Genomic DNA, 922746 nt, shown 5'->3' with positions numbered 1-922746 from the left:
GACCGTGGTACGACGGGTCGGTCAGGATCTCCTGGTAGCCGGTCATGCTGGTGTTGAAGACGACCTCGCCGTCGATCTCGCCGCGCGCACCGAAAGCTCGACCCGTGAACACCGAGCCGTCTTCGAGCGCCAGTTTCGCCGTATCCATCGTCGTTTACCGGGCCTTGGCGCGGCCCTCTCCCCCCAAAGGCAAGGTTGTCGTGTCGATTCCCTCGATTTTACGCGCCCAGATGCTCATGCGTCGAGTGGACTATCCGCCGCGCTGCGGTTCAGGCCGATTTCCGGTGGTCGGCCGGACCGATTCGAGCGGCGAGCCGCGCTGGCGAACAGAGAAACACGACCGCGACATTGACCGCCAGGACCGCGACCGCAAGCGCCGACGCCGCGCCGAGGCCGAATTCCGGGTCTTCGCGGAGCAGCAGGATTCCCGGCCCGAGCGTCCGGTTCTCGACCCGGTTCGCGAGCAAGAGGGCCGGGGCGATGTTGGTCGCGGCCAGACAGGTCGTGAGCGCGAACCGCCGGATCGAGTCCGGCCGGCTCCACGCGCTCGCCAGCCGGTGCGCCCTGGTCCAGCTCGCTCCGGCCAGGACCGCCGCCGCGATCCGGTCCTCCCGCGCGCGGTCCGCCCCGTACCCGCCCTCCCACACGGCGAGCAGCGTCGGCGTCATCGCCAACCAGACGCCCACGGTCGGAATTAAGAAAAAGAACGGGTCCGATGCGATTGCGGCCGCCGCGTGGCGGAACAGCAAGGCCAGACCCGTCGGCGACGTGCCGTCGATCGCATCGGCCGCCAGACCGGCCAGCCAGGGCAGACTCAGCGCGGCGACGCCCATCACGAGCGGAGGCGCGACCCCGGCGTGAACCAGCGCGAGCAACGTCCCCGACGGCCCGACCGTCGAGGCCGACGAAGCCGATCGCGCCAGCCAGCCCGAGACGACGAACAGCGCGCAGACGCCCAAGCCGAGCCAGACGGAATGAACGACGATCGCGCCGAGGGTCGGATCGAGGAGACGCCCCGCCAGAGCGCCGAGGCTGTGGCCCGCCGTCCCGAGGCTGGCACCGTCCAGCGGCTGGCGACAGGTCGATTCGATCAGCACGGCGACCAATGGCACGCCCGCGATCACTCCCCAGACGCCGACGAACGCGGCGGCGGTCGCGCTCCGTCGCCACGACCCCGCGCGCAACGGTCGGCCCTCGGCCGCGGCGGCCGGCCACGTCGACGGCTCCGGCCCGGCCCATCCGTTCAAGATCACGCGGACGACGACGCAGACGAACAGAGCGATCAGCCCGAGGACGGCGATCGACGGAAACGGGTCGTCGCCGAGGCCGACGCTGAGAATCTGGTAACCGAGCGTCCGCCGCAGCCCGAGAATCATCGGCGCGCCGGGGTCGGCGACGGTGAGGATGAACACGAGGCCGGCGGCCCGGGCGAGCGCGGGGCGCAGGAGCGGCCAGTTCAGCTTCCGCCAGACACGGCTTCGCGTTCCGCCCGCCAGCCGGGCGGCGTCGCGCCAGGCGGGGTCGAGACGCTGTTGGGCCGACAGGCAGGCGAGGGCTGAGATCGATCCCCCCTGAACGATCGCGGCCCAGAACCAGGCGTACCATCCCCAGTCGGCCGGCACGAATCGACTCACCGGGCCGAGGCGGCCGCCCCAGGCCGTCGGCGAGCCCGAACCAGCCCCGAACAACACCGAGAGGCCCAGCGCGACGATCGCGGGGGGCGCGACCGCCGAGGCGCTCATCGCGGCGACCAGGATCGGCCGGGCCGGGAATCGCCAGTCGCCGACGAGCCGGCCGACGAAGACGCCGACGGCCATCGAACCGGCCGCCACCGCCCCGGCCGCGATCATGCTGTTGCGAACACAGGTCCAGACGAACGGGTCGAGAGCGGTGATCGCCACCGAAAAGATCGAGACGCGTGGCTCGCCCCCCGGCCCGCGATCGAGGACGGCCGCCGCGCAGAGCGCCACGATCGGGCCGACGACGACCAGGCCCAGAAGGGCGCTCGATGTCAAGTTTCCGAGGATGCGAAGCACCGGCATCAAGAATCAGCCAATGAAGGGAAGTCGTGAAAGGTCGCGTCGAAACGGACATCCTAGCAGCCCGCGTTCGCGTACAGCCAGTCGGCAGTGGCGGGGCCGGAGCCCGAGACGGTACGTTGGAGGCGGTCACGAACGACATGTCCGGAACGACGCCCCGCGTGGAGGACGACGCCATGAGAGCCTACCGACTGCACGAATTTTCCGGCCCCGACGGCTGGAAACTGGACGACCTGCCGTCCCCCACGCCAGGCGTTGGCGAGGTCTTGATTCGGGTCCGTGCCGCTTCGATCAACTTCCGGGACCTGCTGGTCGCCAAGGGGATCTACAACCCGACGCTCAAGCTGCCGCGCATTCCCGTCTCCGACGCCGCCGGCGAGGTCGTCGCGTGCGGTCGGGGAGTTTCGAGGTTCCAGCCCGGCGACCGCGTGGCCGCCAACTTCATGCCCGGCTGGGTCGACGGCGCGATCAATGAGCACAAGGGGCAATCGGCCCTCGGCGGCGCGGCGGAGGGCGTGCTCGCCGAGGAGGTCGTACTTCCCGAAACCGGCCTCGTTCGCGTTTCCGACCGTCTCAGCTTCGAGGAAGCGGCGACGCTCCCCTGCGCGGGCGTCACCGCCTGGCACAGCCTGTTCCTCGCCGGCGCGATCAAGCCCGGCGACACCGTGCTGACGCTCGGCACCGGCGGCGTTTCGGTCTTCGCCGTCCAGTTCGCCCGCCTCGCGGGCGCCCGCGTGATCGCGACCTCCAGCAGCGACGCCAAGCTCAGCCGGGTGCACCAACTCGGCGCGACCGACCTCATCAATTACAAGACCCAGCCCGACTGGGAGAAGACCGTGCGCAAGCTCACCGGCGGGGTCGGCGTCGACGTCGTCGTCGAGGTCGGCGGCGCGGGGACGTTCCCGCGATCGCTCCGCGCCGTGAGGTCGGGCGGAACCATCGCCTTGATCGGCGTCCTGACAGGCCAGGGACAGATCGACCCGACCTCGATCCTGATGCGATCCGTGAAGGTGCAAGGGATCTACGTCGGCTCGGTCGCGATGTTCGAAGCGATGAACCGCGCGATCGACGTCGGCGGGATCAAGCCGGTCATCGACCGCGTGTTCCCGTTCGAGAACGCCGCCGACGCCCTGCGCCTCATGGAAAGTGGGTCGCACTTCGGCAAGATCGTGATCCACGTCTGAGCGATCGATCGACGATCCGCGGCCCTCAGTGGCCGCCGGCCACCGCGAACTTGCCCATGAGCAGCGTGACGTGCTCGGGGGCGACGGACAGCGTCACGGTCTGGCCCTCGCGAACGTTGGCCGAATGGCACTGCGGCGCGACCGCGGTCACCGGCCAATCGCCGGGGCCGCGGAGCAGGATCTCGCGCGAGCCGCCGTGGAAGACGATCCGCTCGATCGTCGCGGGGAAACGGTTGGAGTCGATCGGAACCGCGGGGCCGAGGGTCAACGTCTCGGGGCGGATCGAGATCGTCACGGGAGTCGCCGGCGAGAGCCCTGGAAAGTTCGCGCGGGCGACAAGGCGGCCGACCGGGGTGCGGACCACGACCTCCCGGCGCGGCTCGCCGCCGTTGCCGTTGCCATTGCCATTGCCGTCGACCTGACCTTGCAGCAGATTCGTCGGCCCCAGCAGCCGCGCGACGAAGACGTCGATCGGCTGGTTGTAGAGCTCTTGAGGTTCGCCCGACTGGAGGATGCGCCCCAGATCCATCACGGCCAGTCGCTCGGAATGGGCGAGCGCCTCGGCGACGTTCGAAGTCAAAAAGAGCGTCGTCAGGCCCAGCTCGGCGCGGAGGCGGCGGATCTCGTCCCAGGCTTCATCGCGGTGCCGGGGCTCGACGCCCGCGAGCGGCTCGTCGAGGATCAGCACGTCGGGCTGGGTCACGATCGCGCGAGCCAGCGCCACGCGCAGCGATTGAGCGGGCGAGAGCGCGTCGGGACGCGAGTCGGCGAGGCTGTCGATCCGCAGCGTGGTGAGGATTTCCTCGACGCGGCGTCGACGTTCGCGCGAGGCGATCCCCTGGAGCTTGAGCGGATAGCCGACGTTGTCTCGAACCGCAAGAGCGGGCCAGAGCGCATGGTCCTGAAACACCATGCCGACCCCGCGATCACCCGGCGCAATGCCATGAACCATCCGCTCGCCGAAGTAGATCTCGCCGTCGTCGAGCGATTCGAGACCGGCGAGCAACCGCGCGAGCGTCGACTTGCCCGCGCCCGGGGGACCGAGCAGGCACGTCAGCTCGCCCGGCGGAAGTTCGAGCGACGCATGATCGACGGCCGCCAGCGGGCCGTATCTCTTGACCAGACCTTCGGCGATGACGCGGATCATGGCTCGCTCGATCGGATGGACGTGAGGAGAGGAGAACGCGCGGCGGCGAGCCGAGCCACCCAACGATACCGCTGCCGCGCCCACTGCGTCCACTCGGCGCGGAGCCAGGCGCGGAACCGAGGCTCGCGCGCCAGCCGACCCTGATCGACGCCGGCCAGCTCCGACAGGAGCGCGCCGTCGATCGGCTTTCGATGCCGAAGCCAGCTCTGCGACAGCCAGAGTCGCGGCCCCGGTTCAGGGGCGACCTGACCGGCCAACGTCTCCACGAGCGTCGCCGCCCCCTCGCCGCCTCGTTTCAACAACTTCTCCACCGAGGCCGGAGGCCAGGGGGGGAGCTGCGTCAGAAGCGGCACGGCGCCGGGCGGCGAGCCGGCCTTGCGGATTTCATCGATCGCCTTCCTCAGCTCGTCCTGAGCGTCCACCAACGTCGCGCCAAGAAGGTCGGCGGCCAGGCTCTCGGCGTTCGGGGAGAGTCCGATTCCCACCTTTTCGGCCGACGCGTCGGTACGTTCGTCGAGGAATTGGAGGAACGTCCGCGCCGCCGTCATCCGTCGGGCGCCGCGACGGATCGCCGCCCCTTCCTCGAAGACCACCGAGTCGGGCGCGCTCGCCGCGCCTTCGTCAAGCCTGGCGATCGTCGCATCGGCGTCGCCGCGCTCGACGGCCGCCCGCGCCGATCCCTCGCGCCATCCCGCGGTCTGCGCCCGGCCGTACAGGTCGATCAGCTTCGCATAAGCGGTCGGCCAACCGTCGTCGCGGAGCCGGCCCAGTCCCCAGGCGAGGGTCAAGGGATCGACGCGGGGATCGGCCAGAACGGTTCGGGAGGTCGGCGACGGGGCGCGCTCGACCATCCCGACGACCGATCGACGGGCCGTCGACCAGAAGGGCCGATCGGGGCCGCTCCCCAGGCTTTCGAGCTGGTCCTTCGACGCGAGGTCCACAAAGAACGAGATCGGGCCGCCGAGAAAGACGTCGGGCGGATTGGCGTCGCCCGGCTTCGCGATCCAGACGATCGAAGAGCCCAAGGCCGGGGTGCCGTCGGGCCGCTCGCGAGCCCAGGTCGCAAACTCGCGGGCGATCTCGTCACGATCCGACTTCGTCCAGTCCGTGGCGACCCGCAGCGCTCGAGGGTCGCTGTTCGTCGATCGAGGCCCGCACCCGCTCAGCAGGGCGGCAAGGAGCGCGACGAACGAAAAGCCGATGCAAGTATTCCGGCTTATTTCGATCCCTCGGAATACAAGCCCGAAGCGCAAGCGAGTGAATTCCCCCCGATACAAGCCTGAATCGCAAGCGAGGGAATGATTCAGACGATCGACGACGGCCTCGATGAGATTCACTCGCTTGCGCTTCGGGCTTGTATTCGGTTTCAATAAGCACATGCCGATATCATTCCATCCGCCTTAATGATTCGGCGCGACGTTCGGCTTGCCGAGGTCCACCTTGATCGTGACGTCCTTGCCGTCTCGCTTGACGACGACGTCGACGTGGTCACCCGGCTTGTAGCGGCCGAGGCTTTCCATGTAATCGTAGATCGTGCTGATCGGCTTTCCGCCGATGCTGGTGATGGTGTCGCCCCCCTTGATGCCGGCCTTGGCGGCGGGTCCCCCCTCGCGGACGTCGGAGAGCTTCATGCCGGCCTTCGACTCATCGGCGTAGTCGGGCATCACCCCCATCGTCACGCTCATACTGGTGGACGCCGACTGGGCCGTCCGCTTCGGCGCGGTCAGCCGGGCGAACTCCGGACGCTCGGGACGCCGGGCGACGTCGAGGAGGATCAGCTCCATGTAGTCGGCGATCTTGGCCATACCCGCGTAGTTGATCCGATCGGAGTCGTCGCTCGGCCGGTGGTAGTCGGAATGGATGCCGGTGAACGCGAACAGGACGGGGATGCTCTTGCCGTAGAACGACTGATGGTCGCTGCCGCCGAAGCCGTCGGTCATGCCGCTGACGGTCTTGATCGTCAGGCCGGCGTTCTTGCCGAGCGTCTCCACCAGCCCCTGCGAGTTCGGCGAGGTGCCGGTGCCGATCATGGTTAGCTCGTTTTTGTCGTTGAGGCGGCCGACCATGTCGAAGTTGATCATCATCACGGTCGAGGCGAGCTTATAGAGCGGGTGTTCGACATAGTATTGCGATCCCAGCAGCCCGCGCTCTTCGCCCGAAAAGGCGATGAAGACCACGCGACGGGGCAGGGGGTCGCGCCGGGCGGCCAGCCGCCGCGCGACTTCCAGCACCATGGCGGTTCCCGACGCGTTGTCGTCGGCGCCGTTGTGGATGTCCCGCGACAGGAAAGCCAGCGAGCCCGACATCAGGCCGCCGCGTCCCAGGTGGTCGTAGTGGCCGCCGACGACGATCGTTTCGTTCGCGTGCGGGCCCGAGCCTTCGAGGACGCCGATCACGTTCTTGGTGTCGACCGAGGGTCGTTCGATCGTGACGTGCGCCGAGAGCGTCACGTTCTTCAGCTCGCGCGTCCGGGGCTTGAGATCCTTGTCGATCTGATGTTCCAGCTCGGTCAGCGACGGCTCGCCGGCGGCCTTGAGGATCTTGTCGGCGAACTCGCGGGTGAGCTGGACGAACGGCAGCTTCGAGTTCACTTCCGACCCGGCCGAACCGAGGCTGAGAAGCGTGTCGTTGTCGGTGCCGAGGGAGGCGAAGTCGTTGACGAGGAGGACGATCTTCGCGCCGTGCTGGAACGCGTTGGTGGCCTTGTGCCGGAGCGCCGAGAACTCGGTGGTCTTCTTGCCGTCGAACGAGCTGCGCTCGTCGTTCTGCTGGGGCTCGCGACGGAGGATGAGGACGGCTTTGTCCTTGACGTCGAAGCCGGCGTAGTCGTCGTAGTCGAGCTTCAGATCGTCCTGCTTGGCCGTGATGCCGTAGCCCGCGAAGACGATCGGGACCGCGTCGGCGACGCCGTTGACGCCGATCGCCAGGGCGCTGAAATCGGTTCGAGAGACCGCCTTCAGGGTTTGACCGTCCGACGATTTGACCGCCAGATCGAGGGGCTCGCCGAGTCTCGGCTGGCCGGTGAGCGTGAACGTCTGGAAATAGCCGTCCGCGCCGGGCGCGGTCTTGAGCCCCAGCTCCTTGAAGACCGCGGCGATGTGGTCGGCCGAGGCTTCGATGCCCTTGGTGCCGGGCGCGCGGCCTTCTTGCTCGTCGGCCGCCAGAAACGCGACGTCGCCACGCAGCCGGGCCTCGGCCGGGCTCACGTAGGTCGCGGTCGCGGCGGGCGCCGCCGTCGGCGAGTCGGAGGCCCTCGCCACCGGAACCTGGGCCGCCGCTTCACCTGTCCCGAGACACGGGGCGAGAGCGCCGATCGCAAGCAGTCCGGAAGCGATCAAGACTCCTCGGGTTTCCCTCCCCAGTCTCCATTCGCGATACCGCATCCGGCTCGTTCCTTTCTCAAGGCCGACCGGAAGCCGCCAGAGCCGGCGCGGTCGAACACGTCCTGGTTCTACAGCAATCAATGATTCTCTGTGGTGGGCTGGCCAGGGTCAAGCAGACTTCCGACGGCCGTCGCGCCGGAGGGCGCATTGCAGGCGCCCGCTTCGTCGGCTAGACTCGACGAAGCCGCTCTATGACAATTGTCCAGAACAGGGATCGAGTTGCAACGCACCGGGGGGAGATCGATCATGAGGGCCACGCATCGGCGTCGTCGGATTGGTTTCGGATGGGTCTGGTTCGGGGTGGCGATCGCGCTCGTCGGCCGGGGCGAGGTCGGGGCGCAACAGGCGTCGGACGCCGCGCTCCGCGACCGCGTGCTTCAGCTCGTCGAGCGTCTGGACGGCGACAAGCCCGAGGCGCGCGACGCCGCCGAAGCCGCGCTCGTGAAGCTCGGCCCCAAGATCCTGTCGCTCCTACCCGAGACGGCCGGCGCGACGAACAAGGAGCGGAAGGACCGCCTCGATCGCATCCGCGCGACCCTCGCCGCCGCGAAGCCCGACGACAACGACGCAAAGCCCTCGCGCGTCACCTTGCAAGCCAAGGGAATCCGCCTGAGCGACGCCCTCCAGCAGCTTCAGAAGCAGACCGGCAACCCGATCAGCGACTTGCGCGAACAGCAGGGGGCCGAGGCGACGAACCCGTCGTTCGACCTCGACCTGAAGGACGTCACGTTCTACGAGGCTCTTGACGAGGTCGCGCGGCGCGCCGATGTGACGATCTCGGCGTTCACCGGCGACGGCTCGGTCGGGATCACCACGGGCAAGCCACCGGAAAAGGCGCTGATCCAGTACGTCGGGGCGTTCCGCGTCGGGCTCAGGGAATTCTCCGAACGGCGCGACTATCAGACCGGGATGGCGACGGCCAACGCCGCGTTCGAGGTCGCGTGGGAGCCTCGGCTGCGTCCCATGCTGCTGGCGCTCAAGGCCGATCAGCTCGTCGTCAAGGACGATCAGGGACGCGTCGTCAAGGCGCAGGTCATGACCGAGGCGACCGACGTCGTTTTGCGGCCCGAGAATCCGGTCGCCGAGATCAACGTCAACCTCGACGCTCCCGAGCGCTCGGCCGTGAAGCTCGCCCAGTTCACGGTGAAGGCCGACTTGACGCTGCCGGCGGGCGTGAAGATCTTCCGGTTCCCCAGCCTGGCGCAGGAGGACGTGGTCATCAAGCAAGACGACGTGGCTGTCACGCTCTTGAAGACCGAGATCGACGAGCAGGTCTGGAAGGTCGGCGTCGTGTTGAGCTATCCGGGAGAGGGGCCGGCGTTCGAGAGCTATCGCCAGGGCCTGTTCAACAACCGGTTGTGGCTCGAAACGGCCGACGGATCGCGGTTCGAGCACAACGGCGGATTCTCGAACACCGGCAACGACGGCGGCAAGCTCGGCTTCGAATACCTGTTCGTCGACGTCCCCGGCAAGCCGGCCGACTACAAGTTCGTCTACGAGACCCCCAGCCGGGTGATCACGACCCCCCTCGAATTCACGTTCAAGGACGTGCCGTTGCCTTGATTCCGGCCGCGGCTCGCCGTCCGATCAACCGACGCGCGGCTTCTTGAACGTCGCGCGTTCGAGGCTGTATTTCTGAAGCTTCTGGGTGACGCTCCGCCGCGAGAGGCCGCTGTGGCGGGCGCACCGAGCGACGTTGCCGCCGTACTCGGCGAGCACCCGTTGGAAGTACTCGCGTTCGACCTGCCCGATCAGGTCCTCGGTCAGTTCGGGGAGATGGGTCTCGATGTCGATGAGGCTCGGGCCCGGCAGCCGGCTCGTCGACCGAGGCGCGACGGTCTCGGGCAGGTCGTCGCGGTGGATCACCGAGCCTTCCGCCAGCGCGACGGCCGACTTCACGGCGTTCTCCAGCTCGCGGACGTTGCCAGGCCACTGATGCTGAAGCAGCGCCTGCATCGCCGCCCAATCGAACTCGGCGACCGGCGTGGCGGCGGCCGAATTGTGCTTCTCGACGAAATTCAAGGCCAGCAGCGGGATGTCCTCCTTGCGGTCGCGGAGCGGCGGAAGGTCGATGAGGATCACCTTGAGGCGGTAATACAGATCGGCCCGGAACCGGCCCGCGCGGACCTCGTCTTCGAGACGCTTGTGGGTCGCGGCGATGATCCGGACGTCCACCTTGATCGGGTCGGTCCCGCCGACGCGCTCGATCGTCCCGCTCTGCAAGACCCGCAGCAGCTTGGCCTGCATGGCGGGGGAGATGTCGCCGATCTCGTCGAGGAGCAACGTGCCGCCGTCGGCCTTCTCGAACCGTCCGATCTTCCGTTTCTCGGCGCCGGTGAACGACCCGCGCTCGTGGCCGAACAGCTCGCTTTCGAGCAAAGAGTCATTGAGCACCGCGCAATTGAGGGCGACGAACGAGCCCTTCCGCCGCGTGTTGACCGCGTGCAAGGCCTGGGCGACCAGCTCTTTGCCCGTGCCGGTCTCGCCGTGGATCAGGATCGTCGAATCGAGCGGCCCGACGTGCTGGATCAGGTCGAAGACCTTCCGCATCTTGGCGCTCTGCGAAACCATCGTGTGGAAGCTGTAGCTGCCTCGAAGCTGGTTGCGAAGCTGCGACAGCTCGTCGAACAGTCGACGCCGCTCGATCGTGCGCGCGACCACCAGGCGGAGGTGGTCGGCGTCGCAGGGCTTGCTCAAGAAGTCGTCGGCGCCCGCCTTCATCGTCCGGAGCGCCTCGGAGGTGTCGCCATAGGCCGTGAGGACGATCACGCCGACCGGCACGCGTTCCTTGCGAAGGGTCGAGAGCAGCTCGAAGCCGCTCATGTCGGGCATCCGCAGGTCGGTGATGACCAGTTGGAACGTCTTCTCGCGAAGCATCTCCAGGGCCGTGACGCCGTCGGCCGCGGCCTCGACCTCGTAGCCCTCGGTTTCGAGAATCTGTCGCAGGTGGTCGCGGGTGATTTTCTGGTCGTCGACCGTCAAGATCCGGCGCGTCATGGCTCCATCCTTTCGCGGGTCGCTCGGCTTGGTGCTCATTCCTTGAAGGGCGGTCGCGGCTCGATCACGGCTTGTTCGTCTTGGCCTTCGGTCCTTCGAGAATCGCCGGGGGAAGATCCGACTTCGACTTCTCGGGCTCCGGGGGAGCGGGAGCCGCCTTGGGTTCGGGTTCGTCCAGGGGATCGAGGGAAGGCTCGGACGAGGGAACGGATTCGATCGTCGTCGGGTCGAATGCGTCGGGCCGGGGCTGGGTGCGAACCTTGGCTTCGAACTTCTTCCCCTGGCGTTCGATCACCAGGGTCAGCTCCTGGCCGACCGGGGTCATCTCGACGGCCCTCGAAAGCGCCTGGGCGTCGCGCACGGCGCGGCCGTCGACCGACACGATTCGATCGCCCGGCGCGAGGCCGGCTTCCGCCGCCGGACTGCCGGGCGAAACGCTCGTCACGATGGTCCCCTGCGATCGTCGGCCGTCGGGGTTGAGCGTCACGCCGAGGTAACCGTGACGCACCTTGCCGTCGCCGTGGAACTCACCGGCGAGCTTCCGCACCAGCGTCTCCGGGATGGCGGTCCGGAAGCCGTCACGGGGGTCGCCGCCCACGAAGTCGCCGCGCGCCTGGCTGATCCCGACCACCTGGCCGTCGAGGTTCACCAGCGGGCCGCCGGCGGTTTCGGCCGTCACGAGGGCGTCGGTCTGAATCGGTTCGAGTTCCGAACCGGCCTCGGCCTGGTCGACCGTTGCGCTAACGATCCCCGCCGAGGCGATCGACTTACCCATCGCCGAGCGGCCAACGGCCACGACCCAGTCACCGAGCTGAAGCGTCCGCGAATCGGCCCACTCGACCTGGGAGACTTCCGTCCCCTTGGGGTCGATCTCGATGAGGACGAGGTCGGTGGGGGGGGCGGCGGCGTTGATCCGCAGCGCCGGCCGGATCGAGCCGTCGGCCAGGACGACTTCCGCCTGCATCGACCCGCGAAGCACCTGGCCGCTGGTGGCCACCAGCCCTCGCTTGGCGTCGACGACCACTCCCGAGCCCGACGGCATCCGCTCGACGCGCGCCCTGGGGATCGGCAGCCGCCCCATGCGGACGAACGGTGGAACCACCACCTGAGGCGCGATGATGCCCAGCGGCCGGATCGAGACGACCGCCGGCGCGACCCGAGCCGTCGCCTTGCGAATGCTCGCCGAAAGCCCCTCGGCCTCGCGCTGGGCGTGAGCGGGGGCGACGATCAAAACCAGCAACGCGGCAATCCCGATGCGCCTCATGCGATCGACCCTCCTCGGAACTCGGCCCTTCCCGTCGCGGCGGCCCGAGACCCAACTGGAAAGGATAGCGAGGAGAGCGGAGGTTTCGCAACGTGTTTCGCTCGTGATGAAGTTCAAAGCGGTGTTCTTCGGCCGGGCGATGCGGGGGGTGGACTCGTTAACGGAGCTTCGACCGTTTGGCCGTTCGAAGTACCGCGCCAGCCGCGACGCACGCAGCGAAGGCGATCAGGCTCGGCTCGGGGATTGCGACCGGGCCGATGGGGAGATCGGTCGGCGAGAGCAAGAGCAGGTCGGTCCCCGAACCGTCCGACCTCGGTAAGCTGAGCAGGATTCGTCCCTGTTCGTCGAGCGCCAGCGGAATGGTCAGGGACGGCGAATACGCATACCCGATGGTCTGCGCGAGATCGACGACCGATCCTGAGCGGGAGTCGTAAAGATTGACCGTCGCCCCTGTCGGCCAATAGTAACCCGGATTACTGAAAAGGACCTGATTCAGGCTGTTGATTCCGGCTACGACGAATCCCGGGCCATTCCGGTAGTACGAGCCTCCGCCCGGCGGGATCGACGCCGTCCCGCCGATTGTCTTCGCCAGCGAATCCACGGAAAAGGGCGCCTGACCGGCGTTGAGGACCGTTTGCCCGACCGAGTGGCCGTAGACTCCAGACGACTCGGTATACACGGTGAACCCGCTGGCGTTCTGATATCCTTTTGATAGGTAATGATAATCATTGTCAGGATTACCATAATCCATGAACCCGCTGTACGTCGGGAGCGTCGTGGGCAAGCCGGTCGTGTCAATGGGGCTGTAGCTCGACGGATTGAACCGCCACGCTGCTCCATTCACGGCGAACACAAGTCCGCCGTCCGGGTCCTCCCCGTAGATCGGCGCATCCGAAGTCATGGGCCCGAGATTCACAATATTGTACGACAGGGTCGGGGAGGCCTTGGCGTGGTGGGCCGAGAACGCCGCAACGATCGTAAGCCAGAGGATCAGAGTCGCGCGAGAAGCTCTCAAGGAAAGCGGCATGACGTCTTGCCTCCAGTTGTTTTGCGTCCGTGCGTCCGTCTCACGACGGATCAATCCAGGCTGGCAAGAATGTATCTGATAGCAACCATCGGTCAATACTGACAGGCCGGCTCGCCCCGGGCGGGGCGCGGGGCGAGCTTGCCGGCTATCCGGTTCCGTGGTCACTTGACCGGGATGGGGCGAGGCTTCGATTCGGCTGCTTGGGGTGCTTTGGGGGTCGTGCTTTTCGCGGTGTCGGCCTTCTTTCCGAGTGCGTCATCGACCGACTGACGGACGGCCATGGGGCTGACGAACGGTAGGACGGTCGTGCGACGGCCCCCCTTCAGGTGGATCACCACGGGCTTGGCCTGGGAGTCGTCGGGGACGAGGCTGATGGTCTCCTTGCGCTCCTCGGGGGTTCCCTCGTGGGTGATGGTTTCGAGGCTGAGGCGGGTGGTCGGCTTCTTGGGATCGTTGTAGATCATCGAGATCCGCACCGTGTAGTCGCCGTCGAAGCCGCGGGGGCAGACGTAGACCTCGTCGGGGTGACTGCCGTAGCCGTTCTGAATCAGCGATCCACCGAAGACCGAGCGGGGCATCAGGTAGGTGACGGTCGCGTCGAGCGGTTCGTGGACGACGAGGTCGTAGTCTGCGTTTCCGTCCCAGGTCAGGCGGATGTAGAGGTCGCGGGCCTCGGCGTCGGGCAGGATGGCGAGAAGCGACTTGGCGTCGTCGGCCCGGCCTTCCTCGGTCAGGGTCTTGGCCAGGGTCTCGACCTGCTTGCGCGATTCGCGGCGGAAATACTCGTCCTGGCCAGGCCAGCCGACGGAGAGCAATCGCTTGACCGCGTCGGCCATTCGCTTGGGATCTTTCGTCTGCTGGGCGAGGTTGATCGACATCAGGATCGGCTCGGCCCGGTGCGGGATCTTGGAGGCGGCCTCGTCGATCAGGGGACCGACGCGCTCGTAATAGCCCTTGAGCATCAGCTTGTCGGCCGCGCTGATCAGGTGGTTGGGATTGTGAGTGCGGAGCGCGAGATCGGCGGCGAAGTCGAGCGACTTCTTGACGTCCTCGGGGCGGCCGCCGTTCATCTCGATCGCCAGGGCGAGCGCCTCGTACATCCACGGCTCGACGTTCTTGCGGCGGTGCTGGAGATAGCCGAGAACGGCCGCGTGGACGTCGCGAGGCTTGTTGTTGCGGTTCAGGAGGCGGACGGTCTCGTGGAGCTGATCGGCGGTCTCGTCGTGCTTCCGGAAATACTCCGACCAGTAGGCGTAGGGGTCGGTCGACGTCGAGGGTTTGATGGTCGCCGGGCCGTCCGGAATCGGGATCAGTCCCTCCTTGGAGGAGCGACCGGCCGCTGGGGCCGCCGCGTCGGGCGTCGGCCGGCCGCCGTTCTTGGGTTTATCTAGAACGGAGCCGGGATCAGCGGCCTTGCGACCGGACTGATCCCGCTCCATCGAACCTGAGGGACGACTACGGTTGGAGTCGAGCTGGTTCAGTTGCTTTTTTTTTGCGAGAGCGCGCCGGCGGCGTCGTCCTGGGTCGGAGAGGTGACCGGGATGGACATCATGCCCATGCCGCCGCCCATGCCGCCCATGCCGCCGCCCATGCCGCCGCCCATACCGCCGCCCATACCGCCGCCCATGCCGCCGCCCATACCACCGCCCATACCGCCGCCCATGCCGCCGCCGCCGCCCATGCCCATCAAGGACCTGGGGATCAGGGCGAGGTCAGCGACCGGATACACGCGGATCTCGGTCTGCATGTCTTCCGCTTCCCGAGACGTGATCATCAAGAATCCGTCCTTGACCGTGTAGGTCAGGCCGATTTGCTTGAGCATGAGGCGAAGCGTCGTCTTCAGGGGCACGCCGTCGAGGTCGATCGAGACCGGCGAGGTCATGGTCTTCTCGGCTTCGCTGAGGCCGATCGGGTCGACGTAGATCGGGATGCCGTTGTCGTTGGGGCCCTGGGTGGCCTGCTTGACGTACTTGAGGACGTCTTCCAGCGGCTGTTCATTGGGAAAGTTCATCGCCAGGGGTTCGTCGAGCTTGGCGAGGATCTGCTTGGTCTTGGGATCGCGATCGAAGACGTCGACGGACTTGCCGTAGCGGGCGATCCGGCGCTCGGACAGCGTTCGCCAGAGTTCGGCGTCGGGGTATTCGATGACCTTGTCGTCAGGGAACGGGACCGCGGCGCGAGCCACGTCCTGCATCGTCAACATGTAACGATACTCTTTGAGCAGCTCGAACTGCATCTCCTGCGAGAGGAAGCCCATGGTCGTCGAGACGAACACGCCCGCATACGGGGCGGGGTCTTCGTCGCTGTACGGCAGGGTTCCCTTGTGCATGAGGGAGCGAGCGTGCTGCGACAGCAGGCGAGCCTCGTAGAAGGGCGCCGTCGACAGGCCGATGTTGCCGAGGCCGCCGTTGTAAAGGGTATTGTAAACGCCTTCGTTCATCAACGTATCGAACTGGCCCATCATCGCCTTGATGGTCTGCTGGTTGGCGAGCAACTGCGAGATGCCCCGGTTGCGCTGCTCGGCCGAGGCCGCGGTCCGCTGACGTTCGATCCGCTCATTGATGATCCGCTCCTCGGTGGTGACCGTGGAGGCGATTTGAGCCTGGATGCGGCGGTCGAGCGAGTTCCGCTCGCTTTCGGGCACGTTCGACGCCGACCGGACCACGTTCAGCGCCAGGCGAAGGGCGTCGAGGGCCGCTTCCGGCTGACCGGTGTTGACCAGGTTGCGAGCGGCTTGCAGCCGCTGCTCGATGTCGTTGGTCAGTTGCTGGCGAGCGATCGCGTCGGCGCGGTCCGACTCTTCGAGCGTCGCCCGATTGTCCGGGGCCAGGTCGGCGGCCGGAGCGGGAGGGGGCGTCTGGCCCGCGTCGCCCGCCGCCGGTGGCGCGGGAGTCGCAGCGGCGGGAGCCGGCGCGGCGGCGGGCTCCTGCAAGGCCACTCTCAGGAGGTGGTCCTGAGCGGCTTTCGCCTGCTCAAGCCCCTTGGTCGCGTCGGAGTTGGCGGGATCGAGCTGAAGCGCCTTCTGGAAGAAGGAGCGAGCCATCCCGCCGGCCCCTTGGGCCAACGCCTGACGTCCGAGGTCGGTCAGTTGATCGGCCAGCGGCGGCTTGTCGTCGCCGCGCGTTGCGGAGCTGGATAGCAGCACGCCACCCAGCGTCAGCAGCCCGGCGCCTTTCCACAGTCTCGCGGTTCGGGACATGATCGATGCTCTCCACCAGAAGGGATCACCGGCGCCACGGCCGGTTTGGGCGCTAGATGTTCTCTCATCGCAATTTACGGAAAAGCCTGATGCACAGCAAGCCGGCGGACGATCGGCGCGGTCGGGTTGTTCACCTGGGAGAAAGACCTATCAACCTGGACCAACCACGACGGTGTTCCGCTCGTCTCGACCGATCGGCCGAGCACGATCCCACGGAGGTGCGTTTCTGTGTCGCTCACTCAAAAACCATTGGGCCGTTCGATGCTGGCTTCAGCTCGTCGTCATCCATTATGCCACACGGTTTCGCCCGCGGCCAAAAGGGCGGACCGTGAATGCAGCTCGAAGCCGTCGCGAGCCCCGGCGCGCCCCTCGAAGAACGTTTCCGCAAGTCCGATTTCCGTCGTCTTCCTGATAAGACGAAGCTCGCGTGTGTTTTCTTCGCTACACGAACCGATTCCTGGCGGTCGCCGGGGCGACCTCGCTTTTTGACAGGCGAAGTCCGGTGTTCTAAAGACTTTACATCTGACCCGCGGCCGCCCTAAGCGGTTGGGCTTGCCGGACCTCGACGACCGGGCCGGATCGCCGCGATGGATCGAACTCGACTCGTCTTGAAAACACCGACTCACATGTCCCGTCAGTCCGAGAACGAATTCCCATGAACGACTCTCCCGATGATCCCAAGCCGAAGTCGACTCCCGGCTCGTTCGATTTCTCGGCGTTCCCGAAGAACACGGTCTTCCACGAGCGCCGGACCGGGCGCGACCGTCGCGACTTCATCACTCCGCCGATCGCTCCACGCGTCGAGGCGCCGAGGGATCAAACCGGCGCCAAGCCCCCCGAGCGACGGGCCCGCAAGGAACGCCGGAAGCGGATCGATCCGACGACCTTCGAAAAGCAATATACGGACGACGAACTGGAGTTCATGAACGCCATGCAGCGCTTCAAGGAACGCACGGGCCGGCCGTTCCCTTCCCATGGCGAGGTCATCAAGGTCGCCGTCGCGCTGGGATACCGCAAGCTCGTCGACGACGCCTCCCCCGCCGTCTTCGACCAAGACGCCAGCTTGATGCTATTCCCCAAGGTGGAACACGACGCCTAGCGCCGGCCACGAACGACGCCCCATACGCAGAATTTCACCACGGAGGTCTCGGAAGTGACGTGGAGAGGAATATCAAGAATGCGTCATGAAGAAATCGGCGGAGCAGTTGTTCATGCGGCGATGAAGGTCCGCACCCAATGACTCGTCTCCCTCTGAGCCCTTCGGGGCCTGTCTCCCCAAATCGACGCGATGCCGAGCCCAGCCGCCGCCCCGCCGCGATTGGGTTCGTTCGCCCTCGAAAACCCCGTCACCTCGTCGACGAACCGCCTCCTGGCCCGGTGCCGGCCGCCGCGAATTGGGTTCGTTCGCGCCGGGCCATGGGCGGCTTGATTCGCCGTAAATCGCTATTGGGCAGCATCTTAATTCTCAATCCAAATTTGGCTTTGTTTCGGCCGAAACGGCCTCGCTACCCCCTCGCGTCCTTGCCTCGTCTGCTGGTATCGGCTCTGAAACCATCGCCCGGCGGATTGAGTTCGATTGCTCACTTTTCGCCGCGTTCTTCCGTTCTCCCAGCGAGCGAGGACACAGCCCAGGGCTGGAGTCGGGGCCTGGTGTTTCGATTTGAGTAATGGGGCGATCGCCCGACGGATTGGGTTCGATTGCTGACTTTTCGCCGCGTTCGCCGGGCCGTTCGCTGCCCGTCTCGACAGATTCCGCGGATTCCGACTGATGAGGCGAATCGTCGCAACCCCTTCAATCGAATTGACAAAGACCCGATGAACAGAGTCGTCCATCTAGAGTGTGGATCATGCCGACGGCTTTTCGAAAGAATTCTTTTCCCCTTCTCGGCCAGCTATAGCGAACAGTCCGGTCACCAATAGCGCAACGAAGCGCGTCAGGCTGGCTGGGCCTGGCGCGCTTCGTTTATAAAACTCGGTTCGGGGTGATTGCTCGGCCGCTGGTCGTCAGCGGCTCGCGGACGATGAGGGCGCGACCGTCACCAGGGCGGGGCCGGTCAGCACGTTGACCCACGCGTAGAGAGCATCGCGCGTCAGCCGCACGGCGCGGTTCACTTCCGGACGAGGCGCGTCGGACTTGTGAACCGTTTGAGTCGCGACGACCGACGGCTCCATCGACTTTCCGCTCACATCGCTCGGCTCGGCGACGCCAGCCAGGTCCGAGTCGTTGTCCTCGACCGTCTTGATCGAGTCGGCCGGGGCGAACGGGTCGTCCGGGAGCGTGTCCAGCGCGGCGGTCGCGATCGGTTCGGCCGACGGCGTCTCGACGATCGCCTCGGCGGCGATCGGCTCCGGAGAGTCGACGATCAGGCTGTCGGCGAAGTAGAGGTTATCGCTTTTCTCCATCACGTCGAAGCTCGGAAGCTCGGCAACGAGCGCCGGAGCGGCCGCGACGGTGACGGCGACGACCGGCGCGTCGTCAAAATAGAGGTTCGCCGAGTTTTCCATCGCTGCGAATTCGCGAGAAGCCAGTTCGCGGGCGGCGGCTTCGCGAGCGGCCAGTTCACGAGCGGCGACTTCCCGCAGGTCTCGGCCGAAAGCTCGGGCCATCTGGACGCCTCGCGATCCATATCGGGCGGCGACGAGCTGGATGAGATCGGCCGGCTGGGCGGCGGGCGTCGCGAGGGGAAGGACGACGGTCCTGGGGAGGATGCCGAGGCCCTCGTTGCGGTAGTTCAGGTCGAAGGCCGTCCCGACGTAGAGCCGGTCGCCGACGACGAGGGGTTCAAATACGGGCGGGGCGAGGCTGGGGACTTCGACCCGACGGGTGGTGACGACTTCGGCATCGACGCGACGATCGGAGGGGATCGCGGAAACGTCGAGCGGCAGGGGGAGCAAGGCGACGGCGTTGCGAACCGCATGGGCCGACCGTTCGAGGGAGATTGTTCGGGCGTCCGCGAGTCCGGCGGCTCCGGAGGTCGCTTCTTGGGCGATGACGGGCAGGACCAGGGCCTTCGCGACGCGATTCTCCTGACGCGCCAGGTGGGCGCGCTCCATCTCGACTTTCAGTAGGTCGTGAATAACGACGTAGTGCGTGTTACCCGACTGACGGTCGTCCATCTCTGCGAGGCGGGCGTTCATCCATTTTTGTGTGGAGGCGACCCAGCCTTCAAGCGTCGGCCAGCCAGGAACAGTAATTCCGAGACCAGCCACCAAACTGACCAAGACCAGCCGTAGCGTCATCGGTCGATCTCCGGGTCGTGTCGATTTCATCGGTTGCTGCTTTCACAATCCAATGCTGGAAGCGAGCATGTTCTCCTTCGATGGATTCTCCTAGTGAAGAGTTATCGACTGAGGAACTCTGGCGCTTTAAGGCGTTCAGATAAAACGAGTGATTGAGGTGGTATTTTCCACAAGGGGTTGATGGCGAAAAAGAATCGCCTCGCGAAGCTGTAGGGGCAGTGATTGTGCGGGTTGTGACGGTCGCGAAATCTTTCGCATGGTCAAAATAGGGAAAAACTCCTAGTATCGCCCCGGTTTGTTTGAAGGACGGCCGGATTGTAGCCGGGGTCTGTGACCCCGGGACGCTGGCCGGGGGACCGGCCTCAGAGAGGCCGGCTACAAAATCGCTCGCAGCCAGGGAATTGGAGTCCAGAAGCGATGGGTAAGGCCGTGCTCGTGACGGGGGCGGGGGGGTTCATCGGCAGCCATCTGACCGAGCGCTTGGTCCGTCTCGGCCATCAGGTGCGCGTGCTCGTCCGCTACAACGCGCGCGACGATCGGGGCCATCTCGACGATCTCCCGAAGGACGTTCAGGCGGAACTTGAAGTCGTTCGGGGCGATCTCAAGGACCCGCAGGCGGTCGCCGGCGCCGTCGAGGGCCGCGAGGTGGTCTACCACTTGGGGGCGTTGATCGCGATTCCGTATTCCTATCAGCATCCCCACGACGTGGTTCAGACCAACATGGTCGGAACCGCCCACGTGCTCGACGCCTGCCGCCGGTCGCCGACCATCGAAAAGGTCGTGCTGACGTCGACTTCCGAGGTTTACGGCACCGCGCAGTACGTGCCGATCGACGAGAAGCACCCGCTTCGAGGTCAATCGCCCTACGCCGCGACCAAGATCGGGGCCGACGCCCTGGGCGAGAGCTATCACCGCGCGTTCGGCCTGCCGGTCGCGATTCTCAGGCCGTTCAACACGTTCGGCCCCCGGCAGTCGGCCCGGGCGATCATCCCGACGATCATCAGCCAGGCGCTCACCCGGCCGGTCGTGAAGCTCGGCCGCCTCGACCCCCGCCGCGACCTGACGTACGTGAAAGACACGGCCGAGGGCTTCGTCTCGATCGCCTCGTGCAACGCGGCGGTCGGCAAGGTGGTGAACATCGGCCGGGGCGACGACGTGACCATCGGCGAGCTGGTCGGGAAAATCGGCGTGATCCTCGGCAAGTCGATCGAGGTCGAGACCGAGTCGGATCGCGTCCGGCCGGCGGCCAGCGAGGTTGAAAGATTACTCGCGGGAACCGCCCTGGCGCAGAGCCTCTGGGGATGGGCGCCGCGCTACACACTCGATGAAGGGCTGGCCGAGACGGTCGCCTGGATTCGCGATCACATCGATCGGTTCCGCCCCGACGTTTATACGACTTGAACGGACCTCGAACCCAGGATTGCGGGGATCGACGCCTGGTCGTTACTGTTGGAGAACGACGAGACGCGTCGAACCGGATGAATGATGGATGACTCGCCGCTCCCGAATGATAGGGAAGAAGTTTGATGATCGACTGGACCCCGCTGGCCGACCTCGTTGAAAAGTACGACCGCTTCTTGCTCACCACCCACATCCGGCCCGACGGCGACGCCCTCGGATCCGAGGTCGGGATGGCCGGCTTGCTCCGTCAGAAGGGCAAGGACGTCAAGGTCGTCAACGCCAGCCGCACGCCTCCCCGCTACGACTACCTCGATCCCGACGGCGACCTCTTCACGATCTATCCCGATCAGGTGAACGCGGCGGACCTGGCCGATCGCCAGGTCGCCATCATCCTCGACCTGTCGGCCTGGAAGCAGCTCGGCGACGTGGCCGACGTGATTCGCGCTTTCAAAGGCCCGAAGGTGGTCGTCGACCACCACGTGAGCCAGGACGACCTGGGCGCGATCTTCCTCAAGGACACGACGGCCGAGGCCACGGGCACGCTCGTGATGCAGGCCGTGAAGGCCCTGGGCGGTACGTTCACGAAGGAAGTCTCGACGGGGCTGCTGACGGCGATCGCCATGGACACCGGCTGGTTCGCCCACCCCAACACCAAGCCGAGCACGCTGCGGTCGGTGGCCGAGCTGATCGAGGCGGGCGCTGATATCAACGGCATCCATCGCGACCTGTTCGAGCGGAACACGCTGGGCCGGGTCAAGCTGATGGGCGAGACGCTGGCGTCGCTCCAGACCGAGATGGACGGCCGGATCGCTTACACGGCGATCTCGCGCGAGGACCTCGAACGCACCGGCGCCATCGCGGCGGACTCGGAAGACCTCGTCGATTACACCGTGAGCCTGCGCGGGGTCGAGGTCGGCGTGCTGTTCATCGAGCAGGCGCGGGGCGGCGTGAAAGCCTCGCTGCGGTCGCGGACGGGCCTCGACTGCGCCAAGCTCGCCGGCCTGCTTGGCGGCGGCGGCCATCGCGCGGCGGCGGGTCTCACCCTGGCCGACGATCTGCCGACGTCGATCGAGCGCGTGCTCGCGATCGTCCGGAGCGCTCTTGATCCGGCGACCGCCGGCGCACAATCATAGGAGCCGAAGTTCCGACCGCCTGACGGCCCGCATCCAGCCAACCCGACGTCGCCCCAGCGCGAATCCCTCCCGCCCGCGATTTACCCACTGCCACGCCCGCCCCGCATCATTCGAAAAGGCAAACCGAATGACACGCCGCGATTTTCATCGCCTCGGCTCTCTGGCCCTCGGCGGCCTGATCAAGCTGGTGGTCGCCATCCCGGCCGCGGCCTTCCTGCTCAGCCCGCTTCGTAAGACGGGCAATGCGGCCGAGGCCGACAGCTTCGAGAACGTGACCAGCCTCAACCAGTTGAAGGTCGGCGTTCCGCAATCCTTCGGGATCATCCACGACCAGGTCGACGCCTGGGTGAAGTACCCCCAGGAGCCCGCGGGCTCGGTCTGGCTGATCCGCCAGCCCGACGGGGTCGAGCCCCCGGTGATCGCCTTTACCGCGGAGTGCCCGCACCTCGGCTGCGCCATCAACCTCGCCGCCGAAGGCAAGGGCTTCCTCTGCCCATGCCACACCAGCGCCTTCGACATGGAAGGCAAGCCGCTGAACCCGATTCCGCCGCGCCCGATGGATCGGCTCGACGTCGAGCTCTCCAAGGACCCCGACCCCCAGGTCCGCGTGAAGTTCCAACGGTTCCGGTGCCTCGCCGAGGAGAAGATCACCCTTGAGTAACTTCATCGCCGACTGGCTCGACGATCGCACCGGGCTTCGGACCTCGCTCCGATCGCTCGAAGAAGAAGCCCTTCCCGCCGGCGCGCGGTGGCGGTACGTGTTCGGATCGGTGCTCGCCTCGATCTTCATGATCCAGGCGTTCAGCGGCCTGATGATGATGACCGCGTACAGCGCGTCGTCCTCGACCGCCTGGGGAAGCGTCTACTACATCGAAAAAGTGATGTGGATGGGTTGGTTCATCCGCGGGCTCCACCACTTCGGCGCCCAGACGGTGATGGTCCTGCTGTTGTTCCACTTTCTCCAGGTCCTGTTCGCCGCCGCCTACCGGGCCCCTCGCGAGGTCAACTGGTGGCTGGGCCTCGCGCTCATGGCGATCGTGTTGGCCTTCAGCCACACGGGCTATCAGCTTCCGTGGGACCAGAAGGGCTACTGGGCCACGAAAGTCGTGACCAACATAATGGGAGGCGCTCCGATCCTCGGCCCGTACATCAAGACGGCCGTGGTCGGCGGCTCGGAGTACGGCAACCAGACGGTGACCCGGTTCTATGGGCTTCACGTCGGCGTGCTGCCGGTCTTGATGTTCATCTGCCTCTTCGCCCACGTCGCGCTCTGCCGGCGGCACGGGCTGAAACCGCCGAGGCGTTTCGACGCGAACGCTCCGAAAGCGACGTACTGGCCCGATCAGACGTTCCTCAACCTGATGGCGACGACGGTGGTTTTGGGCGTGATGGTCGCTCTGATCCTCTATGAAGGCGGCGCTCCGCTCGACGCGCCCGCCGATCCATCCAGCTCCGACTACCCGGCGCGTCCCGAGTGGTTCTTCCGGTTCCTGTTCCAGATGCTCAAGCACTTCCCCGGCAAGTACGAGTGGGTCGGCTCGATCGCGATCCCCGGCGCGATCATGCTGACGATGGCCCTGCTGCCGCTGCTCGACAAGGTCTTGCCGTCGCGGGTGCTGCACTTCTTCGCCTGCTCGCTGATCTTCGGCCTGGCCGGCGGCGCGGGATATTTGACCCTGGAGTCGTTCGTCGAAGACGCCCGGACCCCGTCGTTCCATGAGGCTCGGGTGAAGGCCGACGCGTCTCGCGACCGCGCGTTGTTCCTAGCCGCGCATCCGGCGTACGGCGTCCCTCCCGAGGGAGCCAGTTACCTGATGCGGCTCGACCCGCTCACGCGGGGCAGGGCGGTGCTCGAAGCCAAGTGCCTCGGCTGTCACCAGATGGGCGGGCAGGGGGCCGGCGAGGTGAGCGCCCCGGATTTGAAGGATTTCGGCACCCGCGCGTGGGTTCGCGGCCTGCTCGAAAAGCCGGACGCCGACGCCTACTACGGCAAGACTCCCGAATGCGACGGCATGGTCGACTGGAAGCGCACGACGAAGCTCGACGCGAAACAGCTCGACGACGTGTCCGATTTCGTCGCCTCCTTCGCGAAGATTCCCGCCGACATGAACGTCGACGAATGGCTGAACTCGCCGGGCGTGGCCGAGCATCCCGGCAATGAGCTGTTCCAGAAAGATTGCGGCAAGTGCCACGCGATCGACGGCTACACCGAAGGGGGCGTTCGCGATTCCCCCAACCTGTTCGCCTGGGGCTCGCCGCAGTGGACCAGCCGGATGATCCGCAAGCCCCACGCCGACGACCGCTACGGCTACCTGGCCGAGAAGCAGCGGATGCCGGCCCTCGGCTCCGATGCGCTGACCGACAACGACCTGAAGATGATCGTCCGCTACCTGGCGAATGATTACCTGTCGCCGGAGCAGACCCCCACGGCCGTGGCGACTTCGCCGCCGGCCAAACCCTGACGACGCCCGTCACGGAAGAAATCCAGGTCCGAGCCGGATTCGGACCGGTGATTCCCTTCAGGTCGACCCGCTCGTGAATCCACGAGCGGGCGTCGGGCTTCCCAAAATCCGCCCGAGTCGCTTGGTCGCCGGCATCGGCGATCGAGCACTCGGGCGCTTTTGAACAGAGGTTGCGCGGCGATTCCGAGCACGCGGCTTCCCGTCTCGCGGCGGGGCCGGAATAATCGGCAAAACCACTCGATTCGGGCGGATTTTGCTTGAAGTCGTGCTCCTTCCATCGATAGACTTCACGTGCCTTGAACGCTCGGCCCAAGGATTGGGAGACGCAGAGCTCGCACGAAGCGAATCCCTTCCCTTTCGGGCCACCGGCTACAATCCGCGACCGCCAACCTCCAACCGCGGTCATCGAGTTCCTCGCAGTCCACTGCGACCTGAGTCGTCGAGCGGGTATCGGCTCCGACGATTCGTTGATCTCGTGTATCCAGCGTCATTCGCGGTGCGGCTTCCGTCGCCTCGTTGATTGGACCGGCGCGTCGCGAACATCCAGGACGGATTCTGCCAAGCCTTAAACCACGGAAGGGACTCCGACCATGAATCACCGACCCCTCATCGGCATCAACATGGATCTCCGGGCTTCGGTCAAGAGCCGCACTCCCCACAGCCTCACGCCGACCGGCTACTACGACTGCCTCGTCACCGCGGGCGCCCTGCCCATCATGATCCCCCCGCTGATGCGAGAGAGCGACCTCGTGCCGATCCTCGAGAAGCTCGACGGCGTCGTCCTGACCGGCGGCGACGATCTCGATCCTCGCAAGATGGGCCTCTCGCCCCACCCGTCGGTCAACGCTATGTGCGAGCGCCGGGAGATCTCCGACCGCATCCTTTGCAAACTCGTCCAGCAGGAACGGATTCCCACGCTGGGCATCGGCCTGGGCATGCAGGAGCTGAACGTGGTGGCCGGCGGCGGCCTCTTCGTCCACATTCCTGAAGACCTGCCCAAGAGCATCCCCCACTACGACCCGCACGGCGGCGCGCATCGCCACACGGTCGTCATGCAACCCAAGACCCGGCTCGCCGAGATCTACGGACCGGGCGAGATCCGCGTCAACAGCTACCACCACATGGGCATCCGCAAGCTGGCCCCCAATTTCCGGATCAGCGCCCTCGCCCCCGACGGCCTGATCGAAGCTTATGAAGGCAGAGAGCCGGGCTGGTGGGTCGTCGGCGTACAGTGGCACCCCGAGAACGAGGGCAACATCTCCCTCGATATGCAGCTCATCGAAGCGTTCGTCGAAGCCGCCGGCGCCCGTCGCAACGTGCCCGCTCTCGCCAAGGTCGGCTGACCGCTCCTCGCGCACCGCACACGTTCGTCTCGTCGATTGCGAGCGATCCCGCCCCCTCCTGAATCCGGGGCGGCGGTCGCTCGTTTTGCGTTTCGAAGGCACGCCCGTTGCGAGAATCGACCCGATGCGTCGAATCGGGGGCCTGGAGATCGGCCCGCGGCTGACATAGAATCGGACTCCTTGGCGGCTGGACCCGAATCGGGAACGAGCTCGCCGCCACGAGCCCTCCCTTGCGGAGCCGCCTTCATGCCCATCGGTCGATCATCGGTCCTCTGGCTCGGAACGTCGCTCGCGGTCGTGACGGCCTCGGCCTGGATTCTCACGACGTCGGGCTCTCCAGCCCGTGCGCAATCCGCTTCCAGGACGGGCGGTCCGACGTCCCGATCCGAGGTCCACGCGCTGGGCCGGGTCGAACCCGCGACTGGCCTGATCGTCGTCGGCTCGCGTCCCGGAGCGCGCATCCTTGAGATCCGCGTCGGCCCCGGCGACACGGTCAAGGCGGGCCAGCTCCTGGCGGTCCTGGAGGGTCGTGAGGAAGCCAAAGCGCAAATCGCGCTGGCGGAAGCGCGGAAGGCGCAGGTTGAACATCAGCGAGCAACGCGCAAGGAGAAACTGGCGCTCGAACGCACGCAGCTCGACGCCCTCCACGCGGCCCGGCTCACGACGGCCACGCAGGTCGCTCAGATCCTAAAGAAGAAGCTCACCGATCCAGGCAACTTGATGCTCGGCGCAACCCTCACGGGACGTGACAAGCTCGAAGGGGAATCGAAGTACATCGAGCTTCAGGTCCAATCGCTCAAGGCCGAACTCGACAAGACGTCGCTCGACATCGAGTACAGCGAGCTCGCCAAGCAACGCGCGCTGGAAGACAAGCAGCTCGACCCGTCGAACCCCGAATTTCAGCTCGTCGACCGTCAGATTGAACTCGCGAAAGCGAGCCTCGACCAGACCGAGGTCGTCGCCCCGCGCGCGGGTACGGTGCTTGATGTGCTGGCCCACGCCGGCGAGGTCGGCAGCGGGCCGCTCTTGCGGATGGGCGACCTGTCGGCGATGGTCGCCGTGGCCGAGGTCTACCAGACCGACGTCACCCAATTGCGGATCGGCGATCGGGCGACGGTCGCCATCCTCGACAAGCCGATCGCCGGCAAGGTGACGCGGATCGGGTCGATCGTCGGCCGGAACCAGATGATGAACATCGACCCTCGATCGCTGCAAGACCTTCGCGTGGTCAACGTGACGATCGCGCTCGACGAGGCGGAACCCGCCGCGCGGCTCGTCAACCTCGAAGCCGAAGTCGCGATCACGCCCGGAGGAGGCGGTTGAGCGTGGTTTCGTCGTCGCTGGGACTGAGACACCCGCCGCTCGCGTTGCGGAACGTGAGCCAGGGGGGCCGCAAATCGCTGGCGGCCATCTCGGGCGCGGCGTTCTCGTTGACGATGGTGCTGCTCCAGCTTGGATTCCTCCAGGCGGTCCGGATCACGGCGACCAACAACTTCGACCAGCTCGATTTCGACGTCGTGCTGCTCTCTTCCCGATATGAGCAATTCTACGCGCCGGGGTTTCTGCCGCTCGAACGACTGCGGCAGGCTCGGAACGTCGATTCGGTCGTCTCGGCGACTCCGCTTTACGCGTCGTTCGGCCTCTGGCGGTGTCCACCCTATCCGCTCGACCCCTCCTCTAGTGCGGCCGATTCCGAGTCACGGCCGGGCCCGGTGAGTCGCTGGCTGGCCGGCGCGCGCATCCACCGCCCGCTCCAGCGCCGGGAGCTGTTCGTGATGGGCTTCGGTCTCGACCATCCGCCGTTCCGGCCGCCGATCCTGGGGTCGATCGAGTCGGCCAGGCCATTGCTCCGGCTCCGCGACCGGGTTTTGATGAACGAGCTGTCCCACCCCGATTTCGGCTGGCCGCTCCGCGACCAGTACAAGGATTGGGAGCTTGGCGCGAAGGCCGTGACGATCGTGGGCGGATTCCGCATGCTTCGAGGCTTCGCGGCCGACGCGACGGTCCTTTGCTCGGACCTGAATTTCGTCCGGCTCTGCGACTACGGCTCGACCGAGACGACCAACTTCGGGCTCCTCAAGGTCCGTCCCGGCGCCGTCGACGCGACCGTGCGCGAACTCCGGTCGATCCTCCCCGACGACGTCCAGGCGCTCTCCCGGCAGGACATTCTTGCGCGCGAGGACGACCACTGGGTCAACCAGACGTCGACCGGCAAGCTGTTCGCCTTCGGGGTGCTCGTGGCGATGGTCGTGGCGGCGGTCGTCGTCTACCAGGTGCTGTCGAACGACGTCCGCGAGCACCTCCCCGAATACGCGACCTTGAAGGCGATGGGCTATTCGACGTCGCGGCTGGCGTCGATCGTCGTCGCTCAGTCGTTGATTTACATGGTGATCTCCTTCTTCGTCGGCGTGCTGATCGCGATCATCGTCTACAAGGCGACGCAAGAGCTGGCGGGGATTCCCATGAGGATGACGATGGAGAACCTCGGCGTCACCCTCTTGCTGGCGGTCGTCGTCGGCGTGTCGACGGGTTTGTTGACCATCGGCAGACTCCGCCGGGCGGACCCGGCCGAACTGTTCTGAAAAACGTCTCGACCCTAGCACGATCGCGGCCCACGGACTCGACACATGGTTCCCGGAAGAACGATCCCCCTGGCCTGGAGAAACTTGACCGAGAGCAAGCTGCGCTTGCTTGCGTCGGTCGCTGGGACCGCGTTCGCCGTGACGCTCATGTTCATGGAGAACGGCTTCCGGTCGGCCATGCTCGACAGCATGGTCAACGTGATCGAGCGGTTCGACGGCCAGGTCGTCCTCGTCAGCCGGACGCTTTACACGCTGTCGGTCCCTTATTCGTTCCCATTGCGGCGGATCGTCCAGGCGCGGAACTTCCCCGAGGTCGTCGCGACGAGCCCGGTCTACGTCGTCGCGCGGACGGGGTACTGGCGCAACGCCGACACGACGAAGCTGGAGCGGATCTGCGTCGTCGGCTATCCTCCCGAGGACGACGTCCTCGACGTTCCCGAGCTGAAGCGCAACCGCGAGGCCTGGAGCCGGCCCGACACCGCGATGGCCGATGCGCTCTCGCGATCGGACCAGTTCGGGGAGTTCCACAAGGGCCAGATCTCGGAGCTTTCCGGCCGTCGGATCGAGATCGCGGGGACGTTCGAGCTGGGCGTCAACGTCCAGTCGAACGGCAACCTCGTCATGAGCGACCGCAACATGATGAAGTATTTCCCGCAGCTCGGCGGCGCGTCAGTCGGCGACCGCAACGTGACCGTCGGCGTCTTGCGCGTTCGTCCCGGAGCTGACCTCGAACAGCTTCGCGGCAAGCTCCAGGCCGAGCTTCCGCCTGACGTCCGCGTGCTCACGAAGGACGAGTTCATCGCCCGTGAGCGCGATTTCTGGGACAAGGTTGCGCCCGTGGGGACAGTCTTTTACATCGGCGTGGTGATGGGCTTCATCGTCGGCTCGGTGATCTGCTACCAGGTGTTGTACGCCGACGTGAGCAATCGGCTCGGCGAGTTCGCCACGCTCAAGGCGATGGGTTACACAAACATGAGCTTGTATCGCGTGGTGCTGATGCAGGCCGTTTACCTGGGGCTGATGGGTTACGTCGCCGGCCTCGCGGTGAGCCTCATTCTGTTCGATTGGGTCCACCGGTCGACCGGCCTGCCGCTCGATCTGACCCGCAACAACCCCTTGACGATCCTGGCGCTCTCGGTGGCCATGTGCGTCGCCTCGGGAGCGTACGCGGCGCGTCGGTTGATCTCGGCGGATCCCGCACAACTCTTCGCGTAAGGGCTCGTCCAAGAATCGCTTCCAACTATGTCACATAACTTGCAGGTCGGGAGGACTTACCACGGAGGACGCGGAGAGGAAAAACCTTAGATGAAAATTCTTGCCCTTCCCTCTCCGTGTCCTCCGCGTCCCCCGTGGTGAATTTCTTCGAAAGTTGGACGATGTTCGTGGAAGGCGCCCAAGCGCCGGTTTTCGAGAGGAACGATCCCCATGAGCACGGCTTTAAGTTCGACCGGCATGCACCGCGCCGTCAGCCTACCTTCGGGCGCCGACGTCGTGATCCGGGCCCAGGGCGTAAACTACGCTTACGGGAGCGGGGAGACGCGGACCCAGGTCCTGTTCGACAACAACCTGGAGATCAGCCGGGGCGAAGTCGTCATCATGACCGGCCCGTCGGGGTCGGGCAAATCGACGCTGCTTACACTGATCGGCGCACTGCGGAGGACGCAGGACGGAAGTCTCGACGTCCTCGGCCACGACCTGACCCACGCCGACGGCAGCGGCCAGGTCGAGCTTCGCAAGCACATCGGGTTCATCTTTCAGCAGCACAACCTGTTCAGCTCGCTCACGGCGATCGAGAACGTCCGCATGGCCACGGCGCTCATGCCGGGCTCCGTCAAGGAGATGAACGCGCGAGCGATTGAGATGCTCACCAAGCTGGGTCTCGGCGATCGGATTCACCACCTGCCGGCCGAGTTGTCGGGCGGCCAGAAGCAGCGGGTGGCGATCGCCCGGGCACTCGTCAATCGGCCGCTCATGGTCCTGGCCGACGAGCCGACGGCCTCGCTCGACGCCGAGTCGAGCCAGACCGTGCTCGACCTCCTTCGCGACCTGGCCGACGGTCAGGACAAGACGACGGTGCTGCTGGTGACCCACGATCAGCGGGTGATCGACAAGGCCGACCGGATCGTCAACATGGTCGGCGGCCGGATCGTGACCAATTCGCTCACGCGGGTCGCCGTGCGGATCTGCCGGGCGCTCGCGGCGACCGAGTCGCTCAACGGGCTCAGCGAGGCGACCCTCTCACGAATCGCCAATTACATGACCGTCGAAACGTGTGAACCTGGCGACACGATCGTGACCGAGGGCGAGGAGGGCGACCGGTTCTACATCGTCGGCACGGGCGTCGCCGATTCCTACCGCGACGGCAACTACGACGAAGAGAAGTGCTACGGTGAAGCCTTCGGGATGATCAGCTCGTACTTCAAGCGGACCGTCCCCACCACCGTCGTTGCGCGCACCGAGATGGAGCTTTACGTCCTCTCGAAGGACGATTTCCTCCACGCCCTGGCCGAGGACCAGAGTTTCGAGACCCGAATCCGCGGCCTGCTCGCCGGCTCCAACACCGCCGCGGCGACCGCCCCCACGATCGACTGACGCCCCCCCGCCACCGCAACCCACTCCGCTGGAGAGAGCTGATGGACCGATCAACCCGAACGCTTCTTGCCGTCGTTATATCAGGATTCAGCGCCGTGTCGTCGGCGACGAGCGCCGAGGTCGCCGTGGGGACGGCCAAACTGGACGTCACGCCGACACACCCGGTCTTGCTGGCCGGCTACGGCCATCGCGTCGGCGAGTATACCGCCATCGATACCCCGCTCTGGGCGCGGGCGATCGCGATCGGCGACGACCGGCCGGTCGTGCTGGTCGCCGTCGACAACTGCGGCGTTCCCGCCGGCGTCGTCGCCGAGGTCCGACGCAAGGTCGCCGCATCGGGCGCGTTCGACCCCGAGCGGCTCATCGTGGCCGCGACGCATACACACAACGCTCCGCAGCTCGAAGGCTACGCGCCGGTCTTGTGGGAAGGTCGTGACACGACCGAACAGCGCGAGCACGTCGCGCAGTACACGAAGCGGCTCACCGATCAGATCGTCGAGGTCGCCACGGCGGCCGTTCGCGACCGCAAGCCGGCCGAGCTGTCGTGGGGGCAGGGCAAGGTGATGTTCGGCGGCAACCGCCGCGTCATGAAGGACGGCAAGTGGGTCGGCTTCGGCTTCGTCGAGAAGGCGCCCGTCGATCACAGCCTGCCGGCGATGTTCGCGCGCCGCGACGGCAAGGTCGTCGCCGTCTGGACGAACTACGCGTGCCATTGCACGAGCGCCGGCAGCGAGAACCGCGTCGGCGGCGACTGGGCCGGGTTCGCCGCGAAGGAGATCGAGACCGCCTTCCCCGGCGCGAACGCCGTGATCACCATCGGCTGCGGCGCCGACGTCGGCCCGCAACCGTCAGGGAACCTCGACTTCTCGCGCCGCCACGGCCGAGCGATCGCCGCCGAGGTCGCGAAATTGGCCGCCGGCGAGCTGAAGCCCTTGAACAAGGCACCGGAGGTCGACCGTCGCGTCATCGAGCTGCCGCTCTCGAAAGTCCCCGGCCGCGACCACTGGGTGAGCGAGGCGAAGCGCGACGGCTTCGAGGGCCGGCACGCCAAACGGATGCTGGCGCAGCTCAACCGCGACGGCAAGCTGCCGACGAGCGTCCCGTTTCCGATCACCGTCTGGAAGTTCGACTCCGACTTGGCGATCGCCTTCCTCGCCGGTGAAATGACCGTCGACTACGCGGTCCGGCTCAAGCACGAACTGGACTGGGAGCGGCTATGGATCAATGGTTGGTGCGACGACGTTCCGTGCTACATCCCGTCGCGACGGGTGCTGGCGGAAGGGGGCTACGAGTCCGATTTCTCGATGATCTATTACGCATGGCCTTCTCAGTTCCACCCCGCCCTTGAAGACGACCTGGTCACGACCGTCAAGGAGCTCGTCGGCGACGCCTTCAAGACAGCCCAACGCGCCCCCGACGCCGACCTGTTTCTCGTCCCCGAGAGCGCCGTGCCGTCGATGAAGAAGTAAGGATCGACGAAGCGGAACACGAAAAAGGGGCCGTCGGTTCGCCTTCAAGCTTACCGGCGGCCCCTGTTGTTCGTTGATCATTCGCGAAGCCTGCTCGGGTCAGGCGCCCGCGCCGGCGGGTTCGAGGTTCACGAGCGCCGCGGTCGCGGCGGCGTGCTTGCGGATGTCTTCGGTGATCCGCATCGAGCAGAACTTGGGTCCGCACATGCTGCAGAACGCGGCCGACTTGAAGGCTTCCTGCGGAAGCGTCTCGTCGTGCATCCGGCGGGCGGTCTCGGGGTCGAGCGAGAGCCGGAACTGCTCTTCCCAGTTGAAGCTGTAGCGGGCGCGCGACAGGGCGTCGTCGCGGTCGCGGGCGCCGGTGCGGTGGCGGGCGATGTCGGCGGCGTGGGCGGCGATCTTGTAGGCGACGACTCCCTGGCGGACGTCCTCGACCTCGGGAAGGCCGAGGTGCTCCTTGGGCGTGACGTAGCAGAGCATGCTGGCGCCGTGCCAGCCGGCGAGCGCCGCGCCGATCGCCGAGGTGATGTGGTCGTATCCCGGGGCGATGTCGGTGACGAGCGGGCCGAGCACGTAGAACGGGGCCTCGCTGCACTCGACGGCCTGCTTCTCCATGTTCATGGCGATCTGGTCCATCGGGACGTGCCCAGGGCCCTCAACCATGACCTGGCAGCCCCGCGCCCACGCCCGCCTGGTCAGCTCGCCCAGGGTCTTCAGCTCGGCGAACTGGGCGGCGTCGGAGGCGTCGGCCAGCGAGCCCGGCCGCAGGCTGTCGCCGAGGCTCCACGACACGTCGTACTGCCGCATGATGTCGCAGAGATCGTCGAAATGCGTGTACAGCGGGTTTTCGAGGTTATGGGCGATCATCCACTGGGCCATCAGCGAGCCGCCTCGCGAGACGATGCCCGTCAGCCGGTGCGCGGTGAGCGGGATGTAGTCGCGAAGGATGCCGGCGTGGAGCGTCATGTAGTCGACGCCCTGCATCGCCTGGTGCTCGACCATCGCCAGCAGGTCTTGCGGCGTCAGGTCCTCGACCTTCTTGACCTGCTGGATCGCCTGGTACATCGGCACGGTGCCGATCGGCACCTTGCTCGCCTTGATGATCGCCTGGCGGATCGAGTCGATCGAGCCGCCGGTGGAAAGGTCCATCACCGTGTCGGCGCCAAGGTCGACGGCCATCTTCAACTTGGCCAGCTCGTTCTCGACATCCGAGGTGACGGCCGAGTTGCCGATGTTCGCGTTGATCTTGCACTTCGCCTTGATGCCGATCGCCATCGGCTCAAGCCCCAGGCCGAGGTGCACCGTATTGGCCGGGATGATCATCCGACCCCGGGCGACCTCGGAGCGAACCAACTCGGGGTCGAGGTTCTCGCGCTTGGCGACGTACTCCATCTCGGGCGAAACCACACCTTGCCGCGCCAGTTCAATCTGCGTCATCGTTCAACGTCCTCTCAGAACCTCTCGGACCGATCCCGGAGAACCGTCGACCCGAGCCAAGCCCGCGGAAACACCCGTTCCAGTCGGCTGATGGGTGGCCTCTATGGTAGACCGGGGCCGACGATCCGGTCAATTCGTCCCCGGGCGTGAGCGTCCGTCGGCGATGATCCGGCCGCTCGGCTGGCGATCGCGAATCGGAATTCGCTATGATTCAGGTTACGAGCGTCCGTCGTCGGCCGATCGGTCGGCGAGCGTTCGTAACCGGGCCGGGGCACGTCCGTGACCAGACATCACGTCCAATGTACGTTCGAGGGCTGCGGCGAAGCCGCGTCGTACAAGATCGCCGCGCGATGGAGCGACGGCGGCTTCGCCGAGCTGAAGACGTACGGGTTCGCCTGCTCCAACCATCTGGGCCCCGTCTTCCAGCTCGCCGAGGAACGTCAGCACCAGTACAAGCCCGCCCCCAACGAGGTCGTCGAGGAACTCGCCATCTTCCGCTACGAGTCCGGAAAGCGCGACCGCCAGCTTCAGCGGCTCTGGGGCCTCGAAGACAACTACCGCACCTGACGTGCCAAGCGGCGGTCCGTCCGGTCGCTCCAGAGGCGCGATTGCAATGATCGCGCCGATTCTCCGGCTAGGTGATCAGCCGTTCGGGCCCATCCCGGTTGGAGCGGTTCGTTCGATTGGTCCGCGAGACGGTCGTCGTCGTTACGAACGGATCGACTGGCGCAGGCATCGCGGGGCGCGCGCCGACTTGGATTTCCGGCGACGAGTAGTGAGCAAGTCGCTTGCGGCGCGACGATATTACGGTCGGTTAAGCCTGACTCGGCCAGTCGGAGCAATCCGGTGAAGCGAGCCAGGTTGAGTCCGCGGGATGCGTCGTGGCAGCACTGGGCGGACCGTGACGGACACGGGCCGGGCCAGACCGTCGAAGCAGTCCGGGGCTTTTCCCTCGCGGGAGGGTCCGGGACGACTCGAGACGACAGGCTTCGGCGTCGGTTCGCGATGACGTGCGACCGACGGAGCCCGGCGATGCCGAGCGTCGCTGAAGGATCGACCAGGCATTCGCTTCGCCCGGCGTTCAAGGAGGTAACCAGGAAGTGAATATTCTCACGACCCGCTTCGGCCTGATCCAGGCGCCCGAATCGGAAATCTACCGGATTCCGGAAGGACTTCTCGGGTTCCGTTCGTATACGCAGTATCTGCACCTGCCCGACCCCGTCGTCTCGGGGTTGTCGTGGTTGCAGAGCACCACCGCTCCCGACCTGGCGTTCGGTCTGGTCGCCCCGCCCCTGGCGGTCAGCGATTACCGGATCGAGATCCGCCCGGGCGATCGAGCGGCCCTGGAGCTGCACGACGAACGCACTGCGATGATTTACGTGGTTTTGAATCGCGGCGGGGGAGGGTTGACGGTCAACCTCCAGGGGCCGCTCGTCTTCAACCCGGTTCGTCGATTGGGACGCCAGCTGGTACTGACCTCCAGCCGGTTTCCCGTGCGATACCCGCTGGAGTCGATGGCAGGGTCCCCATCCGCGACGCCGACCCTGCTGCCCGGTCTGACGCCGTTGCGAGCGACGGCGTGATACGAGTGGTTTGTCACCTAGGTTTCTGTGGGCTGAACGCCATCCCCAACACCGTCGTGGTCGCCGAGAGCCCGGGCAACGTGATCGGGGATGGTCACGGGCCTCGTTGGCAGGAGGAAGGAGCCGAGAACGATGCTGGTCCTGTCCCGACACCGCGACGAGAGTATCATCATTGGCGATGACATTGTCATCACCGTGGTGGATATTCGGGGCGATAAGGTCCGATTGGGGATCGCGGCCCCGATCGAGATCTCCGTACACCGCCAAGAAGTGTACGAAGCGATCCAACGCGAGAATCGGCAAGCGAGCCGCTTGGAACCCCAAGAAGCTCGCCAGATCGAACGCCTCACACCGCCGGTCCGGCGCGACGTGCGTCGCTCACGCCCCGAAGAGGTCTGAGCACGCAAGCGCCCTCCGGTTCTCTCGCTGAACCTGGATCGGCGTCGGCCGACGCGACGGCCGACGCAACGCCCCCCACTATCCGCACCCGCATCCAGCCGGACGGCGACGCCCACTCTCGGACGTCGCGCGTCCGGTTTGTTGTTTCCAACCATCATGACGCCGTCGGGTCGCCCGACCTCACGAAAACGGGGGGCTTTTCGCATGGCGTCACGACCGGGTCTCGTAGGGGCGCCCCTTGTGGGTGCCCGGTTCGTTTCAGATCGACCGCTCACGCTCGGCGATCGGGCACCCACGAGGGGCGCCCCTACGGCAGACCACGGACCGGAATTTTCAGAGCACTGCGAGCGCGTTCCCGATCAGCGTGCTGAATCAGCGAACGCAGAACCCTGCACTCGCTGGCGCGTCGGACTCGTATTCGGGCATGCCGTCGCGAACCGATTCGCTGATCGCGTCGACTCAGTCGAGGTCGATCAGGTCGTCGTCGTCGTCGTCCACGAACGTGAACGAACTTCGGGGCGGCGACAGCGCATCGTCCGGCCGGCTCGGCTGAGGCAGGCCGGGGAGCGAGACGAGGTCATCGATCGACGAAGGGGCGGCGAAGCCTGGAAACTGCGCCATTCCACGCGTGCCGGCGTAGGCGTCCGGAAACTCGTCGACCGGAGGCGCGGTGGTTCGGCCCTGGCGGGCGGCCGCAGCCTTCTCGCGCGTCTCGTATAATTCCGAAGGGGCGGGGACGTTGTCGGGGCCGAGATAGACCCGCATCTTGTAGTCGCCCAGCGCGATCCGGTCGTCGGGCAGGAGCGCGGCCCACCGGATTCGCTGCCCCTTGACCTTGGTGCCGTTGGTCGTGATGAGGTCGCGGATGACCAGCAGGCCGTCCGTCTTGACCAGCAGACAGTGCCGTTTGGACAGGCTGGCATGGTCGATGACGACGTCCGCGAACTCACGACGGCCCACGACGGTCAGGTCGCGCGTGATCGGAATCGGACGATCGCCATTGTCGGGGACAAGCTCAGCTTTCATAGCATATTCGTATCGGTCGAGATGGGCTCAGTTGACGACGAAGAGTTCTTGTTTCCGCTCAGCGCGTCGACGGCCGCGGCTTCGACCGCCACCGTTTCAAGCCATGACGTCGTTAGGATTTCGGAAGGTGAGCGGCGGAAGCCCTTCGCCCTTGATTGAAGGCGGCGTCCCAACGCCCGCGCCGGCCGGAGATGAGCCGAGAGCCAATAGGTCTTCACTCAATCATAGTACGCGCTCGGAAATGCGAGAAGCGCGAATCGTGCTGAATCCGACAGTCTGGACTGGCTGCGACCATGGCTCCGCCATCTCGGCACGAGTACAATTGTTGTTGTCGGGCGTGGCCTCGCAGTGATTGCGCCGCTCGCTCGACGCCCGATTCCGAAAATCCTTTCACCCGCTCTTCGGGCCGCATCGTATAGACGTGCAGCGACTCCTCACGCCTTGCAGTCGGCGGACACGCCCGGCGGAGTTCCCACCATGAATCACCTGCAAAAACTTGGATTGGGTCTTTCCTGGATCCTTGTCGTTTCGCCCGCGTTCGGAGGTCCGTTCCAGGACGCAGCGACCGCGCCGCTGGTCGTCGATGCGGGGCGAGGCGAACGCGTGGCGGTCGGCTCGTTGCGAGCCCTGAACGTGGGGCCGTTGCACGAGTCGTTCCTGTCGCCCCGCAAGGATCGCGAGCCTCAGCGGATCGAGAAATCCCCGCCTCCCGACGTGATCGAACGTCCGGCGCTCGACCCGCCGAACTCCAAGGCAGTCTGGATCGAAGGCTACTGGGAGTGGAACCCCGGGCGGAAAGACTTCGTCTGGGTGACGGGAAGCTGGCGGGTGCCTCCTCCGGGTCGGTTCTGGGTCAACGGCTTCTGGAAGCGCGACGACAAGGGCTGGTACCGCGTGTCCGGTTTCTGGAGCGATCGGAAGACCGACCGCGTCAACTACCGCAAGACCGGCCCTCCCGCCGCGCGTCCCGACGACGATCCAGGCGAACCGCCGGCGTCGGCGACGTCCGACTGCTTCTACGTCCCCGGCCAGTATTACCCGGACGGTGACGGCGTGGTCTGGAAAAAAGGCTTCTGGACGAACACCCAGCCCGGCTGGTCGTGGGTTCCCGCGAGCTGGATTCGTCAGCCCGAAGGCTGGTTGTTTCAGGAAGGCTTCTGGGACCGGACGCTTGAGGATCGCGGCACCCTGTTCGCGCCGGCCGAGATCACCCAGGGAGAAAACGGTACTGCCGACCTGTCGTATCAGCCGTACACGACCGTCTCGCCCGAGATGTACGGCCAGTTGTACGGGGCGTTCGGCCGTTCCAATTCCTACTACGACGGCTATCCCGGGGTCTCTTACGACGACGACGGCCGGTTTTACGGTTATGCCAATTACGGGAATCTCGACGGCTATTACGGATATCTCGATTACCCGTTTTACGGCAACGGATATCCCTACTACGCAGCGCCTTTGACGTACGCCGCGTACGGCGGCGGGTTCGGCTGGGGCTTTCCCGGCTGGGGCTGGGGCGGGCTTGGTTGGGGCTCGCCCGGCTGGGGCGGGCTTGGGTGGGCCTTTCCCGGCTGGGGCTGGGGCGGGGGCGGCCTTGGTTGGGGCGGGCTCGGCTGGGGCGGGCTCGGCTGGGGCTTTCCCGGCTGGGGTTGGAGCGGGCTTGGTTGGGGCTCGCCCGGCTGGGGCTGGGGTGGGCTTGGTTTGGGAGGATTCGGATCTCCCATCCTCGGCTTGAACGGATTCGGCCTCGGCGGTTTCGGATTTCCGTTCTTCGGCCTCGGCGGTTTCGGTTTTGGAGGATTCGGATCTCCCCTCCTGGGCTTGAACGGATTCCTTCTAGGAAGCAACTTCAATCAGTTCGGCAATCGTTTTCCGTTCCAGAACAGTGGGCGCGGGCACATGGTCAACGGCCCGAACAACCCAATGGGACCGAAAGGAGGTCGAACCGGCGGGAATGTCGCGCAGACTGGGAACGTGAATCGTGGAGCCGTCGCGGGCAATGCGGGCCTCCCGAGTCGCGGCTTCATGCGAAGCGCCGGCCTGACCGCGCGACAAGGCGTGAAGCCGCCACCGTCGTCGCGTCCGTTCGCGAACCTCGCCTCGCAAAATGCGGTGGCCGCGAACCATGCTTCGCCCGCCCTCCAGCACGGCAGCATGCGACCCGCCGCGGGTCGACAGACCGCCGGCGCGGCCGCGTCGATGGGCACCTGGAATCACGCGTTCAACGGCGTGACCCGATCGCCGGCGATCCAGCACACTACAGCGCGGCCCGCCTTCAACTCCAATACCGCCGCAATGACCGGCGGACGCGGCGCTATCGCCGCGCCGGGCGTGGGGCAGGGGATGTCGCATCAGAGCGCGGCTGGCGGCTTCTCATCGCAGATGCGGGGAGCAGGCGCGGCGGCAGTGGCGGCACCCCCGGCCTTCGCGGGCCAGGCGCACGCTAGTACCCCCGGATTTGCGAACCCGGGCGCAACGGGTCGAAATTTCGGTTCGGCCGGAATCTCGCCGTATGCGTCGGGCTTCACTCCTCAGGCGCACAGCTTCGCCGCTCCGAGCTACGGAGCGATGCGCGGCGGCGCCATGAACTCCGGCGGCTCGCCGGGCGGTGGATTTAGCAGCGGCCTCGGTTCGGGGTATAGCGGAGGCGGGTTCAGTGGAAACGGCCTCAGCAGCGGAGGCGGCTTCAGCGGAGGCGGCATGCGCAGCGCGGGCGGCTTCAGCGGAAGCGGAGTCAGCGGCGGAGGCGGCTTCACTGGAAGCGGCTTCAGCGGCGGAGGCTTCAGCGGAGGCGGCATGCGCGGCGGTGGTTTCAGCGGCGGAGGCTTCAGCGGAGGCGGCATGCACGGCGGCGGTGGTTTCAGCGGTGGCGGCGGGCATCGTTGAGCGTCGGTTCACCAGGCGGGCTGTCCCGTGGATCGCATCACGGCGGTCCACAGGTCGCTCGCGGTATCGACTCGCTTGCGATGGGCGATGGACGTAGTGATGGGGACGTGGACCAGCTCGTTGTGGATCGAGCCGATCATCACGCCGGTCTTGCCCGCCATCCCCGCGTGGACCGCCATCCGCGCCATCTGATCGCTTAGAATGCGGTCCGACGAGTTCGCCGGCACCGAGCGGATGAAGTAGCTGGGGTCGAGATACTTGAGGTTGATCGCGATCCCCTTCGCCTTGAAATAGCGCTTGATCTCGTCGCGGAGGAACAGGCCGACGTCCTCGTGGAGGATGTTCCCGGAGGCGTCGGTCTCGGCGGCCCTGGCGCGGTTGAGCAGATCCTGGCAGGCCCCTTCGGCGACGACCACCAGCGCGTGCTCACGAGTCGCCAGCCTGTGTTCGAGGGCCGCGAGAAAGCCGTGCTCGCCGTCGAGCCGGACGGGGACTTCAGGGATCAGGACGAAGTTGGCGTCCTGGCTGGCGAGCGCCGCGCCCGCCGCGATGAAGCCGGCGTCGCGTCCCATCAGCTTCACCAGGCCGATGCCGTTGGGCGCGCAGCGGGCCTCCACGTGCGCCCCCCGCAACACCTCTTGCGCCTTCTCAAGCGCCGTGTAGTAGCCGAACGACGTATAAACGAATTCGATGTCGTTGTCGATCGTCTTGGGGATGCCGACGATCGCCTTGTCGAGCCCGCGCCGTTGTACTTCCGCGGCGATCTTCGCCGCCCCGCGCTGGGTTCCGTCGCCGCCCACGCAGAACAGCATGTCGATCGATTCGCGGACGAGGGCGTCGACGATCACCGCGGGATCTTGCGGGCCTCGCGAGCTTCCCAGGACGGTGCCGCCCATGTCGTGGATGTGATCGACGTACGCCGGGGTCAACTCGACCAGTTTCAGCCCCGATTCCGGGTTGAGCCCCATGTAGCCGTTGCGGACGCCGAGAACCCGCGGGACCTCGTAGTTGTAAGCGAGCTCGGAATAGACCGACCGGATCACGTTGTTGAGCCCCGGCGAGAGGCCGCCGCACGTGACCACCGCGCCGCACGACCAGCGCGGTTCGAAGTGGATCCGCTCGCGCGGTCCGGCCTCCTCGACCGAGAGTTCCATGCCGTCGGCGTACTGTGGCCCGATCTTGGGCTGGAGCCGAACCCGCGACGAATCCTCGATGAACCCCACGTCGCGCAGCCGCCTGAGCGGCGAGTCGATCGCGCAAGGGCCGAGCGTCGTGATCTCGAAGTCCTTCTCGGTCAGCATGGTTCAACGTCCTTCGACTCGACTCGATCGGTTCAACACCTTCTCAATGCCGGAAGTGACGGCGGCCAGTGAAGATCATGGCCATGCCGTGCTCGTCGCAGGCTGCGATGGTTTCGACGTCGCGCTTCGAGCCGCCGGGCTGGATGATCGCGGCCACGCCCGCCGCCGCCGCCGTGTCGGGGCCGTCGCGGAACGGGAAGAACGCGTCCGAAGCCAGCACGCTGCCGCGCGCCTTCGCCCCGGCCTTCTCGACGGCGATTCGCACCGAGTCGAGCCGGCTCATCTGACCGGCGCCGACGCCCAGCAACTGGCCGTCCTTGACGACGACGATCGCGTTCGACTTCACCATCGAGCCGATCTTCCAGGCGAATCCGAGATCGCGCCGCTCGGTCGCGGTCGGCGCCCGCTTCGACTTTACCTCGCCCGAAGCCGGATCGGCTTCCAACTCGTCCCAGCTCTGCGCCAGCATGCCCCCCTCGATCCGCCGCAGATCCCAGCCCGAAGGCGAGGGCGTCGCCGGGCCGATCGGGGCCTGAAGGTCGATCAGGCGGATGCTGTTCTTCCAGGTGGGCTTGGTGGTCAGTAAGGCGAGGGCGTCGGGCTCGAAGCCCGGGGCGAGGATCGCCTCCAGGAACCGCCCCGGCTTGCACATCAGCTCGGCCGTGGCCAGGTCGACAGGCCGGTTGAGCCCCACGATCCCGCCGAAGGCGCTCACGGGATCGCCCTCGTAGGCGCGCTCGAAGGCCGTCGCGAGGTCGTCGGCGATCGCCGCGCCGCACGGGTTGTTGTGCTTGAGGATGCAGGCCGCCGGCTCGTCGAACAGGCGGATCAGCCGCAAGGCGCTGTCGAGGTCGAGGATGTTGTTGTACGACAGTTCCTTGCCGTGGAGCACGCGGGCCGTCGCCAGGTTCGGCCCGTGGGCCGAAGGGTCGACGTACATCGCCGCCTGCTGGTGCGGGTTCTCGCCGTAGCGGAGCGGCTGACGGAGCGGGAACTGGATGTTGAGCGCCGCCGGCAGCGACTCGGCGGCCGGTTCCGAACCGGATTCCAACGCGGCGCACTTCTCGAAGTAACCAGCGATCGCCTTGTCGTACGCGCCGGTCTGGGCGAACGCCTCGCGGGCCAGCCGCTTGCGGGTTTCGAGGGTCGTCCCGCCGTTCGATCGGAATTCGGCGAGGAACCGCTCGTACTGGTCGGGGTCGGTCAGCACCGCGACGTGGTCGTGATTCTTGGCGGCGCCCCGGATCAGCGACGGGCCGCCGATGTCGATGTTCTCGACGGCCTCTTCAAAGCTGGCGTCCGGCTTCGCGATCGTGGCCTCGAACGGGTAGAGGTTCACGACCACCAGGTCGATCGGCTCCATCCCGGAGGCGGCGAGGGTCTCGATGTCTTCAGGAAGGTTGCGGCGCGCCAGGATGCCGCCGTGAATCCGGGGGTGAAGGGTCTTGACCCGGCCGCCGAGGATCTCGGGCTGGCCGGTGTACTCGGCGACCTCGACGACCGGCAGTCCGGCCTTGGCCAGGGCCGTGCGCGTTCCGCCGCTGGCGATCAGGTCGACCCCTTGATCGGCCAGCGCCTGGGCCAGCTCAACGAGCCCACGCTTGTCGGAAACGCTGAGGATGGCTCGGCGGACCGGCGCCCAGGTCTCGGGCTTTGCGACGTTCTCCATCATTCTCTCAATCAGTGCGATGCCGGGGATGAGGTTCGTTACCCAACTTGCGGACGTCTATTATCGGTCGCCGCGCGCAAAAAGACGAGCCGTCTCCGGCTCGTCTCGATGTCTGCATGGCATCAACCGCCGCAATTTCGCGTCGGTCATTTCGGCTGCGGCGCGGCGTCGGGGTCGGCGTCCGGCTCCGGCGCGGGGGCGGCGCCGGCGTTCGGCTCAGCGCCGGGCTCCGTTTCGGCCGGAGGGGCCGCGGGCTTTTCGCTGACGCCTTCAGGCGGGACGTGGGCGAAGGGCTGGGCCTTGGGATCGCGCAGCAACTGCGGCGTGGTCAGGCCGATTTCTCGCAAACAAACCACCACGCCCGACGACGTGCCCAGGAACAGCCGATCGTCGTAGCGGTCGGGGAAGCTCAGGTCGAATTCGCGCAGGTTCAGTCCGGCGCGCTGGAAGGTGGCCGAGGGATCGGCCACGACCTTGCCGCTCGCCCGGTCGACCACGAGCAGGTCGTTGTCGAAAGTGCGAAGATAAACCTTGGTGGGGCTGGTGCCGAGCAGCCGGGCCGAGTGCGTCGACAGCGTCCACCGGGGAACGCCGGTCGACGGCTCAAGCACGCTCAGGTTCCCCGCCGTGTTGACGACGAAGATATCCTCGCCGGCGATCAGGGGGGCTTGCTCGATGGGCGCGCCCGAGGGGAAGGTCCAGAGCATTTTCGTGGTCAGCACGTCCACGGCGTACAGGTTGTAGTCGGCGGAGGGGATCAGAAGCGTGCGGGTGCCGTACGTCCCCAGGCCCTCGCCGATCGGTCCGCCCGTCTTCACGCGATACAGCGGCGTGGGCTCGTCCGTCAAGGTCACGAACACGCGGCCGTCGCTGCTGCCCAGGAGGGAGATCCGCTCGGCGATCATCGGCAGGGTCAGAACCTTGCCGCCGGTTTGCAGGTTCCACGCCAGCGCCGGCGAGTCGAGGAGCGTGGCGGGCCCCTTCTCCTGCTCTTTCTTGAGCCGGTAGCAATTGACCATGCCGGTGTTCAGGCCGACGAGAAGATGCTCCTCGTCGCAGGCGGTGCCGCTGGTGGGAATGGTCGCGAGGTTGGCTCTCCAGATCACCCGCCCGGTGTTGCGGTCGAGGGCCAGCATGATGTTCGCGCACGTCGCGAACACGGCGTAGCTGTTCGACGAGACCGGCCGCGCGGAGGGCGCCTGCTCGCCGAGCTGCGCCGACCAGCGGTGCCGCCCGGTCTCGGCGTCGTAGACGTGAAGCATCGCCTGGTTGGTCTGGACGAAGAACAGGTCCGCACTGCGGCTGATCCGCAGGATCTGCTCGGAGCCCGCCACCGGGACCACCGCCATCCACTGCCTTTCCAGGCCCAGACGCGCCAGCGAGGTTCTCTTGGGGATCAGGTCCTGCGGCACCGTCGATTGGGCCTGGACCCAGGGGCCGGCCATGCCCAACAGCAAGGGCGCGAGGACCAGAGCGAGTCGGCGGGACATGGTCGGTTCCTTTCAGTTGCCCGGAATTCAGCGCGCGGTCGAATTCAATACTCATGCCTAGCCGACGATCGGGCCTGCGTCAAGTTGGGCGGTCGAACGACGTGCGCGAAGCTGCTCATTACACGTTTGATTCTATCTTTTCCATCGAATCATCGTCCATCGGACGCCGAAATCCGCGACTCGAATCGCGCGATCAAGCGGCCGACTCGCCGGAGGGATCGGCGAACCAGTCCGGCTCGCGACTCTCGATCGGGGGCTCGTCGAGCTCGTCCGGTTCGAGAGTCGCCGGGGGCGCGGGCGTCGTGATCAGGCAGGCCGCGCAGGCGTCGGCGAGCCCGGTGTACGGCTTGGCGCACCGTGGGCAAAGCCCGGCGCTCCGCCGCAACGTGGGCAATGCCGCCCGAAGGCTGGCGCCCTCCTTCGTGTGGCCGAAACTGTCGGCGATCCGATCCGCCAGCGCGACGACGTCGGGCTGAATCCGCCCCCCCCGCAGCCGGCGATGCACGATCACCAGGAACCAGCGGGCCAGGTCGACGTCCATCGTCTGCCGCTTCTCCCCCTCGACCAGCGGCTGCATCCGCGCGTGGATCTCCAGGACCTGGTCCGGGTCGTTCACACTCCTGGCGGCTTGAAGCTTGGCCTCCCAGTGATCCAGGGCGGCCTGCATGGCTCGTTCCAGCTCATCCGACGCCTCCAGCCCGCGCGGATCGTCCGGGCGGTTGGACCGGTACGACCGAACGCCTTCCTCGGCGGCGTCCCACTCCCCCTCGCGGGTCAGCCGGCGGATCTCGGCCAGGTGGACGTCGGCCGCCGCCCGCGCATCAGCCTCGGTCTCGGGCTCGGCCGCGATCGTCAACACACCGTTGGTCGCCTCCGGCGGACGCCGACCGTCATGAGTCGTCGCCAGACGCGAAAGCGCCCGGACCAGGACGTCGGAATCGGGCGACTGGATTCGCTCGGTCGACGACTTCGATTCCGCCCAGACGCCCAGCGCCCGGACGAGGGCCGAGACGACCAGGCCGCCGAGGCCGAATGCGACGACGTCGTACCCCGCGCCGACGACGGCGTTCAGGAAGTCCGCCAGCCCCACGCCGGGAGCCAGCGAGATCAGGATCAAGCCCTGGACGCCGCGTATCGCCCCCAGGAGCAGAGCGCCCCACGCGATCCAGTTCGATGTGCGAACGAACCAGCCGTGATCCCCGAGGGGACCGTGGGGCGAGACGGGGGAGGGGGAGGGGGCGTCGAGAGTCGCCGGGGCGTCGGTCATGTGCGAAGCGTCCGAGAGGTCGGTCCAGGTGTCGTCCTCTTTGATTATTCCCCCTGGACCTGTCTGGGACCATCGGCCGCCTCGAAAAACTCGACGTCCGCAAAAAGAGAAAGGGCCGAGACGTCGAACCCGGAAGGCTCGTCGTCTCGGCCCCTTTTGATGGATTTCAGGCTGCGCCCGGGCGTCGGCCTTGGCTCGCGGCGATTCGGCCGAGGCCCTTCGCGCTCAGTTTCCGAGCTGGCGGGCGATGCGGTTGGTCGTCGCGGGGGGGGTGAGGATCGCCGTCTCGTCGAGGTGGTAGAGCATGCCGTAGGCGTCCTCGCCGGTGTCGGCGAAGTGCTCGCGGAGGACTTCGACGGCCCGAAATCCCATCACCTTGTAGAAGAACTGGGCCGCGACGTTGGTTTCGCGGACGTGTAAGGCGATCCGGTTCCGCCGTTGAGTGGAAAGCTTGCTCACGAGCTTGGCCACCATCTGCCGCCCGATCCCCTGGCGACGGAATTCTGGGTGGGTGGCGAAGTCGAGCACATGAATCCGGTTGCGATGCAACTCGTAGATCATGTAGCCGACGATCCGCTCTCCCTGCTCGGCGACCATGCCGATGCAGTTGCGCTGGCGGAGCACCCGGAGGAACTCTTCCTCGCACCACGGGAACTCGAAACTCGCATGCTCGATGCCCAGTACTTCGGGCATGTCGCGCCGGATCATCCAGCGGACGTGCACACGAGCCTGCGCCGGGGAGGATGGTAGCGTACTCATCGAGCCTCCTTCCATGGAACGATCGAAACCCACCACGCGTTCCCGCCCTGGAACGGCACCGGGCTCATGCAAAATTAAACTTCCGACCAAGCGACTCGCAGGAGCGCGGGATAGGGAGACGTCTCGGTTGAGACGCAGTAGAGATGATCCCAGCGATCGACCCGCTCAGCATGTCGAAGCGGGGCGGATTCTAGCGAACGACCACCCTCCTGCCAAGGCCGCTTGTCGGCCATTTCCCGCACGGCGCCGGCCGCCGTCCCCGTCCCGCCCGGACCGTGTCCGAGCGGCTCGGGCCGACAGGCCGCGAGGCTGCTTCCCTACCATTCAGTATCGGCGGTGAGACGACCGATCATGAGGGTTGAAACGACGAAATCGATTACAGCGACACCCGCGTCCGAGCCTCGAAGGTCTAATTAGGCTTTCAAGGCTCGACGGTCCGTCACGGCCGGGGGATCAGAATCGACCGAACGAGTAGAGGCGGTTGGAGGTGTCGAAATCGTGGTCGACCAGGCCGACGTTGAGCTTGACGTCGTCGTAGGCGTACTCTTCCATGAGTTCGGCCTCGCCCCCTTCTTCCTTGGGCCAGTCGTAGCCCTCGAACCGGACCGGGAACCCCAGTTCGGCGTCGATGAACAGGCGGACCTTGTGGAACACGTAGCCCGGACCTCGATCGGGGTGGATGGCTTCGATCAAAAGGCAGCGGGCCGAGCCGATTCGCATGTCGGCGTCGAAGAGGACGACCGATTCGGAGTTCTTCAGTTCGGCCGCCCAGCGGTCGGACACAGTCCGGATCAGCGAGCCGATGCCGGCCTCGGTGATCGGATGCCGGCAGTCTTGCATTGCGCGGGTTGAACGGGGTTCGAGTTCGAGCGTGCCGGCCAGGAACTTGTTCAGGCCGACGTCATGGGCGAGAACGCGTCCCTTGTTGCGGCCTTCGACGTAGATCGCCTCGCGGCCCCGGTGCGGCTGCTCGAACTTGAGGTAGACGCTCCGCGGCTCGTTGCGGACCTTCATGTTCAGGACGTGCAGCACGCCGAGCTTGCCGTCGATCCGCTCGCGCTTATAGAACGTGCAGGTGTAGTCCTTGACCTTGTCGAACCGGGCCTGGCATTCGGCCATCGTGCGGATGGCGCGGACGATCGGCGCTTCGGCGATCGTGGGGGGGGTGGCCAGGCCGGTCGTCTTGGCCGAGAGGTCGGGCTTGAGGGCCGTGCGAGCCGAGGTTCCGCCGTTCGACAGGGCCACCTGATCGGCGGCTCGGGCCGGTTCCTTCTTATCGGCTTTCGGCTCGGGTTTGGCTTGCTCGGCTTTCGCGGCCGGGACGTCGACCTTCTCCTTCGGAGCGTCGGCCGCCATGGCGAACGTCAGCAGCAGCGAGGAGGCGGCGAGCCGGCGCGTGGAGGTGACGAGGCGTCGAGGCTCGGCGATCGGGCCGCTCTTGCCGCGAGATCGATTCGGAAGCATGATCTGGCCTTCCCCCGATTGGATGTCGACGTTTTCGGAAACGGCTCCGATCCCCCGCCTCAGGAGGCGACGTACCGAAATCGACTCGCACCATCACCGGGGATGGTCGAGATAATTGGATGGCCCCCCCTGTCGACCGCGGCTTCCCCTCGCCGCGGGTGTCGACTCGCGCCGATCCCTAAGAAGGACGGAGCAATGAGTCGCGATTTAGTGTAGCATGCGATATGCCGGCAGGCGTCGCAACTCGCCTTTTTTTTAAGCATCGGTTACGATCGAAGGCGTCGAGCGGCGTGTTCGGAACAGGATTTCCATACAAGAAAGGAGTCGACGCCCCGTGGCAGAGTATACGATCGACGTCATCGAATCGGCCCCGTTCGGGCAGCTCGCCTACGTCATCTGGTCGCCCGAGCGGTCGGACGCCGTCGTCATCGATCCGGGCTTCGACTCCGAGACGATCCTGGCGCTGTTGAAGGAAGACAAGAAGTCTCTGGCCGCCATCCTCAACACCCACGGCCATGTCGACCACATCGCCGGCAACGCGGCCCTCAAAAAAGCATATCCCGACGCCCCGCTCATCATCGGTCGCCATGAGGAAAAACTCCTCACCGATCCGGAAAGCAATCTCAGCATGCCCTTCGGCGTGGCGGTCACCAGCCCGCCCCCCGACCGGCTGGTCGACGACGGCGATCGGCTCGAACTCGCCGGTTTCACGTTCGAGGTCCGCGAGATCCCCGGCCACAGCCCGGGCTCGGTGGTCTACCTCTGCGAGACGTTCTCCCCCGCGTTCGTCTTCAGCGGCGACGTCCTGTTCCCGGGCTCGGTCGGCCGCACCGACTTCCCCGGCGGCGACCACCTCACGCTCATGGCCGGGATCTTCAATAAGCTCTTGACCCTGCCCGACGACACCCGCATCCACCCCGGGCACGGCGGGGTCACCACCATCGGCGCGGAGAAACAGTCCAACGCCTGGATTCGCGACTACCGCTCGCGCCAGAAGCCGGCCGACGGCTGACGATACGAGGCTTCATGAACGTCTGGGCGATCTCCGACCTCCACCTCTCGCTGGCCCGTCCCGAACGTCGCGAACGTTACGCCGAGCGGTGGCGCGATCATGTGACCCGCATCGAAACGAACTGGCGGCAGACCGTGCGGGCCGACGACCTCGTGCTGCTGCCGGGCGACGTCTCGATGGCCCGCAACCATCGCGACCTCCAGCCCGACCTAAAGTGGCTCGACCAGCTTCCCGGAACCAAGGTGCTCGCGCCCGGCAACCACGACCTGTGGTGGAACGACGTCGAGAAGATCCGACCGATGCTCAGACGCTCGCTCCGAGCCGTCGACGGCGACGCGGTGGCCTTCGGCGGGGTCGTCGTCGCCGGGGCGCGGGCCGCCTCGCTTCCCAGGGAAGAGCCGACCGCCGCCGAGTCGACCGAAATCGACCGCGCGTTCGCGACGGCCCAGGCCGCGATCGAGGCCGCCGCGAAGCTTCGGACCGACGCCCGCCAGCCGCTGTACGTCCTCTGGCACTACCCGCCGTTCGACCCCTTCGGCCGCCCCGGCCCCTGGATCGAGCTGTTTGAAGAGCACGGCGTCTCGGGCTGCGTCTACGGCCATCTCCATACTCAGGACCAGTGGTCGCGGGCCGTCCAGGGCCTTCGCGGGAAGGTCCGATACCACTGCGTCGCCGCCGACGCCGTCGGCTTCCGGCCGCTTCGCGTCAGCGTTTAACAAGTGGTCACCAGGCTTCCCGTTTTTTACAAGCGCTATGTGGAAGGAGTGGCGATGTTGACACTCCGAACTCGGCCCCCGAGGTCGGAAACATGGCGTCCATATTTTTTTAAGTCGCCTCGAAGCTGAGCTTTAGGTCGAACCACGAGGCTCTTCGAAAAGTCTTTGGCACGCGAACTGCGACATGTAGTAGATCGTTCGAGCGGCCCAACGGTCGCGGACGACAACTCTCAACCAACGACACCGGGAGATTCCCATGCTGGTTCTAAGCAGGAAGCTGGGCGAGAAGATCGTGATCGGCGACAACATCGTGATCACGGTGGTCAAGATCGACCGCAACCAGATCCGGATGGGGATCGAAGCTCCTCACGACATTCCCGTCTACCGTGAAGAGATCGCCCCGCAGCGCATCAAGCAAGAGGCTCTGGTCGAGGTCGGCGTCTGACGTTCCTCCGTCATCATGTCCGTGCTGGACCGTGATCCGATCCCGGCCAGATGCGCCGTAGCGACTTGCGCGTCTTCAAGGCCGTCTCAAGCGGGTCCAGGCGTTCAAGCAATGAGCAGCGTCCCAACGGCTCGACCGTGACCGGCCCGTCATAGCCCCAAGTCGCGAGGGTTTCAAGCAGACTCTCGCTGAGGCCCGTGCCGGATTCTCCGGGCAAGGTTCGTTCCTCATCCCGCAAGCTCGCTCGATCGAGTTTCGTCGGGTCGGCCAGATGAACCCACACGACGGACTCCACGCCCCCCGTGAGTGCATCGTCCACGGTCTCGCCCGCGGCGAAGATGTGGAACGCATCGACCAGGACGCCCACATTCGGGTGTTCGGCCGCCAGCCTGCCGAACCGCTGGCGCAGCTCGGTGTACGTCCCCACCAGCCGCACTCCGCGACCCGTCGGCGCCGCTTGTGATCCGATGAACTCCAGCCCCAGCCGGCTGCCGTGATCGTCGAGAATCCGCGCGATCCGCCCCAGACGATCGAGCTGCCAGGCCGTCGCCTCATCCGCCAGGCGCTCGCGGTCCGCGCGTGAGATCCGATCGAGGTCCGCCACCGGATCGGTCTCGAACCGCACCCAGGTTCCCGTCCGGGCGAGCCCCAACCGCTCGGCGGCCGCCGCATATATGGGCAACCGCTTCAGGTCGCTCTCAAACGCCTCGTGGTCGTTCTTCCAGTTCATGGGGAGCACCCACGCCCCGCCGCGCAGGTTCAGGTCGTCCATCCGACTCCGAAGCCCGTCGACGTTCGCGCCGGCCTCGACCAGGTCGCGAACCATGAAATCGACCCCCTCGAACCCCGCCTTCGCCGCGACCTCGATCGTCGCCTCGGCCGGCAGATCCAACCCGACCGCCCTGGCGCTCCAGCATGCATACACGTCGCGAGTCCCTCCGAGGCCCATCGTGTTCGAAGCCGGCCGCCGCGCCGGACGTCGATCCGCTCGGCCGATTGTACCAGTAACGAGATTGATGCGCGGTCGCCGGTTGAAAATCGAACACGACTCTTGGAGGCGTGTTTGGAAACATGGTACGATCATTTTTAGCCTCAATTGAATTAAAATATTTTAATATCACTGTCGCGGAATCCCTCGCCATGAATTTCCACCGTGCGACGAAGCTGGGACATGAATCGTCTGGTCGGGACCATCGCCGCTCCTTACTTACTTCGGCTGCGAAACGTAAGGGTCGGCTGGCCCCCTCTCCTGAACGTCTGGAGGATCGCCTCGCGCCGGCGTCGGGCGGAGGGTCGGCGGTTGGCTCGAGCCTCGCGGGTATGAACGCCTTCACCCAGACGGCAAGACTCGTGGAGACGCCCAGTAATGACTTCAGCAACTCGCTCTCCATTACAGCCGACGGTCGAACGATCGCGGTCGGGGCGCCTCGGCAGGCTGACGCGGCCGGACAGACCACAGGTGGGGTTCACGTCTATACTCGATCCGGCGAGACGTGGACCAGGACGTCCGACCTGCGGCCCGTTGAGCCTGTCGACTACGGCTGGTTCGGCTGCGCGACGGCGATCAGCGCCGATGGATCGACCCTGGCGATTGGAGCGCTTGCGACTTCGGCCGATCCCTTGGTTCGCGATGGAGCCGTCTACATCTATGCGCGCGACGGCGACCAATGGAACTACGTCCAAAAAATCAGTCCGACGGGAAGCACGAACCGCCAACAGTTCGGAGGCGCCCTGGCGATCAACGCCGACGGTGGGGTGATCGCCGTAGGTGCTCAGTACGAGGGAGCGGGGGCGGTCTACGTCTATGAGAAGGGCGGGGACGCCTGGGGCCTGGCGAAAAAGCTTCAACCCGACGACGGCGATTCGTTCAGGTGGTTCGGGGCCGCGCTGGCCATCGATGGAACGGGGACCACGCTAGTGGTCGGCGCCCCGGGGCCCCCGACGTCCCCGCTCTGGGGGCCCCGGGGCGCCGCGTATTTCTACACGAATTCGGGACCGGGTTGGACCGAAACGGCCAAGATAACGCCCCAAACCCCTTCTGTAGGCGTTTATCTAGGCACTTCGGTGGCGATCAGCGTCGACGGTTCGACCGCGCTGATCGGCGGCGCGACGCTCGACCCTGGCGACCAGTATAACCACCGCAACGTCCTGGTCTTCTCTCGATCGGATGCCGATTGGGCGCAGTCCGGCACGCTGGCGCTGTCGTCAGAGCAGGAAGTCCCTGGCTTCGGTGCCGCCCTGGCCCTCAACGCCGACGGCACGCGCGCCTTGGCCACGTCCGTCCGGGCGACGATCGCCGGCCGAGAGGCTCAGGGAGCGGCGTTCGTATTCGACCGATCGCCGTCCGGATGGCATTCGATATCCTGGTTCACGCAGGACGACGGCCAAGCTGGGAGCTATTTCGGGAACTCAGTCGCCATGTCGAACGACACCGTCGTCGTCGGCGCGTTCGACCCCAGCACCGCCAGTGGCTTCACGGCCAAGACCGGAATCGTGTACGTGTTCAAGAGCCAGCCCGGCTTCGACGTGTTCGAAGGCCCGAGCGATCAGAAAGTCACGGTCGGCCGATCCGCGACGTTCGCGGCCTCCGCGACCGCGCCGAACCTGACGGCCCGGTGGCAGACGAGCACTGACGGCGGAAGCGAATGGGCCGACGTTGCTGGCGCGACCCAGGCCGTGACGGTCGGCGGAGTCACGGAGAGTTGGTACACCGTGACGACGACTCCGAACGATTCGGGCTCGCTCTACCGCGTCGTCTTCACCGACGCCGCCTCAGTCGCGTCGCGCACGAGCTACCCGGCGCTCCTCACGGTGGAAAAGGCTTCGGCGACGCTCTCATTGTCCTCCAGCCTTAATCCTCGACGCCTCAGTGACCCGCTCTCCATCACCGTCCTCGCCGCGTCAAGCGTCCCTGGCCTCGCGCCACCCGACGGTGGAATCATCCACCTCGCCATCGACACCTACCGCTTCGCGGGCCCGATCGTGCGCGGTCGGGCGGTCTTTTCGATTCCGACCGGACCGACTGCAAAAGTCTACACAGTCAGTGCTACCTACGACGGTGATGCGTATTTCAAAGCCGTTATGACGTCCATGACTCAGGATGTCGTCCGGGGGCGGTCGAGCTTGACCGCCGCGGTTCCGGCCGAGGCGAGGCTTGGCGAACCGGTGACGATCGAGGCGAACGTCGCGTACGCCGGGACCATCTCCACGCCGGGCGGTGGCGTGGTCTCCATGGACGGCGGCCAACCGTTCCGATTCGATCAGACGACGTCGTCCGCGGGAGTCGTCAAAATCTCGTTCACCATGTCCGATCTCGCCCTGGGCGACCATTATTTCCAGTTCGTCTATCTAGGCGATCCCCAGGCGTCCTCGGCGGCGTCGGGCGTGTACCGCCTGACGATCAAACCGCCCGGCGCGCCGATCAACACCGGACTCGCGCGCGCCTTTTTCGAGCCGGCCGCGGCTCCTGCCGGAGCGGGAGGATCGACCGCCACCTCTGATTCTTGGAATCAGGTGAGCGGCCTCGCGACGAACGGTGGTCCGGCCGATCAAACGGTGATCGCCGGCGAGCCTGCCACCTTCACCGCCTCGGCGACCACCCCATACCAGTCGGTTCAGTGGCAGTTCAGCGATGACGGCGGAACCACCTGGACGGACGTCGCCGGCGCAACGCGGGCGTGGCTTCGAGTCGAAACCCGGATCGAAGAGTCAGGCCGGCGGTTCCGCGCCGTGTTAATCGACGAGGACGGAGGATCCAAACCGACGCCCGACGCCGCGCTCACGCTGCTCCCTCGGACCGTGGACCTGAGTTTCTTCAACTATACGAGTCCGAGTGTTTCCAAAGAGGGCATATGGTACTTATTTGAAGTCCATTCCATGTTCGGCGGCCCTGAAACGCCGACGGGTGCCGTGCATCTCTTCATTGGCTCGGACGAGTTGACCGCGCCAGTCGTCAATGGCCAGGCGACCTTCATTCTCCCTTCCACGATCTCGCGAGGTTCCTATCCGATCCGAGTGGTCTATGAGTCGAGCGACCGGCTGTTCGCCGACGCCAGCTTGACTACCACGCTCCTCGTCCGACGGACTGAATCCGCGATATTCGCTGAGCCTATCGGGATCACGACGCTCGGCTGGCCGACGAATCTGACCATCCACCTGAGCCCGAGGGATTCCACTCCGCCCCTGCCCAGCGGCGGCGTCTTGGTCCTTCAAAGTGGACAGCCGATCGCATTGGTGCCTCTACAAGGCTCGGGAGTATTCCTTGAACTACGCCTGCCCGTGGGCGATTACTACTTCCAGTTCGTCTACCTTGGCGACCCATTCATAGCCGCGTCAAGTTCAGAGGTCTACCACGTGATCGTCAAGCCCGTCCCTCCGTATGTTCCGAAGACGGTGATCTCATCGAACAGGTCGACAGCAAGCGTCGAGGCCGTCGAATCGAGGCTTTCGGCGTCCGCTCCGCTTGCGACGCCCCGGCCGTCGCCTCCGTTCGGCAAGCTCCGGGTCGATCGGTCTGGAATGATCACAGCCGGCCCCGCAAGGCCGTTCACGACGAGGCTCTCGCACCGACCGATCGCCGCCGTCCGGACCTGGCGAGGAATGGGCGGAAGGCTCATGAGCGGCGCGGCGGAATAAGTGGTCCGCACACGGCCCCCGCATCTTCTGATTCGTCCACGTCCACTCAAACGAGTGGACATACAACCGATTGCGCCCCAGCCACGGAAGACCCCAGGCTCCGCGGGAAAAGAGAGGAATCGAGAAGGATTCGGGAAAGGATCCATTGAGTCGTTCCCTCTCCGAATTCTCCAGATCCTCCGTGGCGAATTTCTTCAAGACAATAATTACACCTTGTTTATCGACGACCCCACACCGGCAACTCCAATTCGTTGCATGACTTCGTGCCAGGTCCACTATCGAGCTGTAAGACAGGCACGTAAGCGCGTCGTCGATCCGTCGGCTGCAGGGTGACGACCGGGAATCGATCGCTCCCCGTTGGGCCACTCTGAACCGTGTTGATGGATCAATCGCTCAGCATCTCGGACCATGCCCAACCAGTGCAAGCCGAAGCGCCAAGCCAACTCGCTTGCGGCCGGCGCCCTCTGCGCCCGACGGGGATGGAGTCAAGAAATCAACCCTCGGGACGGCGCGGCGGGTCCTGAAGCATGCGGCTGCGCACCGCGGATGCGGTTTTTTGTGCACATCGACTTCCTGCACACGTAAAGTGGACTAGGATGGGAAAGCGTCTCAAACGATCTTTCCTCATCGGATGGTCGAGCGTCGGGCTTGCTCCCATGCGCCGCTTCAATTCCGTTTTGACCCGCGGCCAAGAACCGAAGACCCCGGACGCAGCTGGAAACTTGAAACTGCGACTGCTTGATGCACGCCGAACATAAAACACAGTGAAATCACACATCTCGATGGGACAACGCTCATGCTTAAGATTTCCATAGCCATGGCCAGCTACAACGGAGGGAGATTTCTCCAGCAGCAACTCGACTCGATCGCCAGGCAGTCCCGTCCGCCCGACGAGCTTGTGGTCTGCGATGATGGATCAAGCGACGACACGATGGACATATTGAATCAGTTTCAAGGCCAAGCTTCATTTCCAATCGAAATCAACCGCAACGAGTCACGGCTAGGATACGCCAAGAATTTTGAGAAAGTAATGGGTTTATGCAAGGGGGATTTGATCTTCCCGTGCGATCAAGACGACGTCTGGCACGAAACCAAACTTCAGAAGCACGAAACTATTTACAATAACGAAACCGACGTCGGAATGATTTACAATAACGCCAGGTACATCGACGTCGACTCGCAACTCTTGAACGGGACTGTATTCGAACGCTCCTTCAGCCGAAATCCTCAAATGTTCGAGACCTTGCAATCTGACCAAGCATTCATCGTCCTCGCGCGGAATTGGCGAGTCTCCGGCTGCATGATCTCGTTCCGAGCCCGATTTTGGGAAGCCATCGGTCCCATCCCAGGAGAACTCAACCACGATGACTGGGTGGCGATCTGTATGTCGTTGCTCAGTCGGATTCGCTTGATCGCCGAGCCGCTGAACGATTATCGCCAGCATTCCAATCAGGCGACGAAAGGCGCCGAACCGTCCGACGCGGCAACATCGAGTTCCTACGTCCCCGTCTTCACTCGACTCATGGAACAGCGAGCCACGGAATTAGCACAGGTCAAACAAAGATTGAAGAAGCTCGAATCTTCCCATCCGGCACTCCGATTTCCGTCGCACCAAGATCACCTGAAGGGACTCATGAGCCACCTCTGGAGGCGCAGCTCGATGTCCAAGAAGCTTTTGAGGCGGTTGCCTTTGATCCTGACCGAACTCCTACTCAACAATTACGCGCGGTACAACGACAATTTGAGAGACTGCCTCTCGCAAGATATACGACAAAGTAGATTTCAGTAACCGCTTCAAGACGATCCCGGAAGCAGAGCGCAACGAGGGGGATTGTCCTTCCAATTCGCCGTCGTCCAGGCGATTGGGGAGAACTTTAGACCCGTCAGTTCCACATTTCTCAGGCCGACTCGTTATTCAAGAGTTTGAGTCGCTTGCAAGCGTGCCGTGTCCTATGCTTGTAAGGGCTCTACAAATACCTGGCGTCATCAGGTGAGCGAGCGTGGGGCTTGCGCCCTGGCGCCGGGTTGACATCGCGTGGGAAATGCCATGGAATCGCAAATCTGGTTGAAGTCGGAGGAGAAATGGGCGTACATCCTCATGCTCCGGGGTCATGAGGTGCATCGCCTGAAGGTCACCGGGAACATGTTGACGCTGAAGCGCAACGTCAAAGCTGTTCTTGAGGCGCTGGAGCAGGGCCGGGCCCCCTCGGAAGCGGGGGCCAAGTCAGTTGAGAGCCTCGACGCCCGGACGATCAGCAAGGCCAAGGTCAGCCCGGAAAACAACAGCCTGACGCTCCACGGCGGGGAAGACGGCTCGAAGGAGCTTGCCTACTCGACGGGCGACGGAAACGCCGGCGAGATTCTGCAGGCGGTCCTGGCGAAGTCCGACCGCCTCTTTCAACCTTCACAGGAAGCGATCAGCGTATTCGAGGCGCTGGTCCCCCCCGTGATCATCGGAGTGTTCGCCGGCGCACTCTGGGGGGCGCTCTATCATTCCGCCGGCCAGCTAGCCGCGGGCGAGGTGCTTGAGGCCCATGGACGCCGCGCCGGCATGCAGAAAATGATATTCCGGGCGGCCGAACTCCTCGGCACCAACGGCACACTCGCCGTTGGCGTGGCGCTGCTCTTGCTCATCTTTGGGTGGGCCGCCCAGCGGATCATCCGCCGGCCCAAACGCACCGTCTGGCTTCCCGAGCAGCCATGAGAGCGGTCACGCTCGTCCCGAGGAAGGAGACGAAAAAAAGCCCGAATCCCTGCAACCAAGAAAATAGATGACCACGCGGTTGCGCTGGCCTCCGTCCGATGCGGAGGATGAACGATCTCCGACCTCGGGTGGAGCGGCCCGCGGGCATTGGCGTGGCTATTCTCACTGCAGGGCGCCCGATCTCCGCCTTCGCCGATGATGCCAGGTGCAACCGAGGCCAACGAGTCCGGCGATGCCGGCCATCGCCAGCGACGAAGGCTCGGGCACGACCGAGGCGATAAAGCCGTGCTCGCGACCCGCGGCGTCTACGAACGTCCCGACAATCTGGCCGGCGTCGTTGATGTCGCTTGCACCAGATGAGACCGCCCCAGGAGGGTCGAATTTGGTGTAAACGCCGTTGCTATAGAGGAATGACCCGATATGGGACGGAGTGGGAATCAGCGGATCATGGTAGGTGCCGACGATCTGGCCGAGATTGTTGATCCCAGTGGCGTTGGACTCGAAAACACCCGGCGGCTCGATCCGGGTGAAGACGCCTTGGCGGTAGAGGAAGCCATGGAATTCGCTCGCGATCAAGGGACTGTCGTATGCGTGGCCCACGATCTGGTCGGCGTCGTTGATCCCGACGCCGCTCGTCCAGTTCCCTCCACCGGGCGCGGAAAACGTTGTGAAAACTCCGTTTTTCAAGAGGAAGCCAAGGACTTGGGACCCGTCCGCCGTGACATAATCGCCGGTTATATCACCGGCGTTGTTGATGCCTGAGGCCAGCGTACTGCTTGAGCCGGGGACGTTGGGGATCGGCGTATATGTCACGCCGTTGAAGAGATAGTTCCCCGTCACATCCGCATGTCCTAAGACCTCGCCAGCGTCATTGATGGCCCTTGCGCCAAAGAACTGGTTCCCTGGGGGAGGTGCGATCGTAGTGAAGACACCATTGCTGTAGACGAAAGCGTGGCTGAAACCCGCTAGATCGAAGTATGCGCCCGTAAGTTGGCCGTGGTTGTTGATCCCCACGACCTCGGTGTCCCTGGCACCGGGCACGTCGATCGTGGTGAAAGTGTAGTGTGCAGCGCGGGCCGTCGGGCTCAGGCCAAGGAGGAGCGTCAGCAATCCGGCGAACGAGAAACGTGGTACCATGACTTCCTCGTACTTTATCGAGATTCAATCGAATATGGCTTCATGTCTAATTGTGCAAGTGGCTTTCGAACTCGGCGTTCTGATCCAATTCAACGACACAGCGGTTCTAGATGCAAGCAGGCTTCGACAGCTATGTGATAGCATTGCCAGGATGGGGAAGATCAGGCAATTTATTTAGACACCAAGTAGCCAAAAAAAACCTAAAGTATCAAAGGGCGTTCAGAATTGGGGACGGGTATCCTGCTCGCACTTCGACGTGGAGCGGGGTCGCAGTGCATGAGACTGAGGCGAGTTGGTCTTCCGGCGTTGAGCCCTGAGCCGTCGAGCCGCCGCACGAGAGACTCCGATTTTCGCCGAGGCGACGGAGGATTCAAGGCTGCATTGCGCGCGTGACGCATCCGCACGTGGGAACCACCGTGCTCTTGGCGCAAGGGCTGGGAAACTCCAGAATTTAGGGCGACGAGCGGAGCATGATGTCGCTCGGGTCTTACAAGGGGCGTCTACCGCCGAAGCGCTCTGATTGGCGCTGTGATCGGCGAGGAGAGGCAACCAGGCGATGGTGGCGACGTGGATCGAGACGGCGGCGAAGGGGCGGAACGCGGGGCCGATTCGGGCGGGTATGTGGTCAGCCGCGGTGGTGGGCACCCATCCCATCGAAGACAACCAGCGGGTCTGGCTTGAGCTGTTCGCCGACGACCTTTCCCTCGGGCGGATTCCGACCTACTGGATCGAGAACAAAGGGGGGAACAGTTTCTGGCACGCCCCCATTCCTCCCCAGGCCGTCGGCATTCGCCTGCACTACCGCTCGGTCGCCGAGCATCAAGACTCCGAGACCGCCTATAGCGCGTTCCAGGATTCGATCGTCCGTCCCAACCTCCCTGACCGCACCGAATCGGCCGATCTGCTGAGTTCGGCCGTCGAGGGGCTGGTCGGCAACCGGACGATGTCGGTCCGGGTCGACGGCCGGGGTTCGACTTACGACGTCTACTTCCCGACCGTCGGCTTGCATTCGAACGTGCGTCCCAAGGAAGGCGACCGGCCGCAGAGCCGCTCGCACTTCCGGGCGATCGTCGGCGGTCTGGCGGTCGGCCGTCGGCTCGACTGGTTCAACGAGCGGTCGACCTGGGACGCCTTCCAGAACTACTCCGGCGCGACCAACCTCCTGACTACCGACCTCGCCTGGCGGAACGGGCCGATCCGGGTCCTGATCACCGACTTCGTGGCGATGGGCGATTCCCTGCCGGTGAACGCGGGCATGGAGAAATCGTCGGGCCAGTACATCAAGCGGTTCCGGATCAAGAACGAGGGGACCGAGCCGCGCCTGGCGATCTTCGGCATTTACGTCCAGGCCGAGATCAACGGCGGCGTCGGCGACATGGGCCTGAGCTGGCACGACCAGGACCGCACCCTGCTGGCAATCAACCGGGGCCACGGTCACTCGAACCGCAAGCTGGCGCGCGACTCGACCGTCGAATTCGCGCTCGCGCTCGACCACCGGGGCGACGTCGACTGCGAGCCGACCGGCGCGAACGAGGCGATCCTTTATCGATGGATCGACCTCCCCCCCGGCGAGTCGGTCACGGTCGACCTGTTGGTCAGCGGGGCATTCACCGGCTGGCGCGGCGATCAGGGCACTTTCGTCCACTGGCTGCGGCCGGCCCTCAACTGGTTCCGAACGACCGACCTCGACCAGGTCGAGCAGAGCACGGCGCTCGAGTGGGACAACTTCGTCGAGCCGATCCCGACGTTCCACCTGCCACGCGCCGCATACGCCGTGAGCGTGCGGCGTTCGGCGCTTGCGGCGGCCTTGCACGCCGACGTCGAGACCGGCGCGGTCGCCGCGGGGCTCGATCGCGGGCTTTCCGCCTACTGCTGGCCGCGCGACGCCATCTGGGTCGGCGGCGCTCTCGGCCGGCTCGGTCATCCCGAGATCCTTCGGGGCGTCTATCACTGGCTCAGCAGGGTCAAGGCCAAGAACAGCCCGTTCCTTTACTGGTTCCAGAAGTACTCGATCGACGGCGTCCCCGAATGGGAGACCCCGGCCATCGACCAGACCGCGCTGATCCCTTGGGGGCTCGAACGTTACTATCGCGCCACCGGCGACCTTGAGTTCGTCGCCAGCGTCTGGCCGATGGTCGAGCAAGCCGCCCGGGTGTGCGCCGGCGACTCGGGAGGGCACCCCGGGCTGTTCTTCGACGAGACCCTGAACCTGATCAGCTCGGCCGGGATGGGCGATCAGCTCTTCGGCGCGTTCCTCTATTCGAATGCGGCGGTCGTCGCCGGCCTCCGCGCCGCGAGCCGGCTCGCCGAGCGACTCGACCAGTCGAAATCGGCCGCGGAGTGGAACGCTCTGGCCGACCGCATCTGGTTCGAGGGCATTCTCAAGAAAGTCTCTCCCGAGCGAGAGGGGCTCGCCGGCCTGATCGACACCGAGACCGGGCGGTTCCTGAGCGGGCGGCGGATGTCGATGCTCCGTGGACTCTGGACCCGAAATCCCGAGTACGTGGCTGATCGCTCATCGGTGATCGACGTCAACACCCTGAGCCTGGCCTGCCCGTTCGGCCTCCTTCCCGCCACCGACCCCCACCTGCTGAGAACCGCCGAAGCGATCCTCCGCGCCAACCCCACAATGGGCGCCGATCACAACATGCTGGGCCGGATGTCGTATCCCCCCAGCCCGCCGCCGCGCACCGGACACGTCGGCGAGCACCACGAGATTTCCAGCCTGGCCACGTTCTGGATGATTCGCTACCTGATTCAGCTCGGCCGCGAATCCGGACAGGGGCGGCACTGGACTCGCGCGCTGGCGATGATCGAGGCGATCGTCGGCCGCCTCGGCCCGCTGGGATTGGTGCTTCGAGCCAGCGCCCGGGGGAGCGAGCCGGCCTCGATCGCCGCCAGCCCCGGGGGCACCGCCTGGGGCCTGCACGCGATGCTCATCGAGACCATGCTCGACCTGACGGGCCTCGATTACGACGCCGTCGATCGGCGGCTGACGCTGAAGCCAACGCTCCCCGGCTCGTGGCCCTACACCGGTCTGTCGCGCAAGCTCCCGTGCGGCGACGTCGCCTACCGCCTCGAACGGCCGATCGGCGGCGCGGTCCACCGGCTCACCATCGAAGTCCAGCTTCTGGGGCCTGTCACCCTCGACGTCTCGGTCACATGCCCCGGCCTCGTCGAACTCGGCCCCTGGCATTCGACCCCGCCGTTGCCGCCCCCCCGTTTCCACTCGACGACCGGCCGCCTCGACTGGACCATCCAACTCCCCGCCGGCGAGAGTCGATGGTCGTCGACATGGGGCTGAGGTCGTCTGCTTGAGGGTTCCGGGTCGAGAGAAACGCCGCGAACCCGAAGACCCCGCCGGGTGTCTGCGCCGCGCCGAACTCGACGAACAGGAAGTCTCGCGTTCGAGACGCTCGACCCATGAGGTGGCTGTTTGAATCCGCGCAAATCGGTCGGTCGCCCCCTGCTTGTCATTCTGGCCACGGTCACGCTCGATTCCGTCGGTCTGGGGCTGGTGCTCCCCGTGCTGCCGAGCCTGATCCGCGAGCTGACGCACACGACGGACGTGGCTGGGCACTTCGGCTATTTCCTGGCCGCTTACGCGCTGATGCAGTTCCTCTTCTCGCCGATCCTCGGGGCGCTCAGCGATCGCTACGGCAGGCGGCCGGTGCTGCTCGTCTCGCTGGCGGGGGCGGCGGTCGACTACACGGTGATGGCGTTCACGACGTCGTTGCCGATCCTGTACCTGGGACGGATCGTCGCGGGGATCACCGGCGCCAACATGGCGGTGGCGACGGCTTACCTGGCCGACATCTCCGACGAGAGCGAGCGGGCGCAACGCTACGGCTACATGAACGCCTGCTTCGGGATCGGATTCGTCGCCGGCCCGCTGCTCGGCGGCGTCGTCGGAGCCATCTCGCCGCGCTATCCGTTCCTCGCCGCGGCGGTCTTCAACGGCCTCAATTTCCTGCTCGGCTGGTTCGTGCTGCCGGAATCGCACCTGGCCGAGAAGCAGCCGCTTCACATCACCCACCTGAATCCGTTCCGGTCGCTGTGGTGGGTCTTCGGCATCAAGGCGATCCTCCCGCTGCTGCTCGTTTACTCGGTGATCAGCTGCGTGGCGCAGGTGCCTGCGACCATCTGGGTCATCTACGGCGAGGACCGGTACGCCTGGGGAACCCGGATGGTCGGCCTGACGTTCGCCGTCTTCGGCGTCATGTACGGACTATCCCAGGCGTTTCTGACGGGATGGATGTCGAAACGCTGGGGCGACCGGCGGTCGTTGCTGCTGGCGCTCATCGCCGACAACCTCGGCTTCGTCGGCATGGCGCTCGCGACCCAGGGCTGGATGGTGTTCCCCGTCATGATCCTACTGGCCGCCGGCGGGATCGCCATGCCCGCGCTTCAAGCGCTCCTCTCGAAACAAGTCGACGAGGGGAAGCAGGGCGAGCTTCAAGGGACGCTCGTGAGCGTCATGAGCCTGGCTTCGATCGTCGGACCCGTGGTCGTGACCACGGTGTACGCTCAAACCTCGGGCTTATGGCCTGGATTCGTCTGGATCTGCGGCGCGGTCGTCTACCTGCTCTGCTTCCCGGCCCTCGGGTTCGAATTCGCCCTCGCCGCCCGCCGCAACGGCCCCGAGACGCCCGTCGAAGCCTGATCACGACCGCTCGCCGCGGAATACTCGTCCAAAACGCGTCGAGCGTCGTACATTGACAAGGGAGGAAGCACTCGCTTCGTCGGGCTCTTTGACAATCCGCCTACACTGAACAAACAGCCAGGAAGAGAATGCCTCCACCGCCTGCCAGCGACCCTGTGCGGGATGTCTTCTCCCGGGGAGAACTGACGGACGTGGCAGTCCTCCGCCTGAGTAAAGCGAGCACGAACGAACCCAAAACCGCTCGGCCCCGGGGAACCGCGACGCTGGCCCGCAACGGTCGAGTCGGCCCCGAGCGGGCGGTCGAATCGGGCTGAAGACCGGCCGAACGAACCCAATTCCGGCACCGGAAGATCACGTGCAAGGCCATGTAAACATTCAGGTTACGCCATCCGTCCAGAAACCCTGGCGACGAACGAACCCAATCGGGCGGGAGGGTCCCGGGCGGCCCGGCCGAGTCGTGTGGAACGATCGCCGGGCACCCGAAAATCAGGACGAAGGAACGGTCATGAGCCTTTGGCTCAACCCGTCCCATGAAAATGGGGTCGGGTTGGGTTATGCTGCGGATGTCCGGCCCTGGGCGAGAGGCCGTCATTGGCTTTGGTGTCGCGAACCCGCGAAGGAACTTGGTCCCGGCCTCGGCTCGACTTCATGTCGAACCCCGTCCTGTCGCCCCCCGGAAGCGGGGGAGCACGTAGAAGAAACTGCTTTACGCCCCGAGGTCGTCCCACCGGCTCGGACTGCTTCGTTTCCGACCACTCGAGTTGGAGGGGACGTCATGGACATCGTTCACGATCGCTGCGCCGGGCTCGACGTCCACAAGAAGACCGTCGTCGCCTGCGTCCGCCACATCAACCCCGACGGCTCGGTCGCCTCGGTGGTCCACACCTTCGGCACGATGACCGCGGACTTGCTGGCCCTGGCCGACTGGCTCGACGCCCACGGCGTCCGCGAGGTCGCCATGGAGAGTACGGGCGTCTACTGGAAGCCGATCTTCCACATCCTGGAAGGGCGATTCGACGTGATGCTGGTCAACGCCGGGCGGCTCAAGCAGGTCCCCGGCCGCAAGACCGACGTCAAGGACGCCGAGTGGATCGCCCAGTTGCTCCAGCACGGCCTGCTGTCGCCCAGCTTCATCCCCAAGCCGGAGATCCGCGAGCTTCGCGACCTGACCCGGCAGCGCACCGAGTTGGTCCGCGACCGCGCCGCGGTGGCCAATCGCCTCCAGAAGACGCTGGAGGACGCCAACGTCAAGCTGGGGTCGGTGGCCAGCGACGTCCTGGGGGCCTCGGGGCGCGCCATGATCCGGGCGATCATCGACGGCCAGGACGACCCGGAGAAGCTGGCCGATCTGGCCAAGCAGCGGCTCCGGGGCAAGATCCCCGAGCTGAGGCGGGCGCTGTTGGGCCGGGTCACCGACCACCACCGCTTCGTGCTCCGGCTGCTGACGGATCAGATCGACGCGTTGGAACGCCTGATCGAGCGGCTGGACGAGCGGATCGACGAGGCCATGAGGCCGTTCGACGAGGCGGCGGGCCGGCTCCAGGGGATCCCCGGAGTGGGGGATCGGGCGGCGGAGGTGATCGTGGGGGAGATCGGGCCGGACGTGGAGTCGTTCCCGACCGCGGGCCACCTCTGCTCCTGGGCGGGGCTGTGCCCGGGCAACGACCAAAGCGCCGGCAAACGCCGCAGCGGCAAGACGACCAAGGGGAGTCCGTGGCTGCGTTCGCTCCTGGTGCAGTCGGCGTGGTCGGCCAGCCACGCCAAGAACACCGCCTTCAGCATCTGCTACCGTCGATGGGTCCCACGACTCGGGAAAAAGAAGGCTCTGATCGCCGTGGCGCACAAGATCCTGGTGGTGATCTGGCACCTGCTCAAGAACGGGGCCGACTACCGCGAACGCCAACTACCAGCCCCTGCAGCCTGACACATGGCCCGGAAGATTTTCAGAAGAAGCCAATCGAGCGAGGGGGCTCAGAGCTGGGTTTCGGCGATCTCGATGGCCTTGAGGAGCCCGCTGGCCTTGTTGACGGTCTCGTCGTACTCGTCGCTGGGATTGCTGTCGTAGACGACGCCGCCGCCGGCCTGGACGTACGCTGTGCCGTTTCGGATCACGAGTGTCCGGAGGGCGATGCAGGTGTCCATATTACCGGTGAAATCGATGTAACCGACAGCACCGGCGTAAGGCCCCCGCTTGGTGGGCTCGACCTCGTCGATGATCTCCATCGCCCGGACCTTGGGGGCGCCCGAGACGGTTCCGGCCGGAAGGCCCGCGCGGAGGGCGTCGAAGGCCGTCTTGCCCGCCTGGAGCTTGCCGGTGACGTTGGAGGTGATGTGCATCACGTGGGAGTACCGCTCGACCTTCATGACGTCCGACAGGGTGACGGAATCGTATTCGGCGACCTGGCCGACGTCGTTGCGGCCGAGGTCGACGAGCATGATGTGCTCGGCGCGTTCCTTGGGATCGGCTACCAGCTCGGCGGCCAGGGCCTGGTCTTCGGCCTCGGTCTTGCCCCGGCGACGAGTGCCGGCGAGGGGACGGATCGTGACGATCCCCTCCTCGACCCGGACGAGAATCTCGGGCGAGCTGCCGATCAACTGGAAGTCGTCGAAGGTCAGGTAGAAGAGGAACGGGCTGGGATTCACGACCCGCAAAACCCGGTAGATGTTGAACGGGCGGGCGGTGGTCTGGACCTCGAACCGCTGGCTGGGGACGACCTGAAAGATGTCGCCGGCCTTGATGTATTCCTGGCAATGTCGGACCACCTGCTCGTACGCCTCGCGGGTGAAGGTCGAGCGGGGCTTGAGGGTGACGGGGCCGTCGGTGTCGATGTCGCGGAGCGGGTAATTGGCGCTGGGAGCGTCGAGGCGTTCGACCAGTTCGTCGACGCGGGAGCAGGCCAAGTCGTAGGCTTTCTTGAGGTCGCCGCCGGGTTCGACGTGGGCCTGGACGACGACGAGGATGGTCTTGCGGATATGGTCGAACAGGACCATGCGGTCGAAAAAGGCGAACGACAGGTCGGGCAGGCCACGGTCGTCGTTGGGGACGTTGGGCAGGTTCTCGGTGTAGCGAACCGCGTCGTAGGCCGCGTAGCCGACAGCGCCGCCGGTGAATCGAGGGAGCCCCGGAACATGGGCCGCGCGGTGGCTTTCGACGAGGTGTTCGAGTTCGGCGATCGGGTCGTCGCACTGATACCGGCATTCGATCCCCGGCGATCGGGGGTCGGTGACCCGCACTTCGCGGCCGCGGGCCTCGAACCGGAGGAACGGCTCGGTTCCCAGAAAGCTGTATCGGCCGACCTTTTCGCCGCCGACGACGCTCTCGAACAGGAACGACGGGGCCGACCGCTCGATCCGCTCGAAGGCCGAGACGGGGGTCAGGCTGTCGCCGTTGAGCTGTCGGTAGACTGGGACGCAGGCCGCCGACGGGGCGCGATCGGCGAATTCCTCGAACGATGGACGATGGCTGCTCATGGGAGTTGGATCACGATAGCGAGGTCCCGGGGCGGTAGTGGGTGGTTGTACGTTAGCAGCCCGTCGCAAACGCGGCAAGGCTGGCTCGCGGGCGGACGACGCGCCGGCGCGGTCCACGCAGGTTGGAGACCTTTCGCGGCCGGAAAGTTCGGGCGCTCGGGCGGCTGGGGCAAAGTTGGGTTTCTTGACACCCTTGAGGGGGAAATTAGAATGAAAAATACGATATGATGCAGAACGATCTCGTGATCGGCGTTCGCGCGTCGTCGGGTTCTCTCAGGTCGAGGTCCCGCGGAACAGGGTTTGTCGCCAGCTCTTCCCGGGCTGGCGGAGAGACGACATGAAATGCCAAAAGTGTGCGAAGCCTGCGACCTTCCACATCACCGACATCATCGAGAAAGGGAAGCATCACGAGTATCATTTTTGTGACGAGCACGCCCGACAGCACCTGGCTCCTCCCGAGGAGTCGCTCGATGCGCCGCCGATCAGCGAGCTGGCCAAGAAGCTGGTCGTCAGCCCGCCGGGATCGATGAGGGAGCCGTCGCCGGCCGACAAGCAGGTTTGTCCGGTCTGCCAGATCACGTTTCTCGAGTTCCGGAACTCGGGGCGGCTGGGATGCCCGTACGACTACGAGGTTTTCCGCGACGAGTTGATGCCGTTGCTGGAAAGCATCCACGGCGAGACCCGACACTCGGGGAAGGTTCCCAAGCGGGCCCCGCGCAACACGCAGCAGCAGACCACCTTGATCCAGCTTCGCAACGAGCTCAAACGGGCCGTGGCGGCCGAGGACTACGAGGCGGCGGCGAAGCTTCGCGACAAGATCAAAGACATCGAACAGGATCAGGGTTGATCGCCGCGGGCCGTCGGCCCTGGCGAGGAATGCTTGAATCGGGCCCAGGGGTGGCCCGCTCATGATTTGTCAACGGTGCCAAAACGAGGCGTCGGTCCATCTCACGGAACGTGTCGGCGGCAAGCGGCAAGAGCTTCACCTCTGCGCCGGCTGCGCGCGGAAGGCGGGGCTGGTGTTGCCCGAGTCGGCCCCGGACCTGGGCCTCGAATCGGTCGTCCAGAGTCTCATCGTCCAGAACGTCGGCGAGCTGGTGGGCGAGTTGGCCGAGCTCGCCTGCCCCGACTGCGGGACGCGGTACATGGACTACCGGACCGACGGCCGCCTCGGCTGCCCGCAAGACTACCGCGTCTTCAGCAAGGGGCTGCTGCCGTCGCTCCAGCGGTTCCACGGCGCGACCCGGCACGTCGGCAAAACCGCCCGGCTCCGCCCCGCCGCCGTCCACCGCCTCCGCCTCCGTTCGCAACTGCGCGAGGCCGTCGCCCGCGAGGATTACGAAGCGGCCGCCAGGCTCCGAGATCAGATTCGCCTCAAGGATACACACGCATGACTCTGGACGACCTGACGAGAACTTCCGGCGAGTGGCTGCGAGGCGCGGGACCCGAAAGCGATATCGTGATGTGCTCACGCATTCGCCTGGCCCGCAACCTGGCCGACTTCCCGTTCACCAACCGCGCCAGCCGCAGCGAGAAGGCCGAGATCGAGGCCCACTTCAAGTCGGCCCTGGAAGGCGCCAAGATTGAGGCCGGCTACTTCGACGTCAACGGCATGTCGAACCTCGACCGCCAGTTCCTAGTCGAGCGGCAGCTCATCTCACGCGAGCTTTCCAGCGGCGAAGGCCCGCGCGGGGTGGCGGTGACTCCCAAGGAGAACATCGCCATCATGGTCAACGAGGAGGACCACCTCCGCATCCAGTACATGCTCTCGGGCTTCCGCCTGCCCCAGGTCTGGGACGAGATCACCGCGCTGGACGACCAGCTTGAGGACGACATCGCCTATGCCTACAGCTCGTCGCTGGGCTACCTGACCGCCTGCCCGACGAACGTCGGCACCGGCATCCGCGTCGGCGTGATGGTCCACCTTCCGGGGCTGGTGGCCAACAAGCAGATCGACAAGGTCTTCCGCGCCCTCCAGAAGATCAACCTGGCCGTTCGAGGTTTCTACGGCGAGGGGAGCCAGGCGTTCGGCGACTTCTACCAGATCTCCAACCAGCAGACCCTGGGCAAGAGCGAGGAGGAGCTGATCAAGATCCTCACCGACGTGGTCCCCCAGGTGCTCCAGTACGAGCGGTCGGCCCGCCAGGAGCTGGTCACGGGGCGCCGCCAGCACCTCCACGACCAGGTGAGCCGGGCCTACGGCGTGCTCAAAACGGCCCAGACGATCTCCAGCGAGGAGACCATGCTGCTGCTCTCAAGCGTCCGCATGGGGATCAACCTGGGCCTGATCGACGACCTCTCGATCGCCACCGTCAACGAGCTGTTCATCCAGACCCAGCCCGCGTTCCTCCAGAAGCTGCGCGGGTCGGAGCTGGGGGTCGAGGAGCGCAACGTCGCGCGGGCCTCGTACCTTCGCAGCCGCCTCGGCAACGGCCGCCCCGTCGAGGAGGGATAGTCCGGACCTCGAACTCCCGCGGCTGATCGTTCGTTCGTGCGTCGTCACGCTTTCCCAATCCTCCCGACGGGGTCGTCGACTTGTCATCCTTCAGCTTCGACATCGATCCGTACGCGGTCCTCGGGGTCTCGGGCGACGCCTCGCTCGAACAGATCCGCGACGCCTACCGAAGCAAGAGCAAGAAATTCCACCCCGACGTCGGCGGCGAGGACTGGGCCTTCCGGGTCCTCGCCCAGGCGTACGAGCTGCTCAGCACCGCCCGCGTCATGCGCGCGACCCGCGCCCCGGAGGCGCCCGCCCCCGCCGCCCACGAGCGCCCGACGTCCACGCAACCGCGGAAGGACGCGGGGGGGGAATCGGTCTACGGCGGGATCATCGACAAGGACGTCGCTCCCCGGCGGTTGATCGCCGTCGAGCACCTCTGCGTCCGCTACCTCTGGGACCAGGCCGCGTACCTCTGGCTCAACCAGAAGACCTCGGAGGAGGAGCGGTTCCTGAGTTGCAGCCTGAACATCTCCTGGCCCGACCGGGGCGGCGAGTCGAGCCAGGTTGCGACCAAGGACGACTCCGCGATCCTGGCTTCGGTGAGCGAGATCTTCGACCACCTCGTGATGTCGACCCGGGCGGTCAGCTCGCGGTGTCGCGAGGAAAGCGACGGCTTCGAAGGCTGGCTGACCTACTCAAGCTTCGACCGCTCGTGGAAGGCCATGAAAAGCCTGCACGACGCAGTGCGGTCGCAAGGGCTGGGCGTCCGCCAGTGGTCACGCGACCTGTTCGTCCCACGCAACTGGAACTGACCGGAACCGGAATCAAGCGGCGGCCGGTCCTCAGGGCTTGGGGACCTTGACCTCGGCGGTTCGCTTGTCGTAGTCGACGAACGGGTCCGACGTCTGGCTGATGCTGAGCTTCGCCAGGATCGGCTCGATGAGGATCTCGGGGACGAACGGCTTGAGGGTCTCGGGGCCCCCGAACCGCGCGACCTGGCGGATCAGCGAGCTGGAGACGTACGAATACTGACCGTCGGCCATGAGGAAGACGGTCTCGATCTCCGGATCGAGCCGCTGGTTGGTGAGGGTCATGCCGAACTCGTACTCCATGTCGGTCAGCGTCCGCAGGCCGCGGAGGATCACCCGGGCGCCGATCCGCCGCACGTACTGGACCGTCAGCTCCTCGAACGATTCGACCGACACGTTGGGGAACGGCTCGACGACCCGCCGGGCCAGTTCGATCCGCTCCTCGACCGAGAACAGCGACGTCTTGCTGGGATGAATCCCGATGCCGACGACCAGGTGCTCGAACAGCAGCCGCCCCCGACGGATCACGTCGAGATGGCCGAGCGTGATCGGGTCGAAGGTGCCGGTGAAGACCGCCGTGCGGAACGGGTCGGCGCTGTGCGCGGGAAGAGGCATGAAGATCCTTTCACGGGTATTCGGGTCCGTCCGCCCGAGTCTCGCCGCGGCGCCGGCAAGCGGCGAGCGCTTCGCGCAGCCGCCGGACGTCGTCGTCGTTCGTATAGACATGTGGACTGATTCGCAGCCGGCCGCGGCGGCAGGCGGCGACCACGCCCTCGCCCCTGAGCGAGCGGACGGCCGCCTGGGGGTCGACCCCGTCCGCGGCGACGGCCACGATGGCCGAACGGTCGGGGGGCCGCTTCGAGCCGAGGACACTCCAGCCAGCCGAGGCCGCGGCTTCGCGGACGGCTTCCGCCCGGTCGAGAATCCGCTCCGAGACCGCGCGCGAACCGATCTCGCCGAGCAAGCTCATGCTGGCGGCCAGCCCCTGAAGGCCCGGCATGACGAACGAGCCCCCCTCCCAGCGCTGGGCGTTCGGCTTGAGCCGGAACGCGACCTCGGGCGAGTTGAACGAGCCGACCACGCTGTGCCAGCCCACGCCCAGCGGCCGAAGCCGCTCGATCCAGTCGCGGCGGACGTACAGGAAACCGGCCCCCTCGGGACCGAGCAGCCACTTGTGGCCGTCGGCGGCCAGGAAGTCGATCGGCGTCCGGGCGAGGTCGATCTCGAACGGACCGAGCCCCTGGATGGCGTCGACGAAGAAGGCGACCCCGCGCGACCGGCACAGCTCGCCGAGCGCGTCCAGGTCGTTGCGGAACCCGCTGGCGAACTCGACGTGGCTGACGGCCAGCATCCGGGTTCTGGCGTCCATCGCGTCCCGAAGATCCTCGATCCAGACGCGGTCGTCGCGGGTCGGAACCAGCCGGACGGCGACGCCTCGGCTGGCGAGGTTCATCCACGGGTAAATGTTCGATGGGTACTCCTCGGCCGGGACGACGATGTGGTCCCCCTCGTTCCAGGGGAAGCCCTCGGCCACCAGTCCGATCCCGTGGGTCGTGCTGGAGACGAACGCGACCTCGTCACGATCCGCTCCGATCCAGGCCGCCAGGCCGTCGCGCAGGGCCTCGACCTTGCGCTCCCACGACGGCCAGTCGACCGCGCCGTGCTCGGCCTGGTCGTCGGCCCAGGCGCGGATCGCCATGGCCGATCGACGGGGCAGGGGAGCCACCGCGGCGTGGTCGAGATAGGCCCAGTTCCGCGCCACGGGGAACTCGGCGTCTCGGAGCGTCTCCCAGTACGTCTCCATGAGCGTTCCTCGGGCTGCGTCGAAAGCGGGTCGGCTCAGCGGCGGGCGCTCTTGCCGATCAGGTAGAGGGCGCCGAACGCCAGGATGCCGGCGCCGAAATAGCCGTCGAGCGGCCGGCCCTTCGACTCGGCGTCCCCCCCGGGCTCTTCCTGGGCGTGGACCGACGGGCAGGGGGCGACGACCAGGCCGAGGGCGAGCAAACTCGCCCCGATCCGGGAAAACCAGCGGCGCGTGTCAAACTTCATCGTTCGCGTTCCTTGACGGGTTGGGGGCGTTTCGGTGTTTCGGAGAGCATGGGGAGCCATTCGAGCAGCGGCCTCACGCGGCGGCGGAAGGCCCGGCGGGCCATCGCGACGGCTTTCCAGGCCGGCCCGCGCGACCGCAGGTGCGCCAGGTAGTCGTCGAGACCGACGGCCCAGAATCGGTATTCGAGCCCCCGGAACGCGAACGCCCCGTTGTCGCGCGGCAGCGGAAAAATCTGGGGAGGCTCGGCGTAGACGAACGACAGGATCGATCGGAAGCCCGGTCCGAACATCGTCTGCCAGCGAACCAGGCCGTCGAGATCGTCGGTCGTCACCCAGTTTTCCCAGTCGCGCCGCCCACGGCGGTTCTTGCTCCGTTTGCCTTTCACTTCGACCACGAGGTTGTCGGCGAATCGAGGATACAGCAAAAAGTCGGGGTTCTTCACCCCTTCGTCGCCGAAAATCGCCCGTTTGGCTTCATCGATGGCCACGCACGGCACCCGCAGCGAGCGGATGTAGGCCTCGAAGGCCGCTTCGTAGTGGTTCGATCGAATCGCCATGGCTTCGCCTTGGTCTGGCCGGCGCCGGTTTCCCTGTAGGTCAAGGCACCACCGAAGTCGGCTTCCTCGCACACGTCCGCGAACGTCTTCATCTTATACGATCGGGGCGGACGTTCCGAGGGTCACGATCGGCAAGACCGGACCACCCGCGCGGCCGGGCCGGCGGCGGGCCGGGAGCATCGCCTCGGCGTACTCCCAGATTTGCTCGGGGGTCTCGAAGACCTTCTCGAACGCCCAGCCGCCGTCGTACTCGCAATCGTCGGTCTTGTACTCCCGGCAGATCTTGGGGCGGTTCAGATAGATCCCGCACCGGTTGTCGGCGAGCAGGTACTGGCATTTGGTCATCACCAGCAGATACCACTGCTCCTCGTGGACGTAGACGATGGTCTGCCCGTGGGCCAGGTACCAGCGGATCGAGTCGTAGTCGTCCCAGCTCTGGGGGGCGTCGATCGGCAGCGAAAAATAGTGGCAGCACTTGCCGGTGCAAAAATCGCACAGGCATTCGCCCGGCTTCAACTCGTCGCGTTTCGGCTTGCGCACCTTCGACTTCGGGGCGGGCTTGTTGTTGAGAATTTCCAACACGTTCATTCCTGGGTCTTCGGACGATTGCGGTATCGGGCGCTGACGCGGATCAGAAAACGCTGTTCCTCGTCGGTGAGGGCGGACCGGCCCTGGCGGTAGAGCTTGTCGAGGATCTCATCCATCCGACGCTCCTCGGCGGCCTCGGTCATCATCCGACGTCGCCGGCGCACGTCCGACCGCCGCCGCCGCCATCGTTCGAGGGCGCTCTCGCGGTGGGGGCGAACCACCGCCGCGCTCCCCTCCAGGCTAGTATACCCCTCGGAGAAGTCGTAGCCGAAGACGCCGTCGTCGAAGAACCCGCCGTCCTCGAGCATCCGCGACTCCGACCGCACGAACAGCTCGATCAGCACAGCCACGCCGATCAGCGTCGCCCCGTCCCCTAGGTCGCCGGCAAACAGCCGCACCACCCCGACCAGGAAGAGGATCGCCGCCGTGGCGCGCGCCGTCCAGGGGGCGATCATGCCGTCCTTGGACGCGACGATCGACGTATTGGCCAGAAAGCCGCGGAACAGCCGGCCGCCGTCGAACGGCAGGGCGGGGAGCAGGTTGACGAGGAACAGAATGTAATTGAGAAAACCGAACCAGCCGATCCACCAGACCATCGACAACGGCGCCGCCTGGGTCGTGGCATCAATCCAGGGAGCGCCGACGTCAGCCTTGTTGCTGAACGGGTTCCAGACGAACTGGGCGTCGGCGATCAGTCCCAGGCCGGCGGCGATCCCCAGGGCGAGGGCTCCGCTGATCAGCGGCCCGGCGATCGCCACGAGCATCGAGTCGACGCCGCGGGCCGTGTACGAAGGACCCGTCAGATTCCCGAGCGGCCAGAGATGCACGTCCTCCTGGTCGCAATCGAGCAGGAAGGCGGTCGCCGCGTGGGCCGCTTCATGGATGGCGAGGGCCAGGAGCAGCAGCGCGAGCCACGCCGCCGTCTGTTCGAGATTCTTCATTCCCGAATCCGCCGCGACCGCGAACGGCGCGAGCAGCAGCCGGAACGCCACGTACAAGATCAAGCAGACATGGACCTTGACCGTCGTTCCAAACCACCGGCCCAGAGGGATCGGCGACCAGGTCAACAGATCGCTCATTTATCGGCCGCTCGAGTGAGTTGCGATCGTCTTGTTTCAGAGGGCGAATCCACTTTGACTTTATCAGTCTGAACCCGTTCGGGCAATGCATCGTGCGCCTCTCGCCGCGACCGCACCGAACTTGACGAACGAACAGGCGGTTCGGCGATCGCGTCTCGGCCTTCCGGCCGAGGTGTGCTAGACTGACTCTACCTGATTGGAAACCCCGGTCGACGACGTCCCCCGAACGCCCCAGCTACCATGAACCATTCTGACGACGACAGCCGACGATTGACCGTGAACGTGGCGCTCGGGCCTCGCTCGTACGACGTCGTCGTCACTCACGACCGGCCGGCCGAGCTGTCGGCGACGGCCTCGGCCTGGCTCGAACGATCGTGGGCCGGCCGAAGCTGCCGGCGGGCGCTGATCATGACCGACGAACACGTCGCGACCCTTCCCCCGGTCGCGAACGTCCGGGACGCGCTCGGGGCGCTGAAGATCGAGGTCGAGACGGTCGCCGTCCCCCCCGGCGAGGCGAGCAAGGGGCTGGCGACGGCTTCCGAACTCTACGATCGACTGATCGCGATGAAGGCCGATCGCCACACGCTGATCGTGGCGGTCGGGGGCGGGGTGATCGGCGATCTTGCGGGCTTCGTCGCCGCGACTTACGCCCGGGGGCTGCCCCTGGTGATGGTCCCGACGACCCTGCTCTCGCAGGTCGACAGCTCGGTCGGCGGCAAGGTCGGCGTCAACCACCCTCAGGCCAAGAACATCATCGGCGCCTTCCACCAGCCGATCGGCGTCTGGATCGACACCGCGACGCTCGACACGCTGCCCGTCCGTGAGCTTCGATGCGGGCTGGCGGAGGTCGTGAAATACGGCGTGATCCTCGACGCTCCGTTCTTCGAGGAACTGGAAGGCCGGGCCGGGGAAGTTCTCGACCGTCGCCCTGAAGCATTGCGACGGATCATCGCGCGAAGCTGCGAGTTGAAGGCGATGGTCGTGACCCAGGACGAGCGCGAGGAGACCGGCCTCCGCGCCGTCTTGAATTTCGGTCACACGATCGGCCACGCGGTCGAGGCGGTCGCGGGCTACGGCGGCGGCTTCCAGCACGGCGAGGCGGTGGCCGTCGGCATGGTCGCCGAGTGCCGGCTGGCCGAACGCCTGGGCTGGATCGGCCCTGATCTGACCGCCCGCCTGACGACGCTCCTCGAACGGTTCGGCCTGCCGACGTCGCTGGCCGGCCTTGATCCCGAAGCCTTGCTCGACGCCATGGGCCGCGACAAGAAGAACCGCGACGGCCGCATCCGGCTGGTTCTGCCCCGGCGCCTCGGCGCGGTCGAGTTGACCGACGCCGCGACGATCGACGACCTTCTCGACGTTTTGCGAGACCTGTGTCGAACCGCTTCCTGACCACGAGGACTCGCTACTTGGACGCCAGCCCGGCCCAATCGGAAATCCGTGATCTGGTCGCGCTCATGATGGTGTCCGGTGTGGGGCCGCTCACGAGCCGAGCGCTGCTGGAACACTTCGGGACGGCCCGGCGCGTGCTCGACGCGCCGCTCTCGCGGCTCAAGGAAGTGCCGGGCGTCGGCCCCAAGGTGGCCGACCGGATTTGCAACGCCCGCACCGAGAACGACGCCGACGAGGAACTCGCCCTCTGCGCCCGGGACGGTGTCGACCTGATCGCGCGCGGCGACGCCCGCTACCCGGACTCGCTCCAGAACATCCCCGACCCGCCTTCGCTGCTCTACGTCAAGGGCTCGTTCGAACCGCGCGACCAGCTCGCGATCGCGCTGGTCGGTTCGCGACGGTGCACGCCGTACGGAATCCGGATCGCCGAGCGGCTGGCGACGAGCCTGGCCCGCACCGGCTTCACGATCGTCTCGGGCCTGGCGCGCGGGATCGACGCCGCCGCCCATCGTGGAGCGCTCAAAGGGGGAGGCCGAACAATCGCCGTGCTTGGCAACGGCCTGGCCGGCATTTATCCGTCCGAGCATGAAGAGATGGCCGCGGAAGTCGCCGCCCACGGGGCGGTCGTGACCGAGCTTCCGATGACGCAAGGTCCGCTCGCCGGGCTCTTTCCCCAGCGCAACCGGATCATCTCGGGCCTCTGTCTCGGCGTCATCGTGGTCGAAGCCGCGCCGCGGAGCGGGTCGCTCTCGACGGCGCACCACGCGATGGAGCAGAACCGCGAGGTCTTCGCCGTTCCCGGCCCGGTCGACAGCCTGGCCAGTCGCGGCTGCCATCGGTTGATCCGCGACGGCGCCCGGCTCGTCGAGACGATCGACGACGTCCTCGAAGAACTCGGCCCGCTGGTCCGCGAGATTCGCCCCGCGCCCGACGAGCCGGCCGTCCGCCATCCCGCCGAACTCGCCCTCACCGATCAAGAACGGTCGCTGCTGGGACACCTCGACGACAGCCCGAGCGGCGTCGACGCGCTGATCGGCCGCACCGGGTTGACCGCCTCGCAGGTCATGGCGACGCTCAGCGTGCTGGAGCTGAAGCGGATGGTCAAACGACTCCCCGGCCACCAGTTCGTGCGGGCCTGATCCGCCTCAGCCGCCGGCCGCCGGCCGATCGAGGTGAACCGCGAGCCAGCGGACGATGTCGGCGACGACCTTCTCGCGGCCGATCTCGTTGAGCGGTTCATGGAGCATCTTGGGGTAGAGGATCAGGGTCTTGTCCTCCGCTTCGACCCGGTCGAAGAACTCCCGTCCGGACTGGGGATCGACCAGGGGGTCCTGTCCGCCGATCAGCATGAGCAGCGGCGGCCGAAACTCGGCCGCCCGCGAGATAAGCATCTCGCCCCCCAGGACCATGCCGAAAAACAGCGGGGGGCTGATCCGGTGGTGCCGCAGCGCGTCACTCTGAAAGCTCGCCTGGATGCCGGGGTCGCTGGTCATCCCGCCGGAAGGCGTGTGGGCCTTGAGCGTGATCCAGGGGGCGAACCGCATCAGCATGCGTCCCAGCCAGAGCTTGGCGCGGGGGATCGGCATCGCGATCCGCAGGAACGGATTCGAGACGATCACGCCCGCGACCGCGTCGCCATGCTCGATCGCGTAGCGGAGCACGACCTGACCGCCGTTCGAATGGCCGAGCAAGTAAATCGGCAAGCCGATAAACCGTCGGCGGGCCCAGGAGACGACCGCCTGAAGATCGTCGACGAGGTCCTCGTAGCGGCGGACCACCCCACGCCGACCGGGACTCCGGCCGTGGCCGAGGAAGTCGTGCGCGACCACGTCGATTTCAAGCGCGAGTCCGAGCGCTTCGGCCGCATACGCGTACGCGCCGCCATGCTCGCCGAATCCGTGGGCGACGACCAAGACGCCGCGCGGCTGGGGCCGTCGCCACCATCGGGCCTTGAGCCTCCGCTTTCCCGACACGCTCACCGTGACGTCGTCCACGCGGTCCTCGATGGTCGGCATCCTTCGCCTCGGCTTCGTCTTGAACCCTGAAAGCGGCGGAAACGGCTGCGCTTTGGAGTCTATCAGAGACCCTCGAAATGGATCGAGGTCAATTCCCGGCGGCCGGCGCCGACTCCCCCCTCCCACTCATTCCCGGTCGAGCGAGAGCAAGGTGACGTCGTCCTGGTGACCCTTCGAGCCATTGTACGTGTTCACCGCGTCGAGCAGTTCGTCGAGGAAGTCGCCCGCCCGCGCGTTCGAGCCCTGAAAACACCCGACGAGCTGGTCGCGACCGAACATCCCGCGCGGTCCCCGGGCCTCGGTGACGCCGTCGGTGTACAGCAACAGCGAGTCGCCGGCGCCGAACGAGATCGACTCTCGCTCGCAAGGGATCTCGAACAGGGCCGACGACAGGATCGGCCCGGTCGAGTCGAGGATGAGGGAGGTCTTGTCGGCGCGGCGGATGATCGGCTCGGGGTGGCCCGCGTTGACGTACTCCAATGCGTCCCGGCCGGGATTGAGCCGCGCGCAGCAGAGCGTCACGAATCGGCCCGGATCGAAGTCGCGGAGTCCTTCGCGAATCCGGTCGACGACCGCCATCGGCTCGAAGTCGTCGACGTGTGAGGCGCGAAAACCCGCCGTGACGAGCCCGGTCATCATCGCCGCCGAGACGCCGTGGCCGACGACGTCGGCGATCAGGAGCGCAACGCCGCCGTCGCGGGTCTCGACGTAATCGTAGATGTCGCCGGCCAGCTCGCTGCAAGCCTGGTAGCGCGCGGCGATCGACAGTCCGCGAACTTCGAGCTTGGCCGGCGGCAGCAGGCTGACCTGGAACTGCCGCGCTTCCTCCAGCTCGCGCTCGACGCGGTCCAGAAACCGCTCGCGCTCCTCGCGGAGCCGACGGAGTTCGAGGCACCGGTTGACCAGCGCCAGCAGCACGCGGCGGTCGAACGGCTTCTGGATGAAGTAGAAGGCGCCCTCGTCGATCGCGCGGAGGAGGTTCTCGTCGGGCTCCTCGGCGTTGCCGGTCATGATGATCACGTCGATGTCCGGCGCGTCTTTCTTGAGCGCCCGGGTGACGTCGAAGCCGTTCATCTCGGGCAAACGGACGTCGACGATCGCCAGGTCGAAACGGGAGGTTTTCGCCTGTGCGAGAGCCCCGGCGCCCGAGTCCACGCAGACGACGCGATGCTGCCGTCGGGCGAGAATGCGCGAGACCGCCCGGAGCATGCCGGGATCGTCGTCCACCACCAGGATCGAAGCGTCTCGCGGGTCGGTCATCATCCGTCCTTTCCGATGTCGGTGGGGAATCGCATCCGGACGCGGGTGCCGGCGCCCGGCTCGCTGCGGATGTCGAACTGGCCGCGAAGCTGCGCGGTGATCGACCGGCAGATGGCCAGGCCGAGGCCGTGGCCGTTTGGCTTGGTCGTGAAGAACGGCTCCTGGAGCTTCGCCAGATCGTCGGCCGAGATCCCACAGCCGGTGTCTTCGACCACCAGTTCGAGCCAGTCGCCCTCCGCGCCGGCCTTGATTGTCAGCCGATCGCCGGGGCCGGTCGCGTCGCGGGCGTTGCTGATCAAGTTGAGCAGAAGCTGCTCGAAGTCCGCCTGCACGGCGAACAGAGAGGGGAGGTCGGCCGCGACGTTCACGACCAGTGCGACGCCGCGTCGTTCGAGCCCTTCTCGGAAGAGAAGAAGCGCCGCGTCGACCGCCTGGGCGAGCGACACGTCGCTCGGGTTGCGCGCTGAGCCTCGCGCGAAATTGAGCATCCCGCCGAAAATCCGCCGGCAGACCCGGATCGACCGCTCGACCTGGCGAAGGTCGCCGGCGGCCTCCTCGGGATCGAACGCGCCGTGCTCGACGTCGTCGAGAAGCTGCTGAACCAGCGGGAGCACCGCCCCGAGCGCGTTATTGACGTCGTGCGAGACGCCGCGCGCCAGGTCGGCCATCGCATGCTTGCGTTCGGCGTCGATCATCCGCCGTTCCAGCGTCTCGGCCCGCCGCGCGTTTTGAAGCGCGACGGCCGCCTGAGGCAAGAACTGGGAGATCAGGTCGACCTCGTACTGGCAGAACGAGCCGGCATGCATCGACGCGACCTTGAGCACGCCCAGCAGGCCCGATCGCGTGATCAGCGAGGCGCAGAGGATCGCCCCCTCGGGGGGCGCGGGGTCGCCGACCTTGGGCGCGGGGTCGTAATCCAGGAGGTCGGCCAGGTCGGTCGGGTCGCCGCCGGTCCAGTTCTTCCACTCGTCGCCGTGACGGTCGAAGCCGCGGACGACGGGCTGGGCGAGAACTTCGTGCAACGTCTTTTTGAGCGGGAACTTGCGGCCGACGTTCTCCCCCTTGGCCTTGCGCCAGGCGATCTGCTCGGCGACAACTTCCAGCACCCCCAGGTCGGCGTCGTGAATCAAGAGGGCCGCCGAATGGTCGTAGGCGGTCAGCGACCGAATCCCATGCAGCAGCTCGTAAGAGAGGTGCTTGGGATGGCTTTGCTCCATGACCTTGCGATCGACCCGCGCGCGGACCTCGCGAATCCGCTGGAGGTCGGACTGGTCGATCAGCTCGTTGGCCAGGCCGCCGATCGTCGAAAACCCTTGCCGCGCGTCCCAGTGAAAGCTCGCGCCGGGAGCCCGGAGCGCCAGCACGCCCCACATCCGGCCGTGGCGTCGAATCCGCGCGAGCATCATCTCATGCGGAACATTGACCTTCTCGCCGCGGAGGAATCCCGCGAGGAGCGCGCGGTCCCACCAGCCGCTTTCGGTAGTCTTCTGGATGAGACGGGCCTCGACGGCGCCGGGGTGGATTGTCGCGATGCATCCTTCCTTGCCGCCGAACAGGTCAATGCCCAGCTTCAGCGCGGCGCGGAGGATCTTCTCGGGATCGCGTCCCTCACGGTACTGGATGCGGAACTTCCAGAGCTGATCGGTCAGGTCCGTCGATCCCGTCGCCGCGACCGGATCGAGCGGACAACGCTCCCCTTCTTCCTTCACGGCCGCCTCCGCATTAGCTGTTCGGCCCCGTCCCGGACGCTCCGGCGACCTGACGCAAAGACCGCCCGACCTGAAATCATCGTGGGTCGGCGCGGATTTGTCCACTGGCTGCGCCGGTTCGGATTGTCTCCACTCGGGTCGTTCGGTATCGTCAATGTTCTCTTGCTCGCCTCGGCATCTGGGGTCCCTGCTTCGTCCGTCCCTACCGCCGCTCGAAATCCCATCAGGAATTTCATCAGGTTGCAAACCTATGCACGATATGAGTAGCGTTCCGCCGGCCGCGGGCGTGACCTCGCGCCGCATCCTCGTCGTCGACGACAGCGTCGACGGGGCCCAAGCGATGGCCTTGCTCCTCAAGTACGACGGTCACGACACCCGTACCGCCCACAACGGTTGCGAAGCTGTCGCGGAAGCCCGCGCCTTCATCCCCGAGGTTGTCTTCCTCGACATCGGCCTGCCGGACAAGAACGGCTACGAGGTCGCCCGGGAACTCCGATCCGATCCCAGCCTCCGCGACGTCGTCCTCGTCGCCCTCACCGGCTGGGGGACCGACGAAGACCGCCGCAAAAGCAAAGAAGCCGGTTTCGACCACCACTTCGTCAAACCCGTCGACGTAGACGCCGTCGAATCGATGCTCCGGAACCTCGACCGCGCCCCGACGCCGTCTTGAACGCGGATGTGGTGGAATTCCCTTCTCCCCAGAGGGGGAAAGGCATGCTCGCGACAGGCTGTTTTGATGGCTTCCGGCGACTCGACCGCCAACCGGGCTAAGGGCTCGCTTGCGCGCGTCGAAGGCCATAGGATGATGCGACGATTCATCGACTGCACGCGGTGAACGCCCCACCCTGGCTCAGCCCCGGAGGAACCTTCCATGACCGTGTCCCCAAAGCCGCCATTCCGCGCCGCGTTCGCGAGCGTCTGGCTCATCGTCGCATTTGCATTCGCCGCGATGATCGCGCCGGAGTGTTCGGCCGCGGACGTTGCGAAGGTTGAACGCCGGCTGTACGTGGCCGCGCCGGGGCTTCGCGACTATCTCGAATACGGCGGCCACGGTCTGCTGGTCTTCGACGTCGACCACGACCACAAGTTCGTCAAGCGGATCGCCACGGCGGGCCTGAACGCCAGCGGCAAGCCCAACAATGTGAAGGGAATCTGCGCCAGCATCGCCACGGGCAAGGTTTATATCAGCACGATTCAGCAGTTAATGTGCCTCGACCTCGTCACCGAGAAGCTGCTGTGGGAGCGGTCGTACGAGGGGGGCTGCGACCGGATGTCGATGACGCCCGACGGCCGGCTGATCTACCTGCCGTCGCTCGAAGGGCCGTTCTGGAACGTCGTCAGCGGCGAGGACGGCGCGATCGTCGCCAAGCTGACGCTCGATTCGGCCTCGCACAACACGGTCGTCGGCCTGAAGGGGAACGAGGCGTACCTCGCCGGGCTGAAATCGCCGTTCCTGGCGGTCGTCGACACCAAGACCCAGAAGGTCGTCCGCAACGTCGGGCCGTTCGCGGCGAGCATCCGCCCGTTCACGGTCAACGGCCGGCAGACGCTCTGCTTCGTCAATGTCAACGAGCTGCTCGGCTTTGAGGTCGGCGACCTGACGACCGGGCGCAAGCTGGCGCGCGTCGAGGTTCAGGGCTTCGAGAAAGGCCCCACCAAGCGCCACGGCTGCCCCAGCCACGGCGTCGGCCTGACGCCCGACGAGAAGGAAATCTGGGTGACCGACGCCCACAACAGCCAGGTCCACGTCTTCGACGCCACGACCATGCCGCCCAGTCAAACGGCCTCGATCGCCGTCAAGGACCAGCCCGGCTGGATCACGTTCACGATCGACGGCCAGTACGCCTATCCTTCGACCGGCGACGTCATCGACGTCAAATCGCGCCGGATCGTCGCCGAGCTGAAAGACGAAACCGGCCAGCTCGTCCAGAGCGAAAAGATGATCGAGATCGACTTCCAGGACGGACGCCCCGTCAAGGTCGCCGACCAGTTCGGCCTCGGCCGCGTTGCCAATCCCTGAGCGACTTCTCGGGCGCGCCTACTCGCCTCGCTTGATCAGCTTGGCGAGGACGGCGTCGAGGGCGGCGCCGCGAAGGTCGAGGCGGACGATGTTCCCCTCGGGGTCGATCAGGTAATTCGCCGGGATCGAGCTGACGCCGAAGGCTTCGACGAGGTCGGCGCCGGCGGTGCCGTTGTGAAACTGGGCCCAGGGGAGCTTGCGGACCTTGACGAAGTCGACGACCGCCGAGCGCGTCTCGTCGAGGCTCACGCCGACGACTTCCAGGCCCGCGTCGTGGTACTTGCGATAGGCTTCCTGTTGCCTCGGCAGCTCGGCGATGCACGGGGCGCACCAGGTGGCCCAGAAATCGACGAGGACGTACTTGCCGCGCAGGGAGGCGAGCCGGACCGTCTTGCCCGAGAGGTCTTGAACCTCCAGGCTCGGCGCCGGCTTGCCGACGCGGTCGAGGCGGGCCAGTTCGCGAGCGACCTTGTCGCGGAGTTCGGTGCTGTCGGGGAACCGTTCGCCGACCGTCTGGTAGATCTGCCGCGCGACGTCGACCTCGCCGGCGGTCACGGCCGAGGCGGCGAAGGTCTCGGTGAAGCTCGACGCGAACTCCACCTGATCGCTCTTGCCGAGGCCGAGCATCAACTCTTTGTACCGCGCGAGGGCGTCGTTGAACTGCCCCGCCTGGGCCCGGGCCATCACAGAGATGATCTGCGCGAGCGCCTTGACGGGGCCGTCCGGGTCGTTCTTCAAGTAGAGCTTGGCGGATTCCTCATTCTCGGCGAACCAGTCGTGCTCGATCGCCTTGTTGAAGAGCGCCGCGTACGCCTGATCGCGGTCGTCGGCCTTGGGATTGCGCATCAGGTATTCGCTCAGCTCGCGAACCAGCGCGCGATCGTGGCGGCTCTGGATCTCGGCGACGCCAGCAGGCGTCGCCTGCCCGCTGGCCTGGACGGCCGCCGCGGCGATCAGGCCCATCGTTAAAAGAGTCTTTCCTAATCCCACGGCGCGATCCTCCCAGGGCTTGGACTCTGTCTCGTAAGGGGAGGGCGAGACTCCCGCCGAGCCGGGCGCGGACTCGGCGGGAGCCTCGCCCTCCCGTAATACGGGCTTGTGGAACAGACTCTTAGCGGGTGAGTCCGTTCACGAACGAGCTTGTGCTTGCAACCGGCCGACCTGCGTCATGACCGTCGCCAGGCTGGGGGCGGCCGCCGGCCGAGGGGCGGGCTTGGGCGTGCCGACCAGGCTGCGCATCAGCTCCAGCCACTGGAAGCAGCACGGCCCCATCTCATGCATCGTCAAGAACGCCTGCCGGCCCTTTTCGCCCATCTGGCGAGCGAGGTTACGATCCCGGCTGAGCTTTTCGAGGGCGAACACGACACCGTCGGCGTCGCCGTAGGAGACCGCGAAGCCCCCTCCCGAACGCCGGATCAGGTCGGCCGACTCGCAGTGCTGGGGACCGACGAAGAGGGAGGGGCGGGCCGCCGCCATGATCCCGTACAGCTTGCCGGGCACCACGATGCCCGTCATCTCGGGCCGCATCGAGATCAGATGGACGTCGGCCGTCGAGAGCGACAGGTGCAGCTCCTCGCGAGCCACGTAATCGAGAATCCGGATGTTGTCGAGCGTCTCGGCTTCCTTCGCCGCGCGGACTTCGGCGAGTCGCGGGCCGCCTCCCACGTAGAGGAAGACGATGTCCGACCGATCGCGGAGCCGGCGGGCCGCTTCGATGAACTCGTCGAACGTGTGGGCCAACCCGAGGTTGCCCGAGTACATGGCGACCAGCTCGTCGCGAAAGCCGAGCCGCTTACGGAGGGCGTTGCTCGCGTGGGCGACCGGATAAACCTCGTCGCGACGGCTCCAGACGGGGATGGTCGTCACCCGGTCGGGCCGCACCTTCTTCATCAGGATGCGGTCGGCCATGTACGGGCCGAGGACCACGACGCGATCGGCTTGCCTTAGCACGAAGTCGCTCAACCACGCCAACCCCTTGACGATTGGGTTGCGCGGCGACATCCGCTTGAGGGCGAGGCTGGCGTCGGGATGAAGGTCCATGCTCCAGCAGACGTGGGTCGTCCCCTTGAACCGCCTGAGCAGGGTCCCGACCAGGCCGATGATCGGCGGCGTCGTCAACGTCACGACGGCGTCGAACCTCGGCAGCCGCATCGCCTTGACGACGGCCCGAGCGTAAAAGCTCAGGTAGTCGGTCATCCGGCTGAGCGTGCTCTTGCGCCCCATCGACGTCGCCGGAACGCGATGGATGTGGACGCCTTGATGAATCTCAAAGGCAGGCGACACGGGATCGCCGGGCTTGTATCGGCTCTGGGAGCAGAGTACGTGGCACTCGAATCCGCGCGCCGCCAGCGACTCGGCGAGGTCGGTCAGGTGCTGGGCCGTGGACGCGTGATCGGGCCAGTAATATTGATTGATGAACAACAGCCGCTTACCAGCCACGTTCGCGGCTTCGGCCGGCGTCGTCGGCCGTTCGACGGAGGCGAATTCGTCGTCATGTCGCAAGGCTTCGTCGCCCGCCGCGTCCGGCAGCGCTCGTGCCGTCGGCCGAGCCTGATCGGGTCCGCCTCGGAACCATAGTTTCCGGTTCACCATCGAATGGGCCCCCCGGACCGTTGCGGCCCGCAAGAGAAGAAAGAGTCGCCGTCGCCGAGGAGGGATGAGGAGGGTTCGCCGGGCGTGCCGGGACGCGGCCGCGACGATCAGCGCGACGAACCCTTGAAGCAACCGTCGGAGCGTCGATCAGACGTTCGTGAACGGGTTCTGGAACGAGATCAGCTTGGCCGCGCGGACCAGCTCGGCGATGCCGCGGTCAAGGTCGATGGTAGTCTCGAAGCCCTTGCGGCGGATCTTCTCGTAGGAGACCTCGTAGTTTCGCTGGTCGGCGTCGGTGCCGACTTCGGCGAAGTGGAGGTAGTAGTCGACGTGCTCCATGATCTTGCGGGCGACGTCTTCCTTGGTGAAGTTCATGCTCTCGTGGCCGACGTTGTAAACGTCGTCCTTCACCTCGTCCCAGCGCTCGAGGGCGAAGATGAACGACCGGGCCATGTCGCGAACGTGGACGAAGGTCCGCTTGAACCCGCCCTCGTAGACGATCAGGTTGCGGTTCTTGACGGCCTGGTAGGTGAAGTCGTTGGGCATCAGGTCGAGCCGCATCCGGTTGCTGACGCCGAAAGCGGTCGCGTAGCGGTAGGCGATGCCGTTGCCGGCGTCGAGGACCAGTTGCTCGGCCTTCGCCTTGGTCTCGCCGTACAGCGTGATCGGGGCGCGCGGGGTGTCTTCGTTGCAGATGTAGTCGGGAATCGATCCGTAGATGCTTCCCGTCGAGGCGTAGAGGAACCGCGTGTCGGCGTTGCGGTTGGCCAGCAGCAGGGCGGTGCTGTCGACGTTGATGGCCTGGGCGAGCTGCGGCTCTTTCTTGCAGGCGGGGTAGCCCACGATCGCCGCGAGGTGGATGATCGCGTCGACGCCGTCGACGGCCTTCTTGACGTCGGCCTCGTTGCAGACGTCTCCGAGCATCAGCTCGAAGAAGCGGTTCTGGCAGCAGGGAAGCAGGCCCTGGCCGCCGAAACGAAGGTTGTCGAGGACTCGGACCTTGTGCCCCTGTTCGAGCAACATCGGAACGAGCGTTGAGCCGACATAGCCGGCGCCGCCGGTGACGAGGATTTTCATGGCAGGTGTTCCATCCTTGGTGGTTCGAGACGCGCCGGAGGACGTAGCCGATCGAGCGGGCGTCACGGGAGTCAGCTCAAGCGGCTGACGAGAGATGACGAGCTTTCATATCGCGCGCCAGGCCCCCGTCCATGTGGGCGTGTCAATAGGTGGCGAAACAGCGTCCGTTGCAGATCGAGGCAAGCTATACTTGGGAACGTTGAGAACTCGTAGGTCGGCTTCAGGAAGTCCCAGTGGCCATCCGGTGTTGGGACGTCCATGGAGCCGTCGCCCCAGTCTGTCGGGCGAAAGTATCGGCCAGATCGACCGGCGTGTCAACCGCATTTTTTCCGCGTTCCCTCAAGGTCGGACGCCGAGTTGACGGGGGCCCTGTCGAGTCGGTATTGGTGCAACGGATGACGCCGGAGTGGACGCACGACACGCGACGGCCGACGACGGCCGCGACAGGGAGCCGAATGCATGTGCGGAATCGTCGGTTACACGGGCTCTCAAGAGGCCAGCTCGATCCTTGTGGCCGGCTTGCGACGGCTGGAGTATCGCGGTTACGACAGTGCGGGGGTCGCGACCGTCGAGCACGGCGCCATCGAGATCCGCAAGCAGGCAGGCCGGGTGCGCGTGTTGGAGGAGCTGCTCCGCCAGCAACCGGTCAAGGCCCACGCGGGGATCAGCCACACGCGATGGGCCACGCATGGGCCGGCCACCGATCGCAACGCCCACCCGCACGTCGGCGGTCGCGAGGGCCGGCGGTCGGTCGCCGTGGTCCACAACGGCGTGATCGAGAACCACGCGAGCCTCCGCCGCGAACTGGAGCGCGAAGGCTTCGAATTCGTCAGCCAGACCGACACCGAGGTCGTCGCCCACCTGCTGGCGCGCGAGTTGGAGCGCATCGACGACCCTTATGAGGCTCTCCTGCGGATCTTGCCGCGACTCGAAGGGACGTACGGACTGGGCGTCGTGGCGGCGAACCGGCCCGGCGAGCTGCTGGGGGCGCGGCTGGGGAGCCCTCTGGTCGTCGGAGTCGGCGACGGCGAGCACTTGCTCGCCAGCGACGCCGTGGCGATCGCCCCGCACACGGCCAACGTGTCATACCTGCAAGACGGCGAGGTCGTCCGGCTGACGCCTCGGCAGTTCGAGGTCAGGCATCGCGATCGAGGATCGATCACCCCGCGCATCGACCGGATCGACTGGAAGCCCGACGCCGTCGAGCTGGGCGGGCACGCGCATTACATGCTCAAGGAGATCCGCGAGCAGCCCGACACGCTGATCGACGCCTGCCGCGGCCGGCTCGTCCGCGCCGAGGGGACTGCGCACTTCGGGGGTTTGAACCTGACCGCCAAGCAGCTTCGCCGCGTCCGCCGCGTGGTGCTGGCGGCGTGCGGCACAAGCTGGCACGCGGCCCTGGTCGGCGAATACCTGATCGAGCGGCTGGCCCATCTGCCGGTCGAGGTCGAGTACGCCAGCGAGTTCCGATACCGCAACGCCCCGCTCGACGATCGCACGCTGGTGTTCGTGCTCAGCCAGTCGGGCGAGACCGCCGACACGCTGGGCGCGCTCCGCGAGGCCAAGCGCCGGGGACATCCGACGCTGGCGATCGTCAACACCGTAGGAAGCACCATCGCCCGCGAGGCCGACGGCGGCATTTATCTGCACGCGGGCCCGGAAGTCGGCGTGGCGAGCACCAAGGCGTTCTCGGCCCAAGTCGCCGTCCTGACGATGCTGGCGCTCCACCTCGGGAGACTGCGGCAGCTTTCGTTTCCGGACGGGCTCACCGTCCTGCAAGCGATCGAGTCGGTGCCGGCGCTGCTCGGCGAAGTCTTGAAGTCAGAGCCGGCGATCGAAGCCGCCGCCGAGCGGATCGCGCCGGCGCGGAGCGTGCTGTACCTCGGCCGCGACCTCCATTTCCCGGTCGCGCTCGAAGGGGCGCTCAAGCTCAAGGAGATCAGCTACATCCACGCCGAGGGCTACCCGACGGCCGAGATGAAGCACGGGCCGATCGCGCTGATCGACCGCGAGACCCCCAGTGTGTTCATCGCCCCGCGCGGGTCGCTGCACGCCAAGACTCTGAGCAACATCGAGGAAGTGAAGGCGCGTCACGGATCGGTGATCGCCGTGGGGACGGCGGGCGACGACGACCTGGCCGGGCTCTGCGACGCCTTCCTGCCGATCCCCGACGCCCCCGAGGTCGTACAGCCGCTGCTGGCGGTGGTCCCGTTGCAGCTCCTGGCGTACCACGTCGCCCGACTTCGCGGCTGCGATATCGACAAGCCGCGCAACCTCGCCAAGAGCGTCACCGTCGAGTGACATTCGCTGGAGAAGCCTTCGAAAGGACGACGCGGAGTTCGGGTAAGCGAGTAGGCTCGCCCGAACTCCGCGTTGGTTGGATTTCGTCGTGAGGAGCGAGGCTCAGTTATTGCCGCCCGGGCGGGGTTCGAACTTGATCTCGAAGGGCGAGCCGAGAAGTTCGGTGTACTTGGTCTTCTGTTCGGGCGTCAGCTTGGCTTCGACCTTCGCGAGGGTTTCCTTGCGAAGCTCGCGAAGCTTGGCCATGGCGCCTTCACGGTCGTTCTGGCTGGCCTGGAAGATCTCGCGCATCTCCGCGTTCGACGCCTGGACGATCGAGGCGATCTCCGACTTCTGCTCGTCGGTGATGCTGAGCTTCTTCTGGAGATGCTCTTCCTCGAAGCCGTTCGCGCCGCTGACCTGAAGATTGATCTGATGGAGCCGCTTGAGCTGTTCGGGCTTGAGGAACTCGCCGGCCGCCTTGTGAGCCGACGCGTTGGCTTCGGTCATCAGCTCGCGCATCTTCTTGCCGCGCTCTTCCTGGCTGAGGTTTTGCAGTTCCTCGCGAGCGGCGGTCATCTTCTCACGCGCCTTCTCGCCGAGTTCCTTGGCCTTCTCCTTCTGGGAGTCGTCGAGCTTCAGCTCTTCCTGAACGCTCGTGTTGGAGAGGAGCATCGACAGGCCGCCCCGGCCACCGCCGCCGAAGCCGCCGCCGCCGCGCCGCTGCTGGGCCATGACGGGCGTCGCCATGAGGGCAGCCAGACCCAACGCCATCACCGACTTGCTGAGCATTCTCATCGCGTTCAACTCCCTGGGTAAAGAAAGATCCGCTCGCCTCGTTCCCTGGTCTCAACCTCCGCACGCCGGGGCTGACGACGTCATGACGAGAGCGAGCGCACCCCTCGATAGTGAGATAAGGCGACATCGCGGACGCGCCGGGCCCGGCCTTTCTCGACCGGGCGTTGAAAATCGCGCGCCGCTCACTTTCGATGGCGCAAGCAGTTCATGAAGGCTTAACGACTTCTTCCTCGATCAGCTTGAGGAAGTCGTCGTCATCGTCGTCGTTTTTCTTCTTGGGCTTGGGCGAGGTCTTCGACTTGAAGTGCTCCGGCACCTCGTCGTCGAAATCCACCTCGTCGGCGGAAGCCCGCTCGATCGTCGTGGGGGCGGTCTTGGGGCGAACGATCCGGGCTGGCCGGTCGGTGTCGGTGTCAAGCCCGGCCAGTTCCATCAGGGAATGCCGCTTGCGCTCGTCGATGATGTCGTCGTCGAGCACTTTATGCCGCGCGAGGAGCGCCTCGGGCCCGCTCGGGACATAGTCGATGGTGAACAGGTGGTCGGCGAATCCGACCTCGTCATCCGGCATGATCGCGTGCGGGCTGTTGAGCCGCGCTCCGTTGACGGAGGTGCCGTTGGTGCTCCCCCCGTCGCGCACGTGCCAGATGCCGTTGATGATGGTGAGGTAGGCGTGCTTGCCCGAGACGTTCTCGAAATCGAGACGGACGTCGCAGCCGGGCCGCCGGCCGATCACCAGTTCGGGTTTGACCAGGCGGATCGGATCGCCGCCGCCGACGGGCAACAAGGTTCCGTAATCGTCGCGGAGAGGCGGCATGATTCCTCCTCGATCTCGGGTCCCGGAATTCGCAACGAGCCGCGCTCCGGCTGCGCCCAAACGAGCCGGAACGGATCGCCGGCCGGCGGAGCGGCTCGTCCCGGACGGCGGCTCTCGCGGCAATTGGGAATCATACACGAGCCCGGACCATACTCTCAAGCGACACGCGCCAGTGGAACGACGATCGTTCGGCGCGGTTCGCTCTGGCGACGCGCCGAAGCTTGGGTTAGCCTCGCATCCTGGGAGAATCGACGGGGCCGCCCCGTCCTTCCTGGAGACCATCTGGAAAGCCCGTCGCCGACGGCTTGAAAGGATCACAAAGCATCATGGCAGCATCTCGAAGCCATCTGGCGCTGTCGCGCCGCGAACTCTTGACCAGGGGCCTTGGAGTCGCCGGCGCTCTGGCCGTGGGCCGGTCCGCGCTCGCGTTGTCCGCCGCCCTGCCGGAGTTCCTCGCGCTGGCCGCCCCCTTCAAGATCGGCATCCAGAGCTACTCGCTCCGCGGCTATACGAAGGACGGCAAAGCCGACCGCGCCAAAGCGCTGGCCGTCTCGCACGACCTCGGCGTCCATTTCTGGGAAGCCTATCCGGCCCACATTCCGATGACCGACGACCTCGACCAGATCCGGCTCATCAAGGATGAGATGAGCGCGGCCGGCGTCGAAACGATCGGTTTCGGCGTCATCCCGTTCCGCAAGGGCGATCCGGCCAATCGCAAGGCGTTCGAGTTCGCCAAGAATCTGGGCGTCTCCTACCTCTCGGCCGACCCCGAACCGGACAGCTTCGACGATCTCGACAAGCTGGTCGACGAGTTCGACATCGGCGTCGGCATCCACAACCACGGGCCGGGACACCGTTACGACAAGATCGACGTCATCGCCAAGGCGATCGAGAAACACCACGCCAAGATCGGCTGCTGCATCGACACCGGGCACTTCCTCCGCTCGAAGGAAGATCCGGTTCGCGCCGCCGAGGTCTTCGGCAAGCGGGTGTACGGCGTCCACCTCAAGGACGTCAAGGACGCCCAGCACTTCACGATCCTCGGCAAGGGCGATCTCAACACGCACGGCTTGCTCCGGGTCCTAAACGCCAACGGCTACAAGGGGCTGGTGGCCGTCGAGTACGAGGAGAACGAAAAGAACCCCGTCGATGACGTCCGCGCCTGCCTCGAAGAAGTCGAGAAGGTTCTTCAAGCCGGCCTCTGAGCGGATCGGAGCCGGCGAGGCCGCCCGCGCGGCCCGCGATTTGCATCGGCAGCCGTTTGTGACAACGGCGCGGCTGCCGGTGCCTCCGCCCGTCCTTGATGCGCCGCGGACGTCGTCCGACCTCGATCCTCATGATTGACGAGAGCGCCCACAATGATCCCACGCGAACTCGAACCCGAGTCGATGGAGACCGCCGAAGACGTCGAGCAATACGACGCGATGGATCACAGCGAGGTCAACAACCGGTTCGTCGCTGACTTCCTCGCGGCCCACGGTCCCTGCCGGGGGGGGGAAATCCTCGACGTGGGGACCGGCACGGCCTTGATTCCGATCACCCTGGCCCGCGCCGACTCCTACGCTCGGGTCGTGGGCTTCGACCTCGCGCCAGCGATGATCGAGCGGGCCGAACAGAACGTCGCCAACGCCGGTCTCGCCGACCGCATCCGGTGCATCCAGGCCGACGCCAAATCGGTGGGCGCAGCGCTTGACGGCATCCCGTTCGAGGCGATCGTCTCGAACTCGATCATCCACCACATCGCCGATCCGCGTCCGGTCCTGGCCTCGATGGTCGACCGGATTTCACCCGGCGGCACGCTGATGGTCCGCGACCTGGCCCGCCCCGACACGGAAGCCGAGGTCGACGCCCTGGTCGAGCGCTACGCCGCCGGCGAATCGCCCCAGGCGCGAGCGTTGTTCCACGCATCACTGCGAGCAGCCTTGACCCTCGACGAGATTCAGGCGATCGTCGCCGAGACCGGACTGCCGGCCAGTTGCGTCCAGAGGACGTCCGATCGTCACTGGACTCTGATCTGGCGGCGGCCCGCCTGACGCCACGCGACTCCACGCCCGACGCCCCAGGACCTCAGCTCCCGATGAACACGCCAACCGAGATCGATTCGCTGCTCCAGGGTTTCCCGGTCGTCGTCGTCCAGCCGGTCCAGTGGGGCGAGCAGGACGCGTTCGGACACGTCAACAATACGGTCTACTTCCGCTGGTACGAGTCGTCGCGGATCGCCTACGCGCAGAAAGTCGGCTTGATGGAGCTGCACCAGACCGAGCGAATCGGCCCGATTCTGGCGTCGGTCTCGACCGACTACCGCCGGCAGATCACGTTTCCCGACACTGTGCACATCGGAGCGCGGGTGAGCCGGATCGGCCGGGCGAGCTTCTCGATGGAGCACAAGATCTTCAGCCGCAGCCAGCTCGCGCTCGCCGCCGAGGGAACCTCGACGCTGGTCGTCTTCAACTACAAGACCAACAAGCCGCACGCCATGCCCGACGCCGTCCGCCGGGCCATCGAGAACCTGGAAGGCCGCTCGCTCTCGTCGGATTGAGCGGCCTTCGTAATAGAGGCGACGTTCACTCGCCGTTTTCCTGGACGCCCGTGACCTGCTCCATCAACTCGCGAAGTTGATGGAGATGCTCCTGGGCGTCGGCCAGGTCGGCCAGATCGTTGCTCTCCTCGGGGTCGTCGTGCAGGTCGTAGAGTTCTTCTCGGCCGTCGCCGTTGAGGATGTACGTGCGGCCGTTGGCGGTGATCGACCGCATCCTCCCACGCCGCGCCGGAGCGTCTTCCACTTCGGCGGGGACGTGATCGGCCCGGTCGACTTCGGAAAGCACGGGTTCGCTGAAATCGCGATCGGCGGCCGATGCGCTCCAGGTGTTCGCCAGCGACTTGCCGGCGAAAGTCGGAGCCGTCCCCAGATCGAGGAGGTCGAGGATCGTGGGGGCGACGTCGCGGAGGCTGACGGGCTCGGACACGACCGTTCCGGCCGGCGTTCGAGTCGGATGGACGAGCATCAGCGGAATGTGCAGCTCCGAGCGGTACAGGCTGACGCCGTGGCCCGCCAGACCGTGCTCGCCGAAGCCCTCGCCATGATCGGACGTCACGATCACGAGCGTATTCTGAAGCTTGCCACGGCTCTCCAGTTCGGCCAGAAGTCGGCCGATCTGGCTGTCGAGGTAGACCAGGCAGTCGTCGTAGGCGTCGCGCGCCAGATTGGCGGCCGACTGGGCCTCGCCGCCGGCCTTGGTGAACCGACGCTCGGCCTCTTTCGGAGGCTGGTACGGGTCGTGGACGTCGAAGTAATTCAAGAACATGAAGAACGGCTGATCGCCTTTGTCCGAGAGCCAGGCGAGAGCGTCTCGATTGATCATGCCCGCCGTCTTGCGATACCGGAAATCGACCGGCGCGGCAGCCCGCTTGATGACCGCCTGGGCCAGCTTAGACGTCACGACGTAGCGACCCAGACGCGAGCTGCGAAGCACCTCGATCGGGGTGACGGTCGCGTTCTCGTAGAAGTCCTCGTAGTGGTCGAACCCGCGATCGAGGCCGTACCAGGCGTTGCAGTTCTGCGTGTTCGCCACGAAGCCGCCGGTCGCATAGCCGCGGTCCGCGAGCTGCTCGGCCAGCGTCGGAAACGCGCTGTCGAGCGGCCGCCCGACGTCGGCGGACAACTCGAACGGCCACCGGCCCGTGAATAATGACGCGTGCGAGGGCAACGTCCAGGGCGCGGTGGAGCGAGCGTGCTTGAACAGGACGCCCTCGCGTGCGAGCCGCGCCAGGTTCGGCGTGGTGTCGCGCTCCGCCCCGTACGGCGTCAGCGAATCGGCGCGAACCGTGTCCAGCACGATCAAGACGACGTTGGGAGGGCCGACGGCCGCGACCGAGGCGACCGACGGGCCGCGATCGACTGGCCGGTTTGTAGAATAGACATCAACACCCGCGATTGCCAGAATCAGTCCCGCGCCGAGAATCGCGGCCCGAGGCGCGATGCGGAGAAAGGTCGACCGCCGCTTCGTGAGGAACTTGGTCGTCACGCACGCCAGGCCGATCGCGAGGACCACTTCGGCCGTCTTGTGAAGGGTGGGGATCGCCGAAACAAGCGACCAGGCCGTCAGATACGCATAGAGGAAGAACACGACGCGGCCGGTTCGAAGGCGGGGAATTCGGGCCGTCGCGACACAGAGCACCAGCGCGGAAACGGAGAAAAGCACGAGGTTGGAAAGCGGAGTCATCCAGAAATAATGCCAGTTGGTGCGCAGCGTATCGTACGTCACCCGGCCCATGAGCTTCACGGCGGCGAGCGTGCCGCCGAGTTCCAGCAGGCCGGTCGCGACTCCAAACCACGTTCCCACCACGAACAGCTCGGACAGACTGAGGCTGAGCTTCCCCGGCGCTGCGGAGTCGCCGCCGTCGGTAGGCTGGCGCGAGCGCGCCAACGACTTCCAAGGCCATGCCGCCATTGTCATCCTCCTTGATGAAACGGCGCCAACCCGAATTTCGCGGATCAGCGGGGCGAACGGGGCCGACCATCCTTGGTCATACCCGACACCCTATCTTGCGTCAAACCACGTCGGACTCGTCCCCGTATTCTTTAGGAATTGCGGAACGGCCACGTAGAGGACAACGCAAGTCGGCGAGAAAAGCGCGCCCAGATTGCGCCCGAACATCTCGCCGCCACGAAATTTGCGTCGTCCCATTGCTCTCCGGTCCGATCCCAGCAGAATAAGGAAGGCCGAGAGGCGGCGTCGGTCCGTCCGGCTTTTGAACTTTCGTTCACCGGCGGGTAGGGCGTCTCATGATTCTGTGCGTGACGTTGAATCCGTGCCTGGACAAGACCTTGACGACGCCCGCATGGAAGCCCGGCGACTCGGTGCGCGGGCTGTCCGTACGCGAAGTGGTCGGGGGCAAGGGGAACAACGTGGCTCGGGCGCTCAAGCGGCTGGGACGCTCGGCCCGGCCGGTCACATTTCTCGGCGGCTCGGTCGGCGAAACCTGTCGCGCCATGCTGAAGCAAGACGACGGACTCGACCTGATCGCGATCGAGACCGAAGCGCCGACGCGGGTGATCCTCACCGTCTTGACGCAAGGGACCACCGATCAGACGGCCTTCTTCGACCCCGATCCGAAAATCCAGCCTGAGGAAGCCAAGGCCCTGACAGCTCGGGTCGAGAAGTCGCTCGCCCTGCCGGACGTGGAGGCGCTCACGCTTTCAGGATCAAGCCCCTCGGCTGCGACCCACAGTCTCTACAGCGACTTGATCGGGCTGGCCCACGCGCGGGGGATTCCCGTCTTTCTCGACACTTACGGCCCGGCGCTCGAAGCGATCGGCGCGTTCTGGCCGACGGCGATCCAGCTCAATCGTCGCGAGGCCGCCGGACGGCTGCGGAAGCCGTCCGTGACCGACGCCGACGTTCTCGGACTGCTGGCCGACTGGCGAGGTCGCGGGGTGACGTGCGGAATCGTGACCGACGGTCCCGACCCGGTGCTGATCCAGTACGAGGACCGACAGTACCGGGCCGCGCCGCCGTCGATCGAGGTCGTCAATCCGATCGGCTCGGGGGATTCGATGCTCGCCGGGCTCGTCGACGGCTGGTTGACCGGCGGCGAGCCCGAGACGATCGTCCGCCACGCCATCGCCTGCGCCGCGGCCAATGCCTCGGTCTGGGACGCCGGGGCCGTCGATCCCGAAACCGTTGAACGGCTTGAGGCGGAAATCAAGTTGGAGCCGATCTGACCGGCCGCGTCATTGAAAACCGCCGCCCTTGGGCCGCTGGTTCGCGGCGTTGAGCGCCGCCGTCAGGTCCTTGATCTGCTGGAGGAGCGTCTGGACCTGCTCGGGGGTCATGGACGAGCCGGGCGGTGCAGTCGTCACGTCATGCACTGAGTCCTTCTGGTCGACGAGTTTTTTCATCTGATTGATGCTCTGGAGTTGTGCGAGCAGGCTCGCCATTTCGTCCTCGGTCAGCTCACCTCGCTCCGCTTTCATCTGTTTCTCAAGGAGCGGCGACATCTTCACCATCGAGGGGCCGAGCTTGGAATCCTGCGAGTCGCTCGACGTGATGACGAGGAGTCCGTCGTCGACGAAGTAGACGAGACCGATCTGCTTGAGCATCAATTGCAGGGTCCGCCGCAACGGCACGCCGTCCAGATCGAGGCTGATCGGCGACGTCATGGTCTTCTCGGCTTCGCTGAGTCCGATCGGGTCGACGTAGATCGGGATGCCGACATGGTCTGAGCCCTGGGTCGCCTGCTTGATGTACTTGAGGATGTCTTCCAACGGAGTTTCGTTGGGGAAGTTCATGGCGATGGTTTCTTCGAGCTTGGCAAGGATCGCCACAGTTCGCGGACTGACCTCAGGCTCGTCGCCGCCGCTCGCCGAGTTCGAGGTCGGTGGCTGGCTCGCCGGCTCGACGCGACTCTTCGCCAGCATGAACTTCGCCTCGGCGGTAAACGCCCGCACCTCGTCCAAGGTCGTCGACCTCTTGATATTGCCGTCGCGCTGCCGGACCTGGAGCCCCGCGAGGGTGCCCATGCGGTCGTAATGAGCCTCGTACGCGGCAGTACGCGCGGCCGGCGTCGTCGCGTCGTCGAGCCGAGCGTCGAGCAGGAGTCGCGAGGCCCGGTAGACGCGATCGGGCTGAACCTGTTTCTCGCGGTACTCGTCGAACGTCGTCTGGAATGCCTGCTCGGCGGCCTCGGTCAGTTGCTTGCGAAGCGCCTCGGGCTCGTCACGAAGGTGAGCGAGATCGGTCGACCGAGGTGCGGAGGCCTCGCCCTCGGGCGCCTCGCGAACGGGGACTGGGCGATCCGCCGCAGTTTTGGCTTGTGGCGGCTCGCTCTCGGGCTTTGGAGTTTCCTCCGCCGCGACGGCCGGCGACGGCTGGCCCGGATCGGGCTTGTCGTCCTCGGCCTGCTGGCGGCCGTAGACGCCGGCGCCGGTGACGGCGAACCCTGAGAGCATAACCAGGGCCGCGACGATTTTCAGTTTGCTGAACAACATGGCTGTGAAGACTCCCCGTACGAGATCAGCGACGGACGTGGAAACGACGGCGTCCCAGGGTCGGCCGTCCGCGATCCGCATCGAAGCGCGGAGCGCGGCGGCGACCAGTGATTCGGAAGGCGCGGCCTGAAGTGAGGCGTCGAGGGCGAACGATCCTGCGACGGCCCCCGCCGCCGACGTGATTCCTCGGCGGCTGAGCCGCGAGCCCAGCAGCGTCCGCGCCCGGGCCAGCCGGCCCTTGACAGTACCGATCGGCCAGCCGAGCTGGCGCGCGGTCTCTTCGTGGGTCAAACCCTGGAGATAGCAAAGGGCGACGGGCGCCTGGTACTTCCAGGGGAGCCGGTCGATCTCCTGATCGAGCACCGCGCGCAGCTCGAATTCGCCGTCGCGCGAGGCGGGAGCGGGCGCTTCCAGATCCAGGCTCGTCCGCTCCCGCTGCAACAGCCGCTCGCGACGGACGCGGGCGCGCCGTGCGACTTTCAACGCGACGCCGTGCAGCCAGGCCGCGATGACGTCGCTCGGGCCCAGGGTTCGCGCCCGGCGGATCAGCACGAGGAACGTCGCCTGAAACGCGTCGTCGACATCGTGCGCGTCATCGAGGATGCGACGACACACGCCGAGGACCATCGGCCCGTACCGCGAGACCAGCAGCTCGAACGCCGCCTGATCGCCGTTCCGGGCGAAACGTTCCAGGAGCTGCCATTCCGTCAGGCCGCTCAGCGAACCGGACTCGAAGAGTCTCTGAATCTGCGGTGCAATCCAGGCGTCTCGACTCATTATCGCCTCCGCGCTGTCAAGGCCAACACCTTATCATGCAGGGGGCTGGGCGTTCGGATACAAAAAACCAAAGAAATGGCTCCAGCTTCCAAGCTTACCGGATGCAAACGACATAAGGAGTTGCCGAAACCCGGCCGAAATGGTAAGCATGGCGACGGCGAGTCGACTATCGCGAGAGCGGTTCGCAGTGCACGCTCGGCGGTTTCAGCACGGAGGCGATCACCCGGATGGATCCAACCGCGCAGAGAATCTGGTTCGTGGGCGACCTGGGAGACCCCTGGGTCGCCGACATCGCCGAATCACTCCCGGACCTGGTCCCGTTCCATTGCGAGTCCCAGGGCGAGCAGCTTCCGGATCAACTCTTTGACGCCGCCGCCCCCGCGCGCGTTCTCGTACTTCATCGTTCGCGTCTGACTCCGGCCGACGTGGCCCGACTCGAAAACCTGCGAAGGACGCTCGGCCCCGAGCGCTGGCCGCGGATCGTGCTCTGCGTCAGCCCTTACGTGCGGTACGCCGAACTGGAGTGCTGCGCGAACCTCGTCGACCTGATCCTTCCCGAGGCGACCGCCCGCGAGACGCTGCCCCGCGAACTGGACCGCCTGCTCGGTCGAATCGCGGCGCCGAGGCCCGACGTCGCGACGAATCCGATAGGCGTCGAGGTCGTCAGCACCGATTACGAGGTCCGAAGCCTGCTTCGCGAAGCCTGCCTCCGCGCGGGCTACCAGGCGAGCGACTCCCCGACGTTTCAGACACCGGCGGATCTGACCGTCTGGGATGTGCCGGTCCTCGAATCGCGATGGACCGAACAGCTCGAACGGCGCAGTCGAGGCGGACCGGTCGTGGCGCTTCTCGGTTTCGCCGACCGCGCGGCGGTGACGGCCGCCCGCGACGCGGGGGCCTCCGCCTGCCTCGACCTCCCGTGCGCGATCGACGACTTGATCCACGTTCTCGACCGACTCGCGACGGAGTCGCCGATCCCAACCCGCGTCGACTCCAACGCGCGCGGCCAGCTTCCGCATGCGTTCCCCCCTCCGCACACGATCCGGACGCGCCGAGGCCGGACGATGGTCTCCGAAGCGGACCGCCGAGAGCGCGATGTGGCCGGAGTCGTCGGCGACGCCTAGAATACCTTCCGGTCCCGCGAACTGAAGTCGACGCGGTTCAACCAGCCCTTCTTCTCCTCGGGACGTGCTCGCGATGCCCAGGCTCTCGCCAAGACGGTCCGCCGCGACGCCCCCGGCGGCGAGCGAGCTGAAAGACCTGACCCGCTCGATCCAAACGGCCTCGGGCTTCCCCGAGGTGATCGCGGCCCTCAAGAACGGCCAGGCCGCGACGATCGACGGCGCCTGGGGGTCGGCCTCCGGGCTCGTCTCGGCCGCGCTCGCGTTGCACGCGCCGACGACGCTGATCATCGTGCTCGCCCACGTCGGCGACGTCGACGACTACCGCGACGACGTCGCCGTTTTCTCGGGGATCACGCCCGAAGTCCTCCCCGCCTGGGACAAGCTGCCCCGCGAACAAGACGCCACCGACGAGGTCTTCGGCAACCGCCTCCGCGTCGTCGGCCGGCTGGCCGGCGGGTTGCCGCCGCGCGTGGTGGTCACGTCGATGCAAGCGTTGCTTCAGCCGGTTCCCAGGCCCGACGTGCTGCGGCGGATGTCGCGCCGGCTCGAAGTCGGCGACGCCGTCGCGATCGACGAGCTGGGCTCGTGGCTCATGGAGCGCGGGATGGTCCGGGCCGAGGTCGTCGAGATCCCGGGCGAGTTCAGCCTCCGCGGCGGCATCTTCGACGTCTTTCCGACGGATTCCACCGACCCGGTCCGCGTCGAGTTCTTCGGCGACGAGATCGAGTCGATCCGCCCCTTCGACCCCGGCTCCCAGCGCTCGCTCGATCGCTGGCAGTCGGTGACGATCACCGTCCCGCCCAGCTTCAACGACGCCAATCTTGACAGCTTCGGCCCCGCCACCGACGCCTTTCCCGAGGGGACCTGGATCGCGCTCCTGGAGCCCGCCGACCTTCGCGAGGAAGGACGGCACTACCTGGCGCGAGTCGAAGACCCGCGCGGGCTCTACTCGGTCGAGAGCACGTTCGAGCGGCTGGTACGACGGCCGACGATCGCCCTGTCGGTCCTCGCCGCCGACTCGCTCGAAGCGACCTGCCACCTGCGGATCGAGAGCGTCGAGCGGTTCTCGGGCGAGCTGACGAAGGTCAAGGACGAACTCGAAACGGCGGCGGCCGGCGACCGGGTCTTGATCGCCTGCCACAACGCGGCGGAAGTCGAGCGGCTCGGCGAAGTCTTCGCCGACACCGAGCTGGCGCGGGCCGGCCGGCTCGATCGCTGCGTCGGCCGCATCCGGGCCGGCTTCCACATGGTCGACGCGTCCACGCTGGTGATCGCCGACCACGAGCTGTTCGCCCGCGCCGACGTCCGCCGCACGACCAGCCGACGGCGGTATGAGAGCCGGGCGATCGACAGCTTTCTCGACCTGAACGAAGGCGATCTCGTCGTTCATGTCAACCACGGGATCGCCCGTTACCTGGGCCTCCAGTTCGTCGACAAGTCGGACGAGCACGCCGAGGAGACCTTGCTCCTCGAATTCGCCGAGAAGACCAAGCTCTACGTCCCGATCGCCAAGATCGATCTGGTCCAGAAATACATCGGCGGCGGCAAGGCGACGCCGCCGCTCTCGAAAATCGGCTCGTCGGCGTGGGACAAGCGCAAGAAGCGCGTCGAAGAGGCCGTAGTCGACCTGGCGCAAGAGCTACTCGACATCCACGCCCAGCGCGCGAGCCAGCCGGGCTTCGCGTATCCCGCCGAGGACAGCCACTGGATGGCCGAGTTCGAGGCGGCCTTTCCGTTCGACGAGACGCCCGACCAGCTCGCGGCGATCGAGGCCGTCAAGGAAGACATGGCCGTGACCAAGCCGATGGACCGCCTGATCTGCGGCGACGTCGGCTACGGCAAGACCGAGATCGCCATCCGCGCGGCGTTCAAGGCCGTCGACGCCGGCAAGCAGGTCGGCGTGCTCGTGCCGACGACGATCCTCGCCGAGCAGCACCACCGCAGCTTCAGCGCGCGGATGGGCGAGTTCCCGTTCGTCGTCGAGGTCGTCAATCGGTTCCGGCCGAAATCCGAGATCAAAGATGTCCTCAAGCGCACGGCGGCCGGCGGCGTCGACATCCTGATCGGAACCCATCGCATCCTCCAGAAGGACGTCGGCTTCAAGGACCTGGGCCTGATCGTCGTCGACGAGGAGCAGCGGTTCGGCGTCGAGGACAAGGAATGGCTCAAGACGCTGCGATCGACCGTCGACGTCCTGACGCTCTCGGCCACGCCGATCCCGCGCACGCTGCACATGAGCCTGCTGGGCATCCGCGACATCTCGAATCTCGAAACGCCCCCAGCCGACCGCAAGGCGATCGAGACCCGGATTCTCCGGTTCGACCCCGACACCATCAAGCGCGCGATCCATCGCGAGCTGAACCGCGACGGCCAGGTGTATTTCGTCCACAACCGGATCCACGACATCCAGAACATCGTCGACAAGATCCAGGCCATCGTGCCCGAAGCGCGGATCTGCATAGGCCACGGCCAGATGACCGGCGAGGCGCTCGAGCGGACGATGCTCGCGTTCATCCGCCGCGATTTCGACGTCCTGGTCGCCACCACGATCATCGAGAGCGGGCTCGACATCCCCAACGTCAACACGATCTTCATCAACGAGGCCGACAAGTACGGCCTGGCCGACCTCCACCAGCTTCGCGGACGGGTGGGACGCTTCAAACACCGTGCTTATGCCTACCTGTTGCTCGAATCCGACCGACCCGTCACGCCCAACGCCGTCAAACGGCTCAAGGCGATCGAGGAATTCACGTCGCTCGGCGCGGGGTTCAAGATCGCGCTCCGCGATCTGGAGATCCGGGGCGCGGGGAACATCCTGGGCGCCGAGCAATCGGGCCACATCGAGAGCGTCGGCTATGAGCTGTATTGCTCACTGCTGGAATCGGCCGTGCGGTCGGCGACGAAGCAGCCGAACAAGCCGCTGTTCGACTGCTCGGTCGAGCTGAAATGGAAGGCCTACCTGCCGCGCGACTACGTCCCCGGCGCGCGGGTGAAGCTGGAACTCTATCGCCGCCTGGCCCGGCTCCGAACCCTCGATCACCTGTCCGACTTCCGCCAGGAGCTGAACGACCGTTTCGGGCCGCCGCCGCGACCGGCCGAGAACCTGCTCGCCGAAGCCGAGCTGCGCATCCTCGCCGGCAACTGGAAGCTCGACCGAATCCACGTCGAGGGCGAGTACGTCGTCTTCACCTACCGCGACACCCGCCGCATCGAGACCCTCGCCCGCCGCAATAAAGGGCGGGTCCGGGTCGTCGACGCCAAGAAAGCCTACGTCCCACTCGGCGAAGACCCGCTGAAGACTCCCCAGATCGTCGCCGTCGTCAAGTCACTGCTTAGCACGAAGTAGCTGCGAAGCTACTTGGCGGGCTCGCGCTTCGCCCGCTCGGCCTTGATGTCGGCGGCGGCCTTTTCGAGCCCCTTGCGCAGCTCGGAAATCTGAGCGGGCTGAAGCTTGCCTTGTGATTCGAACAGGGTCATGAAGGCGTCGATTTCCTTGGGCTCGAGCGGATAGCCGATGTTGCCGAAGGCGGCGTCGGCCGTGCCGTGCTTTTCCCCCTTGGCGTCGAGGACGACGAACCAGGGGATCCCCTGTGACTCCTTCGGCCGATACCGCTCCATGACTTCCTTGCCGTTCTTCATGCGATCGACGTCGACCTTGACGACGAGGAAATCGTGCTCCAAAAGCGCGGTGATATCTGGCTTGGCCAGGAAGTCTTCGAGCTTATGGCACCAACCGCACCACGGAGCGCCGAAGGTGAGGAAGACGCGTTTGTCTTCCGACGCGGCTCGCGAGAGGGTTTCGCGCACGAGCGCGTCGGCGTCCTTGGGCTCGATCTGCCACTTGGTGAGGAAGTCCTTCACCTTCTTCGGATCGTGGTGGTCGCCTTCTTCGAGCGGGCCGGTTCGCTGGCCGGTGAGGACCTTGCCGTCGGCGTCGAGCACTGCCAGAAACGGATAACCGACGCTCGAGTAATCCTTGGAACTTTGATCCAGATACGTCTGAGCGTTCGGCGCCTTGGTGTCGATCATCACCAGTTCGTACTCGTTGAACAGCAGCGACCGTATCTCTGTGTTCTCCTGGAACAGCGTGTGCAGCCTGTGGCACCAGCCGCACCAATCGCCGCCGAACATCAGGAGCACGCGCTTGCCATCATGCTTGGCGCGAGCCGTCGCCTTCTCGACCTGCACCTTGGCGTCGGCCTTGGCGTCGTAGATCGACTTCCGCTTCGCCGGCGCATCGTCGGCCCCAGCGGGCGAGCCGAACGCGAAGCTCAGACCGACAACGAGTGACAACCACACGATTCTTCGTCGTGACGAACCGACCGTGGACAATGACATGGCAGCCTCCCAGCATCAAGATGAGGGACCTCGACTCCCACGAATGTAACGGGCTCGCTCAGGCTCAACCACGAAATTCCGCGAATCGCCGGACGGCCGATGTGAGGATCGCGCGGGCTCGGGCACTATAAGGATATGAGCGGCCCCAAAAGACCGGAGATCGAGCGCCCGACATGACCGTTGAATCGCGCAGGACGACCCAGCGATCGCTCCAGGCTCTCCTGAGCTGTGGCGCGCTGGGCGCAAGGACCGACGTGCAACTCCTCGACCTGTTCCAAACCCGGCGCGACGAGACGTCCGACGAGGCGTTTCGCGTGCTGGTCGAACGGCACGGAGCGATGGTCCACACCGTTTGCCGACGCGTCCTCGGTGACTCGTGCGATTCCGACGACGCGTTCCAGGCGACGTTCTTGGTGCTCGTCCAGAAGGCTGGCTCGATTCGCAAGGGTGACTCGCTCGGCTCGTGGCTGCACGGCGTCGCCCTCCGGATCTCCAGACGGGCGCGCGACCAGGGCCGGCGGCGACGTTCGATCGTTCAATCAGCCGATCACGAGGCGCTGGCCCGCCATGCCGACCGCGAGGAGGTAAACCTCGATGCGTCGGCCGCGATCCATGAGGAGATCGAACGCCTGCCGTCGCGACTCCGCGAGCCGCTGATCCTCTGTTGCCTCGAAGGTCGGACCTACGACGAAGCGGCCCGGGCGCTCGGCTTGAACGAGCCCAGCCTGCGCGGACGCCTGCATCGCGGGCGAAAGAAGCTGGAAGCACGGCTCAAACAGCGCGGCGAACTGGGTCGTGAATCGCTCGGCTCCGCTTGGCTCGCGGGCGGTCCCGCACCGAAGCTCCTGAACGCCGTGGCCAGCCAGGCGGCGCGTTCTCTCGGCTCGTCCTTACCAATCCCAGACTCGATCAGCTCACTCGCAAAAGGAGCAATATTCGCCATGTCGATTTCATCGATCAAGTCGATGGCAGCCGCGACAGCCCTCGTCGGGGTGTTCGTACTCGGCACAGCCGTCGTCGCTCAACAAGGAAAGGAAGCGCCCACTGAATCGGCTAAGCGACCGGCCGAGCAGGCGCCGAGCACCAAGACTTCGGAACCTGCTCGTAAGCCGACGAAGGAGGAGATCGAGAAGCGAAACGCAATGATTGTCGAGGCGCTGGATCAACCGTTTCGTACCGCGTTGCCGAACCCGCTCACCCTGGAAGGTCTGCTCAAGACCATCAAGCAAGACTCGGCAAAACCGGGTTACTCGGGGATTGCGATCTACGTCGACCCGTTTGGGCTCTCGGAGGCCGAGCTAACCATGTTGTCCGAGCTGCCGGGCGACTGGAATCGATCCAACATGAACTACGTGCTCGAACAATCGTTGCGGATACTCAAGCTGGATTACTTCATCCAGGACGGATTCCTGATGATCAGTTCGAGCCAGAACGTCCTTCGGAAGAAGCTCGACTTGCTGGATAAGAAGCTCGACCGCGTCCTTCGCGCGGTCGAGCAGTCGAAAGCAAAAGAGTGATTGATGGATGTGTCGTCCGCTTTCAATCGGCGAACTCCCGGGCCAGGAAAGCCGCCGTGCGGTCCCAGGCGTCGGCGGCGGCCTGGAAGTCGGCGGGCATGGCGTGGACGGTCGCCGGGGTCTCGACGCGGGCTGGCTTGCGGGCACCCTTGAGCAGCGGGATCTGGGCGCTCGGGCCGTCGGCGAGACGGTCCTCGACGGCCGGGCTGAGGATGGCGTCGGCCAGCAGCTTGGCGGCTTCGGGGTGGGGCGCGCCCTTGAGCATCACCAGTGTGTTGGGGATGAACAGGGTGCCGAGCTGGTCGGCCTCGCGGTCGGGGTAGACGATCGCCACGGGAGCGCCGGCGTCAAGCTCGCCCATCGCGTCGTCGGTGTCGGTCAGGCCGAAGGCGAGCTGTCCCGAGCTGACGGCCGTGGCCACCTGCTTGTTGCCCGAGAGCACCTGAACGCCGTTGGCCTTAAGGCTCTGATAATAGGCCTTCGCCTTGTCGTCGCCCCAGGCCGCGAACAGGCAGGCGGCGTGCGTCGCCGTGGTGCCGAACAGCGGCTTGGCGATGCCGATCTTGCCTTTCCATTTCGGGGCGGCCAGGTCGGCGATCCCCTTGGGTCGGTCGGACTCCGGCACGAGCTTCGTGTTCACGATCAAGATCCGCGCCCGGCCGGCGAAGCCGTACCACATCCCGTCCGGGTCCTTGAACGTCGCGGGCGCCGCGTCGGCGTGACTGGGATGAAAGGGCTGCAACAACCCCTTCCGCTTGAGCCGGATCGTGTTCAGGATCTCGTTGTTCCAGAACAGGTCGCAGCGCGGCCGGACCGACTCGGCGATGATCGTGTTGACCAGCCCCACCGTCTTCGTGCTCTCGACGTCGTACTTGGGCCGCAGCGTGATCCCCACGCCCTTCGCGAGATCCTTGAGCACGGGGTCGGAGAACTCGCGATCGAGCGACGAGTAAACGACCACCGTCCCCTCGTTCTTCGCTTCCCCGCCGACCGCGGGCCAAAGGTACCCGAAAACCGCGAGAGCGACAGACGCGGGCAAGCCCAGAATCACGCAGAATCGCCTCGTTCGACCGTCGTATCGCATCGTCGCCGCCTCCCCTTGAGATTCCCTCTACGACAGAAGTCCTTGAAGCTAACGACCGTCGATGCGTCACGTCAACCGTCGGGTCGGCGATCGGCCTGACGTCGCAGCTTGGTTGCCCCGGGGCGAGGGGTCGGCTAAATTCGGCGAAACGAGGCGGCGGCTTGATTTCTCTCCCCTTGCGAGGCTCCTCCGATGATGTCCGAAACGAACGGTTCCCCCGGGTCGACCCGCAGGTCTTTTCTGGGAGGCGCCTCGGCGCTCGGCGCGGCGTTCGCGTTCCCGACGGTCATCCCCGGCCGGGCGCTGGGGAAGGGGGGCTTCGTCGCCCCGAGCGAGCGCATCACCCTGGGGGTGATCGGCGTCGGCCCGCGCTGTACGTATGATCTCGGCTCGATGCTGAAGCTGCCCGACGTCCATTGCGTCGCCATATGCGACGTGCAGGCCACACGCCGCGAGGCCGCCAGGAAGCTCGTCGACAAGGCGAACGGAAACAGCGACTGCGCCGCGCACCGCGATTTCCGCGAGCTGCTCGACCGCAAGGACGTCGACGCGGTGCTGATCGCCACGGGCGACCGTTGGCACGCGAACGCGTCGATGCTGGCGGCGAAGGCCGGCAAGGACGTCTACAGCGAGAAGCCTTGCGGCCTCAATATCCACCTGTGCCAGGCGCTCGCTGACACGATCAAGCAGACCGGCCGCGTGTTCCAGGCCGGCACCCAGCGACGCAGCGTCGCCAACTTCCAGCTCGCCGTGAAACTCGCCCACAGCGGCAAGCTCGGCAAGCTTCATACGCTGTTCGCCTCGGTCTACACGCCTTCCATCCTGACGAGCTGGCTGCCCGGCGAGCCGACGCCTCCCAAGGACGTGGTCGACTGGAACATGTGGCTCGGCCCCGCGCCCTGGCGTCCGTACAACAAGGCGTACGTCGCGGGCGGCTGGCGCGGCTACTTCGACTTCGACTCGGGCGCCCGGCTGCTCGACTGGGGAGCGCACACCGTCGACCTCTGCCAGTGGGCGAACAAAGCCGACGACACGACGCCGATCCGCTACGAGCCGACGCCTACGAACATCACGGCTCATTACGCCAACGGCGTGAAGCTGGTGCTCGACTTCCTTAAGACGCCGTTCGGCGAACGTCCCGGCTGGATCACGCCGCTGGGCACCTGCCCGGTCCGGTTCGTCGGCGACGAGGGCTGGGTCGAGACCGGCGACAGCGGCGGCATCGAGGTCCATCCCGCATCGCTCAAGAGCGAGTTGAAGGAGCTGACCGAGAAGACGCCTCCGATCGGCCTCGACGTCTCGGCCCACGCGCGCAACTGGATCGACTGCATCAAGTCGCGCGCCAAGACCGCCGCCAACCCCGACGTCATGCGGCACTCACACCTCGCTTGCCACGCCGCCGCGCTCTCGTGGACCCTCAACCGTAAGCTCGAATTCGACCCCGTCAAGGAAGAGTTCGTCAACGACGACGAAGCCAACGGCCTGCGCTCCTTCCCGGCGCGCGATCCCTGGCGCGTGTAGAGCGGGCTTCGATTGAATTACATGTGGCTCTGGGCGGCTGGTCGCAAGTGCCAAGAGCGGTAGGCCGTCGGAAGGGGGACAGGCACCGAGCGGGTGCTCTCGGAGCCTGTCCCCGTTGCGTCGCCTACCTCCGAGGCGTTCTGTTCCTCGCCGTTCGAAGCTCAGGAGGCTTGTTGCGTGTCGTTGTCGATCGGCAGCATCTGGCCGGAGATCGACTTGGCGGCGTCCGAGGCCAGGTAGACGGCCAGCGCCGCGACGTCGCGGGGATCGACGAGGCGTTGCAGTGATTGGTTCGACAGCGCGTCCGAGATCTCTTCCTCGACCGATCGACCGCTCAGGCTCGCTCGCCCCTCGAAGACCTTCTCGATGCGCGGGCCCGCGACGCAGCCGGGCAGGATAGCGTTCGCCCGGATGCCGAATGCGCCCAGCTCTTGGGCCAGCGTCTTCGTGAGGCCGATCAGCCCCCACTTCGTCGCGCAATACGCAGAGCGATTCGGATACCCGAATCGGCCGGCCATCGACGACATGATGATGATCACTCCGGCGGACGACTTTTTGAGGTGGGGGATCGCCAGCCGCGTCGTGTTGAAGGTTCCGGTGAGGTTGACCTGGACGACCTCGTCCCACGCATCCGGATCGTACTCCTCAACCGGAGCCGTCGGCCCCGCGATGCCCGCATTGTTCACCAGGACGTCCAACCCTCCCAGGGCCTCGACCGCCTGGGGAACCATCCGCTCGACGTCCGCGCGACGGGACAGATCGCAGACGGCGGTTCGCAAGCCCGGGATCTCATCGGCAAGGACCGCGAGGCCGTCGGCGTCGAGATCGACGACGAACACCCTGGCGCCGGCGGCCGCGAAAGCCCGCGCGATCTCACGACCGATCCCCGACGCCCCCGCCGTCACAAGAACACCTTGGCTCATGAATACTCTCTGAAAATTCCTTGCTTGTTCGCGAGCGACGTCGAGCCCGCCGGGTCGTCCTACTTCACGAGGTCGGACGCCTCGCCCCATCGGCCGCCGAAGACGAACTCGGGCAGCGGCCTTCGTTGGCGAGGCGAGAGATCGCGCGGCCGGTAGCTCTCGGGCAGATCGTTCACGTCTCCCAAGTATCCGATGGCGAGCCCGGTCAGCGGCCGGAAGTCGTCCGGTACTCCGTACAACTCGCGGACCCGATCGGGCAAGATGCCGATCATCTGGTGGACGTACAGGCCCCGGGCGGTCGCCTCGACGGTCAGGCTGGCGCTCGCGAGCCCGAGGTCGTGTTGGGCGGCGTCGTTCGGCTTGCCGTTGAGGGCGAACTTCAGGCTCGTGCAGCCGATCGTCAGGACGGGCGCGGCCTTGGCCCAGGGCTGGTTCCCTTCCACCAGGCACGAGAGCAGCCGCTCGAACGCCTCCGGGTCCGCCTTGGAAGCCGCGAGGTAGCGCCACGGCTGCTCGTTGTAGGAGGAAGCCGCCCAGCGCGCCGCCTCGAACAGCGAGCGGAGGTCTTCCTGAGAGACGGGCCGGCCGGCGAAGGCGTAGGGACTCCAACGCTTCGAGAGCAACTCCTGGATCGGATGATCCGGGCTGGCTTCCTTCGGAAGACTCATCTCACGGTCCTTCCTTTGAGATTCCGTCCAGGGCCGTCCCGCTATAGGAGGCCTCGTTGATGATAGGCTTCTCGGCATTCTAACCGCGCGAAGGAGGCCTTGCCAGAAATCGGTGTTTCGCTACTCTGTCTTGCGCGGGATTCCACGAACATCTCGTTCTCGAGCCCGAATGGACCGATCACGATTCAAGGCGGCCCCGGCATTTCTCTCGACGGGGCCGACGTCGAATCCTCTGGACAGTGAGCCAAGAGTGGCGACCGGCGTGCCAAGACCGGTCGATTGTGGATTTCGCGCCGGCGAGACCGAACGCCCGCCGGCACTCTCCAAGGATGGAGATTGGACACGTGAAGAAACAGACAATCGTCGCAGCCATGCTCGGCCTGGCCATGGCGGGGTGCGCCCATACCCGCAAGGCCGGGTCGCCCGATGGGCCCGCCGATCAACCGGTCGGCATGGTCCCGGTCCCTTCGTTGCACGACACGATCAACCGCGGCTTCGCCAACCCCGCCGTGGCGAGGACGACCCTTCCTGACCCCGCAAACCCCAACTGGTCGGCGCGTCCGTACCCGCCAGGCAGCCTCGCCCGAGGGGCGGCGCCCAGCGTGGCGACCACCGGCAAGTCTGTTGGCACCGGCGCGGCCGCGGTCGCAGTCGCGGCTCAGGCGCAACCGCCGGCGGAACTTCCCGCGCTGGCCCCGGAAGTCGGTTTGCACGATCCATCGACCATGCCGCGCGTCGCGTCCGGCGACCCGGCGGTCAGCCCATCCTCGATCCCCCAACCGCCCGCCGCCTCGGCGCCCGGCGAGGTCATCGACGTATCGCCCTTGCCTCCGGTCGCCGACACCCTCGACACGCCGGAGCTAGCGGCGCCTCCCGCGACGGAAGCCCACTCCGAGCCGGCCACGTCCCCGGCGAATGCGCCGAGCCCCGTTCCGATTCCTGGATCCAGCCCAACCGCTCCCGGCCAGCCCCCCGCGGCGGCGGCCGACCCCTTGCTCGGCCCCACCCCCGAACTGATGCCGTCGGCCCTCGACGGCCTCGTCTCGCCGGAAGTCCGCGATCCCGGTCCAGACAATCCGGCGGGCGCGCCCGCGACCCCGGCGGCGCCGGCCGCCCCGACCGAAACCTCTTCCTTGCCCGACCTGAGCCCCTCGCCTGCGGCGGGCGGGGGCGCCGGTCCCGCGCCGGCCGAGCCGACGACGGGCCCGACCGGCTCGACGAGCCCGACGGCCTCCGATTCCCAGACCCTCGCGGCGCAGTCCCCTGCGCCGCGCGTCGATCCCCACGTCCTCCAGACCTCGGCGACGACGGCGCCGGCCGCGGCCGACCGCGTCGACGACGTGATCGACCCCAAGTGGAAACGGGCCGGCGAGACCGCGGCGCGCGTCGGCGACGAGGTCATCACGATGCGCGAGCTGGTGATCAGCGTAAAAGACCAGATCCGGAAGCACGGCGTGAACATCCGTGAGATCCCCCGCGAAGAGATGAACATGCTCGCCCAGAACATCCTGGCGAACTTGATTGAGCGCTCCTTGATCTATCAAGAAGCGAAGCATCAGCTTAAAGACAAGAATATGAGCCACCTCCTCGAGATCGCCGACAAGGAGTGGACCGAGACGGAGCTGCCTCCGTTACTCCGCCAGAATCTGGTCGAGAACGAGCATCAGCTCAAACTGAAGCTGGAAGAGTCGCACAGATCGCTCGCCGCGCTCAAACTGTCGTACCGGCAAGACTTCATCGCCATGTGCTTCATCCAGCAGAAGCTCAAAGACAAGGTGAACGTCGAGCTTCCGGAAATGCTCAAATACTATAACGCTCATATGAACGACCAGACGAATTACCGCCCCGCGCGGATCACCTGGCGCGAAGTGGTGGTCGAGTCGGCCAAGCACCCCAGCCCGGCCGATGCGCGGCGCAAGGCCGACGCGCTGATCGCCCGACTTCAGAGCGGCGAAGACTTCGCCAAGCTGGCGCGGGCCGAGAGCGATGGTCCGTCGGGGGTCAAGGCCGAAGGCGGCCTGATGGAGACCTCGCCGGGCAGCTACGCCGTCGCCGCGGTGAACCAGGCGATCGAGAGCCTCCCCCTGAACACGATCAGCGGAGTCATCGAAGGCCCGTCGAGTTTCCACATCGTCCGGGTCGAGCAGCGCCGCGCCGCGGGGCCGGCCGGATTCGCCGAACTCCAAGACCAGATCCGACGCGAGATCTATACCGAGAAGACCAACCGCGAACGCCGATTGCTGCTCGCGAAGCTTCGTTCGAACACCGTCGTCACGAGCATGTTCGACGGCACCGAAAGCGACCCCAACGCCATCAAACGCTAACGACCGCTCTCCTCTCGAACGACCGCCTCGCCACGCTTCCTCTCCTATCCCGCCTCTCGATCTCGACGGCCGCTCCCTGCCCTGCGCATCAGGTCGCCGTTGCGTCTTCTGCGAGTCGAGGTTATCCTCTCAGGCGCATCGGGCGCCGACGTTCGCGTCGGTTCTGGATGGATCGAGTGAATTCGCACGCGCCGTCGTCGCCCCCGCGATGCAAGCGGCCTTTGGAGCCTCCCCCGATGGAGCCGCCCAGACGGTTTCGCTATCGTCCCATGTGCTCGGAGGCTGGATGCGACCAGCCCGCCGTCTACAAGATCGCCGCGGTCTGGAGCGACGGGACCAGCCGGGAGCTGAAGAACTACGGCCTGGCGTGCTCGGCCCATCGCGAACCGCAGTCGGCCCGCGCGAAGCGCCACCGCGATGAGCTGAAACTTCAGGACTGGGAAACCGTGGGCGACGTCCGCCTGTACCGTTTCGACCCCGACCGCCGCGACATCGACCTGGAATGCGTCGTCGACGGCCCCTCGGCCCTCGAAGCCCCTTGACCGTCGCAGCGCCTCGACACGGATGTTTCGGGAGACCGTCAAGGATGATCCAGCCCGCTTTGCGATCCCGCCGTCCACCTCGCCTCGCCGCCGTAATCGGGGCGTGCCTCCTCGCGGCCGTCGCCTCGCCGCCGCGTTCGGCTTACGGTCAGTCGCTCACCGCCCCCGCGAATCTCGCCGCGCGTCCGTCGACGCTCGGAGCGGTCGAACTCCCCAAGGCATGGCAAGACAAGTTCTGGCGAAGTCCCTCGGCTCAGGCGCTCTTGAAGCTGACACCCAAGCAAGTCGCCGACCTGGTGCCCGTCCAATCCGGAGTCCGGTTCTGCCGCTGCCCGGCCTGCGGCGTGGGAGAGCGTGAAGACCCGCTCGCCTGGAACATCGAAAAGCCTCAGGTGGTGACCTGCCGGCGGTGCGGCGTGACGGTCCCCAACGACGCCTTCCCAGCGAAGGTCAACAACGCGATCCCTGAGGAGAAGGTCGAGGTTTTGCCCGGCGTCTGGCACAGCTATCCTTACCACGCCGTCGTCGCCGAAAAGCTCGCGTATCCCGACGAGCGACTCTACCTCAATGCCAAACGCGACTACGAGGCGCGTGCGTATCTCGCCAAGGCGGCGCTTTACGCGGCGGTCGCTTCGCGCGAGCCGGACGCCGCGCGGCGGGACGCCCGAATGGCGCCGATCGCCTGCACGCTCATCCTCCGGTTCGCCCAGGTCTATCCCGCGTACGCCACGCATTACGACCAGCCCGGCGGATCCAAACACCTGCAACCGGCTCGGATGTCGCCTCCGTACCGGCGCGGCTACCAGACCGGCAAATGGGAATGGAACGGCAGCCTCGAAGTCCCAATGAATCTCGTCCTGGCCTACAGTCTCATCCGCGACGACCCGGCGTGGAAGGAGGCCGGCAAACTGCTCGGCTGCGCCACCCCGGCGCGAACCGTCGAACGCGACTTCCTCCTGGCGTCGGCCGAGCTGGCGCGCCGTCAGCCCGAGGAATTCACCGAAGACTCGCTGCACGTTTACCGAGGCATGCTGGCCGTCGGCAGGTTGATCGAAGATGAGAACTTGACGCACGAGGCCATGATCCGCGTCGAGGAGTTCACACGACGTGGATTCTACTACGACGGGTTCTGGCGGAACGCCGACGTCCGCAGCCATCGCCGCGTGCTCGACTTGCTCGACGGCTGGATCGAGGGAATCCTCAACGCCGAGCCGGCCGTGGCGGTTTCCCTTCGAACCGGCAAGACGCTCGGTGCCGCGACGCCGATGTCAACGCCCGACGCCGGCGGCCGACGGTCGCTCCTGGCGATGGTCGATCTGGCGCGGTCGGCAAGCGCGGCCGTCGCTTCTCGGCCCCCCGCTCCCCAGGTTCAACAGGCCTCATGGCCGATCGCGACGAGTCTCGAACCGGCCCGACGTCCAGTCTTGCTCGGTGGCGCGGGGCTGGCCCGACTGGCCGTCGGCGATCACGACGCGACGTTCGACGTCGAGCTGCGGGGCCAGGACAGCCTGGCGGCCCGGCATTTCCAGCGGCTGGCGTTCCGGATCAGCATCGGCGGCAAGCCGGTCCTCGACGATCTCGACGAGCGCCCCGCGACGTCGACCGGCTGGGAGCTTGCGACCGCTAGCCACAACACGGTGGTGATCGACGGTCTCAATCAGCGCGAGTCGCCCGAGGCGGCCCGGAGCGCCGCCCCCGGCAGCGACTTCCTGTTCTTCGCCGCCGACCCCGATTTTCAGGTCGCGACTCTCGACGACCGCTTCGCCTACCCCGTCTCCGCATCGCGTTATCGAGAGACCTTCGTGGTCTCGCGGTCGGCTCGAAGCCGGTACGCTCTGTCGGTCTTCGAGGTTCGCGGCGGCCTTCAGCACGACCAGATCTTCCACGCCGCGCCCGGGCGCAAAGAGCGCTGGCGGCTCGCGACGCCCGCGGAACCGGCGCCTAGCAGCCTGCTGCCTCCTTCCATCGTCCATGTCGCCTCGGCCAAGCCCGAGGACGGGCGGTGGTTCGTCCAGGCGTACGGCGAGTTTCACCCCCGGATGCGGAGCCGGGTGGCCGAGCCCTGCCAGGTCGTCCTGGGGGGCGGCCCGATCGCCTCGCAAACGAGGCTCGTGAGCCTGCGTGGCGACGTCTCCACGACTCCGACGCTGCGCCTTCATCTGCTGGGCGACATGCCGGCGACCCTGATCACGGCGACGAGCGCGGATTCTCCGGGCCCCGACTCCCCTGCAACCGCCGCCAGCGACGAAGGGGAGCGCGCCAGCCTGATCGTCCGTCGTCGTTCCGAGAATGGGGCGACGTTGAACACGGTCTTCGTGACCCTCTTCGAGCCGATCGAGGAAGGCGCGGCTCCGCTGACGAAGGTCGGGCGCGTCGAGTCGGTCGAGGACACCGTCGTCGTCCTGGTCGAGACGCCCGACGGTCCCGAACACTTGGTCATCAACCGCAACCCCGGCGACAAGGTGCAGGTCCAACTTGCGAATGGGCGGTTCGTCACGACCGACGGCGTCGCCGTGCGGGTGCGCGAGAAGGGCGTCGTGCTCGCCGGGGGCACGTACGCCGAGGCGGAAGGAAAGCTCGTCTCCCAGGTTCGCCTCACCGGCGCGATCACCGGAGTAGTGCGGCAGCGAAGCGAGCACGGACGTGGCTGGTTCGTAAGCCCCGAGAAGCTGCCTGGCGATCCCACCGTGACGGGGCGGACGCTGATCGTCGAGCACGGCGACGGTCGATACCGTTCATGGACGCTCGACTCCATCGAATCAAGCCCCGAGGGGACGAGGTTACACGTTCGCGAAGAGCCCGGCTTCCAGATCGACCCCAAGACCGGCGAGGCTCATTACTACCAGTTTCCCCGAACCGCTGCGCCGGGGCCGCACCGGTTTCGGGTCTCTCAGATCGCTCGCTAAAAAGGCTGGAATCATGTCGAAAGCAAAAAATACAACGGATATCGACCTTGACTCTTGACAATGCAAACGCATCGAGTAATTTCGAATTCGTCGGCTGTGACGCTGTTCTATCCATGCCTCTCCAGTCGACCGAGGCATCGGTCTCGATTATTTGGCCTCTTCTCTGTTCCGGCCCCGTCGGTCCGTAGAAATGCGGACCGACGGGGTTTTTTTACTGTCTCAGCGAAAGTCGAGAACTGCTGGTGAAAGCGACGACCTGGCGGCGTTCGAGCGACGACTATGCGATCGAGTGGGGAGGGCGCGCCTGGACGCTCGATTCGACCGGCGGCCGCCTCGGCCTCCGCGCGAGCGACGGCTCGACGGGCCGGTTTCTGGAGCTATCGGGCCTTGCCGCGACGGGCCGGCGCGCGGACGACGTGTTCCCGTCCGACGCCCTGGTCGGAATCGAGCTGTTCCATTCGCGCGTGCTGGCGACTTATTCGCCCCACGGCTGGAACGGGCTGACCGTCCGGGCCGCATGGGGCCCGAGCCTTGACGGCGACGGCCTCGACCTGGAGATTCAGGCCTCGGCGAGCACGGTCGGCGAGTTGCGGAAACTCGAAATCCTCGTCAGCTCGACGTGGGCCTCGGCTCGGCCGAGCGCGACGACGGTCGAACCGCGCGACCGCGGCTCGGCCCTCCTCAGCTACGACGGCCGCGAGCCGGCCGACCTGCTCCAGAGGCTGTCGACCACGCCGGTCCCCGCATCGGAGACGACGGCCTTCGCCCCCCTCGTCATCCCGGCCGACTCGACTTCCTACCTCGAAATGGTCCATCCCTACGACGCCTCGCGGAGACTCGTCGAGACCGTCGATCAGGGGAGCGAAGGGTCAGCGATTGCTTCGGTGCGCTACGCACTCTTCGGCTACGACCTGGAGAAAGGCGTCGTCCTACGCGGACGCCTGCGCGGCGTCTGGCTTCAGGGCCGGACCGCCGACCAGGCGACGGTCGATGACCATCACCGCCGCTTCCTCCACGAGCCGCCCCCGCTGGGGAACTAACTCGAATTCCCGCATCAGTAAGTGATTACCCTCCCCCACCGGGAGAGGGATGTTTGCGACGGTATTTCTTGATATCTGCCAGCACAGCGCGCTCGGTCGTCAGGAGCCAGCCGGCGCCGGCGACTTGGGAGGGACGGCGGCGACGGCTTCAAGACTCTTGACGACTTCGGGCCGGTCCCAGTCGTGGCTGCCGACGGTCGTGGCGACCACGCGTCCGTCGGGCGCGATGATGAACGTGGCCGGGATGCCGTCGGTCAGGAAAACGCCCGGCAGGCCGTCGGCGTGGAGGATCGTCATGGGCCATTGCTTGTCGCGCACGAACTTGCGGACGGTCTCGATCGAGTCGTCCGTCGCCACGCACACGAACGCGATGTTCTTGCCCTGAAACCGCGCATCCCCCGCGAGCCGGGCGATCGACGGCATCTCGCCGATGCAGGGGGGGCACCACGTCGCCCAGATGTTCAGAAAGACGGCCTTGCCGGCGTAGTTCGTGAACTTGACCGGCTGGCCGTCGAGGTCGTGCAGCGTCCAGTTGTAATCGGCGGGCTTCCCGGGAGCGGCCAGGTCGATCTCCTCGGGCGCCCTGGGACTCGCGACCAGCAAGTACACGACCCAGAACGCCAGAAAGAGTCCGCCGACGATCGGCCAGGTGTGGTCGCGCTTCGGAAGCGGCTCGGTCAAGGGCGAGGTCTCAGAATCAGTCACAAGCCGCTCTCCTTTCATTTTCAGTCGTTACCGCGCGTCTCGGCGACAGGAGCCAGCAGGTTTTCGACGGGTGCGTAGTCGTCGGTGAGAATGATGCCTCGCGACCGGCTCTTGAGCACGGTCTGTTCGTCTTCCGGACCGTAGGGAATCGGCTCGGTCCTACGGTGCTTGTGGTAGAACCGGGGATCGCCGACGCGACGGCCGAGTTCGGTCAGGTCAAGCGGCTGCTTCGATGCGACCACCACGAAAGTCTCGCGCGCTCCCGAGCCGATTTCTCGGTTGGTCCCGAAGATGTAGACGTGCGGAAACGTCAGCTTGGCCGTGGCGGTCCAGGAGCCCAGGAAACTGCCGTAGCGGTGCGCCTTGGCGAGGTATTCGTCGCGGATCTGTTCCTTCTCGGCGGGCTCGACGACCCTGCCCGCCACGACCTTGACTTCCTTGCTGTCTTCGTCGATCACCCTGTCGCCGGCCTCGATCTTGGCGATTTTCTTGTCCGCCTTCCTGATGGCCTCTTCGTCGGTTTCGTACGCGTCGATGATGTTGATCATGTAGACGCCCGTAGGGCTCATCATCTTGGCGATCTTGTCGTTGAACTCGCGGGTCGTGAGGTGCCAGGGGACCGAGAAGTCGTTGAATGCGTCGCCGAAGATGATGTCGTACTGCTTCTTGTCCTGGTTGCGCTCGACGAACTGGCGGGCGTCGCCCCAGATGGTCTTGATCGTCGTATTGGGGTCCAGGCCGGTGGCCATGTGATTGGCGCGCGTGACGGCCGGATCGATCTCCGCCACGTCGACCTCGGTGCCGGGGTAGATGTGTTGCATGTGGCGCTGGAAGGTGTACGCGCCTCCCCCCAGGAAGAGAGTCTGGAGGGTCGACTTCTCGACCTTCGGATACCACGACCGCGACTCCTCGGCGGAGATCTCGTCGTCGAGGTCGGACTTGGCGTCGGTCACGGGCGCCGGCTTGGCCTCGGTCTTGGGATTGGGATTGGCTTTGTCGTCAGCCTGCGCGTCGGTCGCGAAGACGTTGTCCGGCAGCGTCGAGCGGACCACGCCGGAGGCCGGGGTCGGGGTCGTCGACGGCGCGACGGTGATCTTGCCGCTGGCCTGGGCGGCCCGGTAGGCCACCAGCGCGTAGATGTGCTCGTAGTCGTAATCGAGGCGCTCGGGGTGGCCAAGAATGAAGTAGCCGTGGATCAGGTTGTCGAGGACCAACGTGCGAAGCTGGAGCTTGCCGTTCTCCTGGGGTTCGTTGTCCACCTTGATATAGTAATAGTTGCTCTCGTCGATCCAGGCCAAGGCGTCTTCCTTCGTGGTCGGGTCGCCCCGCTCCTCACGGATGCTCCACTCCTGGCCGATCTTCTCGGTCCATGCGGCGGGCAGGAACGCGATGACGCAGAGCCCGAGCGGAATCCCCGCCCAGACCGCGTGCCAGACCGTGCCCAGGATCGTCGCGGCCAGCGCCAGGACGGCGGCCAGCACCAGCAGCACCCCCTTCGTCCCCAGCACGTCGATGAGGTAGAACCCCGTCAGGAAGGTGCCCAGGATGCTTCCGACCATGCCCCAGGCGTAGACCTCGCCGATCGCGGTGCCGGTCCGCTTGAATCGCTTGAGCCGGTCGACGGCCAGCTTCGCCACGACCGGACTGACCGTCCCCATCGAGACGGAGGGCAGGAAGAACACGGCGACCACCACGAACAAGACCCGGTACTGCCAGGTCAACGGGATCGAGGTTCCGCCGAGGTCGATCTCGGTCAGGCTGATCGCGCGGCTGAGCAGGCTGGGACGAATACCAAGGTCCAGCCAGTCGCGAAACCAGCGGGGCATGTTGTCCAGGAAGAGGATCGCAAGCGTGAAGATCGATGCGATCATGAACAGCCAGCTCGCCTGCTTCTCGCTCCGGATGTGGTTGGCGACGCGGCCTCCCAGGTAGTTCCCCACGCTCAGGCCCGCCAGCAAGACGCCGATGACGCTCGTCCAGCCGTACACGCTCGATCCCAGGTGGCGCGTGACCAGTCGCCCGGCGACCATCTCCATCGCCATGAATCCCAGGCTCGCCAGGAACGCCAGCGCCGCCAGATCCTTGAGGCTCGGCCGAACGGCGGCCTGATCATGGTGGTCGACGCCCATGGCGGTCACGGCTTCCGCGGCGCGCGACGACGACCAGAGCGAGCCGACGGCGACGATCGCCAGGCCGACCGCCGTCAGGTTGCCGAGGACCGCAACGTAATTCAGGTGATACCCGCCGAGGTCGATCCCGCCGACGCCCAGCATCCGGATCAAGGGGGCGATCGCCCCCAGCCCCAGAAGCAACCCGGTGAGCCCCCCCAGCGCCTTGCCGGGGACGCCCGTGCTGAGCGTCGCGGCCATGAGCGCGAGGGCGGCGGCTACGACCAGGACGATGACCGAGGTCGGAGCCAGGGAGATCAGGACGAATCCCGCCAGGAACGTGCCGGCGATCGACCCGACCGCGCCGCAGAAATAGACGTCGCCGATGGCGCTTCCGGCCCGTTGCGACTGCTCGACTGCCATCTTGGCCACGACCGGCCCGATCATCCCCAGCACCGTGGCCGGCAGCAGGAAGTCGAGCGTCACGACGATGACCGTGCGCAGCTCCCAGTTCAGAACGTCGGGCGACGGGATGATATGGGCGATCTGCGAGTTCACCCAGAGGGCGCTCAACGTCAAAAAGGCGCCAGTCGCGAACAGCGGACCAACGGCTTGACGCGGCTCGACGCGGTCGGCCAGTCGGCCTCCCAGGACGTTGCCGAGGCAGATGCCTCCCAGGATGATCCCGATGACGCTGGTCCAGACCGTCAACGACGATCCAACGTGTTGCGCCACCAGCCGGCTCGACACCAGCTCCAGGATCATGATGCAGAGACTACTGAAGAACGCCAGGGCGTAAGGCGACAAACGGGCAGCCAAGCCGACCATACCGCGAGCTCTCCTCATACGTCGAAATCGCCAATCCCGGTTCGGCGCGACTGAACATCCCTGGCGAGCGACCAAAAGTAAGTTGACCGGCCTACACGATAGCCGAGCGAACAGGGTTCCCACAACCAAGTACCAGATCCGAGAATATTCGTCGCCGACAGCAATTTGCGGCCGATCGCGGAGGCCGTCGGCGCGGCGATGGCCCCAGACTCTCCGGCCTCGTTGGGTCGTCGATCTCACCACCTCGTGATCCCACGCGATCGATCTTTACAAGTTTTGTAATTCCTCTATGCTCCCCAAAGTCAGGATCGCGCAACGCCGCGGCCGGGCTGGTCGCTTTTCGGACGAGGCGTTCACGACCGTATAGCGGTTTTCTTTTGAGTGGCCCCCAGCGATGGGTGGCTGTAGCAGAATGCCACAGCTGCGAGGGCCGAGGTGCCTCTCCCGTGGCGTCGCATCGCTCCTCCACAGCCTCCCAACATCTGCGGTCCCGCATGCAACTTAACTGTAAGCCGCGGTAAGTGGACGATGACTCCCGAGCTGATCACCGACCTGGACGATCCCCGAATCGCCGTCTACCGCTCGCTCAAGGCGACGAACCAGACGCGCGACTTCGATCAGTTCGTGGTCGAGGGGGAGAAACTGGTTGAACGACTTCTGGCCAGCCGATTCCCAACGGCCTCGGTGCTCGTCACCGATCGCCGCTGGCCTCGGCTGGCCGCCATGGTTCCCGACGACGTCCCCATCTTCCTGATCCCGTTCGAGCTGGTCCACACTCTCGTCGGGTTTCCCTTCCATCAGGGTGTTTTGGCCTGCGGCCGTCGCCTTCCTTGGCCCGACTGGCGATCGCTCTGGACCGGAGCCGCGGAGTCTTTGACTCTCGTGGTCTGCCCCAAGGTCAGCAACCCGGAAAACCTCGGCTCGATCGCCCGGCTCGGCGACGCCTTCGGAATCGACGGCGTTCTCGCGGGGCCTTCATGCCCCGATCCGCTCTCCCGGCGCGTGCTTCGCGTCTCGATGGGCTCGGCCCTTCGGGTGCCCATCCTGGTCTCCGATCGCCTGCCCGAACTCGTGGCCGAGATCCAGACCACCCTCGGCGTGACGTTCCTCGCGGCTGAGGCCGAGCGCGGCTCGACGCCGTTCGAGGCCGTCGATCGGCCGCGACGCGTGGCTTTGGTGCTCGGCGACGAAGACCAGGGGGTCGAGCCCGAATGGGTCGCGCGGTGCGCGCGATCGATCACCATCCCCATGCCGGGGGGCGCCAGCTCGTTGAACGTCTCGACCGCCGCCGCGATCCTGCTCTACCACTTCACGAAACCCGCCGCTTCCTGAAACGCTTTTCCTGGCCTGAGCCGAGGGAGTTCGTCCTCGATCGAACGAATCGATGCTCGTGACGCTTTCGAAACAAAAACTCGATAAGGGGTAAACTCGTGCCCGTCACGTGCGTTCTAATAGGAGGGGAAGGGCCGCTTTCTCGCGAATCGGCCGGAGGTGAATCTTGAGGACCGCGTGTCATGGTTCGTGAGCAGGAGAAGGTTCCGATCCTCCAGGTCGTCGTCGGCCCGAACTCCGGACGCGTGTTCCGGCTTGATCGCGAGCTGACCCTGATCGGTCGCAACCAGGACTGCGACGTCGTCCTCGAACCGAAGTCGGTCTCGCGCCGGCACGCCGAGGTCGTCCGCCGCAACGGCGATTTCCTCATTCGAGACCTCGCCAGCACGCGCGGAACGATCGTCAACGGCGAGCGGCTGTCCCATCCGATCGCGCTGCACAACGGCGCCAGCGTGGTGATCGGCGAAGTGACGCTGCGGTACCACAGCCAGGCGGTCCAGATCCAGACCGGCGAGGACGATCAGTCGACCGTCTTCGCGGCGATCGACTTGACCGCGCGGAACGACCGCGCCATCCCGATCGTCAAGCCCGAGGAAAAGCTCCGCGCCCTCCAGCAGATCAGCCAGGTCTTCGGCGGCACGTTGGTGCTCAACGAGTTGCTCGACCGCGTGCTTGGCTCGCTGTTCGACATCTTCCCGCACGCATCGGGCGGATTCGTCCTGCTGGTCGACGCTGTGACCGGAGCGTTGACCCCCGAGGTCGTGAAAGTCCGCAACGGGCCGACGAGCGAGGTGACGATCAGCAAGACGATCCTCGAACGGGTCCTCGACGACGGTCTGGCAATCCTCAGCAAGAACGTGCCGGCCGAGTTCGCCGAGAGCAAAAGCGTCTCGGAAAGCCGGGTCCGCTCGCTCATGTGCGTGCCGATCGTCGATCAAAAGCAAAAGCCGATCGGCGTCGTCCAGATCGACGCCGACGACGGTCGCGGCAAGTTCGACGAGGAAGACCTCGACCTCCTGGCGGCCGTCGCCAGCCAGATCAGCGTGGCCGTCCAGAACGCCCAGCTTCACCGCGATCTGTTCAAGCAGCGCGAGATCGAGCGCGAGCTTCAATTCGCCCGCCAGGTCATGCAGGCGCTCCTGCCCGAGCGCCCGAAGTCGGTTGCGGGCTACGAATTCTGGGACTGCTACGAGCCGGCGCGACACGTCGGGGGGGATTACTACGGCTTCATCCCCATGTTCGGCCCTACCGACGATCGCGCGGCGCCGCCCAAACGATGGGCGATCGCCGTCGGCGACGTCGTCGGCAAAGGGCTCCCCGCCGCGCTCCTCACGGCCCGACTTTCGGCCGAGATCAGCCTCTTCCTTCAAGCCGAAACCGACCCCGCCGCCGTGGTCACCAAGCTCAACCGCCGACTCGACGAGAACGGCGTGCTCGACATGTACATCACGTTCTTGCTCGTCATGCTCGACGTCGAGACCCACACGCTCCAGATCGTCAACGCCGGCCACCCGCTCCCCTTGATCCGCCGCGCCGATGGAACTCTGCATGAGGTCGACCGCGAACACTCCGGCCTGCCGCTCGCCATCGACGGCGGCTCGGTCTACACCGCCTACAAGACCACGCTCGCGCCTGGCGAGTACGTCGCGCTCTATACCGACGGCGTCACCGACGCCTTGAGCCCGGACAACGTCCGCTATACCGAGGACCGGCTGCGCGACCTGCTGACGCAGACCCCGGGCGCTCCTCACGAAGCCGGCGAAATGGTCGTCGAGAAGGTCCGCGAACACGTCGCCGGCCGCGCGCAGTTCGACGACATCACCCTGGTCGTCTTCGGCCGCGTCTGAACGGCGCACGGAAATTGCTTATCAAAGACGACTCGAATTTCATTCTCCCGCGATGGGATCAAATGATGCAGCTCGCCTGGATCGCCGGCCTTTTCGTCGCCTTCCCCGACCAGCCGCGCCCTTGGGTCGACGAGGTCGTCTACGGCGTGATCATTGAGAAATTCTTCGACGGGGACACTTCGAACAATCACATGAAGGATCGATTCATCAAGGATCGGTCGAAGTACGAGGGGGGCTTCTGGGGAGGCGACCTCAAGGGCGTGATCGACAAACTCGACGACCTGGCGGGCCTGGGCGTCACGTCGATCCTGCTTTATCCCGTCATGCAGAACGACGACGCGCCGATCGCGAAGTACCTGCCGACCGGCTACCGACCGATGGACTACGAACACGTCGACAAGAACTTCGGCGACACGGCGACCTTGCGCGCGCTCGTCGACGCGGCCCACGCCCGCAATCTGCGGGTGATGCTCGACATGCCGATCACGCTCCCCGGATTCCATCACCCGTTCCTCGCCGACCCGGCGAAGAAAGCCTGGTTCGGCCCCAAGAGCGAGTACGGCGTGCCTCGTTGGAGAGCCGAGAATCCCGAGGTCGCCGACTACTTGATCGGCGTTTGCGAGCGCTGGAAGGAACGGTCGAACTGCGACGGATTCCGGCTCGACTCCGCCCACCTCCAGCCGGTTTCCTTCTGGAAGCGGTTCGTGGCCGAACTCAAGGCCGCCCCGCCGACCAAGCCGTTCGTGATCCTCCCCGAGCTGACGGTCAATCCGCGTCAGATCGGCAAGTTCATCACCGAGGCGGGTTTCGACGGGGCGTACGACTTCAGCGTTTTGCGGGCCCGCGACGTGTTCGGCAAGGGCGAGGACGTCGGCGCGCTCTCGTTCATCGCCCGCGAGGCGAAGCAATTCTATCCCGCGCCGCGCACGATGCTCGCGCCGATCGACAACTACGAGAAGGCGTTCGCGACGATCGCCAAGGAGCCGAAGGCCGCGCGAACCCTGCTCGCCCTCACCTACATCCTCACGCTCGACCGCGTCCCGCTCCTCTACGCCGGGAACGAGCTGGGCGTCGCCTTCAGCGAAGTCGGCGGCGCGTTCCCCGCCGATCGAAACACCTCGCCCTTCCTCCGGAAGGTCAAAGCCCTGATCGCCCTCCGCAACCACGAGCCCGCCCTCCGCCGGGGCGATTTCACCGAAGTCGTCGCGCGCGATTCGGTCTACGCGTTCCTGCGGACGTTCGGAGACGACCGCATCCTCGTCATCCTCAACGGCTCCGACCAACCGCGCGACTTTGCGGCGCCGATCGGCGATCGCGCGTGGCGAGACGGCCTGCTCGTCGATCTCCTGGACGGCCGGACCGTCAAGGCCTCGGGCAGCGACGAGGCGGTTCGGGTCAACGCCTTCGGCTCGCGGATCGTCAAGGTTCGATAAATCGCGGAATTCGACGCTGCCGATCAATGGTCCTCATTGACCTTTCTTCTGGTCACCGCGAGCGATCGACAGCTTTTGTTTGATGAACTTCGACACATCCTCGCTTTCGCCGTCCGTCTTGGTCCGCCCCAGAACTTCCTCGGCCTGCGCGGCACATGAGACGGCCTCGTCGCGACGGCCCGCCTTGCCCAGGACCATGGCCTTCTCGGAGAGGAGGTTCGCCCGATCCAGGGTCTTCAGCGCCTTCGACTTCAACGCGGCGTCGAACGCGCTACTGGCCTCGTCGATCCGGCCGAGTTTGCCCAGAAGTCGGCATCGGAAGACTTCGGAGTCGAGCCAATGGTCCGACCCTTCCTCAACATAGCGTCGTGATCGATCCCAGGTTTCGAGCGCGTCGGCGTTGCGCTTGGCGCCGGTCAGCATGACAGCTTTGTCCCTGAGGAACCGCCACTCCGCGTCGCGATCCGCCGCCACCTCCGCAATGAGTCCGTCATAGACCGCCGCCGACTCGTCGATCCGATCGAGCTGCTTGAGGTCGTACGCGATCCGGCCTCGAATACCCCGCTTCTCTTCGGCCGAGAAAAGATCGTCCTTCAAGAGCTGATTCGAGTAAGCGAGGGCCTCTTCATAGCGTTCGCCCCATTCGAGATGGGTGCGTCGAGCATTCTGCAACCGCTTCCGCACCTCGACCGTCTTCGCTTGGCCGAGTTCCTCATCGATGAGCTTCAGCGCGGCCGCGGCTCCTCCCTCTTTCATGGCGACTTTGAATCGGACTTCCATCGCTGCGAGTCGGGTTTGTTCCTCCTGATCGCCAAGCATTCCGAGATACTTGTCTCGGAGCCCAACGGCGTTCGTTTTGTCGAGATCGAGAATCTGGTCGATCTCCGGACGGTAGAACCGGACCAACATGTCCACGCGTCTCTCGGCCTGGCCCGTCTCGGCAGCCAGCGCCGAGAGCGCCGCGTCGAGACGCCGCGCCTTCTCGATCCCTTGGGCTCCCATAGCTTTCGACAAGGCCGCGTCCCGCGCCTCCCCCGCCAGCCGATACTGTTCCACATGCTGAGCGAATTCCAACGGCCCCAGCCCGATGGACCCCGTCATCGCATAAGGACGTCCGGTCGCATCAGCCAGAAACACGGTGGGAAAGGCGTACACCCCATACTGTTCCTGCCAGGCGATGTATGGCTCGCGCTGAGCTTCGGGCAGTTCCTCTTGGGTCTTCGGGTATTCCAACTTCACCAGTACGAACCGTCCCGTCCGATCGAGAAACTCGGGTCGACTGAGAACGTCCTTCTCGAAGTCGACGCAAGGGCCGCACCAGGAAGTCCCCGTGAAGACGATGAAGAGTTCCTTACGTTCCGTCGCCGCGAGACGCCGGGCCTCGTCCAGACTCGTCAGCCACTGCTCGCCGGCTTCCAATCCACCGGCGCAAAACAGAAGGAATCCAATGAGAGCGGCACGGCAAAGGCGAGACTTCGGCATTCTTCCACCTCGCATGGAAATGAAGAGCCCAAACCGAACGACGCCTCTCACTGACGATCGTCAGAGGTCGACGACATTCTACAAACGTCGTACCGCCTTCGCCAGAGAATCCCGCGCGATTCGCGGTCGTACGATCAGCGCGGTTTCTTGTCCCAACGCTCCCACAGCAGAAAGCAAGCCAGATAGAGCCGTGCGTCGTCGGTCTTCCTGATTCGCTCCCAGGCTTCGAAGGCCTGCCGCGACAAGGCGATGTAGGCCAAAACCTGCTGCCTGCGAAACGTCAGGGAGAGGTCGTAGTCTGCATCGTGGCGAGCCTGCTGGAGGGTTACGAAGGCGTTCGCCACGACCTTCAGATCGGGCGGGGTTGAGTAGCCCGAACCTATCACCGACTTGGGGAGCTTATCGTTCGCGATCTCGGAGGAGGCCTTTTTCATTTCCGCGTGGCTATACGTCCGATTGATCCGCGCTCCCAGGCCGCGCTCGTCGGCGTAGAGGGCCGATGCTTCCGACGTGAGCAAGTGGAACAGGGCGTAGTACGCCGATGAAACGGCACGGCGGAGGTTCGCCTGCTTGGGTCGTCTCGCGTCGAGTTGGGCGAGTTGATCCGCCTGATCCAGGAGATCGGCGTGGAGGCTCACGACGCCTCCACGGGTTCGGACTGTTCCGCGAGGGAGCGGAAGGAAAGGTAAGGCCATCGATCCGGCGCAATGCGTCTGGCGACGGGATCGAGCAGTTCTCGCAACTTTTGAGCAGTTTTCAGGAACTCCTCATCGGTCTTGGAGGCGTCGTCTGATAGAAACGCCCAGATCCAGAGGCCCGGGTCGCCTGTATGATCTTCACCCGTGCGGAAACGGAGGTCCGCAAGTTCACGAGGCCGATAGGGCTCGATCTCCTGCTCGATCATCTTTCCCAATCGATAAGCTTCATCATCCTCGAAGCGGTCGAATTCGAGCATCAGCACGATGTCCCGGAACAAAGGCAGAGCGTTCTCCACCACGGCTGTCGGGACGGGAACGGTCGGGTTCACAGTCCTGGCCACCTTGCGAAAATCATTCACGAGCTTCGTAAGGCGAGCGCGCTCGGCCTCGGGCAAGAAAGGGAAATCTTCTTCTTCAAATCCGTCCACCGCCCGCGGCGTCAGCCAGAGCGTCGCACTCCGAAGTCTCCTCGTAAAGTCATCCGCATCGAGTCGGGGGGCGTCGACGAACCCTTGCGGAGCGATCAGCCTGGCACCCATCCGAACGTTAGTCCAGAAGTCGTGAAGCGACATGGGATTCCCTTTCAAAGATGATGTCGACGGGATTGCCCACTCCTTTGAGTATATAGGGAGTGTCACTTCCAGGCAGTCGCAACTCCAGAAACGGTCGGGAGGCGGCGGGAGCGTTCAGGAATGAGAACGACGCCTTAATCCCGCCTCTCTAGGACCTCATACGATCACGCGAACAGCCGCATCCCGCGCTTGCGCGGGCGGTCGCCACGTTCGAGCGGTAGGAGGCGGCAGGCGGCGGATCGCATGTCGTGGCCGTGGCCGGTCGTGAACGACCGGCGGGGGAGTTTCATGCCCTCGGCCCCCTCGTGGTCCTGATCGCGCGAGCAGAGGGGCAGGGCGATCTCGACGACGTGCCGCCCCGAGACCAGCAGGAAGACGGCGTAGGGCAGGGGGGCGTCGGCGTTGGTCCGCCGCGAGAGCGAGACCCACGGCACCGCGTGCGGGACGTGCAGGCGGTAGACCAGGCAGCCCGTCCCCTCGAACAGCGAGCTGTCGAAATCGTGGTCGGGGTTGCCGATCCATTCCAGGGTGTCGGTGAAATGGCCCAGTTCGCGAACCGGGGCGATCAGGATCGCCATCCGCGCCATCGATTTGTACGCGCCGATGGGGACGCTCGTTGGGGAGGCGGATTCGTCGCCGGAGGGGGGATCGAGCGATCGCCAGAAGGCGTCGAAATCGGCGTCGATGGTCGTCGCGAACTGGTCGTGGCACTCATCGCAGATCTCGGCGGAGTAGAGCGACGTGTCGCCGACGACCCGCGGGACGATCAGCCGGGGCCCCTGAAACTTGGTCCGGGGCGCGCTCCGCTCGCAGAACCGGCAGCGCGGTTGCAGGGCCGAGCCGACCACCAGGCGCTCGGACGCGGCCAGCGGATACTCGGCGGCCGGCCGGTAGTTCTTCTGAAAAACCAGGTCCATCTCGGCGGCCGACCAATCGTCGTGGTCCGCGCCATGCGACCAGCCTCGCCGTTCCCAGCGCTCGTACGCCGCGTGCTGGATTTCATCCCGTGAAGGAAACATCGCGCGATCCCTCGACTCGGCTCGATCCGTTCCAGGCCGCCCCGAACCAGAGCGGCCCGCTCCCGACACCCTCATCTTAAACAGGTCGGCGTTCTTGAGAAAGATCGACGCTCCTGTTCCGAGAAAAGGAGGGCCGAGGCGCGGGACGTTGGACCGAAAGCCGCGGTCAACGGCGCACCTCACTTGACGCCCGTCTCAAATCGCGATTAGATTGGAGACTCATAATTCGGTGCGCATCTTATCCAGAGTGGCTGAGGGAAGGGCCCTGCGACGCCACAGCAACCGGTTCACCATCAAGGTGGATGCTGGTGCTAACTCCTGCCCCGCGCGTGTTCGTCGACCTTTCGGGTTTTGAACAAACCCCAGGTTCGCCGGGCAACGACGCAGATGGGACAGATAAGATGGTCTTCGGCGTCAGGCGCAATTAGGCCTCGACACCGAGCCCTCTCATCATCATCCCCCCTCGTTTCGCTTCGCCTGGCTCTGAGCTGCGTCCATCCGATCGTTTTGGACCTCGCGGCTCGGTGTGTCATGGAATACGAATCGCAAACGAATCCAACCTGCAACGACGTCTCACCTCGACCGACGCCGCCCCGCGCGTGTCGTCGTCCCGGGCGTCCTGCGAGTGATGGGGGTCATGCCGGTGGCTGGTGAACTGGTGACGGGTCTGAAGTGTCGTCTTTGCGGCAAGCTCTACCCCAAGGAAGCGCTCAACTTCTGCACCGACGATTTCGGTCCGCTCGAAGTCGCCTACGATTACGAGGCCGTCGGCCGCACGTTCACGCGTGAATCGATCGCGTCGCGGCCGAAGAACATGTGGCGGTATCACGAGCTGCTGCCGATCGACGGCGAGCCAACCGTGGGCAAACACGTCGGCTGCACCCCCTTGATCCGGGCTGATCGGCTCGCCAAGGCGCTCGGCGTCGCCGAGCTCTACATCAAGAACGACGCGGTCAATCATCCGTCGCTCTCGTTCAAGGACCGCGTGGTCGCCGTCGCGCTGTCGAAGGCCGTCGAGCTTGGCTTCCAGACCGTCGGCTGCGCCTCGACCGGGAACCTCGCGGGGAGCGTCGCCGCCAACGCCGCGGCGGCCGGGCTCGACGCCTACGTGCTGATCCCCGACGGCCTCGAACAGGGCAAGATCCTGGGCGCGACGATCTACGGCGCCAAGGTGATCGCCATCGAGGGCAACTACGACCACGTCAACCGGCTCTGCTCGCAGATCGCGTTCCGCTACGGCTGGGGCTTCGTCAACGTCAACCTCCGGCCGTTCTACGCCGAAGGCTCGAAGACGATGGGCTTCGAGATCGCCGAGGACCTCGGCTGGCGCGCCCCCGAGCACGTCGTCGCGCCGATGGCCGGCGGCAGTCTGATCGGCAAGCTCCACAAGGCGTTCCACGAGCTTGACCGGCTCGGCCTGATGAACGGCCCGGTCCGCACCAAGATGTTCGGCGCCCAGGCCGCCGGCTGCAATCCGATCTCGAACACGGTCAAGACCGGCGCGAACAAGGTCAAGCCGGTCCGCAACCCCGACACCATCGCCAAGAGCCTCGCCATCGGCGACCCGGCCGACGGCTTCTTCGCCTCGAAGCTGATCCGCGACACCGGCGGCTGGAGCGAGGACGTCGATGACGAGGCCATTGTCGAAGCCATGCAGCTCCTCGCCGAGACCGAGGGCGTCTGGGCCGAGACCGCCGGCGGCGTCACCGTGGCCGTCGCCCGCAAGCTGATCGAGCAAGGCAAGATCGACCGCGACGGCTCGACCGTCCTCTGCATCACCGGCAACGGCCTCAAAACCCAGGAAGCCCTGGCCGACCGCCTCGCCCGGCCCGTCGTCATCAAGCCGACGATGGAAGCGTTCGACGCCCTCGTCGAGTCGTACGGCGCGTTCGCCGAAGTTGGCGCAATCGCTGCTGGGGCTTGATCCCTCCCCCTAGAATGAACTGATTCGCAAGACAGGAACCCTCCATGCCACGCGTTCAAATTCCGACTCCGCTACGAGCCCAGACCGGCGGCAACGACGAGGTCGAAGCCGCCGGCGCGACCGTCGGCGAGGTCTTGGCCGACCTCGGCCGTCAACACCCGGCGATCCGCGAGCGGCTGTTCGACGGCGAGGAACTCCGCCGGTTCGTCAACATCTACGTCAACAACGAAGACATCCGCTACCTCGAAGACCTGGACACCGCGGTCGCCGCGACCGACCAGGTCAGCATCATCCCCGCCGTCGCCGGCGGCTGATTTCATCCCCGTTCGCATCGCACCGTCCCAGCAGACCGAACCCGGAGCCCCCGAATGACCGCCTCGTCGCCCGACCCGCTCGATCGCTACTCGCGCCAGGTCCGCTTTCCCGCCCTTGGCGAAGCCGGACAACGCGCCTTGATGAAGAGCCGGGTCACGCTCTGCGGCTGCGGCGCGCTGGGGACGGTGCTGGCGAACCACCTGGCCCGCGCCGGGGTCGGCCACCTGCGGATCATCGACCGCGACTTCATCGAGACCCACAACCTCCAGCGGCAGATCCTCTTCGACGAGCAGGACGTCGCCGACAATCTCCCCAAGGCCGAGGCCGCCGCGCGGAAGCTGCGGCTGATCAACAGCGCGATCACGATCGAGCCGGTCGTCACCGACCTCGACCACACGAACGTCAACGACCTTGTCGGCGACGCCGACCTGATCCTCGACGGCACCGACAACTTCGAGACCCGCTACCTGATCAACGACGCCGCGGTGAAGCTCAACAAGCCGTGGATCTACGGCGGCGTGATCGGCTCGGAAGGCCAGACGATGACGATCATCCCCGGCAAGACCCCTTGCCTGCGATGCGTGATCGAGACCGCGCCGCCGCCGGGCATGACTCCCACCTGCGAGACGGCCGGCGTGCTCGGCCCGGCGGTCGCCGTGATCGCCTCGTTCGAGGCCGTCGAGGCGATCAAGGTCCTGACGGGCGCCTTCGACTCGCTCAACCGCGACATCATCATGGTCGACCTCTGGGACTGGACGTTCCGCCAGCTCAAGATCGCCAACCTGCTCGGCAAGGTCGACTGTCCGTGCTGCAAGCACCGCAAGTTCGAGTGGCTTGAAGGGACGATGGGCTCGCACACGACGACCCTCTGCGGCCGGAACGCCGTGCAGATCGCCAGCCGGCGGCCCGAACCGCTGAACTTCGTCGAGATGGCCGATCGGCTCAAGGCGGTCGGCGACGTCCGGCACAACGCGTTCATGCTCCGGTTCGGCACCGAAGGCTACGAGTTCACCGTCTTCCCCGACGGCCGCGCCATCATCAAGGGGACCAACGACATCTCCAAGGCGAAGACGCTCTACGCCCAGTTCGTCGGAAGCTGATCCGCCCGTTCTTCCGCCTCCCATCCGGCCCTCGCCCCGCTCGGCCCCGCGCCTTCGCACGTCGCGGGCCGACGCCTCTGCTTCTGGAGTGGTTCATGATCTACCTCGACAACGCCGCCACGAGCTTCCCCAAGCCGGAACCCGTCTACCAGGCCCTCGACACGTTCGCCCGCACGACGCTCGCGAACCCCGGGCGGGCCGGGCACCGCATGGCGATGGCCGCCGAGAAGACGCTCGACGACGTCCGGCACGCGCTCAACCAGTTCTTCAAGGGCGCGGCGCCCGAGCGCTGGGTCTTCACGCTCAACTGCTCCGACGCCCTTAACATGGCGATCAAGGGCGTGATCAACGACGGCGACCACGTCGTCACGACCGACCTCGAACACAACTCCATCAGCCGACCGCTCCGCGCCCTCGAAAAGGCCGGGACGATCACCCTGACGCGGATCAAGTCGCACGAAGGCTACGTCACCGCCGCCGACGTCAAGGCCGCGCTCACCCCCAAGACGACGCTCGTCGCGATGACCCACGCGTCGAACGTCCTGGGGACGGTCCAACCGATCGAGGCCATTGCACCGATCGTCCGCGAGTCGGGTGCGCTGTTCCTGGTCGACGTCGCGCAGTCGGCCGGCGTCGTGCCGATCGACCTGAAGGCGACGGCGATCGACATGCTCGCGTTCCCCGGCCACAAGGCGCTTTACGGCCCGACCGGCACCGGCTCGCTGTACGTCGGTCCCCGGACCGACGGCCGCATCCGGGCCTGGCGCGAAGGGGGCACCGGCGGCGACTCGTCGAGCGAGACCCAGCCGTCGATCCTCCCCTACTTCCTCGAAGGGGGCACGCCCAACGTGCTGGGACTCGCGGGGTTGCTCGCCGGCGTCAGATGGGTGGCCGAGCGCGGCCCCGACGCCCTCCGGAAGCACGAAGTCGACCTGCTTCAGCGCGTCGTCGACTGGGCCGAGACGTCCGACGCCTGGCGGATCGCCGGCCGCTGGGAGCCGTCGACCCACGTCGGCGCGCTTTCCCTCTTCGTCCCCGAATCGCTGACCCCGCAAGACCTGGCCTCGATCCTCGACGTCACGTTCGACATCGCCGTCCGCCCGGGCCTCCACTGCGCCCCCTACATCCACCGCACCATCGGCTCGTTCCCCGACGGCACCCTCCGGCTCTCCACCGGCCCGTTCACCACCGAGGAAGAGATCACCCGATTCCTCGAAGCCCTCACCGAGATCACCGCCGGCGTGCTCTGAGCGCTCGCCCAGAAACTCAAGTCGAATGAAAGACAGGGGGCTCCGGCTCCCTGTTTTCATTTTCGGTCTTGATCGCCCCGGCCGATCCGTTAGATTCGGCAAACCAAATTTGGGAAACCAAATCCAACAGGCCAGGGGAGGGCAAGTCATGGGACGACCGCCGGCGAAGGATCTGACGGAGCGGGAGCTGGAGGTGATGCACGTGTTCTGGTCGCGGGGCGAGGCGACGGCCGCCGAGACGCGCGACCGGCTGGAGGCGTCGGGCCTGGATCGGACGTATACGACGATCGCCAACCTCGTGCGAGGGCTTCAGGAGAAAGGGTTCTTGCAGCAGGTCAACGACGAGCGGCCGTTCGTGTACCGCGCGGCGCGGTCGTACGAGGACGTATCGGGGCGGCTGCTGGGCGACCTGGTTCACCGGGTGTTTCGTGGGTCTCGGGCGCAATTGCTTTGCCGCCTGGTCGATGAGCGTAAGTTGTCGGCCGAGGAGAGGGCCGTGCTCGAACGGATTCTGGAGGGGCAGGACCAATGAACGACCTGGGAATCGCCCTCGCGTGGCTCGCCGTACAGGTCACGCTTGTCCTTGTTCCGGCCCTGGCCCTGCACGCCTTCGCCTCGCGGCGCGGGCCGGCTGCGGGAGCATGGGTCGCGGCCTTGAGCCTCGGACTGATCGCCGCCCTCTGCGTCGTCGAGCTGACGGCGCGGCCCGGGCGTCAGATCGAGGCCCCCACGAAAACGACGGCGTCCACCATCCCAAGCCGTACGGCTGCGACCTCGCCCGAGCCTCCGCTTGGGGCGGCCGGTCTTGATCGCCCGAGCCCGACGGCCGGTCTGGGCTGGGAGTTCTCGGGCTTGCGGCTCGCCTGGGATCGGATCGAGCGCGGCGCGGCCGAACCGGCGGCGCGGGTACGGCCCTGGGGAGGCGTCGTGGCGCTCGTCGCGCTCGGCGGGATGGCCTTCGGCCTGGTCCGGCTGCTGACCGGCCTGTGGGCGGTCGGCGTCTACCGACGGCGCGGGAGGATCATCAACGACCCGGCGATGAACGAACTGCTCGACGCGTTACGGATCGAAATGGGTTGCGTGCGGACCGTCGAACTGCGCGAGACGGCCGAACTGACGACCGCCGCCACGGCGGGCTGGCGCCGGCCGGTGCTGCTGCTGCCGGACGACTGGCGGTCGTGGACGTCCGACGAGCGCCGCGCGGTCCTCGCGCACGAGCTGGCCCACGTCGTTCGCGGCGACTACGCGGCGGGCCTCGTCGCCCGGGTCGCCTTGGTCCTGAATTCCTATCACCCGCTGGTCTACTGGCTCGCCGGTCGGCTCCAGCTCCAGCAAGAGCAGGCGGCCGACGCCCTGGGAGCGCGGTTCGCCGGCGGGCGGGCCGCCTATCTGACGGCTCTGGCCCGCATGGCGTTGAAGCAGGATGGACGGTCCCCGCGATGGCCGGCGAGGGAGTTCCTCGCCGATCGCGGGACCCTGATCAGGAGGATCGCAATGCTGCGTGATCAGAGCGAAACCGGAAACTTCGATCGACCGTCTTCGAAGACATGGCGCTTGCTGGCGTCGGTCACTCTCCTCGGCATGACTGTGGGCGTCGCGATGCTTCACGGCCCGGCCAACGCCGCCGATGAGAAGGCATCCACCGTCGAAACTGCTAAACCAGCGGCGCAGTCGGCGAACGCCCCTATCGTGCCGCCCTACGTCCCCGACGGCGTCGCCGGCCTTGTCGCTTTCCGGCCCGCCGCCGTGTGTCGCCGCTCGGGCATGGGCGAAGGTTTTAGGTTCATTCTCTCCGAGGTCATCGGGGGCGACCTCTCGCAACTCAGCAAGAAGTTCAAGGTCGACATGTCCAGACCGGGCTTCCTCAAGCTCGGCTTCGAGGACGTCGAGTGGGCGACCTGCGGAATCCGTTTCGGTCGTGCAAGAAACGCCGAGCGCGACAACCTTCACTCCATCGCTTTCGTCGGCCTTACCGTCCACACGTTCGCCCCGTTCGACTGGCCGGGGTTCCTCCGCCAGTGGGGTATCGAATTGGCCGAGGTTCACGAAGGCGGGCGTATCTATTACCAGATCAAGGGGCCGATACAGCCGATGATTGGCCCCCATCCCTGCGCTTACCTTCTCGATGACCGGACCATCGTGTTGGACGAAGAAGCGGGGATTCGCTCACTCATCAGCCGTAAGACTCCATTGCAACCAGCCTATGTGCGCACCCCCGAATGGAATCGAGCCAGCCGCGGCCTGCTCGCCGTCGCCATGGATAACCAGAACGCGACGTTCACCAAGCAGTACGACTTGGGACGGCCCGACGACGCGATCGTATTGTCGCTGTTCAAGGGTGTCGAGTACTGGACGCTCGGAGTCGAAGACGCCGATTCCATCGCGATGCACCTCGCTGCCGCCTGTAAGTCCCAAGATGCGAGCGAGGCGATCGCCCTCGCGCTCGATCCGCTCTTGAAACTGGCCCGAGACGCGGTCGACCAGGCCGACCCCACGGTGACGTCCGGGCAGGTTGAAAAACTCACGCACCGCATGCTCAAGAGACTCCTGTCGAACCTCCGCGTCCAGCACACGGACCGTTCGGTCGACCTCCAGGCCGAGGGCTTCGGGACGATCGCCGACTACATCGCGATCATCGAAGCCGAAGTCGCGGAAGGGCGGTCTCATGAACAAGCCGCTGCGGCCAAGTCCAAAAGCACGACGAGGTAAGACGGGCTTGCCGTTGAGTCGAAGACGGGCGAGGGTCGCTTGCTCTCGCCCGTCCTCGAACCGGTTTCGGAGGGCAAGGTCCAATGAACGAGCTGGGAATCACCTTCGTGTGGCTCGCCGTGCAGGTCACGCTCGTACTCGCGCCGGCCTTGGGCTTGCTCGCCCTGGCCTCGCGGCGTAGCCCGGCGTCGGGCGCATGGATCTCGACCTTGAGCCTCGGACTGATAGTCGTCCTGAGCGTCGTGGGACTCGCCGTCGGTCCCGGACGCGAAGCCAAAAGTCCCATGAAGCAAGCCGCGCCCAACGAGTTGGTACGGTTGGACGCGGCCTGGTCTGTTCCTCCGCTCATCGCGGCAAATCCCGATCGCCCGGCCCTGGCGGTCGGCCTGGGCTGGCAGTTCAGAGGGCTACGCCTGGCCTGGGCTAGGCTCGAGGGCGGCGCGGCCGAGCTAGCGGCGCGGGTCCGTCCCTGGGGAAGCCTCGTCGCGGTTTTCACCCTGGGCGGGATGGGCTTCAGCCTGGTCCGACTGCTCACCGGCCTCTGGGCGATCCGAGCCTACCGCCGGCGCGGGAGTGTGGTCGACGACGCGGAGATGACGGGATTGCTCGGCCAGTTGCGCGACGAGATGGGTTGCGTGCGGACCGTCGAGCTTCGCCAGGTGGACGACCTGACGACGCCGGCGACGGCGGGTTGGCGACAGCCGGTCTTGTTGTTGCCGGACGACTGGCGGTCGTGGAAACCCGACGAGCGCCGCGCGGTGCTCGCGCATGAGCTGGCCCACGTCGTTCGCGGCGACTATGCGACGGGCCTGGTCGCTCGGATCGCACTCGTGCTGAACACGTATCACCCGTTGGTGCGCTGGATGGCCGGACGGCTCCAGCTCCAGCAGGAACAGGCGGCCGACGCTCTGGCGGCGCGATTCGTCGGAGGGCCCGCGAGTTACCTGGTGATCCTGGCGCGGCTGGCGTTGCAGCAGAATGGACGGTCCCCACGATGGCCGGCGAGGGAGTTCCTCGCGGATCGTGGGACTTTGCTCAGGAGGATCGCAATGCTGCGTGATCAAAGCGAAACGGGAAGCTTCGGACGACGTTCGCCTGGCGCCTCGCGACCTTTCGCGTCGCTCGCCCTCGTCGGTCTGACGATCGGTGTCGCCACGCTTCGCGGCCCGGCTCGCGCCGCCGAGGACGACGCGCCCGCCGCCGCCACTTCGGCGAAAACGACGGCTCAGGCTGTGCGCGAACCCTTCGTGACGCTCGACCTCATCAACAACCAGGAAGCCGAGCGGACCTACAAGATCGGCGCGTACTACAAGAAGGTCAACAAAGTCGCCAGCGCCGAATTCCACTTCGGCAAGATCCCCCAGCGATGGCCCAACAGCCCCTGGGCCGACAAAGCCAGGATCGAGCTGGCCCAGCTCGCCAGGATGTCCCGCAAATCCGTCCTTCCCTGAAACCGAGTTCGTTATGGAAAGTGAAAGGTTCAGACGGCTCGCGCCGGCCGCGACGAGGCGTGTTCGCGACAGCCCGGCACGACCAAGAAACTCCACTGGAAGCGGTCCCCGCGTGCTGCGTCGGATCTCCCATGTTCCGGTCGCCGTTTCAGAGCGGATGCAGAGCAAGCGGCCATGGGCCCAGATCAACGACTTGTAAGGGGAGATCGACCACCGTCCAGTCGCGCGATCCTCCATGAAATCGTACTGCCCAACGTAACGGATGGGTGGGTGCCGCAGGTCGCGCCGGACGTCCACACGGTAATGCTCAAGGATGTGTTCCGCCATCGTCGCCCCGCCGGCGACATGATAGATCGGCATCCGTTTGAGAAACGAAATCCGATCGCCTCGGATTCGCCCGCGAATCCGGCCCTTCTCCGAAATCCCCCCTCGGGATGCATCATCCTGGACCTTGCCGCGAAATCGACCGAACCAGCCCTTGGTCAACGACATCTCAAACGGAACGCCTTCCGGCGGATAGAGGTCGTTCACCAGGTCGTAAAATTACCGACCACTCCATTCACCCTCGACGTTCCAAGCGCCCATACCCCTGCCTCCCTGCTAGCGGACGACGCCTTGTGTGGTGCGTCGAAGAACCGACCCATTAGCGACGTCGTACTTCGAGTTCACGAGCCCTTCCGGATGCGATGGTCCGGCCGGCGTGCGGCGTCCATTATTCGCCACGAGACCACGTTCGAACCAGGGTCCACGTCGTATCCTCAAAGATAGCAGCGCCCTCGGTGCGCGCGCGACTTGGCAATTCGGACTCGGACGAAACGGAGCCGCTTCGATCCCGCCAGGGGAGAGACACGTTCCGTGAGCATCGAAAAACGCGCGAACAAAGCCAATGGTCGTCGTACGCATCCCCTCCTCGGAGGGCGCGAGAGCAGGTTGAACGAAGACGCCCCCGTCCAGTGGGAACGCCCCGATGAGACGACCACCTTGAGCGTGGCCCACCCGTTTCCTGGACGATCGAAGCCAATATTGGATTCCGCATGTAAAACCCATCCACAACAGAAGTTAGAAACACCAGAAACCAGAATCCGCCGGCGCGAACGAACCCAATTCCCGGCCGCGCCGTCGCCTTCCGACGGTCGGCCAGGCAGCCCTGGAAATCGGACGGATCGAAGTGGATACGGGGGAGTCTGTAGCCGGAATAAGCACGCCGAATCGGCGCGAACGAACCCAAACTCAGCGAGCACCAGTTCACCGCTCGTGTAGGGGAAGCTCGGGCCAACGGACGGGAGTCCCGGTGGGTCGCGGGTCTTGCCGACCTATCGCGGGGGCCCGGCGTCCCGTTAAAATTGGCCGACCTCGGGTTGAGTCGGCGCGCGGCGTCCTCGCGGTATTTGGCATCCGATTGATAGGAATGTACTGATTATGACAGCCGCCGGCTTGGTAGCAATTCTTGTGGTCGGCCTGAACCTGATCGCCCTGCCGTTCCTGGCGATGCTCCTACTTACAGCGCTTGCGGCGGTTTTTTCGCCCCGGCGGACCGTGACTCCGGAGGTCCCGACGTCGAAGTTCCTGATCGTGATCCCGGCGCATGACGAGGCCGTCGGGATCGCCCAGACAGTCCAGAGCTGCCGGGCTCAGGAGTACCCCGCCGACCAGTTCCAGGTGCTGGTGATCGCCGACAACTGCACCGACGACACCGCCGGCATCGCCGCTCGCGAGGGAGCCGAAGTCGTCGTCCGCCACGATCCGGTCAAGAAGACGAAGGGCTACGCCCTGGAATACCTGATCGAACGATTGCAGGAGTCGGGCCGGTTCGATCGGCTCGACGCGATCGTGATCGTCGACGCCGACACGATCACCTCGCCCGACCTGCTGCGGAAGTTCGACGCCCTGGTCCGCGAGGGCCACGACTGGATTCAGTGCTACTACACCGTCGCCAACCCCGACGCCTCGTGGCGGACCCGGCTGATGACTTTCGCCTTCAGCCTGGTCAACGGCGTGGGCCCGCTCGGGTTGTATCGCCTGGGGCTCAGCTCGCCGCTCAACGGCAACGGCATGTGCTTCACGACCCGGGGCCTGCGGCGAGTCCCCTGGAAGAGCTACGGGCTGGTCGAGGACTACGAATTCTCGTGGGTCGTCCGAACGGCCGGCGAGCGGATCGCGTTTCTTCCCGATGCGACCGTCAAGGCCACGATGCTCGAAGGGGGAGGCGAGGCGGCGGCCAACCAACGCAGGCGCTGGGAGTTCGGCCGAAAGGAAGTCAAGAAGCGGCTGTTCGGGCCGGTCCTTCGTTGCAATCGGATGAACCTGTTCGAGCGGTTCGCGTCGGCCGTGGAGCTGAAGACCCCCCCGATGATGAAGCTCCTTGGGCTGTTCGTGATCCTCGCCATACTGAACCTCGCGGTCGTTTTCCTGCATCCCGAGCCGTTTTCCAGCCCGGTCCCACTGGCTCTGCTTGGTTCAAGCCTGCTGATGATCGTCGCGGTCGGCGGCTACGCGCTCAGCCCGTTCTTGGTCTTCGGCCTTCCCGCAAGCTATCTCCTGACCCTGGCCTACGTCCCCGTCTACGCCCTCTGGAAGATCTCGGTCCGGCTCGGAGGCAAGCCGACGCAGTGGGTCCGCACCGCGCGATCAACGGGGCGCTGAGGGTTCCCGATCCCTCGTCCTCCTGCGCTTTGTTGATCTCACGCATAAAGTCCGCCGGCCCGTTGACAAACGGCCGGGCCGCGATAACATGCATATAGAATGCACATTAAAATCGCCCCTGGCGGCGGGCATTCGAGCGCGGCCCCGACCACCCACGGTCGGGTCGCGAGACCTTGAACGCATAAGCGAGGCAGATCGATGACAGGCGGTCACTCCCTTTCGGTTCACGGAGTCGCGGCTTCCCGACGGGGGCTGGGGCTTGGCGTCGTCCTGATCGGATTCACCGCGTTCGCCGCCGGGACGGCGACGGGGCAGGAGATCGAGCGCGCTCCGATCCATTATAGCGAGGCGACTCCGAAGAACGCGGTGACGGACCTTAAAGAGAGGCTCGCCGCGGGAACGGCGCGGCTTGAATACGAGCCGGAGCACGGCTACCTGCGATCGCTGCTCCGCGCCCTGGACATCTCCGAGTCGTCGCAGGTCCTGGTGTTCTCGAAGACGAGTCTCCAGCGCGAGCGTATCTCTCCCAAGACGCCGCGCGCGGTCTACTTCAACGACGACGTGATGGTCGGCTTCTGCCTTCGGGGCCGGGTGATCGAGATCTCGGCGGTCGACGACGTCATCGGCACGGCGTTCTACACGATCGACCAGACCGACGAGGAGAAGCCCGCGCCGCAGCGGCAGACGGAAGCGTGCCTGCTCTGTCACAGTTCGTCGGCCAATCGGGGGATGCCGGGCCACCTCGTCCGTTCCCTGTTCGTCGACGGCCGCGGCGATCCCTTGCTGTCCAGCGGTTCGTTCCGCACCGATCACAGCAGCCCGCTCGCCGAGCGCTGGGGGGGGTGGTACGTGACCGGCACGAGCGGCAAGCAGAAGCATATGGGCAACATGATCACTCGGGGGGCGAAGCGGCCCGAGGAAATCGACAACACCAAAGGCGTGAACGTGGTCGACCTCAAGGATCGGCTGACGATCTCGTTCTACCCGACGCCGCACAGCGACATCGTCGCCCTGATGGTGCTGGAGCACCAGACGGGGATGCTCAACCGGCTGGCCCGCGCCGGGCTGGAAACGCGGATGGCGCTGCACTACGAGCGCGAGATGAACAAGGCGCTCGACCGCCCGGCCGATGAACCGTCCGACAGCGCGCGGTCGCGGATTCGAGGCGTCGGCGAGGACGTCGTGCAGTACATGCTGCTCCGCGACGAGATCCAGTTGACCGATCGCATCGAAGGCACGTCGACGTTCGCGGCCGACTTCGCCGCGCGAGGGCCCAAGGACTCGAAGGGCCGATCACTCCGCGACCTCGACCTCCAGACCCGGCTGTTCCGCCACCCGTGCAGCTACCTGATCTACACCCGGGCCTTCAATTCGCTCCCCGGTGAAGTGAAGGACTACGTCTACCGGCGTTTGTGGGACATCCTCAACGGTCGTGGGAACGGCAAAGACGACCCTCAACTCGCCTCGGCCGACCGCGAGGCGATTCTCGAGATCCTCCGCGAGACCAAGCCGGACCTGCCGGACTACTGGAAAGCGTCGCGCTGAACATCGCAACGTTTGGAATAAGGATCAACGCATGGAATCCTCATCGAGTTCTCGTGATGCGGTCGGCTCGCCCCCGACGCGTTCCTACGGTCTGCCGATGACCGAAGGGGTCGGCGTCCCGCACGCCGACGCTCACGAGATCACCGTGGAACTGATCCGCGACGTGGTGGTGGAGTTCTACCAGCGGGCGCGGCTGGATGAGAAGCTGGGACCGGTGTTCGATCGCTACGTCCACGACTGGGACGTCCACCTGGGCCGGATGACCGACTTCTGGGCGGCGGCGCTTCTGAGGTCGGGGCGTTATTCGGGGCGACCGGTCGAGCGGCACCGCCCGATCGAGGAGCTCAGCGGCGATCATTTCCGCCGCTGGGTTGACCTGTTCGAGGCCACGGTGCGCGACCTGTGCACGCCCCGGCAGGCCGATGCGTTCGTCCTCCGCGCCCTGCGGATGCGGGAAGGCATGACGAAAGTCTTGAGGCTCGACGACTAAGTTGAATCCACAGCGAATCAGGTACACCCGCAAGTCGGGCCCGCTACCGGTACGCGCATCACCTGAGAGACGAGGAAAGATGAACGGTGTGAACGACGTATTTCCAACAAGCGCGGACGATCCCCCCCACCTGGAGGTTCACCCGCCCGTCAAGTATACAGGGCTATGGCTCCTCCTGGCGGCGGTGATGGTGCCGTCGTTTGCGGTACTCGGCTACTACGGCGGCGAAGTCTACCGGATGGCCCCGCCGATCCCGCGGCGCGTGGTCACGACGGAAGGCAAGGTGCTGTTCACGGGCCAGGACGTCAAGGACGGCCAAAACGTCTGGCAGTCGATGGGCGGTCAGCAGGTCGGCTCGGTATGGGGCCACGGGGCGTACGTCGCCCCCGACTGGTCGGCCGACTGGCTTCACCGCGAGGCGATCTGGCTGCTCGACCACTGGGCCCATCAAGACCACGCCCAACTCTACGCCGCGCTTCCGCCCGAGCAGCAGGCGGGGCTGAAGGCGCGTCTGAAGGCCGAGCTTCGCACCAACACTTATAACGCCGAGACGGGCGACTTGGTGATCTCGCCGCTGCGGGCCCAGGCGATCGGCGTGCTCAGCGAGCACTACGCCTCGATCTTCGGCGACGATCCCGCGGTCGACGAGCTGCGCGACGCCTACGCGATCCCCGCGAACGCGATCCGCGACCCGGCGCGGATGGCGCAGATGAACGACTTCTTCTTCTGGTCGTCGTGGGTCTGCTCGACCGAACGTCCGGGCCAGGCGATCACCTACACCAACAACTGGCCGTCCGAGACGCTCATCGACAACCGGCCGGCCGCCACGCTGCTCGTCTGGTCGTTGATCAGTTTCATAGTCTTGCTGGCGGGGATCGGCTTGCTGGCCCTGTACTTCGCCATCCAGCAGGGCAAGCGGGACGATAGCCACGAGCTGCCGGAAGTCGACCCGCTCCTGGCCCTGCGGCCGACTCCCTCTATGAGGGCGACCTTGAAATACTTCTGGGTCGTGATGGCGCTGATCATCGCGCAGATCGGATTCGGCGTCCTGACGGCCCACTACGGCGTCGAGGGCTCGGGTTTCTACGGCATCCCCCTGGCGAAATGGCTGCCGTACGCGGTGACCCGCACCTGGCATACGCAGTTGGCCATCTTCTGGATCGCCACCGCCTGGCTGGCCACCGGCCTGTTCATGGCGCCGGCGGTCTCGGGATACGAGCCGAAGTTCCAGCGGCTGGGGGTCAACTTTCTGTTCGTCTGCCTGCTGATCATCGTCGTGGGCTCGATGGCGGGGCAATGGTTCGCCGTCCAGCAACGGCTCGGCAACACGGTGAACTTCTGGTTCGGACACCAGGGATACGAGTACGTCGACCTCGGGCGGTTCTGGCAGGCGTTCCTGACCGTCGGCCTGTTCTTGTGGCTGATGCTGATGGTCCGCGCGATGTGGCCCGCGTTCCGGTCCGGAGAGAACCGCCACCTGCTGGCGCTGTTCTTGCTGGCCTCGGCGGCCATCCCGTTGTTTTACGTCCCCGGGTTGTTCTGGCACCGACAGTCGAACCTGGCGGTCGCCGAATACTGGCGATGGTGGGTGGTCCACCTGTGGGTCGAAGGCTTCTTCGAGGTCTTCGCGACCGTCGTGATCGCGTTCCTGTTCACCCGAATGGGGCTGCTCCGCACGGCCACGGCCACCGCCGCGGTCCTGTTCTCGACGAGCGTCTTCTTGCTCGGCGGCATCCTCGGCACGTTCCACCACATCTACTTCGCCGGCACCCCGACGGGCATCCTGGCGTTGGGTGCGACGTTCAGCTCGCTGGAGGTGGTGCCGTTGGTCTTGATCGGCTTCGAAGCGTATGAAAACCTGACGATGAGTCGGGCTCGCCCCTGGATCGGCGGCTACAAGTGGCCGATCTACTTCTTCGTCGGAGTTGCGTTCTGGAACCTCGTCGGCGCCGGGCTGTTCGGATTCCTGATCAATCCGCCGATCGCGCTCTACTACATGCAAGGGCTGAACACGACGGCCGTTCACGGCCACACGGCGCTCTTCGGCGTCTACGGCATGCTCGGCATCGGCCTGATGCTCTTCTGCCTGAAGGGGCTGGCGACGCACCACGTCTGGAGGACCGGAGTGCTTTCGTTCGCGTTCTGGACGATCAACCTCGGCCTCGCCTTGATGGTGGTGCTCAGCCTGCTGCCGGTGGGGCTGTTGCAGACCTGGGCCAGCGTCGAGACCGGCACTTGGTACGCCCGGTCGGCTGAATTCATGCAGACGCCGACGATGCACACGCTCCGCTGGATGCGGGCCATCGGCGATACGATCTTCGCCATCGGAATGTTCGCGTTGGGTTGGTTCGTCCTGGGTCTGAAGACCGGCTGGTCGATCCGGTCCGAGGAAGACCCCACGCTTGAGCCCTTGCTGCCGACCGCGGCGAAGCCGGAGTTCGGGTCGGCCCGCTAACGGCCGACGGCCGAGTCGTGGCGCGTCCCAACGAGAGGGCCGGCCGATGACAGCCGCACCGAGGATCGAGTATCGTAAGAGTTGGCGATTGTCACTGCTGTTCGACCGTCTCGCTCCCCCATCGCCCACTGCCGGCGGTGGGGGAGCGTAAGGAGGAGGGAGTGTCATGGCGATCCCGCATGCGAAGCCGGGCGAGGTAATCGACGTCCGACCGCTCGCGAAGGATCTGGCCGGCGCGAGAACCACGGTCCTGGTCAAGACCGAGGCTTTGGAAATCATCAGGTTGGTGATCCCCCAGGGCAAGGAGATCCCCACCCACGCAACCCACGGGGAGATCTCGGTCCAGTGCCTGGAGGGCCGGGTCGCTTTCACGTCCGAAGGCGTCCGGCGCGAACTGGGCGCCGGTGAATTACTCTACCTTCAAGGCGAGCAATCCCACTCGGTCACGGGGATCGAAGACGCCTCGCTCCTCCTGACCATCACCTTCCCGCGGTACTCGCCACTCGCCGAGCGACCGCCCCATTGCGACCAGGCGAGCCCAGTCGACGGCGCGTCCGAGCTGGCGCAAGGTCGCGGTGGGCGGGTCGATTTCGACTCGGACGCGGCGACCGATCTCGTCGATCAGGCGTCCCAGGAGTCGTTCCCGGCGAGCGACGCTCCCGGCTTCATCTACTGCGACGCCGCCGAGCAACCCGAAACCGACGCGCCCGGTGAACCGAGCAAGGGCAAGGGGAGGAAAAAGGACTGATGACCTCGGAGGCAAACCACGCGGAGTCCGCGCCATTTCGGTGGTGGGCTCCGCCCCGAATCCGGGCCTTCCTTTCCGACTGACGGCGGCGTCGGGGGGACGGCTCGTCACCCTGGAATCCCTTCGTTGCACGCCGTGAGGAGGACCGATCGATGAGTAACGACCCACGACGGATCATCATCATAGAAATCTGCGACGCTTGCAGCTCCCACATGTTCCGCGTTCATCACCAGAATTTCCCCGAGATGCAGCACGAGGGCCCGTCCGCCGAACAGGCGGTCGAGCACCTCGCCGAGCGGATGGCGGCCGACCTCGACTGCGTCCCCGACCCGTCGCATCGCGAGGCCGTCCAACTCGCGATCGACGACGCCCGAGCCTTCCTCGACGCCAAGAGGGCCGTTCACCCCGCGCCGGCCGCGCAATAGTGGAAACGACGTCGCACATGCGAATCCGACGCGACACTCTTCTCGTGTTCATCGCCCTGGTGGTGGCTCCAACCGTCGCGGCCTACGCCCAGTGGGCCGCGTTCGGTTTGCCGTCGGTGGCGGCCGAAACGTCGGCGCCCCCCGATGTCGACATGCCCACCGGTTTTCCGGCCTGGCTCCGCATCCACCATTATGTGAACCTGTTTTTCCTCATCATCCTGATTCGCAGCGGCCTGCAAATCCTCGCGGACCACCCTCGGCTCTACTGGAACGTCCACTGCACCCCCGGCACGGAATGGCTCCGCGCGACGCCGATCGAGGTTCCCACGGACCGCGTCTGGACGTCCAAGAACGACTCGCGCCACCTGTCTCCCTGGATCGGCCTTCCAGGATATCGACATACCGTCGGCATGGCCCGGCACTGGCACTTCCTGAGCGTACTGTTCTGGGTCGGCAACGGACTGATCTTCGTGATTCTGCTGTTCGGAACCGGGCAATGGCGACGGCTCGTCCCCACCTCATGGCGGATCGTCCCCGAGGCGTGGTCGATCTTCGTCCATTACGCCACGCTCCACATGCCTCCGGAGCCCAACGGGTTCTACCGCTACAACGCGCTTCAGCAGCTCGCGTATTTCTCCACGATTTTCGTGCTCGCGCCCCTGGCGATCGCGACCGGGCCGTCGATGTCGCCGGCGTTCACGAACCGGTTCTCCTGGTATCCCAGGCTACCCGGCAACCGGCAGATCGGCCGGTCGCTCCATTTCCTCGTGATGGTCGCCTTTCTCGGTTTTCTGGTCGTCCACGTCGCGATGGTGAGCTTCACCGGCCTCGTCCGGAACATGAACCACATCGTCATCGGCACGGACGACGGCCGACGCCTCGGCATCTACCTGGGCCTGCTGGGCATCGTCGTCGTGGCGGCTTTCAACGGACTGGCGAACTGGGCGGCGTGGCGGCGACCTCGAACAATCCAGCACATTGCCAGGGCGATCGTCACGCCGATCATGAAACGGCTGCTCAACGACGCCGCGCCCGAGGCCGAATTCCCGCGCGATCAGATCTCGCCGTTCTTCTGGCCGAACGGGAAATTGCCGACGAGCGACGAATGGACGACCCTGAACGCCGACGATTTCAAGGACTACCGGCTCAAGATCTCCGGCCTGATCGAGAACCCGGTCGAGCTGTCGCTGGACGAGATCCGGGCGATGGGGGTGAAGTCGCAGGTCACGCTGCACCACTGTATCCAGGGCTGGTCGGGCGTCGCGGCTTGGCGAGGGACGCCGATGTCGAAGCTGATCGATCTGGTCCGCCCGACGTCTGACGCGCGGATGGCCGTCTTCCACTCGTTCGGCGAGGGCCTCGAAGGGGGCCTGTACTACGACAGCCATGCGATCGAGAACCTTCGCCACCCGCAATCGATTCTGGCCTACGAGATGAACGACGAACCGCTGAGCGCCTTGCACGGCGCGCCCCTGAGGCTGCGAGTCGAAAACCAGCTCGGCTTCAAGATGGTCAAGTGGATTCGCGCCATCGAGTTCGTCGAAAGCCACAAGGATTTCGGAGAAGGGGAGGGGGGCTACAACGAGGATCACGAATACTTCGGCGAGCAGGCGAACATCTGATCGACGCCCCTCCCCGGCGCATCGCTCATAGGACGCAACATATGTACTATCTGTATGGTTCTCGCCCCGGAGCCCCCCAGCGGCTTGCGGCCATTTTCGACAGCGAGCCGCAACTGCTTTCGTACGTGCGCTGGGCGACCCTGTCCGAACTCGACGGCCTCCGGAAGTTTGAAAAAGGAAGCGCGCTGGCCAGCTACAACCAATTCGGCTATTCCGGCGATCCCCTCACCGACGACGACCCCGAGACCGTCGACCATAACCCGACTCCGAGCATGCTGTAAGCACTCAGCGGGAAGGAGTCGGGAGCCAAGACGTCGACGCTCGACTTGGAGCGCGTTTACGAGGACTCCGGCTCCGACGACGGCCTTCGAATCCTGGTCGAACGGCTCGGGCCGCGCGGCCTACGGGTGCAGGTCGTACTCGCGGATCTTGTCGAAGAGTTGACGGCGGCTGATGCCGAGGCGTTCGGCGGTCTTGGTGCGGTTGCCGCCGCATGCGACCAGGGCGCGGCGGATCGCCTGACGCTCCACTTCGGCCAGAAGCGCGCGGAGCGGTAGCAGCCCGGCGGGGTCGACTGCTGCGGGAACCGCCGGGTCGAGCGGCTCGTCGGCGTCGAGGTGTTCGGGGAGGATCGGCCGGCCTCGCGCGGCGATCGCCGCGCGCGACAGGGCGTTCTCAAGCTGCCGCACGTTCCCCGGCCACGGTCGCTCGCGGATGGCGATGAGCGCCTCGGGCGAGAGCGAAAGCTCGGTCCAGCCGTGTCTTCGCTCCGCGCGGCGGAGGATGGCTTCGGCCAGGAGCGGGATGTCGTCGGGGCGGTCGCGGAGGGGCGGGATGACGATCCGGGCGACGTTCAGGCGATAGTAGAGGTCTTCGCGGAACCGTCCGGCGGCGACCTCCTTCGAAAGGTCGCGGTGCGTCGCCGAAACGATCCGGGCGTCGGTCCGCAGGATCTCGGTTCCACCGACCCGCTCGAACTCCCGCTGCTGGAGGACGCGAAGGATTTTCGCCTGAGCCGCGAGCGGAAGCTCGCCGACTTCGTCGAGAAGGATGGTCCCGCCGGCGGCTCGCTCGAACCGGCCGGGCTTCTGCCGGTCGGCGCCGGAAAATGCGCCGCGCTCGTGACCGAACAGCTCGCTCTCGACCAGCCCCTCGGGAAGCGCTCCGCAGTTGACCCGGATGAACGGGCCGGACGAACGGTCGGAATGGTGGTGCAGGGCGGCGGCGACCAACTCCTTGCCGGTCCCGCTCTCGCCGACGATCAAGACGGCGGCGTCCGTCGCGGCAGCGAGACCGATCGCCTTGAAAACCTCGCGCATGACGGCGCTGCGTCCGATCAGCTCCGGCTCGGCGTCGGCCGAATCGTCGGCCTCTTCATTCGATTCTTCACTCTTCGCCCGCAGAGCGCGGACTTCACAGGCCAGAGCGCGCTGACGAAGCGCCCGCTTGAGGGTCAGTTGAACCTCGTCAAGATCGAACGGCTTGCTCAGGTAGTCGTAGGCCCCTCGCCGCATCGCCTCGATCGCGGCGGCCGAGCCGCCGTACGCCGTGATGACGACGACCGGAAGGTCAGCCAGCGCGGGGCCCAGCTCGGCGAGCACGGCGAGGCCGTCGCGGCCGGGCATCTTCAGATCCAGGAGGACGGCGTCGGGTCGCTCGCGGTCGATCCCGGCCAGGGCCTCGTCACCGTCGCCGGCTTCGATCACCCGGTAGCCCTCGGCCTTCAGCGAACAGGCGAGGCTGAACCGGATCGCGCGGTCGTCCTCGGCGACAAGGATCGTCTCGGCTTCGGTCGGTCTGGTCGTCATGACAAGGCGCCTCCAACGGCTGGGACTTCGGCGACAGGGAGAACCAGGGTGAAGACGGCGCCGCCGTTCGGGCGGTTCTCGGCTTGAAGGTCGCCGCGATGCGCGAGGGCGATCTCGCGGGCGATCGCCAGGCCCAGCCCGGTCCCCTCCGCCTTCGTGGTGAAAAACGGCTCGAACAGGTGCGACAGCACGTCGGCCGAAAGCCCCGGCCCGTCGTCGGCCACGCTCGCCGAGACCGTTCCGCGCGCCGGATCCAGATGGGTCGACACCCGGAGCACGCCGCCTCGTGGCATCACCTGGAGCGCGTTGGTCGTCAGGTTGCGGAGGACCTGCACCAGCGCCGGCGCCGCCATGTTCACCGACGGCAGGTCAGGCGTCTGCTCAAGCTCGACGCGGACTTCATGATCCCGGGCGCGGTCCTCGGCCAGTCGAGCGGCCTCGGCCGCCACCGAGTTGAGATCGCCGGGGGCGAGGTCTTGGGCGTCGGCCCTCGTGAACTGCAAGAGCCGCGAGACGATGTCCTCCAGCCGGTCGACCTCGTCGGTGAGGTGGTCAAACCCCTCGTCGCCCATTCCGAGCCCGCGCCTCCAGAGCTGGGTGATCGCCCGGATGCCGGCCAATGGGTTGCGGACCTCGTGCGCCACGCCCGCGAGCAGCTTCCCCAACGCCGCCAGCCGCTCGCTCCGCCGCAGCTCGGTCTGAAGCCGGTCGCGCTCGGCCGCCTGGCGGCGGACGGTCAGGGCCAGGCTCGCGGTGAGGGCGAACGCCAGGATGATGCCCGCGAGCGCGAGCCCCGTGGCCAGCCGATAACCTTGGAGCGAGCGGTCGACGAACAGCGGATCGACCAGCCGGGTCATCACCCAGCTCGCCCCGACGATGCGTTTGCCGACGATCATCGGCGTCGTGCGGATGGCCACGGTCACCGGGGGATCGCCCTCAAGCTCCTCGACGGAGAACAGCACCCGCTGCTTGCGAATCGCGGCGTCGACCTGGATATCGATCAGGCCGGCCTCAAGTGGCGGCAAACTCGACTCGCCCCGCTCTTGCGCCGGTTGCTCCTTCGGAGCTTCGTCTCCCTTGCTCACGGGCCTTCTCTGATTGGACGTGGTGCCGAGGAAGCTCTTGAACCTGAGGACGAGGTATCCCCCCTCGACGCCCTGATGCTTCGCCAGGACCGACGCGGACCGGACAGACAGCTCGCGGTCAAGCTCGTCTCGCGACGGCTCCTCGGGGTAGTCCGGGAACTCCCCGGCGCAGGCGACGATCTCGTACCCCCGGGCGGCGAGTTCGTCCCCCGCGCGGACGAGCAGAGTCCTGGCGTCGGATCGGCGACGCTCCCGGGCGACGACCGACGCGCCCGTCGCCCAGAGGGCCAGAAGGGCCGCGACGAACAGGGCTGCGACCCCGCCGACCTGGACGCCGAGCGGCACCCGGAGATTGAACCGCGAAAGCGACACGTACAGCCTCTCGTCGGAAACCGAACCTTCCATCCTCGACACTCGATCATCCCCTCTTTTCGCAAACCGTGCGCCGGGATTCCGTGAATTCCGCCGGCTCGCTCGCCCAGCTCGATCAGAGCGAGAGGCCCCTCGCCGCCTCGGCTCGAACTGGGCGGATTCCTCCCGGCGCGACGGGCGGAATTCGCCCGGCGAACGGGTCGAACGTCCCCAAAACCCAAGAAATCACTCAGTTTCCGCGTTGGCATCGGCCGTGCAATGGGTCTCGGTGCGGCCGGCAAGAAGTCGCCGGCAAACCAACGAGATTGCAACCGCAGACTTTAATCACAAGGAGATGATCATGTTCAAGATCGCAGCCGTGGCGTCGTCCGTTCTGGTCAGCCTCGGTCTGGCCGCTATCGCTCCGCCGCCGCCACCGCCGCCGGGGGGCCCGGACGAGCCGCGTCCGAAGGCCAAAGGCAAGGAAGCGGCGAAGAAGAAAGACGATCGTGGGCCGGCCGGCGACCTGACCAAGGCGTACGACCTGCTCCGTCGGCTCCGGGCCGATGCGACGTCCAACGGCCGTCCCGAGGAGCGCATCCGCACTTGGACCGAGCACGCGGTGACGTATTATCGCGACGGCCTGAAGGCGCTCGACGCCAAGGACGAGTTCCTCGCCCACGAATACGGGGCCGTCGCCCACGATCTGGCGCGGGCCGCCGATCACGCCCAGAAGGCCGCGATGTTCGACCGCCGCGACCCCGACCTGCCGCCGCCGCCAGAAGGTGTCGGTCCGGGCGATTCGGGCGAGCGGGTCCGACGCGACCTGAACCGGGCCTACGACCGGATCACCGAGTCCCCCGACCGCGATCCCGCGCCGGGCGCCGAGGTCTATCTGAAAGCGGCGCGCGACCTGTACACCGCCGCAAGGCGCGACGTCGAGGCCGGACGCGAAGAGCGCGGCGGCGAACTCGCCCGCGCGGCTGAGGCGATGACCCACGTCGCCGAGCACCTCGGCCACGCCGCCGCCGGCCCCCCCGAAGGTCGCAATCGCGACGGACTCCGATCCGGCGTCCGTCGCGAGCCCCCGCCGCCGCCCGACCGCCCCGAGCCGAAGGAGAAGGCGAAGCGAGCCGAGCTCCGCGACTCGGACCTGCCGCCGCCGTTGCCGCCCGAATAAAGCGGACCTGCTTCGGTACACTGTCGAGCCGGGGTCCGACCGACGGCCCCGGCCCTTCTTCCTCACAGATCCCTTGTCTTGAAAGATCAGCATGGACTGGCGCAACCGGATCGGACTTTACGGATCGTACTTCCTCGGGATGGCGGCGATCGGATTCACGTTGCCGTATCTGCCGCTTTTCCTTGCGGAGAAGGGGCTCTCGGACCGAGCGATCGGGATCGTATCGACCCTGGCGGCGTTATCGGGCCTGGCTCAATTTCCGATCGGTCTCTGGTCGGACCGGATCGGTTGGCGCAAGCCGTTCCTGGTCGCCGCATTGGCCCTGATCGCCGTGTCGACGGTGCTCTTGCGCGGCGCGGAGGGGGTCGTCTGGCTCGGGTTCCTCGTGATCCTGTTCGCCGAGAACGGCGTCGGCCGCGCCGTCGTCGAAAGCCTTTCCGGAGCCGAGGCCGCGGCACTGGCACCCAGGGGAGGCGTCGGCGCGGCGCTGGGCGCTCTCCGCTTTTGGAAGCCGATCGGAATCGTGCTCGCGGCCCTGCTGGGGAGCTGGATGTCCGAGCGGCATGGCGTCGGCGCGATCCTCGTCCCGCTCGCCGTGGTCCAGAGCCTGGCCGTCGTCGCAGCGCTCTTGATCCACGAGACGCCGAGGCGCGACCAGGTCGCGCCGGAAGCTCCGGAGCCGCGGGATGCGGTCGGCCCGCGAGCGAAGGAATGGTTTCCAAGGGACGCGGGCCTCTGGATCTTCGTGACGGCGATGGTACTCTATCACGCCGCGAACGCTCCCGGCGGCGTGTACCTGGGGTTGTTCCTGAAGCGAGACCTGGAAGCCCCCGACCGGATGCTGGCGTATGCGTTCGTCGTGAGCATGGCAGCCTGGATGCTCGTCGTCTGGCCGGCTGGGTGGCTCGCGGATCGGTGGGGGCGAAAGCCGTTGCTGATCGCCGGCTGGGCGATCATGTCGATTCGGCTCGGACTCTTGGCCCTGATCCACGCCCCATGGATCGCCGTCGCGAATCAGGCGCTCGATGGTCTTGGCAACGGCCTCTTCGCCGTGATCGCTGCCGCCTGGGTGACCGACCGACTGGCCGATCCGCGGCGATCGGGCGAGGCGCAGGTGATCGTCGGATCGTGCCTTGTGCTGGGCTCGGCGTTGGGGCCCGCGGCGTCGGGATTCCTGGTCGGGCCACTCGGATATCGGGGGCTGTTCGCGGCCCTGGCGGCCGTCGGCGTGGTGGCGACGGCGATCGTCGCAGCCTTCGTCCCCGAGACTCTGACACGGCACAAGGAACTCGCCGACGGCCGAACCGTCGTCCCGATGGCCACCACCTCCGACCTTTCGACGACCCCTTGATTCGGAGAGATCCAGACCCGTGACAACGCAACCCGCTTCGATCCCTCTGGTTTCCACCCTCTTCGGCCTGACCTATCTTGGGTTGGCCCTGGGCAAAATCCCCGGTTTGCGGATCGACAGGACGGGGATCGCGCTCGTCGGGGCGGCCGCGATGCTCGGCTTCGGCGTGGTGTCGATGAGCGACGCGGCCCGGGCCGTCGATTACGAGACGATCGTCCTGCTGTTCGGCATGATGGTGGTCGTGTCGCACCTCCGCCTGGCCGGGTTTTTCGCCCTGGCGACGGAATGGATCGCCGGCCGGTTCTCCGGCCCATTCACGTTGCTGGCGGTGACGATCGGCCTGTCGGGCGTGCTCTCGGCGTTCCTGGTCAACGACGTCGTCTGCGTCGCCCTGACTCCCCTCGTCCTCCACCTCTGCCAGCGTCTGAAGCGAACTCCGATCCCCTACCTGATCGGCCTGGCGACGGCCTCGAACGTCGGCTCTGTCGCCACGATCACGGGCAATCCGCAGAACATCATCATCGGCTCACTCTCGCACATCTCCTACCTGCGATTCGCCAGTCGGTTGGCCCCCGTGGCCCTGATCGGCTTGGTGCTGAACTTCGTCGTCGTGGCGATCGTGTACCGAAAGCAGCTCGGCGCGGTGCGGCGTGATCTCCCGGCCGTGGAACCGGAGTCGAGGCCCAGGGTCCATCGCGGCCTGCTGATCAAGAGCATCGCGGTGACCCTGGTCACGGTCGGCTGCTTCTTCGCGGGGCAGCCGATCGCGCTCTCGGCCTTGATCGCAGCGGGCGTTTTGATGCTCGATCGGGTCCGCCCCGAGAAGGTTTTCAATGCGGTCGACTGGCCGCTCCTGGTGATGTTCGCCGGCTTGTTCGTCGTGGTGAGCGCGTTCGAGGTGAACGTCGTGCGGACGTGGGGGATCGAGCGCTGGAAGCCACTGCTCGATTCGCCGGTGGTGCTCACGAGCGGGCTGTCCGTGGCGCTTTCGAACCTGGTGTCGAACGTCCCGGCGGTGCTGCTGTTCAAGCCGCTCATGGAGGTCATGCCCCAGAAGGAGCAGGCGTGGCTGGCGCTGGCGATGTCGAGCACGCTGGCGGGGAACCTGACCGTGCTGGGATCGGTCGCGAACCTGATCGTGGTCGAGCACGCCCGCCGGGCGGGGACGGATCTGGGCTTCCTGGAATACCTCAAGGTCGGCGTGCCGCTGACCATCCTGACGACCCTCGTCGGCGTCGCCTGGCTCGCGTTGGTCCCCTACTGACCCGCGTCGACGACCTTCAGACGTGAAATCCTGGAATTGGATCCCAGCCGATCATCGTCTGGGAGGACTCGAGGAGAGGCAGGGGATGAGCCCCAACTGGCCGCGAGTGACTGAACGTCCCCCCTGGAAGCTTCGTGCCGATCTCGCCCCTGGCGCTGCGGATTCAGACCGGCATGCCCCTCCTGGCATCGAAGGTCTCGAACTGGTTCGGACTGCACCAACCGCCGCCGATCCGCAAGATAGCCCCCGGTCGGTTATGACGCGCGTCTCGATCGAAGAGGGTCGGCATGGTGCAACCTAGCACCACAACGAGCGAATGAATGCATGGAAGCCCAATGGCGGGAGAATCGCCGCCGAACCGCGCGGATCGTCGACGATCGTGATTCAACCCGATCGTCCGGCCGGAAGCCACGGAATCGCGCCGACATGAATGAAGAGCACCTCGAGTCGAGGTTGAGGTGAGATCAATCGATCCCAAGCCTTTTCCTCAAGGTAAGAGTCGCCTCGGGCTTCCAGCGTCGCGTCGCCGCTGGAACCGGGCGGTGTGGCGCCATGGTGAGTTCCCGCCACGGATCCAGGCTCGCGATCAGCTCGACCTTGCAGGGCGCTTTCGACGCACACATAATACACATGCGAGGTTTGGCGGATCGCTCGAAAGCCCCGACGTTTGGGGCCATTCACCACGACACCCGAGGTCCTCGATCCCCATGGTCGACGAGTTGTCGAGACGTCGTCACAATTTCCAACCCGGCCGGAAACTCCGGTTGGCCAATGGACAATTGTGGGTCTTCCCGACGCCGCGCGTCCCGGGCGATCCGACGGGTTTCCAAGCGGATGCGGAGTATCGGCCCCTCCTCGATTCGGTGCGCGAGGCGGATTCCGATGCGGAGCGGGCCTTGGCGGAACTGGCCCTCGCCGTCTTTCTGCTGAGTTGGAACTACGACCTCTCCCCCTCAGAATATCAGGAACTGCTCTCATTCCCTGCCGGGTCTCCAGCCGTCGAGGAATGGCGGGGCAATATGAGTGAACTCGCCTGTGCGCACATCGGAGGTCCCCTCCTCGCGAAGGAGCCGGGGATGGCGTATCAGGGCTGGTTCTCCCGTCTCCTGGCGCGGTTCCGACCTTCGCCGACGGACCAGTAACCTCGCATGTGTAGCCTCGGCCGCTCCATGCGTCAGGATATTCTAATACCCTACTCCCGAATCGATTTGCGCGCTCGTTCTGCGACACGAGACAGGTCCGGCAGCGGAAGCGTCGCGAATGGTCGTGCCTGGGGTATGACGACCAGACGCGACGACACCGAGGGCGGCGACGCAGAATGGGTGTTCCTCGCCTCTGGCTGAACCACACTCTGGAGCGCGCCCGTCAGCGTGAGCACGGCCTCCGCGAGGTCCTCAACGCCCTCTGATGGCTCTTCCGCCAACAGCTTGAAGGCGATTGACCACGGCATCCTTCCCAAGGCCGTCAGGCGCCGCGAGTCGAAAACAGGGCTTCTCGCTGCTGCCGAGACGCGGAATCGAGGAGCGGCCGTTCGCCGGAACCACCTGACCCACCACTGCGAACCGATCTCCAGAAGACCTTCGCCACGCTGCCCTACCTCGCCTTCAACTCCCTGATTCTCCACGCGGCCGCCCCACCGTAATGGGGAGAGCCCTGGGACTTCCGCTCAGAGTGACATCCACGACCCGCGCCGAACTCGTGTCTGAAGTCTGCCAGGCTTGCTGGTTGGTCCTCCTCACCCACGAGAGCCCGTCTTCGACCCTCCGAATGAAACCCATGTATACAATTTTCAACATTCACCCCGAGCCCGGATCGTCTTACTAGTCGATTAATTCTTAACAATACTTCATCTGCCCAAGAAGGGCGACGGCAAATGCTTTTTATTAAGAGTCATCCAGCCATAACCTCAATTTCACGCCATCTCGATTTGAATTAGACGTCAAACATGGGTATTCCTCTAACTGTGGGCAACAACATCGTTACAGCGAGACTCCTATCAAGAATCCATTAACCCACGTCTTCGGGACCATCGAGGTAGGAGGATCTCCGTCAAGGAAAGGTGATGCTTCCATGCCGATTCTTACCACCGAGACCGATTTCTATCCTGAGAACCTGTGGGATGACCCCCCCGCGGTCGCGTGCGACTCCGCCTCGAAGTGGTGGTGTCTGCACACCAAGCCTCGACAAGAGAAGGCCGTTGCACGCGACCTTCTGGGTGCGAGGGTAGCTTTCTACCTCCCTCAGATCAACAACGAGCATCGTACCCCCCAGGGGCGGAAGCTCAAATCCGTCCTGCCGCTGTTCACCGGCTACCTTTTTTTAAAGGGCGACGACAACGACAGGATGATAGCGATTCATGGCAGTCGGATCGTCAACGTCCTTCAGGTCTTTGACCAGAGCACTCTGGAACACGACTTACGTGGCATCCATAAGTTTTTAAGTTCCGGATTGCCCATATCCGCGGAGCCCCGGATCTTGCCAGGGACGAAGGTGCAGATCAGGTCCGGCCCGCTCGCCGGCGCCGCGGGGACGGTTGTTCGACGAGGCAACGGCGACCATCTCGTCGCAACGGTTCAATTCCTCTCTTGTGGAGCGAGCGTGGAGCTTCAGGACTGGCAGATCGAGCCGATGGTCAAGCAGTAAACGGCGTCGAGCGACACGCGCCGCCCGGTCTTTCACTTCAACATCAACCTCGCTTGCTGATTTGGTTGATAATTTGCCGCCAGTAACCCTGGCGCTCGCGCTGGAGCGTCGCAATCCGCTCGGTCAGCACGCCGTGGGCCTCCTCCGGATCGGAGGACCTCTCCGGCCCACGGCGGCCCTGGAGAGTTCCTTGAGGCGTATCCGGCGCGTCTGTCGCCCCGATGGTCCGCGACTCAGGGCCTGCCGACGTACTCGAACCGCGTGATTCAGGCGTCGCCGGCCGCAGGCCTTTCGATTTCGGGACGGCATCCGACGAGCCTCCGCCGGCTGCGGGTCGCTCGCGCCGCGGCGGCCTGGAGGTCGACTTGGAGGTCGCGTCCTCTTCCTGGGGCAACGCTCGGGCGAGCTTCTCCTGGAGCCCGCTGAGTTCGCGGGTCAGTTGCTCGACCCGATCCAGCTCCACGCGCATCGTGGCCTGATGCTCCTGGTGCATCGCGACGAACATTTGGACCATAAGGATCATGTCGTTGTGGAACGATTCCATCAGCTGCATCTGCTGTTGCCAGATCGCCGGCGGCATCGGACCGTCCTGAGATGCGGACTGCCAAGCGCGAGTCGATTCGGCGCCAAGTACGGACGTGGCCAAGACGGGGTGATCGAGAGTCGGTGGAGTAGTCGCCAACGAGCCTGAGGTCGGGCCCGGCCGCACGGCCAAGGCCCGACCGGGATCGCGTGATCGCTGACTCGACGTCGCCAGCGACGATTCGGTTGCGGCGACAGGCATTGCCCCCGCGGAGATCGAGAGGTTCTGACGACTGAACTTGGGCGCCTGGACCACGCAGCGCACGATGAAAGTGAAGCGGCCGATCCGAACGGAGTCGCCGTCGTCGAGCCACGCCCAGCGGACACGAACCCCGCCGACGAACACGCCCTCGCGAGACCGAAGATCCACCACCCAAAGGCCCCCCGGCGTTCGAACGAAGCTCGCGTGAAATCTCGACACGCTGTCGTCCGTAAGGGTCATATCACACCCCTGGGCCCGACCGATCAGAGCCACCACGCTCGGTATCCGCCACTGCGCGTGGTCCTCCCCCGTCCTGATCGGCAGTTCCAACGCCGCCTCAGCGAGCCGCGGAGGATCAACCGGCTCGATCAGCGTCGTGCCGGGCGGCTCGACCGTCGATCCGACGCCCCGACTCCCGGCCTTTTCCACGATCCTGCGGATTCCATAGCCGCCGATGTTGACAACCCGATCAGGGTCCAGCCAGCCGCGGTCCAGACTCCCCGATCGATCGGCCAGGGCTATTCCGGTCCGGCTGCTCAAATCGAGGCAAAACAGGCGGCTGCCCACCGCCTGGAAATAGGCATGCAGACGGCTCACTTCTTCGCCTTCCAGAAGCAGGTCGGATCGCGGATCTCGACCCACCAGGACGAAAGGCCGCGCGAATTCGTGGAGTTCGAGACGAGTCTCGCCCCGGCCATGATTCCGGCATTCCAGAATCAGAGGGCCGTCGAGACCGCAGGCATTCCGGAACAGATCGAGCCCAGACGCATCCATAATGTTTCGTCGATCCCGATGCCGCGAAGTCAGTGCCCCGTCCGCAACAGCTACGAGGGCTTCAACGGCTGGATAGGCCGCTCTTTATTCGATCACTCGGGGCTGACCATTTCAAGTGCCGACGAGCGGGCGGACGCCGATCACCTCGGGGCTTCAAGGGAGGAGCCTCTGGCGGGCCGCCTTCGGCGACGCCGTTGCGAGTCCGCCGTATTCCTCGGCTGGACGTTCGGTTTCCTCTTCGCCGCGTTGAGAAACCGCCCCCTGGAACGGAGTGGCCAGGAAGCAAGTCCGGCGGCGGCGAGGCAAGCTGGTGATCAAGACCCGGCTTATGCGAGAGCGGTCGACGACAGCGGCCCCCATTCCCGGCGGCCCGACTTCCCTCCTCCTGACGCCGGCCGCCACAGAGCGAGCCGCCGCCAACCTCTCCGAACATGAACGGCGGCGGCCAGAGGGAAGCCGCGGTTGGACCATCGCACCCAGTACGAAAGCCATAGTTTGCGCAAGTCCAGTCGGCAAAGTGAGATGTCCAATCCACCTCCGACCTCTTCGACTCAAGTTGTGTTAAATCCGGTCCTTGTAGTACACCTACCACGCGCATTGGAGCATCTTGGATGCATATTCAACGCAGTTCCCCGGAAATCTAGATGGAAATTCCTTGACACATTGATGAAGGAATTGTCAGAATGCGTTCTTGCCGTGGGAGAGGGGATCAATCAATCCTACTTACATCCATTTTTCTCTCCAGGCACTATTGCTGAGTTCCATTCGGGGTCTGCTCCATGCAACCCATGGGGACGAAGTCTTGACTTGATCTCCTAATACCATTTCCAAGACCACCAATTCGCCCCCTGTCCATAGGCTTGCCTTTTGGTCTGCCGCAGCGAGAAGAGAAGCGCCCAAGCACGGCCGAAACCTACCACGGCCTCCTCTTTGAACAACCTCTCCACCCTCGCGAATGCCAAGCGGCATTCCGAGCTGTCAATTTGCTCATGTCACCCATCGGGTGTTCCAAGTCGCCCAAGAGGAAGCTCCTCCACCTCAAAGACCGGAGTCCGAGGCGCATCTCGCCGACTATGGCGACATCGGCCGTCCGAACGGGATCGATTCCCGTCCCACACATCCCCAGGTTTGAGAAGGTCGCCCCGCCTCTCCCGTCGTCGGTGCATGGGCGAGAGACGTTCGCCCCCCTGACCGAAGGGTCGCTCTCCGCGAACGCATCGGGTCGGTGATGGCCGACGCCGACCTCGTGGGATTGTCCGATCGGACTGTCGACCTCCTCGCACCAGAGGGAATCGTCATGTCCGACAGCCCGCCTCCTCGGCTGAACAGTCCCTGCACGGCTTCGTGACACTCATTCGGAAATTTTGACAGCGCCAGTCGCGTATCCGTCGGGTCTGCGATTGATGAAATAGCGTCGTGAGGGAAAAGGACTTCCGAGAGATACACCGTTGGTCAACAACCCCTCGAGGCAAGAATGGAAACCAGAACTGTTGCCACAGCCTGGTGGCCCGATTACAAGCGGGTCAAGATTACGCTCGATTTCAGCCTTGCGGCCGTCCTCCTGTTTTTCGCATGGCCGGTCATCGTCCTCAGCATCATCGCCGTCCGACTGTCCTCTCCCGGTTCACCGATCTACTCCCAGAGGCGGCTGGGATTTCGAGGTCGTCCAATCACGATCTACAAGATTCGGACGATGTACCAAGATTGCGAGCGCAAAACCGGTGCAGTCTGGTCTTTCCCAGGAGATCCCAGGATCACGTGGGTCGGTCAGTTCCTGCGGTGGAGCCACCTCGATGAGTTGCCTCAACTCTTCAATGTCTTGTGCGGCGACATGAGCCTAGTCGGGCCGCGTCCTGAGCGCCCCGAAATCATCACCCAGCTCGAGAAGCTCTTTCCCCAATACCGACGGCGACTCGAAATTCGTCCCGGCCTCACGGGGCTGGCCCAGGTCCTTCAGGCCTCGGACACGGATCTCGACAGCGTCCGGCGCAAGCTCGAACTCGATCTTTACTACATCGAGCAGATCGGCCCGTCGCTGGATTTCCGGATCTTTCTCGCCACGCCGCTCCACATCGTCCGGTATCCCAGCCAAAGGATCGCGCAACTCTTTCACTTCTCGTTCAACGGGCTTGGGCGGCCCCTGGGACTGACCGCCCCCCAATCGGAAACGGAAGGAGTCTCGGTCGAAGCCTCTTGCGCAAGTTGAGGTCCGGCTCGGGCTCCGCCCGTCGAGTTTCCGACGCACTGGATTGTCAAGAAGCAGTTTGACATTCCAATGACATTCAGAATCCGTGCAAGAGTTAGGATTCACCAGGAGTGCACCATGATGAATTACGCGCCAGGGTGTAATCTGATCGAGCTGGAGGGGAACGACGTCGCTGGTTCCGTCCGAGCTCGCCATGCCTTCGGATACCCACCGCCGGCCGATGACGTCTGCGTCCTCGATTGGGTCCCAGCGCAATGGAACCCATGGGCGCGGAATGCGCGCCGATGACCGTGTTTGGTCCCGAGCGATTACTACACTCCAAGCGACTGAGACTAACCGTCCGCCGCTCGGACGCAGTTGATGGAGCGATACCGCAATGGAACCTTTCCGATCCAGCTCATTTATCAACGGCATCCCAACAGTGCTCTCGCAGGAGCAAGGCGCGAGCGCGCCCACTCCGGTCGAACTGCTCCCTGTCGATCGGATCGTCCCCGGGTACGGCGCCTCGCTGAAAGCCGTGGAGCCCCCACCGGGACTGTCGGAGATGCCCGATCTTGACGGGCTGCTCAGGGCGTTGCGCCGCCGCTGGCTGTTCGCTCTCCTCGGAGGTCTGCTCTGCTCGTCACTCTCGGCCGCCGCCGTCTACCTCTACCTGCCGCCGCCGAAATACACCGCCCGCGCTCTCGTCCATGTGGCCGAGAAGCGCCCGCGAGAGCTCTTCGAGACCCGTGAAAGCGAGGTCGGCTTTCGGACTTACCAGGAGACGCAAGTGATCCTGGTCAAGAGTCGTAAGGTGTTGGAAGCGGCCCTCAATCCTCCGGCGATCGCGAGCCTTCCGACCGTTCGCAAGCTACTCGACCCGATCGACTGGCTCTCCGGAGTGCTCATGGTGGATTTCCCGCGTGGTTCCGAGATCCTCTCCATCTCAATGACCGCGAGCTGCCCGCCTCTGGACCTGTCGACACTGGTGAACGCGATCGCGGATTCTTACCTCACGGAGATTGTGGACAAAGAACGACTCGCGCGGGTCGAGCGGCTCGAGCGGTTGAAGGAGTTGTTCGCCGATTATCAAAAGGATTTGACTGAAAAGCGGCTGAAATTCAAGGAAATGGCGGGTTCGATAGGAACGAGCGACAAGCAGGCCGCGGCCGTCAGACAGCAGATGATGGTCGAGCATCTCGGACTGGCTCGTCAGGAGTTGCTGAAGCTCAATTCAGACGTCCGGAAGTCCCAGGCGCGGCTGAACGTCCTGGCATCCAAGCCGGAACTCGAGCCGACGTCGAACCAGACCGTCTCCACCTTGGACACCCTGAGTACGGCCGAGGTGGACCCCCAGGTGATGGAGCTTCGAAGTCGACTCGCCGAGCTTCGGAGAAAGCATGCTTCGGTCAAGCGGATCAGCCGCCAAGGGAACGTCGACCCCTCGATTCTGGCCATCCAGCGAGAAATCAAATTAGTCACGGGGGAACTGGAGGGACGGCGCCAGGAGCTCCGCGCGGCCGCCGCGGAATTCAATCGCGCCGAGCCCGCCGCCATCCCGGACGCCCGTCTGGAGGAGGTCAAGGAATACCTCGAAATCCTTCACGAACAGGAAAAGAGCCTGATCGACGAGATCGCGTCCCTCGAGTCCCAGATGTCCTCGTTGAATGTCAAATCGATGGATTTCCACTGGCTCGAAGACGAAATCGCGGTGGCTTCCGACACGGCCAAGATGGTCGGCGCCGAGGTCCAGTCCATGACGGTGGAGATGCAGGCCCCGCCCCGCATCCGCCTCATTGAGAAAGCCAGCGTCCCCACGATGAACGACCCGCTCCGGCGGTGCAAACTCAGCACGATCGTGGGGGCCGGAGTCTTCCTCGCATTCGTTGGTTGCGTGTCGCTCTGGGAATTCCAGAGCAGGAAAATCGACGTGCCGGACGAGGTGGCCTTTCGACTCGGGCTGAGGATCATCGGCGATCTCCCGAAATTGAACGGCCCCCGCCGGGGCGATCAAAAGCAGATCGAACGCGATCGCCTCGTCCAATCGATCGACGCGGTGCGAACCATGCTCCTGAACGCCGGGCGACATCAGCCGTTCCGGGTCGTCTTGGTCACGAGCGCCTTGAAGGGAGAGGGCAAGACCTCGCTCTCGTGCCACCTGGCCACGAGCCTGGCTCGGGGGGGCCGCAAGACACTCTTGATGGATTGCGATCTGCGCAAGCCTTCCCTCCATGACGTCTTCGACTTCCCATCAGGGCCCGGCCTCGGCGACATCCTGCGCGGGGAGATTGGTTGGACGGACGCGGTGCGCCAGACACCCGTCCCCGGTCTGTCCTTGATCTTCGCGGGTCGTTGCGATCCCGCAACGATCGACCTGCTTCCACGCGAGGATTTCCCAAACCTCTTGCAAGAGCTTCGCGATCAGTTCGATTTCATCATCGTCGATTCTTCCCCCCTGCTGCTCGTGACCGACGCCCTGATCGTCAGCCAGCATGTCGACGCCGTGCTCCTCAGCGTCCTTCGCGCGGTGAGCCAACTCCCCCAGATCTACGCCGCGTCCGAACGGCTGGCGTCCATGGGGGTGCGAATCTTGGGCGCGGTCGTTTCGGGAGTCCCTCTCAAGCCGAATCGTTATTACGGCTCATATACATCACCGCAGTGGAATCCAGTCGAAGAAGAGCCTTCCTGAGCGCCGAGTCTCGTCAGTGTCGATCGGGCCGGACGATGGCCGACTCCTTGCGAAACACTAGCTACCTTAAGAGAGACGCATGACTTTCATAACCTCCTCGATTGATACTCACCGGTCGCGGGGAGCGCCGTCGACCGTACGACCTCGACGGACCATCCTCCAGCCGCGTTCCGGCTGGCGATCCATCGACTTGAATGAATTATGGATGCATCGCGAACTGCTGTACTTCTTGACGTGGCGCGATGTCAAGGTTCGGTATAAACAGACGGTCCTCGGCGCCGCCTGGGCGGTTCTCCAGCCTTTGATGACCATGATCGTCTTCAGCCTGTTCTTCGGCAGGGCCGCCGGCGTTTCGTCGGGCGATCTGCCTTATCCAATTTTCGTGTTCGCCGGGTTGCTCCCGTGGACATTCTTCTCCAACGCCGTCAGCGGCGCCGGGCAGAGCGTCGTGGGGAGCGAGCGCCTCATCACCAAGGTGTACTTTCCCAGGATCATGATCCCGCTCTCGGCGGTCGCGGCCGGCCTCCTCGACTTCGCCGTCGCCAGCGGCATGCTGGGAATACTGATGGTTTACTATCGAATCGGCCTCCAGATCGGGATTCTGTTGGCGCCTCTACTCGTTCTGGGGATCGTGCTCGCGGCGGTCGGCGTTGGAACGTTTCTGGCGGCCATGACGGTTGCGTACCGCGACTTTCGTTACGTGGCCCCGTTCCTGGTGCAACTCTGGATGTTCGGCACCCCATCGGTCTATATGCAAACCGATAAGCTCAACGAGGGCCCCTGGAGAATTCTCTTACCGCTGAATCCCGCTTACGGATTGATCGCGAATTTCCGATCCGCGGTCCTGGGAAGGCCTATCGACGCGTACTCGCTGAGCCTGTCCCTCGCCGTCGCCGTGGTGCTGTTCGTCTCGGGTACGCTTTACTTCCGTCGCGTCGAACGGGGATTCGCAGACGTCATCTGAACCCCCTCGGGCCCGCGTCCGAATTAACCGTCGTCAAGATGAGAATCCAGGAGTCATGATGAGCCAGCTCAAAGTTGGGATCGTCGGCGCGGGTTACTGGGGCCCTAACTTGATCCGGAATTTTTCCGCCTGCCCGCTGACCGAGGTCGTCGCCGTCTGCGACTCAAGCCCCGAGCGACTTGAAACGATCGGCCGAACGTTCAGCCACCTCGCCCTCGTCAACTCCATTGACCAGCTCCTGGAGCTGCCGATCCAGGCGGTGGCCGTCGCCACTCCGGTTTCCACTCATTACCAGCTCGCCTCGCGCTGTCTGGAGGCCGGCCTGCATGTGCTTGTCGAGAAGCCGCTGGCGGCCACCACCTACGATGCCCGATCGCTGGTCGAGCTGGCCGAGCAGCGTCAGCGGGTCCTGATGGTGGACCACACCTATCTGTTCAACAATGCGGTCAGCCGGATCAAAGAGCTCGTAGAGTACGGGGAACTCGGCGATCTTTACTACATCGATAGCATACGGATCAATCTGGGCCTTTTTCAGAGGGACGTCAACGTCGTCTGGGATCTCGCCCCGCACGACCTATCGATCGTCGACTACATACTCGGCTGCGACGCCCGGAGCATCTCGGCGTGGGGATGCGCCCACGCCGACCGCGACATCGAGGACGTCGCTTACGTCAACGTCGACTACAACGAGCAGATGTTGGCGAACTTTCATGTGAACTGGCTATCGCCCGTGAAGATCCGCCAGATGATTTTCGCCGGTTCCCGCAAGAGCCTGATTTTCAATGAACTCAACACCGCCGAGCCGATCAAGGTCTACGACCGGGGCATCGAGCTCGGGGAAGGGATCGAGGATCGGCGGAGGCTCATGGTCGGCTACCGCACCGGCGAGGTCCGGAGTCCTCACATCGAGGTGGGAGAGCCCCTCCAGGCGGTGGTCTCCCATTTCGCCGAGTGCATCCGCGATGGGAAAACCCCGCTCAGCGATGGGCGGCTAGGGTTGCGCGTGGTCTCCCAACTCGAGGCGGCGACCCGGAGCATTCGAGCCCAAGGGGGCAGGATCGTCCTCTCTAATGGAGCCTTTAATCATGGCGCCGCAGGCTCACGAGCGAACGGATCCGGCGAACGGAATCAGGATCAGCTCGGACGTCCGACTGGGGAAAAACGTGTCCATGCACTGCTTCGTTAATCTGTACGGTTGCCAGGTCGGCGATGAAACCCGGATCGGCAGCTTCGTTGAGATCCAAAAGAACGCCTCGATCGGGGCTCGTTGCAAGATCTCCAGCCACACGTTCATCTGCGAGGGGGTCACGATCGACGACGAGGTCTTCATCGGGCACGGCGTCATCTTCATCAATGACCTCGACCCTCGGGCGACGGTCGACGGCCGCCCCTCGACGGACGACGACTGGCAGGTGGTGCCGATCCGCGTCTGCCGGGGGGCTTCAATCGGCAGTGGGGCGGTGGTGTTGGGCGGAGTGACGATCGGTCGCGGAGCCCTGATCGGAGCAGGGGCCGTCGTGACCCGGGACGTGGCCCCGGGGGCGGTGATGGCGGGCGTCCCCGCTCGATTTCTCCGGATGCGCGAAGAGCCAGGAGACCGATGATGATCAGCCGTGATAGCGCAAGTGCGACGCTGGAGGCTCGCCCCGACGAGGGCCCGGTGCCTTTCCTCGACCTGAAGACCCAGTACGCCGGGATTCGGGCCGAGATTTTGCAGGCCTTGGAGGAGGTCGCCGACGGCGCGACCTACGTGCTGGGTCCTCGGGTGGCGGGATTCGAGGAAGCTTTCGCCGCCTTCGTCGGAGCCAGGCATTGCGTCGGCGTCAACAGCGGGACCTCGGCGCTCCACCTGGCCCTGATCTGCGCGGGGGTCGGACCGGGGGATGAGGTCATCACCGTCCCGATGACCTTCGTCGCCACCTCCTGGGCCGTAAGTTACGTCGGGGCCACCCCCGTGTTCGTCGACGTCGACCTGGCCACTCTCACGATGGACGTCCGGCAGGTCGAGCGGCGGATCACCAACCGGACCCGGGCGATCTTGCCAGTTCATCTCTACGGGCAGTCGGCCGACATGGGACCACTCCTGGAGATCGGCCGCCGACATGGCATCCCGGTCGTCGAGGACGCCGCGCAGGCGCACGGCGCCCGCTGTCAAGAGCGGGCGGCCGGGACGATGGGGCTTTGCGGCTGCTTCAGCTTCTACCCCGGCAAGAATCTCGGCGCCTGCGGCGAGGCGGGGGCGGTGGTCACCAACGACGCCGACGTGGCGGCGCGGCTGCGGACCCTGAGAGATCATGCCCAGGGCCGACGGTACCACCACGGAGAGCTCGGGTTCAATTATCGAATGGAAGCGTTCCAGGGGGCCGTCCTGGGGATCAAGCTGAAATACCTGGAGGGGTGGACCGAGGCTCGCCGTCGGCTCGCCGAGCGTTATCAAGCAGGGCTCGCCGACCTCCCCCTGTTGCTCCCGACCGAGGCCACGGACCGACGCCACGTCTGGCACCTCTTCGTCGCTCTTCATCCCCAGCGCGACAGAATCCGTCAGGCTCTGGAGGAGCGGGGCGTGCAGACCGGCCTACATTACCCGATCCCCGTCCACCTTCAGGGGGCCTACGAGCACCTGGGCCACCAGACCGGCGACTTCCCCGTCTCGGAGCGCATCGCCCGCGAATGCTTCTCGCTGCCGATCTTCCCCGAGATGACGAATCGACAACAGGATCGGGTGATCGAGACCCTGACCGAGATCCTCCTCGAGGTGGAATACGCATGAGTCAGTCGCTGGAAGGGGCCACGGTGCTTGTCACGGGGGGAGCCGGCCTGATCGGCTCCCACATCGTCGACCGCTTGATCGACGAGGGCGTGGGGGAAATCCGAGTGCTCGACAACCTGGTTCGCGGCTCCCGCGACAACCTGGCGGCGGCACGGGCGCGCCGGCCGATCGCCATGATCGAAGGCGACGTCCGCGACCGTGAGACGGTCGCGCGGGCGGTCGACGGCTGCGACTTCGTCTTTCACCAGGCGGCGATAAGGATCACGCTCTGCGCCGAGCAGCCCCGCGAGTGCATGGACGTTCTGGTCATGGGCGCCTTCAACGTCTTCGAGGCCGCCGTCGCCTCGAGCGTGAAGAAGGTCGTCTACGCATCCTCGGCTTCAGTCTACGGCGCGGCGGAGGTGTTCCCCACCGACGAGCGGCACCATCCCTACAACAACCGGACCCTCTACGGCGCCGCCAAGCAGATGAACGAGGGCGTCGCCCGCGGCTTTCGCGAAATGTACGGGCTGGCGAGCGTGGGCCTCCGCTACTTCAACGTCTACGGCCCTCGCATGGACGTCACCGGAGCATACACCGAGGTCTTCATCCGCTGGCTCGAATGCATCGACGACGGACGGCCGCCGTTGATCCATGGCGACGGCTCCGCCTCGATGGACTTCGTCTACGCCGAGGATATCGCGCGGGCCAACATTCTGGCGATGCGTTCGGATCGCACCGACGACATCTACAACGTCGCCAGCGGGACCGAGACGACGCTCCTGGGACTCTGGCGAGCGATGCAGGACGTGACGGGCGCTCATCATCTATCGCCCGAATTCCACCCCGCTCGCAAGGTCAACCCGGTGCCCAGACGACTGGCCGACACGACGCGGGCCCGCCGCGATCTGGGCTTCGCCGCCGAGGTCTCCCTTGAGGAGGGCCTCCGACGCCTGGTCGCCTGGCAACGTGAATTGGCGCCGGGTAGAAAGGAGATGGCCCGTTGAGTTTAGTCATTCGGAAGATCCCGATCGCCCGCCCCAGCCTGGGCGAGGAAGAGGCCGAGGCGGGCCGCCGGGCGATCCTCTCGGGCTGGATCACTCAGGGCCCCGAGGTCGCGGCCTTCGAAGAGGAGTTCGCCGACTACGTCGGTGCGTCCCATGCCTGCGCCGTCTCGAACTGCACGACGGCCCTGCACCTGGCGCTCCTCGCCCTCGGCGTCGGCCCGGGCGACGAGGTCGTCACGGTCAGCCACTCGTTCATCGCTACCGCGAACGCCGTCCGCCATTGCGGGGCGCGCCCCGTGTTCGTGGACATCGACCCGAGGACTTACAACATTGATACCGGCCTCATCGAGTCCGCGATCACTCCGAGGACCCGGGCGATCCTGCCGGTCCATCAGATCGGCCTGCCGTGCGACATGGCGAGCGTCCTGGACGTCGCCAGGCGGCACGGCCTGCCCGTGGTGGAGGACGCCGCTTGCGCCATCGGGAGCGAGCTGCGCATCGACGGACGCTGGGAGCGGATAGGCCGGCCCCACGGTGCCGTAGCTTGCTTTTCGTTCCATCCGCGCAAGGTCCTGACCACTGGCGAAGGGGGGATGATCACCACGCACGATCCCGAGCTCGACCGCAAGTTCCGGCTGCTCCGGCAGCATGGGATGAGCATCTCGGACACCGCACGGCATGTGGCCCGGGCCGTGGTCTTCGAGGAATACCCGATCCTGGGATTCAACTACCGGATGACGGACATCCAGGCGGCGGTCGGACGCGTGCAACTCCGCCGATTGCCTGAGATGCTGGCCCGGCGCATCGATCTGGCCGAGCGGTATTCGCGAGCCCTCGAAGAGATCCCTGGCCTGGAGACGCACCAGATCCCGCCCTTCGCGCGGCCCAACCATCAATCCTACGCGGTCCGCGTGACATCCGAATTCCCCCTCTCGCGGGACGAACTGATGCAGTCGCTCCTGGAACAAGGAATCAGCACCCGCCGAGGCGTCATGAACGCGCATCAGGAAGGAGCGTACGCGGACGAGTCGATGCGACGCCTGCCCCACTCCGAAGCGGCCCGGGACGGCGTCGTCTTCCTGCCGCTCTACGACTCGATGAGCGCAAACGACCAACTCTGGGTGATCACGGCCCTGCGTGAGGCCGCGGAAGCCCCTTGTCGACGGGAGGCGACAGGAACGGACGGCCCCCGGTCCTGGCACCCCAACTCTTAGGTTAGTACGGATCGACCCATTGTCATCGCGTCGTTGCATGACTTCACAAGTTCCGCCGCTGTCTGGCTGGAGGATCCATGAGCAGACCGATTCTAATACTGGGTACTGGTGGCAACGCCCACGACGTCCTCGACTTGGTCGAAGCCCTCAATACGACGACGCCAACCTGGGACGTGGCTGGCTTCCTCGACGACGCCCGACCGCCAGGGACCCGCCACTTGGGCCTGGATGTGCTCGGCCCGTTGCACGACGCGGGAAACTTCCCCGACCACGCGTTCGTCAATTCGATCGGCAGCGACAAGAGCTTCCGGCGCCTCCCACAAATTCTGGCGTCGACCGGCCTGGCGGCGGAGAGGTTCGCGACGCTCGTGCATCCGTCCGCATCGGTCTCCTCTCGCGCCCGCTTGGGCCGAGGCGTCGTCGTCCAGCAGGGGGTCACCGTGGGAGGCGGAACCGTCGTGGGCGACTTCGTCACCCTCTGCCCCGCATGCACGGTGGGACACGACACATGCATCGGCGACTACACGATCCTCGCGCCTCGGGCCGTCGTGAGCGGTTTCGTGCATATCGACCCGAATTGCTATATCGGGGCCGCCTCCGTGATCCGCCAAAACCTCCGGATCGGTGAACACTCGCTCGTCGGGACGGGCTCCGTCGTCGTCCGAGAGGTCGCCCCGGGCGCGACGGTCGCGGGGAATCCCGCACGCCCCTTGGCGCCTTCCGGCGAGCGAGTTCGCTCGCGGGACGAGGAGGAAGTCCTTCGATGAGTCGAGTCGATGTGATCATCCCTTGCTATCGATACGCCCACTTCCTGCGCGGTTGCGTCGAGAGCGTCCTGAGTCAATCGGGTCCGGACGTCCGAATCCTCATCATCGACGATTTCTCGCCGGACCACACGTTCGAGCTCGCCGCCGGGCTCGCTGCGGAAGACGGGCGCGTCGAGTTCCGTCGCCACGAGAACAACAAGGGTCACATCGCGACGTTTAACGAGGGTCTGAATTGGTCCGAGGGGGACTACACCCTCCTCCTGTCAGCTGACGACCTGTTGGCGCCCGGCGCCCTCGCTCGCGCCGTCGGACTCATGGACGCATACCCGGAAGTCGGATTCGTCTACGGACGGGTCGTCCGGTTCGAGACCGATCGGGCCCCGATCGCGCCCGATTCGGATCTCGAGCCGTTCGGATGGAAGGTGATCGGAGGTTCCGAATGGCTGGCGCAGCAATGCGCGTACGGATTCAATCGGATCGCGTCCCCGGAGGTCGTCGTACGTACGGAACTCCAGCATCGCTTGGGAGGCTACCTCGTCGAACTCCCCCACACCGGAGACCTGGAAATGTGGCTGCGTCTCGCCGCCCACTCCTCCGTGGGCTACGTCGACGCCGATCAGGCATTCTACAGGTCACATCAGCATAATATGCACAAGGCGTTGGCGGCCGAAACTTTGAGCCAGCTCCTCCACCACAAGGCGGCCTACGACCAGTTCTTTCGCCGCTGCGCGGACCACCTGAGCGACGGCGACGCGCTCCGGCGCTCGGCTTTCGAAGTATTGGCGCGCGAGGCGCTGGGGTGCTCCCACGAGGCATTCCTCGGGGGCGATCTCGGCGCCTCCGAGAAGTTGTTACGCTTCGCGAAGTCGACCGACCCGGGGGTCGTTGGGACGAAGATCTACTCGAGGATGAAATGGAAGATCAGGATCGGCCCGACGGTATGGTCCCACTTGCGCAGGCTCTCTCGACGCGATCCGATCGCGTCTGCAATGCGAGGAGTCGGTCTGCCATGAAAATATTACTCGCGTGGAGGGTCTGCGATATCGGGGGGGTCGAGACCTGGATGCTCGGCCTTTCCCAAGCGCTCCGGGAGTTGGGTCACGAAGTGGAGCTGTTCTTCTTCTCCCGAGGGCCCTTCGAAGACAGCGTACCCGACGCCCAGGTCACGCATTTCGGTGACCTGTCGGCGATGTTGAAACTCGTTTACGCGCGGCGCTATGAGGTCGTTCATGGGGCGACCATCGACTGGGAACTCGGGCTGTCCGCCGTCCGCGCCCTGGGGCCGAAGTTGGTCCTCACGGGGAACGGATGGAGCGACCCCGCCTGGAACTCCTCGAACTGCGACGCCCTCGTCGGCTGCTCGAACTGGAACGCGGTGGCGCAGCAAGCCAGCACCGACCTCCCCGTGCAGATGATCCCTAACGCCGTGGACGTCGATCGATTTCGTCCCCCGGAAGCCGTCGGAGACGGCCCGCCGATCGTGGCCTGGGTCGGGAGAGGGTCCGACCTCCGACAGAAACAGATCGACAGGTTGGCCGCCGTGGCCCCCGGGCTGCGACGCCTGGGGCTCCGCTTGTGGATCGCCGACCCGGACGGCCCGGGCAAGGTCGCGCCGAACGTCGCTCGCGTGCTGCGGGCCGAGGCCGAGTTCTGGGGCGGCCTGGAGCCGGAGCGGATGCCGTCGTTCTTCCGGGACGTCGCCGCGAGCGGCGGCTGTCTGCTCTCAACCTCGCGTTATGAGGGACTGTCCCTGGCCTACATCGAAGCCCAGGCTTGCGGATGTCCGGTCGTGGGGCCGGACGTCATCGGCGTCAACGAAGGCGTGCGGCCCGAGCACGGCGGCGTCCTCTACCCGGAAACCTTGGCTCCCGACTCGCTCGTGCAACTGGTCCAGGCGACCCTCCACGACGAGGCAGGGATGGATCGAAGGAGGCGAGCCTGCCGCCGATTCGTCGAGTCCAGCTTCAGTTTCTCGAAAACGGCGCGAGACTACCTGCTCGTGTACGGAGCGGCTCCCTACCCTCGACTCGGGGGGATGTCGGGGTTCATCCGGCGACACCGATGCTCGCCGCTGGTCAATTACCGCAAATACGTGGAGACCTGCTGGGCGGCCGGCCATCGTCAGTATCAGACCTCGCTCGATCTGGACCTGGCCGGCGAGGGTCGACTGGCCATGCTCGCGGCGTCCGAGTCGCTGTCGACCTGCCCGACGCTCTACCTCAGGTGGAGAAGGCTGGCCCACTTGATCAAGTGCCTTGTTTGAGCGGCGGTTGCCAACCTTGAACAACACAATTTCGTCGTCACGGCGATTTGCAGCCTGGATGCGTAAGCACACGAAAGCGGTTAGAACCTCATGTCAGCCGTGATCACAGCCGAGAACGTCTCCAAACGCTATCGCATCGGCCTCCGCAGGGGCGGTGAATACTCCACCCTGCGGGAATCGATCATGGATGCGGCTTCGGGGACGTTGGATCGCGTCAAGCGGTCGTTTGGAACTTCCCCGGCCCCCCTTCCGGTCTCGGAGGAATTCTGGGCGCTGAAGGGCGTGGATCTGGAGATCCGGCGAGGCGAGGCCGTCGGGATCGTGGGCGGCAACGGAGCGGGGAAGTCGACCCTCCTCAAGGTCCTCAGCCGGATCACCGAGCCGACCGAGGGCCGAGTGGAGATTGAAGGCCGAGTGGGGAGCTTGCTCGAGGTGGGCACGGGGTTCCACCCCGAACTCACCGGTCGCGAGAACGTCTTCCTCAACGGCGCGATCATCGGCATGGGTCGCCGAGAGGTGGCCCGCAAGTTCGACGCGATCGTCGATTTCGCGGAGATCGGACAATTCATCGATACGCCCGTCAAACGCTATTCCAGCGGGATGTACGTCCGCCTGGCGTTCGCCGTCGCCGCCCACATGGAACCTGACATCTTCCTGATCGACGAGGTGCTGTCGGTGGGAGACCTGGCCTTTCAGCGAAAATGCATGGATCACGCCAGGTCCCTGCTGAGCCGAGACGCGACGCTCCTCCTGGTCTCGCACAACATGTTCGCGATCAAGGCCATATGCGACCGAGCGGTCCTCCTATCCAAAGGCCGGGTCGCGCTCGAAGGGCCGACCGAAGACGTCATCCGGGCCTACGACCAAGCGGGAAGGCTCGACATGCTGACCTGGGCCTCGGGCATGGTCGGCTCCGACCCGACGAAGTGCCCGATCTACATCACGGACTTCGAAGTCATGGGCGAGGACGGCCGACCGCGAACCCTCTTCAAGCATGGCGAGAGCATGCGGATGCGGCTGCACTACGAAGCCCAGGAGGTCGTCATGAATCCGACCTTCAGCGTGGCCGTGATCCGCTCCGACGACACCTCATGCTGCAATTACAACACCTTGATGGACGAATTCCGAACCGACGCGGTCTCCGGCAGCGGCGCCATCGAGTTGCTCACGCCGCCGATCAAACTGTCCGCCGACCTCTATTCGATCCACGTCCTCGTCTGGGACGGCAAGTTCCAGCGGCTCTATTGCGCGCAGGCCGGCAAGAATTTCCACGTCACCCACCCCGTGCTGAGCAGCGAGTTCGGCGTCTTCCACGAAGCCGCCCGGTGGTCGTGGGCGACCTGAGCGGCCCTTGCGTCGGCTCGTAGCGACTCCGTAGAGAAAGGGGAGGTGCTCTCCGATGACGTCCATCTCGATCGCCATCGCCACGTTCAACCGGTCGGGGGAGCTGAGACGCACCCTCGAAGGCCTGATCGGAATGAAGCCCGTTGATTCGCTGGAGTATGAGGTCCTCGTCATCGACAACAACTCGTCCGACGACACGCGGGCCGTGGTCGAATCGTTCTCGGGTCGGTTCGGGGGACGGTTGCGCTATATCTGGGAAGGTCGCCAGGGCTTGAGCCGCGCCCGCAACAGGGCAGTGGAGGAGTCGCGTTTCGACGTCGTCGCGTTCATCGACGACGACGTGGACGTCGACGCCTTCTGGTTGGACCGCCTCGCCGCCGCGTGCGAGGGCGGGGATTACGACGTCGTCGGCGGCCGGGCCCTTTTGAGTTATCCCCGGCCCAGGCCCGGTTGGCTCGGCGACCGCGATGAAGGCTTCCTGACCAAGGTCGACCACGGCCCGGAACGCAGGGCGGCGACCCCTGATGAACTGTACGGGGTGAATCTCAGCATCAGGAAGTCGAGCCTCCTGCGGGTCGGCGGCTTTCGGTGCGATCTAGGACGAATGGGCGACCGCCTGATAGGAAGCGAAGAGACGGAACTGCTCGGCCGCGTCGCTCTCGCCGGCGGCAGGCTGCTCTACGAGCCATCGGCGGTCGTCGGGCATCGAGTCTCTCCCGAACGGCTGAGGCGTCGCTGGTTCTGGTCGCGATCCTACTGGGGCCATCGTGGTGAAGCGCGGATGTTCCCGGCCTGGGAGATCTCCGCATATCAACTCGCGCGGCGTTCCTGGCACGTCGCTCTGGCCGGCGGCAACGCGACGCTCGCCGCCGTCGTCCACGGACTGAGGAGCGAGGAATTCTTCCATCAGACCTTGGTTCTCGCCGCGAGGCTCGGGACGTGGACCGGTCTCGCCGAACGCCTCCCCTCGGGCCGATCATCGGCGGTATGAGCCGACCGACGAACGGTCGGGCCGACCTGCTCGACACGTCCATCGGTCGATCGCCTTGCGTAGGATTGGGTCGTGGAGGATCGGCATGGGTTTTCTCCTGTTCCTCCTGGTCAATGCGACGCTCTTCGTCAGGCCGGCGGAGGTCGTCCCCGAGCTCATGGAACTACCCATCTATAATGTGCTGATCCTCGGATGCTTCGCGTACTCGTATCCCGTCGTCCTCCGGCAATTGAGTGGCGAGAGCCTGGTCGAGAACCCGATCACCGCGTGCGTCGTGGGGCTGCTCGGTTCGGTCGTACTGTCGCATCTGTCGCACCTCCATCTCTCCGACACCCTGACGTTCGGATTCCTGTTCGCCAAGGTCGTCATGTACTACCTGCTCCTCGTCGGTCTCGTCGATTCAACGGATCGACTGCGTCGATTCCTCTACTGGCTGGGTTGGATGATCTTCGTGCTGACCGCCTTGGCCCTCCTGCAATATCACGGGATGATCAACGTACCGGCCCTACAGTCTTATGCGGAGGAGCAATACGGCGAGGACGGAGTCGAGCTGACCGAGATCGTCAGGCTCTGTAGCACGGGGATCTACAACAATCCCAATTCGCTCTCGCGCATCCTCGTGACGGGCTTGATCCTCAGCCTCTACTGGTTGAGCGACCGCCGGTCGGGGCTCCTCCGGTGGATCTGGACGGCGCCCCTGGTCCTCGAAGGCTATGCCCTGACGCTGACACAGTCGCGCGGCGGTTTCATGGGCCTAATGGCGTCGCTCCTCTGCTTACTTTACGCACGCTTCGGCGCGAAGAAGGCTTTCTTCTTGAGCATCCTCGCCGTGCCGGTCGCCCTCGCCTTGAAGGGCCGTCAGGCCGACATCTCGCTGAGCGGGGGGACCGGTCACCAACGCCTCGAAATCTGGGCGGAGGGGTGGAGGCTCTTCCGAGGCTCCCCGATCTTCGGCATCGGCATGGACCAGTTCGTCGAAGAAATCCATTACGTCGCTCATAATTCCTTCTTCCACTGTTTCGCCGAGTTGGGGTTCGTCGGCGGCTCGTTCTACGTCGGGATGTTCTATCTCGCGATCAGGTGGCCCCTGAAACTTGGCTGCGCCGGGTCGCCGATCCGCGACCCCGAATTTCGGAGGGTGGGCCGTTACCTGGCGGCGATCATCGCGGGCGAAGCCGTGGGCCAACTCTCGATCACGCGCAGCTACGAAGTGCCGACGTACCTGCTCATCGGACTGGCGGCCGTCTATTTGCGATTGGCTGCCAGCCAACCGTCCGCGTCGATCCCGAGGTTGAGCTACTCGCGAATGACCCGGTTGATGACCATCCTCTTGGACCTCCAACCGTCCGCATCGGGCCCGAGGTTGGGCTTCAGCCTCGTCGCCCAGGTTTCATCGGTCAGCCTGGCTCTGCTGTTATTCCTCTATATGCTCATGAAACTCTAAAACGTTCCGTCGATTTGGATATTCGCTCCGTCGGGTCGACGGCGAAGGCGACGACTTGGAGGATGTTCCATGGGATTCCCACCGGTGAGCGTCGTCATCCCCTCGTACAACCGGGGCCGTCTCTTGACGCAAACGATCGATAGCGTACTGAGGCAGACGGTCGTTCCCTCGGAGATCATCGTCGTCGACGACGGTTCCACTGACGACACGGAGGCGAGGCTGGTGCCCTACGCCGGCCGGATTCATTACATCCGCCAGGACAATCAGGGGGTTTCCGCTGCGAGGAATCGCGGCCTCCGCAAAGCGTCGGGGCAGTTGATCGCCTTCCTGGACGCCGATGACGTTTGGCATCCGCGGAAACTCGAGATGCAGCTGGCGGTCTTCGACGGCCGGCCCGACCTGGGGCTGCTGGGGACCGGGCAGTTCGACTGGCCGACGACGGCGTTCCCGGAGGTCGACCCGAACGATTCCGGTCCGTTGATCCCCGTGACGTGGTGGCAACTCGCCGTCAAGAACTACCTCACCACCTCCTCGGTCGTCGCACGTCGGCGCGTTCTGGACCTCGCGGGCGACTTCGACACGAAAATGCAGGGGCCCGAGGACCGAGACCTCTGGCTGCGGGTGGCGGAAGTCGCCCCGATCGCTTATCTGAACCGGCCGTTGACAGGTTATCGGATCGTACCGGGGAGCGTCAGTCAGCAGGCGCAAGTCTGCCAGGCCGGCATGCTCCGTATCCTCCAGAAGCTCGACGATCGCCGGTCCTGGCGAGGTCGATGGCTGGTCCGCCGTAAAGCCTACAGTTACGTTTACCACGCATGCAGCTATTTACACTCTCTTCAGAAGCGATACCCCACGGCGCTGGCCTTCGCCCTGAAGTCTCTCGTCTGGTATCCCATCCCTTTCCGCCGCGGCGAGTTGACGCCGTGCGAGCGGCCGCGGCGAGCGGCCGTCATCTTCCTCCGCATGCTGCGGCTCAAGCCTCCGGAACCAGCGCCGGGCCAGTCTCTCGCAGACGGCTCGCCGGACATCCTGGCGGCGATGAACGTCGATGAGCCGTCACACTCACTGGAAGTAGTGCAATGATCTCAATCCAACGCGACGGCTTGCCACCCGAGTCGAAGGCGGGCCCTCTCAGGGTGGTCCACGCCCTGCTGTCGCTCGACGTCGGCGGCCTGGAGCGAAACGTCGTCAATCAGGTGCGCCTGGCACCGAGCCTGGGGCAGGACGTAACGGTGGTTTGCCTGGAGCGGCCGGGGGACCTGGCCTCGCAGGCGGAGGCTCTGGGAGCCCGGATCATCTGCCTGGACAAGCCCCCAGGTATTCGGCTCGGGCTGATCCATCGGATCGCGACGGTCTTGCGCGAACTCGGCCCGCAGGTCGTCCACACACATGACGTGACCACGCTCTTTTACACCGGTCCTGCCGCGCGCCGAGCGGGCGTCCCCCTGGTCGTGCACACCGAGCACGGTCGGGGAGACTATCATCACTTTCGGAAGCGTCTACTCGGTCGTCTGGCCGGATTGTACGCTCGGCCCTTCTACTGCCTGACGGAAGACATGGCCGCCTGGGTGACGTCTCACCGAATCGTCCCGCGTCGTAAAATCCGCCTGATCTTCAACGGGATCGACATGGCTCGCTTCCGTGAACCTTGCGTCCCGGATGCGGTTCGCAGTGAACTAGGGATCTCTCCCGAATCACCCGTCATCGGCACGGTCGGACGCCTGAGCGAGATCAAGAGACAGGACGTCCTGATCCAGGCCTTTGCGCGGATTCGACAGCGAGTGCCGAGCGCCCACTTGATCCTGGTGGGCGATGGGCCCCTGAGGCAGTCCCTGGGCGAATTGGCCGTCGCGCTCGGTCTGGGCGACGGTGTGCATTTCGTCGGCTTTCGCCCGCACTCCGCCCCGTACCTGAGAGCGATGGACGTCTTCGCGCTGACGAGCCGCTCAGAAGGGATGCCGCAGGCCGTTCTGGAGGCCCAGATCGTGGGAGTCCCCGTCGTTGTGAACCGGGTCGGCGGACTCCCGGAACTGATCGACCACGGTCGGACCGGCCTCCTCGTCGAGCCCGGGAATGAACTGGAACTCGCCGAGTCCTTGCTGAGCCTCCTGTCCGATCCAGAACGTCGCCGGCAGATGAGCGAAGCGGGCCGTCGGGAAGTCGAATCGCGATACGATATCGGTCGGATGGCCGACGAGTACCACCACCATTATCTTGATCTGCTTGAGGCGACGCATTAATCGGCGAAGACGGATCGAATTCGAAGGGGCCGGAGGGGAACGGCCCTCGGATTCTGCGGCCCAGGCGATCTTCGCGACGATCGGCTCCCCACCTCCTTGAGAGAACCATCCTCATGTGCGGATTTGCGGGCCTCCTCGATTCCTCCCAAAGCGCTCAAGGCGAAGCGCCGGTCGACGTCGCGCAACGAATGGTGAGAACGCTCCGCCATCGAGGCCCCGACGACGAGGGAACCTGGTCCGATCCGGAGGCGGGCTTCGGCGTGGGCTTCCGTCGCCTTTCGATCGTGGATCTCTCCCCCCTCGGCCACCAGCCGATGGAGTCGGTCGGCGGTCGCTACGTGTTGGCCTTCAACGGCGAAATCTACAATCATCGATCCTTGCGACGAGACCTGGAGGCACGAGGCCGCGGCGGGTTCCGTGGGAACTCCGACACGGAGGTCCTGCTCCAGGCCATCGAGCTTTGGGGGCTCGAGGATGCGGTCCGGCGATTCGTCGGAATGTTCGCCTTCGCCCTCTGGGACCGCCGCGAGCGACGGCTCCACCTGGTCCGCGATCGGGTCGGTGAAAAGCCGCTCTACTACGGACGGTCCGGCAGCGCCTTCCTGTTCGGTTCGGAGCTCAAGGCCCTCCGGGCCTATCCCGGCTTCAACGCCGAGGTCGATCGCGAAATCTTGGCGCCCTATCTGCAATTCGGCTACATCCCCGCGCCCTTCTCGATCTACAAAGGGATCCTCAAGCTCATCCCGGGCACGATCCTCACCGTCACCGCGGATCGGGCGGACGGGGAGCCGACGCCCATCCCGTACTGGTCCGCGGCGCGCGTCGTCGAAGCCGGTCGGGCGGATCGCCTCGATCAAATGGACGAACTAGGAGCCGTCGATCAACTCGAATGTCTGCTGCGCGACGCGGTCGGTCAGCAAATGGTCGCGGACGTGCCGCTGGGCGCCTTCCTCTCCGGGGGAATCGACTCGTCGGTCGTGGTCGCCTTGATGCAAGCGCAGAGTGATCGACCGGTGAAGACGTTCACCATCGGATTCCATGAGAAGGAATTCAACGAGGCCCTGCACGCGCGCCTGGTGGCCGACCACCTGGGCACCGAGCACACGGAATTGTACGTCACGCCCGAAGAGGCGATGGCCGTGGTTCCTGAGTTGCCGGCGATCTACGACGAACCCTTCGCCGATGCGTCGCAGATTCCCACACTCCTGGTCTCCCGCCTGGCCAGGCGGGACGTGACCGTCAGCCTCTCCGGCGACGGCGGCGACGAATTGTTCGCCGGGTACCCGTGGTATCGCTGGTCGCCCGACGTCTGGAAGTGCATCGGATGGATGCCTCGGGCACTGAGACTCGCGACGGCTCGCGCCTTGATCGGGCTCCCCACCTCGACATGGGACCGGATCTTCGGCGGCGTCGGGCGCCTCCTGCCCAGCGAGGTCGGCCGCTTCGCCTCGGGCGACAGAATGCATAAGCTCGCTCTGCTCGTCGCGAAGTCGAACGGCCCGGAGGACGGCTGTCGGAATCTCCTCGGCCAGTGGGGCGGGGCCCCCCCACTTCTGGGCGAAGCCAAGCCCCGGGAGAGCTGGGTGAATGGAGACCTGGAACCGGATCGCGACGATGTACTCGGCCTTCTGATGTACATCGACCTCGTGGATTACCTGCCGGACGACATCATGACGAAGGTGGACCGATCGAGCATGGCCGTGAGCCTGGAGTCGCGGGCGCCCCTGCTGGACCACCGGATCGTAGAGTTCGCCTGGCGGTTGCCGAAATCCATGAGAATTCGCGATGGGCGAGGCAAGTGGCTACTGCGTCAGGTGCTCTATCGTCACGTCCCGGCCGAGCTGATCGACCGACCGAAGATGGGCTTCGTCGTACCCATCGACTCCTGGCTGAGGGGACCGCTGAGGGAGTGGGCCGAGGCGCTGCTTGACGAAGACCGCCTTCGTTCCGAGGGGTTCTTCGATCCCGTTCCCATCCGTCGGAAATGGGAAGAGCATCTCTCCGGAAAGAGGAACTGGCAGCACGAGCTCTGGCGGGTGTTGATGTTCGAGACCTGGCTTGAAGCCTGTTGAGGTGCCGTCCATGCGGATCTTGGTTGTGACGAGTCTGTTCCCCAATCCTTATCAACCCAGCCTCGCCCCGTTCAACAGTTCCCAGTTCCAGGCCCTGGTTCTTCGGCACCCCACGACGATCATCGCGCCGATCGCCTGGACTGACGAACTGGCCGGTCGCCTTCGCGGAGCCCCGCCCCTGCCGCAAGGCCGGAGGATCGTCCGCGATGGAATCGTCGTCGATCACCCCCGCTATCTGCACACGCCTCGGGTCTTGAGGGGCTTTTACGGACGGTACTTTCGGTTCTCGATACGACGAACGTTCGAGCGAGCCCTCGCCGAATTCGTCCCCGACGTCGTGCTCGGTAGTTGGGCCTATCCCGATGGGTGGGCCGCCGTGGATCTCGGGAAACGCGCGGGCCTGCCGGTCGCGATCCAGGTCCACGGTTGCGACGTGCTCAACGCGGGACGCGGACTCGCGTGTGATCCGACTCGGAGACGGAGGACCATCGACGCGCTTCGACGGGCCGACGCGGTCCTCGCGGTAAGTCAAGACCTGGCGGCCAAGGTCGTCGACCTGGGGATCGACCCGAGCAAGGTGCACGTCCAGGAGCAGGGCGTCGACAGGGCGTTGTTTTCACCCGGAAATCGAGCCGAAGCGCGGGGCCGACTCGGGATTCCCGTCGCCGGCAAGGTGCTGCTCTGGGTCGGCCGGATCGATCCGGTCAAGGGGCTCGACGTGCTCATTGAAGCCAGCTCCGAGTTACTGCGGAACAGGGCCGATTTCCACTTGTACCTCGTGGGCGACGGCCCCCCACGGGCCCCCTTGGAGGCCAGAAGCCGAGCGATCGGGTTGTCCGAGCACGTCCATTTCGTCGGTTCTCGTGAGAACAAACAGCTCCCGGATTGGTATCGGGCTGCCGACCTGACGCTCCTTCCGAGCCGGTCGGAGGGCTTGCCCAACGTCCTCCGAGAATCGCTGGCCTGCGGCACGCCGTTCGTGGCCAGCGACGTCGGCGGCGTCTCTGAGATCGCCGAGGGGCGCGTCGGCCGCCTCGTTCCGGCCGGCGACTCGACGGCCCTGGCCGAGCAGATCGACCAGTCGCTGCGGGAGGCGCCCGACACATCCCGCCACCGGCCGATCAGTTGGGAAGTGTCCTCGGCGAGACTCGCCGACATCCTCCGCCCACTTGCGGCGGCCAAAGCAACCTCCCGCCGATCGGCCGCAACATCGGCGGTCGAACAGCGCTGCGACCGGTGAATCGTGTCGCCGTTCCCATTTGACGGAGGTCCACCCTTGGGCAACGAAGCTCGTCCGCCCGCGATTCTCTACTTCGGCAACGACTGGTTCGCGGAGAACCGAACCTCGAGCCACCACATCGCCCGCCAACTGGCCGACGAGGGCTACGAAGTTTACTACATCGAATGCCCTGGATTGCACATTCCCAAGGGGACCGGCCGTGATCTCAAGAAGATCGGGGCCAAACTCTTTCGATTCCTCCAAGGCGCTACGCCCGTTGCACCTCGATTGAAGATCCGCACTCTCTTGCAGATCCCGTTTCATCGCTTCGGCCTGGTGAGGAGGCTCAACCGCGCCCTGATCTTGGCCACCGTGAACGGCATGATGCGACGAGAAGGGATCAATCGCCCGATCTCCTGGTTCGTGATCCCTCACTTGTCACCGATCGTCGGTCGGCTGGGAGAGCGACTCTCCGTCTATTATTGTACTGACGATTACGCATCGCTCCCCAACGTGGACGTCGAGGCGGTCCGAGCCATGGACGAAGACCTGACGCGACGGGCCGATCTGGTCTTCGTCACATCCGACGCCCTGTTCGGGCCGAAGCAGCTCCTCAATCCCCGGACCTACGTCAGCCCGCATGGCGTCGACGTCGAGCACTTCGCCCGGGCCCAGAACGAGCAGCTCGCGATCCCAGCCGACGTCGCCGGACTGCCCCGACCGATCGTCGGATTCTTCGGCCTGATCGGGCGACAGATCGACCTCGACCTGATCGACTATCTGGCCGAGAAACGGCCGTCTTGGACGTTCCTGCTGATTGGGAGGGTCTCCGTCCCCGCGGAACAGATACCCCGAAGGCCCAACATCCACATGGTCGGCAAACGCCCGTACCAGGACCTGCCCGCCTACGGCAAACGGTTCGACGCCGCCATCATTCCGTATCGCCCTTCCCAATTCGCCCTCTACGCCAACCCGCTCAAGCTTCGAGAATATCTGGCGATGGGCAAGCCGATCGTCGCGGTCAGCACCCCTGAGATCGACAAATTCGCCGATGTTGTGAAGATCGCCCACTCGCGCGAGGAATTCCTTGCACGTCTCGACGAGGTCCTGGCGCGGCCGTCGTCGGCCGACGAGGCGCGGCGGCGGATGGATCGCGTCGCATCGTCGAGCTGGGAGGCGCGGCGGCGCGAGATCCTCGACGTCGTCGAGAACCACCTGGATGCACGGCGCGACGAGGAAAAGGTCGTCGCATCGTTCTGAAACCCGGCGAGGCAAGAGCCGCACCGCCGACTGGAATGATTGGCTCATGCTCCAAATCCGTACCGCGGGCTCAACTTGAAGTGCGACAGCTCTGCTCATGGCGTGAACGACGTTCATCCAGGAGATCCTGGCTCTAACCAAGGAGAAGCGGACCATGCTCAACATTCTCCACCGACTCGATGTCACCCGCCGGCTGGGGATGCGGTTCCGAAACCAGCGCGAGTTGTCGCGTCTGCGGACACGAGACACCCCGGCGTCGTCGGCGATCGCCGATGCGCTGCACGCTGTGCTGACCAAGACCGTTTCTTCCGAAGAGAGACGATGGATTGATCGAATTGAAGCGATCAGGAGAGAGTTGCGGGCCTCCACCCAACCTCTCCAGTTCATGGACTACGGCGCCGGCTCCCCCGCGGAAAATCGAAACGCGGAGGAAATGTACGAAGGGAAAGAGGTGACCATCGGTATTGCCGAGGCGTGCGCCGCGAGTAAGCCGCCCCTCTGGTGTCTCCTCCTGTTCATGTTGATCCGGAAGATGAGGCCCGCCCACTGCCTGGAATTGGGGACCAATCTTGGCGTCTCGGCAGCTTACCTCTCAGCCGCTCTGCAATTGAACGGGTCCGGAGAGCTGGTGACGCTCGAAGGGGCCAGATCCAAGGCGGATCTTGCCGCGCGGAATTTCCTCAGACTCGGCCTTTCACGAGTCAGCGTGGTGGTCGGCCGATTTCAGGACAAGCTTGACGAGGTCCTGACGCGGCAAGACAGGATCGATTTTGCGTTCATCGACGGGCACCATGATGAACACGCGACCGTGGACTACTTCAGGAAGATCATCCCGTTCGCGCGCAAGGACACGGTCCTCGTGTTCGACGACATCGCCTGGTCCGCCGGCATGAAACGGGCCTGGCGTACGATTTCCACGGATAAACGCATCCTGTTCGCCGTCGACTTGGGATTGGTGGGGCTCTGCGTCGTGGGCGAAGGCGAAATCCTCGGTTCGCCCGAACAGTTCAAGATACGCATTTAGCCTCCCTCACGAATCGCGGGCGATCGAGAAGGGCCCATTTTGGGGAAGCGGGCTTCGTAATCGACGGGGCCGCGGCTGCCGAGCACCGGAACGCGAGCCATCCGAGAATCAGCTCCTTGACGTGAGATCATCTATGGAAGCGCTCACGATCGCCGTTCTCCTCTTCTGGGCCTGCGCGGCCTTGATTTTCTATGCGTACCTCGGCTATCCCATCGTGATCTGGGCCCTGTCTCGGGTCTTCGGACGTCCGCCGACCCCACCGGCCGGAGACGACGGGGAGTGGCCGCTCGTCTCCCTGCTGATTCCCGCCTTCAACGAGGAGGTGGTGCTCAGCGATCGACTTCAAAACGCTTTGGCGATGGACTACCCGGTCGGCAAGCTGGAGATCGTCGTCGGCTCCGACGGGAGCACCGACGCGACGGCGGCGATCGCGCGGGCATACGCCGGCCGCGGCGTCCGGCTCATGGAATATGATCTCCGTCGGGGTAAGGCGACCATCCTGAACGAATCGATGCCCGAACTGAGCGGCGAGATCGTCCTCATGTCCGACGCGAACACGTTGCTCGATCCGGCGGCGCTCCGCAAGCTGGTCCGATGGTTCCGAGATCCGACCGTCGGCACCGTCTGCGGCCGGTTGCTGCTGATCGACCCGGCGGAGGGCCGCAACGTTGATGGACTCTATTGGAAATACGAAACGTTCATCAAGCAGTGCGAGAACCGGCTGGGAGCGCTCCTGGGCGCCAACGGCGGCATCTACGCGACACGCAAAGCCCTCTACTATCCGATCCCTGCCACGACGACCGTCGACGACCTCGTCATCCCGCTTCGAGCCAAATTGAAGACCGGGTGTCGGATCGTCTACGAGGCCGAAGCGATCGCTCGCGAGGAGACCGCGCCGGACATCAACGGTGAATTCCGCCGCCGCGCCCGGAACGGAACGGGCGATCTCCGGAGCCTGGAAATCCTCTGGCCACTCCTCAACCCGATCTGGGGCTGGACCGCTTTCACGTTTTTCTCGCACAAGGTCCTTCGCCTGGCCTGCCCGTTCCTCCTGCTCATCTTGCTGGGAAGCAGCTTGCTCTTACGCGATCATCCGCTGTACCAAGCGGCCCTGATTGGCCAGGTCGGCTTCTATCTCGTCTCCCTCCTAGCAGGACGCCTGCCTCCCCGCCCCAGGGCGTTCAAGTTCCTTCGACTCACTACCATGTTCGTCGGCATGAATCTGGCTCTGATGGTGGGGTTTTGGCGGTGGATCTGGGGCACCCAGAAGGGGACGTGGCGGCCCACCGGACGACACGGACAGCGCGCATGACATAGCCAATCGGACACCAATGGGGCAACGGCACGATGACCATCTTGATGGGCTCACTGACGCTGATCCTCTTTCTGCTGGCGACTCTCGGCACCGGGGCCGGGATCATCTACGCGTTCGCGAGCAGGAGGGGGTTCAACCGATGCCTGGTCTCGTACATCCTCCAGACCCGAAAGCGGCGGACAAGGCGACACACCGATCACATCCACGCGCTGATCTGCATCGCCGACCACTTTGAGCCGGGCAACGAGGGCGCATCGCCCGAGATCGCAATGGACCGGGTGCGGCGATGGGTCGAGATGTACCCCCGGCTCCTCGGCCAGTTTCGCGACAGCGACGGAATGCCGCCGCGTCACTCATTCTTCTACCCGATCGAGCAGTACAACCCGGAACACCTCGATCTCCTGTCCGAGCTTTGCAGCGCGGGGTTCGGCGAAGTCGAAGTGCATCTGCACCACGACGACGATACTGCCGAAAGTCTGCGCGCGACGCTTCTGAAAGCTAAAGAATCCCTGTCACGCCGCCATGGACTCTTGCCGAGACAGAAGGACTCGGGCGAGTTGGCCTATGGATTCGTGCACGGCAACTGGGCCCTGGATAATTCCCGATCCGACGGTCGGTGGTGCGGGGTCAATAACGAACTCAACGTGCTTCGCGAGACGGGTTGCTACGCCGATTTCACGCTGCCCTCAGCCCCAAGCTCGACGCAGACCCGAAAGATCAACAGTATCTACTACGCGCGCGACGACCCGCACCGACCCCGGTCCCATGACTGGGGGATCGACGTCGGCGTCGGGCCGGCCCCTCCCGACGCGCTCATGCTGATCCAAGGGCCTCTCGTGCTGGACTGGCGGCGTCGAAAGTGGGGGCTGGCGCCGCGAATTGAGAATGGCTGCCTTCAAAGCAATCAACCGCCGACCTCGGAGCGACTTGACCTGTGGCTACGAGCGAAAGTTCAAGTCCCCCGTCGACCCGACTGGTATTTCATCAAGCTCCATACTCACGGCGCTCCGGAGTCGAATCAGCGCGTCCTCCTCGGCGATCCGATGGTCGAATTTCATCGGACGTTGGCGCTGAGGTCGCAAGATGACCCTCGGTTCCATTTCCACTACGTGACCGCCCGCGAGATGTTCAACCTGGCCCGCGCAGCGGAAGCGGGCTGGACGGGATCGATCTCCGAAGCGCGTGACTACGAGATGGTCTGGGACGGACATTCCTCGACCTCGACGCGCGGCCCATCCGCGTCTGGAGAACGTCGCGGCCGAGCGCTGTCATGAGTCTCCAGGTCGTGAAAGCGAAGTTTCATCCAAGTCGCTCGCAACCTCGATCCAAAATCGGACGAAGCGATGAATTCAGAGGATCTGGAATTGTGTTCGAGATCAGGATCACAGGCGGTGATCGAACCGCCGCCTGGGGACTTCGCGACCGCGGCTGCCGTGCCACGATGGGCGTGGATGCGTTTCGATGTGGCCGTCGCCGCCCTCGCCGTACTCTCAACTCTCGCGGTCAGGTTAATTCACCTGGACGCGGCGCCATATGGCGGAGACGAGCGATACGTCGTCCTCCATGCTCTGAAGTTCGGCACGGGGGACCTCAACCCGAGGCACTTTGATTGGCCGGCGTCTCCGTTCTATTATTTGACGTTCTTCATCGACGGCTGCTATTTCGTCGGCGGATATCTTTTGGGATGGTTCCGGACCCCCACGGCCTTCGTCCTCGAATATCTCACCAATCCTCGGGCTTACTACTTCATCCCGAGGGCGATCTCCGCGGCCTTTGGGCTCGGGACGGCGTTCCTATTGATGAAGGCGACGAGTCGGATGGTCGACCGGCCGACCGGACGGCTTGCCGGACTTCTGCTGCTGCTCGGCCCGCTCCACCTCCAGATGAGCCGGACAGGCATCGCCGACGTACCGATGGCGTTCTTTACGGTCGCGGCGCTCTGCCTGGCGCTTCGGATCGCGATCTCACCAGAGGCCTCTCTCCGGGATTATCTACTGGCGGGCGTCATGGTCGGCCTCGCCACCGCCATGAAATACCATGGAGTCCTTTCGGCGAGCTTCGTGATCTCCGCGGACTTGTATCGAAGATTTCCTAAGTCGAAGTGGCGGGCCGTCCTAGACCTTCCCACTCAACCGCGCTTGATCGCGGCGGGCGCCGCATCGCTCCTGGCGTTCGTCGTGACGACTCCCTTCGCGGTTCTCGATCACCGCACCTTCCTCGCGGATCTGTCGTTCCAGATCGCCCATCAGCGTGGCATCGTCGAGCACATCGGCATCGTATCGCCGAGTTCGCCGATTCGAGAACTCGCGACGGCGATCCTCCCAGCGGTCGTCGGCTGGCCCATCCTGCTCTTGAGCGTCCTGGGGTTCGTCATCGTGATGGTTGATCACCGACGCTTCGGGCTTGCCGCGGTGATGCTGACGCCGTTGCTGATCCTCAACCTCTCCGCGTTCCTGATGAGCCGAGTCAAGTTTCCTCACTACTTGATACCAGCCACTCCGTGCCTGAGTGCTCTGGCCGCGATCGCGGTCCGCTCGATCACCGATCGCCTGGCCGAATCCGAGGTGAAAAAGAGCCTCCTGGCGGCTTCGCTGCTCGCGGCGATCCTCATCACGACGATGCCTCCCCAGCTCTCGTCCGTGCTGGCGCTCGGCCTCCCACATACGGGGACCGCAACCATGGCCTGGGTCCATTCCAACTGCGAGCCGGGAATGAAACTCGCGCTGGACGATGAGGAGGACTTGAATTTCCTTCCGACCACGGCTTCGCTGGATCGAAGCATCGCCGACGCGAATGCGGGAGATTATTCCGGAAGAGTCGATTACTATACGAACCTCAAACGCTTGATCGAGCGGGACGAGGATCATCCTCATTATGATCTTTACAGGCTGCACGCCTCGGACGCTGCGGGCGGTTATCTGGAATTCCTCCAGGCTGAAGGCGTCAGGTACTTCATCCGTTCCGAAGCGGTGCTCTCGATGTTCCGTCGCAATCGGCCGTCCCCGAACACCGAGGAGCGTCTCTGGTTCTACCGAGATCTCGAGGCTCGTGGGAAGCTCGTCGCCACGATCGAGGGCGATGGAAAGAAGCTCCGCGGGCGGGCCTTCCAGATCTTTGAACTCCCGTCGCGAGGTCGGTGAGAGCTAGCGCGGTTTGCACCTGAGTTGCACACGGGCCGAGGCTGAACTCCCTGGCGGTATTTTGGAGGGAAAGGACGTGACGGATCAGAAAGACTCCAGGACCCAGGAACAGCTCAGAGAGCACTACGAGATTGAAAAAGATCTGGCGAGCAGGTTGCGCAACGCCACAAGTGATGAACGGCAACACCTGTACTCCGCCCTCTACGACGAACTGTATCGGCGGGTGTCGCATCATCCTCGCAACACGCGAAGGCTGTCGTCCAAGGACAACGACAGGGCCGTCCGGGGACAAATGCTGTTCCTGCGACGCTTTCTGCGACCGGAATCCGTCTTCCTGGAAGTTGGACCCGGGGATTGCGGCCTGTCCTTCGAGGTGGCCAAGTACGTCCGGAAGGTGTACGCCGTCGACGTCTCCGCCGTGGCCACCAGAAACGCATCATGTCCAGACAACGTCGCTATTATGACGTTCGATGGAATCAACGTTCCTCTGCCGGGCGAGTCGGTCGACATCGCCTACAGTCATCAAGTGATGGAGCACCTGCACCAAGATGACGCCCAGGCCCAACTTCGGAGCATTTACGACGCGCTGGCGCCCGGGGGCAAGTACGTCTGCCTTACGCCGAATCGGCTGTACGGTCCGTCCGACATCTCGATGTACTTCGACGAGACTCCCACCGGTTTCCACATGAAGGAATACACCAATACCGACCTCTCGCGCCTGATGCTTCGGTCGGGGTTCGCAAAGGTGAAAGCCTATGCCGGCCTCAAGGGGCGGTTCGCTCCGGCGCCCAATTTCGTCATGGCGTCAGTCGAGGCCCTCTTGGGTATACTGCCGCATGCCTCGCGTCGGGCCATCGCCCAATTCCGCCCGGTCGCAAATGTCCTGGGTATCCGGCTCGTGGCGACGAAGTGATGGAGGCCGTCCCAAGCAACGGTCGTGAAGCAACAGTGAAACCGTAATCGAAAACGAGCGTCCCGCCGGACCTCCGCGTGAGCCAGAGTCCGGCAGGAAGCTCGTCTTTATGTCGATCATTCTAATCGATCAGCACGCCTGGGGCGATGACGATTCGTCAGGCCCACTTGTTCTTGCGACGAATTCCCCCGATCCGTGAGAAATCAAGTCCGCCGTCATCAGCGAAAACCTGATCCACGCCTGCCGGAGAAGGAGTCGTCACGCTGGTCGGAGTTGTTGACGAAGATAGAACTGTCGCCGACGTCGCGATGACGTTCAATGGCGCGATCGCGCTGGTCGCGACAGCCGGGGTCGTCGAGGCGGTCGCATTGGAAGACGTTTTGGCGGCAAACACGGGAGTCACCCAGTAATTGGACGCGTTCCAGGTCTGCGTCGGGAAGCCTCCCGCCGAGCCGTACTTGTACACGCCGCCGTTGGCCGGCACGCTGAGCGGGCCGCTCGTGTAAGCCGAGGCGAAGTAACCGCCGTCCGCCGCGTAGCGTCCTCCCGGAGCGAGGTAAGAGACCACGTAGACGGTGTTGGCGGCGATCGCCACCGGCGTGGAGAAGTTCACCTGCTGCCACCCCGAGGCCGTCTCCCCCGTGAAAGTCGCCGTGGCCAGGAGCTGGCCGGTGCTGCTCCAGAGATGGCCGACGTGGGTGCCGGTGTTGCCGCTCCCCTTGTAGAACCGGATGCCGGTGATCGAGCCGGCCGCGTTGGAGCTGAACTTCACCCCCAACTCGACGGCGCTCGTGTCCGGATCCGACGCCACGGTCGGCTGGGTCGAGGTGCTCCAGAGGGCGGACGACGTCGCGGGAGCAGCGACGGTGGTGAACGACCAGGTGGAGGACCCGACCATGGTGTTGCCGGCGGTGTCCTTGACCCCGCTGACGGTGACGGTGTAAACCGCCGACGAGGCCAACAACGACGTGGGCTTGAGCGTCGCCGTCTTGCTGCCGGCGTCGTAGGTGAGCGTCGTCGGCACGATGTTCTTGGCGGCGTCCCTAAGCACGAAGCTGATGGTCCCCGACTGGACCGCCTCGCTGAAGGTGGCCGTCACGCTGGTAGAAGTGGCCACGCCGGTGGCGTTCGCGGCCGGCGTCGTCGACGAAACCGTCGGAGGCGTCGTGTCGACGACAGGCGGTGCGGTCGTCGTGCCAGTGGAAAACACGGGAGTGACCCAGTAATTGGTCGCGTTCCAGCTCTGCGACGGGAAGCCTCCCGCCGAGCCGTACTTGTACACGCCGCCGTTGGCCGGCACGCTGAGCGGGCCGCTCGTGTAAGCCGAGGCGAAGTAACCGCCGTCCGCCGCGTAGCGTCCTCCCGGAGCGAGGTAAGAGACCACGTAGACGGTGTTGGCGGCGATCGCCACCGGCGTGGAGAAGTTCACCTGCTGCCACCCCGAGGCCGTCTCCCCCGTGAAAGTCGCCGTGGCCAGGAGCTGGCCGGTGCTGCTCCAGAGATGGCCGACGTGGGTGCCGGTGTTGCCGCTCCCCTTGTAGAACCGGATGCCGGTGATCGAGCCGGCCGCGTTGGAGCTGAACTTCACCCCCAACTCGACGGCGCTCGTGTCCGGATCCGACGCCACGGTCGGCTGGACCGAGGTGTCCCAGAGGGCGGACGACGTCGTTGAAGAAGGAACATCGGTGGTGAACGACCAGGTGGAGGTTCCGACCATGGTGTTGCCGGCGGTGTCCTTGACGCCGCTGATCGTGACCGTATAGGTCGTCGTCTGGGCCAGTGGCGACGTGGGCTTGAGCGTCGCCGTCTTGCTGCCGGCGTCGTAGGTGAGCGTCGTCGGCACGATGTTGTTGGCGGCGTCCCTGAGCACGAAGCTGATGGTCCCCGACTGGACCGCCTCGCTGAAGGTGGCCGTCACGCTTGTGGAAAGGCCCACGTTGATGGCGTTCGCGGCCGGCGTCGTCGACGAAACCGTTGGGGGCGTCGTATCGGGGCCTGATTGAAGTTCGTAGGCGCCGATGTCAACGCCTTTTCCGCTGGGTCGTGGTTTTCCGTCCAGGTCGGTCGTAGGCGCTTTCTGCGAGGTGCCCACGTCGATCAGCGGACTGGTGGCGGAAGGATGGTAGTCGTTGAGCGTCGTATTGACGAATGCCTTGGCCGGATCGAGCAAGAACGAGTGAACATCCTGCTTGTACTGGCTTTGCCAGGCGGCCAGTGACAGGAATGAGTCGCCGTCGTTGACGGAGAAATTCGAGGAGACCGCGTTGTAATCCATGGTCAGCCCGGTCAGGCTGGCGGCGGAGCCGGTGAGCGTGCCGTTGACGTTCGCGGAATACAAGACGTTGTTGAGGATCGTGTTGCCGGTGCTCGCATCGGCGAGCCGCAAGGCCCCTTGGCCGTCGGCCGCGACCATGACCGTGTTGTTGATCACGAGATTATTCGTGGAGCTCTGGGAAGCCTGGAGCTGAGCCAGGGTGATCCCCTTGGCGTGGGCGTTGTAGATCAGGTTGTTGCTGATGACCGAATTCTGCACGCCGCCAAGGTCGATCGCCGAGCCCGCTCCATATTTGGCGAGCGAGCCCCCCATCCCGACGTCATGGATGACGTTGTTCTGGACCACGGCGTTCGGGATGACGCCGACGCCGCCGTTGCTGACGTCGCCGTTGAGGAGGATGCCGTTGCCCAGAACGTTGGAGATCGTATTGCCCACGACCACCGGGCGGACGGCGCTGTTGGCGACGTAGATGCCGGTGTCCCAGCCCCCAGAGGTCGTGTTGCCCTGAACCAGCAGGTCCGTGGTGAAGCTGGTCATGACGCCGCACTGGTCAATCGAACGAAGCTGGATGGTGTTGTTGCTGATCACGACGCCGGTGCCGCCGCCGGCGGCGCGGACTCCAGTTCTCCAGTTGCCCTCGCTAGGAGCCGGGGCGATGGTGAAACCGGTGATGGTGATGTAGCTCACATTTTCGAGGTCGATCGCATCGGGCGTCTTGCTGTTCCGCGCATTGATGGTCGCGCCGGGCTCGGCCTTGAAGGTGATGGGAGCGGCGGCGGTCCCGCTCTGGGGGCCGTTCCAGCCCATGATGAAGCCGGCGTAAGAGCCGGCTTTAACGTCGACCACGTCGCCGGCCTGGACGGTGTCGGCAGCGTGCTGGAGCGTCTTCCACGGGGCGGCGGCCGTGCCGGCGCCCGTATCGCTCCCCGTCGGGGAGACGAAGAAGTTGCTCAGCACCAGCCGAGTCTCGAGCAGTTCGATCGGAGAGCGACCAAGCAGTCTCGCGTGTCGCCGTGCGGGCCGTCTTCGGCCCGGAAAAAAGATACGGTTTGATGATGTGAATCTTGATAGAATGGTCATCGGTCTAAACTCTCTTGATAATGCGGGGGAGTAGACGACCCTCGAACCGGGGACGGGTGCAAGCCGTTCCCGGTTCCCCAATATTTGCTGATGCGGAGAAATCGGTCGGGGAGGTGCTAGCGCCGCACGCCACCTCCGACCTTGGATGACAAGGAATCCAAGATTACCGCTCGAAGGAGCATCCGGCAAGTACCAAGTCGACGTACCAAGATAATAACAAGCAAATCTTCACCTCACTGCTTTAAAGCATTATTCACAAACACGTTGACGACAGCACTCGATGAATGCACGAATCGAGCGACCCGCACTTCAAGCATTGTTTATCACTTTTCACATTTCGTCTTACTTACACGTCATCACATATAAGTTCATTGTTTTCAAGACTGCGACCCAAGAAATGACTGCCTGAATTCAATTCGAAAACCACGTCATCGACGGCGCACTCATTAATTCAACATGAACTTCCTGAACACTCCGCCCCCGCCGGCTCGCCACACGGTCCGCCCACGTAAAAGCCGCCGTCGGGAACGCGTCGCAGGCTTATAGTCCATGGACTCGAATCACTCCGATTTCATGGACGCCAACGAATACATCAACGCGATCGGCCGCCTCTCCAAGGCCGACCATGGGCCGCCCAGGAGCAGCTTTCAACGCCTACACGGGACGATTCACAACAAGAAACGGGAAAGCGACGGGCCTGAGCAACGGCCTCATCCTCATGATCCTTCGACGAGCCGTTCGTCCTCCGAGACCTCTGTGTCCGTGGCGAAGTTCTTCGACCCAACGTATCGACTTCACACTTCAGGCTGGATGTTGTTCTTGGACCACCCCTTAATGATTTGGTCCGAACGTCGATCAAGCATGCCACAGTCATGACACTATGGCGGCGACTTGATCCTCCACGCCAATACGGACTAGCGTCGACGATTGTCAGTATTCACCTTCACTGCGATCGATCAAAGACCGAATTCTCATGAAGATCATTCATGAAAGGATCTTCGTGAATCTAGTAGGTCACTGTTGTCTTTTCGTCAACAAGAATAGTTCATCCGGCTGAAGCGCGGCACGGCGAATCATCAACGCCACGTCATCCGGGACGTCGACCTCGCCACCACGCTGATCGAGCGCCCGGAGGGACCGCCAAGACTCTCTCCGACGAATCAGGTCGGATCGAGGCGGGACGGCGGCTCAAGGAAACACTTCTTCTCGTCCGCCTGCCACAATGAGCGGGACACCCAAGAGGAACATCGACGAGCAACGCGAAATCCACGGAATCCGGCTCTCGGCAGTTCGAGCTTCTGTCCTAGATCGAATCGAGGACCGTGCAGGTGGGGATCATCGGTCTCGGGTACGTGGGCCTTTCGCTGGCGCGAGCGTTCGCGGAGCGGGGGATCACGGTGCTGGGCTTCGATCTGGACCCCGTCAAGATTGAGAAGCTCAATCGGGGGGAGAGCTACATCGGCCACATCTCGGACCAGATGATCCAGCGGGTCCAGGCGACGTCCGCTTTCCACCGGCTCGATGAGCCGGACGTCATCATCATCTGCGTCCCGACGCCGCTCACCGACGCGCGCGAATCCGACCTGACCTACATCGTCAATTCCACGACGTCGATCGCCTGAACGCTGCGGCCGGGCAAGCTCGTCATCCTGGAGAGCACAACGTATCCGGGGACGATCCGTCAGGTGGTCCTTCCGCTCCTGGAGGCTCGGGGACTAAAGCCGGGCCGGGACTTCTTTCTGGCGTTCAGCCCCGAGCGCGAAGATCCTGGAAATCCCCAGTTCTCAGCGCCGGCGATCCCGAGTCTTGCCCTCGATGCGGCATTATCCCGACCTGCGGAGGCCAGCCGGGGGCTGACTCCGGATTTCCTGGGCTCACGTGATTGCCTCTTGGTCTCGACGGACCATTCCGAGTGCGACTGGTCGTCGATCGCCCAGCAGCCAAACTGATCGTCGACACGCGGAACGCCTTGAAGGGCGTCACGGAGCCCCGGGCGAGAATCGTGAGGCCTGAGTGCTCGCGGTTTCCAGTTTCGTCACGAAGTCCAGGCGCGCGAAAAGACCCCGGTTGATGCCGGGGTCTTTTCATTTTCTCAGGTGGTGGAGCAGGAGGTCGACGGCACCGAAAAGCGACTCGAGAACCACTTCATCCGTCTTGTCGTAAACCTCTGCCTTGATTCAGCTTATAGGTGAATCTTGGTAAGCTGGGGATCTAGGATTCGAACCTAGACTAACTGCTCCAGAGGCAGTCGTGCTACCGTTACACTAATCCCCAAAGGCTCGTCGTGACGGTGTTCGTCACACACAAGGCATAGTAAAGAGTTCGGGCGAAGGTTGCAAGATCGGCTCGGGGGAGGTCGCAAAAAGTCAAAATAGGGAAGGGCGGGGGCTATGGCTACGAGCGTTCACAAGCTGGGATTGGAGAATTCCTGAAGCGGCAGGGTGACCGGAGTTTGATGGCGCGAGCTGCGGGCGACGGCTTCGGTGAACTGCATGTAATGAACGCCGGTCTCGAAATCGGTGTGGGTCACGGGACGTTCGCCGCGGATCGACGCCACGAAATCGGCCTCGACGTTCCAGCCTCCCCGGAGTTCGTCCGGGATCGGAAGGCGGTGCAGGGCCTCGCCGCGCCTCGCGCCCCGGATCTCGTCGCGGAGCAAGTCGTAGATCAGCGTCCCGTCCGCGCCGTACATGGCGACCGACATCGACCGCTCGTGCCAGAGGACCCCGCTGAAGCGGTAGACGCCCTGCGAGCCGTCTTGCTGCGTCGTCAGCACCTGGACGCTGTCGGGAGTCCCCACGCGCGTGGTTTTGCCGCTCACGGGGTCGAACCGCTCGCCGATCGCCTTGGACGCGTACGCCAGCACCCGGCTCGCCGGCGCGATCCAGCGCAGGACCGTCTCGTAGACTATCCCCACGGTCAGCATGTTAAAGCCCGAAAACCGCGTCTTCTGGCGCCAGGACATCGGCGTGTCGGGGTCGGCGAGGTCGCCGTTGAGACTGTCGACGTGCATTTCGCGGAGCGTGCCGAGGTAGCCGTCGGCGATCAACGAGCGCACGAACGATTCGCCGGTCAGGCCGTACGGGCTGGGAACGATCATGGCGACCTGGCCGGCGGCCTCGCGCGAACGATCGAGCATGCGCTGGGCTTCGCGCGCGTTCATCGCCATCCGCGCCTGGGTCAGGACGTGCTTGCCGGCGTCGAGGGCGGCGAGGGTCAAAGGGCAGTGAAGGTACGGCCACGCGCCGATGACGACCGCGTCGATCTCCGGATCGTGCACGAGTTCTTCCCAGTTGCCGTACGGCTTGGGAATGCCGAACTCGCGGGCGACGCGGACCGTCGTCTCGCGTCGACTGTTGCACACGGCGACCAATTCGACCCCGGGAATCGCCTGGAACCCGGGGATGTGCCGCGTCCGCGTCACCTGCCCCGCGCCCACGATTCCAATTCGCAAGCTTCCCTGCGACATGGTCGACCTCTCTTCGTGGCGATGCCCGATCGAGATGTTCCGAGGACGGCCGTCAGGTCCCGGCGTGCGGCGGGTCGCCGCCATGAACGAATTCTACGGTCGGGCGCGAAGCAGGCCAAGCGACCGGCGGCCGGCGAAATTCGAAGACGGCGGTCCGATCAAGGACGCCCACGCGCCGCCCGGCTGTAGTCGGCGCCCGCGTAACCGCCCACAAACATGGATTTCGAGCCGGGCTCGTCCAGAACCGGCCGTTGCGCGATGCGCGAGACGCCGGATTCGGGGGTCGACGAGTAATAACGATCTCTCCCGGCGCATCCGGCAGCGGTCGCCGACCAAAGAAACATGACGCCGGCGGCCAGGGCCAGGCGGACGGGGCGACCCGCGCGTTGGTTCATGATTGGACCTTTTCTTGACGGGCGGCCTTGCGCCTATCGATCGCGGCGCGGGATCTCAACAAATTCCCTCTGCTCAGTTCATTATCGGCGAGCGAACGGCGATTTCTTCCCTTCTCCTCACCAGGAAACGCCAACGGCCGCGCGTCGAAGCGGTTCAGGCGAGCTGGGAATGGGGAGAGGGGCCCGCCGGACCGAGAATGTCTCAAGTTTCGACGGCGATCCACGATCCGGCATTCCCATCGCAATCCATTCAAGCCGGGCGATAAGCACAACCGATCGAAAGCCTGTCGCAGCTCGGAAGGGCGATCCGACCGGGGATCGCGTGTCGGCTGTAGGGTCTTCGGGCGGAAGGGTTTCGGATGACAGCTCGGTCCCGACTTCGAACCTTGCTCGCGGTCGTCGCGACGCTCGCGGCCTGGCCGTCGGCGACCTCGACGGCCAGGCCGCCCGCCGGCGGCGCCGAGCCCCGGCCGGCGCTGGACGCCGCGGCCGGCTGGAAGATCGGCGAGCCCACGCCGCTGGTCGTCCGAGACGGGTCCGTGACGTTCCGGCCTCCCTTGAACGACCCGTCGGCCGAGGTTCTGGTCGTCGTGTCATCGCTCGCGAGGACGCCGGGCCCGTTCCCGATCCGGCTGGAAGCCCGGTCCGACGCTACCGCCGCCCCGCCCGATCGCGCCGACGACGGCCCGGTCCGGGCCCCGGCGCTCGCGCCGTTTCCCGGCAGTCCGGCGTCGGCCGAGGCCTCGAAGATTCCGGTCGCGGAGCGGACGTTCCATATGCTGGTTCGCGACGGCGACGTCAGCAGCGCGAGCAACTACCTGGCGGTGAAGGGAATCCTCCAGGCGGTCGGCCGGCGCGTCCAGGTGTACGTCGCGGCCGAGGACGCGGCGGGCGTCGACCGCGAGTTGCTCGCCGACCTGGTGACGACGTTCGACGACCACATCCAACCGATGGCCGCGCGGTCGATCGGCCTGGCCGAGGACGTCGACGGCGACGGCCGGTTCACGATCCTGCTTTCGAGCTGGCTGACGCGTCTCGGCGGCGGCCGCCACGCGGTCGACGGCTACGTCCGCGTGACCGATCTGGACGCGACCTATCCAACGCCCTTCGGCAACCGCTGCGACATGATGTACCTGAGCACGTCGCTCCGCCCCGGGCCTCATCTGCGGACCGTGATGGCTCACGAGTACACGCATGCGGTTGTCTTCACGCGTAAATCACTTCACGGAACAGGGACGGACCGATCCGGTCCCGAGGAGGAAGGCTGGCTCGACGAGGCCGCGGCGCATCTCTGCGAGGATCTGCACGGGTTCGCGAAGTCGAACCTCGACTACCGCGTCAGCGCGTTCCTGTCCCAGCCCGAGCGGTATCAGCTCGTCGTGGAGGACTATTACGCGGCCGATCTGTTCCGCAGCCACGGCAACCGCGGCGGCACATACCTGTTTCTGAGGTGGTGCGCCGACCGATACGGCCCGGACCTCTTGCCGACGCTGATCGGCTCGAAGCTGCGCGGAACGGCGAATCTGGAGGCGGCGACGGGGCGGCGATTCGCCGACCTCTACCGCCGCTGGTCGGTGGCTTTGTACCTGTCCGGCCTCGATCCCCGGGCCCCCGGCGCGACCGGCGATTTCGCCGGCTTCCGGTCGGTCGACGTCCGGGCGCCGCTCGACGAGTGGACGCTCGCCGGGCCGCGTTGCACGCGCGTCGGCCCGGACGCGGCGGCTGATTCGTGGGACGCCGTCGGCACCAGCAGCCATTACACCTTGGTGCGAGGCGGTCATGGCAAGGCCGTCGAGATCCGCGTCGACGGTCCGGCGGCCGCGGAGTTACAGGTAACCGCGATGCTCATGCCCCGCGACGTGCCGCGGCTGTCGCTGACTGCTCGAAGCTACGTCGGCGGCGACGGCGAAGTCTTCTTGCGGGCCACGGTGCGCGAGGACAACGGCCGCCCAGTCCGTCTGTCGACACTGGCGTGGGAACTGTTGTCGCCGCCGCCGGACCCGCGTCGCTCGGGCCCGCTTCCCGGCCGGCTCGACGAGTCAGGCGTCGCGGCCGGTTTCGACGGCTCGGCTCTCGACGCCGGCGCGGTGAAGCACTCGCGCCCCATCCGACTGCCGGGAATCAGCGCCTACTCGGGTCCCCTCGTCCTGAAATTGATCGGAGTCGACGCCGAGGGGCGCCGGGTCGCTGCCTGGGCGGAGCTCGACCACGCGGGCGACAGCCACCGACTCGGCCGGCCCCCGCTCGCGGGAAACCCTTGAACGGCCCTCCGAAAGGCTGAATCGCGGTGATGCGAGGGAGCGTCCATGTCGGTTGTTTGCGCTGTGCGATTGACCTGAAAGACGACACGCCTTAGACTAAAACTCGTTCAGAATCCACGCGGGCTGATGAAGCTATTGTCTCGCCTCCTCGTGTTTTGCTGGTGAACGATCTCCATCGCAACCATGAAAATCACGCTGGCCTTCGTCTTTGCTTTTCTGGCGTGCCAACTCGAACGGGCCGCTCCGCACGCGCCTGAAAAGCGAACTTCGCGCGAGCTTCAGCGCGTGGCAAGTTCGCCGTGCCGCCTCATCGACCCGGAACACCGGCACTCGTCCCCCTGTCGCTCATCCCGCGGGATGCTGTCGCACGGCGTCGCGTTTGAAAAAGACGACGACGACGTAACGGACCCGGAATTCCGCCTGGTATGCGTCTCCGATCGAGCAGGCGTCGACCGCCTCGCGTGGAGTCCGCCGCGTGGCCGTCGCGAGTCTACTCCCCCATTCCCTCGCTTGCTGGTCAGCGCCTCGCTGAGATGTTGAGACGCGCCGCTCCGCGCTGATCCGCTCCGGACCAGCCGCAGACGTCCCCTCCCTCCCACGACAACCTCCGCCGGCCTCTCTCGACGTTCTGCTTCCGGTCGAATGGAGAGGTTCGGGCATGACCACGAGCGGTCCAACACCACTCGTTCGATTCGGCAAGTCCGTGTCGGCTAGGTTTTTCCGTAGCGTCGATGGTCCGATCGTCGATCGGCCCGAGGTCTCGGAGCGTCCACCGGCGGCTACGGATTTCGAAAAACCTTTTGAGCTTCGATTGTGCCCGCGGGTAGTTTGCGGCGATGTCGAGTCCCATCGACGGCTCGGCCGCGGTACGTCGTCCGTACGCACGGGGGAGACTGGAACCCCCACCGATCGGCAAGCACGGCGCCTGCGGCGTCGGCTCGACCACCACAAACCCCTCTGGCCAGGCTCGGCGATCGAGGCCCGGCTCACCCGTACCTGTCACGTCAAGGATTGACTTCGCGACGAGTGAATATTGCAGTCGTCACGGAGCAAGTTTTCCACACAAGGAGCCGTCTTTCATGAAATTCGTGCTTTCACCCAAGATCCTGGCGACAACCCTGGTCGCCCTCACGATCGTGGGGCTGCCGGCGCTGGCGGACGACCTGCGTGGGACGGTCAAATCCGTCGACGCGGCCAATTCTCGGATCATCGTCCATGACGCGAAGAACGATCGCGACGTGGTGGTGAACTACACCAAGTCGACGTCGCTGGGCAGCTCCAAGAGCGCTGCGCCGAATATCCGCGACCTCAAGGTGGGGTCCGAGGTCACGATCGCCGACTCGATCACGGCCGCGGCGATCACGGTCGCCGAGCCGACCGCCACGGCGTCCCCCGAGGCCGGGGGCAAGTCGATCCTCGAAGACTTCTGGCACAACTTCAAGCACAACCTGTTCAAGCCTCTGCTGCTGTTCTTCTACCTCGGGTTCCTGGTCCCGATCCTGAAGGTCCACTTCGAATTCCCGTACGTGATGTACCAGGCGCTCACGATCTACCTGCTGATCGCCATCGGCTGGCACGGCGGCGAGGAGCTGGCGCACCTCGACCCAGGTCAGATCAAGTCGATCGTCGGCTTTATAGGCGTGGGCTTCCTCACGAACACGGTCATCGGCATCCTCGCCTACATGATCCTCTCGGCGACGACCCGGATGCGGCGGATCGACAAGGCGACCGTGGCGGGGTATTACGGCTCGGACTCGGCCGGCACGTTCGTCACCACGCTCGGCGTCCTGGCGACGGCCCACGTCGTCTACGACGCGTACATGCCGGTCATGCTGGCCGTCATGGAAATCCCCGGCTGCCTCGTGGCCCTGTACCTCGTCGCCCGGCTGCGGCACTCGGGTATGGACCCGCTCGGCAACATGCCCGAGGAGGCCGGCTACGAGCCCAATGCCCGGCCGATCAAGCATGTGGTTGACACGGGACACGGCGAAGGCGGCGGCCACGATGTCGAGAGTCGTCCCGAGGAAGAAATGTCGCTCGAGAAAATGGAGCACCCCGACGCCAACGGCGGGCACCCGAACAAGAAGACCCCGATCTTCACCGGCAAACTGCTCCACGAGGTGTTCCTCAACACCGGGTTGTACCTCCTCTTCGGCGGCATCGTCATCGGCCTGATCAGCGGCATCCAGGGCCCCGAAGTGACGCGCGCCGACGACAGCTTCTTCGTCACCCTCTTCCAGGGCATCCTCTGCCTCTTCCTGCTCGAAATGGGCATGACGGCCAGCCGCAAGCTGAAGGACCTGAAGACCGCCGGATGGGCCTTCGTGGCCTACGGCATCCTCGCGCCCAACCTGTTCGCGACCATCGGCATCCTCGTCGCCCACACCTACGCCTGGGCGACCGGCACCCACTTCGAGCCCGGCACCTACGTTCTCTTCGCCGTGCTTTGCGGGTCGTCGTCGTACATCGCGGTGCCCGCCGTGCAGCGGTTGGCCATCCCCGAAGCGAGCCCGACGTTGCCCCTGGCCGCCTCGCTCGGTCTGACTTTCTCGTATAACGTCACCATCGGCATCCCGGTCTACATGGAGATCGCCAAGGCCGTGACGAGAAGCTTCCCACTCGCCTGACGCGACCGCTTTGGTCCGACTGACCAACCGACCGGCCCGCGTCCGGGGATTCGTTCCCGGGCCGGGCCGGCACACGTTTCACGGATTCTTCGTTCTTTGCATTTTTTCCGCCCGGATCACAACGTCTTGGACGAACCTCATTTACCCGCTGAAGTCGTGTCGGCGTGTTCATTACGTGGGACCGCCCTCGAGTCGCTGCATCCTTGACAACAGCCTTACTCCCGGGTCATCTGTTGCTCTCGTAGGCGAAGCGACCCCCGCGCCGACTTCGATCAGGCGCGGCGCGCCGGCCCCTTCGCCCACCCCGAAATCCGCATCGACCGACACAGCCCGACTCGCACGTTGAGATTCCCGCGCCAGGATCGATTCGATCCGGTTCGGGCGTCGCGCCCCGTCGTATCATTGATACGGCGACTGTCGATTCCAGCCCCGAACACGACGCACGCTTTGGCTTGATTTTCACAAGTCGAAGTGACGACTCACCCGTTCAGGCAAGGAGCGAACGCGAGCACCAAAGACTAGCGAACATTGATGCGTACCCGAGTACGGCCCTTCTCTCCTGATCCTGGGGTCGTTGATCAGGAGAGGGGACCGGCGCGACCTCATGCCGAGGTTCGCCGGTGGACGACATGGAGGTCGTCCCCGTCTCCATTTCTTCGAGGAAAGCCGCTCCATGAAATCGCTGACCGAGCACCTGACCTTCACCATCCCGACGCGCATGGGATTCCTCAACATCACCGGCGAGGTCGAACGACTCGTGCAGCGCAGCGGAATCCAGGAGGGCCTGGTCCTCGTCAATGCCATGCACATCACCGCGAGCGTCTTCATCAACGACGACGAATCCGGCCTGCACGAAGACTACAAGATCTGGCTGGAAGCGCTCGCGCCCTTCGACCCATCCCCGGCCCGCTACCGCCACAACCGGACCGGCGAGGACAACGCCGACGCCCACATGAAGCGCCAGATCATGGGCCGCGAAGTCGTCGTCGCCGTCACCAACGGCAAGCTCGACTTCGGCCCCTGGGAACAGATCTTCTACGGCGAGTTCGACGGCCGCCGCGCCAAGCGCGTCCTGGTGAAGGTCATCGGGGAATAATTGAGGAAAGCGTACATGCCGCATCCGTGTCCTGCCTGCGGGTTCGAGGTCTTCGATGAACCATCAGGGTGTTACGAAATTTGCCCTGTTTGCGGCTGGGAAGATGATCCGGTTCAACTGCGGTTTCCGGCGATGCAAGGCGGGGCGAACAGGGAGAGCCTTTTTGAGTTGCAGAAGGAGGTTCTTCAAAAGTTACCGCTTCATATAGTCGTTCATGATGGCTTTCATCGCTGTGTCGACTGGCGACCCTTGAACCAAGAAGAGGCCAGGAACACAGGAGGGACGCCTACGACCGGCAAAGGCTACTTCGATGCGGTCGACGCCGAAGAATCAAAGTATTGCTGGCAAATAATGGGTGGTCGTGGGATATAGAGCGGTTTGCGTTTGAGTTGTACACACGCCGTGTCCGAATTCCCTTCTCCCCTTGCGGGAGAAGGTGCCCCGCAGGGGCGGATGAGGGGTGTTCGATCGCCGCGGCGTCCGACGAATCCCTATGACTCCCCCCTCATCCGGCCTTCGGCCACCTTCTCCCGCAAGGGGAGAAGGCATGTTCGCAACAGCCTATTTCGATTATTGCCTGCAACTCAAAGGAAAACCGCGTTAGCGAGAACCGCCCTCAACCCGCCGTCGTTCGAGGATCAGAGCCAGGCGGCGGCCGACGCTGTCGCCCCAGAGGCGGCAGCCGGGGGGGGAGAAGTGGCCGTCGCCGAGGTGGCCGTTGAAGAGAGGGTTTGGGGTGGTGGGGTTGCCTGCGGCGGCGGCCTTGAGGGCGAGCTTGTCGGTCTCTTCGGAAAACTCTTCGATGGGATCGAAGTAGGACATGCCGCCGGCTTCGAGGATGTTCGAGATCCCGCCGGGATAATGTCCAGCGTGGCGCGGGCCTTCGATCTGGTTGACCCAGGGGGCGGGGACGGCGAGGCAGGGGATGCCACGCGCCTTGCAGAAGGCGTCGATCATGCCGATCCAGTAGCGGTTCTCCTCCCAGTCGCCACGTCCTTCGAGGACCTCGAACAGGTCGCCGAAATCGTTGGCGAACAGGCTCAGGATCACGAATTGCGGCTTGATCCGATCGGCGTACTCAATCAGCGTGTAATACTCCTGCTCGGGCGAGTAGCCGAGGTGCCCCGTGTTAAGAACCTCGATGGTCGTCTTGAAGCGTTCCTTGAGAAACCGCTTGAGGCACTCGCTGGGGGTCTCGTCGTCGCCGACGAACAGGCCCTGCATGTACGAATCGCCGAGCACGATCCCGCGCATCGCGGCCCCGACGTCGGGCTCGCCGCCGCGCAGACCCCACGAGTTCGTCGTCTGCAACGACTCCTTCACGACCACCGCGCCGGTGCCTTCGACGACCTCGTCGAACCGCGGGCCGTCGGGGATCGCGAAGTATGCCAGGATGCCCCCCTTCAGCTTCAGGTTGCGAACCCAGATCGACCGCAACGACGGCCGGAAGCGGTACGACCGGCCCGAATCGTCGGGCTCGAAGACGGTCGAGGGGAGCAGCAGCGTCTTGTCGAAATTCCCCCAGCGGAGCAGGGCGTGCGCGGGGTCGAGTCCCGCGTAGTCGAGTAGGCCCTTCATCTTCGGGTCGTACTGGTCGTAGGCGTCTTTCAGCTTGCCGCGCGCCTGCTTGATGTCGTAGAGCCGCCTGTGCCGCCAGTCGGCGTCGATCTCCGATCGGTCGATCGATCGTCCGACGGCGTGAAGGAGCGCCCATCTCGGCCGCGTCCACGCCCAGTGCGCAGCGTGCCGGCCGACGGTCGTGCCGCTCAGCAAGCCGACGACGATGGAAGCGGTGATCGTCAAGATCGCCAGCTTGAACCGGCGGGCCAGCCGAAGCCGTCGTTCGTTCGGGAGGACGCTGCTGCGAGGATGTGGCACGAGGGAACCTTATCGCGAGTCGTTCGGCTGTTTCGCAAAGAGCCTGCCGACGCATTTTATCCGCTCGGCGGCCGTCTCGCATTAAAATGGAGAGAGAGGTATCCGTCCCGCCCCAGGAACGAGGAGTGACGCACGATGTTCGACGACCTCCTGAAGCGACTCGGCGTCGAGCCGGTGAACCCGGGCGCCTGTCACGAGCGCTGGATCGATCACCCGGGGACCGAGGAGCAGGAATCGATCAACCCGGCGACCGGCCGGCCGCTGGCGCGGGTGAAGCTCGCGGGACGGGCCGATTACGACGAAGTCGTCGACCACGCCGTCGCCGCGTTCGCGAACTGGCGGACGACCCCGGCGCCGAGACGCGGCGAAGTCGTCCGGCGGATCGGCCAGGCGCTCCGCGAGCACAAGCCCGACCTGGGCCTGCTCATCACCCTTGAGACGGGGAAGATCCGCTCGGAGGGGGAGGGCGAGGTCCAGGAAATGATCGACATGTGCGACTTCGCCGTCGGGTTGTCGCGTCAGCTTTACGGCCTGACGATCGCCAGCGAGCGGCCCCGGCACCGGATGATCGAGCAATGGCACCCGCTGGGGCCGATCGGCGTCATCACCGCCTTCAACTTCCCCGCCGCCGTCTGGGCCTGGAACGCAATGGTCGCGGCCGTCTGCGGCGACACCGTCGTCTGGAAGCCGTCGCCGCTCGCCCCCCTGACCGCCCTGGCCGTCCAACGAATCGTCGGCCGGACCGCCGAGGCGGAGGGCTTCCCCGGCGTCTTCGGGCTCTGCATCGGGTCGACGGAGGAGGTCGGCGAGCGGATGCTGACCGACGCCCGACTGCCACTGATCTCGGCCACGGGAAGCTGTCGGATGGGCTACCACGTCGCCGAGGTCGTCGGGAGGCGGCTGGGACGGACGATCCTGGAACTCGGCGGCAACAACTCCGTGATCGTCGCCCCAAGCGCTGACCTGGACATGGCGATCCGCGGCGTCGTCTTCGCAGCCGTCGGCACCGCCGGCCAGCGCTGCACGACGGCCCGCCGGCTGATCGTCCACGAGTCGCTCCATGAACAGGTGATCGAACGGCTCGCGAAAGCCTACAGGTCGCTGTCGATCGGCGACCCCTGGCAAGGCGGCGTCCTCGTCGGCCCGCTGATCCACGAGCAAGCCGTGGAGGCGATGCAATCGGCGCTCCGGCAAGCCGAGGCTCAGGGAGGCACGGTCGTTTGCGGCGGCAAGCGGCTCGATCGGCCGGGGTGCTTCATCGAGCCCGCATTGGTGCGAGTGCTGCGCGGCATGCCGATCGTCGGCGAGGAGACCTTCGCACCGATCCTTTACGTGATCACTTACCGCGAGTTCGAGGAGGCGGTTGCGATCCAGAACGAGGTCGAGCAGGGGCTGACGTCGGCGATATTCACGCGCGACCTCGTCGAAGCCGAGCGGTTCCTGTCGGCCGCTGGGTCCGACTGCGGCATCGCCAACGTCAACATCGGCACCTCGGGCGCCGAGATCGGCGGCGCGTTCGGCGGCGAGAAGGCCACCGGCGGCGGTCGCGAGGCCGGGTCCGACTCGTGGAAGGCCTACATGCGGCGGCAGACCTGCACGATCAACTACGGCGACCAGATCCCGCTCGCCCAGGGGGTCCGGTTCGACGTCGAATCCTCATGACGGCACGAACAACCCTCGCACGATCGCGGCGAGTTCCGAGACTCGACGCTCGTCGATATCCCCACGACGATCCCCGTACTCGCACGCCGCGCCCCGCACCGCGATCAGGTCCGGTTCGAGCGCGGCGAGATTCTTGATCGTCTCGGGAGTCAGTCCCCCCGCGATCGCGAGCTTCAGGTGCGCCGCCCTCACGCGCTGCGCCCACGGCAGCCAACCGGAGTCGTCAAGCCGCGCCGATTGCGACTTGTCGAACGTGTCGACCAGAACGCCGACGATGGCGGGCGTGGCGATGGCGAGGTCCAGAATCTCGTCGGGGCTGGGCGCCCCGGCCGTCTCCCAGTCGGCGTAGACCACGGCGATCCAGCGGCATCGACGCGTCGGGATGCGATCCCGAAGCGCCCGCCAGTCGTCGCGCCAGTCCGGCCCGGCGTGAGCCAGGCCGAGCTTGCAATAGGCCACGCCGTCGAACGCTCCGAGAGGGAGCGCCGGGCCTTGGCCGACTTGCCACTCGGTCAACTCCCCGAGCGCGACGCTCATGGGGATGTGAGCGGGAACGAACCGGCGCACGTCGCGCCAGATCGCCACGGCGGCCCGGCCCAGCGAGCCCTCGTCGGGCTCCTTGACGTCGATCACCAAGGCGCCGGCGGCCGCGGCTTTTTTCGCTTCATCGGCCGACCGGACGCTTACCAGCAATTCCGCCACGGGGATCGACACTCGCTCTCTCGCCAGGGAATTCAAGAGCGGACCGAGTCGTCCACGGTCGCGACGTCGGCCAGGCTGTAGCGGCGGGCCGCCACGAGCGTGTAGACGTGGCTGACCAGAGCGCCGAGGCTGAACAGAACCGCCGTGCCGATCAAGTCGGCCAGGAGGGTCTTGTCGAAGAACGGGATGGCGGCGACGTAGCAGGCCAGCAGGCCCGACAGGTTCATCGGGTAGAGCAGCCCCTCGGCCCAAACCGCGAAGTTGCTGGTGAGGAACAGCAGGCCGGACGCCGCGAGCGACAAGACCGGCAAGAGCGCCGGGCCGACCTTCGGGCGGTTGGCCAGCGGTCCGATCAGGGTCGTCAACGCAAACGCGCCGTAAACGGCGATGCGGGAGTAGATATGGTACTCGGCGACCCGGTTGATCGCAAAAAAAGCGCCGCCTACGCCGAAGTCCATCAGCATATCGGAGATCACGAGCGCGGAGATGGGCACGGCCCACGCCCACCGCAGCGGAAGCTTGGCGCCGGCGTAAAGCGAGACCGCGCCCATGGGAACGAGATTCCACGGGTGGGGGATAAGCCGGTAAACGACCGTGACGGCAATGAGGGCGATGGCCTTGAGCATGATTCAACCTCGGCAAAAGTCGACTGAGCGGGTTCTTACAATGTATCGGTTCAGGGGTTCGTCAGCAATATCCCGACGAGCGTTCAGGGCGCGGCGACAGCCTCGTACTCGCGAATCCGATCGAGCCTGAAGAACTTCTCGCGCGAGCCGACATGGCAGAACGCCACGACGTACGCCACGCCCCCCTTCTGGGTGAACCGGCGGGGGCTGATCTCGCGACGGTCCGCGCCGCGCGTCCCGCCTTCGTAAACGATCCAGACCCGTCCCCCCTCGCGGGCCACCCGGTCGAGGCTCTCCCAGCCTCGGGGCGGCTGGGCCGCAACGGATGGATCGTGGACTGGATATGAGACCAGCATTCCGGGCGGCGCGTTCGGGCCGTCGAGTCGGAGCCAGACGTCCTTGACGACCAGGGCGTCGCCGAGCGCTCGGTGACTGACTTCCGAACCGAGCCGGAAGTGATCGATGAGGCGGTCGAGGCGGTGGCTGGGCAGCGCCGGCAACCGGCGTCGCGAGAGGGCCAGAGTATCGTGGACCAGGCAGGCGGGCGTCGGCATTCCCGCGCGGCCGAGTTCCCGTCCCAGAAACTTGGCGTCGAAGCCCGCGTTGTGGGCGACGAGCGGGGCTCCAGGCACGGTTAGGACGAATGCAAGAAATCTGGGCAAGACGTCCGAGGCGATCGGTGCCCGGGCGAGTTCCGAATCGCGGATGCCGTTGACCGCCTGCGCGCCGGGCGAAGTCGGGCGTTGCGGGTTGATCAACTGCTCGAAGCGGTCAAGCTCACGGCCTTGGGCGTCGAACCGCACGGCGCCGATCTCGATGACTCGGTCGAATTCCACGTTCAGGCCGGTGGTCTCCAGGTCGAACGCGATATACTGGTCGGTTGTCGGCATCCGTCTCATCTCTCCAGCAGCCGCGAGACGACGATAGGATCATGTTCGCACGCCGGATCAATCGCCGGACCGCCCTGGCGTCGTCCCTCGGGATGTCGGTCGTGTTCCACGGCTGCGCCATGATCGGGTTCTGGACGCCGCAACAGCCGCCCCCCTCCGACCCCAATTGGCCCGCGCCCGACCGACCGGCGAAGCTTGATCTGGACGACGTCCGCGACGACTTGCTCGCCCTCCACAACAAGCACCGGGCCGTCGAAAAGCTGCCGGCGCTCGCCGTCAGCTTGAGGCTCCAGGCCGCCGCCCAGGCGCACGCCGTGGAGATGGCCGAACGCCGGAAGATGACCCACGCCGGTGCCGACGGCTCGACGGTTCTGGAACGGGTCCAGGACCAGGGCTATCGTCTGCGGCGTTGCGGCGAGAACATTGCCTACGGTCATTATACCCCCGAGCACGTCATGCGAGGTTGGCTCGACAGCCGGCCCCATCGGAAGAACATCCTCGGCAGCTTCACCCAGATCGGCATAGGCTACGCGACCGCCAAAAACGGCACGCCGTACTGGTGCGTCAATTTCGGACTTCCCGCCCGGCCGCGCTGACGCGCCCGGCTCCGATTCGTCGTGTATGCTTCACCGGATCAATGACGGAGCATTGCCGCCATCTCCCGACGGTGCGCAGTTATTCGTGGGAAGGATCGAGGAAAATGGCCACGCGAAACAGGTTGGGTCTGGCGTTCTGCTGCGTCCTGATCCTCGCGGTCGCCGGCTGTCAGACTTCCGGCTCGCGCCGGGCTGCGGCGCCGGTGGAGCCGTCGTTGTCGTCGAGCGTCGGCGGCGAGGACAGGACGATCATCGAGGAGCCGCCGGCCCGGACGGTCAGTTACGTCGACCGCCACCCGCTGTTCTCGAAACCTCGGGAATATTACGAGAATTCAACCAGCAACAGCACGATCGTCAAGGCGGCGACCGCGACCTTCGTCGGCGTTCCGGTCGGCTTCTACAGCGAAGTCAAGCAGATCTTCGTCGGCGCGCCTCCCCCCGTCGTGCGTTGAAAAGCACGCCCCGCGGCCGGCTGGCGGCGGCGGGGCGTTGGCGTTCGGAAGGGGGAGCCCAGCGACTCAGCGGTCCGGGATGACCTTGAGGGAGTTGAACTGCTTGCCCTCGAGCGATTCGAGGAACGCGCCGCCGCCGGTGGAGACGTGGCTGACCTTGTCGGCGTAGCCGAACTTCTCGACGGCCTCGGCCGATTCGCCGCCGCCGACGGCGGTGACGCCCGGCGACTCAGCGAGAGCCAGGGCGACCGCCTTGGTCCCCTTGGCGAAGGCTTCGACCTCGAACATGCCCATCGGGCCGTTCCACACGACGGTGCCGGCTTCGAGGATGATCTGGGAGTAGAGGGCGATCGTCTTGGGGCCGATGTCCATGCCGAACCAGCCGTCGGGAATCTCGGGGCCGTCGACGACCTTGGTCTGGGCGCCGGCCTCGGGCTTGTCGGCGATCAGGTGGTCGACCGGCAGGACGATCTTGCCGCCGGCCGAATCGAGCAGGTTGCGGGCGACGTCGAGCTTGTCGGCCTCGACCCGGCTCTTGCCGATCCCGTGGCCCTGGGCCTTCAAGAACGTGTAGGTCATGGCCCCGCCGACGAGAAGCTTGTCGACGCTCTTGAGCAGGGTCTCCATGACCAGGATCTTGTCGGAGACCTTGGCCCCGCCCATGACGGCGACGTACGGGCTCTTGGGGTTCTTGAGCAGGGTGTCGAGGATCTTCAGCTCTTTCTCGACCAGGAAGCCGATCGCGCGCTTCTCGGAAGGGAACTGCTCGGGGACGGCGACCATAGAGGCTTCGTCGCGGTGGCAGGTGCCGAACGCGTCGTTGACGTAGGCGTCGGCGAGACTCGCCAGCTCCTTGGCGAACGCGGGGTCGCCCTTCTTCTCGCCCTTGTTGAACCGGACGTTCTCAAGGACCAGAATCCCGCCCGGCTTGAGGTCGGCCGCGAGCTTCTTGGCGCTCGGTCCGACGGTGTCGTCAGCCTTCTCGACGGGTCGGCCGATCAGCTCCTGGAGCTTGGCCGCGACCGTGTCGAGCTTGAACGGAGCGTCGGCCGCCGGGTCGCCGGTGGGGCGGCCGAGGTGGCTGACCAGGATCAGGCTGCCGCCGCGGTCGAGGACGTCCTTGAGCGTGGGCAAGGCCGACCGGATCCGGCGATCGTCGGCGACCGCTCCGTCCTTGGTCTGGGGCACGTTGAAATCGACCCGGACGAGGACTTTCTTGCCCTTCACGTCGAGATCGCGAACCGTCTGTTTCGGCATCGATTATCCCTGAATATCAGGCGTCGAGTTGCGGGAGGAGCGGGGGCTTGGAATGAGGTCGCAGCTCTCCGAATACAAGCCCGAAGCGCCAGCGAGTGCATGTTTCGGACGGCCGGCGGAGAATGCACTCGCTGGCGCTTCGGGCTTGTATTCGGAGTCAAGCATCACGGCCACTTGACGCCCAGAATAGGAGTCGGGTCATCAGCCCGCGCATGCGGGCCTCGGCTTGTTTCGCGGCTGGGCCGGTCTCGCGCCTTCCCCCGCGAGCGGAGGAAGGCGCGATCGACCTTGTCGACTCAGTACGCGCCCAGCTTGCTGATCAGCTCGGCGGTGCGGTTAGAGTAGCCCCATTCGTTGTCGTACCAGGCGACGGTCTTGACGAGGGTGCCGTCGATCACGATCGTCTGGTCGGGGACGAAGATGCACGAGTACGGGTTGCCGACGATGTCGCTGGAGACGATCGGGTCCTCGTTGTACTCGATGATGCCCTTGTACGCCCCTTCGGCGGCGGCCTTCATGGCGGCGTTGACCTCTTCCTTGGTCACGCTCTTCTTGAGGACCGACGTCAGGTCGGTCATCGATCCATCGGGCACGGGGACGCGGACGGCGAAGCCGGTGAGCTTGCCCTTCAGCTCGGGGATGACCTCGCCGACGGCCTTGGCGGCGCCGGTCTTGGTCGGGATCACGTTCACGGCGGCCGCGCGGGCGCGGTACATGTCGCTGTGAACCTGGTCGGCGACGCGCTGGTCGTTCGTGTAGGCGTGGATCGTCGTCATCAGGCCCTTCTCAATGCCGAAGGTGTCGTTGAGCACCTTCGCCATCGGGGCCAGGCAGTTCGTCGTGCACGAGGCGTTCGAGACGATTTTGAGCTTCGGGCTCAGCACGTTGTCATTGACGCCCAGGACGATGGTGGCGTCCAGCTCGTCCTTGGCGGGGGCGCTCAGGATCACGCGCTCGGCGCCGGCGTCGATGTGCTTCTGGAGCTGTTCGCGACTGGTGAAGAAGCCGGTCGATTCGAGCACGACCTGGGCGCCGAGCTTCTTCCACGGGATGTTGGCCGGGTCGCGCTCGGTGGTGATCGCGATTTCCTTGCCGTTGACGACGATCGACTTCTCGCGGCCTTCGACCGTGCCCTTGAATCGACCGTGGACGCTGTCGTACTTCAGCAGCAGGGCCAGGTGCTTGGGATCGGACAGGTCGTTGATCGCAACGACGTCGAACTTCTCGGGCTGTTCGGCCAGCACGCGGAACACCAAACGCCCGATTCGACCGAAACCATTGATACCGACACGCACGGACATCTCAAAACCTCCTGGGACACTCGGCGAATTCAATCGACAAGAAAGGGGTTTCGCCAAAGTATGTTCAAGCTTCACATTTGCGGAGCATGACGTTCCGACCGGCCTCGCGGGCGTCCCTCGATGAGAAGGATTTGGAGGGGCCCGCGGCTCCGACGGCCCTGCTCACTCCGCTGGGGAACAGGTGCGCCTTTCCATAGAATCAGACCGTATTTGCGACCGATTGGCAAGGGATCGTCCCACCGGACCCTGACCCCAAGCTTGCACTCGAACCTACGAATTGAGAGCACCGAAGCCGATTTCACCCATGACTGCCCCCATCATTGATCGATGGTTTTTTGGAACCGGCGCAACGCCCGGAACGCCGACTCGCCCCAGCGCCCGCGGTGGACGTCGGCGATCACAGCCAGCACGATCACCGCGCCGCTGATCAGCCGCTTGGCGGGTTCGCTCGCCCCGACGTGATCGAGGCCCGTCTGAAGAACGGCGATGATCAGAACGCCTAGAAAGCTTCGCAACACCGATCCGCGCCCGCCCATCAGGCTGGTGCCGCCGATCACGACCGCGGCGATCGCCCCGAGTTCCATGCCGATGCCGCCGTTGGGGTCGGCCGACGAGACCCGAGACACCTGGAACACCGCCGCGACCGCCGCCGCCAGGCCCGAGAGCACGAACGTCGCCAGCTTGGTCGGCCGGGGATCGACGCCCGAAAGCCGCACCGCCTCCTCGTTCGTGCCGATCGCGATCATGTACCGGCCCATGACCGTCCGGGTCAACAAAATATGCCCGAGCGCGACGATGACCAGGGCGACCAGGAAGCCGGTCGAGGCCCCGAAGCCAGGGAGCGGCCGGGCGATCCACTCGACCCGAGGGCCGAGGTACTTGGTCTCCGACCGGGTGATCAGGTACGTCGCCCCCCGGGCCGATTCAAGCATTCCCAGGGTGACGATGAACGAGGGGATCGACCACATCACCGAGACCATGCCGTTGATCAGCCCGCAGCCGGCCCCGACCGCCAGGCAGGCGAGCAGGGCGACGGGAAACGGCAAGTTCCAGTCGGCCATCGCGATCCCCAGCACCGCGCCGGAAAGGGCCATCACCGAGCCGACCGAGAGGTCGATGCCGCCGATCACCAGAACCAGCGTCATCCCCACGGCGACCACCGTCAGGTCGGCGAACTGGTTGACGATCGTCTTGACCGTCTGCGGCGTCCAGAAATGGTTGCTGAACGACCCGAACAGCAGGATCAAGACGCCGAGCACCACGAGCATGCTCAGAACGTCCCCCGCGCTCCTCCATCGGGCGAGGCCGGGGGCCTTGGTCGTGGGGTCCGGGTTCGTTGGGAAAACGGTCGTCATCAAATCAGGCTCCGACTTCTTCGGTCGTGTTCGTGTAGCCCCGGAAGGCGGCGGCCAGCAGGTTTTCGTGAGTCCACTCGCCCCGGCGGAAGGTCTCGACCAGCCGGCCGGCGGAGATCACGGCGATCCGGTCGCAGACGAGCATCAGTTCCTCGACCTCGCTGGAGACGATCACGATCCCCTTGCCGCGCTCGGCGAGATCGTCGATCAGGCGGTAGACGGCGAACTTCGCCGCCACGTCGATCCCCCGCGTCGGCTCGTCGAACAAGACCACCTCGGGATCGTGGAGGAGCCAGCGGCCGATCACCACCTTCTGCTGGTTGCCGCCGCTCAACTGCTCGACGGACTGCTCGATCGAGTCGCATTTGAGATGCACCCGACGGCCGATCTCGACCGCCTCAGCCCGCTCGCGACGGCCGCTCAGCAACCCCAGCGCCGACTTGAACGGCCCTAGCCGACCGAGCGTCAGGTTCATCCGGATCGACCTTGGGATCAACAGCCCCTCGGTCTTGCGATCCTCGGGCACCATGCCCACGCCCGCGCGAACCGCCTCGCGGGGCTCGCGGAACCGGCGCGGGGGCGAGCCGGCCACCGAGACGTCGCCCGACTCGGCCCGATCCGCGCCGAAGATCGCCCGCAACAGCTCGGTACGGCCCGCTCCGACCAGGCCGGAAACCCCCAGAACCTCGCCCCGACGGACCTCGAAGCTGACGTCGCGGACCCGGTCGCCGCGCGACAGATTGCGGACGTTCAAAACGACCTCGCCGGGCGTCCGTGAGTGCCGCAGGTCGTCGCGCGACGGGTTCGAGCCGACCATCAGCCGGACGGCCTCGGTCAGGTCGAGTTCGGCGGCGGGACGAACGGCGACCAGCCGGCCGTCGCGGAGCACGCCGATCCGATCGGCGATCCGGCGGACCTCGTCGAGGCGGTGGCTCACATAGACGATCGCCACTCCCTGCGACCGCAGCCGGCCGATGTGCTCGAACAGGCGGTCGACCTGCGGGGACGTGAGCGCGGCGGTCGGCTCGTCGAGGATCAAGACCCGGCACGGCCGGCTCAGGCTGCGGGCGATCTCCACAAGCTGCTGCTCGCCGACGCCCAGCCGGGACGTGGGACTCTCCGGGTCGATCCGTTCGAGGCCGACGTCGGCGAGGGCCTCGGCCGCCATCCGCCGGAGCGGACCGAACTGGACGAGGCCGAGCCGGGTCGGCAGGCGGTCAAGGAACAGGTTCTCGGCGACGGTCAGGGTCGGCAGGAGGGTCAGCTCCTGCTGGACGATCTGGACGCCGAGCGCCTCGGCCTGCTGCTTGTTCGCCGGCCGGTACGACTGGCCTCCGAGCGTCAGCGTCCCTTGATCGGACGCGACGAGGCCGGCGACGATCCGGGAGAGCGTGCTCTTGCCCGCCCCGTTCGCCCCCATCAGCGCGAGGACCTCGCCTGGCATCAGGTCGAGGTCGATCGCGTCGAGGACGGGCGTGGCGTAACTCTTGCAAATCCCGCGGATCGTCAGCATCGGCTTGATGGCTTCCCCCGACTCGGTCATTTCTTGACGACCAGATCGACGGGGGTCGTCTTGTCGACCAGGGGCTCTTTCGACTTGAGCGCCTGGAGGGCGTAGTCGATTCCGAAGACCGCGAGCTGGTCGGCGTGCTGGTCGGCCGTGGCGAGGATCGAGCCTTCCTCGATCGCCGCGCGGACCGCCGTGATGCCGTCGTAGCCGACGATCTGGACCTGTCCCGCCCGGCCTGCCGCCTTCACGGCCGCGAGCGCCCCCAGGGCCATGCTGTCGTTGCAGCATAAGAGGGCCTTGATCTGAGGATGCTCGCTGAGCATGGCCGACGCCACACGGTTGGCCTGGTCGATCTCCCACTGGGCGCTCTGCGAGTCGACGATCGTCAGGCCGGCGGCTTTCACCGCGTCCTGAAAACCGAGGAGCCGCTGCTGGCCGTTGAAGGCCGTCTTGAGCCCCTCGACGATCGCCACCGGGTCGCCGGCCTTGAGCTTGCCGGCCACGAAGTCGCCGACCATCTTGGCCCCGGCGCGGTTGTCGGGCCCCACGAACGGAACCTTGATCTGCTGCTCCGCCAGCACCTGATCTTCAAGCTTGTTGTCGATGTTGACGACGACGATCCCGGCCTCCTGGGCCCGCTTGCAGGCTGAGACCAGCGCCTTCGAATCGGCCGGTGCGATCACGATCGCCGAGACCCCCTGGGCGATCAGGTCGTCGACGATCGCCACCTGGCGGGCGAGGTCGCGCTCGTCCTTGATGCCGTTGACGATCAGCTCGAAGTCGGCGGCGTGGGCCGCCTGGTGCTTCTTCGCGCCTTCGGCCATCAGGGCGAAGAACTCGTTGGCCAGCGACTTCATCACCAGTGCGATCCGAGGCTTGCCCGACTTCTCCGCCGCCTTCGGCCCCGCGCCCGGCGTGGCGTCGTTCGACCCGCAGCCGGTCGCCGACGCCAGGATTGCGACCGCGACCGCCAGCCTCGTACTCATCAGAATTTGTTTGTTCATTTCCCCGCCTCCGCGCGAGGGCAAGGCGGCTGGCTGGAGAGCTGGACGAGGGCTTCGAGAACGCGGGCCCTCCGCGCGTCGTCGGGGAGGACGAGGAACCGCGAGCGGCCCTTGGGGTTCTCGACGTACTTCGTGAACCCGTCTTTCTCGACGGTCACGTCTCCGGGTTTCGAGAGGTCGAAGTAGCCGCGATCGGGCTGGATCGCATAGAGCACACTCGTCAGGTCCCAGGTCGGCCGGTTGTGCGGCGGCGGGATGTAGAGGATGTACGCCTCGGCCAGCGGGTGGTGAGCGACGTAGCCGTAATCGCGCTCGATGCTGGTCGCGGGGTAGGGGAGCGAGATGCCGATCTCGAAACCGCTGAAAACCATCTCGGTCGGCCACTTCTCGACCAGCTTCGCACAGCTCGGCACGTCCTTGACGACGTTGTATTCGAGGTACCGCTTGTTGCCTTCGATCGGCTCGAAGGCCCCCGCCATCAGCGACAGGAACCGGACCTTCGCCTTCACGAGGTCGACGCCCGAGAGGGGCGAGATCGCGTCCGGCGGCGAATCGAGGAGCTGCGCGAGGTTGGTCGAGAACCCGACCTGGGCGATCACCACCGATTGGTCGGGCTGGGCCGCGAGCGCCTTGCGGAGGACCGTCACGGCGGCCGGGGCGGTGGTCAGGTCGTGCGGATAGCGCGGGCGGCCGTCGTCTTTTTGGTCGGCGAGGACCAGGTACTTGCCGTTCTCGACGACGCCCCCCTTGCCGACGACGCCGATCGGGATCTCGCCGCGACCGTAGAACGTGTTAACGGCGTCGACGAACTGAGGCGCCTTGTCGTTGTCGACCGTCACCGTCACGGCGAGCAGTCGGCAGGCCCCGCGCGACTGGAGGGAGTGGATCATCCCCAGCGCCAGGACGTCGTCGCAGTCGCCGCAGATGTCGGTGTCGAAGATCAGGCCGACGGGTTCGGCCCCAGGGGCGGCGCCGTCTCCCAGCAGGCCCAGGAGGGCGGCTCCGGCGATCAGGGTTTTCCAGACGGCTCGCATCATCGTCCTCGCATTGGGGCTCGACCCGGCCGTTGGCTTCGGTCCGGTCGGGGGCGGTTGGATTCAGGGCAGGGGGCTACTATACGGAAGGGACAGAGAGGGGGCAACGATCTGGCGGAGCCGCCCTCACGCTCGTTAGAACCGGCTGGATCTCCGCGCGCCCGGCGGCGGTTGCATCTCGCAAATCCAGGCGAGCTAACGTATCGTGGGTGTACCGCCTCATGATCACGGCTCGTTCCCCGGGCCGATTCGTGGAAGGACCTCCCACTTTGATGAACGAATTCGACGGCTCTCGCGCGGACTCCCCCGACCGGGCCTCTCGGCGCGACCTGCTTCGAGCGGCCGCCGGCGCGGCCGTTCTGGGACTGGGAAGCGGCGCTCAAACCGTGAAGGCTGCGACGATGACAGAACAGGCGTCCGCGATCAAGAACGGCCGAATCAAGCAATCGATCGTCCACTGGTGTTTTGAACCCTACTGGAACATCGACGAGTTCATCAAGCAGGCCAAGGCGCTCGGCTGCACGAGCATCGAGCTGGTCCCGCCGCAGTACTTCCCGAAGCTCAAGGAAGCCGGCCTGACCAACGCCATCGGCCAGATCGACATGAGCCCCGACCCGCCGTTCATGAGGGGGTTCAACAACCCCAAGCACTGGGACAAGGTCATCAAGGCGACGACCGACGCGATCGACGCCTGTTCCGAATACGGCTACAAGAACGTGATCTGCTTCACGGGCTACGCCGACGGCCTGTCGGCCGAGCAGGGCGCCGCCAACTGCGTCGAGGGCTTCAAGAAGATCGTCGGCCACGCCGAGAAGAAGAACGTCGTCCTCTGCCTGGAGATGCTCAACTCGCGAGTCGACGACCACCCGATGAAGGGGCACCCCGGCTACCAGGGCGACCACACCGATTACTGCATCGACATCATCAAGCGCGTCGACTCGCCGAATTTGAAGCTGCTGTACGACTTCTACCATGTCCAGATCATGGACGGCGACCTCATCAAGCGGCTGCGTCAGCACCGGCGGTACATCGGCCACATCCACACCGCCGGCAACCCCGGCCGTTGCGAACTCGACGCCAACCAGGAAATCCAGTACCCCGCGCTCATGAAGGCGCTCCTGGAGATCGGCTACGAGGGACACGTCGGCCACGAGTTCATCCCCACGCGCGACCCGCTCGAAGGGCTGCGCGAGGCCGTGGCCTTGTGCGACGTCTGAGATCGATCGACGGAGACTCGGGCGCCTCGACCGCTGGTCGGCGGGGCGGCCGGGATCTTGATAGACGGCCGGCGTCGGCCGTGAATCGACACGAAGTGGAGACCAGAATTGAAGGGAAAGGTTGACGGGATGGCAGAGCGAGGATCGAAGAAGGCGGCGCTTCCGGGCTTTTCGTCGTTGGGCCTGGACGCCCGGCTCGTCGAGGCGTTGACCGGACTCGGTTACGAGGAGCCGTCGCCGATCCAGCGCGAGGCGATTCCACCGTTGCTCACGGGCAAGGACCTCGTGGGCCAGGCCGCCACCGGCACCGGCAAGACGGCCGCCTTCGCGCTGCCGCTCCTTCATCGGCTGTCCTTGGAAGACAAGAAGCACGCCAAGCCGTACGCGCTGGTGCTGGTCCCCACGCGCGAACTGGCCATGCAGGTGGCCGAAGCCGTCCACCGCTACGGCCGGCCGATCGGCGCGGTGGTGATCCCGGTTTACGGCGGCCAGGCGTACGGCCCTCAGATCCGGGCCCTTGACCGCGGCGCCGACGTGGTGATCGCCACGCCCGGTCGAGCCCTCGACCTCATCAAGCGGAAGACGCTCCGGCTTGAGGGCGTGCAGATCGTGATCCTCGACGAGGCCGACGAGATGCTCGACATGGGCTTCGCCGAGGACATCGAGTCGATCCTCTCCGACACCCCCAAGCAGCGGCAGACGATCCTCTTCTCGGCGACGCTGCCCCCCCGGATCGCGGCCATCGCCCGCAAGCACCTCACCGACCCGCTCAAGATCCAAATCCAGCCCGAGCCGTCCGCCGCGGGGACCGTCCCGCTCGTCCGGCAGACCGCCTACATCGTCCCCCGGGGACACAAACTGGCGACCCTCGGCCGCGTCCTCGACATCGAGAACCCGACCTCGGCCATCGTCTTCTGCCGCCGCCGCAACGAGGTCGACGAGCTGGCCGAAACCCTCAACGCCAGGGGCTATCGAGCCGAGGGGCTGCACGGCGGCATGACCCAGGAGCAGCGCAATCGGGTCATGAAGAAGTTCCGGAGCGAGACCGCCGACCTCCTGATCGCCACCGACGTCGCCGCCCGAGGGCTCGACATCCAGCAGTTGTCGCACGTCATCAACTTCGACGTCCCGGTCGAGGCCGAGTCGTACGTCCACCGGATCGGCCGGGTCGGCCGCGCGGGCCGCGAGGGGATCGCCATCACCCTGGCCGAGCCCCGCGAGCACCGGCAGCTTCGGAGCATCGAGCACGCGACCGGCCAGAAGATCCTCATCGAGAAGATCCCCACCGTGGCCGACCTCCGGGCTCGCCGCCTCGAACTGACCCGCGCTTCGATCCGCGAGTCGATCGTCGCCGGCGACCTGGAACGGTACCGGGTCGTCGTCGAGTCGCTGGCCGGCGAGTTCGACGTCATGGACGTCGCGATGGGGGCCGTCAAGCTCCTGCACCAGGCCAACGGGTCGGAGGATCAGGACGCCGAGGACATCCCGGACGTCGAAGTTCAGCGCGACCGGCCGTTCCGCGACTCTCGGGGAGGCGGAAGCCGCCAGGCCCCAGCCCGAGGTCCGCGTGAGCGTCGCCCCCCTGGCGGCGAGGATCGCGGCCAGGGCGATCGTGGCGGCGGCATGATGACCCGCCTGTTCGTCGGCGCCGGCCGGGCCGCCGGCGTCCGTCCGCAAGACCTTGTCGGCGCGATCACCGGCGAGGCGGGCCTCACCGGCCGGCAAGTCGGCGACATCGACATCGCCGACCGCTTCTCGCTCGTCGAAGTCCCCGAAGACCTTGCCGAAACCGTCATCACCGCCCTCCGCAACACCCGGATCAAGGGCCGCAGCGTGACCGTCCGCCGCGAACGCGCGCAGGACTGAACCCCTACCGGCGATCAGCCGGCGTCGGCCTCTGGAAGGCCGACGCCGGAGCGTCGTCGGCAGTCAGTCGTCCACGTCCTCGATCACGCCGTCGGGTCGGATCTTGACCTCCTGGGTCTTGCCGCCGGCCACGACCACCACCTTGAAAACCTTCGTCTCCCGGCCTCGGTCGATGTCGACGTGCTCCTCGGCGGTCGCCAGCGCACCGTCGAGATACTGCTTGGCGAGCGAGTCGGCCACGGCCCTCGTCAGGTCGGCGGGATCGACCTCGCCCTCGATCTCCTTGAGCGTCCCCTCGGAATCGACCTCGACTTTGAATCGCTTGCCGTGGTTCATCAGGGCGACTTCATACGCCGTTCCGTCGTGGTCCACGTCCTTCTCGGTCTCGTCCAGGATCACGCCAGCCGGGTAGATCGCCTTGACGGCGGCCAGAACGGGCCCGGGAACATGATCGAGCGCCACGCCCTGATCGGCGGCGATCACCGTCGCGGCCAGCGACATGAAGAGTGCTCCCGCCGCTTCCAACATCAGGATCTTCATCGGTTCCTCCTCGACTGGATGTCCAAGCGCCCGGCGAAGCCGACCCTTGCGCGGGCCGAATCCGCTTGCCGGACGACGGATCACTCTAGCGAGGAGGTCGTTAACGGAACATGAAGCCTGGATAAAAACACACTTATCCCAGAAACAGACTACCGACCGGCCTTCGGGCCTTCGAAGGTCAGGGTCCCGTAGTCCTCGTAGCGGTGGAAGCTGGGCTCTGTGAGCGGAGCCGAGCTCATCAGCACGGGCTCGGTTCCGGCCGGTCCGTAGTCGTATCGACAGAGGGCGAACGACCACTTTGCGCCGGGCTTCGGCGCGCCGCCCGAGGCCGCGAAGGCCGTCCAGGGGATGCGGCCTTCGACGATCCAGCCCCGGTCCTTGTCGCCCGGCTGATCGAGCGTGCCGTCGAGAGCGACCACCGCCTTGTTGCCGAGCACGGGTTCCTGATTGAACGCGTGCCCCAGCTCGCCCCGGCGCGGGAAAGCCACCTCGAAGACGACCTCGCGGGGGTTCGCCTGGAACTCGTAGTACTCCGGGCGGTCCTTGCTCGGCTTGAAGAACGCCTCGAAGACGTCGCCTTCCCACAGGTGGTCGTTGCGCTTCGTGCCGAAGGCACGCAACTCGGCGTCGGTCATCTCGGCGGCGTAATACAGCGCGTCGTCGTCCCAGGCCAGGTACGCGCGGGTTCCGGACCGGGGAGCGCCGGCCCAGTTCGCGGCGAAATCCTCGATCGGCGCGGCGCCGCGCCAGCAGGGGTCGTCGAGCTTGCCGTCGAGCTTCGGCGGTGCCTCGGCCCATCGGCAAACGGCCGCGCGGGTCGTCTTGACCTCGGCGCGGCCGCCGATCGCGTAACCCGCGATCGCCAGGGGGATCAGGAGAAAGGCCGACCTGCGAATCCGAAGGTGCATGGAAGAGGCTCCCGGACGGCAAGGCTGGGACGAACGGGCGAGGTTTAGATGATCTGCTCGATCGGCTCGGCCCCCTCGACGCCGACGAGCTTCTGGTCGAGGCCGCCGTAGAAGTAGGAGAGGGCGTTGGGGTCGAAGCCGAGCTGATTCAGAATCGTGGCGTGGAGGTTCTTGACGTGGAACCGGTCCTCGACGGCAGTGCTGCCCAGCTCGTCGGTCGCGCCGACGGAGGTTCCCCCCTTGATCCCGCCGCCGGCGAGCCAGACGGTGAAGCCGAACGAATTGTGGTCGCGGCCGGTCCCCTTGGCGAACTCGGCGGTCGGCTGGCGGCCGAACTCGCCTCCCCAGACGATCAGGGTGTCGTCGAGCAACCCCCGGCGCTTGAGGTCCTTGATCAGGCCGGCGATGGGCTGGTCGGTCCGGCCGGCGTGCTTGGTGTGGTTGGACATCATGTCGGTGTGGGCGTCCCAGTTGTCGTCGTTGTGGGCGCCGCCGGAATACACCTGGATGAATCGCACGCCGCGCTCGACCAGTCGCCGGGCCAGAAGGCACTTGCGGCCGAAGTCGGCGGTCTCGGGGCGGTCGATGCCGTACAGCGATTTCGTCTCGTCGGTCTCGCCCGCGTAGTCGACGGCCTCGGGGGCGTGCTGCTGCATCTGGAAGGCCAGCTCGTAGCTGGCGATCCGGGCGGCCAGCTCGCTGTTGTCGGCCCGCGAGGCGCGATGCTCCTCGTTCTTCTCGCGGAGCCGGTCGAGCATGCGACGGCGGGTCGCCCGGTCGACGCCCGCGGGCAAACCGAGGTCGTGGATCGGCACGCCGTCGGCGCGGATGACGGTCCCCTGGTAGACGGCCGGCATGTATCCGCTCGACCAGTTCTTGGGCCCGCTGATCGGTCCGCCGGTCTTGTCGAGCATCACCACGAAGCCCGGCAGGTTCTGGTTCACGGTCCCCAGGCCGTAGGTCGCCCACGAGCCCAGGCAGGGGTTGCCGCTGATCAGCCGGCCCGAGTTCATCATCAGCATGGCCGAGCCGTGGATCGGCGACTCGGCGTACATCGAGTGGATAAACGCCATGTCGTCGACGCAGGTCCCCAGGTTGGGGAACAGGTCCGAGACCATCTTTCCCGACTCGCCGTACGGCTTGAACGCCCATTTGGGGCCGACGACGCGGCCTTCGTTCTTCTTGCCGCCGCGGCCGAACGTCTTGACCTGGATCGTCTTGCCGTCGAGCGGGTAGAGCTTGGGCTTGTAGTCGAACGTGTCGACCTGGCTGGGGCCTCCGTACATGAACAGGAAGATGACGCTTTTGGCCTTCGCCGGCTTCGGCGACGGCTTCGCGGCGAGCGGGCTGACGAACGGCGTCACGCCGTCGGCCGCGTGGGCCTGCTTGGCCATGAAGCCGTCCTGCGCCAGCATCGCCGCCAGGGCGGTCGACGTGAACCCGCCGCCGGTCTCCCACAGGAACTCCCGGCGCGTGCGACCGCAGAACTGTCCGCCCGACGCGCGAGGGGCCTGAGGCTCTTCCGGTTCGTACATGAGAGCTCTCCCTCGATCAGTCGAGATAAAGGAATGCGTTCGCGTTCAGCGTCAGCAGACAGTATTGCACGAGCGCCCCGTGGTCCGACAGACCCGACTGCGACCGCAACGACCCGATGAAAGCCGCGTCACGGGCCACCTCGTCGGCCTGCGGCTGGCGGCAGGTGGTCAAGACGATCGCCTGGTGGATCTGGGCGGTCAGGTCGCCCGGCTTGCTGGCCTCCAACCGCTCGGCCAGCTTGGCCGCCTGCTCGTTCGAGAACTGACCGTTCAGGAACCCGAGCGCCTGGGTGGGGACGGTCGTCGTGTAGCGGACCGGGCAGCTTGAGTCGGTGTCGGCGGCGTCGTGGGTCGCCAGGATCGGCACCAGCAGCGACCGCTTGACGTGAACGTAAACGCTCCGCCGGGCCGCCTCGATCGGGGGCGAGACCGTCCAGCCCTGGCCGGGGATCGACTGGCCGGCGAGGACCTCGGCCGAGATCGGCGGGCAGACGCTCGGGCCGCCGGCCTTCGGGTTGAGGACGCCGCTGGCGGACAAAATCGCATCGCGGACTTCCTCGGCGGTGAGCCGACGCATCGGGAACCGCCAGAACCACTGGTTGGCGGGGTCGCGGGCCAACGCCTGCTCGCTCGCCTTCGACGACATCCGGTAGGCGTTCGAAAGCATGATCAGGCGGTGCATCCGCTTGACCTTCCAGCCGCCGTCCATCAGCTCGGCGGCCAGCCAGTCGAGCAGTTCGGGGTGGGTCGAAGGCTCGCCGAGCTGGCCGAAGTCGTTGGGCGACGGGACGATCCCCCGGCCGAAATGGAACTGCCAGAGACGGTTGGCGAACACCCGGGCGGTCATCGGGTTGCGGCGATCGGTGAGCCATTCGGCGAACGCCCGGCGCTTGCCGGGGCCCGAGCCGAACGTCGCGTGGCCGGCGTCGATGGAAACCGGCACGCCGGGCTCGACCTTGGGTCCGATCAGGTTCGGGTTGCCTCGCAACAGCACGTGAGCCTCGGCCTGGCCCTTCTCGGCCACGCACATGACCTCGACGCCGCTCTCGCCGCCGACCTTCCGCGAATCCTTGCCGTTCTGGTCGGTGACGTCGACGAAGAAGGCCATCATCCGGTAGTAGTCGGTCTGGGGGATCGGGTCCTTCTTGTGATCGTGGCAGCGGGCGCAGTTGACGGTCATACCGAGGAAGACCTGGCCGGCGGTCGAGACCAGGCCGTCGAGCATGTCGTAGCGGGCCTGGGGCCGGTCGGCGGGCTCGTCGTCCCAGAGGCCCAGCCGGTAGAAGCCGGTGGCGGTCTGGGCTTCGACCGAGTCGGGGGCGATTTCGTCGCCGGCGAGCTGCTCGTGGAGGAAGCGGTCGTAGGGCTTGTCCTGGTTGAACGCGGCGATCACGTAGTCGCGATACCGCCAGGCCAGCGGCTTGAGGCCGTCGCGCTCATAGCCGTTGGTCTCGGCGTAGCGGACGAGGTCGAGCCAGTGCCGCCCCCAGGCTTCGCCGTATTGCGGCGAGGCGAGCAGCCGGTCGACCAGTTGCTCGTAGGCGTCGCGCGACGTGTCGTTGACGAACGCGGCGACCTCCTCGGGCGTCGGCGGCAGGCCGGTCAGGTCGTAAGACACCCGACGGATGAGCGTCGTGCGGTCGGCTTCGGAGGCGGGCGACAGCTTCTCGGTTTCCAGCTTGGAAAGCAGGAAGGCGTCGATCGGGTTGCGGACCCATCCTGGATTCTTCACGACCGGGACGGGCGGACGGACGACCTCGCGATACGGCCAGACGGGCGCGGCGGGCTCCTCGGCCTTGGCGGGCTCGGCGGCCTTCGCCATCTTGGGCTTGGCGTCGGTCTGGCCCGACCACGGCAGGCCCGCCTTGATCCAGCGCTCAAGAACCAGGATCTCGGCGTCGGGGATTCGGCCCTTGGGAGGCATCTCCAGGCCGTCGTAGCGGACCGCCTTGAGCAGCAGGCTTTCCTTCGGCTCGTCCAGGTCGACGGCCGGCCCGAGTTCGCCCCCCTTGAGCAACGCCTCGCGGTCGTCGACGCGGAGGTCCCCCTTGATCTTGGCCTCGCCGCCGTGGCACTTGAGGCAGCGCCTGGTCAGGATCGGCTCGACCTGGGACTTGAAGAACGTCGCCTTCTCCGCGTCCGTCGTCAGGTTCGCCGGTTCGCCGGCCGACAGCGTCGCGCCGGTCGAAATCGAACCGATCGCGAGCAGTCCCCAGAACAGGCGGATGAATCCCCGTTGCGCCATGCGATTCGGCCCCTCCGCAAGGTTCGTCATGGAGTGTTCTTCGTCCCTGACGTTCAATAGAGGTTAAACAATACTCGCGACCAGGGTCAAGCCGGGGTCCGGAGGGTGTTGACGACGGCCTTCACGTCCTCGCTCTCGACGGGCTGGCCGGCCAGGGCTTTCATGGCGACGCCCAGGGCCATGCCGTCCTTGGGAGCCGCGCGGATCTGGTCGGCGACCGGCCCGAGCGCCTCGCGGATCTGGTCGAGGCCGAGGCTGGCGGGGACCCATTCGACGAGCTGGTTGATTTCTTCGGGCGTAAAGGTGGTGACGCCGCTCCTGGCCTCCTTGAGCACCCCCCGCATCTTCTTGACGGCGTCGGCGTCCGCCATCTCGGCGCCGGTACCCAGGGTGAGCTGGGCGATCCAGTATCGGAGGAACGCAAGCTTGGCGGTATCCCTGGCTTTCATGGCCGGGGCGAGCTGGCTCCGCATCTTCTGCACGATCGTCATAACTGGCGTTCTCCTCGCGATCGTCCCGGGACGAATCGCTTTCGAGGCCGGGGCGTGGTTCTTCGATCATGGCTCGGGAAGGCCCGATTTATCAAGCCGGGCGGTCAGCGAACCGATTGGGGTAAGGGAGTATGGATTCCGCGTTCCATGGAGGGAGGACGATACCATGAGCGAAGCCGATGAGACGCTTTCGATCGAGCTGATTCGCTGGACCTTCACCGTCGACCCGGCCCACAAGGCCGAAATCGAAGCCTACCTGGTAGACCAGGGGCTCGAGGTGCTGGTTCGGGGCGAAGACACCCTGGTCGCGACCTGGGACGAGCCCGAGGGCGAGATCGACGAGGTCATCGAGGAACTCTGGGCGATCAACGGCCAGCCGTTCGAGGTGACCCACGAGGAATTCCATCGCGCCAACCTGATGGTCTACCACTACGAAGAGTCCGAAGCCGACGAGAAAGCCGTCGCCTGACCCTTCCCAAGCCGCTTCCGACCCGCCGGCGCGCCTTCCTCGCGCCGGCGGGACACCCGACCTCATGAAAAGGGGATTCGGGGAGGTCCGGGTCCGAGTACAAGCCCGAAGCGCAAGCGAGTTCATGGTTTTGCGTTTGCGGATTCAGCACGCGGGCTGGGAATTCACTCGCTTGCGCTTTGGGCTTGTAGTCACGGCCGCCCTCCTGTCGCGCTTTCTTGCTGGAATAATCGGGATAATCCGGAATTTTTTCTGAAGACCGTCTTTAGGCGACATCTTCTCGGTAGAGGCCCTTGCATCGCCCCTCTCGAGGAGACGCCCGCCATGGCCACCGACGCCCAGATCCAGGCCAACCGCGCCAACGCCAAACGAAGCTCCGGACCTAAGACCGACGACGGCAAGGCCCGATCGCGACTCAACGCCCTCAAGCACGGCCTGCGCGCCACGACCGTGAACTTCGTCCTGCCGCACGAGGACCCCGCCGAGCTGGAGTCCAAGATCCAGGAATGGATCGACGACTACCAGCCGACCAACGCCATCGAGCGCGAGCTGGTCAGCCGCGCCGCGCGAATCTCCTGGAGCCTCGACCGGGCCGAGCGGTACGAGACCGCGCTGCTCGCGAAGCAGGTCCGCAAGGCGATGCTCCGGTCGCGCGCCAAACGTGTGGCGAAGGTCTGCGACCTCGGCCGCAAGCTGTTCTACATGGCGGGGAAACGGCTGCTGCCGATCTCGGGTCCGGCCTGGACCGACGACCCCTCGGCCTTCGTCGCCCGGCTGGAGGAAACTCCGGAAGGCGCACAGTGGCTCCTCGATCGCTGGGTTGAGATGCGCTGTCTGATCATCTCGAACGAGAACTGGACGTTCCTCGACCAGTTCCGATTCGTCCGGCTGCTCGGCAAACAGCCGCTCGCCGCGATCGACGACCCCGAGCTGAACGAGATCTTCCTGGCCTGGGAAACGATCGAGGACCACTGGGGCACCCGGTTCTGGCTTCAGATGCAGGAGCTGACTCCGTATGAAGATCCGGCGTTCAGCGCCTGGCGGGTCTGGCGCGAGATCGTCCCCCGGCCCGAAAGCGCCGAGGCGGGCGTCGAGTTCCTCCGAAGCATCGCCGAGCGCGAGATCGAACGGCTGCAAGACCTGATCGTCGACCTCGAAGAGATCGAGGGGGACGACGCAGTCGAGTTGGCCGAGCAAGCCTCGTTCTCGGCCAGCGACGCCGCCGAGCGGCTCCGACGGTTCCAGACCGCCCGGACTCGCGAGCTGCTCCGGACGATCGACCTGCTGGCGAAGCTCCGCAAGGCCGAGACCCAGCCCCGGAAAGCGGAGAAAAGAACGCCGAAGGAACCCAATCCGCCGGTCCCGCCGCCGGCCCCGAGGAAGCCTCCCGCTCCGCGTCCGTCGTATCGCTCCGACTCGATCGAAACCCTTGTCGCGGAAGGGATGACCGACTACCTGGCCAAGCTCCTGGAGGCAGGGGAACGGCCTTCAAGAAGTCCCCAAATCGGCGCGAACGAACCCAATCCGCCGAGCCCGACAGCCGGCGGCCGACCCGCTTCGGCCCGCGAGGTTCCGGATACGAGCCCGAACCGTCGGCGAAGAAATTCACTCGCTGGCGGGTCAGGCTTGTCGTGAAGCGAAACCGAGCCTGAATTCTTGATGGCTTTCCGGTCGCGGTCAGACGGCTGTCTTGGGTTTGCCGAACAGCTTGTCCTCGTAGTGTTCGAGAAGGATGACGATCCAGGCGGCCAGCACGAAGGGGGCCGTGTAGGTCGGGAGGCCGGTGAGGGGGAAGACCTCGGTCAGCGGCACCGAGAGCATGATGCCCAGAAGCGGCGCGACCAGCGATTTACGCCATAAGTAGAGGGCGACGGCCGTCAACGGGGCGCTGTACTGGCTCAGTCCGAGGGCGACGTCGTGGGACGGGTCGTGGTGGTAGACGGCCACGAACGTGGCGATCAGCGATGCGACGAACACCCAGGCCGCGTGCGCCTTGTTGTTCAGGCCGATCCCGACCAGGAACAGGATGCCGGTCCAGATGCTTCCCTGGAACTTGACTTCGCCGATGGCTCGGGTCGCCGCCTCGACGATGTCGATGGCGATGTTGCCTCTCGACTCGCTCGGAGCCGGCTTGCCTTCGGCCGTGGTTTCACCCTCGGCGCTCGCGATGCCCGGGATCGACCCGGCGAGGTACGTATCGGCCGGCTCGTCCGAGGGGGGGACCTGAGCCACGTGCAGCGCCAAGCCCAGAAAGTACACGGCCCAGGTGGTGACGATGAACGGCGCAGTGTAGGTCGGGAACGGAACGTGCCCCCGCATCAACCGGGTGACGAAGGCCCCGGCGACGCAACCGGCGATCAGCAGAATGACGCTCATCACCGAAGGTTGGAAGTGGAAGAACGTGGCGATGCCGATGAGCGTGGAGTTGAAGCCGTAGATCCCCGCCTTGATCTCCCCCTCGTCGAATTTCATGGCCCGGGCCGTGGCCGTCCCGATCGCCGAACCGACGACCGCGCCTGTCGCCATCAGCGGTGAATTGAACGCCAGGCCGGCACTCATCAGAGCACCCGTCAGAGCGTTCTCCTCGAAAAACACCTGGCCGACGCCCCGGAAGACCTCGAGAATCGGATCGGGAATCTTTGATGTATCCATGGTCGCCGCCGCCTTCGCCTCTATGCCCTGGATCATTAAATACTTCCAATCCGAGGGTCCGCGAGCGGTCGTCCCGGGTCAAGGGCGCAGCGGGCGAATTTCCAACGGCCGCGTCAGGCTGTAGCCCCTGGCGCGATTGGACTTCAGGCCGAGTACAACGGCGCGATGGGCTGGCCGTCGCAGAGGCGGATGGGACGGCCGAAGCGGTCGCGAATCTCCGAGGCGGGGTCGACGCCGAACGACTGGTAGATGGTCGCGGCGAGGTCGGCGGGGGCGTACGGCGGGCTCGCCGGGTGCGCGCCGATCCGGTCGGAGGCGCCGACGACCTGGCCCCCCTGGACGCCTCCGCCGGCGAAGAGCGCGGAGAAGACCGCCGCCCAGTGGTCGCGGCCGTCGGGCGTGTTGTTGTTGCCGGTGCTCGACCCGATCCGAGGCGTGCGGCCGAACTCGCCGGTCATGACCACCAGGGTCTCGTCGAGCAGGCCCCGGCTCTTGAGGTCGTCGAGCAGGGCGGAGACGCCGCGGTCGGTGGGGGGTAGGAGGTGTTCCTTGAGGTTCTTGAAGTTCTGCGAGTGGGTGTCCCACTGCTGCACACGGCCCATGTTCACCTGGACGATCGGCACGCCGGCCTCGACCAGCCGGCGGGCGAGCAACAGCGACTGACCGAACGTGTGCCGGCCGTAGCGGTCGCGGGTCTTCGGGTCTTCCTTGTCCAGATCGAACGCGCCCGAGACCTTGCCCGACAGCAGCAGCGACATCGCCCGCGCGCGCTGGTCGCTCATGGAATCGCCGCCGGTCGACGGCTGCGTCAGGGCCTCGTTCTGGTGGTGGTTGATCTGATCGAGGAGCGTCTGCCTGCGTCCCAGGCGCTCAACGCTGAAGCCGACGGGAAGCGCCAGGCTGTCGACGCGGAAGCCCGGCTGGTTCGGGTCTTGTTTGATCTGCCAGGGGTCGTGGCGCGGCCCGAGCAAGCCCGCGTGCTGACCGGGCCAGACGAGCGGGCCTTCCATCAGGAACGTCGGCAGCATGACGCCGGTGGGAATGCCGTCCTGCCGGGGCCGCAGGTAGTCGAGGCCCGAGGCGTAACACGGGTAATCGTCGCGCGAGGCGACCTTGTCGAAGAACGCCCCCGGCTGCGAATGGCCGGTGAGCAGCTCGTGGGTCGCGTTCAGATGGTTGGTGAATTTGTGCGACATCGACCGCACCACCGCGAGGTCGGCGGCCCGGGCCGCGAGCATCGGCAGGTGCTCGCAGAACTGGACGCCCGAAGCCGCCGTGTCGATCGGCTTGAACTCGCCTCGAATCCGCTCGGGGGCGTCGGGCTTCATGTCGAACGAGTCGAGATGGCTCAGACCCCCGGTCAGAAACACCAGGATCATCGACTTCGCCCGGGGCTTCGAGCCCGAACCGCCGCCGCCGGCCTTCGCGACGCGATCGGCCAGCGCGCGGGCCGTCAGGATCTGCGACAGGCTCAGGCCCAGGAAGCCCGAAAAACCCACCTGCAAGAACTCGCGCCGCACGATGCCGTGAGCATGCCCGCTGCCGTCCCTCATGACGAAACCCCAGTCTCGACGATTCGACCAGCCCCTCGTTGCACAACAAGAGTTTACAAGATCTTCAACGCTTTGATCCAGGCCGATCGACCCGGACGCCCGTCGCGGCTGCGCTTGACGGGTCGGACGGATTGCGCTAGATTCACGCGCCTTGCATGGAATACCGCTTGTTTTCAACGAATCGGCCTCATTTTGCAGAGACGGAAGGAGGGCGCCTTGACCTGGCGATGGACTGCCTTGAGGCTGGCGCTTTCGGCCTACATCCTCTTTCACCTCGCCGCGACAATCACGTGGGTTCTCCCGAACTCGCCGATCAAGCAAGAGCTGATGCCCTGGTTCCGGTCCTACATGCTCCCGTTGGGCCTCTGGCAGGCCTGGGGGATGTTCGCCCCGGACCCGCTGGACAGCACGATCACCCTGGAATCGCAGGTGACCGACGCCAAGGGGATGCGGCGGATTTACGAATTCACGAAGGTCGCCGACATGCCGTGGTGGCTGAAGATGCCGAAATTCCGTCATCCCAAGTTCGCGGCCAACCTGATGGTCGACGAGTACACCCCCCAGCGCGAGATGGCGGCCCGCCACGTCGTGCGGGCGCTCGGGCTCGGCCCCGAGTCGTTCCCGGTCATCGTCACCCTTTACTACCAGGTGAAGCCGCCACCGCCGCTGGGGGTGGGACAATCCGACCCGATGGCGCCGTCGCGGATTCACAACCTGGCGGCCTTTGAATTCACCTCCTGGAACGAGGTCCACCGATGAATCCGCTCCGCGCCTGGAACCGGTTCTGGTTCGCGCCCGTGTCGGCCCGGCCGCTCGGCGCGTATCGGATCGTCTTCGGCTTGATGGTCCTCGCGCACCTGGCCTTGATCTCCGTGGACCTCGATTACTGGTACACCGACGTCGGCCTGATGCGGGGCGATGAGGCGGCCGTCACCGCCGGCCCGCTGCGGCCGACCCCTCTGAGCTACTACCAGGACCCGTCCTCGGTGCGCGTGGCGCTGGGGCTCACCGCCGTCGCGGCCGTCGCGTTCACGCTGGGATGGCGGACCCGGATCGCCGGCGCCCTGACGTACCTCGGGATGCTCTCGTTCTACAACCGCAACCTGTTGACGAACTGCGGCCCCGACCAGGTGATGATGATCACCTCGTTCTACATGATGCTCGCCCCCTGCGGCGCCGCGTACTCGCTCGACGCCCGCCGCGTCGCCCGCGCCCGGGGGACGCTCGCCGAGCCCCTGATCCTCCCCTGGGCCCAGCGGTTCATGCAGCTTCAGATATGCGTGATCTACTTCATCACGGCCTACCTGAAATCCAGCGGACGCATGTGGGCCAACGGCACGGCGCTGCACCCGATCCTCTTCAACCACGAGGTCGGCCAGTTGAATTTTGAATGGCTGGCGGCCTATCCGCTGGTCATCAACGTGATGGCGCACGCGGCCCTCCTGACCGAGTTCGCGCTCGTCTTCCTCCTCTGGTTCCGCCCCACCCGCCGCTGGATCGCGCTGCTGGGCGTCGCCCTGCACGTCGGCATCTGGCCGATCGTCAACGTTCCCCTCTTCGGCGAACAGATGACCGCCCTCTACCTCCTGTTCCTCGCCCCCGACGAGCTATCGGCCCTCCTCTCGATCTTCCGCCCCTCGTTCTGGCTGGGACGTCGAACGGCGGCTGATCTCGTCATCCCCGGCCGCGTCGACCAACCCCACGGCCTTCGCGGCTGGACGCAACTCGAACTGGCCTTCGACAAGGACGCTGGCCGCGCACGCTCGGCGTGACCGGCTCGGGGACGCTGGGCGGCAGGACGGTCGGATGCTAGAATCGAAGTTGATGCGACCGTCATCGGGGAGACTGGAATATGGGATCGCCACGGCTCGATTTCAGCGAAACCGCAATCTTGAACCGCGTTCTACAGGCGGAAAAACCCACGTATTCCGCCGAGTTGGCGAGGGAGGTCTTGACCTTCGACTTCACTCGGGAAGACAAGGAACGCATGCGGCGACTGGCGGACCTCGCCCGTGAAGGTAAACTCAGCGCCGAGGAACGAGCCGAGATCGATGGCTATGAACGCGTCGGCCATTTCATCAACATCCTCCAATCCAAAGCCCGCCGTTCCCTCAAAGCCGCTCGCGCCGTCCCAGGCGAGAGCGAGCCGCGCTGAGCCGACATGAGGCGCGATCTGGAAACCCTTGTTCGCCGTCGATCGGGTGGATGCTGCGAGTATTGCCAGGTTCCCGAATCCCGCGACCGGCTTCCCTTCCAGATCGACCACGTGATCGCGTTGAAGCATCGGGGTCCCACTCAAGCCGACAACCTTTGTTACGCATGTTTCGCGTGCAATAACCACAAAGGAGCCAACCTATCCGGCTTCGACAGTCAGACCAGGAGAATCGCTCCCCTCCTTTAATCCTCGGCGGCAGAGTTGGCCGCGTCATTTTCGATGGGACGGCCCCTGGCTGGTCGGATTGACCGCCACCGGCAGAGCGACGGTGATCGTGCTCGAAATCAACCTCGATTACAGAGTTGAGTTTCGGCGAGAGTTAATCGAGGAAGGCGATTTTCCACCTGATTCTCGCCCGAAGTAATTGATCGAGCCACATTAGGCATGCAGCTGGTCGCGCAAGTCGAGAACCCACGGCGTCCTTTATGGATGCCACCTCACTCCCCCGCCATCACAAGAATCGGAGGTTCGTGGTGAAACGACTCGTCGCCAAAGCACTCCTTGTCTTCATGGTCGCCTTCGGCGCGTCTTTTACGGCGATCTCCGGGAGTGAGGACGGCGTCGGTTCGAGTCCACCAGGAGCACCGGTGGACAAGCCAAGGCCGGTCTCGCGGGAAGGCATCGAGTATCTGCAGAAATTGCGTAGAAACACGCCGTTCGGCGCATCGGATTTCAACCTGGAGCAGTTGCGAGCGGGCATGAAAACGCGTCGAGAGCCCACGATCAAGGACGTCAGGCTCATTCGCTCGAAGATCGGGGAGGTACCTTGCGAGTGGGTGGTCGCGCCCGGAGCGGACCCTGATTTGCGGCTCCTGTACCTGCACGGCGGCGGCTTCGTCTCGGGGTCGGGGGGATTCTATCTCACGCTGGCGGCCCACATCTCGGCGGCGGCGAAGTGCGCCGTGCTCCTGCCGGATTATCGGCTGGCGCCCGAGCAACCGTTCCCCGCCGGACTCGAAGACTGCATCGCTTCTCACGAATGGATCCGATCGAACGGACCGTCCGGCCCCGGTCCCGCGACGGCCACGTTCATCGCCGGGGATTCGGCCGGCGGCAACCTGACGCTGGCGACGCTCCTGGCCTTGCGAGACCGTGGACGGCCGCTGCCGGCGGGGGGAATCTCCTTGTCGGCGACGACCGATTTGACGTTGGCGAGCAAATCCTTGCGGACCGTCGAAGATCCCATCCTCAGCGCGCGGACCATGCCTGTATTCAGGGATTTCTACCTGGGTAAAGCAGATCCACGCAACCCACTGGCCTCGCCGGTCTTCGGCGACTATCGCGGCGTTCCGCCCCTACTGATCCAGGTCGGCGAGCACGAGATGCTCCGCGACGACAGTATCCGGGTCGCGAGCAAGGCCAAGTCGGACGGGGCGCAAGTCACCCTTGAAGTCTGGCCGGGTATGTTCCATGTGTTCCAGTCCCACGAGCCGCTGTTGCCCGAAGCTCGGAAGTCCATCGCGCGCATGGCCGACTTCATGCGATCGAGCCTGCCAAAACGATGACCCACGGCGAAGCGAGGCAGGTCGCCATCCGGCGAGGAATTCAAACCCGCGTCAGCTTGCGGATCAGATCCGCCTGGCTCGGAAGAAGGACTCGAAACGCTGCCATCATCCCCGGTCGCATCGACCAACCCCAAGGCCTCAGCAGCGGGACGCAACGCGAACTGGCCTTGGAGAAAGACGCCTGTCGAGCGCGCTCGGTAGATCAGTCCGGAGTCGCCGCCCGCTTAACTCGTCACGGCTGGCGACCGAATTCAGTCCACCATCGCCGCCAGGCCGCCGTGTCCCCATCAAAGTTCTCGGCAAACCGCCATTGGAGGAGTTCGATCGGCCCCCAGTTCCTTGGCTTGAGGTCGTCGGCCGGTTTCTGGTCGATGAGGTCGATTACGATCGGGACGGCGTCGGTCTTGGGAGTGCAGAGCAGTAGGGCGGTGCAGGCCCAGAATTGAGAGGCAGGCGGACCGTCCCGGGCCATCCGTTCGTAGAGTGGGATGCAGTCGGCCGGCAATGGGCCGAGGTGGTAGGGCACGATGCGCCGGAGGATAGCGGCAACGTTGAGCGTCTCGGGATGCTCCAGCGCTAGCTTGACGATATCGCGCTGCGACAGCGGGGACGGTTGCGTGCTCTCATACCATCGCCGCCATTCCGCCTGGGACCGAACGTCGGTTCGACCTGTGATCCATTCAAGACAGAGAAGGTTTGAATCATCTATAAACCGCCTGCGGCTCTCCGCAACACTCGCCGACTTCTCCATCGCCGTTGTGGGTATCGGGAACCGGTTAGGATAAATGGAGTCGACGGCTTCGATGAGTTCGGTCCAGAGTGCCTCGCCGTTTCGGTCTTCGAGTTTCGCCATCGCGGCCCGAAACGTCTCGCGAAGGTCGCCGTCGATGGTCGCGGCGAGAACCGCGAAGGAGTCGTGGTCCTCGACGGCGTTCAAGAGAAGTTTGGTTCCGGGGATGGTCTCCAGAAGCCGTTCGACAGCCTGGCGCCGAAATACCAACGGATGCGTCTTGGCGACGGCGTAAGCCAGCAGAAATTCCCGACCTTCGGACGACCGGGTGAGCAGCGAATACCTCAACACAAAGGGTGCGATTACGGGATCGTCGAGCCAACGCCTCAATGGGGGGAGAAGCCCCGGCCAGTGGCTGTGGAACATCGCTGAGTTGTAGACCGAGTCTAGCAGGGCAGGATCGTGTGTGTCGCCAAGGCCGATGAGAACGAGGGTCTCCTCGCGGCCGCCGATGCTTGCCAGGACTCTCGCCCAGGCGGGCATAAGTGCGGGCGACGCCTCCTTGGTCCTGGTCAAGATCTTACCGCGTTGTCCCGCGTCGAGTCCCGTAGAAAGCGCCAGGTCCGCGATGGCGGCGGCCAGCTCGGCTTCGACGGACGGCGAGAGCCCGGCGCGGGTCGCGAGGTCGAGAGCCCGTTCGAGGCAGCGCCCCCGCGATGCAGACGGACCGGGTTGCTTGAGGATCGCCCGCATCGTCTGGACGGCGTGAAGTCGGCGCGTGTCGTCTGGATCGTCCTCGACGGCCTGGATCAGCTTCTCCAATACGCGTTCCCGGTCGCTCAGGAGGTAGAGGAAATCGTCCGTTCGTGGCGCCTGGAAGACGTCCACGGACCAAAACAATTCGGGGCCCATGGCCTGGGCCGCTTCGAGGGATCGAGCGACATGGTAGCGCCACATGATCCAGGGGACGACGACCATCGCGCCCAACAACAGAAGCGCGAAGACGGCGATCGCCAGCAGGAGCGTACGGAGGCGGAACCTCGGCCAGCGCCTTGCCAAAGCGATCGAGAGCGAACTCCGGCCAGTCATGTCGTCGAGCCTCATCGATCCGGAACGACCTACCGCGAGAAGGACGCTTCTGAACCTCTTGATTCTACGACACTCGTGCGCCGACGCTCAAACTCGCGTCAGCTTGCGGATCAGCTCCGCCGCCTCAGGATACCGGGAGAGCAGGTCGGCGCGGGTTCCTTGTTCGTAGTCGGCGTAGTTGAAACCGGGGGCCATGGTGGCGCCGAGGAGGACGAAGTCGACGCCGGGTTCGAGGAGCGAGCCTTGCCAGACGCCGGGGGGGACGATCAATTGCGGTTCGTGGCCTGCGAGGACGTCGGGACCGATCAGGTGCTCGCGGTGGGAGCCGTCGGGGAGGAGCTGGAGCATCCGCACCGGGCCGCCGAGGTAGCAGTGAAAGACCTCCTCGGTCGGCAGCCGGTGCATCTCCGAAAACGTGTCTTGCGTCAACAAGTAATAGATCGACGTGCCCAGCGACCGCTCGCCCTTGTCCTTGTACACGTCGGGAAGGACCGAGTCGGGCAGCGTCCCCGCCGATCGGTACGTCTCGCGGAAGAAGCCCCCTTCGATCGGGTGCGGCTGAAGCTTCAGGGCGTCGATGATCTCTTGAGCCGTGGGCATCGTCGGAGGTCTTTCATCAAAATGGGCTGTCACGAACATGCCTTCCCTCACCCGAGCCCCGACGGACAAGCCCGAAGCGTCAGCAAGCGAATGGTCCGGACGGTGCGTCCCGAAGGGAACGAGCTCCGCGAGGCGATCCACTCGCTTGCGCTTCGAGCTTGTATCAAACCCAAGTATCGCGGACCGTCGGCTCCCGGAATGAGGGTCAGGCCGTCAACCGACGCGGTAGCGTTCGATGTCTTTCTCTTTCAGTTCGAGGCCGAGACCGGGGGCGTCGGGGACGCGGACCATGCCGTCCACGGCTCGGATCGGCTCGCTGATCGAGTGGCGGAGGGTGGTCCCTTCCTCGACGACGAATTCGAGCAGACCGAGCGTGTTGGGGACGCTGGCGAGGAAGTGGAGCGCGGCGGCGACGTTCAGGTAGGTCGTGAAGCCGTGGTTGACGACCGGCAGGCCGCGGTCGGCGGCGAGCGAGGCGATCTTCATGGCCTCGGTGAAACCGCCGCAGCGGGTGAGGTCGATCTGCACGACGTCGATCTGGCCGACGTCCATGAGTTCGATGTACGACTTCCGCTCGCTCTCCTCCTCGCCCGCCGCGATCCGCAGGCTGGTCGCCGCGGAAAGCTTGGCGTACCCCTGGTAGTCGTCGGGAAGGAGCGGCTCCTCGAACCAGAACGGGTTGTACTGCTCGAACGCCTTGGCTCGCTGGATGGCGGTCTTGGCGTCGAAGACGAGGCCGGCGTCGATCATCAGGTCGAGCTTGTCGCCGAGCCCGGCGCGGGCTTCGCGGACGAGCGCGACGTCGGTCTCGGCGTCCTTCCCCATCGGGTCCCAGCCGAACTTGACGGCCGTGAAGCCCTGGTCGGCGAACCGCCGGGCGCGGTCGCCGGTCTCGGCGGGCGTCGCGCCGAAGAGGCTGCTGGCGTACGGCCGCAGCTCGCGATGGAAGCCGCCGCCGAGAAGCTTCCAGATCGGCAGGCCGAGCGCCTTGCCCTTGATGTCCCAGAGGGCCAGGTCGATGCCGCTCATCGCGTGGATGGCGATCCCGCGCCGGCCGCTGTAGATGTTGGCCCGGTACATCTTCTGCCAGAGGTACTCGGTCCGCAGCGGGTCCTCGCCGATCAGGACGTGGCCCAGCCCGGTCGTGGCCGTGTGCGAGAACGGCCCTTCGATGCAGCCCTTGGCGGCCATCGGGTTCGAGTCGACCTCGCCGTAGCCGGTGATCCCCGAGTCGGTCGTGATCTTGACGATGAGCGCGTCTTGCCCGCTGTCGCACTGCTCCTTCACCTGCGGCAAGCGGAGGTAGATCGCCTCGACGCTCGTGATCTTCAAATCGCTCGAAACCGGGCTGGGAGCCATGTCGTATCCTTGTGCCGATAATCAGGAAAACATCGTCGAACCGGGCCGATTCCCATCTAACTCGACCCGGCCCGAGGTCGCAAGACCGGTGTTGACCGCGGAACCGTCCCTGCCGTCGGAAAAGACGCATGAATTGTGAGCCGATCGACCGATGAAGAAACGATAGACTCCAATCCGTTCGGGCGTGCTGTTCACGAAGGCGGAACGACCATGTCACGCAGCGTCGTCGTCGGGACTCTGGGAATTCTGATGCTCGCGGCGAGCCTGGCGCACGCCCAGGACTCCAGCCCGGCGCTCGATGCCCCGGCGCTTTTGCCCCCAGCCGAGGCCGCCGCCTCGCCTCCCGCTTCGGCCGCTCTCTCGGCGCCGACCGCGTCTGAAGCCGCTCCGAGGCGTCCGCTGCTGGTGATCCCCGGCGTCACCGCGCCCGCCTCCGCGTCGGCGCGGACGGCCCGGAAGCCGTCGGTCGTCGCCGGAGCAAAGCCCTCGGACGCACCGGCACTGGCTGGTCCCGCGACGACGCCGAAAGCCGCCATCCCGTTGACTCTCGAACCGATCCCGGCGGCCGACGAGGTCGACGAGGCCGAGCCCAAGCGTTCGGCCCCGACCCGGGCTAAGCCCCGGTCGACGAGCCCCGCAACGCCCGCGCCGGCGACGGGTGGTTCGCGGTATTACCCCGGGGCCGTGCTGGGGCGCATCCTGGGAGCCGACGACGAGGGGTCGAACGCCAAGAGCGCCATCCGCGTCGAGTCGCGGTCCGACCCGGCCGCCGAGGCGGCCGTGAAGCGGCGGGTCGAGCAGAAGATCCAGGAGGCGCTGGGCGACCACGTCAATTCGGTCGACGTCCGCGTCACGGGCCGGACGGTCGCCATTCGCGCCCGGGCGTCTCGCTTCTGGTACCGCCGAAGCGTCCGCCGCTCCCTCGATACGCTTCAAATGCCCTCCGGCTACCGCGCCCGCGTCGAGCTGATCGACTGAACGACGGCTTCACAAAGCGTTCTCGAAAACATCCCGTACCTCTCCCGGATTCGCATTCAACTTGTTTGACGCGCAAGTCGAACTATAGTTTGAACAAAGCCGGCTGACGCGGTCGGCCGGCTTGCGCGGGTTGGAGCGGCCCTGACGACGGGTGCGCCAGCGTTCCACTTCCTGGCTGGATCGAAATGAAAGGAGGGCGCGGTGAAGATCATCGATATCGAGGGCGTCGGTGAAGTCTACGCGAAGAAGCTCGAGGACGCGGGCGTCAAGACGGTCGAGAAGCTGCTGGAGCTGGGCGCGAAGCCCAAGGGCCGCGACGAACTGGCCGAGAAGACGGGCATCTCGGGCGCCCTGATCCTGCGGTGGGTCAATCACGCCGACCTGATCCGGATCGTGGGCGTCGCCGAGCAGTTCGCCGAGCTTCTCGAAGCCGCCGGGGTCGATTCGGTCCCCGAGTTGGCGCACCGGGTCGCCGCGAACCTCCACGCCAAGCTCGTCGAGGTCAACGAAGCCAAGAAGCTCACCCGGCGGATTCCCTCGGAGAAGCAACTCGGCGACTGGATCGAACAATGCAAGACGCTGGAGCGCGCCGTCTACCATTGACGACGGGCTCGCCGGACTCAGCAGAGCGCGGGGCCGGCCTCGACGCGGCGACGGCGTCGACGTGGAAGAGGGCCGATTGAGAGTGGCAGTCGAGCGGGTCCATGTCGATCGCCAGCTTGTACCACCCCCGCGCCTCGTCGATCAGACCGGCCTGTTCGTAGGCCTGGCCCAGGTCGGCGAGGTCGTCGTTCTGATTCGCTTTCTTCTCGGACTTGCCCCTCACGATCAAGCGGTTGAACAGGATCTTCCCCCCGTCAGCACTGGTCGGACGAGGTCATCTCGCCACCGGCAGGGCACCCCAGCGCCCACCACGTCTGGACGTTGATCGAGCCAGGTTGCCGGCTGCTGGCGACGTGAGCCATTTGCAGCCCGGAGCGGCCCCCCCAAGGTGTTCGGCGGCATCACGTGGAGCTACCGCGAGTTATCGGGCTGGCCCGACATCCAGACCATGCCGGAGCTATCGTCGTCGCCGCTACCGGTCAGGTCGGTGTTGCCGGAGCCAGGCGTCGGCGGCGACGCCATGCACTGCTTGTAGTAAGCGTTGGGCGTCGTCTCCAGCGCGTTCTGGGCTCTCGGCGGGGCGTGAGCGGGTCTCGACTCTGAAAGAATCCAGGATTCCGGATCGGTTTTTCCATTCGCAGGGTGACAAGCGGCCGTGGCCGGCTGATACCTTTATAGAAGTGTCGACGGCCTCGTACCCTGTGGATGCGATCATGAGCGACAAGCGAGCCGAGTTCTCCGAGAGGCTCCAGCGCTGTCAGACGCAGATCTTCTCCTACATCTATTCACTCGTGCGCGACATGGACGACGCCGACGACGTGTTCCAACAGACCGGTCTGGCGCTCTGGCGAAAATACGAACAATACGATCCGACGAGGAGCTTCGTCGCCTGGGCTTGCGGGGTCGCCCGGTTCGAGGCGTCCAACTTCCTGAGAAGCCGCAGCCGCGACCGACTCTACTTCAGCGACGATTTGAACATCCTGCTGATTGAGGCCTGGGAGGCCGTCGCGCGGGAGAATCAGGAGGAGCGACTCGACGCACTCGCCGGCTGCGTCGACAAGCTGCGCGAACGGGACCGCGAGCTGCTCGAAGCCTGCTATCGCCGATCGGTCCGCATCCCTCAGATCGCCGAGACCTGGGGGCGATCGCCGCAGAGCATCCACAACTCGCTCAAGCGGATCAGGGAGGCCCTCTGCGAGTGCGTCCGAAGATCCTTGGTCCAGGGAGCGCGCGCATGAGCGACGTCGATCCTTCTCTCCGCCCACTCGACGATCTGATCCAGGCCTCGTGCGACGGCCTGCTCGACGACGCTTCGCTGCGCGAACTTGAGCGGCGGTTGTCGGCCGACGCCGAGGCCCGGCGGTCCTTCGCCGAGGCGCACCTGGTACATTCCGAGATCCGCTTCGTCGTCCGATCCCGGCACGCTTCCGAGGCGCTCCGGACCCAGCTCCGCGACGTCGCGACGGACGGGCCGACGATCGCGTCGCCAGCCCGCCGTTGGTCTCTCCGTCGGTTCGCTCCGACGGAGACGGTCGGCAAGCTGGCGGCGGCGGTCGTGCTGTTCGCCCTCGGCTGGGGCTTCCTGGCGATGGGACGGCCGCGTCCGGCCACCGCGCCGGCGACGTCCGAGCCCTCGAACGTCGCCTGGCTGGTGAACGCGCAAGACTGCCAATGGGCCGCGGACGAGTCGGAGATGCCCGGTCGCGACATGAGAGCCGGCAAGCTCCTCAAGCTCCGGGTCGGCCTGGCGGAGATCGAGTTCGACCAGGGCGCCCGGGTGCTGCTCCAGGGTCCGGCGATCGTTGAATTACTGACCGGCAACAGCGCAAGGCTCGTGTCGGGCAAGATGACGGCGCAGGTGCCGCCCAGAGCCAAGGGGTTTATGGTCCTCTCTCCGACCGGCAAGGTGGTCGACCTCGGCACCGAGTTCGGCCTGACGGTCGACGATCGCGGCAACACCACGGTGAAGGTCTTCAAGGGAGAGGTCCAGGCCTCGCCGCTCGCGACGCCGGACAAGCGGTCGCCGGCGCTGACGCTGCTCAAGGATCAGGTCGCGTTGATCGCCCCCCGATCGGTTGAAATCGAGGACCCCACGGTTCAAGGCGAAGACGCCTCGCGGTTCGTCCGCGCCATCGACCCTCCCCGCGTGATCGTCCCTCGCAGTCTCGAACTCGACTTTTCGGCCCCCCGTCCGGGGACGCTGAGCGACGCGGCCGGCATGGGCATCGGCCTGACGCACCGGCTGCCGGGAACGGGAAGCTCGCTCCCTGGCCTCGATCCGAATCTCCGGCTCGATCCGGCGGCCCGCGCCCTCCGGCTCACGACCACCCGAAGCGACATCAACAAGCAGACTAACCTGGCGAGGGGCGAATACCTGGGCTTCCGGCTGGCCGACCTGGGCTTCACCGGCGCCGAGGACTTCGAGATCAGCGCCACGATCCCGGAGATCCCCGGTCTGGAGCAGGTCGGCCAGTTCGGCCTCTACGCCGGCAGGAAAAGCGATTCCAACATTCGAGGCGGCCTGATCAGCCAGAACGAGCGCGATCAGTACAGGCTCTTCCTGGTGAACAACGACGGCGGGATCGACGCCGACATCCACGAGATCGGCGTGATGAACACCGGCGAGGATCTCAAGCTGACCTTGAGGAGACGGCGAGGACGGTACTCGCTGATCGTCGAGAACCAGACCCGTCAGAGTTCCAGCACGCTCTCGATCGCGCACCGACCGTTCCTGGACGGAGCCGCCGACCTCTACGTCGGGGTCTTCGGGGCCAACACGCAGAGCGACGTCAGCAAGACCTTGACCATCCGGAACGTCTCGGTGACCGTCCTCTCATCGAGGCTGGCGAGCCTGCCGACGAGCCTCGACGGTTTCCGGCTGGCCTCGTCTCAAGACTTCCCCTGATTTTCGCGACTCGACGTCAGGCGCTCTCCCGATCGACCCTTGACCCTCTCTGGATCCGATAAGAGACCGACATCATGATACACACCCTCATCGCCTTCCTCGGCCTGACCGCCGCGATCGCGGCGGAGGCCCCGGCGCCCGCCACGGCCGAGCCTCGACCGATCCGCGTCCTCTTCCTGGGCGATCGCGGCCACCACGATCCGGCCGACCGCGCGGCGCAGATCACGCCCGTCCTGGCCCTTCGCGGCATCGACGCGACCTATACCGAGAAGGTGACGGACCTCGACCCCAAGACGCTGGCGAACTACGACGCCGTTTTGATCTACGCCAACATCGACGAGATCGCCCCCGCGCAAGAGAAGGCGCTGCTTGATTTCGTCGAAGGGGGAGGGGGGTTCGTCCCGATCCACTGCGCCTCGTTCTGCTTCCGCAACGCGCCGAAGTACGTGGCGCTCGTCGGGGCGCAGTTCAAGAGCCACGGCGAGGGGGCGTTCGAGACCCGCGTGGTCGACGCCGAGCATCCGATCACCAAGGGCCTGCTTCCGTTCCGGACCTGGGACGAGACCTACGTTCACGACCTGCACAACACCGAAGGCCGCCACGTCCTCCAGATGCGCGACCAGGAGCCGTGGACGTGGACCCGCGCGCAGGGCAAGGGACGCGTCTTCTATACCGCGTACGGCCATGACTCGCGGACCTGGGAACAGCCGGGCTTTCAGGATCTGCTCGAGCGCGGGATTCGGTGGGCGGCGGGCAAGCCGGTCTTCGACAGTCGCCCGGCCGTCGCTTCGAACTTGAAGCCGGTTCCGCTCACCGAGGCGGCCGGCGACATCCCCAACTACCTGCCGTCCAACAAGTGGGGGACTCAGGGCGAGCCCTACCGCAAGATGCCCGAGCCGCTCCCCGCCAGTGAGTCGATCAAGCGCCTCGTCCTGCCGAACGGCTTCGAAGCCCAGCTTTTCGCGACCGAGCCCGAGATCGCCAAGCCGATCTGCATGGCCTGGGACCATCGCGGGCGGCTCTGGGTCGCGGAAAGTTATGACTATCCGAACGTCAAACGATCCAGGAGCGCCACTGGACGCGACCGGATCAAGATCTGCGAGGACCGCGACGGCGACGGCCGGTCCGAGACGTTCACGATCTTCGCCGACGGCCTGAACATCCCCACGAGCCTCTGCCTCGCCTCGGGGGGCGTGATCGTCCAGCAGGCGCCCGACACGCTGTTCCTCCAGGACACGGACGGCGACGACAAGGCCGACGTCCGCAAGGTCCTCTTCACGGGCTGGGGAACGAGCGACACCCACGCCGGGCCGAGCAACCTGCGGTGGGGGCCGGACAACTGGATCTGGGGGATCGTCGGCTATTCCGCGTTCAACGGGACAGTCGGCGGCGAGCGTCACCAGTTCGGCCAGGGGGTCTACCGGTTCAAGCCCGACGGCTCGAAGCTGGAGTTCCTCCGCAGCACCAACAACAACTCATGGGGGCTCGGATTCAGCGAGGAGGGCCTGGCGTTCGCCTCGACCGCCAACGGCTGCCCGAGCGTCTTCCTGGCGGTGCCGAACCGCTATTACGAATCGGTGCGCGGCTGGTCGCCGAGCGTTCTCAGGTCGATCGCCGCGACGAACTCGTTCTACCCCGTGACCGATAAGGTGCGCCAGGTCGACTTCCACGGCGGCTTCACCGCCGCCGCCGGCCACGCCCTCTACACGGCGCGGAACTATCCGAAGCCCTACTGGAACCGCACAGCCTTCGTCACCGAGCCGACGGGGCACCTCGTCGCCACGTTCACGCTCGAACCCAAGGGGAGCGACTTCGCGGCCTACAACGGCTGGAACCTTCTGGCCAGCCACGACGAATGGACCGCGCCGATCGTCGCCGAGGTCGGCCCCGACGGCAACGTCTGGGTCGTCGACTGGTACAACTACATCGTCCAGCACAACCCGACGCCGCAAGGATTCAAGACCGGCAAGGGGGGCGCCTACGAGACCCCGATCCGCGACCAGACCCACGGCCGGATCTATCGCGTGGTTCATCGAGCTGGGAAGTCCGCCAAGCAGGCCCCGCTCGATCCCGCCCAGCCCGACGCGCTCGTCGCGGCCCTCAAGAGCGACAACCAGTTCTGGCGGCTGCACGCCCAGCGCCTGCTGGTCGAGCGCGGCAAGCTCGACGTGACGCCCGCGCTGGCCGCGCTGGTCGCCGATCCGTCGGTCGATGCGATCGGACTGAACCCGGCCGCGATCCACGCCCTCTGGACGCTCCAGGGCTTGAAGGCGTTCGACGACGACGGAGCGCGGAAGGCCGCGACGGCCGCCCTCAAACACCCGTCGGCTGGCGTCCGCCGCAATGCGATCGCGGCGCTGCCGCACGACGCCGCCACCGCCGACGCGATCGTGGCGGCCGGTTTGCTGTCCGCCGCCGACGCCCAGGTGCGACTCGCCGCCTTGTTGAGCCTCGCCGACGCTCCCAGCACGCCGGATTCGGCGCGCGGGATGGCGACGGCCCTCGCGCACGGGCTGGGCGAGGGGGACCACTGGCTGACCGACGCCGCCACGAGCGCGGCGGCGGCTCACCCCGAACCGTTCTTGAAGGCCCTCGCGACGATCAAGGCTGAGGGCGAGCCGTCGGCGGCGTTGCGAACCGTCGTCGAGCGGACCGCCGAGCACTACGCGCGGGGCGGGCCGGTCGAATCGGTCGGCGGTCTGTTCGCGGCCTGGACCTCGGCGACCGAACAGCCGTTCGGCCGGGCGATCGCCGAGCGCGTCATCGCGGGCGTGAGCAAGGGATGGCCCGGCGACAAGCCGGCGAAGCTCGACGCCGAAAGTGAAGCCGCGCTCGTGCGGCTTGCCGAGCGGCTGCCGCTGGAGGCCCGCGGCCGGCTCGTCAACCTGGGCTCGCGGTGGGGAAGCAAGGCGATGAAGGAAGCCGCCGGCTCGATCGCCAAGAACCTGTTGCTCAAGCTGAGCGACGCCTCGAAGCCGGAAGCCGAGCGAATCACCGCCGGCCGCGAGGTCGTCGAGCTTCGGCCCGAAGACGACGCCGTCGCCGCCGAGATCGTCGCGCAGATCACGCCGCGCACCTCGCCGACGCTCGCCACAGCGCTCGTCGAAGCCTTGACGAACGGGCGAGCCCGGGCGACGGGCAAGACCCTGCTCTCGGCCCTGGGCTCGATGACCCCGTCCACGCGGGTCGTCGCCATCCGCGCCTTGCTCGGCCGGGCCGACTGGACCGCCGACCTGCTCGACGCCGTCGACTCGGGCGCGGTCGGCTGGGACCAGTTCACGCTCGACCAGAAGCAAGCGCTCGTCGCCCACCCCTCGAAAGCCGTCGCCGACAGGGCCAAGGAGCTGATCGCCCGGGGCGGCGGTCTTCCCGACCGCGACCGCCAGGCGGTCATTGACCAGCTTGCCAAGGTCGTGCTCCAGGGAGGAGACCCGACGCACGGCAAGAAGGTGTTCACCGACCAGTGCGCCAAGTGCCACAAGTACAACGGGGAAGGGGGGCAAGTCGGCCCCGACCTCAGCGGCATGGCCGCGCATCCGAAGAGCGAGCTGCTGGTCAACATCATCGACCCGAGCCGGAGCGTCGAGGGCAACTTCGTGCAGTACTCGGTCGCCATGACCGACGGCCGAGTGCTCAACGGCCTGCTGTCGTCCGAATCGAAGACGTCGGTCGAGCTGCTGGACGCCGAGGCCAAAACGCACGTCATCCTCCGCGACGACATCGACGAGCTGACGGCCTCGAAGAAGTCGATCATGCCCGAGGGCTTCGAGAAACAGGTGAGCGCGAGCGACGTCGCCGACTTGCTGGCCTTCCTCACCCAGCACGGCAAGTACCTGCCGCTCGACCTCCGCAAGGCGGCGACGGTCGTCACCACGCAGGGGATGTTCTACGCCTCGGAGTCGCCCGTCGAACGGCTGATTTTCCCCGACTGGTCGACCAAGACGTTCGAGGGCGTGCCTTACCAGCTCGTCGACCCGCGCGGCGACAAGTCGCCCAACGCCGTGATGCTGTTCTCGCCGCTGGGTGCGATTCCCCCTCGGATGCCGAAATCGGTCTCACTCCCCTGCAACGCGCCGGCGAAGGCCGTCCACTTGCTCAGCGGCGTGAGCGGATGGGGCTTCAACGGCGGCGAGGCGCGGAAGACGGTCTCGATGATCGTCCGGCTCCACTACGCCGACGGCAAGGTCGAGGACCACGCGCTGCGTGACGGCGTCGAGTTCGCCGATTATATTCGAGTGGTCGACGTCCCCGGCTCGCAACTCGCGTTCAAGCTCGACGGCCGCCAGCTTCGGCACGTCCGGGTCCAGCCCGAACGGTCCGATCCGATCGACCATATCGAGCTGGTGAAAGGCCCCGACCACACCGCGCCGGTCGTCATGGCGGTGACGTTGGAAACCGAATGATCCCTCCAGGGTCAGAAAACCTCGCCGCGATCGGCCGCGCGCTTCGAAACTTGGATTTGAAGCGCGCGGCCGGCGGCCTCTCCCAAGGGAAAGTCAACGCCGTGAAACACGCCAGTCTGACCTTCATGCTGCTCGCCGGCCTGCCGGCCCTGTCGCGAGCGGACGACGCCCCGAAGTGGCATCCGGTCAAGGGAACCCTGCAAACCCGCTGGGCCGCGCAGGTCGATCCCGCGAAAGCTCTCGACGAGTACCCGCGTCCCCAGATGGTCCGCCCGTCCTGGATGAAACTCAACGGCCTCTGGCAGTACGCCATCCAGTCCAATCGCGACGGGCGGCCCGCCGTCTACGAAGGGAACATCCTCGTTCCGTTCCCGGTCGAGTCGTCGCTCAGCGGCGTCAAGCGGTCGGTGAGTCCCGACCAGAGGCTCTGGTATCGCCGCACGTTCTCGTTGCCGAAGCCGCCCGCCGACACCCGCTACTTGCTCCACTTCGGCGCGGTCGACTGGCACGCCACGGTCTACGTCAACGGCGACAAGGTCGGCGAGCACAAGGGGGGCTTCGACCCGTTCTCGTTCGACGTCACCGACTTCCTCGACCCCGAGAAGCGGTCCCAGGAGATCATCGTCTCGGTCTGGGACCCGACCGACTCCGCCAGCCAGCCGCGCGGCAAGCAAGTGCTCAAGCCCGAAGGCATCTGGTACACGGCCAACACCGGCATCTGGCAGACCGTCTGGCTTGAGCCCGTCCCGACGCGACACGTCGAGTCGCTCAAGATCGTCACCGACGTCGACGCGGGCGAGGTTCGGATCACGCCCAGGCTCTCCGGCGCCGACTCCGAAACAAGCGTCACGGCGACCGTCCTTGAGATCGGCAAGACGGTCGGCGAGGCGACCGGCCGCGCGGGCTCGACCCTGACGATCAAGGTGCCCGACGCCAAGCTCTGGAGCCCCGACCGGCCGTTCCTTTACGACCTGAGAGTCGCGATCAAGGGGGGCGACCAGGTCCACTCCTACTTCGGCATGCGGAAGATCGCCCTCGCCAAGGACGCGGCCGGCGTCAACCGGCTCTTCCTCAACAACCAGCCGCTGTTCCAGGCGGGCCCGCTCGACCAGGGCTGGTGGCCCGACGGCCTGTACACCGCGCCCACCGACGAGGCCCTCAAGTACGACCTGGAAATCACCAAGCAACTCGGCTTCAACATGGTGCGCAAGCACATCAAGGTCGAGCCCGCCCGCTGGTATCGCCACTGTGACACGATGGGCCTCCTCGTGTGGCAGGACATGCCCTCGGCCGACAACAAGGACGAGGCGTCCCACAAGCAATTCGCCGCCGAGTGGGAGCGGATCATCGACGCCTTGCACAACCATCCGTCGATCGTGATGTGGGTTCCGTTCAACGAGGGATGGGGCCAGCACGACACGCCGAAGGTCGTCGAATGGACCAAGAAGCACGACCCGACCCGGCTGGTCAACAACGCCAGCGGCTGGACCGACAAGGGGGTCGGCGACGTCAACGACATGCACAATTACCCCGGCCCCGGCATGCCGCCGGTCGAAGCCGCCCGCGCGGCGGTGCTCGGCGAGTTCGGCGGCCTCGGCCTACCGCTCGCCGGCCACCTCTGGGTCGACAAGAACAACTGGGGATACAAGACGTTCCCCAACCAGGCCGAGCTGACCAAGGCCTACCTCGACCTCAACGAACGCCTCCGGGGGCTCGCCGCGCTGGGCCTGAGCGCCTCGGTCTACACCCAGACGACCGACGTCGAGATCGAGGTCAACGGCCTGATGACCTACGACCGCGCCGTGCTCAAGGTTCCCGCCGATGCGGCCGCCGCGGTGTTGAAGCCGCTCTACCAACCCCTGCCTGCCGCGAAGGTCCTGGCGGCGACCTCGCAGACGACGCCCCAGACGTGGAAGTACACGACCAACCCGGTCGGCCCGGACTGGACGAAGCCCGACTTCGACGACGCCTCGTGGTCGTCCGGCCCCGGCGGTTTCGGCGCCAAGGGAACCCCCGGCGCGGTGGTCCACACCGAGTGGAAGACCAACGAGATCCATCTCCGTCGCGAGTTCCAGGCCGAGCCCGGAGCGGTCGACAGCCTCTTGCTCTCGATCCACCACGACGAGGACGCCGAGGTCTACCTCAACGGCGTGCTCGTGTCGAAGCAGCCTGGCCACGTCGGCGACTACCAGTTCCTCCCGCTCGATCGGAAGGCCGTCGAGGCCCTCAAGCCCGGCCGCAACGTTCTGGCCGTCTCGTGCCGCCAGTCCGCCGGCGGCCAGTACATCGACGTCGGCCTGATCGAGATCAAGTCGGCCCCGCCCGCCACGGCGAGCGCCGCCAAGCCGTGAGTTCGTCGCTTGGGGCACGGGCCGAGGCCGAATTCCCTTCTCCCGCAAGGGGAGAAGGCATGTTCACAACAGCTTGCTTACTCGGCCTGGGCCGCCGGCCCGAGGAGCACGTCCAGGCCGCGCGGCGAGGCCGAGGCGTAGATCGGGCTCAAGGCGTCCAGAAACGGCGTCTCGCCGCGCCAGAACGGGAATCCGCCGAGCCGTCGGGCCAGGGCCGCCGGCTCGCGCGGGATCTCCACCGCACCGAGGGAATCCTCGATCTGGACGCCCGACTCGCCCCAGAAGATCTCGACCCGGGCGTTCAGCGGCTCGACGGGACGGGGAGCCGTCACCGGCGCGGGCGGAGCCGACCCCAGCCGCGACGTCAGGGCCTCGCGGCCCAGACCGCGCAGCGTGAAGATGAGGAACGGGTCGCGGTCGAACTCCTCGCTCAGCAGGTAGTAGACCGCCGCGATGTGCTTGCACGGGTTCGACCAGTCGGGACACGAACAATCGGTCTTCAAGTCCCCGAGCTTGGCGGGGAACAGCGAAAGGCCGACTTCCGTGAACACCTCTTCAATCTCCTGGGGCATCTCGCCGGCCAGGAGCTTCGCCGCGAACAGCGCTTGCCGGCCGAGCGCGTCGAGCACCTTCGCCCAGTCGGACTTGGAGAGCGTCTTGACCTCGATCGTGACGTTGTACGGCTTGGGCCGCGAGCCCTGCACCTTGGCCGTGACCTTGCCGTTCTCGATCGTGATCGAGAGCACCTGGCCCTTCCGCGCATACGACCGCCCGCGCGCCAGCCGCGCCCCGATGTCGAAGCCTTCCAGCACCTGAATCCAGCGTTTCGCCCACCAGCTCTCGCCGAACGCGCCGCGCTTCGACTGCGACCTGATCCCCCCCTCGGCCTTCACCGGCCGGGAACGTGGATGGCCCCAGTCGTCCCAACCCCATCGACCGGACATCGCGTCTCTCCCTTCGTTTCGGCTCCCGGACCAGATCAGCCCTCCAGCGCGGATTCCCGCAGTGCGAACAGGTCTTTCAACTCCTTGTTCGAGAGTTTGGTGAGCCAGGCTTCGCCGCTGCCGACGACCCGTCCGGCGACTTCCTTCTTATCCTCGATCATCGCGTCGATCCTCTCTTCGAGCGTGCCGACGCAGACGAACTTGTGAACCTGCACCCGCCGCGTCTGGCCGATCCGGAACGCGCGGTCGGTCGCCTGATTCTCCACCGCCGGGTTCCACCAGCGGTCGAAATGAAACACGTGGTTCGCGGCCGTCAGGTTCAAGCCCGTTCCGCCGGCCTTGAGCGAGAGGATGAAGATCGGCGGCCCGTCGTCCCCCTTGGCCTGGAATCGCTCGACCATCCGGTCTCGCTGCGCCTTGGGCGTCGCGCCGTGGAGGAACAGCACCTCGCGGCCGAACGTCTCCTGAAGATGGTTCTTGAGCAGCGTCCCCATCTCGGCGAACTGGGTGAAAACCAGAGCGCGGTCGCCGACCGAGAGCGCCTCGTCGAGCATCTCCGTCAGCCGCGCCAGCTTGCCCGAGCGGCCGGAGACCGCCGAGTGGTCGCCGAGGAATTGCGCCGGATGATTGCAGACCTGTTTCAGTTTCATGAGCGTCGCCAGGACGATCCCCTTGCGCTGGACCCCCTCGGTCGATTCGATCCGCTCGGCCGTCTCCTCGACCACGGCGGCGTAAAGCGACCCTTGCTCCTTGGTCAGCGTACAGAAGACCTTCATCTCCAGCTTCTCTGGCAGGTCGGCGATGATCGACTTGTCGGACTTGAGCCGTCGCAGGACGAACGGCGCGGTCAGACGCTGAAGCCGGCGGGCGGCCTCGGGATCGCGACCGACCTGGATCGGAACGTGGAACGTGCGCTTGAACTCGGCCTGGGTGCCGAGCCAGCCGGGATTCAGGAACTCGATGATCGACCAGAGGTCGCCGACGTGGTTCTCGACCGGCGTGCCGGTCAGGGCGATGCGGTGCTCGGCCTGGAGCGCCCGCGCCGCCTTCGCCTGCTTGGTCTGCGGGTTCTTGATGTTCTGCGCCTCGTCCAGCACCAGCGCGGTCCACGCCGGCTGCTTCAAGACTTCGAAGTCACGGTGTAGAAGCGCGTAGCTCGACAGCACCAGGGCGTGCTTCGCGGCCTGCTTCTTGAAGTCGGCCCCCCGGGCGCGCTCCAGGCCGTGATGGACCATCACGGGGAGATCGGGCGTGAACCGAGCGGCCTCCTTGCTCCAGTTGCCGACGACCGACGTCGGGCAGATCAAGAGCGTCGGCTTGCGACGCCGTGCAGGGCGCGACTCCCATTCGCGCTGGATCAGGGCGAGGGTCTGGATCGTCTTGCCCAAACCCATGTCGTCGGCCAGGCAGGCTCCGAAGCCCCAGCGGCCGAGGAAGCCGAGCCACGAGAAACCGCGCGTTTGGTAGGGCCGAAGCTCGCCGTGGAAGCCGTCGGGCGGGTCGAGCGTCTCGAAGCCCGAAGCCCCTTCGAGCTGGGCGAGTAGGTCCGCGAGCCATCCCGACGCTTTCACTCCCTCGAAATCGAGCGAGCCGGGAGGTTTCGCAGCGCCGAGCGCCATGTGCACAGCCTCCCGGGCCGTGATCGACGTCTCCCCCTTCGCCGTCCAGTACGCGAGAGCCGCCTGGATCTCTTCCGGGTTCAGCTCGACCCAGCGGCCGCGCACCTTAACGAGCGGCGTCTTGAGCTTCGCCAGGGCCTTCAACTCGCTGAGCGTTAGAGTCTCGTCCCCCAGCGCGACCTCCCAGCGGAACTTGAGGACCTCGTCGAGCGACAGCCCGGCCTTGCTGGTCATCTTTGGCGACGCGACCACCGCCCGTGCCGCCAGCCGGAGCTTGGTCCCCTTGCGGGTCCACCAGGCGGGCAAGAAGACGCCGAAGCCAGCCTCTTCCAGCACTCCAGCCTTCTCCGAGAGGAATTCGTACGCCCCGGCGGCGTCGAGCGTGTATCCCGAAGGCGCGGCCGATTTCAGGCTAGCTTCGATTCGAGGGCTCAGCGCGGCGGCCTGGCCGAGGGCCGACAGCAAGTACTCGCGCGGTCGGAAGCCGTCGCGTTCGAGGATCGCCGCTTCGCGCCCGCTCCCCTTCCACGCGGTCGCGGCCGGGACCAAAAGGCTCGGGTCGCCGACCGCCTGGAGGAGATAGGCGATCCGCCAACGGTCGGCGTCCTTGCCCGATTCGGCTTCCGGCTCTTCCAGCCGCAGGCAGAGCCGGAACGGCGCGGACGCGGCGACGTCGAGCGGCTGACGCCACTGTCGCGTTTGTTCGGCCAGCTTCGCCAGCTCGACGGGATCGCCTGTCATATGGCCGTCCGGCGAGCGCAGGGCGTAGAGCCACTGATCGTGCAGGCTCGGAAACCGCCTCTGGACCTTGCCGGGCGGCCCCGACGCGGACCGCACCAGGTAGTCGACGACCGCCCCCAGAGTCTCGGCGAGCAAGTCCGATGCGGACGACCGCGGCGGCTCGCCGTCGTCGGGCCCGAGCGCGCGGCAGGCGTGCGGCATCAACCGGGCGAGATGCTCGGCCTGGAGCCGCTCCGCGCCGGTCAGCACCGGCTCCCAGACCGCCTGGAACGTCGGACCGACGGCGTCCGCGATCAGGCCGGGAAGATACCGCTGCCGCGCGACGAGCGCCCCGGCGAACCGCAACACGGTCGCCCAGTAATTCAGCGACTTGCCGACGACCACGCCCGGCCCCCAGGTCGTCCGGTCGACAGCGGCGAGTAAGACCGCGACCGCCTGCTCGGTCGTCAAAATCAGGGCCGGCGTCTCCCATGGAGCGATCTTGACCGCGCCTTGATCCTCCGGCCCGTCGGTCAGAAGCGGGCTCGACGGCAACGCCCCTCGCTCGTTCGACGGCAGCCAAGCGACCCAGTGCCGCGGCGGCTGCTTGGAGAACGCAACGCCGGGGACTTCGGAGGACGCCGCCTCGGCGAGATGATCCGCATCAAGGGCGAACCGGGACCGTGAAACCCGCGCGGGCTCGGCACCCCGCGTCGACTTTCGTTTCCGCGTCGGCTGTTCCGGCATTCCCGTCGACGTCTCGCCCCAGAGCACAAACCGGCCGCCCCAGGCGGAGGCGTGAAGGATTATCATGGTCCGGAATTCTTTCTTAAACGCCCGGCGACGCGAGGCCGTCCAACCGCCGGCTCACGCGGGGGCGCCATCCCTATTGTGTCCCTCTCGGTTCACGGCCGCAACCGACTCGCCACGCGCGCTCCCGCGTTCAGGGGAACTGCTTCGGCTCGGGATCGCCCTCGCGGATCTGATAGACGTGATCCGCCGCCATCTTATCGATCACCTGGCGACGACCCGACGGCCAGTGAATCTCGGCGCGGTCGACGACGGTCGCCGTTCCCAGGCCGAAATGGAGCAGGGGAGTTCCCGCCGACTGGTAGCTGCCGCCGCCGTGGCGATAGCCGATCTGGCGTCGGCCGCCGGCCGTGATCGCCACTTCCGCGCCGACGGCGTCGCGATTCGACGTGTCGCCGACGAGCTTGAAGCCGATGTGGTGGTTGGTCGAGTCCGCTTGCCGCAAACAGGCGAGCGGCTGGTTCTCGGACAGGATGATGACTTCAGGGCGGCCGTCGGAATCCAGGTCGCCGACCGCCAGACCGCGCGCCAGGCGGGGGACGGACCAGGAGGCCCCCGATCGATCGGAGACGTCCGCGAGCCGGCCGGACCCGACGCCCCGAAAGAGCTGCGCGGGCATCGCGTATGGAGTGGCCGGCCGGTAGTCGTTGACGTGGCCGTTGGCCTGCGCCAGGTCGAGCCGGCCGTCGTTGTCGGCGTCGAAAGCGGCGATCCCGAAGCCGAGCATGTAGCGCGTGGGGGCGGCGAGGCCGGCGGCCGTCGAGCGATCGCTGAACACGCCGCCGCCGTGGTTGTGGTACAGGCTCGTCGACTCGCCGTAGAAGTTCGTCACGGCCAGGTCGATTTTGCCGTCGTCGTCGAGATCGCCGCAAGCGATCCCCATGCCGGCCAGGTAGCCGCCGCCGGCCGCCGCCGCCAGGCCCGACTCGGCGGCCTCGTCAACGAACTTGAAGCCGCCGAGGTTGCGAAAATAGTAGTTGGGCGTCGTGTCGTTGGCGACGAAGAGGTCGAGCTTGCCGTCGCCGTCGAGGTCGGCAGCCACCACCCCCAGGCCTCGACCGTTGGCGTCGACGATCCCCGAGCCCTCGGTCACATCCACGAACCGGCCGCCGTCGTTGCGGAAGACGTGGTCCGGAAGCGCGGGGAACAGGCGAGGGTCGCAGTAGGAGAGCCCCGGCTTCGAAGGATTGGGACAGTCCATCGGATCGTTCTCGTCCCACTTCAGGTAATGGCAGACGTAGAGGTCGAGGTCGCCGTCGCCGTCGAGATCGGCGAAGGCCGCCGAGGTCGGCCAGTCGCGATCGCCCCCCAGTCCCGACGCCTTGGTGGCGTCCTCGAAGGTTCCGTCGCCCTTGTTGCGATAGAGCGCATAGCTTCGCCACCGCGTGACGAACAGGTCGGGGCGACCGTCGCCGTCGTAGTCGCCGACCGCCACGCCGTGGCCGTAACCGCCGGGGAACTTCGCGAGTCCGGCCGCCTCGGTGGCGTCCTCGAACTTGCCGTCGCCGCGATTGTGAAACAGCCGATCACCGAACGGCTGCGACGGTCGCGGCGGAAATGCGCCCCCCTGGACGGTGTAGACGTCGAGCCGGCCGTCGCCGTCGAAATCGAGGACGCCCACCCCGCCGCTCATCGTCTCGGGAAGCTGCCTGCGGTCGCTCCGGCCGTTGTCGAAGGTGAAATTTAGCCCCCGGATCGCGGCCTCGTCGCGGTAAACGGGAACGGCCGCCGAAGCGGGCGCGGGCCTCCTGGCCTCGACCTTCGCGACGATCGGCCCGAGCCAATCGGCGACGGTGCGGTTTCGGTCCTCGGAGGACGGTTCCGACGGAGCAACGGCAAGCGCCTTGATCCGGGCGGCGGCGGCGGACTGGGTCGATGGCTCGCGCGTTTTCCGCTCGGCCAGCCGCCACCAGGCTTTCGCTTCCTCGCGGTCGCCCAGACTCTCGGACACGGCCGCCAGCTCGGCCGCGTGGGCCGACGGGTCGGCCTCGGCGAACAAGACGCGTCGACGCTCGCGGACGGCCTCAAGGTCGGCCTTGCGGCGGCGGAGAGTCGACACCCGTTCCACCTGGCCGTCCTCGGCTGCGATGTCAGCCAGCCGCTCGATCGCCGCGAGGTCGCCCGGCCCGATCGCCAGGACCGCTTCGAGGCTGGTTCGCTCGGCGCCGCGATCACCGGCCTTCGACGCCAGCCACGCCCGCAGTCGGTGTTTTTCGATCGTCGACAGTCGGTCGGATGGAACCTGGGCCGCGGCCTGGACCGCCTCGAGGGGCCGGTCGGCGGCCTTGCTCAAGTGCAGCCGGGCGAGCCGGACGAGCGGATCGGCCGGGGCCGACTGCTCGCACTTCGACAGCCACCGATCCGCCTCGTCGAAGCGCCCCGCGCGGATTTCGAGGTTCGCCAGGCCGAGCCAGACGCGGTCGTCGTCCGGACTTTTCCGATGCGCGTCGTCGAGGGCCTGGCGGACGCCGTCGACGGGATACGAGGTCCCGGCGATTTCGCCGAGTGTTCGCAACAACTCGGTCGGATCTTGCAGCCGCTCGATCCTGTGAAGTAAGAGTCGACGGTAATCGTCGGTTCTGCCGGTCACCGCGTACAGCGGTCCAAGCGCTCGCGACGCCTCTTCGCCGACCTGGCCGCTGGCTCGCGCAGCCCGCTCCAGCGCAGCCTCGGCGATTCGGTAGCGGCCGAGATCGAGAGCCGCCCGGCCAGTCGCGAGCGCGGCCTGAGCCGCGCGGGGGTCGTTTTCGGGCACGCTCCCGAACGCCGCGATGGCCGCCGCGAGGTCGCCGGATTGCATCGAGCCGACGCCGAGCCAGTACGCGACCTCGCCGTCCGTGGGGCGGCTTTGGGCGAGCCGATCGAGACGCTCGAGGGCGCTGGGATAGCGCTCGGCTTCGAGGTCTTCACGGGCGAGACGGAGGTCGTCCTGAAACCGCCGATCGCGATAGGCGTGCACGGCCAGCCAGCCCGACGCCGCAAGCAGGACGAGCAAGACCAGAACCAGGACGGGAACCAGCAGGCGATGCGACATCAGGTTGCGGCCTCGCAAGCCTCGGAGTCAACGACAAGACCCGGCCGAGTATGAAGCCCGGCCGGGCCTGGACGGAAAAACAGTCGCGTTCGATTCAGATCACGCGGCTACGTCGCTTAAATCAATAAGCGTCGGAGCTGATGACCTCGCCGTTGGCCTTGGTGCCCAACTGCATCCAGGTGACCATGTTGACCGAATCCTTGATGAACTTGACGGAGCCGTCGCCCATCAGGCAGTTGACGCCGCCCGGGTGGTTGCTCTGGGCGTTCGAGAACGAAGAGTCGTCCGGACCGCAGCCGCCGCAGTCCTGGCGGCAGGAGTTGAACGAATACTGCTTCGAGTTCGGCGGAACGATCGTGTGGAACAGGGTCATCGTGGTGGCGCCCCAGCCCCAGCGATTGCCGTTCACGTTCGAGATGTTGGTGTTGCCGTTGGTCGCCCCCTGCTTGTAAGCCTGCGTGCAAGCCTGAAGTGCGGAGGTCAACGTGGCGATCGGAATGATCGAAGCGTCGAACACGGACCCGGCGGTGGCGCCGCCAACGCCGGTCACCGAATTATTCGGCCGGAACACGGACGGGTTGCTCACGTCGCCGACGAGCGACTCAGAGAACGCGATCGTGTTCGAGGTGCCGTCCGTGATGTCGCGAATGCCGTACGAGTACCAGTAGGTGAAAACCCCCGTCGAGGAGGAGATGTTCGTCTGACCGCCGGCAATACCGAGCGGGTCGGGCGGAGCGGACGAGTAGCCAGGACCCGGCGTCCAGTTCCAGCTCGCGCTTGTAGTGCCAATGCTGCCCCGATAGCTGTTCGTATTGGGGGTGCCAGTGCCGATCGACACGGTGCCGCGCGCGACGTTGCCGTCGGAGGGACACATGTAAGCGGCGATCACGGCCTTCCAGGCGGTGCCGTTGATAAACGAGGCGGAGTTGTAACCACCCGCATACATGAAGTTGATCGAGTTGTAGATCGGCGTCTGCTCCATGTAAGGGAGCATCTCGGCGTGGGCGCTCCACTCGGTCCAGCCGGCGTAATTCTTATTCTGGAGGTACGGATCGGCCGCAGCCTCCGATTTCCCCTGGGGGAACGTGCCGACGGACTGGTGGTAGTTGTGCATCGCCAACCCGATCTGCTTCAGGTTGTTGACGCACTGGGCGCGGCGAGCGGCCTCGCGGGCGGACTGGACGGCGGGCAAGAGCAAGGCGATCAAAACGGCGATGATGGCGATAACCACGAGGAGTTCAATTAGAGTGAACCCCCGACGTACACTGGAACTCATGGACGTAACTCCGGTCAAAACAAAGATAAGAGCGGAAGAATCCCGACTGTCGACAAGGCCCGGCGACCCTCCACGCGCAGCGTCGAGGCCCCCGGCCTTGAAGTTTCACTTGATCTTGTGCCAGGAGCCCACGTCCGACCACGACCTGGCGGGGCTGGGCAAGGCTGGCTTGGCTTGGCTTTTCAACTCGGCCGACCGAGCGACGAGGAGGGCACGCTCCTCTCCACTCCACAGTCGACCATGGGAGCGTGATCTTGGACAGGTCGACCCCGCCGTTGGAATTCCAGCATTCACTTCGGCTGAGACCGTTCAGGGGCGATCGAAGTCAACGCACGAACGGTTGGTTGATTTGGGGACGGCTCCAAGACGAGAGCGTGGCACGCCTCGCTGAAAACCTATGGGGACGATCGAGACGAGATTCAGGTCGATGCCCGCGTCTGCCGTCATTGTCAGTCAAGCGTCAAACAACCCTCATTCGGCTGCGAATTTCGTTCCAACGTATCGAAAAAGTCGCAGCGGAGGATTCGGTTACTTGGCGGGGGTTTCCGCGGCGGGAGTCACCGCGGCCGGGGCGGCCGCCTTCGCCGCCTTGGCACTGTTCGCGCCCGCAACGCCCTGCTTGCCGTAAGCCTTCTGGCGAGCTTCCATTTCGTTCTTCTGGACCTTCTCGGTGTCGGCCGGGGTCGCCTCAGGCGCGGAGCCGCTGTCGCAGCCCGCGGTCAAAGCCAAAACACCAACCACACCAGCTCCCATGCAGAGCCGGAACGCACTCAGTTGTCGCGGGAAGCGCATTGCGTGTCCTTCAGTAGTGGTGATTTCCGCTGAGGTCGGAAGGGCCGGCGATGAGCTCAGCCAGGCCTTCGGTAAGGACGCACGACCTAATAGAGACCACAGCGGGACAAACAGATGCAGGTCTGATGGCAAAATACGTATTCTCCAGAACTATCAGGATGGTACATCAGTGTCAACTAGTCAGACACTCACTACCACTCCGAATCTTCACGGAGTTCGGTTTTATCGACAGGATTCGCGCCAGGACTCACTACGGCCAGGCCGGGACGACGGGTGGAAGTCGTCGGTTCAACCGTGGTCGTTTCGTTTCCACCACATCGTTCCGATGATTTGATGAGCTGAGAGTCCATCCAGTTCGGTCCCAGGAAAGCGCCGCCATGGGGACGACTCTTCACTCCCGGTTCGAGGCCGGGAAGCGAGGCCTGGACGGCGCATCGAGGGAGGAACTCGAAACACGCTGGATGAAACGACCACGGCCCGAGAGCCCGGGACCGAGGAACGTGGTTAGATAGGGAACAGGAATCAAGCTGTCCGTGAAAGCGCGACAAGCCGTGTCGCCGTCGCCAAGAGTACCGAAGGTGGGACTTGAACCCACACGGGTGTTACCCCACCGGATTTTGAGTCCGGCGCGTCTGCCATTCCGCCACTTCGGCAATGCAGAGAGCCAGCATGATTTGGAAGGCCGCACCTGTCAACCCCTCGTGCTTTCGTTCCGAGTCGGACGCACTCCGTACTCTTGTATTTTCGTCGTGATCGTCGTCGTCGTTCCGTCGCTTCAGCGCCTCAGCATCAGCATGGAGAGAGTCATGGCGACGCCGGCGGCCAGGAGGACGTGCGACGGCTGCCAGGGGACGTGCTGGAAGCACGGCAGGATTATCGCGCCGACCTCGTCCTGAAGCCGGCCGAGCAGTTCGCAGGTCCAGTCGAGGGCGGGGGTGCGCGCTTCGGCCGACATTCCCAGCGCCCTCTTCCAGTTCGCCGCACAGAGCAAAACGCCCTCATAGAGGATAGGGACGCTCACGGCCGCCAGCACGACGCCGACGACGAGCCGAGGCAGCCGCGGGGCAGGGCGGGCGGCAAGGGACTCGTCGAGGCCGATGGACTGTTTCCGCATGGTGGGTCCGGACTCTTTCCCGATTGCGACCGGCCGAGCCGTCTCGGCCTTGTGAACTCAGCCTTTCTTCATCATGACCGTGGCGATCTGGATTGCCGCAGGACCGACCAGCACGACGAAGACGCCTGGAAAGATGAAGAGAATCAGCGGGATCATGATCTTCACGGCGGTCTTCGCGGCTCGTTCTTCCGCCAGGTGCCGCCGCTTGAGCCGCATGGCGTCGGATTGAACGCGAAGCGCGGAGCCGACGCTCGCGCCGAACTTCTCGGCCTGAATGATGACGGCGGCCAGCGACCGCATGTCGTCGACGCCGGTGCGCACCCCGAGGTCGCGCAGAACGTCGCGCCGCGCGCGGCCCATCTGGAGCTGGAAATTGGCGATGGCGAACTCTTCGCAGAGGACGGGGCACGAGGTCGACAGCTCTGACGTCACGCGCCGCATGGCGGCGTCGAGGCCGAGCCCGGCTTCGATGCAGACGACCATCAGGTCGAGCGCGTCGGGCAGGCCGAGGAAGATCGCCTCGAACCGCCGCTTCTTGAACGAATCGACGATCATTCCCGGCAGATAGAAGCCGACCGCGCCGCCGATGATCGTCAGGGTCAGCGTGTTGGTCGTCATCCCCGACCTGAGAAACAGCACCGGAAACGCGATGGCCAGGCCCACCAGCAGCAGGATCAACTTGGCGCCGTAGAAGACGGCGACGGACTGCTCGTGACGGAAGCCGGCGTTGAGAAGTTTGACCCGAACCTTGCCCAGTTCCTCGGCGTCGGACGGACGCAACGATCGACCGAGCTTGTCGGCCGCCTGGGTGACCTGCTTGTGGAATCGCTCTTGCCGCTTGGCGATCGACTCCTCGGACGCCTGCCGCCCGTTGGCGGGGTTCATGATCCGCCGGAGCCGTTCGTCGCCGGCCGCCGGCCGACCGGCGAAGGCGCTCAGGCACGCCCAGACGGCCAGGGTGATCGCCGCGAAGACGACCAGCGGTACCATAGTTTCGAGAGTCAGGATCATCGCGGGTCACACCTTGATGGCCACGATCTTGTTGATCATCCAGGCTCCCAGGAGCTGGAAGGCGACGGTCGCGGCCAGCATCTTGGTTCCCACGGGCGTCGTGAACAGGGGGCTGACATACTTATAGTTCGTAAATGAAAGGAATGCCAAAAGACCCGGAGGAAGGGCCAACAGGACGATTCCCGAGAGCCTTCCCTCGGCCGTGAGCGCCTTGACATGTCCCATCAGTTCGAATCGCTGGCGGATCAGGCGACCGATCTTGTCGAGGACTTCGGCGAGGTCGCCGCCGGTGGCGCGCTGGATGACGACGGCGATCACGAAGAACCGGACGTCCATAGTCGGTATCCGGTCGGCCAGGTTGCGGAGCGAGATCTCGATCGGCACGCCGAGGTTTTGCTCCTCGAAGACGCGGTGGAACTCGTCGGCGATCGGCCCCTTCATCTCCTCGGCGACGAGCCTGAGGCCCGACGCCAGGCCGTGGCCGGCGCGAAGGGCGCGACTGATCAGCTCGACGGCTTCGGGCATGGCGTCGACGAACGCCCTGATCCGATTGCTCCGCCGCTTCATGAGCCAGAAAAAAGGGATCGCCGCGAGGAACCCGCCCGCCAGCGGCGCAAGCAGCGGCGAGAGCCCGAACGCGAACGCGGCGAGCGCCCCCACGACTCCCAGGCCGACGACGATCATCATGAACCGGTTGAAGGGCAGACTGACGTCAGCCTGCTCGTAGAGCGTGTTGAGTCGCTCGGGATCAGGGATCAGCCTCGTCCAGAGCGAGCCGCCGCCGAGGTTGATGGCCGACGGCCGCAACAGGATGCCGCTGGAGAGATCGGCCTTGGCCCGGCCCTTGACGCCGCTGGTCAAGCCCTCCAGACGCTGGTCGGCCGGGGCCGTCGCGGCGGACGTCATGCCGCCGAGCGCCGCCACGACGAGCATGACGCTCGCCCCGATCGCCAGTGATATCAGCAACGTCGCGTCCATCGTGGTCGAACTCCGTGGGTCAGTCCTTGAGCAGCACCTTTTGACGGAAGATCTCGGGCGAGACGTGCACCCCCGACGATTCGAGGCGGTCCATGAACGTCGGCCGGATTCCGGTCGACGAGAATTCGCCAAACGCGCGACCGTCGGCGTCGACGCCGATCAGACGGAAGGCGAAGATTTCTTGCATGATGATCGTGTCGCCCTCCATGCCGACCACCTCCGAGATGCTCGTCACCTTGCGCGGGCCTCCCTGAAGGCGGCTGGCCTGGATGATGAGGTCGACGGCCGAGGCGAACTGCGACCGCAACGCGCGGATCGGAAGTTCGAGGCCGGCCATGCTGATCATGGTTTCGAGACGGCTCATGGCGTCGCGGGGTGTGTTGGCGTGGACGGTGGTCATCGACCCCTCGTGGCCGGTGTTCATCGCCTGGATCATGTCGAGCGTCTCGGCTCCCCGGCACTCCCCGATGATGATCCGGTCGGGCCGCATTCGGAGGGCGTTTTTGACGAGGTCGGTGGCGGTCACCGCGCCTCGGCCCTCGATGTTGGGGGGCCGGGTTTCGAGCCGGACGACGTGGTCTTGCTGGAGCTGAAGCTCGGCGGCGTCCTCGATCGTGATGACCCGGTGATCGGGCTGAATGAAGCTCGACAGCGTATTCAAGAGCGTGGTTTTGCCCGAGCCGGTGCCGCCCGAAATGATGATGTTGAGCCGGGCCTTCATCGCCCCTTCCATGAGCGTGAGCATCTCGGGCGTGAACGCCTTGAACTTGAGAAGGTCGTGCTGCGAGAGGGGCTTGGAGCCGAACAAGCGGATGGTGACGGTCGGGCCGTCGAGGGCCAGGGGGGGGATGATGGCGTTGAACCGCGAGCCGTTGGGGAGCCGGGCGTCGACCATCGGCGAGGTTTCGTCGACCCGGCGGCCGACGCGCGAAACGATCCGGTCGATGATCTGCAACAGGTGGTCGTTGTCACGGAAGACGACCTCCGACTTCTGAATCCGCCCCCCCTTCTCGATATAGACCTTCTTGGGGCCGTTGATCATGATGTCGCCGATCTTGTCGTCCTTGAGCAGCAGTTCGAGCGGGCCGAAGCCGAACGTCTCGTCGAGGACCTCGTTGACCAGCCGCTGGCGTTCGTTGCGGTTGAGCAGCGGGTTCTCGGTGTCGCAAAGCTGCTCGACAAGCGCCCGGATCTCGTTGCGGAGAGTCTTCGGGTCCATCTCGGCGACCCGGTTCATGTCGAGCCGGTCGACGAGCTGCATGTGAATGTGACGCTTGAGCGTCTCGTACTGCTGCTCGGCTTCGGAGGGCCCCTCGGGCTTCCGCGGCGGCTCCGGTTCAGGCATCGGCGCGACCGGGGGCGGGACATAGCTCGGCGCCGGCTGGCCGGAGGCCTCCGCGACGGTCGACGTAGGCTCGACCGCGACGGCCTCGGCAAGCCCTCCCAGCGCGGGCCTCGCCCCGAACGGACCACGGGTCAATCCTCGCAGCATGACAAAACACTCCTGAAGACGTCGCGCGACGGTCGATACCGCCGTCCGGCGTCGTTCTCAATTCAAAAGAACGCGGCGAACAGTCCCTTGCGCGGCTTCTGATTCTCCGACGGAGATTCGGGCCAGAGCGCGCCGGTCAATTCGAGAAAGTCTTGATACACGCGGGTCCCCGGCGCGGCCTCGGAGAGCGGGGCGCCCTTGATCCGCGACGCCTGGAACGGTTTCGACGCGTTAGGGATCTGGCGGAAAATCGGCGCTTTCAAGGTCTCCTCGGCCTTGCTCAGACTGATCTCGTTTTCGAACGACCCAGCGCGGTTGACAACGATCTTGACGCGGTCGACCATGCCGTCGAACTGCCGGAACAGGTTGAGCAACCGCGCCGTGTTGCGAAGGCATGTCAGATCCAGCGTGACCACTATGAGAATCACGTCAGCCATCTCGAAGGCGACGAAATCCGACGCTTGCAGCCCTTTGCTCGTGTCGATGACCAGGGCGGGAAACGCCGATTTCAGCAGCATCAGGAAACGCCGCAAGCTCTCGGGGTCGATCTTGGCGGCGTCTTCCATAGCGACGGGGTGGGGGAGGACGTAAAGCCCAGAGCGATGGCGCGTCAGGGATCGCTTCAGGAGCGTCTGGTCAAGGCGGTCGAAGCTCTGGAGTATCGTCGAGAGCGTGTTGTCGGGGATGATGTCGAGACAGACGTCGACCGCGCCGAACATGAGGTCGAAGTCGAGCAGCAGGCACTCCTGACTCTTGCGCAGGGCCAGTGACGCGGCGAGGTTGACGGCGACCGACGTGCTGCCGACGCCGCCGGCCGCGCCGGTCACCGCGACGATCTGAGGCCCCCGGATCGCGATGCTTTTCCGCCCCTCCCGCGCGGTGCAAAGGCGCGCGGCGATCTCGTGAAGCTCGGTCGGCTCCGACGGCAAAGTGAGGAACTCGCGAGCTCCCGCGCGAACGGCTTTCAAGATCAGGGTACTGTCAGCCGTCGCGCTCGCCGGCAGCACGACGACGGACGGGGCCGTCGCGTGGATCTGGGCGATCAGCTCAAGCGCCTGAGCGGGGTCGGCGTCGAGGCCGATCACGCACAGGTCGGGGTTGATCTCGGCGATCCGGCCGGCCATTCCCTGGCAGGTGGTCAGAACCTCGGCCGTCCAGAGCGACGCAACCCCCTGCACGAGTCGCTGGAGGTTTGTCCGCGAAGGCTCGCTTGGGTCGACCAGGACGACTCGGATCACATCCTTCATCATTAAGCTCGAGATCTCGGAAGACGCTGGGCAGCGGGGTGTCGTTGGTCGGCTCGCGCGGCGGCTCGCGTCACGGTTTGTTCTCCCGGCTCGCCCCCACGAGGCCGCCAGCCACGAGCGACGTGGGAGAGGCCTGAGGCACGTCCTCGGAATCGTCAGGCGACTCCGGCGGCGTCTCGGGGGGCAAGGGCGGAGATGGCTGGGAAGCCCGGCCGGCCAGAAAGAATGGCTCTTGCTTACTCCCAGGAATACGATAGATGTATCCCATCCGGCTGGGGACCGGCGGCGTTTTCAGTGCTGCTTTTTCCAGCTCGATCCGCCGCTTCTTCTCCTGCTCATGGTCCTGCTTCAACTGGGCGATGGTTTTCTCCAGCTCGATCTGTTTTTTCTTCTCTGCGCCGTCGTCGGTCGCGGGAGGGGGCTCAGGGCGCTCGATGACGTCGTGATCGTTGACGCCTCGGAGAGCCAGCGAGAGCGTGCCTTTCGACTTCGCGGCGACCAGGACGTCGACCTCGTCGGGGCTGACGGCGAGCGTCACCGTTCGACTCTGGAGCGACTTCTCCTCGGACTTCACGAACACTTGCCCCGCGGCCAGAACCAGAACGTCCTGGAGGATCGTCTGGCCTCGCTTAACCGCGTCGTCGCTGTTCTCGAATTTGATCACGTCGACTCGGTGGCTCGGCAGGATGAAGCCTGAGACGCCCGACTGCTCATTGACCTCGACCGCGAAGGCGCGCTTGCCCTTGGGGATGTTGGCGACCAGGCCGGGAGGCGACCCCTTGGGGCCGAGCTTCCGCTCGACGACCGGCTCGCCTTCGAGCACAGCCGTCCGCACCCAGCGGTCGGCGACGTCCTGGGCGGATGCGAAGGCGCCTACGGGAACCGCCGACTCGGCCATACGCACCGTCTTGAGCATGTCGGGCTTGAGGATCTCCTCCTCCTTGAAGTCGCGCACGGCCACCAGCACGTCGCGCGTCGGCTCCTCGGACGTCGACTTCTTGCTCAGCAGGCGACTTGTCATCAGCATCGCGCCGAGCCCTAGCGTGCCCGCCAGGGCCAGCATGACCAGCGGTTTGCCCTGCATGGTTTCATCCCCCTCGGCGACGGTGAGGTTCGAGGATCAGATCAGGACAGGAGACCGAGCCAGATGAAATAGGAGATCGAGCCGACAGCGATCGGGATGGCGTAAGGCAGCAGCATCATGGTCGGCTTCCGCTCGGCGGCCCGCATCGCGAGCGTCGATGGGTCGCGGACCACGAGAATCTCCCGGCCGAGCATCTGGAAGGTCGCCCAGTGCCGCGCTGCTTCGCCGCTCATCACGATCATGGCCAGGCTGATGACGCCGCCGGTGATCGCCGTGGCCACGAACGCGCCCAAGGTGATGGCCGGTCCCATCCAGGCGCCCAGGCCCGCCATCAGCTTGACGTCGCCGGCCCCCATGCCGCCGATCGCGTACAGCGGCAAGAGGGTCAGCAGGCCCACGCCGGCCCCTTCGAGCGACCAGATCAGGCTCTCTCGACCTCCGCTCCAGGCCGCGTAGGCGAGACCGGCGGCGGCGAAATGGAACGTCAGCCAGTTCGGTACGCGAAGCTGACGGCCGTCGATGATCGCCGCTTCGATCAGCACGATCGTGACCAGCCACGCCACGGCCAGGGGGATGTCCGTCATGGTGAAGCCTTCTTGAATTTGGAGAACAGGAAGTCGCGGTCGACGGCTTTCGATCAACCGTCTCAGGCAAACATGTGTCGCGCCCGCCGAGTTGTCAATTCACGCATCATGTTTCCAGAGATCAACTGAGCGCCCGGCACTCATTCCAAGCCCCCGAATGGAAGCCCGAAGCGCAACCGGATGAACTCCCAGGCGGCCCTCCGAATGGAAGCCCGAAGCGCAAGCGAGTGAATTCCCAGCCAGCCGCGCGGAATCAGCAAACGCAAACCCATGCACTCGCTTGCGCTTCGGGCTTCCATTCGGGGGCTCTCGGATACTCAACGATAAAAAGGGCGATGCGCCGGCAGCGGCGCATCGCCCTGGAGGAGATCGTATTGTCGGCAGTCATGGCTTCGCCCGTCATTCGGCGAGGCGGGCAACCGGCGCCTCAGCGGCGAGCGTCATCGCTTGCACGCCGATCTGGCTGGCCACGAGGATCAGGAGCACGATCGCGATTCGCCTCGGCGACGACGCGCGGCCCGGGCCGTCCTCGGCTTTCCCTCTCTCGTCAACGGAAGTTCGCGTCATGTTGCTCGCGGCGTCTCCGGTCGTTACTTACCGCTCAGGCCAGAGTTGACGCTGTTGAACGTGCTGGAAATGCTCGTACCCAGCGTGCCGACGACCGTGATGCAGGCAACCAGGATCAGGGCCAGCATGACCGCGTACTCGACGGCGGTCGGGCCGTCTTCACTTACCACGAACCGCTGAACTTTCGTAATCATGTCTCGCATCGCATGCTCCTTTCGTGATCGCTTTCAATCCAGAGAGAATCGACTCGGACGAACGAAGTCGTGCATCGCTTCCCATCTACTGGCGGAGGGGGCCGAATGGCGGCTCGCCGCACCTGATCGGCTCGCCTCGTCGACTCCCTCACCAGTATCAATGGAAACCTAGGTCACGAACCGAGGCTTTGTCAAAGAACGTCGATGCGTTGTTCTGAAGCCACGCGATCGGGCGCGGGTCTGGCGGCGGCGGAGCCGTCTTGCTTTCCTCATCCGGGAAACTTCCCTCACTTGCCCTTGTCACGCCGGGCCCGTAGTCTGGGTGGATGGTAGGCCGAGCTATGGATTCTCGGTTTCAAACCGTCGCCCAATGAGAATCGTTCGATGACCATGCTCCCGCAGATTCGCCCGGTCGTCCTGATCCCTTTATTCCTGGGACTCGTGATCGTCGGACGCCCCACCCCGGTCGAGGCGCAAGAGCCCGCCGCGAAGTCGAAGCTCGCCGACTATTTCGGGTTTCAGCCTCTGGAGCTTTACAAGCTGGAGCGGCGGATCGGCAACCTGGTGGTCCGGGACCTGGACGGCGACAAGATCGGCGACGTGATCGTGGGCAACAACGCCCGGTCGCGGATCGACCTCTTGCTCTCGACCAAGCTGCCGGCCGGCGAGGCCGACGCGCGGCCGTTCCGCAAGGAAGCCAACGACCTTGAGTCGGACAAGCGGATGCGGCTGGCCAGCATCTCGGTCAACAAGGAGATCGTCAGCCTGGACGTCGGCGACTTCAACGGCGACGGCAAACCCGACCTGGTGTACTACGGCACCCCCGCCGAGGTCGAAATCCTGTTCAACCAAGGGCCGGGCAAGTTCGGCAATCCGAAGCGGATCCACAGCGGCGAGGCGGTCGAAGGGTCGAACTCACTGGCCGTCGGCGACCTCGACCAGGACGGCCGCGACGACGTCGCGCTGATCGCCGAGAACGAGTTGATCCTGATTTATCAGACGGCCCCCGGCGTCTTGACCGAGCCCGAGCGGGTCCCGCACACCGCGAGCAACCCCCGGATGGTCAAGATCCACGACCTCAACGGCGACGGAGCCTCCGACCTGCTGATCCTCGACAGCGGCACCGACCACCCGATCCACGTCCGGTTCGCCACCAAGGATAAGAAGCTGGGGCCCGAACAGCGGTTCGCGGTCGAGAGCCCCCGGGCGATCACGTACGGCCAGATCGACGGCATGCCGGGCGTCGAGGTGCTCACCATCGAGAACACGTCCGGCCGGGGCAAGGTCTACACGCTCGATGAGTCGTCGACCGACGACGCCAACAAGTGGGGACGGCTGATTTTCTTCGGACTTCCGAAAGGGAGCGACCGCGGCCGGGCCCTGGCCGTGGGCGACCTCGACGGCGATAAGAAGAAGGACGTGCTCGTCACCGACCCCGCCAACGCCCAGGTCTGGGTCTACCGCCAGAGCGGCAAGTCGGGGCTGAACACCGGCCAGTCGTTCCCCGGCCTGCTCGGCGGCAAGGCCGTGGTCCTCGCCGACCTCGACAAGAACGGAAGCGACGAGGCGTACGTCCTCTCCGAGCAAGAAAAGCAGATCGGCCGCAGCCAGTTCGAGAACGGCCGCCTCGGCTTCCCCACGCCGTTGCCGATCAAGGGCGAACCCATCGCGATGGGCCTGGCCCAGTTCGACAAGGCGTCCACCCCCGCCATCGTCTACGCCGCGCGCACCAAGCCGGGCGCCGACAGCTTCGAGCTGCGGGCGATCCGCCGCGGCGACTCGGGCGAGTTCGCCGAACGGAAGTTCGGCCCCAACGAGTCCGTCCCCTTGACGGGCCTCTCGGGCGCCCCGACGGCCATCCGCGCCTTCGACGTCAACAACGACGGCGAGACCGACATCATCATCTTCAGCGCGTTCGGCTCGCCGGTCCTGCTCCTCGGCCAGCCCAAGGATCATTCCCTAGCCCCGTTCGGCGGCAGCCTCGGCCCGCTCGGCGGCGCCACGCCCTCCGGCCTGAGCGTGATGAACCTCAAGGGGCCCGCCCTGATCGTGGCCCAGAACACCTTCGCGCGGCACATCGTGCTCGACGCCAAGGGCCAGTGGGAGATCAAGGACCAGTACAACGCCGGCCGCGCCGCCGTCCAGATCCAGGGCGCCGCGGCGCTCGACGTCACCGGCGAAGGGAGCGCCGACGTCGTCCTGCTCGACCGCACCTCGAAGTCGCTGCTGTTCCTCACTCCCAAGGACGGCGTCTACCGGCAGACCGGAACCCTCTCGGTGGGCTCGATCAACTTCGAGGGCCTGCACGTCGCCGACTTCGACGGCGACGGCCGCGACGACCTCTTGATCGCCGGCAGCGATCGGTTCGCCGTGCTCCAGACCGGCGACAAAGGCCAGCGCCTCAAGGAGATCGCCAGCTATGAACCCAAGCGCAACGAGGCCCGCCTGGCCGACTTGATCACCGGCGATCTCAACGGCGACGGCGTCCCCGACGTCGTCTTCACCGACGTGGCCGAACAGTCGCTCGACATCGCCAGCTACGTTGGCGACGAAGAACTCCTGCACGCCACAACCTTCAAACTCTTCGAGCGCAAGTCGTTCCGGGGCGGCGGCGACATGATCGAGCCCCGCGACATGGCCCTCGGCGACGTCGACGGTGACGGCCGCACCGACCTCGTCGCCATCCTCCACGACCGCGTCGTCATCCTCCGCCAGGACGCCGGATCGACCGAGAAAAAGCCCGAGTCGAACTCGAACAAGGCGACTGCCGCGAAGTGACGCCCGGTGCCATGGAGTCGTCAGCCGCCTACTCGGAAGCGTCTCGACGAGAAATCCGAGGAGGCCGCTGATGTCCCCACGGCCCGACCGGCTATGGATGAAATGCCGCCACTGCGGCATCGCGTGGGAATACGAGTGGGAGTATTGCCCCGAGTGCAACCGCAACTTTGGCGGGGCCGAATACCCAGCGGCGCAGTCCGACCAGGAACTCCGCGACATCTCCGAACTCGTCCAAAAAATCCATCGAGCTTTTGCCGACGTCAAGCGCGGCAGCGGCTACACTCTTCACCAAGGCCATCTCGAAGGGTGTTACGACACCGAGGCGAAATGGCTTGCGGCAAGAGAAAAGACCCAGAAGTTCACTGGTCCGAAGTTCCAGGCTGGAAGATAGAGTCTGGATTCTCCACCCTCAGCTTTTTCGACGTCGAAGGCTGGCGATTCTACCTCCCGGCGTTCCTGTGCTGGTCGCTCGAGAATTGGCGGTCGTCTGATTCGATTACCCCGGACCGGGTCATCTGGTCGCTGGAACTGTCCGATGCGTTCGAGCCGGAGCGCTCCAAGTCGCTCAACCATGCTCCGTCCGGGGCGGTTCTCGACTTTCTGTCCTTCTTCGACAGCTATTCCGGCGAACCGGATGCAGCTAAGGCCATTCAATCGTATTGGCACCAGTTCAAGAAGAACGGTTGACGTTTCCTCCCGACTCGGGCCGCCGTCGCCTCGACCGGGCGAGGACAGCCTCAATTGCCTTGAGGGACTTGCGGCGCGAGCGCCTTGAGGCGCTCGCGCATCCGCAGGAGAACGTCCGCCGACTCGGCCGAGGCGGCCTGGTCGCGTGCCTGCGCCGGGTCGCTGCGAAGGTCGTACAGCTCTTCCTGACCGTCGGCGTTGCGGATATAGGTTTGATTTTCGGCGACGATCGAGTACATCGGCCCGCGCCAGGCGGGGGGGCGGTTGGGATTTTTCGAGATCTGGTCGCGGAGCAGGACCTCGGTCAGGACGGGGACGTCCGCCGCGGCCGCGTCACCGGGGCTCTCCCAGCATCGGGCCAGTGAAACGCCGGGGAACGGCGAGCCGTCCTTGAGCTTGAGCAGATCGACGGCCGTGGCGGGAATGTCGCGGAGGCTGACGGAATCGGCGACGACCTCACCCGCGTGCGCTCCGCCGGGCAGGAACACGAGCAGCGGAACGTGGACCTCCTGATCGTAGAGGCTGCGGCCGTGGCCGATGAGGCCGTGCTCGCCGTGGTTCTCGCCGTGGTCCGACGTGAGGATCACGATCGTGTCGTCGAGAACGCCGCGCCGCTCCAGGTCGTCGAACAGCTTGCCGATCTCGGCGTCGAGGTACGCGAGGCAGTCGTCGTAGGCGTTGCGGGTCAGGGTCAGCTCGGCGTCGGTGACGCTCGTCCGCGACCGCGCGTCCCATCCCTGGATGGTCGCGACTTCCTGCTCGTTCTGAAGCGGTCGACCGAAACGATGCTCGGCCCCCTCGGGCAAGACGTAAGGGGTGTGAGCGTCGAAGTAGTTGATGAAGGCGAAGAACGGCTGGCCCTTCTGCTTTTCGAGCCAGGCCAGAAAGTCGCCGTTGATCTGCGAGGCGTCCTTGCGGCGGCGATCGACGCCGAACGGGTCGCGGAGCAGGCGGACGATCAGCCGGCCCAGCGACGAGCATCGCAGCGTTTCGCCGACCGAGACGGCCAGTTGTTCCTCGTAAAAATCATCGTAGTGGTCGAAGCCGCGCCCCAGGCCGAACCAGGCGTTGCAGAAGAAGGTATTGGCGATGAACCCGCCGGTCGCGTAGCCGTGGCCCGTCAAGTATTCCGCGAGCGTGGGATAAGTCGAATCGAGCGGGCGGCTCTCGCCGACCTTCAGCTCATGCGGCCATCGCCCCGTGAACATGCTCGCGTGCGAGGGGAGCGTCCAGGGCGCGGTGGATCGGGCCTGCTCGAAGCGGATTCCCCGCTTGGCGAGCCGGGCGAGATTCGGCGTCGTATCGCGGTCGCAGCCGTACAGGCTGAGGCTCTCGGCGCGAACGGTGTCGAGTACGAGCAAGAGGACGTTGGGCGACTCGGCTCGAACCGGGGCCGCCGAGGCATTGAGCGGACGATCGGCGAGCTTCCCCTGGCTCACGTCCCAGCCGGCCAGGCTGAAGGCCGCAACCCCAAGCACCGGCAACGAGTACGCGAGAATGTACAGCGCCCGCGCCGGCTGGGCCGCGAACCGCCGCGCGATCAACGTGCCGAACCCCCCGGCGAGTGAGACGGCCGCCAACCCGTACAAGCCCGGGATCGTGAGCAGCAACGCCAGAAAGCAGAGGAAGCCGAAGACCAGAACCGCCAGCCGGGTCGCCAACCGGGGTCGAAACCAGGCGAGACCACCCAGCGCCAGCCCTGAGACGAGGAAGATCGAGAGGTTCGAGGCCGGGATCATCCAGACGAAGTGACGGCTCATCTGAAAGCTTCCCAGCGAGACGCCTCCGGTGATCGCGTTGCGGATCAGCCACTGGACCAACTCGAGGCCGCCGGTGAAGAGGCCGAAGAGCGCCGCCAGCATCGTGAGCTTGAGAGGAGAGAGCGACCACTCGGCGGCCGAATGGCCCGAAGGACGCCCGAGGGCGTCGCGGGGATCGGCTTTCCATTCGCCGCGCGGGTTCATCCGCAGGCTCGTCATCGTTCGACCCTCCTCCTTGAGACCCGCGCCAGATGCAGTGCGCGATCAACCGTGCGGCCGACATCCATGTCGCCGAACATGAAAGATCATTCAGTTTTCCGCGGGGCGCGAAATTCGGCCGAACCGGTCGATGATCGATGTGGACCGAGGCCGGCCCATGGAATACAACAAGCCGCGACGTTCGACAACTGCGGTTTCTCGCCGCGCCGGCCTCGAAGGAGAACGGTGAACCGGCGACGAAGCGCACAAGAAAAATTCCGCTCGAAGAACTCTCAAGTCGGCGGAACGGTTGCACCGATGTGAGAGATGGTAGAGGTCGTAGCGATTCTCGGCGGATCCAGCTTTCGAGGTCGGGGCCGTCTTGCGGCGGTCTTTCATGATCGAGTCGGATCTCAAGGAAGGACATTCCAAGGATGGCGACTGGCGCTTCAGGTTCCCCACGGCTGGGCTATCTCACCGCGTCGGCGATGCTCGTGCTGGCGCTCTTGTTCCCGATCGGCCTCATGGTTTTCAACCCGACGCTCATGTTCGAGCGTGGTTGGGAGCAGTACGTCGGGACGGCCATCTACTTCTGGGCGGTGTTGACCCTCGGCAACGAGCTTCTCCGGCTCTGGCGCAACGAGCGAGCCTTTGAAGACGCGCCCAGACTGCTCCAGTTCATCGGCCAGACGCTCAGCCGGGTCGGCTCACGCGAGCCAGCGCCGGTCGCCGAAGCGATCACCCGCGACGGCCGCATCCTGACCGTCCGCGTGCGGCAGCTCGTGGGCTACGCCCGTGAGATCAGCGGCCCCTCGGCCAGCCAGTTGATGGAAGTCAACCGCGAGGCGTCGGGCCTTGACCAGGAGCACATGGCCGGCCGGTTCACTCTTACGCGCTACATCCTCTACCTCCTGCCGGTGATCGGATTCATCGGCACGGTCGAAGGCATTTCGAAAGCGCTCATGAACATCAGCAAGGTCTTGCCGATGGTCAAGGACCTCGACGCCTTCTTGAGCAACCTGACCGGCGTGACCTCAGCCCTTCAGATCGCGTTCGACAGCACCCTGCTCGCCTTGTTCCTGAGCGCCGCGCTGATGCTGGTTCAAACCATGATCTTCCGGCTGGTCGAGCAGCACCTGGCGCGGGTCGATCGGTGGGTCGTCGAGCACGTCCTGCCCGGCGCCGGCAGCCGCGATCCGATGACCGAGCGGCTCGACGAGCTGATCGGCCCGCATCTGGAACGGCTGCGGACCGAGCTGGCGACCATCCTCGAGCCGGCCGCCCGCTCGCTTCAAGTCGAAGCGGAGAAGATCAGCCAGAGCCTGAGCGACCCGATCCGCCGGCTCGCGGCGTCGGTCGAGCTGATGCCGGCTTCACTCTCGGCGTTCCAGCAAGGCGCCGAGACCATCGGCCGGATCGGCGGCGAGTTCGAGGCGCTTGGGAACCTGAGCGAATCGACGAGAAGGTCCGCCGCCTCGCTCTCCCGAATCGAGGACGCCCTGGCTCGGTCGGACGCCCCCGATCCGCAGCTCCAGGAGATCAAGCGCGGACTCGATCGCACCACCACGGCTATCGAGAGCCTCGCCGGCTCGTGGGCGTCGGCCTACGAGAAGTCGAGCCGGTCGACCCAGGAGCAGCTCGCCAAGACGATGAACAGCCTCAAGGACGCCCTTGAGATGATCAACGTCAGCATCGAGCAGGGGAACTCCCTGTACAAGAATATCGTGAAACGGATGTTCGACGACCGAGGAGGCAGCGGCGGCAATGGCGGCGGCGGCAACGGCGGCTCGCGGTCCGACTCGGTCCGGGCGGCCTGACGCGGCAGGCGGCGGTCGTCCGTTTGAGGGTTCAAGGAGCGCGATCGGGACGCGCCCGGGGTCTCCATAAAGAGGCAAGCCATGCGACGGAATCGGCGAGGCGGCGGATCGGGCTTGGAATTCGGCGGATCGGGCGAGGATTCGTTCGTCGCCGTCGTCGTGACCAAGCTCACCGGGGCGCTGCTGTTCATCCTGCTGCTCACGATGGTCATCATGGCCCTGCTCCCCAAGGCGATCGACTCCGCGGCGCGCCCCCAGGACGGTGGGCCGGCCGAGGTCGCGCGTCGGCCGTTGAAGATCCTCACGCCCGAGAGCCTTCCCGAGGCGATCGCCGGCCGGCCGTACACGGTAGCCCTGGCGGCCGACGGCGGCCAGGGGCCGCTCCACTGGTCGCTCGACGGCGCGCTTCCCGAGGGTTTGAGCTTCGATCCCGACTCGGGACTGGTCAAAGGCACCCCCTCGAAGGGAACGCCCCAGCCCGTCGACCTGGCCGTCCGGGTGAGCGATGGCGAGAAGATCGACGCCGGTTCGCTCCGGCTCGTCGTCTACCAGAGCGATGCGCCGTTGACCACCCCGGCCTGGTGGAAGCCCGGCATTCCCCCCGTCCCCTGGCGAGCCTGGCTCGATCAGGGAGTCGGCTTCCTGATCGTCTGGCTCGTCCATCTGGTCGGCATGTCGACCCTGGCGAACTTCGAGCGGCAGGCCGAGGCCGGCGGTGTCGCGATCGAGGGGGGCGAAGGCTCACTGTCGCTCGCCCCACGACGGTTCGCGGTCTACCGACTGCTCGTCCGGTTGAGCACGATGTCGGCGACCTTCGCGCTGGCCGCCTGGCTCTGGACTTCGCGGCCGCACTGATCGCAATACGCGAGCCGCATCTCGAATAGGGGCAAGCGCCAAGACTCACTACGAACGGCATCCGACCGGAACGGATTATTCTTAAAAGCTTGACCGAGAATCCCGGCCACCCTCCCCTCGAAAGCCGCTAAGATGAGTGAAGACGTCGGCCCCGGCCATTGACGACCGTTGGGCTACGGCCACTGATGGCGGAATCCGTGTATTCGAGGAGCATGGGCATGTCGCGTATTCGCTTATCCGTAATCGCTGGAGGTCTGGCCGCCGCCGTGGCCGCGGCCTCCGTGACCAGTTTTGCGCAACAGCAAGGCGGAGGCGGACGGGGCAACCGAGCCGGCGGCCAGGGTGGTCAAGGCGGGCAGGGCGGCCAAGGCGGCCAGAGAGGACCTGGCGGGCCCGGCGGCTTCGGAGGCCCCGGTGGCTTTGGAGGCTTCGGTGGCCCTGGGGGATCGATCATCTCGCTGGCCGGCATCGACCCGGTTCAGAAAGAAGTGAAGATTACCGACAGCCAGAAAATCAAGATCAGCAAGCTTTCGTCAGACCTCGATTCGAAGCGGCGCGAGTTCTTCCAGAACATGCGCCAGCAAGGTGACGCCGCGCGAGCCCAGCTTCAGGCCGCACAACAGGATGCGGCGAATAATCTCCAGCAAGGCCCCCAGACTCTCGACCCGCGCAACCAGGCTCTGGTGTCGGGTCTCCAAGGTGCCGGCCAAGGCTTCGGCGCCAACCCCTACGGCGGCCAGCAAGGCGGCGTCGATCCCAACGCCGTGCAGCAGGAATTCCGGCAGCAACAGAACGAAGTGCAGCGTGAGAGCCGGGAGATGATGCGGCAGGGAATGGAAGAGCTTCAGGCGGGATCGGAGCAGAGTCTCGCCAAGATCCTCGACAAGGCCCAGATCCGCCGCCTCTACGAGATTCAACTTCAAGTCGAAGGTCCGTTCGCGGTCCTCAAGCCCGACGTGGCCGAACGCCTCGAAATCCGAGACGAACAGGCCGAGGAAATCCGCGAGATTCAGGGCGCCGCCAACGAGCAGCGCCGCGAGATCATGTCGCAGACCCGCGACGTCTTCCGATCGCTCCGCGACGGCCAGCAAGGGCAAGCCAACGCCAACGGCCAGAACACTCCTCCGGCGAACGCCAACGGCCAGAACACTCCTCCGGCGAACGCCAACGCCAACACGGGACGAGGCCGTCAGGGTGCTCGGGGAACCAACGGCGCTGGCGCTCAAGCTGGCAACGGCGGCCCCGGCGGTCAAGGCGGTAATCGCCGCAACTTCGATCCGGAAGCCATGCGCAAGTTGATGGAGCAGCCGGACGTCAAAGCCAAGATGGACGAGGTTAGGAAGCAGGAAGAAGCGTTGACCGAGCGGTCTTACACGATGGTCTATAAGGCTCTCGATCGTCGCCAGGTCACCACCTTCAAGAAGATGCTCGGCAAGCCCTTCGACGTGAATCTGGTTCGCCAGGGCTTCATGCGAGGTGGCCCAGGCGGCCCGGGTGGCCCAGGCGCGCCGGGTGGCCCAGGCGGCCCGGGGAACGGCAACAACGCGACTGCCAACAATGCGAATGCCAACAACGCGACCGCCAACGGCAGTGCAACGGCAAAGGCCGACGTCGCGGCGGACGGCTCGAAGGACTCGACTAGCAATAGCGCGGCCACCAAGAGCGCGACCCCCAAGTCGAGTGCGGCCGTCAAATCGACGCGTGCCCGCGGTTCCCGCTGACGTCGGCTGCACACTGGTCTTTCCTGATCCTTAAGAGCGTCGTATAAAGCGAGCCTCGGCGAGATCCACTCGTCGAGGCTCGCGGTCGTTCCGGGACGGGCGTTCCGGCCCTCATGGAACGAGTGCGCCGAATCGAGCGGAGGGAGCCGCCAGATGCGTCGAGGACTGTTTTTCGCCAAGGCCGTGCGAGTCTTCGGTCTCGGATTGAGCCTGATTCTCGCCGTCTTCTCGGGTCGAAGCGACGGGGGAGACTGGTCGTTGCCTGACGGCCGAATGGGGATTCGCACAGCGCCCTTGCTGCTGCTGACTCGCCCCGACGTTCAATCCGACGTCAAGCTCGAAGCCGCCCAGATCGCCTCGCTGCACAAGACGATCGACGATCTTTCGCAGCGGGCGCAGGCCCTGCGCGGCAAGACCGGCGGCACGGTCATCGCCGAGCGTCAGGCGATCGACGACGCGCAGAGTCAGTGGCTGACAGCGAACCTGTCGGAGCAGCAGTTCAGCCGGCTCAGCCAGATCGACCTCCAGTGGGAAGGCTCGTCGGCCCTGGTCAGCCGCCCCGCCGTCGCCGAGATCTTGAAGCTCAGCACGAGCCAGGTCCGCGAACTCACACACCTGATCGCCGACCGCAACGCCCGGTTCATCAAGAACGGCTTCAACCCGGCCGAAGAGACGGCGATCCGTCGCAAGTCGCTCGCCATCCTGTCAAACCCGCAACTCCAAGCCTGGAACGGGGTGCTCGGCGACCGCTGTCAGTTCGTAACGAGCCCGCCCCCCGAACCCGTCGTCGACCCGGCCGCCAAGCAAGCAAGCCACGACGCGCCACGCTAACTCGGGTCCGCTTCCGGCCCGGCGGCTCGTCGGAACCGGAAATTGCAATAAGGCGCCCCCTGCATCAGCGTCTGGGTGCGCTCCAGATCGATAGCCGGATTAAAGCCTTCGACGAGGGCGAAATCACGCTGACAGGAAAGGCTCGCCCCCAGGTCTCCGAGCCCCAGGGCGCGGTACATCTCGGCGTAACGGCAGCGGACGACGTTGAAGGACAGGCGATCGGGCGACTGTTCGAGCATCTCGATCTCCAGCGCGTCGTTTTCCCGCCACCGGTCGAGCGCCCCGGCGAACGCCTCCAACGAGTCCTCGCCGAGCGAGACGGCGAGATTCCGGCCGCTCCGCCGGGCGAGATCGGTGATGACCTCGCGAAGCACCATCAGCGCCCGCTCCTGGCCGACCTCATGGGCGAAGGCCCGGACCAGCGGGCCGACGATCCCAGCCTCGATCTCACGCTGCTGAAGCAGGGGGATTTTCGGCATCTCGTCCGGCATCGCATCCCCTCCGTTGTAGACTACGTATTATGAAAGACAGCCGTCGCGTGTTTGCGATCGGTGGTGCGCTTTGGGAAGTGGTGACCGATGTGGCATCGCATCTTGGTTCATGTTCGAAGCGTCGGATGGGCCATGACGGCCGCCGCAACGGCCTGGGTCTGGGCCGGGGCGGCTGAGAAGCCAACCGAACCGCCGCTCCCCGAAGGCGTGGTCGTGATCCGCGACCTGACATATCGCTACTTCGGAGAACAACGCCTGGCGCTCGATCTCTACCTCCCCGCCGACGCGGGTCCCCCAACGGCAGGGACGGGTGAGCTTCGGCCCGCGATCGTCGCCGTCCACGGCGGAAGTTGGGTTGGGGGCTCGAAGCGCGATTACGGCCCGCAGTTCGCTCGATTCGCGGAGCACGGCATCGTCGTCGCCGTTGTCGATTATCGACTGGCGCGCCCGGGCGCGCCAAGCTGGGACGGAGCGCTCGAAGACGTCGCCGCCGCCGTCGACTGGCTCGGCGTTTACGCCGAAACATACCGAGTCGACACCGATCGACTCGCCATCGTCGGTACTTCGGCGGGCGGCTTCCTAGCTGCTCATATAGGACTCGGCACCCCTCTGAGAAGCTACATGGCCGGAGCCAGGCAGCAGGTAAAGGCTGCCGTCTGCCTCTCCACGCCAACGAGCCTGGTGGAACTCGCAGCATTTCGATCGCTCAAACACGACCCGTTGCGAGATCTCATGGGCCTATCGTCCGGCGACTTGGACAACATGGTTCGCACGAAGCTCAATGAGTGGGTGACGCTCATTTCGCACCGAGCGAGACCGATGCTCTTGATACACGGGACGGACGATCTGTGGGTTCCCATCAGCCAGGCGCGGGAATTGCACAAACGACTTGGCTGGATGGCGATCCCCAGCCGGCTGATCGAGATAAACGGCGCGCGCCATGGGTTCGAGCTTCGGGTCGAAGCGCCGAGCCCTCGCGACCTGCTGCCCGATGTTCTCGACTTTCTGAACGAGGTCTGGCGGGAACGCGCATCCGACGCAGCGTGAATTCGCGCGAGAAATTCCGCGCATCGGGATCATTTTCCGCGGCCTGGCTTCTTGAATTCCTTCGCCAAACCTGGAAGGATAAAGGTTGCCAATTCTTAAACACTTAAGATCGTTAGTTCACCGCTTCACCGGACCTCGGTCTGGACGGGTCTTGATTCGCAATTGGCCAGAGGGCTGACGCCGTGTCGACCGAAGCGTCCACCAGCGGTCTGATCACGATCTTGCCGGGCGCGGGTTTGATGCCCGATCATTACGATCGGGTCCGCGAGACGGCCGCGGATCGCCCCGAGGCCGACTCGCTACCGGTCGTGCCCGATCCCACGGCCGACCACGAGCAGGCCGAGCTGAAGCGCCGGCGCGACGACGTCGAGATCAAGCATCAGCGGATTCGCGAGTTCCTCGACCGCAACGACCAGGACGCGGTCGTTCTGGGACGGGCCGAGTCGGTCGCCTGGTTCACGTCCGGCGGCGACGTCGGGCAGGGTTGCGGCTCGGAATTCAGCTCGATTCTTCTGTTCATCAACCGCAACAGTCGCGCGGTGATCACCGACAACGTCCAGAGCTCACGGGTTTTCGAGGAGGAGCTGGCGGGCCTGGGCTTCCAGCTCAAGGAACGCCCCTGGTTCGACGACCCGCTCCGCGTCGTGGCCGAGTTGTGCCACAACAAGCGGATCGTCGCCGATATGTCCACATCCGGCTGCACGCCGTGGCGACGCGATTTCGATCCCCTGAGCGCCCTTCGCCGCCGGCTGACGAACCTCGAACGGCAACGGCTCCGCGAACTGGGCCGGACGCTCGCTCTGGCGGTCGAGGCCACGTGTCGGAATTTCGACCGGGGTGAGCGTGAGGCGGACGTCGCCGGCCACCTGGCCCATCGCCTGCTTCGCGAAGGGGTCGTGCCGGTCAACCTGCGGATCGCCAGCGACGACCGGCTCGGCCGATATCGCCAGCCGACGTTCAAGGCCGAGCCGATCAACAAGCGGGCGACGATCACGGTCACGGGACGTCGCCACGGACTCTGCGCCTCGTTGACCCGCACCGTCTCGTTCGGTCCCGTCGACGCCGAGTTCCGCGCCCATCACGCCCTGGCGACGATGGTTGACGCCACTTGCATCTACTTCTCCCGTCCCAGCGAGCCCGTCTCGGAAGTCTTCCGCCGATCGCGGCGGATCTACGAGAAGTTCGACGCGCCGCACGAGTGGACGCTGGACTATCAGGGCGTCTTCATCGGCTATTCCCCACGCGACGCGCTGCTCGTTCCCGACAGCAACATCGTGCTCGAGCCCGACATGGCCGTCTGCTGGAGCCCCAGCGTCGGGTCGGCCCGCTCGGAAGACACGATCGTCGTCGATTCGCGCGGCTTCGAGGTCGTCACCGCGGCGCAGAACTGGCCGCAGATCGAAGTGGCCGTCAAAGGCTACGTCTTGCCCCGCCCGGGGATTCTCGAACGCTGATCGGCCTCCCGTCGCCGCGTTCTTCGTGCGAAGCGATACCGCGCCATTTCGCGGATCAGCCACTCCCTGTAAAAAGATGGAATCGCGCCACGCGCCGTCGGTGGCGAATTCTTGCCACGAAAAGGAAACGTGAGTCATGAGTTCGAACGTCAAGAGCCCCTGGATCGGTCGGTTGCCGAAAATCGGAATTCGTCCCGTGATCGACGGCCGCCGGCGCGGGGTTCGGGAGTCGCTGGAAGACCAGGTCACGGCCATGGCTCGGAACGCCGCCGAGTTTCTCACCGCCAACCTCCGGCACCCGACCGGCGAGCCGGTGCAGTGCGTGCTCGCCGACACCTGCATCGGCGGGGTGGCCGAGGCCGCCGCGTGCGCCGACAAGTTCGCCCGCGAGGGCGTGGGGGTCTCCCTGACGGTCACGCCCTGCTGGTGTTACGGCAGCGAGACGATGGACATGGACCCGCTGATGCCCAAGGCCGTCTGGGGGTTCAACAGCACCGAGCGTCCGGGCGCGGTCTACCTGGCGGCGGTGCTCGCCGCCCATAACCAGAAAGGCCTGCCGGCGTTCGGCATCTACGGCCGCGACGTCCAAGATTCGGGCGATACGAACATCCCCGACGACGTCCAGGAGAAGCTGCTGCGGTTCGTCCGCGCCGGGCTGGCGGCGGCCACGCTCAGAGGCAAGTCGTACCTGTCGGTCGGCGGCGTGTCGATGGGCATCTCGGGCTCGATCGTCGATCAGCCGTTCTTCGAGCACTACCTCGGCATGCGGGTCGAGTGCGTCGACATGAGCGAGTTGACGCGCCGTATTAATGAGGAGATCTACGACCCCGACGAATTCGAGCGAGCCCTGCTCTGGGTTCATGTGAACTGCAAGGAAGGCAAGGACTACAATCCGCCGGCCGCCCGGAAGACCGCCGAGGTGAAGGCCGAGGATTGGCGCACGGTCGTCAAGATGACGCTGATCCTCCGCGACCTGATGATCGGCAACCCCCGGCTCGACGCACTAGGTTACGGCGAAGAAGCCCTCGGCCACAACGCGATCGCCGGGGGGTTCCAGGGTCAGCGAGCGTGGACCGACCATTCGCCCAACGGCGACTTTTCCGAGGCGATCCTGACCTCGTCGTTCGACTGGAACGGCGTCCGGATGCCGTACATGGTCGCCACCGAGAACGACTGCCTCAACGGCGTCGGGATGCTGCTCGGCTATCTGCTGACGAATACGGCCCAGATCTTCGCCGACGTGCGGACGTACTGGAGCCCGGACGCCGTCAAGCGGGTGACGGGGCATACTCTGTCCGGGCTCGCGGCGGGGGGGATCATCCACCTGATCAATTCGGGCGCCGCCACGCTGGATGGCACGGGCGAGCAGTCGCGCGACGGCATGCCGGCGATGAAGCCGTTCTGGGAGATCAGCGAGGCCGAGGCCGAACGCTGCCTCGACGCGACCACCTGGCCCGCGGCGATCTCCGAGTATTTCCGAGGAGGCGGCTACTCGTCGTGCTACCTCTCACGGGGAGGGATGCCGATGACGATGAGCCGGCTCAGCCTGGTGAAGGGGCTTGGACCCGTACTCCAGATCGCCGAGGGTTTTTCGGTCGACGTTCCGGCCGACGTCCACAAGATTCTCAACGAACGGACGAATCCCACCTGGCCGACGACGTGGTTCGTCCCCAACGTGACCGGCGAGGGGCCGTTCACCGACGTGTACAGCGTGATGGCCAACTGGAGCGCTAATCACGGGGCGATCAGCTACGGCCACATCGGCGCCGACCTCATCGCCTTGGCCTCGATCCTGAGAATCCCCGTGGCCATGCACAACGTGCCCGCCGAGAAGGTCTTCCGCCCCAGCACCTGGAGCCTCTTCGGAGCGCTGGAGCCGCAGGCCGCCGACTACCGCGCCTGCGCCAACTTCGGTCCGTTGTACGGCTGATCGAGACCGATTCCGGCGAACTTTCATCGACTCGTCGTCGAATTAGGTAGTGGAGTCGAGGAGACGGGTTGATCTCCCTCCAGAAAGGGACGTGGTTCGTCGATGCGAATGTCTTGGAAGCTAGGTCGGGCTGCGGGGATCGATGTTTTCCTGCACCCGACCTTTCTCTTGATCCTGTTCGCGCCGGGCGCGGTTGCGAACCTGCCGCTGGTGATCGCCCTGTTCGGCTGCGTGCTCTTGCATGAATTCGGGCACGCGTTGACGGCGCGCCGGTTCGGCATCGGCACGGTGAATATCACGCTCTATCCAATCGGCGGCGTGGCCCGGCTGATGCGCATGCCGCGCGCCCCTGGGGCCGAGTTGCTCATCGCCCTGGCCGGGCCGGCGGTGAATTTCGCCATCGCGGCGGGTCTGTGCGCAGTGCTCGGGCTGGGGGGCTCCGCCATTCTGGGCGACTACGCGAGCTTTTTCCTGCTGCAACTGATGGCGATGAACCTGGTCCTGGGCGGCTTCAACCTGATCCCGGCGTTTCCGATGGACGGCGGGCGGGTGCTGCGGGCCGTTCTCAGCGGCTGGATCGGGCGGGGCCGGGCGACGTCGTTCGCGGCGAGCGTCGGACGGGCGCTCGCGTTGGGCTTCGGAATCTACAGCCTGTTGACCTTCAACCTGATCCAGGTCGCCCTGGCCGGGTTCATCTACTACGCGGCGGGGGTCGAGGAAGCCGGCGTGCTCGCTGATGAGCGTCGCCGGCGCAGTCCGACGCCCAACGAAGAAGACCTCTGGAAAGCCCCTCCCGGCTACCGCTGGATTGAGAGCGGCCAGGGCGTGTGGCGGCTGGCACCGGTCACTGTCGCCGACTGGGCGAACCGCCGATGGGGATGAAGATGAAGCTGAAGCCGGTCGTCGAGCTTGGCGTCGCCGAGGCTTATGTGATCCTCGTCAATCACTTCGGCGAGGATCGACTACCGCCGCTCGAAGCCGTCGAGAACGAAGACTGGGGCCGAGACCTGTTGCTCAGCCGCTTCGAGGAGCACACCGCCGCCGAGTTGGCGGACGCCGGCCTCTGCCTGATCGAGGAGGAAGGCTTCGCCTGATCGTTCAATCGGGATGGACGAGGATCGTCATGTTCCGCCATTCGAGCTGACCGGTCTTACCGATCAGACCGAGATGACCGGGGTTCTGCTCGATCGCGTCGGACGTCGTGATCAGGACGTCGTCGAGCCGAGCCTCCAGGTGCGCGCCGACGACCTTGATCTTGAGCTTTCGCCAGGTCCCGAGTTCCTTCGCCGCCGCCTTGAGCGCATCGGTCTTGCGCTCGAACCGAGGCGGGTTGGTCCCGTGGCCGAAGAGCATGAAGCCGCCGTCGCCGTCCATGAGCTGGAGCTGATACCCCTTGACGGGTCCAAACGGATCCGTCGGCGCGGTTTCGAGACTGGTTCGGAACAGCAGGCTTCCCTCGGTCCCCGCCTTGACGATCCGGAATTCGGCGTCGAGCTCGAAATTCTTGTACGACTTGGCCGACCGCAACCACCCCGCGCCTCCATTGACGGCGAGGACCGAGTCGTGAACGCCGAATCCGTCGGCGTGCTCAGCGACCCAGCCTTCAAGCGTCTTGCCGTCGAAGAGGCTGACGGGCTTCGGCGGATCATCCAGTCCGAACGTCGACGTGGCGAGCAAGAGCAACGTCACGATCGCTCCCAGAAGACGTTTCATCAAGGGAAACCTCGTCAATCAAGGCCAGGAGCGTCGGGCGTCTTCTTGACCGATCATCGCGCGAGACGTCGATGGGCGACGGCCTCGCACTCTGGTCGAGTTTATGTACTAGCCGGAAGATCGAGAGCGGGTTTCGACGCCGCAATTCGACCCTACAATTAGAGGACGACGGACGGCCTCCGATCAAGTCTCGAATCCGTGGAAATCCGAAACTCAGGTGCGATCTTACGGCTTGTTCCGGGCCTGGATCATCGCGGCCAGGAAATGGACCGGGTGGTTCATGGTGCGGGCTGCCGACGCCAGTCGATCAAGCCGCCCCGAGCGCTGGCAAAGCTCGGCGAGCGGTGGGCAGGCGAGCAGCGAGTCGGGCACGTTCGCGAGGTGAGCCGCGGCGACATCGATCGCCTCGTCGAGGCGGTCGAGCCGGACCAGCAGGTTGACCAGAACCTGGGCGGGCATGGTGGACTCCAGGTCCTCGGCGCCGGCCTCCGGCGCGGGGAGCTTCGCCTGGAAGTGAGCGATCGCGGCGTCGACGTCGTGCCCGCGGACCGCGCGGAGGAAGACGTAATGATCCTCGAAGGTCCGCTCGAATGGAGGCGCCCCGTCGTACTGAAGCCTGGGCGACAGCCGCCGGCCGTACTCGGCGAGGTCGATCGCCAGGTCGAGCGCCTCGGGGTCGGTGACCTGAAGCGACGACCGGACCGTCGAGGTCAGGTGCGAGATGTCGATGTGGTACGACTCGTCCGAGAACAGCCAGTCCCGCCCCGCGATGAGCTGCGCGATCGGAGCGCCCTCGGGCGATTTCGGCTGCCCGCGCTGGACGACGTCGGCCCGGATGTTGGCCGCGAGCTGGGCGTGGATGTGGCGGATCAGCCGTTCGATGCACGCGGACCGAATCGCGGGATCGATCGGTCCAAGCTGTTCGAGCGACGTGATCGCCGAGCAGGCGCCGTAATGCTCGAGGATTAGCTCGAAACCACGCCTCGGGTTGGCCCCCTGGTGGAAGGCGACCTCGATTATCGGCCCGAGCTTCTCGGGGTCTTTCGGAGCCTGCGACGTCTCGAGCGCGGCGGCGACCGGCGCGGTCTCGCCGATGGCCCGAAAATAGGCCCAGGCGGTGGGGATGTCGTCGACGTCGAGGAACCGCGAGCCGACGCGGCGGAGCGCCTCGACGTAACGGTCTTCGAATCGCGTTCTTTGCTCCTCAGGCAGCTCGGCGTACTTGCCGACCTGGATCAACGGCAGTCCCAGCTCGTGCCGGGCCTTGAGCAAGAGGGCGTCAAGCAAGAGCCGGTAGTCGCGCGACGCGTCCAAACGCTCGATCAGGCGATCGAGGGCCGGGGCGGGTCCTTCGGCGTCGAGAATCGCTTCGAGGTCGTCGAAGCCCTGGGGCGCATCGGTCACGGCCGGCTCGATCGCTGGCGTCAAGGCGTCCTTCATGGTCGGAAAATCTCCATCGATGACTCTACTCGGCGTCGCCCTTGCTTGGGTCGAGGGCCGAGGCGGGGGCGCCCGGCGGATCGGCGTCGACGCTGGCGCCGACCGATCGCTTCCACGTATCCCAGCACCGCTTCTTATAGCACTCGACCATCGCGTCGCGGATCTCTTCGAGCGAGTCGGTCACGATCAGCAAGTTCATGTCTTCGGGCGAAATCGCCCCGGATTCGAGCACGGTGTCGACGACCCAGTCGAGCATGCCCTTCCAGTAGGCCGTGCCGTAGAGCAGGATCGGGAATCGGTTGATCTTCCGCGTCTGCACGAGCGTCAGGGCTTCGAACATCTCGTCGAGCGTGCCGAAGCCGCCAGGGAAGATGACGAACCCGTCGGAGAACTTGACGAACATCGTCTTGCGGACGAAGAAATAACGGAAATCGATCGACAGGTTGACGTAAGGATTGCCGACCTGCTCGAACGGGAGCTGGATGTTGCAGCCGATCGACGACCCGCCGGCCTCGAAAGCGCCCCGGTTGGCCGCCTCCATGATCCCCGGACCTCCCCCGGTGATCACCGCGAACCCCGCGTCGGCCAGCAGCCTGCCAAGCTTCCGGGCGTCCTCATAAAGGGGGTTCGGCTCCTTGATTCGAGCCGAGCCGAAGACCGTCACGGCGGCGCCCACTTCGGCCAGGGCGTTGATCCCGTGGACGAACTCGCCCTGAATGCGAAGCACGCGCCAGGGTTCGTCATGGGTGAAGGCCGCCTGCTCGGGCATCCAGGGAGTCGGGACCAGGTCCGACGACGCCGGCCGGTTCAGGAGTTGCTCGTCATCGGTCCTGCCGCCGATCGACGAACGGGGCTGGGAGCCGTTGCGATGCACGGCCGGGGATAGGGCCTCTCTACCTTTGGAGCTCAAGAAATCCGCATCCGAGGCGTCGGCCCCCGGCTGATCGGCCGAACGACGCGGCCTGTCGCAAGAGTCGTGCTGATCCATTTTGATGAATGCTTTCCTCGAAATCGTAATGCTTCGGATTCCATCCTAACCTATTGTACGCTCGGCCTGGACCGCCAATCTCCTGGCTGTTGTACTCAAGAATCACGCCAGAGCCAGTTCCCACGACTACGACGGAGCCGTTAACATGGGGGAACTCTAATTCCTCCCGCTTGTTCGGCCCAAAGGAAACGACCCGATTCCATGTCCAGCGCCCCCGCCTCCACCGACCAGCCCCTCCCCGACGGATTGTGGAACAGCCCGTTCCTGAAGGCCTGCCGCCGCGAGCCGACCGACGTCACGCCGGTCTGGCTGATGCGTCAGGCCGGCCGTTACATGGCCGAGTACCGGGCGGTCCGCGCCACGACGTCGTTCCTCGAACTTTGCAAGCAGCCCGAACTGGCGACCGAGGTGACCGTCACCGCGGCGGAAATTCTGGGCGTCGATGCGGCCATTCTCTTCGCGGACATCCTACTGATCCTCGAACCGCTCGGATTCGACCTGGAGTTCGCCAAGGGGGAAGGACCGGTCATCCACAATCCGATCCAGTCGGCCGACGACGTCGATCGGCTGCGACGGCTCGACGATCTCGAACCCCTGGGCTTCGTCTTCGAGGCCGTGCGGCTGATCCGGGCGGCTCTGCCGCCATCGCTCCCCTTGATCGGATTCGCCGGCGCTCCGTTCACCTTGGCCTGCTACGCCATCGAGGGGGGCGGCTCGCGACACTACGAAAAAGCCAAGGCCTGGATGCTCCGCGACCCCGGCGCCTGGAACGCCCTGATGGAAATCTTGGTCGACGCCACGGCCCGTTACCTGAACGCCCAGGTCGAGGCCGGCGCCCAAGTGCTCCAGGTTTTCGACAGTTGGGTCGGCGCGCTCAGCCCTCACGATTATAGACGGTTCGTCCAGCCGCACATGACGCGCCTTTTCTCGATGCTTGATCCGAGGGTTCCGTCGATCCACTTCGGGACCGGCACCGGCTCGCTGCTCGAACTGCAACGCGACGCCGGCGGCTCGGTGATCGGGCTCGACTGGCGGGTGGAACTCGACGAGGCCTGGAGCCGGCTCGGCGACCAGGTCGGCGTGCAAGGCAACCTCGACCCCGTCACCTTGTTCGCGCCGATTTCCGAGATCACCGCCCAGACCCATCGGATTCTCGACCAGGCCGACGGCCGGCCCGGCCACATCTTCAACCTGGGACACGGCGTCTTGCAGCACACGCCGGTCGACCACGTCCGTGCGCTCATCGACGTCGTCCACGAGTATTCTCAGACGCGTCGCGGCGGCGTCGGTTGAACTGACATTTTTCCCTCGCATCTGGCAAAATCGGTTGGAATCGGCGACACTCGCGGTTTGAGCAGCGAGGTTCCCAGAACGGCTCGCGAGGGACTTGTGTTGATGAAGACTTCGCTCGAGCGGTCGTCAGGCTCGAAGACTACGGATCGGGTGGTCGTGATCGGCGGCGGACTCTCCGGACTCGTCGCCGCGCACCGCCTCCACGAATCGGCGAAGCAGCTCCGAAGGCCCGTCGAAGTCGTCGTCCTCGAAGCGAAAGACCGCGTCGGCGGGGTGATCCGGACCGACCGCCGCGATGGCTTCACGCTCGAAGGCGGCCCGGATTCGTTCATCACCAACAAGCCGTGGGCGCTCGACCTCTGCCGTCGGCTGAACCTCGAAGATCAGTTGATCGAGACCGATTCGGCCCATCGCCGCTCGTTCGTCGTCCGCAACGGCCGTCTCGTACCAGTGCCCGAGGGGTTCGTGCTGATGGCCCCGCACCGGCTGCTGCCGATCCTCACCACGCCGATCCTCTCATGGCGGGGCAAGCTCCGGCTCTTGGCCGAGATCATGATCCCGCGCCGCGACAGCGACGCCGAGGAAAGCCTGGCCTCCTTCGTCCGCCGTCGGTTCGGTCGCGAGGCGCTCGAACGCCTGGTGCAACCTCTCGTGGGAGGCATCTACACCGGCGACCCCGGCAACCTGAGCCTCAAGGCCACGCTCCCCCAATTCCTGGCCATGGAAAAGCAATATGGCAGCCTGATTCGGGCGGCCTGGCGGCAACGCGGCAGCGCCGAGACCCGGCGTCGCGAGAAGGAATCGTCGGGCGCGAGGTACGGCATGTTCGTCTCGCTGGCCGACGGCATGGACGTCCTGCCGCGAACACTGGCGGCCTCGCTCGGCGAGGGCGCGATCCAGACCGGCCGACCGGTGCGCCGGATCAGCCGCCGGAGCGATCGTGCGGGCTGGGTCGTCGAGCTGCTCAACGGCCCGCCGATCGAGGCCGACGCCGTGATCGCGACGACCGAAGCCCACGCGACGGCCCGGATGCTCGACGGCCTCGACCCCTCGCTGGCCCTCCAGCTCCGCGCGATCCCCTACGCCTCGTCGATCATCGTCAACGTCGCCTACCGCCGCGACCAGGTGAAGCACCCGCTCGACGGCTTCGGCGTCGTCGTGCCGGCCGTCGAGTCGCGGTCGATCCTCGCCGCCTCGTTCCTCAACGTCAAGTTCCCGAGTCGCGCCCCGGCCGGCTCGGCCCTGATCCGGGTGTTCATCGGCGGAGCCACCCAGCCCGACCTGTTCGACCTCGACGACGACGCGATCCGCGAGATCGTCGCCCGCGAACTCGGCGACCTGATCGGCGTCCGCGGCGAGCCCCTCTTCCTGGAAATCGGCCGCCACCCCCGCGCCATGCCGCAGTACGTGCTCGGGCACCTGGAACGCGTCGAGACGATCCGACGCAAGGCGGCCAGGCACCCCAACCTGTTCCTGACCGGAATTGCGTTCGACGGCGTCGGCATCCCCGACTGCGTCCACGCCGCCGAGACCACCGCCGACGCCGTCGTCTCGGCCCTCGCCGGCTCCGGCTCGATCGCCGCGGCGTAACGGCTCGCCCGCAAGCGGTTCCGAGCCTCGGTTCAGGCGACGAACATCGACCCCGTCCCTTCCTGGGCCGGCTCCAGACGCACCTGAACTCGGTCGAGAAGCTGGGCCGTGGCGCGCGTATTCGCTTCGAGTTGAATCATCAGTCGAATGAGCGCCCCCGTCGCCAGGAATTGCAGTGCTCCGAGTAGGATTCCGACGGACCACAGCAAGGACAGCGTTGCGCCCAGGCCGGCGGACAACGGCGAGAAGCTCGTCTGGGGACGGCCAAATCCTACCTCGGACGGTGGCACCGAAATCGTCGTGGCCAGGGCGGTGTAGAGCGCGAAAGCCATCAGGGACGTCCCCAGACCGAGCAGGATTCCGCCGATCATGCTATAGATCGAAGCGACGATGCGTAGTAATCGATGCCGCCGATCCGATCCGTGAAACGATGTGCTCGTCATCATCTCCTCCACTGGCAGGGCATCCCGGGATGGAAATTGCTTCGGTTCGCAGTCGAAGCTTGATCCTCATTCACAAACCTACCGGATTTTACACGACGCCGGCGGATCATGTCATGCACGAGTCCGCGCCACGGCGCGCTGAAGCAACCACACCGCGACGACGCCGGCGACGGCGATCGCGGCCAGGGTGACGAGGGCCACGGCCGCGAGGTGGCTTTCCACTCCGGTATGCAGGAGGCTCCAGATCAGAAGGCTGATCGTCTGCACGCCCGGCGGCGCGATCAGGTTGGTCGCCGGCAGTTCGCCGAGGCTCAGGACGAACGCCACGGCCCAGGCGGCCAGGGTCGCTCGTCGCGAGAGCGGGATCGCGATGCGAAACACTTCGCCGATCGGCCCGACGCCGTCCATCGCCGCGGCCTCGAAGACCTCGGTCGGCAAGCTCCGCAAGAAGGGCCAAAGGATCAGGATCGCGTACGGCAACGCTCGGACGGACATGGCGAAGACCACGATCAACGGCGAGTCATAGACCCAATCGACCGTGCGATAAGCGAGGAGCAAGGCCATGCCGACGACCGGCCCGGGCGCGGCGAGAGTCAAGGCAACGCCCCCCAGCGTGAGCGCCTGCCACCCGCGCGACGCACGACTCAGCCAGCAGATCGCCCAGGCGAGCACGACCGTCAGCGTCGCCGCGCCCAGCGAGAGAATCACGCTCGTCGTCAGCGGTTCGACGCTTTCCTCGAACGCGAACCGCAGCGAGCCTCCGAGGCCGGCGAACGACCACGTCGGCGGCTTGCCGAGCGTCGCCCGGCCTCCGACCCGCCCCGCGCGCCAGATCAGGCTGTAGAGCGGCAACGCCACGATGTTACCGACCAGGGCGACGAGGAAAATCCCCAGGGGAACCCGCCACCGGCCCAGCCGCCAGGTTTTCGACCGCTCGAAGGCCGAAGCCAGCCGCCTCGGCGCGTGCCGCGCGAGCGACCGGCAGACCAGCAGAACGACCGTCCCCAGGACCAGCAGTGGCGGAATCGCGACGGCCGCCGCGCTGGCCGGGCCGTTGCCCAGCGTGAACTGGACGTACGCTTCCTCGGCGTAGGTACGGACCTGCAAGAGGTCGGTCACCGTCATGTCGCCGGCCGCGAGCACCGCGACGGCCAGGGCCGAGGCGGCGACCGCGCCAAGGCTCCGTCGCAAGGTCACGCCCAGCCAGACCCGCCACGCCGGCCAGTCGAGCAGGGCGCCTTCTTCCAGCTCGGGCTCGACCAGCCGCAGGCCGACGCCCGATAGCAAGACGACCCAGGGCAGGGCGGCCAGCGCGGTGATCACGGCCACGCCCAGTCGCCCAACCAAGATCGGCTGAACCCCGATCGCCTGCATTCGGCCGGCGTTGCCGAACGCCCCCAGCCAGGCGGTGGCGTGCAGCGGCAACGGGATGAACGCCGCCAGCCCCAGCAAGAACAGCAACGGCCGGCGCCCCCAGACGTCGGTGCGGAACAGCAAGAGTGCGAGCGCGACGCCCACCGGCAACGCCAGGGCTTCGGACGCGACGGCCAACACAACGGTTTCGAAAGCCAGCCGCGCCGGTCGAGCCAGGCCGCCGCTCTCGGCGACGACCGCGGCCGTCGCCGCCGGGTCGAGTCCTCCGCTCGAATCCGAGGCCGTCTCGGCAACTCCGACCGCCTCAACGATCGTCGCCGCCAGTGGCCAGCCGATCAGGACCGCGAGGCCGACGATCACCAGAGCGCGGGCCGTCCAACTCGCCCAGGCGCTCACGATCGCAGGCCGGCGGCGCGCATCAGGTCGGCGGTCGCCGTGTACGCTTCCTCGACCCACTCGACGATCCGCTCGGGGTCGGGCGAATACTCCAACTCGATCGACACCGTCGCGTCATCGTCCAGCCCGAGATCTCGAATCGCATCAAGGTATGGAGCGAAGTCGACCACGCCCCGGCCCGGCGGCAAATCGCCGTGAACCTTGCCGTCGCAGTCGGAGATGTGGACGTGGGCGACCCGGCCCCTCAGGGTCTCGATCAACTTGGCCGATTGATGGGAGAGGACCAGGTGCGAGATGTCGAGGTTGGCCTTCACCGATGGGCGGTCGACGTCGATCAGAAACCGCGACATGCTGCCGACGTCGTTGAGCAACGAAAGCTTGAACGGTTCGAGTTCGAGCGCGATCTCCAGGCCGAGGCTTGCGGCGTGATCGCCGAGCGTCTGAAGGTGGCGGACGCCGGCCGCCCACTGCTCGGCGGGGGGGATCACTTCTTGCTGCCAGATGTATTCGCCGAGCACGAGCAAGACGTTGCGCGCCTCCAGCTCGTAGGCGAAATCGAGGTAGTCGCGGACGCGGTCCACGTGGAACCGCTGGACGCTCGGGTTGAAGTCGATGAGTCCGGCGGCGACGCAGGGGAGGCTGACGATCGGAAGGTCCGCTCGCGCGCATTCGTCGCGAATCAGCCGTCGCTCGCGAGCGTCGATGTCGAGCGGGTCGGCGAAGACGTCGATGCAGTCGAAACCGATCTCCTTGGTCTTGCGAACGCCGAAAGCCGTGCCTCGGCCCGCCTGAACCCAGGCCGAATTGATCAGGCCGAGTCTCATGTTGCGCCGTCTCCCCTTTTCAAGGCCGACGTCGGCCTGACCGTCTCGCGCGTCAGGGACGGGGTCGGCGTCGTCGTGGTCGGTCCGTCACGCTCGTCGGCAAGTGGGTGTTCGCCGGAGCCGTCCGGGGACGGCGGCCGAACGGGTTCGATCGGCAGATGCACTGAGAAACACGTTCCGTGGCCGGGCGTCGATTGCACCTCGATGCGTCCGTTCTGCTCCTGAACAATCCCGTAGCTGATCGAGAGTCCCAGGCCGGTCCCCTGGCCGAGCGGCTTGGTGGTGAAGAAGGGGTCGAAGATCCGCTCTAGGATCGCCGGTTCGATCCCACAGCCGTTGTCGTCGATGTCGACCCGGACGCCAAGCGCGTCGGGCTCGGTCTCGGTGCGGACCCTCACCTCGCCGTTCTCGCCGCACGCGTCGATGGCGTTGGTCAAGAGATTGAGGATGACCTGGTGAATCCGCGCGGCCCGGCACCGCACGGCCGGCAGCGCCCCCAGGTCCATCACGATGTGGACGCCCTTCTTGCGCGCGTACCCCTTCACCATGTTGATCGACGATTCGATGCCGGGGTTGAGGTCGACCTCGTTCCATTCGCCCTCGTCGACCCGAGCGAAGAGGCGAAGCTCCTTGACGATCCGCTCGATCCGCCGAAGGCCCTCGCGGGTGCGGTCTATCAGTCTCGGGAAGTTATCCAGGCAGTAATCGAGATCGATCCGGTCGCAGACTTCCTCGATCTCTTCAAGCAGCTTGGGGTCGGCCTGCTTGATGACGTGGTCGCTTCTACGGTAAAGCCGGATCAAGGCCAGCAAATCGCGAAGGTCGCGCTCCATGACCGCCACGTTGTTGCTGACGAACGACAGCGGGTTGTTGATCTCGTGGGCGACGCCCGCAACCAGGTGGCCCAGGCTCGCGAGTTTCTCGTTCTGAACGAGCAAGCTCTGCGCCTGCTTGCGCGCCTCGTGCGCCTGGTGCTCGGAGCGAGCCAGTTCCACAAGTTCGACGTTCTTCTCGCGAAGCTGTTCGTCGGCCCGAATCCGCGCGGTCACGTCCCAGAAGATCCCCTGCACGCCGATCGGCTTGCCGTCGGAGTCGAGGAGGGCCGTCTTCATGACCTGGACGTGGAGCGTGTCGCCCTGGGGGGTGATGTGCTCCTCGACGACGTCGAGCACCCGGCCGCTCTCGATCACCCGGCGGTCGTCGGCCCGGTATTTCGCAGCCAGCTCGTTGGGGAAGAAGTCGTAGTCGGTTTTACCGACGATCTCGTCGAGGCTGCGCCCGAGCTCGGCGCAGAACCGCTTGTTCGCGAACGTGAATCGACCTTCGAGGTCTTTCCGCAGGATGCTCTGCGGCAGCGTCTCGACCAGCGAGTAATAGATGGCCTCGGTCTCGCGGAGCGCCCGCTCGGCCTCGCGACGCTGATCGGCGATCGTCTCCAGGTCGGTCGCGAGCGCCGAGTGCCGCTTTCGGAGATGGCGCATATAGGCCATCGCGCCGACGGCCGAGGAGGCGAGCAGGAACACCGCCGCGAGCGGAAACACATGGTCGACCGGCCACCACGCGGCGAAGATCAACGCTCTGGTGCAGACTGGTGATTCCACCAAGGGAATGGATCCCGATAGAGGAAACGTCGCCGATGAGATTCGGAGCGGGCCCGCACACGTCGCGATCCGCTTCTCCGCCCCAACCTCTATTATATCATGACAGGAACTCGGCGAACGGCACCACGCGGTGTTCCGACGCGGCGGCGAGGACGGCCTCGCAAAGCGCGATCGTCCGCAGATTGTCGCGACCGGAGATGTCGGGCTCGCTTCCGTCCTCGATCGCCCGCATCAATCCGGACATCGTGCCGGCGAAGGCGTCAGGGAACCAGGCGTGCGGCCAAACCGGCTTATGCCATTTCCCGTGGTCGGACCGGGTCGAATAGGTCAGCGTGCTCGGCTCGCGACGGGGCCAGGCGGGCCAGCCGATCGTCCCCAGGGCCAGGCCGTCGGTCCCCTCGAACCGCCACCGAACGCCGAGGTCGGCCCCAGCGCCCTCGCGCGCCGGGCCCGACCAGACGTCGTCCCAGCTCGACGCCCGAGCGCCATTGGCGAATTCCAGGATCGCCAGGTTGATGCCGTCGGCGTGGGCGAACGTCGTCCGAGGGTCGGGGCGGGTGCTCGCGAGGACCCGTTGAGGGTCGCCCAGCCAGTAGCGGAAGGTGTCGAGGTGGTGGATGCTCATGATGAAGGTCGACAGCGAACGGCCGTCGCGGGCCCAGGGCATCCAGTGCGGGATCGCGCGCAGCTCGATCGTCGCCAGCACCGGATCGCCCAGAACACGGCGGTCGAGAAGCGCCTTGAGAGCCCGCACCGAGTGGTCGTACCGCATATTCTGATTAACCTGAAGCGCGATCCCCGCCGCGTCGCAGGCCGCGACCAGATCGTGGGCCTCGGCGGAGGTGAAAGCCAACGGCTTCTGCGCCAGGATTCCGCGAACCTTCCGCGGGTGGTCGACGATTCGGCGGATCACGGCGGGTTGCTCGGCCGGCGGAACAGCGACGTCGACGATTTCGATCTCCGGATCGTCGAGCAGGGCCTCGACCGTCGGATACACCCGAGACACGCCCCGAAACTCGGCGACTTCGCGCGCTCGCGACTCCGTCCGCGACGTGATCGCCAGCGTTTGAAACCCGGCGTCGTTGTAGGCGACCAGGTGGCAGTCGCGGACGATGAAGCCCGCGCCCACCACGCCGATCCCCCAGTCGCGACGGACGGGCCATTCTGGCAGGTGCGCCACGGCGTCGAGCACGGTCTCGGGCATGTTGCGATCTCGCGAAAGGCACCGGACCGGTTCGGCGGCGTCCCGGTCACGCCGCTTCGTTCGATCGATCCTCCGCAGTCGGTGATACTACGTCGTCGCCGGCCATGTCCAGGGGGCGGTGTCGAGAAACGACGTTCCCATCGCCAGCGCCCGCGACGAATTCCCCGATCGGCCGAAACCACGCGCGGAACTCGGCTTCGGTCGATCGCCTCGAAACCGACCGCGCCACGCGGGCGGCACCCAGCAACGGAGCGATCACGGCCATCGCCAGAGCGCAAGCCTTCCAGCAGGCTTCCCAGGCTCGCGGATCAACGACCGCCAACACCGCGAGCCCCGTCAGCCCCAGCAGCACGACGTGCGGCTCGCACGCCTTGTACAACGGATAGGTGATCGCCGCGCGGCCGCGACGAGGCCACGCCGGAGGCGGCGCGGGCCGTCCCCCCGCGCCGCCGTCGACGCGATAGTTCTCCGGACTGCTCTTGAGCCGCTGGAAGAACGCTTTGTAGCGGCAGTCGTTGTGCAGGCTCAGCACGGCCCAACCGGCGGCGATCGCAAACCCGACCGGTGCCCAGAACAGGCCACCCGTTCTCTGGGCCAGCCCGAAACCCAACCCGAATCCCAACGCCAGGTTCGCCATGTGGTGCATCAGATAGTCGTAATACACGCCGTCGAGGCTCGCGGTGCCGCGCCATCGCGCGATCTGACCGTCCACGTGGTCGAGCCAGAAAGCCAGGTGGCACAGCCCGACGCCGGCCACGAACGCGACGCGGTCTCCCGAGCCGATCGCCGCCGCGCCGCCGAGGCTGGCGGCCAGCGAGGCGAGCGTCGCCTGGTTGGCCGTGATCCCGAGCCGAACCGCCAACCAGGTCCCGTAAACGGCCGACGGCCGCGCCACGCGCCGGGCCAGCCAGTTGCCGATCTCGCGGTGTCGGCCTTTCTGAACAACCGCCCGCAACTGCGTGAGGCTGGGATGATCAGCGCTCATCGGATCACGCCGTCGGTCCGGACGGCCCCAAGGTCGGCGACCTCCAGGTCATAGATCGCGTAGCTGCGAACCAGTCCGTCGGAGTCGCCAAGGTCTTCCTTGTACAACGGCTTGTGCAATGCCAGCCAGGGAGCCAGCAACGTGCCCAGCGTCGGGTCGAATTCGACCTCGACCTCACCGTCGGGCTTCGGCGGACAGAGCATCAGGTGCGTGTAGCCGTCGCGACGGAGGGCGTCGATGATCTCGCGATCCGACTCCCCGTTCGCGCCCAACCCCGTCCGACGCCGATGCGCCAGTTCCATCGTGTACTTGCGAGGAATGTAAAAGCCCCGGTGGTCCTGGCCGATCAGGCGGGCCGTCCGGGGGAGATGTTCCGACACCCAGCGCCCGACCTTGAACGTCGGCTCGCAACGAGCCAGAAACTGCACCGAGGACTCGCTGCCGAGCACGGTACCGACCGACCGTCCCGCCCGGGTCATCGCCACGCAGGTTTCGAGGCCGAGCACGGCGATGAGCAACGTCGCCAGCACCCGCGCTGGGATCGTCTGGCGCTCGCGCCAGGTCGCCGCCAGGTAGGCGACGCCGACCGAGAGCGGCCCGACGGCGATCAACAGAAAACGCATGCTCTGCCGTTGCGTCATGCAGACCATCAGAAAACCATAGCCGAGCAAGACCAACCCCAGCACCCGACGGGGCGCCTTTTCGAGCAGCAAGGCCGGCAGGAAAAGGAGGAAGATCGGCCCGAACTGATGCGCGAAGCTGTCGAACCGGTGCGGCTCCAGCGTCAACGGACCGATGGAAGTCACGATGTTCCAGAGCGTTACAGGCAGTGGCCGTTTGATCGGCGCCAGCACTTCTTCAAGTCCCGATCCGAACCACGACCGAAAGAACGGGAAGACCGGGTTGCCGGTGTAAACATACGCCCGGAGATACCAGGCTCCACCGGCCGCCGCCGCCGCGAACGCGAACCAGGCCGCCAGCCGGAGCGACTTCGACCAGCCCAGTTCAGCCACCCGCCTTCGCTCATACAACGGCCGCAGCACGATGCCCGTCACCAGCAGAGCCGAGAGCACGAGGGCCGGGTATTTGACGCCCGCCGCCAGCCCCGCGAAAACGCCAGCGAGGATCGCCGCCTTGCGACCCGGGTTGTCGAGCAGGCGGACCCAGGCGACGATCGCCGCGGTCCCGAACGCCGCGAGCGCGACGTCGTTGAGCGGCGCGGTCATGCCGTTGGTGACCGCCGGCACGAGCAGGGCCGCCATGCCCGCCCACCAGGCTCGGCCGCCCAGGCTCGGTCGGGCCAGGGCCGTGGCGTTGGCCGCGAGGGCGAGCCCGAGCATCCACTGAATGCAACGGCAGGCGATCGGTCCCCGGAAGGCCAAGGCGACCATGTAGAGCATCTCGGCCGTCAGCGGATAAACCGTCTCGTGAAGGTCGGGGTCGAAGAAGACCGATTCCTGGATCAGAAAGACCTTGGGAACCTGAAGATGGTAACAGAGCGCGTCGCCGTCGGTGACCGGCGTCAGTGACGTCAGCGCCGTGGCGGCGACGGTCGCGATCAGAAAAACCCCCATCACGCGATCGTCGACCCGCGCGGCTTTCCAGGCCGATCCGAAATCCGCCGATCGCGCGAGTTCGCGAACCAGCCGAAAGCCCGAGAACAGCCCGAGTTCCGTCACGACCCCCACCAGCACCGCCAAGCCGATGATGTTCAGGCCGCGGAACTGGCCGAGCAGGAGGGCGGCCAGCGCGAGCAGGCCCATGCCCAGCGGCAGAGCGAGCCCGAAGACGTCGACTGGATGCTCGGGAGAGCCACCGAGCCATCGCAAGATCCGCCAGCCGAGACCGGCGGAGACCAGCGCCAGGAAGAGTGCGAATCCCAGGTCGAACATCCCTGTTACACCTCGGTTGGGCCAGCGATCAGTTGTCGATCATCCGTTGACTCGAACGACGCAGAACTGGGAGAGCACGGGATCGGGGTCCATCGGGATCGGCCCCGATTCGGCGATCCGGAAACCCTGGCTGCGGTACCAGGCGGCCGTGTCGTAGCCGTAGCGGTTGTAGCTGACGTTCATTTCTTCGTTGTGCGCGGCGAACCGGCGAGCGACGCGAATCACCTCGCGGCGGATCTTGTCGGCGATCTCGGGAGGGTTGTGGAGGATCACGGCCGAGGTCACGACCATATCGAACGACCCATCGGCGAACGGCAATTGATCGCCTCGTCCGAGAAACAACTCGACGTCATCTTGACCGTTCAGAAACTCGCGCGCCGCGCCGAGCTGGGAACGGCTGAAGTCGAGGCCGGCGAGAGGGGCGTCGGTCCGAACGCGGATCGCCTGAAGGAGCTTGCCGTAGCCGCAGCCGATTTCGAGAATCGAGGTCGGTCGATAGGCCGCCACCCGATCCGCGATCCACTCGGCGCGGAGGGTGCGGCCGACCTGACCTTCTTGCTCCCGAAAATAATCACGACCGCCCCGGAGCGTCCAATACGCGCGAGGATCAGCGTAGATCAGTCGGCGCTTCCACGTCGGCCATCGGCCGAGCGAGCGTCGAAGCGTCTTGTGCCATGCATAGCGGACGCCTCGTGATCGCAGAGCCCGCCAGGCGCGGAGGGGAAGTAGCGGCTCGGGGTGTAGCAGCGTGTCCATGAGACCGTCCCTGGTCTGTCGGTGGCGTGACGGAATTCCTTGCCGTCTCGGACTTTCCCTCGCGAGACCGGCAGGCGTCGATCCGGACCGCGGCGGCTGGACCTCGTCCGAAGTCCGCCCGCGGATCGGCGACGCAGTCTACGACCGAGCCGGGAAAGGGTCAATCCAGGTCGAGGCGTGAAAGCGGACCGGACGGCGGCCGTCGCAACGTGCGGACGCCCCCGCGCTCGGAAGTTTGATCGAGGTGGTGATCTTTCCTATACTCATCGTCAGGGTCATCGTCATGTCCACCGCGCGAGCCTGAAAAGGTCGAGACGCCGCGAGGAAGCGGATGAGAGGACATTCGAATCATGGGCGTGAGTTTCGGACGGGCTCGAATCGCCGACCTGGCCTTTCATGTGTTTCACCGTTCCCTTCACCCGGAATGGTTCTCGACTCGCGCGCACCTTCGGGTCTCGCGCGGGGAATGGCAAGCCGACGTCCGCATCATCGAAGGGGGCCACTCGATCGTCTTCGGTTCGCGGTCCTTTCGACTGACGGAAGTCCTCGCCGGCCCCGAAACCCTGCTCCCGGAACCTGGGCTGCTCTACCACTCGCCGATTCGCAACGAGCGCTCCACCACCCTCCGCCCGGGCGAACTGCTCGATTACCAGGCGTGCTTCGAAGTCGAGCGGGTCGACCCCGAAGTCTTTCGCCACCTCTGCGAGGAAATGACCGCCGACTCCACCCTCGACGGCCTCTTCCACCAGTTCGGGTCCTCCAACCGCCTGGCGCCGCGACCGATCAGCCGCATCCACGTCGACGCCCGCACCCGAGGAATCTCGATCCAGGCCTTCCACACCTTCCCCGACGAACTCGCCATCGTGCGCTCGCTGTCGCTCTACGAGTTGCTCCCTCGCCTCTCGAACTCCTGACTCGACTTTTCTTTCCCGAGTTTGACAAAGTAGGCCGCATGGGACAGAATCAGGCAGCCACGCGGACAGCCATGCATGACTTATTCTCAGGGCGTCGACCCGAGCGGTCGGGCTGAGAGATCGACATCGAGCGGTCGAGTGTTGATTCTCGCGATGATGGCGAGGATCGCTTGTTGCCTGTCTGGATGAGCCGCATTACGATGAGTCGGACGTTGGCGCTCGCGGTGGGTTGGTCCGCGGCTCCAGACGTCGACAAGCTCGTTCGTTCAGGGTTGGGCAGTAGGGGACCGTCGCGCCCCTCGCCAGCAGGAGGATCAAGGCCAGGTCGGTCCCGAAGAGTCCCTTTCCGGTTTCCTATAAGGCGAATGCGGGATGACGCAACGCTCATCCCGGGGAGGTCTTCGATGGAACGGATGGAGCACATTCGAGGCAAGCTTCTCGACGGGGAACAAGTCGTACTCGATGGAGTCGACGGCTTCCTCGCCAGCAACGATCATCGAGGGCGAAAGTCGTTCTTCGGCTACTTCGAGGCGCCGACCGATATGCTTCGGCGCCTCCGCCATGAGACGTGCTATCGCCTGATTCTCAACGACGGCCGCAAGGCCGACGTTTACACGGAGGTCGTCCCGAGCAATAGCGCGGGCAGCTCCGTGGCCGAGTTCCATGTGAGCGGCGGGTTCCGGAAGTAAAGCCTTCCGAGACGGCCGCCGAATTCCGCCGGGCGACGGTGGAGTCGGAATATGGACCGGGAAGCATTGGCCTTGGTTCAGGACCGGCGTCGCTCACCGCTCGGCGGCTCGATTCTTGCAGGCGGATCTACAGTCATCGAAGGCGCGCTCGACGAACGAATGGACGGAACGAACCGACGACTCGACGCATCGCGCCGTTTGTCGCGATTACACGCAACCCGTCCGATCGGCGAGGGAATTCCATGGTCCGCGCACTGCTTCGGCGAGGCCGGCGATCCGATACTGGGGATGTCGCACGCGTCGTCAAGCAAGAGCCGAGTCCAAGACCGCGTGTCGTCGCCGCTCACCGAATCCGGTTCCCGAAGTGAAGCGAATCCAGAAACCGCGGGGTGTGCTTCAGCCCCTGTTCATTTGAATCCCACAGCAATCTCAAACAGCCTTCGCCCCCTGGTCGTCGAATCGCGCCGAGAACGAATTTTTCGCGGCGAAGGAAAAAAGTCTGGTGTGCTTGGATCGATCCTAAGTGACTCGGGGGTCACGCGCCGCTTGTGCCACGGCGTCGTCGCAATCGGAGCGGCGAGCGATTCCCCGACAAAAAAACGGTTGGCTAGGTTCGTCCAGGCGGTTATCTTGCCATCGTCCGGACGAGGGATGCCGCCGGCGTCACCGGTAAGCGATTCGGCACCCGAGGAGCATTGCCACGATGCCTCATATGTCCCGAATCGATCGCGTCCGAGGGTGTATGTTGGGCCTGGCCGTCGGCGACGCCCTTGGGGCTCCGCTCGAAGGCCTCACAGCCCAGCAGATCAAGACGCACTACGGCCGCGTCAAGAATTACGTGGACGGCGTGCAAGCCTGGAAGCGAAAGCCCTACCGCTGGCGGATGCGGGGGCTTTACTCCGACGACACGCAACAGGCCTTGGCCCTCTGCGACAACCTGCTTGAATTCGGCCGCGTGGATCAACAGCGTCTGGCCGAGTTGTACCTCGCGATGGCCGAGCCCAAGGGGTCGTTCCTCGGCGTCCACCGGGGCATCGGCCGCAGCTTCCGCCAGGTGCTGGGAGACCTTCAGCGCGGGATCGAGCCGCGCTGGAGCGGCCAGACGAAGGCCGGGATCGGGGCCGCGATGCGGATCGCTCCGGTGGGTCTGTACTGCGACGGCGAATGCGACGCCCTGTTCGCTTCGGTCATGGAAGCCAGCGTCATGACCCATCGCGACATCCGCAGCCTCAGCGGCGCCCTAGCGGTCGCCCACGGCGTGCGACGACTGGCCGCCGGCGAAGCCCGCGACCCCAGCCTGTTGCTCTGGATCGCCTCCGACGTCGCCCGCGACGAGGCCCGCATCGCCGACGACTACGGCGACGTCGTCATGTCGCTCGACCGCCATCCGCGATCGCTGTCGAAGGCGCTTGCCCATGCCGAGTCGATCCTCGACCTGCCTCGCGACCGAGCCTTGCCCGCGCTGGCCGAAGAGGCCAACCGCCACGGTGCCGAGCCCGACTGCAAGCGACCCACGATGGGGTTCCCTCCGGCCTGTATTCCAACCTGCTTCTACATCCTGCTCACCACCGAAAGCTTCGAGGAAGCCATCACCGAGATCGTCAACCTCGGCGGCGACACCGACACCACCGGGGCCATCCTCGGTGCCCTCGCCGGCGCTTACTACGGCGTCGACGAGATCCCCCGCCGCTGGCTCGACGGCCTTCAGAACCGAATCGGCATCGAGAACCGCGCCCTGGCGCTCGCCCACCGCTCGGCGGCCGGACTCGAGATCCCCGACCTGATCGCCACCGAGCAAGAGTTGAGCCACAAGGAAGGCGTCCACCTGGGACACTACGCCTCGCTCGCCCGCAACGGCGGCGACTGCGGTGCCAACCAGGTGATCTGAGCCGACCCGACGCCGCGCGCCGCTCTCAGCCAGCGGCCGTGAGGCGTCGCGGACTCGCGCCGACCGGAAGATTCGCCCATCCACACACGCGCCCTCTTTCCGATCGCACTCCCGCCGCGTAGGATACACTAGTTGTGCTGACCCTATGCACGAGTGAAACGCGTCGCGCGTGTTCGTCCCCTATGGGGACGCGGATGGAAACAAACAAGTAAACGATCGTCATGGAGCAGAGCCCCGATGAGCTCGACCACTCCAACACGGATTCGCAGGCAGCTTGAGGAGGCCGAAGGGTACCTCATGCTCGAGATGCCGTCGTACGCGCTGGGAATCCTGGAGAGTCGCTCCGAATGGCCGACGATGCCTTTCGAGGCAAGCTTCTTGAAGGGCGAGGCGCTACGATGCCTCGATCGCTATCGCGAGGCCCTCATCTCTCTTGAAGTCGCCGCGGCCCTCCGCCCCGACGACATCGCCGTCGCCTTGGCCCAGGGATGGTGCTACAAGCGGACGAATCGCCTCGCTCAGGCCGTCGACTCGCTCGAACGAGCGGCGCGTCATGAGCCGGAGAACGCGCTGATCCATTACAATCTCGCGTGCTACTGGAGCCTCGCGTCGAATGCGTCGAAGGCCCTCGAAGAGCTGACCGTCGCCCTTCGCCTCAAGCCCGAACTGCGCAGGCTGATTCCCGACGAGAGCGATTTCAACACGCTCCGCGGCAACTCGACCTTTGAACGCTTATTGCGAGACGCCACGGCCTCGAAATAGCCGGCGCGTCGGCAATCGAATCGATGTGAGTTTGAGCATTGGCTTCAGAACAGGGGTGGGACGGGTCGCAACCCCGCGCCCGAGCCGACTGCCGTCGGCACGGCACGGGCCTCGTCTTCGGAACCGAGGCCGTCGTTGGGCCCGATTCCGAATCGAAGCGTTGAGGAGACGTCGCCATCCAGAGGGCCGGACGCGAGGCCGATCAGGATTCGTCGAGAACGCGCTGGGTGATCTCTTTCTCGCAGTACTTGCACCATTTCCAACGCTTGGATCCAACGAGCTCGTCAAGGTGCGTGTGCGCCAGGCGAACGCTTCGGAACCAGATTTTGGTGTCTTCTTCGTTGATCTTCTCGAGCCGTGCGCAACGAGCGAAGTGCAGGAGATTGGTTGTGGTCGAGCCTTGACCCTTCCCTTTGACCACGGCAAGATTACCGTGGAAGATAAACCCAATCGCTTCGCATCGCGTCTCGGCGAAATCATCAAGCGACTCGAGCGGGCGAATTCCGGTCTGTTCCTGGGTCGGCATGCAAGGGTTCCCCAAAGAGGACGCAGGCTACCTCATCGTCTCGATCGATAAATGAGAGTTTAACCAACTTGGCCGAATTACGCAAGGCGATCGCATCAGCCGGGCGAGTCGACGACCGCGCCGGGGCTTCCGGGAAACGGCCCGACGAGCCGAACGGATCGCTGACGCCGCGCTTGATCCAGCGCGGCGTCGGGCGGTTTGCGACGGCGACTGCGACTGGCGGCTCGCTCCGACGGAAAGCGTCGTGGCCGACTTGATTCGTGAAACCGTCAATCATCTTCGCGACCTCCCGCGATACCGACAGATCCTCACGACCCTGGTGCGGTACGGCTATCAGGACGTCGTCTCGGCGCTTCACCTCGACGCCATCATCCGGCCGATCGAGCGGGCCGCCCTCGGCGAGACGCCTCCCGTCCACGACCGGCCGCAGCGACTCCGGATGGTCTGCGAGGATCTCGGACCGACGTTCGTCAAGCTCGGGCAACTTCTCAGCACCCGCCCCGATCTGATTCCCGAAGCCTACACCAACGAGCTCGCCGCCCTCCGCGACGACGTCCGCCCGTTCCCGTTCGACCAGGCCGAGGCGATCCTCACGAAGGAGTATGGCCGGCCGTTGGCCGAGTGCTTCGCCTCGCTCGACCCCGTGCCGGTGGCCTCGGCCTCGATCTCGCAGGTCCATCGCGCGGTGCTTCACGACGGCCGGACGATCGCGCTCAAGGTCCGGCGGCCGGAGATCCAAAAGGTCGTGCAGGCCGATCTCGACATCCTCAAAAACCTGGCCCAGCTCGCCGAGCGCCGGCTGCCCGCGCTCGGAGTCTACAAGCCGCTGGCCCTGGCCCTCGAGTTCGAGCGCAGCCTCAAGCGGGAGCTGGACTTCACGGTCGAGCTGCGGACGATGCACCGCTGCCAGCAGCAGTTCGCAGGCGATCCGACGGCCCACATCCCGTTCGCCGTCGAGGAGTTCTCGACGCCCCGGGTGATCGCGATGGAGTTCATCGGAGGGGTCTCGGTCGACGATCTCGAAGGCATCCGCGGGCTTGGGCTCGACCCCGGGCAAGTCGCCATCGCGGGCGCGAAAATCCTGATAAAGCAGATCTTCCAGTTCGGTTTCTTCCACGCCGATCCCCACCCCGGAAACCTTCGGGTGTTGCCCGGGGGCGTGATCGCGCCCCTCGACTACGGCATGTTCGGCCAGCTCGACGGTCGGACCCGCGAGCGGATCGCCGACCTCCTCGCCGGCCTCATCGCGCAGGACGTCGACCGGGTCTTGAAGGCCCTTGACGCGCTGGACGTCCGCGGCGACCAGGTCGACCCCAAGGCCCTCCGGCGCGACGTGGACGAACTCATCCACGCTTATCCGGAGCTGTCACTCGACGCGATCGATCTCAGCGTCCTGCTCCGCGAACTGGTCCGGGTGATCCGCACTCACCACCTGCACATCCCGCCCGACCTCGTACTCTTGATCCGCTCGCTGGTGACCATCGAGAGCACCGGCCGACAGCTCGACCCCCATTTCGACATCGCCCGCCAGCTTGAGCCGCCGCTCCGCGCGCTGGCGCTCCGCCGCTACCATCCGATCCGGCTTTTGAACCAATCCGTGCGGACCGCCGAAGACCTCCAGCGAATCGCCACGCTCTTGCCCGACTTGCTCAGCCACTCGCTCGAATCGATCAAGCGGGGCGAGCTGAACGTCAAGTTCGACCTCCAGGGCTTCGAGCGGCTGGTCAAGCAACTCATCCGCGCCAGCAACATCCTGGCGATGGGCATCGTGATCTCGGGTCTGCTCGTGGCGTCGTCGCTGGTCTTGCGCGTCGGGCCGGCGTCGCTGGCGTATACGGGCTACGCCGCCGGCGTGATCCTCAGCCTCTGGCTGGGTTGGACCATGTCGCGAAGCTGATCGGATCCCCCATGATGAGTCGGGCCCGTCGGTCAGGTCCGGATCTGGCCCCAGCGATAGGTCGCGAGGGTGGCGAAGAAGAAGAGCGGCAGCCAGGCCGCTAGAGCAGGGGCGAGGACGCCGCTGCTGCCGAGGTACTGGCAGAACAGCCCGACGCCGTAGAAGAGCGCGGAGTTGCCCAGCGCGTAGCCGAGGTTGACGAACATGTTGCGGCCGTAGCCGCCGAGCACCAGCGGCAGTGTCATGAACATGAGCGTCAGCGCCAGGAAGGGGCGCAAAAGCCGGACGTGGATGTACAACGTCACGTCGTTGCGATCGGAGGAATCGGTCGCGGGGTCGACGAGACCGTTGACCAGATCGACCATCGACCCATACTGATACCAGTTCGATTTCCGGGTCATCGCCTCGAACGACAGCGTGGTCTTCAGGAAGACGACGTCTCCGGCGATCTCGCGAACGTCGCCGAACGGCGGCGGAAAACCGGCGACGTCCTTGACGGCCACGACGATCGACTCGGGGTCTTCCAGGGCCTTGTCGGGCAGCGGCGGCCCGATCGTCGCGCCCCGGACCAGCCACCCGCCGCGCAGGGGGCGGTGGGATGGTCGGCCGTGATGTACGTCGCCTGCTTCCCCTCGATCTGGCTTCCCGTCCCGAAAATCTCTTTCGGGACCGTGACGTTGAACCGCCCCGTGATCGTCTTGGAGGCGCGGTCGGCTTCTTTGCCGATGATGCAGAGCCCTCGCGAATCGTAGCGAGAGGGTAGCATGGTGATCTTCTGGGTGCCGTCGTCGTCGTGCGACTTCTGAAGCTCCTCGGCGTACCGGGGGATGATCAGCTCTTGATTCGCGACCGAGAGGCCGCTGACTACGATCGACGAGACGATGACCGGCATGATCATCCGATGCGTGCTGATCCCCGCCGCCAGCATCGCGAGCTGCTCGTTGGCGCGCTGCATCCAGGTGACGGTGAAGATCGCCGCCATCATGCTGATCACGCTGCCGAGCTTGTCGAAGAAATCCGCCTGACGGACCAGGTAGTACCGACCCATCACGCTCATCAACTGCCGGAAGCCAACGGCGCGCTTCATGAACTCGTCGACGTTCGAGAACGCGTCGAGCACGATCCAGAGGCCGACGAACGAGATGTAGCAGATGACGTAGGCCTTGAGGAAGGCCCAGAAGCGCTCTCGATCAATGATCTTCAACGACCACCCCCTCCCCGACGCGGGTTAATCATACCCCCGCCTCGGCCGCTCCGTCGGAATCAATACTTGATAATTCGCGGATAAACCCAGCCGGCCAGCACGGCCAGGACCAGGTTGCTGATCCAGAGCGCCTTGTAAGGCTCCATCGTCCCTTCTTTGCCCATGTTGATTCCGAACAGCATGAGCGGGTAATACAGACCGATGATCGGCAGAAAACACGTCATGAACGCACTGAGAAAGTCGCGCTTCGCGAACCGGATGCCAATCGGAGCGCCGAGGATCACGAACAGCAGGCTGCCGAACGCCATCGAGCTGCGAAGCTGCTTCTCGGTCTCGAATTCGTTGCAACGCTTTCGCCAGTAGCTGTTCTGGTTCGCGGCCTGACCGACGTCCGCCCAGTTGACGCCGGCCACGCCCCAATTGACGCCGTTCACGCCGTCGACGCGGTTGAACCGCCCGGAGGCGAAGAGAAACCCCGCGCCGATGGCTTGACGCTTGCGATCGTTGGCCAGCCGTTCCTTGGCGATCACCAGCTCGGCATCGAGCTCGCGGTTGGTGTGTTCCTGGATCGACTTCAAGGCGAACGCATTGTTGTTCGACGGCAGCGGAAATTCGAACGTCTGATTGGGGAGCAGGGTGACGTCGAAGTCGCCCTCATGGTTCTGCACCTCCGCGCCTTCGAGATGAACGACGACGAGCTTGTTGTCGAGGTCGAACTGGAGCCGCGCGCGGTCGGCCTGGATCGTCTCCGAATAAGAGTCGGTGTTGTCCGCGTTCTTCGTCTTTTTCTTGAAGGTCGGCTTGATCAACAACCGGCCTTCGACGTCGTGCACCTTGATGAAGACCGGCATGCCGGGAGCCGAGAATTCCTTGTCTCGCTTGAGATATTTGTAGATGAGATCTTCGAGGTCCTTGAAGAGCACGAGCTTCGCCTGGTGGGCGCTCTGGGGAATCCAGGTCCGGCTCGTCTGCCACAGAAAGCCGCTCACGGCCGCGCCCAGGAAGATCGTGGGCCAGATGACGGCCATCACGCTGACCCCCGCGCTCTTGACGGCGATGATCTCGTTGTCGCCGGCGATCCGGCCGTAAACGACCGTCACGGCGAACAACAGCGACACCGGCATGGTGTAAGGCAGGGTGCTCGGGATCACATAAGGAATGAGGTTGAGCACGTCCATCGGCGCCAGCATGCGGCTTCGCAAAGCCTCGGCGGCGACCATGAACAGAACGAAGATGATGGTCATGGTCAGAAGCGCCAGCGCGAACGCGCGGAACACCTCTCCACAGACGTAGCGTTGAAGGATACCCAAGCCGAGTCCTCCCCAGAATCGCGTCCTTGCCCCCTGGGAAGGGGCTCGATCTCGCTTGCCGTCCGTCGCGCCCGCCCTCCGCGTCGTGCGAGGGCCCTTCGCGACGGCCTCCTTCGTTCACGCAGTCGCAGACGGACTCAAGGTTGCGCACACCGCTTCCGCCAGTCGTCTGGCCCCTTCCACCAGCGTCTCCTCGTCCGGCACGCCGAAGGTCAGCCGCAAGTGGTTGCGAGGGAAGGGGCTGGGTTCCGGAGCGAAGGCGAACTCGCCAGGGACGTAGATCACCCCCTCGGCCAGGCACCTCGCAAACAGCGGTCCGTCAAATCCCGTGTCGATCCCCTCCGGCATCGTCATCCAGACGAACAGCCCCCCCTGGGGCCTCGTCCACGTCACCTCGTTCTGGAACGGCTTGAGAAACCGATCGAGGGCGTCGAGGAAGATGTCGCGCTTGCGGCCGTAGATCTCCCGCAGCCGCTCGACGTGCCGGTCGTAATCGCCGTCGGCGATCACCCGATGCAACAGCCGCTGCGCGAAGTTCGACGAACCGAAGTCGTGGTTCCCCTTCAATCTCAAGATCGGGTCCACCAGCTCGTTGGGTAAAACTCCATAGCCCAACTTCAGACCCGGACTGAAGGTTTTGCTGAACGTTCGGGCCAGGATCACCGTCTCCGCTTCCGGATCGAGGCTCCAGATGCTCTTGGCCTCGGGCCTGCCGTACGACAGACCGTGGTACGCGGCGTCTTCCAGCACGAAGATCCGCCTTCCCGCGATCTTCGACCACCGATTCGCCAGGTCGAGCAGCGGCTTGCGGCGATCTTCCGCAAGACTGATGCCCGTCGGGTTGGCATGCTCGGGAATCGTGTAGATCAGCTTCACCCGATCGAGCTGGCCGTCTTCCTGGATCTGGGAGAGCGCCTCTTCGAGCGCATCGATCCGCAGTCCCTGGCCGTCGATCGGCACCCGGACGGCCCGAGCGCCCCGGGTTTCGAGCGGACCGAGGAACACGAAGTAAGTCGGCGACTCCACCAGGACGATGTCGCCGGGATTGAGAAGCGCTTCGCCCACCAGGTAAATCAACTGCGCCGAGCCGGTCGTGACGACCGTGCGGGCGACCGCGTCGCGGTACGTCCCGGGCGCCGCGTCATGTCCCTGTTCGAGACGCTCGACTAGAAGCGTCCGCAACGCCTCGTCACCGATCGTGTTTCCATATTGAAGCGCCGAACGTCCTCCCCGGGCGTCGCCGAGCACCTTCTCAGTCGCCCGGGTCGTTTCCTCGACGGGCAACGACTGCTGATCCACGAACCCTGCCGCCAGCGAGACGAGCTCCGGCTTCTCGAGCGCGAGCTTCATCAAGCTGCTGATCGAGGGGGGACTCGTTTGGGCGGTCGCGGCGCTGAGGGAGGTCCGTAGTGTCATCGTAAGTCGAAACCAGATTCGAAAAGAAGCGATCGAACGGGTCAGGGCGTACTCTAGCGACCCGCCAAGGCCTGTCAAGTTGGCTTGCAATCCCGAGGCCGCGGCCGGTCGTCTTGGTTTCGACACCCCCGGCCGCCCCGTGGTTCGCCGTTAGAACTGGATGCCGTACGTCCTGGGCGCGTCGCGCCAGAGCGTCATGATCTCGCCGGTGGCGGGGTCTCGCGCCGGAATCGGCAGGCTGCCGATCAGCTTGACGGCGGCCTTCGCTTCGCTTTCGGTCACCAGTTCGTCACGGATCAGGTCCCAGTCGCGGCCGTCGGGATAGCCGCCGACCATCTGGGAATCGCTCGAATTGTCGAGCCGGGTGTGCGATGTGCCGGCGGGCAGCACGACGACGTCGCCAGGCGTCAGCTTGACGATCGTCCCGCCCTCGCCGCCGAGCTGGAGCGTGATCGTCCCCCGCGCCATGCCGAGCACTTCGTGGCTCGTCGAATGGAAATGATAGTAGTCGTACACGCCGAGTTCGCGCCAGTTGTTCAGCCAATCATTCCGCCTGAACGTCTCTTCGATCGCGTCGGCGAGGTCGACGCCCGCGGCGGCCTTGATGACGCCTCGGTGGATCAGGACGGGGAAGCGGCTATTGGGAACGCGGCCGTTGGGCTTGAAATACAGCGTTTCGAGGCGAGGATTCGTTTCCGCCATTGCGTCAGCTCCCTTCTCAAAATCAGATCGAAATCAACCGGATCTGGCCTCGTCGGCTTCGACGACGCCGCCGTACGGCACGTCGACGCCGCCGTAGCGTCGGACGCGAATATTGGCCTGCTCGGCGTGCCCCACAAAGCCTTCGAGAGCGCAAAGCCGCGAGCAGTAGCCACCGACGAGCGCCGAGGCCTCGTCCGTGAGAACTCTCTGATACGTGCAGGTTTTGAGGAACTTACCGACCCAGAGCCCCCCGGTGTAGCGGGCGGCCTTCATCGTCGGCAAGGTGTGATTGGTGCCGATCACCTTGTCGCCGAACGCGACGTTGGTGCGCGGGCCGAGGAACAGGGCGCCGTAATTGTGCATGTTCTTCAGGAAGTAGTCGGGATCGCGGGTCATGACCTGGACGTGCTCGGACGCGATGCGGTCGGCGATCCGAACCAGCTCCTCGTCGCTGTCGGCCACGCAGACGGCGCCTTGCCGGTCCCAGGCCTGCCGGGCGACGGCGGCCGTGGGGAGGATCGTGAGCAGCCGTTCCACCTCGGCCATCGTCTCGCGGGCGAGCTTCTCCGACGTGGTCAAGAAGATCGCCGGCGAATCCGGGCCGTGCTCGGCCTGGCCGAGCAAGTCGGTCGCGCACAGTTCGGCGTCGACGGTCTCGTCGGCGATGACGAGGGTTTCGGTCGGACCGGCGAAGAGGTCGATGCCGACGCGGCCGAACAACTGACGCTTGGCTTCGGCCACGTACGGATTGCCGGGGCCGATCAGCAGGTCGACCGGGGCGATCGATTTCGTCCCCAGGGCCATCGCGCCGACGGCCTGGACGCCGCCGAGGCAGTAGATCTCATCCGCCCCCGCCAGATGCTGCGCCGCGACGATCGCCGCCGAGGGCTTCCCCTGATACGGCGGCGCGCAGGTGACGATCCTCGGCACCCCCGCCACCTTGGCCGTGACGACCGACATATGGGCCGAGGCCAGCAACGGGTATTTCCCGCCCGGCACATAGCAGCCCGCCGAGCCGACCGGGATGTTCTTGTGGCCGAGGAGGACTCCAGGCAGGGTCTCGACCTCGACGTCCCACAGCGCCGCGCGCTGATGCTGGGCGAAGTTGCGAACCTGCGTTTGCGCGAACGTGATGTCTTCGATGTCGCGCTTGCTGAGCTGAGCCAGGCAGCCTTCGATCTCGGCCGGCGACAGTCGATAATCGTCACGGTCCCACTTGTCGAACTTGACGGAAAGCTCCCTCACCGCCGCATCCCCGCGCCGGGCGATGTCGGCCAGGATGCGCTCGACCGTCTCGCGGACCTTCGCATCCGCCTCGGCCGCCTCCGCCTGATCCACCCCGCGCTTCAGCCAATTCTCCACCGCGTGCGCTCCTTTTCCTGTCCGTCCCCGCTCGTGACGGATTCGAAATCCCGGCTGGAATCTTACGAGCCCGAAGGCGAATGTGCTAGAGAGTGTGCTGCCAAGCCACAATCAATCGTTCCGCTTTGTGGCAGGACATATAAAAGCTGGAAAGAGCGACGCCCACTCATACACAGCCTTAAAGTTCGTACATAAGAAATCAACAACGATGCAGAACCATGCGATCGACATTGTGACCAGGCGGCTGGACGACCTGGAAGGGAAGGTCAGGTTTCGAGCGACGGCCAGTCTCGTCTGTCTTGTGATCCTGGTCGTCGTGACTCTGGCCGTCTTGCAAAGGGTCCAAGCCCAAGGGTGGGCTCCAAAAACGATCCGCTCCGAGCGATTTGAGCTTGTCGATTCGAACGGCCGGACGAAGCTCGACATCACGTCGGCGGCGGATGGCACGCCGAGGCCGGTGCTGCTTGGCAAGGACGGCAAAGCGCGGATTTCGCTCATGCTCGACGGCTGCGACTCGCCGATCATCCAATTGAGCGACGCCGCCGGCAGGCACCAACTCTCTCTGGACGTCCGCGAGGGCATAGGTCCCGCGATCGCCCTGCGTGACACCGAGCGCGATTCGGGCGTTATGCTCACCTCCGACCGCACGGGCGTCGCGGCGCTCGGCTTCATCGGAGAACACGCCCGCAGCCAGATCGAATTGGGGATCAATCCGGACGGCTCGGTTGCGTTCAAGCTGTACGACAAGGAGGGGAAAGTCGTCTTCTCCGCCCCCCAGGCCGCGAAAGACGCCCCGTAAGGTCGACAGGGCGCGGGAACGGCTCCCAAAATCAGACCGCCGACTCTTCGGGCTCTTTCCAGAACAGGTATTCGTTGCTGTTGGACGGATAGCGGCGGACCTGTTCTTCGAGGAGATCGAGGAACCGCTGGGCGTAGACGCTCGATTTGTCTTCCTGCTGAGCGTCGCGCGGGACCTGAAAGGAGGGCTGGAATTCCAGGTGGTAGCGGTCGTCGTCGCCGATGCGGCAGAAGACGGGTACCACCGGAGCCTGGCTCATCGCGGCCAGGGCGATCCAGGTGGTCGAGAACCGTTGGGTCTGGCCCATGAAATGGGCTTCGGCCGTCAATTGACCGCTCCAGCGGACGTCACCGGCGAGGAAGAGCATCATGCCCGACCGGAGCACCCGCACCGCGCGGAGGATGCTACTGGCGGCGTCGGTCGAGCCGCCCCGGCGCGAGATGAACAGCTTGCCCTGGCTCAATTCGCCGTCGTCGGTGAAGCGATCGATCATGAACTTAGAGACGTTGCGCGGGCGTTCCATGTAGAGACGCAGCGGGTAATCCTGGCGATAGAGCCAGTGCGCCGGCAGCATGTGGGCCCCGAAGTGGCTGGTGAGCAGCACGCAGCCTTTTTTCTGGGCCAACGCCGCGTCGAGATGCTCGCGCCCCTCGACGTCGAACATGTTGAGCGCCCGCTCTTTCGAGGGGCCGTCGAGCAGCAGGTCGCGCGACCGCCAGAGGATGTGGTTGCCGGCGAGCCGCTCGCCGACGGCCGGCACGTCCCAGTCGCACCGCAGAGTTTTGCCCCCCTGCGAAACGGCCGAATCGAACGCCGCGCGAACCCCTTTGCTCATGCGGTATTCAAACCGGCCGATGCCCGATAAGAACCTGGACGCCACGGGCAGCGGCAACAGTCGAACGAATGGCAACACCCCTCGTAGAAACCCTTTGCGGATGTTGACCGCGCGTCGATCCATCGCCTGCTCCTCGTCCTGCCGGGGGCGAAATAGGTCGCGCGCCTCCTGCGCCCGCCCCTCCGCTCGGCCGGAGTTTGGCACGCCGAGGCGTCCCTGGCAATGTCAGATTCGAACGCTGGTTACGAGCCCGATCTGTCCGCGCGACCGAACACGAGCACGTTGTTCGTGCCTCCGAACCCGAACGAGGCGCTCAGGATCGTCCGCACGCGGGCCTCGCGCGCCTGGTTGGGCACATAGTCGAGATCCAGCTCGGGGTCGGCGAGGTAGTTGATCGTCGGCGGGACGACTTGATCGTTGAGCACACGGACGCACGCAGCCGCCTCGATAGCCGACGCCGCACCCAGACTGTGGCCGAGCGCCCCCTTGATCGAGCTGACCAGCAACTTCCCGGCGCGGTCGCCGAAGACCTCCTTGAGCACCTTCGTCTCGGTCGCGTCGTTGGCCTGGGTGCTCGTGCCGTGGGCGTTGTAATAGTCGACCGAATCCGGCTGGACGCCCGCATTCCGAAGGGCCTGACCGACGCAACGGGTGATCCGCTCCTGGTTCGGCATCGTCATGTGCGAGCCGTCCGAATTGAGGGCGTAACCGAGCAGCTCGGCCTGTGGTTTGAGCCCCAGTCGCTCGACGGCGCTCGCGGTGGCCAGGGCGATCATGCCGGCGCCCTCAGACATCACGAAGCCCGAGCGGTCACGGCTGAACGGTCGGCTCGCCGCCGAGGGGTCGTTCTCCGAACGGTCGCCGGCTTTGCCGCCGAAGAGGGCCTTCATGGTGTAGAAGCCGTTCACAATGGCCGGCATGAACGCGCTTTCGCCGGCACCACAGAGGGCCAGGTCGGCGTCACCGGCCTTCAGGAGCATCGCGCCGAAGATGATCGCGTGGCCCCCCGACGCGCAGGCGTTCGCGGGTGCCATCCCCGGCCCGTAGAGCTTCAACTGCTGCGAGATCTGGCCGCCGGCCTGGTTGATCAGCAGGCCGGGAACGAGAAACGGGCTGACGGAGAGGTCTTGCCGCTTGCGCGCCCGAGCTTGCTGAGCTTCGAGGAAGTCGAGCCCGCCGAACGCCGAACCGACCACGACCGCCGCGCGGTCGGCGTCGATCCGGTCGCCGAGGCGGTCCAGCCCGGCGTCGGCCCAGGCCGCGCGGGCCGCCGCCATCGAGAGCGTCAAGAATCGCGCCGAGAGCCTCGTCAACTCGCGATCCTCGGTCCGCGACACGGCGGCCAGGTCGTCGACGACGCCGGCGACGTCCTGAAGGAATTGGTCGCGTCCCAGAGTCGGCTGACGACGCAGTCCCGACTTGCCGGCGATCAGTCCCCGCCAGGTTTCGTCCATATCCAGCCCAAGGCAGGTGATCGCCCCATGTCCCACCACGTAGATCCGTTCCGGCATCGTCGGCTCCATCGCAAACCTCGGCGACCTCGCCCGGCGCGGCTCGACGGCCGCCGCCGGATGGCTGATTTCCCCTTGCCGATGATCGTATGATGGCGGGTCCGGCTGCAAGCGGAACGCCCCGAATCCTCTCCACCCCAGTGAAGGAAGACCTCGATGCGGTTGCTCAAGTTCACTCTCGGTACCGACCCGACGCCCCGCGTGGGATGCCTTGAAGACGGCCGCGTCGTCCCCCTCGGCGCCGGCCCGTCGGCCCTTTCGGACCTCCTTCACAGCCCGGACGTCGCCCGCGCGGTCGAGGACGGAAAGCGGCGAACGTCCGAACGACTCGATCTCGCTTCGGTTCGCGTGCTCGCCCCGATCGACCGCCAGGAAGTCTGGGGCGCGGGAGTGACGTACGAGCGGAGCAAGGTGGCTCGCCAGGAAGAGTCGGAGCAGGGGGCGACGTTTTACGACCTCGTCTACCGCGCGCCTCGGCCGGAGCTGTTCTTCAAGGCGACGCCGAGCCGCGTCGCCGGCCCGTCGCAGCCGGTTCGCGTCCGTCACGACTCGATATGGTCGGTGCCCGAGCCCGAGCTTGCCCTGGTCCTCTCGCCGAGCCTGGAACTCGTCGGCTTCACCGTCGGCAACGACATGAGCGCGCGCGACATCGAAGGCGAGAATCCGCTTTATCTGCCTCAGGCCAAGGTCTATGACGGCTGCTGCGCGCTCGGGCCGGTGATCACGCTCGCGGCCGCGCTGCCGAAGCCCGACGCCCTAGAAGTCCGGCTCGAAATCGAGCGGGCCGGGGAGGTCGTCTTCTCGGGGCGGACGAGCACGTCGCGGATGGCTCGACGCTACGAGGAGCTGATCGGCTGGCTGGGACGAGACAATCTTTTCCCCGACGGCGCGGTGCTACTGACCGGAACCGGCGTGGTGCCGCCCGACGACTTCAGCCTCGCCGCCGGCGACGTGGCGCGGATCACGATCGAAGGAATCGGCATGCTGGAGAACCCCGTCGTCCAGAGTGATCGGTGAGGCGCCAGCCCTACCGTCCGCGAGTCAAAACGAGCGGGCCGCGTGCGAGAAGCTCGCACGCGGCCCGTTGGAAATCAAGATTCGAGACGGTCGCTGGCGACCGCCGTCGAGCGGCTGTCAGCCAGCCTTCTTGGGCTCTTCGACCTTGGGGGCGTCCTTGTGGTCGCCTTCGGCCGGAGCCGGGGCCGGGGCGGCGGCCTTGTCAGCAGCCGGGGCGGCGGCCTTGTCAGCGGCCGGGGCGGCCGGCTTGTCTTCCGGGGTCTTCGCGGGAGCCGGGGCCGGCGCCACCTTGGCGGGCGAGCTCGGGGGCGTCGAGACCGGCGGGGCTTCCTCGGTGTTGCAGCCGCTGATCAAGGCCACGCTCAGACCAACCGTCGAGGCCAGAACCAGGCCCTTGAATCCAGATTTCATCGTCGAATCGCTCCTAACAGTGAAAGATTAAGTAGGCGAGAAGTCTCGTTTGGAGATTCCAGCAAAATCACTCGGCTGGATCCCACGTCAAAACTCACATGCGTGGGACGACACCGCCAAACTCGAATCCGGTCCTCATTCTAGTGCCCCGTCGCGGGGGGGGCAACGCACTGGCCGTGAATTCGGTCAGAAATCCAAATACCACCGTTCAGGAGGCTTGCGCCTCGGGCCCGTTCGGTCCAGTCGGGACTCCCATCGAAGCCGCCAGGTCCACCGACGCCCCGACCCCTACGACCCACAAGAACGGCTCCCACTGGATTCTTTGAAAAAGTCTCAACTCAAGTTGGGCTGGACGCCGATACTCGTTCGTGAAACATGAGGACGTCTGAAGAGACTTGGCCGCCATGTGCCGACGAGAGACGTTCCAATGCCGTCCTGATCTGGCGATCATTCGCCCCAGGGCTGGACGGCGCGACCGGCGGGGCGACCGCTCGGTTGACACTCGCGAGGACGAGGCCAAAGTGATGAATACCTGTCTCACGTCGGACAAGATTGCCAGTCTCCTGGACGTGGTGTCGGAGATGATCCGTTCCGTCTCGGCCAAGGCCAAGGAGCGAACGATCACCGCGGAAACCCTGCTGCTCGAGGAGCTGGCGCTCGATTCGCTTGACCTCGTTCGCGTGATCATGCTCATGGAAGATCGCTACCAGGTCACGATCGACCTGGACGAAGTACCGAACATGAAGTGCGTCGCCGACCTCGCCCGGACCCTCGATCACGAGCTGAAAACCGCCGCCTGACCGCGCCCGAACAACGCCTCCCCTCTCCCCATTCGCCTCTCGCCATCGCCTCGACGCGAGCCCGCCCGGGCCGTCGCGTCGAGGCCATCGCCGACCGCCTCGGCTCGGTCTTCCTGATGAATCCGCCGCAACGGCGCTTCCGATCAGGACTGCGACGGATCACCGAACGATGATCGGCCTGCGCGTTCATCAACGACGTTCGATACAGTTAGCGCGCTTTGACCGCGCCCATGCCGGCGGCCTGATCGGCGGCCTCTCGCGAATAACATGCGAGACGCCCTGCATCCCACAGCCGAGCCGCCCGCGAATTGCCGGCGATCGAGATCCCTTCGGGGATTCCCCTTTCTGCTCTGCTACTGGAATGCCCATGACATGAAATCCTAATAGAGCGCGACGCACCTCGACCAACCGACCCGACCGGTTGGAGAAGCCCTCCCGGCGTACCCAAGACCTGTTGGCGAAGCCCCTGGCCCGGGCACTAGTTACACGCGACTTGTAAGAACTACTCCGTGAGGCGTGATGCGGCCCCCGCCGCGCCCCACCAGGAAGGAATAATCGACAAACTCATCGTCGGCCGCAAATCGCGAATTCAACGGGACTTCGGGCGGAAGGAGTCGCACCGGATATGACGATGAAGGCCGCCGAACACGCTCCACAGATCGGTCGGCACGCCGCTTGCTATAAAGAGGCCGACCTCGACGCGACTACCGCGACGGACAATCCAGCGGCTCGATGAAGCTCAACGACCTGAGCTGTGCGACCGAGCCGTGAAGCGCTAAGCGTTACAAACTACCAGTGGGTCGACGAGTCGCCAGGAAACGGCGGCTCGGACACGAACAGGGAGGTTCGTATGCCCGCAATCAGGACGACGGCCGTTGGAATCGTCGCGTGGAGTGTGTTCGCGACCTCGGCGACCGCGGCGCCTTTGTCCTGGTTCGGCACCCAAGCCACGTTAACCGCCTGGTACGCCAACCATCTCAACTCCGCGGGAAACATCTACGCTCCCACAACCACCGTCTCGAACCTCCCGTCGGACTGGTACACGAACACGACCTACCAGGCTCCCACGGCCACCTACGCCGCGCCGGTCGCAACAAGCAGTCCGATCGCGCCGGCGCCGCTCGCCGCCCAGACGGTGCCCGCCCCGACCCTCACGCCGGTGTCGACCGGGTCGATCAGTTCGTCAGCCTCGGCCACGACGGCTTCGCTGGCCCCCCCCGTCGATGCGTTCATCAACCTGGGGCAGGGCCCGTACGCCGAGGCGTCCACGATCACGACCGGCTCGCCGCAGCCCTGGTACACCAGCCCGACGGCCACCAGCGTCTTCGGCGGCACGCCCACCGCGGCCCAGCAGAGCAGCTTCGCCAGCCAGGTCCTCAGCGACATCCAGCATACCTTCAACATCAGCGGCATGAATATCAGTCTGACCGACGATCCGAACAAGCCCGCCGTGCATATGATGAGCGTCGTATCGGGTGCCTCGTACGGACCGAACCCGAGCGCCATCGGCATCACCGACGTCGGCGCCAACGGCTTCGGCTTCATTGACAAGCTCAACTACGCCACCACCCCCGACCAGCTCGCCTGGGCCGTGGCGCACAACATCTCCCACGAGCTGATGCACGCACTGGGCGTTGGAACGCACCCCGACACCACCGGCGCGTACCTCGACTCGGCGGTTGCGACCTGGTCGATGCTCACCGATCCGAACACCAAGTTCAGCCCCGCCGCCGTCGCGCTTATGCAGTCCGCGAACAACGGGGCGGGGATCGGCAGCCTGGGCTCGGAACTCATGAAGCTGGCCAACCACCCCGCCAATTGCCACTGCCAGTTCTGTCAGATGATGCACGGCCTGGGCATCGACGGCGCCCAGATCCTCGCGGCCGCCGTGCCCGAACCCTCGACGATCGCCGTCTGGATCGCTTCCGGCCTCGGTGCCGGGTTCATGGCCCGCCGCCGGGTCGCCCGCAAAGCGGCCTGAACCAGCCAGCCGTCGACCGCCCTCGCGTACCACTGGCTCTCGGCCTCGCGTACAATGGAAGGGTCATCGATCGAGGTCTCGCGGCTAACAGGCCCGAGGCTCACACGCCGCCGCTGATTGAAGGTGCCCGCGCTTCATGAACTCCTGGGTTTCGCTCGCCTTGACCGCCCTCCTGCTCGCCTTGCCCCGCGTCCTCATGACTCGCGGCGAGGCCGACGCCGCAGCAAGGATCAAACCGGAAATCCACGGCGACCTCGCCTTCTACTGGTGGGTCATTCGATTCTACACCTGGTTCTGGCACCGGCTCCAACACGTCGGCTGGGCGCCGCTGCCCGAGACCGGCCCGGCCGTCCTGATCTCGAACCATACCTGCTGCATCGACCACCTGCTGCTCCAGTCGAGCTGCCGCCGAGTGCTCGGGTTCATGATCGCGCGCGAGTTCTTCGAGCTGCCGATCGTCCACGCGTTTTGCGTCCGCGTCGGCTGCATACCCGTCAACCGCGACGGCCGCGACCTCCAGGCCATCCGCGTGGCGCTCCGGGCGCTCGACGAAGGGAAGGTCTTGCCGATCTTTCCCGAGGGCAAGGTCACGGCGAATTCCGGCCGTACGCTGGGACCGATGCTGCCCGGCGCCGCGTTCATCGCCGTGCGGTCCGGGGCACCCGTCATCCCCGCATACATCTATGGATCGCCGCTGACCGACGACATCGCCCAGTCGCTCCTGTGGCGGTCGCGCGCCCGCGTCCGGTTCGGTCCTCCCATCGACATGTCCGACATTAAACCCTCTCAGGCCGGCGACAAGAATGTGCTCGCGCGGGTCTCCGATCGATTCGAACGCGCCCTCCTGGAACTCCAGGCCCAGTGCCTCGAAGCCGACCCGGAAGCAGGCCCCGAGACTGTCGAGACCTCGACCATGCCGGCGCGAGCCGGATGACTTCCGACGCGCCGAAGCGGCTCCTGGAGCGGTACGGTCGCGATCTCCAACCGGTCGACGTCCTCCGGCCATTGGGCGGTTTCGGCGGCCATAGCGGCTCGCGGCTCTGGCGGTACACGTCGGCGTCGGGCGAGCGACTCGTCAGAGCCTGGCCCGAAGCAGGGCAGCGCAGGGAGCGCATTGAGACGATCCACGGCTGGCTCCGCGAGGCCGGCGACCTCGCCTTCGTGCCCCTGCCGATCCTCGCGCTCGACGGACGGACGGTTCAGGAACTACAGGGAACCTGCTGGGAGGTCACCCCCTGGCTCGCCGGCTCGGCCGACGCGAGCCGGCCTCCGAGGGTCGAGCGCGTCCGCGCGGCGTTCCGGGCGCTCGGTGAATTCCACGTTCGACTCGCGAAGGATGCGTCGCTCGGTCGGAGTCCCGGTCTGATCCTGCGCTGCGAGGAGTTGGAACGACTGACGGCGGGGGGCTTCGACAAGATCGAGGCCGATCTGAACTCCGGGGCTGACGACCCCTGCCGGCCCACGGCCCGCGAGTGGCTGAGCCTGGCCCGACGGACGGCCCCAAGCGCCCTGGGGATGATCCGCGAGGCCAGCCGACTCGCCTCGCCGCTTCAGCCCTGCCTTCGCGACGCCCGTCCCGAGCACTTCCTGTTTGAAGGCGATCGCGTGACCGGCCTGGTCGACTTCGGCGCGATGGACGTGGAGACCGTCGCAGCCGACCTGGCTCGGTTGCTAGGCGAGTGGCTGCCGCTCCCCGCCGGCCGGCAGCTTCGGGCCGAAGGAATCAAGGCATATATGGAATTCAAATCGCTGAATCCCGAGCACCTATTGTTAGCGGGGGCCTTCGAGGCCGCCGCTGACGTGCTGATCGGCGAGCGCTGGATTCGATGGCGGTTCCGCGAGCACCGGCGGTTCGACGACCAGATGGCCGTCGCTGATGGGCTCACGCGCGGGCTCGGCCGCCTACGCGGCCTGTCGGCCCGGCTGGGCTGACGAGGCGCGCCCGGCGGTCATTCGGGGACTCAGCCAGGAGACTCCAAGCCCGACAGCGGAGGCACCGGCGGTGCGGGGTGCGCCAGGGCGCCGGTGAGGATGCGTTGGGTGTCCTCCGGGCCGATGCTAACGCGCTGGATGGCCATCGCCCGGCCGTTTTCGGGATTCACGGTGACGAGACTACCGTTGAGCCGTGGGTTCCCCGTGGCCACGTCGAAGTAGCTCGGGACGAAGGTCAAGGTCGCGCTCAGGACGCGGTCGTAGCGGCGGCCGAGGATTCCGTCGTGCGGGCCGGTCATGCCCACGTCGCTCTGAAAGGCGGTGCCGCCGGCGAGGATCTGCTCGTCGGCGGTCGGAACGTGGGTATGGGTTCCCAGCACGGCCGAGACCCGTCCGTCGAGGTAGCGGCCCAGGAGCATCTTGTCGCTGGTGGCCTCGGCGTGAACGTCGACCAGGACGACCCGCGTGGAAACGCCGATGCGTTCGAGCATGCGGTCGGCGGCGTGGAACGGGCAGTCGACCGGCTTCATGAAGGTCCGGCCGAGCACCGAGAAGACCGCCGCGGGCGTGCCGTCCCGGGCCGTGACCAGGGCCAGATCGGGGCCCGGCGATTCGGAGGGATAGTTGGCGGGCCGGAGCACGCGGTCGGACTTGTCGAAGACCTGGAAGACCTCATCCTTGCGATAGACGTGGTCGCCCATCGTCATCACGTCGACCCCCGCGTCGATCAGCTCCTCGAAGCACTTGAGGGTCAACCCCGAGCCGCCCGCCGAGTTCTCGGCGTTGCAGACGACGAGCCCGAGGCCCCAGCGGGGGATCAGCCGGGGGAGCACCTGAGAGAGGATCTTGCGCCCGGGGGAGCCCACGACGTCGCCGATGAACAGAATCTTGAGGGGGGTCAACGGGTTGCTCGCTCTCCATGTATGAGTATGTTTGAGCTTCAATGGGCGATTTCGACGCAACGGGTCTCGCGGAGCACCGTCACCTTGACCTCGCCGGGATAGGTCAACTGGTTCTGAATCGCTTGCGCGATCTCGCGGCAGAGCGTGGCGGCCGAGGCGTCGTCGAGCTGCTGGCTGTCGACCATGACGCGAACCTCGCGGCCGGCCTGGACGGCGTACGCCTGATCGACGCCCGGGAAGCCGAGGACCAGCGATTCCAGCTCTTCCAGCCGCCGGACGTATTTTTCCAGAGTGGCGCGCCGCGCCCCCGGCCGGCTGGCGCTGACAGCGTCGGCCGCAGCGACCAGGACCGTGTACGGGGCGTCGACCCGGAGGTCGTCGTGGTGCCCGAGCGCGGCGTGGGTCACCTCGCCCCCCTCGCCGTACCGCTTCAGCAGCTCGGCGCCGACGGCGGGGTGGCCTCCCTCCATCTCGTGGTCGGCCGCCTTGCCCAGATCGTGCAAGAGTCCGCACCGCCGCCCCAGGGTGCCGCTCAAGCCGATCTCCTCGGCCATCATGCCGGTCAAGAAGGCGACCTCGATCGAGTGCCGGAGGACATTCTGCGAGTAGCTCGTGCGGAACTTGAGCCGGCCCAGGTAGTCGAGCAGCTTGTCGTGGAGTCCGACGACTTCGGCCTCGGCGGCCGCCTCCTGACCAAGCTTGCGGATGTGCTGCTCCATCTCGTCCTGGGTCTCTCTGACGATCTCCTCGATACGGGTCGGATGGATGCGGCCGTCCTGGATCAGCTTCTCCAGCGACAGCTTGGCGACCTCGCGGCGGACGCTGTCGAAGCCGGTGACGACCACGACTCCCGGCGTGTCGTCGACGATCACGTCGACCCCCGTGGCCTTCTCGAACGCCCGGATGTTCCGCCCCTCGCGGCCGATGATCCGCCCCTTCATCTCGTCGCTGGGGATGTCGACCGTGCTGACCGTGATCTCGGCGGTGTGGGACGCGGCGTAGCGCTGGATCGCGATCGACAGGATCTCGCGGGCCTTGGTCTGGCAGGCCTCGCGGACCATCGTCTCGTGCCTCAAGATCCGACCGCCGACCTCGACCCGAAGGTCGTTCTCGATCCGTGCGAGAAGGATCTTCCGGGCCTCGTCCGGGACGAGGCCGCTGATTCGCTGCAACTCGTTGCGCTGGTCGGCTTCGAGGTGCTGGACCACCTGGCGGTTCTTCCGGATCTCTTCCTGTTGCTCGGCCAGGCGGCGCTGGAGGGTCTCGATGTCGCGCTCCTTGCCGTTGAGCAGTTCGAGCTTCTGATCGAGGAGGTCGCCGCGCTTGTCCAGCCGCCGCTCCTGGTCGCGGAGGTCTTTCCGCGACTGGTCCGTCTCAATGTCCAGCTCGGCGCGCCGGCGGAGCGAATCCTCCTTGGATTGAAGCTCCGCCTGGATGCGGATGGTCAGAGCCTCGCGTTCGGCGTTGCTGAGGATCTGATCGGCCAGGCCGTGCGCCGTGTCGGCTCGGTGCCGGGCTGACAGGTGCATGGCGCACCACGCCCCAAGAACCCCCAGGATGAGGCCGATCAAGCCCCCGATCATCTCTCCGTACACGACGCTCGGCCTTTCCAGGTCTGACGCTGCTTGACTGGGGACCGGCCGGCTCGCCGTAGCGTCTCGGGAGCATCCTTCGACCGGCCCGAGTTCCGCCGACACGATCCACGCCGAAGTGGACTCGATTCGTCTCGGATCGTCGCCGGCGCCGTCGGGAGGGGCCACGGCTGGGGCGTCGACCGCCGGAGCCGTCCCGGAAGTCGTCTGAAGAACTCCAGATTCCTCGGTCGCCCCCCATTGAGCGAGAATCCTATTCTACTCTAACAGAAGGGAGGGGACGGTCAATCGTTTGGCGGCCCTCCGCCCCAGCGTCGACCCGCCCCCCCCCGCGGCACTCCTTGCACGACCGAATCAACCCACTCGGGCCGACAGCCTTACTTGGCTCGACGCGTGTAGCTGATCTCCATCAACTTGAAGAACTCGTCGCCGGCTTCGGCGATTTTCATGTTCATGGTAAAGACCCGAGCGTCTTTGCCCTTGTGAAGCGTCGTCATCTTGAGATCGTACGGCTTGCCCGACGCCGGGTCGGTGCCCTTGGCGGTCGCGGTTTCGGTGTGGGTCGCCTCATCGTACTCGCCTTCCGTCAGCATCATGTGCGGATCGGTCGAATCGACCCAGACGCCGACGTACCTCTTCTTGTGGACGTCGTAACCCGTGACGCTACGCCCCACAAACTCCTTGTCGCCGATCTTGCCCTCGAATTTGCCGAGCTGCCAGAGGCCGCCGGGCATGACCGAAATCTCCTCGACGCCCTTCGAGACCGTCGGCTCGGCGCCCGGCCCCTGCGCCCAGAGCTTGACCTCGGCGTCCCAGACGCCGACGTCTTCAGCCAGACGCTTGTGCTCGGCCGTCGGCTCCACGACCGGCGCGTCCTGAGCCTCGGCCCGCAGCCCCAACCCCAGCAGGCACGCCGCGGCCGCCGCAACGCAATACGACTTGTTCATCAATCGCTCCTGAACTGAAACTGTACGCAATGCCACTTCGACCGGTCGTCAGTATCGGCTCGACGTACTCATCCGTCCAGTAAAAAGTCCCGAATTTCGGAACGCTTTGGTGGGGACCGGAGGGCCGTCTCATCCGCCCCCGAGAATTCTGGGCCCGGTTTCCACTGTCTTCGACGGCCGCGCGACGGTATTTCTGGATTCAGGCCAAAGCGCGATCGAGACGCCGAGAGAAGGATCGAGTCGTGAACGACATCAACGAGGCGGGGTCGGAGCGGTATCAGCGAGGCCGGCGCCTTCGCGACGCCTGCCCGCGCAAGTCGCACGCCGAGTGGCGACCCGCGGCCGACCGGACCGACCCGATCGCATTGCTGGAGGCTTCGAGCCGAGGTCGCATCCCCGAGCTGATCCCCGTGCGATACGGCCGGATGTTGCAGTCGCCGCTCGCCTTTTACCGAGGCGCCGCCCTCAACATGGCGGCGGATCTGGCGACGACCCCGGCCAGCGGCCCGCGACCTCAGATCTGCGGCGACTGCCACCTCCTCAACTTCGGCGCCTTCGCGACCCCCGAGCGTCGGGTGGTCTTCGACATCAACGACTTCGACGAGACCTTCCCCGCCCCCTGGGAGTGGGACGTCAAGCGGCTGGCCGCCAGCTTCGTCCTGGCCTGCCGCCACAACGGCCTATCGGAGGTCGTCGCCGGCGACGTGGCGCTGGCCTGCGTGCGGTCTTACCGTGAGCGACTGGCCGAGTTCAGCCGGATGCGAGTCCTCGAGTCGTGGTACGCCAAGATCGAGCTCGACGACCTCATCCCGCTGATCAAGGACGAATCGACCCGGAAACAGACCCAGAAGCGACTGGCCAAGGCCCGCGAGCGGAGCGTCCGGGAGCACGACGACCCGAAGCTTGAGGCCGTCGTCGACGGCGAGGCGACCATCAAGGACAACCCGCCCTTGATCTACCACCTTCCCGAAGTGGGCCGCGACGCCTTCGCCGCCCGGGTGCTCTCGGCGCTCTCCGGCTATCGCGAGAGCCTGGCCCCGGAGCGCCGGGCGCTGCTGGACCGGTTCGAGCTCAAGGACGTCGCAATCAAGGTCGTCGGCGTGGGGAGCGTCGGCACCTGGTGCAGCGTGGCGCTGTTGCTGGCGGGCGAGCACGACCCGCTGTTCCTCCAGATCAAGGAGGCTCGCGCATCGGTCCTCGAACCGTACGCCGGAGGCGTCCCGGCGGCGAACCACGGCGAGCGGATCGTCCTGGGCTGCCGGCTCATGCAGTCGGCGAGCGACCTCTTCCTCGGCTGGACCCAGATCGAGGGAGGTGTTCATTTCTACGTCCGACAACTCAAGGATATGAAAATCAAGCCGCTCGTCGAACTCTTCAATGCAAGCGTGATGCTCCAGTACGCCCAGCTCTGCGGGTGGTCGCTGGCCCGGGCCCACGCCCGGTCGGGCGGGGCGGCCGAGATCAGCGGATACCTCGGCCGCGGCGACGTCTTCGACAAGGCCGTCGCCGCCTTTTCATCCACATATGCAGATCAAACCGAACGCGACCACGAAGCCCTCGTCAAGGCCGTCCACGACGGCCGCCTGCAAGCCGAGTCCAGCGCCGCGGTCGCGGGCTGAGGTTCTTCAGCGGGGCAGGGCGGGGAGTTCCTCAACGGCCGCAGGAGCCGAGGCGGTCGCGGCGGCTGGTCGAGCAGCCGCCGGTTCCCGGGCGCCGCGAGCCATGACGGGCTCGCCCAGATGTTCGTGGAGAATCCGCCGCACCTCCTGGATCGCCTCGCCGTCCTTCTGGACCCCGTGCCCCGACCGAACCACCTTCTCCGACGCGACCCCATCAAGATGCGAGCTTCGGTACGGCACGACGCCGTCGGTCGTCTGCGGCTTGGGGACGGGCCGTTCCGAGCCGATGATCGAGTGCGTCATGACTCTCGGGTCCGGCTTCATTGCCAGGATCGCCGTCAGGATCGGGGAGTCGGTCGCCAGGGTCTCGATGCTCGTCGGGAACCGCTTGAACCTTCGCCCGAAGGCGTCGGGGTTGTCTTTCACGAGTTGGCCGAGCAGCTTGTGGATGTGGTCGGGGTCGGAGATCAGGTTGGCCCCGACTCGCCCCACCACCCCACGCGACAGATCTGATCCCCGGTGGGGCGTCGCCAGAAACACCACCCGGCTGACGCTCGGCACAGGCTCGAAGAACAGCAGCCGGCGAAGCTCGGCCAGCACCGGCGGCGGGCCGAGGATCTCGTCGAACGACCGGTCCGAATTGAGCTGCCAGAGTTCCTCGCCGCTCGAAACCATCATGCAGTGACTGAGCAGCCCTCCCATCGAATGACCGAGCAGGACCATCTGGTCGAACGCCGGCTCGCGGCCGTCGGGGTTGAACATCGCCTTGGCCTGCCCGAGCGCGTCGCGGAGGTTGGCCGCCGCGATCGGCAAGGGGACGCCCGTCGGGTACATGTAGAGCAGGAACTGATACCGCCCCTGGATCGTCGGGTCGCGCAACAGCTCGTCAAGCATCGGAATCCAGGCCAGCGGGCTGCTGATGAGGCCGTGTACCATGACGACGGGGATCTTGCCGGGCTCGTAGGGCCGGATCATCAACAGGTTGGCCCTCTCAAGCGCCTCGCCGGGGTGCCGCAAGCCGGTCCACCGGTAGCGTTCCAGGTCGGTTTGCGACCACATGTAGGCTAGCGGGGTCGTCAGGTCGGTCTCCAGGGCGATCTGGTTGGGCGACTGGCCGACCACCCGTCGCTTGACGGGGTCGATCAGCTCCAGGGTGCACTGGCGGACTGCGTTCACGTCCTCCCCCGGGTCGCGGAGCCGCGAGTTCGGGACCAGGAACGCCGTCAGCGGGAACGCCATTTCGGCCGGGTAAAACCGCTCGTCGGCCGGGCGGTCTTCCTTCTTCGGGTCGCTCTGGCGAACGCCGATCAGCGGGACGCCCAGGCCGTACTGGTTGCGGCTGGTCGCCAGGCCGCTGACCTCGAAGTCCGAGGCCAGTATCAACTTATGGATGTCGGTCGGCTTCCAGGGCGAGTCGCGAAGGGCCACCTGGAGCACCTGCTCGTCGCGGTTGCTGACCTTCAGCTTGATGACCCCCTGCGGGTCGATCGGGTCCTTCGACTGCGCGGCGCGGATGATCCGTTCGAGTCCCGCGTTGTAGATCTCGCAGGCGAGCCGGTAACGGGGATCGGACGGCGCGCGGCCGTCGGCCAGCTCAGGGTCGAAGAGGTAGTCGTGCGCGTAGCCCACCGCGTCGAGATACCGCTCCAGCGCCAGGGCCTTGCGCCAGCGGTCCTGCTTGCAGCCGTCGATCCAGGAAAGCTCGGCCAGGGCGTAGACCAGCTCGGCGTTGGGCCGCCCCCGGGCGACCTTCTCCAGACTCAGAAGAGCCCCGTTGACGTCCTTGCGATACCGGCCTTCCAGATCGTACCGCTTGAGCGTTTCGAGTGTCCTTCCGCTCGGTCGATCGATGCCCGCGATGCTGTGCTGGAACGACGAGAAGCCTCGGTCGCCCTTGCTGGGCTGGATGGAAATATCCGACCAACCCAAAAAGGTGGACGCGATCATCACAAGTTGTGCAATCGGCATGTCGGGTCACTCCCTCGACCCAGGGTGACGGCTAGGTTCGGGCGGCAGCCGGCGACCGCGAATCCGAGCAGAGCCAGGCCCCACCCGGCGGCCGAATCATGACGCCGACGCCCCCGACGGTCAATGCCGATCAGCCCGACGGAATGCATTGAAAAGGCTTCACCAAAGTGCCCGAAGTCCGAGCGTCGGATGATCTTTCCAGTTTGGCTTCGTTCGCGCCGCAATCTGGTTTGGAACGCTTCGCGCGGCGTCCTCTCAACCTCACCTTCACCCGTCGCACCGAGGCCGCGCTCCTCACAATCGCCCCCAAGAAGTCCGCCGAAATTGGCTTTGTTTGACGCGGACGGACATACGGCGATTTGACCACACCCACTTGCCAACCAACGACTTACAGCCCCCGCGAATTTGGCTTCGATTGGCGATAAACCGCGTGGGACGCGCCCGACGGCCGCCGGACCGGCCCCCGATTGGGTTTGTTCGGCGGTTTTTCTCGTCCATCCACCGGTCGTCTCCCGCGCCTCGTCGGCTCTTCTCTCACGAGGAGGCATTGGGTTCGATTGTCCGAGTTTTTCGATAAGACGGAGGAAGGGAATGCGTCCCCGTCGCTCGCATCCTCCGCGAGCGGATCGAGCGGGGGGTCTTCCACCTGTCGAGCGGATTGAGAACGAGCGAGGGAGGGAGCCTCCCATTATGAAGTTACGATCAAACCGCCGATTCCGAAAGAATATCCGGACGGTTCGCCAGTCGAGGATGGGTCAACGGCTCGTTTTCGGGATGAGGACGGACGTGACGGATCGGAGGATGCGCCAGGATACGCCGAGCAAGAGGAAAACGACGGCACCGACGAGGGCGAGATTGGCCGTCGGTTCCTTGGCGAGCGGACGCCCCACCGCTACCGGGCGGGACATCATGAGCCGGATTCAGGGAGGGTGTTGGAAGAGAGATTACGAAGCGCCTCGACCATCTCTCGGTATTCGTCGCCGGCGACCCAGTCGACCCCGGCGGCGGAGGAGGCGATCCATCGAACCCTGGCGGCCTCGTCGTCGACGAAGCGGTAGCCGCCGTTGAGCGGCCCGGTGTGGCCGTTGAGGCTGTAGATTCGAATCCGGAATCCACGAGAATGGGCCAGGGCCGTCAAGGCGCCCAGTCGATCGGCGTCGGCCCGGGTCCAGTCGCCGGCCGAGGCCGGCCCGCCCCGCTCAATGGCCCCCCAGTGGAAGGCCAGAAAGCGAAGGTAGGCAGTCGAGGGCCCGGGGATGTACGTCGCGACATCGGCCTCATACCTGGCGCCGGCGCCGATGACGCGATCCCGAAAAGCACGGTAGACGCCGCCGGACGGTATCAAGGCGTCGTAGGCGTCCTTCGCGGCCTCGCTACCGCTGAAGCAGACGGTGATTCGCCGGGTCGTCAAGGGGGAGTCGGGCGACTTGGGGGCCGAGGAAAACCACTCGGCGTGGGCGTCGAGCAAGTCATTGAACAGTCGAACAGCCTCGGGCTTGCCCGTCTTCCAGTCGATCGTGAGGACGGTCGGCGCGCCGTCGGGCCGGGGCGCCTTCAAACGGGCTTCCAGTACGGGTATCAGCGAGGTCTCCAGCCGAGGGTAGGCGACGCCGGGCCGGGGCGTCGCATCATGGCCGATGATGAGTTGCTTCGCCGCATCATCCCACCCGAGGTCGATCTCGATGTTGTCGATCCCCAGCGCAAGCGCCTCGTTGAGCCTGGGGTTGTCGGTTCGATTCTCCGCGTAGCAGTTATGAGCGCTGATAGGCAAAGGGCGGGAAGGGCCGTCCGCGAACGAAGCCGGCGACAGGGCGAATGTCAGTAATGTGGCCGATCGAACGATTTTCATGAACATGAAGCCGTCCTCAGAAGGGATCTTGCGCCGAGCCCGACTCCGGGACACGGGCAGTCCAGGTCGCGACCGATGGAACGCCGTCGGACTACATTGGCTGAACCGGGGACCGGCTTCAACCGGTAGGTTTCTCTAAAGCGGTTTGCGTTTGAGTTGCATACAATAATCAAAACAAGCTGTCGCGAGCATGCCTTCTCTCCGCGGCGGGGAGAAGGCGGCCGGAACGGCCGGATGAGGGGTGAATCATAGGAATTCCTCGGTTGCAAGGGCGATCGAAGAACCCCTCATCCGCCCCTACGGTGCACCTTCTCCTGCACGGGGAGAAGGGAATTCGGCGTCGGCCCGCGTGCAACCCAATCGCAAACCGCTCCAAGCTCCCCGTGGGAAGCGCGGACAGCCTCGAATTCAGATCAGCCCTTCGCGCCAGGGACCGGTGATGGCGAGCGTGATGCCGGGGATCTGGAGGTTGGCGAACAGCCAATTCCCATCCGGGCTGAAGGTGGCTCCCGCCCATTCGAGCTTACGATAGTCGCGGTCGAAGCCGCGATGGGGCGTCTTGCGCAGGTCGACGGCGTTGGCGGCGAACGGGACCACCGCACCCTCGGACGTCAGGCACTGAAGGCGCTGTTGAGGGGCGGTGCTGCCGTCCTCGCAGATCACCAGGCCCCCGCGACGGCTCATCGTGATATTGTCGGGCATGTCGAGGACCATCCCGCTTGGGGAGTCGAAGAGGAGCGTCAGCTTTTCCTCGGCGGGGACGTAGCACCAAACCTGGCCGGCGGCCGAGTCACCGCCGCTCTTGGCCGTGAAGTAGATCTTCCCCTGATTATGCCAGCACCCTTCAAGGCCCGAGAACATCGCCGCCTGCTGCGCAGATCCCTGACGGAAGCAGCCATCGCCTCGTCGCCTCTCATCGGCGTGCACGACCTCCGGACTCTCTATGTCCACCCAGGAGACCTCGAAGGTCTGTCCGGCCTTCAGCCCCTTGACGAGATTCTGGGTCCCCTTGGCCTTGAGCATCTGGACCTTGCCGCCGGCCTGGAGATCCCGAGGTTTGTTGGGAAGGTAGCGGTAGAAGCCAGCCCGTCCCTAGTCCTCGGTCATGTAGACGAAGCCCGAGGCCGGGTCGAACGAAATCGCTTCGTGTGTGAATCGCCCCATGCCCTTGATGGGTCTTGCCTCGGAAGTCCCCTGGGAAGGCACTTCGAAGACCCAGCCGTGGGTCTGCTCGAACTCAAGCCCCTTGGCGTCCTTGGAATCCTCCTTATCGCCGTTCTCGAGGGTGGTCTCCTCGCAACTGAGCCAGGTCCCCCACGGAGTCGGGCCGCCGGCGCAGTTCCTGACCGTGCCGCCAAGGCTGACCCACGACGATTCGAGCTTGGCGGTCTTGGTGTTGAAGACCAGATTCGTGCAGCCTCCCTTGCCGAACCTGTCGTACACCGAACCGGTCTTGCCGATGGCGACCCCCGATCCATTGACCTCGTGATTCCGACAGAGCGTCACGGTGTCGCCGTCGGACGCGATCACGGCCATCCCGTCGTGCGAGTCGGGGGTCTTGCTCCCGTCGGAGAGTTCGTCGCCGGCCCAGCCGAAGGAGACGTAGCGGAACCCCTCGGGGAGTTCGAGAAGTTCCAGGCCGGTGTTCTCGTCCCGTGTCGGCCGAAGCGGGCCGAAATCCGCGACAGGAGCGATTTCCCCCGCGCCGAGACGCCGGGTCCAATCTCCGAAAGGGGAGGCGAGGGAAGCGGCCCCGAGGGCCGCGGCACCGTGCATGAATCCGCGTCGCGTAGTGATCATCTGCATACTCTCCAATACGCCTGCTTCGTCAAGAGGAAGGCCGGGATGCGCGGTCTCGGCCCGGATCGGAAAACCATGCGAAGCCACGAGAGCCGAACAAGCGCGGTTCGCATCGCGGTTGCACACGGATCGAAGGATGAATCCCCTTCTCTCCCAGAGTGGGCCGGACGACCCTACACGGTAATCGAGGGCTGGATGAACAAGCTCGGAGCGCCTGCGAGTCAAGCATTCGGACGGCGGATTTGGGAATTCACTCGCTGATCCTTCGAACTTGTATTCGGACCTTGAACGTCGCGGGTAGTTGGGTCTTAGTAGGCGTCCGCGCTGACGACCTCGCCCCCACCTCGGGTGCCAAGCGACCACCAGGTCGGTCGGCTGATCGATTCCTTGATGAACTTCACGCTTCCGTCAGTGAACAGCGTGTTGACGCCGCCGGGATGCATGCTCGTGGCGGGGAGCGAGATGCTGCCATTGTCGCTCTGGCTCGGGTTGCCCTGCGGCCGGCAGACGTTGAATGGGAACTGCTTGTCGTTAGGCGTCTGGCCGACGTTGAAGATCGATCCTTCCGACGCCGACGCCCACCGATACCCGCGGTGGCTCGTGATCTTGACCGACGCGGGGTTGTTCCACTCCGTCAGGCAGTCGTTCAGGCCGGCCATGAACGCCGCCGAGGCCGCCGGCGAGCTATTGAAATCGTCCTGATAATAGGACGCCACGACGTTGCCGGTGACGACGCCGTTGCCCCGATACTTGCCCCCCGGACTCGAAGTGCCGACGCCTCGGTTCGACTCATTGCCCTTGTTGTCCCCGACGAGCGCCTCGGCGAACAGGACGGTGTTCGAGGTGCCGTCGGTGGCGTTTTGGATTCCATACGAGAGCCATACGGCGAACATGCCCGTGCTGCCCATGCCGTCGGCGTTCTGCATGCTGCCCGACCCGTTGTTGGGACCCGTGGGCCACTCGCTCGTGGTCCCGTAGCAGGCGTGGTAATTGTTGGTGTTCTGAATCGCGGCGTTCGGGTCGGTGGGGCAGAGGAACGACGACACGACCGTCCGGACGACCGTACTATTCATCGGCTGGACGACGGTGTCGTGGATCTCCTCGGCGAAGTTGAAATTGATAGCGTTGTAGAGCGGCGCCTGCTCGACGAACGGCAAGGCCGACGCCAGCGCGCTCCAGCCGCGCCAATCCGCGTAACCCGGGCAGCTCGTCGGCGGGTCGGAGTTGCAGTTCTTGGACGCGGCCATCGGGAATACGTTGTTGGTCTGGTGGTAGTTGTGCATCGCCAGACCAATTTGTTTGAGGTTGTTCGTGCACTGGATCCGCCGCGCGGCTTCGCGCGCCGCCTGAACCGCCGGCAACAGCAGAGCGATCAAGACCGCTATGATCGCGATCACGACCAGCAACTCGATCAGGGTGAACCCCTTCTCCCGCGCTCTCATCTCAATAGTCCTTCTCTGAAGGCGTCGACTTAAGACGCTCCGAAACCAAGACGAATCAGAATCAGCGCCCGGGGACGGCCGCCGGCTCAATGTCGAGACGCGCGCGGTTTCGCTTTGACCTTCTGCTTGAGCAACGCTTCAGTCGTCTCCTCCAGCGGCAAGGGCGGCGGATCTTTGATCACCGTCCCCGGCGCCGCGGCCCCGCCCGAACCGCACCCCGGCGTCGGAACCAGCACGATCGACGCCGCGACCGAGAGAACCAGAATTCGCACGATACGGACGAGCATCCCGTCCTCCTAAGATGACGACGGCGTGTGGGTTCGATGAAGTTTTCATTATTATCATATTCTTGCGTCATATTTCGTTTATGACTACAAGGAGCCACACTATAGCGCCGACCTCGCGCACATTCAAGACGCCTAATGAAAGATTCATATTGTTTCGTCGCAAGCGGCCGGCCCGGAGTGTTCCGATCCGCCGGGTCCGACGTGGCGGGTTCTGCGTTACGCTCGTCGACGCGGCTCGCGGACCGGCCGGCGGACCCGATAATCAGAACGCCCCACTCCACCGCGCGACGGCAAACGCTTACAATCGGGCACGGAGACTCGCTCGTGGCGGACAACGGCGACCGACCGGAAAATCCAGGACAGCGGCCGGACGACAATTCACGTTGGGCGTGATTACGGATGAGTCGCTCGTCCGTCGTCGCTCACCGTGGCGTCGATGAAGGTGCAACCATGCTCAGAACTTGGCTTCGGTGGATTGCGGTCTTGGCAGTGGTCGTGGGCGCGGGGGTGGGCTACTGGCTTTGGCGCGAATATCAGCGGCGGTCGATGTTGCCGGATGGGATCGTGTCGGGCAACGGCCGGATCGAGTCGATCCAGGTGGACGTGGCGGCCAAGTACGCCGGGCGGATCAGCCGGATCTTCGCGCGTGAGGGCGACCTCGTGAAGACCGGGCAGGTGCTCGCCAAGATGGACACCGAGGAGATGGAAGCCGAGCTCGCCAAGGACAAGGCGAAGGTGGCCGAGGCCGAGGAGGCTGAGAACCAGGTCAAGGCGGAGATCGTCCAGCGCGAGAGCGAGCTCAAGTACCAGAACCAGTTGTACGACCGCAACCGGGCGCTCCTTGCCCGCAGTGTGATCTCTCGGGAGGAGATGGAGCAGACGCACTCCAAGCGCGACGTCGCCGTCGCGGCCCTCGACGCGACGAAGGCCAAGCTCCAGACCAGCCGACGGTCGATCGAGGCCGCCGCGGCGGAGGTCAAGCGGATCCAGACCCAGATCGTCGACTCGACCCTGACCTCGCCGGTCGAAGGCCGCGTGCTCTACAAGTTGGCCGAGGAACGCGAGGTCCTCGCCGCCGGCGGCAAGGTTCTCACGCTCATCAACCTCGGCGACATCTATATGGAGATCTTCCTCCCCTCGCGGCAAGCGGCCCGAGTCGAGATCGGCGCCGACGCGCGGATCGTGCTCGACGCCGCTCCCCAGTACGCGGCCCGCGCGAAGGTCTCGTTCGTCTCGCCCGAAGCCCAGTTCACGCCGAAGCAAGTCGAGACGCAAAGCGAGCGCGACAAGCTGATGTTCCGGATCAAACTCCAGGTCCCCCAGGAACTCGTGCTCCCGTACATCGAGAAGATCAAGACCGGCGTGCGCGGCGTCGGATACATCAAGCTCGACGAGGCGACCCCGTGGCCCGAGAAGCTCGAACGCCGGTTCCCAATGCCCGAGCCGACCAAGCCCACGAACGCCGAGCCGGCGACGACGGAGCCGAAGACGCCAACGGAGCCGAAGGCGGAGGAGACCCCCGTTCCCAAAACGTGAGCATTCCTTCTCCCCCCGGGAGAAGGTGGCCGGCACGGCCGGATGAGGGTCGCGGGATTTCGATGTGCGCCAGGGAAAGCGGTTGAATTCGTCGGCCGTAATCCGTGGTGGACGCATCGACCCTCACCCGGCCTACGGCCACCCTCTCCCGGGGGGAGAGGGGGAACGACTTGCCGACGTGATGATGTGTTCTCGATCAGGGAAATGGGAAGACGCCGCCCCATCTACGATCCAACTTCAATCCGCGCCAGGTTTCCTCCATGTCATCCACAACACCACCTCCGGTCGCGACGCTCACGGCCGTCTCGCACAGTTACGATCGCTCGACGCGCGCGATCGACGGTGTGACGGCCGAGTTTCCGGCCGGCTGCATGATCGGCTTGCTCGGTCCGGACGGCGTCGGCAAGTCGAGCCTCATGGGGCTGGTCGCGGGGGCGAAGAAGATCCAGGACGGCAAGGTCCTCGTGCTCGGCGGCGACATGGCCGACGTTCAGCACCGGCGCGACGTCTGCACGCGAATCGCCTACATGCCCCAGGGGCTCGGCAAGAACCTTTACCCCGAGCTGAGCGTCTTCGAGAACATCGACTTCTTCGCGCGGCTGTTCGGGCTCTCGGGCTCGGAACGTCGCGAGCGGATCTCCGCTCTGCTCGAAGCCACGGGCCTGGGCCCGTTCCCCAACCGGCCGGCCGGCAAGCTCTCCGGAGGCATGAAGCAGAAGGTCAGCCTCTGCGGCGCGCTGATCCACGAGCCGGACCTGCTGATCCTCGACGAGCCGACGACGGGCGTCGACCCGCTGTCGCGACAACAATTCTGGTCGCTGATCGACGCCATCCGATCGGCGAGGCCCGCGATGAGCGTGCTGGTCTCGACGGCCTATATGGACGAGGCCCGCCGGTTCGATTGGCTGATGGTGATGGACGCCGGCCGCATCCTCGCCACCGGGACGCCGGAAGACATCCAGAACCGCACCGGGTGCGACAACCTCGAAGAAGCGTTCGTCGCCCTGCTGCCCGAGGAGAAGCGCGGGGGAACGAAGAAATTGACGATTCCGCCGCGTCCCCCGGCGACCGGCGAGCCGGCCATCGTGGCCCGGCATCTCACGAAACGGTTCGGCGACTTCACGGCCGTCAACGACGTCAGCTTCACGATCGAGCGCGGCGAGATCTTCGGCTTCCTCGGCTCAAACGGCTGCGGCAAGTCGACGACCATGAAGATGCTGACCGGGCTGCTGCCGGCCTCGGAGGGCGAGGCGCTGCTGTTCGGCAAGACGGTCGACGCAGGGAGCCTCGAAGTCCGCAAGCGAGTCGGCTACATGTCGCAGTCGTTCTCGCTCTACGGCGAGTTGACCGTCGCTCAGAACCTCTGGCTGCACGCGAGGCTGTTCCACCTTCCCCTCGCGACGATGGCCGAGCGGATCGACGGCCTCGTCAAGCGGTTCGGCCTCGGCCCGTACCTCGACCATGCGTCCGAATCGCTGCCGCTGGGCCTGCGACAGCGGCTCTCGTTGGCGGTGGCGGTCGTCCACGAGCCGGAGATCCTGATCCTCGACGAGCCGACCTCGGGCGTCGACCCCGTCGCCCGCGACGAATTCTGGGAGCTGCTGATCGAACTGTCGCGACGCGACGGCATCACGATCTTCATCACGACCCACTTCATGAACGAGGCGCTGCGGTGCGATCGGATATCGCTGATGCACGCCGGCAACGTGCTGGCGTGCGACGCACCGGCCGCCCTCATCGCCGCGCGCGGCGCTCCCGACCTGGAGACGGCCTTCATCGGTTACATCGAGGACGCAATCGGCGAATCGGCCGACGCCCAGCAGGCCGGCGACGCCCGCGAGGCGCTGGCGAAGGCGCTCACGTCGAGCGGCCCTCGCGACACGCACGGGTCGTCGGCGCCGATCAACCTGGGCCGGCTGCTGGCGTACACCCGGCGCGAGACGCTGGAGATCCTTCGCGATCCGGTCCGGCTGGCGTTCGCGTTCGTCGGCTCGATGGTCTTGATGCTGGTCTTCGGCTACGGGATCACGATGGACGTCGAGAACATCCGGTTCGCGGAGCTGGATTACGACCAGACGCCCGAGAGCCGCGGCTATATCGAAGCGTTTTCCAGCTCGCGATCTTTCCAGCATGAGCAGCCGGCGCTCGCCCCCGAGGAGGGGGAGCGCCGGCTGCGTTCGAACGACGTGTCGATGGTGCTGGAGGTCGAGCCGAACTTCGGCCGGCGGGTCAAGCAGAGCCACACGCCCGAAGCCCTGGCGACGGTCGACGGCGCCAATCCGTTCCGGGCCGAGACCATCAAGCAGTACGCATCGGGGACGCACACCCGCCAGCTTGAGGAAGTCTACCGATCGCAGTACGAGGGGGACACGCTCCCGCTGTTCGCCGACGTGGAGCTTCGCTTCATGTACAACCCGAGCTTCGAGAGCATCTACGCCATCGCGCCCAGCGTGCCGCCGATGCTCCTGATCTTGATTCCAGCCATTCTCATGTCGGTGAGCGTCGTCCGCGAGAAGGAGCTGGGCTCGATCACCAACTTCTACGTGACGCCGACCACGCGGCTCGACTTTTTGATCGGCAAGCAGCTCCCGTACATCGCCATCGGGCTCATCAACTTCGTCGTCGTCACCGCGCTCACGGTCTTCGTCTTCGGCGTGCCGATCAAGGGGAGCGGGCTGAGCCTGCTCGGCTGCGCGTTCCTGTACGTGATCGTGACCACGGCGGTGGGCCTGCTGGTGTCGGGCTTCACCTCGACTCAGGTGGCGGCGGTCTTCGTCACCGCGATCGTCACGATGCTGCCGACGACGCAGTTCTCGGGCATGCTCCAGCCGGTCTCGACGCTGATGGGCGCGGCGCGGATGATCGGCTCGCTCTGGCCCACGACGTACTATATGCACGCGAGCGTCGGGGCCTTCACCAAGGGGCTGGGCCCTCGGCTGCTCGCCTTCGACGCGCTGGCGCTCGCGGCGTTCATCCCGGTGTTGATGCTGCTCGCCGTCGCCGCGTTGCGAAGCCAGGAGACCTGATGGAAACGCTCGCCAACATCTTCTGGCTCGGCACCAAGGAGCTGCGCAGCCTGCGGAGCGACAGGGTGCTCGTCGTGTTCGTGATCTACGCCTTCAGCCTGGCGATCATCACGCAGGCGCGGGGCACTTCGTCCGAAGTGTACAACGCGTCAATCGCGTTCGTCGACGAGGATCATTCCACGCTCTCCAAGAAATTGATCCATGCGTTCTTTCCGCCGCAGTTCAAGCCCCCCGTCGAGATCGCGGCGCGCGAGGCCGACGCGGCGATGGACAGCGGCCGGTTCATGTTCGTCGTCGTCATCCCGCCGCGCTACGAGCTGAACCTTCGCGCGGGCCGGCGGGCCGAGGTCCAGGTGAACATCGACGCCACCGCGATGCTCCAGGCGAGCGTCGGCGCGTCGTACATTCAGAACATCCTCTCGACCGAGACAGCCGACTTCCTGTCGCGGTCGAACGCCAAGTTCACCTACCCGGCCCAGCTCGTCGTCCGCAAGGCGTTCAATCCCAACGGCGACACCTCGTGGTTCAGCAGCATCGTCGCCATGATCAACCAGGTGACGATGCTGACGACGATCTTGACCGGCGCGGCGCTGATTCGCGAGCGCGAGCACGGCACGATCGAGCACCTGCTGGTCATGCCGCTCTCGGCCCTGGAAATCGCGCTGGCGAAGGTCTGGTCGAACGCCCTGGTGATCCTGATCGCGGTGTTGGCCTCGCTCTTCTTCGTGATACGCGGCGTGTTGCACGTGCCGATCGCCGGCTCGCCGATGCTCTTCTTGTTCGGCGTGGTGCTCTACCTGTTCTTCGCCACGGCCCTCGGCGTCTTTCTGGGGACCATCGCCCGGACGATGGCGCAGTTCGCGCTGCTCATCATGCTGATCCTGATGGTGCTGCAATTGCTTTCGGGCGGATCGACGCCCGTCGAGAGCCAGCCCCCGTGGCTTCAGAAGCTCACCTTCTTGCTGCCTTCGCGACACTTCGTGAGCTTCTCGCAGTCGATCATCTACCGCGGCGCGGGGCTCGAATCGGTCTGGCCCAACTTCCTGGCCGTCGCCCTCATCGGCCTGGCGTTCTTCATCTTCAGCCTGAAACTCTTCCGGCGGTCGATCTCGCTGAGTCGATAGACCGGTCAACGCAACCTGGAAGGCGGAACCATGACTCGCGAAGGAACGAACGCCTATCTCGTCGGCGGCGGGATCGCGTCGCTCTCGGCTGCGGCCTACCTGATTCGCGACGGCGAACTGCCCGGGGCGAACATCCACATCTTCGAGGCGCTCGACGTCGTCGGCGGCAGCATGGACGGCGCGGGGTCGCCGGAGAAAGGCTACGTCATTCGCGGCGGACGCATGTTCAATTTCTCGTACGTCTGCACGTACGACCTGCTGTCGTTCATCCCGTCGCTGACCGACCCGTCGAAAACCGTGATCGACGAGTTCCGCGAATTCAACGCCCGGGTCAAGACCCACGCCGACTGCCGGCTGGTCGCCGGAGGCCGCAAGCTCGACGTCTCGTCGATGGGCTTCGGCATGAAGGATCAGCTCGACCTGATCGAGGTAACGCTTCGCTCCGAGGAATCGCTGGGCGTGAAGCGGATCAACGAGTGCTTCGCTCCCGCGTTCTTCGAGACGAATTTCTGGCTGATGTGGGCGTCGATGTTCGGGTTCGAGCCCTGGCATAGCGCCGTGGAGTTCAAACGCTACCTCCACCGGTTCGTCCACGAGTTCCCACGCATCAACACGCTCGCCGGCGTCGATCGTTCGCCGTACAACCAGTTCGACTCGGTCATCCTGCCGATCGCGACCTGGCTCAAGTCGCAGGGCGTCCAGTTCCTCACCGGCGCCGAGGTGACGGACGTCGAACTCCGCCCTGGCTCCGACCACTCGACCGTGACGCGGATTCGGTACGTGCGGAAGGGTGTGGAGAACGAAATCGCCGTGAACGAAACCGATCTCGTCTTCGTCACGAACGGTTCGATGACGGCGGCGTCGACTCTGGGATCGCAGACGACGGCCCCGGCGCTCGACGACCGCAAGACGGGCGACTGGACGCTCTGGGAGAAGTTGGCGCGGAGTCGACGCGATTTCGGCCGCCCCTCTGTCTTCGACGATCACGTCGACGAATCGAAATGGGAGTCGTTCACCGTCACCTGCCGCGACCCGGAGATGTTCCGGCTGATCGAGGAATTCACCGGCAACGCCCCCGGCACCGGGGCGCTCGTGACGATCACGGATTCGTCGTGGCTGATGTCGATCGTTGTCGCCTATCAGCCGCACTTCCTGAATCAGCCGAGCGACGTCCAGGTCTTCTGGGGCTACGGCCTGTTCGTCGACCGCCCCGGCGACTTCGTCAAGAAGCCGATGGCCGACTGCACGGGCGCGGAGATCCTCGTCGAGCTTTGCTCTCACCTGGGCTTCGTCGACTCGATCCCGAAGATCCTCGCAACCTGCCAGTGCATCCCGTGCATGATGCCTTATGTCACGAGCCAGTTCCTGGTGCGCGGCCCCGGCGACCGCCCGGACGTCGTCCCGAAGGGCTCGACCAACCTTGCGTTCATCGGCCAGTTCTGCGAGCTTCCCGACGACACGGTGTTCACCGTCGAATACTCCGTCCGCGCAGCGCAGACGGCGGTCTTCTCACTCTTGAAGCTGGACAAGCAACCGCCGCCGGTCAATCGCGGCGACCACGACCCGAAGGTGCTCGCCGAGGCGCTCAAGACGATGTTCAGTTGACCTCGAACACGGCCGAGCGTTACTCGGGCGTCGGGTTGGCGACCCATTCGAGGTACTGGTCGACGACCTCGTTGATCGGGCCGTCGGCGACGAGTCGGCCCTGGCGCATCCAGAGGCCGCGGTCGCACAGCTCGCGGAGCGAGGCCATCTCGTGCGACACCAGGATCACAGCGTGCGATCGGTTCATGAGGCTGCGGATGCGTTCCTTGGCCTTGTCCTTGAACGCCTGGTCGCCGACCCCGAGCGACTCGTCGACCAGGAGGATCTCCGGGTCGATCTCGGTGGCCACGCCGAAGGCCAGCCGCGCGTACATGCCGCTCGAATAATACTTGAGCGGCAGGTGGGCGAACTCGCGCAGGCCGGTGAATTCGTGGATGCCGTCCACTTTCGCCATCATCTGCTTTCGCGTAAATCCGAGCATCGCTCCGTTGAGCAGGATGTTGTCGTAGCCAGACAGCTCGGGGTTGAAGCCCGCGCCCATCTCGATCAAGGGGGCGACCATGCCGCGAACGTTCAGCACACCGGTCGTCGGCGGATAGATCCTCGCGAGCAGCCGCAGCAGTGTGCTCTTGCCCGCCCCGTTCGAGCCGAGGATGCCGATCCGCTCGCCGTGGTTGATCCGCAGGTTCACGTCACTCAGCGCCCAGAACTCGGAGTCCGGCACCGGCTTTTCACGGCGCAGCAGCAGTTCGAGGACGGCGCGTTTGAACGTGTACGACTTGTCGGAGTAGTTCACGAACTTGAGGGAGACGCCGCGGAGCTCGATCAAGGGGTCGACGGCTTTCGCCCGGTCCTTCCGAACGCCACGGTTCCGGCCCTCAGAGTCGGAATACCATCTTGTCTTCGTTGGACTTGAACGTGGCATAACCGACCCCCAGGCTGACCGTCGCGAGGACGGCGGCGATGATCATCAAACTGATCTGCGGCCAGCGCCCCTCGCAGAGAATGTCGTGAAAGATCTCGATGAAATAGAAGGCGGGATTGAGCCAGAACCGCCACCGCACCGGCTCGGGGAAATCCTCGAGATGGTAGATGATCGGAGTGGCGAAATACCAGGCCTGGAGGAACACCGAAACCAGGTGCGCGCAGTCGCGGAAGAACGTGTTCGTCGTCGCCACCAGCAGGCTCAGGCCGAGCGTGAAGGCCACGAACAGCCCCATCGCCACCGGCAGCAGCAACATCGGCAGTGAAGGCCGGGCGCCCAACGGCAACAGCAAGACGAAGAGCGCCGCCAACGACAGGACCATCGTTACCAGGTTAATGAGCACCCGCACCAGCGGGAACACCAGCTTGGGGACGTAGATCTTGCGGATCAGCCCCTCGTTGACCAGGATACAGGCCGTCGCCTCGGAGATGCTCCCCGCCATGAACGTCCAGGGGACGATCCCGGCCAGGAGAAACACGCTGTAGTTCTCTCTGGAGGGGAACAGGTTGGAGAACACGATCGACAGGATCATCATCATCAAGAGCGGGTTGATGAGCGTCCAGAGGAAGCCCATGAACGACCGCTGATAGCGGACGTGCAGCTCTTGCATGACCATGTTCTGCACGACCGGCCAGAACCGGGTCAGCTCGGCGTAGTCGGTCTGGATGCGGCGCGACCAGCTCGGAGTCTGACGGACGGACGGGGGCGCTGGAAAGCTGTCTGTGGCCGCGACCGAAGTTTCGTTACAGACATCCATGTTTAAAAAACACCCGTCTCCAAGCGTCGATTCGCGACGAAATCCCTTCGCCCACAGCCTCGACGGCCGGGATCTTACGAGGAACCTCCCCATCACGGAAGATCAACCCGCAAGATCCCCGTTCGAGCCGTCCGCGCGCCTCGAAACCCGCGCGTCAATCGCTGTCGTCCTTGGGAGTTACGGCGCGGACGCCGATCCGGGCGGCGAGCCGGACCTTCTGCCGGTTCGACAGCTCGTTGATGTAGTGCGAGCGGAGCGCGCTGAGCCATCGGATCTCGCGCCCGTCGTAGCTGACCCGGACGTGCGTGAGGATCGGCCCGGCGAGGCCGAAGGTGCGCTGAATGCCCGGCACGACGTCGGCGTTCGAGGCGATCTGGTTGTATCCCACGCCCACGCCCTTCGCGAACGCGGCGTAGTCGATATGTGCGATCTCGGTCGCGGTCGTCCGGCGGTATACCGGCTCCTGGAGCATCTGCATGTAGTGATACGCGCCGTCGTCGAACACGAAGAACTTGACCGGCAGTCCCAGACGGGCGGCCGACGACAGCTCCATGGCCGACATCAAAAAGCAGCCGTCGCCGGTGACGCAGACGACGTGGCGGTCGGGCCGAACCCGCTGGGCGCCGATCGAAGCGGGGATCGCCCAGCCCATGCTCTGGTTGTCGCTCGGCGTGAAGTACCGCCGCGACGCCTGCACTTCGACCGTCTCCGACGCCCAGTGCGTCGAGGCCGTCACGTCGACGAAGATCAGCTCCTCGGGGCCTAGCACGCATCGAAGCTGGCTGAGGAAGTACATGGGGTCGACGCAGGGCTCGATCTTGACCGTCCGCGCCTCGCAGCGGTCGACCTGCCGAAGGTTCTGGATCTTCTGCACGAGCGCAGGGGCGGGGGGACGGCAGATCGTGGCGACGTCCCCGAGCAGGCGGTCGAGGAAGACCCGCGAGTCCGAGCACAGGCAGTGGAGCGTCGGCACGTTGCGGCCGAGATTTTCGGGATTGATGTCGACGTGGATCACGTCGGTTTTGGGGATCGCGTAATTCGCGGTCGAGACCTCACTGTACCGCACGCCCACTGCCAGAACGAGGTCGACGTCCTGAAACGCCTTCTCGGCGGCGCGGGTGCCTTGCTTGCCGTAACCCCAGCCGACCGCCAGCGGGTGAGCGTCAGGGATCACCCCCTTGCCGCTGACCGAGGTCGCCACCGGCGCCTGGAGCGCCTCGGCGACGGCTGCGAGCGACGGACCGGCCTCGGCGCATCCCACGCCCGCATAAATACCGATCCGCTTGCGGCGGTCCCGCAAATGGCCGACGATCCGCTGATAAGCGGCCTCGTCGAACGGGACGGGCAGGGGGGGCGGCGGCGCGTGGTCGTAGTCCCAGACTTCGTTGAAGAACGGGTAGGGGATCATCACGCCGACCGGCCCCGGCTCGCCCGACCGGGCGACGCGGAACGCCTGGAAGATCGCGCCGGGGATCTCCGCCTGGTGGCGGACCGTGAACAGGGCCTTCACGACGGGCCGGAGAAGGGCCTCATTGGGCAAGCCGTGAACCTGGCCCACCGGCGCATTCGCCGCGCGGTCGATGTCGGTCACGATCCCCACGATCGGGACGCTGTCGTAGAGCGCCTCGCCGATGCCGGTCAGGCAGTTCGTCAGCCCCGGTCCTGGAACGACCGAGAAGACGCCGACTTCTCCCGTGGCGCGGGCCGAAGCGTCGGCCATGACGCTGGCCGACGCTTCGTGCGCGACCAGCATGTAGGGGACCTCGTACGCCTTGAATGCGTCCCAGAGATCGTTGTTCTGCGCGCCGGGAATCCCGAATACGCACCGCACGGCTTCACAGCGGAGTGCGGCGGCGGCGGCCTGTGCGCCCGTCATCCGGCCGCGAACGCCCTCTCGACGAGCGAAGCGGCCGAGTTCGACAGGGCCGGCCTCGGCTTGGGGTGCGGTTGCCGTCGTCGCCGTTGCGACCACTCCCGCCACACCCACGGCCGTCCCCAGCGCCTCACGGCGATTGAGCCTTGGTGACACGATCCGACTCCCTTCGGATAGTTCTCATCCTGGTCCGCCGGCCCGGTCGGTCCGCACCGCTCTCCGGGCCCTGTCGGTGATGCGTCAGGATGCGCAACTCCGTCGTGATCGTATCGGCATCCTCGCCGCGCGGGCTGTCCCGCGAGGAGTCTGATAATCGACCTCGGACGGGCCGATGGGCGGTCGACCGTCATAACCGGAAGTCTCATGTTGGACTTCAGGATCGAGGAGCCGCGCGACGGTCGACGAACGGGTTGAGGATCTCGGGACGATAGCGCGACCGGTCCTCGCGAATCTTACGGATGCACTCAAGGATGATCGGCCCCTGGTAGTCGATCGCGTCGAGGCTCTGAAACCAGGCGGGCCAGTCGATCGAGCCCAGGCCGGGGGGCTGGTGCGAGTCTTGCCGACCATCGTTGTCGTGGACGTGGGTCGTCGCCAACAGGCCGCGAGCGGCGAGGGTCTCGGTGGCGGCGTTGGTGGTGATATGGGCGTGGCCCGTGTCGATCGCCAGCGCGAGCCGGGGATGATCCAGATCGTGGAGGATGCGGGCGAGGTCTTCCGTCCGGCTCCCCGGGAAAACTCCCGGAGGCATGTTCTCGACGCAGACGACGACCCCGGTCCCTTCCGCGTGGTCGGCGACGGCCAGCAAGCCGCGAGCCAGGGCGTCGCCGCGGGCGTCGCGGTCGGTCGAGTCCGAGAGGCCGCCGGGGTGAACGACCAGCTTGGCGCCGCCGGCGGTTTCGAGCCAATCGACGCAACGCTTCAGGTCGTCGACCGAATCGCGGTGCGTCGAGGGATCGAGAGAACCGAGGTCGACCCGACCGGCGCGGATCGATTCGCCCCCCCAGCAGCCGTGGGCGCTGTGGATCGCCAGCCCCCGGCCGGCGACCTTCGCCTGGAGCAGGCTCGGGTCGGGGAGGGTGTTCCAGAGCGGCAGAATTTCGAGGACGGATGCGCCGATCCATTCGGCCAGATCGAGCTCGTCGTCGAGGCGAGCCTTGGGAAAGCCGTAAACGATCATCGTTCCGAGCACGCGCCTGGCCACACTCGCCTTCCTTGTCGTCAAGGCCGCGCCCGATGGTCGCCGACCGATTGTGATACCTCTTGTCGAACCGTCCTCTGGGAGTCATGATAGCAGCGAAACGGCTCCGGACCACCGCACCGCCCTTCTTTGATCACACCCAGGGGGCTGAACAGGCAAGCCGATGGGACCCGGAAACGACCGACCAACCCGCTGGCCCAGCGCCGCGGGCCTGTGCGTGCTTCGGGTCGATGCCGCGATAGAGAAGAAAGGAAAGCCGCGCATGCCGCCAGCGACCCTGGTCGACCCCGCATCCATCGACACGTCGCACGTCCTGCTCAATCGGGAACAGATCCGCCGATTGAACCCCCAGCGCTTCGAGATGGAACAACTTACGGCAATCGTCTCGATCGATGAGAAGCACAAGCTGATCGTCGGCTACAAGGACGTTCTGCCGGACGAGTTCTGGGTGCGCGGCCACATGCCCGACTACCCGCTCTTGCCTGGCGTCCTGATGTGCGAGGCCGCCGCGCAGCTCGCGAGCTGCTACTGCGTCCACACCAAGCTGGTGCAGGACGGCTTCGTGGGATTCGGCGGCATGGAAGACGTGCGCTTCCGTGGCCAGGTGCGGCCCGGCGATCGACTCTTGCTGATCGGCAAGGCGAGGCGGCTGCATCGCCGCCAGACCATCTTCGACGTCCAGGGTTTCGTCGAAGGCAACATGGTCTTCCATGGCCAGATGATCGGCGTCACCCTGTCCAGCCAAAACGAAAGCCCGAGCTGAAACCGAACCGCCCCATGACACGCCCCCGCGCCGATCTCGACGTCTCCTCAGTCCTCCTCGAACCCGAGCGGTTCCCGCCCGACGCGCCGCTGAGCTGGCCCGACCTGTTCGGCGACGGTCGCCCGATCCTCGTCGAAGTCGGCTCGGGCAAGGGCCTGTTCCTTGTCAACGCCGGTTTGCAGCGCCCGGAGTTCGGCTGCTTCGGGATCGAGCTGGCGAAGAAGTACGCTCGACTCGCCGCCGAACGCGCGGTCAAATCCGGTGTGACCAACGTCCGGATGTGGCCCGCCGACGCCGGCGCCTTGCTCGCCCGACGCATCCCCGAGGCGAGCGTCCGCGAGGTCCACGTCTACTTCCCCGACCCGTGGTGGAAGAAGCGGCACAAGAAGCGCCGGGTGTTCAATCAGACGCTCGTCGCGAGCATCCTCCGCGTCCTCGAACCGAACGGCGAGCTGCACGTCGCCACCGACGTCGAGGAATATCACGGCGTCATTCGCGAGCTGCTCGCCGGCGAGCCCCGATTCGCCGAGATCGACCCGCCGCCGCTCAACGACCCCGAGCACGACCACGACTACCTGACGAACTTCGAACGGAAATACCGCATCGAAGGCCGCCCCGTCTATCGATCGAGCTATCGGCTGACGGCGACGCCCTGAGTGTCCTTGAGGGATCGGAGGCTTGAACGATGCCGATCAAGCGGATCAAGCTGAGTGTTCGCGACCTGATGTTGACGGTCGCCGTCCTGGCGATCCCACTCTCATGGGCCGCCGACAAGACCAGCCAGCGCCGCGACCGTTGCCTCGACCTCGCCGATCGGCACGCCCGTCTGGGCGCGGAGTACAGGAGGAACAGCGGCGGGCTTGAGTCCATGTTGCATGCCGCCGACTGGCACAGCTACATGAGCCGCTGTTTTGAGGAAGCGGCCGACCGGCCCTGGGAGCCGATTCCGAAGAGCATGCCGCTCCCACCCAAGAGATGGTCGCCGCCGAGCCCCGCAGCCACGGACGCCGGCGCAACGGCGGTTATCAAGCGAAGTTCATAAAAGCCGACGAGACGTCGCGTCGCTGGCCGGGTGCGGCGGAAGCAACGCGACGGCTCGTCTCACGAGTGGCCGGGCGTCAGGCCGGCCCGGCGACGGTCTCGTAGGCGCGGTTCTTGGAAGGGCCGACGCCGAGGCTCGCGGCGAGCTCGATCTGGTACAGCTCGGTGCCGGTGTCGGTCGGATACTCGCCGGTGATGCAGGCCCGGCAGAGGCGTTCGGGGGAGAGGCTGACCGACCGGGCGATGGAATCGACCGGCAGGTAGCGGAGGCTGTCGGCGCCCAGCTCCTTGGCCATGCGGTCCTGGGCCTCTTCCGAGACGACGTAGCGCTCGCCGTCGAACTCGGCGTACTTGGCGGCGAACAGCTCGTCGCGCTTGGACATATCGATGCCGTAATAGCACGGCGCGATGATCGGCGGACAGGCGACGCGAAGATGGATCTCGCGAGCGCCGCCGCGGTCGCGGATCTCGTGGACGAGCGCCCGCATCGTGGTCGAGCGGACGATGCTGTCTTCGACCAGGAGCACCCGCTTGCCGGCCAGAACCTCGGGCAGGGGGGTGTACTTGAGGCGCGCCTTGGCGGCGCGGTCGGCCGTCCCCTCGATGAACGTCCGGCCCACGTAGCGGTTGCGCATCAGCCCTTCGACCGACGGCACGCCGAGGGCGAAGGCCATGGCGTCGGCCGCGGCCTTGGCGGTGTCGGGCACGGGTACGACGATCGTCCCCTCGTCGAGCGGCACCGTTTCGAGCCGCGCCATCTCCTTGCCGAGTCCGGCCCGGCTGAGGTAGACCGAGCGGTCGTCGAGCGTGCTGGCGACGTTCGCGAAGTAGATCCACTCGAAGAAGCAGTGCGCCTGCCGGGGCGAGGGGGCGTAGCGCTCGATCCGGACGCCAGACGCGCTGGCGACGGCGAGCGTGCCGGGCTCAAGCGACTCGATGTCGCGGAAACCGAGGTTCGCCAACGGCACGCTCTCGCTCGCCGCGGCGAACAAGGGGCCGTTCTGGGCGATGCAGAGCGGACGGAACCCGAGCGGATCGCGGGCGACGACCAGCTCGCCGTTGGCCGTCAACAGCACGATGTTGTACGCGCCGTCGAACCACTCGGAGAGGCGGCGGAAGATTCCCACCCAGTCGGGGTCGGAGTCTTCGGTTTGCAGCTCGTAGGCCAGAGCGTGCATGATGATTTCGGTGTCGGTGTCGCGCTTGAGGTGATAGTCCCCCTTCGCGAGCAGTTCTTCCTTCAGCGCCTTGTAGTTCGCGAGCTGGCCGTTGAAGGCGAAGGCGAACCACTTGGTCTTGCGGCCGTGGTCGCGCTCGAACGGCTGGGCGTTGTAGCGGTCGTCGCCGCCGCAGGTCGCGTACCGAACGTGGCCGATGGCCGCCGGCCCGTCGACCCCGGTCATGATGTTCTCGAATTCGGCCTTGTGATTGAGCCGAAACGCCTCGGCCACCGTCCCCAGTTCCTTGTGAACCTTGATCAGCGCGTTGCGGTCGGAACGGTAGCTCGCCATCCCCGCCGCAAGCTGCCCCCGGTTCTGCATGTCCAGAAGCATCCGCGGCACCAGCCTCGCGACGCTGTTCATGTCACCGGCTATTGGTGCCAGCGGCGAAACAGGCGCTCCAGGTGCATGAAAGACCGCCGCGACGCCGCACTCATGGTGAAGTTCACCCATGGATGAGGTGTTCCCCTTTCCGGTCCGGTAAGGGACCGGGAGCGAATGTGGTGGAGAAGTAGAGACGGTCGGAGAGAAGGCCGAAGGCCGAGTTTCATCTAGGCCCCCACCGACTCGTCATTATAATAGTGGGTGCAGCTTCCTACAACCTTCACGGGCCCGGGACGTTGCGATTTCAGTCGGTGCGACGGGAGGAAACGGACGAGTCCTCCCAGCTTTCGCACGCCGGGCCGCCGCGGATGGATTGCGAGCTATATCTTGAGCATCGACGCCGAAATTCAAAAAAACACGCCGGTCTGGACCACGCGGATCGAAGGGGCACCCTCGAGCGCAAACCCGACTCGCGACCTGGTGCGCGACGAGGTGGTCCTGTCGGCCCAGACCTGGGTCGTCAAGGTGGGGACGAGCGTGCTGGCGGGCCATGACGGTCGGCTCGACCTGGCGAAGATCGACCATCTGGCCGAACAGATCAGCAAGGTGATGGACACCGGCCGCAAGATCGCCCTGGTCAGTTCGGGCGCCGTGGGGGCGGGGATCGGCCGGCTCGGGCTCAAGGGCCGGCCCGACAACCTCCGCCAATTGCAAGCCGCCGCCGCCATCGGCCAGTCGTACCTGATCCGCGCCTACGACGACGGGCTCCGCAAGCACGGCCGGCACGCGGCGCAGCTCCTGCTCACCCACGAAGATTTCGACAGCCGCCTCCGCTATCTCAATATGCGGAACACGTTGCACGCGTTGTTCGAATGGAACGCGGTGCCGATTATCAACGAAAACGACACGATCAGCGTCGACGAGATCAAGTTCGGCGACAACGACCGGCTCGCCGCGATGGTTGCCAACCTGATCCAGGCGCCGCTCCTGGTCATCCTCAGCGTGGTGGACGGCCTCTACCTGACAGACCCCGCCCTGCCGGGCCCGGCCGAGGTCGTCTCGCGCGTTCCCGTGATCGACGATCGCGTGATGAACCTGGCCTGCGGCGGCCGGAGCGCCCTGGGGACCGGCGGCATGCAGAGCAAGCTGGCCTCCGCCCGCCTTGTGACCCACGCCGGCGGCTCGGTGATCATCGCCTCGGGTACCCGACCCGACCCCTTGACCCGGCTGTTGGCCGGCGACGAGGTCGGCACCCTGTTCCTGGCCCATGGCCAGAACCACAAGGCGCGCAAGCGTTGGATCGGATCGACCGCGCGGCCGCGAGGACGGTTCATCGTCGACGACGGCGCCCGTAAAGCCCTGGAATCCGGCGCCAACAGCCTGCTGGCCATCGGCGTCGTCGAGGTCGAGGGGGACTTCGAGAAAGGCGACGTCGTCGCCGTCCGCGATGCGAGCGGTCAGGAGTTCGCCCGCGGCCTGACCAACTACACCGCCGCCGACGCCCGCTCGATTCGCGGCCAACACACCCTCCAGGCGCGGAAGACGCTCGGGACCTCCCTCTATGATGAGGTGATTCACCGCGACAACCTCGTCCTGATCCTCTGACGCCCACGCAACGGAACCAATCCGCCCCGACCTCCACGACCACGATCCAAGATCGGACGCAGCCCCACGTGAATTCACCCTGGCTCGCCGCGAATCTCGACGATCCCACGGCCCTGGATCCGCTCTCGGCCGAGATCCGCGCGTGGGACCCGGCGTTCGATCTGTACCGCCCGGCCTCGGACGCCTTGCTCTACGAGCCCGATGGAACCCTCTACGCCATCGCGCTTCAGGCCCCCATGACGGCCGCGTACAACCACCGCACGCGGGATGTTCGGCCGGGCGATCTGCTGATCGTCCCGAGCGGTCTGCCGGTCGGGATCGAGCCGACCGTCGATCTCCTGAGCCTGCGGTTCGAGGGCGAGCCCCCCGACCATTTCCGCGAGCGGTTCATCCAGGTCTGGGGCTACGACTATCTCCCGGCCGTCGAGGGGGGCGCGATCGTCGCCGACGCCGATCTCCGGTTTCCGCTCTCGTACGAGGTCCGGTGGATCGAAGAATCGACGGAGTTGCCGCCGGGGTCGTCGTCGCTTGGCCGACGCCTCTTGATCGTCCTGGAAGGTACGATCACGATCGAAGCCGGCGACGGAGCCCCGGCAACGGTCGAGCTGGCTCCCCGCCACGTGCTGCTGACCGACGGCGGCGGCGACCTGGTGGTTCGAGGGCCGGGACGACTTGCGGTCTTGCGGATCGAGCCCGAGATCGTCTTTTCGGCTCGCCGAGCGGCCAGCCGGCGGGCGGGAACGCAGGCGACGCCGGAGTATCTTCCCCCATCGCCGCAACCGTCGGGATCTTGATCGGCGACGGTCCGAACGCCGATCGGCGGTTCACATCCAGCCGCCCTGGCGGCCGATGAACGGTACATGATCGTGCGGGCTTGAACCCGTACGCGCCGGTCGTGGCCGGGCGGCGCCGTCGACGTCTTCTCGCGAAGATGGAGAAGGCGTACACTGAAAGGTTGTGCAATGGCTCAGGGCGTCGATTGATCCCGCACGCTCCCGGTGATCCGATCGGTGGAGAGGCCCGTCATGACTTCGATTCGACCCCGTTCTCGCAGCGGCCGGCGGTTCGGTCTCCGGCTCGCGACTGCATCGGCCTGGCTGCTGCTCCTTGCCGTCTCGCCGATCTCGGTCTTCGCCCAGGGATTCGGGCCCGATCCGTTCCGCCCGTTCAACTCGCAGTACGACTCCTACGTCTACCCAATCGCGCCGGGGCCGCTTGACAGCGTCGGCAACCCGAGCATCAATCGCGGAGTTCGCGGGGCGAACCAGTTCGAGAGCTATCTTAACGGGATCGGCTCGGGAAACGTCGGCACCCGCTACGACCAACTGTACCGGTCGCAGATCAGCGAACATCGCCGCGCCTTCCGCCCGACTCACGACGCCGACGTGAAATTCGAGGACCAGCAAGCCTCGATCACCAACCTCTATTTCGACTATCTTCGCGCAAAAGACCCTCGCAAGCGCGCCGCGGCCCTGAAGAAATACAACCAGGCCCGGGACCAGGCGAGCCGCGACCTGTCGTCGGCGGGCCGCTCGGGGAGCGGACGCAAAGCGCAAAAGCCGAAACGAGCAGCTGCCGGCGCGGAAGGCGACAAACCACAAGCGACGGACGACGAGCCGATCGAGGGCGAGAACGCCGACTCGCCGGACCGGATCATCACCCCGCCGAGACGATCGGCCGGCTCCGCCGCCGCCGCTCCAAGCTCGCGCAGACGCAGCACGACTCCCGCGCCGCCGCCGATCCCAGGCCTTTCCGGGACTGGAAGCCGCGGCCGCAAGCCGTCCGAAATCCTCGATCGCGCCGTCCAGAGCGAGAGCGCCGGGGCGCAAACCCCGAGCCGGCCGCGAACCAAGCCGGCTCCCCCTCCGATCACGCCGTGAGAGCCGCCGGGACGCTCGGCGGCGAGCCGGAACGCCCCCGCACCGCCGCCGAAATAGGCCTGGAAACCGCTAGCTCGTTGACGCTGGCGAATCAATCCCTACAATGGGGCCTGTCATCGCGTCACGGCTCGGCCGCGACGCCCTCGCACGTGACACTCTGAGCACGTTGCACCCGGGCTCTCCCGCGACGGAACATCCACCGCGCCCCCGGGTCGCCACCGCCAGCTTCCGTGCCGTCTTTTTTTTTGGGAAGACTTTGTGAAACACTTCACAAGGTTGTTGTCCCAGCGAATCGGTCGAGAGAGTTGTTGAGACGATGAGCACCGATTTCACGCCGATTTTTCTGTTCTTGATCATCGCGGTCGGGACCGGGCTGAGCATGCTGGTCATGAGCGCGGTTCTAGGTCCCCGCAAGGCGACCCGGGTCAAGCAGATGCCCTATGAGTCGGGGATGGACCCGATCGGCGACGCGCGGCAACGGTTCGACGTCCGCTTCTACCTGGTGGCGATCGTCTTCCTGCTGTTCGACGTCGAGTTGCTTTACTTGTATCCCTGGGCCGTGGGCCAGTGGAGCGCCGATGCGGCGATCCCCGCCGCGGCGGGGGCGGCCCCGCTGATCGTGGGAATCCCGGCGGTCTTCCGGATGCTCGTCTTCTGGGAGATCATGGTGTTCGTGGCGATCCTGACCGCGGGCTTCGCGTACGTCTGGAAAAAGGGAGTGTTCGAATGGCGGTAACTTCGGGAGCCTCTTCTCCGGCGGGGAGGACGTCGTCGACGTCGGGGCTGATCGTCACGCCGTCCGAGCACCTCGAAGTCCCGGAGAACGTCCAGGTCACGACGCTCGATTCGGTCGTGAACTGGTGCCGCAAGTACAGCCTGTGGCCGATGCCGTTCGCCACGGCCTGTTGCGGCATCGAGCTGATGGCGGTCGGAGCCAGCCGGTTCGACATCGCCCGGTTCGGCGCCGAGGTCATGCGGTTCAGCCCGCGCCAGTGCGATCTGATGATCGTCGCCGGCCGGGTGGCGATGAAGATGATGCCGGTGCTCCAGCGGATCTGGCTGCAAATGCCCGAGCCCAAGTGGTGCATCAGCATGGGTGCCTGCGCCAGCACCGGGGGGATCTTCGACACCTACGCGGTCGTCCAGGGGGTGGACCGGTTCATCCCGGTCGACGTCTACATCCCCGGCTGTCCTCCTCGCCCCGAGCAGATCCTCCGAGCGATCCTCGACATCCAGGAGAAGGTGCAGAAGGGGGGCACGACCTTCGGCAACGAGGGCCTGCCCGAACTCCGCGATCGCGAACGCTACCTGATCGAGAAACGCAACGTGCCGGCCGGAGACGGGATCGCCGCCGAGCGCGGCGACGAAGACCGGTTCGGCTACCGCATTCCCGGCGGACCGGCCAAGCTGGGCGTCGAGGAGACGCGATGAACCCGCGAGCCACGCACGCCATCGCCCGCGTCGGTTCGCTTGATCCTTCGAGGAGCCCCGCGCCCCGATGAGCACCGCCACGTCGAATTTCGTCGACCCGCACGCCGAAACCCTGAAGACGCTGTCCTCGGTGTTCGGCGAAGGGGTCTTCAGCCAGTCGAGGTTCCGAGACAACCTCCGCCTCTTCGTCCCCCCGTCGCGATTGATCGAGCTCTTGACCGCTCTCAAGACGCGTTGCGGCTTCGGCCTGCTGGCGGAGCTGGGCGGGGCCGACTACCTCGGCTACCCGGGGCGGACCCGGAGCCGGTTCGAGGTCCATTACGTGCTCCGCAACCTTGAGACGGCCGAGATGATCGTCGTCAAGGCGGGGGTCGACGACCCCGATCCCACGCTGCCGTCGGCCGTGCCGCTCTGGCCGGGCGCCGACTGGATGGAGCGCGAAGTCTTCGACATGTTCGGCGTGCGGTTCGCGGGACACCCCGACCTGCGGCGGATTCTCATGCCCGACGAGTTCGTCGCCTATCCGCTGCGGAAAGACTACCCGCTCCGAGGCCGGGGCGAACGGCACAACTTCCCGAAGCTCACCCGCGGCGAGTCCTGACCGCCGCGGCCCGGCCCCTTGAAGCGACGATCCTCGGCGGTTTCTTGCACTCGCGTTCGTGATCCGACGAACGATCCTTCCAAGACCAAGACTCGAGAGACGCAATGCCGGCATCCCTGCTCGACGAGCCCGAACTGGAAACCGAAGCCAAGCAGGCGACCTGGACGCTCAATTTCGGTCCCCAGCACCCCGCCACGCACACGACGCTGCGGCTGATCCTCGAGCTCGACGGCGAACGGATCGTCAAGGCGACGCCCGACATCGGCTACCTGCACTCGGGGTTCGAGAAGCTCGGCGAGCACTTGAACTTCAACCAGTACGTGACGGTCGCCGACCGCAAGAACTACATCAGCCCGCCGATGAACGAGGTGGCCTGGCACCACACGGTCGAGAAGCTGATGGGGATCGAGCTGACGCCGCGATGCCAATACATCCGGGTCATCATCGGCGAACTCTCACGGATCTCCGACCACCTGCTCTGCACGGGGGCCGCGGCGCTCGACCTCGGGGCGTTCACCGCGTTCCTCTACGCGTTCAACCTCCGCGAGCAGATCTACGACATCTATGAGGAGATGTCGGGCTACCGGTTCCACCCCGGTTACACCCGGGTCGGCGGAGTCCTCTACGACTTCAACGACCGCGTGCTGGGCCGGATTCGGACGTTCATGGACAACTTCCAGGCCGTCTACTCCGACATGAGCAAGCTGCTGTTCCGCAACCGGATCTTCCTCGACCGGATGCGGGGGGTCGGCGTCCTCAGCAAGGCCGACGCGATCGCCTACTCGTGCACCGGCCCGGTCGCCAGGGGCAGCGGCGTGACCTTCGACATCCGCAAGGACGCCCCCTACCTGGCCTACCCCGAGCTGGACTTCGAGGTCCCCTACTGCACCGAGGGGGACTGCTGGGCCCGGTTCATGGTCCGCATGGAAGAGATGCAGCAGAGCCACCACATCCTCGAACAGGCGCTCGCGAAGCTCCCCGGCGGCCCGGTGAACCTGCCGATCGCCGACAAGCTGAACTTGCCCGACAAGCTGACGACCTACAACAGCATGGAAGGGCTGATCCAGCACTTCGAGCTGGTCATGCCGAACCGGGGCTTCGAGACGCCGGTGGACGAGGTTTACGCGGCGATCGAGAGCCCCAACGGCGAGCTGGGCTACTACCTGATCGCCGACGGCAGCGAATTCGGCTGGCGGGTCCGCACACGGCCGCCGTCGTTCATCCATTTTTCGGTCTTTCCTCATCTGATCAAGGGTTACATGCTCGCCGACGTGGTGGCGATCCTCGGGAGCCTGAGCATCATCGCCGCCGAGCTCGACCGCTGAGTTCGGGAGCGTCGTCCCCGGGACCCCATCGATTCGCAGAACGCAAGGATACTCGTTCGATGCCAGCCGAAGCGCCCATACAACCGCCGCGGATCGCGATCCTCACCGACCCTCTCAAGGAGAAGATCCGGGCGCTCTTCCCCCGCTACCCGAGCAAGCGCGCGGCCACCTTGCCGGCTTTGCACATGGTCCACGCCCACCTGCGGTGCGTGCCGTTGCAGGCGATGAGCGAGATCGCCGAGATCCTTGAGATCACGCCGGCGGAAGTGCACGACACGATGAGCTTCTACGGCTTCTTCCCGCAAGCGCCCCTGGGCGACGTCCGGGTCTGGATGTGCCGGTCGATCTCGTGCATGCTCCGCGGCGGCGACGAACTGCTTGAACACGCCTGCGACCGGCTGGGGATCGAGTCGGGCCAGACGACGGCCGACGGCAAGCTGACGGTCGAGTTCGCCGAGTGCCTGGGGATCTGCGACTTCGCCCCCGCCGCCCTGGCCGACGACGGCCGGGTCTTCGGACCGCTCGACGGGCCGAAGGTCGACGCGATGCTCGACGAGCTGAAGCGCGGACGCCGCGACGACCCTCCCCGCGTGTGAGAACCGAACCAACCGGCCCCGAAGGCAGACGCTTCGACCGCTGACGACCTGGAGACGATACGGCCGTGCCCACGTTTGAACCCGTCCTGAGCCGCAACTGGAATATCGCCGACAGCCACACGCTGAAGGTCTACGAATCGCGCGGCGGCTACCAGGCGGCGCGCAAGGCGTTGACGACCATGGCCCCCGACGCGGTCGTCAACCTCGTCAAGGACTCCGAGCTGCGCGGTCGAGGAGGCGCGGGGTTCCCCTGCGGCCTCAAGTGGACGTTTCTTCCGAAGGACCGGAAGGAAACGCTCATGTGCATCAACGCCGACGAGAGCGAGCCGGCGACGTTCAACAACCGGTTCCTGATGGAGAAGGACCCGCACCAGCTCATCGAGGGCATCCTGATCGCCTGCTTCGCGACCAAGGCGACCACGGCTTACCTCTACGTGCGGTTCGAGTACATTCACGCCTACAAGATCCTCGAAGAGGCGATCGCCGAGGCGAGGGCCGCCGGCCACCTGGGCAAGAACATCTACGGCAGCGGTTACAACCTCGACCTCTGGGTCCACCGCGGGGCCGGGGCGTACATCTGCGGCGAGGAGACGGGGCTGATCGAGAGCCTCGAAGGCAAGCGGGGATGGCCGCGGATCAAGCCGCCGTTCCCGGCCATCGAAGGCGCCTTCCGCAAGCCGACGGTCGTCAACAACGTTGAGACCCTCTGCTGCGTGCCGCACATCATCGAGCGTGGGGCGACCTGGTTCAAATCGATCGGCACGCCCAAGAGCTACGGGCCGAAGCTGTACACGGTGTCGGGCCACGTCGAGAAGCAGGTCTGCGTCGAATTGCCCCTGGGCGTCACCTGCCGCGAGCTGATCGACGTCCACGCCGGCGGCGTCTGGAAAGGTCGGAAGGCCAAGGCGGCCGTCCCCGGCGGCATCAGCATGGGCCTGCTGTCGGCCGACGAGCTCGACACGCCGCTCGACTTCGAGAGCCTCCGCAAGCCCGGCTGCCTCGGGCTCGGCACGGCGGCGGTCACGGTGATCGACGACCACACGCCGATCATCGACTACCTGCTCAACACCTCCCGGTTCTTCGCCCACGAGAGCTGCGGCCAGTGCACGCCGTGCCGCGAGGGAACCGGCTGGATGGAGAAGACGATCCATCGGATCAAGGCCGGCGGCGGGCGGATCGAAGACCTCGACGTCATGCTCCACCTGGCGAACAACCTCGGCATCATGCCCGGAACGACGATCTGCGGGCTCGCCGATGGAGCGGCCTGGCCGATCAAGAACGCGGTCACCAAGTTCCGCGGCGAGCTCGAAGACTACATCCGCAGCCACCAGTCGCCGGCCGCCCAGGTGACTCCGCTGCAAATCAGCATCGCGCAGGGCCGCCCCGTCGAGCTGTCGCCGAACGGCGGACTGCCGATCCTCAACGGCCCGCCGCCGGCCCGGGCGCTGCACGCTCCGGACGGACGCGGCGTGTAAAACCGGCGGATTCCCGACGAACAGGACGGGAGGGCTCGACCCTCCATCGCGGGCCCGGTGCAAGCGTTTCCGGGCGAGAATCCAGCGAACGAGCCTTCCTCCTCAAGGGTACGGATCGAAACGAACGATGGCGACGATCATCATCAACGGCACTGAATACCCGATCCCCCCGGGAGAGAAGCTCAACGCGATCCAGATGGCCAAGCGGGTCGGCGTCGAGATCCCCTACTACTGCTGGCACCCCGCGCTCTCGGTGGTCGCCAACTGCCGGATGTGCGAGGTCCAGGTCGGGAGCAAGGACCCGAAGACCGGCGAAGTGAAGATGATGCCCAAGCTCGTCCCCGGCTGCCAGACGCCGGCGCGGGACGGCACGGTGCTCGTCACCGACAGCCCCCAGGTGCAAGAGCATCAGCGGATGATCATGGAGCTGCTGCTCCTCAACCACCCGCTCGACTGCCCGGTCTGCGACCAGGCCGGCGAGTGCGGCCTGCAAGACTACAGCTTCCAGCACGGCCAGTCGGTCCACCGGTTCGTCGAGGAGCGCGTCGTCAACCCGCGCAAGGACGTCTCCGACCTGATTCAGCTCAACTCGGACCGGTGCATCATGTGCACCCGCTGCGTCCGGTTCACCCGCGAGATCACCCAGACGGCCGAGCTTCAGGTGATGCGTCGCGGCTACCACGCCGAGATCAGCGTGTTCCCCGGCGTCACCCTCGACGCCAACCCGCTGGCCGGCAACGTCGTCGACATCTGCCCCGTCGGTGCCCTGCTCGACAAGGACTCGCTCCACAAGCAGCGCGCCTGGTTCCTGTCGAAGCACGACTCCGTCTGCACCCACTGCTCGACCGGCTGCAACATCAGCGTCGAGGAGAACAAGGGGCGGATCTGGCGGATCAAGCCGCGGCACAACCCGCACGTCAACGACTACTGGATCTGCGACGAGGGCCGCTACGGCTACAAGCCCGCCAACGACCCCGCCTTGCTCGCCGCGATGTACCTCAAGACGGGCAACGACCACGCGGCCGTCCCGAGCGACGAGGCGCTGAAAGCCGTCGACCGAGGGCTCAAACAGGCGGTCGTCGAGGGCAAGACCATCGCCGGCGTGCTCTCGCCGTTCCTGACGGTCGAGGAGGCCTACTTGATGGCCGGCTACCTCCGGGAGCTGAGCGCGTCGAGCGTGCTGGCCCTGGGGCCGGTGCCGATCCGAGGCGCCGACCAGACCTTCCAGCCCGACCTCAGCACGGGGCGGTCGGGAGATACAAGCTTCCTGGCGCCCCGGCCGTTCACGATTCACGCCGAGAAGGCCCCCAACGCGCGGGGCGTGCGGGCGGTCCTCGAACACTTCCAGGGAACGCTCATCGACTTCGCCGAGCTGTCGAAGCGAGCGACCGCGGGCGAGTTCGGCGCGCTCTACATCGCGGCCGGGGCGACCGACGAGCCCTGGATCGACGAGGCGTCGAGCGCCGCGCTTCGCGAGAAGGTCGGCTTCATCGTGCTCCAGGACGTGAAGGTCTCGCCGCTGGCTCACGTGGCCGACGTGGTGCTCGCGGGGGCGACGTTCGCCGAGAAGGCCGGCTCTTACGTCAACGCCGACGGCCGGCTCCAGTACTCCGGCGCCGCGCTGCCGCCCCGCGACGGCTCGCTGCCGGACCTCGACCTGTTCGCGATCTTGCTCAATCGGCCCGGCGGCCCCGTCCGATCGGCCGACGTGCTGGCCCAGGTCGCCGCGTCGGTCCCGGCGTTCGCCGCGGCCGGGGGGGGCGAGCTGCCCGAGATGGGGGTGTCGCTCGACGCGGAGGCTCGGCAGTCGAAGGCCGAACCGCCGGCCTTCGTCGACGCCTGGTACACGCCGATGGGCGCCGCGCGGTCGCGATGAGTCGAATGACGGCCGGTGGACGGTTCGGGCGGACGTGATAAGCTAGATCTCCCTTGGGTCGCGGACGGTTTCAGGGCAACGCGGTAAGGATCGTTCAAATGCTGCTGGTGATCGGAATCGTTCTCAAGATCCTGATAGTCGTGGCGATCTCACAAGGGACCGTCGCGTACTTGATCCTCGTCGAGCGCAAGGTGGCCGCCTACGCCCAGGACCGAATCGGTCCCAACCGGGCGGGAAGCGAGTTCGGCATCCCGTTCGCCCTGCTGCAACCGCTGGCCGACGGTGCCAAGATGTTGCTCAAGGAAGACGTGGTACCGAAATACGTGACCAAGCCGCTGTACATCCTCGCTCCGTGGATCGCGATCACGGCCGCGATGATCGGCTTCGCCGTCGTGCCGTTCGGGCCGGTCGGCCCGGATCAGATCATCAACTTCCAGATCGCCCCCAACGTCAACATCGGCATCCTCTACGTCTTCGCGGTCGGCAGCCTGGCCGTGTACGGCGTGATCCTGGCGGGTTGGGCGTCGAACAACAAGTACGCGTTCATCGGCGCCCTGCGGTCGAGCGCCCAGCTCATCAGCTACGAGATGCCGCTGGGGATGTCGATCCTGGGGATGGTCCTGATCGCCGGCTCGCTCGACCTGAGCACGATCGTCGACTGGCAAGACCGCCACGTCTGGGGGGTTTTCGTCCAGCCGCTGGGGTTCATCCTGTTCTTCGTCAGCGCGTTCGCCGAGACCAACCGGCTGCCGTTCGACTTGCCCGAGTCGGAGCAGGAGCTGGTCGGCGGGTTCCACACCGAGTACTCGGCGATGAAGTTCGGCATGTTCTTCCTCGGCGAATATCTTCATGTGATCACCGTCAGCTACCTGACCGTGATCCTGTTCTTCGGCGGCTGGGACCTGCCGTACTTTCTTGACGCCGAGCAGACGGGCCTCATCAGCGCGATCGTGAAGGTCGGCGTGTTGCTGATCAAGGTAGGGCTCGTGATCCTCTTCATCATGTGGATTCGCTGGACGCTGCCCCGGTTTCGGTACGACCAGCTCATGGACCTGGCGTGGAAGTCGATGATCCCGCTGGCGCTCGTCAACCTGGTCGCCACCGCGGCGATCGTGCAACTGATCCGCACTTACTGGGTGTGAACCCTCGATTGTTCCGACGGTCCTGGAATTCTCGGTATTCATTCGCGAAGGTCGATCAAGGAGCCTAGTCCCGTGCGAGCCGACCACCCGAAACTCAAGAAGCTCGAGCCGCCGAAGCTGACGCTCGCCGACCGCTTCTTTCTTCCGCAAGTTGCCGCGGGCCTGTTGGTGACCGGCCGGCACATCTTCGGCGTGGCGTTCCAGGACAAGGCGATCACGGTCCAGTACCCCGAGGTCCAGCACGTCCCCAGCCCGGTCTATCGCGGCGTGCACCGGCTCAACAAGGACGAAGAAGGGCGGCCCAAGTGCGTCGCCTGCATGCTCTGCGCCACGGCCTGCCCGGCGCACTGCATCGACATCGTCGGCGCGACGGCTCCGGAGACCTGGCCCGACCGCGAGAAGTACCCTGAGAGCTTCGTCATCGACGAGCTGCGGTGCATCTACTGCGGAATGTGCGAGGAAGCCTGCCCCGTCGAGGCGATCGAGCTGACCGGGCTCTACGACCTGACGGGCCTGAGCCGCGAAGAGATGATCTTCGACAAGACCAAGCTGCTCTCGGTGTTCGACGCCACCCGCGACGCCGAGCCGATGAAATACACGACGCCCCCGCCGGGCCCGTCCGGCCAGACCCAGTTGCTCGACTCGCCGATCGCCTGACCGGCCCAAGGCCGATCGCGGAACGACCCCCGAGCCCTTATTTTCAGCGAAACCAACCCAGGCGACGAAGTCCCATGTTCACCGGCTCCATGCTCTTCACGACCTTTGTCATCCTGCTCGGAGCGGGGGGCGTCTACCTGCTCCTCCCGCACCGACACGGCCAGGCCAAGACGCAGACGGTCTACATCGCCGGCGCGGTCCTCGCGGGCCTCGGGCTGGTCGGCTTCCTCTCGTTCCTGAGCGCGCCGGCCGATCTGGACCTGAGCCAGTTGGACAAGCTGCTCTCGGCGGTCTTCTTTTACTCGTTCAGCGCCTCCGCTCTCGGCTGCGGGGTGATGACGGTCACCAGCCGCAACCCGATCTACAGCGCCCTCTGGTTCGCCGGGGTGGTGCTCTCGACGGCCGGCCTGTTCCTGCTCGCCGGGGCGCAGTTCCTCGCCGCCGGGACGGTCATCGTCTATGCGGGGGCGATCATCGTCACATTCTTGTTCGTGATCATGCTGGCCCAGATGGAAGGCAAGGCGGTCTACGACCGCTCGGCCCGGACCCCAGGCGCCGCGGTTCTGACGTGCTTCCTGCTGCTTGGCGCCCTCGTCGTATGCCTCGTCGACACCCGGTTCGCGCCCGTCGGCGCCAACACGCCGGGACAGCCGCGCAACCCGCAGACGTTCCTGCCGAGAGGCCGCGAGCTGGCCGAAGTTCATCAACTCCACCCGACGAACCTGCAGCGGATCGCGCTCGCACACGCGTTGCGATCGACCTCGTCGATCTACACCGAGTCGAAGCAGGAGAAGCCGGATGTCGCCGGCCTGGGCGAGTCGCTGTACGCCGACCACCTGCTGACGGTCGAGCTGGCCGGCTCGTTGCTGTTCGCGGCCCTGATCGCGGCGGTCGCGATCACCAATCCGAAGCGGCCCGTCCGGCCCGGCGACCCCGAGCCGATCGGGACCAGCGTCTAAGCCGTCGAGTCGATCCGATCTCCCAGCGCCCGACCCTCGAAAATAAAGAGCCCGTTAGCTAGGAAAAGCCATGCCCGACCTCCCAGCGCCCGACCTCTTCACCATCGATCTGCTCAGGAACTACCTGCTGGTGGGCGCCGCGCTGTTCGCCCTGGGGATGCTTGGGTTCCTGTCGCGGCGAAACCTGATCGTGATGTTCCTCTCGGCCGAGATGATGCTCCAGGGCACGGCACTCTCGCTGGTCGGCTTCGGCCGCTACCACGGCAACTGGACCGGCCAGGTCTTCACGATCGTCATCCTCACCGTGGCCGCTTGCGAGGCGTCGATCGCGATGGCCCTGGTGGTGGTCCTGTACAACCGCCGATCGTCGCTCGACGTGACGCTCTGGCAAGACATCCGCGAGGCGACCGTGGGCGTCGCGACGATCGACGAGGCCGCCGAGGCCGAGCCGATCGAAGTCGTCCCCGGGATCGAATCGTACCCTCAGCTCACCCCGGCCGGGGTCGAGCCGGCTCACCCCGTCCAGTCCTGGACGGAACGCCGGCGCTGAGTCGACCCGGACCGAGACTGAGACGCGAACAACCGAAGAGTCAGAGCGAAGCGAGACAAGGAGCGGCGACGTGGCGGGTTTCTTCGTGCGGTGGATCTGGCTGATTCCGTTCTTCCCGCTGCTGGGCGCGGCGGTCGCCGCGGTCGGGGCGCGGCGGTTCAAGTTCGACGCCTCCCTGCCGGTGGTCGTCGGCATCGCGCTGGCCTTCCTGATGTCGCTGGGCGCGTGGGCTTCGTGCGGCTCCGAGACCACCGTCCTGGTCTCGAAGTGGCTCTCGGCGGGCTCGCTCGAAGTCCCCCTGGAGTTCCGGGTCGACGGCCTGACGACGCTGATGCTGTCGATGGTCACGTTCGTCTCGACGCTCGTCGCGGTCTTCGCGTCGGGCTACATGGCCGGCGACCCCAGCTATCCGCGCTTCTTCGCCCTCATCGGCCTGTTCGTCTTCTCGATGACCGGCCTGGTGCTCTCGAACAACTATCTGCTGACCTACGCCTTCTGGGAAGGCGTGGGCGCGTGCAGCTACCTGCTCGTCGGCTTCTGGCATAGCAAGCCGTCGGCGGCGGCCGCCGCGATGAAGGCGTTCCTGGTCAACCGGGTGGGCGACGTCGGGTTCGCGATCGCGATCTTCTGGATGTGGGCGATCGTCCCGAACCATGACCTCAGCTACACGAACGTGCTCAGCGAGTCGACCCTGCACGGGCTGACCGACTCGGCGAGGATCGGGATTCCGCTGCTCCTGTTCTGGGCCGCTACCGCCAAGAGCGCGCAGGTGCCGCTTTATGTATGGCTCCCCGACGCGATGGAAGGCCCGACGCCGGTCTCGGCCCTGATCCACGCCGCGACGATGGTCACGGCGGGCGTCTACCTGATCGCCCGGTCGACTCCGCTCGTGGCGATGGCCCCGGGGGTTCAGCTCCTCATCTGCATCACCGGCTGCGTGACGGCCCTGCTGGCGGCTTCGATCGCCCTGACGCAGAACGACCTCAAGCGGGTGATGGCCTACTCGACGGTCAGCCAGCTCGGCTACATGTTCATGGCCCTGGGCGCGGGGGTCGGCGGCGTTGCGAAGCTCGCGCTGGTCGCGGCGATGTTCCACCTGTTCACCCACGCCTTCTTCAAAGCCCTGTTGTTCCTGGCGTCCGGCAGCGTGATGCACGCGATGGGCGACGTGATCGACATGCGGCGTTTCGGCGGGCTCCGGAAGCGTCTGCCTTATACCTACTGGACGTTCCTCGTCGGCGGACTCGCGCTCGCGGGCATCTTCCCGACGGCCGGGTTCTTCTCGAAGGACGAGATTCTCCTGGCCCTCGAATCGGCCCCCGAGGCGACGCGCGAGCTGGGGCTGAGCTGGGGATGGGTCTACACGCTCATCTACTGGACGGCGATCGTCACCGCGTTCATGACCGCCTTCTACACCGGGCGCGCGTTCTTCATGACCTTCTGGGGCCCCGAGAAGCTTCCCAGCCCCAACGATCCCGAAGCCCCCAAGATCGAGGCGGGCGGCCACGATCACGGACACGGTCACGACGACGGCCACGGCCACCACATCGGCGAGGAATCGCCACCGGTGATGACCTATCCGCTGATCGCGTTGGCCGTCTGCGCGGCGCTCGCGGGCATCGTATTCGGGGCGACCGGCTGGTTCGAGCACCATCTCGAAGGGACGTACGGCTTCGAGCAATTGCACCCTGGCCACCACACCTTCAGTTGGGCGACGGCGTTCATCAGCACGATCGCCGCGGTGGCGGGAATCGCGCTCAGCTTCAAGCTCTACGCCGAACCGAGCCCGATCCCGGCGCGGATCGCGACGAGCATCCGGCCGCTGTATCTGGCCTCGCTCAACAAGTTCTACATTGATGAACTGTACCACTGGACGGTGATGAAGGTGGTGCTGTTCGCGGCGGTGGGCTCGAAGATCCTGGACGTCGAGCTGGTCGACCGCCTGGTCGTGGGGATCGCCAAGGTCCCCGGCAAGCTCGGCCGCGACGTCCTGGCGGGCTATCAGAACGGCCTGATCCAGTTCTACGCGGCGGTCTCGGCGCTGAGCGTCGTAGTCTTGCTGGTGATCCTGCTCTGTCTCTGATCTGAGAACACAACACAATATCGACGGGGGCCGGCCGGGCGGACCGCGAAGCGGCAGCCGGGGCGGCTCGAAGACGACGGCTTCGAGGATGGTTTGATGGCGACACTTCTGGCGATCACCGTTTTGCTCCCCATGATCGGCGTCCTGGTGCTGATCGCCGCGCCGGGCCTCGACGCCTCCGGAGCGCGGCGGATCGCGCTGGGGGTCTCCCTGGCGACCTGCGCCGCCAGCGTGCTCCTGCTGATCGGATTCGATCCGGCGGTCACCACGCCACAGTTCGCTTACGGGCCGGCGCAAGGGCCGTACGGGTTGTCGTGGATGACCCGTCCCGACATCCGCTTCGCGCTCGGGCTCGACGGGCTCTCGCTCTGGCTGTTCGTGCTCACCACCGTGTTGATGATCACAGCGGTGCTGTCGTCGTGGGTGTCGATCACCGACCGGGCGCCGCTTTACTACGCGTTCCTGCTGGCGCTTGAGACGGGGCTGCTCGGCCTGTTCGCCAGCCTCGACGTGATCCTCTTCTACATCTTCTTCGAGTTCACGCTGATCCCGCTGTTCTTCCTGATCGGCCTGTGGGGAGGCCCCGACCGAAATCGGGCGTCGGTGTACTTCTTCCTCTACACGCTGGCGGGAAGCCTGTTGACGCTGCTGGGCGTGATCGCCCTGGTCGTCGTGCATCAGCAGCACTCGCTCGATCACCGCCTCACGTTTTCGATTCCCGAATTGACCCAGGGGCTGTCGAAGCTTCCGTGGGCCGAGTGGTATCAGATCGACTCGTGGACCAGCCCGCAGGTCTTCATCTTCCTGCTGCTGCTGGCCGGGTTCGCGATCAAGGTGCCGCTGTTTCCGTTCCACACCTGGCTGCCCTTGGCCCACGTCGAGGCACCGACTGCCGGCTCGATCATCCTGGCCGGCGTCTTGCTCAAGGTCGGCAGCTACGGGCTGATGCGGTTCAACATGGCGATGACCCCGCTGGGGGCCGTCGCGCTCTTCCCGTTGCTGGCCACGATGGCGGTCGTCGGCATCATCTACGGGGCGCTCACGGCATTGGCCCAGACCGACATGAAACGGCTGGTGGCGTACAGCTCGGTCAGCCACATGGGGTTCATCGTCCTGGGGATGCTCGCCCTCAACGAGACCGGGATGAACGGCGCGGTGATCCAGATGCTCAACCACGGCCTGACCACCGGCGCGTTGTTCGCCTGCGTGGGGGTGCTCTACGAGCGGTATCACACCCGGAGCATGAACGAGATCGGCGGGATCTGGAACCGGATGCCGCTGCTGGCCTTCTTCTTCATCTTCTCGTCGCTGGGGTCGGCCGCGCTGCCGGGGCTGAACGGCTTCGTCGGCGAGTTCCCGATCCTCGTGGGCATGTTCGCCGAGAGCCCGCGAGCCGCCGTGTACTCGACGCTGGGGATGATCCTCGGGGCGTTCTACCTGCTGCTGATGCTCCGCCGGGTGGTCTTCGGCCCGCTCGTCGAGCCGGCCGCCCATGACGAGCACGGCGGCGACGGCCACGCGGAAATCCGCCCGCTCGGCTGGCACGAGATCGCCGGCCTGACCCCTCTGGCGATCCTGATCCTCTGGATCGGGATCTTCCCCGAGCCGTTCTTCGCGCGGATTCGTCCGGCCGTGGCGATCACCAATCAGAACCTGCAAGCCCAGCGGGCCGCGATCCATTCGATCGCGCCGGCTCCGACGACCATTCAGCCGCCGGCGGTCGCGACCGCAACGCCGCCCGTCGCGGCCCGACCTCTCAGCGCCCACTGACAAGAATTCATCAACGCACAACGCACGCCTAGCTTGGAAAGCCGAAGATGACGCTTCAGCTCGCCTATCAGACGGTCCAGCAAACGCTCCTGATCGTATCGCCCGAGATCCTGCTTCTGGCCGTCGCGATCGCCATGATGACCACCTCGCCGTTCGTCCGCCTGTCCCGAGGGACGTGGGCCGGGCTGGCGGCGGTCGGCTTGGTCGCGTCGCTCCTGGTTCTCCTGGCGTTTCGAGGCGTTCACGCCGACCTCTACGCGGCCCCGGCGGTCAACGACGCGCTGGCGTTCTACGCACGGCTGCTGCTGATCCTGACGGGGCTGATCCTCGTCGCGCTCGGGCACCAGGAGCCCAGCGACGATCGGGCGGGGGAGTTCTTCGGCGCGTTGCTGATGATCGAGGCCGGGGCGATGCTGGTGACCGCATCCAACGACATCGTCTTCCTGTTCGTGGGCCTCGAACTGGTCAGCATTCCGACTTATCTCTTGCTGTACCTCTCGCGGCGAACGGCGACGACCCAGGAGGCGGCGACCAAATATTTCTACCTGAGCGTCTTCGCCTCGGGGCTGTTGCTTTACGGCCTGGCCTTTCTCTACGGCCTGGCGGGGACGACCAATCTCAAGACGCTCGCGCTCCTGGCCAGCGAGATGCCGAACTTTCCGAACCTGACGATCGGTGTGGTGGCCGTGGTATTCATCATGGCGGGGCTGTGCTTTCGGGTGGCCGCCGTGCCGCTCCACTTCTACGCTCCCGACGTTTACCAGGGCTCGCCCGCGGTGATCGCCGCGATGCTCTCGTGGATTCCGAAGGTCATCGGCTTCGTCGCGATCATCCGGGTCCTGACGTCGGTACTCTCGGCGAAGGGGGCGATCGACCCGCTGGTCTCCAAGGCGATCCTCCTGTCGTGGATCATCGCCGCCGCCACCATGACGCTGGGGAACGCCGTCGCGCTGCTTCAGAGAGACCTCAAGCGGCTGCTGGCGTACTCGTCGATCGCCCACGCCGGATACTTGATGGTCGGGGTCACGGCCGCGTTCGCCAACAACGCCCAGGGGGGCCGGCTCTATTTCGGCTCGGAAGGGATCTTCTTCTACCTCACGGCCTATGCGCTGATGACTCTGGGGGCGTTCGGAGTGATCATCGCGCTGAAGCGGCCCGACGGCCGCTCGGTCCAGACGATCGACGAGCTGTCCGGCCTGGGATCGCAGCCCCTACCGGCCCTGGCGCTGGCCGTCTGCCTCCTCAGCCTCAGCGGCATCCCGCCCCTCGCTGGCTTCTGGGGCAAGCTCCAGATCTTCGCCGCGGCGTTCTCGGCGCAGAGCGGCGATCAGGCCTGGGCGTTCTACATGCTCACGATCATCGGCGTGCTCAACGCGGCCGTGGGCGCGTTCTACTACCTGCGGATCATCGTGCTGATGTACCTGCATCCCGTCGGCAGTGAGCCGCTGAAGGTAACGGGAGGCTGGCCGGTGGGCCTGGCCATCGGTGCCTGCGCCTCGCTCTCGCTGCTGATCGGCCTGTTTCCGGCCTCGGTGTCGGAAGCCTGCCGCCAGGCCGCGGTCGCGGCGGCCACCCATTCGGTCGTCGCCGACGACGCCCCCGTCGCCCACGAAGGCGGTCCCAACGCCCCCGTGCGGTTGGCTCACGATTGATCGAGCGGCGAGCGCGGTATAAGCTTGAGACCACTCTGCGTGGCGCGCTCGCTTGCATGATCAGCCTCTCTCGATAGTCGCACTGCGGCAGACTGAACTTACGCGCAGTTCAACTTCCGCCGCACGGTTTCGGCGGCGCGGCCGTTTGCAGACGGTCAGGCCGATCGATCGCCGTGCGTATGAGTCTTCGATTCGAACTTGCTTCCGTCGGTGCGGCCCTTCTCCTCCGTGACGTCACGAGGCGCGGCGCGACGATGTCCACGAGCGAACCTGCCAACACGGACGAGTCGGCGACGGCTCGGTTTCGGAGTCTGTGGGAGTCGAGCGACGCTCCGCCCGACCTGTTCGCGTTCCTCCGCTCGATGTCGGAGCTTTCGGCGTCCGAGCGGGTCGAGGTGGTTCGGATCGACCAGCGGAATCGTTGGCGGATCGGCCGCCCCCTGTCGTTGAAAGCCTATCTCAAGGCGTTGCCCGACGTCGCCGTGCAAGTCGATCTCGTTCGCGTCCTGATTGAAGGCGACCGCAAGGGCCGGCTCCGCGCGGCCTGGGCCGAAGCGCCGACCCGCGGCGAAGCCGGCGGTGAGGGTTTCTCCCAGGCCGCCCCCCAGGTCGCGGGCCGGTTCCACGGCGACGAGACGACGATCGTCGAGGCGGCCGACCAGAAGACGACGCCGTCGACAGCTCCGAGGGCGAGCGAGGCCAGGCCGCTTTCCGCAAGCCCCACGTCCGTCGCCGACCCGACGCAATACGCCGATTACGCGGGCGGCTCGCAATCCCCGGGCTCGTTCTCGCTCGACGACCTCCACGAGAGTTTGTCCGACGCCGAATCGCTCCGGCTCAAGCTCGACGCGATGCGGTTCACGCTCGTTCGAAGGATCGGCGCGGGAGGCATGGGCGTGGTCTACGAAGCCTATGACCAGGAGCGCGGCGAGATGGTCGCGCTCAAGACCATGCGCAAGGTCGATCCCCAGGCGCTCGTCCGATTCAAACATGAATTCCGGTCGCTGTCCGACATCGCCCACGCCAACCTCGTGAGCCTCTTCCAGTTGTTCGCCGTGGAAGACCACTGGTTCTTCACGATGGAGCTGGTTGAAGGGATCGATTTCCTCAGCTACGTCCGCGTCGGCGCCAATCCCACCGCCCGGGGGTCGCCCAACGAACGCGCCGGCGCGCCGCTCCCCTGGTCGTTCCGCGAAGACCGATTGCGAGCCGCCTTGATCCAGCTCGCCAACGGCGTCCACTACTTGCACTGTTGCGGCAAGCTCCACCGCGACGTCAAACCGACGAACGTGCTGGTGACGGAAGGCGGCCGGGTTGTCGTGCTCGACTTCGGTCTGACCGCCGACCTGGAATCGCTCGAACCCCAGGGTCCCGCGGACCGCCAGATCGTGGGGACCGCCGCGCACATGTCTCCCGAGCAATCGGCCGGTCGCGAAGCGTCGGCGGCCAGCGACTGGTACAGCGTCGGCGTGATGCTCTACCAGGCGCTCACTGGCCGCTTGCCGTTCGAGGGAAGCGTCGAATCGGTCATGGCCGACAAGCAGCTTCGGGACGCCGCGCCGCCGGAAGCACTGACCGGCGGCCTTCCAGCCGACCTCGCGTCCCTCTGCCGCGACCTCCTCGATCGCAGACCGGAAAAGAGGCCGACGGGACCGATGATCCTCGACCGGCTTCGAGGCCGCGTTCCCGCCGTCGGCGATCCTTCCGACCCGAACCGGCCGGCGTCGATCGTCGGCCGATCGCGACACCGGCGGATTCTCGCGTCGGCCTACGAGTCGATGAAGTCCGGCCGCGTCGAGACGGTCTTCCTTTACGGCAAGTCGGGGACGGGCAAGACGACCCTGGTGCGGGCGTTTTTAGAAGACATGGGGAAGCGGCGCGAGGCCGTCGCACTCGCCGGCCGGTGTTACGAGCGAGAATCGGTACCGTTCAAGGCGCTCGACTCACTGATCGACTCGCTCGTCCGATTCCTCAAGTTCCTGCCTCCGCATGTGTTGAAACCACTCCTGCCGCCCGACGTGATCCATCTCGCCCGCATCTTCCCGGTGCTTCGGGGGGTCGAGGGGGTGGCCGAGGCGGAAAGGGGAACGTCCGAGCTGCCCGACCCGCAAGAGGTTCGCCTCCGGGCGTTCACCGGCCTCCGCGAGCTTCTGACTCGGATCGGCGCGAAGAATCCGCTGGTGCTGGTGATCGACGACCTTCAGTGGGGAGACGTCGACAGCGCGGTGCTGCTGGCCGATCTGCTGTACTCGCCCGGTCCGCCCGTCCTGATGTTCGTCGCGAGCTTCCGGCTGGAGGACGCGGAGAGCAGCCGATTCCTCCAGGTCCTCCGTCAGAGCCGGAACCGAGTCGGATCGGGCGTGAACCACCACGACCTCGCGGTCGAGCCCCTGGGACTGACCGAGGCTCGCGAGATGGCCCTGGCGCTGCTTCACCGCGACGACCCGACGGCCCTGGCGCTCGCGCATCTCGTTGCGCGCGAGTCGGCCGGCAACCCCCTGTTCATCGACGAGCTGGTCAAGCACATCCAGGCGGGAACGCCCGTCGAGGTCGCGGCTGGCCCCGGCTCCGTGGATCTCGACGCGGTCCTCCTGGCTCGGATTCGGTCCCAGCCCTACGACGCCGGCCGGTTGCTCGACCTGGTGGCGGTGTCGGGCCGCCCGATCCATCAGGGACTGGCGTTTCAAGCCGGCGAGCTCGGCCCATCAGGCCGCGTCGCCCTGGCCGCGTTACGGTCGGCGCGGCTGGTGCGCGGCAAGAACGTCGAGTCGAGCGACGAGATTGAAGTCTACCACGACCGCATCCGCGAGACGGTTCTCCTCCACATCGCGCCCGAGCGCCTCGCCTGGTGCCACTCGGGCCTCGCCCGGGCTTACGAGGCCGCGGGCGAGGCCGACCCCGAGATCCTGGCGGTGCATCTTCGGGGCGCGGGCGAGACGTCGCGCGCCGGGGCGTTTTACGCGACCGCCGCCGCCAAGGCCGCCGACGCGCTGGCGTTCGACCACGCCGCGAAGCTCTACCGGACGGCGCTCAAACTCGGAACCGCCGGGGCCGCCGACACGCGACGGCTCCAGGTCCGTCTGGGCGACGCCCTGGCCAACGCGGGGCGCGGAGCCGAGGCCGCGACGGTCTACCTCGAAGCCGCCGAGTCGGCGTCGGCCGCCGAGAACCTCGACCTCAAACGGCTGGCGTCGTCGCAGTTCCTCATTAGCGGGCACGTCGACGAAGGGATGACCCTCCTCCGTACGATCCTGAAACCCCTGGGCTTGAGCATGCCGAGCAGCCCCCGGCTGGCGCTCCTGTCCCTCGCGTGGCGGCGCGGCAGGCTTCGCCTCCGAGGGATTCGCTTTCGACCGCGCAGCGAGTCTCTGGTCTCCGCCGAGACGCTCGCGCAGATCGACGTCTGCTGGTCGGCCGTCGCCGGGCTGAGCGTGATCGATCCGATCCTGGGCGCGAATTTCCAGACCCAGGGACTGTTGCTCGCCCTTCGGGCGGGAGAGCCGTACCGGATCGCGCGCGCCCTGGCCATGGAAGCCGCGCACGTCGCGACGGCCGGCCGCTCCGCGGCTCGACGCGTCGACCGCCTGATCGCCGTCGCCGACGACCTGGCCGGGCGGATCGATTCGCCGCACGCGCGCGGCATCATCGCCATGGTCCAGGGCGTGGGCTTCCTCTTGATGGGCGAATGGCGGCGGGCCAAACTCTCGTTTCAGGACGCCGAGACGCAATTTCGGAACCGATGCACCGGCGTAACCTGGGAACTCGACACCGTCCACATCCTGTCCCTGTGGGCGTTGTACAACATGGGCGAACTCAGCGCCATCAAGCAGCGTTTCGCGACCCTCCAGCGCGAGGCGCAGGACCGTGGCGACCTCTACGCGGCCACCGCCCTCACGAACTTCTTCCAGACCGCGATCCGGATCGCGAACGACGATTCCGAGGGCGTCGACCAACGACTCGACGCGATGGCCGGCCGATGGCCGATCTGTGGTTTCACGGTCCAACACGTCTCGGTTGTTCGCTCGGTGGTCCATTACGAACTTTACAAGGGCCGAGTCGAGGACGCCTGGACGCGAATCGAGGAGGTCTGGCCCGACTTCGCGCGGTCGACGCTTCCACGCATCCAGATGATCCGCATCCAGATGAACGAACTGCGGGCGCGGACGGCCCTGGCGAACGCCGAGCAGTGCCCGAATTCCGAGCCGTATCTGCATGTCGTCGAGCGGCAGATCCGCCGGCTCGACCGAGAGCCCCCGTGCTGGTGCGAGGGTCACGTTCACTTCCTTCGAGCCGGCGTCGCCGCATGCCGGAAGGACGCCGCAACGGCCTTGCATGAGCTTGGCGAGGCGGCGCGCGCGTACGCAAAGTCTGACATGCTCCTCCTTGAATGCGTCATGCGACTGCGATCGGCCGAGATCCACGGCGGCGAACAGGGTCGGCTCCAGGCCGAATCGATCATCGAGCGCATGAAGGCGTTCGGAATCGCCGCGCCCGAATTCTGGGCTCAGATGGCCGCCCCCGGCTTCTCCCGGATCGTCTCGGGCGAGATCGACACCAGTTTTTGAAGCGTCACGCGCGCGTCATTGAAACCACCGGCTGCTTATCGCGCACGCGGCGAAAGAGGAACGTCGCGAGCGGATAGGCCAGAAACACGCCGAGTACGTCGAATAGGCCGTCGGCCAGCTCGCCGTCGCGGCCGATGATCGGCAGGTTCTGCCCGCACTCGGTGATCGCGGCCAGCGCCGCGCCAGCGGCCACGACCACGAGAAACCGACGTGGCCCGGGAATCACGCGCAGCCAGAGCAGGCCGAATACGACGAAGATGCCCGCGTGAACGGCCTTGTCAAGATGCGGAAACCTCTTGGGATGCTCACCGCCGGTCCCTATCGGAAACATGGGCATCGGAAGCCAGCACACCGCCATGATCAGAAGAGTCCAGAACACTGCCGCCGTCAACCACCATCGCATGTTCGATCCTCTCCATCGCCTCTTTCCCGCGAACCGTCCTCGGCCCGCGGATTCGTGCTCGTCCGCGCCCGGACGTCACCCGATCGACTGCTATCATCATACCTACGGGTCGGATTTCCCGCTCGCGAGCCTCGTCGAAAAAATACCACCGAGCGAGCGCGAACATAGTCCCGACGCCATGCGTCTCTAGAAGTGTGCGCGGCGAGGCGTTCTGAAGCCGCCGAAACGATCGAACTCTCGATCGCCGGAACGGAGCTGAATCATGGATTCGCGTCGGTCTCAAGAACAATTCGGAATCGGGTGGTCCAAGCCGTCGTCCGCGTACGTCGAATCGTATGCGAACGCCCAGCGCGACAACCGCCTTCCCCTGAGACGCTGACGCCCGATCGGGATTCCTCTGCCAGGGAACCCATCGAGGCCCGGCGTCGCGACGCCGGGCTTTTTGTGTTTACGGGCCGGTAGCTGAGACGGTCTAGCGCCACTCTGAAAAGGTGGAGAGGTGGATTCGAGCGCCACCCGGCCCACTGGTCGGCCACGGCCATCGTCCGCGCCGAACCGAACCGACGGCCTGTTCGTCTAGCGGAGAGGATACCGCTCTTTCAAGGCGGAGAGGAGGGTTCGACTCCCTCACGGGCTGCTTGCGGCGTCATGGAAACCGACACGACCGGGGCGACTGGGAGCGCGGGCGGTCTCCAAAACCGCCGTCTCGCGGGTTCGAATCCTGCCGGTCGTGCTGCGACGGTCTTCAGCTCGGTGATTCGCCGAGGCCGTCCCAATCGGGATGTAGGAAAGTTGGTAATCCGCCTGTCCTGGGAACAGGAGATCGCCGGTTCGAACCCGGCCGTCCCGACTGAGTCGCAAGAAGAGACAGGAGAATGTCATGGACCAAAAAGCCTTCAAACCTCGACCCGTCTCGGTGCTTCGGCGCGACGTTCGGGGTCGTGGTGTAACGGCCGCACATCGGCCTCTTAAGCCGGGAGGTGGGGGTTCGAATCCCTCCGACCCCATTGTACAACCGCTCGCGTGTTGATTCGCTCCTTCATAGATGCTTTCAACCGGCCTGTAGCTCAGCGGGAGAGCACTCGGCTGATAACCGGGCGACGGAGGTTCGATTCCTTTCGGGCCGATTCGGATTCGAGGGAGGGACGACGATCATGCGGGACCAAGGTGTTAGCGGCAGCACACCTGGCTCTTAACCAGGCGGGTGAGGGTTCGAGCCCCTCTGGTCCCACCGTTCTGTTTCGCACTGGTGGTCTAGTCGGCAAGACACTGCTCTCGTAAGGCGGCGACGTGGGTTCGAGGCCCACCCGGTGCTCTCGGTTTCTTTGGCAATTCGGCGACGACGAAATGGTCCAGGGTGGCGAAATGGTAGCCGCACCTCACTGTTAATGAGGCGCCTTTGGCGTGGGGGTTCGAGTCCCTCCCCTGGAGCTGATCGAGGAACGAAACGGAATGGCAAGCCGATGGGCGACGGCACCCGATTCGAAATCGGACGAGCGAACAGCCTTGAGGGTTCGACTCCCTCTCCTTCCGCTCGATGTTCAAGTGGCCCTGGCCGAGCGGTCAGGCGTCGGTCTTCCAAACCGAACAGGAGGGTTCGACTCCCTCGGGCCACTCTCGGGAATCGGCTAACGGTAGGCTCCCTGACTTTGAATCAGGCGGTGGAGGTTCGAATCCTCCTTCCCGAACTGACGGCCGATATTTATCCACATGCTTTAATATTTTAATCACTCCGGGGCAGTTGCGGTTGGTCGTGACGCCACGCTCTGAACGTGGAGGTCGCTGGTTCGATTCCAGCCCCCGGAACTCGCGGCTCGGTAGGCAACAGGCAGACCACTCTCGCTCAGAACGAGAGATGCTGAGGGTTCGACTCCCTCCTGAGCCATCGCGGTCGGCGCGTGTCGGCCGCGATTTGAAGGAAGAACGCCCTTGTAGAGCAGCCTGGAGTGCTCGCCACCCTGTCAAGGTGGAGGCCGCGGGTTCAAATCCCGCCAGGGGCGCTCGCCGCAAGGCGACGTCGCGAGAACGCGTCGGCTGGGCAAAGGAGCGCCCAGGTGGCTGTAACCCACCCGTCCTCGGGCATTGCAGGTTCGAGTCCTGCTCGACGCACTGGTTCCCTTCGCAACGAAGCATCAACGTCTGCCCAGGCGTGGCGGGCGCCCAGCCGGCTCTCATAAGGCTGGCCCTCCCGGATCGTCACCGGGGCCTGGGACTCGCAATCGACGGCACGGTACGCAAACTGGCAAAGCGATCAGGTCGAGAGCCTGGTGTTTGTGGGTTCGACTCCCTCCCGTGCTACTCCAACGTCCGTCCCGTGGTCCAGCGGCTACGACTCCTCTCTTACAAAGAGGGAAGGGGGGTTCGATTCCCTCCGGGACGACTCGAAGTTGTTCGACCATGGGCGGCTGGTCCAACGGGAAGACGCCTGGTTTGCACCCAGGAGATCGGGGTTCGATTCCCCGGCCGGTCCACTTGGGTTTGCTTCGGATGAAGGACGGAAGGCAGCCGGATACGGCTCGCCGGGCCTCTTTGCTAAAGAGTGCGCCTCGCCTGGGGTGTGAGGGTTCGACTCCCTCGCCTTCCGCTCAATCTACGCCCAAACCACTTGAACGATATGCATCCACTTCACAAGATATATCGCTGTTCTCTGGCCAACGAGCCCTCCCTGTGTTCCACTTATCTCGCCGTTCTCGCCCGGGGTCAGCCGCCATGTCCGAGATCGAAATCCGATCCTTGAGCGCCTCGCCGAAAATCCGCGAAATGCTGTGCGAAATCCTGATCGAGGTGGTCGCGAATGGTGGATCGGTCAGCTTCATGCACCCGCTGGAGCCGGAGACGGCGGAAGCCTTCTGGGATGACGCCCTGGCGGCGGCGGCCCGGGGTGAACGAATCGTCCTGGGCGCCTGGGGAGGCGAGGTCCTGGTCGGCACGGTGACCCTGCTGCTCAACTGCCCGCCCAACCAGCCGCACCGGGCCGAGATCGCCAAGGTGATGACCCGCCCGAGCCATCGGGGCAGGGGCGTAGCGACGGCCTTGATGCGGGCGGCCGAGGATCTGGCCGCGCAGCGGGCGCGCACGCTCCTGGTGCTCGACACCGCCGCCGAGGACGGAGCGTCGGGGCTGTACGAGAAGCTGGGGTTCGTCCTGGCGGGTACGATCCCCGACTACGCCTTGAAGCCGCACGGAGGTCTGACCGCAACCAAGCTCTACTGGAAGCGGATCGGAGCGAAACCGGAAGAGGCGGACTCCGGCGCCCGCGATCGATCTCTCTGACGACCTCGGAAGGGCCACCCGACCGGCGACGGGACCCGTTTGGAAGACGGGCGAGCCTCACAAGCCTTGCGGGTTCGACTCCCGCCCCTTCCGCTGCGCGATCGGCTGGATCGCCATTCATGTCCTCGGAGTGTGACGGATTCCGCACGCGACTTTGCGAAGGTCGTAGACCAGGTTCGACTCCTGGCGAGGACGCTCTTTCCGTAGGCGAGGCAACGGGTTCGGGCGGCCGCGCAAGGACATGGATATCCGAGCCTGGCTCGTCGTGCTATTCTTTCAGGAAGTCCTCGAAATCTCGGCGCGGAGCTTACGAAGTACTTCCATGAAACGAGAAACCCCAGCGCTGGCGGTTCGCGCGCCCCAATCGTCGTCGACTTCCCGGACCGGCGAACAGGCTCCGAGTGCGGAGGCTGCGCGGCTCGCGAGCCGGCGGAACCGCCGCGAGTCGGTCGAGTCGTTCGTCGTCGTCCTGATCGGGTTCCTGATCTGGAGCTTCGAGGCGGAAGGCTTCGTGATCCCCACGGGGTCGATGGCGCCGACGCTGATGGGTCGGCACAAGGAAATCACCTGCCCCGAGTGCGGCTTCGTCTACCAGGTCAACGCCGACTGCGAGGCCGAATCGAGCGGGATGGGCGCCAAGACCGGGCTCCGCGTGACGTGGGGCACCTGCGAGAACTGCCGGTTCACCGCGAAGGTCGACGGCGAGCCAAGCTTCGCGGGCGATCGCATCTATACGGTGAAGGCCGGGACCGAACTCCCGTTCCTGCCAGCCGCGGGAAAGGTCGAGCCCAAGCGGTGGGACGTCACCGTCTTCAAGCTGCCGGAAGACCCTGCCGAGGTCCGCTACATCAAGCGACTCGTGGGAATGCCGGGTGAAGTGCTCCGCATCCACCAGGGCGACCTCTGGCGTCGCGATCTTGCCGAGAACGCCCCGCGCGAACGCCTGAATCGCCCACCCATCCAGCAGCTTCAGGTGCAGGTGCCCGTCTACGACGACGCCCACCGAGCGACGTCGCTGCGAGACGACCCCCGATGGCGGCGATGGGCCCCCTCAGTCACCGACTCGTGGAGCGAGCCGACGCCCGGCACATTCGCCGCCGGCCGGTCGGAAGGCTGGCGCGAACTTCGATACCGGCACATCGTCCCCGACCCCGAGCAATGGGAGGCGATCCGCGCCGGGCACGACCTCCTGACCCCGCCCCGGGCGAGCCTGGTCACCGACTTCTCATCGTTCAACACCGACCTCACGCCGCAATCGCTCCAGCATCCCCGGCCCGCGTCGCGGGCCTGGTTCCAGCCGCATTGGGTCGGCGATCTGACCCTGTCCCTGACGATCGACGTCGTCGAGGCCTCGGGCCGGCTGCGGATCGAACTGATCGAGGCCGGAACCCCGAATCACTGCGAGATCGACCTTGCGAGCGGCGAAGCCCGCCTGTTCCACGGCGATGAACCGCTCGGCGAGCCGGCCGCCACCCCGATCAAGGCCAAGGGCGCCTACCAGGTGGTCTTCGCCAACGTCGACGACCGCCTCACGCTCTGGGTCGACGGAAAACTCCCGTTCGGCGACGGCCGCGCGTACCAGTCGACCGACGGCGAGACGTTCCTCAGACCGACGGTCGACGACCTCGAACCGGCGCGAATCGGCGTCCAGAACGCCGAGCTTGCGGTCAGCGGGCTCGTGCTCAAGCGCGACCTCTACTACACCCAGAACCCCGGCGAGCCCGACGCCGACGACCTCCTGCTGTATTACGGCGGGAATCCCCGGGTGTTCTTCGACCTCCTCGCCGACCCCGGGCGCTATGCGGATCTGAACTGGCGTGCGCCCCGGGAGTTCGCGATCGAGGCCGGGCGGTACATGATGCTGGGGGACAACAGCCCGTGGAGCCGCGACAGCCGGGCCTGGGGGCGAGCCGATCAGACGACGCCCAACGACCCGGAACGAGGCTGGGACGGTTCCGGCCGCGAGAGCTGGGAGGTCCCGCGCGCCCTGATCACGGGCCGGGCGTTTTCGGTCTACTGGCCGCATTTTCAGCCGGTCTGGCCGAAGTTCCGGCTCGGCCCCGATCTTCGCCTGCCCGCTCGACCTAACCTTGAAGAGGTCCGCTGGATACATTAATTCCAAGCCCGGATGCGTCCTCCAACCCGAAAACGCCGTGGAAACCGACGGCTTGACAGTACGTCGGTTTCGACTGAAGATCGTCTAGTTCTTTCGCTTACGGCCTCTCGACCCGATGTCGAAGGGGTCCGACGGTCGCGGCGGCGTCCTGAACTTCCTCGAAACGAGTGCTGAACCTTCGGCCTCGGCGGTGCGTAGCTATGGTTAAGGTGATCGGGTCGGATTCGGCGGAAGACCTCGCCCAGTTGACGGACGAGGACCTGATGCGCCGGTATCGCGACCACGGCGCCGAAGTCTTGTTCAACGAGCTCGTCCACCGCTACGAGCGCGAGCTGTTCCGCTACCTGGCGCGGTATCTCGGGGACCCTTCGCTGGCCGAGGATGTGTTCCAGAACACATTCTTACAGATCCATTTGAAGCGAGGGTTGTACGAGGACGGCAGGCCGTTTCGTCCCTGGCTTTACGCCATCGCCACGCATCAGGCCGTCGACACGCTCCGGAAAGTGGGAAGGCACCCGACCGTCAGCCTCGATCAGCGTCTCGCCCCGGCGCAAGCCGATTCCGAGAGCGGGTCGCTGCTGGACATGCTCGTCAACGACGATTCAGGCCCGCTTGCGGACTTGCAGGAGCAGGAGAGACAACAGTGGGTGCGCGACAGCATCGAACGTCTGCCGGATTCGCTTCGCCAGACGCTGATCCTCGCCTACCATCAGGATCTGAAATATCGCGAGATCGCCGATATTCTCAAGATCCCCGTCGGAACCGTGAAGTCGCGGCTGCACGCCGCGCTCGCCAAGCTACAGCAAATGGCACGAACCGCTCATCGGGACGGGAAAGATTGACGCCATGAACTCCGAAGAGATGCTCGATTTCGCCCTTGGCCAGCTCGACGACCCGCGGAGACGCGAGCTCGAGGAAGCCGGTCGAACCGACCCGGAATTCGCGGCCAAGGCTCACCGCGTCCGCCACGCCGTCCACCAGCTCGTCGACGACGGCTACACCTTCAACCCACCCGCCGGCCTGTCGCACCGGACCCTCGCTCTCGTGGCCCACTCCCGCAGCAAAGGCCGGTCGATCCTCGACTACGTTCCGGTCCAGGTCCCTTTTCGATGGGCGGATTTCGCGGTCGCCGCCTCCATCTTCATCGCCGGCCTGCTCACCCTGATGCCAGCCATTCAGCGGTCGCGAGAACGCATGAATCAGGCCGGGTGCGTGTTCAACCTGGCGCAGATCGGCAGCAGCCTGGCGCAATACGCCACGCTCCACCCATCGTATCCCTACCCGCCGAACGACCGGGCCGACGCGCACAGCGGCCTGTTCGCGGCGATCCTCCACGACGCCGGCATGCTCACCGACCTGTCGGTCCTCGACTGCCCCTGCAACGGCAAGTGCGCCGTGCACGCCGCCGGCCGCATGGACTCCTTCGAACAGATCGACGACCTGCGGAAGTCTGACCCCGCGCAGTACCAGAAGCTCGTCTCCTGGGACTACGGTTACAACGCCGGCTACCGTCGCGGCTCGGGCCGCCTCGGCCCGCTCGAAGCCCGGCCGGCCTCGCTGATCGCGGTGGTCGCCGACCAGCCGCCCCAGGACGCCCACCTCGGAGTCATCGACCGTAACAGCCCCAACCACGGCGGCTCCGGCCAGAACGTCCTCTACAGCGACGGCGGCGTCCGCTGGCACTCGAACCGCCGGATCAGCCCCAACGACCTCGACCTCTATCTCAACAACGCCCGCCAGATGCAGCCCGGCCTCAACGAGCACGACGCCGTCGTCCTGCCCGTCATGGTGCCGTTCGTCGGCTCCGACAACCGCTGAATCGGACTCGAACCTCGCCGCAAGTCGTGATCGAACCAACAACCCGGGAACTCCCGGGTTGTTTTGATTCCGACGCGACTATTCGCCCGAAGTCGAATCCGGTTCTGGCTCCAGTTCCGAAGCTTCTGGAGTCGCCTGCGGCTCCTCGTCATAGAGCCGGCCGTGGACCCTCGATGAGACGTCGATGAACGCGTACGGGTCGTCCCAGGTCGAATAGAAGCTCTGGTCGGGCAGATAGGGAAGCCGGCCGCCGAAGAAGGTGTTCAGGACGACCCGGAACGAGTTCACCGGCGAGATCGTGTCCCGCAGCTCGTGATAGCGCTGGCCCGGGAAATAGTAGGCGTTCAGGATGCTCATCCGCTCCTTCAGATCGGTGCGGTCGAGGCTGTGCATGTCGAGTTTCCAGCCTGAACCGTGATCCGATTGCAGGATGATGATCGGCGGCTCGGGCGACTCTGCCAGGATGCGGTCGATGACCTGCTCGATCCGCCGCGTCAAGAAGATCGCCTGCGCGCGGTAGCCTCGTCGATAGATCTCCGGATCGGCCGCCGTTCCCAGGAATTTCTGGCCGTCGGTCAGAAAAAACCGATCGTCGCGATGGCTCACGTCTTCTCCATCCTCGCCGAACACGAACGGAGGATGCGGGCAAAGGATGTGCGCGAAGGTGAACGTCGGCGTGCGGTCGGCGGCCACGTCCGCCAGGTTGTCGAGGAGGTACAAGACCCGCTCGCGCGCCATCGTGAACAGGTCCGCGCGACTCGGGTTGAGAAACAAGGCGCCCAGCGGCGTCACGTCGACGAGCAGGCGGTGAAACTCGCTTAGCTGGTGGAAGGGAGCGTAGTAAGCGTCGGCCTCGGGGTGCTCGGTCGGCTCGAAACCGGTCGAGAAGGTCACGAACTTGTAGCCGAGAGGCCGGAGCGTCTCGACGATTCGGTTGCGGCCGATGAAACCACGCAGCTCGGTCTGGTCTCGGCCCAATCCCTGGACCAGGTCGTCGAGGTAGGTGGAGTTGAGCGAGGAGGAAAGGCAGAGGGGCGTCTGGCAGTAGTTGGCCGTACTCCGCCTCGTGACGTGGAAGCCCTTGCGCTCGAGGCTCTCAAGGAACGGGTTGTTGTCGAAGTCGAACAGAGCCTGCATCACGTCGGTGCGCGCGTAGGCGTCGAGGATGATGTAGTAAATGTCGGGCCGGCTTTCGGCGGAGGGCGCGATCGCGAACGGCTCGACGCGCCGGGTCGCCCTCGACTCGGTCGACGCCTTCGCCAGCGCGATCCAGCTCACCGGCATCGCAATCAGGACGATGGCGAAAAGGTTGAGCGCGGCCGTCAGCGTCCCCGGCTTCTTCACCCATCTCACAACCAGCGCGCAGAGAACGAGGAATAAGACGATCTCCGGCGCGATGGCGTATGGAGGCCAGATTCTCACCGACGTCTGCACCCAGTACGCACTCAGCTCGCTGAGTTGATGGTTCGCGATCTCGGTGATTCGGGCTACGGTGAAAAACAGGACGACGCAGAGGCTCGCGAGCAAGCCGGCCTTTTGAACGTCCCTCACAAAGAGCCACCATACGGCCCAGACCGCCGAAGTCCCGAGCACGACCAGGAGGATCGGCCACGCCAGTTCGATCGGCCGCGTCTCGTATACGTTACGCGAGAAAAGCGCCAGGATCGGGTAGATCGCGAGCAGGAACGGGTGCAGAACCCATCGTCTCATCATCACCCGCTTCTCCGGCGGAACAGGTACAGGACCCGGCCGGAATCCAGGATCGGCTGCGAATTCACCAGCTCGAAATACCGGCCGAAACACGACTCGAAGTGGCTCTGATCATAGCGATGGTGCAGGCCGTCGACGGACTGCCTGAGCCTCGCGACTTGCGGATCGTTCGGGGGGACGAATTCGATCACCAGCCAGGGGGCGAGCCGATCGAAGAACCTGGCGACGCCCTCCAGCGGCAGGTTGCCCGTGAAAGCCAGATGGTGGATCAAGGCCAGCGCGAGGACGAGGTCCGGCTTCCCCCGATCAAGTAGCGAGGGCCGCTCCTGGTTCAACCAGCCCGACGCCGGACTTGGGTTCAACAGATCGAGTTCGAGCGGCAGGAGGAAGGGATCGGCCCGCCGCTTGACCTCCTGATAATTGGCCTCGACGCAGTCGACGTCGAGATCGAACGAGATCGTGGAGATCGACCGTTCGCTCGCGATCCGGCTGAATCGGCCGGTGTTCGCCCCGAGATCCCAAACGCGCCCGGGCTTGACCCGGTCCAGATGCGCGGCGACCGCGCTCGCCTTGGTCTCGATCGACTCCGCCGTATAGGTGTTGTCCTGATAGTACTCGATCCACCCTCGACCGGCGGGGCGGTCGCGCAGGCGGTTGATCGTCGTTTCGAGGTGGTCGATCAGCCCGAGCAACGCATGGCGGCTGAACCGTCGGCCGCTCGGGGCCCGGGGATTCCGCGCGACCGACCGAGTCATCGACGCGTGCAGATGCAAGTGGATCGCCAGGCCCGGTCGGAGCCGGGAGCGATTCGGCAAGAGTCGCGCCGCCAGCTCGAGCGGAATTCCGTCGAGGTTCGTCCGACAGAGCTGATTCAACCGCCTGTCGACCAGGCTCATCAAGGCCAACGGCGCGAGGAAGTGCTGACAGAACTGGCGGTACGCGACCCAGGGCTCGCCTTCGCGGTAGGTCTCGAACGAGAGCGTGTCGATGAAGATCGGCCGGCCCCGATGGAACTGGACGTTGTAGACGCTCGCATCCTTCAACGACATGCCGTGCGCCAGCGCCTGGCGCTGCACCGCCAGCGTCAGAAGCGCGGCATCTCGAAGTTGACTGAAGCACCATTCGTAGGGATAGGAAATAAATTCGACAGGTCGGGGGGCGATGACCTTGTAGACCAGCTCCGGAACCGGTCCCGTCGAATCGACCTCCTCGTGCGGGACGAGGAAATCCTCCCGAGTCAGGTCCTCGTACAGGCCCGACGCGATGAGGTGATCGTAATGCCCGCGATAAGTTCGATTGACCTGTCGGAACAGGGTCCCGTCGTCCTCGAACATGAAGCCGGCGGGATCGCGGAACGACGTCGCCGACAGTGCATGCGTGATCATATCTTGGATTTCTTCGCGAACAGCCGGCCCCGAACGAGATGGTAGGAATTCTTGGCGAAGAACATCGAACTCAACAAGCCGGCGATCACGACCTGGAAGAGCATGCTTCCCGCGCCGGGGTCGAGATACGCCCACACCGACGTGAAAGCGGCCTGTTCAAGCAGCGGCCCGACATCGGCAAGGAATAATGTGGCCATTGGTTGCTTTCGATCCTGATCCTGACGGTTGATCCATTGATGTTCCGATCCGCCCGGACGGAACCCGACTAGGGAATTCAGCGATATCGCGATCGCAAGCGTCCCGACTTTTCTGAGAGTGTTCCGTGACGGCTCGCCCGCGATGCGATGAAGCGGTTGGTGGCCGTCGGCGTCGCGCAGGGATTCATGGACGGAAGCACGATTCGGATCAAAGCGCCCAATATTAAATCTTCTTCACAACCGATGGCGACGCGTGCTTGTGCAAGGGAAACGCGAATTCCATGGAGTCGCCTGAGAAGTCACCAGGATGTTTCGTTTTCAGGACGGCGGTCGGCTCGACCGGGTCGAGGACGACCTGATAGCCGCGAGATCCGTCCACTGGTATCTTGCAGTTTTGGACCTATCGCCCGGACGCGACCGACAATCCGGCTGGGGACGATGAACCAGATCATCAGCATGTCTGGCGGCGATAACGCCCGCGGATCGAACCAAGAGGAGGTGCATGTTGACGTATCGGGTCCGGGTCTTGCCGTTCACCATCGGAGTCAGCTTTTGGATCGCGTGCCTCGCGCCGGGCGTCTCGGCTTCGGCCGCGCCGGCGTCGAAGCCGAACATCATCATCGTCATGCCGGACGACGTCGGTTACGGCGACTTCTCGTGCCTGGGCAACCCGATCATCCACACGCCGAACATCGACGCCTTCCAGAAGCAGAGCGTCCGGTTCACGAACTTCCACGTCAGCCCGACCTGCGCCCCGACCCGCGCCGCGCTTTTAACGGGGCGGCATGAGTTCAAGTCGGGGGTGACGCATACGATCGCCGAGCGCGAGCGGCTGAGCCTGAAGGCGACGACCTTCGCCCAGGTGCTCAAGGCCGACGGCTACACGACCGGGATCTTCGGCAAGTGGCACCTGGGCGACGAGCAGGCGTATCAACCCGAGCGCCGGGGGTTCGACGAGACGTTCGTCCATGGAGCCGGTGGGATCGGCCAGAGCTACCCGGGAAGTTGCGGCGACGCCCCCGGCAACACCTACTTCAGCCCGGCGATCCGCCACAACGGCGTCTTCGAGAAGACCGACGGCTACTGCACCGACGTGTTCTTCAACCAGGCCCTCACGTGGATCGACGCCAAGCGCAAGGCCGACGCGCCGTTCTTCGCCTTCATCACCCCCAACGCGGCGCACACGCCCTTGCAATGCCCGGCCGACTACGCCAAACGCCACGCCGGCGAGGTCCCCGAGAACGTCGCCCGGTTCTACGGCATGATTGAGAACATCGACGACAACTTCGGCCGGCTGACGGCGGCCCTGAAGCAGTGGGGACTCGAACGCGACACCCTCGTCATCTTCATGACCGACAACGGCGGGACGATCGGCGTCCCGATCTTCAACGCCGGCATGCGCGGCGCGAAGGTGACGCCCTACGAGGGCGGTATCCGCGTCCCGGCGTTCTGGCGATGGCCCGCGGCGATCGAAGGGGGCCGCGACGTCTCGGCCCTGACCGCCCACATCGACGTCTTTCCCACGATCGCCGAAGTCGTCGGCGCCGACCTCTCCCCCGAAGCGCGCCGGCAAGTCGAAGGCCGAAGCCTCGTCCCGTTCTTCAAGGATCAAAAAATCGACTGGCCCAACCGGACGCTCGTGGCCCACGTCGGCCGCTGGGAGCGCGGCAAGGTCGAGTCGTTCAAGTACGTCGGCGTGTCGATCCGTGACGACCGTTACGCCCTCGTCAACAACGCCGAGCTGTACGACCTTCAAACCGACCCCGGTCAGAAGACCGACGTCGCCGCCGCCCACCCCGACGTCCTCGCCCGGCTCCGTAAGGCTTACGAAGCCTGGTGGCTGGACGTCCTCCCCCGCCTCGAAAACGAAGACGCGGTCGGCCCCAAGGTCAACCCGTACAAAGAATGGTACGAGAAGCAGTTTGGTGAAGGTGCGTCGGCGGCTCCCAAGAGCTAGCACGATCTGAGCTGCGCCCCATTTTCACCTGTCCAAGCTGGGATCAGCGACGGGCTGCCTGCGTCGTCCCGTGCTCAAGACTTGTGGGCCGTCCCAGGGCTCGGAGGAGTCGGAATTGGGCCCGGTTGTAGGCGAGGACGGCGTCCAGGTAGTCGGTCCGCGCCTGGGCGAAGGCCTGGATGGGCTGAAGGACCTCGATGGGACGAGTCGCCCCCGGGAGGCCTGCTCCTCGGCGGATGTTCGTCAAGTTCAGTGAGAGCGACGCCTGGGCTTCGGGCAGGGCTCGACTCGCGGCTTCCATTCGCCGCGACGCCGCGATCCGCTGCTTCTCGGCCCCGACGACCTCGGCCGCGACACGGTCCTGGATCTTCAAGAGTTGGAGATTCGCCGTGCGTTGCTGGGCCGCCCGCTGCTTGGCGATGGCTTGGTCGGCGAATCCCAGGTTCTGGAGTTCCCAGTAGAGATTCACGTCGGCGTCGCTCCGGGAACTGAAATCGCCGAAGAAACCGTTGGCGCCGCCGCCGAACCCGCCGCCCGAGTAGCGGAAGGCGAGGCTCGGGATGAACGGCCTGAGCTTCGCTTGCTTGAGGCGGATGATGGTCGCCTGGACGAGCGCCTGAGCCTCGACGAGCTCCGGCCGGCTTCTCAAGCCCGTGATGACCAGATCGTCCACCGAACAGCCGTCGGGGACGATCCGGAGCACCATCTCGGGGGGCTCGATCGGCGCGACGACCAGGCGTGGATCGAGCCTCGTGCGACGGACGAGTTCGGCCGATGCGGTCTCAAGCTCCCCCACGGCGAGTTCGACGTTCTTCCGCTGTCGGTCCCGCTCGGCGAGGCTGCGTCGCGAGTCGGCTTCGAGGCCCGCTCCGCTCCGCGCATAGGAGGCGGTGAGGCTCGCCAGACTCTCGGCGTTCGCCGCGGCTTCGCGGGCGATGGCGAGCCGGCCAGCCGCTTGCTGAAGGTCCATATAGGATTCCGCGACGCCGAGCAGGGCGTCGTTCGTCGCGGTCTGGATCGTAGCTTTGCGGGCTTCAACGACCTGGCTTGCCGAGAGAGGCTCGAAGATGGCGTCCGAGAATCGGAGGATGGAGGTGAGCCCCGAGACCTGGGCGGGACCGCCGGCCGGCACCGGGCCGGAGACGCTCGATCCGGCGGCGGCCGTGCCGCCGAGGAACAACGAACTCTTACTGATGGTTTCGACTTTCCCCTCGACGGTCTGAGCCTGGCCGTCGTGTCGAATCCAGTTCGGTCCGATGTAGATGCTCGGAAGCCACAACACGCGAGCCTGTTGCAATGCGGCGAGCGCCTCGAACACCTGTTCGCGGGCGATGGCGATGTCGAGGTCGCGCGCCCCCGCGAGGCGAAGGGCGCCGGGAAGGTCGATCGGCAGGATCTCCTGCTCCGGCACAAGGGGGGCACCCAGAGTGGAGTCGGAAGACGTCGCCAGGGCTGCGGGCTCGGCCGGCGTCGGTTCGTCGGGAAGGGGCTGCGGGAGCGCATCCGAATCGGAGGGCGCTGCAGGCCGCGCCGGCTCCGCAGGCCGAGCGCCCCGGGGCGCGGCTTGCGGCTGGGCGGCGCCGAGCATGAGAGCCACGGCCGCCGGCCCAATGAGCCAGGTCTTCCTGGTCAGCGTCCTGAAGTTCATCAGGCCCTCCTTGGCCTCGCGGTTTCGGACTTACTCTATGTGTCGTTCTTGCCGGTCCGACGACATGAGCCGGTCGCGCCAAGGAAGACGGCCGCGGGCTCGATTTTGCGGGTTGGGTCAACTCTTCGTCCTGGAAGGCCCCTCCTGGGGCTTGCTTGTCTCGACGGCTTGGCCGTCGGCGAGCGACGCGGCGTTCGCTTCGACGATTTGCTCGCCGTCCTCCACGCCCGAGAGCACCTCCGTGCGTTTGCCGTCGCTCAGGCCGACCTTGATTTCCTTTCGATGCGCCCGGTCGCCCGAGACGGCCACGCAGAACGACTTCTCCCCGTCCTTGACGATGGCCGTCGACGGCAAGGTCAACGCGTTCTTGTGTTCCTCGGCGACGATCGTCGCGTAGGCGTAGAGCCCCGGACGAAGGGCGTCGTCTGGGTTCGGGAGGTCGATTTCGGTCAGGAGGGTCCGCGTCGATGATTCGAGCGCCCACGCGGTCCTCGTCACCTTGCCCTCGAACGTCCGGCCGTCGAGGGCGAGCACGTGAACACGCGCGGCATCTCCAGCGTTTACGAAGGGGGCTTCCGCCTCGGGGACGCCGACCGAGATCGTGACGACGTCGGAGCGGGCGACGATGAAGAGCGGTTCGCCCGTGGCGCCCGGCGTCGTCAACCGGCCGGTGTCGACCTGCCGGCGAATGACGACGCCGTCGTAGGGGGCCTCGATCTTCGTGTAGCTCTCCATCGCCTCGGCCCGCTCAGCGTCGAAGCGGGCGACTTCGATGTGGGCGATCGCCGTTTGAACATCCGAGCGCGCCTTAGCGAGAACGGCCCTGGCCTCGGCGAGCGCGGCTTCCGCAAATTTGACCTGAGCCCGCACCTCCTCCTGAGTCGCCTCGGCCGCCTTGAGCTTGTTCCTGGTCTCGTCGAGAAGACTCCCGGTCTGCGCTCGCTCGCGAACCAACTGGTCGATGCGAGCGAACTCCGACCGCCATCGGGCGACGTCCGCGTCGGACCTCCGGATGCCGGCCTGAATCTCCGTGACCTTCGCCTCGGCGCTCGCGACCCCCGCCCGGGAAACCTCGACCGTCGCCTCGGCCTGCTTCTTCTCGGCCTGGGCCTGATCGATCATCGCCCGCTTCTGCTTCAGGTCCGCCTCGATTTCCGGGACCCGAAGCTCGGCCATCACCTGGCCCTTCTTCACGCGGTCGCCGATATCGACGACGACGGCCCGAACGTAGCCGGCGAGCTTCGCGTGGATGGCCGTAACCTCGAACGCCTCGATCTGGCCCGGCTGCTCGCTCGTCCGCCGGATGGTCGTCCGCGCCGGGGCGACCGTCGCGACTCGGGCGACCGCCTGGGCGCCGGCCGTCGCCGATTTCACGGCCGCCTCGCCGGTCGGCTTCCCGCAGCCCGCGATCAGTAGGACGAGCGCGCCGAGGGCGGCGAGACGCGCCGAGACTGGAACGGTCGGCCCGGCCGGATGATCGAAGTAGCGGCTCTCGGGATCGTCCGGGTCGACGGACGCGGAGTGCCGGCCGGTCCACCCCTGGACGATCGCGAACACGGAAGGGAGGACGACGAGCGTGGCCATGGTCGCGGCGACGAGCCCCCCGATGACGGCCCGGCCGAGCGGCGCAGTCTGCTCGCCCCCTTCGCCCCAGCCGAGGGCGATCGGGACCATGCCGGCCGTCATGGCGCAGCTCGTCATGAGGATGGGCCGCAGGCGCCCCTTCGCGCCGAAGACCGCCGCCTCGGTCGCCTCGGCGGAGTCCTCTCGCCGTCTCCGCTCTGCGAAAGTCACGAGCAAGATGGCGTTCGCGACCGCCACGCCGATCGCCATGATCGCCCCCATGAACGACTGTATGTTGATCGTCGTCCTGGTGAGCCACAACGCGACGACCACCCCGCAGACCACCGCGGGCGCGGTCGAGACGGCGACCAGGGCGAGCCGCACCGATTGAAAATTCGCGGTCAGCAGCAGCAGGATGACCACGATGGACATCGCAAGGCCGGCTGAGAGCCCGGTGAGCATTTCTCGCATCGGCACGATCTGTCCCCGGATGTCGACGCTGACGCCCTTGGGCGGGGTTCCCGCTCGTTCGATGGCCTCGGAGACGCGGCTTGCGGCTCTCCCCAGGTCCTCGCCCGCGATGTTGGCGGTGAGGCTGATGGACCGCTTCATATTATAGCGGTCGAATTCTCCGGGCATCGTTCCCCGACTCACCTTGGCCACGTCTCGAAGCAGGAGCGAGGGTCCTCCCGATCGCTGGATGGGAATCGTTTCGACCTGTTTCACCGAATCCATGAGGGCGATGGGGATTTCGACCTGGACTTGATAGCCGATGCCGGACTTCGGATCGGGCCAGTAATTCGGGACCACGAAGCGGCTGGACGACGTGGCCGTAACCAGCGATCGAGCGACCTCCTCCGCCGTGACCCCGCTGACCCCGGCGCGCTCGCGGTCGATCTCGACCCCCACGGTCGGGTAGTCGAGGGTCTGAGCGTACTGGAGGTCGCGGAGCGACGGAACCTTGGCGAGTTCATCCTTGACCTTCCCTGCAAAGGCCCGGTCGTCCGCGAAATTCGGTCCGCTCACAGCAACTTCGACGGGCGTCGGCGAGCCGAAGCTCATGACGTCGCTGACAATGTCCGCCGGCTCGAACGAGAACTGTACGTTCGGCATCTGGGCGGTGAGCTGTTCGCGAAGTCGCCCTTTCAGGGCCTCGACGTCGATCTTCGCTTCCTCGTGGAGCGCGACCCTCAGGAGCACTTCCTCGGGCCCTCCGGTCCACTGGTAGATCGCATTGATCGGGTAGCTCGACGGGATCAGGCCGACGTAGCCGACTGAAATCTCGACCGCATGTTCGCCGGCTTGGTTTCTCACGGCCTCAAGGGCCGCCTTGGCGATCTGTTCGGTCTTCTCGATCCTCGTCCCGGCGGGTGCCTTGATCCGAAGCTGAAACCGTCCGGAATCGACCCGTGGGAAAATCTCCAGGCCAAGCTGCCGTCCAACGCCGTAAGCGACGACCAACACCGCGGCGAGGTAGCCGGGGACGACGAACCATCGAAGTCGAACGGTCCATTCGAGACCTCGACCGTAGGAATCGCGGAAGCCGTCGAACAGCGACCGCCTCGGGGCTCGTCCTTCGGGCTGACCATGGTGTCTGAGAAGCCACGCCGAGAGAACCGGGACGAAGGTGCTGGAGAGCAGGTAAGACGAGACCATCGCGAAGCCGACGGCGAGCGACATCGGGACGAAAAGGGCTTGCGCCGCCCCCTGCATGAAGAACGAAGGGATGAAGACGGCGAGGATGCAGAGCATCGCGAGCAGCCTCGGCACGGCCGTGTCGAGGTTCCCCTGGCGAACCGCGCGCGGGATGTTCTCCGTGTGCTCCATCTTGGCGTGGATGTTCTCGATCTCGACAGTCGCCTCATCGACCAGAATGCCGATGGCGAGCGCGAGACCGCCGAGCGTCATCAAGTTCAGGGTCTGGCCAGTGAGCCACAGGGCGACGACAGCCCCGCAGAGGGCGAACGGGATGTTCAGGACGACCACGACGACGCTCCGCCAGTCGCGGAGGAAGACGAGCACCATGAGCCCGGTGAGCACGGCCCCCAACGCCCCTTCGGTGGCGAGGCTCGCTATCGCGTTCGTCACGGTCGGCGACTGGTCGAACTCGAAGCCGACCTTGATGTCGTCGGGGAGGACGGCCTGCATCGAAGGGATCGCCGCCTTGACGTTCTTCACGACCGAAAGCGTGGATGCGTCCGCCCGTTTGGTCACCAGGATGTAGACCGCCCGGCGTCCGTTCACGAGGGCGTATCCGGTCGTGACGTCGGTCGAGTCCTGCACGGTCGCGACGTCGCGAAGGTAGACGGTCGGGTTCGCGCCCGGTCGGATGGGGATGGTCTTGAGGTCGTCCACCTGCTTGACGAGCGAGTTGATCGGGACGATGGGCATCTCGTCGCCGATCCGAACGTTCCCCGACGGGCTGATCGCGTTCCCGGAGGCGAGGGCCTTGATCACCTCGTCGGGCGACATCTTGTACGAGCGGAGCCGGTCCGGGTCGACGCGGACGACGACGGTCCGCTGGCTGCCGCCGAACGGCGGCGGCGCGGAGACGCCGGGGAGGCCCGCGAACATCGGCCGGACCTTGAAGAGGGCCTGGTCCTGGATCTCGCCGATGCTCTTCGTCTCGCTGGAGAGCACGAGATAGCCGACCGGGACGCTCCCCGCGTCGAACCGGGTGATGAACGGCGAGACCGTCCCCGGCGGCATGAAGGCGCGCGACCGCGTGACGTAACCGATGGTCTCGGCCATCGCCTGGGCCATGTTGGTGCCGGGGTGGAAGAAGAGCTTCATCAGGGCCATGCCCTGGATGTTCTTCGATTCGACGTGGTGGATGCCACCGATGTAGAGGAAATGATATTCGTAATAGTTCGTGAGCAGCCCCTCCATCTGGGCCGGGTCCATCCCGCCATAGGGCTGGCAGACGTACACGACCGGGAGGTTCAGGTTCGGGAAGACGTCGATCGGCATCCGCATGAGTGCGAGGCCGCTCCCGAGCGCCACGGCGACGACGAGCACCATCACGGTGAGCGGCCGCCTCATGGCGAAGACGATCGGGTTCATGGTCTCAGGTCCCTTCGATGCGAGTCATGAGGGCATCGACCTGGAAACGCTCTGGCGAGCGTCCGTGCGAGCCGGGTCGGATGAGCGGCGATCCGGAGGACCGGCGCGCCATGCCCCCCTTCTGAATGCAGCCCGTGCGACTTCGACTAAGGCCGGAGTCGGTGATGCGAGTTCCACCGGCGGTCGCAGAGGAGGATCGCGAGCATCGTCTTGGCGTCGGAGATTCGGCCGTCGTGTACCATCGCGAGGGCCTCGGTCCAGGGGACGATCCGGGTTTCCAGGCGCTCGTCGGGCTGGAGATCGGTCGGACCGGGGGTCAGACCTTCGCACAAGTACAAGAACATACGTTCGCTCATCACGCCGGGCGAGACGTGCCAGGAGCGCAGGAAGGTGATCTTGCCCGCGCGGAAACCGGTCTCTTCGGCCAACTCGCGGGGGGCGGTCTGGTCCGGGGTCTCGCCCTCGTCGATCGTGCCGGCGGGGACTTCCAGCAGGGTCTCGCCGACGGCGTGGCGGTGGTTGGTCACCAGGCAGACGTGGTCGGCGTCGACCATCGGCACCAGGGCCACCGCGCCGCGATGGACGACGACCTCGCGCTCGGCGATCTCACCGTCGGCCAGGCGGACGGGTTGGAGGGCCAGGTCGATCTTGAGACCGCGGTAGATGACGCGACGAGGAGGGAGCGGTGATTCGAGGTCGGACACGGCGGGGCGGCTCCTCTCGGCGGGACGGTCATTCAAGAGGCGTTGGGCCTCGCCTTGCCCGTGTCGCGGATCGTGAGTACGGGGCAGGGGGCCTCGCGGACGATCCGCTCGGCAACCGACCCGAGCAGGACGTGGCTCAGCCCCGAGCGGCCGTGGGTGGCGATCACGACGAGGTCGATTTTCTGCTCGGACGCATAATCGACGATCGCCTCGGCGGCCGTCCCCCAGCGGACGGCCGTCGTAACGGTTCGGGGCTTGCCCCACGACGGGTCGAGAACCGTTTCGAGCGACTTCGCGGCCCGGTCCTCGTCTTCCTGATAGAACTGGGGAGGCATGACCGGCATCAAGAGCGGGTCGGGGCCGGTCGGGACGATCTCGGAGAGGACGTGCAGAATGTACAGGTCCGCGCCAAGCCGCTCCGCCAGGTCGCAGGCATAGCGGAGGGCTTGTTGGGCGTGGGTGCTGAAGTCGGTGGGAGCTAGGATGCGCTCGATGTCGATCATACGAGGGTGTCTTCTCCGTCGAGGGTCACGAACGTTCGCCGTGGACCAGCTCGTGGAATCGTTTCAGCAGCTCTTTCGTGATCGGGCCGGGACTGCCCGTGCCCAACGGGCGGCCGTCGCACTCGACGACCGGGATCACCTCGGCCGCCGTGCCGGTCAAGAAGCACTCGTCGGCCGTATAGACGTCGTAGCGATCCATCGTCCGCTCGACCACCTTGTAGCCCGCCTCGCACGCCAGCTCGATGACCGCATCCCGGGTGATCCCTTCGAGGATTCCCGAGTCGATCGACGGGGTGTGGATCTCGCCCTTCCGAACGATGAAGATGTTGTCGCCCGTACACTCGGCGACGTCGCCCTTGTGGTTCAGCATCAGGGCTTCGAGGCAGCCGGCGTTGGCCCCCTCCATCTTCGCCAGGATGTTGTTCAGGTAGTTGAGCGACTTGACCCGGGGATTCACCGTGTTCGGATGGCTCCGGATCGTAGCGGCGGTGATAATCTTCAGGCCGTGCTCGTACAGCTCCTCGGGGTAGAGGCTGATGGCGTCGGTGATAATGATGACCTGGGGATCGGTGGTCTTTCGGGGGTCGAGACCGAGGCTCCCCGCGCCTCGGGTGACGACAACGCGGATGTAGGCGTTCGTCAGCTTATTGTGGGCAAGCGTGTCGGTGATGGCGGCGGCCATCGCGTCCCGTGTCATGGGGATCTGCAGATGGATGGCAACGGCCGAATCGTAGAGGCGGTCGACGTGCTGCTTGAGCCGAAAGACGCGGCCCGAGTAGGCGCGGATGCCCTCGAAGACGCCGTCGCCGTAAAGCAGGCCGTGGTCGAAGACGCTGACCTTGGCCTCGGATTTTTCGTAAAGTTTTCCGCCGATATAGACTTTGGGGCTCATGGGACCCTCCCGCTCCCTTACGCTGCGTCGGGACCGCGAGCCCACGCACCTCGGATCGCCTATGGACTCAAACGAGCGCGGGAACCCATTCCTCGATTCGCCCTTCCGCAAGCCGAACGACCCGGTCGGCCTGGTTGGCGATCTGCTGATCATGCGTGACTAGCATCATAGTCAAGCCACGCTCCCGGTTCAAGTCGCGGAGCAGTTCAAGAACCCCGTGACCGGTGGTGGAGTCGAGGTTTCCGGTCGGTTCGTCGGCCAGCAAGACCGACGGCCGCCCCACGAGCGCCCGGGCGATCGCCGCGCGCTGCATCTCGCCGCCCGAAAGCTCGGACGGGTAGTGCGTCAGCCGGTGTCCCAGGCCCACGCGCTCAAGCAGCTCGGTCGCGTCGCGGCGGATCTGCTTTCGGTGCTTCCAGTAAGCGAAAAGTCCATGGCTGATGAAATGGGGCGCCATGACGTTTTCGAGGGCCGTCAGCTCGGGCAGCAGGTGATAGAACTGGAAGATGAAGCCGAACGTCCGGTTGCGGAGGGCGTCGCGCTCGCGCTCGGGGCAGGCGTCGATCCGCTTGCCGTCGAGGACCACCCCGCCGGCGTCGGGCGCGTCGAGCAGGCCGAGGATGTGGAGCAGGGTGCTCTTCCCCGACCCGCTGGCGCCGATCACCGCGACCATCTCGCCGTGACCGACCTCGAAGTCGACGCCCCGCAGCACGGGAACCTCGATCTTGCCCTTCCGGTAGCTCCTGCACAGCCCGAACGCCGCGATATGAGTCGTCATCGTTCTTGCCTTCCGAAGATAAGATCCGTGCGTGAGTCGGGGCGAGCCGTCGTCGCCCCGCGCGGGTTTCACCGTCCGAGATCCGATCACTCACTCGAACCGAAGCGCCTTGACCGGGTGCATCTTCGCCGCGCGCTGGGCCGGCCAGATGCTGGCGACCACCGCGATGAACAAGGCCCCCAGGACGATCGCAACCACCGTGCGCGGCTCGACGAGCGTCGGTATCCGGTCGAAGTAGTAGACCGAGTCGTCGAACACCTTATGCTTGAGCACGTAACTGAGGAGCTTCTCGATCTCGTTGATATAACGAACGAACAGGAGCCCGCCGACCATCCCCACGCCGCTGCCGACCGCCCCCAGCAACAGGCCGTAGCCCAGGAAGATATTGCGGATTCCGGACGTCGACGCCCCGAGCGCCTTGAGGATGCCGATGTCGCGGGTCTTCTCGACCACGATCATCGAGAAGATCGCCAGGATGCCGAAGCCCGCCACCGCGATGATCATGAACAGCAGGATGTTGAGGATGCTCTGCTCGATCGCCACCGCCGCCAGTAGCGGCCCTTGCTTCTGCTCCCAAGTCGAGACCCGGAAGTACATCGGCCGCAGGCTTTCGAGGGCGAGCCCGATCTTGTCGGCGAGCTTGTCGATGTCGACCCCCGGCTGGACCTTGATCTGGATCTGGTTGACAGCGCCCCGGCCCTCGGGGTCGACCAGCAGGCGGGTCTGTTGCAACTGTTCGAGCGGTACGTAGACGTGAGTCGAGTCGTACTCGCTCATACCGCTCTTGAAATAGCCGACGACCGTGAACACGTCGTTGCCCGCCTCAGGCGTCTTGCCGTGCTTGGGGAAGAACAGTCCGATCTTCGTCCCGGGAGGGGCGAGGTAGAAGTCGGGCAACCCTTTCCCTCGATGGTACGTGCCGATCGCGTAGCCGATGATCGCGCCGTGCTTGGGCATCTGCTCGATCATCTGCTGCCTGAGATACTCCTCGGTCGCCCGATCAAAATCGGACTTTTCGGCCCCGGTCTCGGCCTCCACCTCCTTCAGCCGCATTCCCGCCGGCGACTGGGCACGCAGCGCCTCGGGGACTTCGAAGGAGGGTGGAATCTGGTTGCCCTTGTCGTCGAACAGAAACTCGGCGAAATCGCCCGTTTTCGCCCGTTGCTCCGGATTGACGCCGATGATCTGCACCGGGTGAGTCTGCGACTCGCTGCCGATGCGGAACTTGAGGATTCCGGGGGTCTCCATCGTCGGGGCCATCGCCGCGATATCGTCCTTGGCCAGATCGATGATCCGGGCCATGACCTCGTCGCTGTTGGTGAACCCTTCCAGCGAATTCGATTCGACGATGACGTCGGCGAGGACGCCGTGCAGACGGTCGCGCATCTTGTCGGCGAAACCGGCCATGACCGAGTTGACCACGATCATCGTCGCCACGCCGAGCGTCACGCTGATGATGCTCGCCAACGCGATGTACCGAGTGCGGAGATACCGCCAGCAAAGCAGGTACTTGTACACGAGGCCACTCCTTCCCTGGAACCAGCCTGGGTCCGGCGAGCCTCGCTCGCCTATTGACGATTACTTATGCGATCAGATCTCGGATTCGTCCTCGACGTCCACCGCTCCCGCCTGGGAGACTTGCGGGCGCATGAGCGGAAACAGGACGACGTCGCGGATGCTCGCCTTGTTCAGCAAGAGCATGCAGAGCCGGTCCATGCCGACTCCGAGCCCGCCGGCCGGCGGCATCGCGTGCTTGAGCGCCCTCACGAAGTCGTCGTCCATCTTGGCCATCGACTCCTCCGCGGCCATGCCCGCGAGCTGGCTGCGGAAGAGGGTCTCTTGAAGCACCGGGTCGTTGAGTTCGGTGTAGGCGTTGGCCAGCTCGATGCCGTCGACGAACAGCTCGAACCGCTCGGCGACCTCGGGGTTCGACGCCTTCCGCTTGGTAAGCGGGCAGATCGCCGCCGGGTAGTCGATCACGAACACCGGGCCGACGAGGTTGTCTTCGACGAGGGCCTCGAACAGCTCGCTGATCACGACGTCGCGGTCCTTGCCGACCGTGGCGATCCCCGCCCGTTCGGCCCGCGCCTTGACCGCGTCGAAGTCGCCGGGGTCGACCTCGGCGTACTCGCGGAGCAGGTCGTGGTAGGTCCGTCGCGGCCAGGGGGCCCTGAAATCGACCGTCTTCTCGCCCCAGGGACGCTGATACCCGCCGCCGATCGCCTCGATCGCGCCGCAGATCAACGCCTCGGTCAAATCCATCATCGAGTGATAGTCGCCGTAGGCCTGGTAGGCCTCCATCATCGTGAATTCGGGGTTGTGCTTGGGGCTGATCCCCTCGTTCCGATAGACACGGCCGATCTCGAAGACCCGCTCCATGCCGCCGACCAGGAGCCGCTTCAGGTACAACTCGGGGGCGATACGCAGGAACAGGTCGATGTCGAGGGCATTATGATGGGTAGTGAACGGCCGTGCCGCCGCCCCGCCGGCGATCGACTGCATCGTGGGGGTCTCGACCTCGATGAACCCACGTTCCTCCATCACCTTGCGGAACGTCCGGATGATCTTCGACCGGGCAAGGAACGTCTGGAGCGACTCGGGGTTGGCGAACAGGTCGACGTACCGCCGGCGATACCGCATCTCCTGGTCGGTCAGCCCGTGCCACTTCTCGGGAGGGGGCGTCAGGCTCTTGCCCAGGAACGTCAACTCCGTCGCAAACACGGTCAACTCGCCGGTCTTGGTGTAGCCGAGCGTGCCGTCGACGCCGATCAGGTCGCCGAGGTCGAGTTCGTCGACCAAGCTCCAGCTCTGTTCACCGACCTGCTTCTTGCCGATGAAGACCTGGATGCGCTCGGTCCAGTCGCGGACTTCGAGGAAGACGACCTTGCCCTGCCCGCGCCGGAGCATGATCCGCCCGGCGATCCGGACGGCGGGACCGGGTTCCGGCGTCTCGCCCTCTTGAGGTTTGGCGACATCCAGAGCGCGGACGTCGGCGATCGCCCGGTGGTCGTCGAACCGCTGGCCCCAGGGGTCGATCCCCAGCCCGGCGATTCGCTTCAACTTCTCGGCTCGCACCGCTTCCAGACTATCGCGCGACTCTTCGGCCATCTCGACGCCTTAACCCTTCACTTTTTTTCAACTTCGGGAAACTTGAGGGAAATTGTAGTCAACCGGCCGATTGGGTCAACGGCAACCGCCGACCCGACAGGAGTCGACCAAAGGCCACGTGCCCCGACCATCGTTGGTCGCGGAAATTGGGTTCGTTTGCTCAGAAAAGCAGCCTCCTCCGCACCACCCAGCCTGCCCCAAAACCCCTCCGAGCCCCCACCAACGTCCTCATTGCATCCGGCCGAACCACGGCCGCGATTGGGTTCCTTCGCCGGTGCCATCCACCCTCGAAGTCACACCTAAGTCCTTTATCTACAAAGTGTTCTAGGCGAAACAAAATTTGGCTTCGTTTGGCCAGAACTTGGAAAATTCTCGCTCGGAGCGTCCCCGTTCCACCTCGGCGAACCAGGGTCAGCCGGCCTTGCCGGCCGAATTGGGTTCGATCGCGCATTTCTTTACATGGCGGCCGAACCACGTGGAACCTCGCATCCCCTCGAACCAAACGGAGAATCGCCAAAGTCCCGAGCGTGCGTCGGCCGTCCCTATCCTTATAGTGTACGACCGTTTTCGAGTCTTGAACGAGGCGAGGGGTCGTTGTCGAACAATGTCCAACTCGAAATGTGGAGTCGAAACGCCGGGCCGAAGAAATTCATCCATCCACCGCGGAGAATGCAGAGTGGAAGGGGTGAGGAATTGAGAAGGAGACCAACTGCAACCGCGCACCCACTCATTCGCCAACACTGCCGCTGACGGCGAGCCGTCGTTGCCTGCCCCGCTTCATTGTGCCTTCCCTATGACGTCGAGCCATCCACGCTCGCGATCGGTCCATGGCCGAGTCGACGAAGGAAGGACCAGACGGTCACGATCCCAAGCAGTCCGGCCGCGACAGCCCAGGAAAGAAGCAGTCTTCCGATCCCGGTCTGGAGAAATGGCGGACCATACGCCGCCGTCATGACTTCGAGTTCATCCAGGTCCGTCGGGCCGAGCTTGTTGACGTCAAGGCTCCTGACTTCGCCCATCGGGAGTTTCGTCTTGAGCCCGAGCACGCTCCAGTCCGGAGGAACGGAGAGCACGAAATCGGCGTCGGTAGGCGGCGATTGCCCCAGGTCATCGGATTTCCAATCGAACACTCGAACGCCCGGCTCGTCGATCTTCCATCGCAGCACTTTCAGCCCATGCGCATGGTCGAGGTACCGGACATGCGTCGCGACCATGCCGCCGGGGCATGACTTGAAGTCGGAGAGGATCGCACGACGATCTTCGCTTCCCAGCACGAGCTTAGGGTCTTTGAGGGAACGCCGTTCGACTCGCTCCTCGATCTTCTCGATGACCGGAGGGTCGGGCGTCATCCAGAAGACGACCCGCCGATTCTGCGTCTCTGAGAAATCCGTCTCCTTGATTCGCCCCTGCTGCTGAATCTCGCAGAGAACCTCGACATGATCCGGATCCAGCTTCTGAATCCGCGTGATCGGGAGAGATCCGAACGGCTGCCCGGCATCCTCCCTTATAGGTGCGAGAGGGAGAACGGAGGCGGTCGTCATGAGGCCGGCCAGCAGCATCCGACCTTCCGATTCTCCTCGACGCATGACAAGGACGGACTTGGCCTCTTCCCCGAGGATTTCGCTGCGTCTCAGCAACCGCCGCACCTCGATGGAACCGTTCGTGGCCTCTTCCACGGGTTCGAGCGTGATGTCGAATTTGGTGGGACCGTATTGATAGCCCGGCGGCCCGAATTCGACGAGGCACCGCATTCTTGCGGCGATTTTCTGGAATTCACCTCGCGCCTCCCATCGGGAGTAGGCGCTCCCCAGCTTCGGATCGTACTCGCCTTTCTCCGCCTGCTCCATCGAGTTCGCCATCTCCGATCGCAGTCGAAAGCGACAACCAAACGAAACCTGCTCCGCCCATCGACGACTGCTCTCGCGGAGCATCTCCGGGGTCGGAGAACTCGCGGGCGACTCTCCCAGCAGGAGCAAGGCGATCAAGATCGATTGCATCGGCGGCCCTTTCGCGTCGAGGCTGATCACAAACGACTGTTTCCCAGGCCGTGGACGGTCTGGACGATCGGTATAACGCACACGAGCACGAGAAAACCACCGAAGAGAACGACGACGACGACCGCGGCCCAGTTCCATCTGAGCGCGCTCGAAGCGCCGAGCCTCGTCTCCTTGACCCATAGCACGGCGCATCCGAGGACCGCGACGAGTTGAGGCAGCCAGGGCGACACGGAAATCACGAGTTGCGAGGCCTTAGTTCCCGGCGCGTTGTAACAGCCCATCAGCCCGTCGCAAAGGCACGCCATGAGCGGAATCATGAACACGAATGCGCTAATAAGTAAAGCCAGGGCCGCCCCAAGCGCAAAACGACTCCGGCAAACCAAATCGTATTCATATCGTGTTCTCATGATGGTTCAAGCCCGCAAGCCCCACTCCATCGAGCGGCCACGACGCGCGTAAGACGACAACTGTAAAACACACATTAGGCAAGCCCGGATTCGCGGTCAAGACTGGGCTGAAGATCGTTTCCACTCGGCGGGCAGGGCGCCAACAGGGGGAGCTTGGCGGTCGGCTCAGGGACGATTTAACCAGCCCGAAGCGCCAGCGAGTGAATCGATTCTAAAGCCGGCCGGAAATTCACTCGCTGGCGCTTCGGGCTGGTATTTGGCTGGCCTTGTGCGACGGGCCAAATGGAAACCGCGCCAGGGCCCCGCCGTCTTCGTCAGGCGGCCAGGCGACGTGGACCGCCGAATTGCGCCGTGCTCTCATCACGATCGGCGGTTCGAGCGAAGCCTGAGTTCCCGCGCCGCGACAGCCCCCTTGCAACCTATCCGGTCGGGCTCGGGCGACCACCCGGTTTCCGTAGGCCCCCGGCGCAGGATAAAATGCGTCCCTTGATCGGCTTGCGTTCGGGTTCGTCAAATGGGTTGGAGTGTCGCTATGCGAAGTGTGAGAGTGCTCGGATTCTTGCTTATGGCCCTGGGGGCTGTTGCGGGGATGGTAGGAGAATTAGACGCCCAGACGCCCGCGCCGGTCGAAAACGTCTCGACGCTGCCGCCGAGATCGCCTCAGGAGGAGCAGAAGGCCCTGCACGTTCCGCCGGGGTTCGAGGTTCAGCTCGTCGCCGCCGATCCCGACATCCAGAAGCCGCTCAACATCGCCTTCGACGATAAAGGCCGGCTCTGGGTGACTGACACGGTCGAATACCCGTACCCGGTCGAGGACGGCAGAAAGCCGCGCGACACCGTCAAGATCCTCTCCGACTTCGGTCCCGACGGCCGCGCGCGCAAGATCGAGACGTTCGCCGACGGCCTGAACATCCCGATCGGCCTGCTGCCGCTGCCGTCGAGTAACGCGGCGCTGGTGCACAGCATCCCCAACGTCTACCTGCTGCACGACAGCGACGGCGACGGCAAGGCCGACGTCAAGGAGCGGTTCTACGGCGAGATCGGCCATCGCGACACCCACGGGATGACCAACGCCTTCACCTGGGGTTACGACGGCTGGATCTACGCCTGCCACGGGTTCTCGAACGATTCGCAGGTGGCCGGCAGGGACAAGAAGCCGATCGCCATGAACTCAGGCAACACCTACCGGATGCGGGCCGACGGCTCACACGCCGAGTACATCACCCACGGCCAGGTCAACCCGTTCGGGCTCGCGTTCGACCCGCTCGGCAACCTCTACTCGTGCGACTGCCACAGCCGGCCGGTCTACCAGCTCCTCCGGGGCGCGTACTACCCGAGCTTCGGCAAGCCCGACGACGGCCTGGGCTACGGCCCGGAGATGGTCACGCACGACCACGGCTCGACCGGCATCGCGGGGATCTCCTATTACACCGCCGACCAGTACCCACAGTCGTACCGGGGGACCACCTTCATCGGCAACGTCGTGACCAACCGGATCAACCACGACAAGATCGAGTGGCACGGCGCGAGCCCGAAGGGGATCGAGCAGCCCGACTTCGTCTGGAGCGAAGACAACTGGTTCCGGCCCGTCGACATCGAACTCGGCCCCGACGGCGCGCTTTACGTCGCCGACTTCTACAACCGGATCATCGGCCATTACGAAGTCCCGCTCACTCACCCCGGCCGCGACCGGACCAGCGGGCGGATCTGGCGGATCGTTTACAAGGGCAACGCTAAGCACCCCGCGCCGGCGTTGCCGGGCCCCGTCGACCGGACGAAGTCGAGCGTCGATTCGCTGATCCTCGACCTGGCGAGCCCCAACCTGCCGGTGCGGATCACCGCCGCCAACCAGCTCGTCGAGCGCGGCGGGCAAGTCGCCGTCGACAAGCTCCTCGGCCTGTTGAAGTCGAAGCTCAAATCCGCCCCGCTGATCGTCCATTCGCTCTGGGTCCTCGAACGTCTCGGCAAGCTCGACGACCCGCTGTTGCTCGGCGTGGTGGAAACTCCGAACGACCCGACGGTCCTCGTACACTCGTTGCTGATTCTCGTTGATCGTCCGTCGCTGCCGCCGCTGCTGGAAACGTTCGTGCTGCGGTCGATGGACGACGCCAGCCCGCACGTCCGCAAGGCCGCCGCCGAGGTACTGGGGGCTCACGCCGACCTGAACCACATCCGGCCGCTGCTGTCGCTGCGGCAATCGACGGCCGCCGACGACACGCATTTGCTGCACGTCGCCCGCATGGCGCTTCGCGACCAGTTCAAGGACAAGGAAGTCTGGCCGAAGCTCGACACGCTGACCCTGAACGCCCGCGACCGCGCTGACGTCGCCGACGTGGCGGTGGCCGTCCCCTCGGCCGAGGCCGCCGCGTTCCTGCTCGCTCACATCCAGAAGGCCAAAGACAGCCCCGAGAACGTCAGCCGCTACGTCCACCACGTGGCGCGGTACGGCGCCAAGGAGTCGATACCGACGCTGCTGACGTTCGTGAAGGCCGGCGACCGTTCGCCCGGCGAGCGGATCGGCCTCTTGCGGATGATCCAGCAGGGTTCGCAAGAGCGCGGCGAGGCGGCGATCCCGGAAGTTCAGCGCACGGCTCTCGGCCTGGTACAGTCGCTGCTCGACTCGAAGAACGCCGACGAGGTCGGGCAGGGGATCGGCGCCGTCCGCGACCTCCAGCTCAAGGACGCGATACCGGCGCTCGACAAGGTCTTCGCCCGCGACGACCTCCCGACCCCTCGTCGGGCCGAGGCGCTGTCGGCGGTCGTCGTGCTCGACCAGCCGGTCGGGCTCGCGCGGCTCAAGGCGGCCCTCACCGACGGCCGCCTGGCGCTGCCGCTCCGCGAGTCAGCCGCCATCGCGCTGGCGAACGTCGAACGGCCCGAGGCCCGCGCGGCGGTGCTCGAAGCCCTGGCCGTCGCCCCCGAGAACTTGCAGTCGACGGCCGCCGCGGCGCTGGTGCGGCACCGCGAGGGCGCCGAGGCGCTCCTGACCGCGATCGCCGCCGGCAAGGCGTCGGCGCGGTTGCTCCAGCAGCGTCCGATCACGATCGGGTTGGAGAACGCGAACATCCCGAACGTCGCCGATCAGATCAAGAAGCTGCTCGCCGGCCTCCCCCCCGCCGATCAGAAGCTCCGCGAGCTGCTCGACGCGCGCCGGGCTGGCTTCCAGGCCGCTCCGCACGACGTCGCCGCCGGTGCCAAGGTCTACGAGACCAATTGCGCGATCTGCCACCAGATGGAAGGCAAGGGCGCCCGGATCGGCCCCCAGCTCGACGGCGTCGGCACGCGCGGGCTGGAACGGCTGCTCGAAGACGTCCTCGACCCCAACCGCAACGTCGACCAGATGTTCCGCGTCACCAGCCTGGCCCTGAAGGACGGCCGCGTCGTCGCCGGCCTGCTGCTTCGCCAGGAAGGCCAGGTCGTCATCATCGCCGACGCGCTCGGCAAGGAAGTCCGCGTCCCGCAGGACGAGATCGACGAGAAGCAGGTCGTGCAGATGTCGCCGATGCCCGCCGACATGGCCCGGCTCATCCCCGAGGCCGACTTCTACCACCTGCTCGACTACCTTCTCAGCCGCCGCGAGGAAAAGCCGGTCAAGTGACGATTGGCCGACATCTTCACGCATGAGCTTGATCAACACGACCATCCAGGAGCAAGACGCCGATGAACGCCCTAGGAAGATGTTTCATCGTCGTCTTGCTGACTGTCGCGGCGCTCGGGCTTCCGCCGTCGCCGTCCCTCGCGGACGACTCGGCCGCTGAATTCGCCAAGCGGCTGGATTCGTTTCCGATCGTCGACGAGATCGACCCTGTCGCTCAGCCCCCCATGCACCAGTTCCCGACTGACGCCGGCAAGGTCGTCACGGTCCTCGGCCGGCAGGCTCGAACCTTGCCGATGGACGACGCGCCCAAGGTGATGGCCTGGGTGATCGGCAAGGGGAAGGATCTGAAACCGGGCGCCGCCTACGTGCTCGAAATCGAGTATCCCGACGACGCGCCCCGGTCAATCTTCATCGCCAACCGCGGCGCGGACCTCGTGCGCGGGTTCTCGACGGGGAGCGCGGTCGGCGACGCGCGGCAACAGTACGTCCAGCCGTCGATCGAATCACTCGACTACCCGCAGACGGGTCGCTGGCAACGGTATCGCACGATCTTCTTTCTCCACGACCGCTTTCAGGGCCTCCACGGCCAGCGCGATTCGAAACCCGGAGGCCGCCCGTTCGGACCGGCCGACGGCTTTCACGTCGTCGTCTTCCAGTCGAAGAAACTCAATGATCCCCGCTCCCAGGGCGCGGCGATCGGCCGCATCCGGCTGCGAGCCGTCCCCGACGTGACGGCCCTCTATGCGAACGTCGAGTATCCGTCGGACGACCTCCCGCGCCGCCGCGTCTTCTTCCGCGAGGAGATGGCCGACGAGGCCGTCCACGCCAAAGAGGCCGTCGATCGCGGGGTCGCCGATCCGGTCGAATGGCTGATGTACAAGGCGAAGACCTCGCGCGTCCTGGCGATGAACACCTTCGCCAAGGACCTGCTCGAATTCGGCTTCAACCAGGGCTGGGATAGCGGCGACGAGAACTGGGTGATGAACGCCCAGCCGCCGCTCAACGACGTCTGGGACCGCCTCGTCCCGAGGATCGCCGCCGAAGGGCTCGACCTCTTGCCTTACTATGAATACAAGGGGGCGATCGGGTCTGAAAGCGCGAAGCCGCAGAGCCTCGCCTGGCAGCGCCGGGCCGAGAAGCTCTACCACAACCTGCCGAACTCCCGCTACACGCCCGTCTGGTGGACCGAACCGCACAACGCCGACCTCACCGATCCCGACACCCTGACCGACGCCCGCCGACTGCTCGACAAGACCGTGATCGCCCACAAGGGGAAAGCCCGGTTCGCCGGCGCCTGGTTCCGGGTCCGCGACAATCATCTGCCGATCAGCTTTTCCGACGCCGCCGTCGCCCGCTTCCGCGCGGATTTCCCGGACGACGCCCTGGCGAAAACGGCCTCGCGAGCCGCGCTCATCGCCTCGCACGAGGGCGACCGTGCTCTGTACAACCGCTACATCGCCTGGTGGCTGACTCGCCGCGCCGGGTTTCTGGAAGCTTTGGCGGACCACTTATCCAAAGGTCTTGGCGACGACATGATCAAGCTGATGTTCACGCCCTGGACCAGCGAGCAAATCCCGATGCTTCGCGATCCCGAGTCGGGCCCGAGCGGACACCCGGACCAGGTCACGACCGACGACCCCGCGTGGTGGGACGCCTTCGCACGTACGCAGCCCGATTCGAGCTGGTTCCGGTGGGCGCTCAGTCCGTCGGCCTTCGACAAGGTGGTGCGCGAGAATCACTACGGGACGAGCCTGATCTTTCGTGAGACGATCGACCCGCCGCATCGCACTGAGTCGTTCCATTCGGCCCCCGGCGGCGACCCCGAGCACTACCGAGACAGCCGGCGCGTGATGCTCACGTATCCCATCGGCCGCCTGTTCACGGTGGCGTCGCCCGAGTCGATCAACTCGTACCGCACCAAGGCGGGGCTCGCCGCGATCCACCACTACACGCTCAACGAGGACGACCACGACCGGACCAAAGGCGGCTCGAACCTGCCGTTCGACGGCCAGGCGGGCTACGTCGCCGCCGACGTCGACCGCGCCGGGCCGTTCGTCCGGCTGCTCGAAGCCCGCGCGGTCGCCCAGGCCGATCCGACCAACCTCGGCATGCTCTGCGCTTCCAGCTTCTCGACCGGGTTTCCCGAATACGTGCGCCGGTTCAACCAGGCGTACTTATCGGTTCCGGCCCTGCCGTCGACCGTCGCGCCCGGAGCGTGCAAAGACGCCGAGATCGTCGTTCGCGAGGTTCCCGCCGGAAAGCAAAGCGTCTACTACTACGTGATCAACACCTCGATGCGGCCGAAGACCGGCGCGGCCGTGACGTTCGCCGCGCGGGGCTCGCTCCGCGATCTGGTCGACCACCGCGATCTCGACGCCGGCGCGGTCACGCTCGATCTCGATCCGGGCGAGCTGCGGAGCTACCTCGTTCGATCGCGGTAGCGTTCCGAACGGCGTCGGTGCATGATTTGCATGCACTTCGAGTCAACTCATCTCGCCTGTACGCGCGAGGCTGTCCCGTTACCGGAGACCGATACCGATGATCGACCCGAACTCAAATCCGACCCGTCGCGACGTGTTGCAAGCCGGCGCCACGGGAATCGTAGCCGCCTCGCTCGCCGGCGGCGCCCACGCCGCGCAAGACGTCAATTCCGGCGGCGTGCCGCTCCGACCGCTCGGCAAGACGGGCGAGAAAGTCTCGCTGCTCTGCCTCGGCGGCTTCCACGCCAGCGTTCCGGAGCCCGAGAAGGAATCGCTTCGCCTGATCCAGCGGGCGGTCGACGAGGGCGTGACGTTCCTCGACAACGCCTGGGATTACAAGGACGGCGTGGCCGAGGAGCGGATGGGCAAGGCGCTCGCCGAAGGTAAGCTGCGCGACAAGGTCTTCCTCATGACCAAGTGCTGCGGCCGAACCGCCAAGGACGCGCGGTCGAATCTGGAGGACAGCCTCAGGCGGCTCCAAACCGACCACCTCGACCTCTGGCAGTTCCACGAGATCAACTACGACAACGACCCCGACCTGATCTTCGCGGCCGGCGGCGCGCTCGAATTCGCGCTCAAGGCGAAGGAGCAAGGGAAGGTCCGGTTCATCGGCTTCACCGGCCACAAGCACCCCGAGATCCACCTCAAGATGCTCGGAAAGCCCTACGACTGGGCGACCGTCCAGATGCCTTTAAACGTCATGGACGGCCAGTTCCGCAGCTTCCAGCATCAGATCTTGCCGATGCTGAACAAGCGAGGCATCGGCGCGATCGGCATGAAAAGCCTGGGAGGCACCGGCGACATCATCAAGGCGGGACACCTTACCGCGGAAGAAGCGCTCCGATACGTGCTGTCGCTGCCGATCTCGACCCTCGTTTCGGGCATCGACTCCGAGGCCGTGCTCGAGCAGAACCTCAAGATCGTCCGCAGCCACAAGCCGATGGCCCGCGACGAGATGGCGAGCCTCGAAACGAAAATCGCGGCCGTCTCGGCCGACGGCCGGTTCGAGCGGTTCAAGACGACCCAGATGTTCGATGGTGCCGTGCATCAGAAGCAGCACGGTTTCGCCTGAAGCCGTGGACATTCATTAATAGATGCACGACTCACCACGGAGGACGCGGAGGAGAAGAAATCCGATCCAACGACAATGCCGATCCGACGGGGGAATTGAGGGCGAGACGGGATCGATCTTCCTTCCTCCCCGCATTTCCTCCGCGTCCTCCGTGGTCAATTCAAGCAGCCGTTCTTCATGGACGGCCCCTCACGCCAGCACGCCTTTCAGGACCGAGCCCGCGACGTCGGTCAGCCGTTCGTCGCGGCCGCTGTGGAGGTAGGTCAGGCGGAGGTGGTCGAGGCCCATCAGGTGCAGGATCGTGGCGTGGATGTCGTTGACGTGGGCGCGGTCGGCGATCTGGTTGAGGCCGATCTCGTCGGTTGCGCCGACGATCGCGCCCCCCTTCACGCCGCCGCCGGCCATCCACATCGTGAACCCGGTGGCGTTGTGGTCGCGGCCCCGCCCGCCCCCCTGGCGGACCGGGGTCCGGCCGAACTCGCCTCCCCAGACGACCAGGGTCTCATCGAGCAGACCCGAGCGCTTGAGGTCGGTCAGAAGCGCGGCGACGGGCTTGTCTGTCATGCCGCACATCTTCTCGTGGTTGGCGTCGATGTCGTCGTGGGCGTCCCACTGCGTCGCAACCGGGCCGCCGCCGGAATAAAGCTGGACGAACCGCACCCCACGCTCGACCAACCGCCGGGCCAGCAGGCAGCGCGTGCCGAACTCGACAGTCCTGTGGTCGTCGAGTCCATACATTTCCTTCGTCCGCTCCGACTCGCTCGCCATGTCGACCGCCTCGGGCGCGGCGCTTTGCATCCGGAAGGCCAGCTCGTAGGACGAGATCCGCGCGGAAAGCTCGGTGTCGCCGGGGCTGAGATCTTGCTCGTTCATCGATCGCAGCAAGTCGAGAAGCCGACGCTGGCGGGGCAGGGTGATGTCGGCCGGCGGCTTGAGGTTGACGATCGGGGCCGGGCCGCCGCGAAACAGCGTCCCCTGATGGTGAGCCGGCAGGAACCCCGCGCCCCAGCACGGCGCGCCCCCTTCAGGCGTCCCCTCGGGCTGGGTCATGACCACGTACGACGGCAGGTTGTCGCTCTCGGAGCCGAGTCCGTACGTGACCCAACTTCCCATGCTGGGATAACCCATCAAGATCCGCCCCGTCGTCATCTGGTACATCGCCGGCGCGTGGATGACGCTGTCGGCCACGCACGACCGGATCAAGCAGATGTCGTCGGCGTGCTTGTGCAGGTGCGGCACGAGGTCCGACATGTCCATCCCCGACTCGCCGTACCGCCCCCACTTGCGATGCGAGGCCAGGCAGAGCGGGTCGCTTTCGAGGAACTGGCTGTGGATCTTGCCGAAGCTCGGGGGCAAGGGCTGGCCGTCGAGTCTCGCCAGCGCCGGCTTGGGATCGAACAGGTCCATCTGGCTGGGACCGCCCGTCATGAACAGGAAGATGCACCGCTTCGCCTTCGACGGGAAATGCCCCGGGCGCGGCGCCAGCGGATTCGCATGAGCCGCGCCGGCCGCCGTCGCCTCCGCCTGCTGCAACAGCGACGACAGCGCCAGCAGCCCGAAGCCGTTGCCGGTCCGCTTCAGCCACTCGCGGCGGTTCAGCGGATTGATTGTAGGAACGCCCGAACAAGGGCCAGGACACTGATTGGATGATGAGTTCATGAAGACGGCCTTTCCTCGTCTGCGTCGTTCGCCGCGCCATGAGCGTCGAGTCGGTCGAACAGTTCATTCAGCGTGAAGCGGAAGCCGGGCAGGACTTTATTCAAAGCAATCGCGTCCGATCCGCCGTAAACCCGTGCCTCGGACTCGTCGCGGTCGTGGATCGTGATCGTTCGAGTCTTCGGGTCGACGAGCCAGACGAAGGTCGTTCCGGATTCGAAGTATTCCCCGATCTTCCGCTCCATCTCCGCCTTGGTGTTGCTCACGCTCAGGACCTCGATGGCGAGGTCGGGCGAGAGGTCGGGAATCGGTTGGGTCGGCACTCGATTTCCGGGAACGCGGCCCCAGGCCATGAAAGCCACGTCCGGCACGCGAACGAGCCCGGGCATGACCCGCATCGTCCCGGCCTCGCCCGTCACGAACCCTAGCTTATGGGCGTCCGCGAACCGCTGAATCAACGCGATAAGAGCGGCCGCCAACAGCGACTCGCGAATTCCCATCGGCTTCTCCACGAGCACACCGTCGACCAGTTCGCAAATCACCTTCTTGCCTTGATTGATCGCGATCAGATCTGTTTCCGTCGCGGTTCCAGGCGCGGGGCGCATCAGGACGCGCGCGGGTGGGATTCCACCCAAGCTGTCGAGCAGGTCCTGCGCGGTGATGATTTCGGTCGCGACGGCCATGAGACCCTCGATCTTCTCGTGGGATTCGGCGTCAGGGGACGTACAAGAACTCGTTGCAGTTGACGAGGGCGAGGGCGAAATCGTCCCAGGCGGCGGACTCGCCGTCGGCCTGGCGCTGGGCGTCGAGGAAGGCGTCGGCCCGCGCGGTTTCGGCGGGCGAGGGGGGGCGGCAGAGGACGACCTCGTAGGCCCGCTTGACGCGATCGGCCTGGTCGTTCGGAGCCTCGCGAAGAATCCGGGCGGCGAGCGCCTTGGCGCGGCCGATCGTGGTTTCGCTGTTGAGCAGATTGAGCGCCTGGAGAGCGTGGGTGCTCGTCTCCCGGCGCGGGCAGGCGGTCTGGTTGTCGGGGGCGTCGAACGATTCGAGCAGGGGATACCGGACGTTCCGCTTCTTGAACAGGTACAGCGACCGCCGGTGATGCTCGCGCGGGTCGGGATCGACCGGCCAGAGGTCGACGACCTCGGCCTCGGTGAAGATCAGATCCTTCACTTCCTTTTCAAGCGGGGCCAGCACGCCGGGGCCGCCCATCTTCGGGTTCAGCTCGCCTGAGACCGCGAGCATGGCGTCGCGAACGCCCTCGGCGTCGAGCCGGCGGCGGTTCATGCGGCCCAACAGCGAGTTCTCCTCGTCCAGCTCGGTCAACCTGTCGACGTGTTTGCTTGACTGCCGATAAACGGCCGACGTCACCATGAGCCGGTGGAGCGGCTTAAGACGCCAGCCTTCCTTGATGAGCTGGGCGGCCAGCCAGTCGAGCAGTTCGGGGTGCGAAGGAGGCTCGCCGCGAACGCCGAAATCGCTGGGTGTGGCGACGATCCCGCGCGTGAAGTGGTGCTGCCAGAGGCGATTGACGATCACGCGGGCGACCAGCGGATTATCGGCGCCGGCCAGCCAGCGAGCCAGCCCGGCGCGGCGGCCGGTCGTTTTCTCGTCGGCCTTTATGGCGTCGTTCGGGAACGCGTCCTTCCGCTGCGAGGCCAGGATCACCCCCGGCGGGCGCGGCTCGACCTTCGGCCCCAAACTCTTGACGTCGCCGCGACGGAGGACGAACGTGTCGGGGGCCGTCGGCTTGTCGTCGACGAGGGCCAGAGCGTGCGCAGGGGGACGAGGGCGGGTCTGCTCGATCTGATGGACCTGGAGCTTGAGGGCTTCGCGACGCGCGAAATCGACCTTGGCCTCGGCGACCGCCTCGGCGACCTCTTCCCAGGTGATCCGAATCGAATTCTGAAGTCCTTGAATGATCTTCTTCTGCTGGGGCGTGCGGTCCTTCTCGGCCGTGGCCAGCAAGGCGCGTTCGTCGGCGGTGAGCATCGCCTGCTTCGCATCCGCGAGGGCCTTGCGGTACGGGGCTTCGAGTTCGCCGAGCTGTTTGCGAATCGGTGCGATCTTGGCGGCGATCGCCTTCTCGGCGGCGTCGAACGCGTCGATCTCGGCCCTGGGCGCGATCGGCGGTTCAACGAGCTCGCTGGCGGCGAAGAACGACTGGAGTCGGTAGTAGTCGGTCGCGGGGATCGCGTCGAATTTATGATCGTGGCAACGGGCGCAGCCGATGGTCAGGCCGAGGAACACCGAGCCAACGGTCCCCGTGATCTCGGTGAGCTCGTTCTGCCGCTTTACCGCGGGGATCACGTTGCCGCCGACCAGCTCGCGCGGGCCGGAACGGCCGAAGCCCGTCGCGATCAAGGCCGACGTGTCCCCCTTTTCCAGCTCGTCGCCAGCGATTTGCAAGGCAAGGAAGCGGTCGTAGGGCATGTCGGCGTTGAGGGCGCCGACGACCCAATCGCGATACCGCCAGGCGTCGGGCCGCTCGGAGTCGAGCTCGAAGCCGTTGGTGTCGGCGTAGTGCGCCAGGTCAAGCCAGTGCTGCGCCCATCGCACGCCGTATTGGGGGCTCTGGAGCAGGCCGTCGACGAGCCGCTCATAAGCGTCGGGCCGCGCGTCGGCCAGAAACGCAGCGACCGCCTCGGGCGTGGGGGGGAGGCCGGTCAGGTCGAAGGTCGCGCGGCGGATGAGCGCGACGCGGTCGGCTTCGGGCGAATGGGGCAGCTCGGCCGATTCGAGATCGGCCAGGATGAACCGGTCGATCGGGTTGCGAACCCAGCCGGCTTCCTTCACGTCCGGCGGCTCGGAATCGGCCAGCGGTTGGTAGGCCCAGTGGTCGCGCTGGTCGGCCGTGAATTTCTCGATCCGGGCCAGCGGCGGGGGGGTCGTCGGAGCCGCCTTGGGCGCGGGGTCGTCGGCCATGGTCAGCGGCGACAGGGCGAGCCACGCCAGGACGAACTTCGCGGGGTGGATTCGCGGTCGTGGTTTGAGAGCCGGCCGGTTGCGACACGGATGCATGAAGCTTCACCCTCCCGTCAAGCCACCTGGAGTGGATTCCCCCCCTAGCATGATACTATTGTGCGGGAAACCTGACTCACAGGCAAGGGAAGGTGGCCGCTTGCGCGCCAGGCGGTGCCGAAAGGGAGGGCCGACGTGTCGTCGATCGAACTGCGCCAGGTCTCTCGCGACTTCGATGCCCGGACGAGGGCCCTCGACTCCGTCGATCTGACGGTCCTCGACGGCGAGCGGCTGGTCGTGCTCGGCCCTTCCGGATCGGGAAAGACGACGATCCTTCGGCTGATCGCCGGGCTCGACCAGCCGACGACCGGCAGCGTCCGGCTCGGCGACGCCCTGGTCGACGGCCTGCCGCCGCACCGCCGGAACGTGGCGATGGTGTTTCAGTATCCGACGCTCTACCCGCACCTGGACGTCGCCGGCAACCTCGAATTCGGCCTCAAAACCCGGGGGGTTCCCCGCGCCGAGCGCCGGCGGCGCATCGGCGAAGTCGCGTCGATGCTGAAGATCGACGCGCTGGTCCGACGCCGGCCCGCGAGCCTCTCCGGCGGCGAACGCCAGCGCGTGGCCATCGGCCGGGCCGTCGTCCGACGTCCGGCGGTCCTCCTGCTCGACGAACCGTTCTCCAGCCTCGACCTCCCGTTGCGAGCCGCCCTCCGGCGCGAGTTGATTGAGCTGCACGAGGCGTTCCGAACCACCCTGGTGCACGTCACCCACGACCAAGGCGAGGCGCTCAGCCTCGGCCAGCGAATCGCCGTCCTCGATCGCGGCCGGCTGATCCAGGTCGCCAGCCCACGCGAGCTTTACGAACGTCCCGCCAGCCCAATCGTCGCCGCGTTCGTCGGCGGCCCACCCATGAACCTGCTGCCGTGCACGCTCGTCCGCGACGGTTCACGCACCTCGCTGGTCGTCGGCCAACGACGTTGGCCGATCAACCCGACACACCCGCTCCCCGCGCTGGCCGACGGCGAAAGCCGCGCAATGCTCATGGGAATCCGCCCCGAGCATCTCCACGTTGATCCGGCCGACGCCTTGACCGAACGGGCGGAGGGATTTCTCGCGATCGAGTCGCGCATCCGTCGGATCGAGTTCCAGGGCGATTCGGTTCTGCTCACGCTCGACCTGCGCGGCTCGACGGCCGTCGCCCGCGTCGCGGCCCGGGACGACTTCCACGAAGGCCAGAGCGTCGTCGCCTCGCCCGACCTCGCCCGTGCGGTCTGGTTCTCGGCCGATAACTGATCTGCTTACGAAGCGCGGTGCAAAGAGGTCAAGCTTCTTCACTGGCCATTACTTGCTCAGTCTCGGGGGTTTGGTCAGATTGTGCGGCCGGCGGCTGGTCGAAATCCACCTCGGGCGGGCGGAGCCAGCGGTACATCAACAGCTCCGAACCTGAATCGACGTCGACCGAGCCCTTGGCTCGGAATTCGTAAGCGTAGTGGAAGTTCAGCCAGAGCTTCCTCTCGATGGCTCGGCAGCCGGGTTTCGTTTTGGGGAAGCGGGCGACGAGTCGCTTCTTGGCCTCGCCCGGTTTTGGCCCGAGATCGTTGATGATACGATCAAGCAACCCGTGACCGCTCGAACTGGCCGCAAGGCAATCGCGTCCGATACCCATGCTGCGGTACGGCCCTCGCAGCCAGACGATCAGTTCGAGATCCTCAGGCTCCCAAGGCCGGACCATGACCAGGCCGATCGGGAATGTCGGCCTGAGTTGGCCCGAGCCGGTATCGTAGCGGGTCGAGAATATCAGCCAGCTCGCGGGGGTCTCGTCGGCCATCTTCAAGGTTTGCGCCTGGCCGATCAGGTCCTCGAGAGCTTGCTCCTTCGGCCATTCTCGCGCGAACTCCTTGCCTAGCAGGCGAACCGAACCACCGACGATCTTGTCGCCCGAATCCATGACGATCACGTAGACGCCGGCCGCGTTCCTGGAGAGTGGGAATGGGGTCGGCGAGCCGTCGGGGAGACCCAGTTCGCGTTCGAGGAACTGGACGAACTCCTGATCGAATCCGCCGCGAACGATGGGCCAGTTGCGTTGGAGGGTTTTCGAGCGGGAGACGCGGCGGAGGGCGTTCATCCAGCCGCGGTTGATGGGGTGCTCGGGGTAGCCCTCCAGGCGGACGCCCCTCCAGGCCTTCTCCATGACCTGAACCACCTGATTGACCATGTGCAACTCGGCCGAGCGCCGGTTGGCCCGTTCCTCCTCGGCGGAGGGGGCGATCCCGACGTGATCTCCGCCCCCTTGGACGCCGGCGTCAGCGCGTCCCAGTTCGGGGTTCATGTCGCGGCTGAACGCTCGCAAGGTTCCGTCGCTCCTCATCACCCCCTGGAGTATTCCGAAGGCTTGCGCCGTCTCTTCATAAGTCGCTTCGATGCCCGGCGGCGCGGGGAACCAGTGAGAGCGGAGCCGCGAAAACAGCTCTCGGTTGTTCTGTTTGAACCCCTGCCGGACATCCCCTTCGTCTTGGGTCTTCTCAACCACGCCCGGCCCGTCGTAGGCCACGGGGTTGAACACCGTGCTGGCGATGTGGTGCCCGAGCGCCCGATAGCTCTCGAACTGCGCTTCGTCGAAAAATTGGTCGGCCGTCGTCTGGTGTGGGAAGTCGGGGTGGGTCGCCGCGTAGTTCCGCACGTCCGAGGGCTCGTCGCCGGTGAGCGACGCCTTGATGTAGATTAGAAGGCCAGGGACCTCACCAGGGTCGACGTCTTCATAATGGATCTGACCGATAGCGCAATGCCAACGCCCGCGCAAGGTCTCGTTCGCTGGATCGATGGGGCCTGTGTCGATCGTGATCCTCACGCCGAAGTCGGACCGACAGAGCCGAGTGAGAGTGGCCAGGTCGTCGTAGATCGACTTGCGATCCTGGCCGGCGTCGCAGACGATGATGTATCGGCAGCGGCGGCGGATCAGCTCGTAGACGCCGAGGTTCTCGAAGTGGCCGCCGTCGGAAAGATGAACGTAGGAGCCGTTCTCGTCGCTCAGGCCTGCGAGTTCGTACCAGAGCAGTCCGGCGAACCGGGGACTGCGCGCAGTCCAGTTCTTCGTGGTCTTGGGGTTCTCGATCCACCATCCAAGGCGCGCGTTGAAGATGGTCAACAGGGCCGTCAACGCCCCGGACTGCTTGGCCCCGACGCTCGGATCAGCGGCGGCGCCCGAGATCGCCATGGCCCGGCCCAGAGTCAGGATCTCGTCGGAGTCCTGCCCGAGCTTGCGGTAGCCGGTCCCCTTGCTCCCGCAATAAAGCGGCGACAGCACGAAGGACTCGGCCTTTCGGTCCTGCACGGCGAGTTCCTGGCCCTTCACCAGGTTCATCGCGGTGTTGATCAGCCGGAACGGGCCCCAATAGCCGTTGTCAGCGGTGGAGGGCCGACTATTGGAATCGGGCCGCGAGCCGATCCGTAAGTCACGCAGAGGTAAATCGTCATGGAAGTCGAACCCGGTGAGCAACTGGCCGCTGCGCAACTTGCCGCCGCTGCCGGTCGGAGCCCCTCCCGTGCCGGGGTTCCAGACTCCGTTTCGCCAGGTCGTCGTCCATTCCTCCTTGCGCCGGGACGCCCCCAGATAGCAGCGCGTCAAGCGGTTCGCGTACATCGAGTGAAGTGAGAACAGGTTGACGTTGATCAGAATGTTTGCGGCGGCCGCGACGAGAAGGCAGCTCAAGAAGGCGGCGACGAGCGCCGGAAGAGTCACCAAGTCCCTCTCGATTGCTTCCGTAAACCACGAGAGCTTCATCGGGACCGACAGAGACTCGAACACAATTCTCCAGACCATCCACGAGACTCCGGACAGGAGGCCGATCAAAAAGACGACCGGCGCGGCCTTGAGGAAGAGGCCGAGGATCCAACCGGAGCCCTTCTGCGTCTGATTCGGCTCGCCTGTCCGCCCCGCCAGGGCCGCACCGAGCGAGGTCGCAACCCATCCCATGACGAGCGCCGGCGTCAGGGTGATCTGGGCCCACTGGTTGAGCCGCAACACGAGCCAGGGCACGTAGACGATCGTACCGAGAACCACCAGCCAGACGGCCGCCTTGGTCAGCAAGAGCGAGGTGACGGTCGCCCACCATTCCCGCTCGTCCTCCGCCAGGAAGCGCCCGAGCAGGCCGACCTCAAGATAGACCGCCGCGGTGAAGAGCAGAACCGCGAGAGGTGGACCGAAGGTCGCCAGCGCCCCGGCGTCGTTGCTGAAGGGGATCAGATACCAGATCATGAACAAGTAAAAGAGGAACCCACCGAAGGCGCCTGACGCAAGTGACGCCAACAGCACGAGAACGTCCCGCCTCAAGCGGGTCGTCCACTCCTCAAACCCCTTGAGTCGCGCGAAATCCAAGGCCAGCCCGCTGGACATCCCGAACAGGTGCGCCGCAAAGTGCAACAGGCCGAAACCGATGGCGAAGACGGCGGCCTGGGTGACGGAGAAATTCCCATCGACCGTCCAATCCTGGACGATCCCCCCAGGCACGCTGACCTTCTCTTCCTTGAACTGGTTAACCAGTTCGGCCGCGGCCCGCCAGTGGAAATCACCATTGGGGTAAACGCCGAACAACCAGACCGCCACCACGGCGGCAATGAACAGAGGCAAGATGACGAGGAGCTGAAACGCGCCGCTCCCCAACGACCGCACCAGCCAGCGTGCACCATACGCTTTCGCGAACCACTGCATCAACCTGGGCGGCTCCTTGGAAAATTGAGTCCGCGCCCGATAGAGCTTGGAGAGTTCAAGACCAAGCAGGGTGAATGACCACGCCAGCAAGGCGAGAAAGAAAAACCCGCACCACTTCCCGCTCCCCCATCGATGAGGGCCGAAGAAAAGAACGACGATCCAGACGAGGACGACGAAGGCCACGGTGAGGGGGAAAAGGATCAACTGGTTGAGCAGGAAGTTCCGGATGTAGATCCCCAGCAGCGTCCAGGTGTCCGTCGTGAAGAGGCCGGGGCGGGGCGTGAGGTAGTTGCTGTAGGACCGCAGATGGCGGATGGCCTCCGGCTCTTCGTCGACTATGGATCTCTCCTCGAAAACCGGCCGCCTGGCATTGGATTGCTCGATCCGGCTGGGGTTGAGCTGGAGCTCGACGTTCTCCATCGCATCGGGAACCGTCGCGCCGTCCCCCGGCGAGGCCGGGTCCGGCGGCTCGGCCCTGGTCCCCTCCCGGCGGATCCAGGCGGCCAGCCAGCTCCCGATATACCCGCCCCCGGAAACCGTCGAGAGGTAGTCGATCCGCCTCAGTAGCTTCATCCTGCCCAGGCCTTGGAGAATGCCGAGCGAGAACGTCGCGCTGCGGATGCCTCCCCCGGAGAACGCAAGCCCCACGAGGTCGCGGTCGAGAGCCGCCTTCCTCATCTCCCTATCGAACCGCGCACTGTCGTGGTCTTCTCTCTTCTGCCGTTCTTCCGGGGTCTCGCCGGATGGCGCGGGGGTCTCGACGAGCTGTAAATCGGGTTCCGTCTCTCCCTCGGCGAGCACCTCGTCCCGCCCGAACAGCGCACACGCCCGGCGCATGTCGATGGCGTGCAACTCTTCGGACAGAACATCCGCGAACAATGGGTCCCGATTCACAATCACCCTCCGTCGGACGTGGCGAATTCCTATCAGAGTCGCGGGCCGCCCGGCACGACGCCGAGGGGAATTCCGATTCTAGTATCACTGCAATCACATATCGTGCATCAAATCGCAAGCGAGAAATAGATCGCTCCCAGAAGTGAGATGACGGCGGAGCCGCCCCGCTCAACGAGTCGGTCGCAACCGGCCTTGCCGGCGGACGAGCGCCGGAGGAAATAGAGCAAGCCGAAGACCGGCAGCACAACGGCTTGATGCCCGAACTCGACGCCGGCGCTGAAGGCGGCGACCGTCCCCGCGAGATCCGAGAGGTTCAGGCCGGACATGGCTTCGAGCAGGCCGCCCGCGAACCCGAGCCCGTGGAACAGACCGAACAGGAACGCCGCCAGCAGCCGGCTCGCGCCGCGACTTCGCTCCGGCTGGACGATGTTCTGGACCGCGACGAAGACGATGCTCGCGGCGATCATCGGCTCGACGACTTGTTCCGGGAGTCGGAACACGTCCAGCGCCGACATCGCGAGCGTGAGCGTGTGGGCCATCGAGAACGACGTGACGACCTTCACCAGGTCCCACAGGCTTCTCGCCGCCAGCAACAGCGCGGCGACGAAGAGCAGGTGATCGTACCCGGTGAGGATGTGCATGACTCCGTGACGAAAGAAGGTCAGCGCCGTTCGATGACGCTCGTGGGACGGCGCGGCCGCCGGACCGGGAAGGTCGGACGACCAGTCGCACGCGAACTCCAGCGGCTCCCGGAAGGTCAACAGCGACACCCCGCGCGGGGGCCGCACTCCCTGGCGGACCTGGACGACGTAGCTCGCCTCCCACGGAACCCCTGGCGCGAACTCGAACTCACGAAGCACGTCCTCCCAAAAAACGAGTCGTGCGGGCCTCGGGACGGAGAGTCGGAACTCGATCACGTACTCCGGCCGCCCCGACAGCGTCGCGGGCCGCGCGACGACTTTCCCCGCGAGCGGTGCGCCGTCGGCCGTGACGTGGAGATGGCCGAGGAGGTAGTCTCCGTGGGCATTCCGGATTTCGATGGGCGACGCATGCCTACTCTCGACGGCGGCCGCGGCGACGAGAACCTCCTCGTTCGAGACCGTGGCGCGCACGCTCACCCGGTCGGGAGACACGGCGATCTCCAGCTTTCCCTGGGAGACCGGGTGCGCTCCGGCGGGCGTCGCGAACAGGTGCGCAAGCACCGCTATCGCGACCGCGACTCGCGCGAGCGGGACATGTCCCAGGAGTCGATGGCGGCGGGTTTCAATGGTGGACATGGAAGCTGTTGTAACGCGGGTTCAGCGCGGCGGTCCGCGCCAGAAGTTGTTTGCCCTGTTCGACCCGGCCGGCGGCGAGATGGATCATCGCGGCGTGGTAGGTGAGGTGGGCGTCGCTCACGCCCGAGGCGAGCGCCTGGATCACGAGGGCGAGAGCCTCATCGAACCGACCTTCACGGTACAGCGCCCATGCGAGCGCCTCGCGGGTGGCGGGGTTCGGCCGCAACTCCAGGTCCTTGCGGGCCCACTTCACGGCCTCGGGGCCGTCTTCGAGGACGTCGGCGTAATAGCCGACGAGGTGGTGGTAATAGTGAACCTCCCCGCGGCGGGCCGACGCGAGGTAGGCGGCGAGAGCCTTGTCGTGCCAGGGCTTCGCCTGCTCGGCTCGCCCCATGTACGCATAGAGATCGCCGAGGGCCTGCTCGGTCTCCGGCCGGGGCGTACTCTTGAGGACGCTCTCATAAAGCGCGACGGCGGCGTCGAACTTTCCCGTCGCCGCGAGCAGCTCCGCGTTGTACTCGTCCATGAGCCAGTAGCCCGAGTACGCCCGGCCGGCTCGCTCGTAGTGGGCGGCCGCCTCCTCGTGACGTCCCCGGCCGAGGTCGAGGAGCCCGCGCTGGAGTTCCAGCCAGGCGAAGGACCGCATCTCCTTCGCGGACAGTTGATCCTCGGCCGCGGCGTAGAGCCGGTCGGCGCCGTCCGGATCGCCGGTTTTAGCCCGGTAGAACGCCAGCCGCGCGAGGTTGTCCCAAGTTTGATCTCGACGAACGGCGTCCTCGTAGCCCCGACGCGCGTCGTCGAGCCGGCCGTACTGGAAATCGAGGTCGGCCCTCAGGGCCACGTCGCGAGGGTCGCCGGCCCGCGCCAGGTCGGCTTCGACGTCCTTGAGCCGGTGGAATTTGAACATAAGCTGGGCCCGCAACCGGAAGAGGTCGACGGGGCCGCCCTGGCGGCGAAGTATCTCGTCGATGTCGATCCTGACGGCCTCCAGTTCAGCGAGGCTGCCGGTGAGCGTGGCGCGGCGGTATCGGAGGTGGACCCACCGCGCGCCGCTCGCGGGGTCGAGGTCCTTGGCCGGCTGGATCGCCGCGACGGCCTCCTCGAGCTGGCGGACCTCGGCGTCGTAGTCCGTCAATCCACGAGCCGGGCCCGCGAAACCGAGGAGCAGAAACGCTGTCGTGACGACGCGCATGGAGTGTGGCTCCTTGCCTGAGCCGGTCACCAAGGTTCCGCCAGATACGGGAAATCCTTGAGGAATTCCTTGTCGTTCTTCAATGGGTTCGGAGGCGTCTTGGGCTCGATCTTGACGCCGTCCCAGAGCGACTGATCGCCGAGGAGTTCGATGTGATACCTCTTGCCGTTCACCGACGCCGTATGATCGAGGAACAGCGAGAGAAACCGCGTGGCAACCTGATCCTCCAGGCGTCGGCCGAAAGGCCAGCTTCCGTTGGTGTCCATGTCGATCGCGTTGACGTTCGGGACGAAGATCTCGAACGGCCGCCGGAGCGGTATCTTCTTGCCGCTGGTATTCCAGGAGTCGTCGGGCATATTCAACTCCTGCCAGATCAGCTTCGCCACACGCGGAAAGGCCGGGGTGGCGAAGACGTAGGTCCGGTGGACCGAGACGGGCGCGCCGTCGTCCTCGAACGCGGAGCGGAGCCCGAGCGCCCGGATCGACGGACCGAAGCCCCAACCGAGGTGGGCGAGCCGGGTGACGAAATGGCGGGCGAGCAGCACGTTGTTGGCGCCGAGCTGCCGGTCGTCCTCGCGCTCGTTCAGCGCTGCGTCGGCGAACGGCTGACCGTCGGTGTCGACGAGCTTGTAGGCGGCCATCTCTTCCTCGAACTCCGGCGCGGCGAGAAGCTTCTCCACGCGGTCGAGCGGGTTGGCGCGGCGGTCGGGAATGGTCGGCGCCTTGTGCGACGCCTTCTTGACCCAGCTCTCGCCCCAGGCGTTGACGATCCGGTCGGTCTCCGGGGCCCGGGTGATATAAGCCAGCGGCAGCTCGACTACCACCGCGTTGATATTCCGCCCCGCCTGCGCGTCGACCCCGCTGTAGACGAACCTGAAGTTTCCCTTATCATCCTTCTTGTATGCGTTCCCCGTCCACGACAGCGGGCCTTTCGGAAGGTCGAGCTTGACCCCTTGCCCGTGCTTCGGCCGGCTGGGGTCGAAGTTGAACAACGTGTTCCCTTCAAGCTCGATCAGCGTCTTCGGGATCTTCAGCTCCCGGGCGCCGTCCATCGCCAGGGGGACGTTGTAGAACTGGGGGGCGTAGTTGATCGACCGGAAAAAACCAGGGAGATCGTTGAAGAAGGCGTCGTCGCGCCCGCCGATGTAGGCCTTGATCTTGTGCCCGTCCGGCGTGTCGATCGTCACGACCTGGTTCGTGTCGACGAAATTGGTGAAGCTCCCGCCCGGAAAGTTGATGAGGCTGACCTTGGCCCGGCCGTCGGCGCCGACGCGAACGCGGATCTCCGAAGACTGGAGCGTGAGATACTTCTTCGCGACCTCGTCGGCGTATTCCAGCAAGGCGCCGAGGCTCGGCTCCGCGGCGAACGGGTTGTCGACCCTCGGCGTGGCGTAGATCCGGATCTTGTAGAGCAGGTCGGAGTCGAACACGCCGGTCTTCGGCACCGACGCGAACGTCAGGGCCAGCACGACTTTCTCCCCGCCGGTCTTGTCCTCGCTCGGGAACCCGAACATGTCGTAGAGGTCGGCGGCGCTGGGGGGAATGTCTGCGAAGATCGAGTTGATGGCGTTGGGGTCGTTGTGGTCGGCGGCCCAGGAATCACCCGTGGGCGACAGCCCGCCGAGCATCGCGAGCGAGCAGATCAGGATCAGGGGGCGGCAGGCCGTAAGGTGGCGTCTGGTCATTGGATCGTTTCCTTGAGGGCTTGACTCAGAGGCTGTCCGGCGTCTGAACCGGGCAGGGACGACGACTGACGACAGAAGCGAAGCAATCCCCGAGAAAGAACGCGTTGCGTTTCGCCCCGAACCATCACAACCTGCTTCTGGATGCCTTCAGCCTCCGGTGGATCGTCACGGAATCGGAATCTCCAGCGACCGGTTGAAAGCTGAGAGCACGAACTCTTCCTTTCTCTCGACGACCGGCCGGCCGTCGATGAGCAGTCGGACCCCCGCGCCGGTCCACTTGCTGAACCCGGCCTTGGTCAGCCGGAGGACGGTCCCGGGAAGGTCGGAGCGTCGGAGCGCCCGCATGACACCGGTCGCGGGATCGCGGCGCATGGGGCCGTGGTAGAAGTATTTCGCGGTGGCGCCGCTGCTGAGCGGGTCCGACCAGAACGCGCCGTTCTGAAAGAAATGGTTGTTCGTCTCGAAGTCGGCCCCCGCGATTTGCACCGACACGGACTCGACGGTGCCGTTGGTGACGTCGCCCGCCTTGGTCGTCAGTTCGAGGGTCATGACGGCGACGTCCTCGGCGCGGGGATCGACGCCGAGCCCGGAGGCCGCCCGGCGCTCGCTGTAAGTGCGAAGCACCTCCTGGCGGATGGCGGGGTCGTTGAGCAACGTGCCGTGCGAATAGGGAGGCTCCAATGCCAGCACGGCGACCTTCACCCCCGTCCCGAGGTATTTCTCCGCGGCCGACGGGTCGAGCGGCTCGTTGGCCCGGCGCTGCGCGCTGGCGGTGGCGCTCAACAACGGCGAGGTGCCGTCTCCCCAGTCGACATCGGTGTCCATGGCGATGAACTCGTCAAGGAACACGGGGATGCGCCGAGATTGGATCTCTGTGAAGACGCGGCGACGCTCCTTGATGACGCGCCGGTTCAACACGTCGCGGAGTCCGCCACTGTCGACGGTAGTCAGATGGTCGTTGCCGGGCAGGGCCATCTGCATGTCCTGGAAGTCGCCGGGATCGCCCTTGGAATCGCACAGGCCGGCGATGGCGTAGTGGGCGACTCCGAAGTTGTCGTCCTTGAGGTGATCCTTGCGCCAGGTCTGCGACTCGTCGTAGAGGGCCGGATTCTTGTCGCGGAGATGTGACAGCGAAGCCTCGGGCGACAACCCGAACAGGAACGGCTTGCCGTAGAGACGTTGCAAGTCGGCCGTGGGAAGCTGCTGGTAGACGCAAGGGAAGTTGCGGGCGAGCCCGGCGGTCGCCTCGTTGGGGAGGAACGTGAGCCGGAACGGCGGCTCTTGGCGGATCGGCTTGCCCGGGTTGGCTGGGTCGATCACGTACCAGTAAAGTTTCGGCAGGAAGGGGGTTGGCTTCGTCGTAAATCCAACGCCGAAGTTATAGCCCCACTCCAGCCCCCGGGCGGACTTGGGCGCTCCGAGCCAGGGCGTGCCGACCGAGATCAAGGCGTCGACCTTCCCTTTCCCGGCGCCGGCGATGTAGTCGCGGCAGACCAGGCCGCCGAGTGAGTGGGCGAGCAGGACGACTTTTTTCGCGCCGGTCTTCGCCAACGCCTCGTCGACGACCGAGTCGATCCGTTGAGAACTCGCGTGCCCCGCCCCTTTCCTCCAGTCGTATGGGGCGAGGTACACGGCCGACGGCCCGAACGTTTTTCGGGCCCAATCCAGAAACGGTGCGTAGACGGGTAGGTGGTGCAGCGGCTTGTCCGTGGGCATGAGGCCGATACGTTCCAGTTCCGACTTCACGGAAGCGGGGAGCACGACCCGCACCGAGTCGAGCACCTCTCCAGGCTGCAAAACTTGAACGCCGGTGTCGTCTCCCGAAGGGCTCAACATGCCCTGGCTCACCGTCTGTTGCAGCAGCGCGTCGCTGTCCAGCCAGTAAACCGAGCCGTTGCTGAACGTCAGGAACGAGCCTGACGTCCCCGGGACGAACAAGATCGGCGGCGCGGCGACCGCGCTCTCGGGGGCTGGCCCCTGGGCGCGGACCGACCCCTCCGCCAGCGCCCAGGCCAGCAGAATGAGACAACATCGTTCCAAAAGTCGATCCTTGCGCGGCATCCACCTTCTCCAGTCAGAGTTGACGTAATCACGGATCATGTCGGCGATTCGAAACAACGCGACGATGATGAGCACTCCGGCGAGCCACGCGACCAGGCTGAGTGCACGAGCCGCCGGGTTACTCGCGACGGACAAGGAAAGGTCAGCCGATCTCCGGCAGATTCAGGCCGTTCTGGCCGCCGTCCCTGGGTTTCCAGCCGGCGTCCTTGAGGATCGACTCGCTAGCCTTTTCGGCGATCATGTAGATCGGAGTTACGATGAAAAACCCCGGGATGCTTGGGAAGACCGACGCGTCGACCACGCGCAGGCCTTCCGCGCCTCGGACCTTGAAGTCGGCGTCGAGCGCGGCCTCGTCCGGCTTGTCCTTGGGCCCGATCCGGCAGGTGCCGCAGGCGTGGTGTCCCCACGCTTCTTGCTTGACCCATTCGCTGATCTGATAACCGTCGTTCATATCCGGCGGATGCTTCTTCTTCTGGGCGACGAGCGGTAGGGCGTGAAGGCCGAGGTGGGACGTGAATCGCCGAACGAAATCGACCCCCTCGACCATGGCCGCGAGGTCGTCTCCCCCTTCGTCGGTCCCCTCGTCGAAGTATTTGAAGTTGATTTCCGGCCGCTCGAACGGGTCGGACGACTTGAGACGGACGTACCCACCCTTGTTTCGCGTGTGGCCTTTGAGGATCGCCCAGGTGAATCGGTTCCGCCTCTGTTCGAGCGTGTCGGCGTACCCTGGGAAATATCCCTTGAATGCGGCCGGGAGTCCGAAGATGAATAGGTCGGGATTCTCGTCCGCGCGGTGGGACGACTTCCGGATCACGCACAAAACCGCGCCGTTGGTCGCGTAGAGCCCGTTGTGCGTCGCTTTCCATTGGTCCAGCGCGGCGTCCTTTTCGCCGGGTTTCGGCTCCCGGAACAGGTAGTCGCTGAGGATCGTATAGTTCTTCGGGGCCTCCGAGATGAACCCTAGCTCGTAGCGATCCTGGAGGAAGCCGCCCACGGCCGGCAGGTCGATCACGGACTTGATCTTGTATTTCTCGACCTGTTCTTTCGGGCCGATCCCCGAGAGCATGAGGAGCTGAGGCGTGTTGAACGAGCCCCCCGCGACGACCACCTCGCGCTTCACCCGCTCCACCTTGCGCTCTTCGTTGCGGGGCGGGGCGGACCGGTCTTCTCGCGCGGCGTCATAATACTTCTGGCTGTTGACGTACTCGACGCCCACCGCCTTGTTCCCCTCGAAAACGATCCGGGTGACGAACGAGTTGCACCAGATCGTCAGGTTCTCGGGAAACCGCGCCTTCACCTGTTTGATCCGTTCCCGCGTTCCGACCCGCTTTCTCTCGTCGGGGCTGACCGAGATCGGGATGAGGAACACCCCTTCTCGATGTTCGAGCGTCACCCGGTAATCGTTCGGGTCGAGGAACTGATTCAGCGAGCCCTTGACGTGGGCCTCGAGCTCGGCCTTCTTGTCCACGAGGGGCTGGAGCTTGAAGAGCTGTTTCAGGTTGGGAGCCCGTTCGAGCGTGCTCTCGAGCCGGTCGAGCAGCCTGCCGAGGGACTTGGGATCGTGGGGGTTGAAGTCGACGTCCCAGATCGTCGCGTGCACGGCGCCGATCACGGTCTGAAGCAACTGGAGATCGGGCGAATCCAGAAGCGCCTCGGGGTCGATCAGGTCGGTGAGCACCTCGGTCGTGAGCCAGCCGCTAAACCCGTGGCGTGCCTCCACGTCTTTGGGGCCTTGCTCCCCGAGATAGCCGCATCGCTCGATCCGCTCGAAGATCCGCCGCATCCGGTCCGGGGCCCACGATTCATCCGTAGGGTCGTACGTCTTGGCGATCCGGGATATCTCCTCCCAGTCGCTGTTGTGCGGATAGAGCGTAATCAGGGCGTGGTGCCCCGTGCAGCCCCCGAGCGTGCCGGCGCGGGGGTACAGGACCCCCTTCTTTTCGGTGACGTACTTCGAGTCGTAGCCGTCGGTGTTCCGCTCCGGGGCGGAGTAGTGCTGGACGAAAAAGTCCCAGCGCATCTCCGGGTCCTCCGTCGCCTGGCCGTGGAACGCGGGAACCTGATAGCTCAGGTTTTCGTGTTCGTCGCCGGCCTCGATCAAGAGCACCTTGAACCCCGCGCTGGCGAGATTGGCGGCGACCGGTCCTCCGCCGCCGCCGGAGCCGACAACGACGTAATCGAACTGGGGCTGCTGTTCCTGAGCCATGGATCAACCCTCCTCGTTGTCGTTCGTACGCCAGCCGCCCCGCGTCCGGGCGGCCGAGCCCCGATGTCGTCATAGGGTCTTGAGAAATTCGATCAGGTCGCGCTTCTCCGACGGCTTCAGTTCCGACCCGTAGGTGTGGCCCCTGTTCTCGACGAGGTCCGGGCAGTCGCTGAGCTTCAGCAGCTCCTCGACCACGAGTCGTTCGTTCCCCTTGTTCTTGAGGTAGAACTTCAAGGCGTGAGGCGCCCGGGCGGCGTTCAGGTTCAGGAGCAAGTTGAGCGGCGTCCCCTTGGGGATGATCAGGTCGTGCGGAATCAGCTCGTCCAACTCCTTCAGCTTCTTCTCAAGCTCGGCGTCGAACTTGGGCTTGATGGCGGCGACAAGCTCCTCCAGCTTCGGCCGGCCGGCGATCTTCTCCCTGATCACCTTGTCGATTTGCTCGTGGACCGAGTCGGTGATGTGCTGCTTGACCTTGTTGAAGTTTTCCTTGGTGTACAGATCCTTGAAGACCGGATCGAACACGACGAGCAGATCCAGCAGCCCCTTCTTGATCGAGGGCCGCAAGGGTTTGAAGGCGTCGGGCAGCTCGACGTCGTCGACGGCTTCGCCGACGGCCTTCTGGATGAGTTCGTGAAGCTGCTGCTTGCCCAGATCGCGGATGATCGCGTCGACCCGAGGCCGGACTCCGGGCAACTCGCCGATCAGGCCGCTGTCGGCGGAGGTGACCTTGATCTTCAAAGGGCGATTGTCGGGGTTCAGGAGGTGGTCCATGGCCTTCTCGAACAGTTCGAGACGGCCCTCGATGCTGACGTACTTCGCATCGAGGTACTCTTCTCCCGTCGTCGCGTCCTTACTGACCGGGTCGACGCCGATGGAGTTGTTGTGGAGGAACGGCGCGGTGGCCCACATACTGTTCAGGGCCGCCGAGCGGTAGTACCCCCGGCCCCCACCTGGCGCGACGAACTCGGTGACGATCGGAGCGCCCCCGAACCGCCCAGGGTCGAGCAGGTTCAGCGGGTTGGCGAACTTCATCGTCATCAACGGCGGAAGGGCCTTGTAGTCTTTCGACGAAAGCTCGGCCCAGATGTCGCCGTCGATCGCGTTGGTCGCCATCGCGCGGGCCGCGTTGATTCCGAGCCCCTCGTAGTTGAACGGATACCGGACGTCGTCCGTGAACGTGTTCGTCAGCCGGACGTCCTTCGCGGCGAGGCTGTTGCGATAGTACGAGATCACGTCGGGGTTGAGGGACTCCGGATACGCGTCCTTCGGCTGGTCGCTCGAATGGCACTTCATGCAATTCTGGACGAACAGTTCGGCCCCGCGCGCCAACTGCTTCGCGTCCTGGCTGAGGTAAGGCCGTCCATCCTTGTCTTTCACCCCGTCGAGCGAGTAGGGCCCGTACGAGGCAAGATAGCTGACCAACGCGTTGACCCGCGTCTTGGATTCGGCCCAGGCGTCGCCGAACTGGGGATATCGCTTCCTCAGCTCGCTCCAGCGGGCCTGATTCACGAAGCCTTGGACCTCCTTGAGCTGGAACGGCGACTGCGGCGTCCCCGTCGCGGGGTTCCAGAGGTGGTCGGCCCAGTAATCCCCCTCCTCTCCGATGTTCACGAACACGCGGAGCAAGGCCGTCGTGAGGCCGACCGAGTCGGAGCCGTCCTTGAGTATATGCTTCACCGTGACCAGGCTGCCGTCGGGCGCGGTCTCCTTGAAGTCTCTGCGGTGACCGATGTTGATGATCTGGTTGATGGTGTTGGGGTTGTTGATGAAGTCGTAGGAGAACCGCGAGGTTTCCGACGTCCCCGGCTGCTGCGTGTGGCCGTACTGGTAGATCAGGCTCGCCTCGCCAAGCCCCTTGGTGTCGTACGGGTCGCCGTCCCCGTTCTGATATTTCGATCCGGGGTTCGCGTCGCCGCCGACGATCCGACCGGCGCCGAAAAACAGGTCGCCCTCGCGGAGGTACTGGTTCCCCATGTTCGCCGCCAGGTTCTCCCACCGAGGGTTCGCCGGGTCCTTCGGCGGGTTCAGGGGGTCGAACGCGACGTGGCAGAACCCGCAGGTGATCCCAAATATGTGCGGAGGCTGGACCTTGCCCGGGTTCTTGAAATACGCTCGGACGCTCTTGATCGGGTCCGCCAGCCAGGCTTTCTTGAGGTCGTCATTAAAGGCTGGGTTGGGGAACTTGCGGAGCCCCATGATCCCGGTCGGCTCGCCGTACCATTTCGGGTTCCACGGGTAAGAGCCCTTCTTTCCGGCGGGGTCGTCCAGGGGCTCTCCCTTGGGTCCGAGCGGAGCGCCCGTGGCCTCGTCGTAGCAACCCTCGGGATCGCCCTTCCATTTGTCGACGTGGAACCCGTATTCATCCGTCTCCCCTTCATTCGCCTGGACGAAATTAGGCTCGTTGACGAGCCCGACTTCACGGAACCGAACAGGGCGGCGGTTCGAGTCGAGCAACCTGTAGAAGTCGATCGAGACGCCGCTCTCGCCCGCGAATTCCGCCAGGATGCGGTAAAACTTTTGGTCCCCCGCCGTGTAGAACAACCAGGTGTTCCGGCCGAGCTTCTGCGCGTCGTTCCACTTGGCCCAGAGGCCGTTGGGCCCGTAGTACCGGAAGCTGTCGGGGCGGCTCGATCGGTCGTATCCGGGGCCGTCCTCCGCGCCGCCGTACGCCGCCGACTTCTTCTCAACCTGTGATCTTGCTGGATCTTGCGACGCCGACGGGGGTTCGGCCCCCGCCTCACGCATGGGCAACGGAACAGAGGAAATCCATCCCAGACCGAGCGGAACGCAAACGGCGAGAGCGAGAATGATGCGTCTCATTCAACAATTCTCCGTTCGGAAGAGATGGAAGTATCCGCCCGAGAGGCCGTCAAGGCGCACATGTCGATGGGAGGATCCGACCGCGTCCGAAGGCACATTGGTCCCAGTCGACATCGGTGAATCGGTCACGAGCCGGCGCGCGAGGCGAACAGTCAGTGGCAGACGAGTTAGTCGCTACCTAAAGCCTCTGTGTCCCCTCTCGAACGGCTCGAAGGAAACGATACAATAGTTTTCGTACCTCAAACGGACACTGTCAAGCAAAAACTTAGAAATAACGGCTGATGGATGCTGCGTCGGAGTTCGGAAGGCGCAAGGCCGAGATCAACGCTCTGGTCATCTCGCCTGACGGACTGTTCCTCGCATCGTGCGGCCATGACGGCGCGGCGCGATGATGACGCGGCGACCGGAATGGATCGCGGCGGCCCTTTCATGAACGATTTCTCATCCCCCGCGTCCTGCGCCGGAGGGCCTGTTCGAGGGTCGGGTCATTTCGCCCAAGTCATTTTCTGATAAACCTTTGCGACTGCGACTGTGAACACCTACGGAATGCGTCGGGAGGCGTCGCGATGTGGGGTGGAAAGATCGTCTTGTACAACTGTCGTTTTTCGCTAGTATCCCCCCCACATGTCTGCCAGAATTGAGTGGATGACGATGTCCACGACGAGGACGAACGCCTTATCGTTGAGGTAGATTCCGCATGGGCGAAGGACGTCGACAACGAGACGCGGAGAAGCCGACGGCCCGGCTGCGTCGTTTGGCGCGGATCGGGGCGCTCTGCTTGGTCGTGCTCGCGGGCGGCGGTTGCACCCGGTCGTATTACCGGGACTACGCCGACCAGGACGTTTACCGGATCTTGAGCAAACGGGTCCTCGACTGGCGGTGGCGGGTCCCCGAACGGAAGGTCGAGGCCGACCCGAAGTCGCGGATGGCCGACCCGAGCAACCCGAATCGCCCGCCGATCCCCGGCGACGACCCCGCCGCCCGGCTGTTCCAGGTCTCGTCGGCGTTTCCGTTCGAGTACCACGGCTGGAAGAAGCGCGGAGTCGCGCCGATCGAGTACCTCGACTGGCAGAAGAAGCTCCCCACCGAGGACGACGACCGGGTCAAGCTCAGCCGCGAATCGATCATGAATCTGGCGATCGTCAACAGCCGCGAGTACCAGTTCAATTATGAAGACCTGTACCTCGCGGCCCTCAACCTGACGCTCGCTCAGTTCCAGTTCATGGTCCAGGGTTTCAGCCAGAACGGTGTGTTCTTCCAGCATCTCGGAAACTTCCGGAACAACAGCAACCAGCTCCAACTGGCCTCCGCCGACGGCTTCAACAAGGAGTTCATGACCGGGGCGCAACTTCTGGTCGACCTGGCCAACACGCTGGTGTTCGAGTATTCGGGCAAGGGCTTCCAGATGGCGTCGCCGAACCTGGCGATCAACTTCACGCAGCCGCTGCTGCGGGGGGCCTGGGCGCGGATCGTTACCCAGGCGCTGTCGCTCCAGGAGCGCGGCGTGCTGTACGCCCTGCGCGGCTTCGCGCACTACCGCCGCGAGTTCTACGTCGGCCTGATCGCGTCCAACGGCTACCTCGGCCTGTTGACCCAGCTCCAGAACATTCGCAACCAGGAGCAGAACCTCAAGTCGCTTGAGCGGAACCTTCAGCAGTACGAGGCCGAGGTCAAGGCGGATCTCAAGACGATTCTCGAACGCGACCAGCTAGCGCAGCAGTATCAGCAATCGCAGTTGGTCCTGCTCCAGGCGGAAGCCGGATTGCAGACGCAGCTCGACCTCTACAAGATCCAGCTCGGCCTGCCGCCGGAGTTGAAGGTGCGACTCGACGACTCGGTGCTTCAGCCCTTTCAACTCAACGACGAGAAGCTCGACGCGCTCCGCGCCGGCAACGACAAGCTCTACCTGAGCCTGTACGGCGAAGACGACACTCCGGACACCGAGATCCCGCGGGCGCAAATCGCCGCGTCGGCCGCGAGTCTACGGACGTCTTTCACCGAGCTGTCCACCATCCTCACGCAGACCTTCGACGACCTGGCCGGCTGGCGGGCCAAGCTCGAGGCCGAGCGCAAGCAAGGTTTCAAAGGCCCCGACGGCCACGAAGCCGAGGCGATCTTCGAGCGCAAATCGACTCTGGCGGGCCAGGTCAAAAAGGTGCTCGACGAGGCCCAGCTCTCGCTCCACGACGATCAGGACAAATTGGAGAGCCTGATCGCGGGGCTGGCCGACCTCAAGCCTGAAGACGCGGCAAAGCGTCTCCGCGACGAGCTGGTCAACAAGGAGTTCCGCGCCCGGCTGTCCGAGATCTTCGTCTCTCAGAACCAGATGCGGGTGTTCCTGATCGAGCTTCAGCCGGTGGACCTGAGCGTCGAACAGGCGATCCTGATCGCGCTCAGCAACCGCCTGGACCTGAAAAACGCGCTGGCGCAAGTGACCGACGCGTGGCGTGACATCGAGGTCGAGGCCAACTCGCTGCGGGGCTTCTTGAACTTCCAGTATTCCGGCAACCTGGCCGCGGCCCCCAATCACTCGACGCTCTACCGATTCGACGCCTCGAACAGCATCCATCGCATGGGCCTGACCTTCGACGCCCCGATCAACCGCCGGGCCGAACGCAACGCCTATCGCGCCTCGCAAATCACCTTCCAGCGTTCCCGTCGCGCCTACATGCAGCTCCGCGACTCCATCGTCCAGCAGATCCGCTTCGACATGCGTCAGCTTCTGGTGAGCCGCAAGCAGTTCGACATCGGCCGCGAGCAGCTCATCACGTCGGCGCGCCAGGTCGAAGAGGCCGAATACGCCCTGCAATACCCCTCGGAAGGGCGCCCCGTCACCCTTAACTTGCTCAACGCGCTCCAATCGTTGCTCGGCGCCCGGAACACCCTCATCGGCACCTGGGTCAGCTACGAGACGTCGCGCCTCAACCTGTACCGAGACTTCGATCTCATGGATATCGACGCCAACGGGATATGGACCAATGAGAACGACCCCCAGCTCCTCGCCACAGCACTCCGAATCGCCGCCGACGCACCAGCCGCCAGCCTCGCCATCCCCGCCGGACCTTTCGACCTCTCTGGAACCAAGTCCCGAGAGGACGCCCTGTTCTCCGACGTCAAGTCCAGCGATCGCGGCCTCATCGTCCCCGACGAAGCCGAGTCTCAAGGCAACGAAGGACCACTCACCGATTCCGAACTCGCCAACGACGTCGCCCCGCCGCCAGGAGGCGCCCCCGGTGTTCCAGGAGTCGGAGCCGGCCCCGGCGCGCCCGCTGGACCTCCCCAAACTCCAAGCCCCTTCGCGCCGACGCCCCGGTAAGAGGTTCCGAATTCCGACGCGGCTGCTGGTGATGCTGGGGGGCGCGGGGCTGGTCGGCGGGGTCGGTTACTTCGGCGTCCTGCCAGCCTGGAGCGTCTCCAGCAAAGCCGACCGACCCCTGGTCGCGCACGCCAAGCGGGCGACCCTGAGCATCACCGTCTCCGAGCGCGGCAACGTCGAAAGCTGCGTCACGGTCGACGGCATCTGCGAGTTGGACGGCGGGCAGAACAAGATCAGCTACCTGATTCCTGAGGGGACGAAGGTCAAGAAAGGGGACGTCGTCGTCAAATTCGACGGCTCCGAGATCCAGAAGAACATCTCCCAGCAAGAGATCAAGCACAAACAGGCCACGGCGCGAATCGAGACCACGCAGCAGGAGATGGAGATTCAGCGCAACAAGGGCGAAAGCGACGTCATCGCCGCCGAGGTCGAACTCACCCTCGCCCGGCTCGACCTCGAAAAATACCAGAAAGGCGACTATCCCGCCGAGATCACCAAGTCGAAGGGCGAGATGGAGAAGTTGAAGAAAGACGTGAAGGCGGAGGAGGCCAAGCTCGCCCAGTACAACGCACTGATGCGTAAGGGATTCAAGACAAAGGACGACGTCCGCATTCAGGAATCGACGCTCGAGGCCAAGAAACTGGACTACACCAGCTCCGAGCTATTCCTCAGCGTGAAGACCGATTACGAGTACAAACGCAAGTCGACCGAGTTCAGCTCGAAGGCCGATCAGGCGCAGAAGAAGGTCGAGCAGCAGGCGGCGACCGCCAAGGCCCAGGTCTCGAAGGCGGCCAGCGAGTACGAGGCGGCCAAGTCCACCGCCGGGATCGAGAAACAGCAGCTCGACGCCTATCTCGCCCAGAAGGAAAAGACCGTCATCAAGGCCCAGCAGGAAGGCATCGTCGCCTACAGCAACGAACGCTACTGGGACCCCAGCAGCCAGGTCCGCGAAGGCGCGACCGTCTACTCGCGGCAGAAGATCTTCAGCCTCCCCGACATGACCCGGATGCAGGTGAAGGTCCAGATCCATGAATCCTTGATCAAGAAGATCAAGAAGGGCCAGAAGGCCGAGGTCCGCGTCGATGCCTTCCCCAGCGTCGTCTTCGTGGGTACCGTTAAGTCGGTCTCCCAGCTCGCCGACTCGAGCGACTCGTGGCGGAGCGGAGGCATCAAGCAGTACACGACCATCGTCACCATCGACGACATCTTCACCCACGAGTTGAAGCCCGGCATGACCGCCGAGGCGCGGATTCGCGTCGGCGAGCTGAGCAACATCCTCGTCGTCCCGGTCCAGGCCATCGCCGAGCACAAGGGAGACTTCTTCGCCTTCGTCGAAGACCCCGGTGGATTCCACCGGCGCAAGGTCAAGATCGGGGAGAACAACGAGAAGCTTGTGGAAGTGCTTGAGGGGCTTCAGGAAGGTGATACCGTCGCCCTCGACGCCCACGCCCGCGCGGCCGCCGAGTTCAAGAACGAAGACGCGAAGGAAGGCGATGGCGAGAAGCCCGCCGACCCCCCATCGACCACCCCCCAGCCGAAGAGTCCCTGACGTGCATCGTCTCACCAACACCATCGCCCTGGCCCTGCGCAACCTGACGCTGCACAAGCTGCGCGTCCTGCTGACGATCCTGGGGCTGATCTTCGGCGTCTCCTCGGTCATCGCCATGCTGGCGATCGCCGAGGGGGCGAGCGCCGAGGCTCAGCGACAGATCGCCGACCTGGGCGCCACCAACGTCATCGTCCAGAGCAAGAAGCCCGCCGACGACAAGAATCCGTCGAAGCAGAACAACAACGACAGCTTCATCTTCCAGTACGGGCTGACCTACAAGGACTTCGACCGGATCATCGAGACCATCCCCACGGTCGTCGGCGCGACGCCGATCCGCGAGTTCCGCCAGAACCTCCGCCACCTCGACCACGAGATCGAAGGCCGGGTCGTGGGCGTCAGTCCCGAGTACATCAAGCTCACGAATCAACACCTGGCTCAGGGCCGGTTCATCACCGACGCCGACCTCTTCTACCTGGCCAACGTGGTCGTGATCGGCGACGACGTCGCGACCCTGCTGTTCCCCTACGGCGACCCGCTCGACAAGTCGATCCGGATCGGCGAGAACCACTTCTACCGGATCATCGGCGTGACCAAGAACCGCGCCCCCTCGGCCGGCACCGGATCGAGCCTCGCCGCACAGGACTTCAACAAGGACGTCTACATCCCCCGCACCACCGACCGCGCCCGGTTCGGCGAGATCCTCTCCACGGTCAAGCAAGGCTCCTACACCGCCGAGAAGATCGAGATCAGCCAGGTCACCGTCGCCGTGGAGTCGATGGAGGAGGTCAAGCGAACCGCCGAAGCGATCGAGAGCATGCTCAACCAGTTCCACCCCAAGAAGGACTTCGCGATCACCGTCCCGCTCGAACTGCTCGAAAAGGCCGAGGCCACCAAGCGGATCTTCAACCTGGTGCTCGGCTCGATCGCCAGCATCTCGCTCCTGGTCGGCGGCATCGGCATCATGAACATCATGCTGGCGACTGTCTCCGAGCGGACCCGCGAGATCGGCATCCGCCGCGCCCTGGGCGCGAAGCGCCGCGACATCATCCAGCAGTTCCTCATCGAAACCACCGTCATGTCCGGTTCCGGCGGCCTGATCGGCGTGGCCCTGGGCCTCGCGGTCCCCCCGCTCGTCGCCCGGTTCTCGGGCATCCCCGTCGTGGTCAACTTCTGGTCGCCGGTCGTCGCGTTCTTGATCGCCGTCGGCACCGGCGTCGTGTTCGGCGTCTACCCCGCCCGCCGCGCCGCCATGCTCGACCCCGTCGAAGCCCTGCGATCCGAATGAGGCTCGAATGAAAGCAAGCGCAGGCTGGATGTCACTCCTGGCCGCGATGACATGGTGCGGCCTCATCTTCGGCACGTCCAGCACGGTCGTCATGCCGCATGCTTTCTTCGCCTGGATCGCCTCCCACGTCCTCACCGACCCGGAATCGATGCAAGGCTTCCGCGTCTTTTGGGGGCTGAGCTGGTTCGCCATCGTGAAGGGCTGGCATGCGGCCGAGTACGCGATCCTGTTCCTCTTCACACGGGCGATGCTCGACCGCTTCACGAGCCTGCGACCTCGGCGAAGCATCCTGTTCGCCCTGGCCTTCTGCGTCCTCTTCGCCATGTCGGACGAATACCATCAGACCTTCGTCCCCGGTCGCGGTGGGACCTGGACCGACGTCGCGATCGACTGCCTGGGAGCCGGCCTGGCGGCGTTGGTGTGCTACGTACGACAGAAACGGCTTGCCCAATCGGCCGACGCACACGCTGTTTCCCGGTGGGTCTGACCAGCCAGAAATACAAGCCCGAAGCGCAAGCGAGTGCATTTCCAGTCAACGTGCTGAATAAGCAAACGCAAACTCATGCACTCGCTGGCGCTTCGGGCTTGTATTCCGGCCGACTCGTCCGCCGGGCGACACACTACTTTCCACTTCCGGCTTCCCAGGCCTTCCGCGCGGCTTCTTGCAACGGGTTGCCGCCGGTGGGAAGCCGGTCGCCGGCGACTTGCCAGAAGAAGACGCCGCGGAAGCCCTTGGACATGGCCCACTCGGTCTTCAGGCGGATCGACTCGGCGTCATCGTAGCCGACGACCGCCGCGCCGTCGGGGGCGGTCAGCCAGGGGGCCTTGATCTCCTCGTCCCAAGATCGCTTCCAACCTTCTTTCTCAAGGCCGACGATCCCCCGGTAGTCGAGGTTCGGCAGCCGCTTCTTGGGCGCGCCCTTGGTCGAGTCGTAGGGCTTGGCGACGTTGAAGCCGCGACCGTAGAGCGGCAGGCCGACGGCGAGTCGGTCGGCGGGGATGCCGCGTTTCTCCAGCAGGTAAAGCATGGTCGCCTCGATCGACTTGGGAGTCTTGGTCGGCTCCTTGGTCGAGGGGAACAACGGCGAGTTGTGACCCGCGTACGGGGTCCAGTCGCCGGCGTAGTCGTAGGTCATGACGTTGACCCAGTCCATGTTTTCGACCAGGAAGTCTTTCTTGAGCCATTCGAGCGTGCCCTGGTTCGACGACGCGGCCATCGTCAGGTTCATTGGCCGGTTCTTCATCTTGCCGATCGCGTCGATCCGGGCGCGCAGGGTCCGCGTCAGGCGTTCGAAACCCTCGACTTCCTTGGCCGTATCGGGATACTCCCAGTCGAGGTCGAGGCCGTCATAGTCGAACTCGTCGAGCATCTTGACCACGGAATCGACGTACAGCTTCTCCGCCTCGGGGCTGGCGACGATCGCCGCGAACTGCTTGTCCCAGCCCCAGCCGCCCAGCGAGATCAAGACCTTCACGCCCGCCTTGTGCGCCAGGGTGGTAAGGTCGCGATCGGGCGCGCTGCGGCCGCGATTGAGCTTCCCGTCGGGTCCCGCCGTCACGAACGCATGGCACAGGTGCGTATACAGCGAGAAGTTCACGTCGCGCGGCGACCCGTAGAGGTAACCGACGAACACCTTGTCGCGTTTCGCCTCGACGTCGGCCGCGAACCCCGACGAGAGCAGGCCGGCCAGCAGAACGGGTGCGGCGATCATCCGGCGCAATGCGGTACGTCTCATTCCTTGGTTCCTCGAAAGCGACAAGAAAGCGCGGCGTCTCCTCGGCTCGGACGGACCAAGTATAAGACCCCTGAAGGCTCGTGAGAAAGGACATGGAGGACCGCCGCGCCGATGGTTGATCCCTTGATTTGATTTTGCTGGCGAACACTTCACCGTTCGGTTCCAATACCCGGAGCACGTCCGAACGATCTGGGCAACAATCTGCCGAACCCGACGGAGGCAGCCGTGGAAGACGTCCAGCAGAATATCGCCAAGCTCCGACAGGCCTATCAACTCTGGAACGACACGCGAGGCGGCAGCGTGAGCGAGTGGATGGACCTGTTCGCCGACGACGTCGTTCTCCACCCGCCAGGGGGACACGACGCCGGCACGGGATTCTTCCAGGGATGCAAAGGGAAGGTCGCGGCCAACGCCTATTTCTCGGCGCTGGGCGACTCGTGGGAGTTGATCTACTTCCTTCCAGAAGAGTTCATCGCCGACGGCGAGCGCGTGGTCGTTCTCAGCCAGGTGGCGTTCCGCAGCAAGGCCACCGGCAAGACCACCGCGTCGCACAAGGCCGACGTCTTCCGCTTCCGCGACGGCGCCGTCGCCGAGTACCGTGACTTCTTCGACACCGCCGGCGCTCTCGCCGCCCAAAGGGAGGATTGAATCGGTCGGCCGGTTCATTCCGCGCGGTTACACATCGAGTCCCAGTTGCGGCCGGACCGCATCGAGGTGCTCGTCCAGGCCGGACATCAGCGCGAACAGCGCGTACTTGACGGGGAAGGCAGAGAGCCGCTCGGCGATGTGACCTCGGATGCTCGGCCACGTCCGCCCGCCGGCCTCCTCATATTCGGTCAGGAGCCGGTCGAGGCCTGGCTCGCCAAACGCCATGAGGTGGAAGACGAAGTCGATGGCGGGGTCGCTGACCTCGGCCTCGGTCCAATCGAGCACCCCCGTCGCGCGGGAAGCCTCATCGACGACGATGTGACCGACGTGCAAATCGCCGTGAACCAGCGCCGAGAACGGAGGCCACGACGCATCATCGTCGAGCCAGCCGCGCCATCGGAGCCAGAGGTCGTCGCTGATTCCGATTTCCCGATTCACCCGGTCGAGGTCGTCAGCGAAGGCTCGCCGCGCCTCCTCCGACGAGGACGATTTCAGGCCGGCCGCGACAGCCTCGGCGGGGTCGACGCCGTGGAGCGCCGCGAGGGTCCGCCCGAAGCTCTCCGCGAAAACGGGGGACTCCTTGTCGATATTCCAGGTCGGCTCCTTCGTCGCCGGGTCGACGGTCACGGCGGTCGTACCGGCCAGACGCGGATACGCGATCAGCTCCGGTGAGTAGATCCGCCAGTCGGGAACCTCGACCGGCAGCCGGCCCTTGACCAGCCCCAGCACGCGCGCCTCGTTCTCGGCCCTCGGTAGGACGTCGGGCCGGCGAGGGACTCGCAGCACCCAGGCCGCCCCCGCCTCGTCCGTCGCGAACGCAGCGCGGAAATCGAGCCCGATGTCGTTCACCTCGATCTCGCCGACCAGCGCAAGGCCATGACGGCACGCAATCGCCGCAAGCGCATCCCGATCGGCCGATGCTCCTTCCAACGCCGCCATCAGCACCTCCCGCAACTTCGAGGATAGGGACAAGTCGGGCGGTCGACCGAGCATGCGGTTCATTCCGATCTCGGTCGAATCCGGCGCCCGCACATAGTAAATTAAGGAGGAGTACCGCATCGTCTGGTCGGCTCTCTGGCAATCCGGCAGCACCGAGGAGACAAGCCGACCCTTCGAAAAAACGCGCGATCAAACCCAATCTCGGCCTACTGCTGCTGGGATCGCTTGATCCCCTTTGTAGACACCGGCGACGCCGGTACGTTCACCCATTTTTGGTCCAAACGAAGCCAACCGACCTTGCGAACGCAACAATCTATGGACACACAACTTACATCCAGATTTCCAGCGTCGGGCCGACGCCGAACGAACCCAATTCCCCCCGTCGACCCGAGTCCAAGGATGGGGGAGCCGAGCTTGATCGAGGGGTGTGAAGAGGTGGTCGCCGGTCGTCGCCACGGCCTTGATTCGGGGTCGAACGAACCCAATCCGGGCGATCCGGGAGGCGGATTGTCCGGCGGGCCGAACTTCGCTAGGTTGGTTCGTTGGATGCCTTCGTCGTCGGCTCCCGTGCAAGATTGTTGACGGGCCGGTCCGGCTGGACCGTCGCAGGCCCGGAAATCGCCGCGATCGACAGAATCGACAAACCGGGGAAAACCGCCCAATGCGCGACGTCGTGCGACATCTGATCCGAGCCCTGGATGACGGCCGCGAGCTGCTCCTGTGCCAGGTCGTGGAGACGCGCGGGTCGACGCCGCAGAAGGCGGGAGCGATCATGGCGGTCGACCCCGACGGCGGCCAGGTCGGCACGCTCGGCGGCGGCTGCGTCGAGAACGAGGTCAAGCAAAACGCCGTCCGCCAGCTCGGCGAGGAAGGCGTCCGGCTCCATTCCTTCGTCCTCGACCACGACTACGCCTGGGCCGACGGCCTGATCTGCGGCGGCAAGATGGTCATCGCCACCGAGGCCCTCAAGGGGGCGGGAGCCCTCGACTATTACCGCCGACTGCACCAGGCCATCGAGACCGGCGAGGGGTTCACCGAGGCCGTCGTCGTCGCCCCCGAGCGGGTCGAGGACTCGTCGCCGGGCCGGCGGTTCCTGTTCGACCACGATGGCAAACCGCTGACCTGCCGGCCGGGAGGCGCGTTTCCCGATGTCCTCGGCGAGCGGCTGACGGCCCTCGTCGACCGCCCCCGGGCGCGGGTCGATCAGGGCGTGGCCTGGCTGCCGGTCTTGCCCCGTATCCGGCTGGTGGTCGTCGGCGCGGGGCACGTCGGCCAGGCCGTCGGCAACCTGGCCGCCGAGGCCGATTTCGACGTCTGGGTGGTCGACGACCGCAGCCAGTACGCTAGCCGCGAGCGGTTCCCCAAGGCCCAGAAGTTCATCGTCGGGCCGGTCGAGGAGGTCCTCAAGACGCTCGAAGTCACCCGCAACACGTTCGTACTGATCGTCACCCGAGGCCACGGTCACGACCAGGAAGCCCTCTTCCACATGGCCCCGACTCCCGCCTCGTACGTCGGGCTGATCGGCAGCCAGCGGAAGATCAAGATGATCTTCGAGAGCCTCCGCGAGATGGGGATCGCCGCCGACGACCTGGCCCGCGTCACGGCGCCCGTCGGCCTGGACATCGGCTCGCGGACGGTCCCCGAGATCGCCGTCAGCATCGTCGCCGAGCTGATCGCCCGGCGCAACCTCGGCCCCAAGGCCGCCACTCCGACACCTTCGACCTGCGCATCATGACCCCTACAATCGACATGACCACCATCGCCGCGATCGTCCCGGCCGCCGGCTCGTCCCGACGCATGGGAAGCCCCAAGCTGCTCCTCGAATTCGAGGGCCGGCCGCTGATCGCGCGCGTCGTTTCGGCCCTGCTCGCCGGCGGGGCGCGTCCGGTGATCGTCGTCACACCACCGCCCGACGCCCCCGAAGGCCCGCCGCTGGCCGAAGCCGCCTCGCGAGCCGGGGCCGTCGTCGTCGCGCCCGAGACCCGGCCGGCCGAGATGCGCGACTCGATCGAGCTGGCCGTCGCCGAGTTGGAGCGTTCGGCCGAGCCACCCCAAGCCGTCGTGCTGGCCCCGGCCGACAGCCCGATGCTCGACGGCTCGATCGTCGCCCGGGTGCTCGCCTGCTGGCGCGAACGGCCCGAGGCGATCGTGATCCCCACGGCCGGCGGCCGTCGCGGTCATCCGATCGTCGTTCCCTGGCGGCTGGCCCGGACGATCGCCGACCTGCCGCCGGACGTCGGCGTCAACGCCCTGGTCGCGAATCACGCGGCCGACGTGGTCGAGATCGAAGTCGGCGACGAGTCGGTCGTCACCGACCTGGACACCCCCGACGATCTCCGCAGGCTGCAAGGGCAGGGGGGCGAGGTCCAGGAGCGTTCCGTCCGGCTGTTCGCGATCGCTCGGGAGCGCGCGGGTCGGGGCGAGGTCTCGGTCCGGCTCCCCGCGCGGGCCACGGTCGCCGACCTGCGAGCGGCTCTCGCCGAGCAGGTCCCCGAGTTGGCTTCGATCGCCCCCCAGGTGATGATCGCCGTCGATTCGGAGTACGCCGACGACGACCACGAACTGAAGCCGGGCGCCAGCCTGGCGGTCATCCCGCCGGTGAGCGGGGGCTGAACCGACTCAACGCCCGCCTGGAGCCGAACCATGGTCGAGATCACCGAACAGCCGCTGGACCACGCGGCCCTGACCGAGCGTGTCCGCCACAACAACGCCGGGGCCGTCTGCACCTTTTTGGGCACCGTCCGCGAGATGACCGGCGAGCGCCGGACCGTCGTCCTGGATTATGAGGCGTTCCCCGAGATGGCCCTCAAGCAGATGGCCGAGCTGGAGGCCGAGGCCCGTCGACGATGGCCGGTGATCGAGGCCGCGATCGTCCACCGCGTCGGACGGCTCGGGCTGGGCGAAATCAGCGTGGTCGTCGCCGTGAGCTGCCCGCACCGGGGCGACTCCTTCGAGGCCTGCCGATGGCTGATCGACGCCTTCAAGGAAACCGTCCCGATCTGGAAGCGCGAGACCTGGGCCGACGGCCAGGAAGAATGGGTTCATCCGGGCCTGTCGTCGTGAAGGTTCGTTGGAAGCGGTGATTCCGTAGTAAACTCAGTTGAGGCTTGCCGCGCTCCGGTACAATGCAGGGAGACGGACCACGCCCCACGCTCGCGAGAGACGACGGCCCCTCATGAAGTTTGAGCTACCGCAACTGATCGATTCGTTCGGCCGCATCCACAACAACTTGCGGATCAGCGTCACCGATCGTTGCAACATCCGTTGCGTCTACTGCATGCCGGAGAAGGTCGAGTTCCTGCCTCGCGAACAGCTCCTGTCCTATGAGGAGATCGTCCGGTTCGTGCGGGTCGCGGTGCCGCTCGGGATCGACAAGATCCGCCTGACCGGCGGCGAACCCCTGCTGCGCAAGGACGTCGACGTCCTGGTTCGCAAGCTGGTCGAGATCGAGGGGATCGTCGACGTCGGCCTGACGACCAACGGCATGCTGCTGGCGCCGGTGGCCCAGCGGCTGTGGGACTCGGGGCTGAGGCGGATCAACGTCAGCCTCGACACCCTCGACCCCGACCGCTTTCTGCGGCTCTCGCGGCGCAAGGGTTTGGAGCCGACGATCGAGGGGATTCTCGCGGCCAAGGCGGCCGGGTTCGATCCGGTGAAGATCAACGCGGTGATCATCCGGGGCTTCAACGAGGAAGACGTCGCGCCCCTGGGCCGGTTCGCCCGCGAGCACGGGCTGGAGATGCGGTTCATCGAGTACATGCCCCTCGACGCCGGCCATCTCTGGGAGCGTGAGAAGGTGGTCTTCGCGGCCGAAGTCCTCGAAACCCTGGCTCGCGAGGTCGGCCCGCTCGCCCCCGCCCCCAACCAGGACCCGAGGGCCCCGGCCGTCGATTACGACTACCTCGACGGCAAGGGGCGGGTCGGCATGATCGCCTCGGTCAGCCGGCCGTTCTGCATGAGCTGCAACCGGATCCGGCTCACGTCCGACGGCAAGCTCCGCAACTGCCTCTTCGCCCTCGACGAGACCGACGTCCGCGGCCTGTTGCGGTCGAACGCCCCCGACGCCGAGATCGCCCGGGCGCTCGTCGAGAGCGTGGCCGCCAAGTGGGAAGGGCACGAGATCAACACCGCGCGGTTCATCCAGCCGGAGCGGGCCATGCATTCGATCGGCGGCTGAATCCGAGGCTCGGCCCGGTCAAACCAGCCGGTAGAACTTCGCCGCGTTGTCGTGAAACAGCTTCCGCTGATCCTCGGCCTTGCGGTCGCGGACGATTTCCGAGAGGGCGTTCACCCAGTCGCGGAGCGGGGCGCCGAGCGTGCAGACGGGCCAATCGCCGCCGAACATCACCCGGTCGGGACCGAAGGCTTCGATCATATGATGGATCACCGGCGCGAGGTCGTCCGCCTTCCAGCTCCTCCCCTTGGCCGACGCGACGATCCCCGACACCTTGCCGACGACGTTGGGCAGGGCGGCGATGCGGTCGACGTCGCGCTTCCAGGCGGCGAGATCGCCGAAGACCGGAGGGTTGCCGCAGTGATCGAGGACGAACCGCGTGCCGGTCGCCTGCTCGATGAGCTTCGCTCCGTCGGCCAGCTCGGCGTGCCGCATGCAGAGGTCGAAGCAAAGGCCCAGCTCGCCGAGCCGGCGCACGCCCTTGACGAACGCCTCCTGCAAGCAATACCCCGCCGGCGTGGGCGGCCCGTGGAGCACCTGTCGCACTCCCTTCACGGCCGGGTCCTTGGCCAGCGGCTCGATGTAGGCCGCGAACCCCTCGAACGCCGGTCGGCCGCCGATCACCGCGGCGCACAGGGCCGTGTCACCCTTGCGGCACTGGTCGAGGACCATGCGGGCCTCGGCCTCGTGCTGCGACGGATCGACGTCCACTTCCATATACACAGCCTTGACGACGTCGAGGCCGGCGGCCGCCTTCAGGTAATCGTCCCACAGGGCGTTCCGGTCAAGCTCGGACCCCTTTTCGAGCCAGAGGAGGCGCTGCTTGGCGGGTTCCCAGAGGTGGACGTGAGTGTCAATGATCGGCGACGCGGGCGCGGCGGCCGTCGCGGCGCGGGCGGCGGCGGTGGTCGTGGCGGCCGCGGCGGCGGTCCATCCCAGGAATTCGCGACGGGTCGGGGTCATCATCGAACCTTTCATCAAGGGTCAGGCGGAAGTACTGCGGCTGAACGTCTCCTGGCGCACCTGATAGCGCCGGAGCTTCTGGGGGTCGACCTGGAAGCCGACGCCGGGTCGATCGGGGACGGCGAAGAGGCCGGGGGACGACAGCTCGAAGACCGGCGCGACGTAGTCGTCGACGAACCACCGGGCGCTCGGTTCGAGGTCGGCGGGATACTTCGAATTGGCCAGTGTCGCGAGGTGGACGCCGTACGCCTGGCCCAAGCCCAGCTCGGGCGTCGAACCGACCCAGCAGGCGACCCCTTGCTGAAAGCAGAGGTCGTGGATCGCCCGGGCCGGCCCCAGGCCACCGGTGCGCTGGATCTTCAGACTGACGATCCGACAGGCGCCACGGCGGATCGCCTCGGCGGTCTGGTCGTGGGACTCGGCGGTCTCGTCGAGACAGATCGGCGTGGCCAGCTCTTTCTGCAAGACGGCGAGCCCGTCGACGTCGTCGGCCGCGAACGGCTGTTCGATCATGAGCAGGTCGAGGTCGTCCAGCTCGCGGAAGAGGTCGAGGTCGGCCGTCGTGTACGCTCCGCCGCCGTCGACCATGAGCGGGACGTCCTCGAAGTGCTGTCGGACCGCGCGGACGAACTCCACGTCGTGGCCGGGGGCGATCCGGATCTTGAGCCGCCTGTAGCCTTCGTCCAGATGCGGTTCGATGGCCTTGAGCAGCTCGACGACCGAGGGATAAAGACCCATCACCAGGCCCGATTGAACCCCCCGGACGGCCTGGGCGTCGTCGGCCCCGAGAAGCTGGGCGACGGTCGCGCGGTGCGCCTGGCCGAGCAGGTCCCAGAGCGCGGTCTCGGCCCCGGCGGCGGCGGTCCGGCTCGTCCGCCACGACGACGCGATTTCGGCGATCCGGCGCGTCGAATCGACGGTCGCGCCGAGCAGGCTGGGGGCGATCGATCCGGCCAGATCGTTCCAGCATCCCTCGACCGACCCGCCGGACGAGACCGAGGCCGGCGAGCTTTCGCCGTGGGCGACGCCGCTGGACGTCTCGACGGTCACCACGATCGCGTTTTTGACCGGCGCCTCGCCTTCGTCTCCCGGACAAGGCTCCTTGAGCGGAATCTGAATATGCGTCAGCACCACCCGATCGATCGGGCTCTTGTCGGTTGCCACGACGGCCTCCATTCTCAAAGCCGAGGCTGCTTTCGACCAGCTCGCCGGCCCCGGCGTCACCCTCCCACTTTAACACAACCCCTGGCTTTTCATCACCTTGGAAACGGCGGAATTGCCGCCGGACCACCAGGTTGGTAGACTGGACGCAGAGGACCCGCGACGACAGCACATCAACAATTTTGGATGCAATATGAGTGGTCGTCAAGAGGATGAGCCGTGGTATCGCGACGGGTTGTCCTTCACCTGCACGAAATGCGGCGCGTGCTGCACCGGCGCGCCGGGGTACGTCTGGGTGACGGTTGAGGAGGTCGCCCGGCTGGCCGAGTTCCGGGGCGAGTCGATCGACGAATTCTCGACTCGATTCGTGCGGCAGGTCGGCAGCCGTTACAGCCTGATCGAACGGCCGGGGGGCGACTGCATCTTCTGGGATTCGAAGGCCGGCTGCACGGTCTACTCGGCCCGGCCGGTGCAATGTCGGACCTGGCCGTTCTGGGAAGAGAACGTCGAGACCCCGGAAGACTGGCAGAGGGTCACCGAGATCTGCCCCGGCTCAGGCAAGGGCCGTCACTACACCGCCGACGAGATCATCACGTCGATCGGGATGGTTCGCATATGACCACGGAACCTCTCCCGCAACCCACGACGAGCCTCGCCGACGAAGCCCGTCTTCCCCTCCGCACGCTCTACGGCGAGCTTGATCAGGCCGTCGCCGACCTCGCCCCGGTCTGCCAGCTCAGCGGCCGCTGCTGCCGGTTCGAGGAATACGGCCACACGCTGTTCCTTTCCGCGGCCGAAGCGGCGGTCTTGATCGCCGACGCCCCGCCCACCGCCCGACCGTTCGATCCAGGAGCGACCTGCCCGTGGCAAGACCGCCAAGGACGGTGCACCGCGCGGGAAGCCCGCCCACTCGGCTGCCGGGTCTACTTCTGCGACCCCCGGTACGACGCGCAGGCGCCCGTCCTCACCGAGCGATTCTTAACTCGTCTTAAGGAACTCACCGACCAGCGGGGATGGCCCTGGAACTACGCGCCCCTGCATCGCCACCTTGCCCCGGCGTACGCGTCGGGCGAGCTTTTCGACCCCCGCGAGCCCGGGGAAGTGGTCGGCCTCGCCTCGCCGATCACCGGCTCGTCGGCCCCCCCCGGTCGCCAGCCCTGAAATCGCTCGCCCGCCCCGCCCATCGACCCGCTGGAGACGCCTCCCGGAGCGACTTGAGGGGGGTTTTTGCTTGACACTAACCTATGTGGCAAATACATTTGAGCCGTTCTACGCTCGCCAGCGAGCGGACCGCGCCATCGTGGAGATCGCCATCGTGACGAAAAAAGAGATCGTGAAGAAAATATCCGAGGACATCGGTCTGACGCAGCTCAAGACCAAGGACATCGTTCAGCGGACCCTCGACGCGATCATCCAGACTCTGGTTTCCGAGGGACGGATCGAGCTTCGCAATTTCGGCGTCTTCGAGGTCAAGCGGCGAGCCCCGCGCAAGGCGCGCAACCCCCGTACCGGGGACAAGGTCTACGTCCCGTCGAAAAACGTGGTGACCTTCAAACCGGGCAAAGAAATGGAAGAACTCGTCCGAAAGATGAATCCGGACAATCTTCCCCTATTGGAAGACGGTTCAGATGCCGATCTAGATGGCAACGGACCCATCGAACCGGTCGCCGAAGCTCAACGTCAGGCCGCCAAGGATTAAGCGAACGCCGGGGCGGCTTCGAGGTCGATGCGCAAGGCCCTGCAAGATGGGGGTTTCGGCTTGAGCCGAGGGCGGAGGCCCTGGCGCAAGCCCACGGATCAGAGCCAGGCAAGGATTGCCTGGCGAGACTGGTTCGCGTGATCATCGAAAGCGGGAGGAGCCCGACATGCGAAAACTTCTGGCGGCCCTGGCCATCATGGTCGCCTCCCTCGCACTCTTCGAGGGTTGTGCGCCTGTGCCTCTGCCGCGATACGCGGCCTACAAGCCCAAGCGCGTTGAAGAACTGCTCAACGAATCGGAAAACCTGCGGCAGGCGGGCGACGATTGGGAACGCTTCTGGTTCCTCGATCAGCCTTCGCACATGACGCCGTTCCGCACCCACGGCGGCCTTGGGCCCTGATCCCGTCGGGATCTTCCCTGGAAAACAACGACTCGACGAGGCCGACCGGGGGTGTACGCCGCCAGGTCGGTCTTCGCTTGCGCGCCGTCACCAGCTTAATCAGACCCTACCGGCGTAACGACCACGTCACGGGCTGAGATGGTCGTGGAAGAACTCGGTGATCAGGCTGACGTACTTCTTGGGGTAGGTCCGGTAGGCCTGGACGTGCTCGACGCCCGGCAGCGTCAGGGTGAGGCACGACGCCCCGGCGGCGCGGCTGAGTCGAAGCGCCTGCGCGACCGGAACGATCGAGTCGGATTCGCCGTGGATCAACAGTAAGGGACGGTCCCCCCAGGAGGCCGCGGCCTGAATGGGGACGAGTTCGTCCGTGCGCAGCCCGTAGAGCAGCCGCGCGGCCGTCAGAATTCCCGGATTGAACCAGCTCGGCAGCCGGCTGTGCTTGCTCAACTGGGTCTTGAGCAGGGCGGGGAGGTCGCCGTAGGGGCTGTCGATCACGGCGGCCTGGATGGAGGGATTGTGCGCGGCCTCCAGCATCAGGGTCGACGCCCCCATCGAATAGCCGAGCCAGCCGATCCGATCCTCCTCGTAGCCCTCCGCGAGCGCCCAGCGCATCACCGCCCGCAAGTCGGCGCGCTCGCGGCTCCCCAGCGAGAGCCGCGACGGATCGCTCTGGCCGTGGCCGCGGAGATCGAAGAGGAGCACGTCGTACCCCTGATTGTGGAGGTCGCGGCCCAGGCCCGCCATTTCCAGCCACGAACTCCACATGCCGTGCACCAGGACGATCAGATGACGATGCTCGGCCGTCGGCAGTCGCCAGCCGCGAAGCGTCAGGCCGTCCTGCGTCCGCGTCTGCCACGGCGCCGCGTCTCGGCTGAGCTGGTGCGGATCGAAGGTCAAGGGATGATTCGTCGCCCGAGTCAGGCGCTCGGCGGTCAGACACGAAATCATCGCGTAAAGGCACATGAAACCAGTCGCCGCCAGCGCGACGACGCGGCGACGGAACGTCCTGGACCCAAAGCCGACAGCCATCGCACCCTCCTTAGAACGAAGCGAAGCTCGCATCCGACGAGTCAGGATCGAACCGGCTGAGGCGGGAGATCCGTCACAGCGGACGGCGGTCGATTTATAGGCTGGGCTCGCGCCCCGTCCAACACCGGTTTCGAGGATTCCCCCTCGAACCTCGACCAGCGGAGCCGACCGACGAAGCGCCGTCGAAGGAAGCCCATCCGGCCGGGCTGTGGGAGCGGTCGCGGCTCCGAGAGGTTTCGGCGCTGGCTCGGCACATCCCGCCGCGCCGGCTCAACCGTTCGCCCCGTCACGTTTGGCTCAAGACGTTCGTTCCGGAAATCCGATTCCAAGTGATGGCGAATGGCGCCTGGAACGGAGTCGCCGGCACGGAGGATAGGGCGATGGCAACGATTTATTCGGAACAGATTCACGCGACGGCCATCGTCGATCCCGATGCGATCCTCGCGCCCGACGTTCAAGTCGGCGCCTACGCGATCATCGAGGGGCCGGTGGAGGTGGGGCCGGGGTGCGTCATCGAATCGCACGCCTGCCTCAACGGCCCGCTGCGGATGGGCCGCGACAATTTCGTGGGCCACGGCGCCGTCCTGGGCAAGAGCCCGCAGCACCGAGGCTACGGCGACGAGCCCACGGGACTGGAGATCGGCGACGGCAACGTCTTCCGTGAATTCGTCACGGTCCATCGCGGCACGGTGCAAGGCAACGGCGTGACGACGGTCGGCGACCGCAACCTGTTCATGTGCAACTCCCACCTGGGCCACGACGTCCGGGTCGGAAACGGCTGCACGATCGTCAACAACGCCCTGGTCGCGGGGCACGTCACCCTTGGAAACGACTGCATCCTGTCGGGCAACACCGCCGTTCAGCAGCGTGTTCGGGTCGGCCGTCTGGCCATGCTCGGCGGCATGTCGTCCTCCACGAAGGACATCCCGCCGTTCATCCTCCAGCAGGGTTACAACTGTGTGACCGGGCTGAACCTCGTCGGCCTGCGGCGGTCGGGGGCGTCGACCGCGTCGATCAACGCACTCAGGCAAGCGTATCGGGTGCTGTATCGCGAGGGCCGCCCGATCTCGTCGGCGCTGGACCGGGTCGAACAGGATTTCGGAGAGATCGCCGAGGTCGCGGAATTCCTCGACTTCATCCGCCATTCGAAACTCGGAGTCAACCCCGCGCGCTCCAACGAGCGGGGCAATTACGACATCCAGTGACGCGCGGGCCCGACGCGGTCGTCGCCGCCTACTACTCGCCGCGATCGAGTCGGCTGCGGACGCGGGCGAGCTCGTCTTCGTCGAGCTCGCCGTCGGCGCGCGCCTGTTCGAAAACGTCGAGCAGCTCGTCGCGCGTGGCCGGATCAAGGTCCTCATGCGCTTCCTCCCAGGATCGGTAGGCGAGGACCGCTCCCCAGATCATCGCGACCACCAGCACCGCCAGACCGAAATAGTAGGAAGCCCCCGTCAGCCCCTCCATGGCGAACAGCCCGGGGGCCGCCTCGTTGATGAACCTCACGACGCCCATTCGGCGTCCTCCTTTTCCAGTGCCTGGCTCGGGACGATTCGCGATCCTTGAAAGCCGCCGGCTGCGGGTCCGGTATGATCGTCGACCGGCGCTGTTCGTGGAAACGTGTGTTGCGATGGTTTCGCACGCATTGCCCGGGCGCATTGTTCGATTATACTGAAAGGAAGAGAAGAGGGGAGCAGAGCGCACTTTGAGCGAAGCTTTGCGCTCGCGTCGAGTGCATCTTCCGACCGAAATTGCGCATCAGGATACGGTTTTCCCTTCACGGTCGTTCTTCAGGAGAGGGGTGGCATCCATGATTCGCTCAGGCTTTCGCGGCGCGGCCCTGTTCGTTCTGGGCGTCGGGGCCATCTTCACCCCCTCGACGGTGCAGGCGCAAACGACGACGATCGGAGACATCGCTTCCGATCCTTTCGCGTTTTACTACGCCTACTATCTGCCCAATCAGCAGATGCAGGCCATGCGGCCTCGCCCGGACGACGCCATCAATCAGGCCGTCCAGCAACGCCAGTATTACGCGACCCTCCAGCGCCCGACCCTTTACAACCCGGTTTCGCCTTACACCGATTCCGAGTACGACCCCCTCAAACCCTACTCGCAACAGCAGGGCAAAGAGCGTCTCGGCTCCGCCCACAGATTCGCCCAAAACCCGTCAAACGCCGACGGCTCCGGTCCTTCCCTCTATTACGGCCGAGCCACGCAGTACTACCCCACCCTGAGAGCCGGTCGCGGCCCGAATGCCAACACCGCGACCGCCGGTCGCAGAACCGGCGGCGGACGACGCGGCGGCGGCATGGGTGGCATGGGCATGGGCGGCATGGGCGGCATGGGCGGTGGCATGGGCGGCGGCATGGGTATGCCGGGATAGTCAAGCCTCCCCTTTGAAAGTCGAACGGTGGACGGCGGTGGTGCCGAGCGCCTTGCCCGGCCACCATTCGAGTCGGATCTGCATCGCGTCCGTCCCCCCGACGGACTCGAATCGGGCCTCAGGAGTCGTGCATGTCGGCGGGCGCGGACCAGCAACGTTTGAACCCGGAAGAACGAGCGAATCTGGTCGCGTTCATCGACGGCGAGCTGACCGAGGTCGAATCGCGGTCGCTGACCACCAAACTGACCCACAGCGCGACCGCCCGGCGCGAAGTCGAGCTGCTCAAAAAGACCTGGGACGTCCTCGATTCGCTCCCTCGCCCCACGGTCACCGAACAGTTTCACGAGCGGACGCTGACGTACGTCCGCTCGCTCGAACTGCGGGCTGAAAGCCGATACGCTCCGGCGAAGAAATGGGGCGAGACCTTCCTCAAGCTTGCGGTCTGCCTCTTGATCGCCGCGGCCGGCGTCGCGTCGGGCTTCGCCGTCACGCGACAAGTCTGGCCGGTTCCGGAAGAGAGGGTCATCCGCGACCTCTCCCTGGCGGAGCATCTCGACGAATACCTTGAAGTCGGCTCTTTCGAGTTCCTCGACGAATTGAAGAACTCGGCCGAATTTGGAACGCCCCCGTAGAGCCTCGTCCATGACCGACAACGCGAAAAACAGTTTCCCACGCTCCCGGCCGCTCGGCCTGCTCGCCGGAACGTTGGTCGTCATGGCGGCGGGCGCAGCCAGCCTCGACGAGAACCGGGCGCGGTTCCTCCAGACGTCAGCCGTCGCGCGTCGCGACCTGGCCGAGTCGCTTCGGCGCTTCGACCAGGATTTCCGGGTCGAGCAGCAGCAGGCGGTGCGGTCGATCGACGACCGACTCAAGACGCTGCCGACCGAGGAACGCGAGCATTATCTCGCCGCGATGCGACGGTTCCACAACTGGGTCGAGGGCCTGCCGGAGCGCGTCCGCGACGACCTGCTCGCCAAGGCCCCCGACCAGCGTCTCAGCTCGGTCAAGACCCTGGTCGCCAAATACCCCCTTCCCGACGTGGAAGCCCGTTCGCCGGTCGATTTCATCCAGACCGGAGGCACTGGGGCTTTCGAGGTGGCGTCCCTGTGCAAGACGTGGTTGGCCCTGTCGCCGCAAGAGCGACAAAAACTGGACGCTTCACCCGCGGGGAGCCGCCGCGCCGAGCTGCACCGTCTCGGACACAATCGCAACATTCCCGCCGAGTTGACACCCCCCGATTACAACGAAAAGCATTGGATCGATCAGGCCGAGAACCGCCTCAATGAGATCCGCGGCTCTGGAACCGTTCAGAAAGACTGGATCACCAAGCTCGAAAACCGGATCGCGCAAACCTCGGCCAACCGGAAAGGCGATGGCAAGGAATCGCCGCGCCCGTTCCTCCATCGCCTGGCGGTCAACCTGTACGTCCAGGAGCACACCCCGCCCGCCAAGGTCGACTCCGGCCGGCTCGCCCAGTTCTTCGCGTCCATTCCCTCCTGGGTGCAGTCGACCTTCAACGTCTTCCCCAGCGATGAGGCCCGAAGGCGGCTTACGCTCGTGTATCGACTGGTTTATCCCCATCCCCAGGAGTTCGACCCCCGGGCCGGAGCCGGAACCAAAGCTCAAGCGTCCCCGTCGCCCGCCGCGTCCAAGACCGCCCAACCCCGCCCGTCCGCGCCGCAGGCCCAGCCGAAGAACGCGACTTCCAAACCCTCGAACCCGGTCCAGTCTCCTTTTTAGGCTCTCGATGAGGATCATCGACCGATGGATCGCGACGAGGAGGACCGCAACTGGATGCGTCTGGCCCTGGACGCCGCCGCCCGGGGGAGGGGGATGGTCGAGCCGAACCCGATGGTTGGGGCCGTCGTGGTTCGAGACGGCCGGCTCGTCGCGACCGGGCATCACGCCCAGTTCGGCGGTCCGCACGCCGAGGCCGCCGCGCTGGAGGCGGCCGGCGAGCAAGCGCGCGGGGCGACGCTCTACGTCACGCTCGAACCGTGCTGTCATCACGGCAAGACTCCGCCCTGCGCCGAAGCCATCCTCCGCGCGGGGGTCTCGCGCGTCGTGGCGGCCCACCGCGACCCGTTCCCGAAGGTCGACGGCGGCGGCCTGAGCCGCCTCCTCGCGGCCGGCCTGGACGTGACGGTCGGACCGGCCGCCGATTCCGCCGTCGCGCTCAACGCCCCTTATCTCAAGCGGGTCTTCACCGGTCGGCCGTACGTCATCGCCAAATGGGCCATGACGCTCGACGGCAAGGCGGCCGTCGGTCCGGGCGACAGCCGCTGGATCTCGTCGGCGGCCTCGCGGGCGCTCGTCCACGCCGTTCGGGGCCGGATGGACGCGATCGTCGTCGGGATCGGCACCGCGATCGCCGACGACCCCCAGCTCACCGCCCGCCCCCCCGGACCTCGAACTCCGCGACGGGTCGTGCTCGACAGCCAGGCGCTGCTGCCGTCGACCTCGAGCCTCGTGAAATCCGCCCGCGAGACGCCGACGCTCGTCGCCGTGACCGATCGGGCCCCCGTTGATCGTCGCCGAAACCTGGAGGAGCGAGGATGCGAAGTCGTTGTCTTCGAAGGCGCGTCCCGCGTGCCGATCGTCCCGCTGCTCGCCGAACTCGGCCGCCGCGGGATGACGAACCTACTGGTCGAGGGGGGCGGCCTGGTTCTGGGCGCGTTTCTGGACGCCGGTGAGGTTGACGAGGTCGACGTCTTCATCGCCCCGCTCATCGAAGGAGGCGATCACGCGAGAACGCCGGCCCGCGGCCAGGGCCGGTCGCTCATGAGCGACGCAGCGCGGCTCGACCACCTCGTCCACACGACGATCGACGGCGACCTCCGCATCCAGGGTCTGGTTCCCCAATCGTGGAGAGCCCGTCTGGATTCCCTGATCAGGGATCGGACAGGCAACGCGTATTGACCAGGGCGGTCGAAAACTATTAGAGTCGAAGATCGTAAGGGCACGGTTTTTGCTCACCCTGAGAGTTCTCATCGGAGACACGCCTCGTGAGCAGCTCACGAAACGGGCATCCGAACGCCAAGCTGGCCCCCAAGGCCGTCGTCGGTCGGGTCAGTCTTTATCTGAGGCAGTTGGAAACGCTCCAACTCCAGGGTCTGGACAAGATCTCGAGCCGCCAGCTCGGCGAGCCGTTCGGCATCAAAAATGCCCAGGTTCGCAAAGATCTCGCCTTTTTCGGCCAGTTTGGTCATCCGGGCATCGGCTATCACGTCGACGCTCTGATCTCGGTCTTGAGGGAGATCCTCGGGGTCGACAAGGATTGGCCGCTGGCCCTGGTCGGGCTCGGCAACCTCGGACGCGCGCTCTTGAAGTATCGTGGGTTCCGCTCGCGTCGGTTCCACATCGTGGCGATCTTCGACAACGACCCGCGGAAGATCGGCCAGGAGTTCGGAGGGATGATCGTCGAACCGATCGAGGCCCTGCGGAAGAGCATCGCCTCGCACAAGACGAGTCTCGCCCTCCTCTGCGTGCCGGCCGAATCCGCCCAGCAAGTGGCCGACCTGATGGTTGCGGGGGGGATTCGCGGAATCTTGAACTTCGCCCCAGCGCCGTTGTCGGTGCCGTCGCACGTCAACGTCGCGGCCGTCGACCTGAGCATCCAGCTCGAAAACCTCGCCTACAAGGTCCAAAAAACCCAGGAAGGCGTTTCTTACGGCGGCTAGTCTTCCCGTTGGGCGAGTCGGTCGCTAGAATGCTGGAACCTTTACCCGGTGGTGAAACGGTATCACAACAGGTTTTGGTCCTGTTTTTCCAGGTTCGAATCCTGGCCGGGTAGCTCTCGATACTCCTCCCTCCGCGACCGAGCACCAGCCACATCACTCAAGGTTCTGGATCACACCAGAATGCTTGGAATCCCCGAGGTTCGGCTGTTCCGAGGCGCAAAGCTTCGTGCAGCCCCGCGCTTCATCGTAAACCGCGAACTTCGCGGTCGGGTCGCTTGCTCTGGCGAGGAATACTCGGTTGAGGCCGAGATCTAGGCAAGGATCGGGACCACGCGCGGTTGCAGGCCCCCCGTGACGTGGACCTTGCCTGAGCCGTCCACGAACACGTTCACTTCGCTGCGAACGCCGAATTCCGGCAGATAAATCCCCGGCTCGACAGAGAAGCAGGTGCGGGGCAGGACCAATCGCTCATCGCGGGTTTCGAGGTCGTCCATATTGGCCCCGTTGCCATGAACTTCTTGACCGATGTTGTGGCCCGTTCGGTGGATGTAGTATTTCCCGTAGCCGGCGTCGGCGATGATTTTACGGGCTGCGTCGTCGACTTCGTACCCGCGCAGCGGTCGGCCCGCGGCGTAGGCGTCCTTGACGCAGGCGATCGCCGCGTCGCGCGCCGCGGCCACGACGGCGAAGATCGTCTCGTATTTCTCCGGAACGCTCGTGCCCACGAATCCGACGCGCGTGAGGTCGCTGTAAACGGCGCGAGGCTCGTCGACCTTCGCCCAAAGATCGATCAGCACGAACTCGCCAGCCTGAATGGCGGAATCTTCTCCGGCCTTCGGCTCATAGTGCGGGTCACCGCTGTGAGCGTTCGCCGAGACGTTCGGCGGACTGTAGGTCGTAAGTCCGTGCTTGCGAAAGTGTTCCAGGATCGCCGCCTGAACTTCGGTCTCGCGGATCGAGCCGCCGTCCCGCGTCCGATCGGCGATCAGCCGCCAGGCCAGGTCGAAGGCCGTCGTCGTTCCCGTCTCGGCCTGCTGGTGCAGGCTCCACTGGCGGTCGTCCCATGTCGCCTCGAAAAACTGGATCAGATCGCCCGAGGAGACGACTTCGACAGCCAACCCTCGCACAAATTCGATGGTTCCCGCATCGACCTTGGACACATAAGGATTGGAAAGATTAGGCGCATACTCCATCGCAACGCGTTTTCTTCCGGAAACTAACGCGGTGATGCCGGCCTCAAGATCTTGCCAGGCCATGTAAATGGTCTTGGAACCCGGCAGGTGTTCCAGGGCGCGGGGCTCGATCGCGTGTACGAGCTTCCTCGGTTCGCCCTCGGCCGGGATCATGTAAAAGAAGCGTCGCGAGCCCGGCGGGCGATCTTCGAGCCCCAGAATCCGCCGCGCCGGCAAGTTGCTGCCCCGGAAGTCGTACAAGAGCCAGCCGTCAACGCCGAACTCCCGAAGGCTCTTCTGGATCGACGCGAGATCGAACATGGGCTCGACTCCGAAAGCGAACCGTGAGACGAAGACCGCGCGCACGCTAAGACCCACGTCGCGCCCGAGCGTCGCTAATCTACAACAAGGTTCCGGCTTCCACCAGATCCTCGGAGTCACGACGTCGAACTCGTCCTATAGTAGAGACGGGGTCGAGCGAGGAAAAAAAAAGACGGCCGATTCGTGAGAATCGGCCGCCCTTGATGCTTATCTTGGTTGCGTATTCGCAAGTCGATCAGACGGAGCGCTTGCGGAGCACCCGAACGAGACCGGCCGCGGCCAGGCCGATGCCGGCCATGGCGATCGAGGCGGGTTCCGGAATCGAGGTCGGCGGCGCGTTGATGGTGATGGCCTCGCTCAAGCCGCCGAGGGACGACGACGTGATGGTGATCTGCACGCTGGCCGGGCTGGGGCCAAAACCGCCGAAGAGCGGGGTGAACGTGCCGAGGATGTAGATGTTGATGAATCCGCTCGTCGGAGTGCCGACGACGGTTCCGCTGGTCGCGGTGAACTTCCCGTAGGTCGCGTTCGTAAGCGTGAAGGCCGACAGGTTGGTGACGTCGACCGTGTTGGGACCGAAGTCGGTCGAGAGCGGAACCACCGAGAAATCACCGTTGCCCGGCTTCGAGACGAGCGTCTGGGCGGCCGTCACGGAGAGGTTGGGCACGGAGAGATCCAAGCTGTTCGACGTGAGGTCGCCGAAGCCGACCAGCGAGAGGGCGCCGGCAACTTCCGTGGCGGCCTGGGCAGGAACCGCGGCGAGAACGAACAGAGCCCCCGCCATGAGGGCGCGATGCAACTTAATCACTCAGTGTCTCCTTTGCTCTAGTAGGTGGGGACAGATCTCGAGGACAAATGGACCTGCTATTCCGAACAAGCAACGTAACATAACGAATCCGGACGCCGGTAGTCAATGGTCAAGATGCTCATCTTCACCGGCAACAAAAGAACCGCTTCTCCTCGTGGTTTCTTGGCAACAGGGTATCCATCTGGAAGTAAATTCCATCCTGATTCGATCCAGATGGGTTTATTAAGATCCCGATCACCGATCTCGACGCCTATTGCTTCCGTCGGCCGCAACATCCACATCGAAATCGGAGGTTCAGGCCCTGGGAGAGAGCGAGCTCGCGCCGGAGGCAGGTCGAAGCGTCCTCGGGGGCATGTCGTCGCACAAACCCCCGTACCTGATTACGAGACGCCGTACGACTCCGTGACAAGGGGAGAAAAATCTCCTCAAGAAACGCCGCCTTCATGACGACCCACGCTCGATGAGAACGCGCCAGGCCGACAGGGGGCCTCCGTTCGTCGCCGATCCAGACCGAAACTTCAAATCGAAGTTCAGGGGGTTTGCAGGGGTGTTCGTCGTCATCGCGACGATCCCGCTCAACCGGCGCTTAACGACGGCGTCGCCCGAATCTCAAGGCGAGCCGCGATTTCCATTGATGGAAAGATTACCGGGGTCCGGACTTGAACCGGAGACCTGCGGATTATGAGACCGCCGCTCTAACCAACTGAGCTACCCCGGCATGGCTTTGTGGTGAGTCTCGGAAGCTTGTCCGTAGCCCTCGCCATGACCATAATCCAACGCTACCAGACATCCGGCGCGACTTCAAGTTCAAGACGACCATTGGGAATGGTCGGCTTGTCTGGTTGGGAACGCTGGGTGGGTTGCCGGACTCTTCTCGCCCGAAACACGATTCCGATCGCCTCGACCCGGGGCTGATCATCAGGGAACCTTCAGGTTATGCCGCCACAATACATCTTCAGCATCGAAAATTTGTCGAAAGTCTATGCCAAAAAAGAAGTTCTGAAAAACGTCTGGCTCTCGTTCTACCCCGGGGCGAAGATCGGGGTGATCGGCGGCAACGGCTCGGGCAAAAGCACCTTGCTGCGGATCATGGCCGGCCTGGACTCCGATTTCGTCGGCACGGCACGACCCGCGACGGGGATTTCGATCGGCTACCTGCCCCAGGAGCCCGTGCTCGACGATCGGTTCGACGTGCGGGGCAACGTCGAACTCGCCGTGAAGCCGGTGCGCGACCTTCTAACCCGGTTCGACGCGATCAACGCCCGGCTCGGCGAAGGGCCCGACGCCGACGAGATGGACCGACTGCTCGAAGAGCAAGCCAACGTCCAGGACGGCATCGAGGCCGCCAATGGATGGGATCTTGACCGTCGGCTCGAAATCGCGATGGACGCCATGCGGCTTCCGCCGGGCGACGCCGAGGTTGCCACCCTTTCCGGCGGTGAGCGACGGCGCGTGGCTCTCTGCAAGATCCTCCTGGAGAGCCATGACATCCTGCTCCTCGACGAGCCGACCAACCATCTCGACGCCGAGAGCGTCGCCTGGCTTGAACGGCATCTCCAGGAGCACGCGGGGACGGTCATCCTGGTCACCCACGACCGCTACTTCCTCGACAACGTCGTGAAGTGGATCCTCGAACTCGACCGAGGGCAGGGGATTCCCTGGGAAGGCAACTACTCGTCGTGGCTGGAGCAGAAGCAGAGCCGGCTGGCGCTCGAGGAGAAGCACGAGAGCACGCGCCGCAAGAACCTGGCGCGCGAGCTGGAATGGGTGCGGATGTCGCCCCGGGCGCGCGTGGCCAAGAACCGGGCGCGACTCCAGCGGTATGAGCAACTCGCGGCGCAAGACTACGACAAGCGCGACGAGGCCGTCGTCATCCAGATCCCGGCCGGCCCGCACCTGGGCACGCTGGTCGTCGAGGCCGAGGGGGTCGCCAAGGGCTTCAACGATCGTCTCCTGTTCGAGGACATGAGTTTTCGGCTTCCTCCCGGCGGGATCGTCGGAGTCATCGGCCCCAACGGCGCGGGCAAGACGACGTTGTTCCGGATGATCGTCGGCCAGGAGAAGGCCGATCGCGGCGAATTGCGGGTCGGCGACTCGGTCGTCCCCTCGTACGTCGATCAGAACCGCGATTCCTTGAATCCGGAGAACACCATCTTCCAGGAGATCAGCGGCGGCCTCGACCAGATCATCCTCGGCAAGCGCAAGGTGCCGGCCCGCGCGTACGTCGCCGCCTTTAATTTCAAAGGCCCCGACCAGGAGAAGGTCGTCGGCAAGCTCTCCGGCGGCGAGCGCAACCGGGTCCATCTGGCCAAGCTCCTCAAGAGCGGCGGCAACCTGCTGTTGCTTGACGAGCCCACCAACGACCTCGACGTCGACATGCTCCGGGCCTTGGAAGAGGCGCTTATTGAATTCGGGGGATGCGCCGTTGTCATCAGCCACGATCGTTGGTTTCTGGACCGGGTCGCCACGCACATCCTCGCGTTCGAAGGCGACAGCCGCGTCGTCTGGTGCGACGGCAATTACGAAACCTATGAAGCCCAGCGCCACGAGCGTCTGGGGCTCGACGCCGATCAGCCCCACCGCATCAAGTACAAATCCCTGATGAGGTGAGCCGCCGACGGCTTCTCGACGCCTCGCGGACGGCCGATCGATCCGCGAGGCGTTTCCGTGCGCGGCATCGGGTTTGCCACGTCGGCTTGGTTCCAAAGCTGGAAGTGCTCGTACGGATCAACGAGGGAGGGTCGATGTCTTCAGCGCAGGATACGAAGGTCTCGCGAGTCTTTGCGGTCGTGAACGCGCATTCGGGGCAAGCGGCGCCGGAGCGCGTGATCCAGACCCTTCGAACGCATCTGGCTGCTCACGATCAAGACTGTGAGATCCACGAGACGCGGGAGCATGAGGATCTCACGTCGATCGTCCGCGACGCGGTGCGCGGCGGCTTCGATACGATCGTGGCGGCGGGCGGCGACGGCACCGTTTCGGCCGTGGCCAACGGCGTTGTGGGAACTGATGCGAGGCTGGCGATCCTTCCGCTTGGCACGACCAACGTTCTGGCGCGTGAACTCGGCGTGCCGCTCGACCTCGAAGCCGCCTGCGCGCTGATCTCGGGTCCGAACGGGACGGCGCACATCGACGGCATGAAAGTGGGGGAGTTCTGCTACTTCACGCAGGTCGGCGTGGGCGTCGACGCGCTCATGATCCACGACACCTCCGAGGTCGACAAGCGGCGGATGGGCGCATTCGCCTACGTGTGGACCATGACGAAAAATCTGCTGGGCTACAAGCCGCGCCGCATGACGATCACCGCCGACGATCGCAGCGTCCGCACGCGATCGCTTCAAGTGCTCCTGGCCAACTGCGGGGCGCTGGGCGTTTCAGGCCTTCGTTGGGGGCCTGACATTCAAGTCGACGACGGCCGGATCGACGTCTGCATCTTCCGGCCCAGATCTCCACTCGATTATCCGCGGATCGCCTGGAATTTCCTGGTCGGCAGACACGGCCAGGAAACCCGGCTGACCTACCTGAGGGCCTCGCGAAGCGTCCTTGTCCAAGCCAACGAGCCGCTTCCCGTCCAGGGCGACGGCGAAATCATCACCCAGACTCCGCTCACGGTTGAGATTGTTCCGCGGGCGGTCCGGGTCGTCGTCCCGGCGAAGATCGACGACAGGCAAGGCCAGAGCCGAACGCGTTGAAAGTCGTTCACCTTTCCGACATTCACGTCTGGCGATACACATGGAACGTCGGTCAGCTGGTCGGCGTCCGCGCCTGGTGGATGCTCGCGCTGCTGCGCGGCCGCGCCCATCAGTTTCAGCTCGAACGGGTCGACGAGGTCGTGGCGAGGGTAAGAAGCCTTAATCCTGATCATGTGCTCATTACGGGGGACTTGACGACGTCGGCCCTTCCCGACGAATTCGCCGACGCCAAGCGTCATCTTGCGCCCTTAATGGCGGATCGCGAGCGGATCACAATCTTGCCGGGCAATCACGATCGCGCGACCCGGCGGTCGTCGACGACGAATCGCTTCGAATCGGCCTTCGGCTTATACATGCCTCGGCTGACTTTTCCCTGGCTGCGTCGTCTCGACGACGAGACGGCGATTCTCGGGCTCGACGCGACGCGGTTCCACTACACGCCACGCGGACGGATTCCGACCGCGCAGCTCGACCAGGCCCGGGCACTGCTGACCGACGCCCCCGGGCGCCCCCGGCGGCTGATCGTCGCCAGCCACTACCCGATCGCGGCCCCGCCGCCTTACGAGCGCGAGCTGGCCGCCAAGCGTCTGGAAAACGCCGACGAACTGGCCGCATGGCTCGCGCGGGTGGGCCCGCACATATTCTGCTGCGGACATGTGCACGCCGCCTGGGCTTTCCGGCCGAGAGAGCTTCCCGACCAGCTCTGTCTCAACGCCGGCGCCCCGCTCTATCGCGACCCCGCCGCCCTCCAGCCGCCGGGCTTCCTGGAGATCGATCTCGACGCGGACAGGGTTAAAGTCGTCCATCAGGCGTGGGACGGCACGGAATGGAAGCCGATCGTCATGGTCGACGAGCGCGTCTTCGGCAAGGCTTGATCACGGTTCGACTCGTCTGAGCCGTCACGATCGACGAGATCAAGGTCGGCAAGCGTAGCGTTCAGTCGTCTCAGGAATCGTCGGCGACGTGGCGCATTGATGTGATTTCAAAGCCCTGGCGAGCAATGGTCGCACCGGCCGCAGGCTCCGACGGGCTCGTCGTCCTGGCCGAAGTAGTCCAGCACGACGCGCCAGCGGCAATCACGCGACTCGGCGTACTCGACCATCCGCTGGAGATTCAGGCGGTCGATTTCGTCGCGTTCCTCGTAGCGGCTCGCCAGCCGCGACATGTCGTCGAGCGTCAACTCGGGACGGAGCAAATGCAACCGCCCCGAGAGGTCTTCCTTGACGATTCCCGCCGCTCGAAAGACGTTCAGCGCGCTCTTGAATCGCGTGCGCGGCAAGGGCGAGACCAGCTCAAGCTCGTCGAATCGAGGAGGCGACTCGGCCAGCCTCTTGAGTGCGTGATGCGCGTTGACCAGGTCTTCCGACGAGGGATAGCGCCCGGCCTGGAAGAACGCGTGGAGCTTCCGGTCCTCGGGTCGATAGATCAAGGTGCAAGTCGCCGGTTCGCCGTCGCGGCCCGCCCGACCGAACTCCTGGTAGAACGACTCGATCGTGCCGGGAAGATGGGTGTGGATCACGTACCGGATGTCGGGCTTGTCGATTCCCAGGCCGAACGCGTTGGTCGCGACCATGATCGGGACCTCGCCTTTCATGAACCGATCTTGATTCGTCGCGCGGTCGACGGTCTTCATCCGGCCGTGGTACGCGACGACGCGAAAGCCCCGCTCGGCGAGTTGTTCGGTCAAGCTCTCGACCGCTTTGACGGTCGCGGCGTAGACGACGCCCGACGATTCGCCGTCGCCCAGCAACTCGACGAGGCGATCGAACTTCTCGACTTCCTCGGTGACCGAGACGACCGCGAGCCGGAGATTGGGGCGGTAAAACCCCGTGTGGACGACCGCGGCGTCGGGAATGCGAAGCTGCTTGAGGACGTCCTCGACGACGTCGGCGGTCGCCGTGGCCGTCAGAGCGAGCACCGTGGGGCGGCCGAGGTCTTCGATCACTGCGCCCAGCGCCAGGTATTCCGGACGGAAGTCATGCCCCCATTGGCTGACGCAATGCGCCTCGTCAACGACGAACAGATCAAGCTGCGCGGCTCGCAGCAACGTGCGGAACTCGGGGTCGGCGAGTTGCTCGGGAGTCGTGTAAATGAAGCCGTGAAACCCGTTCTTGATCCGCTCCTCCGCCTCCTCGCGCTGGGCGGCGGTGAGCGTGCTGTTGATCGCCATCGCCTCGAAGCCTCGACTTTCGAGGGCCTCGGTCTGATCTTTCATCAAGGCGATCAACGGGCTGACCACGACCGTCGCCCCGGGAAGCTCAAGGCCGGGGAGCTGAAAGCATAGGCTCTTGCCCGATCCCGTGGGCATGACGACCAGCGTATCGCGACCATCCATCGCCGACTGCACGGCGCGTCGCTGCCCGGGCCGGAAGGAACGGAAGCCGAAGTGGATGCGCAACCGCTGCACGAGACCGTCCCGGCGGGCGGGCGTCGGCTCACGATCCATAGCCTCTGGCATGATCACTCCCATCGCTGCGCCATGAGGAACCGGCTCGCTCCGCCACGGCCGCAGCCGACTCAATCGGGCAACGGCCGTCCCTTGGTTTCGGGGGCGAACCAGATCAGTACGAGACCGACGACGTAAATCAAGCTGGTGACCGCCAGGCTGGCCGGAAGGTCGCTGCGGAACCGGTCGAGCATCGCGCCGGTCAGGGCCAGAGTGCCGATTCCGGCGAAAATCCGGCCGAAGTTGTAGGCGATTCCCTGGGCGGTCGCCCGGATGCGGGTCGGGAACAGTTCCGGCAGGTAGAGCGGGGCCCAGCCGTAGAACGCCGCGGTGGTGAGCCCCACGGCGAACACGCCGGCCAGGAACCCCGGACCGAACGTCTGGGGCGTGCGGAATAGCCAGCCGGTCGATGCCAGCGAGAGCAGACACAACAGGAAGTAGGTCGGCCGGCGGCCGTGCCGCCTCGAGAACAGGGCGGCGGCCAAGGCTCCGATGCAGGCCCCGATCGCCGCGACGATCTGGGAATACTCCTTGGCGCCGGCTCGCTCCGGCCCAGCCAGAGTGACAGCCCAAAGCGGAATCCATTGGACCGCCCCCCAGGTGCCGAGCAGGGCGACGCCCGTCAGCAACGTGGCGATCACGCAACGCCAGCGCGTCGCAGGGGCCAGGGGCTCCCATGGCCGGACCGGCTCGGCGTCGGCCACGGCGGCTTCCCAGCGGGCCGATTCCGGGACCCAGAGACGGATCATGAACACCAGGAACGCCGGCACGACGCCGATGAACATCAACGGCCGCCAGCTCGTCGTCGCCTGGCCGGAGAGGACGTTCACGCCCAGGCTGGTCAAGGCGATGAGCAGGTAGCCGAGGTTCCCCATCGCTCCGATCACCCCGGCCAGGAGGGGGCGCGCCGAGGCCGGCCAGATTTCCATCACCAGGGCGACGCCCAGGCTCCACTCCCCCCCCATCCCGACCGCCGCCAGAAACCGCGACGCCGCCAGGTGCCAGACCGACGTCGAGAAGCCCCCCAGCCCGGTCAGCAGGGTGTAGGTCAGGATCGTCAGGGTCAGGGCCCTGGTGCGGCCGATCCGGTCGCCGAGCCAGCCGAACAGGAACCCTCCGGACGCCGCGCCGAACAGGAACAGGGCGTTCAGGATCGCGTTCCACTGGCCGACCGCCGTCGCCAGGGCCGTCGCCGCCGCGGCCGAGTCGGCGCCCGGCCCCAGCGTCGCGGCGACTCCCGGACTGAGCAACTCCCGGAGCGCCGGGTACGCGACCAGCGGGTGGAGCCCCATCTCGAAGCCGTCGAACATCCAGCCCAGCGAGGCGGCCAGCAGGGCCAGCCAGCGCCCGCGTCGGAAGGCGTCGGCCGGGGGCGGGGCGAGAGCCGTCGAGTACAGGCCGGAGGCGTCGGAAGTGGGGTCGTGGTTCATTCGCTGGGTCTCCTCGGATCTCTGCTCGCCGTCGTCCGCCGGTCAGTAACCGAGGCCGGGGCCGCTCAGTAGGCCGGTCTGGATCACGCCGTCGCGGGGGTGGAAAACGCCCGCAAAGCGGTCTTCCCACCTGCGGTTGGCCGCCGGGCAGTACTGCCGGCCGTTCCCCTCGATCGCCTCGACCCCGGGGATTCGGGCGGCGAGTCCGGCCGAGTGCAGGAACGACGCCCCCGGGCAGGTCAGGTCCTGGACACACAGAAACAGGCCGTGCTTGCGGGCGTAAGCGGCCATCAGGAGGGCCTGGCCGTGCCCCTTGCAGGTCTTCAGGGCGACGCCCGAGTAGCCGCGCTGGCGGGCCAACAGCAGGCTGTCGAGCCCCGTCAGCGACTCATCGATCACCACCGGACGGACGGCCGCGACCCGGTGCATGTCGGCCTCGGGGTGGGCGTTCAGGTCGCGGGCGGTCGGCTGCTCGACGTACTGGATCTTCTCGAGCGCCCCAGGCGACTCGGCGCGGAGCCGGTCGAACAGGTCGAGGACCTGCTCGGGCCGGTCGCAGCGCTCGTTGAAGTCGAGCGAGAACCGCCAGCCGGCCCAACCGCGACGCCGGCCGGCCTCCTCGGCGATCCGATCCACGTCGAGCACCCGTTGGGCGTCCCAGGCCGGATCGTCGCCGCTGAGCTTGATCTTGAGGTGCGTCAGGCCGTCGCGGTCGATCCAGTCGGCCAGGGTCTCCGGAAGGCCGTCGCCGATCGGCCGGACGACGTCGGCGGCCGACAGCGGGTCCATCGCCCCGACCAGGTGGTAGAGGGGGAAGGTCGGCCGGGGCGCGGGGCTGACGTAGCGGTCGAGGAACTCGCCCTGGAACTCGGGCGTCAGGTAGTGGGAGAGGTCGCGGGCGACGAAGTCGGGGCCGTAGCAGGCGTAGACGGACCGCCCGTGAACCTTGCCGTAGGCGTCGTGAAGGGCGGCGTCGACGGACGAGGCCGCCACCAGGGCCATCAGCTTGGGCATCGGCTCGGAGAGACCCAGTTCGCCGATCACCTCGTCCGCGAGGGTTCCAAGTGCGTGCTCCAGGTCGTTCCCGATATCGAGCGGGTGGCCGGCGTCGGGGTACGAGGCCAGCCAGCGCGAGGCCGATTGGGCCAGCCGGCGGACGGCCTCGGCGGCGGCAACCGGGGCGATATTCGGCGACGGCCATCCCCAGACGTTGCCCAGCGGCATCGACCCATGGCCGACGGCCCGCCGACCATCGGCCGTCTCGACCGTGACGGCGACGTTGACGATCTGGCTGCCGTCCACGACCCGCCCGCCGAACTTCAAGGGGGTCCGGAAGGGGGTGTCCTCGAACTCGCAGCTCACGTCCTTGACGCGGGCGTCGTTGACCTGGGGCATGGAGCTTGGTGTCCAGAAGAGCGGGGAACGGGGGAGCGGCGACTTTGCCGAAGGCCCAGTTTCTCAGAGGCCGGGGGCGGATGACAGACGGTCGTCGGGCGGTGGCGTCGAAAAGTCCGGCGGCCGCGCTGGCTCGACGGGGCCTTGCGGCCCGCCGGCCGGGCGTCGACAATCGGGCGGTACCAGGCTTTCGGAGCGGAAAGCGGCTACGGAACGAGGCTTCAAGGAGATCATCCTGTGCGGGTTTTGATGACTGGCGGATACGGCTGCATCGGTTCGTGGGCGGCGAAGCAACTGGTCGAAGAGGGCCATCAGGTCTGGATTTACGACCTCGCCGAGGACACTCACCGGCTCGACCTCGTCCTCGACCCCGAGCGCAAGGCCGAGGTCCGCTTCGTCCAGGGCGACGTCTCCGATCCCGAGGCCGTACTCAAGGCCGTGGTGGACTGCCGGGCGACCCACCTGCTGCACCTGGCGGGTCTGCAGACGCCCACCTGCCGGGCCAACCCGATCCTCGGGGCCAAGGTCAACGTGATCGGGACCCTGGCGGTTTTCGAGGCGGCGGCGGCCCTCCCGGATCAGGTCGAGCGGGTGGTCTACGCCAGTTCGGCGGCGGTTCACGGCCCGCCCGAGGCCGGCTCGACCGGCCCTCTGGCCGACGAGATCCGCCTGGCCCCGCTGACGCATTATGGCGCTTACAAGGTTTGTAACGAGTTGAACGCCCGCGTCTACTGGCTCGACAAGGGGATCACCAGCGTCGGGCTTCGCCCCTGGACGGTCTACGGCGTGGGACGCGACTTCGGGATGACCAGCGAGCCGACCAAGGCGATCAAGTCGGTCGCGGCGGGCCGGCCGTATCAGATCAGCTACGGCGGTTATCAAGATCTGCAATACGTCGGCGACGTCGCCGCCACGTTCGTCCTCGCCCTGAACCGCCCGTTCAAGGGGGCCGAGGCGTTCAACCTGCGGGGGGCCGTCGAGCCCATCGAGGCGTTCGTCGAGACTCTGGTTCAAGAAGTTCCCGCGGCGGGTCCTCTGGTCAGCCACGGCGACCGTCAGCTTCCGATCGCCCCCAGCCTCGACGACGCCCGGCTTCAGGCCACCCTGGGGCCGATCCCCCGGACCCCGCTTCGGGAAGGGATCGCCGAGACCTACCGGCGGTTCGAGGCCCTGCATCGCGAGGGCCGGCTCGATCTGTCCGATCTCGGTTGATTCGGACGGGCCCGGTCGTCGCCGATCGGGCCCGTCCTTCTCGATTCGATTCGATTCAACGCGTCTCGTCACCCCGCCTTGGCCTTCGCCTTGGCGGCCGCGGCCGGCTTGGTCGCGGCCGGGGCGGCCTGGGTCGGAACCGGCGGATACAGGTCCTTGGGCATCGGCTTGACTTCGATCTTGGCCGCCTTGCGGGCTTCGGTCAGAAGGTTCTTCTGAAGCTCGCCGGCGTAGACCGTCGTGACGTACGGCTTGTTCTGCTCAAGGTCGACCGGGCGGCCTTCCTTGCGGTCGGTCACCTGGATCAGGTGGTAGCCGTAGGGGGTCTCGACCGGGTTGGAGACCGATCCCTTCTTGAGCTTGAACGCGACGTCCGTGAACTCGGGGATGAAGCCGCTGCTCAGGTTGAAGAAGTCGAGGTCGCCGCCGCCGCCGCCGGCGTTGGCCGGGTCTTCCGAAAACTTGTTGGCGGCCTCGGCGAAGGTGATCTTGCTGGTCTCGATGTCGTTCTTGATCGCCGTCAGCTTCTGCTTCACCTTCTCCTTGTCCGCCGCCGAGGCGTTGGGATCGGTCTTCAGCAGGATGTGGCTGGCGCGGATCTGGGTGCCGCTGAACAGGTCGTGGTGGTCGGCCACGTACCGCTTCAGCTCGGCGTCGGTCGCCTTGAGGGTGACGTACTGGATCCAGCGGAGTCGGTCCTGGATCTCCTTGCGGATCTCCTCCGGCGAGAAGCCGTTTTCTCGGAGGGTCGACTCCAGGCTCTTGCCCTCGGACTTGAGCCCCTGTTCGAGCTTCGCCAACTCCTCGTCGATCTTGGCGGGGGGGATCGTGATTCGCTGGCGGTTGAGGAACTGGGTCACCAGCTTGGTGTTGACCAGCGTGTCGACGGCGTCGCGGTAGACCTGCTCGCGATCCTCGGAGGCCGGGATCGGGTAGCGGGTGATGATGTTGAAGACGTCGCCCTTGGTGATCTTCTCGGTCACGTCGTTGTACGACACCGTGGCGACCACCTCGCCCGCGTTGGCGATGAGCGGCGCGTTCGCCGCCGCCGCCGGGGCGGGCGCGGCGCCCGGCTTCTGCGCGGGCGCGGTCTGGGCGCGAGCCGTCTCGGCGCCGATGAACACCCCCGTCGCCGCCAACGTCGCCAGACCGGTAAGGACTATCCTGCGCATCGAACGGATCTCCCTGTCGAAAGCGATTCTGCGGATTCCAACTCGGTTTCCGATCAAGCCGATTCTCGGCGGCTTGACGGAAAAAGGCGAGTCGGCCGATTCTGGGGATTATACGAATTCCAGCGGATTCCGCCGCGCGACTTGACCGAGAATCCTCCGACCCATCCACACGCCTCCCGCCCGTCCCAGCCCCCCGGACGATTGGGTTCGATCGCGCCGAAATCACCCGTCGCAGACCCCTCTCGACTCCCTCGCAACGCCCCCGAACCCCCGTCGCAACGGCCTCCCGCCCTCCCCCCGCCGCCACGCCGGAATTGGGTTCGTTCGTCGCTCCCACGGCCGTCGTGCGCAAGACGTAAAGCCTTTACTGATAAGCTTTTTGTGTGCAGTTTCCAATTTGGCTTCGTTCGGCCGGGAAACCGGCGATTGGGATCGTTCAAGCGACCCGATTCCGCTCCCCCAGACCCACCAGAGCGGCCTCCCTCGATCACCAACCCGCCCCTCCGAAAATTGGGTTCGTTCGGCCCCGTTTTCCGCATCGATCCCGGCCCGGCTCTCTTCCCCAATCGCCCTCCCACTCGGACGCCCCCCCGGATAGAGGAAGTGCCCAGGGCGCGCAGACTCTCCCTCTCCTTAACTTACGACCCAAACGGCAAGCCGGAGGTGAATTCCGAGAGTCCTCGCCTTGACTTTCAAAAAAAGGGGGGCCTAGACGGAAGAGCGGAGGCACGCGAAACCGGCCTGCCCGTGTCCAAGGGATGCGTATTTCCAACGGAGGTGGGGCTAGATCGATCACGCTGATCGTGAGGGCGACCTCAGCACTTCCGCCGTCACAGGACCTCCTGCGGCACGCCGGCTCTTCCCGCATTCACAGCGAAGTGAACAGCGTTGGAGTTCGCCGTGGCTCCAGGCGGCTCGCGCCGATGACGTGCTCTTCGACATGGATCCATAACACCGGAGAACGCTCGAATGTCCCGCCATGTAGTCAGGATCGTTTTGCTTCTTGTCGCCGCCACCGTTGGAACCGGGAATCGCGAGGCGTCTGCCGGATTCCTGATCGGCAGCACCTTTCATGTCGTGGGAACTAATACTCCTACCACGTTTACTCAAGACGTCGTCTTATCAGTCGGGACGACCTTGATCGATGGGGACCGGCTCACGCTCACTCAGAGCTTTTTCCACATAGGCAATTCCGACTGGCTCAACCTGCGGTTCGAGGCGACGCAGGGCCTGCTCTCGACCAACAGAAATATTCCATGGGGAATGAACGTTTCCAACGTCCAACTGACAACCCCGGAACTGTACTCCGCCAAGATGGCGTACTGGACCATCGCGGGAGAGCCGGCCGAACCAATCTATCCTTTCGGCCAGTTCAGGCCGATACTTCCCAACCCCCTCGATCCGGAAGGACGCAATGTCTACCTTGCCTATCTCCAAGGGACCAATTTAGTGACCTCCCTGACGCAAAATGCCGGTCCGTTCACTCCTAGTTACTCGAATATCCTTGATGGAGGAATGGACCCAGGTAAGGTGACCGGTTTCAATATGGCCTTTCAGATAACCCCGGCCGTTCCCGAGCCAAGCTCGGTGGTGAGCGGCGTGATGGGAGGCGTGATCCTCGCGCTTGTCAAACTCCGCCGTTCCCGCGCCGCCGGCGCTCGAGTTCTTGGTCGGAATCGAATTTAGGCCCGGGAAAGATCGCATGGTGACGAGGCGCGGACGACGCGCCGGGATCGAGGATCGATTTACCTATTGCAGCCGGCCTCGTGAGGCCGGCTGCTCGTATCGGGCAGCCGCCCTGCGATCCCTCCTGAGCCTCGAACGTATTCTCCCCGGCTCGGGATTGGGATCACGAGCCCGGCAGGGCGGCGAGGCGTTTCGTTTTGTCTATGAGCATCGAGCGGACGATGTCGTCGCTGGGGTCGAGTTCGAGGGCGCGGCGGAGGGAAGAAATCGACGCGGCGAGCGACTTCCTGACACCCGCAAGGTCGTCTCGCTTCCAAGCGTTTTTTGACTCCTGCAGGTGGGCTTCGCTCATGAGTCGATAAGCGCTCGGATCGGTGGGAAACTCGCGGAGCAAGCGGTCCGCTAGCGCTCGAAAGAACTGGGCCGACCGATCGGCGCGGTCGAGCCGAGCCGTGGCACGTTGGCGACTCGCGAAGATGGATAGCCCGCGGTTAATTGCGTCGAATATCGAATGCTTTGTGTATTCGTTCACTTTGGGCAAGCCAAGGAGCTTGGCGAGCTGCTCACTTTCCTTCATGACAAGTTCGGGGTCGTCGGTCAGGAGTTCGCAGGCCGCGACGTAGTGACGTAATTCGCGGTCCATCCAGGATTGGAGCCCAAGTTCCCGGGCGACCCGGTTCCAGTAGGAATCGTTGCTTTCGTCAAGGCGTAAGGCGGCGAGCGAGGGCACCAGTCGGCGCAACGCCGTCCAATCGCCGCGATCGGCGAGCAGGCAGGCCCGGAACAATACCACGTCGGAGCGTTTCGCATCCACCGCCCCGGTGCGGATCGCCGTCTCTACGCGCTCATTCAGCGCCCGGTCCCAGGCGATTCGGTGCTCGTCTCGCCCCGCGACGGTGGGAAGCTGAAGGTAGGCGTCGGAGAGTCTCAGCGCGAAGGTCGTCCAGTACGGGTGGAAGGTCCGCAGGTCCGGAAGAATACCCGGATGTCCAAGCAGCAACGCCGCAGCCTGATCGCGGCCCGCGAGCGCCTCGATCGGGTGTTGATCGTCGATGGCGAATTCACCGGCTTGAAACAGGGCGTTGATGTTTTCTATGAGAAAACGAATATCGGTCGGCGCGGCCTGATGGGCCCTTCGCGCCAGCTCGAGACGCTCGACGACCAGGGCTCGCGCTTCCGCCCGTCCCCCGCCTTTTTTCAGGCTCGCGGCGATCTGGCCGTCGATCTCGCTCATCATGTTGAGGAGTTCGGGATGGCGGCTCCCGATGGAGTCGACCTTCGCGATCTGCTCCCTGATCAGGGCGCCAATCTGTTTCAACTCGTCGCCGGGACGGCCGGGGTGCCCGTAATACCTTTGAAGCAGGATGCCGCCGAGCTGACCCATGACAATGGAGGCGGCTTCGAGGTTCAACTCGGCGGCTTGGCGGGCCGCGCGCTCTCGGCGGAGGGTGTGAATGATCCCGCCGAAGGCCGCCGCCACGGTCAGGACGAGGGTCAGGCAGAGGGCGGCGACGACCGGGTTGCGGCGGCAGAGGCGGGCGGTCCGCTCGGCGAGCGACGCGGGGCGCGCCTGGATCGGGCGGCGGTCGAGCCAGCGTCGCAGATCGTCGGCCACGGCCGCGGCGGTGGCGTAGCGCCGAGAGGGGGTTTTCTCCAGGCACTTGAGGGCGATCGTCTCCAGGTCGCGCGGAATCCTCGGGTTCAGACGTCGAGGATGGACCGGGTCCGCGTGACGGACCATTTCCATCGTTTCGTGGTGCGTCGCCCCGCGGAACGGGGGGCGGCCGGTCAGCAGCTCGTAAAGCACCGCGCCGAGGGCGTAGACGTCGGCCCCGGGGCCGATCTTGCCGCGGTGGGGGGCCGTCTGCTCGGGCGCCATGTAACTGGGCGTGCCTCGGGGACCGTCCAGGCTGGTCTCGGGCGTCGCCAGGTCCTCGTGCGAGAGCGACAGGCCGAAGTCGCTGATCTTGGGGACGACATCCTCCCAGGGCGCATCGGGCTGGCCGTCGAGTAGGATGTTGCCCGGCTTCAGGTCCAGGTGCAGGAAGCCCTCGGCGTGGATATGCGCCACGGCGCGGGCCGACGTCTCCAGCAACTCGGCCGCCGTCCGGGCCGGCAAGGGTTCGGTGAGCCGATCCTTGAGCGAGCCTCCGGGGACGTACTCGAAGGCGAGGAAGAACCAGCGGCCCTCCTCGCCGTAGTCGTAGAGCGTGACGACGTTGGGGTGTCGCACGCTTGAGACCGCCTGGGCCTCACGGATCCAGCGGCGACGGTCGTCCGGGCCGTCGCTGGGGAAGGCCGACTGGGGCATCAGCTTCAGGGCGATGAGCCGATTCTGGCCCGCCTTCCGGGCCAGGTAGACGCCCCCCCAGTTGCCGCAGCCCAGCTCGCGCTCGATCTCGAAGCCGGAGACTTCGGGGAGCTTGCCATCGTAATTCGCCAGCCAGTCCGCCATGAATCGTCCCGTCGTCGAGGTTTGCTCCACGATCGCTTTCAACTGAGCCTGGCAGCGCGGGCATGCCTCGATATGTCGCTCGATCTCGTAGGAGTCGGCGGGTTCGAGGTCGTCGTCGTCACCCAGCCGGCGCAAGGAATCGTCGGAATGACAGAACGACATGGCGGCGATCACTCCCAAATGGTTCTCGCGACGTTCAACGCGCCACGGGTGGTTCCGACGTTCGCTCCCCTTCCTCGCGCAGCCGCCCGCGCATCCGCTGCGTGGCCTTGTAGGCGGCGGCGAGGCTGATTCCGAGATGGGCCGCGACGTCTTCCATATTCCACAGGTAGACGTCCGCCAGCCAGAACGCTTCCCAAGTGCTCGGCTCGACCCGCGCCCGCACGTCGGCCTGGATTCTCGCCGCCTTGGCGAACAGCAATTCGAGCGTACCGCCGTCTGTTCCCGCCGCCGTCCGGCTCGGGATCGGCTCGTCGTCAACGAGCGACGAGTCGGGATCAGCGCGTGAGGCCGTCATCCACTCGTCCAGGTTCTCGATTCGATGCTTCTTGTTGAGCCTCAGAAAGCTCATGGCCTTGTTCCGGCAGACGATCCAGAGCCACCCCCGGAACGATCGCCCGGGGTCGTAGCGGAACCGCCGCAGTCGTGTGGCCAGTTCGATCCAGGTCTCCTGACGGACCTCGTCGGCGTCGGCGTCGGTCAGCCCATGGTAGGCGCAACAGCGGCGAATCAACGGGTCGTGACGCCGCAGCAACTCAACCCAGGCGTCGTGATTGCTCCAGTCGGCGCCGAGCTCCAGGAGGGCGGGGTTGGTCGAGCCTTCGTTGACGTGAAGCATCGGGCGGCGTCTCCGTCTCGGGGTGATCGAAACCGGTGACTTCCCTGCAGCGGCTTGTCCCTGGCGTCGTCGTGCAGGCCATCGCCTCGACGGACGAACGTCGATTCCATTCGTGTTGATCGAATGCGTTCAGGCTACCACGCCGTCGTGACCGCGGCAATCCCGCACGTCGCCGAATCGCCTTAAATTGTTTCGATAACATCGAGAGGCGCGTACGCGAAGCGAGTCGGAATAGGCCGCGGATTCACCGAGGACAAGGCGTCGCCGAGCCGGCGACGTTCTCGTGCGGCCGTCGGCCCAGTTGCTTCGACGAGTCGCTCTCCGACCTGCTCCGCGAGGTGATCGGCGTCATGTCATGCGGTGGGAAAACCACGATAGAGAGGCCCCGGCTGCTTTTGCGAATCGTCGTGATGCGTTTTGGTGAGCGGGTGTCATTTCATGGTCAGGGACGTGTATTCATCGCAGAGAGCCTGATAGCCAACCCTCATTCATGCGTGCCCTGCAGCGGCTGTTCTGCTTTCGTGCAGCTTCCAACTCATGGTTTCCCTCCTTGATCCTGTCTGGAGATCCGACTCATGTCATCGCATCTTTTCCGAAGCATTGGTTTCGCGGCGGCTCTAGCTTGCTTGACTTCCCCGGCCGTCGGGCTCGCCGCGGTGGTCACGGGGACGGATACGGGGGTCTTCGTCAATCCCGTGCCATCGTCTGGGGTGACGGTGACCGGCGTTGGGACCAGCCATGTCACCTATGGCGTTGGTAGTGACAGCCTTCCGAACTCGCTGACCTACGCGGCGGTCGGTTCGATCTCGTCCACGACGGAGACGCCGTTCAAGCTAGGGACACTGACGTACTTCAATGGAACGACCGTGTCAAACACGACGCCCGACCAGATCAGCCTGCAGATCTCACTCAACCTTACCCAACCGGGCGCGGTCAACCAGAACTTCAACTTCGCCCTGAATCTGGTGTCAACGCCGAATACGAGTGATCCGGATGCCAGTGCGGATTACGTTTACTTCCCGTCCTCATTCTCGTCCACGACGTTCATGTCGGAAGGGGTGACGTATACGCTCCGAGTGCTCGGATTCGAGAACGTGGTCGGCGACGGCTTCCTCGATTCGAACAGCAGCCAACTCCACGTCCGTGAGCAAGGGACGGCGTCCGCGGACTTGTACGGCGTGGTGACGACGGATACGTCCGGCGTCGTGCCCGAGCCCGCCTCGATCGTCTCGGCCGCCGTCGCCTGCGTGTTCGGCCTCGCCGGGCTGTCCAGGCGTGCTCGGAACGCGGCCCGCGCCTGATCGCGGTCCAGCCGGCCGCTCTGTCCTGACCGCACATCAAGCGATTGTCGCGCGATGAGATCAAAATGAGGTAGACGGCCCGCGGCGAATGATTCGCCGCGGGCCGATTTCGTTCCCCTCATCCGTGATCTAGCGCGAGCCGCTCGCAGTTGCAATCGCGATCGAGAGGCACGCGGCGGACGGGGCCGGGCTCGAACATCGTCGCGACGTGGCGTCTCAGGCAGGTAGGTTACGTCCGGGCCGGCGAGGGGACGTCGCCCTCTGCTCGATCGACGTCCAAGGGGCCCGTCGCATCCACGACGGGCCCACCGGTGTTGGGATTGCGCCGTCGTTACTTCTTGCTGCCATTGCCGACCTGGGCTTTCGCTGTGTTGCCGACCCTGATCTGCCGGGGTTTGGCCGCCTCCGACTTGGGGAGAGTCAGAGTCAGGACGCCGTTCTCGTAATCGGCCCGTGCCTTTTCCGAATCGACCGGCGTGGAAAGCGCCACGGATCGCTGGAACGAGCCGTACCTCCGCTCGCGGAGGTGCCAGTGCTCGCCCTTCTTCTCCTCCTCGGCTTTGCTGTCGCCGCGGATCGTCAAGGTATCGCCATGGACGGTGATCTGAACGTCGTCGGGCTTGACTCCCGGCAGAGACGCCTTGATCACGAAGTCATTTTCCGTCTCAGTGACGTCGAGCGGCAGCGTGGCCGCACTGGGCAGGCCCATGCCGCCGGGACGCACGAAACTCTCCTGGAGCAGCGAGTTCATCGCGTCGCGGAGACTGATGGTCTCGCGGAACGGATCCCAACGTTCGATCGACATGGTTCTTCTCCTTTCTCCTCTCGGGCGAAGTCGTCAACGCTCCTTAGCCGTCCCTTCGAACGAGGATTCCGACCAAAGGTGGGTGCGAGGTCCCGGTGCCGTAAATCACGTTCCACAAGGTAAATCGCCGGAGACCGGAAGCGTTCGAGGCGGCGGCCCGTGGATCGCCGGCCTATCAGCCGCTTCCGAAAGACCATAAAAGCAAAGTGCGCGCCAATGCACTCTGGTTCTTTTCTAAATCAGATCTCACAGGGAGTTTCGACGGGAGTGGTCTGAAAATAGGCCGAAAAGCCTGCCATGTTGACAGCCTTGGCCCGCACGAATTTGTCGGGCGATAGGGGCTCCTCGGCACCTACGATCGGGCGTTGACGAAGTTGTAAGCCCTCCTTCGTCACAGTAGTCGTTCAACTACGCTCGAAGACCGATTCCTTCGGCGGCTGGTAGTGGACGGCCAGGTGGGGCGTGTCGAGTGGCGCGTGGCCTTTGAGCTTGGATTCGAGGCAGCTTTCGAGGATGCCGCTGACGAGCATGGTGCGTTCGACGGGGTAGTCGGCCCGGCCGGTCTCGAACATGGTCGAAACGTGGTTCATGAGGCACGCGGAGTAGGCGACGTTCGGATTCGGCGGGAGGAGGAACTGGGTCGAGAGGATTTCGGGGCGTCCCTTGACCTTCACAGCGAGGTTGTAGTCGGCCAGCGCGCCGTCGAGCATCAGGAGGGTGGCTTTCACGCCGTCGGCGTAGTCGATGAAGTAGGCGGCCGGATTGGCGACGATCCGCTTGATCTCGTTCCCTTCGGCGAGGTTCTGAGTGCGGCCGTCCTCGACCGTCAGGCCCTTGAGGGAGTCGGATCGCGAGAGCGCGGCTTCGAGCAGCTTTCGCGACCATCGCCCCTGGTCGGCGGCCCGCCAGACGGCGTCGCCTTCGATCAACTGGACGCGCTTGACGCCGGTTTCGCCCCCTTTGCGGCGTTCGAGGACGCACTGCATTGCTTCGAGTGCGTGGAAGTCCATCGGGTCGGAGCCGCCGACGCCGATCATGAGGGCGTCTTCGACTTCCGCGCCCTTCGGCAGGTCGACGCTCGGCCGGCGCCAGGTGACCGGCAGCGACGAGCCGGCGAGAAACGGGAAGCCGAGCCGACGCGCGAGCGACACCATCGTCTTCGCCTTCTCGAAGCTGTACGACAGGTGCTTGTCGTTGAAGATCGGTGCTACGCGGCCGTCGGCCTCGTAGACGTCGACGATCTGGCGGAAGAAGTCGTAGCGCGGGTAGAGGATCTGCCCCTTGTCGTTGCGCGGGTAGTCGCCGTGCTCGCCGATGACAAGGACGCCGTCGACCGCCAGCTTGTCGCCGCCGACCCGGACGGCCTCGGCGATGGTCGGGTAGACCTTGAAGCCGAAGCTCTTGGCGCGCTCCGCGCTCTGGTCGTCCTTGGGCTTCTGATCGATGTACAGCGCGACCACATCGATCGGCGGCTTGCGCCAGGAGCCTTCGTGGGGGTAGCCAACGAGGAAGCGGTCGCCCATATGCTGGGCGTGAGACAGGTACTTCCAGACCGTGGTGACGATCGCGATCTTCTTGCGGGCGCCCGGCGCCGATGCGGCCTGGCTGCTGGTCGTTCGGCTTCGCATCGCGTCAGCTCCTCATGAACTGCGATTCCCGGGGCGGTTGGTAGGCGATCGTGCGGAGGTGGGGCGTGTCGAGCCGCGTCTGGCCGCTCGCGAGCAGGTCGACGGCCGTGCAAAGGACTCCCGACGTCAGCAGCGTCCGCTCAACGGGGTAGGGGGTCTTGCCGGTCAGGAACATCGACTCGCAGTAGTAGGCCAACGGGCTGAAGAAGTTCGGCAGGGTCTGGCCGGGCGCGAGGCCGGGGAGGTTCAACTGGGTGGAGAGGGTCGAGCCGCCTTCAAGCCGGATCGCGACGGTGAAGTCGTAAACCAGGCCCGACATCATGAACAGGTTGCCGATCAGACCGTCGTTGTAAGTGATCCGGTAGAGAATTGGGTCGCGGACCAAGGCCGGCAACTGGCTGGTGTCGGGGAAGGCGTTGCCGTAGCCGGGCAGGGGAGAGGAGAGCCGGAAGCTACGGCAGAGGCAGGCGTCGAACAGCTCGCGGGTCCGGGTCTTCGAACCGTCGGACTTCTCGGCGAGGAACTTCCAGACCGCGTCGCCCCGGAACGCCTCGACGGCCGACACGCCGGTCTCGCCTCCCTTGCGACGCTCGACCATGCACTGGAGCGATTCGAGCCCGTGGAAGTCGTAGCTGTCGACCCCGCCGTAGCCGATGCAGACGCCCTCCTCGATCTTCGCGTCGAGCGGCGCTTCAACCTCGGGAATCCGCCAGGTGATCGGCAGCGAAGAGCCGGCCAGGAACGGGAAATCCAGCTCGCGGGCCTGATCGACCATCGAGCGGCACCACTCCCAGTTCCACGACAGGTGCTTGTCGTTGAACACCGGCGCCGTCTTACCGGTCTTCCTGTAGACCTCGACGATCTGCTGGAAGAACGGGTAGCGCGGATAGAGCCTGTGCCCCTTGGCGTCGCGCGGGTACGTGCCGTGCTCGCCGATCAGCATCACGCCGTCGACCGCCAGCGAATCGGTCCCCCTCGTGAGCGCCTCGGCGATCGTGGGATAAACCTTCAAGCCGGGGTGACGCGCCAGCCGCTCGTCGGTCAGGTCGCCCTTCGGCCGCTGGTCGACGTACATCGAGACGACGTCGACCGCCGGATGATGCCAGCCCCCTTGCCAGCCGTAGCCGTCCATCAACCGGTCAATGATCCCCTGACCGTGCGACCCCTTGCGGTACTCGGTCACGACCGCCGCGATCCGCGGTCGCGATTTCGGCTTCGGCTGCTCCACCGCCGCCTCACGCGTCCGGCCGGCCCCGATCGTCCCGACGGCCATCGCCGCCACCGCCGACCGCCTCGTGCAATCCGTCACCGACTCTCGTGGTTCCGTTGTCATGACATCGACCTCGATGGCGAAACGGCTGTTTGAGAGATGTATAACATTTGCGACCGTCGGTGTCCAGGTTCGGGAGAGAACCGAAAGGCGGGCGTGGTCGCAACCGCTCGGGCCGGTCGACGTCACGACGCCAGCGTCGAGGCTTCCTGAGCCGGGCGGCGGCGGGTAAGCTATTCTCGAATGAGGCTGCGGGCCAGGGACGGGGCCTCGATTTGAGACTTGATGTACGGGAGATGGTTCATGCGAGACCGCGAAACGAACACGCGCCGGGATTTCTTCAAGTCGGCGGCGGCCGCCTCGACGGCCTTCACGTTGCTTTCTCGGAATGAGGACGCAACGGCGGCGGGGCCCAACGACAAGGTGCGGATCGCGACGATCGGCATGGGGATCATCGGGTTCATCGACACCGATTGCGCGCTCAAGGTGCCGGGCGTCGAGCTGGTCGCGGCGGCCGACCTTTACGAAGGCCGGCGGAAGCACGTCAAGGAGCGGTACGGCGACCGGGTCGACACCTACGTCGACTACCGCGAAATCCTCGCCCGCAAGGACGTCGACGCCGTCTTGCTCTGCGTGCCGGACCACTGGCATTCGAAGATGTCGATCGATGCGATGAAGGCGGGCAAGGCGGTCTACTGCGAGAAGCCGATGGTCCGCACGGTCGAGGAAGGGCCGGAGGTCATCCGCGTCCAGCAGGAGACGAAGGCCGTCTTCCAGGTCGGCAGCCAGTACGCCAGCTCGATCGTCTTCGACAAGCTCAAGGAGATGGTGGCTGCCGGCGCGATCGGCAAGGTGAACGTCGTCGAGGCGCGGTTCAACCGCAACTCGTCGCTCGGCGCCTGGCAGTACACGCAGCCGACCGACGCCTCGCCCGAGACGGTCGACTGGGACCGGTTCCTCGGCAGCGCCCCCAAGCGGCCGTTCGACGCCACCCGGTTCTTCCGGTGGCGGAACTACCAGGACTACGGCACGGCCGTGGCTGGCGACCTGTTCGTCCACCTGCTGACCGGCGTCCACCACGCCACCGGCTCGCTCGGCCCGAACAAGGTCGCGGCGATGGGCGGGCTCCGCTACTGGGACGACGGCCGCGACGTCTACGACGTGATCCTCGGCCTGCTCGACTACCCGGCGACCGACGCGCACCCGAGCTTCACGCTCTCGCTCCAGTGCGACTTCGAGGACGGCGGCGGCGACGCCACGGCCTTCCGGTTCGTCGGCGACGAAGGAGTGATCTCCGTCGGCTTCGACGCGCTCGAACTCAAGCGCGTGGGCGTCACCTGGCCGACCCCCGAGCAAGAGCTGAAGGGCTATAACTCGGTCCAGACGTTCTCGAAGGCCCAGCAGGAAGCGATCGCCGCGAAGCTGGCCTCGGAGCCGACCAAGGCCCCCAAGACCTCGGGCTACAAGGGCGTCGAGAGGTACCAGGCGCCGGCCGGCTACGACGCCCGCTACGACCACTTCGTCAAGTTCTTCCGCTCGGTCCGCGAAGCCCAGCCGGTCTATGAAGACGCCGTCTTCGGCTACCGCGCCGCCGCCCCTGCGCTGCTGTGCAACAACAGCTACTTCCAGGGCAAGATGCTCGGCTGGGACCCGATCAAGATGCAAGTGACGTCGTAATCGCGGCGACATCGCGCGGCTTGCCTAGCGCTCGCGATCATCATCAAAGTAGCCTGTCACGAGCATACCTTCTCCCCTTGCGGGAGAAGGTGGCCGAAGGCCGGATGAGGGGTGATCGTCATCGGAATTCTCTCGAAGGCCAAGGCGATCGAACACCCCTCATCCGCCGCTGCGCGGCACCTTCTCCCGCAAGGGGACGAAGGTGCCGCGCAGCGGCCCGACTGCTCATAGGAGATGGGATCATGACAAGGCTTGTCCGGTCTTTCTGTGGCGTCTTCCTGATCGGAGTTCTGGCTCGCACCGGGGTCGCGGAGGACGGCGCCGAGAAGCGGCCGCGTCCCAACATGGTGGGGGCGTACGGGCCCTGGCTTTCGGAGAAGGTGCTCGGCGACGGCCCAGCGAAGCTCTCGTTTCGGACGGGAAAGTGGAAGACGCTCGACGAGTGGCGCAAAGCGGCGCGGGAGCGAGCATGGGAGCGGATCGCGCCGGTCGATCAGGGAGGCAAGCCCGAGGTCCGGGTCGAGTCGACGCACGAGTTCGACGGCCTGCAGATCGAGCGGCTCTCGTGGCAGCTTCCCGGCGGACCGAGGACCGAGGCGGTCTTCCTCAAGCCGGTCGGCGCCAAGGGGCCGCTGCCGGCGATCCTGGGGCTCCACGATCACGGCGGCAACAAGTTCCTGGGCTGGCGCAAGATCGTCCGGATCGGCGACGAGCCGACGGAGATCGTCGTCGCCCACCAAAAGGAGTACTACGGAGGCGTCGCCTGGGCGAATGAGATCGCCAAGCGCGGTTACGCCGTCTTGGTCCACGACACGTTTCCGTTCGGCAGCCGCCGTGTTCGCGTGGCCGACGTCTCCCCGCGCGTCCGTGAGGATGGCATCGACCCCGAGCCGAACGACGCGCAGGGCGTCAAGCGGTACAACAAGTTCGCGAGCGCTCATGAAGACGTCATGGAGAAGAGCCTCGTCAGCGCCGGCACCACCTGGCCCGGCGTCTACGTCGTCGAGGACCAGCGCGCTTTGGACGTCCTATGCGCCCGGCCCGAAGTCGACCCCAAGCGCGTCGGCTGCGCCGGGCTGTCGGGGGGAGGGATGCGCACCGTCTTCCTCGGCGGCCTGGACGATCGCATCCGCTGCGCGATCGCCGTCGGGTTCATGACGACCTGGCGCGACTTCCTCCTGGATAAATGCTATACGCACACCTGGATGGCCTACGTCCCGCTGCTGCCGCGCGACCTGGACTTCCCCGAGATCCTCGCCCTCCGCGCCCCCGCCCCCACGATGGTCCTCAATTGCAACGAGGACGGGCTCTACACACTCCCCGAGATGCATCGCGCCGACGCGATCCTCCGCGAGACCTTCGAAAGAGGGGGCGCGGCCGACGCCTATCGCTGCAACTTCTACACGGGCGGGCACAAGTTCGACCTCGAGATGCAGAACGACGCGTTCGCCTGGTTCGATCGGCATCTGAAAAACCGCCCGTGACGCGCGGCTCCGTGCGAGCCTCGGAGAGATTCTACTCGGCGAACAACTCGCCCACTGGCCCTCGACGACGAGCCGTCCTATGGTTTGTCAGGGGCTTCAAGTTTTCACGAGCCGGCTCGCCTCATCGGACTCAGGTCTGTTGGGAGCGCCTGTTCGCTCTGCCCCTCGATCCTCGGCTTCTGATGTGGAGTGAAACGACGTGACGCGATCCGACGACGGCTTGGGACGGACGATCATAACATGGTTCGGCGCGGCCTGGTTCGCCTCGGCGGGACTTGCCGGCGTCTCGGCTGGCGCCGGCGTGCCGGCCAAGGTGACCTTCACCGAGCACGTCGCGCCGATCGTCTTCGAGAACTGCGCCGGGTGTCATCGTCCCGACCAGGGGGCGCCGTTCACGCTGCTCTCGTATCGCGACGTGCAGAAGCGAGGCGAGTTTCTCCGGGGCGTGATCGCGAACCGGGAGATGCCTCCCTGGCCCCCGGCGCACGGCTGGGGACGGCTGCAGGACGAGCGACGGCTCAGCGACGACCAGATCGCGACCTTCGACCGCTGGGTCGAGACGGGGATGGAGGAGGGGCCCGCCGACAAGCTGCCGAAGCTCCCCCCGTTCGTCGAAAGGGGCTGGACTCTGGGCGAGCCCGACATGATCGTCACTCTTCCCGAGGCGTTCGACGTGCCGGCCGACGGGCCGGACATCTACCGGATGTTCGTCCTGCCGCTCAACCTCTCGACCGACCAGTGGGTGACGGCCGTCGAGATCCACCCGACCGCGCGGTCGGTGGTCCATCACGCGCTTTACTTCCTCGACGACACCGGCGCCGCGCGTAAGCTCGACGAGGCCGACTCCAAGCCGGGCTTCGGCAAGATGAGTTTTCCTCGCACCGGGACGCTCGGCGGCTGGGCGCTCGGCGCGACGACGCGACGCCTGCCGATGGGACTTGCGTACCCGCTCTCCAAGGGCTCGGACCTGGTCGTCCAGATCCATTTCCATCCCTCGGGCAAAGCCGAACGCGAGCGCGCCAGCTTCGGTCTGTACTTCGCCAAGGAGAAGCCCAAGAAGCGGTTGATGGGTTTTCAGGCGCCGACGGCCTTCGGGCTGGGGACCGAGCTGCGCACCCGCGGCATTCAGCCGGGCGAGAAGGATTTCACGATCCACGGCGAGTGGACCGCGCCGTTCGACGTCGACCTCGTGTCGGTCGGCGGCCACGCGCACTACCGCTGCAAGTCGATGAAGGCCGTCGTTAAACTGCCCGACGGCCGCGAGGAAAAACTGTTCGCCATCGACGACTGGGATTTCCGCTGGCAAGGGCGGTACAACTACGCCGAGCCGGTACGACTCGCGAAGGGTTCGGTCGTCCGCACGACCCTCGTCTACGACAACTCGGCCGACAACCCCCGCAACCCGTCGATCCCGCCGATCCTCGTCCGCTGGGGCGAAGGCACGAACGACGAGATGGGGTCGGTCAACTTCGCCTTCGTGGCCGTCGACGAGGCGAACGCCGCGAGCTATCGCGGAGCCAGGATGGGCGGCGGTAGCGCCGGCGGCGGCGGTTTCCGGAATCTTGGCCCCGCCCAGCGGCTTGCGATGTTCCGCCTGCTGGACGCCGATCGCGACGGCAAACTCAAGGGCGACGAAATCCCCGAGCGAATGCGTGCTTTCATGGACCTGATCGACGTCAACCACGACGGCGCGATCAGCCGCGAGGAAGTGGAGAGCCTGCCGTCGGCCACGAGCCGCTAGGGATCGAACTCTCTCTAATGCGAAGCGGAAACCGAATTCCGGCCACGGCTGTATTGCCGCGGTGAACAGCCCATAACCCTCTTGAACGCGGTGCTGAAGGCGCTGTCGGATTCGTAGCCGAGCGAGAGTGAGATGACCGAAATGGAATCGCTGGAGTTCGCCAGCCGGTCCCCGGCCAGGAGCATTCGCCAGCGCGTCAGGTAATCAATGGGCGTCGCACCAACGGATTCCTTGAATTTCTGGGCGAAGCTCGATCGCGACATCCCGACGCGTCGAGCCAGCTCCTGCAAGGTCCAAGGATGCGCGGGATCGTCGTGCATCGAGTGGATTGCCACGCTCATTTGTTGATCTGCCAGCGCGAAGAGCCAGCCAACGCTCCCTCTCAACCCTTCCGCAAGATGCGCCCGCAGGGCCTGGACCAGCATCATGAGGGCGAGGTGTTGCACGACCAGAAACCCGCCCGGCTGCGGGTCGCGCAGCTCCTGCATCATCCGCTCCATGGACCAACGCAACGCCGACTTATCCGATTCTTTTTTGATATGCACGATCGGCGGGAGCATTCCCAGCAGGATGCCGGCGTGTTGGCCTTCAAGGCCGAAGAAGCCACCGACAGCAAAGACGTCGCCTCCTCCATTCCAGGAGGCGACGCCGCCATTCAGCGGTCTCGAAAGAATCGTCTTGAAGTCGACGGGCGGCAAGGTCAGGTCGCTCGCAAGGCGGAAAGGCCGTCCCAGCGGCAGCAGGAAGCAATCTCCCGCCTTCAGGTGCACCGCTTCGGGAACCCCCTCCACGGAAAGCCGGCATTGGCCGGAAACCACGGCGTAGCATTTGATGCCTTCGTGCTGGGGAAACTGGAATGACCAGTCTCCACCCACATCGAAGCCCCCACACATCGAGTTGCGTGGTTTCAGAAGCGACAGCACGCCTGAGAGCGGGTCCATGGGGCACTCCTGGACGATCGCGAAGATAAATTGGACTCTAAAGCATAGATCGTATCAGGTCGGTCGCCTACCCTTTGATCAAGGGAATGAGAGTACGTACTTGAATCAAGGAGAAGTCCTGATGCGTGTTTTCGTGACTGGAGCCACCGGTTTTGTCGGCTCGGCCGTCGTTCAGGAACTCATCGGCGCGGGGCACAAGGTGCTCGGGCTCACTCGTTCGGATGAGGGTGCCGCGTCTCTCGCCACCGTCGGGGCCGAAGTGCATCGAGGAGATATTGAGGACCTGGAAAGCCTGCGGAGGGGGGCGGCCATGTCGGAGGGAGTGATTCACACCGCCTTCAACCACGACTTCTCGAAATTCAAAGAGAACTGCGAGGCGGACAGGCGTGCGATTGAGGCCCTCGGCGGCGCGCTCGCGGGCTCGAACCGCCCTCTGATCGTCACCTCCGGGCTGTTCGCCACACCAGGCCGCCTCATGACAGAGGACGATGCGCCTCCTTCCAACTCTGCGTTTCCCCGCGTTTCAGAGCAGACGGCGATGCCGATGGTGTCGCTGGGTGTGCGCGTGTCGGTGGTGCGCCTGCCGCAGGTCCATGACACGGTCAAGCAAGGCCTCGTCACTTACGCGATCGCCCTGGCTCGCGAGAAGGGCGTCTCGGCTTATGTCGGCGACGGGCTCAACCGGTGGCCCGCAGTTCACCTTCTCGACGCCGCGCCCCTCTACAGGCTGGCGCTTGAGAAGGGATCTGCCGGGGCGAGGTATCACGCGGTCGCCGAAGAGGGTGTGCCCGTTCGAGAGATCGCGGAAGCAATCGGCCGGGGCTTGAAGATTCCGGTCGTCTCCAGGTCCCCCGAGGAGGCTTCCGGTCATTTTGGCTGGCTCGGGGGCTTCGCTGGGATGGACGGTCCGGCTTCAAGCGCCCTGACCCAGCAACGGCTGGGATGGAGGCCGACACAGAAGCCTGGGCTCATCGACGATCTCGACCAGATGCGCTATTTCAGAGATTGAAGGTGTAGGATCAGGAGTGCATCAAGCCGTCGACTCAGGGCCGCCGACGCGACCCCGAACCGAAGGCGGCGCATGAAAAAGCTCCGAATCCTTCGGGGCAGACTTCTTGTTTCGGCTGGATCGCCTAGCCATACTCAAGAGTCAACATGTTTCAACACAAAAGATGATCATCCGCCGGGGCCCGCCTCCCAGAGACCTTGCAGCAGCCCCCAGGTGTAGGACTTTCTCACCCAACCGATCGTCCTCTGGGACTCTTCACTCAGCGTCGTCGAGCAGAGGCCGGTCGTGCTCGGTCCAGCGTCTCGGAGGGCGTAGATCGTATTGACGGAATAGATTCCCTCGCGGCCGTCGGTGCGGGTGTGGCAACGGCTGCAAGTCTGCATGACGGCCTCTGCACGGGGAAGCTCGGCTTGTTCGAAGACGTCGCCGCCCCGCGTCTGGAAATCGAAGTACGAAGTCTCAGCCCCGCCAACGGGGCGGAGTCCCCCGTTCCGGCCTGCGAACAGATCCTCCCGACGCAGCGTGAACATGGACGGGATGCCTAGATCCTGCTTCTTGTAGACGCGAATTTGCAGGCTCTCGGTCAGCGGTGATTCGCGAAGCGCCCCCGAGCCGTCGATCAGCAGGGTTCGTCGGAGCAATGCCGTCTGAGCCCCCTCCGGTAGCTGGAGAATCTCGCCGTCTTGCATCTTCTTCAAGAAGGCCGCCGTCGCCTTTCGCCCTTCCGGCATGTGGAGAAGAACCACGAAAACGGATCGGCCCCTGGTAAACCGGGCGTGCTCTGGCGCGGCGGGCAAATCTTCGTTCGCGCGCGCAAGATTGCTGACGGGCACCCACGAGCCGTCGTCGGCAAGTAGATCGCGCGGCAGGAAAGTGCGGCCTTCCTCGTTCGGATCGAAGGCATCCGGGAAGGCGCCTGCCTTCACGGCTTGAGCCAGGTTGTCCGGCAAGGCGGCGACTTCTTCGGGCTTGAGGGCGACTCGGCGGATGATCTGCACCAATCGCCTTTGGAGCTGACGTCGACTGGTTCGCCGTTCCACCGTGGACGCTGCGTCGCCGGGGTCTTCGAACCGGTCCGTCGCCATGATCCGACCGGTATCGTCGATTCGATAGGCTCGCTGCGGATCTGGGACAGTGGCCGAGAAGACCGCCCAGAGGTCTCGCTGAAAGACCGCGCGTTTCAGCGGGTCTTTGATCCGCTCGTCGGCCTTTTCTTTCAGGAAGTCATCCAAGAAAGACACGGCGCGTTGGTAGGAAGGCCCCTCAGCCAGGAACCTGGAACCGGGCAAAAAGAGAGGTTCCAGGCTCTCCTGAGTGTACACCTCCCCATTCTGCGCGGTCCGAGAGTAGAGCAGGCGGTGGAGGCGATTCCAAGGGTGTCCGGGATCTCCGTCGTAGACCGTCCCCATGTCCTGACGATCGTCTTCGGCCTCTGGACGACCCGCTCGTACGGGAGGTTCGGAACCGGAAGACGGGTGATCAGCACTCCAACCGAGCAGGACCGCCAAAAGAGCAAGCACCAGCGGATACCGCATGGAACCATCCTCCGCCTCTGGCTGGTCATGGCTTGGAGTGACGGATTCGAGGCAAACCCTAGAAGCCGGAGAGCCGATCCAACGAGGCGCGATCACCTTGTCTCTCTCGTCTCCGCTCAGAACGTGATTCATCGTAGGGAGACGCGCTGGGGATGGCAACGGCATCATCGAGCCACACGGCTGCTTCGCTCGACCGCCTCGCTACGTCCAACAAGTGGAGTGAGGGCTCGACGGGCGAAGGACTTTGCGGCCCGACGCACGACATTCCCCGGTGAAACGAATCAGCACCTCTCGACTTTACGCCGCCATCATCCAGCAATTGATGCGTCTGGCTCCCTCGGACCAGAAGGAGCCGATGCGGCGGGCGCGATGGGCGTCGAAGATGAGGTCGAGGGTCTCGGCGAAGATCAGCCGCAAGGAAGTGGAGAACCTGCCGTCGGCGAATCGGTAGGGCTCGAAGCCCCGCGCCGACGTCCGGTTACGAGGTCGAGGGCGATGGCGTGGGGGCGGTGATCGTGGGTGGGTAGAGGTAGCCACCCGAGATGGTCAGGCCGCCGAAACTCCAGCCGTAGATCCGCTTGACGGTCGTCGACGGATAACGCTCGTAGCTCGCGAGCGCTTCTTGCGCGAGTGGGCTCTTCAGCGGGATCAACTTCACATGTAGCGGGTCGAGATAGAGACTCGGGCTTTCGTTGTACGCCCGCAAGACGTGGCCATACCCCTCGACAATGTTTGCATCCGTAACCCGATCAGAAGCCAGGTAGAGAAACCACTGCCCCTCGTAGGTGTCATAAAGCCAGAATGCGGCTTGAACGGGAAGTGTCTCATTCACGCTTTGGATGAGGGTGGTTCCCGCATTGATTTCGTCGCTTACCAGTTTTTTTTGATCCATGGGAGTACCCCGCTGTCCGAGTCGGTGATGGCGAGAAAGAGCCTTCTCGCTTTGTCCTCACTCAATTGCTCGTACCTCGCTTGTTCACTCCAGTCTTTCACAAACTGCCAATACCTGTAAAGACTGGGGTTTGCATCGCGTTGCGTCGTGTGAAGGTCTTCGTTCAGCAAGGCAAGCGTCACCAACCCGACGAGGCTGTGAGTGTAGGCGCGGTGGGTCCTGTCCTTGTCGGGGAAATCGTGCAGATTCGTTTGCTTGGCCACGCACGCCTTGAGCGCGCACTCGACGGCATACCCCGCCAGGTAGTAGGCGGCTGACCAGCGGCCGGCGTCGAGCAGCGCCTGCGCGTCGGCGATCCGGTCTTCCGCAAGTTGCTGTAGGTCAAGTCTGTTCATCAGGGCATGTCCCTCCGCCGATTCTTCAGGTATCACTTACACTTTATCGGCGGTCAGGGCGTCAGACTTTAGAGCGTCCGACAGAATCCTGCCCGACGAGACTCTCAGTGGAATCTCGCCGGGCGCGTTTGATGTCTGGTTCGCCACTCACGCCGCTGTCATCCAGCGCTTGATGCGTCCGACTTCCTCGGACCAGGAGGAGCCGATGCGGCGGGCGCGGTAGGCGTCGAAGAGGAGGTCGAGGGTCTCGGCGAAGTGGCGGAGGGCGTCGATGCGGGCGACCTTGCCCTCGTAGGGCTCGAGGCGTTCCTCGGGCTTGGGCAGGGCCGCGCCGGTGACGGCGAGGCTTTCGGCCTGGAGGGTCAGCTCGTACTGGGCGCCGTGGCGGACGATGATCAGCCCGGCCTTGCGCGGCAGCTTACCCGACTGAAGGGCACGGAACGCTTCGGGGAGGCGCGTGGGGGCGTCGTCGGTGAGGCTGTCGCGGCCGGTCTCGCCGCGTGGGCAATCGAGGGTCAACGTCTTGGCGAGCATCACGGCCGCTTCGGACCCGTCGGCCAACTGGACGGTGTCGCTGTCGTTCTGGAGCTGGTGCCAGAGCCAGACGAGGAACTCGTTGCCCAGGTGGTCGAGCATGTTGGGGGCGTTCTCGGCCCAGGCGACGGTCGAGAGGTGATCGCCGCTGTCGCCGCCGTAGAGGTTGAGCGAGCCTTCGCTGAACCGCTGGGCGGTCCGGTCGGCGTCGTCGCCCGACTCGTCGTAACCCATGGCCAGAGTGCCGGCGGTGATCGGCTCAAGCGGGCGGTCGAACGTCTCGCGGAACAGGCTCATCAGGCGTTCAAGGACGCTTGCGCTGGTGGCGCCGGCGTACAGGACGCCGTTCTGGCCGTCCCAGAGGACCGGGTAGTGGCTGTGGCGTCGGAACCGGCCGTCGGCGGCCTCGGATTCAGCCCGGGCGCGGGCGGCTTCCTTGGCTTCCTGGCGCTGGGCCTTGGTCGGATGGCCGCTGGCGTTCATGCCGGCGCGGGCGTCGAGTTCGATCTGGGTGTAGGCTCGTAGGAGCGTGCCGGGGATCTTGTCGGTGTCGATCCGGATCGCGGCGTGGAGGGCGTCGTTGATGAAGTTCTTGGCGAGGTCGAACGTCTGGTCGAGGACGTGTCCACCGCCGGCCCACCCGGTGCTGACGCCGTCGGTCGGGTCGGCCGGGGTGTGCTTGCCGATCGCGTGGCTCTCCAGCAGCCCGAGCATCTCCTCCGAGAAGGGGAGCGGGGACGGTCCGCCGACGCGGTAGCGGGTGAATGTGACTCGTCCGTTCAGGAAGCCCATCTGTCATCCTCCTCAAAGTCCGTCCGGGCGGACTGACGCCGATCTCCGTACCCTGGGCTCTGCCAGGTCCTAATGAGATCGACGCGGGAGGCTCGACTCTGAAGCCGGTCGACGGCGGTTTGGGCTTCGACTCTGCCACTCAGACCGGCTGGCGCCGGTCAGGTCAAGTTGACGAATTGGAGCGGGTACTTCGGCCCGTTCTCCTTGAGGTACGACATCACCTGCTGAAGCTCGTCGAGCTTTTTGCCGGTCACGCGGACCTTGTCGTCCATGATCTGGGCTTGAACCTTGAGTTTGAGCTGTTTGATGTCTTTGACGATTTTGCGGGCGTCGTCGCTGTCGATCCCGCTGTGCAGGGTGAGCGTCTCGCGAACGGTGTCGTGCGTGGCGTCCTCGACCGTGCCGCGGATCAGCGCGTTCACGGGGACGCCGCGCCTGGCCATCTTTTCCTTCAAGACCTCGATCACCGTCTCAAGCTGGCCCTTGTGATCGGCCTCGATCTTCAGCGTCGCATCCTTCTTGTTGAACTCGATCGAGGCTCTCGTCCCCTTGAAGTCGTACCGCACGGCGCACTCGTGCTGCGCCTGCACGACCGCGTTGTGCATCTCGCTGTGATTGATCTCGCTGACCGCGTCGAACGAATGATTGTCGGCCACTGGTGCGGAAGCTCCCGTCGAACTCGTCGTTATCAGATGTGGGGACCGTCGTCCCCCTCCACCGATACCACCCGCGCGCGTTTCCGGCAAGCCCAGCGCGGCGGCAAGTCGCATTCAGACGATCCCCAGCAGGCTGACGGCGATCATCACGGCCATTCCGAAAAGGAGCGGGAAGGCGACGTGGCGGATCAGCTCCGACGGCCGCTCGTCGGCGAGCCGCGAGCACATCGCGACCACCGCGGCGGCCGGGCTCATCGTCCTGCCGAAGTGGGCGCCGAGCGCCGCCAGCGTCCCCAGCCGAACCGGATCGAGGCCCAGGCCGTCGGCCGCCGGGACCAAGAAATCCATGATCGCCACGGCCGGCGCGATGCCGCTCCCCGAGACGACGCCGAGGCTCCAAGGGATCACCGTGGTGGCGACCACCGCGAGCGTCGGCCAGTTCGCCAGCGCCTGCACCATCAACTCGATCAGCCCGCTCTGACGGACCCCCTCGGCGAACGTCGACGCCGCCACGATCAGCGAGATCACGTGCGTGTAAGCGTAGCCCGCCCCCTCGAAGAACGAGGCCGCAAGCCCACGGATTGAGGCCGGCACGATCGCCCCGGCGAGCGCGACGCCGATCAGCATCGCCGCCAGGATCTTCGACGGCCCGACCACCGCCGCCAGCGGCGACGCCGCGCCCAGGGCCGCGTCGGCTGAAAGCAAGACGAGCGGGATCGTCGGGATCATCGCCTTGAAGATGCGGATCGGCTCGTCGATTGAGGCGGCCTCATCGCTCGGATCGTCGATCGGCGTCCGGCGACGGGTCAGGAACCAGAAGGCCAGCAAGGCCGAGCCGCAGGTGATAAAGTTGAGCGGGGCCTGCCGCGCGACGAGCTGGTGTCCGGTGAGGCCGGTCAGCTCGGAAAGCTTGCGCATCTCGACCGCGCCGGGGTTGAACAGCTCGCCGCCCATCGACGCGCCCAGCAGCAGCACCGCGCCCGACGTCGCCGCCCCAAGGCCCCCGGCGCGGAGCAGGGGGATCAAGATCGGCCCGAGCACCGCCGCCGTCCCGGCCTGGCTGACGATCGTCGTGTTGACCAGATAGCCCGCCAGGATTCCCCCGGGAACCAGCAGCCACGGCACCCACTTGAGAGGGCTCAACAACAGCCGCACCATCTCGCGGTCGCAGCCGGTGGTCTTGAGGACGTACGCGAAGCCCATCGCCGAGCCGATCGGCACGATCGTCGCGACGTTCGACATCTCGGCGGCCATCTTCGCGACCATCGCCGCCGTGCCCGACTTGGCGGCGAACAGCGGCAACGCGCCGAGCAACAGCACCAGGCGCACGTCCAGCCGCCGCGTGATCAAGACCATGACCACGACGAGATCGAGCAGGACCAGCCAGATATGTAAGTTCATGTGCGAGTTTCAGACGTTCTGATGGAAGCCCGAAGCGCCGGCGAGTGAATCCCCCGGCCGCCGCCGCCGCGTCCGGAGCGGGCCGGATCAATCATACACTCACCGGAGCGGCGTTAGAGCCACTTGGCGGCGAGGGCGTCGAAGAACGGCGAGAGGTCGACGTTGCCGCCGCTGAGGATGACGCCGACGCGCCCGCCGTCCAGGCCGAGCGTGCGGTTCAAGAGCGGGGCGACGACCACGGCGCTGGAGGGCTCGATCACGATCTTGAGCCGCTCCCAGACGAACCGGGCGGCGTTGATGATCTCGGCTTCCGAGGCCGTCACGATCTGGTCGACGTGCCGCGAGATCACGGCGAACGGGCGGTCGCCGAGCGTCGTCCGCAGGCCGTCGGCGATCGTCCGGGGATCGCCGGCCGACTCGATCCGGCCGCTTGCGAGCGACCGCCGAGCGTCGTCGGCCCGCTCAGGCTCGACGCCGATCACCCGGGTTCGCACCGACCGCTCGCGCGCGGCCAGCGCGGTCCCCGAGATCAACCCGCCGCCCCCCACCGGAGCGATCACGACGTCGAGCGGCCCCGCCTGGTCGAACAGTTCCCAGGCGACGGTCGCCTGGCCGGCGATCACGTTCCAGTCGTTGAACGGATGAACGAGCGTCAAGCCGTGAGCTTCGACCTCGGCGGTCACGGCGGCTTCACGCGCGGCCAGCGTCGGCTCGCAACTGATGATGGTCGCGCCGTAGCCGGCCGTCGCCTCGCGCTTGACCGCCGGCGCGGTGTGGGGCATCACGATCGTCACCGGCACGCCGAGCAGCTTGCCCGCGAGGGCCAGCGCCTGGCCGTGATTCCCCGACGAATGCGTGACCACGCCCGCGACCTTCTGGGCGTCTGTCAGTTGGAGGACCGCGTTCATCGCGCCGCGGAATTTGAATGCGCCGACGCGCTGGAAGTTCTCGCACTTGAGGAAGACGGAAGCCCCGGCTCGGTCGTCGAGCGTCTTCGAAGTCAGCACCGGCGTCTTGTGCGCCCAGGGCGCGAGGCGTTCCACGGCCTCGCGAATCTGGTCGCCGCCGACTTCGATCGGGGTTGAAGGCATCGGTGCGGCCTCTCAGTAAGCGTGTTGCTCGCCCGACTCTTCGGTCGGCGGAGGGGCGGCGGCCGTCGCGGTCTGGTGGAAGACGCGTTCGTCGGTCTCGGTCTGAATCCGGGCGAGCGCCTGCGACAGCGGCATGACGCCGAGGTCGCCGGCCAGGCGGTCGCGGTAGGCGACGGATTCGTTCTCGGCCTCCTTGGCCCCGACGACGAACATGACCGGAATCTTCTCGAGCTGGGCGTCGCGGATCTTGGCGCCGATCTTCTCCGGACGGTGGTCGAGCGAGGCGCGGAAACCGGCCTCGGTCAGCTTATTGAGCACCTTCTGCGCGTAGTCGGCCGCCTTGTCGGAGATCGGCAGGACGCGGACCTGCTCGGGCGCCAGCCAGAGCGGGAAGGCGCCGGCGAAGTGCTCGATCAGGATGCCCATGAACCGCTCCATGCTGCCGAACGGGGCGCGATGGATCATGACCGGGCGGTGCGGGTGGTTGTCGGCGCCGACGTATTCGAGGCCGAACCGCTCGGGCAGAACGTAGTCGAGCTGGACCGTGCCGAGCTGCCACTGCCGGCCGATGCAGTCGCGGACGATGAAGTCGGCCTTGGGGCCGTAAAAAGCCGCCTCGCCGGCCGCCTCGTCGTACGGCAACTTCATCTCGTCGAGCACCGAGCGGATGTCGTCCTCGGCGTTCCGCCAGACGTCCCCCTCGGCCCCCTTGTACTTGGGATCTTCGGGATCGTGCTTCGAGAGCCGGACGCGGTAGTCGGACAGCCCGAGCGAGCTGAGCACGAACTGGGTCAACTCCATCGTCGCGCGGAATTCGCCGCGAACTTGCTCGTGGGTGCAGAACAGGTGGGCGTCGTCCTGGGTGAACCCCCGGACGCGGGTCATGCCCGACAGTTCGCCCGACTGCTCGTAGCGGTAGACCGTGCCGAACTCCGCCAGCCGCAACGGCAGGTCGCGGTAGCTGCGCGGCTGCGCGGCGTAGATCTGGATGTGGTGCGGGCAGTTCATCGGCTTGAGCAGGTATTCCTCGAACTCGCAGGTCTGTTCGAGGTAGCCGATCCGCTCGGCGACGCTCATCTCGAAGAACGGCTTGGTGAACTTCGTCTCCGACGCGGGATCGGGCAGGCGCTCGGGGATGCCGGCCTTGCCGAGCAGCACGCGCTGGGCGGCGTCGTCGACGTTGCCGGCGATCAGGCCGTCGAGCAGCTCCTTCGCCGAGGCGTCGGCGGGCATCTTCAGGGTCGGGAACTGCGAATCCTTGTAATACGGATAGTGCCCGCTGGTCTTATAAAGCTCGATTTTGCCGATGTGCGGGGTGTAGACCGGAAAGTAGCCGCGCTTCATCAGCTCGGTCTTCATGAAATTTTCGAGGATGCCGCGGATGATCGCGCCCTTGGGCATCCATAGGATCAACCCCGGGCCGACAAGCGGCGAGATCGTGAACAGATTCAGTTCCTTGCCCAGCTTGCGGTGGTCGCGTTTGCGGGCCTCCTCGACCTGGGCGAGGTAGGCGTCGAGTTCCTTCTTGTCGAAGAACGCGGTGCCGTAGATGCGCTGAAGCATCGAGCGGTCGGTCTGGCCCTTCCAGTACGAGCCGGCGATCGAGAGCAGCTTGAACGCGCCGACCTTGCCGGCGTGGGGGATGTGCGGCCCCCGGCAGAGGTCGACGAACTCGCCCTGTCGGTAGAAGCTCAAAATCCCGTACTTGTGCAGCTCGTCGTCGATGTGCTCGACCTTGAGGGTCTGCCCCAGGTCGGCGACGAACGTACGGGCCTGATCGACCGGGAGCATGAACCGCTCGAACGGCTCGGCGTCCTTGGTGATCCGGGCCATCTCGGTCTCGATGGCGGGGAAGTCGTCTTCCGAGATGCTCCGGCCGTCGACCTCGACGTCGTAATAATAGCCGTTGGCGGTAGTTGGGCCGAAGGCCAGGCGGACGCCGGGGAACAGCCGCATGATCGCCCGCGCCATGATGTGGGCGGTCGAGTGCCGCAACACATCGAGCGCCTCGCGATCGCGCGAGGTCAGCAGCCGGAGCTCGACGGGATCGCCGTTCGACTCGCCATGCTCGATCGGCCGGTCCAGGTCGACGATCGCGCCGTTGGCGACTGCCGCCACCGCCGCTTCGGCCAGCCGCTTGCCGATGCCCGCCGCCACCTCGCGCGGGCTGGTTCCCTCGGGATATTCCTTGATCGAACCATCCGGCAGCTTGATCTGGAGCATCTTCGAACGCATCTCCGATGTCGTCGGACCGCTTTGAGATCCGGACGTTCCGCCATCCATTCCAAACCGACCAGAGTAACCCAACCGCCGCCCCACTGCCAATCCCGAGTGTCCGACGACCCAGACGCGGCCAAGGTGGTTTTCAGCGCGACGGCGAGCGCCCTCGGGTTATGCGTGGAGCGCGGGGGGAACGCGATTCCGGGGTTCCTCTTGAGAGGAAGCGCCGCCACCATGGCTGCTTCGCCTGAGGAGCGGCCGCCCGTGATTTTCCACCGACGCCCGTCTCCCAGCCGAAGTCGATTCCGACGAGATGGCCGGTGGGAGCGGCTCCGGAGGCCACGACATGGCCGATGATGGTCCTCCCGGTCGAGGAAGGGCGGCTCCTGCACGGAGGAAGAATCAGCCTCACAACCTCGCCGCTGTTCAGCGCCTGCGAGAGGGCCACGCGGACCCCTGTCTTCTTCAACTCCGTCAATTCGCCGGTCATCGGCTGGCCGCCGTTCAACTTGTAGACCAACACCTGACGCCGTCCCTGGCTCGATTGTCCTGCGATCATCGAGCACCTGCTTTGGGTGAGATCTCATACCCTTCAACCTGCTTCTGGTCGCGGCGCCACGCTGCGCCGACGCTCCTGCCCAAGACTAGGCCGTCATCGGGACGACGAACGCGGTTTGGAACCGGAAGTCGAGCCCCGACATCCCGGCGCGTCGCCGGAAATCAACGGAAGAGGGCGGGAATGGTCGCGGCTCGCAAGATGGACCGCATTTCCCCGCCGCCTCGCTCAGACGGTGGATTTCCGCCCCACGGCGCATCCGTCTCATGGAATGCGCTGCGAAATCGCCGCGGGAACCTGGCTTCGCGATGATCGCCGTCCCTCTGCGCCCTGGGGTCGCCTTACGCCGGAGGTCTCATCAAGGCGTGCGTGGACCGAGAGTCGAATAGGCAGGATGAGGGGAAATCATGAGGCCGATTCCGCCATGAATGGGCCTCGAACCCGCATTTTGGGCATTATCGCGACGGTTGGTATTCGGATTGCAATCCTATCGTTCCCTGTGGCGTGGGCAGTCTCGAAGCCCGGCCGGGTCGACCGCGCTCTGAACCGAGGCAGCCCGCCGCACGCAAGGTCTACGAAGAATTTCGCAACCCGATTTCAACATGTATGGAGATTTCTCATGCACTTCAGCAAGAGTGTCGTGATCGTGTCGATGATCGCCGTGGCTTTCCTGTCGAATGCGCGAGCCGACGACAAGAGGAAGGATCTTCCGGGTCCGATCGACAGCGTGAGCGACCTTCAAGACACGGCCAAACTAGCGTTCAAGCTGGCGGACAGCAACAACGACGGACTGATCTCTCAGAAGGAAGCGGTCGACGCCGGCAACCTGCTGGTTGGCGGCTTCTTCTTCCGGGCCGACGCCAATGGCGACGGCAAGGTCTCGAAGGAGGAAGCGGACCAGGCACGTGAAAACCTGTTCAACCAGCGCCCCCTGCTTCGCTTCGTGTTCCAGCGGACCGAGCAAGAGACTGCCCAACAGGGACAGAAGCCGAACATCGACCAGGCGCGTCAGAACATCATGAACGCCGTCGATTCGAACCACGACGGCAACCTTGACGCCACGGAGCTGAGACAGGCCGTTCAGACCGGCGTTCAGAGCCTGTTCCTGACCGCAGATCGCAACGGCGACGGTCAGCTCGATCCGTCCGAGTTGAACGGAGCGGTCGTCGAGGTCGGACGCGCCGGCCTTCAGGCTGCGTTCCAGACCGCCGACACCGACAAGAACGGCGCGGTGAGCCGCGAGGAATTCGACAAGGCCATCGTGAATCCGGCGAACGTCGTCTTCCGGGTGATCGACGCGAACAACGACGGTCAGATCACGAACGAGGAACTCCGCACCGGCGCCCAGCTTCTCGTGCGTGAACTGAAGAACCTCCAGGTGCCCGAACCAGCCAACTCGATCCCCAACCAGATCCGGAGCGCCGTCGAGAATACGCCGACCAACCAGCCAGCCCCGACCGCCGCCGCCCGTCCGCAGTGACGCGACAACGACGGCTGGACCGTTCCTTGGGCTTTCAAGAAACGAGTCGAAGAGTCCCGTCCGCAATGCGCGGGCGGGGCTCTCGAATGCGCGGGCGGGGCTCTCGAACTTTTTTCAACGACGCGGCGGCTCGCCGCGACTGCTCCGCGCCGCGTTCAAGAACGTCGACAGGATCTTGGACCCGCTGTCACCGGAGAACCCGGCGTGTTGAACGAGGAAAACGAAAACGCGGCCGCCGGCGGGGTCGATCGTCATGTTCGTCGCGTACGCGCCGCCGTGCCCGAACGATTCGCCGTCGATGGACCATCCCAGGCCGTAGTTCTCAGGCAGGGCGCCCGTTTGCTTCCGGGTCATCTCGGCGACGCTTTGCTCTGAGACCAGGCGCTTCCCCTCCCAGACGCCTCGATTGAGAATCATCCGACAGAAGCGGCCCATGTCCGAGGCCGTCGAGAACAACCCGCCCGCGGGCATGGGCTGCCGGCCGCGGTCGTCGAGCGGATACTTGAGCTGTGTGATCTTCAGGGGCTCGAGCTTGGGATCTCCGGACGCCGGCTTGTAGGATGTCGCCAGCCGCGCGAGCTGATCGGAGTTCGGCCAGAAGGTGGTGTCGCTCATCCCCAGGGGCCTCAGCAGTCGGGCGTCGAGGAAAGCTTCGTACGCCTGACCGCTCACGACCTCGATGATCCTGCCCGCCGTGTTGATCCCCGCGTTTGAATATCGATACCGACTTCCCGGCTCGAATTCGAGGGGAGCCGCGGCGTAACTTCGTGTCCTCTCGGCCAGGGTGAGGAGATCCAGGGTGGGCTTCTCGACGTCGGTCGAAAACGGGAGTCCGCTGGTGTGCGAGAGGATTTCGCGAACGGTGATCGGATGCGAGGGTTTCTTGAGGGTCGTACGGCCGTCGACGACTCCCGCCGCAAGCGATTGTCCCTGGAATTCCGAGAGGTAGCGTTCCACGGGGTCGTCGAGCCGCACCTTGCCTTCATCCACGAGCATCATGATCGCCGTGGCCGTGATCGGTTTGGACATCGAGGCGATCCAGAACACCGAGTCGGTCCGCATCGGTTTGCCGGCCGCTCGATCAGCCCACCCCACGGCTTGCAGCGACGACACGCCCTCGCGCGTCGCGACGAGCGTCGTCGCGCCGGCCAGTTCGCCCCGATCGACGTACGGCTGAAGGCTTGCAGCGGGCTCTCCGGGCGGCTCGGCGAAGCTCAATGGCGAAGCAAGGATCAAGAGCCAGAGCGGTCGCAAGACATGCTTCATCGCTAACATCCTCAACCGAAAGCCGCCCGCGCCCACACGGCTGAGACGTCTTTCGGATGGCGATTTCATCGCGGAGCGGCGAGCTTTTCTGAGAGTCGTTGGCCTTCGTCTTCCTCGGCGATAAAAGGCTCGCCTTGGAGAGTTACGGCGCGACAGCTCGGAGCCCACGCGCTATTGTGCGGGAGTCGGCTGATCAGAGCAATGGCCGCAAGGTCCGTCGGCTCGGCTCGACTTGATTTGCGCGAAGCTCTCCTGGTTCGAGCCGAGAAGCCGAAGGACGAGAGCCTGACGAGGGGAGCGGCCGCTTCAAGCGTCCGTCATCGAGTCGGCGAAATCGTGCACGTAGTACCCTTTGGTGACTATGTCGAAGAACTCGTCCGGGCAGGGTTCGTCGAAGACCATCCGGACCCCAAAATCCCCTTCTGGGGTCGGCACGACTTCAAGCACCGTGGCTTGCACGAAATCAGAGCAGGACGGATCGGCCAGCCTGATCCAGACGTCCTGGGACACGTCCGGCGCCACGGTCGTCCGGACCTTCGCGCCTCCCCGACTAATGTTTTCGAGCCGGGCGGCGGTCGTCGTGAATTCATCGTCGTCGACCCACCAGCCGGCCCAGATCCGCTCGTCGACGGCGGGCAGCCTCGGGGACGCGCGTCGTTCCAGGGAGACGTGGGGGCCTTGGGAACCTTGATTCGCGCGCCGGGCCGCTCGCTTCTCGTCGTGTTGCATTTTCAATGGACGAACCCTCCTCTGGAATGAACTCCAATCGCAGACCCCATCATCGCGTTCGAATGCGGAACAGTTCGGCGATCCAAACCAGTATGTCGGCCACGGCCGGGCTCGCGGACGGCCCGTTCTCGACGGCTTTCAATACAACGGTAGGTCGCCGAAATCGACGCGACGCGTAATACGTTTGGAAGGTGAGAACGCGACGTTGCCGATTCTCGACGCCTCGAACGGCCGGGGAGGCCGAAGGCCGGCGACGATCGGAGTCGTCGCCGGGCGCGCCGGCGGAGAATGGAAAGGCAGGAAGGGGAAGACCGGGAGATCGATCAGACCAATTGCAAGACTTCGAGCGCCGAGCGAAGGTCGCGATCGATGCCGAACAGGCGGTCGAGGTTCGAGGTGCGGAAGACCTGCTGAAGGACGGGTGACAGTTCGCAAAGCCGCATCTTGCCGTGGGATGCATCGACCCGGCGCTGGAGCAGGATGAGCTTGCTCAGGAGCGTGCTTGAGATCAGGCTGACGTCGGAGAAGTCGAGCACCATCTTGATGCGGCTGCCGTCGTTGGGCAGGCTGACCGCGATCTGTTCGGCGACCTCGCGTACGGTGCGTTCGTCGAAGAGTTGGCGGTCGTGGAAACGAACAACCTTGACTCCCTCGACCTCCGTGAGATTGATCCGGTCGGCTGGAGGCATGTTTCAGATCCTGATATGATCATTCGGGGTCGGATGCGGGTTTCTTGCGACGAAGCCGGCTCAACCCGCCCTGGACGGGACTGGCGGGCCGGGGACGGTCGGCGATGATTTCCGGGGCGTTTCCGGTTGCGGCCGGGTCCGCCTGCGGTCGGTTCGCCGCGGCGATCCCGGTGTTACGATCGGCGACGAACTCGAACAGGCGTTCGAGCTGGCTGGCCCGGAAGACCTCCGCCACGGTGGGATCGACTTTGCAGAAGACCAGTCGCCCCCCGTGCTGACGGGCGGTGCGGTGCAACGCCACGAAGTTCCCCAACGCGGCCGACCCGGCGAAGCCTATGCCCTCCAGATCGATGACGATCTCCGGTCGTCCTCCGGCTTTCACGTGTTCTTCGTAACGATTGCGCAGCTCTTGCACTGGGGCCGGGTCCAGACGCAGACAGTCCCAGAACTCCGCGACCAAGAGCCCGTCCACATTATGAATTTGGACCGAAGGTTTCAACATCGATCACCTGTGCATGGGGGACGGGAGCCTCAGCGCGTTCCGCCGTAGCGCGACCGGCCGAACCTGAGTCCGTCGATCGATGGGAACCGCTCGAATTTCCCGCGTCTCAAACTTGCTTTGAGGAGGCGCAGCGCGAAGATCCAGCAATGCCTAGCCGACACATCCTACCCGCGGCCGCCCCTCCCCACCAGGCGCGACCGTCGCAGTAGCGTCGGGTAAAGCCCGAACAACCCTCGCGGCGGGAGCCTACGTCGAATCGAACGTCCTTTTTGGTTCCTGGAACTCGCCCGGGGGACCGATCTTCTTTTTCGAAGGATCTGGGACTCCGAAAATCGTTCGACTCACGGTTGGTGCACGCGATCGCGGTCGGTTTCGACGCGCAAACCGGTGAGAGCGACGGCGAACTGAAGCTCGTCCCCCCTTGGCTCGATGAGTACAATGTGGGCTGGCTCGGATGCCTCGGATTTCCTAGCATGCATGACGTTAGGTCGCGGCGGTCGAACCCAGCCGGTTCGATCCGGGCCGGTGTGCGGGTGCCGCACGAAAAAGGGAGTCGTTCCGATGCGCTGGATGATGCTCAACGGTTGCTGTCTGATCATCCTCGCGGGCTCCGGCGCCGGGGCGGTCGGACAGGAGTTCGACTGGCTGGCCTCGGCCCTCCCCGAGCGCGCCCACGACTTCGGCACGGTCGCTCGCGGCTCTCAGCTCCGTTATTCGTTTCCACTGGTCAACCGCTCCGACCAGGAAATCCGGATCAACAACTGGCGAGCCAAGTGCGGTTGCACGAACGTGAACGTCGGCGCGAAGGTCATCCCGCCCGGCACGCAGACGACCATTGAGGTGACGGTCGACACCACGAAGTTCAGCGGTCCCAAGCCGTCGGGCCTGACGTTGATCTTCGAACGGCCGACGTTCGTCGAGGTCGACCTCAACACGAGCTGTTACATCCGCAGCGACATCGTGACCAATCCCGGGCTGGTCGATTTCGGGATCTTCCGTCGGACCGACAAGATGCCGTCGGCCACGCTTACGGTGACCTACGCCGGCGGGCGTCCCGACTGGGACGTGGTTAAAATGAAGACGCGTTCGGCGAACGTGGTAGCCAAGGGCGAGCCCGTCCGGACGGTCGACGGCCAGGTCAACTTCACGCTCACGGCGACGCTCGATCCCAGCGTCCCCAACGGCTACTTCAAGGACGAGATCACGCTGATCACCAACGACGAGACCACCCCGGCGATCCCGATCGCCGTCGTCGCCAATATCCAGAGCGCGGTGGCGTTGACTCCTTCGATCGTCAACTTCGGCCAGGTGCGGCCCGGTGAGAGCGTGTCCAAGACCGTCCTGGTGCGATCGTCGGAGGCGTTCAGCATCACCAATCTCTCTACGAGCCAGGACGAGCTGAAGTCGGCCGACCAGACGACCGGCGCGAAGCCAGTGCACCAGGTCAAGTTGACGCTCAAGGCCCCCACGCAGGCGGGGCCGTTCCACTCGACGCTGACGGTCAAGACCGACATCCCGGACGAGCCCGCCGCCATCCTCAAGACGTTCGCCACGGTCGGGCCGTGACCACTCGGACTCACAGGCTGTCGCTGGCCGTCGCCGACGTGAGCTGGTACACCACGGAAAATCTGTTCCGCGAACTCGACGATCCAGACGTCTCGCTGCTGGCGATGCGATGCATGGACTACGTCAACGGCTGGCGAAAAGGGGTCTTCCCCTGGTCGCCGTCGTGCCGGCAGAGGCGCGAAGGCCCGCGCCTCTGGACCCGCGACCTGACGCTCCCCCCAGGCTGGATGAAGCGTTATCCGAGCCTGGGGATGCGGCCGATCGCCAGAGCGGTGCGCCAATTCTGGAGGCTCGACGGCGGGTCGCGACGCGGGCTGGTGATGACCTACCCTCATTATCTTCACCTCGCGAACCAGCTCGCCCCCGAGGTCTCGCTCTATTACAACCTCGACGATTACACGCTCTACTGGCCGGGCCGGGCGGACGAGATTCGCGACCTGGAGCGGCGGCTGGTCGCGAAGTCGAACGCCACGGTCTGCGTTTCGAGACTTCGAGCCGAGGAGCTGCGGGCTGCGGTCCCCGAGGCCTCCGAACGGATTCATCACATCCCGCATGGGACTCCGCGTCCCTTTCTCGCCGATCAACCACTTGATCGCCCGGCCGATCCGCCGGCCGATATCAGCCACCTGCCTCGCCCGTTGCTCGGCTACGTCGGGACGCTCGAAGATCGGCTGGACTGGGAACTGCTCGACCGGCTGAGCGTGGAGTTCCCTAACGCCTCGATCGTGATCGTGGGACGAACGCCCGATGCCAGCCAAACCTCTTGGTACGAGAAGTGTTCTCGTTTACTGGCGCGTCCCAACGTGCATGCGATCGGCTGGCGTCCGCAGGCCGAGCTTCCGCGCTATTACCAGGCCTTTGACCTGATCTTGATCCCCTACCTGATCGACCATCCGTTCAACCGGTCGTGCTCGCCGACCAAGATCATGGACGGGATGGGTTCGAGTCGGCCGATCGTGGCCACGTCGATTCCCGAATGCCAGCTCTACGACGAGCTGTTCGACGTCGCCGCGACCCGCGAGGCGTTCGTCGGGGCCGTGGATGCGACGTTGAGACAGGGCTCCGATGACGGCCGGGCCGCCGCCCGGCACGCCTGGGCTCGCGCACACTCCTGCGCGGCGGTCGCCGCCGGCGTGCTCGCGACGCTGAACCTCGACGCTGCGGAGCGTCGGTCGTCGTGAAACCGCGAGAAACCTCGCCGTCGGCCGAAAACCCGTGGCGTCGCGCGGCTTGTGACGCTAGATTCGTTTCGAGATGATGGCCGCGAGCCAGCAGCCGGTGGGAACGTCCGCGAGCGAAGGAGTTACTCGATGAGCTTTGGTCTGCGTGTGCGCCTGTCGATCATGATGTTCCTCCAGTATTTCGTGTGGGGCATCTGGCTGCCGATGCTCGCCCAGCAACTGGGGCCGAACAGTCTGAATCTCGACGGTCGCGAGATCGGCTGGGTCTTCACCGTCTACGGGTTCGGCTCGATCCTCGGTCCGTTCATCCTGGGACAGCTCGCCGACCGCTACTTCTCGACCGAACGCGTCCTAGCCGTCGCACACTTCGTGGGAGGACTGCTGCTGATCTCGGCGGCTTACGTCTCGACGTTCTGGCCGATCTTCTGGATCCTGTTCTTCTATTGCAGCCTGTACATGCCCACGATGGGGCTGACGAACTCGATCTCGTTCCGCAGCCTCGGCGAATCGAACCAGAATTACTTCCCGGCGATCCGGTTCTGGGGCACGGTCGGCTGGATCGCCGCCGGCCTGTTCTTCGGCGCCTATCTGGACTATCAGAATCTGACGTTCTACCAGTCGATCTTCGACCTCGTGGGGCAGCACGGCGCGTTCGAGAGCTTTTTGTCGACCTGGCGAGCCTCGGCCGTCCCCCTGCTGAAGCAGGTCTTCGAGCTGCCGTTCGTCGGCGAGCCGCACTATCGCGACTGCCTGCGGGTGTCGGGCTTCTTCTCGCTGCTCTACGCGATCTATTGCCTGACGCTCCCGCACACGCCGCCGGTCCCGGCCAAGGACACCGACCCGATCGACAAGCGGTCGGCGGTGATCGAGTGCCTGGAACTGATGCGGTTCCGGTCGTTCGCCGTGCTGACCGTCGTGGCCGGCCTGGTGGGGATCATGCTGGCCTTCTACTTCGCCTGTGAGAATTACTTCCTTGAGGCGATCGGCGTCGATCCCACGCAGACGGGCGCTTACATGACGATCGGCCAGATCGCCGAAGGCGTCGTCATGCTCTTGATCCCGCTCGCGGTGACGAAGCTCGGGTACAAGACGACGATGCTCATCGGCGCAGGGGCCTGGGCGGTCCGGTTCGGGCTCTCGGCGCTCGGTTATCCGTTCTGGCTGATGATCACGACGCTCGCCCTGCACGGGTTCGCGTTCGGCTTCTTCTTCGTCGTCGCTCAGATGTTCGTCGATCGCGCCGCGAGCAAGGACATCAAGGCGTCGGCCCAGGGCCTGTTGATCTTCCTCGTATACGGACTCGGAACGGTGGTCGGCAGCATCCTCACCGGCTACGTCCGCCGCTACTTCACGCAGGTGGTCGACGGCGTCACGGTAGAGAACTGGCAGGGGATCTGGATGGGCCCGTTCCTGCTGACTCTGTTCTGCATGCTGATCTTCGCTTTGCTGTTTAAGGAAGAACAGATCGGCGAGATCCGCGAAGAGTCCGGTCTCAAACCGGAACTCGCTCCGGCCGTGCATTGAGGCCGAAGACGACGTCGGCGACGGCCGTTCCCAAGACCAGGCGCCTCCTCGACACCGAGGACGGCGCCTGTCGTCGCATCGAAAGGACACCGTTCGCCGTGTCGTTATGGTCGCATGTGTTTCAGCGGCTCGTCATCGTCGCGGCGGCGCCGGGAGTCTTCTCGTTCGCCCTCGCCCTCGCCCAGACTCCGACGCCGATCGACGAGATCAGCCAGCATCTCGCCGGTATGAAGAAGCAGATCAACGACGTATCGGTCGGCGTCGCGCAGCGCGAGATCCTGGCGATCGAGACGGCCGGGACGCTCGATCGCGCGGCGCAGGCCGAGACCCGCATCGACGCCAAGCAGGCGAATTGGGACGAGGCGGTCGGTCTCCTCGACGGGTTCCGCGAGAAGAATCCCGACCAGCCGCGGGTGAAGGAATTCCAGCTTCAGGCGGCGGTGTATCGCTGGGCGCAGGCGCGAGCCTGGCACGACCAGCATGCGCTCTTCCCCGCCGACCCCGCGATCCGCGCGCACGAGGTCTCGGCCCTGGACGACGCGATCGCCAGGCTTCGGGCCGTGGTGAGCGACGAGCCCGGCGTACTTCCCGACAACATCCGGTTCCGCCTCGCCTGGGCCCTCGCCGATCGGGCGGACCTTGAGGACGCCAAGGCGCCGACGCGACTCGCGCGCGACGAGGAGGCGCTCAAACTGCTGGAGAAGCCCCCCACGGAGCCACGGCTTGCGGGCTATCACGGGCTGATCAAGGCCGAGTTGCTCCGACGTTCGGGAAAGCTCCCGGAAGCCGCCGCCCTGATCACCGAAGCGTCCAAGATCGATCCGCCCCCTCCTGAAGCCGAGGTCCTCGACGTCTCCGTCCGCGTGCTCACCGACGCGAGGAAATTCACCGAGGCGAAGTCCGTGGTGAACGCCTCGAAGCTGCCCCCAGCCGCCAAGGCCTTGACTCTGGCTCGAATCGCCCTGACCGAAGCGCGGGCGCCGGGCGACGGCGGTCGAGCCGCGGCGGAGAAGGAACTGCTCCAACAGGTTCGGGCGCTTCGGATCTTGAAGGCGCCCGAGACGCGGATCGCCCTGGCCGAATGGGCCGAGTCGGGCGTCGAGCCCGACGACCTAGTCGACCCGGAGGCCTGGGACGCGCTCGCGGAAGGGACCGAGATCCGGGGCGACTCCGTCAAGGCGGCCGGTTTCGAGGAGAGAGCCGCGGCGCGAGCCGAGAAGAACGGCGGCGACGAGGCCGCGGCCGGCTACCGGCTACGCGGCGCGGGGTTCTTGTTCCAGGCGGGAAAGTACGAAGAAGCCGACGCCCTGCTCGCAAAGGTGGTCGGCGCCCCCCACGCCGGCGCGTCGAGACCCAAAGCCGGACTGCTCCAGTGCCTGGCGCGCGGTCGAGCGCTGGCGGCCGGCGCGCCGGGGGTCACGTCGCAAGCGTACGCCGAGGCCCTCGATCGCCAGATCCGCGAGTTCCCGGACGATCCGACGGCGATCGAAGCCCGCTGGCTGCTCGGCAACGTCGAGCAAGCGCGCGGCGATCGTGAGAAAGCCAAGAAGCTCTGGACGGCGATCCCCCCTACGGCCGCGCGCTGGATCGACGCGCGGCTGGCTCTGGCCGACGCCATGCGTCGGCACATCGAAACGCAATTCGCTACGGCCGACGACGACGCGCTCGCCCCGGAGTTCGCCGTCGCCTCGAAATTCCTGACCGACAGTCAGGAGGCGGCCCGATCGCGCGCCGAGTCCGACCAGGTGGAATTACTGCTTCGCGAAGCTCGTCTCGAACTGGTTCCCAAGCTCGGAAAGCCCCGGCAGGCTCGCGACTTCCTTGATCGCTGCAACGGAATGAACCTGACGACGTCGCAGCGCTATCGAGCCCGCCTCGGGCGGACGATCGCCCTGGCCGCGCTCGGACGATACGTCGAGGCCGAGCGCGAAGCGCAGCAGCACCCGACCTGGGCTGATCCGGCGTCGCGCCCGGACTTCCTCGACGCGATCCGGCTCCTCGACCTGTGCGCCTCGAACTCTCCGACCGATCTCCAGCAGCGCCGGTTCGGCCTGGTCGTCCGCCTGCTCGTCCAGCCCTTGTTGAAGGAGGGCGAGGAATCGGCCCTCGACGCAGACCAGCGATCCGAGCTGACGTTCCGCCTGGCGCGGGCCTTGCTCTTTCAGGGCGACCCCCGCGGCGCCCAGGAGACGCTGCGGGGCTGGAGCCTGCCACGTCGCGCGGCCGACGACCGCCTGCTTCGCGACCTGGCCGACCTGTACTCCCGGCTCGAAGTTTATGAATTGGCGATCGACGTCAACCGCCTGCGCCTCCGCAACCTCGCCGCGGGCTCGCCGTCGTGGTTCGACGCGCGGTACAACCTGGCGCTGACTTACTACCGACTCGGCCGGCGCAAGGAGGCGCTGCAATTGATTGAAGGTACGTCGATTCTGCACCCCGACCTCGGCGGCGGCTCGCTCCAGGAGAAATTCATCCGCCTCCGTCAGCGTCTGAGCACGGCGCAGTGAGGCCGAACGCCTCGCGAAGCGCCGCGGCGATCTCCTCGATCGCAGCCCGACCCTGATCGAAGAACGGATAGCGGCGCAGGAATCCGTGAATCATTCCGTCGTACCGCGACAGCGTGACGGGAACCCCCGCTTCCGCCAGCCTTCGCGCGTAGGCTTCGCCCTCGTCGCGAAGCACGTCGTAGCCGGCCGTGATTACGAGCGCGGGGGGCAGCTTCGACAGGTCGTCGGTTCGGTTCGGCGAGACGTACGGCCGGCGTCGGTCTTCGAGGTTCGGGGCGTACTGATCCCAGTACCAGAGCATCTCGGAGCGGGTCAGAAAACAGCCTTCCGCGAACTCCCGGTACGAGCCGGCGTCGGGATCGAAATCGGTGATCGGATAGGCGAGCGCCTGGAATGCGACGGCCGGGCCGCCTCGATCGCGCGCCATGAGGGTCGCGACGGTCGCCAGGTTCCCGCCGGCGCTGTCGCCGCAGACGGCGATTCGCGACGGGTCGCCGCCGATCTCCGCCGCGTGGGCCGAGAGCCAGACGAGGGCTGCGTAGGCGTCGTCGGCGGCGGCGGGAAACGGATGCTCGGGCGCGAGCCTGTAGTCGACAACCGCTACGATCGACTTCGAGGCGTTCGCAATCGACCGGCAAACGTTTTCATGAGAGTCGAGGTTGCCGAGCACCCAACCGCCGCCGTGGAAGAAGACGACGATCGGCATCGGCCCCGACCCCGCTCCTTCCGGCGTGATCACGCGAATCGCAAGGTCTCCGCCCGGCCCGGCGATCGTCCGATCCTCGACCCGGTGGACGCGCGGCGGCTTGCCCAGAAAGCGCGTCGACAGATTCACCTGGGCGCGGGCCTGTTCGACGGTCTGCTCTGAAACCGACGGCAATCCCGCCCCGGCCAGGCGTCTCAAGAAGTCCTGCGCCTGGGGGTCGAGCGGCATGGAACGATCTCTCACGAGGATCGGATCGAGGCGGTCGAAAAACGCGGTTGCGGAGTGTACCCCAGATCGACGGCGATTTTCCATTCACGACCGTCGACGCCTGGTCGGCCGTCGATCAACGCTGGAGTTCGAGGGTCGACCACAAGCTGGGGTTTTCGCCCAGGGGGAACTCGCGGCCTATTCCGAGGAACTGGTCGTCGCGGTCGTGGTCCGAGATCTGGTAGGCGAAGCCGAGCCGGCGGTTGGTCTCGGGGTCGAAGCCGTGGAGCGCGCGGGCGGGAAAGAACAACTCCAGCGACCAACCGGATTTCTGAAGCTCGACGCGTGAGACGAGGAGGTCGGACGGGGCGAGCGGGGCGTCAGCCGTGGCGCGGGCGATCGGCCGCTGCTCGACATCGGCGGTCAGCGACTTCTTATCCTTGCTCAGCTTCAGTCGAGTCAGAAAGCGATGGCCGTAGCGGGTCGCCCGGCTGACGTTACGGGTGTCGCGCGTGTCGATCCAGACGTTGACCGTGGCGAAGCCCTCGGGACGATCCGGGGTTTTTGCGTTCGCGCCGAGGCCGTCGGCGAGGATCGAAATCCCCAGCCCCTCGGCGTTCCAGCCGACCCGGACTGACGCCCACGAGGGGCGGCCATCGAGGACAGTTAACTCCGGAAGCTTGCAGGTTTCCGGCAAGTCGAGGAGCGATCCCTTCGACGAGGGAAGGGGAATCCCCTCGACCTTGGGACAGGAGGCGGCGACGCGGAACCAGAAAGCCTGCGGCAAGAGTGTCGACGTCATCGGCGTAAACTCCTAACGAGAATCCATCCGCGCCAGCAGGTTCACCATCTCGATCGCCGCCAGGGCGGCTTCGGTCCCCTTGTTGCCGGCTTTGAGGCCGGCGCGGTTGAGGGCCTGCTCGACGGTCTCGGTGGTGAGGACGCCGAAGATGACCGGAACGCCGGTGGCGAGGCTCGCCTGCAAGACGCCGCCGGCGGCCTGGCCGGCGACGTGGTCGTAATGCCCGGTCTCGCCGCGGATCACGCAGCCCAGGCAGACGACGGCCGCGTGCTTGCCCCCCTCGGCGAGCTTGCGGGCGATCAACGGGACCTCGAACGAGCCGGGGACCCAATAGACGTCGAGCCGGTCGTCGCCGACGCCGTGGCGCACCAGGGCGTCGCGGCAGCCCGCCAGCAGGGGCTCGGTCACGAGCGCATTGAATCGGGCGACGACGATCGCGAATCGGCCGGGAGGAGTTGAGAAATCGCCTTCAAAAGTCGGCATGGCTGTTGTACTTCAAAATCCAGAAAATCGCCGTGGGAACCCATCAAGACAGGCCGTCGCGAGCATGCCTTCTCCCTTGAGGGAGAAGGTGGCCGAAGGCCGGATGAGGGGGAGTAATGAGGATTCATCCAGGGCCAAGGCGATCGAAGACCCCTCATCCGCCCCTTGCGGGGCACCTTCCCCCCGCATATGCGGGGAGAAGGGAGTCCGGCCTCGGTCGGTCCGCGATCCAGGAGCAAACCTTGATTACAGGTTCATACTCGTCAGGAACTCGCCGTTGGTCTTGGTCTTCTTCATGCGGCCGGTCAGCAGCTCCATAGCCTCGACCGGATTCATGTCGTTGAGGACGCGGCGGAGGATCCAGACGCGACGCAGTTCGTCGGCGTCCATCAGCAGCTCTTCGCGGCGCGTGCCCGACTTGTTGACGTCGATGGCCGGCCAGATCCGCTTGTCGACCAGCCGGCGCTCAAGGTGCAACTCCATGTTGCCGGTCCCCTTGAACTCCTCGAAGATCACGTCGTCCATGCGGCTGCCGGTGTCGACCAGGGCGGTCGCCAGAATCGTCAGGCTGCCGGCCTCCTCGATCTTCCGGGCGGCGCCGAAGAACCGCTTGGGCTTCTGGAGGGCCGTGGCGTCGATGCCGCCGGTGAGGATCTTGCCCGAGTGCGGCGCCTCGGTGTTGTAGGCCCGGGCCAGCCGCGTGATCGAGTCGAGCAGGATGACCACGTCCTTGCCGAACTCGACCATCCGCTTGGCCTTCTCGATGACCATCTCGGCCACCTGGATGTGCCGCGAGGCGGGTTCGTCGAAGGTCGAGCTGATGACCTCGGCGGTCGGCCCCTTGACCGAGCGCTCCATGTCGGTGACTTCCTCGGGACGTTCGTCGATGAGGAGCACCATCACGTAGGCTTCGGGATGGTTGGTCAAAACGCTGTTGGCGATCTTCTGGAGCAGGATCGTCTTGCCCGTGCGGGGAGGCGCCACGATCACGCCGCGCTGGCCGAAGCCGATCGGCGTGACCAGGTCGACGACCCGCATATTGACTTCTTCACTCGTCGTCTCGAGCCGGATGCGCCCCTGGGGATGCAACGGCGTGAGGTCGTCGAAGCAGACCTTCTCGCTGAGCTTGTCGGGGTCTTCAAAGTTGATGGCCTCGACCCGGAGGAGGGCGAAGTAACGCTCGTTCTCCTTGGGAGGGCGGATCTGGCCCGAGACGATGGCGCCGGTCTTGAGACCGAAGCGGCGGATCTGGCTGGGCGAGACGTAGATGTCGTCGGGGCAGGGGAGGTAGTTGTAGTCGGGGCTGCGGAGGAAGCCGAACCCGTCGGGCAGGACTTCGAGAGTGCCCTCTCCGTACATCAGGCCGTTCTGCTTGACCCGCTCCTTGAGGATCTTGAAGATCAGATCCTGCTTCTTGAGCCCCATGTAGTCGGTGATGCCCTCCGACTTCGCGGTGCGGATGAGCTGGGGCATCGTCATCTTCTGAAGCTCGGTGAGATGGATCTCGCCGCGCTTGATGTCTTCATACCGGTCGTGGATAGCGGCGTCGCCGAAGATGTCGTCGTCCTCGACGTCCGGAAAGCCCTCGGCGGGCAGTTCGCCGCCGTACGGCTGCGCGGGGGGCGCCGGCGCGGGCCGCTCAGGACGCTCGGGGCGCGCGGTCTGGGCGTAGTCGCGGTCGCGCGAGTTGAACGAGGCGTCGCGGTCGAACCGTTCGCGCGGGCCGGGCGTCTCGGCGTCGCGAGCCTCGCGGACCCGTTCGCGGACGGTCGGAGCCGGCTCACGGTCGCGGTCACGGTCGCGGACGATCGGAATCCCCTCGTGGTGCACGGGGCCGGCCTCGCGGTCGCCGCCACGGTCGCGGGCGAGGCGCTCGCGGATCGACAACCCGCCCGGCTCGCGCTCCGGACGCTCGGCGGCCGGCTCGCGGTCGCGCTGACGGATGAAGCGGATCGGCTCGCGATCGGCGGGGCCTTCCTCGCGATACGGCTCACGCGCCGGGCGTTCGCGATCGCGGTACGTCTCGGCGGCCGGAGGCGTCGGCGACGGCGAAATCGGGGCGGGCGTGATCGAGCTTGCGGGGGCGGCGCCGGCGGACTCTTCAGCGACGGGCGGAGGAGTGGACGTGGTGGACTTGCGGATGCGGGACGTCCCGGAAGGCTCCCGGCGGGGGCGGGTCTCATTAGCCATGGTAATCCATTCTCCTGTTCAGACTTGACGAGTGATTTTGGCGAGCCGCGCGATCGAAAGCGGGCTTGCGGCGGGATCGACGTCCGGCGGGAGCCGCCGAATCCAAGGCGTGGTGTCCATCAGCATGAGCGAAGCAGGGCCCTTGAAAGCGAGACGAGAAGACTTGAAACCATCGACCGGCCGCCCCTCAAGTCGCGCCCGCCCGGCCCCCGGAGGGATCGGGCGAAGGCGAGGGACGACGCGCGTCTGCAAGATCGGAGGAAGCGGTGAGCCATTCGCGGAATCGATCGACCTCGACGGCCAGTTCGTCCGGGCCCGCGACGTTCGGCAAGACGTAGTCGGCGCGCCGTCGCTTCACGTCGCAGGACTGCTGCGAGGCCTCGCGCGCCTCGAAGTCGGCGCGCGACCAGCCGCGGGTCCGTTCTACCCTCGCCAGCCGCTCGGCCCGAGGCGCGTCGACGTACACGACTAGGTCGCACGCTCCGTCCCAACCGGCTTCGAGCAAGACCGCGGCGTCGAGCGCCACGGCGATCGCGGAACCACTCCGCTGCGCCTCGGCGATCGTCCGCTCGAACTCCTCGATCATCGCCGGATGAACGATCGATTCCAGGTCGCGGCGGGCCGACTCGTCGGCGAAGACGATCTTCCCCAGGGCGCGGCGGTCGATCTTCGGACCGACTTCAACGCCGAGATCGCGAGCGGCGATGATTTCCGAACCGAACCGAGCGACGAGCCGCTCCTGGATCTCGGGACGTTGCAGGACCTCGTGACCGACCGCGTCGGCGTCGATCACGACCGCGCCGCGCTCCGCCAGCAAGGCCGCCGCGGCGCTCTTGCCGCCGCCGATCCCGCCAATCACCCCGATCACGGGGATCGCGCCGTGCTTCCAGCGCGAGCGGCGCTCGGGCGTGGGCGGGACGGTGATCGATGAGGTTTCGAACATGAGAATCCTGAAGCTTGCGGCCGAGGGATCGGAGGCCGTCGCACGAACCTTTGAAGCGACCCAGGACGTCCGCGGCGAACGGGACGAGCCAGAGTCGTCCCACGATCCGCAACGTGTGATCACATGTCAGACACCGGGGTTGTCAACACGACCCAGGCGTTGGTGGGGACAGTCCAGCTCGCATTCGGCGGCACGATCGCGGCGTGCGGCTCGGATTGAGCAGGCGGGCGTCTAAGGTCTTGAGGCCATCATCTCAATCCTGGGCGTTTCTCTGTTGGTGCAGGCCGCGGGAAGGAGATGAAGCGGGTGATGGGAAAGCGCCGTATGTCGGGAGCCGGCCATTCACGAAGCATCCACTAACTTATACGCCATCGTTCGCGGTGCTGCAATGGTTCTTCGTTCGAATTGCCCCGAGTATTCAGCCGTCTTGAACGAAGGCGGCGCGCCGCCTCGGACGACCGTCGCGGGGCCGTCGAATCCGGCCCTACGAAGGGAGGGATTCGACGTCCAGCCAGTTCCGACCGACGGCGAGATCGACCTTGAGCGGGACCGAAAGCGCCATCGCGCCGGTCATCTCGGTCCGCACCAGGCCCGCCAGCCGCGCCACCTCGGCGGCGGGGGTTTCGAACACGAGCTCGTCGTGGATCTGGAGGATCATCCGGGCCTCGAACCCGCCTTCGCGGAGCCGCTGGTCGACCTGGATCATGGCGCGCTTGATGAGGTCGGCGGCCGAGCCCTGGATGACCGTGTTGACGGCCGTCCGCTCGGCCAGGTTGCGGTTCCGTCCGGTCGTCGTCTTGATCCCCGCGATCGGCCGACGACGGCCCAGAATCGTCTCGACGCGGCCGGCATCCCGCGCGGTTTCGAGGGTCCGGGTGATGAACCGATCGACCCCTTCGTACTCCTTGAAATACGCGTCGATGAACGCCGCCGCCTCGGCCTGCTTGAGCCCCAGGCGGGAGGCGAGACCGAACGGGCTGAGGCCGTAGATCACACCGAAATTGACGGTTTTCGCCACCCGCCTCATCGCGGAATCGACGTCCGACTCGGCCACGCCGTAGATCCGGGATGCAACCGCCCGGTGGATGTCGTGGTCGGCGGCGAACGCCCGCTGAAGCGCGGGGTCTTCGGAATAGTGGGCCAGGATGCGCAGCTCGATCTGCGAATAGTCGGCCGTCAGCAGCCGCCAGTCGTCGGCCCCGGCGATGAACGCCTGGCGGATCTGCCGGCCTTCCTCGGTTCGCACCGGAATGTTCTGGAGGTTGGGATCGCTGGAGCTGAGGCGGCCGGTCGCGGCGACCCCCTGGTTGAACGAGGCGTGAATCCGCCCGTCGTCAGGATGCACGAGCAACGGCAAGGCGTCCAGGTAGGTCCCCTTCAGCTTCGAGAGCTGGCGGTGCTGGACCAGAAGCGCGGGGAGCGGGTGTTTGGTCGCAAGCTCCTCCAGAACCTCGGTCGCCGTGCTCAACTCGCCGCCGGGCGTCTTCTGAAGCTTCGGCAGCTTCAGCTCTTCAAAGAGAATCTGACGAAGCTGGGGGACCGAGTTGATGTTGAACGGCCGGCCCGCAAGGCGGTGGACCTCCTCCTCGATCGTCGCCAGGCGGATGGCGAAGTCGCGGGAGAGCGTCTCCAGCTTTTCCACGTCGACCTTCACGCCGATCGCTTCCATCCGGGCGAGGATCGAGATCAACGGCCGTTCGAGGTCGGCGTAGAGGTCCCAGAGCCCCTGCTCGCGAACCTGGGGGGCGAGGATCTCGTAGATTCTCCAGGTGGCGTCGGCGTCTTCGCCCGCGTACTCGGTGACGCGGGGGACGTCGATCTGATCCATCCGCGCCTGGTTCTTCCCTTTGCCGATCAGGTCGGAGATCGGGATCATCGTATGGTCGAGGAGCCGCTGCGAGAGCTGGTCGAGGCTGTGGTTGCGCTCGCCGCTCTCCAGCAGGTAGCTGAGGATCATGGTGTCGGTGATCGGCCCCTCGATCGACACCCCGGCGCGGCCCAAGGCGAGCATGTCGTACTTGATGTTCTGGCCGACCTTCTCAATCTTGGGATCGGCGAGGATCGGTCGCAGCCCTTCGAGCACCAGCGCGGGGTCGAGCAGGCGGTAGCCGATCGGCCCCCGCAGTGGGATGTAATAGCCTTCGCCGGCCTTCCACGAGATCGCGATCCCGACCAGGCTCGCTCGCAAGGGGTCAAGGGCCGTCGTCTCGGTGTCGATGCAGAATCGTTCCTGTCGGCCGAGTTCGGCCACGAACGATTGGAACGACTCCGGGGTGTCGATCGTCCGGTACTCGGCCTTCCACTCGGTGGCCGGCTTCGCGGGGGCCTCGGTCGTCGTCGCCCCGCCGATCTCGGCGATGAAGCGGTGGAAACCCGACTCAAAGCAGAGCGCCCGCAAGGCCGGCTCGTTGGGCGGTGACATCTTCAGGTGGTCCCAGTCGAGCACGAGTGGCAAGTCTTCGCGGAGCGCGACCAGCGTCTTCGCCCGTCGGGCGACGTCGACGTTGTCGCGCAGGATCTGCTGTTTCTTCGGTCCTTTCACCTGGTCGATGTTGGCCAGCAGGTTTTCGAGGGTACCGAACTGGCGGAGGTAGGTGGAGGCGAGGACCGGTCCGACTCCCGGCACGCCGGGGACGTTGTCGACCGTGTCGCCTGTTAAAGCCAGGTAGTCGACCACCTGATCGGGGCGGATTCCCCAGTCTTTTTCGAGCGCCTCGGCGTCCATGATGGAATTCTTGCGGAGGTTGATGATCTTGATATGAGGCGTGATGAGCTGGCGGGCGTCCTTGTCGGAAGTGCAGATGAAGACGTCGAGCCCGCGCTCCTCGCCGCGGCGGGCGAGCGTGGCGATGACGTCGTCGGCTTCCATGCCGGGCTCGACGAGGACCGGCACGTTGAAGCCCTCGAACACGCGGCGGATGACGTCGATCTGGGGGACGAGGAGGTCCGGCATCGCGGATCGGTTGGCCTTGTATTCGGCGTAGATGTCGGAGCGGAAGACGGGCCCCTGGCCGTCGAAGGCCGCCGCCAGGTAGTCGGGATGTCGGTCGCGAGCAATATTCAGGAGGTCGCGAAAGATCCCGAAGACCGCGTTGGTTGACTGGCCCGACGGCCCAGTCATCTCGGGAATCGCGTGGAAAACCTGAAAAATCAGGGAGTACGCGTCCAGGATGTAGAATGAAGGGCGATCCGCCATGACTGAGAATTCCATCGGCCTGCGGGAACTGCGCACCGGGCGCGGCGCGTCTAACCTGTTGTCGGTCCGATCGATTTGATTCTGGAGAGAGCGGGATTTACAATTCTGACGACCGTGCGGATTGTTCCGCAAAAGCAAACGGAAGCGATTTGCACGCGCAGGTTTTTCCGGCCCAGGTTTCGTATTTTCCCTTCTCGTATGACATAGTATCAACAAACCGGCCGACCGCACGCGCCGGTCGCACCCGCTCCGCTCGGAGGGAGTAATGATTTATGGCCGCCGCTAACGAATCCCAGGGTCTCAAGATCGCCGTCGCGGCGTTCGTGACATTGACGGTCATCCTGGCCGTCACGTCATATTTTCTGTACTCGTCGTACTCGCGCACCGAAGGCCTGTTGCAATCGGAGACGGAGAAAGCCTCCAAGTCTCAGCGCGCTGCGAGCGAGGCAACCAATCAATACGATGAGTTTCGCAAGTACGTCGGCACTCGCGGCGAGGAATTCGACGCGGCGAAGGCCGAGGTCGACGGCCACTTCAAGAAGGTGAACGACCGCCTGGCCGGCATTGCCAACTCGATCAACGCCGCTCTGACCAAGGCTCAAGGGGCCGGGGCGCAAGGGACGGAACTCGAGGAAGCCAAGCAGAAGATCCAGCAGCTCGTCGCCTCGTACGGCAACGAGCCCAACAAAAACTACATCTCGGCCCTCGACCGCCTGCTCGAACTCCTCGAAAGCACGGCCCTGGTCGACAGCGAGCTGACCGTCAACTACTTGGCGCTCCGGAACAGCCTGGAATCGTCCACCAGCGTGTCGAAGCAGCAGATCGACGTCCAGTCCAAGGCGGCGACCGACAGCAAGACCGACCTCCAGGCCGAGCACGAGAAACACGATCAGGAGAGGAGGACCTTGCTCGGCAAGGTCGACCAACTCACCACCGAACTCGACCAGACCAAGACCGAACTAGCCAACCTGGCCGCGCAGAACCGACAGCAGACGGAAGAGAACGCCCGCAAGGGCGAGCTGCTGACCTCTATTCTACGCGAGCAGCGCGCTCAGCTCGACCTCCGCGAGACGGTGCTTGATCGTCCCGACGGCCACCTGACCTACGTCGACTTCGATCGCAACGAGGTCCAGCTCGACGTGAACCGTCGCCAGGGTGCCCGGCCGCAAATGAAGATGACCATTTTCGACGCCAACTCTTCAGGCGTTCCGACCGAGAAGCCCAAGGGCATCATCGAGTTGACCCAGGTCGGCGATCAGCACAGCATCGCCCGGATCATCAAAACCTACAATCCGATCGAGCCGCTACGCATCGGCGACATCGTCTACTCGCCCGCCTGGTCGCCCGACGACCCGATGCGGTTCGCGTTGATCGGCAAGATCGACATGAATCGCGACGGCAAGGACGACCGGGACGACCTCAAGAAGATGATCGAGGACGCCGGCGGAACCGTCGATTACGACCTCCCGCCCCCCAACGCCGGCCGCGAATCGGGCAAGCTCACCGCCCGGGTCAGTTGGTACGTCGTCGACGAACGCACGCCGCTTCGCGACGTCTACACGAAGGAGTCCGAAACGACGCTCGCCCAGCAGGCGGGCTACGACAAACGACGCGGCGAGATGATCAAGGAAGCGCGTCAGAACGGCTCCAGGCCGATCGAGATCGGCCGGCTGCTGTCCTACCTCGGCTACGACATGAACGCTCCCATCGTCGGACGAGCCGAAGGGATCAACAGCCGGGCGCTCAAGCGCCTCACCGAGAAGAAAACCCTCAACGACGCACAGAAGGCCGCCGAGGCCGCCAAACGCGAGGAGCTTCGCTCCGACGACGCGAAGCAACCGGAGCCGGAGCCGGAAGCGGCCCAGCCGAAGTAACCCCGCTCGTTCGGATCCCGGAACCCGCCTCTAATGCTCGTCGACGCCCCTTGCGACCCCGTCGCAAGGGGCGTCGGCTTTTCGAAGCTCAAACGGGACCGCCGGGTTCCTTGGGGCGGTCGGGGGGAGCAGGTTCGTCCATGGCGAGAATCTCGCTCAGCTCGATGATGTCACGCGACTCGAGCGCCATCAGCCGCACGGACAGCCCGTCGATCATCCCGAAGAACTGACGGAGCGGCTCGACCCGGGCTCGCAGCTCGCCCAACTCGGGATCGTCCTCCGAAAGCTGAACCAGGCTGTCGAGCACGGTGAGGGTGGGATCAAGCTCGCGCCGCTTGCGCTCGGTCAAGATCCGTCGGAACAAGGTCCATACGTCGGTCTCCGCTCGATACAACTCACGGCGCTCGCCGGCGCGATGGCTCTTGCGGACGACGCCCCAGGCCAGAAGCTCGCGGAGGTTCATGCTCACGTTGCCGCGAGAGACCTTCAGCCAGCTCCTGAGATCCTCTGCGGTCCAGTCGTCGCCGGTAATGTAAAGCAGGGCGAACAGTTCCCCCATGGTCGCGTTGATGCCCCAGGCGCGGGCCATCATGCCCCAATGCTCCACAAATTTGCGGATCAATGCCACGGCGCTCGGGGAAGCGGGAAGGCCGTCGGGCTTCTCAGGAGTGAGTGATTGATCCATAGACTTCCTGCAACCTCGAACGCAACAGGTCGACGTCAAACCAAACGTCATCCGGACCGATCGCATTCGTCAAAAAGGAGCGTAGGCGAGCGTCGACGCCGCCTCAAGACCTCAATATTTGCCGTCGCTTTCATGCAACATCGCCGCTATGGTAGCACGCCCGGCCTCACACTTACGGCGGACGACTCGGCCGCATCATCGGTCCTCGTAGTTCCTTTTGTCACGGCGCGGCGAAGTAATTTGCAAGCCGTCTTGCTGAATGCATCTTGCATCTAGTCTACAATCGCACAGAATAGAGATCGGTGAAACGACCCCCTCTCGCCGAAAACCATGAAAGCTAGATCGTGATATCGGGTATAATGCCCATGCATGCCCCGATTATCTCGGCTTCGCCGTGACGGTCGGCCGGTGGTACCCGACGGCTTGACGTAGTGTGCGGGTCCGTTTGCCATTGAGGAGTTGATTCCATGCCTGAGACAGTCGTTCACTTCCAGATCCGGATGCCTCCCCTGCTTCACGAACAGCTCGCAAGCTGGGCGAAAGCGGACAAGGCCTCGCTCAATGCGCTGATCGTGGGTATCCTTGAGAAGGCTATCGAACAGCACGACAAGGCGCAGCCAGCTTCCTGAACCGGACGCCGAGCAGTCGGCGTTCCGCGTTCGGGAAGCTGAATCTCGACGGCGATCACGCCTCGCGATCGCCGCTATCGAAGTATGTGCTGAGTTTCGCATGTCCAACCGAATGTTTTTCTTAAACTGCCCTTGAGTCCACCCGCCTTCGGCGGTATTCTCTGGGGCGTATTCCCCGATAGCTCAATCGGTAGAGCGAGCGGCTGTTAACCGCTAGGTTCAAGGTTCGAGTCCTTGTCGGGGAGCTTACTCGAAGTCGAGACCGTTCTTGCTCAAAGGCCCCGCGACGACGCAGGGCCTTTGTCATTCCTCCCGGCCGCACCGCACCCGACGTCATTCCGCCGACTCCAGAATGATCAGGGAATGGCTCTCGACCAGGTACGAGTAAAGGACCGGGATCTCCGGCCCTTGGTCGGTCTCCAGGAAGTCGTCGGGCGACGGCAGCGAGGTATCGACCAGGCGGCGCCAGGGGCGGCCTGAGGGCGAGGCGGGAAAGCGGTACTCTCTGGGGCGTATTCCCCGATAGCTCAATCGGTAGAGCGAGCGGCTGTTAACCGCTAGGTTCAAGGTTCGAGTCCTTGTCGGGGAGCTTACTCGAAGTCGAGACCGTTCTTGCTCAAAGGCCCCGCGGCGACGCGGGGCCTTTGTCATTCCTCCCGGCCGCACCGCACCCGACGTCATTCCGCCGACTCCAGAATGATCAGGGAATGGCTCTCGACCAGGTACGAGTAAAGGACCGGGATCTCCGGCCCTTGGTCGGTCTCCAGGAAGTCGTCGGGCGACGGCAGCGAGGTATCGACCAGGCGGCGCCAGGGGCGGCCTGAGGGCGAGGCGGGAATCTTGAACTCGAGCGCGCGGCCGCCGGCGTTCATGGCGACGTAGAAGTCGCGATCGACGACGCCCGGCCGGTCGCACCGCCGGCCGTCCAGCGCGAACGCCAGCGCCTGGCTGGAGGCCGAGAAGTCGGGACGCACCGGCTCCTCACCGTGCCAGAGGATCTCCGGGGGCTGGCCAGAGTCGGCCCCGGTGAAGAAGGTTCGGCGTCGGAAGACGGGGTGGGCCTTGCGCAGGGCGATCATTCGGTGCACGAACCGCAAGAAGCCGCCGTTCTTCTCCCCGAACGACCAGTCGACCCAGCTCGTTTCGTTGTCCTGGCACCAGGCGTTGTTGTTGCCCCCCTGGGTTCGGAGGAACTCGTCGCCCCCCAGAATCATCGGCACGCCCTGAGAGACCAGCAGTGTGGCCATCAGGTTGCGGACCTGCCGCGCGCGCAGGCGATTGACGACCGGGTCGTCGGTCGGCCCCTCGACGCCGCAGTTCCAGCTCAGGTTGGCGTCGTTGCCGTCGTGGTTCCCCTCGCCGTTGGCCTCGTTGTGCTTGTGGTCGTACGAGACGAGATCGGCGAGCGTGAATCCATCGTGGCAGGAGAGGAAGTTGATCGAATGCAACGGGCCGCGACCCGTATAGAGATCGTCACTGCCGCAGAGCCGCGTCGCGAGCGCGGAGGTCAGGCCTGGTTCGCCCTTCCAGAACCGTCGGACGTCGTCGCGATAGCGGCCGTTCCAGTCGGCCCAGCGGCCCCCTCCGGGGAAGGTGCCCACCTGGTAGAGTCCGGCCGCGTCCCAGGGCTCGGCGATCAGCTTGGTCCCGTGGAGCAGCGCGTCCTCGGAGATCCGGTTGATCGCCGGAGGATCGACCAGCACGTTCCCGCGTCGGTCGCGGCCCAGAACCGAAGCCAGGTCGAACCGGAAGCCGTCCACGCCCGCCTCGGCCACCCAGTTGCTCAGGCAGGTGAGTAGGAAGTTGCGAACGACCGGATTATCGCTGCTGAGAGTGTTGCCGCACCCCGAATAGTTCAGGTAGTTGCCGCGGTCGTCGAGCATGTAGTAGAGCGGGTTGTCGAGCCCTCGGAAGCTGTAGGTCGGCCCGTTGTCGCCCCCTTCAGCCGTGTGATTGAAGACGATGTCAAGGATCACCTCGACGCCGCCGCGGTGGAAGACGTCGACCAACTCGCAGAATTCTTCCCAGACCTCCATCCGCCCCGGATTCGACGCGTACGCGGCCTTTGGGGCCGAGAATGCGATAGTGTTGTATCCCCAGAAGTTCTTCAGCCGCTCGCCGGTGAACGGATTGACGAACGCGCAGTCGTTCTCGTCGAACTCGTCGACCGGCAACAGTTCGACGGCGGTCACGCCCAGCCACTGGAGGTAGTCGAGCTTCTCCGCGAGCCCCCTGAACGTCCCAGGTCGCCGCACTCCCGAGCTGGGATCGATCGTGTAGCCGCGGACGTGGAGCTCGTAGATGATCGTGTCTTCCAGGGGAATCCGAGGGCTCACGACCCCCTCGCGCTCGACCATCGCCTCGTTCACGAGGCTGCGGCGCGAAAAGTCGGACTGCCCCCCCCAGGGACGCCCGCACGAAAGCGTGCGAGCGTAGGGGTCGAGCAGGATGATGCTGGGGTTGAACCGGTAGCCATTCCCCGCCGGGCCGTCGACGCGGTAGCCGTAGCAGAATTCCTCGGGCAAGCCTTCGACTCGCACATGCCAGTGGTCGCCTGTGCGATTGGCCAGCGCGTCGAGCGGGATCTCCGTTTCGAAGCCGGGATCGCAGGGTTCGCCGAGCACCAGCCAAACCGCCGTGCCGTGCCGGCAGATCAGCGAGAAATTGACGCCGTCCGGCATCGGCGTGGCGCCCAGGGGCAACGGGCGTCCTCGCCCCACGTTCAAGATTCGATCCTGGAATCGATACTCTCGCGAGTCCAGCTTGGGGGATGTCGTCGAAATCGTCTGAGGTCCTTCCGTTGACGCGTCCGCCTGGGACGAGAGGCCAAAAAAGAAAGCCGAACTATTTCATCCGAGTTGTGTCGGAGAAACCGTTCGGCGAGAGGAAGATGCGTGTTCGAGGCTGGCCTGAGGGCTCGGAAGCCCAGCGGTCGTCGGTCGATCCAACGCGGGGCCCCGGGCCGGCAGCTGCGGTTTGCTCAGCGTTCGGAGCCTTGACGATCACTGCTTCGGCCGCCTCGCGACGAGTTGGCGTAGGTGGCGGTCAACATCCCCAGTAACGCGGCTCGACGTCCGGCGCGGGTCGACTTGCCTCCTCGACGAACCCGGGCGACGGCACCGGCCCATTCGAAACCGGCGTGCACAGGTGCGGACTTTTTACAGTTCTCTTCGCTCATCGAAAGAAACTCCCCCAAGCAGAAACGCGACCCTCAACAGTAGGTCCACGCTCTACCATTCCCTTGGGCCGTGAGAAACACGTATCCCTCACGACGTCGCCATTCCTGGCAAATGGCGATGAACGTCTCCATCCATCGCAAATTCCACGGGCGATGCGTCCACCCGGATGACAGCTTGCAAGGCGTCTTGCGCCTGCACCCACGAGATCGCGCGAGTCTATCGCCCGACCCAGCCGATTCTGCCCCTATCACAATCGGACGAGTTCAGCTATTTCTTCACCCGGAACGACTCACGTTCGGGCGGATGGGAGCCGCACGACCTCCGCTCGGGTCCGTCTCATCTCGTATTCAGCGGTCTGCGGTTTCTCGACTCATCCACACAAAATCTATCAGTCGGGTCACGGCCCGTCTAGGAAAAAAGCCTTGTTGTTCCCACTTTTGCGACCGCCGTCGTGAATCCTCGTCGGCTGCCGCCTGGAACCGTGAAAACTCAGGCTTTTCTCGCCTGAAAGCCCAATTTAGCTCACCGATTCCCCCCGTGCTCGGAGATCGTCGAAATGGTCAAAAGAAGTACGACCACCAGTCGATCAACCCACGAACCGCCGGCTCCAGAGGAGGCGCGAACTTGGGGACCGTCGGCTTCAGGTCTTGAACCGAACGCGCCAGCAAGCCCTGAAGGAGCAGGAGAGTACTGCAACCATTGAACACGCCATGCAAGACCATGACGGACAGCAGACTTCCCGTTCGCTGGAAGACGACGCCGAGAACCATGGATAGAAGGAAGATCCCGACCGGCGCCGGCCACTGGGGCGCATGCATCCCGGCGAACAGCAAGGAAGCCACGACGACCGCCGGGAGGCAAACCGCGTTGGGGCGACTCGGGCCGTCCACGCCAGGGGCGGGAGCGATGGCGACGGGGGCGATATCCGTGGGGCTCGCGCCGGGGTCCGACTCGCCCAGCATGGGGGATTCCAATGTGGCGGTCGGTGGCTCGTCTCGGCCCTCGGGCTTCGGACCGGGTTCGGGTGAGGGCGAGGCCGCCGTGAAGATCCGGGTCAACCAGCCCAGCAAGACGCCTCGAAAGAGGCTTTCCTCGACCAGCGGCGCGAGAAAGACGGTCGAGACGAAGGCCAGAGCGGCCACGCCGGGGGTCATCTGATCGGCCATCATTTGCTGAACGGGATGCTCGCGAACGTTCCACAGTTGGACGGCAAGCCCCTGAACGGCGTACACGACCGGGACAGTCAAGAGCGCGGCGATCGCTCCGACCGAGACCTGACGCGGCCATTCCTTCCACGAGAATCCCAGCTCTGAAATCGCGACGCCCGCCGCTCGATGGAGGAACATGGGCAGCATGACCACGAAAAGGAGGTTCGCGAGCGAATTCAACAGCATGGCGTTGAAAGGCGACCGCGGGGCGTGGTGCTCGTCTTCCTTTTCATCGGGAGCAAGTCGATCGTCGGGCGGTCCGTCGTCGGTCGCGGCGGCCGTCGCTTGTTCCGGCGTCGGCGCGGGGCGACGGAAACCCGTCGCCGCGCCGAATCCCAGACCCACGACGAGGTTCGCACCGATATACAGGAGGATCACGGCGAAAACCGTCCGCCCGCCCCATCGCGCTGGCCGGATGGGCAGGATGGGCGTCCGGGAGAGCAGGGGATCGCCTCGCAGGAGCTTCGAAATCGCCCACGCCCAGAGGCCGAGCACGGCCAGCAGGATCGCCATGACGAGGCCGGTGAGCACGAACAGCACGAACTCGTCGAGATGCGGTAGCGACATGGAACCTCGCGCGGGCAGGGAAGGCGGGGTGCGTTCGAAGACCCTTGTAGCTGGATCGTATCCACCTCGACGGGTTTCGGCCACCTTGTCGAGATTGGCTCACGGCTCTAGAATCGGCGGACCACGAACAGGGATTCGGGATTTTTTTCGGGCGGCCTCCACGCAAGAAGCGATGCCGCTCCTGGAGCCTAGCGAACCGATGCAGGACGTCGCCAGTCAGCTCGAGATCCTCCGTCGCGGGGTCGAGCAGATCGTTCCCGAAGCCGATTTCCTCAAGAAGCTGGAGCGCTCGGTCCGCGAGAACCGGCCGTTGCGCGTCAAGTACGGCATCGATCCGACCGGCATCGACGTCCATCTCGGCCACACGGTGCCGCTCCGGAAGCTCAGGCAGTTTCAGGACCTCGGCCACACGGCGGTCGTCATCATCGGCAATTACACGGCCATCGTGGGCGACCCCTCGGGTCGCGACGAGACCCGGTCGACCCTCACCATGGAGCAGGTCGAAGCCAACGCCCGCGACTACCTCAAGCAGGTCGGCCGGATCATCGACCTCGACAAGGCCGAGGTCCACCATAACAGCGACTGGTTCGGCAAGTGGTCGTTCCTCGACGTCCTCGACCTGATGCGGAACATGACGCTCGGCCAGATCTCGGCCCGGGAAGATTTCGCCAAGCGGATCGCCGCCGAGAAGCCGGTCTATCTCCACGAATGCCTTTACCCCCTGATGCAGGGCTGGGACTCGGTCGAGATCAAGGCCGACGTCGAGTTGGGGGGCACCGAGCAGCTTTTCAGCCTCATGGTGGCCCGTCAGCTTCAGGCGACGCGCGGTCAGGAGCCGCAGACGGCCATGACGATGCCGATCCTCGTCGGCACCGACGGCGTCCGCCGGATGGGCAAGAGCCTGGGCAATTACATCGGCGTGGCCGAGAGCGCGGAGAACCAGTTCGGCAAGGTGATGAGCATCCCCGATGAGCCGATGGCCCAGTATTTCACGCTCCTGACCAACCTGCCGGGCGACGCGATCAAGGCGGCCCTCGCGCCCGGCGCGAATCCCAGGGATTCGAAGGAGATTCTCGGCAAGGCGATCGTCGCTCAGTATCACGGCGAGGAGGCGGCGGATCGCGCCGCCGCCGAGTTCCGTCGCCGGTCGTCGGGCGAGGACCCCGAGGACATCCCCGACGCCTTCCTCGCGACCGACAAGCTCGACCACGAAGGCAAGATCGCGGCGCCGACGCTCATCAAGGAACTTGGCCTGGAAGCGACCACCTCGAACGCGCGACGGGTGATCGAGCAAGGCGGCTTCAACGTCGGCCCCAACCGCGAGATCATTCGCGAGCCCAAGGCTTCGGTCTATGTCAGCGACGGCCTGATCGTCCGGGTCGGCAAGCGGAAGATCGCACGCGTCCGCCTGGTGTAAATTCCCTCTTCCACGGTGAACAGCATGGCTCAGCACGGGTTCGGCATCGTCGGGTGCGGGATGATCGCCGAGTTTCATACGCGCGCGATCAACGAGATCGAGAACGCCCAGGTCGTGGCGGCGTTCAGCCGTTCGAAGGCGAACGGTGAGAAGATCGCCGGCCTCGCGGGCCACCAATGCCAGATCTACGACGACCTCGACGCCATGCTCAAGCATCCCGGCCTCGACGTGGTCTGCATCTGCACCCCCAGCGGAGCGCACAAGGAGCCCGCCGTGCAGGCGGCTCGGGCGGGCAAGCACGTCGTCGTCGAGAAGCCGCTGGAGATCAACCTCGCCCGCTGCGACGCGATCATCGACGCTTGCGACGAGGCCGGCGTCCGGCTCTGCACGATCTTCCCGTCGCGGTTCTCCCCCGCCAACCTGCGTCTGAAAGAGGCCGTCGAAGGTGGCCGATTCGGCCGTCTGACGCTCGGCGACACCCACGTCAAATGGTGGCGGTCCCAGGACTATTACGATTCGGGAGGCTGGCGTGGGACCTGGAACCTCGACGGCGGCGGCGCTCTGATGAACCAGGCGATCCACAACGTCGACTTGCTCTACTGGCTGATGGGCGACGTCGACTCGATCGTCGCGCACACCGCGACCCTGGCCCACGTCCGCATCGAGGTCGAAGACACGGCTGTGGCCGCCCTTCGCTTCAAGAACGGCGCGCTGGGGGTTCTCGAAGCCGCCACGAGCGCCTATCCGGGATTGCTCAAGCGGACCGAGATCCACGGCGATCGCGGCTCGGCCCGCGTCGAGCAAGACGACGTCACGCTCTGGGAGTTCCAGGAGAAAGTCCCCAGCGACCACGCGCTCACCGCGGCGATCGCCGGCCGATCGGCCCTCAATTCCGGCGCCAGCGATCCCCGAGGGATCTCGCACATCGGCCACCGCGACCAGCTCGTCGATTTCCTCGAAGCGATCGACGTCGGCCGTCCCCCTCTGGTCGACGGCCGCGAGGGCCGCAAGTCGGTCGAGATCATCCGCGCGATCTACCAATCCGCCCTCGCCGGCCGCGCGATCCAGCTCCCCCTGGAGAACGACGCTGACCAGTGACAGTGGGATACCGCAATCGTCGATTCGACCGGATCGCGATCGAGAAGGCCGAGCCATGAGCCGAATCCCCAAATCCGCGCCCCGCGCAATCGTGTATCCCGACCGCGATGGCCGGCGGCTAGCCGACAATACGCTCCAGTATCAGTGGATCGTCACCATCGAAGGCAACCTCGAACTCCTCTTCGCCGATCGCCCCGACGTCTTCGTCGCCGGCGACCTGCTCTGGTACGCCGTCGAGGGCCATCCCAACATCCGCACCGCCCCCGACGCCCTGGTCGCCATCGGACGCCCCAAAGGCTATCGCGGCTCGTACAAGCAGTGGGAGGAAGGGGGAGTCGCCCCCCAGGTCGTCTTCGAGGTCCTCTCCCCCGGCAACCGCGCCGGCGAAATGCGACGCAACCTCGAATTCTACGACCGGTACGGCGTCCAGGAATATTACCTCTACGATCCCAACAAAGACGTCCTCAAAGGCTATCGCCGCAGCGGCGGCGAACTCGCCGCGATCGACGACGTCAGCGGCTGGACCAGCCCCCTCTTGAAGATCCGCTTCGATTGCTCCACCGCTCCCATGACCATCCGCTACCCCGACGGCCGGCCGTTCCTCACCTTTCAGGAACTGGGAGAGGAACGGAATAGGGCGGTCCGCGAACGCGATGCGGCGGCACGAGAACGTGATCGCGAACGCGAGCGGGCGGATCGACTGGCGGCGAAGCTTCGAGAGCTGGGTATCGACGTCGACTGACGCGGTCTTCACGCCCGCTTGCATGCTCAGCGGGCCTTGACGGCTTGCGTCGTCGTCGACATACTCCCCGAAGCCTGCGCCGTGAAGTACTGGTCAATGGAGTGACCGCCGATGCCTCGCCACAAGGTCAAGCGTCCCTGGCTCGATTATGTCGTCTACCTGGCGGTCCGGGCGATCGTCGTCTTCGCCCAGGCGCTGCCGATCGCCCAGGCCTACGCGCTGGCGCGGCTCCTGGCTTGGGTGATGTACAAGGTCGACAAGCGACACCGCCAAGTAGGGCTCGACAACCTGCGGCTGGCGTACGGCGAGCAGATGACCGATGCCGACCGCGACCAGATGGTCCGCGGGGTCTACCGCCACTTCTGCATGATGCTCATGGAGATCTTCCACACGCCGAAGACGATCAACCTGGCGAACTATCGCAAGTACATCACGCTGGTGGGCCACGAGCCGATCCTCGAACGGATGCTCTCGAACGAGCCGATGATTCTCTTGAGCGGCCATTACGGCAACTGGGAGATGGCCGGCTACGTCTTCGGGCTCTTCGGGTTCCCGACCTACTCCGTCGCCCGGGCGCTCGACAACCCGTACCTCGACCGCTACCTCCGCTCGTTCCGCGAACAGACCGGCCAGCGGATGATTCCCAAGGCCGGCGGTTACGACCAGATCGTCGAGGTGCTCCAGACGAACAAGCCGCTGTCGATGCTCGCCGACCAGGACGCGGGCCAGCGCGGGATGTTCGTCGACTTCTTCGGCCGGCAGGCCTCGACGCACAAGGCCATCGCCTTGCTGGCCATCGAGCACAACGCGCCGATCATGGTCGGCGTGGCCCGGCGGATCGGCCCCGGGTTTCGGTACGAGCTTCGATGCGCCGAGATCATCCAGCCCAGCGAACTCTCGGGCGGAGCCGACGACGTCAAGCTGCTCACTCAGCGCTACACGAGCGCGCTCGAAGACCTCATCCGTCGCGATCCCACCCAGTACCTCTGGCTTCACCGTCGCTGGAAGCATCAGCCGACGGCCCGGAAGAAACCGGCCAAGGCGCAGGAGATGATCCCAGGCTGAGGGTCGCATCAACGTTCTACTTCTCGAACATCTGAGACGCGGGCACGATTCGGACGCGGACGTTCGGGAGCGGGAAGACGGCGATCTGCTTGTCTTCGGCCAGGATGTTCGCGGGGGTGCCTTGCGTGTCATACGTGATCGGCGTCTGATCGCCCGACATGAGAACGCGTCGCAGGTCGTCGGGGCTCAAATCGACGATCGCGACCTTCATGCCCGGCGGTTTCAGATGCTTTCGGACGGCCGCGTTGACCTGTTCGACGGTCAGTTTCGGAAGCCGCTCGGCCAGCTCGGCGATGAGATCCTTGCGACCGTATCGCCGCCCTTCGACCAGATAACCGAGCCGCCTCGAAAGCGTCTGGCCCCAGAGCTTGCTGTAGTTGAGCAGGAACGACCGCGTCGACTCGAAATCTTCCGGGCTCATCCCCTTATCGACCAGCCGGTCCAGCTCCCAGAGGCCCGCGCGAAGGGCGAAGACGGCCTTGTCGCGCGGGACCGGCCGGATCCAGATCGAGAAATACTGCTGCCGGCGGGGATTGTTGGGGATCGCGAACGTGCTCGAGCCTTCCTGGATGAAGTCCTCGATGTACGAATAGTCGCCGTAATTCAGGCCGCGGTGACCGCGTAAGTCTTGCATCAGCTTGCCGTTGAACGTCCGGTGCTCGCCCAGGTACGAGTTGGCCACGGCGAGCGCGTAGAAGTCGTCGTCGGCCCAGGTGACGTTGATCGGGAACCCGATCGAGATGGCCGTCGACTCCGCGGCCTTGCCGACGATCGTGACGTCCAGACCGACCGTCGGCTTGACCGGAGGAAGCTCCGGACCGCGTCCGGCCCCCTCGCGAGGCAACGGAGCGAGCCCCATTTCGACCTGCGCCGAGGTCGACTCGTCGACGGCGCCGGCCAGGGCCGCGCACAGGGCCTGGCGGGTGTAGCGGTCGCGATGAAACGCCTTCACATCGGCGAGCGTGATCGCGTTGAGGCCCGCGACCGTGCCGCGATCGGGATGGCCGTACGGATGTCCTTCGTACAAGGCGGTCTGGAGCGTCCACTTGCCCAGCTCTTCGTCGTTGTCGCCGCGAAGCGTCTTCGTCACGTAGTCGAGGGCTTCCTTGCGGAGCCGGTCGAAGTCTTCAGGGGCGAACCGAGGCGAGGCGATCATCTCGGTCGCCAGGGGGATGTAGACGCCGAGATTGTCGCGGTGGACGGTCCCCGAGAAGACCGAGACCTCCTTGAGGCACCTGCCGCTCAGGCCCGCGGCGATCGGGTAGAACTTCTCGAGCACCTGATCGTACCGCAACGACTGGGTGCCCCCTTCCGCGACCATCGCCGCCGTGAGCGCGGCGAGCCCTTCCTTACCCTTGGGATCATCCTGAGAGCCGACCTGGAAGACGAACCGGAAGGCCGCCAGCGGACCGGCGGACGACGCAATTACGGTGTCGGCGGTCGTCGTCGGCTTCGGCGGCTCGGCCGCAAGGACGTCGATGCGCCAGGCCGGAACGACCAGACAGAGTACGGCCGGGAGGAGAAGGCGGAAACTGAACGGCATCACGGGTTCTCCGTCTCCAGGGTGACGGCGGTCTCGTTCGTCGAGGTGAAGTAGCGAGCCGCGACGCGCTGAAGATCGGCCGGGGTGAGCCGGCCGTACGCGGCGTGGAGGGTGTTCATGGCGTCGGGCTTGCCGGTGATCGCGATCGACTCGGCCACGGCTCGGGCCGCGGCGTCGGGGCTGTCGAGTTCGCCGGCGAACCGATACCTCAGGTTCGACTGGATCGCCTTGAGCCGGTCCGCGCCGATCGGGGTCTTGACGGCGGCGGCCACCGCCTCGGTGACCCGCTTGCGGATCTCGACGACGTCCTCCGGCTTCCGACCGCGCGCGAGGATCGTGAACAGCGACGGATCGCGATGCGGGTCGGCGTAGGCGGGCAGGCTCTCGGCCTTCTGCTCGTCAAGCACCAGCGCCTTGTACAACGGGCTGGTCTCGCCGAAAACGGCTTCCCTCAGAGCGTGGAGGGCCGGCACGTCCGGATCGGCGGGATTGGAGGCCGGAATGTGATAGGCCAGTGCGAGGATCGGCAGCGTCGGCGACGGCCAGGTCAGCTTCACCGACCGCGCCTCGGCTTGGGGAGGCTCGACCGGGATCTCGACCTTCTCGGTCCCCCTGCGCCATGAGCCATAATGGGTTTTCGCCAGGCCGAGAAGCTGGTCGTGATCGACCTGTCCCACGACGACGATGGTGCAATTCTCGGGACGATACCAGCGGTCGAAGAACACCTTGCTATAGGCGAACTGATTCGGCATGTCCTTGACGTCGGCCAGGAAGCCGATCGTGGTGTGCTTGTACGTATGACGTGTGAAGGCCGTGTTCGAGATCGCTTCCTCAAGCTTCAAGAACGGCGACGAGGCGCTCTTGTTGTACTCGCCGAGGACCGCCCGGGCCTCCTTCTGAAACGCCGCCTCGTCGTACTTGAGGTTCTGGAACCGATCGGCCTCGACGTCGACGGCGGTCGCCAGGGCCGAGGCCGGGATCGTCATGTGGTAGCAGGTCCAATCGTCGGTCGTGAACGCGTTGGAGTCCGCGCCCAGCGACTTGAGCACGTCGTTGTACTGCTCTTGCGAGTACCGCTCGGTCCCTCGAAACATCATGTGCTCGAAGAAGTGGGCGAAGCCTGACAGCCCCGGCTCGACCTCGTTGCGCGAGCCCGTGCGGACGACCGTGTAGTACGCGACGACTCCCGGCGAGTCGAACGGCACGGAGACCACGCCCAGCCCGTTGTCGAGAACGGTCGTGCGGATCGGGTAGGCGAAAACCGGCGCATCGGCGGCCTCGCCGGACCGGGCCGATGGGACGACAAAAGCGGCCAGGACCGCCGCGACGACGATGGACTTCATAAGAGATTCAGCCTCCGCTCAATGAGACTCGAACGTCCGTTCGGGCCCGTCGACGCCGAACTGAACCCGGAACCGCGAGCCGTCGGGCGAGACCGCGACATGGAGGAACTTGCCGCCTTGCTCGTCGGTGTTGACGATCAACGACGGGTCGGTGTTGTCGGCGGCGCTGGTCTCGGCGTTGCGGTGGAGCTGGTAGGCGGCCTGGATCGACGGGATCGTCTTCAACCGTTCGACCGTGCCGGCCGATCCCCCCTTGCGCGGGCCGTTGTTCATGATCGTGACGATCGGCTGAATGGTCTTCAGCAGGATCGGGTTGTTCGAGATGCTCAGGCCGTGATGCGTGACCTGGTAGAGGTCGATCGTGCCGATCAGGTCGTGGGGGCAGACGAGCGCCTTCTCGACGTTCCAGGTGAGGTCGCCGCAGTCGAGGAAGTCGAACTTGCCGAGCCGAAATCGGACGACCACGCTTCGCGCGTTGTCGGACGGATCGACTTCCTGATCGGCCGGCGCCTCGGCGCAAAGCGGGTTGGCGGGCGCGTTCTCGGGAGCCGGCGCGACGCGTCCCGACGCCGCAAGGACGGTCGCCTTGACGTCGCCCCGAAGCGGCAGCGTATCGCCGGCCTTCACCGTTTTCCGCTTGCCCTTCGAGGCCGCGCGATAGGCGATGCCGAGCGGGTCGTCGGCCTTGGGGCCGTCCGGGAAGTCGAGCCCTTCGATCTTGTCCTCGGGAAGGCCGCGATCCCAGAAGTTCTTGATCTCGACGCGCTTGGCCAGGCCCTCGACGCCCCCAAAGTGGTCCATGTGCCAGTGGGTCGTCACCAGGTGGTCAAGATGATCGAGGCCGGCCACCTCCTTGAGGACGTGGAGGATTCGCTTGGGATCGCGATCGTTCTCGCCCGGCCAGCCCGTGTCGATCAGGATCGACTCGCGCTCGGGGGTCACCAGCAACGTCGCGGCCCCCCCCATCACGTCAATGTAGTAGATGTCCAGGCCCCCCTTCTCGGCGGGTTCGACCGCGCCGGCTGGGGCGCAACCGAAGGCGACCGCGACCGCGAGCAGGGCCGGCCTCGCCGCCCGACAGAGAACATACGTCCACATCACATTGAGCCGGTTCGTCATGGCTGCGGTCTCGCTTCCAAACCTCGGGTTCGACGGCCATCCCCCCGTCTTCATCGACAGGGCCGTTCCCCCCGATCGTCACCGTCCCCGAAGCCGAAAGCAAGCCCTTGGATCATCGGACCGGAGGACTGACTTTGCGGCCGTCCGAGAATCGCTTCCAACTCGATCTCCAGCCTGTCCGATCGCGACCACGGTTGGAGGTTGTTCGTGGACGGCACTGGAACTTTGGAGGTGATCCGGGCCCCTCATCCCCCGTGCCCAGCGTCCCGCCGCCGTTGGCTTCGTTCGCGCCGAAATCCCCGGCGGCTCCCGGAGCCTTGCCCCCTCTCGACGGCCTCGAAGCCTCGTCGCGGCCCTCCGACGGTCCCGCCGTCGTTGGCTTCGTTCGCCGGCCGCCGACCTCGGGGTTTGGCACGTCAACTCCTTTATCCAAAATGGTTTAGACATTTTACTAACGTTGGCTTCGTTCGCGCCGAAAACCCCCTCGATTTGGGTCCGCTCGCCCCCTGTCCGGGCCATCGATCGGCCGAGCGACCGTCCCCCGACCGTCCCCGAGAATTGGGTTCTTCTGAAAATCTTCCGGGCCATGTGTCAGGCTGCAGGGGCTGGTAGTTGGCGTTCGCGGTAGTCGGCCCCGTTCTTGAGCAGGTGCCAGATCACCACCAGGATCTTGTGCGCCACGGCGATCAGAGCCTTCTTTTTCCCGAGTCGTGGGACCCATCGACGGTAGCAGATGCTGAAGGCGGTGTTCTTGGCGTGGCTGGCCGACCACGCCGACTGCACCAGGAGCGAACGCAGCCACGGACTCCCCTTGGTCGTCTTGCCGCTGCGGCGTTTGCCGGCGCTTTGGTCGTTGCCCGGGCACAGCCCCGCCCAGGAGCAGAGGTGGCCCGCGGTCGGGAACGACTCCACGTCCGGCCCGATCTCCCCCACGATCACCTCCGCCGCCCGATCCCCCACTCCGGGGATCCCCTGGAGCCGGCCCGCCGCCTCGTCGAACGGCCTCATGGCCTCGTCGATCCGCTCGTCCAGCCGCTCGATCAGGCGTTCCAACGCGTCGATCTGATCCGTCAGCAGCCGGAGCACGAAGCGGTGGTGGTCGGTGACCCGGCCCAACAGCGCCCGCCTCAGCTCGGGGATCTTGCCCCGGAGCCGCTGCTTGGCCAGATCGGCCAGCTTCTCCGGGTCGTCCTGGCCGTCGATGATCGCCCGGATCATGGCGCGCCCCGAGGCCCCCAGGACGTCGCTGGCCACCGACCCCAGCTTGACGTTGGCGTCCTCCAGCGTCTTCTGGAGGCGATTGGCCACCGCGGCGCGGTCGCGGACCAACTCGGTGCGCTGCCGGGTCAGGTCGCGAAGCTCGCGGATCTCCGGCTTGGGGATGAAGCTGGGCGACAGCAGGCCGTGCTGGAGCAACTGGGCGATCCACTCGGCGTCCTTGACGTCGGTCTTGCGGCCGGGGACCTGCTTGAGCCGCCCGGCGTTGACCAGCATCACGTCGAATCGCCCTTCCAGGATGTGGAAGATCGGCTTCCAGTAGACGCCCGTGCTCTCCATGGCGACCTCGCGGACGCCGTGGGCGTCGAGCCAGTCGGCCAGGGCCAGCAGGTCGGCGGTCATCGTGCCGAAGGTGTGGACCACCGAGGCGACCGAGCCGTCGGGGTTGATGTGGCGGACGCAGGCGACGACGGTCTTCTTGTGGACGTCGAGCCCGGCGCAGCGATCGTGAACGATGTCCATGACGTCCCCTCCAACTCGAGTGGTCGGAAACGAAGCAGTCCGAGCCGGTGGGACGACCTCGGGGCGTAAAGCAGTTTCTTCTACGTGCTCCCCCGCTTCCGGGGGGCGACAGGACGGGGTTCGACATGAAGTCGAGCCGAGGCCGGGACCAAGTTCCTTCGCGGGTTCGCGACACCAAAGCCAATGACGGCCTCTCGCCCAGGGCCGGACATCCGCAGCATAACCCAACCCGACCCCATTTTCATGGGACGGGTTGAGCCAAAGGCTCATGACCGTTCCTTCGCGCGGTTTTCGTGAACCGCGGGAGGCCCGGGCCCGGCTTGTCCCACTCCCGGCCGCCTACCACCCACCACGAATTGGGTTCCTTCGCGCGGTTTTCGCGAGCCGTCGGCGCGTGGCCGAAGGGCCTCGTCCCCTTCTCATCCAATCCAACAGGCGGTTTGCCAAAGACGCCGGACGACTTCAAGAATCCTCCATTATCAGTTTACTACCGAACTGCGATCGAGATCGTGGAGAGCTCTTTCCGCGCGTCCGCCAGCTCCACCAAGCACCCTTGCCAGCATCCCCGAATTATGAGGAATGATTCCGAAAAACCACATCACGTTTCGGCTCGTCACCCGTTTCGGCCCTTTCGCTTACTCTTGAAAAAAATACATACAGGCCCTCAGGCTAGCTCACAAAATCCTCACATACCTCATTTTAAGTATCTCCCGCCGCTCGTCTTAAAAAGAATTAGGCCTCCTCGAAGCGATTCTTCTTCTAAGTTCTCAGTTGTAAGAATGACGCCGATGATTAGCCTTGCACTACTTTTCCGAAGTCCACTGTCGTCGCACAGCGCGTTTCGCGGTTCTTCTCAACAGACTCGAGGCCGGCCCCCCCCGAGATGATGTTGAGATCCAACGCGAAGCCGCGTCGATACGTGGAATGGGTCACGCTTCAAGGACGACGTCTGAGCCCATGAGGAATTACCCAAGCATGCGAAACATGACGATTCTTACGATCACGCGCCGATCCGAGTGGTTGGTCGGCATGCGTCCGGTCTTGCACGCGATGGGCCAGAGGAGGCTCATCGTGGCCGAGTCCATGGAAGAGGCCGGGCGCTTGCTCGAAGTCGTCGAGCCGCAGTTGATCGTCGTCCATGTTGACGGCGAGGAATTTTCCTACGAGCAGTTCGACCTTTTGCTCTGGGCCAACTCCGTCAGTCCGCGGCCGGCGCCCGTACTGGTCATGGTGAACGGCTACTCAACGGAACAGGCGACCATTCTGTTCCGGATGGGCGTCGAGGAGTATCTCTGCGAGGCCGAGCACGGCGACCGTCTCGATGCGATCGTCGACGGCTTGATTGCACGGGCTCCCGCCGGCCGAAGATCGCACGAAATCCACTCCGAGGCCGCAGCCTCGGGAAAGCCCGCGTTCCGGGGCCCGGTGGCTGCCTCGCTGGCTTGAAATCCTCCGGCCCCGCCTGACCGGCCCGCGCGAGCCGGTCGAGTCCGCCGCGTCTCAGTTCGCGCCGCTTGATCGTCCCGCGATTCGCTCTGAAACGGTCCCCGTCTTGCCGGCCGGGCGTTCGAGGCCCAGGGGGGCGGTTCCGGCCTTCACCTCGTCGAGCCGTCGGCCGTACTCGGCGAACAGCCGGGTGTGGCGACTCTCGGGCGTGAGGGGCTTGCCATCGATGAATAGGCCGAGGACCTCGGTCGTCGGTTGAAGGATGTCGCCGGCGGTGACGACCAGGTTGGCGCGCTTGCCGGCTTCGAGCGAGCCGAGCTGATCGCCGACCCCCAGGATCTGCGCTGGAGCGAGCGTGACAGCCTTGAGCGCCACGTCCGCCGGCAGACCGAAGGCGACGGCCGCAGCCGCCTCGTAAGGCAGATTCCGGCCGTTGGTCGCCGGTGAGAAGCCTCCGTCCTTGGAACGGATGGCGAACGGAATTCCCGCCGCGTGCAGCCGGGCGGGGTTAGCGAAGCCCGCGTCGTACGGGTCGTGCTCGCGGAACCGCGCGTGGAGCGTGCCGCCGACGATCACCGCCATCCCGGACTTCTTGATCTCGTCGACCGCCTTCCACGCCTCCAACGCCCCGGTGAGAACCGCCTTGAGCTTCAAGTCGCGGGCGAAGGCCAAGGCGTCAAGGATCTCCACGCGGTTCTCGGCGTGCAGCAGAACCAGCTTCTCGCCCCGAGAGTAGGGCGCCAGGGCCTCCAGCCGCAGGTCGGGCTTCGGCCCGGCTTCACCCTTCTCGCGCGCCCTGGCGACGACCTCGGCGTAGCGGCTCGCCTTGCGGAACTCTTCCTTGAGCGACTCAATCCGTTCCTTGCGCTCGGCATTCGGGTCGGTCTGGCCGGCGTTTCCGCCCTGGCCCGGGCGGCGGATGGTGTAGCCTGGAATCGAGACGGACAGGCCCGCCGGGTCGATCGCCACCATCTCGCGAGGCACCCAGCCCCGGAGGTTGATCAGGCTCGCCCGTCCCGAGATCAAGCCGCCGTTCGGTTCGACCAGGGCGGAGAGAATCCCGTTGGCGCGGGTCACGGGGATATGCACGCTGTCGGCCCGGAGCGCGGTGCTCGTGAGCAGTTCGGGCTGATAGTGGCCGATCTCGGCGTGGTCTCGCGTCACGTTGAGGCTGCCGATCTCGGAGAGGCCGAGGTCCGTGCCGGCGTCGATCATGCCGGGCCAGACGTCGAGCCCCTTGAGGTCGAGCGTCTGGGCCTCGGGCGGGATCGGCGTCCCGGCGGGACCGATCAGGGCGATCTTGCCTTCCGCCACGACGAGCACACCGTTCTCGATCGTCGGGCCGCTGACCGGATGCAGCGTCGCCCCGACCAGCGCGTAGTGCTGTTTGGGCTGGGACGCGACATCCAGCTTGCGCCCTCGGGCCGCCTCGGCCGGTTGCGGCATCTTGGCGTGGTCGCCGGGCCGGACGGCGAACTTGCCGTCGACCTGGGGCCGCTGGAAGTAGACTTCGCCGTCGATCAGGGTCAGCTCGCAACGAGAGAAGCCGTCGAACGGATGGCCGTTGAACAGGGCCACGTCGCCGTCCTTGCCGACCTCCAGCGAGCCGATCCGATCCTCGCGCCCCAGCTCGCGGGCGGGGTTGATCGTGATCATCGCGAGCGCCTGGTCCTCGGTCGCGCCGCCGTACTTGACCATCTTGGCGGCTTCGATGTTGAGGTGGCGGATCAGCTCTTCGCTGTCGCTGTTGATGCAAACATTGACGCCGGCGCGGGACAGAAGCGCCGCGTTGAACGGGATCGCGTCGAACGCCTCGACCTTGTAAGCCCACCAGTCGGAGAACGTCGACGCGCTCGCGCCGTGGGCGGCGATCTCGGGCGCGACCTTGTAGCCTTCCAGGACGTGCTGCAACGACTGAACCCGAACGCCGAACTTCTCGGCGGTCCGCAGCAGCATGATGATCTCGTCGGCCCGGTAGCAATGGCTGTGGACCTTGATCGAGCCTTCGAGCATCCGCGCCAGGGCTTCGAGCCGGAAATCACGGCGCGGCGGCGGCCCGGCCTTTTCGGCCCCCAGCTTGGCGATCTTGTCGTTGTACGCCTTCCAGGTCGACTGATAGGTCCGGGCTTCCTCGAAGGCCTGCGTGATGACCAGCTCGACGCCCATCCGCGTGTTGGGGAACCGGCCCGAAACGCGGGTCACGTTCTCTCCGAGAGCGAATTTCACCCCCTGCGGACCGTCTCTGAGGATCAAATCGCGGCCGGGCTGCCCGTATCGCATCTTGATGACGGCGTCCTGGCCGCCGATCGTGTTGGCCGACCCGTGGAGGACGCGGGCCGTCGTCGTGCCGCCAGCCGCGGCGCGGTAGATCGACACGTCGTCGCCCGTGATCACGTCCTTGATCCCGACGTCGGGCACGACCGACAGGCTGATCTCGTTCACGCCCCCCTGAACGGCGATATGCGAGTGCGTGTCGATGATCCCAGGCATGGCGACCAGGCCCGAGGCATCGATCACCGGGACCTCGGGCGCGGCCTTCACGTCCGGTCCGATCGCCCGGATCTTGCCGTTCTCGATGAGAATCGACCCCTTGGGGATCGTCCCCTTGGTCACGGTCAGAATCACGGCGTCCTTGATGAGCACGCTTCCGCCCGTCTTGATCGCCGGCCGCCGGTCGGCGTCGAACTCCGTCGCCAGGTCGTGGAACGGCTCGGGCTTGACGTCCTCCTTCTTCGGCTTGGCTTCGGACTTCTTCTCAGCGTCCGGCTTCTTCTCGGCGTCCGGCTTCTTTTCGGCATCCGGTTTCTTCTCCGCGTCCGGCTTCTTCTCAGCCTCGGGCTTTTTCTCGGCGTCCGGTTTGCTCGGTTCTTCCTTCTTGTCGGGTTCGGCGTCCTTGGCTTTCTCCTCGCCGGGTTTCGGTGCATCCCCGGCTTGTCCTCGGCGTCCGCCGGCGCGGCCGGCGCCGGGCTCGGACTGCTTGACCTCGAATTTCCGGCCGTCGACGAAGACGTACTTTACCTTGGCCTTCACGTCGTGGAACGGGGCCGAGAAGACGACGACGTGGGCGAGTTTGCCGACGTCGAGGGTTCCCAGACGGTTTTCGAGGCCGACGAGGATCGCGGCCCCGCGCGTGAGTCCATCGAGCGCCTGGTCGGCGGTCAGGCCCGCGGCGATCAACGCCCGCACCTGGGCGGGCACGTTATCAAGCTTCTCCACCCCCTCGGTCCCCAGGGCGAAGGGAACTCCGGCTTTCGCCAGGCTGGCGGCGGAGGCGACCTGCGCCTTCCATGTGTCCCGGCGATCGGCGAGCACCTTCAGCGGCTCGTCACGGTCGATGTCCGACTTTTTGCGGTACTCTTCCTCGGTCGGGACCTTGGGCTCTTCGGGGAAATCGAGGCGAAGGACGACGGCGACCTTTTCCGCCTTCAGCCGGTCGACGACCTTGTAGGCTTCGCGACCGCCGACGATCACGGCCGACGCGCCGAATTCCTTCGCCAGGTCGAGCGCCCGGTGGATCTCATCGCGGGTGTCGGCCTGCCACCAGACGGGCAGCGCCCTGGTGCGCGCCTTCCAGAGGGTTTCGAGCGAGGGGTCGAATCCGGCGCGGACCGCGCCGCCGGCCTTCTCGTATTCGAGCAGTTGGTGGTGATGCTCGGCGTCGCTCATCGCCTGCCGGAGATGGGAGATCGACCCCATCAAGACCGATGGAAAGGGGCTCTCGGTCGGCCCAGGCCCGCGCGAGGAGCCCCGGCGACGGCCCGGGGCGGGGGAGTCGGCGGAAGACGACGCGGGCTCGTTGGGAGGAGCGAGGTGAATGTGCAGCGCGATGGGCGACTTGATGAGCGCCTCGCGGCGCGGCTGGCCGCTCAGGCTGACCAGGGCGCTCTGGCCGGTGGCGATCGCGCCCGACGGCGCCGAGAGCAGGTCGGTGAAACCCAGCCGGCGGCGGGGCTCGGCGAAACCGTCGTTCAGGTCGAGGGCGGAGGCCGTCTCGAACTCGGGCGTCAGCCCCTTGCGGTTGTCGGCGGGGGTCGCGGCGACAGTCGGTTCGGAGAGCTGGACCTGCTCGCCTCGACCCGTCGCCGAACGCTCGACGCCCGACTTCTGACCGGCCGTCGTGTACAGGTCGATGAAGCCGGGATAGACGACCAGGCCCTTGCCGTCGATCACCTCGGCGTCGTAGGGAATCGTCACGTCCTTCGACGCGCCGGCCGCTTCGATCCGTCCGTCGCGAATGACCAGCACGCCATTCTCGACGACCTTCCCGGGCGCGACGACGAGCCTGGCGTCCTTGACCGCGAAAGCGGTCGGAAACTCCGGGCCGCCCCCCGCATCCTCGGCGGCGTCGGCCTGGCGGGTCGGAACCAGACCGAACAGCGCCGCGGCCAGAACAAGCCGAAGTGTCGCTGAGAGGGCCGACTTCCGAAATTCGAGGCGTTCGGTCGCCGGCCCAAGAAACGCGCTGTTCATCAGAGGACCTCGCCGGGGATGTTGATCGAAGATTGCGAGAGACAGTGATGGATCTCTGCTTATCCAGGATCTTATCCGTTCCGGCCGAACGATTCCATTCGACGCCGACTAGGTGGTTGCCGAGACCTTGAGGGCGTGGCAGACTGAGGACCAAAGAGGGTCGCCGGCGTCCCGCGGGCTCGATCCTCCGTCGAGATTTCCAACGGGAGCCTGCGCACCATGAGACGCTTGATTGCAACCCTCGCCGTCGGCCTCGTCTGCGGCACCTTCGCCCGGGCGCAATCGCCGGCCGATTTCGCCCAGACCGCGGCCTACGTGGCGGCCCTCCAGAACAAGGACGGCGGCTTCGGAGCGGCGGCCGGACAGCCCTCGTCGCTCGGTTCGACGAGCACGGCGCTCCGGATTCTCCACTACGTCGGCGGCTCGGTCCCTGACGTGATCGGGTGCATCAAGTTCGTGAAGTCGTGCCAGGTCGAAGGCGGCGGCTTCGCCCAGACGCCGGGCGGCAAGCCCGACTCGCTGACGACCTCGTCCGGCCTCATGGCGGCGGCCGAACTCAAAATCGCCGATCAGAAGATGATCGACTCCGCGATCGCCTACTTCCACGACAACTCCAAGGCGTTCGAGGAGGTTCGGCTGGCGATCGCGGCTCTCGAAGCCGTCGGTGCCAAATCACCCGACTTCGAGCGGTGGCTGGAGCCGTTCCACAAGCTCCGACAGCCCGACGGCGGTTTCGGCGGCGGCGCGGACGCGGCGTTTAACGCGGGGACCTACGCCGCCACCGTGCTACGCACCGGCGCCACGCTCCAAAACTCCGAGATGGCGGTCGCCGCGATCAAGGCCGGACAGCAGGCCGACGGCGGCTGGTCGAAGAACGGCGGACCGTCCGACCTTGGCAGCAGCTACCGCGTCATGCGGGCGCTCTTCATGCTCAAAGAGAAGCCCGACGTCGACCGCCTGCTCGGTTTCATCGCCCGCTGCCGACACTCGGACGGCAGCTATTCCTCCACGCCGGGAACGCCCGGAAACCTGGGGGGGACGTATACCGCGACGATCATCACCAACTGGCTGCGCAGGCTCGGTGGCGAGCCCCCGGTCGTCGAGACGGCCGGCTATACGCCGATGTTCAACGGCAAGGACCTGACCGGCTGGGAAGGCGATACGTCGGTCTGGGCGGTCCGCGACGGCCTGCTCGTCGGCAAGTCGAACGGGCTCGACCACAACGAGTTTCTGGCGTTCAAGGAACCGTATCGCGATTTCGTCCTATCCCTCTCGTTCCGCCTGATCAACGGCTCGGGCAACAGCGGCGTCCAGTTCCGCAGCGTCCGCGTGCCGGGAACCGAGATGTCGGGCTACCAGGCCGATATCGGCGAAGGCTACTGGGCCAGCCTGTACGACGAATCCCGGCGCAACAAGACGCTCGTCAAGGGCTCGGAAGACGCCCTGAAGAAGCTCAACAAAGACGGCTGGAACCGCTACGTCGTCCGCGCCTTCGGCGACAAGATCACGATCCACCTGAACGGCGCCCTGGCCGTCGAGTATCGCGAGACCGACCCCGGCGTCGCTCGCGACGGCCTGATCGCCGTCCAGGTCCACGGCGGCCCCCCGATGGAGGTCCAGTTCAAGGACATCCAGATCCAGCGCGTGCCGTCGCCCGATGAAGCCGACGCAAAGTCGCCCGGCTTCCACCTTCAGAGCGTCGACACGGAGAAGGGCCCGTACAAGTACACGGTTTACGTCCCCGAGAACTACGACGCGAGCAAGACGTACCCGGCGATCCTCTTCCTGCACGGCGGAGGCGAGCGCGGGAACGACGGCAAGATTCCCTCGCAGGTCGGTTTCGGCCCGGCGATCGTCCATCGCCCGGGGGGCGTTCCGGCCGTCGTCGTCTTCCCCCAGGCTCGTGAGACCTGGAAAGCCGATTCCGACGACGCCAAGGCCGCGCTCAAGGCCCTCGACGCCGTGTCCTCGACTTACAAGGTCGACCCGAAACGGGTGATCGTCACCGGCCTGTCGATGGGCGGCATGGGATCGTTGAGCCTGGCGGCGAAGTATCCGGAGAAGTTCGCGGCCGTCGTGCTGGTCTGCGGTCCAGGAAAGGTCGAGGACGTCGAGAAGTTCAAGAACCTGCCGATCCGGGGCTACGTCGGCGACGCCGATTCGCCGCGCGTCCATCTTGGGATGCGGACCCTGATCGAAGCCCTCCGCGCGACGGGCGCGCATCCCGGTTACACAGAGTTCCGGGGCGTCGGCCACCTGAGCTGGAACCGGGCGTACAACGATCCCGACCTGATCGACTGGATGGTCGCCCAGCGCCGGCCCTGACCCGAACGCCCAGACCGCGATCGCTCGATTCGATTCTCAACGACCCCAGGAGCCGGCCTTGATGACTTCGCGAGCCATACCCCGAATCCTTCTGGCCGTCCAGGCGATCACGTTCTCGATCGCGACGGCGGCGATTGCGCAAGAGCGGCTCGTGGAGCGGCCGGCGACGGCCGGTGTTCGCGACGCGGCCGGGATGTTTTCCGAAGACTCGGTCCGTCAGGCCGGTGAGTCGCTCCGCAAATTCGCCCGCGAGTCGGGCGTGGTCGCCGTCGTCGAGACCGTCGCCAACCTGAACGGCGAGGCGATCGACGAGGCCGCGATCCGCATGGCCCGGCGATCAGCCATCAAGGGGATCTTCATCCTGGTCGCCAAGAAGGAGATGAAGATCGAAGTTCTGGCCTCGCGCCAGTTTCACGACGCCTTCTCGCGCGAAACGCTCCACGGCGTCCGCACGGCGTTCACCGAGGGCTTTCGCAAGAACGATTTCGATCGCGGCCTCCGCGAAGGGGTCGCCGTGATCGGAGCGGCCGTCGCGACCGCCAAGGCCGAAAAGAAGTTGCCGGCGATCGAGGCCCCCGTCGATGACGTCGGCCCGGTCGTCGCGATCAAGGCCGAGCATCCCCCATCGGCCCTCGTCGCTCGCAACCAGGTCAAGCTGACGCTCGAAGGCGCGCGGGCGATCGTCGAGGCGGCCGAGCGGCAAGCGGCGGCGATGAACCTGAAATCGAACATCGCGGTCGTCGACGACGGCGGCCACCTGCTGAGCTTCGACCGGATGAACGGAGCGCGGCCGGCGAGCGGCTACACGGCGATCACCAAGGCGGTCACCGCCGCCACGTTCCGCCAGCCGACCGGTCCGATCCCGGCCGGCGCGGCCAACCCCGACCCGATCCTGAACATCGGCATGCAAAACGCCGCGACCGCCAGCGGCGGCAAAATCACCACACTCCGTGGCGGCGAGCCCGTCATCATCGACGGCCAGGTGATCGGCGGCGTCGGAGTCGGCGGCGGCACCGGCGAGCAAGACGCCGAGGTCGCCCGCGCGGGAATCGACGCCTTCCTCAAACAACTCGCCTCGCCCGAGCCTTCGAAGGGAGAGAAGAAGAAGGACGAACCGCCGTCGAACGCGGTCAAGGATTGACTTCGATCCCCGACCAGCGGCCGCGCTCATCGGCGAAGTATTTCCAGCGGTGCTGGGGATCGCCGTCGATTTCGAGGTGGTCGACCTCGCGCGCCGAGAAGACCATCAGCGCGAAGTGATCCAGCGGCGTATCGGGGTCCGGCGGGATCGTCGAGAAGGCGATCCGAGCATCGCGCGGCTCGCCCGGAGCGGGCCAGGTGAAGCTCAATCGAGTGGCTTCAGAGAGCGCCTGCCAGGTTTCACAACGAGCTTCGCGGAGGCTCGCATCGGCCGTCGAGCAGTCGACCAGGCGGACGACGCCGGACAACCGGAACTGTTCGCGGGTCTCGGGAAAGTACCAGCAGATCTCGGCGTCCGGCTTGTGCTCGATCTCGGCCCGCTTGGCGCTTCGGGCGTCGGTCGTGAAGAGCAGCGTCCGCGACTCGCCGAGGAAGCCTCGGAACACGACGGTCCGGATCGCGGGACGGCCGTCGAGTCGGACCGTCGCAAGCTGGACGAACCGCAACTGGGGCGATCGGCGGTTCCGATGCAGCGCCAGATCGAGCGAGGGCCGCCACAGTTCATCCGGCATCTTCGTAACGCCTCCGGTCAGACGGGCGACCAGCCCTCGGCGAGATTGGAATTCGGCGCGGCGCTCCCGGCCGCCTTGAGCGCGTCTTGAACGACTGTTTCAAGGACGTTGATGTATTCAAGGAACCGCCGACGGCCGCCGTCGGTGACGCGACAAAGCGTCTGCGGGCGGTTCTTGTGGAACCCCTTCCAGATCTCGACGAAGCCCGCCTCGTGAAGGATCTGGAGGTGGCGGCTGAGGTTGCCGTCGGTAAGCTGGCAAAGCTCCTTGAGGTCCGAGAAGATCAGCCCGCGCGAGTGGGTCACCAGCGAGGTCATGATCCCCAGCCGCGCCTTCTCGTGGAAAATCCGCTCCAGGCCCTCGTACGCATAGCGGCCGGTCGGTTCGTCGTGTTTCGGTTTAGGCGGCGTCATGGTTACGCTCCAGCGTGCGGTAGAGCACGGCGGCGGCGAGAAGCTGCCCGACGCCGAACGGGATGCCCATCGCTAGGGGACTGAGCGCCCGGTCCCCCTGCGCCAAGGTCAGCGTGGCCAGGCCGCTCAAGGCGTAAAAGACCGCCACGGCCGACATCGATCGGGGCAGCAGCCGGCAGGTCGCGAAGATCCCCAGGCTGTAGAACACCTGCCAGAGCCCTGGCAGCATCCAGATGCTCGCGGGCGCGGCTTGCACGATCACCAGCGTGACCAGCCCGCCGGCGGCCAGACACGGGAAGAACTGCTCCATCGCCAGCGCCGTCAGCTCGCGGGTAAACGGCGACCGCGCGTACCGCGCCCGGATCACCATCTCCATCACCGCCGACGCCCCGCTGACCACCGCCGAACCGATCCAGAGGCTCAGATAGGCCCCGGTGTGTTGCAGCGGCTCGACGATCACCAGCGCCTGAATCGCTGCCGCGGCCAGGGCTAAGGCCCCGGAAAACGCCGCCGGCACCGCCCGGTAGCCGCGAAACACCTCCGTCCGCGCCATCTGGAGGCGGATCTCGGTGATCTGCGTCAAGGCTTCTTGAAGCTCCATTCAAGCCCTCTCCACGGCCGCCCGCCCACCGAACCAAAACCCCCCCGACGTCCCCTCGCCGACGCGACGGGACGCGAGCCTGTGCTTTGCAGCGTAAAGCAAGAGGCGGTCGGCCGTCAAGCTGCCGGTGAACTTTCGACGGCGAACCGGGCCGGCGCCGCGTCTAGGACCTTCCCCGGCACGGATTTCGGGAGTGTCATCGGGGCGGCGATCGGTTAGAATCCCCGGGGTTCGGGGCTGTCGGTTTGGACGAAGCATGGTCGAGCGGAGGAAGCGTTTACGTCCGTCATGGACACGTCACATTTTTTCATCATCTCCGGCTTGATCCTGATCAACGCCTATTTCGTCGCCGCCGAGTTCGCTCTGGTCAAGGTCCGGACCAGCCAGATCGAGCAACTCGCGGAGCAGGGCAACTGGGCTGCGAAGCTCACCAGCAAGGCCCTGGACAAGCTCGACCTCTATCTCTCAGCCTCCCAGATCGGCATCACGGTCGCGAGCCTGGCGCTCGGGCGGGCGATCGAGGTCTGGGTCGACCCCGTGGTCGCGAACGCGCTCAGCCTGATCGGCGTGGGGCACGCGCGGGTCGCCGTCTGGGGGATCTCGATCGGTCTCGTGCCGATCGCCTCGCTGAGCCTGGTGACGTTCTTGCACATGGCGCTCGGCGAGCAGGCCCCCAAGAGCCTGGCGATCCGCGCGTCGAAGATCGTGGCGCTCATCACCGCACCGCCGCTGGTTCTGCTGGCCTACGTTTTCTGGCCGGTCATCTGGCTCTTGAACACCGCGAGCAATCTGACGCTCGTGCTGGTGGGGCTCGGATCGACCAACGCCGAAGAGGTGTCGCACACGGAAGAGGAACTCAAGCACATCCTCGCCGAGAGCGTCGAAGGGGGACACCTCTCCCGCAGCGAACGGATCATGATCGAGAACGTCCTGAATCTCGAAGAGAAGACCGCGCGACGGGTGATGATCCCTCGGCCCGACATCGTCTATCTCAGCCTGGCCCGGCCGCTCGAAGAGAACCTCCGGCTGGCGCGTCAGGCCGGCCATACGCGGTTTCCGCTCTGCGAGGACGATCTGACGTCGGTCATCGGCATGATCCACGTCAAGGACGTCTTCCGCAGCGGCAACGGCCACAACGGCCGGATCGACCTCCGCCAGCTCGCCCGCAAGGCGCCGTACCTGCCGGTCACGCTGCGTCTCGACCAGCTCTTGCTGGAATTCCAGCGCAATCGCGTCCACCTCGCCATGCTGCTCGACGAGTACGGCAGCGTCGTCGGCATGGTGACGCTCGAAAACGTGCTCGAAGAGCTGGTCGGGCCGATCCAGGACGAGTTCGACCGCGAGACGCCCGACGTCACGCCGCTGGGCGACGGCGTCTTCGAGGTCGAAGCGTCGTGCCCGCTCGACCGACTGGCCGAGACCGTCGGCCTCGAAATCCCCGAGACCGACGCCGAGACGACCGGCGGGCTGATCCTCGACCTCCTCGGCCGGCTCGCCCACCCCGGCGACTACGTCGACCTGAGCGGCCACCGGCTCACCGTCGTCCGGGCCGATCCCACCCGCGTCCGCAAGATCCGCATCGAACCGCTCAAGCCCGACGAGGCGTCGTTCGAACGACGATCCGCCGAGAACCCTTGAGCGATCGCCCGTGCCGCGCGGGCCCGCATCGGCTATAATCGAGCCGTAGCGACTCGCGGGATTCCCGGTCAGCCTTCCGGCTCGCCGTAACGAGCCTTCCCCCCACCCGGCCGACGCGGGTCCGTTCGAGGCCGTCGCATAATGCGCGTTTCTTTGTTCATTACATGCTTTAATGATACGTTGTTCCCCGGCACGGGCAAGGCCGTCGTGAGCCTGCTCGATCGGCTCGGCTGCACGGTCGACTTCCCGATGGACCAGACGTGTTGCGGTCAGATGCACTACAACACGGGTTACCATCGTGAAGCGATCCCGCTGATCCGCCATTTCGTCGAGGTCTTCGGCGATTCCGAGGCCGTCGTGTCGCCGTCGGCCTCGTGCGTCAGCATGGTTCACGAGGTCTACCCCAAGGTCGCGGCCGAACTCGGCGACGAGAAGCTTCAGCGCGACGTCGCCGCCCTGATTCCGCGCGTGTTCGAGCTGACGACGTTCCTGGTGCATAAGCTGAAGATCGATGACGTCGGCGCGTACTTCCCGCACCGGGTGACGTTCCATCCGACCTGCCACTCGCTGCGGATGCTCCGGATCGGCGACGCGCCGCAACGGCTGCTCCGCAAGGTGCGGGGGATCGACCTGGTCGAGCTTCCGAGCGCCGAGGAGTGTTGCGGGTTCGGCGGCACGTTCGCCGTCAAGAACGCCGACACGTCGATCGCGATGCTCTCCGACAAGATCCGCTGCGTGCTCGACACCGGCGCCGAATACTGCGCGTCGGCCGACAACTCGTGCCTCATGCACATCGGCGGCGGCCTGCACCGCCAGCGCGCCGGGGTCAACCCGATCCACATCGCCGAGATCCTGGCCACGACGGAGCAGGGGATGGAAGGCGACGGCATCGCGGCAGCGGCGGCGACCGCCGAAAGGACCGAACGCTCATGAATCGGCGCTTCCCCACCACCAACGCCGAACTGATGTCGCGCGACGTCGACCCGCTGCCGACGCACGGGCCGGCCTTTCCGTTCCAGGACGCCGCGCGGCTGTCGCTGGGCGACGTCCAGCTTCGCCACAACATGGGCAAGGCCACGACGACCATCCGCGCCAAGCGGGCCAAGGCCGTCGAGGAGATGCCCGACTGGGAAGCCCTCCGCGAAGCCGGCCGGGCGATCAAGGAGCGCACGCTCCGCCATCTCGACCACTACCTCGTCGAGCTGGAAAAGGCCGTCACGCGGGCCGGCGGACACGTCCACTGGGCGGCCGACGCCGCCGAGGCGAACCAGATCATCACCGGCCTCGTCAAGGGCCACGGCGCGAACGAGGTGGTCAAGATCAAGTCGCTGACGACCGACGAGCTGGGCCTCAACGAGGCGCTCGCGGAAGTCGGCGTGACCGCTTATGAGACCGACCTCGCCGAGCTGATCATTCAGCTCGCCGGCGAGCGGTCGTCGCACATCCTCGTCCCTGCCATCCACAAGAACCGGGCCGAGATCCGCGAGCTGTTCCGCCGCCGGCTCGAAAACACCGAGGGCCTGACCGACGAGCCCCGCGACCTCGCCGCCGCCGCCCGGACGCACTTGCGGAAGAAGTTCCTGAACGTCCCGGTCGCGATCAGCGGGGCGAACTTCGGCGTCGCCGAGAGCGGCACGATCTGCATCGTCGAGTCGGAAGGCAACGGCCGGATGTGCCTGACCCTCCCACGCGTCTTGATCTCCGTCATGGGGATCGAGAAGCTCGTGCCGACCTGGCAAGACCTGGAAGTCTATCTCCAGACCCTGCCGCGCTCGAGCACCGCCGAGCGGATGAACCCGTACACGTCGTTCTGGACGGGCGTCGCCCCCGATGGCGACGGCCCCGACGAGTTCCACCTGGTCCTCCTGGACAACGGCCGGACCCAGGTGCTGGCCGACCAGGTCGGCCGTCAGGCGCTCTACTGCATCCGCTGCTCGGCCTGCCTCAACATCTGCCCGGTCTACGAACGGACGGGCGGCCATGCATACAACTCAGTTTATCCCGGACCGATCGGCGCCATCCTGACGCCCCAGCTCGTGGGCGTCCATAACGCCGGCTCGCTGCCGTACGCCTCGTCGCTCTGCGGCGCGTGTTACGACGTCTGCCCGGTGAAGATCAATATCCCGGAAGTCCTCGTCCACCTGCGCGGCGAGGTCGTCAGGCATAAACAAGAGTCGATGAGCGGCCGGCTCGCCCCCGAGGCGATGGCGATGAAGACGCTCGGCAAGGTTTTCGCATCGCCCAAGCGCTACGAGCGGATGCAGAAGCTCGGGCGGTTCGGCCAGCGGCTGATGGTGAAGCACGGGATGATCGAGAGCCTGCCGGGATACCTCGGCGGCTGGACGGCCGTCCGCGACGTCTACCCCGTGGCCCAGCAGACCTTCCGCGAATGGTGGCGCGATCGCAAGCCCGAACCCAAGCTTCCCCCGCGCGAGGAGACCCGTCCGTGAGCCAGTCGCGAGAAACCATCCTCGGCCGCATTCGCACGGCCCTGAAGGACGTTCCCACCGCCGAGAAACCCGAAGACGTGAAGGTCGAGCGGTCGTACCTCACGATCGACCCGTCGCCGCGCGCCGCGATGATCCACCAGTTCATCGAACGCGTGGGCGAATACCGGGCAAAGGTGAAGACGACGACCGCCGACGACCTGCCGCGCGCCATCGCCGAATCGTGCGCCGCGCAGGGGATTCAAAAGCTCGTGATCCCGGCCGACCTCCCCGAAGGTTGGGTGCCGGCCGGCTTGACGCTCGTCCGCGAGCCGGGCCTGACCATCGACCAGCTCGAACACAGCGACGGCGTCCTGACCGCCTGCGCCCTGGGGATCGCCCAGACGGGGACCGTCGTCCTCGACAGCGGCCCCGGCCAGGGCCGCCGCGCGATCACGCTCCTGCCCGACTACCACCTCTGTGTGATCTTCGAGCACCAGGTCGTCGGCCTCGTCCCCGAAGCGGTCGCCAAACTTCAAGCCGCCGCCGCGTCCCCCGATCGCCCGATCACGTTCATCTCGGGACCGTCGGCCACCTCCGATATCGAACTCAACCGCGTCGAAGGCGTCCACGGCCCGCGCACTCTTGAGGTAATCGTGGTGATGTCGCAAGAGCATGATCCAGATTAGGCGGAGCCTGCCCGCCATGCGAACGACATGGGTACGAATGCATTTCCGGCATGAGGCCGTGTACCCATCCTGTCGTCTTTTCTGGTTTTGAGCCGTTGCGATGCGCCCCCTTGCAGCTGCATAATAGCATCCAAGGGCCGTGTCACTCTCAACCCGTGGCGGATTGTTTAAATCCTTGCAGAGTTCGAAGCGATGATACGCGGCGTAGTGCCACACCAGTCCTTGGCGATGCAGACTTAACGTGCCTGTAAATTCGGACCGTGCCGCAGTCACTTACTCAGAGGTGCAGAGCGATGGCCGACGTGCTAGTTCCACGATCATTCCCGGTTCTGCCGGTTAAACATTGGTGGATCCTACGGGATAGATTTCGCAGATCCATCCCAGGGACCGTTAGCGCAAACTATCTATCGACCGTGCTGGCGATGACTGAACAATCAGCTCAGGCCAATATCATTCCGAGTCTCCGAACGACTGGGCTGATTGATGAAAGCGGAAAACCAACCGATTTGGCGAGGAAGTGGCGGGACGACGCGCAATATACTCAGGTTTGCAAAATCATACTTGATCGCGTGTATCCCGAAGAACTACGTGACATTGGATCTGATGAGAATGTGGATCGCGTTCAGATCGGAAGGTGGTTTGCCAACCACACGGGAGGAGGGGAGGCACTGATTCGCAAATACTCCGCATTCTACATCACGCTCTGTGAGGCGGACTTGAGCAAGGGCAAAGCAAGCGACAACAACAAAGAACAATCTACCAAGACGACGAAAAACGGGGCACTTAAGAAAAACACAACTGGCAAAGCAGGCGTGAAAGACCACCAACCCGACACGGAGACAGCTCGGGAGGCTCACGTCAATACTCTCACCGAACAGAAGCCCCGGCACTCCCGTCAGCCCGACATTCACTTGAACATTCAGGTTCACATCTCATCCGATGCCACTCCCGATCAGATTGACCAGATCTTCTCTAGCATGGCCAAGCATCTATACAATAGGGGCGATGTAAGTGAACGCGGATAATCTCCAAAGCGCCCTCGGACTTGCCAGAAAACTTCAAGAGGCCGCACCGAAAGAGTGGATCCCACCCTCCGAGGGCTGTCCGCCCAAGAGTGAGATGGTCGTTTTCCACGCATTGGTAAAAAACTCCAGAGCCTATATTGAAAAAATCGTCTACCAAATCAATGGCTGTTACGAAAATGGATGGTACGATTCTTGCGCAGTGATGATAAGAAGACTCCTTGAGACCCTTATTATCGAGGCATTCGAAGCTCACTCCATCGCACAGAAAATCAAGAATCCACAAGGCGATTTCCTTTACTTACGTGATTTAATTTCAATAGCCCTCTCCGAGCCCTCCTGGAATCTGGGCCGAAACACGAAGAGAGCTTTGCCGAAACTGAAGGACATTGGTGATAAATCAGCCCACAACCGAAGGTTCATTGCTGTACGCGGAGACATTGACGAGATCAGGCACGATCTAAGAACTGCTGTACAAGAGCTTATGCTGCTATCAAAACTCAAATGATGATGGCTTGGCGGGTGCTGCAGTGGACTTTCTCTATCATTCCGCCACAACATCCTTTTGGCATATCTGCCATCGGAGCTCGACTGACCTAAGCATATGCCATCAACGAAAGCGATACGGAGGCTGACTCTACGTGAAATCTTGAGCATTCGGTCAACCGGACTCAAGTCAATGAGTTAAGGTCCTGTAGCTCGAGTAGGACAAACGATTACCTGGATATCTATATTTAACGGCGGCGGACGACGCTTTCTTGTCCGCCGCCGTTCACGATGGTCGGAACTTCCTCAGCCCTTGGCGATCGAGCCGGAGCCGTCGGGGACGGCGTCGGAGGTGTAGTCGAACCACTTGGGGTCGAACTCGATCCGGCGGTTTTCGTGCATGGCGATGTTGGTGGTCAGCGCGATGACGGCGTCGGCGAGGGCGACTTCGCCGCGGCAGCGCGGCTGGTGGTCCTTGTCGGCGTGGTAGTTGGACGCGTCGCCGTGGCGGATGCAGTAGGCGAAGTGCTCCAGCTCCTCGCGATAACCGCGCGAGGGGTCGGCGGTCGCCAGGGCGCCGATGGCCGTCGCGGCGCTCGGGCCGGCGGTGCTGGGGCTGGTTTCGAGCACCGGCTTCTTGTTCTGCGTGTCGACCGTCACGCTCGTCGTTCGCGAGGCGAACGCCGCGCCGGCTTCCTTGTAGAGAAGAATCTCCTTCTCCGTGGCGACGATCATCGTCCCCTTCGAGCCCATGACCATCTCGCCGTAGCCGTCGAACGCGTTCGTGTTGATCGACGAGTAGGTGACGACGATCTTGTCCTTCTCGGTCTGGCCGGGGAACTCGAAGATCGTGAAGACGTGGTCGTCAGCCTCGCGACCGTCCTTGTAGAAGTACGTGCCGCCGACGCCGGTGACGGCTAGCGGGTGCTGCTTGCCGAGGAAGATCGAGCAGGCGTCGAGCTGGTGGCTCCCCAGTTCGGCCATGATGCCGGCCCCGGTGCGCTTGTAGAGCCGCCAGTTGATCAGCTCGTCCAGGCTCTTGTAGCCGTACGCCGCGTAGTCGATCCCCGTGTCCTTATCGGGATACTGGCGCTTCCAGCTATCGCGATAGACGAGGTTCCCCTTCTCGTCGTGGACGTACTGGGGAAGCCCGGTCGCCGGATCGTAGAGGGGCTGGCCGTCCTTGTCCTTGGCCACGAGCGGCTGGGCGTTGTTGCGGTGCCAGAGGGCGCGGATGTGGCGGACGTCGCCGAGCACGCCGCTGGAGAGCAGGAAGTTGGCGTTGTCGTACAGGGCCGAGTAATGGCGCTGGTGGCCGACGGCCAGCAGCTTGTTGGTCTCGCGGGCGACCCGGCACATCTCCTTGCACTCGGCCACCGAGTGCGCCATCAGCTTCTCGGTGAAGACGTGCTTGCCGGCCTTCATCGCCTCGATGGCGACCGGCGCGTGCAGCCACAAGGGGAGGGCGATGACGACCACCTCGACCTCAGGGTCCTTGTACATCTCCTCCTTGGACTTGTACTGCTTGAGCTTGCGGACGTCGGCCTCGGAGTACTGCTTGTGGTTCGTGAACTCCTTGACCGCGCGTTCCTGCTGGGTCGGCCGGATGTCGCAGAAGCCGACGAAGTTCATGTAGTCGCGGTTGTGGAACCGGATCATCGCCTGGCAGCCTTCGTCGCCGGTGCCGATGATCGCCGCCTTGACCGGCGGCTTCTCGCCAAGGCCCTTGTAGCCGAAGTAGTAGCCGGCGATCGCCGGGGTCGCGGACGCCGCGATCAGCCAGTCGCGTCGCGAGACGCCAAGAGCCCGGTCCGCGTTCTCTCGGCCCATCAGGCGCTGTTCGGGGGTCAGATTGGTCATCCGTCGCTCCTTGTATGGAAAAGTCGGGGTCGACTCGAGAATTCGAACCGGGTTCAGACCGTTAGAACGTCGCGCTTCGTCTTGGTCGACGAGGCCGCGTCAGCGTCGTCGATGAGCCCGAATCGGCGGGCCAGCCGACGGCGACGGCGGGCGCCGAAGAACAGGGCGTCGAGACCGAACCAGTGGCCCGAAGCCGTCGACGCGATCAACAGGCAGGCGATCAGCTCGATCAGGTTCTTGTTGACGATCCAGTAGTGCCCCTCGGCCTTGGGGTTGGGAGGCGTACCCGGCCAGGGGGGCATCGACAGGTAAATCATCGCCAGGAACGCCGCGGCGCAGAGCGACGAGAACGGCGTGAACAATCCCAGGATCAGACAGGCGCCCATCAGGATCAGGCCGTACATCGTCAGCGAATTGGCGAAATCCAGCGTGGTCGACGGGGGATGGTACGTGGCGCGACGGACGCGCCAGGCGTCGAAGTCGTCGTCAAGGCCCAGCGGCGCGAGGGCGCTCTTGATGAAGCCGTAATCGAATCGCGACAGCAGAGCGTTCTTCTGTTCGGCCGTGGCGATCCCGACGACCCACTCTTCGAGCTGCTTGCCCCGGGCGACGAGCGGCCCAGTGACCGTCCTGCGGTCGACGTCGACCGTGCGGCGTCCTTCCCAGGCGCGCTCGCGCTCGAACGACATCGCCTTGGGATTGCGCTCGACCGCCTGGACGGCGGCCAGGTCGCGGTAGTATTTCCGCCGCAGCTCGTCGTTGTCGTGGTTGTTGAACCAGTAGTCGGCCCAGGTCTCGCTCTCTTCGAGGAGCTTCTTGGCCCGGATCTCCTGCTCCTCGTCGAAGTCGTAATGACGGCCGATCCGCTCGACCTCGGCCGCCCACCCGGCCTTGAGGCGGTCCGGATCGAGCAAGGCCAGGCCGTTGACGTCGGGCAGCATGCCCCGGAAATAGGGAGCGAACGGCCCGTTCGCATTTCGCAGATAGATCTCGGCCGAAAACGGCTGCGTGCCGTGGAGCGTCGAGTCGTACTTTTCAAGCCCCTCGGTGAGGAAGTGCCAGCCGATGGCGATGCGAAGCAAGACCAGGAAGAGGGCCCCGAGAAACCCAGGGTAATAGGGACGGAAGGCGTTCAGCGGAGGGCTCCTTTCTTCTGGCGGCGGGAGCGACGCCTCACGGCGTCGAACGTCGGTCGCGATTCGACCGGATGGCGGGTCTTCATCGGTTGGTCATGATCCATCCAATTTAACCACAAGTTACGCGGGCGTGAAATCGTCTTCATTGAGTCCGAAGGCCATGACGCGGCACGACCGATCGGCGTCCCCCTCCTCGACGATCACGACGCCGATCTCCGGACGCCGCGCGGCCAGCTCGCGAGCCGCCTCGGCGCCAAGCAGGAACAGGGCCGTCGAGAGCGCATCGGCCTCGGCCGACGTGGGCGCCAGCACCGTCACGCTGGCCGGGCCGTCGGCCGGCTCGCCGGTCCGCGGATCGAGGATGTGGCCATACGACCGGCCGTCGACCTCGAACCGCTGGAACGCCCCGCCCGACGTGCCGAGCGCCCGGTTCCGGAGCCGGAGCACCCCCAGCGGACTGTCGGGGACGAACGGGTTTCGCAAGGCGATCTCCCAACGCCCCGCGAACCGTCCCGGGGGTGAGCCGAGGGCGAACACGCTCGACTGGCCGCCGTGAACCAGGGCCGACGTCGGGAACCAGTGCGCCCGGATCACGTCGACCGCGCGGTCGATCGCGTATCCCTTGCCGATGCTCCCCAGGTTGATTCGCAGCCCCGGCGCGTCGAACGCGACCGTGCGGGCGTTTCGGTCGAGCCGCAACTGCCGCCAGCCGGTCCTCGACCGCGCCTCGGCCAGAACTTCGGGAGTCGGCACGCGTTTCGGCCCTCGGACGAACCCCCAGGCTTCCGACAACGCCCCGGACGTCACGTCGTACGCCCCTCCGGTCGACCGGCTCAGCTCGCATGCTTGCTCAAGCAGCGCGAACAGCCCCGGCTCGACGGCCAACGGCCCCAGGTGGGCGGTCTGATTCAGCCGGCTGACCTCGGAATCTTCGGAATACACCGTGAGCTGGGCTTCCAGCCGGTCGACGAGATCGAGCGCGCGTGTGGCCAGCTCGACCGCGCCAGGCGTCTTCGCGCCGAGGCGGATCTCGAAGTACGAGCCCATGCCCGGGCGATGAACGCGCACCAGATCCGGCAGGCCCGAGGCACCCTCGCCGCCGCCGAGCCCGGCCGCCGGCTGCGATATCGCCGCGCCCATCCGCCGAAGCCGCAGAAGATCGCGACGGTTCACGCCGCTGCGAGGTGCTTTCACAACGAGGCCTTCATGACGATTGTTGGCGAGACAAAAGGCGGAACAAGACGCAAGGGAGACGCGCCACCCTGAATATATCGGATTTTCAGTCGACTCGAATAGCCGTCAAGGCGCGGGAAAGCCATCCCCGGACGCCGTTCGGGTAGGTCGGGCGATCGGATCGGCCGCCTTCGACCTTCGGCCCGCGTTCTATGCTTCGAAACGAAGGGCCGCATCAAACGATCGACCAATCTCTTCCTCACGGTACGTCATGCCGCATCGCATGGTTCAAGGCAGACGGCTGGTTCCGGGACCGAGCGACGTGGTGTTCGCGATGGTTTTGGTTCTCGTCCTGGCGGGTGGACGCCACGCCCTGTTTAACGACCCGGGGACGTACTGGCATCTGAGGCTGGGCCGCGACATCCTGGCGACGGCCTCGGCCCCGCGCTGCGACGCGCTGACGTTCACACGATCTCAAGAGCCCTGGGTCGACCAATCGTGGGGTTTCGACGTCCTGCTGGCAGTCGTCGTCGATCACGCCGGCTGGTCGTGCGCGGCGGCCCTCACGGCGCTCGGGCTGGCCTGGGTGTACGCCTCGCTGACGCGCGATCTGATCCAGGGCGGAGCGTCGGCGGTCGCGGCCGTCGTCGTCGCGCTGCTCTCGGCCGCGATCGGCTGCATCCATTTCTTGATCCGCCCCCACGTCTTCACGCTTGCGTTCGTCTACCTGACATTCCGGCTCTGCCGTAAACAGTACGAACAGGGGGGCTGGGCGATCGCGTGGGTTCCGGTGCTCACGGCGGTCCTGGCCAACCTGCACGGTGGATTCGTCGCCCTGCCGCTGATCGTCGCCTGCGCGGGGGTCGGACGCGCTGTGTCGGGCGGAGGAGCGAGCCGCGCGACCGTTGGGGGGTACGCGCTGGCGTTCGCGGCGTGTTGCCTGGCCTCGCTCGTGAATCCTTACGGCCTTGATCTTCATCGGCACGTCGCCAGGCTTCTCTTCACGAGCGGCGTCACGGGCCTGATCGACGAGTACAAATCCGCGCCGTTCGGTCAGCCGGAGGCGCGGGTCCTGGAGATGGCGGTCCTTGCGCTCATCGCCCTGCCCGCGCTCTCGAATCGGAAGATCGACCGCTACAGTCTCGTCCACGTCCTGGTCTGGCTGCACCTGGCGTTGACTTCGATCCGCAATGCGCCGTTCTTCGCGCTGGCCGTCGCCCCGGTCATGGCCGGCCTGCTCGACGGCCTCGCCACGTCGCTCAAGACCGACTGGACCGAACGACCCGGCCGGTCCGCCTGGCCATGGGCTTTAGCAGTCGGATTGCTCGTTTTAATCGCGGCGAGAATCCCGCTCGGTTCGCCCGACCCGACGAAATGGCCGCTGGATGCGGTCGCCGTCCTCGACGCGCAGGACGACCGCCAGCGGCTGTTTCATGAGCAAGATTGGGGAGGCTTGATCGCCTCGGAATGTAAAAACCGACGGCTCTCGTTCATCGACGACCGCTTCGAACTCTTCGGCGTGAAGGCCGTTCTGGAGTACGTCGCGGCCCTCGGCGGCGGTCCGGAATGGGACGCGATCCGGGACCGCGAACGCATCGACGTCGTCTGGATCAAGCCCGACCGGGGGCTCGCCCGGCGACTTCTGGACGACCCCGGATGGACCGTCGCGCATCGGGGCGCGGCGTCGATCGTGTTTCGACGCCGGGACGCCGGTGCCGTTCCCCGATCGCCGGGAGAGCGGCTCTCGGGTACAATTCCGATGAGTCACGAGCCATGAGGCCCCAGCTTCGTAACGGTTGTCGATCGAGGAGGCCAGGCCATGAGCAGCGCGCGCTCGCGGACGGCGGTCATCTATCCTGATTGTGATGGCAAGCCCATAGCAGAGAACACGTTACAGTTTGAGTGGATCGTCACGATCAAGGGCAACCTCGACCTGTTGTTCCGCGACCGCCCCGACGTGTTCATCGCCGGCGACTTGCTCTGGTATCCGGTCGAAGGGTCCCCCAAAATCTGCACCGCGCCCGACGCGATGGTCGCCTTCGGCCGTCCCAAGGGGCACCGTCCGTCCTACAAACAGTGGGAAGAGGGGGGCGTCGCTCCCCAGGTCGTCTTCGAAGTCCTGTCGCATCGCAACCGCCCCCCGGAGATGCGTGCCAAGCTGGCGTTCTATGAGCGTCACGGCGTCCAGGAATACCTCATCTACGATCCCCAGACCGACGGATTGCGGGGCTATCAACGGATCAACGACGAACTCGTCGAGATCCCCGACATGAGAGACTGGACCAGCCCGCTTCTTGGAATCCGGTTCGATTGCTCGGAGAGCCCCATGCGGATTCTCTACCCGGACGGCTCGCCGTTCCTCACCCTCGACGAGATCGCCGCGCAGCGAGACGCCTTCGCCCGTGAGCGCGACGCCGCCGAGCGGAAACGCATCGCGGCCGAGCGAGAACTCAATGCCGCCGAGCAGGAACGCAACACCGCGATCCAGGAACGCGATCAGATCGCCCGCGAGCTGGAGAGCGAGCGAGAGCAGGCCGCGCGGATGGCAGCGAAGCTGCGCGAGATGGGGATCGACATCTGAACGGAGGAAATGACGGGTCCGCCGACGAACGAGCCGGCGACGGACCTGGATGAGGCTCAATCGACGGCTGGATCAGCCGCCGTTGCCGAGGTTCTCGAAGAGGTACAGCCCGCTCTTGCCGGGGCAGACCAGGTCGAGGTCGCCGTCGCCGTCGATATCGATGGCGGTCAGTTGCAGGCCGGTGCCGGCCGTGCCGGCGGGGAAGTCCTTGAGGGCCAGGCGGTCGGCGGCCTTCTCGGGGGCGTTCTTGGCGGGTTCGCCCTGGAAGATGACGTGCTTCTTCCAGGCTTTCGACTGGGGATCGAAGCGATACCAGGCGACCAGCGAACCGTCGGTCGCGCCTGGCTCGATCTCATGGGCATAGACCCGCTTGCCGCTGACCAGCTCGTCGGCCTTGCCGTCGCCATCGAGATCGGCCCAGAGCAGGGCGTGAACGGAAGCGACTCCCGTATCGATCGGCTGCTTGACCCAGATCGGCTTGCCGTCGGGCCCCTTGGACTGCTTGGCCCAGAACAACCCGAAGTCGTGCCCCATGCCGTAGACGAGATCGGAAAGGCCGTCGCCGTCGACGTCACGGGCGAGGATCTGGATGCCGGTCGCGCCCAGGTTCCAGTCGGGGTGCCAGGTCCAGGTGTCGTGCGACGGGTCGGAGGGGGCCTCGAACCATCCCTTGGGGGTGAGCAGGTCGGTGCGGCCGTCGCCGTTGACGTCTCCCGAGCCGACGCCGTGGCCGGCGGCCTGGGTGCCGAAGTCGTGCTTCTTGAGGTCGAAACCCTTCCCGTCCGCCTTCTTCGCCACCTCGTACCAGGCCACGACGTTGGTCGGGTTCGGCAGCACGTCGGGAATGCCGTCGCCGGTGAGATCGACGGTCGTTGCGGCCTCGCTGGTGCCCGGCTTGTCGATCTCGTGATACGTCCACTCGACGTCGGCCTTGCCCGGGTTCTCGACCCAGCCGATGTTCTGGCCGAAGTACGAGACCGTCACGATGTCGGTCTTGCCGTCGCCGTTGACGTCGAGCGGGATGGTGGCGAAATCGTTGTAGTACGTCCCCTGACGCACGACGTCGCGGATGTGGTGCGGCTTCCAGTCCGGGGCCTGATACCAGGCGCCGCCGGAGACGATGTCGAGCTTGCCGTCGCCGTCGACGTCAAAGACCCCGGCCGCCTCGAATTCGCTCTTGCCGTTGATCGTGTGCTGCTTCCACTTGGGCTCCCCGGCCGACGAGGCCGGCGCCAGCCACAACAGCCCGGCGCACAACGCCGAGGCGATCGAAAGACGATGCATGCAATTTCTCCATGGGAGGAAGAGGCGGGAATCCTGACGATCAAACGGCGGGCAAGATCCAGGGCTTGCGGTATTCCTTGGTCAAGTACTGGTTGGCGTCGGCGTGGTTGGTGATCCTCTCGGCCTTGGCGTCCCACGCCAGCTTCTCGCCGGTCAAAAGCGAGATGTTGCCGAGTTCGCCGACGCTGCTGAGGCGATGGCCGTACTCGAAGTTGCACGAGCACGTCCCGCGCGACTTGATCGCGTTCAGCCACTCGCGATGATGACCGACCGAGCGAGCCAGGGTCTTGGGCGGCTCTACGATCGACTTGCCCTTGGCCGGGATGATCTTGTAGCTGTTGTAGGTCGCGATCAGGGTCGCCTCGGTCCCCTGAAACATGATGCCCTGGCCCAGGCCTTCAAGGCCGTGGGCGTTGGCGTCGGTCTGGCTCCAGACCATCAGGAACTTGTCGTCCCCCTTCTCGTATTCGTAGACGACTTCGAGCGTGTCGGGCGTCTCGTTGTTGTCGTCGAGGGCGTAATGGCCGCCCGTCGCCGAGATGGTCTTCGGGGCGTCGACTTCCATCGCCCAGTGGACGAGGTCGACGATGTGGCAGCAGAAGTCGGTCAGGACGCCGCCGCCGTAGTCCCAGTACCACCGCCAGTTGAACGTGAATCGTTGGGGATTGAAGGGACGCTCGGGGGCGGGGCCGAGCCAGAAGTTGTAATCGAGGCCCGCGGGGACCGACGCGTCGGCCGGCCGGCCCAGGCCGGAGCGGTCGGCGGCCATCCAGACGCGCGTCTTGGTGATCTTGCCGAGCACGCCGGAGCGGACGATCTCGACCACCCGGTGGTAGTTTTCACCCGCGTGGATCAGGTTTCCCATCTGGGTGACGCGCTTGGCCTTCTCGGCGGCCGTCACGACCGCGCGTCCCTCGGCCACGCGATGCGTCAGCGGCTTCTCGCAATAGACGTCCTTGCCGGCCTGACAGGCCAGGATCGTCGGGATCGCGTGCCAGTGGTCGGGCGTGGCGATCACGACCGCGTCGATGTCCTTGCGGTCCAGGACCTTGCGGAAGTCGCCGTACGTGTCCGGCTTCCCCGCCGCTTCCGACTTGGCGCGAAGGACGTGCGGCTCGTAGACGTCGCAAACCGCGGCGACCCGGACGTCGGGCATCGCCTTGAAGATGTTCAGCAGGCCGGTCCCCATCCCGCCGACGCCGATGAAGCCCAGCGTGATCGACTCGTTCGGAGAGCCGCTCGGCTTGGCCGGCGCGGAATCGTCACCTCTCGCCCACGCCCGAGGTCCCACCGCGGCAGATGCCGCCCCCGCGGCCGAAGCAGCCAGCAACTCTCGCCTCGTCCATTGCCCCGTCATCCGTTCTCCTCCCGATAAGGCGGTTCGCCCTGGCGATCCGAAAATTCAACGATCGTTCAACCTGCTTGGTAACAGACACGCGGGCGAATCTCAAGAACCAGGCGGCCAGGAGCCCATGAACGCGTGTCGGTCAGAAATACCGGGGCACGCCCGGATCGACCTCGATCGACCAGGCGTCGATGCCTCCCCCGAGGTTCACGATCGGCCCAAGCCCCTGCGCGGCGAGCCAGCGGGCGACGGCCATGGAGCGGACGCCGTGATGGCAGTAGACCACCAGGGGGCCGTGCGCGAGCGCCTCGCGGATCTCGTCGAGCCGGGTGGAGACTTCGCGCATCGGCACGAACAGATCGACGACGCCCTCGGGGACGGGGATGGACGCGAACGCCCGCTCGGCCGGCTCGCGGACGTCCAGCAACGCCACCGGCGCGCCGGCGGCGAGCTGGTCGCGGATCGCTCGCGCGGCCAGCTCGCTGGGGTTTTCGATGGGTTGACTTTCGCTCGACATCGTCGGCCGACCTCCGCGGTTCGACACGTTCAGCCCACGACGAACTGCGAGTGCAGGAACGGCAGGTCCAGCTCGGGATAGACCGGAAACAAGCCCAGGAGCTTCTCGACGCGGTCGTGGGCCTTCTTTTCAACGGCCGGATCGAGCGTGTACTTGGTCTTGTCCTTGCCGCCCGACTTCGACACGCCCGGAGTGATGTGGGTCAACACCTCATGGACGACCTCGGCGATCTCGGTCATCTCGGCGGCGCCCATGCCGAGAGTCGTCACAGCCGGGGTGCCGAACCGCAGGCCGCTCGTGTACCACGCGCCGTTGGGGTCGAAGGGGATCGGGTTGCGGTTGAGCGTGATCCCACACCGCCGGACGGCGTCCTCGGCCTGCCGGCCGGTGATTCCGAGGGCTGAGGCCACGTCGACCAGCACCAGGTGGTTGTCGGTGCCGCCGGAGATCACCTTGAGGCCGACCTTCACGAACGCCTCGGCGAGCGCCCGGGAGTTCTCGACGATCTTGTGGGCGTAGGTCGAAAACTCCGGCCGAAGCGCCTCGGTGAAGGCGACCGCCTTGGCGGCCATCACGTGGGGCAGGGGGCCGCCCAGGACCATCGGGCAGCCTCGGTCGACGTGCTCGGCGAACTCCTTCTTGCAGAGGACCAGCCCCCCGCGTGGGCCTCGCAACGTCTTGTGAGTCGTCGTGGTCACCACGTCGGCGTAGCCGAGCGGATTCTCTTCGCCCTTGAGCACCTTGCCGGCGACCAGCCCGGCGAAGTGGGCCATGTCGACCATCAAAACCGCGCCCACCTTGTCGGCGATCTCGCGCATCCGGCGGTAGTTGATGTTCCGGGGATAGGCGCTGAAGCCGGCCAGGAGGATCAGCGGCTTGACCTCGACGGCCTGGCGCTCGATGGCGTCGTAGTCGAGCAGGAAGGTCTCGCGGTCGACCGTGTAGCCGTGCGCCTCGAACATCTTGCCTGACGCGTTGAGCCGGTAGCCGTGCGTCAGGTGGCCGCCCGACGACAGATCCATGCCGAGCAGCCGCTGGTTGCCCAGGGCGTGGCGGACCTCGTTCCACTTCTCGATCGGCATCGAGGTCCAGTCGGCCGGGGCCAGAGCGTCGGGGCCTTCGACGCCCTTGAGCTTGACCATCATCGGAACTTCGACCTTGGCGCGAAGGATTGCCCAGAAAGCGACGAGGTTGGCGTCGGCGCCGCTATGGGCCTGGGCGTAGGCATGCTCGGCACCGAACAACTCGCGAGCCCGGGAGTTGGCCAGGTCTTCGATCGTGTCGACGTTGTCGCAGCCGGCGTAGAAGCGGCGGTGAGGGATGCCCTCGGCGTATTTGTCGGTCAGCAGGTTGCCCATCGCGCACTGCGCGGCCAGCGACGAGTAGTTCTCGCTGGCGATCAGCTTGATGTTGCTGCGTTGGTCGGCAAGTTCCTGGACGATCGCCCTGGCGACTTCGGGTGAAACCCGGGCCACGGTCTCAAGGTTCGCCAGGTAAGCGAGGAAGGCCGAGTCGACGTCGGTGGTCGACTTGCTCGCCAGATAGTTCCGGATCAAAGAGGGTTGCATGTCGTGCCCTGAGCTTGTGCCGTGGCGTCGGAGTCCAGCGGCCTCGGACTGTCGCGGGGGTCCGGGGCGGCTATAATCGTGATTTCAGAGCCAGGATTGTAAGGGTTTGGACTCGATCCGCTCAAGAGCACGCAGCCGGGTCCCGAGCCCGCGAGTCCCCTCCACCCCCGCCGCCTCGCACCACGAAAGGTCATGTGATGGCACTGCAAATCGAGCCCGGGAAGACGCGTATCGGCTGGATCGGAACCGGGGTCATGGGCTCGTCGATGTGCGGCCACCTGATCGCCGCCGGCTATCAAGCGACCGTCTACAACCGCACGCGTTCAAAGACCGACGCCGTGGCCGCCAAGGGGGCCAAGGTCGCGTCGTCCCCCCGCGAGGTCGCCGAGGCGTCGGACGTCGTCTTCACAATCGTCGGCTACCCGCGCGACGTCCGCGAAGTCGTCCTGGGCGAGCAGGGGACCCTGGCGGGCGTGAAAGCCGGCGCGGTCCTCGTCGACATGACGACCAGCGAGCCGGCGCTGGCGGTCGAGATCGCCGAGCGCGCCAAGGCCAAGGGGGTCCACTCCGTCGACGCCCCCGTCTCCGGCGGCGACGTCGGGGCCAAGGAGGCCCGGCTCTCGATCATGATCGGCGGCGAGCCGGAGGTCGTCGACGCGCTCAGGCCTCTGTTCGATGCGATGGGCAAGACGATCGTCCGCCAGGGGGGGCCCGGAGCGGGCCAGCATACGAAGATGGTCAACCAGGTGCTGATCGCCGCCAACATGATCGGCGTCTGCGAAGCCCTGCTCTACGGCTACAAGGCGGGCCTGGACCTGGAAACCGTGATGCAGAGCGTCGCCAGCGGCGCGGCGGGTTCGTGGAGCCTCAGCAACCTCGGCCCCCGGATGATCGCCGACAACTTCGAGCCCGGCTTCTTCGTCGAGCACTTCCTCAAGGATATGGGCATCGCCCTGGCCGAGTCGCGACGGATGAACCTGGCGCTGCCCGGACTGGCCCTCGCCGAACAGCTCTACCGGGCCGTCGCCGCCCAGGGCTACGACCGCAAGGGAACCCACGCCCTCCTGCTCGCCCTGGCGAGCCTCTCGAACATCGACTGGAAGAACCGCAAAAACGCCTGACGACCGCCGCGAGGACCTATATGGGACCGAGGCCGTCATGCAACCCGTCAGGAAACCGCGCGGACATCCTTCTCGTCCGCGCGTTCTCCTGGAGGATTCTCAAGCCAGGCTTGACGAAGGCGAAGCGGCGATGGCCAGGTCGGCGGGGAGTCGTTCGTCGGCCCGGAGCTTGAGCACGGCGAGGTGCAGCCAGGCGAGGCTGAACGCGGTCACGGCCAGGAGGGCGATGAACGCCGATTGCGGGGTGCCGGTGCGACGGCCGATTTCACCGAAAAGCGGGGGTAGGACGAATCCGCCGAGAGCGCCGATCGCGCCGACGAGGCCGCCCACGGCGCCGACGTCGTCGGGGTAGTAGTTGGGAATGTATTTGAAGACCGACGCCTTGCCGATCCCCATCCCGGCCCCCACCACGACCATCAAGACCGTGAACCAGACCGCGTTCAGGTCAAGGATCGAAGCGGGAAGGCAGAGCGGAATCAGGGCGGCGATCATCACCATGAAGACGGCGTAGGTGACCGTCCGGGGTCCGAACCGATCCGAGAGGTAGCCGCCGACCGGTCGCAGCAGGCTCGCCGGGAAGATGTAGAGAGCCGTCAACAGCGCGGCCGTGCGGAGGTCGACGCCGTACTTGGTCTTATAATAGTTGGGCAGCCAGGCCGAGAGGGCGACGTACGCGCCGAAGACCACCACGTAATACAGGCTGAACCGCCAGACCTGCGTGAACCGCAACGGGGCGAGCAACTCGGCGAGCGTGCGGCCGCGTCCCGGCCGATGGTCGGGTCGGGGACAGACCAGCGCGACGAGCACGGCCGTCGCCAGCAAGACGACCGAATAGATCGTCGGCACCAGCCGCCATCCGCCCGGGATCAGGCCCCCCAAGAAGCCGCCGATCGGGACCAGGGTCAGGATCGCGGGGACCAGGATCACCAGCATCTTCGTACCGGCGGCGCCCACGTTTCCCGCGCCGAAGACCCCCAGGGCCAATCCCTGGCGACCGGCGGGGAACCACGCCGAGTTCCACGAGATCCCGACCGTGAACGCATTGCCGGCCAGGCCGAACAACGCGGCGCAGGCCATCAACTCGCCGTAGCTGTGGGCGCGCCCGAGCAGGTACGTCGGAACCGCGCAGAAGGCCAGAAGGGCGATCATCACGAGCCGGCCGCCGTACTTGTCGGCCCAGATGCCGAAGGCGAGTCGCGGCAGCGAGCCGGCCAATATCGCGACGGCCAGCAGCCATTCGAATCGGGCCTCGACGGCGGGTTTGATCTGGTCGGCCGTCATCGTCGCGGCGACGGGCCCCAGCATCAGGGCGGCGTCCTTCTTGATCTCCAGGCCGAGCACCCCCAGCATCAGCCAGACGGCGAACAGCGAGGTGAAGGCCCAGGTCGACGCCCAGAGGACCCGCATGCGAGGTCCGGCGAGATCCGAATCGGGACGCGGGGATGGGGAGTCGATCATTTCCACCTCGTTGGCTTGGCGAGACGTTCAATGCTTTGTAGCCGGCCTCTGTGAGGCCGGTCCGACGGGCGAGCGTCCCGGGGTCACAGACCCCGGCTACAACCGATCCTCGGCTACGCCTCGCTGAGTACGGCGGCGGGCTTGGCGTGGACTGTCAGCAGGTGGGCGATCTGGCCACGGCACGAGCCGCAGCCGGTCCCGGCGCGGGTCGCCTGGCCGATCTGGTTCAAATTCGTGCGACCGTCTTGGATCGCGGCGACGAGCGTTGATTCGCGGACGTGGTGGCAGTTGCAGATCTCCGGATCGGCCGACGCCGCGAACGCGCCGCCGGAGCAAAGCACGTCGACCCGATTGACCGGCAGTGGGTCGCCGCGATCGAGCCATCGCGCCAGGTCGGGCGAGCAACTGGTCTCGCCGACCAGCACCGCGCCCACGAGCCGGTCGTCGCGGACGATCAGCTTGCGGTACGTGCCGGTCCGCTCCTCAATGATCTGGATCACCTCGTCGGCGTCGGTCGCGGGACGGATCAACCCCATGCTGGCGACGCCCACGCCGGCGACTTTCAGCCGGGTGTACGACTTCGATCCCCGGTAGCGGATCTTGGGATCGGTGCCGGCCAGCACGTCGGCCAGGACGGCGCATTGCTCGTAGATCGGCTCGACGATCCCGTAGACCTGCCCGTCGTGCTCGGCGCACTCCCCGACGGCGTAGACTCCTGGTTCCGACGTGCCCAGGCGGTCGTCGACGAGAATCCCCCGATTGATCTTCAGGCCCGAGGCCGCCGCCGCGTCGACCCGGGGCCGGATGCCGCAGGCCAGAACGAGGAGATCGGCGGGCAGAGACCGACCGTCGCTCAGCTTGATCGCCTCAATTCGCTCCTCCCCGACGACGCCCGCCGCTCCGACGCCCGAGGCGATCTCGATCCCCAGCCGCTCGATCGCGCGACGAAGGAATTGCCCGCCGAGGGCGTCGACCTGCTGCTCCATCAGGGTCTCGGACGGCTGCACGACGGTGACGTGAACGCCGAGGTCGACCAGCGACTTGGCGGCTTCGAGCCCGAGGAGCCCGCCGCCGAGCACGATCGCGCGACTGCCGGCCTGGGCGTGATCGCGGATTCTGCGGCCGTCGTCGATCGTCCGATACGCGAAGATGCCGGGCTTCGGCTTTCCGTCAGCGCCACGCAGTCCGTCCATCGGGGGGATGAAGGCGCGGCTCCCGGTGGCGAAGACCGCGACGTCGTACGGATGGACCTCGCCGTCCGCCGTCTCGACGACGCGCCGGGCCGGGTCGACGCGGTCGACCAGCACGCCGGGGTGGAACGTGATGTCGTTCTCGGCGTACCACGAAGTCGGTTTGAGCGTGATCTCGTCCTGCGTGCCGCCGCCGAGGATGCGACCGATCAGGATCCGGTTGTAGAGCCCGTGCGGCTCCTCGCCGAAGACCTGGATCTCGAATCGGCTCACGGCACCCCGGCGCATCAGCTCGTCGAGGAGTCGTCCGGTCGCCAGCCCGTTGCCAATGACGGCGAGTCGCGTCTTGATCATGAGGGGTCTCCTTCGCCGGCTTCGACGGCCGCGATCCGCACCGCGGCCAGCTTGAATTCGGGCATCCGGCTGATTGGATCGAGCGCCGGATTGGTCAATCGGTTGGCCGCGTGCTCGCCTCCCCAGTGGAAGGGGCAGAACAGAGTGTCGGGCCGGACGTCGGCCGTCACCTCGACCTGGAACTCGATCCGACCGCGCCGGCTTTCGAGCGTCACCCGCGAACCATTGACGATCCGATGCCGCTGAGCGGCCGTCGGGTGAATCAGGACGATCGGTCGGGGCCGGGCGCGAACGAGTGGGCCGACCATGCGCGTCTGCGCCCCCGAGTTGTAGTGCTCTTTGTAGCGCCCGGTCGTGAAGAAGAACGGGTAATCGTCGTCAGGTTCCTCGCCGGCGGGCCGGTCCGCGACGGGCAAGAACCGCGCCCGGCCGTCGGGGTGGGCGAACCGGTCGGCGAACAGCCGAGGGGTTCCGGGATGCCCCTCGCCGGGGCACGGCCAGAAGACTCCCCGCTCGCGGTCGATCCGCTCGTAGGTGATGCCGCTGTAGTCGGCCGGCGCCCCCGCCGTGGCCCGCCGCAGCTCGTCGAAGACGCTCCGGGCGTCGTCGAAGGCGAACTTCGGCCCGCAGCCGAGGCGGTCGGCGAGCGCCCGGAGGATTTCCAGATCGCCGCGAACGCCCCCCGGCGGTCGAGCCACCCGGCGGCGGTGGATGACCCGGCCTTCGAGGTTGGTCATCGTCCCTTCTTCCTCGGCCCATTGCAGGACCGGCAAGACGACGTTGGCCAGCGAGCCCGTCTCGTTGAGGAAGGCGTCGCAGACGGTCAGGTGATCGAGCGACCGCAGCCGCTGGTCGATCCGGCCGGCGTCGGGCGAGGCGACCGCGACGTTCGAGCCCATCACCAAAAGCGTCCGCACCCCGCCGACCGAGCCGGCGGAGTCGAGCATCTCGAAGGCGCTCAGCCCCTTGCGAGGCAGCGACGCCGGGTCGACTTCCCAGACGCGGGCGACGGCCTCGCGGTGGGCATCGACCTCGATCAGCCGATAGCCGGGGAGTTGATCGGCCTTCTGGCCGTGCTCGCGCCCCCCCTGGCCGTTCCCCTGGCCGGTGAGCGTCCCCCAGCCGCTGTTGGGGCGGCCGGGAAGGCCCAGGGCGAGCGCCAGGTTGATGTAGGCCTGCGACGTGTCGACTCCCTTGCTCTGCTGCTCGGGGCCCCGGCCGCTGAGGATCATCGCGGACTTCGCCGAGCCCAGCCAGCGGACCGTCTTGCGAAGATCAGCCTCGGAGACCCCCGTCCGCCGCTCGACGACCGCCGGGTGATACGCGAGCGCCGAACGCCGGGCGGCGTCGAAGCCGTTGGTCCGATCCGCGACGTATTGGCAGTCGATCAACCCCTCCTCGATCGCCAGGTACAGCAGGCCGTTCGCCAGCGCCAAGTCGGAGCCGGGCGTGCCTTGCAGATGCAGGTCGGCGGCGCGGGCGGTGGCGGTCCGCCTCGGGTCGGAGACGATCAGCCGTCCGCCGGCCTTCTTCTGGCGGTCGAACCACTGCATGACAGGGGGCAACGTGTCGGCGGGATTGCCGCCGACGACGAGGACCACTTCCGCGTCGACGATGTCGGCCAGCGGAAACGGCAGACCTCGGTCGATTCCGAACGCCCGGTTGCCGGCCGCCGCGCCACTCGCCATGCAGTAGCGGCCGTTGTAGTCGATGTTCGCCGTCCCCACCGCCACGCGAGCGAACTTGCCCAGGAGGTACGCCTTCTCGTTGCTGAGCGCGCCCGAGCCGAACAAGCCGACGGCGTCGGGGCCGTAGGCGTCGCGGGTTTCGATGATCGCGTCGGCCACGGCGTCGAGGGCCGCATCCCACGAAGCCGTCCGCAGCTCGCCCCGGCTGCGGACCAGGGGCGACGTCAGCCGCTTGGGGTGGCGGAGCAACTCCGTGGAGGTCCACCCCTTGATGCAGAGGTCGCCGTTGTTGACCGGAAAGTGCGGGTCGCCCATGACCGACGCCGGCGAGTCGGGACTGCCCGCGCCGAACAGCATTCCGCATTGCAAGGCGCAATAGGGGCAGTGCGACTGGACGGCGAGATCGGTGATCGGCAACGCGGTGATCGAAGTCATTGCGGGAGAGGCCCGTCGGTTGCGCCGCGCGTGCGGCTCAGTAAACGTCGCGCTGGTAGCGGCCGGACTGGCTCATCGTCTTCAGGTACTCTTTGGCCGCGTCGGCCGACATCCGGCCCTGGTCGGCGACGATCTCGCGGAGGGCGAAATCGACGTCCAGGGCCATCTTGCGGGCGTCGCCGCAGACGTAGACGTGGGCGCCGGCTTCGAGCCAGCTCCACAGCTCGGCGGCCGACTCGCGCATCTTGTGCTGCACGTAGACCTTCTCGGCCTGGTCGCGCGAGAACGCCAGGTCGAGCCGCGTCAGCAGGCCGACGGCCCGGTACGTCTCGATCTCGTCGCGGTAGAGGTAATCGGTCTCGCTCCGCTGATCGCCGAAGAACAGCCAGTTACGGCCTTTGGCCCCTGATGACGCACGATCCTGGAGGAAGGCCCGAAACGGCGCGACGCCGGTCCCCGGTCCGATCATGACGACCGGGGCGCCGTCGTCGGCCGGCAGCCGGAACCCAGGGGACGTATGGACGAACACGCTGGCCTTGAGACGGGGCCGCAGCGTCTCGGCCAGGAAGTTCGACGCGACCCCGCGCCGCCGCCTTCCGCCTTGCTCGTACCGGACCACGCCGACCGTCAAATGGACCTCGTCGGGAAACGCTTTCAACGACGAGGAAATCGAGTACAGCCGAGGCTGAAGCGACGACAGCGCCCCGACCATCTCGCCCAGCGGCGGCCGGGCGGACGGGAACTGCTCCAGGACGTCGAGCACGTCCCAGTGCGCCGGGATTCCCTCGGCGTCGTCCTCGACCAACGTCCGCAGCGTGGCCGCCTCGGATTCGGTCGTGGCGTGAGCCGCCATCAACGAGGCGAAGTCGTCGCCGATCTTGGTGATCACATAATGGTTCGTCAGGGCCTCGTAAAGATGGATGCAGCTCCCGCCCGGGATCGGCACCCATTCGTCGCCGCGTGCGCCCATCGCCTTGATGATCGCCTCGACCAGTTCCGGGTCGTTCTCGGGGAACACGCCGAGGGCGTCGCCGACCTCGTACGACAGGCCGCTCCCCTTGAGCGAGAGCGCCACCATCCGGACGTCCTTGGCCGAGCCGGGGCGGTTCAGCGATTCGGACCTCAGGAGCGGCGCCCGGAACGGATTGGCCCGGCCGTGGGAGGACTTATCGACGACCGCGACCGAACCGTTGGTTTTGACCGGGCTCGATTTCCTGGCGGCGACCAGTTCCTTGAGCTTCCTGGCCGTCTCGCGACCGCCCGGCGTACACTTGGTCAGGTCGGACTCCTCGCCGCCGAAGACAGCCTCGGCGTAGGTCTTGCAGAGGTAGCCGCACGCGCCGCAGTCGAGCTGGGCCATCGCGGCCATCATCACCCGTTCGGGAGGGCGGCCGTCAGCCAGCTTCAGGCGCTCGTCGAGCGCCAGGGCCGGATCGTGCCAGGGGAAATCCTCCACGACGACCGGCTCGGCCGCGACCGGAATGGAGGGCGCGGCGAAAGAGTCGATCGGGGCTGAGTCGACGTTGAGCATGCCGGCGAAAAATCCGTTCAGCCAGGCTCGCTGCATGGGCGTGAACGGAGCGCTTTCGGGGAGGACGGGCACTGCCATGGCGTCTTTGAACCTCGATGGTCATGAGGAGGCCGGGTCTCGGCGCTCGAACCACGCTTTCAACTGCTCGGTCGGATGACGGCGCACGAAGCCGTCGAACGACTCGTCCGGCGACGACCGGCGCTCCTGGTAGGTTTGAAGCAACCGCTCCACCACCATCGGCACGTCCGTCGCAGGGACCGATCGGAGAACCTCGCGGCCGACGCCTCGCTCGTCGCCGTAACCGCCGCCCAGGAAGACGTGGTAGCCTTCAACCACGTCGTCGCCCACTTCGACGCCCGCGCCGAGCAGCCCGATGTCGCCGATGTAGTGCTGGGCGCACGAATTCGGGCAGCCGGTCAAATGGATGTTCACCGGCTGATTCATCGTGATTCGAGGGTCGAGGTGGTCGGCGATCGCCAACGCGTGGCTTTTGGTGTCGGACGCGGCGAACCGGCAGCCGGCGTTCCCCGTGCAGGCGATCAGCCCGCCGCGGACCGGCCCCGCCTTCCAGCCCAGGCCAAGGTCTTCGATCGCCGACCGGACGGCCGGAAGGTCGGCCTCGGCCACATCGGAGATCAGCAGGTTCTGCCAGACGGTCAACCGGATCGTGCCGCTGCCGTACCGGTCGGCGATCGCGGCCAGCCCGCGCATCTGGTCGGTCGTCATCCGGCCGACGGTCAGCACGACCCCCACGTAGAACCGTCCCGGCTGCTTCTGAGCGTGGACGCCGATATGGCCGTGCTTGTCGACCGCCGGCCTCGGCTGACACTGTTCGAGCGGAAACCGGGTCAAGCGGGACGGTAGCAGGGTCTCGACCGTCTCGACGAACTTCTCGTGCCCCCAACGGTCGAGCAGATATTTGAGCCGGGCCTTCTTGCGGTCGGTCCGGTCGCCGTGCTCGATGAAAACGCGGAGGATCGCCGCGGCCACGGGAATGCACTGGTCGGGAGTGAGCAAAACCCCCTCGTCGAGGGCGAAATCGCGGTGGCCGCTGATCCCGCCCAGCATCAGCCGAAAGTAAACCCCGGCCGGCGCGGCCTGGCCCTCGCCGACGCGAACCGCCGTGAAGCCGATGTCGTTGGTGTCTTCCAGCGCCGAGACGGCGCCGCCGCCGTCGAACGCGATGTTGAACTTCCTCGGCAGTCCGTAGAGCCAACGGTTGTGGAGGATGTAATGGTGCATCTCCCGACAGAACGGTCGGGTGTCGATCAGCTCCGACGGGTCGATCCCGGCGGTCGGACTGCCGGTGACGTTGCGGATGTTGTCGGCGCCCGAGCCTCGGGTCACGACGCCCAGGTCTTCGAGGGCCGTGACGACCTTCGGCCCGTCGGCCGCCTTGATCTCGCGGATCTGGAGGTTGGCCCGCGTGGTGGCGTCGGCGTAACCTCCCCCCCAATCGTCGGCGATCCGGGCGATCCCCCGGAATTGATGACTGTCGACGAAGCCCCCCGCCAGCCGCAGCCGGCACATGTACGCGTTTTGAGCGGGCGACACATAGAAAAGGCCGTGGTATTTGAAGGCGAGCACGTCGTCGCCTCGGGGGAACCGACTCTCGGCCGCGTGGCGGGCGAGGTCGTCCCACATGTCGAGCGGGTGGCGGACTCGCTTGGCTTGCTCCTGCGGCGTCAGCGTTTTCCCTTCATCGATCACACGACGCTGGGCGTTCCAGTGCAACTCCTCGGGGCCCGTCGTCCCATCCGGCTTGGGCGTCGGCGTCGAGGTCGCCGCCTTCGACAGCCCGAGCACCTGTTCGAACGTCGCCAAGCCCCGGCCCGCCCGGGCGAACTGGGCGCCGCTCATGAAACCCTGGAGGTATTGCTTCTGGTCGTCGAGAAATTCGTTCGGGTCCATGGGCTGTTTCCGATTCATCGGCGCCGACCGGCAATCAGGCTTCGGGTCGTATTCATTCCGACCGCGGCGAGCGAGCCCGCGAAATACGTCGACCTGCTGCTGAATAATTCAGCAATCCATGCAAGGGCACCGGTGAACTTAGCAGCCCGCGTGCCACGATTCGGCCGGGGCGAACGGACAATGGGCGCAAGATCGCCTATGAAAGGTATTTAACATCGATGAAAATTCGGCGGGACGGTCGCTGGAAATGCTGGGTCGTGGTGCCGGCTCAGGCTCGACCGCTCGGTTTTCGCGCAGCATCTGACTGGATTCGATGCGGCGAGATAAGGGCTTGCGCGGAGCAGCTTCCCGAGTTCCCGGCGCGCGTTGCGGAAGGAACGGTCATGAGCCTTTGGCTCAACCCGTCCCATGAAAATGGGGTCGGGTTGGGTTATGCTGCGGATGTCCGGCCCTGGGCGAGAGGCCGTCATTGGCTTTGGTGTCGCGAACCCGCGAAGGAACTTGGTCCCGGCCTCGGCTCGACTTCATGTCGAACCCCGTCCTGTCGCCCCCCGGAAGCGGGGGAGCACGTAGAAGAAACTGCTTTACGCCCCGAGGTCGTCCCACCGGCTCGGACTGCTTCGTTTCCGACCACTCGAGTTGGAGGGGACGTCATGGACATCGTTCACGATCGCTGCGCCGGGCTCGACGTCCACAAGAAGACCGTCGTCGCCTGCGTCCGCCACATCAACCCCGACGGCTCGGTCGCCTCGGTGGTCCACACCTTCGGCACGATGACCGCGGACTTGCTGGCCCTGGCCGACTGGCTCGACGCCCACGGCGTCCGCGAGGTCGCCATGGAGAGCACGGGCGTCTACTGGAAGCCGATCTTCCACATCCTGGAAGGGCGATTCGACGTGATGCTGGTCAACGCCGGGCGGCTCAAGCAGGTCCCCGGCCGCAAGACCGACGTCAAGGACGCCGAGTGGATCGCCCAGTTGCTCCAGCACGGCCTGCTGTCGCCCAGCTTCATCCCCAAGCCGGAGATCCGCGAGCTTCGCGACCTGACCCGGCAGCGCACCGAGTTGGTCCGCGACCGCGCCGCGGTGGCCAATCGCCTCCAGAAGACGCTGGAGGACGCCAACGTCAAGCTGGGGTCGGTGGCCAGCGACGTCCTGGGGGCCTCGGGGCGCGCCATGATCCGGGCGATCATCGACGGCCAGGACGACCCGGAGAAGCTGGCCGATCTGGCCAAGCAGCGGCTCCGGGGCAAGATCCCCGAGCTGAGGCGGGCGCTGTTGGGCCGGGTCACCGACCACCACCGCTTCGTGCTCCGGCTGCTGACGGATCAGATCGACGCGTTGGAACGCCTGATCGAGCGGCTGGACGAGCGGATCGACGAGGCCATGAGGCCGTTCGACGAGGCGGCGGGCCGGCTCCAGGGGATCCCCGGAGTGGGGGATCGGGCGGCGGAGGTGATCGTGGGGGAGATCGGGCCGGACGTGGAGTCGTTCCCGACCGCGGGCCACCTCTGCTCCTGGGCGGGGCTGTGCCCGGGCAACGACCAAAGCGCCGGCAAACGCCGCAGCGGCAAGACGACCAAGGGGAGTCCGTGGCTGCGTTCGCTCCTGGTGCAGTCGGCGTGGTCGGCCAGCCACGCCAAGAACACCGCCTTCAGCATCTGCTACCGTCGATGGGTCCCACGACTCGGGAAAAAGAAGGCTCTCATCGCCGTGGCGCACAAGATCCTGGTGGTGATCTGGCACCTGCTCAAGAACGGGGCCGACTACCGCGAACGCCAACTACCAGCCCCTGCAGCCTGACACATGGCCCGGAAGATTTTCAGAAGAACCCATTGCGGGCGCGTTGGATGAGCGTGATTGGTTCGCTCGTTGCGCGCGGACATCAAGAAATGCCGGCGCAAACATCCCGTCTCCCTTGGGGGGAATGGGGCCGAAGGCCGGATGAGGGTCGCGGCGCTTCGAGGCAGGTGCGTGCGGGAACCGTCTTTTTGCCGGCCGAGATCCTGTCGTGTCCGTTACGGCGAGCCGTGGGACCGACCGCACGGAGGTCGGTCCCACGCCAAGCCTGAAAACACGTGTTCGAGCGTCAAACCGCGAGAGCCGAGGGTCATTTCGAGAAGCTGAGCCCCGGGTCGTCCGGGCCGTCGCCGACGATCCGGAAGGTCATGTGCGTGGGGTCGGTCCACGACACCCGGCCGACGATCGCCGGCCCCTGGTCCTGAACCAACGTGAGCAGGCCGTCGCCGAAGGTCGACGAACCGTTGAACGTCCGCGGCTGGTCTTTGTGCGTCGCCTTCCAGGTGAACGCGCCCCCTTCGGCGATGGTGAGCGACACCGTAAGATCGGCCGACGGCGTGGCGGTCCACGTTCCGGCGATCGTCGCCCCCGCGGGCAGGACCGTGTCCGTCGCCGGCGCGGGCGCCGTCGTCGCCACGGGCTCGGTCTTGGGCGCGTCGAGCTGCTTGAGCAGCTTCGCCGACAGCGTGTCGCTCGGGCTGAGCGCCACGACGTGCTTGAGAGCCGTCACCGCCGCGTCGGTGAACCCCTGGGTCAGGTAGTGATAAGCGAGCACGAACCACGCCGGGCCCGAGCTGTGCGACTTGCAGTAGGCTTCGAGCGCCCGGAGCTGCACCGTGTAGACGTCGACGTTGGGATACAGGCCGACCAGGGTCGTCCAATCCCAACCGGGTCCGACCGAGAGCACGGCGTAAAGGGTCGCCGCGGCCTCTTCGTAACGGCCCAGGGCGAACAGGCATGCGCCCCGGAACTCGTGCAGCGTGGTATCGCTGGGAAGCTGCTTCAGGGCCTCGTCGGTCTGCTTGAGGGCCTCGTCGTAATTCCCCTGCTTGAAGGACTCGCGGCCCGCGTCGAACAGGGCGACCGCCGGGTCGGCCGTCATCTGGTCGACAGGCGCGGCCGTCGTGTCGATCGGCTGCGAATAGTCGTAAGGGGCGCTCGCGACGAACGCATTCGAGTAATAAGGGTTCATGTACGGCATGTAGCCCATGCCGTACAGAGATGAGCCGTACCCCCAAGAGGACAGGCCCCAGCCCAGTCCCAGGCCCATCCCCATGCCCCAGCCGAGCCCCGAGCCCCAGAGGCCGCCTCCCCAGTACGGCGACCGCCATCCCCAGGCCGCGTTGTCGTGGCCGTTCCAGTAACCGTGCATCCAACCGTTGTGATAGCCACCGTAGGCGTTGAACCCGTACGGGCGCATCGTCGACGCGCCGTAAACTCCGCGCCCGCCGGCCACCCCGCCGACGCGGCCCACGTCGGCGAAGCTGCGTCCGCCGGCCGTCGTCCCCGCGATGCCGTACACGCCTCGACCGGCTTCGACGCCCCCCAGCCCGCGACCGCCGACTCCGGCGGCGCCATAGTTGACACTCCCGCCCCGAGCCGTGTTGTACGAGCCGGTGCGAGCCCCGTAGTCGAGCCGACCCGCGCCGGGCGCGTTGTAGGTGCGTGGAGCGCTGAACGACGGAGTACGGCCGAACGACGACATCCCGCCGTAACCGCCCCGATACCCCCCGTAACCGCCGCTGAAGCCGCCGCCACGAAAGCCACCGCCGCCATAGCCGCCATAGCCGCCACCGCCACGAAAGCCACCGCCGCCGTAGCCGCCGCCACGGAAGCCGCCACCGCCGCCGCCTCTTCCTCCGCCGCCGAAGCCCCGAGCGAAGGCCAGGTCGGCGGGCGCCAGGACGGCCATCGACAAAATCAGGAGCGATCGCATCATCAAATTGCGGTTCATCGTGGGCTCCTTGGGGCGTCGGGTGATTCGGAAGTCGCCTTCTTGTCGTCGACTTTCGGCCCCGGCGACGAGGGGACCCGGACGAGTGTGTAGGTTGCTCCGTCCGACTCACGCCGGCCGTCGACGATGCGGTCGGTCGAGACCCAACGGACCAGGTCGGGGCGTTCGCGGGTCATGATGTTGGTGGCCGAGGCGGTCGAGCCTTCCGGCTGGACGGCGGCATGCTTGACGATCCAGCGATCACCGTCGCGCGTCCATCGACCTTCGCCGAAGCCTCCTTCCGAATCGAATTCCCACGACCGGAGCTGTTTGGCCAGCGGGTCCCAGCCGATCCGCTGGATGATCGACAGTGCGGGCTTGCCCTGATGCTTGACGGTGAACGACCGGATCAGGAAGTTGCCATCCTCCGACCATCGGCAGTTGACCCGGACGACGGCGTCGTCCCCCTCGTCGAGCCAGTCGCCGATCAACCACGAAAGCTCTTCCAGCCGCTCGTGCGGGGGGACGCTCGGATCGCGCTCCTCGCGAACGTCGGCGATCAGCCAGCGGCCCTCGCGACGGACGTAGAGCACCGTGTACAGCCGCGAGACCGCCGGCCCCTTGACCGGCGTCACGATCGATCGGCCTTCTTCCTTGGCGGCGTCGGGCGTGAGGAACCGGATCGACTCGACGTCGAAGGCGATTTTGGCCCCCTTGTTCGCCTCGAACGTCTCGGCCAGGGATTTCGCGACCAGGGCGCGACCCCGGTAATGCGATCCGTCGTCCTCGACGACTTCCGCGTCCTCGGCGAACAGGGCGGCCAGGGCCTTGGCGTCGCCGTTGTTGTAAGCCTGGACGAACGCCTCGTCGAGGCCGAGGATCGTCTTCTCCTCGGCCGTCGGCCCCGGGGTAGGGCCCCGCGCCCCGGCGGCCTCGGTCCTGGTGGCGTCCTGGGCGTGGGCGGGGCGGATTCCTGGGTCGCCGGGTGATCCCGGCACCGAGAGGAACGCCAGCAAGAGCGTGATCCAAGGCTTCCGAAACGACATGACAGTCCCATCCTTCAGCGGCTAAAGGTGTGAGTCGACCCGGATCGGTTCACGGAAATTCGCGTCTCGGCCATTCAACGACCTCTTCGAGCCCACTTCCGCACAGGAGCACTCTAGAACGAGAATCACGAACTTGGGATGTTGGCGACGGTCCCGCGCGACGGTTCGGTCGTGTTGATTCGACCAGGCTCCGCGCCGGTCCGCGCGAATCGCCCTCTTGAGCGAAAGCAGCTTGTCGGTTATAGAATAAGGTATTCCAGCGTCGAAACGATCTACGTCGTTGCGCTTTCGTGAACGAGTCGTAAGGAACCCCAAGGAGAACGCATGGCCAGTCGTCGTCGAGGTAAAGGTCGCCGCAAGGTCGGGCGCAAGAAGCGCCGGATGCGGAGTCGGATTCGTCATCGCAAAAAATAAGCATTGAGCGCCCGCCGGTTCATCCATTCGGAAGCCGTATCGCCGCCGGTTCGCCGCCGGACGGACAAGAGCCGTCCGCGTCCCGCCTGCCACAATCCACGGTCAGCCTCGCCGCTTGCAACACTGAGCGCCGGGGCTGTTCGTATTTTACGGTCGGCGGCGGCCGGCGCCGGCTGGGCCGGCAAAATCGCCGGCGCGGGTTTGGCGGCGGAAACCTCCGGCCGTATGATGGAGAGAGCGCCGGCGTGAGGGCTCGGCGCGTGTTTTTTCTTGGAGCGGGCCATGGAAAGTCTGCCTGACAATCGTCCCTCGGTTGAACTCCTCGAATCGACTCATCCGTTCCCCGGCAGTTACACGATCAAGGCGATCGGCCTGGTCGACGACGATTTCGAACAGCGGGTCGTCGCCGCGGTTTCCGAGCATCTGGCGGCGGCGTCCGATCTCGATTATTCGGTCCGCGCCACTAGGGGAGGGCGGCACATCGCCCTCACGCTCGACATGAACGTGCAGAACGCCGAGCAGGTTCGTTCGATCTACGCCGAGATCCGCGACGTTCGCGGCCTGACCCTGCTTTTTTGATCTCGACGCACTTGCCGTCGTCCTCGATTGACTGAGACTTCATGACGGAAAGCCTTTCGCCCTCCCAGTGGATCGACCTGGCCCAGTGCGACGACGCCCGCGACGTGGTTCATCGGGCGGTCGCCTGCCTGGCCCAGGGAGGAGTCGTCGGCCTCAGCCTTGAGACGGTCTATTGCCTGGCCGCCTCCGCCCTCAACCCGACGGGGGTCGCCAAGCTGCGCGAGCTTCGCGGCGAGTCCGAGAGTCGGCCCCTGACGATCTTGCTGAAAGGGCCGGAAGAGACGACCGACTGGGTCTCCCACATCCCCGACAGTAGCCGCAGGCTCGTCCGAAGGCTCTGGCCCGGACCAGTCACGCTGCTTTTTCCCAAGGATGCGTGCAACGGCTTGTATCAGCGCCTCCCCGACCAGGTGAAGCCGCTGATCTCGCCCAACGGCGACATCGCCCTGCGCTGTCCGGAAGACCGTTTGATCCGGCATATCCTCCGGTTCTCCCCGGCGCCCCTGGTTCTCAGCCTCGTACGCGGGGCCGACCAGGCCCCAGCCGCGACGGCCGACGCGCTCCGCTCGATGGCCGGCCTCGACATGGCCATCGATTCCGGGCCGACCCGCTACGGCCAGGTCTCCACCACCGTCCGCATTGAGGAGAACGGCTGGTCGGTCGTCCGCGAGGGCGTGGTCGACGCCGAGACGCTCACCCGGCTCTCGGGCCTGATCCTCGTGTTCGTCTGCACGGGCAACACCTGCCGCAGTCCAATGGCCGAGGCGATCTGCAAAGTGCTCCTGTCGCGACGCCTCCAGTGCCCCGTCGACGCGCTTCAGGAACGCGGCTACGCAGTCGTTTCGGCCGGAGTCGCGGCGTCCACCGGATCGCCCGCCGCGACTCATGCGATCGAGGTCCTCCGGTCCATGGGAGGCTCGCTCGACCGCCACCGCAGCCGGGGCGTCACCCCCGAACTGGTCCAGCAGGCGGACTGCCTCTTCGCCATGACGACCGACCACCTGGACGCCCTGCTCAACGTCGTCCCCGGTGCCCAGCCGCGCGCGTTCCTCCTCGATCCCGAGGGGAACGACGTTCCCGACCCGATCGGCGCGGACCTACCGACCTATCGCCGAACCGCCGAGACGATCGAGCGCATGCTCACCCAGCGACTCGACCAGATCGGCGTTCCCGACCTCTCGAAACGACCCGCCGGCTGACCGGGGGAACATCCTCGAGCGCACGCGGCGACGACCGCGGTTCGCTCTCGACTTCAACGGCCCCCGCACGCGCCAGCCGCGGCCGGGAAGCACGCCGGCGACGCCGTGAACGTAACATGAAGCTTTTCACCCGATTCTCGGCCCATTTCCTTCGTTTAGGCCTTAACAAAGTAAATTTCGAAAAATCATCTTTCCTTGCGTGATTTGGTGCGTTATATTAGGAGTCGAGCCATCACAACACGCATTCATGTCGCAGATGATTCGTGATTCGACTGTTCATTCGCTCTCTGGCCGACGTCCTACTAAGTAAGATTAAACCGAAGTGACAGTCCCATGAAGCGACGACGGTCCGACGGAGCGCGGCCCCCCGACTCCTCTGCGCCATCGAATCCAGCGACGATTGTTTTTGGTTCTCACGACGTAGTGCGCTTTGGTCACGGAGGAGTGACCAATCTTGCTCCCCCAATCCCCTGGCATCAGACCTCGAACAGGATGTTAGTAGGTTCTTCACAGGCTGTTTTTCAGCTTTTCCATTCCCTGGACCGTTGGCGGTCCAGGGACCTACGAAGGATTTACGAGAATGATCGAGCCCACGCGCACCAGTACCTTTCCCATGGTTCGGCCTCTCCGAGTCGATGAGAGCCCGCAACGCACCCTGCCGGACCTCATGGTGGATCTGGTCAATCGACTGACCAGCTTGCCGGGCCGAAAAGCCGTGGAATTGCCGCGGGGGTCGGTCCACAGCTACAGGGACCAGGATTTCGAATACGTCGAGATCGCTCTCACCGGCGTCGACGACGTCGAGGCCGACATCTGCATCCACGGCGGTCGCGTCTTCGTCCGCATCGTCCGCTGACCGCCGCGCTCTCCGGAACCGAGACCAGGCGGCTTCGCCATCGAACCGCCCATGCCCGCGCCACGCTGACTTCCACTTGATGCCACGCGACCACCACGACCCTTACAAGGCACGGCCGGGCTCGGCCTCGTGCACGGTCTCTCTTACGTTCCGTTGAATCCTCGCAAATCCGAACTTTCGGGCCCCTGAGTCATCCTCGGCCGATCCTGAAACCAACACTTCCACACAACGGTTTTGCTCCAAAACCTCACTCTCTGTCCACTTACAACTCCGAATTCATTCGAACATCGCGATCGACGGGTCGGGCTTGCCAAGTCGCCGTGGAATGTCCAGAATGACCGGCAGTCGAGGGGCTCGGACGGAACCGTCGGGGGGTGGTGCGAGAATGGCGGTAGCTTCACTCAACCCGGATGCGGAGCTGGTCGAAAAACCCGAGACCGCGGTCCACCGGCTCGGCGAGCAGGTCTTCGACATGGTGGCCGAAATCGGCGACGTGGGCCTGTTCTCGGTTCAGACGCTGATCTGGATCTTCCGCCGACGTCCGAGGTGGTCGGTGCTGGTGCCGATCTTCTACGCGATCGGCGTGCAAAGCGTGTCGGTGGTGGCGGTCACCGGGACGTTCATCGGCATGGTGCTCGCGGTCCAGGCGCATCACGAGTTCCAGATGATGGGGCTGGCCACTCGGCTGGGCTCGGTCATCAACATCTCGCTGGTGAAGGAGCTGGGGCCGGTGCTCGCCGCGACGATGCTGGCGGGCCGGGTCGGGTCGTCGATGGCGGCCGAGCTGGGGACGATGCGGGTGACCGAGCAGATCGACGCCCTCTCAGCGCTGGGCACGAACCCGATCTATTACCTGGCCGTCCCCCGGTTCATGGCCTGTCTGCTCTTGATCCCGCTGTTGACGCTGATGGCCGACTTCATGGGGGTCATCGGCGGCGCGGTGGTCAGCACGCAGGTGATGGGCATCGACTCGTTCGCCTACTGGAAGCACTCGCGCGACTACGTCGAGGGCCTCGACATCTTCGCAGGGATCTTCAAGAGCTATTTCTTCGGCGCGGCGATCGCTCTAATCAGTTGCCATCGCGGATTCAATTCGAGCGCCGGGGCCGAAGGCGTGGGCAAGGCCGCGACCGAGGCCTTCGTGTACTCGTTCATGGCCATCCTGTTCCTGGACTTTGTGTTGGGCATCGGGTGGAACACGGTTTATCGCTCGTTCTGGCCTCAGGCCTCGGGCCTGCTATGAGCGATGCCGAAACCCCCGCCGACCCGACGACGCCGGTCCAGCCGGCGCGCGCCGATCTGATCCAGATTCAGCGGGTGTCGATCCGGTTCCGCCAGCAGCAGGTGCTGCGGAACGTCGAGCTGACGATCCGTCGCGGCGAGACGGTCTGCGTGATCGGCGAGAGCGGCTGCGGCAAGACCGTGCTCTTGAAGCTGATCATCGGCCTCTTGCATCCCACCAGCGGCAAGATCCTCTTCGACGGCGCCGACGTGACCCGCCTGGGGGGTAAGAAGCTGGTCCAGCTTCGCCTCCGGTTCGGCTTCCTCTTCCAGTCGGCCGCGCTCTTCGACAGCCTCACCGTCTACGACAACGTGGCGTTCGGACTGCGGGAGCACCAGGTCTGCGACGAGGAGAAGATCCGCGCGATCGTCTCCGAGCGGCTCCTGGAAGTCGGCCTCCCCGCGGGCCTCGAACGCAAGAAGCCGGCCGAGCTCTCCGGCGGTCAGCGCAAGCGGGTCGGCTTGGCGCGGGCCTTGGCCCTCGACCCCGAAGTCATGCTTTACGACGAACCCACCACCGGCCTCGACCCGATCATGACCGACGTCATCAACGAGCTGATCCTCCAGACCCAGAAGTCCAGCAAGAAGACCGGGATCGTGGTCACGCACGAGATGAAGACCGTGCAGAAGGTGGCCGATCGGGTGGTCATGTTCTACCCCCTGACGCGGATCGGACGCGACGATTCCCAGATCCTCTACGACGGTCCGCCCGAGGGCCTGGAAAGCTCGTCCGACCCGCGCGTCCGGCAATTCGTCCGCGGCGAGGCCGGCGAACGGCTCCGCGAGATGGCCCAGAATCGCGGCGGCGGCGTATAATACCCCTCGGTCAGTCGGACGCCGGTCCCGAGCGCCTGTGATGGAAGAGGAAGTTCCTCATGAATGAACGGGTCATGCAGTTCCGGATCGGCATGTTCGTGATCGTCGCCGGTCTGGTCCTGACAATGCTGATCGTCTGGTTCGGCGAGTCCCCGCAGATCCTTCGCGAGCAGGGCTACATCAAGGTCCACTACGCCGAAGCGCCTGGGGTCCTCCAGGGGGTGGCCGTCCGCAAGAGCGGAATCCGGGTCGGCGAGGTCGTGGCCATCGACTTCGACGACCGCGACAATCAGCCCGACGGCGTACTCGTGACCATCGCGCTGGAACGCAAATTCAAGATCCGCGAGGGCTCGGTGCCTCGGCTTACGCGGTCGCTGATCGGCGACGTCACCATCGACCTGCTTCCCGGCTCGGGCGAGGGACGGCTTCAGATGGCGCCCACGCCCGCCGCGGCGCTGGTGATCGAGGGCGAGGTCGCCGCCGACCCCTCCAAGGCGCTCGCCGCGGCGACCAAGGCGTTCGAACGGGCCGGAACCACCCTCGACACGATCCAGGAGGCGGCGAACGGCGTGGCGAAGCTCTCCAAGAGCGCCCAGAAGCTCGACGAGTTCCTGGTCACCTGGGATACCACGGGCAAGAACGTCTCGGGCGCGGCCGAGGGCATCCGCGGCTTCATCGGCGACAACCAGACCGAATTCAAGACGACGATGGCAAACCTCCAGAAGGTCGCCGACAAGCTCAACACCACCCTCGACCCCGCCACGCAAGACGCCTTCAAAACCGGCGTCGCGAAGTTCTCGGCGGCCTCCGCGCGGCTCGACTCGGCGATCGCCGACGCCCAGCCGCTGCTCAAGGATCTCGGCGCGCCGGTGAACAAGACGCCGTCGACCGACTTCGGCCAGACCGTCCGCCGGGTCAACCGGATCGCCTCCGACCTCGAACTGCTCTCGGCCGTCCTCCGCACCCGCCAGGGCACGCTCAACACCAACGGCGCGATCCAGAAGCTGCTCACCCAGGGCGAACTCTACGACAACTTCAACACCGTCGCCGTCTCCGCCAACCAGACGCTCAACCAGCTCAAGCTCGTCCTCGCCTCGTTCCGCAGCTTCGCCGAAAAAGTCTCCCAGGACCCCGGCGCCATCTCGCGGGGCGCGTTCAACCGTTGAGGACGGCCGGACGCGCCTACCTGGCGCGCGGCTCCAAGAGGATCTTCAGCCCATCGATGTCCTGATCGATCATGCCGACGAGGCTGCGCCCGTTCTGCGTGTCGATGCTGTGGTTCTTCGGCGAGACCGCGTAACCCTTCAGCGCGACGTTGAGCATGTAACGCTCGGTCGGAAGGCCGTCGATCGCGAACCGGCCCTCGGCGTCGAGATCGAAGTACCGGGCGTCCCATGCGTCTTCCCGGGAGAGCAGAAGCCTCGTCTTCGGCGGAACCGGCTTCTCATCGGAGAGCAGGACGCGCCCCTTGATCGTATGCCCGCGAACCACGACGAAATCCCCCGCGTCGGTCGTCGCCCCTTCGCCCCCGGAGTGGATCTTCTTCGCATCGGCCGCTCCGCCGTCCTTCACGCTCCCCATCACCGTATAAACGAAATAGCCCTCGTCGGGGTGGACGTTCACGAAGGTGAACCGTCCATCGGAATCGGTTCCGACCGATGTCTCGCCGAGCCAGCCGTCGCTGCCGCGATTGACCTGAACCAGGCCGACCTCGCAGCCGACGACGGGCTTGCCGTCGCGGACCACCCGGCCGATCAGCGTCGCCCCTGGGGTCATCGTCAGCGTCTGCGGATTCGCCTCGGGCTTGCAGCCGTGAAAGATTCGGGGCGCGACGCCGCTCCCGGTCGCACGCAGGTCCGCGTATTCCATCGGCGATTTCGACGTCATCACGAACTCGCCCTTCAGGTTGGTCACGGCCAGTGGGTCGAGGATGTCCGGGCTGAAGCCCCGAAACGCCTCGGTCGCGAAGCCTTGGGGAGTGAGTTTGACGCCGGCCAGCGGACGGCCGCCGGCGTCGACGACGACCCCCTTCAAGATCCGGTTCGCCTCGAACGTGCTCGGGTCGAAGGCCGAGAGCGTCACCTTGACCGGCTCCTTCAGGGGGTCCGACTTCATCGCGAACGTCGGGCGGAACCCATCGGCCATGACCAGGACGTTGAACAGCAGTTCGGGGTCGACGGCGTCGATCCGAAATTCGCCTTTTACGTCCGTCTCAGCACTCTTGCGGCAGTCGAGGTAGCACGACGGGCAGAGCGGGCTCGTCCCCTTGCGGACGCCGGCCGAGTCGATCGCCACGTGCGCCCCGACGACCGGAGCGCCGTCGGTCGTCGTCACGCGCCCCACGAGAACAGGCCGGTCAGCCGTCAGGGCGAGGAGAATCAAGGGGATCAGGGCAGGGGACATGGCTGGTTCCTCGTAGATCAAGATGAACTTACTCGATTCCTCGCAGCCGCTCGTTCACATCGGGAAGCTCGATGCGAATATCCTTCTGTCCTTCTGCAACGTCGGCTCGCTTGAGGTTCCGGATGTTCCTCTCGGTCCCTTCGTTGCGGTAGGCCATGATCCGCTTCGCTCCTCGCGGGAGACCGGTCAGATGGAAGCGCCCCGACGCGTCGGTGTTCTGGAACCAGACGGCCCCATTTGGTGCGTAGAGCACGGGCCCTCGATGGTCGCGTTCATAAGTGGCCGTCACGCCCGCAAGCGGCTTTCCCCTCGGATCGACGACGACACCGGTTATTTCCTGGTCTGAGAAGGGGAGTCGAAAGTCCTCGAAGCGAGCGTCCTCTCCCGGCTTGACCTTCACGTCGGCGCTTGTCGCGGTGGCGTGCCCGTCGACCTCGACCCGTATGCTGAAGACGCCGCCTGGGATCAGCCTCTTGAAGGAATACGAACCGTCGCCAGCGACCTGGCAGCCGACGTCCACGGCCTTTCCGAACGACGGGTCGGACTGCTCGGCGTATCTGACGTTCCGGAAAAGCGTCATGCGGGCTTCCGGAAGCGGGACGCCGTCGTCGCCCAGGACGCGCCCGGAGAGCGAACCGAGCGGAGAGAGTCGGACCTCGATCTCTCCGGTTTTCTTGCCCGGTGCGTCGATTCGAGTGATCTCCGCAGTTCCCCCCTGTAAGCCGTCAGGACCCACAACATCGACGGTTGCGCTCTGGCCGCTTTGCAATCCCCTCGTGCGATAGCGACCTTCGGCGTCCGTGCGGCCCTTGTCGGTCCCCCCTGAGGTATACGCGCTATCGAGGAGGCTGACCTCGGCGTTACGAACCGGACGACCGTCCGGGCTGACGACCCGGATCACGGCCTCTCTTAAGCGATTGAGGGGAATATCGGCAAGCTCGATCGTCTGTCCGGCCTCGCCCTCGGCCTGCCGCGAGTAACTCGGGTTCGGGGGATCGCCCACGTCCCCTCGGAGGGGATGGTCGAACTCACGAGGCACGCCAAAGACTTCGGCGGCGCCACGACCGGCAGGCACGACCATGCGATAGCGGCCGTTGAAATCGGTGCGGCAGTCGAGCCCGAACGGGGACCCCTTCCGACCGTGTTGCGGTTCCGGGATGTATCGAACGTCAACGTTTCCAACCCCCTGACCACTGGCGCCGTCGACGACTCGGCCCCTGACGACCAGGCCGCGAGGCAAGACGAGGGTGTACTCGCTCTCCTTCGGCGTCTCCGGGATCGAGACTTCAACGTCGGCCGGCACCGCATCCGCTTGGGGATTGAGGGCGCGAAGAACCACCGTACCAGGCACGAGCCCCTCGATGCGAAACTTCCCCTCGGCGTCGAGCTTCGCGGCCCCAAAGACCCTCGTTGCGGACTTCATGACGTAGTTCAATTGGGCGTTCGGGGCGGGCTTGTCGTCGGCCTCGAACACGACGCGACCGTTCAAGACGTGATCGGCCACGCGGATCGTGAGCGTGAAGTCGCCGCGAAGGAGTTCCGGGTCGGCAAGTTTGCCGGCCTCACGGCTCGGATTCTGTTGGGCTGTCGCTTGTGATGGAGGAGGTTCGGTCGCCGCATACACCACAAGTCGCTCGTGCTGGGGCTCGGCGACGATCAGCGTGACGGCCATCTCGCGCGACAACCCGCGAACGATAAAACGGCCGTCCGCTCCGGTTTTTACACCAAGGAAGCCCGACCACCTGAGGTCCATTCGATTCTCCGTGTCCCGCTCGTCGCCGTCCGGTTGATCCAGAGCACCGAGAGCAGTGATCAAGATGCTTGCTCCTGCGACGGGATTGCCTCCGGGCTCGACGAGCTTCCCGCGAATGATTCCCTCCTCGCCCAGAGTCAGCGTGATCGGCACAGTGAGGTGATGGGGTTTCAAGGGTAGCCAGGCCAGCCCCCGCCCGGATGCGAGGGCGACGACGTCACAGGGGTACACGGTCTCGCCCGTGTAGAGCACTCTGGGAATTCCCGACGCGAGGACCTCCGTGAACTCGAAACGCCCGTCGGCGTCGGTCGTCCGCTCAGCCAGAGCGTCGTTGATGATTTCTCCGGGCAACAATTTGTCTCTCCTCGCGAAGTCCACGCGACCCAATCGGCTCGCGGTCCATTCGCGGAGATAAACTCGCGCACCTGCAATCGGCCTTCCCGCCGCGTCGAGCACCCGGCCCGAGGCCGAGAGCGTCGAATCAATCGCAGGCGGGTCGGGCTTACGCGCCTCGTTCTGAATCACCGCCGGCTTCGGTGAGTCCTCGCCGCGCGGCTTCTGGCTCAGGGCCCCCGGCCCGAAGAATCCGACGGCCGCAACCGCGAGACCGGTCGTCACCACGGCGGCCCCGATCTTCAGCTTGATCGCCAGGACCGATCCCAGCTCCTCACCCACAAGCGTAGCGACGGCCGCCGAAGCTCCCGCGGCGGCGAAGCTCGCCTTCCAGGCCAGCGCGGCCGTGGATTTGACGAGCGCGGACGAAATGGCGGCGGCCTCGGTGGCTTGCATCCCGCCTGTCAGGACCGTGGCTGCCAGAGCAGGCGCGACGCCTCGGCGGATGAGTCGCGATTGGAGCTTCTCGCGGCCTCGGGCCAGGCGGCTTTTGACGGTTCCGAGCGGCCAACAAAGCCGCTGCGAGGCTTCCTCGTGCGAAAGCCCTTGGAGGCAGCAAAGGACGACGGGGAGGCGCTGGACGTCGCGGAGTCGGTCGATTTCTTGATCGAGGATCGATCGCAGCTCGGAGTCATCTGCGCGGTCGACGGCTTTCGCGGCGATCTCTTCGACCATCGCTTCCTCCTTCGCCCGGCGGCGGTCGGCGCGCTTGCGAGACCGCCAGGCGATCCGGCACGCGACCCGGTGAAGCCAGCCGCCGAGCGTCTCGCGATTGCGAACCGACCCCGCGCGACGGGCAAGAACGAGAAACGTGGCCTGGAGCGCGTCTTCCGCGAGATGCGGGTCGGCGAGAATCCGCCGGCAGGTGCCAAACACCATCGGCCCGTGCCGCTTCACCAGCTCGGCGAACGCCGCCTCGGCGCCGGCGACTTGGCGAGCCTGGAATCGGTCCAGAAGCGCCCCGTCCGACAGGCCGCCGAGCGAGCCGGCGTGAAACAGCGTTTCCATCTGCTCGACCAGGCGTACGTCTTGATGAATGCGCGTCATGTTCCGACCTCGCTCCGGCGGTTCGTTCGACCCTTCCACCGAGTTTGAGACCTCGCCCCGCGACCTGGATCCATCTTTCTGGCTCAGGGCGGATCTTTCCAGATTCTTCGATCCGTCGCATTCGGCACCGAGGTATCATACAATCCTTGAACACACGGTATGACAACCTCTCAACGTCCCTGGGAGCCACGCCCATGCGAGAGCCGAATCGCCGTCACTTCCTCCACGACACCGCCAAGCTGGCCGCCGCGATCGCCGCGCTGCCGGCCGGCTACGCCAAGGCGGCTTCGCCCGCCGACGAGCCGGCCGACTCGTCGAAGCCGAGCGCGAACGAGACGCTGCGCGTCGCGGTGATCGGCGTCCATGGTCGTGGAATGGACCACGTCGAAGGCTTCTGCAAGCAGAAGAACGTGACCGTCGCGACGATCTGCGACATCGACCCGCAATCCGGCGCGCGCGCCCAGCACGAGGTCGAGAAGCTCTCTCCAGGCTCGGCGCCGAAGTACGTCCAGGACATTCGCCGCCTGCTCGACGACAAGTCGATCGACGCCGTCTCGATCGCCACGCCCAACCACTGGCACGCGCTCGCCGCGATCTGGGCGATCCAGGCCGGCAAGGACGTCTACGTCGAGAAGCCGGTCAGCCACAACGTCAGCGAGGGCCGGCGGATCGTCGAGGCCGCGCGGAAGCACGACAAGATCGTCCAGACCGGGACCCAGTGCCGCAGCCACAAGGGGATTCAGGACGCGATGGCGTTCCTCCGCTCGGGCAAGCTCGGCCAGATCTACATGGCCAAGGGGCTCTGCTACAAGCCGCGCGGCTCGATCGGCCACAAACCCGACGGCCCCGTCCCGGCCGGCGTGGACTACAACCTCTGGCTCGGCCCCGCCCCCGAACGGCCGTTCAACCCCAACCGGTTCCACTACAACTGGCACTGGAACTGGGACTACGGCAACGGCGACCTCGGCAACCAGGGCATCCACCAGATGGACCTCGCCCGCTGGGGGATCGACAAGCACGAGCTGCCGAAGACCGTGCAGTCGTCCGGCGGCCGATTCGGCTACTCCGACGACGGCCAGACGCCCAACACGCTGACCACCAGCTTCGGCTTCGACGACTGCGAGCTTCAGTTCGAAGTCCGCGGCCTGATCACCAACGACGAGATGAAGGTCAGGATCGGCGACATCTTCTACGGCACCGAAGGCATCCTGACGATCACAAGCTACACCAACTGGCAAACCTTCTTCGGCCCCAAGCTCGACCCCGGCCCGGCGGGCTCCGGCGGCGGCGATCACTACGCCAACTTCGTCAAGGCCGTCCGCGCCCGCGATCACAAGGCGCTCAACGCCGACATCGAGGAAGGCCACCTTTCGAGCGCCTACTGCCACCTCGGAAACATCGCCTACCGCCTCGGCCGCAAGCTCCACGTCAACCCGACCGCCGAGACGTTCGTGAACGACTCGGAAGCCGATACGTATCTTACGCGGCCCTATCGCGCAGGCTTCGTCGTGCCGGCGAAGATCTGAGCACGTAAGTCGTATGAGAAGGTAAGCGCGACGGTCGTCGCGCTTACCTTCGAGCTTGCTTGTATGGGGGTGATCCGCCGGGAACGCCGCACCAACTCAGTCCTCGTCGAGCAGCAATCCAGCTTGCGGGATCGGCTGCGCCAATTCGCCTATTTCCTCGGCCCGCTTCGCCCAACGCCCGGCGAGGACGCCGCAAATGAGCAGTTGCAACGGGTGATAGATCATGATCGGCAGGAGGATCAGGCCCAGGTCGGGCGATTCGCCGAACATGAGCTGGGCCATCGGCACGCCGGAGGCGAGCGTCTTTTTCGACCCGCAGAAGATCGCGGCGATGCGGTCGGGCGTCGAGAAGCCGAGGCGGTCGCAGATCCAGCCGATCAGGAACATCACGGCGAAGAACAGCACGATCGACGCCGCCAGCGTCGCGAACGCGTCAAGGCCGTGTCCCCGCCAGACGCCCATCGCCACCGAGTCGCAGAACGACGTATAGACCAGCAAGAGGATCGTGATCCGATCGACCACGTTGATCTTCGCCTTGTTGCGCGCCGCCCACCCGCCGAGCCATCGCCGCGCGATCTGGCCGACAACGAGCGGCAGGACGAGCCAGACGACGAGGTCGATCATCACGCCGGTCAGCGACGCGCCTTCTCCGCTCGCTCCGCGATACCAGCCGATCGACAGTGGAGTGAGCACCACGCCGAGCAGGCTGGAAAGCGTCGCGTTGAAGACGGCGGCCGGCACGTTGCCCCGCGCGGCCGCCGTGAGCGCGACCGACGACGACACCGTCGACGGCAACGCGCACAGATAGAACGAGCCCAGCCGGAGCGGGGCCGAGATGTACCCGCCGAAGACCGCCAGCATCGCCAGCCCCAGCACCGGAAACAACAAGAACGTGCCAAGCTGAACGACCACATGCAGCCGCCACTGAAAGGCCCCGGCCCGGAGCGCCCCGAACGAGAGGGCGACCCCGTGCAGGAAGAAGATCAGAGCCACGCCCCCCTTGGTCACGATCTCCGGATGCAGCCACCCGCCGTGAGCCCCCGGCCCCGGAAACACGCACGCCAGCGCAACGGCGATCACCATCCCCGGCAGGAACCAATCGAACCGCCGCCGCGTCATTCCGCGTTCCCTTCGATGTCGTGCACTCTTCGCGTTCCGTCGACCGCAAGAACGCGCAGATACAGCCCCGCCCCGGTGATGGCACCCGCGATCGGGGAGAGGATGTAAACCGTCAAGAACCCCGCGCCCCTGGGGCCGGGCAGGGCGATCGGTCCCCAGCCCGCGAGCCAGGCGAAGAGTCGCGGGCCGAAGTCGCGCGCGGGGTTGAAGCAGGCTTGCGTCAACGGGGCGATCACCGAAATCAACGCCGCGACCGCCAGGCCGATGAACACCGCCGCCAGGCCGTTGGGCGGGGCCGACGGGTTGCGGTCGTCGGTGACGGCGAAGACGACCAGAGCCAGAACGAGCGTGCCCAGGAATTCGGCGAGGCACGCAGCGGGCTCGGACACCAGCTTGTTGAACCGTTCGTGTCGGTCGATCGAGTAGGGCCCCTCGGCGTTCGAGAGCGGGCCGGGGCTGGGGAAGTATTCGCCGTAGCACATCGCGGTGATCTCGCTCCCCGCCGCGCCCCGGACGACGTTCTTGGCTTCCTCGCGGAGCTTCAGGTACGGGTTGAACAGCACGTATAACGTCGCCGCCGCAACGAACGCGCCGGCCGTCTGCGAAGCGATGTACGGCCCCACCAACCGCCAGGGAAAGCGTCCCCAGACGGCGAAGGCCAGCGTGATCGCCGGATTGATGTGCGCGCCGCTGATCGCGCCGACGGCGTAGACCGCCAGCATGATCGCCACGCCCCAGACGATCGCGACCTGCCAGAGCCCGCTCTGCGCCCCGGTCAAAACCGATGCATGCACGACCCCGCAGCCAAGGAAAATCAGCAGGTACGTGCCCACAAACTCCGCCGCGCACGGCTTCGCCAGGGATGGTCGTTCGTCGCTCACGCCGACTCCTTCATCTCGCGGAACCCTCGAAATCGAATCCGGACATTCTCAGGGTCCCCAGAACGAACCGCAAGATTCGGCCGACCTGAGCCCACTTCAATTTCCTCATCCTTTTTAGCCATAAACTCTTACAACTATATTAGCCGCAATTTATATCGAGATAACGCTGATCTAACCTTCTCTGTCTAAGCTTCTTCCGTAAAGACGACCCGAAGGCGGCCTTCCGCCGCGGCTTCTTTGTTTGGGAGGTTGGATCGTGATGGACGACTCCGTGTTCCGCATCCTTGTCTTACCGGTCTGCTCGGGAGTTCTCGCTGGGCTGGTTCTGGGCTTTATCGCTTTTCAATTGATCGAATCGGTCGGCTGGCTACTGGCGCGAGTCGGATCGGGACCGTCGCGCAGGGCGGCTCCATCGCGTGGCGCATGCGACGCCCCAAGATGCGACCATGCGGCTGGAATTTAACTCTCGATCACCATCGCCATCGAAACGAGGAAGTTCTCATTCCGTCGCCCCTGTCGCTCGCCGTGCGGACGCCCTTGCGGATCGAACGTCCCGTCGACGACAGCCGCGGCCGCGAATGATGCGGAGGCCAAGCGCATTCTGGCCTGGTTCGGCCTCTGTCTCGCGAGCCGGACGAGAGACCGGATCGATGAGCTGGGCTTCCTCGACGACGGCTCGGGAGGCGGTCCGCCTTCGTCGACCGAGGCCGATTCCGTCGCTCGGCCCTGGATGTGACGTCGATCACGGAGGCTTCTTCGCGCTACAATGAAGTTGAGCCGATCGAGAACGAGCGATCGGCGAACCGAGCGGAGCGGAGCCACGCAATGGGGATTCGCGTCTTGGTGGTCGAGGATGATGAGCTGATCGCCGCGTCGCTGGTCCGTGGCCTTCGCGAGGAGGGCTTCACGGTCGAACGCGCGGCCGATGGCGAGGTCGCGTGGCAGGCCTTGCAATCGGGCTCGTGGGATCTCGTGCTCCTCGACTGGTGGCTGCCGTCGCAGGACGGGCTCTCGGTCCTCCGTCGGTTCCGCGAGCGCGATCACGAGACGCCCGTGCTGTTCCTCACCGCGCGCGACTCGGTCTCCGATCGGGTTCGAGGGCTCAATGGCGGCGCGGACGATTACCTCTGCAAGCCGTTCGCCTTCGATGAGCTGCTCGCTCGCGTCCACGCCTTGCTGCGGCGTCGCGAGGGGCGGTCAGGCACGATCGTGTCGTCCGGCGACGTGAAGGTCGATCTCGCCACCCAGAAGGCCGACCGCGGCGGCAAGCCGCTCGACCTCAAGGCCAAGGAATACGCCCTGCTCGTATTCTTCCTCCGCCACCCCAACGAGGTGCTTTCGAGGACCCGGATCTACGAGCACGTCTGGGACGAGCGGTACGACGGGCTCTCAAATACGCTCGAAGTCCATATATTCGAGCTGAGGCGCAAGCTCGAAGCGCACGGCGACCGCCTGATCCACACGCTCCGTGGACGCGGCTACGTCTTCGGCGACCCTCCAGGCGGATCAACGGGGGAGGGCTCATGAGTCTTTCGACGCGGCTCTCGCTGTTCTTCCTCGCCGCGCTGGCCGTGGTGCTCCTGGGGTTCTCGTCGACCCTCTACCTGCTGGGCCGATCGTACCTAACCAATCAGCTCGACGAGCGCCTGGAGAAGGCCCTCGACACCCTTGAGGCGGCCGTCGACATCGAGACCGACGGCCTCGAATGGGAGCCCCGGGACCGTCGACTGACGCTCGGCGTCGAGAACGGCGTCGAGCAAGTGCGTTGGACGGTGCACGACGGCGCCGGGGGGGTCGTCGACCGTTCGCCGAATCTGGTAAACGAGCCGTTTCCGCCTCATATCGACCCCGAGGCGCTCCCGGAGATGCCGATCGACGGAACGTCGATGACCGATGTCCCCGGTTGGCGGATCGCCCGGCGCCACTTGCGCCTGACCGAGCTTCTCAACCTGGGCCGGGGGCACCCCGAAAACGATTCCGACGACGACATCGAGTACCCCGAACTCGTGCTGACCGCCGGCCTTTCGCCATTCCCAACCGAGGCGAGCCTCTATCGGCTCGCCCTGGCGCTGGGCGGGGTCTCGGCGGCCGTGTTGTTGCTGTCGGCCGTCCTCGGTCGATGGCTCTGCCAGCGCGCCTTGGCCCCGATCGTCCAGATGGCCGCGGCCGCACGCGAGAAAGCCGCGTCCAACGACCAGAGCGGCCTGCCGAGTCCCGGCACGGGCGACGAGCTTGAAGACCTCGGCAAGGCGTTCAATGCGCTTCTGGACCGGAGGCGCGAGGCGCTCGAACGCCAGCAGCGGTTCACCGGCGACGCCTCGCACCAGCTGCGAACGCCGGTCGCGGGCCTATTAAGCCTCGTCGAGGTCGTCCGCCGTCGGCCTCGTCCTGCCGAGGAATACGAGCAGACGCTCGACCAGGTCCATCGCGAAGCCAACCGCCTCCGCCAGATCGTCGATTCGCTCCTGTTCCTCGCCCGGACCGAGACCGAATCGGAACCGCTCAAGGAGGAGCCGCTCGACCTCACGGTCTGGACCCCCGAGACGCTCAAGCGGTGGGCCGAGCATCCCCGTGCCGTCGACCTTCACTATGAGGGGGCCGATCACGGCGTCTGGGCCCGCGCCCACGCTCCGCTGCTCGCGCAGGCTTTAGAAAACCTGGTGGACAACGCCCTCAAGTACAGCGAGCCCGGATCGGCCGTGCGGGTCAGGGTCTGGCGTGAGCCGGGCGTGTCGTGTCTCGCTGTCGAGGATCGCGGCTGCGGGCTGAGCCTGGAGGAAACCGCCGCGGTCTTCGAGCCCTTCTACCGGTCGCCTCGCGCGCGGCTCATGGGGCGCTGCGGCGTCGGCCTCGGCCTCTCGGTCGTGCACCGGATCGTCGCCGCCTCACGAGGCTCAATACAGGTCGAGGGCCGTCCCGGCCAGGGCGCCCGGTTCACCGTCCGACTTCCTGAGGTCGCGCCCAAGCCTTACCCGGACTTCCCGCCGCTCGCCCCGGCGGAGGAAACAACCGGATACCTCTCGCCCACCGCGCGGAGCATTCGCGTTTAAGAACGCGATGAAAAATCCCAATCCGCCGTGGGAATCCTCGCTCAAGGACGCGAACGTATCATAAGTTAAGAGAGAACCGTCTGGTCGATGGCTCTTTGCCAATCCGCGCGCACTGAAAAACCTCGTCGAGACCCTCGACAAACAAAGCCAATTTCTGACAGCCAACACCGAGGCGTCAGCCACTCGACCTCGGTTCCGTCTCCCGGAAGAGGGCCTGGGGGGGCTGACCGACGAAATTCCAGCCGAATGAAGCCAATCGGCCAGTCGCGCCGAAAGGCTATAGCCAAAAAAACTTTACGTCGCGCCAACGAAGCTGGAACGAGACGCGAACGAACCCAATCTCGGGCAGCCGACCAGGGCGTCCGGAACGGGAGGGAGCCGGACGTCACGGGCTTCCCGGCGACGGTGGAGGGGCATCGAACGCTCCCCATGTCTCGCCGAACAAAACAATTTTCCGATCAGCTCGTCCCCCCTCCGAGTCGTTCAGGCAGTCGTCGCGGCAACCGGAGACGGGCGACGGGCGAGGTTGGGGAAACTTTCCTCGAACCGTCGCCGGGCGAGGCCGTCGGTCGGCAGCCAGAGGGCGTTATAGGAGGAAGCCGCGGGATCGATCGGTTGGAGATCGAGTTCCTGGCGCAAACCGATGCGACGCAGGCCGAAGACCCAACCCTCGTAGCCGAAATCTTCCATGACTCGGCAGAGGTCGGCGGGCGTCTGTCCGGCCCGAACGAGGTGGGCCGACTCGACTTCGGTGGCGACGATCGGTAGATGGCGCTGGATGGTCCGGGCCAGGCCCTTGAGGGCGAAGCACTCAAACCCTTCGACGTCCATCTTGATCATCATGGGCGGTCGTGGGTCGGCTTCCAGAACCGAGTCGGCGACATGCACCGGGACGGTCATCTGTTCGTATCGATCGGGGGTGTTCTCGGTGGAGTCGAACGGCAAGAAGCTGCCCTCGCCCGAGTTATGGCGAGGGACGGACAGGCTCAGCTCCGCGTCGACGTCGCCGACGCCCATCTCGTGCAGCCGGACGTGGCCGATATGATTGTGCTCAAGAAACGATCGAATCCGCGCGGCGCACCGGGGGTTGGGCTCGAATGCGTCGACGACGCCGGTCTCGCCCACCTTGCTTGCCGCGGCCAGGGTGATCATGCCGATGTTGGCCCCGATGTCGATGAACCGATCGCCGGGCCGCAGCAGCCCGAGAACCAGGAGCTGCAACTCGAGGTCGTAGAACCGGCCGAGGTAATAGGTCATCCGTTCCGACCACCGCGACAGGTCGAGGTCGAGCTGGTAACCGTGGAGCTTGCCCCGGATGGTCCTGCGCGGTTCGTCTCGCCACTCGACGTCGCGCCGGAAATCGCCGACGAACGCGCCATAGAGTCGTCCCCACCCCGGCAACTCGTGCCAGACGTACGGCCGGATCAACCGTTGAATCAGTCTCATGGTCTGCATTCTCGATGGGTGTGCGCCGAAGTCTCGTCTCGCCGCGAGCAGGAAAGCCCGGCCGCCAGGTGGAGAATTCGATCCGAGAGGTTTGTCATCGCAAGAAATCAAGTCGTGGCAAGCTGCTTTTCGAGTGTTCCAGGTGCGAGAAAAGCCGGGGTTGAGAAACAGATAGGGCTGGCGACCCCCAAATCCCGAGCGTCGATCGAGTGTTAATGCGGCGACTAAGTTAGCAGATCCAGGAGTACCCACACCAGAGCGAGCAGTCCCCGTGCGGAGCGAAAGGCCCTCGTGAGAGATCCGTCACCCTAGCGAGCAGGACACCTTAACTTGTTCCAAACACGAAACTTGCGCAGCGAGACCGGGCGTCGAGCCCGGCCCGCGCGCCGCGAGGCGTCAAACGGGGGACGGGGCTCGCCCGTTGCGCTGGGGTTCCGGACCGCCCTCGGTTCCTTCCAGGAAGACGCCGATCTTGCGGTACTTGTCGTAGCGACGGTCGAGGAGTTCGGGCGTGGGGACCCCAATCAACTCGCGGACCTGGCGGAGGAGGAATTGCTTGAGCGTCGTGGCGATCTCGGTGTGGTCGCGATGGGCGCCGCCGAGAGGCTCGGGGACGATCTCGTCGACGATGCCGAAGCCGAGCAGGTCGCGGCTGGTGAATTTCAGGGCCGCGGCGGCCTTGGGGGCGTGCTCGCTCCCCTTCCAGAGGATCGTGGCGCAGCCTTCGGGACTGATGACCGAATAATAGGTGTGTTCGAGCATGCCCAGACGGTCGCCGATCCCGATTCCCAGAGCGCCTCCCGAGCCTCCCTCGCCGATCACCACGCAGACGATCGGGGTGGCGATCTGGCTCATCTCCATCAGGTTCTCGGCGATGATCGCCGCTTGCCCCCGTTCCTCGGCCGAGATCCCCGGGTAGGCGCCCGGAGTGTCAATGAACGAGACGATCGGCAACCCGAACTTGGCAGCGAACCGCATCTTCAGGAGGGCCTTGCGGTAGCCCTCGGGGTGGGCGCAACCGAAGTGGCAGGCGGTCCGCTCGGCGAGGTTCTTGCCCTTCTGGTGGCCGATGAACATGACCTTCACGTCGTCGAGATAACCCAGCCCGGTCACGATCGCCTGGTCGTCGCCGATCGCTCGGTCGCCGTGAAGTTCGAGGAACTGGTCGAAGATCAGCTCAATGTAGTCGCGGGTCTGGGGTCGCTGCTGGTGCCGCGACACCTGGACGGTCTGCCAGGGGTCGAGATGCGAATAAATCTCGCGCTTGAGCGCCGCCAGCTCGCGACGCAGGCGGCGGATCTGCTCGCCGATCTTCGAGGTGTCGCCGCCGCCGCGGTTCTTGGCGTACTGCGCCTCCATCTCGGTGAGGCGCAACTCCATCTCGTAGATGGGCGCCTCGAAGGGCAGACGCTGTTCGTGGGGACTGCGCATGAAGGCCTGATCCTCGAAAGCATGCTCGCGGCGAATCGATTGATCTTATCGCAAACCTTGACTAGCCTGGCACTTACACTAAAAACACGATCACGAAGTGGAACGCGGTCACGAAAACGACCTGACGTCATTATCGGCGCCCGGGTCCGGGTCGTCCTGAAAAATTCGGACCGACCGGAACCGGGTGAGGAATTCGTGGAAGCTCGCGATCCGATCTTCGGGCCGCTTCTGGATCATCTTCATGACCAGTTCGTTGAAATTCGGAGTGACGAGCTTGTTGTGGGTGATCAACGGAACCGGCCGTTCCCGCAGGTGTTTGTTGAGAAGTTCCTGCTGGGAATTGGCCCGAAAGGGGGGGCGGCCGCACGTCAATTCATAGCAAGTGACGCCGAAGCTGTAAATATCCGCCCCCGGGGCCGGGTCCTCGCAACGGATCTGCTCCGGCGCCATGTAGCTGGTGGTCCCCTGACGAGGAATCTTGCCGCCGAAAAGCTTGCTCAGGCCGGTCCGGGGCCGCATCGCGATCGTGTAGTCGATCACCCGGACTTCCCCGCTCTTGTTCGCCAGAATGTTCTCCGGCTTGACGTCGCGGTGAATCCAGCCCTGATCGTGCATGTAAGCCAGGGCCGAAGCCGCTTGACGGATGATCCGGTGAAGCTGGGTCGTCGGCATGGGATAGACCGACGGACGCGCGATGGGAAGCTTCAAATGGAAGGACGGAAAGTAATCCATCACGAAGTAAGGCTGATCGCAATCCTTGACGAACTCAATCACCCGGACCAGATTCGGATGTCGCAACTCCATTCCCAGCTTGGCTTCGAACGCAAACGACTTCCGCTCGCTGGCGTCGCCGGCGCGCGATTCGAGCAGTTGCTTGACGGCGTACCGCCGCTGGGTGGATTCCTGGACCACCTCGATGACCACCGATGTGACGCCAGGATGGATCAGCCGGACGATGCGGTATTCGCCGATCCGGTCTTCGCTGGCAGCGCTTCTGCCCGTCGCCAAAGGCCAAGCTCCCTCGTGGTCGCAGACGACGAACCGCCGAGCGTTCGGTCGCTCCCCGGCCGATCCCACGGCAAGATCCCGAAATCCCACACACCCCTCCCCACTTTACAAAAACCCAAGCGATCCATCAACTTCCCGCCGAGCCGCGACCACCCTCTGAAGCCTCGGCCGGCGCGTTGCTCAAGAGAGAGAGGCCCGGGCGTCGATCTTGAAGACCTGGAGATGCGCCGCCGGACGCGTATTGCGAACGCGGTTCGGTCGACGTCGGGCCTCGACGCGGAGTCGTCGGCGATGGGTACCGGGCGTCGCGTTCGCCGCATCCCCAACTCCCCCAGCAGGAAAAGGAGTCGGTCGACCATGGAGCGAAGTCGGCGCATCACCCTGAATCGAGAGATCCGTGAAGTCCCCGGCCGTCCTGATCGCCTCGACGTCACCAGCCGTCGCGCAGCATTGGAATCGCTCAGGTCGACGACCCTCGGGTCGAAGGCCGCCGGACCGATCCTGATCACGGGCGAGTCTGGAGCCGGCAAGACGCGCCTCTGGGGACGCCTCGCCGACGAGCTGCCCTCAGGCTGGCGGTTCGCCGTCGTCCAGGCCGCCCCGGCGCTCGACCCCGTGGACTTCCTCAGCCTGACGGCGTCGCAGTTTGGGGTCGCGGCCTCGGACCGGCTCGCGACGAATCGCCTGGCGATCGCCTCGGCCCTCCAGGACGAGTCGGCCGACGGCCGGTCATGGGTTCTGGTGGTCGAGAACGCCCACCACGCTTCTCCCGAAGTCTGGTCCGAGATCGAGGCCCTTTCCGCCTGCGGCAGCCCGCGTGCGGAGCACGGTTTCGCGGCCGTCCTCCTGGTCGGCCGGACCGAGCTGACGCGGCGGTTTGCGGGCCGATCGCTCCAGACTGTGGCCAATCGTCTGGCGGGGCACATCCATCTACCGCCCCTCGACGTCGAGGAAGCGTCCCAGCTTCTGGCCTCAGTCCGTCCCGACCGCCTCGACGCCGCCGAGATCGAGCCGTTGCACCGCGACGCCGCCGGCAACCCCCGCACGCTGCTGAGGCTGGTGGAAACCCGAGGGCTCGGCCGCTCGGCGACGCCGTCGCCGTCCGTCCCGGCCCCCGCCCAACCTCAGCCTGCCGCTCGGCAAGTCCAGGCGGCCGCGTCGAGCCCGAGCCTGGAGGCGTCGCCCCGGCCCGTGACGCGACCCGAAGCCCGGCCGGCACCGGTCGTGATCGCCGAAACGATCCTCGAACCGCCTCCGCTGGTTCCAAGTCGGCCCCCCCTTCGCGAGGAGGAGGGGCTCATCGAAGTCGGCTGGAGCGGGAGCCTCGACGCCGAGAACACTCCGTCGATCGTGGCGAGCGAGCTGGACGAGTCGGCCGAGACGGCCGTCGCGACCGCTCCCCTCGGCGAGGAGACGATCGAAGACCGCTACGCCGCGCTCCAGGCCTGGGCCGAGTGGGCCCGGAATCGCGGGCGTCTGAACCCCACGACCGAATCGACGGACGACCCCGCCGAGGACGCCGATCCGGATTCCGGGACGAACGATGAACTCGACCTGGAGAGCGTCGAGGACGCGACCGAGGCCGAGTTCGGCGCGGACGTCCGGGCCGAGGGCGAGCACGACCACGCGCCCTACAGCCAGCTTTTCACCCGCTTGAGGCAGCCGAAGTAGCTCCCCCGCTGGTTGTCGGAACAGGCGGCTTTCCCTTGCGCACGCTCCTCGGGACGTCCTTCCATGATGGTGACGGATAGGGACAACTCGATCGGTCGGACGACGCCCGCTAGACGGGTCGTCCGGCCGTTGGTCGTCGGCGTACCTCCAGGTGATCGGCGACCGAGCGCGACGGCCCCCGCGCGGACCGGCGCGCAACGCCCGGTCGACTCGTGGGTGGTCGTCCGGGCCGGCTGGAACGCGGCGGATTCCGTGACGGCTCTTCGACGACGCGGCACGCGCTCGGCCGGGAGCACGGAGCCGCGAGAACCGCGAAATTCGGCTGAATCGATTGATGAAAGCGGCCGGCGGGGGCCGAAAGCTTTCATAACGACCGAGCACGATGACCGTCGTGACGTCGGATCGTGTCCGGTTTCCTTGGACGAGCAGGCGTCGCCGACACTGACCCTGGTGCTCCCACTCGCCCTCCTTCCCGGGGGGGACGAGTTTTCCGATGCCACCCGTTGGAACACGCCATGTGTGAAGACGGACGTATCGGAGGCGGCGCCTGCTTCTTCTTCTCGCCCACCCCATCGACCTGGACCGCGGTCTCAGCGTGATGGGATTTCGGTGACGGCGCAAAGCCTCGCATCGCCCCGACTCTGGGCGAACCTGTGGCGGATCGAAGTCAGCCGCTCGCGGCCCACCCACTCAGCCGAGTTCGCGTTCCCTGACGGTGACGTAGACTTCCTGGCAGGTCTCGGCGATTTTCTCGCCCAGGCCCTGGTGCTTGGTTTCGAGCTGGGTCGAGTACATCCCCAGCACCTTGCACAAGAACGCGCCGTGGCAGGGGTCGCTCTCCTGGGAGAGCTGGACGAGCGACTCCTCGATCTGGTCGGCCAGGTAAAGCAGGAACTGGGCCTGGCCCTTGATCTCGGCGAGGAACTTCCGCAGCTCGGGGGAGGGCAGGTGGCCGCCCGCGTCGTCGCCCTCGATCTCGAGGTCGCGGCTCGTGGTCGCGAACTCGTGCATCGGCGAAGTTCCCGAGAGCCCGTTGGTCGACGGCGTCATGAGGGGTCTCCCGAGCTGTACGGCTGCTCTTGGGGCGTCTGCACCATCGCATCGAGCATGTTGCAGAGGTCGGCGATCGCCCTCAGATTCTGGCTCTCTTGACGCAGGTTGGCCGTATGCATCTCGACGAGTTGCTTGATGAAGATACGGGTCCCCGGGTCGGGCTCGTCCTGGAACCGCTCGACGTCGGCGACCGCCGCGCGCACCAGATAATCCATGAACTGGAGCTTACCGCGAATCGAGACCGAAAGCTTGGAAAGCTGGGCGCCGTCCACGGCTTCGGGGGGGGCTGTGAGCTGGGTCATCCTGATCGCGTCTCCGGACCAAGGGCCGGACACCTGAGCGAAGCTTCAGCGTCCGTGCGGAATGGTGATCGTCTCCTGACGTCGGCTTCGGGGCGGAAATCCTCAAGAAACGAGGATTCGCCATTCTTGGGAACCAAGGTTCCCCCTGGAGATTACCCCCCACGCGCAATCGATGCAAGCGGAAAGGTCGCTTCGCACTGACTTTATGTTCAGACGACGGCAAAGCAAGCCAACCCGCCGCCTACACGGGCGGACGACCTCTGCCGGGTTTCTTTCGGATTCCGGCCGCGGTACAAGGAAGGGATGTCGCCAAGGCGGCTGCCGAGCGCCGGCCCCCTTCCTCGAATGGGGCCGCGACGAGTTCAGCCTGCCTCTTCTTCCCTCATCCCCATGGAGATCCGCACGATGTCGCGAGACCTGAACCGTCGAGAGTTGCTCCTGGCCAGTGGAGCCGCCTGGCTGGGCGCGGGGGCGTTCGCCAAGGCGACGGCCGCGGCCCTCAAGGCACCCAAGAGGGTCCTCTTCTTCACCAAGAGTTCGGGATTCCCCCACTCGGTGGTCGCCCGCCAGGGGGGCAACCTCTCGCACGCCGAGAAGATCCTGACCGAGATCGGCAAGGAGCACGGCTTCGAGGTCGTCGCCTCCAAGGACGGCCGGCTGTTCGAGCCCGACCAGATCGGCCAGTGGGACGGGTTCGTCTTCTACACCACGGGCGACCTCACCGTGCCCGGCACCGACAAGACGCCCCCGATCTCGGTCGAGGGCGAGAAGGCGTTTTACGACGCCCTCAAGGGGGGCAAGGGGTTCATCGGCATGCACTGCGCGGCCGACACGTTCGGCCACTTCAAGCCCCGCGACAAGAGCGGGGACGACCCGTACATCCAGATGATCGGCGGCGAGTTCTACTCGCACGGCCCCCAGCAGGAGGTGACCATCGAGGTCGCCGACGCCGCGTTCCCGGGCCTGGCCGACGGCTTCGGCGCGTCGAACAGCTTCAAGCTCAACGATGAATGGTACGCCCTCAAGAACCACCCCGACGATCTTCACGTGATCCTCGTCCAGAAGACCAAGGGCATGCAGGGCCACGAGTACGAGCGCCCCGACTACCCGGCCACCTGGGCCCGCCCCTACGGCAAGGGCCGCGTCTTCTACACGTCGATGGGCCACCGCGAAGACGTCTGGACCAACCCCAAGTACCAGGGGCTGCTGCTCGGCGCGCTGGCCTGGACCACCGGCCTGGTCGACGCCGACGTCTCGCCCAACATCAAGAAGGTCACCCCCGGCTACAAGACGCTGCCCTCCGGCGTCAAGAAGTGACACGTCGAACGCCGCAGGGATCTTCGATGCGAGGCCGCCGTCACGGCCGCTTCGCATCGAAGACGACCGACCCGTTGATGATCGTGTAGAGGACCTGGCCCGCGAGCACGCGCGAGGGGGGCTCGCGGAACAGGTCGCGATCGAAGATCGTGATATCAGCGTGCATGCCCGGTTTCAGGACGCCTCGGAGGCCCTCGGCGAACGCCCCGTAGGCCGCGCCGGCGGTGAAGGCCCGGAGCGCCTCGTCCAGCGACAGCCGCTGGTCGGGATGCCAGCCGTCCTTCGGTTGACCGTCGGAGTCTTGCCGGGTCATTGCCGCGTAGAGGCCCCAGAACGGGCTGACGACTTCGACCGGGAAGTCGCTGCCGAAGGCGAGCGGGACCTTGGCGTCCAGGAACCACCGCCAGGCGTAGGCGCCGTCCACCCGTCCCGGGCCGAGCCGGGCGTCGGCCCATCGCATGTCGTCACTTGCATGCGAGGGCTGCATCGAGGCGATCACGCCGAGGCTCGAGAACCGCCCGACGTCCTGCTTGCGGACCACCTGCGCGTGCTCGATCCGCAGCCGAGGGCTCACGGCCTGGGGCACGGCCTTGAGGGCGGCTTCGTAGGCGTCGAGCACCAGAGAGTTGGCCCGGTCGCCGATCGCGTGGGTCGCCACCTGCCAACCGTTCCGCAAGGCCGCGACGGTCGTCTCCTCGAGCACCTGGGGATCGATGAGCAGCAGGCCCTTGTTCCCGGGGTCGTCGTGGTAGGGCTCGAACAGGAGGGCCCCGCGCGAGCCCATCGCGCCGTCGATGAACAGCTTGATCGCCCGCATCTCGAACCGGCTGCCCTCCGGCTCCTTGACCGGCGGCCGGCTGACCGTCTGGACCTCCTCACCGGCCGGCGGCATGGCCATCGCGTAGACCCGCAACGCCAGCCGGCCCGAGCGGTCGAGCCGGCGAAAGACGTCGGCCTCGCGTGCCGAGACGCCCGCGTCGTGAACCCCGGTCAGGCCCTGCGCGACGATCTTTTTCTGGGCGGCGAGAATCCGCCGCTCGACGTCGGCCGGCGTCGGCGGCGGCACGACGCGCCCGATCAAGCTCATGGCGCCGTCGATGAAAACGCCCGTCGGCTCGCCGCTTGGGTCGCGGTGAATCTGGCCGTCGGAAGGGGGCTGGGTCGCCTTCACGACCCCCGCCCGCCGCAACGCCGCGGCATTCGCCCAGCCCGCGTGGCCGTCGACCCGCGTCAGCCAGACCGGCCGGTTGGGCGCGACCGCGTCGAGGACGGCCGACGTTGGGAACGATCCGCCGGGCCAGAGGCTCTGATCCCAGTTGCTTCCCGTGATCCAGGCGTCGGCCGGCAGCGAATCGCCCCGCTCCTTGACCTTCCGAGCGACCTCTTCAAGCGACGCCGCGCCCCGAAGGTCGAGGTTTTCAAGACCGCCGCCGAGCGATTCGATATGGCCGTGGGCGTCGACCAGCCCCGGCGTCGCCAGTCCTCCCGGCGCTTCGACGAGCCGGGTCGCCGCCCCTTTCCAGCGGAGGACTTCGTCGCGCGTCCCCACGGCCACGATCGCTCCGGCCCGGGCCGCGAGCGCCTCGGCCCAGGGTTTCGCGGAGTCTCCGGTCCAGATCCGGCCCGCGATCACGATCAGATCGGCCGGCGTCGCTTGCTCCTGGCCACGAAGCGTCCCAGGCCCAACACCCGATACCGAGAGCGTCAGAAACGCGGCGGTCAACGTACGACGGCGATTCCAGCGCAACGGCCTCATGCCCACTCTCCCTTTCCCTCAAGACGGAATCCGACAGTCCGCTTCAGGAGCGTACCGAAGGGACCGGGCCGGACAAAAGGGGGATTTCCAGCGACCCCTCCGGACTCGGCTCGTCGACGCCTCGCCCGATCCGCTCGCAAAGGTCGGCGAACTCCTCGACCAGTTCGGCGATCAGGTCGAGGTCGCGGCCTTCCCGCACCGCCGCTTCCACGAGCGCGCAGGTCTCGGTGACGGCCGGGAAGCCGTACATGGTCCCGACGCCCCGGAGCTGGTGCGCCTGCGATTCGATCTCGGCCAGGTCGTTCGCTGCGACCGTCTCACGAAACCTCGCGACCTTGCCCGGCAAGCTGGCGACGAACTTCCGGACCAGGGCCGCCAGGCCCGAGTCGTCCGCGTACCGGGAAACGACAGGGGGCGAATCGGACGCCCGGATCGGAAGCTGCTGGGCCAGGGTCTCGTAGAGGCGGCGGACGTCGACGGGCTTGGTCAAATACTCGGTGCAACCCGACCGCAGGCAACGGCCGCGGTCCTCGGACATGGCGTGAGCGGTCAAGGCGATGATGGGCTTCTCGAAGCCCGCCCGGCGCAGCTCGCCGGCCGCGCCGTAGCCGTCGAGGACGGGCAACTGCATGTCCATCAGCACGAGGTCGAATCCGCCGCCGAGCGCCCGATCGACTCCCGTCCGGCCGTCGCCGGCCGTTTCCACCTCGACGCCCATCCGGTTCAAGTGATAGAGAAGCACACGTTGGTTGTCAGGACTGTCCTCGACCAGCAGGACTCGCCCGGCGAGAGGCCCGCCGATCGGTTCGGCGACGGCCTCGTTCTCGCTGGCCACGCGGCGCGACAGCTCACTTGGGGCGAGCCAGCGGCGCGACGGATCGACGCCCCGGAGCGGCAGTTCGACCGCGAACCGGCTTCCCTCGCCGAGAGTGCTCTTGACGTCGATTCCTCCCCCCATCGCCTCGGCCAACCGACGGCTGATGCTGAGGCCCAAACCCGTGCCGCCGAACTTCCGGGTCGACGACGAATCGGCCTGCTGGAACGGCGTGAAGATCCCTTCGAGCTGGTCGGCCGGTATGCCGACGCCGCGGTCCTCGACCTCCAACCGCAATACCCCCTCTCGACTCGACGCCCCATGCCGGGCCGTCAGGCGAAGACTCACCCGGCCCCCGGGCTCCGAGAACTTGATGGCGTTGCCGACGAGGTTCACGAGGATCTGGCGTACCCGAGTCGGGTCCATCGTCGCCGACTCGGGCAAGGGGCCGGACGCTTCGACGTCGAGAACGATCCCCCGCTCGTCGCCTCGAACGCGCAGGCCGGATACGACTTCGAGAGCGACCTGCCAGGGGGAACACGCGACCGGGTCGAGCCGCATCCGGCCGGCCTCGATCTTCGAGAGGTCGAGGATGTCGTTGATGATCTGCAACAGGTGCGAGCCGTTGCGGCGGATCGCCTGGATCGCCGCCTGGCGGTCGGCGGCGGGCAGCGCCGGATCGAGAAGCATGTCGGCGTAACCCAGGACCGCGCTCATCGGCGTCCGGACTTCATGGCTCATGTTGGCCAGAAACGCGGCCTTCGCCTGGCTCGACGCCAACGCCTCATCGCGCGCCCGGCGCAGCTCCCCCTCGGTCTGCTTCTGGCGGCTGATGTCGCGGAGCGAGGCGGTGAAGACGGGCGGGCCGTCGAGATGGACGGCGGCGACGGTCAGCTCGGCGGGGAACCGCGTGCCGTCGCCGCGCCGGGCTTCGATCTCGCGGCGCTCGCCGAGGCTCGGCGACGAGCGGGTTTCGATATACGCGTGAAGGCTCGCCTCGAAGGCCGCGCGCTGATCGTCGGCCGCGATCAGATCGGCGAACCGCCGGCCGAGCGTGGCGTCGGCGTCAACGCCGAAAATCCGCTCGGCGGCGGGGTTGAACTCGATGACGTCGCCCTGATGATCGAGCGTGACGAGGGCGTCGAGCGACGCCTCCAGCACGCCGCGCAGCCGCGCCTTGCCTCCCAACAGCAACGCTTCGTCGCGCGTCCGCGCCCGAGCGTCGCGGACGATCGCCGCCATGCCGAGCGGCCGGGCCGAGACCGGGTCTCTGACCAGGAAAAGGCTGGCGTCGACGTCGATCTCCCGGCCGGTCCGGGGACGCTTCAACACGGTCTGGCCCGACCAGCGCCGATCCGAGAACGGCTCACTGGCCGCCGCGAGCACGTCGTACTGGGGCAAGAGATCGCCGATCCGCAAGTCTTCGGGAACGATCGAGCCGCGATAGCCCGCCAGCTCCCGGCCGGCGGAATTCAGATGGCGGATGCGCCCGCCAGACGTCGCGAAAACGATCATCTCACTGCTCTGATCGAGCAGTGCGGCGAACTCGTGAACCTCGTCGTCGCGCTCTCGCCGCGCGGCGAACCGGCCGATCTCACGGCCGAGGTCCGACAGGACCGGCCGGAGCGACTCGTCGAACACGGCGCTCTCGCTTCCCAGGAAAGCCAGAGTGCCGAAACGCCAACCGTCGCTCTCGACCGGCGCCACGAAGGCCGTCGACAAGCCGAAGGCCGACGCCTCCGAACCACTGAGGTCGACCGTTCCAGCCGAGTCGGTCACGATCCAACGCGGGGCCTGGTTCGCCTCCCTCGAACTCTTCAGGTACAGCCGGCCCGACTCCCGCGAGAACCAGTCGCGGCTCGACCGCCTGAAGCCCGATCCGTCGATGATCCAGCATTCGGCCGCCTCGCAGTCGAGGAATTCCCCGACGGTTCGGAGGATCGGGGCGATGGCTGCGTCGAGCGTCGAAGCCTCGGCGAGGATCGAGGCGGTGGCGTGCTGCAAGGCCGATCGTCGCTGCGTGCGGATCAGTTCGGCCTTCTCGGCCCGGCTCCTCATCTCCCAGGTCGCCGCGTCGGCCAGTTCTTGAAGCGTCTGGAGGTCGGTGTCGGTCCAGGCTCGGGCCTGGAGGTCGATCACGCAAAACGCCCCCACGACTTGACACCGGGCGGCCGTCAGCGGGACGCCCAGGCAAGCGATCGGCTGGACTTCGGACCACGCGGGAGCGTAACCGAGCGCGCCGTGGTTGGTCGCGTCGCGAACCACGAGAGGCCGCCCGCTACGCACGATGTATTCCGTGAACGAGCGGGAGAAATCGGGTCGAGGCGATCCGCGATCGAAGGCCGACAGCCCGAACGCGCTCTTGAGGAACTGCCGGTCGGCGTCGACGACCGCGAGGAGGGCCGCGGGCGCGTGGAGGACCCGAGCCGCCAGGCGGGTCAGGCGGTCGAAGGCGGGTTCCGCCTCGGTGTCGAGCAGTCGCGTCGACCGCAGGACGGCCAGACGCTCCGGGTCTCGGATCGCATCGCGGCACAGTTCGATCATCGCTCGCTCGCCCCGAAAGGTCGACCTCGCCGAGAAATTCAACAGCCCCGATTTCGACGCCTATAGTTAACTTAGCTCCGGTCGGCGCGACGGATATCGAATCGAGGAGGACGAATGCGAGCGGCTTTGGCCACAGGACGTTCACGATGAGCCACAACACGAATCCGGCCTCGATCCTGGTCGCCGACGACGACCCCCAGTTCCTCCGGATCATCGAGCACCACATCCGAGGCTGGGGCTGGCGGGTCGAGAGCGTCCTCGACAAGACCGCCCTTTTGCGACGGCTCGGCGCGGGCCTCCCAGGGCTCTTGTTGATGGACGTGCGGTTCGGCGAGCACGACGGGCTGGAGGTCCTCCAGCAGATCCAGAAACGGCACGCTGGCCTGAAAGTCGTCTTGCTCACGGCGTTCGGCTCGATCGAGAACGCCGTCGCGGCGGTTCGACTGGGGGCCGTCGACTACCTGACGAAGCCCGTCGACCTGGCGCGGCTGCGAAGCGTGGTAGAGCACGTTTACGACGAACCGGCGACCGCCGCACCCGCGCCGGGTCGGGCGAGCCCCGGCGTGAACGGGGTCGCGCGGCCGATCCTCGGCGAGAGTCGGGCGATCCGCGAGCTGCGCGCCCTGACCGAGCGCGCGGCGGCCAGCGACTGCACGGTCCTCGTCCTGGGGGAGAGCGGCACGGGCAAGGAGCTGGTCGCCCGCGCCTTGCACGATCTGGGCCCGCGACGCGACGGCCCGTTCATTCCGCTCAACGTCGCGGCGCTGCCGCGCGAGCTGGTTGAAAGCACACTGTTCGGCCACGCCAAGGGGGCGTTCACCGGTGCCGATCGGATGCAGTGCGGCTGCTGCGAGGCCGCCGACGGGGGGACCCTGTTCCTCGACGAGATCGGCGAGATGGAGATCGGGCTCCAGGCGAAGCTGCTCCGGTTCCTCCAGGAGCGGACGTTCCAACGGGTCGGTCAGAGCGAGCTGGTCCGGGTCGACGTGCGGATCGTGGCGGCGACGAACCGCGACCCGATCGAGCAGGTGCGCCGGGGGTTGCTGCGCGAGGACCTGTACTACCGGCTCAACGTCGTGCCGATCGTCGCGCCGCCGCTGCGCGACCGTCGCGAGGATGTGCCGATCCTGGCTCGCTGCTTCATCGACCGGTTCGCCGCCCGGAGCGGCCGTCCCGGCGCGTCGCTCTCCGATTCGGCCCTCGCGGCGCTCTCCGAACAGGCATGGCCCGGCAACGTCCGCGAGCTTGAGAATTTCGTCGAGCGCCTCGCCGTGCTCTACCCGGGTCCGGTGATCGACGAGTCCGCCGTCCGCGCCGAGCTGGGCAAGAGCTTTACCGCCCCAGCCCGTCCGGCCGAACCCGAGCCGGGCGTACTGCGGCCGATCGACCAGGTCGAATACCAGGCGATCGCCGACGCGCTGGCGACCTCCCGGGGCAACGTCAAGGATGCCGCCCAGCAGCTCGGGCTGGGTCAGGCGACGGTCTACCGGAAGATCAAAAAGTACGGCATCAGCGTCTAGGGCGTGACCACTCCGGAGGAACTCGCCACGGGCGGTTTGGGCGACTGTCGCCGACGCGATCGCCAGCGTTCGCCCAGAGTCAGGCAGGCGGGCAAGAGCACGAGGTTCCCCAGCGTACTGCCGGCGGTGGCGATCGCCACCATCGTGCCGAAGTTGACGAACGGCTCGAACTCGCTGGTCCGCAGCGCCATGAAGCCAACGGCGACGGCCAGGCTGGAGAGCAGCACGCCGGGGCCCGACACCGAATAGCTGTCGAACAGGCTCTTGCGGAACCCGCGCGTCTTCCGCTGTTTGTGGAACTGGATCAGACAGTGGAACGTGTCGTCGACCGAGAGGCCCAGGGCCACGCTGGCGACGAGCGCCGTGGCGATGTCAAGTTTGATCGACGTCCACCCCATGATGCCCAGCACGATCACCACTGAGAGCAGCGTGGGGAGGATCGCCAGAAGCGCCAGGGGCAGGCTGCGAAACGCCAGGGCGAGCATCACCAAGATCCCCGCCGCCGACCAGCCGAAGGTGCTCCACTGGGTCGCGATCACCCCCTCGGTCGTCCGGGTCATCAGGTAGGAGAGGCCGGTGAGGTAGGACGACGGACCGAACGCGGCCCGGGCGGTCTCCTCGGCTTTGTGGAAGATCCAGGCCTTGGTCGCCGCCGGCTGCTGTTCGAGCAGACGGATCAAGATGCGAGCTTCCTTGGTCTCGTCGTTCCAGAAGCTGCGGAGCAGGGACGCCTGCGGCGAAACCCCGATCAAGTCGAGCTTGCCGGTGAGGATGCGCGCCTGCGCGTCGGGAGCGAGCGCCGCGATCCGGCCATCGGGATCGAGCACGGTCGCCAGCGAGATCACCTGAGCGATCGCGCGAGGGTCGTTGGGCGCCAGCGAGGCGATCGTCGAGCCAACCCGATTGAGCTTGGCGACGACCTCGGGTCCGACCGCCGAGCCGATGGGCACGACGAGCTCGACGAGCCCGATCCCGCCGAGCTTCGACTCGACGGCTCGGTAGTCGCGCACCACGCGGGTCTGGGGTCGGAACAGGTTGATATAATTGGTTTCATACGTGAGCCGGAAGACGCCGAGCGAGAGCGGAATCGTCAGCGCAGCCACGACCGCCACGACCCGAATGGGATGGCGATGGACCCAGAAGGTCAGCCGGTTCATCACGCCCGAGACCCGCGACTGCGAGCCCTCGCGGACCGGGATTTCGAGGGGGAACGGCGGCAGCATGGCGATCGGCGAAAGCACCATGACGAGCACCGCCGCGGTGAGCGTGCAGACGCCGAGGATCGCGCCGAACTGCTGGATCGGCAACACGTCGCTGGTGACGAGCGCGCCGTAGCCGATGGCGCCGGTGACAGCCGTCCAGACGATCGGCGTCCAGACCGTTCTGAGCGTCAGCCGGCCGGCGGCCCAGGGGTCGCTGTCGCGGCGGCGGTTGTCGCGGAAGTGGATCGCCAGGTGGCTGGCGGCGGGCATAGTCAGGACGATGATCTGCGCGACGAGCGGCCCTCCCGAGAGCGACAGCCGGATATTGAAGAAGTGCAGCAGGGTCTCGGTCGCCAGCCAGACCGTCCAGCCGGCCATGATGGGGACGATCGCCCACCAGACGCTGTGCACCGCCGAGAGGGTCACCAGCGCGATCAGCGCCATGCCGACCGCCGCCAACCGGCGGCCGTCGATCTCGATCGCGGCGAAGCCGTCGGCCAGCAGCACCGGAGGCCCCACGACTGCCGGCCTCGCCAGCTTGTGGCGCGCCGCGAACGCGTCGGCCTGCTCGCGGAGGAGCCGGATCGTGTCGATGACGTTGTGCTCATGCGACTTCTTCAGCCGAGCGAGGACGGCCGTCGTCGTGGCCGTCTCGTCGAGGAGCGTCCCCTTGAAGAGGGCGTTGCTCGTCAGCCGCCGCTTGATCGCCTCAAGCCCTTGGGCGTCGGCCGCGCGGACGGCCCCGCTGACAGTCATCGTGTTGGTTCGCAGGTCGAAGTTCTTGACCGTCCGTTTGGCCGCGTCAAGCGCCAGCTTATGCGCGAACGCCGGCAGCTTGTCCATCGCCAAGAGCACGTCGTCGAGCGCCCAGACCAGTGGCATGGCGTCGAGCGACTCGATCCGGAGCACACCGGGGATCTTCTCAGGCGCGACTGCCGCCGCCAGTTCCGCCGCGCGGTCGAGGCCGGCGGGGCTGATCACTTCGGGATCGTCGTAGACCAGAAACACGAAGTTGTCGTCGCCGAAGGTCGCGGCGGCCTTCTGGTAGACCCCCATGACCGGATCGTCGTCGGCGAAGAACGACCCGATCGACTGCTCGTAGCTCACTCGCTCGCCGAAGAGCGCCAGCCCGAGGAGCAGCACCGCGACGAGCGAGCCGAAAACGTAACGGGATCGCAGCAGGAAATCGGTCACTATCCAAGATCCCTCTCGGTGAAACGGGCCGGACGCGTCGGCTCTCTCCCTGTCAGGGCCGCGGGTCCCATCGATACACAGTAGCCGCGCGGCGCCGATTTGGGCACCGCAAAACCGCCGCCCCCCTCCATCCGCCGATCAAGCCATCATGAAGCCGCGCCGTCCGGGCCGTCGCCGCGGTGGTCAAGGCGAAGTCGCCATGAAGCTGCTCGCCAGGTCGTAAACGCTGTAAGAGGCGACCGCCGTGATCCCCACAAAGGCGAGCCAGGTGAATACGTCGCTGAGCAGCGACGGGCCGACGCGGGGGTCGTTGTCACGGCGGCGGAGGAAGATCGTCGCGCCGGCGATCAGCGGGAGCATGAGCGCCTGGGCGATGCCGCCGGCCTTGATGAGCCCCTGCGGTTCGCGAAATGCGTAGTAAAGGCCGAGAGCCAGGATCGGGTAGACGACGCAAAAGACCTTCACCATCCGCTCGCGCGCTTCCGGGCCCGCGGGCCGCCAGACGCCGACGAGGTTGAGGAAGTCGACCGTCAGACGGCTGTTGGCGGCCGTGGCGACGTACAGCGTCTTGAACAAGACCGCCCACGCGCCCAGCAAGAAACCGACGCGGGTCAGCCCGCGCAGACCCGCCAGCGGCGTCCCTTCGAGCGGTTCGAGGTACATCCGCGAGAGGGTCGGGATCATGTCCGGCCCCTTGGGGTCGAGCCCCTGCGGATGCAGCACCGCGGCGCCGAGCAGATAAAACGCGACCGTGGCGATGGTGAAGACGAGCATGCTGAACCAGGCGTCGAGCTGCATCACCCGGGTCCAGCCGCGCGCCCGGCGGGCCCAGTTGTCGTCGGCCGAGCGCGGGCCGGCGTGGCGGGCGTAGCCTTTTTCGATGCACCAGTAAGGATAGGCCACCAGCTCCGACGCCCCGACTCCGGTGATGCCGAACGCCGAGAACGCCAGGCCCACGGCCGTCGCCGGCAAGGCCAGCGTGAACCCCGCCTTGATGTCGCTGATCCCGATGTGGAAACGGGTCCACTGAAGGACGATCACGCTGCCGACCGTGAACAGGGTCACCGCCGCGACGAGGATCGTGGTGATCTTCTCGAGCCGTCGATACCCGCCGGAAAGCAACAGCACGACGGCCGCGACCGTCGTGAGCGCGGCCCAAAGGTACTCCTGGCGCGTCTGGAGGAAATCACCCCACGCGGGGACGATCGTTCCCACGGCGCTCGCCAAGGCGTCGGACGCGGCGGGGAAAGCCATGTGCGCGGCCTGGCCCACGGTCCCTTCCATCGCCGCGATCTGGGCCTGCGTGGCCAACATCATGATCAGCCACAACCAGCAAATCCACGACGTGCCCAGACGCGGCCCGGGCAGGGTGTCGAATGCAGCGAGCGTCGTCTTGCCGTGGACGATCGCATAACGTCCCAGCTCGACTTGTACGAAGACCTTGATCACGCAGCTCAACAAGATCAGCCAGAGCAGCGTGAACCCGGCCTTGGCCCCCAGCCCCGTCGTGTTGATCAACTCGCCGGTGCCGACGATCGACGCGGCCAGGATCAGCCCAGGCCCGACCTGGCGGATCGCTTTAGAGAACTGATGCGGCGGCTCTTGGACGGCGTCGGCCGGCATGGAATACAGATCATGAACCTCGTGCGCCTGCTGCTCACTCATCCGGACCGGCCTCTGCTGTTGTGATTTCTCATCGCCTCGCACAAGTGAGCTATCCTACGCGGCCGACGGTCTCGATTCCACCGACTCCCGAGCGGTGTTCTGGTTTCTCCGAAGGCCTCAAATGCGGTCTTTATCAGCTTTAGGCGCATCAAGAGCGAGTCGTCTCCTCGTGTTGTTCGCCGCGACCGACGCGGGCCGGGTGTTGACTCTCCGCGACACGCGGTCGCTTGGGCGACGCGCCCGGCCTCTCGGGCCTAGCGTTGAGTGCAAGCCCACCGTGGGGCGAGCAAGAAACGTCGCCAAGCCGGCGGCGCATCACGCGGCGGCGGAGCAACGGCCATGATCGCCCTGACGCACCAACTGTCCCAGCGAATCTTCCGCGAGCGACGCCGCCCACGCCTGCCGAACCTCGCGACCTCGTCGGGATTCGGCGACAACATCACTTATATCGTGGGCTCGGCCGCGACTCAGATCGGTCTGAGCATCTCCGTCGACCCGTCGCCGCGACCCAGCCCGACCCTCGCCGACGTCCCATGCCGCACCTGCGACGCCTCGCTTCAACTGGGCCGGCGGCTCGGCCCGTTCATATTGATTTCGCGACTCGGGCAGGGGGCTCAGGGCGACGTCTGGAAGGCTGCCCGGCAGGGCCTTGACGGGGAGATCGTCGCGCTCAAGATTCTCAACCCCTCGCTCGCCAAGCACCAACGCCGGCTCGCGCAGTTCCGCCGCGAGGCCGAGCGAGGGGCGCGGATGGCCGGCCCGTCGCTGTTGCAGGTCTTCGAGTCGGGCGAGGTCGACGGCTACCTCTACATGGCCATGCCGTTCGTTGAAGGAGTCAGCCTCCACGAGGTGATCCGGTCGCGGCGCGCCTACTTGAGCGGCGACGACGTCGCACAGCCGCACCCGCTGATCACCGCCGCCGACGACGACTATCTCGCCGGGATGACCCGACTTATGGCTCACGCCGCCCGCGCCCTCGAAGTCGTCCACACCAACCGCGTCGTCCACCGCGACATCAAGCCGGCCAACATCCTGCTCGACTGCAATCGTCCGCTCGCGGTTTACTTATGTGATCTCGGCCTCGGCCGCGACCTCGAAGTGGCGACCATCGAACAGATGCGCGACGGCGCGGGCACGCCGATGTACATGTCGCCCGAACGGCTCCTCAGGGCGCCGGCCGACGAGATCCGCTCCGACGTCTACTCGATGGGCGTGACGCTCTTCGAAGCCCTGACCCTCGGACGCCCCTTCGAAGATCCGGAAGGCGTTCCGATCTCGGCGCTCTCCGCCTTCCTCGCCCACGCGCACCCTCGCCCCCCCCGGGCGGTCGACCCCCACATCCCCCAGCCTCTGGAAGCGATCATCCTTAAAGCCATGGCGAGGAACCCGGCCGATCGCTACAGGTCGGCCGCCGAGCTGGCCGCCGAGCTCGATCGCTGGGACGCGCCGGCCAACGACGAACGACGTCGCGACTTTCTCCCCCACCCTCACCTGTCCATGAATACGGCGGACGCGGCCGAACTTCGGAACGCACCGGCGAACCGTCTCTGATCGCCCCCGGGGCGCGTTAAGCTGTCGACTGCGACCAGACCAACGCGTTTCGCCGAGACGATCCTCCATGACCGAGCGAGAAGCCATGCCGGACCGCCGCCCATGCCTGATTCTCCATGGCCTGGGCGGAGGCCCGTACGAGTTGCAACCCCTGACCGAAGCCGTCGCGGCGAGCGGCCGCGAAGTCCGTGCGCCGGTCTTGCCCGGCCACGACGGGCCGGGGCCCGCGATGCCTTCCTCGTCGTGGCCCGACTGGACGAGGTGCGCGGAAGCGTGGTACGACGACACGGCCTCGGAAACGGCGCCGGCGGCGGTCGTCGGGTTCTCGACCGGCGCCATGATCGCCCTCCATCTGGCCAGCCGGCGCAAGGTCGATCGGCTGATCCTGCTGGCCCCGTTCCTCGCGATCCGACACACCAGCCGTTTGCCTTTTCAGCCGGTGAGCCTGCTTCGCGTTCTCGCTCGTTGGACGCCCGAGATTCAGCGCCGGGGGCCGGCCGTCCGCGATCCCAAGATGCGACGATGGGCGTCGAGCCTCGATCGCTTCCGGACGTTCAACCTTCATGCGGCGGTCAGCGCCCTCGAATTCATCGAGGAAGTCAAGCCGCTGATCGCTGCCATCGACGTCCCCGTCTTGATCGTTCAGGGACGCCTCGATTCGGTGGTCGAGCCCTGGGGCGCGGCGTGGCTGCACGGGCGTCTGACGGCCGCGCCGAGCCGCTTGATCGAACTTCCGCGCAGCGACCACCTCGTCGCACTCGACAAGGACCGCGAGTCGATGATCGACGCAGTGCTTGCGTTCCTCGACGAGCCGCCGGCCTGACGAGGCTTTAGCGCGGCGAGGTGGGACTGTTCACCGTCGCCCGCGGTCCGAAGCGGATATGGAGGCTGGCGTGACCGGCGAAGCGATCGCCGTAAATTCCCCGCACGATCGCCCAATCGGCGAAGATCGCGAGCAGCGACGCCGCCACACACACCGCAACCAGCCTCCCCCACCGAATCGGCCGCTCGCGAGCTTCGAGCCGAGGCGAAGGCGATGCGGCCTCCTGGTCTCGCGACGGCGACGCCAGCAGCAAGAGCACCGCGCAGATCACGGCGTTGACGTGGATCACCCCTTCGGTGATCAGCCGCTGATCGGCGAATCGCACCAGGATTCGCTCGAAATTGCCGATCACCACGATCGCCAGCAAGAGCAGGTAGAGCCCTTGCCCTTGCCCCAGCCGACTCTCGGGAACGACGGCGATCGGCCTTCGGGCGTGTCGATACAAGACGGCGAACAACCCGACCGCCACAATTGCGAAGGCTAGACCGAGCCAGGCCTCGGCCGAGAAGCCGTACATCTCGGCCGGCACCGCCTTCGCGCTCACCCAATCGCCGGCATTTTTCTTGAGGTTGACCATCGGGATCGCCAGCAGCGTGAACGCGACGGCCAATGGCTTGGCCCAGGGCCTTGCGTCCGAAGACGTGACGCGATCATCGACCGGCGCCGACCAGCGAGCCAGGTGCCACATGGCGAGCGCGACGCCCAGGCCATTGATGAACCCGGTCGTCTGTTCCAGAACGCTGTGCCAGTTGGTGACGAATCCGCTGGTCACCGCGACCAGTTTGATCATGGAAGCCCCGGCGAAGCTGATCCCGCCGACGACCCCCGTGACGACGCCCGCCCGCGCGACCTCGGGCAATCCGGTGCGCAGGCAGTACACGAACAGTCCCACGGTCATGCCGAGGCAGCCGGCCCAGTTGTCGCCGCGCGGCGGCGTCATCCGCAGGCCGAGAACGAGCACCAGGATCACGAAGCCCACCCACCAACCGCCGGCCATGTACAGGATCAACGACGTCGCGCGATCGACCCTTCCCCGCGCCATGGCCAGAACGAGCCCCACTCCGAGGGCGACCAGCGCGCCGAGCCAGTCGGTGTCGAACCAGTTGAGCGAATACCCCACACGATGCAGCCATGGCTCGACCAACCAGCCCTCGACCTGCCAGGCCGCGAGCACGGCCGACACCGGTCCCAACAGTTCGGTAAGCCGGTCGCGACTGGCTACCGCGGGCAAGGCCGTACCCACCCCGCCGGGCGCGGCCCAGAGGAAACCGATCACGAAAAGGCAGGCGAAGCCGTAGAGCACCGACTCGGAATGGCCCGAGTGAGTGTAGGCGATCACCTGCATATAAGAGATGCTGCCGCCGAACGACCACCCCAAGGCGCCGAACATCGCGAAGTACGGCGTCCGGCCGTACCAGTCGGTTCGTCCCGAGAGCAAGACCGCCGCCATCGCCGCCAGAGCTCCAGGCATCATTGCGCCGTATTCGTGCCCGAAATTCCCCCGGATTCCCCACCCGACGGAGAGGGAAAGCGCTGTGAGGAGTACATACGCCGCCGACGGTCTGCGCAACGTGTCCGGCATGTTCGTCGTCCTGATCGCGGTGGAAAACGTCATCGTGTCCACAGCCACTCATAACTGGAGTCGTCGTCGTGTAGTCACAGGCTACGACGCGTCGCGGGGCGGATCAATTCATGATCGCCGCCCGCCGCGAAGATTCCCGACGCCAAGCCGCCGCCGCCGTCGTGTTGATCGATCGTCCGGACTCGTTTATTCTGGATTTCATGAACATCCTGCCCCGAGATTTCTACGATCACAACGCGGAGCAGGTCGCGCCGAAGATGCTGGGAAAGTGGCTCGTTCACCGCGTCGACGGGATCGATCGCATCGGCCGAATCGTCGAAGTCGAGGCGTACGTCGGTCCGCACGACCTGGCGGCGCATTCCTCCAAGGGGCGCACGGCGCGCACCGAGGTCATGTTCGGTGAGCCCGGGCACGCCTACGTCTACTTGATTTACGGAATGTACAACTGCCTCAACGCCGTGACCGGCCCCGGCGAACACGCGTCGGCCGTCTTGATCCGGGCGCTCGAGCCGGTCTCCGGGATCGAAGGCGCGACGAACGGTCCGGGGCGGTTGTGCCGGGCGTTGAGCATCGATCGCAGCCTGAACGGCCACGACTTGCTCGGAGGTGTGCTCTACATTGCGCGTCCGGAGGGGCGCCAGACTCGGTTCAAGGTCGTCGCCGGGCCGCGAGTCGGCGTCGATTACGCGGGCGACTGGGTCCATCGACCGCTTCGATTCACGATCGAGGGCAATCCGTTCCTGTCGCGACGCTAGAGAGTGCGAGGAACCGTCCTCACTTGGGGCGAGAAGGTGGAGGTGGGACCGCGTGCTCGTCAATCCCTCGGCGCATCGCCCCGCCAGGCGGATTGGGCTTCGTGCTTCTTGGGGCTGAACGTTCCGAACGGGAAGCCGGCTTGCGACTTTGACACGTCGGTCGGCTTCGAACCGCCTCCCGAACCCTTACCTCGCCTCGACAACGCGGCGCGACCTTCCACGACGTGACGCACGATCTCGGCAGGTTGAACGGGCTTGATGAGATGCCCGTCGAACCCCGCCTCGAACGACCGTCGGACGTCTTCGGGCTGGCTGTACGCCGTTTGAGCCAGGAGGATCGGCGGCTCGCCGTTCTTCTCGCGGATCGCCAGGGCGACTTCGTACCCCGACATCGTCGGCAGCCCGATGTCGACGAAGACGATGTCAAACTGATTCTGGAGGGCCAGGCGCACCCCTTCCGGGCCGTCGAACGCAACGTCGACCCGGCATCCATAGCACTCGAGCAGACACGAAAGCGAGAGCGCCAGGTCTTCGTTGTCGTCAATAATCAGAACACTGCGATGAACCTGGCGGCACCGCTCGGCTTTCATATTCATCTTCGCTCCCTCCAAACGAAGCTACACGAACAGCAACTACCGCGCCAAACCCGACGGATTTTCGGTTCAGCCGCACGTATTCGTCATCCTCCGTTGACGCATCGGTAGGCAGGCCCGATCGTGAGCGACCGGCCGCCTGCAGGGGTAGTGATCGGGCTTCCGATCTCTCCTTTACTTGGCAAGCTTCATGCCAAGCCTAGCTCACGGCCGTGGACGGAGGCTGATATCGGGGCGGCTCGCACGACTTTCAGGGGTTGTGCGGGGCGTCGGGGGGATAGGGTGGTCGGCTGGCGGATCGTTTGCTCGGGCTTTGGCGTTCAGGCGGAAGAGAGCTTGCTGCGAGACGGCGTCGAGCGGATCGCGGGCGATGGCGAGCTTGTACCACGAGCGGGCCTCTGGAATGAACCCGAGCGACGAGCAGGCCGCGCCCATCTCCTTCATGAGGCTGGCGTCCTTACGGCCCCCTGGCGCGGAGACGCGCTGCATCAAGGTGTTGAAGATTTCCAGGTTCTTGGCGGCTTGCCGCAAGGGAAGGGCGGCCGCGTCGTCGCCGCACAGCTCGTGAGCGTTGATCAGGCCGAACAGCGTATCGCGGTCGCCGGGTTCGTGATCGTAGGCGATCTGGAAGTTGTGGACGGCGTCGGGACCATTGCGGCGGGCCAGGGCGATCCGGCCTCGAATCCGCGCGAGGTTCGGGTCGTCGGCCGGCCCTTTGGCCAGCAGCTCCTCGGCGAGTTCTTCCTGGCGCCGGTCCATCGCCAGCATGACCCGGCCAGCGAGCGCCTCGGGGTCGTCTTGGGGCAGCTCGGCCAGGGCCAGATCGGCCTCGTCGAACAGGCCGAGGCGCCGGTAGTTGTCGGCGAGCGACAGCCGCGTCTGCCGATCGGTGGGGTCGGCGGCGAGGAACTCGGCGAGCGTCTGGGCAACCTCGCCCGGCTCCCAGATGCAGTTGCGGACCAGACACCAGTGAAACACGTTGTCATAGGTCAGTTCGGTCAGCTCCGACAGCGCCTTGAACTCCTCGTTCAACTCGTTGCGCCGCAGTTGCATTCCATAAATGAAGATCAGCTCGCGGTGGGCCTGAGTGAGCGTGGGGTCGAGCGTCAGGGCCTTGCGCAGAGCCAGTTCGGCATTCTTGGCGCGATTGCGGCGAAGTTCGACCTGCCCCTTCAAGAGCCAGGCTTGGGAGGCGATGCGGTCGTCGTCGGGGATTTGTCCCAGATCTTCCATGGCCTCGTCGACGTTCTTCCGGGCCACGGCGACCTGAGCGCGCAGCATCCAGTCGCGTGGCACGGGGTCGCGAGCCCTCGACAAAAGCTCGACGGCCGCCGCCGCGTCGTTGAGGCGTCCCTCGCGAAGCGCCGCCTCGGCCGATCCCCAGAGCTGATCGGGGTCGTTCGATCTGGACAGCGAGACCAGAACGACGACCATCGCGACGACGGTGAAGCCGATCAGCGGCCCGACCAGCCACGACGTCACGTACGAGCGCGGGGCTTTCGCCGTGGGCGGCCGAACAGCGGTCACGGGAGGCGATTCCGACGACTTGCTCATACCCTGGTCTCCACGCCCACCGCCGACGCGCTCGCCCCCGGCCCTTGAGCTTCCCGCACCGACCGGGCAGCCGGCCGGCGACCTCGAATGGAATGTGTTTCTCGACTATAACATGGTCGAGCCCGGTGCTGTCCAGCGACAGCCGCCGCGACCCGATCGCCAGCAGACGTGAAATCGAACCGTGAGAATCGCTCACGCATTCGTCGTTGACATTTCGAGGTCCGAACGGATTCCCGTTGACGGGATTACCGGTTCCAAGCATACTCTGCCGGCCTGCCGGGTCCTCGGCGAGGCGCGCGCTCGATCGGACTCTCAAGCAGGACACGGACGTCATGCGCCAGGTTTTCTGGATCCTCACGCTCGCCACGGCGGTCGTCGTCGCAGTCCCACAGGGCTCGCTGAAGGCCGCGCCGGGCGCGAAAGACGCAATCGCCCAGGCTCGCAAGCAGATCGCGAGCAAGAATCTGAAAGCGGCGGCCGTCGCCCTCGAAGACGCCCTCGGCGATTCGCGGGGAGACGACCGGAAAGCGATCCTCGACCTGCTGAAGCAGACTTACCAGAGCCTGATCCGCGAGGCCCAGGCGGCCGGCAAAACTCAGGAAGCCGACCTCTACACAGACGATCTAGCGATCCTCGAAGCTCAGCCGGGCCCAAGCCCAAACGCCGCCCCCGCGGTCGTCCCCGCCGAAATCACGGCACCGCCGAGCTTCGAGCCGACTCCCGTTCCCGAACCCGCCAAAACGCCCGCCGTCCCCGAAATCGAGACGATGCCGACGCCGAAACCGGCCCCCAAGGCCGCCGAGCCGGCTTCCGTGCCTCGAAACGACCAGCCCCTCGACCCACGCGCCTTCGCCGAACCCGACGCCTTCTCCGCAGCCAACACCTTACCGCCGCTCGACTCCCCCGGCGCGGGCGCCAACGTGGTTGCGGCGCCCGGGAAGTCCGCGCCTCCTCCCCCCCCAGCGAAAGCGCCTCAGCCCCTCACCGTCGCCGACGAAATCTTGCCGATGAGGTCCGCGCGTCCTTCCACGCGAGACGACTCGTTAAGGACCGCCTCCAACGCGTCGCAGGCCGAGGCTCCGAGTCCTCCGGCCGCCGCCGCGCCGTCGAAGGATCTCGCCGCGGCCGACGCCCTCTTCAATCAGAAGCGGTACGACCAGGCCGGCAAGCTCTACGCCGCCCTCGCCGCGAAGGACCGCCTCCCCTCGGCGCGCAAGAAGGTCTGGGCCTACTGCCGGTGGGCCGCCGTCGTCGCCCGGATCAACGCCCATCCGCGAACCACCAAGGAATGGGACGACATCGAGAAGGAGATCCAGAGCGTCCAGGTCTTGACCCCCGGCAACTGGTACGGCGAATACCTGAGGGACCGCGTCACCGCCGCGCGTCGCGGCGAACGTCCGTCGGGCCGAGCGGGCAGCCTGGTGGTTCGCGGAGCTGCGCCCGAAGAGCCCGAGGCCGAGCAAAAGCCGCAACCGCCGGCCCCTGTCGACGACCGGGCTCGACGCGCGGGAGGCGAAGAGCGCCTCGATCTGCCGTCCTCGACCGGCGACGGCGACTCCGCGAACGCCCCCGCGCCGGGGCAGGCCGCGGCTCCGACGCCCTCCGCGTCGGCCCCGAACTGGCAAATTCAAGAAACCGCCAGCTTCCGGATCTACCACACCGATCCGGCCCTCGCCGAACAGGCGGCCGAGACCGCCGAAGCCGTTCGCGCCCGCCAAGGGACGCGATGGGCAAGCAAGGGCGTACACAGCCCCTGGACACCGCGCTGCGACATCTATCTTTATCCGACCGCGCGCGACTTCGCCCGGATGACCGGCCAGCCCGAGACCTCGCCGGGGTTCTCGACGATGGGCGTGAGCGGCGATCAGATCGTCGCCCGCCGCGTGAACCTCCGCGCCGATCATCCTCAAGTGCTCTCGGCCATCCTGCCGCACGAGGTCACGCACGTCGTGCTCGCCGACGTCTTCACCGATCAGCAGATTCCCCGCTGGGCAGACGAAGGCATGGCCGTGCTCGCCGAACCCGCCTCCGAGCAGGCCGGACGCGCCTCCGATCTGAACGCCCCTCTGGCCGAGCATCGCCTCTTCAAGCTCAGCCAGCTCATGGCGATTGACTACCCCGAGGCCAAGCACTGGAACCTCTTCTACGCCCAGAGCGTGTCGCTGACCCAGTTCCTGGTCCGCCAGGGGACCGCGGCCCAGTTCGTCGCGTTCGTCAAAAGCTCGCAACGCAAGGGCCCCGAAACCGCGCTTCGCGAGGTTTACAGGTTCGAGGGCTTCGACGACCTCGAAACCCGGTGGAGCGAATACGCCCGCCAGCAGGCCTCGCAAGTCGCGACGGCCGACGCCTCCGCCCCGGCCGATTCGCCTTCCCCCCGGCTCAAGTGATTCGCGGCTGAGGCCTTGAAGGCTCTTGCGTCTCGCCTCAGTCCGGTTCGAGAGCGCCGGCGTCCAGCCAGAGCCGAAGCAGGCTGTCGAAATCGGCCCCGACGAGCGCGGCGCGGCGCTCGACGCGGAGCGATCCGTCCGTCCCAACCCGAAGCAGCCAGGCGGGGCCGACCGTCTGGAACCCGCTACGCGCGAGAGCGGGGATCGAGAGCGACGCCCGCAGCCGCCCCCACGATTCCGACTCGCCCCGAGCCAGGAAGACCAACGGCCGCCAGCCGCCGTCCTCTCCTTGAACGATCGCGTCGCACGAGCCGCGAACAACCCGCGACGTTCCTTGCAAGGTCCAGCCCCGGGCGCGACGCAGCCGATCCGCCGGCGCGGTCTTCAACCGGCCGAAGAACGGGCTCTCGACCCACGCCCCAAGCCAGCGCTCGGCCTCGGCGATCGGCCCGCCGCCCGCCGACGGCGTCATCCGCCCGCCGACGCGCGCCGCAACCTCCCCTGGAGATTCGCCCGCCAGCAAGTCCGGATCGACGGCCGCCTCGCGGATCAGCCCGCCAATTCGTGAAGCGCGCGAGCCGTCGAGCCTCGGCCCGTCGAGGTCGATGAAGCGAGGGAGAGCCCCACGCGACGGCGACGAACCGTCTCGATCGCACGGAGTCCCGACCACGGCGTCGACGATTTCCAGAAGGTCGACGCGCGGACGGCGCGACGCGCGTGTTTCGGTCGGTTCGAGGCTGGCGACGTCGATGACCTCGATTTCCGGCGTCGGCCAGCCATCCGGGAGTGAGACGAGGCAGCGGCCCGATGGCCCGTCGAACCGCTCCCAGACAAGGTTGAGAGCCGGCGAGAGCTTGGCGACCGACACGGCCTCCAGCGGCGTCCCGAAGCCAGCCGAAAGCACGAGGTGATCGCGGGCGCGCGTGGCCGCGACGTAAAACAGCCGAAGCGCCTCCTCTCGCTCCTCGTGGTCTTCGATCGCCCGGAAGGTCCGCCAGCCCAGGCTCTCGTCACTGCCGCTCTCGCTTGCTTCCTTGACGCCGGCTTCGGGGCGAGGCTTGAGCACCAGCCCCAACTCGCGATCGAAGCCCAGCGAGGTCGTCCGGGCGCCGACGTTCTTGTTCAGGTCGGGGAGGATCACGATCGGAAATTCGAGCCCCTTGGCCTGGTGGACCGTCATGATCCGGACGCTCGGGCTGTCTTCCTCAGTGGTCGTCGCCTGCTCTTCGCGCGGGGGGTCGTCGGCGAAGGCTCGAAGGCGGCCGACGAAATCGGCCAGGCCGAAACCGCCGCGACGGTCGAAATCGCGAGCCGTCCGCACCAGCTTGCGGACGTTGGCGAGCTTCCGCGAGCCCAGGAATTCGCAGACGAGCGCCGCCTCGAAACCCGACTCGTCGAGAATCCGCGAGAGCAAGTCGGCCATCGGGACGTGGTCCTTCAGCCCCCGCCAGCGAGCCAGGAGCGCCCGGGCGCGCTCGGCCTGATTGCGGTCGTGGGGCGAGAGGCCCGGCGCCTCCGAGGCCGCGTTCAGCCCCAGGCTCAGCCCAGCGCCCGGCACGGCTTTCGAGAGCCAGTAAAGCCCCTCGTCGGTCATCGCGAAGAACGGGCTCCGCAGGCAGCCGGCCAGCGCGACCTCGTCGAGCGGATCTTCGACGACCGATAGCAGGTTGACGACGTCGAGAATCTCTTGCTGGGAATAGAACGCTGAACCGCCGATCGTGTGGTACTCGAAGCCCTGATCGGCGAGAGCGGTCTCGTAGGGCCAGACGTCGGTCATGGCGCGGAGCAGCAAGGCGACGTCGCCGGGGTGCGCGGGGCGAATCTCCCGGGTCTTGCGATCGACGACCGTCCAGCCGGCGTCGATGCGCAGACGAAGCCAGCGTGCGAGCGCCTCGGCCTCGCGAATCCGACCGTCCAGCACCGACGGCTTCGCGGGCTGTTCGTCGTCATCCGTCGCGGGGGGCGGAACCCAGAAGAAGTGGACGTTCGGCCCCGGGCCGTGGTCCGGCCGCACTGGCCCCAGCCGACTCTGCTCTCCGAACAAGTCGGCGAACAGGGCGTTGACGAAGTGGAGCACGCGCGGGAGCGTCCGAAAGTTCTCAGAGAGCCGCAGCCGACCGGCTTCCAAGAACTCGTCCCGCCAGCGCCCGAAAATCGCCGGTTCGGCGCCTCGGAACCGATAGATCGACTGCTTCGCGTCGCCGACCACGAACATCCGACCGTGAAGGAACGCCCCCTCGCCCAACAGGCGAAGGATGTCGCTTTGAACCTGGTCGGTGTCCTGGAATTCGTCGATCAGGACGAACTCGAGCGCGGTGGGGTCGAGGTCGGTCGCGGCCGTGTCGACCGTGCCGCGAAGGTCGCGGAGCACGTCGCGCGTCCGCACGATCAGGTCGGAGAAATCGAGCCCTCGGTGCCGGACTTTCAGCTCGTCATAGTCGGTGCGAACCTCGCGGACCAGCCGGGCGAACTGAATCACCTCCTCGGCCGACTCGCGAGTCACCCCCTCGTCCCAGATCGACTTTTCCAGCACCTTGCCGATACCGTCGCGGAGATCCGTGAAAACCATTTTCAGGTCTTCCTTGATCGCGTCGTTCGGCCAATCCTTGCCGCGCAGTCCGGCAATCCTGGCCGACTCGCGCAGCCGCGCGATGTCGTCATCGCTGCAGCTCGGCGCATCGACGGCGGACAAGGCGTCGAGAACTTCCTGACGAAGCGCGAGCAGCTTGGGCGTGGTTTCCTCAAGGTTTTCCAGAAAGCTCCGACAGCGGCGGGCGGCGGGCCCGAGCTTCGACAGGACCGCGGGCCGGCCTCGGCTAGCCCACGCCGCGCGCCAGCGTTTCACGAGTTCCTCGGGCGCGAGGCTGCAAAGCGGATCGATCTCGTCGGGCGTGCGGTTGGCGAGGGCGGATTCGAGCATCTCGCGAATCGGCTTCAGGCCATGGACGACGCCAAGCGCGAGCAGGTCGGGATCACGGCGCGAGAGGAGCCGGCGAATCGACGTCCCCACCGCTTGCTCACGCAATGAGCCGGCGATCGTGGCGTCGAGGATCGCGAATTCGGGGTCGACGGCCAGCCCCCGGGCGTAGCCGCGCAGCAGCCGCCCGCAAAATTCGTGGAACGTGCCGATGGGAGCGGCTTCGAGAGCGCGGAGGACCGAGGTCCACCACGACGGGTTCTCGCCGGCCGCCAGCTTCGACCGGCAGCGCGCGCGAATCCGCTGGCGAAGCTCGCGCGCGGCCTTGTCGGTGAACGTCATCGCGGCGAGCGCGCGGAGCGGGCGGCCCGATTCGCCGTCGATCTCGCCGAGGAACCGCTCGGTCAGCACGGTCGTCTTGCCGCATCCGGCCCCCGCCGCCAGCGCGACGCTCACCTCGCGGGTCACGAGCGGCCGCCGCTGCTCCGTCGTCAATCGAACCTGATCGCCGGCTGGTTCGCTCATGTCTCGTCCGTCGTCTTTTTGGTCTTGCGCGGGGTTCGCGGCTTGCGCCCGGCGACCGTCGTTTCTGCCGAGACCGTCGGCCCGACGTCGCGGCTCTTGGCGGCGGCTCGAACCTGGCGAATCCGGCAGACCCCTCGATATTCGCAATACGTTTCGCAGCCGTCCTTACGCGGATCAACCACGAATTCACCGCTCCGCAACTGGCCGATCACATGGAACACTCGCTCCACGAGCGTGTGCCGAACCTCTTCCCATTCCTGGAAGACGATCGGCTTGTACCCCTTGTCCTTGAGCCCCCAGTAACCGACGTCGAGTAAGCCGACGTCGCCGCTCTCGAACAACAACTTCTCGACGGCCATCGCGTAAAGCGGAAGCTGAAGCATCCGGCCGTCGGCGACCTCCTTCGAGCTGGGAGGCGTGCCGCTCTTGTAGTCGATGACCCGGAACTTCGGTCCGGCCTCAGTTTCAATCCGGTCGATCCGGTCGATCCGGCCTCGCAGCTTGACGATCTCAGCGCCAAGTGAAAGCTTGAAGTCGGGGTGGTCGGTGTCTGGGTCTCCGAAGCCGAACTCGAACCACTGCGGCACCGGCGACGACGGTGCATCGCTCTCGTATGCCGACCGCTGGCGCGCGTACTGGTTGATGATCCGTTGAATCTGGCCGTACTCCAACTCGCGGAGGCCGAGATCCAGCTCGCTCAGCTCCACCAGCTCGCGCGACAGGACCTTGTCGATGGCCGCGACGAGAAGCTGTTCATCGGAGCGCTCGTCGACCGCCTCGGCCTTGCGCTTCTCGAACTCCTCCAGGATGTCGTGAAGCCGGCTGCCGCGCTCGGTGTAGTCTTCCGCCAGCTCGTCGCGTTCCTCGATGGGCTTGAGATGCAGGACGTGCCTGCTGAAGAACTGGAACGGGCAGCTCAGGTAGGTTTCGAGCTGGCTTGGGCTGAAGGTGTGCGTCTCGGGACTGAATGAGCGGGCGATGGAGGCAACCGCGGCCGGGTCGCTGATCAGCCCCTCGAATTCGCTGTACGGCGTGCCGCGGCGTCGGCGTTCGAGGGCCGAGAGCGCGGCCGCCGCGCCTTCGAGCACGATCCGGTGCGCGGGGTCGCCGGCCAGCGAGCGAAGCTTCGCCAACCGGCCTTCCTCGCCGGCCAGGGCCGAGGCCAGCACACGGACGTCGGCCGGCGTGACCGCCAGGTCCTCGCGATCGAGCAGCGCGGGGTGGAACCGAGCGTACGACCGATGACAGGCCGACTCGGCCGACGACGACAACGCGCCCAGCAGGTCGTCGAGAAAGCCGGCCCGCAACAGCGGCTGTCCCTTGGCGTCGGTCGTCGGATAAAAGAGCAGCACGCCCCGATCGGCCGATCCGAGCGTCTGAAGAAACCGGAGCGTCTCCCGCGCGTAGGCCGAACGAGCCGAAGGGCTCGGCTCGTCGCCGGGCCGCAGCTCCAAAAACCGCTGCACCGCCGACCGCCTCGGGAAGCTTCCTTCCACCAGGCCGACCAGCAAGACGTGCGACGCCCGACAGCCCGCGACCTCCTCGACGACCGCCGTGCGGATCGAGCCGGGCGTCGAGGCCGAACGGGGCGAGAGCGTCTCGGCCGTCACCGACGCCAGCTTGTCGACGAACTCGCTCCACGAGACCGTCTCGGCACCGCGTCCCAGCTTTTCCAGGACTTCGGCACGGTCTTCGAGGGCGTCCCAGAGCGTTTCGAGCGCCCGACCGTCGCGCGTCCCCAGGCCCAGCGTCCCCGCCGCCAGACGCAGGGCCGAAGCATGCTCCGACCACGGACGCGATTGATTCAGCGGGTCGAGGACGCCGATCAGGCTCTTGAGCACCTCATGAGCCTTCGACAACCGGTCCATCCGCCGTTCCTCGCGGGCCTGATCATCCTTCTCGTCGGTTCTCCCCATCGCCCGTTCGAGTGCCGAGAGGATCTGCCGGCTCCCTCGAAACACGGGGGTCTCTCGCAGGATCGACGCGACCTCGGCCAGCGCCAGTCGATCGACCCGTTCCCAATCGGGCCGGACTTGACCGTTGCGAAGGAACCGGACGACCAGCTCTGTTTCCCAGTCTTCGAGGGGGATTCGGACGGCCTGAAGCAAGGCCGCGATTGAGGGCTCGACGTCCAGGGCGCGCGGACTGGCGTCATGGATCGGCGCGCCGGCCTTTCGAACCACCTCACACACGATCTCGGCCTGATCGCTCCACCTCGGGAACACGATCAGGATTTCGTCGGGTTCGACTCCCTGACCGCACAGCGCGCGAACTTCGCGAGCGACGAGCCGGCCGAAGTCTTCGCCGTCGGGGCCTCCCCAGACAGCCAGGCCCTCGCTGGACTCGATGCGCGCGTCGCGCGGCGTCGCGTCGCGGAACAGCGCCTCGTCAACGGCCCGCAGACCGGGGGGACGGCTCGGGTTCGAGGGCAGGGGGGTCTCGACGAGGCCAAGCTCCAGCAGCCGCTCGCGAGTTGAGCCCGTCGCCAGATAGACCTCGGCGAGCGCCGGGTCGTCGTAATAGGCGAGCGTCACGTCGACGGAGCGGGGACGCTCCAGAACGTCGGACAGAACGCGCCAGTGCGAGCGGTCGCGGCTCTCGAAATCGAGGAAGACCAGGCGATCGCCGTCGGCGGTCGACGCGCGGGCGTTCCGCTCGCGGAGCCGGTGCGACGCCCAGACCGACAAGCCGGCCTCGTCCTCGGCGTCGAGGTCGGTCAGCAACTGGCGATAGCGCTCGAAGACGGCCCATTCGGCGGTTGAGGCGGCCTCATCGGCAGTCGGCTCGTCGTCGCGACGCTGCTCGGCGACCGTCCAGTCGTGGAGCCGCTTGCGGAGCCGTCGGCGGTAGCCAGGCCAGGCGACGAGGTCGGCGACGGCGCCCAGCCGGCCGTCGGCCTCGACGTCGCGCACCGCTTGATCGAAGACGGCGGCGGCCGACGCTTCCGAAAGCAGAACTGGCCGATTGCGGACGGTCGACGCGACCCATCGCCAGAGGTCGGACCAGCACCGGACCCGAGGCTCGCCGTCACCGGGGGTCGAACGCAAGGCCAGCTCGCGGATCATTTGATCGCGGGCCAGCGGGGTCGGGACGATCCAGAGCGCCGAGCGGTAAGCCGGATCGAGCGACAGCAGATGATTCCGCAGCGCGGCCCCCGGCGGTCCGGTCCAGAGCCTTCGTTGAGGAACCATCGCCGCTCCTTCCGGACGCCGAGACCAGACTCAGTACCACGATCGCCATCACAACCAGGTATACAGAAAAATACCACAATCGACCCGCTCGGACAACTCGGATCAGCCAGACGATCGCTGCATAGCCGACGATTCCGGCGATCACCGCGGCGGCGAGCGTCTGTGCGATCCGGTCGGGCGTCAGGCCCAGGGCTTCGGGGTTCTTGATCGCGTCCTTCAGCTCGTAAAGCGCTGCGCCGCAGACGGCCGGCACGGCGATCCCGAGGCTGAACCGGACCGCCCAGGCGCGGGAAAGGCCCAGGGCCAGGGCCGCGGCGATCGTCATCCCGCTCCGACTCACCCCCGGCAGCGGGGCGAGCGTCTGCGCCAGGCCGATCAGGAGGGCGTCGACCCACGTCGTCTCGGCGGGTTCCTTGCCCCCTTCCGGCCCTCGCATCTTCATCGAGACCAGCGCGAGGATCGCCGCGGAGATCAAGAACCCGATCGGGGCCGCGATGTCGCTCTCAAACGTGGCGTCGATCCGCTTCTTGAAGAACAGGGCGAACGGGACCAGCGGCACGGTCGCGACCGCCGCCAGCAGAACGATCCGAAAGATCGACGCTCGATCGAACCCCGGCGCGACGTCCGGCTTATTGAAAACGAAGCCTCGCACGCCTTCCCGGATCGGCCGGCGGTAATGGACCAGGATCGCCGCCACGGTGCCCAGGTGGAGCATCACATCGAAGAAGATGTTCTGATGACCGCTCCGCTGGTTGCCTGTCAGCCAGGCGAAGAGCTGCTGCGTGACCAGAAGATGTCCGTCGCTGGAGACCGGCAGAAATTCGGTGACCCCCTGGACGATCCCAAGGATCAAGGATTCAAGCCATTCCATGAGTATTCGCCAATATGATTCGAGGATGGGCGGAGAGACGGCGGGGAGCGAAATCGCCTTCGACTCCGCCCAAGCTTAGGACGTAAAACCACTTAGCGTCGCGACGCTTCGCCCCGCAGCGCCGGCATCGCGCCGGTGAGGTAGCTGGCGCCGCTGTAGATGGTCAGGCCGACGGCCGTCCAGGTCAGCACGTCGCGGGCCGTCGTGAGCCCGTACGGCGGCGCTTCGAGCGACAGGCACAGGAGCACGGCCGAGATCGACAGGCACTGAAACAACGTCTTCAGCTTGCCCGCCATCTTGGCGCCGAACGCCTGCCCCTGGCCTTCGAGCAAACTGCGCAGCCCCTGAATCAGCAGCTCGCGGACGACGATCGCCGTGACCATCCAGGGGAAGACCCCGGTGCCGGGGATCGCGGCCAGGTAAATGTACGCGCCCGAGACGATCACCTTGTCGATCAAGGGGTCGAGCTGACGGCCCAGCGGCGTATCTTGGTTGAGCAATCGCGCGAAATAGCCGTCGAGGGCGTCGGAAAGGGCCGCGATCACGAACAGCCCGAGCGCCCACGCGTACCACCCGCGCGAGATCATCAGGAAATCGAAGACGGCCAGCCCCAACCGGCCTACCGTCAGCGTGTTGGGCACGTTCCAGAACCGCCCGGCCGTCCGGGGACCGGCGTCCATGACCGTGGAATTCTCGAGGCGATTCATGGCGCACCGGAGTCTGGATCAAGAAGGAACGTCGATACCAAGGCCGGCCCAAAGCTTGAGCAGGGAGACCCGTCACATCCCATCGAGGATCGTCAGCGACGAGGTCGGCCGCTTTCGAGCCCGGGGACGGGCTCGCTTCCGCCGGGCGGGCAGGGCCAGCGAGCGGGCGACGAGGTCGTAGCCCTGGGTCTCGAGGATTTCACAAGGGACGATGTCGCCGGCCTGGAGCCCGGGGTCGCGGATCAAAGTGACGCCGTCGACGTCGGGAGCGTCGGCGAAGGTCCGGCCGATCCAGACGTCGTCCTGACCGGGCGCCCGGCCGTCAATCAAGACGTCGAGCGTGCGACCCACCAGGCTGCGGTTGAACTCCTCGGCGATCGGCTGCTGGATCGTCATGATCCGCTCGCGACGCGCTTCCTTGAGGTCGTCGGGAAGCTGGTTCGGCAGCTTGGCGGCCGGCGTGTCGGGTTCGAGCGAGTAGGTGAAGACCCCCAGCCGCTCGAACCGGGTCGCGGCCACGAAGTCGGCCATCTCTTCGAACTCGGCGTCGGTCTCGCCCGGAAAGCCGACGATGAACGTCGTCCGCAGCACGAGCCCCGGCATCGTCGCCCGCAGGCGGTTGATGATCGCCTCGGTCTCGGCGCGGGTGTGACGGCGGTTCATAACCTTGAGCATCCGGTCGTTGATGTGCTGCAAGGGCATGTCGAGGTACGGGACGATCCGCTTGGAACTCCCAAGGACCTCGTAAAGCTCTTCGGTGAAATAGTTCGGGTAGTTGTAGAGGATGCGAATCCAGTCCAACTCTTCGATCTGATCCAGCTCGCGGAGCAGCTCGGCCAGGCGCGGCCGACCGTAAAGGTCGACGCCGTAATACGTCATGTCCTGCGCAACCAGGATCAACTCGCGAACGCCGTCGCGGGCCAGCTCGCGGGCCTCCTCGACGACTCGCTCGATCGGCTTCGTGACGTGCTTGCCCCGCATGTAGGGGATCGCGCAGAAGGTGCAGAGCCGGTCGCAGCCTTCCGAGACCTTTAGATACGCCAGGTGGCGGGGCGTGATCCGGAGCCGGGCGCGGTCGTCCTGGGCGTCGACCGGGGCAGGGCGGAACAGCGTCCGCTGCTCGTGGAGACCGCCGAGGATGCGGTTGGACACCTGGACGATCTGCTCGCGGCCAAAGACGCCGACCACCTGGTCGACGTCCGGAAACTCGTCGAGCAACTGGTCTTTCTGGCGCTCGGCCAGGCAGCCGGCGACGATCACGCCCTTGACGCGACCGTCGCGCTTGCGTTCGAGCATCTCCTCGATCACCCCGCACGATTCCTTCCGCGCGGCGTCGATGAACCCGCAGGTGTTGACGATCACCAGGTCGGACGACTGTCCCTCGGGGACCAGCGCGTAGCCGTCCTGGGCCAACAGCCCGAGCATCCGCTCGGAGTCGACGAGGTTCTTGGAACAGCCGAGGCTGACGAACGAGATCGTCCCTCGAACTTCGGGGCTTTCGGGCGAACTTTCTGAAGTCATGGGAACGTCAATGGTTCTCGACAAGACGGACGGCGGCGGTTCGATCAGCTCGATCCGCACGAATGGAAATCACGTGAACCAGCAAGCTCGGCAGGCGGAATCACCTATTATATCCAATCGAGCCCGGTTCGTGGCCGAGATTCGCCCAACTTCTTGAACTCCTCTCGATCCCGCGCCTCGCCACTGGTCCGCGGACTCCAGCGGATTCATCTCAACCATCTTGCCAACCGACTTTAGCGTGCTATATTCGTAACTAACTACTGCGCTCGTAGCTCAATTGGATAGAGTCGCGGACTTCGAATCCGAAGGTTGTAGGTTCGACTCCTACCGGGCGCACTTTTCTCTCTCTCCCACCTTAAGCTCGATCGAGCTTAGCCACCCTCGCCGCGCGTCTTTGGAAGAATTCCAAGTCGATCGCCCAACGGCAGGGTCTGGAACTCCACTATCTCGGTGCCGTCTCGAATGGCTGGCCGGAATCTGGCTCACAGCTCATGCACAGGCGCACATCGAGGCGAGTAAGCAATCAAGTCGACATCGTCGCGATGCCAGCGCCGCGATCACCTCAATCATGATTCATTCCCTCCTCGGGGCGTCGCGAATCATGTCGTCTTATTTTGCCATCTCCGCTCGGCAGTCCCCTCGACCCCGCCAAATTCCGCGAGCCCCAAGAATTTAGTACTCGACGGTCCCTTCCGCATTCATTATGATTTTTTCATGAAGTGTCATTCATCGGCACTTCTTTCGTGCGAAGCCTCCGATCCTCGTCGTCTGACCAACACAAAAAGGACATCGGATGAAACCATTTGGATCGTCACATCGCCGCGCCTTCACGTTGATCGAATTGCTGGTGGTCATCGCCATCATCGCCGTCCTGATCGCTCTACTTCTGCCCGCCGTTCAGTCGGCCCGTGAAGCGGCCCGCCGGGCGCAATGCGTCAACAACCTCAAGCAGTTGGGGTTGGCCATCCACAATTACATGTCGCAGCAGAACGTCTTCCCGCCGCTGGTGGCGAACATCTCCAATGCGGAAACCCTCAAGTCCGGCAGTGATCCCTGGGTGCTCGATTGGACGGCGTCCATCTTGCCCAACATGGAGCAGATGCCCCTCTACAATGCGATCAATTTCATGGTGGGGGTGAATCAAGGCAATCCGGCTGCTCCGAACGGCTTGGTCAATTCAACCGTGCTGGCCGCCAAGGTGTCGACGATGATGTGCCCTTCGGAGGACTCGCGAACGCCGACGAATGCATGGGGTTGGAAGAACTACGTCGCGAACATCGGCGGTCCGGCCGCCGCGATGACGTGGAGCGGAGCCCTCGTGCCGATGAGGAGCGACGGTGCGGGCACCAGCACGGGGTACACGAACGGCAACTGCGGTTCCTTCGGGATCGAGTCGATGACCGACGGATCTTCGAATACCGCCCTCTTCAGCGAGACCCTGGTGGGCTCGGGACCTGTCGCGAGTTCGGTAACCATCTCCTCAGCTCGTCGAAAGCCGACGTATCTGTTCACGAGCGGGCTGACCGTCGCGGCAGACCAGGGTGGGGCGAACCCACTGGCCTCCATGCAATTCGCCACGGCGTGCCAGAGTCTCCCGGGGACGACCCCTGGTTTCGGCCCGCTTGCGCCAGCCAACGGCAATTTCTGGATCTCAGGCAACGCCAATTCGGGCTTGATGTGGGATGCGTACAACCACTGGCTGCCTCCCAACGCGCCGGGTTGCGACAACTCGGCCGATGGCAACACCGCCGGATGGGGATCTTATACGGACGGCATCCCGCCTAGCAGCAACCATCCCGGCGGCGTGAACATCGGCTTCAGCGACGGCTCGGTCAAATTCATCAAAAACACCGTGAGCTACCAGGCCTGGTGGGGTCTCGGCACTCGAAACGGCGGCGAGGTCCTCAGCAGCGACTCGTATTGACCCCTCAAGCCGTCGCCGGGCTCACGTCTGGACGGACTCCGTTACGTTCGTCCAGACCTTCCCGAAGTCCCAGGAATTCGACGACTCATCCCGCGGAGGCCCCATCATGTTCCGAAAGTATCGCCTGGCGATCGTCGCGGCCTTTCTCACCATCCCCCTGGCCGGTTGCGGTGGAAATGACGTGGACAGCCCGATCGCGAAATCCCCCTACGCCCCCACGCAGGCGCAGCTTGATGAATTGAGCAAGTCGGCGATGCCCCATAATGCGAAATCGACCGGCAGATCGAACGCCAGGAAGCCTCACATGTGAACCCGCCTCGCCGATCCCCATGCCACTGGTCCAGCAAACTCGGGACCGCGCCTGAGATTCTCCAAAGGCGCGGCATCAGACGTCCGAGCACGGCCACGTGCCGGCCGTCCGGACCGCCGTCGGACCAGTTCGGATCGTAGCCGACGGTCAACGTCGCGGGCACGCGCGGGCCTGGGTTGAAGGAACAGGTATTTCCGTTCTCAATCGCGTCGCCGCGGCGTAGACTCGGGATCGTGAAGTCCGTCTGGATTCCGGTAAGCACCAGGAGTTGTTGATTTTGCACGACGTCATCCTTGTCGCGGCGATGAGCGACGGCCATTGGCGGCCGGGGATCGGAGACCCAACGCCCATCGGCTGGTTCACCGTGGCGGCGTACTTCGCGGCGGCGATCGCCTGCGGTCGGGCATGGCGGCTGGATCGCCGCGCGGATCAAGCCGGAGCAAACACCAGCCCGACGTTCTGGCTGATCCTCACCGGACTGATCGGGTTCCTCGGAGTCAACAAGCAGCTTGATCTGCAAAGCTTGTTGACCGACGTCGCTCGCACCCTCGCGAAGAGCCAGAACTGGTACGCGCAACGCAGAGAGGTGCAGCTTCTCTTCATCGCCGCCGTCGGCGTCGCCGCGCTGGTCGCCCTGGCGGCGTTCGCATGGATCGCCCGGAAGGAATGGAAGCGAAACATCACGGCCCTAGCGGGCGTCGTGTTGCTGCTGGCGTTCGTCGTGATCCGGGCGGCGTCATTCCACCATGTCGATGCGTTCATCCAGACCAGACTGGCCGGCGTCAAATGGAACGCGATCCTGGAACTCGGCGGGATCGGCCTGGTCGCCCTGGGAGCCGCCCTGGCGATGCGAACCGACCATGGCCGACGGACGGCACCACGCCCGGACGCCCCAGGGCGCGACGACTCGATGGGCCCACGCCGGTACGGGATTCCCGGCGTGGGGCCTGCCGCGCCCGCTTCGTCGCGAGACCGAAATCGAAGCGCATGAGCCCGCGATCCAGGGCAGTCCCGTGCGGGCCCGGCCTCAGTTCGCGGACGCGGCGACGGCCGGCAAACCGTGATCGGCCATATAGGGATAGCCCGGCGTGAACGTCGGTGGGACGACGACTTCGAGCTTCGGCGACGACCAGATTCCATGGCGTTCGTTGCCAGGGAAAAAGACTTCCTTCTCAAGGGTCAATGGATCGTCGAGAAAATACTGCGACGCCGTGGCGATGCCCATGATGGCGAGAGGGAACTCGCTGGCTCGCTCCATATCGCCCAACTTGATCGGATCGGAGAGCTTGAGCCCCGCGTAACGGTAGGCCTTTTCGGTCATCTCCACGCAGTATAGCGCCTTGTCGTCAAGGTTCAGGTCATAGTCGAAGGGCAACTGCTTGGCGAAAACGGTCTGGCAGAATTCGATGACGCGCGGAACGGCCTCGCGATGTTCGGAACGCAACCGCTTGACCCCGAAGTTGCCCACGTTGTCGAGCATCCAGACGCAGAACGGCTGGCGGGAGACGCTGGTTCGGGTCGTGTCATAGACGACCGGCCCCTCCTTCTCGATCGACACGATCGCCGTGTGCGAGAACTTGCTACCGCTGGCGTTGGCCAGAAAGCGACTCATCGGGAAATAGCCGTGCATGAGCCGAGCGTCGCCCATCCGGAACAGGATGTCGCCGTTGCGGAGGACTTTCCGGCCCCACTCGTCCCAGCGCTTCATTGGTGGGGTGATGGAGATTTCGGGCAAGCGGCCTTCCTGGCGTGCTTTGGTCGCCTGGGGGCCCCAGTAGTTGCCGTGAAACCCATGCGGAACCATGCGTTCCGTCATTTCACGCTCTTCCGGTGCATCCGTGAACCAGGGGATGATGAGAAAAAGCAAGCCTAGCATAATGGCCTCTCTAAGGAACCCAGAGTATGTTGGTCGCCTAGCACGACCTAGGAAGCCGCCACGAACCAATCACCGGGGTGCAAGCACCCCGAGCGTTCAGGTTTCTGGAAACATCCGCCGCTACGAGGCAACTCCCTCGCCATCTCAGCTCAGCTCAACACGCGGATCGAATCGGCTTGTGGAGGGTGGAGAAAGCAAATTCACCGCCGGGCCGACGCGACCCGGATTGGAACGCGGAGCGAACAGCACCCCTCTGGTGATAATATTCGGCTATCGGACCCGAACTCTGTTTATCGCCTTGGACCCGAATGCAATTCGCCCTGGTCAGGTCGCGCTCGCGGTGGTTCGAGGACCTTGGGCAAGTATAGGTCATGATTCGCTCGGCCGCACATCACGGCCGCCGCGCAACCGCTCCGGAAGCTCCTTCCGGCACCACTGCAAAGTCATTATAAGTATACCAGAATGCGTGCCGAATCACCACGATTCGCCTCATCCAGAATAACAGCCCGACCGGCGCAACGGTCAATACGAAACGCAGCCCTCCCCGGCGCCCTCAGTCGACGCGATCCGCACAACCCCGACGAATCGCGTACGCAGCCCCACGGCATTCGCGCAAATCGGCACAACAGGATCTTACGCCCGAGGCAAGCCCCGGGCGACACGCGAGGCGCGTCGCCCGGGGCGAACACAGAGCCGAGATTGTTGCTTTTCGTCAACGTTTTTGGGCGTCCTGAGCGTTGGTCGGCCCCGATATCACGGGCGAAATGCCTCCGCATGCGACATCAAGGGGATCACGTGCTCGTCCTGGAGCGCGACTTCCCCGTTCGGGTCGCGGGCGTCGACGCCCTCCCGGCTCCGAGCCCTGTCCCCTTGCTCGTCGGCGGACGACGGACTCCGACGAGTGTTCCCCGGGTTCCACTTCGGCGAGACGAAGGCATCGGGCAGTTCGCACTTCTAGTTGACCAGTGATGCTCACTGCCTTGCGCGATGGCGACGGCGTCGAAAGCCCGCATCCGGGCGAGCCGCGCAGGGACGATGAAGCGCAACGCGCCTCGCGACCGCGTTGCTGAATTTTTTTTCATAATTCTTGGAACGGAGTCTGGATTCGCGGTTCGGGCACGGATAAGTTCGAACTTGTCGCTGGTCGCTTGGAAGGGAACTCGCCTCCTTCGCCTCGCTCGTGATCTCGAAGCCCAAGGCGAGGCGTTCCGACCGAGCCGTTCGACGTCAAAACATCTTGGCGCAAACACGAGAGCCTCCGAGCTCTCGACGACGTTTTCTCCCCGGGATCGCTGGTCATCCTCGCTCCGACCGCTCCTGGCGCGCTCGCGGCTTGGATCGTGATTCTCGACGTGCGGTCGGACGTCGGCTCCCTCAAAAAGAAAGCCGGCGTTCCGGCATGAATCGCGCGGAACGGCACAAGAATTGAAGACTCGATTCCTCGCGCATTCCGCGAATCCAGCCGACGCCCCGGTCGACTCGAGCAGGTTCCCGAACCGGGAGGTTTCTTATGCATCTGACGCCTCGTGAGCTCGAAAAGCTGATCATCTACACGATGGCCGACGTCGCGAACAAGCGCAAGGCCAAGGGACTGAAACTCAACCACCCCGAGTCGATCGCCGTCATCTCCGCGGCGGCCCTGGAGGGCGCCCGCGAGGGGAAGACGGTCGAGGAGGTCATGAAGGACGCGGGCCTCGTGCTCACCAAGGACGACGTCATGGAAGGCGTGCCCGGGATGATTCCGTTCATCCAGCTTGAAGCCGTATTCACCGACGGCAGCCGCCTGGTCACCGTACACGATCCGATCAAATAGACGACGGACTGAGCACGGCTCGCGAAACCCAAGAAAAGGGGGGACGACATGAGCGACAAACCCAAATCGACCAAGCACCAGGAGTCGGCTGGGGGAGTGGGCCCCTGGCTGCGCGCGCCCGACGCCGCGCCTCATGCCACCAAGCAGGAAACAGCCGAAGTCGGGGGCCTGGTCCTGGGCTCCGGCGACCTCGAGATGAACGTCGGCCGACCGACCAAGTCGATCGATGTGAAGAACACCGGCGACCGGCCGATCCAGGTCGGCTCGCACTTCCATTTCTTCGAGACGAATCGGGCCCTCGATTTCGACCGGCCCGCCACCTTCGGCTTGCGGCTCGACATCCCCGCCGGCACGGCGATCCGCTTCGAGCCCGGCGACCAGAAAAAGGTGACGCTGGTGCCGATGGGGGGCAAGCAGCGCTGCTACGGCTTCAACGATCTGGTCAACGGCTGGACGGGCGAAGGCCCGACGCCGGACTATCGCCCGAACTTCGAGCGGGCCGTCCGGCGCGCCAAGCATGAAGATTTCAAATCCACCAAATCCTAGGCGTCGCGGAGGGTTGGGAGCACCATGTCGAAGATCACCCGCAAGCAGTACGCCGACCTGTTCGGCCCGACCACCGGCGACAAGATCCGCCTCGGAGACACCGACCTCTTCATCGAGATCGAGCGCGACCTCCGGGTCATCGGCGACGAGATCATCTACGGCGGCGGCAAGACCCTGCGCGACGGCATGGGGTCGGACAACCAGCTCACCCAGGCGGCCGGCTGCCTGGATATGGTCATCACCAACGTGACGGTGCTCGACCCCTATCTCGGCGTCATCAAGGCCGACGTCGGCATCCGCGATGGCAAGATCGTGGGCGTCGGCAAGGCCGGCAACCCGAGCACCATGGACGGCGTGACGCCGGGTCTGGCCACCGGCACGGCGACCGACGCCATCTCGGGCGAGCATCTGATCCTCACCGCCGCGGGCATGGACACCCACGTCCATTACATCTGCCCCCAGCAGGTCTGGGCGGCGCTGAGCAACGGCGTGACCACCTTCTGGGGAGGCGGCATCGGACCGTCCGACGGGACCAACGGCGTCACCTCGACCAACGGCCCCTGGAACCTGGAGATGATGCTCCGCGCCGCCGAAGGCCTGCCCATCAATTTCGGCTTCCAGGGCAAGGGGAACGCATCAAGCCCAGAGCCCCTGATCGAGCAGCTCGAGGCCGGCGCGGCGGGCTTCAAGATCCACGAGGATTACGGGACCACGCCCGCCGCGATTCGAACCTGCCTCAAAGTGGCCGACGAGTACGACGTCTCCGTTGCGGTCCACACCGACACCCTCAACGAATCGGGATACGTCGAAGACTCGATCGCCGCGTTCGACGGGCGAACGATCCACACATACCACAGCGAAGGCGCCGGCGGCGGCCACGCGCCCGACCTCCTCAAGGTCGTCGGCCAGCGCAACGTCCTGCCCAGTTCGACGAACCCGACCCTTCCCTGCGGCGTCAACTCGGTGGCCGAGCTGTTCGACATGATCATGGTCTGCCACAACCTCAACCCCAAGATCCCCTCCGACGTGTCGTTCGCCGAGAGCCGAGTCCGCGCCGAGACGATCGTCGCCGAGAGCGTCCTCCACGACATGGGGGCGATCTCGATGATCGGCAGCGACGCGCAGGCGATGGGCCGGGTCGGCGAGAACTGGCTGCGATGCATCCAGACCGCCGACATCATGAAGAAGGCCCGCGGCCCGCTCCCCGAGGACTCCAAGGGGAACGACAACTTCCGCGTCCTGCGGTTCGTGGCCAAGGTCACGATCAACCCCGCCATCACGGCCGGCATCGCCGACGTGCTCGGCTCGATCGCGCCGGGCAAGATGGCCGACCTCGTGCTCTGGGAGCCGGCGTTCTTCGGAGCCAAGCCGAAGCTGGTCCTCAAGGGGGGGATGATCGTCTGGTCCAACATGGGCGCCCCCAACGCCTCGCTGCCGACGACGCAGCCCATGTACTATCGCCCGATGTTCGGGGCCTTCGGCACGACGCTCGCCAGGAACTGCGTCTCGTTCGTCTCGAAAGTCGCCTACGACCGCGGCGTCGCCCAGAAATACGGGCTCGAGAGGATCGTCCGGCCGGTCTACGGCACCCGGACCCTGGGCAAGAGCCACATGGTCCGCAACGACTTCCTCCCCGACATCGACGTCGACCCCCAGACCTTCGCCGTCAAGGTCGACGGCGTCCACGCGACCGTCACGCCGCCCAAGACGATCGCGCTCAACCAGCTCTATTTCTTCAGTTGAGCAAGGGGCGTCCCACAGGCTTGAGGAGCGACGCATGATTCTCGTCGAGTCGATCATCGGCAACGTCAATGAGGAACCCTGGGTCGGCCGGCTGAAAGGCGCGCGGCTCGACGTCCTCAGCCTCGACCAGTGGCAGGCTCAGAAGAACCGGTTCCGGCTCAAGACCAGCGAGGGGTCCGAGGTGGCCGTCGCCCTCGATCGCAACAGCCACCTCCACGACGGCGACGTCCTGTCCTGGGACGAGGCGTCTCGGTCCGCGATCGTCGCCCGGATCGTGCTCCAGGACGTCCTGGTGATCCACCTCGACGGGCTGGTCGGCCAGGCGGCCGAGACGCTGGCGCGGACCTGCTTCGAGCTCGGTCACGCCCTGGGAAACCAACACTGGCCGGCCGTGGTCAAGGGGACGACCGTGTACGTCCCCCTGACCGTCGACCGCAAGGTCATGGCCTCGGTCATGAAGACGCACGCCTTCGAGGGAATCCATTACGAGTTCGCGCCGGGCTCCGAGATCATCCCGTACCTCGCCCCTCACGAATCGCGAAGGCTCTTCGGAGGCGCCGATTCAACACCGCACGTCCATACGCCGATCCACGTGCACGACGAAGCGCCGGGCGGCGGCGGCCCCAGCGGCCTCCATTCCCATTCTCACTCCCATACTCATACACGTACGCACGACCACGGCGATCACCACCACTAAGGAAGGGCGTTCGTGGCGACGATTCTTGAATGCATGCGCATCCTCCAGTTCGGCGATTCCGTACTGCCAGTCGGGGCCTTCTCGTTTTCGAACGGCCTCGAATCGGCGGTCCAGAACGGGATCGTCTCCGACGTCGAGAGCCTCCGGCGCTTCGTCAGGACCGCCGTGGTCCAGGCCGCGACGTCCGACGGCGTCGGCATGCTGGAAGCTTTCCGGGCCTCGGCCGCCGGCGACCCGGCGCGGGTCGAACGAGCCGATCGCGCGATCTTCAACCGCAAGCTCAACGAGGAGATGCGGACCATGAACGTTCGAATGGGTCGCAAGATGGCCGAGTTGGCCGAGGCGGTCGCCCCCTCGGCGGTGGTCGGCGGATGGCTGGCCTCGATCAAGGCGGGGACGACGCCCGGCACCTACCCCGTCGGCCAGGCCGTCGTCTTCTCGACGCTCGGCCTGTCCGAACGGGAGACGTTCGCCGTCCACCAATATGGAGTGGCCACCATGATGGTTTCGTCGGCGCTCCGGCTGATGAAGCTCAGTTACCTCGACGCCCAGGCGATCCTGTTCGAGGTCAACGGCGAAGCCGAGGCGACCTTCGACCGCGTGGCCGACGCCGGACTCGACGACATGACGGCCTTCGCGCCGACGTTCGACGTCCTGGCGGCGCTGCACGTCCGGGCGACGGTTCGCATGTTCATGAATTGAATGGAACGGATCGGCAGGAAAGGGGCGTTGAGACCATGGCGAAAAGCATCACGCGAATCGGGGTCGGCGGGCCGGTCGGCTCGGGCAAGACGGCGCTCATCGAGGCGATCACGCCCAAGCTGGTCGACCTCGGCGTCCGGGTCATGATCATCACCAACGACGTCGTGACGACCGAGGACGCCAAGCACGTCCAGCGAACGCTCAAGGGGGTGTTGATCGAAGAACGGATCATCGGCGTCGAGACCGGAGCCTGTCCCCACACGGCCGTCCGCGAAGACCCGAGCATGAACCTCGCGGCGGTAGAGGACATGGAATCGCGGTTCCCGGACACCGACCTGGTGCTCATCGAAAGCGGCGGCGATAACCTGACCCTGACCTTCAGCCCCGCGCTCGTCGATTACTTCATCTATGTGATCGACGTCGCCGCCGGCGACAAGATCCCCCGCAAGAACGGCCCCGGAATCACGCAGTCGGACGTGCTCGTCATCAACAAGACCGACCTCGCCCCCTACGTCGGCGCCAGTCTCGAAGTCATGGAGACCGACTCACGTCTCATGCGGGGAGAGAAGCCGTTCTTGTTCACCAATTGCAAGACGGGCGAAGGGATCGACGCACTTGTGACATTTATTCGCGAGAACGTCCTGTTCGACCTCCATCTGAAAAAGGCCGGCGTTTGACACCGTTTCCCCTCCCGCGCGAACTCGCGCCCTATCAAGACGAGCCGAAACAGCTCCCGAGCGGATCGGTCGGCAAGGTCGCGCTTTTGCGAATGCGGTTCGAGCGTCGCGGCGAGCGGTCGATCCTGGCGTTTTTGGAGCGCCGGGCGCCGCTCATCGTCCAGAAAGCGCTCTACTGCGACGAGGGCATGCCCGACCTGCCGTTCGTGTTCATCATCAGCAACGCCGGGGGAATCCTTCAGGGCGACCGCTACACGATCGACGTCCGGGTCGCCCGCGACGCCTTCGCCCACGTCACCACCCAGGCCGCGACCAAGATCCACGAGATGGACGCCAACTACGCGATGCAAGTCCAGGACGTCGTGCTCGAAGAGGGCGCCTATCTGGAGCTTCTCCCCGACCAGGTCATCCCGTTCCGACGCTCGCGGTTCTTGACCCGAACACGCCTCGAAATCCATCCGACCGCCACATTATTATACTCCGAGATCCTCACGTGCGGACGAAAGTACTACCGCGACGGTGAGTGCTTCGTGTTCGACCTCTTCTCCTCGACGGTCCACGCCGAGCGGCCCGACGGGTCGGATCTGTTCACCGAGAAGTTCCTGATCGAGCCCAACCGCGAGCCCCCCCGCGCCGCGGGCGCCATGGGCGACTTCGACGTCTTCGGCAACGTGATCCTGCTCACTCCCAAGCTCCACGCCGACCGCATCCTCGCCCAGGCTCCCGCCGTCTTCGACCGCAAGGCCCGATGCGCCGCCGGCGCGAGCCGGCTCCCCAACGACGCCGGCCTGATCTTCAAGGTTCTGGGGATGGAGACCGAGCCCGTCCGCGCCAAGGTCCGTGAGTTCTGGTCCCTCGTCCGCCCCGAGGTCGCCGGCTTCCCCGTCCCCCCCGAGTTCGCCTGGCGATGATCGCCCCCGCTCCCGCAGCCCTGCGATCCAATACCGGCGGTGGGATTCGAACCCACACTCGGGTTCCCCCGAAGAGGATTTTAAGTCCTCAGCGTCTGCCATTCCGCCACGCCGGCATCTTGGGCGGGTCGTTGCGATTCCGACCGGCTCTCGACCGATCCAAGCGGAGGGGGTGGGATTCGAACCCACGGAAGGTGTGACCCTTCAACGGTTTTCAAGACCGTCCCAATCGACCACTCTGGCACCCCTCCGAATTTCGACGGCTCGATGCGCGGCGAGGTTCGGCCGCTTCGCTCGTCCGCCTCGCCTCCCGTTCACTGGCTGACTTCCTCGATGATGTCCTCGGCCACGTAGATGGGGACGTCCACGGTCACGGCCAGCGCGATCGCGTCGCTGGGCCGCGAGTCGATCTCGAGGATCTCGCCCTCGTGGCGAATCCGCAGCTTGGCGAAATACGTATGATCACGTAGCTCGCTGATATAGATATCCTGGAGTTCGCCCCCCAGCAACTCGATGGCGTTGGCCAGGAGGTCGTGGGTGAGCGGGCGCTGGCTCTGCTGGTTCTTGACGCGCCGGTCGATGCTCGAGGCCTCGAAGATGCCGATCACGATCGGGAACATGCGGTCGCCTTCAACTTCCTTGAGGAAGATGATGTGTTGATCGCTGTTCTCATTGATGATGATCCGCATGAGATCCATCTGGACCGGCACGGCAGCTTACCTTTCCACTTGACCGGCTTGATAACCCGGTCCGGGTCGTCGTCGCCCGGAACGCTTCCGCTTGATCATAAGAGCCGCGATCGGCCCCGTCAACGTGAGGGGCGTCATGTCCGCGCGGTCTCCACCAGGCTCGCGACCGCGGCGTGCTGGGCTTCCAGCTCGGCGAGCTTGTCGCGCGAGGCCGAGACGACCTCGGCGGGCGCCCGCGATGTGAACGATTCGTTGGACAGTTTCGCTCGCAAGGGGGCGATCTGGCGTTCCAGGTCGGCCAGGCTCTTGCGGAGCTTGGCCAGTTCGGCCTCCTTGTCGATCAGCCCTTCCAGCGGCAGGACGATCTCGGCGTCGGCCAGGACGGACACGGCCGAATCGGCCGGTCGCCGCGAGCCGTCGGCCGTGATCTCGACGCTCGCCGCGCCGGTCAGGCTGCGGATGAAGCTCTCGCCCAGCCGCAACCGGTCGGCGACCACCCCCTCGGCCACGATCACGGGGGAGATCTTGGCGTCCTTGGGGACGTTGCGCTCGGCCCGGAGGTTGCGGATCGCCTGGATCTTCTCCTTCCACTGGGCCACCGTGGCGCGGGCCTCGGCGTCTTCCAGGCCCGCGAGGACGGGCCAGGGGGCGACGCAGACGCTGGCCGCGGCGGCGACCGGCTCGGGCGCGCCTCGACGCGGGGCGAGCTGGCCCAGCGGCTGCCAGATCTGCTCGGTGAGGAACGGCATGATCGGATGCAAGAGCCGGCAGAGGACGTCGAGGACCGCCGCCGCCACGCGCTGGGCGTCCGGCCGCGTCTCGGGGTCGCGGAGCCTCGTCTTGATGAACTCGACGTACCAGTCGCAGAACTCGCCCCAGGCGAACTCGCGAAGCCGGCGCGTCGCTTCCGAGAACCGGAAGGCGTCGAGATCCGCGGTCGTCGCGGCGACCGTCTCGTCCAGCTCGGCCAAGATCCAGCGGTCCTCGACCGGCAGCTTGGCGACGTCCACCGGCGCGGCCTCGTAGCCCTCCAGGTTCATCATCGTCAGCCGGGCGACGTTCCAGATCTTGTTGGCGAAATTCCGCCCTTGCTCGAACCGCTCGGAGCTGTTGATCGTCCGGCCGTCGGCGAGCTTCAGCTTCTCGACGGGCATCCGCAGGTCTTGGGTCTCGGTGGCGCCCAGGGCCAACGTGTAGCGGAGGGCGTCGGCACCGTAAACTTCGACGATATCCACGGGGTCGACGCCGTTGCCGGCCGACTTCGACATCCGCTTGCCGTTGCCGTCTTGGATCACGGGGTGGATGTAGACGTCGCGGAACGGGACCTCGCGCATGTTGAACTGGCCGAAGATCACCATCCGGGCGACCCAGAGCGTGATGATGTCACGAGCCGTGGAGAGGACGCTCGTCGGGTAATACTTGCGCAGCTCGGGGGTCTCGTCGGGCCAACCGAGGGTCGAGTGCGGCCAGAGGGCCGAGCTGAACCAGGTGTCCAGGACGTCGGTCTCCTGCCGCAGCGTGTGGCCGTCGCCGAGGGCCTCGGCCGCCAGGTCGTGCTCGCCGCAGATCAGCCAGCCGCCCGCCTCGGCCTCGCGCCAGGAGACGTCGGTACGACCGCCGAAGGCCAGTTGCAAGTCGTCCTCAGTGCAGGTCGAGCAGAACCAGATGGGGATGCGGTGGCCCCACCAGAGCTGCCGGCTGATGCACCAGTCGCGCTTCTCGGTCAGCCAGTCGATGTAGCTCTTGGCGTAGCGTTCCGGGGTGATCCGCACCTGGCCCGTCGCCACGGCGTCCATGGCCTGCTGGGCGAACCCGGGCGTGTCGTCGGCCTCGTCGCCCATCCGCACGAACCACTGATCGGAGAGGTACGGCTCGATGGGCGTCTTGCTGCGGTCGGAGTGGTTGAGGCGGACGAGGTACGAGTCGACCCGTTCGAGGAGGCCGGCCTCCTTCAGGTCCGCGACCACCCGCTTGCGGACGACCATCCGATCGAGCCCCGCGTACTTGGCGCCGGCGTTTTCGTTGTACGTGCCGTCGGGGTTGAGCAGGTTGATCATCGGCAGGCCGTTGCGCAGGCCCGTCTGGTAGTCGTTGGGATCGTGCGCGGGTGTAACCTTCACGCAGCCGGTGCCGAACGCGGGGTCGACGAGGATCGGGTCGGCGATGATCGGAATCCGCCGCCCGGTCAGCGGTAGTTCGAGCATTTTGCCAATCAGATGCTGGTAACGCGGGTCGTCGGGGTGGACGGCGACGGCCGTGTCGCCGAGCATCGTCTCGGGCCGCGTCGTGGCGACGTGGAGCACCTCGTTCGAGTCGGCCACCGAGTACTTGATGGTCCAGAGGTGGCCGTTCGTCTCCTCGTAATAGATCTCATCGTCGGCGACCGCGGTGCGGAGCTGGGTGTCCCAGTTCACCAGCCGCTTGCCACGGAAGATCTTGCCCGCCTTGAACAGGTTGAAGAACGTGCGGCGGACGGCCTGCGAGCAGACCTCGTCGAGCGTGAACCGCGTCCGCTCCCAGTCGCACGAGCAGCCCATCAGCCGGAGCTGGCCGAGGATGCGCTTCTCGTACTCGTCCTTCCACGCCCAGATCCTGTCGACGAGGGCTTCGCGACCGATGTCGTGGCGGGTGAGCTTCTCCTCTTCGAGCAGCCGGCGCTCGACGACCGCCTGGGTGGCGATCCCGGCGTGGTCGGTGCCGGGCATCCAGAGGCAGTCCCAGCCCTGCATCCGCCGCCAGCGGATCAGGATGTCTTGCAGGGTGTTGTTGAGCGCATGACCCAGGTGCAACGCCCCGGTAACGTTGGGCGGGGGGATCACGATGCAGTACGGGGGCTTCTCGCTCGCCGGATCGGCGTGGAAGTAGCCGCTCTTGAGCCAGAACTCGTACCAACGGTCCTGGGCGTCCTTCGGGTCGTACTGCTTGGGGATTTCGTTGATATTCATACCGGCGCGTTGGTTTCGGTGGGATTCGTTTTGGGAACGGAAAACGTGAACGCGGAAACGAGTGCGGTGAGTCGAAAAGCCGTGGTCTTGAATCAGGGTGGCACGGGTTCGGAAACCGACCCCGTGACCCCCATCGTCCGACTCTTCCAGAATAAACTCCAACTCAAGTCACTAGGACGGCGGCGGCAGGACGTCCTTCACGACGATCCGGCCGAGTTCGCGGCCGTCGAAGACGACGGGGACCGAGGCATCGTCGGCGAACGCCTCGACGCGCGAATAGATGCTGCGGGCCCCTTGGCTCATGGGGTCGGCGTGGACGGTGACCGTGCGGGCGTCGAGGTCGACGATCCAGTAGGTCGGCGCGCCGCCTTCCGCGTAAAGCGACAGCTTGTCGTGGTAGTCGGCCCGCTTCGTGCTCTGGCAGACTTCGACGAGCAACACGGCCTCCGAGGTCGACGGGGGCCGGGGACGGAAGTCTTCGAGGCGCCCCCGGACGACGGCGATATCCGGCTCGGGCATCGATCGCTGATCGTGCGACATCGACTTCTCCTCGCGGACGGTGAATTCCTCCTCGGGGAACATTCGGCCGAGCCGCCTGGCCATCATCGCCACGGTGAAGTTGTGAGGCTCGTATTTGGTCATGCGGTAGAGCTTCCCACGGACCAGCTCGACGTCGGTCGAGTCGGGGATGACGCCGGTCTCGATCATTCGCTCAAGCTGCTTGATGGTGAATCGGTACGGCCGCCTGCAAGCGTCGGTCGTCGTGGGAGTCTTGGTCGCCATGTCAGATGCTCCCGATCAAGACAAGGATTCGGCCGCCAGCGCGGGCGACTTGGGCGCGGCGGCGGTCCGGCCGCGGGCGTCCTTGGAAAGCTTGTATTCGAAGGAGTCGACGAGCGCCAGCCAGCTCGCCTCGATGACGTTCTCGGAGACGCCGATCGTGCCCCAAACGGCGTCCTGGTCGGTGCTCTCGATGACGACCCGCACCCGCGCGGCGGTTCCCGCCCGGGCGTTGATGACGCGGACCTTGTAATCGACCAGGTGCATGTCGCGGAGGCCGGGGTAGTGGTGTTCGAGGGCCTTGCGAAGCGCGCCGTCGAGAGCGTTGACCGGGCCGTCCCCCTCGCTGACGGTGTGCTCGAACACGTCGCCGACCTGAAGTTTGATCGTCGCCTCGGTCATCGACGCGCGTCCGTACTGGCCCGCCACGCCGACGTGGAACCCGCGCAGGTCGAACCGCTTGTCGTGGCGGCCGGCCAGACGCTCGACGAGCAGCACGAACGACGCCTCGGCCGCCTCGAACTGGTAGCCCTCGTTCTCCAGCTCCTGGACCCGATCGAGCACCCGGGAGAGCAGGTCCTGATCCTGGTCGAGCCCGAACTCGGTCAGCTTCTCGGCGATGTTCGATTTGCCGGAAAGCTCGCTGACGAGAATCCGCCGCTCGTTGCCGACGGTCGACGGCTCGATGTGCTCGTAGCTTGAGGCGATCTTGCGGACGCCGTGAACGTGCATCCCCCCCTTGTGGGCGAACGCGCTCGCGCCGACGAACGCCTGGCCGGGCCGGAAGTTCATGTTGGCCGTCTCGTACACGTAGCGCGAGACCTCAGTGAGCCGGACGAGCTTGCCGGGGGCGAGGACCTCGAAATCCGGATACTTGAGCGACAGGTTGCCGATCACGCTGCACAGGTCGGCGTTCCCGCAGCGCTCGCCCAGGCCGTTGATCGTCCCCTGCACCTGACGGGCCCCCTGGCGGACCGCCGCCAGGGCGTTGGCCACGGCCAGCTCGCCATCGTTATGGGTGTGGATTCCCAGCGGGACGCGGATCTCGCGGGCGACCTGACTGACGGCCTCGGCGACTTCCTCGGGGAGCGAGCCGCCGTTGGTGTCGCAGAGGATGATCCACGAAGCGCCGGCCTCGGCGGCCTGTCGTAGGGTTTGCAACGAATAATCCGGATTGCGCCGGAAGCCGTCGAAGAAATGTTCGGCGTCGTAGATCACCTCGGAGACGCGAGACGCGCAGAAAGCGAGCGAATCGCCGATCATCCGGAGGTTCTCTTCGAGCGAAACGCCAAGGACCTCGCGGACGTGCAGGTCCCAGGTCTTGCCGACGACCGTCACGGCCGGCGTCCCGGCGGCGACAAGCGCCTTCATGCCGGTGTCGTCCTCGGCCGCGATGTCACGCCTGCGGGTCATTCCGAATGCAACGACTTTGGTGTGACCGAGCGGCAGGTCGCGGACAGCCTGGAAGTAGGCGGCGTCCTTGGGGTTGGAGAGCGGATATCCCCCTTCGACGTAATCGACCCCGAGCTCGTCGAGCCTCGACGTGATCAGCAGCTTGTCCTGAAGCGAGAAGTTCACCCCCTCGCCCTGGCTGCCGTCGCGCAACGTCGTGTCGTAGATCGCAATTCGAGTCATCGGGTTCATTGGCTTCGTTCGGCTCGTTTCGTCGTCGGTTTGGCGTTCACTGCCCCGGCACGGGATTCTACCAGAAATTCCAAGGGTTCTCGACACCCGGACCCAATGCCCCTCGGCGCGGTCCCCACCAACCCTGACGCCTCGCACGTCCGACCGCCGGGCGACCCGCTCCGAAATTGGGTTCATTTGCGATCCCGCGCAGCCTGGTTTCTCACTGAAACTCTTGATCTTTAAAGACTTTGCGTCCTATCGCAAACTGGCTCTGTTTGGCGACATTCGCGGCCCGACTTGATGGCGGCGGCCTGCGCAAGCCACGGTTTTCCGCCGTGTCGACATTGGGTTCGTTCGCCCCGATTCGCAGCCTGGTCCTCCGCCGTCGGTCTCCGGTCCAGCCCGTGAGGGATTGGGTTCGTTTGACTCCGGACGCCACCTGAATTCCACTCCAACTCCGGATTCCGCATCGTTTTTCCGATCCGACGAAATTGGCTTCGTTTGGCGAGAATTCGCGCGGCGCGGCCCATGACGACCTCGGCTCGCTATCGGGCGGCTTGTGTGCAGGCGCGCCGCGATCGCCGCCGGGGGCTCGGACGGTCTCGCTATAGGAGAGTATGCGTCGGATTGGACGCGACCGGCGAAACCGAGGAAGGGTTTTCGGAGACTTCGGTGGGAATTTCGAGGATGAGACAAGATTGGCGGTCCAGATCCGAATGGAGGAAGGGCCAGATCGAATTCCGAAGCATCTTTTCGCCCGGCGAGGTGATTCGAGACATGCCGTACATCTCCGAACTCGAACCGAGCGAGGCCGCCGGAGCGAAGTCGTCCACCACGGTCGCGTGGGATGTTCCCAAGGGGATCACTCCGGGGTTCAACCTGGCGCTGTTCGCCTATTCCACTCTCTGGGGCCTGTTCCAGTTTCTGTTCCTTTCGGAGAAGGCTCAGAACTTCCCCGTCGCGGGCCTGATTCTGAGTTCCGCACTGGATTTCGTGCGATTCACCGTCCTCATGCTGATCTCGGCCGGCTTCGTCCAGGCGTTCTGGCGGCGCCTGGTCGCGCAGATCGCGCCGGTTCGACCGATCGACTTCCAGGAAGCCCTGGCGATCGTCCTGATCATCTCGATCCTGTTCTGAAAGCGAGCGCGTGCCGCACGACGGCGTGCAAGACCGGCTCCTCGGGGAAGAAACACGGAGCCTTCGGGGGATTCGCCTCTTATACTGGCAGACGACCACTCCGCGAACCGAGGGAGGCCGTCGTGCCGCGAGTCCAGAAGATCGAGGATCTGATCGAATCCGCCGCCGCCGAGGCGCGGCGCGAGGAGTTCCCGGTTGACGAACCGGTGTATGAACGGGTGGAACGCGATCCCCGGAGGCCGATCCTGTTCGCCGGCTCGCTCGACGCGCCGGTTTGCATTCTTGCGCGCGATCTGGGACGCGACGAGGTCGCCGCCGGCCAGCCGTTGATCGGCGCGGGGGGCCGTCTGGTCCGCGCCGGGATCGTCGCCGCCTGGCCTTCTAAGGCGAACGCCGGAGAGCCGCCTCGGCTGGAAGACGCGTTGGATCATGCGCTTCTGACCAATACGGTGCCGTTCAAGCCTCCAGGAAACAAAGCCTACGCCGAGTCGGTCCGCGCGCGGTTCCGGCCGTTCGTCGTCTCGCTGCTGGCCGGCTTCTGGCGAGGGGGGCAGGTGATCACCCTGGGGACCGAGGCCTTCCGCTGGTTCGAGCCTTATGCGGAAGGGGGACGGTTCGACGAATCGGCGGGGACCGACGCCCGATTCGACGCGACGTTCGCATGCCGACTGCCGGTCTCGGCGACCGGGAAGGGCGATCCGCCGTTCAAAACGATCGTCGTGCGGCCGTTGCCCCATCCCTCGCCGCTCAACCGCCGGTGGTACTCGAAATTCCCGGGCATGCTTGCACGGCGGCTCGAAGAAGTGAAGCGTCAGGTCGCCGAATCGGCCGATCCGGCATAGATCGGCGGCAGATTTTTGAAGTCGGAAGCCATCCGCCGGATCGACGTATCTCCCTATTTTGCAAGGACTCCCTTCCACACCCGTTGCAGACCGCCTGGAGACGTGTTTATTCCGATTTGCTTAGGCTTGCGTAGACCCCTTGCGGGGGGTAGGTTACGTGAATGATCATTTTCGTTTTTCCCGTTATACGTCGGAGGTTCACGTGCGCAAGACACAGATGGTCACCGATCGCGAGCTTGAGATCATGAAGATCTTGTGGGCTCGGGGCCAGGCCAGCGTCCGGGACGTTCAGGAAGACCTGAACCGCGAGACGGGGCCCGTGGCCTACAGCACCGTTCAGACGCTCCTCAACATCATGGAGGAGAAGAAGGGCCTGGTGCGCCACGTCGTTGAAGGCCGGACGTTCATCTACCATCCGAAGAAGTCTTCGGAGCGAACGATCCGTGAGCTGACCCGCAAATTCGTCGACCGCGTGTTCGACGGAGCCCTCGACCGGGTGATGGTCGCGTTGCTCGACTCCAAGCCTCCCACGGCGGAAGATCTCGAGCGGCTGCGCGCCATGATCGACGAGGCGCAGAAGCAGTCGACGCTGCCGCCCGCCGAATCCGCCGCGGAGACGAGCGAAGCAGACGCTTGACATGACGAGTCACGAATCGTCGTCGTCAGCCCCGCCGAAACCAATAAGGGCCAGGAAAAACCGTCAGCCGCGACGGACCTTTTCCTGGCCCTTTCCACTTCTCGCGCATACCATTCCGAGCAACGGAGACTCGGCGGACCGCTCGCCGACTTAGACTCGCGCGGCGGACTGATTCCGGAAGACGCTCCATGTGGCCCGTGCTCGACCTCCTCAGCCGCACCTTGATCGACGCCGGGATCGCCAACGCGATCCTGCTGAGCCTGGTCGTCGTTCTCATGGTTTTCACCCGCCAGCCCTCGCGACGGATCATGCTGGCGCAGACGGGCTTCTATTCGGCCCTCCTGATGCTGCCGCTCGTGGTCTTCACGCCGCTGCCTCGGCTTTATCCCCTCGACTGGATGGTGCGGAACGGCGTGATGCCCCCCCAGATGCTGCCTCGATCGTCTCAGTTCGCCACCGACGACCTGCTGGGTCGTCGATTCCGGGCGCGACTCGACGACGTCGGCCACGGCACGCATTCCGACGCGGAGTGGCCGGCTGGCGAGCCGCTGATCCGGGCCCTGACGCTGGTCCATCTTGGGGGCGCGACGATCGGAATCGGTTGGTTCGGCCTGGGCCTCTGGGGCTTCCGCCGCCTGCTGCGACGATCGAACGAGCCCAGCGACGCGACGCGACGAATCTTCGATGAGTTGATCGCCGACCTCGGCCGGCCGCCGCCGTACCCGAAGCTTCGCGTCTCGGCCTGGCCGCGCGGCCCGGTGCTCGGCGGCCTTGTTCAGCCCTGCATCCTGATCCCCGAGCGGCTCGACGACGACGACGTCGATCCCAACTCGTTGCGGCTGATCTTGCTTCACGAGCTGGCGCACGCCGACCGCAGCGACGTCTGGTTCAGCGCCCTGGCCAGCGTATCGCAGGCGGTCTGGTTCTTCCTGCCGCATCTTTGGTGGCTCCGCTCGCAACTCCGGATCGACCAGGAATTCCTGGCCGACCGCAAAGCGGCCGGACCGATCGGCGATTCGACCGCCTATGCGCAATGGCTCGTCGGCCTCGCCTCGGTCCGTTCGGCCGGCGAGGCGTCGGCCAAGAAAACCCAGGACGCCGCCGGCGACCCGCAGTTTCCGTGGTGGAAGGGGGGGTTCAAGTCGCCGCTGTTGCAGCGCGTCGCCATGCTCCTCTACTGCCCGTTCCGGGTCGAGGACCACCCCCCGCCGTGGTTCTCGATCGTCATGCCCGCGCTCCTCATGGCCATCGCGATCGCCGTCTCGTGTTTCCGGCTGCTCGCCCCGCTCGACCCGTCCGCCCTGTTGCACCCGGCCCGGCCCAGCGACCCCCTGGTCTCGAGCTTGAACATCCCTCAATTCGTGCTCGTCCCGGGCCGGCCCCCCGCCGTCCTGCCTCTGGCTCTGCCTCCCTCGTTCCAGCTCACGGCCGATCTCCTCGCAACCTCCACCGCGCTGGCGCAGATCCGCCTGTCCGATCATCCCCTGACCGCACTCGGCGAATCCGGCCTGGACCCGTCGGCGCTCGATCCCAACGAGCCGCCGTCGTGGCATAGAATCTACATGTGCCGCAACCTCAACGGCTTGACCCTGCTCGTCGACGGCGTCCCCGTGCCCGTCGACGACCCGTACGACGAGGAACCGGACAGCCCGCAATGGCTCACGCTCGCGCCGCCTCGTGATACGACGGCCATCCTTCGCGATCTCGTCGTCACGTGGTGATCGAGCCGACTGCGCACCTCCGGACTGCCATTTCGACACGACTGCCCGATCGACAGCCGCCGAAAATCACGACTGCCACAAAGGCACTCGCGAGTTGGTCCTCCTACCGCTCCGCCCCTCGTCCCATGGCTCTCGATCGAGCAACGCAACTCGTTCGGATTAAATCGGTTAAAGGCGATGTCGCAGGCCCGCCTCAAGGCCCGTATTCCTTCTGGCACACGCTCTGCGTAATGGGTCTTTCGATTTCTCAACGGGACGCGAGCTTCCGGGAGGCGCGGCATGAATGGTCCGAACTGGCAAGAGGGTTGGAATCCTTTCCAAGAATTCCACCGCGAGATGGGCAGGCTGTTCGAGAGTCTCGATCCGTTTCAATCGGCGCGTCACATCCGGCAGTTTCCGGCGATCAACGTCTACCTCGCGGAAGAGGGCTACCTGCTCTCGGCCCAACTGCCCGGCCTGAGCGCCGACGAGGTGGAGCTGACGGTCACGTCCGAGACCCTGTCGCTGCGAGGCGAGCGGAAACGCCCCGAAGGGGTCAAGGACGACTCGTACCGTCGCCAGGAGCGCGTGATGGGCCGCTGGGCGCGAACCGTCACGTTGCCCGACCGGATCGACGAGAGTCGGGTCTCCGCGCATTTCGCCGACGGCGTTCTGACGGTGCGCCTGCCTAGGGCCGAAAGTGCGAAACCGCGACATATCGTGGTCTCCTCCCCGAGTTGACCTGACCTGAAGTGACCTGACGACTCAGCGCGCCAGCAGCGCCCGATTCCAGGAGTTCCGGCCATGAGCGTTCCGAATTCTTCGATCCGCGTCGCGGTGGGCTCGGCGTCGTCTCCGCCCGGCGGCCCGCCGCGGGCCGGCGACGACCAGGAAGCCCGTCCGGCGTTCACTCCCCCCATCGACATCCACGACGGTCCCGACGGATTGACGCTCGAAGCCGACCTTCCGGGGGCGACGGAGAGTAATCTCCACATCCAGCTCGAAGACAACGTCCTGAGCCTCTACGCGAAGATCGATTCGCCGGCCCCGGAATCCGCCCGGCTGATTCACCAGGAATACCCGGTGGGCGACTACCACCGCTCGTTCATCCTGAGCGACGAGGTCGACCGCGAGCGGATCACCGCCGAGTTGAAGAACGGCGTGCTCCGGATCTTCCTCCCCAAGGCCGACCGAGCCCGCGCCCGACGCATCGAAATCAAATCGTGATGAAAAAGAACGGCCGAGCCGGGGAGGCCCCTGGATCCATCCTTGGGCGGAGAGCGTAATATCGAGGTCGAGGGCGGCGAATAAGCTTCGATGCGGATGATGGATTGCGCGGTGATAGCCGAGAATCGATCGCTCACCATAGGACTGACCTCACGGAGGTCGGCTACCATTCCGGACAGTGGCCGGAATCCGTCCGCGCTCCTGTTTCGTATTGAGCACGCCACCCGAAACCCTGCGTGAGAGGCGAAACCCAACCAGGCGCCCAACAGCGAGGTTCCCATGACGAAGCCCGACATGAGCTGGTCGAATCAGTGGCGGCGCGAGCGGCGGATTCCGTTTGAACTGCTGCAAAACGAGTTCAGGCGGTTCGTCGAGGAATACCTTCAACCCGGACCGAGCCACGGACCGGGCGGCGAACCGGGTCCCAGCCCCGGACCGGGCGGTGAGCCGGGTCCCTTCGCCGGTCCAGGTGGCGAGCCGGGGCCCCACCGCGAGCCGACCGGCGGTCGTCCGTGGAGCCCGCCGGTGGACGTCTATGAGACTCCCGAGGAAATCGTGGTCGTCGTCGAGATCCCCGGCGTCGATGCGTCCCAGGTCGAGCTGTCGGTCGCCAACGGCCTGCTCATTATCCGGGGAACGAGAACCCCCGGAGCGCGTCCCGACGCCCACCTTCGGCTCCGCGAGCGCCGGTTCGGATCGTTCCTGCGCCAAGTCGCGATCTCCGGTGAGGTCGATTTCGACGCCGCCCAGGCGGAAACCGTCAACGGCGTCCTGACCATCCGCTTACCCCGACGACAGGTCTCGGCCCCCCGGACGATCCCGGTTCGGCCGGGTTGAGCCGCTCGAACGCAACTCGCGACGGCCGGCCGGAAAACCAAGGGTCGGTCCCCCTCGCTCCGCATGAGAATTGTGGTAAGTTGTAGACGTTGAAAGCTGTTTCCTACTCGTGCGGAGCCTTGCGATATGGAGACCGAGAAGGTCATCACGTACTCAGCGATCGGAGTCGCTGCGATCATCATCCTGATTTTCCTGCTCGATCTCGTCGTCGGAATCTTCGGGCAATACATCGCGATGGACGTGCTTTTCATCCTCGGCGGCGCGTTCCTGCTATGGCAGGGCGTCGAGACGATCCTCGAACTCCGATAGTAGCCGCCCCGCACCGGTCGGCGACGGCTAGAGCGGGGCCCGCCCGGCGGCGACTTGCCGGGTCATCGCTTCGATCAGGCCGTCCCAGGTGTAGGTCGAAGCCTCGGCGGCGACCGTCCAGCCGAGGTTCGCCGCGGCCTGGGTGGTGATCGGGCTGATCGAGGCGAGCTTGATCTCCCGGCCGATCTTCCGCCGCGCGGGCTCCGGCAAGAGCGCGTGCAGCCGCGCGGTGATCGCCGAACTGGAGAGCGTGATCCAGTCGATCGATCCGTCCATGATGCGGTCGATCAGGGAATCGGGAAGCTGGTCAGCGTCGGCGTTCTGGTAGACGGCCACCTGGTCGACATCCGCCAGCCGGCTCAGCTCGTCCTTGAGGATCGTCCGGCCGCGATCGGCCCGCGCGAGCAAGATCCGCGAGCCCGCCGCGACGCCCGCGAGCGACTCGGCCAGCGACTCCGAACGGAACGACGGCGGGATCAGGTCGGCGCGGAGGTGAAACCGGTCGAGCGCCTCGGCCGTGCTCGGCCCGATCGCCGCGAGCTTGACGCCCCCGAGCGCGCGGAGGTCCTTCCCACGCTCGAAAAGGCGTTCGAGAAAGCTGCGGACGCCGTTGACGGAGGTGAAGACGAGCCAGTCGTAGTCCCCGAGCCGGTCGATCGCCGCGTCGAGCGGTCCCGAGTCGGCGATCTGACGGATCTCGACCGTCGGCGCGACCACGACTTCCGCCCCCAGCGCTTCGAGCGCCGACGCCGACCGGGCCGCCTCGTCGCGAGGCCGCGTGACGACGATCCGCTGGCCGAACAGCGGCAACGACTCGAACCATTCCAGCTCCCCGCGACGGGCGACGACCTCGCCGACGACGAGGAGAGCAGGGGGTCGAACGTGGCGCTCGCGGGCCAGGCTGGTAATGCTCTCCAGCGTTCCCGCGACGACCCGCTGCGACGGCAGCGAGCCCGATTCGACGATCGCCGCGGGCGTGCCCGACGGTTTACCTTCGCGGATCAGGGTGCGGCAAATCGCGTCGAGATGGGTGACGCCCATGTAAACGACCAGCGTGCCGGGAAACCGGGCCAGGGCCGGCCAGTCGACTCCGGAACGACCCGCCGACGCCTCGGGGTCGCTGTGCCCGGTCACGAACGCGACCGCCGAGGCGGCCCCCCGGCAAGTGACCGGGATTCCGGCGTAGGCCGTCGCCCCGACCCCCGCCGTCACCCCCGGAACGATCTCGAACGGGATTCCGTGTCGCCGCAGAACGGCCGCTTCCTCCGACCCTCGCCCGAAGACCAGCGGATCGCCCCCCTTGAGCCGGACGACCACCTTCCCGGCCTGGGCGTGCTCGACGAGCGTCTGGTTGATCTCGTTCTGATCGAGCGTGCAGTGGCCGACCGACTTCCCCGCGCAGATCCGCAAGGCCGACGCCGGAGCCAGGTCGAGCAACCGCGCGCTGGCCAGATGGTCGAAAACGACCACCTCGGCCCGACCCAGCCGGTCGGCGCCTCGCAACGTCATCAACCCGGGATCACCCGGCCCCGCACCGATCAGATAGACGATTCCGCGCTCGCGACTCATGGCGTCTCTTCAAACACGTCGAAGGAAGGGGACTTGATTCCCTTCTCCCCTCGCGGGAGAAGGTGCCCCGAAGGGGCGGATGAGGGGGAGGTCGGAAGCTGTCGCGCCCCCCTCATCCGGCCGTTCCGGCCACCTTCTCCCGCGAGGGGAGAAGGGAGGCTCGCGACAGCCTATTCTGATTTTGCACGTCAGAGCAAGGCGAGCGGACCACGGGTCACGCCGTACTGGTTGGAAGCCTTGAGGTCGCGCCAGAGGGTTTTGCCGTCGCGCTCGCCGGCGATCGTCTCGCGGTAGAGGGCGACGGTTCGCTCGACGGCTTTGGGCGAATCGTCGAGGAACTCGATCCGCAGGCTGCCGACGCCCTGCGCGACCAGCCGGGGGAGGAACTCGGCGGCCGTCTGGGGGACAGCGTTGAACAGCGTGTTGCGACAGCCGACGTCGGCCTTGAGCGGGTGCTCCTTGCCCACGCGGTCGCGCAGCTTGACGTCGTGATGGTCGCACGGCCGCCCGCAGTTCGTGTGGTCGGTCCCCGGCGATAAAAACGCACAGTAGACGCAATGCTCCATGTGGAACATAGGAATCTGCTGATGGATCACCACTTCCAGCCAGTCGGTCGGGACGCCGGCGATCAGGTCGAAAAGCTGGTCGACGTTGAGGTCGTACGACGCCGTCACCCGCCGCGCGCCTCGGGCGTGGAACAGTTCGACCGTCAGCGGGTTGGCGGCGTTGAGCGAGAAATCGGCCACGAACGGGACGCCGTTCTCGGCGCAGTAATAAAGGCCCCCGGCGTTGCGGACGAGGACGCCGTCGGCCCCGACCTTGCCGAGATACTTGAACAGGTTCCGCTCGGCCGGCTTCTCGATCCGGGGCGTCGCCACGTACACGGTCGCGCCTCCCCGGTGGGCGGCGGCGACGGCGTCGGGGTATTCCTTGATGTTCTGATAGTCGGCGTAGATCGTGGTGACGCCCATCGCCACGGCGGCCTCGACCTGGTCGGTCCGACGGCAGAGCACCGCCAGTTGCGGCGAAGCAACGCCGCCGTCGGCTCGCTGGCGATCACGCTCGGCGCGGATCGGGGCCAGAAGCGTTGGCAGGACGGGCTCGGCGGCGATCGCGCGAGGCGGCGGTTGGGCCGACACCGAGTCGAGCCGGGCCGACAGGTCGCGGCGAAGCTGGTTGAGGATGCTCTTGGGGACCATCGGCGCGCCGACGATCTCGGTTTCGAGCGAGCGGAGCCGGTACGCGGTGCCGCCGAGCCGGCCGAGCTGCTCGCGGAGCAGGGCGTCGTCGGCCGCCTTCGACTGCGCCGGTTGCAACGGCGATTCGCTGCTCGCCGTCGCCGAGAAGCCCGTCGCCGTCCGCGCCTCGACGCGGAGCGGCTCGCCGACCGCCGCCCGAACGCTCATGTCGAGGTCGACCAGACGGGCCGAAGGGTCTTCGAACGTCCGGCGGATGCGGGCTGTCAGCTCGGGGTCGTCGGTCTTCCAGACCTGCTGGCCGCGTTTCAGCCGCGCGAGATCGATCGCGTCGCGGCCGAACCGCAGCTCGACGCGTCCCGGCGTTGAAGCCGAGTTTCCGCTCGCGGCGATCACCTCGTAAATCCGCCCGCCTTGCTCGGGGATTCCCGCCGCCTCGTCGCCGTCGAAGACGAGCCCGTCGCCGGGTTTGACGTGCGAGGCGACCGACATCCGAACGCCCGAGCGACCGACCGACTCGACCTCGCCGAGCAAGACCCCGCGCTTCTTGGCGTAATCGCCGCGAACCAGCACCTTGTGGTTCTCGCCGTCGAGGAAGCCGTGGCTGAACCCGCGCGAGAACGAGAGCTGCATCTCCTCGACCTCGCGAGGCGAAAACGCGACGGGCCGTCCCTCCCACGCCTCGTCGATCGCCTGGCGGTAGTGCCGGGTGATGTTGGCCACGTACTCGGGCGCCTTGAGCCGGCCTTCGATCTTCAGGCTGGCGACCCCCGCGCGGATCAGTCCGGGGATCAGGTCGTAGGCGGCGAGGTCTTGCGGGCTGAGGAGGAACTGCGTCTTCCCCAGGTCGACGTCCTGGCCGTCGCAAACGATCTCGTAGGGCATGCGGCAGGCCTGAGCGCACTCGCCGCGGTTGGCCGATCGGCCTCCGAGGGCCTCGCTGGTCAGGCACTGGCCGGAATAGGCCACGCAGAGCGCCCCGTGGACGAAGACCTCGACCGGCAGCGTCGACTCGGCGCGGACCCGCTCGACGTCCGCCAGCGAAAGCTCCCGCGCGAGGATCACGCGCGAGCAACCCAGCTCGGCCGCCAGCCGGACCCCTTCCTCGCTGGTGATCGACATCTGCGTCGACGCGTGGATTTCCAGGTCGGGCGTGACCGCGCGGATCAGCCGAGCCAGTCCCAGATCCTGGACGATGACGGCGTCGACCCCCGCCGAGGTCAGCTCGCGGACCGTTTCCTCGACGTCCGGAAGCTCGCGCGGAAAGATCAGCGTATTGAGCGCAACGTACCCCTTGACCCCGTAGCGGTGGAGGTAGGTCATCGTATCGGACAGATCAAGACCATCGAAATTCATCGCCCGAATCCGGGCGTTATGGCGCTTTAATCCAAAGTAGACGGCGTCGGCCCCGCTGGCCACCGCCGCGCGAACGCACTCCCGGTCGCCCGCCGGCGCGAGCAATTCGGGCTTCACCGCGACCGCCTCCCAGCTCGGGTCGTCGATCGCAAGTCTCGTCCGCACACTGGTTTCAACCTTCATCAACGCCCCATTCCCTACCGGATCACATGGTCCAGACCGTCGAGCTTAAACCATTATTACGCCGAAGGCCGATTCAACCAAGTGTCGCCGGTCGATGGACGGTCCGCACGACCCGGTGGACGCCGGCCCTGGCCCCGCGCGCAAAAGTGGCCTTGAGTTCGTGCAATAATTGTTTTACAATCCCCTCATCGACGCGTGGAAGAGCGGGCGAGCGACGCCCACGCTCTTGGTCTGAGCCTTTTGATCCGATAGATTGTAACGGTTCCACGTCGATTCGCCCCCCGCATATTCGGCGAGTCGACTCGTACGACGCTCTTACACAACGCGACACGACCTTCCTTGGCCGAGCGACAGCCCCGCCTCTGATGTTGGAGAGCGCAGCCTGCCTCAGGCGTTCTCGAAACGAAAAAGTCGCCCTGGCGGCTTCGAGCTATGCGAATCATGGTCCGGGACGACCGGACGAATGAAAGCACGCGGCAGCCTCCCGGGGTGTGCCGGAACCCGGGAAAAGTAGAGGAGTTCGATCGAGATGCGCGCACTCAAGAAACTGCGGTCGTCGCTGCTGATGATCGCGATCCTGGTCGCCGTCGGCGCTTCGATCAAGATTGCGTCAAGCTCTCCGAACGGTTGGCCGTGGGAGTCTTCGCGACCCCTCGTCGAGAAATACAAGTTCGCCCCGGTGAGTCGGACCGTCCTTGAAGGATCGCTGACGGCCGGCGGACGGCTCGAGAGCTCGAAGCGGACGGTGATCGAGTGCGAGCTGGAGAATATCACGATCGGCATCAAGGGCCAGCGTCTGGCTGCGGGGGGGGCGTCAACGCTCCTGAGCGTCGTGCCCGACGGTTCGGTCGTCGAGCGCGGAACCGTCCTGGCGCAGATCGATTCCTCGGACTACGAGGAGCTGCTTCGCCAGCAGCGGATCACCGTCGAGCGGTCGCGGGCCGACCGCTATCAGGCGCAGCTCGATCTCGAAGTCGCCAAGCTCGCGATCAGCGAGTACCGTGAAGGCGTGATGAAAGAGACGCTCAAAGACTACGAGCGGGCGATCGCGCTGGCCCAGTCGGACGAGATGCGCTGCAAGGACCGGCTCGACTGGGCCATCCGGATGAAGGCGAAAGGCTACGTGCCTCAGAACCAGGTCGCCTCCGAGAAGCAGAGCTACGCGCAGGCGCTCTTCGCAGTGGCTCAGGAGACGAGCGGCCGCCGGTTGTTCGAGCGGTACACCGCGCCCAAGAACCTTCGCGTGCTCGACGGCCAGGTGCTCGCCGGGACGGCCGTCCTCAACTATCAGGACAGCCGGCTGCAACGCAACCTCGAACGGCTCGCAAAGCTGGAGAAGCAGGTCGAGCTGTGCACGATCCGGGCCCCCCACGACGGCTTCGTGATCTACGCCAACGATGCACGCAGAGGGATCACGATCGAGGCCGGCATGGCCGTCCGGCAGAAGCAAGACCTCTTCTACCTTCCCGACCTCAAGGACATGGAAGTCGTCGCCCAGTTGCACGAGTCGATCGTCGACCAGGTGCGGAAAGGCATGAAGGCGACTGTCCGCCTGGAAGGGGCGCCGGCCGCCCGGCTGTCGGGTCGGGTCACGTCGATCTCGCCGATCCCCGTGTTCGACTATCGCTCGGACGTCCGCTACTTCGATGCGATCGTCAAGCTTGATTCGATGTCGCGCGTCGACCTCAAGCCGGGGATGACCGCGCAGGTTGATCTGTACCTGACCCCGAAGCCGAACGTCCTGACCGTCCCGATCGAGGCGGTGACCCAGGAAGAAGGCCAGGATTTCTGCTATGTCGCCCGGGAAGACCGGCTGGAACGACGGAAAATCGAGCTCGGGCAGGCCACGCACGATTTGCTGGAAATCGCCGACGGGCTGGAGGAAGGGGAGCAGGTGGTGCTCAATCCGGTCCTCGCGGAAGTCGACGCCGACGTCCCCGACGATTCCGACCTGAGCACCAAGCCCGCCGCCCCCCCGGCGGGAGGCGCCGAGGGCAACCGAGAGCCCGTCAACGCGGTCGCCGTGTTGCACTGATTACGACGGCCGCGCCGAGGCGGCCGGCGAATCGGCCGGCGCGGCCCGATCGTAAACTGTCGACGGCCGCCGCGCCGAGCCGAAGGAAGAATCGAACCGAGGCCCGTCGTCCCTGCCGGCTCGCGATCCGTCCGCGCGCCCGGGTCTCTGATTTCCTCCTCGAGCTGCGACGACGACGATCTCATGGGTGCAAAACGCGCGGGGGGCGGTGCTTCGTCCTCCTCATCTTCGGACCACGCCGTCTTGAACGCCCTGCTCGTCGCGGCGGCGCTTGGCGGGGCGTTCAGCCTGCTGGTCCGGAACGGCCGGCTGACCTGGCCGCCGGTGCAGTTGCTCTCCGGCCTGGCGACCATCGCCGGCTGCCTGGCGCTGGTCGGGCCGCTGATCCTGGCACGGTCGGGGCGGAGCGGCGGCAGTCTCGGCGAACTCGTCTGGATGACCGGCGGGCTGTTGATCTGGATCTTCGACGTCGTGGGGGTGATCGGCGGCAACATGAAATGGACCAACTGGGCGACCCCGCTCGGCGAGCGAACCATGGGCCTGATCATCCTGGCCGTGCTCATCGCCGGAATGCGGTCCGGACTCGCCGGAAAGGACTGGTCGTGGACGAACGTCACCGGCTGGGCCCTGGGTCTGTTCTGGGTCGGATTGGCCTTTTCGTCCTGGCTGTTGACCTCAGGTTCGTGGGGCGCGACGGGTCTCGTTCTGCGGTGATCCTTGACGCTGTGCGCCCCAGTGATTAGCTTCAGATAGACCAAGCGAACCCTTGATCCGGAATGCGCGCTTCTCACTCGTAAATCGACTCATTCCCGCCGGATCAGGTGCGTCGAGGAGTTTCTTCGTGGCGATCGATCAAGAGACCACACCGACGACGACCGACCTCAATGCGAATTGGCCGGTCATTGAAAACGAAATCCCGACCTATCGGGCCGTCAGCACCCGCGCCATCTTCGCGGTGATTTGCGGGCTCCTGGCGGTATTCAGCTTCGCGCATCCGATTTTCTATCTGTTCGCGGTCCTGGCCGTGATCCTCGGCGTTACTGCCGATCGCGCCATCCAGCGCCATCCCGAAATGCTGACCGGCCAGACGATGGCTCGCGTGGGCGTCTTGCTCGGGCTGGTGTTCGGGCTCTCGATCGCGACGGTCACGAGTCTCCAGAACTATCTCATTCGACGAGAGGCCGTGAAGTTCGCGGCTACCTACGCGGAAGCCCTGAAGGCGTCCCCGCTCGCCGAGGTCTACTGGCTGGGGCTGCCGCCGACGACTCGCGCGAAAGTGACCGCTCAGGAAAACTGGACCCAGCTTCAACAGTCGAGCAAGCAAGACCTGGCGATGACCGAGATGAAGCACGCGCCGCTCAAGGCCCTCGCGGATCGGCTGAAGTCGTCGCCCGAACAGAAGATCTCGTTCCTGAAGGTCGAAACGCAGTCCGAAGACGGCGACATGCTCCCCGTCGTCCTCGCCGTTTTCGAGATCGACGGCCCCACCGTCAAGGAGCACGAGGGTCGTGAACTCGCGCTGGCCGTGCTCAAGGGCATGATCCCCGAGGGGTCGAAAGCCTACGAGTGGTGGGTGGAAGACCTCCGCTACCCGTACAAACCGTCGACCTACGTCATCCCCGACAAGCCGGTCGACGACGGCCACGGCCATGCCCCCGGCGGCGGCGGCGACCACGGCCCCGGCGACGGCCACAACCACTGACGCCTATCAGCGGCTCCAGCCGACGCGAGGCCCGCTCACCTCACGGTGATCGCGGGCCTCGTCGCATTTCATTCAGGGCGGCCTGGAGTGCTCAGCGGTCGTCCTCGCCGGAGTAGGCGGCGAAGCAGTTCGGCGTCTCCCACAGGACGACTTCGGAAATCGGCAGCCCGGCCCCCCGGCCGTGGTCGTAGATCAGCCGGGCGATATTCTCGGCCGTCGGATTCGCGTCCATCACGAACACGCGCTCGCCGCGCTCGCGAAGCAAGGGGAGCAGGGGGTCTTCGCGACAGAGCAGCATGTTGTGGTCGAGTTGCTCGTCGATCCAGCGCTGGATCGTCTGCTTGATCTCGCCGAAATCCACGAGCATGCCTCGACTGTCCAGACGCGACCCCTCCAGCGTGACGACGGCCCGCCCGTTGTGCCCGTGAAGATGCCGGCACTTGCCGTCATAGTTCAGGAGCCGGTGGCCGTAGCAGAATTCGATCTCGCGGGTGACTCGATACATCGTGACTGGTTTCCTATTGCTCGTCGGCGTAGCGCGTGCGATCGGGCCGGTTCGCGTCGCGAAACCCGTCGCGGCGCTCCGCGCATTTGTTGCAAACCCCGCAGTGCAGACCGGCGTCGGGGCGAATGCATGAGAAGGTCAGATGCAGCGGCAGCCCGTCGCCGCGAGCCACTACGTCGGACTTGTGCAGGCGGCTGAACGGCCGGATCAGCCTTGGCGAACCCGAAAGCGCCTGACCGAGAACCGTTTCGAGCCCCTGAAAAAACTCTGGAGTGCTGTCCGAGAACGGGTTCGATCCCAGCGACCCGAGCGCCAGCTCGTGGACGTTTCGGAGCCGGCACCACAGGGCCGACTTGACCGTCAGCAGCAGGTTGCGGCCGGGCAGGTAGACCGCCTCATCGGGGGTCTCGGCACCCGGTACGTCGACGCCGCCGTCGGTGCTCCAGTGCGGACCGTAGACGTCGCGAATCGGCTCGTCGAGGACCACGAGCGGCTCCAGGCGGTCGCAGGCGATCGCCTTGAGGTACGCGCGGGCCGCGGCCAGCTCGACGTCTTCCCAGTCCAGGCCGCACCGGATGTAGATCGGCTGCACCCGCCGTCGTGAGCGGACGAACTCGCCGCAGAGCACCGCGCTCTCGATCCCGCCGCTGATCAAGACGGCGATCATCGGGGCCTCAGCCTCTGGCATGCTCGAACACCCCCAAAGGAACGGATGATCCGGTAGCTAGCCGCCCATCGACACGACTCTCTCATCTTAGGCCGAGACGTCGTCCCCAGCAACCGGAGGGGCCGCGTCGACGGCCTCCGCGGCAGTCGGTTCCGACGGCTCGCCGATCCGTTCGCGGTCGATCCATTCGAGGGCCTCGGCCTTGCTGTTGATCCGGCCGTCGAGCTGGGCCTCGCGGACCTGATCGAGGATCGTCGAGAAGCTCGCGCCGGGTTTGAGACCGTGGCGGACGAGATCGTGGCCGGAGAGCAGGGGGGGCGGGTTGATCGGGCCCGAGGGCTGGCATCGCAGGTAGTATTCGCAGTAGTCGACGTGCTGGAGGTCGCCGGTCGAGGCCAGGGCGTCGGCGCGGTGGAGCGCCAGCAGCTCGTCGATTCCCGGTTCCGCGAGCATCCGCTTGAGCTTGGCCTCGCGCAGCTTTTTGGCTTCGCCGAGGTACTGGTGATAGGTCACGAGCCAGGCGACCCGCTCGCGCTCGGCGTTCGAGAGCTTCAACCGCCGGCCCAGGTCGTCGGCCTTGCGACCGCCGACTTGCTCGTGATTGTGGTAGCTCGTCCGCCCGTGACAAATCGACCGCGTGAACGGCTTGCCGACGTCGTGCAGCAGCGCGGCGAAGGCCAGCGTGAAGCTCGGCTGCTTGGGCAGGAGGTCGAGGACCAGCAGCGTATGGTCCCAGAGATCCCCCTCCGGCTGCATCGGCTTGCCCTGAAACAGCCCCTTCGTCGCCGAGAGCGGCGGCAGGACGGCGGCGATCAGGCCGTAATCCATCGCCATGTCCATCGCCAGGGCTCGACTGTGATGCACGAGCATCCGCCGCAGCTCCTGGGCGATCCGCTCGGGAGACACAACGACGACCTCCGCCGCCATCGTCCTGAGCGCCGACAGGGTCGCGGGCTCGATCCGCAGATCGAACCGGGCGGCGAACCGCACAGCGCGAAGGAGCCGGAGCTTGTCTTCCCGAAACCGGGCGGAAGGTTGGCCGATGGCGCGGAGAAGCTTCGCGGCGAGATCGGCCCGGCCGCCCACGTAGTCGATCACCTCGCGGCCGACCGGGTCCATGAACATGCCGTTAATGGTGAAGTCGCGTCGGGCCGCGTCCAGCTCGGGAGAGCTGTAGACGACGCCGGTCGGCCGTCGGCCGTCGACGTACGCCAGGTCGCTCCGGAACGTGGCGATCTCAACCTCGATCCCTTGCCGCCGGGGATGTCGGACCTGGACGACGCCGAACGAGGCGCCGATCGTCAGCGACCGATACGGCAGGCTGAGCATCACCTGCTCGGGGGTCGCGTTGGTCGCGACGTCGTAATCGGCCGGTTCCAGGCCGAGCAGAATGTCGCGGACGCAGCCCCCCGCCCAGAAGGCCTGAAAACCCGCCTGACGCAGTCGCAACACCACTTCCTCGGCGAAGCTGAGACTCGCCGCGGCGTCAGACATTGCCCGCCTCCTCGCTCGGCCCCTCCGTCCCCGTCTTCGAATCCGACGACTCGGCGTCCTCCTCGCCCTCGGGACCGGGAAAAACCCGGATGGCGACCTGCGTGTCGCCGTAGCGGCGAACGTCCCAGGCTTCGAAATCGGGCAAGATTTCGCCGTCGAGCGTGCGGCCCGCTTCCAGGGCGATCAGCGATTCGGCCGGCAAGCGTTCGACGAGCTGGTCGAGCAGCTCGCGAATCTTCTTGGCGTGGTCTTCGTATTCCTTGTAGGGCGGGTCGAGGAAGACAGCCACGGGCTGGTCGGCCGCCCATTCATGCGTTCGGACCCATCGATAGGCGTCGGCCAGGCGGACTTGAGCCCGGTCCTGATAGCGAAGCCGGGCGACGTTGCCGTGGATAAGCGCCACGCTCTCGCGGTTCTTCTCAACGAAGATCGCTGCCTCGGCCCCTCGGCTGAGGGCTTCCAGGCCGATCGCGCCGGTGCCGGCGAACAGGTCGACGGCCGTGCGCCCGGGCATCATCTCGCCGACCATGTTGAACAGCGACTCGCGCACCAGGTCGCTCGTCGGCCTGAGTGCCGCCGTCGCCTTGGGACCGTCGATCTTGTGCCCGCGCCTCTGCCCCGCAATGATCCGCATGTCGACTCGCTTCACTCCCCGGTAGTCTTCGAATCCGTCTCCCCCATGATAGAGCCGCACGGCGGAATCGGCTACTCCACGACCGATCACGCTCAAAGACCGACCGCGTCGGCCGCGAACCGCCTCCAGGTCGTCGCCGTCGCGGCGGCCACAGCGCAGGCGGTCAGGCCGACTCCCAGAACCGTGCGAAAACGGGGGCCCAGACGCGAGAGCGGATAGGCTTCGGGAATTCCGGCCAGCAGCGGAGCCAGGAACAGGACCACAGCCTCGGCGGTTCTCAGCCGACCGAAGAACGCGCCCATCATCAGCACGCCCTCAAGCCCGATCAGGCCGACGCCCGGGGCCGTATCAGGGGCTTCGGCGCGGAAGCTCGCCGCGATGCTGGCGCCGACGATCGCCGCCGCCAGCGGCAAGGCGGTCAGCCCTCCCGAGGCGTATCCCGAGAGCATCACCGCCAGCCCCGCCCCCAGAGCGGCCGTCGCCAGAGCCACGAGGACCCGAACCGCCGAGCCGGACCGCGTTTGTATCCAGACCAGGCCGGACCAGTTGCAGGCCGTCGCCAGGCCCAGGCCCCCGAAGATCAGCCAGCGCCAAGCCGACGGCCACTCGGCCGAGCCCGGCCCGGCGTGGTCAACGACATAGCTCGATCCGTGCAACAGCACCGGCGCAACGGCCGTCGCCGCGACGAGGCGCGCGGCGGCCCCAAGACGCGATGGCGTCTTCAGAGAACGGCATACGGCCTCGGCCGCGAGAATCCCAGGCAGGACGAGCCCGAGGAACCGATCCTGATCCTCCCGGATCGGCCACCGCGGGCGAACACCCAGGATCGCCAGCCCGAGGTAAAACCCCAGGCCGACGGCCAAACACCAAACCCAGCACCCGCCACGGCCCGCCCATCGACCGATCGCCCAGGTCAGGGCCGAGACCATCGCGGCGGCGGTCAGCGCCTCCAGCAGGGTGACGGGTTCGGTCACGGCCGCCCCCCGATCAGGACTTCACGCCCTCGAAGCTGACCTCGATGTGGATCTCGTCGCCGGCCGCCGGGATCATCTTGTCCATGCCGTAATCGGAGCGCTTGATCTTGAGGTGCGTGGTGTAGCCGCGACGATGGACGCCCGGGGGGAACTCGGCGGTCTTGCCACCCGTGAGAAGGAAGGTCACCGGCTTGGTCTCGCCGTGGAGCGTGAGGTCGCCGGTCACTTCCAGGCCCTTTTCCACCGCCTTCACCGCCGTGCTCTTGAACGAGACGACCGGGAACTGCTTGGCGTTGAAGAAGTCGGGGCTCGCAAGATGCTCGTCGCGCTTCTTGTTGGCGGTGTCGAGGCTCTCGGACTTGATCGTAAGGGCGAACCGCGATGAGGAGGGGTTCGCCGAGTCGACGCGGAACTCGCCGGCGACGTCGTTGAAGCGACCGTGAATCCAGCTCAGCCCGAGATGCTCGACCTTGAAGGTCGCCGACGTGTGCGCGGGGTCGATGCTGTAGGTGTCGGCCGCCCGAGCTCCCGACTGACCGCCCAGAATCGTCGCGACCGCCAGCAGACCGGATTTCAGCATCGTTGTTCGCATCATTCCCTCGCTGCAAGACACTAGATCGTCCTGTAAATCTCGCCGTCGCGACGAGCCACGACGATTGTAGGCTCGCCGCGACGCGGAGTGAATGGCTCAGCTCGTCGCGTCCGGAGTGGCCCGACCGCCAAGCCAGAGCCGGTGGAGATCGATCAGGCTGGCGACGGCCAGATCGGGCTGCGTCGTCGGTTCGCCCGCGGGCTGAGGTTCGAGCCAGATGGTGAACATGCCGACCGAACGGCCGCCGACGATGTCGGAAGCCAGATTGTCTCCGACCATCGCGGTCTGGTGGGCCGAGCATCCCAACCGGGCGATGGCGGCCTCGAAAAGTCGAGAGTGCGGCTTGCCGACGACGATCGGCCGGACCCGCGCGGCCGTCGCGACCGCTTCCGCCAGCGCGCCGCAGCCGGGGTCGAACTGACCGTCGGCCACCGGGAACCGCTCGTCCATATTGACCGCGAAGAACACCGCGCCCGAGGCGACGGCCCGCGACGCGGCGCGCAGCCGACCGAAGTCGAACAGGGGATCGTTGCCGACGACAACCGCTTTCGCCTCGCGCCAGCGGTCTATCGGCAGCGGCCGGTGCCCGGCCTCCTCGAGCGCCGAGGCCAGCTCGCCGGTGCCGATCGCCAGCAGGTCGACCGAGCCCAATCGGTCGTGAACCTCGTCGGCCACGAGGTCGAAGGCCGCGATCACGTCGTGCCGCGCCGCCGGAATCCCCAGCCGCGTCAGCTCGCGCGCCAATGCCTCGGAGCCGTACCGCGACGAGTTCGACGCGAACACCAAAGGATAATCGGCCCGCCGCAGAGCCGCGACCAGCTCGGCCGCGCCGGGCAGGAGATGGGGGCCGGCCCAGATCGTGCCGTCGAGGTCGAACGCGAATCCTCGGACCTCTCGAAGCGTCATCAAGTTCACGGCTCCCTCTCCCCGAGGCTTCGGCGTTCCCATACGTCGGCGTCGAGCGTCCTCGTCCGGGTCGCGACCGGACGAGTTTACCATCTTCGACGCCCGCTCCCAGCCAGGTCGTCGTCTTCTCCGTTTTCGCAACCACCCTCGGACCGCTATAATGACCTGCGACCCAATCGACCCCGAACGAGAACACGTTTCTTCCGAGACGACAGCGATCGAGGACCTGGAAATGAGCTTGCTGGAACAGTTGCGCGGCATGACGGTGGTGGTCGCCGACACCGGAGACATCGAGGCCATCGCCCGGTACCGTCCCCAGGACGCGACGACGAACCCCTCGCTGCTTTATAAAGCCGCCCAGATGCCGCAGTACCAGCGGATCGTCCAGGACGCGGTCGAGTTCGCGCAGTCGACCGAGACCGCGCCCGAGGCGCAGCTCGACGCCTGCCTCGACAAGCTGGCGGTGGGGTTCGGCAAGGAGATTCTCGAGATCATCCCTGGCCGGGTCTCGACCGAAGTCGACGCGCACCTGTCGTTCGACACCAAGGCGACCGTCGCCAAGGCGCACCGGCTGATCGAGCTTTACGCCAAGCAAGGCGTCGATCGCAAGCGGATTTTGATCAAGATCGCCTCCACCTGGGAGGGGATCAAGGCCGCCGAGCAGCTTGAAAAAGAGGGCATCCACTGCAACCTCACGCTGCTGTTCAGCTTTCCTCAGGCCGTCGCCTGCGCCGAGGCGGGCGTCACGTTGATCTCGCCGTTCGTCGGCCGGATTCACGACTGGTACCTGAAGGACCGCGGCGTCAAGGAGATCGCGCCGACCGAAGACCCGGGCGTCCACTCGGTTCAGCGGATCTATCGCTACTTCAAGAGCCACGGCTACAAGACCGAGGTCATGGGCGCGAGCTTCCGCAACATCGGCGAGATCGTCGAACTCGCGGGCTGCGACCTGCTGACGATCGCTCCCGAGCTGCTCAAGACGCTTGAGGAGACCGACCAGCCGCTCACGCGCAGGCTCTCGCCCGACACCAAGAACGGCGACGCCGAGTCCAAGATCCACCTCGACGAGAAGGCGTTCCGCTGGATGCTCAACGAAGACGCCATGGCCACCGAAAAGCTTTCCGAAGGCATCCGCAAGTTCGCCGCCGACCTGGTCAGCCTCCAGAAGGTCGTCGCCAAGCTCATGAAGCAGCCGGTCGGCGTCTGACGTCGTTCGACTGAAACTTGCCTCGCCCTCACTCAGTCCGGATTCAGGCCCTGCGCCAGAGCGTTCCATAGAAGCGTGGCGTAGTAGACCGGCGCGTGGTCGGCCAGTCCCCCGATGCTGAAGGGGACTGCGCCGACGTCGAGCCGCTTCTGCTCGATCGAGCGTTTCAGGGCCGTCGCGAGGTTGCTGAAGCTCTGATTCAGATCGCTCAGCAGCGCTCTCGGCGACACGTCGGGGACGGCCTGGAATTCGCCGGCGTCGACGTACGCGAACGGCCAGGACGGCGGAAGCTTCGCGATCACGTCCTCGCGGTGCACGAACCGGCGATGGACGCAAGGCGGAAGGCTGTCGACGAACGCGCGGTCGCCGACGCGCGGGCAGCCGTACGTATAAACGCCTTCGATCGGCCCGTCATCGGCCAGATGGGCCAAGGCGAGCACGGCCAGGGCCCCTCCCAGGCTGTGGCCGGCCAGCCAGAGCTTTTGCTCCGAGCTCCTCGTCTTCACGACCGCGTCGAGCCGGTCGCTGATCCGCGCAAAGGCTTCTAGAAAACCCGAATGCACGAGCCCACCGGCGCGGCTGGCCGCGGGGAGAAAGCGACTGTCGATCTTGAGGTCCTCGTTCCCGAGGATCAGGTCGACGATGCTTGGAGGATTAGTGCTCGAAATGCCCGGAAGCTGAAGCTTCGTCCCTCGAAACACGATCACCAGGGCGTCGTCCGCGCTCAGGACCATGCCTCGGATGTCGTCGCCGTCGTGGATCCAGTCGATCGAGAATCCCAAACCGGGCAGCGGCGATTGGTTGAACCGGCTTTTGACCGAAGGCGCGTCACCATAGACCAGCAGCGACGCATCGGCCAGCCACCAAGCGTTAACGTCCTGGAACGAGCCGGTCGCCGACACGCTCGACACCAGCGCCGTAGGTTGAAAGGGGACGACGTCGCTGTGAGCAAAGCAGGGGAAATCGGGAGGAGGAGGCAAGAGCCCCTCGATCGTCTCCTTCGGCGGCGGACGCAACGGCAGCATCGATCGATTTCCTCACGCCTTCGAGGCGATTCCAGAGAGTGATCGACGGCGATCGGCTCTCGTCAGGGAGCGGCGGGGCGCGTCGACGGTACGGATCGGAGGCCGACTTCGTCGAGATGTAGCAGCAAATCGGCCGGATCGTTGTAAACCCGATACGCGCCCGCGCGTTCGAGCTCGTCTTGCCCGTAGCCGCCTGAGAGCAGACCGACACCCAGAGCCCGGGCGCGGCGCGCGGCCAGCAGGTCCCAGACGCTGTCGCCGACGACCACGGCGCTGGTGATCGGCACGTTCAACCGCTCGGCGGCGGCCAGGAACAGATCGGGGTCGGGCTTGGCGTGCGCCACCTCGTCGCGGGTGACGATCGGTACGCCGGGCGGCACGCCGAGCGCCTCCAGGGTCGGCCGCGCGCCGGCGATCCGCGCGCTGGTGGCGATCGCCCAAGGCGCCCTCATCTCGGTCAGGTAGGCGAGCAGCTCGCACGCGCCGGGAAGCGGAACGACCTGGCTGCTCAGGCGCGCATACGCCTCGGCGTGGAGACGCACCAGGCTGCCGGCTTCCTCGGCGCTCAGCACGACGCCCGTCTCGCGCAAGATCGCATTGGCCATCAGACCGCCGCTCATGCCGATCTTGCGATGGATCGTCCAGACCGCCAGGTTGATGCCCACTTGCGAGAGCGCCTCGTGCCAAGCGAGGACGTGCTGGTACACGCTGTCGACGAGCGTGCCGTCGAGGTCGAAGATGAACGCGGTCGCGGTGGCGGCGGTCGTCGGATCGTGGGTCTTCATATCGCCTCGAACTTCTTTCCCGCCGATCGGTCAGTCCAGGTCGCCGGTAATTTGGATTTCCGCAATCTCGCCGAGCAGGAAATCCCTGTCCCCGATCTGGACCCTGAGCTGATCGATGCTGGGGGTCTCGTCCGGATCGCCCTGGCTCTCGATCAGATCGTGATACTCGTCCAGCGCCTTCGAAATCGCCTCTTCAAATTCTTCCAGGCTCACGCCCAGCTCTTCCAGTCGCTCGAAGCGAGGTTCGATGACGACTTCGACCTCATGCAATTCTTCCTCATCCATCGTGGAGTTCCTATCGAATCGGAGCTGAATCGGGATTGGCCGTCTGATAGTGTTCGGCGAACGGCCCAGGTTCGGCCACCAAAACCAGGTCGTCCGCCGAATGCGCCTCAGGCGCGCTCGTCCGGCTTGGTGACGTCGGGGACGTCCACGCCCAGGGCGGTCGCCAGGTCGATCTGGTGCTCCTGCTCCTGAACCAGGATCGAGCGAAGTTGTTCGGCCAGGGCGTACTCGCCGAGCGTCTCGCACTGGCGAACGCGCTGGCGGTAGTTGCGAATCGTCTCGTTCTCGTTGTCGAGGTCGAAGCGGAGCATCTCCTTGGCCTTCTCCGACGTCTTGACCGGCTTGGGTGTGACGCAAGGCATACCGCCAAGGTAATCGATCTGCTTGGCGATCGTCAGGGCGTGGGCCAGTTCCTCGCCGGCATGGATCTCAAGTTCGCCGGCGATCGCCATGTATTCCGGCCCTTTCAACACCTGCGAGTACACCACGTAGGCGATGATCGCCTGGTACTCGCGCGCCAGGTCGTCGTTCAAAAGGGCGATGAGCTGCTCGCGAGTGACGGCCTTGTCGGAGCCCGATGGCGAAGATTGCTGGGTCATGTTCACTCCAGATGGAACGATCCGGGGATGGCCGGACTCTGCGCCGGACCGACTCCCGTTGGCATTGAGGAAGATGAAGTCTCGGTTGGGGCCGACGTCGAGCCGAAGCGGCCGTCAGTCGTCACTGATCTCGACGCCGTGCGTCTTGGCCGCTTTCTTGATGCGAGACTTGATGGTTTTCACCTCGTCAGCGCTATACTTCGCGGCGTTGTCAGCGTGGTTGATGTAGCTCCACGCCGCGCGCACGTGCTCGGCACTGTCAATCGGATACTTGTTGTTGACGGAGTCCGCGAACACGACGTCGCCGTACTCGTGCTCGCCCCGTTCCGGATTCACGTCCTCGCGACGCTTGATCCGCGCAGTCATCGTTCGTCCCCTTTCGTATCCAAGGACAAGCCGCGAATCGTTCAAGCTGTGAACGAAACGCGGGAGGTTCCACGGCGGCGAAGGGGAAATATCGCAAAGCGCATGCCGCTCGACGAGTCAGCCACGAGGAAAACGAATTGCGACCTCATGGGCCGACGGTTTTCAGGGCACCGAGCGATTAAGTTTCAGCAGGAGCCGCTCGGCTCGGAAGGCGATCTCGACGTCCTTGTCGCGGAGGGCGTCTTCCAGGGCGGGGACGGCGACCGGCCCCAGGGCGAGGAGGCGGGACTCGGCCGATTCGCGGGTCTTGTACGCCTTATCGCCGAGCTGCTTCACCAGTTGGCGCGCCCGGTCCTGAAGCCGGGGATCGACGCCGTGGACGACGACCAGGGCCGACCGCACGAACTTCTTCGGCGGTGGAAAGACGTCGAGGACCACCGTCTCGTCGATCGTCTCGCGCGCCAGGTGGGCCAGGACGATCAGCTCGCCCGGCTCGAAAAGCGCCTTCCCGTGCGTATCCAGGATCAACTGGACGACGTCCTTGCGGAGGCCTTGACCTTCCAGGCGTCGGGTCATGGCGTCGCGCGTGAGTTCGTGATAGGAAGGGTCGGTCGGCTTGCGGGGCTGCGACATCACGAGCTTGACGGGCGGCCCCTCGACCACGGCTCCTTTCTTGTTCGCCTCCTCGGCGAGCCGGGCGGCCGTGGTGATGTACAGCCGGCCTTCCTCCGTCACGCGGTAGCTGAGCCCGACGTTGCCCAGCAAGTCGGCGAGCGCGTCGCGGATGGCGACCCCCGCGGCCTTGAGGCCCGTCGGCTGGGTCAGGTCGATCTTCTCCTTGGCGATCGCGCGGTCGTCGAACTCCAACCGCAGCCGCGCCTGAGTGCCGACCATGTTGAGCAGTTCGCGGCGCGGAGCGTGCTCGACGACCAGCGTGATCGACTGGTTGAGAAGCTGATCGACCCGGGCTTGCACGGTGGCGTCGCCCTCGGCCGGCAAGGGGGGGAGGGCTTCCTCTTTCTCCTTGGGCTTCTCCTCGGCCTCGCGGAACAGGCCGTCGGCCTTCGCCTTGTCGTCGGCGGCCTTCTTCGCCGGATCGACGGCCTTCTTCGCCTCGGCGGCCTTCTTTTCCTTCTCCTTCGCTTCTTCCTCGGCCTGCTTGTCGGTCGCCGCGGCGGGAAGCTCGTCGAGCCAGCCGACGCGGAAGCCGTCGTCGCTGGGGGCGATCACCGCGACGTCGACGAGGCGGCGATTGGTCATGTTCTGAAGCGTATACTCGTCGGGCCCGCCCCGGAGCTTCACCGGGATCGGGATCGTCAGCTCCGCGTCGTAGGCGATGAACCGCTCGTAGTGCGACTCGTACCGGAGGTACAGGGCCGACGCGTTCTCGCGGAGCTTGTGCAGCCAGTGGTCGTCGGGCAGATAGCTCTGGGGGACGCCCGCCGGCGGCTCGTTCTTCAGCTCCGCGCCGAACCAGTGGAGGCGGCCGGTGTATTCCTTGCTCGCCGGCCAGTGCGAGAGGACGCTCCCCTTCTTGACCCGGAGGTCGACGTCCACGTCTTTGCTCGGGTCGCCGAAGAACTGGACGATCGACACCGGCGCGATCGGAAACTTCGCGGCCAGTTCCTTGTCGTCGAGCTTCGGCCGGCTCGTGCCGACGGAGTTCGGCATCGGGTTGCGGTAGAACTTGAGGGAGTTGATCGTCGTCTGGCCGGGGTTGCCGACCCAGATCGACCATTCGTTCACCTCGATCGGCGTCTGCGGCTCGGCTTTGCCCGGATCTTTCGACGGAGGCTTGGCCCCGTCCTCGAAACCCGAGGACGCCAACGAAACGCCCAGGAGCAGCACGAGGGCAAGGGTCGAACCGAGGAATCGGGCGAGCGGCGTACGCATGGGTCGAATCACCTTGTCCAGAATCTTAGCCGGGGCCGGTCATCGCGAGATCGCCACGACGGGCTTCGGCGCCGTCGAGCGGAAGAGGCGGGCGTTGGCCCAGATCACGCGGTCGCCGGTGTCTTGCTCGCGACCGTAATCGACTTCGAGCCGGAGCTGCTGGGCCGACGCGACCGACAGCTTCAAGGCGACCGGCGGAGCGTCGGCCCGGAGGTCGGGATTGGCGTAGATCTCCTTGCCGTCGGCGAAGACCCGGCACACGACCCGGCCCTTGCCCCGCGCGGCGTCGTCGAACCCGACCAGGGTCTCGAACGTCTCGAAGCGGCCGTCGAGATCGTAGGTCAGCACCGATCGCGAGTGGACGGCGATCCCGCGCTCGTAGATCTCGCCGTTCATCTTGAGCTTGTCGCCCGTCAGGCCGACGTTGCGCCGCCAGGGGAACCGATGGCCGAAGTACGAGGCCTCCTCGACCTTGGTCGGCTCCAGGTCCGACAGGTACGTCATCTTGCCGCCCCGGAAGCGAACCTCCTGGATCTCGGCGGCCGGCAGCTTCATCTCCTGCCCCCACGGCGCCTCGACCTTCCAGACGGTCGCGTCGAGGTCCTTCCAGCGGCCCGACACCGCCACCTCGCCCGCCATCGTGAAGGTCGGCCGCAGCTCGTCATGACGCGATTCCGAACGGGCGGCGACGATCAGCCCCTCGACCTGCTTGAGCGGCAAGGAGCGCGACTTCCCCTGGTAAAGAAAGCTCAGGCGGTCCCCCTTGATGCTTTCGAGCACGCCGGCGATGGCGACGACCTCGCCCTTCCGGGTCTGCGCCAGCAGCAGGTCTTCCGACCCGCGCGCCTTCAGCCGCTTGGCGAACGACTCGGGGGTCTCCTTGCGGTCGAGCAGGCCGAGATGGACGGCGGCGACCCGCGCCAGCGGGATTTCAAGCTGGTCGTTCCAGGGGGTCGCGAGATGAAGCTTGTCGTCGACGACGTCGCCCAGCTTGCCGAACAGCTTCTCATCGCCCGTCAGATAGACCCAGGCGTCGAGCGCCTCGACCCCCGGCGTCTTGGGGTCGACGGCCAGCTTGGGATCGCAATGCTTGTCAGCCTGGAAGTTGGCGTTGGCCGACTGATTGTCCTCGTAGGTGATGTTGATCGTGAAGCTCTTCTGATGGCAGTCGGCCGGCGGAGGCTCAAGAAAAAGATCGGCCGAGATCTCGGTGCCGGCCCGGTGGACCACCAGCGGCCAGCTCTGCGAGCCGGTGGTGTCGAGCTGCCAGACCGTGGCGCCCTTGTCGGTCTGGCAGTTGACCATGACCTGGCGGATCTTCGAGGGGCGAAGGCCGAAGAGGGCGATTTGCAGGTCGCGAATCCCGTTCTTCTTGGGGTCGATCTTGGCCGTCCGCACGATCGTCGTCCCGGGCGCGGGCGCCGCGACGTCGTCGCTGCCGTCGGGCTTCTTGTCGTCGGCTTTCTTCTTGGGATCGTCGGGCTTCTTCGCCGCCTCGGCCGCCTTGGCGGCTTCTTCCGGCGTCGGGGCGGCCTGGGTGAAGTCGAGGTTCGGCTGGCCGATCAGCCGCGCGGTCAAGGTCGGAGTCCGCTCGAACCGGATGCTCTCGACCTCGTCGAGCGGGATCTTGGCCTTGGGCTTCGGGAGCGTCGCCTGCGCGAGCAAGCCCGCCGGATCGGCGAAGACGTCCGACGGCGCGGCGTCGGCGGCGAACACGTCGACCGGCTTCTTCGAGTCGGCGAAGACGTCCGACGGCGCGGCGTCGGCGGCGAACACGTCGGCCGGCTTCTTGGGGTCCGCCGGTTTGGCCGGCGCCTGAGCCGGAGCCGCGGCAGCCGCGGCCGGGGCGGCGGCCTGAACCGGAGCCGCCGCGACCTGCACCGGAGCCGCCGCGACGGGAGCAGCCATCACGACCATCGCTCCCGCGGGGGCGGCGATGACCCGACCGGCCCGAACGCGCGTTGTGACCATCCCCGGCGGCATCGCCGCGGGCATGGCGGCGGCCGGGTTCGGGGTCGCGCCGGCGGCGGGCGTCTTGGGCTGGCCGCCGACGATGAGCACGCCGTTCTCGATCGACGTCGGCTCGCCGTAGACGACCTCGTCGAACACGGAACGGACGGTGGCGCCCAGGCCGCTGATGCGGTCGGCGCGAAGCTTCAGGTCCTTGAACAGCACGTTGATCGGCTCGGCGCCGTTGCGGTTGACGACGAACAGCTTGACGGCCGCTATGTCCATCGGCCCCTGAGTCGGAATCTGGCCGAGATACCGAGGCTTGGCCGACTTGCCGTCGAGGACCTGAAACCGGATGACCTGCCCCTCGCGCTGCAGCTCCAGGCGGACCGATTCGCCGGCCGCCGGGAACGTCCGCCTCGGGGGCTTGGGAGGCTTGCCGCCGGGCGGCATCCCGCCTCGCATCATGACCATTCCCCCCATCTGCATTTGCATCATCATCTGATTCTGCATCTGATTGGGGTCGGCCGACGCCTTGTCGAAGGCGCGATAAACCTCGGCGCCGGTGGTCTCGGTGAGGCGGATGAAGGTGACGTCGGGCTGGGTGATGTCGTTGAAGGCGATCGCCAGGCCGATCGCCACGCCGTCCTCGATCGCCGGCTTGGGAATCTTCTTGACGACGAAGTCGGCCGACAGCGTGAAATCGCCGCCGAACCGCATTTGCTGGGGCGTCTTCCAGCCGGTCTCCTTGGCGCCCGGCGCCAGGATGACGCGGAGGCCGTCGTCCTCGCGATGGAACGCCTTCGTCTCGCCGTACCCTTCGGCGTCGAGCGTGGGTTGGTCCAGCCGGCCGGCGGCGAGCGACCGCGCATACGTGCCGCCGCTCGCCTTCGGCTGCCCTGGCTGGCCCGGCTGACCAGGCTGTCCCGGCTGCCCGAACTGGCCGGTGAGGGCGATCAACACCAAAATCGTCGCCTGCATCGCGTCCCGCCTCAACAAAGGTGCGTCGTCAAGGAAACCGCCTCGCGCTCGAAGCGTCTCGATCTCAACGGATGTCGGGAGCGTCGCCTTCGGCGTCGGCGTCGGCCTTCGCGTCGGCGGCCTCGGCGCCCGGCTTGGTCGTCTTCTCTTCGGCAAGCCGGCGGTAGTAGCGTTCGAGGACCGTGCGGTACTCGGGCGGGAAGCCCTCGGACATCGACTGCAAGATCCGGTCCCGCTCGCGAGGGGTGAGCTTGGTCCAGTCCTTGTCCCCCTTGCCCGGCTCGACCAGGTCGCCGATGCCGCCGGTGCCGCCATGGATGTTGGAATCGGGCGCGGGCCGTTTCGGGCGGTTCCCGGCCATGCCGTTCTTGCAGGCCTGGCACTCCTTCTCGAGCGCGGCGATCAGGGCGTCGAGGTTGCGGAGGATGACCTTTTGATCCTTCTGGACCGGCTCGCCGGTCACCGTCTTGGCCAGCGAGCCGACTACGACGTTCATCTTGCCGGCGATCGCCGACATCGTCGGCGGCTGCGCGGGCGCGGGCGTCGGCCCGACGGCGAAGGCGGCGCTGGAGAGGCCGGAAACGGCCGCGGCCAGGCCAAGGACGCGCAAACGTGTCTTCATGGCATTATCCCTTCGTCTTCGAGGATCGGGACGGACCGGACGACCCTCGGGTCCGCCCCGGGGGTCTCCATCTCACGCGGCGTTCAGGGATCGGTCGGCTTCGCCTGATCGGCTTCGCCGGGCGCGTCGGCCCCGGCTTCGTCCTCGCCGCCCCCTTCGTACCGTTTCGACAGTTTGGCGAGCGTTTCGTGAATCTCGTCCTGGGACGATTTCAACGCCTCGATCAGGCGCTTCAAAGGAGGCGTGAGCACCTGTTCCTTGGGCCTGCCGTGATCGGTCTCGACGGTGTCGTCGTTGAGCCGGCTCTGGAGCAGGCGGATCATCTTCAGCTCGGCGATCAGGCGGTTCAGCTCGCGCTCGCGGGCCCGAGGCTCGGTCGGCAGCGGCGTGTTCGGCTTGGGGGGCGTGGAAGGAGGCAGCCGTCGCATCGCCTCGGCGAGCGCCAGCAGATCTTCCTCGATCCGCTTCTCCATGACGACCGTGTGCTCGGTCGCGTCCCCCTCCTTGAGCCACCCTTGAACCTTGGTCATCTCGCGGCCGATGACGCGCAGCGAGGTCGGCAGCGCGATGCCGAACTCGGTCTCCTCGGTCAAGGCGCGAAGCTGGTCGATGCGGTCGGCCAGCTCGGCCTCTTTCTGCGACAGGCCGGCGATCAGGATCAGCGCCGTCCGCGACTTCTGCGCGGCGCGGGCCGCCTGCGACTCGGTGGTCTCGCGGATCGACAACTGGATCTCGTGCATCTCGGTCAGCTCGGCGAGAATCCGCGTTTGCAGCTCGGAGCGAAGCTCGACGAGGAGGCCTTCGATCCCCTTGCCCAGGCCGTCGCTCGCCTTCACCAGGTGCTTGAGCGCCTCGCGCTGGTCGGTCGCGGCGGGCTTCGCGGCGGTGCGGTCCAGCTCCTTTTCGGCTTCCTGCATCGCCCCCGACGCCCGGATCAGATCTTTCTGGAGCGCGACGCCCTTGTCGCCGAGGCGGGCCGAGACGGTCGCCAGCGTGTCGGCCGAGGCGCGGTTCTTGGTCTGATCCTTTTCGAACTTCAGGAACTCGGGCTTGGCGATCGCCTTCTCCACCTCGCCGATCCGGCCCGCGAGGCGATCGAGCTCCTTCTGAAAGCCCGCGAGGGCCATCTCCTCCGATGCGACGGCCGCGCCCGAGTTGGTGGTCTTCAGGTGCGCCTGCACGTCGGCCAAGGGGCCGTCGGCTTCCTTTAGATGAGGCGGCTGAAGGGGAGCGAACGCCGGGTCGGCGGCCAGCTCGGCGGCCTTCTTCTGGATCTCGGCTTCCTTCTTCGCAACGGCGTCGCGCGATTCCGCCGCCGCGGCGCCCTTGGCGGCGGCCGCGCGGGTCTCCTCGATCACGCCCTTCTGATCGCGCACGAGGGCTTCGACGCTCGTCCGCTTGGCGACGAGCGCCGTCAGGTCGGCCTGGCGCTCGTCGGCCGATCGCGACCAGGCCAGCTCGCGACGCTCCTCGTGGATGATCCGCTCAAGCTGGCCCATCGTCTCGCGCATCTGCCGCAATCGCGCCAGCTTCATCTGGAAGTCGAGATCTTCCGCCAGCAGCAGCCGGCGCAGGTGGTCGAGCTTGGCCAGCATCTCGCGGACCTCGGTCTCGGCCTTGCTCAACTGTGTGTCGGTAAGGAGCTTGCGGGTCTCCTTCATCTGCTGGAGGATCAGCTCTTCGCGAGAGAACTTGAGGGCCAGGCGGAGCCGCGATGCGTTCTCGGGTTCGAGGCTGCGGAGCGCCTCGGAGAGCCGGAACATCCGCTCCTCCAGCTCGTTCATCTGGGCGGCGACGTTGTCCTGCGTGAAGCCGATCGTGTCGCGGTCGGAGACGGCCGGGGCCTTGTCGGGAGGGTTCGACTTCGCGTCGTCGGCCTTCTTGGCGTCGGCGTCCTTCTTCTCCTCGTCGAACACGCCGTCGGCCGCGGCCTTGGCGTCTTGAGCCCGGGCCGAGCCGCTCGATGCGACCGCGAGCAGGGCGAGGGCGAGACCGAAAACGAGGCGCCGGAACGCCGGAGCGGGTCGACCGGCGGATTCGCCTCGCGAGTCGACTCGTGAGGCGTGCGTGCTAGGGCTTGTCATCAAAGACCTCCTGCGTGCGCGTTTCGCGAGCCTTTTCGGTTTCTTGGAGAACCTTCTGCTCCATCTTGATGACTTCGGCGACCTGGTTGACGACGTCGACGAAGCTTTCCCACTGCGACATTTGTTCGAGGATGTTCTTCATCTTTGTAACAACTTCGGCGTGCAGAAGTCGAGCGGCGTCTTTCGAAGCGCCGGGAGCCGCCGCCGCGCCGGCGAGCGTCTGAAGCATGCCGCGAAGCTGGGCCATCGGCCCGGTCGTCAGGGCTCGCAGCGGCTCGACGACCCCTTCCTGAAGTAGTCGATGCGACTTGGGCGAGCCGATCTGATTCAGCTTCATCTCCTGGAGCGTGTCGGCGACCCGGCCGGTGATCTGCTCAAGCTGCCGCGCTCCCGACTGCTCGGTCCTCATCACGCGGACGAGATCCTCGGCCGTCGGCGAGCCTTCCAGCGTCGGCGTGTTCTTTTCGGCCGCCTCCAGAACGCTCATGAACTTGGTCCGTTCGGCCCGCTGTCGGATCAGGATCTCATAAAACAGCTCGTCGGCCGAGACGACGGACAAGGCCAGGACGCTCGACCGACCGGTCTGCACCCCTCGGGCGCAACGGTCGTCGGCCTCGCCGGTGAAGCGGAGAACCGCCCCCACCTTGGGCGGGTCGGACTGAAGGCTGAGGTCGTGGCGGACCTGGAGGTCAAGGGTCGGGTGCGCCGGGTCGACCTCGAACGGCAGGTTGATCGTCGACCGCACGACCTTCTGTTCGGGCTTGTCCTTCTCTTCGACCAACACCGAGCGATCGGCCTGAATCCGGAGCACGGCGAGCCCGAAGTCGTCGGTCGCGGCGATGGTGAGCGGGATCGTGGCGATCGGCGTGACGTGGCCGCCGACGCCCGAGGCCCGCAAGGTTACGCGCGGCTCGCGGTCGCGGAGCAGGCCGATCGACAGGAACGACGTCTTCGACGCCAGCCCGGTATCGGCCGAGGTGAGAAGGATCTCCAGGGTCACGGCCTCGCGGAGCGTCCACGACGCGACGAACGACCGGTCGTCGATCCGCTTCAACTCCGGAGCCGCGCCGGGGTGGATCTTCATCTGCGCCTCCGACAGCGCCTCGGTGCCGACCAGCGTCAGCTCGATCTCGGAATCGGGCAGAAAGAGCAGGTGCTGACCGGCGTCGTCGATCGCGCGGAACTCGGGGTCGGCGGTGCCGGGCTCCTTGACGCGGAGCTTGGTCGCGGCCAGCGCGGGGCGGTCGACGCGGTCGACGGTGATCGGCCCGAGCCAGTCGTCTCCGCCGGTCAGCTCGAAGGACGACGAGGACGACGACGGCGGGAACTCGTACCGGAACCGCACCGGGTCGGTCTCGACCATCATCCCCGAGCGGATCGCGTTCTTCGCCGTGCGCTCGCGGAGGGCGACCTCGCGGGGCTGCCGAGGGTGATCGGGCTTGCGCCGCAGGATCAACGGTTCGCCCCGACCACCGACCGACCAGCGATCGCCCCGCGACTCGGTCAGCGGCAGGTCGGTGCGGACCTCCATCAGGATGCGTTCGTCGCGCGGGGCGAGCAGCCGGCCTCGGGCGTCGAGGCCCATCACGGTGAGGTACGTCTGCTGCGGCCAGCGCTCGTTCGAGCCCAAGATCCATCGCGCGAAGCTGAGCCGGGCGGCGGCCGGCGCGGCGACCGCGAAGACGGTCGGGACGGCCGCTCCCACGAGCAACGCGACGGCGTGCAGCGCCGTCCGCCGCCGATTCCAGAGCGACCGCCAGTCCGATCGGGCCAGGGCCTCGGTCGCCTGGCGGACGGCCAGCCGCACCATCGCCGGCGAAACCGCCGACCTCGGCTCGTCGAGCAAGTCGGGAAGCTGGAGGACGTCGGCCACCTGCTGGCCCAGCCCCGGCCGGAAGCGGTCGAGCGTCACGGCCAGCGAAAGCTCGTCGAGCCGCGACGACCGCCACCGCCGGACCGCTCGAACCGCCAGGAAGCCGGCGATCACCGCCAGGCTCAGGCCGAGCAGGACCAAGCGGACGGGACGGCTCAACCGGAGCTGCCAGTCGAGGAGCACGAGCAAAGCGCCCGTCGCCGCCAGCGCGACCGCCGCCTCGGCGATGAGTTCCAGCATCAACTGAATGCGCAACCGCCGCCGCAGCCGCGACAGGTCGGCCCGCAGCGCGCGCTGATCGTCGCGGAGTGATTCGATCGTCGGCAAGTCGTTCAGAATCGACACGGTGGAGGTTCCAGAGTCTTCAGGGATCGCGGCGGTTCTCGTTCACACCATCCGGAAGAGTTTTCGCAAGACCCATTCGACGGTCAACGCAAGGATGATCGTCGCGTAGAGCAGGGGGGCGTCCCAGAGTTCGTCACGGGTTTCCAGGGTGCGCGTCACCTCGCGCATCGGGATGGCCTCGTCGAGCTGGCCGACGTCCGACAGCTCGAACACGCGGCCGCCGGACATGCGGGCGAGATCGGCCAGGAGCGTCCGGTTGAGCGCCGGCTCGTCGATCTCGCGGCGCGGCGGTTCGACCCGGAAGGTGGTCGTCGAGACCTTCACGTCTCCCAGGTCGGACGAAGCCGCCGGCACGATCCGCAGCGAATACGCGCCGGCCTGCTGGGCCGGGAAGGCGGCCGTCAGCACGGCGGGGTCATCGGGAGACTTCTCGAACCGGAGCGGCTCGGGGGGCTGGCCGGCGATTTCCAGCTCGGCGGTCAGCTCGGCCGCCTCGGCCAGCGCCGTGGGGTCGGAGTAGCGAACGCCGATCGAGACCCGTTCGCCGACGCGGTAAAGGCTCTTGCCGAGGTGGACCTGGAACGGGAACCGGCCGCCGAGCGCCTTGCTCCGCCCCACGCGGTCCACGAGCCGGGCCCAGAAGCCGTCGAAGAAGTCTTCCGCGATGTAACGCCAGCGGTAGGTGCTGTCGAAGCCGATGAAGACCGTCCGGCCGGGCCCGTAGAACTGCGACGCCAGCAGGACGTGGCGGCCGTTCTGGTTGGCCATCCGGGGGTCGCCGTGGCGGGCCAGGATCGTCGCCCCGGGGCGAGCCCGGGTGACCGGAAAACTCCAGTACATACCGGGCAGGCTGGTCAAAACGGCCCGATTGCGGATCGGGTCGGCGTTGAACTCGAAGACCGGGTCGCCCCGTCCCTCGGGCGTCAGGTCGAGGCTGTACGTGTTCTGAGAACTGAGCCGGACCTCGGCCTCGCTGCGATACAGCCCGGGATCGCGGACGACGGGCAAGATCCGGGTCCAGTCGCCCCCCGGCGCCTTGGGGTCGACCGCCTCGAAAAGCTGCTGCGAGAACAGCTCGCCCGCGACGAAGATCAGCCCGCCCCCTTCCTGACCGATGAACCGCTGGATCATCGCCGGCCACTGCGCCCCCATCGCGCGGATGTCGGGGTCGACTAAGAGCAGCGCGTCGTACCGGCGCAGCTCCTCGTCATTGTTCGGCAGCCGGGTGATCGGCCGGTCGCCGGGCTGACGGAAGCCCGGGTCGACGTGTTGCATCCAACCGGCGAACTCGACGTGCTGGTCGCGCATCAGGGCGTTGCGGAGGAACTGGACCTCGGGCGACGGGCCGCCGGCGATCAGCAACACCCGGATCTGCTGGCGGACGACTCGAACCGCCGCGCTCGCGACGTTGTCGTCCATCGTCAGCTCGGGCCCGGCGTCCTCGACCTTCGCGCGGTACTCGTACTGGCCGACGGCTTTCGGAGTGATTCGGAACGTCGACCGCTTGAGGATGCCGTCCTCGCCCAGAACCACGCGCTGCGAACCGGCCGGCTCCCAGGGACCGTCGTTGGCCCGCTGTTCCAGGACGACCGTCGCCTCGGCGTCGCGGAGGCCGCGGGCTTCGATCACGACGGCCAACGTCATCGGGTCGCGGACGAAGACGACGGGGCTGGCCTCGACCTCGGCCACACGAATATTCCGAGGCCCCTCGTCGGCTCCGGCGGCGATGGCGTAGATCGGGATGTTCTGCCGCGCCGCGGCCTGGACGGCCCGGATCGGGTCTTCACCGGTGTTTGAGCGGCCGTCGGTGGCCAGGATCAGGCCCGCGACCGGCTGGCCGCGATGGGCCGCGAGCACGCCTTGCAGGGCGTCGCCCAGCGGCGAGATCGGCCGTTTAGCCTGGACGTCGTCGAGCTTCCGCGACCGGGCCGATTCGCCCGCGCCGGGGCGAGCCGCGGTCTCCAGATCGTAGACGAACAGGTCGCGGCCGCGACCGAGGGCGTCGAGATTCGCGCCCAGCGTTTTCTGCACAAGCCCCAGCCGGGGCGTCTCCCGGAGCAACGCAACGGGCGACTTGCCGCCGGCGCTCTCCATCTTGACCTTCGCCGCGATCTCGGCGGCCTTGGCGTCGTCGGTGTAGGGATCGGAGAACTTCATGCTCTCCGAGTCGTCGAGGATCATCGCCAGGTGCGACCGCACCTGCTCGCGGCGGGTCGAGACCAGCACCGGTTCGAGGAGCATGATCCCGACGGCCGCGATCGTCAGCATCCGCAGGCCGACGAGCAGGGCGCGCCGGGTCGCCGACAGTTCGCGGCGCTCCCAGCGGTACAGCCGCCAGATCAGGGCGATGAGCACGAGCGCCCCGAGTATCGTCGTGACCGCCCCGAGGCCGCGCGGCAGCGACGCGAATTCGAGATGCGAATCGACGCCCGAGACGACGCCGGGCGACGTCGGCTCGATCCCCAGTAGGTATTGCCAGAATCGGTTCATGACGACGCGTTCAACCCCAGGGTTCCGTTCGACTCAACGTGACCGACCGACCCACGTGGCGAAGATCGATTCGACGAGCAACAACACGAGCAGGCCGCACGCCAGGTCGCGCCAGATCTCGCGGCCCGTCGGCGAGAACTGCTCGGCGCCGTCGCCGCGGACGGCGACGACCTCGACGTCCAGCGGCTCCATCAACTTCCTCAACTCGTCCGACTCGATCCGTTCGAGCCGACTCTCGCGGGCGTCGGGGTTCGCGGCGTACACGTCTTGCTGCGTGCCGAGCGGCCCTTCGTCCCAGGCGAGGCGGTAAACCCCGGCGCGGCGGGATTCGGGGAACTGGATCGCGACGGCCGGCCCTCGCTCATCGGTCGGCTGTTCTTCGAGCGGGACCGCCGCCAGCGAGGTCGGCTCGGCGCCCCCGGGAGGGGTGAGCCGGACGTTGCCGACCTGCTGGCTGGTGTGAATCACCCGCCGGACCGCGTCGCCGGCCGTGATCGTGTTGTCCAGCCGCGTCGGCCGGGCCGCCCCTCGGACGGCTTCCCGGACGGCCAGCACGAAGCTCGGCTCGATCGGCCAGTCGTTGCCCGCACGGTCGGCGGTAGTCGTCCAGAGCAAGACCCGGCCCTCGCCCGCGATCCGCTCGGCCACGGCCGGCGAACGGCCGGGGTCGTTCCAGCGGGCCAAAACCCGCGCCTGGTCCTTGTCGTTCTCCTTCTCGGCCCGCCCCTCGTCGACCGTCATGAACTGCCGGACCGCGATCCGCTCCAGAGCCGAAGGCTTCAGCTCCATGAGCTTTTCCAGCGGCGACGGCCGGACCGGCTCGACGATCAGGCCGCGAATGCTCGCGTCGGACAGCGACTTCATCGGGAACGGCAGCAGCCGGCTCTCGGCTCGGTACAAGAGGTCGTTGTAGAGGCCGACGTCGAGCTTGCTTCCGGTGAAGATCATCAGGCCCATGCCGGCCCGCACCAGCCGGCCGAGGCGGTCGGCCTGCTCGGTCGTCGGCGCGGCCACGTTCGCGAGGACCAGGACGTCGGCGGGCTCCAACCGCTGCGAGAGGAAGTCCTGATCGGGGACGACCTCGACGCGCCAGGCCTCGGCCGCCCCCACGCCGATCGACAACGGCGCGGCCAGGTAGTCGACCTCGGACCCGAACGGCTCGGTCGAAGGCTCGCCGTCGACCAGGCGGATCAGGAGCGAGTCCTTGACCGCGACGGCCGACCAGCGCTGATTGTCGCCCGGGAGTTCGTCCTCGGGGAGCTGGAGCGAGAACTCGTGCGGCCCCGAGCCCGGAAACGCCACCGACAGCGGCAGCCTCGCGGTCGTGTGCGGCGCGATTTCCGGTAGGGTCAGCTCGCTCGGCTTGTCGTCCACCCGGAGCACGGCCTTGGCCCCCACGAGCGTCCGGGGCGAGTCGTTGCGAATCACCGCCTCCCAGGCGCTCGGGGCCCCGGCCAGGACCGTGCGATCCACCGGAACGATCGATTCCAGGGCGACGTTGGCGGCCTCGGGAACTCCGACGTCGACGACCCGGACCCGGACGCCTTCCTCGCTCCACCGCCGAGTCACGGCGGCCACCTCGCGATCCCAGCCGCTGCGCCGCAGGTCGGTCAGGATGGTCAGTTGCTTGGTCGGGTACGTACACGACTTCAAGACCTCGTCGACCGCTTCCAGGACCACCGGCCAGGCGGCGTGCGTGGCGCTCAACGACACGGCCGAGGCCGAGGCGGCCAGCTCGTCGCGGCGGCTCCCCTCGACGTCGTGCACGACGGGGTCGCGGGGCGACGAGGTCCGCAGCACGGTGCAGCGGTCCTGGGGCCGAACCGTCCCCAGCAGCGACGCCGCGGCCTGCACGGCGCGGTCGAAGGCCGGGGCCTCGCCGGCCGCGTAGCCCATGCTGAGCGAGTCGTCGATCAGGACGATCTGGCTCGACCGACCTCCCTGGCCGATCCACTTTTCCATGCCCGTCGGGCTGGGAATCGGCCGCGCGAGGAAGAAGAACAGCAGCACCGGCAGCGCGATCCGCAGCAACAGCAGAAGCAGCTCTTCAAGCTGGATCTTCCGCCGATTGCGCTGGATGGTCAGCCGGAGATAATGCATCGGCGCCCATTCCACGCGGCGGAACCGGCGACGGTTCAGCAGGTGGATGATGATGGGGATCGCGCCGAGGATCGTCCCCCAGATCAGGAGTGGGCTTAGAAACGTCATGGCGTCGAGGTCGTCGTCCAGGATCAGGCCAGTGAGTCGTCAGTGCGTCCGCCGTGGTCTTGGTCTAACGCAGGCCCTGCCGGCTGGCTTCTTGCCGGGAGTGGAGGAAGTAGCTGAGCGACGAACCCAGCGGCTCGTCGGTGAAGAACCGAACGTGGTCGTACCCCCGCGCGCCGCACTCCTTCTTCACGCCCGCGAGGAAGTCGTCCATCGCGGCCTGGTACGACCGCCGGAAGGCCCAGGGCTCGGCGAACAGCTCCTCCTCCCCCTCGATGTCCTTGAAGATCGTCGGGCCGTCGAACGGGAGGTCCATCTCGTCGTGATCAAGCACCTGCATGATGAGGACCTCGTGGCCGCTGAACCGGAGCCGGTTGAGGCCGGCGTACAGCGCGTCGAGGTCGGTGAGCAGGTCCGAGACGATCACGATCATGTTGCGACGGCGGAACTGGTCGCCGAGCGAGACGAGCATCTTGCCCAGCTCGGTCTTCCGCGACGGCCGGCACTTCTCCAGGAGCCCCGTGATCATCAGGATCTGCGCCTGGGTGGCCCGAGGGGGAGCGACCGTCACGGCCGATTCGTCGAACAGCACGAGGCCGACCGGGTCTTGCTGGCGGGTCAGCAGCATCGCCAGCGAGACGACGAGCGTCGAGGCGTAGTCGAACTTGCTGAGCGCCGCGCGCTTGCCCTGGTAGTTCATCGACGCGCTGGCGTCGACGAGGAAAGTGACCCGGACGTTGCTCTCTTCCTCATACTGCTTGATGTAGTGGCGGTCGGACCGGGCGTAGACCCGCCAGTCGAGGCGGCGGAGGTCCTCGCCGGGGGAGTATTCGCGGTACTCGGCGAACTCGACGTTGAAGCCGTGGAACGGACTGCGGTGCTGGCCGCTGATCGCCCCCTCGACCAGCCGTCGCGATCGCAGATTCAGGTCGGCGACCTGCGCGATGGCGTCAGGATCGGAATATTTCCGAGGCGGCTGCATCGGGCGCTCCCTTCCGTACGGGGACGTCTTTGAGCAGCCGGGCCACGATCGTGTCGCTCGTCTCGCCGGACGCCTGCGCGTTGTAGTTGACCACCAGCCGATGACGAAGCACCGGCTGGGCGACGGCGCGGAGGTCGTCGACCGAGACGCTCGGCCGGCCTTCGAGCGCGGCCTTGGCCTTGGAGGCGAGGATCAACGACTGCCCCGCGCGAGGGCCGGCACCCCAGGAGAGCCATTCGTCGATGTACTTCGGCCCGCCGTACTCGGTCCCCCGGGTCGCCCGGACGAGGTCCATCGCGTAGTCGATGCAGTGGTCCGAGACGGGGACCCGGCGGACGACGCGCTGGAGGGCCTTGATCCGCTCGCCGTCGACGATCGGCGTGATCTCGGCCTGGTCGACGCCGGTCGTCAGCCGGTAGATCCGCCGCTCCTCGTCGGGCGTGGGATAGGTGATGAACACCTTGAACAGGAACCGGTCGAGCTGCGCCTCGGGGAGCGGGTACGTCCCCTCCTGCTCGATCGGGTTCTGCGTCGCCAGCACGAAGAACGGGTCGGGCAAGACGTGGCGGTGGCCGCCGGCGGTCACCTGCCGCTCTTGCATCGCCTCCAGCAGCGCGGCCTGGGTCTTGGGAGGCGTGCGGTTGATCTCGTCGGCGAGGATCAGGTTGGCGAAGATCGGCCCCGGCACGAACCGAAGCTCACGCGCGCCGCTCTGGCGGTCCTCGTACAGCACTTCGGTGCCCGTGATGTCGCTGGGCATCAGGTCGGGCGTGAACTGGATGCGGTTGAAGTCGAGCGACAGCGACTGCGCGAGCGCATGAACCATCAGCGTCTTCGCCAGGCCGGGCACCCCTTCGAGGATGCAATGGCCGCGGGCGAAGACGGCCATCAGCAGTTGCTCGACGACCTCGTCCTGACCGACGATCTGCCGGCTTATCTGGCGGCGGATGTCTTCATGGACGGATCGCAGGTCGTCCAGTTCCGAAAGATCCAGCTCATCGACGGCGGTGCTCAAGATCACGTCCCCTTCTCAACGCTGGAAGACCGGAAGAAACTTGAACGGCAGTTGGAGGATGATGACGGCGATGGACGTCCCGTAGACCTCGCCGATGCCGTCGCCGTTCCACGACCCGTCGGGGTTCTGTTGCCCCAGAAGCTGGTCGCGGGCGGCGGGGAAATACTTGTCCCAGTACTGGTCGCCAGCCATATAAAAGCCTTGCGACGCGTAGAGATGCGAGTAATACGCGTGGCCGTCCCCCTTGTCCCAGCCCTCGGCGGCCTGAAACTTGTCCCAGACGTATTTGAGGCAGTCGGTCGCGATGGCCCCCTCGAACTGCCCCGCGTTGTAGAGCGTGGCGACCGCCGCCGCCGAGATCGGCAGCCTCGGCCCGGTGGGAGAGCTGAGCGAGTACTGGATGCCGCCTTCCGGGGTCCGACACTTCTCCAGATACTTGACCGCCTCTTCGATGACCGCGCGGGGGACGAGGAAGCCGGCGTTCTGCGCGGCGCGGAGCGCCTGGACTTGGGTGACCGTCACCGAGCCTTCGTCGCCCGAGCCGGGCGTGTACGTCCAGCCGCCGGCGCCGCTCTGGCCCTGGCTGGTCAGGGCGACGGCCTTGCGCACGGCCACCTGCACCTGCTTCCGCAGCGCCTCCTTGGTGATCATCCCGTAGACGCTCGCCAGGAACATGAGGGCGAAGCCGTGGCCGTGCATCGGGATGCCGCCGTCCTGGCTCGGCCCGGTGATCAGGCCGGTCGGCGTCGCGCACCGCACCAGATATTCGACGGCCCCTTGCACCGACTTGGCGTATTTGCCGCGGGTCGGCGAGTCGCCGTGAGCCAGCAACGCCGTGCCGGCCAGACCAGTCATCGCCACGGGGTAGACCTGGCCGCCGCCGGTGATCCAAGACCCGTCGTCGGCCTGCTGGCTCGCAAGGTAGTCGAGGCCCTTCTGAACGGCCCGGAGCGTCTCGGGCGTCACGTGCTTGGGCAAGACCTCGTTCTCGGCGGCGCGGCCGAGCCCCAGGCCGTCGAGCCGGCCGGCGCCGCCAATCGCGGCCAGGAACGACGCCCCGGCGGCGCAGCGGTTCAGAAAGTCGCGACGCGTCGTGGGTTCGCCGCGACGACGCGGAGATCGGCGTTCAAGTCGGCTCATTGCGACGGTCCTTTGGCTTTGCCGTCGGTCTTGGGGTGGATCGCGAACCGCACTTGCAGCTCGACCCGGACGGGGATCTCCTGGAACTTGGCCGTCTCCAGCCGCTTCCGGGGGACCTCGTCGGTGTTCGGCTGCGCGACGTGGTCGGCCGGGGCGACGACCTCGCGGACGGCCAGCACCGGCCCCAGTTCCAGCCCGCTCAGGCGGGCCAACCGCTCGGCTCGCGTCCTGGCGTCGGCGACCGCCTTCTCATAGGCCTGTTCCTGAACCTTCTCGTAATCTTCGAGAACGAATCGGACCAGGCCCGACGTGGGATTCATTCCATACCGGTAGTAGTAAAATTCATATTGGCGGGCGGCCCCACCCGCGCCCCGGCGTCCTGGGCGACGTCGAGCAGCCGGCCGACGAGCTGGAGCACGCCTTCCTCGTCCATCGCGCCGATGTCGGCCGCCTTGACGACCAGCTTCCGCGAGAGCTGCACCTCGGTCTTGGTTTTCGTGTTTTGGTTGAAGTCGAAATAATAGGGGTTCATCATCGCCCCCTTCTGGTCGACGAGCAGCCCGCGCTCCTCGACGGCGACGTTGGCGAGCTTGAGCGCCGCGAAGGCGTCGCGGACCCGCTTCTTGGAATCGCGGAACTTGACGATCGCGTCGCCGGTCAATTCGGCCGAGGCGGAGACGTCGAGATCGACCTCGGCGAGGTTCGGCTTGGCCCCGATCGTCGCCTTGCCGACGACGGTCAGCCCCTCGATATTCTGGGGGACGCCCGTCCCGAAGCCCGGCTCATAGAACTGGGCGCGGGCCGGGCCGGAAAGCGCGAGGAGGCCGACGACGACCGCGGTCGCGGCGCGGAAACCTGGAACGGAGCGGAGCGAGACGGAAGTGGGCGTCATCTCGAAGTCTTCTCCTTCGGGGTGGCGGACTCGCCCCGCGCGGACGCGTCAGCGCCGGCGGTCCGCCTCGGATACGCGGTGATCGTGCGATTGGAGACGGCCAGCAGGAGATCGTCGGTCAACACGAGATCGCCGCCGGCGGAGCCCAGGTCTTGACCTCGGAAGATCCGCCGGACGTCCCCCGAGCGGGGGTCGAGCTCGAAGATGCCCCGGGGGGTCAACTGAAAGAGGCCGTCGGACCGGACGAGTACGGCGCCGTCGAGGCTGCCGCCGGGCAGCTTCGTCGCCCACGACAGCCCGCGCGTCTTGAGATCGAGCGAGCCCAGCTCCTGACCGCCCAGATAGAGAGAGCGGTCGTCGACGCCCAGGAGCCGCGCGTCCTTGCTGACCGGCCGCTCCCAGAGCGCCTTCATCCGGTTCGGGTCGATGGCGTACAGCCTGCTCGACTGCGCTCCCTTGACCAAGATCGCGTCGCCGTTTTCGAGCGGGCGGCCGCTGACGGCCTGCGGCTCCTGGACCCGGTTGTACGAGAAGAAGTACATTTCCGCCTGCGGCGCGTCGGTCTTGTAGCCGTACCCCCAGTCGAGCGCGCCGGTGCCGGCGTCGAGCCGGGCCAGCACGCCGACGTGCGTGTCGATGTAGAGCGACCCCGCGCGGAGGAACAGGCGGACCTGCGGCGAGTTGTCGCGCATATTGTAGTAGTAAAACCGTTGCTGCCCCTGGCGGAAGACGCCGATCTCGCGCTTCCAGAGCAGCTTGCCGTCGTGTGGTTGGATCGCCAGCACCATCTGCTCGGGCAGGGGTTGGCTCTGCTGGGGGTTCGGCTGCGCCTTGGCCGGGATGAACATCGTGCCGTCGCTCAGGAGCGGCGGTCCGTTGAGGTCGAAGAGCGCGTATTCCGGCAGGTCGGTCGACTTCCAGACGAGCTCGCCGTTGTCGGCCCTCCGGCAGGCCAGATGGAACGGCGCCATGTAGTTCTGGTCCTTCAGGTCGCGGGCGACGGTCCAGACGTACTCGCGCGAGGCGAGGATCGCGAACCGGCCGGGCGTGGCCATCTGCCCGCCTTGCTGCATGGCCAGGTTTTCGAGGTGATGGAACGCCTCGGTGCGCCAGAGCAGCTTGCCGCTGTCGAGGTCGACCGCGACGATGTGGCCCAGGTAGTTGGCGAAGAGCGTCGATCCCTCGACCGCCACGGCGGGCTTGGCGTCGCTGAGGCTGTTCGACCGCCACTGGTTCAGCTCGGCGGGCGTCATCCCCGCCTCGATCGACTCGGCGATCCGCAACTGCCAGTCGGGCTCGATCGGGCGGCCGAGATCAAGCGAGGCCTCGGCCGCGGCCGGCGTCGGACCGGCGGTCTCGGCCAGGGCGGCGGCGGGCGGATCGGCTTCGAGCAGCCGCCGCAGCAACTCGGCCGGGGCGGCGGTCGTCCCGCCGATCGTCACCTTGTCTTCCTTGTAGCGGTCGGCGAGATCGGCCCGGATCTGATCGAACTCCGTCCGCCGTCCCGCCCGCGCCAGAGCCAGCGCCGACTTGAGCGCGATCGTCGCGGGCGAAAGGTTGGTGTCGGGGCGGTCGTGGAGGATCGAGAGCCAGCAGTCGGCCGCGCGGTCGAACCGGCCCATCTCGAAATAGATGTCGCCCAGGCGGTCGGCCGCGTCGTCGCCGATCGTGGTGGTGAAGTAGGCCGAGTAGATCCGCTCAAGGTTCGCCAGCTCGGTCGGCCCCTCGGCGTCGGCGAACAGCTTCTGCGCCTCGGCGTCGTAGAACAGCCGGTACGCCGCCTGACCTTCCGGGGGGAGCGCGGTGAGCACCTGCCGCCGCTTCTGGGCCACCGGGATGATGAAGCCCGAGTCGCCGTCGACGAACCGCAGCGCCTGATCCTCGGTGATCGTGTACAGCGCCTTGAGCGCGCGCTCCCAGGCGCTTCGCCGCTGGAACCGCTCGAAATCGTCGAGCGCCTCCTTAACCTCGGTCGTGGCCGGAGGCATCTGCAACGGTCGCGCCGGGTTGTCGTTGGAGACCTTGTCCTCCTCGTCCTTCGGGGCCTGCCCCAACGCCAGAGCCGGCGCGAGCAGCAAGAGCGCGATCGCACTTCGCATCGAGATCATGCCGCCTCCGTCGAAGGAACGCTTGTTTTCGAACGCTCGCCTCAGAACCCGGACGTCTTCATTCAAGGGCGGACCGATCGAAGAACCGACGGTCCGAGACTCGTAAGAGACAGTTGTAGTGACCTCCATTCCACCCTGCAAGAAAAATCGCTTAAATGTTTCATTTCTGGCTTGGCGTTCTTACGACAGTCGTATTAGGATTGCGCCATGCGGCACATCTCTGGAGAACGGCCGGTTCACAATGCGACGGAGGGACTCGCAATGCGGGGAACACGTTCGGCGACGGTCTACGGCATGACGCTGTCGGGTTTTTGTCTGTGTCTTGGGTTGATTTCAACACGCGGAACCGTCCGCGCGGGAGACGAAGCGGCGGCGGTCAAACCCGACCCGATCGCGGTCGGCTACGAGATCTTCAACCGCGAATGGATGCCCAACGATCCGCGCGGCCACGGCGGCGACGGGCTGGGCCCGGTGTACAACGACACTTCGTGCGTCGCCTGCCACAACGCGGGAGGCGGCGGCGGAGGCGGCCCGAACAGCAAGAACATCGACGTGCTGAGCGCGTCGCAGTTCATGGGAGGCGTGGTCGTTCAATCGCCCATCAGCCCCATCCCCGCCAAGACCGATTCGACCTCTGCATTAACAACCGTCGATCAGTTGATCGATTTTCACGCCGGGTTCAAGGGGGGCCGAACGGTCGTCCTCCACAAGTTCGGTAGTGATCCGAACTACAATGACTGGCGGGCCCGAACAGTCCAGCGGCTGCTCGGCCAGGTCGGCGTCCCCGGCGTGTTCCAGGTCCAAACACGGGGGCCGGTGTTTCTTTCCCAAAACCCCGACGTCGCACCGGCCGAGCCGAAGAACTCCCGTAGCGACGAGCAGATTCAACGGATTCGCGCGGCCGTCCGGGCCGCCTCGGCGTCGAGTCGGCAATCGACGGTCGTCGGTCCGTTCAAGGTCGCGGGGTCGCAGCGCAATCCGACGGCCCTGTTCGGTCTCGGGCTGGTCGATGCGATTTCCGAGCATGACATCGACGCGGCGGCCAAGAAGCAGGCGATGGAGACGCCCGACGTCAAGGGGCGCGTCAGCCGGCTCAAGGACGGTCGGGTCGGCCGACTCGGCTGGAAGGGCCAGACGGCGAACGTCGAGGACTTCGTCCTGAACGCCTGCGCCGTCGAGATCGGCCTGGAAGTCCCCGGCCATCCGCAGGCGAGCAGCCCGCAAGCGCCGAAGTATCGCACGACGGGCCTCGATCTGACGGCCGACGAATGCTCGTCGCTGGTCGCCTACGTCCGCAGCCTGCCCCGGCCGATCGAGCGGCAGGCGTCGGGCCTCGCCGAGGCGAAGCACGTCGCGGCCGGCAAGGCGGCCTTCGCCAGCGTCGGCTGCGCGACTTGCCACACGCCCAAACTCGGCGGCGTCGCCGGCCTCTACAGCGATCTGCTGCTTCACGACATGGGCGACGACACCGCGGACGACGGCTCGTACTCCGACGGCTTCGACGGCAGCGACGACCCGTTCGGCCCCGAATCCGGTCCGATCGCGGCGAACGCGGCGAACGGCAAGCCGGCCCCCGCGCGTCAGGCTCGCGGGGCCTCGCAGCGCGAATGGCGGACGCCCCCCTTGTGGGGCTTCCGCGACTCGGGCCCGTACCTCCACGACGGCCGGGCGCAGAGCCTTGATGAAGCCGTCGCGCTTCACGGCGGCCAGGGTGAAAAGGCGGCGAAGGCGTTCTTCGCGCTCTCGCCGCGCGAGCGGCTCCAAGTGGAGGCGTTCCTGAAATCGTTGACCGCGCCCGCGCCGGTCGCCCTCGTCCAGCGCGGCGAATAAGCCGACGAAAAACCCGGGGGGAACTCTCCAATGCGATGGAATGACGCGACCGCGCGCCCCCGGGTCGGCCCGGGCTTGCACCGGGCGCTGATCCTGGCCTGCCTCGCCTTCCGGCTCCTCGCCGGGGGCGTGCGGGCCGAGGACGGCCCCATCGATTCGATCAACCCCAAGGGAAACAGCGGGCGCGTGCTCGCGGTCGCCTTCACGCCCGACGGCAAAACCCTGGCCACGGCGGGTTCGGAGGGCGTCGCCAAGCTCTGGGACGTCGCCAAAGGCTCGGTTCGCTTCGATCTTCGCGGCCACGACGGCGAGGTCCGCAGCCTCGCCGTCTCGCCCGACGAAAAAACCATCGCGACCGGCGGCGCCGACAAGACGATACGCCTCTGGAACACGGCCGACGGCCAAGCCAAGGGGGTCCTGACCGGCCACACCGACGCCGTCGCCGCGCTCGTGTTCATCTCGGATGGAAAGACGCTCGCATCAGGTGGCCCGGATGCGACGATCCGACTCTGGGACGTCGCCGCGATGCACCCCACGAAGACGCTCGAAGGACTTGGCGTGGGCGTCCTGGGACTCGCCACGTCCTCGACGGGGAACCACCTGGCCTCAGCCGGCGACGACAGGATCATCCGGCTCTGGGATCTGTCCGATGGCGGTGAACCCCGGATCATTGGGCGGATCGACGCCAAGCTGTGCTGCGTCGCGTTCTCGCCGGACGGAACCCGCGTGGCCGCGGGCGGACTCGACAAGACGGTCAGGATCTGGCCGACCGATCCCACCCCTGAAAACCAAGACCCATCCACCCGGCGACGGCCCTCGCGGATGGTCGCAGCCACGGCGGTCGGCGGAGCCGTGCTCGCCTTGGCGTTCGCGCCGGACGGGAAGAGCCTGGCGGCGAGCGTTTCCAACGCGCCGCCCGGAGCCTCGGCGCCCGGAACGATCGTGATCCTCGACGTCGCCACGTTTCAGGTGCGAAACCGCCTCCAGGGCCACCTCAGCGACGTCTACTCCGTGGCGTATTCGCCGGACGGCGGGACGCTGGCCTCGGGTGGAGATCGGTGCGTCCGGCTGAACTGGAACAACGTTTCTCAAGACGTGCGAGCGTCCTGGCTCGGCCCCTGGCCGGAAGGGCCCGTGGAGAACCGGCCGATGAGGCATCTCGGCCTGGTCGAGGCGGCTGCGTTCACGCCAGACGGCCGCGCGGTGATCACGGCGAGCGGCGACCCGGAAGTCCGCTTCTGGGACCTGGCGACCCACGAAGTTCGCCGGGGCCTTCACGACTCCTCGGGCGCCGTCCACGCGATCGCCGTCAGTCCCGACGGCAAGCGGCTCGCGACCGGCGGCGAGGGGAAGATGGTCAAGATCTGGGATCTCGAAACAGGTCGCGTGCGGGCGACGCGGGCGAGCCACCTGGGCGCGATCACCTGCCTGGCGTACTCCCACGACGGCAAGACCCTCGCGTCCGGCAGCCGCGACGCGTCGGTCTCGGTATGGAACGACGCCACCGGCGAGGAGAAGCTGACCCTCGCCCGTCACACCAGCGCGATCACGCACCTGGCTTTCGCCCCCGACGACAAGGCGCTCGCGACCAGCTCGCTCGACTGGACCGCCAAGCTCTGGGACCTGGATTCCGGCGCAATGCGGCGCTCGTTCGACGGTCACGGCGACTCCGTCGAGTCGGTCGCGTTCACCCCCGACGGCAAGACCCTGATCTCGACCGGCCGCGACGGCTCGACCCGATTCTGGAACGTCACGGACGGGACCGAGCGAGGCGCCTCCCGCAAGCAAGACGTGGGCGTCGGGCTGGTCGTGATTCTGCCCGGGGAGCAGGCCATGATCACGGGGAGCACCGACGGGGCGATCCGCCGCTGGTCGATGGCCGACGACCAGCTCGAATCGATGAGCGCCAGAGCGCATGCGGGACCGATCTCGACCCTCGCGCTTTCCCCGGACGGCAACGTGCTGGCGTCCGGCGGCGGCCACGAACTCAAGCTCTGGATCGTCAAAACCGACCTGGCGCCCCGGCCTTTCGCGGCCGTCGTCGCCAAGGTGACTTCACTGGCGATCTCGGCCGACGGCAAGACGCTGGCCTCGGCGACGGCCGACGGCGTGGTCCAGGTCTGGAACCTTCCGGCGGGCCGCGAACGCGTCATGCCGGTCCGGCTCGCTGCGGGCGAAGTCCAGATGGCCCTCTCGGCCGACGGCAAGCGGCTGGCCACGCTTCTGAACGCGTCGCAGCAGGGCTCCAGCCTGCGGATCTGGGACGCGACGACCCTGGAACCGCTCGACCTGCTGGCCGTCGAGACCGTCGGCGCGCGACGGCTGGCGTTCACTCCCGACGGCCGGTTCCTGGCGACGGCCGGCGACACGGTCGGGCTCTGGGGGCTGGGCGACGAGACGCCGGTCCGCCGGCTCAAGGGAGCGCCGGGCTTCGTCCGCTCGATCGCCGTTTCTCCCGACGGCGACACGGTCGCCACGGCGGGCGGCGACGGGGCCGTCATGCTCTGGGACGTCCCCGAGAAAAGCTTTCGCGGTTCGCTCGAAGGGCATACGCATTCCGCGACGGTCGTCGCCTTCGCCCCCGACGGCAAGACGCTGGCGTCCGGCTCGTCCGACACGACCGTCCGACTCTGGGACGTCGCCGGACGCACCGCGATCGCGACGCTCGAAGGGTCCAAGGGGCCGATCACGGCCCTGGCGTTCCGGCCCGACGGCGCGTTGCTCGCCTCGTCGTCGCGGGGCGATGCGACCGTTCGACTCTGGGACGTCGCCAACCGCCGCCTCACCGCGAAGCTCGCCTCCCCCGCCTCCGCGCCGACCGAGGAAACGACCTCGCTGGCGTTCTCGGCCGACGGTGGCACCCTCTACACCGGCGGCGACCGGGGAATCACGGCCTGGGACGTCTCGCCGAACAGCCGGGCGCTGGCGCCGGGCTCGAACTCGCCACCTCCGCCAGCCGACCCGCGCCCATGATCACAATTGCGCGTTCATCCACGTGGAAACGGCACCCCAATCTCCTTGCCACGCCCCACGTCAGCGGTGTATCTTATAAGGTCAGTGATCGGCGGCGGACTTGGCTCCATCGCCGACTTTTCGCGGGCTGATTCTTGATTCCGTTCCCGCGGGTGCGAAGCACGTCGGCGAGGGGTGCGATGCGGCTTATCGGTTTCGAGCGATGGGGACGTTGGGGAATTGGGGCGCTCTTGCTGCTCCTGTCCCACGGTCTCTTCATGACTCGATCCGCTCAGGCCGGCTGCGACCACCTCGCTTCAGCCCGACCACCCCGATGGTCGATCGTCTACCATCTCGACGCTTTGGTCGCCGGCGGTTCGTCAACCTCGCTCCCAGCCGATCCGGCCCGCGAACCTCAGGCGGGCGAAGTCCCGAAGGCTCCCGCGCCTTGCTCGGGCCCGGGTTGCTCCAGCCAAGACCCCGCGCCGGCCTCGACGGTCCTTCCCGACACCGACCACTTCGACCGCTGGGGCGATCTGAGCATCCTGGCGATCGTACCGATCATGTCTCGTTGGACCCGGACGGTCGAAGGATCGACGGCCCGACCGACCGGGCGCAAGCCGTCGATCTTCCATCCTCCTCCGCGCCGGCTGGCCGACCGCTCGATCGACCTTGTGATTTGCAGCCGTTGAACCGGTTGGCTTGCGAGCATCGTACCGAGCGAATTCCGCCCTCGCCCGCTCATCGCTAATCGATCGGTCGATCGCCGCGCTCGAGAAGCGCGGCGGCCTTGTGCTCGACCCGAGCGGTTCTCTCTGATCGTTCCACCCGGCCGCCGTGCACGACGGCATCGGCCCAGGATCGTCGACGCGGCCTTCGACGCTTGGATCAACGGTTGACGGTAAGAGTTGAGCGCCAAGGATGGGAGCGCTCTGGCGATCGTTCGTCGTCGAAAGCCAGATCTCGGGTCGATCCCGTCTCGACTTCCTCTTCCCCGGAGCAGATTCGATGAACCCACGAACACCGCGTCGACCGATCCTGGCCATCGCCAGAGCCATCCTGGCCGCAAGCTGCATCGCGGCCCTGGCCCTATCGGGAGGGTGCGGGAAAGAGGCGAGCGGGCCGCCGGGCTCGGGGCCGACCAAGGTCCGAATCGGCTACCTCGGCCTGACGTGCGAGGCGGCGATGTTCGCGGCGTATGAGAACGGCTACTACAAGGAAGAGGGCCTGGACGTCGAGTTCGTCAAGACCGACTGGGACAGCCTGCGCGACGGCCTGGGGCTCGGCCGGTTCGACGCGAATTACCACCTCATCATGTATCTACTCAAGCCGATCGAGAAGGGCCTGGACGTGAAGCTCACGGGCGGGATCCACTCGGGTTGCCTGCGGCTTCAAGCGGGGGCGAAGTCCGACATCAAGTCGGTCGCGGATATGAAGGGAAAGCGGATCGGCGTGCCGACGGCTCTGGGAAGTCCGCCGTTCCTCTTCAGCAGCCGGGTACTGAAGGCGGCCGGCATGGATCCGGCGAAGGACGTCGAATGGGTGGCGATGGCGCCCGACGTCCTGGGCCTGGCCCTCGACAACGGCCAGATCGACGCGGTGTGCGACGCCGAGCCGATCGGCACGATTTTGCTCTCGCAGAACAAGGTCCGGACGATCGCCGACTCGGCGGTGGACGAACCGTACAGCGGCGAGTACTGCTGCGCCGTGGTGGTCAGCGGCAATCTGGCCCGAAAAGACCCGGCGACGGCGGCCAAGGTGACGCGGGCGCTCCTCAAGGGGGCCGCGTGGGTGGACCTCAACCCGACGGCGGCGGCCAAGCTCTCGGTCGAGAAGAATTACGTCGCCTCGTCGGTGGAAGTGAACGCCCAGGCGATCTCGAAGCTGAAGTACACGCCGGGAGTCGCGCGGTGCCGCGAGAGCGTCCTGCTGGCGTCGAAGGAGATGAAGGAGATCGGCCTGCTCGGCTCGACGACCGATCCCACGGAACTGGCCAAGAACGCCTGGCAGGACCTCGACGGCGTGACCGACGAGTGGCTGAAGGGGTTGAAGGTCGAGAAGGTCGCCGGAGGCGGTCCGCCGCCGCCGATGGACCCCGACCGCCTCGCCGCGCTCTTCGCCAGCGCAAAGGATTTCCGATTCATGTGCGACAATTGCGAGTCCGGGGGCGACCTTTGCGGCCAGTGAGCCGGCGGTCGGCGCCGGCGTCTTGACGGCCCCCGGCGCATCGCCGGGCCCAAACGTGTTGCGACCATCCTTGGAGATGACGGGAGTTTCGGTCTTGTCCTCAGAAAGTTCGAGATCCTCCATGGCGACGGGGCCGGCTGGCACCGCGCCGGCCTCTGGCGGCGGGCTTGCCGCGGCGGCGGTGCTCTCGTCGTCGATCGCGGCGTTGTCCGCGCTGGCGCTTCACTGGACGCTGCCGAGTCGACAATCGCCGGTGCCCACCCGGCTCTATCCGATCCTGCTTGAAGGCCTGCTGGCCGTATCGATCGCCGTGGCCGTGGTCCATTGGGCGTGGCCGCGGTTGCGGCCCTGGGCGCGTCACCACGCCCCGCTGATGGCCGGGGGAATCGTCGCGCTCGTGATCTGGGATCTGGTCACCCTCAAGCTGGCCTTGATGCCGTTGCCCTACTTCCCCGGCCCGGATATGGTCTTTCAGGGCATGTGGGACGATCGAGGGATGCTGTTCGAGAGTACCTATCACTCGTTGATCCTGCTGTTCACCGGTTACTTCGCGGGCGTGGCGGCCGGCCTGGTCAGCGGAATCCTTATCGGCTGGTTCCGCAACGTCCGCTATTGGGGCATGCCGGTGATGAAGGTGGTGGGGCCGATCCCCGCGACGGCCTACATCCCGCTGGTGATGGCGCTGTTCAGCAACGCCTTCGTCTCGGGGAGCGCCCTGATCGCCATGGCGGTCTGGTTCCCGATGACGATGCTCACCGCTTCCGGCATCGCCAACGTCCCGGTTTCGTACCTCGACGTCGCGCGGACCCTCGGGGCCGGGCGACGGTACTTGATCTTCCGCGTCGCCATTCCGGCGGCGATGCCGAGCATCTTCCTCGGCCTGTTCATGGGGCTGGGCGCTTCGTTCCTGACCTTGATCGCGGCCGAGACGGTCGGGGTGAAGGCGGGCCTGGGGTGGTATCTCAAGTGGCAGCAGGGTTACGTGGAATACGCCAAGGTCTACGCGGCTCTGATCATCATGGCGGCGTTCTTTTCGGGCCTCATGACGCTCTTGTTCGCCGTGCGGGATCGCGTGCTCGGCTGGCAGAAGGGCGTGATCCGGTGGTGATATGAGTCTTCTCAACGGCGACGAAACGAAAGACGAAGGGTCGTCACTGCTGGTCTCCGACGTCACCAAAAGCTACCGCTCCGCGGACGGGGCGAGCTTGCTCGCGCTCGACGGTTTTTCGCTGTCGGTCGCGGCGGGCGAGATGGTGTCGTTGATCGGGCCCAGCGGGTGCGGCAAGTCGACGCTTCTGCGGCTCATCGCCGGGCTGGAACAGCCCGATTCGGGCGAGTTGCGGGTCGGAAGCACGCCGATCACCGGCCCCAGCGCCGAGCGCGGGCTGATGTTCCAGGACCCGAACTTGTTCCCCTGGCTGAGCGTCCGCCGCAACATCCAGACGGGTCTTGTCGCGCGCGGCATTCTCCATCGCCATCGCCATGAAGTCGAGGAATTCCTCCGTCTCGTCGGCCTCGAAGCGTTCGCCGACCGTTATCCCCACCAGCTCTCGGGCGGCATGGCGCAGCGGGCGGCGCTGGCCCGGGCGCTGATCAACCACCCCAAGGTGTTGCTGCTCGACGAGCCGCTGGGGGCGCTCGACCAGTTCACGCGGATGAGGATGCAAGACGAGGTCTTGCGGCTGTGGCAGGCGCGCGGCACGACGATGGTCCTGGTGACGCACGACATCGACGAGGCCATCTACATGAGCGACCGGATCGTCGTCGTGACCCCTCGGCCGGGCCGCATCGAGCGCGTGATCGACGTCGACCTGGAACGGCCTCGGCTCCGCAACAGTCACCCGTTCATGGAACTCCGCGCGGAGATCCTGGAGTTGCTGCACTTCGCCGGCGGCGGAACCGACGAGACCGCCGAATCAAACGCGGTCCATCCCCCGGCCTGGCCGCGACGGAGCGAATCATGAGCGATCCAACCACGCCACGATCGAGTTTCGCGCGGCCCCTGGCCCTGGCGCTGGCGGCGATCCTCGTCTGCGCCGGCCTGGCGGGCGTGTTCCTGCTTCGACGCGGGGAGATCATGCCGGCGCAGCCGGCGGCGGACGGCTTGCCGGCTCCCGGCTCGGACGTCTACCGCGAGATGGTCTCGGCGTTCTACGAAGGGGTCGCGGCACTCGACGCCGACGCCGTCGAGTGCGCCAAGGCGGCGCTCGCCCGCGCGACGGAGCTGATCCCCGGGGAGCCGGCCGCGTGGGCCGACCTGGCGCTTTTGAAGCTCCGTCTGGGCGATTACGACGGCGCGGCCGCCAACCTGGAGCGCGCCCGGGGCCTCGCCCCCGACAGCGGGGCGATCGCACGGCTGCTCGGGCTCCTCGAAAGTCGCCGAGGACAATTCGCCGAGGCGATCACGCATCTGCGGCGGGCGGTCGAACTCGACGCCGGCGACCTGAAATCGAGGTTCGCGCTGGTCAAGGAGGTCGAGCGTCAGGCCGATCCCGACAGCGACGCCGAGGCGCTCCGGCTGGCGGTCGCGCTGTCGGAATTACTGCCGGACAACGTCGTCGTCCTGCTCGAACGAGCCCGACTGGCCGCGAAGCAGGGCGAATCACAGACGCTCGGCGACACCGTCGAGCGGCTCGGCAAGCTCGCCCCCTCGTGGCCGTCCAAGGCGCAAGAGATCTACGCTGAACTGGAGCAGGCCGCGAAAACCAATCCGCGAGCCGCCGCGACGCGCGTGGTCTTTCTGCGCAACCTGCTTCTGCCGACGCTCCCCTTCCGTCAGGCCCTGACCACGGTCGAGACGCCGGTCGGGACGGTCGGCGAACCGATCACGAAGTTCTTGAAGCTGGCCCAGCCGCCGCTCGTGGTCGCAGCGCCGGACGAGGCGCTCACGTTCACCGTCGAGCCCACGGGCGAGGCGGGCCCGACGGCGGCCGTCACGATCGTGGCCACGCCGCTGACCGGCGACGGGCCGACGACGCTGTTCGCGGCCGACGCCGAGTCCGTGCGGCGGCTCGACAAGGCGGGAACGCCGCTGCCGTTCCCCGGTCGCCCGGGATCGCCCCCGTCAGCTCATGGCGTGCTGGCGATCGACTGGAACTCCGACTACCTGCTGGACCTCGTGCTCGCCGGGGCAGGGGGGCTGAAGGTCTATCAGCAGAAAGAGGACGGGACGTTCACCGACGTGACCGCGGCGACCAAGCTCGATCCGGCCGTCCTGGGCGCCGACCTCTTCGGCGCATGGGCCGCGGACGTCGAGATGGACGGCGATCTCGACCTGGTGCTCGGAGCCAGAAGCGGCAAGACGACGGTGCTGAGAAACAACGGCGACGGCTCGTTCACGGCGATCGACCTCTTTGGAGCGACGAACGACCTCCGCGACTTCGTATGGGCCGACCTCGACGGCGACGGCGATCCCGACGCCGCGCTGCTCGACGCCAAGGGGGGGCTGCGGATCGAGTCGAACGAACGCGCGGGCAAGTACCAACCCCGAACCGCTCCGGAGGGACTGGCGGCTCTCACCGCCCTGGCCGTCGCCGACCTGAACGGCGATGGAAACATCGACCTGCTGGCGATGCGAGCCGACGGGACGGTTCTTCAGATCACCGACCGTGACGAGGGGAAAGCGTGGGACACGGTCGAAGCCGTCCGGTCGCCGGGGGCTGTCGGCGACGGCGCGCGGCTTCTCGTCGCGGACCTCGACAACAACGGCGCTCCCGACCTGGTCGGCTGGGGATCGACCGGCGGCTGGATTCAGCTCGCCGACGGCAAGGGGGGCTTCCGCGCGTCGACCGCGCCGGCCGGGCTCAGCGTGTTCGCCGTCGCCGACCTGAACGACGACGGCCGCCTCGACCTGGCGGGCCTCGCCGAGAAAGGCCACCCCGCCCGAGGGCTCGGCCGGGGGTCGAAGGACTACCACTGGCTGGCCGTCCGACCCCGAGGCGCGAAGACGTTCGGCGACGGCCGGATCAACTCGTTCGGGCTCGGCGGCGAGGTCCAGGTTCGGGCCGGACTACTCGTCCAGAAGCAGGTGATCACCGGGCCGATCCTCCACATCGGGCTGGGCGAGAACCTTGGCTTCGACATCGCCCGGATCGTCTGGCCCAACGGGACCATGCAGACCGAATGCCACAACAAGGCCGACCTGGTGTTGCCCGCCGAGCAGCGGCTCAAGGGCTCGTGCCCGTTCCTCTACGCCTTCGACGGGACCGCCGTGCGGTTCGTGACCGACTTCATCTGGAGGTCGCCCCTGGGCCTTCGGATCAACGCCCAGGACACCGCCGGCGTCGCGCAGACCGAGGACTGGGTCAAAATACGAGGCGATCAGCTCGCCGCGAAAGACGGATTCTACGACGTACGGATCACCGCCGAGTTGTGGGAAACCCATTACTGGGACCACGCCTCGCTGATGGTCGTCGATCACCCGTCGGGAACCGAGGTCTTCGTCGACGAGCGGTTCGCCCGGCAACCGCCCCGCTTGGCCGTTCACTCGACCGGGCCGCCGCACCCCGTGGCTTCCGCCCGCGACGATCAGGGCCGCGACGTGACCGAAGCGGTCGCCGCCCGTGACGGCCGCTATCTGGACGACTTCGGCCGGGGTTTCTACCAGGGCGTGACGCGCGACCACTGGGTCGAGGTCGAGATCGGCGACGACGTCCCGCGCGACCGGCCGCTTCGACTCGTCGCGTACGGCTGGATTCATCCGACCGACAGCTCGATCAACGTCGCCATCGGCCAGGGGACCGGGATCAAGCCTCAGGGGCTGATCCTGGAAGTCCCCACCCCCGACGGCGGCGGCTGGAAGGTCGCACGCGACGACCTCGGCTTCCCGGCGGGCAAGAACAAGACGATCCTCGTCGATCTCGACGGCCTCTTCGCTCCCGGCGCTCCCCGGCGGCTCCGGCTTCGCACGAACCTGGAGATCTACTGGGATTCGCTCGCCGTGGCCGAGGCCGCGCCCGAGACGACCTTGAAGACGCAGCGGCTCCCGCCGGAGTCGGCCGAGTTCCGCCGGCGCGGGTACTCGTTGATGACGCAAGCGAACGCCAGCTCGCCCGAGCTGCCGGACTACGGAACGCTCGGCGCCACAGGTCAGCCGTGGCGGGACTTGATCGGCTACTACACGCGGTACGGCGACGTCCGCGAGCTGCTGGAGAAGGTCGACGACCGCTACGTGATCGCCAACGCGGGGGACGAACTGGCCCTCCGCTTCCCCGCGCCTCCGCCGCCGCCGTCGGGCTGGGTCCGCGATTTCGTCATGATCGGCGACGGCTGGAACAAGGACGGCGACTACAACACCGCCTTCTCCAAGACCGTTCTACCCCTGCCGTCGCACTCGCAGACGAGCTACGACGCCCCCCCGGGCGCGCTTGAGGACGATCCGGTGTATCGCTTACATCCGGACGATTGGCGGCAGTATCATACACGTTACGTCACGCCGAGCGATTTCCAGGATGGGATCAGGCCCCGGTTGGAGAATCGGCCCGCTCGCAAATCGGAGTCGAAGCCATGAGGCGATACACCCAGGCAGCCGCCATCGTCATCTTCGTCGGCCTGCTCGGCGCGTTGAAGGTCTTGAACAACAGCTCCACGTCGAGCGCGCCAGCGCCGGTCGCTGAGACCGATCGGAAGGCCGCCGAAGGCTCGCCGACGGCCGCCGCCGATCGCAAGGCGTCGCGGTACGGGCTCGACCTGCAAGAGGTGTCGAAATCGGCCGGCGTGGATTTCGTCCACCAGGCGCCGAAGCTCGACGCGAAGCTCGACCACATCATGCCCCAGATCGCCTCGATGGGGGCGTCGGTCGCCGTCGCCGACTTCGACCGCGACGGCTGGCAGGATTTTTACACGACCGACAGCGGCGAAGGGAGCAAGAACCGCCTCTACAAGAACCTGGGCGACGGCACGTTCCGCGACGTGGCCGAATCGCTCGGGGTCGCCGACCTCAATCAGCTTGGCACCGGCGTGTCGATGGGCTCGCTCTGGGGCGACTACGACAACGACGGCTTCGAGGATCTGTTCGTCTACAAATGGGGACGGCAGGAGCTGTTCCACAACGACGCCGGCAAGGGCTTCACGCGCGTCACCGAGAAGGCCGGTTTCCCCGCCTGGATCAACGCCGGCTGCTCGACCTGGCTCGACTTCGACCGCGACGGCCGCCTCGACCTGTTCGTCGCCGGCTACTGGGACGACAAGCTCAATCTCTGGGATCTCAAGAACACGAAGATGATGCCCGAGAGCTTCGAGTACGCCAAGAACGGCGGCCGGAAGTACCTGTTTCGCAACAAGGGGGACGGGACGTTCGAGGACGTCACGGCGGCCGCTGGAATCGACAGCAACCGCTGGGCGCTCTGCGTCGCCGCGGCCGACCTCCGGGGCACCGGCTATCCCGACCTGTTCATCGCCAACGATTACGGCGTCTCGGAGCTGTTCGCCAACCAGCAGGGCCGCACCTTCCGCGACGTCGGCAAGACGACCGGCGTCGGCGCCTCCCCGAAAAGCGGAATGAACGTGGCCTTTGGCGACGTCTTCAACCAGGGCAAACTCTCGGTCTACGTGACGAACATCTCCGAGGAAGGGGTGCTGATCCAGGGCAACAACCTCTGGGTCCCCAAGGAGGGAACCTCGGGCGATTCGTTGCACTACGAGAACCTCGCCAGCACCCTCGGGGTCGAGCTGGGGGGCTGGAGCTTCGGCGCCCAGTTCGGCGACCTCAACAACGACGGCACCCAGGACCTGATCCTCACCAACGGCTACGTCTCGGCGGAGAAGGGGACGAGCTACTGGTACGAGTTCTCGATGGTGGCCGGCGGCAACAGCACGATCATCTCCGACGCCAAGAACTGGCCGCCGATGAAGGGCAAGAGCCTCTCGGGCTACCAGCAGAAGAAGGTCTGGCTCAACGACGGAGCAGGCCACTTCAGCGAGGTCGCCCAGGCGGTCGGGTACACCGACACCCACGACGGCCGCGGCGTGGCGCTCGTGGACCTCTGGAACCGGGGCGTCCTCGACGTCTTGATCGCCAACCAGAAGGGGCCGCTGCTCGTCTACAAGAACGGGGTTCCGCCCGATCGCGCATGGATCGATTTCGAGCTGACCGGAACCAAATCGAACCGGGGCGCGATCGGCGCGCAGGTCCGGCTGTTCTGGAACGGCCAGGAGCAGCTCCAGGAAGTCCACGGCAGCAGCGGCTACTCCGCCCAGAACCAGCGTCGCGTCCATTTCGGGCTCGGCAAGGACCCGAAGATCGAGAAGGCCGTCGTCCGCTGGCCCTCCGGCGCCGTTCAAACCCTTGAGGCCCCGGCCGTGGGGCAAGTCCATAAGCTGGAGGAGCCCCGATGACCACGACGATCTCAAGCCCCGCGCCCGCACCTTCGCCGTCGTCGCCTGGCCCGCGAAAGCGACCGCATTTCTTCAGCCTCGAAAACCGGTTCCTCGCGCCGGTGCTGATCACCGGCATCCTGCTCGCCGGCCAGCTCACCTTCGGCTTCCTGGAGAGCTATACGCGGACGCTGCTGGCGATCGGAGCCAGCATCGCGATGGAGCTGATCCTGGGCCGGTTGATGCTCGGCAAATGGCCCCACCTGGCAAGCGCGTATATCACGGGGATCAGCATCGGCATCCTGATCCGGTCGCCGGCCTACTGGCCGTACATCCTGTGCGCGCTGATCTCGATCACGTCGAAATACGCGATCCGATGGCACGGCAGGCACATCTGGAACCCCTCGAACCTGGGCGTGAGCGCCATGTTGTTCCTGGCGCCAGCCTCGGTGGCCAGCCTGAGCATCCAGTGGGGCAACGCCCTTTGGCCGATGCTCATCATCTGGGCGTTGGGCTCGGCGATCATCTGGCGGCTGAAGCGGTTCCACATCTGCGCGACCTACGTCGCTACGTTCCTGGCGCTCGCCGGCGTGCGCAGCATGATCACGGGCGATCCGTGGCTGGCGGCCGTCGCGCCGATCACCGGGCCGATGTACCAGCTCTACGTCTTCTTCATGATCACCGACCCGAAGACGACGGTGCGATCGTGGCGCGGCCAGTGCGTAGTCGCCTTCCTGGTGGCCGTGGCCGAGGCGATTCTGCGCCTTAACCGCGTCGTTCATGCGCCGTACTACGCGCTGTTCCTGGTAGGGCCGGCCGCGGTCGTCATCGAGATCTGGTGGAACGAGCACCGTCGGGCCGCCCTCCAGCGGGCCGACGATGAGCATGCCCACGAAACGAAGCCCGCCCTCGTTGAAGCGTCGACGTGCGGTACGTCCGCGAATCCGGTTCAGTCGCTCTGAGCCTGACGCGAAATCTTGTTTGTGATCCAGGCGTCGAGCCTGCGTTTTCCCCGATGCGGGCGAAAGCCCGCAACCCGCGAAAGTGAGGAGTCGTCACATGCTGGCTGGAATGGAACGCCTGGTGGATCTGGTTGGACCGCGCGAGTCGGGACTGACCGGTGCTCCGCTCTCGGACGTCGAGGACGCGCTGCGACGGAACGACGTCGAACGGCTGGAAGCGACCGACGGCCACTTCTCAGCTACGATCCGCGACGGGCAGACGGTCCGCCTCGCGCGGACCATCGGCCAGCCGCTCCGCTACTTCGTGGCCAAGCGATATCACGGCCCTTACCTCGTCGTGGCCGACCGGATCGACAGCCTCTATGAATACTGCTGCCGCGAGAAGATCGGCTGGCAGTTCGACCCGCAGTACACCCGGATGATTCCCGCCCACTACATGGTCGAACTCGACCAGGTCGGCTGCCCCGACCCGAACCCGCGCTATCATCGGTTCTTCACGCCCGAGGTCGGCAAGGGGCCGAACGACATCAAGCAACTGGGCGCGTCGTACGTGGGCGCGGCCGCCAAGTCGGTCGAGAACTGGATCTCCCGCGTGCCGGACGGCCAGCAGATCGGCGTGATGTTCTCCGGGGGCGTCGATAGCAGCTCGGTGCTGCTGCTCGCCCGTCACGCCCTCAGCAAACTGGGCCGCGACCCCGACCTCGCCAGGGCGTTCACCCTTGATCTGGGCGGCGGCGAAGACGCGGCGCAGGCCGAGCGTTGGGTACACGAACTGGGCCTGGAATCGAGCTGGGAGCGGATCGCTCGGCCGCACGTGATCCCCGACCTCGAAGAAGCCATCTCGATCATCGAGGACTACCATCCGCTGGACGTCGAGTGCGCCGCCGCCAGCATCGTCCTCTTGAAGGCGGTCCGCGAGCGTTACCCGGCGCTCCAGTACCTTCTCGACGGCGACGGCGGCGACGAGAACCTGAAGGCCTACCCGATGGAGGACTCGGACCTCACGCTCTCCAGCATCCTCAAGAACCCGCTGCTGTACCAGGAAGGCTGGGGCGTCGACGCGATCAAGCACAGCCAGTGCTACTCCGGCGGTCTCTCGCGGTCGTACGCTCGTACCTACGCCCCGGCGCAGCACCTGGGCTTCTCGGCCTTCAGCCCGTACACGACGCGGTCGGTGATCGCGGAGGCGGCGGCCATCCCGTTCGAGGAGCTGCTCCAGGGGAGCGCCGATCGGCTGTACGCGCTGAAGGCGCAGGTCGTCCGCGAGGGCGTCGAGGCGGTCACCGGAATCCGCATGCCGGTCTTTAACAAGCGGCGGTTCCAGGCGGGCGTCGGCGGCGACTCGTACCGCCAATGGAAGGTCAGCAAATCGTGGTGCCGCCAGGTCTTCCTCCGCCAGTGGGAAGAACGGCTCCGGACCGCCTGGGACCCGTCCGCCGAGCGCGTCTCCGGCAACGCCGTCCCCGCTTGATCAATCCTTGAACAACTGACGGCCGAGGCAACGTGGAACGCTCTTCGTCCCAAGAATCAGCTTCGGTCTATCCGTCGTCGCCGAGCGAGCGCAACCGCTGGATTCTCGATCGTCGACCGGCCAGGAACGTGTTGGACCCGTTGCGGCCCTACGCGTTCCTGGCCGAGACCGAGCCGGGCCCCGACGGCGAGCCGGTCGACGTCGCCACGATCTTCCTGGCGAACCGCGAGTGCCCCTGGCGATGCCTGATGTGCGACCTCTGGCGGAACACGCTGGAGGAAACCGTCCCCGCAGGCGCCATCGCCGCGCAAATATCGCACGCCCTCGAAAACCTGCCGCCCCGAACGTCGGGCCGATCGGCTCTCAAGCTCTACAACGCCGGCAGCTTCTTCGACCCGCACGCCATTCCGGTCGACGAGTACCCCGCCATCGCACATCTGACGGCCCCATTCGATCGGACGATCGTCGAGTGTCATCCGGCCCTCGTCGGCCCGCGCAGCCTCGAATTCCGAGACCTCCTCTCCGGTCGGCTGGAAGTGGCTCTCGGCCTCGAAACCGTCCACCCCGAGGTCCTGGAACGGCTCAACAAGCGCATGACGCTGGATCAATTCCGCCGCGCGGCCGAATTCCTGCACAACGAAATTATCGACCTGCGGGTCTTCATCCTCGTCCGCCCTCCCTGGCTCTCGGAGCAGGAGGGGATCGAGTGGGCCAGGCGCTCGCTCGACTTCGCGTTCGACTGCCGGGCGACCGTCTGTTCGCTGATCCCGACCCGGCCCGGCAATGGCGCAATGGAATCGCTGCTGGCCGCCGGCGAGTTCGCTCGGCCCTCGCTCAACTCCCTCGAATCGTCCCTCGAATACGGCCTCTCCCTCCGCGCCGGCCGTGTGTTCGCCGACCTCTGGGACGTCGACCAATTCATCCGCTGCGCCGATTGCTCCGAGCGGCGCATTCAACGAATCGAAGGCATGAACGCGACCCAGACGATCCCGGCTCGCATCCAATGCGACCAATGCGGCTGAGCCGCCGGATGGATTTCCGGTCGGCCATTCGAATCGATTCACTCGCTGGCGCCTCGGGCTCGTATCGGCCGCCCTCGGGAGGCGGCTCGCGAGAGGCGACAGATCAACGTGCTCCGGCATGATCCGACCGGCGAGAGGATTCGTCCAAGGCCCGCCGCACGTCGTATATTTAAACTGGAGGATCAGCGAAGGACCGGCTCATTGGCAATCCGGCGGCAAGTACGCACATCGAGCGGGAGTCCGCCGCCGACGACGCGGGATCGTCGAATTGGAACGAACGGACCCAATTCCGATCGGCCGATGGCGAGAGGCGAGCAGGGCGTGGCCGAACCTTGAAAACGCGCGAACGGACCCAATCGGCGCGTCGTCGCAAAGCGAGGGTCATGCGGGCCTCGACCGATCGTCGGCCCGGAAATCCGGCGCGAACGGACCCAATCCTCGGACCTCAAAACACCGACTTAAAGCTTTCTCTACCATCATCTTGCGCCTCCAACAACGAGGATCGCCACCGGAGATTTCCACGCGAACGAACCCAAATCCGTGAGGACGTTGGGGAAGCCGGCCGAGGCAGGAATGGGGTACTTTCGGCGCGAACGAACCCAATCCGCCCGAGCGGCGTCGAGCGGGTGATCGAAGGGACGCCACGGTGCGTTTTCGGCGCGAACAAACCCAAATCGCCGGCAGCCCGGAACGGTCGGGAACACGCGAATCTTCAGGGGCCGTTCACCAACAGCAACCAACTCGAAAATGTGGAGTCGGAACATTGGGTCAAAGAAACTCATATTTTCACCACGGAGGACGCGGAGCGGAAGGAGAGAGAAATCGAGAACCATTCGGGAACCGATCCATGGAACTGAGTCCCCCCGTATTCTCCGAGTCCTCCGTGGTAGTTTTTCTTGAACCCATACTGGGACGTTGTTCGTGGACAGTCCCTCAGAATCGAGAGTTACGCCCTCTCGAATTCCCCACGCCTCAGCGGACGCCCTCGCCGTGGGGCTGTTCCATCCTCAACCCGTCGAGCCCATCGATGCTCACACGGTTTTTCTGAGCCTTGTATTGCTCCAAACCGTCGGGACCCTTGCTATTGGCATAATCGACAAGCTGCGAGCGATCCCCCTTGAATTCGTAGAGGGGGACGGCGAACCCGCAGGAGTCGGCGATCCGCTCCACGGCCATGACGACCACCGTCCGAGCGCCGGGGTAATCGGGGAATTCGGCGATCAGGCCGGGCCAGTCGGCGTCGCCGGGCTCGACGACCCGGCCCCGGCCGTACAGCCGCAGGATCAGCGGACGGCCCTCGAACGCACAGAAGAGGATCGTGAGCCGGCCGTTCTCGCGGACGTGGGCGACGGTCTCGATCCCGCTGCCGACCAGGTCGAGGTAGGCGACCGACTTCGGTCCGAGGATGCGGAACGTGTCCAGCCCCTTGGGCGAGATGTTGAGACGCCCGTCGAGCGAATTCGGGGCGGTGCCGACGAAAAAGAGGTGCTGCTTCCCGATGAAGGCTTCTAGTCCCGCATCAATCTCGTCGTACACCTTGCCCATCGTCGCCTCGCGTTTCGAACAACCATTCAGCTCCTTACACCGCTTTCAAGACCCCTCAGGGCCATTCGAGGTTCGTCGTGATCTTCGCCGGGGTGACGGACGCCATGTCGAGGCGACCTCGTGGATCTGATACGCTTGGGGCCCATGCCGACCAACGCCAAGACGAGGCCCCAGCACCATGTTCTCCCTGATGGCCGCCCTCGCCCTCGCGACCTTCTCCGCTCCCGATGCGGTGAAGGCCGACGGACCGTTCGCGCAGCGGGGCTATTACCTCACGTTCATGCGGATGCCGACGTACGACCTCGCCGACTGGGAGCGGATCGTGGACGGCGTGCGCGACGACGGCGGGAACACCTTGTTCCTCTGGATCGCCGGCGGGTTCCGATCCCATAAGTATCCGATCACCTGGAAGTACAACGAGGACCACGAGAACGTCCGCAAGGATTTCGTGCGGAGCCTCATCGATCACGCCCACGCGAAAGGGATCAAGGTCTTGCTCGGATTCACCCCCTTCGGCTACGACGGGGCGAACCAGTACGCCCTGGAGCACCCCGAATTGAGGGCCGTGGGCAAGGACGGCAAACCGTCGGCCCCGTTCGGGATCGGCTGCTGGGGCGTGAACCTCTGTCCGTCCCGGCCCGAGTCGCAGCGGTTCATGCTCGACTACGTCCGGGAAATGGCCTTCGATTTCTACCCCAACGCCGACGGTCTGATGATCGAGTCGTCCGACTACGCCATCTGCCACTGCGACGACTGCGGCGAGCGGTTCTTCGAGAAGGAATTCCAGTTCGTCCGGCGGATCTCGGAGGAGGTCTGGGCCAGGAAGCCGGACGCCACGGTCGTGGTCTATCCGCACTACTTCTCCGGGGCCGACGTGCCGGGCTTCGGCGTGAAAGCGGCGAAACTGCCGTTCGACCCTCGGTGGTCGCTGATGTTCACCCCGCACAGCGCCCACCCCGAACCGTCGCTGATCAAGCAGGCCCGCGCCAGCTTCTGGTCGGACGACTCGCCCGCCCGCCGTGGCCCCCAGGACATCCAGGCCAACGCCCAGCGCGCCCGCCGCGAGGGGATGACCGGCTACGTCCCTTCACTGGAGGCGTTCACATTCGTCGCCAGCGTGGCCGAGGAGGGACAACCCTGGCTGAAGGACCAAAGGCAAGTCCCGCTCGGCTTCGGCTGGCTGCGGCCCGGCGATCCTCCTTACGACGAACTGCCGGTCCGCGTCAACCGCATCGCTTTCCGCGAGTTCAGCAGCAACCCGGATTTGCCCCTCGATCGGTTTCGGGAGATCCTGGGCCGAGAAGTCTTCGGATCGGCTTCCTCCCGACAGGCCGTGGACGACCTGCTGGACATCCAATCGGTCTTCAACTCGGGGCGGACGTGGTGCCAACCCTCGCCCGCGACCTGCCCTGAGCGGGTGCGGGCCATGGCGGCTCGGGGCGAGTCGACGAACGCGACCCGAGCCGAGATCCGCGCCGCGCTGGACCGAGTCCGTGCGATCGCCGCCCGGAACCAGAAACCGACCACGGAAGGCGAGCGGGACCTGCGACGCATCGCCATATGGGTGCTCGACCGCTGGGGCGAAGACGATCGCAAACTCCTTGAAGCGAAGCCGAGCCTGTGACCGGTGTCCGTCCGTTCCGATCGGGAGATGATAATGGATGATCAGGCGATCCGACATGGGCACGAGCACGACGGATGGACCGCACGCTCAATCCAGGTTTTCTCGCTTCGACCTGCGGTGCTCCTCGTAGCCTTTCAGCCAGGCTTGGGTTTTGGAAAGGTCGATCCGACGGACACGGATTTTGGGGCCGCAGCCCCACATCTGCGGGTGGATACCGCCCATCGCCATATTGACGTCGATCCTGTCGGCGATCGCGGGGATGCCTTCCTCCCTCAACCGATCGGCGATGAACTTCGCCTCGACGGCGTTGCCCGCCGTATAGCATTCGACGAGGTCCGGCACGGGCGTCCCCGCCAGGTCGGCGAACGGATCGTCGAAATCCGTCGCCTCGGGGACCTCCTCGTCGGCGATCGGGTCGGCCTCGTCGGCGGTGACGAAGCTCGGATCTTCGACGCCGTCCGGAGTCGTCCCGCACGACCAGCAGACCTCGAACGAGTCGTCGATTCTCGACCGGCATTTCGGACATCGCCACATGGTCTTATGCCCCTCTGAATCACATCTCTAATAAAAAACAATATGACATTTTCATTCCGGCCGGAGGTCGAGGAACCAGAATCCGTCACGCTCGACGGCCTCGCCGGTCGTCACGGGGATTTCCGTCTTGAACTCCGGGCTGCGGAAGCAGAACGTGTGGAACTCGCCTCGCTCGCCGCACGGGTCGACTCCGGCGGGCAGCTCCGCCAGGAGGGAGGCGTCGTAGCGCCGTCCCAGGAAACGAACGTCCAGATGCTTCGGGTCGACGCAAGTCAGGACGGCCTCGAAACCGGCCGCCAGCATCGTTCGGGCCAGGTCGGACGTCTCTTCGGCGGTCGTCCAGATCGGGAACAGCGGCTCGATGCCCGTGCCTCCCAATCGCTGTTCCCGGTACTCCCGGACGTCGGCGAGGAACAGGTCGCCAAACGCCATGTGCGTGACGCCGTTCGCCTTCGCCTCGGCGACCGCCGCCCGCATGCGCTGCTCGTAGACCTCGTTCGAGCACGGATGGGGCAGCATGATCGGGAACAGCGGAAGGCTCACAGCCGCCGCCTGGGCCTCGACAAGCTCTCGTCGCACGGCGTGCATCGCCACCCGGTCGACCGTCTCGTTGAACGTCGTCAGGAGGCCGACGACTTCGAGGTCGGACCGCCGCCGGAGCACGTGCAAGGCCCAGGCGCAGTCCTTGCCGGAACTCCAGGAGAGCAGGACCTTCGGCTTCGGGCTCGTCACAAGTCTCGACCTCTCATGCCGGGGTGGATCGATCATGGTCACTTCGGCTCGTCCCTGCAGGCGATCAGGAGAACGCCCTCTCATCGTCGATCGACATGGACGCCCCGCGCATCGCCCCCAACAGGAGAATCAGGCGGGCCGGATCAGGGCGTCTCCACTCTCGGTTTGTTATGTGGCCAAGACCGTCACGAACCATGCCTTCGGCCCGCCCGGGCTGAAGCGGAACGGCTCCTCTTCGGATCGGACCTCGAACCTCGACGGCTCGATGCGCTCGATCGTCCAGCCCTCGGCGAAGGCGTCCTCGATCTCCCGACGCGACACTCGCCGAGGCCCCTGCGTCCCCGGCTCCTCGTCGGAGAAGCAGAGCAGGAACAGCCTCCCCCCCGGCTTGAGGACCGACGCCAAGCCCTCGACGTAGCGCCGGCGGTCTTCGTCGTTGAAGACGTGGAACAGCCCGCTGTCGATCGCCGCGTCGAAGACCTCGGGAACGTCTTTCAGCGCCAGGGCGTCCATGACGAGGAACGTCGCCTTCAACCCCCGATCGGCCGCCTTCCGCCTCGCCCGTTCGATCGGCTCGGCCAGGAAGTCGATCCCGGTGACCTTGCAGCCCCGGCCAGCGAAGAACAGGGCGTTCTCGCCCGTGCCGCAACCGGCGTCCAGCACCGCCCCCGTGATCTGGTCGGCCACGTCGACGAACGCCTTCTGCGGCCCGTCGACGTCCCAAGGGGCCTTGCCAGCGTAGGCGGCTTCGAAAACGGCTCGGTCGGGCACGCTCATGGTCGTTCTCCTCTTTCAGCCGGACGATCAACCACCGAGGATTCTATCGTGGGAGCCGCCGGCCGAGAACTCCCACGCGGATGCGACGCGAAGCCATCTCCCTCGCATGTCGCCGGATCGGGTAGGGTTGGAATGAAATGACGACCGTGTCGAGGGACGGGAGGAGGCGACGATGGCGACGAAGCCCACAAGGCAGCAAGTCGAGGCGTGCGACCAGTTCGCCGAGGCGCTCGTGCTGATCACGCAGGCGGCCCGGCTCGACGGCAAGGGGAAGCTCGATCGAGGAGACCTGGGCGAAATCGCCTCCCGGCTGGCGCAGGCGTCCCCGGCCTTCGGCCTGGACGGGATCGTCGCCAGGGCGATGGAGCGGCGGGGCCGGTCCCTGGGCCTGCCGTCGAGCACCGTCGAGCTGCTGACGCTCGTGGAGGACGTCAAGCCGCTGGATGCGCTCCTCCTGACCGACGAGGACTTCCGGGAACTGGTCGAGCGGGTGAACGAGGACCTGGGCGAGGTCTGAGCACCTACAGGGCGGGACCGGAATGCTCGCCCATCATCGGTCCCCACGGAACTCGGCCTCGACCCGCCCGACGTTCGTGAACCTCGCCGTCACCCGTTCGCCCGGCTCGACCGAGATCAGACCGACCGGCGAGCCGGGGATGACCAGTTCTCCGGCTCGCAACACCTCGCCCCGGCGCACCAGGTGGTTGACCAGCCATCGCAAGGACGCAAGCGGCCCGCCCATGATCTCAGCCCCGATCCCCGAGGCCGCCAGCTCGCCGTCGAGCCAGACGCCCACCCCCTCCATCTCCCAGTCGAGGCCCTGGGGCTTCCTCTTCCGGTCGCCGACGACCAGGGCGGCGTGGATGCCGTTGGAGGCGATGAGTTCCTGCGAGGTCGGCTCCCCCAGCCAGAACCGGTAGTTGTGAACCTCGACGCCCGGCGACACGCAGTCGATCGCGTCGATGAGCGATTCCTCGTCGCCCACCTCGTCCGTCAGATCTCTGCCGATGGTGAGCACGAACTCCGGCTCGATGGCGGGACGGTGGTAGGCGCGCCAATCGAGAGTCGTGTCGCCGTGGTGGACGTGCGGGGCCATCAGCCGGCCGCGGATCGGCTCAGCGAGGCCGAACTGCCGGCGGATCGCCCGGCTGGTGCAGCCGACCTTGTAGCCGACGACCCGCTCACCCCTGGCGACGCGGGCGGCGACGACCCGCCGCTGGATCTCGTAGGCGTCGTCGAGCGAGAGGGAGCCGATGGGGACGTCGCTCCGGCCGTCACACCGGTGCTCCTGGAAGATCCCGAGAAAGGCGTCGGCGAGTCGTTGGAGATGATCCATGTTCTTGGGGGCATCCGATGTCATGCGGTGGTCCAGTAAGCCTTCAGGTAGGGTCGAGCGGGAGAAGGGGTCAACGATCCCCGAGCTGTTCGCTGCTTTGCGAGAGGATCTGGGCGGCGACCTGATTGGCGCCGTATCCGCCCGGCAGGCGGACCAGGGGCTTGCCGTGCCGGTCGCAATACGGCTTCACGTCCCCGAACGCGTGGCTCGACCAGCGGATCGCCAGCAGCACCAGCGCCACGTCCGGACGGGCGATGGCCGGCTCGAAGGCCGCGATCGGTTGGTGCTCCTTGGTCCCGAGCCACACCAGTTCCTTGAGCCCCAGGGCCAACTTCAACGCCCGCTGGGCCTCAGGGCGTCGGAGCCCGCCGATCAGCACGACGCTCCGTCCCGAGAGCAGGCGGGCGGCTTCACGGACCGAGGCGGACGGCCCCTGGGACGTCGCCGAGGCTGCGGGCGTGTGCCGGGTCGCCAGGTAGCGGTCGATCTCCCGCAGCACGAGCCGGGAGCCCGGCGGCGCTTCCTCCGCCTCGGGGAGGTCGTCGAGGAGCGGCAGGAGCAGCTCCCGGACCTCCCGGCTGCTGGGAGGCGCGCCCTCGCCGATCAACTCCTCCACGACGTTGAAAATCGCCCGCCAGGCCACGTCGGTCGGCTCGCCCCCGATGGGCGCGCAGAGGGAGCGCAGGCGGTCGAGAAGCCTGGCCTGGCGCTGCGACCGCGGACCGCTCCCGGCTTCGGCCTCGATCCGTGCGAGCAAGCCCGGCCATCCCGCCGGGTCGGCCGGGTCGTCGGCCCGCAGGAACCGCTTGAGGAAGAGATGGCGCCTGGCGGCGGCGTCTCGCACCCTCTCATACGCCTCCACCTGGTCTGGGTCTTCCCGAGCCTTGAGCCGCCGGAGCGACTGCCGCAGGGCCGACTGGGCCTCGGCGAGCAGCGGCAGCGCCCGCTCCAACCCGCCCCGCCGGTGTTCAGCGTCCCGGACGAGAAGCAGCCCCTCGGCGACCGTCTCGAAGCAGCCGCCCACGTGGTCCAGCAGCGAGACGTCGGGAGTTCCGGAAGGATCGTCGGCGCTTGCCCAGTAGAAGGCGTCCGTGAGCGCCTCGGCCCACCCCGCCGTCGCGGGGTCGCTCGGGGCGTCCTCGTCCGGTGATCCGCTCTGCTCGTGGATGCGGCGCTGGCGCTCCGCCGCCCAGCGGGCCGCTCCCGCCTTCAACCGGCAGCGGGCTGCGAGCGATTCCAGGCCGTCGTCCTCCGGAGTGGGCTGCGACGGGGGGCGCGGACTCGGCGGATCGGGCGATGGTGTGGACCGACCGAGCGTCAATTCCCGGAGCGGTCCCGTATCCGATCGCTCGTGCCGTCGATCTGCTCGCGTCTCGTCCGTCATGATGAGGGCCTCGGCGGTTCCTCTGGGTCTACGTTCGATCCTCGCTCATTCGGAAGGATAGAGCCAGACCGAGCCGGCGCGGCGGGGCGGGGCGGGGCGGCTTGACAGCCACGTATCCAAATGCGAGGGAGTTCCCCACAATGACAGAGTAGTTGAACGGCCCCGTGGCGAAGGATCGCCGGGACATTCCGGCCTGCGAGGGTTAGTCGGCTACAACCGGTTCCGACGCTTCAGGTCGAGGTACCGTTCGATGGCGCGGGCCGCGACCTGGTCGGCGCGCGAGTCCAACACCTCGACGCCGGAGCGGCGCAGCTCCTCCAGAAGCACGGTGCGCTCCTGCATGAGCCCGGCCGCGACCCCCACGCGGTAGAGGTCCTCGGCGCTACGCGGCTCGCGCAACTCGTTCTCTTCGAGCGTCTCGTCGGCGATCGTCACGACGAGAAACAGGTGGCGCTGGGTCAGCATGCGCGAGTAGAGGAGCATGCGACGGGCCGCCTCGATCACCGTGACGTCCGTCAGGAGGATGAAAAGCGTGCGGCGCGTGTTCCGCTTGGCGGCGAGGGTCAAGGCGAGCTCGTAATTCGGCTCGACCAGGCGCGGCTCCTTCGCATAAAGTCCCTCGATCACCGCGTTCAGTTGGGCCCGCTCCCGGCGAGGGTGGAGGTACAACTCGACCTGGTCGGCGAACACCATGAGGCCCAAATCGTCGCCCTGGCTCAGGGTGGTGCGCGCGAGCAGAATGGCCGCCTCAAGCATGGCGTCGAACTTCGTCCGACGGCCGCAATAGGTCGTCAGCGCCCGGCTGGCGTCGACGAGGACCACGACCTGCTGGTGCCGCTCGATCTCGAAGTTCCGGCTGATCGGCCGGCCCAGGCGGGCGGTCGCCTTCCAGTCGACCCAGCGGATGTCGTCCTGCGTGCTGTACTCGCGGAGCGACTCGAACGACGTGCCGGCCCCGCGCCAGCGGAAGCGGTGGCTGCCCGCTTGCCTTAATAGGGCGTGCCGCTCGGCCAGCTCGGCGGTCCGCGCGTTGGCCAGGTGGGGCATGCAGCGGATCTCCTGCAGCGCCGGCAGCCGCTTCTGCGACCAGGCGAGCCCCAGCGGTCCGCGAATCCGGTAGTCCAGATCGCCGAACGCGGTCAACCCGCGCCGGGTGGGGACCACCTCGTAAGAGTACGTTGTTCGGGAGCGGGGCGGCGCATCGACCTCGAGCACGGGCGGGATCGCCAGGGCTCCCTCGGGCGCCCGGTCCGACAGGATGAGCCGCACCGGCGCCAGGCCGCGGTTCTCGACGGTCCAGTCCACGCGGTCGGCCTGATCGACGTGCAGTTGATCGGGGGCCTGGCGGTGAAGGCGGACCGGGAGCCGGCGGGCGAGGAGCCCATCGACCACGAGGGCCGCCAACAACAAGCCCATGAGGGTCCACGCGGCGACGATCGCCGCCGGCGCCCCCCGGCCGGCGAGGATCGCGACGAGGGGGATCGCGGCCAGCCACATCATACGTCGCGTGGGGATGAGCATGGTGCGTTAGCGGGGGACCTCCACCTGACCCAGAACCCTCGCGAGCACGCGGTCGGGCGTCTCGGCCGCGACCTGAGCCTCGGGCGTGAGGATCAGCCGGTGCCGTAGGACGGCCGGCGCCACGGCCTTGACGTCGTCGGGCGTCACGAACTCGCGGCCCTCCATCGCGGCCCGAGCCTTGGACATCAAGAGCAGGTGCACGGCGGCCCTGGGGCTCGCCCCCACCTGGACCTGCGGGTACGACCGGGTCGCACGGACCACCTCGCCCAGGTAGCGCAGGACCTCCGGAGCGATCCGGATCCCCACGAGCTCGCGGCGGGCGGCCAGCACCTCCTCGGGGTTCGTCACCGGCTTCAGTTCGTGCTGCGCCGCGCGGTGCAGGTCGTGGCCGCGGTCGTACGCCTGGAGGACGAGCAACTCCTCGTCGAGGCTCGGGTAGCGGATCAGGATCTTGCTCATGAAGCGGTCGACCTGCGCCTCGGGCAGGGGATACGTCCCCTCGTACTCGATGGGATTCTGCGTGGCCAGCACGGTGAACAACGGCGACAGGGCATGGGTCTCCGAGCCGAGCGAGACCGAGCGCTCTTCCATGACCTCGAGCAGCCCGGCCTGGGTTTTCGGTGGGGACCGGTTGATCTCGTCGGCCAGCAGGATCGTCGTGAAGATGGGCCCCTTGCGCAGCCGGAACGACTGGGACGCGAGATGAAAGACCTCGGTGCCGAGGATGTCGGATGGCATCAGGTCGGGCGTGAATTGGACACGCTGGAAGTCGGCGTCGAAGAGCCTGGCCAGGCTCTTGGCCAGCAGCGTCTTCCCCAGGCCGGGGACGCCCTCGATCAGGACGTGGCCCCCCGCGTAGACCGTGGCCAGGAGCTGCTCGATCACGTCGTCATGGCCGAAGAAGACCCGTCGCAGGCCGTCCTTCAGGCGTAGGGCATGTTCATGAAATCGTTCGAGATCCATAAAGCCGCTTTCGTAGCTGGACTAGTTCCGTGACCAGGCGGATGGCGTCGCGGGGGGACGCGGGGCGGCCCTCGGCCTTGACATAGGCGTCGGCCTCGCGGAGCAGCGTCTCGACGGCGGCCTCGTGCTCGACCGAGGACCTCGCGAGCTGGCGAAGCCGCCCGGCCACCGCCTCGACGGCCAGGGGCGCGGCCCGGGCGCGCTCGTGAAGTTGCGCGACCGCGTCGATGTACTCCTGGGCCGTCCTCCGCTCCTGCACCGCGTGCCGCTCGGCCGGCCTGAGCCGGACATTTCGGGTATAGTAGTACAGGAGGGCCCAGGCGAGTGCAAGCCACAAGAAGGCTGAGGCGCCTGGCAGGCTCAGCAGGTAGGTGAGAAACGATTCGGCCCGCCCGTGGCCGTGGCGGTGCTCGTCGATCGCCAGCGAGCCGCCCCGGACCTCGCGGCCGAGGATTCCCGCCAGCACCCGCGCGTTCTCGCCGGCGTCGAGCCCGGCGTTGGTCCATGGGAACGCGTCGAGCAAGACGTAGCACGCCCCACTCCCGATGGGGAAGCGGAACAGCACGCCGCCGCCTGCGTCACCCGCGAGCTGCCAGCGGGGCGGCTCCGGCTTCGTGTCCGTCGCCGCGCCGTCTGGAAGCGGAGCGGTGGCGGCGGTCCCGTCGCTCTTCGGCGCGATTGGCTTCCAGCGGGCGCTCTGGGCCTCGACCGTGAGCGATCCGTCGCCGGTCACAGGCAACTCGATCGTGTCAGGACGGCTCTGCACTTCTTTCGCGATCAGGAGAGTGGCAGGGGCGGGGGGCCCCGCTGGCGGCTCGGTGTCGATCTGGTTCAGCTTGTCCGCCAGGAGTTCCTCCCGGAAGGCCGAGGGGAGGCTGCTGGGCTTGCTGGTCACGACGATCAGGGCGTTGCCGCGCTTCAGCCATTCGCGGACCTCCCGCAGCACGACGGACTCCTCCTCCCCCGAGGGCGACCACGGGCCGTCGCCCATCGTCAACAGCACGTTCCCCGAGGGGGCGGGCAAGGTCCGGGGGGCTTCCCCGAGGGGGACCTCTAGCAGGGTCGCCGGGATGCCCATTCGACCGCACCAGCGATACAGGCCCGACGCCCCTCCCGTGCCGCCGTCGTAGACGCAGCCGGACAGAGACGTCCGATATGAGACGCGGAGCCGGCTTCCGAGGAGGGCGAAGGCGAGCACCCCCAGCGCTAACAGGGCCGGCAAGAGCCACCGGGGCTGCTTCGTCTTAGCCATGGCTGAAGGCCTCCCCGTCGACCGGCGACTCGCAGAGGCGGATCGACTCTTCCGCCTGCTCGGGGCCGGCCGGCTCCCGGCCGTACCAGACTCCCTCGTAGATCCGCGCGAGCCGGCCGAAACGCGTGGACAACTCCGGATGTATGCGAAGTTCCGCGCGATACTCGCGGTTGGTCCTGGTCGTGTCGTAGCGGAGCAACCCCCGCTTCTCGAGCGCGGCGATCAGCGCCAGGAGGGCCAACCGGATCGCCTCGGCGTGGAGGCCGTCGCGCTGGGCCTGCACGGCTTGGTCGCGGAGGTCGGCGGCCGCGGGCAGAGCCTGCGACACGACCGCGTCGGGCCGGACGACTGGCGTATCGCGACCGATCCGTTGCAGGAACAGGGGGAGGAGCTTCCAGATCGCCCACGCGAGGACCGCCCCGGCGAGGATCCAGACAAGCACCGCCCCGCCCGAGGACTCGCCGGCGAAACGGCCGAACAGGAAGCGGAGTATCCTGGCGATCAGATCCCACACGGCGTTCCAGGCGCGGCCGAGGGCCTCCAGGATCGTGTCCAGGATCGACTGGAGCCAGGACGTCTCGGGCTTCGAGATCGGCTCGATGCGCTTCCACCAGAACTCGGAGTCCTGGAACACTTCCCGCGCTGCGCCGACGGGGTCGGCGCCCTCGATCGCCGGGGGTTGCGCAGGGGCGATCGCATGCAAGCCGGCCCGCGACGCATTCAGGATCGCCGTAGAGATCGCCATAGGCGATGCTCCCCTTCCTGGGACTCGATCCCATGAACGACTTCCGTCAGGCTACGAGCCTGGCGCGGTATGTGGCGATCCGATGCTTGAGATCCTCGCCTTCGCGAATCCGCCGGATGTCGTGGTAAACCAGGGTCAGCGAAATCCACCACGTCATCACGATCGCGGTCAGGAGGATCGCTATCGAGATCGTCTCAAAGATCCAGAGGTGATCCATGAGCATCCGTTGCCACTCGGCCTCTAAAAGTTGGGCGCCCAGAATGGACGTCCCCAAGATCAACCTGGGCAGCACGAGGAGCCCGCCCAGGACGACGCCCATGCACAGGTAGAGTAATCCCATGATCGCCACGCTGAAGTCCTCGCGAAGGATCCTCTGCCCGCGTCGGAATATCCGGCGCTCGCTCTCGAAGAGGGCGACCAGCGGCGTAAGGCAGGTCCTCGGCCAGACCCAGAGCAGGGGGATCCCAAAGAGCAGCAGCGAACCAAAATAAAGCAGGCCCAGCCGGAATAGCACGCTCGCGAGCCGCCCGGCCCTCCGCCAGCACCAGGCGAAGCACTCGCCGGCCGTGGCCCGCTCCCCTTCGGCCGCTTTCCAGGCGAAGACCGCGCAGGGGAGAGGCAGGACCGTGAAAAAGCAGAACGCCAAGAATGGGATCACCAACCCGACTATCAGGAAGTTGTAGATGGAAGGGAGTTCCCAGCTTCGTCGGACCTGGATGAACCCGAAACTCATCGTGAGCACGGCCGCGAACGTCGGCAGGGCGAGATAACCCAGGACGTCGAGGTGGTCGTGAATGCACCAGAAGGCGCGGTCGGTCTGCACGAGGATCCGCCGCAGCAAGGACGTCTTGGGACGAGCCATGAATCAGGCCGCTCTCAAACACGGAGCCTTCCGGCGATCCGTCGGGAACCTGGTCACATTGAGCGTGTATTGTAATCCGCGGGACTCAGCTTGCAAGCACCCAGGCTCCGCCCTGTAGACAGCGTGCCATCCCGGACGCGCACCTGCTTGAATGTGTGGAAGGCCACCGACCATAATGACTCCGGTCGCTGTGGATCACTCACTCAAAGGAGCCGAGAATGAGCCAGGTTGTTGCTCAGGGCGTCGAGGGGGTCGAAATGGATCCGTACGATATCGGCTGGTACGTCGAATCGGCCGACGAGGAGACCTACGGGCCGGTCTCCCGCGATACGCTGGGCCGCTGGCTCGAAGAGAAGGCGATCACGCCGAACACGCTGGTCAACCACTGCACCCAGCCCGAGGCCAGACCGATAGCGGACCAGGCCGCGCTCAAGGACCGGCTCCCGATCGAGCAGCAGACCAAGCCCGTGGTCGGCGACCGCCTGGAAGAGGCCTGGCCCCGCAAGACTCGGGATCGGCTCGCGCTGGCGGAGGGCTCGCTCCCTTGCGCCCGGCACAAGAAGCCCGCGACCCTCGTCTGCGTCCGCTGCCTTGCGCCGTATTGCGGCAAGTGCCGAATGAAGCCTTTCAAGAAGCAGTTCTTCCTGTGTCGCCGCTGCCAGGCGAGCGTCTTCAACCGGCGTTTCGGCGCCTTGATGTTGGACTCGCTCCTGCTCGTTTATGCGCCGATGATCCTGACCGTCGTCGTCCTGAGCTTTCTCGGGGTGGAGCCGACGTCGGTGCAACTCGCCATGAACATCATCTCGCTGGCTGCCCTTCCGCTCCTCTTCTTCCGCGACTCACTCTTCGGCGGGGCCGGCCCGGGCAAGCGGATCATGGGCCTGCGCGTCGTGCAGACAGCCGACGGCCACATGCCCCTGACCCACATTCAAGGGGTCGTTCGCTGGCTGAGCCAGTTCATCCCGTTCTTCAATCTGTACGACGCGGCGGTCCCGTATCGCGATCCGCTGCTCCGACGGATCGGCGACCGCTGGGCGAAAACCCGCGTGCTGGACGCGCCCCGGAAGCTCGAGGAGGCCCGCGAGAAAGTGGCTCGGCTGCTGCTCAAGAAAGGAGTTCAGCCTCTACGGGAGGTGGGGTTGACGATGGAGGAGCTTGCTCGGATTGCCTGACGATGGACGTCAGGAAGCTTTCGACGCTCTGGCCGGCCTGGGGATCGAGTCCGCTCGCTTCGTGGATCAGGTCCGCGAGTTCGACGGCGATCTCCTGGCGGGGCCGGGGGGTCATCTCCTCCCTCGACCGGAGATAGATGCCCACCAGCTCGACCACCTCGCCGGGCACTGCCGCGAGGGCCGACGCGGGCAACGGCGGCTCCGCTGTTGAAGCGGCCGGCAGGACCGGCAAGAGCGACTCGGTCTCGACCGGATCCTGGTACACCACCAGGGTGCCGGCGACCAAGTCGCCGAGCCGCTGGCTGTCCCTCGTGAGCAGCATGCTGACCAGCCCGACGCCGTAGAAGAACGGCAGAAAGTCGATCACCCTCAGCAGATTCCGCAGGAGGGTGTCGAAGGCACTGAGCGCGTATCCTCCCTGCCGGATCACCCGGACGTGGAGCAGCCGCTTGCCCGGCGTCTGCCCGTTCCAGAGCCACTCGAAGAGGATGAAGTAGCCGTTGTACAGCGAGAACGCCACCAGGCCGCCGATCGCGGCGACCCAGGTCTGGCTGCCCGGCCCCAGGCCGCTGAGGAGCGCCGTCACGACGGAAATGAGCAGGTTCACGAAGATCTGGCCGATGATCATCATGGCGAACACGTCGACGAGGTAGGCCGCGGCGCGGCTTCCCGGACCCGCCAGGGCGTAGGTCAGCTCGATGTTCTCCGGGGTGCGGATCGTCAGGACGCGTTGACCCAGGGGCTTTCGATGGTCGTTCATGATTTTATCCGTTCGCGTAAAGACTCCTGGGCGCAGTTGCAGGCCTTCCTCGACAAGGCACGCCGGCTGTCGCTGGCGCGCGTGCCGCTCGACGCCTTCCGAGAAGGCAGCTCGCTGTACAGGCAGGCGGTCGCGGACCTAGCATACGCGCGTATGCGCTTCCCCGGCCATCCGGTCGTCAAGGAGCTTGGACAGATCGTCGGCCAGGCCCACAGCATCCTCTATCAGCCGGGGAAGGCCAGGTCAAGCGGCTGGACCGTATTCTGGCGGCGGACCTGGCCGACGAGCGTCCGGGCCGCGGCCGGCCCGATCCTCCTGGCCACCGCGATCTTCTGGGCCGGCGCCATCGCGGGGTTCTTCCTCACGGCGCAGAACCCGGTGCTTGAGCGGTTCTTCGTGAGCCCCCCCATGCGCGAGGCCATCGCCGCGAAGCGGCTCTGGACCGAATCGCTCACCCGGACCGCGCCGAGCGCGGGCACCCACATCGCGGTGAACAACATCAACGTCTCCCTCCTGACGTGGGCGCTAGGCCTGACCTTCGGCATCGGCACCGTCTGGCTCTTGCTGTTCAACGGGTTGATGCTCGGCGCGATCGCCGCGGCCTGCCTCCGCGCGGGAATGCTCACGCCGCTCGCGGAGTTCGTCGTCGGCCACGGGTCGCTTGAACTCCCCGCGATCTGGATCAGCGCCGGCGCCGGGCTGCTCATGGCCGACGCCATGCTGTTCCCCGGCCGCTACGGCCGGCGTGAAGAGCTTCGGCTGCAAGGGCGGAAGTCGGTCCAGATCATCGTCGGGATCGTCCCTCTTCTCCTGATCGCCGGCGCGATCGAGGCGTTCATCTCGCCGAGCAACGCCCCGGGCGCCGCCAAGGCCCTGCTCGGCCTCTGCCTCGGCCTCGCCCTGCTGAGCTACATCGTGCTCTGCGCGGCCGCTCCGAAAAGCGATCGGGTTCCTGGACCGAAAGCAGGCGGCCGCGAGGGCGATTGAGGCCGGACGGATCGCCGAATGGAACTGGCCGCCGAGCCTGTTCAGCGAAGACCTCTGGCGGGCGACTCGTTAAAATGAGACCCCCGTCTCTCGAAACCCAGCTAAACCCCGCGACCGCATAAAGGCCCCCTATGTCCGTCCTCCCCGACCACTGGATTCGCAACCAAGCCCGGAATCACGGCATGATCACCCCTTTCGAGGAGCGCCTCCAACGCGAGGGCGTCATCTCCTATGGTCTGTCCTCCTACGGCTACGACGCCAGGGTGTCGGACGAGTTCAAGATATTCACGAATGTCAATTCCGCCATCGTCGATCCCAAGGCGTTCGACACCGCTGGTTTCGTCGACCGCAAAGCCGAGGTCTGCACGATCCCGCCCAACTCGTTCGTGCTGGCGCGCACGGTCGAGTACTTCCGCATCCCGCGGGATGTTCTGGTGATCTGCGTCGGCAAAAGCACCTACGCCCGGTGCGGGATCATCGTGAACGTCACGCCGCTGGAGCCGGAATGGGAAGGCCACGTCACGCTGGAATTCTCGAACACGACGCCGCTCCCCGCCAGGCTTTACGCCAACGAAGGAGCGTGTCAGTTTCTTTTCCTCAAGGCCGATTCGCCGTGCGAGGTGTCGTACGGCGACCGCAAGGGGAAGTACCAGGGGCAGCGAGGCGTGACGCTGCCGCTGGTCGAGGGGATGCGGGGCGGCGAATAAGCCCCGCTCCCATCCGGCCGGCCCTACCCAGCGACGGCGCAGTCGCTCCAGCAGGCTCCTCGATTGAAAACGACGCCGCCGAGCGGAGATCTCGACCGATCCTGACGCATGGAGTCCAGCAAGGGGAAGGTCAAGCACGGCCTCTCGTCTCCTGGTTCTCACTCTGCCATGGCTGTCGCATGGTTGGTTTGACCGAGCAAGACTCGTAGAATGGACTTCCGCCTCCGTGACGGTTTGACAGCCGATCAAGCGGCTTCGAAGGCCATCACCCCAAAATCGAGCATTTCCTCGAACCGCTTGAATGCGGAGCCGCGTGTATGTCCGATTTCCCTGGGCCAGCCATGACACGTCTCATCTCCGTCTTCCTGATCGGAGCCACGTCCGCGTGCGCGGTGGAGGCGGCCGAGACGATCTCTTTCAACCGCGACATCCGTCCCATCCTTTCGAACAATTGCTTTGCGTGCCACGGATTCGACTCGAAGCATCGCAAGGCGGGACTGAGGCTGGACACCTTCGACGGCGCTACGAGCGACCGAGGCGGAGTGAGGGGGGTCGCCCCCGGCGATCCGACGAACTCGGAATTATGGACGCGAATCCAGAGCGACGATCCGGAACTGATGATGCCGCCGCCGACCTCGCACAAGCCGCGGCTCACGATGGAACAGCGTGCGACGATCAAGCGGTGGATCGAACAAGGCGCGAAGTACGAACAGCACTGGGCGTTCATTCCCCCCGCGCGTTCGCCGGCGAACGCGTCCGACGGTGCGGCGGTGGATCATTTCATCACGCGGAAGCTGACCGAAGCGGGCCTCAAATCGTCCCCGGAAGCTCCACCGGAAAAGCTGATCCGGCGCGTGTCGCTCGACCTGATCGGTCTGCCGCCGACGCTCGCCGAACTCGATGCGTTCGTGACGGCTTCAGCCAAGGACGCGGACGCGGCGTATCGCGAACTCGTGGACAGGCTGCTCGCCAGCCCGCACTACGGCGAGCGCTGGGGCCGGTGGTGGCTGGACCAGGCGCGCTACGCAGACAGCAACGGCTACTCCATTGACGCCCCGCGCCAGATCTGGAAGTTCCGCGATTGGGTGATCGCCGCATTGAACGCGGATATGCCGTTCGATCAGTTCACCATCGAGCAACTCGCAGGCGATCTCCTGCCCAACGCCGGCGAGAGCCAGACGATCGCCACGGGCTTCCATCGCAATACGCAGATCAATCAAGAAGGCGGCATTGACGTCGAGCAGTTCCGCGTCGACAGCGTCTTCGACCGCGTGGCGACGACGGGCGTCGTGTGGTTGGGGCTCTCCATCGGCTGCGCGCAGTGCCACGATCACAAATTCGATCCCATCACGCAGAAGGAGTATTACCGGCTCTTCGCCTTCCTGAACAACCAGGACGAGCCGACGCTGAAGGTCTTCGACCCGAGCGTCAACGTCGGCGACCTCGCCGCGGAGTTCAAGGAAGTCCAGGATAAGATCGCGGACTATTTGAAGGAACACGCGGACGACCTGGTGAAGTGGGAGGCGGGCCTGACGCCGCAGATGAAGAAGAGCTTCACGCCGGAGGTCAACCAGATCCTCGCCGTACCGCGGGAGAAGCGCAGCCTCGCGGAGCGCAAGACGCTGTTCGCCAGCGGCGACGGCGCCGTGGGTCCGTTCCGCCGATGGAACGACCGCTACACGGAACTCGACGCCATCCTGAATCAGGGCGTCACCACCCTGGTGATGAAGGAGCTGCCGAAGCCGCGCAAGACGACCGTCTTCATCAAAGGCGACTTCACCAGGCCCGCGGACGAGGTCACGCCCGGGACGCTCGCCGTGCTGCATCCGCTCGATCAGCCGGAAGGCCCGCCCAACCGCCTCGATCTCGCGAAATGGCTCGTCAGCCCGCGGAATCCGCTCGCCGCGCGCGTGATCGTGAACCGCGTCTGGCAGCAGTATTTCGGACGCGGCATCGTCGAGTCGGAGAACGACTTCGGCATGCAAGGCTCGCCCCCTTCGCACCCGGAGCTGCTCGACTGGCTCGCCATCGAGCTCATGGAGCGGAAGTGGAGCCTCAAGGATCTGCATCGCCTCATCGTGACCTCGCACACCTATCGGCAGTCTTCGTCCGACAGGCCCGAGCTGCGCGAGAAGGACCCGAACAACTACCTCCTCGCCCGCCAGCAGCGCCTGCGGCTCGACGCCGAGCTCGTACGCGACGTCGCACTCGCCGCCAGCGGCCTTCTCTCGCCGAAGCTCGGCGGCCCTCCCGTCTATCCCCCGATCCCCGACGGCGTCATGGGCCAGGGCCAGGTGAAGCGAGTCTGGGCCGTGAGCAAGGGCGAGGACCGGTTCCGCCGCGGCCTCTACACCTTCGTCTATCGCGCCTCGCCGCCGCCGTCGCTGAACGTCTTCGACGCGCCCGATGGATTCACCAGTTGCACCCGCCGCATCCGCAGCAACACGCCGCTGCAAGCCCTTACGCTGCTGAACGACGGCAGCTTCTTCGAGTTCGCCGCCGCGCTGGAAAAGATCATCCGGAACGACGGCCTCGAAACCGCCTTCCGCCGTTGCACCTCGCGCTCGCCCAAGCCCGAGGAGCTGGCCGTTCTCAAGGGGCTCGACGCCCTTTCCGCAGCCCGCGTCCTGCTCAACCTCGACGAAACCCTTACTCGCGAATGACCGCCATGAATCCCGATCACACGCTGCGCGCCATTTCGCGTCGTCATTTCTTCAGCCGCTGCTCGATCGGAGTCGGCTCGATCGCCCTCGCCTCGCTGCTGTCCGAGCGAGGATTCTCCGCTCCCCCGGCGCAGATGCGCAACCCGCTGGAACCGAAGCCCGCTCATTTCCCGGCGAAGGCCAAGAACGTCGTCTTCCTCTTCATGGCGGGGGGCCCGTCGCAGCTCGATCTGTTCGATTACAAGCCGCAGCTCGCCAAGTTGAACGGCAAGCCGATTCCCGAGAGCTACACCGCGGGAAAGCGATTCGCCTTCATGGACAGCAGCAACGGCCATAATCTGCTGGCCACGAGGCGCAGCTTCAAGCAATATGGCGACTCGGGCGCCTGGGTGAGCGATCTCCTGCCGCACACTGCGGGTATCGTGGACCAGGTCACCTTCGTCACCACCTGCAAGACCGAGCTGTTCAATCACGCGCCCGCGAAGCTCTTCATGAATACAGGCAGCGGCCAGTTCGGGCGGCCCAGCATGGGGTCGTGGATCACCTATGGACTCGGCAGCGAATGCGACGATCTGCCCGGCTTCGTCGTGCTGCAGAGCGGTCCGCGGGGCCCGCGCGGCGGCTCGGTGCTGTGGGGCAGCGGCGTCTTGCCCACGACCTATCAAGGCGTGCCGCTGCGCAATCAAGGCGACCCCATCGTCAATCTCTCCGCCCCCCCCTCCATCAGCGAGCCGCGGCAGCGCCAGGTCGTCGACGCCGTGCGCGAGCTGAACCTGAAGCGCCTCGTCGAAACCGGCGACGAGGAAATCGCCACGCGCATCAACGCCTACGAGATGGCCTACCGCATGCAGACCAGCGCTCCCGAACTGATGGATATTCGCGGCGAAAGCCAGGCCACTCTGGCAATGTACGGCATCGCTGATCCGAAGGAGACCAGCTTCGCCCGCAACTGCCTGCTCGCCCGCCGCCTCGTCGAGCGCGGAGTGCGCTTCGTCCAACTCTACGACACGAGTTGGGACCACCACGGCGGCCCGACCGAAAACCTTGAACGACATCTCACCGAGAAATGCCGCGACGTCGACCAGCCTTGCGCCGCGCTCGTGCGAGATCTCGGTCAGCGGGGCCTACTCGACGACACCATCATCGTCTGGGGCGGCGAATTCGGCCGCACGCCGATGGGCGAGGTGCGCGAATCCACCGGACGCAATCACCACATCGACGCTTTCACCATGTGGTTCGCCGGCGGCGGCTTCAAAGCCGGCCACGTCTACGGTCGGACGGATGAGTTCGGCTTCGGTGCCGTCGAAAACCCCGTCCACGTCCGCGACATCCACGCCACGATCCTGCATCAGCTCGGCATCGACCACCAACGCCTCAGCGTCCGTCACCAAGGCCTCGACTTCCGCCTTACCGGCGTCGAACCGGCCGCCGTGGTGAAGGATTTGCTTGCGTGACGGTCTTCCGCCCGCACCAGATTTCTCGAAGCTGAAACACTCTAATGTGAGCACGCGAAACCCGCCGCGCCGGGTGTTCCAGGACGCCTGCGAGGCGTCTTGTCGAGCGTCCCGCGCGTCGGAATCGGTTCAGCCCCAAGAAGCTCAGCCGACTGCGGCGGCTGGCGGGCCTGGTGCTCTCCGATCGGGTGAAGACCGTCCCGCACCACACCGGTAGCAGGTGGAGACGGTCAACTCGCGGAAGTACCAGATCCTCTGCCGCGAGATCGTCCTGGGGGCCATCATCCACAACGCAACGCTTATGCGCCCAGGGGTTTTCTACGGAGCAGTTCCAGGCCCCTTTCCGCCTTCCGTTGTTGCTGGGAGGGGTTCCGGCCCCTCTGTCGTCGCCGGTGCTGGGAGGGGTTCCAGCCCCCCCGGCGCCGCCGGTGTCGGTGCTAGAGTCGGTTCCGGTCCACCTGCCGCAGCCGGCGGTGGTGGTGGAATCGGTTCCGGCCCCTCCGCCGCTGCCGGAGTTGATGGCAGAGTCGGCTCCGGCCCTGCCGCCGCCGCCATCGGTGTTGGAATCGGCTCCGCCTCTTCACTCGCTTTTGAGTGTCTCCAAAGCTTCCAATGGTGAGATTGCAGCGGTTTCGGGATGGAGATCGGCAACAAATAGCTGCCGCCGCCGAGGGCTTGATAGGTGTCTATGATGGCGGACAGTTGCTGTTGCTTGGTTTCGACCGTGACCGTTCTTGCGTCTCTAAGGTCACGCTGGGCGAATAGCACGTCCACGTAATCGGCCCGGGCAAACTGAAAAAGGCTCATGGCGACTTGGACCGATTTCTCGAGCGCTGCCAACTGCTGCTTCTTGATCTCGATGCTGTTGCGGTAGTTCTCCACCTTGGACAGGCGGTTTATCACCTCGGTGAAGGCGTTGAGGACGACGCGCTGGTAGTTGTAGACGCACTGCAGTTGCCGGGCGTCCGCGCTGAGGTAGTCGGCCCTGATCGCTTTCTTGTTGATAAACGGCGCGATCAGGTTGCCGGCGACATTGGCGATCAAGGCTTCCGGAGTAATGAAGAGATACCTTGGGTCGAAAGCCTGGTAGCCAACGCCGGAGGTGATGAGCATCTGAGGATAGAAGCGTTTCCGGGCGACCTTCACGTCAAGCCCGGCCGCCGCCAGCTCGCGCTCGGCTTGGCGGATGTCGGGTCGGTTCTGGAGTAGCTGGGGGGGCACGCCTATGCTCAGTTCATGCAAGCTCAGATCGATGAAGTCCCCCGACATGCGTTCGACCCGTTGCGGGTTGCGACCGAGCAGGAAGTTGATACGGTTCTCGGTCTCGATGATATCCTGGTTGACGATCAGCTTCTCGCTCTGGTTCCTGCGGACCTCGGCCAGGAACCGCTGGACAGGCAACTCGGTGCCGCGGGCGCCTTCCTTGATGGACTTGGCGACCTCGAGGCTTCGCTCCTGAAGCGCGATGGTTTGATCCAGAATCTCAAGCCGCTTGTCGAGCGCCATGAGCTGGTAATAGTTTTCGGCGATATCTGCCAACATGCGGGTCACGAAGTAGTTCCGTGCCTCAGCGGCGGCGTAGTAGCGAGCCGCCGCCGCGTCTTTGGCATTATGCAACTGCCTCCAGATGTCCGGCGTCCACAAGAAGGTAGGGCCTAACAAGAAATTCGGCAGCGGATTGGGAAGGAACATCCCGGGGCGAAACGGGTCGTCGCGTATGCCGGCTCCCGGAAGTGTGTAATTGCTGACTTTGTCCACCCCAACGCCGCCCCCGAGAAAGACGAAGGGAAGGTATGCACCTTGCCTCGACATAATCTCGTTGCTGGCGATCTGGACGTTCTCAATCAGGATCCTCAACTCCTGGTTTCCGCCCAACGCCGTGTACATCAAGCCCGTCAGCATCGGATCATTGAAAAAGTCTTCGATCCTGACCTGAGCTGAGTTTTCCGAGCTGATCGCTTTATCGAAGACGTCCGGCAAGTCTGATTTCGGATCCGCCTTGCGGAGATCGAAGCTGTCCGGCACGCCTGGTCCCGGCTTCGGATAACGGAGCGCAGGGATTCCACAGGACGGCAAGACCAGCAGGAAGCTGCAAGCCATCGCGATCGCAACAGCGCGCTGCTTATGCTTCGTGTTCGCCAAGCTCACTGACTGGTTCATCCGCCTCGTCCTCGTAAGTTCCACCACCGAACGACTTTCGGCCATCCGCCGACGGGAGCTGAAACGACCACCAAATCTCGGGCGTCACGACCCTCCGAGCGAGGGGTGAGCCCCGTGCAGCCGTCGTGGCGACGTCTCGCACTCGGAGGCTCCTCGATCGAGAGGGACCACCGCGCGGACACAAGTGACTACATTTATAAATAAGAGCGGGCGGATTCAGGATCGATGCCGGAATCCGGAGCGTGAATCGCCCCGCGGACGAACTGAGAAAGGAAGATCGAGCACTGTCTAGCCGATTCTCGTCGAGCCGTCAAGCCCGTCCGTGGGGAGACGTCGAACATCATGTCAGGGTCCGACCAGTTGCACGTTCCTCAGCAACCATGCCCATGTCCTTATTTGCATCGCCCAAGCGCCGGCTTTGCGATCTGGCCGAACGCATCCGCATCAATCGCCGCGCGGTCCAACGGATCATCGGCGATCTGTAGGGGGCCGAAGGGTCGGGAAAATGCTCGACCTGATCCTCAAGTCAAGCGACAGTTCTCGGGGGCGACGACTGCGATCCTTGGGTTGGCGGAGCAACCTCGCCTCTGCAATACCATCATTTGGCGGCGGCTCGGTTCGGCTCCATCGACGGGTGTTCGCGACCCGACTCTAAAGCGTCGCCGACCTCCGTCGCCGCGCCCCCCCCCCGACGAGACGTCGACGCCTCGTCGGAAGGGACCTTCCCACCGATTATGCGGTGTGCTCGAAAATCTCACTGAGAGGTTCATCCGCCTCGTCCTGGAGGAGTTTGCGTTTCTCAGCAATCACACCGAACAAGTAATAAAGGCCAGGAATTACCAAGACCCCAATCAAGGTGCCCACGAGCATCCCTCCGACTGCGGCGGTGCCGATGGTGCGGTTTCCGATCGCCCCGGGGCCGGTGGCATAGACCAACGGAAGGAGACCGGCGATGAAGGCGAAGGAGGTCATCAGAATCGGCCGGAATCGCAGTTTTCCACCTTCGATGGCGGCCTCTTTCAGGCTCAGGCCCTCCTGGCGCCGCTGCACCGCGAATTCGACGATCAAGATCGCGTTCTTGCCGAGCAGACCGACCAGCATGACCAGTCCGATCTGGGCGTAGACGTCGTTGGACAACCCCATGATCTTCAGGAGCAGGAAGGTCCCGAAGAGCCCGACCGGCAGCGACAGGATCACGGCCAGCGGCAGCATGAAACTCTCGTATTGCCCGACCAGCACCAGATAGACGAAGACGACGACGATCAGGAAGATATAAACAGCCAGGTTCCCCTTATTCGCCTCGTCATATGAAAGGCCTTCCCAGCCGATGTCGTAACCGGGGGGCAGAGTCTCGGCGGCGACCTCCTCGATCGCCTTGATGGCTTGACCGCTGCTGTAGCCTGCCGCCGGCGCACCTTGAATGGCGGCCGAGGGATACAGGTTGTAGCGGTTGATCTCGTTCAGGCCCTGCTGCTTCTTGATCGTCATGAACGCGGAATAGGGGACCATTTCCCCACGATCGTTCTTGACGAACATTTTCTCCAAGTCCTCGGGGAACCGCCGGAACTCCGGCGCGGCCTGGACGAAGACCTTGAAGAACTGGCCGAAGAGGATGAAGCCTTGCTCCCAGGTGCTGCCTACGACGACCGATAGGTTGTCCATCGCGGTCCCGATCGACACCCCCTTCTGCATGGCCACGTCGTTGTTGATGACCAGTTCATACTGCGGGTAGTTGCTGGCGAAGAAGGTGAACAGGCCCTTCACCTCCTTCCGCTTCGACAGGGCGGCCATGAACTTCGCGGTCACTTCTCCGAGCCGCTTGTAGTCGTTCGTGTTCGTCTTGTCGAGGACGCGCGTGGAGAACCCCCCGGCCGCGCCAAATCCAGGAACCGCGGGCGGCTCGAAGAACTCGAGCTTGACGTTGGATATCGCGCGGCCTCTTTCGTCGAGCTTCTCAATGATCTGGCGCGAGGTCATCTTGCGCTCGGCCCAGGGCTTCAAATTGATGAGACAGGTCCCCGCGTTCGAGCCCCGCCCCTCGGTCAGAACCTCGTAACCGGCCAACGAGGAGACCGAGTTGACTCCTTCGATGTCCTTGGCGATCTGCTGTAGTTCGTGGGCCTTGGAGTTGGTGTACTCGAGGGTCGAGCCCGGAGGCGTCTGGATGATCCCATAGATCATGCCCTGGTCCTCGAGCGGGATGAAGCCAGTCGAGAGCTGCGTGTTTACGAGGTAAATGCCGGTACTGAAGCCCATGATGACGAACATGGTGAACGCGCGGCGCGTGACGATGCGGCGCAGGACTGCGGCGTAACCGCCCGTGACCTTCTCGACCCCACGGTCAAAGACATGCAGCAGCATGGCCAGCGGCCCGCGCTTCTTCACGTGGTTCGTGTGGGGCTTGAGGAGCATCGCACAGAGAACCGGCGTGAGCGTCAGGGCCACGACGCCGGAGAGGACGATGGACGTGGCCATCGTGAGACCGAACTGGCGGTAGAAGACGCCGACCGGCCCGGTCATGAAGGTCACCGGAATGAAGACCGCCGTCATGACCAGGGTGATGGCGATGATCGCGCCGCTGATCTCGTGGACGACCTCCATGGTCGCCCGATAGGGCGAGAGGTGTTTCTCGGCCATCTTGGCATGCACCGCCTCGACCACCACGATCGCGTCGTCGACCACCACGCCGATCGCCAGCACCAGCGCGAAGAGCGTGATCAGGTTGATCGATAGACCGAACATCAGCATGAAGAAGAAGGTCCCGATCAAGGACACCGGAACCGCCAGGGTCGGTATCAGCGTGGACCGCCAATCACCGAGGAACATGAAGACCACCAGGGCCACCAACACGAAAGCCTCGAACAGGGTGTGGAGCACCTTCTCAATGGAGGCCTCCAGGAACGCGGAGACGTCGTAGGTGACCGCGAAGTCCATGCCGGGAGGGAACGACTCCGCCTTCATCTCCTTGAGCTTCTCCTTGACCTCCTCGATGACGGTGGCGGCGTTGGATCCGGGCGTTTGCTTGAGGACGATGGCAGCAGACGGAAGGCCGTCGATGTCCGAATAGAGGTTGTAGTACGAGGCGCTCAGCTCGATTTTGGCGACGTCCTTGAGCCGCAGGATCTCTCCACTAGGATTCGCCTTGAGAATGATGTTTTCATACTGCTCCGTCTTGTTGTAGCGTCCCACCCAGGTCAGGACGTACTCGACCGTTTGCGACGTCCTGCCGGTCGCCTGGCCGAGTCGCCCGGGCGAGCCGATCATGCTCTGTTTTCCCAGAGCCGTCATGACGTCCTCGGAGGACAGGTTGTAGGCGCGCATGCGGTCGAGATCCAGCCAGACCCGCATGGAATACTGACGGCTGCCGAGAATCGTGGCGGTGCCGACGCCCCGGACCCGCTTGATCTCGGGCAGGATGTTGACGAACGCGTAGTTGTAAAGGAAGTTCTGGTCGACGCTCTTCTGCGTACTGAAGACGTTCACATACATCAGCATGCTCGTCATCATCTGCATGACGACGATTCCCTCCCGCTCCACCAGGGGAGGGAGTCGGTTTTTCACCATGTTGATCCGGTTGTTCACGTTCAAGACCGCCACATTCGGGTCCGTGCCCGGCTCGAAGACGATCATGATCGTCGCCTCGCCGGCGCTGGTGGCGGCGGAGGCCATGTAACGCATGTCCTGGACGCCGTTGATGGCCTGCTCCAGGATAATCAGAACCGAGTCGACCAGCACTGCGGCGCTGGCGCCGGGATAAGCAACCGTGACCACCACGCTCGGCGGCGCGACGGAGGGGAACTGGGAGATCGGCAGCGTTTTGATCGCCAGCCCCCCCAGAAACAAGATGATCACGGAGATCACGATCGCCAACGCCGGTCTATAGAGGATTTTTGCGAACATAGTTCTGAGATAATCGAGTTAAGTTGGTTTCAGTGCCGGGAAACTGGTTGGCTTGGTCTCAGTACCGGGAAGCCGGCGTTACTCCGCCTTGTTTTTTAGATGCGCCATAACCAATTCCGGGGTGCTAAACTCGTATTCGACTTTCTCGCCATCGCGAACCTGTTGGATCCCCTCGAGAACGATCTTGTCGTCCACGCCGAGTCCGCTCTTGACTACATAGATGTCATCCATTTCGTTCTGGATCGCGATCTCGCGCTGATGCACCACGTCATCCTTGCCAACGACGTAAACGTACAGCTTGTCGAGAACCTCGAAATGCGCCCGCTGAGGGATGACGATGGCGTCCTTCATCACTCGGTTGATCAACACGGTGCCGGTCTGGCCGTGACGCAGCAGACGGTCCGGGTTCGGAAAATCCGCGCGGAAGGCGATGTTCCCGGTCTCGTTGTTGAACTTGGCCTCGATCGCGCCGATCTTGCCGACTTCCTTGAACTTGTTGCCGCCGGCCAACAAGAGTTCGATCTTCCGATCATCCTTGTTCTGACCCAGGCCGGCCATGTATTCGAGGTAGTCGGCCTCTGGTACGTTGAAATAAACCCACATCAAGCTGTTGTCGGACAGGGTCGTGAGGACGTCCCCCTCCTTGATCAGGCTGCCCAATTGCTCGTGCTGGTGGTCGACGATGCCGTCGAAAGGTGCTACGACATTCGTAAAGTTCAACTCGGCCCTCGCCAGACTCGCCTTGGCCTGGGCCTTGGCCAGTTTGGCCTGGAGCAGCGCCACCTCATTCGGGGAGACCACATTGTCCTCGGACAACTTCTTGGTGTATTTGAATTCCAGTTGCGCGAGGTCAGCCTCGGCCACCTCCGCGTCCAGCCTCGCCTGGTACAGGACCGGCTTGATCTTGAACAGCAGATCACCCTTCTTTACCGCCTGCCCCTCCTTGACCGAGATGGACTCGAGATAGCCGCTCTCCAGGGCACTGATCTCGGTGTGGCGCTGCGAGTGGATCTGGCAGACATATCGCTGGGTGAGGATGACGTCCTTGGCCTTGGGGGTGGTGACCACGATCTTGTGGTGTTCCTGGTGGGGCTGCTCCTCGTGCTTGTGAAAGTACGACTCAACCCGGCCGACGACGTACGCTTTCGTCAGCTTGGCCCCCGCGCCCATGTAATCAAGACAGACGTGAATGTTACGCGTGATGGGCGGCGGAAAGATATCGACCCCCAATTCCGACAACCCGAGGACGCCGCCACCTGCAAGCGCGACGAGCAGCATGAGGGTTGTGAAGGGTCGCCGCATGGCAAAGACGAAGGGATTCATGGCCGTTATTTCTCCTGGCCGGCTCGCGGCCGGTCGACATCCACTCGAGAGTTTTCGAAAGAAACAGGGGAATTCACGAGCATCAAATCGTCTGGTAGACCTGCACACCTCTGGATCAAGGGCGCACGGCGATCGCCCGGGGCTCGTGGCCGGCAGTCGACGGGCTCGGGACCTGGGAGAGGGAGTTTCTACGGCGGGGCCCCGCGGGAGGGAGATCGGCGCGCCTTCCGCGCCGGGACGCCCCTCGACGAGGCCGATCGTACGGGAACCGGGGCGTCGGCGACGACGGGGCTCAGTCCATCGGGGCAATGGCCGGGCCCCATCACGGGCCCGATGAAAACGCTCGGCCCACCCCATGGATCGCGCCCGCGCGACGCGGACGACGGCCGGGGCGACGGACTCAGCAGCGGAGCGGTCGGGCCGTAAGCGCGACAGCGAAGCTTACCAGTTCGAAGCGAGGCTCGGGACAGGGAGAGGGGAGTACGTTGAAGGACACAGAAGCCGGCGGGGATGTCAGGGTCAGTTCATCCTCGATATCGGCATCCAGTTCGTCCTCGTCCTCGCGATCGGACTGGAGGGAGTCCGCCTCTCTGAAGGAGGGGTGGGCCGATATCGCAAAATGGCTGCTGTGCTCAAACTTGAAGATCGCGAAGTTGCGAGAGAGAGAGTTGGGAGAGGGGGCTGTGTGGGATGCCTTGGTGGGCCGGATCGGTGAAAACATCACCGCCAGCAGCGCTGCGGCCGCCAGGATGCGAATACCATTATCGACGAAGCGTCCAGTCATCGTCATTCGGGCTCCGAGTCCGGTGAAAGATTAAAGGATCTTAGGCATATCGACGTCAATCGTCAAGTCCGCGACCTCGAAGACCGGAGGCGGCCGATGGAGGATCAGAAGCCCGAGGCGTTCCTCGGCGGGAGAGGCGCGTGGGCACCGTGAAATCGCGACGAATCGGAGGGTTCAAGCGATCATGGCGGCGACGTCTCGTAGAGATGCACTCCAGTTTCGTGGGCGAAGAACCTTCGAGCCCGCTCGACCGTGTCATCCGCCTTGCGACCATCCTGTCCCGCCATCAAGCGGCTCCGGAAACTGCAAGCAGTCCGGTTTGACGGGGGAGAAGCTCAGCCGTTCATACCGAGGTCGGACCGACAGACTCGGACTCGCCCTTGGAAAGGCGGTCGTGACGCCGGCGCATCGTTACGCTGGTGGATTTCGTCAGGAGTCTCGACGACGAAACGAAGTCGGCCACGCCGTCCCTAAGGAGAGCGTGGCCGTGACCGGGCAATGGAACCCGATAGAATTGCGACTAGCTCGATTACAGCAAGAAACGTCGGCCTGTTTCTCGTCGCAACCCGTTGTCGTGCAAGGCTTCGAAAATGGGCGGCATTGGATTTGAACCAATGACTTCCACCGTGTGAGGATGGCACTCTAACCACTGAGTTAGCCGCCCGGCGTGGTTGCGACGGGGGAGTCGCGACCTGGAGAATACTGTAGCGTCTCGTCGTGAGTCTCGCAAGTCGTGCTCGGCGAAGGACGCGATTCCCCAGTGTCGGCTCGGTGAAACGGGGGTCGATGCTCGCCCCCATCGTCATGGGGCCCGGCACGGGTGGGGGTTGTCCAGGTTCGCCGCTCGCTTTAGAGTTGTACCGTCGATTCTGTTCCAAAGTCCGTCTGACGCGAAGGGCGAGACGAGCTCATGACCGCGTATTTCCCTGAAGTCCCGAAGATCCAGTACGGTGGACCGAAGTCGCGCAATCCGCTAGAGTTCAAGCATTACAACCCCGACGAGACGGTCGGGGAGAAGACGATGAAGGAGCATCTCCGCTTCTCCGTCGTCTACTGGCACACGTTCTCCAACCCGCTCTCGGACCCATTCGGCGCCGGCACGGCCCAGCGTCCCTGGGACGACGGCAGCAACTCGGTCGCCAACGCCCAGCGCAAAGCCAAGGCGGCTTTCGAGTTCTTCGAGAAGATCGGCGCTCCGTTCTACGCGTTCCACGACCGCGACGTGGCACCCGAGGGCCGCACGCTCAAGGAGAGCCACGCCAATCTCGACGAGGTCGTCAAGGTCCTCAAGGACGAGCAGGCGCGAACCGGCGTCAACCTGCTCTGGGGGACGGCCAACCTGTTCTCCAACCCCCGCTACATGCACGGCGCGGCGACGAGCCCGAATTTCGACGTCTTCGCCTTCGCCGCCGCCCAGGTCAAGAAGGCCATGGAAGTCACCCTCGACCTCGGGGGCGCGGGGTACACGTTCTGGGGGGGTCGCGAAGGCTACTCGACCCTGCTCAACACCGATATGAAGCGCGAACTCGATCACCTGGGTCGGTTCCTCCACATGGCGGTCGACTACAAGAAGCAGATCGGCTTCAACGGCGCGTTCTACATCGAGCCCAAGCCCAAAGAGCCCACCAAGCACCAGTACGACTCGGACGCGGCGGCCTGCCTGAACTTCCTCCGCACCTACGACCTGCTGCCCCACTTCAAGCTCAACCTTGAGACCAACCACGCCACCCTGGCCGGTCACGAGATGATGCACGAGATGGAGGCCGCCATCGGCTCCGGCGCGCTCGGCTCGATCGACGCCAACACCGGCGACCCCTTGCTGGGATGGGACACCGACCAGTTCCCCACCAACATCTACCTGACGGCCCAGTGCATGCTCTGCATCCTCCAGATGGGGGGGTTCTCCACCGGCGGCGTCAACTTCGACGCCAAGGTGCGCCGCGAGAGCTTCGAGCCGATCGACCTGTTCTACGCTCATATCGGCGGGATGGACGCGTTCGCCCGCGGGCTCAAGATCGCCCAGGCGATCCTCGACGACGGCCGCTGGCAGGATTTCATCAAGAACCGCTACGCGAGCTGGGACTGCGCCCTCGGCCACCGGGTGGAATCGAGGCAGGCGAGCTTCAGCGACCTCGAAGCCTACATTCTTCCCAAGGGCGACGCCGCGCGGAACGTCAGCGGCCGCCAGGAGATGCTCGAAAACCTGTTCAACGACTTCATTTGAACAAGGCGACGTAGGCGAATTTCAACAGGGCGTCCCGAGGATCGAGTCTTCGGGACGCCCTGTTCGTTTCGAATAGGGGCGGAGGTCTGGATCAGGGCCGATCGGCGACCGTGGCCAGAATGCCCTGCATGAAGGCCGGCAGGTCGTCGGGGGTGCGGCTGGTGACGATGTTGCCGTCGCGGACGCAGGCGCCGTCCTGCCAGACGCCGCCGGCGTTCTCGACGTCGTCGCGGATGGCGAAGAAGCCGGTGATGTTGCGTCCCTTGATGCAGCGGGCCGAGCAGAGCATCCAGGGGCCGTGGCAGATCGCCGCGACGACTTTGCCGAGGCTCGCCGCCTTCGCGACCAGCTCGACCATGGCCGGCGTGCGCCTCATGTGGTCGGGCGAGTAGCCGCCGGGGATCACGACCAGGTCGAGGTCCTCGGCCCGAACGTCGGCCGCCGCCACGTCCGACTTGGCGGGGTAGCCGTGCTTCGAGGCGTACGTCTCGCCGGCCTTGGGACCTACGATCTTGACGTCGAAGCCCGCCTCGCGAAGCCGCATCACCGGGTACCAGAGCTCGAGATCTTCGTAAAACTTCTCGACCAGGACCGCCGCGGTCTTGCCTGCAAGATTGCTCATATCCAATGCTCCAAAAAAATAATGTCGCGTTCGCCTCGCATCGGTCGGAGCGTCAGCTCCGGTCGGACGCGGCGGCCGCGACGGATTCGCCCTGGACCGGGGCGCGAGAATGCTCGGCCATGGCGCGTTCGATCGCTTCGTCGAACCGGAAAGGGGGCTGATAGCCCAGCACCCTCCGCGCCTTGTCGATCGAGTAGTCGAGGTTCAAGCCGAGGAACTTGTAGCGGGCCTTGTTGATGATCGGCGCGTTCTTGGCACCCCGGAGTTTGGCGCCGCCTTCCACCAGGGTGGCCAGGAACTTGGCCAGCCGCAGGGGGATCTTCCGCGTCGGCGCGGGGAGCCCCGCAAGCTCGGCAACCCGGCCGATGAACCGCCGCTTGCTGATCGGCTCGCCGTCGGTCAGGTTGAACACCTGGCCGACCGCCTGGGGGTTCTCGGCGGCCAGGAACAGGCCGTGAACCAGATTCTTGACGTAGATGCAGTTGAGCGCCTGCTCGCCCGAGCCGAAGTACGCGAACGTCCCGCGCCGCAGGTTCGTCAAGAGCTTGGGCAGGACGGTGCGGTCGCGCTCGCCGTAGATGAAGCCGGGACGGACGACCACCACCGGCAGCCCGCGCTCCTGAAAGTACTTCAGGGCGAGCGCCTCGGCCTCGGTCTTGGACCGCGTGTAGGCGTCGAGCGAGTCGGCCGCGGGGGGCGTCGTCTCGTCGGTGCCGTGATGATCGCGGCCCTCGTACACGCCGAGCGAACTGACGTGGACGAACTTCTCGACCTTGGCGTCGGCGGCGGCGTCGAGCAACAGTCGCAGGGCGTCGACGTTCAGCCGGCGGAACTCCTCCAGCGTCCCCCAGTCGCCCACCTTCGCGGCGCAGTTGAAGACCCAGTCGGTGCCCGCGACCCCTCGGGCGAGCGCGGCCCGGTCTTCGAGGTCGCCGACGATCTTCTCGACGCCCCATTCATCGAGCTTGCGGATGTCGCTGCTGGCGCGGACCAAAGCCCGGACGCGGAAGCCGCGGCTCAGGGCCTCCTCGACCACATGGCCTCCGACCAGGCCGGTGGCTCCGGTGACGAAGATCGTTTTGGGGCTGGCGGTGCTCATAACGTTGGGGTCTCGACCGTGAGTGGGAAATCAGGTACGACGCGACCAGCATCGACTCGGCGGGAGCGCGCCATCGATCGTAACCGATCGCCGAAGTCCGGCAAACCGCCCGTCGCCGAGCGAGCGGCGGAGCCGAGGTCGGCGTGGGGCGATTGAATCGAACTTAGGGGTGGTCTTAGGCTCCTCGCTCGGTGTAGTCTGGATAAGCTGTTCGCCGAGCTTTCGGCGATGCCAAGCCGGATGCGGCCTGCCGGTCCGGCCGTTGCAATGGTCTTTTCCGAAGTGGCGGAATCGCGGCGTGGACGAGCGTCGACCCGCGTTCGCACGTAACTTCTCCGGACGGAATGGAAGGGTGAGGTCGCCATGGCCGCCAGCCTCAAATCGGAAGAACTCGACTCGTACCGCAACGTCTTGCGCGACCTTCGCTCCAGGCTTCGAGGCGACCTCAACCAGATGACCGACGAAGCGCTGCGACGGAACCTCGCGGAAAGCTCGGGCAACCTCTCCAACGTCCCGCTCCACATGGCCGACGTGGGGACCGAGAACTACGACCAGGAATTCACGCTGGGATTGATCGAGAACGAACAAGGAACGCTGGATCTGATCAACGAGGCGCTGGGACGGATCGAGCAAGGCAAGTACGGATCTTGCAGCGAATGCGGCGAGCCGATCGCGAAGCAGCGCCTCGCGGCCCTGCCGTATGCTCGCCATTGCATTCAGTGCGCACGGAAGCTGGAGAACGGAGCATGACGACGAGGGCCAAGGCGATTCGATGGATCCTCTTCCTGTGCCTGGCGTTGGGAGGAGCCGCGTTCGATCTGACGACCAAGTCGCTGATCTTCGAGAAGGTCGGGCCGCCGCGCTCGGCGGCGCCGGTCTCGCTGATCCCGGGAATCCTCGAGCTGCAAACCAGCTACAACCCCGGTGCGCTCTGGGGCTTCGGCGCGTCGATGCCGTACAGCAGCCTCGTCTTCGCCCTCCTCTCGATCGTCGCCGGGATCGCCATCGTCGGCTGGTTGTTCATCGGCGGCGCGGCCGCCAGCCTTCCGCTCACGATCGCCCTGGGCCTCATCATGGCCGGTGCCATGGGGAACTGCTACGACCGCCTCGTCTACGGACACGTCCGCGATTTTGTTCACTTTCATGTTGATTCGATCAATTTTGACTGCGCCATCTTCAACTTCGCCGACAACATGCTGGTGGTCGGCGCCCTGACGCTGGTCCTCTTCGCGCTCAGGCCGCAGCCCTCGGACGAGCCGCGGGTGATCGACTCGCAATCGGCCGAGCCGGTTTGACGACCGCGACGTCCGGTCGTCTCTCTCGGTTTCAGACGTCGTAATAGAGCGTGAACTCGTAGGGGTGCGGGCGACTCCGGACGGCCTCGATCTCCAGGGCCTGCTTGTACCAGATCCAGGTGTCGATCACGTCCGGGGTGAAGACGTCGCCGCGGAGCAGGAACTCGTGGTCGGCGCGGAGGGCGTCGAGCGAGGCGTCGAGCGTGCGCGGGGTCGTGGGGACCTTGGCGAGTTCCTCGGGCTGAAGGTCGTAGATGTCCTTGTCGAGCGGGTCGCCCGGCCGGATCTTGTTCTGGACGCCGTCGAGCACGGCCATCAGCATGGCGGAGAACAGCAGGTACGGGTTCGCCGCCCCGTCCGGGCAGCGGTACTCGATGCGGCGGCTGCGGGGGCTTGCGCCCGAGACCGGAATCCGGATGATCGCCGCGCGGTTGCGACGGCTGTACGAGATCTTGGTCGGGGCTTCGAAGCCCTCGATCAGCCGCTTGTAGCTGTTGGTCGTCGGATTGGCGAACGCGCAGAGGGCGTGGGCGTGCTTGAGCAGGCCGCCGATCGCGTAGAGGCCGAGGTCGCTCATACCGGCGTAGCCGTGGCCGGCCAGGAGCGGCTCGTCGTCCTTCCAGAGGGACAGGTGGGTGTGCATCCCCGACCCGTTGTCGCCGAACAGGGGCTTGGGCATGAAGGTCGCCGACTTGCCGGCGCGGCTGGCGACGTTGCGGATGATGTAGCGGGCCATCATCACCTGGTCGGCGCTCTCGATGAGGCTCTGGGAGTCGAGATCGATCTCGCACTGGCCGCCGGTCGCGACCTCGTGGAAATGCGCCGAGGTGGCGATCCCGCACTCGGCCATCCGCTGGGCCATCTCGGACCGCAGGTTCAGCAGGCTGTCGGTAGGAGGGCAGGGGAAGTAGCCCAGGCCCGAGCCCGGCTTGTAGCCCAGGTTCGGCCGCTCGACCCGGCCGCGGTTCCACGCCCCCTCGACGGAGTCGAGGTGGTAGAACCCCTCGTTCGAGCGCTGGTCGAAGCGGACGTCGTCAAAGACGAAGAACTCGAGTTCCGGCGTGAGCAGGCAGTGGTCGGCGATCCCGGTGCTCCGCATGTAGGCGACGGCCTTGCGGGCGATGTTGCGGGGGTCGCGGGTGTAGTCCTGGTGGGTGATCGGGTCGTGGATGTTGCAGATCATGGTCAGCGTCGGCTGAGCCGTGAACGGGTCCACGAGCGCCGTCTCGGGCTGCGGGACCACCAGCAGATCGGCCTCATTGATCGCCCGCCAACCGACCACGCTGGAGCCGTCGAACCCGATGCCTTCCTCGAACGTCTCTTCGGTGAGCGCGTCGGCGGGGATCGAGAAATGCTGCCAGACGCCGGGGAAGTCCATGAAACGCAGGTCGACCGTGGTGACCTCGCGCTGCCGGATCTGCGCCAGAACTTCTTTGGGGGTCACGCGGGCGTACTCCGTGCGGTTCTCTCGGCTCTACTGGATCGACTTCAAAGAGCTTACCATCGAAATCACGAGGGGAAGGGGGCGGCGCTCGGGTCCAGGCCGGCCGCCGTCTCACAGCTTACGCGGAATCCAAGGCCCGGTCGAGGCGGCGCGACATGGAACCATCACCCACGGCCCTTCGCTTCGTCCTCCTGGAACACCGCTGGGACGGGGTGCACTGGGATTTCATGCTCGAATCCGAAGGACGCCTGCGGACCTGGGCGATCGACGAGCCGATCGCGGCCGGGAAGATCCTGGACGCCCGGGCGCTCGACGACCACCGCTTGGCCTACCTCGACTATGAGGGACCGATCTCCGGGGGGCGAGGGAGCGTCGCGCGGGTCGATCACGGGACGTACGTCGCGTGCGAGTGGACGGCCGAGAAGGTCCGGGCGCGGATCGTCGGGAGTCAGCTCGTGGGCGAGGTCCTCCTCTGGAAGAATCCACTGGAATCGAGCGGACCGGACGGAAGGAGCTGGAAATTCCGCCTGGGGAACGTCGATTGAAGGATCTTTCGCGAGGGGAGCCGAGGCGTGTGGAAGGCTCCCTTGGTCCGGTCGGAACGACCCGCCAGGCGGATCTGGCCGGAGCGGATCTCCACGTCTTCGAGCTGGACGTCGTCCCGATTGAGGTTGGGCGTATAGTGGAGCTGGACGACCGGAAAGCCCTCCTGCTTGCGCCAGACGACGTCGACGCCGTGCCGCTGGCCGATTTCGGTGATCCGGTCGAGGACCCGGTCGGCGGGGACCGGCAAGATCCCCGCGCGGATTTTCTCGAGCGTCAGCTCGATGGTGTTGCCCTCGGGTATGCGGGGACGGGCGACGACGGTGATGACCGAGTTCACGCCGCTCCGTTCGAGCCGGAACGCCAGGATCACGCGGTCCATCTCGAACAGCACGCGGGGATCGTGGACCTCGGGCGGGAGCTGGTCGGCGAAATGCATGACCAGGTCTTCCGCGAGCCAGGCGTTGACCTCCTGGTCGGAGAAGACGGCCTCCCACGTCGGTTCATTGCAGATGTCGTTGCGGAGCTGCAAGCTCTGGGCGACGAACCGCTTGGCGCGGACTTCGAGCTGATCGCGGGGCACGCCCAGACGCACCATGTCGCGATAGTAGCTCGGCTGATACGTCAAACAGAGCCAGGCGCCGACCGGAATGCAGGTGATCAAGCCGACGACGATCCCGACCGTGATCAACCGCTTGGAAAGCGTTTTGCGCATTAAATCAGCCCATCGCGTCTGGAAGGAACAGAATGATGGGAAACGACCCGCGCGGGGGAGGATGGGAATCGAAAAAGCGGTCGACTCGATCGGGACGAAAACGCGCAGTCGTACTCTTGCGCAGGATACGCCGAGCCGAAATATCGGTCAATCCGGAGTTCGCGGCGACCTCGTCGCAACCCAATCAATCGACGCGACCCCTTGAATTCATCCCGAGCCCCGCGCTCGCCCCACCGAGACTCGCCGTAAACGAACCCAACGCCTCTCCCGCTTCGCCTCCTCGCCATCAGGACCACGACGCCCGCCCATGAGCTTGTCGGACCCGACGCCCGATCGCCGCCACTAAACCGCGTCGACGACGCTCCGCTCCAACATCCGCTCGCGGCCGATTGGGTTCCTTCGCGCGGCGAGGAATCGATGCACTCTGTCTTAAATGCCTGTCCAGATAGGTTTTCCGACAAACCTCGTTTGGCTTCGTTCTCGCCGTTCTTCACGGTTCGCATAAGCTTCGCAAAGGGGCCGGCGCTCATCTCGACGCCTTGGCTCTCGATCGGAAAGGACGAGCCGAAACGGGTGCGGCGGCTCATTCCGGATGGCCGGCGAGTTGGGTTCGTTCGTCGCTTTTTTTGGTGTTTCACGACCGGTCCCTCCGTGCGCGGCTGATTGCTGGGAGCATGGGCGGACACGTCCGTTCGTCGCCTCGCGGCGACGCGGCGAGAGTCCTCCATGTATAGAGTGCTACAGGATGACCGGCGTCGGAAAATGATCACGCCGATTTCGTGGCGGACGAAGGCCGTCGGACCCCGACGCCGTATTGTCACACCGGCCGGATCGGGCGTAGCATGAGACGGGAGCATCAGGTCTTTGACGAGTGTCCGAACATGCCTCCACGACTGGTATCGGTGGCGATCCTGATCTACTGGTCGATCGCGGCGTTCTGGCTGCTGACCTGGGAGGTCTTGCCCGAGCTGAGCCTGGGTTACCCCCCCGATTTGCGGACGATCACCGCGGCGGGCGACGACTCCAAGCCGGTGACGTGGGCGATCGACGTGATCGACGACCCGCTCCATCCCGACGTCCGCCGGTCGGTCGGGCAGGCGGTAACCTCGTCGAAGCGACTGCCGGACCACGGGGTCGAACTCTCCAGCCAGGTCGTCTTCGACGCCGGAGAGCTGCTCAAGCGGATGCCGCTGTCGAACGCGACCAACGTGCGGTTGAACATCGCGAGCAGCTATCGCGTCGACTCCAAGGGGAACCTCCAGGGGTTCGACATGAAGGTCTCGAACGCCGACATGGACGACGGCCTGGTCACCGTTAAAGGCCGACTCAAGGGCCCTCTGATGGAGGTCACGGCCACGGGGATGGTCCCGGCCCTCAATCGCAAGATGTCGTTCCCCTACGAGCCGCGCGGGGTCGTGCACGACGCGCTGCGGCCTTTCGACCGGCTTCCCGGCTTGCATGTCGGCCAGCGGTGGGACACCCGGATGATCAACCCGTTCACGGGCGCGGTCGAGGTGGCGCGGGTCGAGGTGAAGCGGCGAGGCCTCATCGACTGGAACGGCGAGGCCGTCAGCGGATTCGAAGTCGAGCAGCACGCCGGGCCGGTCACCGCCAAGGCATGGGTGCGACTGGACGGCGTGATCATCCGCCAGGAAGTCCCGCTCCCGTTCCTCAACATGGTGCTCGAGCGCTTGCCCGACGCGACGTCTCCCGACCCGGTCTCGGAAGCGAAGGGGGCCCCATGATCGAGCTTCGCGGCGTGTGCAAATCGTACGGATCGAAGCGCGCGGTCGACCATCTCGACCTGACGGTCCGCCCCGGCGAGTTGTACGCCTTTCTGGGCCCCAACGGCGCGGGCAAGACGACGACGATCAAGATGATCTGCGGGCTGCTCGCGCCGAGCCAGGGCGAGGTGCTCGTCGGGGGCTACCCGGCGGCCTCGCAAGACGCGCACCGGCTGCTCGGCTACGTCCCCGACCAACCGTACCTGTACGACAAGCTGACGGGGCGCGAGTTCCTCAAGTTCGTCGTCGAGATGTACGGGATCGGCCGGTCGGCGGGGTTGGCCCGAATCGACGAGCTGATCGACACGTTCGAGATGTCGGACTTCATCGACGAGCTGTGCGAGAACTACTCGCAGGGGATGAAGCAGCGGGTGGTCTTCGCCTCGGCCCTGGTTCACGACCCCCAGGTGCTCGTGGTCGACGAGCCGCTGGTCGGCCTCGATCCGCGGAGCGCCCGGATCGTCAAAAACCTGTTCGTTTCGCAGGCGCGCGGCGGGGCGGCGGTGCTGATGTCGATTCATCTGCTGGCGATCGCCGAGGAACTGGCCGACACGATCGGGATCGTCGACCATGGCCGGATGCTCACCGTGGGCACGCTGGCCGAGCTGCGCGAGCAAGCCCAGCACGACGGCAGTCTTGAAGAACTATTCCTCAAACTTACGGGCAACGACCTGCCCCGGACCGCGGGCCCGGGCTCCCGAAACCGCTCGGAACCGTCGCCATGAGCATCGCGCTGCCCAAAACGCTCGAAGCCCTCGCGCCCGCCGCCGATCGCACCGCCCGCGCCCTGCGCTGGGTTCGCTGGCGGCAGTTGCACAACATGACCGGCGCCCTGGTCGCCGACGCGCGGCTGCGGATCTCGATGATCGCGTTTTGCAGCGTGGTGTTCTGGCTGGGACTGTTCTTCCTGTTCCTCGGCAGCTTTCAGTTCATCTCCTTCTACGTCGACCTGGCCAACACGATCATCGAATACCTGTTCAGCATGTTCTTCCTCTCGCTGCTGGCGATGCTCCTGTTCTCGACGGGGATCATCGTCTACGCCGCGCTCTTCCACTCGCGCGAATCGACGTACCTGCTGACGACGCCGGCCTCGACCGACCGGATCTTCGCGCACAAGTTCGCGGAGGCAGTCGGGTTTTCGAGCTGGGGTTTCTTTCTGCTCGGCAGTCCGTTGATGGTGGCGTACGGGCTGACGGTGGAGGCGCCCGTGGGCTACTATTTTTTGTTCGTGGTCTTCCTGCTGTCGTTCGTCATCATTCCAGCCAGCCTCGGGGCGATCGTGGCGATCGTCGTGGCCAACGTGTTCCCTCGCCGCCAGAAAACGGTTCTGGCGCTCTCGATCCTCGCCGCCCTTTGCGTGATGACGTACGTCGGATTCCAGCTCTGGCGGACCCCGGGCGACACGTTGACGAGCGATTGGCTGGGAGGCGTCCTTGACCGCCTGGCGTTCTGCCAACACCCGCTCTGGCCCAGCCGCTGGATGTCGGCGGGCATGCTGGCCTCGGCCAAGAGAGACTGGGCCAACGCGGGCTACTACCTGATGATCCTCTCGTCGCACGCCGGGCTCTGCTACCTGGCCGCCGCCGTGGTCGCTCGCGACCTCTATCGCCGGGGCTACAGCCGGGTTCAGGGCAGCCGTTCCAGCCGCAAGCGCGCCGGGCTCTTGTTCCTCGACTCGACGTTCCACCGGCTGTTCTTCTTCCTGCCGCACCCGATCCGGCTGCTGATCCTCAAAGACCTTCGCACGTTCCTCCGCGATCCGGCGCAGTGGTCGCAGTTCCTGATCTTCTTCGGGCTGCTGGCGTTTTACTTCCTGAACATCCCCCGCCTGGGATACGGGGTGCAGAGCCCTTACTGGCGGAATCTGGTGAGCTTCCTGAACCTCTCGGTGACGGCGCTGATCCTGTCGACGTTCACCAGCCGGTTCATCTTCCCGCTCTTGTCGCTGGAGGGCCGCAACTTCTGGATCTTGGGTCTGCTGCCGTTGCGTCGCGAGCAGATCCTCTGGGGCAAGTTCGCGTTCTCGGCGGGCATCTCGCTCGTGTCGACCGAGTTCCTGGTGATCCTCAGCGATTTGATGCTGCGGATGAATCCGCTGATGATCCTGCTTCACGTCGGGATGATCGCGGTGCTCTGCCTGGGTCTCTCGGGGATCAGCGTCGGTCTGGGAGCGAGGCTGCCGAACCTCCGCGAATCGGACCCCTCGAAAATCGCGGCCGGGTTCGGCGGGACGTTCAACCTGCTGGTCAGCCTGGTCTTCATCTTCACCGTCGTCACGGCGTTGGCCGTTCCTTGCCACCTCTACTTCGTGGGCCAAGACCACCCCGACACCGCGCGGTACATCCTCTCCCTCAGCGGGCTTCGGTTCTGGCTCACAACGGCGATCATCGCCAGCCTGGCGCTCAGCGCCGCGGCCACGATCATTCCCCTCCGCGTCGGCGTCAAGGCGTTTCAGCGGATGGAATTCTGACGGCCGAACGAGCCGAAACAAGCGCATATCCCGCGGTCGACGGCTCGATTACAATCACCACGAAGGCGGATTCCCGCCCACCGCACGCGCACTCGACGTGCCCTGAATCTCCTGACAAACCGATTTCTGATAATCCAAGGAGATCCTGATGAAGCGACCGTGGATACCCGTGTTCGCAGCGTCCCTGGCCTTCGCGGCCGGCGCTCCCGCCGAGGCGCAACGACCGGCGCAACCGAAAAGCGGTGCCGCGGCGATCGTCGAGGGCGTGGTTCGCGAAGTGTTCCGCAGCCCGCGCCGCAATCAGGTCGACTACCTCGTGCAAATCGACGTCCGACGCTCCGAGCTCGGCCGAGGGGCCGTCGACGCGTGCCGGCTTCTGATCCCCGCGCCCGGCGATCCCGTGTACGTCCACGTGTCGCAATCCGGCGCCGGCGACGGCCACAACGCGATCCCGACCGAGCGATCCAGCGTCCGGGCCTATCTCTACCCGCGCGCCCAGGGAGGCTGGGACGGCGCCTCGCCCGACTGGTTCGAGCCTTCGAACGAGGCGTTCGCGAACCGAGGCGGGGACGAGCCCGCGCCGCCGGCCGAGGACGGCGGCCGAGGCGCGCCGGCGCCGACAGCGCCCGAGCGCGGCTTGATCCTTCAAACCTTGGGCGTGAAGGCCGACCAGGTCAACGCCGGCGGCCGGCTGGTCCTCAAGGTGACGGACGTCGCGCCCGACTCGCCCGCGAAGAAAGCGGGGTTCGAGAAGGGCGACGTCATCATCGGCGCGAACGGGCAAGGCTTCACCAGCCTCGAACAGCTCGCCGACCTCCTGCGCAAGGGGGGCCCCGTGGGCCAGCTTGCGGTGCTCAACGTCCAGAACGGCAAGCAAGCGACGGTGAAAATCGACGTGCCCGGAGCCACGGCGACGCCTCCCCGAATCGGACGGCCCGACGACGCGCCGGCCGCCGAGCCGAAGCGGTCGCTGGGCGTGACGGTCGAGCCCAAACGCCTCGGCCTCCGCACCGCGCTGGAAGTCACCGCGGTCCAGCCGGGCGGAGCGGCCGAGAAAGCGGGAATCGAAAAGGGCGACGTCCTGGTGGAAGCCGACGGCGTGGCCCTTACCGATTCGGCCCAGCTCCAGAAGGTCGTCGACAAGAGCGGGTCGAGCCTCACCATCAAGGTCCGCGACAGCCGCACCGGGAAAGACGTGCCCGTCGAGGTCACGCTCGCTGAAGCGAATTCGACGCGCCCGGGAGGAACGCCGACGCCGGACGCCCCTAAACCCAACCCCGGCCATCTGACCTCGAAGTCGTTCGGCATCACCACCGAGGCGGCTACCGCCGACCTGTTGCCGGTCGTCAAGGTCGTGGCAGTCGCCGCCGGAAGCCTGGCGGAGAAGGCGGGGATCGAGGTCGGCGACGCCATCACCGGCGTCGACGACAAGATCATCTTCGCCCCCGACCTGCTCGACGAGGCGCTCGGGAAGGTGGGCGCGACGTTCACGCTCACGATCCTCGACGCCAAAACGGGCAAGAAGACCCCCGTCAAAGTCACCTTCGGCCAGCAGTGAACCGCTTCGCGAGCGTCCCGGCTCGACGCACGACGTCGCGGCCGGGCGCCCTCGCATCGGCGAAACGGAGCAAGATTCATGGACTCGCAAGTCGGCCAGGAACTCGTCCGCCTGATCCGCGATCATCGGACCGCGTCGCTCGGAACGGTGCTCGACGGCCATCCTCTCGTGACGCTGATCCTGTTCAACCCGAAATTAGACCTGTCCGGATTCGACATCCACATCAGCCGGCTCGCCCAGCACACCAAGGCCCTGGCGCAGAATCCCAAAGCCGCGCTCATGATCGCCCAGCCCGACAACCATACGCGAAACCCGCAGACCCTCGCCCGACTCTCGATCCAGGGTTACGCCGAACCGATCCACCCCGACGGCCCCGCCTACGAAGAAGCCCGGGAGTCATACCTGCAACGGTTCCCCCAGTCGGCCGTGAATTTCGACCTCGGCGACTTCTTCCTCGTCCGCATCCATCCCGCATCTGCCCGACTCATCACGGGCTTCGGGAAGATCTACGACCTGTCCGCCGAAGACATGACCAGCCTCGCCCGCCAGACCCACGGCCTGGAGTAATGGACTTCAGATCAGATGGACTTGAGATCAGCTTGATTCGGTCTATAATTTCAAAAACAATTGAACGATCAGCGGGTAAGTCGGTTGCGTCGCGGTCGTGGGATTCGATTGACGCGGTCTCGCAGGATGCGAAGTCCTGGTTGGAGCCGGAAGATGGCCAGCCCTGTTCGACTTGGAGCGGTCCGCTACCTTAATGCAAAGCCTTTGTATTACAAGCTTTCGGAGTTCGCCCCCGACGTCGCGGTGAGCATGGAGGTGCCCAGCCGGCTCGCCGACCAGCTTGCCGCGGGGGAACTCGACGTGGCGTTGATCCCGTCGGTCGAGTATCTCCGGGGGGCGTCGCGGGGCTACGAGATTCTGCCGGGGTTCGCGATCGCGGCCCGGGGGCCGGTGCGGAGCGTCAAATTGTTCAGCCGGGTTCCGCTCGGCCGGATCGACCGGCTGGCGCTCGACGCGGGCTCGCGAACGAGTCAGGCGCTCGCACAGGTCTGGCTCGACGCCCGGCACGGCGTGCGGCCCGGGGTGATCGAGGAATTGCCGCTGGGCGTCTCGGCGCTCGAGAGCACGGCCGACGCGGTGCTGGTGATCGGCGACCGGGCGATGAAGGTGCCTGACGAGCCGTTCCACGAGGTCGTCGACCTGGCGGAAGCCTGGCGCGGCCTGACCGGCCTGCCGTTCGTCTTCGCCCTCTGGGTGGTCCGCGCCGGGGCCGATCTGGGCGACTTGCCCGCCGCCCTCGAACGGAGCCGAGCCGAAGGGCTGGCCCACGCCGACGAGCTGGCCCGAATTCACGGCCCTCGCCTGGGACTCGATTTTCGAACGTGTTACGATTACCTCACGCGTGTTTTGTCGTACGACCTGGGCGAGCCGGAGCTTGCCGGCCTGAAGCGATTCGCTCATATGGCCGCGCGGCTGGGCCTGGCCCCCGAAGGAGTGAACCTTGTCTTCCACCGCCCCCGCGATCTTGCAACGCGCCGTTGACGGCCGCCGCGTGACGTTCGACGAAGGCGTCGCCTTGTTCCGCGAGGCGGGATTGATCGACCTCGGACGCGCCGCCGACGCCATCTGCCGACGGCTCCACCCCGAGCCCTTCCGCACGTACAACATCGACCGTAACATCAATTACACCAACGTCTGCACGGCGGTCTGCGACTTCTGCGCGTTCTACCGCAAGGTCGACGACGCCGAGGCGTACGTCCTCGACCGTGACGTCCTCCTCGAAAAGATCCGCGAGACCGTCGCCCTCGGCGGCGACCAGATCCTCATGCAAGGGGGACTGCACCCACACCTCAAGCTGGAGTGGTACGAAGATCTGCTTCGCGAGATCAAGACCGAGTTTCCAGCCGTCAACATCCACGGCTTCAGCGCCCCGGAGCTGCACCACTTCACGAAAATCGCCAAACTGCCGATCCGGACGGTGCTCGAACGGCTCAAGGAGGCGGGGCTCGGGAGCCTGCCTGGAGGCGGCGCCGAGGTCCTCGTCGATCGGGTCCGCAAGGATATCACGCGCGGCAAGGTGATGACCGACGACTGGCTGAACGTCCACCGGGTCTGGCACGAGCTGGGGGGGCGGTCGACGGCCACGTTGATGTTCGGCCATATCGAGACGATCGAGGAGCGGATCGAGCACCTTGACCGGGTTCGCCAGCTCCAGGACGAGACCGGGGGCTTCACGGCGTTCATCTCCTGGACGTTCCAGCCCGACCACACCGACATGGCCGAAGTCGCCGCCGCCGGGGCGTTCGAGTACCTCAAGACCCAGGCGATCACCCGGATCTACCTCGACAACGTCCCCAACATCCAGTCGTCCTGGGTGACCCAGGGGGCCAAGATCGGCCAGCTCGGCCTGTTCTTCGGCGCCAACGACATGGGCAGCCTGATGATCGAGGAGAACGTCGTCTCGTCGGCCGGAACCGTCCATCACCTGACGCTCGAAGAGATCAAACGTTGCATTCGTGAAGCGGGCTACATCCCCCGCCAGCGCAACGTGTTCTATGAATATATTGACGAGGTCGCGCAGCCGGCGCCCGACGTGGTCGAGGTCGGATGATGACCCGGGTCGTCGGCGATCGGCCCGATCGACATCCTCTTCAAAGAAACGGCGCGTCGCGTGATCCATGTTGAAGGGCTCGGCAAGTCGTTCCTCGATTATCAGCGCGGCTGGGTCAGCGCGGTGCGGGACGTGTCGTTCGACTGCCGCCCGGGCGAGGTCTTCGGGCTGCTCGGCCCCAACGGAGCGGGCAAGACCACGACGCTGCGGATCTTGAGCACCGTGCTCAAGCCGACGAGCGGCCGGGCGGTCGTCGCTGGTTACGACGTGGTGCAAGACCCCGAAAACGTCCGCCGCCACATCGGCTACATGTCGGCGAGCACCGGAATCTACGACCGGATGACCGCCTGGGAGCTGGTCGAGTACTTCGGACGGCTCTACGGCCTGCCGAAGGACAGGCTTCGCGAGCGGATGGAGACGATCTTCGGCTGGCTCAAGATGGACGACTTCCGCAACGTCCTGGGCTCGAAAATGTCGACCGGGATGAAGCAGAAGGTTTCCATCGCCCGGACGATCGTCCACGACCCGCCGGTGCTGATCTTCGACGAGCCGACCTCGGGCCTGGACGTCCTGGTCCAGCGGGTCGTGTTGCAGAAGATCCTCGAACTCCGCGACCTCGGCAAGACGATCGTTTTCTCGACGCACTCGATGCACGAGGTCGAGCGACTCTGCTCGCGGGTGGCGATCATCTACCGGGGCGAAGTGCAAGCCGAGGGGACGCCCGACGACCTCCTCAAGCGATTCGATCAACCTGACCTCGAAGAGCTGTTCTTCGCGCTCGTCGAGAGCGCCGACGCCCGCAGCCTTTCGGCCGGCGCCACGGCCGAGACGGCCTCCCGGCTCCCGAACTGAAGACGAGACAACCTCATGCGCTGGTCGAACCTGCTGACGATCTTCCGCCGCGAAGTCCTGGACCAGCTTCGCGACCGGCGCACGCTGTTCATGATCTTCATCTTCCCGATCCTCCTCTATCCGATCATCGGCGCGGGGGTGCTCCAGTTCGCCGCCGCCCTCCAGGAGAAGCCGAGGATCGTCGTGATCGTCGGCGCCGAGCACCTGCCGAAAGAGCCCGCCTTGCTCAACGACAAAGGCGACGGCTTCAACCCGGCGCTCTTCGACAGCCCGGCCGAGGCGCAGCGGCTGCTCGTTCAGCGAGAGACGGAGGCCGATCCGTGGGGCAAGCCGGTCTACCGTGAGCAAGCGGTTCGCAGCGGCGAGGCCGCGGCCGTGATGGTGATACCAGCCGACCTCCCCGAGCAGTTCCGCCGGAAAAACGACGTCGCCATTCCGATCCACTACAAGAGCGTCGACGAGCCCAGCCAGATCACGTACTTGCGGCTCCGCGAGGTCCTCGACCGCTGGAAGCGCGGGATCGTCGAGGTTCGCCGCCAGGCGGACAAACTTCCGGCGGGCTACGCGCAGCCGATCGAGGTCAAGGCGCTCGACGCCGCGACCGCGCAGGAGGTCGGCGGCAGCGTCTGGGGACGGATCTTCCCGTTCCTGCTGGTGATGATGTCGCTCACCGGGGCCTTTTATCCGGCCGTCGACCTGTGCGCCGGAGAGAAGGAGCGGGGGACGATGGAGACCCTGCTCATCAGCCCCGCGAGCCGAGCCGAGATCGTCGTCGGCAAGTTCCTGTGCGTGCTCCTGGCCAGCGTGACGACGGCCGTCCTGAACCTGGCGAGCATGGGCCTGACCGGCCTCCAGATGGCCCAGCGCGCGACGAGTTTCGGCGGCGTCCCCGCGCGGCACGCCGCCTCGGCCCTGGCACCGCCGACCTTGCAGTCGACCTTCTGGATGATCATCCTCTTGATCCCGCTGGCCGCCTTCTTCAGCGCCGTCTGCGTGGCCCTCGCCGTGCTCGCGCGGAGCATGAAGGAAGGCCAGTATTACATGACGCCGCTCTATCTCGTCTGCCTGCCCTTGATCTTCCTGACACTCGCGCCGGGGATCGAGCTGAATCTGTTCTACAGCATCGTCCCCGTGACCGGCGTGGCACTGCTGCTGCGGGCGCTGATCGTGGGCGATTACGCCACGGCGGTCCGGTTCTTCTTGCCCGTTCTGGTGCCGACGGTGGTCTACGCCTGGATCGCGCTGCGGTGGGCGATCGACCAGTTCCAGAGCGAGGAAGTGTTGTTCCGCGAGTCGGAACGGTTCAACCTCGGGCACTGGTTCCGGCATCTGTTCCGGGACCGCGAGCCGACGCCGACGGGCGCGCAGGCGCTCTTGTGCTTCAGCCTGATCCTCACCGCCTCGTGGTTCCTGCTCCAGTATATGGCCGCGCAGGGGATCGGCATGAGCCTGGCGGCCGTGGCGGCCGGCCAATTCCTGATCCTGATCCCGCCGGTGATCATGGCCGTGATGCTGACCTCGGCACCGGGGAAGACCCTGCGGCTGACCTGGCCCGAGCCCCGTTATCTGGGGCTGGCCGCGGTGATGTTCGTCGCCCTCAACCCGCTGGTCAACGAACTGGGGTGGCTGGTCACCTGGCTCTTTCCGCTCTCCAGCGCGCTCAAGGAATCGCTCAGCAAGGTCATGGAGCACGCGCCCAACGTCTGGGTCTCGGTGCTCGTCTTCGCGTTGATTCCGGCCGTTTGCGAGGAGGTCGCGTTCCGCGGCTTCGTCCTCTCGGGCCTCGAACGTCACCGCCGGACGCGATCGGCGATCTTCCTCTCCGCCCTCATGTTCGGTTTTTTGCACGTCCTGTTGAGCCTATTCCAGCAGCTTTTCAACGCGACGCTGCTCGGGGTCTTCCTCGGCCTGCTGGCGGTCCGCAGCCGGAGCCTCCTGCCGGGGATCGTCTTTCATGCGTTGAACAACGGCTTCGCGGTCGTCTCCAAATCCTGGATCGCCGGATTGAGAAGCGTCGGGCTGGCGGAATGGATCTATCGCAATCCCGACGAGGGCCTATATCATAAGTTCTGGGTTGGAATCGGCGTGGTGGTCGCGGCGGCTCTGTTCCATTATCTCTGGAAGCTCGACCGTCCGGACCGTGTCTCCCATTGGCCGGAATCCGAGTCCGAGTCCACGATCTGAGCCGGGGCCGATCGTCGGCCGCCGCGATCTTGTCGTCGACCACTCATCGACCAGAGCGGGCTTCTTGATGATCCACCGCTTGCGCCTCGTTCTCAGGGCGTCCGCCGATCATGGGGAGGAGCGATGAGGCGAGGAACGTTGAGCCTGGGCGCGCGCTACGTCTTTCCGGTGGAAGGCCCGCCGATCCCCAACGGCGTAGTGACGATCGAAGAGGGCCGCATCGGCTGGATCGGCCCGGCGCGCGAGCACGGCGTCGACGTCGACCTGGGCAACGTGGCGATCACGCCCGGCCTGGTCAATGCGCACACGCATCTCGAACTCTCCCGGCTCGCCTCGGATGAAGACGCCGGCGACGCCTTCGAAGTCGAGGACGAGATCGCCTGGTTGAGCCGGGTCATCGACCAACGGCGGACCGGCAGCGAGGCGAAGCTCCGCGACGCCGTCGCGCGAAACGTCCAGGCGTCGCTCGCGGCGGGGACTACGCTGGTGGCCGACACGACGACCGCCGGACTGAGCTGGGACGAGATCGCCGAGGCCCCCTTGCGCGCGGTCGTCTTCGCCGAGATCATCGGCCTGAAGCGATATCGCGGCCTGGAGTCGAACAACGACGCCTGGAAGTGGCTCTCTTCGATCACCCCCGAGCGTCAGGTCGCCGCCTGCGCCAAGCCGGGTCTCTCGCCGCACGCTCCCTACAGCACTGCGGACTGGCTCTACCACAGCGCCGCCGCGAGTCACTTGCCGCTCTCAACGCATTTGGCCGAGATGCCCGAGGAGCTTCGGCTGCTCGAAAACCGGGACGGCCCGCTTCGCAAGTTCCTCGAAGACCTCGGCGCGTGGGACGACGACTGGGAGCCGATCGGCCCGCGCCCCGCCGACTACGTTCGCAAGGGCGAACTGCGCAACGCCGACTGGCTGATCGCCCACGGCACCTACATCGAACCTTCCGAGTTCTGGCAGCTTCGCCCCGAAGCTTCGGCGAACGGCCACCGGGTGGCGATCGCCTTCTGCCCCCGGACCCACGCCCGGTTCGGCCATGCGCCGCACCCCTATCGATCGCTGCTCGAAAAGGGGGCCGTCGTCTGCCTGGGGACCGACAGCCTGGCGTCGAGCCCGAGCCTGAGCATCCTCGACGAGCTGCGGTTCCTCCACGAGCGCGACGGCTCGCTCTCGGGCGAATTGCTCCTGACGATGGCCACGCTCTTCGGCGCGTGGGCGCTGCGGGCCGAGACGACGACCGGCAGCCTTCGGGTCGGCAAGTCGGCCGACCTGGCGATCATCCGCCTGCCCGACCGCCACGAGACCGATCCCTACCGCCTGATTCTCGACTCTCGCGAGCCCGTCGTCGCCACGGTGTTCGAGGGCGACTTCGTCACCGGCCCCTGGCGCGGGGTCTGACGCGGGGTGGTATTTTCCGATCCCGAGCCCTCGGAATCCAAAAATACAAGCCCGAAGCGCGAGCGAGTGAATTCCCAGCCAGCGCGATGGATAAGCAAACGCGAAACAACAACAATGCATTTGTTTTCGATTCAGCCTTGCCGTACGAACAAAAACAATGCACTCGCTTGCGCTTCGGGCTTGTATTTCGATCCTACCGGGTCTTATCCGTTCCAGTTCAGGTCGAGGAACTTCTCCATCAGGCGATAGCCCTGATCGAAGAACGGGCCGCCGCCGTCGCGGGCGGCTTGCTCGTCGTAGCGGAGGCCCGAGGCGGGGATTCCGGTCCCGGCGATCGTCCAGGCGACCGGGGCGCGGTCGTGGGCCCGGGTGCGGAGCAGCGTCGAGTGGTCGGGCGAGATCAAGATCCGCCACTGGTCGTACGTTTTCAGCTTATCGAGCAAAGGCGCGACGACGTCGTGGTCGATGCGCTCGATCGCCTCGACCTTGGCGTCGGCCCTTCCTTCGTGGCTGGCCTCGTCGGGCGCCTCGACGTGGACGCAGACGATGTCGTGGTCGTCGAGAGCATCGATCGCGTACCGGGCCTTGGCCGCGTAGTCGGTGTCGAGGTAGCCAGTCGCGCCGGGGACGTCGATCCGCGTCCAGCCGGCAAGCTGGCCGGTCCCTCGGACGAGGTCGACGGCCGAGATGATGGCGCCCTTGAGGCCGTATTGCTCGCGAAACGGCGTGACGTGCGGCGCCTTACCCTGTCCCCAGAGCCAGATCGCGCTGGCGGGGCTCCTGCCTGCCGCGACCCGCGCCCGGTTGACCGGGTGGTCGGCGAGGATCGGGGCGGCCTGGTTCATCAGCTCGATCAGCAGATCGGCCCCAGCGCCCCGGGGCAGGTGGTCGGCGGCCGGCTGACCGGGGTGGTCGTGGGGCGGGTCGGTCACGGTCTGGGCGTTGAACCGGGCCTCGCCCGGCTTGCCCCGGTAGATCATCAGGTTGCGGTAGCTCACCCCGGCGTGGAACTCGACGTTGGGACGGCTCAGCTTCGCCGCGATCGTCTCCATGATCGCCGCGCCCTCCTCGCTGGTGATGTGACCGGCGGTGAAGTCAGCGAGCAGACCGTCGCGGATCGTCATCAGATTGCAGCGGATCGCCCAGTCGTCGGGGCCGAGCAAGAAGCCAATCGCCGCCGCTTCGAGAGGCGCGCGGCCCGTGTAGTAGTGCTCCGGGTCGTAGCCAAAGAGGCTGAGCGTGGCGACGTCGCTGGCGGGGAGGAACCGGTCGGGGACGTTGCGCGACCGCCCGACGATCCCTTCGCGAGCCACGCGGTCCATCGCCGGCAGATCGGCGGCCTGGAGAGCCGTCTTGCCGCCCAGGGCGTCGAACGGTTCGTCGGCGGCGCCGTCGGGGATCACGATCACATACTTCGCTGGCACGGCAGGCTCCTCTTGGCGGCTCATTCCTCGACGCCCAGGCAGACGCTCGGCGCGCGGACGATGTCGAGGCGATCGATCTCCCGGAGCGCCGAGCGGAGGTTCTCCTCGATCGCCATGTGGGTCATGATGACGAGCGGCACCGTCTTGCGGTCGGAGTCGTCGTCGCCGGAATCGTGCTGGATGACGCTGGCGATGCTGATCCCCTTCTCGCCCAGGATGTGAGCGAGCGCTGCGATCACCCCCGGTCGATCCGCGATCGAGAATCGCAAGTAGTACCGGCTCTTGATCTGATTCGAGGGGAGCAGGGGGGTAGGAGCCTGATCCGCGGACCAGAGGTCGAGCACGCGCGACGTCAAAAGCGCCCGTCCGGCGGCGACGTCGATCACGTCGCCGACCACGGCCGACGCGGTGGGATCAGCCCCGGCGCCTCGGCCGTAGAAAAACGTGTCGCCCACGGCGTCGCCGACGACCCGAATCGCGTTGTACGGGCCGCGAACCTCGGCCAGCGGCGTGCCTCGTTTCACCAGCACGGGGGCGACGCGGAGTTCAAGCCCCGAGCCCGTCAGCTTGGCCAGAGCTAGGAGTTTGACGGCGTAACCCAGCTCGCCGGCGTACTTGAGGTCGGCGAGCTGAAGACGGTCGATCCCCTGGCGAGGGATTGCGGCGGTGGGGACGCCGGCCTTGAAGGCGAGCTGGGCCAGGATCGCCAGCTTGTGCGCGGTGTCGGTGCCGTCGACGTCGAGAGTCGGGTCGGCCTCGGCGTAGCCGAGCGTCTGGGCGGCGGCCAGGGCGTCGGCGTAGGGGAGCCCTTCAAGCGTCATCTGGGTGAGGATGTAGTTGCAGGTCCCGTTGAGGATCGCCGACAGATTCTGGACCTGATTGGCCGCGAGCCCGACGCCGAGGGCGTTGACGATCGGAATTCCGCCCCCCACGCTGGCCTCGAACGCCACGGCGCGATCCGAAGCGCGTGCCTGGGCGAAGATCTCCGGCCCATGCTCGGCCAGGAGCGCCTTGTTGGCGGTGACGACGTGCTTGCCGGCCGCGAGGCTCGCCAGCACGATCCGCCGGGCTGCGTCCACGCCGCCGATCACCTCGACGACGATGTCGACCTCGGGGTCGTTGATCACTTGATCGACGTCGGTCGTGACCCGAACGCCATCGAGCGCCACGTCGCGCGATTTGCGAGCATCACGGACGACGGCCCACTTGAGGCGGACCTTGCGCCCCGCGCGGCGGGCGACGCGGTCGGCGTGCTCCGTCAAAATCCGAGCCGCGCCCGCGCCCACGGTGCCGAGGCCGACCAATCCCACACTGACCTGTTCCATATCGTCCGTCGATTGAACTTTCTTGTTTGAGGGCCGGAAGACGACGGCGTCCGCCGTCCTGTTCACGCCATCCGAAGGCGAGTCGACGGCCGCCCCCCAGTTTAGAGCCCCCCCGCCCGGGCGTCCATCCGATAAGCGCTGAATCCCAAACGCCTTGAATTTCCAGGCCGAAACCCCACCCTCACCGCCGTATCACGAGCCCGAGTCACTCAAGTGCAAAAATACATCATCGGTGCCTCGGCCCTTTTTTCTCGATCGCCGCCGACGAATTCCCTCGGTCCCGCCTCCGCTTTCTTTGCTGACCGCGTCCGAACACGCGTGTCACAAAACACAAGATCGACACTATAAGGCCAAACACCCGCCGCAATAAGCGCAACGCAAAACCTAAACAATCTTTAATGTTCATCCTGAATCGTCTTTATATTCATTATCTTCTTGAAACACCATGGGAAGTGTCGCTAAACTCGCAACCTCGATGGAGCCCATGCGTGCCCACGCTGACGCATGGCGACTCTGGCACCCTGTCATGGTGCCAGGCAAGGTCGTGCAAGACGAAGGCCGACGTCTTGATCACAAACCCGAACTGCATTCGGCCGCATTGACGCATTGGCATCTTTCCTCTCCAGAAGAGTCCACGGAATCGAGCGTGCGCAGGCTTCCCCGTGACGTTCGCTTCAAGAGCGATCTCGCGAGAGCGTGCGAATCAGCTCAGCGCTCGCGGTGCGCGCTCAGAACCAACGGCTCGCCTCTCCAGGAGTCTGCATCCATGCCTCTTTCGTGGTTCGCATCCTCGCTCCGTTCCCGCGGCGCCCGTCCTTCCGACCGCCAGAGGACTCTCAACCGACGCCGGCGGCTGACCCTCGAGTCACTCGAAGATCGCACGGTACTGTCGACGTTCACCTGGAACGGAGCAGCAGCAGCCGTTTGGTCCGACACGAACAACTGGATAGTTACCGGCTCTGTTCATTCCGGCGGTCCCAATGCATCCGATGACGTGGTCTTCGACGGCACGAACGTGAACGCCTCCACGGTGTCGACCAACACGACCGTCAAGTCCATAAAGATCACAGGCGATTACACCGGGATCATTTCGCTCAATGCGAATTTGACCGACATGGGCGGGTTTTTGCAACAGGGTGGAACGTTCAACGTCAACACGTCGACCCTCACCTCGGGCAGCGCTTTCAACGTCTCGGGGGGTACATTCAATCCCGGAATGGGCACGGTGGATTTCAACGCGCCGATGAATTTCGGCCCTGGCCCGATCAACGCGGCCGGCGTGACGTTCAATAACGTGATCATTGATTACGGCAGCAACCACATCAACGTGGGAGCCGGTCTCCGCGTCAACGGCTCCCTGACGATCAACGGGGTCCAGCAGCTCACCGGAGTCATCTACGCCAACGGCGACGTCACGACCACGAAGGCCGGGATGTTCTCGGCGACGGCCAACGACAAGATCATCATCGGCGGGTCCGTCAACCGGACCCTCAGCACCGGTGCCGTCGGCAGCCTTCCGAACGTCGAGATCAACAGGACGGGCGGGACCCTCGCGATTTCCGGCAACCTGGAGGTCAGGGGCAACTGGACCCACGTGAAGGGCGTCGTCGCCGCCGCAGGCAGTACGGTCACGTTCAAGGCCCAGGGCACGGTCGACACCAACACGATGGCCTTCGGCAACGTCGCGATCGATGCCGGCAGCAATCACTTCTACGTCAAGAAGCTGAACGTCGACGGTAATCTGTCAATCCTCAACATCCAGGACATCAATTTCACGGGTGGGGCGACCAGCGGGGCCCTCACCGTGGCCGGCGACCTTTCTTCAAGTGACACGACGGTCGCCGGCAACGCCGACATTTGGCTGGTCGGCACCGCCAACGCGGCGATCTTCACCGGAACCGCCTTGAATACCCCCGCCGCCGGCGACTTCCCCGACGGCGGAATCGTCATCAACAAAGGAAGCGCCCAGACGGTGACCGCCAACGTCACTCAGCCGCTCGACGGCCCGCTGACGATCCTCTCGCTGGCGAACCTCAACGGCGTCTTCCAGGTGGGCAACAACGTCACCACCAGCGACGCGAGCGTCGGCGGCAACGGCGTCCTCGTCTTCACCGGCAACAAGAACCAGATCCTCAGCGCCGCTCGCGACAACGACCAGGTCCCCGGCGTGAAGATCGATAAGACGGGCGGTACGCTCACCCTCGACAATTCGCACATCATCGGCGTGACGGGTGGAGGGTGGCAGTACATCAAGGGCAACGTCGTCACGACCGGCAGCACGGTCGCGTTCCTGAGCTACGGCAGCAGGACCGTCGACACGGGCGCCGGCCCCAGCATGGCGTTCAACAACGTCGTCATCCAGATCGGCAGCGGCGACACGCTGAACGCCACGAATTTGATCGTCGGCGGCGACCTGACGATCAACAGCGTGAGCGGCATCACCGGCACGATCGAAGCAAGGGGGAACGTCACCACCAGCGACACCAGCGTCGGCGGATCGGGCACGATCCTCTTCGCCGGGGGCAACAACCAGACCCTCACCTCCTCGATCGCCGGCGCGCAGATCCCCAGCGTGCGGATCGTCAAGACGACCGGCGCGCTCACCATCGCCGGCCCGAACGTCATCGGCGTGACCGGGAACTGGACGTACGTGAGCGGCAACGTCGTCACGACCGGCAGCACGGTCGCGTTCAACGGCACCACCAAAACTGTCGACGCCGGCGGGAAGGCGTTCAACAACGTCGTCATCAACATGGGCAGCGGCGACAATCTCAACGTCACGAGCATGCCTGTCGACGGCAATCTGACGATCACCAGCGTAAGCGGCATCGAGGGAACCATCCCGGTCATGGGCGACGTGACCTCGACCGACACCAGCGTCGGCGGATCGGGCGCGATCTGGATGGTCGGCAACAACGATGCGACGATCACCGGCGGCGACTTCCCCAACGGCGGAATCTTCATCAATAAGGGAAGCGCCCAGACGGTGACCGCCAACGTGACGCAGCCGCTCGACGGCACACTGTCGATCCTCTCGCTGGCGAACCTCAACGGCGTCTTCCAGGTGGGCAACAACGTCACCACCAGCGACGCGAGCGTCGGCGGCAACGGCGTCCTCGTCTTCACCGGCAACAAGAACCAGATCCTCACCGCCGCTCGCGACAACGACCAGATCCCCGGCGTGAAGATCGACAAGGCGGGCGGCACGCTCACCCTCGACGCCTCGCACATCATCGGCGTGACGGGTGGAGGGTGGCAGTACGTCAAGGGCACCGTCAACGCGGGCACCGGCACGATCGCGTTCCTGAACTACGGGAACAGGATCATCGATACCGGCGTCAGCCCCAGCAACATGGCGTTCAACAACGTCAATATCCTGATCGGCAGCGGTGACACGCTGACGATCGGCAATATGGCCGTCAACGGCAACCTGACGATCTCAAGCGTAGGGAACATCAACGGCGGCGACATCGCCGTGAAAGGCAACGTGACCACCAGCGACGACGGCGTCTTCGGCACCAGCTCGATTCTCTTCACCGGCTTCAACAATCAGACCCTCACCGCCACTCACGTCAACGACCAGATCCCCAGCGTGAAGATCGCCAAAACGAGCGGCACGCTGACCCTGGGCGCGAACGCCATCGGCGTGACCGGGAACTGGATCTGGACGAGCGGCTCGGTCGATGCGGCCACCAACAACAGCACGGTCGCGTTCCTGAGCTACAACAACAGGACCGTCGACGCCGGCGGAAAGGCGTTCAACAACGTCATCATCGGCATCGGCAGCGGCGACACGCTGACCGCCACGAACATGGACGTCGCCGGCAACCTGACGATCAACGGCGCGAGCAGCATCGTTGGAACCATCCGGATGCTCGGGAGCGTTGGCGCCACATTGAGTGCGCAGGACGGCAACTTCCGCGGCGGCGGACTCGTGGTCGCGAAGACGGCGGGCGCGGCCGTCCACCTGGGATCGAACCTGTCCAACGTGTCGTCGCTGGCGGTCAACTCGGGGACGCTCGACCTGGGAAGCTACACGCTGGTGGTCAACGGCGACATGACGGTCAAGTCTGGTGGAACCCTCGCGTTCTCCTTGATCACGGCCACCAAGCAGTTGACCGTCAACGGTAACCTGGGGTTCGAGAGCAATAGCGGCATCACGATTAGCGATGGCGGATTGCCAAACCCGACGGCCCTCTTTGACCTGATCGTCGTCAACGGCGCCGGCCATACCCTGACCGCCAGCGGTGTCGTCGTCACCGTTCCCGCCGGCTACAGTGGGTATTTCACGACCGGGACGAATGGCAAGTTCCAGATCCTTAGGTACGCTTAAAGTTCTGGATCGGACCACCGGAGAAACCGCCCAACGACGAGCCCAGCCCGCGACGGCTGGGCTTTTTCATTGCCGCCGGACTCCGGCGTCACGAGTCGGCGACCCGCTCCAACGCCGACGACCTTGATGGAATGAATCCCTGGGCGAGCCGTTCCCGCGCCAGCCGGCGCTGCGCGGGAAGGGTCGACGGAATTGTGGGCCGTCGCCCCCGATGCGAGAGGGCGTCGGGGGCGTCCGGATTCGGTTCGCCACGGTTCGGCTCAGGCGATCGCCCGCTTCTTGCCGCGGCTGATCAGGATGATGCCCATCTCGTACAGGAAAACCATCGGCACGGCCAGGAGGGTCATGCTGAACGGGTCCTGGCCGGGCGTCAGGACCGCCGCCGCCACGGTAATGATCAGAATCGCCAGCTTCCGCTTGGCGCGGTAGTCGTCGACCGTGAAGATCCCGATCCGCTCCAGGAAGAGCATCACGAGCGGGGTCTGGAAAGCGACGCCGAACACCAGCGGCAAGATCGTCGCGAAACTCATCCACTCGCTCAGCCGCAACGTCGGCGCAACGCCCAACCAGACGTTGAAATCGAGCAAGAAGCTCAGAGTCAACGGCAGCACGAACCAGAAGCAGAGCCCCACCCCCGCGATGAACAGACCAAGTGAGACAGGCAGGAACCGCATCACGTAGTGCTGCTCGTGGTGGTAGAGGCCGGCGGCGATGAACGCCCAAACCTGATAGAAAACCCAGGGGCTCGCGAGCACCAGGCCGCTGACGAGGCAGACCATGAAGTAGATGGTGATCGTCTCCAGCGGTCCCAAAGAGATCAACGAGCTGTCGATCTTATATTCCCCACTCTCGATGACTCCAATCATGCCGGGCTGGTCGAACCGGAGCGGGAACGTCAGCTCGACGCCTTTCAGCTCCTCGGACGGGGGGAGGTCGAGCTTCGGGGCGGCTTTCTTGATCGCCGCGAAGAAGGTCTCGGCCGGGAGCTGGACCTGGACCTCCGGAGAAACCGCCTTGGCCGCCTCGGCCGCCGCCACCTTCTTGTCGTACTCGTTGCGGTAGAATTTCTCGAGCGCCCCCTTGGCCGGGGCTTGCATCTGCTCCATGACTCGCTTACCGATGTCCATGGGGGGGATGAAGACGATCAGGGCACCTACAAACAGGCCGATGAGGGCCAGGATGAGCCGGACGCGAAGCTCCTCAAGGTGCTCGCCAAAGCTCATCGTCACCATCTTCTGCTCTTCGACGAAGAGATCACGATCGCTGGGCATGGGGGTGGACCAACGGAAGGATGACGGCGCTGTCGCGCCGAGGTGTCGAGTGCGGAGGAGACGCGGGTTGCAACGGCCAGTCCCGAGGCCGGAACCCTTGCTGGCGGCACCGCTTGAAGGTCTCACTGGGACGACCAGGCAAGCGAGGGCGTTCCTGATCCGAGATCTTAGCACGACCACCCCCCGCTTGCCAAGAACCGCCGACTCTTATCGACGCGCCGGCATGGACGCGGCGGTGCCCTCGCGTTACAAATGGCTTGGCCTGGCCGCCGGGCGATCCGCGCGGCCGGAATTCGGCCGCCCCGTTCAAGGAACCTCGCAATGCAGTCGATTCCTCTCCAACCGCTGGTTTTCGAGCCGATCTTGAGGCGGCTGATCTGGGGAGGCCGGCGGCTGGGAACCTTGATGGGCAAGCCGATCGGCGACGGCGACGACTACGCCGAGAGCTGGGAGATCGCCGACTACCACGATTCCGTGAGCGTCGTCCGCGACGGCCCGCTGGCCGGAACCACGCTCCGCGACCTCGTCCGCGCGCGCCCCGCCCAACTCTTCGGCCGCTCCCGGGCCGCGCAGGATCAGTTCCCGCTCCTGATCAAGCTGATCGACGCCCGCGAGCCGCTCTCGGTCCAGGTCCACCCCGACGACGCGCTCGCCCGGACGTTGGCCGGCGACAACGGCAAGACCGAAGCCTGGGTCGTGATCGACGCCGAGCCCGGCAGCCTCATCTACGCGGGTCTGAAGGCGGGGGTCGACCGCGACCAGCTCGAACGGGCCGTCCGATCGGGCGACGTCGAGCCGCTGCTCCATCGGTTCGAGCCCAAAGCCGGCGACTGCGTGATGGTCGAGGCCGGCACGGTCCACGCCATCGGCGCGGGCGTGTTGCTCGCGGAAGTCCAACAGACCTCCGACGCGACGTTCCGCGTCTTCGACTGGAACCGCATCGGCGCCGACGGCAAGCCCCGGGAGCTGCACATCGATCAGGCCTTGCAATCGATCAACTTCGGGCGCGGCCCGGTCGACCCGCTCGTTACCAGGCCGCTCGTTCTTGAGGACGGCAACGTGAGCGAAGCACTCGCCCGCTGCCCTTACTTCCAGCTTGAACGCTGGACGCTCGACGCGCCTCAGGAAATCGGCCGCGACGACCGCTTCACCGTCGTCATGGTGCTGGCGGGGGAGGTCCGGGTGAGCCGAGGCGATGGCGAGTTGTCGCTCGCCCGCGGTGCCACCTTGCTGCTGCCGGCCTCGATTAGCCCTCACGTACTCTCCCCGATCGGTCAGGCCGTCGTCCTGACCTGCCAACAGCCGTAAATCGCGCGGGCTTCGGATCGCGTCGCGTCGCAAGGAACGAGAATGGCCGAGGAACCGAAGAATCGAAGGCGGGCGGGACGGACTCCCTGGCTGAAAATCGCCCGCGCCGTCCCACTGGCGTTCGACGTCCGCAAGATCGTCCTGGGAACCATCGCCCTGATCCTGATCCAGGCGGGTTGGTCGGCCCTCGACGTCCTGCTGCCCGCCACCGCGACGGTCACGCCGGACATCCTCGATTTCAACGGGCGGTTCAGCGAGCCCGCGCCCCCTGGAATCGCCTCCGGCCCGGTGTTCCGCTCCGCGCTCTGGCGGATCACCGAGCCCGCCCGCGTCTTGATCGGGCCGATGATCGACCTGTTCGCGATCGACCGGGGGATCGCCTGGACGGGACATGCGCTGCTGGGCGTGCTCTGGGCGGTCGTCGTGACGGGGATCGTCGGCGGCGCCGTCTCGCGAAGCGCAGTCTCCGAGGTCGGCAAGGGAGACCGCGCGACGATCGTCGAAAGCTTGCGGTTCGCCCTGAGATCGTCCCGGTCGTTAATCGCGGCGCCGCTGTTCCCGCTCAGCGCCGCGGCGGTGTGTGGACTGATCTGCGCAGGATTTGGAGCACTCTACCGATTGCCGATCATCGGCGCGCCGCTGGCGGGGGTCACCTTCTTCATCCCGCTGGCCCTGGGACTGGTGATGGCCGTGCTACTGATCGACCTCGCCGCCGCCTGGGCGTTCATCCACGTTTCGGTGGCCGCCGACGCCGAAAGCTCGCTCGACGCGCTCAGCCGAGCGTTCAGCTACGTCAACCGCCGCCCGGTCCAGTTCGTGGCCTGCGCGACGGCCGCGTGGCTGGCGGGCGCCGTCGGCCTGGTCGCCGTCGACGTTCTCGCTCGCGCGGCCGTCCACCTGGCGGCCTGGGGGTTGAGCTTCACGGCCCCGCCGGCGATCCTCGCCGGCCTCGGCCGTCCCGGCCCGGACGTCGCGCTGGATTCGCTCGCGGGGATGGCGCCGTTTTTCTGGGCCAGGGTCGTGAAGCTGCTCGCCCACGCCTGGATTTACGGTTATTACTGGTCGTCGGCGTCGGTGATCTACCTTGCGCTCCGCCGGGACGTCGACGGCACGCCCGCGACGGAGATCAAAGACGAGGCGATCCAGATGCTATGAGATCCGCCCGGCGATCGGCGGCGGATCGACGCTGCGGCGGTAGAGCGCGACGAGGCGGTCGGCCTCGTCGTCGAGGTTGAAGCGGGCGCGAATCTGGTCGCGGGCGACGGCGCCCATCGCCCGGGCGTGGTCGGGATGGTCGAGCAGGTGGATGAAGGCGTCGGCCAGGGCTGCCGGGTCGCCCGGGGAAGCCAGCAGGCCGGAGCGACCCGCTTCGATGATGCCGCGCAGACCCTGAACGTCGGCGGCCACGCTGGGCACGCCGTTGGCCAGGGCGAGGGTCAGCGTCCTTCCCGTACTGGGAACCAGAGACGGCTGGCAATAAAGGTCGAGGACCGACCAGAATCGCGGGCCGACGACCGGGAAGTCGGCGACGGTCACGCGCTCCTGAATGCCCAGGGTCTGGGCGTACCTGCGAAGCTCGATCGCGTCGCCCCCCTGGCTGGCGATCAGGAACTCGGCGTCGCGGCCCCTCGTCAGGACGATGCGCGCGGCCTCAAGGAACGAGACGAATCCGGCCTCCTCCACCGGAGGCCCCGCGACGCCGATCACGGGGACCTTCCAGCCGTCGGCACGAACCGGGGCGTTCTCGACGGTGATCCCCGGCGGGATCACGACCACCCGCTCGCCGGGGACGTGCAACTCGGCGACCAAAGCCGCGGCCAGCTCGGCGCTCGAGGCGACCACCGTCCGCAGCCAGCGTCTGCTGAGCCGCAGACCCTCGTCGAGAGAGGCGAAATCGTCGATGGTCTGGATGTAAGGGATTCGCCAGATCTCGGCCAGGTCCAGGGCGACGGCCGACATTTCCTCATGCACGGCGTGCAGAATGCTCGGACGCTTGAACGTCGGGTCCAGCCGGAGCCGGCGAACGGCGAGATGCTTGAGCCAGGGCCGGCTGAGCCAGGGGATCTCGACGATTCGGGGATCGTCCGAGGCTTTTCCCTGGGCCGAGCAAAGCACCCGCGGCGCGATCCCCCGGCTCTCGATCCGATCGACGAGCGGCGTGAGCGGCCAGCCGTCGTCGTCGAGGCCGAGGCGGCCGGCCAGGAGGATCACCTCGATGGGGCGCTCGCCGATGTCTTCGTCCGCTCCCGCCGCCACTCACGGCTCCTTCCCCAATCCAGGGATTGTTGGACCTTTACGTCCGCACCCGGGCGTTGGAATCGATGCTCGACTCGTTTATAGTAACTCTTCTCGAAACCGACTCCAGGGGCCGTGAACCTACCGAGTGAACGGAATGAATCCACCGCCATCGATCGAACCCGCCGCACCGTCCGGGGCCGATCTGTACGCGCTCACAAATCGGTTGCTGGAAAACGTCGGCCAGGTCGTGCTCGGCAAGACCGAGTCGATCAAGCTCGCCGTGGTCGCGCTCCTGGCCGAAGGACACGTCCTGATCGAAGACGTTCCCGGCGTGGGCAAGACGCTCCTGGCCAAGGCCCTGGCGGCCAGTATCGACTGTTCGTTCCGGCGAATCCAGTTCACGCCGGACCTTCTCCCCTCGGACGTCCTCGGCTCAAGCGTCTACCACGCGCCCAGCGGCGAGTTCGTCTTCAAGCCCGGCCCCTTGTTCGCCCAGGTGATCCTGGCCGACGAGATCAACCGCACGACGCCCCGCACGCAAAGCGCCCTGCTCGAAGCGATGGGCGACCGCCAGGTCTCGGTCGAGGGCAAAACCTATCCGCTCGAACCCCCGTTCATCGTCCTGGCCACCCAGAACCCGTTCGAGTTCGAAGGGACGTACGTCCTGCCCGAAAGCCAGCTCGACCGGTTCATGATCCGCCTCCGCATGGGCTATCCGATTCGGGCCGAGGAGCGTCGGCTGCTGAACAACCACCGCGGGGGCGAGCCGGTCGAGTCGCTGACGCCGGTCCTGACAGCCGACGACGTGGTCCAGCTTCAACAGGGCGTCCGACGAGTCCGGATCGACGATGCGATCACCGACTACCTGCTCGACATCGTCCACATGACCCGGCGCACCGAAGACCTGCACGTGGGCGTCAGCACCCGCGGCGCCTTGACGCTCTACCGCGCGGCGCAAAGCATGGCCCTGGTCTCGGGTCGAGACTACGTCGTGCCCGACGACGTCAAGAGCCTGGCCGTTCCCGTCCTGTCCCACCGCGTACTGGGCAAATCGTTCCTCCAGGCCGGCGAGTTCGGCGCCGCCGAGGCCATCATCCGAGACATCGTCGACCGCGTCCGGGTCCCGACCTGACGGCCGGATCGATGGCGGACCCCACGAGCGACGGCGAGGACGACGGCGACGGCCACGGAGCTTCACAGGGAAGGTTCCCGCGATGAGCGTAGACGACAAGCATCGTGGCCCGTCCTCGAATAGCCGGGCGAGGCGGATCGCGCGTGGGCTGGTGTCGGCGCTGGTGCCGACCGAGCGGACGATCCTGACCTGGGAAGGACGGTTCTACGGGCTGGCGATGGCCATCCTGCTGACGGCCGGGGTCATCCAGCAGATCAACCTGATCCTCCTGGTCGCGACCTTCGCGGCCGGTCCACTCGTAGCCTCGCTGTTCAGCAGCCGGGCGATGCTCAAACGGCTGAGCGTGCAGCGCCGCTCGCCCGGCTACGTGTTCTCGGGCGACACGCTGGTGATCGACTACGCGCTTGAGAACGGTCGGCGGCGGATGGCGGCGCTCGCCCTGTTTATCGAGGACGCTTTAGTCTCGGTCGATCGATCCGTGACCGGCGCGGCGCTGTCTCCGAGCGTCTTCTTCGCCCGCGTGGCGGCCCGCGATCGCGTGCGTCTGCGCTGGCAGGGGCCCAGCCCGAAACGCGGCAAGTACCGGTTCCGCGACCTCGATCTGGCGACCCGCGCGCCGTTCGGCATCGTCGAACGGCGGGTGACGATCCCGCTGCCCGAGCAACTGGTCGTCTATCCCAAGATCGGCCAGTTGACCCGTCGCTGGTTTCAGCTTCAGCGGCAGACGAGCGAGAACCGGCTGGGTCAGCGGCACGATCGATCGGCCCAGCAAGAGGAATACCACGGCCTCCGCGACTACCGCGCCGGCGACAGCTCGCGGTGGATTCACTGGCGGACCTCGGCCCGCCGCGGCGAGCTGATGGTCAAGGAATTCGAGCAGCAAAACGAGCAGGACCTGGCGATCCTGATCGACCCCTGGCTCCCCCGCACCAAAGTCTCGCCGCTCCAGCGCGAGGCCGTGGAACAGGCGATCTCGTTCGCGGCGACCATCTGCCTGGAAACCTGTCGCCGCCAGGGCCGCAGACTCGTTCTGGGATGGACCGGCGCGACTCCGGGAGTGATCCAGGGTCAGGCGTCGGTCAAGCTGGTCCACGAGCTGCTTGAGCAACTGGCGGTGCTCCGCTACACCAACGAAGGAGGCCTGGCCGAGCTTTTCGACGCCCTGCCGCAGGCGACGCTCCGCGATGCGCTCTTGATCGTGGTCTCGACCCGCCCTCACAACTTGGTGGAGGAAGCGGAGCGATCGACTCACCTCACGGCGGCGTCGGCCCGGAGCCTGCTGGGCCGGGCCGTGACGCTCAACGCCGCCCAAGGCGAGCTGAACGATCTGGTGCAGTACGCCGAGTCGAACTCGCGAAACCTCCTGGAACAGCGACTGTCGAGCGCCGAGGCCGAACGCCTGACGTCCCAGGAAGAACGACGCCGGGGCAAGTACTCTGGCGACGGCGAGGTCGTAGTCGAAACCCTGTCGGGCGACGGCCCCCCATCGCCGCAAAACGATCGGAGCAACCGATTGTGAACAGCTATCTCGTCTATCGGGCCAGCTTCTACCTGATGCTCACGATCGCCACGACGGCGCTCTGCGCTGACACCAACACCGACGACCGGGGGGGCTGGCTGCTTCCTCCATTGGTCGCCGCCGCCGGCCTGCTCGCCTTTTTCACCGTCGATCGCAAGCCGGTCTGGTCGTTGCCCCGAGGGCTCGCCAATTTCCTCGGCGCCTGCTCGCTCGGCTTGCTTTACGTCGAATACAAGCTCGACGACACCCAGTTCGTCCGGTACCTGGGCCACTGGCTGATCGCGCTCCAGCTCGTCAAGTATTTCCTGCCGAAGTCGGCCGAGGACGACTGGTTTTTGTTCCTGGTCGGGCTGATGCAGGTGTTGATCGGCGCGGTCATCAACGTGGGCGACCAGGTTGGCTTCTGGCTCTTTCTCTGGGCGATGCTGGCCGTCTGGGTGCTCGGCCAGTTCTTCCTTCAACGCGAGGCGCGACGGTTTCTCTCGAACGGCGCATCGAAGCGCCACGCTCCGCTTGAGCCGCTACGCAAAGACCCGTATCGAGGACTCTTCGACTGGGCCTACGCCACCGCGACCTTGCGCGTGCTGGCGCTCACCATGGCGCTCGGCTTCTTCTTCTTCCTGCTGCTCCCCCGACAGGTCGGCGCCACGCGGACGCGAGCCGGCCAGTCGACGACCAAACACCTGACCGGCTTCGACGAGGAGGTCGCCCTCGGCCAGCTCGGCGAGATCCTCGAAAACGACAGCCCGGTCATGACAATCGAATTCTCCGACTCCGACAAGAACCCGCTCCGACCTCCTCCCGAGCCGCTCTGGCGGGGCGTGACCCTCAACAATTACGACTCAGGCCGATGGCGCCGCCAGACGAGCCGCGCCATGAGGACGTTCCCGACTTACCGGGCGCTCTCGCCCAGCCGTCGCGCTGTGATCCGTCAGGTCATCAAGCTCGAACCCAACGATTCGTTCACGCTTTTCGGCATCCGCCCGTTCCTGGAGGTCACCGCCGCTCGCAGTCTGCCTCCCTCGCTGAACGCGCTCGACGGCACCGTCTTCCGGCAGGACTCGCGCGGGGCTTACGACTACGAGGTGATCACCGACTCCGATTCCAACGCCCCTCAGAATGGAGAAGACGTCCCGAGCGCCATGCGCATCCGCGAGGTCCTGCTGGCCCTTTCGCCGGAACTCAAGACGAAGCTTCGGAGCCTCGCGCTGCCGCTCGTCGAGAAGATCCCCGGCGACGGGGCCGAAGGCGCCAAAGCGCGGAGCAAGGCCCTTGAGTCGTACCTTCGCGAGTCCGGCGGTTTCACCTATTCGCTGGAGATGAAGTCGATCGACCCCACGCTCGATCCCGTGCTGGACTTCCTGGTCAACCGCAAGGAGGGTCACTGCGAGTATTACGCCAGCGCCTTGGCGCTCCTGCTGCGCTCCATCGACATTCCCTCGCGCATGGTCAACGGCTTTAAAGGGGGAGACTGGAACCAGATCAGCGACGCCATGACCGTCCGGCAGAAACACGCCCATAGCTGGGTTGAAGCCTACCTCGGCGAGAACGAGGCCCGCCAACCGATCTGGATCACCCTCGACCCCACCCCAAGCGCCGAGCGCGAGAAGTCGATCGCCCAGGTCGGCGGAATGGCGTCGAACTTTCGGACGGTGACCGACCTCCTCCGGTACATCTGGGTCTTCTACATCCTGGGATACGACTCCAATCGCCAGGGCAAGCTGCTCTATGAACCCATCGGCATGCTGGCCCGCGAGATTCGCATCGGTTCCATCCGAGTCTGGCGATGGGTCAGCGCGACGTTCACAATGCTCTTTCAATTCCGGAGCATCCAGTCGTTTATCAGCGTCAAGGGCTTCGTCGTTACCTTCCTGGTCCTCGTCCTGACGGCGGCCCTGGCCAAGCTGTTGTCGTGGCTGGTCAAGAAGGTGATCGCCTGGTGGCGCGGCGGGGTGAAGGACGGCGCCGGGATGACGGCGGGCATCCTGTTCTATCGGCGGTTGGCCCAACTCCTGGCCGAGTACGACCTGGAGCGGTCGCCGGCCGAAACTCAGAACGAGTTCGCCCACCGCGCGTTCCGTTTCCTGAGCGGGCAGGGGACTCGAACCCAGGAAGTGGCCGGCCTTCCTCAAAAGATCGTCGACGCGTTCTACCAGGTCCGGTTCGGCGATCGCGATCTGCCCCCCGAGACTCTGGAGGAACTCGAAGCCTGCCTCGACGCGCTCCAGGCCAAACTGGGCGACCCCGTGGCGAAGTGACCGCCGCGCCGGCAGTTCAGCGGGCCGGAGTCCAGAGTTGGAGTCCGGTCCGAAGCGGTCCCTTGCGCCGCGTCAGGACCTCGCGATTCGCGCGCAGCAAGGTCTCGGCGCCGGCTCGCGTGCCGTAAACGCGAATCGCCACGTCGTCGAGCGTCTCGCCCTGGTCCACGACCGTCACCTCGGGATCGCTCCGGGGGATCGAGGCCGGCTCGGAACGGGACGGCGACGCCTCCGGCCGCGCGGGCTCGGGGGCTTTCTCTTTCTCCTTCACGACGATGACCGGCGGCGGCTCGTCGGGCTTCTCGACCTTCGCGGGCTTCCTGACGACCGATACCGGCGCGGTCAGCGCGGGAACGGGAGCGGGTACGGGAAGCGGGACCGCGACCGGCGGGGCGGGAGCCTTGGGGATCTCTACGGTCGACGCTCCCTTGGGTTCGCCAGAAGGCACCGGCGCGAGCACCTGATTCCGTGGGCTCTCCCGGCGACTCGCGACGTCCACCGGTCTGGCCGGCTCGCTCGACGCCTCGACCGCGACGGGAGACGGCGGAAGGGGCGCGGGGATCGAGGATGAGACCGGCGTCGGCTCGGCGGCCTGGGGCGGGGGCTCGGCGGTCGCGACGGCTGACGGCGCAGGTGGCGGTGAGGTGGGTCCCGCCGCGACCGGAGGCGCGGCCGCCTTGGGAACGACGCCCGCCTTGAGGGCCTGCTCACGGTCTCGCTCCAGAGGGAAGAGCACGACCGCGAAGAAGCAGACGATCAGGACGCTCAGCACCATGCTGGGCAGAACTTGGCGATTCATGTTGCGCAACTCGGTTGGGGGCGGTTCCAGATGGCTTCCGGGCTTCACGCCTTATCTGGTGCATCGACCGTCCGTTCGCCCGACTTGAGGATTTTTCACCACATTCGTCGGATTTCGATTTTTCCTTTGTCTCCCAAAACGCCCTCCGTGATGCTACACGCTGGATTCGACAGCCTCGACGTCGATCGCCGCGGCTTCACGTCTCCCTTCGCCGTCGTCGATGGGAATCAACCGAGGAGGTTGCCATGGGGAAGGTCCGCGCGGGGTCCAGGATCGCTCCGTTGATGTTTGGAATCGCCTTCTGCGCTTTGGTATTGGGTTTCTTCGCCAACCTTGTCCGGAGCGACCCCCGGTCGGACCCTAGGAATTTCTTGATCATTTTCGGCGTTCTGGTAGGTCTATGGTATTTCCTCTTCGCCATGTATCGGATGAAGCGGAAGTCATTGGAGTGCGTCGAGTGCGGCAGGGTGTTCCTTCCTGCACAATCCCCCAAAGGCGAGGCAGTATGCCCGCGCTGTCAAATCCGTAAGTTGGATCCCGTCGCCCAAAAAACGAGCGTGCGGAAGACAATTAGTGTGTTGCTCGCCACGTATGCGATCTTAGGTCTCACTCTAGGGTCCCTCCTGACGGTCATATTAGTTCTAGATGCGGAGTGGGAGTTGTGGCGAGCAATCGCCGTCTCAGCCCTCACGATCGTCCTCCTGATTCCGACGGCGTTCGCCTTGGTCTTGCTAAGCTTCGCCATCTGGTTCAAGGCCTCGCAGTCGGAGACGAGGCTGCTCGCCCGGGCTCGCAAGAATGCGAAGGAGGACGGCGAGACACTCCACCAAGGGCCACATCTCGTCTGGTACGCGGGGGACGCCGACCCCTCGACGCTTCTGAATGAGCAAATGGAAATGACCCGGTGTCGCCTCAACTCGTTGCTGGGGGAGTCGAGTGACGTTGAAAGGCCTCTCCGGATTCTTGTTTTCAACCGCCAAAACGACCTCGAAGTCTTCTCGCGGGCGTTTCTCCCGCACATGTGGAATTTCGACGGCGTCGTATTCCCGAGCAGGACGCTCGCGATTTCCACCGAGGAAGCCCGCACGTACATCGTCGACAATAATGCAACGCTCCGCTCCTTCTACTGCACCGCGTTTATGGAAGACCGCCGGTTTCCCCCGTCGCTTCTCTGGCTGAAGTTGGGGATCGCTCGATTCGTCTCCCGCCCGGAGGAAGACGAGGCTCAGCGAATCGACCGCAAGATGGCGGCTTCGATCGCCAATGGAACGACGCGCGGAACGGACCTCTTCAGCTTACGGCCGAAGCGCACGGCCCAACTCTTCAGGAAGTGGTACGACCCTGGATCGTTCCGGGAGTACGCGCAGATCCACTTTCAGACGGCGTCGATATTCCGGTTCTTGATTGAGGGGGGGACCTCTCCCGAACGACTCGCGGCGCTTCGAGGCTTCTTGAGTGACCTGAAGGAGGGGAGCAAGATCGAGGAGCTCTTCGCGAGCCGCTTCGGATTCGGCTACGAAGAATTCCTGAGACGTTGGAATGACTCGATCTTGGGTCAAGGCCAAGGCAGGCACGTCCCGGCTCCCAGGAGGATAGCAGACAAGATCCAGAACACCATCGGCGCGTTCGCGAAAGATCCTCTACAGCCGGTCATGGATCGCATCGTGGCGGTCCGCGACCTGGGGATGGGCGGCCGAATCGAGGGTGCCGACATATTGATCGAGCTGCTGCGTAATCCGAAGAGCGAGGTGCCCGAAGCCGAGATCGTCTGGGCGCTCGAGGCGATCTCGGGCCGAATCCTCGGCCCCGACCCCGAAACGTGGTCAGCCTGGCTTCAGGAACAGGACGTTCACTCAGAGGCGCCCGCATGATCGGAAGCCGGCGTAGCGAAAAGCCCTCACCGCCGGGATGGCGTCGAACTTTGTGGTTCCCGATTACGAAAGAGAGAAGGCCAAGATCGGCTCTCTCGACGCTTCGAAGTGGAGCGGCTGCCGATTTCAACGAATTTTCGGATCAACCGGCCGCCCTTGTCCCGATAAGGTTGAACAGCTAAGATTAGCTTGACGGACAGGGTTCAATCCGTGCACCTCCAGGCCAAGGTTTCAGGAACACATCCCTATGCCCCGACTCGCATTACGTCCGCTTTCCCTGATAGCGGTCTTGTTCCTCATGGCGGCGGTCGTGGGCGCTCAAGCCCCGATTCCGACGAACGAGGACCAGGAGACCGCACGTACCGTGGTCGACCTTCTTGAGCAGGGACATATGGCTCGGCCCGTGATCGACGACGAGATCGCGGTCAAGTGGTGCGACAACTTCATCAAGGATCTGGACCCGCAGAAATACTACTTCCTGAAGGCGGACGTCGAAGAATTCCGCAAGCAGGCGAAGACCCTCGACGACAAGATCCATGAGGGGAACATCGACTTCGCCCGCGTCGTCTTCGATCGCTTCCTCCAGCGCCATGACGAGCGGTACAAGACCGTGATGGACCTGCTGGGCAAGAAGCTCGATTTCACCGTCGACGAGTTCTTGACCGACGACCCCGACAAGATCGACTTCCCGGCCGACAAAGCCGAGGCCGACGAGCGCTGGCGGAAGAAGCTCAAGTACGAGACCCTCCAGCTCCGCGCCGACGACACGACCGACGAAGAGACGGTCAAGAAGCTGACTATCCGGTATCGCGACCGCAACCGGATCTTCCACCAGTTCGACTCGAACGAGCTGCTCGAGGTCTATCTGTCCAGCCTCACCCGGACGTTCGACCCGCACTCGTCGTATCTGAGCGCCAAGAACCTGGAAGACATGCTCAACCAGCAGCTTCACCTGTCGCTGGAAGGCATCGGCGCGTCGCTTCGTTCCGAGGACGGCTACGCGGTGGTCGCCGAGGTCGTTCCCGGGATGGCCGCCGACAAGGACGGCCGACTCCAGCCGGATGACAAGATCGTCGGCATCCTCAAGGACGACAAGAGCGAGATCGACCTGGTCGAGAAGAAGCTCAGCGACGTCGTCCGCTACATCCGCGGGCCGCGCGGCACCAAGGTCAGCCTGATCGTGCTTCCCTCGGGCAGCAAGGAGCGGAAGGTCTACGAGATCACCCGCGAGCGCGTCGAGCTCACCGAGCAGCACGCCAAGGGGAAGGTCATCGAGTCCAAGCTCAACGGTAAGGACGTGAAGCTCGGCGTCATCAGCCTGCCGGCCTTCTACGGCGACACGATGGCCATCCTCCGGGGCGATCCCAACGCCGTCAGCGCCACGGCCGACTGCCGGAAGATCCTCAACGAGTTCAAGAAGGTCGGCGTCGACGCCGTGGTGGTCGACCTCCGCGACAACGGCGGCGGCCTGCTCGAAGAAGCCAAGACCCTCTCCGGCCTGTTCATCGACACCGGCCCGGTCGTCCAGATCAAGGAAGTCTTCGGCGTCAAGCACCTTGACGACGACGACGAAGGAACCGCCTGGGACGGTCCGCTGGTCGTTCTCATCAACAAGCTGAGCGCCAGCGCCTCGGAGATCTTCGCCGGCGTGATCCGCGACTACAGCCGCGGGCTGATCATCGGCGACTCCAGCACCTTCGGCAAGGGGACGGTGCAGAGCATCGTCAACATCGGCGAGCACACCGCCCGGCGCGACCGCGGCAAGAACCGAGGCGCCCTCAAGCTCACCATCCAGCAGTTCTACCGGGCCAACGGCGACAGCACCCAGATCAACGGCGTCGCCCCCCACATCCACCTGCCGTCGATCCGCGACTTCATGGACTTCGGCGAAGGCAAGATGGACAACGCGCTCAAGTTCGAGAAGGTCGCGCCCCTGGCCCACGACAATTACAACCGGACCCCAGACGACCTCGTCGCGGCCCTGACCGCCAAGTCGGCCGAGCGTCGCAAGAACGATCCCAAGTTCAAGAAGCTCGACGAGCGGATCAAGCAGTTCGTCGACCGCAAGGCGCGGCACTCAATCCCGCTCAACGAAGCCAAGTTCAAGGCCGAATACCTTCCCGACGACGAAGAGAAAGCCGCCGACGAGAAGGAAAAGAAAGACAAGCGCGCCAAGAAGAAGTTCACCGAGCGCGAGGTCTGGGCCAGCGACTTCTACAACGACGAGGTCGTCCGTATCATCGGCGACTACCTCGCCCTGGGCTCGAAGGTCCTCGCCGCCGCCCCCGTGCGGGCCGTCGTCGCCGACCAGTGACCGCAGTCGAACGAGCTTTCTTCCAACCATGAAGCTACCAGGCCGGGCCCTTCGCCCGGCCCTTTTCATTGGCGTTCAACTGGAGCCTCGCATAGGTCGCCCTCCTCCATTGGGTTGACAGGATCAACGTTCGGGTTATTAATCGCATCGCCGATCAAGACGGTTGGGTGAACGAGTCGAGACGAAACGCGGAGGCTCGCGTGCGAGCGATCGAGAACCCGAAGATCCAGCGGCTGACGAGAATCGCGACGTCCCTCCTCTGGTGGGGCATGCTCGTTTTCTTCGTCCGGTCCGTGGTCCGCACGCGCGACGCCAACCCCGACCATCTCCTCGCGCTCGCGACCCTCGGATACCTCGCGGGCTGGGGGCCGTACCTGTTGTTCTCGCGGCGTTCTCCGGCCGGCAAGTCGATCCGGCTGGCGGCCTGCACGACGTCGGTCGTCCTCGCCTTCGGGCTGATCGAGCTGCCGGCGGTCCTGCGTGTCGTCGATTATCGGTCGGTCTTCCACACGCCGACGCCCCCCTGGCGACGGACGGGAAACCGGCCGGATGCGGACTTGCTCTATGTTCGCGAGCCCAACCAGCGGCTGTGGGTTCAGTTCCAGGGGTCGGATCTCCACCGACTTGCGGGGGCTTCAGCCTCGAAGATTTATCGGTGCGACACCCGGCTCGACGGCCGGGGCTTTCGCAACGCGGCCGATCTCGACTCCGCGCGGGTCGTGATCGTCGGCGACTCGTTTGTCGAAGGGCTCCAGGCGGCCGACGACGAGCTGATCTCGTCGCAGCTCGCGAAGGCCCTCAGCGTCCCAACGGCGAACCTCGGGCGCACCGGGTACGGGCCGCAGCAGGAACTCGAAGTCCTCCGCCGCCACGGCCTGCCGCTCGGCCCGCGCGCCTGCGTCTGGACGTTCTACGAGGGCAACGACTTGCAGGACGTCGAGTCGTACGAAGCCAGCCGCGACCGCGTGCGGAAGCTCAGGCCTGAATCCCCGACGCGCGACTGGTTCGGGCGGTCGTTCGTCCGCAACGGCGCGGCCTACTTGATCCGCCAAGGCGCCCATGAGCCGACCATCCCGGCGCGTCGGCAGGCTGGTGACTTCCGCGACGCGTCCGGCCGAACCACCGAGATCTATTTCTCCTGCGGCGTCCACGAGGGCGACGCCGATCGCGTATCGAGCCGCGCCGGCTCACCCGCGCTCAAGCAATTCCAGGCGATTCTGACCGAGGCCCGCGCGCTCTGTCGCGCTCAGGGCGTGGACCTCGTCGTCGCGTTCGTGCCGGCGAAGTTCCGGGTGTACCGCGACCTCTGCCGGTTCGACCCCGACTCGCTCTGTCGCGGCTGGCCTGTCGACGACCTGCCAAGCGCCGTCGAGCGGGCGGTTCGCGCGTCGGGCGACGACGTCGGATTCCTCGACCTCACTCCCTCGCTCCACGCCCGGGCGGCCGAAGGAGAACTCGTCTACCTGGCGGACGACACCCACTGGTCGGCCGAGGGCCATCGCGTCGCGGCCCTCGCCGTCGCCGATTTCCTGAAGCGGCGAGACGCCGCGAAAACCGCGCTGGCCGGGGCCGATCGCGATCACTTCGCGCCGGTCGGGGGCTTCTGAACCCCCGCCGTATTGATCGATCGGATGAAGGCGATCACGTCGGCCAGGTCGTTCGGGGTCAGGTCCTTTTCGAGCCCCTCGGGCATGAGCGAGATTCCGGTGGACGCGACCGCCTCGATCTGCGACCTCGAGACGACCTCGCTGACCCCTTCGGCTCGCTTGAGCACCAGCGCCGAGGCCGACTCGGACGCGATGATCCCCGACACCACGCGGCCGTCGACGGTGGCCACGTTGTAGTTGAGATACGTCGGCGCGACCTCGCGATTGGGATCGAGGACGTGAGTCAAGATGTCCTCGGGCGATCGCGTGGCGACCGTGGCCAGGTCGGGGCCGACCTCGACGCCTTGCCCTTCGGCCTTGTGGCAGGTTCCGCACGTCTTGAGAAAGGCGGCCCGGCCCTTCACGCGATCCCCCGGACGATCGAGCGCGGGGCGATACGTCTGAATCACAGCGGCGCGGGCTTTCGTCCCATCGGCGTCCGATCCGAACAACTTCACGGCCTGCTCGCGAAGTCGCGCGTCGCCGTGCGTCCGGAGCTGCTTGAGCCGGCTCGGGTCGATCTCGGACGAGGCCAGCCGCTTCGCCTCGACGGCCGAAAGCAACTGCGCGACCCATTCCTTGCGGCTGAACAAGACCTCGGCCGCCTCGCGACGGGCCGACGGGCTCATCGACTTCCACTGGCCGATGATCCGGTCGGCGACGCCCGGGCCATCTTGCTCGGCCAGGGCCCGCAACGCGGCGAGCTGGACGTCGAGCGGCTGCCGAGCGTCGAGCATCGGCGCGACGGCGTCGATGACGCGGTCCGGCGCTCCCAGCGCCAGCACGGCGATTGCGATCGCGCGGCGGTCGGAAGGCTCGTCCGAATCGGCGACCTTCGCGGCATCGGCGAACAGCGGGTCGAGCCGCCGCCAGGTCGGATCGGTCAGGACCGCCCTTAGCGAGCCGCCGACGCGTTTCAGGCCGCGGCCGACGGCGAGGACCACGCGACCGCGGACTTCGTCGCTCAGCTTCTTGTCGAACAGGCTCTGCACCAGCGCCTCGATTCGCTTCGCGTCGCGGCTTGCGCCGACGAGCGTCGCCAGATCGTTGAGCCAGGGCTCACCGGCCGCTTTGCCCAGAAAGCCGTCGCGATCTGCGAGGACGGCGAGCAACTCGTCGGCCCGGCCGGGGATCGAGGTCATCACCGCCGCGCGGGTCCACGAGTCAGCCGCGTCGCGTGTGGCGATGGTCGCAAGGGCCTCAAGGGCGCGGCGGTCGTCGCCGGCTTCGCCGAGAGTCAGCGCGACCTGGAACCGGACCATCGAATCGGGATCGGCGGCCAGCGGGAGCACGTGCTCGAACAGCCTCTGATCGGCCTTGATGCGGTGCTCCGCGAGGCGGGCGGCCTGTTCGCGGAGCCGGGGCTCGGGGTCGGTCAGGCCGAGTTCGAGGTCCCGGCTTTCGAGAAGGCCGAGGGCGTCGAGCGTCCAGAGGGCGTGAAGGCGTCCCAGAGCGGTCGGTCGCCGACTCGCCAGTTCACGGAGCGCGGCCGCCGCCTGGACGTCCTTGCGCTCGACCAGCAGACGCTGGGCGGTCTCGCGCCACCAGGCGTCGGGGTCGGCCAGCAGCGCGACGAGGTCGGCCGTCGCGGCATGGCTCAAGCGGGGGCTCCGCAGCCGGCGCCCGCCCTCGGAAACCAGCTCGTAGAGCCGGCCGCGATCCTTGCCGCTGGTCAGGTCGAGGTGCTTCTTGATCGGTTCGGGGATCGACACGGGATGCTCGATGGTCTCCCGATACATATCCACGATCAAGAGCGTCCCGTTGGGTGTGTTGGCGAAGTTGACGGGGCGGAACCAGTTGTCGGTCGAGGCCAGGAACTCCGCCTTCGGATCGGCGCGTTCGGCAGAATAGGTCGAGCCGGCGACGGCGAGCGTCTTGCGATGCACGAGGTTGCCGCCGACGTCGCCGATGAAGGCGTTGCCCCGGTAGGCTTCCGGATAGGCCGATCCTCGATAGATCGTGACGCCGGTCGCCGACGTGAAAAAGCCGGCCGCGAACAGCTCGGTGGGGGCCAGACGCTTGCGCATCTCGGGGTCGGCGGCGCGCTGGCGGGTCCGGACGATTCGCCAGGGCTCAGGGGCGCTGATCCGGAACACCGGGGCCGCCGCGCCGTCGCTCGGAATGTCCAGGATCACGCCGGGAGGAACGTACGACGGGTTGCGATCGAGGTCGTGCGCGGGCAGAACGATCTGGCGGATGTGGTTGCTGTTGCTGCACGTGAAGCGGTGCCCCCAGTCATCGAGGCTGTGCCCGTTCTGGCCGCCCCCGGAGATCGACTCGAAGGCCGAGCCGTCGGGCTTGAACCGGAAGTCGCGGCCGCGTACCGAGACGGGGCCGAGTTCGGGGTGCGCCAGGTTGCGGATCTCTCCGCCGTTGGCGCTGGCGACGCCGTAGATCCAGCCGTCCGGCCCCCAGAGCAGGCCGTTGAGCAACCCCTGGACGTTGCTCGTCCCGAAGCCGGTGAAGACGACCTCACGGACGTCGGCCACGCCGTCGCCGTCGGTGTCCTTGGCGTAGATGATCTCGGGCGCGGCGGTCACGAAGACGCCGCCGTCGTAGGGAACCACGCCCGTCGGCCACGTCAGGGCGTCGAGAAACTTCGTGCGACTTTCGAACCGACCGTCGCCGTCGCGATCTTCGAGCCGGACCACCGCGCCGCTGGGCTTGTCCTCGACGTAGGGATAGCCGCGCATCTCGACCACGTAGAGCCGGCCGTCGGCGTCGTAGCAGACGCTGACCGGGCTCGCCGCCATCGGCTCCGTCGCCACGGCTTCGAGGCGGAACCCCGGATGCAGGACGAACGACTTGAGCGCCTCGGCCGGTTCGCGAGCCGGAATCCTCGGCAGCTCGCGCGCCAGCTCGTCCTGAGCTTGCAGGCTGAAGGTCGTTCCCAGTGCCGACGCCAGGAGAAAGGCTCGAACGCACCACATCATGTTTCGTTCCCCGCGATCGACGCCGCAGCGCCTCGATCTACTCGTTTCCACCGCCGTCGCGAACCGGGGAGACGGCTCGCGACGATGATTCTACACGAGGCGGGAGCGAACCGACATGGAGCGGATCAACCCTGGATGGCGTTAGTGCGTCCCAGGGCGATGTCGAAGTCGCCGACGGCGGGGACCAGCATCGCCAGCAAGGCGAAGCCGTAGATCCCGGCGCTGAACAAGAACGCGGCGAGGAATTCGCCGTTCAGCAGGCTGATGATGCAGTAGAACGACCAAAACGGGGTCAGCAACGCGACCAGGGCGATCGCCCGCGACGGGTTCTTGGATCCCATCGACCCGAACAGGGCCACGCTCCCCGCGCCGATGAAGATCATGAAGCTCAGAAGCTGCCGGCCGAACTCGCGGTCGCTGAAGATGATCAGGTAGGCGCAGAGGAGGATTCCGACCATCAGGAAGAAGATCGTCCCCAGGCTGTGCGCCACGGCGGTCCGGCTGCTGATGTACGTGATGGCGGCGTGCAAGCCGAGCATCGCGGCGAAGTGGCAGAGCAGCAGGTAATCGATCAGGAAGAAAACCAGGTTCTCCCCCGAGAGTCGCTCGGTCCACCACAAGAAGAGGGCCGAGATCACCGGCAGGATCACCATCTCCTTGGAGTTGTAGAGCACGCCGTAGAGCTTGCCGTAGATGAAATCGCCCGGCGAAAGCTCGGTGACCAGCAGGAGGTCGAGTGCGCCGGTGTCGCGCTCGCTGGTCAGCGACGTGACGCCTTGCGCGTTGATGAGGACGAGGCTGAGGATCGTCAGACCGACGGGAATGAGCGCCAGGCCCGTGCTCAACGGGCTTTCCAACCCATGGCCGAGGCTGAGGAAGAAGCCGGCGCCCAGCGCGAAGAGGAGCACGTAGCAGGCCTTGATGATCAGCGGCTTGGTGCCGTAGGCGCGGGTCTTCAACTCGCGCCAGAGGATCGGGTTGGCCCAGGCGCGACGGTAGGGCTTGGGAGCGGCCGCCACCCGCCGATGCGTGCGACGAGGGACGTGAAGCCCCGTCGTCGGACCGGTGGTGTCGTCGAATCCCGAATCGCCGGGCCTCGCGGTTGATACGGCCGCCGCGCCGCGGTCGGCGGTTCGGTCGGTCGTTCCCCCTTCGTGGCGGACGACGGACTTCGCGGCGGCGAGCGAGACGGGCGCCTGGGCTTCCTCTTCGATCTCGATGAGCGTCTCGACCACCTCGGCGTCCTCGTCGGAGAGTTCGCGAGGCTCGTTATGGCCGGGATTCCACTTGCGAAGCATGAACGTGCCGAACGCCACGATGACGGCCGCGAACGTCAGTCGCACGCCGATATAGACCAGGCTCGACGTCCGCACCACGCCGGTCATCTGGTCCGACGGCGGATACAACACCGCGATCATCGCCCGGTAGGGGTTGAGCACCTCGTTGACCGGCACGCCGAGGAATTCGAGGTTGGGATAGAGCACCGAGACCAGCTCGACCCCGGTCACCGAGAACACGACCATCAAAATCGTCAGCGAGATCGACTGGAACGTCCGGTCGCGCCAGAGGGCGATCAACAGCCCCATCGCCCCGCCCGCGACTCCCGACGCCGCCGTGACCGCGAACAGGTTGAGGACCTGGCCGAACGAGATCCCGCCGAACAGCGTACAGAGCGAGAGCAGGCCGACGCCCGCCCCGAGGATGGTCAGAATGTGCAAGAGCCCCGCGACCAGCTTACCGAGCACGATTTCGAGGTCGCTGAGGGCCGTCATCATCAAGAGCGTGAAAGTGCGACGGTCCTTCTCGTAAGCGACCGCCGCGGCCGTCGACAGCGGCGCGAAGAAGAGCATCAGCGTGAGTTGAAGCATCGCGAACATGCCGTAAAGCACGCCGCCGAACCGCGCCATGACCCCCAGCTCCCGAACGTCCTGCCAGCCGACGATCGACTGCCAGGCGGTCCACAGCAGAATGAACAGGAAACCGGCGAATGACGCTCGCCAGAGGTAATAGCGCAACGGCCGAGGAGTGGTGAGTACTTCTCGGGAGATGATCGGTCCAGCGAACAAGGCCACTCTCCCAACGGTCGGCGAACATGCGGGCGGGTGTGAACGCGAAGGCGAACGCGCAACCCGGCCGCCCGTGCAGCCCGAGTTACCGAACCCTACGAACCCGGCGCGCACTCGGTTCGCGAAAAAATCGCGCGACGTCGTTCAAATAATCGGATACGGTCCGTCGATGATGCTTCTTCTTGATTCATCCGCGACCAGCGCGTCGCGAGCCGATGCGACGGGAGTCGACGGCTCGACTCTACAAATATATCAGACCGGCGAATTTCTGACCAAGGGGTCTCGCCCGGCGCGACGGCATGCCGGTGGTTGACTTCGGTTCGCCTTCTCACTTACTTTCCAGGCTGAGCCCCCGCCGGTATCCGAAGGAGAGCGAAGAATGATCGATTGCGTCGCGCTGGATCCCACGACCCGCACCGCCCGTCCTCGCCGACCGGCCCTCGCCCTCGCGTTGGCCCTGGCTCTGGCTCTGGTCGGCTGCGGCAAGAAACCGGAGCCGGCGATAATCTCCTCCTCGCCCTTCAACGCACGGACGACGACCGCGCCATCAAAAGCCGAGAACCTGCCGACCGTCAAGTTCGTCGACGTCACCAAGGAATCGGGCGTCGCGTTCACCCACTTCAACGGAGCCTTCGGGGAGAAGCTCTTGCCCGAGACGATGGGTGCCGGCGCGGCGTTTTTCGACTACGACAATGACGGCGACCAGGATCTGCTGTTCGTCAATTCGGCTCCCTGGCCCGGCCATGAAGTCGATCCCGCGCCGACCCAGCGCCTCTACTGCAACGACGGCAAGGGCCACTTCGAAGACGTGACCAAGGAGGCCGGGCTCGACAAGACGTTCTACGGCCAGGGCGTTGCGATCGGCGATTACGACAACGACGGCGACCTCGACGTCTACATCACGGCGATCGGCCGAGGCTACCTGCTTCGCAACGACGGCAAAGGCCGTTTCGAGGACGCGACCGAGGCCGCCAATGCCAAGGGGCCCAACGGCTGGCTCACCGGCGCGGCGTTCCTCGACATCGACAACGACGGCGACCTCGACCTGTTCATCTGCAACTACATCACCTGGACCCCCGAGATCGACAAGGTGCAGGGCTTTCAGCTCACCGGCCTGGGCCGCGCCTACGGGCCGCCGACTTCGTTCAACGGCTCGCTCTGCGCGCTCTTGCGCAACGACGGCGGGCGGTTCACCGACATCAGCGAGACCTCAGGCGTTCAGGTCCGGACGCCCGACCAGAAGGTTCCACTCGGCAAGTCGCTGGGCGTGGCCCCGTTCGACCTGGACGGCGACGGCCTCGTCGACGTCGCCGTCTCGAACGACACCGTGCAGAACTTCCTCTTCCACAACAAGGGGGGCGGAAAGTTCGAGGAGATCGCGCTGCTAGCGGGGGTCGCCTTCGACCAATCGGGATCACCGCGGGGGGGAATGGGCTGCGACTGGGCCTATTTTCTGAACGACGACCGGCTCGGGCTGGCGATCGGCAACTTCGCCAACGAGATGACCGCGCTGTACGTCAGCGACCAGCCGTCGAGCCTCCAGTTCTCGGACCTCGCCAACATGTACGGCCTGGGCGCCCCGACGCAGCCGCCGCTCAAGTTCGGGCTTTTCTTCTTCGACTACGACCTCGATGGCGGCCTCGATCTGCTCTCGGCCAACGGCCACCTCGAACCCGAGATCTCCAAGGTCCAGGCCGCCGAACACTACGAGCAAGCCGCCCAGCTTCTCTGGAACTCGGGGAAGGGGGGGCGCAACCTGTACGTCAACATCGGCCCCGAGTCCGCCGGGCCCGACCTGTTCAAGCCCATCGTCGGCCGCGGCAGCGCGTACGCCGACATCGACGGTGACGGCGACCTCGACGTCGTCCTGACGGTCAACAACGGGCCGGCCCGCCTCCTTCGCAACGACGGCAGCGACGCCAACCACTGGGTCCGCGTCCGCCTCACCGGCGACGGCAAGGGCTCGAACCGCGACGCCATCGGTGCCAAGGTCGCGGCCAGGATCGGCGGCCAGACGTCCCGCCGTCAACTGTTCCCCGCCAAGAGCTACCTGTCGTCGGTCGAGCTGCCGCTGACGTTCGGACTCGGCAAGGCCGAGAAAATCGACGAGCTGGTCGTCACCTGGCCCTCGGGCAAGACCACCAAGCTCGAAAACCTCAAGGCCGACCAGTCGTACCACGTCGACGAGACCGCCGGCCTCAAGTAACCGCCGACGCTTCGCGGCGGGAAACCGGTCCGATCAGTCCGGCGATGCCTCCCGGTTGAATCGAGAATGCGGGACCGCGCGACGAGACAATCCATTCGTCTTGGATTCCGCGCCTTGAGTCATTTTCCGGTGTGTTATAATTCCCGACGAAGGGAAGCCGGTGGAACCCGGTTTTCCGTTCCGGTCCGACAGATGGCGAGCCGGGCGACGCATCGTCCGGCCCCGCGTTCGTCATGGCCGCCAAGTGAAGAACACCTACTTGAGAGTCGCACCAACGGAGCGGTCTGAGCGAACGCAAATCTCTTAGCCCGAGAGAGTTCCGCTTCCAGGACGAACAACGGTATTCGATCCGAGCATCACCGGTTCGGCCTCAGCATTCGGAAACGGTCCCGACGCGGTCAGGAGAAACCGAGACGTTCGCCGCACCGCCTCCAATTCGGAGGATGGTCCACCATGCGCCGCATCGGGCTTCCCTGCACGGCTTGGTTGTTAGCGGCTGTGCTCGCATGGACGAACCTCCCCACGAGCTGGGCCGCGCCCCCCGACGAGTCGACGGCCTCGGCGAGCCCGGCCGATCGCAAGATCGACGACGGCCCGGAAGCGGCGCTCGAACGCGGTCTCGGCCACGAGCGCGGCCGCAACTGGGCGGCGGCCATCGAGACCTACCGCGGGGCGCTCGAGCACTGGCCGAGCCGGACCGATTTCAGCAGGCGGCTGCGGCTCTGCGAGCTGCATTTCAAGCTGGTGCGCCGCTATCACGACGCGAGCTTTCGGGGCGTGTTGCTGAAGCTGCCGCGCGAGCAGTCGATCGAACTGTACAGCGAGGTCCTCGAACGGATCCAGAACTTCTACGTCGACCCGGTTCCGCTCGAACCGCTGATCCGTCATGGCCTCGACAACCTGGAAGTGGCCCTCCGCGACCCGTCGTTCCTCCAGGTCAACGCGGCGACCGCGACGCCGGAGCGCGTGGAGTGGCTGCGCGGGCAGCTTCGGACGATGCGCGCCCAGCTTGCGGTCCCGGACCGGAACGCGGCGGTCGAGGTGGCGCTCGCGGCCTCGAACCTGGCGAGCCAGGGCTTGGGCCTGACGGCCACGCCGGTTTTGCTCGAATTCACTTGCGGGGCCTGCGACGCCCTGGACGATTTCACGAGCTACCTGACTCCTGACAAGCTCGAAGACCTGTACGCCATGATCGACGGTAATTTCGTCGGCCTGGGCGTCGAGCTGAAGGGAACCCCGAACGGGCTCCGGCTGGTGGGCGTGATTCGGGGCGGGCCGGCATGGGAGGCCGGGCTCGTTTCGGGTGACCAGATCGTCAAGATCGCCGGCCAGGTGGTCAAGGGCCTGAGCCTCGACGACGCGGCCAATCGTCTGCAAGGGACCGAGGGGACCAGCGTCGACCTGGAGATCCTCAAGCGCGACGCCTCGATCCAGTCGCTCCGCCTGGTCCGCCGTCACGTCGACGTCGAGAGCGTCACCCGGGCCAAGATCGTCGACGAGGCCGAAGGGGTCGGTTACATCCAGCTCTCCGGCTTTCAGAAGTCGTCGGCAGAGGAGATCGATCAGGCCGTCTCCGGGCTCCAGAACCTGGGTATGCGGACCCTGGTGCTCGACCTCCGGGGCAACCCTGGCGGCCTGCTGAACGTCGCCGTCGACATCGCCGACCGGTTCATCGAAGACGGCGTGATCGTGTCGACCCGAGGCCGGGCCGCCGGCCAGAGCCAGATGTTCAAGGCGGACGGCCGGGCGCGGTGGCGGATGCCGGTGTACGTCCTGGTCGACCACGACAGCGCCAGCGCCAGCGAGATCCTCGCCGGCGCGCTCCAGGACCATCATCGCGCCACGATCGTCGGCGAGCGGACTTACGGCAAGGGATCGGTGCAGAGCATCTTCTCGCTCCGCTCGGCGCCGGCGGGCCTCAAGCTCACGACGGCCAAATTCTACTCGCCGCGCGACCGGGCCTACAGCGAGCAAGGGGTCACGCCCGACATGCCGATCAAGACCCGCGTCGCGGCCAAACCCGTCGCCGGCGAGAAAGAGGCCGACAAGGAGGGTGTCGACGAGTCGCTGATCGGCGATCCCAAGTTCGACGTCGTCCTCGCCGCCGCCCTTCGCGCCTCCAAGAACCGGGACCCCGAGGTCCGCTGATCGTTTCGTTCCGCCCCCCTCGATCGACGGCCGTTCGCTTGTGGTATACTCGTCGATCGACGGGAACGCGGATCGGCAAACGACACCTGGACAGGCTGCAACATCGTGAAAATCGTCGTACTCGACGGTCGGACGTTGAACTCTGATCGCACCGCGTGGGCCGGGCTCGACTCGCTCGGCGAAGTCGCTTATTACGAGGTCAGTCAGCCCGAGGACGTCCTCGAACGAGCCGCTGGCGCGACGATCCTGGTCACGAACAAGTTCCCGCTCCGGCGTGACCTGATCGCCAAGCTGCCCGACCTGAAATTCATCACCGTCACCGCCACCGGCTTCGACTGCGTCGATCTCGACGCCGCCCGCGAGCGCGGAATCCCTGTCTCGAACGTCCCCGAGTACAGCACGTACTCGGTCGCACAGTTCACATTTGCCTTGCTGCTGGAACTGTGCCAGCAGGTCGGCCTGCATGCCGAAGCGGTGAAAGCCGGCGAGTGGACCAACCAGCCCGATTTCTCGCTCCGCAAGACGCCGCTCGTCGAGTTGGCGGGCAAAACGCTAGGGATCGCGGGCTATGGTCGGATCGGCCGCCGCGTCGCCGACGTCGCCAGCGCTTTCGGCATGAACGTCGTCGCCTACCGCCCCAGCGGCAAGGTCGATCGCGAAAGCGATTCCGTCGCCACCTGCACCCTCGACGAGCTGTTCGAGCGGTCCGACGTAGTCAGCCTGCACTGTCCGCTCACCGACACGACCAAGGGCATGGTGAACCGCGAGCGTCTCCAACGGGCACGGCCGGGCATGCTGCTGATCAACACGGCTCGCGGCGCGTTGATCGTCGAGCAAGACCTGGCCGACGCGCTCAACGCCGGCGAGATCGCCGGCGCGGCGGTCGACGTCGTCACGCGCGAGCCGATCCCGGCCGACAACCCGCTCCTGAAAGCCAAGAACTGCCTCATCACGCCGCACATCGCCTGGACCACCAACGAAGCCCGCGAACGCCTCCTCGAGTCCTCGATCGCCAACATCAAAGCCTTCCTGGCGGGCAAGCCGGTCAACGTGGTGAATTGAGAATCGCGGTTCGGCGAAGGTTCAACGATCTCAGCAAGCGTCCCGGGCCTCCGGACCCGGGTGCGCGCTGAACGGACTCCCAGTTCGACGCCGCGGCCCGGCGAACGCTCCACGGCGGCCTTCCCTTCGCGGCATTTTCGGCCAACCGCCATCCGATCTTCACCTCGCGCCGGCTCTGGTCGAGTAGAATGCGTGTCCGCCTGGTGGAGTGCGATGACGCCCTCCTTGGTTGGATCCCCACAGCTACTCGCCATACATCAGAGAACGCAATGGAGTCGAAGAACGATGTCGTTCACCAATGCGCGAACGCGGACGCTGCTCATTCCCCTTCTCGCGGTCGTTCTGGGAACCTTCGCGGGATGCTCGGTTCAAGACCCGGACCAGCCGGCCGTCGGCTCCGTCTCGGGCGGTGAAAAGAAGCCGATCGAAGCGACCAAGAAGAGCGGAAGCCCCGTGAAGGCCGCCAAACACTGAGCCGAGAGGCTCGACCCACCCCACCACACATCGCCACGCCCACCGGAGAAATCGCCATGTTGATTCGTCCTCTGAGCGAGGCGCGACGTCGCGCCTTCACGCTCATCGAACTACTCGTCGTGATTGCGATCATCGCCGTCTTGATCTCGCTTCTCCTGCCGGCCGTCCAGTCCGCGCGCGAGGCGGCTCGACGCGCGCAGTGCCTCAACAACTTGAAGCAACTGGGGCTGTCGCTGGCTAACTACGAGAGCACCAATGGAACGTATCCGTGGGTGTTCGCGGCGCAGCTCGCGCCCGGTTCGGCTTACGGTTACGATCAGGCCTACAGTGGCCTCGCGCAGCTCCTGCCGTTCATCGAACAGGCCCCGCTCTTCAACGCTTACAACTCGAGTTGGGCCTACCGGACGAGTCCCAACGCGACGGTCAGCGGCACGCAGGTCAACGCGTTCTTCTGCCCGAGCGACACGGAGATGGCGGGCAACAGCTACGTCGAGGACGCCAACGCTCAGCACGGCATTCCTCAGACGTTCACGTTCACGAGCTACGCCGGCTGCTACGGCTACTGGGCCGGCAATTGGACCGGCACCTCGGTGACGAACCCGTTCAGCGCCACCGAGGTCGCCGCGGCGCTCGGCCAGCATAACGGCGCCTTCGTATCGGCGGGATACCCCCAGCTTGTTCCGGGAACAGGACGGAGCCTGGTTCGCCTGGCGTCGATCACCGACGGCACGAGCAACACCATCGGCTTCGGCGAACACGCGCACGGGCTGCTCAGCAAGACGGACAGATCCTTCTTCAAGTGGCACTGGTGGGTCTCCGGCGACTTCGGCGACAGCACCTTCACCACGTTCTATCCCATCAACATCCAGAAGAAGAAGGCGAACTACCCGTCGATCACCGGCGGCAACGCCTTCGTTCAGTCCGCGTCGAGCTTTCATCCGGGAGGAGCCAACTTCGCAATGTGCGATGGTTCGGTCCGGTTCCTCAAGGACAGCATCTCGACCTGGGCCCTTGATCCAACCACGGGCCTTCCGACCGGCGTCACCATGACCGGTTCCGGCTACGTCAGAGGCCCCGGCGCTCAACAACCGGGGGTCTACCAGGCGCTAGGCTCGATCGCCGGCGGCGAGGTCATCAGCGCGGACGCCTATTGAGGCTGAGCGCGAGCGGCTGTGACTCGACTGCGCGCCATACGATGAGAGGGTCCGCCCCGACCGCCGGACGGGCCCTCTCGCCGTTTCCCGCCGATCTCAATTGAACCACAGCGCGAACCCGATGAACTCGCCCTGGAAGACGCGCTGGAGGCGGCGCCAGGTCTCGGCCGAGGTCTGGGGGCCGTTTTCGAGGTAAGGGGCGGCGGCGGTTCCTTGAACCCAGAGGACGAGGTCGAACGTCCTCGGCTCGGTGAAAACGCGGTGCAGGTTGACTCCGCGCGCCTCCCGGGCTCGCCAGAACGGAACGAGCTTCTTGCCTTGCAGCAGCGACTCGGCCTCGTCGAGAAACTCCTTCCAGCCCTTCACCATCTCGTCGGTCACCGTCAGTCCGGGAATCACCGTGTGCTGCTTCGGCGAAGGGACCCACTCGTGGTCGTCGTCGGTCTCGGCGAGGATGAACTTCCACGACTCCCGGCTCAGCGCGATCATCGATTCCAGGTGGGAGAGCGTCGCGGTCAAGCGCTGGGGCGCGACGACCGGCAGGCGGATCAGGTGGATGAACGCGACGGCGTCGACGATGTCGTCGAATTCAAACCGTCCTCCCGGCTCGCCGGCCGTGCGTTGCAAGAACGGATACGCGCTCTTGGCGTTGCCGAAGAAGAGCGGCCCGGTGTGGTCGAACAGCTCGCGGCAGTCGTGGGCCAGGTAGACTTCGCCGTAAGCCATGAGCAGGTGGCAATACCCGCGAAGCCAGGAGACGTCGGCCCGATCGAGTACGATCACGAACTCCTTCGAGGCCGCCGCGATCGCCGGGTCGTTCGCCGCGCGATTGAACTCGGCGAAGATCCTCCAGAGCGTCTCCTCGGCGTCGGCCTTACCATCGCCGTTGAAATCGAGTCGTAATTCGCCGATGCGGATCGGCAGCTTCACCTGATCGTCCCGCACCTGGGCGAGCGTCGCCTCGGCGCGGGCGAGATCGTCGACCCAGGTCTGAAAGATCGGGCGAAGCTCCTCGTAGCCGATCGGCTCGGGATGCGCGTTCTCGGGGATCGGTAGGCGTTCGAACGGCAGAGCGTTACCGAGAAGGCTCGTCCTCAACCCGTAGCGGTGGAACGACTGGACCATCCGCTCGACACCGCGGACGAACTGGACGACGCCCAGCCCGAACCGCGCTTTTCCGTCGTCGGGCGCCGCGTTCAATCGCACTTCCAGCGTCTTCTCTCCCTCGGCGAGCTTTCCCTCCGCCAGGTACTTCTCGATCGAAGGCGACTCGTCGGCCCGACTGGGCGACCACGCGCACCAGACGAGTCCCAGAGCCACCGCAATCCCCATGCGCGTCATCGAACCATCCTTTCGGACGACGAGGAGTGATCCAGCCAGGTCCGCGGCGAACCCGAGCGACGAGTGTACCGACTCGCCCTAGACGACCATAGAACGGTGTTGAAACCGAGTCGAGTGATGCGATCATGTCATCCCAGAAAACTGGGACGACTGGATACTCCGGCTAACGGAGCTAGAATAGACTGTTGAGCACTCGGACCAGCGCCGGATGAGCGGCCGTTGGAGATGTTCCCCCCCGGACGCCGCGCCTCGCACCCTCTCGCGGGAATCGGCGGGCTCACCACACCACGAGAACACAACGAGGAAGACGCCTGCGATGAACGCTGGACCGCTGCTCGCTCTCGCGTTGGCCGCATTCACCACGACGAAACTCCCCGCCGGCGACCATCAGCGGTCGCTCACCAGCGAAGGCCTCCCTCGTGCGTACTGGGTTCACATCCCGCCCGGTTACGACGCCTCCAAGCCCACGCCGGTCGTCCTGATCCTCCACTCGGCTCTCATGAACGGCCCCTCGATGGCGAAGTTCTGCGGGATGAACGACAAGGCCGACCAGGCCGGCTTCATCGCGGTCTACCCCAACGGAGCCGGGCCAACGTCCCTGTTCAAATACTGGGACGCCGGCGGGGTGAAGTTCCGGGACTCCGACGACGTCGGTTTCATCGCCAAGGTGCTCGACGACCTGGAATCGGTGGTCCACGTCGACCGCAAGCGGGTCTTCGCGGCGGGCATGTCCAACGGCGGCATGATGTGCTACCGGCTCGCCGCCGAGCTGTCCAACCGGATCGCCGCCATCGCATCGGTCGCCGGCTCCATGGCGATCAACGACTGCCACCCCAAGCGCCCCGTCCCCGTGCTCCACTTTCACGGCACCAAGGACGGCGTGGTCCTCTACAACGGCCCGGACGAACGCACCCCCTCGAACATCAAATTCCTCTCGGTCGACGACACCGTGCGGGCCTGGGCGAGGCTCGACGGCTGCCCGCCCACCCCGTCCATCGACGTCCTGCCTCATCTCAAAGATCAGATCCCGATCCGCCGCGCCATCTACGGACCGGGAACCGACGGCGCCGAAGTCGTCCTCTACTCCGTCCAGGGCGGAGGCCACACCTGGCCCGGCCGCGACCCCGAGATGTTCTTCCTCGGCAAGAGCACCAAGGACGTTTCCGCCAACGACCTCATCTGGGAGTTCTTCCAGAAGCACCCGATGAAGTAAGCCCCCCTCCGGTCCGCATCCCCACTCGAAAAAAACCTGACCTCCTCAATAATCCGCGCCGGCCCGCGAATCGTCTCTTGTGCCCTTCTACAAAGCGTAGTAGATTCCTACTACAAGACGTAGAAGGCGATCGAAGACCGATGCGTGGAACGGAGTGGGGCGATGGAGAATCAGCCGGGATTGAGCGACGCGGAGCGCGAGGTTCTGAGGGTGCTCTGGGACCAGGGGCCGGGGACGGTCCGCGAGATCAAGGATGCGCTCACGGAGCGGGGCAGGGGGTGGGCGTACACGACGGTCTCGACGCTGCTCCAGCGCTTGGCGACGAAGCAATACGCCGCCGCCGATTCGTCGGTGATGCCGCACATTTACCGCGCTACGGTCAGTCGCGACGAGTTGCTCGAGCGCCGGCTCAAGGACGCCGCGCACGAGCTTTGCGACGGCCAGGCCGCGCCGTTGATGCTGGCTCTCGTGCAAGGCAACCGCTTCTCCGCCGACGAGCTGGCCCGATTCCGCCGCCTGCTCGACGAGGCCGCCGGCGACGAATCCCGGCGCAAGAAATCGTGAACGGGGACGACGTCCGAAACCAGCCTATCATCCGAGAGATCCAGGAGGTCGACCATGCTCTGGTGGTTCGCGGAAACGTCGCTCGTCGCGGGTCTGCTCGCGGCGCTTGCGGCGGGCTTCTCCCGGCTTCGGCCGATCACTCCGACGACGCGCCACCTGTTATGGCTGGCCGTCCTGATCAAGTTCGTCACGCCGCCGCTGATCTCGTCGCCCTGGGCCGTCTCGTGGCCGATGGAGACGAAGCCGGCGATCGAGCGAGCAAGTTTCGACGCCCCGCTCGCGGCCCCGGCCGTCGAAAGCCTTCCCGCTCCGCACGTCGTTCGCGTCTCCTGGCCGCCGCCTGAAAAGGACCGAGATTCCGCGCCGGCGGCAGCCGTGACGGCGCCGAGCCCGAGGCCGGCCGGCGCGCGTCCCATCGTGGTTCGGGAAATGATCCAGCGCTGGCTGTTCGCCGGATGGCTCGGCGGCGCCATCGCGGTCGGACTGTTCCAAGTGGTTCGCATCCATCACTTCCAGCGTCGGCTTCGCCAGGCAGTCCCCGCGCCGACGTGGCTCGCCGATGAGGCGGAGTCGATCGCCGCGCGGCTTGGAGTCAAGGTTCCCGAGCTGCTGGCGGTCGCCGAGCTGGGCTCGCCGATGATCTGGTGCCTCGGCCGGCCCAAGCTTTTGGTCCCCGCCCGCTTGCTCAAGTCGATCGCCGCCGATCAGTGGAGAGGCGTCCTCGCGCACGAACTGGCGCACCTCCGACGCCGCGACCACTGGGTCCGCCGCCTTGAGCTGGCCGCCGAGCTGGTCTGGTGGTGGAACCCGCTGTACTGGGCCGCCCGCCGCCGGCTCGACGCCGAGGCCGAACTCGCCTGCGACGCCTGGGTGGTCTGGTCGTTGCCCGACGACCGTCTGACCTACGCCCAGGTCCTGCTTCAAATCTGTTCCGACCTGTCCCTTGCCAAGTCGCCGGCCCCCGCGCTGAGCGTCGCCGGCTCCGGTCCCTTCTTCGAAAGGCGATTGAACATGATCCTACGCGATCAAACGACGTGCCGCCCCTCTCCCTTGGCCCTGATGGGCGTCTGCGTACTGTCGCTGGCGGCCTTGCCGTCGTGGACCCTCGCCACCACGCCGACGGCCACGCCCGCCCGCTCGGCGAGCCTCGCGTTCGACGACGACAACGGCCACGACAAGAAGAAGGATAAGGACGACAAAGACGCCAAGAAGAAGAAGGACAAGGACGAGAGCAAGAAGTCCTTCGACTTTGATTTTGATATCGACGTCGACACCTCGGACATCGAAAAGAGCCTCGAATCGGCCTTCGGTCCCGACTTTGAGAAGTCGATCGAAGACTGGGCCGAGAAGCTCGAAGAGAAGCTCGGCGACGGCTCCGACTTCGCCGAGAAGATGGAAGCCTTCGGCGAAGAGATGGAGAAGAAGTTCGGCGAAGGCTCCGACTTCGCCAAGAAGATGGAAGCCTTCGGCGAAAAGATGGAGGAGAAATTCGGCGACGGCTCCGACTTCGCCAAGAAGATGGAATCCTTCGGCGAGAAGATGGAGAAGAAGTTCGGCGAAGGCTCCGACTTCGCCAAGAAGATGGAATCGATCGGCAAGGACCTCGAAAAGAAGCTCGGACCCGGGTCCGAGTTCGAGGCGAAGATGAAGAAGGTCGCCGAGAAGATGAGCGAGGCCCACGAGCGAGACACCGACCTCAAGAAAGCCGATGCTGAGGAAAATTCAGAAGATTCATCAGGGTCGGAGAAGGCCGCGAAGGAGAAGGAGAAGTCCAACCACAGCGAGGCCCGCGCCGCGGATCGCAAAGCCCGCGAAGCCGCTCGCCAAGAGCGTGACGCCGCCCGCAAGGCGCGGGACGCGGACCGCAAGGCCGGCGACCTGGACCGCAAAGCCAGCGCCCCGGATCGCAAGCCCGACGCCACGGATCGCAAGAAACTCGCCGCCGACCGCAAGGCGCGGCTCAAGATGCTGGAGGCGAAGCTCCAGGAGTTGGCCAAGGAGATCAAAGCCCTCGAATCGGACGACGCGAACGAAGAGTAAGCGCAACGCCCGCCGCCTCGGATTTTCACCGAACGACCCGACCGCGCCCCCGATCTCGGGCGGACGCGGTCGGGTCGTTTTCGAACGCGGCTGGGGATTGCCTTTCGGGTCACGAGAGGCGACGATCGACTGGGGAAACCGCGTGCGAGTGCGCAGTACCCGTCCCAAATCCGATCTCCGAGCGAAGACGGCCTTCATGTCCGAGATGACCGACCGGAACAACACGCGGATCGATCCCGACGTCGCCTGGACAGTGGTCACGGAATCGCCGCTCAAGGGCCTGGCGTTCGCCCGCGAGGCCGGCCGCATCCTGGCCTGGGACGAGGGGAACCAGCTCTATCTGCTGACGACGCACGGTGAGACGATGTCGTCGTCCCGGGCGCCGAGTCGGGTTCTGTCGGGCGCGATCAGCGACGACGGCTCGTTGATCGCGCTCTTGTGCGAGCACGAGAACACCGGCCTGCTGCTCATGAGCGGCGACTTCGAGATCGTTTCCGAACGCCCAGCGCCTGGTGAGGCGTCGTTCGTCACCACCGACCCTCACGGCCGGTACGTCGCGGTGGGAAGTCGGCTGGGAGCCGTCACGCTGGTCAATCGTCACGGCCGGGCCGCCGGCCGGATCGAGACGATCCAGGCCATCGCCCACCTCTGCTTCGTGCCCGATCGTCCGTTCATCGTGGGAGCGGCGGCGTTCGGCATGCTGGCGGGCGTCGAGCTCGAAGCATCGAAAACGCCCGGCCGGCTCGACCCCGAAGTGGTCTGGCAAGACCGCCTGATGTCGAACGTCGGCCGGCTGACGGTCAGCGGCGACGGCTCGATGATCCTGGCGAGTTGCTTCACTCACGGAATCCAGCGGTTCGACCTCAATGGCCGCAACGAAGGCTCGTACCACCTCGGCGGCACGGTCTCCCACGCCATCCCCGACTTCCCCGGCCGATCGATCGCCGCGGCGACGCTCGAAGGGGAGCTGGCGATCATGAACTCGGCCGGCAACGTCAGGTGGCGGACCCGTCTCGCCCGACCGGTGATCGCTCTGGAGATCGACCCCCTGGGCCGGTACGTCATTCACGGCAGTTCCACCGGCGAGATCACCCGGCTCGACCTCTTCGGCCCGGCCCCAGGACGCCCGACCACCCCCCAGCCGACCCGGACGCTGGGCTCGGACCGTCCCAAAACCCGCGGCGGCGGCGCGGGTTCGGTCCGCCAGCCAGACTGGGCGGTGCCCGCGGTCCAGACCGAAGACCAGGCCGAAACCGCCGTGCTGACCGTTTGCGACGACCCACCATGCGCGGCCGTCTTCAGCAGTCCGCGCCGGCTCGCGATCTACGACGCGACCGGCCAGACGATCGCGCAAGGCCCCGATATCACGGGCGTCGGCCGGATCCTCCGCACCGCGCCGGGCTGGCTGGCCGCGGCCACCGACCGCCAGATCATGCTCTGCGACCTCAGGCGCAACACCCAGAAACGCCTCGACCTCAGCCTGGTCGAACTGACCCATCTGGTCATCAAGCCCGACTCGTTCGGCCTGGCGATCGTCCAGGAGCGCGACCGGATCGGTCGGGCGACCCCCGCGGGCCGATGGGTCTGGAAGCACGAGCTGCCGACCCCCATCGAAGACCTGGCGGTCGGCTCGGAAGGGTTCGCCGCCGCGACGACCAACGACGGCCGACTCCTGGTCTTCGACCCGGCCGGCGAGGTCAAGCCGACCGCCGGCTTCGACGCCTCCGATCCTCCCCTGCTCATCGAGGCGCCCGAAGGCTCACCGCCGGGATTGGCCTGGATCTCCCTCTCCCGGCGCGCCCAGCAACTCACCGGCCACGCCCTCAAGGGAAACGCCGTCTGGACCCGCCAGCTTCCCTGGGAAGGCTGGTCGCTCATCCGCCTCGGCGGCCTCGCCCTCATCGCCTCGGCCGACGGCCGCGCCATGGCCTTCGACGGCTCGGGAACCGTCCGCTACGAAGGAGCCCCCACCGGCGGCTCGAACGACGTCTTCTTCCTCGACCCCGACTCCATCCCGTTGCGCGTCACACGCAAGGACGTTCACGTCCTCTGCGCAACGCTGGACGGACGCGTAAGATGGAGAATCATCGGCGATCAACCCCTGGGGCCGTGCGCGGCGAGCCGCGCCGGAGTCGCCCTGATGATCGGCACGACCCTCGCATGGTTCGACAGCGGCGGCCCGGCCTCGGAACCAACCTAAATCCAGCCGAGAGCAAAACTTCCTGAGCCGACGGTCCTTCCCCTCTCCGGACGAAGCGTCGCGAAAAAACGCCATGCACCCATGTTTGCCTGATATAATTTCGCGTGATCATTGAGGTCGTGGAATCGCGTCGTACAATATGCTTGCGAGATCGCGAGGCGTCCGTTAGCTTGGGCGAGAGTCGCGTGCTCAAGAAAATGCGATTCGGTCCCTCACGATTCGTGTTTTTTTGAGTAAGAGTAGAGTAGTAGCGTGATCGGCACGTTCGTAATCCCTTATGGAGATGCAGCGGTTCCGGACATTCCATGGAATGGAAGTGCATCCTTACTTGGAGGCGTCGATGCTGCCTTCGCTTGCAACGATGGATCTTGAGGTCGAACCCGAATTCCAGTTGAGTCTGCACCAGTGTGGAGAGGAAGAAGCTCAGCGGTTCAAATGGATTGAGAGCGAGAAGGCCGGCCGCGACCTTGGCGAAACGGCGATCCGCTTATGGATCTGTCGACACTGGAACAGCTTCCTGCGCCAGCGTTGGCTCGAACACCTTCAGGGCAAGGCCTTCTGGGTCGAGCTCGACCATCGCGACTTCGGCGTCCTCCGAACCTGTTTCGCCGGCTCAAGGTTGATCGATCCGATCATCGATCACTTCAAGAGGGGTCACGAGAACCTCGACATCCTGCTCTGGGCCATGCAGGAACGGCTTCCGATGGAGGAAGTCCGCGACATCTTGACCACGCTCGACGTCAACAGCGCGCGGATTCAGTGTCAGTTCGACCCGTCGGGCCAGCGCTACCGCAGCGCGGCAGGCTGACCGGCGACGCGTCGGCCCCGGTTGGTTCACGATACGCGGGTCGATGCGATCGATTCGAGATGGGTCGTCAGCGTCCGGACGAAGCAGCCGGTCCCTCCCACGTCGCGCGTCGAGCTGTCGCCGTCGTTCCAGCTCGGACCGGCGATGTCCAGGTGGATCCAGGGGATCGAGGCGGTGAACTCCTCAAGGAACTTGGCCGCCGTGATCGCGCCTCCCCACTTCCCTCCCACGTTCTTCAGGTCGGCGACGTTGCTCTTGAGCTGATCCTTGAAATCGTCGTCGAACGGCATCTCCCACGCCCGCTCCCCGGTCCGCCCGCACGATTCGAGCAACTCGTGGGTGAAAACTTCGTCGTTGCTGAACAGGCCCGCGATCTTGGGCCCGAGCCCGACCATGCAGGCGCCCGTCAGCGTCGCGAGGTCGAGAATTCGCGCCGGTCGGCTCTCCGCGGCGTAGCTGAGCGCGTCCGCGAGGATCAACCGTCCCTCGGCGTCGGTGTTGAGCACCTCGACGGTCTTACCGTTGCGCATCGTCAGGACGTCGCCGAGCTTCATGGCGCGCCCGCCGGTCATGTTCTCGGTGATCGCGAGGTATCCGACCACGTTCACCGCCAGGCCAAGCCGAGCAATGGCCTGCATCGTCGCGGCGACCACGGCCGCGCCGGTCATGTCGCTTTTCATATCTTCCATCGACGCGCTCGGCTTGAGGCTCAGGCCGCCCGAGTCGAACGTCACCCCCTTGCCGACGAGTGCCAACGTCGGGGCCTCGCCCCCCTTGCGGTACTCAAGGACGACGAACGCCGGCGGCTCGTCCGACCCCGCCGCGACCGCCAGCAGACCGCCGAACCGCTCCTCGCGGATCTTGGCCTCGTCCCAGATCTGGACGTCGATCCCGGCGTCGGCCGCGTGCTTGCCGACCCAGGCGGCGAGTACGCCCGGAGGCTTCTCCGAGGGGGGCGTATTGACCAGGTCGCGCGCCAGGTTGACGGCCTGGCCGACGATCTCGGCCCGCGCGACGAGCGCTTCGACGGCCGCCGCGGCCTCGTCGGTCGTCTCGGCAGGCAAGACGACGTCGAGCCGTCCGAAAGTGTGCCGGTTCGGCTCGCTCTTGCGCAGGCCCGCGCTGCGCTGGCCCACGATCACGCCTTCGATCAGGGCCGAGGCCAGCTTGGAATGCCCGCCGTCGAGAAGACTCGCAAGGCTCACCGCGACTGAGTCCCGAGGCTTGCCCGCGAGCCGCTTGGCCAGAGCGACGCCAGCCGTATACGCGGCGAGTGCATCGAATTTGTTACGCGTCCCGAGACCCACAAGCAAGACCGACGGCACCTCGAAACCGGCCAGCCCGTGCAGCGCGGTCAGTTCGCCCAGCGATCCGTTCAGCTCCTTCTGAGCGATCAACCGACCGCAAAGCGCCTCGGCCGGCGTCCCCCGAAGTTCCGGCGCAAGCTCGCCGTTCTTCTCGAAAACCCCGACCACAAGCCACTGCGATGCCACCGTCGTCGACGCCTGGCGAACGATCCTGATAGTCATGATGGCGGAAGCTTCCTTACGCAAGAAGGCGCGGGCGCAGCCGCGAGCCTCGCGGAGAACGGGTCGGATCTTGAAAACCGATGATCGCAAGCCCCTCCGACCGCGCCAAGGCGCATCCCGTCCCACTGGCATTCACATCCCCGGCGTCGCGGACGTCGTGACCGTCTCACCATCCGACCGACAGGAAATCCGTCTCGCCCGAGGCAGCCCCTCCCTCCCAGCCCCCGCCCATGCGGTCGGCGGGGCCCGAGTACAAGCCCGAAGCGCCAGCGAGTGCATGGACCCGAACGGCCGATCGGAAATGCACTCGCTGGCGCTTCGGGCTTATACTCGGGCATGCACTGGTTCGTCCCAAGGCAATTTTTAGAGCAGACGTCTTCCCTTCCATCGTACGCACCCGCTTGAGCGATGATCTCGATCGCGAGTACACTAAGAACAGCGATCACGACCGGACCTGGACGGGTTTCGACTGCGTCCGGTGAATGTTTCGCGAATTGGTGCTGATCCGCGTCTTCGCTCTTGCCGCTGGTCTGGGGTCCCCGGGAGTCAGTGCGCATGCTGAGCGCGAATCGGGCGAGCCTGCTCGGAGGCATCGGCGTCGCGGTCATGACCCTGATCCTGATGATCGCGACCGAGTCCCGCATGGCGATCGTCTGGGATGAGGGGTACACGCTGGGTCGCGAGGGGAGAGTTCGCGACTGGCTGCGCGCGCTGCGCGACCCGAAGACCTTCGCCGCGACATGGCGGGCGGCGTCGCCATTGGAGGATCTCGTCCAGCAGGTCGGCGTCGGTCCTCCTCGGCCCGACCAGGTTGATACGCGCGCCAAGTTGCTGGACTCTCGGGTCGTGGAATGGTTCTGGCCGTTCGCGCGCGAGGAGCCTCACGGCCATCCTCCATTTTATGCGATCGTGGGGATGGCCGGCGACGTGCTGGCGCCGTCTTGGGAGTTGCTGCCTCGCGCCCGCCTCGGCCCGATGATCGCTTTCAGCCTTACGGCGGGCGCGTTGTTTGCCTTCATGACGCGTCGCCGGGGCCTCTGGGCGGGCGCGGCGACGGCCGGGGCGTGGATCTTCCAGCCGCGCCTGTTCGCTCACGGTCATTACGCGCTCTACGATGCGCTGCTCACGTGCCTTTGGGTCGGATCGATCCTCGCCTTCACGAAGGCGGTCGAGCCGGGCGACCCGCCGACCACCGGGCCGCGGTGGCGCTGGGTCGTCGCGTTCGGCCTGCTCGGGGCGGCGGCGGCGGGAACGAAGCTCACCGGCTGGTTCCTTTGTTTGCCGTTCCTGGCCTGGACCGCCGTCTCCCGCAACCGTCGCGCCGGTCTGGCGCTGGCGGTCGGCGGCCTCGTGGCTCTGGTTGCCCTCGTCGCTCTCATCCCCCCCTGGTGGAGCAATCCGATCGCGGGAGTCGATCGCTTCCTGCGGTCTAATCTGAGTCGGGGACAGACCACGGAGATCCCCACCGCATTCCTCGGTCAGGTCTACCTTACCCCTCAGGGGTCGCTGCCGTGGTATAACACGCTGGTCTGGACCGCCTTTGTGACGCCGGTCGGGTTCCTGGCTCTCGCCCTGGCCGGCACCGTCTGGGCGGTGCGCTCAGCGCGCTCGCGGCCCTTATGGCTTCTGGTGGTGATCCACTGGGCGTTCCTGCTGGCGTTGCGCGCGCTGCCGCATACTCCGGGTCACGACGCCGAGCGTCAATTCCTGCCGGCCTTCGGTTGCCTGGCACTCGTCGCGGGGCTGGGAGGAGCCTGGGCCGTCGAGGCGCTGGGGCGGTGGGGAAAGGCTCTGGTAATCGCCGCTCTGACGGAAGGAGCCGTGAGCCTCGCGATAATGATGCCGGTCCCGCTCTCGTATTACAGCCCGCTCGTCGGCGGTTTGCCAGGTGCCGCCCGATTGGGAATGGAACCGACCTACTACTGGGACGCCCTATTCGAGGACGCTCTCAATCGCCTCAATACGGTCGTCCGGCCCGGTGAGACACTCCTGCTCCCCGCCTACACGTCGAGCTTTCGGTATTTGCGGCAGTCAGGCAAACTGCGCCCGGACTTCCTCTGGCCGGAAGCCATGCGGTATGCATCACATGTCCCGGAATGGTACATCATCCAGAACCGCGTCGGTTTTTTGACTGACCTGGAACGAGAAGTCATCGCGCGAGCCAAGTCCGAGAACGTCCTCGCCTCGAAGTGGGGCGTCCCCCTGATCTTGATCTTTCGCAACCAGGGCTTGGAGCGTAAGTAGGGCTTACCGTGGCGATCGAATCGTCATGCCCCAGTTTGGGGCGCCCGACCTCATGAAAACGGGCTCTGGGTCGTGCCGCGAGCGGCCTCTCAATACGAGCCCGAAGCGCCAGCGAGTGAATCGATTCGAAGGGCCAACTGGAAATTCACTCGCTGGTGCTTCGGGCTCGAATCGGGAGGTCGACCGCGTGACTTCTTGTCAGCTCATTTTCATGAGGCCGGGTGTCCCCACGGCGTCGTGATGGGCAGAAGAAGCGCGCGAACGGAGCCAATCGACCGAGGAAGCCCGTTCGGGAGTCGGCTGACTTCAGACGAAAACCGCGCGAACGGAGCCAATTGACCGGGAGGGCAGGGCAGAGGGAGAGAGCAGAAAACCGCGCGAACGGAGCCAATCGGCCGAGGCGGGTTCGAGAGGCGGTCCGGGGGCGTCCGGGACGAAGGGAGTCGGCCGAGGGGGGCCGGAACGAACCGAAATCCCGTGGTTTCACGCGCGATCGAAGCCAATCGGGTCCTCGACTGTAAGGTCTTTAGACCTTCATGTTTAGGAACCGTCAGACCGGCATACTCGGGCGACGAACGAAGCCAATCCGGTCGGTGGACCGGGAGCGGGCCGCCGGAGAGGGACTGTCGGAGGGGCGGAACCGGGAGGGCGGTCCGAGGGGATGGAGGACGGACGGCTCGGGGGCGGATACGGAGCAAACGAAGCCAAACTCGGCCCGAGCGGTCGGGCGGTCAGGGCGATGGTCAGGAGCGGTCGGAGGCTTGCTCGGTTGGGGCCGAGTTCGGGCTCGTCGCCGTACGCGGAGGATCGGCTCGTCCTGGCGCGGTTTGCGATCAGATTGCTCACGAGACGCGGCCGAATGGGATGCGATTCACTCACTTGCGCTTCGGGCTCGTATCGGGGAGACGCGTTTCCACCATTGGAAAGGGCCGGCCGCAACCCGTGAGCAACCCGCGCCAGGTCTCGGGCTCCTGTCGCTGTCTTCCTCGTCCAGTGCGAAACGATCGAGCCGCCGCAAGCCGCCTTGCCGGGTTTCGACATCAAGGCTAGAATCCCGGCCGCCTCGATCTCAGGAGCGTCGCGACGCGCCTGCGGCGAAACGAATCGACCGGGGTTGTTGCGATCGAACGATCCTCGTTCGGATGCCGCGTGGATCGGCGGAACGGTGAGTTGGGAGAGCCAAGGATGGTGAGATCCCTGAAGGTCCGTCGCCGCTCGGCGGCGATTCTCGGTCTGGGCGCAGTGCTGCTCGGCCTGAACGCGGGCTGCGTGGTGCGCCGTTACACCCTCCGCACCGAGCCCCCCGGCGCCCTGGCGATCGTCAACGACGAGGAGATCGGGCCGACGCCGGTCTCGCGGTCGTTCACCTACTACGGCGATCGCGAGATCACGTTCCTCCTCGACGGTTACGAGACCAAGACGGTCATTCAGCCGGTCGCCGCCCCCTGGTGGGACAACTTGTTCACCGAGTTCTTCTCCGAGAACCTCGTGCCGTTCACGCTCCGCGACGAGCGCGAATTCAAGTTCGACCTCCAGCAGGCGACGCCTCCCCAGGCCAACGACCTGTACAATCGCGCCGAGGCGCTGCGGGCCGAGTCGCAAATCGCACCCAAGCCAAGGCGCAAGGGATTCTTCGCGTGGCTCGGATTCGAGTGACCCACACATGCACATCGCGATTCATCGGAAACCGCGCCGTCCCGAAACCAGACAGAGCACCGTCGGCATCCAAGTTGTTTTCTTCAACCAAGACCGAGCTTCGTCCGATCTCATGAAGAGTGGATAACCGAACGGGAAACCGTCATCGGGTTCGCCATCCTCAGGGATGTGGAGGTGAACTGACGTGAAGATCCTGGCCGCCGCGATCCAGATGCCGAGCGACTTGCTCGACCTTTCGGCCAACCTCCAGCGCGCCGACGGGCTGCTCCGCGAGGCCCGCCAGGCCGGGGCCGAGCTCGTCGTGTTGCCCGAGCTGTTCAACACGGGTTACAGCCTTTGCCCCGACTACGGTCCTCACAGCGAGACCGCCGAGGGGCCGACCTTGTCGTACCTGCTCCAGCGCAGCCGACGATGGAAGATGTGCATCGCGGCCGGATACGTCGAGCGCGAGGGAAGGCACCTCTACGATTCCGTCGCCTTCTGCACGCCCGACGGCGACCTCCACATCTACCGCAAGCGCAACCTCGTGTTCTGGGAACGGTTTCGGTTCCGCCCCGGTCGTCAGCCGATGGTCGTCGCCACGCCCTGGGGGCGGGTCGGATTCGCCGTTTGCGCCGACATGATCTATCGACGGGTCTGGACCGATTATCGCGATCGAATCGACCTCGCCGTGGTCTCGGCCGCGTGGCCCGAGTTCGCCGATCGCGGCACCGGACGGCGGCACTGGCTGCTCGGCCACGTCGGGCCGCTGTGCAGCGACATCCCCGCCAAGGTCGCGGTCGATCTCGGCGTCCCGGTCGTGTTCGCCAACCAGTGCGGCGAGACCCGGACCACGATCCCTGTCCTTCACACGACGATCCTCGACCGATTCGCGGGTCGCAGCAGCATCTGCGACGGCCGACACGGCCCCCCGTCCGGGCCGACCTTGATCCGGCGCTCCTTCTGGCTCCCGTCACCATCCACCCGAAGCGAGGAATGAAGTCGTGGTCTTTTACGTCCCCCTCGGTCCGCGCGGCGGAGTCCTCCGCCTTGGAACCTTCGTGATCGGCATCCTGGGAGGCATGGCCTACCGCCAGACCTGCCGACGCCGCGATATGGCGTTCTCCAATCCCACGCTGCCGGTGCACCTGCTCGACGCCCTCGCCGCCGAGTAAGCCAGGCGGCTCGCCTTCATCAGGAACGCGATTCTCGACGACGGCGATCCGGCGTATACTGATATCATGTCGCACACCCACGCATCGCCAGCTCTGGAGCGGTTCCTCGAATCGGTCGTCCGCCAGTTGCCTCGCGAGGCCGTCGAGGCGATGGCCGACCTGCGCCCGCCGTTCGACGAGCACGTCGACGACGCCGTCGCCGACGAAGTGATCCACCTGTTCCAGGCCAAGGCCAAGGCCGCGATCCACGAAAGCCTGGCCGGCCCGCTACCGGACGAACCTGACTTCAATGAAGAGACCAAACAGGTGCTTCGGGATGCAAGAGAAGGCAAGGGGCTGGTGCGATACGACAACTGGGACGAGCTGTTCGCCGACCTGGGCATGTGACATCTGGCCAGGAAGCGAAAGCCCAAGCCCGAACCGGTGTCGTAACGCCACTCACGCCGGCCGACCACCCAAGGCTCAATCCTGTCAGGTCGGCTCGATTCGATAAGGAAGTCGCACGCCAGAAAGCGCGCGGTAAGGATCTGGCCAAGCTCCATGCGGTCATCGTCGCCTTATCGAACCGCCAACCCTTGGAACCCAAGCATCGGGATCATGCGCTGACGGGTGAGTGGTCCGGCTACCGCGACTGTCACATCGAGCCCGACTGGATCCCTATCTACGAACGCACGGAGACGGAGCTGAGGCTGATGCGGACCGGCTCGCACTCCGACCTGAAGCTCACCTGAATCCTCTCGTCGAAACGCCGGATCGACCAAGCTTCGTCGCGGCGGACGCCGACTCCAATCCGATAGCTGATCAGAGGTGACCATGTGCGGCATCGCCGGAGCCATTGACCTGACCGGACAGCGGGAATTCCCCGCCCGGCGACTCCTTGCCATGACCGCCGCGATCGCGCATCGCGGGCCGGACGACGAGCAGATCCACATCGAGCCGGGCGTGGCTCTGGGTGCCCGCAGGCTGTCGATCATCGACCTCGCGGGAGGCCGACAGCCGCTCTGCAATGAGGACGGCTCGGTCTGGGTCGCGTTCAACGGCGAGCTGTTCGAGTACCCCGAGATCCGCCGGAAGCTGCTCGATCGCGGCCATCAACTGACCACGCGGTGCGACACCGAGGCGTGGGTCCACCTTTACGAAGACCTCGGCGAACGGATGTTCGAGGAGGCGCGCGGGCAGTTCGCCGTCTCGCTCTGGGACCGCAAGACCCGCACCCTGATCCTCGGCCGCGACCGCGTCGGCATCTGCCCGCTCTACTACGCCAAGGCCGACGGCTGGCTGCTCTGGGGCTCCGAGATCAAGGCGATCCTGGCCTCGGGCATGGTCCGAGCCCAGGCCGACGTCCGCGGGATCGATCATCTGTTCACGTTCTTCTGCGCGGGGACGACCCGGACGTTCTTCGAGGGGATCGACTCGATTCCCCCTGGCCACTTCCTCAGCATCAACGACGGCCGGATCGCCAAGAAGCTCTACTGGGACCTCGACTTCCCCGACGCCGGCCAGGAACGGCGGCTCGACGATCCTACTCCGCTGATCGAGGAGCTCCAGGCCCACCTGGAGACGGCCGTCGAGCGGCGGCTGCGGAGCGACGTGCCGGTCGTCACCTACATCAGCGGCGGGCTCGACTCGACCGTCGTGCTCGGCCTTTGCAGTCGGCTCCGCCGCGAGCCGATCCCGGCGTTCACGGTCGGGCTCGACCGCGCGGGGCCCGACGAGCGGGCCCATTCGACCGAGGCCGCCGAGATGCTCGGCTCGCCGCTCACCACCGTGGTCATGGATCGCTCGAAGATCGGCGAGACCTTCCCCGAGCTGGTCCGCGCGGCCGAGGGGCCGGTGCTCGACACCTCGTGCGCGGCCTTGCTGCGACTCGCGCAGGCCGTCCACAGCCAGGGCTACAAGGTCGTGCTCACCGGCGAAGGGGCCGACGAGGCGTTCGCGGGATACGTCTGGTACAAGTCCCAGAAGATCCGCGACGGCGCCTACCAGCGCATCGGCCGGACGATTCCGAGGCTCTTCCGCAACCTGATCGCCCGCTCGGTGGCCGGCGGCCGGATGGTCATCCCGCCCGAACAGGCCATCGGCGGCGTCCGCCCGGCGCAGCAGGATATGTATGAGATGATATCTCAATGCAAGCCGATCCTCTACTCGAATGCGATGAAGGACCGGCTCGACAGCCACAGCCCGTACGCCGATCTCGACATCACCAACGATCGCATCCAGCGCTGGCATCCGTTGAACCAGTCGCTCTACGTCGGCTACAAGGTAATGCTCGCCGGCCTCCTGATGATCTCCAAGGGGGACCGGATCGCCATGAACGCCTCGGTCGAGTCGCGCTACCCGTACCTCGACGACGACGTCATCGCGTTCTCGGCCGGCATCGCCCCCGAGTACAAGCTGCGCGGCATGACCGAGAAATGGATCCTCCGCCAGGTCGCCGCCCGCATCCTCCCCAGCCAGATCGCCAACCGTCCCAAAACGATGTTCCGGTCCAACCTCGCGCAGACGTTTCTCGGCCCCCAACGCCCCGCCTGGGCCGACCAGTTGCTGAGCCTCGACTCGCTTCGCGCCACCGGCTACTTCGATCCCGAATCGGTCCAGAAACAGCGGCGGCTGCAAACTCTACTTCCACGAATGACCCCCGCCCGGTTCGTCTTCGACGTCGCCCTGACCTGCGTCGCCTCCACGCAGCTCTGGCACCACATCTTCTGCGGCGGCGGCCTGTGCGACCTCCCCGTCTGGACCCCGCCCGTCAAGGCGTCCGACTAATCCGGCACGGCCGGAGGAACGTCGCACAATCCGACGCCGAGCTTCACGCGACGCGCGGGAAGCTCGGCCCAGATCCGTTGCTTGTCGGCTTCCGACGCCCCCCGCCATGCGGCGATCTCGTCGAGGGTTCGGGCGCAACCGAGGCAAAGGCGGGAGTCTTTCTCGATCTGACAAATCCCGGTGCACGGACTGGTCGACGACACAGTCAAGACTCCTCACCCATTGCGAACCGTCAGGCGACTCGACGACGACGATGGGCCAGGCCGGCGAGAGCCACGACTCCGACGCTCGCCATCACAAGGCTCGACGGCTCGGGGACGGCGGCGGAAGCGACAGTGTACCGCACGTCGTCGACCGCGAAGTAGCCCGGGGTGTTCATGCCGAACAGGCCGACGTCGGAGGACGACACGTTGAAGTAGATCGTCTGGGCGCCGGCCAGGGCGGAAAGGTCCATGTACCGCCAGTCCTTGACGATGTAATCCTGCTTGTTGTCGCCGAAGCGATAGTCGGCGAGATAGAAATCGATGGACGCTTCGAGGACCTTGCCCGACGCGTCGGAGCCGTAGGCGGTCAACTTGAACCAGTCGGGGTCGTTGCCCGAAGCACCGCCGAACTTCTTGGCGAAACTGTCGCCCCGAAGCATCGAGAGCGCGGCATAGGTCGTGTTCGTCACGAACATCCCCGCGATGCCGGCGCCTGTGGGCAACGTCAAGTGCGGCAGCCCTTGAAGCTGGCTGAGGAGGACATCCGGGCCCAGATCCTGATAGCCGAACGCCACCCCATAGGCGTCGCCGCTGTGGGCTGAACCGGGGAAGGCGGAGAACTGATTCAGGTAGCCGGCGGTCGTCGTGTCGGTCGTGTTCGAGTAGGCGAAGCCGCTCCAGCTACCGAAGGTCTTCTCGTAGTTGTTGACGAAGTCGACTCCCCCCGTCGTGAAGCTTCCCCGCACCACGTCGCCATACGGCCCCTGAACCACCGTGCCGTTCGGGTCGGGTCCCCGCCAGAAGGAATCCGTGCCGAGAGGAAGGTCGTCGAACGTGGCGACGGCGCCGCCGCCGTGCGCCGCGCCGGCCGCCAGGCCGAAGGCGAGAGCCATAAACAAAACTTTGAAATTGTGAATACTCTTTGAGCGCATCTTCGGAAAGCTCCACAGCGTGGGATGAAACAATCGAACACGGAAACGGCGTGGAGCGCGCACCGGTCCCGATTGAGGGCCGGCGCGCGCGATCCCCGACGTCGGTCGGGCGACCGACGCGGCGGGCGTCAGTGGTCGTCTACGATTTCGCCGCCGGCCCTGGCGCAGGGCGAGATGACCTTCCACCCCGTGCTGGACGGGTCCGGCCGCGTGGAGGCGGGACACGGATCAACGGATCGATCCGGCTTGGCGGCCGTGTCGGAGGCGAGCCGGATCGTGAGGATCGCGGCCTCCCCAGGCTCAATGAGCATTAAGGGGCGAGAGCGCACGGATGCGCACGCGGGGGACGGAGCACGGGGGGACATCGGAGCAGACCTTTCCGCCGGGCCGGGCATGGTCGGTGCTTCGACCCCTCCGTACGTGCCCGATGCAGACAGCCTGCGATCCGCGCGCGTCCGGATGCTTGAGGCCGAAGCATCACAACTGCGTCTCGACGGGCAGGTCTTCTGGCTTACGGCTCATAGCGGCCTTCGGACGGCCTTCCCGCCTTGCGGCAGTGGCATGTTCGTCCGATGGCCTGACCGATTACAGCGGCGGCCCCGCGCCGGATTTCCACCGGCTTCCCTATTCTCCCCCACGACCGAACACTCGGGAGGGGGCACCTGTCGAGTGCGTCCAACCTTACTCAGTCACGCGTCCGAGATCAAGCCGAGGACGACGAAACCATGAATCCATTCATTGGCTTCTCTTTTTCATCTTCGTTGCACTTATCCGTCGCTCACCAACGCATTAAGAAGCAACGCGTGGAAATCGGTCGTCTCCAGTAGTTCGTCGGTCGACGGCGGGGGGCCGTCGGCGATGAGGACTGGCTTGTCGAGAGGATCGCGGGCGGGGAGGCCGTGGCTGCCGCGCACCAGGGTCGGGTCGAGCGGGATCACGTCGAAAAGGGTCCGGAATCCGAGCTTCTTCTGGATGAGTCGTCGCACGGCGCGTCCCTTCGGCCAGAGCAGCGTCGGATCGAAAAACAGCTCGCAAGGGTCGTAGCCCGGCTTGCGGTGGATGTCTACGGTCCGCGCGAAGTCGGGGGCGACGGCGTCGTCAAGCCAGTACGGGTAAGCGAACCAGGCGTCGGGCTCGGAGAGGACGACGATCTCGCCGGAGCGGTCGTGATCGAGCCCGATCTCGGCGCGCTCGGCGCCCGCGAAGACCCGGCCGACCCCCGGCTCCTGAGCGAGCATGTCGCGGACGCGGTCGACGTCGCCGGCCCGGCGCACATAAACGTGCGCCAACTGATGATCGCAGACGGCGAAGGCCCGGCTGTCGAACGTGTCGAGCGTCTCGCCGAACGGGCCGTTGCGAACGGTCAGAAGGCCTGCGCGTCGCAGGACGTGGTTGAGCGCGACCGGCCGACTGACGTCGCAATGGCCGTACTCGCTGACGATCCAGACTCGCGCGCCCAGAGCGCGGGCGCGGTCGAGCAGGGGGGCCGCGGCGGCGTCGAGTTCGGCCGTGAGCCGAGCCATGTCGCAGCCGCCGGGCCCGCGGCGCTGGGGCTCGTAGTCGAGATGCGGCAGATAGACGAGCGTCAGGTCGGGCCGATCGCGTTCGAGCACGTCGGCGGCGGCCTGGGCGATCCACTCGGTGCAAGGAAGGCCGGCGTTCGGCCCCCAGAACGTGTGAAAGGGGAACTTGCCGATCTCGGCTTCGAGCCTCCCGCAGAGGGGCTCGGGCGTTCCCGACACGCCGAACACCTTGCCGCCGTCGGCCCCGTAATAAGGCTTGGGCGTCACGCTGATCTCGACGTCCGCACCCTGGTTGAACCACCAGAACAGCTTGGCCGCGCGGAACGACCGCCCACGCTCGCGGGCCATCCTCCGGGCCGTCGAGTAGATCGGCTCGGCCTGAACCAGGGCGCTCGACTGCTGCCAGAATCGAACCTCGCGTGTGTCGCGAAAGAGCCAGCCGTTGCCTACAATTCCGTGATCCTGGGGCGGACGCCCGGTCAGCAAGCTCGCCTGGGCCGTGCAGGTGACCGCCGGCGCGACTTCATGCAGCGAGCGGACCCAGCCGGCGTCGGCCAGCGCACGGAACCGACGGGCGTGACCGAGGAGTCGGGCGGTCAATCCAACGGCGTTGACGACGACGACGGGCGGTGGCGACATGGATCCGTGCGACTCCCGGTTCGAGGATCGTTCCGTAAAGAAAACCAGGATACCAGGCGGAGGCGAATCCATGTCGAGTCAAGAATCCGAGTCTCCGCCCCTGCCACCGTACAGCTACGTTCCAGGCGGGCGCTGGCCGCACCCGACCAGTTCACCTCTCGGGCACCTGCACGGCAGGCCGCCCGAGCATACCCCGCCGATCGAAGGCGATGCGTGGCCCGAATCGAAGGCCTACCTTCGCGGCGTCGCACTGTTCAACGCCGGATACTATTGGGAGGCTCACGAAGCCTGGGAAGCGCTCTGGCACGCGCACGAACGACGAGGGCCGACGGCGACCGTCCTCAAAGGGCTCATCAAGCTGGCCGCCGCCGGCGTCAAGATCCGCGAGGGACGTGTCGCCGGCGCGCGGACGCACGCGCGTCGCGCGGCGGAACATTTCGCCGACGCCATGGCCGAGGCGGGCTCCCGCCAGATCGGACTCGACCTCACGCAGTGGATCAAACACGCGGAAACCATAGCATGCGATCCCCCCGAAGACGCCGGACGTCCGGAAACAGCCGTACATGAAGTGTTTCCCTTCCGCGTCGAGCCACGATTTCCAGCTTAATCCTCCAACATTCGGCACATCGCGACGGGACTGTTGAAATCCAAAAACTTTCATTCTAAAATCAGACAATTCGTGACGGAAACTCAGCTTTTAACAATCATTGTTCGTGCCAACCAGCCGCCCTTGCATTCGACCGTGCAATGATTTTCCACGGCGCATGCTCGCACCCGTGGAGCGACCCGATTCAAGAAGAAAGGTCTGCGCTCGCGACGGAGAAAGGACCAGCCTGATCTCGCATCGTTAGTTCGAGGAAATCCCTGCCGTAACGGCGTCTCATCAACGAACAGCGAGGAACGAACTCATGCCGAGGGAATCGTCGAGACCTTACTCGGACGTCGACGGCGGGGAAGAAGGACTAGTGATTCTCAGGCGGATGGCGCCGAAGCTCTTGAAGTCGCTGACGGAACAGACGTTGAGCGAGTTGGTTCGCGTCTTGCTGGTGCTGGGAGGAATATCCACCGCGGTCCTGGTCTGGGCGTTCGGCGCGTGGCTGATGCAGTCCTCGGCCCAGTTGACGTCGGGGCTCGACGGGTTCGCGGTGGCCTGGGCCGCATGGGCGCTCCGTGGACAGCTCTCGGCCGTGGCGCTCACTCAGTCGCACATTGGATCGTACGCACGGGAGACGGCCGTCGTCTTCACGCTCCTGGGCGGGCTTTTCGGCCTGTTCGGCGGCGCGGCGGGCGGCCTCATCTCACGATCGATCCCAAGGACCGCGAGGGCCGGAGCGGGGGGGCTGTTGCTGGGCTCGCTGGCCGGCGGCGCAAGCTGCCTGCTCGTGGTCCCGATCTACCTCGGGTTGATCCTACAGACGCCCGACACGAGGATCTCGATTGCGGCGCACGCCCTGATTCACTCGGCGGCGGCCGCGGCTTGCGGACTCGCCGCCGGTCTGGGGGCGCGGATGAGCGTCAGGGAAGCGCTGACGCTCGCGATGGCGGGGGTCATGGGCGCCAGCCTCGGCGCGTTGCTCTTCGGCCTCATCCAGATGTTCTGCTTCCCGTTCGAGTCGGAGTTTGTGCCGATCCCGCGCTCGAGCCTCTGCCGCCTCGTCGCGTTCATGTGCGCGACGCTCGTCGCTGCGTCTTGCATCGCCACGGTTCTCAAGGCTCCGTCGGCCGCGAGGGCCGACGGAGCGGATTAGGATCGGACCGGGTCAGGCGGCGAGGCTGTTGTAGCCCAGCCAACGCCGCCAGTAGGCGGCCAGCGGCAGCGACATCATGCTGGCGATGATCAAGCTCATGAAGCCCTGCGAGCCTCCCTCGACGAACCCGTAGCTGTGCAGGCCCACGCCGAGGATGAAGTTGACCCCGTACCAGGCCATCACGACGGAGAGGAAGCAGGCGACCGAGGCGAAGACCAGGCCGAAAGTATTGACCCAGCCGGCGAACCGGCCGTGCAGCGGCACCAGGTAGACGAGCAGCGTGATCAGCGCCCAGACTTCCTTGGGGTCCCATCCCCAGAAGCGTCCCCACGAATAGTCGGCCCAGACGCCTCCGAGGATCGTGCCGGCGGCGATCAGCAGAACGCCCACCTGCATCGCCCGGTAGATGAAGTTCGACAGCGGCTTGATCATGGCCGCGGTCTGCTGCATGGACCGGCTTCGGGCGTCGAGCTGGAGCGGCGGAGCGGCCTCGGCCATAGCCTTGATCTCTTCGACCGACGGCCGAGGACGGCTTCCAGCCGCCGCGTGCCGCTCGACCTCGACGGCCGGCTGATCGTCCAGACCGCGCGTCGTGAGCCGGTTGACGACCTCGCCGGCGCAGGCCAGGACCGTCCCCAGCGAGACCATCCAGCCGATTCCGCCCATGATCGCAAAGACGTAGAACAGGGGGTCGCCGGTCGTCCACGACTCGCCGAACAACCCGTAAGACGCCGCCACGCCGGCCCCGCCCGTCGCCAGCAGCGGCAAGCCGGGGAGCAACGGCGCCGCCAGCTCCTTGAACGTCGGCGTGCGGCGGTATGTGGCGGTCAGGTAATAGAACGTCGCGATCAGGCCGAGCCCCCAGGCCAGGCCGAACGCGGCGTAGCTCGACACCTCGGTCAAGACGTGGATCGTCAGCCAGAGGTTGCTCCGTAAGACCGGCTGAAGGCTCTTGATGCTGGGGTCGAGCAGCGGAACGTTGGCCGCGGTGATCGTTCCCAGCAGGGCCACGCCCGCTCCGGCCAGGGCCGTGAAGGTGCGGCGGTAGACCAGTTCGAAGGTGAACGACAGGACCGCCGTGACCAGGGCCACCCAGATGACCGTCTCGTACATGTTGGTCACCGGCGCCCAGCCCGAGATGGCGATCCGCAGGTAGAAGCCGTAGACTTCCAGCCCGATTCCGGCCGCCAGGCCGAGCATGCCCAGCGTGTAGAAGCTCTTGCCGGCGATCCCCATCTCCGACCGCCGGCCGCCGGCGAAGCCGAGGCTCACGGCCAGCAGGGCGAGGGCCGCCCCGTAAGCGAAGGGCGCCTGCCAGAACGGGTTAACCGCGTTGAAGTGCGACTCGCGATCCATCGAGGCCAGGGTCGGATACTTGCCCGGGTTGACCGCCTCGCCCAGCGCCCTCGACGTCTTCAAGAGGTTCGCGGCGGCGTCCGCGGCGACCTGTCCCGGAGCGCTCGTCTCGGCGTTCTCGAGCTGGCGGTAGGCCGTCAGGAACGCGCGGACGTCGGCGTCGGGATATCCGGCCTTGACAAGTCCTTCGGGTTCCGCCTTGAGCAAGACCTTCAGGGGAACCCAGACCGAACTTTCGCTCAGCCAGACGCTGAACTTCTCATCGAACTTGGCGTCTTCGCCGGGAGTGTGGCGATCGTCGAGCGGGGTGTCGTTCCAGTACGTATCCAAAGCCTTGAGCGCGTCGAACTCGATCGGGGTGAGGACGCGCGAAAGCTCGCGCGGGTCCTGCACCGAGCGTGCCTTGGGGATGACCTCTTTATAATAGTCGAGGGCCGCCCGGCTCGACGGCCGGGGCATGATCCGGATCAGGCCGGCGGACCGCATCTCGTCGCCGCTGTACGATTTGTAGGTCACCAGCCGCTGGCCGACGTCGATCGCCCGCTTCTCGATTTCCGTGAGCCGCTGGGCCGACTTCGGATCGGCGTCGAATTTCCGCTTCTGCGCGTCGAGCTGCGAGACCCACTCCATGAACGGTTCGTCATGATCGCCGTGCTTGATCTTGGCGTTCTCGAGTTCGTCGGGGGTCAGCCACTTGTGTTCCTCGTGGAGCTTGTCGGCCAGTACGGTCAGGGTCTTCTGGTCGTCGGCGGCGAGCTTGGACGACTTCAAGAGCTCGGCCAGCATCCCGGTGGTGATCTCGGAATCCTCGATCAGCCTGGTCAGCCGCCCTTTGTCGTCGGCCGAGGTCGTCGACTTCGCGGCGACAACGCCGAGCTGCTCGCGGATCGAACTCAGGAGGATCTGCCGCTTCAGTGGAAGGTAGTCGACCAGGATGAACGGCTGAGAATCCCAAAACTCGGGCCGGACGATCCAGTCGACGAACGCCGCCACCGGCCCCCAGGTCTCGACGACCCGGTTCTCGTCGTCGAGCAGCTTGATGGTCTCGCGGCTGAAGACGTGCTTGACCTCCTCGCGGGCGACCGTGTCCAGCGGCTTGACGCGCCCCTGGTGCATGACAGCGACCTTGCCGAGCTGCTCGTAGGCCGGCCCGACGCCCAGCTTGCGCACGCCCTGATCGTCGCGTTGCCCGGGCGAAACCGCCGCAACCGTGGTGATCAGCAGCGCGCACAGGCCAAGTCCAAAGAGAAGTCGGCCGTATCGTCTCATCACATTTCTCCCGTGGCTGGCGGTGTACGGATTCGGATCGAACGACCGGTTCCCATTCCTGACACGCGCGACGCTTGAGCTGAGTTAGAGGATCTCGTCCTGGGGCTGAGGCTTCGGCGCCACGACCGGCTCGGGGATCGGCAGCCCGGCTTTGCGAGCCGCTTGCTCGCGTTCGCGCTTGCCGCCGTCGGTGAAGAGGCCGGCCCGCATGTAAAACTGCACGAACGCCCCCATCACCACCAGCAGACAGCCGGCGTAGATGATCGGCCGGCCGGGATTGCTCCCCACCTGGAAGACCGACTGGAACTGACCGGTGCGCTGGTTGGTGCGAGGATCGACGATCGGCGAGTACCGCATCTGGTAGAACGAGTAGCCGCGATGCGTCAGGGGCTCGTTCATCGAGATCGTGTATGGCTTGTCGCGGACGCCCGTCGACGGGTCGTCGAGCCGCACCTTGCTGACGAACTTCGTGGCTTGCTCGGTGCCGGGCTCGAAGCCGACCTCGAAGTCGTCGAGCTTCAGCTCGAAGCCCAGGGGGCGGCGGTCGACGTCGTAGGCGACTTCGTACAGGCGATCACCGAACGGAACCGGGCGGAACGAGGGCGATTCGAGCGACTCGCTGCGCTGGATCCAAATTTCCTTCGACTGATCGCCGACCGTCAGTTCGACGAGGCAGGCGGGCATCGCCTGTTCCATCTGGCCCTTGGGCAGGAACAGCGGCTCGAAGATCTGCTTTTCGACGCCGGCAGGCAGGTAGTCCTCGACCTGAAAGCCGATCGTCATGACCGCGCCGGCGGCGGCGCCGAAGGCGTCGATCCACTTGTGCTGGGCGAGCGGCCCCGACGACCGCAGCTCGACCTTGCCCTCCTTGCCCCGGCCGAAGACCCGGTAGTAGAGCGCGTGATCGGGGCCGGCCAGGACGTCGATCTGGCCGAAGCGGCCGTTGGTCTTGGGATCAAGGTCGGGTGGGACCATCAGATGAATCGACACCAGAGCCTCGGCCGGCTTGCCGCCGTCGGCGCTGGGGCGCGGGATCACGTTGGGGAACATCGGCATCGAGCCCATCGCGATGTGCTCGACCTCGGCGCCTTCCCCCTTGCGAACCTGGAACATGGCGATCGGAATCGAATCTTCGCCGACGACCCGCGACAATCCCCCCTCGGCGGTCGGGAAGTGCGCCAACTTTTCCAGCTTCACGTTCAGATCGCTGTCAGGCAGCGTGAGGGCCGTGCCCACCGGCTGGTCGACCGCGAAGTCGTAAACCTTTTCCTTGCCGTTCTTGTCCGCATAGCGGAACCGGGCCACGCCGGCGGCGCTCTTCTCCAGGGGCGGCTTGAGGAAGTCTTCGAGCAGGCCCGGCTTGTCCACGTAGGCGAACGTCAACAGCGCGGGCATGCCGTCGCTCTTGGCGGCGCGGTAGAAGCGGCGGTCGAGCTTGAACCACTGCTCGTCTTCGATGGGAGTGGCCAGCCGAGGCTCGGGCATTCCCGGCGCCTTGAACTGAAGCTGGACCCGGGCCATCGGCTGACCGGCGGGGTCGGCGACGCGCAACATCGCGGGGGCCGACGACGGCAGGTATTGCTTGACGGCGAACCGAAACGGGTCGCCCGACTTGCTCAGGACGTCCTCGGCGGGGCCCGCCGAGGGGAGCCGGCCGCCGCTCAGCCAGTTAAGCCCCAGATCGAAGATATTGTTGATGCGCGACTGTCCCGCGCCCCACGCGAACGGTCCGCCGGCGTCGAACGGCATCTCGTACGACCGCGAAGACTCTTGACCATGGGGATCGACTTCGCGGACCCGGAAGACCGGAGCGTCGGTCCGGAGCATCTCGCTCCGCTTCTCCCCTTCGAGCATCCCGACCATGCCCTCGTCGCCCGATTTGAAGTGGACGTACGAGCCGGCGATCAGGACCAGGAGCCCGATGTGCGTGATCACGAACCCCGTCTGCCGCTTCTTCCATGGGTATCGAATGAGGGCGGCGCAGAGGATGTTGGTCGCCAGAAACGCGAGCAGGATGGCGAACGCCGCGCTCTTGTAGAGGTAGTCCTGGACGGCCTTGGTTCCGTAGTTCGACTCGAACCAGGTCGCGAAGGCCAAGGCCGCCGCCAGGCTCGTCAAGCTGAGGACGGCCAGCTTGAGCGAGGCGAGGAATCGGTAGACGGCGGTGATCCCGTTGACGAACAGGCCGCCGGGCGACGACCGGGACGTCGAACGCGCACTCGAATTCGCGTTGGCAGGACCGCCAGGAGACGATGAGGAACCTGGAGCCTGCTTGCTGGCCATCGCCATGATATCGCACCTGCCGAGGAGGGAGGAACAAGAACGCGGAGAGATCGGGCGGGCGGGGCGCCGGCTGTTCCGAAGTCGCCCCGAGTACCAGTAGATTCTATCCGCGGCTTGCGCCGGGGACCAGTCTCGTGACGGCGCGCCAGCCCCGGCCGACGCGCCCAACGACTGTAAAAGGCGTTGATTCGATCAGTGGAACGCCGAATGACACTGAACGCAGGTTGCGTTCAGACGGCGGACGCTCGCGAGCAGCTCGGGCTCGCGGCCGTCCTCGTAAACCCGAGAAAGCTCAAGCGCCGCCAGCTTCATCTCGCCGGCGTAAGCTCGCCACACGTCGCGGCGGACGCCCGGATCGAACGGCGCGACCGCATCGGCCGCCCAGGCGGACTGTTCCGCCAATCGCCCGATCCGATCGCGATCCGGGAAACTCAGGCTACCACAGTCAATACGTTCCAGAGGCTGGATAAGTTCTCTCAGATCGGACCGATGCGCCGTTTCGGAACCCACAAGGGCCATCGCGCCACGGATCGGTTCGAGCTTGCGAGCGTTCCGATTCGCGGCCAGGGAGCCCAGGGCGACGAGGCCGACCAGCAGGCTCAGCGTGACGCCATAGCCAATCAGTTGCTTCTTGAGCAGCCCCCGGGCGCGTTCCAGCCGCCTCGAAATCGACCCGACCGGATACCCGAGCTGTTGCGCGGCCTCGTGGTTGGTCAGCCCTTCGAGGTAGCAGAGGACCAGCGGAGCGCGATACTTCTCGGGGAGCCCTTCGACGGCCGTATCGATCATCCGCCGAACGTCCTGGCGTTCGACCTCGTCGCCGAAGGCCGAAACCGGGCATTCCGGCGAGTGCATCCCGCCGTAGAGGCTCGACGCCTGGACCTCGCGGCGCCCCCGCCGGGCGATCTCGCCACGGGCGTGGAGAGCCAGCCGCCGCGCCACGTTTTGCACCCAGCCTCCCACGGAAGGCTTCCATGAGACTTCCGATGCGCGAAGGGCCAGGATCAAAAACGTCGCCTGAAAGACTTCCTCGACGTCGTGCTCGCTGCGAAGAAAACGTCGACAAACACGCTGCACGACCGGGCCATGGCGCTCGACCAACTCCGCGAAGGCGGTCTCTTCCCGCCTCTCCGCGAACCGCTTCAGGAGTGTCGCGTCACTAGCGTGATCGATCATCGGTCGGTTCGTCCTGGCCGCTCATGTCCGCCTTACTTCTGTATTATGTCGATTCAGCGTCCGACGAATGCAAATTTCTGGGCGAAGTCGGCGATTTCTCGGCAATCGACCTCCAACGCCCCGAATGAGTTCGTCCGGACAAGGCGGGCAAGACGGCGAATTCGCGAGCCGAGGGCGATCTCGGGATCAGCCGATCTGGAGCAGGCGGCTCATCCGCTTGACGACGTCCTTCATGGCTTCGAGATCGCCCAGGCCGACCTCGGCCGTGATCCAGCCTTCGTATCCGACATCGATCAGCGCCTGGCGAACGGCGGACCAGTCGATCTCGCCTTCGCCCAGGGGGTAGTCGAACCGCTTGGGCTTGGCGTATTCCTTGATGTGGATCTTGAGGATACGGTGCCCCAACTCGTGGATCCACTCCTCGGGGTAGCCGAACTCGACCACGTTGCCGACGTCGAAATAGGCGCCGACGGTCGGGCTCTGGAATTCGTCGATGTAGCGAGCGAACTCGACGGGGCTGAGCAGAAACTTGTTCCAGACCTCCTCAACCGCGATCTTGACGCCGCTTTGCTCGGCCAGCGGGATCAGCTTGCGGATGTTCGCCTGCGATCGCTCGTAGGCCTGGCGGTAGGAGACCTTCTTGTTGACCACGGCCGGGACGACCAGGACGGTCGTGCCGCCGTAAGCCTTGCAGTCGAGGAATTCCTGCCGGATGGCGGCCATCCCGGCCTCGACCACCTGGGGATCGGGGTCGGAGAGCGGCTTTTGCCAGTGCAGTCCGCCGCTGACGCCGTGGATCAACAGGCCCGTCTTGTCGCGCGCGGCCAGGAGCTCGTCGAGGTCGAACTCGTTGGGGCTTATGAGTTCGACGCCCTCGAAACCGGCCTCTTTGAGAAGCTGGAACGTCGGCAGCGCGGGCCCCTTGGTCAGGCCGCCGAGCATGAACGCCCGCTTCCACCGCGGCTTGCCGGCCTCGGCCGCAACAGCGCCTTTGCCCAGTGCCGCGCCCGCCGCGACGCCGGCGGCTGCCGCGAGGAACGTTCTGCGGTCGATCGTCGTCATCGTCGTCCACCTCAAGGAGAAGGCGTTGCATTCAAGTTCACGAGAATCGAAGTCGGTTCAGGCGAGCAACTCGGCGAGCTTGGCTTCGAGCAGTTCGCCGACGACGGCCGGGTTGGCCTTGCCGCCGGTCTGCTTCATGACCTGGCCGCGGAGGAAGCCCTTCACGGCCTCGGGCTTCTTCTTGCCTTTTCTCAGGTCTTCCAGCGCCTGGGGGTTGGCGGCGATCGCCGCGTCGACGGCCGTGGCGATGTCGTCGCGGTCGGAGACCATCTTGTAGCCGCCGATCTCGATGACGACCTCGGCGGAGTCGCCGGTCTCGATCATCCGGCCGAGAACTTCGCGCCCCTGGTTCGTGTTCAGCTCGCCGCGATGGACGCGGTTGATCAGGTCGGCCAGGGCCTCGGGGGAGACGGGGAACTCGGCGATCGACTGCTTCTTGTCCTTGATCGTCCGCAGCACGTCTTGTTGGATCCAGTTGCTGGCGATCTTGAACTCGCCCGTCGACTTGGCGACGGCGTCGTAATAGTCGGCGACGTCCGAGCCCTGCTCGACAAGCACGTTGGCGTCGTAGGGGGAAAGCTCGTAGTCGCTCTCAAACCGCTTCCGACGGGCCGCGGGAAGCTCGCCGATCGACGCGCGGACCCGCTCCTTCCAGGCTTCGTCGACGACGACGGGGACCAGGTCGGGCTCAGGGAAGTAGCGGTAGTCGGCGGCCGTCTCCTTCTCGCGCTGAGGCTTGGTGACCTCCTCGGCGTCGTTCCAGCCGCGCGTGGTCTTGGGTGAGTCCTTGATCGTCAGGCCGTCTTCCCGCCACTTGGCGTACTGCCGCTCGACCTCGTAGTTGAGCGCCTTCTCGACGGCGCGGAAGCTGTTGAGGTTCTTGATCTCGACGATCGGGGTGGCGATCTTCTGGCCGTCCTTGTGGATGTGCAGGTTGACGTTGGCGTCGCATCGGAGCGAGCCTTCCTGCATCTCGCAGTCGGAGACGCCCAGGTAGCGGAGCGTGAGGCGGAGTTCTTCAAGGCACCCCCGCGCATCGGCCGCGTTGCGGATGTCGGGCTCGCCGACGATCTCCAGCAGCGGAATCCCGGCGCGGTTCAGGTCGACTTCGGAGAAGCCTCCGGCGGCGTGAGTCAGCTTGCCGGTGTCTTCTTCCAGGTGGACCCGGGTCAGCCCGCAGCGGCCGCCGCCGCCCCCGTCTTTCCGCTCGGGGATGTCGAGCCAGCCGCCCAGCGAGAACGGCAGGTCGTACTGGCTGATCTGATAGTTCTTGGGCAGGTCGGGATAGTAATAGTTCTTGCGGTCCCACTTCGTGAACGGCGCGATCTCGGCGTGCAGGGCGAGCGCCGTCTTGAGCGCCAGATCGAACGCCTTGCGGTTCATCACCGGCAGCGTGCCGGGCATCCCGAGCGAGACCGGGTCGGTCTGCGTATTCGGCGGCAGGCCGAACTCGGTGCCGCACCACGAGAACATCTTGCTCTCAGTCTGGAGCTGAACGTGGATCTCAAGGCCGATAATGACGTCGTAAGGATGACTCATGGAGAAGAAACCCGCCTAGCTCTCTTGTGATACTGGAGTGATCGTCCAGAACCGCTGATATTTCGACTCGATCCAGCTTAAAACCAGTAAGCCCTCGATCGATCAGCCCGCGAGCCCCGGCCGCCTCGTATGCCAGTCGGTCTCGCGTTCGAAGACGCGAGCGGTGCGGAGGAGGTTTTCCTCGGCGAAGGCTGGGGCCAGAAGCTGGAGGCCGATCGGCAGGTTCGACTTCGTGAGGCCGCAGGGGACGCTGAGGCCGGGGATGCCGGCGAGGTTGGCGGTAATCGTGTAGATGTCGGAGAGATACATCGCCAGCGGGTCGGCGGTCCGCTCGCCCAGCTTGAAGGCCGGCGAGGGGGACGTGGGGCCGAGGATGACGTCGACCTTCTTGAACGCCTCGTCGAAGTCGTTGCGGATCAGGCGGCGAACCTTGAGGGCCTGGTTGTAATACTGATCGGCGTAGCCGGCCGAGAGGGCGAAGGTCCCCAACATGATCCTCCGCTTGACCTCGGGGCCGAACCCCTCGGAGCGGCTGGCCATCATCATGCGGACCAGCGGGTGCAGGTTCTCCTCGCCGGGGTACTTGGGCGACCAGTCCTCGGCGCGATGGCCGAAGATCGTGCCGTCGTAGCGGGCCAGGTTGCTCGAACACTCGGCGGGAGCCACGATGTAGTACGCGGGCACGCCGTACTTCGAGTTCGGCAGCGAGACTTCCTCGATGATCGCGCCGGCCTTCTCGTAGATCCGAATCGCCTCGCGGACGGCGGCCTCGACTTCCGGATCGAGTCCTTCGCCGAAGAACTCGCGGGCGACGCCGATGCGGAGCGAGCCGGGGGGCTTGTCGAGCGTGGCTGTGTAGTCCGGAACAGCCTGGTCGACGCTGGTTGCGTCGCGATCGTCGTGGCCGGAGATAACCTTCAAGAGCAGGGCCGCGTCGGCCAGGTCGTGAGCGAACGGGCCGATCTGGTCGAGCGAGCTGGCGAATGCGATCAGGCCGTAGCGGCTGACGCGGCCGTACGTCGGCTTGAGGCCGACGATGCCGCAGACGGCCGCCGGCTGGCGGATCGATCCGCCGGTGTCGCTGCCGAGCGAAACCGGGGCGAGGTCGGCGGCGACCGCGGCGGCCGAGCCTCCCGAAGAACCGCCCGGGATTCGCTCCTCGTCCCACGGATTGAGCGTCGGTCCGTAGGCGCTGTTTTCGGTCGAGGAGCCCATCGCGAACTCGTCCATGTTCGTCTTACCGAACAGGATCGCGCCGGCGTCCTTCAACTTGGTGATCACCGTCGCGTCGTAGGGGGGCCGGAACGACTTGAGCATCCGGCTGCCGCAGGTCGTCGGCTCGTTGGTGACGCAAAGGACGTCCTTGATCGCGACCGGCACCCCCGCCAGCGCGCCGACGGGCTCGCCGGCCCGCCGCTTGGCGTCGATCGCCCGGGCCTGGTCCAGGACGCGTTCGGGGTCGAGGTGGACGAACACGTTGAGGCGTTTGAGCGACTCGGCGCGGTCGAGGTACTGGCGGACGAGGTCCTCGCTGCGGATCTCGCCGGCGTTCAGTTTCGCCAGGAGGCTGGCGGCGGTGGCGTTGTTCATCGAAATGGGCGTCCTGAAGGCGGATTCTCACTCAGCTCGTTCGATCGGTCGGCGACGTCTCGGCTCAACTCGACTCAGTCGAGGACGGCGGGAACCAGGAAGCTGTCGAGGTTCCGCTTGGGTGCATTGAGGAGCGCGGCCTCACGCGGCAGGGAGGGGCCGCGGACGTCGTCGCGGAACACGTTGCGGACCTCGACGCCGTGGGCCAGCGGCTCGACGCCCGTCGTGTCGGGCTCCTGAAGATGGGCCACGTATTCCACAATCGAATTGAGCTGCCCGGTGAACGTCTGAAGCTCGTCCGGGCTCAACCGCAAACGCGCCAGCACGGCGACTTTCGCCACATCGTCGGTCGAGAGCGACATCAGCCTGGTATCCCCCGCGATAATCTTCGGAACTCGCCGTCGCATCCGGCTCGGAGTCGATACTCCGCCCGTCGTTTTGGAAACGTCTCAGCCGCGTCCGGCGCATCGAGCCAGTCTGACAGATTCCGGCCCGGCGTTCAAGGTTCGCAGCCCACCATGCGTCGTACTGCCGCCGTGGGGACGAATCACCGCATTCGAGCGAGCACTTCTCAAAAAAATAATGGGATGACGATTACCCGGCGATCCCGTAAGGTGGCTTCCGTACAAGGGGTGCACCGTCGACCCGTTCGTCCTCAACCAAGAGGGAGGGTGGGCAGGATAGAGAAGCGATCAACGGCGAGGACTGGCTGTCCATGCATGACATCGACCTGATTTTGACACTGACGGGCGGCCTTGCCGCGGCCCTGGTCCTCGGCTTCATCACGTTCAAGCTCAAGCTGTCGCCGATCGTCGGCTATCTCCTGGCGGGAATCGTCGTCGGGCCCACGACGCCCGGCTTCACGGCCGACCAGCACCTGGCCGACCAACTTGCCGAGATCGGCGTCATCCTCCTGATGTTCGGCGTGGGGCTTCAGTTCCATCTCAAGGAGCTGTTGGCGGTTCGTCGCGTCGCGATCCCGGGAGCGATCTGCCAGAGCGTGGTGGCGACGATCCTCGGCACGATCGTCGGACATGCGTACGGATGGGGATGGGCGGCCGGATGCGTCTTCGGCATGTCGATCGCCGTGGCCAGCACCGTCGTCCTGATCCGCGTGCTCGCGGACAACGATGATCTGCACACCCAGTCCGGCCACATCGCGGTCGGCTGGCTCGTGGTCGAAGACCTGTTCACGGTCCTGGCGCTCGTCATGCTGCCGGCCGTCTTCGGCCCGGGCGCCACGTCGGCGAGCGGCGTCCTCTTGGCCGTCGGGGTCGCCGTGGTCAAGGTCGCGGCGATGGTCGGGCTCACCTTCGTGGTCGGAGAGCGGGTGATCCCCTGGCTGCTCGACAAGGTGGCGGCGACGCGCTCGCGCGAGCTGTTCACGCTGACAGTACTCGTCGTGGCTCTCGGAATCGCCGTCTCGGCGGCCAAGCTGTTCGACGTCTCGATGGCGCTCGGCGCGTTCCTCGCCGGCATGGTCGTCGGCCGGTCGCAGTTCAGCCTCCGGGCCGCAACCGAAGCCCTTCCGATGCGCGACGCCTTCGCGGTGCTGTTCTTCGTCTCGGTCGGCATGCTCTTCAACGTGCATGCGCTGTTCGACTCGCCCGCGCTAATCGCGGCCACCCTGGCGGTCATCTTGATCGGCAAGCCGCTGGCCGCGCTGACGATCGTCCTCTTGCTGAAGTATCCAACGCGCGCGGCCGTCTCGGTCGCCGTGGTTCTGGCGCAGATCGGCGAGTTCTCGTTCATCCTGGCCTCGGGCGGCAAGGCCCTGGGAATCATCGACGAGGACGCAACGAACGTCATCATCGCCGCAGCCATCATCACGATCACGCTCAACCCGATCCTCTACCGCCTGATCGATCCCCTTGAAAAACTTCTGAACCGCTTCATCAAGACGTCAGCCCCGGTGGAGAACGGTCCACAGCACGAGCTTGACGACCCGGAAGCCTCCGGCCGACACCGCGCCGTCGTCGTGGGGTATGGGCCGGTGGGTAAGACGCTCGCCCGTTTGCTGCGCGACAACCAGATCGATCCGGTCGTCATCGAGCTCAACATGGACACCGTCCGCCGCCTGGGCGACGACGGCGTCCGGGCCATCTACGGCGACGCCTTGCATCGCGACGTCCTGGATCACGCCGGGTTGGACAAGGCGGTCGGCTTCGTCCTCAGCAGTTCGACCATGCACGGCGGCAAGGAGACGATCCGCCTGGCTCGCGAGATCAACCCCGACCTCTTCATCCTCGCCCGCACGGCTTACCTTCGCGACGTCGCGGAACTGCGAGCCGCCGGCGCCGACAGCGTCTTCTCCGGCGAGGGAGAGGTCGCCCTGGCGATGACCGAGTTCCTCCTGGAGCGACTCGGCGCCACCCCCGATCAAATCGACCGCGAACGCGACCGCGTCCGCGCCGAGTTCTCCGCCATCACCCAGGACGGTTCCGACGAAGCGGCCAATGGCGGCGGCGGCGAGGCGCGCCAGCCGCAAGACGACGCTGCAACGAGCGCCGCGGTTCAGGGGAACACGGCCGGCGATTGACCGGGCGGCCCGACCCTGGATTCTCCTCCTTCTCCAGCGGTCGACGACGAACGGATTGCCTTGCTGACAAAACATTGTTATACAAGATCGATCTGTTAAGAAGACTTCCATGCCGACGGGACAGCTTGACCGCGCCCGCGCGTCGGACGGTCAAGCCTCTTTCTTCCGATTGAACCGGCCGTGTCGCGCCGGTGCCATCCGACTCGGATCGGGATGGGTCAGATACCACGCCGAATTTTCTCCCCGCATGTTCGGGTCGCCAGGCTCGCCGGGCCGGTGATCCGCTCCCCTTTGATTGCTGATGGAGTGGCTGCCGCCGCCCCATGCGCCTTATTCGTCATCGAAAACCTCGATCCTCGATCATCTGGAGCTTCGCATGTATCGACTCAAGAGCTCGGTCTGCGTGGTGCGAACGATCATCGCCGGACTTGCATTGACGATCTTCAGCTCCGGCGCGACCCCGCCGGACGAGCCGAGTGCGACAGCCGCAGTCGTCCCGCGCCCCTCGGCGGGCGAGGCTCGCGAGCGGGCGAAGTTGCTCCACGGGACCATTCACGACACGCTCCAGATCGTCCACAGCCGGTATTACCGCGAGGATGAAGGGCTGCCGATCCCCGCGGCCACCCTCAAGCTGGTGTTTCAACGGCTGGCTGAGCGCGACGGCGTCGAACTCCACTGGCTCGCCGTCGATACGAAGGCGATGAACATCGACCATGCTCCTCGGAATGAATTCGAGAAGGAAGCCGTGAAGGTCCTTGTATCGGGCAAAGAGGAATACGACCTCGCCGGGGACGGAGTCTATCGCCGCGTCGGTCTCATCACGCTGGGTTCCGAGTGCCTCAAGTGCCACCTGCCGGGTCGTACAAGCAACAAGAGCCGCGCGGCCGGGCTTGTCATCACGATGCCGATCGTGAAGAAGTAACTCCTTGAGGCCCGAAAGAAGCCAGCCCGGCTCACCGGTGGATCGCACACGATGCGCCGGACGCCCTCACTTCCCCCCCGAGGTTTGACGATCCGACGGGCGGTCTTCTATGATGCGATCGGTCATGAGCGGGAACGACGAAGCCAGGACGGACGTCGAAGAATCCTTTTTCAACCAGGATCGGCTTGATGGCGATTAAAGGACCTGTAGCGATCATCCTGGCGGCAGGCCAGGGCAAGCGGATGAAGTCGGAGAAAGCCAAGGTCCTCCACGAGGTCTGCGGCCGGCCGATGATTCAGTACGTGGTCGACGCGGCTCGGGGGGCGGGGGCGAAGACGATCGTCGTGGTCGTCGGTTACGCCTCGGAGCAGCTTTACTCCGCCTTGCAGAATGAGCCCGACATCCTGTTCGCCACCCAGTCGGAACAGCTCGGCACCGGCCACGCCGTCAAGGTCTGCCGGCCGCTTCTGGGCGACTATCAGGGCCCAGCGCTGATCCTGGTCGGCGACGAGCCGTTGCTCCGCCCCGAGCCCCTGGCCGACCTGCTCAACCGCCAGAAGCACGAAGGTGCCGCTTGCTTGCTGGGAACGGCCGAACTCGCCGACCCGACGGGCTTCGGCCGCATCCTCCGCGATTCGGCCGGCCGGTTCCTGCGGATCGTCGAGGAGCGCGACTGCTCGCCCGAGGAGAAGGCGATTCGCGAGGTCAACCCGAGCTGCTACGTCTTCGAGACGCCGGTGCTCTGGGAGGCCCTCGACCAGATCGGCACCAGCAACGCCCAGGGCGAGTATTACCTGACCGACGCCCCCGAGCGGCTGATGACGATGGGCCGGAAGGTCGTCGCCCTGAAGGTGCTCCGAGCCGACGACGTCCTGGGCGTCAACACTCGACAGCACCTCGCCCTGGCCGGGGCGATCATGCAGTCGCGGATTCAGGACCACCTGATGACCGAAGGGGTCACGATCGTCGCCCCCCGGAACACCTACATCGACGGCCGGGCGACGATCGGACCGGACACGATCATCCACCCGTTCAGCGTGATCGGCGGCCCCGTGAGCGTCGGCGCGAACTGCCGGATCGGCCCGTTCGCCCACCTCCGGCCCGGCACCGAGCTGGCCGACGACGTCGTGGTGGGAGCGTTCGTCGAAATCGCGCGGTCGAAGCTCGACGGCGGCACGATCGCTCGCCACCTGACCTACCTGGGCGACGCCGTCGTCGGCCGCGACGTCAACATCGGTTGCGGCGCCGTCACCGCCAACTTCGACGGCAGCCGCAAGAGCGAGACCCGGATCGGCGACCATGCCCGGATCGGCGCGAACGCCGTACTGGTCGCGCCCGTCGAGATCGGCCGCGACGCGGTCGTCGGCGCGGGGGCGGTCGTCACGCGCGGCAAGGACGTCGCCGCCGGCGCGACCGTCGTCGGCGTCCCGGCCCGGCCTCTCGTCCCCGAGGCCGATTGAGCCGGGCCGACGCATTCACGAAGTTCTATCCAAGAGGAGGCTTGTTGAGCCGTCCGTAGAGATCGACGTATCTCTCGAATAGTTCGTCATAGATCTGCTCATTCGCCGGCCTGGGCTCGACGGTCTTCTCGATGGCGACCATGGCGCGGCCGGCCTCGTCGAAATCGCGGTAGGCTCCGGCGGCGACGGCGGCGGTCATGGCCGAGCCCAGGGCGCACGACTCCCCCTCGCGGGTCAGGTGGACCGGCTTCTTGAGGACGTCGGCGTGGATCTGGAGCCAAAGTGGCGACTTGGCCCCGCCGCCGCCGATGAACACCCGCTCGACCTTCAGCCCGTGGTCCGAGGCGTCTTCGAGGATGTGCCGGGTGCCCATCGCCGTGGCCTCGTACAGGGCCCGGAAGACGTGGCCGGGGCCGTGGGCCAGCGACAGCCCGACGATTGCGCCTCGGGCCTGGGGGTTCTTGTACGGGGAGCGGTTGCCTTGCCAGTCTTCGCGGACGATGAGACCGTCGCTGCCGGGCGGGACGGCGGCGGCCTGCTCATCCAGGATCTGGTAGACGTTGACCCCGCGCGACTCGGCCTCGGCCTGCTCACGGCCGGCGAAGTGGCGACGGTACCAGTCGAGGATCGAGCCCGTGGCGGTCTGCCCGGCTTCGAGCGTGTACAGCCCTTCGACGGTGGCGTCGGGATAGCAGCCGCCGGCGCCCGAGCCGAAAACCCCTTCGCGGGTCTGGGCCAGGTGGCAGGTGCTTGACCCGACGATCAGGGCGACGTCGCCGTCGCCGGTCGCCCCCAGCCCGAGCATGCCGAGGTAGGCGTCGATGCCCCCCTGGGCCACGGGCGTGCCAGCCTTCAGACCCAGCTCGTCGGCCGCCCGCGCGCAGAGGCGGGCGTCCCCCTTGCCGAGCGGGACGATCTCGGCGGGCCACTTGGACGGCAGGTCGTCGAGGCCGACCGCCGCCATCATCCCGAGCGGCCAGCCGCCGTCGGGCCGGGCGTAGTTCCACTTGACCGCCACGTGGTTCAGCGAGAGCGTCCATTCGCCGGTCAGCCGGTGCATCATCCAGTTCGTGCACTCGACGATCCGGTCGGCTCGGTTGTAGGTCTCGGGCTCGTTCCGCTTGAGCCAGAGGGCCTTGGGGAGCATCCACTCGGGCGAAACCCGGCCCGAGACGTAGCGGAGCATCGGGTCGCCCGTGGCGCTGATCTCATCGGCCTCGCGGAACGACCGCTGGTCCATCCAGAGCAGGGCGGGGCGAAGCGGCCGGCCGTCGAGATCGCAGGCCAGGACCGTGCAGGCGGTGCAGTCGAGGCCGATCGCCGCGACCTGATCGGGCGTCGCGTCGGCCTTTGCCAGCGCCTCGCGGACGGCCGTCTTGGCGCCCTGCCACCACTGGAGCGGGTCTTGCTCGGCCCAGGTCGGTCGGGGGTAGGTCGTCTCGATCGGCGCGACCCCGAAGGCGACGGTCCTCCCTTGGAGGTCGACCAGCGCGGCGCGAAGGCTCTGGGTGCCGACGTCGAGTCCCAGGACGAGCGATTCGTGGGGCGTCCGGTTAGGCATGGGAGAGGGCCTCGTCAACGAGGGAAATGGGTTTGGATCGTGGTCGATCGGTACTACACTTAGAAGAGACGGCGGCTGTCGAGCAGAAACGTCACCGGTCCGTCGTTGACCAGCTCGACCTGCATCGTCGCGCGGAAGACGCCGGCGGCCACTTCGAGGCCGGAGGTCCCCAGGAGTTCCTTGAAATGCAGGTAGAGCGCCTCCGCCGTTTCCGGGTCCGCGGCATCGGTGAAGCCCGGACGGCGACCGCTGCGGCAATCGGCCATGATCGTGAACTGACTGACGACCAGCAGGCCGCCCCTAACGTCGACGACGCTCCGGTTCATCTTGCCCTGCTCGTCCTCGAACGCCCGCAGGTTCAGGATCTTATCGGCCAGGCGCGCGGCGTCCTCGGGGCCGTCTTCGCGGCCGACGCCAAGAAGCACGAGCCAGCCGCCGGCGATCCGGCCGACGCAGGCGCCGTCCACATCGACCGACGCCCGCGACACTCGTTGTACGACCGCACGCATCGCAGACGATCTCCGGCCGAAGGGTGGGACGACATCCGCAAACATCTTAACCCCGCTCGAAGCCGAATCAGAAGAGCTTGGAGCCCCGGCGTCGAGGTTTGACCGGCCTGGCGGCAGGCCGATGACGCGTCGTTCCGGGTGGTTGGCGGGGCGGATTGGTGATACCTTTGTGGGCGAGGACCGGAAACTGGATCGTCGAGCCCCGTGAGAACCGTCGGGCGAGGGCGTGAGGAGGCGGATTTGGAAGAGTCGAAAAACCTCCCGCTCCGGATCGGAGTCATCGGTCTGGGACGGCTCTGGGAGACCCGGCACAAGCCTTCCTTGGCGCGCTTCCACGACCGGTTCCGTGTCACGGCGGTGTACGATCAGGTCTACCGGAGGGCCGAGATCGAGGCCGCGCAGCTCGGCTGCACGCCGAGCGCGGGGCTGGCCGAGCTGATCGAGCGGCCCGACGTCGACGCAGTGTACCTGCTCTCGCCCCAGTGGTTCGGACTCCATCCGGTGCACCTGGCCTGCGCGGCCTCGAAGCCGATCTACTGCGCGTTGCCGCTGTCGGACGACCTGGCCGAACTGGAACTGCTGGTCAAGCGGGTCGAGGAGTCGGGCGTCGTCTTCATGCCCGAGTTCGCCCGTCGCTGCTATCCGGCCACGCTCCGACTCAAGGAACTACTCGCCACGACGTTGGGCCCATCGAGGCTGGTGATCGGGCATTCGCGACTCTTCGGCTTCGACCGCTACGCCGTGCCGGGGCCGACCACCCAGGTCGTCCCGGTGCCGCTGACGATCGATCCCGGCAGCTACCTGCTCGACTGGTGCTCGTTCCTCTTCCAGGCACCCCCTGAATCTATCTCGTCGGCCCGCTCGGTCGTCCTGCCCCCGGAGCAAGGCGCGAACGCCGAGGCCGATTTCGAGAGCTTCACGGCGGAGTTTCCCGGGGGGGCCGCCGCGCAGATTTCCTATAACCGCTACCACCGCACAGCCTGGGGCGAGGCCAGCCGGTTCCTGCCCCCCGCCGGCTTCCAGGTGTTCGCGGAGCGCGGCGCCGCCTGGCTCGAAATGCCCGACCGCATCCAGTGGTGGGACTCGACCGGCACCCACGAGGAGCGGCTGCCGCTGGAGCCCACCGTCGGCGACGTGCTCAACGACCAGTTCCATCGCCTCGTACGCCTGGAGCGGTCGTTCGCCCCCACAATCCGCGACGCCCTCGCCGTCGCCCGACTCGTCCACGACCTGCGCCGGAGCCAGACCGAGGGGATCGTCGTCGGCCGGGGGTCGCACGAGGCCGGGAAGTCCGATCCTCCGCCATTGAAATAGGACGAAAGCCGTGGCCCACGATCGCGAACGGGCATCCGGCGGTCGGCTCTGGCTCCTCCTCGCCGCGGCGGCCGGGGTCGTCGGCCTGCTGCTGGTCTGGGACTCGGCCCGAAGCCTGTCGGCGACCTACGATGAGGTCACCTACCTCAAGGTCGGCGCCCGCTGGTGGCGGACCGGCGAGCGGGTCGGGATCACCCGGATGGGCTCGCCGATCCTGTTCTGGAAGATCCAGCAGGCTCCCGTCTACTGGGTCCTCGACCGGATCGGCAAGGGAGCGCTGATCGATGCCCCCATCGAACGCCAGGCCGAGCTGCTGCCGCTGGTCCGAATCGGAGCGTCGTGGATCTGGCTGCTGGGCCTGGCGCTCACCGCCTGGTGGGCCCGACGGCTCAACGGTTCGAAGGCGATGGCGGCGGCCGCCTGGCTGTACGCCTTGAGCCCCAACCTGATCGCCCACGGGTCGCTGATCACGATGGAGACGCCTTTGACCACCGCGTCGACGGCGATGCTCATGGCCTTCTGGGCCTACTTGAACAACGGCCGCCGGCGCTGGTTCTGGACCTCGGCGATCCTCGGTGGGCTGGCGTTCTCGTGCAAGTTCTCGGTCGTGCTTTTCCCGCCCATCCTCGCCCTCGTCTGGTGGGCCGACGGCCTGCGCCGGGGGATGTCGCGGGGGGAGCTTGTCCGGCACACGGTCCAGAACGCGGTGGGCATGGCGGCGTACGTGGCGGCCCTGCTGCTGAGCGACTTCGCGCTGACTGGATTTTCGACTTTGCCCCTCAGCCCGGCAACCGGTGAGCACCCGAGCGCCGTCGGTCGGTTCGGCGCACTTGGGCCGCTGATCGCCCGGCTGTACGAGACGCCGCTTCCCCAGGATTGGGTCGGCTTTGCGACGCAGATGCATCACCAGCTCTCGGGAGGCCCAAGCTACCTGATGGGCCGAACCCGCATGACCGGCTGGTGGTACTACTACCTGGCGGCGGCGGCCGTGAAAGTCCCGCTCACGTTCTGGCTGCTCGCTGTCTGGCGGTTGGCGATCGCGGTCAGGCCCGAAGCCCGAAGCGGGCCGTCCGACCGGATGCTGATCCAGTTCATGGTCCTGTTCCTGATCGTCACGGCGGTCGGGTCGTCGCGGAACTACGGCTTCCGCTACCTCTTGCCCCTCGCGCCGCTGGCGATCGTCTGGGTCTCGCGGATCGCCCGCGACAAGCCGGACGCCCCACCTCGACGCCTGCGGATGCGCGAGGCGGTCGTCGCGCTCGGCCTCGTGGGGCAGGCGATCGCCGTGGCGGCCGTCCATCCCAACGAGCTGACGTATTTCCATGTTCTCGCGGGAGGACCGGTCGGCGGCCGGCGCATCCTGGCCGACTCGAACCTCGATTGGGGCCAGGGGCTCAAGTCGCTCGCACGACTCCAGCAAGCCCGTCCTGAATTCCGCGACCTGACTTTCTACTACTTCGGCGACACCGACCCGGCGTACTACGGCGTACTCGGAACATCCTACACGGTCAACGCCGTCGACGACCACTCGGCGCTGCCCACTCCGGAGACGGTGCGGACGGCGTACGTCGCCGTCTCGGCGTCGCTCCAGTTCGGCCCCTGGGCACCGCCCGGGTTCTTCCGGAAGCTCGACGGGGTCGAGCCGGTCGCGTTGACGGACGACGCGACGATCGCGATCTACCGATATGTCGACGCACGGATCGGCCGTGACGACCTACGTTCCGCGAGCGTTTCACGACATGTGCTTTGAGAAGGCGGCCTTCGCACGGCGGTCTCCGTGGGTCATTGGCGGTCAGATAGCGGACTCGGCGGAGGGATCTTCGTAAGTCGAGTCGACGCGGATCATCAGTCGCCGGAAGCGCGAGAAGATCCACAATCCTAGGCAGACGAAAGCGGCATACAAGGGCGCAAATACTAACGTGAACACAACCGCAACGACCGATCCGACCGCGAGCGCCGTAGGCCCATGAACCGGCCTCCTGTTTAGGAAGATCACGTCGACACCGAAGAAGCCGGCGACGCTGAACACGGCGAAGAGGATCAGGAGAGAGACGATTTGGCCGACGAGCAACGGCTTGAAAAACGCACGGGCTCGCGTTTCGCCGACGACGTTCGCCCGATCGTACTTTGAACTCATCCGGTCTTCTCCACTCTACGCGAGGCAACCATGGCCCCTCCCGATGACCCCGGGGTTACGAGGCGCACGAGAGACAATGCATGCATACTCGATAGTCAATCACATCCCGGACGAGATCTCAAGCCATCACGAGGGACAGCGAGTGGTGTTGAAATAGGACGTTTGACGGTCAGTAGAGGTCGCGGCCGCGCGAGAGGCGGTCTTCGAGGCCGTCGGCCAGGTCGGCGATCCGCCGCAGGAGCTTCTGGGAGTCGATCAGGGCGCAGAAAGCGACGGGGAGGTTCTCGACGAAGACGAAATACTCCTCGCCGCGCAGGACGCGGATGGCGAAGCAGCCGTCGGTCATGCGAGCGTTGAGCTTCAGGAGGATGCGGCAGTCGCGGTCGTTGACCGGCCCGCAGACCGAGACGAACGCGACCAGGGCGCGGCCCTCGGCGTCGACGCCCGCCGGGCCGAGGTAGACGGCCTGCCGGCGGTCGAGGCGCAACGGGACGGTCGCCTGCCAGCCGCGAGGGGCGGGGGCGATCTCGAAGCCGGAGCGCTCGACGAACGCGTGAATCGTCCGCTCGACGTCGGGGTCGGCGGGCTCGGGCGCCTCGTAGGGCCCGAGCGCCTCGGCCGCGGCACCGGCGTCGGGCTGCACGCCGCCCATCGGCAACCCGCAGCCCGCGCAGAAGCGGTCCGTCCCGTAGTTCGCGAGCGTGCAACGCGCGCAGACGATGGTCGCGGACGACATGGACCCGATCCTCTCTCAGTTCTCGCCGACCTCGAGCGAGGAGATCAGCTCGTCGAAGGCCTTGGAAGCTTCCTTCATGGTCTTGTCGGGTCCGACCATCTTCAGGAAGTAGCCGTACTTGTCGGTCACGACGATCGCGCCCAGGAGCCGGGCGTTGGGCCGGTCGGGCTCGGCGGGCATGCCGGGGAAGGCCGTGGGGTGGTACAAGCCCGAGGTCTCGACCCGGGTCGCCTCGGCGTTCTTCGCCTTGACCTTCTTGCTCTCGATCTTGGGGGTCTTGCCGTCGGCATCCTTGAACTGTTTCTGCCAACGCTCGACGTTGGCGTCGACGCTGCCGGCGCCGCCGGGGAACACGTAGACGACCAAGTCGGCCGGGAAGTCGTCGCCCTTGATCGGCTCGACCCGAAGCTGGGCCTTACGCATCTGGGACTTGGTCGGGACCGACTTCCACGACTCGGGCGCCTTGAAAGTCACTCCGCCCGCTTCGACCGTCTTCTTGGGATCGTCGGCGCCCATGAGGCCCGCGGCCACGACGAGGCTCGCGGCGACGCCGAAGAATCGACGAGCCTGGAAATACGTACGCTTCATGATTCGTCCTCTCTGTTGATTGATACGGTCGGCCGACGTCGCCGCTTGCGACGGGCCGAAATTGCGACTACCCTACGCGTGAGGTCTTCGTCCCGACGTCCGCAGCCCCGAGGAGCGCAGCCGTGACTCGATCCGCGATTGGTTGGCTTTGCCTCTGCCTGATCGGCCTCCCGTGCGCCCCGGCGCTCGCCCAGAAAAAAGCGCCCGGCGGCGCCAAGGTTCTGTTGCTCTCGGGAGGCCAGCGGGAGCATCACGGATACCGCGAACAGGCATTCTACCTTACCGCCGAGCTTGAGAACACCGGCCGCTACGAGGTGACCGTGACCGAGGAGGCCGCCGTTCTCGACACCCCGGCCCTGGCCAAGTACGACCTGGTCGTCGCCATCGCCGATCGCCGCGCGCCCGAGATCAAGCTCACCAAGGCCCAGCAATTGGCCCTCGTCGCCTTCGTCCAGTCGGGCAAGGGCTACGTCTCGATTCACGGCGGCGACAACGCTCCGGCCGACTGGGAACCCGAGTTCAAGCTCATGCTCGGCGGCGTCTTCTCGCACTTCGGACTTCCCGACGGCAAGGTCCGCAAGGGGGACTACACCGTCAAGATCGCCCAGCCCGACAATCCGGTCGCGAAGGGGCTCTCGGACTTCCCGCTCAAGGACGAGCTGTACTACCACCTCCAGATGACGCCCGGCGTCGAGCCGCTGGCCGTCGTCGAATTCGAGGGAGTCGCCTGGCCGATCGCATGGACCCAGACCTTCGGCAAGGGCCGCGTCTTCCACACCGTCTTCGGCCACCGCGACTTCGGGCCGGACAAGGACGACCCGCTCCGCAACCCCGGTTTCAACCGCTTGGTCCTCCAGGGGATCGACTGGGCAGCCGGGAAAAGATGAGTCAGCGCGGTTTCCAATCAGGTTGAGCACGACCTGAGGTGGATTCCTCCCAAATTCAAACCATCATGACGCCGTAGGAAACCCGGCCTCGTACAAGCCCGAAGCGCCAGCGAGTGCATTTCCGGTCGGCCAGTCGAAGCCGTGCACTCGCTGGCGTTTCGGGCTCGTATTTGGGGGCTCGGCATACCCGTCCCACCGGCTCAATCGACGATGTTGAGCTTGATCTCGTCGGAATTGCCCTTCAGCTCGGGCGCGTACATGGCCTCGGCTCGGGCGGGCAGGGCGTGGAACGCGCCGGGGATCTCGGCCCGCAGGCGGTACGAGACGCTGCGGCGGCCCCGGCCGAGCGACGGGACGAAGAACGCGACCCGCTCGTCGCGGAACTCGACGTAGGCGCCGAGGTCGTTGCCGTTGTAGCCGCTGCGGACCTCGACGGGCTCGAAGCCGGCCGCCTTGTAGTCCTCGAAGACGAGGTACTCGTAGTCGTTCTTGCTGTCGATCTCAAGCTCGACCTCGACCAGCTCGCCGCTCTTGAGCGTCGCCCCTTCGGGCAGCAGCTCGCGCTTGTACTTCTCGACGCGATGGCCGACGACCTGCCCTCGGCCCCCGGCCGCGTCGACCGTCTTGTCGTCGCGGATCAGGCGATAGACCTTGCGGTCGACCTTGATTTCGAGCCCGGCGCGGGTGATCGGGTCTTCGAGCGTGAAGTTGGTCAGGTAGGTGTTGTAGTAGAGCGGCCCGGTCCCCTTCTTGACGATCGAGATCTTGTGCTCGCCCGAGTCGAGTGCCTTGCCTTCAAGGGTCAGCGTGCCGTCGAAGCTGAACAGGTCGGCGGGGGTGATCCGGACCTCCTTGCGAGCCTGGCCGTCGACGGCAACCGTGACGGTCATGTCGGGCTTGTTCTCGCCGCTGGCCTTGAGGTATTCAGCCAGGGCCTCGATGTTGAACGCCGTGTCGCGGGTCGAGTTCCAGTAACAGCCGTGCTTGCGGTTGTTGAGGACGTACTTGACCAGCCTCGACGTGGTCCGGCCCTTGGGGTCGGTCCGGACGAGAAGTTTCAGATAGAAGGCGTCGGTCTCGGTGTCGCTGCCGTGCCAGCTCCACCAGTAGCCTTCGTTCGGAAGCTTCAGGTAGGCCGTCTGGTTCTCGTCGTCCTCGACAAGGTACTGGCGGACGTTCTGCAAAACCATCGCTAGCTTGTCGCGCTCGCCGATCCGTTCGAGAGCCAGGCCGAACAGACACTTGCCGTAGACGGCCAGGTGGGTGCGGTCGCGGTCGAGGAAGCCGAGCATCTTCTCGTTGCGGACTTCGGCGTCGCACAGGACCATGAAGACGAAAGCGTCGACGTCGTCGACGTTCTTCTTGTACGGCTTGACCTCGCTGACGCCGTTCTCCAGAAGCTGGACCTGCTTGGCCTGGTAGGTCGTGAGCCACGTCAGGCCGCGTTCGAGCATCCCCTCGGGAAGCGCCAGGTCGTTCTGCCGGCCGAGCTGGAGCCCGTGCACGACCAGGGCCGTCATGTGAGCCGAGGAGTGCTCGCCGAAGCCGGAGAACCAGCCCCAGCCGCCGTCGTCGAGCTGCATGTCGGCGAGCCGCTGAATGCCCGCGCGGGCCATCTTGACGACCTCGTCGACGTCGAAGACCGGGTTGCCGTCGCCGACCTTCAACCGCCTGGCCTGGTCGCGGCCGTCGCCCAACTGCTGGGCGTTGAGGTTCGTGTGCTTGTCGCGGACCGCCTTCAGATCGACGCCCAGGTCGATGATCGCCCGCTGGGTGATGACCGTGGGGAGGAACCGGTTGAGCGTCTGCTCGGTGCAGCCGTATGGGTAGTCGGCGAGGTAGGGCAGAGCGTCGACCAGCGCGCCGGCGAGGGTCGGCGAGTACCGCACTTCGAGCTTCGTCTGATCGGGGCGGCGGTCTTCGGGGACGCGCACAAACACCTGGCCCTCGTTCTCGTCTGGGCGAAGCGCGCCGGCGAAGGCTTCCATCTTGAGCATGCCGTGGACGTAGGCCGGGAAGCTCATCTGGGCGGCGTCGGAATCAACGTCCGAGAGCGCCTTCATGCGGATCACGGCCTGGCCTTCGTGCGCGACCTTCACCCGCCAGTCGACCCGGGTCTCGGAGCCGGCGGCGATCATGACGGTCTTCGACGTCTCGACCATCGGTTCGAGCACGCTGCCGTCGAGTTCAAGGATCACCTGGACCTGCTTCGCGTCCTTGAGCTTATTGTGGACGACCGCCGACAGCACGACCTCGTCCTTCTGGACGAAGAACCGAGGGGCCTGGAGCCGGACCAGAAGGTCCTTGGACGTGACGATCTCGGCCTCGGCCTGGCCGACCTGGGTCCCCTTGCCGAGCGTCCAGGCGCGGGTCTTCCAGGTGGTGAGACTGTCGGGCAGCGGGAACTCGACGTCCGCCGTCCCGTCGGGCCGGGCCTCGACGGCCGCCGCCCAGTACGCGGTGTCGGCGAAGTTCGTGCGGACGACGGGCTGGGGACCGTTCGGGACCGCAGCGGCCTTGTCCTTTTCGCCTACCTCGGCGGCGTCGCCCTTGGCCATCATCCGGGCACCTTCCATCTCGCCCCCCATACCGCCCATGCCGGCGGCCATCGGCGCGGGCGCCATCGCGGCCTGCATGCCGAACATCCGACGACCCGGCATCTGGAACGTGAACCCGACCTGCCATGGGGGCCCGCCGCCGGGGAATCCGCCGAACGCGCCCAGGGTTTGCATCGCGATCTCGCCCGGCTTGAGCAGGTTCCCGAAGTTGAGGTCGAGGCTCGAAGCGGTCTGCGGGTTGTGCGTCCGCTTCCAGTTCCAGAAGGCGTCCCTGATCTCGGGGACGTTCGAGCCGCCCGAGATGTACTCGACGGCCTTGTCGTAGACGGTCACGACGGTCGAGCCGGCGAACGGCTTGCCGTCGGGGCCGGTCAGCTTGAGGGCGATCTTGGCCTTCTCGCCGGGCTTGTACGTCGCCTGCGACGGAGTGACCTCGACGTTCACGACCCGCGACTCGGGGGGCACGGCGATCTCGCGGGCCTCGTCGAACACCTTGCCGCCGGCGATGGTCAGGGCCTCGATGAACATGTTGGGCATGTCGCGCGGCGCGACGTCGATCTCCTCGATCGTACTCTTCCCCTTGATCCGCACGACCCGGGGTGGAAGGTAGGTCCCCCCGACCGGGCGGACGAACAGCAGGACCGTCGAATCGACCTGGTTGGCGTTGATGAGCAGGCGGATCTTCTCGCCGGCCCGGTATTCCTTCTGCTCGGGGATGATCTCCAGGTCGTTGAACCGAAAGCTCGCGCCGTCGAAGCCCTGCCCGGTGACGGTCAGCAGATAGCCTCCTTCGATCGCGTGTCCCTGGCCGTCGTCGACCTCGGCCGAGAGCCGGTACTGGCCGTCCTGGGCGGCCTTGATCGTCTGATGCGTCTGACCGTCGGCGTCGAGGGTCAGCGGCCAGCTTTCGACGGCCGTCTCGACGGGCTTGCCGTCGGCCTCGTACGTGACCTTGAGGAGCTTGAGCGTCCCCTTGCCGACGACCGGCTTGTTGTCGAGCGTCTGAGCCCGGACGCCGGCCTCGATCACGTCGCCCGCGCGGTAATGACCGCGCTCGACCCACGTATAAACGGCGAACGGCTTGCGGGCGACCAGAACCTTGCCGTTGCCGACGATCGTCCGCCGCGACTGATCGACGACTTCAGCCTCGATCTCGTAACGATGGTCGTGGTTGGGGTGAGAGGCCTTGGCGAGCGCGGTGTCGATCTCGACCTCGATCGTGCCGTCGGGGCGGATCGGAACCTCGGCCTGGGCGACGACTTCGGGCGGCCCCTGGCGGCTTCCCCACCACGGCGGCGACCGGCGGAACATCCCCCACCGCGACCACCCGGGATACCACGAAGAGTCGGCCGCGAACCACCAGTAGCCCGAGCCGTAAAGCCAATCCCAGCGGCCGACCGGGAACCAACGCTCGTCGGCGTTGGTGCGGGTGACCTTGTACTTGACCTTCGCCTCGGTGACGGGGCCGCCGAAGTAGTAGTCGGCCTTGATCGTCGCCTTGACCTTCTCGCCGAGCATCACGGGCTTGGTCGGAGCGTCGACCTTGACCTCGAACTCGGGCTTCTTGTACTCCTCGACGCGGAACGTGCCGCCGCCGCGATCGACGACGACCGCCTGGTACGTCCCGAGCGCGGCGTCGGAGGGTAGCTCGAACGTGCCGTCGAAACCGCCGAACGCGTCGGAACGGAGGGTCTTGGTGAAGACCTTCTCACCCTTGGGATTGTGGATCTCGACCTGGAAATCCTGTCCGGCGAAGTCGGAGGCGTCGGGCTGGTCGTACCGCGACCGCGCGACCCAGAACTTGAACCGCACCGGGGCGCCGGGCCGGTACACGGGGCGGTCGGTGATCGTGTAAACGCGGACCTGATCGTACAACGGGTCTTGCCGGTCGATCCGCCAGACGTTCGAGAACCCGAGATGCGCAAGCCGTCCGTCGGCCGTCCGGGCGGTCGCCAGCCACTGAAACGGGCCTCTCTCGTCCGCTCGCGGCTCGGGGATCGGCGCGAAGACCTGGCCCGCGTCGTCGGTCCGGTACGCCTCGGTCTTGACGTCGGTCTCGAACTTGTTGGTCCCGATGATGTTCCGCATCCGCCAGCCGAACAGCTCGACGTCGGCGCCGGCGATCGGCTTGCCCGTCCGCGCATCGGCCGCGTAGTAATACGACTGCTTCTCCATCGGCTTGCGGATCAAGACTGTGTCGTCGAGCCAGACCACGATCCGGCTGGTGTTGCCCCCCTCGACCCGGGCGGTCAGCAGATAGGCGCCGGCTTTCTGCAAGGGAGTCGAGACGGTGATTCGCTTATCGAAATGGCCGGACAGAGGGTCGAGAGCGAGGTCCCAGCGCGCGACCGACTCGCCGAGATACTGCTGCTGATTCAGCGTCACCAGGCGTGTCCCGACGTCGTCGATGTTGAGCTGCTGCCAGTCGAGTTGGTGCGGTCGCGTGTTGATATAAGCCTTGACGTCGTCGAGCAGCTTGTCGAACAGGATGCGGTGGGCTTCGAAGTGGACGAGCCGGCCGTTGCGGAACCGATAGTCGACCGTCGCGCCGCGGCCCGCCGGCTGGGTCGCCAGGGTTCCGAACTCGCCCCATCCGCCGGTGATCTGGTCAAGTTGATTCTGATACGTCTTGTGAGGGTCGCCGTACTTCGCCTTTGCCAGCGCCCAGTATTCGGCCGAGCGGACGAACTGGCGGCGGTTGGCGAAGATCGACGCCAGCATCTGCACCGCGTCCTCAGCCTTGCCGGTCGAGGGCTTCTCGACTATCTCCTGGAAGATCTTGATTGGGTTGAACTCGTCGGGCAGAGTGAAGCGTTTGACACCCGTCGCCAGCCGCGCCATGGTCTCGTCGTCACGCAGAGTTTCGAACGCGTAGGGACTCGTAACGGGAGCTTCCCCGTCCTCGCCCTGGAAAGGTTCAACACCCGCGATCGTCTGAACGCCGAACTGGCTGAGCACGAACTGGCCGAGCGTGAAACGGACCGTGTTGACCAGTTCGGGATTGGCCTCCGCCGCTTGCGCGAGCGCCCACCGCCACCGCTGGCCGTCGTTCGCCGCCTTCTCGAAGCTCTCGGGAACCTGGTAATAGACCGGCTTGCCGTCGGCGTCGACGGGGGCACCCGTGGCGCCGCCGCCTCCGCCGCGCCATCCTCCGAAGTATTGCTGCTCGTCGTAGTCGGGGAGCGTCTCCAGCGAGGTCAGGCTCTGAAACCGCCAGGCGGCCCCGGGAATCCGCTCGAAGGCCAGGGCGTTCGCCAGGGTCAGGAAGAACCGTCCCGCCCGGTTCCGGTCGCGGTCGGCTTTCATCTGGGGCATGGCCTGAAGCAGCAATTGCAAGGCCCGGACGCGGTCGCGGTCGGCCGTGGCCACGAACCGCCCCGGCTGGCGCTGTCGCCCTCGGGAGAACTTGCCGGCGACGATCGATCCGTTGTGCTGGACGCCGTCCAGATAGCACTCGGCCACGGACGTGAGTACGCGGCCGTCGTTCTTCCACGCGGCGACGACGGCTTCGAGGAACTCGTCCGATTCGGCTTCACGCCCCAGTTGCGCCAGACATTGCAGCCCCTGACGCAACGACACGTCGACGTCGCCCTGATCGGCCGACGGGTTGAGGGCCAATGCGCGGTAGCCGTTATAGGCGTCCTTGAAATTCCCCTGCTTGAATAGGGCGTCGAACGCGTCCTTAGACCTGGGAGGCTCCGCGCCGAGGCGGCCGGCGAACGCGCCGCAGAGAATCGTCAGGGAACCCGCCGCGGCGATCAGAGCTAGACTCGACAGTTTCATGGTGACCTCGCACGAGTCGGGCGAAATGACGTCTCGCAGCCCGGAACGGAGATGGCATCCGTACTCTATCTATACGTTACTCACGGCGGTTTCTTAGGGGAACCGTCCGGCCGATCGCGCTCCCCTAACCGAACGAGACCTCGATCCGCGCCAACTCGTTGGGCATGAGGTCGAGGAGCACGGCGTCGCCGTCGACGTTGAGGTCGACGACGGCCTCGCCCTGGAAGTCGCACTGTCGCGCCCAGGTCGGGTTGCGGAAGAACCGGAGCCGGCAGCGGGCGGCCTGGCCGGCGGTCTCGACGAGGTGGACGACGAGGCCCCAGCCGCGGTCGTCGAAGGTCGTCGGCGTGAACCCGACGTGCGTGACCGCCACGGCCTTGTGGTCGACGTTCATCAGCCAGCCGCGATCGCCCATCGCGGGGGGGCCGTCGTCGGTCGCGACCACCGGAGCGGGGGAGGTCCAGTCCTGGGCCGCGTGGAACGGATGTTCGAGATCGAGGACGACCCCGACGCGGAAGTTGCGCCCGGTCTCTGAGCCGGCCACGAGCAGCGTGTCGAGCATCCGGCCGCCGGCCTTCTGGTGATAGGGGAGGCCGCCGAAGATCATCGCCGTGCGCTGGCGACGGGTCGAGACGTCGAGCGCGTCGGGCGTCTCCGGCCGCTCCAGCTCGCTCAGCTCGGGCGTGAAGAAAACCGTGCGCCTGAGCATCGCGCTCGAATCGGGCCAGGCCCAGCGGCAGGCGAGGTAATGTTTCCAGGGGTCGGCCCCGGCCGCGTTGGCGGCCCAGTTGGGGTCGATGTCACTCAGGGAGACGTCGATCTCGACGACCGGCCGGCCGGTCCAGAGTCGATAGCGAAGATCGACCCGCGCCAGCGCGCGGCCGTCGGCCGGATCGACGAGCCGTGACGTCGCGACCGCCTGGACGAGCGCCGGGCCGGCGTACTCGACCTCGAACCGTTCGCGCTTCATCCGAGAGACGATCGGCTTGCCGTCGGCCTCGCCGAGGCCCGTCATGATGAACTGCTGGCCCAGCCGGGCCGTCGATTCGCCGACCCCCATGATCCCCCGAATCCCCCCGCTCTCGTCGTCGATCTCCACCTCGATCGACTCGTTTTTGAGAACGCGCCCGCTCGCCGAGACGTTGCCGAGTGGCGCGGCGGGACGTTCGGGATCGCACTCGCGCGGAATCCAGGCGAATCCGAAGGCCGGCAGGTCGACGACCGCCGCCACTCCGTCGTCGGTCAGTTGCGCGGCGCGAAGGCCCCCTTCCGGACGCAGATCGGCCGCCGCGTCGGGCAGGACGACGGCGACACGCCGCGCCACGCCCAGGGGATTGACGACCAGGTAGCCCGGCCGCGGCTTCGGATGAGTGCTGGAACCCGCCGATCCAATCTTTCCGGCCAAGACTTTCGCCCACAGCGGTTCGAGCGTCTCCAGGGCCGTCGCCGCTTCGGCGTGCTTGCCGGTCTCGACAGCGTTCTCGACGGCCGCGACGTCGTCGGCCGGGTCGTGCTCATGAGGCTCGGCCGAAGCGCCTTGGAGGGCCGACGACAAGGCCAATGCCAGCGCCCGCGTCCACTGCACCGCTTCCACCCCCGCGCGGAGGCGGTGATGCCGGGCCAGCCGCGAGATCGGCTCGGGCTCGCGACGGGCCGCCGACTGCGCCAGATAAGGGGTCGCGTAGGCGTCAGGCTGGGGACGGAAGGTCTCGTAGGGCCGGTCGGTCAGGTGGAAGTAATCGTTGAGCGTCGTCCATCGGCCGAACACCGGCGAATGGGTCGCGGCGCGGCGGAGGTCGAGATACCACGAGGCGACCGGTGCCGGCCAGTGGACGAGCGGCACCGTCGCGACGTGGTCGTTGCGCATGGTCGTCGCGAGCAGCCAGGGGAACATCAGGCCCCGCGAAGGACGGTCGGCCGGCATGGGAACGCGCAGCAGGCTTTCGAGGTTCGAGCCGTCGGGGCTCTCCCACAGCCGCTTGGGCTCGGACCGGATCGGGAACTTGCCGCCGTCGAGGGCGAAGTGGACCGCGAACCGGAAGCCGAACCGGCGGGCGAGTTGCGGAACCTGGGTCGAGAGGCCGAACCGGCGACGGGCGAAGGTCTCGACGTTCCGCTCTTCGAGATGCTCGCGATAGACCGCGCCGCCGCGACGAAGCTGCCAGAAAGTCGATTCGAGGGGCAAGAGCGGGTCTTCGGCTTCGGAATACGCGCCGCCGACGACGTCGACCCAGCCGTCGGTGATCGCCTGGCAAAGGGCCGCGATCCGCTCCGGGTCCTGCCGGGCCTGGCTCTCAATCGCGTCGGCCTGGGCCAGAAATGTGATCGCCACCCGCGATTCCAGAGGGGCGGCCAGCGCGCCGGCCGGCAGCGCCGGGTCGAGCAGACAGAGGTCCAGCAGGTAGGCGTCGACGGGATAGGAGCGTTCACGGGCCTGGGTGAGCACCTCGAACGCGGCCCGGAGCCGGTTGACTGCGGTCGGCCGGTCGCCGTTTTGCCAGGCGTCGGCACCGGCGAGGGTCTCACGGGCCAGAGCCTCTTCGTTGATGGCGTCGTGGTGGCCCATCGCGATCGAGAGGTCGCGAACCAGCCAGTGAACCAGGCCGAGGGCCAGAAAGTCGCGGGCCGTGTCGATCATCGCGGCGTCGTCCGAAGTCTCGGGCGTGCCCACCGCGCCCAGAAGCTCCTGGATCTGCCTGATCATCGCGTCGCGGTCGGGGCCTGATTCAAGCAGGATCGCCCCGGCGTCGGCGGCCTGGGTCCGGTAGCCCGACGGCAGGAGGTTGAGCGTCCCGCCGACCGCCAGACGGATCTCGCGCGGCGTGGGGCCCGACGGGTCCTGGATCGGCTCGATCTTCGGCAAGCCCGACGCCCGCGCCAGCAATGAGGGATGCCAGAGGGCCGACACGGCGCACCAGGCGTTCTGGGCCGTCGCGTCCGAGAGGTCGGCGGGAGGCTGCTTGCCGTCGTCGGGGATCAGGGCGACGAGCGTCCAGCCGGTCCGAGGCGGCGAGGGCGGGGGCGGGGTCTCGGGCGAGACGGCTGGCTCGGCGGCGGATTCGGTCGGTTCGAGTTCGGGCGTGCTCATGCGATCAGGCTCCGAGGGCGTTGCGTAGGTCGCGAAGCTCGGCGGCGAGGGTGTCGACACGGCCGCGCAGGTCTTCGACCTCGGCACGGAGCGCGGTCGCCTCGGCCTGCCAGGCGGCCGTCGATGCGGGGGACGACTCGGCGCGGGAAGACGACGTCCGCGACGGCGGTTCCTCGTCGTCGCCCAACGCCGCGGCGGACTGTGCGTAAGCGCGGCGGACCTTCTCCAGCTCGGCGGGCGGATAAAGCCCGTGCGTGACCGTCACGCCGCGCTTCTGCCCGGGGGGAGAAAGATAGATCACGAGATTGCGAGCCGAGAGGGAATCGAGCTGGGCTTGCAGGGCGGCGAGGTCAGCCAGGGGCTCCATCCGGCTCGCCCGCGCCCGAAGCTCGCCTTCGGTCTGCGGGCCTCGAAGCAGCAGCTCGACGACCACGGCCAGCTCGACCTTGCTGACCTTCAGCCAATCGTAAAGGGTGTGCTTCCAACGCTGCACCCGACCGCCCGATTCGACGAGGATCGTGGCCCCCTTCTTGCGAAGGGTGTGGAGGATGTCCTCGGCGTCGTCGGCGTCGAAGTTGGTGATCGGATCGCGGTTCGACTTCTGGTTGCAGCCCGTAACGATCGCGGCAACGGTCATCGGGTAGTATTCGGGCGTCGTCTTGGCCTTCTCGGCGAGGACTCCCACCACGCGCCGCTCGTCGGGGGTGAGCGGAACCCAGGAGACCGCGGGTGTGCTCGTCGTTTCACTATCGCTCATGATCGGTTCCATCCTCATCGCGTCGGCCGAATCCGACGGAAAAACGAAACATATCGTGGGAGCCTCGCACGTGGCGTCCGGCCCATGGTAGCCGTGCCGGCGACAGCGCAACAAGGAGTCGGCGTGCGGTGGGCCTTTGGAGCGGAGCGTGCGCCGCGATCTGTTTTTCAGCCGATCTCGCTGATCCGCTCGACGACGGCCTTGAACTGGCGGGCGGGATCGGCAGTCGGTTCGGGCCAGACGGTCAGGAAGCCGTGGTAGGCGACCTCTTCCAGAGCGCCGATGTACTCTTCCCAGTCGAGCGAGCCGGGATGAAAGCCGACGCCACGCGGATTGCGAGGGGCGTTCGGCGAGTCGACTGCGTCCCCCGCGTAGGCGTGGGCGAGCCACGGTCCCAACTCGCGCGCAGTGGTCACGGGGTCGATCCCAGCGCGAAGCAGACTCGGCGGATCGACGCTGGCGGCCAGCGACGGGTCGTTCAGGGCGTCGAGGAAAGTCCGAAGCCGCTGTCCGGGCTCGGCGCCGTTCTCGATCGCCAAGCGGACGCCCCGATGCTCGGCGCGGCGGGCGAGCGAGGCGACGGCGCTTGTATAAACCTCGCGGCGGGCCGCTTCGCCCTCGGCGTCAGGCGCTGCGCCGATCTGAGCGAGCACGATACGCGCGCCCAGATCGAACGTCATTGCGAAGGCGGCGTCGACCCGTCGGACCCGTTCGTCGAGCTGATCGGTCGTGTCGAACGTCCGGCGCGTCGGCAGGTGGATCGCGATCAGCGTTAGCTCGACCGAGCGGAGCAGGTGCTTTAGCTCGCGACGCCCGGTCTCTCCCAGCCGATGCGGGGCGAGGTCGCCGGACGCTTCCAGCACGACGCCCCGCGCGCCCAGGCGGGCGGCTTGCTGGATCTGCTCGCGGATCGCGCGGTTGGGGTCGAGCCTCAGGCCCAGGGGGTTACGTATCATGGCCAACTTATCCTCTCAACCGACGGACGCAAAGCCAGGGTTGAAGCCGTCGGGCGTATTGACGATCATCGACACCTGATAGGTTACGCGACGCCGACCGGTTTGATGAGGTCAATCGCCCAGTGGGAGTTCCCGAGACGCCGACGATCGTAAAAACCGCCCTGGACCTGGCGGCCGACCGACTGGCCGCGACCGTCGGCGCCTGGCCCGAGCCGGCGATCCTGGCGAGCGGTTCCGGCTTCGGCGCGGCCGGCCGCTGGACGATCCTCGCAGCATACCCGCGCCTCGTCTTCGAGGCGGTCGGCGATCGCTGGTCGATCCGCAACGACGACGGCTCGTACGAAACCGGCACCGATCCCCTCGCCGCGCTGGCCTCGCTCGCGAGTCGCTTCCGGCTCGCCGAGACGGATCAGACCCCGGACGCCGATGCTTGCCCATTCCAGGGGGGCTTGATCGGCTTTCTGGGCTACGACCTGGCCCCGTCGCTCGAACGCCTGCCGCGCAAGGCCGACCGCGACTCGAAGCTGCCCGACGTCCGCATGGCACTTTACGATACGGCCGTCGTCGTCGATCACGAGAAGGATGCGGTCGTCCTCTATGCCTGGGATCTGACCGACGAGGGCCGCGAGGCGATCGAGCGCCGGGCGCGGTTCTGGCGACGGGCGCTGCGGAGGGCCGACGAGTCGCCCCGCCCCCTCGGCGCGTCGTCGCTCGGACCGCTTACCAGCAACTTCGACCGCGATGACTACCTGAAGGCCGTCGGCCGGGCGCTCGACTACATCGCGGCCGGCGACGTCTTCCAGATCAATCTCTCGCAGCGCTTCGCCGCGACCGGCCGCGTCGAGCCGCTCGACCTGTTCCTGCGACTCCAACAAGAGAGCCCCGCGCCGTTCTCGGCGTTCCTCCGCTGGCGCAACCTGGCCGTCGTCTCGGCGAGCCCGGAGTGGTTCTACCAGACCCGGGGCGACCTCATCACGACCCGGCCGATCAAGGGGACACGGCCTCGGGGAGCGACGCCCGAGGCCGACCAGGCGCTCGCCGCCGAGCTTTCGGCCTCGGCCAAGGACCGCGCCGAGCTGACCATGATCGTCGACCTGGAACGCAACGACCTCGGGCGCGTCTGCCAGTTCGGCTCGGTCCGCGTCGTCGATTCGCTCGTGCTGGAGAGCTATGCCCAAGTTCACCACCTGGTCGCAACGGTCGAAGGCCGGCTGCGCCCCGAAATCGGCCCGGTCGACGTGATCCGCGCGGTCTTCCCAGGCGGCTCGATCACCGGCGCTCCCAAGATCCGCGCGATGGAGATCATCGACGAGTTGGAGCCTACCCGCCGCAGCCTCTACACAGGCGCGATCGGCTATCTCGGCCGAGGCGGAGCGAGCGGCTTCAACATCGCGATCCGAACCGTACTCGTCGAAGGCGACCGCGTCGGCTATCAGGTCGGCGGCGGGATCGTCGCCGATTCCGACCCCGAGGCCGAATTCGAGGAAACCATGCACAAGGGCCGGGGCCTTCGCCGCGTCCTGACCGGAAAGGACGACCCGAATGATCTGGGTTGAAGGCCGGATCGTCGCCGACGACTCCCTGCGAATCAGCGTGCTCGACCGCACGTTCGAGCACGGCCTGGGCCTGTTTGAAACCCTGCGCACCTGGAACGGCCGGCCGACGCTGCTGCCCCGGCACTTGAGCCGACTGAAACGGTCGGCCGCGCAGCTTCGCATCCCACTCGACCCCAACCAACAGCCGACGGCCGACGACGTCCGCGCCCTGCTGGCCGCCGATGGCCGCGAAGGAGACGCCTTGCTGCGGATCACGCTCAGCGGCGGGATCTCGGAATCAGCGGGCTCGACGCTCTGGATGCGGTCGTCGCCGCTCCCCGCGCCGGCCCCCGCGACCGGCCTGCGGCTCGGCCCGGCGGGTCCGGCCCGCAATGATACACTTGCCGGATACAAGAGCCTCAATTACTGGCCGAACCGGTTGCTTCACGAGAACAGCCGAGCCGAGGGCTTCGACGAGTGCCTGATGGTCGACTCGACCGGCTCGGTCCGCGAGGGGAGCCGAACGAACATCTTCTTCGTGGTCGGGGGGGAGCTGATGACGCCTCCCTGCGACGGCGGGATCGTGCCGGGTATCATGAGAGGCGTCGTCGTCGAGCGCGCGGCCGCGTTAGGGATCGCCGTCGAGGAAATCGGCCTGAATCTCTTCGACCGGAGGATTCAGCCCGAGGAAGTGTTCCTGACCAACGCGGTTCGAGGCGTCGTTCCGGTCGGCTCTTGGGGCGACGCCCACTTCCCCGCTCCTGGGCCCGTGACCGGGCGAATTCGAGACGATGTGACCGCCTGGTTGAAATCGGGAGAGACGACATGACGACCGTCGCCGACGTGACTCGCTGGCTGGAAGACTTCGCGCCGTCGCAGCTGGCGGAGTCGTGGGACAACGTGGGGCTCTTGTGGGGCGATCCCGGTGCGCCGATCGAGCGGGTGATGACCTGCTTGACGGTGACGGCCGAGACGGCTCTTGAGGCCGTCCGCGAGCGGGCCGGGCTGATCGTCAGCCATCACCCGGTGCTCTTTCGCGAGACCAAGCGGATTCGTTCGGACCTGCCGGCGACCGCTCCGCTCTGGGCGCTTGGACGGGCCGGCGTGGCGATCGCGAGCCCTCACACGGCGTTCGATAGCGCGGTTGACGGGATCAATGAGGGCCTCTGCCGCCGTCTCGGGCTGCTCGACACGGCCCCGATCCGGCCCATCGCCGCGCCCTCCTCGTTCAAGGTCGTCGTGTTCACGCCGGAGTCCGACCGCGAGACCGTGCTCGCCGCCGCCTTCGGCGCTGGAGCGGGGCGGATCGGCGACTACTCCGAGTGCTCGTTCGCGATCCCCGGTCAGGGGACGTTTTTCGGCGACGAGAACACCGCCCCCGCTGTCGGCCGGCGCGGTCGTCGGGAGACGGTCGACGAGTTGCGGCTGGAAATGATTTGCCTGGAGGATCGGCTGTCGGCCGTCCTCGCCGCGATCCGCGCGGCGCACTCGTACGAGGAGCCGGCCGTCGACGTCTTCCCGCTCAACTCGACGACGACCACGATCGGAGCGGGCCGGATCGGGCGGCTCGCCGAACCGCGACCGCTCGGCGAATTCGCCCTGTCGGCCGCGCGGGCGCTCGGCCTGACGACCATCCAGGCGGCCGGCGATCCGGAATCGCGGGTCGAACGCGTGGCCGTGGCCTGCGGCGCGGGGGACGACTTCCTCGGCGACGCCGTCAAGCTTGGCGCCCAAGTCTTACTGACCGGCGAGGCTCGCTTTCACCGGGCGCTCGAAGCCCGCGCGGCGGGGGTCGGGCTACTCGTCGCCGGCCATTACGCGACCGAACGGCTGGGCGTCGAGGATCTTGCCGGCAAGATCGCTCGGACCTTCCCCGACCTCATCGTCTGGCCGAGCCGCGACGAGCGCGACCCCTTCGCCTATCTTCACACGTCGGGCGAGGCCGCGCGGCACGATCCGGGTGCAAGCTAAAGTGACGGCGATCGAGGCAGTCTCGGACTGCCAAAAAAAACCCCCGGGGTAATCCGGGGGAAAGGGAGCGGTCGGGGCGGCAAGTCGAACTGAGATCGTTTCGCAGGCTCATCGCCAGCCTGCCGAAACGACAGGCTCAATTTTTCTTGGCCGAGGAACCGCCGGTCTCAAGCAGGTCATCTTCTTCGTCTTCGAGCACGGCCTCGACTTCAGCCTCTTCGGCTTCATCCGTCTCGACTTCGGGCTCGGCGTCGGGATCGACTTCCACGTCGCCGTCAAGCTCCGCGTCGCCGTCGACCACTTCGCCGCCAGCCGCCTTGCCGGTCCGCGTCGCGGGGACAGCCAGATACATCTGATGCTCCCACTGTCCCGACCAGAACTGACCGGCCCAGCGCTGCAAGGAAATGGCGCGAACGGTCGGGCGATCCTCGTCGCGGATCACCTCGCCCCAGGCACCCGCGTAAGCGGCGCGCACTTGCGACGAGCTTTCACCCACGCACAGCAATCGCTCGCCGGTCGGGGCCAGGCACGCCACCGCTCGCCAGTCCTGGGCACCACTTGTTCCACTACTCATCGTCTTGTAGATCCCCGCCCGACGCAGCCGCGTCTTGCTTTCCAGCCGTGGACTTCGTTACAACGTTGCGTCAGGTCTTTTACACTGCGGCCTATCGAACAACTCGATCGAGCAGCATCATGCTAGAAGAATAGAATCCAAAACCCCCGCAGACCCGCGCCGCCTCTTCCCAACGAACGAAATTGTGAACGGTCGGCCGTTGGGCCGATTTCACGAGATTGCCAGCACGATAGTCGATCTCGGCAAGGCCAGACGTGGTGGGCGTTCGTCGAAATAAAGAGGACGGCCCATCGCCCTGCCCATTGCGAGCACGGAACAAGCCGCTCGGCGCGTCTGCGTTGATGAACTCTACACTCCAAATTGTAGCGTTCCAGGGGGGCATCGGCGAATGAATTCTCGAAATCTCCTAATCGGCGCGCCCGTCGATTCGCCGCAACTGGTCGAACCGGGGAAGCCGACGACGCGGCCGTTGCGAAGATTCAAGGCTCGTGGAGTTCAGGCCTCACGCGGCGGGTCGCACAATCACGACGACGAACCGGGGAGTTTGAGAAGAACCTTGCCGCCGCGACCGACGGCCGCCGCCTCGCGAACAGCCGGCACGATGTCGTCAAGTGCGTAGCTGGCACCGATTTCCGACGTGAGGACGTCGTTGCGAATCAACGCGGCGATCTCTCGGAACAGGAGCAACGACGCGGGAATCGACCGATCACGCATCCAAAAGCCGAGCCAGAAGCCTTCGACCACCCGCCGTCCCGAGATCACCAGGCGCGGATCGACCTCGATAGGCTGACCGGTCAATGAGCCGTAGACGATCAGCCGGCCGCCGGTTCCAAGCGACCGGAAGATCGCCGTGCCGGCCTCGCCGCCGACCGGATCGAGGGCGTAGCGAGGGCCGTCGCCCCCCGTGATCGCACGAACCTGTTCCGGAACCGACCCTTCCGACGAGCTGATCACGGCGTCGGCCCCGAGCGCGACCAGCTCGGCCTTCGCCTCGGAGCGTCGCACGACGCAGAGCGTCTTGAAGCCGTCGTGTTTACCGAGCTTGATGATCATCTTGCCGAGCGTCGAGCCGGCGGCCGAGATCAGCAGCCATTCCCCCTTCGGGACTTTGAGGACGTGCCGGACCATCGCCAGCGCCGTGGCCGGGTTGACGAAGAACGTCGCGGCCTGGTCGTCGGGGATGTCGGCGGCGATCGGCCGCGCCTGGCGCCAGGGGATCACGGCGTACTCGGCCCAGTTGCCCCCCTTCGAGTTGATCACGGCCACGCGCTTGCCGACCACGAGCCGCCCCATCAGCCCCGGTCCGGCCTTGTCGACCACGCCGACCCCCTCGAAGCCGGGCGTCGACGGCAAGGTGGGAAGCACGCCGTAACGCCCCTCGACGACCATCAGGTCGGACGGGTTGATCGGGCTGGCGATCATCCGCACGCGGACCTCGCCCGGCCCCGGCTCGGGCGTGGGGACGTCCCGGATTCGCAAGACCTCCGAAGGTCCGCCGAACGACTCGAAGACCGCCGCTTTCATACCGATTGTTCCCGATGATCGACGAGGCTTCCGAATCACGGCCGCACACGCCGCTCTCTTGGGAAAACCTCGAACCCCGGCTATCTTAATGGGAACGCCATCGAAAACCCATCGGGAACAACCACAATGCCCGCCGATCACGACTTGCTCGTCACGACCGAATGGCTGGAAGACCACCTGAACGACGCCGACGTCCGCGTGATCGACGTTCGCGGGTACGTCGTGACCCGGCCGATCGAACCAGGGGTCGAGCAGGCCGATTACCGAGGCGCGATCGACGAATACCTGGCCAGCCACATCCCCGGCGCGATGTACATCGACTGGACGCGCGACATCGTCGACCTCGACGATCCGGTCCCCGCTCAGATAGCGGGCCCGGAGGCGTTCGCCGAGGCCATGGCGGTTCGGGGCGTGGGTGACCAGACACACGTCGTCGCCGTCGATCACAGCGGCGGCCAGTACGCCACGCGCCTGTGGTGGGCCCTTAACTACTACGGGCACAACCGCGTCAGCGTGCTGCAAGGGGGCTGGAACCGCTGGGTGGACGAGGAACGGCCCGAGGCGTCGGGCCCCGTGAATCCTCCCCGCGCGGTCTTCACGCCGTGCGCCCGGCCAGAGCTGCGGCTGACCGCCGAGCAGCTCGCCGCGCGATTGGGCGATCCCGAGCTTCAGCTTCTCGACGCGCGCGATGTCGGCCAGTACACGGCCGCACGACGGCGAGGACCGCGTGGCGGACGTATTCCAGGAGCCGCCAGCCTTCCTCGCGAGCGATTCTTCGCGAAAGAAGGGGGCTTCCTACAGCTTGACGAGCTTCGCGCGCTGGTCGACAAGGAGGGCGTGACAGCCGACCGACCGGTCGTCGCGTATTGCAACGGCGGAGTCGCCGCGACCACCATCTTGTTCAACCTGGCCCGGCTCGGTTACACGAACCTGGCGAACTACGACGGCTCGTGGAACGAATGGGGGGCGCGGCTCGACCTGCCGGTGGAGGCCTGATCGAGAGCAAGAGCCGCCAGGGGGAATAGTCAGGCTCAGACCTGCTTGACCCGTCGCTTGGCGGTCAGGGCGGGGGCCGGAACGACGACCGGAGCGGGCGCTTCGGCTTCGACGACCTCGGGCTGTTGTTCCAGCTCGGGGGAGGGCGTCGCGGAGGCGGGCCGCCAGGGATCGGCCTGCTTGATGGCGCACTGAGGATGGATGCCGGCCGCGGAATAGACCGTCTGACGGCAGATGGGACAGCGCTTGCGCCGGTCGTCGGGGAGCGGCGTGTGGGAGTTTCGGGGGTTGATCACGAGGCGACCATCCTTACGAGGAAATGAGTGAGTCGTGGACGGTTCCCGTTCCCGAAGACCTGCTTGGGTTTGCATCGGGTTCGACGCCGGGAAAAAGGAACTCCACTAGGGAGTTCCTCGATCCCGCGAACGATCTGTGGATCAATAACGGCGACCGCCGCCACCGCCACCGCCACCGCCGCCACCGCCGTAGCCGCCGCCACCGCCGCCGGAGCGACCGCCGCCGCCACCGCCATAACCACCACCGCCGCCGCCACCGCTGCCGTAGCCGCCGGAGGTGCGAGCTACGCGGGGCTTGGCTTCGTTAACGGTCAGCCGACGACCTTCATATTCCTGGTCGTTGAGGCCGGCGATGGCCTCGTCGGCCTGGGCGTCGGTGTCCATCTCGACGAAACCGAAGCCCTTGCTGCGGCCGGTCGCGCGGTCGATGATGACCTCGGCGCTCTGAACGGTTCCGTACTGGCTGAACCACTGGTCGAGGTCAGAGCTGGCGACGGAATACGGGAGGTTGCCTACGTACAATTTCTTTCCCACGGGGTGTCTCCTTGTGGCAAAGACGATCCGGCCTGCTTCATGCTTTCTCGGCCGGTCAGAAAGGGGCACACACAGGGGCCCTGAGGTGGGAAGGGCGAGAAGGGAAGCCGTAAGCGATTCGCGTGAACCCTCCGTGCTTGCTCTGTCGTCAGACCAACCACCTCGTACTGTATCGGATACAGTGGGAAAAGGGAAGAGAGAATCGAAGCTTGTCCTAGATGATTGAGCGTCGATCGGTGAGCCGCGAGCCCCCCTCGACGGCCCCTTCCAATCCGTTGGTGATGATCAATGAACCTCCAACGACTTCGCCTGCAACACGATGGTTTTGATCTGGAACGGCACCAGATCAACGCGCACCGCGCCGTCGGCGATCGGCGATCGGCCCTGGACGTTTTCGAGCAGGTCGGCCTCGCTCGCCGCAGCCACGTTCGCGTGCACCTTAATGGTGGTCGCGGGCGCGGGTCGGCCGGCGGTTTCGTAGATCCGCAGCGCGATTCCGCCTCCCCGGGCCGGCTTGAGAGACGAGACGACGACGTTGGGCGCTGAAACCTCTACGAAGCCCCAAGTCTTGGGAAGGCCCCCCTCGTGCGAGCCGACGACGCGGCAGAGCAGGGGGTGGTTGAATTCCAGCCCGGCGCGGGGCACGCCGGCCTCTCGCCAGTCGCCGGCATGCGGGAGCAGCGCGTAGCGGGCGGTCCGCTCCTTGCCGATCTGGTAGCCCTCCTCCGAGCTCATCCCCGGCTCGTAGCCGCCGCCGAAACCATAGGCTCCCACATTGTGCGACCGGAGCACCGAGACCATCACGGTTCCATCGGTCACGACGTGGCCGGGGAGCCCCGCGTTGAGCACCGCCAGCCCATGCTTCTCGTCCCCCTGGTCGACCCAGTTCTGGGCGGGAAACTCGATGCCCTTGGGCCGCTCGATCGCGCCGAAGGGGATCTCGTCGAATCGCTTGCCGGCCGCGATCGTGGTCGGGAACAAGAGCTGATAGCGGACGTATTTCTCGCCATTCACCAGCGTGGTCGAGCAATCGATCCGCGGCAGGTCGGCGTACAGCCGCAGGGTCGCCGCGTACCGGCCCGAATCGAACGGATGCGCGACGCGGAACTCGGAGTAGACCGGCCCTGAGACGAGAGTCCCAGGCGCGTCCTTGTACTCGTCGCTGAACTTCGCGTCACCGCGAGCGGGGACGGCTTGCTTCGTGGTCATCGCGATGTTGCTGCCGCCGTTGAGCCCCTTGTAAAGCTCCCAGAAATCGCCCTTATCCTGGTGCTTTGCGACGACGTTGCCAGGACCGGAGAGAACTTCCCAGTCGCCTTCCTTCATGCGAAGGCTGGCGACCGCGCCCGTTCGTGGGTCGAGCGTGATCCGGTAGAAGCGGTTTTCCAAGGTCGACGGAGAGGGAGCAGCGGGCGTCGGAGCCGTCGAGCCGGTCGCGGTACGGATGTGATAGGTCCGATATCCGAGCGCCGGAACGTCGGCCGCCGTGAACGCGACCCGCGCGGTGCAAAGGCCGCCGTCGGGGTAAGAGGTCGAGCGGACGATCTGCAGCGGCCGGCTCGCTCCTTGATCGTCGACCAGCTCGATCGCGCCGACGCCGCCGGCGCTGAAGCCGAGGTCGACCTCGGTCACGTCCGACCGCGACCAGCTCAGCGGGTTGAAGACGACCACGGGGGTCCCCTCGCCTCGTGTGTCGATCCGCGCGGCGAGCGCGTCCCACCCCTTGTCGATCTGCTCGGCGGCCAGGCGGTCGGCGAACCGGAAACCGCCGACGACGTCGTCATAGACGTGATCCGTCATGACGCCGGAGGCCAGGTCGTGAGTCTCGTTGAAGAGCACCGGCTCCCAGGCCCGCCAGAGGGCGGACAGGTCGGCTTCGCCACCGAGGGTCCGATCGATCGCGGCGAGCTTCTCAGCCGTCAGAAGCCGTTCCTCCATGCGTCGAATCCACGACTTGAGCTCGATCCGGCTACTGTACGTCCCCTGGAAGATCGGGTTCAGCTCGCCTTTGAACACCGAAAGGTCGGTGCGGGCGGCGACGACTTTCTCGAATTCGGCGGGGATCGCCATGCGGGCCTTGAACGGCTGATCGGCCATCTTGTTGAACGCCTCGACCATCGGCGCGAGCTGCCCCTCGGGCTCGCCGACGTCGACGCCCGCGAGTCCCACGCGGTCGCGGCCGGGCGAGTTGTTGTCAAGCGCCGCGAACCGCCCCTTCAGGAAGTCGCGGAACTTGGCCGGGTCGTTGGGCGAGCCGTAGAGCAGGGCGTATGTGGCCGGCATGTAGATCGTCATCAGCTTCGTGCCGTCGATCCCCTCCCAGAGGAACTCCGACGGATGCTCGCGGTGGGACACCCCGCGCTGGGTCCAGTACGAGTGGATGCCCGCGAGCTTCATGATCTGCGGCATCTGGGCGTGATGGCCGAACGTGTCGATCAGCCAGCCCGAGGTCACGTCGATCCCGAGCTTCTCGCGGTAGTAGCCCTTGCCGTACTGAAGCTGCCGGACGAACGACTCGCCGCCGGGGACGTTGACGTCGGGCATGACGTCGAGCCCGCCGGTGATCTGGAGCCTCCCCTCGGCGATGTACTTGCGAAACAGCGGTTCCTGGTCGGGATAGCGTTCGAGGAACGGCCGGACGTAGGCGACCTGGTCGAGCACGAAATGATAGGTCGGCTGGTCCGCAAGCAGCCGAAGCGCCTTGAGGATGTTCGGCAGGCCCATCTCCAGGTACTCTTCCCGCGTCTTGAAAACGGCCCCCTCCCAGTGGGTGTGGGGAATGACCCAGAAGGTCGGCCGATCATCGGCCGGGGGCGGATCGGCGGCGACGGCCCCGCGAGGCTGGAGGAGCGCGCTCCAGACGCCGACGCAAACAACGATCAAGATTCGATGGAACATGCAATTCTCCCTGCGCGGTTCTCGTTCGGGGCGACGTTCTTGATTCTCAGTTCGAGGGCGACTTGCCGAAGACCAGATCCAGACGCGAAGGCCCGGCGATCGTGGCGTCGATCCAGAGCGTGCGGCCGTCCCAGGCATAGGCTTCGCGAGCCAGCGCGACGCCGTCACGCTGAACGGCGAGATCACCCGAGGGCGCTCCGATCAGTTCGAAGACCGGGTTGACGCACGCGACTTCGGGCTTGATCGTGATCGCGATCGACGGCTTCTCGACGCGCAAGGACGTGGCCCGGCGCTCGATCGCATAGCCGTCGAAGGCGACCTGCGCGCCTTCGAAAGTCAGCGCCGGCGGCTTGGCATAACTGTGAGCCCATTGGAGCAGGCGGTCGTCGCCGGCGTCGGTCATGCCGATCAGCCAGGCCCAGTGACGAACCGAGACGGGCCGCGAAACTCCGAGTGAGTCGATCGTGACGCGACGGCTCTCCGAGATCGGCTCGGGTCGGTTCGCGGCCCAGCTCATGACGCTGTTGTGGCATGGGCTGAGGGCGATACGGTCGTCGATCTTCGAGCCCGTGGCGTTGCCCCGCGCGAGCGGCCAGTGACTGCCCCAGTAGCAAGGCGTCACAAGTTGCCCGCGATCCTCGAACGGTCCGAAGACGACTGAGGGAAAGGAACGATCGCCGGGGTTGAAAACGACCGCCGCCTGCTCTTCCTGGCGATTGAGACGAAGCCGGTAGATCGCCGGCGGCTTGCCTCCCTTGGGCGTGTCAGCCTCGCCCCGGATCGGGAACTTGTACTCGCGTTTGGCGCCGTCGAGCGACAGCGCGTCGACGAGGTTCTCGGGCAAGACCTCGAACGGGTAAGCGCCCTGCGGGGACAGGACGATCAGCTCGCACAGCTCGTACTCGATCGCCGGGTCGGTCTTCAAGCTGACGACCCGCGTTCCGAAGCCGTCGGGGTAGAAATAATAGTCCTCGACGGCCTGGTCGCCCCAGACCTTGTAATGCAGGTCGGTCGACTGGTACCTCCATCGCACATGGACGCGCGAAGCCGACGACTCGATGATCTCGACGCGCCCATACCGCAAATCCTTGTCCATCAGGGGCTCGACGCAGTCGACGGCGCCCGGCCGCGGAGTGATCACCTCGGCCCACTCGTAGCAGGCGCCGGTGTTGTGCCGGCCCGCCCAGAACGGGATGTAGCTCGACCCTCTCCAGAAGACGAACCGGCCGCCGCCGGGCAGGCTGACGACGACGTCGCGGAGGCTCGGTTCCCACCCCTTGTCGTAATCGAGCGATGAGAACGCGCCCGTTGCGGGGTCACGCACCGAGATCGGCGGATCGTACCGCAGCTTCGTGTACGAGGCGCCGAATCGGGGCAATGCCAGCGCCTCGCGCGGCAGCATCACCGGAATCTCTTTGCTCCAGAGCGTCGCGCCGTCCTTGCCGCCGATCGCGACCTGCAACACGTCGCGATCGGCGGTCGTCGTCGGGTGCGGCAGACGCAGGCTGGCCACCGCCCGTCGCCCTTTCGCTAGAGGCAAGGCCTTGATCTCAGTCTTGGGATCGGATGCGAACCGGGCGCGAACCTGCGCATCGGGTACGTCGCGATTGTGGGCGAGAGCGGCGACTTCCAGAACTCCGGCCTGCCCGGGTCCGAGCAAGAGTCGGTCGGCGGGGACGAGGATCGTCCCGAGATCGACGGGATTCACGACCGTCTCGGGCCGGGCCGTCGCGTCGGCATCCAGAGCCTGACGGGTGATCGTCGCTCGGGCGACTTCGACGGCCGGCGCACCATCCTTTTCGATCAGCAGCACGACTTCGGTCGCTTCCGCATCGACCTCGCTTCGCACCTCATAAGGAGGCTGGATCGGAAAGGCGACCTCGTGGCGAGCCGCATCGTGACCGTCGGCCCGTTCAACGAGTCGAAAGCGTCCAGGCACGGGCGCTTCCTTGGATACGATCCGGATCGTGACGGGCCGCCCGACGCGCTCGAGCCGGAACGGAGGACGCCAGGGGTGGGCCTCCTCGACCTGGACCGTGATCCCCACGGGCGGCTGGTCCAGTGCCTGTGCGGTCGAAACGACAGCGAGCGTCGCGAGCCCCGCCCAGACGACCAATCGTGCCATCTTCATCGTCGAAACCTCTTCCGAATGGGTCACGGCCGCAACACCCGGCGCACGCCTTCGACGATACGGGGAACGTCGGGCCGGTAGGCGTTTTCCAGGATCGGCGTGAACGGGACGGGAACGTCGGGGGACGCGACGCGGACGACCGGGGCGAGCAGGCTTTCGCCGCAGTGCTCCATCAAGCCGGCGGCGATCTCGGCGCTCACGCCGCCGACGCGAGGGCCCTCCTCGACGATGACCACGCGGCCGGTCTTGCGCACCGACGCGCCGATGGTCTCGTAGTCGATCGGCGAGAGGCTGCGAACGTCGATCACCTCAACGTCGATCCCCTCGGCCGCGAGCTGTTCGGCGGCCTGGGCGGCGAAGTGAGCCATCAGGAGCCAGGCCAGCACGGTGACGTGCGCGCCCTCCCGACGCACCGCCGCGCGGTCGAGCGGCACCGTATAATCACCGTCGGGGACGTCGCTCGTCGCGTCGACGGCGCCCGGCTCGATGCGCGCGCCTTTCGAGCCGTAAAGCAGCTTGTGCTCGAACATCAAAACCGGGTTGTCGTCGCGTACCGCAGACTTGAGCACGCCCTTGGCGTCATAGGCGTTTGAGACCGCCACGACTTTCAACCCTGGGACGCCGGTGAAGTAGCGTTCCATGCTCTGGGCGTGCTGCGAGCCCCGGCCCGTGGCCCCGATCGGCGCCCGCATGACCAGCGGCACGGCGATCGTCCCTCCCGACATGTAACGGAGCTTGGCGGCGTTGTTGACGATCTGATCCATCGCCAGAAAGAGGAAGTCGCCGTACTGGACGTCGGCGATCGGCCGCATGCCCGCCACGGCTGCCCCCACCGCGGCCCCGAAGAAGCCCAGCTCGGCGATCGGCGTGTTGAGCATCCGATCGGGGAACTCCGTCTCCAACCCGAGCGTGACGGTGAACGCGCCTCCCCAGCCGCCTGGAACGGCGATGTCTTCGCCCAGGCAAAAGACGGCCGGATCGCGTCTCATTTCCTCGGCGATGCCCTCGCGGAGCGCTTCGGCGATGCTCAAACGTCTCATGCGCGGCGAATCCTGATGAATGCGGTGTGGATGATCGGATCGTCGGATTGTTGAACGTCAGGCGAGGACGTCGGTCGTCAGATCGGCGAGCGTCGGCAACGGCTGGTGGCGAGCCTCGACGACCGCGTCCTGAAACCGAGTTTGGACGTCGGCGCGGATCTGGTCGAGCGCTCCGGCGGCGGCCACGCCGAGTTCGATCAGGAGGCCGCCGAAGCGGTCGATCGGATCGCGCTGAAGCCACGTATCTCGCTCGTCCTGAGGTTGGTAGTGGCACGGATCGCGGCGGGAATGGCCGGTGCGGCGGTAGGTGAGCAGTTCGAGCAGCACCGGCCCCTTGCCGTGACGGCACTCGTCGACGGCGGTGAGAGTGGCCTGGTGGACGGCCAGCACGTCGTTGCCGTCGACCGTCTGGCCGCGAATGCCGTAGGTCGCCGCGCGCTCGGCGATCCGCTCGTTCCGCATCACCAGGTCGACGCGGGTCGAGGCCCCGTACAGGTTGTTCTCGCAGACGAACACGACCGGCAGGTCCCAGATCGCCGCGAGGTTGACGCCTTCGTGAAACGCCCCCTCGGCCACCGCGCCGTCGCCGAAGAAGCAGGCGACCACGCGCGGCTCCTTGCGCATCTTGTAGGCCAGGGCCATGCCGGCGGCCAGGGGGATTCCCCCGCCGACGATGGCGATGCCGGGAACCATCCCCTTGTCCATGTCGCCGACGTGCATCGAGCCCCCCTTGCCTTTGCAACAGCCGGTCGATGCGCCGAAAAGCTCGAAAAGGAGCGACTCGACCGACAGCCCCTTGGCCAGAGCGTGGCCGTGGCCGCGAAAGGTCGAGGTGATGAAGTCGCCTTCTTCAAGCGCCGAGCAAACGCCGACGGCCGTGGCCTCCTGGCCCTGGCACTGGTGGATCGTGCCGGGCATCGAGCCTTCGAGGAACAGGAACTTGACCCCTTCCTCGAACTCGCGGATCACGACCATCCGCTCGTAGAGCCCAAGCAGGAACGGGGCGGGGTAGCGGTCGAGGAGATGTTGCGCGTGTTCGCCGAGTGATTCGGTGGGATGGGGCATGCCGGGCCTCGCAACGGTAGGTCGGATTAGAAGGATTCGAGTTCTCGGACGATTGCGCCGAGGAAGCCCGCCGCGGCCTTGCCGCCGGCGACGCGATGATCGACCGAGAGCGTCAGGTTCACGCGGTTCTGGACCACGACTTGACCGTCGACGACGACGGCCGAGGGCATGATCTTGCCGACGGCGAGAATCGCCGCCTCGGGCGTATTGACGACGGCCGTAAAGGTTTCGACGTTCGAGCCGCCGAGGTTCGAGATGGTCAAGCTCGTCGGCCGCGCCTGCCTCCCCCGGGGGTCGCCGGTCTTGAGCCGATCGACCTGTGCGCGGATCGAATCGGAGACCTGCTCGACGTCCTGGCCGGTTGGATCGTCGACCGCGATCGTGTAGAGATCGCCGTCAAGATCGACGGCCACGCCGATCGCCCCCTCGCCGTGGGGCGTCAGCTTATCGTCGTCGAAGCGATAGCCGAATCGCGGGTGCTCCCTGAGAGCCCGGGCCGCGGCGATCACGAAAAAGGCGTCCCAGACCGGCTTACTGGCCTCGGCCGCGGCGCGACGCTTCACCAAACCTTCAGCGTTCACCGACGTCTGAAGGTAAAAATGCGGGACAGTCTGCTTACTCGCCTGCGTCCGACGCGCGACGACCCGCTCGACCACGCTGAGCGTCAATGATCGCGTCCAGCGCGACGCCCCGGCCTTTTCTCGCCGCGCCCGGTTGCGAGCGAAAAACGAGACTCGGTCGGACGTCGCGACGACCGGCGCGGGCGGACTCTTCGCGACAGCAGTTGCGGTCGACGCCCGCAAGACCGGCGCGGGGGCGACATTCTGTATAATCGAAGCAGCCGAGCCGGACTGCCTGACTTCGAAGACCGCGACGACCTGGCCGGCGACGACTTCGGCGCCTTCTTCGACGGCGAGACTCTTCAAGACGCCGTCGACGGTCGACTCGACGTTCATCACCGCCTTGTCGGTCTCGACTTCCAGGATCGTCTGACCGCGCGTGACGGCGTCGCCGACCGTCGCGAGAATTCGGATCAAGGTCATCGGCGACCCGGTCGTCGCCAGGTCGGGCATCCGCATGGGGGTTTCCAACATGTCCTCCCGAATCCCTCAAGAAGCCTTGCCCGAGCACCCGAGCAGGTCGATCCGCGCGAGCACCGCGTCGCGCACCGCGAGCCGACCGGCCGTCAGGACGTCGTCCGGCCCGCCGATTCCGAGCAGCCGGTGGGGGTCGGCGCCGTTGTTCGCCAGCGCCTTGCGAACGGCCGCGAGGTAATGCTGCTTGAGATACGTCCCGAAATTGACCTTCACGACCCCGAGCCCGACGGCCGCCCGCAGCGCCTCGGGCTCGACCCCCGTGCCGCCGTGCAAGACAAGCCCGCATTTTACGCGCCGGGAGATCCGGTCAAGCCGGTCGAGATCGAGGCCGCCCGCCCCTTCGAGCCGGATGTGAACGTTGCCGACGCTCACCGCCAGCAGATCGATTCCGGTCGCCTCGACGAACTTGGCCGCCTGCTCGGGATCGGTGAGCGAGCCCGCGTGCGACGGGTCGTCGGAGGTCCCGCAGGGCAGCACCCCCAGCTCGGCCTCGACGGCGACCCCGTGCGCGTGGGCGAAGCGAGACAGCTCCGACACCCGGTGAACCGAGTCTTCGTACGAAGCCGACGGGTCGGCGAGCATCACGAGGTTGAAGCCCGAGACGACGGCCGCGCGCACCCAGTCGTCGTCCGGGCACTCATTAAAGATGAAGCCGCACGGGACCGTGGCCGATTCCGCCGCCGCGCGGCCGAGCGAACCGTACCAGCTCAGTCGTTCCGGGGCGATGCGTTCGCGACCGGAAAGGAAATCGCCGTTGAAGCCGATGATCATCGGCGACCGCGACGCCTCGGCGGCGTCGATCACGCCCTGGAGGGATTCCAGGTTCCAACTCTCGAAGTAGCCGACGGCGTAGCCTCCACGGCGGGCGCTCGCCATCATCTCGTTAATAGGTGCAAGGGGCATGCCGAACTCCGTCGCCGCTCGCAACCGCCCTCGGCCTCGCACGCCGATCACGGTCGCGTCGAACCCTTTCACGTCGATCGGACGCCATGGTACTGCCGGGTCGCCGAGCGAGCAACCGCCCGGCGACTCGGGCTTCGCTCGGTCAAGGGGGCGTCCCGACTGCCTCGGAGAACTGCGATGGGATTCTCTTGTCCCATGCGAGGACTCGGCGTAGCTTAGACGTCTTCGCCAACCCGCGTGCGAAATGGCACGCCTGCGGCGCCTAGCTCCTCGAGGCGTTCTCGGGGTGGTTCCGACTCTAGTGGGAGGACCGCGTGATGCGAAAACACGATCCCAAGAACGGCGACGAGCCGGGCGGCCCCAGTCGCCGCGACTTCTTGAGGGGGTCGGGCCTGGCGGCGGCGTCGGCCGTCCTGACCGGCACGGCCGCAACCGCCCTTGACGAGGCCAAGGCCGCCGAAGAAGGGCCGAAGGTCCTCTCGGGCGAGGTCGAGATCACGCTCAAGATTAACGGCGAGGACCGCAAGACCACCGTCGAGCCGCGAAGCACGTTGCTCGACACCCTGCGGAACCGCCTCGACGTCACCGGGCCCAAGCGGGTCTGCGATCGGGCGAGCTGCGGCGCGTGCACGGTCATCGCCGACGGCGACCCGGTCTACTCGTGCACGACCCTCGCCGTGACCTGCGAAGGCAAGAAAATCGAGACGCTCGAAGGCTTCGAAACCGGCGAGCACGGCGTCCCTCACGCCTTCCACCAGAACGACGCCCTGATGTGCGGCTACTGCACGCCCGGGTTCGTCACCGCCTGCAAGGCGCTTCTGGACAAGAACCCCAACCCGACCCTCGACGAAGTGCGCCGGGGTCTGGATGGCAACATCTGTCGGTGCGGGACCTATGTCGGCGTCCTCCAGGCGGCCCTCGACGCGGCCAAAGCGATGAAAGGAGCCTGATCCATGGCCCTCACCTGGCCTGAGAAACCGACTCTGATCGGCACCCGAATCACCCGGCTCGACGGACTCGCCAAGGCGTCCGGCAAAGCCAAATACCCTAGCGACATGCTTCCCGAGGGGACGCTGTTCGCGGTGATGCTCTACAGCCCTCACGCCCACGCCAAGATCAAGAAGCTTGACATCTCCACGGCCCAGAGCATGCCGGGCGTCAAGGGGGTCGTGGCGATCGCCCAGGAAGGAGCCACCCTTCGCTATCACGGCGACGACATCGCCGCCGTGGCCGCCGTCACCGAGGAACAGGCTCGCGACGCCGTCCGCGCGATCAAGATCGAATACGAAGTCCTCCCCCACGTCGTCACCGAGGCCCAGGCGATGGCCCCGGGCGCGCCCGAGATCGTCAAGGGGGGCAACGTCCGCAAGGGACGCTCGCAAGACAATGGCAAAACCGGCGAGGCGTTCGCCAAGGCTGAAGTGGTCGTCGAAGGCAAATACAGCCTGCCGGTCATCACCCACGTCTGCCTTGAACCTCACGGGCTGACGGCCAAGTGGGAAACCGCGGACAAGCTGACCGTCTGGTCGAGCACTCAGGCCGTCCAGGTCGTCGCACAAGAGCTGGCCGATTCGTTTCAGATCCCGGTCGCCAACATCACGGTGTTGACCGAGGTGATGGGGGGCGGGTTCGGCTCGAAGTTCGGGGCCGACGTCTGGGGACGCACTGCGGCCGAGCTGGCGAAGTCGACGGGCAAGCCCGTCAAGCTGTTCCTCGACCGGGTCCAGGAGCACCTGGCCGCCGGCAATCGCCCGAGCGCGGCGGGGACCATCAAGCTCGGAGCCACCAAGGACGGCAAGCTCGTCGGCCTGATCGCCGACACGCACGGCACCGGCGGCAGCCGGGGGGGCTCGAACTTCCCGCTGCCCTACGTCTACGACGTTCCAGCCTCGTCGCGGGTCCATTCCGAGGTCTTCGTCAACGGCGGCGGCGCGCGAGCCATGCGGGCGCCAGGCCATCCCCAGGGATGCGCCCTGATGGAAGCGGCCATGGACGATCTGGCCGAAAAGCTGGGCGTCGACCCGATCGAGTTCCGGCTCAAGAACCTGAAACCCGACGACTTCCATACGCCGATCTACGAGGCCGAAGTCAAGATCGGCGCCGACCTGATCGGCTGGCGTGAGAAGCGCAAGCCGCGCGGCCAGAACGGCGACGGCCCGATCCGTCGCGGCTTCGGCCTCGCCCTCCATCAATGGGGAGGCGGCGGAACACTCGACAAGAAGGTGAGCTGCACCATCAGCGCCGACGGGACCGTCGAGCTGAAGAGCGCCACCCAGGACATCGGCACGGCCGCCCGCACCGTGCTGGCGATCATCGCCGCCGAGGTGCTCGGCCTCAAGCCGACCGACGTCATCTCGAACATCGGCAACTCGACCTTCCCGCCGGGCCAGGCCTCGGGCGGCTCGACCACGACGCCGTCGATGGCCCCTCCGTGCCTCGACGCCGCGACCAAGGCGCGCGACGCCCTGTTCGCCAAGATCGCCCCGGCCCTCGGCGCGACCCCCGCCGACCTCTCGCTCCAGGGGGGCAAGCTGCTGATCCAGGGCAAGCCCTCCATCTCGTGGAAAGAGGCTTGCCGCAAACTCGGCACGGCTTCCGTCTCCGAGATCGGCAGCGCCGTCGAGGGGCTGGCCAGCACCGGCGTCGGCGGCTGCCAGTTCGCCGAGGTGACCGTCGACGTCGAGACCGGCGTCGTCCGGGTCAAGAAGATCGTCGCCGTGCAGGATTCGGGACTCATCATCGACCGCCTCACCTGGGACAGCCAGGTCTACGGCGGCGTGATCATGGGCCTGAACTACGGCCTCTTCGAAGAGCGGATCATGGACCCGGGGACGGGCGTGATGCTCAACCCCGACATGGAGCTTTACAAGCTCGCCGGCGCGTCCGACATCCCCGAGATCGTCATCCACGCCTACGAGCCCGACGAGCAGAAGGCGCGCGGAGTGATCGGAATCGGCGAGCCGCCGACGATCGCCACGGCCGCCGCGATCGGCAACGCGGTGTCCAACGCCATCGGCGTGCGGGTCACCGAGTGGCCGATGACTCCCCGCAACGTCCTCAACGCACTCGCCGCGGCCTCTAAAGAAGGGAAGGCGTGACCCTATGAACGCATTCGATTTCGCCGCCCCCACCAGCGTCGAGGACGCCGTCAAGCTCCTGGGCGTTCCCGAGGCCGAGGCCCTTTCCGGCGGCACCGACCTGCTCAGCCGGATCAAGGACTACGTGGCCTCGCCGAAGCGCGTGGTCTATCTCAAGGACGTCAAGGCGCTCGCCGGGATCTCCGGCGACGCGGCCTCCGGTCTGACGATCGGCGCGGGGACGCGGCTCACCGACGTCCTCGCCAGCAAGGTCGTCCACGACTCGTACCCGGCGATCTGGCAGGCGACCCTCGAAGTGGGCACGCCCCAGATCCGCAACATGGCGACCGTCGGCGGCAACTTGCTCCAGCGGCCTCGCTGCTGGTACTTCCGCGCCGGCAACGGCCTGCTGGCCGTCAAGGACGGCAAGAGCCTCGTCCGCGAGGGCGACAACCGCTACCACGCCATCTTCCAGACCGACGGCGACGCCCTCTTCGTCAACCCGTCGAGCCTGGCCGTGCCGTTGATCGCGCTTGGCGCCAAGGCCGTCGTCTCCGGCCCTCGCGGCGAGCGGACCGTTGCCGTCGAGGATCTGTACCAGGTTCCCAAGAGCGAGAAAGACTCCGAGCTGACGCTCGCCGCTGGCGAGATTGTCTCCAAGCTCATCGTCCCGCCGCTCAAGGGGAAGAACGCATCATACGAGGCGCGCCAGAAGCAGGCTCACGACTGGCCGATCATCCTGGCGTCGGTGAATCTCAGCTTCGACGGCGACAAGGTTTCGGACTCGCGGATCGTCGTTTACGGCGTCGCACCCATCCCCTGGCGGAGCAAGGCCGCCGAGGAAGCCCTCGTCGGCAAGGCGATCACGCTCGAAACCGCCGAGGCCGCCGGCGCGGCGGCGATCGCCGCCGCCAAGCCGCTCTCGATGAACGCCTACAAGGTCGGCCTGACCCAGACGGTCGTCAAGCGGACGCTTCTGGCCGCCGTGGGGAATCGTTACTGGGAGGGTTGAGCCATGCCCGACGCCGAACCGAACGACCCGACGGCCGTCGAACAGCAAACCTACCCCTGCCGCAATCTCCGACACCAGGGGATGTACGTCTTCACCGACGGGCGGGGTCGCGACCCCGACAAGGACTACGACAACACGATCTTCTGGTGTCTCAAGACCATGAAAGGCTACGGACCGGACGACGAGTCGGTCGGCATCCACGACTGCCGCAACCCGGCCCGTTCCTGCCACGAGCCGCTCTGAGGCCCAAGCCGGCCTTCATCGCCCGACGGATCGCTGCTGCAACCCCCGAACGCCCCGGCGACGATCGACCGTCGCCGGGGCGTTCTTTGTTTGCTCCCGGGCCTCGCGTTCCCTTCGCGAACCGTCCGCCGCAGCCCGCGCTGGGGGCGGATTCGAGCCCCGGTGACTTCATGGTATGAAAAGTCAAAGGGTCGTGGAATTTCCCTGTCTTTCATCTTGATCTCGTTCCGACGAAAGGGCATTCTCAGATACATCGTTATCTTGCTTCGAGATGACGACCCATTTCCGACGGTACAGCTCAATTCTCGATCGGAAGGAGTGACGCATCATGGGCGACGCTCGTGACACCGCCAAGAAGAAGAAGGCTGACGAGAAGAAGTCGGCCAAGCCGGCCAAGGCGCCCGCCAAGGCCGAAATGAAGGCCGCGCCGCCGGCCGCCCCTGCCGCCAAGTCCGGCAAGAAGTGATCCTGACGCATCAGTCGATCCGTACACCACATGGGCCGGCCGCCGCTCGACCAATCCGGGTCGAACGACGCCGGCCTTGCTCATCAACGGCCGTTCAGTTCACGACGACCGGGGATCGGCCGCCGTGCCGAGCAGCCGCTGAGCTTCGTGAAGACTGCGGGTCGTGAGCGCCACGGCGAAGGGATGCGCGGGGACGGCGTATTGCTCGTCTGCGAGCTGCCCCGCCAGGATTCCCGCCGACAGCGACAGCTCGTCGTCGCCGGCCGCGTCCCAGAAGAACGCCATCCAGAGCAACATCCGCCGATAGAGTTCGAGGCGATGGATCAGCCGGCGCTCGAAGAGATAGCGATATGCGCCCGAATCGCGCGCCGGATCGGCCGCGGCCCTCCGCTCGCGCAGGGAGATCTCCTGGGCCAGCTCAAAGGTCAACGGCGAGCCGTCCACCCAGCCGGGACACTCCTCGAGCACGTTCCACGACCGTTCCGCCAGCACAGCCTGATCGATCGGGGCCGACGCCCACTCCGGCTTCGTCGCCAGAAACGAGCCGGAGTGGAAGCCCGCGCCGAGCATCGCGTCGAGCCACGGGCGCACGGCCGGCGGCGTCGATCGGCCCGACAGCAACAGGCTCCCCGACAGGAGGCCGAGCGCCAGCTCCGGGGCGTCCTCGACGCATTGCCCCGACGAGAGTTCCGCGAACTGCTCGTAAAGGTCGCTCTCGGCCTCATGGTCGGCTTCGGCCACCCCGAGCACGTCGAGGATGCCCTTGCGGACGTCGCACAGGAACGCGGCCGACGAGACGACCCCCTGGCGCTCGGTCGAGACGACGATCGCGCCCGAGCCCTCGCCGTCGACCGCCGTGACCAGCGAGCGAATCACCCGTCGCGAAGGCGAATCGCCGGTCGTCGCGATCGCGAACGTCGGCGCCGCGTCCGGTGAGGCTTCAGCGGTCGCCCGACCGATCGCAGCCCGGGTGTCCTCGTCGCGACTCTCGCCCAGCAGGAGCAGCAGCCGGGTCAACCCATCGCCCCCCCGCGCCTTGAGCAGTTCGGCGACGATCTGAAGCCGACTCTCAGGATCGATCGCTTCGAGCCCCTGGAAGGCGTTCCACGACTGTTCGGGATCGTGCTCCAGGCTGGCGAGCAAGTCGCCGAGCCAGGCCGTCGACGAGTCCGCGTCGTCCTGGCCGAGCGTCGGCCCGGGGATCTCGTCCCATCCCGGATCCTCGATCCGTCGAGCGCCTGAGTCCATCCGGCTTCACCAGACTCGTGAGGGTCCTGGGTTCTTCCACACGCGGCCGACGGGGCTCGCCGACCTCGTGGAGCCCGTCTCCGGGCGGGCGGGGTCGATCGAGTAGGTGCGAAGGCCGCTTCCGTCCCTGGAGTATTCGTAGATCGGCGTGGTTTCCGCAAGCTCGGAATCGGCCGGCAGCATGTAGAACAGCGGTTCGCCCCCAGTCCTCGAGCCGGCGGCGATCGTCGCCACGCCCGCCCGGTCGGGGGCGAAGAACGCGATCGAACGGCTGCGAACGCCCTCCGGAACCGCCCAACCGAACGCCAACCCGCTCGCTTCGACCTCGAACACCGGCGCGGGGAGCGCGAGCCGGGGATCGGCAAGGTCGAGCTGGTACATGACCTGGTTGTAGTCGTAGCGCGGAGTCACGTCCTTGGCACCCGAGAAGGTCGATGTATACGTGCCCTCGAAGTAGACGATGCGACCGTTCTCCTGGTCGAACATCGGGTGCTGCTTGGGGTTGTAGAACGAATAATCGTCGTGCGTGGCGATCTTGCGGGCGTAGACCCACGGCCCGAGCGGCGTGTCGGCCTCGCTGAACCAGACCTCGCCCAGGTAGGACGTCCGGCCGCCAGCCTCGACCGCGATCGAGATCCAGCGTTTGCGGTACGGGTTCCAGTAGACCGACCCACCGTGGGCCAGCACGGTCTTGCCGGTCTCGATGTCGCGCAATTGCAGGAGCCCTTCCTCGGCCTTCATCTTGCCGTCCCGGACGAATTTCGCCTGTTCCTGCTGACCGATAACGTCGGTGTGTTTCTTCCAACCGTAATTCAGCCGGCCGTCCGAGGTTCGGTCGAGCTTGCCCTGATCGGCGCGCGTCCCCGGCTCCAGGCAGGTGAACACCTCGCAGGCGTCGGGATCGACGATCTTATCGGGATCGGCGGGGACCCGGATGAGAGGGTAGGGGCCGGAGTAATAGACGTAAGCTGCATCATCGTCGCGATGGATGAACGTGTGACCGCCGGGACCGCCGGCCGGGTGGAGGGTTTTCTCGGCGGCGAACTGCGCGCGCTTCTCGAAGGTCTGGGTCTTGGGATCGAACTCGACGATCCCGCGCTCGTAAATGGTCATCGGCGGCTTGACCTTGGCGTAGTTCGCGAACATCCGTTCGCGCCCCTGGTCGTCGGTCAGGACCACAAGCCCAGTGATCCAGGTCGGGCCTTCGCCGGGCATGTTACAAGTCGGCCGGGCAAAGCCCTTGTCGTCCACGAAGTACGTCAGGTCGACTCCCTTGGCGGGATCGAGTCCGCCCTTGCCGGGAAGGTCCGAGACCGCCCCGGGGGAGTGGAAGTTGCCCAGCGGATATCCTGGCCGATTCGTGTCGCCCCAGAACCAGTGAATCTTTCCTTGATAGACGGCGTTCAAAACGCTGTCCTGGCCGAGCACCTGGCCGTCGAGGACCGGCTCTCGGATCGGGATCGGAACGCCGGTGAGCAGGCTGTCGCGGTAGATCCCGGCACCCGTCACCCGGAAGAGACGCCGGGCGACATTGACGCGTTTGATCTTCAACCGGGCCTCGCCGCCGGGCCGGACGTCGATCGCGGCGCCGGCGATCCCGAATCCGTCCTTGGCGAATTCATAGCCGTGGCTCTTGACCGAGAAAAAGACCTTGAGGCCCATCAGGCCCGGCTCGTCGAAGGCGACGACGCCGTTGCTGTCGGTCACGTAGCGGATCTGGTTCACCGTCCGAAGCTCGACGAGCGGCACCCCTCGACCGGTCTCGTCGTCGACGACCTCGATCCGGAACGGCCGGCGGTCGGTCGGCGGCTCGCCGGCGATCACGGGCGTTGAAAACGCGGCGAGGGCCGACGCGCAACCGATCCAACAGCGAATCCAACAACGCGACATGGTGGTCTCCGCTCTTTTCGATCGAGCGCCGGTCAGGTCTTGGAGTCTCGGTCCGGCTGACTTTTCAACGGCCGGCCGGTCCACGGTGGTTCGCCTTCATCGTCGTCGTCATCCGCATTCAAACGATCAAACTCGTGTTCGAGCACGACGCGCTCGTAGAGATCGTGGCGGATTTCCGTGAGGAAGCGGCTGGGGGTCGAGAAGACGGTCGGCCCGTAGCCGCCTCGGCTGATGGTCGAAGGGTAGGAGAGCATCAGCTCGTTCATGGCGCGGCTGACGGCGACGTAGAAGATGCGCCGTTCTTCGTCCTCGCCGCCGGGCTCGTCCATCGCGCGACGGTGCGGGAATCCCTCGTCGACGAGGCGGACGACGAAGACGTGCGACCATTCGAGCCCCTTGGCCTGGTGGACCGTGCTCAGTACCAGCACGTCTTGCGGATCTTCGCTGCCGGCCGCGTCCATGCCGTAGACGTCGCCGGCCAGAAGCAGCTCGGCGAGCAGCCGCTCCAGGCTGTCGTACTTGGCGGCCAGCACGGCGAACTGCTCGACGTCCTTGATCCGGTTGTCGGCCTTGTCATATTTCTGGCGGATCGTCCCGGGATATCCCCCCTTGAGGACCGCCTCGATCGCCCGAGCCGGGTGGTGCTCCGGATCGGTCGCCCGGATCAGGTTCAGATCGTTGACGAACGCGGCGAACAACCCCCGGCTCTTGGAAGGCACGATCGCCATCGTCTCGGCGGTCGCCAGCGCCTTGAGAGGGTCGGCCTCGCTTGCGATCCTCTGGTAGACGGCCCCAGCCTTGGCCGGACCGACTCCCGGCAAGAGGACGAACAATCGCCGCCACGACGCCTCGTCGCGCGGGTTGAGTACCACCCTCAAGAACGCCATGACGTCCTTGACGTGCGCCTGCTCGAAGAACCGGACCCCGCTGCGGACCGTGTAGGGGATGTTGCGGGCCAACAGCTCGCCCTGGAGCACCACGCTGTCGTAATGATTGCGATAGAGGACAGCCATCCTGCCCAGCGGAACGTCCTGGTCGTGGGCTTCGAGGATCTGCTGGCAGACGAGAGCGGCTTCCTCGTAGACGTCGGCCGTGGCCACGACGACCGGGAGCGGGCCGTCGTTCCGGGCCGAGACGAGCTGCTTGGGAAATCCCGACTGGTTGTGCGCGATCGACGCCTCGGTGAACGCGACGATCTGCGGCGTCGAACGATAGTTGACTTCGAGCCGGAAGACGCGCGCGTCCAGGTGGCGGTCGGGGAACTTGAGGATGTTGTCGTAGTTCGCGCCCCGGAACCGGTAGATCGACTGCGCGTCGTCGCCGACCGCCGTGAGGTTGCCCCGACCGGCCGCCGCGATCTTCTCGACGATCTCGATCTGGAGGGCGTTGGTGTCCTGCATCTCGTCGATCAGGATATGACGGAACATCCGTCCCTGTTCTTCGAGGCGGTTGGGGAACTCGTCCAGCAGCCGCAGCCACTGGGTCAGCAGGTCGTCGTAGTCCATGCAGTTGCTGGCGAGCTTGCGGCGGGCGTAGGCGTCAGCGACCTTCTCGATCTCCGGCAGCCATTCCGCCTGGTCGGCGGCTTCCGACTCGACCACCGCCGCGAGCGGCCGTCGCGTGTTGATGGCGAAGCTGATCAGGTGCTGCAACTGCGACGCCTTGGGCGCGAGCTTGCTCTTGTCGACGAGTCCCGCGTCGTCCATCGCCAGTCGCAGCAGGTCGGTCTGGTCCTCGCTGTCGAGGATCGTGAAGTTGGACTGAAAGCCGAGATCCTTCGCCGCCCCACGGAGCAGCCGGTTGCCGACATGATGGAACGTCCCGGCCCAGACGCGCCCGGCCTGATTGCCGACGAGTTCCCCGAGCCGACCGACCATCTCGCGCGCCGCGCGGCGGGTGAAGGTCGCCAGCAGGATCGAGTCGGCGGGAACGCCGCGGGCGATCAGAAATCCCACCCGGAACGTGATCACCCGGGTTTTTCCCGAGCCCGGGCCCGCCAGGATCAGATTGTATCCGTCGGGCGCGGTCGCCGCCGCCCGTTGCGAGCTGTTCAGCTCGTCGGCGAACTGCTTGTCCAGCCCGGCGGGCAGCTTATGCTTGAGTGTGATCTTACGCATGAACCCGTCTGCAACAAGTATCAAGCAGCGGAAATCTGGAGGCGTCGAAACGTGCGGCTCGTTCGGATTGTACCAGGATTCGACCGCCTCCAGGAGGCTCCGCCGGCCGGGTTCAGGTCGACGAGTCGGCCGCCCAGATGGCGCGGATGGTCTCCTCCTGGCCGTAGCCCTTGGGAACCGCGGGGCTCGGCGTGTTGGCGAAGTACCAGCGCTGATCATCGAGCGGAGAGCGAAGCGTACGGCTGCCGGGCATCTGGAGAAAGCCGTTGGGGTCGGTCTTGCGGACCCAATCCCAGGCGTACCGCAACCATTCGTTGCGATCCTTCTCGGTCAGGTGGGCGAACCAGGTGATCTCATCGTAGCCCCAGACCCAGACGCTCCCTTGCTTCGGCTCTCCCGGATGCTTGCTGGCGCCCCAGTTGTCGATCTCCACCAGATAGGGCAGGTGCTCGCACGCCCAGCCGCTGGGAGTCAGGCCGCCCCGGCTCCGGCCGTAGAGGCTGTCCAGGAAGCCGACCTTCAAGATCCCTTCGCGGGGCCGATCGGAAACCTCCATGATCCGCAACGGGAAGGAATGGAAGTCGAGCAGCAGTTTGCCGTCGCGCATGAGGCCGCCGCCAGGGACGTGGGCGTCACAGAGCAGCATGTGACGGCGGCCGTGTTGCGCCGCGTGCGACCGGGCGCGATCAAGCACCCGGGCGTAGTGAGCGAGGTCTTTGTCGTTGCCGTTCATCAGCTCGACTTGCCCGAAATGGATCGCCTCGACGCCGAGGTCGATGTAGGAAGCGGCGAGGAAATGGAACCAGAGCTGCGTCTCCGGTCGGCTCACGTCCGGGACCGAGGCGTTCCGCCCCCAGTGGTTGCGAAGTCGACCACTCGTGTAAAGCATGTCGTCGTACCGGAAGTTCCGTTCTTCCACCGGCTGCCCCAGGGCCTTGAACGCCCAGTCCGGAACGGGGACCTGATCCGCCTGAGTGGTCACGATCTCGAAGACGCACGCCTGGACGATCATCTCAGGATCGGCCGCGAAGACCCTGACGATCTGCTCCTTGGCCCGCTCGAAGTTGCGAAGCAGCTCGGCCTCGCCTGCCCACAGGCAAAGGCTCCGCCCCAAGAATTTCGCCCCGACGTGCTTGAGCATCCGGACGTTGTCGTCGAGATCGCCGCGACCGTTGAGCAAGCCCTCCATCGTGATCGCGCGCCCGAGGTAATGCTCCAGCACCTCCCGCGAGATCGTTCGATCGAAATGGTAGTTGCGCGGGCCGGACGGTTCCGAGACCCCCGTCGCCCGAGCGGCGCGGCCCAAGGCGGAACAGGCGCCAATTCCCAGGGCGAGTCGCGAAAAGTCACGGCGGTTGAGACAAGGCGACGGCATCATGCTTCCTTTCGCGAAATACGCGGCTCGACTGTCGACTGCGATTCCATTCTGGAGCGCTCAACGCCCGCGCGACAGACCCTCGAATTTCGCGATCGAGACGAAAACCGTTTGTCACGACGAGGCGGGACGGATATAATCCGGCATTGAGATTCAGTCTCAATAAACCACGAGGCGGCACGCCGTGCCATGGCGTCCCTCGACCACGATGCGGTGTGGAGCGGTGCGACTTCATCTTAATTGCGATCGGGGCCCGGGCATGAAGGCAGAGGCGCTGGTGGTTGATCGGCAAGAGGTGGGCGAGCTGATTCCGCTTTCGCTGCTGCGGGCCGGCGAAGCCGGGAGCGTCGGCGATGTGGTCGGCAACGTCGAGTTGGTGCATCGGCTCCGCGAGATGGGGCTTTACAATGGTGCCCAGGTCAAGATGATCCGGCCGGGAAGCCCGTGCATCATCGGCCTTGAAGGCCAGCGACTCGGGTTCCGCGGCGACGACCTGGCGCGGGTGCTCGTCCGCACCGGTGCGATGGCGTCCTGATCGCCTCCAAGACCGTCGCAACGACGATCGGCGATTGATTGATTCCCTCCCCATGCTTCCCTCCGGTCATGTGATGGCGATTGCCTCGGAAAACAGAACCTGGACGATCGCCCTGATCGGCAACCCGAACACCGGCAAATCTACGCTGTTCGGCGCGCTTTCCGGCGTGCGGCAACGAGTGGGCAACTACCCGGGAGTGACCGTCGAGAAGAAGCTCGGCGAGGTCGTCCACGACGGCCGACGCTGGATTCTCGTCGACCTGCCCGGTACCTACAGCCTGGCCCCGCGCTCTCCCGATGAGATGGTGACGGTCGACGTCCTGCTCGGTAGACGAACCGACGTCCAGCCCCCCGACGTCGTGATCTGCGTCGTGGCCGCGAGCAACCTGACTCGCAACCTCTACCTGGTCAGCCAGGTGCTCGAACTCGGTCGTCCCGTGATCGTCGCGTTGTCGATGGGCGACCTGGCCGAAGCCGACGGGTTGACCGTCGACGCCGCCAGGCTCAGCCGCCAGCTCGGGATTCCGGTCGTCCCCATCCAGGCGCAACTGGGCGAAGGGCTCGAAGCGCTCAAGCAGGCCGTCGAGGAAGCCGGTACGCGGCCGGCCCCGACGATCGCGAGCCCATTTCCCTCGGCTTTTCGCCAGGAAGTCGAACAACTCGCCGCGACGCTCACGCCGCCTCCCGCACGCTATCTTATCGAACGACTGCTCCTGGACTCGGGGTCGGAGGTCGAGGCGCAGCTCGCGCTCGGCGAGCCCGACCGTGAACAGCTTCGCCAGCGGGTCGACGACGCCCGCGCAAGGCTGGCCGAGGTCGGCTGCCGCGTGCCTGAGGTCGAGACGACGTCCCGATACGCCTGGATCGCCGACGCGACCGACGGAGTCGTCGAGCATCCCGATCACGCCGTCTCCAAATCCGCCGACCGGCTCGACGCGGTCCTCACCCACAAGGTCTGGGGATCGCTGATCCTGGCCGCCGTCCTGTTGCTGACCTTCAGTGCGGTCTTCGCCTTGGCCCAGATTCCCATGGACTGGATCGATGCGGGTAAAGACGCTGTGTCGGGCGTTCTTGAAGAGGCGCTGCCCGACGGCCCGATCCGGAGTCTGCTGGTCAAGGGAATCATCGGCGGGATTGGCGCGGTGGTCATCTTCCTGCCGCAGATTTTCATCCTCTTCTTCATCCTGACGGCGCTTGAGGAGTGCGGCTACCTGTCGCGCGCGGCGTACCTGATGGACAAGATCATGGTCCGGGTGGGCTTGAGTGGCAAATCGTTCATCCCGCTGCTCTCGTCGTTCGCTTGCGCCATACCGGGCGTGATGGCCACGCGGGTCATCGAGAACCGTCGGGACCGACTGACGACCATCCTGATCGCTCCGTTGATGAGCTGCAGCGCCCGACTGCCGGTCTACACGCTGATGATCGCGGCCTTCATCCCGGCGCGATCCTATCTCGGGGGGTTGATCCAGCTTCAGGGCCTGACGATGTTCGCCATGTACTCGGTGGGCGTCGTCGTGGCGGCCGCAGTCGCCCTAATCCTCAAGCGGACCTTGCTCCGCAGCGCCGCGCCGGTCTTCCTGATGGAGATGCCGGCCTACCAGTGGCCGTCGCCCCGAGTGATCATCTATCGGATGTTCGAACGCGGCTTGGACTTCCTGCAAAACGCCGGCACGATCATCTTCGCCGTCTCGATCCTCATGTGGGGGGCGCTTTACTACCCTCGCATCTCGGCCGACGAGCTGAAGCCGTTGTTGACGGAGAAAGCGCGAATCGAAGCCGCGATCGACACGGCGAGAGCCGCCAACGACGGGGCGACGGCCGAGTCGCTCGCCGCAGACCTAGGCGCGATCGATCACAAGATGGCGGGCGAGCAGGAGCGGCGCAGCTTCCTCGGCCGCGCCGGCAAGCTGATCGAGCCGGTCGTCCGCCCCCTGGGATGGGACTGGCGGATCGGCAGCGCCGTGCTGGCGTCGTTCCCGGCTCGCGAGGTCGTCGTCGCCACCATGGGGGTGATCTTCGACGTAGGCGAGGACGTGGGCGAAGGAGAAGGCGAGAAGCGGCTGACCACAGCCCTGCAAACGGCGACCTGGCCCGAGACCGGCAAGCCCCTGTTCAACATCCCCGTCGCGCTCTCGGTCATGGTTTTCTTCGCGTTGTGCGCCCAGTGCGTTTCGACACTCGCGGTGATCGGCCGCGAAACCCAAAGCTGGATCTGGCCGACGCTGTCGTTCACCTACATGACCGTCCTCGCTTACATCGGGGCGTTCCTCGCCTATCACGTGGGGATGCTGTTCGTCTCTTGAAGTCCGTTCCTCGATCGCATCGATCAGGTCGGAAGGGAGTGCGGAACATGGGCTGGCAAGACGCGGTCGCAATCTCAGTGGTCTTCGGGGCTGCGGTCTACCTCTCCAGCCTCGGCTGGAAAGGGCTGATCGGCGGGCGGAGCAGCGGCTGCGGATCATCGTGCGGCAAGTGCTCGTCGGGTGCCGAGGCGAGCGGCGCGGGCCAGCCCGAACAGGTCGTATCGATTGGCCTGGGCCGCGTCGGAGCCGGCCGCCAGGCCTCGGCCCTTCAGGATCGCGATTCCTGATCCATTGGCGATACCACGCGGGTCAAAACGAGATAGCGGGCGTCGTGCGGATTCTTCGCGTCGGCCTCCCAGCGCTCCTCGTGAACCGTCCGCCAGTCGGGTGAGCCGAGCAAGTCGACCGGGAAGAAGGTGTCGCCCTCGAAATCCCCTTCGACGAGCGTCAGGTGGACCTTCGAGCACAGGGGCAGAACGTCCCGATACATCTCGCCGCCGCCGACGATCATGACCTCGTCGGCGTCGGTCGCCCGCGCCTGGTCGAGAGCCTCGTCGATCGAACCGACGACCACGCATCCCGGGGCCGCAAGACCCGGGCGACGCGTCAGGATGATGTTGGTGCGGCCGGGCAGGGGGCGGCCGAGCGACTCGTGGGTTTTCCGTCCCATGACGATCGGCTTACCCCAGGTCAACTTGCGAAAGTGCTTCAGGTCGCGAGGCAGCCGCCAGGGGAGTTCGCCCCTTCGGCCAATCACCCGGTCGCGCGACATGGCGACGACGAACGAAACATCCATGATCGCCTCCGCGTTCCCCGTCAAACGGCCACTTCGCCCCGCAGGGCGGGATGAGAACGGTAGCCGATCAGCTTGATCTGACCGCGATCGATCTGCGCGAGATCGACGACGGCCGGGTCGATTTCGAGTCGGGGCAGGGAGAGCGGCGCCCGGTTTAGCTGCTCGTCGACCTGATCGAGATGGTTCGAGTAAATGTGAGCATCGCCGAACGTGTGAATGAAATCACCCGGCTCAAGGCCCGTCGCCTGGGCGACGAGATGAGTCAGCAGGGCGTAGCTGGCGATGTTGAACGGAACGCCCAGAAACAGGTCGGCGGACCGCTGGTAGAGCTGGCACGAGAGCCGGCCCTCGGCGACGCTGAATTGAAACAGCGTGTGGCACGGCGGGAGCGCCATCTCGGCGACTTCGGCGGGGTTCCAGGCCGTGACGATCAGCCGGCGGCCGACCGAGGCCGAAGGGTCGGCCGCCACGGCCTTGACGCCCGCGACCACGGCCGCGATCTGGTCGATCGAACGGCCGTCGGGCGCCTGCCAAGACCGCCACTGCTTGCCGTAGATCGGCCCCAGCTCGCCGTTCTCGTCGGCCCACTCGTCCCAGATGCCGACGCCGTGCTCGCGGAGATAGCCGATGTTGGTCGCCCCTCGGAGAAACCAGATCAGCTCGTGGACGATCGCTCCGAAGGCCATCTTCTTGGTCGTGACCAAGGGGAACCCGTCCGCGAGGTCGAACCGGATCTGTCGGCCGAAGACGCTCAGCGCGTCGATCTTCTCGCCCGTCGAGCGCAGCACGGCCCGCGTCGGCTTGCGCACGCCGTGCTCGCGAACGTCCTTCAGCAGATCCAGATATTGACGCATGCCGAACTCTCTTGACCGCGCGGATTTCGAGCCGCGTCGTCATTGATTATAGGAGGCCGTCAAACCGCCCCGATCAGGGCGTCGCGGGAGCCTTGGACTGAGCTGGGGCTGGAGCAGGAACGGTGACGATCGGAGGCTCGGGGGCGGGCCTCGCGGTGATGGCGACCAGTCGCTCCTGATACGACTGCCGCAACCCCTTGTCGTGACGACGGGGGGCAGGCCCCATGCTGACGAGCAGCGCGCCTTCCGAGGGAATCATCCATTCACCCTCGATGCGTTTGGAAACCACTTCGGGAATCTGGATCGTGCCGTTAATGGACGCCGCGTTGGCGTGCTCGGGTCGAAGCCGTTCGAGGAGTGAGGTCTTCACGACGCCGGGGTCGTCCTTCTCTTTCTCCTTGTCCTTCGACTGCGGTTTGACGCCTTCCGTGTATGTGGTGGTGAGGAACGCGAGCACCTGGTTCTGCTCGATCGCCACCTTGGCGAAAAGGATTTGCCCCTTGAGCTGGCTCGACGTCACGTTGACCCGGATTCCGTCGTGGACCTCGCCGATCTCCGGGACGAAGGCGATGTGCGTCCCCTCGTTGGGCGGGCCGTCGGAGACGCGCTTCAGGTGGGCGACGTACTTGACGGAGGTCTCGTTCGTCATCCGCGCCGGCTCGCCGACGTTGGAGATCATCCGGGGCGACTGGACGACGTTGCAGCGGGCGTCGTTCTGGCAGTATTTCAAAAGGTCGGCGAGGGCCTTTTGATCGAGCGCCCAGACCGCCGACCCTTCTTGACGAGCCACTGGCTCAAGCTGCGCGAGCATCTTTCCACGCCAATCGGGGCTGGCGACGGTGATGTCATGGACTTCGAACGCGATCTTCGGAACGGGGCCGGCCGGGGCCGTCGAAGTGAACGTCTCGACAGCCGCCGCGACGGCCAGCTTGCTGGGCTCGTCGCCCGGGCCGGCCCCGAGCCACGCCACCACGAACATCGTCGTCATGACCGCCATCATGCACCTCCGTGTACCCCGACGTCCGCCGGGGATAAGTCCGTACGCTCCGCGCGGCCGGATGGTAACGAAGGCTCGGGGACGGTCAATCCGAAGTTCGAGGGAACGATCGGGTTATCTCACTGAGACCATTTCGTCGGCGTCCGATCCCACCGATGCGTACGGAGCGACGCCGTGAGATCGGCCGGCAGTCGTCGGCCGTCGCTCGACGCGAGGTTAGCCTCGACGTTGCGGACCTTCCGCATGCCGGGGATGATCGTCGAGACGACGGGGTTTTCGAGAATGAACCGAAGCGCCAGCTCGGGCATCGTCATGCCGTCGGGAATCAGCGGACGCAGGGCCTCGGCCCGATCGACGCTCTTGGCGAGGTTCTCAGGCACGAAATAGGTGTTCCGCCAGTCCCCCTCGGGCCACTTCGACTCCCTGGTGAGCGTTCCCGTCAGCGTCCCCTCGTCGAACGGAACCCGGGCGATGACGGCGACGTTCAACTCGCGACAGAGCGGGAACAGCTCGTCCTCGGGCGCCTGGTCGAAGATGTTGTAGATCACCTGCACGGCGTCGACCACGCCGGTGCGCAGGGTCTTGAGGACGTTGTTCGGCTCCCAGCGATTGACGCTGACGCCGACGCCCCGGATCAGCCCTTCCCGCTTGAGGTCGTCCAGGGTGCGAATCCAGCGGTCGTCGTCAGCCCAGTCGTCTTCCCAGACGTGGAACTGCTGGAGGTCGATCGTCGCGACGTCGAGATTCTTGAGGCTTTTCTCGGTGTACTCGCGGATGTGGTCGGGCGGGAAGCAGTCGTCGAGCGTCGACCCGCGGCGCGACGGCCACTGGAAGTTCTTGGGCGGGATCTTGGTCGCGGCGTAAAGCCGCTTCTCGCGATGCTTCTTCAGCAGCCGTCCCAGGATCTGCTCGCTCCGGCCCTCGCCGTACCCCCAGGCCGTATCGAAGAAGTTGCAGCCGAGGTCGACGGACCGCTCAAGAGCGACGTCGGTCTCCTCGTCGTCGTTTCCGGTCCAACCGGCAAGGCCCCACATTCCATATCCGATTTCGCCGACGTCCCAACCCAGCCGACCGAACGTACGTTCTTGCATGACACTCGTCCTTGTTCGCAACGTGGAATCAACGTCCTATTGTAGCAGTGGTTTGTGAGCCCTAGCCACGAGCCGCCGCACCGTCGCCGGTCGCATTTCCAAGGCCCCGCTCGATACCCTTCGGCGTCGCACTACGAAGGAAATCGGCGAACCGTGGTCGGGACTGTGCGGCGGCTCCGCGAGGCGTTAGGCTAGGAATATCAAGCGATTCTTCCAGCCCGAGCCGATCACTTGGGAATCCCGGTCATGAACGGTGACGCACCGGACGAATACGATCTGGCCGACAATCCGGAATCGGACGAGTCCGAGACCGATCAGCCCCCGACGCCGAAAGCGCAGCCGACCCGCGCGCCGGGGCAGCCCTTGCCCCGGATGTGGAAGGCCGAGCCCGAGGACGAGCCTGCCGCGAGTCCCGGCAGGAAGCGGAACGTGGGCAAGCCGGCCGACGCGGGGAAGAGTTCCAAGGCGGGCGCGGGCGGCGACGAGCCGGGCGAAAAGAAAGCGCTCATGGAGGAGACGCCCGCTTTCGACACCTACGAAGCCCGCCAGCGGGCGCGGATGCTCACCGGCGGACTGATCGCCGGAATCGTCGGCCTGGCGTGCTACGTGGGCTACCAGATGTTCCCCAAGAACCCGTTCCCAGACGGCGGCCCGACCGACGAAGACGCCATGGCCCAGGGCCCCGTCGAGCCCGCCAAGCCCGACCTCGATGTCGAGGCGCGCGCCATGTTCGTCCGGGCGCGCGAGTTCGCCAAGATCGGCCGGTCCGACGAGGCCGTCGCGCTCCTTGAGAAGCTGGTCAAGGCGTACAAAAACACCAAGACGGCCGGCGACGCCCGCGAGGCCCTCAAGCGACCGGCGCAGAATCTGCCGCTGTTCCTCGATCGTCCCACCGTGAAGGCCGACGCCCCAGCCGTTCCCGACGCCGAGCCGACCGCCCCGCCGACCGTGGTCGTGGCCCGAGCGCCCGGCGTCGAGGCGAAGGGCAACGCCACGCTCGTCTTACCGGCCAACCCTGCCGAGCTGACTCCCTCGCAGGTTTCAGCGAACGCGACGGCGACGCCCGTCAGCGCCGACCGCAAGTTGCCTCCCGGCTTCACCGCCAAGACCGAGGCGGGGATGGACCCGTCCGGATGGCCGCTGCTGATCGTCGGCGACCGCGACGGCGCTCCGATGGTGTTCGTCCCCGGCGGCGTTTTCACGATGGGCGACGACCGCGATGCGGGTTTCGCCAGCCCCGAGCACAAGGTCAACCTATCCGGCTATTACATCGATCAGCACGAGGTGACGGTCCGCCAGTTCCGCCTCTTCCTCTCCGAGACGCGGTTTCGTGGACGGCCCCCCGGGAACTGGCCGACCGTCGATGAGACCGGCAAGCCTTCGACCGAGGCCTTGCCCATGGTCATGGTCAACGCTGGCGACGCGCAGGCCTACGCGGAATGGGCCGGCAAACGCCTGCCGACCGAGGCGCAGTGGGAACTGGCGGCCCGGTCGATCGACGGCCGGACGTATCCCTGGGGCGACGAGCCCGCCAAGTACGCTCGCCCCCGCACCGCCCGTCGAATCGACCCGGTCAAGTCGTTTCCGGAAGACAAGTCGCCCTATGGCGTCTTCGACATGGCGGGGAACGTCCTTGAGTGGACGTCCGACTCCTTCGACCCCGGCTATTACCGGTCGATCGCCTCGCAGGTCGTCAGCGACCCGACCGGTGCGCAGCCTCGCTCGGGGAAATCCGACCTGGTCGTCAAGGGAGGAAAGACCGGCGCCGGCGCGGCTCGCGAACCGATGGCGGCCGAGAAGCGGCTGACCTACGTCGGCTTTCGGTGCGCCCTTCAGGTCGAAAGACCGGCCGTCATCGCGACCCCCGTCCCGACTCCGGCCGCCGCGGCACCCGCGCCGACTCAGCCGCCGGCCGGTCAAAAGCCGGCTCCCGCGAACGCGGCGCCGCCTCCGGTTCCGTTCTGAGCAAGCCCAGGGCGCGCCGGACCGCGACGACCGGCGGCGTCCGACGCTTCGGAATGCGGGCATCCTGGTCAGCCAGAAACCATTGCACCGTCCGCTCGATGCTCTCTTCGTACGAGAGCGCCGGCGTCCATCCCAGCTTGTTCCGGGCCTTTTCGGTGCTGTAGCTGAGCCGGCGGCCCAAGAGCCACGCCCCGTATCGCGTCACCTGCGGGGGCTTCTTGCTCCGCCGCAGGCGTTCGCGAAGCTCGAGCGCGAATCCACCGTAGAAAGCGTACAAGAACGGATATCGCCAGGTCACCCGAGGGACGTCCAGGGCGTCGGCCAGCATGTCGAGAAACTGGCGTTGGGTGATCGCCGCTTGGCTCGTGACGTTGTACGCCTCGCCGACCGACCCCGGATCGTCGGCCGCCAGGATCGCCGCATCGGCGACGACCCCCGCATACACGGCGCTCAGCGGGTTGTCCCCCTTGCCGACGATCGACACCCGGTTCCAGCGAAACTCCTGGATCAACCGGGGCATCGTCGTGCGATCGCGCTCGCCGAAGATCCAGCTCGGACGGATCACGGTCAGCGGCAGGCCGCCGGTCTCGGCGAGTCCCCAGAGCAGCCGCTCGCAATCGACCTTGCTCCTCGTGTAATAGTCGAGGACCCAGATGTTGTCGCCCAGCGGGTGGGTCTCGGCGATGGGCTCCGCGCGGTCGCTCGGGTGGCCGTAGGCGCTCGTCGAGCTGACGTGGACGAACCGGTCGACTCGCGCGCGAACAGCCGCCTCGGCGAGCGTCCGGGTCGCGTCGATGCAGCCGACCTGAAACTCGCACCAACTCCCCCAGTCGCCGACCTTCGCCGCGCAGTGGTACACGACGTTGATCCCGTCGAGCGCCCGATCGCAGGCGGACGGGTCGGTCAGATCGCCGCGCACCACCTCGACGCCGCGCTCGTCGAGAAAACCGGTGGCGCTCGACTGTCGCGCCAGAGCGAGCACGTGATCACCGCGCGCGCCAAGCCGCTCGACGAGGTGGCTCCCCAGCAAGCCGGTAGCGCCCGTCACCAGGACCCGGCGGCTCAAAAGGCGGCTCGCGTGGAGCGCATCTTGTTGAATTCCGTAACCAGAGCGTCGGCGCGGTCGAGTTCGGCGGCGTCCATGTACGGGGCCAACGTGATGAGCATCTCACCAGTGTCGGGGTCCGGCGTCGGCTCTCCGCAGTCGACTTCCAGCGCGTGCAGCAGAGCCGCAAGGTCGTCGGCCTCGCGCCGGTGGACCTCGATCACGAGCCTCTCACGATCCAGCTTCGAGGGTGTCATCGGGAAGCCCTTACAAGTCAGGTTGAACGCACCGTCGCAGCGCAAAAATCCATTATAGCGGATTATCGACTTTGACGCAGAGAGAGCAAGCCGATTCCGAGCCGCGACGCGTCAGTAGTAAAGTTGGCCGCGAATCCAGAAGAGGTCGTTGACGTTGCTTCGGAGGTCTTTATTGAGCATGACCGGAGTGCCGTACATCGCGTGCTGCCAGTCGAAGTAGATCTTGATGAAGCTGGTCGGATACCAGTTGAGGCCGATATCGGTCATGCCGATGCTGTTCGTCCAGACGTTGGGGTCGGCCAGGCCGGCCTTGAAGACGGTTTCGCCGAGGCGGAGTTCGCTGTAACGCGCGAAGGGTTCGAAGGCGCCCGGCCCCCAGCCGTTGCGGAGCGGGTCGAAGGGCCGGAGGGGATCGACGCGGCTGCGGTCCGTGACCTTCTCGCCCGTCACGAAATAGGAGGCCGTGATGTGGTTGCCGCTGACCGGCACCGAGACCGGCTGGAACGAGCCGGCCCTGGCGTAGTGGTCGCGGCCTCCCTGCCACTCGGCCTCGAACGACAGGCCGCCGACGTACCATGCGACGTGCGCCGCGAGGGCGCTGTGGCCGCCGAGCAAGTAGACGTCCTCATTGAAAGCAAGAAACAGCGAGGTCGCCTGTTGCGCCGCCTCGTCGTTCTCCGAAGACTGGAGCGACGTCCGCATAGGCAACGGCTTCTGGGGACGGACCTGCTGGCCGAGATACCCCGATACGCCCATATTCAGGTTTTTGAGCCAAGGCCAACGCTCGGATTGCGCAAACGGCTTCGCGTTGAGGTACGAGACGGCGTCGCGGGTCGAGTTGTTGTCGGCGACCCCGACCAGGTGGCCGTCGAAGCCGCCGACGGCGTACTGGAGCCGGTCCTCGAACAGCCTCCCGTGGGCCATCAAGCCGGCCGACCGCGAGAGCCCGAAGTTGAGCGGGAAAAGCGAGCGCTCGGGCGTGATGAAGTACTGTTCGAGATGGTCGTACCAATCGTAACTGTATGGGACGAGCGTCCGGCCGAACTTGACCTTGAACCGGGGATCGATGTTCACGTCGACGTTGCCGTCGAGCAAGTCCCAGACTCCCTCGACGCTCCGCTGGATCGAAACCTCGTACTGGAACAGGCGAGTGAGCTGGCCTTCGAAGTAAATCCGGACGCGGGGGATGTAGATGCCGCTCGACGCGGGAATCTGGTTGCCGGGCGAGAAGACCTTGAAATCGGTCTGATCGAGAACCCGGAATCGAAGCTGGTACTCGTCGTCCTCGGTCTTGAGCCCGAATCCCTCCCCGAACGCCCCGATCAGCAGCCGATCGGCGAAGGCGCCCCCCCGGGCGTGCTCCGCCAGTCCCCGCGGCCGGTCGTCGTCGGGCTGCCGGCCGGGTTCGCGGAAGGCCGGTCGCGGGGGGAGCGGATCTGGGAGCGCATCGGCGGCGGCGTCCGGCTTCGCATCGAGACGCTTGAGCAAGTCTTCGTATCGAGATTCCAGCGACCGATAGCGATCTTCGGACCGGAGCCGCTCGCGCTCGGAGCGGTCGAGTCGTTCGACGATCGCCCGATTCATCGCCTCGAGCTTGCGGAGCCGATCGTCGAGCACTTCGCCCTGGGGCTCACTCGCGGGGGACGCCTCGGCGTCGGAGGGTTGCTGAGCCCGGACCTCGAAGGCCGAGACGACGGCGAGCACGACGAGAATGTCGCGAATCGGCCGTCGCCTCTGTGCCATCAAAAACGCCCCGATCTCTTGCCCGCGCGGGGCTGCTATTCGCCTCGCCCCCGTAGTCGCCGCCGGCCCCGTCGCGGTGCGACGCCCGGACGCGCCTGATCTCCTTTATCGGCCGCGACGCCCCCCCTCCTTGACCGCCCGATCGTCAAACTCAATGGTCGCTGGCCTTGATTTTTCGGTCGACCGCCGATAGGCCCATCTCGCATTCCGGCTTGAACTTGAGTCGGATCAACGAGCCGGAGGGCGGTCCGCGATCAGAGATTTCTTGACTTCTTCAGGAATGTGAGGGAGGTGATCGTCCCGTTGTCTACGTCAGCCTGCGCTGCGCGCCAACCAGGAGGGTGTCCCGAACGGGTCCTCTTCGAGCCGACCGGAACGCGTCGCAGTCGTCGCCGAATGGAACATGGGCCTGTTGGGGCGCGGGAACGACGGCCTCAGCTCTTAACGAACTGGTACCACCATGACGGAAGAAACCATCGATGCTGGTCTGCTCGAACAGACGAAAACCCAGATCCGCAAGCTGGTGGCCGAGATTGCCGACCTGGCGGAATCGGACGTCCAGCCCGGTGAGTTCTACGGCGAGTTTCTAAACCGGGCCGTGGCCGCGACGGCCGCGACCGGAGGCGCGTTCTGGCTGCTCGACGGCCGGGGCGGCCTGCGACTCCAGTACCAGCTCGACTTCGCCCAGACCGGGCTCATGGACGGGCGCGTCAAGACGCCCCCGCACGACGCTCTGCTCGGCTGCATGGTTCAGGCGACGCAGCCCCAGATCGTCCCTCCCGGCGCGGTGATCGAAGGGGTGCCGCAGGCGTACAACCCCACCCACCTGGCGATCATCCTGGCCCCCCTGGTCGTCGACAAGCAGGTCGTCGGTCTGCTCGAAATTCTGATGGACCCCAATCGTCGGGCGGCCCAGCAGAAGAGCACGCTGCGGTTCGTGGCCGACCTGTGCGACCTGGCCTCGAACTACCTCAAGAACCGGCAGATGCGGCAGATGGTCTCGCAGCAACGGCTGTGGAACCAGCTTGAGGGCTTCACCCACCAAATCCACGCATCGCTGGACCTCAAGGAGACGGCTTACGCGATCGTCAACGACGGCAAGCGGCTGGTGGGCTGCGACCGCCTGAGCGTGGCGATGAAGCTGTCCGGCCGGACGCTCGTCGAGGCGATCAGCGGCCAGGAGGTCGTCGAACAGCGGTCCAACCAGGTCCGCGAGCTGACGAAGCTTTGCAAGGCCGTGATCCGGTCGGGCGAAGACCTCGTTTACACGGGCAACACCGACGGCTTCGCCCCCGACATCCGCGACGCTCTCGAGCTGTACGTCGACGAGTCGGGCTCGAAGGCCGTGGCGATCGCGATCCTCCACAAGCCTGAAAAGGAGGAGGGCGCCGAACACAAAGAGAAGGTGGCGTACGGCTGCCTCGTGGCGGAGCAGATCGGCGACGAGATCGCCCCCACCGACATGCACGCCCGGACCGAGGTCGTGTCGCGGCACGCCTCGACCGCGCTCTGGAACGCGCAGGAGCATCACCGGATCTTCCTCCGGCCACTGCTCAAGGCGATGGGCTCGCCGTGGCGGCTGTTGCGGGGCCGGACGCTGGCCAAGATCGTCGCGGTCCTGCTGCTCATCGTCTCCCTCATCGGCGCCTTGACCTTCGTCCCCTGGAACCTGCGGATCGAAGGCCGCGGCTCGCTCATGCCGGAACAGCGGCAAAGCGTCTACGCGCCGATCCCCGGCATCGTCGTCGAGGTGCCCGTCGATCACGGCTCAGTCGTCAAGAAGGGGGACGTGATCGCCCGCCTCGACAGCCGCGAGCTGCAGAAGGAACTCAACAAGCTGACCGCCGAATACAACAAGGCCAGCAACCAGACCGTCATCCTCCAACGCCAGGAGCAGCGGTCGAGCACCACGCAGAACGATCGCGAGAACGTCTACCAGCTCCAGGCGCAGCTCTCGGAGGCCCAGATCACGGCCAAGAGCTCTCGCGAGCAGATCGAGATCGTCCAGGAGCAGATCGAGTCGATGTCGATCCGCGCCCCGCACGACGGCGTCATCACCACGTGGAAGGCGAAAGAGAACCTGATGGGCCGTCCCGTCGACATCGGGACCGAGCTGCTCCAGATCGCCTCGACCGAAGGCGAGTGGGTGCTTGAGGTCGACGTTCCCGACGACGACATGGGACCGGTCCTCGCGGCCCAGAGCAAGCTCGAATCGGCGCCCGCCGGATCGACCCTGTCGGCCTACTTCGTGGTCATGACCGAGCCCGAGCACCGCTACCAGGGCTTCGTGCGGCGGATCGCGGCCAAGGCCGAGACCAAGCCCGACAGCAACGAGCAGCGGCACACGGTGAAGGTGACCGTGGGATTCAGCGACGCCGTTCGCAACGAGTACCTCAAGCGGAACCACGAATTCCGGGCGGGCGCCGAGACCCGCGCCCGGATCGACTGCGGCGACGCCCGACTGGCCTACGTGTTGTTCCGCAAGGTCGTCCAGGTGTGGCACGAGTCGGTCCTCTTCCGCTGGCCGTTCCTGCATTGATCATCGATCGCCTCGCCTGCGGCCCCGCCGCGCGGCGGGTCCGAAGGCAGCCGCGGCCTGAAACTCCTTCAAATACGTTTTCCGACTATCAACGCGTGGAGGCTCGTTCGATCATGACCGCCCTGAAAACCGCCGGGACCGTGGCCGTGGGAATGCTCGCGACTCTGTCCGTAGCCGCCTTCGGGCAGAACGGCGCGGGCCAGGACCCCGCTCCCCGGGGCGCGACCGCCACCCTCGTCCTCGAGTCGGCCGACCAGCTCGGCAGGCTCGACTGGATCGAGAAGTCGGAAGTCGCCGCCCTCCGCGAAGGCGTCATCGAGAAAATGGAGTTGCGGGAAGGCGACCCGGCGATCAAGGACCAGCCGATCGGTTATCTCCACAAAGAGGTCGCCGAGCTGACCGTCGCCAAGAACGCCCTGATGGCCAGCAACACCGCCGCGATCGAGAAGGGGCAAGCCGCCTGGGAGGTCGCCCTCACCGTCGTCGCTCGCAACAAGCGGCTCAACGAGCGCAAGCCGGGCATGGTGTCGCAGGAAGACGTCGCCAAGGCCGAGGGCGAACTCAAGGTCGCCGTGGCCCAGATCAACGAGGCGAAGGAGCAGGTCGCGATCAACAAGGCCGAGCTCAACCTCGCCAAGCAGATGCTCAAGGAGCATACGATCGTGGCGCCGTTCAACGGCATCGTCATCAAGCGGATGAAGCACCCCGGCGAGAGTGTGCGGGCCAACGAGGCCGTCGTCGAGATCGGCAACCTGGCGCGACTCTGGGCCGAATTCCACGTTCCGCTCGAGTACGCGCTGCGCGTCAAGGAGGGCCAGATCGTCGAGATCCAGCCCCGGCTCGTCGGCACCCGCGGCGATCAGCCGATCGAACGCATGAAGTTCCGCGGCAAGATCTCGTTCGTGAACCCCGAGATCCAGCCGGTCGGCGAGACCGCCGTCCTCATCCGAGCCGAGTTCGACAACCCGAACTTCGAGCTGCGGCCGGGCTTCAAGGTGGCCGCGACGATTTTTCTGACCGACGACGTCGCCTCGCGAACCCCCCAGCCGACCGCCCGCTGAACGTGGGCGGAGACGGCCGTTTCCGATTCATCCCTGACCCTGTGACGAGTCGTCCCTCGCACGGCCCACCGAGGATCGCCGATCGATGAGCGCAGCTCCCACAACAGCCCCAGCGACTCCCTACGGGCAGGCCGCCGAGCACCTCAAGGTCAAGCTCCGGCCCGACCTGGTGGTCCAACCCCAGTTCTACGAGGGGATGACCCACTACGTCATCAAGGACCCGCTGGCCCTCAAGTACTTCCGATTCAAGATCGAGGAGTACTTCCTGCTCCAGCAGTTCGACGGCGAGAAGAACCTGCAGGACGTCAAGCGGGCCTTCGAGCGCAAATACCGGCCCCAGACGATCTCGATCGAGGACCTCGTTCGGTTCGTGGCCCAGCTCCACGAGGCGGGCGTCGTCATCATCGACAGTCCCGAGCAGGCCGTCGCCCTGATCCGCCGCCGCCGCAAGAACCGGTGGCGGAAGGTCTGGGGCTTCCTGGCGAACATCCTGTTCATCAAGATCCCGGTCATCGACCCCGAGCGGCTCCTGACCTGGATGTATCCGTATTTCCGCTGGCTGTTCACCCGCACCTTCGTGGCCTTCAGCACAAGCATGATGCTCGCCGCGATCATCCTGGTCGTCAGCCAGTGGAGCCACTTCTACTCGAAGCTCCCCGAGTTCCAGAGCTTCTTCAACTGGTGGACGATCTTCACGTTCTGGATCAGCCTGGCGATCATCAAGATCATCCACGAGTTCGGCCACGGGCTCACCGCCAAGCACTTCGGCGGCGAGGTCCACGAGATGGGGATGCTCTTCCTCGTCCTCACCCCGGCCCTCTACTGTGACGTGACCGACAGTTGGCTCCTGCCCAACAAGTGGCACCGGATCTGGATCTCGGCCGCAGGCATCTACGTCGAACTCTTCCTGGCCAGCATCGCCACCTTCGTCTGGTTCAACACCGAGCAAGGGCTGTTCAACAGCCTGGCGATGGCCACGATGTTCATCTGCTCGGTCAACACCGTCTTGTTCAACGCCAACCCGCTGCTGCGGTACGACGGCTACTACGTGACGGCCGACTACCTGGAAATCCCCAACCTGCGGATCAAGAGCACCCAGTTCTTCACCTACCTGATCCAGGAGAAGGTGCTCGGCCTGGAAGTCCCCGTCCAGAGCTACCTGCCGCGCTCCCGGCGGACGCTGTTCGTGTCGTACGCGATCGCCAGCTACCTGTACCGCTGGGTGGTCACCTTCAGCATCATCTTCTTCTTGTCGCAGGTGCTGAAGCCGTACAAGCTGCAATCGCTTAGTTATATGCTGGCGCTCGGATCATTGATCCCGCTGTTGGCCATGCCCATTTACCAGATCGGTAAGTTCGTTCGCACGCCCGGGAGGATGCGCAAAGTGAAGAAAGCTCGTGCGGCCGCTTTCGCCGCGGCGTTCGTAGCCGTCGTGGCCGGGATCTTGCTGATCCCCACCCCGCTGCGAATCCAGGGCACCCTGGTGCTGTCGCCGGCCAACCCCGTCGAGGTCTACGCCGAAGTCGAAGGCCAGCTCGTCGACCTCAAAGTCCTTGACGGCCAGTGGGTCAAAAAAGGCGCCGTCTTGGCCCAGCTCGTCAACCTTGAGAAGCAGAAGGAGCGCGTCCAGCGCCAGGCCGAACACGACACCTACTGGTTCAAGGCCCTCTGGTACAACCAGAGCGCCGCGACCCGGGCGCAGGCGAAGCAGCACGAGGTGATGGCCGAACAACTTGAGCCGTCCATGACCAGGATCAACGATCAACTCGGCAAGCTCACCCTGACCGCCAGCCGCGACGGTCAGCTCATCGGCGTCCCCCACCGCGAAACGCTCGGCCAGTGGCTGAAGACCGGTAAACCGTTCTGCCAGCTCGCCGACCCCCATCATCTCGAAGCCCGATTGATCATCGACCAGTCGGACATCGACCTGATCAAGCCCGATAACAAAACCTGGGTCAAAATCCACGGCCGCTCCGAGACCACCCTCGTCAGCAAGGTCACCGAGATCGCCAAGCGGAACCGCGACGAGATCCCTCCCGAGCTTGCGAACTCCGCCGGCGGCGAGATCGCCGCCAAGCCCGACCCCAAAACCGGCCAGGTGAAGCCGCAAACCGCCGTCTACGAGGTCATCATCCCCATCGAGAATCCCAACCTGCTGTTCCATCCCGGCCAGCGCGGGTTCGCCAAGATCGACGGCGGCACCCACACCTTCGGCTGGTGGCTCTGGCGGCTCATCACCAAGACGTTCCACTTCAACATCTAACGAGCCGACCGACGAACCGCTTCCCAACGCAGGGCCCCGGGCGACGATCCCTCCGATCGACTCCCGGGGCCTTGTGCATTTCCGCCGTCGCCGCCGCATAGCGCGATCAGCCCGTGCTCCGACCACCTCGATTCCGAGCCCTCGGTTCGGCAGCGCCACCAAGTGCATGGTTCCGTCGGACGGTTCCGCACGCGACGCGGATCGGTTCGACTCGAGAGGCAATTCCCTCTCTGACGCCTCGGGCTGCTGCCATGTAAATCCTGGTCTGTGGTTTGCCGTAGAGGTGCCCCTTGTGGGTGCCCGATCGCCGAGCACGAGCGGTCGGCGTGGAGCGAACCAGGTGCCCACAAGGGGCGCCCCTACGGACCCGGTCGTGACGCCTAGCGAAAAGCCCCCATTCTCATGAGGCCGGGCGTCGCCTCGGCGTCAGGACGGTTGCGCTGAAAATAATCCCACGCGCGGGCACGCCGGGATACGAACTCGAAGCGCCAGCGAGGGAATCGGCGGTCGGCCGTTGGAACCATTCACTCGCTGGGGCTTCGGGCTCGTATCCGGCCCCGGCCCCGAGAGCCGGACCTCCCGCGCATTTTGCGGACGATCAATCGCGCGGAAGGAGACGGAACGACCGCGTGAGATGGGCGAACAAACGGCTTCTGGCGTACAGGCAACGAAAAGGCCGCCCCTGGTCTCGCAGGAGACCAGGGGCGGCCGGGTTGGACTTGCCTTTGACTCTGTGATCGTCGTCGATCAACTGAAAGGCTTCTTGATGTCGCTCCAGAGCTTGTCGAAGAAGCCCTGATTCTTGTTGGCATTGGCCAGCGCCAGGGCTTTCTGCTTCTGGGCCTGAGCCTGGGCCTGGCTGGCGGCTAGCTGTTGTGCGGCCAGGTCGCTGGCCGTGGTGTCCGCCGTCGTGGTCGCGGCCGTGGCGACCGCGGGCGTCGCGGTCGGCTCGGTTGGCGCCGGTGGGGTCGTGGTCGTCGCCGGCGGGGTCGTAGTCGTGGTCGACGTATCGGTCGTCGCCGACGGGGTGGCTGCGGGGAGCGACGTCGCGGTCTTCGCCGACTGCTGTTGAGACTGGTTGACCAGGTTCAACAGAGCGCTGACCACGGGACTGGTGTCCGAAGTCGTCGTGCCCGCCGTCGTGTCGGCGGCGGGCGTCGTCGCCGACGGGGTCGTCGTTCCGGTCGCGGCGGGCGTCGCCGCCGGCGGGGTCGTCGTTCCGGTCGTGGCGGGCGTCGTCGCCGGCGGAGTGGTGGTCGTCGCCGGCGGGGTGGTGGTCGTGGTCGTCGGCGCGGCGGTCTGAACCGCCGGGGCCGCGACCGGCCGGACCGAGGCCAGCGAGATGGTCTCGCCGTTGACCCGAACCGTCCTCGTAACCGTCACTCCAGTCTGCTGGGGCGCGGCCTGAGTGGAATCGAACAGCGTGTAGACCGGGAAGTAAGTGCCCGGGGTCTCGTTGCGGTTGACCTTGAACTTCGCGGGCGAGACGCCGCGGTACTTCGCCACCGCGGACTTCGGCACCCAGGCGAACGACGGCAGTTTGTGCTGAAGGGCCGTGGTGTTCCGCTGAGCCGTGGGGTCGACGAGGAAGCCGTTGGCCGACGCCCGTTGGCGGTCGATGATGTTGTAGCTGTCAGGCTTGGGCAAGAGCGTGTTGGCGAGCATCCGGAAGCTGTCGAGGCTGATCCCCCCCTTGAGCTGGCCGTTGGCGACGAAGTCGAAGTAGTTGAACCGGCGTTGCAGGGCCGCGGGCTGATCCGGGTTCTCATTGAACACCTGGTTGTTGATGCCGGCCTGGGGCAGCGAGGTCGTCGACGTGCCGCCCAGCAAGCGAGCCATGGCACCGGCTTCCGCCAGGCCCTTGGTGGCGGCGGTGTCGGTGAAGTCCTGAACCTCCTGGGCCGAGATCACGCCGTCGTTGTTCTCGTCCATGATCGGGAAGATCTTGTGGTCGAGCAAGTAGCGGATCGCGATCGTTCCTTCGATGGAGGCGATGGCGTTGCCGATCGAGACGCGAGCGTAAGCCGGCGCCGAATCGCCCCCCGAGAACCCGTTCTGATTGTCGGTGGAGCTGACCAGATTCGGGGTGGAGACGCTGTTGCCGTCGTTGACGTCGAAGGCGGGAACCGCCGTGTAGGCGAGAATCCCGTTGATCCCGTCGGGCGTGTTGTACGCCGACAGGTCTTTGATGCCGCGACGGCCGAAGTTCAGGCTCCGGACGCCGACGGGCGTCGTGAGGTAGGCGTCGGAGGTGACTCCGTTCGCCTTGTTGAGATTGGTCCAGTAGTTGAGCGCCGACGACACCATGGTGTAGGCGCCGGTCACGATGGCGGACGACATCGAGGTGCCGACCTGGGTGAAGGTCAAGTGGTTGGCCGGATCGTTGATGTTGGTCCCGGTGCCGGTGGTCGTGGTCGTTCCATTCGCCTGGAGGGAGGAGAATCGACGCCGGAACGTCGGCACGTCGATTGCAGGCGCGGCGAAGTCGGTGGTGATGCTGCGGTTGACGGCGCCGGGGATGCGGTCGTTCCACATATTGAAGTCGGACGCGGCGAAGGTCTGGACGTTGGGCGCGACGTTGGCGCTGGTCGCCGAGCCAGTGGTCCCTCCTCCCCCCGCGCCGGCACCGGCTCCGCCGCCGCCACTGCCCCCTCCGTTGCCGGTCCCGGTCGTGCTCGAGGCCGTGCCGCCGATCGTCAGCGCGTTGCCGAAGATGAGGACGGGACCAAGCGGGTTGGGTATCGCACCGATTGGCGGGTTGTTCGGAGTGGTCGAAGCGTCGGTGGAGTAAGGGAACGGATACGTCCCGGTGACCGAGATCGCTTCGTTCAAGACCGCCGGCAGCGACATGCCGTCGTTGTCGCCGATCGACGGATTGGCTCCACTGTTATTGAACTGGGTGGTTATGCCGGTCGTGCCGCCGGTGGTGCCGCCGCCGGTGCCCCCGGTCGTGCCGCCGCCCGTGCCGCCGGTGCCGCCCGTGGAACCGCCGCTGCTCGCTCCAAGCGGGGCGCCGAACTGGCCGGCGGCCGCGATCGGGGCGATGCCCAGTCTACGGTACTTGTGCAACTGGTTCTTGAGAGCGATGACGATCTGGGGATAGTTTTTGTACGCCTGCGCCTCGGTGGCGAAGGTCTGCGTCGTCCCGAAGGCGAAGACCGAAGCGACCACGCGATTGACCACGCCCGGCCGCACCGGGTCGTTGACGAACGGGTGCTTGGCGACGTAGTCCATGCCGCTGTAGACGGCGTTGGTCGATGTCAGGGCGTTGCTCGAAGCCGACAGGTTGCCGCTGGTCGTGCCGCCGCCGGTGCCCCCGGTCGTGCCGCCGCCGGTGCCGCCCGTGCCGCCGGTGCCGCCGCCAACGGTCAGCGTGCTCGACCCGAAGTACGGCGAGAAGATCGCGACCGGCTCGATGGTGGCCTGGGGGACGAACTGGGCGACGACGCCAGCCACCGGCGTGCCGTGGCCGTCAAACGTGTTGACGAGCACGTTGCCCGTGCCGTTCGTCGTGCCGCCCGTGCCGCCCGTGGTGCCGCCGCCCGTGCCGCCAGTCGTGCCGCCCGTGCCGGAGGTGGAGTTCGTGAACGACGAAAGATCCGCGTTCCCGGGGCCGCCGGTGTAGATGTTCTTGCCGGTCGAGACCCTGCCGCGGAACGGCGCCGAGAGCCCGTCCACGCCGGTGTCGACGACGGCCACGGCGCTTCCCTGGCCGTTATACGGCACGCCCAGGGTCCGCAAGTCGTTCAGTCCGATCAGCGTGCCCGAGGTCGAGCCGGCCAGGCTGGCGGTCGTCTTGAACTGCCAGATGCCGTCGCCGTCCGACGCGTACATCGTCGTGCCGTCGGCCGAGAAGGTGATGGAGAGGCTCGAATCCATGAAGCTGGTCGAGTCTTGCGCGGCGGACGTGTTGAAGCCCTGGGCGAAGACCGTCATCACGCCTTCGGGCGTGATCCGCACGATGCGACCGCCCGCGGCGTTCGAGCCGCCTGTGGTGTTGCCGTTGCTGACGATCGGAACCAGCGGGTTCGTCGTGGCGTTGTAGGGGAGGCTGGGATCCAGCTTCTGAATCCCGAGGACGCCGCTCCCCTGGACGGCGATCGGCACGGTGACGCCCGCGGGGATGTCGCCTTCCGCCACGGAGACGACGTTGACCGAGAGGCCCGAAGCCAGGTCGCTGACGAACAGGCTGCCGGCGTAGGTGGGCTGGCCCGTCACGGTGACGAGCGAAGTGCCGGACGTCGATCCGCCCGTCGTCCCCGTCCCGGTCGCCGAGGCGGTGAGCCCCATCGACTGCGAGAAGTAGCCGTACTGGTCGAAGGCGATGTCCTCGAAGCGGCGGAACGGGGTGGTGACCAGCGCGGTCTGGTCAATGGTCGCGGTGGTCGCGCCGGTCGTCGTCGACGTGAGTTGGGTGCCGATCAGCAGACCGCCGTTGGACCCCTGCACCCCGCTGAAGCCGGGCTTGGCCGGGATTCCGCCCCCGGTCGGGGTGCCGAAGTCGGTGAACGCCGAATAGAGGGGCGAGGTATAGTCGACGTTCGCCTGGGTGATGCCGACGATCGGCCCGAGGGTCAACCCGGTTTCCGACGCGCCCTTGGGCAAATTCGATCCGTTCGAGATCACCTGGCCCGGCGAGTACTGGTTGGCGTTGAAGAACAACGCGGCCATGGTGCCGCCGGTCGAGCTGATCCCGCTGCCGGCGATCACGCCGCGAAGGAACTGCTGCATCTCAGGACCGGGAACCACCATGCCCGTCGGATTGATGTTGAACTTGGTCGCGGCCTGGCCGTCCGTCAGGGTGACGTAGGCGCCCAGGAAGCTGCCGTCAGGGCCGATCCGGTAGATGGCGTTCTTCGAAGGGTCGGAACGGTCGACCGTGCTCACCAGCATCGAAGGCTTGCCGTCGATGTAGCCTTCAGGGTCGAACGCGATGTCGTACCAGTTGGCGAACCCGGTCGTATCGACCGCCCCCCCCGTGGCACCGCCCAGCGAGTTCGCGGCGGCGTTCTTGCCGTCGGTGTTGAGGGCGTTGGGGTCGATCTGAGACATGACCGTGTTCAAGTCGAAGAAGACGCTCGCCTTCCCCGTCGCCGGGTCGACCCGGTAGATCACGCCGGGCCGGTTGACCGCGCCCGTGTTGGATCCGGCGCCGCGAGAGATGGCATAAAGGCCGTTGCCGAATACGCCGCCCGGCCCCGCCTTGATCCGGACGTTGTCGCCGCCGAACGACGTCAACGGCGTCGTCTCCGACACCGACGTGATCGGGGCCGCCGAGGTCAGGGTCGTCGCCGTGGTGTTGCTCGACACCACGACCGTGCCCAAGTCGCCGTTGGTCGGCGTCGTGGCGGCCGTGAACACAGCCTGCAACGGATAGAGCGGCAAGACCGGAGCCAGCAGGCAGCGCTGCTCCAACGGCATGATGATGTCGGGTCTGAGATCGCGTTTACGCCGCTGCGCTGGGCCGTTGGCCCGCGGTCGGGATGGCTGAGACATTCCATTATCTCCTAACGCTGGACTCGTCCGTCCTGAACCGAGGCCGAGACGCCCGGCAATCCTTAGTATCGGCGCACCTGGCGCTTGACGATGAGTCGAAACATCCGGCAAGGCCACGGTGCGGGGCATAACCCGCACACGCGGACCCCTTTTCACCATCTGAATCGGCCGGCAGCCGCGCCGACGATCAGACAAAGCCGCCGGACGGACGGAAAAATCGTCACTTTCAGGACGAGCACGACGGCCGCCGCAATACGGCCGAACGGCTCAACCCCCACCGCCGCAGAGCTGAAAGCGACGACGGCGAGCGACCCCCGCCCCAAAAGGAAGGAATCGCCCGCCGCCGAAAATTCGACATAAGCCCCGTGCTCGCTTCCACCTAGAGCTGCCGCATGAACGCGACGAGGGCCTGCTTTTCGTCCGGAGTGAGCTGGGTCTCCAGAACCAGGTTGAAGAACTCGACCGTGTCTTCGAGCGTCAGCAGGCGGCCGTCGTGGAAGTACGGCGGCGACTCCTTGATTCCCCGCAAGGGGAACGTCTTGATCGGCCCTTGCTTCGTCGCGACCAGGCCGTTGATCGACTGCGTCTTGTAGAACCGATCGACCTTCAGGTCGTGCATCAGGTTGTCGGTATAGTACGGCGCCGGGTGGCAGACCGCGCACTGGGCCTTGCCGAAGAACAGGGTCTGGCCCTTCATCTCCGGGGAGTCGGCCGGGAACTTCTTGGGGTCGAGCTTGCCGAAAACGTCCAGCCCTGGGGCCGGCGGAAAGTCGAGCAGCTCCTGGACTTCGGACATGAAGTGGACCTGGCTGCCGCGTTCCAGCGGGTTGATCCCCTTGGCCGCCGCCGAGACCTGGTCGCCGTCGAAGTAGGCCGCCCGCTGCTCGAACTCGGTGAAGTCCTCGATGGTCTTGAGGGCTCGTTGCGAGCCGAACAGCCGCTGGACGTTCACCCCGCGAAGGCTCGGCGTCTCTATGCGGCGGCGGTGCGATTGCGGCCGGATGTCGCCCACCAGATGGGTCGCCGCCGAGGTATGGCCGTTGACGTGGCAGTCGAAGCAGGCCACGCCCAGCATGCCAAGGGGCAGTTCCGTCTTGCGGTCGTGGGTGGCGTTGAACTGCTGCTGGGGGAACTGCGTGACCAGCAGCCGCACCCCCTCAAGATCCTTGGCGTTGAGGATGCCCTGGAAGATCTCCTGGAAGTTGTCGACGGTCAGCACCTTGCCCTGAGACACGTCGCCGAGGTCGGGCCGGGTGGTCAGGAAGATCGCCGGCGGGAACTCGGGCAGGAAGTGCTCGGGCAGGTCGAAATCGATATCGAACCGCTCCAGACGAGGCAGCAGCTTGATCTCCATCTGCGGGAAGACCATGCCCCCGACCTCGTGTTTGGGGTGGGGCAGGGGCAGGAAGCCCTTGGGGAACAGGCCCTTATCGCGGATCTCGTCGGCGGCCGTCGCGGCGAGGCTTTCCCAGGTCGTGCCCGCGACGAGCTTCGCGGCCGGGCCGACCTGGATCGGCTTGCCGCGTGTCATCTTGACCTGGCCGTCGGGTCGCGAGCCGAGCTCGTAGCGCTCCTCCAGAAGCGCCTTCTGGCGCGCCTCGACCGCCGGCTTGTCGGCCTTGTCCTTCGCCACCCGGTCCTGGAACGTCTCCTGACCGAGGAGGACGGGGGCCAGTTGGTCGTAACTCGTCTTGGCGGGCGGCTCCTCGGCGCCGACGGGAGCGGGCCAGAAGTGAACGAGCGAGACGGCGGTCAGAAACGCCAGAACAGTCGGGTCGGACAGGCACGGCAGCCAGCGGCGAACTCGCAGCGTTTTTGAAGCTTGCATTGGTCCCCCCGTGATGTGGATACGTTCTCCTGTCAAGCAGCATGCCGGACGAACCGCGAGTCTACTTCATCACAGACCCGTCGGCTACGGTCCGGACCACCTGCCGGAAAATCGCGGGAACGAAGGGGGATCGAGGGCCGCCCGGGGTGAAGAAGCCGTCGATTCAAAAAAATCAGGCGGCCGTGGCAAGATGGTGCATCTTCAGCCAGGACCGCCTGAAAACTCCGCCCTGAGGCGAAGGGACGATCAAACGAATGAGACCGACCTGACAGGTCGGACGCTCACTCGACCACGCCCTGAGGACCGACGCGACCGCCGGTCTGACCCTGCTGAGGCTGGTTGGTGGCGCGGCGGCGGACGTCGAGCTCGATCGAGCCGAAGGTCCCCTCGTGGCGCTGGATAGTCATGCCGAGGGCTGTGAGCAGCCGCTTGGACGTGTAGAAGTTCATGACGATCCGCTGGTTGGCCTTGACGTCCTGCCGCCCCTGGGCGAACGGCTGGGGATTGAGGCCGAAGTCGAGGATGACTTCTTCGGGGGTCGCGGTGACGCGACAGAAGTTGGAGTACGACGGCAGCGCGCCAGTGTCGTCGACGACGACCTCGTTGGTGACCTGCTGTTGTGGCGTCGGGGTTTCGGATTCGCTCATTTCCATGTCCTGTTTGGTTATTGCCGCCGTACGAAATTCATAACGGTAGCGAGGAGAGGAGAGCACACGGCGATCTCTCGGTCCCGCGTCGACGTAAATCAGGTGAAGACTAACGCGAAACACAAAACTCGATCAAGCCGTCTTTTGGGCGAACGATGACTCGACGAGACGGTCCAACTCATGAAGTGTTCGGCCGGAGGCGCCGTGCTGCGCCAGCACGAATTTCCGACCCGCCTCGCCGCGAGCCGCCGCGTTCTCGGGATCGTCGAGGTCTTCCTGGAGCCGTAGCACCAGATCGTGCGCGCCGTCGACCCGACGCGCGGCGTTGCGCGACAGGAGCTGGTCGACGGTTTCCCGGAAATTGGACGTGTGGGGGCCGAACATCACCGCCGCGCCGTACGCCGCGGGTTCCATCATATTCTGGCCGCCTCGTCCCGGCGCCAGGCTGCCGCCGACGAAAGCGACGTCGGCCAGCCCCCAGACCGCGCCCAGCTCGCCGATCGTGTCGACCAGGATGATCGGATCGGAGCGATGCCCGGCGAGCGACTTGTGCGAGTCGCAGCGGCTGCGTCGCAGCACGGTCTCGCCCTCGGCCTCCAGCCACTGGGCGACGGCCTCGAACCGCTCGACGTGCCGAGGGACCAAAATCAGCCGCAGCCGAGGATGGTCGCGCCTCGCAGCACGGTACGCGGCGAGCGCCGCGGCCTCCTCGCCCTCCATCGTGCTCCCCGCCACGAAGACGAGATCCGCGTGCGAGAGGCCCAGCTCGGATCGCAATTCCCGCGTCTGGGCGTTGTTACGGTCGCTTTCGAGGCCGTCGAACTTCACCGAACCGGTCACGCTCACCCTCTCGAAAGGGACGCCCAGATCGATGAACCGCCGGGCGTAGTCCTCGTCCTGAGCCGCCACCATGTCGATCAGATGAAGGGTCGGGCCCAGCGGTCGCCGCAGGCGGCGGTAGCCGCGATGGCTGCGGACGCTGAGGCGGGCGTTGATGATCGCCACCTTGGCCCCGGACCGCTTCGCCACGCGGATCAAGTTCGGCCAGAGCTCGAGTTCGACGAGCGCCAGCACGGTCGGCCGGATGCGGCCCATCGCCCGCCGCGTCGCCCAACTGAAATCGAAGGGTGCGTAAAAGGTGATCAGTTCGGGGAAGGTCCGCCGCGCCACGGCCAAGCCCGTCGGGGTCGTCGTCGAGATCACGACGTCCCAATTCGGCCGCCGCCGGGCCATCTCGCGGACCAGCGGACGCAGCAGCAAGACCTCACCGACACTCACGGCATGAAACCAGAGGCAGGGACGGTCGCCGATCCGATGGGGCGCAGCGCCCCAGAACTTCTCCCACAATCCATCGCGGTACTTGCCCGACCGCACCATCCGAAACAGGATGACCGGCGAGAAGAGAATCAGCAGCGAGGCGTAAATCAGGTTCAATGCCAGAGGCATCTCGGGGAATCCTTTCCCGCTAGAGAGCTAGGGGTCCTCTCGACGAGACGCTGACTTCCTACGCAAGTGACATGCCTGATCCGATCGAATTCTGGTTCGACGCCCTCGAAAAAGACCATCGACGCCCCTCCCGGTCTCCGGTCCCGAATTCTCTCCCGATCCGCCGACCGGGCTTCGGCCGGCTCAAAAGCCGAACCATAAACCCTTTCACCACAACCAGTTAAAAATCAAACTCCTGCTCAGATCGTCCTCACGACGGCTCCAGAAGCAAGCCGCCCGCGCGGTTGGCGCGGGCGGCGGAGTCCTTCAGGCGACCGGACCCACCTGGTCAAAACTCGTCGGCGGCGGCCTGGTTGCGCATGTGGCAGGCTTTGAACTTTTTTCCTGATCCGCAAGGGCAGGGGTCGTTCCTGCCCACCTTTTTTCCAACGTTGCGGACGGGCTCTTTCCGTTTATCGGACGCCTGCTGGCTCGACTGGATCGCGGCGTCCTGCGATTGCCGGACGCCGCCGCCGTCGGGAACGGCGGCGAGCTGGGAGTCGGCCGACTCATGGATCGTCTGGGCCCGATCGAGCTTCCAGCGCGATCCGAGATACGAAAGGAACTCGGGGTCGAAGTGCTCGACGCGGAAGATCAGGTCGGTGACGCGGTCGGCGATCCCGTTCCACATCTCGCCGAAGATCCGCATCCCCTCGCGTTTGTACTCGACCTTGGGATCGATCTGAGCGTAGCCCTGGAGCCCGATCGAGCTGCGGAGGTGGTCCATGGCCCGGAGGTGCTCCATCCAGCTCGAATCGAGGATCTGGAGGAGGAGGACCTTCTCCATCTCGCGCATCTCGGGCCGGGCCTTGGCGTCGACGGCGGCGACCAGCAGCGAGCGGACCTCGGCGGGGGGCATCTGGGCGAATTCCTGCGGCGTGGACTCGACGCCGAGGTTCTGGCGGGCCCACGACGACAGCTCGGCCAGGGCGTTCTGGTCGGCGGGCAAGGGGAACTTCTCACGGCCCGAGCCCTTCGGGAACGCGGCGTCGAGCCGCGCGTCGAGGTCGGCGGCCAGCTTCGCCCCCTGGTAGTGCTTGTGGGCGAGTTCGATCAGGTGCGACTCGATCTCGGGACGCAGCAGGGGACGCAGCTCGTCGGCGTCGACGATCGAGTGGAACCGCTCCGACGCCCAGGCCGCCAGGCCCTCGCGATCGTAGCGCGGGGTCTGCGACTGCGACCGCTCGCCGAGGAACCGGGTGACGGCGATCCGCACCGGAAGCTCCGACTCCTTGACGGCGTAGTGCTCGCGCGCCTTGTCCCTGAGCTGCCGCACGATCTCGACGCGGCCGAGGCCCTGCCAGGTCTCGGGATCGACGGCCAGGCCGAACTTGTGGTGGACCCATCCCGCCAGCGACCGTCGGCCCCAGTCCGGTTCGAGGAACTCCTTGGCCGGCGTGAGGTCGAGCTTGTCGATCGACTCCTTCGCCTTGCCGTGGAGGAAATCCTCGAGCTCTCCTCGGTTGAGCCGCGTCTCGTCGCCGTCGCGCTCTTCGAATCGTCGAAGTTCCTTCTCCTTGACGTCCAGCTCGAATCGCTTGTTGAACCAGTTGACGAAGGCGACCCAGGTCCAGTCCTCGGGCTCGGCGTCGGACGGGAGGTTCTCGTCCATCGCCTCGCGGATCGTCTCGTAAAGCTGCCGTTCGCCGCGGCCGCGAACAACCTCGCCGGCGTCTTCGAACGCGACGCCCTTGAAATCGCGAGCCGGGACATCGACGTTGAGCCTATGCGAGACCCACTCGGCAAAGCTCGCGGCGCCGTAGTCGTCGGCGAGGAACCGGCCGGCGGCGTCCTGGACCTGGGAATCGATCATCTCCAGGATGCGGTCCTTGGGAGACTCGCCTTCCAGCAGGCTCTGGCGGAACGAATAGACCCGCTTCCGCTGCTCGTCCATGACCTCGTCGTATTCGAGCAAGTTCTTGCGGATGTCGAAGTTGCGTTCTTCGACCTTCTTTTGGGCGCCCTCGATCCGGCGACTGACCATCTTGCTCTCGATGGCCTCGCCCTCTTGCATGCCGAGCCGGGTGAGCACAGCCGAGACCCAGTCGCCGGCGAACTTCCGCATCAAGTCGTCGTCAAGCGAGAGGAAGAACCGCGACGATCCGGGGTCTCCCTGACGGCCCGACCGACCGCGAAGCTGGTTGTCGATCCGCCGGCTCTCATGCCGCTCGGTGCCGATGATGTGCAGCCCGCCGTTGGCGGCGACCTCGCGCCCCTCGGCCTTCATCTCCGGCTCGTACTTGCCCACGGCGTCGAGCCACACCTGCTTGGGGACGTCGAGCCGGGTCTCGTAGATGATCCGGCCGTCCTCGTTGGTCGCCCGCTTGAGGTCCGACCAGGCCATGAACTCCGGGTTGCCGCCGAGGATGATGTCGGTGCCGCGGCCGGCCATGTTGGTGGCGATCGTCACGGCGGCCTTGCGACCCGCCTGGGCGACGATCTCGGCCTCGCGCTCGTGGTACTTGGCGTTCAAGACCTGGTGCGGGATTCCGTACCGGGTCAGGTACTCCGACAGCTCCTCGGACTTCTCGATCGACACCGTGCCCACGAGGATCGGCCGGCCCGTCTCGTGGACCTCCTTGATCTCGTCGAGCATGGCCTTGTTCTTCTCGCGCTCGAACCGGAAGATCACGTCGGGGTAGTTGACCCGGCTCAGCCCCCGGTTGGTCGGGATCGCGATCACGTCGAGGCCGTAGACCTTGTAGAACTCGTTCGCCTCGGTCATGGCGGTGCCGGTCATGCCCGAGAGCTTCTTGTAGAGCTTGAAGAAGTTCTGCAGCGTGATCGTCGCCAGCGTCTGGTTCTCTTCCTTGATCTTCACCCGCTCTTTGGCTTCGACGGCCTGGTGGAGCCCGTCGGACCACTGGCGGCCGACCATCAGCCGGCCCGTGAATTCATCGACGATCACGACCTCGCCGTTGGGCTGAACCACGTAGTCCCGGTCGCGACGATACAGATGGTGGGCCTTAAGCGAGTTGTCGATCAGGTGGGGCCATTCCATGTTGCCCGGAGTGTAGAAGCTCTCCACCCCCGCGATCTTCTCCGCCTCGCGGACCCCCTCGTCGTTGAGATGGCAGGTCCGCTCCTTCTCCTTGACCTCGAAATGCACGTCGCGCTTGAGCAACCGGGCGATCCGGTCGGCCTCGGCGTACTTGCGGACGTCGTCGAAGGCCGGCCCCGAGATGATCAGGGGGGTCCGGGCCTCGTCGATCAGGATGCTGTCGACCTCGTCGATGATCGCGTAGTGGAGCTCGCCCTGGGCCTGATAGTCCTTGGTCGGCTTCATGTTGTCGCGAAGGTAGTCGAAGCCGAACTCGTTGTTGGTGCCGTACGTGACGTCGCAGGCGTAGGTCGCCTGGCGCTCGCTGGCTTCCATCTCCGACTGGATCGCGCCCACAGTCATGCCCAGCCCTTGAAACAGCGGGCTCATCCACTCGGCGTCGCGACGGGCGAGGTAGTCGTTGACCGTGACGACGTGCACCCCCTTGCCGTCGAGCGCGTTCAGGTACGACGCCAGCGTGGAGACCAGCGTCTTGCCCTCGCCGGTGATCATCTCGGCGATGTCGCCGCTGTGCAGCACCATCCCGCCCATGAGCTGGACGTCGAAATGGCGCATGTTGAGGAACCGGCGCCCCGCCTCGCGGCACGCCGCGAACGCCTCGGGCAACAGGTCGTCGAGCGACTCGCCGGCCTGTCGACGGCCGCGGAACTCCTCGGTCTTGGCCTTGAGCTGGTCGTCCGAGAGCGCCTGCATCGACGGCTCGAGCTCGTTGATCCGGGCTACCAGCGGACGCATGTGCCGAATCCGGCGCTCGTTGGAGCTGCCGAACAGCCGCACGAGCCCTTCCGACACGTTCTCGGAGATGGCGGACAGGGCGTCAGTCGTCTTATCCCAAAGCTCGATCAGCACTTCCATTGCCGCTCATTCCCCACGCAATGACTCTGGACACGTTGCAGCAAGTCGTTAAGACGCCAAACCTTACAGCGCCCGCTCGGTTTTCGTCAACCGGGGCCGCGGCGGTCCGCTCGACGGGCCGTCGACATTTCCTACGATCATTATGGGACGCCCGTTCGCAAATTCCTCGCCCGAAGTTCTTGGCCGCCACATGGATAACCGCATGCGGCCTTCCGCCCCCCGAGCCGGACCCGCCGCCGAAAAGGCCGCCCCGTCCCTCCGACCGCCAGACCGGAGAATTGGCTTCGTTTGCCCCGAAAACCACTCCGCATTCGAGTTCCCCCCGACCGATGACAGTCGCGAGGAAGGTCTTGCCCTGATGCCCGTCCTCATTCGAGCCTGGCCGCCGAATTGGCTTCGTTCGCGCCGGCCACAACGCCCGCCCCAAGAACGCAAAACCCTATCTTGCAATACTTTGTATCATAGAATGCCATTGGCTTCGTTCGTCCCGAAAACAGGCTGACGCGACTTGAGCATTGGCTTCGTTCGCCCCAAAACGGGTTGCGGCATCCAAGGGCCCCACCGATACGGACTTCCTTCTACCCACCCCAACAAATTGGCTTCGTTCGCGCCGGGCCAACCGCCCGGCCAACAAACGCAAAGCCTTACCCCATTTTTCTTTACACTCACGCCAACAAATTGGCTTCGTTCGGCGCGGTTTTCGGCCTGATTCGTCACCAGCCGACATCTGCCCCCCCCGTTTCCGTTGAAGTCGAACGACTCAGGCTCCTGTTCCCACGATTGGCTTTGATCGCGCGCTTTTCATCCCATCTCACCGAAAGTTCCCGGCTTCCACGGCCCGGCCGAACGGCGTTCCAGGTTGAGAAAGTGCAGGGAATCCCCTACAGCTAATTTACTCCCGGATCGCTCGATTGAGACGACCGTATCGGAGGTGTTTCGCAAGATTATCGTCGACAGGGGTCGGCTTGCCCGCCGATCCCGGTTGATGAGACAATGGATCGCCTTGATCTCCGGCATTTTCGAGGGACGCCCATGTCGATCGCGACGCCTCCAGGCACCGAGACCGTGGCCGACCTGCTGAAGCGGTTGGGCGACGTCCCCCCCTCGCGCGTCCGGATGGTCCCCACCCCCGGCACGGCCACCGAGAAGGACGTGATCCGATTCCACAACCGCAGCCGCGAGGGACGGCTCTTTGAGTTGGTCGACGGGGTGCTGGTAGAGAAGGGCATGGGGTTCCATGAATCGCGGCTCGCGGTTCTGCTCGCTTACTATCTCGGCAGCTATCTCCGGGAGCACGATCTCGGCGTGATCCTGAGGGCCGACGGCACGATCAGGCTCTTTCCCGGCGTAATCCGAATCCCCGACACCATGTTCATCTCGTGGGAGCGTGTTCCCAAAACGGGTCGAGGGAGCGGCGAGATCCCGACTGTGGCACCCGACCTCGTCGTGGAAATCCTCAACACGTCGAACAGACGCAGGGAGATGGAGCGCAAGCTTGACGAGTATTTCCGGGCCGGCGTGCGGCTCGTCTGGTACGTCGACCCCAGACGCCACACTGTCCGCGCCTACACCGCGCGCCACGATTTCACCACGCTGACAATCGACGACGAGCTCGACGGTGGCGACGTCTTACCCGGCTTCCGCCTCGCCCTCGCCGACTGGTTCGCTCAGGCCGAGCAGACCGGCCCCAAGGCTTGAGAGACAGTCTAGAAGAATCGGCCACACACATCTCTCATTTCGTAGAGTGGGCACTGCCAACCGTCCGAACCCATTACGGTGTCGATGGTTAAACACGGCAGGCGGTGTCCGCCCTACAAAATTGGCGGCGGGCTTCGAGTTACTGCACCGCCGGCAGCATGGCAAGCATGGTGGCGTAGACGAGGGCGGCTTCGATGCCGGCGATGATCCAACGTTTCCACGCTGGCAGCCCCGATCGGTTCAAGGCCCGGCAGACCAGGATGGGGATTCCGATCCAGACCGGAAGATAGATGATAACCGCGAGCCGTTTGGCAGCCTCATCCCACCGCCCCGAAAACACGGCGTTGGGACCTTCTCGAATCGCCGCTCCTAGGAACACGATGCACGCGATTTGAAGAAAGACGAGCGCCCGGAGTTTCATCGCGTTGGTGCCTCTCGGCGAAGATGCGAGACGATGGACTGGTGATTCCCAAATTATGCGTAACGTCAGGGACGGCTCGCGTCGGGGTTGCGACTCAGTCGATACAGGACATGCCGCCGCAGGCGGTGGCCGGCGGGCAGGCTCGGGTGGTCGAAGTCGTCGACGGGCGAGCGTTGCATGCCGATCCGCTCCATGACGGCGCGCGACCGGAGGTTGTCGGGGACGGTGAAGGAGACGATCTCGTCGAGTCCGAGTTCGTCGAAGCCGAACCGGAGCGCGGCGCGGGCGGCTTCGGTCGCGTAGCCGCGTCCCCAGTGCTCGCAGGCGAGTCGCCAGCCGATCTCGACGCAAGGGGTGAAATGCGTCTCGAACGATGGGACCGACAGGCCGACGAAGCCGATGAACGGAGCGACGCCCGGGACCTCGACGGCCCAGCGACCAAAGCCTTGACGGGCGAAATGGTCGCGAATCGACGCCGCCGTCGCATCGCTCTGCTCGCGGCTCAGCAGGCCGGGCAGGAACTCGACGACTCGCTCATCGGCGTTCAACGCGGCGAACGGTGCGAGATCGTCGTCGAGCCATTCTCGAAGGATCAGTCTCTCAGTCTGGATCATCGTAGGACTCCTCGGCGGCGACGCCGGTTTGCGTCTGATCAATCGGGTCGAAGCGGCGATCCTACCAGACCTCGGAATCGCTCGGGTCGCCATCGGCGCGGGGTTCGCGTAAAATGCGAACGAACCAGTTCGCGGCGAGGCCGCCGGCTCGAATCGACGTCGCGACGGCGTCGGGCGGCGGTCCGGGACGACTGGCGGGAGACGAAGTCGGTTGATCGAAAGCCCTTTTGCTCCCGAGCGGCGGCTGACCTTCCTGGGGACCGGAACTTCGACAGGGGTTCCGATCCTGGGGTGCGACTGCCCCGTCTGCACGTCGGACGACCCTCGGAACCAGCGGACGCGGCCGAGCGTCCTGATGTCGTTCCCCGCCGGCAACCTGCTGATCGACACCACGCCCGAGATGCGGATTCAGCTCCTCCGCGAGAAGATCCGGCGGGTCCACGCGATCGCGTTCACGCATCATCACGCCGACCACCTCTACGGTCTCGACGACGCCCGGTTGTTCCCCAAGTGGATCGGCGGCCCGGTGCCGGTCTTCTGCGAGCAGGACACCGAGGAGTACATCAAGCGGGTGTTTTCCTACGCGTTTCGCGAGGAGTCGCGCGACTGGCCCCCGGGGTTCATCCCCAAGATCCAGTTCGTCCGGATCGAGCCGGGCGGGGAGTTCGAAGTCCTGGGTCAGCGGATTCTGCCGTTGCGGCTGCATCACGGCAGCTTCACGGTCCTGGGCTTCCGGGTGGGCGACCTCGCCTATTGCACCGACGTCAACCGCATCCCCGAGGCGAGCTTCGACGCGCTTCAAGGGCTCGACACGCTGATTCTCGACGCCCTCCGCTACGAGTCTCACCCCACCCATTTCAGCCTCGACGAGGCCCTGGGGGTCGTCGAGCGGCTCAAGCCGAAACGCACGTTTTTCACACACCTGTCGCACAGTTTCGATCACGGCTATGTCGAGGAACGCCTGCCCGCCGACGTCCGGCTGGCGTACGACGGACTGATCGTGCCTTTTTAGGGCCTCTGGGAGGCACGCGACTTGCGGGCGCTGGTGTCGTCGATGCGGTGAGATGGTACGATCACGGTGCGAGGGCGCGAACCGCGAACGATCGCGCCGCCACAAGGCTTCAGGAGCGTGCCGAGCGATGGCTTTCAAGACGGATCTGGCGGAACGGCTGGAGCTTCACGGACAGCGGCACTTACTGCGCTGGTGGGACGATCTGAGCGAGGCGCAGCGCGCACGGCTGGAAGCGGAGATCGCGGCGATCGATCTGGAGCAGATCGATCGGCTGATCGCCGAACACGTCCACGGCGCGGCCGTCGCGACGGTCCCGACCGACCGCGTGGAACCGATCGAGGTCATCCGGCTTCCCGAGACCGACGGCGAGCGGGTCGCCCGCCGCCGCGCGATGGAACTCGGCGAAGAAGCCCTGGCGGCCGGCGAGGTGGGCGTCATTCTGGTCGCCGGCGGCTCGGGCACGAGGCTCGGCTTCGACGGCCCCAAGGGAACCTTCCCGATCGGACCGGTCTCCTCGGCCAGCCTGTTCCAGATCCACGCCGAGAAGATCGTCGCCCTCGGCGGCCGGTATGGCAAACAGCCGCCTTTGTACGTCATGACGAGCCCCGAAAATCATGACGCGACCGTGCGGTTCTTCGACGAGCACGATCGGTTCGGCCTTGAACGCCCGCGATTCTTCCAGCAAGGCCAGATGCCCGCCGTCGACCGCCGGACCGGGAAGATCCTCCTCGCCGCTCCCGACCATGTCGCGCTCAGCCCCGACGGCCACGGCGGAACGCTCCTGGCGATGGCCGCGCGGGGGGCCGACGCCGGGCCGAGCTGCCTCGACGACATGCGCGAGCGGGGCGTCCGGACCTTGTTCTACTTCCAGGTCGACAACCCGATGGTCGAGATCGCCGACGCGGCGTTCCTGGGCCTGCACCGGAAGGCCGACGCCGAGATGTCGTTCAAGATCGTCGAGCGCCGCACGCCGGAAGAGAAGGTCGGCGTGGTCGTCACCATCGACGGCCGTCCCCAGGTGATCGAGTACTCCGACCTGCCGCCGGAACTCGCCGGCAAGCGACGAAGCGACGGCCAGCTCGAAATCTGGGCCGGCAGCATCGCGATCCACGTCCTCGAACGCGCGTTCATCGAACGCCTCGTCGGTCAGCACCGGCTGCCTTTCCATCGTGCGGTCAAGAAGGTCGCGCACATCGACGACTCCGGCGCGACGATCAAGCCGGCCGAACCGAACGCCGTCAAATTCGAGCAGTTCATCTTCGACGCCCTGCCCGAAGCTGAGCGGTGGTCGATCGTCGAGACCGACCGCGCCCGCGAGTTCGAGCCGCTCAAGAACGCAACGGGCCCCGACTCGCCGGCCACCGTCCACCAGCGGATGAGCGACCTCTTCGGCGACTGGCTCGAACAGGCCGGCGCCATCGTCCCCCGCCGACCCGACGGCTCGGCCCCGTTCGGCATCGAGATCAGCCCCCTCTACGCCCTCGACCCCCACGAGCTGAAAGCCAAACTCGAACCGGGCCTGGTCATCGAGAAGCCGATCTATCTGCGCTGAGCCGCTCCAGAGCCTCCACGTCAGCAAGGTCTTGCAGACGCCCGGAGGCTTTTTTATTCCGAATCAAATGCGCGAGCGAGGGCACGAATGCGGGCTCTCCCGCGAATTGCGTCGGCAGGCGATCCTTCCAGGCATCGTCGAATTCCAGGCCGTCGACCGCCGTCAACAGGTCGATGCGGACTGGGGGCACGCCGATCTGGAACACCGTTCCTCTCTCGGCAAGATCGCTCGCGACCAGGTCATGAAGCGGCGCGCCGAATTCAGCGATCGCGGCGATTACCTTGGACGCATTGTCTGGCGACGGCCGTACCCAAACGTCGAGGTCCTTGGTGGCGCGGAGATGCCCGTGAACCGCGAGCGCATGCGCCCCGACCACCAGAAACTCAGCGCCCCTTGCGTTTAATGTGGACAACAGATCTTTGAAGTCGGGGTTCATCGTCCCCCTCGCTGTTCCAGGCCATGCAGGCCTTCGTCAAAGTCCAGACGGCGTCGATCCGTTGTTCGGGCGTCAGGGCCATCCAGTCGACGTCGGTGGGCTCGGGCGTCCCCTTGCGGATGACCCGCGAAACCACACCGGGGCGTAACGGCCGTTCGGCCGGCTTGGGCTGTTCCATCGAAGCCTCCTTCTCCATCGCCATTCTACTCGAATGGGGGCCCGGCGGCCGCCTTCCGTCCGCTCTTTCGAGCAGGAAAGAAAAAGCTGGCTCCCCCCTGTCACAGTAGACGTGATCTACCGTTATGATGGAGCACGAATGACAACAGCCACGATTGCGTGGCCTTACGACTCGAAGCCCCCCGGTATGGGTCGTTTGGTCTGCCTGGATCTTCTGGCATATCGTTTGCTGTAGCACGTTCCTCGGCTCACGTCACTTGATAGACATGATCGCCCTTCAGGGCACGATCACGAGGATGAAAACATGGACGCCAACACCGAAGTCTTCGTCACCCTCTCGGCTGATCTGCTCGACCGCCTTCGCAAAGTCGCTCAGAAGGAGCACATTCCCCTGCGATGGCTGGTGGCCGGCCTGATCTGCGACACCGTGGACGCCGACCGGCTGCACGCCGGAGAGGGCTCCGGCGCCATGGCGATTTGCAATCGCTGACGGCCTCGCCGCCGCGGCGGATCACGCGAGCCTTCGACTCAGCCTCTCAGTCGCCCTACAGCCGGCCCCGCCGAATGGTTATGATTTCGGGGATCGACGGATCGACCGACTTCCCGACACGAACCATTCGTAGGGCCAAGGTCGTCACCGCATTCGGGATTGCGCGGCGGCGGCCCTTCAGGGGTGAGACATGCTCTTTGCGATCATCATGGCCGGCGGCAGCGGCACGCGGTTCTGGCCCAGGAGCCGCCGCAACCGTCCCAAGCAGCTCCTGAATCTGCACGGCGACGCGACGATGCTCCAGCAGACGGTGGCCCGGATCGCGCCCCTGGTCGCTCCCGAGCGCGTCTTGATCATCACGGGGGCCGATCAGGCCGAGGCGACTCGCGCCCAGCTCCCTGACCTGCCGGCCGAGAACGTGATCGCCGAGCCCTGCCCGCGCGACACCGCCCCTTGCGTCGGACTGGCCGCGCAGATCGTTGCGCGGCGCGACCCCGAGGGGACGATGATCGTGATGCCCGCCGATCACGTCATCCAGCCGATCGACACGTTTCTGGCGACGGTGAAGGCCGCCGTCGCGGTCATCGACGCTGATCCCTCGGCCCTCGTGACGTTCGGAATCAAGCCGACCCGGCCCGAGACCGGCTACGGCTATATCGAGCGCGGGGAGCTGCTGGAAACCCGCGACGGCGTCGCCGTCAACCGCGTGGTCCAGTTCCGCGAGAAGCCCGATCGCGACACCGCCGAGCGGTTCCTCGCATCGGGAAATTTCGCCTGGAATTCGGGCATCTTCCTATGGCGGGCGAAGACGATCCAGGGCGAAATCGAGCGTCATCGGCCCCAGCTCGGCGCGGCCTTGAATCGCGTCGGAGCGAGCATCGGAACACCGGCCGAGGCCGACGTTCTGGCCTTCGAATTCCCGCGCATGGAGCGGACGCCGATCGACAAGGCGGTGATGGAGAAGGCCGAGAATGTCAAGGTCCTCGAAGTCCGCTACGACTGGAACGACGTCGGCGACTGGCGGGCTTTGAAGTCGCTGATCGAGGCCGACGGGTCGGGCAACACGATCCAGGGCGACGTGATCGCGCGCGACACCACGAATTCGATCATCCTCTCCAACGACGGCGGCCTGATCGCCACCCTCGGGCTCGACGACGTCGTGATCGTCCAGGCCGGACAGGCGACGCTCGTCGCACGTCGCGACCAGCTCGACAAGCTCAAGGGCCTCGTCGAGAGCCTGGACGAGCGCGGTTACGGGTCGTACCTGTGAGCCACCGTCGGCCGTTCGCCCGAACCCTGGGGATCGATTTCGGATTGCGACGCGTCGGCGCGGCTGTCAGCGACCCCGGCCGGTCGATCGCCACGCCGCTCGAAGTCTACGAACGCCGCGACGCCGCCCAGGACGCCCGCCATTACCGGAAACTGGTCGAAGAGAACGAGATCGACCGCGTCGTGATCGGCCTGCCGGTCCACACCAGCGGCCAGGAGGGCGAGCTGGCGGCGAAGGCCCGCGAATGGGGAGGCTGGCTGATCACGATCACCGGCCTGCCGGTCTTTTACTTCGACGAGCGGTACACGTCGAAGCTGGCCGACGAGATCCTCATCGGCTCGGGATTCAAGCGTCAGAAGCGCAAAGGACTGCGCGACATGCTGGCGGCTCAGATCCTCTTGCAAGGCTACCTCGACGCCGGCTGTCCCGAGACCGAATCGCCGCTCCAGCCGCTCGTCGATTCCGAAGAGGAAAGTAATGGGTCGTAAGTCCGGGATGTTCATCCCGGGTGGCACGGGTTCGTACTCGACCCCGTGGACGCTCGCCACGGCTTGACCCACGGGTTCGGACGATCCGAACCCGTGCCACCCATTAGCTCACAATCATACATCGAACTTCCGCCTCACTCCATTTCGGAAACCACGCCATGACCACCCTGATCATCGGCTGCGGCTACCTCGGACGACGCGTCGCCGCGCGGCTCGTCGATCGCGGCGAGGAGGTCTTCGGGACGTGCCGATCGGCGTCCACCGCGTCAGAACTCGCCTCTCTCGGCGTGAAGCCGGTCCTGGCCGACGTGCTCAACGCCGATTCGCTTCGCGCCCTGCCCGCGGCGGACCGCGTGGTTTATTGCGTCGGCTACGACCGCACGGCGGGGGCCGACAAGCGGTCCGTCTACGTCGACGGTCTGCGGAACGTCCTCGATCGGCTTGCGACCGCCCCGATCCGGCTGGTCTACGTCAGCTCGACGAGCGTCTACGGACGCGACGACGGCGGCTGGGTCGATGAAGACTCGCCGACCGAACCGCGCACTGAGGCCGGCCGCATCTGCCTGGACGCCGAACGCGTCGTGACGGCCTGGGGCCGCGAAGCGAGCGTCGAGGTGGTCGTCCTCCGCTGCTCGGGGCTTTACGGGCCGGACCGGATCGTCCGTCGGTCGATGATCACGAACGGCGAGCCGATCCCCGGCGACCCGGACAAGTACCTGAACCTGATCCACATCGACGACGCCGCCCAGGCCGTGACCGCCGCCCTCGACGCCTCCAGGCCGTCGGGCTTGTATCTGATCAGCGACGACCGCCCGGTCACGCGGCTCGAATACTATTCGCTGGCGGCCGACTGCCTGAAGGCCGTTCCGCCCCGGTTCGTCCCTCCCGCGCCCGGATCGCCCGAAGCCGCGCGCGACGCCGCCAGCCGGCGGGTGGCGAACCGCAAGATGAAGGCCGAACTCGGCGTGAAACTCGCCTATCCCGATGCGACGTCCGGCGTGCCGGCGGCGCTGGCGTGAGCGCCGAGGGAGTCCTTTCCCCGTAGGGTGGGCACCGCCCACCGTCGTTAATCATCGATATTACAACAGGTTCGGAGGTGGGCGGTGCCCACCCTATGAAGAGAAGACCTCCCCTGATCGCTCAATCGCCGGCCGGTTCGATGTAGCAGCGGAGGGGGCCCTTGGAGGCCGCCATCCGGGGGTCGGCGCCGTAGGAAACGACCTGCTCGCGCTTGAGTTCGGCCTTTTCCTTGTGAGTCGTGTAGACGATGGCCCGGCCCCGGTGGTGAATCTCCAGGGTGAGCTTCTCGGCGGTGGGAAGCGAATGGGCGAAGAGCTTGGTCAGAAGTTCGATCACGTACTCGAACGTGTGTTCCTCATCGTTGAGGATCACGACGTTGTACGGCGGAAGCCGGCGCGTTCGGGTCTCCTGGACGACTTCCGGCTCGACGGCGACGCTGGTTTCCCCTTGCTCTTCCGACATCGCGCGGGCTCCTGTGGGCTTCTGCGTATCGGCTACGCGATTCGTGCGCCTCGCCCGTCCCGACCCAACGGATCTTCCTTACACATTGCCACCAAAGGGTTTATACAGAATGGGCATCGCCCACGGCTCTGGTCGGCATGACGTGGACGATCCACTAGTTTATAATGGATGGCGGTGAGAATGAAACGGGAATACTGGCTTGGCCCTGGAGTAAAGGGCGGAGAGAGACGCGATATGGCGGAGATGAGTGCAGGCGCGGCGCTGAGGCAGCTCAAGCAAGCCCACGCCGGTCTGAAGAAAGCGCGGCAGTTGATGAGGCAGGGGCGGGAGAACCCCGGATTGACGCCGAGGATCGTCGACGCCGGCTGGGCCAGTCTGATTCAGGCGCACCGCCTGATGGCCGAGATTCCGCGAGCGGCGGTCGATGAAGCGGTTTTGACGCAGCAACTTTCGGTTCAGCGGTACGCGACGGCGCTTCTGGTCCGGCTGCGCCGGCTCCTGCGAACCGGTGACGCCGGCGACGGCGGCGAGGACATTGACGCGCTCGACGCGGACGACGACGAATGAGCAACCAGCCTCGACCAAGAACCCGAACCGCCCCCGTGGCGGCTCAGACGATCCCCGACCGCAGCCTGGACCCCGACGTCCCGCTGCCGGTCGTGGCGATCCGCACTCCGGGAATGCACCCGTTCATCTTCCGGAAGATGATCGACGGCGTCCGGGGCCCGCTCGTCGCCAATCCCGGCGACCTCGTCCAGATCGTCGACCGCGACGGCCGGCCGCTGGGCTACGGGCTCTGGAACCCCCGTTCCCAGATCAGCCTGCGGCTTCTGTCGCGCGCGCCCGAGGCGCCCGGGACCGAGTTCTGGGTCCGGCGGATCGACGAGGCGGTGAGCCTGCGTCTCAACACACTCGGACTCGAACAGGAAACCAACGCCTACCGGGTCGTCCACGCCGAGGGGGACGGGCTCTCCGGCCTGATCGTCGACCGCTACGACGACGTCCTCTCGGTCGAGATCAACAGCCTGGGGATGTACCAGCGGATCGGTCCGATCCTCGAACTGTTCGCCGGTCGGCTCGGGACGAAGCACTTCCGGGTGCACGTCGCCGAGCGGGTGGCGCTTCAGGAGGATTTCTCGGGGAGGCCGCTGGCCAGCCCCCAGCTTCCGCCCCGGATCACCGTCTCCGAGCACGGAATCCGCTACCGGATCCACTTCGCCGAGGCTCATAAAACCGGCTTCTTCTGCGACCAGCGCGACAACCGCCGCGACCTGGCGAAGTTCTGCAACGACCGCACCGTGCTCGACGCCTGCTGCTACACCGGCGGCTTCGGCCTCAACGCGCTCATCCGCGGCAAGGCCCGCGAGGTCACCTGCATCGACCTCGATGAAAAAGCCGTGGCGCTGGCCAAGGAGAACGGCAACGCCAACAGCGTGCGACTCGACGTCGTCCACGCCGACGCCTTCGGCTACATGCGGCAGATGGGGCAGAACGAGCGGACGTACGGCGTCGTCGTCCTTGACCCGCCCAAGCTGATCCTCGACCGCGACGACGTCGCGCCCGGCAAGCGCAAGTACTTCGACCTCAACGTCATGGGGATGAAACTGGTCGAGCCCGGCGGCCTGCTTCTGACCTGCTCGTGCTCGGGCCTGCTCGACGCGCCCGAATTCCTGTCGCTGTTGCGGGCCGCGGCTCGGAAGGCGAACCGGAGCGTCCAGCTTCTCGCGATGACCGGCGCGTCGGCCGACCACCCGGTCGCCCTCGACGCGCCCGAAAGCTCGTACCTCAAGGTCGCCTGGCTCCGCATCGGCGAACGATTGCCCGACGAATTTTTTGAACCCGGAGTTTGAGCCGTCGTGGCAAGCCTGACTGTCGAGAACTACGTCAAATCGATCGCGCTCATCGCCGCTCGGAACCCGGCCGGGACCGCCGTCAGCACGGGTCAACTGGCCCTGGCGCTGGGGGTCTCGCCGGGGACCGTCACCGGCATGCTCAAGACGCTCTCGGAGGCGGCGCTGGCGACCTA

Annotated in this window: 705 protein-coding genes, 31 tRNA genes, 4 pseudogenes and 2 riboswitches (2 of these 742 cut by a window edge); of the genes and pseudogenes, 387 read left to right on the top strand and 353 right to left on the bottom strand. The window is 65.8% G+C overall.

Annotated elements, in window-relative coordinates:
• A protein-coding gene (carA, locus tag BSF38_RS07470; RefSeq protein ID WP_076344402.1) for a glutamine-hydrolyzing carbamoyl-phosphate synthase small subunit crosses the window boundary here: on the bottom strand, nt 1-148 show its 5' portion. The gene continues 1010 nt to the left of window position 1, outside the view; the window shows 148 of its 1158 coding nt (coding positions 1-148); the start codon lies at nt 146-148; its stop codon lies off the left edge, out of view.
• 121 nt (nt 149-269) lie between these two features.
• Nucleotides 270-2042 (bottom strand): ABC transporter permease, encoded by a 1773-nt coding sequence (locus BSF38_RS07465; RefSeq protein ID WP_076344401.1) that lies wholly within the window; start codon nt 2040-2042, stop codon nt 270-272.
• A gap of 173 nt (nt 2043-2215) precedes the next feature.
• Here BSF38_RS07465 and BSF38_RS07460 point away from each other — a divergent pair, with 173 nt between their 5' ends.
• Nucleotides 2216-3223 (top strand): zinc-dependent alcohol dehydrogenase family protein, encoded by a 1008-nt coding sequence (locus BSF38_RS07460; RefSeq protein WP_076350664.1) that lies wholly within the window; start codon nt 2216-2218, stop codon nt 3221-3223.
• 25 nt (nt 3224-3248) lie between these two features.
• Here the strand turns inward: BSF38_RS07460 and BSF38_RS07455 are convergent, their stop codons facing one another.
• From BSF38_RS07455 to BSF38_RS07445, 3 genes are all read right to left on the bottom strand, one after another.
• A complete protein-coding gene (locus BSF38_RS07455; protein WP_076344399.1) occupies nt 3249-4370 on the bottom strand; it encodes an ABC transporter ATP-binding protein in 1122 nt (373 codons plus the stop codon).
• Complete coding sequence (locus BSF38_RS07450) at nt 4367-5395, bottom strand: type 2 periplasmic-binding domain-containing protein (RefSeq protein WP_145952008.1); 1029 nt, start codon at nt 5393-5395, stop codon at nt 4367-4369. Before BSF38_RS07450 ends, BSF38_RS07455 begins: the two co-directional genes overlap by 4 nt.
• A gap of 375 nt (nt 5396-5770) precedes the next feature.
• A complete protein-coding gene (locus BSF38_RS07445; protein ID WP_083712764.1) occupies nt 5771-7753 on the bottom strand; it encodes a M20/M25/M40 family metallo-hydrolase in 1983 nt (660 codons plus the stop codon).
• Between the two features lie 246 nt (nt 7754-7999).
• Between BSF38_RS07445 and BSF38_RS07440 the strand changes: the two genes are divergently transcribed.
• Nucleotides 8000-9316 carry a hypothetical protein gene (locus BSF38_RS07440; protein ID WP_076344393.1) on the top strand — a complete coding sequence of 439 codons (1317 nt, stop codon included), beginning with the start codon at nt 8000-8002 and terminating at the stop codon, nt 9314-9316.
• 24 nt (nt 9317-9340) lie between these two features.
• Here BSF38_RS07440 and BSF38_RS07435 read toward each other — a convergent pair whose 3' ends face one another.
• The 5 genes from BSF38_RS07435 to BSF38_RS07415 form a co-directional block, all read right to left on the bottom strand.
• Nucleotides 9341-10750, bottom strand: coding sequence for a sigma-54-dependent transcriptional regulator (locus BSF38_RS07435; protein WP_076350663.1), 1410 nt, complete (start codon nt 10748-10750; stop codon nt 9341-9343).
• Nucleotides 10751-10814: 64 nt separating this feature from the next.
• Nucleotides 10815-12014, bottom strand: a complete 1200-nt coding sequence (locus tag BSF38_RS07430) for a S1C family serine protease (RefSeq protein WP_076344391.1) — start codon at nt 12012-12014, stop codon at nt 10815-10817.
• 157 nt (nt 12015-12171) lie between these two features.
• The gene (locus tag BSF38_RS07425; RefSeq protein ID WP_076344389.1) at nt 12172-13041 is read right to left on the bottom strand and encodes a hypothetical protein; all 870 of its coding nucleotides are present in this window, start codon (nt 13039-13041) and stop codon (nt 12172-12174) included.
• Nucleotides 13042-13202: 161 nt separating this feature from the next.
• Nucleotides 13203-14480, bottom strand: a complete 1278-nt coding sequence (locus tag BSF38_RS07420) for a hypothetical protein (RefSeq protein ID WP_076344387.1) — start codon at nt 14478-14480, stop codon at nt 13203-13205.
• A 38-nt stretch (nt 14481-14518) separates the two neighbouring features.
• The gene (locus BSF38_RS07415; protein ID WP_076344385.1) at nt 14519-16240 is read right to left on the bottom strand and encodes a hypothetical protein; all 1722 of its coding nucleotides are present in this window, start codon (nt 16238-16240) and stop codon (nt 14519-14521) included.
• A gap of 655 nt (nt 16241-16895) precedes the next feature.
• Between BSF38_RS07415 and BSF38_RS07410 the strand changes: the two genes are divergently transcribed.
• Nucleotides 16896-17339 carry a hypothetical protein gene (locus BSF38_RS07410; RefSeq protein WP_076344383.1) on the top strand — a complete coding sequence of 148 codons (444 nt, stop codon included), beginning with the start codon at nt 16896-16898 and terminating at the stop codon, nt 17337-17339.
• 905 nt (nt 17340-18244) lie between these two features.
• Here BSF38_RS07410 and BSF38_RS07405 read toward each other — a convergent pair.
• Nucleotides 18245-19480 carry a hypothetical protein gene (locus BSF38_RS07405; protein ID WP_145952007.1) on the bottom strand — a complete coding sequence of 412 codons (1236 nt, stop codon included), beginning with the start codon at nt 19478-19480 and terminating at the stop codon, nt 18245-18247.
• Nucleotides 19481-19897: 417 nt separating this feature from the next.
• On the opposite strand from BSF38_RS07405, the gene BSF38_RS07400 reads away from it, so the two are divergent.
• From BSF38_RS07400 to BSF38_RS07355, 10 genes are all read left to right on the top strand, one after another.
• Complete coding sequence (locus BSF38_RS07400) at nt 19898-20881, top strand: GDP-mannose 4,6-dehydratase (RefSeq protein ID WP_076344379.1); 984 nt, start codon at nt 19898-19900, stop codon at nt 20879-20881.
• A 125-nt stretch (nt 20882-21006) separates the two neighbouring features.
• Nucleotides 21007-22014, top strand: a complete 1008-nt coding sequence (locus BSF38_RS07395; protein WP_237170782.1) for a DHH family phosphoesterase — start codon at nt 21007-21009, stop codon at nt 22012-22014.
• A gap of 127 nt (nt 22015-22141) precedes the next feature.
• Entirely contained in the window at nt 22142-22675 is a 534-nt protein-coding gene (locus BSF38_RS07390) for a QcrA and Rieske domain-containing protein (RefSeq protein WP_076344375.1), read from the top strand.
• Nucleotides 22668-24476: a cytochrome b N-terminal domain-containing protein gene (locus BSF38_RS07385; protein WP_076344373.1), complete on the top strand. Its 1809-nt coding sequence runs from the start codon at nt 22668-22670 to the stop codon at nt 24474-24476. Before BSF38_RS07390 ends, BSF38_RS07385 begins: the two co-directional genes overlap by 8 nt.
• 590 nt (nt 24477-25066) lie before the next feature.
• Nucleotides 25067-25819 carry a gamma-glutamyl-gamma-aminobutyrate hydrolase family protein gene (locus tag BSF38_RS07380; RefSeq protein ID WP_076344371.1) on the top strand — a complete coding sequence of 251 codons (753 nt, stop codon included), beginning with the start codon at nt 25067-25069 and terminating at the stop codon, nt 25817-25819.
• A 246-nt stretch (nt 25820-26065) separates the two neighbouring features.
• Complete coding sequence (locus tag BSF38_RS07375) at nt 26066-27142, top strand: HlyD family efflux transporter periplasmic adaptor subunit (RefSeq protein ID WP_076344369.1); 1077 nt, start codon at nt 26066-26068, stop codon at nt 27140-27142.
• Nucleotides 27143-27144: 2 nt separating this feature from the next.
• Nucleotides 27145-28401 carry an FtsX-like permease family protein gene (locus BSF38_RS07370; protein WP_076344367.1) on the top strand — a complete coding sequence of 419 codons (1257 nt, stop codon included), beginning with the start codon at nt 27145-27147 and terminating at the stop codon, nt 28399-28401.
• A gap of 45 nt (nt 28402-28446) precedes the next feature.
• A complete protein-coding gene (devC, locus tag BSF38_RS07365; protein ID WP_076344365.1) occupies nt 28447-29616 on the top strand; it encodes an ABC transporter permease DevC in 1170 nt (389 codons plus the stop codon).
• A gap of 210 nt (nt 29617-29826) precedes the next feature.
• On the top strand, nt 29827-30993 hold the full coding sequence (locus tag BSF38_RS07360) for an ATP-binding cassette domain-containing protein (RefSeq protein ID WP_145952006.1): 1167 nt from the start codon (nt 29827-29829) through the stop codon (nt 30991-30993).
• A gap of 95 nt (nt 30994-31088) precedes the next feature.
• Nucleotides 31089-32462, top strand: coding sequence for a neutral/alkaline non-lysosomal ceramidase N-terminal domain-containing protein (locus BSF38_RS07355; RefSeq protein ID WP_076344361.1), 1374 nt, complete (start codon nt 31089-31091; stop codon nt 32460-32462).
• Nucleotides 32463-32561: 99 nt separating this feature from the next.
• On the opposite strand, the gene thiC is transcribed toward BSF38_RS07355, so the two are convergent.
• Nucleotides 32562-33899, bottom strand: a complete 1338-nt coding sequence (thiC, locus tag BSF38_RS07350; RefSeq protein WP_076344359.1) for a phosphomethylpyrimidine synthase ThiC — start codon at nt 33897-33899, stop codon at nt 32562-32564.
• Nucleotides 33900-34178: 279 nt separating this feature from the next.
• Here thiC and BSF38_RS07345 point away from each other — a divergent pair, with 279 nt between their 5' ends.
• From BSF38_RS07345 to csrA (BSF38_RS07335), 3 genes are all read left to right on the top strand, one after another.
• Nucleotides 34179-34466 carry a hypothetical protein gene (locus BSF38_RS07345; RefSeq protein ID WP_076344357.1) on the top strand — a complete coding sequence of 96 codons (288 nt, stop codon included), beginning with the start codon at nt 34179-34181 and terminating at the stop codon, nt 34464-34466.
• A gap of 533 nt (nt 34467-34999) precedes the next feature.
• Nucleotides 35000-35482, top strand: coding sequence for a flagellar assembly protein FliW (gene fliW / locus BSF38_RS07340; protein ID WP_076344355.1), 483 nt, complete (start codon nt 35000-35002; stop codon nt 35480-35482).
• 132 nt (nt 35483-35614) lie between these two features.
• Entirely contained in the window at nt 35615-35881 is a 267-nt protein-coding gene (gene csrA / locus BSF38_RS07335; RefSeq protein ID WP_076350662.1) for a carbon storage regulator CsrA, read from the top strand.
• 459 nt (nt 35882-36340) lie between these two features.
• Here the strand turns inward: csrA (BSF38_RS07335) and BSF38_RS31945 are convergent, their stop codons facing one another.
• The gene (locus BSF38_RS31945; protein ID WP_076344353.1) at nt 36341-36907 is read right to left on the bottom strand and encodes an FHA domain-containing protein; all 567 of its coding nucleotides are present in this window, start codon (nt 36905-36907) and stop codon (nt 36341-36343) included.
• A 477-nt stretch (nt 36908-37384) separates the two neighbouring features.
• On the opposite strand from BSF38_RS31945, the gene BSF38_RS31250 reads away from it, so the two are divergent.
• Complete coding sequence (locus tag BSF38_RS31250) at nt 37385-39790, top strand: hypothetical protein (protein WP_168189330.1); 2406 nt, start codon at nt 37385-37387, stop codon at nt 39788-39790.
• An 8-nt stretch (nt 39791-39798) separates the two neighbouring features.
• Here the strand turns inward: BSF38_RS31250 and BSF38_RS07320 are convergent, their stop codons facing one another.
• The 6 genes from BSF38_RS07320 to BSF38_RS07295 all read right to left on the bottom strand — a co-directional run bounded on the left by BSF38_RS07320 (nt 39799) and on the right by BSF38_RS07295 (nt 47740).
• Nucleotides 39799-41091, bottom strand: a complete 1293-nt coding sequence (locus tag BSF38_RS07320; protein ID WP_076344349.1) for an ATP-dependent 6-phosphofructokinase — start codon at nt 41089-41091, stop codon at nt 39799-39801.
• Nucleotides 41092-41134: 43 nt separating this feature from the next.
• Nucleotides 41135-42763, bottom strand: a complete 1629-nt coding sequence (gene purH, locus BSF38_RS07315; protein ID WP_237170781.1) for a bifunctional phosphoribosylaminoimidazolecarboxamide formyltransferase/IMP cyclohydrolase — start codon at nt 42761-42763, stop codon at nt 41135-41137.
• Between the two features lie 143 nt (nt 42764-42906).
• Entirely contained in the window at nt 42907-44250 is a 1344-nt protein-coding gene (locus BSF38_RS07310) for an outer membrane protein assembly factor BamB family protein (RefSeq protein WP_076344347.1), read from the bottom strand.
• A gap of 193 nt (nt 44251-44443) precedes the next feature.
• On the bottom strand, nt 44444-45517 hold the full coding sequence (locus BSF38_RS07305; protein ID WP_076344345.1) for a hypothetical protein: 1074 nt from the start codon (nt 45515-45517) through the stop codon (nt 44444-44446).
• Between the two features lie 225 nt (nt 45518-45742).
• Nucleotides 45743-46276 carry a ribosomal protein S18-alanine N-acetyltransferase gene (rimI, locus tag BSF38_RS07300; RefSeq protein ID WP_076350660.1) on the bottom strand — a complete coding sequence of 178 codons (534 nt, stop codon included), beginning with the start codon at nt 46274-46276 and terminating at the stop codon, nt 45743-45745.
• A gap of 453 nt (nt 46277-46729) precedes the next feature.
• Nucleotides 46730-47740, bottom strand: coding sequence for a DUF1571 domain-containing protein (locus BSF38_RS07295; protein WP_076344343.1), 1011 nt, complete (start codon nt 47738-47740; stop codon nt 46730-46732).
• Between the two features lie 334 nt (nt 47741-48074).
• Here BSF38_RS07295 and BSF38_RS07290 point away from each other — a divergent pair, with 334 nt between their 5' ends.
• From BSF38_RS07290 to csrA (BSF38_RS07280), 3 genes are all read left to right on the top strand, one after another.
• Complete coding sequence (locus BSF38_RS07290) at nt 48075-48752, top strand: MBL fold metallo-hydrolase (RefSeq protein ID WP_076344341.1); 678 nt, start codon at nt 48075-48077, stop codon at nt 48750-48752.
• Between the two features lie 14 nt (nt 48753-48766).
• Nucleotides 48767-49468: a metallophosphoesterase gene (locus BSF38_RS07285; RefSeq protein WP_076344339.1), complete on the top strand. Its 702-nt coding sequence runs from the start codon at nt 48767-48769 to the stop codon at nt 49466-49468.
• A gap of 256 nt (nt 49469-49724) precedes the next feature.
• Complete coding sequence (gene csrA, locus BSF38_RS07280) at nt 49725-49913, top strand: carbon storage regulator CsrA (protein ID WP_076344337.1); 189 nt, start codon at nt 49725-49727, stop codon at nt 49911-49913.
• 13 nt (nt 49914-49926) lie between these two features.
• On the opposite strand, the gene BSF38_RS07275 is transcribed toward csrA (BSF38_RS07280), so the two are convergent.
• Complete coding sequence (locus BSF38_RS07275; protein WP_168189329.1) at nt 49927-50838, bottom strand: sugar phosphate isomerase/epimerase family protein; 912 nt, start codon at nt 50836-50838, stop codon at nt 49927-49929.
• A 395-nt stretch (nt 50839-51233) separates the two neighbouring features.
• Here BSF38_RS07275 and BSF38_RS07270 point away from each other — a divergent pair, with 395 nt between their 5' ends.
• The 3 genes from BSF38_RS07270 (at nt 51234) to BSF38_RS07260 (ending at nt 57252) form a co-directional block, all read left to right on the top strand.
• Nucleotides 51234-54548, top strand: a complete 3315-nt coding sequence (locus tag BSF38_RS07270) for an Ig-like domain repeat protein (protein ID WP_076344333.1) — start codon at nt 51234-51236, stop codon at nt 54546-54548.
• Nucleotides 54549-55344: 796 nt separating this feature from the next.
• Entirely contained in the window at nt 55345-56337 is a 993-nt protein-coding gene (locus tag BSF38_RS07265; RefSeq protein WP_076344331.1) for a glycosyltransferase, read from the top strand.
• A 258-nt stretch (nt 56338-56595) separates the two neighbouring features.
• On the top strand, nt 56596-57252 hold the full coding sequence (locus BSF38_RS07260) for a hypothetical protein (protein ID WP_076344329.1): 657 nt from the start codon (nt 56596-56598) through the stop codon (nt 57250-57252).
• 162 nt (nt 57253-57414) lie between these two features.
• Here BSF38_RS07260 and BSF38_RS07255 read toward each other — a convergent pair whose 3' ends face one another.
• Complete coding sequence (locus BSF38_RS07255) at nt 57415-58389, bottom strand: PEP-CTERM sorting domain-containing protein (RefSeq protein ID WP_076344327.1); 975 nt, start codon at nt 58387-58389, stop codon at nt 57415-57417.
• 556 nt (nt 58390-58945) lie between these two features.
• Between BSF38_RS07255 and BSF38_RS07245 the strand changes: the two genes are divergently transcribed.
• The 3 genes from BSF38_RS07245 (at nt 58946) to BSF38_RS07235 (ending at nt 64976) form a co-directional block, all read left to right on the top strand.
• Nucleotides 58946-61693, top strand: a complete 2748-nt coding sequence (locus tag BSF38_RS07245; RefSeq protein ID WP_076344323.1) for a glycoside hydrolase family 15 protein — start codon at nt 58946-58948, stop codon at nt 61691-61693.
• Between the two features lie 132 nt (nt 61694-61825).
• Nucleotides 61826-63052, top strand: a complete 1227-nt coding sequence (tet, locus tag BSF38_RS07240) for a Tet(A)/Tet(B)/Tet(C) family tetracycline efflux MFS transporter (protein WP_076344321.1) — start codon at nt 61826-61828, stop codon at nt 63050-63052.
• Nucleotides 63053-63827: 775 nt separating this feature from the next.
• On the top strand, nt 63828-64976 hold the full coding sequence (locus BSF38_RS07235) for an IS110 family RNA-guided transposase (RefSeq protein ID WP_076343043.1): 1149 nt from the start codon (nt 63828-63830) through the stop codon (nt 64974-64976).
• Between the two features lie 47 nt (nt 64977-65023).
• Here the strand turns inward: BSF38_RS07235 and trpE are convergent, their stop codons facing one another.
• Nucleotides 65024-66523 carry an anthranilate synthase component I gene (gene trpE, locus BSF38_RS07230; protein ID WP_076344319.1) on the bottom strand — a complete coding sequence of 500 codons (1500 nt, stop codon included), beginning with the start codon at nt 66521-66523 and terminating at the stop codon, nt 65024-65026.
• 337 nt (nt 66524-66860) lie between these two features.
• Here trpE and BSF38_RS07225 point away from each other — a divergent pair, with 337 nt between their 5' ends.
• The 4 genes from BSF38_RS07225 to BSF38_RS07210 all read left to right on the top strand — a co-directional run bounded on the left by BSF38_RS07225 (nt 66861) and on the right by BSF38_RS07210 (nt 69775).
• Nucleotides 66861-67370 carry a UvrB/UvrC motif-containing protein gene (locus BSF38_RS07225; protein ID WP_076344317.1) on the top strand — a complete coding sequence of 170 codons (510 nt, stop codon included), beginning with the start codon at nt 66861-66863 and terminating at the stop codon, nt 67368-67370.
• A 61-nt stretch (nt 67371-67431) separates the two neighbouring features.
• Nucleotides 67432-67917 (top strand): UvrB/UvrC motif-containing protein, encoded by a 486-nt coding sequence (locus tag BSF38_RS07220; RefSeq protein ID WP_076344315.1) that lies wholly within the window; start codon nt 67432-67434, stop codon nt 67915-67917.
• A complete protein-coding gene (locus tag BSF38_RS07215; RefSeq protein ID WP_076344313.1) occupies nt 67914-68978 on the top strand; it encodes a protein arginine kinase in 1065 nt (354 codons plus the stop codon). Before BSF38_RS07220 ends, BSF38_RS07215 begins: the two co-directional genes overlap by 4 nt.
• An 80-nt stretch (nt 68979-69058) precedes the next feature.
• Complete coding sequence (locus BSF38_RS07210) at nt 69059-69775, top strand: J domain-containing protein (protein WP_076344311.1); 717 nt, start codon at nt 69059-69061, stop codon at nt 69773-69775.
• A gap of 30 nt (nt 69776-69805) precedes the next feature.
• Here BSF38_RS07210 and coaD read toward each other — a convergent pair whose 3' ends face one another.
• The 6 genes from coaD to BSF38_RS07180 all read right to left on the bottom strand — a co-directional run bounded on the left by coaD (nt 69806) and on the right by BSF38_RS07180 (nt 74045).
• Nucleotides 69806-70387: a pantetheine-phosphate adenylyltransferase gene (gene coaD / locus BSF38_RS07205; RefSeq protein WP_083712760.1), complete on the bottom strand. Its 582-nt coding sequence runs from the start codon at nt 70385-70387 to the stop codon at nt 69806-69808.
• Between the two features lie 10 nt (nt 70388-70397).
• Nucleotides 70398-71576, bottom strand: coding sequence for an aminotransferase class V-fold PLP-dependent enzyme (locus BSF38_RS07200; RefSeq protein WP_076344309.1), 1179 nt, complete (start codon nt 71574-71576; stop codon nt 70398-70400).
• 35 nt (nt 71577-71611) lie between these two features.
• Nucleotides 71612-71821 (bottom strand): hypothetical protein, encoded by a 210-nt coding sequence (locus BSF38_RS07195; RefSeq protein ID WP_076344307.1) that lies wholly within the window; start codon nt 71819-71821, stop codon nt 71612-71614.
• Nucleotides 71818-72378, bottom strand: a complete 561-nt coding sequence (locus BSF38_RS07190; RefSeq protein ID WP_076344305.1) for an HYExAFE family protein — start codon at nt 72376-72378, stop codon at nt 71818-71820. The genes BSF38_RS07195 and BSF38_RS07190 overlap by 4 nt, the downstream gene beginning before the upstream one ends.
• Before the next feature lie 93 nt (nt 72379-72471).
• Entirely contained in the window at nt 72472-72966 is a 495-nt protein-coding gene (locus tag BSF38_RS07185; RefSeq protein ID WP_076344303.1) for a YkgJ family cysteine cluster protein, read from the bottom strand.
• The gene (locus tag BSF38_RS07180; RefSeq protein ID WP_076344301.1) at nt 72963-74045 is read right to left on the bottom strand and encodes a site-2 protease family protein; all 1083 of its coding nucleotides are present in this window, start codon (nt 74043-74045) and stop codon (nt 72963-72965) included. Before BSF38_RS07180 ends, BSF38_RS07185 begins: the two co-directional genes overlap by 4 nt.
• Before the next feature lie 240 nt (nt 74046-74285).
• Between BSF38_RS07180 and aroB the strand changes: the two genes are divergently transcribed.
• Both aroB and dprA read left to right on the top strand, forming a co-directional pair.
• The gene (aroB, locus tag BSF38_RS07175; protein ID WP_237170780.1) at nt 74286-75437 is read left to right on the top strand and encodes a 3-dehydroquinate synthase; all 1152 of its coding nucleotides are present in this window, start codon (nt 74286-74288) and stop codon (nt 75435-75437) included.
• Between the two features lie 17 nt (nt 75438-75454).
• Nucleotides 75455-76576, top strand: coding sequence for a DNA-processing protein DprA (dprA, locus tag BSF38_RS07170; protein WP_237170779.1), 1122 nt, complete (start codon nt 75455-75457; stop codon nt 76574-76576).
• A 6-nt stretch (nt 76577-76582) separates the two neighbouring features.
• On the opposite strand, the gene BSF38_RS07165 is transcribed toward dprA, so the two are convergent.
• From BSF38_RS07165 to BSF38_RS07155, 3 genes are all read right to left on the bottom strand, one after another.
• Entirely contained in the window at nt 76583-77452 is an 870-nt protein-coding gene (locus tag BSF38_RS07165; RefSeq protein WP_076344299.1) for an alpha/beta hydrolase, read from the bottom strand.
• Between the two features lie 126 nt (nt 77453-77578).
• Complete coding sequence (locus BSF38_RS07160; protein ID WP_083712759.1) at nt 77579-78715, bottom strand: PP2C family protein-serine/threonine phosphatase; 1137 nt, start codon at nt 78713-78715, stop codon at nt 77579-77581.
• Nucleotides 78712-80421, bottom strand: coding sequence for a sensor histidine kinase (locus BSF38_RS07155; protein ID WP_076344295.1), 1710 nt, complete (start codon nt 80419-80421; stop codon nt 78712-78714). Before BSF38_RS07155 ends, BSF38_RS07160 begins: the two co-directional genes overlap by 4 nt.
• A 250-nt stretch (nt 80422-80671) precedes the next feature.
• Here BSF38_RS07155 and BSF38_RS07150 point away from each other — a divergent pair, with 250 nt between their 5' ends.
• A complete protein-coding gene (locus BSF38_RS07150) occupies nt 80672-81091 on the top strand; it encodes a response regulator (protein ID WP_076344293.1) in 420 nt (139 codons plus the stop codon).
• Between the two features lie 201 nt (nt 81092-81292).
• Entirely contained in the window at nt 81293-82441 is a 1149-nt protein-coding gene (locus tag BSF38_RS07145) for a YncE family protein (RefSeq protein WP_076344291.1), read from the top strand.
• A gap of 18 nt (nt 82442-82459) precedes the next feature.
• On the opposite strand, the gene BSF38_RS07140 is transcribed toward BSF38_RS07145, so the two are convergent.
• The 3 genes from BSF38_RS07140 to BSF38_RS07130 form a co-directional block, all read right to left on the bottom strand.
• On the bottom strand, nt 82460-83431 hold the full coding sequence (locus tag BSF38_RS07140) for a TlpA family protein disulfide reductase (protein ID WP_099091957.1): 972 nt from the start codon (nt 83429-83431) through the stop codon (nt 82460-82462).
• Between the two features lie 138 nt (nt 83432-83569).
• Nucleotides 83570-84943, bottom strand: a complete 1374-nt coding sequence (locus BSF38_RS07135) for a glycosyltransferase family 4 protein (RefSeq protein ID WP_237170778.1) — start codon at nt 84941-84943, stop codon at nt 83570-83572.
• Between the two features lie 237 nt (nt 84944-85180).
• Nucleotides 85181-86110: an NAD-dependent epimerase/dehydratase family protein gene (locus BSF38_RS07130; RefSeq protein ID WP_076344285.1), complete on the bottom strand. Its 930-nt coding sequence runs from the start codon at nt 86108-86110 to the stop codon at nt 85181-85183.
• A gap of 459 nt (nt 86111-86569) precedes the next feature.
• Between BSF38_RS07130 and glmS the strand changes: the two genes are divergently transcribed.
• Nucleotides 86570-88411, top strand: coding sequence for a glutamine--fructose-6-phosphate transaminase (isomerizing) (gene glmS / locus BSF38_RS07125; RefSeq protein WP_076344283.1), 1842 nt, complete (start codon nt 86570-86572; stop codon nt 88409-88411).
• Nucleotides 88412-88513: 102 nt separating this feature from the next.
• On the opposite strand, the gene BSF38_RS07120 is transcribed toward glmS, so the two are convergent.
• Nucleotides 88514-89188, bottom strand: coding sequence for a hypothetical protein (locus BSF38_RS07120; RefSeq protein WP_145952005.1), 675 nt, complete (start codon nt 89186-89188; stop codon nt 88514-88516).
• 205 nt (nt 89189-89393) lie between these two features.
• Nucleotides 89394-90002 (bottom strand): FHA domain-containing protein, encoded by a 609-nt coding sequence (locus BSF38_RS07115; RefSeq protein WP_076344279.1) that lies wholly within the window; start codon nt 90000-90002, stop codon nt 89394-89396.
• 326 nt (nt 90003-90328) lie between these two features.
• On the opposite strand from BSF38_RS07115, the gene BSF38_RS07110 reads away from it, so the two are divergent.
• The 3 genes from BSF38_RS07110 to BSF38_RS07100 all read left to right on the top strand — a co-directional run bounded on the left by BSF38_RS07110 (nt 90329) and on the right by BSF38_RS07100 (nt 92541).
• Nucleotides 90329-91207 carry a sugar phosphate isomerase/epimerase family protein gene (locus BSF38_RS07110; protein WP_076344277.1) on the top strand — a complete coding sequence of 293 codons (879 nt, stop codon included), beginning with the start codon at nt 90329-90331 and terminating at the stop codon, nt 91205-91207.
• 153 nt (nt 91208-91360) lie between these two features.
• Nucleotides 91361-92035 carry a class I SAM-dependent methyltransferase gene (locus BSF38_RS07105; RefSeq protein WP_076344275.1) on the top strand — a complete coding sequence of 225 codons (675 nt, stop codon included), beginning with the start codon at nt 91361-91363 and terminating at the stop codon, nt 92033-92035.
• 44 nt (nt 92036-92079) lie between these two features.
• Nucleotides 92080-92541, top strand: coding sequence for an acyl-CoA thioesterase (locus BSF38_RS07100; RefSeq protein ID WP_076344273.1), 462 nt, complete (start codon nt 92080-92082; stop codon nt 92539-92541).
• A 25-nt stretch (nt 92542-92566) separates the two neighbouring features.
• Here BSF38_RS07100 and BSF38_RS07095 read toward each other — a convergent pair whose 3' ends face one another.
• Nucleotides 92567-94453: a sulfatase gene (locus BSF38_RS07095; RefSeq protein ID WP_168189327.1), complete on the bottom strand. Its 1887-nt coding sequence runs from the start codon at nt 94451-94453 to the stop codon at nt 92567-92569.
• A gap of 347 nt (nt 94454-94800) precedes the next feature.
• Here BSF38_RS07095 and BSF38_RS07090 point away from each other — a divergent pair, with 347 nt between their 5' ends.
• Nucleotides 94801-95727: a 1-phosphofructokinase family hexose kinase gene (locus BSF38_RS07090; RefSeq protein ID WP_237170777.1), complete on the top strand. Its 927-nt coding sequence runs from the start codon at nt 94801-94803 to the stop codon at nt 95725-95727.
• Nucleotides 95728-95736: 9 nt separating this feature from the next.
• Here the strand turns inward: BSF38_RS07090 and BSF38_RS07085 are convergent, their stop codons facing one another.
• Nucleotides 95737-97770 (bottom strand): RNA polymerase sigma factor, encoded by a 2034-nt coding sequence (locus BSF38_RS07085; RefSeq protein ID WP_076344266.1) that lies wholly within the window; start codon nt 97768-97770, stop codon nt 95737-95739.
• 227 nt (nt 97771-97997) lie between these two features.
• Between BSF38_RS07085 and BSF38_RS07080 the strand changes: the two genes are divergently transcribed.
• A complete protein-coding gene (locus BSF38_RS07080; protein WP_076344265.1) occupies nt 97998-98894 on the top strand; it encodes an ANTAR domain-containing protein in 897 nt (298 codons plus the stop codon).
• A gap of 73 nt (nt 98895-98967) precedes the next feature.
• Complete coding sequence (mfd, locus tag BSF38_RS07075) at nt 98968-102240, top strand: transcription-repair coupling factor (RefSeq protein ID WP_076350657.1); 3273 nt, start codon at nt 98968-98970, stop codon at nt 102238-102240.
• Nucleotides 102241-102248: 8 nt separating this feature from the next.
• Here the strand turns inward: mfd and BSF38_RS07070 are convergent, their stop codons facing one another.
• Nucleotides 102249-103187 (bottom strand): thioredoxin family protein, encoded by a 939-nt coding sequence (locus BSF38_RS07070; RefSeq protein ID WP_076344263.1) that lies wholly within the window; start codon nt 103185-103187, stop codon nt 102249-102251.
• A 218-nt stretch (nt 103188-103405) separates the two neighbouring features.
• On the opposite strand from BSF38_RS07070, the gene BSF38_RS07065 reads away from it, so the two are divergent.
• Complete coding sequence (locus BSF38_RS07065) at nt 103406-104749, top strand: RNA polymerase sigma factor (RefSeq protein WP_076344261.1); 1344 nt, start codon at nt 103406-103408, stop codon at nt 104747-104749.
• Nucleotides 104750-104771: 22 nt separating this feature from the next.
• On the opposite strand, the gene BSF38_RS07060 is transcribed toward BSF38_RS07065, so the two are convergent.
• Nucleotides 104772-105833 carry an extracellular solute-binding protein gene (locus BSF38_RS07060; protein WP_076344259.1) on the bottom strand — a complete coding sequence of 354 codons (1062 nt, stop codon included), beginning with the start codon at nt 105831-105833 and terminating at the stop codon, nt 104772-104774.
• 192 nt (nt 105834-106025) lie between these two features.
• Between BSF38_RS07060 and BSF38_RS07055 the strand changes: the two genes are divergently transcribed.
• Nucleotides 106026-107354, top strand: a complete 1329-nt coding sequence (locus BSF38_RS07055; RefSeq protein WP_210405690.1) for a Gfo/Idh/MocA family protein — start codon at nt 106026-106028, stop codon at nt 107352-107354.
• Between the two features lie 161 nt (nt 107355-107515).
• Here BSF38_RS07055 and BSF38_RS07050 read toward each other — a convergent pair whose 3' ends face one another.
• Both BSF38_RS07050 and BSF38_RS07045 read right to left on the bottom strand, forming a co-directional pair.
• A complete protein-coding gene (locus tag BSF38_RS07050; RefSeq protein ID WP_076344255.1) occupies nt 107516-108277 on the bottom strand; it encodes an SDR family oxidoreductase in 762 nt (253 codons plus the stop codon).
• A 59-nt stretch (nt 108278-108336) separates the two neighbouring features.
• Nucleotides 108337-108945, bottom strand: coding sequence for a nitroreductase family protein (locus BSF38_RS07045; protein WP_076344253.1), 609 nt, complete (start codon nt 108943-108945; stop codon nt 108337-108339).
• 344 nt (nt 108946-109289) lie between these two features.
• Here BSF38_RS07045 and BSF38_RS29850 point away from each other — a divergent pair, with 344 nt between their 5' ends.
• From BSF38_RS29850 to BSF38_RS07025, 4 genes are all read left to right on the top strand, one after another.
• Complete coding sequence (locus tag BSF38_RS29850; RefSeq protein ID WP_083712756.1) at nt 109290-111269, top strand: peptidylprolyl isomerase; 1980 nt, start codon at nt 109290-109292, stop codon at nt 111267-111269.
• Between the two features lie 236 nt (nt 111270-111505).
• Nucleotides 111506-111811 carry a hypothetical protein gene (locus BSF38_RS07035; protein ID WP_076344251.1) on the top strand — a complete coding sequence of 102 codons (306 nt, stop codon included), beginning with the start codon at nt 111506-111508 and terminating at the stop codon, nt 111809-111811.
• 44 nt (nt 111812-111855) lie between these two features.
• Nucleotides 111856-114717, top strand: coding sequence for a heparinase II/III family protein (locus BSF38_RS07030; protein ID WP_076344249.1), 2862 nt, complete (start codon nt 111856-111858; stop codon nt 114715-114717).
• Between the two features lie 242 nt (nt 114718-114959).
• A complete protein-coding gene (locus BSF38_RS07025; RefSeq protein ID WP_076344247.1) occupies nt 114960-115757 on the top strand; it encodes a hypothetical protein in 798 nt (265 codons plus the stop codon).
• Between the two features lie 99 nt (nt 115758-115856).
• On the opposite strand, the gene BSF38_RS07020 is transcribed toward BSF38_RS07025, so the two are convergent.
• On the bottom strand, nt 115857-116462 hold the full coding sequence (locus BSF38_RS07020; RefSeq protein WP_168189326.1) for a TlpA family protein disulfide reductase: 606 nt from the start codon (nt 116460-116462) through the stop codon (nt 115857-115859).
• A gap of 20 nt (nt 116463-116482) precedes the next feature.
• Nucleotides 116483-119398 (bottom strand): fused MFS/spermidine synthase, encoded by a 2916-nt coding sequence (locus BSF38_RS31940; RefSeq protein WP_076344243.1) that lies wholly within the window; start codon nt 119396-119398, stop codon nt 116483-116485.
• Nucleotides 119399-119926: 528 nt separating this feature from the next.
• Between BSF38_RS31940 and BSF38_RS07010 the strand changes: the two genes are divergently transcribed.
• The 3 genes from BSF38_RS07010 to BSF38_RS07000 all read left to right on the top strand — a co-directional run bounded on the left by BSF38_RS07010 (nt 119927) and on the right by BSF38_RS07000 (nt 124010).
• A complete protein-coding gene (locus tag BSF38_RS07010; protein WP_076344241.1) occupies nt 119927-120730 on the top strand; it encodes a TrmH family RNA methyltransferase in 804 nt (267 codons plus the stop codon).
• 182 nt (nt 120731-120912) lie between these two features.
• The gene (locus BSF38_RS07005) at nt 120913-122577 is read left to right on the top strand and encodes a SpoIIE family protein phosphatase (protein ID WP_076344239.1); all 1665 of its coding nucleotides are present in this window, start codon (nt 120913-120915) and stop codon (nt 122575-122577) included.
• A gap of 62 nt (nt 122578-122639) precedes the next feature.
• Nucleotides 122640-124010 (top strand): alpha-amylase family glycosyl hydrolase, encoded by a 1371-nt coding sequence (locus tag BSF38_RS07000; protein WP_076344237.1) that lies wholly within the window; start codon nt 122640-122642, stop codon nt 124008-124010.
• A gap of 33 nt (nt 124011-124043) precedes the next feature.
• Here BSF38_RS07000 and BSF38_RS06995 read toward each other — a convergent pair whose 3' ends face one another.
• The 4 genes from BSF38_RS06995 to BSF38_RS06980 form a co-directional block, all read right to left on the bottom strand.
• Entirely contained in the window at nt 124044-125492 is a 1449-nt protein-coding gene (locus BSF38_RS06995) for a thioredoxin family protein (protein ID WP_168189325.1), read from the bottom strand.
• A gap of 134 nt (nt 125493-125626) precedes the next feature.
• Complete coding sequence (locus BSF38_RS06990; protein WP_076344233.1) at nt 125627-126130, bottom strand: hypothetical protein; 504 nt, start codon at nt 126128-126130, stop codon at nt 125627-125629.
• Nucleotides 126127-126762 carry a hypothetical protein gene (locus BSF38_RS06985; RefSeq protein ID WP_076344231.1) on the bottom strand — a complete coding sequence of 212 codons (636 nt, stop codon included), beginning with the start codon at nt 126760-126762 and terminating at the stop codon, nt 126127-126129. The genes BSF38_RS06990 and BSF38_RS06985 overlap by 4 nt, the downstream gene beginning before the upstream one ends.
• Nucleotides 126763-126926: 164 nt before the next feature.
• On the bottom strand, nt 126927-127781 hold the full coding sequence (locus BSF38_RS06980; protein ID WP_076344229.1) for a DUF2934 domain-containing protein: 855 nt from the start codon (nt 127779-127781) through the stop codon (nt 126927-126929).
• A gap of 235 nt (nt 127782-128016) precedes the next feature.
• Nucleotides 128017-128137: riboswitch (SAM riboswitch) on the top strand.
• A gap of 281 nt (nt 128138-128418) precedes the next feature.
• Between BSF38_RS06980 and thrC the strand changes: the two genes are divergently transcribed.
• The 15 genes from thrC to BSF38_RS06905 all read left to right on the top strand — a co-directional run bounded on the left by thrC (nt 128419) and on the right by BSF38_RS06905 (nt 146739).
• The gene (gene thrC / locus BSF38_RS06975) at nt 128419-129705 is read left to right on the top strand and encodes a threonine synthase (protein ID WP_237170776.1); all 1287 of its coding nucleotides are present in this window, start codon (nt 128419-128421) and stop codon (nt 129703-129705) included.
• A 44-nt stretch (nt 129706-129749) separates the two neighbouring features.
• Entirely contained in the window at nt 129750-130019 is a 270-nt protein-coding gene (locus BSF38_RS06970; protein WP_076344227.1) for a ubiquitin-like small modifier protein 1, read from the top strand.
• A gap of 54 nt (nt 130020-130073) precedes the next feature.
• Entirely contained in the window at nt 130074-131120 is a 1047-nt protein-coding gene (locus BSF38_RS06965) for a ThiF family adenylyltransferase (protein WP_076344225.1), read from the top strand.
• Between the two features lie 95 nt (nt 131121-131215).
• On the top strand, nt 131216-132370 hold the full coding sequence (locus BSF38_RS06960) for an aminotransferase class V-fold PLP-dependent enzyme (RefSeq protein WP_076344223.1): 1155 nt from the start codon (nt 131216-131218) through the stop codon (nt 132368-132370).
• A gap of 148 nt (nt 132371-132518) precedes the next feature.
• Entirely contained in the window at nt 132519-132902 is a 384-nt protein-coding gene (locus BSF38_RS06955) for a BlaI/MecI/CopY family transcriptional regulator (RefSeq protein ID WP_076344221.1), read from the top strand.
• Nucleotides 132899-135079, top strand: a complete 2181-nt coding sequence (locus BSF38_RS06950) for a M56 family metallopeptidase (protein WP_076344219.1) — start codon at nt 132899-132901, stop codon at nt 135077-135079. Before BSF38_RS06955 ends, BSF38_RS06950 begins: the two co-directional genes overlap by 4 nt.
• 83 nt (nt 135080-135162) lie before the next feature.
• Entirely contained in the window at nt 135163-136530 is a 1368-nt protein-coding gene (locus tag BSF38_RS06945) for a M56 family metallopeptidase (protein WP_076344217.1), read from the top strand.
• A gap of 1434 nt (nt 136531-137964) precedes the next feature.
• Nucleotides 137965-139173 carry a glycosyltransferase family 2 protein gene (locus tag BSF38_RS06940; protein ID WP_168189324.1) on the top strand — a complete coding sequence of 403 codons (1209 nt, stop codon included), beginning with the start codon at nt 137965-137967 and terminating at the stop codon, nt 139171-139173.
• Between the two features lie 198 nt (nt 139174-139371).
• On the top strand, nt 139372-140718 hold the full coding sequence (locus tag BSF38_RS06935; protein ID WP_076344213.1) for a hypothetical protein: 1347 nt from the start codon (nt 139372-139374) through the stop codon (nt 140716-140718).
• 31 nt (nt 140719-140749) lie between these two features.
• Nucleotides 140750-141208 carry a group III truncated hemoglobin gene (locus tag BSF38_RS06930; RefSeq protein WP_076344211.1) on the top strand — a complete coding sequence of 153 codons (459 nt, stop codon included), beginning with the start codon at nt 140750-140752 and terminating at the stop codon, nt 141206-141208.
• Between the two features lie 187 nt (nt 141209-141395).
• The gene (locus BSF38_RS06925) at nt 141396-143663 is read left to right on the top strand and encodes a nitric-oxide reductase large subunit (protein ID WP_076350654.1); all 2268 of its coding nucleotides are present in this window, start codon (nt 141396-141398) and stop codon (nt 143661-143663) included.
• Between the two features lie 166 nt (nt 143664-143829).
• Complete coding sequence (locus BSF38_RS31640; protein ID WP_076344209.1) at nt 143830-144411, top strand: cupin domain-containing protein; 582 nt, start codon at nt 143830-143832, stop codon at nt 144409-144411.
• 152 nt (nt 144412-144563) lie between these two features.
• A complete protein-coding gene (locus BSF38_RS06915) occupies nt 144564-144836 on the top strand; it encodes a hypothetical protein (RefSeq protein WP_145952003.1) in 273 nt (90 codons plus the stop codon).
• A gap of 17 nt (nt 144837-144853) precedes the next feature.
• Complete coding sequence (locus BSF38_RS06910; RefSeq protein ID WP_076344205.1) at nt 144854-146458, top strand: molybdopterin-dependent oxidoreductase; 1605 nt, start codon at nt 144854-144856, stop codon at nt 146456-146458.
• A 41-nt stretch (nt 146459-146499) separates the two neighbouring features.
• Nucleotides 146500-146739: a hypothetical protein gene (locus BSF38_RS06905; protein WP_076344203.1), complete on the top strand. Its 240-nt coding sequence runs from the start codon at nt 146500-146502 to the stop codon at nt 146737-146739.
• Between the two features lie 120 nt (nt 146740-146859).
• Here the strand turns inward: BSF38_RS06905 and BSF38_RS06900 are convergent, their stop codons facing one another.
• Together BSF38_RS06900 and BSF38_RS06895 are read right to left on the bottom strand one after the other, a co-directional pair.
• Nucleotides 146860-148266 (bottom strand): sigma-54-dependent transcriptional regulator, encoded by a 1407-nt coding sequence (locus BSF38_RS06900; protein ID WP_076344201.1) that lies wholly within the window; start codon nt 148264-148266, stop codon nt 146860-146862.
• Nucleotides 148263-149756 carry a sensor histidine kinase gene (locus tag BSF38_RS06895; RefSeq protein ID WP_076344199.1) on the bottom strand — a complete coding sequence of 498 codons (1494 nt, stop codon included), beginning with the start codon at nt 149754-149756 and terminating at the stop codon, nt 148263-148265. Before BSF38_RS06895 ends, BSF38_RS06900 begins: the two co-directional genes overlap by 4 nt.
• 307 nt (nt 149757-150063) lie before the next feature.
• On the opposite strand from BSF38_RS06895, the gene BSF38_RS06890 reads away from it, so the two are divergent.
• From BSF38_RS06890 to nusG, 6 genes are all read left to right on the top strand, one after another.
• On the top strand, nt 150064-150882 hold the full coding sequence (locus BSF38_RS06890) for a hypothetical protein (protein WP_145952002.1): 819 nt from the start codon (nt 150064-150066) through the stop codon (nt 150880-150882).
• Nucleotides 150883-150973: 91 nt separating this feature from the next.
• Nucleotides 150974-152233 carry an MFS transporter gene (locus BSF38_RS06885; protein ID WP_076344195.1) on the top strand — a complete coding sequence of 420 codons (1260 nt, stop codon included), beginning with the start codon at nt 150974-150976 and terminating at the stop codon, nt 152231-152233.
• A 19-nt stretch (nt 152234-152252) separates the two neighbouring features.
• A complete protein-coding gene (locus tag BSF38_RS06880; RefSeq protein WP_083712750.1) occupies nt 152253-153497 on the top strand; it encodes an anion transporter in 1245 nt (414 codons plus the stop codon).
• Nucleotides 153498-153631: 134 nt separating this feature from the next.
• A complete protein-coding gene (locus tag BSF38_RS32350) occupies nt 153632-153757 on the top strand; it encodes a hypothetical protein (protein WP_257787843.1) in 126 nt (41 codons plus the stop codon).
• A 447-nt stretch (nt 153758-154204) separates the two neighbouring features.
• Nucleotides 154205-154639: a hypothetical protein gene (locus tag BSF38_RS06875; RefSeq protein ID WP_076344193.1), complete on the top strand. Its 435-nt coding sequence runs from the start codon at nt 154205-154207 to the stop codon at nt 154637-154639.
• Nucleotides 154640-155567: 928 nt separating this feature from the next.
• A complete protein-coding gene (gene nusG, locus BSF38_RS06865) occupies nt 155568-156140 on the top strand; it encodes a transcription termination/antitermination protein NusG (protein WP_076344189.1) in 573 nt (190 codons plus the stop codon).
• 43 nt (nt 156141-156183) lie between these two features.
• On the opposite strand, the gene BSF38_RS31935 is transcribed toward nusG, so the two are convergent.
• The gene (locus BSF38_RS31935; protein WP_237170775.1) at nt 156184-156720 is read right to left on the bottom strand and encodes a hypothetical protein; all 537 of its coding nucleotides are present in this window, start codon (nt 156718-156720) and stop codon (nt 156184-156186) included.
• A gap of 276 nt (nt 156721-156996) precedes the next feature.
• Nucleotides 156997-157698, bottom strand: a pseudogene (locus BSF38_RS32585) (FHA domain-containing protein); the annotation flags it as partial.
• 1474 nt (nt 157699-159172) lie between these two features.
• Here BSF38_RS32585 and BSF38_RS06850 point away from each other — a divergent pair.
• The 24 genes from BSF38_RS06850 (at nt 159173) to BSF38_RS06735 (ending at nt 188498) form a co-directional block, all read left to right on the top strand.
• Nucleotides 159173-159904, top strand: a complete 732-nt coding sequence (locus BSF38_RS06850) for a sugar transferase (RefSeq protein ID WP_076344184.1) — start codon at nt 159173-159175, stop codon at nt 159902-159904.
• A 376-nt stretch (nt 159905-160280) separates the two neighbouring features.
• The gene (locus BSF38_RS06845) at nt 160281-162572 is read left to right on the top strand and encodes a polysaccharide biosynthesis tyrosine autokinase (RefSeq protein WP_083712748.1); all 2292 of its coding nucleotides are present in this window, start codon (nt 160281-160283) and stop codon (nt 162570-162572) included.
• A 205-nt stretch (nt 162573-162777) separates the two neighbouring features.
• Nucleotides 162778-163536, top strand: a complete 759-nt coding sequence (locus BSF38_RS06840) for an ABC transporter permease (RefSeq protein ID WP_237170774.1) — start codon at nt 162778-162780, stop codon at nt 163534-163536.
• Nucleotides 163537-163594: 58 nt separating this feature from the next.
• A complete protein-coding gene (locus tag BSF38_RS06835) occupies nt 163595-164722 on the top strand; it encodes a Gfo/Idh/MocA family protein (protein ID WP_076350651.1) in 1128 nt (375 codons plus the stop codon).
• The gene (locus BSF38_RS06830) at nt 164706-165140 is read left to right on the top strand and encodes an acyltransferase (RefSeq protein ID WP_076344180.1); all 435 of its coding nucleotides are present in this window, start codon (nt 164706-164708) and stop codon (nt 165138-165140) included. Before BSF38_RS06835 ends, BSF38_RS06830 begins: the two co-directional genes overlap by 17 nt.
• On the top strand, nt 165140-166306 hold the full coding sequence (locus BSF38_RS06825) for a DegT/DnrJ/EryC1/StrS family aminotransferase (protein WP_076350650.1): 1167 nt from the start codon (nt 165140-165142) through the stop codon (nt 166304-166306). Before BSF38_RS06830 ends, BSF38_RS06825 begins: the two co-directional genes overlap by 1 nt.
• Nucleotides 166303-167292: an SDR family NAD(P)-dependent oxidoreductase gene (locus BSF38_RS06820; RefSeq protein WP_083712744.1), complete on the top strand. Its 990-nt coding sequence runs from the start codon at nt 166303-166305 to the stop codon at nt 167290-167292. Before BSF38_RS06825 ends, BSF38_RS06820 begins: the two co-directional genes overlap by 4 nt.
• Nucleotides 167289-168506: a DegT/DnrJ/EryC1/StrS family aminotransferase gene (locus tag BSF38_RS06815; RefSeq protein WP_076344178.1), complete on the top strand. Its 1218-nt coding sequence runs from the start codon at nt 167289-167291 to the stop codon at nt 168504-168506. Before BSF38_RS06820 ends, BSF38_RS06815 begins: the two co-directional genes overlap by 4 nt.
• A 77-nt stretch (nt 168507-168583) precedes the next feature.
• Nucleotides 168584-169273: a NeuD/PglB/VioB family sugar acetyltransferase gene (locus BSF38_RS06810; protein ID WP_076344176.1), complete on the top strand. Its 690-nt coding sequence runs from the start codon at nt 168584-168586 to the stop codon at nt 169271-169273.
• On the top strand, nt 169270-170286 hold the full coding sequence (locus BSF38_RS06805) for a glycosyltransferase family 2 protein (RefSeq protein WP_076344174.1): 1017 nt from the start codon (nt 169270-169272) through the stop codon (nt 170284-170286). Before BSF38_RS06810 ends, BSF38_RS06805 begins: the two co-directional genes overlap by 4 nt.
• Complete coding sequence (locus tag BSF38_RS06800; RefSeq protein ID WP_168189323.1) at nt 170283-171536, top strand: glycosyltransferase family 4 protein; 1254 nt, start codon at nt 170283-170285, stop codon at nt 171534-171536. Before BSF38_RS06805 ends, BSF38_RS06800 begins: the two co-directional genes overlap by 4 nt.
• 90 nt (nt 171537-171626) lie before the next feature.
• Entirely contained in the window at nt 171627-172880 is a 1254-nt protein-coding gene (locus tag BSF38_RS06795) for an ABC transporter ATP-binding protein (RefSeq protein WP_076344170.1), read from the top strand.
• A gap of 55 nt (nt 172881-172935) precedes the next feature.
• A complete protein-coding gene (locus BSF38_RS06790) occupies nt 172936-173871 on the top strand; it encodes a glycosyltransferase family 2 protein (protein WP_076344168.1) in 936 nt (311 codons plus the stop codon).
• An 85-nt stretch (nt 173872-173956) separates the two neighbouring features.
• Nucleotides 173957-175315: an O-antigen ligase family protein gene (locus tag BSF38_RS06785; RefSeq protein ID WP_076344166.1), complete on the top strand. Its 1359-nt coding sequence runs from the start codon at nt 173957-173959 to the stop codon at nt 175313-175315.
• Nucleotides 175316-175384: 69 nt separating this feature from the next.
• Complete coding sequence (locus tag BSF38_RS06780) at nt 175385-176398, top strand: glycosyltransferase family 2 protein (RefSeq protein WP_076344164.1); 1014 nt, start codon at nt 175385-175387, stop codon at nt 176396-176398.
• Nucleotides 176395-177555: a glycosyltransferase gene (locus tag BSF38_RS06775; protein ID WP_076344162.1), complete on the top strand. Its 1161-nt coding sequence runs from the start codon at nt 176395-176397 to the stop codon at nt 177553-177555. Before BSF38_RS06780 ends, BSF38_RS06775 begins: the two co-directional genes overlap by 4 nt.
• 113 nt (nt 177556-177668) lie before the next feature.
• The gene (gene asnB / locus BSF38_RS06770; RefSeq protein WP_076344160.1) at nt 177669-179627 is read left to right on the top strand and encodes an asparagine synthase (glutamine-hydrolyzing); all 1959 of its coding nucleotides are present in this window, start codon (nt 177669-177671) and stop codon (nt 179625-179627) included.
• Between the two features lie 10 nt (nt 179628-179637).
• Nucleotides 179638-180867 carry a glycosyltransferase gene (locus BSF38_RS06765; protein WP_076344158.1) on the top strand — a complete coding sequence of 410 codons (1230 nt, stop codon included), beginning with the start codon at nt 179638-179640 and terminating at the stop codon, nt 180865-180867.
• Between the two features lie 36 nt (nt 180868-180903).
• Nucleotides 180904-182106: a glycosyltransferase gene (locus tag BSF38_RS06760; protein WP_076344156.1), complete on the top strand. Its 1203-nt coding sequence runs from the start codon at nt 180904-180906 to the stop codon at nt 182104-182106.
• Nucleotides 182107-182260: 154 nt separating this feature from the next.
• Nucleotides 182261-183130 carry an O-methyltransferase gene (locus BSF38_RS06755; RefSeq protein WP_076344154.1) on the top strand — a complete coding sequence of 290 codons (870 nt, stop codon included), beginning with the start codon at nt 182261-182263 and terminating at the stop codon, nt 183128-183130.
• A 133-nt stretch (nt 183131-183263) separates the two neighbouring features.
• On the top strand, nt 183264-184442 hold the full coding sequence (locus BSF38_RS06750) for a glycosyltransferase family 2 protein (RefSeq protein ID WP_076344152.1): 1179 nt from the start codon (nt 183264-183266) through the stop codon (nt 184440-184442).
• A gap of 35 nt (nt 184443-184477) precedes the next feature.
• A complete protein-coding gene (locus BSF38_RS06745; protein ID WP_210405688.1) occupies nt 184478-185719 on the top strand; it encodes a hypothetical protein in 1242 nt (413 codons plus the stop codon).
• 177 nt (nt 185720-185896) lie between these two features.
• Entirely contained in the window at nt 185897-187585 is a 1689-nt protein-coding gene (locus BSF38_RS06740) for an ArnT family glycosyltransferase (RefSeq protein ID WP_076344148.1), read from the top strand.
• Nucleotides 187586-187598: 13 nt separating this feature from the next.
• Entirely contained in the window at nt 187599-188498 is a 900-nt protein-coding gene (locus tag BSF38_RS06735) for a class I SAM-dependent methyltransferase (protein ID WP_210405687.1), read from the top strand.
• 157 nt (nt 188499-188655) lie between these two features.
• Here BSF38_RS06735 and BSF38_RS06730 read toward each other — a convergent pair whose 3' ends face one another.
• Nucleotides 188656-191730, bottom strand: coding sequence for a DUF4082 domain-containing protein (locus BSF38_RS06730; RefSeq protein WP_076344146.1), 3075 nt, complete (start codon nt 191728-191730; stop codon nt 188656-188658).
• Nucleotides 191731-193175: 1445 nt separating this feature from the next.
• Between BSF38_RS06730 and BSF38_RS29840 the strand changes: the two are divergent.
• Nucleotides 193176-193802, top strand: a pseudogene (locus tag BSF38_RS29840) (NAD(P)-binding domain-containing protein).
• A gap of 254 nt (nt 193803-194056) precedes the next feature.
• Here the strand turns inward: BSF38_RS29840 and BSF38_RS06715 are convergent.
• The 3 genes from BSF38_RS06715 to BSF38_RS30585 all read right to left on the bottom strand — a co-directional run bounded on the left by BSF38_RS06715 (nt 194057) and on the right by BSF38_RS30585 (nt 195717).
• Nucleotides 194057-194127, bottom strand: a tRNA-Gln gene (locus BSF38_RS06715).
• A 130-nt stretch (nt 194128-194257) separates the two neighbouring features.
• Nucleotides 194258-195322: a Gfo/Idh/MocA family protein gene (locus BSF38_RS06710; RefSeq protein WP_076344140.1), complete on the bottom strand. Its 1065-nt coding sequence runs from the start codon at nt 195320-195322 to the stop codon at nt 194258-194260.
• Nucleotides 195323-195480: 158 nt separating this feature from the next.
• Nucleotides 195481-195717, bottom strand: a complete 237-nt coding sequence (locus tag BSF38_RS30585; protein WP_145952001.1) for a hypothetical protein — start codon at nt 195715-195717, stop codon at nt 195481-195483.
• A gap of 359 nt (nt 195718-196076) precedes the next feature.
• On the opposite strand from BSF38_RS30585, the gene BSF38_RS06705 reads away from it, so the two are divergent.
• From BSF38_RS06705 to BSF38_RS32580, 4 genes are all read left to right on the top strand, one after another.
• Nucleotides 196077-197978, top strand: a complete 1902-nt coding sequence (locus BSF38_RS06705; RefSeq protein ID WP_237170773.1) for a hypothetical protein — start codon at nt 196077-196079, stop codon at nt 197976-197978.
• Nucleotides 197979-199390: 1412 nt separating this feature from the next.
• Nucleotides 199391-200605: a sodium-dependent bicarbonate transport family permease gene (locus BSF38_RS06700; RefSeq protein ID WP_076350646.1), complete on the top strand. Its 1215-nt coding sequence runs from the start codon at nt 199391-199393 to the stop codon at nt 200603-200605.
• 673 nt (nt 200606-201278) lie between these two features.
• Nucleotides 201279-201701 (top strand): secondary thiamine-phosphate synthase enzyme YjbQ, encoded by a 423-nt coding sequence (locus BSF38_RS06695; RefSeq protein ID WP_076344138.1) that lies wholly within the window; start codon nt 201279-201281, stop codon nt 201699-201701.
• A 15-nt stretch (nt 201702-201716) separates the two neighbouring features.
• Nucleotides 201717-202073, top strand: coding sequence for a CPCC family cysteine-rich protein (locus tag BSF38_RS32580; protein WP_076344136.1), 357 nt, complete (start codon nt 201717-201719; stop codon nt 202071-202073).
• Nucleotides 202074-202301: 228 nt separating this feature from the next.
• Here the strand turns inward: BSF38_RS32580 and BSF38_RS06685 are convergent, their stop codons facing one another.
• Nucleotides 202302-203579, bottom strand: coding sequence for an SGNH/GDSL hydrolase family protein (locus BSF38_RS06685; protein ID WP_076344134.1), 1278 nt, complete (start codon nt 203577-203579; stop codon nt 202302-202304).
• 135 nt (nt 203580-203714) lie between these two features.
• Between BSF38_RS06685 and amaB the strand changes: the two genes are divergently transcribed.
• Nucleotides 203715-205241, top strand: a complete 1527-nt coding sequence (gene amaB / locus BSF38_RS06680) for an L-piperidine-6-carboxylate dehydrogenase (RefSeq protein ID WP_076344132.1) — start codon at nt 203715-203717, stop codon at nt 205239-205241.
• On the opposite strand, the gene BSF38_RS31240 is transcribed toward amaB, so the two are convergent.
• The 3 genes from BSF38_RS31240 to BSF38_RS06665 all read right to left on the bottom strand — a co-directional run bounded on the left by BSF38_RS31240 (nt 205236) and on the right by BSF38_RS06665 (nt 207459).
• The gene (locus BSF38_RS31240) at nt 205236-205955 is read right to left on the bottom strand and encodes a (5-formylfuran-3-yl)methyl phosphate synthase (RefSeq protein ID WP_168189322.1); all 720 of its coding nucleotides are present in this window, start codon (nt 205953-205955) and stop codon (nt 205236-205238) included. The two genes, amaB and BSF38_RS31240, sit on opposite strands and share 6 nt — an antisense overlap.
• Before the next feature lie 20 nt (nt 205956-205975).
• Complete coding sequence (locus BSF38_RS31235; protein ID WP_076344130.1) at nt 205976-206569, bottom strand: DUF6580 family putative transport protein; 594 nt, start codon at nt 206567-206569, stop codon at nt 205976-205978.
• Between the two features lie 83 nt (nt 206570-206652).
• A complete protein-coding gene (locus BSF38_RS06665; RefSeq protein WP_076344128.1) occupies nt 206653-207459 on the bottom strand; it encodes an exonuclease domain-containing protein in 807 nt (268 codons plus the stop codon).
• A 41-nt stretch (nt 207460-207500) separates the two neighbouring features.
• Between BSF38_RS06665 and BSF38_RS06660 the strand changes: the two genes are divergently transcribed.
• A complete protein-coding gene (locus BSF38_RS06660; protein WP_076344126.1) occupies nt 207501-208055 on the top strand; it encodes a CAP domain-containing protein in 555 nt (184 codons plus the stop codon).
• 104 nt (nt 208056-208159) lie between these two features.
• Nucleotides 208160-208507: a hypothetical protein gene (locus BSF38_RS06655; RefSeq protein WP_076344124.1), complete on the top strand. Its 348-nt coding sequence runs from the start codon at nt 208160-208162 to the stop codon at nt 208505-208507.
• A 66-nt stretch (nt 208508-208573) separates the two neighbouring features.
• Here the strand turns inward: BSF38_RS06655 and BSF38_RS06650 are convergent, their stop codons facing one another.
• From BSF38_RS06650 to BSF38_RS06625, 6 genes are all read right to left on the bottom strand, one after another.
• Nucleotides 208574-209764 (bottom strand): phosphoglycerate kinase, encoded by a 1191-nt coding sequence (locus tag BSF38_RS06650; protein WP_076344122.1) that lies wholly within the window; start codon nt 209762-209764, stop codon nt 208574-208576.
• A gap of 296 nt (nt 209765-210060) precedes the next feature.
• Nucleotides 210061-211065 (bottom strand): type I glyceraldehyde-3-phosphate dehydrogenase, encoded by a 1005-nt coding sequence (gene gap / locus BSF38_RS06645; protein ID WP_076344120.1) that lies wholly within the window; start codon nt 211063-211065, stop codon nt 210061-210063.
• A gap of 317 nt (nt 211066-211382) precedes the next feature.
• Nucleotides 211383-212420 (bottom strand): ABC transporter permease, encoded by a 1038-nt coding sequence (locus tag BSF38_RS06640; protein WP_076350644.1) that lies wholly within the window; start codon nt 212418-212420, stop codon nt 211383-211385.
• A gap of 4 nt (nt 212421-212424) precedes the next feature.
• Nucleotides 212425-213963, bottom strand: a complete 1539-nt coding sequence (locus tag BSF38_RS06635) for a sugar ABC transporter ATP-binding protein (protein ID WP_076344118.1) — start codon at nt 213961-213963, stop codon at nt 212425-212427.
• Nucleotides 213960-214934, bottom strand: a complete 975-nt coding sequence (locus BSF38_RS06630) for a sugar ABC transporter substrate-binding protein (protein ID WP_083712737.1) — start codon at nt 214932-214934, stop codon at nt 213960-213962. Before BSF38_RS06630 ends, BSF38_RS06635 begins: the two co-directional genes overlap by 4 nt.
• Complete coding sequence (locus BSF38_RS06625) at nt 214931-215968, bottom strand: nucleoside hydrolase (protein WP_099091954.1); 1038 nt, start codon at nt 215966-215968, stop codon at nt 214931-214933. Before BSF38_RS06625 ends, BSF38_RS06630 begins: the two co-directional genes overlap by 4 nt.
• Nucleotides 215969-216240: 272 nt before the next feature.
• Between BSF38_RS06625 and BSF38_RS06620 the strand changes: the two genes are divergently transcribed.
• Entirely contained in the window at nt 216241-217185 is a 945-nt protein-coding gene (locus BSF38_RS06620; RefSeq protein ID WP_076344112.1) for a hydroxypyruvate isomerase family protein, read from the top strand.
• A 129-nt stretch (nt 217186-217314) separates the two neighbouring features.
• On the top strand, nt 217315-219051 hold the full coding sequence (locus BSF38_RS06615) for a DEAD/DEAH box helicase (protein ID WP_076350643.1): 1737 nt from the start codon (nt 217315-217317) through the stop codon (nt 219049-219051).
• A gap of 63 nt (nt 219052-219114) precedes the next feature.
• Here BSF38_RS06615 and BSF38_RS06610 read toward each other — a convergent pair whose 3' ends face one another.
• From BSF38_RS06610 to BSF38_RS06590, 5 genes are all read right to left on the bottom strand, one after another.
• Entirely contained in the window at nt 219115-219591 is a 477-nt protein-coding gene (locus BSF38_RS06610) for a PepSY-like domain-containing protein (protein WP_076344110.1), read from the bottom strand.
• Between the two features lie 149 nt (nt 219592-219740).
• Nucleotides 219741-220499 carry a carbohydrate-binding family 9-like protein gene (locus BSF38_RS06605; protein ID WP_076344107.1) on the bottom strand — a complete coding sequence of 253 codons (759 nt, stop codon included), beginning with the start codon at nt 220497-220499 and terminating at the stop codon, nt 219741-219743.
• Between the two features lie 44 nt (nt 220500-220543).
• Nucleotides 220544-222034, bottom strand: coding sequence for a DUF1501 domain-containing protein (locus tag BSF38_RS06600; protein WP_076344104.1), 1491 nt, complete (start codon nt 222032-222034; stop codon nt 220544-220546).
• Between the two features lie 16 nt (nt 222035-222050).
• Nucleotides 222051-224279: a PSD1 and planctomycete cytochrome C domain-containing protein gene (locus BSF38_RS06595; protein WP_076350642.1), complete on the bottom strand. Its 2229-nt coding sequence runs from the start codon at nt 224277-224279 to the stop codon at nt 222051-222053.
• Between the two features lie 86 nt (nt 224280-224365).
• A complete protein-coding gene (locus tag BSF38_RS06590; protein ID WP_076344102.1) occupies nt 224366-224770 on the bottom strand; it encodes a GatB/YqeY domain-containing protein in 405 nt (134 codons plus the stop codon).
• A 166-nt stretch (nt 224771-224936) separates the two neighbouring features.
• Here BSF38_RS06590 and BSF38_RS06585 point away from each other — a divergent pair, with 166 nt between their 5' ends.
• Nucleotides 224937-225239: a hypothetical protein gene (locus BSF38_RS06585; protein ID WP_076344100.1), complete on the top strand. Its 303-nt coding sequence runs from the start codon at nt 224937-224939 to the stop codon at nt 225237-225239.
• A gap of 324 nt (nt 225240-225563) precedes the next feature.
• Nucleotides 225564-226874 carry a hypothetical protein gene (locus BSF38_RS06580; protein ID WP_076344098.1) on the top strand — a complete coding sequence of 437 codons (1311 nt, stop codon included), beginning with the start codon at nt 225564-225566 and terminating at the stop codon, nt 226872-226874.
• 42 nt (nt 226875-226916) lie between these two features.
• On the opposite strand, the gene BSF38_RS06575 is transcribed toward BSF38_RS06580, so the two are convergent.
• Both BSF38_RS06575 and BSF38_RS06570 read right to left on the bottom strand, forming a co-directional pair.
• On the bottom strand, nt 226917-227891 hold the full coding sequence (locus tag BSF38_RS06575) for an urea transporter (RefSeq protein WP_076350641.1): 975 nt from the start codon (nt 227889-227891) through the stop codon (nt 226917-226919).
• A 143-nt stretch (nt 227892-228034) separates the two neighbouring features.
• The gene (locus BSF38_RS06570) at nt 228035-229444 is read right to left on the bottom strand and encodes a DUF1501 domain-containing protein (protein ID WP_076344096.1); all 1410 of its coding nucleotides are present in this window, start codon (nt 229442-229444) and stop codon (nt 228035-228037) included.
• Between the two features lie 216 nt (nt 229445-229660).
• On the opposite strand from BSF38_RS06570, the gene BSF38_RS06565 reads away from it, so the two are divergent.
• On the top strand, nt 229661-230203 hold the full coding sequence (locus BSF38_RS06565; RefSeq protein ID WP_145952000.1) for a hypothetical protein: 543 nt from the start codon (nt 229661-229663) through the stop codon (nt 230201-230203).
• Complete coding sequence (locus BSF38_RS06560; RefSeq protein ID WP_076344092.1) at nt 230200-231216, top strand: HTTM domain-containing protein; 1017 nt, start codon at nt 230200-230202, stop codon at nt 231214-231216. The genes BSF38_RS06565 and BSF38_RS06560 overlap by 4 nt, the downstream gene beginning before the upstream one ends.
• Before the next feature lie 131 nt (nt 231217-231347).
• Here BSF38_RS06560 and BSF38_RS31930 read toward each other — a convergent pair whose 3' ends face one another.
• Nucleotides 231348-231728: a hypothetical protein gene (locus BSF38_RS31930; protein ID WP_237170955.1), complete on the bottom strand. Its 381-nt coding sequence runs from the start codon at nt 231726-231728 to the stop codon at nt 231348-231350.
• Here BSF38_RS31930 and BSF38_RS31925 point away from each other — a divergent pair.
• Both BSF38_RS31925 and BSF38_RS06545 read left to right on the top strand, forming a co-directional pair.
• Nucleotides 231711-231845 carry an HNH endonuclease gene (locus BSF38_RS31925; protein WP_237170900.1) on the top strand — a complete coding sequence of 45 codons (135 nt, stop codon included), beginning with the start codon at nt 231711-231713 and terminating at the stop codon, nt 231843-231845. The genes BSF38_RS31930 and BSF38_RS31925 overlap by 18 nt on opposite strands.
• 401 nt (nt 231846-232246) lie before the next feature.
• Nucleotides 232247-233164 carry an alpha/beta hydrolase gene (locus BSF38_RS06545; protein WP_076344088.1) on the top strand — a complete coding sequence of 306 codons (918 nt, stop codon included), beginning with the start codon at nt 232247-232249 and terminating at the stop codon, nt 233162-233164.
• 232 nt (nt 233165-233396) lie between these two features.
• Here BSF38_RS06545 and BSF38_RS06540 read toward each other — a convergent pair whose 3' ends face one another.
• From BSF38_RS06540 to BSF38_RS06530, 3 genes are all read right to left on the bottom strand, one after another.
• Nucleotides 233397-234470 carry a hypothetical protein gene (locus tag BSF38_RS06540; protein ID WP_145951998.1) on the bottom strand — a complete coding sequence of 358 codons (1074 nt, stop codon included), beginning with the start codon at nt 234468-234470 and terminating at the stop codon, nt 233397-233399.
• Nucleotides 234471-235070: 600 nt separating this feature from the next.
• Nucleotides 235071-235583 (bottom strand): cupin domain-containing protein, encoded by a 513-nt coding sequence (locus BSF38_RS06535; protein WP_076344084.1) that lies wholly within the window; start codon nt 235581-235583, stop codon nt 235071-235073.
• Nucleotides 235584-235796: 213 nt separating this feature from the next.
• Nucleotides 235797-236942 (bottom strand): mandelate racemase/muconate lactonizing enzyme family protein, encoded by a 1146-nt coding sequence (locus BSF38_RS06530; RefSeq protein WP_210405685.1) that lies wholly within the window; start codon nt 236940-236942, stop codon nt 235797-235799.
• A gap of 210 nt (nt 236943-237152) precedes the next feature.
• On the opposite strand from BSF38_RS06530, the gene BSF38_RS06525 reads away from it, so the two are divergent.
• The 6 genes from BSF38_RS06525 (at nt 237153) to BSF38_RS06500 (ending at nt 248182) form a co-directional block, all read left to right on the top strand.
• Nucleotides 237153-237920 (top strand): hypothetical protein, encoded by a 768-nt coding sequence (locus tag BSF38_RS06525; protein ID WP_076344082.1) that lies wholly within the window; start codon nt 237153-237155, stop codon nt 237918-237920.
• Between the two features lie 201 nt (nt 237921-238121).
• Nucleotides 238122-238523 (top strand): DUF4332 domain-containing protein, encoded by a 402-nt coding sequence (locus tag BSF38_RS06520; protein WP_076344080.1) that lies wholly within the window; start codon nt 238122-238124, stop codon nt 238521-238523.
• Nucleotides 238524-239236: 713 nt separating this feature from the next.
• A complete protein-coding gene (locus BSF38_RS06515) occupies nt 239237-239761 on the top strand; it encodes a sigma-70 family RNA polymerase sigma factor (protein WP_076344078.1) in 525 nt (174 codons plus the stop codon).
• Entirely contained in the window at nt 239758-241428 is a 1671-nt protein-coding gene (locus BSF38_RS06510; RefSeq protein WP_076344076.1) for a FecR domain-containing protein, read from the top strand. Before BSF38_RS06515 ends, BSF38_RS06510 begins: the two co-directional genes overlap by 4 nt.
• A gap of 74 nt (nt 241429-241502) precedes the next feature.
• Nucleotides 241503-245831: a PVC-type heme-binding CxxCH protein gene (locus BSF38_RS06505; protein WP_076344074.1), complete on the top strand. Its 4329-nt coding sequence runs from the start codon at nt 241503-241505 to the stop codon at nt 245829-245831.
• A 101-nt stretch (nt 245832-245932) separates the two neighbouring features.
• Nucleotides 245933-248182: a glycoside hydrolase family 2 protein gene (locus BSF38_RS06500; protein ID WP_237170772.1), complete on the top strand. Its 2250-nt coding sequence runs from the start codon at nt 245933-245935 to the stop codon at nt 248180-248182.
• Between the two features lie 77 nt (nt 248183-248259).
• Here the strand turns inward: BSF38_RS06500 and BSF38_RS06495 are convergent, their stop codons facing one another.
• The 15 genes from BSF38_RS06495 to BSF38_RS06430 all read right to left on the bottom strand — a co-directional run bounded on the left by BSF38_RS06495 (nt 248260) and on the right by BSF38_RS06430 (nt 265657).
• Nucleotides 248260-249126: an SWIM zinc finger family protein gene (locus tag BSF38_RS06495; protein ID WP_076344072.1), complete on the bottom strand. Its 867-nt coding sequence runs from the start codon at nt 249124-249126 to the stop codon at nt 248260-248262.
• Between the two features lie 35 nt (nt 249127-249161).
• Nucleotides 249162-252278, bottom strand: a complete 3117-nt coding sequence (locus BSF38_RS06490) for a DEAD/DEAH box helicase (protein ID WP_076344070.1) — start codon at nt 252276-252278, stop codon at nt 249162-249164.
• Between the two features lie 130 nt (nt 252279-252408).
• Nucleotides 252409-255309, bottom strand: a complete 2901-nt coding sequence (locus BSF38_RS06485) for a CRTAC1 family protein (protein ID WP_076350638.1) — start codon at nt 255307-255309, stop codon at nt 252409-252411.
• Between the two features lie 121 nt (nt 255310-255430).
• A complete protein-coding gene (locus BSF38_RS06480; RefSeq protein WP_076344068.1) occupies nt 255431-256585 on the bottom strand; it encodes a DUF1559 domain-containing protein in 1155 nt (384 codons plus the stop codon).
• Between the two features lie 528 nt (nt 256586-257113).
• Nucleotides 257114-257326 carry a hypothetical protein gene (locus tag BSF38_RS06475; RefSeq protein ID WP_145951997.1) on the bottom strand — a complete coding sequence of 71 codons (213 nt, stop codon included), beginning with the start codon at nt 257324-257326 and terminating at the stop codon, nt 257114-257116.
• 621 nt (nt 257327-257947) lie between these two features.
• Nucleotides 257948-258030, bottom strand: a tRNA-Leu gene (locus tag BSF38_RS06470).
• Between the two features lie 122 nt (nt 258031-258152).
• Nucleotides 258153-258491, bottom strand: a complete 339-nt coding sequence (locus tag BSF38_RS06465; RefSeq protein ID WP_076344064.1) for a hypothetical protein — start codon at nt 258489-258491, stop codon at nt 258153-258155.
• A gap of 57 nt (nt 258492-258548) precedes the next feature.
• A complete protein-coding gene (locus BSF38_RS06460; RefSeq protein WP_237170771.1) occupies nt 258549-259502 on the bottom strand; it encodes a type II secretion system F family protein in 954 nt (317 codons plus the stop codon).
• Nucleotides 259503-259508: 6 nt separating this feature from the next.
• A complete protein-coding gene (locus BSF38_RS06455) occupies nt 259509-260480 on the bottom strand; it encodes a type II secretion system F family protein (protein WP_076344062.1) in 972 nt (323 codons plus the stop codon).
• 19 nt (nt 260481-260499) lie between these two features.
• A complete protein-coding gene (locus tag BSF38_RS06450) occupies nt 260500-261825 on the bottom strand; it encodes a TadA family conjugal transfer-associated ATPase (RefSeq protein WP_076350636.1) in 1326 nt (441 codons plus the stop codon).
• Between the two features lie 209 nt (nt 261826-262034).
• Entirely contained in the window at nt 262035-263219 is a 1185-nt protein-coding gene (locus BSF38_RS06445; RefSeq protein WP_076344060.1) for a CpaE/TadZ family protein, read from the bottom strand.
• A 70-nt stretch (nt 263220-263289) separates the two neighbouring features.
• The gene (gene cpaB, locus BSF38_RS06440) at nt 263290-264303 is read right to left on the bottom strand and encodes a Flp pilus assembly protein CpaB (RefSeq protein WP_076344058.1); all 1014 of its coding nucleotides are present in this window, start codon (nt 264301-264303) and stop codon (nt 263290-263292) included.
• A gap of 41 nt (nt 264304-264344) precedes the next feature.
• The gene (locus BSF38_RS06435) at nt 264345-264887 is read right to left on the bottom strand and encodes an A24 family peptidase (protein ID WP_076344056.1); all 543 of its coding nucleotides are present in this window, start codon (nt 264885-264887) and stop codon (nt 264345-264347) included.
• Nucleotides 264888-265286: 399 nt separating this feature from the next.
• Nucleotides 265287-265454 (bottom strand): hypothetical protein, encoded by a 168-nt coding sequence (locus tag BSF38_RS31230; RefSeq protein ID WP_168189321.1) that lies wholly within the window; start codon nt 265452-265454, stop codon nt 265287-265289.
• 23 nt (nt 265455-265477) lie between these two features.
• Complete coding sequence (locus BSF38_RS06430; RefSeq protein ID WP_076344054.1) at nt 265478-265657, bottom strand: Flp family type IVb pilin; 180 nt, start codon at nt 265655-265657, stop codon at nt 265478-265480.
• 375 nt (nt 265658-266032) lie between these two features.
• Here BSF38_RS06430 and BSF38_RS06425 point away from each other — a divergent pair, with 375 nt between their 5' ends.
• From BSF38_RS06425 to BSF38_RS06415, 3 genes are all read left to right on the top strand, one after another.
• Nucleotides 266033-268426 carry an FG-GAP repeat domain-containing protein gene (locus BSF38_RS06425; protein WP_237170770.1) on the top strand — a complete coding sequence of 798 codons (2394 nt, stop codon included), beginning with the start codon at nt 266033-266035 and terminating at the stop codon, nt 268424-268426.
• Between the two features lie 70 nt (nt 268427-268496).
• Nucleotides 268497-268817, top strand: a complete 321-nt coding sequence (locus BSF38_RS31225) for a hypothetical protein (RefSeq protein WP_168189320.1) — start codon at nt 268497-268499, stop codon at nt 268815-268817.
• The gene (locus tag BSF38_RS06415; protein ID WP_076344050.1) at nt 268754-269113 is read left to right on the top strand and encodes a DUF6714 family protein; all 360 of its coding nucleotides are present in this window, start codon (nt 268754-268756) and stop codon (nt 269111-269113) included. Before BSF38_RS31225 ends, BSF38_RS06415 begins: the two co-directional genes overlap by 64 nt.
• Nucleotides 269114-269163: 50 nt before the next feature.
• Here the strand turns inward: BSF38_RS06415 and BSF38_RS06410 are convergent, their stop codons facing one another.
• The gene (locus BSF38_RS06410) at nt 269164-271092 is read right to left on the bottom strand and encodes a sulfatase-like hydrolase/transferase (protein ID WP_076344048.1); all 1929 of its coding nucleotides are present in this window, start codon (nt 271090-271092) and stop codon (nt 269164-269166) included.
• 413 nt (nt 271093-271505) lie between these two features.
• On the opposite strand from BSF38_RS06410, the gene BSF38_RS06405 reads away from it, so the two are divergent.
• The 4 genes from BSF38_RS06405 to BSF38_RS06385 all read left to right on the top strand — a co-directional run bounded on the left by BSF38_RS06405 (nt 271506) and on the right by BSF38_RS06385 (nt 276295).
• Complete coding sequence (locus BSF38_RS06405; protein ID WP_076344046.1) at nt 271506-272888, top strand: MotA/TolQ/ExbB proton channel family protein; 1383 nt, start codon at nt 271506-271508, stop codon at nt 272886-272888.
• 81 nt (nt 272889-272969) lie between these two features.
• On the top strand, nt 272970-273743 hold the full coding sequence (locus tag BSF38_RS06400; RefSeq protein WP_083712733.1) for an Ig domain-containing protein: 774 nt from the start codon (nt 272970-272972) through the stop codon (nt 273741-273743).
• Between the two features lie 218 nt (nt 273744-273961).
• The gene (locus BSF38_RS31635; RefSeq protein WP_210405683.1) at nt 273962-275464 is read left to right on the top strand and encodes a hypothetical protein; all 1503 of its coding nucleotides are present in this window, start codon (nt 273962-273964) and stop codon (nt 275462-275464) included.
• Nucleotides 275465-275617: 153 nt separating this feature from the next.
• Nucleotides 275618-276295 carry a hypothetical protein gene (locus tag BSF38_RS06385; RefSeq protein ID WP_076344038.1) on the top strand — a complete coding sequence of 226 codons (678 nt, stop codon included), beginning with the start codon at nt 275618-275620 and terminating at the stop codon, nt 276293-276295.
• Here the strand turns inward: BSF38_RS06385 and BSF38_RS06380 are convergent.
• Entirely contained in the window at nt 276292-276786 is a 495-nt protein-coding gene (locus BSF38_RS06380; RefSeq protein ID WP_076344036.1) for an L-2-amino-thiazoline-4-carboxylic acid hydrolase, read from the bottom strand. The genes BSF38_RS06385 and BSF38_RS06380 overlap by 4 nt on opposite strands.
• A gap of 132 nt (nt 276787-276918) precedes the next feature.
• Between BSF38_RS06380 and BSF38_RS06375 the strand changes: the two genes are divergently transcribed.
• The 5 genes from BSF38_RS06375 to BSF38_RS06355 all read left to right on the top strand — a co-directional run bounded on the left by BSF38_RS06375 (nt 276919) and on the right by BSF38_RS06355 (nt 282311).
• The gene (locus tag BSF38_RS06375) at nt 276919-277833 is read left to right on the top strand and encodes an alpha/beta hydrolase (RefSeq protein WP_076344034.1); all 915 of its coding nucleotides are present in this window, start codon (nt 276919-276921) and stop codon (nt 277831-277833) included.
• Nucleotides 277834-278015: 182 nt separating this feature from the next.
• A complete protein-coding gene (locus tag BSF38_RS06370) occupies nt 278016-279287 on the top strand; it encodes a M24 family metallopeptidase (RefSeq protein WP_237170769.1) in 1272 nt (423 codons plus the stop codon).
• A 136-nt stretch (nt 279288-279423) separates the two neighbouring features.
• Complete coding sequence (locus tag BSF38_RS06365) at nt 279424-281217, top strand: L-fucose isomerase (RefSeq protein ID WP_076344032.1); 1794 nt, start codon at nt 279424-279426, stop codon at nt 281215-281217.
• 102 nt (nt 281218-281319) lie between these two features.
• Nucleotides 281320-282099, top strand: a complete 780-nt coding sequence (locus tag BSF38_RS06360; protein WP_076344030.1) for a site-2 protease family protein — start codon at nt 281320-281322, stop codon at nt 282097-282099.
• Nucleotides 282090-282311 carry a hypothetical protein gene (locus BSF38_RS06355; protein ID WP_237170768.1) on the top strand — a complete coding sequence of 74 codons (222 nt, stop codon included), beginning with the start codon at nt 282090-282092 and terminating at the stop codon, nt 282309-282311. Before BSF38_RS06360 ends, BSF38_RS06355 begins: the two co-directional genes overlap by 10 nt.
• A gap of 4 nt (nt 282312-282315) precedes the next feature.
• Here the strand turns inward: BSF38_RS06355 and BSF38_RS06350 are convergent, their stop codons facing one another.
• The 3 genes from BSF38_RS06350 to BSF38_RS06340 all read right to left on the bottom strand — a co-directional run bounded on the left by BSF38_RS06350 (nt 282316) and on the right by BSF38_RS06340 (nt 285358).
• Nucleotides 282316-282930: a 3-keto-disaccharide hydrolase gene (locus BSF38_RS06350; protein WP_083712731.1), complete on the bottom strand. Its 615-nt coding sequence runs from the start codon at nt 282928-282930 to the stop codon at nt 282316-282318.
• 225 nt (nt 282931-283155) lie between these two features.
• On the bottom strand, nt 283156-284370 hold the full coding sequence (locus tag BSF38_RS06345; protein WP_237170767.1) for a hypothetical protein: 1215 nt from the start codon (nt 284368-284370) through the stop codon (nt 283156-283158).
• Nucleotides 284371-284395: 25 nt separating this feature from the next.
• Entirely contained in the window at nt 284396-285358 is a 963-nt protein-coding gene (locus BSF38_RS06340) for an LOG family protein (RefSeq protein WP_083712730.1), read from the bottom strand.
• Between the two features lie 201 nt (nt 285359-285559).
• On the opposite strand from BSF38_RS06340, the gene hemE reads away from it, so the two are divergent.
• Entirely contained in the window at nt 285560-286651 is a 1092-nt protein-coding gene (gene hemE, locus BSF38_RS06335) for a uroporphyrinogen decarboxylase (protein ID WP_076344026.1), read from the top strand.
• A 102-nt stretch (nt 286652-286753) separates the two neighbouring features.
• Nucleotides 286754-288241, top strand: a complete 1488-nt coding sequence (gene hemG, locus BSF38_RS06330) for a protoporphyrinogen oxidase (protein WP_076344024.1) — start codon at nt 286754-286756, stop codon at nt 288239-288241.
• A 32-nt stretch (nt 288242-288273) separates the two neighbouring features.
• Here the strand turns inward: hemG and BSF38_RS29825 are convergent, their stop codons facing one another.
• The 8 genes from BSF38_RS29825 to BSF38_RS06290 form a co-directional block, all read right to left on the bottom strand.
• Nucleotides 288274-288684: a hypothetical protein gene (locus BSF38_RS29825; RefSeq protein ID WP_145951996.1), complete on the bottom strand. Its 411-nt coding sequence runs from the start codon at nt 288682-288684 to the stop codon at nt 288274-288276.
• A 111-nt stretch (nt 288685-288795) separates the two neighbouring features.
• Nucleotides 288796-290454 carry an ABC transporter permease gene (locus BSF38_RS06320; RefSeq protein ID WP_076344022.1) on the bottom strand — a complete coding sequence of 553 codons (1659 nt, stop codon included), beginning with the start codon at nt 290452-290454 and terminating at the stop codon, nt 288796-288798.
• The gene (locus BSF38_RS06315; RefSeq protein WP_076344020.1) at nt 290451-291278 is read right to left on the bottom strand and encodes a sugar phosphate isomerase/epimerase family protein; all 828 of its coding nucleotides are present in this window, start codon (nt 291276-291278) and stop codon (nt 290451-290453) included. Before BSF38_RS06315 ends, BSF38_RS06320 begins: the two co-directional genes overlap by 4 nt.
• Nucleotides 291275-292879 carry a sensor histidine kinase gene (locus BSF38_RS06310; RefSeq protein ID WP_237170899.1) on the bottom strand — a complete coding sequence of 535 codons (1605 nt, stop codon included), beginning with the start codon at nt 292877-292879 and terminating at the stop codon, nt 291275-291277. The genes BSF38_RS06315 and BSF38_RS06310 overlap by 4 nt, the downstream gene beginning before the upstream one ends.
• A gap of 97 nt (nt 292880-292976) precedes the next feature.
• On the bottom strand, nt 292977-294083 hold the full coding sequence (locus tag BSF38_RS06305; protein WP_076344016.1) for a Gfo/Idh/MocA family protein: 1107 nt from the start codon (nt 294081-294083) through the stop codon (nt 292977-292979).
• A gap of 46 nt (nt 294084-294129) precedes the next feature.
• Entirely contained in the window at nt 294130-295068 is a 939-nt protein-coding gene (locus BSF38_RS06300; RefSeq protein ID WP_076344014.1) for a CDP-alcohol phosphatidyltransferase family protein, read from the bottom strand.
• Nucleotides 295065-296960 carry an ArnT family glycosyltransferase gene (locus BSF38_RS06295; RefSeq protein ID WP_076344012.1) on the bottom strand — a complete coding sequence of 632 codons (1896 nt, stop codon included), beginning with the start codon at nt 296958-296960 and terminating at the stop codon, nt 295065-295067. Before BSF38_RS06295 ends, BSF38_RS06300 begins: the two co-directional genes overlap by 4 nt.
• Nucleotides 296961-296999: 39 nt before the next feature.
• A complete protein-coding gene (locus BSF38_RS06290; protein ID WP_076344010.1) occupies nt 297000-297716 on the bottom strand; it encodes a class I SAM-dependent methyltransferase in 717 nt (238 codons plus the stop codon).
• Nucleotides 297717-298066: 350 nt separating this feature from the next.
• On the opposite strand from BSF38_RS06290, the gene BSF38_RS06285 reads away from it, so the two are divergent.
• The 4 genes from BSF38_RS06285 (at nt 298067) to BSF38_RS06270 (ending at nt 301969) form a co-directional block, all read left to right on the top strand.
• Nucleotides 298067-298630: a DUF2617 family protein gene (locus tag BSF38_RS06285; protein WP_076344008.1), complete on the top strand. Its 564-nt coding sequence runs from the start codon at nt 298067-298069 to the stop codon at nt 298628-298630.
• Nucleotides 298631-299034: 404 nt separating this feature from the next.
• On the top strand, nt 299035-299319 hold the full coding sequence (locus BSF38_RS06280; protein WP_145951994.1) for a hypothetical protein: 285 nt from the start codon (nt 299035-299037) through the stop codon (nt 299317-299319).
• Between the two features lie 703 nt (nt 299320-300022).
• A complete protein-coding gene (locus BSF38_RS06275; RefSeq protein ID WP_076344004.1) occupies nt 300023-301207 on the top strand; it encodes an ADP-ribosylglycohydrolase family protein in 1185 nt (394 codons plus the stop codon).
• Nucleotides 301208-301444: 237 nt separating this feature from the next.
• A complete protein-coding gene (locus BSF38_RS06270) occupies nt 301445-301969 on the top strand; it encodes a TPR end-of-group domain-containing protein (protein WP_076344002.1) in 525 nt (174 codons plus the stop codon).
• Between the two features lie 202 nt (nt 301970-302171).
• Here BSF38_RS06270 and BSF38_RS06265 read toward each other — a convergent pair whose 3' ends face one another.
• Nucleotides 302172-302495, bottom strand: coding sequence for a hypothetical protein (locus BSF38_RS06265; RefSeq protein WP_076344000.1), 324 nt, complete (start codon nt 302493-302495; stop codon nt 302172-302174).
• A gap of 244 nt (nt 302496-302739) precedes the next feature.
• Between BSF38_RS06265 and BSF38_RS06255 the strand changes: the two genes are divergently transcribed.
• Nucleotides 302740-304392 (top strand): ABC1 kinase family protein, encoded by a 1653-nt coding sequence (locus BSF38_RS06255; RefSeq protein WP_237170766.1) that lies wholly within the window; start codon nt 302740-302742, stop codon nt 304390-304392.
• A gap of 32 nt (nt 304393-304424) precedes the next feature.
• On the opposite strand, the gene BSF38_RS31920 is transcribed toward BSF38_RS06255, so the two are convergent.
• From BSF38_RS31920 to hisD, 6 genes are all read right to left on the bottom strand, one after another.
• Entirely contained in the window at nt 304425-304895 is a 471-nt protein-coding gene (locus BSF38_RS31920) for an LptF/LptG family permease (protein ID WP_237170765.1), read from the bottom strand.
• Complete coding sequence (locus tag BSF38_RS06250; RefSeq protein WP_237170764.1) at nt 304817-305596, bottom strand: LptF/LptG family permease; 780 nt, start codon at nt 305594-305596, stop codon at nt 304817-304819. The genes BSF38_RS31920 and BSF38_RS06250 overlap by 79 nt, the downstream gene beginning before the upstream one ends.
• Before the next feature lie 59 nt (nt 305597-305655).
• A complete protein-coding gene (locus tag BSF38_RS06245; RefSeq protein WP_076343996.1) occupies nt 305656-306906 on the bottom strand; it encodes an LptF/LptG family permease in 1251 nt (416 codons plus the stop codon).
• Between the two features lie 117 nt (nt 306907-307023).
• Nucleotides 307024-308256 (bottom strand): aminotransferase-like domain-containing protein, encoded by a 1233-nt coding sequence (locus tag BSF38_RS06240; RefSeq protein ID WP_237170763.1) that lies wholly within the window; start codon nt 308254-308256, stop codon nt 307024-307026.
• Between the two features lie 216 nt (nt 308257-308472).
• Nucleotides 308473-309024 carry a cupin domain-containing protein gene (locus BSF38_RS06235; protein ID WP_076343992.1) on the bottom strand — a complete coding sequence of 184 codons (552 nt, stop codon included), beginning with the start codon at nt 309022-309024 and terminating at the stop codon, nt 308473-308475.
• A 33-nt stretch (nt 309025-309057) separates the two neighbouring features.
• Nucleotides 309058-310386, bottom strand: coding sequence for a histidinol dehydrogenase (hisD, locus tag BSF38_RS06230; protein WP_076343990.1), 1329 nt, complete (start codon nt 310384-310386; stop codon nt 309058-309060).
• Between the two features lie 208 nt (nt 310387-310594).
• Between hisD and BSF38_RS06225 the strand changes: the two genes are divergently transcribed.
• Nucleotides 310595-311185, top strand: a complete 591-nt coding sequence (locus BSF38_RS06225) for a hypothetical protein (RefSeq protein ID WP_168189319.1) — start codon at nt 310595-310597, stop codon at nt 311183-311185.
• A 31-nt stretch (nt 311186-311216) separates the two neighbouring features.
• Here BSF38_RS06225 and BSF38_RS06220 read toward each other — a convergent pair whose 3' ends face one another.
• Both BSF38_RS06220 and BSF38_RS06215 read right to left on the bottom strand, forming a co-directional pair.
• On the bottom strand, nt 311217-312143 hold the full coding sequence (locus BSF38_RS06220; RefSeq protein ID WP_076343986.1) for a lysophospholipid acyltransferase family protein: 927 nt from the start codon (nt 312141-312143) through the stop codon (nt 311217-311219).
• A gap of 119 nt (nt 312144-312262) precedes the next feature.
• Complete coding sequence (locus BSF38_RS06215; RefSeq protein ID WP_076350628.1) at nt 312263-313531, bottom strand: beta-ketoacyl-[acyl-carrier-protein] synthase family protein; 1269 nt, start codon at nt 313529-313531, stop codon at nt 312263-312265.
• Between the two features lie 156 nt (nt 313532-313687).
• On the opposite strand from BSF38_RS06215, the gene BSF38_RS06210 reads away from it, so the two are divergent.
• The gene (locus BSF38_RS06210; protein ID WP_076343984.1) at nt 313688-314548 is read left to right on the top strand and encodes a fumarylacetoacetate hydrolase family protein; all 861 of its coding nucleotides are present in this window, start codon (nt 313688-313690) and stop codon (nt 314546-314548) included.
• A 117-nt stretch (nt 314549-314665) separates the two neighbouring features.
• On the opposite strand, the gene BSF38_RS06205 is transcribed toward BSF38_RS06210, so the two are convergent.
• Complete coding sequence (locus tag BSF38_RS06205) at nt 314666-314959, bottom strand: hypothetical protein (RefSeq protein WP_076343982.1); 294 nt, start codon at nt 314957-314959, stop codon at nt 314666-314668.
• A 524-nt stretch (nt 314960-315483) separates the two neighbouring features.
• On the opposite strand from BSF38_RS06205, the gene BSF38_RS29820 reads away from it, so the two are divergent.
• The 4 genes from BSF38_RS29820 to BSF38_RS06185 all read left to right on the top strand — a co-directional run bounded on the left by BSF38_RS29820 (nt 315484) and on the right by BSF38_RS06185 (nt 319672).
• Entirely contained in the window at nt 315484-315759 is a 276-nt protein-coding gene (locus tag BSF38_RS29820; RefSeq protein ID WP_168189318.1) for an acyl carrier protein, read from the top strand.
• Nucleotides 315760-316609: 850 nt separating this feature from the next.
• Nucleotides 316610-317740: a PEP-CTERM sorting domain-containing protein gene (locus BSF38_RS06195; protein WP_145951992.1), complete on the top strand. Its 1131-nt coding sequence runs from the start codon at nt 316610-316612 to the stop codon at nt 317738-317740.
• Nucleotides 317741-317876: 136 nt separating this feature from the next.
• Nucleotides 317877-318674, top strand: a complete 798-nt coding sequence (locus BSF38_RS06190; RefSeq protein WP_076343980.1) for a lysophospholipid acyltransferase family protein — start codon at nt 317877-317879, stop codon at nt 318672-318674.
• Nucleotides 318671-319672 (top strand): phosphotransferase enzyme family protein, encoded by a 1002-nt coding sequence (locus tag BSF38_RS06185; protein WP_076343978.1) that lies wholly within the window; start codon nt 318671-318673, stop codon nt 319670-319672. The genes BSF38_RS06190 and BSF38_RS06185 overlap by 4 nt, the downstream gene beginning before the upstream one ends.
• 29 nt (nt 319673-319701) lie before the next feature.
• Here the strand turns inward: BSF38_RS06185 and BSF38_RS06180 are convergent, their stop codons facing one another.
• The 3 genes from BSF38_RS06180 to BSF38_RS06170 all read right to left on the bottom strand — a co-directional run bounded on the left by BSF38_RS06180 (nt 319702) and on the right by BSF38_RS06170 (nt 323113).
• Nucleotides 319702-320574, bottom strand: coding sequence for a TIGR00282 family metallophosphoesterase (locus BSF38_RS06180; RefSeq protein ID WP_099091951.1), 873 nt, complete (start codon nt 320572-320574; stop codon nt 319702-319704).
• Nucleotides 320575-320612: 38 nt separating this feature from the next.
• Nucleotides 320613-322157 carry a ribonuclease Y gene (gene rny / locus BSF38_RS06175; RefSeq protein ID WP_076343970.1) on the bottom strand — a complete coding sequence of 515 codons (1545 nt, stop codon included), beginning with the start codon at nt 322155-322157 and terminating at the stop codon, nt 320613-320615.
• Between the two features lie 386 nt (nt 322158-322543).
• On the bottom strand, nt 322544-323113 hold the full coding sequence (locus tag BSF38_RS06170; protein WP_076350625.1) for a DUF1579 domain-containing protein: 570 nt from the start codon (nt 323111-323113) through the stop codon (nt 322544-322546).
• Nucleotides 323114-323355: 242 nt separating this feature from the next.
• Between BSF38_RS06170 and BSF38_RS06165 the strand changes: the two genes are divergently transcribed.
• Complete coding sequence (locus BSF38_RS06165) at nt 323356-324732, top strand: DUF2252 domain-containing protein (protein ID WP_076343968.1); 1377 nt, start codon at nt 323356-323358, stop codon at nt 324730-324732.
• A 6-nt stretch (nt 324733-324738) separates the two neighbouring features.
• Here the strand turns inward: BSF38_RS06165 and BSF38_RS06160 are convergent, their stop codons facing one another.
• The 5 genes and pseudogenes from BSF38_RS06160 to BSF38_RS06140 all read right to left on the bottom strand — a co-directional run bounded on the left by BSF38_RS06160 (nt 324739) and on the right by BSF38_RS06140 (nt 332078).
• Nucleotides 324739-326700, bottom strand: coding sequence for an esterase/lipase family protein (locus tag BSF38_RS06160; RefSeq protein ID WP_145951991.1), 1962 nt, complete (start codon nt 326698-326700; stop codon nt 324739-324741).
• A gap of 907 nt (nt 326701-327607) precedes the next feature.
• Nucleotides 327608-328549 (bottom strand): PI-PLC domain-containing protein, encoded by a 942-nt coding sequence (locus tag BSF38_RS06155; RefSeq protein ID WP_076350624.1) that lies wholly within the window; start codon nt 328547-328549, stop codon nt 327608-327610.
• A gap of 408 nt (nt 328550-328957) precedes the next feature.
• Nucleotides 328958-330325 (bottom strand): annotated as a pseudogene (locus BSF38_RS31915) (alkaline phosphatase PhoX).
• A gap of 332 nt (nt 330326-330657) precedes the next feature.
• Nucleotides 330658-331791: a DUF1559 domain-containing protein gene (locus BSF38_RS06145; RefSeq protein WP_076343964.1), complete on the bottom strand. Its 1134-nt coding sequence runs from the start codon at nt 331789-331791 to the stop codon at nt 330658-330660.
• A gap of 86 nt (nt 331792-331877) precedes the next feature.
• Nucleotides 331878-332078 carry a hypothetical protein gene (locus tag BSF38_RS06140; RefSeq protein WP_076343962.1) on the bottom strand — a complete coding sequence of 67 codons (201 nt, stop codon included), beginning with the start codon at nt 332076-332078 and terminating at the stop codon, nt 331878-331880.
• A 489-nt stretch (nt 332079-332567) separates the two neighbouring features.
• On the opposite strand from BSF38_RS06140, the gene BSF38_RS06135 reads away from it, so the two are divergent.
• From BSF38_RS06135 to BSF38_RS06120, 4 genes are all read left to right on the top strand, one after another.
• Nucleotides 332568-333614 (top strand): HlyD family secretion protein, encoded by a 1047-nt coding sequence (locus BSF38_RS06135; RefSeq protein ID WP_237170897.1) that lies wholly within the window; start codon nt 332568-332570, stop codon nt 333612-333614.
• Nucleotides 333615-333874: 260 nt separating this feature from the next.
• The gene (gene rbbA / locus BSF38_RS06130) at nt 333875-336640 is read left to right on the top strand and encodes a ribosome-associated ATPase/putative transporter RbbA (protein ID WP_076343958.1); all 2766 of its coding nucleotides are present in this window, start codon (nt 333875-333877) and stop codon (nt 336638-336640) included.
• Entirely contained in the window at nt 336640-337764 is a 1125-nt protein-coding gene (locus BSF38_RS06125) for an ABC transporter permease (protein ID WP_076343956.1), read from the top strand. The genes rbbA and BSF38_RS06125 overlap by 1 nt, the downstream gene beginning before the upstream one ends.
• 30 nt (nt 337765-337794) lie before the next feature.
• On the top strand, nt 337795-339369 hold the full coding sequence (locus BSF38_RS06120; RefSeq protein WP_076343954.1) for an oleate hydratase: 1575 nt from the start codon (nt 337795-337797) through the stop codon (nt 339367-339369).
• A gap of 19 nt (nt 339370-339388) precedes the next feature.
• On the opposite strand, the gene BSF38_RS06115 is transcribed toward BSF38_RS06120, so the two are convergent.
• The 4 genes from BSF38_RS06115 to BSF38_RS06100 all read right to left on the bottom strand — a co-directional run bounded on the left by BSF38_RS06115 (nt 339389) and on the right by BSF38_RS06100 (nt 344128).
• Nucleotides 339389-340138: an ABC transporter ATP-binding protein gene (locus BSF38_RS06115; RefSeq protein ID WP_076343952.1), complete on the bottom strand. Its 750-nt coding sequence runs from the start codon at nt 340136-340138 to the stop codon at nt 339389-339391.
• Between the two features lie 49 nt (nt 340139-340187).
• Nucleotides 340188-341051, bottom strand: a complete 864-nt coding sequence (locus tag BSF38_RS06110) for an ABC transporter permease (RefSeq protein WP_076343950.1) — start codon at nt 341049-341051, stop codon at nt 340188-340190.
• A 154-nt stretch (nt 341052-341205) separates the two neighbouring features.
• Nucleotides 341206-342927 (bottom strand): thiamine pyrophosphate-binding protein, encoded by a 1722-nt coding sequence (locus tag BSF38_RS06105; protein ID WP_237170761.1) that lies wholly within the window; start codon nt 342925-342927, stop codon nt 341206-341208.
• A 370-nt stretch (nt 342928-343297) separates the two neighbouring features.
• Nucleotides 343298-344128, bottom strand: a complete 831-nt coding sequence (locus BSF38_RS06100; protein WP_237170760.1) for a sugar phosphate isomerase/epimerase family protein — start codon at nt 344126-344128, stop codon at nt 343298-343300.
• 259 nt (nt 344129-344387) lie between these two features.
• On the opposite strand from BSF38_RS06100, the gene BSF38_RS06095 reads away from it, so the two are divergent.
• The 3 genes from BSF38_RS06095 to BSF38_RS06085 are packed head-to-tail and all read left to right on the top strand — an operon-like array spanning nt 344388 to nt 345930.
• Nucleotides 344388-344888 (top strand): 3-hydroxyacyl-ACP dehydratase FabZ family protein, encoded by a 501-nt coding sequence (locus BSF38_RS06095; RefSeq protein WP_076343944.1) that lies wholly within the window; start codon nt 344388-344390, stop codon nt 344886-344888.
• A 14-nt stretch (nt 344889-344902) separates the two neighbouring features.
• Entirely contained in the window at nt 344903-345544 is a 642-nt protein-coding gene (gene trmB, locus BSF38_RS06090; RefSeq protein WP_076343942.1) for a tRNA (guanosine(46)-N7)-methyltransferase TrmB, read from the top strand.
• 29 nt (nt 345545-345573) lie between these two features.
• Entirely contained in the window at nt 345574-345930 is a 357-nt protein-coding gene (locus tag BSF38_RS06085; protein WP_076343940.1) for a hypothetical protein, read from the top strand.
• A gap of 76 nt (nt 345931-346006) precedes the next feature.
• Here BSF38_RS06085 and BSF38_RS06080 read toward each other — a convergent pair whose 3' ends face one another.
• Complete coding sequence (locus BSF38_RS06080; RefSeq protein WP_076343938.1) at nt 346007-347602, bottom strand: amidophosphoribosyltransferase; 1596 nt, start codon at nt 347600-347602, stop codon at nt 346007-346009.
• A gap of 309 nt (nt 347603-347911) precedes the next feature.
• Between BSF38_RS06080 and proB the strand changes: the two genes are divergently transcribed.
• The 18 genes from proB (at nt 347912) to BSF38_RS05985 (ending at nt 371640) form a co-directional block, all read left to right on the top strand.
• The gene (gene proB, locus BSF38_RS06075; protein WP_076350623.1) at nt 347912-349078 is read left to right on the top strand and encodes a glutamate 5-kinase; all 1167 of its coding nucleotides are present in this window, start codon (nt 347912-347914) and stop codon (nt 349076-349078) included.
• 68 nt (nt 349079-349146) lie between these two features.
• Complete coding sequence (locus BSF38_RS06070; protein WP_076343936.1) at nt 349147-349872, top strand: hypothetical protein; 726 nt, start codon at nt 349147-349149, stop codon at nt 349870-349872.
• A gap of 231 nt (nt 349873-350103) precedes the next feature.
• Nucleotides 350104-350958, top strand: coding sequence for a hypothetical protein (locus BSF38_RS06065; protein ID WP_076343934.1), 855 nt, complete (start codon nt 350104-350106; stop codon nt 350956-350958).
• Between the two features lie 316 nt (nt 350959-351274).
• The gene (locus BSF38_RS06060; protein WP_076343932.1) at nt 351275-351694 is read left to right on the top strand and encodes an NADH-quinone oxidoreductase subunit A; all 420 of its coding nucleotides are present in this window, start codon (nt 351275-351277) and stop codon (nt 351692-351694) included.
• Nucleotides 351685-352389 carry an NADH-quinone oxidoreductase subunit B gene (locus BSF38_RS06055; protein WP_076343930.1) on the top strand — a complete coding sequence of 235 codons (705 nt, stop codon included), beginning with the start codon at nt 351685-351687 and terminating at the stop codon, nt 352387-352389. Before BSF38_RS06060 ends, BSF38_RS06055 begins: the two co-directional genes overlap by 10 nt.
• Nucleotides 352390-352456: 67 nt before the next feature.
• Nucleotides 352457-352990 (top strand): NADH-quinone oxidoreductase subunit C, encoded by a 534-nt coding sequence (locus BSF38_RS06050; RefSeq protein WP_076343928.1) that lies wholly within the window; start codon nt 352457-352459, stop codon nt 352988-352990.
• Nucleotides 352991-353094: 104 nt separating this feature from the next.
• Nucleotides 353095-354315 carry an NADH dehydrogenase (quinone) subunit D gene (gene nuoD / locus BSF38_RS06045; RefSeq protein WP_076343926.1) on the top strand — a complete coding sequence of 407 codons (1221 nt, stop codon included), beginning with the start codon at nt 353095-353097 and terminating at the stop codon, nt 354313-354315.
• A 59-nt stretch (nt 354316-354374) separates the two neighbouring features.
• On the top strand, nt 354375-354911 hold the full coding sequence (locus BSF38_RS06040; protein WP_076343924.1) for an NADH-quinone oxidoreductase subunit NuoE family protein: 537 nt from the start codon (nt 354375-354377) through the stop codon (nt 354909-354911).
• 65 nt (nt 354912-354976) lie between these two features.
• Entirely contained in the window at nt 354977-356386 is a 1410-nt protein-coding gene (gene nuoF, locus BSF38_RS06035; protein ID WP_076343922.1) for an NADH-quinone oxidoreductase subunit NuoF, read from the top strand.
• Between the two features lie 127 nt (nt 356387-356513).
• Nucleotides 356514-358262, top strand: a complete 1749-nt coding sequence (locus BSF38_RS06030) for an NADH-quinone oxidoreductase subunit G (RefSeq protein WP_083712723.1) — start codon at nt 356514-356516, stop codon at nt 358260-358262.
• 98 nt (nt 358263-358360) lie between these two features.
• Nucleotides 358361-359404, top strand: a complete 1044-nt coding sequence (nuoH, locus tag BSF38_RS06020; RefSeq protein WP_076343920.1) for an NADH-quinone oxidoreductase subunit NuoH — start codon at nt 358361-358363, stop codon at nt 359402-359404.
• Between the two features lie 72 nt (nt 359405-359476).
• Nucleotides 359477-360061, top strand: a complete 585-nt coding sequence (locus tag BSF38_RS06015) for a NuoI/complex I 23 kDa subunit family protein (RefSeq protein ID WP_076343918.1) — start codon at nt 359477-359479, stop codon at nt 360059-360061.
• A gap of 74 nt (nt 360062-360135) precedes the next feature.
• Entirely contained in the window at nt 360136-361020 is an 885-nt protein-coding gene (locus tag BSF38_RS06010; protein WP_076343916.1) for an NADH-quinone oxidoreductase subunit J family protein, read from the top strand.
• A 70-nt stretch (nt 361021-361090) separates the two neighbouring features.
• A complete protein-coding gene (gene nuoK / locus BSF38_RS06005; protein ID WP_076343914.1) occupies nt 361091-361570 on the top strand; it encodes an NADH-quinone oxidoreductase subunit NuoK in 480 nt (159 codons plus the stop codon).
• A 70-nt stretch (nt 361571-361640) separates the two neighbouring features.
• Entirely contained in the window at nt 361641-363653 is a 2013-nt protein-coding gene (gene nuoL / locus BSF38_RS06000) for an NADH-quinone oxidoreductase subunit L (protein ID WP_076343912.1), read from the top strand.
• Nucleotides 363654-363749: 96 nt separating this feature from the next.
• The gene (locus BSF38_RS05995) at nt 363750-365423 is read left to right on the top strand and encodes a complex I subunit 4 family protein (RefSeq protein WP_076343910.1); all 1674 of its coding nucleotides are present in this window, start codon (nt 363750-363752) and stop codon (nt 365421-365423) included.
• 47 nt (nt 365424-365470) lie between these two features.
• Nucleotides 365471-367075, top strand: a complete 1605-nt coding sequence (locus BSF38_RS05990; RefSeq protein WP_076343908.1) for an NADH-quinone oxidoreductase subunit N — start codon at nt 365471-365473, stop codon at nt 367073-367075.
• A 254-nt stretch (nt 367076-367329) separates the two neighbouring features.
• Complete coding sequence (locus BSF38_RS05985) at nt 367330-371640, top strand: serine/threonine-protein kinase (RefSeq protein ID WP_168189316.1); 4311 nt, start codon at nt 367330-367332, stop codon at nt 371638-371640.
• A gap of 4 nt (nt 371641-371644) precedes the next feature.
• Here the strand turns inward: BSF38_RS05985 and BSF38_RS05980 are convergent, their stop codons facing one another.
• Entirely contained in the window at nt 371645-372043 is a 399-nt protein-coding gene (locus BSF38_RS05980) for a VanZ family protein (protein WP_145951990.1), read from the bottom strand.
• Between the two features lie 452 nt (nt 372044-372495).
• Between BSF38_RS05980 and BSF38_RS05975 the strand changes: the two genes are divergently transcribed.
• From BSF38_RS05975 to BSF38_RS05880, 25 genes are all read left to right on the top strand, one after another.
• Nucleotides 372496-372567 (top strand) — tRNA-Phe (locus BSF38_RS05975).
• A gap of 41 nt (nt 372568-372608) precedes the next feature.
• Nucleotides 372609-372680, top strand: a tRNA-Glu gene (locus tag BSF38_RS05970).
• A gap of 23 nt (nt 372681-372703) precedes the next feature.
• Nucleotides 372704-372776, top strand: a tRNA-Trp gene (locus BSF38_RS31105).
• A gap of 44 nt (nt 372777-372820) precedes the next feature.
• Nucleotides 372821-372893: transfer RNA gene (locus tag BSF38_RS05965), tRNA-Pro, on the top strand.
• A gap of 85 nt (nt 372894-372978) precedes the next feature.
• A tRNA-Lys gene (locus BSF38_RS05960) sits at nt 372979-373050 on the top strand.
• 49 nt (nt 373051-373099) lie between these two features.
• Nucleotides 373100-373170: transfer RNA gene (locus BSF38_RS05955), tRNA-Ile, on the top strand.
• A gap of 31 nt (nt 373171-373201) precedes the next feature.
• Nucleotides 373202-373274, top strand: a tRNA-Lys gene (locus BSF38_RS05950).
• 12 nt (nt 373275-373286) lie between these two features.
• Nucleotides 373287-373358, top strand: a tRNA-Thr gene (locus tag BSF38_RS05945).
• A 36-nt stretch (nt 373359-373394) separates the two neighbouring features.
• Nucleotides 373395-373474: transfer RNA gene (locus BSF38_RS05940), tRNA-Asn, on the top strand.
• An 18-nt stretch (nt 373475-373492) separates the two neighbouring features.
• Nucleotides 373493-373576, top strand: a tRNA-Ser gene (locus BSF38_RS31100).
• Between the two features lie 12 nt (nt 373577-373588).
• Nucleotides 373589-373659: transfer RNA gene (locus tag BSF38_RS05935), tRNA-Gly, on the top strand.
• A gap of 1 nt (nt 373660) precedes the next feature.
• Nucleotides 373661-373731 (top strand) — tRNA-Gln (locus tag BSF38_RS05930).
• Nucleotides 373732-373774: 43 nt separating this feature from the next.
• Nucleotides 373775-373849 (top strand) — tRNA-Gln (locus tag BSF38_RS05925).
• A gap of 5 nt (nt 373850-373854) precedes the next feature.
• Nucleotides 373855-373928, top strand: a tRNA-Leu gene (locus tag BSF38_RS05920).
• A 40-nt stretch (nt 373929-373968) separates the two neighbouring features.
• Nucleotides 373969-374043: transfer RNA gene (locus tag BSF38_RS05915), tRNA-Asp, on the top strand.
• Nucleotides 374044-374070: 27 nt separating this feature from the next.
• A tRNA-Tyr gene (locus BSF38_RS31095) sits at nt 374071-374152 on the top strand.
• Nucleotides 374153-374267: 115 nt separating this feature from the next.
• Nucleotides 374268-374341, top strand: a tRNA-Leu gene (locus BSF38_RS05910).
• A 10-nt stretch (nt 374342-374351) separates the two neighbouring features.
• Nucleotides 374352-374423: transfer RNA gene (locus BSF38_RS05905), tRNA-Val, on the top strand.
• A gap of 19 nt (nt 374424-374442) precedes the next feature.
• Nucleotides 374443-374514, top strand: a tRNA-Ala gene (locus BSF38_RS05900).
• Nucleotides 374515-374539: 25 nt separating this feature from the next.
• Nucleotides 374540-374627 (top strand) — tRNA-Ser (locus BSF38_RS31090).
• Between the two features lie 125 nt (nt 374628-374752).
• Nucleotides 374753-375316 carry a GNAT family N-acetyltransferase gene (locus BSF38_RS05895; protein WP_076343902.1) on the top strand — a complete coding sequence of 188 codons (564 nt, stop codon included), beginning with the start codon at nt 374753-374755 and terminating at the stop codon, nt 375314-375316.
• 7 nt (nt 375317-375323) lie between these two features.
• A tRNA-Ser gene (locus BSF38_RS31085) sits at nt 375324-375409 on the top strand.
• Between the two features lie 229 nt (nt 375410-375638).
• On the top strand, nt 375639-377432 hold the full coding sequence (locus tag BSF38_RS05890; protein ID WP_076343900.1) for a S26 family signal peptidase: 1794 nt from the start codon (nt 375639-375641) through the stop codon (nt 377430-377432).
• Nucleotides 377433-377632: 200 nt separating this feature from the next.
• On the top strand, nt 377633-378274 hold the full coding sequence (locus tag BSF38_RS05885; protein WP_076343898.1) for an RNA polymerase sigma factor: 642 nt from the start codon (nt 377633-377635) through the stop codon (nt 378272-378274).
• Between the two features lie 4 nt (nt 378275-378278).
• The gene (locus BSF38_RS05880; RefSeq protein WP_076343896.1) at nt 378279-379250 is read left to right on the top strand and encodes a hypothetical protein; all 972 of its coding nucleotides are present in this window, start codon (nt 378279-378281) and stop codon (nt 379248-379250) included.
• A gap of 78 nt (nt 379251-379328) precedes the next feature.
• On the opposite strand, the gene BSF38_RS05875 is transcribed toward BSF38_RS05880, so the two are convergent.
• From BSF38_RS05875 to BSF38_RS05865, 3 genes are read right to left on the bottom strand one after another with little or no spacing between them, the layout of a single operon-like run.
• A complete protein-coding gene (locus BSF38_RS05875) occupies nt 379329-380963 on the bottom strand; it encodes a hypothetical protein (protein ID WP_076343894.1) in 1635 nt (544 codons plus the stop codon).
• Nucleotides 380963-382345, bottom strand: coding sequence for a class I SAM-dependent methyltransferase (locus tag BSF38_RS05870; RefSeq protein ID WP_076343892.1), 1383 nt, complete (start codon nt 382343-382345; stop codon nt 380963-380965). The genes BSF38_RS05875 and BSF38_RS05870 overlap by 1 nt, the downstream gene beginning before the upstream one ends.
• Nucleotides 382342-382542, bottom strand: a complete 201-nt coding sequence (locus tag BSF38_RS05865) for a hypothetical protein (protein ID WP_076343890.1) — start codon at nt 382540-382542, stop codon at nt 382342-382344. The genes BSF38_RS05870 and BSF38_RS05865 overlap by 4 nt, the downstream gene beginning before the upstream one ends.
• 502 nt (nt 382543-383044) lie before the next feature.
• Between BSF38_RS05865 and BSF38_RS05860 the strand changes: the two genes are divergently transcribed.
• Nucleotides 383045-384499, top strand: a complete 1455-nt coding sequence (locus BSF38_RS05860; protein ID WP_076343888.1) for an arylsulfatase — start codon at nt 383045-383047, stop codon at nt 384497-384499.
• Nucleotides 384500-384542: 43 nt separating this feature from the next.
• Here the strand turns inward: BSF38_RS05860 and BSF38_RS05855 are convergent, their stop codons facing one another.
• The 10 genes from BSF38_RS05855 to BSF38_RS05810 form a co-directional block, all read right to left on the bottom strand.
• Nucleotides 384543-386147, bottom strand: coding sequence for a TolC family protein (locus BSF38_RS05855; protein ID WP_076343886.1), 1605 nt, complete (start codon nt 386145-386147; stop codon nt 384543-384545).
• Nucleotides 386148-386264: 117 nt separating this feature from the next.
• Nucleotides 386265-390773, bottom strand: a complete 4509-nt coding sequence (locus tag BSF38_RS05850; RefSeq protein WP_076343884.1) for an efflux RND transporter permease subunit — start codon at nt 390771-390773, stop codon at nt 386265-386267.
• A gap of 146 nt (nt 390774-390919) precedes the next feature.
• Nucleotides 390920-391477 (bottom strand): NUDIX hydrolase, encoded by a 558-nt coding sequence (locus BSF38_RS05845; protein WP_076350621.1) that lies wholly within the window; start codon nt 391475-391477, stop codon nt 390920-390922.
• Nucleotides 391478-391509: 32 nt separating this feature from the next.
• Nucleotides 391510-391980, bottom strand: coding sequence for a universal stress protein (locus tag BSF38_RS05840; protein ID WP_076343882.1), 471 nt, complete (start codon nt 391978-391980; stop codon nt 391510-391512).
• A 25-nt stretch (nt 391981-392005) separates the two neighbouring features.
• Nucleotides 392006-392872 (bottom strand): branched-chain-amino-acid transaminase, encoded by an 867-nt coding sequence (gene ilvE / locus BSF38_RS05835; RefSeq protein ID WP_076343880.1) that lies wholly within the window; start codon nt 392870-392872, stop codon nt 392006-392008.
• Nucleotides 392873-392939: 67 nt separating this feature from the next.
• On the bottom strand, nt 392940-393650 hold the full coding sequence (locus BSF38_RS05830; protein ID WP_076350620.1) for an ABC transporter ATP-binding protein: 711 nt from the start codon (nt 393648-393650) through the stop codon (nt 392940-392942).
• 90 nt (nt 393651-393740) lie between these two features.
• Nucleotides 393741-395168, bottom strand: coding sequence for an ABC transporter permease (locus tag BSF38_RS05825; protein WP_076343878.1), 1428 nt, complete (start codon nt 395166-395168; stop codon nt 393741-393743).
• Nucleotides 395169-395240: 72 nt separating this feature from the next.
• Nucleotides 395241-396758 carry a lysine--tRNA ligase gene (gene lysS, locus BSF38_RS05820; RefSeq protein WP_076343876.1) on the bottom strand — a complete coding sequence of 506 codons (1518 nt, stop codon included), beginning with the start codon at nt 396756-396758 and terminating at the stop codon, nt 395241-395243.
• Between the two features lie 791 nt (nt 396759-397549).
• Nucleotides 397550-398755 carry a hypothetical protein gene (locus BSF38_RS05815; RefSeq protein ID WP_145951989.1) on the bottom strand — a complete coding sequence of 402 codons (1206 nt, stop codon included), beginning with the start codon at nt 398753-398755 and terminating at the stop codon, nt 397550-397552.
• 26 nt (nt 398756-398781) lie between these two features.
• On the bottom strand, nt 398782-399060 hold the full coding sequence (locus BSF38_RS05810; protein WP_145951988.1) for a hypothetical protein: 279 nt from the start codon (nt 399058-399060) through the stop codon (nt 398782-398784).
• Between the two features lie 634 nt (nt 399061-399694).
• Here BSF38_RS05810 and BSF38_RS05805 point away from each other — a divergent pair.
• The 3 genes from BSF38_RS05805 to BSF38_RS05795 all read left to right on the top strand — a co-directional run bounded on the left by BSF38_RS05805 (nt 399695) and on the right by BSF38_RS05795 (nt 406312).
• On the top strand, nt 399695-402760 hold the full coding sequence (locus tag BSF38_RS05805) for a PVC-type heme-binding CxxCH protein (protein ID WP_237170758.1): 3066 nt from the start codon (nt 399695-399697) through the stop codon (nt 402758-402760).
• 62 nt (nt 402761-402822) lie between these two features.
• Nucleotides 402823-405201, top strand: coding sequence for a hypothetical protein (locus BSF38_RS05800; RefSeq protein WP_076343868.1), 2379 nt, complete (start codon nt 402823-402825; stop codon nt 405199-405201).
• 97 nt (nt 405202-405298) lie between these two features.
• Nucleotides 405299-406312: an aldo/keto reductase gene (locus tag BSF38_RS05795; RefSeq protein ID WP_076343866.1), complete on the top strand. Its 1014-nt coding sequence runs from the start codon at nt 405299-405301 to the stop codon at nt 406310-406312.
• A 189-nt stretch (nt 406313-406501) separates the two neighbouring features.
• On the opposite strand, the gene BSF38_RS05790 is transcribed toward BSF38_RS05795, so the two are convergent.
• The 3 genes from BSF38_RS05790 to BSF38_RS05780 are packed head-to-tail and all read right to left on the bottom strand — an operon-like array spanning nt 406502 to nt 410989.
• Nucleotides 406502-407971 (bottom strand): DUF1501 domain-containing protein, encoded by a 1470-nt coding sequence (locus BSF38_RS05790; RefSeq protein WP_076343864.1) that lies wholly within the window; start codon nt 407969-407971, stop codon nt 406502-406504.
• A complete protein-coding gene (locus BSF38_RS05785) occupies nt 407968-408651 on the bottom strand; it encodes a Uma2 family endonuclease (RefSeq protein WP_076343863.1) in 684 nt (227 codons plus the stop codon). Before BSF38_RS05785 ends, BSF38_RS05790 begins: the two co-directional genes overlap by 4 nt.
• A gap of 31 nt (nt 408652-408682) precedes the next feature.
• The gene (locus tag BSF38_RS05780) at nt 408683-410989 is read right to left on the bottom strand and encodes a DUF1549 and DUF1553 domain-containing protein (protein ID WP_076343861.1); all 2307 of its coding nucleotides are present in this window, start codon (nt 410987-410989) and stop codon (nt 408683-408685) included.
• A gap of 135 nt (nt 410990-411124) precedes the next feature.
• Here BSF38_RS05780 and BSF38_RS05775 point away from each other — a divergent pair, with 135 nt between their 5' ends.
• Nucleotides 411125-412225 (top strand): ABC transporter ATP-binding protein, encoded by a 1101-nt coding sequence (locus tag BSF38_RS05775; RefSeq protein ID WP_076343860.1) that lies wholly within the window; start codon nt 411125-411127, stop codon nt 412223-412225.
• 28 nt (nt 412226-412253) lie between these two features.
• Here BSF38_RS05775 and BSF38_RS31630 read toward each other — a convergent pair whose 3' ends face one another.
• From BSF38_RS31630 to BSF38_RS05740, 7 genes are all read right to left on the bottom strand, one after another.
• Complete coding sequence (locus BSF38_RS31630) at nt 412254-416534, bottom strand: patatin-like phospholipase family protein (protein WP_210405682.1); 4281 nt, start codon at nt 416532-416534, stop codon at nt 412254-412256.
• Between the two features lie 107 nt (nt 416535-416641).
• The gene (locus BSF38_RS05765) at nt 416642-417811 is read right to left on the bottom strand and encodes a HupE/UreJ family protein (protein ID WP_083712720.1); all 1170 of its coding nucleotides are present in this window, start codon (nt 417809-417811) and stop codon (nt 416642-416644) included.
• Nucleotides 417798-419003 carry a tetratricopeptide repeat protein gene (locus BSF38_RS05760; RefSeq protein ID WP_076343857.1) on the bottom strand — a complete coding sequence of 402 codons (1206 nt, stop codon included), beginning with the start codon at nt 419001-419003 and terminating at the stop codon, nt 417798-417800. Before BSF38_RS05760 ends, BSF38_RS05765 begins: the two co-directional genes overlap by 14 nt.
• A 26-nt stretch (nt 419004-419029) precedes the next feature.
• Nucleotides 419030-420688: a DUF4331 family protein gene (locus tag BSF38_RS05755; RefSeq protein WP_210405681.1), complete on the bottom strand. Its 1659-nt coding sequence runs from the start codon at nt 420686-420688 to the stop codon at nt 419030-419032.
• A gap of 165 nt (nt 420689-420853) precedes the next feature.
• Nucleotides 420854-422728, bottom strand: a complete 1875-nt coding sequence (locus BSF38_RS31625; RefSeq protein ID WP_076343856.1) for an esterase/lipase family protein — start codon at nt 422726-422728, stop codon at nt 420854-420856.
• Nucleotides 422729-422891: 163 nt separating this feature from the next.
• Nucleotides 422892-424955, bottom strand: coding sequence for a GMC family oxidoreductase (locus BSF38_RS05745; RefSeq protein ID WP_076343855.1), 2064 nt, complete (start codon nt 424953-424955; stop codon nt 422892-422894).
• Nucleotides 424956-425024: 69 nt separating this feature from the next.
• Nucleotides 425025-427775, bottom strand: a complete 2751-nt coding sequence (locus BSF38_RS05740) for a hypothetical protein (protein ID WP_145951987.1) — start codon at nt 427773-427775, stop codon at nt 425025-425027.
• A gap of 697 nt (nt 427776-428472) precedes the next feature.
• Between BSF38_RS05740 and BSF38_RS05735 the strand changes: the two genes are divergently transcribed.
• From BSF38_RS05735 to BSF38_RS05720, 4 genes are read left to right on the top strand one after another with little or no spacing between them, the layout of a single operon-like run.
• Nucleotides 428473-431091, top strand: coding sequence for a TolC family protein (locus BSF38_RS05735; RefSeq protein WP_076343853.1), 2619 nt, complete (start codon nt 428473-428475; stop codon nt 431089-431091).
• Nucleotides 431009-432640 (top strand): efflux RND transporter periplasmic adaptor subunit, encoded by a 1632-nt coding sequence (locus BSF38_RS05730; protein WP_237170757.1) that lies wholly within the window; start codon nt 431009-431011, stop codon nt 432638-432640. The genes BSF38_RS05735 and BSF38_RS05730 overlap by 83 nt, the downstream gene beginning before the upstream one ends.
• 1 nt (nt 432641) lies before the next feature.
• Nucleotides 432642-433925 (top strand): ABC transporter permease, encoded by a 1284-nt coding sequence (locus BSF38_RS05725; protein WP_076343852.1) that lies wholly within the window; start codon nt 432642-432644, stop codon nt 433923-433925.
• Nucleotides 433926-433932: 7 nt separating this feature from the next.
• Entirely contained in the window at nt 433933-434412 is a 480-nt protein-coding gene (locus BSF38_RS05720; RefSeq protein ID WP_083712719.1) for a VanZ family protein, read from the top strand.
• Between the two features lie 133 nt (nt 434413-434545).
• On the opposite strand, the gene BSF38_RS05715 is transcribed toward BSF38_RS05720, so the two are convergent.
• Nucleotides 434546-435661: a glycoside hydrolase family 18 protein gene (locus tag BSF38_RS05715; RefSeq protein ID WP_076343850.1), complete on the bottom strand. Its 1116-nt coding sequence runs from the start codon at nt 435659-435661 to the stop codon at nt 434546-434548.
• Nucleotides 435662-435886: 225 nt separating this feature from the next.
• Here BSF38_RS05715 and BSF38_RS05710 point away from each other — a divergent pair, with 225 nt between their 5' ends.
• On the top strand, nt 435887-436309 hold the full coding sequence (locus tag BSF38_RS05710) for a nuclear transport factor 2 family protein (protein ID WP_076343849.1): 423 nt from the start codon (nt 435887-435889) through the stop codon (nt 436307-436309).
• A 27-nt stretch (nt 436310-436336) separates the two neighbouring features.
• Here BSF38_RS05710 and BSF38_RS05705 read toward each other — a convergent pair whose 3' ends face one another.
• Nucleotides 436337-437248 (bottom strand): macrolide 2'-phosphotransferase, encoded by a 912-nt coding sequence (locus BSF38_RS05705; RefSeq protein WP_076350617.1) that lies wholly within the window; start codon nt 437246-437248, stop codon nt 436337-436339.
• A gap of 661 nt (nt 437249-437909) precedes the next feature.
• Between BSF38_RS05705 and BSF38_RS05700 the strand changes: the two genes are divergently transcribed.
• From BSF38_RS05700 to moaA, 4 genes are all read left to right on the top strand, one after another.
• Nucleotides 437910-438983 carry an XdhC family protein gene (locus BSF38_RS05700; protein WP_076343848.1) on the top strand — a complete coding sequence of 358 codons (1074 nt, stop codon included), beginning with the start codon at nt 437910-437912 and terminating at the stop codon, nt 438981-438983.
• Nucleotides 438980-439861 (top strand): NTP transferase domain-containing protein, encoded by an 882-nt coding sequence (locus BSF38_RS31905; protein WP_237170756.1) that lies wholly within the window; start codon nt 438980-438982, stop codon nt 439859-439861. The genes BSF38_RS05700 and BSF38_RS31905 overlap by 4 nt, the downstream gene beginning before the upstream one ends.
• Nucleotides 439862-439891: 30 nt before the next feature.
• Nucleotides 439892-440311, top strand: a complete 420-nt coding sequence (locus tag BSF38_RS05690) for a molybdenum cofactor biosynthesis protein MoaE (RefSeq protein WP_076343846.1) — start codon at nt 439892-439894, stop codon at nt 440309-440311.
• 112 nt (nt 440312-440423) lie between these two features.
• Nucleotides 440424-441425, top strand: a complete 1002-nt coding sequence (moaA, locus tag BSF38_RS05685) for a GTP 3',8-cyclase MoaA (RefSeq protein WP_076343845.1) — start codon at nt 440424-440426, stop codon at nt 441423-441425.
• Between the two features lie 18 nt (nt 441426-441443).
• On the opposite strand, the gene BSF38_RS05680 is transcribed toward moaA, so the two are convergent.
• Nucleotides 441444-442388 carry an amidohydrolase family protein gene (locus BSF38_RS05680; RefSeq protein WP_210405680.1) on the bottom strand — a complete coding sequence of 315 codons (945 nt, stop codon included), beginning with the start codon at nt 442386-442388 and terminating at the stop codon, nt 441444-441446.
• Between the two features lie 18 nt (nt 442389-442406).
• Nucleotides 442407-443549 (bottom strand): o-succinylbenzoate synthase, encoded by a 1143-nt coding sequence (gene menC, locus BSF38_RS05675; protein ID WP_237170755.1) that lies wholly within the window; start codon nt 443547-443549, stop codon nt 442407-442409.
• Between the two features lie 190 nt (nt 443550-443739).
• On the opposite strand from menC, the gene BSF38_RS05670 reads away from it, so the two are divergent.
• The 4 genes from BSF38_RS05670 (at nt 443740) to BSF38_RS05655 (ending at nt 445645) form a co-directional block, all read left to right on the top strand.
• Complete coding sequence (locus BSF38_RS05670; protein WP_076343844.1) at nt 443740-444165, top strand: YkgJ family cysteine cluster protein; 426 nt, start codon at nt 443740-443742, stop codon at nt 444163-444165.
• Nucleotides 444162-444707 carry a hypothetical protein gene (locus BSF38_RS05665; protein WP_210405679.1) on the top strand — a complete coding sequence of 182 codons (546 nt, stop codon included), beginning with the start codon at nt 444162-444164 and terminating at the stop codon, nt 444705-444707. Before BSF38_RS05670 ends, BSF38_RS05665 begins: the two co-directional genes overlap by 4 nt.
• A 154-nt stretch (nt 444708-444861) precedes the next feature.
• On the top strand, nt 444862-445245 hold the full coding sequence (locus BSF38_RS05660) for an HU family DNA-binding protein (RefSeq protein ID WP_076350614.1): 384 nt from the start codon (nt 444862-444864) through the stop codon (nt 445243-445245).
• A gap of 166 nt (nt 445246-445411) precedes the next feature.
• Entirely contained in the window at nt 445412-445645 is a 234-nt protein-coding gene (locus tag BSF38_RS05655; RefSeq protein WP_076343843.1) for a hypothetical protein, read from the top strand.
• A gap of 126 nt (nt 445646-445771) precedes the next feature.
• Here BSF38_RS05655 and BSF38_RS05650 read toward each other — a convergent pair whose 3' ends face one another.
• On the bottom strand, nt 445772-446674 hold the full coding sequence (locus BSF38_RS05650) for an alpha/beta hydrolase (protein ID WP_076343842.1): 903 nt from the start codon (nt 446672-446674) through the stop codon (nt 445772-445774).
• Between the two features lie 380 nt (nt 446675-447054).
• Between BSF38_RS05650 and lpxA the strand changes: the two genes are divergently transcribed.
• Nucleotides 447055-447879: an acyl-ACP--UDP-N-acetylglucosamine O-acyltransferase gene (lpxA, locus tag BSF38_RS05645; RefSeq protein ID WP_076343841.1), complete on the top strand. Its 825-nt coding sequence runs from the start codon at nt 447055-447057 to the stop codon at nt 447877-447879.
• Nucleotides 447880-447910: 31 nt separating this feature from the next.
• On the opposite strand, the gene BSF38_RS05640 is transcribed toward lpxA, so the two are convergent.
• The gene (locus tag BSF38_RS05640) at nt 447911-448186 is read right to left on the bottom strand and encodes a hypothetical protein (protein WP_076343840.1); all 276 of its coding nucleotides are present in this window, start codon (nt 448184-448186) and stop codon (nt 447911-447913) included.
• Nucleotides 448187-448481: 295 nt separating this feature from the next.
• Here BSF38_RS05640 and BSF38_RS05635 point away from each other — a divergent pair, with 295 nt between their 5' ends.
• The 6 genes from BSF38_RS05635 (at nt 448482) to BSF38_RS05610 (ending at nt 452847) form a co-directional block, all read left to right on the top strand.
• The gene (locus tag BSF38_RS05635) at nt 448482-449054 is read left to right on the top strand and encodes a hypothetical protein (protein WP_076343839.1); all 573 of its coding nucleotides are present in this window, start codon (nt 448482-448484) and stop codon (nt 449052-449054) included.
• 131 nt (nt 449055-449185) lie between these two features.
• A complete protein-coding gene (locus BSF38_RS05630) occupies nt 449186-449686 on the top strand; it encodes an anti-sigma factor family protein (RefSeq protein ID WP_076343838.1) in 501 nt (166 codons plus the stop codon).
• 10 nt (nt 449687-449696) lie between these two features.
• Nucleotides 449697-450794, top strand: a complete 1098-nt coding sequence (locus BSF38_RS05625) for a hypothetical protein (protein WP_076343837.1) — start codon at nt 449697-449699, stop codon at nt 450792-450794.
• 24 nt (nt 450795-450818) lie between these two features.
• On the top strand, nt 450819-451973 hold the full coding sequence (gene ribD, locus BSF38_RS05620) for a bifunctional diaminohydroxyphosphoribosylaminopyrimidine deaminase/5-amino-6-(5-phosphoribosylamino)uracil reductase RibD (RefSeq protein ID WP_076343836.1): 1155 nt from the start codon (nt 450819-450821) through the stop codon (nt 451971-451973).
• 86 nt (nt 451974-452059) lie between these two features.
• Nucleotides 452060-452734: a redox-sensing transcriptional repressor Rex gene (locus BSF38_RS05615; protein ID WP_076343835.1), complete on the top strand. Its 675-nt coding sequence runs from the start codon at nt 452060-452062 to the stop codon at nt 452732-452734.
• A 42-nt stretch (nt 452735-452776) separates the two neighbouring features.
• Nucleotides 452777-452847 (top strand) — tRNA-Gln (locus BSF38_RS05610).
• Between the two features lie 198 nt (nt 452848-453045).
• Here the strand turns inward: BSF38_RS05610 and BSF38_RS05605 are convergent.
• From BSF38_RS05605 to BSF38_RS05595, 3 genes are all read right to left on the bottom strand, one after another.
• A complete protein-coding gene (locus BSF38_RS05605) occupies nt 453046-454227 on the bottom strand; it encodes a M24 family metallopeptidase (RefSeq protein ID WP_076343834.1) in 1182 nt (393 codons plus the stop codon).
• Nucleotides 454228-454462: 235 nt separating this feature from the next.
• Nucleotides 454463-455035 carry a PEP-CTERM sorting domain-containing protein gene (locus BSF38_RS05600; protein ID WP_145951986.1) on the bottom strand — a complete coding sequence of 191 codons (573 nt, stop codon included), beginning with the start codon at nt 455033-455035 and terminating at the stop codon, nt 454463-454465.
• 644 nt (nt 455036-455679) lie between these two features.
• Nucleotides 455680-455753, bottom strand: a tRNA-Met gene (locus BSF38_RS05595).
• Between the two features lie 218 nt (nt 455754-455971).
• Between BSF38_RS05595 and ettA the strand changes: the two genes are divergently transcribed.
• The 3 genes from ettA to BSF38_RS05580 all read left to right on the top strand — a co-directional run bounded on the left by ettA (nt 455972) and on the right by BSF38_RS05580 (nt 459602).
• Nucleotides 455972-457645, top strand: a complete 1674-nt coding sequence (gene ettA / locus BSF38_RS05590; RefSeq protein WP_076343832.1) for an energy-dependent translational throttle protein EttA — start codon at nt 455972-455974, stop codon at nt 457643-457645.
• A 134-nt stretch (nt 457646-457779) separates the two neighbouring features.
• Nucleotides 457780-458727 (top strand): diacylglycerol/lipid kinase family protein, encoded by a 948-nt coding sequence (locus BSF38_RS05585; RefSeq protein ID WP_076343831.1) that lies wholly within the window; start codon nt 457780-457782, stop codon nt 458725-458727.
• On the top strand, nt 458724-459602 hold the full coding sequence (locus BSF38_RS05580) for a metallophosphoesterase family protein (protein ID WP_076343830.1): 879 nt from the start codon (nt 458724-458726) through the stop codon (nt 459600-459602). The genes BSF38_RS05585 and BSF38_RS05580 overlap by 4 nt, the downstream gene beginning before the upstream one ends.
• A 107-nt stretch (nt 459603-459709) precedes the next feature.
• On the opposite strand, the gene BSF38_RS05575 is transcribed toward BSF38_RS05580, so the two are convergent.
• Genes BSF38_RS05575 through BSF38_RS05565 form a run of 3 tightly spaced genes read right to left on the bottom strand, consistent with a single transcriptional unit; the run spans nt 459710 to nt 463998 of the window.
• The gene (locus tag BSF38_RS05575; protein ID WP_237170752.1) at nt 459710-461185 is read right to left on the bottom strand and encodes a RecQ family ATP-dependent DNA helicase; all 1476 of its coding nucleotides are present in this window, start codon (nt 461183-461185) and stop codon (nt 459710-459712) included.
• A 59-nt stretch (nt 461186-461244) separates the two neighbouring features.
• Nucleotides 461245-462603, bottom strand: coding sequence for an MFS transporter (locus BSF38_RS05570; RefSeq protein ID WP_083712716.1), 1359 nt, complete (start codon nt 462601-462603; stop codon nt 461245-461247).
• 42 nt (nt 462604-462645) lie between these two features.
• Nucleotides 462646-463998 (bottom strand): mandelate racemase/muconate lactonizing enzyme family protein, encoded by a 1353-nt coding sequence (locus BSF38_RS05565; protein WP_076343828.1) that lies wholly within the window; start codon nt 463996-463998, stop codon nt 462646-462648.
• Nucleotides 463999-464235: 237 nt separating this feature from the next.
• Here BSF38_RS05565 and BSF38_RS05560 point away from each other — a divergent pair, with 237 nt between their 5' ends.
• Entirely contained in the window at nt 464236-465210 is a 975-nt protein-coding gene (locus BSF38_RS05560) for an NAD-dependent epimerase/dehydratase family protein (RefSeq protein WP_237170751.1), read from the top strand.
• 68 nt (nt 465211-465278) lie between these two features.
• On the opposite strand, the gene BSF38_RS05555 is transcribed toward BSF38_RS05560, so the two are convergent.
• On the bottom strand, nt 465279-466382 hold the full coding sequence (locus BSF38_RS05555; protein ID WP_083712715.1) for a peptidylprolyl isomerase: 1104 nt from the start codon (nt 466380-466382) through the stop codon (nt 465279-465281).
• Between the two features lie 969 nt (nt 466383-467351).
• Between BSF38_RS05555 and BSF38_RS05550 the strand changes: the two genes are divergently transcribed.
• Complete coding sequence (locus tag BSF38_RS05550; RefSeq protein WP_076343825.1) at nt 467352-468068, top strand: hypothetical protein; 717 nt, start codon at nt 467352-467354, stop codon at nt 468066-468068.
• 163 nt (nt 468069-468231) lie between these two features.
• Here the strand turns inward: BSF38_RS05550 and BSF38_RS05545 are convergent, their stop codons facing one another.
• Both BSF38_RS05545 and BSF38_RS05540 read right to left on the bottom strand, forming a co-directional pair.
• The gene (locus tag BSF38_RS05545; protein ID WP_145951985.1) at nt 468232-470685 is read right to left on the bottom strand and encodes a serine/threonine-protein kinase; all 2454 of its coding nucleotides are present in this window, start codon (nt 470683-470685) and stop codon (nt 468232-468234) included.
• Between the two features lie 34 nt (nt 470686-470719).
• The gene (locus BSF38_RS05540) at nt 470720-471361 is read right to left on the bottom strand and encodes an RNA polymerase sigma factor (protein ID WP_076343823.1); all 642 of its coding nucleotides are present in this window, start codon (nt 471359-471361) and stop codon (nt 470720-470722) included.
• A gap of 575 nt (nt 471362-471936) precedes the next feature.
• On the opposite strand from BSF38_RS05540, the gene BSF38_RS05535 reads away from it, so the two are divergent.
• Nucleotides 471937-472662 carry a choice-of-anchor K domain-containing protein gene (locus BSF38_RS05535; RefSeq protein ID WP_145951984.1) on the top strand — a complete coding sequence of 242 codons (726 nt, stop codon included), beginning with the start codon at nt 471937-471939 and terminating at the stop codon, nt 472660-472662.
• A 331-nt stretch (nt 472663-472993) separates the two neighbouring features.
• Here the strand turns inward: BSF38_RS05535 and BSF38_RS05530 are convergent, their stop codons facing one another.
• From BSF38_RS05530 to BSF38_RS05520, 3 genes are all read right to left on the bottom strand, one after another.
• Nucleotides 472994-473467: an Hsp20/alpha crystallin family protein gene (locus BSF38_RS05530; protein WP_076343821.1), complete on the bottom strand. Its 474-nt coding sequence runs from the start codon at nt 473465-473467 to the stop codon at nt 472994-472996.
• Between the two features lie 404 nt (nt 473468-473871).
• Nucleotides 473872-475095, bottom strand: a complete 1224-nt coding sequence (locus BSF38_RS05525) for a hypothetical protein (RefSeq protein ID WP_076343820.1) — start codon at nt 475093-475095, stop codon at nt 473872-473874.
• A gap of 4 nt (nt 475096-475099) precedes the next feature.
• The gene (locus tag BSF38_RS05520) at nt 475100-476428 is read right to left on the bottom strand and encodes a hypothetical protein (protein ID WP_076343819.1); all 1329 of its coding nucleotides are present in this window, start codon (nt 476426-476428) and stop codon (nt 475100-475102) included.
• Between the two features lie 240 nt (nt 476429-476668).
• Here BSF38_RS05520 and BSF38_RS05515 point away from each other — a divergent pair, with 240 nt between their 5' ends.
• The 3 genes from BSF38_RS05515 to BSF38_RS05505 all read left to right on the top strand — a co-directional run bounded on the left by BSF38_RS05515 (nt 476669) and on the right by BSF38_RS05505 (nt 481267).
• Complete coding sequence (locus BSF38_RS05515) at nt 476669-478042, top strand: Gfo/Idh/MocA family protein (protein WP_076350612.1); 1374 nt, start codon at nt 476669-476671, stop codon at nt 478040-478042.
• Nucleotides 478043-478284: 242 nt separating this feature from the next.
• Nucleotides 478285-479526: an alpha/beta hydrolase family protein gene (locus BSF38_RS05510; protein ID WP_145951983.1), complete on the top strand. Its 1242-nt coding sequence runs from the start codon at nt 478285-478287 to the stop codon at nt 479524-479526.
• 199 nt (nt 479527-479725) lie between these two features.
• Entirely contained in the window at nt 479726-481267 is a 1542-nt protein-coding gene (locus tag BSF38_RS05505) for an EF-hand domain-containing protein (protein ID WP_076343818.1), read from the top strand.
• 14 nt (nt 481268-481281) lie between these two features.
• Here the strand turns inward: BSF38_RS05505 and BSF38_RS05500 are convergent, their stop codons facing one another.
• A complete protein-coding gene (locus BSF38_RS05500) occupies nt 481282-482208 on the bottom strand; it encodes an AraC family transcriptional regulator (protein WP_076343817.1) in 927 nt (308 codons plus the stop codon).
• A gap of 121 nt (nt 482209-482329) precedes the next feature.
• Between BSF38_RS05500 and BSF38_RS05495 the strand changes: the two genes are divergently transcribed.
• Entirely contained in the window at nt 482330-483217 is an 888-nt protein-coding gene (locus tag BSF38_RS05495; protein WP_076343816.1) for an SDR family oxidoreductase, read from the top strand.
• Nucleotides 483218-483384: 167 nt separating this feature from the next.
• Here the strand turns inward: BSF38_RS05495 and BSF38_RS05490 are convergent, their stop codons facing one another.
• Nucleotides 483385-484449 carry a hypothetical protein gene (locus BSF38_RS05490; RefSeq protein ID WP_145951982.1) on the bottom strand — a complete coding sequence of 355 codons (1065 nt, stop codon included), beginning with the start codon at nt 484447-484449 and terminating at the stop codon, nt 483385-483387.
• 574 nt (nt 484450-485023) lie between these two features.
• Between BSF38_RS05490 and BSF38_RS30570 the strand changes: the two genes are divergently transcribed.
• Nucleotides 485024-485203, top strand: a complete 180-nt coding sequence (locus tag BSF38_RS30570) for a hypothetical protein (RefSeq protein WP_145951981.1) — start codon at nt 485024-485026, stop codon at nt 485201-485203.
• Between the two features lie 27 nt (nt 485204-485230).
• Here the strand turns inward: BSF38_RS30570 and BSF38_RS30565 are convergent, their stop codons facing one another.
• The 7 genes from BSF38_RS30565 to thrS form a co-directional block, all read right to left on the bottom strand.
• Nucleotides 485231-485644: a hypothetical protein gene (locus tag BSF38_RS30565; protein ID WP_145951980.1), complete on the bottom strand. Its 414-nt coding sequence runs from the start codon at nt 485642-485644 to the stop codon at nt 485231-485233.
• Complete coding sequence (locus tag BSF38_RS05480; RefSeq protein WP_076343813.1) at nt 485623-486039, bottom strand: HEPN domain-containing protein; 417 nt, start codon at nt 486037-486039, stop codon at nt 485623-485625. The genes BSF38_RS30565 and BSF38_RS05480 overlap by 22 nt, the downstream gene beginning before the upstream one ends.
• A gap of 147 nt (nt 486040-486186) precedes the next feature.
• On the bottom strand, nt 486187-487365 hold the full coding sequence (locus BSF38_RS05475; protein WP_076343812.1) for a hypothetical protein: 1179 nt from the start codon (nt 487363-487365) through the stop codon (nt 486187-486189).
• A 158-nt stretch (nt 487366-487523) separates the two neighbouring features.
• Nucleotides 487524-488021: a YajQ family cyclic di-GMP-binding protein gene (locus BSF38_RS05470; protein WP_076343811.1), complete on the bottom strand. Its 498-nt coding sequence runs from the start codon at nt 488019-488021 to the stop codon at nt 487524-487526.
• 114 nt (nt 488022-488135) lie between these two features.
• Nucleotides 488136-489422: a C4-dicarboxylate transporter DcuC gene (dcuC, locus tag BSF38_RS05465; protein ID WP_076343810.1), complete on the bottom strand. Its 1287-nt coding sequence runs from the start codon at nt 489420-489422 to the stop codon at nt 488136-488138.
• A 113-nt stretch (nt 489423-489535) separates the two neighbouring features.
• Nucleotides 489536-490513 (bottom strand): pyridoxal-phosphate dependent enzyme, encoded by a 978-nt coding sequence (locus BSF38_RS05460; RefSeq protein ID WP_076343809.1) that lies wholly within the window; start codon nt 490511-490513, stop codon nt 489536-489538.
• A 12-nt stretch (nt 490514-490525) separates the two neighbouring features.
• A complete protein-coding gene (thrS, locus tag BSF38_RS05455; RefSeq protein ID WP_237170749.1) occupies nt 490526-492748 on the bottom strand; it encodes a threonine--tRNA ligase in 2223 nt (740 codons plus the stop codon).
• Between the two features lie 338 nt (nt 492749-493086).
• On the opposite strand from thrS, the gene BSF38_RS31220 reads away from it, so the two are divergent.
• On the top strand, nt 493087-493248 hold the full coding sequence (locus tag BSF38_RS31220) for a hypothetical protein (protein ID WP_168189315.1): 162 nt from the start codon (nt 493087-493089) through the stop codon (nt 493246-493248).
• Nucleotides 493249-493908: 660 nt separating this feature from the next.
• Nucleotides 493909-494769: an EF-hand domain-containing protein gene (locus BSF38_RS05450; RefSeq protein ID WP_076343808.1), complete on the top strand. Its 861-nt coding sequence runs from the start codon at nt 493909-493911 to the stop codon at nt 494767-494769.
• Nucleotides 494770-494883: 114 nt separating this feature from the next.
• Here the strand turns inward: BSF38_RS05450 and BSF38_RS05445 are convergent, their stop codons facing one another.
• The 4 genes from BSF38_RS05445 to BSF38_RS05430 form a co-directional block, all read right to left on the bottom strand.
• Nucleotides 494884-496035, bottom strand: coding sequence for a serine hydrolase domain-containing protein (locus tag BSF38_RS05445; protein WP_083712713.1), 1152 nt, complete (start codon nt 496033-496035; stop codon nt 494884-494886).
• A gap of 306 nt (nt 496036-496341) precedes the next feature.
• Nucleotides 496342-496764 (bottom strand): PilZ domain-containing protein, encoded by a 423-nt coding sequence (locus tag BSF38_RS05440; protein WP_076343806.1) that lies wholly within the window; start codon nt 496762-496764, stop codon nt 496342-496344.
• A gap of 323 nt (nt 496765-497087) precedes the next feature.
• Nucleotides 497088-497453 (bottom strand): STAS domain-containing protein, encoded by a 366-nt coding sequence (locus BSF38_RS05435; RefSeq protein ID WP_076343805.1) that lies wholly within the window; start codon nt 497451-497453, stop codon nt 497088-497090.
• A 19-nt stretch (nt 497454-497472) separates the two neighbouring features.
• On the bottom strand, nt 497473-497955 hold the full coding sequence (locus BSF38_RS05430; RefSeq protein WP_083712712.1) for an STAS domain-containing protein: 483 nt from the start codon (nt 497953-497955) through the stop codon (nt 497473-497475).
• Between the two features lie 561 nt (nt 497956-498516).
• Here BSF38_RS05430 and BSF38_RS05425 point away from each other — a divergent pair.
• From BSF38_RS05425 to BSF38_RS05410, 4 genes are all read left to right on the top strand, one after another.
• On the top strand, nt 498517-499521 hold the full coding sequence (locus tag BSF38_RS05425) for a DUF1573 domain-containing protein (protein WP_168189314.1): 1005 nt from the start codon (nt 498517-498519) through the stop codon (nt 499519-499521).
• Nucleotides 499518-500702, top strand: coding sequence for a glycosyltransferase (locus BSF38_RS05420; RefSeq protein ID WP_076343804.1), 1185 nt, complete (start codon nt 499518-499520; stop codon nt 500700-500702). Before BSF38_RS05425 ends, BSF38_RS05420 begins: the two co-directional genes overlap by 4 nt.
• Before the next feature lie 129 nt (nt 500703-500831).
• Nucleotides 500832-502226: an MFS transporter gene (locus BSF38_RS05415; RefSeq protein WP_083712711.1), complete on the top strand. Its 1395-nt coding sequence runs from the start codon at nt 500832-500834 to the stop codon at nt 502224-502226.
• A 98-nt stretch (nt 502227-502324) separates the two neighbouring features.
• The gene (locus tag BSF38_RS05410; RefSeq protein WP_145951978.1) at nt 502325-504733 is read left to right on the top strand and encodes a tetratricopeptide repeat protein; all 2409 of its coding nucleotides are present in this window, start codon (nt 502325-502327) and stop codon (nt 504731-504733) included.
• On the opposite strand, the gene BSF38_RS05405 is transcribed toward BSF38_RS05410, so the two are convergent.
• From BSF38_RS05405 to polA, 6 genes are all read right to left on the bottom strand, one after another.
• Nucleotides 504696-505667, bottom strand: a complete 972-nt coding sequence (locus BSF38_RS05405; protein ID WP_076343801.1) for an alpha/beta hydrolase — start codon at nt 505665-505667, stop codon at nt 504696-504698. The two genes, BSF38_RS05410 and BSF38_RS05405, sit on opposite strands and share 38 nt — an antisense overlap.
• A 115-nt stretch (nt 505668-505782) precedes the next feature.
• Nucleotides 505783-506448 carry a DOMON domain-containing protein gene (locus BSF38_RS05400; RefSeq protein ID WP_076343800.1) on the bottom strand — a complete coding sequence of 222 codons (666 nt, stop codon included), beginning with the start codon at nt 506446-506448 and terminating at the stop codon, nt 505783-505785.
• Between the two features lie 12 nt (nt 506449-506460).
• Nucleotides 506461-506931: a 6,7-dimethyl-8-ribityllumazine synthase gene (gene ribH / locus BSF38_RS05395; RefSeq protein WP_076343799.1), complete on the bottom strand. Its 471-nt coding sequence runs from the start codon at nt 506929-506931 to the stop codon at nt 506461-506463.
• A gap of 246 nt (nt 506932-507177) precedes the next feature.
• Entirely contained in the window at nt 507178-509121 is a 1944-nt protein-coding gene (rho, locus tag BSF38_RS32575) for a transcription termination factor Rho (protein ID WP_076343798.1), read from the bottom strand.
• Nucleotides 509122-509308: 187 nt separating this feature from the next.
• Entirely contained in the window at nt 509309-510064 is a 756-nt protein-coding gene (gene coaE, locus BSF38_RS05385) for a dephospho-CoA kinase (protein ID WP_076343797.1), read from the bottom strand.
• Between the two features lie 484 nt (nt 510065-510548).
• Entirely contained in the window at nt 510549-513260 is a 2712-nt protein-coding gene (gene polA / locus BSF38_RS05380) for a DNA polymerase I (protein ID WP_076343796.1), read from the bottom strand.
• A 272-nt stretch (nt 513261-513532) separates the two neighbouring features.
• Here polA and BSF38_RS05375 point away from each other — a divergent pair, with 272 nt between their 5' ends.
• Nucleotides 513533-515134, top strand: a complete 1602-nt coding sequence (locus BSF38_RS05375; RefSeq protein WP_076343795.1) for a coiled-coil domain-containing protein — start codon at nt 513533-513535, stop codon at nt 515132-515134.
• An 88-nt stretch (nt 515135-515222) separates the two neighbouring features.
• Here BSF38_RS05375 and BSF38_RS05370 read toward each other — a convergent pair whose 3' ends face one another.
• Nucleotides 515223-515819 carry a GbsR/MarR family transcriptional regulator gene (locus tag BSF38_RS05370; protein WP_076343794.1) on the bottom strand — a complete coding sequence of 199 codons (597 nt, stop codon included), beginning with the start codon at nt 515817-515819 and terminating at the stop codon, nt 515223-515225.
• Nucleotides 515820-516286: 467 nt separating this feature from the next.
• Between BSF38_RS05370 and BSF38_RS05365 the strand changes: the two genes are divergently transcribed.
• The 3 genes from BSF38_RS05365 to BSF38_RS05350 all read left to right on the top strand — a co-directional run bounded on the left by BSF38_RS05365 (nt 516287) and on the right by BSF38_RS05350 (nt 517037).
• Nucleotides 516287-516448: a type II toxin-antitoxin system antitoxin gene (locus tag BSF38_RS05365; protein WP_076343793.1), complete on the top strand. Its 162-nt coding sequence runs from the start codon at nt 516287-516289 to the stop codon at nt 516446-516448.
• A gap of 172 nt (nt 516449-516620) precedes the next feature.
• Nucleotides 516621-516693, top strand: a tRNA-Asn gene (locus tag BSF38_RS05360).
• A gap of 271 nt (nt 516694-516964) precedes the next feature.
• Nucleotides 516965-517037: transfer RNA gene (locus tag BSF38_RS05350), tRNA-Asn, on the top strand.
• Between the two features lie 88 nt (nt 517038-517125).
• On the opposite strand, the gene BSF38_RS05345 is transcribed toward BSF38_RS05350, so the two are convergent.
• The 3 genes from BSF38_RS05345 to BSF38_RS05340 all read right to left on the bottom strand — a co-directional run bounded on the left by BSF38_RS05345 (nt 517126) and on the right by BSF38_RS05340 (nt 521402).
• Nucleotides 517126-519168, bottom strand: coding sequence for a glycogen debranching protein (locus BSF38_RS05345; protein ID WP_099092068.1), 2043 nt, complete (start codon nt 519166-519168; stop codon nt 517126-517128).
• A 325-nt stretch (nt 519169-519493) separates the two neighbouring features.
• Complete coding sequence (locus tag BSF38_RS32570; protein WP_145952393.1) at nt 519494-519595, bottom strand: EspF repeat-containing protein; 102 nt, start codon at nt 519593-519595, stop codon at nt 519494-519496.
• 592 nt (nt 519596-520187) lie between these two features.
• A complete protein-coding gene (locus tag BSF38_RS05340) occupies nt 520188-521402 on the bottom strand; it encodes a CPBP family intramembrane glutamic endopeptidase (protein WP_076343790.1) in 1215 nt (404 codons plus the stop codon).
• Between the two features lie 199 nt (nt 521403-521601).
• Between BSF38_RS05340 and tyrS the strand changes: the two genes are divergently transcribed.
• The 4 genes from tyrS to BSF38_RS05320 all read left to right on the top strand — a co-directional run bounded on the left by tyrS (nt 521602) and on the right by BSF38_RS05320 (nt 525724).
• On the top strand, nt 521602-522819 hold the full coding sequence (gene tyrS, locus BSF38_RS05335) for a tyrosine--tRNA ligase (RefSeq protein ID WP_076343789.1): 1218 nt from the start codon (nt 521602-521604) through the stop codon (nt 522817-522819).
• A 24-nt stretch (nt 522820-522843) separates the two neighbouring features.
• Nucleotides 522844-523917 carry a Gfo/Idh/MocA family protein gene (locus BSF38_RS05330; protein WP_076343788.1) on the top strand — a complete coding sequence of 358 codons (1074 nt, stop codon included), beginning with the start codon at nt 522844-522846 and terminating at the stop codon, nt 523915-523917.
• Nucleotides 523918-523972: 55 nt separating this feature from the next.
• On the top strand, nt 523973-524659 hold the full coding sequence (locus BSF38_RS05325; protein ID WP_076343787.1) for a Uma2 family endonuclease: 687 nt from the start codon (nt 523973-523975) through the stop codon (nt 524657-524659).
• Between the two features lie 111 nt (nt 524660-524770).
• The gene (locus tag BSF38_RS05320) at nt 524771-525724 is read left to right on the top strand and encodes a lysophospholipid acyltransferase family protein (RefSeq protein WP_076343786.1); all 954 of its coding nucleotides are present in this window, start codon (nt 524771-524773) and stop codon (nt 525722-525724) included.
• Between the two features lie 16 nt (nt 525725-525740).
• Here the strand turns inward: BSF38_RS05320 and BSF38_RS05315 are convergent, their stop codons facing one another.
• The 4 genes from BSF38_RS05315 to BSF38_RS05300 all read right to left on the bottom strand — a co-directional run bounded on the left by BSF38_RS05315 (nt 525741) and on the right by BSF38_RS05300 (nt 531469).
• Entirely contained in the window at nt 525741-527267 is a 1527-nt protein-coding gene (locus BSF38_RS05315; protein ID WP_076343785.1) for a M16 family metallopeptidase, read from the bottom strand.
• Nucleotides 527267-528610, bottom strand: a complete 1344-nt coding sequence (locus BSF38_RS05310) for a M16 family metallopeptidase (RefSeq protein ID WP_076343784.1) — start codon at nt 528608-528610, stop codon at nt 527267-527269. The genes BSF38_RS05315 and BSF38_RS05310 overlap by 1 nt, the downstream gene beginning before the upstream one ends.
• 18 nt (nt 528611-528628) lie before the next feature.
• Complete coding sequence (locus BSF38_RS05305) at nt 528629-529729, bottom strand: ComEC/Rec2 family competence protein (RefSeq protein ID WP_237170747.1); 1101 nt, start codon at nt 529727-529729, stop codon at nt 528629-528631.
• A 591-nt stretch (nt 529730-530320) separates the two neighbouring features.
• A complete protein-coding gene (locus tag BSF38_RS05300) occupies nt 530321-531469 on the bottom strand; it encodes an IS110 family RNA-guided transposase (RefSeq protein ID WP_076343043.1) in 1149 nt (382 codons plus the stop codon).
• Nucleotides 531470-532570: 1101 nt separating this feature from the next.
• On the opposite strand from BSF38_RS05300, the gene BSF38_RS05295 reads away from it, so the two are divergent.
• Entirely contained in the window at nt 532571-532915 is a 345-nt protein-coding gene (locus tag BSF38_RS05295) for a hypothetical protein (RefSeq protein ID WP_145951977.1), read from the top strand.
• 54 nt (nt 532916-532969) lie between these two features.
• On the opposite strand, the gene BSF38_RS05290 is transcribed toward BSF38_RS05295, so the two are convergent.
• Nucleotides 532970-537385 (bottom strand): amidohydrolase family protein, encoded by a 4416-nt coding sequence (locus tag BSF38_RS05290; RefSeq protein ID WP_076343782.1) that lies wholly within the window; start codon nt 537383-537385, stop codon nt 532970-532972.
• Between the two features lie 219 nt (nt 537386-537604).
• Between BSF38_RS05290 and BSF38_RS05285 the strand changes: the two genes are divergently transcribed.
• Nucleotides 537605-539710: an alpha/beta fold hydrolase gene (locus tag BSF38_RS05285; protein WP_076343781.1), complete on the top strand. Its 2106-nt coding sequence runs from the start codon at nt 537605-537607 to the stop codon at nt 539708-539710.
• Nucleotides 539711-539771: 61 nt separating this feature from the next.
• A complete protein-coding gene (locus BSF38_RS05280) occupies nt 539772-540851 on the top strand; it encodes a heme-binding protein (RefSeq protein WP_076343780.1) in 1080 nt (359 codons plus the stop codon).
• Here BSF38_RS05280 and BSF38_RS05275 read toward each other — a convergent pair.
• Genes BSF38_RS05275 through BSF38_RS05265 form a run of 3 tightly spaced genes read right to left on the bottom strand, consistent with a single transcriptional unit; the run spans nt 540841 to nt 542436 of the window.
• Nucleotides 540841-541422 (bottom strand): Npun_F5749 family FMN-dependent PPOX-type flavoprotein, encoded by a 582-nt coding sequence (locus BSF38_RS05275; protein WP_076343779.1) that lies wholly within the window; start codon nt 541420-541422, stop codon nt 540841-540843. The genes BSF38_RS05280 and BSF38_RS05275 overlap by 11 nt on opposite strands.
• Nucleotides 541423-541439: 17 nt before the next feature.
• A complete protein-coding gene (locus BSF38_RS05270) occupies nt 541440-541835 on the bottom strand; it encodes a transcriptional regulator (protein ID WP_076343778.1) in 396 nt (131 codons plus the stop codon).
• A complete protein-coding gene (locus BSF38_RS05265) occupies nt 541822-542436 on the bottom strand; it encodes a hypothetical protein (RefSeq protein WP_076343777.1) in 615 nt (204 codons plus the stop codon). The genes BSF38_RS05270 and BSF38_RS05265 overlap by 14 nt, the downstream gene beginning before the upstream one ends.
• 288 nt (nt 542437-542724) lie before the next feature.
• Between BSF38_RS05265 and BSF38_RS05260 the strand changes: the two genes are divergently transcribed.
• The 6 genes from BSF38_RS05260 to BSF38_RS05235 all read left to right on the top strand — a co-directional run bounded on the left by BSF38_RS05260 (nt 542725) and on the right by BSF38_RS05235 (nt 548719).
• Entirely contained in the window at nt 542725-544074 is a 1350-nt protein-coding gene (locus BSF38_RS05260; protein ID WP_076343776.1) for a hemolysin family protein, read from the top strand.
• 141 nt (nt 544075-544215) lie between these two features.
• Nucleotides 544216-545007: a (Fe-S)-binding protein gene (locus tag BSF38_RS05255; RefSeq protein WP_083712709.1), complete on the top strand. Its 792-nt coding sequence runs from the start codon at nt 544216-544218 to the stop codon at nt 545005-545007.
• Nucleotides 545008-545039: 32 nt separating this feature from the next.
• Nucleotides 545040-546524 carry a LutB/LldF family L-lactate oxidation iron-sulfur protein gene (locus BSF38_RS05250; protein WP_083713756.1) on the top strand — a complete coding sequence of 495 codons (1485 nt, stop codon included), beginning with the start codon at nt 545040-545042 and terminating at the stop codon, nt 546522-546524.
• Nucleotides 546521-547189, top strand: coding sequence for a LutC/YkgG family protein (locus BSF38_RS05245; RefSeq protein ID WP_076343774.1), 669 nt, complete (start codon nt 546521-546523; stop codon nt 547187-547189). The genes BSF38_RS05250 and BSF38_RS05245 overlap by 4 nt, the downstream gene beginning before the upstream one ends.
• 293 nt (nt 547190-547482) lie before the next feature.
• Nucleotides 547483-548214 carry a DUF5343 domain-containing protein gene (locus BSF38_RS05240; RefSeq protein ID WP_168189313.1) on the top strand — a complete coding sequence of 244 codons (732 nt, stop codon included), beginning with the start codon at nt 547483-547485 and terminating at the stop codon, nt 548212-548214.
• Nucleotides 548201-548719, top strand: a complete 519-nt coding sequence (locus BSF38_RS05235) for a hypothetical protein (protein WP_076343772.1) — start codon at nt 548201-548203, stop codon at nt 548717-548719. Before BSF38_RS05240 ends, BSF38_RS05235 begins: the two co-directional genes overlap by 14 nt.
• A 284-nt stretch (nt 548720-549003) precedes the next feature.
• Here the strand turns inward: BSF38_RS05235 and BSF38_RS05230 are convergent, their stop codons facing one another.
• The 3 genes from BSF38_RS05230 to BSF38_RS05220 all read right to left on the bottom strand — a co-directional run bounded on the left by BSF38_RS05230 (nt 549004) and on the right by BSF38_RS05220 (nt 552887).
• Nucleotides 549004-550557: a Gfo/Idh/MocA family protein gene (locus BSF38_RS05230; RefSeq protein WP_076343771.1), complete on the bottom strand. Its 1554-nt coding sequence runs from the start codon at nt 550555-550557 to the stop codon at nt 549004-549006.
• Between the two features lie 53 nt (nt 550558-550610).
• Nucleotides 550611-551639, bottom strand: coding sequence for a DoxX family protein (locus tag BSF38_RS05225; RefSeq protein WP_076343770.1), 1029 nt, complete (start codon nt 551637-551639; stop codon nt 550611-550613).
• Between the two features lie 174 nt (nt 551640-551813).
• The gene (locus BSF38_RS05220; protein WP_076343769.1) at nt 551814-552887 is read right to left on the bottom strand and encodes an FAD:protein FMN transferase; all 1074 of its coding nucleotides are present in this window, start codon (nt 552885-552887) and stop codon (nt 551814-551816) included.
• A gap of 313 nt (nt 552888-553200) precedes the next feature.
• On the opposite strand from BSF38_RS05220, the gene BSF38_RS05215 reads away from it, so the two are divergent.
• A complete protein-coding gene (locus BSF38_RS05215) occupies nt 553201-554643 on the top strand; it encodes a hypothetical protein (RefSeq protein WP_168189312.1) in 1443 nt (480 codons plus the stop codon).
• 42 nt (nt 554644-554685) lie between these two features.
• Nucleotides 554686-555447, top strand: a complete 762-nt coding sequence (locus BSF38_RS05210; protein ID WP_076343767.1) for a Uma2 family endonuclease — start codon at nt 554686-554688, stop codon at nt 555445-555447.
• A gap of 72 nt (nt 555448-555519) precedes the next feature.
• On the opposite strand, the gene BSF38_RS05205 is transcribed toward BSF38_RS05210, so the two are convergent.
• The 4 genes from BSF38_RS05205 to BSF38_RS05190 all read right to left on the bottom strand — a co-directional run bounded on the left by BSF38_RS05205 (nt 555520) and on the right by BSF38_RS05190 (nt 560161).
• Nucleotides 555520-556731: an FG-GAP repeat domain-containing protein gene (locus BSF38_RS05205; protein WP_076343766.1), complete on the bottom strand. Its 1212-nt coding sequence runs from the start codon at nt 556729-556731 to the stop codon at nt 555520-555522.
• A gap of 40 nt (nt 556732-556771) precedes the next feature.
• Nucleotides 556772-558088, bottom strand: a complete 1317-nt coding sequence (locus tag BSF38_RS05200) for a Gfo/Idh/MocA family protein (protein WP_076343765.1) — start codon at nt 558086-558088, stop codon at nt 556772-556774.
• Nucleotides 558089-558218: 130 nt separating this feature from the next.
• Nucleotides 558219-558593, bottom strand: a complete 375-nt coding sequence (locus tag BSF38_RS05195) for a rhodanese-like domain-containing protein (RefSeq protein WP_076343764.1) — start codon at nt 558591-558593, stop codon at nt 558219-558221.
• Between the two features lie 29 nt (nt 558594-558622).
• On the bottom strand, nt 558623-560161 hold the full coding sequence (locus tag BSF38_RS05190) for a glycine hydroxymethyltransferase (protein ID WP_076343763.1): 1539 nt from the start codon (nt 560159-560161) through the stop codon (nt 558623-558625).
• 197 nt (nt 560162-560358) lie between these two features.
• On the opposite strand from BSF38_RS05190, the gene BSF38_RS05185 reads away from it, so the two are divergent.
• On the top strand, nt 560359-561282 hold the full coding sequence (locus BSF38_RS05185; protein WP_076343762.1) for an NAD(P)-dependent oxidoreductase: 924 nt from the start codon (nt 560359-560361) through the stop codon (nt 561280-561282).
• A 99-nt stretch (nt 561283-561381) separates the two neighbouring features.
• Here BSF38_RS05185 and BSF38_RS05180 read toward each other — a convergent pair whose 3' ends face one another.
• From BSF38_RS05180 to BSF38_RS05160, 5 genes are all read right to left on the bottom strand, one after another.
• Nucleotides 561382-562740: a nitrate/nitrite transporter gene (locus BSF38_RS05180; protein ID WP_076343761.1), complete on the bottom strand. Its 1359-nt coding sequence runs from the start codon at nt 562738-562740 to the stop codon at nt 561382-561384.
• Nucleotides 562741-562853: 113 nt separating this feature from the next.
• Nucleotides 562854-564284 carry an FAD-dependent oxidoreductase gene (locus BSF38_RS05175; RefSeq protein ID WP_076343760.1) on the bottom strand — a complete coding sequence of 477 codons (1431 nt, stop codon included), beginning with the start codon at nt 564282-564284 and terminating at the stop codon, nt 562854-562856.
• Nucleotides 564281-566407, bottom strand: a complete 2127-nt coding sequence (locus tag BSF38_RS05170) for a molybdopterin oxidoreductase family protein (RefSeq protein WP_076343759.1) — start codon at nt 566405-566407, stop codon at nt 564281-564283. Before BSF38_RS05170 ends, BSF38_RS05175 begins: the two co-directional genes overlap by 4 nt.
• 37 nt (nt 566408-566444) lie before the next feature.
• Nucleotides 566445-568016 (bottom strand): sulfite reductase subunit alpha, encoded by a 1572-nt coding sequence (locus BSF38_RS05165; protein WP_076343758.1) that lies wholly within the window; start codon nt 568014-568016, stop codon nt 566445-566447.
• Between the two features lie 21 nt (nt 568017-568037).
• Nucleotides 568038-569849, bottom strand: coding sequence for a NirA family protein (locus tag BSF38_RS05160; protein WP_076350607.1), 1812 nt, complete (start codon nt 569847-569849; stop codon nt 568038-568040).
• A gap of 653 nt (nt 569850-570502) precedes the next feature.
• Here BSF38_RS05160 and BSF38_RS05155 point away from each other — a divergent pair.
• Nucleotides 570503-571651, top strand: a complete 1149-nt coding sequence (locus BSF38_RS05155) for an IS110 family RNA-guided transposase (RefSeq protein ID WP_076343043.1) — start codon at nt 570503-570505, stop codon at nt 571649-571651.
• Between the two features lie 307 nt (nt 571652-571958).
• Here the strand turns inward: BSF38_RS05155 and BSF38_RS32345 are convergent, their stop codons facing one another.
• Together BSF38_RS32345 and BSF38_RS05145 are read right to left on the bottom strand one after the other, a co-directional pair.
• The gene (locus BSF38_RS32345; protein ID WP_076343757.1) at nt 571959-573602 is read right to left on the bottom strand and encodes a tetratricopeptide repeat protein; all 1644 of its coding nucleotides are present in this window, start codon (nt 573600-573602) and stop codon (nt 571959-571961) included.
• Nucleotides 573599-574627, bottom strand: coding sequence for a YybH family protein (locus tag BSF38_RS05145; protein WP_083712705.1), 1029 nt, complete (start codon nt 574625-574627; stop codon nt 573599-573601). Before BSF38_RS05145 ends, BSF38_RS32345 begins: the two co-directional genes overlap by 4 nt.
• Before the next feature lie 696 nt (nt 574628-575323).
• On the opposite strand from BSF38_RS05145, the gene BSF38_RS05140 reads away from it, so the two are divergent.
• The 6 genes from BSF38_RS05140 to BSF38_RS05115 all read left to right on the top strand — a co-directional run bounded on the left by BSF38_RS05140 (nt 575324) and on the right by BSF38_RS05115 (nt 580938).
• The gene (locus tag BSF38_RS05140) at nt 575324-575620 is read left to right on the top strand and encodes a YbeD family protein (RefSeq protein WP_076343756.1); all 297 of its coding nucleotides are present in this window, start codon (nt 575324-575326) and stop codon (nt 575618-575620) included.
• Between the two features lie 41 nt (nt 575621-575661).
• Nucleotides 575662-576819 (top strand): Sua5/YciO/YrdC/YwlC family protein, encoded by a 1158-nt coding sequence (locus BSF38_RS05135; protein WP_076343755.1) that lies wholly within the window; start codon nt 575662-575664, stop codon nt 576817-576819.
• A gap of 580 nt (nt 576820-577399) precedes the next feature.
• The gene (locus BSF38_RS05130; protein WP_076343754.1) at nt 577400-577675 is read left to right on the top strand and encodes a hypothetical protein; all 276 of its coding nucleotides are present in this window, start codon (nt 577400-577402) and stop codon (nt 577673-577675) included.
• A 385-nt stretch (nt 577676-578060) separates the two neighbouring features.
• Nucleotides 578061-578918 carry an MlaE family ABC transporter permease gene (locus BSF38_RS05125; RefSeq protein ID WP_076343753.1) on the top strand — a complete coding sequence of 286 codons (858 nt, stop codon included), beginning with the start codon at nt 578061-578063 and terminating at the stop codon, nt 578916-578918.
• A complete protein-coding gene (locus BSF38_RS05120; protein WP_076343752.1) occupies nt 578915-579772 on the top strand; it encodes an ABC transporter ATP-binding protein in 858 nt (285 codons plus the stop codon). The genes BSF38_RS05125 and BSF38_RS05120 overlap by 4 nt, the downstream gene beginning before the upstream one ends.
• A gap of 59 nt (nt 579773-579831) precedes the next feature.
• Nucleotides 579832-580938 (top strand): MlaD family protein, encoded by a 1107-nt coding sequence (locus BSF38_RS05115; protein WP_076343751.1) that lies wholly within the window; start codon nt 579832-579834, stop codon nt 580936-580938.
• A 16-nt stretch (nt 580939-580954) separates the two neighbouring features.
• On the opposite strand, the gene BSF38_RS05110 is transcribed toward BSF38_RS05115, so the two are convergent.
• The 3 genes and pseudogenes from BSF38_RS05110 to BSF38_RS32565 all read right to left on the bottom strand — a co-directional run.
• On the bottom strand, nt 580955-582175 hold the full coding sequence (locus BSF38_RS05110; protein ID WP_076343750.1) for a carboxypeptidase regulatory-like domain-containing protein: 1221 nt from the start codon (nt 582173-582175) through the stop codon (nt 580955-580957).
• Nucleotides 582176-582203: 28 nt separating this feature from the next.
• Entirely contained in the window at nt 582204-584306 is a 2103-nt protein-coding gene (locus BSF38_RS05105; RefSeq protein WP_237170746.1) for a carboxypeptidase-like regulatory domain-containing protein, read from the bottom strand.
• 522 nt (nt 584307-584828) lie between these two features.
• A pseudogene (locus tag BSF38_RS32565) lies at nt 584829-585200 on the bottom strand (RNA polymerase sigma factor); the annotation flags it as partial.
• Between the two features lie 362 nt (nt 585201-585562).
• Here BSF38_RS32565 and BSF38_RS05100 point away from each other — a divergent pair.
• Nucleotides 585563-586894 (top strand): Gfo/Idh/MocA family protein, encoded by a 1332-nt coding sequence (locus BSF38_RS05100; protein WP_076343748.1) that lies wholly within the window; start codon nt 585563-585565, stop codon nt 586892-586894.
• A 96-nt stretch (nt 586895-586990) separates the two neighbouring features.
• On the opposite strand, the gene BSF38_RS05095 is transcribed toward BSF38_RS05100, so the two are convergent.
• A complete protein-coding gene (locus tag BSF38_RS05095) occupies nt 586991-588013 on the bottom strand; it encodes a bile acid:sodium symporter family protein (RefSeq protein ID WP_076343747.1) in 1023 nt (340 codons plus the stop codon).
• On the bottom strand, nt 588010-588894 hold the full coding sequence (locus tag BSF38_RS05090; protein WP_076343746.1) for an MIP/aquaporin family protein: 885 nt from the start codon (nt 588892-588894) through the stop codon (nt 588010-588012). Before BSF38_RS05090 ends, BSF38_RS05095 begins: the two co-directional genes overlap by 4 nt.
• 825 nt (nt 588895-589719) lie before the next feature.
• On the opposite strand from BSF38_RS05090, the gene BSF38_RS05080 reads away from it, so the two are divergent.
• Nucleotides 589720-590421: a response regulator transcription factor gene (locus BSF38_RS05080; protein ID WP_076343744.1), complete on the top strand. Its 702-nt coding sequence runs from the start codon at nt 589720-589722 to the stop codon at nt 590419-590421.
• Nucleotides 590418-591944 (top strand): sensor histidine kinase, encoded by a 1527-nt coding sequence (locus BSF38_RS05075; protein ID WP_076343743.1) that lies wholly within the window; start codon nt 590418-590420, stop codon nt 591942-591944. The genes BSF38_RS05080 and BSF38_RS05075 overlap by 4 nt, the downstream gene beginning before the upstream one ends.
• 483 nt (nt 591945-592427) lie before the next feature.
• Here the strand turns inward: BSF38_RS05075 and BSF38_RS05070 are convergent, their stop codons facing one another.
• The 3 genes from BSF38_RS05070 to BSF38_RS05060 all read right to left on the bottom strand — a co-directional run bounded on the left by BSF38_RS05070 (nt 592428) and on the right by BSF38_RS05060 (nt 595829).
• On the bottom strand, nt 592428-593390 hold the full coding sequence (locus BSF38_RS05070) for an FkbM family methyltransferase (RefSeq protein WP_168189311.1): 963 nt from the start codon (nt 593388-593390) through the stop codon (nt 592428-592430).
• 396 nt (nt 593391-593786) lie between these two features.
• Nucleotides 593787-594821 (bottom strand): acetyl-CoA carboxylase carboxyltransferase subunit alpha, encoded by a 1035-nt coding sequence (locus tag BSF38_RS05065; protein ID WP_076343741.1) that lies wholly within the window; start codon nt 594819-594821, stop codon nt 593787-593789.
• Nucleotides 594822-594929: 108 nt separating this feature from the next.
• A complete protein-coding gene (locus BSF38_RS05060) occupies nt 594930-595829 on the bottom strand; it encodes a serine/threonine protein kinase (protein WP_076350605.1) in 900 nt (299 codons plus the stop codon).
• A gap of 357 nt (nt 595830-596186) precedes the next feature.
• Between BSF38_RS05060 and BSF38_RS05055 the strand changes: the two genes are divergently transcribed.
• A complete protein-coding gene (locus BSF38_RS05055; RefSeq protein ID WP_076343740.1) occupies nt 596187-597500 on the top strand; it encodes an ATP-binding protein in 1314 nt (437 codons plus the stop codon).
• On the opposite strand, the gene BSF38_RS29800 is transcribed toward BSF38_RS05055, so the two are convergent.
• The 3 genes from BSF38_RS29800 to BSF38_RS05045 form a co-directional block, all read right to left on the bottom strand.
• Nucleotides 597461-597778, bottom strand: coding sequence for a hypothetical protein (locus BSF38_RS29800; protein WP_145951973.1), 318 nt, complete (start codon nt 597776-597778; stop codon nt 597461-597463). The two genes, BSF38_RS05055 and BSF38_RS29800, sit on opposite strands and share 40 nt — an antisense overlap.
• Nucleotides 597779-598190: 412 nt before the next feature.
• Nucleotides 598191-598550, bottom strand: coding sequence for a hypothetical protein (locus BSF38_RS05050; protein ID WP_237170744.1), 360 nt, complete (start codon nt 598548-598550; stop codon nt 598191-598193).
• Nucleotides 598547-598855 carry a hypothetical protein gene (locus BSF38_RS05045; protein ID WP_145951972.1) on the bottom strand — a complete coding sequence of 103 codons (309 nt, stop codon included), beginning with the start codon at nt 598853-598855 and terminating at the stop codon, nt 598547-598549. Before BSF38_RS05045 ends, BSF38_RS05050 begins: the two co-directional genes overlap by 4 nt.
• Before the next feature lie 405 nt (nt 598856-599260).
• Here BSF38_RS05045 and BSF38_RS05040 point away from each other — a divergent pair, with 405 nt between their 5' ends.
• The gene (locus BSF38_RS05040) at nt 599261-600172 is read left to right on the top strand and encodes a ThuA domain-containing protein (protein ID WP_076350604.1); all 912 of its coding nucleotides are present in this window, start codon (nt 599261-599263) and stop codon (nt 600170-600172) included.
• 40 nt (nt 600173-600212) lie between these two features.
• On the opposite strand, the gene BSF38_RS05035 is transcribed toward BSF38_RS05040, so the two are convergent.
• Entirely contained in the window at nt 600213-601928 is a 1716-nt protein-coding gene (locus BSF38_RS05035; protein WP_083712702.1) for an amidohydrolase, read from the bottom strand.
• Nucleotides 601929-601971: 43 nt separating this feature from the next.
• Nucleotides 601972-605286, bottom strand: coding sequence for an ATP-binding protein (locus BSF38_RS05030; RefSeq protein WP_145951971.1), 3315 nt, complete (start codon nt 605284-605286; stop codon nt 601972-601974).
• Nucleotides 605287-605432: 146 nt separating this feature from the next.
• On the opposite strand from BSF38_RS05030, the gene BSF38_RS05025 reads away from it, so the two are divergent.
• Nucleotides 605433-606806, top strand: coding sequence for a sigma-54-dependent transcriptional regulator (locus BSF38_RS05025; protein ID WP_076343737.1), 1374 nt, complete (start codon nt 605433-605435; stop codon nt 606804-606806).
• On the opposite strand, the gene BSF38_RS05020 is transcribed toward BSF38_RS05025, so the two are convergent.
• Together BSF38_RS05020 and BSF38_RS05015 are read right to left on the bottom strand one after the other, a co-directional pair.
• Entirely contained in the window at nt 606803-609202 is a 2400-nt protein-coding gene (locus BSF38_RS05020) for an efflux RND transporter permease subunit (protein WP_237170743.1), read from the bottom strand. The two genes, BSF38_RS05025 and BSF38_RS05020, sit on opposite strands and share 4 nt — an antisense overlap.
• 183 nt (nt 609203-609385) lie before the next feature.
• Nucleotides 609386-610867 (bottom strand): Nramp family divalent metal transporter, encoded by a 1482-nt coding sequence (locus tag BSF38_RS05015; protein WP_076343736.1) that lies wholly within the window; start codon nt 610865-610867, stop codon nt 609386-609388.
• Nucleotides 610868-611206: 339 nt separating this feature from the next.
• On the opposite strand from BSF38_RS05015, the gene BSF38_RS05010 reads away from it, so the two are divergent.
• Together BSF38_RS05010 and BSF38_RS05005 are read left to right on the top strand one after the other, a co-directional pair.
• Complete coding sequence (locus tag BSF38_RS05010; RefSeq protein ID WP_076343735.1) at nt 611207-612418, top strand: serine/threonine-protein kinase; 1212 nt, start codon at nt 611207-611209, stop codon at nt 612416-612418.
• A 67-nt stretch (nt 612419-612485) separates the two neighbouring features.
• Nucleotides 612486-613241 carry an alpha/beta hydrolase gene (locus BSF38_RS05005; RefSeq protein ID WP_076343734.1) on the top strand — a complete coding sequence of 252 codons (756 nt, stop codon included), beginning with the start codon at nt 612486-612488 and terminating at the stop codon, nt 613239-613241.
• A 7-nt stretch (nt 613242-613248) separates the two neighbouring features.
• Here BSF38_RS05005 and BSF38_RS05000 read toward each other — a convergent pair whose 3' ends face one another.
• Entirely contained in the window at nt 613249-614715 is a 1467-nt protein-coding gene (locus BSF38_RS05000) for a hypothetical protein (protein WP_145951970.1), read from the bottom strand.
• Between the two features lie 308 nt (nt 614716-615023).
• Between BSF38_RS05000 and BSF38_RS04995 the strand changes: the two genes are divergently transcribed.
• Nucleotides 615024-615578, top strand: coding sequence for a DNA-3-methyladenine glycosylase (locus tag BSF38_RS04995; RefSeq protein WP_076350601.1), 555 nt, complete (start codon nt 615024-615026; stop codon nt 615576-615578).
• Between the two features lie 59 nt (nt 615579-615637).
• Here the strand turns inward: BSF38_RS04995 and BSF38_RS04990 are convergent, their stop codons facing one another.
• Together BSF38_RS04990 and BSF38_RS04985 are read right to left on the bottom strand one after the other, a co-directional pair.
• Nucleotides 615638-616174: a response regulator gene (locus BSF38_RS04990; protein ID WP_083712701.1), complete on the bottom strand. Its 537-nt coding sequence runs from the start codon at nt 616172-616174 to the stop codon at nt 615638-615640.
• A 201-nt stretch (nt 616175-616375) separates the two neighbouring features.
• Nucleotides 616376-617725, bottom strand: a complete 1350-nt coding sequence (locus BSF38_RS04985) for a tetratricopeptide repeat protein (protein WP_076343731.1) — start codon at nt 617723-617725, stop codon at nt 616376-616378.
• A gap of 332 nt (nt 617726-618057) precedes the next feature.
• On the opposite strand from BSF38_RS04985, the gene BSF38_RS04980 reads away from it, so the two are divergent.
• A complete protein-coding gene (locus BSF38_RS04980) occupies nt 618058-620112 on the top strand; it encodes a peptidase MA family metallohydrolase (RefSeq protein ID WP_076343730.1) in 2055 nt (684 codons plus the stop codon).
• Nucleotides 620113-620149: 37 nt separating this feature from the next.
• Here BSF38_RS04980 and BSF38_RS04975 read toward each other — a convergent pair whose 3' ends face one another.
• From BSF38_RS04975 to rimO, 5 genes are all read right to left on the bottom strand, one after another.
• Nucleotides 620150-623554: a UvrD-helicase domain-containing protein gene (locus BSF38_RS04975; protein WP_076343729.1), complete on the bottom strand. Its 3405-nt coding sequence runs from the start codon at nt 623552-623554 to the stop codon at nt 620150-620152.
• Nucleotides 623551-625422: a PD-(D/E)XK nuclease family protein gene (locus BSF38_RS31885; RefSeq protein WP_237170894.1), complete on the bottom strand. Its 1872-nt coding sequence runs from the start codon at nt 625420-625422 to the stop codon at nt 623551-623553. Before BSF38_RS31885 ends, BSF38_RS04975 begins: the two co-directional genes overlap by 4 nt.
• Before the next feature lie 1159 nt (nt 625423-626581).
• Nucleotides 626582-627616, bottom strand: a complete 1035-nt coding sequence (locus tag BSF38_RS04965) for an undecaprenyl-diphosphate phosphatase (protein ID WP_076343727.1) — start codon at nt 627614-627616, stop codon at nt 626582-626584.
• A 92-nt stretch (nt 627617-627708) separates the two neighbouring features.
• Nucleotides 627709-628323, bottom strand: coding sequence for a CDP-diacylglycerol--glycerol-3-phosphate 3-phosphatidyltransferase (gene pgsA / locus BSF38_RS04960; protein WP_237170741.1), 615 nt, complete (start codon nt 628321-628323; stop codon nt 627709-627711).
• Nucleotides 628324-628395: 72 nt separating this feature from the next.
• Entirely contained in the window at nt 628396-629844 is a 1449-nt protein-coding gene (gene rimO, locus BSF38_RS04955; RefSeq protein WP_076350599.1) for a 30S ribosomal protein S12 methylthiotransferase RimO, read from the bottom strand.
• A 262-nt stretch (nt 629845-630106) separates the two neighbouring features.
• Between rimO and BSF38_RS04950 the strand changes: the two genes are divergently transcribed.
• The 4 genes from BSF38_RS04950 (at nt 630107) to BSF38_RS04935 (ending at nt 633069) form a co-directional block, all read left to right on the top strand.
• A tRNA-Arg gene (locus BSF38_RS04950) sits at nt 630107-630180 on the top strand.
• A gap of 457 nt (nt 630181-630637) precedes the next feature.
• Nucleotides 630638-631768 carry a DUF1559 domain-containing protein gene (locus tag BSF38_RS04945; RefSeq protein ID WP_076343726.1) on the top strand — a complete coding sequence of 377 codons (1131 nt, stop codon included), beginning with the start codon at nt 630638-630640 and terminating at the stop codon, nt 631766-631768.
• 106 nt (nt 631769-631874) lie between these two features.
• The gene (locus BSF38_RS04940) at nt 631875-632078 is read left to right on the top strand and encodes a hypothetical protein (protein WP_076343725.1); all 204 of its coding nucleotides are present in this window, start codon (nt 631875-631877) and stop codon (nt 632076-632078) included.
• 277 nt (nt 632079-632355) lie between these two features.
• Complete coding sequence (locus BSF38_RS04935) at nt 632356-633069, top strand: hypothetical protein (RefSeq protein ID WP_145951969.1); 714 nt, start codon at nt 632356-632358, stop codon at nt 633067-633069.
• Between the two features lie 36 nt (nt 633070-633105).
• On the opposite strand, the gene BSF38_RS04930 is transcribed toward BSF38_RS04935, so the two are convergent.
• Nucleotides 633106-633894: a YiiX/YebB-like N1pC/P60 family cysteine hydrolase gene (locus tag BSF38_RS04930; RefSeq protein ID WP_168189310.1), complete on the bottom strand. Its 789-nt coding sequence runs from the start codon at nt 633892-633894 to the stop codon at nt 633106-633108.
• A 1570-nt stretch (nt 633895-635464) separates the two neighbouring features.
• Between BSF38_RS04930 and BSF38_RS04925 the strand changes: the two genes are divergently transcribed.
• The 7 genes from BSF38_RS04925 to BSF38_RS04895 are packed head-to-tail and all read left to right on the top strand — an operon-like array spanning nt 635465 to nt 641043.
• Complete coding sequence (locus BSF38_RS04925; protein ID WP_076343722.1) at nt 635465-635767, top strand: urease subunit gamma; 303 nt, start codon at nt 635465-635467, stop codon at nt 635765-635767.
• A gap of 48 nt (nt 635768-635815) precedes the next feature.
• Nucleotides 635816-636313: an urease subunit beta gene (gene ureB / locus BSF38_RS04920; protein ID WP_076343721.1), complete on the top strand. Its 498-nt coding sequence runs from the start codon at nt 635816-635818 to the stop codon at nt 636311-636313.
• 24 nt (nt 636314-636337) lie between these two features.
• Nucleotides 636338-638056, top strand: a complete 1719-nt coding sequence (locus BSF38_RS04915; RefSeq protein ID WP_076343720.1) for an urease subunit alpha — start codon at nt 636338-636340, stop codon at nt 638054-638056.
• 34 nt (nt 638057-638090) lie between these two features.
• Nucleotides 638091-638753 carry an urease accessory protein UreE gene (locus BSF38_RS04910; protein WP_076343719.1) on the top strand — a complete coding sequence of 221 codons (663 nt, stop codon included), beginning with the start codon at nt 638091-638093 and terminating at the stop codon, nt 638751-638753.
• 33 nt (nt 638754-638786) lie between these two features.
• Nucleotides 638787-639455 (top strand): urease accessory protein UreF, encoded by a 669-nt coding sequence (locus tag BSF38_RS04905; RefSeq protein WP_099091947.1) that lies wholly within the window; start codon nt 638787-638789, stop codon nt 639453-639455.
• Between the two features lie 35 nt (nt 639456-639490).
• A complete protein-coding gene (ureG, locus tag BSF38_RS04900) occupies nt 639491-640132 on the top strand; it encodes an urease accessory protein UreG (RefSeq protein WP_076343717.1) in 642 nt (213 codons plus the stop codon).
• Nucleotides 640129-641043 (top strand): urease accessory protein UreD, encoded by a 915-nt coding sequence (locus BSF38_RS04895; RefSeq protein WP_076343716.1) that lies wholly within the window; start codon nt 640129-640131, stop codon nt 641041-641043. Before ureG ends, BSF38_RS04895 begins: the two co-directional genes overlap by 4 nt.
• Nucleotides 641044-641074: 31 nt before the next feature.
• On the opposite strand, the gene BSF38_RS04890 is transcribed toward BSF38_RS04895, so the two are convergent.
• From BSF38_RS04890 to cimA, 6 genes are all read right to left on the bottom strand, one after another.
• Nucleotides 641075-641159: transfer RNA gene (locus BSF38_RS04890), tRNA-Leu, on the bottom strand.
• Between the two features lie 48 nt (nt 641160-641207).
• Nucleotides 641208-641294: transfer RNA gene (locus BSF38_RS04885), tRNA-Ser, on the bottom strand.
• 63 nt (nt 641295-641357) lie between these two features.
• Nucleotides 641358-641753, bottom strand: a complete 396-nt coding sequence (locus BSF38_RS04880) for a bifunctional nuclease family protein (protein ID WP_237170740.1) — start codon at nt 641751-641753, stop codon at nt 641358-641360.
• A gap of 113 nt (nt 641754-641866) precedes the next feature.
• Nucleotides 641867-644677, bottom strand: a complete 2811-nt coding sequence (locus BSF38_RS04875; protein ID WP_076343714.1) for a valine--tRNA ligase — start codon at nt 644675-644677, stop codon at nt 641867-641869.
• Nucleotides 644678-644848: 171 nt separating this feature from the next.
• Nucleotides 644849-645460 carry a Uma2 family endonuclease gene (locus BSF38_RS04870; RefSeq protein ID WP_076343713.1) on the bottom strand — a complete coding sequence of 204 codons (612 nt, stop codon included), beginning with the start codon at nt 645458-645460 and terminating at the stop codon, nt 644849-644851.
• A 15-nt stretch (nt 645461-645475) separates the two neighbouring features.
• On the bottom strand, nt 645476-647092 hold the full coding sequence (gene cimA, locus BSF38_RS04865; RefSeq protein ID WP_076350598.1) for a citramalate synthase: 1617 nt from the start codon (nt 647090-647092) through the stop codon (nt 645476-645478).
• A gap of 768 nt (nt 647093-647860) precedes the next feature.
• On the opposite strand from cimA, the gene BSF38_RS31880 reads away from it, so the two are divergent.
• The 8 genes from BSF38_RS31880 (at nt 647861) to BSF38_RS04825 (ending at nt 653772) form a co-directional block, all read left to right on the top strand.
• On the top strand, nt 647861-648220 hold the full coding sequence (locus BSF38_RS31880; protein WP_237170739.1) for a hypothetical protein: 360 nt from the start codon (nt 647861-647863) through the stop codon (nt 648218-648220).
• Nucleotides 648221-648342: 122 nt separating this feature from the next.
• Entirely contained in the window at nt 648343-649062 is a 720-nt protein-coding gene (locus BSF38_RS31875) for a uracil-DNA glycosylase family protein (protein WP_076343712.1), read from the top strand.
• A 202-nt stretch (nt 649063-649264) separates the two neighbouring features.
• Nucleotides 649265-649699 carry a BlaI/MecI/CopY family transcriptional regulator gene (locus tag BSF38_RS04850; RefSeq protein ID WP_237170738.1) on the top strand — a complete coding sequence of 145 codons (435 nt, stop codon included), beginning with the start codon at nt 649265-649267 and terminating at the stop codon, nt 649697-649699.
• A 188-nt stretch (nt 649700-649887) separates the two neighbouring features.
• The gene (locus BSF38_RS04845; protein ID WP_076343710.1) at nt 649888-651420 is read left to right on the top strand and encodes a M56 family metallopeptidase; all 1533 of its coding nucleotides are present in this window, start codon (nt 649888-649890) and stop codon (nt 651418-651420) included.
• A 279-nt stretch (nt 651421-651699) separates the two neighbouring features.
• Nucleotides 651700-652140, top strand: a complete 441-nt coding sequence (locus tag BSF38_RS04840; RefSeq protein WP_076343709.1) for an Hsp20/alpha crystallin family protein — start codon at nt 651700-651702, stop codon at nt 652138-652140.
• A 63-nt stretch (nt 652141-652203) separates the two neighbouring features.
• The gene (locus BSF38_RS04835; protein ID WP_076343708.1) at nt 652204-652626 is read left to right on the top strand and encodes an Hsp20/alpha crystallin family protein; all 423 of its coding nucleotides are present in this window, start codon (nt 652204-652206) and stop codon (nt 652624-652626) included.
• 279 nt (nt 652627-652905) lie between these two features.
• Nucleotides 652906-653463 carry an Hsp20/alpha crystallin family protein gene (locus BSF38_RS04830; RefSeq protein ID WP_083712699.1) on the top strand — a complete coding sequence of 186 codons (558 nt, stop codon included), beginning with the start codon at nt 652906-652908 and terminating at the stop codon, nt 653461-653463.
• 126 nt (nt 653464-653589) lie between these two features.
• Nucleotides 653590-653772 (top strand): hypothetical protein, encoded by a 183-nt coding sequence (locus BSF38_RS04825; protein WP_076343707.1) that lies wholly within the window; start codon nt 653590-653592, stop codon nt 653770-653772.
• 27 nt (nt 653773-653799) lie between these two features.
• On the opposite strand, the gene cobA is transcribed toward BSF38_RS04825, so the two are convergent.
• Together cobA and BSF38_RS04815 are read right to left on the bottom strand one after the other, a co-directional pair.
• A complete protein-coding gene (gene cobA, locus BSF38_RS04820) occupies nt 653800-655341 on the bottom strand; it encodes a uroporphyrinogen-III C-methyltransferase (RefSeq protein ID WP_076343706.1) in 1542 nt (513 codons plus the stop codon).
• 188 nt (nt 655342-655529) lie between these two features.
• Nucleotides 655530-658076, bottom strand: coding sequence for a U32 family peptidase (locus BSF38_RS04815; RefSeq protein WP_083712698.1), 2547 nt, complete (start codon nt 658074-658076; stop codon nt 655530-655532).
• Between the two features lie 529 nt (nt 658077-658605).
• Between BSF38_RS04815 and BSF38_RS04810 the strand changes: the two genes are divergently transcribed.
• The 3 genes from BSF38_RS04810 (at nt 658606) to BSF38_RS04800 (ending at nt 661813) form a co-directional block, all read left to right on the top strand.
• Entirely contained in the window at nt 658606-660111 is a 1506-nt protein-coding gene (locus BSF38_RS04810) for an efflux RND transporter periplasmic adaptor subunit (protein WP_076343704.1), read from the top strand.
• Nucleotides 660112-660294: 183 nt separating this feature from the next.
• Entirely contained in the window at nt 660295-660825 is a 531-nt protein-coding gene (locus tag BSF38_RS04805; protein ID WP_076343703.1) for a hypothetical protein, read from the top strand.
• Nucleotides 660826-660952: 127 nt separating this feature from the next.
• Nucleotides 660953-661813, top strand: coding sequence for a DUF4190 domain-containing protein (locus BSF38_RS04800; protein ID WP_076343702.1), 861 nt, complete (start codon nt 660953-660955; stop codon nt 661811-661813).
• 91 nt (nt 661814-661904) lie between these two features.
• On the opposite strand, the gene BSF38_RS04795 is transcribed toward BSF38_RS04800, so the two are convergent.
• The 7 genes from BSF38_RS04795 to BSF38_RS04765 all read right to left on the bottom strand — a co-directional run bounded on the left by BSF38_RS04795 (nt 661905) and on the right by BSF38_RS04765 (nt 667585).
• Entirely contained in the window at nt 661905-662318 is a 414-nt protein-coding gene (locus BSF38_RS04795; RefSeq protein ID WP_076343701.1) for a 6-pyruvoyl trahydropterin synthase family protein, read from the bottom strand.
• A gap of 13 nt (nt 662319-662331) precedes the next feature.
• Nucleotides 662332-663006, bottom strand: a complete 675-nt coding sequence (locus BSF38_RS04790; protein ID WP_076343700.1) for a 7-cyano-7-deazaguanine synthase — start codon at nt 663004-663006, stop codon at nt 662332-662334.
• Nucleotides 663007-663072: 66 nt separating this feature from the next.
• Entirely contained in the window at nt 663073-664479 is a 1407-nt protein-coding gene (locus tag BSF38_RS04785) for a CCA tRNA nucleotidyltransferase (protein WP_083712697.1), read from the bottom strand.
• Entirely contained in the window at nt 664472-665113 is a 642-nt protein-coding gene (gene rsmD / locus BSF38_RS04780; protein WP_083713743.1) for a 16S rRNA (guanine(966)-N(2))-methyltransferase RsmD, read from the bottom strand. The genes BSF38_RS04785 and rsmD overlap by 8 nt, the downstream gene beginning before the upstream one ends.
• A gap of 92 nt (nt 665114-665205) precedes the next feature.
• On the bottom strand, nt 665206-666087 hold the full coding sequence (locus BSF38_RS04775) for a hypothetical protein (protein ID WP_076343698.1): 882 nt from the start codon (nt 666085-666087) through the stop codon (nt 665206-665208).
• A 13-nt stretch (nt 666088-666100) separates the two neighbouring features.
• Nucleotides 666101-666667, bottom strand: a complete 567-nt coding sequence (locus BSF38_RS04770; RefSeq protein ID WP_168189309.1) for a YceI family protein — start codon at nt 666665-666667, stop codon at nt 666101-666103.
• A gap of 108 nt (nt 666668-666775) precedes the next feature.
• On the bottom strand, nt 666776-667585 hold the full coding sequence (locus BSF38_RS04765; protein ID WP_237170893.1) for an HAD-IIA family hydrolase: 810 nt from the start codon (nt 667583-667585) through the stop codon (nt 666776-666778).
• A gap of 232 nt (nt 667586-667817) precedes the next feature.
• Between BSF38_RS04765 and tal the strand changes: the two genes are divergently transcribed.
• On the top strand, nt 667818-668792 hold the full coding sequence (tal, locus tag BSF38_RS04760) for a transaldolase (RefSeq protein ID WP_076343696.1): 975 nt from the start codon (nt 667818-667820) through the stop codon (nt 668790-668792).
• Nucleotides 668793-668824: 32 nt separating this feature from the next.
• Here the strand turns inward: tal and BSF38_RS04755 are convergent, their stop codons facing one another.
• The 18 genes from BSF38_RS04755 to BSF38_RS04675 form a co-directional block, all read right to left on the bottom strand.
• Nucleotides 668825-669817, bottom strand: coding sequence for a lipase family protein (locus BSF38_RS04755; RefSeq protein WP_076343695.1), 993 nt, complete (start codon nt 669815-669817; stop codon nt 668825-668827).
• Between the two features lie 62 nt (nt 669818-669879).
• Nucleotides 669880-670602, bottom strand: coding sequence for an HAD family hydrolase (locus tag BSF38_RS04750; RefSeq protein WP_076343694.1), 723 nt, complete (start codon nt 670600-670602; stop codon nt 669880-669882).
• 30 nt (nt 670603-670632) lie between these two features.
• Complete coding sequence (locus BSF38_RS04745) at nt 670633-670887, bottom strand: hypothetical protein (RefSeq protein ID WP_076343693.1); 255 nt, start codon at nt 670885-670887, stop codon at nt 670633-670635.
• Between the two features lie 107 nt (nt 670888-670994).
• Entirely contained in the window at nt 670995-671486 is a 492-nt protein-coding gene (locus BSF38_RS04740) for a ferritin-like domain-containing protein (RefSeq protein ID WP_076343692.1), read from the bottom strand.
• A 114-nt stretch (nt 671487-671600) separates the two neighbouring features.
• Nucleotides 671601-671852 (bottom strand): DUF6582 domain-containing protein, encoded by a 252-nt coding sequence (locus tag BSF38_RS04735; RefSeq protein ID WP_076343691.1) that lies wholly within the window; start codon nt 671850-671852, stop codon nt 671601-671603.
• 162 nt (nt 671853-672014) lie between these two features.
• The gene (locus tag BSF38_RS31215; RefSeq protein ID WP_076343690.1) at nt 672015-673745 is read right to left on the bottom strand and encodes a hypothetical protein; all 1731 of its coding nucleotides are present in this window, start codon (nt 673743-673745) and stop codon (nt 672015-672017) included.
• Between the two features lie 39 nt (nt 673746-673784).
• Nucleotides 673785-676676 carry an NPCBM/NEW2 domain-containing protein gene (locus tag BSF38_RS04725; protein WP_076343689.1) on the bottom strand — a complete coding sequence of 964 codons (2892 nt, stop codon included), beginning with the start codon at nt 676674-676676 and terminating at the stop codon, nt 673785-673787.
• A gap of 64 nt (nt 676677-676740) precedes the next feature.
• On the bottom strand, nt 676741-677298 hold the full coding sequence (locus BSF38_RS04720) for a hypothetical protein (RefSeq protein WP_076343688.1): 558 nt from the start codon (nt 677296-677298) through the stop codon (nt 676741-676743).
• Between the two features lie 83 nt (nt 677299-677381).
• Entirely contained in the window at nt 677382-679382 is a 2001-nt protein-coding gene (locus BSF38_RS04715; RefSeq protein ID WP_076343687.1) for a coiled-coil domain-containing protein, read from the bottom strand.
• Nucleotides 679369-681600 (bottom strand): hypothetical protein, encoded by a 2232-nt coding sequence (locus BSF38_RS04710; protein WP_076343686.1) that lies wholly within the window; start codon nt 681598-681600, stop codon nt 679369-679371. Before BSF38_RS04710 ends, BSF38_RS04715 begins: the two co-directional genes overlap by 14 nt.
• Nucleotides 681601-681642: 42 nt before the next feature.
• Nucleotides 681643-684090 (bottom strand): hypothetical protein, encoded by a 2448-nt coding sequence (locus BSF38_RS04705; RefSeq protein ID WP_076343685.1) that lies wholly within the window; start codon nt 684088-684090, stop codon nt 681643-681645.
• 33 nt (nt 684091-684123) lie between these two features.
• Nucleotides 684124-686298 carry a BatA domain-containing protein gene (locus BSF38_RS04700; protein ID WP_076343684.1) on the bottom strand — a complete coding sequence of 725 codons (2175 nt, stop codon included), beginning with the start codon at nt 686296-686298 and terminating at the stop codon, nt 684124-684126.
• 64 nt (nt 686299-686362) lie between these two features.
• Nucleotides 686363-687277: a DUF58 domain-containing protein gene (locus BSF38_RS04695; protein WP_076343683.1), complete on the bottom strand. Its 915-nt coding sequence runs from the start codon at nt 687275-687277 to the stop codon at nt 686363-686365.
• Nucleotides 687246-688292 carry an AAA family ATPase gene (locus BSF38_RS04690; protein ID WP_076350594.1) on the bottom strand — a complete coding sequence of 349 codons (1047 nt, stop codon included), beginning with the start codon at nt 688290-688292 and terminating at the stop codon, nt 687246-687248. Before BSF38_RS04690 ends, BSF38_RS04695 begins: the two co-directional genes overlap by 32 nt.
• A 15-nt stretch (nt 688293-688307) precedes the next feature.
• Nucleotides 688308-689432 carry a prenyltransferase/squalene oxidase repeat-containing protein gene (locus tag BSF38_RS04685; protein WP_076343682.1) on the bottom strand — a complete coding sequence of 375 codons (1125 nt, stop codon included), beginning with the start codon at nt 689430-689432 and terminating at the stop codon, nt 688308-688310.
• Nucleotides 689429-689752, bottom strand: a complete 324-nt coding sequence (locus BSF38_RS31870; RefSeq protein ID WP_237170737.1) for an SIMPL domain-containing protein — start codon at nt 689750-689752, stop codon at nt 689429-689431. Before BSF38_RS31870 ends, BSF38_RS04685 begins: the two co-directional genes overlap by 4 nt.
• A complete protein-coding gene (locus BSF38_RS31865; RefSeq protein WP_237170736.1) occupies nt 689749-690324 on the bottom strand; it encodes an SIMPL domain-containing protein in 576 nt (191 codons plus the stop codon). The genes BSF38_RS31870 and BSF38_RS31865 overlap by 4 nt, the downstream gene beginning before the upstream one ends.
• Entirely contained in the window at nt 690321-692432 is a 2112-nt protein-coding gene (locus BSF38_RS04675) for an outer membrane protein assembly factor BamB family protein (protein ID WP_076350593.1), read from the bottom strand. The genes BSF38_RS31865 and BSF38_RS04675 overlap by 4 nt, the downstream gene beginning before the upstream one ends.
• A 261-nt stretch (nt 692433-692693) precedes the next feature.
• Between BSF38_RS04675 and BSF38_RS04670 the strand changes: the two genes are divergently transcribed.
• From BSF38_RS04670 to BSF38_RS04620, 11 genes are all read left to right on the top strand, one after another.
• A complete protein-coding gene (locus BSF38_RS04670; RefSeq protein WP_145951967.1) occupies nt 692694-694262 on the top strand; it encodes a di-heme oxidoredictase family protein in 1569 nt (522 codons plus the stop codon).
• 30 nt (nt 694263-694292) lie between these two features.
• Nucleotides 694293-697235: a WD40 repeat domain-containing protein gene (locus BSF38_RS04665; protein WP_076343680.1), complete on the top strand. Its 2943-nt coding sequence runs from the start codon at nt 694293-694295 to the stop codon at nt 697233-697235.
• A gap of 179 nt (nt 697236-697414) precedes the next feature.
• Nucleotides 697415-697906: a hypothetical protein gene (locus BSF38_RS04660; RefSeq protein ID WP_145951966.1), complete on the top strand. Its 492-nt coding sequence runs from the start codon at nt 697415-697417 to the stop codon at nt 697904-697906.
• Between the two features lie 316 nt (nt 697907-698222).
• Nucleotides 698223-699401, top strand: a complete 1179-nt coding sequence (locus BSF38_RS04655; RefSeq protein WP_168189307.1) for an ABC transporter substrate-binding protein — start codon at nt 698223-698225, stop codon at nt 699399-699401.
• 121 nt (nt 699402-699522) lie between these two features.
• Nucleotides 699523-700509, top strand: a complete 987-nt coding sequence (locus tag BSF38_RS04650) for an ABC transporter permease (protein WP_076343677.1) — start codon at nt 699523-699525, stop codon at nt 700507-700509.
• Nucleotide 700510: 1 nt separating this feature from the next.
• Nucleotides 700511-701365, top strand: a complete 855-nt coding sequence (locus tag BSF38_RS04645) for an ABC transporter ATP-binding protein (RefSeq protein WP_076343676.1) — start codon at nt 700511-700513, stop codon at nt 701363-701365.
• On the top strand, nt 701362-704910 hold the full coding sequence (locus BSF38_RS04640; protein WP_076343675.1) for an FG-GAP-like repeat-containing protein: 3549 nt from the start codon (nt 701362-701364) through the stop codon (nt 704908-704910). Before BSF38_RS04645 ends, BSF38_RS04640 begins: the two co-directional genes overlap by 4 nt.
• On the top strand, nt 704907-706736 hold the full coding sequence (locus BSF38_RS04635; RefSeq protein ID WP_076343674.1) for a CRTAC1 family protein: 1830 nt from the start codon (nt 704907-704909) through the stop codon (nt 706734-706736). The genes BSF38_RS04640 and BSF38_RS04635 overlap by 4 nt, the downstream gene beginning before the upstream one ends.
• The gene (locus tag BSF38_RS04630) at nt 706733-707677 is read left to right on the top strand and encodes a hypothetical protein (RefSeq protein WP_076343673.1); all 945 of its coding nucleotides are present in this window, start codon (nt 706733-706735) and stop codon (nt 707675-707677) included. The genes BSF38_RS04635 and BSF38_RS04630 overlap by 4 nt, the downstream gene beginning before the upstream one ends.
• A gap of 97 nt (nt 707678-707774) precedes the next feature.
• A complete protein-coding gene (locus tag BSF38_RS04625) occupies nt 707775-709148 on the top strand; it encodes an asparagine synthase-related protein (RefSeq protein ID WP_076343672.1) in 1374 nt (457 codons plus the stop codon).
• A 32-nt stretch (nt 709149-709180) separates the two neighbouring features.
• On the top strand, nt 709181-710170 hold the full coding sequence (locus tag BSF38_RS04620; protein WP_076343671.1) for an archaeosine biosynthesis radical SAM protein RaSEA: 990 nt from the start codon (nt 709181-709183) through the stop codon (nt 710168-710170).
• Between the two features lie 476 nt (nt 710171-710646).
• Here the strand turns inward: BSF38_RS04620 and BSF38_RS30545 are convergent, their stop codons facing one another.
• Both BSF38_RS30545 and BSF38_RS04610 read right to left on the bottom strand, forming a co-directional pair.
• Complete coding sequence (locus BSF38_RS30545; RefSeq protein WP_145951965.1) at nt 710647-711003, bottom strand: hypothetical protein; 357 nt, start codon at nt 711001-711003, stop codon at nt 710647-710649.
• Between the two features lie 139 nt (nt 711004-711142).
• Complete coding sequence (locus BSF38_RS04610; protein WP_076343669.1) at nt 711143-711715, bottom strand: pyridoxamine 5'-phosphate oxidase family protein; 573 nt, start codon at nt 711713-711715, stop codon at nt 711143-711145.
• A 178-nt stretch (nt 711716-711893) separates the two neighbouring features.
• Between BSF38_RS04610 and BSF38_RS04605 the strand changes: the two genes are divergently transcribed.
• Nucleotides 711894-713339 (top strand): hypothetical protein, encoded by a 1446-nt coding sequence (locus BSF38_RS04605; RefSeq protein ID WP_076343668.1) that lies wholly within the window; start codon nt 711894-711896, stop codon nt 713337-713339.
• 87 nt (nt 713340-713426) lie between these two features.
• Here BSF38_RS04605 and BSF38_RS04600 read toward each other — a convergent pair whose 3' ends face one another.
• The 3 genes from BSF38_RS04600 to BSF38_RS04590 form a co-directional block, all read right to left on the bottom strand.
• On the bottom strand, nt 713427-713873 hold the full coding sequence (locus BSF38_RS04600; RefSeq protein WP_076343667.1) for a putative signal transducing protein: 447 nt from the start codon (nt 713871-713873) through the stop codon (nt 713427-713429).
• A 51-nt stretch (nt 713874-713924) separates the two neighbouring features.
• On the bottom strand, nt 713925-714641 hold the full coding sequence (locus tag BSF38_RS04595) for a Dph6-related ATP pyrophosphatase (protein ID WP_076343666.1): 717 nt from the start codon (nt 714639-714641) through the stop codon (nt 713925-713927).
• Nucleotides 714642-714773: 132 nt separating this feature from the next.
• Nucleotides 714774-715382 carry a class I SAM-dependent methyltransferase gene (locus BSF38_RS04590; protein ID WP_076343665.1) on the bottom strand — a complete coding sequence of 203 codons (609 nt, stop codon included), beginning with the start codon at nt 715380-715382 and terminating at the stop codon, nt 714774-714776.
• A gap of 172 nt (nt 715383-715554) precedes the next feature.
• On the opposite strand from BSF38_RS04590, the gene BSF38_RS04585 reads away from it, so the two are divergent.
• Nucleotides 715555-715899: a hypothetical protein gene (locus BSF38_RS04585; RefSeq protein WP_076343664.1), complete on the top strand. Its 345-nt coding sequence runs from the start codon at nt 715555-715557 to the stop codon at nt 715897-715899.
• A gap of 33 nt (nt 715900-715932) precedes the next feature.
• On the opposite strand, the gene BSF38_RS04580 is transcribed toward BSF38_RS04585, so the two are convergent.
• From BSF38_RS04580 to BSF38_RS04550, 7 genes are all read right to left on the bottom strand, one after another.
• Nucleotides 715933-716742 (bottom strand): 2-keto-4-pentenoate hydratase, encoded by an 810-nt coding sequence (locus BSF38_RS04580; RefSeq protein ID WP_145951964.1) that lies wholly within the window; start codon nt 716740-716742, stop codon nt 715933-715935.
• A gap of 46 nt (nt 716743-716788) precedes the next feature.
• Entirely contained in the window at nt 716789-718102 is a 1314-nt protein-coding gene (locus BSF38_RS04575) for a DUF2325 domain-containing protein (RefSeq protein WP_145951963.1), read from the bottom strand.
• 210 nt (nt 718103-718312) lie between these two features.
• Nucleotides 718313-719623: a DUF58 domain-containing protein gene (locus BSF38_RS04570; RefSeq protein WP_076343661.1), complete on the bottom strand. Its 1311-nt coding sequence runs from the start codon at nt 719621-719623 to the stop codon at nt 718313-718315.
• A gap of 6 nt (nt 719624-719629) precedes the next feature.
• Nucleotides 719630-720586, bottom strand: coding sequence for an AAA family ATPase (locus BSF38_RS04565; RefSeq protein WP_076343660.1), 957 nt, complete (start codon nt 720584-720586; stop codon nt 719630-719632).
• A complete protein-coding gene (locus tag BSF38_RS04560; RefSeq protein WP_076343659.1) occupies nt 720564-721838 on the bottom strand; it encodes a DUF4350 domain-containing protein in 1275 nt (424 codons plus the stop codon). Before BSF38_RS04560 ends, BSF38_RS04565 begins: the two co-directional genes overlap by 23 nt.
• A complete protein-coding gene (locus BSF38_RS04555; RefSeq protein WP_076343658.1) occupies nt 721831-722583 on the bottom strand; it encodes a DUF4129 domain-containing protein in 753 nt (250 codons plus the stop codon). The genes BSF38_RS04560 and BSF38_RS04555 overlap by 8 nt, the downstream gene beginning before the upstream one ends.
• A 46-nt stretch (nt 722584-722629) precedes the next feature.
• On the bottom strand, nt 722630-723445 hold the full coding sequence (locus BSF38_RS04550; protein ID WP_076343657.1) for a hypothetical protein: 816 nt from the start codon (nt 723443-723445) through the stop codon (nt 722630-722632).
• 218 nt (nt 723446-723663) lie between these two features.
• Here BSF38_RS04550 and BSF38_RS04545 point away from each other — a divergent pair, with 218 nt between their 5' ends.
• On the top strand, nt 723664-724617 hold the full coding sequence (locus tag BSF38_RS04545) for an RDD family protein (protein ID WP_076343656.1): 954 nt from the start codon (nt 723664-723666) through the stop codon (nt 724615-724617).
• Here the strand turns inward: BSF38_RS04545 and BSF38_RS04540 are convergent.
• The gene (locus tag BSF38_RS04540; RefSeq protein ID WP_076343655.1) at nt 724550-725377 is read right to left on the bottom strand and encodes an RDD family protein; all 828 of its coding nucleotides are present in this window, start codon (nt 725375-725377) and stop codon (nt 724550-724552) included. The two genes, BSF38_RS04545 and BSF38_RS04540, sit on opposite strands and share 68 nt — an antisense overlap.
• Between BSF38_RS04540 and BSF38_RS04535 the strand changes: the two genes are divergently transcribed.
• The 4 genes from BSF38_RS04535 to BSF38_RS04520 all read left to right on the top strand — a co-directional run bounded on the left by BSF38_RS04535 (nt 725366) and on the right by BSF38_RS04520 (nt 731188).
• Nucleotides 725366-726364, top strand: coding sequence for a stage II sporulation protein M (locus BSF38_RS04535; protein WP_083712691.1), 999 nt, complete (start codon nt 725366-725368; stop codon nt 726362-726364). The two genes, BSF38_RS04540 and BSF38_RS04535, sit on opposite strands and share 12 nt — an antisense overlap.
• A 131-nt stretch (nt 726365-726495) precedes the next feature.
• A complete protein-coding gene (gene dcd, locus BSF38_RS04530) occupies nt 726496-727071 on the top strand; it encodes a dCTP deaminase (protein WP_076343653.1) in 576 nt (191 codons plus the stop codon).
• A gap of 341 nt (nt 727072-727412) precedes the next feature.
• Nucleotides 727413-729734 (top strand): PSD1 and planctomycete cytochrome C domain-containing protein, encoded by a 2322-nt coding sequence (locus BSF38_RS04525; RefSeq protein ID WP_076343652.1) that lies wholly within the window; start codon nt 727413-727415, stop codon nt 729732-729734.
• A gap of 5 nt (nt 729735-729739) precedes the next feature.
• Complete coding sequence (locus tag BSF38_RS04520) at nt 729740-731188, top strand: DUF1501 domain-containing protein (RefSeq protein ID WP_076350592.1); 1449 nt, start codon at nt 729740-729742, stop codon at nt 731186-731188.
• A 318-nt stretch (nt 731189-731506) separates the two neighbouring features.
• On the opposite strand, the gene BSF38_RS04515 is transcribed toward BSF38_RS04520, so the two are convergent.
• From BSF38_RS04515 to BSF38_RS04495, 5 genes are all read right to left on the bottom strand, one after another.
• Nucleotides 731507-733348: a TolC family protein gene (locus BSF38_RS04515; RefSeq protein ID WP_083712690.1), complete on the bottom strand. Its 1842-nt coding sequence runs from the start codon at nt 733346-733348 to the stop codon at nt 731507-731509.
• Nucleotides 733349-734080: 732 nt separating this feature from the next.
• On the bottom strand, nt 734081-737248 hold the full coding sequence (locus tag BSF38_RS04510) for an efflux RND transporter permease subunit (RefSeq protein ID WP_076343651.1): 3168 nt from the start codon (nt 737246-737248) through the stop codon (nt 734081-734083).
• Nucleotides 737249-737326: 78 nt separating this feature from the next.
• Nucleotides 737327-738571, bottom strand: a complete 1245-nt coding sequence (locus BSF38_RS04505; RefSeq protein ID WP_076343650.1) for an efflux RND transporter periplasmic adaptor subunit — start codon at nt 738569-738571, stop codon at nt 737327-737329.
• A 400-nt stretch (nt 738572-738971) separates the two neighbouring features.
• A complete protein-coding gene (locus BSF38_RS04500) occupies nt 738972-739361 on the bottom strand; it encodes a hypothetical protein (RefSeq protein WP_076343649.1) in 390 nt (129 codons plus the stop codon).
• Between the two features lie 585 nt (nt 739362-739946).
• Nucleotides 739947-740019: transfer RNA gene (locus BSF38_RS04495), tRNA-Val, on the bottom strand.
• Nucleotides 740020-740265: 246 nt separating this feature from the next.
• Here BSF38_RS04495 and xylA point away from each other — a divergent pair.
• Entirely contained in the window at nt 740266-741579 is a 1314-nt protein-coding gene (gene xylA / locus BSF38_RS04490) for a xylose isomerase (RefSeq protein ID WP_076343648.1), read from the top strand.
• Nucleotides 741580-741670: 91 nt separating this feature from the next.
• On the opposite strand, the gene BSF38_RS04485 is transcribed toward xylA, so the two are convergent.
• On the bottom strand, nt 741671-742201 hold the full coding sequence (locus BSF38_RS04485) for a type 1 glutamine amidotransferase domain-containing protein (protein ID WP_076343647.1): 531 nt from the start codon (nt 742199-742201) through the stop codon (nt 741671-741673).
• A 52-nt stretch (nt 742202-742253) separates the two neighbouring features.
• On the bottom strand, nt 742254-743300 hold the full coding sequence (locus BSF38_RS04480; RefSeq protein WP_076343646.1) for an NAD-dependent epimerase/dehydratase family protein: 1047 nt from the start codon (nt 743298-743300) through the stop codon (nt 742254-742256).
• Between the two features lie 363 nt (nt 743301-743663).
• Between BSF38_RS04480 and BSF38_RS04475 the strand changes: the two genes are divergently transcribed.
• Nucleotides 743664-744050 carry a TraR/DksA family transcriptional regulator gene (locus BSF38_RS04475; protein WP_076343645.1) on the top strand — a complete coding sequence of 129 codons (387 nt, stop codon included), beginning with the start codon at nt 743664-743666 and terminating at the stop codon, nt 744048-744050.
• Entirely contained in the window at nt 744047-744595 is a 549-nt protein-coding gene (gene lspA / locus BSF38_RS04470; RefSeq protein WP_076343644.1) for a signal peptidase II, read from the top strand. The genes BSF38_RS04475 and lspA overlap by 4 nt, the downstream gene beginning before the upstream one ends.
• Before the next feature lie 31 nt (nt 744596-744626).
• Here lspA and glnA read toward each other — a convergent pair whose 3' ends face one another.
• Complete coding sequence (gene glnA / locus BSF38_RS04465; protein ID WP_076343643.1) at nt 744627-746039, bottom strand: type I glutamate--ammonia ligase; 1413 nt, start codon at nt 746037-746039, stop codon at nt 744627-744629.
• A gap of 155 nt (nt 746040-746194) precedes the next feature.
• On the opposite strand from glnA, the gene BSF38_RS04460 reads away from it, so the two are divergent.
• Nucleotides 746195-746584 carry a DNA polymerase ligase N-terminal domain-containing protein gene (locus tag BSF38_RS04460; protein ID WP_076343642.1) on the top strand — a complete coding sequence of 130 codons (390 nt, stop codon included), beginning with the start codon at nt 746195-746197 and terminating at the stop codon, nt 746582-746584.
• Here BSF38_RS04460 and BSF38_RS04455 read toward each other — a convergent pair.
• Nucleotides 746488-747297: a hypothetical protein gene (locus tag BSF38_RS04455; RefSeq protein WP_076343641.1), complete on the bottom strand. Its 810-nt coding sequence runs from the start codon at nt 747295-747297 to the stop codon at nt 746488-746490. The two genes, BSF38_RS04460 and BSF38_RS04455, sit on opposite strands and share 97 nt — an antisense overlap.
• 881 nt (nt 747298-748178) lie before the next feature.
• On the opposite strand from BSF38_RS04455, the gene BSF38_RS04450 reads away from it, so the two are divergent.
• The 10 genes from BSF38_RS04450 (at nt 748179) to BSF38_RS04405 (ending at nt 760157) form a co-directional block, all read left to right on the top strand.
• Nucleotides 748179-749042, top strand: coding sequence for a hypothetical protein (locus BSF38_RS04450; RefSeq protein WP_076343640.1), 864 nt, complete (start codon nt 748179-748181; stop codon nt 749040-749042).
• Nucleotides 749039-749806 carry an ABC transporter ATP-binding protein gene (locus tag BSF38_RS04445; RefSeq protein ID WP_076343639.1) on the top strand — a complete coding sequence of 256 codons (768 nt, stop codon included), beginning with the start codon at nt 749039-749041 and terminating at the stop codon, nt 749804-749806. Before BSF38_RS04450 ends, BSF38_RS04445 begins: the two co-directional genes overlap by 4 nt.
• Entirely contained in the window at nt 749803-751551 is a 1749-nt protein-coding gene (locus tag BSF38_RS04440) for a putative ABC transporter permease subunit (RefSeq protein WP_076343638.1), read from the top strand. The genes BSF38_RS04445 and BSF38_RS04440 overlap by 4 nt, the downstream gene beginning before the upstream one ends.
• Before the next feature lie 148 nt (nt 751552-751699).
• A complete protein-coding gene (locus BSF38_RS04435; RefSeq protein WP_076343637.1) occupies nt 751700-753109 on the top strand; it encodes a PDZ domain-containing protein in 1410 nt (469 codons plus the stop codon).
• 78 nt (nt 753110-753187) lie between these two features.
• Nucleotides 753188-753676 (top strand): HugZ family pyridoxamine 5'-phosphate oxidase, encoded by a 489-nt coding sequence (locus tag BSF38_RS04430; RefSeq protein ID WP_076343636.1) that lies wholly within the window; start codon nt 753188-753190, stop codon nt 753674-753676.
• Nucleotides 753677-753829: 153 nt separating this feature from the next.
• On the top strand, nt 753830-754657 hold the full coding sequence (locus tag BSF38_RS04425; protein WP_076343635.1) for a menaquinone biosynthetic enzyme MqnA/MqnD family protein: 828 nt from the start codon (nt 753830-753832) through the stop codon (nt 754655-754657).
• Nucleotides 754617-755726 (top strand): cyclic dehypoxanthinyl futalosine synthase, encoded by a 1110-nt coding sequence (gene mqnC / locus BSF38_RS04420; protein ID WP_076343634.1) that lies wholly within the window; start codon nt 754617-754619, stop codon nt 755724-755726. The genes BSF38_RS04425 and mqnC overlap by 41 nt, the downstream gene beginning before the upstream one ends.
• Before the next feature lie 60 nt (nt 755727-755786).
• Nucleotides 755787-756578, top strand: a complete 792-nt coding sequence (locus BSF38_RS04415) for an ABC transporter ATP-binding protein (RefSeq protein WP_076343633.1) — start codon at nt 755787-755789, stop codon at nt 756576-756578.
• Between the two features lie 15 nt (nt 756579-756593).
• Nucleotides 756594-758762, top strand: coding sequence for an ABC transporter permease subunit/CPBP intramembrane protease (locus BSF38_RS04410; protein WP_076343632.1), 2169 nt, complete (start codon nt 756594-756596; stop codon nt 758760-758762).
• Nucleotides 758763-758885: 123 nt separating this feature from the next.
• Nucleotides 758886-760157: an amidohydrolase family protein gene (locus tag BSF38_RS04405; RefSeq protein WP_076343631.1), complete on the top strand. Its 1272-nt coding sequence runs from the start codon at nt 758886-758888 to the stop codon at nt 760155-760157.
• Between the two features lie 203 nt (nt 760158-760360).
• On the opposite strand, the gene BSF38_RS04400 is transcribed toward BSF38_RS04405, so the two are convergent.
• Both BSF38_RS04400 and BSF38_RS04395 read right to left on the bottom strand, forming a co-directional pair.
• Nucleotides 760361-761581, bottom strand: coding sequence for a cofactor-independent phosphoglycerate mutase (locus tag BSF38_RS04400; protein WP_076350590.1), 1221 nt, complete (start codon nt 761579-761581; stop codon nt 760361-760363).
• A gap of 20 nt (nt 761582-761601) precedes the next feature.
• Nucleotides 761602-762906 carry a homoserine dehydrogenase gene (locus BSF38_RS04395; protein WP_076350589.1) on the bottom strand — a complete coding sequence of 435 codons (1305 nt, stop codon included), beginning with the start codon at nt 762904-762906 and terminating at the stop codon, nt 761602-761604.
• 1015 nt (nt 762907-763921) lie between these two features.
• On the opposite strand from BSF38_RS04395, the gene BSF38_RS04390 reads away from it, so the two are divergent.
• A complete protein-coding gene (locus BSF38_RS04390; RefSeq protein WP_145951962.1) occupies nt 763922-767239 on the top strand; it encodes a beta strand repeat-containing protein in 3318 nt (1105 codons plus the stop codon).
• Between the two features lie 260 nt (nt 767240-767499).
• Here the strand turns inward: BSF38_RS04390 and tatC are convergent, their stop codons facing one another.
• Nucleotides 767500-768510 carry a twin-arginine translocase subunit TatC gene (gene tatC / locus BSF38_RS04385; RefSeq protein WP_076343629.1) on the bottom strand — a complete coding sequence of 337 codons (1011 nt, stop codon included), beginning with the start codon at nt 768508-768510 and terminating at the stop codon, nt 767500-767502.
• A 321-nt stretch (nt 768511-768831) separates the two neighbouring features.
• Between tatC and BSF38_RS04380 the strand changes: the two genes are divergently transcribed.
• Complete coding sequence (locus BSF38_RS04380; protein WP_076343628.1) at nt 768832-769818, top strand: type I phosphomannose isomerase catalytic subunit; 987 nt, start codon at nt 768832-768834, stop codon at nt 769816-769818.
• A 42-nt stretch (nt 769819-769860) separates the two neighbouring features.
• A complete protein-coding gene (locus BSF38_RS04375) occupies nt 769861-770973 on the top strand; it encodes a hypothetical protein (RefSeq protein ID WP_076343627.1) in 1113 nt (370 codons plus the stop codon).
• On the opposite strand, the gene BSF38_RS04370 is transcribed toward BSF38_RS04375, so the two are convergent.
• Nucleotides 770968-772074 carry a glycosyltransferase family 4 protein gene (locus BSF38_RS04370; RefSeq protein ID WP_083712688.1) on the bottom strand — a complete coding sequence of 369 codons (1107 nt, stop codon included), beginning with the start codon at nt 772072-772074 and terminating at the stop codon, nt 770968-770970. The two genes, BSF38_RS04375 and BSF38_RS04370, sit on opposite strands and share 6 nt — an antisense overlap.
• Before the next feature lie 136 nt (nt 772075-772210).
• Here BSF38_RS04370 and BSF38_RS04365 point away from each other — a divergent pair, with 136 nt between their 5' ends.
• The 3 genes from BSF38_RS04365 to BSF38_RS04355 all read left to right on the top strand — a co-directional run bounded on the left by BSF38_RS04365 (nt 772211) and on the right by BSF38_RS04355 (nt 776965).
• Nucleotides 772211-773188, top strand: coding sequence for an AAA family ATPase (locus BSF38_RS04365; protein WP_076343626.1), 978 nt, complete (start codon nt 772211-772213; stop codon nt 773186-773188).
• Between the two features lie 82 nt (nt 773189-773270).
• The gene (locus BSF38_RS04360) at nt 773271-774707 is read left to right on the top strand and encodes a DUF58 domain-containing protein (RefSeq protein WP_083712687.1); all 1437 of its coding nucleotides are present in this window, start codon (nt 773271-773273) and stop codon (nt 774705-774707) included.
• Nucleotides 774704-776965 (top strand): transglutaminase TgpA family protein, encoded by a 2262-nt coding sequence (locus BSF38_RS04355; RefSeq protein ID WP_237170734.1) that lies wholly within the window; start codon nt 774704-774706, stop codon nt 776963-776965. The genes BSF38_RS04360 and BSF38_RS04355 overlap by 4 nt, the downstream gene beginning before the upstream one ends.
• Before the next feature lie 16 nt (nt 776966-776981).
• Here BSF38_RS04355 and BSF38_RS31210 read toward each other — a convergent pair whose 3' ends face one another.
• The gene (locus tag BSF38_RS31210; protein ID WP_168189306.1) at nt 776982-777764 is read right to left on the bottom strand and encodes a tail protein X; all 783 of its coding nucleotides are present in this window, start codon (nt 777762-777764) and stop codon (nt 776982-776984) included.
• Between the two features lie 245 nt (nt 777765-778009).
• On the opposite strand from BSF38_RS31210, the gene BSF38_RS04345 reads away from it, so the two are divergent.
• The 3 genes from BSF38_RS04345 (at nt 778010) to BSF38_RS04335 (ending at nt 783556) form a co-directional block, all read left to right on the top strand.
• Entirely contained in the window at nt 778010-779635 is a 1626-nt protein-coding gene (locus BSF38_RS04345) for a hypothetical protein (RefSeq protein ID WP_076343623.1), read from the top strand.
• Nucleotides 779636-779882: 247 nt separating this feature from the next.
• Nucleotides 779883-781949, top strand: coding sequence for a carboxy terminal-processing peptidase (locus BSF38_RS04340; protein ID WP_076343622.1), 2067 nt, complete (start codon nt 779883-779885; stop codon nt 781947-781949).
• A gap of 200 nt (nt 781950-782149) precedes the next feature.
• The gene (locus BSF38_RS04335; protein WP_076343621.1) at nt 782150-783556 is read left to right on the top strand and encodes an alginate O-acetyltransferase AlgX-related protein; all 1407 of its coding nucleotides are present in this window, start codon (nt 782150-782152) and stop codon (nt 783554-783556) included.
• On the opposite strand, the gene BSF38_RS04330 is transcribed toward BSF38_RS04335, so the two are convergent.
• Nucleotides 783529-786528, bottom strand: a complete 3000-nt coding sequence (locus BSF38_RS04330; RefSeq protein ID WP_076343620.1) for a PVC-type heme-binding CxxCH protein — start codon at nt 786526-786528, stop codon at nt 783529-783531. The two genes, BSF38_RS04335 and BSF38_RS04330, sit on opposite strands and share 28 nt — an antisense overlap.
• 125 nt (nt 786529-786653) lie before the next feature.
• Complete coding sequence (locus tag BSF38_RS04325) at nt 786654-788600, bottom strand: ABC transporter permease family protein (protein ID WP_237170733.1); 1947 nt, start codon at nt 788598-788600, stop codon at nt 786654-786656.
• Nucleotides 788601-788973: 373 nt separating this feature from the next.
• On the opposite strand from BSF38_RS04325, the gene BSF38_RS04320 reads away from it, so the two are divergent.
• The 5 genes from BSF38_RS04320 to BSF38_RS04300 all read left to right on the top strand — a co-directional run bounded on the left by BSF38_RS04320 (nt 788974) and on the right by BSF38_RS04300 (nt 795638).
• Complete coding sequence (locus BSF38_RS04320; protein WP_076343618.1) at nt 788974-790800, top strand: CRTAC1 family protein; 1827 nt, start codon at nt 788974-788976, stop codon at nt 790798-790800.
• Between the two features lie 453 nt (nt 790801-791253).
• Complete coding sequence (locus tag BSF38_RS04315; protein ID WP_076343617.1) at nt 791254-792948, top strand: S41 family peptidase; 1695 nt, start codon at nt 791254-791256, stop codon at nt 792946-792948.
• Nucleotides 792949-793053: 105 nt separating this feature from the next.
• On the top strand, nt 793054-794010 hold the full coding sequence (locus BSF38_RS04310; protein WP_076343616.1) for a D-2-hydroxyacid dehydrogenase: 957 nt from the start codon (nt 793054-793056) through the stop codon (nt 794008-794010).
• Nucleotides 794011-794295: 285 nt separating this feature from the next.
• Nucleotides 794296-794484, top strand: coding sequence for a hypothetical protein (locus tag BSF38_RS04305; protein WP_076343615.1), 189 nt, complete (start codon nt 794296-794298; stop codon nt 794482-794484).
• A 56-nt stretch (nt 794485-794540) separates the two neighbouring features.
• Complete coding sequence (locus BSF38_RS04300) at nt 794541-795638, top strand: DUF1559 domain-containing protein (RefSeq protein WP_076343614.1); 1098 nt, start codon at nt 794541-794543, stop codon at nt 795636-795638.
• 96 nt (nt 795639-795734) lie between these two features.
• Here BSF38_RS04300 and BSF38_RS04295 read toward each other — a convergent pair whose 3' ends face one another.
• The gene (locus BSF38_RS04295; protein WP_237170732.1) at nt 795735-796979 is read right to left on the bottom strand and encodes a hypothetical protein; all 1245 of its coding nucleotides are present in this window, start codon (nt 796977-796979) and stop codon (nt 795735-795737) included.
• Between the two features lie 316 nt (nt 796980-797295).
• Between BSF38_RS04295 and BSF38_RS04290 the strand changes: the two genes are divergently transcribed.
• From BSF38_RS04290 to BSF38_RS04270, 5 genes are all read left to right on the top strand, one after another.
• Complete coding sequence (locus BSF38_RS04290) at nt 797296-798192, top strand: extracellular catalytic domain type 1 short-chain-length polyhydroxyalkanoate depolymerase (protein WP_076343612.1); 897 nt, start codon at nt 797296-797298, stop codon at nt 798190-798192.
• A 162-nt stretch (nt 798193-798354) separates the two neighbouring features.
• Complete coding sequence (locus tag BSF38_RS04285; RefSeq protein WP_076343611.1) at nt 798355-798756, top strand: BlaI/MecI/CopY family transcriptional regulator; 402 nt, start codon at nt 798355-798357, stop codon at nt 798754-798756.
• Nucleotides 798757-798810: 54 nt separating this feature from the next.
• Complete coding sequence (locus tag BSF38_RS04280) at nt 798811-800796, top strand: M56 family metallopeptidase (protein ID WP_076343610.1); 1986 nt, start codon at nt 798811-798813, stop codon at nt 800794-800796.
• 196 nt (nt 800797-800992) lie between these two features.
• Nucleotides 800993-802996, top strand: a complete 2004-nt coding sequence (locus BSF38_RS04275) for a WD40 repeat domain-containing protein (protein WP_076343609.1) — start codon at nt 800993-800995, stop codon at nt 802994-802996.
• Between the two features lie 340 nt (nt 802997-803336).
• The gene (locus BSF38_RS04270; protein ID WP_076350586.1) at nt 803337-803804 is read left to right on the top strand and encodes a hypothetical protein; all 468 of its coding nucleotides are present in this window, start codon (nt 803337-803339) and stop codon (nt 803802-803804) included.
• A 26-nt stretch (nt 803805-803830) separates the two neighbouring features.
• Here the strand turns inward: BSF38_RS04270 and BSF38_RS04265 are convergent, their stop codons facing one another.
• Nucleotides 803831-805333: a leucyl aminopeptidase gene (locus BSF38_RS04265; protein WP_076350585.1), complete on the bottom strand. Its 1503-nt coding sequence runs from the start codon at nt 805331-805333 to the stop codon at nt 803831-803833.
• 555 nt (nt 805334-805888) lie between these two features.
• On the opposite strand from BSF38_RS04265, the gene BSF38_RS04260 reads away from it, so the two are divergent.
• The 7 genes from BSF38_RS04260 to asnB (BSF38_RS04235) all read left to right on the top strand — a co-directional run bounded on the left by BSF38_RS04260 (nt 805889) and on the right by asnB (BSF38_RS04235) (nt 813153).
• Nucleotides 805889-807577, top strand: a complete 1689-nt coding sequence (locus BSF38_RS04260; RefSeq protein WP_076343608.1) for a glycosyltransferase family 39 protein — start codon at nt 805889-805891, stop codon at nt 807575-807577.
• Between the two features lie 1185 nt (nt 807578-808762).
• Nucleotides 808763-809233 carry a PEGA domain-containing protein gene (locus BSF38_RS04255; RefSeq protein WP_076343607.1) on the top strand — a complete coding sequence of 157 codons (471 nt, stop codon included), beginning with the start codon at nt 808763-808765 and terminating at the stop codon, nt 809231-809233.
• Nucleotides 809234-809417: 184 nt separating this feature from the next.
• The gene (locus BSF38_RS04250; protein WP_237170731.1) at nt 809418-810212 is read left to right on the top strand and encodes a carbon-nitrogen hydrolase family protein; all 795 of its coding nucleotides are present in this window, start codon (nt 809418-809420) and stop codon (nt 810210-810212) included.
• Nucleotides 810213-810216: 4 nt separating this feature from the next.
• Entirely contained in the window at nt 810217-810387 is a 171-nt protein-coding gene (locus BSF38_RS31205) for a hypothetical protein (protein WP_168189272.1), read from the top strand.
• Between the two features lie 66 nt (nt 810388-810453).
• Entirely contained in the window at nt 810454-810774 is a 321-nt protein-coding gene (locus BSF38_RS04245) for a hypothetical protein (RefSeq protein WP_076343606.1), read from the top strand.
• Nucleotides 810771-811118, top strand: coding sequence for a type II toxin-antitoxin system RelE/ParE family toxin (locus BSF38_RS04240; RefSeq protein WP_083712686.1), 348 nt, complete (start codon nt 810771-810773; stop codon nt 811116-811118). The genes BSF38_RS04245 and BSF38_RS04240 overlap by 4 nt, the downstream gene beginning before the upstream one ends.
• An 82-nt stretch (nt 811119-811200) precedes the next feature.
• Nucleotides 811201-813153 (top strand): asparagine synthase (glutamine-hydrolyzing), encoded by a 1953-nt coding sequence (gene asnB, locus BSF38_RS04235; RefSeq protein WP_076343605.1) that lies wholly within the window; start codon nt 811201-811203, stop codon nt 813151-813153.
• On the opposite strand, the gene BSF38_RS04230 is transcribed toward asnB (BSF38_RS04235), so the two are convergent.
• From BSF38_RS04230 to BSF38_RS04220, 3 genes are all read right to left on the bottom strand, one after another.
• Nucleotides 813150-813356 carry a DUF1289 domain-containing protein gene (locus tag BSF38_RS04230; protein WP_076343604.1) on the bottom strand — a complete coding sequence of 69 codons (207 nt, stop codon included), beginning with the start codon at nt 813354-813356 and terminating at the stop codon, nt 813150-813152. The two genes, asnB (BSF38_RS04235) and BSF38_RS04230, sit on opposite strands and share 4 nt — an antisense overlap.
• Before the next feature lie 29 nt (nt 813357-813385).
• Nucleotides 813386-814249 carry a DUF4465 domain-containing protein gene (locus BSF38_RS04225; RefSeq protein ID WP_083712685.1) on the bottom strand — a complete coding sequence of 288 codons (864 nt, stop codon included), beginning with the start codon at nt 814247-814249 and terminating at the stop codon, nt 813386-813388.
• Between the two features lie 518 nt (nt 814250-814767).
• A riboswitch (cobalamin riboswitch) is annotated at nt 814768-814969 on the bottom strand.
• Between the two features lie 86 nt (nt 814970-815055).
• The gene (locus tag BSF38_RS04220; protein WP_076343602.1) at nt 815056-816450 is read right to left on the bottom strand and encodes an alkaline phosphatase family protein; all 1395 of its coding nucleotides are present in this window, start codon (nt 816448-816450) and stop codon (nt 815056-815058) included.
• 70 nt (nt 816451-816520) lie between these two features.
• Between BSF38_RS04220 and BSF38_RS04215 the strand changes: the two genes are divergently transcribed.
• Complete coding sequence (locus BSF38_RS04215) at nt 816521-817057, top strand: DUF309 domain-containing protein (protein ID WP_076343601.1); 537 nt, start codon at nt 816521-816523, stop codon at nt 817055-817057.
• Between the two features lie 373 nt (nt 817058-817430).
• Complete coding sequence (locus BSF38_RS04210) at nt 817431-818198, top strand: hypothetical protein (protein ID WP_145951960.1); 768 nt, start codon at nt 817431-817433, stop codon at nt 818196-818198.
• A gap of 12 nt (nt 818199-818210) precedes the next feature.
• Here the strand turns inward: BSF38_RS04210 and BSF38_RS32495 are convergent, their stop codons facing one another.
• The 7 genes from BSF38_RS32495 to gatC form a co-directional block, all read right to left on the bottom strand.
• Nucleotides 818211-820823: a cytochrome c biogenesis protein gene (locus BSF38_RS32495; RefSeq protein WP_076343599.1), complete on the bottom strand. Its 2613-nt coding sequence runs from the start codon at nt 820821-820823 to the stop codon at nt 818211-818213.
• 84 nt (nt 820824-820907) lie between these two features.
• Nucleotides 820908-823112 carry a cytochrome c biogenesis ResB family protein gene (locus tag BSF38_RS04200; protein WP_083712684.1) on the bottom strand — a complete coding sequence of 735 codons (2205 nt, stop codon included), beginning with the start codon at nt 823110-823112 and terminating at the stop codon, nt 820908-820910.
• A 186-nt stretch (nt 823113-823298) separates the two neighbouring features.
• Nucleotides 823299-824282: an RNA polymerase sigma factor gene (locus BSF38_RS04195; RefSeq protein WP_076343597.1), complete on the bottom strand. Its 984-nt coding sequence runs from the start codon at nt 824280-824282 to the stop codon at nt 823299-823301.
• 186 nt (nt 824283-824468) lie between these two features.
• On the bottom strand, nt 824469-825344 hold the full coding sequence (locus BSF38_RS04190) for a sugar phosphate isomerase/epimerase family protein (RefSeq protein WP_076343596.1): 876 nt from the start codon (nt 825342-825344) through the stop codon (nt 824469-824471).
• 57 nt (nt 825345-825401) lie between these two features.
• Nucleotides 825402-826883, bottom strand: coding sequence for an Asp-tRNA(Asn)/Glu-tRNA(Gln) amidotransferase subunit GatB (gene gatB / locus BSF38_RS04185; protein WP_076343595.1), 1482 nt, complete (start codon nt 826881-826883; stop codon nt 825402-825404).
• Between the two features lie 102 nt (nt 826884-826985).
• Entirely contained in the window at nt 826986-828473 is a 1488-nt protein-coding gene (gene gatA, locus BSF38_RS04180) for an Asp-tRNA(Asn)/Glu-tRNA(Gln) amidotransferase subunit GatA (protein ID WP_076343594.1), read from the bottom strand.
• A gap of 74 nt (nt 828474-828547) precedes the next feature.
• Entirely contained in the window at nt 828548-828835 is a 288-nt protein-coding gene (gene gatC / locus BSF38_RS04175; protein ID WP_076343593.1) for an Asp-tRNA(Asn)/Glu-tRNA(Gln) amidotransferase subunit GatC, read from the bottom strand.
• A 353-nt stretch (nt 828836-829188) separates the two neighbouring features.
• Here gatC and BSF38_RS04170 point away from each other — a divergent pair, with 353 nt between their 5' ends.
• From BSF38_RS04170 to BSF38_RS04160, 3 genes are all read left to right on the top strand, one after another.
• A complete protein-coding gene (locus BSF38_RS04170) occupies nt 829189-831012 on the top strand; it encodes a cation:proton antiporter (RefSeq protein WP_076343592.1) in 1824 nt (607 codons plus the stop codon).
• 376 nt (nt 831013-831388) lie between these two features.
• Nucleotides 831389-831934 carry a c-type heme family protein gene (locus BSF38_RS04165; RefSeq protein WP_168189305.1) on the top strand — a complete coding sequence of 182 codons (546 nt, stop codon included), beginning with the start codon at nt 831389-831391 and terminating at the stop codon, nt 831932-831934.
• A gap of 188 nt (nt 831935-832122) precedes the next feature.
• A complete protein-coding gene (locus tag BSF38_RS04160) occupies nt 832123-833394 on the top strand; it encodes a bifunctional UDP-N-acetylglucosamine diphosphorylase/glucosamine-1-phosphate N-acetyltransferase GlmU (protein ID WP_076343591.1) in 1272 nt (423 codons plus the stop codon).
• Nucleotides 833395-833419: 25 nt separating this feature from the next.
• On the opposite strand, the gene BSF38_RS04155 is transcribed toward BSF38_RS04160, so the two are convergent.
• Both BSF38_RS04155 and dtd read right to left on the bottom strand, forming a co-directional pair.
• Nucleotides 833420-834955, bottom strand: a complete 1536-nt coding sequence (locus BSF38_RS04155) for an FGGY-family carbohydrate kinase (protein WP_076343590.1) — start codon at nt 834953-834955, stop codon at nt 833420-833422.
• Between the two features lie 59 nt (nt 834956-835014).
• Nucleotides 835015-835464: a D-aminoacyl-tRNA deacylase gene (gene dtd / locus BSF38_RS04150; RefSeq protein WP_076343589.1), complete on the bottom strand. Its 450-nt coding sequence runs from the start codon at nt 835462-835464 to the stop codon at nt 835015-835017.
• Between the two features lie 240 nt (nt 835465-835704).
• On the opposite strand from dtd, the gene BSF38_RS04145 reads away from it, so the two are divergent.
• Both BSF38_RS04145 and BSF38_RS04140 read left to right on the top strand, forming a co-directional pair.
• The gene (locus BSF38_RS04145) at nt 835705-836778 is read left to right on the top strand and encodes a Gfo/Idh/MocA family protein (RefSeq protein ID WP_237170730.1); all 1074 of its coding nucleotides are present in this window, start codon (nt 835705-835707) and stop codon (nt 836776-836778) included.
• A 10-nt stretch (nt 836779-836788) separates the two neighbouring features.
• Nucleotides 836789-838528, top strand: coding sequence for a glycosyltransferase family 39 protein (locus tag BSF38_RS04140; RefSeq protein ID WP_076343588.1), 1740 nt, complete (start codon nt 836789-836791; stop codon nt 838526-838528).
• A 42-nt stretch (nt 838529-838570) separates the two neighbouring features.
• On the opposite strand, the gene BSF38_RS04135 is transcribed toward BSF38_RS04140, so the two are convergent.
• The 3 genes from BSF38_RS04135 to BSF38_RS04125 form a co-directional block, all read right to left on the bottom strand.
• Complete coding sequence (locus BSF38_RS04135) at nt 838571-838915, bottom strand: hypothetical protein (protein ID WP_076343587.1); 345 nt, start codon at nt 838913-838915, stop codon at nt 838571-838573.
• A 169-nt stretch (nt 838916-839084) separates the two neighbouring features.
• Nucleotides 839085-839651 (bottom strand): hypothetical protein, encoded by a 567-nt coding sequence (locus BSF38_RS04130; protein ID WP_076343586.1) that lies wholly within the window; start codon nt 839649-839651, stop codon nt 839085-839087.
• A gap of 15 nt (nt 839652-839666) precedes the next feature.
• Nucleotides 839667-840239 carry a hypothetical protein gene (locus BSF38_RS04125; protein ID WP_076343585.1) on the bottom strand — a complete coding sequence of 191 codons (573 nt, stop codon included), beginning with the start codon at nt 840237-840239 and terminating at the stop codon, nt 839667-839669.
• Between the two features lie 122 nt (nt 840240-840361).
• Between BSF38_RS04125 and BSF38_RS04120 the strand changes: the two genes are divergently transcribed.
• Nucleotides 840362-841126: a ThuA domain-containing protein gene (locus tag BSF38_RS04120; RefSeq protein WP_076343584.1), complete on the top strand. Its 765-nt coding sequence runs from the start codon at nt 840362-840364 to the stop codon at nt 841124-841126.
• A 200-nt stretch (nt 841127-841326) separates the two neighbouring features.
• On the opposite strand, the gene BSF38_RS04115 is transcribed toward BSF38_RS04120, so the two are convergent.
• The 4 genes from BSF38_RS04115 to BSF38_RS04100 form a co-directional block, all read right to left on the bottom strand.
• Nucleotides 841327-847467 (bottom strand): alpha-2-macroglobulin family protein, encoded by a 6141-nt coding sequence (locus BSF38_RS04115; protein ID WP_076343583.1) that lies wholly within the window; start codon nt 847465-847467, stop codon nt 841327-841329.
• A 124-nt stretch (nt 847468-847591) separates the two neighbouring features.
• Nucleotides 847592-850555 (bottom strand): glycoside hydrolase family 38 N-terminal domain-containing protein, encoded by a 2964-nt coding sequence (locus BSF38_RS04110; RefSeq protein ID WP_076343582.1) that lies wholly within the window; start codon nt 850553-850555, stop codon nt 847592-847594.
• Nucleotides 850556-850559: 4 nt separating this feature from the next.
• The gene (locus BSF38_RS04105; protein ID WP_076350582.1) at nt 850560-851312 is read right to left on the bottom strand and encodes a YceH family protein; all 753 of its coding nucleotides are present in this window, start codon (nt 851310-851312) and stop codon (nt 850560-850562) included.
• A 167-nt stretch (nt 851313-851479) separates the two neighbouring features.
• Nucleotides 851480-852268 carry a sugar phosphate isomerase/epimerase family protein gene (locus BSF38_RS04100; RefSeq protein ID WP_076343581.1) on the bottom strand — a complete coding sequence of 263 codons (789 nt, stop codon included), beginning with the start codon at nt 852266-852268 and terminating at the stop codon, nt 851480-851482.
• 122 nt (nt 852269-852390) lie between these two features.
• Here BSF38_RS04100 and pabB point away from each other — a divergent pair, with 122 nt between their 5' ends.
• From pabB to BSF38_RS04085, 3 genes are read left to right on the top strand one after another with little or no spacing between them, the layout of a single operon-like run.
• Nucleotides 852391-853824, top strand: a complete 1434-nt coding sequence (pabB, locus tag BSF38_RS04095) for an aminodeoxychorismate synthase component I (RefSeq protein WP_076343580.1) — start codon at nt 852391-852393, stop codon at nt 853822-853824.
• Nucleotides 853811-854632: an aminotransferase class IV gene (locus BSF38_RS04090; protein WP_076343579.1), complete on the top strand. Its 822-nt coding sequence runs from the start codon at nt 853811-853813 to the stop codon at nt 854630-854632. Before pabB ends, BSF38_RS04090 begins: the two co-directional genes overlap by 14 nt.
• A complete protein-coding gene (locus tag BSF38_RS04085; protein WP_076343578.1) occupies nt 854629-855774 on the top strand; it encodes a Nif3-like dinuclear metal center hexameric protein in 1146 nt (381 codons plus the stop codon). The genes BSF38_RS04090 and BSF38_RS04085 overlap by 4 nt, the downstream gene beginning before the upstream one ends.
• Nucleotides 855775-855910: 136 nt before the next feature.
• Here the strand turns inward: BSF38_RS04085 and BSF38_RS04080 are convergent, their stop codons facing one another.
• A complete protein-coding gene (locus BSF38_RS04080; protein WP_237170729.1) occupies nt 855911-856309 on the bottom strand; it encodes a hypothetical protein in 399 nt (132 codons plus the stop codon).
• Nucleotides 856310-856870: 561 nt separating this feature from the next.
• Entirely contained in the window at nt 856871-857872 is a 1002-nt protein-coding gene (locus BSF38_RS04075) for a zinc-dependent alcohol dehydrogenase family protein (protein ID WP_076343577.1), read from the bottom strand.
• Between the two features lie 126 nt (nt 857873-857998).
• Between BSF38_RS04075 and BSF38_RS04070 the strand changes: the two genes are divergently transcribed.
• Nucleotides 857999-858868 carry a sulfurtransferase gene (locus BSF38_RS04070; protein ID WP_076343576.1) on the top strand — a complete coding sequence of 290 codons (870 nt, stop codon included), beginning with the start codon at nt 857999-858001 and terminating at the stop codon, nt 858866-858868.
• Between the two features lie 35 nt (nt 858869-858903).
• Here BSF38_RS04070 and BSF38_RS04065 read toward each other — a convergent pair whose 3' ends face one another.
• The 8 genes from BSF38_RS04065 to BSF38_RS04030 all read right to left on the bottom strand — a co-directional run bounded on the left by BSF38_RS04065 (nt 858904) and on the right by BSF38_RS04030 (nt 868832).
• A complete protein-coding gene (locus tag BSF38_RS04065) occupies nt 858904-859164 on the bottom strand; it encodes a hypothetical protein (protein ID WP_076343575.1) in 261 nt (86 codons plus the stop codon).
• A gap of 141 nt (nt 859165-859305) precedes the next feature.
• Entirely contained in the window at nt 859306-859698 is a 393-nt protein-coding gene (locus BSF38_RS04060) for an RNA recognition motif domain-containing protein (RefSeq protein WP_076343574.1), read from the bottom strand.
• A gap of 285 nt (nt 859699-859983) precedes the next feature.
• Nucleotides 859984-862596 carry an alpha-mannosidase gene (locus BSF38_RS04055; RefSeq protein ID WP_076343573.1) on the bottom strand — a complete coding sequence of 871 codons (2613 nt, stop codon included), beginning with the start codon at nt 862594-862596 and terminating at the stop codon, nt 859984-859986.
• 46 nt (nt 862597-862642) lie between these two features.
• The gene (locus BSF38_RS31200; RefSeq protein ID WP_168189304.1) at nt 862643-864727 is read right to left on the bottom strand and encodes a hypothetical protein; all 2085 of its coding nucleotides are present in this window, start codon (nt 864725-864727) and stop codon (nt 862643-862645) included.
• Nucleotides 864728-864750: 23 nt separating this feature from the next.
• Entirely contained in the window at nt 864751-865767 is a 1017-nt protein-coding gene (locus BSF38_RS04045) for an alpha-ketoacid dehydrogenase subunit beta (RefSeq protein ID WP_076343571.1), read from the bottom strand.
• A gap of 57 nt (nt 865768-865824) precedes the next feature.
• A complete protein-coding gene (locus BSF38_RS04040) occupies nt 865825-866832 on the bottom strand; it encodes a thiamine pyrophosphate-dependent dehydrogenase E1 component subunit alpha (protein ID WP_083712681.1) in 1008 nt (335 codons plus the stop codon).
• A 26-nt stretch (nt 866833-866858) separates the two neighbouring features.
• The gene (locus BSF38_RS04035; RefSeq protein WP_083712680.1) at nt 866859-867926 is read right to left on the bottom strand and encodes a 2-oxo acid dehydrogenase subunit E2; all 1068 of its coding nucleotides are present in this window, start codon (nt 867924-867926) and stop codon (nt 866859-866861) included.
• Nucleotides 867927-867941: 15 nt separating this feature from the next.
• On the bottom strand, nt 867942-868832 hold the full coding sequence (locus BSF38_RS04030; RefSeq protein ID WP_210405678.1) for a class II fructose-bisphosphate aldolase: 891 nt from the start codon (nt 868830-868832) through the stop codon (nt 867942-867944).
• Between the two features lie 317 nt (nt 868833-869149).
• Between BSF38_RS04030 and BSF38_RS04025 the strand changes: the two genes are divergently transcribed.
• From BSF38_RS04025 to BSF38_RS31195, 5 genes are all read left to right on the top strand, one after another.
• Entirely contained in the window at nt 869150-869782 is a 633-nt protein-coding gene (locus BSF38_RS04025; protein ID WP_076343568.1) for a (2Fe-2S)-binding protein, read from the top strand.
• A gap of 3 nt (nt 869783-869785) precedes the next feature.
• Complete coding sequence (locus tag BSF38_RS04020; protein WP_076343567.1) at nt 869786-871930, top strand: xanthine dehydrogenase family protein molybdopterin-binding subunit; 2145 nt, start codon at nt 869786-869788, stop codon at nt 871928-871930.
• 4 nt (nt 871931-871934) lie between these two features.
• On the top strand, nt 871935-872921 hold the full coding sequence (locus BSF38_RS04015; protein WP_076343566.1) for an FAD binding domain-containing protein: 987 nt from the start codon (nt 871935-871937) through the stop codon (nt 872919-872921).
• A 3-nt stretch (nt 872922-872924) separates the two neighbouring features.
• Complete coding sequence (locus tag BSF38_RS04010; protein WP_076343565.1) at nt 872925-873164, top strand: hypothetical protein; 240 nt, start codon at nt 872925-872927, stop codon at nt 873162-873164.
• A gap of 328 nt (nt 873165-873492) precedes the next feature.
• The gene (locus BSF38_RS31195; protein ID WP_168189303.1) at nt 873493-873630 is read left to right on the top strand and encodes a hypothetical protein; all 138 of its coding nucleotides are present in this window, start codon (nt 873493-873495) and stop codon (nt 873628-873630) included.
• A gap of 99 nt (nt 873631-873729) precedes the next feature.
• On the opposite strand, the gene BSF38_RS04005 is transcribed toward BSF38_RS31195, so the two are convergent.
• From BSF38_RS04005 to BSF38_RS03990, 4 genes are all read right to left on the bottom strand, one after another.
• Nucleotides 873730-874878: a hypothetical protein gene (locus BSF38_RS04005; RefSeq protein ID WP_076343564.1), complete on the bottom strand. Its 1149-nt coding sequence runs from the start codon at nt 874876-874878 to the stop codon at nt 873730-873732.
• 6 nt (nt 874879-874884) lie between these two features.
• Nucleotides 874885-876768, bottom strand: a complete 1884-nt coding sequence (locus BSF38_RS04000; RefSeq protein WP_099091945.1) for a hypothetical protein — start codon at nt 876766-876768, stop codon at nt 874885-874887.
• 32 nt (nt 876769-876800) lie between these two features.
• The gene (locus BSF38_RS03995) at nt 876801-878885 is read right to left on the bottom strand and encodes an ATP-dependent helicase (protein WP_076343563.1); all 2085 of its coding nucleotides are present in this window, start codon (nt 878883-878885) and stop codon (nt 876801-876803) included.
• Between the two features lie 112 nt (nt 878886-878997).
• The gene (locus BSF38_RS03990; protein ID WP_210405677.1) at nt 878998-880107 is read right to left on the bottom strand and encodes a hypothetical protein; all 1110 of its coding nucleotides are present in this window, start codon (nt 880105-880107) and stop codon (nt 878998-879000) included.
• 412 nt (nt 880108-880519) lie between these two features.
• Here BSF38_RS03990 and BSF38_RS03985 point away from each other — a divergent pair, with 412 nt between their 5' ends.
• From BSF38_RS03985 to BSF38_RS03975, 3 genes are read left to right on the top strand one after another with little or no spacing between them, the layout of a single operon-like run.
• A complete protein-coding gene (locus BSF38_RS03985; RefSeq protein ID WP_076343561.1) occupies nt 880520-880795 on the top strand; it encodes a FeoA family protein in 276 nt (91 codons plus the stop codon).
• A gap of 52 nt (nt 880796-880847) precedes the next feature.
• Nucleotides 880848-883097 (top strand): ferrous iron transport protein B, encoded by a 2250-nt coding sequence (gene feoB, locus BSF38_RS03980; RefSeq protein ID WP_210405676.1) that lies wholly within the window; start codon nt 880848-880850, stop codon nt 883095-883097.
• Nucleotides 883098-883144: 47 nt separating this feature from the next.
• Nucleotides 883145-883384, top strand: a complete 240-nt coding sequence (locus BSF38_RS03975) for a hypothetical protein (protein ID WP_076343559.1) — start codon at nt 883145-883147, stop codon at nt 883382-883384.
• On the opposite strand, the gene BSF38_RS03970 is transcribed toward BSF38_RS03975, so the two are convergent.
• From BSF38_RS03970 to BSF38_RS03955, 4 genes are all read right to left on the bottom strand, one after another.
• Nucleotides 883366-883893 carry a dihydrofolate reductase gene (locus BSF38_RS03970; protein ID WP_076350579.1) on the bottom strand — a complete coding sequence of 176 codons (528 nt, stop codon included), beginning with the start codon at nt 883891-883893 and terminating at the stop codon, nt 883366-883368. The genes BSF38_RS03975 and BSF38_RS03970 overlap by 19 nt on opposite strands.
• Nucleotides 883894-883913: 20 nt before the next feature.
• The gene (locus BSF38_RS03965; protein ID WP_076343558.1) at nt 883914-884747 is read right to left on the bottom strand and encodes a thymidylate synthase; all 834 of its coding nucleotides are present in this window, start codon (nt 884745-884747) and stop codon (nt 883914-883916) included.
• 73 nt (nt 884748-884820) lie between these two features.
• Entirely contained in the window at nt 884821-885744 is a 924-nt protein-coding gene (locus tag BSF38_RS03960; protein ID WP_145951958.1) for a hypothetical protein, read from the bottom strand.
• A gap of 119 nt (nt 885745-885863) precedes the next feature.
• Entirely contained in the window at nt 885864-886835 is a 972-nt protein-coding gene (locus BSF38_RS03955) for an aldo/keto reductase (protein WP_076343556.1), read from the bottom strand.
• Between the two features lie 246 nt (nt 886836-887081).
• Between BSF38_RS03955 and BSF38_RS03950 the strand changes: the two genes are divergently transcribed.
• Nucleotides 887082-888800 carry an SUMF1/EgtB/PvdO family nonheme iron enzyme gene (locus tag BSF38_RS03950; protein WP_145951957.1) on the top strand — a complete coding sequence of 573 codons (1719 nt, stop codon included), beginning with the start codon at nt 887082-887084 and terminating at the stop codon, nt 888798-888800.
• Here the strand turns inward: BSF38_RS03950 and BSF38_RS03945 are convergent.
• The 3 genes from BSF38_RS03945 to BSF38_RS03935 form a co-directional block, all read right to left on the bottom strand.
• Nucleotides 888688-889866, bottom strand: a complete 1179-nt coding sequence (locus BSF38_RS03945) for an NAD-dependent epimerase/dehydratase family protein (RefSeq protein WP_076343554.1) — start codon at nt 889864-889866, stop codon at nt 888688-888690. The two genes, BSF38_RS03950 and BSF38_RS03945, sit on opposite strands and share 113 nt — an antisense overlap.
• Nucleotides 889863-890102 carry a hypothetical protein gene (locus BSF38_RS03940; RefSeq protein WP_145951956.1) on the bottom strand — a complete coding sequence of 80 codons (240 nt, stop codon included), beginning with the start codon at nt 890100-890102 and terminating at the stop codon, nt 889863-889865. Before BSF38_RS03940 ends, BSF38_RS03945 begins: the two co-directional genes overlap by 4 nt.
• A 111-nt stretch (nt 890103-890213) precedes the next feature.
• Nucleotides 890214-891845 carry an OprO/OprP family phosphate-selective porin gene (locus tag BSF38_RS03935; RefSeq protein ID WP_083712677.1) on the bottom strand — a complete coding sequence of 544 codons (1632 nt, stop codon included), beginning with the start codon at nt 891843-891845 and terminating at the stop codon, nt 890214-890216.
• A 460-nt stretch (nt 891846-892305) separates the two neighbouring features.
• Between BSF38_RS03935 and BSF38_RS03930 the strand changes: the two genes are divergently transcribed.
• From BSF38_RS03930 to BSF38_RS03920, 3 genes are all read left to right on the top strand, one after another.
• Nucleotides 892306-894384, top strand: a complete 2079-nt coding sequence (locus BSF38_RS03930) for an efflux RND transporter periplasmic adaptor subunit (RefSeq protein WP_076343551.1) — start codon at nt 892306-892308, stop codon at nt 894382-894384.
• 113 nt (nt 894385-894497) lie between these two features.
• Nucleotides 894498-895445 carry an efflux RND transporter periplasmic adaptor subunit gene (locus BSF38_RS03925; protein ID WP_076343550.1) on the top strand — a complete coding sequence of 316 codons (948 nt, stop codon included), beginning with the start codon at nt 894498-894500 and terminating at the stop codon, nt 895443-895445.
• 85 nt (nt 895446-895530) lie between these two features.
• Complete coding sequence (locus BSF38_RS03920) at nt 895531-897708, top strand: site-2 protease family protein (protein ID WP_076343549.1); 2178 nt, start codon at nt 895531-895533, stop codon at nt 897706-897708.
• A 747-nt stretch (nt 897709-898455) separates the two neighbouring features.
• Here the strand turns inward: BSF38_RS03920 and BSF38_RS31190 are convergent.
• The 5 genes from BSF38_RS31190 to secA form a co-directional block, all read right to left on the bottom strand.
• Nucleotides 898456-903204, bottom strand: a complete 4749-nt coding sequence (locus tag BSF38_RS31190; protein ID WP_168189302.1) for a hypothetical protein — start codon at nt 903202-903204, stop codon at nt 898456-898458.
• Nucleotides 903205-903583: 379 nt separating this feature from the next.
• Nucleotides 903584-905032, bottom strand: coding sequence for a cytochrome B6 (locus tag BSF38_RS03910; RefSeq protein WP_099091944.1), 1449 nt, complete (start codon nt 905030-905032; stop codon nt 903584-903586).
• A gap of 281 nt (nt 905033-905313) precedes the next feature.
• Nucleotides 905314-905679, bottom strand: a complete 366-nt coding sequence (locus BSF38_RS03905) for a DUF3467 domain-containing protein (RefSeq protein WP_237170728.1) — start codon at nt 905677-905679, stop codon at nt 905314-905316.
• Between the two features lie 132 nt (nt 905680-905811).
• Nucleotides 905812-907125: a 3-deoxy-D-manno-octulosonic acid transferase gene (locus tag BSF38_RS03900; protein WP_076343547.1), complete on the bottom strand. Its 1314-nt coding sequence runs from the start codon at nt 907123-907125 to the stop codon at nt 905812-905814.
• Nucleotides 907126-907453: 328 nt separating this feature from the next.
• Entirely contained in the window at nt 907454-911080 is a 3627-nt protein-coding gene (secA, locus tag BSF38_RS03895; protein WP_076343546.1) for a preprotein translocase subunit SecA, read from the bottom strand.
• Between the two features lie 1032 nt (nt 911081-912112).
• On the opposite strand from secA, the gene BSF38_RS03890 reads away from it, so the two are divergent.
• Nucleotides 912113-912778 (top strand): Uma2 family endonuclease, encoded by a 666-nt coding sequence (locus tag BSF38_RS03890; RefSeq protein WP_076343545.1) that lies wholly within the window; start codon nt 912113-912115, stop codon nt 912776-912778.
• 139 nt (nt 912779-912917) lie between these two features.
• Here BSF38_RS03890 and BSF38_RS03885 read toward each other — a convergent pair whose 3' ends face one another.
• Complete coding sequence (locus tag BSF38_RS03885) at nt 912918-913199, bottom strand: hypothetical protein (protein WP_076343544.1); 282 nt, start codon at nt 913197-913199, stop codon at nt 912918-912920.
• Nucleotides 913200-913264: 65 nt separating this feature from the next.
• The gene (locus BSF38_RS03880) at nt 913265-913813 is read right to left on the bottom strand and encodes a GNAT family N-acetyltransferase (RefSeq protein WP_076343543.1); all 549 of its coding nucleotides are present in this window, start codon (nt 913811-913813) and stop codon (nt 913265-913267) included.
• A gap of 211 nt (nt 913814-914024) precedes the next feature.
• Here BSF38_RS03880 and BSF38_RS03875 point away from each other — a divergent pair, with 211 nt between their 5' ends.
• Nucleotides 914025-914825, top strand: a complete 801-nt coding sequence (locus tag BSF38_RS03875; protein WP_076343542.1) for an MBL fold metallo-hydrolase — start codon at nt 914025-914027, stop codon at nt 914823-914825.
• A gap of 127 nt (nt 914826-914952) precedes the next feature.
• Nucleotides 914953-916377 carry a UTP--glucose-1-phosphate uridylyltransferase gene (locus BSF38_RS03870; RefSeq protein WP_076343541.1) on the top strand — a complete coding sequence of 475 codons (1425 nt, stop codon included), beginning with the start codon at nt 914953-914955 and terminating at the stop codon, nt 916375-916377.
• Here BSF38_RS03870 and BSF38_RS03865 read toward each other — a convergent pair.
• The gene (locus BSF38_RS03865) at nt 916349-916813 is read right to left on the bottom strand and encodes a nucleotidyltransferase (RefSeq protein WP_076343540.1); all 465 of its coding nucleotides are present in this window, start codon (nt 916811-916813) and stop codon (nt 916349-916351) included. The two genes, BSF38_RS03870 and BSF38_RS03865, sit on opposite strands and share 29 nt — an antisense overlap.
• On the bottom strand, nt 916761-916991 hold the full coding sequence (locus BSF38_RS30540) for a hypothetical protein (RefSeq protein WP_145951955.1): 231 nt from the start codon (nt 916989-916991) through the stop codon (nt 916761-916763). Before BSF38_RS30540 ends, BSF38_RS03865 begins: the two co-directional genes overlap by 53 nt.
• A gap of 303 nt (nt 916992-917294) precedes the next feature.
• Here BSF38_RS30540 and BSF38_RS03860 point away from each other — a divergent pair, with 303 nt between their 5' ends.
• The 4 genes from BSF38_RS03860 (at nt 917295) to BSF38_RS03845 (ending at nt 920257) form a co-directional block, all read left to right on the top strand.
• Nucleotides 917295-917480 (top strand): hypothetical protein, encoded by a 186-nt coding sequence (locus BSF38_RS03860; protein ID WP_076343539.1) that lies wholly within the window; start codon nt 917295-917297, stop codon nt 917478-917480.
• A 190-nt stretch (nt 917481-917670) separates the two neighbouring features.
• Entirely contained in the window at nt 917671-918750 is a 1080-nt protein-coding gene (locus tag BSF38_RS03855) for a mannose-1-phosphate guanylyltransferase (RefSeq protein ID WP_076343538.1), read from the top strand.
• The gene (ruvX, locus tag BSF38_RS03850; RefSeq protein WP_076343537.1) at nt 918747-919238 is read left to right on the top strand and encodes a Holliday junction resolvase RuvX; all 492 of its coding nucleotides are present in this window, start codon (nt 918747-918749) and stop codon (nt 919236-919238) included. Before BSF38_RS03855 ends, ruvX begins: the two co-directional genes overlap by 4 nt.
• Nucleotides 919239-919396: 158 nt before the next feature.
• Nucleotides 919397-920257, top strand: a complete 861-nt coding sequence (locus BSF38_RS03845; protein ID WP_076343536.1) for an SDR family oxidoreductase — start codon at nt 919397-919399, stop codon at nt 920255-920257.
• A 121-nt stretch (nt 920258-920378) separates the two neighbouring features.
• Here BSF38_RS03845 and BSF38_RS03840 read toward each other — a convergent pair whose 3' ends face one another.
• Nucleotides 920379-920720: an ATP-dependent Clp protease adaptor ClpS gene (locus tag BSF38_RS03840; protein WP_076343535.1), complete on the bottom strand. Its 342-nt coding sequence runs from the start codon at nt 920718-920720 to the stop codon at nt 920379-920381.
• A 234-nt stretch (nt 920721-920954) separates the two neighbouring features.
• Here BSF38_RS03840 and BSF38_RS03835 point away from each other — a divergent pair, with 234 nt between their 5' ends.
• The 3 genes in view from BSF38_RS03835 to BSF38_RS03825 are tightly spaced (at most 6 nt apart) and all read left to right on the top strand, a layout consistent with a single transcriptional unit that may run on beyond the window.
• The gene (locus BSF38_RS03835; protein WP_076343534.1) at nt 920955-921287 is read left to right on the top strand and encodes a hypothetical protein; all 333 of its coding nucleotides are present in this window, start codon (nt 920955-920957) and stop codon (nt 921285-921287) included.
• Nucleotides 921284-922570: a class I SAM-dependent rRNA methyltransferase gene (locus BSF38_RS03830; protein ID WP_076343533.1), complete on the top strand. Its 1287-nt coding sequence runs from the start codon at nt 921284-921286 to the stop codon at nt 922568-922570. Before BSF38_RS03835 ends, BSF38_RS03830 begins: the two co-directional genes overlap by 4 nt.
• A 6-nt stretch (nt 922571-922576) precedes the next feature.
• Nucleotides 922577-922746 carry the 5' end (the start) of a metal-dependent transcriptional regulator gene (locus BSF38_RS03825; protein ID WP_076343532.1) on the top strand. Its footprint extends 493 nt past the window's final position, so only the first 170 of its 663 coding nucleotides appear in the window; the start codon lies at nt 922577-922579; the stop codon falls past the right edge of the window.

It is taken from the genome of Paludisphaera borealis (assembly GCF_001956985.1).
In the GTDB taxonomy this organism is placed as follows: Bacteria; Planctomycetota; Planctomycetia; order Isosphaerales; family Isosphaeraceae; genus Paludisphaera; species Paludisphaera borealis.
The sequence above is the reverse complement of the archived record's forward strand: the minus strand, read 5'-3'. Positions and strand labels throughout refer to the sequence as shown.

Excerpts from the sequence above, each read along its gene's own strand:
- BSF38_RS06850 (WP_076344184.1), top strand. The coding sequence starts at position 159,173 with ATGGAAACCAGAACTGTTGCCACAGCCTGGTGGCCCGATTACAAGCGG.
- BSF38_RS05270 (WP_076343778.1), bottom strand. The coding sequence starts at position 541,835 with ATGACGCCGCCTAAACCGAAACACGACGAACCGACCGGCCGCTATGCG.
- BSF38_RS06605 (WP_076344107.1), bottom strand. The coding sequence starts at position 220,499 with ATGCACCTTCGGATTCGCAGGTCGGCCTTTCTCCTGATCCCCCTGGCG.
- BSF38_RS04015 (WP_076343566.1), top strand. The coding sequence starts at position 871,935 with ATGAACGCATTCGATTTCGCCGCCCCCACCAGCGTCGAGGACGCCGTC.
- BSF38_RS05140 (WP_076343756.1), top strand. The coding sequence starts at position 575,324 with ATGGAAAGTCTGCCTGACAATCGTCCCTCGGTTGAACTCCTCGAATCG.
- BSF38_RS05790 (WP_076343864.1), bottom strand. The coding sequence starts at position 407,971 with ATGAACTCATCATCCAATCAGTGTCCTGGCCCTTGTTCGGGCGTTCCT.
- BSF38_RS04525 (WP_076343652.1), top strand. The coding sequence starts at position 727,413 with ATGACACGTCTCATCTCCGTCTTCCTGATCGGAGCCACGTCCGCGTGC.
- BSF38_RS06885 (WP_076344195.1), top strand. The coding sequence starts at position 150,974 with ATGGACTGGCGCAACCGGATCGGACTTTACGGATCGTACTTCCTCGGG.
- BSF38_RS05125 (WP_076343753.1), top strand. The coding sequence starts at position 578,061 with ATGGCGGTAGCTTCACTCAACCCGGATGCGGAGCTGGTCGAAAAACCC.
- BSF38_RS04810 (WP_076343704.1), top strand. The coding sequence starts at position 658,606 with ATGCGCGCACTCAAGAAACTGCGGTCGTCGCTGCTGATGATCGCGATC.
- BSF38_RS06935 (WP_076344213.1), top strand. The coding sequence starts at position 139,372 with ATGACAGGCGGTCACTCCCTTTCGGTTCACGGAGTCGCGGCTTCCCGA.
- BSF38_RS04130 (WP_076343586.1), bottom strand. The coding sequence starts at position 839,651 with ATGTCGTCCGCGACCATCGTCTGCGCGCGTTGCACGCTCGCGAACTAC.
- BSF38_RS04750 (WP_076343694.1), bottom strand. The coding sequence starts at position 670,602 with ATGAAGACCCACGATCCGACGACCGCCGCCACCGCGACCGCGTTCATC.
- BSF38_RS06405 (WP_076344046.1), top strand. The coding sequence starts at position 271,506 with ATGGCGACTGGCGCTTCAGGTTCCCCACGGCTGGGCTATCTCACCGCG.
- BSF38_RS05215 (WP_168189312.1), top strand. The coding sequence starts at position 553,201 with ATGGTTTTGGTTCTCGTCCTGGCGGGTGGACGCCACGCCCTGTTTAAC.
- BSF38_RS06635 (WP_076344118.1), bottom strand. The coding sequence starts at position 213,963 with ATGACCGAGTCGGGGGAAGCCATCAAGCCGATGCTGACGATCCGCGGG.
- BSF38_RS07255 (WP_076344327.1), bottom strand. The coding sequence starts at position 58,389 with ATGGTACCACGTTTCTCGTTCGCCGGATTGCTGACGCTCCTCCTTGGC.
- BSF38_RS06315 (WP_076344020.1), bottom strand. The coding sequence starts at position 291,278 with ATGAGACTCGGCCTGATCAATTCGGCCTGGGTTCAGGCGGGCCGAGGC.
- BSF38_RS05130 (WP_076343754.1), top strand. The coding sequence starts at position 577,400 with ATGATCGAGCCCACGCGCACCAGTACCTTTCCCATGGTTCGGCCTCTC.
- BSF38_RS06665 (WP_076344128.1), bottom strand. The coding sequence starts at position 207,459 with ATGCCGACAACCGACCAGTATATCGCGTTCGACCTGGAGACCACCGGC.
- BSF38_RS31640 (WP_076344209.1), top strand. The coding sequence starts at position 143,830 with ATGGCGATCCCGCATGCGAAGCCGGGCGAGGTAATCGACGTCCGACCG.
- thrS (WP_237170749.1), bottom strand. The coding sequence starts at position 492,748 with ATGCGTTCGAAGATGCTCCAGATCAAGCTGCCGGATGGTTCGATCAAG.
- BSF38_RS04395 (WP_076350589.1), bottom strand. The coding sequence starts at position 762,906 with ATGGAACAGGTCAGTGTGGGATTGGTCGGCCTCGGCACCGTGGGCGCG.
- BSF38_RS06275 (WP_076344004.1), top strand. The coding sequence starts at position 300,023 with ATGCCTCATATGTCCCGAATCGATCGCGTCCGAGGGTGTATGTTGGGC.
- BSF38_RS04480 (WP_076343646.1), bottom strand. The coding sequence starts at position 743,300 with ATGAGCACCGCCAGCCCCAAAACGATCTTCGTCACCGGAGCCACCGGC.
- BSF38_RS06120 (WP_076343954.1), top strand. The coding sequence starts at position 337,795 with ATGACTCGCGAAGGAACGAACGCCTATCTCGTCGGCGGCGGGATCGCG.
- BSF38_RS05635 (WP_076343839.1), top strand. The coding sequence starts at position 448,482 with ATGATTCGCTCAGGCTTTCGCGGCGCGGCCCTGTTCGTTCTGGGCGTC.
- BSF38_RS04100 (WP_076343581.1), bottom strand. The coding sequence starts at position 852,268 with ATGATACGTAACCCCCTGGGCCTGAGGCTCGACCCCAACCGCGCGATC.
- BSF38_RS04875 (WP_076343714.1), bottom strand. The coding sequence starts at position 644,677 with ATGAATATCAACGAAATCCCCAAGCAGTACGACCCGAAGGACGCCCAG.
- BSF38_RS06225 (WP_168189319.1), top strand. The coding sequence starts at position 310,595 with ATGCAGAACCATGCGATCGACATTGTGACCAGGCGGCTGGACGACCTG.
- BSF38_RS04930 (WP_168189310.1), bottom strand. The coding sequence starts at position 633,894 with ATGACGGAACGCATGGTTCCGCATGGGTTTCACGGCAACTACTGGGGC.
- BSF38_RS31190 (WP_168189302.1), bottom strand. The coding sequence starts at position 903,204 with ATGTCTCAGCCATCCCGACCGCGGGCCAACGGCCCAGCGCAGCGGCGT.
- BSF38_RS06170 (WP_076350625.1), bottom strand. The coding sequence starts at position 323,113 with ATGAACAAGTCGTATTGCGTTGCGGCGGCCGCGGCGTGCCTGCTGGGG.
- BSF38_RS06285 (WP_076344008.1), top strand. The coding sequence starts at position 298,067 with ATGGGCGTGAGTTTCGGACGGGCTCGAATCGCCGACCTGGCCTTTCAT.
- BSF38_RS31880 (WP_237170739.1), top strand. The coding sequence starts at position 647,861 with ATGCCGTACATCTCCGAACTCGAACCGAGCGAGGCCGCCGGAGCGAAG.
- BSF38_RS05315 (WP_076343785.1), bottom strand. The coding sequence starts at position 527,267 with ATGCCGTTCAGTTTCCGCCTTCTCCTCCCGGCCGTACTCTGTCTGGTC.
- BSF38_RS07115 (WP_076344279.1), bottom strand. The coding sequence starts at position 90,002 with ATGCCGCCTCTCCGCGACGATTACGGAACCTTGTTGCCCGTCGGCGGC.
- BSF38_RS06140 (WP_076343962.1), bottom strand. The coding sequence starts at position 332,078 with ATGCTCGTCCGTATCGTGCGAATTCTGGTTCTCTCGGTCGCGGCGTCG.
- BSF38_RS04215 (WP_076343601.1), top strand. The coding sequence starts at position 816,521 with ATGTCGAGTCAAGAATCCGAGTCTCCGCCCCTGCCACCGTACAGCTAC.
- BSF38_RS05005 (WP_076343734.1), top strand. The coding sequence starts at position 612,486 with ATGACCGAGCGAGAAGCCATGCCGGACCGCCGCCCATGCCTGATTCTC.
- BSF38_RS04570 (WP_076343661.1), bottom strand. The coding sequence starts at position 719,623 with ATGCTCATCCCCACGCGACGTATGATGTGGCTGGCCGCGATCCCCCTC.
- BSF38_RS05650 (WP_076343842.1), bottom strand. The coding sequence starts at position 446,674 with ATGGCTGTCGGCTTTGGGTCCAGGACGTTCCGTCGCCGCGTCGTCGCG.
- BSF38_RS06595 (WP_076350642.1), bottom strand. The coding sequence starts at position 224,279 with ATGGCGCAACGGGGATTCATCCGCCTGTTCTGGGGACTGCTCGCGATC.
- thiC (WP_076344359.1), bottom strand. The coding sequence starts at position 33,899 with ATGACGCAGATTGAACTGGCGCGGCAAGGTGTGGTTTCGCCCGAGATG.
- BSF38_RS30565 (WP_145951980.1), bottom strand. The coding sequence starts at position 485,644 with ATGGATCAAAAAAAACTGGTAAGCGACGAAATCAATGCGGGAACCACC.
- BSF38_RS05995 (WP_076343910.1), top strand. The coding sequence starts at position 363,750 with ATGGCGACACTTCTGGCGATCACCGTTTTGCTCCCCATGATCGGCGTC.
- BSF38_RS30540 (WP_145951955.1), bottom strand. The coding sequence starts at position 916,991 with ATGGAACAGCCCAAGCCGGCCGAACGGCCGTTACGCCCCGGTGTGGTT.
- BSF38_RS05555 (WP_083712715.1), bottom strand. The coding sequence starts at position 466,382 with ATGCGCAGGATAGTCCTTACCGGTCTGGCGACGTTGGCGGCGACGGGG.
- BSF38_RS07000 (WP_076344237.1), top strand. The coding sequence starts at position 122,640 with ATGATGCAGCTCGCCTGGATCGCCGGCCTTTTCGTCGCCTTCCCCGAC.
- BSF38_RS03835 (WP_076343534.1), top strand. The coding sequence starts at position 920,955 with ATGGCGGAGATGAGTGCAGGCGCGGCGCTGAGGCAGCTCAAGCAAGCC.
- BSF38_RS05715 (WP_076343850.1), bottom strand. The coding sequence starts at position 435,661 with ATGAGACGTACCGCATTGCGCCGGATGATCGCCGCACCCGTTCTGCTG.
- ribD (WP_076343836.1), top strand. The coding sequence starts at position 450,819 with ATGGATCGCGACGAGGAGGACCGCAACTGGATGCGTCTGGCCCTGGAC.
- BSF38_RS06280 (WP_145951994.1), top strand. The coding sequence starts at position 299,035 with ATGGAACGGATGGAGCACATTCGAGGCAAGCTTCTCGACGGGGAACAA.
- BSF38_RS04590 (WP_076343665.1), bottom strand. The coding sequence starts at position 715,382 with ATGAGCGTGCCCGACCGAGCCGTTTTCGAAGCCGCCTACGCTGGCAAG.
- secA (WP_076343546.1), bottom strand. The coding sequence starts at position 911,080 with ATGGAAGTGCTGATCGAGCTTTGGGATAAGACGACTGACGCCCTGTCC.
- polA (WP_076343796.1), bottom strand. The coding sequence starts at position 513,260 with ATGGCGGATCGCCCTTCATTCTACATCCTGGACGCGTACTCCCTGATT.
- BSF38_RS07465 (WP_076344401.1), bottom strand. The coding sequence starts at position 2,042 with ATGCCGGTGCTTCGCATCCTCGGAAACTTGACATCGAGCGCCCTTCTG.
- BSF38_RS06655 (WP_076344124.1), top strand. The coding sequence starts at position 208,160 with ATGGCCACGCGAAACAGGTTGGGTCTGGCGTTCTGCTGCGTCCTGATC.
- BSF38_RS07360 (WP_145952006.1), top strand. The coding sequence starts at position 29,827 with ATGAGCACGGCTTTAAGTTCGACCGGCATGCACCGCGCCGTCAGCCTA.
- lspA (WP_076343644.1), top strand. The coding sequence starts at position 744,047 with ATGACGACGAGGGCCAAGGCGATTCGATGGATCCTCTTCCTGTGCCTG.
- rny (WP_076343970.1), bottom strand. The coding sequence starts at position 322,157 with ATGATCGGGGGCTTGATCGGCCTCATCCTGGGGGTTCTTGGGGCGTGG.
- BSF38_RS05480 (WP_076343813.1), bottom strand. The coding sequence starts at position 486,039 with ATGAACAGACTTGACCTACAGCAACTTGCGGAAGACCGGATCGCCGAC.
- BSF38_RS04135 (WP_076343587.1), bottom strand. The coding sequence starts at position 838,915 with ATGAGTTCAAAGTACGATCGGGCGAACGTCGTCGGCGAAACGCGAGCC.
- BSF38_RS04280 (WP_076343610.1), top strand. The coding sequence starts at position 798,811 with ATGCTCTGGTGGTTCGCGGAAACGTCGCTCGTCGCGGGTCTGCTCGCG.
- BSF38_RS04700 (WP_076343684.1), bottom strand. The coding sequence starts at position 686,298 with ATGACGTTTCTAAGCCCACTCCTGATCTGGGGGACGATCCTCGGCGCG.
- BSF38_RS05320 (WP_076343786.1), top strand. The coding sequence starts at position 524,771 with ATGCCTCGCCACAAGGTCAAGCGTCCCTGGCTCGATTATGTCGTCTAC.
- BSF38_RS07120 (WP_145952005.1), bottom strand. The coding sequence starts at position 89,188 with ATGAGAATGCTCAGCAAGTCGGTGATGGCGTTGGGTCTGGCTGCCCTC.
- BSF38_RS05665 (WP_210405679.1), top strand. The coding sequence starts at position 444,162 with ATGACCACGGAACCTCTCCCGCAACCCACGACGAGCCTCGCCGACGAA.
- BSF38_RS06415 (WP_076344050.1), top strand. The coding sequence starts at position 268,754 with ATGGCTTGCGGCAAGAGAAAAGACCCAGAAGTTCACTGGTCCGAAGTT.
- BSF38_RS04045 (WP_076343571.1), bottom strand. The coding sequence starts at position 865,767 with ATGAGACGTTTGAGCATCGCCGAAGCGCTCCGCGAGGGCATCGCCGAG.
- BSF38_RS05540 (WP_076343823.1), bottom strand. The coding sequence starts at position 471,361 with ATGCTTCACGTCAACGAAGGCTCGACCAACCCCGCCCTCCTGGAGCTC.
- BSF38_RS05840 (WP_076343882.1), bottom strand. The coding sequence starts at position 391,980 with ATGATCGACATCGAGCGCATCCTAGCTCCCACCGACTTCAGCACCCAC.
- BSF38_RS07265 (WP_076344331.1), top strand. The coding sequence starts at position 55,345 with ATGCTTAAGATTTCCATAGCCATGGCCAGCTACAACGGAGGGAGATTT.
- BSF38_RS06965 (WP_076344225.1), top strand. The coding sequence starts at position 130,074 with ATGACCGCCTCGTCGCCCGACCCGCTCGATCGCTACTCGCGCCAGGTC.
- BSF38_RS05255 (WP_083712709.1), top strand. The coding sequence starts at position 544,216 with ATGCGCGTTTCTTTGTTCATTACATGCTTTAATGATACGTTGTTCCCC.
- BSF38_RS04940 (WP_076343725.1), top strand. The coding sequence starts at position 631,875 with ATGTTCCGAAAGTATCGCCTGGCGATCGTCGCGGCCTTTCTCACCATC.
- BSF38_RS05885 (WP_076343898.1), top strand. The coding sequence starts at position 377,633 with ATGGTTAAGGTGATCGGGTCGGATTCGGCGGAAGACCTCGCCCAGTTG.
- BSF38_RS07260 (WP_076344329.1), top strand. The coding sequence starts at position 56,596 with ATGGAATCGCAAATCTGGTTGAAGTCGGAGGAGAAATGGGCGTACATC.
- BSF38_RS06110 (WP_076343950.1), bottom strand. The coding sequence starts at position 341,051 with ATGGATGTCTGTAACGAAACTTCGGTCGCGGCCACAGACAGCTTTCCA.
- BSF38_RS04410 (WP_076343632.1), top strand. The coding sequence starts at position 756,594 with ATGCGCTGGTCGAACCTGCTGACGATCTTCCGCCGCGAAGTCCTGGAC.
- BSF38_RS06790 (WP_076344168.1), top strand. The coding sequence starts at position 172,936 with ATGACGTCCATCTCGATCGCCATCGCCACGTTCAACCGGTCGGGGGAG.
- BSF38_RS04375 (WP_076343627.1), top strand. The coding sequence starts at position 769,861 with ATGGCCGAGGAACCGAAGAATCGAAGGCGGGCGGGACGGACTCCCTGG.
- BSF38_RS06345 (WP_237170767.1), bottom strand. The coding sequence starts at position 284,370 with ATGAAGGACGCCTTGACGCCAGCGATCGAGCCGGCCGTGACCGATGCG.
- BSF38_RS03975 (WP_076343559.1), top strand. The coding sequence starts at position 883,145 with ATGGGCTGGCAAGACGCGGTCGCAATCTCAGTGGTCTTCGGGGCTGCG.
- BSF38_RS04630 (WP_076343673.1), top strand. The coding sequence starts at position 706,733 with ATGACCACGACGATCTCAAGCCCCGCGCCCGCACCTTCGCCGTCGTCG.
- BSF38_RS05095 (WP_076343747.1), bottom strand. The coding sequence starts at position 588,013 with ATGACGCGGCGGCGGTTCGATTGGTTCCTGCCGGGGATGGTGATCGCC.
- BSF38_RS06650 (WP_076344122.1), bottom strand. The coding sequence starts at position 209,764 with ATGCCGAAACAGACGGTTCGCGATCTCGACGTGAAGGGCAAGAAAGTC.
- BSF38_RS04600 (WP_076343667.1), bottom strand. The coding sequence starts at position 713,873 with ATGTGGCGATGTCCGAAATGCCGGTCGAGAATCGACGACTCGTTCGAG.
- BSF38_RS06155 (WP_076350624.1), bottom strand. The coding sequence starts at position 328,549 with ATGAAAATCGTTCGATCGGCCACATTACTGACATTCGCCCTGTCGCCG.
- BSF38_RS05545 (WP_145951985.1), bottom strand. The coding sequence starts at position 470,685 with ATGTCGTTCTGTCATTCCGACGATTCCTTGCGCCGGCTGGGTGACGAC.
- BSF38_RS05170 (WP_076343759.1), bottom strand. The coding sequence starts at position 566,407 with ATGACTTCGATCACCGCGTTGCCGATCACCGATCTCGCCGTCCAGTCG.
- coaE (WP_076343797.1), bottom strand. The coding sequence starts at position 510,064 with ATGTTCGAAACCTCATCGATCACCGTCCCGCCCACGCCCGAGCGCCGC.
- rsmD (WP_083713743.1), bottom strand. The coding sequence starts at position 665,113 with ATGCGGATCATTGCGGGGCAGAGGCGCGGGCACAAGATCGACGGTCCC.
- BSF38_RS04255 (WP_076343607.1), top strand. The coding sequence starts at position 808,763 with ATGGTGAGATCCCTGAAGGTCCGTCGCCGCTCGGCGGCGATTCTCGGT.
- BSF38_RS03830 (WP_076343533.1), top strand. The coding sequence starts at position 921,284 with ATGAGCAACCAGCCTCGACCAAGAACCCGAACCGCCCCCGTGGCGGCT.
- BSF38_RS04555 (WP_076343658.1), bottom strand. The coding sequence starts at position 722,583 with ATGGCGATCTCTACGGCGATCCTGAATGCGTCGCGGGCCGGCTTGCAT.
- BSF38_RS06640 (WP_076350644.1), bottom strand. The coding sequence starts at position 212,420 with ATGACGACCGTTTTCCCAACGAACCCGGACCCCACGACCAAGGCCCCC.
- BSF38_RS07050 (WP_076344255.1), bottom strand. The coding sequence starts at position 108,277 with ATGAGCCAAGGTGTTCTTGTGACGGCGGGGGCGTCGGGGATCGGTCGT.
- BSF38_RS05980 (WP_145951990.1), bottom strand. The coding sequence starts at position 372,043 with ATGCGATGGTGGTTGACGGCGGCAGTGTTCTGGACTCTTCTGATCATG.
- BSF38_RS06340 (WP_083712730.1), bottom strand. The coding sequence starts at position 285,358 with ATGGATCAGCACGACTCTTGCGACAGGCCGCGTCGTTCGGCCGATCAG.
- BSF38_RS07380 (WP_076344371.1), top strand. The coding sequence starts at position 25,067 with ATGAATCACCGACCCCTCATCGGCATCAACATGGATCTCCGGGCTTCG.
- BSF38_RS07105 (WP_076344275.1), top strand. The coding sequence starts at position 91,361 with ATGATCCCACGCGAACTCGAACCCGAGTCGATGGAGACCGCCGAAGAC.
- BSF38_RS31870 (WP_237170737.1), bottom strand. The coding sequence starts at position 689,752 with ATGAATCCCACGTCGGGCCTGGTCCGATTCGTTCTCGAAGATTACGAG.
- BSF38_RS05535 (WP_145951984.1), top strand. The coding sequence starts at position 471,937 with ATGTCATCGCATCTTTTCCGAAGCATTGGTTTCGCGGCGGCTCTAGCT.
- BSF38_RS06380 (WP_076344036.1), bottom strand. The coding sequence starts at position 276,786 with ATGCCGGACGAGATGCCGAAAATCCCCCTGCTTCAGCAGCGTGAGATC.
- BSF38_RS05690 (WP_076343846.1), top strand. The coding sequence starts at position 439,892 with ATGGTCGAGATCACCGAACAGCCGCTGGACCACGCGGCCCTGACCGAG.
- BSF38_RS06385 (WP_076344038.1), top strand. The coding sequence starts at position 275,618 with ATGCGTCGAGGACTGTTTTTCGCCAAGGCCGTGCGAGTCTTCGGTCTC.
- rho (WP_076343798.1), bottom strand. The coding sequence starts at position 509,121 with ATGGCTAATGAGACCCGCCCCCGCCGGGAGCCTTCCGGGACGTCCCGC.
- BSF38_RS06465 (WP_076344064.1), bottom strand. The coding sequence starts at position 258,491 with ATGCGGAAACAGTCCATCGGCCTCGACGAGTCCCTTGCCGCCCGCCCT.
- BSF38_RS04195 (WP_076343597.1), bottom strand. The coding sequence starts at position 824,282 with ATGATCGATCACGCTAGTGACGCGACACTCCTGAAGCGGTTCGCGGAG.
- BSF38_RS05450 (WP_076343808.1), top strand. The coding sequence starts at position 493,909 with ATGCACTTCAGCAAGAGTGTCGTGATCGTGTCGATGATCGCCGTGGCT.
- BSF38_RS04380 (WP_076343628.1), top strand. The coding sequence starts at position 768,832 with ATGCAGTCGATTCCTCTCCAACCGCTGGTTTTCGAGCCGATCTTGAGG.
- BSF38_RS04845 (WP_076343710.1), top strand. The coding sequence starts at position 649,888 with ATGTGGCCCGTGCTCGACCTCCTCAGCCGCACCTTGATCGACGCCGGG.
- BSF38_RS05810 (WP_145951988.1), bottom strand. The coding sequence starts at position 399,060 with ATGGCGTGCCTTTGCGACGGGCTGATGGGCTGTTACAACGCGCCGGGA.
- BSF38_RS04315 (WP_076343617.1), top strand. The coding sequence starts at position 791,254 with ATGCGCCGCATCGGGCTTCCCTGCACGGCTTGGTTGTTAGCGGCTGTG.
- BSF38_RS04025 (WP_076343568.1), top strand. The coding sequence starts at position 869,150 with ATGCGAAAACACGATCCCAAGAACGGCGACGAGCCGGGCGGCCCCAGT.
- nuoK (WP_076343914.1), top strand. The coding sequence starts at position 361,091 with ATGCCCGACCTCCCAGCGCCCGACCTCTTCACCATCGATCTGCTCAGG.
- BSF38_RS07405 (WP_145952007.1), bottom strand. The coding sequence starts at position 19,480 with ATGACGCTACGGCTGGTCTTGGTCAGTTTGGTGGCTGGTCTCGGAATT.
- BSF38_RS04485 (WP_076343647.1), bottom strand. The coding sequence starts at position 742,201 with ATGAGCAATCTTGCAGGCAAGACCGCGGCGGTCCTGGTCGAGAAGTTT.
- BSF38_RS04455 (WP_076343641.1), bottom strand. The coding sequence starts at position 747,297 with ATGCGCAAAACGCTTTCCAAGCGGTTGATCACGGTCGGGATCGTCGTC.
- BSF38_RS06525 (WP_076344082.1), top strand. The coding sequence starts at position 237,153 with ATGTCACGCAGCGTCGTCGTCGGGACTCTGGGAATTCTGATGCTCGCG.
- BSF38_RS05805 (WP_237170758.1), top strand. The coding sequence starts at position 399,695 with ATGCGAAGTGTGAGAGTGCTCGGATTCTTGCTTATGGCCCTGGGGGCT.
- BSF38_RS03865 (WP_076343540.1), bottom strand. The coding sequence starts at position 916,813 with ATGAACCCCGACTTCAAAGATCTGTTGTCCACATTAAACGCAAGGGGC.
- BSF38_RS04905 (WP_099091947.1), top strand. The coding sequence starts at position 638,787 with ATGCGCATCCTCCAGTTCGGCGATTCCGTACTGCCAGTCGGGGCCTTC.
- BSF38_RS04305 (WP_076343615.1), top strand. The coding sequence starts at position 794,296 with ATGTCGTTCACCAATGCGCGAACGCGGACGCTGCTCATTCCCCTTCTC.
- BSF38_RS07235 (WP_076343043.1), top strand. The coding sequence starts at position 63,828 with ATGGACATCGTTCACGATCGCTGCGCCGGGCTCGACGTCCACAAGAAG.
- BSF38_RS06775 (WP_076344162.1), top strand. The coding sequence starts at position 176,395 with ATGATCTCAATCCAACGCGACGGCTTGCCACCCGAGTCGAAGGCGGGC.
- BSF38_RS05405 (WP_076343801.1), bottom strand. The coding sequence starts at position 505,667 with ATGCCGCTCGACCCCCAGGCGCAGGACTTCTTGAGACGCCTGGCCGGG.
- BSF38_RS03855 (WP_076343538.1), top strand. The coding sequence starts at position 917,671 with ATGCTCTTTGCGATCATCATGGCCGGCGGCAGCGGCACGCGGTTCTGG.
- BSF38_RS04040 (WP_083712681.1), bottom strand. The coding sequence starts at position 866,832 with ATGCCCCATCCCACCGAATCACTCGGCGAACACGCGCAACATCTCCTC.
- BSF38_RS04985 (WP_076343731.1), bottom strand. The coding sequence starts at position 617,725 with ATGAGCAAGTCGTCGGAATCGCCTCCCGTGACCGCTGTTCGGCCGCCC.
- BSF38_RS06560 (WP_076344092.1), top strand. The coding sequence starts at position 230,200 with ATGAATCCGCTCCGCGCCTGGAACCGGTTCTGGTTCGCGCCCGTGTCG.
- BSF38_RS05035 (WP_083712702.1), bottom strand. The coding sequence starts at position 601,928 with ATGAGGCCGTTGCGCTGGAATCGCCGTCGTACGTTGACCGCCGCGTTT.
- dtd (WP_076343589.1), bottom strand. The coding sequence starts at position 835,464 with ATGCGTGCGGTCGTACAACGAGTGTCGCGGGCGTCGGTCGATGTGGAC.
- csrA (WP_076350662.1), top strand. The coding sequence starts at position 35,615 with ATGCTGGTCCTGTCCCGACACCGCGACGAGAGTATCATCATTGGCGAT.
- BSF38_RS06535 (WP_076344084.1), bottom strand. The coding sequence starts at position 235,583 with ATGCCCACGGCTCAAGAGATCATCGACGCCCTGAAGCTTCAGCCGCAC.
- BSF38_RS06600 (WP_076344104.1), bottom strand. The coding sequence starts at position 222,034 with ATGTACGAACCGGAAGAGCCTCAGGCCCCTCGCGCGTCGGGCGGACAG.
- BSF38_RS05895 (WP_076343902.1), top strand. The coding sequence starts at position 374,753 with ATGTCCGAGATCGAAATCCGATCCTTGAGCGCCTCGCCGAAAATCCGC.
- BSF38_RS07270 (WP_076344333.1), top strand. The coding sequence starts at position 51,234 with ATGAACGCCTTCACCCAGACGGCAAGACTCGTGGAGACGCCCAGTAAT.
- BSF38_RS06450 (WP_076350636.1), bottom strand. The coding sequence starts at position 261,825 with ATGCCTGAACCGGAGCCGCCGCGGAAGCCCGAGGGGCCCTCCGAAGCC.
- BSF38_RS04655 (WP_168189307.1), top strand. The coding sequence starts at position 698,223 with ATGAACCCACGAACACCGCGTCGACCGATCCTGGCCATCGCCAGAGCC.
- BSF38_RS06780 (WP_076344164.1), top strand. The coding sequence starts at position 175,385 with ATGGGATTCCCACCGGTGAGCGTCGTCATCCCCTCGTACAACCGGGGC.
- BSF38_RS06610 (WP_076344110.1), bottom strand. The coding sequence starts at position 219,591 with ATGAAGATCCTGATGTTGGAAGCGGCGGGAGCACTCTTCATGTCGCTG.
- BSF38_RS06905 (WP_076344203.1), top strand. The coding sequence starts at position 146,500 with ATGTACTATCTGTATGGTTCTCGCCCCGGAGCCCCCCAGCGGCTTGCG.
- BSF38_RS04745 (WP_076343693.1), bottom strand. The coding sequence starts at position 670,887 with ATGGATGAGGAAGAATTGCATGAGGTCGAAGTCGTCATCGAACCTCGC.
- BSF38_RS06300 (WP_076344014.1), bottom strand. The coding sequence starts at position 295,068 with ATGAGCGCTGATCATCCCAGCCTCACGCAGTTGCGGGCGGTTGTTCAG.
- BSF38_RS07145 (WP_076344291.1), top strand. The coding sequence starts at position 81,293 with ATGACCGTGTCCCCAAAGCCGCCATTCCGCGCCGCGTTCGCGAGCGTC.
- BSF38_RS07420 (WP_076344387.1), bottom strand. The coding sequence starts at position 14,480 with ATGGAGCGGGATCAGTCCGGTCGCAAGGCCGCTGATCCCGGCTCCGTT.
- BSF38_RS05460 (WP_076343809.1), bottom strand. The coding sequence starts at position 490,513 with ATGCCTTCAACCCCGATCGAAGTCGGCGGCGACCAGATTCGCGAGGCC.
- BSF38_RS03965 (WP_076343558.1), bottom strand. The coding sequence starts at position 884,747 with ATGCGTCAATATCTGGATCTGCTGAAGGACGTTCGCGAGCACGGCGTG.
- BSF38_RS06515 (WP_076344078.1), top strand. The coding sequence starts at position 239,237 with ATGAGCGACAAGCGAGCCGAGTTCTCCGAGAGGCTCCAGCGCTGTCAG.
- BSF38_RS06215 (WP_076350628.1), bottom strand. The coding sequence starts at position 313,531 with ATGCCGGAACGGATCTACGTGGTGGGACATGGGGCGATCACCTGCCTT.
- BSF38_RS04870 (WP_076343713.1), bottom strand. The coding sequence starts at position 645,460 with ATGGCGACCAAGACTCCCACGACGACCGACGCTTGCAGGCGGCCGTAC.
- BSF38_RS04345 (WP_076343623.1), top strand. The coding sequence starts at position 778,010 with ATGGGGAAGGTCCGCGCGGGGTCCAGGATCGCTCCGTTGATGTTTGGA.
- BSF38_RS05605 (WP_076343834.1), bottom strand. The coding sequence starts at position 454,227 with ATGTTCGATCTCGCGTCGATCCAGAAGAGCCTTCGGGAGTTCGGCGTT.
- BSF38_RS06995 (WP_168189325.1), bottom strand. The coding sequence starts at position 125,492 with ATGCCGAAGTCTCGCCTTTGCCGTGCCGCTCTCATTGGATTCCTTCTG.
- BSF38_RS06355 (WP_237170768.1), top strand. The coding sequence starts at position 282,090 with ATGGGGATGAAGATGAAGCTGAAGCCGGTCGTCGAGCTTGGCGTCGCC.
- BSF38_RS04640 (WP_076343675.1), top strand. The coding sequence starts at position 701,362 with ATGAGCGATCCAACCACGCCACGATCGAGTTTCGCGCGGCCCCTGGCC.
- BSF38_RS06915 (WP_145952003.1), top strand. The coding sequence starts at position 144,564 with ATGAGTAACGACCCACGACGGATCATCATCATAGAAATCTGCGACGCT.
- BSF38_RS04670 (WP_145951967.1), top strand. The coding sequence starts at position 692,694 with ATGCGGGGAACACGTTCGGCGACGGTCTACGGCATGACGCTGTCGGGT.
- BSF38_RS04675 (WP_076350593.1), bottom strand. The coding sequence starts at position 692,432 with ATGATCTCGATGCGAAGTGCGATCGCGCTCTTGCTGCTCGCGCCGGCT.
- BSF38_RS05515 (WP_076350612.1), top strand. The coding sequence starts at position 476,669 with ATGCGAGACCGCGAAACGAACACGCGCCGGGATTTCTTCAAGTCGGCG.
- BSF38_RS05110 (WP_076343750.1), bottom strand. The coding sequence starts at position 582,175 with ATGTCCCCTGCCCTGATCCCCTTGATTCTCCTCGCCCTGACGGCTGAC.
- BSF38_RS04170 (WP_076343592.1), top strand. The coding sequence starts at position 829,189 with ATGCATGACATCGACCTGATTTTGACACTGACGGGCGGCCTTGCCGCG.
- BSF38_RS05430 (WP_083712712.1), bottom strand. The coding sequence starts at position 497,955 with ATGTTGAAACCTTCGGTCCAAATTCATAATGTGGACGGGCTCTTGGTC.
- BSF38_RS03845 (WP_076343536.1), top strand. The coding sequence starts at position 919,397 with ATGACCACCCTGATCATCGGCTGCGGCTACCTCGGACGACGCGTCGCC.
- BSF38_RS07395 (WP_237170782.1), top strand. The coding sequence starts at position 21,007 with ATGATCGACTGGACCCCGCTGGCCGACCTCGTTGAAAAGTACGACCGC.
- BSF38_RS06900 (WP_076344201.1), bottom strand. The coding sequence starts at position 148,266 with ATGACGACCAGACCGACCGAAGCCGAGACGATCCTTGTCGCCGAGGAC.
- BSF38_RS06210 (WP_076343984.1), top strand. The coding sequence starts at position 313,688 with ATGCGGTTGCTCAAGTTCACTCTCGGTACCGACCCGACGCCCCGCGTG.
- BSF38_RS04695 (WP_076343683.1), bottom strand. The coding sequence starts at position 687,277 with ATGCAGCCGCCTCGGAAATATTCCGATCCTGACGCCATCGCGCAGGTC.
- BSF38_RS07460 (WP_076350664.1), top strand. The coding sequence starts at position 2,216 with ATGAGAGCCTACCGACTGCACGAATTTTCCGGCCCCGACGGCTGGAAA.
- BSF38_RS06305 (WP_076344016.1), bottom strand. The coding sequence starts at position 294,083 with ATGCCCGAGACCGTGCTCGACGCCGTGGCGCACCTGCCAGAATGGCCC.
- BSF38_RS05530 (WP_076343821.1), bottom strand. The coding sequence starts at position 473,467 with ATGTCGATCGAACGTTGGGATCCGTTCCGCGAGACCATCAGTCTCCGC.
- BSF38_RS31210 (WP_168189306.1), bottom strand. The coding sequence starts at position 777,764 with ATGAATCGCCAAGTTCTGCCCAGCATGGTGCTGAGCGTCCTGATCGTC.
- BSF38_RS06145 (WP_076343964.1), bottom strand. The coding sequence starts at position 331,791 with ATGAGAGCGCGGGAGAAGGGGTTCACCCTGATCGAGTTGCTGGTCGTG.
- BSF38_RS05250 (WP_083713756.1), top strand. The coding sequence starts at position 545,040 with ATGTCGCGCGACGTCGACCCGCTGCCGACGCACGGGCCGGCCTTTCCG.
- BSF38_RS07030 (WP_076344249.1), top strand. The coding sequence starts at position 111,856 with ATGATCCAGCCCGCTTTGCGATCCCGCCGTCCACCTCGCCTCGCCGCC.
- BSF38_RS05510 (WP_145951983.1), top strand. The coding sequence starts at position 478,285 with ATGACAAGGCTTGTCCGGTCTTTCTGTGGCGTCTTCCTGATCGGAGTT.
- hemG (WP_076344024.1), top strand. The coding sequence starts at position 286,754 with ATGAAGACTTCGCTCGAGCGGTCGTCAGGCTCGAAGACTACGGATCGG.
- BSF38_RS05025 (WP_076343737.1), top strand. The coding sequence starts at position 605,433 with ATGAGCCACAACACGAATCCGGCCTCGATCCTGGTCGCCGACGACGAC.
- BSF38_RS05525 (WP_076343820.1), bottom strand. The coding sequence starts at position 475,095 with ATGCGAAGCCGAACGACCAGCAGCCAGGCCGCATCGGCGCCGGGCGCC.
- BSF38_RS06925 (WP_076350654.1), top strand. The coding sequence starts at position 141,396 with ATGGTGCCGTCGTTTGCGGTACTCGGCTACTACGGCGGCGAAGTCTAC.
- BSF38_RS06400 (WP_083712733.1), top strand. The coding sequence starts at position 272,970 with ATGCGACGGAATCGGCGAGGCGGCGGATCGGGCTTGGAATTCGGCGGA.
- BSF38_RS04650 (WP_076343677.1), top strand. The coding sequence starts at position 699,523 with ATGGCGACGGGGCCGGCTGGCACCGCGCCGGCCTCTGGCGGCGGGCTT.
- BSF38_RS04090 (WP_076343579.1), top strand. The coding sequence starts at position 853,811 with ATGATCTGGGTTGAAGGCCGGATCGTCGCCGACGACTCCCTGCGAATC.
- BSF38_RS05800 (WP_076343868.1), top strand. The coding sequence starts at position 402,823 with ATGAACGCCCTAGGAAGATGTTTCATCGTCGTCTTGCTGACTGTCGCG.
- BSF38_RS06205 (WP_076343982.1), bottom strand. The coding sequence starts at position 314,959 with ATGAAATCTGGATTCAAGGGCCTGGTTCTGGCCTCGACGGTTGGTCTG.
- BSF38_RS06825 (WP_076350650.1), top strand. The coding sequence starts at position 165,140 with ATGATCAGCCGTGATAGCGCAAGTGCGACGCTGGAGGCTCGCCCCGAC.
- BSF38_RS05180 (WP_076343761.1), bottom strand. The coding sequence starts at position 562,740 with ATGATCGACTCCCCATCCCCGCGTCCCGATTCGGATCTCGCCGGACCT.
- BSF38_RS05745 (WP_076343855.1), bottom strand. The coding sequence starts at position 424,955 with ATGGCTCAGGAACAGCAGCCCCAGTTCGATTACGTCGTTGTCGGCTCC.
- BSF38_RS07065 (WP_076344261.1), top strand. The coding sequence starts at position 103,406 with ATGACCGTTGAATCGCGCAGGACGACCCAGCGATCGCTCCAGGCTCTC.
- rimO (WP_076350599.1), bottom strand. The coding sequence starts at position 629,844 with ATGACTTCAGAAAGTTCGCCCGAAAGCCCCGAAGTTCGAGGGACGATC.
- BSF38_RS03890 (WP_076343545.1), top strand. The coding sequence starts at position 912,113 with ATGTCGATCGCGACGCCTCCAGGCACCGAGACCGTGGCCGACCTGCTG.
- BSF38_RS05850 (WP_076343884.1), bottom strand. The coding sequence starts at position 390,773 with ATGAACCCGATCGTCTTCGCCATGAGGCGGCCGCTCACCGTGATGGTG.
- BSF38_RS04915 (WP_076343720.1), top strand. The coding sequence starts at position 636,338 with ATGTCGAAGATCACCCGCAAGCAGTACGCCGACCTGTTCGGCCCGACC.
- BSF38_RS07165 (WP_076344299.1), bottom strand. The coding sequence starts at position 77,452 with ATGCCGACCATCGAGGACCGCGTGGACGACGTCACGGTGAGCGTGTCG.
- BSF38_RS07005 (WP_076344239.1), top strand. The coding sequence starts at position 120,913 with ATGGTTCGTGAGCAGGAGAAGGTTCCGATCCTCCAGGTCGTCGTCGGC.
- BSF38_RS04445 (WP_076343639.1), top strand. The coding sequence starts at position 749,039 with ATGATCGAGCTTCGCGGCGTGTGCAAATCGTACGGATCGAAGCGCGCG.
- BSF38_RS06065 (WP_076343934.1), top strand. The coding sequence starts at position 350,104 with ATGACTTCGATTCGACCCCGTTCTCGCAGCGGCCGGCGGTTCGGTCTC.
- BSF38_RS07095 (WP_168189327.1), bottom strand. The coding sequence starts at position 94,453 with ATGGCGGCATGGCCTTGGAAGTCGTTGGCGCGCTCGCGCCAGCCTACC.
- BSF38_RS04725 (WP_076343689.1), bottom strand. The coding sequence starts at position 676,676 with ATGCAGGCGACGATTTTGGTGTTGATCGCCCTCACCGGCCAGTTCGGG.
- BSF38_RS04520 (WP_076350592.1), top strand. The coding sequence starts at position 729,740 with ATGAATCCCGATCACACGCTGCGCGCCATTTCGCGTCGTCATTTCTTC.
- rbbA (WP_076343958.1), top strand. The coding sequence starts at position 333,875 with ATGTCATCCACAACACCACCTCCGGTCGCGACGCTCACGGCCGTCTCG.
- BSF38_RS07055 (WP_210405690.1), top strand. The coding sequence starts at position 106,026 with ATGATGTCCGAAACGAACGGTTCCCCCGGGTCGACCCGCAGGTCTTTT.
- BSF38_RS04925 (WP_076343722.1), top strand. The coding sequence starts at position 635,465 with ATGCATCTGACGCCTCGTGAGCTCGAAAAGCTGATCATCTACACGATG.
- BSF38_RS03995 (WP_076343563.1), bottom strand. The coding sequence starts at position 878,885 with ATGCGTAAGATCACACTCAAGCATAAGCTGCCCGCCGGGCTGGACAAG.
- BSF38_RS07160 (WP_083712759.1), bottom strand. The coding sequence starts at position 78,715 with ATGATGACCGACCCGCGAGACGCTTCGATCCTGGTGGTGGACGACGAT.
- BSF38_RS06810 (WP_076344176.1), top strand. The coding sequence starts at position 168,584 with ATGAGCAGACCGATTCTAATACTGGGTACTGGTGGCAACGCCCACGAC.
- BSF38_RS04260 (WP_076343608.1), top strand. The coding sequence starts at position 805,889 with ATGCTGAGCGCGAATCGGGCGAGCCTGCTCGGAGGCATCGGCGTCGCG.
- pgsA (WP_237170741.1), bottom strand. The coding sequence starts at position 628,323 with ATGAATCGCCTCGAGAATTCCACGGTCATGGACGCCGGTCCCCGGACG.
- BSF38_RS05860 (WP_076343888.1), top strand. The coding sequence starts at position 383,045 with ATGTTGACGTATCGGGTCCGGGTCTTGCCGTTCACCATCGGAGTCAGC.
- BSF38_RS06930 (WP_076344211.1), top strand. The coding sequence starts at position 140,750 with ATGGAATCCTCATCGAGTTCTCGTGATGCGGTCGGCTCGCCCCCGACG.
- BSF38_RS06195 (WP_145951992.1), top strand. The coding sequence starts at position 316,610 with ATGCCCGCAATCAGGACGACGGCCGTTGGAATCGTCGCGTGGAGTGTG.
- BSF38_RS04965 (WP_076343727.1), bottom strand. The coding sequence starts at position 627,616 with ATGGAATGGCTTGAATCCTTGATCCTTGGGATCGTCCAGGGGGTCACC.
- BSF38_RS04330 (WP_076343620.1), bottom strand. The coding sequence starts at position 786,528 with ATGATGTGGTGCGTTCGAGCCTTTCTCCTGGCGTCGGCACTGGGAACG.
- BSF38_RS05175 (WP_076343760.1), bottom strand. The coding sequence starts at position 564,284 with ATGATCAAGACGCGACTCGCCGTCATTGGCAACGGGCTGGCGACCGGA.
- tatC (WP_076343629.1), bottom strand. The coding sequence starts at position 768,510 with ATGCCCAGCGATCGTGATCTCTTCGTCGAAGAGCAGAAGATGGTGACG.
- dcd (WP_076343653.1), top strand. The coding sequence starts at position 726,496 with ATGTCCGTCCTCCCCGACCACTGGATTCGCAACCAAGCCCGGAATCAC.
- BSF38_RS04190 (WP_076343596.1), bottom strand. The coding sequence starts at position 825,344 with ATGACGACGATCGACCGCAGAACGTTCCTCGCGGCAGCCGCCGGCGTC.
- BSF38_RS31930 (WP_237170955.1), bottom strand. The coding sequence starts at position 231,728 with ATGCTTCAACGCGATCACGTGGTCGATCTGGAAGGGAAGCCGGTCGCG.
- BSF38_RS03935 (WP_083712677.1), bottom strand. The coding sequence starts at position 891,845 with ATGGCACAGAGGCGACGGCCGATTCGCGACATTCTCGTCGTGCTCGCC.
- BSF38_RS04405 (WP_076343631.1), top strand. The coding sequence starts at position 758,886 with ATGAGGCGAGGAACGTTGAGCCTGGGCGCGCGCTACGTCTTTCCGGTG.
- BSF38_RS06485 (WP_076350638.1), bottom strand. The coding sequence starts at position 255,309 with ATGTCGCATCGCCTGCTGGTTCCCGTCCTGGTTCTGGTCTTGCTCGTC.
- BSF38_RS05500 (WP_076343817.1), bottom strand. The coding sequence starts at position 482,208 with ATGGACCCGCTCTCAGGCGTGCTGTCGCTTCTGAAACCACGCAACTCG.
- nusG (WP_076344189.1), top strand. The coding sequence starts at position 155,568 with ATGCCGATTCTTACCACCGAGACCGATTTCTATCCTGAGAACCTGTGG.
- BSF38_RS06750 (WP_076344152.1), top strand. The coding sequence starts at position 183,264 with ATGGAAGCGCTCACGATCGCCGTTCTCCTCTTCTGGGCCTGCGCGGCC.
- BSF38_RS04515 (WP_083712690.1), bottom strand. The coding sequence starts at position 733,348 with ATGAACCAGTCAGTGAGCTTGGCGAACACGAAGCATAAGCAGCGCGCT.
- BSF38_RS31220 (WP_168189315.1), top strand. The coding sequence starts at position 493,087 with ATGATGGTCCTCCCGGTCGAGGAAGGGCGGCTCCTGCACGGAGGAAGA.
- lysS (WP_076343876.1), bottom strand. The coding sequence starts at position 396,758 with ATGGCCGAAGAGTCGCGCGATAGTCTGGAAGCGGTGCGAGCCGAGAAG.
- BSF38_RS30545 (WP_145951965.1), bottom strand. The coding sequence starts at position 711,003 with ATGGTTCTCGATTTCTCTCTCCTTCCGCTCCGCGTCCTCCGTGGTGAA.
- BSF38_RS31235 (WP_076344130.1), bottom strand. The coding sequence starts at position 206,569 with ATGCTCAAGGCCATCGCCCTCATTGCCGTCACGGTCGTTTACCGGCTT.
- BSF38_RS03860 (WP_076343539.1), top strand. The coding sequence starts at position 917,295 with ATGGACGCCAACACCGAAGTCTTCGTCACCCTCTCGGCTGATCTGCTC.
- gatA (WP_076343594.1), bottom strand. The coding sequence starts at position 828,473 with ATGAACAACGCCACCGCCGCCAGCCTCCTGGCGAAACTGAACGCCGGC.
- BSF38_RS07445 (WP_083712764.1), bottom strand. The coding sequence starts at position 7,753 with ATGCGGTATCGCGAATGGAGACTGGGGAGGGAAACCCGAGGAGTCTTG.
- BSF38_RS04645 (WP_076343676.1), top strand. The coding sequence starts at position 700,511 with ATGAGTCTTCTCAACGGCGACGAAACGAAAGACGAAGGGTCGTCACTG.
- BSF38_RS03955 (WP_076343556.1), bottom strand. The coding sequence starts at position 886,835 with ATGCAAGAACGTACGTTCGGTCGGCTGGGTTGGGACGTCGGCGAAATC.
- BSF38_RS07415 (WP_076344385.1), bottom strand. The coding sequence starts at position 16,240 with ATGTCCCGAACCGCGAGACTGTGGAAAGGCGCCGGGCTGCTGACGCTG.
- BSF38_RS04785 (WP_083712697.1), bottom strand. The coding sequence starts at position 664,479 with ATGTCTGACGCCGCGGCGAGTCTCAGCTTCGCCGAGGAAGTGGTGTTG.
- BSF38_RS05575 (WP_237170752.1), bottom strand. The coding sequence starts at position 461,185 with ATGCCAGAGGCTATGGATCGTGAGCCGACGCCCGCCCGCCGGGACGGT.
- BSF38_RS03840 (WP_076343535.1), bottom strand. The coding sequence starts at position 920,720 with ATGTCGGAAGAGCAAGGGGAAACCAGCGTCGCCGTCGAGCCGGAAGTC.
- BSF38_RS07045 (WP_076344253.1), bottom strand. The coding sequence starts at position 108,945 with ATGAGTCTTCCGAAGGAAGCCAGCCCGGATCATCCGATCCAGGAGTTG.
- BSF38_RS06495 (WP_076344072.1), bottom strand. The coding sequence starts at position 249,126 with ATGTCCGGTCGATGGGGTTGGGACGACTGGGGCCATCCACGTTCCCGG.
- BSF38_RS05375 (WP_076343795.1), top strand. The coding sequence starts at position 513,533 with ATGGCCGCCGCTAACGAATCCCAGGGTCTCAAGATCGCCGTCGCGGCG.
- feoB (WP_210405676.1), top strand. The coding sequence starts at position 880,848 with ATGCTTCCCTCCGGTCATGTGATGGCGATTGCCTCGGAAAACAGAACC.
- BSF38_RS05240 (WP_168189313.1), top strand. The coding sequence starts at position 547,483 with ATGGCCGACGTGCTAGTTCCACGATCATTCCCGGTTCTGCCGGTTAAA.
- BSF38_RS05045 (WP_145951972.1), bottom strand. The coding sequence starts at position 598,855 with ATGACCCAGCTCACAGCCCCCCCCGAAGCCGTGGACGGCGCCCAGCTT.
- BSF38_RS05330 (WP_076343788.1), top strand. The coding sequence starts at position 522,844 with ATGGCTCAGCACGGGTTCGGCATCGTCGGGTGCGGGATGATCGCCGAG.
- BSF38_RS04790 (WP_076343700.1), bottom strand. The coding sequence starts at position 663,006 with ATGCCAGAGGCTGAGGCCCCGATGATCGCCGTCTTGATCAGCGGCGGG.
- BSF38_RS04105 (WP_076350582.1), bottom strand. The coding sequence starts at position 851,312 with ATGAGCGATAGTGAAACGACGAGCACACCCGCGGTCTCCTGGGTTCCG.
- amaB (WP_076344132.1), top strand. The coding sequence starts at position 203,715 with ATGTTCGACGACCTCCTGAAGCGACTCGGCGTCGAGCCGGTGAACCCG.
- BSF38_RS06615 (WP_076350643.1), top strand. The coding sequence starts at position 217,315 with ATGGCAGAGCGAGGATCGAAGAAGGCGGCGCTTCCGGGCTTTTCGTCG.
- BSF38_RS05795 (WP_076343866.1), top strand. The coding sequence starts at position 405,299 with ATGATCGACCCGAACTCAAATCCGACCCGTCGCGACGTGTTGCAAGCC.
- BSF38_RS05185 (WP_076343762.1), top strand. The coding sequence starts at position 560,359 with ATGGCACTGCAAATCGAGCCCGGGAAGACGCGTATCGGCTGGATCGGA.
- BSF38_RS05195 (WP_076343764.1), bottom strand. The coding sequence starts at position 558,593 with ATGTCGAGCGAAAGTCAACCCATCGAAAACCCCAGCGAGCTGGCCGCG.
- BSF38_RS06705 (WP_237170773.1), top strand. The coding sequence starts at position 196,077 with ATGACAGCTCGGTCCCGACTTCGAACCTTGCTCGCGGTCGTCGCGACG.
- BSF38_RS03960 (WP_145951958.1), bottom strand. The coding sequence starts at position 885,744 with ATGGCGGTCATGACGACGATGTTCGTGGTGGCGTGGCTCGGGGCCGGC.
- BSF38_RS04795 (WP_076343701.1), bottom strand. The coding sequence starts at position 662,318 with ATGTATCGAGTCACCCGCGAGATCGAATTCTGCTACGGCCACCGGCTC.
- BSF38_RS04220 (WP_076343602.1), bottom strand. The coding sequence starts at position 816,450 with ATGTCGCCACCGCCCGTCGTCGTCGTCAACGCCGTTGGATTGACCGCC.
- BSF38_RS07440 (WP_076344393.1), top strand. The coding sequence starts at position 8,000 with ATGAGGGCCACGCATCGGCGTCGTCGGATTGGTTTCGGATGGGTCTGG.
- BSF38_RS05630 (WP_076343838.1), top strand. The coding sequence starts at position 449,186 with ATGTCGGCGGGCGCGGACCAGCAACGTTTGAACCCGGAAGAACGAGCG.
- BSF38_RS31635 (WP_210405683.1), top strand. The coding sequence starts at position 273,962 with ATGTCGCGTATTCGCTTATCCGTAATCGCTGGAGGTCTGGCCGCCGCC.
- BSF38_RS03870 (WP_076343541.1), top strand. The coding sequence starts at position 914,953 with ATGGCTTTCAAGACGGATCTGGCGGAACGGCTGGAGCTTCACGGACAG.
- BSF38_RS05070 (WP_168189311.1), bottom strand. The coding sequence starts at position 593,390 with ATGAGACTGATTCAACGGTTGATCCGGCCGTACGTCTGGCACGAGTTG.
- BSF38_RS06695 (WP_076344138.1), top strand. The coding sequence starts at position 201,279 with ATGAAATCGCTGACCGAGCACCTGACCTTCACCATCCCGACGCGCATG.
- BSF38_RS04245 (WP_076343606.1), top strand. The coding sequence starts at position 810,454 with ATGTCGCACACCCACGCATCGCCAGCTCTGGAGCGGTTCCTCGAATCG.
- BSF38_RS05720 (WP_083712719.1), top strand. The coding sequence starts at position 433,933 with ATGAAAGCAAGCGCAGGCTGGATGTCACTCCTGGCCGCGATGACATGG.
- BSF38_RS07400 (WP_076344379.1), top strand. The coding sequence starts at position 19,898 with ATGGGTAAGGCCGTGCTCGTGACGGGGGCGGGGGGGTTCATCGGCAGC.
- BSF38_RS05815 (WP_145951989.1), bottom strand. The coding sequence starts at position 398,755 with ATGCAATCGATCTTGATCGCCTTGCTCCTGCTGGGAGAGTCGCCCGCG.
- BSF38_RS05755 (WP_210405681.1), bottom strand. The coding sequence starts at position 420,688 with ATGACCAGACGCCACCTTACGGCCTGCCGCCCCCTGATCCTGATCTGC.
- asnB (WP_076344160.1), top strand. The coding sequence starts at position 177,669 with ATGTGCGGATTTGCGGGCCTCCTCGATTCCTCCCAAAGCGCTCAAGGC.
- BSF38_RS31200 (WP_168189304.1), bottom strand. The coding sequence starts at position 864,727 with ATGAAGATGGCACGATTGGTCGTCTGGGCGGGGCTCGCGACGCTCGCT.
- BSF38_RS07410 (WP_076344383.1), top strand. The coding sequence starts at position 16,896 with ATGAACGACTCTCCCGATGATCCCAAGCCGAAGTCGACTCCCGGCTCG.
- BSF38_RS04475 (WP_076343645.1), top strand. The coding sequence starts at position 743,664 with ATGGCCGCCAGCCTCAAATCGGAAGAACTCGACTCGTACCGCAACGTC.
- BSF38_RS07225 (WP_076344317.1), top strand. The coding sequence starts at position 66,861 with ATGAAATGCCAAAAGTGTGCGAAGCCTGCGACCTTCCACATCACCGAC.
- BSF38_RS04665 (WP_076343680.1), top strand. The coding sequence starts at position 694,293 with ATGCGATGGAATGACGCGACCGCGCGCCCCCGGGTCGGCCCGGGCTTG.
- BSF38_RS31935 (WP_237170775.1), bottom strand. The coding sequence starts at position 156,720 with ATGCCGCCGGCGATCTGGCAACAGCAGATGCAGCTGATGGAATCGTTC.
- BSF38_RS05010 (WP_076343735.1), top strand. The coding sequence starts at position 611,207 with ATGATCGCCCTGACGCACCAACTGTCCCAGCGAATCTTCCGCGAGCGA.
- BSF38_RS06740 (WP_076344148.1), top strand. The coding sequence starts at position 185,897 with ATGCGTTTCGATGTGGCCGTCGCCGCCCTCGCCGTACTCTCAACTCTC.
- BSF38_RS04275 (WP_076343609.1), top strand. The coding sequence starts at position 800,993 with ATGTCCGAGATGACCGACCGGAACAACACGCGGATCGATCCCGACGTC.
- BSF38_RS07295 (WP_076344343.1), bottom strand. The coding sequence starts at position 47,740 with ATGCTTCCGAATCGATCTCGCGGCAAGAGCGGCCCGATCGCCGAGCCT.
- BSF38_RS04000 (WP_099091945.1), bottom strand. The coding sequence starts at position 876,768 with ATGTCGCGTTGTTGGATTCGCTGTTGGATCGGTTGCGCGTCGGCCCTC.
- BSF38_RS06050 (WP_076343928.1), top strand. The coding sequence starts at position 352,457 with ATGAGCACCGCCACGTCGAATTTCGTCGACCCGCACGCCGAAACCCTG.
- BSF38_RS04030 (WP_210405678.1), bottom strand. The coding sequence starts at position 868,832 with ATGCCCCTTGCACCTATTAACGAGATGATGGCGAGCGCCCGCCGTGGA.
- BSF38_RS07425 (WP_076344389.1), bottom strand. The coding sequence starts at position 13,041 with ATGCCGCTTTCCTTGAGAGCTTCTCGCGCGACTCTGATCCTCTGGCTT.
- BSF38_RS06295 (WP_076344012.1), bottom strand. The coding sequence starts at position 296,960 with ATGTTCGACCTGGGATTCGCACTCTTCCTGGCGCTGGTCTCCGCCGGT.
- BSF38_RS05365 (WP_076343793.1), top strand. The coding sequence starts at position 516,287 with ATGCCTGAGACAGTCGTTCACTTCCAGATCCGGATGCCTCCCCTGCTT.
- BSF38_RS05370 (WP_076343794.1), bottom strand. The coding sequence starts at position 515,819 with ATGGATCAATCACTCACTCCTGAGAAGCCCGACGGCCTTCCCGCTTCC.
- BSF38_RS05040 (WP_076350604.1), top strand. The coding sequence starts at position 599,261 with ATGTCGCGAGACCTGAACCGTCGAGAGTTGCTCCTGGCCAGTGGAGCC.
- tal (WP_076343696.1), top strand. The coding sequence starts at position 667,818 with ATGAGCTTGCTGGAACAGTTGCGCGGCATGACGGTGGTGGTCGCCGAC.
- BSF38_RS04980 (WP_076343730.1), top strand. The coding sequence starts at position 618,058 with ATGCGCCAGGTTTTCTGGATCCTCACGCTCGCCACGGCGGTCGTCGTC.
- BSF38_RS31945 (WP_076344353.1), bottom strand. The coding sequence starts at position 36,907 with ATGAAAGCTGAGCTTGTCCCCGACAATGGCGATCGTCCGATTCCGATC.
- BSF38_RS05050 (WP_237170744.1), bottom strand. The coding sequence starts at position 598,550 with ATGACGCCGTCGACCAACGGGCTCTCGGGAACTTCGCCGATGCACGAG.
- BSF38_RS07215 (WP_076344313.1), top strand. The coding sequence starts at position 67,914 with ATGACTCTGGACGACCTGACGAGAACTTCCGGCGAGTGGCTGCGAGGC.
- BSF38_RS07195 (WP_076344307.1), bottom strand. The coding sequence starts at position 71,821 with ATGAAGTTTGACACGCGCCGCTGGTTTTCCCGGATCGGGGCGAGTTTG.
- BSF38_RS31865 (WP_237170736.1), bottom strand. The coding sequence starts at position 690,324 with ATGACGCCCACTTCCGTCTCGCTCCGCTCCGTTCCAGGTTTCCGCGCC.
- BSF38_RS07060 (WP_076344259.1), bottom strand. The coding sequence starts at position 105,833 with ATGCGATACGACGGTCGAACGAGGCGATTCTGCGTGATTCTGGGCTTG.
- BSF38_RS03885 (WP_076343544.1), bottom strand. The coding sequence starts at position 913,199 with ATGAAACTCCGGGCGCTCGTCTTTCTTCAAATCGCGTGCATCGTGTTC.
- BSF38_RS04020 (WP_076343567.1), top strand. The coding sequence starts at position 869,786 with ATGGCCCTCACCTGGCCTGAGAAACCGACTCTGATCGGCACCCGAATC.
- BSF38_RS06710 (WP_076344140.1), bottom strand. The coding sequence starts at position 195,322 with ATGTCGCAGGGAAGCTTGCGAATTGGAATCGTGGGCGCGGGGCAGGTG.
- BSF38_RS07320 (WP_076344349.1), bottom strand. The coding sequence starts at position 41,091 with ATGCTGACCGAGAAGGACTTCGAGATCACGACGCTCGGCCCTTGCGCG.
- BSF38_RS04735 (WP_076343691.1), bottom strand. The coding sequence starts at position 671,852 with ATGACTGCGCGGATCAAGCGTCGCGAGGACGTGAATCCGGAACGGGGC.
- BSF38_RS06160 (WP_145951991.1), bottom strand. The coding sequence starts at position 326,700 with ATGCCGATTGCACAACTTGTGATGATCGCGTCCACCTTTTTGGGTTGG.
- BSF38_RS07010 (WP_076344241.1), top strand. The coding sequence starts at position 119,927 with ATGACTCCCGAGCTGATCACCGACCTGGACGATCCCCGAATCGCCGTC.
- BSF38_RS07185 (WP_076344303.1), bottom strand. The coding sequence starts at position 72,966 with ATGAACGTGTTGGAAATTCTCAACAACAAGCCCGCCCCGAAGTCGAAG.
- BSF38_RS31230 (WP_168189321.1), bottom strand. The coding sequence starts at position 265,454 with ATGACGCGAACTTCCGTTGACGAGAGAGGGAAAGCCGAGGACGGCCCG.
- BSF38_RS04740 (WP_076343692.1), bottom strand. The coding sequence starts at position 671,486 with ATGACCCAGCAATCTTCGCCATCGGGCTCCGACAAGGCCGTCACTCGC.
- BSF38_RS05640 (WP_076343840.1), bottom strand. The coding sequence starts at position 448,186 with ATGGGCGTCGTGAGGTTCATCAACGAGGCGGCCCCCGGGCTGTTCGCC.
- BSF38_RS05765 (WP_083712720.1), bottom strand. The coding sequence starts at position 417,811 with ATGTCCACCATTGAAACCCGCCGCCATCGACTCCTGGGACATGTCCCG.
- hemE (WP_076344026.1), top strand. The coding sequence starts at position 285,560 with ATGTCCAGCGCCCCCGCCTCCACCGACCAGCCCCTCCCCGACGGATTG.
- BSF38_RS07310 (WP_076344347.1), bottom strand. The coding sequence starts at position 44,250 with ATGTCCCGCCGACTCGCTCTGGTCCTCGCGCCCTTGCTGTTGGGCATG.
- BSF38_RS04265 (WP_076350585.1), bottom strand. The coding sequence starts at position 805,333 with ATGACTATCAGGATCGTTCGCCAGGCGTCGACGACGGTGGCATCGCAG.
- BSF38_RS07035 (WP_076344251.1), top strand. The coding sequence starts at position 111,506 with ATGGAGCCGCCCAGACGGTTTCGCTATCGTCCCATGTGCTCGGAGGCT.
- BSF38_RS04540 (WP_076343655.1), bottom strand. The coding sequence starts at position 725,377 with ATGAACGACCATCGAAAGCCCCTGGGTCAACGCGTCCTGACGATCCGC.
- BSF38_RS07150 (WP_076344293.1), top strand. The coding sequence starts at position 80,672 with ATGCACGATATGAGTAGCGTTCCGCCGGCCGCGGGCGTGACCTCGCGC.
- BSF38_RS05870 (WP_076343892.1), bottom strand. The coding sequence starts at position 382,345 with ATGATCACGCATGCACTGTCGGCGACGTCGTTCCGCGATCCCGCCGGC.
- csrA (WP_076344337.1), top strand. The coding sequence starts at position 49,725 with ATGCTGGTTCTAAGCAGGAAGCTGGGCGAGAAGATCGTGATCGGCGAC.
- BSF38_RS04340 (WP_076343622.1), top strand. The coding sequence starts at position 779,883 with ATGCCCCGACTCGCATTACGTCCGCTTTCCCTGATAGCGGTCTTGTTC.
- nuoH (WP_076343920.1), top strand. The coding sequence starts at position 358,361 with ATGCTGCTGGTGATCGGAATCGTTCTCAAGATCCTGATAGTCGTGGCG.
- BSF38_RS05265 (WP_076343777.1), bottom strand. The coding sequence starts at position 542,436 with ATGGAGCTTCAAGAAGCCTTGACGCAGATCACCGAGATCCGCCTCCAG.
- BSF38_RS03950 (WP_145951957.1), top strand. The coding sequence starts at position 887,082 with ATGAACGGTGACGCACCGGACGAATACGATCTGGCCGACAATCCGGAA.
- BSF38_RS04450 (WP_076343640.1), top strand. The coding sequence starts at position 748,179 with ATGCCTCCACGACTGGTATCGGTGGCGATCCTGATCTACTGGTCGATC.
- BSF38_RS05135 (WP_076343755.1), top strand. The coding sequence starts at position 575,662 with ATGACGGAAAGCCTTTCGCCCTCCCAGTGGATCGACCTGGCCCAGTGC.
- BSF38_RS04990 (WP_083712701.1), bottom strand. The coding sequence starts at position 616,174 with ATGAATATGAAAGCCGAGCGGTGCCGCCAGGTTCATCGCAGTGTTCTG.
- BSF38_RS06660 (WP_076344126.1), top strand. The coding sequence starts at position 207,501 with ATGTTCGCACGCCGGATCAATCGCCGGACCGCCCTGGCGTCGTCCCTC.
- BSF38_RS05880 (WP_076343896.1), top strand. The coding sequence starts at position 378,279 with ATGAACTCCGAAGAGATGCTCGATTTCGCCCTTGGCCAGCTCGACGAC.
- BSF38_RS04770 (WP_168189309.1), bottom strand. The coding sequence starts at position 666,667 with ATGCTGAAATCCGGTCTGCTGGCGGTCGCGACGATTCTGGGCGGTCAG.
- BSF38_RS06375 (WP_076344034.1), top strand. The coding sequence starts at position 276,919 with ATGACGGCCGCCGCAACGGCCTGGGTCTGGGCCGGGGCGGCTGAGAAG.
- BSF38_RS04425 (WP_076343635.1), top strand. The coding sequence starts at position 753,830 with ATGGCCAGCCCTGTTCGACTTGGAGCGGTCCGCTACCTTAATGCAAAG.
- BSF38_RS06220 (WP_076343986.1), bottom strand. The coding sequence starts at position 312,143 with ATGGATCGACGCGCGGTCAACATCCGCAAAGGGTTTCTACGAGGGGTG.
- BSF38_RS04085 (WP_076343578.1), top strand. The coding sequence starts at position 854,629 with ATGACGACCGTCGCCGACGTGACTCGCTGGCTGGAAGACTTCGCGCCG.
- BSF38_RS05735 (WP_076343853.1), top strand. The coding sequence starts at position 428,473 with ATGGGCGAAGGACGTCGACAACGAGACGCGGAGAAGCCGACGGCCCGG.
- BSF38_RS06425 (WP_237170770.1), top strand. The coding sequence starts at position 266,033 with ATGACCATGCTCCCGCAGATTCGCCCGGTCGTCCTGATCCCTTTATTC.
- cpaB (WP_076344058.1), bottom strand. The coding sequence starts at position 264,303 with ATGCAGGGCAAACCGCTGGTCATGCTGGCCCTGGCGGGCACGCTAGGG.
- BSF38_RS04585 (WP_076343664.1), top strand. The coding sequence starts at position 715,555 with ATGGCGACGAAGCCCACAAGGCAGCAAGTCGAGGCGTGCGACCAGTTC.
- BSF38_RS06980 (WP_076344229.1), bottom strand. The coding sequence starts at position 127,781 with ATGTTTCCTTCACGGGATGAAATCCAGCACGCGGCGTACGAGCGCTGG.
- BSF38_RS06985 (WP_076344231.1), bottom strand. The coding sequence starts at position 126,762 with ATGTCGCTTCACGACTTCTGGACTAACGTTCGGATGGGTGCCAGGCTG.
- gatB (WP_076343595.1), bottom strand. The coding sequence starts at position 826,883 with ATGAGTCATCCTTACGACGTCATTATCGGCCTTGAGATCCACGTTCAG.
- BSF38_RS05030 (WP_145951971.1), bottom strand. The coding sequence starts at position 605,286 with ATGATCGAACTGTGCCGCGATGCGATCCGAGACCCGGAGCGTCTGGCC.
- aroB (WP_237170780.1), top strand. The coding sequence starts at position 74,286 with ATGAACCATTCTGACGACGACAGCCGACGATTGACCGTGAACGTGGCG.
- BSF38_RS29820 (WP_168189318.1), top strand. The coding sequence starts at position 315,484 with ATGAATACCTGTCTCACGTCGGACAAGATTGCCAGTCTCCTGGACGTG.
- BSF38_RS04295 (WP_237170732.1), bottom strand. The coding sequence starts at position 796,979 with ATGACGCGCATGGGGATTGCGGTGGCTCTGGGACTCGTCTGGTGCGCG.
- BSF38_RS07200 (WP_076344309.1), bottom strand. The coding sequence starts at position 71,576 with ATGGAGACGTACTGGGAGACGCTCCGAGACGCCGAGTTCCCCGTGGCG.
- BSF38_RS05700 (WP_076343848.1), top strand. The coding sequence starts at position 437,910 with ATGCGCGACGTCGTGCGACATCTGATCCGAGCCCTGGATGACGGCCGC.
- BSF38_RS06845 (WP_083712748.1), top strand. The coding sequence starts at position 160,281 with ATGGAACCTTTCCGATCCAGCTCATTTATCAACGGCATCCCAACAGTG.
- BSF38_RS05205 (WP_076343766.1), bottom strand. The coding sequence starts at position 556,731 with ATGCATCGTCTTTCGATCGCCTCGGCGTTGTGCGCCGGGCTGTTGTGG.
- BSF38_RS03925 (WP_076343550.1), top strand. The coding sequence starts at position 894,498 with ATGACCGCCCTGAAAACCGCCGGGACCGTGGCCGTGGGAATGCTCGCG.
- BSF38_RS06875 (WP_076344193.1), top strand. The coding sequence starts at position 154,205 with ATGGTCGACGAGTTGTCGAGACGTCGTCACAATTTCCAACCCGGCCGG.
- BSF38_RS04510 (WP_076343651.1), bottom strand. The coding sequence starts at position 737,248 with ATGTTCGCAAAAATCCTCTATAGACCGGCGTTGGCGATCGTGATCTCC.
- BSF38_RS06265 (WP_076344000.1), bottom strand. The coding sequence starts at position 302,495 with ATGCCGACCCAGGAACAGACCGGAATTCGCCCGCTCGAGTCGCTTGAT.
- BSF38_RS06590 (WP_076344102.1), bottom strand. The coding sequence starts at position 224,770 with ATGACGATCGTGCAGAAGATGCGGAGCCAGCTCGCCCCGGCCATGAAA.
- tyrS (WP_076343789.1), top strand. The coding sequence starts at position 521,602 with ATGCAGGACGTCGCCAGTCAGCTCGAGATCCTCCGTCGCGGGGTCGAG.
- BSF38_RS06290 (WP_076344010.1), bottom strand. The coding sequence starts at position 297,716 with ATGGACACGCTGCTACACCCCGAGCCGCTACTTCCCCTCCGCGCCTGG.
- BSF38_RS07085 (WP_076344266.1), bottom strand. The coding sequence starts at position 97,770 with ATGAGTCGAGACGCCTGGATTGCACCGCAGATTCAGAGACTCTTCGAG.
- BSF38_RS05155 (WP_076343043.1), top strand. The coding sequence starts at position 570,503 with ATGGACATCGTTCACGATCGCTGCGCCGGGCTCGACGTCCACAAGAAG.
- BSF38_RS06745 (WP_210405688.1), top strand. The coding sequence starts at position 184,478 with ATGACCATCTTGATGGGCTCACTGACGCTGATCCTCTTTCTGCTGGCG.
- BSF38_RS06625 (WP_099091954.1), bottom strand. The coding sequence starts at position 215,968 with ATGCGAGCCGTCTGGAAAACCCTGATCGCCGGAGCCGCCCTCCTGGGC.
- BSF38_RS06630 (WP_083712737.1), bottom strand. The coding sequence starts at position 214,934 with ATGAACAAACAAATTCTGATGAGTACGAGGCTGGCGGTCGCGGTCGCA.
- BSF38_RS04835 (WP_076343708.1), top strand. The coding sequence starts at position 652,204 with ATGAGCGTTCCGAATTCTTCGATCCGCGTCGCGGTGGGCTCGGCGTCG.
- BSF38_RS04535 (WP_083712691.1), top strand. The coding sequence starts at position 725,366 with ATGGTCGTTCATGATTTTATCCGTTCGCGTAAAGACTCCTGGGCGCAG.
- BSF38_RS04840 (WP_076343709.1), top strand. The coding sequence starts at position 651,700 with ATGAATGGTCCGAACTGGCAAGAGGGTTGGAATCCTTTCCAAGAATTC.
- BSF38_RS05875 (WP_076343894.1), bottom strand. The coding sequence starts at position 380,963 with ATGATGAGACGATGGGTTCTGCACCCGTTCCTGCTCGCGATCTACCCG.
- BSF38_RS04595 (WP_076343666.1), bottom strand. The coding sequence starts at position 714,641 with ATGATCGATCCACCCCGGCATGAGAGGTCGAGACTTGTGACGAGCCCG.
- gatC (WP_076343593.1), bottom strand. The coding sequence starts at position 828,835 with ATGTCGCTCTCGACCGACGATGTGGCGAAAGTCGCCGTGCTGGCGCGT.
- BSF38_RS05260 (WP_076343776.1), top strand. The coding sequence starts at position 542,725 with ATGGACACGTCACATTTTTTCATCATCTCCGGCTTGATCCTGATCAAC.
- BSF38_RS04430 (WP_076343636.1), top strand. The coding sequence starts at position 753,188 with ATGGACTCGCAAGTCGGCCAGGAACTCGTCCGCCTGATCCGCGATCAT.
- BSF38_RS05200 (WP_076343765.1), bottom strand. The coding sequence starts at position 558,088 with ATGACGGGGCAATGGACGAGGCGAGAGTTGCTGGCTGCTTCGGCCGCG.
- BSF38_RS04805 (WP_076343703.1), top strand. The coding sequence starts at position 660,295 with ATGGGTGCAAAACGCGCGGGGGGCGGTGCTTCGTCCTCCTCATCTTCG.
- devC (WP_076344365.1), top strand. The coding sequence starts at position 28,447 with ATGGTTCCCGGAAGAACGATCCCCCTGGCCTGGAGAAACTTGACCGAG.
- BSF38_RS06040 (WP_076343924.1), top strand. The coding sequence starts at position 354,375 with ATGCCAGCCGAAGCGCCCATACAACCGCCGCGGATCGCGATCCTCACC.
- BSF38_RS05290 (WP_076343782.1), bottom strand. The coding sequence starts at position 537,385 with ATGAACAGCGCGTTTCTTGGGCCGGCGACCGAACGCCTCGAATTTCGG.
- BSF38_RS06890 (WP_145952002.1), top strand. The coding sequence starts at position 150,064 with ATGTTCAAGATCGCAGCCGTGGCGTCGTCCGTTCTGGTCAGCCTCGGT.
- BSF38_RS07180 (WP_076344301.1), bottom strand. The coding sequence starts at position 74,045 with ATGAGCGATCTGTTGACCTGGTCGCCGATCCCTCTGGGCCGGTGGTTT.
- BSF38_RS31905 (WP_237170756.1), top strand. The coding sequence starts at position 438,980 with ATGACCCCTACAATCGACATGACCACCATCGCCGCGATCGTCCCGGCC.
- BSF38_RS03940 (WP_145951956.1), bottom strand. The coding sequence starts at position 890,102 with ATGACACCCTCGAAGCTGGATCGTGAGAGGCTCGTGATCGAGGTCCAC.
- BSF38_RS04995 (WP_076350601.1), top strand. The coding sequence starts at position 615,024 with ATGAACATCCTGCCCCGAGATTTCTACGATCACAACGCGGAGCAGGTC.
- BSF38_RS05080 (WP_076343744.1), top strand. The coding sequence starts at position 589,720 with ATGGGGATTCGCGTCTTGGTGGTCGAGGATGATGAGCTGATCGCCGCG.
- BSF38_RS04720 (WP_076343688.1), bottom strand. The coding sequence starts at position 677,298 with ATGAAGACACGTTTGCGCGTCCTTGGCCTGGCCGCGGCCGTTTCCGGC.
- BSF38_RS04605 (WP_076343668.1), top strand. The coding sequence starts at position 711,894 with ATGTTCTCCCTGATGGCCGCCCTCGCCCTCGCGACCTTCTCCGCTCCC.
- BSF38_RS05475 (WP_076343812.1), bottom strand. The coding sequence starts at position 487,365 with ATGGGCTTCCTGAACGGACGAGTCACATTCACCCGCTACCGCGTCGGC.
- BSF38_RS31215 (WP_076343690.1), bottom strand. The coding sequence starts at position 673,745 with ATGCGTACGCCGCTCGCCCGATTCCTCGGTTCGACCCTTGCCCTCGTG.
- BSF38_RS04975 (WP_076343729.1), bottom strand. The coding sequence starts at position 623,554 with ATGAGCGAACCAGCCGGCGATCAGGTTCGATTGACGACGGAGCAGCGG.
- BSF38_RS04075 (WP_076343577.1), bottom strand. The coding sequence starts at position 857,872 with ATGAAAGCGGCGGTCTTCGAGTCGTTCGGCGGACCTTCGGAGGTCTTG.
- BSF38_RS05550 (WP_076343825.1), top strand. The coding sequence starts at position 467,352 with ATGTCCCGCCATGTAGTCAGGATCGTTTTGCTTCTTGTCGCCGCCACC.
- BSF38_RS05325 (WP_076343787.1), top strand. The coding sequence starts at position 523,973 with ATGAGCCGAATCCCCAAATCCGCGCCCCGCGCAATCGTGTATCCCGAC.
- ilvE (WP_076343880.1), bottom strand. The coding sequence starts at position 392,872 with ATGAGCCCCAAAGTCTATATCGGCGGAAAACTTTACGAAAAATCCGAG.
- BSF38_RS31250 (WP_168189330.1), top strand. The coding sequence starts at position 37,385 with ATGAATCACCTGCAAAAACTTGGATTGGGTCTTTCCTGGATCCTTGTC.
- cobA (WP_076343706.1), bottom strand. The coding sequence starts at position 655,341 with ATGAGTCGCGAGCGCGGAATCGTCTATCTGATCGGTGCGGGGCCGGGT.
- BSF38_RS05520 (WP_076343819.1), bottom strand. The coding sequence starts at position 476,428 with ATGACAACGGAACCACGAGAGTCGGTGACGGATTGCACGAGGCGGTCG.
- BSF38_RS04125 (WP_076343585.1), bottom strand. The coding sequence starts at position 840,239 with ATGAAGCGTACGTATTTCCAGGCTCGTCGATTCTTCGGCGTCGCCGCG.
- BSF38_RS04035 (WP_083712680.1), bottom strand. The coding sequence starts at position 867,926 with ATGTTGGAAACCCCCATGCGGATGCCCGACCTGGCGACGACCGGGTCG.
- BSF38_RS04210 (WP_145951960.1), top strand. The coding sequence starts at position 817,431 with ATGGCGCCGAAGCTCTTGAAGTCGCTGACGGAACAGACGTTGAGCGAG.
- BSF38_RS04575 (WP_145951963.1), bottom strand. The coding sequence starts at position 718,102 with ATGACGGACGAGACGCGAGCAGATCGACGGCACGAGCGATCGGATACG.
- BSF38_RS04815 (WP_083712698.1), bottom strand. The coding sequence starts at position 658,076 with ATGAAGGTTGAAACCAGTGTGCGGACGAGACTTGCGATCGACGACCCG.
- moaA (WP_076343845.1), top strand. The coding sequence starts at position 440,424 with ATGAAGTTTGAGCTACCGCAACTGATCGATTCGTTCGGCCGCATCCAC.
- BSF38_RS04625 (WP_076343672.1), top strand. The coding sequence starts at position 707,775 with ATGCTGGCTGGAATGGAACGCCTGGTGGATCTGGTTGGACCGCGCGAG.
- BSF38_RS07130 (WP_076344285.1), bottom strand. The coding sequence starts at position 86,110 with ATGAAAATCCTCGTCACCGGCGGCGCCGGCTATGTCGGCTCAACGCTC.
- BSF38_RS06620 (WP_076344112.1), top strand. The coding sequence starts at position 216,241 with ATGAACGAATTCGACGGCTCTCGCGCGGACTCCCCCGACCGGGCCTCT.
- BSF38_RS06835 (WP_076350651.1), top strand. The coding sequence starts at position 163,595 with ATGAGCCAGCTCAAAGTTGGGATCGTCGGCGCGGGTTACTGGGGCCCT.
- BSF38_RS05495 (WP_076343816.1), top strand. The coding sequence starts at position 482,330 with ATGCGTGTTTTCGTGACTGGAGCCACCGGTTTTGTCGGCTCGGCCGTC.
- BSF38_RS31940 (WP_076344243.1), bottom strand. The coding sequence starts at position 119,398 with ATGGTCGGCTTGGCTGCCCGTTTGTCGCCTTACGCCCTGGCGTTCTTC.
- BSF38_RS07455 (WP_076344399.1), bottom strand. The coding sequence starts at position 4,370 with ATGATCCGCGTCATCGCCGAAGGTCTGGTCAAGAGATACGGCCCGCTG.
- BSF38_RS06490 (WP_076344070.1), bottom strand. The coding sequence starts at position 252,278 with ATGATAATCCTTCACGCCTCCGCCTGGGGCGGCCGGTTTGTGCTCTGG.
- BSF38_RS07245 (WP_076344323.1), top strand. The coding sequence starts at position 58,946 with ATGGTGGCGACGTGGATCGAGACGGCGGCGAAGGGGCGGAACGCGGGG.
- BSF38_RS06350 (WP_083712731.1), bottom strand. The coding sequence starts at position 282,930 with ATGAAACGTCTTCTGGGAGCGATCGTGACGTTGCTCTTGCTCGCCACG.
- rimI (WP_076350660.1), bottom strand. The coding sequence starts at position 46,276 with ATGAGTACGCTACCATCCTCCCCGGCGCAGGCTCGTGTGCACGTCCGC.
- BSF38_RS07190 (WP_076344305.1), bottom strand. The coding sequence starts at position 72,378 with ATGGCGATTCGATCGAACCACTACGAAGCGGCCTTCGAGGCCTACATC.
- BSF38_RS05310 (WP_076343784.1), bottom strand. The coding sequence starts at position 528,610 with ATGAAGTCCATCGTCGTCGCGGCGGTCCTGGCCGCTTTTGTCGTCCCA.
- BSF38_RS06455 (WP_076344062.1), bottom strand. The coding sequence starts at position 260,480 with ATGGACGCGACGTTGCTGATATCACTGGCGATCGGGGCGAGCGTCATG.
- BSF38_RS05400 (WP_076343800.1), bottom strand. The coding sequence starts at position 506,448 with ATGACGTCGACACTCTTGCCGCAGGCTTTCTGGTTCCGCGTCGCCGCC.
- BSF38_RS05160 (WP_076350607.1), bottom strand. The coding sequence starts at position 569,849 with ATGGACCCGAACGAATTTCTCGACGACCAGAAGCAATACCTCCAGGGT.
- BSF38_RS06360 (WP_076344030.1), top strand. The coding sequence starts at position 281,320 with ATGCGAATGTCTTGGAAGCTAGGTCGGGCTGCGGGGATCGATGTTTTC.
- trmB (WP_076343942.1), top strand. The coding sequence starts at position 344,903 with ATGACACGCCCCCGCGCCGATCTCGACGTCTCCTCAGTCCTCCTCGAA.
- BSF38_RS04705 (WP_076343685.1), bottom strand. The coding sequence starts at position 684,090 with ATGAACCGATTCTGGCAATACCTACTGGGGATCGAGCCGACGTCGCCC.
- lpxA (WP_076343841.1), top strand. The coding sequence starts at position 447,055 with ATGGCAACGATTTATTCGGAACAGATTCACGCGACGGCCATCGTCGAT.
- BSF38_RS06800 (WP_168189323.1), top strand. The coding sequence starts at position 170,283 with ATGAAAATATTACTCGCGTGGAGGGTCTGCGATATCGGGGGGGTCGAG.
- BSF38_RS06955 (WP_076344221.1), top strand. The coding sequence starts at position 132,519 with ATGGGACGACCGCCGGCGAAGGATCTGACGGAGCGGGAGCTGGAGGTG.
- ettA (WP_076343832.1), top strand. The coding sequence starts at position 455,972 with ATGCCGCCACAATACATCTTCAGCATCGAAAATTTGTCGAAAGTCTAT.
- ureG (WP_076343717.1), top strand. The coding sequence starts at position 639,491 with ATGGCGAAAAGCATCACGCGAATCGGGGTCGGCGGGCCGGTCGGCTCG.
- BSF38_RS05830 (WP_076350620.1), bottom strand. The coding sequence starts at position 393,650 with ATGACGACTCATATCGCGGCGTTCGGGCTGTGCAGGAGCTACCGGAAG.
- BSF38_RS04010 (WP_076343565.1), top strand. The coding sequence starts at position 872,925 with ATGCCCGACGCCGAACCGAACGACCCGACGGCCGTCGAACAGCAAACC.
- BSF38_RS04755 (WP_076343695.1), bottom strand. The coding sequence starts at position 669,817 with ATGCTGCCGTTGCGTCCGCCGCCGAAGGAGACGATCGAGGGGCTCTTG.
- BSF38_RS06830 (WP_076344180.1), top strand. The coding sequence starts at position 164,706 with ATGCACTGCTTCGTTAATCTGTACGGTTGCCAGGTCGGCGATGAAACC.
- BSF38_RS29825 (WP_145951996.1), bottom strand. The coding sequence starts at position 288,684 with ATGACGAGCACATCGTTTCACGGATCGGATCGGCGGCATCGATTACTA.
- BSF38_RS04505 (WP_076343650.1), bottom strand. The coding sequence starts at position 738,571 with ATGAATCCCTTCGTCTTTGCCATGCGGCGACCCTTCACAACCCTCATG.
- BSF38_RS06960 (WP_076344223.1), top strand. The coding sequence starts at position 131,216 with ATGATCTACCTCGACAACGCCGCCACGAGCTTCCCCAAGCCGGAACCC.
- BSF38_RS04545 (WP_076343656.1), top strand. The coding sequence starts at position 723,664 with ATGAGCCAGGTTGTTGCTCAGGGCGTCGAGGGGGTCGAAATGGATCCG.
- BSF38_RS06095 (WP_076343944.1), top strand. The coding sequence starts at position 344,388 with ATGCCGCCAGCGACCCTGGTCGACCCCGCATCCATCGACACGTCGCAC.
- BSF38_RS04070 (WP_076343576.1), top strand. The coding sequence starts at position 857,999 with ATGCCCGCCGATCACGACTTGCTCGTCACGACCGAATGGCTGGAAGAC.
- BSF38_RS05445 (WP_083712713.1), bottom strand. The coding sequence starts at position 496,035 with ATGAAGCATGTCTTGCGACCGCTCTGGCTCTTGATCCTTGCTTCGCCA.
- BSF38_RS07375 (WP_076344369.1), top strand. The coding sequence starts at position 26,066 with ATGCCCATCGGTCGATCATCGGTCCTCTGGCTCGGAACGTCGCTCGCG.
- BSF38_RS05655 (WP_076343843.1), top strand. The coding sequence starts at position 445,412 with ATGCGAAAACTTCTGGCGGCCCTGGCCATCATGGTCGCCTCCCTCGCA.
- BSF38_RS05340 (WP_076343790.1), bottom strand. The coding sequence starts at position 521,402 with ATGTCGCTACCGCATCTCGACGAGTTCGTGCTGTTCGTGCTCACCGGC.
- BSF38_RS04685 (WP_076343682.1), bottom strand. The coding sequence starts at position 689,432 with ATGAGCCGACTTGAACGCCGATCTCCGCGTCGTCGCGGCGAACCCACG.
- BSF38_RS05705 (WP_076350617.1), bottom strand. The coding sequence starts at position 437,248 with ATGGCGGCGTTGGAAGGAGCATCGGCCGATCGGGATGCGCTTGCGGCG.
- BSF38_RS05230 (WP_076343771.1), bottom strand. The coding sequence starts at position 550,557 with ATGACCAATCTGACCCCCGAACAGCGCCTGATGGGCCGAGAGAACGCG.
- BSF38_RS05120 (WP_076343752.1), top strand. The coding sequence starts at position 578,915 with ATGAGCGATGCCGAAACCCCCGCCGACCCGACGACGCCGGTCCAGCCG.
- BSF38_RS30585 (WP_145952001.1), bottom strand. The coding sequence starts at position 195,717 with ATGAACCAACGCGCGGGTCGCCCCGTCCGCCTGGCCCTGGCCGCCGGC.
- BSF38_RS04565 (WP_076343660.1), bottom strand. The coding sequence starts at position 720,586 with ATGGATCTCGAACGATTTCATGAACATGCCCTACGCCTGAAGGACGGC.
- BSF38_RS04550 (WP_076343657.1), bottom strand. The coding sequence starts at position 723,445 with ATGGCTCGTCCCAAGACGTCCTTGCTGCGGCGGATCCTCGTGCAGACC.
- coaD (WP_083712760.1), bottom strand. The coding sequence starts at position 70,387 with ATGCCTCTTCCCGCGCACAGCGCCGACCCGTTCCGCACGGCGGTCTTC.
- BSF38_RS05780 (WP_076343861.1), bottom strand. The coding sequence starts at position 410,989 with ATGCATCCGTGTCGCAACCGGCCGGCTCTCAAACCACGACCGCGAATC.
- BSF38_RS05305 (WP_237170747.1), bottom strand. The coding sequence starts at position 529,729 with ATGACGAACCGGCTCAATGTGATGTGGACGTATGTTCTCTGTCGGGCG.
- BSF38_RS03970 (WP_076350579.1), bottom strand. The coding sequence starts at position 883,893 with ATGGATGTTTCGTTCGTCGTCGCCATGTCGCGCGACCGGGTGATTGGC.
- BSF38_RS06530 (WP_210405685.1), bottom strand. The coding sequence starts at position 236,942 with ATGGCTCCCAGCCCGGTTTCGAGCGATTTGAAGATCACGAGCGTCGAG.
- BSF38_RS06950 (WP_076344219.1), top strand. The coding sequence starts at position 132,899 with ATGAACGACCTGGGAATCGCCCTCGCGTGGCTCGCCGTACAGGTCACG.
- BSF38_RS06445 (WP_076344060.1), bottom strand. The coding sequence starts at position 263,219 with ATGAAGGATGTGATCCGAGTCGTCCTGGTCGACCCAAGCGAGCCTTCG.
- nuoD (WP_076343926.1), top strand. The coding sequence starts at position 353,095 with ATGCCGGCATCCCTGCTCGACGAGCCCGAACTGGAAACCGAAGCCAAG.
- BSF38_RS05565 (WP_076343828.1), bottom strand. The coding sequence starts at position 463,998 with ATGCCCCAGGTCAACGACGCCCGCGTCAAGGACGTGAGCTGCGAGTTC.
- BSF38_RS04440 (WP_076343638.1), top strand. The coding sequence starts at position 749,803 with ATGAGCATCGCGCTGCCCAAAACGCTCGAAGCCCTCGCGCCCGCCGCC.
- BSF38_RS04435 (WP_076343637.1), top strand. The coding sequence starts at position 751,700 with ATGAAGCGACCGTGGATACCCGTGTTCGCAGCGTCCCTGGCCTTCGCG.
- BSF38_RS04200 (WP_083712684.1), bottom strand. The coding sequence starts at position 823,112 with ATGGCGATGGCCAGCAAGCAGGCTCCAGGTTCCTCATCGTCTCCTGGC.
- BSF38_RS05855 (WP_076343886.1), bottom strand. The coding sequence starts at position 386,147 with ATGAACTTCAGGACGCTGACCAGGAAGACCTGGCTCATTGGGCCGGCG.
- BSF38_RS05055 (WP_076343740.1), top strand. The coding sequence starts at position 596,187 with ATGGAGCGAAGTCGGCGCATCACCCTGAATCGAGAGATCCGTGAAGTC.
- BSF38_RS06805 (WP_076344174.1), top strand. The coding sequence starts at position 169,270 with ATGAGTCGAGTCGATGTGATCATCCCTTGCTATCGATACGCCCACTTC.
- BSF38_RS06910 (WP_076344205.1), top strand. The coding sequence starts at position 144,854 with ATGCGAATCCGACGCGACACTCTTCTCGTGTTCATCGCCCTGGTGGTG.
- BSF38_RS06970 (WP_076344227.1), top strand. The coding sequence starts at position 129,750 with ATGCCACGCGTTCAAATTCCGACTCCGCTACGAGCCCAGACCGGCGGC.
- thrC (WP_237170776.1), top strand. The coding sequence starts at position 128,419 with ATGCCGGTGGCTGGTGAACTGGTGACGGGTCTGAAGTGTCGTCTTTGC.
- BSF38_RS04560 (WP_076343659.1), bottom strand. The coding sequence starts at position 721,838 with ATGGCTAAGACGAAGCAGCCCCGGTGGCTCTTGCCGGCCCTGTTAGCG.
- BSF38_RS05890 (WP_076343900.1), top strand. The coding sequence starts at position 375,639 with ATGAAACGAGAAACCCCAGCGCTGGCGGTTCGCGCGCCCCAATCGTCG.
- BSF38_RS04660 (WP_145951966.1), top strand. The coding sequence starts at position 697,415 with ATGCGGCTTATCGGTTTCGAGCGATGGGGACGTTGGGGAATTGGGGCG.
- BSF38_RS03930 (WP_076343551.1), top strand. The coding sequence starts at position 892,306 with ATGACGGAAGAAACCATCGATGCTGGTCTGCTCGAACAGACGAAAACC.
- BSF38_RS06185 (WP_076343978.1), top strand. The coding sequence starts at position 318,671 with ATGACTTCCGACGCGCCGAAGCGGCTCCTGGAGCGGTACGGTCGCGAT.
- BSF38_RS05115 (WP_076343751.1), top strand. The coding sequence starts at position 579,832 with ATGAATGAACGGGTCATGCAGTTCCGGATCGGCATGTTCGTGATCGTC.
- BSF38_RS04945 (WP_076343726.1), top strand. The coding sequence starts at position 630,638 with ATGAAACCATTTGGATCGTCACATCGCCGCGCCTTCACGTTGATCGAA.
- BSF38_RS06460 (WP_237170771.1), bottom strand. The coding sequence starts at position 259,502 with ATGATCCTGACTCTCGAAACTATGGTACCGCTGGTCGTCTTCGCGGCG.
- BSF38_RS05990 (WP_076343908.1), top strand. The coding sequence starts at position 365,471 with ATGACGCTTCAGCTCGCCTATCAGACGGTCCAGCAAACGCTCCTGATC.
- BSF38_RS06575 (WP_076350641.1), bottom strand. The coding sequence starts at position 227,891 with ATGGATACATCAAAGATTCCCGATCCGATTCTCGAGGTCTTCCGGGGC.
- BSF38_RS06945 (WP_076344217.1), top strand. The coding sequence starts at position 135,163 with ATGAACGAGCTGGGAATCACCTTCGTGTGGCTCGCCGTGCAGGTCACG.
- BSF38_RS07220 (WP_076344315.1), top strand. The coding sequence starts at position 67,432 with ATGATTTGTCAACGGTGCCAAAACGAGGCGTCGGTCCATCTCACGGAA.
- BSF38_RS32580 (WP_076344136.1), top strand. The coding sequence starts at position 201,717 with ATGCCGCATCCGTGTCCTGCCTGCGGGTTCGAGGTCTTCGATGAACCA.
- ureB (WP_076343721.1), top strand. The coding sequence starts at position 635,816 with ATGAGCGACAAACCCAAATCGACCAAGCACCAGGAGTCGGCTGGGGGA.
- BSF38_RS07285 (WP_076344339.1), top strand. The coding sequence starts at position 48,767 with ATGAACGTCTGGGCGATCTCCGACCTCCACCTCTCGCTGGCCCGTCCC.
- trpE (WP_076344319.1), bottom strand. The coding sequence starts at position 66,523 with ATGAGCAGCCATCGTCCATCGTTCGAGGAATTCGCCGATCGCGCCCCG.
- BSF38_RS06820 (WP_083712744.1), top strand. The coding sequence starts at position 166,303 with ATGAGTCAGTCGCTGGAAGGGGCCACGGTGCTTGTCACGGGGGGAGCC.
- BSF38_RS05100 (WP_076343748.1), top strand. The coding sequence starts at position 585,563 with ATGCGAGAGCCGAATCGCCGTCACTTCCTCCACGACACCGCCAAGCTG.
- BSF38_RS05865 (WP_076343890.1), bottom strand. The coding sequence starts at position 382,542 with ATGGCCACATTATTCCTTGCCGATGTCGGGCCGCTGCTTGAACAGGCC.
- BSF38_RS05280 (WP_076343780.1), top strand. The coding sequence starts at position 539,772 with ATGACTTCGCGAGCCATACCCCGAATCCTTCTGGCCGTCCAGGCGATC.
- BSF38_RS07430 (WP_076344391.1), bottom strand. The coding sequence starts at position 12,014 with ATGAGGCGCATCGGGATTGCCGCGTTGCTGGTTTTGATCGTCGCCCCC.
- BSF38_RS03900 (WP_076343547.1), bottom strand. The coding sequence starts at position 907,125 with ATGCCTCTGGCATTGAACCTGATTTACGCCTCGCTGCTGATTCTCTTC.
- gap (WP_076344120.1), bottom strand. The coding sequence starts at position 211,065 with ATGTCCGTGCGTGTCGGTATCAATGGTTTCGGTCGAATCGGGCGTTTG.
- BSF38_RS32495 (WP_076343599.1), bottom strand. The coding sequence starts at position 820,823 with ATGAGACGATACGGCCGACTTCTCTTTGGACTTGGCCTGTGCGCGCTG.
- BSF38_RS06480 (WP_076344068.1), bottom strand. The coding sequence starts at position 256,585 with ATGAGTTCCAGTGTACGTCGGGGGTTCACTCTAATTGAACTCCTCGTG.
- BSF38_RS31885 (WP_237170894.1), bottom strand. The coding sequence starts at position 625,422 with ATGGACCGGTTGTCGAAGGCTCATGAGGTGCTCAAGAGCCTGATCGGC.
- BSF38_RS06060 (WP_076343932.1), top strand. The coding sequence starts at position 351,275 with ATGAGCACCGATTTCACGCCGATTTTTCTGTTCTTGATCATCGCGGTC.
- asnB (WP_076343605.1), top strand. The coding sequence starts at position 811,201 with ATGTGCGGCATCGCCGGAGCCATTGACCTGACCGGACAGCGGGAATTC.
- BSF38_RS05670 (WP_076343844.1), top strand. The coding sequence starts at position 443,740 with ATGAGTGGTCGTCAAGAGGATGAGCCGTGGTATCGCGACGGGTTGTCC.
- BSF38_RS05425 (WP_168189314.1), top strand. The coding sequence starts at position 498,517 with ATGCGCTGGATGATGCTCAACGGTTGCTGTCTGATCATCCTCGCGGGC.
- BSF38_RS04500 (WP_076343649.1), bottom strand. The coding sequence starts at position 739,361 with ATGACGATGACTGGACGCTTCGTCGATAATGGTATTCGCATCCTGGCG.
- BSF38_RS31195 (WP_168189303.1), top strand. The coding sequence starts at position 873,493 with ATGGGCGACGCTCGTGACACCGCCAAGAAGAAGAAGGCTGACGAGAAG.
- BSF38_RS05075 (WP_076343743.1), top strand. The coding sequence starts at position 590,418 with ATGAGTCTTTCGACGCGGCTCTCGCTGTTCTTCCTCGCCGCGCTGGCC.
- BSF38_RS06080 (WP_076343938.1), bottom strand. The coding sequence starts at position 347,602 with ATGGGTGAACTTCACCATGAGTGCGGCGTCGCGGCGGTCTTTCATGCA.
- BSF38_RS04360 (WP_083712687.1), top strand. The coding sequence starts at position 773,271 with ATGAGCGTAGACGACAAGCATCGTGGCCCGTCCTCGAATAGCCGGGCG.
- BSF38_RS04225 (WP_083712685.1), bottom strand. The coding sequence starts at position 814,249 with ATGGCTCTCGCCTTCGGCCTGGCGGCCGGCGCGGCGCACGGCGGCGGC.
- BSF38_RS04635 (WP_076343674.1), top strand. The coding sequence starts at position 704,907 with ATGAGGCGATACACCCAGGCAGCCGCCATCGTCATCTTCGTCGGCCTG.
- BSF38_RS07435 (WP_076350663.1), bottom strand. The coding sequence starts at position 10,750 with ATGACGCGCCGGATCTTGACGGTCGACGACCAGAAAATCACCCGCGAC.
- ribH (WP_076343799.1), bottom strand. The coding sequence starts at position 506,931 with ATGCCGACTTTTGAAGGCGATTTCTCAACTCCTCCCGGCCGATTCGCG.
- BSF38_RS03905 (WP_237170728.1), bottom strand. The coding sequence starts at position 905,679 with ATGAGCGAATCCGAAACCCCGACGCCACAACAGCAGGTCACCAACGAG.
- BSF38_RS32345 (WP_076343757.1), bottom strand. The coding sequence starts at position 573,602 with ATGAACCGCAATTTGATGATGCGATCGCTCCTGATTTTGTCGATGGCC.
- cimA (WP_076350598.1), bottom strand. The coding sequence starts at position 647,092 with ATGACTCGAATTGCGATCTACGACACGACGTTGCGCGACGGCAGCCAG.
- BSF38_RS06585 (WP_076344100.1), top strand. The coding sequence starts at position 224,937 with ATGAGCGAAGCCGATGAGACGCTTTCGATCGAGCTGATTCGCTGGACC.
- BSF38_RS06085 (WP_076343940.1), top strand. The coding sequence starts at position 345,574 with ATGCCGATCAAGCGGATCAAGCTGAGTGTTCGCGACCTGATGTTGACG.
- dcuC (WP_076343810.1), bottom strand. The coding sequence starts at position 489,422 with ATGAACTTACATATCTGGCTGGTCCTGCTCGATCTCGTCGTGGTCATG.
- BSF38_RS05435 (WP_076343805.1), bottom strand. The coding sequence starts at position 497,453 with ATGCCTCCAGCCGACCGGATCAATCTCACGGAGGTCGAGGGAGTCAAG.
- BSF38_RS03910 (WP_099091944.1), bottom strand. The coding sequence starts at position 905,032 with ATGCAAGCTTCAAAAACGCTGCGAGTTCGCCGCTGGCTGCCGTGCCTG.
- BSF38_RS06435 (WP_076344056.1), bottom strand. The coding sequence starts at position 264,887 with ATGACGGACATCCCCCTGGCCGTGGCGTGGCTGGTCACGATCGTGCTG.
- BSF38_RS03880 (WP_076343543.1), bottom strand. The coding sequence starts at position 913,813 with ATGATCCAGACTGAGAGACTGATCCTTCGAGAATGGCTCGACGACGAT.
- purH (WP_237170781.1), bottom strand. The coding sequence starts at position 42,763 with ATGATGGAGAACGTCGCAAAGCCCGAGACCTGGGCGCCGGTCCGCCGA.
- mfd (WP_076350657.1), top strand. The coding sequence starts at position 98,968 with ATGCCCAGGCTCTCGCCAAGACGGTCCGCCGCGACGCCCCCGGCGGCG.
- BSF38_RS05625 (WP_076343837.1), top strand. The coding sequence starts at position 449,697 with ATGACCGACAACGCGAAAAACAGTTTCCCACGCTCCCGGCCGCTCGGC.
- BSF38_RS05440 (WP_076343806.1), bottom strand. The coding sequence starts at position 496,764 with ATGCAACACGACGAGAAGCGAGCGGCCCGGCGCGCGAATCAAGGTTCC.
- BSF38_RS06105 (WP_237170761.1), bottom strand. The coding sequence starts at position 342,927 with ATGACGGGCGCACAGGCCGCCGCCGCCGCACTCCGCTGTGAAGCCGTG.
- BSF38_RS05000 (WP_145951970.1), bottom strand. The coding sequence starts at position 614,715 with ATGATGCCTGGAGCTCTGGCGGCGATGGCGGCGGTCTTGCTCTCGGGA.
- BSF38_RS07100 (WP_076344273.1), top strand. The coding sequence starts at position 92,080 with ATGAACACGCCAACCGAGATCGATTCGCTGCTCCAGGGTTTCCCGGTC.
- BSF38_RS05570 (WP_083712716.1), bottom strand. The coding sequence starts at position 462,603 with ATGAACCACGACCCCACTTCCGACGCCTCCGGCCTGTACTCGACGGCT.
- BSF38_RS06840 (WP_237170774.1), top strand. The coding sequence starts at position 162,778 with ATGCATCGCGAACTGCTGTACTTCTTGACGTGGCGCGATGTCAAGGTT.
- BSF38_RS06765 (WP_076344158.1), top strand. The coding sequence starts at position 179,638 with ATGCGGATCTTGGTTGTGACGAGTCTGTTCCCCAATCCTTATCAACCC.
- BSF38_RS06580 (WP_076344098.1), top strand. The coding sequence starts at position 225,564 with ATGGCCACCGACGCCCAGATCCAGGCCAACCGCGCCAACGCCAAACGA.
- BSF38_RS05785 (WP_076343863.1), bottom strand. The coding sequence starts at position 408,651 with ATGGCCGTCGCGACCGAAATCATCACCGCGCAGGACCTGCTCGACAGC.
- BSF38_RS05985 (WP_168189316.1), top strand. The coding sequence starts at position 367,330 with ATGTCCACGAGCGAACCTGCCAACACGGACGAGTCGGCGACGGCTCGG.
- BSF38_RS06570 (WP_076344096.1), bottom strand. The coding sequence starts at position 229,444 with ATGAGGGACGGCAGCGGGCATGCTCACGGCATCGTGCGGCGCGAGTTC.
- BSF38_RS05015 (WP_076343736.1), bottom strand. The coding sequence starts at position 610,867 with ATGAGTGAGCAGCAGGCGCACGAGGTTCATGATCTGTATTCCATGCCG.
- BSF38_RS04055 (WP_076343573.1), bottom strand. The coding sequence starts at position 862,596 with ATGTTCCATCGAATCTTGATCGTTGTTTGCGTCGGCGTCTGGAGCGCG.
- BSF38_RS06785 (WP_076344166.1), top strand. The coding sequence starts at position 173,957 with ATGGGTTTTCTCCTGTTCCTCCTGGTCAATGCGACGCTCTTCGTCAGG.
- BSF38_RS04580 (WP_145951964.1), bottom strand. The coding sequence starts at position 716,742 with ATGACATCGGATGCCCCCAAGAACATGGATCATCTCCAACGACTCGCC.
- BSF38_RS06270 (WP_076344002.1), top strand. The coding sequence starts at position 301,445 with ATGAGCTCGACCACTCCAACACGGATTCGCAGGCAGCTTGAGGAGGCC.
- BSF38_RS04165 (WP_168189305.1), top strand. The coding sequence starts at position 831,389 with ATGTATCGACTCAAGAGCTCGGTCTGCGTGGTGCGAACGATCATCGCC.
- BSF38_RS05065 (WP_076343741.1), bottom strand. The coding sequence starts at position 594,821 with ATGCGCAGTCCCCACGAACAGCGTCTGCCCTTCGAGGCGCCCATCTAC.
- BSF38_RS06235 (WP_076343992.1), bottom strand. The coding sequence starts at position 309,024 with ATGGCGGAAACGAATCCTCGCCTCGAAACGCTGTATTTCAAGCCCAAC.
- BSF38_RS06755 (WP_076344154.1), top strand. The coding sequence starts at position 182,261 with ATGCTCAACATTCTCCACCGACTCGATGTCACCCGCCGGCTGGGGATG.
- BSF38_RS05190 (WP_076343763.1), bottom strand. The coding sequence starts at position 560,161 with ATGCAACCCTCTTTGATCCGGAACTATCTGGCGAGCAAGTCGACCACC.
- BSF38_RS06055 (WP_076343930.1), top strand. The coding sequence starts at position 351,685 with ATGGCGGTAACTTCGGGAGCCTCTTCTCCGGCGGGGAGGACGTCGTCG.
- xylA (WP_076343648.1), top strand. The coding sequence starts at position 740,266 with ATGACCGCGTATTTCCCTGAAGTCCCGAAGATCCAGTACGGTGGACCG.
- BSF38_RS04285 (WP_076343611.1), top strand. The coding sequence starts at position 798,355 with ATGGAGAATCAGCCGGGATTGAGCGACGCGGAGCGCGAGGTTCTGAGG.
- BSF38_RS04155 (WP_076343590.1), bottom strand. The coding sequence starts at position 834,955 with ATGCCTAACCGGACGCCCCACGAATCGCTCGTCCTGGGACTCGACGTC.
- BSF38_RS05740 (WP_145951987.1), bottom strand. The coding sequence starts at position 427,775 with ATGAGACGCATCATTCTCGCTCTCGCCGTTTGCGTTCCGCTCGGTCTG.
- BSF38_RS06030 (WP_083712723.1), top strand. The coding sequence starts at position 356,514 with ATGGCGACGATCATCATCAACGGCACTGAATACCCGATCCCCCCGGGA.
- BSF38_RS07305 (WP_076344345.1), bottom strand. The coding sequence starts at position 45,517 with ATGACCGACGCCCCGGCGACTCTCGACGCCCCCTCCCCCTCCCCCGTC.
- BSF38_RS04115 (WP_076343583.1), bottom strand. The coding sequence starts at position 847,467 with ATGAAACTGTCGAGTCTAGCTCTGATCGCCGCGGCGGGTTCCCTGACG.
- BSF38_RS05275 (WP_076343779.1), bottom strand. The coding sequence starts at position 541,422 with ATGCCGGATGAACTGTGGCGGCCCTCGCTCGATCTGGCGCTGCATCGG.
- BSF38_RS06430 (WP_076344054.1), bottom strand. The coding sequence starts at position 265,657 with ATGCGAGACATGATTACGAAAGTTCAGCGGTTCGTGGTAAGTGAAGAC.
- BSF38_RS05210 (WP_076343767.1), top strand. The coding sequence starts at position 554,686 with ATGAGCAGCGCGCGCTCGCGGACGGCGGTCATCTATCCTGATTGTGAT.
- BSF38_RS06895 (WP_076344199.1), bottom strand. The coding sequence starts at position 149,756 with ATGGAAGGTTCGGTTTCCGACGAGAGGCTGTACGTGTCGCTTTCGCGG.
- BSF38_RS03920 (WP_076343549.1), top strand. The coding sequence starts at position 895,531 with ATGAGCGCAGCTCCCACAACAGCCCCAGCGACTCCCTACGGGCAGGCC.
- BSF38_RS07080 (WP_076344265.1), top strand. The coding sequence starts at position 97,998 with ATGGATCCAACCGCGCAGAGAATCTGGTTCGTGGGCGACCTGGGAGAC.
- BSF38_RS05680 (WP_210405680.1), bottom strand. The coding sequence starts at position 442,388 with ATGATGACCCCGACCCGTCGCGAATTCCTGGGATGGACCGCCGCCGCG.
- BSF38_RS04460 (WP_076343642.1), top strand. The coding sequence starts at position 746,195 with ATGGAACCATCACCCACGGCCCTTCGCTTCGTCCTCCTGGAACACCGC.
- BSF38_RS06510 (WP_076344076.1), top strand. The coding sequence starts at position 239,758 with ATGAGCGACGTCGATCCTTCTCTCCGCCCACTCGACGATCTGATCCAG.
- BSF38_RS06125 (WP_076343956.1), top strand. The coding sequence starts at position 336,640 with ATGGAAACGCTCGCCAACATCTTCTGGCTCGGCACCAAGGAGCTGCGC.
- BSF38_RS31225 (WP_168189320.1), top strand. The coding sequence starts at position 268,497 with ATGTCCCCACGGCCCGACCGGCTATGGATGAAATGCCGCCACTGCGGC.
- BSF38_RS06010 (WP_076343916.1), top strand. The coding sequence starts at position 360,136 with ATGTTCACCGGCTCCATGCTCTTCACGACCTTTGTCATCCTGCTCGGA.
- BSF38_RS04830 (WP_083712699.1), top strand. The coding sequence starts at position 652,906 with ATGACGAAGCCCGACATGAGCTGGTCGAATCAGTGGCGGCGCGAGCGG.
- BSF38_RS04610 (WP_076343669.1), bottom strand. The coding sequence starts at position 711,715 with ATGGGCAAGGTGTACGACGAGATTGATGCGGGACTAGAAGCCTTCATC.
- BSF38_RS04270 (WP_076350586.1), top strand. The coding sequence starts at position 803,337 with ATGCTGCCTTCGCTTGCAACGATGGATCTTGAGGTCGAACCCGAATTC.
- BSF38_RS05415 (WP_083712711.1), top strand. The coding sequence starts at position 500,832 with ATGAGCTTTGGTCTGCGTGTGCGCCTGTCGATCATGATGTTCCTCCAG.
- BSF38_RS07110 (WP_076344277.1), top strand. The coding sequence starts at position 90,329 with ATGGCAGCATCTCGAAGCCATCTGGCGCTGTCGCGCCGCGAACTCTTG.
- BSF38_RS06190 (WP_076343980.1), top strand. The coding sequence starts at position 317,877 with ATGAACTCCTGGGTTTCGCTCGCCTTGACCGCCCTCCTGCTCGCCTTG.
- BSF38_RS06795 (WP_076344170.1), top strand. The coding sequence starts at position 171,627 with ATGTCAGCCGTGATCACAGCCGAGAACGTCTCCAAACGCTATCGCATC.
- BSF38_RS04005 (WP_076343564.1), bottom strand. The coding sequence starts at position 874,878 with ATGGACTCAGGCGCTCGACGGATCGAGGATCCGGGATGGGACGAGATC.
- BSF38_RS04910 (WP_076343719.1), top strand. The coding sequence starts at position 638,091 with ATGATTCTCGTCGAGTCGATCATCGGCAACGTCAATGAGGAACCCTGG.
- BSF38_RS05585 (WP_076343831.1), top strand. The coding sequence starts at position 457,780 with ATGTCTTCAGCGCAGGATACGAAGGTCTCGCGAGTCTTTGCGGTCGTG.
- BSF38_RS07390 (WP_076344375.1), top strand. The coding sequence starts at position 22,142 with ATGACACGCCGCGATTTTCATCGCCTCGGCTCTCTGGCCCTCGGCGGC.
- BSF38_RS05165 (WP_076343758.1), bottom strand. The coding sequence starts at position 568,016 with ATGGCAGTGCCCGTCCTCCCCGAAAGCGCTCCGTTCACGCCCATGCAG.
- BSF38_RS04300 (WP_076343614.1), top strand. The coding sequence starts at position 794,541 with ATGTTGATTCGTCCTCTGAGCGAGGCGCGACGTCGCGCCTTCACGCTC.
- BSF38_RS04765 (WP_237170893.1), bottom strand. The coding sequence starts at position 667,585 with ATGACGCTTCGAGAGGTCCGAGGATTCGCGTTCGACCTCGACGGCACG.
- BSF38_RS06505 (WP_076344074.1), top strand. The coding sequence starts at position 241,503 with ATGATACACACCCTCATCGCCTTCCTCGGCCTGACCGCCGCGATCGCG.
- BSF38_RS06410 (WP_076344048.1), bottom strand. The coding sequence starts at position 271,092 with ATGACGAGCCTGCGGATGAACCCGCGCGGCGAATGGAAAGCCGATCCC.
- BSF38_RS06365 (WP_076344032.1), top strand. The coding sequence starts at position 279,424 with ATGAGTTCGAACGTCAAGAGCCCCTGGATCGGTCGGTTGCCGAAAATC.
- BSF38_RS04715 (WP_076343687.1), bottom strand. The coding sequence starts at position 679,382 with ATGACAAGCCCTAGCACGCACGCCTCACGAGTCGACTCGCGAGGCGAA.
- BSF38_RS04110 (WP_076343582.1), bottom strand. The coding sequence starts at position 850,555 with ATGAGCACGCCCGAACTCGAACCGACCGAATCCGCCGCCGAGCCAGCC.
- BSF38_RS04160 (WP_076343591.1), top strand. The coding sequence starts at position 832,123 with ATGGCGATTAAAGGACCTGTAGCGATCATCCTGGCGGCAGGCCAGGGC.
- BSF38_RS06240 (WP_237170763.1), bottom strand. The coding sequence starts at position 308,256 with ATGAAGCTCGCGCTCGAGAAGCCGGAGCTCGTCTCGCTGGCGGCAGGG.
- BSF38_RS05145 (WP_083712705.1), bottom strand. The coding sequence starts at position 574,627 with ATGTCGTTTCGGAAGCCTTGGATCACGCTCTTGCTGGCGTTCCTCTCG.
- BSF38_RS04365 (WP_076343626.1), top strand. The coding sequence starts at position 772,211 with ATGAATCCACCGCCATCGATCGAACCCGCCGCACCGTCCGGGGCCGAT.
- BSF38_RS05760 (WP_076343857.1), bottom strand. The coding sequence starts at position 419,003 with ATGCGCGTCGTCACGACAGCGTTTCTGCTCCTCGGTTTCGCGGGCCCG.
- BSF38_RS04320 (WP_076343618.1), top strand. The coding sequence starts at position 788,974 with ATGATCGATTGCGTCGCGCTGGATCCCACGACCCGCACCGCCCGTCCT.
- BSF38_RS05285 (WP_076343781.1), top strand. The coding sequence starts at position 537,605 with ATGAGACGCTTGATTGCAACCCTCGCCGTCGGCCTCGTCTGCGGCACC.
- glmS (WP_076344283.1), top strand. The coding sequence starts at position 86,570 with ATGTGCGGAATCGTCGGTTACACGGGCTCTCAAGAGGCCAGCTCGATC.
- BSF38_RS05300 (WP_076343043.1), bottom strand. The coding sequence starts at position 531,469 with ATGGACATCGTTCACGATCGCTGCGCCGGGCTCGACGTCCACAAGAAG.
- BSF38_RS04290 (WP_076343612.1), top strand. The coding sequence starts at position 797,296 with ATGAACGCTGGACCGCTGCTCGCTCTCGCGTTGGCCGCATTCACCACG.
- BSF38_RS03985 (WP_076343561.1), top strand. The coding sequence starts at position 880,520 with ATGAAGGCAGAGGCGCTGGTGGTTGATCGGCAAGAGGTGGGCGAGCTG.
- BSF38_RS04825 (WP_076343707.1), top strand. The coding sequence starts at position 653,590 with ATGGAGACCGAGAAGGTCATCACGTACTCAGCGATCGGAGTCGCTGCG.